The organism is Caballeronia sp. A2-2, from assembly GCF_057612605.2.
In genome coordinates this window covers 113,778-1,026,849 of record NZ_CM172587.1, presented here as the reverse complement: position 1 = coordinate 1,026,849, position 913,072 = coordinate 113,778, and the positions used below count along the sequence as shown (strand labels likewise).

Sequence of the window (913,072 nt, the reverse complement as noted above, 5' to 3'; positions counted from 1 at the left end):
GCGGCGCTTGCGTTTGTGATGCGGCGCGACGCATCGTCCTACACCGGCAAGCTGGCCGATCCTGTCGTGCGGACCGTGCTCGGCTGTGCCAGCGGGCGTTATGGCACCACGTTCGAATACGTCAGCCGAACGGTCGAGGCGTTGCGCGAAAGCGGAATGCCGGATCGGGCGTTGGAGGCTTTGTTGAGACGGTGTAGGCAAGCATGAGCCATGTTTTCATCGCCGAAACTTATGATGTTTTACAGGCCTCATCCGTTTGGCCAGCGCCCCCATGCCGACATATTGATCGGCTAGCATGACCTGACGCCAGCGGCCTGCTGCCTCACCCCGGCCGCGTTTTCCCTTGGTGTATGCTTAACTTTCCATCCACACGCGCCCGGAAGTTCCGGGCGCAACGCTATGAACGAACCCTATCCCAGTCGACGCCCCGAGAAACCCCAGGAAAAACGTTCGCTTCTCGAACGCCTGACCGATTTCATCTCACACGAGCCGGAGTCGCGCGACGAACTGCTCGAAGTGCTTCAGGATGCGCACGGGCGCAACCTGCTCGACGCCGACTCGCTTTCGATGATCGAAGGCGTCTTTCAAGTGTCCGATCTCTGCGCACGCGACATCATGGTGCCGCGCGCGCAAATGGACGCGATCAGCATCTCCGACACGCCCGCCGAATTCATTCCTTTCGTGCTCGAAAAAGCGCACTCGCGCTATCCGGTGTGCGAGGGTAATCGCGACAACATCATCGGCGTGCTGCTTGCAAAAGACCTGCTGCGCTATTACGCCGAGGAAGAATTCGACGTGCGCGGCATGCTGCGCCCCGCCGTGTTCATTCCGGAGTCCAAGCGGCTGAACGTGTTGCTGCACGACTTCCGCGTGAACCGCAATCACATCGCCATCGTGGTCGACGAATACGGCGGCGTCGCGGGCCTCATCACCATCGAGGATGTGCTGGAGCAAATCGTCGGCGATATCGAGGACGAATACGACTTCGACGAGGAAGCCGGCAATATAATCGCGACGCCGGACGGGAAGCATCGCGTGCGCGCGCTGACGGGCATCGAACAGTTCAACGAAGAATTCGGCTCCGATTTCTCGGATGACGAAGTGGACACCATCGGCGGTCTTGTGACGCATCGCTTCGGGCGCGTGCCGCATCGGGGCGAGAAGGTGCGCATCGACGATTTCGTGTTCGAGATTTTGCGTGGCGATGCGCGGCAGATTCACGTGCTGCTCGTGCGGCGCGCGCCGAATCTCGCGCAGCAGCAACACCATCGCATGGACGACGATGAAGACGAACTGCGCGACTGACGCACGCTGACATTCTCCGAGCCGGTGGCGACGCCGGCTCCGGCGCTTGAGCGCCACACACACTCTCCCTTCCGCGCCCTCCGCCACCGCTCGATCAATGGCCGACTCATCGTTTCGCTCTCTTTCCCGTCAACGCGATGCCGGCGGCACGACCGCCCCGCGCGCCTTGCCGTTCTGGCATTACCTCGTCGCCGCCGTGCTCGGCGCGGCCAACACGCTTTCGTTCGCGCCGACGCCGCATGGCGGGTGGATCGAACTCGTCATCTTCACGCTGTTCTTCGCGTGGCTCTCGCGCACCGGCGGCTGGAAAAGCGCCGCCGCGACGGGCTGGGCATTCGGCTTCGGCAACTTCGTGACGGGCGTGTGGTGGCTTTATGTGAGCATGCACGTTTATGGCGGGATGGCCGCGCCGCTTGCGGCTGCGGCGGTCGCGTTGTTCTGTCTGTATCTCGCGGTTTATCCGGCGTTGTCGGGCGCGATGTGGTCGCTGGTCGCGGGCCGCGCGCGCTTCGGCGATGAAGACGCGAACACCGCGCGCGAGATCGATGCCGCCCCGCGTTTCGCGCCGACGTGGCACGGCGCGTTCGCCTTCGCAAGCGCCTGGGCATTGGGCGAATGGCTGCGTGGTCTCGTGTTCACCGGCTTTCCGTGGCTCGCGAGCGGTTATGCGCAAGTCGATGGCCCGCTCGCCGGTTTCGGCGCGGTGGCAGGCGTGTATGGCGTCGGCTGGGTGCTGGCGTTGGTGGCGGCGCTCGTCGTGCAGGCGGTCTATCACTTCAGGCTGAACCGGCGTCATGCGATCACGCCTGCCGTTATCGCGCTTGCGATGATCGTCGCGGGCATGTTGCTGTCGTTCGCGCACTGGACGACGCCCGCCAACGCGCCGCTCGATGTGCGGCTGCTGCAAGGCAACGTGAAGCAGGAGATGAAGTTCGAGCAGGCGGGCGTGGATGAATCCATCGCGCTGTATCGACGGCTCATCACGGAGAAACCGGCCGATCTGGTGGTGACGCCGGAAACCGCGTTGCCCGTGCTGTCCGTGCAGATTCCGCAGGACTTCGCGATCGCCATTCGCCGGTTCTCGGACAGCACGGGCACGTCGGTGCTGTTCGGTGCGATCGGCGTGACCATGCTGCCGGACGGCACCGCGACGGATTACACCAACAGCCTGTTCGGCGTCACGCCGCACGTGGATGGCGTGTATCGCTACGACAAGCATCATCTGGTGCCGTTCGGCGAATTCGTGCCGACGGGCTTTCACTGGTTCGTGCGGCTGATGGGCATTCCGCTCGGCGATCTCGCGCGCGGGCCGGTCGCGCAGAAGGCGTTCATCGTGAAGAACCAGCCGGTGGCCGTGGATATTTGCTACGAGGACATCTTCGGTGAGGAAATCGCGCGCACGTTGCGCGAGCAGGAAACGCCCGCAGGCATTCTGGTGAACTCGACAAATCTCGCCTGGTTCGGCGACACCATCGCGCTCGATCAGCATTTGCAGATTGCGCGCATGCGTTCGCTCGAAACCGGCCGGCCGATGCTGCGCGCCACGAATACCGGCATGACGGCGGTGATCGATGCGGATGGCAAGGTGGTGTCGAAGCTGCCGACGTTTACGACAGGCGTTCTCGAAGCGCGCGTGCAAGGGATGGCGGGGAACACGCCTTATGTGACGAGCGGGAATATGACGGTGATCGTGGTGTCGGTGTTGTTGCTGGCGTTTGGGCTTGCGTTCGCGCCATCGCGCAAGCGAACGTGACGGCCATTTCGAGATAGTGCGGCTCGGGCGGCGACGCCACCCGCTAACATGCTCCTTCGTCCATCGAAACGAGGCACGTGCGCGCAAAGCGCCCGTGCCTCGTTCGCTTGGCATGTCCCTTAATCCGTTTTGGTTTTCCCGGTCATGCGTGCGCTCGTCGGCCCGCGTTTGGCCGCTCCGCGCGGGTGCATTGCCGGGCCGGAGTTTCTTTAAATGTTGTCGCGTCACCGTCAGTATCAATTCCCTAATCTCCTCGAAGCCTTCTTTCTCGTCGTTCTGCTTTTCCTGATCGAGATGCTCACCAACGCGCTCGTGTCGGGTCCGTGCCGAAGTGCCGGATTGCAGGCATTTCACATTGCGAGTATTGCGCGCGTGCTGGCTTGCGGAGTTCTCTTCACCGTCTTGCTGCATCATTCCGGGCGCAGCTATGGCGCGTTGCTGCATGAAGGCCAAGCGTCGGTCGGTGCAACGCTTGGCCTTTTCGTGGTGCCGATCCTGCTTGCCGCGCCGGGACTGCTGCTCGCCGATACCGCGCTGATGTGGCTGGTCGGCCTCGTGTTTCCTTTTCCGCAAGCCGAATGGACCATGTACAACGCGCCGTTCGGCGGAAAGCTCGGCGCGATCGTGCTCGTTTGCGTCATCGCGCCCTGCGTCGAGGAGATGCTGTTTCGCGGCGTCATGTTGCGCAGTTTCCTGCAGCAGTATCCACGCGGTATCGCCATCGTCCATTCGGCGGGCGTGTTCGGAATGGCGCACATGAACGTGCATCAATTCATGCTGGCGTTTCTGCTCGGACTGCTGCTGGGGAAGTTGTACGAACGCACGCGCTCGCTGTTGCCGTCCATTCTCGTTCATTGCTGCGTGAACACCGGCGTGACGATCATGGGCTTCGTTCACGCGGACGACCCCGGCACCTCGACGGATATGTTTCGCTACTGGTCGATGGAAGGCATCGCGCTGTCGATCGCAAGCGGCGCCGTGGGAGGCTGGATGCTTTATCGTCTGTTGAGGACCACGCCCGCCAGATCCGCGCCTGCTGCGTGACACAAAGCCGTGACCGCGAACCAGAACGCGCGCCGCGCGCTTTCCCAAAAAGCCGCGAGTATCGCCCGATACGCTAAAATTCAACGTTTCCGCACCTCAAGCCGAGCCCCGACGCCGCGCCATCGCAAGCTATAACGTGCGCGCCGCCTCCGGTCCGCATTCAAGGCAATCATGCTCACTTTCCAGCAAATCATTCTGACGCTGCAGTCCTACTGGAACGACAAGGGCTGCGCGCTGCTTCAGCCGATCGACATGGAAGTCGGCGCGGGCACCTCGCACGTCCACACGTTCCTGCGCGCCATCGGCCCGGAGCCGTGGCGCGCGGCTTATGTCCAGCCGTCGCGCCGCCCGAAAGACGGCCGCTACGGCGAGAACCCGAATCGCCTCCAGCACTACTATCAATATCAGGTGGTGCTCAAGCCCGCGCCGGACAATATCCTCGATCTGTACCTCGGCTCGCTCGAAGCGCTCGGCTTCGACCTGAAGCAGAACGACGTGCGCTTCGTGGAAGACGACTGGGAAAACCCGACGCTCGGTGCGTGGGGTCTGGGCTGGGAAGTGTGGCTGAACGGCATGGAAGTGACGCAGTTCACGTACTTCCAGCAAGCGGGCGGTCTGGACTGCAAGCCGGTGCTCGGCGAGATCACCTACGGTCTCGAACGGCTCGCCATGTATCTGCAAAAGGTCGAGAACGTCTATGACCTCGTGTGGACGGAATGGGAAGAAGACGGCCCGAACGGGCGCGTGCTGCGTCGCCTGACTTATGGCGACGTGTATCACCAGAACGAAGTCGAGCAATCGACCTACAACTTCGAACACGCCAACGTCGATCTGCTGTTCACCTTCTTCAAGAGCTACGAGGAAGAAGCGAAGAAGATGATCGATGCGAGGCTCGCCCTGCCCGCCTACGAACTCGTGCTGAAGGCCGGCCACACGTTCAATCTGCTCGATGCGCGCGGCGCCATTTCCGTGACGGAGCGCGCGGCGTATATCGGCCGCATTCGCGCGCTGTCGCGTCTGGTCGCGCAGGCCTACTACGATTCGCGCGAGGCGCTCGGCTTCCCGATGCTCGGCAACCCCGTGAAGGGCGACCGCGATCTCGTGACCGCCAGCGAAGAAGCCGCGCGTCCCGCGTGGGCGCCGGCGATGCGCGTGGAAAGCACGCCGCCGGGCGAAAGCCGCAACAACGAACAGGTTTGACGAGGCTCGACAGAACAATGACGCAATCCAATCAAGCGACGCTCCTCGTCGAACTGCTTACCGAAGAATTGCCGCCCAAGGCGCTCGCGCGTCTGGGCACTGCGTTTGCCGATGGCATCGTCGAGCGTCTGGTCGCGCGCGATTTGATCGAAGGCACGCCGGAATTCGAGAAGTACGCCACGCCGCGCCGCCTCGCGGTGCTCATCAAGAACGTGCGCGATGTCGCGCCGGAAAAGCAGGTGCGCGAGAAGGTGCTGCCGGTGTCGGTGGCGCTGGACAAAGAGGGCAATCCCACGCCGCCGCTCGCCAAGAAGCTCGCCGCGCTCGGCTTCCCCGACTTTCCGCTCGCCGAACTCGAACGCGCGCAGGACGGCAAGGCCGAAGCGTTCTTCCTGCGCTATGCCGCGCCGGGCGCGACGCTCGCCGCCGGCCTGCAATCCGCGCTCGATGAAACGCTCGCCAAGCTGCCGATTCCGAAGGTCATGACGTATCAGCGCCCGGACGGCACCAGCGTGCAGTTCGTGCGTCCGGTGCAACGGCTCGTCGCGCTGCATGGCCGCGACGTGGTGCCCGTCAGCGCGCTCGGCATCGATGCGGGCGATACCACCATCGGCCATCGCTTCATGTCGGAAGGCTTCGTCGCGATTGCGCATGCGGATGACTACGCCGCGACGTTGCGCGACAAGGGCCGCGTCGTCGCGAACTTCGAGGATCGCCGCGAATCGATCCGCGTGCAGTTGCAGGCGCTGGCAGGCGGCGACCGCGTGGTGATGCCGGAGTCGCTGCTCGACGAAGTGAACGCGCTGGTCGAATGGCCGGTCGTCTACGAATGCCGCTTCGACGAGGAATTCCTGCAAGTGCCGCAGGAATGCCTGATCCTCACGATGCAGACCAACCAGAAGTATTTCGCCCTCACGGACCAGAACGGCAAGCTGCGCTCGCGCTTCCTGATCGTGTCGAACATCGATACGAAGACGCCCGGCGAGATCGTGGAAGGCAACGAGCGCGTGGTGCGCCCGCGCCTGGCCGATGCCAAGTTCTTCTTCACGCAAGACAAGAAGAAGCGGCTCGAAGACCTCGTGCCGCGTCTGGCGAATGTGGTCTATCACAACAAGCTCGGTTCGGCGTTGCAACGCGTCGAGCGTCTCGAAGCGCTGGCCGGTGAGATCGCGCCGATGATCGGCGTCGATGTCGCGTTGACGCGTCGCGCCGCACGTCTGGCGAAAGCGGATTTGCTCACCGAGATGGTCGGCGAATTCCCCGAACTGCAAGGCACGATGGGCACGTACTACGCGCGTCACGACGGCGAGCCCGAAGATGTCGCCATCGCGTGTTCGGAGCATTATCAGCCGCGTTTCTCGGGCGACGACACGCCGTCCACCGGCGTGGGCGCGGCGGTCGCGCTCGCGGACAAGCTGGAAACCATCGTCGGAATCTGGGGCATCGGGCTTGCGCCGACGGGCGAGAAAGATCCGTTCGCGCTGCGCCGTCATGCGCTCGGCGTGCTGCGTATCCTGCTCGAAAAGAAACTGGCGATCGATCTTCGCGCGCTCGTCGCGGCGGCGCAGCGGCAGTTCGCGAACGTGCCGCAAGTCGCTGATTCGCAGGAAGCGGTGTATGCGTTCTTCATGGACCGTTTGCGCGGTTTGCTGCGCGAGCGCGGTTTCGAGGCGAACGATATCGAAGCCGTGCTGAGCCTGAACCCCACGCGTCTGGATGACATCGTCGCGCGTCTGGATGCGGTGCGCGAGTTTGCGGCGCTCCCGGAAGCGGCATCGCTCGCGGCGGCCAACAAGCGTATCTCGAACATCCTCAAGAAGTCGGAACAAGGCGCGCCGGCATCGGTGAAGAGCGAATTGCTCGTCGAACCGGCGGAGAAGAATCTTCACGCGCAGATCGAAGCCGTGACGCCGCGCGTGCAAAGCCAGCTCGCCGCGCGCAACTACACGGAAGCGCTCACCGCGCTCGCGGCGTTGCGCGAAAGCGTGGACACCTTCTTCAACGATGTCATGGTGAACGCCGAAGACCCCGCGTTGCGCAACAACCGTCTCGCGCTGCTCCATGCCTTGCATCAGCAGATGAACTGCGTCGCGGATATTTCGAAGCTCGCTGCCTAAAAACGCTGCCTGAGAGCGCTGCCCACATGGTCACGAACAGAAAGCTGGTCATCCTCGATCGCGACGGCGTGATCAACGTCGATTCGGACGCGTTCATCAAGTCGCCGGACGAATGGGTCGCCATTCCCGGCAGTCTCGAAGCCATCGCGCGGCTGAATCAGGCGGGTTATCGCGTGGCGATTGCATCGAATCAGTCGGGCATCGGACGCGGGCTGTTCGACATGGCCGCGCTCAACGCAATGCATCAGAAGATGAATCGCGCGGTGGCGGCGGTCGGCGGGCGTATCGATGCCGTGTTCTTCTGTCCGCATACCGCCGAGGATCAATGCGAGTGCCGCAAGCCGCGGCCCGGCATGTTGCAGCAGATCATCGACCGCTTCGAGATCGATCCCGAAGACACGCCGGTCGTCGGCGATTCGCTGCGCGATCTGGAAGCGGGCGCGTTGCTTGGGCATCCTGTGCATCTCGTGCTGACGGGCAAGGGCGAGAAGACGCTCGCCGAAGGCAATCTGCCGGAAGGCACTCTCGTCCACAAAGACTTGCGCGCGTTCGCGCTTGCGTTCCTCGCCAAACATCACGACTGATCCGATTGCGGGCATCACACAAAAACTCAATGCGCTTCATCCGTTCTCTGTTGTTGCTGCTCTACTTCGTCGTGTACACGGTGCCGTATGCGACTGCCTGCTTCATCGCGTTTCCGTTCATGCGCGCGCACAAGCGCTATTGGATGGCGGCGGGCTGGTGCAAATCGACCATCGTCGTGATGCGGCATCTGATCGGCATTCGCTACACGATCACCGGCATGGAGAATCTGCCCGATGGTCCGGCGGTGCTCTTGTCGAAGCATCAGTCGGCGTGGGAGACCATCGCGTTTCCCGCGCTCATGCCGCGACCGCTCTGCTATGTCTTCAAGCGCGAGTTGCTGTTCGTGCCGTTCTTCGGCTGGGCGCTCGGATTGCTGCACATGGTTCACATCGACCGCAAGCAAGGGCGCGATGCGTTCACGTCCGTCACGCGTCAAGGCCGTACACGCATGGACGATGGCGCGTGGGTCATCATGTTCCCCGAAGGCACGCGCACGCGCACCGGCACGCAGGGCAAGTACAAGACGGGCGGTGCGCGTTTCGCGGTGGCGACCGGTGCGCCGGTCGTGCCGATCGCGCACAACGCGGGACGCGTCTGGCCGCGCCATTCGTTCACCAAATATCCGGGTATAGTCACAGTGTCGGTCGGCAAGCCGATCGATACGGCCGGACTCACGCCCGAGGAAGTGAACACGCGTGTCGAAAGCTGGATCGAAACGGAGATGCGCCGCATCGATCCCGCCGCTTATGCTGCAACGCCTGCGCAACCGGCCGATGCCGGTCGAGCAGGCGCGAGCCGCTGACACACGAGCGCAGTTCGACGGCGTGCCTTACTCGTTCTTCTCGTCATTCTTGCGCCGCGAGCGCAAAGCCGAACCGATGCAGAAGCCTCCTTCGCGGCAGCGTCCCGCCGTCGCGCTCGATAACCGGCAACTCGATCTCCCGTTCGAGCACGCGCCGGTGTTGTCCGCGCCGGGTTCGTCGCTGCGCGGTGAAGTCCCGCCCGCGCAAAGTCCTTCGTCGTCCACATCGCCTGACATCACGCTCGCGCCGCCTGTGGCGAAGTTGCCGGATGGCGCGCGGCTGCGGCGCATCATGCTGGGTGCGCGCACGCTGGAGTATCGGCTCAAGCGTTCGTCGCGGCGGACCATCGGCTTTTGCATCGATGGAACCGGGTTGTCGATTACCGCGCCGCGTTGGGTGACGATCGCGGATATCGAAAGCGCGATCGGTGACAAGCAGAACTGGATTTTTCGGAAGCTGACCGAATGGCAGACGCGTGTGGAGCAGCGCGCGCTGCCGCGCATCGAGTGGAAAGATGGCGCGCAGGTGCCGTATCTCGGGCGAACGGTGCGCGTGTCGATTTCAGGCGGCAGCACGCTTTCGTTCGATGGCGACACCAACGTGCTCTCCCTCGCCCTGCCCGCCCTCGCGGATGCGCAGCAGATCAAGGACCGCGTGCAAGGCTGGCTGCAATCGGAAGCGCGGCGCATTTTCGGCGAGCAACTCGATGTCTACGCGGCCAAGCTCGGCGTGAAGTTTCACACGTACGCGCTGTCGTCGGCGGCCACGCGCTGGGGCAGTTGTTCGAGCGACGGCAAGATTCGCCTGAACTGGCGGCTCATTCATTTTCCGCTGTCAATCATCGATTACGTGGTCGCGCATGAGTTGGCGCACTTGCGCGAGATGAACCATAGCCCGCGTTTCTGGCAGACGGTCGAATCCATCTTTCCCGAGTTCCGCGAGGCGCGGCATACGCTCAAGCATCATCCGCCGGATTTGTTGCCGGCGCTCTGATGAACGAAGTCACCCACAACACGACACTACAGAACAGGAACCCCATCATGCGACTCCTCCACACGATGCTGCGCGTCGGCGACCTGCAACGGTCCATCGATTTCTACACGCGCATTCTCGGCATGAAAGTGCTGCGTCAAAGCGAGAACACCGAGTACAAGTACACGCTCGCGTTCGTCGGCTACGGGCCGGAAAGCGAACATAGCGTGCTCGAACTGACCTACAACTGGGGCGTCGAGAAGTACGATCTGGGAACGGCGTATGGTCATATCGCGCTGGAAGTGGACAGCGCCGCCGATGCGTGCGAGCGCATTCGTCAGGCGGGCGGCAAGGTCACGCGCGATGCCGGTCCGGTGAAAGGCGGCACGACGGTGATTGCTTTCGTGGAAGATCCGGACGGCTACAAGGTCGAACTGATCGAAAAGCATTCCTGATCGGTTTATTTAACCTTCGATCCTTCCGCGCGTCACGCCTAAAAGACCCGCCATCGCGCGACGCGCGGCATCCGCGTCGCGCGCGACGATGGCATCGAACACCGCCGTGTGTTCCGCAAGCGATGCGTTGAACACCTCCGCGCGTTTCGCATTCAATCGCAACTGCGCTTCCAGCGTGCGCTCGATCAGCGTGCCGAGCGGAATCAGCAATTCGTTGCTGCATGCCGCCAGCACGCTCAGATGAAAGTCGAGATCGGCGCGCACCCATTCATCCACGTTTTGCGCGGCGACCATCGCCGTGTGAGCCTTCGCCAGACGCTCGCCCGTATGCGGTTCGTGATTGCCCGCGGCGAGCGCGGCCGCGTAAGGCTCGATCATCTCGCGCATTTCCTGCAACTTGAGCGCGAACAACATGGGCGGCGCGACGCGCGAATACCATTCGAGCACGTCCGCATCGAGCAGATTCCACGAATCTTTTGCGCGCACGCGCGTGCCTACCTTGGGCCGCGATTCGATCAGCCCTTTCGATGTCAACGTGCGCAACGCCTCGCGCAAAACCGTGCGGCTCACGCCGAAGCGTTCCATGAGTTCGGCCTCGCGCGGCAACGACATTTGCGGCAGATAATCGCCGCGCAGAATGGCGGTGCCGAGTTCGAAGGCCACGCGGCCATGCAGATCACGAAGAATGTCGGTCTCCCTTTTGGGCTTTTGATTCGGCACGATTATGGGGCATTCGATACCGAACCGTAAGCCTAATAATACTATTAATAGCACTACATCACCGACTTTTGCTAACATGGCGATTCCCAACGGAGACGCCTCATGAAAATCACCAAACTCGAAACCTTCATCGTTCCACCGCGCTGGTGCTTCCTCAAGATCGAAACCGACGAGGGCATCACGGGCTGGGGCGAACCGGTCGTCGAAGGCCGCGCGCACACGGTCGCCGCCGCCGTCGATGAACTCGCGGACTATCTCGTCGGCAAGGATCCGCGCCATATCGAAGACTTGTGGCAGGTCATGTACCGCTCCGGTTTCTATCGCGGCGGACCGATCGGCATGAGCGCCATTGCGGGCGTCGATCAGGCCTTGTGGGACATTCTCGGCAAGCATCACGGCGTGCCGGTTCACGCGCTGCTGGGCGGCCAGGTGCGCGACAAGATCAAGGTGTATTCGTGGATCGGCGGCGATCGTCCGAGCGACGTCGCGAACAACGCGCGCGCCGTGGTCGAACGCGGCTTCAAGGCCGTGAAGATGAACGGCTCGGAAGAGTTGCAGATCATCGATACGTTCGACAAGGTGCAGGGCGTGATCGACAACGTGCGCGCGGTGCGCGAGGCGGTCGGGCCGAACGTGGGCATCGGCGTGGATTTTCATGGACGCGTGCACAAGCCGATGGCGAAGGTGCTCGCGAAAGAACTCGATCCGTTCAAGCTCATGTTCATCGAGGAGCCGGTGCTGTCGGAGAACGTCGAGGCGCTGCGCGATATCGTCAATCAGACGAGCACGCCGATTGCGCTCGGCGAGCGGCTGTATTCACGCTGGGACTTCAAGCACATTCTGGCGGGCGGCTATGTGGACATCATTCAGCCGGACGCATCGCACGCGGGCGGGCTGACGGAATGCCGCAAGATCGCGACGATGGCCGAAGCCTACGATGTCGCGCTCGCGCTGCATTGCCCGCTCGGACCGATTGCGCTCGCTACGTGCCTGCAAATCGATGCCGTGAGCTACAACGCGTTCATTCAGGAGCAGAGCCTGGGCATTCACTACAACAAGGGCAATGACTTGCTGGACTACATCAAGAATCCGGAAGTCTTCAAGTACGACGACGGGATGGTGTCGATTCCGCAAGGGCCGGGTCTTGGGATCGAGGTGAATGAGGAGAAGGTGCGCGAGATGGCGAAGGTCGGGCATCGCTGGCGCAATCCGGTGTGGCGTCACGCGGATGGCAGCGTCGCCGAATGGTGATTTATATGTAGACAGGAGCGCTTGATCTGACAGACGGTGTTTGTTTTTGCTGTAGTTGGTCTTGGGTTTGATTTTTTTGTTCTGTCTTGCAAAGGGCTGCTCTTGTTTGTTTTGTTTATGCAGTAGCCGCCTCCCCGGCGGGGGGGTAACTTTCTTTGCTGCTGCAAAGAAAGTCACCAAAGAAAGCAGCTTTTACCCCTCCGCACGCTGGCTGGAGAGTGTGGTCTGAATTAACGATACAGTGGCCGCGTTAGGATGTCCCACGTTCGATTAAGCGCGTGGGCAACCTCGCGATTTCGCGCTCGAATCCTTTGGTCTTAGTGGACCGCATTCATTCTTTCGGCCATGCGCTTCGCGCGCCGAGAACTCTAGAACGGAATCCCGCAGCGTATAAGTGCCCAGCCTCATCAAACCACATCGCACCTGCCCCATTGGGCCCTACGTTGGTAAGCGCTTCTGGGCAAAGCGCGCACACCAACGCAAGTCACCTTTAGTCGAAGCACTGACCAAGGTTGGGCCGAATAGCAATCTTGCGGAGACGCATGATGTGGCTGGGCGCTGATAGGCTGCGGGATTCCGTTCTTACGTTCTCGGCGCGCGCAGCGCATGGCCGAAAGAATGAATGCGGTCCACTAAGACTTGAATAATCGAGCGCGTAATCGCTAGGTTGCCTAAGCGGCAAGTTATGCGTGGCAAGTCCTAATGCGGCCACTGCATCGGTTAATCCAGACCAACCCTCTCCAGCCATCGTGCATGGGGTAAAAAGCTGCTTTCTTTGGTGACTTTCTTTGCAGCAGCAAAGAAAGTCACCCCCCCCGCCGGGGAGGCGGCTACTGCAATAAAAGCACAGACAAAAGAAGCCCATTGCACGACAAAAAGACACCAACACCCACAAGCCAAAATTCCAACAGCCCAAACCTAAACTTTGAATCGTTCCGTAAAACGATAACTCATGCGAAAAAAGCAACACGTCACCTGCCGCTGTCTGACAGGTACAGTTCATATGCGCCGAAGCCTTGCCATCACGCCGCCGCGTAAAGCGTTGCTGATGAGCATGGATTCGGCGCGGTTCAGATCATCGAGAGTAAGCGTCTGCTCGGAAGCACCGAGTTCTTCGATCAACACCGCGCGCATCACGCCCGGCAGCACGCCTGCTTCGACCGGCGGCGTGCGCCACTGACCGTCGAGTTTGAGGAAGACGCTCGAACGGCCGCCTTCGGTCAACACGCCGCGTTCGTTGGTGAAGATCATGTCGAATGCGCCTTGCGCTTCGGCTGTCTTCCATGCGCGGTCGTATTCGGTGCGGCGCGTGGTCTTGTGGCGCAGCAAAGGATCGCGCGACGATTGCGCCGCGAAACCATGCTCGGATGCGAGCAGCACGTCGACTGTGTTCGCCTTCAACGGCACAAGCGGCGCGCTCGTGATCGCGATGCGTCCGCTCTTGTCCAGCGCGATTCTTAGCCTGTACGGCTGTTCCGCTTCGAAGCCTGCGCACGCTTGCGCGATTGCTTCGTCGAGCTTGCTTTCATCGAACGCGAAGTTGAGATATGCGGCGCTTTTTTTCAAACGCATGACGTGACGCGCGTGATGGCGAACGCCGGTCTCGCGCGTCGCAAAAGCCGTTTCGAATAGCTCGATGCCCGGTTCCGCGCCCGTCAGAAAGCGCGCCTTCAGCAAGCACTCGTCGTACTCATCCGCCGCGACGCTATCGAGCACGATGCCCGCGCCGATGCCCAACTCCCCACGCGTGCCGGATGCCTCGATCATCAACGTGCGGATCGCGACCGAGAGGCAAAAGTCGCCACTCGCGTCGAGCCAGCCGATTGCGCCGGTGTAAAGCCCGCGCGGCGTAGTCTCGATCTCGTCGATGAGTTGCATCGTGCGATATTTGGGCGCGCCGGTGATCGACCCGCACGGAAACAACGCGCGCACGATATCGGCGAACGACGTTCCCGGCTTCACGCGCGCCTCAATGGTGGACGTCATCTGCCAAACGGACGCGTAAGGCTCGACGGAAAACAGCGCAGGCACATTCACCGATCCCGTAACCGCGACGCGCGACATATCGTTGCGCAGCAGGTCCACGATCATCACGTTCTCGGCGCGATTCTTCGGATCGTCGCGCAGCAGTTGCGGCGCGGACTCGCGCGGCGCAGTGCCCTTCATGGGCCGCGCGCGCAGCCTGTCGCCCTCTTTCTCGACGAACAATTCCGGCGAACACGACACCACGCTGCGCCCATCCGGCAACGCGATCAGCGCGCCATAACGCACCGCTTGCCGCTCACGCAACCGCCGATACAGCGCGACCGGCGTGCCGAATACATCGAAATCGAGCCGATACGTGTAGTTGATCTGATAGGACTCGCCTTCGCGCAAGGCATCCTGAATGGTGGCGATGGCGGCATCGAACTCATCGCGCGTCACGCTCGGCTTGATTCCGCCGATGCCCGCCGCTTCGTTGTCTTTGTCCTTCGAGGCGAGCCACGTGCTGGCTTCGTCACGCGAAAGCATCGCGCAGTGACGAAACATAAGCATACGCAGAGCGTGGTCGCCGCCACGTCCAAATTGCAAGTTACGTCCGAACTCGTAATCCGCGACGACGACCGCGTGCAGGCCATCGTTCAAGTCACGTTCGACGTCCGCGCAAACCGCATCGAGCGCAAGCGCATCCGCGCACACGCGTTCGTGCGCGAAGCCGGTGTACAAACGACTCGACCGCCTTTCGGCGGTCGCATCGCAATCGTCGAGCAGCGCGAAAACCGCGCCGCGCTCATCAGATTTCATCGTCGTGCCCGCACGGGGTGCGGCTCAACTAAACGGCCCATCCGCATCAATCGAAAAAGCTCTTCACGCGGTCGAACCAGCTCTTGCTCTGCGGGCTGTGCCGCGCGCCGCCTTCCGACAGCGACTTCTCGAACTGCTTGAGCAGATCGCGCTGCGTGTCGGTGAGCTTGACCGGCGTTTCTACCTGCACGTGCACGTAGAGATCGCCCGGAATGCTCGAACGCAAACCCTTGATCCCCTTGCCACGCAGACGGAACGTCTTGCCCGACTGCGTGCCTTCCGGCACTGTGAAGCTCGCGCGGCCCGCGAGCGTCGGCACTTCGATTTCGCCGCCCAGCGCCGCCGTGGTGAACGGAATGGGCATCTGGCAATGCAGATCGTCGCCATCGCGCTCGAACACGGTGTGCTGCTTGATGTGGATTTCCACGTACAAGTCGCCGCTCGGACCGCCGTTGATGCCCGGCTCGCCATTGCCCGCCGAACGGATGCGCATGCCGTCGTCGATGCCCGCCGGAATCTTCACTTCCAGCGTCTTCGTTTCCTTCACCTTGCCCTGACCGTGGCAGTTCGTGCAGGGCTCCGGAACATATGTGCCCGTGCCGTGGCACTTCGGGCACGTCTGCTGGATGCTGAAAAAACCTTGCGACATGCGCACCTGGCCCTGACCGTGACACGTCGGGCAGGTTTCGGGCTTGGTGCCGGGCTTCGCGCCCGAGCCATGACAAATATTGCAGTTCACCCAACTCGGCACGCGAATCTGCGTGTCGTAGCCGTGCGCCGCCTGCTCCAGCGAGATTTCCATGCTGTAGCGCAAATCCGCCCCGCGATACACCTGCGGACCGCCGCGCCCGCGCGCGCCCTGCGCGCCGCCGCCTGCCGTCTGGCCGAAGATATCGCCGAAAATATCGCCGAAGGCATCCGCGAAACCGCCGAAACCTTGCGCACCCGCGCCTGCCATGTTCGGATCGACGCCCGCGTGACCGTATTGGTCGTAGGCCGCGCGCTTTTGCTGGTCGGAGAGCATTTCGTAGGCTTCCTTCGCCTCCTTGAAATTCTCCTCGGCCTTCTTGTTGTCCGGATTGCGATCAGGGTGATACTTCATCGCGAGCTTGCGATACGCCTTCTTGATCTCTTCGTCGCTCGCGTTCTTCGCGACGCCCAGAATGTCGTAGTAATCCCGTTTCGCCATGTCGGTTCGATGCCGCCGCGCGTCACGCGACAGTCCTGTCTGATGCGCCGGACCGCGAAGTCCGGGCTGTGTACCTCTCACGCCCCGTCCGAACACTGCCTTCGGACAAGACGCCTCTGAAAAAACAACGTGCCCGGGGAGCCGTGAGGCTCGCCAGGCGCGTTACACGTAAGACGCGTCACGCGTCCCGGTCATGCCGCCGGCCTTTGCGCGAATGTCGCCACTCGCGCAAAAAGCCCGCTTCCAACTTAGTCCTTCTTCACTTCCTTGAAGTCGGCGTCAACGACGTCGTCGGCATGGTTCGCGCCCGCTTCCGCCGATGCACCCGCACCCGCGCCGCCCGCCGCACCGGCTGCTGCCGCCGCCGCGCCTTGCTGCGCCTGCATGTCGGCGTACATCTTTTCGCCGAGCTTCTGCGATGCCTGCGACAGCGCTTCGATCTTCGCTTCGATGGTGGCCTTGTCGCCCGCGTTGTCCTTCAGCGCGTCTTCGAGTTCCTTCAAAGCGGTTTCGATGGCTTCCTTCTCGCTCGCGTCGACCTTGTCGCCGTATTCCGCGACGGCCTTCTTCGTGCTGTGGACCAAAGCATCGCCTTGGTTACGCGCATCCGCCAGTTCACGCAGCTTGTGATCTTCCTCGGCGTTGGCTTCGGCGTCCTTCACCATCTTGTCGATTTCCGCGTCCGTCAGACCCGAGTTCGCCTTGATGGTGATCTTGTTTTCCTTGCCCGTTGCCTTGTCCTTCGCGCCGACGTGCAAAATGCCGTTCGCGTCGATGTCGAAAGTCACTTCGATCTGCGGCGTGCCGCGCGGTGCGGGCGGAATGCCTTCGAGGTTGAACTCGCCGAGCAGCTTGTTGCCCGCGGCCATTTCGCGCTCGCCCTGGAACACCTTGATGGTCACGGCGCCCTGGTTGTCGTCCGCCGTCGAATACACTTGCGCGTGCTTCGTCGGGATAGTCGTGTTCTTGTTGATCATCTTCGTCATCACGCCGCCGAGCGTCTCGATGCCGAGCGACAAAGGCGTCACGTCGAGCAGCAGCACGTCCTTGCGGTCGCCCGACAGAACCTGACCTTGAATCGCGGCGCCCACGGCCACGGCTTCGTCCGGGTTCACGTCACGGCGCGGGTCCTTGCCGAAGAACTCCTTGACCTTCTCCTGCACCTTCGGCATGCGCGTCATGCCGCCGACGAGGATCACGTCGTCGATATCGCCCACCTTCACGCCCGCATCCTTGATGGCGATGCGCGCCGGCTCGATGGTGCGCTCGATCAGATCCTCGACCAGCGCTTCCAGCTTGGCGCGCGTGAACTTGAGGTTCAAGTGCTTCGGACCGGTGGCATCCGCCGTGATGTACGGCAGGTTGATGTCGGTCTGCGCCGTGGACGACAGTTCGATCTTGGCCTTTTCCGCCGCTTCCTTCAGGCGTTGCAGCGCGAGCACGTCCTTCGACAGATCGACGCCCTGCTCTTTCTTGAACTCGCCGATGATGTAATCGATGATGCGCTGGTCGAAGTCCTCACCGCCGAGGAACGTATCGCCGTTCGTCGAGAGCACTTCGAACTGCTTTTCGCCGTCCACATCCGCGATTTCGATGATCGAGATATCGAACGTGCCGCCGCCCAGATCGAACACGGCGATCTTGCGGTCGCCCTTTTCAGCCTTGTCCAGACCGAACGCGAGCGCGGCTGCCGTCGGTTCGTTGATGATGCGCTTGACTTCCAGACCGGCGATGCGGCCCGCGTCCTTGGTTGCCTGACGCTGGCTGTCGTTGAAGTACGCCGGAACCGTGATGACGGCTTCCGTCACCGGCTCGCCGAGGTAGTCTTCAGCGGTCTTCTTCATCTTGCGCAGCACTTCTGCCGACACTTGCGACGGCGCGAGCTTGTTGCCGTGCGCTTCGACCCATGCATCGCCGTTATCGTGCTTGACGATGGCGTAAGGCATCAGCTTGATGTCCTTCTGCACTTCCTTTTCGTCGAAACGGCGGCCGATCAGGCGCTTGACCGCGTACAGCGTGTTACGCGGATTGGTGACCGACTGGCGCTTCGCCGGCGCGCCGACGAGCACTTCGTTGTCGTCCATGTAAGCGATGATCGACGGCGTGGTGCGCGCACCTTCCGCATTCTCGATTACCTTGACCTGATTGCCTTCCATCAGCGCCACGCAAGAATTCGTGGTGCCGAGGTCGATGCCGATGATTCTGCCCATTTTTTATGCTCTCCTAGCTTTGATCGCAGTGGCGTTGCGGCGGCGGTGTCTGTGGTCAGAACGCCGGCTTGATCGCCGAGTACCGGGCCGAACGCCCAAAATTCATATCTAAACGCAAGATAAGAGCGCGATTATCGATTTCAAGACCCTGAAGTCGATGCGGTCTATAACTTTTTGCTTTTTTCAACTGATTGCCGCTATCTTCCTGCGCGCGGCGTCGACTGCTGCCTCGAACTGCGCGATGCCGTGCCAGCCGGTCGCCCGCCCGAGCCGCTTGCCGCGATGGAAGAAAAACCACGTCGGCACGCCATGCAGCACGAAGCGCCGCGCGAGTTCGCGATGTTCGTACACATTGCTGTGAAACCACTTCAACCCGAGCGCGCGGATGTCGTCGGGCTTCGCGAGCATGGCCTTCTTGGCGATCTCGCAATTGAAGCAATCGACGCCCCAGAAGAACACGACGGCCAGTTCGTCGCCCGCAGAAGCCAGACCAGCGTCGAAACCGGCCGCGTCGAGTTCCTGCATGCCGAACTCGGCGAAGGCGGTCGAATCGACGGAAACCTGGCTCATCGCGCGTTCGCGACGCTTACTTGGGCGCCGCGACCGTCACCAGCGCCGGACGCAACACGCGATCCGCGATGATGTAACCCTTCTGCAGCACCGCCACGACCGTGTTCGGCTCCTGCTCGGCGGGGACCATCGAAATAGCCTGATGGCGATGCGGGTCGAACTTCTCGCCCACCGGATTGAGCGCGACGACGCGGCCCTTCTCAAGCGCGCCGGTCAACTGCCGCAGCGTCAGTTCGACGCCCTCGCGCACCTTGCCGATATCCGTCGATTGATCGGCGAGCGCGGCTTCCAGACTGTCGAGCACCGGCAGCAAGTTCTCGGCGAAGTTTTCGATGGCGAACTTGTGCGCCTTGGCGACGTCGTCCTGACCGCGACGGCGGACGTTCTCCGTCTCGGCCTTCGCGCGCAGGAAGTCTTCCTGAAGCGCGGCGATTTTCGCCTGCGCGTCGGCCAGCGCCTGATCGTTCGCGTTCGCGGCGGTGGTCGAATCGGCCTGCGCGGCCTGATTCGGGTCGGCGGCCTGGCGCGCGGTTTCGTCGGCGGGCGTCGGGTTCTGGCTCGCTGGATTCTCTTGCGTGTTTTCCATGTCGCTGAATAAGTATTGCTGAGAGTGAAATCGAAGCGAAGTGCGGATGGCTTCCGGTTCCCGAACCAGCGGAACTGTTTGGGAAGCCTGCGCTAACCTCGCACTAGCGGCGGAATTTGGGGCATCGCAGGCATTTTCAAGGCGTTCTGCGAATTTTTTCGGACAAAAACCAGCATGCTCGTTCTGCTTCGGCGTGCCGGAAGTGACGACCTCATAACGCGCAAACAACGGCGCAATGAACCGTAACCGACATTTCGCCGCACCGCGCAAATTCAGATTGAGGGAATTGACACGCTCACCTACACTTCGAACAAGCGTCGCAGGAAGCACGTTAACCCTAATCCTACGAATGCTGAAAACCGCTCAGCCTTTGCCCGTTTCCTGATCCGCGCCTAATTCCAGAGCGGATTCACCCGTTGCCGGGGGAACCATGAAACTGACCTTTGCCATTGCGGTGGTCGCCCTGGTCCTCGTCGCGGGTACGACCACCATCTGCATGTCCGGTGCCGTGACCGACCGTACTTCCGAGTACGGCGGCGTCCACGCCACCATGGAACATTTCTTCAATCCGGACCAGAAAGTTTGTCGATGATCCGCCGGTCCCGTTTCGTCGGCCTACCTTGCATACCGGCGGCGGGTTCGCGGAACGTCTTGCGGCGTTCGGCTTCGGCCACGCGCTTCGTGCGCCCGTCTTCGGTTTCGGCGTAAAGCGTTTGCGCGACGCTCGCCGGACCGCGCACGTCGCACACGCCCAGCACTTCCACCTGCCAGACAATCCGCTCGATATCGATTTCGACGATATCGCCCACGCGCACGTCCTTCGACGGCTTGACGCTCGCGCCGCCGATCGTCACGCGGCCTTTCTCGACCGCGTCGCTGGCGAGCGAACGCGTCTTGAAGAAGCGCGCCGCCCACAGCCATTTATCGATGCGCAAACGCGCGCCGGGTTCCGTCGAAATCTTGTAATTCATCCGTCGATGCCATCAAAAATGCGCGTCACGCCACCGCCGACAGCGGTTGCGGAATCTGCACGGGCCAGCCCTGCAAATGCTGCGCTGCAATCTCGCCGAGCGCCTTGACCCAAACGGGCGATGCATTGACGCACGGAATGCGATGAAAATGCTTGCCGCCTGCCTTCAAGAAGTCGTCCCGCACCTCGATGCCGATTTCCTCGATCGTCTCCAGACAATCCGCCGTGAAGCCGGGGCAAAACACGTCCACGCGCGACACGCCGCCCGCGCCGAGTTCCGCGAGCGTCGGCGCGGTGTACGGCTGAAGCCATTCCGCGCGGCCGAAGCGCGACTGGAACGTGACGCGGCATTCCACGGGCGTGAGGCCGAGCGCGTTCATCAATAACGCGGCGGTGAGCTGACATTGATCGTGGTACGGGTCGCCCAAGTCCATCGTTCGTTTCGGCACGCCGTGAAAGCTCAGAACGAGTTTGTCGCCGGCGGCAAAATCCGGCGCGCCGTGATGCCGCCAATAATCCCGAACCTGTTCCGCCAGCGCGCCAATATACGCCGGGTGATCCGCGTAATGCCGCACCGTGCGAATCTCCGGTTGATTGCGCACGCGCTTGAGCGCGGTGAAGGCATCGTCGAATGCGGTTGCGGTGGTGGAGGACGAATACTGCGGATACATCGGCAGCAGGAGAATGCGCTCGGCGCCTTCGAGCTTCAGTTGATTGAGCATCGCGCCGATACCCGGCGTGCCGTAACGCATGGCGTATTCGACGATCACCTGATAGTCGTTCGCCGCGAACAGGCGACGCAGCGCTTCGACCTGCTTCTCGGTATGCACGCGCAAGGGCGAGCCTTCCGGCATCCACACCTGCGCGTACTTCTTCGCCGATGCCCGGCTGCGAAACGGCAGGATCACGCCACGCAGAATGACTTGCCAGATGAGCGAAGGAATTTCGACCACGCGCGGGTCGGACAGAAACTGCGCGAGATACTTGCGCACCGCGCGCGGCGTGGGGGCATCCGGCGTGCCGAGATTGATCAGCAGCACGGCAACCCGATGCGAAGCGCTAGGCTGCGAAGGCAACTCGAGGTCGTAACGCATAAGGCAAGGCCGCCGGGGAAAAGGTCGAAAGGTGCAACGGAGTGCGGACCATTATAGCGGCGCGTTCGGGCGCGCATCATTGGCCGAATGGCCTAGTAGCGGCGGCCCGGCACGTTGGGCAAGATAAGCGCCGATGAACGTCGCTACTGCCCGCTGAGCGACATCGACAGAAGACGCGCCGTGATATCGACGATCGGAATCACGCGGTTGTACGCCATGCGCGTGGGTCCGATCACGCCCAAGGTGCCCACGATCTTCCCGTTCACCTCGTAAGGCGCGGTGACGACGCTCATCTCCTCGATCGGCACGAGATTCGATTCTCCGCCGATGAAAATCTGCACGCCCTGCGCGTGACTCGACACATCCAGCAATTGCAGGAGGCTAGTCTTTTGATCGAACAAGTCGAACAGCTTGCGCAACCGCGCCATGTCGGACGAAAGGTCCGCCACTTCGAGCAGGTTGCGCTCGCCGGAAATGAGCACGGTGTCGCCGGGATCGACCTCGGCGGTGCTGGCGACCACGGCCGCTTGCATGAGCGCGGTCATGTCGCCGCGCAACTGGTCGATTTCCTCGCGCAGTCGGCGGCGTACCTCGTCGAAGGACAGGCCTGCGAAATGCGCGTTGATATAGTTGGATGCTTCGGTGAGCTGAGAGGGCGAATAGTCGCGCTGGGTGGCCATCATCCGGTTCTGCACGTCGCCTTCGGGCGTGACGATGATGAGCAAAATGCGCTTGTCCGACAGCCGCATGAACTCGATCTGCTTGAACATGTGGCTGCGGCGCGGCGTGAGGATGACACCGGCGAACGACGACAGACTGGACAGCACGCTGGCGGCGGCCGCGACGATCTTCTGCGGCTCCTCGCCCTGAAGGCGTGTCTTGACAGCGGTTGTCATCGCTTCGTCCCGGGCGGCTTCCACAGTCAGCATGGTATCGACGAACAGACGATACCCGCGCGGCGTGGGAATGCGCCCGGCGGACGTATGCGGGCTGGCGACGAGACCGAGATCCTCGAGATCCGACATGACATTGCGGATGGTCGCGGGACTCAGCTCCAGCCCGGAATGGCGGGACAGCGTGCGCGAACCGACCGGCTGACCTTCGGCGATGTAGCGCTCGATCAACGTCTTGAGGAGGGTTTGGGCACGTGGGTCTAGCATGGGCAAATTCTAGCGCAAGGGACTGGAAAGCGGCGTGCCATCCCGCGATGCGCCGGGCGGCTTCACACGTTGCCGCAGCCGGGGCGCGCACAGTTCAATGTCCGCTCCATTCTAGCGAGAAACAACGGCCGTGCCCGTGCGCCGGATGACAGTGCGAAGATCGGTCCTCGCACGCGGTTCTTTTCGCCCTTTACCTATGGTGTAATGCGCGCATGGAAATTGGCCAATTCAAAACCGTCGCCCTCGTGGGGCGCACCAACACGCCCGGGATCGAGGCGCCCTTGCGTTCGCTCGCGGAAGTCATGGCGAAGCAGGGTTTCGATGTCGTGGTCGAGGCGGGCACCGCGAAGGACGTCGGCATTCAGGAGTTCCCGGCGCTGTCGGTCGCCGAAATCGGCGCGCGCGCGGATGTCGCCGTGGTGCTCGGCGGCGACGGCACCATGCTCGGCGTCGGGCGTCAGCTTGCGCCGTACAAGACGCCGCTTATCGGCGTGAATCACGGCAGGCTCGGGTTCATCACGGATATTCCGCTTTCGGAGATGCGCGAGATCGTGCTGGCCATGCTCGCGGGCGAGTTCGAGCGCGAGGAGCGCACGCTGCTCGAAGCGCGCATCGTGCGTAATGAAAAGCCGATCTACCACGCGCTCGCCTTCAACGATGTCGTGGTGAACCGCAGCGGTTTCTCCGGCATGGCCGAGTTGCGCGTGTCGGTGGACGGCCACTTCATGTACAACCAGCGCTCGGACGGACTGATCGTTGCCACGCCGACAGGTTCGACGGCCTACGCGCTTTCTTCCGCCGGGCCGATTCTGCATCCGCAATTGCAGGGCTTCGTGCTGGTGCCGATCGCGCCGCATTCGCTGTCCAACCGGCCGATCGTGCTGCCCGACGATTCCAAGGTCACCATACAAATCATCGGCGGGCGCGATGTGAACGTGAACTTCGACATGCAGTCGTTTACCGCCGTCGAACTGAACGATGCCATCGAGGTGCGGCGCTCGAAGCACACGGTGCCGGTGCTGCATCCGGTCGGCTACAGCACGTACGCCACGCTGCGCAAGAAGCTGCACTGGAACGAGCATCCCTCGCAGGATTCGTCGTCGGTCTGATTAGTCAGAAAACCCCTTCCTGAAGCGTCCATGCTCCGTCATCTGTCCATTCGAGACTTCGTTATTGTCGCCACGCTGGATATCGAGTTCGACTCCGGCTTCACGGTCTTCTCAGGTGAAACCGGCGCAGGCAAATCCATTCTGATCGATGCCCTCGCCCTCACGCTCGGCGCACGGGGCGATGCCAGCGTCGTGCGCACCGGCGAATCGCGCGCGGACATCACGGCGGAATTCGCCGCGCATGAGCAAGTCACGCACTGGCTCGAAGAACACGCGCTCACGCAGGACGGCGATACCGTCATGCTCCGGCGCGTGATCGATTCCGGCGGGCGCTCGCGGGCCTTCATCAACGGCACACCGGCGACGCTCGGGCAACTGCGCGAAGTGGGCGAAATGCTCGTCGATATTCACGGTCAGCACGCGCATCAATTGCTGATGCGTCCCGACGCGCAACGCGAATTATTCGATACGCACGCGGGCCTCACCGAGACCGCGAGCATCGTCAACCGTGCGTGGCGCGCGTATCGGGATGCGCGGCAAGCCGTGGAGGAAGCGCAAAGCCGCGACCGCGAACTGCAACTCGAACGCGAGCGTCTCGCGTGGCAGTTGAGCGAATTCGACAAGCTCGCGCCGCAGCCGGGCGAATGGGAGGAAGTGAGCGCGGAGCATCATCGCCTATCGCATTCGGCGAGTCTGATCGATGGCGTTCAGAGTGCGCTCGGCGCACTGTCCGAATCCGACGAAGCGATGATCTCGCAACTCGCCTCGGTCATCTCGAAGCTGCGCGGGCTGGCGGATATCGATCCCGCACTCAACGATGTGCTCGCCGCGCTCGAACCTGCGGAGATTCAGTTGCAGGAGGCGTCGTATTCGCTCTCGCATTATGCGCAGCGGCTCGAACTCGATCCCGACCGGCTCGCGCAGGTCGAGCGGCGCATGGATCAACTGCATTCGACCGCGCGCAAGTTCCGGCTACAGCCGGAGACGCTGCCGGAAGAACACGAAGCGCGCCGCACTCAGCTTGCCGAACTCGATGCCGCCGCCGACCTCGATGCGCTGAACGCCGCCGCCGAGGAGGCGAAAAGCGTGTACATGGAGCAGGCGAAAGTGCTGTCGAAGGCGCGCGCGAAGGCCGCGAAGGCGCTGTCGAAAGCCGTCACCGAAGGCATGCAGGAATTGTCGATGGCGGGCGGAAGTTTCGACGTGGCGCTGGTGCCGCTTGCCGAGGGTGGCGCGAACGGATTGGAGCAGATCGAATTCCGCGTCGCGGGTCATGCGGGTGTGGCGCTTCGGCCGCTGGCGAAGGTTGCGTCGGGCGGCGAGTTGGCGCGCATCTCACTGGCGCTGGCCGTGATCGCGAGCGCGGCGAGTCCGACGCCCACGCTGATCTTCGACGAAGTGGACACGGGAATCGGCGGTGGCGTGGCGGAAGTGGTCGGGCGGCTGCTGCATCAACTTGGACGCGAGCGTCAGGTGTTGTGTGTGACGCACTTGCCGCAAGTGGCGGCGCGCGGTGATCAGCATTTTCAGGTTTCTAAATCGCCTGACGACGCGGGCGGCACGGTCAGCACCGTCACCGCGTTGAGCAAGGCGAAGCGTATCGAGGAGGTGGCGCGCATGCTCGGCGGCATCGAGATTACGGCGACTACGCGTAAGCATGCGAAGGAGATGTTGGCGGCGTGAGCGAGGGATGGCGCGTTGCTTTCGGTTTAGTTTGTAGACAGCAGCACTGTTGTTTGCCGAGTTGAGTTTGTTGTTCTGTCGTGCAAAGGGCTTCTGTTTTTGGGCTTTTATTGCAGTAGCCGCCTCCCCGGCGGGGGGGTAACTTTCTTTGCTGCTGCAAAGAAAGTCACCAAAGAAAGCAGCTTTTTACACCATGCACGATGGCTGGAAAGGGTTGGTCTGGATTAACCGATGCAGTGGCCGCAATAGGACTTTCCACGCTTAACGAGTCGCTTAGGCAACCTAGCGATTAAGCGCTCGAATCCTTTTAACTTAGTGGACCGCATTCATTCTTTCGGCCATGCGCTTCGCGCGCCGAGAGCTTTAGTACGGAATCCCGCAGCGTATCAGCGCCCAGCCACCTCACACCTTGCCGCTATATTGTTATTCGGCCCTACCTAGGTAAGCGCTTCTGGGCAAAGCGCGTACACCAACGCAAGTCACCTTTTAGTCGGAGCACTAACCAAGGTAGGACCGATTAGCGATCTTGCGGAGAAGCCTGATGTGGCTGGGCGCTTATAGGCTGCGGGGTTCCGTTCTTACGTTCTCGGCGCGCGTAGCGCATAGCCGAATGAATGAATGCGGGCCACTGAGCATTGATTATTCGAGCGCATGATCGCTAGGTTGCCTAAGCGGCTCGTGATGCGTGGCAAGTCCTATTGCGGCCACTGCATCGTTAATCCAGACCACCCTCTCCAGCCATCGTGCATGGTGTAAAAAGCTGCTTTCTTTGGTGACTTTCTTTGCAGCAGCAAAGAAAGTTACCCCCCCGCCGGGGAGGCGGCTACTGCAATAAAAGCACGAACAAAAGAAGCCCTTTGCACGACATATACACACCAGCACTCATAAGCCAATATTCCAACACCAAAACCCAAGCTTAAAATCGCCCCGAAAAAAAATGCTTCATTCAAAAAAGGCGACCCGTCACTTGACGCTATCTGATAGCTCGAGTATCAGCTGATACACTTCATTCCCCCGGAAACACACCCTCCCACAATGCCGTCACCGTTTCCCGCTCGCCCGCCACGGCTTCCGGCGGAACCCGCGCCTTCTCCATCCCATCCAGCCTTAGCGTGTGTTGCAACTTGCGGTAATGCCGATACACCGCGCCAATCGCATCCGCTTCGTCGGCGGAAATCAGCCCGCTTTGCGCGGCGATCTTGAGCAGCGTGATATTCCCCGCATTGCGCACGAATTCGCGATGCTCGCGCGCATGCAGCAGCACCCAGTACTGCACGACGAATTCGATATCCACCATCCCGCCGCGATCGTGCTTGAGATCGAACAATGCACCACGATTCGGATGCCCCGTATAAACGCGCTCACGCATCGAGACGATCTCGCGTGCGAGCGCTGACGGATCGCGCTCCATCACCATGACATCGGCGCGGATGGCTTCGAATTCCGCGCCGATCCGCGCATCGCCCGCGCAGAAACGCGCCCGCGACAACGCCTGATGCTCCCACACCCACGCGGTATTCGCGGAATCGCCCGCGCGAATCTGATATTGGCGGAACGATTCGAGACTCGTCACGAGCAAACCCGATTCGCCGTTCGGACGCAGCCGCAAATCCACATCGAACAACGTGCCCGCGCCGGTCGCCGCCGTCAGCCACGTGATGAGCCGGCGCGTGAAGGACGTGTAGATGGCGGGCGCGTCGTCGTGCGGATCGTCGTAGAGGAAGATCAGGTCGAGGTCGGACGCATAACCCAGTTCCTTGCCGCCGAGCTTGCCGTACGCGATCACGGAGAAATGCGGCACATCGCCGTGACGCTTCGGGAACTGCTTCCACACGGTCTGCACGGTGACATCGAGCACGGCATCCGCCAGTTCGGACAGCCGATCGCTCACATGCTCCACGGTCAGATGCCCCGCCAGATCGATCAGCAGAATGCGAAACACTTCGGCCTGATGCGCATGCCGCAACAAATCGATCTGATGCTCCGCATCCTCGGCCGCATCCAGATGCGCGATCAGCGAGCGCTTGAACTCCGGCCAGTCGAACGGGCTGGCGATGGCTTCATCGTCGAGCAATTCGTCGAGCAATTGCGGATGCCGAATCAAATAGCCCGACGCCCAGCGCGACCCCGACAGCACCGACAACACGCGCTCCAACGCCGCCGGATATTCGGTCAGCAACGCGAGATACGCACCGCGCTTGGCCGTGGCTTCGAGCAAGTCGAACAACCGCGCGATGGTCTCGCCGCGCCGCGCGGCGTCGATGGACTGCACGGCTTCGAGCGCGCGCTGCGCCACCACGTCGAAACGCGCGCGGCTTTGCGGCGGCAAGCCTTCGTAACGTGATGAATTCCACACGGCCTTGAGGCGTGAAAGCACGGGCGCAGGATCGGTGAAACCCATTTCGATGAGGCTCGCGGTCAGTTCGTCGCCAGCGGAATCGTCGGCGAGCGCGCTGCTCCAGATTTGCGAGGCGGTCGAATCATCCGCGACGCCGCAGCCGTTCTCGCCGCCGATCTTGTCCGCGAAGATCGCATCGAACTGCTGTTCGACGAATTCGCGATGCGCATCGAGCCGCTCCATCAGCGCGGCGTAATCCGCGAAGCCGAGCGACTTCGCGAGCAACAGGCGCTCGTCGTCGGCGACGGGCATCGCGTGCGTCTGGGCATCGTTGCGATATTGCAGGCGATGCTCGACCGTGCGCAGAAAGCGGTATGCATCCGTCAACCCTTCGCACACGGACGATGCCAGCAAGCCATGCCATTCGGCGCGTTCGAGCACGGCGAGCGTCGGACGCACGCGAAAATCCACGGCCTGCCCGCCGCGAATCAACTGAAATACCTGCGCACTGAATTCGATCTCGCGAATACCGCCGCGCCCGAGCTTGATGTCGTCGGCCTTGTCGGGACGCATGGACGCGCGGCGTCGCGCTTCCTGCCGAATCTGCTGATGCAGCGCGCGAATGGCCGCGATCACACCATAGTCCAGATAGCGGCGGTAGATGAACGGCGTCGCGATGGAATCGAGTTGGCGGAGCAAGCGCCTGGCGGCATCGCTATCGCGTTCGGACACGAGCCGCGCCTTGATCCACGCATAGCGTTCCCATTCGCGGCCCTGCACGTAGAAATACTCCTCCAGCATGCCGAGACCGCACACGAGCGGACCGGAATCGCCATTGGGCCGCAGCCGCATATCGACGCGAAATACATAGCCGTCCTGCGTGACTTCGGAAATCGCGCCAATCAGCTTGCGGCCAAGACGTGTGAAGAATTCCTGCGTGGTGAGCGGCGAACGCGTGCCGCCCGCGGTTTCGCCATCGTCCTCATACACGAAGATCAGATCGATATCCGACGATGCATTCAACTCGCGCCCGCCCAACTTTCCCATGCCGACGACGCCCAGCGTCAGCCGTTCGCCATTCGGTCCGCGCGGCTCGCCGAACACGGTTTCGAGGTCCGCCGAGAGCACCGCGAGCGAACGTTGAATGGTGACTTCGGCGAGGTCCGTCATTGCGCCGGTGACTTCGGCTACACTCGCCGTCCCTGCGAGATCGCGCTCCATCACTGTGCAGAACACTTCGGTGCGAAGGCGGCGCAACGCGGTCTTGAGCGCGGCTTCGTTGAGCGTGCCGTGTTCGGTGCAGGGCGCGCAATGGGCATCGAGCCGCGCTTCGATCCACGCGCGCGTGACGGGCGTCTGCGACCACTGCGCGACCTGCGCCGCCAGTTCGGGACGCGCCGAATAAGCGCGCGCTGCATAGTTGGAATAGTCGGAACTGAGGAGTGTCGCGTCGGTCATGAAAGGTTAGGCTCGCTCGTTGCTCGTTTGCTTTATCGGTTGCTTGAAACTGTCGTGCGGAGTCCGCAACGCACGCGCACGCAGCGCCGTCACGCTTTTGACACCGTGTTACATTGCAACGTCAATCACACAAAACTACCATATCGCCCGACAGCCGCAGCATGTCCGACAGCAGACAATCCGTCGACCCGACCGAAGTTGGACAAGCCCAGCCCAGCGGCAACGCCGAGCGCGTCCTGTCGCGCGTCCTCAAAATCCTGCTGATCGTCGCGGCCGTCTTTTACTTCGCGGTGGCGGGCATCTATCTCGCGCTGCGCTATATCGTGCTGCCTCAGGCGGATGCGTTCCGTCCGCGCATCGAGCAACTCGTATCGCAGCGGATGCACGCGCAACTGCGCATCGGCCGCTTGTCCACGCGATGGTCGGGCTTCCAGCCGATCATCGAGATCGATAATCTGCGTATCGATGCCGCCGACGGTTCGCCCGGACTTGCCGTGCCGCATGCGAGCGCGCGCGTGGCATGGGCCTCGCTGCTGCATCTTCAGCCGCGTCTGGCTGAACTCATCGTGGATGGCCCGGATGTGATCGTCGCGCGCGATACGCAGGATCACGTGACGATTGCGGGCGTGCCGTTGCCCGCGCATCGCACGAACTCCGGCGCGTTCACCAACTGGCTGCTCGGCCAGCAGCACATCGTCCTGCGCGATGGCTCGCTGCGCTGGCGCGATGCCCAGCGCGCCGCGCCGGAAATCGCGCTCAAGCGTCTGCAACTCGTCATCGATAACGATGGCTTGCGGCACAAGCTCGCCCTTCAGGCACCCGCCGATGGCGACGTGCTGCACGGCCCGCTCGATTTTCGCGCGGACTTCCGTCATGAGCCGTTCGCCGCGATGGGCGCGCCCGCGAACTGGACCGGACGACTCTACATGACCACCGGCCCGGTCGATCTGCCGACGCTCGCGCGCTACGTCAAGCTGCCGTTCACCATGTACGGCGGCCGCGTGGACAACCACATCTGGCTGGATTTCGCGCGCGGCCAGTTGACCACGGCCACAGGCCAACTCGATGGTCAGGACATCGGCCTGCGCGTGCGCGCCACGCAGCCGCGCCTCGATCTGCCGGTGGGCCGCTTCGGCTGGACGCTCTCGAAGGACGACGGCACCTACACACTCGCGCTCGACGACGTTCACGCCGAACTCGGCCAGCCCGCGCTCGCCGATGGCACGCCGGTGTCGCGCCTGCTCGCGGCGAAATCGCTGACCGGCACGTATCGCCCGGCATCGGTTGGCAAAGGACAGATGTTCAAGCTTCACGGCGACCGCATCGATCTTGGCATCCTCGCGGATTTCATGCGCGCGCTGCCCTTGCCCGCGCGCACGCTCAACGAACTGGTGCGCTTCAACCCGCGCGGCATGATCGAGGACTACACGATCTACACCGAACGCGCGCCGCCCAAGACCGAGGACGAAGCGAAGCATCAGCGCGAGAAAGGCGACTTCCCGCTTTTGCATTACGCGTTCAAGGGAAGGCTCGAAGGCATCAGCGTGAATGCGCAGGAACCGCCGCCGGGGCTGACCGTGAACAACCATCCGCGCGCGGGCATTCCGGGCGTCGAAAATCTCTGGGGTTCGGTCGATGCCAACGAGGCGCAAGGCGCAATTGACATCGACACGCAGAAGGTCGCCATCACCATCCCGGGTGCTTTCGACGATCCGCGCCTCACCTTCGACACGCTCAAGGGCCACGCGCGCTGGACGGTGGCGGATGCCATCGCGCCCGGTCAGACGCGCCGCGCGTTCACCATTCAGCTCGACACGCTGCATGTCAAAAACCCGGACGCTGAAGGCGAAATCAGCGCGACGTACTGGAATCAAGGTTCGGGGCGCGGCAATCTCGATCTCAAGGCGAAGGTCGATCATCTGAAGATCACGAGTCTCGTACGCTATCTGCCGACGAGTTTGAACGAGCGCGTGCGGGTGTATCTCGGCCACGCGTTGCAGGCGGGCGTGGCGCGCAACGGCACGCTCGAAGTGCACGGCGATCTCACGCGCTTTCCCTACACGAAGTTTCCAGACGCCGGTCAGTTCAGGATCGATGCGCCCTTCACCGGCGGGAAGTTCGATCCCACGCCGTTCCCGCCGCGCAAGATGGCCAACGGCATGCCGAATTTCTGGCCGGGTTTCGAGGGCATCGACGGGTCGTTCCACATGGCGCAGAACAAGCTCGGCTTCGAAGCCGTGCGCGGCCATTATCGCGGCGTGCGCGTGTCGAAGGTGACGGGGCGGATCGACGATCTGGGCGACCGCGAGACCAAGCTGTGGATCGACGGCCACGCGAGCGGCCCGCTCAAGGACATGCTTCAGTACGTCGACGACAGTTCGCTCGGGCTGATGGCGAAGCACGCGACGCGCAAGATCGACGCGACGGGCAATGCATCGCTGGCGCTCACGCTCGGGATTCCGCGCTATCGGCCGCCCGCGCCGCAGCCACCCATCAAGACGGAATACAAGGGCTCGCTCACGTTCGCGGACAACACCGTGACGTACGGCGCGTTACCGCCGGTTTCGCATCTGCACGGACGCGCGGATTTCGCGGCGAAGACGGTGACCATCGGCGGATTGAGCGGCCAGTTTCTCGGCGGCGATGTGCGCGCGAAAGGCGGCGTGCAGCCGGACGGAAGTTATGCGCTGGACCTGAACGGGCGCATCGGCGCGGACGCCGCGCAGCATGTGAACGCGAAGCTCAGCCCGCAGGCGGCGCAGTTCTTGAAGCGCATCACCGGCAGCGCGCCTTATCAGATGCATGTGAACGGCAAGAAGAACACGTTGCCCGTCGTGCAGGCGAGTTCGGATCTGACGGGCGTCGGTTTCGATTTGCCCGCGCCGCTCGGCAAGGCGCAGGGCACGCCCATGCCCTTCTCGTTCACGTTCCGCCCGTTGCCCGAAGGCACCGACGATCCCAACGCGCCGAACGATCAGGCGAATCTTCACGATGCGCGCCTCGTGCTCGGGCCATTGCAGGCGCGCTATCTTCTTCAGCAGATTGGTCCGGCGCAGGTCAAGGTCGATCCACAAGACCCCGCCGAGCCGATGAACATGCGTGCGCGCCTGCATGTGGTGCGCGGTGCCATCGGACTGAACAAGCCGGCGGATTTGCCCGCGCAAGGCGTGAGCGCCGCCGTCGATCTCACCGAACTCGATGCCGATGCGTGGCGCAAGTTCATCGCGGACATCAGCGTTGCTGCGCAGAACGAAGCGCCTGCCACCGCTGAAACCCCGCGTCCGCCGATGAACGAAACCGTCGCGCAGTTCGTGCCGAAGCGCGCCGACATCCACTTCACCACGCTCAAGCTGCTCGACCGGCGCTGGGAGAATGTCGTGATCGGCGCGAACGAAACGGACCGGAAATGGCAGGCGAACGTGGCATCGGATCAGGTCACGGGCAATCTTTCGTGGACGCCCGGCGCGACGCGCGGCAGTCCTGGCGCGTTGGAGGCGCGCTTCGATAAGGTTGTGATTCCGGACAAGACGGACAACAGCACGGCCAGTCAACCCGCGATGCGCAAGCCGCCGCGCAACATGCCGTCGATCGATCTGATCGTGAACGAACTCGTGTACCGCGAACATAGTCTCGGGCGGCTGGAAGTGGACGCGCACAACGACTTCGTGACCGAAGAACCGATCTGGATGCTCGACAAGTTCGAACTGGCGAACCCCGATGCCACGCTGACCGCCAACGCGATGTGGCGCGATCTGCCCGGCGCGGTGCGTCAAACCGCGCTTTCCGACGACGCCATCCCGCGCCGCACGACGCTCGATTTCAAGCTCGACGTGAAGAACGGCGGCAATCTGATCGATCGTTTCGGACTGCCGCACACGGTCAACAAGGGCGACGGCAGCGTGTCGGGACACGCGGCCTGGAACGGCGGCCCGACGAGCATCGACATGAATACGCTGGATGGGCACGTCGCGGTCGATCTGCGTCACGGTTCCATTTTGCGTGCGCCGGGCGCGGCGAAGTGGCTCGGCATCTTCAGCCTGCGCAGTCTCGCCAATCTGCTGACGCTGCATTTCGAAGATGTAGTGGGCAAAGGTCTGCCGTTCGAAAAGATCACGGGCAATGCGAACGTGGAGAACGGCATCGGACGGACGGACGATTTTCTGATGGTCACCTCGCCCGCGCGCGTGCAGATGCAAGGCATGGTCGATCTGCCGAAGCAGACGCAGGATCTGAACGTGCAAGTGGTGCCGACGGTCGGCGCGGGCACGCTCGCGATTGGCGCGGCGGTCATCAATCCGCTGCTCGGTTTGGGCGCGCTCGCCGCCGACCTCGCGCTGTCCAAGTCGATCCAGAAGGCCTTCGTGATTCGCTATTCGATCACCGGTTCGTGGCACAAACCGGTCGTTCAGCGCCTCCACGGCGATCAGGGTAAGATCGAAACACCCGCTGGCACCGTGCCGTCCGCTGTTCGATGAGCGCGTGAATGTCACAGCCAACGGCCGGTTTCATGGGTCTCACCGGCACTTTCAGAGCAAACATGAACGAAAACGTGGCATTGATGCCGTTTCGAGTCGCCGCGCTGCAAATGGTCAGCACGCCCGAGCGCGAGCGCAATCTCGCGGAAGCCGGGCGCCTGATCGCCGAAGCGGCGCGTGACGGCGCGCAACTGGTGCTGCTGCCGGAATACTTCTGCTTCATGGGTTTCAAGGACACCGACAAGCTCGCCATCCGCGAAACACCCGGCTCCGGACCCATCCAGCAATTCCTCTCGGAGATGGCGCGCGAGCATCGCGTGTGGATCATCGGCGGGACGTTGCCGTTGCAATCGCCCGAGCCGAACCGCGTGCTGAATACCACGCTGGTCTTCGATCCGTCCGGCGCGCAGGTCGCGCGCTACGACAAGATTCATCTGTTCAACTTCGAAAAAGGCGAGGAATCGTTCGACGAGGCGCGCACCATTTGCCCCGGCAGCGAAGTCCGCACCTTCGATGCGCCGTTCGGGCGCGTCGGATTGTCGGTGTGCTACGACCTGCGCTTCCCGGAGCTGTACCGCAAGCTCGGCGATTGCGCGCTGATGGTCGTGCCGTCCGCGTTCACGTACACGACCGGCAAGGCGCACTGGGAGATGCTGCTCAAGGCGCGCGCGGTCGAAAACCAGTGCTACGTGCTGGCGGCGGCGCAAGGCGGCAAGCACGAAAACGGACGCCGCACGTGGGGCCACAGCATGCTGATCGATCCGTGGGGCGAGATCGTCGCCGTGCTGGACGAAGGCGCGGGCGTGGCCGCGGGCGACATCGATCCGGCGCGCATCGCAGCCGTGCGGCAGAGCTTGCCGGCGTACCGGCATCGGGTTCTCGGCTGATGCCGATGGTCGTCGTCATGAACGCGCGCCTTCATCCCGAAAATCAGCTTTTTCGACGGGCCTTGAATCCGCGGCTTTTTCTCCGCACATGGCTTTATCGCCGAAAAGCTTAGAATGGTCTGAGATTCATCCAATAATTCGCTCCGAACCCGTACCCGTAATAGGCACCGCATGAACATCATCGAACCTGGCATCCGCAATCTGGTCACGGCGAAGGACGTGCTGCTCACGCCCTACGGCCTCGACGAAGGCCTTATCGTCAGCACGCTGGCGGACATCTTCACGCATCGCGTGGATTACGCCGATCTCTACTTTCAGGTGACGCGCAGCGAAGCGTGGAGTCTGGAGGAAGGCATCGTCAAATCGGGCAGTTTCAGTATCGATCAGGGCGTGGGCGTGCGCGCCGTGTCGGGCGAGCGCACCGCGTTCGCCTATTCGGACGACCTCTCGCCCGAGTCCATCAAACAGGCCGCGCTGGCCACGCGCGCAATCGCCAAGGCGGGCGGCGGCAAGCACAAGATCAAACCGGCGAGCGTGCTCACCGGCGTGTCGGGCCGCGATCTCTACCTGCCCGCCGATCCGCTGCATTCGCTCGATGCCACCGCCAAGGTCAAGCTCTTGGAACGCGTCGAGCAGATGGCGCGCAGCCGCGATCCGCGCATCACGCAAGTCATGGCGGGTCTCGCCGGCGAATACGATGTCGTGCTGGTCGCGCGCAGCGACGGCGCGCTGGCGGCGGATGTGCGTCCGCTCGTGCGCGTCTCGGTGACGGTGATCGCCGAGCAGAACGGGCGTCGTGAAATCGGCTCGGGCGGCGGCGGTGGCCGCTTCGACTACGGTTATTTCACCGACGATATCCTCAACAAATACGTGGACGATGCCGTGCATGCCGCGCTCGTCAATCTCGAAGCGCGCCCCGCACCGGCAGGTGCGATGACCGTCGTGCTCGGGCCGGGCTGGCCGGGCGTGCTGCTGCACGAGGCGGTTGGGCACGGTCTGGAAGGCGACTTCAACCGCAAGGGGTCGTCGGCGTTCGCGGGACGCATCGGCGAGCAGGTCGCGGCGAAAGGCGTCACCGTGGTGGATGACGGCACGCTGCCGAATCGTCGCGGGTCGCTGAACATCGACGACGAAGGTAACCCGACGCAGTGCACGACGCTGATCGAGGACGGCATCCTCAAGGGTTACATTCAGGATTCGCTCAACGCGCGTCTGATGAAGATGCCCGTGACCGGCAACGCGCGCCGCGAATCCTACGCCGCCCTGCCGATGCCGCGCATGACCAACACGTACATGCTCAACGGCGACAAGGACCCGAAGGAGATTCTGGAGTCGGTCAAGAACGGCCTGTACGCGGTGAATTTCGGCGGCGGTCAGGTCGATATCACCAACGGCAAGTTCGTGTTCTCGGCGTCCGAGGCGTACATGATCGAGGACGGCAAGATCACGTATGCCGTGAAGGGCGCAACGCTGATCGGCAGCGGCCCGGAATCGCTCAAGTACGTGACGATGATCGGCAACGACATGCGTCTCGACAGCGGCGTGGGCGTATGCGGCAAGGAAGGCCAGAGCGTGCCGGTGGGCGTGGGTCAGCCGACGTTGCGCATCGAGAAGATGACGGTGGGCGGGACGGGTTGAGTTTGATGTGCGGGGATTCCGCATGGTCTGTCGATGCGTTTGTTCGTTGAGACTGGCCCGGTGCGGATTTCCCGCGTTTTCATGCATGACGACTTGCCAGCGCCGCGTGTTTGCGGTTATAAAGGCAGTCAACCTTTTTTGACCTTTTGCTTTTTTCGAACCGCCATGTCCGCCAAGTTTTATTCTTATTTCTTTTGGCATCTCAAGCCGCTGGCGGATAGAGAGGGTGAGTCGTAGGTCTTAAAAAACCGAATTCCCGAAAAACCGCCAGCGAGTCTGGCGGTTTTTTTTCGCCTTTGGCTTGTTGGCTTTGATCAGAACGAAGACTGTTGGAGAACCGAAATGCCCCCGCACAATACCGATGATGTCCGTATCCGCGAGTTGAAAGAACTAACGCCGCCGGCGCACTTGATCCGCGAATTTCCCTGCGCTGAAGGCGTTTCCGAGCTGATCTATAACGCGCGGCAGTCGATGCATCGCATTCTGCATGGGATGGATGACCGGTTGATCGTGATCATCGGCCCGTGCTCGATTCATGATCCGAAGGCGGCGATGGAGTACGCGGGACGGTTGCTGGAGCAGCGCAAGCGGTTTGCCGGCGAGCTTGAGATCGTGATGCGCGTGTATTTCGAAAAGCCGCGTACTACCGTTGGGTGGAAGGGGCTGATTAACGATCCGTATATGGATAACAGCTTCAAGATCAACGACGGTTTGCGCGCGGCGCGTGAACTGCTGATGAATATCAATGAGATGGGATTGCCTGCGGGCACTGAGTATCTCGACATGATTTCGCCGCAGTATATTGCCGATCTTATTTCGTGGGGAGCGATTGGAGCGCGGACTACGGAGTCACAGGTGCATCGGGAATTGGCTTCGGGGTTGTCGTGTCCGGTCGGGTTCAAGAATGGCACGGATGGGAATGTGAAAATCGCTGTCGATGCGATCAAGGCGGCGTCGCAGCCGCATCATTTTTTGTCTGTTACTAAAGGCGGCCATTCGGCGATTGTGTCCACGGCGGGGAATGAGGATTGTCATATCATTTTGCGCGGTGGTAAAACGCCCAATTTCGATGCGGCTTCGGTCGATGCGGCTTGTAGTGATATTGGGAAGGCTGGTTTGGCTGCGCGGTTAATGATCGATGCTAGCCATGCTAATAGCTCGAAAAAGCATGAAAATCAGATTCCGGTTTGTGAGGATATTGGGAGACAGTTGGCTGCGGGGGATGAGAGGATTGTGGGGGTGATGGTTGAATCGCACCTCGTCGGTGGGCGGCAGGATTTGCGCGAGGGATGTGAGTTGACCTACGGTCAGAGTATAACTGACGCTTGTATTGGATGGGAGGAGAGTTTGAGGGTACTCGAAGCATTGTCAAATGCGATTAAGCAGAGACGACTCATTCGACGCGGCGGAAACTAGAAATCGGATAACTCCGAGCATGAAAATAAGATTCATGCTCGGTCGATCAAGTGCGCCACTCCAATCTGGAATTTGGAAAGTTAAACGCAGATAGACATCGCCATTATGCGAAGGGCTGGGCCTGGAAGAGCGAGTTGGCATACTTTCTCAGCTACGTCGCGCGCAGCGGTCATCCCTTCGCGATAGCTGTCAAAACCGTTCGTTACCCGCGCCACTCTTTCAAAGATATTCAGAACAGACGAAAGCACAGTCTTCTGAACAAGGCTGATCTCTTCTCCGCTATCGATCGAACGAGAAACTCGACCAATCACTTTAAAGCGTCCTCCCGTCAGTTTCGCTCTAACTGCTGAAGGCTCCAGCTCGCTAACATCGACATCTACAAGTCCAATTTGACGCCCACTGTCCGGGTCTATCATTATCAATTCGAGCAAGCCAGATTTCAGATAATCACACTCCAATTCTTCCAAAATTCTTGCAATTAATGCATCGTACTTAGCAAGCTCCGATTTCATATTCTTTGTGAAAATTTTGGGATTGAATTTATCACCAAAATTCTGCAAGACTTGCGAGACTAGCGGAACTGACACTTTCAGAGCCTCAAGGATAGAAAAGAAATCTATCGGCTGCAGGATGACGTCCAATTCGATATAGTGATTAAAGTGACTCGCTTGTTTCAAATCATTCGTCTTAAGGAGTCGCTTGCGCTCAGCTAGTTCGTCTAAGAGAACCATATGAAGTCCACCCATAGTGTAGCGTCTGGATGACTTTAAAGTCTCAGTGCTTCCTCTTGCGAGATCCGCCGAAATACTTACCGGAGATAAAAAGGTTTGCAGGAACTTAAATCCTAAAGTGAGATTCCCCTTTTTATTGGATGTAATCTCGCTCGAAGTCTCGGACTCCATGGAGACACCCTTAAAAACATACGCCGCACAATTCAAAACCATCTTTTCGTTTAAATAGACCGGCTCCAGATAAGCTCTAGATTCATTACTCACAATTTTTCAGCCTTTACTGAGCTTAGATATGGAATACATCTGATACTTAAACAGTCTATGTCAGAAAATCGAAATTAGATTTTAATGAACAAAAATCTACATTTCAAACAATTCTGAGTGCATAAAGTCAAATATCTCCTCAGAATAACGGTCATTGAACAATATTCTTGAAACTTAAGTCGTCTGTGTGCGGCTCGGTTTCCAATTGACCTCGCTATGGCCGTCGGCTTCATTTAGAATACGCGCTAGAACGAACAATAAATCTGACAAGCGGTTTATAAACCGCTGTGACGTGTAAACGGAATCATTTGAGCCATCGTCAGCCATTGTCACAATCCCCCGCTCCGCCCGCCTACAAACCGTCCTAGCGACATGCGCCAGCGCCGCCGCTCTAGACCCCCCCGGCAAAATAAACTCCTTTAACGGCGGCAACGTCCCGTTGTACTCCTCCAACCACCCATCCAACCGCGCCAGATGATCGTCCGTAATCATCGAATGCCCCGGAATCGACAATTCCCCGCCTAAATCGAACAAATCATTCTGAATCTGCGTCAACGCATCCCTCACATCAGAAGGCATCGGCTCACACAACAAAACCCCGATACAAGAATTCAGCTCATCCACATCCCCGATAGCCGCGATGCGCGCATCGTCCTTCGATACGCGGCTGCCGTCGCCCAGTCCGGTGGTGCCGTCATCGCCCGTGCGGGTGGCGATCTTGCTCAGGCGGTGTCCCATCATCGCTCCTTGAAATCACATAAAACCCCGACCCATTATAGGCACGCCTTCTCACCGAAAAATCGAGCCAAGCCCGCGAAAGCCCCAAGCGGCGGCCCACGCCCCAGCGGCGTAAAATAAGTTAGCCGCCCTACGAACTTCCAAAGTCAAAGCGCAAACCACCCGCGCCCGGAGTCACCGTGAATCACCCGACCGAACATCAGGCGCTTCAAAAGCGCCCCTTCCCCGCCGCGCTGCTCGACGCGCTCAAAGAACATTTCGGCGACCGCGTCTCGACTTCACATGCGACGAGAGAGCACCACGGCCGCGACGAATCCCCGTTCGATCCGCAACTCCCGGACGCCGTCGTCTACGCCCGCAGCACGCAGGACGTGCAGACCATCATCAACCTGTGCGCGGAACACGACACGCCGATCATCCCCTACGGCAACGGTTCGTCGCTCGAAGGGCATCTGCTCGCGGTGCAGGGCGGAGTGTCCGTCGATGTATCGGAGATGAAGGATGTCATCGCGATCAACGCGGAAGATCTCACCGTCACCGTTCAACCCGGCATCTCGCGCAAGCAACTGAACGAAGCGCTGAAGGACACCGGCCTGTTCTTCCCCATCGATCCCGGCGCGGATGCAAGCATCGGCGGCATGGCGGCGACGCGCGCCTCGGGCACCAACGCCGTGCGCTACGGCACGATGCGCGAAAACGTGCTCGGCCTGACCGTCGTCACCGCGGACGGCCGCGTCATCAAAACCGGCACACGCGCGCGCAAATCGTCGGCGGGCTACGACCTGACGCGTCTGTTCGTCGGCTCCGAAGGCACGCTCGGCGTCATCACGGAAGTCACGGTGCGGCTCTATCCGCAACCGGAAGCGATTTCCGCCGCCGTCTGCGCATTCCCGTCGATGGGCGATGCCGTGCGCGCGGTCATCGAAACCATTCAGATGGGCGTGCCGATCGCACGCGTGGAATTCGTCGATACGCTCGCCGTGCGGGCAATCAACCGCCACTCGAACCTCACGCTGCGCGAGTCTCCGATGCTGTTCTTCGAATTCCACGGCACGGAAAATGGCGTGCTAGAACAGGCGCAGACGGTGCAGGAAATCGCTTCGGAAAATCACGGCACGGACTTCGAATGGGCCACGCGTCCCGAAGATCGCAGCCGTCTGTGGAACGCGCGTCACAACGCGTTCTTCGCGATGTTGCAACTGAAGCCCGGTTGCCGCGCCGTCACCACGGATGTCTGCGTACCCATCTCGCGGCTCGCGGAATGCGTCGAGGAAACGGAGCAGGATTTGCGCGCATCGTATTTGCCGAGCCCGATCGTCGGGCACGTGGGCGACGGCAATTTCCACGTCGCGATGCTGCTCGATCCCGCGAAACCCGAAGAACTCGAAGAAGCGGAGCGGCTGAACCGGCGCATCGTCGAACGGGCGTTGAAGATGGGCGGCACCTGCACGGGCGAGCACGGCGTCGGGCTGCACAAGATGCAGTTTCTCGTCGAAGAACACGGCGAGGACACCGTCGATGTGATGCGCGCCATCAAGCACGCGCTTGATCCGCGCAACATGATGAACCCCGGCAAGATCTTCACGTTCACGCATTGAATACAGCGGCGTCCGAAGGAAATGCCGCAGCGGGCGTAAGATGAACGCAGGAATCCCATCGGAGAACGAGCGCCCCGCGCGCCGGGAGGAGACATGAACGCACCCGACGAACTGAAGCCCGAGCAGCTTGCGCCCGATCTGTCGCATGAAAACACGCACGCAGACGCGCCCGAACTGACGGAAGACCAACTCGCCGTCCGCCAGCGCGAAGTCGTGCAGGCGTTGATGGCCGTGCTGCCATCCCATTGCCTGCTGTTTCGCGACGAAGACACCGCCGCGTATGAATGCGATGGCCTCGCCGCGTATCGCCGCTTGCCGCTCGCGGTCGCGTTGCCGGAAACGGAAGCGCAGGTTCAGCGCATCGTGCAAATCTGCGCGCGTCTGAATGTGCCGATCGTGCCGCGTGGCGCGGGCACGGGCCTGTCGGGCGGCGCCATGCCGATTCGCCACGGCATCGTGGTGTCGCTGGCGCGGTTTCGGAAGATCATCGAAGTCGATCCCTATGCGCGCACCGCCACCGTGCAACCGGGCGTGCGCAATCTCGCCATTTCGGAAGCGGCTGCGCCTTATGGGTTGTACTACGCGCCGGACCCGTCATCGCAGATTGCGTGCACGATCGGCGGCAACGTGTCCGAGAATTCGGGTGGCGTGCATTGCCTCAAATACGGTCTCACGGTTCACAACGTATTGCGCATCCGCGCCGTGACGATGGATGGCGATGTCGTCGAATTCGGCTCGCTCGCGCCGGATGCGCCCGGCCTCGACTTGCTCGCGGTGCTGATCGGCAGCGAAGGCATGTTCGCGGTCGTGACCGAAATCACCGTCAAGCTCATTCCGAAGCCGCAAACCGCGCAGGTCATCATGGCGAGTTTCGATGACGTGGTGAAAGGCGGCAACGCGGTCGCGGCGATCATCGCGGCGGGCATCATCCCCGCTGGCCTCGAAATGATGGACAAACCCGCGACGCGCGCCGTCGAAGAGTTCGTCAAGGCAGGCTACGATCTGGACGCCGCCGCCATCCTGCTGTGCGAATCGGACGGCACGCACGACGAAGTGGCCGAGGAAATCGTCCGCATGACGGCGGTGTTGCGGGAGTTCGGTGCATCGCGCATTCAGATATCGCGCTCGGAAAGCGAACGGCTCAAGTTCTGGTCTGGCCGCAAGAACGCATTTCCCGCCGCCGGACGCATTTCGCCCGACTATTACTGCATGGACGGCACGGTGCCGCGCCGCTCCATCGGGCCGCTGTTGAAGCGCATCGAGCAGATGGAGGAAAAGTACGCACTGCGCTGCATCAACGTGTTCCATGCGGGCGATGGCAACATGCATCCGCTCATTCTGTTCAATGGCAACGATCTGGACGAATGGCATCGCGCGGAGGCGTTCGGCTGCGACATTCTCGAAGCGTGCGTGGAACTGGGCGGCACGGTGACGGGCGAGCATGGCGTGGGCATCGAAAAAATCAATTCGATGTGCGTGCAATTCTCGCCGGAAGAGCGCGATACGTTCTTCGCGGTGAAACGCGCGTTCGATCCGCCCGGCCTGCTCAATCCGGACAAGGGTATTCCGACGCGCGCGCGTTGCGCCGAATACGGCAAGATGCATATTCGCGGCGGGCTGCTTCCGCATCCGGAGTTGCCGCGCTTTTGATTTTGTTGGCGCACGCGTTCCGCTATCCACGTTTCACCGGGTATTGCGCCGTTAAGCGGCCAGTACAATCGTCCGGACAGCCGTAGAAAATCACAAGACGAATATGTGAGCGGGACATCATGGAACAGGACGACATCGTCGCCGGCTGGTCGGAGAGAATCGCGCGGGCCACGGAAAGCGGCACGATGCTGCGCATCCGGGGCGGCGGCACGAAAGACTGGTACGGTCAGACGCTGCAGGGCGAGATTCTCGACACGCGCGGGCATCGGGGCATCATCGAATACGATCCGGCGGAACTGGTGATTACCGCGCGAAGCGGCACGCCGCTCGCCGAGATCGAAGCGAAACTGCGCGAGCACGATCAAATGCTGCCGTTCGAGCCGCCGCATTTCGGGCGCGGCGCGACGCTGGGCGGCTGCATCGCGGCGGGTTTATCCGGGCCGCGTCGCGCGTGGACCGGCGCGCCGCGCGATTTCGTGCTCGGCGCGGTCGTGATGAACGGGCACGGCAAGGTGCTGCATTTCGGCGGTCAGGTGGTGAAGAACGTCGCGGGCTACGATGTCTCGCGGCTGCTCGCGGGGTCGCTCGGCACGCTCGGACTGATTCTCGAACTGTCGATCAAGGTGCTGCCGCGTCCGGTCGCCGAAGCCACGCTCAAGTTCGACATGCACGCGACCGATGGCGTGCGCAAGCTCAACGAATGGGGCGGGCATCCGCTGCCGATCACCGGAAGCGCGTGGCGAGATGGCACGCTGGCGCTGCGTCTGGCGGGCGCGGAAGCCGCCGTGAAATCGGCGCGCGCATCGCTGGGCGGCGAAGTAGTCGATGCCGTGGAAGCCGACCGTTTCTGGATCGGCCTGCGCGAACAAACCGATCCGTTCTTCGCGGTCATCGAGCCGCGTTCGGCGTTGTGGCGGCTGGCGTTGCCGTCGATTGCGGAGCCGCTGCATCTGCCGGGCGCGCAGTTGATGGAATGGGGCGGCGCGCAACGCTGGTGGATCACCGATACCGATCCGCAGACCGTGCGCATCAGCGCGAAGCAAGCGGGCGGGCACGCGACGATCTTTCGCGCGGGTTCCGCCTACGACCGCCATGCCGGTGTGTTCACGCCGCTGCCCGCGCCGCTCATGAAGATTCATCGCGGGCTGAAGACGGCCTTCGATCCGGCGCGCGTCTTCAACCGCGCGCGGCTTTATCCCGACTTCTGATCGTCCACCGACAACGCGATGCAAACCAATCTCGCCGATTTCATTCGCGGCACCGCAGACGGCGACGAAGCCGATTCCATCCTGCGCAAATGCGTGCATTGCGGTTTCTGCACCGCGACCTGTCCAACGTATCAACTGCTCGGCGACGAACTGGACGGGCCGCGCGGCCGCATCTATCTGATGAAGCAGATGCTGGAAGGCGCACCCGTCACGCGCAGCACGCAACTGCATCTGGATCGCTGCCTCACTTGCCGCAATTGCGAAAGCACCTGCCCTTCCGGCGTGCAATACGGGCGGCTGGTCGAGATCGGGCGCAAGGTCGTCGAGGAAAAGGTCGAGCGTCCGCTGATGCAGCGCATTCAGCGCCGATTGCTCGCGAGCATTCTGCCGAACAGCACGATCTTCACGCCCGCCATGAAGCTCGGCCAGCAGTTCCGCAGCTTCCTGCCGCGCAAGCTGCGCGCGAAGATTCCGATGCCGGAAAAGCCGCTCGCGCCCGCCACCGGCAAGCACACGCGCAAGATGCTGATGCTCTCCGGCTGCGTGCAACCGGCGATGATGCCCAACGTCAACACCGCCACCGCCCGCGTGTTCGATGCGCTCGGCGTGGAGATCGTCACCGCGCCGGATGCGGGCTGCTGCGGCGCGATCCGTCTGCATCTCGGCTACAACGACGACGCGCTCGACGATGTGCGCAACAACATCGACGCGTGGTGGCCGTACGTCGAAAAGGGTGTGGAGGCGATCGTCATGAACGCGTCGGGCTGCGGCGCGACGGTGAAGGAATACGCGCACTTGCTGCGGCATGATCCGAAGTACGCGGAGAAGGCGCAGCGGATTGTCGATCTGACGCGCGATCTGGCGGAAATCCTGCCCGCGTTCGAGGAAGAACTCACGGCGCTGGCTCGGCGGCGCGCGGTGCATACCGTCGCGTATCACCCGCCCTGCACTTTGCAGCACGGCCAGCAGATTCGCGGACGCATCGAGCAATTGCTGACCACGCTCGGGCTGGAAGTGCGTCTGCCTGCGGACAGTCATCTGTGTTGCGGTTCGGCGGGCACGTATTCGGTGTTGCAGCCGAAGCTCTCGTACACGCTGCGCAATCAGAAGCTCGACCGGCTGGAGAAAACGGAGCCGCAGTTGATCGTGTCGGCGAATGTCGGCTGCATCGCGCATTTGCAGAGCGGCACGTCCACGCCGGTCACGCACTGGATTCAGCTCGTCGAACATCTGATCTACGGTTGATGCGCTTCGTATAATGGCCGGATCGTTCTCACGGTCGTTCGACGCATGTCCATCGCTCAACATCTGGAAGAAGTCCGGCAACGTATCGCGCAGGCAGCGGGAAGTGCCTCGCGCGATCCGTCGTCCGTGACGCTGCTCGCTGTCTCCAAGACCTTTCCCGCCGGCGATGTACGCGCCGCCTTCGATGCCGGTCAGCGCGCGTTCGGCGAGAACTACGTGCAGGAAGGCATCGCGAAGATCGCGGAACTGGGCGATTTGCGCGGCGAGATCGAATGGCATTTCATCGGGCCGCTGCAATCGAACAAGACGAAGGTGGTCGCGGAGCAGTTCGACTGGGTGCATTCAATCGATCGGTTGAAGATCGCTGAACGGCTGTCGGCGCAACGCCCGGACGGTGCGCCCGCGCTGAACGTCTGCATTCAGGTGAACGTAAGCGGCGAAGATTCAAAAAGCGGTGTTGTTCCGGACGAAGCCGCTTCGCTCGCGCACGCGGTCGCCGCCCTCCCCGGTTTGCGTCTGCGCGGGCTCATGGCGATTCCCGAACCCGCCGCCACGCTCGACGAACAACGCGTGCCGCACGCACGTCTGCGCGAACTCATGAACACGTTACGCAGCGACGGCCTCGACCTCGACACACTCTCGATGGGCATGTCCGCCGATCTCGAAGCCGCCGTGCTCGAAGGCGCGACGATGGTTCGCATCGGCACCGCGATCTTCGGCGCGCGGGATTATTCGCACTGAACATACTCCAAACATCATCATGAAAATTGCATTCATCGGCGGCGGCAACATGGCCGCGGCGCTTATCGGCGGACTCATCAAGCGCGGCACGTCGCCTGCGGATATTTATGCCATCGATATCGACGATGCAGCGCGCGCTCGCACGGCGAAGCAGTTCGGCATCCGCACCGGCGCGGCAATCGATGCAACGCTCAAGGAATTCGATGCCATCGTGCTTGCCGTGAAACCGCAAGTGCTCCGAAGCGTGGCCGAAGCGCTTGAGCCGCATCTGTCGAAGCAAACGGTCATCAGCATCGCGGCGGGTATTCGCGCGAGCGATCTGTCGCGCTGGCTGAATGGCTACACGCAAGTCGTGCGCACCATGCCGAACACGCCCGCGTTGATCGGCATGGGCGTGACGGGTTTGGCCGCACTTGCCGGTGTCACCGATGAAGCCAAGGCACTGGCCAGCCGCGTGCTCGAAGCCGTCGGCACCGCCGTCTGGTTCGACGACGAAGCAAAGCTCGATGCCGTCACCGCCATTTCCGGCAGCGGCCCGGCCTACGTGTTCTATTTCATCGAAGCGATGCAGGAAGCGGCGCGTCAACTCGGCATGGACGAGCAGCAAGGCCGCGCGCTCGCGGTCGCGACCTTCACCGGCGCGGCGCAACTCGCGGCGCAGTCCGACGAACCGGCGAGCGTGTTGCGAGAACGCGTGACATCGAAGGGCGGCACGACGGCGGCGGCGCTGGCATCGTTCGATGCGCAGGGCGTGAAGGACGCCATCGTGCGCGGCGCGCTGGCGGCGCAGGCACGCGCGAAAGAGATGGGCGACGAGTTCGGCGCAGCCTGAAGACTCAGACGATCAACACCATGCCGTCGCGCTCGACGATATGCTGCTTCAGCGGATCGTCGGCGTGAATGGCGAGCACGTTGGGATCGACCGAATAGAAGGTGTCGTAGCCGAGTTCGGCGAGCGCTTCCCTGATAGGCGTCTCGCCCGTCTTCAGGAATTCGACGAGCAGCACGGGTTTGCATCGGCGAAGGGTTTCGCGCGCGCCTTCAAGTGCTTCGAGTTCCATGCCTTCGATATCGAGCTTGAAGAAATCGAGGCGTTCTAGCTTCAATGAATCGACGGTGACCATCGGCACGGTGACCATCGTTTCGACGTCGTAGGAAATCGGCTGGCCGATGGCCTGATTGCTCTCGCTCTGCCGCAATTCCAGACTGCCGAAACTTCCGGCCGAATGGTAATCCGGCTGTGGAATCGAAAGCTCGCCAATCGAGCTACCCAACGCCGCGAGTTTCACGCGCGCGTTGAGGCAATTGTTGATCGCGAGATTGCCGGCCAGCGCGTAATACACGATCTCCTGCGCCTCGAAGCCGAGCACGCGGCCCCAGCCATGCATGTGCCGCGCCCATTCGATCGAATGCGCACCGATATTCGCGCCGCCATCCAGCGCGAAGACGCCATCCCCGAAATGCTGGCGGCGCAGGGAAAGTATCGCAAGGGCAAAGCGAATTTCGCTTTCGTCGAAGCCCGATTTAGTCAGAAGCTGATGCCCGACGCCAAATGCATAAACACCCGAACCGGCGTGATCGTTGCGATTGACGATCATCGTGCCATGATTGGATGCGACGAGTACGAAAGCGACCGGACGTGCGGGCAATACCATTTGTTCAGGATAACGGTGGAAAGTGGAGTCGAAGTTTGACGCACGCCTCCCATTAAGGCAACGCTTAAAAAGGTCATAAATTCGCCTGCGAAATTCACGCGGCGAAACAACCGCCGCCGCACGCGTTCAGGACAACCACGCGTAATGCAGCGCAATGCCCACGAACAACGCCCCGCCCAGCCAGTTGTTATGTTTGAACGCGGCAAAGCACGCCATGCGCTCGCGGTGGCGAATCAACCCGTAGTGGTACACCGCGCACCCCGCCGCGCCGAGCCAGCCCAGCCAGTACACCCACCCAAAATTCAGCACGATGCCAATGCCCACGTAAATCGCGAGCGTCGCGGCATAACACAGCATGACGGCGGCCACATCGAAACGCCCAAACGTCAGCGCCGATGTACGAATGCCGATCCTGATGTCGTCATCGCGATCGACCATGGCGTATTCGGTATCGTAGGCGACGGACCAGAACACGTTCGCGATCAGCATGATCCACGCGAGCATCGGCACATGGTTCTGCACGGCGGCGAAGGCCATCGGAATGCCGAAACCGAACGCGATGCCGAGATACGCCTGCGGAATCGCAAAGAAGCGCTTGGTGAACGGATACGAACCCGCGACGAACAGCGCGAAGACCGACAACTCCTTGGTCAGCGTGTTGAGCGGCAAGATCAGCAGAAACGCCACGAGCGACAACGCCGCCGCGAGCGCCACCGCTTCCCACGCGCGGATCTTGCCGGACGTGATCGGCCGTTCGGCGGTGCGCTTCACATGGCGGTCGAAGTCGCGGTCGGCGTAGTCGTTGATCGCGCAACCGGCGGAACGCATCAGCAAGGTGCCGAGAATGAAGATGACGAGCAGCATCGGCGAAGGACGGCCGTTCGATGCAATCCACAGCGCGTTGAGCGTCGGCCACAGCAACAGCAAGCTGCCGATGGGTTTATCGAGGCGCACCAGGCGCATGTAGAGCGGGAGTCGGGCGAGCATGGCGGCCATCGGGGCGGAGAATCTTAGTGTGCCTATTTTAGAGCAGCAGGCAAGAATGGCCCCAGAAGCAAAAACCCCGCGTGGAAGCGGGGTTCTTTGGAAGCAAGAGTTGAATCAGGCAAGCATCGCGCGCAACATCCACGCGGTTTTTTCGTGCGTCTGCATGCGCTGCGTGAGCAGGTCGGCGGTCGGTTCGTCGTTGGCGGCTTCCGTCGACGGGAAGATTGCGCGCGCCGTGCGCACCACGGCTTCCTGGCCTTCCACCAACTGGCGGATCATTTCTTCGGCGGCCGGAACACCTTCCGCTTCCGGAATCGACGAGAGCTTCGCGAAGTCCTTGTAGCTGCCCGGTGCGTGCACGCCGAGCGCGCGGATGCGTTCCGCGATCGAATCCACCGCAAGCGCGAGTTCGTTGTACTGCGTCTCGAACATCAGATGCAGCGTGTTGAACATCGGACCCGTGACGTTCCAGTGGAAGTTGTGCGTCTTGAGGTACAGCGTGTAGGTGTCCGCCAGAAGCCGTGACAGACCGTCCGCGATCTTTTTTCGGTCCTTGTCGCTGATGCCGATATTGACGGCAGGTGCGTTGCCTTTCTTCGCCATGATGACTCCGTGAGAGTGTTTCGAACGATGCGCGCGCCGCGCGAAGCCACGTCACGACGCTGCGCGTCCTGCTTTTAAGCGTTCGCCAGTTTAACGTAGATAGTGGGCGGATTCATCGCGGCTGCACGGTATCAAACGATGACACCGCCCGCGACGATCAGCCCGTAACACGCCGCCACGATGCCGAACGCGATGACCACTCGCACGCCGTGCGAGGCCGCGCGGCTCGATGCATCGATGCGCTGCACGGCTGCTTCGATGGTGCTCATGATGTCATCTCCATCGTTTGGCCGAGCTTCGCGAGCGCATCGATAACGCCTTGCGCGTAGGCCGGATCGATACGCCGGAAATGCTCGATCTGCCGCGCGACGATGTCATCCGGCACGCCGTGAATATGCCGCGCGATATTGCCGAACAACCGCGCGCGCTGCGCTTCATCGAACAGACGGAACAGCGCGGCGGGCTGGCTGTAGTAGTCGTCGTCCTCACGATGATCGTAGCGATGCACCGCACCCGCCGCGAGCGGCGGCTCGTTCACGCGGGCGTCCTGCGCGAATTCGCCGAAGCGGTTCGGCTCGTAGTTCACGCGGCTGCCGAGATTGCCGTCGGTGCGCATCGCGCCATCGCGATGAAACGGATTCGCGACCGGCACACGCGGCGCGTTCACCGGAATCTGGTGATGGTTGATACCCAGCCGATAGCGCTGCGTATCGCCATAAGAGAACAAGCGCCCCTGCAACAGCCGGTCCGGCGAAAAGCCGATGCCCGGCACCACGTTCGCGGGCGTGAACGCGGCCTGCTCCACCTCCGCGAAGTAATTGCGCGCGTTGCGGTTCAGCTCGATCGTGCCGACATCGATCAGCGGATAGTCCTTGTGCGGCCAGACCTTCGTGACATCGAACGGGTTCATGGCCGAACGCGCGGCTTGCTCCTCGGTCATCACCTGAATGCGGAAATTCCAGCGCGGGAAGTTGCCTGCATCGATGTTATCGACCAGATCGCGTTGCGCGCTTTCGCGGTCGTTCGCGATCACGGCGGCGGCTTCGGCGTCGGTGTAGTTCTCGACCGGCTGCTGCGACTTGAAGTGGAACTTCACGTAGAAGCGCTCGTCTTCCGCGTTGATGAACGAGAACGTGTGCGAACCGAAGCCGTGCATCTGCCGATAATTCTTCGGGATGCCGCGGTCGCTCATCAAAATCGTCACCTGATGCAGCGATTCGGGATGACGCTCCCAGAAATCCCACGCCGCGATATTGCTGCGCATGTTGGTGTACGGATCGCGTTTCTGCGTGTGGATGAAGTCGGGAAACTTGAGCGGATCGCGAATGAAGAACACCGGCGTGTTGTTGCCGACGATGTCCCAGTTGCCTTCTTCCGTGTAGAACTTGATGGAGAAGCCGCGCACGTCGCGTTCGGCATCGGCCGCGCCGCGTTCGCCTGCTACGGTTGAGAAGCGCATGAACATCGGCGTTTCTCGGCCGACTTCCGCGAACAGCTTCGCCTTCGTGTAGCGCGAAATGTCGTGCGTCACGCGCAAGGTGCCGAATGCGCCCGAACCCTTCGCATGCACGCGGCGCTCGGGAATCACTTCGCGGTCGAAATGCGCGAGCTTTTCCAGCAGCCAGAAGTCCTGCAAGGTGACCGGGCCGCGCGGGCCGGCGGTTTGCGAGTTCTGATTGTCGCCGACCGGTGCGCCGGCTGCGGTCGTGAGTCGTTCGTTCGTCATGGTGATGGTCCTGTTCTCGTTGTGGATGTATGGGCGGCTAGACGGCGATGCGGGCGAAGCTGGCGAGAACGTCGAGCGCGAGGTGGCGCAGTTCGGTCCAGTTCATGGTGGAGATTGGGGGCATGGCGTCCTCGTCGATGCAGCACTTGCTGCGCGGTCAATGAGGCAAATCCTACCTAACGCTATCGAAAATTATAATTCGATTAATTTTATCTAATCGATAGCGGAGGGCATAAAAAGGCCGCCCGGAGGCGGCTTGTTGAACGTGTTACGCAACCGGGTCTTCGCCGAAGCGGTTGGTTCCGAGGGTGCCTCGATGGAACATCCAAACGATCAGCAACATTCCCAAGACCGGTACGAACGAAATAAGCAGCCACCAGCCCGAGCGGTCGGTGTCGTGCAAGCGACGTACCGTGCAAGCCAAACTCGGGAGGATCGTCAGAAGTAAAAATGCAAAGAGAAGCGTCAGAGTGCCCAACGATATGCCCTCGACACCGACGTAAATGTCCAGAGCAATGTTCACCACGAAAATGAACAGGTAGAACTTCCAGAATTCGGAGCGACTAGCGCGCCCTTGAAAGGTCGCGTACTTCTGGAAAAGCGCGACGCGTGCCGCCTCGAAAAAGCCCATCTTCTATTCCTAACTTACGTTGTAATAGCCCGGACGAACCAGGCGGGGGCGCGATTTTAGGGCGCATACGTAGGTTGGATGATTGCTTTAACGCAGGCTTTACAAAAAGCTACGAAGACTCGGGGGATCTAAGGACGAGTCAAGCCGACAAATGCCCGGCTCGGCATGCAAAAAAGCCGCGTTCCAATCGGAAACGCGGCTTTCTTCAAATCAGCTCAGGCAGCGCAGTATCAGTTCACCGCGACCGGCATATCCAGCTTCGCAACCCCCGGCAAATCGCACGCAGCAATCGCATCGCTGATGGCGTCGATGGCGGGCATGCGCGTGAAGCTCTTGCGCCACGCCAGCACCACGCGCCGGTCGGGCACGGGTTCATCGAAAGGAACGTAGCTGAGCAGACCAGCATCGATGCCCGCCGCATGCGGCTTCACTTCATGCACCGACATGCGCGGCAGCACCGTAATGCCCACGCCGCTCGCGACCATATGCCGAATGGTCTCCAGCGACGACCCTTCGAAGGTTTTTTGAATGCCATCAGCATTCTGCGAAAACCGCATCAATTCCGGACACACGCCGAGCACGTGATCGCGGAAGCAATGACCGCTGCCGAGCAGCAGCATGGTTTCCTGCTTCAAATCGTCCGCGTCGATCTTCTCGCGGTTCTCCCATTGATGCCCCGACGGCATCGCAACCACAAACGGCTCGTCATACAGCGCACGCACCATCAACCCCGTTTCGGGGAACGGCAGCGCCATGATCGCGACATCGATTTCGCCCTGCTTGAGCAATTCGATCAGCTTGAGCGTGTAATTTTCCTGAAGCATCAAGGGCATCTGCGGGACGGCCTTGATCATTTGCTTGACGAGCGTGGGCAGCAGATACGGCCCGATCGTGTAGATGACGCCCAGCCGCAGCGGCCCGACCAGCGGGTCCTTGCCCTGTTTGGCGATTTCCTTGATGGCGAGCGTCTGTTCGAGCACGCGCTGCGCCTGCGTCACGATCTGCTCGCCGATGGGCGTCACGCTGACTTCGCTCGTGCCGCGCTCGAAAATCTGCACGTTGAGTTCGTCTTCGAGCTTCTTGATGGCCACCGACAGCGTCGGCTGGCTGACGAAGCACGCCTCGGCGGCGCGGCCGAAATGCCGTTCGCGCGCAACCGCGACGATGTACTTCAGTTCAGTGAGAGTCATTGGGGGCCAATGAAATGCATTGATTCGATAGGTTTGAGTTATACACCTGTACCGCGCGGTTCGACAACTCGTCAAAGTAACGAGAGTTTGCGCGCTCGTTTAGGGACAGACGATGCCCGCGCGAGTTCACGCCTTCAGATATTGCTCGCGCACGCCCAGCCAGCGCGCGAGATGAAGCGTGACGGCATCCGGAAACGATTTGAGCATGGCTTCCGCCGCAGCGCGCGCAGGGTCGATCAGCCAGCCGTCGTTTTCAAGACTTGCGAAACGCAGCATCGCTTCGCCGGACTGACGTGCGCCAAGAAACTCGCCGGGACCGCGAATTTCCAGATCGCGGCGGGCGATTTCGAACCCATCGGTGGTTTCGCGCATGGTTTTGAGACGCGCGCGCGCGGTTTGCGACAGCGGATTCGCGTACATCAACACGCATACGGACGCTGCGCTTCCGCGCCCCACGCGCCCGCGCAATTGATGCAACTGCGCCAGCCCGAAGCGCTCGGCATGCTCGATCACCATGAGCGAGGCGTTCGGCACGTCCACGCCGACTTCGATCACGGTCGTCGCCACCAGCAATTGCACTTCGTTGCGCGTGAAGGCTTCCATCACACCGGCTTTCTCGGCGGGCGCGAGGCGTCCGTGAACCAGCCCGACGCGCAGTTCCGGCAGCGCCTCTGCAAGCGTCTGATACGTCTCGACGGCGGTCTGCAACTGCAAGGTCTCACTTTCCTCGATCAGCGGACAGACCCAATACACTTGCCGCCCCGTCAGCGCCGCCTCGCGCACGCGGCTGATGATCTCGTCGCGGCGGCCATCGGACACGACCTTGGTGAGAATCGGCGTGCGGCCGGGCGGGAGTTCGTCGATGGTGGACACGTCGAGATCGGCGTAATAGGTCATGGCGAGCGTGCGGGGAATCGGCGTCGCGGACATCATCAATTGATGCGGCTGGAAGTCTTTCGCGCCATCCGCCGCGTTGAGCGCCTTGGCGCGCAAGGCCAGCCGTTGCGCCACGCCGAAGCGATGTTGTTCATCCACGATCACCAGCCCCAGGCGCGCGAACTCCACTGCGTCCTGAATGATCGCGTGCGTCCCGATGATGAGCTTCGCCGTGCCGAGCGCCGCCGCCTCCAGCGCCGCGCGCTTTTCCTTCGGCTTCACGCTGCCCGCGAGCCACGCGACCGTCACGCCGAGCGGTTCCAGCCAGCCGCGCAGCTTGCGTGCGTGCTGTTCCGCGAGAATTTCGGTCGGCGCCATGAGCGCGGCCTGATAACCCGCGTCGATGGCCTGCGCCGCCGCCAGCGCCGCGACCACGGTCTTGCCGCTGCCGACATCGCCCTGAAGCAGGCGTTGCATGGGATGCGCGAGCGCCAGTTCGCCCGAAATCTCCGCGACCACGCGTTGCTGCGCGCCAGTCAGCGCGAACGGCAACGCGCGCAAAAGTCGCACGACGAGCGAATCGTCATCGGTCGGCAGGCGTCGCGGCATGGCGGGCGCGGCGCGCGTGCGGCGTTCCTCGTGCGCGCGCTTGAGCGACAACTGCTGCGCCAGCAATTCCTCGAACTTGATGCGCGTCCACGCCGGATGCGTGCCGTCGATGAGCGCGGTCTCGTCCGAATCCGCGCGCGGATGATGCAGCGTTTTGACGGCATCGAGCAGGCCGGGCACGTTGAGCGGCGCGAGATGCGCACGCGCGATCGGCTCCGGGAGCAACTCCGGCAGCGCGACGCGGCCCAGCGCATTGTCGATCGCCTTGCGCAAATAAGCCTGCGAAATGCCCGCCGTCGAGGGATAAACCGGCGTCAACGCCTGCGGCAGCGGCGTGTCTTCATCGACCGGGCGCACGGCAGGATGCACCATTTCCAGCCCGAAGAAGCCGCCACGCACATCGCCGCGCACGCGCAGGCGCATGCCGATGGCCATCTGCTTGACTTGCGAGCCGTAGAAATTGAGGAAGCGCAGCGTGAGTTCGCCGCCGGAATCGTCGTGAATCCTGACGAGCAGTTGGCGGCGCGGCCGGTACGCGATCTCGTTGTCGAACACGACGCCTTCGGTCTGCGCGTTGTCGCCCGGAATGAGTTCGGCGACGGGCGTGAGCGAGGTTTCGTCCTCGTAGCGCATCGGCAGATGAAGCACGAGATCGATGTCGGATTTCAGGCCCAGCCGGGCGAGCTTGTCGGCGGTCTTGAGCACCGGCTTCGCGCCGCCTGCGTCTTTCTTCGCGGGCTTGCGCGGCGTCGCGTCTTCTGTTTCGACCGGCGTTGTCGCGCCTTCATCCGCGTGAGGCGGCGCGTCGGTCGGGGAAGCCAGGCGGCGGTCGGACAAGGGCATCGAGTCTGTTCGCAAAGTACAATGTGAGGTTTCGTCGGCGCGCTTTCCACTTCATACGACGCCAACGCACGCGCAAACTCAGCGACCTATCACGCCATGTTCACGCTTTCCGATTTCGATTTTAATCTGCCACCCGAGCTGATCGCGCAGAGCGCGCTTGCCGAGCGCAGCGCGAGCCGTCTGCTCGACGTGGACAACGCCGCCGCGCCCGCGAGCTTCATCGACCGGCGCTTTTCCGAACTGCCGAATCTGCTCGATGCAGGCGATCTGCTCGTGTTCAACGATACCAAAGTCCTCAAGGCGCGGTTCCTCGGCCAGAAGGCCAGTGGCGGACGCGTGGAAGTGCTGGTCGAACGGCTGACCGGCGCGACTTCCGCGCTCGCGCAGATTCGCGCCAGCAAGAGCCCGGTGGAAGGCAGCACCATTCGTCTCGCGGACGCCTTCGATGTCACCGTGGGCGAGCGCGTCGAGCCGTTTTACACGCTGCATTTTCCCGAGGCGTGCCTGACGCTGATCGAGCAATTCGGCCGTCTGCCGCTGCCGCCGTACATCGAGCACGATGCCGATGCCTACGACGAAACGCGCTACCAAACGGTCTATGCCGCGAATCCCGGCGCGGTGGCCGCACCGACCGCCGGCCTGCATTTCGATGAGGCGCTGTTCGCCGAACTCGATGCACGCGGCATCGAACGCGCGACGCTCACGCTGCACGTCGGCGCGGGCACGTTTCAGCCGGTGCGCGTGGAGAACATCGCCGAGCACAAGATGCATAGCGAGTGGTACGACTTGCCGCAGACGCTGGCCGATCGCATCGCGACGGTGAAGGCGCGCGGGAATCGCGTGATCGCGGTCGGCACCACGTCGATGCGCGCGCTCGAAGCCGCCGCCCGCGATGCCGCGCAAGCCGGCCGTCCGCTCGCCGCGACGCAGGCGGAAACCGATATCTTCATCACGCCGGGCTATGAATTCCGCGTCGTCGATCGGCTCGTGACGAACTTCCATCTGCCGAAATCGACGCTGCTGATGCTCGTCTCCGCGTTCGCGGGCATGGACACGATCCGCGACGCTTACCGGCACGCAATCGAGCAGAAGTACCGTTTCTTCAGTTACGGCGACGCCATGCTTTTGACGCGCCAAGGCTGATTTTTAACCTTCACTGCCGCGCCGGACTGTTCTCCGGTAGCACAGGATATTCAATGACGACTCAACACACTCCGCCCGACAACGGCCTCAAGTTCGAACTGCTCACCACCGATGGCCAAGCACGTCGCGGCCGCCTCACGCTCAATCACGGCGTGGTCGAAACGCCGATCTTCATGCCGGTCGGCACCTACGGCACGGTGAAAGCCATCCAGCCGCGCGAACTCGAAGAAATTCGCGCACAGATCATCCTCGGCAACACGTTCCACCTCTGGCTGCGGCCGGGGCTGGAAACCATCGGTGCGCACGGCGGGCTGCATCAGTTCATGGGCTGGAACCGGCCCATTCTCACGGATTCGGGCGGTTTTCAGGTGTTTTCGCTGGGCGATCTGCGCAAGATCACCGAGGAAGGCGTGACCTTCGCCTCGCCGATCAACGGCGACAAGCTGTTCCTCTCGCCCGAAGTGTCGATGCAGATTCAAAAGGTGCTGAACTCGGACATCGTCATGCAGTTCGACGAATGCACGCCCTACGCCACGAACGGCATACCGACCTCGCACAAGGACGCCGCCGAATCCATGCGCATGTCGATGCGCTGGGCCAGGCGCTCCATCGACGAATTCAACCGGCTCGGCAATCCGAACGCGCTGTTCGGCATCGTGCAGGGCGGCATGTTCGAGGATTTGCGCGATGAATCGCTGGCGGGCTTGTCGGATATCGGCTTCCATGGACTGGCGATTGGCGGGCTGTCGGTCGGCGAGCCGAAGGAAGACATGATGCGCGTGCTGAACCACATCGGCCCGAAGCTGCCTGCCGACAAGCCGCATTACCTGATGGGCGTGGGCACGCCGGAAGACCTCGTGGCGGGCGTGGCGGCGGGCGTCGATATGTTCGATTGCGTGATGCCCACGCGCAACGCGCGCAACGGCTGGCTGTTCACGCGCTTCGGCGACCTGAAGATCAAGAACGCGTTCCACAAGAATTCCACCAAGCCGCTCGACGAAACCTGCGCCTGCTATACGTGCCAGAACTTCACGCGCGGCTATCTGCATCATCTGCATCGCGTGGGGGAGATTCTGGGCGCGCAATTGAACACGATCCACAACCTGCACTACTACCTTCAACTCATTGGCGAAGTGCGGGATTCGATCGACAATCATGCGTTCGAGGCGTTTCGCAAGACCTTCGCGGAAAATCGCGCGCGCGGCGTGGACTGAGCGCGCGCGGCATCGCCGGATCAAGCATTACAATCGCCTTTCTATCGCTTGCGAAATTTGTCGGCGAATGCGCGTAACGGCTTGACGGCAAAGCGCATTCGCCCATTTGAGACAAGGTGCGAGTGATAGAATGCCGGGCTAACTCTGAGAAGCGAATGAGTTTAGCTTTCGAACGTATCAAACGCATCAATACGGAGAGACCAACGTGTCGTTTATTTCCAATGCCTTTGCACAAGGCTCCGCGGGTGGAGCGGAATCCAGCCTCATGAGTTTCCTGCCGCTCATTCTGATGTTCGCGGTCCTGTACTTCATCATGATCCGTCCGCAGATGAAGCGTCAGAAGGAACATCGCAACATGCTCGCGGCCATGGCCAAGGGCGATGAAGTCGTCACCAATGGCGGCATCGTCGGCAAGGTCACGAAGGTCAGCGAAGCTTATGTCGGCGTGGAAATTTCCGAAGGCACGGAAATCACGGTGCAGAAGGCTGCCGTGACGACCATTCTCCCCAAGGGCACCATCAAGTCGCTGTAAGGCCACACGTTCTCCCGCGTCCGGCGCGGCCTCGCTCACCGAGTCCGCTTCAAAGCACCGAAACCGGCTCCTCGCGCATTACGCCGGACGCGCTCCCCCGAAGCCAACTATCCGTTCGGCCATCCCCATGAATCGTTATCCCCTCTGGAAGTATGTCGTGATGCTGGTGGCGCTCGTCATCGGCCTCGTGTACACGCTGCCCAACTTCTTCGGCGAAGCGCCCGCGGTGCAGGTTTCCAGCGGCAAGGCCACGGTCAAGCTCGATCAGTCGACGCTCGCCAGTGTCGAGACTGCGCTTCAGGCCAGCAACATCAAGCCGGACGAAATCACCTTCGACAATTCGGCGACCAGCGCGAATATCCGCGTGCGTCTGAAGGACACCGACACGCAATTGCGCGTGAAGGACCTGCTGACGAAATCGTTGAACAGCGACCCGAGCGATCCGCAGTACATCGTCGCGCTGAATCTGCAGAGTGCATCGCCCGGCTGGCTCACGGCCATGCACGCGTTGCCCATGTATCTCGGTCTGGACTTGCGCGGCGGCGTGCACTTCCTGCTGCAGGTGGACATGGCCGGCGCGCTCAACAAGAAGCTCGATTCCGATGCCGCCGACGCGCGCACCTATCTGCGCGACCGCAATATCCGCGATGGCGGCGTGAACCGCGTCGGGCAATCCGTGGTGGTGAATTTCTCGGATCAGGCGGCGGCGGACAGCGCGCGCACGCTGCTGACCACGGGCGTATCCGAACTGCAATGGGCCACGCGCCAGGGCGGCGACGGCTATCAGGTGGTCGGCAGCTTCACGTCGGCGGCGCAGAAAGTGGTCGAGGACGGCGCGCTCAAGCAGAACATCACCACGCTGCATAACCGCGTCAATGAACTCGGCGTGGCGGAACCGGTGATCCAGCAGCAAGGCTCCGACCGGATCGTGGTCGAACTGCCGGGCGTGCAGGACACGGCGAAGGCGAAGGACATCATCGGCCGCACGGCGACGCTCGAAGCGCGTCTGGCCGATCCGATCAACACCTACATCGGCGCGAACGATCCCGTGCCGCCCGGCGACGAAGCGTTCAAGCAGGGCGACCGCACCGTGTTGCTGCGCAAGCAGATCATCTTCACGGGCGATCGCATCGTGGATGCATCGACTGGCTTCGACGACCATCAGCGTCCGTCGGTGAATATCCGTCTGGATTCGGCGGGCGGACGCGCGATTGCCAGCGTCTCGCGCGACAACATCGGCAAGCCGATGGCGATGGTGCTGTTCGAAAAGGGCAAGGGCGAAGTGCTGACGGTGGCGAACATCCAGTCGGAACTGGGCGATCGCTTCCAGATCACCGGCCAGCCGAGCGCGCAGGCCGCGACCGATCTCGCGCTGCTGCTGCGCGCCGGTTCGCTTGCCGCGCCGATGGACATCATCGAGGAACGCACGGTCGGGCCGAGCCTGGGCGCGGACAACATCAAGAAGGGCTTCGATTCCGTGCAGTACGGTTTCGCGGCCATCGCCGTGTTCATGGTCGCGTATTACCTGCTGTTCGGTTTGTTCTCCATGTTGTCGCTGTCGGTGAACCTGCTGTTGCTCGTCGCGGTGCTGTCGATGTTGCAGGCCACGTTGACGCTGCCGGGCATCGCGGCTATCGCGCTTGCGCTCGGTATGGCGATCGATGCGAACGTGCTGATCAACGAGCGTATCCGCGAGGAACTGCGCAACGGCGCGCCGCCGCAGACCGCGATTCAGGAAGGTTTCGCGCACGCGTGGGCAACCATTCTCGATTCGAACGTGACCACGCTGATTGCCGGGCTGGCGCTGCTGGCGTTCGGCTCGGGCCCGGTGCGCGGCTTCGCGGTTGTGCACTGTATCGGCATTCTCACGTCGATGTTCTCGGCGGTGTTCTTCTCGCGCGGTCTGGTCAATCTCTGGTACGGCGGCCGCAAGGTGAAGTCGCTGCTGATCGGTCAGGTGTGGCGTCCGCAAGGCGGTGAAACGGATGCCGCCGTGGCCGCGTATCTCGCCGCCCAGCGTGGCGACGATTCGCCGGTCGATGAAATCGTCAAGACTGCCAAGGGCAAGAAGAAGGCTGTCGCCGCGCCGCGCGCGCAAGCACAAGCGCCTGCCGCCACCGGCAAGCCGACCGTGCGACGCCGCTCGGGTCCTGGCATCGATCAACAGAAACCGGGCCAGTCGCACTGAGTCCACCGAGTCCGGAGAGCAAAGAAAATGGAATTCTTCCGTATCCGCCGCGATATACCGTTCATGGAACGCGCGTTGATCTTCAACGTGATTTCGTTCCTGACGTTTCTCGCGGCCGTGTTTTTCCTCGTGCACAAGGGCCTGCATCTGTCGGTGGAGTTCACCGGCGGCACGGTCGTCGAGGTGCAGTATCCGCAGGCCATTTCGCCGGAGCCGATTCGCGCGACCATGACGAAGCTCGGCTACGGCGACGCGCAAGTGCAGAACTTCGGCACCTCGCGCGATGTGCTCATTCGCCTGCCGCTCAAGCAGGGTTTGACGTCCGCGCAGCAGAGCGATCAGGTGATGGGCGCGCTCAAGGCCGATAACCCGCAAGTGAGCCTGCAACGCGTGGAGTTCGTGGGGCCGCAAGTCGGCAAAGAACTGGTGACGAACGGCTTGGCCGCACTGGCGTGCGTGGTCATTGGCATCGTGATTTATCTGTCGTTCCGCTTCGAGTGGAAGTACGCGGTGGCGGGCATCATCGCCAACTTGCACGACGTGGTCATCATTCTCGGCTTCTTCGCGTTCTTCCAGTGGGAGTTCTCGCTGTCCGTGCTGGCGGCGATTCTCGCGGTGCTCGGCTATTCGGTGAACGAGTCCGTGGTTATCTTCGACCGGATTCGCGAGACCTTCCGCAAGCAACGCAAGATGACGGTGATGGAAGTGATCGACCACGCGATCACGAGCACGATGTCGCGGACCATCATCACCCACGGCTGTACGGAAATGATGGTGCTGTCGATGTTCTTCTTCGGCGGTCCCACGCTGCATTACTTCGCGCTGGCGCTGACGGTGGGTATTCTTTTCGGTATCTACTCGTCGGTGTTCGTGGCCGCGGCGCTTGCCATGTGGTTCGGCGTCAAGCGTGAGGATCTGGTGAAGGACAAGAAGGACAAGTTCGATCCGAACGATCCGAACGCGGGCGCGCAGGTTTAAGCGCTTTTACTCGGGCAAAAAATAAACGGCCGGTCTTTCATAGACCGGCCGTTTTTGTTTGACATCCCGAAGAAGACGCCGCCGTCTACGCTTCGACAGTTCGCGTCTCGCTCGTTAACGCATCGCACAGGCGCAGTAAGTAGGTCGCCAGATCGGCGTGCAAGCCCAGACTGACGATCGTCTCGTGCATTTTCGTCTGGTCCATCAACGCACGCATTCGCGGATAGAGAATCTTCACCGGCGAAAAACGAACTTCGAGTAGGTAATTGGCCAGCAGGCAGATCATGGCGCCCGCGGTCAGCGTGCTCGGATGCGCAAGATTCGCCACGATGCGAAGTTCGTCATCGCTCATGAAGCGATTGAAGTTTTGCGGTGAATGAAAGCCGAAGGTCTTGCCGGACGCGACGTGATTCTCAAAGGAGAAACGGTCGGCGACCGCTTCGGGCGCAAAGCGAATGCCGTGGTTGCCTTCGAGGTCGCGCCGATAATGCCGTCCAATCAGCTTGTCTTCGTGGATGCCGTCCACGAGCGGAAACGCATCGCTGGCGAGCAGGCGCATGAGCTTTGCCGAGCGCAGCGAAAACCCGCCATTGCCGACGGACATACCGTCGTTACGCCACGGCCAGCGCGCCCCGATGTAGTCATACTGGAAAAAATCGTCACTCCACATTTCCGGGTGAAGCACATACCCGTCCCACTGAATCAACAGCACCCATGGCGTATGGATATGGTGGATGATTTCCTTGAGGACGTAGTCGTTGTACTCCTCACGCGATGCAAGATGCGGCGTGCGAACGATCCGCGCCGGCGAAGGAATATCTTCATGCGTGAAAAGAATGGCATCACCGAAATCGCAGTGACGGGCCGAGATATCGATTGCGCGTGACGCAAGCTGCGGGTTGATGCAATCCGCCGCGCACACGGTAACGTTTTTCAGATCGATACGAGTTCCAACAGACATGACGCTCCCTGCGTTCTAATGCTTCGTCTGCATTCTCTTTCCCTCGATTGTGAGAATGACGATGCGAAGTTTAAAAAACCGGGAAGCATAGCAATCCAACGAAAAGGAGACACTTTTGGCCGGTCATATTTTGCAAAGCCACCCGGCGATGACCAAGCAGTCGATGCGAAGCAAAAAAAACCGTCTCGCGCATCGAACGCGAGACGGCTTTCCAGACTAAAAGCGCAGACGTTACTGCTTCACGCCTTCCGCCTGAATATGCAGCACCGTCTTCAGGCTAAAGCCATACGACTTGCCGTAATCCATTCCGAAGTCGCCGCGATCGAAAGTAGCCGTGGCTTCGACACCGCACACTTCCTTCTTCATCATCGGGTTCATGAAGCACTTGAAATGCTCGATGGTCAGATTCAGCGGCTTGGTGACGCCGTGCATCGTCAGCGTGCCGGTCACCGAAGTGGGCGTGTCGCCGTCGAACTTGATCGCCGTGCCCTTGTATTCCGCGGTCGGGTACTTCGTGGCATCGAAGAATTCGGCTTTTTGCAGATGCTCGTTCAGCTTGTCGTTACCCGTGTCGATCGACGAAATATCGATGCTCACGTCCACCGTGCCGGTCTTGCCCGCGCGATCCAGCACGACCGTGCCGCTGCTTTTGTTGAACTTGCCGCGCCATGTCGAGACGCCGCCGAAGTGATCGGCCTCGAAGCTCGGATACGTGTGGTTGGGGTCGAGCTTGTACGTGTCGGCGGCAAGCGCGCTGAACGACATGCCCAATGCGAGCGCGCCCGCAGCGATGATCGATAGCTTCTTCAATTTCTTCTCCTGACTAAATAACAACGTAACGTTGAATCTGCATGAAACGCCGCTTACTTTTTAGCGGCGACAATATGAAACTTGATGACCACTTCATCCGCGACGACGGACGTGTCCTTCCATTCGCCCGTGCCGACATCGAACTGTGAACGTTTGATGGGCAATGCACCGTCGAAGGTTTCCGTGCCGCCCTGCTGCGCGATGGTGACCGGCACCGTGACCGTCTGCGACTTGCCCTTGATGGTGATCTTGCCGGTCACGTTGTACTTGTTCCCGCCCGCTGGCGCAATCGCGCTGGAGACGAAGGTCGCGGTCGGGAACTTGGCGGCATCGAACCATTCGGCGCCGCGCACTTGTTTGTTGTAGTCGTCATCGCCGAGATCGTAGCTGCCCGTGTCGATGGTGATGTTCGCGCTGCCCGCCGCCGGCTTGGCCGGATCGAACGCGATCTGCGCGGTGAACTTGTTGAACTTGCCGTCCGTGGGCACGTTCATCTGTTTCGAGGTGGCGACGACCGAGCTCTTGCTCATGTCCACCTGCGCCTGCGCGGCAGCGGCCAGCGACATGGCGGCCACGGCGGTCAGCATCCAGCGATTCAGTTTGGTTTTCATCATTGCCTTTCTTGAGAGTGCCTAAACAGTGTGACGCGATGCCGCGAGGCAAACCGGTATTGGAAATCAAAAGCGCGCAGGAACAATCAGCGGAGGGGAAACGGGCTGCCAACGCGCAGGAAACAATCTAAACGGTTCGCCGGTTCATCGCAGGAACGGCAGCATGCGGCCGAGCAACCCATCCTTGTCGAGAAAATGATGCTTGAGCGCCGCCAGCACATGCATGACAACGAACGCCAACAGCGTGTAATTCAACGCGATATGCACGAGCCGCAGCGTCGCCTTGAGCGCCTTGTCCGGCCCGATGATGGTCGGCAACGGCACCACGCCGAGATACACCACCTGAATGCCCGACGCCGAACTGTAGAAGTAGCCGGAGATGGGGATCACGAGCATCAGCACATAAAGCAGGAAATGCGTGAGATGCGCCGCGCCCTGCTGCCAGCGCGGCATGCCGTCGGGCATGGGCGGCGCGGGATGCGTCACGCGCCACAGCAAGCGCAGCACGGCCAGCGCGAACACGGTCACGCCGATCCACTTGTGCCACGAGAAATACTTGAGCTTGGTCGGCGTGAAGCCGGGGATGTCCGTCATGATCCAGCCGAGCCAGAAGCCGCAGATCATCAGAAGTGCGATCAGCCAGTGCAGGCCGATGGCCGTGGCGCTGTACCGTTCGACCGGCTGCGCGGACTCGATGCGTGCGCTGCTTTCCATAGTGCTCATCCGAATGTTCGTGGGTTCGTGGTTCGTGGGGTTCGACGGACGCCATGCTACAACAACATCCGTCGATTGCCAGTACGGCTCAATATCGGCATCGCTGCCTGCAGAGCCAGTCACGGCGCGGCTTTGCGGCCTTTTGGCAGCCGCTTGCCTCATCGCTGCAACGAACTATTCTGCCGCTGCAACGGTCGATAGCGTCGTGTGCATCGAATAGCGGCATGCGGCCACGACTGACAACGCGCGGCCACGATGCTTTATTCCGCTGCGGTCTCGCGTCATAAAGCGTGCAACGAACGTCGTCATGGATTCGTAAGCGATACTGCATTTGATACCATGCGATGCCAGACTGCTACCATTCGCGCTGGCTCGCTCCTTGCTCCGAGGTGACTCCAATTCGATCCTCGCGACGCCAGATTCCAATGCATCGAAGGCATGAGAAGGACCGGCATCCGACAATGAACGTGAACGACTCGGAAGAACTGATCGCGTGTCATGAGTGCGACGCGCTGTTCGCGAAGCGTGCGCTTCCCCGGCGCAGCAAGGCAAGCTGTCCGCGCTGCGGCGCGCTGCTCTATCGCACGGCCGCATCGAACCTGGACCGCATCAGCGCCATGACGCTCGCGGCGCTCATCACGTTCGTGATCGCGCAGGGCTTTCCCATCGTCGAGCTGGATGCGAACGGCATGACCTCGCAGACCACGCTGATCGGCGCGATCGTCGCGTTGTGGAGCGAGCAGATGGAGATCGTCGCCTCGTTGGTATTTTGCAGCACCATCCTTTTTCCGCTGGCCGAACTGCTCGCGCTGCTCTACGTGCTGCTGCCGTTGCGCGCGGGTCATATTCCGCCCGGCTTCAATATCGTTCTGCGCACCATTCAGTTCGTGCGGCCGTGGGGCATGATCGAAGTCTTCATGCTCGGCATTCTCGTCACGCTCGTGAAGATGATCAGCCTCGCGCGCGTGATTCCTGAAGCCGCGCTGTTCGCGTTCGGCGGTCTCACGTTGATGGTCGCCGTGGTGGTGAGCTTCGATCCGCGCGCGTTGTGGGACGTGGCATCGCGTATTTCCGGGCAGCGCATGCCGCTTCAACCGGCTGTCTCGGGCGGAAAAACGTGAGCGATCAGGCGACTCCCATCACCACCGCCTCGGACGCGCATCTCGTCTCGTGCCACGCGTGCGGGCTCGTGCAGCCGCTTGCGCGCACCATCGAAAAGCAACGCTGCACGCGATGCGACGCCGTGGTCCACCGGCGTCATCCGGACAGCATCGCGCGAACATGGGCGCTGCTCATCAGCGCGGCGATCCTCTATATTCCGGCCAACCTGTTTCCGATGCTGCATACCTCGTCCATCCTGGGTTCGGAGGACGACACGATCATGAGCGGCGTGGCGCTGTTCTGGAGCGACGGCGACTATCCGATCGCCATCGTCATCTTCGTGGCGAGCATTCTCGTGCCGCTGCTCAAGCTGTTTTCGCTGGCGTTTCTCGTGATCAGCGTGCAGCGGCGTTCGACGGCTTCGCTGCGTCAGCGCACGACACTGTTTCGCATCGTCGAAGGCATCGGGCGATGGTCGATGCTGGATATTTTCGTGGTAACGCTCACGGTGGCGCTGGTGCGCTTCAAGTCGCTCGCGGTCATCACGGCGGGACCGGCGGCGCTGGCGTTCGCGTCGGTCGTGGTGCTGACCATGCTCGCCTCCATGCAATTCGACCCGCGTCTCATGTGGGACAACTCAGAACCCGAACCATCAGGATCAGGACAAGAACATGACTAGTGCCCAAGGTCCGAATGGGCCCGACCGAAGCGATCCGCCGACGCCGAACGCAGGCGGCGGCGGTCTGCCGCCGAATCTGCCGGAGCCGGTGATCGAGCCGCGCAGCCGCTGGCTGCCCTCGCTCGTGTGGCTCATTCCGCTGGTCGCGGCGCTGATCGGCGTGTTTCTCGTCGTCAAGACCGTGTCGAGCCGCGGGCCGACGGTCACCATCAGCTTCGTTTCCGCCGAAGGGCTGGAACCGGGCAAGACCAAGGTCAAGTTCAAGGACGTGGACATCGGCACGGTGAAGAACATCACCTTGTCGAAGGATCATTCGCGCGTGCTCGTGGATGTGCAACTCACCAAGGAAGCCACCGATTTCGCTGTGAAGGACACGCGCTTCTGGGTGGTGCGTCCGCGCGTGGCGGCAAGCGGCGTGACGGGTTTGTCCACGTTGCTGTCGGGCGCGTATATCGGCGTGGATGCGGGGCGTTCGACGGAAGATCAGTCGTACTTCGTCGGGCTGGAAACGCCGCCCGCCGTCACCGGCGATCAGAAAGGCCATACCTTCACGCTGCACGGTGAATCGCTCGGGTCGCTGGATATCGGCTCGCCGGTGTATTACCGGCGCGTGCAAGTGGGACAGGTCACGGCGTTTTCGCTCGACAAGGACGGCACCGGCGTGACCATGCAGGTGTTCGTCAACGCGCCTTACGATCAGTATGTCGGCAGCAACTCGCGCTGGTGGCATGCGAGCGGCGTCGATCTGCGGCTGGATTCGAGCGGCTTCACGCTCAACACGCAGTCGCTGGCGACGGTCATGCTCGGTGGCATCGCGTTCCAGACGCCGCCGAATCAGCAGGCCGGACCGCAGGCGAAGGACAACGCCACGTTCAAGCTCGGCTCCGATCAGGCGGACGCCATGCGCGATCCCGACGGCGATCCGGTGCATATCGTGATGAACTTCAACCAGTCGTTGCGCGGGCTGTCGGTCGGCGCGCCGGTGGACTTCCGGGGCATCGTGCTCGGGCAGGTGACGGGCATCGGCGTGCATTACGATCCGGAGTCGCATTCGTTCATGATGCCGGTCACCATCGATCTGTATCCGGACCGTCTCGGCCGTCGCGCCAAGCAGGCGATGCCCGCGGAAGGCTCGCCCGCCAGTCAGGACATGTTGCAGATGCTGGTCAAGCGCGGTCTGCGCGGCCAGTTGCGCACCGGCAACCTGCTGACGAGCCAGTTGTATGTGGCGCTCGACTTCTTCCCGAAGGCGCCTGCCGCGAAGGTGAACGCAGGCCAGGACCCGATCGAACTGCCGACCGTGCCGAACACGCTCGACGAACTGCAATTGCAGATCGCGGACATCGCGCGCAAGCTCGACAAGATTCCGTTCGACGAGATCGGCGCGAATCTGAACGGGTCGCTGAAGAACGCCAACGGGCTGTTCGACAAGCTGGACAAGGAAGTGATACCGGAACTGCACGGCACGCTTTCGGAGGCGCGCAAGACCTTCAGCGAAGCGCAATCCACGTTGCAATCGGATTCGCCGCTGCAATCCGATACGCGGCAGGCCATGCAGGAACTCACGCGCACGCTTCAATCGCTCAATGCGCTGGCGGATTATCTGGAACGCCATCCGGAATCGCTGCTGCGCGGCAAACAAGGAGAAAAACCATGAGGTTCGGCGCGTCGTTGACGATCCTGAGCGCCGCTTGCGCGCTGGCTGCGTGCTCGTCCTCGCCGACCAGCCGGTTCTACACGCTGGCCGGGCCTTCGGGCGCGAACACGCAGACGGCCACGGCGGCGACCGTGCCGTTCTACTTCGAACTTGCGCCCGTGGACATGCCGCAGCAGGTCGCGAAGAACCAACTTGTCGTGCAGACCAGCCCGGCGCAGGTGAAGGTGCTGGAGGAGGATCGCTGGGCCTCGCTGCCTGCGGACGAAGTGCGCCGCGCGCTGTCCGCCGATCTCACGCAGCGACTCGGTTCCATCGATGTGTACGGCACGTCGCGGCCCGAGACGGCATCGACGTATCGCGTGAAGGTGAATGTGCAGCGCTTCGAGTCGTGGCCCGGCGCGCAGGCCGTGATCGATGCCGTGTGGAGCGTGCGCGCGGCAGGTTCCGACACGGTGATGACGTGCCGCACGGTCGCCACGGAGCGCGTCGGCGATGGTTACGATGCGCTGGTCGACGGGCATCGCAAGGCGGTGGATGAAGTCGCCACCGCGATTGCCGCCGGCGTGCGCAGTCTGCGCGCGATGCCGGCGCCGGTCGCGCCATCGTCATCGGCGAAGGGCAAGAGTGCGGCCGCCCCGCGTCCCGCGCCGACCGTCGCGTGCCCCTCGTCCGGCGCGATCACCAACGCCAGCGCGCAATAACTGCGTTCGCCTCTTGCGCGGATCGCGCCCGATAGCGATACTTCCGCCCCCGGCTCGCGCGCCCTTTTTTCCGGACACGGCGAAGCGGCGCGCACGCCGTTCGCCACCGTTGTCATCAGACGACACCGAAACCGCGAGGTCATCTCGAAATTGCCGGCGGCCCGCGCGTGCCGGTTAAGATCGACCTCGCCTGTATTCCGAAATAACAGCGAAGATTTGATGATGAAACTGATCGGTTCGCACACCAGCCCGTTCGTCCGCAAGGTGCGGATCGTGATGGCGGAAAAGAAGATCGATTGCGAACTCGTGCTCGAGAATGTCTGGGCATCCGATTCCAAAATCCACGAGTACAACCCGCTCGGCAAGGTGCCCTGCCTGATTCTCGACGATGGCGAAGCGGTGTTCGACTCACGCGTGATCTGCGAATTCGTGGATGCGTTGACGCCCGTCGGCAAGCTCCTGCCGCAGGAACGCCGCGAGCGGACCGAAGTGCGCTGCTGGGAAGCGCTCGCGGACGGCATTCTCGAAGCTGCGGTGCTGATTCGCCTCGAAGGCACGTTGCGCGATGAAAGCCAGCGCAGCGAATCGTGGCTGGCGCGGCAACGTTTGAAAGTGGATGACGGTCTGCGCGCGATGGCGCGTGGTCTCGGCTCGAAGCAATGGTGCTCAGCGAACCGCTTCACGCTGGCGGATATCGCGTGTGGATGCGCGCTCGGCTATCTGGATTTTCGGATGCCGGATCTGAACTGGCGCGACACACATCAGAATCTCGATAAGTTTTATGCGCGTCTGACGCAGCGGCAATCGTTTATCGATACGCAGCCGGTTTGATCGATCGTTTCGTTTCCGAGCCGTCCAATGCGGCTCGTTGGCGAACCTTCATCGGTCAAATTAAATCTAGTACTAGGTAGATTGACCTGAATCAAAAAATCAGATCAATACCTGAGCGCCGGACTTTCCACCGGGCTGGACAGGCTGAAATGTTCCTTTCATGCATGAACAGCCTATTTCCGCCCTCAAACTCGCCGTTATCCGCCAATATCTATCTTCCTAAAGGTAGATAGTTCAGCGACTATTCAGGGGTTTTGCACAGAGTTATCCACAGGCCCGTGCTAACGGCGCACGCCTTCCGCGATTTCTTCGAGTCGTGCTCGTGTCTTGAACAGACGGCTCGTCAGCAGGCTTCCTTGAAATGCCGCGTAGAGCGAACGCGCCGCGGCTTCGGGTTTGCCGCCAGCGTCGAGCGTGTCTTGTGCTTCGCCTTCCAGAAGCACTTTCGCCAGCCAGTTCTCGTTGGCCTTGAAAAACGCCTGCACGGCGTCACGCACCTTATCCGGCAGCGATTCGATTTCCGCCGCCAGCATGCCGCACAGACAAACGCGCCGGCCATCGCCGACGATCCGCCCGAACAGCCGCGCGTACCGGTCCAGCTTCTTGTCAGCGGGCGCGGAACTGTCGATGGCGTAAATGGTGGACATGACGTCGGCGCTATACGCATTCACCGCTTCCAGCACGAGATCGTCCTTCGATGGGAAGTAGTAGTGGATGCTCGATGTCTTCACGCCCACGAGCACGGACAGATCGCGATAGCTGAAGCCGTTATAGCCGCGCGTCATCATGAGCGACTGGGCGTGGTCGAGCAGCGCTTCGCGAACGGTATTCCGGTCCATTGATTGGGAGAGCCGAGGATTGGATCGGTTAATTTATCTATCGCTAGATAGACGGTCAAGCACTTGTATCAAAAAAGTTTTGTCGTTTTTGGAAGGCTCTCCGGCGTGCAGCCGGAAAGCCTTCTTAACGAGCGATTGCGAGTTGCGCTTCGTTATGCGCCGACTGCGCTGCCGCTTCCTCGATGATGCCGCCGCCCAGACAAACATCGCCCTGATACAGCACCGCAGACTGGCCCGGCGTCACCGCCCATTGCGCGTCATCGAAATGCAGTGCGAAGCGGCCATCGTCGGCGCGCGAGAAATGGCACGCGGCATCCTGCTGGCGGTAGCGTGTCTTTGCGCCGCACGCGGTGCCTTCATCGGGCGCGAAGCCCGCGACCCAGCTCGTATTCCCGGCGACGAGCGTCGGCGACAGCAGCCACGGATGGTCATGTCCCTGCACGACATACAGCGTGTTGCGCGCCATGTCTTTGCCCGCGACGAACCACGGCTCGCCGCTGCCCTCCTTCGCCCCGCCGATACCGATGCCCTTCCTCTGCCCGAACGTATAAAACGCCAGCCCGATATGCTCGCCGACCACCTTGCCATCGGGCGTTTTCATCGGACCGGGCTGCGTCGGCAGATAACGATTGAGGAACTCGCGAAACGGCCGCTCGCCGATAAAGCAGATGCCTGTCGAATCCTTCTTCTTCGCATTCGGAAGCCCGATCTGCGCGGCGATCTCGCGCACCTTCGTCTTCGGCATTTCGCCCAACGGAAACAGCGTCTTCGACAATTGCGCCTGATTCAGCCGATGCAGGAAGTACGACTGATCCTTGGTCGAATCCGTCGCCTTGAGCAACTGGAACAAGCCGTCGCGTTCGCGCACGCGCGCGTAATGGCCGGTCGCGATGGTTTCCGCGCCCAGCGACATCGCGTGATCCAGAAAGGCCTTGAACTTGATCTCGGCATTGCACAGCACGTCCGGATTGGGCGTGCGGCCCGCCGAATATTCGCGCAGGAATTCGGCGAACACGCGGTCCTTGTATTCGGCGGCGAAGTTGACCGCTTCCACGTCGATGCCGATCAGATCCGCGACCGACACGACATCGATCCAGTCCTGCCGCGTCGAGCAGTATTCGCCGTCGTCATCGTCTTCCCAGTTCTTCATGAACAGGCCGACCACGTCGAAGCCCTGTTCCTTCAGAAGCCACGCCGTGACCGACGAATCCACGCCGCCCGACATGCCCACCACTACTTTTTGCTTGCTCATGGCCGTACCGCTCAGGTCCGCACTTTCGGCGCGACCGAATGCGTATGAATGAAATCGAGCGGCACGCGCCGCCCGGACAAGTAATCTTCGACACACTGCATGACAAGCGGCGTGCGATGCCGCGCTGTCGACTCCCGCAGTTCTTCCGGCGTGAGCCATAGCGTACGCACGATGCCATCGTCCAGCGCGCGCCCCGCTTCCTCGCCCAGCGATTTGCCGCAGAACGTGAAGCGCAGATAGGTGACATCGCCGCTCGGCCGCGCGAAGTGCGTCATGTACGCGCCGATGAGCGCCTCCGGCTCGAACCGATGCGCGGTTTCTTCAAGCGTCTCGCGAATCACGGCTTCGACGAGCGTTTCGCCCGCCTCCAAATGGCCCGCTGGCTGATTGAAGCGCAGCCCGGCCGACGTATGTTCTTCAATGACGAGAAAGCGCCCGTCTTTCTCGACGACCGCAGCCACGGTCACGTGTGGTGCCCAAGTATCTGATTTCATGGCGAGATATTTTACCGTCACGACGTGGATCGCGTGCGAATCGGCTTAAGGGTAAGCGTTGATGCGATGGATGCCGAAACCGGGTCCGGATCGGTTCTGGCGCGCGAATTCTTCGGTTACAGTGGCAATAGCCGTCGATTCCAGCATTTGAAATAAAACGCAGCCTGAAACTTCGTCGTGCGAAGGCACGCGAACAGGCCACAAGAGAGGAGGATTCGAGATGCACATCGGAGTGCCTGCCGAAACACGGGCGAACGAGGCGCGCGTCGCCGCCACGCCCGAAACGGTCAAGAAACTCGTCACGCAGGGGCATCGCGTGACGGTGCAGAGCGGTGCGGGCCTGCCCGCCAGTTATATCGACGATGCCTTCGCCCAAGCCGGCGCCGATCTCGTCGATGCCGCGACCGCCTTTGGCGCGGAAATCGTGCTCAAGGTCCAGTCGCCGACCGAAGCCGAACTCGGCTTGTTCAAACCGGGCGCCGTGCTGATCGGCATGCTTGATCCTTTCAATACCGAGAACACCGCGCGGCTCGCCGCCGCCAATCTGACCGCGTTCGCGCTCGAAGCCGCGCCGCGCACCACGCGCGCGCAGAGCCTCGACGTGCTCTCGTCACAGGCGAATATCGCCGGATACAAGGCCGTGCTGGTGGCCTGCCAGTATTACCAGCGCTTCATGCCGATGCTCATGACCGCTGCTGGCACCGTGAAAGCGGCGCGCGTGCTGGTGCTCGGCGCGGGCGTCGCGGGCTTGCAGGCGATTGCGACGGCAAAACGCCTGGGCGCGGTCGTCGAAGCGTCCGACGTGCGGCCTGCCGTGAAAGAGCAGATCGAATCGCTGGGCGCGAAGTTCGTCGATGTGCCGTTCGAGACCGACGAAGAACGCGAGGCCGCCGTGGGCGTCGGCGGTTATGCGCGCCCGATGCCCGCAAGCTGGCTCGCGCGGCAATCGGCACAGGTTCACGAACGCGCGAAGGCGGCGGATATCGTCATCTCCACGGCGCTGATTCCCGGCCGTCCCGCGCCGACGCTCTTGTCCGTGGAAACGGTGAAGCATATGAAACCCGGCTCGGTGATCGTCGATCTCGCGGCCGGTCGCGGCCCGGAGTTCGAAGGCAGGCGCGGCGGCAATTGTCCGCTCACCGAAGTGGATCAGGTCGTGATGAAGCATGACGTGCATATCGTCGGCCACACGAACCTCGCCTCGATGGTCGCAACCGACGCCTCCGCGCTCTACGCGCGCAATCTGCTCGACTTTCTGAAGCTGGTGCTGACCAAGGAAGGCACGTTCAATATCGACCTCGCCGACGATATCGTCGCGGCCACGCTGCAATGCCGCGATGGTCAGATCACCCGGCCCACGGCCTGACACGGAGACTCTCATGGACGTCATCAACCATACGGTGATCAACCTCATCATCTTCGTGCTGGCCATTTATGTCGGCTACCACGTCGTCTGGAACGTCACGCCCGCGCTGCATACGCCGCTCATGGCCGTGACCAACGCGATTTCGGCCATCGTCATTGTCGGCGCGATGCTTGCCGTTGGGCTGACAGTGGGCGGCGCGGGCAAGTTCTTCGGTACGTTAGCTGTGCTGCTCGCAGCGGTGAACGTGTTCGGCGGCTTTCTCGTCACGCGGCGAATGCTGGAGATGTTCAAGCGGAAGGAACCCTCCCGGAAGATCACGCACAAGGAGGGCGCTTAAATGAGCCTGAACGTCGTTACTCTTTTGTATCTGGTCGCGTCGGTGTGCTTCATTCAGGCGCTCAAGGGCTTGTCGAATCCGAAGACGGCGCGCATTGGCAATACGTTCGGGATGGCGGGCATGGCGATCGCCATTCTCACCACGCTCGCGCTGATCGTGAAGCAGGCATCGTATCTCGGGTCGAATCTGTCGCTCGGATTGTCGTTGCTGTTTCTGGCGCTGATCGTCGGCGGCGGCGCGGGTGCGTATATCGCGGCGAAAGTCGAGATGACGAAGATGCCCGAACTCGTCGCGGCGATGCATTCGCTGATCGGTCTCGCGGCGGTGTGCATTGCGTATGGCGTGGTGGCCGAGCCTTCGGCGTTCGGACTTGCCGCGCCGGGTGAGCCGATTCCTTATGGCAATCGCGTGGAGTTGTTCATCGGCACGTTCGTCGGCGCGATCACGTTTTCCGGGTCGGTGATCGCGTTCGGCAAGTTGTCGGGCAAGTACAAGTTCCGGCTGTTTCAGGGCGCGCCGGTGGTGTATTCGGGACAGCATCTGATCAACTTGTTGCTGGCCGTCGCGATGATCGGCTTCGGCGTGATTTTCATGCTCACGGAGTCGTGGCTGCCGTTCATCATCATGACGGTTATCGCGTTCGCGTTGGGCGTGCTCATCATCATTCCGATTGGTGGCGCGGATATGCCGGTGGTCGTGTCGATGCTCAACTCGTATTCGGGCTGGGCGGCGGCGGGCATCGGCTTTTCGCTGAACAATCCGATGCTGATTATCGCGGGATCGTTGGTGGGTTCGTCGGGCGCGATTCTGTCGTACATCATGTGCCGCGCGATGAATCGTTCGTTCTTCAATGTGATTTTGGGCGGGTTTGGCGGCGAGGCGGGGGGTGCTGCGGCGGGTGGCGCGCAGGAACAGCGGCCGGTCAAGTCCGGTTCCGCCGATGACGCTGCGTTCATGCTCGGCAATGCGGAAACCGTGGTGATCGTGCCGGGTTATGGGCTTGCCGTGGCGCGCGCGCAGCATGCGTTGAAGGAGTTGACGGATAAGCTTGTCGAAAAGGGAATCGACGTTCGGTATGCGATTCATCCGGTTGCGGGGCGGATGCCGGGGCATATGAATGTGCTGCTCGCCGAGGCCGAAGTGCCTTATGAGATGGTGCAGGAGATGGAGGACATCAACAGCGAATTCGGCCAGACGGATGTGGTGCTGGTGCTCGGCGCGAACGATGTGGTGAATCCGGCGGCGAAGACGGATCCGAAATCGGCGATCGCGGGGATGCCTATTTTGGAGGCTTACAAGGCCAGGACGATCATCGTGAATAAGCGGTCGATGGCGGCGGGGTATGCCGGACTCGACAACGAACTGTTCTATATGGACAAGACAATGATGGTGTTTGGGGATGCAAAGAAGGTGGTGGAGGATATGATGAAGGCGGTGGAGTGAGGGGGAGTTGAATGAATGCTGCTTTGAGCAACGAACCTTGCTCAAAGCAGCCCCTTATCCAAAGCTATTTTGCTTCCGGTCCACGCAAAGACCTATCCTCAATAGCCAATGTGAGAAGGTCGTGCTGATCTTTGTATCGCAGCAAACGCTGCATTCCAATCATGCTTAGGACAAGCATAAACAAGATTGCTCCAGTAGAGGCAATTACCGCGTATTTGTAGACAGATTTTGCAAACAATTCGTTGGCTTGGGTGAGCAAGAGCGTAATGACTGCGAGCGCAATACCGCCAGCCAGCAAATTAGATCGCGGCTCCTTGTGCTTTACCACGCAACGCAGATGCGCTTCGCTGAGTTTCAGCAACGAAACGTCAAACTCAGAAAACTTCTTGACCTGTTTGCTGTTGTGGTCAACTTCATTGCATAGATCTTCCAGAACGTCCCGATTCGAAAAAAACGCAGCACCAGCGATGGGTGTTTCGGCAAGAACGGCCAGAAAGACAAGCACTTCTAGGACCACCAGTCCCGCAACGCCAACCATAGCCCATTCGGTTGATAGGCTTCCCGCACATGTCCTCCACATCGCCAGCAGCGCAGGAACTACTATTGTTCCTGCAGCGCAGATGATGAGACGCTGGCTGTACTTGGACGCCTTTCGATCAGCTCGATCCAAATTCCCCCGCGTGTGCCACGGGTAGCAATCGTCGAGTACTGCAAGCACCTCTCGCATCCTTTCAGCTTTAATCTCTCTTTCTATCATTTGATCTGTTATCCAAAATAATTACTCAAAGATAACTCGCGAGATCAAACTTCTTGCTATACCGAGACCAAATATTACAGCCATCGGTCTCGACTGGCCGCCTATGCACTTGTCCCTCTACCCCCGCGTACAATACCGCCTTTGAACGCCCCCCAGACCTCCCCATGTCCACCCCCCTATTCGACTGGTTCGCCCCCTGCCCACGCGGGCTTGAAGCGCCACTCGCCGCCGAACTCGCCGAAATCGGAGAGCGCCACGTCGCCAATGCAGCGCTTACGGGCGCAGGCTCGCTCACGGTCGGTCAGGCAACACCCGGCGGCGTGCACTTCCGGGGCGGCTGGGTCGCGGGCATGGCGGCGAACCTGCATTCGCGCATCGCGAGCCGCGTGCTGATGAAGATCGCGCAAGGTCCGTATCGCAGCGAACACGACATCTACGATCTCGCGAATCGCCAGCGCTGGGAACAATGGTTCACGCCGAGCCAGACCATGCGCGTCGATCTCACCGCGATCAAATCGCCGCTCAAGAGCCTCGAATTCACCACGTTGCGCGTGAAGGACGCCGTCTGCGATCGTCTGCGCGATCTGTCCGGCGCGCGCCCGAGCATCGACACGGCGCAACCGGATGTGCGCATCTTCGTATTCCTGACGATGAACGAGTGCACGCTCTACCTCGACACGTCCGGCGAACCGCTTTTCAAACGCGGCTGGCGACTCGACAAGGGCGCGGCGCCGCTGCGCGAAAATCTCGCGGCAGGCATTCTGCGCCTCACCGGCTGGACGCCCGGCACACCGCTGTTCGATCCGATGTGCGGCAGCGGCACCTTCCTCGCCGAAGCCGCGCAGACCGCGCTGAACATCGCGCCGGGAAGCGAACGGCATTTCGGCTTCGAAAAGCTCAAGCCCTTCCATCCGGGCATGTGGCAAAAACTCAAGACGGCCGCGCTCGAAGCAAAACGCGCCGCCGCGCGCACGCCACTGTCCGAACTCAATATCTTCGGCAGCGACATCTCCGGCGACATGCTCGACAAGGCGCGCGCCAATCTGCAACGCGCGGGCTTGCCCGATCTCACGCTCAAACAAATCGACGCCCGCAACATGACGCCGCCGACGCAGGAGCCGGGCATCCTGATCGCGAATCCGCCGTATGGCGAGCGGATCGAAGTGCGTGGACGCGGCCCGCGCGGTGAAATTCGCGAAACGCCCCGCTCGCGTCGTGACGAAGAAGATTCGTTCGCGCGCGCCCAGCCCGATCCGGCCGACACCGAGTTCTTCGTTTCCTTCGGCAACGCGTTGAAGCAGCGCTTCCCCGGCTGGCGCGCCTACGTGCTCACTTCCGACCGCAAGCTTCCCGGCATGCTCCGGCTGCGCGAATCGACCAAGACGCCGCTGTTCAATGGCGCGCTCGAATGCCGCCTGTTCCGCTTCGATCTGGTCGCGGGCAGTGTGCGGAGCCGTCCGTCGGAAGAGTAAGCCGACGCGCTGCTTTCGCGTCATGTAGAAAGTATGCGATGCCCTTCGACGCCGCGCCATTAGACCGAACGGCCTAGGCGCGGTGCGAATCCTGGCCGTACAGGCCGCGATTCATCGAAAACCGTCCTTTTCGCCTATGCCGAACGGACGACTCACGCGGCGCGAAACCCGGCGCTACAATCGCCGCATGAACTCACTCACCGAACTCGTCCGCCCGATCGCCGTCGATGTCTATCGCCAACGCCGCGAACGCGTGCTCGCGTCGCTGCGAGCGCAGGGCGGCGGCATCGCTATTCTTTCGACCGCGCCGGAAGTCATGCGCAATCGCGATGCGGATTATCCGTATCGTCATGACAGCTACTTCTACTATCTGACCGGCTTCACCGAACCCGAAGCGACACTCGTGCTGAACGCCAGCGCGAGGGAAAGCGAACCCGCGTCGATTCTTTTCTGCCGCGAAAAAAACGCCGAACGGGAAACGTGGGAAGGCTTTCGCTACGGCCCGGAAGGCGCGCGCGATGCATTCGGCCTCGACCTCGCCTATCCCGTCGATTCGGTCGACGAAGAACTGCCGCGCCTGATCGCCGATCAACCTGCGCTGTACTACGCGTTAGGCACGTCGGAAGCACTCGATGCGCAAGTTCGCCGCTGGCTCGCGGCCGTGCGCGGACAAAGCCGAACCGGCGTGCGCGCGCCTGCGGATGCGCGACACTTACTGCCCATACTCGATGAAATGCGCCTCGTGAAAGACGAACACGAACGCGCGATCATGCGCCGCGCCGCGTCGATTTCCGCCGAGGCGCATCGCCGCGCCATGCAGACGTGTCGTCCCGGCATGCGCGAATACGAGATCGAAGCCGAGTTGCTCTACACGTTCCGTCGACACGGCGCGCAGGCCCCGGCATATGGTTCGATCGTCGCGGCAGGCGCGAACGCGTGCGTGCTGCACTATCCGGCGGGCAACGCAATCGCGCGCGACGGCGACCTGATCCTGATCGACGCCGCCTGCGAACTGGACGGCTACGCGTCCGACATCACGCGCACGTTTCCCGCGAGCGGCCGCTTCACGCCCGCACAGCGCGAGCTTTACGACATCGTGCTCGCCTCGCAATATGCCGCCGTCGATGCCACGCGCGCAGGCGTGAGCTTCGACGCACCGCATCAGGCAGCAGTCAAAGTGCTGGCGCAAGGTCTGCTCGATACTGGCATCCTCGACAAAACGAAGTTCGGCAGCGTGGATGACGTGATCGCGCAGCGCGCCTTCACGCGCTTCTACATGCATCGCACGGGACACTGGCTCGGGATGGACGTACACGATGCCGGCGAATATCGCGACGCCGAAGGCAAGCCCGACGAACAAGGCGCGCGACCGTGGCGAACGCTCGTCGCGGGCAATGTGCTGACCATCGAGCCGGGTCTTTATGTGCGTGCCGCCGAGGACGTTCCCGAGAAGTATTGGAACATCGGCATCCGCATCGAGGATGACGCCATCGTTACGCCCGAAGGCTGCGAACTCATCACGCGCGAAGTGCCCGTCGATGCCGACGAAATCGAAGCGCTGATGCGCGACTCCCACGCGGCGAATCCATCATGAGCGACGTGCAAATCATCACGCAAGACGGCGACGAAGCGCCTTTCGATTACGACATCGCCATCGTTGGCGCGGGGCCGGTCGGGCTCGCGCTCGCGGGCTGGCTCGCACAGCGCAGTGCGACTTCGCGCCTGTCCATCGTCCTGATCGATGCCCGCACGCCCGAAGCCGCCGCGAACGATCCGCGCGCCATCGCGCTGTCGCACGGCAGCCGCGCGATGCTTCAGGAACTCGGCTTTCCCGGCGATGCCACGGCCATTCGACGCATCCACGTATCGCAGCGCGGGCATTTCGGCCGCACGCTGATCGAGCACGACGAACACGAGTTGCCGGAACTCGGCTATGTCGTGCGTTACGGCTCGCTCGTCGGCGCGCTCGCGAATGCGGTGCGCGCGGCCAAGGTTGATTGGCTCACCGATACATCGGCGCGTTCGCCGCTTCAGGATCATGATGGCGTCACGCTCGCGCTGCAAGACGCGAACGGCGAACGCACCATCCGCGTGCGCGTGCTCGTGAATGCCGAAGGCGGGCTTTATCAGGCAAGCGAAAAAGGCGAACCGGCCGAACGCCGTTCGCGCGATTACGGGCAAACGGCGATCGTCGGCACGGTAAGCGTGTCCGATCCGCAAGCCCATGTCGCGTGGGAGCGTTTCACCAGTGAAGGCCCAATCGCGTTGCTGCCGTGCGGTGGTCAGCGTCACGCGGATTACTCGCTCGTCTGGTGCTCGTCGCCGGAAGAAGCCGCGCGCCGCATGGAACTGGGCGACGACGCGTTTCTCATTGAACTCGGCGCGGCATTCGGCACGCGCATGGGTCGCTTCACGCGCATCGCGGGACGCGCGGCGTTTCCGCTCGGGCTCACGGCCTTGCACACGTTGATCGACCGGCGAACGGTTGCCATCGGCAACGCGGCGCAAACGCTGCATCCGGTGGCGGGTCAAGGCCTGAACCTAGGCCTGCGCGATGCCCGCGCGCTCTGCGACGCGCTCTCCACCGATGGCGCGACGCCCATCGCCCTCGCGCGTTTCGCGCAACGGCGCGCGCTTGACCGGCGTCTGACCATCGGCGCGACGGACACGCTCGCACGCATCTTCACCGTCGATTTCCCACCGCTCGCCGCCATGCGCGGGCTTGCGCTCACGGCGCTCGAATTCCTGCCGCCCGTCAAGACCGCCCTCGCGCGTCAAATGATGTTCGGCCAGCGACGATGACCCTGCTCACCCGGCAATCGTCTGCATAAAGTCGGCAACTTATCCTCGATGAAGCCAGGCGCTTTCTTAGAAGATTTAATGACTTGCACTCGATTGCCCTTAATTTCAGCACCCGCTTCGCGTTAAAATACGCGTTTCCCTTCAGCAACGTTGCATCCGCCTGACAGCGCTTCGGCGTCGGTTCGTCAAACGCGGAAGCCCTTAGCCTTCATGCCCATCATCGGTTCACACGTTCTGCGCAACAACCTGTTCGTCGCCCCGATGGCAGGCGTCACCGACCGGCCGTTCCGTCAGCTCTGCAAGCGCATGGGCGCGGGCTACGCGGTGTCGGAGATGGTCGCGTCGAACGCGCAGTTGTGGAAGAGCGAGAAGACCATGCGCCGAGCGAATCACGCGGGCGAGGTCGAGCCGATTTCCGTGCAGATCGCGGGCGCCGATCCGCAAATGCTGGCCGAGGCTGCGCGTCACAACGTGGCGAACGGTGCGCAGATCATCGATATCAACATGGGCTGTCCGGCCAAGAAGGTGTGCAATGTCGCGGCGGGGTCGGCGCTGTTGCAGAACGAGCCGCTGGTCGCGCGTATCGTCGAGGCGGTGGTGCAGGCGGTGGGCATCGGTCCGGATGCGGTGCCCGTCACGCTCAAGATTCGCACGGGCTGGAATCGCGAGAACAAGAACGCGTTGAACATCGCGCGGATCGCGCAGGAAGCGGGCATCGCCATGCTCACCGTGCACGGCCGCACGCGCGCGGATCTTTATAAAGGCGATGCGGAGTACGAGACCATCGCCGCGGTGAAGGCGTCCGTGTCGATTCCGGTGGTGGCGAACGGCGACATCACGACGCCCGAGAAAGCGCGCCACGTGCTCACGATCACGGGCGCGGATGCCATCATGATCGGCCGCGCGGCGCAGGGTCGTCCGTGGCTGTTTCGCGAGATCGAGCACTTCCTGAACACGGGCGAGCGCATGCAGGCCCCGCGCATCGACGAGATTCAACAGGTGATGAACGAGCATCTCGAAGATCATTACGCCTTTTACGGGGAATTCACGGGCGTGAGGACGGCGCGCAAGCACATCGGCTGGTACACTCGCGGCCTTTCCGGCGCCAACACCTTTCGGCACCGGATGAATACGCTTGACACGACCAAAGAACAATTGCTCGCTGTGAACGAATTCTTCGACGCGCAAAAGGCGTTGTCGGACCGTCTGGTCTATGTGGACGAGTCCGCCGACATCGATGACGCGTCCGAGGAAGAATCGTGCGGCGGGAACAACAACACGACAGACCACATGATTGCCGCATGAGCAGACACAACATCGAACAATGCGTCCGCCAGAGCCTCGACAACTACTTTCAGGACCTGGACGGCTCGAATCCGCACGACGTCTACGACATGGTGATCTCATGCGTGGAAAAACCGCTCCTCGAAGTCGTGCTCGAGCAAGCCGGCGGCAATCAGTCGCTGGCGGCGGAATATCTCGGCATCAACCGCAACACCTTGCGTAAAAAGCTGCAGCAGCACGGATTGATTTGAGTCATCGGACCGGCGCGCGTTGCCCGCGTGGTTGCCTGGTCCGGCCTGTTTTCCTTTAACGGTTTCAGTGTTCACCATGATCAAGCAAGCGCTCCTTTCCGTTTCCGACAAGTCCGGCATCGTCGATTTCGCGAAATCCCTTTCGGATCTCGGCGTGAAGCTCCTCTCGACCGGTGGCACGGCCAAGTTGCTGGCCGACGCCGGGCTGCCCGTCACCGAAGTGGCCGACTACACCGGCTTTCCGGAAATGCTGGACGGGCGCGTGAAGACGCTGCATCCGAAGGTTCACGGCGGCATTCTCGCGCGCCGCGACTTGCCCGAGCACATGGCCGCGCTTGAAAAGCACGGCATTCCGACCATCGATCTGCTGGTCGTGAATCTGTATCCGTTCGTGCAGACGGTGGCGAAGGAAGAATGCTCGCTGGAAGATGCGATCGAGAATATCGATATCGGCGGGCCGACCATGCTGCGTTCGGCGGCGAAGAATCATCGTGACGTGACCGTGGTGGTCGATCCGGCGGATTACAGCACCGTGCTCGACGAAATGCGCGCGAACGACAACACCATCGGCTACAAGACGAATTTTCGTCTCGCGACCAAGGTGTTCGCGCATACCGCTCAATACGACGGCGCGATCACCAACTATCTGACGAGCCTCACCGACGAGTTGCAGCATGCGAGCCGCAACACGTATCCGGCCACGTTCAATGTCGCGTTCGAAAAGGTGCAGGACTTGCGTTACGGCGAGAATCCGCATCAGAGCGCGGCGTTCTATCGCGATCTGTCGGTGCCGGCGGGCGCGCTCGCGAACTATGAGCAGTTGCAGGGCAAGGAACTCTCGTACAACAACATCGCGGATTCGGACGCGGCGTGGGAATGCGTGAAGACGTTCGATGCACCCGCGTGCGTCATCATCAAGCATGCGAATCCGTGCGGCGTGGCGCTCGGCGCGAACGCACTCGAAGCGTATTCGAAGGCGTTCCAGACGGACCCGACTTCGGCGTTCGGCGGCATCATCGCGTTCAATCGTGAAGTGGACGAAGCGGCGGCGCAAGCCGTGGCGAAGCAGTTCGTGGAAGTGCTGATCGCTCCGTCGTTCAGCGAGGCTGCGCGCGCGGTGTTCGCGGCGAAGCAGAACGTGCGTCTGCTGCAAATTTCTCTCGGCGATGGCCACAACGCGTTCGACCTGAAGCGCGTGGGCGGCGGCTTGCTCGTTCAGTCGCTCGATGCCAAGAACGTGCAGCCCAATGAACTGCGCGTGGTGACCAAGCGCCAGCCGACGCCGAAAGAGATGGACGACCTCATGTTCGCGTGGCGCGTGGCGAAGTTCGTGAAGTCAAACGCCATCGTGTTCTGCGGTAACGGCATGACGCTCGGCGTCGGCGCGGGCCAGATGAGCCGGGTGGATTCGGCGCGTATCGCGGGCATCAAGGCGCAGAACGCGGGGCTGACGTTGGACGGTTCGGCGGTGGCATCGGATGCGTTCTTCCCGTTCCGCGACGGTTTGGACGTGGTGGTGAACGCGGGCGCGACCTGCGTGATCCATCCGGGCGGTTCCATGCGCGACGACGAAGTGATCGCCGCCGCCGACGAACACGGCATCGCGATGGTGCTGACCGGCACGCGGCATTTCCGTCACTGACAAGCTGCTGCTTTCCTTTAAGATTGGCCTGTTTGCGCCGCACCGCGCAGACAGGCCTTTCTACTTTGGACGACCCGCATCGCGAACGCATGAGAATACTAGGCATCGACCCCGGACTGCGCGTGACGGGCTTCGGCATCATCGACAAGCACGGGCAGACGCTCAATTACGTCACGAGCGGCGTCATCAAGACGGCCGACGCGGATCTGCCTTCGCGGCTCAACACCATTTTCAGCGGCATTTCCACGCTCATCGCGCAGCACAATCCGGATCAGGCGGCCATCGAGAAGGTGTTCGTCAACGTGAATCCGCAATCGACGCTGCTGCTCGGCCAGGCGCGCGGCGCGGCCATTTGCGGCATGGTGGCGAGCGGCGTGCCGGTCGCGGAATACACGGCACTGCAACTGAAGCAAGCGGTCGTCGGTTACGGGCGCGCAACCAAGGAACAGATGCAGCAGATGGTCGTGCGCCTGCTGAGTCTCTCCGGCGTGCCCAGCACGGACGCCGCCGATGCGCTCGGCATGGCGATCTGTCATGCGCACGGCGGCACCGGGCTCGCGGCGCTGGGCGGCATTGCGCCATCCTTGGCGAAGAAGGGCCTGCGCGTGAGACGCGGCAGACTCATCGGCTAAATCTATTTTCAAAGACATTCACTCATGATCGGTCGCATCGCCGGCGTTCTGCTGGAAAAAAATCCGCCGCATTTGCTCGTCGATTGCAACGGCGTCGGTTACGAAATCGATGTGCCGATGAGCACGTTCTACAACCTCCCGAATGCGGGCGACAAGGTCGTGCTGCTCACGCAGATGATCGTGCGTGAAGATGCGCATCTGCTGTACGGTTTTCTTACCGCGCAGGAACGCGCGACGTTTCGTGAGCTGCTCAAGATCAGCGGCATCGGCGCGCGCATGGCGCTGGCCGTGCTGTCGGGCATGAGCGTGCATGAACTCGCGCAGACCGTGACCACGCAGGATGCCGCGCGGCTCACGCGCGTGCCGGGCATCGGCAAGAAAACGGCGGAGCGGCTGCTGCTCGAACTCAAGGGCAAGATCGGCGCGGATCTCGGCGCGATGGCGAGCGCGGCGTCGCAGTCGGATCACGCGTCGGACATCATGAATGCGCTGCTCGCGCTCGGGTATTCGGAGAAGGAAGCGCTGGCGGCGATCAAGAACGTGCCGGCGGGAACGGGCGTGTCGGAGGGGATCAAGCTGGCGTTGAAGGCGTTGTCGAAGGGCTGATAAGCGCGCCCTCTGCGCTTGAATCATCGCTGTACAATCGAAAACATGATCGAAACCGACAAACTCGCTGCCGAACGCGTCATCTCGGCCAAGCCCGTCTCGCCGAACGAGGAAGCGTTCGAGCGCGCGCTGCGTCCGCGCCAACTCGATGAATACATCGGTCAGGAAAAGGCGCGCGGGCAACTCGAAATTTTCATCGAGGCGGCCAAGCGCCGGTCGGAAGCGCTCGATCATGTCCTGCTGTTCGGGCCGCCGGGGCTCGGCAAGACCACGCTTGCGCACATCATCGCGCGGGAAATGGGCGTGAATTTGCGGCAGACGTCCGGGCCGGTGCTGGAGCGCGCGGGCGATCTCGCCGCGCTGCTCACGAATCTCGAAGCGAACGACGTGCTGTTCATCGACGAAATTCATCGGCTCTCGCCGGTCGTCGAGGAGATTCTTTATCCGGCGCTCGAGGATTATCAGATCGACATCATGATCGGCGAAGGACCGGCCGCGCGCAGCGTGAAGCTGGATCTTCAGCCGTTCACGCTCGTCGGCGCGACCACGCGCGCGGGCATGCTGACGAATCCGTTGCGCGATCGCTTCGGGATCGTGTCGCGGCTGGAGTTTTATAACGCGAGCGAACTGGCGCGTATCGTGACGCGTTCGGCGTCGCTGCTGAAGGCAGAGATCGTGCCGGAAGGCGCGCTCGAGATCGCCAAGCGCGCGCGTGGCACGCCGCGTATCGCCAACCGGCTGCTGCGGCGCGTGCGCGACTACGCCGAGGTGCGCGCGAACGGCATGATTACCGCCGATGTCGCCGATGCCGCGCTCAAGATGCTCGATGTCGATCCTGTGGGCTTCGATCTGATGGACCGCAAGCTGCTCGAAGCCATTCTGCACAAGTTCGACGGCGGGCCGGTCGGTGTGGACAACCTCGCGGCCGCGATCGGCGAGGAGCGCGATACGATCGAAGACGTGCTGGAGCCTTATCTGATTCAGCAGGGCTTTTTGCAGCGCACGCCGCGCGGGCGCGTGGCGACGCTGCTGACGTATCGGCACTTCGGGTTGGCCGCGCCGGATGCGGGGCCGATTCGGGATCTGTGGGACGCGAACGGTTGATCGGCGGCGCGGGTCACGGGTTATGAACCAGCCGCACCGTCTTCGCTCGGCGCATCCCATTGCGTGAGCAGTTCGGATGGAACCGCCTTCACGATTTCCACATAACGTTTCCCCACGCAATATTCCGCGCGCTTGAGCAGAACGGGAATCGGGCTGCTCGGCTCGTGCGTTTCGAACCAGGCGCGAGCGGCGCGAATCGATGCCAGCGCTGCCTGTCGGCCGTTTATAGCGGTGCTGCGTGCGGCGACCGGGGCTACTGACACGGGCGGCGTATCGACTTCTTCTTCAGTCACCTCAACCGGGCTCTCGGTGCTCTCGGCCGCAATGTCAGTCGCAGTCTCCTCGATCGCCTCCGCGACCTCCAAAGTCTCGACCTCCGACAAATCGACCTCGGGCGAGCGCAACGGACTCAATAATTTGGTCAGCAAAGCGATGTCCGGCTCATAGCCCTTCAGATGCGTGTCACACCAACTCTCGATGGCCGCGAGATTCGCCAGCGTTTCATCGAAAGCCTGCATGGTCGCCGGTTGCTGAACGCGCAAGTCCCGCAACTGCTGCATGACCGAATCCGGCGCGAGGGCGTCGGCCGGACGCGGATAACCGAGCGCCCGTTCCACATCACGTATTTGCAAACGCGCCGCCGTCGATTTCGCGAGCACGATTTCGCGTGCATCGGCGAGCAGACCTTCCGGATCGACAAGTCCTTGCAGCGCATTCATGCGCATTTCCAGCGCTTCGTCGTGTTCGTACGTTTCACCTTCGCACGGATGAATCTGGCCGGGAAACGACTGCAGCCACGCAGCCAGAAGCGTCGTCCCTTCCGCCAGGCCTTTGGCTCCGCCCAGACGCGTACGGCAACGGGCGTACAGCAACGCGACGCGCAGATCCTTCGTGCGGTTCATCAGCCGGCGACAGTCGCGTTCGATCTCGCCCCAGTTGAGCGGTTCGGCCGTGCCCACGAACGACCCATACTGCACGTCCTGTTTCGGCACGGTGCTCGCAAACAACACCACGAAGTCGTGATCGTATTCGAGGTCGGGGCCACAGGGCGAGGTATCGCTGACAGGCGTCATCCAGTCGGACGCGCTGCTTGCTTTCTCGGCCTTCTGGCCGGCCTTTGTTGCATTGACGGTGTTTCGGGTCATGCTGTGTCTCGTCGTTCCGAAGGTTGGCGTGTGAATTGATGCGCGTAGCGCTCAGGTTCGAAGATCTTGCCGGTGATCGGCCTGTCCGGATTCGGGCGGCCGAGCCATCCCGACCAGCCGATCTGCTGCTTGCCGCCCATCTGCGCGGGCGGCGCGCTGTCGGGTTTGATGCGCAGTTCCAGTTCCCATTCGAGTTCGCGGCCGACAAACGCGCGCACCCATTCGACCAGATGCGGCAAGTCCGGTCCTTTCGGCGTGAAGCGCAGGTACGACTCCAGATCGATCGGCCCGATCACGATACGAAAGCGATGCTGACGGTCCGGCGCGACTCGACCGAGCATCGCGCCCTGCCCCATCCGCGCGCCCTTGCCCGCGCGTCCGATGCGCCCCTGATCGTTGCGCTCGATATCGATCCAGTGAAAGACGTACTCCTGAATCTCGACCGGCACGCCGAAGTAATGGGCCAGCGTGGCCCGCAGACCGTCCGGATTGCGCGCTTCACGCACCAAATGCGGCGATGCCGCGAGCCGCGCGTGCGAAGGCAACGCGCGATTGCGCATCTCATCGTGATCCTGTCCGCTCAGGCACGCGATGTAGAAGGAAAACTGCTCGTCGTCGCGCCGATCCAGCCCCGCCGCGGATTGCGCCGACGCCCATGCGTGATAGAAAAGCGCGAAGGCCCGATGATGGAAGATGTCGAAGAATTCGGTGGTCGTGGTGTCGCCACGGCTCTGTTCGCGGTCGCGCGCGATCTCGGTGACATGGATCGGCAACGGGCCGTTCGGACCGAGCATGCCGAGACTCAGCAACTTGATCTTCAGATGACCATCGGACGCACTGACGCTGGCGACCTCGCGCGGCGCGAAGGCCAGACTTGGCTGCTGGCCAAGCCGAAACGGCTCGGCACGCGGACGCTGCGCCGTGCCGATGGCATCGACGCCGGGATGCGCGGCGATCCTGCGCATCAACGAAAGAAAGCCGAAGCGCCACGGCTCGGTCTGCAGTTTTGCGAGCATCTCGGGCGACAGGATGTTGTCGCGGATGAGGTCGGACAGGGAGGTGTGCGTCATCAGACTACTCCGCGCGTGCCGGTGCGCACCGGCCACGTCATGACTTTGCCGCGTTGCATGGAATGCAGTTCGGTTTGCGTGAAGCTGTTGATCGACACATGACGCGCCAGCCAGTGTTCCAGTATCAACCCGAAGAGATAGGGGCTGACGCCGGAAAATCCCGTCTCGTCGACGGTGAGCGCGCACTCGATCCCGCGTCCGAATGTCATCGGCCCTTTGCCGGCCAGCTTGCGCGTCACGGGACGCGTCTTCACGCCCACGAGCCCTTCGATCTGGCGCTGATGCTCGGTGTCGTCATCCATCACGTACAGGCGCAGCAAGTCTCGCAAAGCCTGACCGCCCGGCCGATGGTCCTGATCTTCGAGCGCCAGATAATTGAAATTCAGTTGCCGGATCAGACGCCACGCCATCTCGCGATCGGCATAGGGCGGACGCGGCGCGCTGGGCGGACGAATCAGTCCGATGCTCGCGACCGGCCCCGATGCCTTGTCGGCGGTGAGATCCGTCACGCCGTTGCGCGGCACCAGCGTCGCGAGATCGCGGTTGGTGACGAGCGCATCGACCGAGATATAACGGATTCCTTCGGGATACGGCGCTTCCTTCTGATCGACCAGCGACAGAAACAGCTCCGTGCCAATGTACGGCGTGCGCGTGCCGTAGCGGCGCGAGGAGTCCGAATGAAGCCGGCGTTCGCGTCGCGTCGAAAAATAACGGCCGTGATTGCCTTCGTCGTTGTTCAGGGTTTGATAGAGCGGCCTGAACGGCAACTCCGCGGAATCCACTTCGACCTGACCGTAGACGGTCTGCACCGAAAACACTTCGTAGTCGAGCGGCAGCAATCGTGCGGGCACCACGTGACATTCGGTTTCGCCCGGATTCAGCGTCACGCGGTCGGTGCGTTTGCTGAAGAGATTGATGATCGGCGCGCAGAAAAGCGCGAAACGCGCGGCATCGACGAGATTGCTCAGATGACCCGGCGCACGATCGAGCAGAACGACGATCTCCGCTTCCTTTCCCTCGATGCGCGAAAGCCCGGCCGCCAATCCATTGAGCGCGAAGAACAGGAAACGAGCGGGACAGGCGAAGTACTCGTGCAGCAGATTGTGACCATGAAATTTGGTCCAGCTCAGCGGGAGCAGATTCTGGTCGGTGCGCAGGCCGTCGTGCTCGACCGCGTTTTCGGTGACGAAGGACGGGCGAAGCGTCGTCGATCCAAACATGCCCGGCGCGGCGATCACGGAGGCGAGACTTGCCGCGTGCACGAGCTCATACAGATGCGATGCGACTTGTTCATCGCCCGCGAGATAGACCGGCAGCCGGTCGAGACCCTGGATATCCGAAAAGCCGAAGTCGCCCGTGGTCGCAAGCTTCAGGCGCAGCGCGCCGCGCACTTGCCGGTCCGGCGGCACGTAGCGATCGAGCGATGGAATATCCGGCGGCACGCCCGTCAGGCGCGCTTCGGTAATCTGAACGGGCCACATCTTGACGTCGTGGCCCGTCGTGAAGGTGCATTCGGTCTTCTCTCCCTCGGGAACGAACGCCGTGATCCGCGTTCCGCGCGGGACATCGTAGCCTTTGACGAGATTGCCGGCCTGACCGCCCGGAAAGATGCGAGCGACGGCAATCGACGGCGTCGGCGCCACGTAGTTCGGGTAGATGACTTCGAGCAGTCGCCCGGTGAAGCGGGGGAACTCGGCATCGAGTTTCAGCTGCGTGCGCGCAGCCATGAAACAGAACGACTCGATCAGCCGTTCGACATACGGGTCGGCGACTTCGCCTGCCTGCATCCCGAGCCGGCGCGCGATCTTCGGATGCGCCTGCGCGAACTCGGCACCGAGTTCGCGCATGTAGATGAGTTCCTGGTTGTAGTAGTCGAGCAGTCGGGGGTCCATTGGGAGTGCCGTGTTTTCGTTGTCGTTGTCGTTGTTGTCTTCTGTCGTGCTGAAGCAGGACCGTTCAGTCCGCACGCGTCCCGGTCACATTGATCTGACTCGTTTCGAGATCCAGCGAGCTTTGCACCATGAATTCGAGCGGATAGGGATCCATGTGAATCTCTCCACGCACCTCGAATGAAAGGACGTTGTGATGCGCCATCGCGTCGCCGCTTTCGAGCACGCGAATGACGAGCGAGTTCTTCATGAGACGCGGCTCGAAACGCTCGATCACGTCCCGGATGGTTTGCTCGACATCGGTCCACTGACGGGTCGCGAGGAACTCGCCGGCCAGCGGCGGGACACCGTAATTGATGGTCGATTTTGCCGCCGCGCCATAGCGCTCACGATCGATCTGGTCTTCGATGTTCGTGGTGTTGAGCAGGTAAATCAGATCGCGCTGGATGATGTCGCGCATCTGTTTGCGCGATACCGCGTACTCATCCGGCGACTCGGTCTGTCTGCGCGGCGCATCGTCACGCAGACGGTCGAGCAGCGTGGGCATCAACCTCGTGTTGGCGCGCCGCGGTGTGCGCGTCGCAACGGTATCACCGGGCGCGGAGGCGTTACGCCGGGTCATTCGCGTCCTCGTCCTGCGTCACGGCTTTGGCATCGATGCCTGCGCCAAAATCGCCGAGCAGCCATTCGAATACACCGAAATCACCCTGCGCCGTGGCCCACGTTTTCTGTCCGAACGCGATGACGCCCGTGCGTCCGACCTCGGTCCAGATGGTTTCGCGGCAGTGGCGAATGGCTTCGGCCTGCGCCTCGGACCCCGGATAACGCGCGGGCAAAAAACCGCGCACGGTGCTGCCGTCAATCAAGGTCAGCACGCAAGGCGCCCAGATCATGTCGATGACATCGTTCGGCGGCGTGACGTGCCACGCCGTGATGTCGGCGAACGGCACCCAGCGGTAATGACCCGCCGTGATGATTTCGCACACCGGACCGAAGCGGGAATCGCTGTCGGCAACCCATTCGGCGATGCCTTTGGGCGTGCTTGCGGCAGTCAGGGGCGCGGCATCGAGCGCGGCTTCGCGTGCGGCATCGGCCGCGTCTGTCTGGCCATCCGCCGACAGACGCAAGGCATCCACCAGCCCTTCCACCCAGGCCGGCGGCTCCATCACGAACGATGGACGTTCCTGACCCGCCATGACCTTCGCGCGGCGGATTTCAGCGCGGATCAGGTCTCGATACAACTGCGCCATGCGGTCCTGCTTGTTGAACTTGGCCCACACCTGCAACTGCTGAATCGCGCGGTCCCAGTCGCCCGCGACGCACATCAGTTGAAACAGCGCCCAGCGATGCTTCACCTCGGTCGGCTGCGCGCGGATTTGCCCTTCGATTTCCTGAATATCTTGCTCGAGTGACGTCATGTGATTTTCTCTTGATCTTCGTTATCGGTTTGTCTTGGCGCGACGAATGCGCTGTCGACTGACAGCGCGTGATATTCGCGGCGTGTAAGGGATGACGGCAGGTTGTTGGTCCGGCGCGCTTCGGCCGCGTGATACTCCGGCGGCGCGAAAAGGCGCAGCACTTCGGGCACGGGCTCGACGTGTACTTCATCGAGCGTGCCGGGCGTCATCTGGCCGAATGCGTCTTCGAGCGTGCGCTGGCCCGAGAGCAACACTTCGATGGACTCGTATTCCGATGACGCCTTCGGCGCTTGCCAGCCGCTTTCGGCCGCTTCGACCATGGGCGGAGGCGTCGATTCGTTGACGCCCCACGCCCACGAGCCCATCAGAACATCGTGTGGATCGGCCAGTGCGCGCCAGTATTGACGTTGCAGCGAATCGACGAGTTCCTGCGTGGCGGGGGACGCCGCGTCTGCGGATAAGTCCGCATCGTGCCGCGTGAACGCGAGTCCGGCTTCACTCGTGGATGCACCGACGAGGCCGAGAATGGGGTCGTCTTCCTGTGCGTCGGCGATGTCGGAGAGGAAGCTCACACGGTCATCGTTGACGTGCCGGGGGATGTCTGTGTCGATGACTACTTCGGAGTCCGCGACGTTCGAGCGACGCCGCCAAGGCAGGTGAAACTTGCGCATGCTTGAATATGCGTGGACGAAAAGGCGCTCATTAAACATTACGAAGGATAAAGCGTCTATCGAGATTGGTGCAGCGTGTTGATTCGTTACGCTGTCTTGAAAATGCCGGAATCCACGCCAAAGTTCGTTGCAGTGACGAAATGCTCCTCTTCGGCTGACTCACTTCACAAACCAGCACAAGGCTTTTTCAATAGGACTTTATGGTCCTTTTCAGCCTCATCCATATAAGACAATTTAAAGTCGCCGTTTTCAAACTTCATGTCTTGGGCAACGCTGGCAAAGCTGGTAGTTTTCATTGGAGCGGGCTTGAACCGAGTCACCTTCACATCGAAGTGTCTCTTGTTCGAACCCGTGAAACGGATAACGTCCGGTTCCTTCAAGAAGGCCACACACCGTTGTTGCTCGTCATAGGCAAGCACGTCGGAATACGTACCGATCAACCCTGTTCGATCAACAAGGAAAGTCGCGCTGCAATAAGACCCACAGCTCGACGTGACGCCTGCTGTATTGCCGAACCACTGCACGCTCACATTATCTGCAAGGCCCTCAAGCTTCCCGGATTTCAGGTTCGTTTTATAGGACGTCACACAATTCGCACCGTCACGATCGCATTTGACGGATATTTTCACGTCATGATCAGGTGAAGCAAAATCCTCTGCATGGGCTCCAAAAGCCAAACATGAAATCGTCAATCCTGCTAAATAATTTCTTGCTTTATTCATTCTCATTCTCCGCGGCAAATTTGTAATGCGCTGCATGGTCGAAGGCAGCGAAGCTTTCGAGTATCCGGACTTCGCTGCATCGGCGCCCTGTATCAAAGGCTCAACGCCCACCCACCTTCGCAGCAACCGGCAACCCCGGCGGCGGACCGCTATCCGGCAGGCTCATGAACGTGGGCATCGAACTCGGGCATTGAAACGACTTCAGTGCATCGCTCGTGATGGGATTGGCCACGCTGCCCGTGCCATCGAAATCGAGCACTGCATGCCGTCCGTCGAGGCTGAAGGTCACGCGCGTGCGTCCCGGCGTCGCGGTATCGCTCACCTGTCCCTTGCCGATCAGACGCATCAGCGCCCACGGACCGTCGATGGAAATCGTCGACGTCTCCGGCTTGATGCGCGGGCTCGCCGTCAGCTCCACATGCGCGCCGCCTCGCGGACCCGGCCATGTCACGGTGAACGGCGTGACCGGTCCGTGCTCGTAAAGCATCGTCTGTCCGTCGATGTCCAGCGTCAGCCCCATCACGTTGGGATCGAGTTCGGTAATGCGGATGTCGGTCTTCCACGTCATCTGCTTCCTGGTCGGGTCGTTGAAGAACACGTCGCGGATGATCTTCGCCTTCTGGAACGGCGTGAGGTCCGGACCTTGCACCGGCTCGGTCGCGCCGGGCAGCGTGCGATAACGCCACGGATTCGCCGAGGTATCGACGAACGGCGCCAGCGTCTTGACGAAGAAATCGTCGAGCACGCCGCCCTGCGCGAACATGCGCGTGAAGTCGTCGATGCTGACATCGCGCTGGCTCGTCGGTGAGAACGGATAGTTGCCTTCGACGATCAGCCGGCACGTATCGCCGACGACCGCCTGCATCTGCCGCGACAACAGTTGACCGATGCCTTGATTCACCTCGCGCGAGCCATTGGCGGCGAGTTGCAGCAGGACGGCGCGCAACGGCGCCGGCATGGTGTTGGCGGTCATCTTCAGTCTGGCGGCCGCGTCGCTCGCCGGCGGCATGCTGTTGTTGACGATCGCGTTATCGGAGATCGTCAGCGCGGTGTAGTAGTCGTTGAGCAGGGACGCCACGCCGTCGAGGCTCGTCTTGTCGGATGAAGCCGCAGCCGTCCCCGGCGAATTGGCCTGCGTGTCGGCGCTCCCGGTCACGACTTCGCGCAAGGCGGCGAAATGGCTATCGACGATATCCCGCTCCACCCGCTCCGACGCGCGAATCCCCAGCGTCTTGTCGGCCTTCTGAGTGAGCTGGCTCGCGGCCTTTTGCAGGAGCGAGCCATCGGCATCGGCCTGGCTTTGGGTCAGCGTCGTTTCGCGCACCGCCGCGCGCGCGAGGCGCGCCAGCGGCGAATCGGGTGCCGCGAAGCTGCGCAGCACCTGAAGATCGAAGGCGAGGCTCGTGCCGCTTACCGTGCGAATGTCGCCCAGAAAAGCATCCCATTGCTGGGCATATTCCATCAGGTATTGACGACGCACGGCATCGGTCAGAGCATCGTCGGCGCCGACCACGGACTGCACGAGGTCAGCAGTTTTTTTTTGAGCGTCGCCGAGGTAGGAACGGCCCATCACCCATGCATCGTTATCGCGGGCGATCTGAATGAACTCCGACAGCCGCTTGTCGAACAGGTTGCGATAGCCATCGTAGGTATAGAGCCCCGGCACGCCGCGCGACAGCGGTGCCCCGCTCGCCCGCGTGAACACGGTGCCCGCCTGCGGACCGACCGCGCGCAGCAAGGTGAACTCGTCGGGCGCCTCTTTCATCATCGCTTCCTTGGCGCGCTGATAGAGCCGTTCGGTGGCATTGCTGCCATCGAGAAACGCACGCGCCTGCTGGACGAGCGCATCGTTGCGAATCAACGGCGACTGCACCACGCGCTCGCCCGAGAACAGTTGCTCGACGTGCTCGATCATCGACGCACGCCCGCCGAACGCGGCGGCGCTGTCGTTTTTCGCCCAGTCGTCGAGCACCCACGCCTTCACGATATCCGCGTTGTACTTCGCCTTGTCGTACAGCATCAGATAAACGCGCAGCGCGTCGTACGTCTCGCTCGAATCATGGTTGGTCATGCCCTCCGTGATCACCGCTTCCATGCGTCGCACGATCTGCGGCATGAGCAGGTTGTTCTCCAGCGCGCTATAGGTCATGCGGCTTTCGCCCACGATGTCCTGCGGCGCGTAGAGTCCGTAGCGCCATGCGCTGTCGGGATCGGAAAGATCGAGTCCGGAGTAGGTCGGCAGATAACGCGCTTCGGTCAGCACGTCGGGGACGGCTTCCGGCTTCGGGTCCTTGTAGAGCGCGGTGACGCGCGCAGCGAGCGCATGAACCTTGCCTTCGATCGAAGTCAGATACTGGCTGTTGTGCCCGAAGCTGACATACAGGCCCAGCGCCAGCCAGACAAACAGCAGCAGCGCGAGCGCGTGGCCGATCAGGCGCAGCAAGCGGTAGCGATACTCCCAGCGCAGATTCGGCGTGACAAGATGCGCTTCCGGAAACACGACGCGGCTGAAGAGACTATGCAAGAAGAAACTCTGATGCGTCTCCGGCAGCACCGCAGCCGCCGGTCTTTGCGTCAGCGTCGAAATGAGCCGTTGCGTGATCGTGCGATGCTCCGCGACGAGTTCGCTCCCGCGTTGCAGCGCGCTCGTGAAGTACACGCCACGCAGGGTCGAATGCAGTTGCGTATCGTCGTAGCGGGAGTCGAGGAAAATGCGTTCGAGCAATTCGAGCAACGGCCGCATGAGCGCCTGAAATTCCTCGGGCAGCGTGCTCAGACGGCGGCGCCGGGCGACATCGTGTTCGTCCTGAAGGCGTGTGTCGATCGAGTCGGCCAGCCGGTCGGCGAGCGCATTCAGTTCGTCATGACAGCGCGCGCGCAAGCCCTCTTTCGCGATGGTCTCCTTGGCATACGGCAAGGTGAAGCCCCAGGTCTGCGCGCGGCCTTCCGAGGTCATCGAGCCGAAGTATTCGGAGAAGCCGCTCAGACGGTCCATCTTGGTGATCATCAGATAGACCGGGAAGCGAATGCCCAGCTCCTGACGCAGTTCGCTCAGACGCGCACGCAACGCCGCCGCTTCCGCGATACGCGTCTTTTCGTCGCCGTTCGTCAGTACTTCGAGATCGACGCTCAGCAGCGCGCCATTGATCGGCGCCCTCGGACGATGGCGACGCAGCATGCCGAGAAAGCCGAGCCATTCGGCACGGTCCATCTCCTGCCAGTCGATGACCTTCGCGGGCGCGGCCGGTTCGGCGTTCGTCTGCGCGTCATCGGCTGCCTTGTCCTGCTTCGGCGCGGCGACAGGAACGAGCGACGTCAGTTCGGCCGCCATGCGGCTCTGCGCCGATGACCCGTGACGCGTGTAGTAGCCGACCGTGTCGATCAGCACGGCGTCATTGGTGAGCCACCAGTCCACCGCGGCTGCATCGCCGGTCATTTCACCGGCGGCGCGTTGCATCTGTTCGGCCACCGGAAAGGTGAGCCCGCCGTTCAGGAGCGCGCTCGACTTGCCCGAGCCGTTCGAACCGAGCGTGATGTACCACGGCAACTCGTACAAATAACGCTGGCCTTGAAACAGCTTGCCGGGTCCGCGTGCGCCCGTGCGCATGGACTTCAAGCGCGCGATTGCATTGGCGACCAGCGGCTCCAGGCGCTTGAGGCGCGGCGCGGCCACCGATTCCTCTTTGTTGCGGCCGAACTGCAGGACCTTCTTGAGAAACGCCGTGTCCTCGCGCATCTTGCGGGCAATGCCGATCGCCCAGTAGATCGCGAACAGCAACAGCACAAAAGCGATCGCCATCAGGCGCGCGGAGGCGGGCTCGAACGGCCGCTCGTGCCCGAATGCAATCAACGACGTGGCCTGCCAGATCAGCAAGCACACGATCGCCGCGACGACGATGCTGATCCACCACCCGGCCAGCCAGAACAACACGCCGACGAACATCAGCGCGATCACCAGCACGCGCATGCCGACACTCGTCAGCGGCCTGATGTCACCGAACGAAAACGACGGCCCCACGAACCAGACCACCAGTCCGGCGACGACGAGCGCCACGAACGCGAGGAACTGGCGTGAGGCCAGAAACGATACGAACTTCTTCATGTGAATTTCCGGAAATCGAACTCGGCCGCGTTATTGCGCGACGATGATCGCGACGCGGCGGTTCTGTGCCCGGCCTTGCGCGGTTCGGTTATCGCCGATCGGATCGGCTTCGCCCTTGCCTTCGGCCGTGAGGCGGCTCGCCGAGATGCCGGCCGCCTGCAACATCTGCATGACCTGCGCGGCACGTTCTTCCGACAAGGCCTGATTGGATGCGAAGCTGCGGCTCTTGATCGGCACGTTGTCCGTGTAGCCGAGAACCGTGACCTTGCCCGGCACCTTTGCAATTTCACCCGCGATCTTGGCGATCAGCGGTCCCATCGTCTTTTGCACGGACGCGCCGCCCGGCTGGAACATGGCGTCGCCACGGAACGTCACCGCGCTGTGGCTGGCGTCTTCATCGACACTGACCGTTCCCGCCGCGATCTCGCCCGTGAGCAGCGTCTTCAGATGCAGCACGGCGGTCACCGGCGGCGGCGTCATATGACCGATGTCGGCGATCTGCTTCTGTATCTCCGCGCCACGCGTCATCAATTGATACTTGTAGACGCCGAACAGCCCGAGCAGACCCACGGCCAGAACCGTGACCGTGATCCACACCGGGAAGTCGTAGACGGAGATGCGCTTGCGTCCGGCGTCCGATTGCCAGTGCGGCGAGAGCGCCATCGGAACGGGATCGCGCCCGGAGGTGATCTCGGTGTAGAGCCGCTGACGCACGGCGTCGTGCTTGCGCGCGCCATCGCCGTCGTAGCGATATCGGCCGATAAAGCCGAGGCTCAGAATCCGATAGATCACTTCGAGCAACGGACGATGCTCGTCCGGCTCGTTCAGCAAGCGGCCGATCAGCAGATAGGTCTTGTCGCCGCCCTTGGTGTCTTCATGGAAGGTCGAGGCAAGCCCCTTGCGAATCCAGTCGGCGGCGGAATCGGTGTCGTGACCCCAGCTCGTTTGTCCGACGCTTTCGTCGAGCGCTGTGCAAAGGCAGTAGCTCGCACCGAGCATGTGATCGCGGCGAATGTTGGACTGTTCGCACAGACGCCGGAAACTGCGCACTTCCTGTTCGAGCAGATCGCGCAGCGTCGGGCTCGCGCCGGCTTCGAGGCGTTGCGGCATGTCGGCCAGCGTGCGCAGCAGCGGGCGGGCGGCTTCGAGCAGCGGATTGGGCGCGTCTTTGACGGCGTAGAGCCGGTCGCGATACGGGACCGCCGCGGCGGCCACGAGCGGCGTCGCGGACGTCGCCCCCGACAGATACGGTTCGTGCGTCGGCGAACCGGCGTCCTCCGATGAGAAGGCTCGGTTAGATTGATTGCTCATGGAGATACGTCTTCATGGATAACGCTAGGTTCGAGGCGGCGCACGCCGCCCCAGGGCTGCCGGATAGCTTCGGAATAGCTTTGGATTACGAAACGGCCAGAGTCGGTTGCAGGCTCACCAGCGTGCAACCGCAGATCGTGTGATGACCTTCCAGCGCGACCGGCTGTTCCGCGCACAGAAACGAGACCGCGCCTTCCGCGATCGCATTCGGACCGTGCTCGGTGCAGGTGACCGGATCGCCCAGACGCGCGATTGCGCGGCCGCTGATCGTATCCACCGGCGATCCTGCGATCACCGTTCCACCGAACGGCGCGAGCGTGTCGCCCACGATGATGACGTTTCGTGTCATGCAAGTTCTCCTTAAGCGCGCACGCCCCACAACTGCAGGTCGAGTTGCGGGAATTCACCGGCCACATGCAGCGCGAGACCACCGTGACGCGCCACTTCTTCCCATAGCGGACCGTGCTGCGTGAGTTCGAAGTAGAGATAACCCGCGTTGTACGGAATCTGGCGCGGCGCGACGGCCAGCGCCTGTAGCCCGATACCCGGCAAGTGGCTGCGCACGAGATCCTGCAACTTCTCGGAAGGACCGACCTTGGCTTGCGTCTGGAACTTCTGCTGCAAGACATCCGGCGGCATCGCTGCATTGACGGCCAGCACGACGGCCGCGAAATCGCGCATCTCCGACGGATCGATGACCGCGCTGGACAAGCCATGTCCCTGATCGGCCAAGCGCAACTTTTGCGCGCTTCGCACGAGCACTTGATTGAGCATCGCGTGGATGTCGTCGATCAGCGGCTTGAGGCAAAGATGCGGTTCGTGATGCGAATACGACGGCACGTATTGCCCCATCGCCGACATGGACCCGTGACCCGTCTCGGACATCCCGGATGGCAGCGGCCGGCGCGTGCCCGGCCGCAGATGCGTCGACAACTCGCCCGCCATGCCGAGCAACATCAGATAGAGATCGGCGGGCGACGTCGCCGGCACGAGCAAGAGGTGATTGAGTTGCGGCTCGTAGCGGTTCAGGATTTGCAGCAGCAGATAATCGCTGACGGTCGCGGCGCTTGCCGTGCTGTTGTCGCTGCCGGCCAGACGCGCGGCAAGCGCATCCGCGCGCATGCGCGCCAGGTCCTGAATCTTCGAGACCCAGCCGGTCAACAGTTCGTTCGCGCCGAAGCCCGCCACCGTCGGCACGAGCGTGGTGTCCACTTCGAGACTGCCGTCCGCGCGAATCGCGGTGACGCGCGTGAGCGGCAAGCCGATCCACGCATCGCCCATTTCTTTTTCCGGCACGAGACGCAAGCGCAGGCTCGACAACTGAACCGGCTCCGGCGCAAGGCCGATGGAATTCGTATCGCGCAATTCGGCGTCGAACACCTGATAGCGCGCGAGCGAATCGGGCGTGGCGTCGAACGTGGTTTCCTCGCAGTTCGGCAAGCGCACCGGCACGGCCAGGAAGATCACTTGCCCGAGGTGTTCCTGACGAATGGTGAGCGGCGCCGGAAGCGGCGTGTTGCCCGGCGCGTCGAACGGCGTGCCGTCGGCGAACAGTCCGGCGGCGGTTTGCAGAATGACCTTGCCGAGCGCGAGCGCTTCGACATCGAGCCGATAGTTCGTGAATCCGAAGAAGAACGGCGACAAGGGCGTCGCGCGCATGTGCGCGTATTTCTCGAAGTAGCGTTCCTGCTGCTGAAACAACTGCGGGCGGAAGAACAGACCTTCCTGCCAGGTAACCTTTGAATACCAACTCATGATGTCGTTCGCCTGATGACTCGTTGCGCCGGGTGCGTTACTTCTTTTCCGGCTTGATGGTTTCCGCGATCTTCACTGCCTTGGCTTCGAGCGTGATCGTCAGTTTCGCTTTGGGCGTGAAGTGGTACCACGCGGCGTCGGGTGCCGTCGGCAGCGTGTAGGTGTCGCGCCATACGACGTTGGGCAGATCCCGATACGCCGCGATCACGCCGATCGTGGTCGTCTCCGGGTCGCCCAGCCTGAAGATCGCCTTCGTGTCGCCGGGTCGCAACTGAAGCTGGTCGCGTCTGACGAGGTCATTGGCGAGCAACGTCTTGTCCTGCGCCTGCAACGAGAAGAAGTCGGCGCTCTTGAACGCGACATCGTTCTTCAACTCGTAGATGCGCACGACGATGGGCGCGGCACGACCTTTGTCGTCCGGGTTGACGTCGTTCTGCACCACGACGTTCATTTCGAGCCGGACCGGCTCCTTCGGCTTCGGGTCGCTGCTGCTCGCGCAGGCCGAGAGCCACAGCGCGCTCGCCAATGCCGCGATGATCAGGATCGAACGCATGCGAAAACTTCCTGTGTCCAGTGAATCCGGGGATGCAAATGGGCGTTCTCAAACGCTGAAGGCCCGGCGGGGGAAAATCCCCCGCCGGGCGCCAGACTACCGAGCCAAGGCGTTACGCTTCCTTGTTGCCCTTGATGTCGAAGCCAGCCGTCACTGCGCCGCCCGAACCGCCTTGCGCGTTCTGAACGACGTATTCCTGCTTGACCTTCGAGAACGACAGCGAGACGCTTTCGCGGCTCTTGTCGCTATCGTTGCGGCTGCCCGAAGGAGCCACGCGAGTCACGAGCACGTCGCTCATCGTGATCTTCAGGTATTCCAGCGGGCTGCCGCCGGCCTTGCGCATCACCAGCGTTGCCGCGTCGATGTGCTTGCCGGTCAGGGCGTACTTCATCAGGTTCGGGCTCGAACGATCGATGTTGTGTTCGAACACGAGGTCCGACACCGATGCCTTGCCGGCACCGCCGCCGCTGCCCGAGTGCATCGTCGATTCCTGACGAATTTCCCAGTTCCAGTTCAGGACTTCGATTTCATCCTTATGCTTGTCGTCCAGCGACTCGCCGGTAATACCGTCGATCTTCAGGAAGATGTCCTGTGCCATATAACTCCTTACGGGTTGTTGTTGTGATGACGCGTGCGTGCCGGGTCGACACGCGCTCGTCATCGAGACACGCGTCGAAGACGCGATTTCTTGTATTCAGTAACGGGCGGCATGACCGCCCTTCGCCTGATGCGGCTTTCGCTTACGCAGCGTCCTTGATCGACGGCAGCTTCGTGACCAGACGCAGCGACACCGTCAGGCCTTCGAGCTGGAAGTGCGGACGCAGGAAGAATCTCGCCTGGTAATAGCCGGGATTGCCTTCCACTTCATCGACCGCCACTTCGGCTGCCGCCAGCGGACGGCGTGCCTTCGTGTCCTGCGACGAGTTCACCGGGTCCGCATCGACGTAATGCATGACCCATTCGTTCAGCCAGCGCTGCATGTCTTCGCGCTCGCGGAACGCACCGATCTTGTCGCGCACGATGCACTTCAGGTAGTGCGCGAAACGCGAGCAGGCGAACAGGTACGGCAGACGCGCGGACAGGCTCGCGTTCGCGCTCGCGTCCGGATCGTGGTATTCCGCCGGCTTTTGCAGCGACTGCGCGCCGATGAAGGTCGCGTGATCGGTGTTCTTGCGGTGAATCAGCGGAATGAAGCCGTTTTTCGACAACTCGGCTTCGCGACGGTCCGAAATGGCGATTTCCGTCGGGCACTTCATGTCGATGCCGCCGTCGTCGGTCGGGAACGTGTGCGTCGGCAGGTTCTCGACCGTGCCGCCCGATTCCACGCCGCGAATCAGCGAGCACCAGCCGTACTGCTTGAACGAACGGTTGATGTTCACGGCCATCGCGTAGGCCGCGTTGGACCATGCATAGCGGTTGTGATCCGAACCGTTGGTTTCTTCTTCGAAATCGAACTCGTCGACCGGGTTGGTCTTCGCGCCATACGGCAGACGCGCGAGGAAGCGCGGCATGGCAAGACCGATGTAGCGTGCATCTTCGGTATTGCGCAGCGAGTTCCACGCCGTGTATTCGAGGTTCTGCGTGAAGATCTTGGTCAGGTCGCGCGGATTCGCGAGTTCCTGCCACGATTCCATTTGCAGAACCGAAGGCGCGGCGCCCGCAATGAACGGCGTATGCGACGCGGCAGCAACCTTCGCGATCGAGCCGAGCAGATCGACGTCGGGCGGCGTGTGGTCGAAGAAATAGTCGGCCACGAGGCAGCCGTACGGCTCGCCGCCCAACTGACCGTATTCTTCTTCGTAGATTTGTTTGAAGAGCGGGCTTTGATCCCACGCGACGCCCTTGAAGCGGCGCATCGTGCGATGCAGTTCGGTCTTCGACAGATCCATGAAGCGAATCTTCAGGTGCTCATCGGTTTCCGTGTTCGACACGAGGTGATGCAAACCGCGCCACGCCGATTCGAGTTGCTGGAAGTCCTCGTGATGCAGGATCAGATTGATCTGTTCGGATAGCTTATGGTCGATCTGGGCGATGATCGCCGCAATGCTCTTGTACGCGTCGTCGCTGATCGTGAGCGACTGCGACAGCGCCTGCTCGGCCAGCGTCTTGACCGCGAGTTCGACGGCTTCGCGCGCGTGCTCGGTCTTCGAGCGGAATTCCTTTTCGAGGAGTTGCGTGAAGTCGGATTGCGCGTACGCTGCCTGAGCCTCAGCGGCCAGTGCTTCTTTTTTCGTCATGGTTTGAGTCCTTGGGTCCGGTCGTCTTTCGGGCGAACTTATTGTTCGACGCCAGCGTCATCGCTGACCGCGCGCTCGGGCTTCGGCGCGGCGGCGAGCGACTTGAGCAGCGCCGGGTCCTTCAGCATCTGCGTGACGAGCGCTTCGGCGCCCGCCTTGCCGTCGATGTAGGTCTGCAGGTTGGCGAGTTGCGTGCGCGCGTCGAGCAACTGGCGCAACGGTTCGACCTTGGCGGCAATCGCGGCGGGAGAGAAGCTTTCCATGCTGTCGAAGGTCATGTCGACCATCAACTGGCCTTCGCCCGTGAGCGTGTTCGGCACGGCAAACGCGATACGCGGGCGGATCGCCTTCATGCGTTCGTCGAAGTTGTCGATATCGATGTCGAGAAAGCGGCGCTCGGAAACGGCCGGCAGCGCTTCGACCGGATGCTTGCCCGACAAGTCGGCGAGCACGCCCATGACGAACGGCAACTCCACCTTCTTTTCCGAGCCATAGACTTCGACGTCGTACTCGATCTGCACACGCGGCGCACGATTGCGCGCGATGAATTTTTGCGAACTGCTGGATGACATCAGGAGGCTCCGGGAATTGGGAGGAAAAAATGCGAAACGGCTTCGAATCCCGTCAAGCCGGCTCGCATGAAACCGCAAGCGACGCGTCGAACGTGAGCGCGTCGACCGGCGCGGCGTTCTTGTCGGCGATATCGATCGTCATGCGGCTGACCTTCGTCTTCGCGGCGAACGCATCGAGCCAGAGCGTGGACAGACGCGGCAGGATGTGTTGCTCGATGAAGCCGATCAGCACGCGCGCGCCGGTTTCCTGCACGAGACAGCGCGCCACGACGTAATCGACCACCGCCTCGCTGTAGTTCAACTCGATCTCATGGCTGTCGGCCATGCGTTTGACCACCCGGTTCAGGTGCAGACGCACGATGCTGGCAAGCGCGTCGTCGGCGAGCGGCCGATACGGCACGACCGTCACGCGACCGAGGAACGCGGCCGGGAACGCCTTGAGCAACTCGGGCGTGAGCGCGTCACGCAGGCCGGTGGCATCGGGCGCCAGCGATGCATCGGCGCACAGGCTCGATGTCAGATCGCTGCCGACATTGCTGGTCAGCAGGATCGTGGTATTGCGGAAGTCGATATGGCGGCCGTCGCCGTCTTCCATGTAGCCCTTGTCGAACACCTGGAAGAACATCTCGTGTACATCGGCGTGCGCTTTTTCGACTTCGTCGAGCAGCACCACCGAGTACGGACGCCGGCGTACCGCTTCGGTCAGCACACCGCCCTCGCCGTAACCGACGTATCCCGGAGGCGCGCCTTTGAGGCCCGACACGGTATGCGCTTCCTGATACTCGCTCATGTTGATCGTGATCAGGTTGTGCTCGCCGCCGTACAGCGCATCGGCGAGCGCCAGCGCGGTTTCGGTCTTGCCGACGCCGGACGGCCCCGCGAGCATGAACACGCCGAGCGGCTTTTTCGGATCGGCGAGACCGGCGCGCGCGGTTTGCACGCGCTCGCTGATCTGTCGCAGCGCGTCCCGCTGACCGATCACGCGTGCAGCGAGCGTGTCGGGCAACATGCGCACGGCGGTGATCTGGTCGGTCATCATCCGGCCAGCGGGAATGCCGGTCCAGTCGGAGACGATCTGCGCGACGATCGCGTCCTCGACTTCAGGGAACACGAGCGGCTGCTCGCCCTGCAACTCGGCGAGCGCGTGTTCGAGTGAGCGCAAGGTCGCGGGTGTCGGAGGTTCTTTCGCGTCGACGGCGGCGGACGACAGCACCGCTTCACGGGCAGCCAGAAGCGCCTGAGCGGCTTCGGCCTGTTTGCGCCAGTTGGCTTCGACGGTGGTTTCCTGCGCCGCCAGATCGTCGATGCGCGCGCGCACCGCGTTCAACGCACGTTCGGAGTCGATACCCACTTGCGCCTCTTGCGCGAGCAGTGCTTCCTCGGCGCGCGCAGCGGCGAGACGCTGACGCACGTCGTCGAGTTCGCGCGGCGTTGCATGCTGCGAGAGCGCGACGCGGGCGCAGGCCGTGTCCAGCAGGCTGATCGCCTTGTCGGGCAACTGACGCGACGGAATGTACCGATGCGACAACGCCACCGCAGCGCGAATCGCGCTGTCGCGCACGACCACGCCATGATGACGCGAGAAAGTCGGCACGAGGCCGCGCACCATGTCGACCGCCACGGCCTCTTTCGGCTCGCCGACCTGAAGCACCTGGAAACGCCGCGTGAGCGCGGGATCTTTCTCGATATGCCGCTTGTATTCGGACCACGTCGTGGCGCCGATCGTCCGGACGGTGCCGCGTGCCAACGCAGGCTTGAGCAGATTCGCGGCATCGCCGGTTCCGGCCTGTCCGCCCGCGCCGATCAGCGTGTGCATTTCATCCACGAAAAGGATGATGGGCACAGGAGACTTCGCGGCCGCTTCGAGCACGCCTTTCAGACGCGCTTCGAACTCGCCCTTCATGCTCGCGCCGGCCAGCAGCGCGCCGACATCGAGACTCAGCAGACGCACATCGGCGAGCTTGGGCGGGACGTTGCCCGACGCAATCGCGAGCGCCAGCCCTTCGACCACGGCGGTCTTGCCGACGCCCGCCTCGCCGGTCACGAGCGGGTTGTTCTGGCGACGGCGCAGAAGCACATCGATCAGCGTGCGGACTTCGAGTTCGCGGCCGATCACCGGATCGATCTCGCCAGCGCGAGCGCGCGCCGTCATGTCGGTGCAGAACTGGTCGAGGCCACCGTTCTTCGTGGCGGCGGGCAACGCACCGGATGCCTGACCGGGCGTCGAACCGGAATCGAATTCGCTATGGTCGTAGGAGCCGTCATCGGCTTCCGGCGAACCGTCGATCCACGCGGGCAACAGGTCATCGAGTTTATCGACCGGAATCTTCGCGAACGTGGATGAGATCGACAGCAGCATGCGGCGCAACTCCGGCTTGCCGACCAGCGCAGCCATCAGCCATGCACCGCGCACACGGCCGTCGCCGTAGCTCAGCGTGGCGAGCACCCATGCCTGCTCGATTGCCGATTCGATATGCCAGGAAAAATCGCTGATGGAACTGGCGCCTGCCGGCAGTGCGGACAAGGCGCGCGTGAAGTCGCGATCCAGCGCGTCGCGGTCGATACCGGCATGGCGCACGATGCGATGCAAATCGCCATCGGGCTGTTGAAGGATCTGATGCAGCCAGTGCACCAGCTCGACATAAGGATTGCCGCGTAACTTGCAAAAGGAAGTGGCGGACTCGATTCCCCGGTAAAGCGTGATTCCGAGTTTGCCGAAAAGTGCCTGGCGTGAAATCGTCATTTTTGGTCTTATTGCCTGTAGCTTTTAAAGCTTTGATATTTGCAGCTTCAACACGGCTGCTTTATTTGCCTGAACACGACTGAGTTTTTGAATTAGTTGCTTCAGACGAGGCGACATTATTCTGACGAGGAATAAGAACGTCAATGGAGAGAGATGAACTATCGATCACACATTACTTTATGCATCACTTTTGATTAAAAAATAATCGTTAGGCATGCCATTTCGATAGGCGTGACTTGTCGCCTGGACGGCGCGCCGGTTCGAAAAGATTTGAGATGGATAAATCGAATGCGCTTTTCTAGGCGCTGGTGTGGCGTGGCAAGCCTGAGATTGCGCGAACAGGGGAGCGGCAGGCTCGATCAATTATGGGAGCGGCTTTACCTGTTCGGGCTTGACTCTTTTATATTTTGCAGGCTGATCGTTCGCGTTAATCTGCCGAATGGCTAAAGCTTTGCGAACTGGTCGATTTAGCAAAGCCGTATCGCAAAAGAATTACACAAATTCATGTCTTCTTTCGCAAATCATCATCATCCGTATCTGTCGCGAGATGTGACACATCACCCCACGAAACCACCTTCGCCACCCCCGCTTCATAATCAACCACATTCACGCTGCAATTGAGCAAAGGCCAATCGCGCGGAGTCTGCAACGGCAACTTCATCGCAAACCGATAGATACAGTCGAGCACGCCGCCATGCGCCACAACCGCAACACGTCCGCCCGGATGCGCCGCGATGATCGGCTCCATCGCATGCACGACGCGGTGATAAAACACCCGCTGCGATTCCCCATCCCCCGGCGGCGCGAAACCCGGATCGCGCGTCTGCCATTCGACATACTCGGCGGGATATTTCTCGTTGATCTCGTCGCTGTCGTGGCCTTGAAACGCGCCATAAAAACGCTCACGCAAGCCCTCGGTCAAACGCACATCCAACCCAAGCGCATCAGCAAAAGGCTTTGCCGTTTGCCGCGCGCGTTGCAGATCGCTCGAATAAACCGCATCGATGCGCCCTTCGCGCGCGAGCCGCTCACCAAGCTGTTCGGCCTGCAAAACGCCATGCGTGGACAGCGGAATGTCGATATGCCCTTGAATCCGCTTGATGCGGTTCCAGTCGGTTTCGCCGTGGCGGATGAACAGAACCTGAGTCGTCATGGACGCACCTGAAGCCAGAAAGTAACGGGCCCGTCATTGACGAGCGACACCTGCATGTCCGCGCCGAACTCGCCCGTCTCGACGATGGAATGCGCCGCGTGCGCCCGCTCGACGAAGTAATCGAACAAACGCCGGCCTTCCTCGGGCGGCGCGGCGGGCGTGAAACTCGGACGCAGCCCGCTCGATGTATCGGCCGCCAGCGTGAACTGCGACACCAGCAGCACGCCGCCCGCGCGGCCCACGCCATCCATGTTCTGCACGGAGAGATTCATCTTGCCGGCAGCATCGCTGAACACGCGATAGGCCAGCATCTTCGCGAGCAACTTGTCGGCGGCGGCTTCGTTGTCGCCGCGTTCGGCGCAGACCAGCCCGAGCAGACCGGCATCGATCGCACCGGTGATACGGTCGCCGACGCGCACCTCCGCGCGCCGGACGCGCTGAATCAGCGCGATCATGCCGTCAGCGTGACGCGTGCGAAGCGGCGCTTGCCGACCTGCACGACGAACTCGCCCGCTTCGATCTTCAGGCCCTTGTCGGAGACGGTCGCGCCATCGATTTTCACGCCGCCCTGCTCGATATTGCGCAGCGCTTCGCTTGTCGAAGGAACAAGTCCCGCCTGCTTGAGCAACTGTCCGATGGCAAGCGGCGCACCCGCCAGCGTGACCGAAGGAATTTCGTCCGGCACGCCGCCTTTCGCGCGATGGTTGAAGTCTTCGAGCGCGCGTTCCGCTTCGGCCTGCGAATGAAAACGCGTGACGATTTCCTGCGCCAGCATCACCTTGAAATCGCGCGGATTGCGTCCGCCTTCGATCTCGCGCTTGTAGCCTTCAATTTCGCTCATCGGCCGGAAAGACAGCAGTTCGAAATAACGCCACATGAGCGTGTCCGAAATACTCATGAGCTTGCCGAACATGTCCGTCGGCTTCTCGCTGATGCCGATGTAGTTGTGCTTCGATTTCGACATCTTCTCGACGCCGTCCAGCCCTTCGAGCAGCGGCATCGTCAAGATGCATTGCTGTTCCTGGCCGTATTGCTTCTGCAATTCGCGGCCGACGAGCAGGTTGAACTTCTGATCCGTGCCGCCGAGTTCGAGGTCCGCGTTCAGCGCGACGGAGTCGTAACCCTGCATCAACGGATAAAGGAATTCGTGGATCGAAATGGGCACGCCGCCCTGAAAACGCTTGGTGAAATCTTCACGCTCCAGAATGCGCGCGACCGTGTAGCGCGAGGCGAGCTTGATCATGCCGTCGGCGCCGAGCGGCATCGACCATTCGCTGTTGTAGCGAATCTCGGTCTTGTCACGATCCAGCACCAGCGCGGCCTGTTCGAAATACGTCTTCGCGTTCATTTCGATCTGCTCGCGCGTGAGCGGCGGGCGCGTGGCGTTGCGGCCGGACGGATCGCCGATCAGCGAGGTGAAATCGCCAATCAGGAAAATGACCTGATGCCCGAGGTCCTGCAACTGGCGCATCTTGTTCAGCACGACCGTATGGCCGATATGGATGTCCGGCGCGGTCGGATCGAGACCGAGCTTGATGCGCAACGGCTTGCCGGTCGCGGCGCTGCGCGCGAGCTTCTGCGCGAATTCTTCTTCGATCAGCAGTTCGTCGCAGCCGCGTTTGGTGATGGCGAGGGCGTTTTTCACCTCGTCGGTGATCGGGAAAGTCTGCGCGGACGATGTCCTGGAATCTGTGGTCATGCTTGCGGCTTGTGAAGTCAAAGGGTTCGATGACGGCGGCGTGCGCGCCGCTCGCGATAGCGCTCGACGGCGCTCGATGGACTGCGTGAACGCTGGCGAAAACGCGCGGAAAACGCGCGCAATGGCTTGTTCAGGCTCAGGATTTTACGCGATGACACGCGTTCGCGTGCCGTTTCGCGTCGTGGCGCGGGCCGAAGGCATCGGCCCATCTTAACGATTCGGCCCGATGCGCGGATAATCGAGGCTGATGAAACCCGCAATAACCCGCAATATTCAGGAGCGCGCCGTGGCGAAGAAAATCGAGGTCATCGAAACCGGCAAGGCGGACGGCGTGTACTTCGGTTTGATGTCCGGCACCAGCATGGACGGCGTGGATGGCGTCGCCGTGCAGTTCGCGACGGGCAAGCCGCCCGTGGTGCTCGGCGAGGCGCACGTGTCGTTTTCGAAAGGCTTGCGCGATGCCTTGTTCGCGCTTCAGGCGCCTGGCGAGAACGAACTGGAACGCGAGGCGCTCGCCGCCAATGCGCTCGCCACGCGTTATGCGGTGTGCTGCCACGAATTGCAAAGCGTCAGCGGCTGCTCGGCAGCGAAGATTCGCGCGATCGGCGTGCATGGGCAGACGGTGCGGCATCGGCCCGAAAAGGGTTACACGCGGCAGATCAACAATCCCGCGATGCTCGCGGAAATGACCAATGTCGATGTCATCGCCGACTTCCGCAGCCGCGATGTCGCCGCGGGCGGTCAGGGCGCGCCGCTCGTGCCGGCATTCCATTCGGTCATGTTCGGCAAGCGCAACGAAACGCGCGTGGTCTGCAATCTCGGCGGCATCAGCAATATCACGATTCTCTCGGCAAGCGGCGCGGTGCGCGGCTTCGATTGCGGCCCGGCCAACGCGCTGATCGACGAATGGGCGTTTCGCCACCTTCAGCGCGCTTACGATGACGGCGGCCAGTTCGCCGCGCGTGGCCGCGTGAACCAGCCGCTTCTGAACGCGCTGCTCGACGAGCCGTTCTTCGAACTCGCGCCGCCCAAAAGCACGGGCCGCGACCTGTTCAACCCCGAATGGATGGACGCAAAACTCGCGGCCTTCCCGAACCTCGCGTCCGAAGACGTGCAAGCGACGCTCACAGCCCTCACCGCGACCACCGTCGCCCGTGAAATCGAACGTCACGCGTCCGATTCGCGCGCGGTCTATGTGTGCGGCGGCGGCGCGCGCAATCCTGTTCTGCTCAACATGCTTCAGCAGGCGCTCGAACAAAGCGGCGTCTCAGGCGTTCCGGTGATGACCACCGAAGCGCTCGGCGTGCCGCCGCAGCAGGTGGAAGCGTTTGCCTTTGCTTGGCTCGCCATGCGCTGCGTGGCGCGCGAGCCGGGCAATCTCGCAGCCGTGACGGGCGCGGCAGGCGATCGCGTCTTGGGCGCGATCTATCCTCACTGAGTTGAGCACGCCGTAAACGCAAAACGGAGCCGCGAGGCTCCGTTTCGACATACTGCTGAAAACCGCGTTCAGACCGAGAACGACGAACCGCAACCGCACGTGGTCGTGGCATTCGGGTTCTTGATGACGAACTGCGCGCCGTTGAGATCGTCCTTATAGTCGATCTCCGCGCCGACCAGATACTGATAGCTCATCGAGTCGATCAGCAGATGAACGCCGCTCTTTTCCATCACGGTGTCGTCTTCGTTCGTTTCTTCATCGAAGGTGAAGCCGTACTGAAAGCCGGAACATCCGCCGCCCTGCACGAACACACGCAGCTTCAGATCCGGATTGCCTTCTTCGTCGATCAACTGCTTGACCTTGTCTGCGGCTGCATCCGTGAAGACGAACGGCAAGGGCATTTCGGTCGTGGGGGTGTCGCTGACAGCGCTCATTCGAACTCTCCAATTAAGCTTCTAACCGCTATTGTAGGGCTGATCTCAATATCGTGCCGAATGTCCATGAAATCAATGGGCTGTATGCAAGTTCGACTGATTCCGGCGCGGCACGCAAATGAAAAAGCCGCCGGCACACGCGTGCGGGCGGCTTCTGCAGCAGCTTCGCGATTCGACCGATGAAACCAGCCGTCCGCGAAACCCGAAGCGCTTAACGCTTCGAGAATTGCTTCCTGCGGCGTGCCTTGTGGAAACCGACCTTCTTACGTTCCACTTCACGCGCGTCGCGGGTAACGAAGCCTGCGTTCGACAGTTGCGACTTGAGCGTTGCGTCGTAGTCCATCAGCGCACGCGTGATGCCGTGGCGAACCGCGCCTGCCTGACCCGTTTCACCGCCGCCCGACACGTTGACCTTGATGTCGAACGTGGTGCCGTGGTTCGTGAGTTCCAGGGGTTGACGCACGATCATCAGCGACGTTTCGCGCGAGAAATAGTCGGCGATGGGCTTGCCGTTGACGACGATATCGCCCTTGCCCGACTTGATGAAGACACGTGCGACGGCGCTCTTGCGGCGGCCCGTGCCGTAATTCCAATTACCGATCATGTGGGCTCCTTAGATCTCGAGCGCCTTCGGCTGTTGCGCCGAATGCGGATGCGTGGCTTCTGCGTAGACCTTGAGCTTCTTGATCATCGCGTAACCGAGCGGGCCCTTCGGAAGCATGCCCTTGACAGCCTTCTCGAGCGCACGGCCCGGGAAGCGCTCTTGCATCTTGCCGAACGTGGTTTCGTAGATGCCGCCCGGGTAGCCCGAGTGACGGTAGTACTTCTTGTCCGTGACCTTGTTGCCCGTGACCTTCAGCTTGCCGGCGTTGATGATGATGATGAAATCACCAGTATCGACGTGCGGAGTAAATTCAGGCTTGTGTTTGCCGCGAAGACGGCGTGCCACTTCGCTGGCGACACGGCCGAGAACCTTATCCGTCGCGTCAATCACGTACCATTCGCGCGTCACCTCTTCGGCTTTTGCGGAAAATGTCTTCATGATCGATCCAAAAATTTGACTTGCCCTGAACTGTGCTTCGTTCGGCCTTGCTCGGTCGTGCTTATGAAGCGCTGATTGGCGCCGTGCACGCTCTCGCGGACCCCTCTTCGCGGGCGTAGGACGAAGAGAACTTTGGATTATAGCGGGAAATGATACGCAGGGTCAAAGACTTAGGAGAAATCCGCTGGCGTGCGGCGGAAAGCATCGTCGGCGAGGCACAGACGAAAAAAAGCCCGGCGCTTGCGCGGCTCGGGCTTAATCCACCAAAGGAGGAGGTGGAGGAGACAGAACCGAGTATAGGCACGTTCATGCTGCGGAGCAAGAGAAAACTACATGACGAAAAGTGAATTCATAATGTGGAATGATGATAAGGAATGCCTTAGCTTGATCATCCCCTTGTGAAACAACGGCTTATCCTTATCTTGAAATTTGAAAACGCGTTCTCCGCGCGATGAACGCATCGCTTTTCGTCATTCGGGTGAGGATATTCGTTGGCACGTCAACCAGTGAATGCCCAAACGCGGCGCGACCTCATAACGTCGAGCCGCTACAATGAAGTCCTCGAAATAACGCGCAAATTGGCTGGAGTCCGAGCATGGAATGCAAAGTGAGCTGGATGGGAGAAGGCATGGCCTTCGCCGCCGAAACCGGAAGCGGTCACCTCGTCAATATGGATGGCGCGCCTGAAGGCGGCGGCCGCAATCTCGCGCCGCGCCCGATGGAAATGGTGTTGCTCGGCACCGGCGGCTGCACCGCCTACGACGTCGTGATGATCCTGAAGAAAAGCCGTCAGGAAATTAAGGATTGCTCGGTCACGCTCAAGGCGGATCGCGCGAGCGAAGATCCGAAAGTCTTTACCAAGATCCACTTCCATTTCACTGTCACCGGCAAGAATCTGAACCCGGCGACGGTCGAGCGCGCGATCAACCTGTCGCACGACAAGTACTGCTCGGCGTCGATCATGCTGGCGAAGACGGCGGAACTCACGCATTCGTTCGACATCGTAGAAGTCTGAACGCTGCGGCAAAAAAAAGAGCCGGTGTCGTCATGCGACACCGGCTCTTTGCGCTCATACGATGACAAAGCGGGCCGATAAGCCGGATTCTGTGCACGCGCCCGCCGAAGCCGGCGCGCGTGGCAATCATTCCTCTAGGCGCGCCATTGCTGACGCGCTCGAGCTTCCTACCCGCAGACGAACGGGGGCACCGTCCTGCATCGCGAAGATGCTTGCCTGCCTATTTGGAATTGCTCCGGGTGGAGGTTACCGTGCCGGTGCGTCTCGCGACGTCCGCGGTGCGCTCTTACCGCACCGTTTCACCCTTACCTGATCTTCCGGCTTGCGCCCGAAGCCATCGGCGGTTTGCTTTCTGTTGCCCTGTTCCGCGTGTCGCCACGGATGGCCGTTAGCCATCACCCTGCCCTGTGGAGTCCGGACTTTCCTCGCCCTCGCCGCACATGTCGACGAAGCCGCGATTGCCTGGCCTGCTTTGCGGCATCGATTCTAGCATCGCGGGGCGCGGCGGCCGGCGCGGAACACGGCGGCATCGTCGTAAAAATCGGGCGATGCGTTGGCGTCCCACCAGCCCGGCACGCCGAGCACCGGCAGCGGCGCGAAGATCCGGCCATCGAGCGGCTCGGACAGAATGCGCGCCGATACGCGTTCGTCGAGCAGGGCGCGGCGGGCGGCATCGTCGAGGGAAAAATAGGTGATGGGAACGTCCACGATCCACGCGTGGCCCGTGCACGCCTTGTACGGCGCGACGAGTTTTTCCAGCAGCGCGTGGCCGAAGATGCGTGCCTCGCAGCGCGTGCCCCACGCTGAGCGGGCGTCGATGAACAGGGCGCGCCAGTCGAAGCGGCGCAGCGCGTCGGCGAGAGACGGGTCGGCGCAGGCGAACAGCACGGCGTTTTCGTCGAAGAGCGTGAGGTTATCGCGGATGCGCCCGCGCGTCGGACCAATGCCGAGCGCATCGATCTGCGCTGCCTGCCGTGCGTTGAGCGCAGCCTTGATGCGCGGATGCGCAAACCACATCAGGCCGTTAAAGAAATCGTGGAGATTGTGGCGCGTCGGAACGTGGCCGGTTTGCGCGATGTGGGCTTCGTAGGACGCGCCGTCGGGCAACTCGTCCTGCGCGATGAAGCCGAGCGGCTTGCCGCGTCCTGTCGTCAGCGAAGCGGCGCGTGCATCGGCGTTCAGTGCCGCGAGGTAACCGTCACGCGCCGCCGCTTGCCAGCGCTTGCCGCGCGCGGCGACCGGCGCGAGCCACGCCCGCGACCAGTCGATGTCATCAAAACTCACTGCCCGTCGACAAACTTCCAGCCGATCGCTTCACCGCCGCGCAACGGAACGATCTGCGCATCGCCCGCGCTGAGTTCATCGGGCAACGTCCACGATGCGCGTTCGAGCGTGACCGTCTCAGCACTACGCGGCAAGCCGTAGAAATCCGCGCCATGAAAGCTTGCGAACCCTTCCAGCTTGTCCAGCGCGCCGGCCTTGTCGAACGCTTCCGCATACAGTTCGAGCGCGTGCAGCGCCGTGTAGCAACCCGCGCAACCGCACGCGTGCTCCTTCAAACCCTTCGGATGCGGCGCGCTGTCCGTGCCCAGAAAGAATCGCGGATTACCCGACGTAGCCGCCGCGACCAGCGCCTGACGATGCGTCTCCCGCTTGATGATCGGCAAGCAGTAGTAATGCGGACGAATGCCGCCGACAAGCATCGCATTGCGGTTGAACAGCAGATGATGCGCCGTGATCGTTGCCCCAATCGCGCCGGACGCTTCGTTCACGTAATCCGCCGCATCCTTCGTCGTGATGTGCTCGAAGACCACTTTAAGCGCCGGAAAATCGCGGCGCAACGGCGTCATCACGCGGTCGATGAACACCTTCTCGCGGTCGAACACATCGATGTCGCCGTCCGTCACTTCGCCGTGAATCAGGAGCGGCATGCCGGTTTCCTGCATCGCCTCGATGGTCTTCGCGCACTTGGCGAGATCGGTCACGCCCGCGTCGGAATTGGTCGTCGCGCCCGCCGGATACAGCTTCACGCCATGCACGAAGCCGCTTTCCCGCGCCCGGCGAATCTCATCCGGCGGCGTGTTGTCGGTGAGATAGAGCGTCATCAACGGCTCGAAACGCGAACCGGTCGGCAGCGCCGCGAGAATGCGTTCGCGATACGCGCGCGCCAGTTCGGTCGTCGTGACCGGCGGCTTGAGGTTCGGCATGATGATCGCGCGGCCGAACTGGCGCGCGGTATGCGGCAGAACGGCGGCGAGCGTGGCGCCGTCGCGCACGTGCAGATGCCAGTCGTCGGGACGCGCGAGGGTGATCGAGTTGGACGATGCGGACGATGCGGAAGCGGACATGGCGGTCATGTGGGCAAGGACGTGGTATCGAAGGCGTTCTGCAAGCTCGCCACGCCATGACAGCGCGACACGCTGAAAACGCTAAAGAAAGGGCAAGAATCGCCGTTGAAAATTGACAACGCCCGCTCGCGCGCGACGCCGATCGATTTTGTCGGTTTTGCCACGGTGATATTCTTCTGGTACGTATTGTAACAACCCGGCTGCCCGCTCAAAGGCGGCCTTTACTGGCAGCCAAGGCCGCCCTGAATCGCATAATGTGCCAGCTTCTCGGAATGAATTGCGCTGAACCGACCGACGTGACGTTCTCGTTCACCGGGTTCGCGGCGCGCGGCGGCGTGACGGATCACCACGCGGACGGCTGGGGTATCGCGTTCTTCGAGGACAAGGCGTGCCGATTGTTCATCGATCATCAGTCGTCGGCCAGTTCGCCGCTCGCGGAGATGGTCAAGCGCTATCCGATCAAATCGAAGAACACCATCGCGCATATTCGCAAGGCGACGCAGGGGCACATCCTGCTCGAAAACTGCCATCCGTTCATGCGCGAACTGTGGGGGCGGCACTGGATTTTCGCGCACAACGGCGATCTGAAGGGTTACGGGCCGAATCTCAACGGCGTCTATCAGCCGGTCGGCAACACGGATAGCGAACTTGCGTTCTGCGCGCTGCTGCAAGGCTTGCGCCGCAAGTTTCCGTGCTCGCAGCCGCCGCTCGACGAACTGTTCGAGACGCTCGCCGAACTGACCGGCGACATCACGCAACACGGCGTCTTTAATTTTCTGATGTCGAACGGGCAAGCGCTGTTCTCGCATTGCTCGACGCATTTGTACTACCTCGTGCGTAGCTGGCCGTTCTCGACCGCGCATCTGATCGATGCCGATATGTCGATCGATTTCGCCAAGTACACGACGCCGGAAGATCGCGTCGCGGTGATCGCCACCTCGCCGCTCACCGACGATGAAATCTGGACGCGCTTCGCGCCCGGCGATCTCGCGATGTTCCAGAAGGGCGCGCTCACGCGCACGCTGAATGTGCCGGTGCCTGAGGAAGTGGCGAAGAAAGCGGCGGAACCGCTGGCGAAGGCTTGCGTGGGTTCGGCGCTGAGCATCGAGCCGATTCGGACGACGGCGGCGATGGAAAGTGAATTGGGCATCGAGTAGAATGCGCGCGCAATATTCGACGCGAAGCCGTCTCTGATTTCACTCACTATCCCTTTGCTCTGGAATTCGCCGCGTGATGGATGTTGGCGACATCGAGCGCGCTGAGCGCCGCTCGCATCATCCACAAGAATCCCAAAGCAAGGACGCATGAACCCCGCGATTGTCATCATCCCCACAACCGGGGCGCCGGAACTCGAATTCGCCATCCAATCAGTTCTCGATCAGACGCAGCCCACAGACGTTCTCGTTATTTTCGACGGTGCGCATTTCGCCCGGCCCTTGAACCTACCTCCCGACTCTCGCGTTCACACGCTGACGCTCCCGTTCAACACGGGCGCGAGCCGCACGAAGCGTCTTCCGCCTTCACAAGGCACCCACTGGTTCGGCCATCGCGTGTTGTGCGCGGCCGGCTTCCTCGTCAACAACGATTACGCGATGTTCCTCGATCAGGACAACTGGCTGCGAGCCGATCACGTCGCGTCGTGCATCGAGAAGCTCGAATCGCGCGCGAACGATCCTTATCAGATGGTTTTCGCGTTACGCAACATCCATCGCAAGAACGGAACGTTCATTTGCCGGGACGATTGCCACAGTCTTGGACTGTATCGCGGATCGTTGGGCGTGCCGTTGATCGATACGAGTTGCTACTTCTTTCGCACGGATTTTCTGCTCGACACGGCGCATTTCTGGCTGTCTGGCTGGGGCGGCGACCGGCGCTTTTTGCAGCGGATCATAGAGCGGCACGGCATCGGCTGCTTCGCCGGCACCGGCCGCTACACGGTCCGTTACCGGTTGGGTGGCAACGCTTCATCGCCGACCGAGCGCCTTTTCACGGAAGGCAACGCATTGACCGAAAAAGCCTATCGCGCGCCCTTGAGACCCTGGGCCATCGAATGACAAAAAAACGCGCGCCTGGCAGAACTCCAGGCGCGCGCGGATCGGCTGAACGACGCCGGTCTGATCAATGCAGAATCTTCGCCAGAAAATCCTTCGCCCGATCCGACTTCGGATTCGCGAAGAACGCTTCCTTCTGGTCGTCTTCCACGATCAAACCCTTGTCCATGAAGATCACGCGGTTCGCCACTTTCTTCGCGAACCCCATTTCGTGCGTCACGCACATCATGGTCATGCCTTCCTGCGCGAGTTCCACCATCACGTCGAGCACTTCGTTGATCATCTCGGGATCGAGCGCGGAGGTGGGTTCATCGAACAACATGGCGATGGGGTCCATCGACAACGCACGCGCAATCGCCACGCGCTGCTGCTGACCGCCCGACAACTGGCCCGGAAACTTGTCGGCGTGCGCGCGCAAGCCCACGCGATCCAGCAGCTTCATGCCCTTCTGCGTCGCTTCATCGCTGGAACGGCCGAGCACCTTGATCTGCGCGAGCGTCAGATTCTGCGTGATCGTCAAATGCGGAAACAGCTCGAAATGCTGGAACACCATGCCGACCTTCGAACGCAGCTTCGAGAGGTTGGTTTTCTTGTCCATCAGCGATTCGCCGTTGATGGAGATTTCGCCCTTCTGGAACGGCTCCAGACCGTTCACGGTCTTGATGAGCGTCGACTTGCCCGAACCCGACGGACCGCACACCACGACGACTTCGCCCTTCTTCACTTCGGTCGTGCAATCGGTCAACACCTGAAACTGCCCGTACCACTTGGAAACATTCTTGATAGAGATCATCTTGCGACCTTTTTCTGAAGACTTTTGACGAGGGCCGACGCCACCACGCAGATCACGAAATAGCACGCGCCCGCGAACAGGACCATCTCGACGGTCGTGCCGTCGCGATCGCCGATGTTGGTCGCCGTGCGGAAGAAGTCCGCGAGACTGATCACGTAGACCAGCGACGTATCCTGAAACAACACGATCGCCTGCGTGAGCAGCAGCGGCACCATCGCGCGGAACGCCTGCGGCAGCACGACGAGCTTCATCGCCTGGCCGTAGGTCATGCCGAGCGCGAACGCCGCGTTCACCTGACCGCGCGCCACCGCCTGAATGCCCGCGCGGATGATTTCCGAATAGTATGCGGCTTCAAAAAGCGAGAAGGCGACCATGGCCGACGCCAGACGAATATCGATATCCGCCGACAGTCCCAGCACGTTCTGCAACAACTGCGGCACGATCAGGAAGAACCACAGCAGCACCATCACGAGCGGAATCGAGCGGAACACGGTCACGTAGATGTTCGCGAACCATTGCAGCGGCTTGACGCCCGACAGACGCAACAGCGCGATCACCGTGCCGAGCGCGATCCCGACCACAATGGCCAGCACCGTGATCTGCAAGGTGATGATGGCGCCGGTCCACAGCGTCGGTAGCGCGCCGATAATGCCGCTCCAGTTGAACTCATGCATCATTTGCCTCCGATATAGCCGGGCAGCCGCGTGCGCGCTTCGACCCAGCGCATCAACAGCATGACCACGAGGTTGATGAGCATGTAAGCCACCGTCACCGCGATGAACGACTCATACGTCTGCGCGGTGTAATCGACCAATTGACGCGCCTGCGCCGACAAATCGAGCAAGCCGATGGTCGATGCCACCGCCGAGTTCTTGAACACGTTGAGGAATTCCGACGTGAGCGGCGGCACGATGATGCGGTACGCCACCGGCATCAGCACATAGCGATACGTCTGCCATTGCGTGAAGCCCATTGCGAGGCCCGCGTTGCGCTGTCCGCGCGGCAACGCGTTGATGCCCGAGCGCACCTGTTCGCACACACGCGCGCCGGTGAACAGCCCGAGACAGATGATCGACGACGAGAAGAACTGCGCGCTCGGCGGCAGTTGCTTGAACCAGTTGCCCATCGAGACGGGCAGCAACTCCGGTATCACCAGATACCAGACGAAGAACTGCACGATCAGCGGAATATTGCGGAAGATCGCGACATACACGGTGCCGATGGCCGCCAGCGTGCGATTCGGGACCGTGCGCAGAATGCCGAACAGCGAGCCGACCACGAGCGCGATCACCCACGCCGCGAGCGACACGGTAATGGTCACCCAGAAACCCGAGATCAGCCAGCCGAGATAGGTCGTCGGCTCGCCGGTCGAAACCGGACTCAGCAATACGCCCCAGTTCCAGTGGTAAGACATGGACTCACTCCAAAAAGAAACGGAAGAAGCAAGCTCCTTCCGTTTCGTTCGTTCGATGCTCGAACCGGTTAGTCGATAGCCTTGTCGTTCGGGCTCTTGAAGAGCGCCTTCATGTCATCGCTTTCCGGGAAGTTGAGGTTGAGGCCCTTCGGCGGAATCGGGCTTTCGAACCACTTCTTGTAGATCTTGTCGGCATCGCCCGAGGTTTCGACCTTGGCGATGGCGTCATCCACCACCTTCTTGAACTCGGGATCGTTCTTGCGGATCATGCAGCCGTACGCTTCATGCGATTGCGGCTCGCCGACGATCACGAAATCGTTCGGCGTGTTGGACTTGGCGCGCTCGCCTGCGAGCAAAGCGTCATCCATCATGAACGCGACCGCGCGGCCGGTCGAGAGCGTCAGGAACGACTCGCCGTGATCCTTCGCGCTGATGATGTTCATGCCCATGTTCTTGTCCTGATTCATCTTGCGAAGCAGGCGCTCGGACGTGGTGCCCGCGGTCGTCACCACCGTCTTGCCCTTCAGGTCGGCCCAGTCCTTCACGCCCGAATCCTTCTTGGTCATGAGGCGCGTGCCGATCACGAAGATCGTGTTGGAGAAGGACACTTGCTGCTGGCGTTCCGCGTTGTTCGTGGTCGAGCCGCACTCGATATCCACCGTGCCGTTCTGCACGAGCGGAATGCGGTTCTGCGAGGTGATCGGCGTGAGCTTCACCTTCAGGTCCGGCATGTTCAGCTTCTGCTTGACGGCATCCACGACCTTGAGCGCGAATTCGTGCGAGTAGCCGACGACATTCTGCTTGTCGTCATAGTAGGAAAACGGAATGGACGATTCGCGATGCCCCAGCGAGATCACACCCGTGTCCTTGATTTTTTTAAGCGTGCCGGCGTCCTGAGCGTAGGCGCCCGTCGTGGCGAAAACTCCAAGCGCGGCGAGCAGCAGCGCAGCCTTCTTAACCTTCATTTTGTCGATCTCCTATGGCGAAAAGCCGGGCAAGTTTAGCAGGGTAATCTTTCTGAAAGAATGATTGTTAACCCACGTCGTCTTATTTTCGAGACGGGTCGGGTGCAACCCGCCGTCATCCGTCGATATCCTTGCTTCGAAGCCTGCCCCGTGTGTTGCAGGGGCGCATGTTACTTGAGTTTTGAGGCTTTCATAAAAAAGCGCGGACAACATTCCGAAGAATGTCGCCCGCGCTTTTTTTGACTGTGGCATGCGCGATGTCGTTGCCGGTTGCAACGGTGACACCACGCGCCACGTTCATGCGATCACGGATAGAGACCGCGCATCTCGCGCGCCTGCAGAATCCGCGTGCACGCGACGATAAACGCCGCCGTGCGCACCGACACCTGCTGCTCGCTCGCGACTTGCCAGACGCCCGCGAAGGCTTCGCGCATCACGCGTTCGAGACGCTGGTTGATCTCGTCTTCGGTCCAGAAGAAGCTGGAGAAATCCTGCACCCATTCGAAGTACGACACCGTCACGCCGCCCGCATTCGCGATCACATCGGGAATCACGAGGATGCCCTTGTCGTGCAGGATGTCATCCGCCGCGGTCGTGGTCGGACCGTTCGCGCCTTCCACGACGATCTTCGTGCGGATCTTCGACGCGTTCTTTTCGGTGATCTGATTTTCCAGCGCCGCCGGGATCAGGATGTCGCTTTCGATCATCCAGAACTCGTCCTGCGAAACCGGGTCCGCGCCCGCGAAGCCGCCGACGCCGCCGGTCTGCGCCACGTGTTCGAGCAGCGCGACGGTATCGACGCCCTTCGAGTGATGAATGCTGCCGGTGTGATCCTGCACGGCGATCACGCGCGCGCCCGCTTCCTGAAACAGCTTCGCCGCGATGCCGCCCACATTGCCGAAGCCCTGCACCGCGATACGCGCACCTTCGATCTCCATGCCGATGCGCCGCGCCGCTTCCGAGCCCGCGACGAACACGCCGCGTCCCGTCGCTTCCTTGCGACCGAGCGAGCCGCCCAGCGAGATCGGCTTGCCGGTCACCACGCCGGTCGCGGTCTGGCCTTGGTTCATGGAGTAGGTGTCCATCATCCACGCCATGATCTGTTCGTTGGTGTTCACGTCGGGCGCGGGAATGTCCGTGTTCGGCCCGATGATGATGCCGATCTCGCTCGTATAACGCCGCGTCAGACGTTCGAGTTCGCCGCGCGAGAGCGTGCGCGGATCGACACGAATACCGCCCTTCGCGCCGCCGTAAGGCACGTTCACTGCCGCGTTCTTGACAGACATCCACGCGGACAGCGCCATGACTTCCGAAAGCGTCACGTCCTGGTGATAACGCACGCCGCCCTTGCCGGGACCGCGCGAGGTGTTGTGCTGCACGCGATAGCCTTCGAAATGCGCGACCGTGCCGTTATCCAGTTCGATCGGACAATCGACGATGAGAATGCGCTTCGGACGCTTGAGAGTTTCGAGCCAGCGGGAGAGAGAACCGAGATACGGGGCGACGCGATCGACCTGCTTGAGGTAGTTGCCCCAGGGACCGAGATCGTCGGCATTGAGATACGACGGGATGGACTGCGCATTGATCGAATGCGCATCCGACTTCGAAGAGGACATCGATGCTCCGGCGTTGAAGGAATGCGCCCATTGTCGAAAAACGCCGTGCGCAAATCCAATGCCGCTTTTTTATCCCGTCATGCGTTTTGTGCATAACGTTTGAAAGGCTTATGTGGCGGGCGTTTCGGAGGCGGTCTTTTGCAATTCTTCGCCGACTGCATCCCATAGCGCGCGCATCAAGGCTTGGCGGGGTTCGTCGCCAACTGCTGCCAACTTGTCGCGATAGAGGCGGATTTCCATCGTCAAGGTGAACTGACCGGCGGGCGTGCCGCGCGTTCCGCGATCGAGGCGAATGAGCCGCCCTTCGTCCACGGCATCTTCCACCGCGCTGTGCGGCAGGAAGGCGACGCCGTGGCCTGCGAGCGCCATCGCCTTGAGTCCTTCGGCCATGTCGGTCTCATATACCTTGTCGAGATACAACCTTACCGGCGATGTCGCGATGATGACCTCCGTCATGCGCCCGAGATACGCATTCGGCGTGTACGAGAGATACGGCACCGGCGATTCGCTGCTTGCAGGCAACGTATAACGCGCACGGCCGCCTTTGGTCACCGCCGAGAACGGACTGATCGGTTCGCTGCCGAGTGTCAGCATGTCGTAGCGTGCGGGATCGAGCGCGACCGGATGACTCGGATGGTGATAACCCATCACGAGATCGCAGCCGCCTTCGACGAGCGAGAGCACGGCATCGTGAACGTTGAGTGCGCGCAATCTTGTGCGGATGCGTCCGAGCCGCGCCTCGATATGTTCGAGCCAACGCGGAAAGTACGTGAGCGACAACGTGTGCGGCACCGCGAATTCGATCGTCGCAGCCTCGACGCCCGCCTGACTGCGCAACAGCGTTCGCGCCTCGTGGAACTGCGAGAGCATGGCGAGCGCTTGTTCGTAGAAGACTTCGCCTGCTTGCGTGAGCTTCGTCGGATAAACGGAGCGGTCGATCAGTTCCGTGCCGAGCCACGCTTCGAGCGCCTGAATGCGTCGCGAGAACGCGGGCTGCGTGATATGACGCAGCCCGGCGGAACGGCTGAAGCTGCGCGTCTCCGCGAGCGAAACGAAGTCTTCGAGCCACTTTGATTCCATGAGGACATACGCGCTACGGCGTCCGTACGATCGGCGAAGCTCGCATTTTATCGGGACATGCACCATCGGCGGACGATGAACCGCCATCAGGCGCGACGCACCATTCGCAAGCGACCGCGCACGGACGCGGTGCTGTTATCCGTTTTGTTCACGCGCGTTTTGGCGCGTTGCCTCGTTTCCCGAATCCCGCGCCAGTGTTGAGTCTGCGGTCATTCAAAGCGCAAACATGCATCGCTTTGGCATGATGCTTGCAATTTTCCGGGCCGACGCGAGCGCGCAAGCCATCAAGCTCACGCACTCCACGCATCTATCCGGAAAACCCGATGTCCAATCTGATTGCATCGCTCAAGAGCGGTAACTGGCGTTCGCTGCTCGCCTGTTTCCTGTACTTCGATACGGGCTTCACCGTCTGGGTGCTGTACGGACCGCTGGCGCCGTTCATCGGACGCGACGTGCATATGTCCGCCGCGCAGCAAGGCTTCCTCGTGGCGGTGCCCGTGCTCGCCGCCGCGATCCTGCGCGTGACGCTCGGCAATCTCTATCAATCCACCGATGGCCGCCGCGTGGCGCTCATGGGCGTCGTGCTTTCGTCGATTCCGTCGATCGTGCTGCCGTTGATTCCCGGCGTGCCTTCGTATGCGACGCTGCTCGTGCTCGGCGTGTTCCTCGGCATGGGCGGCGCGAGTTTCGCCGTCGCGCTGCCGATGGCGGGCAGCAACTATCCGCCGAAGGTTCAGGGCCTCGTGCTCGGACTGGCGGCGGCGGGCAACATCGGCGCGGTGCTCGATGGTTTCCTCTTTCCGCATCTCGCCGATGCCTTCGGCTGGAAGCTGGCCACGGCCGCCGCCCTGCCGCTGCTCGCGATCACGGCTGCCGCGCTCTACGCGTGGGCATCGGATGCGGGCGAAAAAACCGGCAGCACGCCACGCGCGCTCGCTAGCTTCGCGACGACACTCGTGAGCCTCGTCGCGCTCGTGTTGATGGTGAGCGGCGGCGTGTTCGGCTCGGGCAAGACCGGCGTGCTGTTGTTGCCGGTGATCGGCGCGCTGATCGCGATAGCAGTGCTGCCGCGACGCTATCGCCCGGTGCTCGGCGAGCGCGATACGTGGGTCATCATGTTGATCTACAGCATCACGTTCGGCGGGTTCGTCGGCATGTCTTCTTACGTGACGTTGCTGCTCACTTCGCTCTATCAGATGCCCAAGCTCGAAGCGGGCCTGTTCATGTCGCTGCTGGCGTTTCTCGGCGCGATCGTGCGGCCCTTCGGCGGTTACGTGGCGGACCGCGTGACAGGCGTGCGTTCGCTGCTCGTGCTGCTGGCCGTGATCGCCGCAGGCGACTTCACCTTCGCGATCTGGATGCCGCCGCTCTCGGGCGGCGTGACGATTTTGATCTGCCTGTATATCGCGTTCGGGCTGGGCAACGGTTCGACGTTCCAGCTCGTGCCGCATCGCTGGAAGGGCAAGACCGGTTTGCTGTCGGGGATCGTCGGTGCGGCAGGCGGCATCGGCGGGTTTTATCTGCCGGTGATCATGGGCATCGCCAAGGAAAGCACCGGCAGTTATCAGATGGGCTTCGCCACGTTCGGCGTGCTCGCGACGTGCGCGTTCGGCGCGTTGTTCGTGCTGCGCGGACAGTGGATGCGCTGGGCGGCGACGTCCACGCACGCGCATGAAGGTGTCGCGCTCGGCGGCGCGCACGCGATGGAGTGATGCTATTCGCCCAGCGTCAAAGGATCGCGCTCGGGTTGCGCAGGTGCATCGCTCGCCTTCTGCTGTTGAAGCGCCCACATCTGCGCGAAGAGACCATCGGCACGCAGCAATTCCGCGTGCGTGCCGCGCTCCACGATGCGTCCGTGATCCATCACGATGATCTGCTGCGCATGCACGACGGTGGACAAGCGGTGCGCAATGATCAGCGTGGTGCGCTCGCGGGCGATCGAATCCAGTTCGCGCTGGATGGCGCGTTCGGACTTCGAATCGAGCGCGGACGTGGCTTCGTCGAGGATAAGGATCGGCGGATCCTTGAGCAAGGTTCGCGCGATGGCGACACGTTGCTTCTCGCCGCCCGACAGCTTGAGGCCGCGTTCGCCGACCGGCGTCTCATAACCAGCGGGCAGCGTCTCGATGAAGTCGTGAATGTGCGCCGCGCGCGCCGCCGCGATGACTTCCTCGCGACTCGCCGAAGGACGCCCGTAAGCGATGTTGTAGTAGATCGAATCGTTGAACAGCACTGTGTCCTGGGGAACGATGCCGATGGCCGCGCGCAACGTATCCTGCGTCACGTCGCGGATATCCTGCCCGTCGATCAGGATGCGCCCCGTGGCTGCGCGGTCGAGATCGTAGAAGCGAAACAACAGTCGTCCCAGCGTGGATTTACCGGAGCCGCTATGTCCCACCACAGCCGTCGTCGTGCCAGCAGGAATCGTGAAGTCGATGTCGTGCAGGATCGGCCGCGCCGCCTCGTACGCAAAGCTCACATGCTCGAAACGCACCGCGCCGCCTGCGACCGCGAGCGGCGGCGCATCCGGCGCGTCCGGTACTTCACGTCCCGCCGCAAGCAGCGTGAACATGCGGTCCATGTCGGTCAGCGCCTGCTTGAGCTCGCGATACACCACGCCGAGAAAATTCAGCGGAATGTACAGTTGCAGCATGAACGTGTTGATGAGCACGAGGTCGCCCAGCGTCAGGCGTCCGGCCATCACGCCCTGCGTCGCGCGCCACAGAATGAAGACGAGGCCCGTGCCGATGATCGTCTGCTGTCCGAAGTTCAGCACCGACAGCGAACGCTGCGACTTGATCGCCGCGGTTCGGTAGCGTCGCAAGTTCTCGTCGTAGCGGCGCGCTTCCCACTCCTCGTTGCCGAAGTACTTGACCGTCTCGTAGTTAAGGAGCGAATCGATCGCGCGCGAGTTCGCCTTCGAATCGAGATCGTTCATCGTGCGGCGAAAATGTGTTCGCCATTCCGTCAGCTTCACGGTGAACACGATATAAGAAACTAGCGCGATGCCCGTGACGATGGCGTAATACGCTTCGTACTTCGTGACGAAGAACGCCATCACGAGGCCGACTTCCACCAGCGTCGGCAAGATGCTGTAGAGCGAATACGACACGAGTTGCTGAATGCCGCGCGTGCCGCGTTCGATATCGCGCGACATGCCGCCCGTCTGCCGCTCCAGATGAAAGCGCAGCGACAGCGAATGCAGATGGCGAAACACCCTGAGCGCGAGTTGCCGGACCGCGCTTTCCGTCACCTTGGCGAACAGCAGTTCGCGCAGTTCCGTGAACAGCGACGTGGACAACCGCGCGCCCGCATAAGCAATCACCAGCAAGCCGATACCGCCGATCAGCACGATGCCCGGCGAATCCTGCGCGCGTCCGAGCGCGGTGAGATGCTTCACGGACGACAAACCATCGACGATATGCTTCATCACGATCGGCACGCCGAGGTTCGCGACCTTCGCGCCGATCAGGCACGTGAGCGCCAGCGCGACGCGCCATTTATAGGTCGTGAGGTAAGGCAGCAGCGAGCGGATCGTCTGCCAGTCGTTGCGCGGGCCCTGCGACGGCAGGCCGGGTTCGCGGTTGGGGGTGCGGCGCATTGTGTTCGTTCGTTATGGTGCGTCGCGCGAGCGGGTTCGGGCGCGGCGTGGGGTGCCTTTATCGGCGATCAGGGATGCACGTCGGGCGCGTGCTTTCCCGTACAATTTACTGCACGCCCGCGCGCCTTCACGCGCCGGGCCTGACCGATAAATAAGCATTGTCGCAGAAGGTTCAAGGGGCCGCTTTCAGGTTCATACCTTTGCGGCATCGACGTGAGCCCGCTGCCATGCCTCAAGAATCCAGTCTTCCCCAAAAGCCGGTCGCCCTTCGCGTCGTTCCTCAACCCGCCGATGCCAACGTTCACGGTGACGTGTTCGGCGGGTGGATCATGGCGCAGGTGGATATTGCCGGTTCCATTCCGGCGGCGCGGCGTGCGAACGGACGTGTCGCGACCGTCGCGGTCAACTCGTTTTTGTTCAAGCATCCGGTGTTCGTCGGCGACTTGCTGAGCTTCTATGCCGATGTCGTGAAGACCGGCAATACATCGGTGACGGTGTATGTCGAAGTCTGGGCGCAGCGCATGCGGCTTGCCGATGAGGTCGTCAAGGTGACAGAGGCGACGCTGACTTATGTCGCCACGGATCACGATCGTCGGCCGCGCGTGTTGCCGGCCATCGATTAAGCTGAAGAAAGCGAATTACTGCGTGAGGCCGAATTCGCGCATGGCGGGCAGGAAGTCGTGGTTCTGCTTGTCCGTGTTGCGCGACAGTTTGGCAAGCGCATAGCGTTGAAAGCGTTCGAGCCGCGCCCATTGCGACAGGCTCGGCGCGCTCACGCCACATAAGCTCGCCTGACGGATGACCGTTTCCGGCACGGCATCCGCGTGCGCCCAGACCGGATCGTTGTCGCGTTCGATTTTTTCCGGCTCGCTGTTGGCGTGCGTTTTCATCATCTCTTCGATTGCGAGGTCGAAGTTCTTTTCGAGTTCGGCTTCGTCCTCGATGGGAAAGCGCGCGAGCAGCGAGCGATCCTCGAACGGCAGCATGCGCCATTCGTCGAGCGATATGCGCATGCCGAAGCGGTCCAGATTGAAACGCACGGCAAGCGGAATGAAGCGAAGATTGTCCGAGGATTCGACCTCGAAGCCGAACAGACGGGCGGCGTCGTAAAGTCCCATGGCGATAGCCTCGTTGGATGGGTAAGAGCGTGGCGGCGCGAGGCGCCCGCTTAAGTTATTGTAGAAGTCTCGTTGTTGTCGTCGATCCAAGTAGCCACTTGCATATTCTCTGTTTATCACATGCAGCACGGTAAAGCAGCAAGTGACATACCCGACTTTACCCGAAGTCTTGCCGGGCAAAGCGGTCAGGAGCACACATAAATTGAACCCAATCGAAACGGACGATCAACCCGGCTTTGTAAAGCGGCAGGTGCGTCGTCATCGCAAAGGCGAGACGACGCTCGCGGATGATGACATCGGTCAGGAGTGGCCGGTCGCGCTGGTTTATAACGGCATCTCGCATGCGGTGATGATGTGTACGCCGCGCGATCTCGAAGCGTTCGCGGTGGGGTTTTCGCTGAGCGAGGGCATCGTGGAGCGCGGCAGCGATATTCAGGATATCGAGGTCAAATATCGCGACGATGGCGCTGCGCTGCCGCATGCGGAAGTGCATCTGCAAGTCGTGCAGCAAGCGTTCGTTGCGTTGAAGGATAAGCGACGGGCGTTGGCAGGTAGGACGGGTTGTGGCGTGTGTGGGATCGAGAGTATCGAACTGCTGGATTTGCAGGCTGAGGTCGTGCCGCAGACGGGGTTTCTTGAGAAGCTATCGCCGGATGCCATCGAGCGGGCGGCGCGTGAGTTGCCCGCGCATCAGCGATTGACGAAGCTGACTGGCGGCTTGCACGCGGCTGCATGGTGCGATGAAACCGGCGCGGTTCGTCATGCGTTCGAGGATGTGGGGCGGCATAACGCGCTGGATAAACTCATCGGTCATCTCGTGTTGCAACGCGAGGACACGACACAAGGGTTTGTGTTTTTGTCGAGTCGCGCGAGTTATGAGTTGGTGCGCAAGTCGGCGCGTATGGGTGTGCCGATGGTCGCGACCATCTCTGCGCCGACTTCGCTGGCGATTGCGATTGCGAAGCAGGCGGAGGTGCGATTGGTGAGTTTTGTTAGGGAGAGTGGGTTTGTGGAGTATGGGGGGGAGTAGCTTTCGCTTATTGCCCGCCGCACGCCATATCGCCTTCTTTGCAGTGCAATTGGTCGTCGAGATGCTTTGTCTGCGCGCGCGTGAGGTTCTCGACGCACATCGAAAACATCGACGAATTGATGCTGCCGCCACGCGTGCCCATGTTGTCGAACTCGCATTGGGCATCGCGCCAGCCGACCCAGGCGCGTTGAGCCTTGCGAAGTTGTTCCGCGCCGTCCTTGCTGACCTTGGCGAGTAATGCGCGATAGGTTTCGTTGAGCTTTTGATCGGCGGCTTTCAGGTTCTTGCCGATGCATTCGTCCATCGCGAGTTGGGTGGGGGCGGCGCTGCATTCCGCTTGCTGCGCCCATGTAGGCGATGCCGCGCATGTGAGGAGTATCGCGGCGCATAGAGTGGTGGATCGCATTGAGGGTCCGTTATCGGTATTCGTCTATCTCGACGGTGCCGCCGAGGGATTGAATGATGGCGTGAATGTCGTTGGGGATGGCTGGCACTCGGTCGCCGGATGCATTGCGCCAATAGCAGAAGAAGCGAACCATCGCTTTCTGTTGTTCGATCTGTTCACGGAGATCAACGCGTGGCAGTTTAAGTGCAGCGATCAAGAAACGCAGATGCGGTTCCAAGAGGTCGCTCTCCACCTTTCCCTTACTTTTGATGCCCCATACGCCGGTCCGGCGTGTCAGGATTCGCCCCTGCCCGGTCGTGTCGTTGATCGGGTCGCCCTTCGCCACGGCAATGTCGGGTACGTGGTGAAAATACTGAGTCCAGAAGTCAGACTCGACGGCATCGCCGGAAATGGTGAAGGAGGCGTACGCGAGTGGAACAGTTGGCGCGCGCTTTGCACGTTGCCGAGTTGTACAGGTCGTCATGATGTTTGCCTCCGAGGCCATAACTTCATAGCGCAGCGGGTGGGCCATCTTCCCGTACTTCAAGCGTACCGAACTCGACAACCACTTCTACGCCACACGTGGAAAATAGCTGTGCGATCACGTCGGCCTTACTGTCGTTCCATGGCTCCGCCTTAGCCAAAATGCGCTCCGCTTTTGCGTGACGCGGCGTGCCGGGTTCAAGCACTTCAATGCCATACACAATATTTTGAAGACTCAGATTTTCGAGCACACATCGATTCATGCCGACAAACGATACAGATGCACGTCGGTCCTGAAGGAACAGGCCGAGCGTCAACGTCTCACGCTCTTTCGAGACGTGTAGTGTGTCTACGTACCAATCGTGGAATTGATTGCTTTTAGCCGTCCTGCGCTAGCGGTTCGTCCGTTGTACTCACAGGTTGCTTGAGCTCCTGTTGTCAGGGCACAAACTTAGGCCCCATCATCCTTGCCAAAATCCTTGGTCACCGTGATGTAGGAGTTCAGCGCTGGCTGCTGTATTGCCAGCAAAAGCAGTGACGCGCCGCCCAACTTACGCGCAAATTCGTCATCCAATTTTCCGCCATGATCGGCAACTGACCACGGCATAATCATCGACGCGGTCCGTAGTTGTTCAATCGCCTCACGATCGACCGTGCATGTTTCGATCTGGTTGCTGTCTTCGTCGTAAGCTATAACGACGCAACGCGACTTAGGTCTCATTCGACGAACCTCCCTCTAAGGCAATTTGAATATCGTCCCATGGCTCGCTCCGTGCACACACCCCAATACCGCTTGTCCATTGCTGCATAGGCGCTGCATTCGGCCATATCCAGATTGTATTGAAGCTCGCATTGGGATTCTTCTGCGGGTGTAAGAAGTACCCCGGCGATGTCTTGTGTTTTACTCGACACGCCATCTTGCCCGTACTCGAACGGCTGCGCATCGCCAAGCAACGATTCATCGTTATCAGAATCCTGAAGGCTCCGGCAGATCGAATCCTCGCCACGATTGTCTTCCGCGAGGCCCGATCCAGCTTTAGCGGCAGCATCGACCACGCCCGACCAGTCGAAGCCGCGTCCGTTGCCAATGGCATCAATGGCGACGGAGGAATTCCACGCGGGCCATTCGCCATTTGCCCGCTTAAGCGCGTCGAATTCCTTCCAAGTCAAAGCCTCCGCATTACCGTGACCTCCAGCCCTTCTTTCCGCCCAACGTTGCGGCGCGTAATGCCTGAACACGCGTTGTTCGCCGCGCCAATTCCGGGCGATCTCAGGAATGATTGTCTTGTCGCGCACGGCATCGCGCAGTACGCGGCTGACGCCTGCACCATCGAGCAAGTCCCAACTCGATGCCCGCAGATTGCGATTGATGAACTCAACGCACTCTTTAAATTCGATGCAACCCGCCGCCTGACGCCGATTCATATCCAGCGCAAATAGCCGTTCGAAGTCTTGTCGATCCTTTTCGATCTGCTCTTGCCGTTCTTTCTTTTTTTTCTTGCGTTCTTCGAAGGATAGACGCCATCCGCGATCGACTTGCGGCAGTTCGCGAGAAGGTACGAGCGCGCATTGCAAATCCCTGCTCAATGGCAGATAAAGCGCGTTATATGAATGCCCCCATTCGGGAAACGACATCTCACCTCCAGATACGAAAGTAGGATTGCTGATCCTAAAGGACAGCAATCCTACGTTCTTAGAGGTGATTCAATTTTTGACAACGGGAAGCGCTGCTAAGACAGATCGTTTCGCTACTATTCGAACCGCCCAAAATCCGGCTTCCTCTTCTCCACAAAAGCCCGAAACGCCTCCTTCGCCGCCGGCTCCCCCAACATCCGCGCGAACACCTCAGCCTCGGCTTCCATCCGCGCCGATACCTCCCCCGCCTGCGCATCCTTCATCAACGCCTTCGTCACCCGCAACGAAGACGCAGGCAACGCCGCCAGTTTCTTCGCCTTCGAAAACGCATAAGCCTCAAGCTCACCCGGCTCGATCAACCCATTCACGAACCCCATGCTCACCGCTTCGTTCGCATCGAACGCCTCGCCGAGCAGCAGCTTTTCCGCCGCGCGCTGATACCCCGCGCCACGCGGCAGCAACAAGCTCGACGCCGCTTCCGGACACAACCCAAGCTGCGCAAACGGCAACGAAAACTTCGTCGCCGAAGTGGCATAGACCAGATCGCAATGCAACAGCATCGTCGTGCCGATGCCCACCGCCACGCCCGGCACCGCCGCGACGATAGGCTTCGGGCACCGGCTGATGCGCTTCAGGAACTGGAACACGGGCGCATCGAGGCCGGAGGGCGGTGCAGAAATGAAGTCTTCGATGTCATTGCCCGCGCTGAACACGCCGCCGTTCGCGCGCAACAGCACCGCGCGCACGGTGGCGTCTTTCTCCGCTTCGTAGAAGGCATCGGCCATTTCCTGATACATCGCCGATGTAATCGCGTTCTTCTTGTCAGGCCGGTTGAGCACGACGCTCAACACCCCGTCCGCACGCTCGATGAAAATATCCATGTCCGCTGTCTCCCCTTCGTCGTGTCGGCATCAAAGCCGTTCGATGATGCCCGCCGCGCCCATGCCGGTGCCGACGCACATCGTCACCATGCCGTACTTCAGGTTGCGTCGGCGCAGACCATGCACGACGGTCGCCGCGCGGATCGCGCCCGTCGCGCCGAGCGGATGCCCGAGCGCAATCGCGCCGCCCAGCGGATTGACCTTCGACGTATCCAGCCCGAGATCCTGAATCACCGCCAGCGATTGCGCCGCGAACGCTTCGTTCAGTTCGATCCAGTCGATGTCGTCCTGCTTCAGACCCGCCGCCTTCAACGCCGCCGGAATCGCTTCCTTCGGCCCGATGCCCATGATCTCCGGCGGCACGCCGCGCACCGCGAAACTCACGAAACGCGCAAGCGGCGTGAGGTTGAACTGCTTCAGCATCTTCTCGGAGACGACGATCAACGCGCCCGCGCCATCCGATGTCTGCGAGCTGTTCCCCGCCGTTACCGAGCCTTTGTTGGCAAACACGGGTTTGAGCTTCGCGAGCGCTTCCATCGAGGTGCCTTCGCGCGGACCTTCGTCCAGCGCGATCTCGCGGGCATTCACGCGCACTTCGCCCGAGGCGAGATCCGGGAAGCGTTCGTTCAGCGCGTAAGCGGCGATTTCATCCGCGAATTCGCCGGACTGTTGCGCCGCGAGCGCCCGCCGATGCGACTCCACCGCGAACGCGTCCTGCGCCTCGCGGCTCACCTTCCAGCGTTCGGCCACGCGCTCGGCCGTCAAACCCATGCCATACGCGATGCCCACGTCCTCGTTGCGATCGAAGATATGCGGCGACAGCGACGGCTTGTTGCCCATCATCGGCACCATGCTCATGGATTCGCAGCCGCCCGCGATCATCGCCTCCGCTTCGCCCACGCGGATGCGGTCCGCCGCCATCGCCAGCGCCGTCAGGCCGGACGCGCAGAAGCGGTTCACCGTCACGCCGCCGACCGTGTTCGGCAGCCCCGCCAGCAACGCGCCCATGCGCGCCACGTTCAGCCCTTGCTCGGCTTCGGGAATCGCGCAGCCGATGATGGCATCCTCGATCACGCTCGTATCCAGCCCCGGCACCTGCGCGACGGCGTGTCTGATCGCGTGGACCAGCAGTTCGTCCGGCCGCGTGTTCTTGAAGATGCCGCGGGGCGCCTTGCCGATCGGCGTGCGGCTGGCCGCGACGATATATGCGTCTTGAAGTTGTCGTGTCATTTTGTTCAAAGCTCCGTATGTCGCGCGCTCAGTTGCGAACCGGCTTGCCGGTCTGCAACATGCCCATGATCCGCTCCTGCGTCTTCTGCGTGCCGAGCAGTTCGACGAACGCGCGGCGTTCCAGCGCCAGCAGCCATTCTTCATCGACGAGACTGCCGCCTTCGACATCGCCACCGCACATGGCCTCCGCGATGCGGCCCGCGATCAGATAATCGTGATCGCTGATGAACCGGCCATCGCGCATGTTCACCAGCGACGCCTTGATGGTCGAGATCGCCGAACGTCCGGCGACCGGCACTTGCTTCACGCGCAACGGCGGGCGATAACCGGCATCGGCGAGTGCGCGTGCTTCCGTCTTCGCGATATCGAGCAGTTCGTGCACGTTGAAGACGATGGTGTCGGATGGCTTGAGATAACCCATTGCGCGGGCTTCGAAGGCCGAGGCAGAGACCTTCGCCATCGCCGCGTTTTCGAAGGACTTCTGCAGGAACTTGAGCAGGTCGTTCGTCGCGTTGACGGCGCTGGCGGCTTCGGCTGCGCGCAACGCGGCTTCTTTCAAACCACCGCCCGCAGGCACGAGGCCTACGCCGATTTCAACCAGACCCATGTAGCTTTCGATATGCACGACGCGTTTGGCAGAATGCAGCACCAGTTCGCAGCCGCCGCCGAGCGCAAGGCCCGACACCGCCGACACCACCGGCACGTTCGCGTACTTCACGCGCAGCATGCCTTGCTGGAATCCCTTCACGAACGGCTCGATGCCTTTCGCGCCGCCCATCATGAACGCGGGCATGGCTTCTTCGAGATTCGCGCCCGCCGAGAACGGACCGCCCGGCGCGCCGAGTTGCAGCGACGCGGGTTGCCAGATCACGACCGCGCGATAGTCCTTCTCGGCGAGATCGATCGCCTTCGACAAACCTTCGATCACGCCCGGACCGATGGTGTTCATCTTCGTCTTGAACGAGACGATGACGACATCACTTTGTTCGTCGTCGAGCCATGCGCGCACGCTGTCGGTTTCGAACAGCGTCTTGCCGAAGGTCTTCGGATCGGCGTTCGTTTCGCCGACGAGCGGGGCGCGAAACACTTGCCTCTTGTAGACCGGCAGCGTGGAGCGCGGCACGTAGCGGCGTTCGGCGGGCGACCACGAACCTTCCTCCGTATGCACGCCTTTCTCCGCGACGGGACCGTCGAGCACCCACGCGGGCAGCGGTGCGTTCGACAGCGCCTTGCCCGCATCGATGTCTTCCTGCACCCACTTCGCGATCTGTTGCCAGCCTGCCGCCTGCCAGCTTTCGAACGGCCCTTGATTCCAGCCGAAGCCCCAGCGGATGGCGAGATCGACATCGCGCGCGTTGTCGGCGATCGAATCCAGTTGCACCGCGATGTAGTGAAACACGTCGCGGAAGATCGCCCAGAGGAACTGCGCCTGCTTGTTGTCGGTTTCGCGCAGGAGCTTGAAGCGTTCGGCGGGCGGGCGCTTCAGAATGCGGCCGATGATTTCCTCCGCCTTCGCGCCGCCGTCGATGTATTGCGCGGTTTTCGGGTCGAGCACCTTGATCGCCTTGCCTTCCTTGCGATAGAAGCCCGCGCCGGTTTTCTGGCCGAGTGCGCCGTTTTTCACGAGTGCTTCGAGCACCGGGGGCGTTTTGTAGACGGGGAAGAACGGGTCGTCGGGCAGGTTGTCCTGCATCGTTTTGATGACGTGGGCCATTGTGTCGAGGCCGACGACATCTGCCGTGCGGAACGTTGCCGATTTTGCGCGGCCCAGGCGTGCGCCGGTCAGGTCATCCACTTCGTCGAAACGCAGGCCGTATTTTTCGGCTTCGGCGATGACGGCGAGGATCGAGAAAACACCGACGCGGTTGGCGATGAAGTTCGGTGTGTCTTTTGCGCGGACTACGCCCTTGCCGATTACGCTCGTCAGGAAGGTTTCGAGTTGGTCGAGGATTTCCGGGTTTGTGTCTTTTGTGGGGATCAGTTCCACCAAGTGCATGTAGCGCGGCGGGTTGAAGAAATGCACGCCGCAGAAGCGTTTTTTCAAGTCTTCACTGAAGCCGTTCGATAGTTCGGTGATCGAAAGACCTGAAGTGTTGCTGGCGAAGATGGCGTTTTCCGCAATGTGCGGGGAGACTTTTTTGTAGAGGTCGTGCTTCCAGTCCATGCGCTCGGCGATGGCCTCGATGACGAGGTCGCAGTCTTTTAGCTTCGCGATGTCGTCTTCGTAGTTTGCTGGTTCTATGTAGTTGGCGTCGTCTTTTGTGCCTAGCGGCGCGGGGGAGAGCTTTTTTAGGTTCTCGATTGCCTTCTGCGCTATGGCGTTCTTTGGGCCTTGTTTTGCGGGCAGGTCGAAAAGGAGGACCGGGACGCGCGCGTTGATCAAATGGGCGGCGATTTGGGCGCCCATTACGCCGGCGCCGAGGACGGCGACTTTTTTGATGTTCAATGTGCTCACGGGTTTTTGGTGCTCCATGGTGCTGTTTGCTGGTGTTGTTTTGGCGTGCAAAGGGCTGCTTCTGTTTGTGTCTTTATTGCAGTAGCCGCCTCCCCGGCGGGGGGGTAACTTTCTTTGCTGCTGCAAAGAAAGTCACCAAAGAAAGCAGCTTTTTACCCCAGGCACGATGGCTGGAAAGTGTTGGTCTGGATTAACAATACAGTGGCCGCATTGGGATGTCCTTCGTTCGGTTAAGCACATGGGCAACCTCGCGATCACGTGCTCGAATCCTTTGGTGTTCGTGGTCCGCATTCATTCTTTCGGCCATGCGCTGCGCGCGCCGAGAACGTAAGAACGGAATCCCGCAGCATGCAAGCGTCCAGCCACATCACGCCTCCCCGCAAGATTGCTATTCGGCCCTACCTTGGTTAGCGCTAACGCGGAATGCGCCACCCGTTGCGGTTGCCGTATTACTTTCATTGAAGCGTTGATCGAGGTAGGGCCGAATAGCATGATTGCGATGTTGTTCGAGGTGGCTGGGCACATGCACGCTGCGGGATTCCGTTCTAAAGCTCTCGGCGCGCGCAGCGCATGGCCGAACGAATGAATGCGGTCCACTTCTCTTTGAGTGTTCGAGCAAGTGATCGTTAGGTTGCCTATACGAGTGGCCACACGAGGGAAGTCCTATTGCGGCCACTGTATCGTTAATCCAGACCAACACTTTCCAGCCATCGTGCATGGGGTAAAAAGCTGCTTTCTTTGGTGACTTTCTTTGCAGCAGCAAAGAAAGTTACCCCCCCGCCGGGGAGGCGGCTACTGCAATAAAGACCCAAAAACCAGCAGCCCCTTCCACAAAACAAAAAAGCCCTTAAAACAAAGCCTCATCAAACTCCATCATAGGCTTAGCGCCAGCGCGCGCCGCACGAATAGCAGAAGCCGTCTCCGGCAACAGCTTGGCAAAATAAAACCGCGCAGTGGCGAGCTTGCCCTTATAAAACGCATCGCCAGAAGAAGAAGCCTTATCGAGCGCCACACGTGCCATGCGCGCCCAGAAGTAAGCAAACACCAGATGCCCAACCACACGAAGATAAGGCACCGCAGCCGCCCCAACTTCATCAGGATTCTGCATAGCCCTCATCCCGATCTCCATCGTGAGCTTCTGCACCTTATCCCCGATATCGGCAAGCGGATTTACAAACTCCTGCATCTCCGGCCTGACGCCTTCTTCCTCAACAAAAGCCGCCACCAACTTACCAAAGCGCTTAAGCCGAGCGCCCATATCCCCAAGCACCTTCCGCCCGAGCAGATCCAGCGCCTGAATAGAATTCGTCCCTTCATAAATCATGTTGATGCGCGCATCGCGCACGTACTGCTCCATGCCCCATTCGGAGATGAACCCGTGCCCGCCGTAAATCTGCATCGCCATGTTCGTGCCTTCGAAGGCGTTATCCGTGAGGAATGCCTTGATGACCGGCGTCAGCAACGCCACAAAATCCGCCGCCTCGCGACGCACGCCTTCATCCTCGTGCGACAGTTCCTTGTCGATATTGAGCGCGGCCCAATAAGCAAACGCCCGCCCCGCCTCGGCATAAGCCTTCTGCGTGAGCAACATCCGCCGCACATCCGGATGCACGATGATCGGATCAGCCGCTTTCTCCGGCGCCTTCGGGCCGGTCAAGGAACGCATCTGCAAACGCTCTTTCGCATACACGAGCGAATTCTGATACGCCACTTCCGTGAGACCTAACCCCTGCATGCCGACACCGAGCCGCGCCGCGTTCATCATCACGAACATGGCATTGAGGCCCTTGTTGTCCTCACCGACGAGCCAGCCTTTCGCGCCATCCAGGTTCATCACGCAGGTCGCATTGCCGTGAATGCCCATCTTGTGCTCGATGGACCCGCACTTGATGCCATTACGCTCGCCCGGCGCACCGCTCGCATCCGGCACGAACTTCGGCACGATGAACAGCGAAATGCCCTTGGTGCCCTTGGGCGCACCCGGCAACCGCGCCAGCACCAAATGGACGATGTTCTCAGCCATGTCGTGCTCGCCGCTCGAAATAAAAATCTTCGTGCCGGTGAGCGCATACGAACCATCGCCGTTCGGCTCGGCCTTGGTGCGCAAAATGCCCAAGTCCGTTCCGCAATGCGGTTCGGTCAGGCACATCGTGCCGGTCCATTCGCCGGAAACCAGTTTGGGAAGATAGACAGACTGTTGATCCGGCGTGCCATGCGCATGAAGGCACTCATACGCGCCGTGCGAGAGGCCGGGGTACATCGTCCATGCCTGATTGGCCGAGTTGAGCATCTCGTACAGCGCGTTGTTGACGAACGCCGGCAAGCCCTGCCCGCCGAACTCGGGATCGCACCCGAGCGCAGGCCAGCCCGCTTCGACGTATTGCCGATAGGCTTCCTTGAAACCGGCCGGCGTCTTGACCACGCCGTCGCCCGCATACGTGCAGCCTTCGCGGTCGCCGCTCTGGTTGAGCGGGAACACGACTTCGGAGCAGAACTTGCCCGCCTCCTCCAACACCTGATTGATGGTGTCGGCGTCCAAATCGGCGTGTTTCGGCATGTGCTTCAGTTCGGCTTCGACGTCCAGCAACTCGTGCAGCACGAATTGCATGTCGCGAATCGGGGCGGCGTACTGTCCCATTGAGTCTCTCCGGTTTCCTAAGGCTCAACCGTCGCACGCCGCCTCGGGCAGCGTCGCTAACGGCTGTCGGTTTGATGCGATGACAATGTCGCCGCCGGGCTTGGGGTCGCAAGTATCTGCGAAGTGTTGCCGTTCGAGCCCGGCATCTGATACGACACGATCGTCTTTTCGAGCGCGTCCCGCGTCAATTGCACGGCTTCGGGCAAATGCAGGAAGCGCGCGTCATGATGCAGGCCGAGCGTGAAGCTGTACAACTCGAAAAGCATCAGTTGCGGATCGGTATCCGCCATCAGATGCCCCTCTTCCTTCGACTGGCGGATCGCGCGCAACAGCGCATCCCGCCACATGGTCACGCTGTGCACCAACTGCTCGCGCACCGCGCTTGCGGCCCGGTCATCGTATTCCACCGCGCCGCTGATGTAGATGCAGCCGGTCGTCACTTCCTGGATGCGCTTCTCCATCCAGCGGTTCATCATCGCGCGCAAGCGTGAAAGACCGCGCGGCTCTCGCAGGCTCGGGAAAAAGACTTCGTCCTCGAACCGGCGGTGATACTCGCGCACTACTTCCACCTGCAAATCTTCGCGCGATCCGAAATGCGCGAATACGCCGCTCTTGCTCATCTGCATGCGCTCGGCCAAAAGGCCGATGGTGAGACCCTCCAGCCCATCGCGGCTCGCCAAGTCAAGCGCTGCGTCGAGAATCGCGGCCCGCGTCTGTTCGCCTTTTCGCATGATGTCCCTACCGTTCTCTTGTGTTGCCCGTGGAATCGAACGGCCGTTCTATTATTGTGGCCGGCCTCTTGTGTTACAAGCACTTTTTTAGACACTCGTTTCTAATGTGATCGTTGTTGTCTATAGGATAAATCGCAACATTGATCCAGCTTATTGTCGCTGGTTGTCCGCAAAAAGATGTTAGTGACTGCCCGGGTTCCCATTTCATGGGAATCGTTTGCAGAAGCGCGAGACCGCCTTAGATCTTTGCGAATTCAGGCTCTTGATTGAGTTCAGCAGCGTTGCGCAGCTCGATTTTTGCCTGAAAGCGATATAAATAGCTACTTAGTCGTACTGTCCGATGGTAATAATCTTCATCATCAGTCGATAAGTGTTATAGGCGAGCCAATTGAGGGCTCGCTCGCCGATTGGGCGCGCGCCGTAATGTTTTTCATCGATCGGCCGTCCATCGTCAAACGCCTGAAGAATGGCGTCGTGCAAGCCGCCAATCTCCGGATGATTGACGAGCACCATGTTGGCCTCGTTGTTCAGCACGAGCGAGAGTGCATCGAGGTTCGATGAACCGATCGTCGCCCAGTCCGCATCGACCACTGCCACCTTGCCGTGAAGGATCGTCTTCTCATATTCGGCGATGCGCACGCCATGCTTGAGCAAGTTGCCGTAGAGAAACGGCGTGGCGTAATCGAGCGCGACGAATTCCTTGCGTCCGATCACGAGCGACACGCGCACGCCACGCTGCGCGGCACTCGACAACGCGCGGCGCAGTCTGCGGCCCGGCATGAAATAAGGATTCGCAAGCAATACTTCGCTCTCCGCATGAGCGATCGCGCGCAGATACGCTTTCTCGATCGCACGGCGGTTTTGCAGATTGTCACGCGCGACGAACGCGACGCACGGCTGATCCACCGCGTGAATCTCGCCGAGCCGCGCACGGCGACGCGCTCGCGCAGCGCGGCGTGCGCCCCAGCGCGTCTGATGCTGTTCGCTCTCGCTCGCTGGTGTTCCATCTTCGCAATTCGGCTGACGCGGCTGGCGCGGCTTCACGCCAAGACGAATGCGTTGCCATTGCAGATCGAATGCCTCGCGCACGTCTTCCACGACCGGGCCGCGCGCTTCCATCGCGAAGTCCCAGCGCGGTGTGTCGAGTTGCACGCCGTTCTGATCGTAGTCATCGACGATATTGATGCCGCCACAAAACGCGTACGTGCCATCCACGATCGCCAGCTTGCGATGCGTGCGCGACCAGCCCTGCGGCCCGAACAGCAAATGCGGGTTATAGACGCGATGATCCATGCCGCTCTCGTTCCAGAGCGTGAAGAACGGCAGGTTCTTGTCCGTGCCGATGCCATCGGTGATGACACGCACCACCACGCCACGCTGCGCCGCGCGCACGAGCGCGTCCGACACTGCGCGGCCCGAATCGTCGTTGGCGAAGATATACGTTTCGAGCCACACCGATTTCATCGCCTGATCGATACGTTCGATCAGCGCGGGAAAGAACTGCACGCCGCCCTTGAAGATGCGAACGTCGTTGCCCGATGTGAAGCAAAACCGCAGCGGACGCTTGCCCGAAAACAGCGCCTGACGCAGTCGTTTGAAGCTGCGCCGCGGACGCACGGACATCATCGGTTATACGCCGCGCGGCGCTCGGGCAACTGCAGAATGGCTTCGCGGTTCGACCATGAAAAGCAGCGGTCGGCGGCCTCGCGAAACGGCAGCCACAAGTGCGAAGTATGTTCGCGCGGCGCGAGCGTCACTTCGAGACAATGCGGCACGAGCAGACTGAACTGATGCTCCGTGTTGCGCTCGACACCCGGCGCATAACGGTGCCGCCACTGCGGATAAATTTCGTACTGAATACTGTGATGCCAGTCCAGCAGCGCGTTCTCCGGCACGAGCGTCCCGCCGATAACGATGCCCGTCTCCTCCTGCACTTCGCGCGCGGCGGTCTCGGTCAACGGCTCGTCGATGCGGTCCTTCGAGCCCGTGACGGACTGCCAGAAGCCTTGATGATCCACGCGTTCGATGATGAGCACGTCGAGTTCCGGCGTGTGAATCACGACCAGCACGGATTCAGGAATTTTGGGCGGCTTCTGCATGTCGTTGTTGTGTCGTGTTCTCTGCGAAGGACTGTAACGCAAAAAACGAAAAAGGCGCACGTGGCGCCTTTTTCATCACATCGACAAACGAAGATGCTTAGTGCTGTTTCTGCTCCGGCTGACGCAAGCGGATATGCAACTCACGCAACTGGCGCTCGTCCACTTCGCTCGGCGCTTGCGTGAGCAGATCCTGCGCGCGCTGCGTCTTCGGGAACGCGATGGTGTCGCGGATCGAATCAGCACCGGACATCAGCGTGACGACGCGGTCCAGACCGAACGCGATACCACCGTGCGGCGGCGCGCCGTACTGCAACGCGTCGAGCAGGAAGCCGAACTTGAGTTGCGCTTCTTCCGCGCCGATCTTGAGCGCGCGGAACACCTTGCTCTGCACGTCTTCCTGGAAAATACGCACGGAACCGCCGCCGATTTCCCAGCCGTTCAGCACCATGTCGTATGCCTTCGCGAGGCAACGGCCCGGGTCCGTTTCGAGGTATTCGAGGTGCTCGTCCTTCGGGCTCGTGAACGGGTGATGCGCCGCCACGTAGCGGTTTTCTTCCTCGTCGTACTCGAACATCGGGAAGTCGATCACCCACAGCGGCTTCCAGCCGGTTTCGAGCAGGCCCGTGTTACGGCCGAACTCCGAATGACCGATCTTCAGACGCAACGCGCCGAGGCTGTCGTTCACCACCTTCGCGCGATCCGCCGCGAAGAACACGATGTCGCCGTCCTGCGCGCCGGTGCGCTCCATGATGGCCGCGAGCGCCGCATCGTGCAGGTTCTTGACGATCGGGCTTTGCAGACCGTCACGGCCGCGCGTCTTGTCGTTGACCTTGATCCACGCCAGACCCTTCGCGCCGTAGATGCGCACGAATTCCGTGTAACCGTCGATATCGCCACGCGAAAGCTCGCCGCCCTTCGGCACGCGCAAGGCAGCCACGCGGCCATCCTTCGAGTTCGCGGGCATGCTGAACACCTTGAAGTCCACGTCCTTCACCGCGTCCGTCAGATCGGCGAATTCGAGCTTCACGCGCAGGTCGGGCTTGTCCGAACCGAAGCGACGCATGGCTTCCGAATACAGCATGACCGGGAATTTTTCCGGCAGCGCGACATCCATCGTCTCCTTGAAGACGTGGCGGATCATGTTCTCGAACAGATCGCGGATTTCCTGCTCCGTGAGGAACGAGGTTTCGCAATCGATCTGCGTGAATTCCGGCTGACGGTCCGCGCGCAGGTCTTCGTCGCGGAAGCACTTGGTGATCTGGTAGTAACGGTCGAAGTTCGCGACCATCAGCAATTGCTTGAACAACTGCGGCGATTGCGGCAGCGCGAAGAACTGGCCCGCGTTCACGCGCGACGGCACGAGATAATCGCGCGCGCCTTCGGGCGTGCTCTTGGTCAGCATCGGCGTTTCGATGTCGATGAAACCTTGCGCATCCAGATACTTGCGCACTTCCATCGCCACGCGATAGCGCAGGCGAAGGTTCTTCTGCATCTGCGGACGGCGCAGGTCGAGCACGCGATGCGTGAGGCGCGTGGTTTCCGACAGGTTGTCGTCATCCAACTGGAACGGCGGCGTGACCGACGCGTTCAGCACCACGAGTTCCTGACACAGCACTTCGATCTTGCCGCTCGTCAGATTGGCGTTGACGGTGCCTTCCGGACGATTGCGCACGACGCCCTTCACCTGCACGCAGAACTCGTTGCGCACGCCTTCGGCCACCTTGAACATTTCGGCGCGGTCCGGATCGCACACGACCTGCACGAGGCCTTCGCGATCGCGCAGGTCGATGAAGATAACGCCACCGTGATCGCGGCGGCGATGCACCCAGCCGCACAGCGAGACGGTTTGCCCGAGCAGGGCTTCGGTCACCAGACCGCAGTATTCAGATCGCATCGACATGATGTTGTGTCTTTCGTTGTTCGTTGATCAACGGCTCGCGCGTACGTGTCAGCTTCTTTCGGCCGGCGCCGGTGCGCGCGCGCCGGCATTACATCGGCGGCTCGGTGGGCCGGGGCGCTGGCGCGACCGATGCCGGCGCGCTCATCGCAGGGGCCACGACGCCCATCGAGACGATGTACTTCAGTGCGGCGTCGACGGTCATATCCAGTTCGACGACTTCGCTTTTCGGCATCATCAGGAAGAAGCCCGAGGTGGGATTCGGCGTGGTCGGCACGTAGACGCTCACGTGATCGCCTTCCAGATGATTGAGCACGTCGCCGCCCGGAATGCCCGTGAGGAATCCGATGGTGTACGAGCCCTTGCGGGGATATTCGATCAATAGCGCTTTTCGGAACGCATTGCCGCTCGAAGACAGCAACGTGTCCGACACCTGTTTCACGCTGGTGTACAGCGGGCCGACCACCGGAATGTGCCGAAGAATGGCGTCCCACCATCCCACCAGTTTCTGGCCGACGAAATTCTGCGTCAGCAAACCGACGACGAAAATGAACGCCACCGTGAGCAGCGCGCCCAGCCCCGGCAAGTGGAACCCGAACACGCGCTCCGGTTGCCACGATTCGGGCAGCAGGAGCAGCGTCTGGTCCATGGTGCCGATCACGAGACCCAACACCCACAGCGTGATGGCGAGCGGCACCAGCACCAGAAGGCCGGTCAGGAATACGGATTTCAGCGTAGTCTTTTTCGTCGTCACGTTGTTGTCGCTACGGTCCTGGCTGGAAGGCCGCGCCGTGTCTCACGTGTCTCGGGAGAACGGTTCGGCGGGTTGAACGCGGCCGCGTTCAGGCGGCCGTGGCGCGCGGTCGGGCAAAGCCACCGCGGGCAGAATGGTGTCAGGCTGCGCCTGCGCCGCTGGCCGGTTTCGAATCGGAGGACGACGAAGCGCCATCGCTCGATTTCGCGCTGGTCGAGCTATCCGAGCCATTCGAACTGTCGGAGGATGCGCCATCGGCCTTGGCCGGCGCGGACTCCGATTTCTCTGCCTTGTCGCCGGACGCAGCGCCGTTGCTCTTTCCGCCGTTGTTTCCGCTGCGGAAATCGGTGACATACCAGCCGGAGCCTTTCAACTGGAAGCCCGCAGCCGTCACCTGCTTGGAAAAGGTGTCCTTCCCGCACTCGGGACATTGCGTGAGCGGTGCATCGCTCAATTTGCGGAGCACGTCTTTTTCGTGGCCGCAGGATTCGCAGCGGTACGCGTAAATCGGCATGGCACAGTTCCTACAATTATCTGTCGACGCTTGCAAAGCCTTGAATTATAGCCGCAAACCATTTTTGACCCGCGATTTTCGGGGCGTTTCCGATTGTCAGCGGTGTCATTAAATGAGACCGCAGGCCGCTATTTTCAAGCGTGTTTTTTAACGCCGACGCCACGTGAGCCAGCGCTCGCGTCCGGCGAAAACGGGAATCGAGCCGGTGACTTCGTGTTCGTCGGCCAGATCGAAGTACGGATTCAGCAGCGCATCCAGTTCCGCGCGGTCGATGCCGAATGGCGGCCCTTTCAGCGTCGCGCCGAGAAAGTAGAAGCCCGCGAGCAGCGCGCCCGGTGCAAGCAACGCGGCCATGCGCGCGGCGTAATCGCGCCAGCGGTCTTTCGGAAGTGCGCACAGGAAGGCGCGTTCGTAGATCCAGTCGGGCGCGAACGGCGGCTCGTAGGCAAAGAAATCCGCTTCTTCGACGAAATCCGCCCGCGCGCCCAATTGCGCGCGTGCCGCCGCGACGGCGCTCGGCGAAAAATCGATCGCGCGAACGGGCCACGCGCGGTCGGCGAGATACGCGACTTCGTAAGCGTTACCGCAGCCGGGAATCAGCACGTTTTGGCGTGGCCAGCCATCGACGAAGGCGCGGAAGGCATCGGGAACGCCCGCCTGATCCCACGGCGTGAAGTTCTGGTCGAAGCGTTCGTCCCAGAAACCGGGCGAATTGGGATCACGGCTTTCGAAGGACGGCGTGTTCATGAAATGCGCTCCTTACGGATGACCGAACCACACCTGCGCGATGAAAACGACCGCGCCCGCCAGCGCGACCACGCCGAACCCAAGCAGCGTGATAAGCAGACGATTCGTGCGCTTTTGCTCGGAAATAAGCTGACGCATGAGTTCGTCGTTGCCGCCGGAAGGCTGGTCGTGCTTCTGCGCGAGAATCGAATGAATCAGACGCGGCAACTGCGGAATGGTCTTGCTCCATTGCGGCGCTTCCAGTTGCAGGCGTTCGTACCAACCGCGCCAGCCGATCTGCTCGTTCATCCAACGTTCGAGATACGGCTTGGCCGTTTTCCACAAATCGAGGTCCGGGTCCAGCGAACGGCCGAGTCCCTCGACATTGAGCATCGTCTTTTGCAGAAGTACGAGTTGCGGCTGGATTTCCACGTTGAAGCGGCGCGACGTGGAGAAAAGCCGCATCAACACCTGACCGAGCGAAATGTCCTTCAGCGCGCGATCGAAGTACGGTTCGCACACCGCGCGGATGGCGCTTTCCAGTTCCTCGACGCGCGTGGTCGGCGGCACCCATCCCGACTCCAGATGCAGCGTGGCGACGCGGTGATAATCGCGCTTGAAGAACGCGAGAAAGTTCTGCGCGAGATAGTTCTTGTCGAAGTCCGACAGCGCCCCGACGATCCCGAAATCCAGCGCGATATACCGCCCGAACGTGGCTTCGGCGAGACTCACCTGAATGTTGCCGGGGTGCATGTCCGCGTGGAAAAAGCCATCGCGAAACACCTGCGTGAAGAAGATTTCGACGCCTTCGCGCGCCAGCTTCGGAATATCGACGCCCGCCGCGCGCAGCGTTTCGACCTGACTGATCGGCACGCCGACCATGCGCTCCATCGTCAGCACGGTGGGCGCGGAAAGATCCCAGTACATTTCCGGCACGAGCAGCAGATCGAGGCCCTGAAAGTTGCGCCGAAGCTGACTGCCATTGGCGGCCTCGCGCATCAAATCCAGTTCGTCGTGCAGATATTTGTCGAACTCCGCGACGACTTCGCGCGGTTTCAGACGACGGCCATCCGGCCACAGACGTTCGGCCCATGTCGCGACATCGCGCAAGAGCGCGAGATCGGAATCGATCACCGGCAGCATGTTCGGGCGCAGCACCTTCACGGCAACCGCGTGGCCCGCGTGCTCGCCATGTCGAATCTTCCCGAAATGCACCTGCGCGATGGACGCGCTCGCCACCGGCACACGCTCGAACTCATCGAATAGCTCGTCAATCGGTGCGCCGAGCGCCTTTTCGATGATCCCGACCGCCACTTCCGAATCGAACGGCGGCACGCGATCCTGCAGCTTGGCGAGTTCATCGGCGATATCGACCGGCAGCAAATCGCGACGCGTCGAGAGCACTTGCCCGAACTTCACGAAAATCGGCCCGAGGCTTTCCAGCGCGAGCCGCAGCCGAATGCCGCGCTCGATGTCGAACTTGCGGCCGAACGTCGTGATGCGCATGAGATAGCGCACCCGGCGATCGTTGATGCCGCTCATCACCAGTTCGTCGAGGCCGAAGCGGACGATGGTGAAGAAAATCTTGAGGAAACGCAGAAAACGCATGTCGGAGATCGCTTCAGTTCGTTATTCGCGCGAGTCGCGCCTGGACTCGCCGCCGGGCCGCGCTGAAGCATCGCGGTCCGGGTGTCGTTGTTCGATCCGTTCGATGCGCTTCTCCACGCGCGCCAGCGCATCGCGCGCTTTCGACAGCTCCGCGTTGAAACCGTCGAGCGCGCTTCGGCGCACGAGTTGCGGGTTTTCATCGAGCAGATATTCGGCGACCGAATCCAGCAGATTGCGACCGGTGCGCTGCGCCTGTTCCTGAAGCGCGCGCGCGATGCGTCCCACGCGATGCGCGGGCGCGTCGCCGATCACGCGCGCGAGGTCTTCTTCCGGGTCCCAGCGCAGATGTTCGGCCAGCTTGGCGAGCGTCGTGGCGAACTCCGCATCGCCTTCGATGCGCACGTGCTTCATCACGCCCGCCTGCCCGCCTTGCAGGAACGCGGGCACGGCCTCCAGCGGCACGGCGATGGTGACATCGAAGCGCGCCGCCTCGGCCTCGCTCGTCGCGATGAGCAAGCCGTCCGCCTGCACCATCAATGCGAGTTGAACCGGCCCGCATGAGAGCTTCACGCACTTGCCAGCGTACGGCTTGAGGCGCTCGCGGGCCCACGGTTCGCGCGCAAGCAGATGATTCACTGCTGCCGCGAACGCACCGGAGGCGGTCTTCATGGCGGGATTTGCAACGGGACGGGCGGATTCGTCTGCTGTGGTCATCGGCTGTGAGATGAAAAAACCCGCGCGAGCGGTAACTCGCGCGGGTTCTATTCTACGAGGTAAATCCGCGCGAGTCGGGTCCCTCGCGGATTTCCCGGGACATCGGGTTCAACTGACTTGCTGGATGCCGGCGAGCAGCCAGCCTTCGTTGCCCGTCTTCTGCTTCGACAGATTCCAGACCTCGACGAACGGTTCCGCCGCCGACCCTTCCGATTCGCGGATCAGGCCGTGAAAGCGCACGCTTGCCAGGTATTCCGTCGAACGATCTTCCACGCCGAGGACATCGGCGTTGAGTTGCACGACATCCGTGCGATTCGGCACGCTGCCGCGTGCATCGACATCGAGCTTCACTTCCGCGAACATCTCGGGCGTGGTGAATTCGCGGATGTCGTTGACGTTGCCGCGATCCCACGCATCCTGCAGACGAATGAAGTACACCTTCGCGTTGCGCACGAAGGCTTCGGTATCGAAACCGGACGGCACGTTCGCCGCGACTTGCTGCGCCGGGGAATCGATCACGTTCGCGCCGAAACCGCTCGGCTGCGCCACGCGCGGCGCTTGCGGCTGATCGAAGCCAGTGCGCCCATACGGCGATGCACCGCCCGCACCCGCGTAAGCCGGACCGTTACCGTTCTGCGCCTGACGACGGCGCATGATGAAGCGGAACAGCATGACGGCGGCCATCACGATCAACGCGATCATGATCATGTTCGCCATGGCACCGGCGAAAGCCTCACCCATGCCGAAGTGCGACAGCAGCGCCGCGATACCCAGGCCCGCCGCGAGACCAGCGATCGGCCCGAGCCAGCGATTACGCGCCGGCTGCGCCGCGGGCGTGGCCGGTGTCGCAGGCGCGCGTTGAGCCTGCGCTGCACCGTTCTGCTGGAACGATTGCGAAGGCGGCGTCGCCTGATGCTGCTGCGTGGCCGTGGCCGACTGTCGGCCCATGCTGCGGCCACCGCCCATGCGACGGGCTTCCGCCGTTTCGGAGAAGATCGCGCCGGCAGCGATGACGCCCACCAGCGCCAGAATTCCGGCCTTCCTGACTATCGAACTCAGGAAACCCCGGGGTTGGGGAGTGCGCGAATCAGACATTTCGAATCCTTAATAGAGTGGAACATCAGAATTTCGTCCCGACGTGTAACGCTACCACGCCACCTGACAAATTGTAATATTCGACTCGATCCAAGCCCGCTTGTTCCATCATTGTTTTCAAAGTTTCCTGGTCGGGATGCATGCGGATGGATTCCGCCAGATAGCGATAGCTCTCGGCATCCTTGGCGACCTTTTCGCCAAGCCACGGCAAAATCTTGAAACTGTAGATATCGTACGGCTTTTTAAGCGGTTCCCACACTTTCGAGAATTCCAGCACGAGCAAGCGGCCGCCCGGCTTGAGCACGCGGCACATTTCCGCCAGCGCGCGGTCCTTATGAGTCATGTTACGTAGACCGAAGGCAACCGTAACCACATTGAAATAATTGTTCGGGAAGGGAATCTTCTCGGCATCGCAGAGGAGCGCGGGGGTCATCACGCCTTTGTCGATCAGCCGGTCGCGGCCCACGCGCAACATCGATTCGTTGATGTCCGTATGCCAGACTTCGCCGCCCTCGCCCGCTTGCTTGGCGAACGCCATCGCCAGATCGCCGGTGCCGCCCGCGAGATCGAGCACCTTGTCGCCCGGCCGCACGCGCGCCTGTCCGATCGTGAAATGCTTCCAGATCCGATGCAGTCCGCCGGACATGAGGTCGTTCATCAAGTCGTAATTGCTTGCGACGGAGTGGAACACGCCCGCCACTTTCTTCGCCTTGTCCTGCTCGTCGACCGTTTCGTATCCGAAGTGGGTCTTGCTCATCGCGATCGTTCCTCGCCTGTTGTTCGTTCTTGGGTTTGTTCTTTGTCTGCGCAATCGCCGCGCCGGGATGCGGCCTTATGCCGCAGCGATATGCTTCAGTGCCGATGACCGCCGGAAGCCTTCGCCGCCATCGGCGTGTCGCGATCGATGCCCGCCGCTTCCAGCTTCGCGAAATACTCGCGCCAGAGATCGTCCTGACGCGTCGCCAGCCGATGCAGGATGTCCCACGAATAGATGCCCGTATTGTGACCGTCCGAAAAGTTCAGTTGCAGCGCGTAATGCCCGACCGGCTCGATGCCCGTGATCGTCACCTCGCGTTTCCCCGTCTGAAGCGTTTCCTGTCCCGGCCCATGACCCTGCACTTCGGCGGAGGGCGAATAGACGCGCAGCAGTTCGAACGCCACGCGATACGACTCGCCGTCCGCGTATTGCAGTTCCAGCACGCGCGACCGGGAATGCAGAACGACGCCGGTGGGAATCGGCGTCGTCGATGTAAGTCCGCTCATGATGATCCGTGGTTATTGATGGCCGAACGTCTGGTTCAGCTCGTGGCGCAACTGCTCGCGCAGCAGCGTGGCCTGCGCGCGGCGTCGGGAGAGTTGCACTTCGGAGACCGTGCGCTGTCGCGGCGCCCAGATCGGCAGAGGAAAGCGCGAGTCGTTCGAAAAGCGCGGAATGACGTGCCAATGCACGTGCGGCACCTGATTGCCGAGGCTCGCCAGATTGATCTTCTCCGGCACGAGCACGCGGCGCATGACGCGTTCGACGCCGTTGACCGCGGTCATCACGCGGGCGCGGTCCGCATCGGGCAAATCGGACATTTCGGCGACGTGCCGGTTCCAGATCACCCGGCACAGGCCCGGCCAATCCGATTCATCGGCGAGGACGACGCGCAGGGCGTCGTCCGACCACAGCACATCACCGCCGTCTTCACGGCAAAACACACAGTCCATCTCGACCTCGGGCGAATCCAAACGCGATATCGCTATTACACCAGCACGCGCTCGATACCGCCATTGTTCGCGCGTTCGACGTATTGCTCCATCCAGTTCTCGCCGAGCACCTTGCGCGCGATTTCCACGACGATATAGTCCGCCTCGATGTTGGCGTCCTCGTTGTAGCGCGACAGACCTTGCAGGCACGACGGGCAGCTTGTGAGGATTTTGACGTCCGTGCCCGCTTCCCCGTTCGGCTGCGGCCCGTCACCCGCCTTCAACACCGAACCCGGCTGCGCGCCCGCCGCACCCGCCGACGCGTTCGCGATGTTGATCGCGTTCGCACCCGCTTCCGCGACCAGCGGAATGCCGCGCAACTTCGCCGCGCCCTTGCGAATCTCCTCTTCCTTGCGGAAGCGCACCTGCGTGGAGACGTCCGGACGCGTCACCGCGAGCGTGCCCGATTCGCCGCAGCAGCGATCGTTCTTCTCGATCTTGTAGCCGTCGTTCTTCGAGCCCATCAATTCGTTGACGAGCTTGACCGGGTCCATCGTCTTGATCGGCGAATGGCAAGGGTCGTGATACATGTAGCGCGTGCCGGTCACGCCATCGAGCCGAATATTCTTTTCCAGCAAGAACTCGTGAATGTCGATGATTCGGCAGCCGGGGAAGATCTTCTCGAATTCATACCCTGCAAGCTGGTCGTAACACGTCCCGCACGACACGACCACGGTCTTGATGTCGAGATAGTTCAGCGTATTCGCCACGCGATGGAACAGCACGCGGTTGTCGGTGACAATCTTCTCGGCTTTGTCGAACTGACCCGAGCCGCGTTGCGGATAGCCGCAGCACAGGTAACCCGGCGGCAGCACGGTCTGCACGCCCGCTTCCCACAACATGGCCTGCGTCGCCAGCCCGACCTGCGAGAACAGACGCTCCGACCCGCAGCCGGGGAAATAAAACACCGCTTCCGAATCCACCGAAGTCGTCTTCGGATTGCGAATGATCGGGACAATCTTGTTGTCCTCGATATCCAGCAGCGCGCGCGCCGTTTTCTTCGGCAGATTGCCCGGCATCTTCTTGTTCATGAAGTGGATCACCTGCGTGACCACCGGCGGCTTGCCGACGGTCGCGGGCGGTTTCGCCGTCTGCTTCTTCGCGAATTTCTTCAGGACATCATTGCCGAAGCGCTGCGCCTTGTAGCCGACGCCCATCATCGCGGTGCGCGCGAGGTTGATGGTCTGCGGATTCGTCGCGTTCAGGAAGAACATGCCCGCCGCGTTGCCCGCGTTGAACTTCTTCTTGCCCATCTTGCGCAGCAGGTTGCGCATGTTCATCGTGACATCGCCGAAATCGATCTTCACCGGGCACGGCGTCACGCACTTGTGACAGACGGTGCAGTGATCGGCGACATCGTTAAATTCGTCCCAATGCTTGATGGACACGCCACGGCGCGTTTGTTCTTCGTACAGGAACGCTTCGACCAGCAGCGAAGTCGCGAGAATCTTGTTACGCGGGCTGTAAAGCAGGTTCGCGCGCGGCACGTGCGTGGCGCACACCGGCTTGCACTTGCCGCAGCGCAGACAGTCCTTGATGGACTCGGAAATCGCGCCGATATCCGACTGCTGCATGATGAGCGACTCATAACCCATCAGCCCGAACGACGGCGTGTACGCGTTGCGCAAATCCGCGCCTTCGAACAGCTTGCCCGCGTTGAAACGGCCTTTCGGATCGACGCGCTGCTTGTACGCACGGAAGTCGCCGATTTCTTCATCGGTGAGAAATTCGAGCTTGGTGATGCCGATGCCATGTTCACCCGAGATCACGCCATCCAGCGAACGCGCGAGCTTCATGATGCGCGCCACCGCGTGATGCGCGTCCTGCAACATCTCGTAGTTGTCGGAATTGACCGGGATGTTGGTATGCACGTTGCCATCGCCCGCGTGCATGTGCAGCGCGACGAACACGCGCCCGCGCAACACCTTCTTGTGGATGGCCTGCGCCTCGTCGAGGATCGGCTTGAATTCGCCGCCGTTGAAAATCTGCCGCAATTCCGCGCGAATCTCCTGCTTCCACGAAATGCGCACCGTGCGATCCTGCGCGACGTGAAACACGGTCGCATCCGGCTGCACATCGACACGATCCGCGAACTTTTCCGCCAGCGCTTCGTAGCCGAGCGTGACCAGATAGTGCTGCGCCTCGCGCAAGGACATATCGAGCTTGTCGCCGACAAACGTCCAGCGTTCGCGCACGCGCTTGAGCAGATCGAGCGCCTGCGTCACGCGGTCTTCGAGCAGTTCCGCGCTGGGAATTTCGTTCGCGTCGTCGGTCTTGCCGAGCGGCAGCTTGCCGTTGCGGAAGAACGTTTCGAGCGCATCGACCAGTTGCAGCTTGTTCTTGATCGACAGTTCGATGTTGATCCGCTCGATGCCGTCCGTGTACTCGCCCATGCGATTGAGCGGGATCACCACGTCTTCGTTGATCTTGAACGCGTTCGTGTGCTTCGCGATGGCCGCCGTGCGCGAGCGATCGAGCCAGAAACGCTTGCGCGCCTCCGCGTTCACCGCGACGAAGCCTTCGCCGCTCTTGCCGTTCGCCATGCGCACGACTTCGGAGGTGGCTTGCGCGACGGCATCCGCATCGTCGCCGACGATATCGCCGATCAGCACCATCTTCGGAAACGCGTTGCGCTTGCTCTTGGTCGCGTAGCCGACCGCGCGCAGATAGCGTTCGTCGAGATGTTCGAGACCGGCGAGAATCGCGCCGCCCTGCTTCGATGTCTCGAACAAATAATCCTTGATCTCCACGATGCTCGGAATCGCATCGCGCGCCTGACCGAAGAATTCGAGGCAGACGGTGCGCGTATGCGCAGGCATCTTGTGCAGAATCCAGCGCGCGGACGTGATGAGCCCATCGCAGCCTTCCTTCTGCACGCCCGGCAGACCGGCCAGGAATTTATCGGTGACGTCCTTGCCCAGCCCTTCCTTGCGGAACGTGCGGCCCGCGATATCGAGGTTCTCGCTGCGCAGGAGCTTTTCGCCCGGCGCGCGATTGCCGTCGAACCAGTCGAGGCGGAAGCGCGCGACTTCGACATCGTGAATCTTTCCGCAGTTGTGATCCAGACGCGTGACTTCGAGCCAGTTGCCTTCCGGATCGACCATGCGCCACCACGCGAGGTTGTCCAGCGCCGTGCCCCACAGCACCGCTTTCTTGCCGCCCGCGTTCATGGCGACATTGCCGCCGACGCAGGATGCATCGAGCGAAGTGGGATCGACGGCGAACACGAAGCCCGCCTGCTCCGCCGCTTCCGTCACGCGCCGCGTGACCACGCCCGCGCCGGAGAAAATCGTCGCGACCTTGCGATCGACGCCCGGCAGGTCCGTCATCTCGACCGGCCCGAGTTGTTCGAGCTTTTCCGTGTTGATGACCGCGGAAAACGGCGTGAGCGGAATGGCGCCGCCGGTGTAGCCGGTGCCGCCGCCGCGCGGAATCACGGTCAGACCGAGTTCGAAACACGCCTTGATGAGCCCGGCGATCTCGGCTTCCGTATCCGGCGTCAGCACGACGAACGGATATTCCACGCGCCAGTCGGTTGCATCCGTCACGTGCGCGACGCGCGAAAGCCCGTCGAACTTGATGTTGTCCTTCTGCGTTTCCTTGCCCAGCACGCGCGAGGCGCGGCGGCGCAACTCGGCCATGCGCGCGAATTCGGCCGAGAAATCGTCCACCGCGATACGCGCCCGCGCCACCAGCAGTTGCACGCGCGCCGCGCGCTCAGCGCTGCCGGCTTCGTCGCTGTGTTCGGAGAGATCGGCGTGACGGCGCTTCTCGATTTCCGCGAGCCGGTGATTCAGCGCTTCGACCAGCATTGCGCGGCGCTTCGGGTTGTCGAGCAGATCGTCCTGCAAGTACGGATTGCGGCGCACGACCCAGATATCGCCGAGCACTTCGTACAGCATGCGCGCCGAACGGCCAGTGCGACGCTCGGTGCGAAGTTCGTCGAGCGCGGCCCAGGCTTCGTCGCCGAGCAGGCGCATGACGATTTCGCGGTCGGAAAACGACGTGTAGTTATAGGGAATCTCGCGGAGCCGCGGCTCCGTATCGAGCGCCAAGGCGGCGTGAGCGCCGTTCGGATCGAAGGCTTGAGGTGCGTTCATGTTCGACGGTTCGGTAGGCCGGAGCGAACGCTGATATCAGCGGAAACGCCGGCTGAGCGCGTGGGGGCGCAAATTTTCGAGTGAGACTTGTCTTGGCGAAGGCCGCCGGATCGCCCGTTCATGTTCGTGACGATGAGGCGAATCTCGTTCACGGCGCCTTCGATGTGCCCTGGATCAGCGCCACGATCGCGCATGGCGAGCATGCCGCTCGGCTGCGGGGTGCGCCGCGCGGGAGCCATGCGTCAGTAAACCGATCCGAAGCTGCCGATGCATCTGCCGATCCTGATTGCTGATTTGTAAAAGGAAATTCTAACTCATCGCAACAAGACTCGTTCGCGGCTGCTAGCAGCGAGAAGGGGCATTTGCGCGACAATTTTCGACGCCGATCAGCGATTTTGCGCACAGTTTGGCGTCCGTCCGGTCGGTTGAAAGCGGCGAGCTCCCGGAAGCACGCGACATTGGCGCTATCATTGATGCTTTCGCTCTCAAAAAAGTGGCGCGCAGCCGGCCTGCGTGACGATTCCTCGCATGACACATCCCGATTACCTGAAGAAAGTGCTCACCGCGCGCGTCTATGACGTGGCCCGCGAAAGCGAACTGGAGCACGCGCGCAATCTGTCCGCGCGCCTGCACAACGCGTTCTATCTGAAGCGCGAGGACAACCAGCCGGTGTTCTCGTTCAAGATTCGCGGCGCGTATAACAAGATGGCGCAGCTTCCGGCGGATGTGCTGGCGCGCGGCGTCATCACGGCGTCGGCGGGGAATCATGCGCAGGGCGTGGCGCTGTCGGCGGCGCGGCTTGGTTGCCGCGCGGTCATCGCGGTGCCGACGACCACGCCGCAAGTGAAGATCGATGCCATCCGCACGCACGGCGGTCCGACCGTCGAAGTGGTGCTCGCGGGCGAATCGTACAGCGATGCCTATGCGCGCGCCGTCCAGCTTCAGGAAGAACGCGGCCTGACCTTCGTGCATCCGTTCGACGATCCCGACGTGATCGCCGGTCAGGGCACCGTCGCGATGGAAATTTTGCGTCAGCATCAAGGCCCGATTCACGCGATCTTCGTGCCGATCGGCGGCGGCGGACTCGCGGCGGGCGTCGCGGCTTACGTGAAAGCGGTGCGTCCCGAGATCAAGGTGATCGGCGTGCAGACCGAGGATTCCTGCGCGATGGCGCAATCCATCAAGGCAGGCGAACGCATCACTTTGAACGAAGTCGGTTTGTTCTCGGATGGCACGGCGGTCAAGCTCGTCGGCGAGGAAACCTTCCGCCTGTGCCGCGAATTGCTCGATGACGTGCTCACCGTGGACACCGACGCGCTCTGCGCCGCCATCAAGGACGTGTTCCAAGACACGCGCTCGCTGCTCGAACCGGCGGGTTCGCTCGCGGTGGCGGGTGCGAAGCTGTATGCGGAACGCGAGGGCATCGAGGGTAAAACGCTGATCGCGGTGACTTCGGGCGCGAACATGAACTTCGACCGCATGCGCTTCGTCGCGGAGCGCGCGGAAGTGGGCGAGGCGCGCGAGGCCGTGTTCGCCGTGACCATTCCCGAGGAGCGCGGCAGCTTCCGGCGCTTCTGCGAACTCGTCGGCACTCGCAGCGTGACCGAGTTCAATTACCGGATCGCCGACGAACGCGCCGCGCATATCTTCGTCGGCGTGCAGATCAAGTCGCGCAAGGAAACCGCGCAGATGATGTCGTCGTTCATCGAGCATGGTTTCGCGACGGTCGATCTCTCGCACGATGAACTGTCGAAGCAACATATCCGCTACATGGTCGGCGGTCATTCGCCGCTCGCCCGCGATGAGCGCCTGCTGCGTTTCGAATTCCCCGAACGTCCCGGCGCGCTCATGAAGTTCCTCTCCTCGATGGCGCCGGACTGGAACATCAGCCTGTTCCATTACCGGAATCAGGGCGCGGATACCAGTTCGATTCTCGTCGGCATTCAGGTGCCGCAGTCGGACAACGCGGAGTTCGAGCGCTTCTTGGCGACGCTCGGTTATCCGTGGTGGGACGAGCAGACCAATCCGGTCTACAAGCTCTTTCTCGCGTAGGTTCGGGCCATGCCGAAGTTCACGCTCGAAGACAAACTCGTCGTGGCGATTTCATCGCGCGCGCTGTTCGATTTCGAGGAAGAGAACCACGTTTTCGAGGCGGGCGATCTCGCGCGCTACGAGGCCTTGCAGCGCTCGCGGCTGGAGACGCCCGCGAAACCCGGCGTCGCGTTCGGGCTGATTCGCAAGCTGCTCGCGCTGAATGCGGGCGAGCAGCGCGTGGAGGTCGTGATCCTTTCGCGCAGTGATCCCATAAGCGGTTTGCGCGCGTTTCATTCGTGCCGCGAACATGGTTTGGCGATCGAGCGTGGCGTGTTCACGCGTGGCCGTTCGCCGTTCGCGTATCTGAAGCCGTTGAACGCGTCGCTGTTTCTCTCGGCCAATCCGGACGATGTACGCAACGCACTCGACGCAGGCTTTCCCGCCGCACGCGTGCTGACCGACACGACGCCCCGCGCCGCGACCCGTTACGCCGATGAAATCCGCATCGCCTTCGATGGCGACGCCGTGCTGTTCTCCGACGAAGCCGAACGCGTGTTCCAAAGCGATGGTCTGAGCGCGTTCGTCGATCACGAAACCGGCAAGCGCGCCTCGCCGTTACCGGGCGGCCCGCTCAAACCGTTGCTGGCCGCGCTCAACAAGCTGCAACGCATTGCGGGCGATCACGACGATCAGCCGATGCATATCCGCACCGCGCTCGTGACCGCGCGTTCCGCGCCCGCGCACGAACGCGCGATCCGCACGCTGATGGCGTGGGACATCGAAATCGACGAAGCGATGTTCCTAGGCGGCCTGGACAAGGGCGAATTCCTGCGCGAATTCGAGCCCGACTTTTTCTTCGACGATCAAATTCGCCACTGTGAATCCGCGCGCGGCATCAGCCCGATCGGACACGTTCTCAGCGGCATAGCGAACGCATCATGACACCCGAACAATCTCCGCTCGGCAAGGCCGTCAACTACACCGAACAGTACGATGCCTCGTTGCTGTTTCCCATCGACCGAAAGCGCGGACGCGACGAGATCGGCGTTCCCGCGCGGCTGCCGTTCTTCGGCACGGATATCTGGAATGCTTACGAATTGTCGTGGCTGAACATGCGCGGCAAGCCGCAGATCGCGGTGGCGACGTTCTTCGTGCCGGCGGAATCGGCGAATATCGTCGAATCGAAGTCGTTCAAGCTGTATCTCGGCTCGTTCGCGCAGACGCGTTTCGATTCCATCGACGATGTGCGTGCTGCGATCAAGCGCGATGTGTCGGCTATTTGTGGCGCGACGGTTTCGGTGCAGCTTGCGGCGCCTGCTGATTTTGCGAAGTTGCAGATGGAAGAGTTCGATGGCTTGTCGCTCGATCGGCTCGATCTGGAGTGCGAGGTATTTTCGCCGGATGCGTCGTTGCTCACGGCCGCGCATGATGAAGTGCCGGTCGATGAGACCTTGTATTCGAACTTGCTGAAATCGAATTGCCCGGTGACGGGACAGCCGGATTGGGGCAGCGTGCAGATTCGTTATTACGGCGGCCAGATCGATCACGCAGGGCTGCTGCGGTATATCGTTTCGTTCCGCGAACATACGGGGTTTCATGAGCAATGCGTGGAGCGCATTTTCATGGACATCATGCGGGAATGTAAGCCCGAGCGGCTGGCGGTTTATGCGCGGTATACGCGGCGTGGCGGGCTGGATATCAATCCGTTTCGGACGAATTTCAATTTGCCGATGCCGGATAATGCAAGGTTGGCGCGGCAGTAAAGCGCGAAGCAACGTTGCATCGTCTATTGGCGCTACATAGACCCTTTTTGCCGGACAAGCAAACCAACATAAGGCCCGAGGTAAATCGGAATGATCCGATTTACCTCGGGCTTTTTTATGACGGTCTGTTTCTCAAAATCATTTAGTAAACCGTATAATCTCGCCCGAGCCCGCTATCTCAATAGCGATAACAAAACGACATGAAAAAAAACGTCGCAATTGGACACTCAATCGATAGAAGCTCTGTGGGAGAGCCTCACTTCAAACGTTCTGTCGGAGTACCTGTCTCCGGCACAAGCGTACCCTTGGATCATTGGCTTTTCGGGCGGAAAGGATTCCACATTAGTGGCTCATCTCGTCTTCGAAGCGCTGCTGCGGATACCGCCATCGCAAAGGACGCGCAAGGTACACATCGTGTCCAACGATACGATGGTGGAGAGCCCTTTTGTGATGACCCATCTCGATTGCGTGACGTCACGCATCGAACATGCTGCAACGAACTTGGGCTTACCAATTACCGTTGCTAGAACGCAGCCAGTACTCGAAAAGCGATTCTGGAGTCTGCTTATCGGGAAAGGCTACCCGAGCCCCAACCAAACGATGCGATGGTGCACCGATCGGCTGAAGATACTGCCAACGAGCACCTACATTAAAAACAACGTCTCCGAGTTCGGCGCGGCCATCGTTGTGTTGGGAGTGCGGCGCCAAGAAAGCAGCAGCCGGCGCAGAGTCGTGGATGCCTACAAGAACGATGCGAACTCACGCCTGCATGAACACAGCGAGTTGACAGGCGCTTTCATCTATCGCCCCATCGTCGATCTTTCCACGGACGAAGTTTGGGAAGCACTGGGGTCATTCGACGCACCGTGGGGCGGTTCGCACGCCGACCTGTTCAAGCTCTACAGAGACGCAGAAGGTGGCGAATGTCCTGTCGTACTGAGCAGCGACGAGGCACCCGGATGCGGCACGTCCAACAGTAGATTCGGCTGCTGGACGTGCACGGTCGTCGAGAAGGATCGTAGCCTTCAAGGCTACATCGACTCTGGCAACACCCAATATGTGCCGCTTGTTCAGTTTCGCGATTGGCTTAGATCAATAAGAAACGATCCGGCACGAAGACAAGTTCTTCGCCGAAACGGAAAGCTGACGTTCAGTGTCGATGGCAAGCACATTCCCGGGCCTTTCACCATCAAGGCTCGGATGGAAATTCTGGAGCGTCTTCTCGCTACGCAAGAGGAGTTCGGTGCCACGCTGATCTCGGCCGACGAGATCGATCTCATTCATCGAACGTGGGCTGAGGAACTGCAACAACAACGAGGAGTAACAGATGGAAATTAGTTCGGTTGAGCGGTACTTGACTGACCTTCCCCTATGGGCTGACGAAGACGCCAGACAGATTCTTCTCGATGTCGGTCGCGAGTATGGCATCGACATTGATGTCATTACTGAACTGGTCGTACTGCAACGGGAACGGCAGACTCAAGAGCGCGCACATGGCATCAACGCGCGGATCAAGGAAATTCTTGAGCGTGTTGACGACATCTGAGTGAAAGAAAATGTGGATATCAAGCATCGAGCTTACCAATTTCAAGTCGTATAGACGCCAACTTTTCGATCTTCCTTGTCCGGCCAACGGAAGGAATCTCGTGCTTATCGGTGGCCTCAACGGTTATGGAAAGACGTCTATTCTTGAAGCGCTCTATCTCTGTCTGTACGGGAAGGACGCTTTATTGCATCTCGCACGAGCCGGGCTCAAGACGGACGACAACTCCGGCTATCCGACGTTTCTCGAACGAGCACTGAATGGCGAAGCCCGTAGAGACACAACGAACTTCATGTCCGTGCGCGTTCGCATCAGCCGCAACAAGATCTCAGCGCTGGATGTCACCCGCAAGTGGTACTTCAAGCCGAACGGCGCATGGAATACCGAAGAAGAAGCGCTCGTGCGCGTGATCAAGAACGACATTCCTGACGCACCGCGCATCGATGGCAAGAATGGTTTTAATCTGGTTGAGATGCTGGACGAATTCTTCGTTCCAGCGCATATCGCACCTTTCTTCTTCTTCGACGGCGAAGAAGTAAAGAAATTGGCTGATCAGTCGCGCGTGGAACAGGTCAAGCAAGGCCTGGAGAATTTGCTTGGCGTAGTTCTATTGCGAACGCTTACCGATCGCTTAAAGGGCTTCGAAGCATTGCAACGTAGTAACGTCATCAACGTCAATCAAGAGAAACTCGAGGCAAATCGTCTGGAATTGGATAGCGCCGAGACTGAACTGGAAGAAGTCAGGAACGGGCTGAAGGCTCTGCAAGCCGAAGCCGACCGTATCCGGTATGAACGCGAAGCGCTGATCAGTCGCATGACTGGCGCGGGTTTCGGAAGCGCAGACGTTTCAACGTTGGGTAGTCTTATCGAAGAACGAGAACAGTTTCGGAGCGAACTCAGAAAGTGCCATCAAAAGCTAGAGTCGGCTTTGACGAGCAAGCTGCCTTTCCATCTGGCCGGAGATGGAATTCTGTCCCGGTATCGCCAGCAAATTCACGCGGAAGCTCGCTGGTTTGAATGGGAGGCAGACAGGCGCGCCTTGGAACCAAGAATCAGCGCATTCGAAAAAGCATTCTTCGATTCCACCGCAACGGCGCTGCGACCGCCTTTGACCGAGCATCAGACCACTGCCATTCAGGACGGGATTACGCGTGCTTGGACCAGTCTGTTCCATCCGCCTCCCAAAGACGCCGCGTCAGAGATCGTGCACGGTTATCTTCGTAACGACGCTCGAAGCGACGCGCTTCGGTTTCTTGATTCGATCGCCCTGAGTCAAAGAGATATCGACGACCTGTTGGAAAAACAGACGTCGCTTAACCGACGCAGGGAGGCACTGGAGCGGCAAATCAATCAGTTGGAAGGAATAGATCGAGATGGCACTGCGGCCGCGATGAAACGGAGCTTCGACGAGTTGTCAGCAATGTCGAATAGGTTGCAGGAAGAGATCAATAGCAACCAGCGAAAGCAAGGCAACCTTGAGAACCGAATCAGCACGATCCGGCCGATCTATGAACGCGAGCGGCAGAACGCGAACAACTCAAATCCTGCCCGCGGGTTGATCAACAAATCGGAGCGTGTCCGCAAAGTCATCGGCGACGTCATACCGAAGCTGTTTCCATTGAAGGTGCAGGAACTCGCCAAAGAAATGACCAAGGTCTATAAGGCGCTGGCGCATAAGGACATCGTTGATCGTATCGATATCAACGATGAGGGTGTGACACGTCTTCTGGACAAAACGGGCAAGGAACTCGTGGCCGACCGCTCGGCAGGCGAAAACCAGATTTTCGCGACATCGCTTATCGCCGGGTTGGCACGTGTATCGGGTATCGCTGCGCCTCTCGTGGTCGACACGCCGCTGGGGCGCCTCGACAGCAAGCATCGCGAGAATATTTTGAACTTTTGGACAAGCGATCCAAAGCGACAGGTCATTCTCCTTTCTCAGGACAAAGAAATCGATTCTAGTTTCTTCGAGCGTCTGGAAGGACGTATCTGCAAGTCTTATTTGCTGGAACATACGAACATGGGAGATGGAATCGGCAGAACGACTGCTAAAGAGCATGCCTACTTTCAGGGAGCGCGTGCATGAGTCAAATCGTAATCGAGCAAGCGCTGAGTTCTAGGTATAGACCAAGTGGCGAAGCCGATCGTCAAAATACAATTTTGATGGAAGCGCTGGTGCTTTCGACACGCGCCGCCGCCGCGCGCTTGGCAATCGGACGTTCGCTTTCGATCCCGCATATGGCGATTGAGGGCAATCCAAATCCCACCATCGATGCACGGGGCGTTGAGGTTCAGGGACAAACGCTCTTTAGCGTCAACGACATTTCCGCATGGATCGGTCTGATCGTCACCCACGGCAAGCTCTACGGGAACGCGATCGAAACACTGGACGAGTTCAAGACTGCGGTCCGCTTTCACTGGCATAGAGGCGCGCAACTTCTGTACAGCGACTGGAACGAGTCTGATCGAAACTATGACCAGTTCGTCAAAATTCTGATTACTCGGCGAGCGTCACTCCGAAGCGAGACGCGTACGCATGACGAGGAAGACGACGATCGAGTAGATCCCTTGTCAAACGATAAGGTGCGAAAGCTCGAAGTCGTAAAAGCCTTGGCTGAGCTTGGAATCGCAGCCGAGGAACGCGCCGTGCACGTCGGCCCTCGGATCACGCGATACGAGATCGGCTTGGTCGACGTTGGACACTTCGATCGCCTGCGGAAAAATCTTCGACAGCTTGCATTGAGTCTCGGCGTTAAAACCGGTGTTCCTTCGCTGTCGCAGGGCAACGAAGCAAAGAGCGTATTGCTTGACTTTGCTCGGACGCCTGATGAATGGAATGCAATAGGATTCTCCGATCTCGAACGCTGGAACGAGAACCGCAAGGATTCGGCGGCGCTGCCAGTTTTCGTCGGGTTGGATTTGAGCGGCAAGAATGTCTCTTTCGATCTCGCAAGCGCTCCCCACCTGCTGATCGGTGGCGCAACTGGCATGGGCAAAAGTGTCTGCGTTCACACGCTGATTCTGTCGCTTCTGCTCAACCGCTCTAAGGGTGATCTTGAACTCGCCCTCATCGATCCGAAGCAGGTCGAGTTCTCGCCGTATTCGAGTCTCGATTGTCTTTTCGACGGGAAGATAGTGTCGGAAGTCGCGGGCGCATTGAAGCTGCTGCAACGTCTGGTTGCCGAGATGGACGAACGCTACACCGGTTTCAAGGCGCTAGGCGTTGCCAACATAGCGGATGCCCGCGCGGCCGGTTTAGCGCTTCCATACTTGGTGGTGTTCGTTGAAGAGTTCGCTGATCTGGTGCTTCAGAACAAGCAAATCGAACCACTGGTGGTCCGGCTTGCGCAAAAAGCTCGAGCAGCCGGGATTCATCTGGTCCTGGCAACTCAACGACCGGATGCAAAAACGTTCTCAGGTCTGATTCGAAGCAACGTACCGGCGCGTATCGCGTTGACCGTTCAGAAAGCCGTCGAGTCGAACATCATTCTCGATGAAGGCGGGGCCGAATCTTTGAGCGGGCCGGGAGATATGCTGGTAAAGCTCTCGGGTCAAGCGTCCATCCGGGCACATGGTCCCCTGATTACCTTGGACGACATCAGATCGGTCATCCAACGACTTTGATCTTCACAGAATTGCTTAAGCCCGAGTGACGCATGAAAGCACGCGCCACTCGGCTAAGTAATCAAACAGGACCAGTGGTTGCACTAGAGATCGAGGCAGAGACCTGAAGCTCTACTTCTTATAAGCCACGCAATCCACCTCCACCTTGCAATCAATCACCATCGACGAAACCACACAAGCCCGCGCCGGCGGGTTCGCGCCAAAATACTCCTTGAACACCTTGTTAAACGAAGCAAAGTCCCGCGGATCGTCCAGCCACACGCCGCATCGCACGACATGCTCCGTGCCGTAGCCTGCTTCTTTGAGAATTGCGATCACGTTCTGAATCGCCTTGTGCGATTGCTCGACGATTCCGCCGTTGATCACCTCACCGTTTTCCATCGGCGTCTGGCCCGACACGAAAAGCCAGCCATCGGCTTCGACCGCGCGTGCGAACGGCATGTGCGCGCCGCCCTGTCCCTTGCCACCTTCAACGCCATAACGCTTCATCATCCAGCTCCTTTGTTTGCTCAAACGAAATTCAGAACGCGCCGCGCGCATCGAGTTTCGATGCATCGCCGCGCTTAACGAAACGTCCCGCGCGCGCGCCGGTCACGGCCTGCTCGCGATACGTCAGAACACCATTCACCCACACCGCATCGATGCCGTCGGCCGCCTGTTGCGGCTGCGCGAAAGTCGCGGCATCGCGCACACGCTCGGGATCGAACACGACGAGATCCGCGTGATACCCCACCTTCACTTCGCCACGCTCGGTCAAACCAAAACGTCGCGCCGACAGACTCGTCATCTTGCGCACGGCTTCTTCGAGCGAAATGAGCGCCGTGTCGCGCGCATAGTGTCCGAGCACGCGCGGAAACGCACCCCACAATCGCGGATGCGGCAGCGGATCGTTCGGCAAACCATCCGAGCCGACCATCGTCGCGGGATGCGAGAGAATGCGCCGCACGTCATCCTCGCTCATGTTGTGATACACCGCGCCCGCCGGTTGCAGGCGCTTGCCCGCTTCCTGCTGCGTCACGTTCCATTCTTGCGCGACTTCGCGGATCAGTTTGCCCGCCATCTCGGGATGCGGCGTCGACCAGGTAATCGTGATGTCGATATCGCCCGTCACTTGCTTGAGATCGAGCGTCGATGAACTGCGGTTGTACGGATAGCAATCGCAACCCACAGGCTGACCATCGCGCGTGGTGTCGAGCGACTTGAGCACGTCCACGCTGCGTCCCCAGTTCGACGGCCCCGCGCACTTCAGATGCGAAATCACCACCGGCACGCGCGCATGACGGCCCACGCGGTACGCCTCGTCCATCGCATCGAGAATGGCGTCGAACTCGGTGCGCATGTGCGTGGTGTACACCGCGCCCGCACGGCCGAGCGGTTCGGCCAGCGCCTGCACTTCCTCGGGCGGCGCATTGAACGCCGAACCATACGCCAGCCCGCTCGACAAACCGAGCGCGCCGTTGTCGAGCGCTTCTTCGAGTTGCGCGCGCATCGCGGCGATCTCGTCGGCGTTCGCCGCGCGGTCGAGGCGATCCATGTGATTGTTGCGCAGCGCCGTGTGGCCGATCAGCGCGCCGACATTTACTGAGGGATGCGCCTCGTTCACCGCTTCGACATACGCGGCGAAGGTCGGGTACTGGAACGCGGCGGCGTCGCCGAGCAGGTTCATTGGGTCGGGCGGCGCGCCCTTCAGCGTCACCGGCGACGCGCTGATGCCGCAATTCCCCACGATCACCGTCGTCACGCCCTGCGTGATCTTCGGCATCATCTGCGGCGAGCGGATGACGTGCGTGTCGTCGTGCGTGTGGACATCGACGAAACCGGGCGCGAGCACCTTGCCTTGCGCGTCGAACGTGTCCTTCGCGGTCCACGCGGCGAGCCCGCCCGGCGCTTCGATGGCAACAATACGACCGTCGCGCACGGCAATATCGCGCTCGATGGCGGGCGCGCCCGTGCCGTCTATCAATCGCGCGCCGACGATCAGCGTGTCGGCCTGAAGCGATGTCATGATCAATCTCCCAAAGGTTGACGCTCGCCGCCGCCGCGATGCGCATCGAGCGCGTGCTTCATGCGGCGCAGAAGTTCGCGGCTGCGGTCGGCCTGCTTCACGGCCAGTTCGGTCACGAGCAGGTCGAGCGCCATCATCATCGCGTAGCGCGACGACGACGGTTTGTAGATGAAATCCGTCTCGATGGCGATGACCGGCACGAGCCAGTCCGCCAGCGCGCCCAACGGCGATGCAGGCGCGGTCAGCGCGATCACGCGCGCGCCGTATTCCCGCGCGAGCCGGCAGCTTTCGACCATCTCCGGCGTCTGCCCCGTCACCGACAGCGCGACGATCACATGCTCCTTCGACAAGGTCGCGGCCACCATGCGCTGCAACAGCCCGTCCTGATACGACGCCACCGGCCGCCCGAGCCGCACGAGGCGAAAGCGCATTTCATCGGCGAGCGCGGTCGAGCCGCCGCCCATGCCGAACACATAGATCATCGATGCAGCGGCAAGCGCATCCGCTGCTTCGGCAATAGGCGCGTTGCGCAGCGCGCCCTGATTCTGCGCAAGCGTCGCCTGCACTTCCTCGAAGATGCGCGTGGCGAGCGAATCCGGCACGGCATCCGGCGCGCGTTCCAGAAAACGCTGGCCGACCGCCGCCGCCTGCGCCAGCCGCAGCTTCAGTTCGCGCACATCCTGACAGCCGACCGCCTTCGCAAAACGCGTGACCGTCGCGATGCTCACCGCCGCTTTATCCGCCAGCGCGCCGATGCTCGCCCGCGACGCGCCGGTGAGGTCGTCGAGGATCAACGCCGCGACCTTGCGCTCGGCGCCGCGCAACTCCGGCGCGCGCTCGGCAATACGTGCGACGATATCGAAGCGGAGCGATTCGGCGTGGCCGTTCATGGTGCGGTGCGTGATAAAAAGCAGCGTGATGTTACTAAATAACAATTTCTTCACGCATGCTACTTTGGTTACCATTACACCGTCAATCATGACGTTGAATCGGTTTTCGTCGGACACAATACAAACGGACGATGGAGTAGCATCACATGAAAGTTACAAACTATCACGGCGCGACGATCGACCCGTTCGGCAAGGGCATCGGCATGGTGCCGGGCACGGGCATCCAGTTGAACGACGCGAGCCGTCTGCAATGGAACCTGCTCGATGAAGACGTGAGCCTGCCGGCCGCCGTGCTGTATGCCGACCGCATCGAACACAATCTGAAGTGGATGCAGGCGTTTGTTGGCGAATACGGCGTGAAGCTCGCGCCGCACGGCAAGACGACAATGGCGCCGCAACTGTTCCGCCGCCAGCTCGATGCGGGCGCGTGGGGCATCACGCTGGCGACAGCGCATCAGGTGCGCGCGGCGTATCGCGGAGGCGTGCATCGCGTGCTGATGGCGAATCAGCTTGTCGGCAAGCGCAACATGGGCATGATCGCGGAACTGCTGACCGATCCGCACTTCGAGTTCTTCTGTCTGGTGGATTCGGCGGATGGCGTCGATCAACTCGGCGCGTTTTTCAGCGATGTTCACAAGAAGCTGAACGTGCTGATCGAACTGGGCGTGCCGGGCGGACGCACCGGCGTGCGCGACGATGCCCAGCGCGATGCCGTGCTCGCCGCCATCGCGCGTTGGCCGGGCACGATCGAACTGGCGGGCATCGAGTTATACGAAGGCGTGTTGCAGGACGAAACGAAGGTGCGCGAGTTTCTCAAGAGCGCGGTGGACACCACGCGCGAACTGATCGCGCAGGGCAAGATCGCGCGCCAGCCGGCCATTTTGTCGGGCGCGGGATCGGCGTGGTATGACGTCGTCGCCGATGAATTCGCCAAGGCCAACAGCGATGCGATCGAAGTCGTGCTGCGTCCCGGCTGCTATCTGACGCATGATGTCGGCATCTACAAGAAAGCGCAGAACGAGATTTTCGCGCGCAATCCGATCGCGAAGAAGATGGGGCAAGGACTCAAGCCCGCGCTGCAATTGTGGGCCTACGTGCAGTCGATTCCGGAGCCGGACCGCGTGATCATCGGGCTAGGCAAACGCGATTCCGCCTTCGATGCGGGCATGCCGGAACCGGCGAAGCATTTCCGCCCCGGCACCAACATGCCGCGCGATGTGTCGTCGGACGAAGGCTGGGAAATCTTCGGGCTGATGGATCAGCACGCGTACTTGCGCATCAAGCCTGGCGACGACATCAAGGTGGGCGACATGATCGCCTTCGATATTTCGCATCCCTGCCTGACCTTCGACAAGTGGCGTCAGATTCTCGTCCTCGATCCGAAGTACCGCGTCACCGAAGTCATCGAAACGTTCTTTTAAGCCTTGTCTTCGAGCTCGGCGGCCAGTTGCGCGTGCGTGGCCGCCACGGTCTGAATGCGCGCTTCGAACAGATGAAGCGCGCTCGATAACGCTTCGATGGCGTCATCGGGCAGCGACGCCATGGTGTCGTGCAGGAAGGCATTGCGGCGCGGCAGGCCTTCTTCGGCGGCCGCGCGCCCTTGCAGCGTGAGCGCGACATTCGACACGCGGTTGTCGCGCGCATCCACGCTGCGCACGATCCAGCCGAGCGATTCCAGCGTCTTCAACTGACGCGTGAGCGCGCCCGGGTCCACCTTCAGCCGTTCGACCAGCGCCTTTTGCGAGAGCACGCCCGCCTGCTCGTGCAACGCGAGCAGGATGCGCCAACGCGGCATCGGCTGGCCGACCGCTGCTTCGAACGCCGACATGAACGCGCGATACGTGCGTCCGAACTGTTGCATGACGGCGATACGGTCCTGTTCATTCATCGCGATATCCATTGATTCTTTGCTCATTCGGCCATGATGACCGGCTCCTGCGGTCCCTTCAGACGCACCGGCGGCACGCGTCGCGACTGCCAGAATGACACGACCGCGATCACCGCCGCCACCGCCAGTCCGATATGGATGGCCGCGACCAGCGCCTCGCGCGCCGCTTCCATCAGCGCGGCGCCATTGTGGCCTGCCGCCGCGAGTTGCGCGAGCAGCGTTTGCTGCGCGTCACGGTTGATGAGGATTTGCGGGTCGGAGAGGTCGCCGAGCCAGTGCATCGCGTTATCTTTTTCGAGCGCGAGGCTCACGCCGCTTGCGTAGAGATGGCTGATCAGCGTGCCGGTCAGCGCGGTGCCGATCATCCCGCCGATCATGCGCAAGGATTGCAGCAAGGCCGTCGCGATGCCGAGATGCGCGCGCCCCGCCGTCTGCTGCGCGAACACGGTGAGATTGGGCATCACGAAACCGAGGCCGAGTCCGCCGAGCAACATGACGACGAGCAGCATCGAACGCGGCATGTTGTGCGTGGCGATAACCACGCCCAGACACGACGCCGCGAGCAACGCGAAGCCGACGAACAGCATGAGATTGGCGTTCTTCAACCGCGTGACGATCCGCCCGTTCACGATGCTGCCAATCGTGATGAACACGACGAGCGGCGTGATCATGAGGCCCGCGTCCTTCGGGCTCATGCCGAAGCCGCCTTGAAACAAAAGCGGCGCGTAGAACAGCAGCGAGAACATGGTGAAGCCGCCGAGAATCGCGAGCGTGAAGAGCGCGGCGAGGGCCTTGTTGCGGAACATGTCGATCGGCAGGATGGCGTAATCGCAGCGCATTTCCCACTTCCACAGCGCGAAGGCGGCCGCGACGCTCGCCAGCAGCAGCGCGGCGGTTTCCATCGTGAGACCGTGCTTCGGCAACATTTCGACGAACAATTGCAGCGCGCCCAGCGACACCGCGATCAACGCCGCGCCCGGCCAGTCGAGGCGCATCTTGCCCTCATGCGCCACATGCCGCAAATGCGGCAGGAAGCGCCACACGAAGTACAGCGACAACGCGCCGACCGGCAGGTTGACATAGAACACGGAGCGCCAGCCGTAGTATTGCGTGAGGATGCCGCCGAGCGACGGACCGACCGCATTGGCGATCCCGAACGCAGAACTCATCAGCACTTGCCAGCGCAGCCGCACGACCGAATCCGGAAACAGATCGGCGATACACGCGAACGCGGTGCCGACCAGCATGCCGCCGCCGATGCCCTGCAAACCGCGCGCGAGAACGAGGAACATCATGCTGTTCGCAAGTCCGCACAACACGGACGCCACCGTAAACACGACAATGGATGCGATCACGAACGGCTTGCGCCCGTAGTAATCGCCGAGCCGTCCGAAAATCGGCACGGTGATGACGGACGTGAGAAGGTACGACGTGGCGACCCACGCGTAGAGATCGAAGCCCTTGAGTTCGGCGACGATGGTCGGCAGCGCCGTGCCGACGACCGTCTGATCGAGCGCGACGAGCATGGTGACGAAGGAAACGCCCAGCATCGCCATGAGCGATTCGCGGAACGGCAAAACCTGACCGCTGGAGTGATGCGCGGCTGTGTGAACGGCCATTTTTTGTAAGCGCAATGATTGACTGGTCAATGGAAAGTGAATCATAGCATGGCCGCGTGCTCTAATTCGCGTGGTCAACCCCTCTTTCGTTTTGGAAATCAGGCATCAAGCAATGGAACCGACGCCGATCATCACCTCGCCGCTCAACACCGAAGACTTCGCCGCGCTCACGCGTGCCAAGGAAGAACTCGAAAGCCCGTCGCTCACGATGAAGCTGGCGAGTGTCGTGGGCGCGCCCATCGAAAAACTCATGAACCGGCTGCCGAACGTGGCGCAGGAGAAAGTGGACGAGGCCACGCAACTTGCGCTGAAGAAGTGCCTGCAACTTGCGTTGCGCACGATTGGCAAGGGAAGCGCGTCCGATTCGCTGCTCGCGCCACCGCCCGACAAACCGAGCAATTTGATGCACAAGCTCGCGGTTGCGACTACAGGCGCGGCGGGCGGCGCGTTCGGTTTGTTCGCGCTGCCGGTCGAACTGCCCGTCACCACGACGCTCATGTTTCGCTCGATCTGCGATATCGCGCGCAGTGAGGGGGAAGACGTGCATCGCGTGGATACGCAGTTGCAATGCATGATGGTGCTCGGCATGGGCGGCGCGAACAAGGACGACGATAACGCGGACCTCGGCTATTTCATCGTGCGTGGCGCGTTGGCGCAGTCGGTTTCGCGCGCGACGAGCGAAATTGCGACGAAGGGTTTGAGCAGTCACGGGTCCACGGCGTTGCTCAAGTTTTTGCAGACCATCGCATCGCGGTTTTCGGTGCAGGTCAGCGAGCAGGTGGCGGCGAAGTCGATTCCGGCGATCGGCGCGGTGCTCGGCGCGATGGTGAATACCGTGTTCATCGACCATTTTCAGCAGATGGCGCATGGGCATTTCACGGTGCGTCGGCTGGAACGGAAATACGGGACGCCAGCGGTCGAGCGGGCTTATCAGACCATCGAAGTCATGCGGTGACTGATTCGATGAAGCGCGCGGCACGGTCGAGCGCGGCGCGCGCTTCGGGCATGAAGGGTGTCCAGATTTGGAAGATGTGCGGTGCTTTTGGCGTGATTTGAAGCTCTACGCGCACGCCTGCCATGCGGGCTTTTTCGGCGATGCGGGTTGAGTCGTCGAGCAGCAGTTCGGTGTCGCCTGCTTGGATCAGCATCGGCGGCATGCCGGTGAAGTCGCCGGATAATGGCGATGCGTATGGGTGAGTCGCGGATGCATCGCCGAGATACTGCGCGGCGACAAGCGGGAAGGCGGTTGCGTGGAACATCGGGTCGCGGCCTTCGTTCGTTTTCATCGATGCGCCGCTGCAAGTGAGGTCCGTCCACGGTGAAAAGAGCACCGCGCCTGCGGGGAGCGGGACGCCGGAATCGCGTAGTGCGAGCAATGTTCCGAGCGCGAGTCCGCCACCGGCCGAATCCCCCGCGATGACAATTTTCCCGCCCCTTGTAAGCAACGCGCGATATGCCGCGACGGCGTCATCAACCGCCGCCGGAAACCGATGCTCAGGCGCGAGCCGATAGTCCAGCGAAAACACATCCGCCTGCGCTCGCGTGGCAAGCCCGAACGTAATCGCGCGATGCGTGCGCGGTGAGCAGAAGTAGTAGCCGCCACCGTGCAAGTACAGGATCGTGGCGCGCGCAGGTTGTGTGGGCGTCAGCCATTCGCCACGCAGCGGCGCATGCTTCGCCTCTTCGCGGATATCGAGACGCCAGCCCTTCGGCACGTCCGGCAGCCACAGCCGTCGAGACGTCTGAGCGCGCGCGTGCGCGACATCGAGTTCCGGCGCGGCGGTCCTTGGGCGCATGGTTCGCCGCAAGATCCAGCTGGCGAGCGTGCGTTGCCAGCTCATCGCGTTTTCGTGTTCGCGCTTCTTAGTTCGATGGCATCACCTGACCGCGAATTTCGCCGGTCGGGTTCTCCTGCGTGTGAATGTTGAAGTACCACTGGCCAGCCATGAGGTCGGTGACCTGTTGTTCGCTGAGCGTGGCTTGACCTTTCATCGGGCTGGTCAAAGCGTTCTTGTCGACGGGAACCTGCACCTTCGCGTTCTGGCCTACCGGCGCAGGTCCGTGAAAGTGCGCCATGGTCGCGGGACCGGAAAGCTCGGCGTAGGTCACGGTCCATTGAAGGACTTTGGTGTCGGTGTCGAAAGTGGCGTCGAGCAGACCGTGGCCCTTGCTGACACGTGGCGGCACTTCGCTTGATGGCTGAAGGTTCGCCTTGAGCGCGACGGTGTCTGCATATGCATTGATCGAGGCGAAAAGCGTGAGCATCACGGCCGAAACCTGACACGCATAACGGTGGCGAATCGAAGTCAATGTCGCTCTCCTTAGATGGCGGGTACGCGAGCAGATAGTAGTGCATTTGCACGATCCACCGCACTTCGCACGCGTGACACTAACGAAAAAAGGGCGCCCGAAGGCGCCCTCTTCTTTACCACTCAGCATCTGCGTATGACGCAGCAGCCCGCTTTAGAAGCGGTGACGGATACCCGTCGTCACGAGGACCTGACGGCTGCTCGACGAGTTGCCACTCGCACCGGAGATGCCTGCATAAACCGCTTCGCCTTCCGGCAGACCGCTGGCGATCTGAACCACGCCTTCAGCATAGATGTCCGTACGCTTCGACAGCGCGTAGTCGGTCTGCAAGCCGAACTGGTGATAGCGAACACGGGTCGTTTCGCCGTCGAATTGCGCGAACTTCGAATTCGTGAACGTGTATGCAGCGCCCATCGACAGTGCCGGCGACAGCGCGTAACGGCCGTTCACTTCGTAGTTGTTGATGGTGTTCGCGCCAACGCCGGTCAAGTTGTTGTCTTGACGAACTTGCGTCCACAGGCCGCCAAACGTCACTGCGCCGATCGAGTAGCTAGCACCAGCACCGAACGTACGTTGACGATCGACGTTGAATTCCGAACCTTGATTCGGCAGGTCCGACTGACCTTCAACGATCGCGCCGCCGTTTGCGGAGTGGATCTGGTTGCCTTGCATGTAAGCCGCTGCGACCTTCAGGCCGGCGTTTTCGTAGCCAGCGCCGACGCTGTATGCGCGGTTGGCGGCGAAGCTGCCTGCACCGTTCGAGAATGCGTACATGCCGTTGAACGACAGACCCGAATAGTTCGCGCTTTGGAACTTGACCGAGTTGTTCTCATGGAACGCGTCGCCGTTCAGGTTGTCGATGTTGCCCGGGTGCGCGAAATACGTACCGCCCCACGAACCGCTGGCGCTCAACGGGCCAAGGTAGTCCGTCACGGAGTCGTTTTGACGACCGAGCGTGACCGTGCCAGCTTGCGACGACAGGCCGACATAAGCCTGACGGCCAAAGCCGCTACCGAGCGAACCGCCGTTCGCCACGTCGAAGCCGCTTTCCAAACGGAAGACCGCTTTCATGCCGCCGCCCAGATCTTCAATGCCACGCAGGCCCCAACGGCTCATGTCCACATTGCCACCCGACATGCTCCACGAGTTCGTCTTCTGCGAACCGAATTCCGAACCGGTCGCGACGTTGTTCACGTACGTCAGACCTGCGTCGACCAGACCGTACAGCGTGACGCTGCTTTGCGCGCTTGCCGCGCCAGCGAACGATGCAGCCAGTGCAGCCACAGCCGCTACGATAAGATTCTTTTTCATGCGTATTCCTTTGAGTGAGTCCTGAGACTCGATGGGTTGCTTCAGCCGGCGCCGTGGCACGTCTGGTACCCAGTGCCCCGGGTTATGCCTCACACCGTTATTCGGCAGCCCAAAGTGTAGGACCGGGCTTTTTGCCCCGGCCACCCAACGGAACGCAAAAATCATTTCGAACAATTCAAAAAATAGAATTTCAATATGAGTTAACGCTTAGGTGACTTGCACTTACCTGACGCACGCTCCTATCTCGAAATCTCTCGATTTATCTTAAGTTGCGGACATGCGACAGTTGTCTTAGAACGACAGGCTGTTCGCATCGGAGTCGTCCGATTACATAGGTTGAGAACGCTGAATAAGATCGCGCACGCGAGATGGAAGTGTCTGTCTCACCTCGAGACAACGCTTCTCCGGCCTTCTTCACCATGAACCAGTTACAAGCGATGCGCGTCTTCCTGAAAGTCGCGGAAACCGAATCTTTCGGGCGCGCCGCGGCGGCACTCGATATCTCCAACGCCGTCGTCACACGCTATGTCTCGCTGCTGGAAACGCATCTGAACACGCGCTTGCTCAATCGCACGACACGCAGTGTGTCGTTGACCGAAGCGGGACGGAACTATGCCGAGGGTTGCCGCGCGGTGATCGATCAGGTCGAAGCCGTCGAGGCATCGGTGGCGAGTACTTCAGTCGATCCATCGGGAACGTTGAAACTGGTGGCATCGGCATCGTTTTCGCAGCTCGAACTCACGCCGATGCTGCGTGACTATCAGGCGCGCTATCCGGACGTCAAACTGCGTCTGACCTTGTTGCATCGGCCGGTCGATATCGTGGATGAAGGTTTCGATGTCGGCATCGTCGTGCCGCATCTCGTGAATAGTGGCACGCTCATCAATCGGCCATTGTTCAGGGTCGCCGCGGCACTCGTCGCTTCGCCGGATTATCTTGCGCAGGCCGGCGAGCCGGCGCGGCCCGCCGCGCTTGCGAAACATCGCTTCGTCGCGCCGTCTTCGGATATCCACGGCTCCACGTGGTCGTTCATTTCGGCAAACGGCGTGCATGAAGACGTCAGTCTCGACCCGACCTACTCCGTCAACAGTTCGCCCATGTTGCGACAAGCCGCGCTGCTGGGAATGGGCATCGCCGTGCTGCCCGAAAGCTACGTGGCACAAGACATCGAAGCGGGCTCGCTGGTGCGCCTTCTGCCTTCCTACACGCTCAGCAATGCCGATAAGGAAGTGTCGATCGTGTATCCCGGCCGCCGGCATGTCTCCGCCAAGACGCGTTCATTCGTCGATTTCGCGCTTGGCTATTTTCGCGATCGTGCGCCGAGCGAAGCGGGTTCAAACGTGTAACGACTCAGGCAAAAAAAACGCGACCTCACGATCGCGCTTTCGTTCCCCATTGAATCGACCAAGAGCTAGACCATCGCGGCGCCCTGCGATTCGATCCGCTCCAGCATGCGTTCGCAGCGCGACACGAGCGCCAAGCCGTCTTGTTTCCGTTGCGCCAGCGCCTTCGTGTGCAAACCCTGACGGAAGCAATCGAGCGCATCCAGCAAAGGGCGATATTGGAGAACGCTTGCGGCACCAATCACGCGATGATGCCACTCGCGCAAATGCTCGACCGTGCCCTGATCGAGCAGCGTCCGAAGCGCGGCAAGGTCATCGCGAAACGACGACACGAAGGCATCCAGCAGCGCCTTGACCGTGGCCTCGCTTCCCCATAACTGTGCCATTGCTTCGATATCCAGATCATCTTCGGCACCGCCCTCCGAAGACGGCCGCCGTTCATTCGACTGCGAAGTGACTAACGCATCGCCCGCTATCCAGTAGCGATTCAGATGATCGCGCAAGGTTGCAAGCCGTGTCGGCTTGATGAGGCAATCGTCCATGCCGGCATCGCGACACTTTCGTAACTCGTCCGGCACCGTGCTTGCCGTGATGCCGAGGATCGGCAAGCGCCGCGTTCCGTGCGGCTCCTTCGCGCGCACGTGGCGCGCGAGTTCGTAGCCGGTCATGTTGGGCATGTGGCAATCAGTGATCAGGAAACCGTATCGCGTGGCTTCCAGGGCGGCGAGCGCTTCGACTCCGTCATGCACGACGTCGCAGGCGAATCCGAGCAACGAAAGCTGATGACGAATCAACTCCTGATTGACTGGATGATCTTCCGCCACCAGCACGAGCTTCCCGGCCTGCAACGCGGCCGCGCGCGCTGGCGCTTCGGCGCGTGACGCGCGTCCGAGCGCGGCGACCTGCGGCATGCCCGTGAGCGCCGCCACGCAGGCCGCGCCGAGCCCGTGCCATGAGATGGGATTGACGCTCACGCGAATGTCGTCTTCGAGAATGCGATAACCCGTGGGCTTGGGTTTCTCCGTCACGTGAATCACGCTCGAACCGGCCGGAAGAATGTCCTTGCGCGTATCGCTCAGAAAGACAAGGTCGATGCCCGCGAACGCGTGACTCTCATTCGACATGCACTCGGAAGGAGACATGCGCTGCAACTGCAGTCCGAGCGCCTGACCATAGTTGACCAGCGCATCCGCCACATGCCCGTCCTCGATCGCGACGATGCCACGCCGGCCATTCAGTCCGTCGATCTGGTATTGACGCGCCTCCACGGGCATTGCGAGTTGCACCATCATCGCGGTGCCTACGCCGACTTCGCTTCGGAGCGTGAGTTTTCCGCCCATCAACTCGACCAGTCGATTGCAGATGGTCAATCCAAGGCCGGTTCCACCAAACCGCCGTGTCGTGGACGTTTCAGCTTGCACGAACGGTTCGAACAGCCTTTCCTGCGCCTCGGGCGCGATGCCAATGCCCGTATCCATCACGCGCCACTCGATGACCTGCTCGCGCTCGAGTCCTTCCAAGACACGCACCTGCAACGTGACCTCGCCATTGATGGTGAACTTGATGGCGTTGCTCAGCAGATTGAACAGCACCTGCCGCAAACGGACACTGTCTCCGCGCACGATTGCCGCCACGTCCGGCGCGACATCCACGCGCACGCGCAGACCCTTTTCGTGCGCGCGGCCAGCCAGAAGACCCAGCGTGTTGTCGATCAGTTCCCGAAGATCGATCGACGTCGATTCGATGGTCAGGCGTCCGGCTTCGATCTTGGAATAGTCCAGAAGATCGTCAAGAATTTGCAGCAGCGCGCTGGCCGAATCCTGGATCATGCCCAGCATTTGCGACTGATCCGGGTTCAACGGCGTGTTCTCGAAGACTTCGACCAGACCGAGCACGCCATTCATCGGCGTGCGGATTTCATGGCTCATCATCGCGAGAAAGTCGTCCTTGGCGCGCGATGCGGCCTGCGCGGTGTCTCTCGCGCGCGCGAATGCCTCGGCGCGAGCATGCTCGACGCTGGCATCGGCCCAATAACCGCTCCAGACGACCGCGCCCTCGTCGTCACGATGCGCGACGAGATCGGCGCGAATCCAGCGCATCACGCCGTTCACGGTGGATCGGAATTCCGTGTGCACGGGTTCGAGGGTTCGTGAGGACGCTTCGATCTCGTGCATGAGGCGCCCGCTGTCCTCTCTTTCCACATGACGCAGCAAGTTGGCGGGATCGCCCGCCAGGGCCGCCAGATCGAGGCCGAGGAGTTGGCGCGTATCGCCATCGACGTACGGAAGGCTGTACTTGCCATCCTGCGAGCGACGCAGTTGAAATACCACCGCCGGCAGCGATCGCACGACATTGCGTAGGCGTTGCTCGGTCTGACGCGCGCGCAGTTCGGCGTCACGAATGTCGGTGATGTCGATCATCGTGCCGACGACACCCGCCAGTTCGCCATTCGAAGCGGAGAACGCGCCCGTCCAGAAAAGTCCGTAGCCCGGGCGACCCTTTCGATCGCGCAGTTCAACTTCGATTTCCTGGCGTTTTCCCGTGCGCAAGGTCGTCGAGCAAAGCTCGTGCAGCACATGGCTCTGCTCGGCGCCCCACGCGGCAGCCTCCAGACACGTTCGTCCGATGATGTCCTCGCGCCGCACGCCGAGTGCTTCCTCGAAAGCGCGATTCACCGCGATATAGCGATTGCCCAAATCCTTCGCCACCAGCGGATACGGAACGACTTCCATCATGGTCTGCTGGAAGCTGAGTTGCGTTGCCAAACGCTGTTCCGTTTCGATGCGACGCGCGTTTTCACGTTGAAGCAGGATCAGTGCACGCAGGGTGACCAAAAGCACGGCCGCAACGCCGATCAGCGCGGGCAGCAGTCGAAGCCCGGAGACCGTTCCGGCGGACGCAGCCATGGCGGCATCGGCATGCAATGGCGCGATGGCAAACGAAAGCGGCGACACGGTCTGAAAAAGCATGGCCAAACACCACTTCCATGACGATCTCAATTCGAACTCCTTGAATGAGCGCAGCGCGCGCGAGAACGGCATCGCGATAAAAAGAGCGAGCGACTTTCTAGTTTGATCAGGACGAGTTCGAGCGAATATAAGAGCTATCTCAATTCAGTCTCGAAACGCTCTTAGTTTCTGCGTTGAGGCACTCAAACCAGCCCGACTTGCCGGAAGAATTCGACAAGTTGCGTTTCGGTGTCGAGGCCGAGCTTGCGCATGCCATTGCGCTTTTGAGTTGCGATGGTTTTACTGCTGCGCCCAAAGCGCGCTGCAATTTCCGGGATCAGGAGACCGCTCGCGTAGAGCTGAAAAACTTCCCACTCGCGCCTGCTCAGCACGCCAGCCCGAGCGGGCGTGTGCGACGGAAGCGAATCGATCAAGATTTGAACGCCGGGAGAGACGTATCGTCGTCCCTGCCGAACGGCGGCCATTGCGCTAAAGAGGCAGGCGAGTCCGTCGCGCTTGTCGATGACGCCATCGATACCGATCTGGATGAGTCCGGCCAGCATCTGGCTTTGCCCGATCATCGTCAACACGATGAGCCTCGGGCGGATAGACAGCCACGACAATCGTCTCAGAAATGCAATGGAACTATTTTCGCCGTCCATACCTTCCATGCCGATGTCGCTGATAACGAAATCGCACGGTGTGCAGTCCATTGCTTCGGCCAGTTCGAGGGTGTTGCGCGCGGTGGCCACGACGCTGACAGATCGATCTTGCTCAAGATAGGCGGTGACGCCCTTGATGACCATAGGATGATCGTCCGCGACAATGGCGCGTATTGGGGAATCTTGTCTCATGTTCTTGTTTATTTTGATTCAAGCGGGCAATCCTTTTAAGGAATCCGCTTATGCCTAGGGTGATGCGCCGTCATGATGCGCAGGTTTCTGAAAAACAAAAAAAATTCAAAGAAGATCGCTATCGGCTATGAATCGGTAGAGATCGGCATCGCTGGATAAATCGAGTTTGCGCATGGCGGCGCACTTTTGAGCGCTAATGGTTTTAACGCTACGGCCAAGATCTTTCGCAATTTCTGTTACGTTCGTGCCCCGCGCGTATCGCTCGATGACTTCCATCTCGCGTGCAGTCAGACGTTGGCGAATGAACCGTGCATGACCTTCCGCGTTCGCCACCGCGAGAGATCGGCGGATGGCAGGCCCGAGGTAGGTCTCGTTCGCGACCGCCGATACGATGGCGAGGTAAATCAGGTCCAGCCGGTCTTCCTTGCTCAAAAACGCGTGCGCGCCGGCGTCGAGCGCCTGCCGGACAAGCGTTGCGTTGTCGTTGTGCGAAAGTACGATGACGCGCAACTCAGGGTAGCGCGACGACAGATGCTGGATCAGCTCTATGCCGTCACCGGCACGACCGCCAGGCATGTGAAAGTCGATGATCGCGACGTCGCACTGATCGCGCTCGAGGGATTCGTCGAGCTCTGTCGAGTTCGCGTTGCGACTTACCACTTCGACATTCGGAAAATTTCCAGCCAACTGCTCGATGGCGAGAATCACAAGCGGATGGTCGTCCGCGATCGTCAATCTCAACCTTTTCGAATGCGAGAATATTTGACTGTCATTTTCGATTTGCAACACTTCCGACTCCACACAAAATTAACTTTGGCAACCACTCAAATTCGCCTTTTACTAGCATCGGCGAACGACACCTGAAACAACATAAGATGCATCCGAAACGAATTCAGAGCGATTAACCCAAACCACGCGCGCGCACAAAAGCGAACAAACCGGGATCATTTCGGATTCCAAGCTTATTCATGGCGTCGCGTTTTTGACGGCTGATGGTGCGAACGTCACGATGCAACTCTCGCGCGATCTCCGTGATCGACCGACCTCTGGCGAACAGACGCACGACTTCTTCTTCCCTCGGCGAGAGCTTCGGTTCCTCGGGCGAGAACTCGGTCTCGGCGCCCGCTTCCGCCAGCGCGGTGACGAACGACGCGCTCACGTAACGTCGCCCGACACAAGCGTGGCGCACCGCGATCGAGACAAGTTCGATGGGCTCCGCCTTATTCACGAGGCTCATTGCGCCCGCGTTGAGGATGGAGCGCAGAATGGCCACATTGCTGACGCTCGTCAGCACGACGATGTTTATTTTCGGCCAGTCCTGCCGCACGCGGCGGATGAGGCGCAGACCGTCGTGTGCATCCTGACCGGGATCGGGCATGGCGAAGTCGGTCACCAATACATCGCATGGCTTGAGCGCCAATTCCAGCAACAGACGGCTCACATTCGTGGCCTCGCCCACTACCTCGATACCGTCGTCCACACGGAACAACGCCTTCATTCCCAGTACTACGAAGGGATGGTCGTCGGCTAGTACAACACGCAGTTTCAAAGGCCCCCCGGATCAGTTTGTTTTCTCTCTTTGATTCACAGCTTATGGTGTCCGAGGCGGGCTTACTTCGTTTTGCCGATAAAACCAAGTTCGCTTTTGCTTAGGACACTGATCTGATAAAAGATAGATGCCGAGGACAACAAAAGGATCGGATTACTTGGCAACAGACAATCAAACATTCTTCTCTCAGACTTTTAATAGATTATTCTCGAAACTAAGTCGCATATATTTCGCACGCCATAGGATAACTCCCATTACCCTGCGCGTTTTTTAGCCAGCCTGCGATGTTTTCGTCACGACATTCGACAGCGTATCGAAACCGAACGTAATTGGGGGCGATTTGCGCAATAAATCGGAAAGTGCTTGGCAAAAAAAATCCCCGGGGCTCACGCCGGGGATTTTTTCGTGACTACTCAGGTTCGATCGGTCAGAACGGTTATCCACACTAACAAATGTTGGTAGTCGACGCGATGTGAGTGAGTGAAAGCTTCTCCGCCAACCCCGCCCGACAGGACTGTTGGTAGCGGCAGTCTCGAGGCGCGTTTTCAACGCATATCGAGCCCTCGAGCCCGGTTTTGTGGGTAGCGCTTCAGGCTGAGGTGTATGGCAAGAACGCATAAGAATGGCATGGTCGGAAGCCCGATAATGCTGAGCTTCCAACCAGGCCATAGCGTCTGAACCCCTGCGCGCGTCAAGGGTTCGCTACGCCGGGCTGACGCCCGCCCTTGACCCGTTCCGCGCTGTCAGCGAATCACGCTACTTCGGATGCACTGACTTTGGCCTGCTCGAGATATCTCGCGAGCGCGAGGTCCAACGCTACCTTGCGAGTATGTGCCTTTGGTGGCGCAAGCACTGCGCGGCGAGCCGCCTCCATATTGCCCACCAGCAGAACCTGTATCTGCGCGCGCGTGATGGCGGTGTACAGCAGCGTACGGTCTAGCAGCTTTGAGTCAGTTACCGGCACGATGACACGGGGCCATTGCGAGCCCTGAGCCTTATGCACCGTGACCGCGCGACCCAGCTCGACATCCTCGAGCATGTCCTCCGTCAACGCGCGGAGAATGCCATCGTCCCATTCGACCCAAGCGAGGACTGCTGGTGACTCTGCGGTTGCTGCAACAGGCGGCGCTTCCACCCGGACGACTTTGCCGAGTGACCCGTTTTGCAGCGCTTTGTCCCACATGTTGCGCGTACACAAGAGCACGTCGCCCAGATTGAACCCGCAATGCTCTGGCCTCTCGAACTCGTCATTCCACCGGGTTACTGCAGCACACCCCTTCGTGAAACGCTCCTGACATAGCTGATTCAGAACTTTCGTTCCCGCCAACCCATTACGCAAGGGAGACAACACCTGAGTGCGTTCGGGGTCCATGGCATACAGCTCGACGACTCGCTCGGCAATCTGCCGCTCTTCGCACTGAATGAAGGCGACCGCAGCTGCGTGGTCCGCTCCAACGATGGGCCAGACTCCGGCGCGAACCGCCGACGCCACCTCAGCTATCTCACCGCCGTATCGCTTCACTGTCATCAACTCTACGGAGGGTATGGCTTGCGTCCGCATGATGCAATGGAGGACCAATCCAGGGCCTACAGGCATCAACTGATGAGGGTCCCCAGCTAGCAGCAGACGCACCCGGGAGGGTAGCGCTTCACAGATACGGCTCATCGAAACGATATCGACCATGCTCGCTTCATCGATAACGAGCACGGTGGGGCCGTCGAAGTCAGCATCTCGCATCGCCTTCAGGAAGCTGGCAATCGTCGCGGCCGCGCGGCCGGTTGCCTCCTGCATTCGTTTGGCGGCACGGCCCGCGAGAGCGACCTGGAGAACCCTTACACCCGCACCGTCGTAGATACGGTAGAGCGACTTGAGGACGGTTGTCTTGCCAACACCAGCCCCACCCGTGATGCAAGCGAACGCCTGCTCCGCAGCAAGATGTATGGCGGATTGCTGCTCCTGGTTCAGGCTGATTCCGTCTTCCGCCTGGACCGCTGCGATGACTCGGTCCACCTCAGCGCGGGCGAGCAGTTTATGCACAGTGCCTGTCAGCCGTTCGCAAATCGCTTTGGCCACCTGCCGCTCCATGACCAGCGCGCCTAGCGGCTGCAACCCGAAGGCGCTCTCCACGACGCTGCCATTGGCCAAACCCTCGCTCATAGCTTCGGCAAGCAGGCTTCGCCAGGACACGCCTCGTGATTCGCCGAGAAGCGGAACCACCAGCTTTTCGAGGTCAGACTTGAGCATGGCCGTATGGCCATTGGCAAACATCCGGTAGCATGCTTCCTCGACCGCGCCGCGCAGGCGTCGCGGGTCATCCGCCGAAACGCCAAATCGCGTCATCGCCAGCCGGTCGACATCTGTCCATTTGCCGAGGAAAGAAAGGAGGCGGTAAGGGTCTTCTTCGATGCGGGCCTGCGCCTCGCGGCCAAAGTACCTCAATACCTTGCGACCGACGCTCAAGTCAAAGCCATGCACCTGCAACCACTGAAGTGTCTGCGACTGGCCGTGCTCTGCCCAGGCGTTGACCAGAGTCTGCGCGGCGTCGTCAGTCAACACGTCAGCTAACGTCGACGCATCTCCCGCGTCCAAGATGGAATACAGGCGCTCGCCGAATCGCTCCCACAGCCGACGCGCTTTGACTGAACCGAGGCCCTCAAACGCGGGGTTATCGGCTATATATTTGATGATGTGCTCGCCGGCGGGCATCGCGAGATGAAGGACGGCAGCTTCCACCTGCCGCTCAAGCAGCTCGAAGCCGTCGACGACGACACGCCGCTCGGTAACCGGACCGCTGACATGCCACCACTGGCCGCGCTCCACACGCGTGGTGCCTAGCGCCGTCCGGCTAGCCTTAACTACGACATACGCACGCGTGTCAGGAACTGAACCGGTCGCGTCGATTGGAACGCCGGTGAAGATTGCACCGCCGAAGCCGCGAGGATTCTGCGAGCGCACGCCTGTTACCCGGAGCGTCACCGTGACGGCTTCCGTCATCGAGGCAGCCTCCCGGTCTCAGCCAAGGCGTCCTGCAGCACCGAGAAGCGAGCTAACAGCCGCTTGAGTTCGGCGTTTTCCGCGCGCAGGCTAGCGTTTTCTTGCTCCAACCGCGACAGGCGCTCCGCATCCCGCGCTGCACGCATGGGTTCAACTCGTCGCACCGGAATGGCGGCGTCAGCCTCCGATTCCCCAACCGACGCGACAGGCGGGAGCACGCCACGCTCTCGCAGCGATGTCTCGAGAGCCTTCAGCGCATCGCGTATGCGAGGATTCTGTGCCAGCGCCGACTTGGCAAAACCACATTCGGCAGCAATTTCCGTCCGTGACAGGACTCCACGTGCCACCATGTTACGGAAGTCCTCATCCGTTTTCGAAGCAGCCCAGGTCGCAAACTTCCGGACGTTTTCTTCCGCCAGTTGCTGTCCGCTCGCCATCACTTCACCCTTATGGTTCGGTCCCGTTCGGGCTTGGGCAGCGGGGTATTGAGCATAGCCATCGTCACGCCTTTGCGCTCAGCATTGGTTGCCCACGTGACGAACTGCTCGAGGAGTAGCTGATTCTCCTTCTCGAGGCGCTCTACCTTGGCCTTGTAGCGGGCCGTTTGCTCCAGCGCTGCCCGGACCCGCTCATCCCGAGGCTGACTGGGTTCGCCCTTCCACGTACCGCGTAGCGCATCCTTCTTGAGCGAGAAGGCGTTGGCTATTTCCGCGTACTCTGCAAACGTGAAGCGTGAATACCTGACGCCGGAGGCCTTCTCCACTGCGTCCAACAGCAAGTCCCACGTGAGCTTGCCCGTCCAATCGTCAAGGATATCGATTACGACCTTGATTCGCTCTTCGGTCAGGTCGGGCGCGCGAGTCTTCTTCATGGCAGCACCTCTCGCTCAGTGTTCTTCAGGACGTTGACGGGTCGCGCATTGGCATCGGAGATGAGCGGAGCGTTGGCCAGGTCGAGCCGGATTCGAGCGCCAAGCGGCACCGATGGGTCCTCCAGAATGGACAGCATGGCATTGACTCGCTCAAGCGTCTGGGACTGATGCTTTACCCAATTGTCGGCGCCGAACTCCTCGTCGCTCAGGGCTTCTCGAGCCTGGCCGAGCAGGTATTCCGTCTCGCCCTTCAGCAAACGAAGATTGGCTTCTTTGTGTTTTTCGCCCTTGACGCACTCCTGCTCCTCACAGTTCATGCAGTCGCGGTACATCTGGCAAGGTTCGCTGGCAAAGTTGTGGGTGCACCAGCCGTACTCGGTTGTGTGGGCGGCGACGATACCAATTCTTTGGAACTCACTGCGTAGGATGAGCTCCCGTCCGCCCGTGGCCACCAAATTCGAAGTGAACCCGGCCTTCAGAGCCGCGCTGATGGGCGCCTGCACCTCGTCCGAACTCATATGGTCGTAGGCTCGGTTCTGCCCGACATCCTTGCGACCAGAGAAGATGGCAATCTCAGTACTGCTGAGGCCGCCCATCTGAGCCAGCATATTCAGATAATGCCTCAGGCTGTGGCTCTTGAGCTCGATAGGTGAGCCGTCGTCCTCGGTGTATGCGAAGCGCTCAAAGATGGAACTTCGGCTGGCGATACCGAGTCCATTTGTGACGCTGCTGTAATCGATGCAGTGGAACATGCAGAGGTAGGTCGCCTTCGAAAGATGCATTCCATTGGTTCCAATAATAGCCATGGCGTCTTTGCATAGGAGCTCAGGGGCGCCAGGAACGAAGGGGAACGTTGCTGGCAGCATGGCGACCACCGCACGCTCCACGTCGACGAACCGGTAACCAATCCGGCGGCCGCTTAGCGGCACTCCGGCGAGATGTTTAGCGCGGGCCCAAGTGTTCGCGGCGTTCCTCGATTTCTTCGTAACCCCGTCGCCCCATAAGACCAAGGCCAGCTCCGCTGCCGTCAACAGCTCTTGGTCACGGAGGTGCTCTGCGGCCTCATGCAGAAACAGGGACGCTGGATTTGCGGTGTACCAGGCCGCAATCTCCTGTGCGTGTACCGTCATCTTTAAAAGCTTCGCGACCGCTTCTCTTGCAATCGGTGCCATTTCGGAAGGAAGCCATTTCGTCGTGTCTTCGAACCCCTTCGACCCCGCCCAACGCAGTCCGAACTTTCCGTGGAATTCGCCGTCCCCTTCGACCAAACAGTTCCTGCGTAACCGGAGAACTTCATTGATGCGCTCTGGCGCACAGACCAACAACGCTGTGTAGCTGGAGACCAGCACGTCTGCCGGTTCGGTAGCCTGATGGAAGATGCCGGCTAGTGCTCGCAACGTCGCCGCTGAAGGCAGTTTTTCTTGTCGTGCTGCCAACGCCGCTTTCGAAATTCTGGACCCTAGCTCTTGGGGCTTTTTCATACCGTGAGCCCACGGCTGCCGGAGCGAGATGAAGCCATTGGAGCTCATCAGCTCCGCAATCATCTCGAGCTGTCCAGCAATCCGGTACGCAACGCCAAGCGAGACCTGCTTCTTGGCTAGCTCCACGGCGGTGTCCAGCACATCAGGGTTCACCGCCGTCGGCCGGGAGCCCTTGCTCCACTCACGCAACGCCGCTTCAAGACATCGCAACGCCGCAACGCGGACGCTTTGCGAAACGACCGGCCGCTTGTCGTGCAGATAGACGAGCGCCGCCTTGGCGAAGTCAAGAAATGGCGGTGGCATGCACGGCTCAGGCGCGTCGTTGCTTGCAGCCTCCAGCGTGCTGAACACCGCTCGGTGAACCTTGTTGTGGCCCTTCAGGCGCCCAATTTTCCAGACGTTCAGCCCGAACTGCGCACGAGCGTCCAACACCTCGGACTGTTTGCAGAGCGCAATGAAAGCATCGAGATTGGCCTGCGGCTCCAGTTCAGCACGGGGCGTAAAATGAAGAACCGTCGCGCTCACGATGTTGGCTCCTCCTCGCGCTGCGCCCACACCACTGCGCACTCGGCCATGACTTCCTGGACCGCGCGGATGGCGTCGTCGTTGATTGCGGCGAGCCTCTGGTCGCTTGCCCACTTTTCGCGTTCAGTCCGCAGACGCTGAAGCACCTTTTGATGGGGTGCATCGAGCCATGGCTCGAACTTGAAACAGGTGTAGCACGCAACCGGCTTGTTGAAGGCACATCCGCCACCCTTGCCGGCGCAGCTGCCAACCGGGTCCTTCGAGACCCGAAAGTCAATGATGCGACTACCGGGCGCGCCCTTGTGCGTCGAGTGCTGCTCGTCCTCGACCAGATGGCCTCTGAACGCGCGAGCCAGAGGAGCCAGTTGAGTGCCTATCGCCTTGTCGATGTTTTCGGCAATCTTAGGCGAGGCCTGCACGTAGACGCCGACGTGCTGTAGGTCCGCATGTCCCAGCCGGTCGGCGATGACAGTCTTACTAGCACCCTCTTCAGCAAGGCGTACGCCAAACGTGTACCGGAATCGCTTGGGAATGACCGGGATGGGTGCGAACTCAAGTCGTTCAGTGGGGGGAGCAATGTCTTTCAACGCACCGCTGTACCCCTTAGAGAGCGCTTGGCTAGTACAGTGTCCAAAGAACATGTCATCGTTGGCACGCCGGTCTACCCTCGGCCCAAGCGCCATCACGACGCCTTCGGGAAATAACGGTGCGTCGTCACCGTACCCTGTGGCTCTCAGGCCATCAATGTACTGCTCGGCAAACCGCCCCGTCTGTGGGCTTATATCGAATTCATTGAAAGACACGCGGGAGTGCGCCTCTCGTGTCTTGACTTGGGGAAGCCGAAGAACGAACGTGCCATCGCGTACGGTCAGGTCCATTACCTTGAGGGACGCATACTGGGAAATGCGGCCTCCGCAGGCAAAAAGCAATCGCGTAAGAACGGCGACCCACTGAGATACTTCCCCAGTGCCGTACGCTGTATCAACGGCCTTGTAGAGTGCCGTGTATTCGGCTTCGGTAAAGGGCCCTTCCTCAGGGTCCCGGGTGAGGACGGCCTTTCCCTTGGTGTTTCCCGGCTTACGCCGTTCGCGCAAGTACTTGGTGCAAGCTGGCTCGATACCGTAAAGACCAATCGCCCCCCACTTCTGCAGCAAAACATTCAACGTGCCCAGACGCCACTTCTCATGGTCCTTGAGACGTGCAGCGTAGTTCGACACTTCCGCAGCCGTGATGAACGGCAGGGGGATAGACGGGTCCCGGAGCGCAAGAAAGTGTGTAAATGCCTGAAACAGGTTCGTCAAATGGCTCGCAGAGCTTCCTTTTGCGAAAACCAGAAGGGCATGCTTCAATGGCTTGCGAAGTAACGCGTACGGTCCATCGAACTTGCGGAAATCCAAATGGAGCCGGAACGGCCCGTCAATCCAATCCCATACATCGTCGTTCGGATTGAATGCGATGCCCCGCCGGGTGAATGCGACGTCCGGCAGCCGAAGCGCGAGGCCAGTTGAGCGCTCTTTATTTATCTTGTTTGAGTTTTTCATCAAGTCGCTCCTGCAGCTTCAATGCAACCTGTCGCCCTTTACGAGCGGTATGCCGACGCGTGTAAGTGGCGGCCATCGCGGAGTTATCGCTCCAGCCCTGCTGAGCGTTTCGCGCCCTCTCCTCGACCGCATCGCTAAGCCCAAGGACCTCGGCCTGCTCGGAAAATCGGTCGTTCCACGTGTGACGCATAACGTGGCTCGTCAACCTCACTGGCAACCCAGGACACGCCGCGCGCAATTGCGCGAACAACTTGTCGACACTGGATTGCGATAGCGCCTTTCCCTCATCTGAGACGAATATTTGCGGGACTTTCCTGGCGGCCTTGATTGCACGGCGGTCCTTGTTGATGAAGTTCCATAGCGCTTTCATGATGGCCGGCCTGAGTTCAATCTCGCGGTCGTTCGTCTTCGTGTTGGCTTGGATGCGACGAAGGTCTTCTTCAGCGTCTGCACGACGAATGACGCGCAGCTTCGGCTCACTGGGGTGCAGGTCTCCAATCTGGAGCCCCAAGAGTTCCCCGCGCCGCATCCCGGTTGCCAACAGAAGTACAACAATCAGCCAATTTCGCAGGCGGACGAAACCCCGCTCCCACGGGTTATCTGGTGATTCAGGGTGAACGACGGCGAGAATTCGCGCCATTTCCTCTTCACTCAGACCCACGCGAGCGTTCAACTTGGCTCGCTTTGAAACCTTCGGGATGTTTGCACGGAATGCCGTAAGAGCGTCTTCTTTCTCAGCCTTGAGTGACCTGCGCTCAGGCTGAGGCAGCGTGCTTCCGACATAGTCCGCCAGGAACGCCAGATAGTCGGCCATATACCGGAGGCGAGAGGCTTGCGTCGCAACGTCAACCGCCTCACGCTCCGTCTCTCCGCCCTTCCGGCGGGGTCGAACTCGCAACAGATTTATGACATTGGGCTTGCCCTTGCCTACCTCATCCGCATCGAGGTCATCCATCCGATACTGCACCGATGACGCAAGCCGGTTCAGTTCGGGAGCAGTGAGAAATTGCCCCGTGGACAAACGCCCGAGCAGGTCTACCTTGGCCTTAGCGAGTTCCCGGTACAGCAACGCCAAGGTCAGGCAAACGAAGTGAATGGTGTTTGCAGCACGCCCCTTCCGTCTGTACCTGTCTAGGTAGAGCGTGACTTCGTGGACCGGAAGTCCAAAGGAAACCTGGAGAACTGAAAGGCGCTCTCCATTCCGAAACCGAATCCGCTTGGCAAAATAATCGGCCATCTACCCACCATTTTCAGCAAGTAATAGTTTATCCCCGTCATCAGTAAAGCACAAAAAAATATGTTGGTAAAGAAAAAGCCTGCTTCCAAAAAGGGAAGCAGGCTTCTACCAACAAAAAAAACGCTTAGTCGGATTTAGAACGGAATGTCGTCGTCCATGTCATCGAAACCACCGCCTGCCGGGGAGGCCGGACGGCTCGCACCACCACCGGCAGGGCGACCGCCCGAAGCCGGTGCGCGGCCGCCGCTGCTGCCTCCACCACCGCTGCCGGAACGCTCAGCCGGCGCGCTGCGGCTGTAGCCTGCGTCGTCGCCACCGGCGCTCGGGCCGCTGCGTCCGCCGAGCATCTGCATCTGATCGGCGACGATTTCGGTCGAATAGCGCTCCTGTCCCGATTGATCGGTCCACTTGCGCGTGCGGATCCGCCCTTCGATATACACCGACGAGCCCTTCTTCAGATACTCGTTGACGATTTCCGCCAGGCGCCCGAAGAACGCCACGCGATGCCACTCGGTGAGCTCTTTGGACTCGCCGGACCCCTTGTCCTTGTAGCGGTCGGTCGTCGCGAGACGAATGTTTGCCACGGCGTCGCCGCTCGGGAGGTAGCGGGTCTCCGGGTCCGCGCCCAGATTGCCGACGAGAATGACCTTATTGACAGATGCCATGATTTCTCCGGTAGATTCCTTGCTTCAGTCAGGCGAAAGGGCAACATCAGGTCGATCGTCGAAACGAAGACCGACCGGCCCCGCGCCGACTCGATTCCAAAAGTCTGTAAAAAATTTCGCTCAGGCCGCGCGTTCGACCTTGCGCGGGGGCGCTTTCATCCACGCAGCGACGACCAGCCACGCCAGCACCAGCGCGGAGCACGCGAAGAACACCGCGCTCGCGCCGTCGGCCTTCAGCAGCCAGCCGCCGACCACGCCGCCCAGCGCGAGACCGATCGATTGCGTCGTGTTGTAGACCCCCGCCGCCGCGCCCTTTCTCGTGCCCGGCGCCAGCTTCGACACCATTGACGGCTGCGATGCCTCCAGCACGTTGAAGCCGAGAAAGTACACGAACAGAATGGCGGCCACGGACCATAGCGTATGGGGAGCCGCGCCCAATAACAACTGTCCGAACAGGATAAGAGAAATCGCACTCAGCATGACGATTTTCATCTTGCCGCGCTTCTCGGCAGCGATGATGGCGGGCACCATCATGACGAACGCCAGCCCCATCACGGGCAGGTAAATCTTCCAGTGCGATGCCACCGGCAGCCCGCCCGCCTCCAGAATGCGCGGCACGACCAGAAAGAGCGCCGTCTGCGTGGCATGCAGCACGAGCACGCCGAAATTCAGCCGCAGCAGTTCGACGTTGTGCAGGACTTCGGCGAATGGCGCCTTGACGTGCACGGGCGGCATCGGCGGATCGGGGACGATCCACAGCACGACGCCCACCGCGACGATCGACAGCACGCCGATCACCGTGAACAGGCCGCTCATGCCGACCCAGTGGAAGACGATTGGCGCGCCGACGATCGCCACCGCGAACGACACGCCGATGCTTGCGCCGACCATCGCCATGGCCTTGGTGCGGTTTTCCTCGTGCGTCAGGTCGGCGATGAACGCGATCACCGCCGACGACACCGCGCCCATGCCCTGAATCACCCGTCCGGCGATGATCCACGCCATGGAATGTCCCGCCGCCGCGACAAAGCTGCCGAGCGCGAACACCAGCAGCCCGAACACGATCACCGGCTTGCGCCCGAGCTTGTCCGAAATCCAGCCGTAGAAGATATAGAGCATCGACTGCGTGACGCCGTAAGCGCCGAGCGCGATGCCCACGAGCAGCACGTTGTCGCCGCCGGGGATGGTTTTCGCGTAGATCGAAAACACCGGCATGATCATGAAGAGGCCCAGCATGCGCAGCGCGAAGATGGCGGCGAGCGACACGGTGGCGCGCAATTCCGGCGCGCTCAGACGTGTGGACGTGGCAGACGGATTGGACATCAGAAGCGGAGTTGAATGAGGTTGGCGCGAGGCGCGGCTGCGGGCAGGACCCGGCGCGGCCGATTTTGTTCTTGCAGGGAAGTCGTCGATGCTTTGTCGCCGGACCTTGTCGAACGACCGCCCGGCACTATATGAAACCAACGGCCGCCGCATGCTCGGCAGATGACCGCCAACGACTCGGTTGCCGCTCTCGCGCCTTTTGGCGCGGGCGCTGCGCCCTTTAAAAGTCGTTATAGTAGCAGGTTTGGTTCCTCTCACTTTCCGCATGGGAGCGGAACAATCACGCGGAACAAACTCGTGGAAGAAATTCGTATTCGTGGGGCTCGCACCCACAATTTGAAGAACGTCAGTCTCGACTTGCCGCGTCACAAGCTGATCGTGATCACGGGATTGTCCGGTTCGGGCAAGTCCTCGCTCGCGTTCGACACGCTCTATGCCGAAGGTCAGCGCCGCTACGTGGAAAGCCTGTCCGCCTACGCGCGGCAGTTCTTGCAGCTCATGGAAAAGCCGGATGTCGATCTGATCGAGGGTTTGTCGCCCGCGATTTCCATCGAACAGAAGGCGACGTCGCACAATCCGCGTTCGACGGTCGGCACCGTCACGGAGATTCACGATTACCTGCGTCTGCTGTACGCGCGGGTCGGCACGCCGTATTGCCCGGACCATCTCATTCCGCTTGAGGCGCAAAGCGTCTCGCAAATGGTCGATGCCGCGCTCGCGCTGCCCGACGAAACCAAGCTGATGATCCTCGCGCCCGTCGTCGCGGACCGGAAGGGCGAGCACACGGAACTGTTCGAGGCGATGCAGGCGCAGGGCTTCATCCGCTTTCGCATTCGCTCGGGCGGCGGCACGGCGAACGAAGGCGTCGCGAAAATCTACGAAGTGGATTCGCTGCCGAAGCTCAAGAAAAACGACAAGCACACGATCGATGTCGTGATCGACCGCTTGAAAGTGCGGCCGGACATGAAGCAGCGCCTCGCGGAATCGTTCGAAACGGCGTTGCGGCTCGCCGATGGCCGCGCCATCGCGCTGGAAATGGACACGGAGCAGGAAAAGCTGTTCAGTTCGAAGTTCGCGTGTCCGATTTGCTCGTACTCGCTGCCCGAACTCGAACCGCGCCTGTTCTCGTTCAACAATCCGATGGGCGCGTGCCCGGAATGCGACGGGCTGGGGCAAATCACCTTCTTCGATCCAAAGCGCGTGGTCGCGCATCCGTCGCTTTCGCTGGCGGCGGGCGCGGTGAAGGGTTGGGATCGTCGCAATCAGTTTTATTTTCAGATGCTGCAAAGTCTCGCGGCGTTCTACGAGTTCGACATCGACGCAGCGTTCGAGGATTTGCCGGAGAAAGTGCGGCAAACGCTGCTGTACGGCTCGGGCAAGCAGGTTATTCCGTTCTCGTACATCAACGAGCGCGGGCGCGCTTCGGTTCGCGAGCACGCGTTCGAGGGAATCATCCCGAATCTGGAACGCCGATACCGCGAAACCGACTCCTCCGCCGTGCGCGAGGAACTTGCGAAATACCAGAACAATCAAGCGTGTCCGGCGTGCGAAGGCACGCGTCTGCGCCGCGAAGCGCGCTTCGTGAAAGTAGGCGGCGGCGATCAGGCGCGCGGCATCTTCGAGATCAGCGGATGGCCGCTGCGCGATGCGCTCGGCTATTTTCAGACGCTCAGGCTCGATGGCGCGAAGGGCGAAATCGCGGACAAAGTCATCAAGGAAATCGTCGCGCGGCTGTCGTTTCTGAATAACGTCGGGCTGGATTATCTGTCGCTGGAACGCAGCGCGGAAACGCTCTCGGGCGGCGAGGCGCAGCGCATTCGTCTGGCATCGCAGATCGGTTCGGGGCTGACCGGCGTGATGTACGTGCTCGATGAACCGTCCATCGGTCTGCATCAGCGCGACAACGACCGGCTCATCGACACGCTCAAGCATTTGCGCGATATCGGCAATTCCGTGATCGTCGTCGAACATGACGAGGACATGATCCGCATGGCGGATTACGTCGTGGACATGGGGCCGGGCGCGGGCGTGCATGGCGGCGTGGTCGTCGCGCAAGGCACGCCGGCGCAAGTCATCAAGGATGCGAACTCCGTCACCGGGCAGTATTTGTCGGGCAAACGCAGCATCGGTTATCCGGAAAAGCGCAACGCGCCGGACGAGCGGCGGCTGCGCATCATGGAGGCGTACGGCAATAATCTGAAGCGCGTGACGCTCGATCTGCCGGTCGGGCTGCTGACTTGCGTGACGGGCGTGTCGGGTTCGGGCAAGTCCACGCTCATCAACGACACGCTTCAGCATGCGGTCGCGCAGCATCTGTATGGTTCGGCAACGGAGCCCGCGCCGTACGAATCGATCGAAGGCCTCGAACACTTCGACAAAGTGATCGCCGTCGATCAATCGCCGATCGGACGCACGCCGCGTTCGAATCCGGCCACTTATACCGGGCTGTTCACGCCCATCCGCGAACTGTTCGCGAGTGTTCCGGCGGCGAAGGAACGCGGCTACGATCCGGGCCGCTTCTCCTTCAACGTCAAGGGCGGGCGCTGCGAGGCGTGTCAGGGCGATGGCGTCATCAAGGTCGAAATGCACTTTCTGCCGGATGTCTACGTGCCCTGCGATGTCTGTCACGGCAAGCGCTACAACCGCGAAACGCTCGAAGTTCAGTACAAGGGCAAGAACATCAGCGAAGTGCTGGACCTGACCGTGGAAGCCGCGCACGAGTTTTTCAAGCCGGTGCCGGTGGTCGCGCGCAAGCTCAAGACGCTGCTGGAAGTGGGTCTGGGCTACATTCGGCTGGGCCAGTCGGCCACCACGCTGTCGGGCGGCGAGGCGCAGCGCGTCAAGCTTTCGCTGGAACTGAGCAAGCGCGACACCGGTCGGACGCTGTATATCCTCGACGAACCGACGACCGGTTTGCACTTCCACGATATCGCGCTGCTGCTCGAAGTGATTCATCGGCTGCGAGATCAGGGCAACACGGTCGTCATCATCGAGCATAATCTCGACGTGATCAAAACCGCCGACTGGGTGATCGACCTCGGTCCCGAAGGCGGCGCGGGCGGCGGGCAGATCATCGCTCAGGGGACGCCGGAGCAGGTCGCGAAATCGAAGGCGAGCTTTACCGGCAGATATCTGGCACCTTTGCTGCAACGGCCCAAGTCGGCGGCGTGACGTTTGCGCGCTCGCCGCGGTCCGCGTGGCGAGCGCCGGAAGTGGAATCAGACCGTCCGGATGCGCCACGCGCGCGCCGACGCGAATAACCGTCGTATGCAGCAGGGGAAGGAACGCAGTCATGGGGAAGCGCAACGAAGCAGCCAGCGAGGAGCGACGCGTGCGGGACCTGCCCGCCCGTCCCGTCAGGCTGACGAGCGACATGAGCATGCCGAAGCTGTCGGCGGTGGAGATCGGCAGCTATGTGCTCGCCATTTTCGCCATGTGGATCACGCTCGAACTGAAGCTGCTGGGCGGCCTGCTCGCGGGCTTGCTGGTGTACCAGCTCGTTCACATGATCGCGCCAATGATCGAGCGTCATGTCATGAGCCGTGGCGCGCGGCTGATCGCGGTCGGTCTGATTTCGGCGATCATCGTCGGCGGCTTGACGGCGCTGACGGTGGGCACCATCGAACACTTCGAGCAGGATTTTCCGAGTTTGCAAAAGCTGCTCGATCAGTTGATGAGCATCACGTCGAGCGCGCGGCTTTCCGTGCCGGACTGGATCGCGAATTACTTGCCGGTGGATTCCATCCAGATGCGCGACAAGGCCACCGAACTCATGCACAAGCACGCCGAGATGATCCAGCAAGGCGGCAAGGAAATGGCGCGCGGGCTCGGGCATATCGTGATCGGGATGATTATCGGCGCGATCATCGCGGTGAGCGCGCCGCGTCAGACGCATCACCGGTTGCCGTTGTCGATGGCGCTCGTCACGCGCGTATCGCGTTTCTCGGATGCGTTTCGTCGTATTGTTTTCGCGCAGATCAAGATTTCGGCGATCAATGCCGTTTTTACCGCGCTTTATCTGCTGGTCGCGCTGCCGATTTTCCATGAGCGCTTGCCGCTGTCGAAAACGCTGGTGCTGATTACGTTTATCGTCGGGTTGCTGCCGGTCATTGGCAATCTGATTTCGAATACGATTATCGTCGGGATTTCCTTGTCCGTTTCGTTTGGAACGGCGGTGGCATCGCTTGGATTCCTGATCCTTATTCACAAGCTGGAGTATTTTCTCAACGCGCGGATTATCGGCGGACAGATCGAAGCGCGCGCGTGGGAATTGCTGCTGGCCATGCTTGCGATGGAAGCCGCATTCGGATTACCCGGCGTCATTGCCGCACCGATTTTTTACGCGTATATCAAACGCGAGTTGATCTATATGCGCCTGGTTTAAATCCCCAAAAGCCCGCTGAAGAATCTCAGCGGGCTTTTTAACTATCAACGAAACACAACCGTCTTGTGCCCGTTCAACAAAATCCGATGCTCCGCATGCCATTTCACCGCGCGCGCGAGCGTCACGCATTCGACATCGCGACCAATTGAGGTCAGTTGCTCAGGCGTCATATTGTGATCCACCCGCTCCACTTCTTGCTCGATGATCGGACCTTCGTCCAGATCCGACGTCACGTAATGCGCGGTCGCGCCTATTAGCTTCACGCCGCGATCGAACGCCTGATAATAAGGCTTCGCGCCTTTGAAACTCGGCAAGAACGAGTGATGAATGTTGATTGCGCGGCCCGCGAGTTTCTCGCACATATTCGGCGAAAGAATCTGCATGTAACGCGCGAGCACGACGAGATCGGTATTGTGCTGATCGATGATTTCAAGCACGCGCGCTTCCTGCGCGGCTTTCGCGTCCGGCGTCGCCTGATTCAACGGCAAATGGTGGAACGGAATATCGTAGCTCGCGGCAAGCTGATAAAAATCCTTGTGATTCGAGACAATCGCCGGAATCTCGATCTGCAATTGCCCCGTGCGATAGCGGAACAAAAGATCATTCAAACAATGCCCGATCTTCGACACCATGATGACCACGCGCGGTTTGATCGACGCATCGTGCATTTCCCAGCGCATGCCGAATTCATCGGCCAGTTCGCCGAAAGATTGGCGCAGCGCGTCCAGCCCCGGATCGCCGCCGACTTGCTGAAAATGCACGCGCATGAAAAATTCGCCTGTGCGGCTGTCGCCGAATTGCGCCGAATCGAGGATATTCGCGCCGAGATTGAACAGAAAACCCGACACGGAATGCACGATTCCCGGCCGGTCCGGGCACGACAGCTTCAGATAAAAACTATGTTCGGTCGACATTGACCTGTCCTCGTTCGTTCGATGCTTTTTGGATATTCAAACTTGCGGCGCGATATAAAGCGCGGCGATGCCCTCACACGCGTCTTCGTCGATCCACTGACGGCGCAGCAGGCAATCGAGCGTGGCAATGCTGGCATCGACGGTGAGCGCGCCTTCTTCGATCCAGCGCGCGACGTCATCGATACGCGCCAGCCGATGCTCGCCCACTTCGCCATCCTGATTGCGCGGCGTGAAGCCTTCGGGCAATTCGATGTCGTAGACGAAAATCAGCTCGGCTTGCGTGCCTTCCGGCAGCGATTGCAGCACGTAGAACGCGCCGCCGGGCGTGGCGGTCGAGGCGAGTTCGGCGCTCATGCCCGCTTCTTCCCAACATTCCTTGACGAGCGTCGGCTCGATGCCGATTCCCCAGCCGATTCCGCCCGCCACCACGTTATCGAGCATGCCGGGATCGGTCGCCTTCGTGTCGCTGCGGCGCGCGATCCACAACTCCGGCGCACGGTCGCGATGTTTCACGATGCCGTTCAGATGCACCGCGTACGTCATCGTGCCGAAGAAGCGCGACGCCGCGCGCTCGATGAACGCGAGCGGCGGTGCATCGAAGTGATTGCGGATCGCGTAGGTTTCGTTGCGCCAGCCGGGGATGTGGCCGTCCGCGTGGAGCGCGGCGATGACCGTGCCGAGTGCTTCGGTGCGTGCATCGACATCGGAAAGGGTGAGATGCACGGCGCGCGGATCGATTTCGAAGACGTCAGGCCAGCGCGCGAGCAACGCGACATCGGATTGACGAATCCAGCCGACGCGCGTTTCACCGGTGAAAAACGGCACATGCGCAGCGGCATCGAAACGGCGGGCGGCGACGATCGCGGGCAAGGTCATGGATGCCTCAGTCGCGCAATGCGACGCGAATGCCCAGCGCGATGAACGTCACGCCCGCGAGCCGGTCGAGCCACACGCCCAGACGCGGACGGCGCTTCAGCCACGCGCCGATCATGCCCGCGCCGAAGCCGAACATCGAAAACACGACGACTGTCTGCAACATGAACAGGCCGCCGAGTTCGAACATCTGCGCCATCACGCTCTGCGCGCCGTGCGGATCGACGAACTGCGGCAGGAACACGATGAAGAACAGCGTGACCTTCGGGTTCAGCATGTTGCCGATCACGCTCTGACGGAACACGGTGGACAACGGCTGGCTCGGTCGTTCATGCGCCGTGGCAAGCCCCTGACTGCGCAGCGCCTTGATGCCGATCCACACGAGATACGCCGCGCCCGCGAGCTTGACCGCCTGAAACGCCAGCGGCGACGAGCGCAGCAACGCCGCGACGCCGAGCGCTGCGAGCGTCGTGTGAAAGATCACGCCGCACGCGAAACCGAGCGCCGCGACCACGCCCGCGAGCCGCCCTTGCGAAATGCCGCGCGCGAGCACTTGCAGATTGTCCGGACCCGGCGCGACCGTGATCGCAACCGATGCAGCAAGGAAAAGAAGGAAATTGGGCATATCAATGTCCGCCAAATTCACACACGGTATAAAGCGGCACGCCGTTTTCGCGCAGGAGCTTCGAGCCGCCCAAATCCGGCAAGTCGATGATCGCCGCCGCTTCCACCACTTCCGCGCCGAGCCGCTGCAGCAGGATATTGCCCGCCATCATCGTGCCCCCGGTCGCGACGAGATCGTCCACGAGCACCACGCGGTCGCCGGGCTTGCAGGCATCCTCGTGAATCTCGACCGTCGCGCTGCCGTATTCCAGCTCGTACGATTGCGAGATCGTCTTGTACGGCAGCTTGCCTTTCTTGCGGATCGGCACGAAACCGAGGCTGAGTTCATAAGCCAGAATCGGCCCGATGATGAACCCGCGCGCATCCAGCCCGGCAATGGCGTCGAGCTTGGCATCGATATAACGCTGCACGAACAGGTCGATGAGCGTGCGCAACGCGCGCCGGTCCTGCAAGACGGGCGTGATGTCGCGAAACTGCACGCCGGGCTGCGGCCAGTCGTCGACGGTGCGCACGCGGTCCTTGATGAAACGCGCGGCGTCGAGCTGGGCGTTCGAAGGGATATGGGACATGACTTCTCCGGAGTCCGCGCTGTGAGGCCGCGCGTCCGCCTAATGGGCTAAGAAAATTACGCCGCCCGGCGATTGCGCGAGAGCCGTTCCTCGGCTTGCGCGAGCACTTCGGGCAGGCCGCGCAGCACGACGATGTCGTTCGCGCGCAGCTTGGTTTCGGGGTCGGGCTCGACGCCGCGAATGCCGTGACGCCGGATCGCGGTGACTTCGACCCCGCTGCCGACAAGGCCGAGATCGTCGAGCGAATGCCCGACCGCCTCGGAATTCTCGTCGATCGGTACGGATTGTAGCCGGACCTGCTCGTGGCCATCGTCGTCGTCCAGATCGTCCGCGCCGCGGAAATAGCCGCGCAGCAGACTGTAACGCTCGTCGCGCATTTCCTCCACGCGGCGCACGACGCGGCGCATCGGCACGCCCATCAGCACCAGCGTGTGCGAGGCGAGCATCAGACTGCCTTCCACGATTTCGGGAATCACTTCCGTCGCGCCGGCTGCGGTGAGCTTTTCGAGGTCGGCGTCATCGACCGTGCGCACGATCACGGGCAGCGTCGGCTCAAGCTCGTGGATGTTGTGCAGCACGCGCATCGCGGAAGGCGTGTTGGCGTAGGTGATCGCGACCGTCGCCGCGCGATGCAAGCCCGCCGCGAGCAGCGATTCGCGCCGCCCGGCGTCACCGAACACGACAGTTTCGCCCGCCGCCGCCGCTGCCGCGACGCGATCCGGGTCGAGATCGAGCGCTACATACGCGATGCCTTCGTGCTCCAGCATGCGCGCGAGATTCTGCCCGGCGCGGCCGTATCCGCAAATGATGACGTGGCCGCTTTGCTTGAGGCTTTGTGTCGCGATCTTCGTCATTTGCAGCGATTGCAGCATCCATTCCGACGACGACAGCCGCAACACGATACGGTCCGCGTTCTGAATGATGAACGGCGCGGCGAGCATGGACAGCAGCATCGCGGCGAGGATGGCCTGGAGGATGGTGGCATCGACCAGATGCGAATCCAGGATCAGGTTCAGCAGCACGAAGCCGAATTCGCCCGCCTGCGCAAGCCCGAGACCAGTGCGCATGGCCACGCCCTGCGGCGCGCCGAACGCACGCGCGAGCGCGGTAATCATCACAGCCTTCAACAAAATGGGCACGATAAAAAAGCCCAGCACCAGCAGCGGATGCTCCCAGATCACGCGCGGATTCAGCAACATGCCCGTGGTCACGAAGAACAGCCCGAGCAGCACGTCGCGAAACGGCTTGATGTCTTCTTCCACCTGATGCCGGTACGGCGTCTCCGCGATCAACATGCCCGCGATGAACGCGCCTAGCGCAAGCGACAGCCCGAACTTGTCCGTGATCCACGCCGCGCCGAGCGTCACCAGTAAGAGGTTCAGCATGAACAGCTCTTGCGAACGCCGCCGCGCGACCAGATCGAACCAGCGCGTCATGAACTTCTGGCCGATGAACAACAGCACTGTGAGCGCGACAACGATCTTCACCGCCGCGATGCCGAGCCACATGGCCAACTGCGACGAATTGCCGTTGCCGAACGCCGCGATGATGATGAGCAGCGGCACCACCGCGAGATCCTGAAACAGCAGCACACCGAAGATATTGCGGCCGTGCTCCGCTTCGAGTTCGAGCCGTTCCGCGAGCAGCTTGCTCACGATCGCCGTGGACGACATCGACAGCGCGCCGCCGAGCGCGAAACTGCCCTGCCACGACATCTCGATCCAGAAGTGCGCGATCCACCCAAAGATGAGCGCCAGCGCGATGGTCGCCGCGACCTGACACGCGCCCAGCCCGAACACGATGCGCCGCATCGAGCGCAGCTTGGACAGCGAAAATTCCAGTCCGATGGAGAACATCAGGAACACGACGCCGAATTCGGCGAGATGCTGCGCGCGGTCAGAGTCCGGCGCGATCCCCGCTGCGTGCGGACCCACGATGATGCCCACCGTCAGATAACCGAGCATCGGCGGCAGGTTGAAATAGCGAAATACCACGACGCCGGCCACCGAGCACAGCAGCAACAACAGCGTCATTTCGAGCGGAGAGATCATCCGTCCAGCGTCCTCGTTCGTCGGCTTTCCTAAGCGCATGTTTCAGTGCGCCGCGGTGTCTTGAGAAAAGCCCTTGACGCAAGGGCCGGCGGGGGCGGATAGGCGGCGGCGCCCGGCCCGCCAAGCGGCGCGGCGAAGGGTCGCCTTTGCTATACTCCGCGCATGATAGCGAAAATCAATGGCGACCGGGCGCTGGCGCTGGCTCGTAACGTAATCCAGATCGAAGCCGACGCCGTTCGCGGTCTCACCGAACTCCTCGACGACAACTTCGCCAACGCGGTCGAAGCGCTGCTCGACTGCCGTGGGCGCGTGGTCGTGTCGGGCATCGGCAAGTCGGGACACGTCGCGCGCAAGTTCGCCGCGACGCTCGCTTCGACCGGCACGCCCGCGTTCTTCGTGCACCCCGCCGAAGCGAGTCACGGTGACCTCGGCATGGTCACCGCCGACGACATTTTCATCGCGCTGTCGAACTCCGGCGAAACGGAAGAACTCGTCGCCATTTTGCCGCTCATCAAGCGTCTTGGCGCGCGATTGATCGCGCTCACCGGAAGGCCGGATTCGAGTCTCGCGCAGCTTGCGGACATGCATCTGAATGTACGCGTCGAAAAAGAAGCCTGTCCGATGAACCTCGCGCCCACCGCGAGCACGACCGCCGCGCTTGCCATGGGCGATGCCCTCGCCGTCGCCGTGCTCGATGCGCGCGGTTTCGGCCCGGACGATTTCGCGCGTTCGCATCCTGGTGGCGCGTTGGGCCGGCGGCTGCTCACGTATGTGCGCGATGTCATGCGCATCGGTGACCAAGTGCCGGTGGTGCCGCTGGATGCCACCATTTCCGATGCGCTGTTTCAGATCACCGACAAGCGCATGGGCATGACGGCGGTCATCAACGGCAATCGGCATGTCGAAGGCATCTTCACGGATGGCGACCTGCGCCGCGTGCTTCAGCGCGATGTCGATTTTCGCTCGCTCAAACTCGCGGATGTCATGACGCGTAATCCGCGCACGATCGGTCCGGACCATCTCGCCGTCGAAGCCGTGGAACTGATGGAGCGCTTCCGCATCAATCAGATGCTGGTCGTCGATGAGCACGCCACGCTGATCGGCGCGCTGAACATGCACGACCTCTTTTCCAAGAAGGTGATCTGATGGCGCAGAAGCCCAACGCAACGGCGGCCGAGCGCGCGGCCCGCGTCAAACTCATGATCTTCGATGTCGATGGCGTCTTCACCGACGGCAGCCTGTACTTCACCGCCGAAGGCGACACCATGAAGTCCTTCAATTCACTCGACGGCCACGGCGTGAAGATGCTGCAATCCGTCGGCGTGCAGACGGCGATCATCACCGGGCGTAAGTCGGGCATCGTGGCGGCGCGCATGAAGGAACTGGGCATCACGCATGTGTGGCAAGGCGTGGAGAACAAGACTGAAGCGCTTGCCGAATTGCTCGCGAAAACCGGCGTCGCGGCCGATGACTGCGGCTACATGGGCGACGACTGGCCCGACCTCGCGGTGATGCGCCGCTGCGGTTTCGCGACCGCGCCGGCCAACGCGCATCCCGAAGTGATTCAGCGCGCGCATTGGGTGGCCGAAGCGCGTGGCGGTCATGGCGCGGTGCGCGAAGTCTGCGACGCGATCCTGCGCGCGCAACACAAGTACGACGCGTTGCTCAACGCGGCGCTCGGAGCGTAGGCATCATGGCGCGTCCGGGAAAACTCGCTTCGCTGATTCCGCTCGTCGCCATGGCAGCGCTCGCGGGCGGCACGTACTGGCTGCTTCAGGCCACGCTGCCGCCCGCGCAACCCGCGCCCGAGCAAACCAAGCGTCACACGCCGGATTATTTCGCCGACAACTTTTCCGTCTCCGAACTCGACGCGACCGGCTCCACGCAATATCGGCTGACCGCCAAGACCATGCTGCATTACGAGGACGACGACAACAGCGACCTCACGCTGCCCGCCATGCGCCTGTTTCAGCCGATGAAGCCCACCGTGACGGCCACCGCGCAGCGCGGCACGGTGAACGGCGACGTGTCCATCGTGAATCTTTACGACGACGCGCGCATTCTCCGCGCAGCCGGTTACGGCGATCCGCAGATGCAAGCGGATTCGCAGCATTTTCGCGTGCTGGTGAACGACGATGTCATCGAAACGGAAAAACCGGTTAGACTTCAGCGCGGTCCGTCGGTGATGACCGCAAACGGCATGAACTACAACAACGTCACCCGGGAAATGAAGCTGTTCGGCAACGTGCGCGGCGCCATCGCTGCGTCGGACATCGGCGGCTCTTCCAAGTAAATCCCGGGCATTCCATTCCGAAGTGTGACTGCATGAACGAAAGCTTCCCTCGTCCCGATGGCAGCCCCACGCGCGCAACGCTCGCGCGCCTCGGTGCGCGCGCCGGCCGGGCCGGGCTCGCGGCCGCCGTCGCCGCGCTCGCTGCGTTGCCCTTCGCGGGCTTCGCGCCCGCCGCGCACGCCGAGAAGGCCGACCAGCAAAAGCCGCTCAACATCGAAGCGGACAACATGTCCTATGACGACCTGAACCAGAAGAACATCTTTACTGGCCATGTCGTCGCGACCAAAGGCACGATCGTCATCAAGGCGGATCGCGTCGAAGTCACGCAGGACCCGCAGGGCTATCAGTACGCCACGGGCACGTCGAACGGCGGCAATCTCTCGTATTTCCGCCAGAAGCGTGACGGCGTGGACGAGTACATCGACGGCAACGCGGTGCGCATCGACTACGACGGCAAGAACGACTTCACCAAGCTCACGACGCGCGCGGTCGTGCGCCGTCTGCAAGGTCTGACCAACGTTCAGGACGAAGTGCATGGCAGCGTCATCACGTATGACGGCCAGAAGGACTTCTACACGGCGAGCGCCGGGAAGGATCAGTCCGGTCCGGGCAATCCGTCCGGCCGCGTGCGCGCCATTCTCGCGCCGCGTTCGGGCGGCTCCGCGCCGCTGAACGGCCCGCCCGCGAACACGCTCTCACCGTCCAATTCGATTCAAGGAACGCCGCAGCAGTGAACGCACCCGCCATGCCCCATCGCAAGCCGGACGGCCAGTCGAGTTCGCTCGTCGTCCGCAATCTGAAGAAGCGCTACGGCTCGCGTACCGTGGTCAAGGACGTCTCGCTGGATGTGAAAAGCGGCGAAGTGGTCGGGCTGCTTGGCCCGAACGGCGCGGGCAAGACCACTTCGTTCTACATGATCGTCGGCCTCGTGCCGCTCGATGCCGGTGAGATCGACCTCGACGGCAATTCGATCAGCCTCATGCCGATTCACCAGCGCGCGCATCTCGGCCTGTCGTATCTGCCGCAGGAAGCCTCGGTGTTCCGCAAGCTGACGGTGGAGCAGAACATCCGCGCGGTGCTCGAACTGCAAACGGACGAATCCGGCAAGCGTTTGTCGAAGGACGCCATCACGCAGCGCGCGGAAGCCTTGCTCGAAGAACTTCAGATCGCGCATCTGCGTGATAACCCGGCGCTTTCGTTGTCGGGCGGCGAGCGGCGGCGCGTGGAAATCGCGCGGGCGCTGGCGACCAATCCGAGCTTCATCCTGCTCGACGAACCCTTCGCGGGCGTGGACCCGATCGCCGTGCTGGAAATCCAGAAGATCGTGAAGTTCCTGAAGCAGCGCAATATCGGCGTGCTCATCACGGACCACAACGTGCGCGAGACGCTCGGCATCTGCGATCACGCGTACATCATCAGCGATGGCAGCGTGCTTGCGGCAGGTGCGCCGAGCGAGATCATCGAGAACGAGAGCGTGCGGCGGGTTTACCTCGGCGAACATTTCCGCATGTGAACGTCGCGGTGGCGTGGCGCGGAAATCGTGCGTCGCACCAAGCCGGTCAGCAAAACTTACGTGCCGCCCTTCGAGGCGGCACAGTTTTTTTCGGATTCGCCGCAAGGGGCCTCGCGCGTGGCAAACTCTCTACAATGATTAAAACTTTGCCATGAAAGCCAGCCTCCAACTCCGCCTCTCACAGCATCTCGCGCTCACCCCGCAGCTTCAGCAGTCCATCCGGCTGCTGCAGTTGTCGACGCTCGAACTGCAACAGGAAGTGGCGATGGCGGTCGCGCAAAATCCTCTGCTCGAAAACGACGACGACTGGATCAACAGTCCCCTGCGCGTGGCCTCCGATGGCTCGCTCATCACCTCGCCTGCCCCTCAAAGCTCGCCGCCCGATTCGATGATGAGCAACGGCTCGTCAACAAGCACGTCGAGTTCCGAGCGGTCGGAAAACAGCGAGCCACAGGGCGTCGATGAATACAACGGTATGGGTTCGGACAACGGCACGGACAGCAGTTCGTGGAACCTCGAAGACTACGGCCGCTCGAACAACGCCTCCGACGACGACGATCTCCCGCCGCTGCAAATCCACGAATCGACCACCACGCTGCGCGATCATCTGACGGCGCAACTGCGCATGACGTCGGCGAATCAGCGCGACCGTGCGCTGGTGATTTTTCTCATCGAGTCGCTGGATGAGGACGGGTATCTGTCGGCATCGCTGGACGAAATCCGCATGGATTTGCCTGACGAACTCGAAGTCGATGTCGATGAACTGAGCGCGGCGCTCGCGCTCTTGCAGAGCTTCGATCCGCCCGGCGTGGGTGGGCGTTCGGCATCGGAATGTCTGAAGCTCCAGTTGCTTCGGCTGGATGGCTCGCCCACGCGCACGCTCGCGCTCGATATCGTGACGAACCATCTCGAATTGCTCGCCGCGCGCGACTTCACGCGTCTGCGCAAGCAGCTCAAGGCCGGCGACGATGCGCTGCGTGACGCGCATGTGCTCATCAAGTCGCTCGAACCGTTTCCGGGCGCGGCTTACGGCAAGAGCGAAGCGGATTACGTGGTGCCGGACATTCTCGTGCGCAAGATGGCGAGCGGCTGGACCGCCGAACTGAATCCGGAGATCGTGCCGAAGCTGCGTATTAATCATCTCTACGCAAACATTTTGCGCAATAACCGGGGCGATCCGGGCAGCGGTTCGCTGCGTCAGCAGCTTCAGGAAGCGCGCTGGCTCATCAAGAATATTCAGCAGAGATTCGAGACAATTCTTCGTGTCGCGCAGGCCATTGTCGAGCGTCAGAAGAACTTCTTCGCACATGGCGAAATTGCCATGCGCCCCTTGGTTTTGAGGGAAATTGCTGATACGCTGGGTTTACACGAATCCACAGTTTCGCGTGTGACAACCGGGAAATACATGCTCACGCCCTTCGGGACGCTCGAGTTCAAGTACTTCTTCGGATCGCACGTTTCGACTGACACAGGAGGCGCGGCATCGTCCACGGCGATCCGGGCCCTCATCAAGCAACTGATAGGAGCGGAAGACCCTAAAACTCCTCTTTCAGACAGCCGCATTGCCGAACTGCTGGCAGAACAGGGTTTCGTCGTTGCGCGTCGCACGGTAGCCAAATACCGCGAGGCGCTCAAGATCCCGGCAGTGAATCTGCGCAAGTCTCTTTGACCCGTCTCTGTAGTCCATCGCATGTTGCGATGGGCATTTACCGGCCGCAACGCTATGCGCGGACGAGCCGGCCCATGCGGCCCGCTTCATGCGCCAGCATCATGTGGTGACATGCGGGCAGTATGGCCGACCGGTATCGGACGAGCATGGCGGTTCCAACGGCCACTAGCTTGGAGAGCAACTATGAATCTGAAGATCAGCGGACACCACCTCGAATTGACGCCTGCCTTGCGTGAGTACGTCATCACGAAGCTCGACAGGGTGCTCCGTCATTTCGATCAAGTCATCGACGGAAGCGTGGTCCTCTCGGTCGACAATCATAGGGAAAAGGAAAAGCGGCAAAAGGCGGAAATCAACTTGCATCTGAAGGGCAAGGACATTTTTATCGAGAGTTGTGACGCTGATATGTACGCGGCCATCGACCTCATGGTGGACAAGCTGGACCGGCAGGTCATTCGTCACAAGGGCAAGATCCAGGGTCACGCGCATGAATCGGTGAAATATCAGGGCGAGCCGCAGGAAGTTCAGCTCCCGGCGTCGTAATCCTGAGAACGCGGGCGCTTGCTCACCGTTCGCCGGAACGCCACAGCCGCCGCTGAGGCCGGCGGCAGGATTGGAGGAAAACCTCGAATCATCCGGTGTTTGTGTGTAGAAAGCGCCTCATGAACCAAGCCGCCCGAATGGCGGCTTTTTTGTTGCAATATTTGTTGTTGCGTGGCACAAGCCATTGATTTTCCGCATGTTGTGCTGCACATTCAATTTGCAGACGGCGCAATGGCGCGCCGCACCATCACGGTTTAGGCTGTTTTATAATGGTCCGGTCAGCATCGGGGTCATACAACAGTAACGCTGTCAGCGCGCCACAAGCGCATTTCGTCGTTTCATCATCGCCGTGAGCGCTTTCGCAGCAGCCACGATGAGGAGCAATCAGGCCACGCATCTGCCTGCCAACATGAATCGTTTAGCCAAATTTCTTCCCCTCGAGAACGTGGTTCTCGGACTGTCCGTTACCAGCAAGAAGCGTGTATTCGAGCAAGCGGGTCTGATCTTCGAGAATCAGAACGGCATCGCCCGCAGCACCGTTACCGACAATCTCTTCGCTCGTGAGCGTCTCGGCTCGACCGGCCTCGGCGAAGGCGTCGCCATTCCGCATGGCCGCATCAAAGGGCTGAAGCAACCGCTCGCCGCTTTTGTGCGTCTTGCCGAACCGGTTCCGTTCGAATCGCCCGATGGTCAGCCGGTCTCGCTGCTGATCTTCCTGCTCGTGCCCGAGCAGGCCACCCAACAGCATCTTGAAATTCTCTCGGAGATCGCACAACTGCTCTCCGACAGCGAGGCGCGCGAGCGTCTGCACAAGGAAGAAAATCGTGAAGCGCTCTATCAAGTGCTCACGCAATGGCAACCGTAACGGCTTTACCGACTTAGCGAACCGCGTCCACACCTCGCCCCGTGTTGCAGCCGCCACGGGGCGTATCGCGTGCGCGGTGCAACTGGGGCACAATCGATCAAAACGCAGCGCCAGGCGCAACGCGAAGCAATCCGCTTCGACGCGCCCAGGCTGCTACCGGCTTCCAATGGAGTTCCGGCCTCATGGATACGTCCAGCATCAACGCCCAAAGCATTTTCGACGACAACGCCGCCGCACTGAAACTGAGCTGGCTCACGGGGCACGAAGGCTGGGAGCGCGGTTTTTCGAGTGAAACGGTCGCCAACGCGACATCGAGCGCGGACCTCGTCGGCCATTTGAACCTCATCCACCCGAACCGGATTCAGGTGTTGGGCGATGCCGAAATCGCCTATTACCAGCGCCAGTCGGACGAAGACCGTTCGCGTCACATGGCCGAACTCATCGCGCTGGAGCCGCCGTTCCTCGTCGTCGCGGGCGAAGTCGGCGCACCGCCGGAACTGGTTCTGCGCTGCACGCGCTCGTCCACGCCGCTGTTCACCACGCGCATGTCGGCGGCGGCGGTCATCGATAGTCTGCGCGCGTATATGTCGCGCATTCTCGCGCCGCGCGCGACGCTGCATGGCGTGTTCATCGACATTCTCGGGATGGGCGTGCTGCTGACCGGCGACTCGGGTCTCGGCAAGAGCGAACTCGGTCTCGAACTCATCAGCCGTGGTCACGGTCTCGTCGCGGACGATGCCGTAGACTTCGTGCGCCTCGGTCCAGATTTCGTCGAAGGACGCTGCCCGCCGCTGCTGCAAAATTTGCTCGAAGTGCGCGGCCTCGGCCTGCTCGACATCAAAACGATTTTTGGCGAGACCGCCGTTCGCCGGAAAATGAAGCTCAAACTGATCGTGCAACTCGTGCGTCGTCCGGATGGCGAATTCCAGCGCCTGCCGCTCGAAAGCCAGACCGTCGATGTACTCGGCCTGCCGATCAGCAAGGTGACCATTCAGGTGGCGGCCGGCCGCAATCTGGCCGTGCTGGTGGAAGCCGCCGTGCGCAACACGATCCTGCAACTGCGCGGCATCGACACGCTGCGCGACTTCATGGACCGTCAACGTCTGGCCATGCAGGACCCGGACAGCCAGTTTCCCGGCAAGCTGATTTGAGCGCTCGCGCGCGTAAAAACCCCGTCGTTTTCAGGTGCTAAGATTCAAGCGAACGAGTCGAAACCCATGCGTATCATCCTGATCACTGGCATCTCCGGTTCCGGCAAATCGGTCGCGCTGAACGCCCTCGAAGACGGCGGTTACTACTGCGTGGACAATTTGCCGCCGCGCTTTCTGCCCGAGCTTGCCGGCTATCTGGCGGGCGAAGGACACGAACGTCTCGCGGTCGCCATCGATGCCCGTTCGAGCCTCTCGCTCGACGAAGTGCCCGCCATCATCAATCAGCTCTCCCAAGACTTCGACCTGCGCGTGCTGTTCCTCAACGCCAGCACGCAGTCGCTCATTCAGCGCTTCTCGGAAACGCGCCGCCGTCACCCGCTGTCCGGTTCGCCCCGGCACGAAGCCGATGTCGGCGTGCTCAACTCGCTCGCGGAAGCCATCGAACGCGAGCGCGAACTCGTCGCGGGTCTCGCGGAATACGGCCATCAGATCGACACCAGCAATCTGCGCGCGAACGTTTTGCGCGCGTGGGTCAAGCGCTTCGTCGAAACCGACGCCGCCGATCTCACGCTGATGTTCGAATCGTTCGGGTTCAAGCGTGGCGTGCCGCTCGACGCCGATCTCGTCTTCGATGTCCGCACGCTGCCGAACCCGTACTACGACCATCAACTGCGGCCGTTCACCGGGCTCGATAAACCGATCATCGATTTTCTGTCCGCGCAACCGCTTGTCGGTGAGATGATCGACGATATCGGGACGTTCGTCGGCAAGTGGCTGCCGCGCTTTCGCGACGACAACCGCAGCTATCTCACCGTCGCGATCGGCTGTACGGGCGGGCAGCATCGCTCGGTGTACATTGCTCAGGCGCTGGCCGCGCGCTTCGGCAATCAGGCGAACGTGATCGTGCGGCATCGGGATGCGCCCATCCCTGTGGATGAGAGCGCCATTCTCACGCGAACCTGATCGCCGCCGGCGGTCCACCCTGGAGGCGCGCGATGTCATCGAACATATCCGCTCTCAACGAATTGCCGCTGTTCCCGCTGCGCACGGTGCTGTTTCCCGGCGGTCTGCTGCCGCTCAAGATTTTCGAGGCGCGTTATCTGGACATGGCGCGTTCGTGCCTGCGCGAGCAAACGCCGTTCGGCGTGTGCCTGCTCAAAAGCGGTCATGAGGTGGCCTCGCCCGGCGATCCTTCGATTCCCGAGAACATCGGCTGTCTCGCCGAAATCTCCGAATGCGATGTCGATACCTTCGGTCTCCTGCTCGTGCAGGCGCGCGGCACGGAGCGCTTCAAGCTGACCGATCACTGGGTGGAAGCAAGCAATCTGCTGGTCGGCACGGTGCGGCTGATCGGCGAGGACCGGCCGCTTCAGGGCCCGGAAACGCTCGCCAAGTTCGGCGCGTGCGCGGAAGTGCTGGAGCGCATCATCGATACGATCAAGACGCGCGAGCCGCAGAACCTGCCGTTCATCGAACCGTATTTGCTGGACGACCCGACGTGGGTGTCGAACCGGCTCGCCGAAATCCTGCCGATTCCCATGCGCGCGCGCCAAAAGCTCATGGAACTGACCGATGCCGGTGCGCGCATCGACGTCGTGCATCACTACATGCAGCAGCACCAGTTGCTTTAGAGCAGCGAGCCGGACAGCGCATCGATGAGCCTGCGCACCGGCGCGGGCACGCCGAACGAATCGATGCGCGCGAGCGGCGCCCACACGGTTTCCACCTCGTTGAATTCGCCCGATGCGGCGCGCGCTTCGCCCAGACGCGGCTCGATTTCCAGCTTGAAATGCGTGAAGGTATGCGACATCGGCGCGAGCCGCTGAAGATGCGCGTCGCAGCCATTGCTTTGCGCGAGCGTCTTCAACGCGGATTCATCCGGCGCTTCGGGCAGGCTCCACAAGCCGCCCCAGATTCCCGTGGGCGGACGCTTTTGGAGAAGGATGGAGTCGCCGTCGCGCAGCACGAGCATCCAAGTCTTGCGCGTGGGCACCGCTTTTTTCGGGCGCGCGGTGGGCAACTCTTTTTGACGCCCTTCGACCTTCGCCACGCAATCCGATGCAAACGGACAGCGCGCGCAATCCGGCTTGCCGCGCACGCAGAGCGTCGCGCCGAGGTCCATCAAGCCTTGCGTGTAGGCCGTGACTTCCTCTTTGTTCGCGGCGTCCGGCAATAAGGATTCCGCGAGCGTCCACATGGCGTTCTCCACGCGCTTCTCGCCCGGAAAACCTTCGACGCCGAACACGCGCGCCAGCACGCGCTTCACGTTGCCATCGAGAATCGTCGCGCGCGCGGCGAACGCGAACGATGCGATCGCCGCCGCCGTCGAACGTCCGATGCCGGGAAGCTCCGCGAGTTCATCCACGGTTTGCGGGAACGCGCCGCCATGCTCGTGCGCCACGACCTGCGCACAGCGATGCAGATTGCGCGCGCGTGAGTAATAACCGAGACCGGCCCACAACGCCATCACGTCGTCGATGGGCGCATCGGCGAGCGCGGTCACGGTCGGGAAGCGCTCCAGAAACCGCGCGTAGTACGGAATCACGGTCGAAACCTGCGTCTGCTGAAGCATGATCTCCGACAGCCAGATGCGGTACGCATCGCGCGTGTTCTGCCACGGCAAATCGTGCCGCCCGTGAATGCGTTGCCACGCGATGAGGCGCGAGGAAAAGTCGGTGAGTGCGAGCATCGGGGACTGGAAGTTAGCGCTGACAGCGCGGACAGTAATACGTCGAACGCTGTCCCTGAACGATATGTTTGATGGCCGTGCCGCAGACATGACACGGCAGGCCGGCGCGATCATAGACGAAATAGTCGAGCTGGAAATATCCCGACTCGCCATTGCTGCCGACGAAATCGCGCAGCGTGCTTCCGCCCTTCTCGATGGCCGCAGCCAGCGTCACGCGCACGGCATCGGCCAGCAGATCGTAACGCACGAGCGAGATGCGCCCCGCTGCCGTCGTCGGACGGATGCCCGCGCGAAACAGGCTCTCCGACGCATAGATATTGCCCACGCCCACCACGATCCCGCCCGCCAGCAACGCCTGCTTGACCGAAACCTTGCGGCCGCGCGTCGCACGAAACAATGTCGCGCCCGAAAACTCCGGCGAGAACGGCTCGACGCCCAAGCCTGCAAGAAGCGGATGATCGAGCACGTCGCCGTCCGCGCGCGGATGCCAGAGAATCGCGCCGAAGCGACGCGGATCGCGGAAGCGCAGGATGAATTCATCGAAGACGATATCGACGTGATCGTGCTTCGCGGCTTCCGGCGGGCGCGGCACATGTCTGAGCACGCGCAGCGTTCCGGTCATGCCGAGATGAACGATCAGCCACCCTGCCTCAGTTTCGAACAGCAGATACTTGCCGCGCCGCTCGACCTTTTCGATTTTGAGCGTGGCGAGCGTCTTCGCGAGATGCGGCGGAATGGGCCAGCGCAGCGCGGGCGTGCGCACATCGACGCGCTCGACACGCCGCCCGGCCACGAACGGCTCGATTCCTCGGCGCGTAACTTCGACTTCCGGAAGTTCTGGCATTTTTCCTGGAGAGAGACTTGCTGGTGCGAACGTGCCGGTATTTTAGCGACCGCGTTACAATCGATCGAAACATCGTCTGGAATTCCATGAATCCGTTCGTCAAGAAGCTGTTTACGAAGCGTCAGGCCGGCTCGACTCATTCGTTCGCCATCCCGCTCTCGCGTATCGCGGGTGCGGTGGCATTCGCGCTCGCGGCACTCGCATTTGCGCCTGCTTATGCGCAAGATCCCGATTCCTCACCCGTTCCGACTCCTGACGATCAGGCTGCCGCGCAAAACGCCGCGGACATTCTGACGGCGCCCGTGAACGGCGACGAGAAACAAGACTTGCCGGCGGTCGCGATGTCCAGCCAGATCGTGTTTCAGGTCTTGGCCGCCGAAGTCGCGTTGCAGCGCGGACAACCCGCGCCTGCGTTCCAGACGTATCTCGCACTGGCGCGCGACACGAAAGATCCGCGATTCGCGCAGCGTGCAACCGAGATCGCCATCGCGGCGCAAAGTCCTAACGATGCGTTGACCTCCGCGCAGCTTTGGGCGCAGTTCGCGCCGCATTCCGAGCGCGCGGCGCAGTTGAGCGCGTCGTTGCTGATCGTCTCGGGCAAGCCGGATGACGCCAAGCCCACGCTCGCACGCGAACTCGCGAAGGTGACCGGCGATCAACGTGGCGATGCCATTCTCTCGTTGCAGGCGCTGCTCGCGCGCGGACCGAATCGCGTGGGCGGTCTCAACGTGCTCAAGGACCTGACGGCGAACGATCAGAACCTGCCGGAGACGCAGCTTGCGCTCGCCCGTCAGCAATTGCTCGCGGACGATCAGCCGGGCGCGAAGGCATCACTCGAAAAGGCGCTTCAGTTGAAGCCGGACTTCTTGCCGGCAGCGCTGACGCTCGCGCGCATGGGTCCGCAGGAACGGAACGAAGGCATCGCGTCGTTCGAAAAGTATCTGGAAAAGAATCCGAAGTCGCACGATGCACGGCTCGCGCTGGCGCAACTGTATCTGTCCGCCGACCGGCTCGACGATGCGCAGAAGCAGTTCGAAATCATGCGCAAGAACGACCCGAAGGATTTGACGCCGGTGATGGCGCTCGCGCTCATCAACATCCAGAAGAAGCAGTATGACAAGGCGCAGGACTATCTGAACCAGTACGCGAAGCAGGCGGAAAGCACGCCCGGCGCGGACCCCGGACAGGCGTATATCTACCTCGCGCAACTCGCGCTGGAACAGAAGCAGGATGATATTGCGAGCCAATGGCTCGATCGCATTCCGCGCACGAGCCAGCAGTATTTGCCCGCGCAGATCACGCGCGCGCAGATCATGGCGCGGCAGGGCAAGGTCGATCAGGCGCGCGCGCTCATCAACAGTCTGCAAAGCTCCGATCCGCGCGATCTCGCGCTGCTTGCGCGCACCGATTCCGCCATTCTGTTCGAGGCGCATCGCTATCAGGAAGCGGAAGACAATCTCGCGAAGGCCGTCAACGCTTTCCCCGACGATCCCGACCTGACCTACGACTACGCGATGGCCGCCGAGAAGAACGGTCACTTCGAAGTCATGGAAACGCAGTTGCGTTCGCTCATGCGCCTTCAGCCGAACAATCCGCAGGCGTACAACGCGCTAGGGTATTCGCTCGTCGATCGCAATCAGCGGCTCGATGAAGCGGTGAAGCTGATTGAAAAAGCCGTGTCGCTCGCCCCGAACGATGCGTTCATCATGGACAGTCTCGGTTGGGCGCGCTATCGGCAAGGCAACGCGGCGGAAGCGGAGAAGATCCTGCAGAGCGCCTATAACCTTCAGCCGAATGCCGAAATCGGCGCGCATCTGGGCGAAGTGCAATGGAAGTCGGGCCAGCAGGCCGAAGCGCGCAACACATGGCGTCAGGCGCAAAAGCTCGAACCCGACAACGACACGCTCGTCAAAACGCTCAAACGATTCCAGGTGAACGATCTCTGATGGCTTTTGATTTTCTTGCGAGCGCATCGCTTCGTCGCGGTGCGCTCGGTTGGCTTGCTGTCGCCGCGCTCGTGTTGTCGGGTTGCGCGGTCCAACGCCCGCCCACGCCGACGACGACCGATCAGTCCAATTCGCTCGCCACGCAAACGAGCCGCGCGTACCACGGCCGTTTCGCCGTGACGTACAACGATCAGAACGGCACGCAGCGCAACGCGTACGGCAACTTCGACTGGCAGGAAACGGGCGATACCGTGACGCTGCAATTGCGCAATCCGCTCGGCTCGACCATGGCGATCGTCACGTCATCGCCTTCGTTGGCCACGCTCGAACTGCCGAACCGGCAACCGATCAACGCCGATACCGTCTCCGAACTGATGCAGAACGCGCTCGGCTTCCCGTTGCCGGTAGAAGGCTTGCGGTACTGGCTGCAGCCATCGGCGGCGCCGGGTTCGCGCGCGCAGACCGAACTCGATCCGGGCGCGAACAACGGGCGTCCGAAGCAAATCCGGCAGGATGGCTGGACGATCGATTACGTGGCCTATGCCGATGCACCCGCGTCCGGCGTCAAGCGCGTGAATCTGTCGCGCGATAACCCGCCGCTCGCCATCAAGCTCGTGCTCGATCAATAACGTCTCGGCTTCACGCATGTCTTCATCGAACGATTCGAACGGTTCGTTTCGCAACTGCCTCGCGCCCGCGAAGCTGAACCTTTTTCTGCACATCACCGGACGCAGGCCGGACGGCTATCACTCGCTGCAATCGGTCTTTCAATTGCTCGACTGGGGCGATCTGCTCCACTTCACGCGCCGCGACGATGGCGTCATCACGCGCAAAACCGATGTCCCCGGCGTGCCCGAAGCCGACGATCTCGTGGTGCGCGCGGCGCGCGCGCTTCAGCAGCACACGGGTTCGCGTTTCGGCGTGGAGATCGAAATCGACAAGCGTTTGCCCATGGGCGCGGGCCTTGGCGGAGGAAGTTCTGACGCGGCAACGACGCTTTTGGTGTTAAATCGTCTCTGGGGTGTTGATCTTTCGCGTGAGATTCTGCAGAATCTCGCCCTGCAACTCGGTGCTGACGTGCCGTTTTTTGTCTTCGGGCAAAATGCTTTCGCGGAAGGCGTGGGTGAATCGCTTGAGGCAGTGAATCTGCCGAAACGTTTCTTCCTGGTGGTGAGTCCTGCGGCACATGTTCCAACCGCCGCGATTTTCTCCGAAAAAAGCTTGACGCGGAATACGAAAGCCGTCACAATTACGGACTTTCTTGCAGAAGAAAGGTCAGACACAAACTGGCCAGACAGCTTCGGTCGAAACGACATGCAAGCTGTAGTTGCAGGAAAGTACGCGGAAGTTGCACAGGTGCTCGAGTGGTTTTCCAATCTCGCACCGGCGCGAATGACTGGGTCTGGAGCAAGCGTGTTCGCTGCTTTTTCTAGCCGGGCCGAAGCGGAGATGGCGCAAGCCAAACTCCCGGCAAGCTGGAAGAGCGTGGTGACAGGCAGTCTGGATTCACATCCTCTCTTCGGTTTCGCGTCTTAAAAGTTTTGTTTTGCCGGATGTCCTACACTTCCGGCAAGACTCAGAGTTAGTGTAGGGGAGTCGCCAAGTTGGTCAAGGCACCGGATTTTGATTCCGGCATGCGAGGGTTCGAGTCCTTCCTCCCCTGCCATTCTTTCTCGTTATATTCCTCTCGCCTCCAGCCGCAGACAGGTGCACGATGAGCAGTGACGGCCTGATGGTTTTTACTGGCAACGCCAATCCCGCGCTTGCACAGGAAGTCGTCAAGATCCTTGGTATCCCTCTCGGTAAGGCAATGGTCAGCCGCTTCTCCGACGGCGAAATCATGGTCGAGATTCAGGAAAACGTCCGTGGCAAGGACGTGTTCGTTCTGCAGTCCACCTGCGCACCGACGAACGACAACCTGATGGAATTGATGATCATGGTCGATGCGCTCAAGCGCGCATCCGCTGGCCGGATCACCGCAGCGATTCCCTACTTCGGTTATGCGCGTCAGGACCGCCGTCCGCGTTCCGCGCGTGTCGCAATCTCGGCGAAGGTCGTCGCGAACATGCTGGAAATTGCCGGCGTCGATCGCGTGATCACCATGGACCTTCACGCCGACCAGATCCAAGGCTTTTTCGACATCCCCGTCGATAACATCTATGCCACGCCGGTTTTGCTCGGCGATCTGCGCAAGCAAAATTACGATCATCTGCTCGTGGTGTCGCCGGACGTCGGCGGCGTGGTGCGCGCGCGTGCGCTTGCCAAGCAGTTGAACACGGATCTGGCGATCATCGACAAGCGTCGTCCGAAGGCGAATGTCGCCGAGGTGATGAACATCATCGGGGAAGTGGAAGGCCGGACCTGCGTCATCATGGATGACATGGTCGATACCGCCGGCACGCTGTGCAAGGCCGCGCAAGTGTTGAAGGATCGTGGTGCGAAGCAAGTATTTGCTTACGCGACGCATCCGGTGCTGTCGGGCGGCGCGGGCGAGCGCATTTCGGCATCGCAATTGGATGAATTGGTCGTGACGGACACCATTCCGTTGTCGGCTGAATCGCTGGCGTGCCCGAAGATTCGCCTGCTGTCATGCGCCGGTCTGCTCGCGGAGACGTTCTCGCGTATCCGTCGCGGCGATTCGGTCATGTCGCTGTTCGCCGAAAGTTAAGAAGTCTCAGCATTGAGCAAGGAACGCGAAGCTCGTGCTTCGCGTTTTTGCATAATCGATGTGAACGAACGAAGGTTCACATCGCTCGTTGTGGGATCACACTTTTTCCGATGATCCCGGTTTCCCTGCCTGGTCGCGGGCAGATAGAGGAGTCAACATGAAAGTCGTCGCTTTCGAGCGTAGCAAGCAAGGTACGGGTGCGAGCCGCCGCCTGCGCAATTCGGGCAAGACCCCGGGTATTGTGTACGGTGGTGAATCGGACGTTGCATTGGTCGAACTGGACCACAACGCCCTGTGGCACGCCCTGAAGAAAGAAGTTTTCCATTCGTCCATCCTGGAACTGGAACTGGCTGGCAAGTCGCAACAGGTTCTGCTGCGCGACGTGCAATACCACCCGTTCAAGCAAATGGTCCTGCACGTGGACTTCCAGCGCGTGGACGCGAAGAAGAAGCTGCACACCAAGGTGCCGCTGCACTTCATGAACCAGGAAACCAACCCGGCCGTGAAGCTGGCGGGCGCGGTGATCTCGCACGTCGTGACGGAACTGGAAGTGGAATGCTTGCCGGCAGACCTGCCTGAGTTCCTGGAAATCGATCTGGCGAAGATCGAAGCCGGCCAGACGATGCACGCGAAGGACATCCCGCTGCCGAAGGGCGTGAGCCTCACGAACGCGGTGGAAGCCGAAAACCCGGTGGTGGCTTCGGCGACCATTCCGGCTGCTGTCGTCTCGGAAGAATCGGGCGAAGGCACGGAAGGCCAGGCGCCGGCTGCCGAGTAAAGGTAAAGCGACTCAAACGCTATCCTCTCGATCCGTTCTCACGAACGGTCGACGTACCCGCCGGAGCGCAAGCCCGGCGGGTTTTTTTTCGCACACTCCCATTCCCAAGCGAGTTCCCGCTCGCACCATTCGACATGATCAAGCTGATCGTAGGTCTGGGCAATCCAGGCGCCGAATACACCGCGACGCGGCACAACGCGGGCTTCTGGTTCGTCGACCAGTTCGCACGCGACGCCGGCGCGATGTTGCGCGAAGAGCGCCGCTTCCACGGCTTCTATGGCAAAGGGCGTCTGAACGGCCACGAAGTGCATCTGCTCGAACCGTTGACGTTCATGAACCGCTCGGGGCAATCCGTGGTGGCCGTCGCGCAGTTCTTCAAGATTCTCCCCGATGAAATCCTCGTCGCGCACGACGAACTCGATCTGCCGCCCGGCACCGTCAAGATGAAGCTCGGCGGCGGAAGCGGCGGCCACAATGGTTTGAAGGACATTTCCGCGCATCTGTCGTCGCAGCAGTATTGGCGGTTGCGGATTGGCATCGGGCATCCGCGGGATTTGATTCCGGAAGGCGCGCGCGCCGGTGCGAAGCCCGATGTCGCGAACTTCGTGCTGAAGCCGCCGCGCCGCGAGGAACAGGACGTGGTCGACCAGTCGATCGAACGCGCGCTCGCCGTGATGCCGCACGTTATCGCTGGCGAAACCGAGCGTGCGATGATGAACCTGCACCGCAATCCCTGAATCCATAAAGAAAGGAGCCGACTCGTGAGCCGTTTCTGGAGCGATATCGTCCATCGACTGACGCCTTATGTGCCGGGCGAACAACCCGCGTTGAGCGCGCCGATCAAGCTGAACACGAACGAAAACCCGTATCCGCCGTCGCCGCGCGTGGTGGAAGCGATTGCTCGTGAAGTGGGCGAAGACGGGGCATCGTTGCGCAAGTATCCTGATCCGACCGCGCGTGCGTTGCGCGAGGCGGTGGCGAAGCATCACGGGCTGCGCGTAGAGCAAGTGTTCGCAGGCAATGGTTCCGATGAAGTGCTTGCCCACGCGTTCCAGGCGCTGCTCAAGCGCGACAAGCCGTTGCGCTTCCCGGACATTACCTACAGCTTTTATCCGGTCTATGCGCAGTTGTACGGCATCGACTACGAAACGACGCCGTTGAACACCGATTTCGCCATCGATGTCGATGACTATCGCGGCCCAAGCGGCGGCGTGCTGCTGCCCAACCCGAACGCACCGACCGGCCGTGCGTTGCCGCTGTCCGAGATCGAAGTGCTGCTGAAGGCGAATCCCGATGTGCCCGTCATCATCGATGAAGCGTATGTGGATTTCGGCGCGGAATCGGCGGTGAATCTGATCGATGCGTATCCGAATCTGCTCGTCGTGCAAACGACCTCGAAGGCGCGCTCGCTCGCGGGCATGCGCGTGGGCTTCGCATTCGGCGACGAAGCGTTGATCGAAGGCCTCACGCGCGTGAAGGACAGCTTCAATTCGTATCCGCTCGACCGGCTGGCGCAAGTGGCCGCGTGCGCGTCATACGAGGATCAGGCGTGGTTCGAGGAAAGTTGCGCGAAGGTCGTCGCCACGCGCGAGACGCTCACGGCGGAACTGACTGCGCTCGGCTTCGAAGTGGTGCCGTCGGCGGCGAATTTCGTGTTCGCGAAACATCCCGCGCACGATGCCGCCACGCTTGCCGCCGCGCTCCGGTCGAAGGAAATTTTCGTGCGCCACTTCAAGTTGCCGCGCATTGACCAGCATTTGCGGATCTCGGTCGGCACGCCGGATGAATGCAACGCGCTGGTTGCCGCGCTCAAGGAACTGATCGAAGGCTGAAGCGCACGAAGGGCGTTATTCGCCCTTCGCGGCCATTAACTTGTGATACTTCACCATCAACTGTTCGGCCGATTCGACGTGCGCCGGATCGCGCGGAATGCACTCTACCGGACACACTTGCTGACACTGCGGCTCATCGAAGTGGCCGACGCATTCCGTGCATTTGTTCGGATCGATGACGTAGATGTCCGTGCCCATGGAAATGGCGTCGTTCGGGCACTCGGGCTCGCAGACATCGCAGTTGATGCATTCGTCGGTAATGATCAGGGACATGCTTTACTCTCTCGCCGGATTCCTCCGGCCTGGCTTACGGCGCGCGGGTATCCGTCGGGGCCAGGACCGCGACCTTGTCGATCAGCCGCTTTTCCACGGACGGGAACACGAACTTGCTGACATCCCCGCCGAGCAGCGCAATCTCGCGCACGATGGAACCGGAAATAAACTGATATTGGTCTGACGGCGTCATGAACATGGTTTCGACGTCCGGCAGCAGATAGCGGTTCATCCCTGCCATCTGAAATTCGTATTCGAAATCCGACACGGCGCGCAGGCCGCGCACGATCACGCGCGCGTTGTTCTTGCGCACGAAATCCTTCAGCAGTCCGGTGAAACTGCTCACCTGAACATTCGGATAGTGTCCGAGCACTTCATGCGCGATATCCAGCCGCTCCTGCAGCGAGAAAAACGGCTTCTTCGCTCGACTGTCGGCGACGCCCACCACGAGCGTATCGAAAATGCTCGATGCGCGCCGCACGATGTCTTCATGACCCCGGGTGAGCGGGTCGAAAGTTCCCGGATACACGGCGACAACCATGAGCTTCTCCTCTTTTATTGACCTCGGCCCGCGTGGCCGCGTGTGCATTGCACGAATGGCCTTTGCGGTGCATTCCCTTGCGCGCGTTTAAGCAGCCGAACGGGCCGAAACAGGGAACGCGCATTATTCATCATTTCGACGGCGCAGCAAATGATAGCGGACCGCGCCCGCCTTCCCTTCACGCACGACCGACCAGCCGGACAAGGCTTCGATCTGCGAAACGTCCAGCGCTTCGCCGCATTCGACGTAGATCGCGCCATCGGCTGACGCGAGCGGCGCGGCGAGTTCGAGCGCGCGCATGAGCAAGGCTTCGTCGCCGAACGGCGGGTCGAGAAAGATCACATCGAACGATGCGCGCGGGAGATTCGCCGCGAGCCTGAGCGCATCCGCCTCGGCGATTTCGATGTTGCGCGCGCCGAGCTTCGTCTGATTCGCGCGAATCTGGGCGGCGGCTTTTCCGCTGCGCTCCACCATCAGCACACGCGCCGCGCCGCGCGATGCCGCCTCGAAGCCGAGCGCGCCGCTGCCCGCGAACATATCGAAGCAGCGTTGTCCGCTCAAATCCTGACCGAGCCAGTTGAACAACGTCTCGCGCACGCGATCCGGCGTGGGCCGCAGCCCGTCGAGATCGAGCACGGGAAGCGGCGTGCGCTTCCATTCCCCGCCGATGATGCGGATGGTGTGCGGCTTCCCGCCACGCGACGGCGTATGGCGGGGCAAAACGGAGGTGACAGGACGAGTGGCAGGAGGACGCGGCATGAGAGCGATATTCGAATGCGCCCGCGAATGGACTGTGGTTATTCAACCGGTTTCGCGGGCAATGTGCGGCCACGTTACCACAGCGGCGCGTTATGACGGGAACCGCACTCAAGCGGCGCGGAAGCATTGCGCGCTGGCTGATAAAATACGCGGCTATACCCTTCACGCGCGGGCTTTGCCGGGGTTCGCCTCATCCGCGCATGCGCATGTCTTCGGACAACCGCGCGCATCCTCTCCACAGACCCATGTTCAGCTTCTTCAAGAAATTCAAAAAGCCGGCTGACGCGCCGCCCGATTCGTCCACGGACCATCCGGAGCAGGACGAAGACGAAGCCGCTTTCCGCGCGGCGGAAGCGCTCGAAGAACAGGCTTCGCACGATGTCGTGCCTGACGAAGAACCGGCTGCGGCAATTGCGCCGCCCGCGCCTGTCCAACCCGAGAATCCCGCCGAGCCTCAACCTCACTGGCAAGGCCGCACGCAATCGCAATGGATGCGCGCGCCGGAAACGGACGAAGCCGCCGAGGAAATCGTGCCGCCGCCCGAGCCGGACCCGACCGCGCGCAAGACCTGGCTGTCACGCCTGAAGCACGGGCTCTCGAAGACGAGCAACAACCTGACGAGCATCTTCGTCAGCGCGAAAATCGACGAGGATCTGTACGAAGAACTCGAAACCGCGCTCTTGATGTCCGATGCCGGTATCGACGCGACCGAGTATCTGCTCGAATCGCTGCGGGAAAAGGTGCGCGCGGAGCGTCTGACCGAGGCGTCGCAGGTGAAGGCGGCGTTGCGTGAGTTGCTCGTCGATCTGCTGCGTCCGCTCGAAAAATCGCTCATGCTCGGGCGCGCGCAACCGCTGGTGATGATGATCGCGGGCGTCAACGGCGTCGGCAAGACGACGAGCATCGGCAAGCTGGCGAAGCATCTGCAGCGCTTCAATCAGTCGGTCATGCTCGCAGCGGGCGACACCTTCCGCGCCGCCGCGCGCGAACAGTTGACCGTCTGGGGCGAGCGCAACAACGTGACAGTCATCGCGCAGGAAAGCGGCGACGCCGCCGCCGTGATTTTCGACGCAGTAGGCGCAGCGCGCGCGCGCAAAATCGACGTGATGATGGCCGATACCGCCGGCCGTTTGCCCACGCAGCTTCATCTGATGGAAGAGCTTCGCAAGGTGCGCCGCGTGATCGCGAAGGCCATGCCGGATGCGCCGCACGAAGTCCTGCTCGTGATCGATGGCAACACCGGCCAGAACGCGCTCGCGCAAGTGAAAGCGTTCGACGATGCGCTTGGGCTCACCGGACTCATCATCACGAAGCTGGATGGCACGGCGAAGGGCGGCATCATCGCGGCGATTGCGCGGCAGCGTCCGATTCCGGTGTACTTCATCGGCGTGGGCGAGAAGGTCGAGGACTTGCAGCCGTTCAGCGCGGAGGAATTCGCGGACGCGTTGCTGGGTTGAGCGTCACAAAGAAAGGGCGTCCACTTCGACGGGGCGCCCTTTTCAGTGCGAAAGCACCAACGCAAGCGCGATCCAAAACATCACGCAGCCGACGATCACATCCAGCACGCGCCACGACACATCTCGCTGGAACCATGGTTCGAGCAGCCGCGCGCCGTAACCCAACGCGGTGAACCACACGACCGATGAACACATCGCGCCGGCCGCGAACCACGCGTTGTCCGGCCACGCCCGACGCGCGCCGATGCCGCCGAGCAGCACTACAGTATCGAGATAAACGTGCGGATTGAGCAGCGAGAGCGCGAGCACGGTGGAGGCCGCGCCGAGCGCCGTCTGCGAATCCCTTTCCGATGCGTTCAGATGGCCCGGCCCGCGCCACGCCGCGAGAAACGCCCGCACGCCGTACAGAAAGACGAACGCCGCGCCCGCCCAGCGAATCACATCGAGCAGAACGGGCGCTTGCCGGATGAGCGCGCCCATGCCGCCCACGCCGAACGCGATCAACAGCACATCGATCAGCGCGCAGATCGACACGACGATGCCCACATGCCGCCGCTTCAACCCCTGCCGCAACACGAACGCATTCTGCGCGCCAATCGCGACGATCAGACTCGCGCCCAGCCCCGCGCCCGACAGCGCCGACGAAACCGCTGCCGTCATTCCGCGTCCGGTTGTTCGCCGGGTGCGGCGCGTTTGAACGCATCGAGTTCGCTGGCGTGATCGGCGATGCGCGCGACGGTCGGAAACGCGCTCAGATCGATGCCGAAGCGCCGCGCATTGAACACCTGCGGCACGATGCACAGATCCGCGATGCTCGGCGTATCGCCGAACGTGAGCGCGCCGACGCGCTTGTCGGAAGCCAGCCGCTTTTCGAGCGCAGTGAAGCCCGTTTCGATCCAATGCCTGTACCACGCGTCCTTCGCCTCGTCGGGCACTTTGACATCGTGCTTGAGGTACTTGAGCACGCGCAGGTTATCGACCGGATGAATCTCGCACGCGACCAGGAGCGCGACCGAGCGCACAAACGCGCGGTCGAGCGGATTGCGCGGCAGCAACGGCGGCTCGGGATGCGTCTCCTCCAGATACTCGATGATCGCGAGCGATTGCGTGAGCACGTCGTCGCCATCGATGAGCGTCGGCACGATGCCGTCCGGATTGAGCGCGCGATATTCGGGCTTCAGTTGCTCGCCGCCATCGCGCAGTAAATGCACCGGCGCGTACTCATAATCGAGCCCCTTCAGATTCAGCGCGATGCGCACGCGATACGACGCCGAGCTGCGGAAATAGCTGTAGAGCTTCATGATTTTTGCTCAGACCACGCGCACCGAAAATTCGCCGATACCGTCCACGCCGCCCTTCAGCAGATCGCCCTTCACGACCGCGCCGACGCCTTCCGGCGTGCCGGTGAAGATGAGATCGCCGGGGAAAAGCTCGAACAGCGTCGAGAGATACGCCACCGTCTCGCCGACCGACCAGATCAACTGGGAGATGTCGGAGCGTTGCTTCTGCTCGCCGTTGACGGTCAGCCAAATCGCGCTCTTTTCCAGATGCCCGACCTTCGACACCGGATGAATCGGCCCGATCGGCGCGGAGTGGTCGAAGCCTTTCGCCGTGTCCCACGGACGCCCGAGCTTCTTCGCTTCGGCTTGCAGATCGCGGCGCGTCATGTCGAGACCGAGCGCGTAGCCGTACACATACTCCAGACCCTTTTCGGCGGGAATGTCCTTGCCCTGCTTGCCGATGGCCGCAACCAGTTCCATCTCGAAGTGCAGGTTCTTCGTCTGCGAGGGATACGGAAACTCGCCCGTTGCGCCCGGCGCGACATACAGCACGGCATCCGCGGGCTTGCTGAAGAAGAACGGCGGCTCGCGGTCGGGATCGTGGCCCATCTCACGCGCGTGCGCTTCGTAGTTTCGTCCGACGCAATAGATGCGGCGCACCGGAAACTGCTCGTTCGAACCATCGACGGGCACCGCTGCTGCCGGTGCCGGAGAAAACACGTAAGCCATTCCGCTCTCCTGATTGCTATTCGCTGATGTCTGGAAACCGCTCAAGACAGCGAGTGTAGCGCGCAAGCGCAAGTCATGCGGCACACGCCCGGCGCACATTCCGCGTGGCTTTCGCGAACTTTCGGCCCGCCTTCTGCTCGTTCACGAGAATGCCGCGCATCCGGTGTAAGCATGCGAAACTGCAAGGATCGCTGCGCTGCCGCACCTTGTCAGCGGCGCGCAAATGCGGTACTGAATGTTCTATCCGCACTTCAACGTTGCCACCGTGCCGATCGATGAAACGTCGAACGCCACGGTCCACGCAAGCTCCAGATGACCGACACTCCAGCCAATCATTTTCCGTGCGCACGCTACATCAAGGAAATCGGCCGTGGGCCGAACGGCGCCCGCGCGCTGTCGCGTGACGACACCTACGCCCTCTACGAAGCCATGCTCGATGGCCGCGTCTCCGAACTGGAACTCGGCGCGGTGCTGCTCGCCTATCGCGTGAAGGGCGAGACCTCCGCCGAACTCGCCGCCATGCTCGATGCCGCGCATCGCTCGTTCGAGCCGCTGCATGTTCAGCAGGGCCGCGAACATGCGCGTCCGGTTTCGGTGCCGAGTTATAACGGCGCGCGCAAGCAGGCGAATCTCACGCCGCTGCTCGCCATGCTGCTCGCGCGCGAAGGCGTGCCGGCGCTGGTGCATGGCGTCGTCGAGGATCCGGGCCGCGTGACGAGCGCGGAAATCTTCGCGGAACTGGGCATTCCACTGGCGACTTCGCATGATGAAATCGAGGACAGTCTCGCGTCGCGGCGGCTGGCGTTCGCGCCGGTCAGCGTGCTCGCGCCGAAGCTGGCGCGGCTGCTTTCCATCCGGCGAATCATGGGCGTGCGCAATTCCACGCACACGCTGGTCAAGATTCTTCAGCCGTTCGCGGAGCCGGGATTGCGGCTGGTCAACTACACGCATCCCGAGTACCGGGACAGTCTGACGGGCTTGTTCACCGAGCATCCCGATGCAGCGCGTGGCGGTGCATTGCTTGCGCGCGGCACGGAAGGCGAAGCGGTGGCGGATACGCGTCGCACCGTTCAGGTCGACTGGTTCCACGACGGCCACGCGGAAACGCTCGTTTCTCCTGAGCATTCGCAGCCGCACGCGCCGCATATCGACTTGCCCGAAGCACTCGATGCCGCGACCACCGCGCGCTGGATAGAAGACGTATTGCGCGGCGACGTGCCCGTGCCGCATGCAGTCGCGCGTCAGGTGGAAGTCATCGCGGATGTCGTGCGTCGTCCGGTTGTCGATCAGACGAACCCGAATTGACAGATTTGTCAACGCTCGCTACAGTGGACGACATCATGCGTTCCACCCAGCTTTCCTCCCTCCGAATTATTTCGGGCCGCCTAGCGCGGCCTCTATCGCTACGTCTAGCGTAAGTCGCCAGATGTAGCGCCGTGCGTCGCAAGGCGCCCGGTCCTCCAGCAGTCTCCCGCAGTTCCTTCTTACCACTTGTAGTCGTCAGCTTTTTGCGTCGCTCATCCCGCGATGCGAAAACGCGAGGGTCACATGCACGCTGCTCCGCGCACGTTCACGTTGGTCGCAGGCGTCACCATCGCCGGTGATTCGTGTGATCGCGCGCGCGGCATGGCCGGATGTGCATCCCGCCGACGCCGGCCAGCCGCCGGATTCGGGCTCTCTCGCAGACGCTACGCACACTGTCCCAAGAGAGATCGACGATCATGATGCCGAACCCCGCCGAGAAATACCGCCCGTTTCCGCAAGTCCGTCTGAACGGCCGACGCTGGCCGAATCGCACGATCGAGCGCGCGCCCATCTGGATGAGCACCGATCTGCGCGACGGCAACCAGTCGCTGATCGAGCCGATGAGCATCGCGGCCAAGCTCGAATTCTTCGAGATGCTGGTGAAGGTGGGTTTCAAGGAGATCGAGGTGGGGTTTCCGTCGGCGTCGCAGACGGATTTCGATTTCGTGCGCAAGCTGATCGTCGAGAAGCGCATTCCGGATGACGTGACCATCGAAGTGCTCGTGCAGTCGCGCCGCGAACTGATCGAGCGCACGTTCGAGGCGGTCGAAGGCGCGAGCAAGGTGATCGTGCATTTGTATAACGCGATTGCGCCGTCGTTTCGGCGCATCGTGTTCAATCAGTCGAAGGACGAGGTGAAGGCGCTCGCGGTGGAAGGCACGCGCATCATCAAGGAATGCGCGGCGGCGCGGCCGGAGACGCACTGGACGTATCAGTATTCGCCGGAAACCTTCAGCATGACGGAGCTTTCCTTCGCGCGCGAAGTCTGCGATGCCGTCGCGCAAATGTGGCGTCCGACGCGCGATCACAAGATGATCGTCAACTTGCCCGCAACGGTCGAAGCCGCCATGCCCAACGTGTTCGCGGACCAGATCGAGTGGATGGACCGCAACATGGGGTATCGCGACAGCATCGTGTTGTCGGTGCATCCGCATAACGATCGCGGGACGGCGGTGGCGGCGGCCGAAATGGCGTTGCTGGCGGGTGCGGATCGTATCGAAGGATGCTTGTTCGGCAATGGCGAGCGCACCGGGAATGTCGATCTCGTCACGCTCGCGATGAATCTCTATACGCAAGGCATCGATCCGGGGCTCGATTTCTCGGATATCGACGGCGTGGGGCGCGTGGTCGAGCGCTGCAATCAGATTCCGGTGCATCCGCGTCATCCGTATGCGGGCGATCTCGTGTTCACCGCGTTTTCCGGCTCACATCAGGACGCGATCCGCAAGGGTTTCGCGCAGCGCGTGCCGGGCACGGTGTGGGACGTGCCGTATCTTCCGATCGATCCCGCCGATCTCGGCCGCAGCTACGACGCCGTGATTCGCGTGAACAGTCAGTCCGGCAAAGGCGGCGCGACGTTTCTGCTCGAACGCGGTCTGGGCTTCACGCCGCCGCGCCGCGTGCAGATCGAGTTCAGCCATGCCGTGCAGAAACTCGCGGATGCGTCCGGTGAGGAAATCAACGGCGAGGCCATTTGCGCGCTGTTCCGGCGTGAATATTTCGATGCGGGCGGCGCGGTTGCGCGCGTTGATGCGAACACGTTGAGCGTGGCGGGAACGCGTGTGAGCATCGGCTCGGCGGCGTCGGGCGAGGATTACGCGCGCGATGTCGCGAACGCAATCGGCGCGGCGTTTAGCGTGGTGTCGTTCGAGACAGTACGGACCACGAACGGCGAGACGGCGGCCTTCGTCGGATGCCGCGTCGGCGATGAACCCGCGCGCTTCGGCGTCGCGGTACACGCGAATCCGGCGCTCGCGGTCGCCGATGCGGTCGTGAGCGCGGTGAACCGGTCGAAGGGCATCGTCGAAAACATTGCCGACGAAGAAGCGGTCGAAGCCTGAGTTATTCGAGCGCCACGCGCGTCGCCTGGAGGGCCAGCAATTGCCACTGGCCCGCCGCCTGAACATGCACAGCCGTGTACGCAATGGGAAACAGCAGCGCGCCGTTCTTCGATTCCATCTCGATGAGCGCGCGCCCCGACACCAGACACGTATCCGCGCCGGCATCGATCACATCCTGCGACTCGATCTCGATCTGCCGGTAACGCCTTCGCCCGGCGATGATCGCATCGATGAACTGGCGCTTGGTTTCGCGCTTGCCGTTAGTGTGGACGTAGCTCACGTTCTCGGCCAGCAGCGAGTCGAGCGCTTCGCCGTCGCCCTCCACCATCGCCCGGAAACGGTCGCGTTCGAGGCCGCGGATGGCCTCAGCGTTTTTTGCCGGCATCGGTCGGCTCCCTTGTGTCGGGAACCGCTGCGCCGGCATCCCGTCAAAAGTTGTACTGCAAATAAACCTGCTCGAAATTTATACCAGGATTCGGCTCTTTGATACTGGCGTTCGAAAGATGCTGGAACCGGAAGCCCATCTGATAGTTCTGCTTCTGGCCGAAGATTGCGCCCACGCCGACCATATCCGCGAACTGGAACGCGGTGGACATCGTGTAATCCTCCGTGATGCGCGGGTGAGTAATCAGCCGCACGCCCACGCCCGCCTCGACGAACGGCCGGAACCAGCCGGCGCTTTTCACGAAGCGCAGGACCGGCGTCACGCCGAATTCGAATATGTTGGGATGCACCGCGTTGCTTTCGGTCGTGTGCCAGTAACTCACATGACCTTCGCCGACCAGCGTGAAGTGGAAGCCGCCAATCTCCCACCAGGTGAGGTTCGGGTCCCACACGACGCCGATATCCGCTTTCTTGAAATCGTGATTCGCGACGCCACCCGCGATCTGCAAGCCCCAGCGGTCGTCTGCCTGTGCCGCTGCCGTCGCCAGACCCAACACGACGGCGATTGCTGCATGGGGAAATGAATGACGCCAGAGACCTTTATTTTTCTGCATGAGCACCCCATGTACGGGTTTGACGGGTTTTTTCTGCCGAGCAATTCCGGCGATTCTAGTGCCGCCGGCACATATTTGCACAATTGGCCCCAGTCGATTCATTTATTTGAATAATCCACCCGTGGATCGAATTCTTACGGTAACTCGTTCATCCTTACGCGCCTTACGGTAACTACGACACGACGCGCAAACCTGCCCTATCGTTCTCACAAAGCTGATAGTTTTGTGGGAACTCACACGTTCGTTTCCCCTCTAACACTTAGCACTCGGAGAACTGGAGTGCTAATATCGTATCTACCTTCGCGTCGCTATTAAGCGGCGTGCGAATTGTTTTCAAGGAGCTTATGAGCGTGACCAATGCGATGACCCTTCCGAATGGACTGAGCTCGGCACCTGCCAAGGCATCTTCGGCAGGCGCGCTGACGTACGCACAGTCGAAGATGCTGACCGGCCAGATCGGCAACATCGACTCATACATCTCGGCAGTGAACCGTATCCCCATGCTGACGCCGGCCGAGGAACGTCAGTACGCCACCGATTTCCGCGAAAGCGGCGATCTGAACGCAGCACGTCAGCTCGTGCTGTCCCATCTGCGGCTGGTCGTGTCGATCGCCCGCAACTATCTGGGTTACGGCCTGCCGCATGCCGACTTGATCCAGGAAGGCAACATCGGTCTGATGAAGGCCGTGAAGCGCTTCGACCCGGAGCAGAACGTGCGCCTCGTGTCGTACGCCATGCACTGGATCAAGGCCGAGATCCACGAGTACATCCTGCGCAACTGGCGCATGGTGAAGGTCGCCACGACCAAGGCGCAGCGCAAGCTGTTCTTCAACCTGCGCAGCCACAAGACCGGCACGCAGGCGTTCACGCCGGACGAAATCGAAGGTCTGGCGAACGAACTGAACGTGAAGCGCGAAGAAGTCGTGGAGATGGAAACGCGTCTGTCGGGCGGCGATATCGCGCTCGAAGGTCAGGTCGAGGACGGCGAAGAAGCGTTCGCGCCCATCGCCTATCTGGCGGATTCGCACAGCGAGCCGACCAACGTCATCGCGTCGCGGCAGTTCGACAAGCTGCAAAGCGACGGCCTGGCCGATGCCTTGGAATCGCTCGATGAACGCAGCCGCCGCATCATCAAGGCGCGCTGGCTCGACGTGCAGGACGATGGATCGGGCGGCAAGACGCTGCACGAACTGGCGGACGAGTTCGGCGTGTCGGCCGAGCGTATTCGTCAGATCGAGGCGAGCGCCATGAAGAAGATGCGCAGCGCGCTGCACGAGTATCAATAAGCGCGTTTAGCTGGCGCCTGAAGTAACAAAAGCCCGCTGCCTTCACAGGCAGCGGGCTTTTTCTTTACCACTACAGCAACCGAATCAAGCAGGCATCGGGGAAGCGCCGCCGCCGTTGCCCGTCAGACGCGTCGCCATTTGCGCGGCATAACGCTGCGCCGCCGCGCCCACGACGATGTGGAACGTGTCCGCCGACACCCACGCCACGTCCAGCGACGACAAACGCTGACGATCCACCGCCGACGGGTTCTTCACCACCACGCGCAGACGCGTCGCGGCGACGGCATCGAGCGAGACGACGTTGGTCGCGCCGCCGAACACCGCGAACCAGCGCATCGGATCGGGATCGAGCGGACCGGCTTCGGTGGTGGCCGTGACCGGTGCGACCGTCGGGCGGGCCGGAGCCGACGAAGCCGGCGTCGCGCCGCGCACCGACGAATGCTCCAGTTCGCCGCGAATTTCATCGGCGATCAAATCCGCTTCCGGTCCGATGATGACCTGCACCGTCGTCGCGCCACGCTTCAACACGCCACGCGCACCAATGCTTTTCAACTGCGCTTCCGACACCTTCTCCGTGTCCGCGACCGACAGACGCAGACGCGTCGTGCAGGCATCGACGAGCGTCAGGTTCGACGCACCGCCCAACGCCGCGATGTACCGCGATGCACGCGAGCTTGCCGCGCCCGGCAGCGGCGGAATCAGGCCGCCATCGACGGTTGCGGTTGCATCGGTTTCAGCATCGGTCGTCGCGGGTTCGCGGCCCGGCGTCGCCATGTTGAACTTGCGGATGAAGTAGCGGAACAGGCCGTAATACACCAGGCCATACATGATGCCGATGGGAATCGCCATCCAGCCGCGATGCGACAGGCCGTAGTTCAGCACGTAGTCGATTGCGCCCGCCGAGAACGTGAAGCCGAGGTGAATATCGAGCGCCGAACAAATGGCAAGCGACAGACCCGTCAGCACCGCGTGAATACCGTACAGCACCGGCGCGAGGAACATGAACGAGTATTCGATCGGCTCGGTCACGCCCGTCAGGAACGCGGTGAGCGCCATCGAGAACAGCAGGCCGCCGACGACCGCGCGGCGCTCCTTCGGCGCTTCGTGGAACATGGCGAGACACGCGGCGGGAAGGCCGAACATCATGATCGGGAAGAAGCCGGTCATGAAGCCGCCCGCGGTGGGATCGCCCGCGAAGAAGCGGTGCAGATCGCCGTGAACCACGGCACCCCCGCCCGGCGGCGTGAACGAACCGAACACGAACCACGCCAGCGAATTGATGATGTGATGCAGACCCGTGACCAGCAGAATCCGGTTCAGCACGCCGAACACGAAAGTGCCGAGCGCGCCCGCGGTCGTCAGCCAGTTGCCCGCGCTGTCGATTGCGCCCTGCACCGGCTGCCACACGTACCCGAACACGATGCCGAGCACCAGACACGCCACGCCGGTGACAATCGGCACGAAGCGTTTCCCTCCGAAGAAGGCGAGGTACTCGGGCAGCTTGATGTCCTTGTAGCGGTTATACAGATACCCCGCCACCATGCCGGCGACGATCCCCGACAGCACGCCCATGTTGAGCTTGTCGTTGATGTCCTTCATCACGGCTATTTCGATGAGATAGCCGATGGCGCCGGCCAGACCCGCCGTGCCGTTGTTGTCCTTCGCGAAGCCCACCGCCACGCCGATGGCGAACAGCAGCGGAAGATTCGTGAAGATGGCGTCGCCTGCATCGGCGATCATCTTGATGTTGAAGACATCGGGCTGGCCGAGACGCAAGAGCAGGCCGGCCACCGGTAACACGGCGATCGGCAGCATCAGCGCGCGGCCTAGTCGCTGCATCTTTGCAAACGGGTTGGCGTCCATCGGGTTCTCCAAAAATATAAGTCTTGTCGGTGCTGCTTCGGGGACAACGAGGTTTCGTTTAAAAGGACCGCGAATCGTGGCCGAAGAAAGGACGTCAGTCCTGCGGCCAGATTTCGCGGCTTGCCGCTCTTACTGCCTGCGCCGATTCGAGCGCGAGGCAATCCTCGGCGCGCTGACGGCACAGTGGGTAATCGAGATTGCGCACACGCGCCTTGATACCGGGCACCGAACCCGGATCGACGGACAGTTCGGTCACGCCGAGGCCCACGAGCAAGGGCACCGCGAGCGGATCGCCACCGAGCGCGCCGCACACGCCGACCCATTTGCCGTGCTTCTCCGCGCCCTGCACCGCCGTCTTGATGAGCCGCAGCACCGCCGGATGCAAACCATCCGACTGCGCGGCGAGATCGGGCTGGCAACGGTCCATGGCGAGCGTGTACTGCGTCAAATCGTTGGTGCCGATGGAAAGAAAGTCCGCATACTTCGCGAGCTGATCGGCCAAGAGCGCCGCCGACGGCACTTCGATCATCACGCCCACTTCCACATGTTCCGTGCGGCCCGCTTCGCGCGCCAGTTCGTCGATGCGCGTGCGCAGGCGTTGCAGTTCGCCGGAATCGGTGACCATCGGCAGGAGAATGCGCACCTTGTCGGCGGGCTTGACCGCGAGCAGACCGCGCAACTGATCGTCGAGCAGATCGGGACGCACTTGCGCCAGACGAATTCCGCGCAGGCCGAGCGCCGGATTTTCCTCGGGCGGCAGCGTCAGATAATCCACTTCCTTGTCCGCGCCGACATCCAGTGTGCGGATGATCGCGGTGCGGCCTTGCAGCGCATCGACAATGCTCTGATAGCTTTCCGCGTGTTCGGTCGCGGTCGGGGCCGACTGACGGTGAATGAACAGCAATTCCGTGCGCAGCAGACCGACTGCATCCGCGCCGTTATCGACGGCGGCTTTGGCATCGTCGAGCGTCGCGATATTCGCGGCGACTTCGATATGCCGGCCATCCTTCGTCGATGCCGCCAGACGCGACATCTTCCGATTCGCCTCGCGCACGCCCGCCAGTCGGTCACGTTCGTTGCGCGCGCGTTCGACATCGAGTTGAGTCGGCGCATGTTCGACGCGTCCCGCCGATGCGTTCACCACGACCTGCGTGCCATCCGGAATCGCGTGCAAGGCATCGCCGATGGCGACGAGCGCCGGAATGCCGATCTGCCGCGCGATGATCGCCGCATGCGACGTGGCCCCGCCGCGCGACATCACGAGCGCCGTCACGCGCGTGCGATCCAGCGATGAAAGATCGGACGGCGTGAACTCCACCGCCGCGAGCACCGCTTCCTGCGGCAACTCGCGCGCCGTCGTATTGGTCAGGCCGAGCGCGCGCAACACGCGCTTTTCGATATCGCGCAAATCCGCCGCGCGTTCCGCGAGCAGTTCATCGTTCACGTTGTTGAGCAGCGCGATCTGCGCGCGGATCGCTTCGCGCCACGCGAAACCCGCGCTCTTGCCCAGGCTGATGAGATCGCGCGCGGCATCGATGAGCGTCGGGTCTTCCAGCAGCACGCGATGCACCGCGAAAATGCCCGCTTCGCCGACTGCGCCGCGTTGCGATGCCGTGCGCACGGTTTCGTCGAGTTCGGCATCGACCTGCGCGATGGCCTTGTCCAACGCACGGCTTTCCGTCGCCGATGAACCGCTCGCCTGTTCCGGCGGCACGATGTCCTGATCGTCCCAGCGCACCAGCGTGCCGACCGCGATGCCGGGTGCGGCGCACACGCCCGCGAGCGTGTTCGGCGGCAACGGTTCGCCCGACGCGCGCGGCGCAGCGACCGGCGCAGGCGACTTGCTGCGCGCGGGGCTTTCTTCCACTTCACCGTGCGCCGCGCGCAGCAGTTCGGCGGCGACAGCTTCCACCGCCTGTTCGGCTTGCGCGCCGATAGCAACCAGTTCGATGGTCGCGCCTTCGCCCGCACCCAATCCGAGCAAACCGACGACGCTTTCCACCGGCGCCTTCTTGCCTTCGTAACGCACTTCGACCTTTGCGTCGAAACCGCGCGCCGCTTCACGCGCTCGCGCAGCCGGCCGCGCATGCAAACCGCCCGCGTGCGCCAATGTCACACGACGCCGCGCTTCTTCCGTCACGTTCGCGCCGGAACGCGCGTTTTCCGCCTTCGCGCCATCTTTCGCGCGCAGCACGAGCAGACGTTCGCCGGTTTTGAGCACGCCACGGCCCGCGCGCTCGATGACATCGAACGCATCGCCGTTGGCGACCGCGATCACCGAAACGAGACTCGGCGCATGCTGCGCGACGAAATCCGCGTTGAACTCGATCAGCGGTTGCCCGGCGCGCACCGTCGCGCCTTGTTCGACCAGCGGCGCAAAACCTTCACCGCCCAACTCCACCGTATCGATGCCGATATGCACCAGCACTTCCGCGCCCTGCGGCGTGCGCAGCGTCACGGCGTGATGCGTGCGCGCCAGGTGCGTGACAACGCCATCGCAGGGCGAGGCCAGCACGTTGTCGAGCGGATCGATGCCGATGCCGTCGCCGAACATGCCCTCCGCGAACACGGGGTCCGGCACGTCCGCGAGCGGCACGACGGGGCCGGTGAAGGGCGCGAGCAGAACGGCATCGTTCGGATTGGCGGTGGAATGATTCAACAGGGACTCCTCGGCACGGCGCATCGGCTATCTCTCAATGGGTTTCGGTGACCTTGTTCAGGTGACGCGGCGCATCGGGATTGCGCCCGCGCGCATCGGCCAGGGCCGCGGCCATCACGTAGAACGAAAGGATCGTGGCGATCGGGTCGAGCGCCGGGTGGTCGGTTGCGACGAGCGGCAGTTCCGCGCCCGGCACGTCGGATGGTGCGGCCAGCAGCACGCGTGCGCCGCGAGCGCGCATGTCGGCGGCGAGTTGGATCAGGCCCGCCTGCTCCGGCCCGCGTGGCGCGAACACGAGCAGCGGATAACCTTGATCGATGATCTCCATCGGGCCATGACGCACTTCCGCGCTCGAAAACGCTTCAGCCTGTATGCCGGACGTTTCCTTCAGTTTCAACGCCGCTTCCTGCGCGATGGCAAGCCCCAGCCCGCGTCCGATCACGATCATGCGATCGACGCCCTTGAGTTCGGCGACGGCACGCGACCAGTCGAGCTTGCCTGCCGCGCGCAGCGAATCCGGCAGCGTCTTGAGCGCGTTGAGCAATTCGGCATCGCGCTGAACATGAGCGATGACGATGGCGGACAGCGAGAGCATCGCGATATAGCTTTTGGTCGCGGCGACCGAAAGTTCGGGACCGGCAAGCAGCGGCAGATAGAACTCGCACGCGGCTTCGAGCGGCGAACCCGCGACATTGACAGCAGCCACGGTAAACGCGCCTGCATCGCGCAAGGCCTGCATGGTGCCGACGAGATCCGGGCTCTTGCCCGATTGCGAGAACGCGACGGCCAGTTGCCCCGACACGCGCAACGGCGCTTGTTGAAGCGTGGCGACGGACATCGGCAGCGAGGCGACCGGCACGCCGATGCGGCTCATCGTGAGCGCTCCGAAATAACTGGCGGCGTGGTCGGACGAACCGCGCGCGACCGTCAGCGCGACGTGACGCGGCTGTTCGCGCAGCTTGACCGCGAGTTCCTCGATACGCGAGGTATCGGCGAGCTGGGCCGCGACGACATTCGCGGACTCCAGCGCCTCATTAAGCATATTCGACAATTGATTCTCCTTCGACATACGTGGCCGTCAGCGCGTGTTCCCGGTCGAGCACGACCATGTCGGCCCACGCGCCGCGCGCGATGCGGCCGCGGTCTTCGAGTCCGAGGTAATCCGCGGGATAGCGCGACAGGCGATTCGATACATCCGCGAGCGGAATGCCCAGCGAGACGAGATTGCGCAGCGCCTGATCCATGGTCAGGGTGCTGCCGGCAAGCGTGCCGTCCGCGAGACGGACGCCGCCCATGCATTTGGTGACGTGCTGGCTGCCGAGACGGTATTCGCCATCGGGCATGCCGGCAGCGGACGTGCTGTCGGTGACGACATATAAACGCGGGATCGCGCGCATGGCGGCGCGAATCGCGCCCGGATGCACATGCAGCAGGTCGGGAATGAGTTCCGCGTATTCGGCATGCGCGAGCGCGGCGCCGACCATCCCCGGATCGCGGTGATGCAGCGGCGACATGGCGTTGAACAGATGCGTGAAGCCGCGCGCGCCGTGTTTGAGCGCGTTGACGGCATCGTCATAGGTGCCGAGCGAATGGCCGAGCTGCACGCGCACGCCGCGCGAAGCCATCTCCGAGATGATGTCCAGATGCCCCGAGATTTCCGGCGCAATAGTGACGACGCGAATGGGCGCGAGTTCGAGGTACTTGAGCACGTCCTCGCGCACGGCGACGGCGGCGGCGTCCGGCTGCGCGCCGAGCTTGCCGGGATTGATATACGGACCTTCCAGATGCACGCCGAGCACGCGCGCGCCGCCGCTCGCGCGATGCCGCGCCTGTTCGCCGAGACCGGCGACCACTTGCATGAGTTCGTCGCGCGGCGCGGTCATGGTGGTGGCGAGCATGCCCGTGGTGCCGTGCCGCGCGTGCTGGCGGGCGACGGTATCCGCTGCATCGCCGCCTTCCATGATGTCGCGCCCGCCGCCGCCATGAACGTGCAGATCGATGAAGCCGGGCAGGATATAGGGATCGTCATTGGCCAGCGGGTCCGCGATATGACCTTCGAGCGCCGTCACGCGGCCGTTCTCGAAACGGACGGAGCCGTTGATCCAGCCATCCGTCGTGAGTATGTTTCCTTTCAGCATGAAGTTCTCTGGAAGTACGCGATGCGTGGATGAGGCCGGACGCCCTTCGCGCCGTGCTGCGAGCAGGCTTGCCGCGTGATTCGCACCTTGAATCGAGGGCGCGCGGCGTGCGAACGGTGTCTTCAGTCCTCCGATTCTTTTTTTGCTTTCGTAATGCTTAATGGTGCCTTGCTCGCCGATGCGCAGATCTACCTTCACTCTTTCAACGCAAAAGGCTCGTCGCAATTGATTGCCTTAAAGCAGCATTAAGGGCAGCAGATTGGCCGACCGTGTGAACGCGGTCTGTCGCGTGTCATGGCCGAGTTCCGCCTACTCCAACGGCCTCAAATCGGAGCCCATTATATAACCAACATAATACCAGTCAAAGGCCATCAAAAATCCCCTGATAACTGGATTAAGACCAATCAAATCAATTGCTTAAAGCATGTTTATCAACTTGTCAGCAAACACTTTTACGATCAGTACTTTCCCCAATCAACGAACCAGCGGGTGAAATTGGGATCAGGCAAACATTCTTCTGTATTTTTAAGTATTTTAGTATTCGCACGACCGTTCATCTTTGGCACAATAAGGCCGTTAGTTCGGATTCGCAACTAATCTACGAAAACGTACACACGAGAGAGTAAGGCAGATGGGCTGTTCAGATCCGAGCCAGGCCGCCGAAGCCGTGCGGCGCTTCAACCGCTTTTATGCGCGCCATGCGGGCGCGCTCCATGAACGTTTGCACAAGAGCGAATTCTCGCTGACCGAGGTGCGCATCCTGCATGAACTGGCGCATGCGCGCGCTCATACGGCAGCAGACCTGTCGCGCATTCTGGGGCTGGACACCGGCTATCTCAGCCGTCTGATCACCAACTTCCAGAAGCTCGGCTTGATCGCACGCGTCAAGAACGAATCGGATGGCCGTGCGCATCTGCTCGTCATGACGCCTGAGGCCCGCGCGCGTGTCGACGAAATCGACCTGCATATCTCTGCCGAGACCGCGATCATGCTGGAACGGCTCAGCGCAGGCGAAATCGAACAGCTGACTCAGGGCATGGCCGATGTCGAGCGCTTGCTGTCGTCCACGTCGAATCGTTCGATCAGTGCGCGATTGCGAAGTCCGCGCTGCGGCGACTTCGGCTGGATGATCGAGCGTCACGCGCATCTGGACTCGCCCGAACGCGGCAGTCTCGACAACGAAGCACATGCGGCAGACGTCGTCTCGCGCTTTCTCGGCGCGCTGAAATCGAACACGCCGCGTGCTGCCTGCTGGCTGGCCGAACAAGACGGCGCGGCACGCATCGGCGCGGCCGTGCTGATGGGCGAATCCAGCACGCGGGCGCGCATCGAACTGCTGTTCGTCGAGCCGAGTGCGCGTCGTAACGGACTTGGATCGCAACTGGTCGCCGCGTGTACCAACTTCGCGCACGGTGCGGGTTATGCGGACATCGTCTTCAACGTTCCGGAAGCCCGTGAAGACGAGTACGGCCTGTTCCTGCGGACCGGATTCAAGCCGTCGCAAGGAGAAGGTTCGAACGTCGTCTGGCGGCGCGAATTGCGCAAGGCGTATGCCGATTGAGCACGCAGCATGAAAAACGGCGTTCTTTCGAACGCCGTTTTTTGCCTTGCTCGTTGCTTGTTGCTCGTTGCTTGATGCTTAACGCGCGATCAGAACGACGGCACCATGGAGCCCTTGAATTCCGTCTTCATGAACTGCCGCACGTCGTCGGACTGATACGCCGCCACCAGCTTCTTCACCCACGGCTGGTCGCGGTCCTTCGTCCGCACCGCGATCAAATTCGCATACGGGCCGTGCACGTCTTCGAGCGCGATCGCGTCCTTCGTCGGTTGCAGGCCGGCCGCGAGCGCGAAGTTCGTGTTGATGGCGGCGGCATCGACATCGGCGAGCGTGCGTGGTAATTGCGCTGCATCGAGTTCGAGAATCTTGATCTTCTTCGGGTTGTCCGCCACGTCGAGCGCCGTTGCGCTATTGCCGTTCACGCCCGCGCCCGCCTTCAGCTTGATGACGCCCTGCGCCTGCAGGAGCAACAATGCGCGATTCTCGTTCGACGGATCGTTCGGCACCGCGACCTTCGCGCCTTGCGGCAAATCCTTCAACGACTTGAGCTTCTTCGAATACACACCGAGCGGCGAGATATACGTCAGGCCCGCGTTGGTCAGCTTGTAGCCGCGTTGCTTGATCTGGCTGTCGAGATACGGTTGATGCTGAAAGCTGTTGGCGTCGAGATCGCCGGCATCGAGCGCGGCATTCGGCTGGATGTAATCGTTGAACTCGATCACTTTCACGTTGAGACCTTCACGCTTCGCGACCTTCTGCACGACTTGCCAGATTTGCGCGTCCGGGCCGGCGATGGTGCCAACCTTGATGACCTTATCGTCGGCCTGCGCCGTGAGACTCGTGAAGAAAGCGGCCGATGCCGCCACTGCGATCAAACTTTTAAGCAAATTTCTGCGCTGCATGTGTTCCTGTTTCCCTGACTTTCGATACGACTGACTGCGAAATTGCCCGGCGATATTCGCATGCCGGGGCGCTCACGCAAAATACAGAATGCTCATGCCGATATCCCGTTTTCATGAGGCGGATAGAATCATTGCCATGAGCCAACGGGAGTCCAAACCATCATGTATGTGATCAACCTGCGTTACACCGGCGCGCTTGCCGAGATCGACGACGCGCTCGAAGCGCATCGCGAATTCCTCGTGCGTTACTTCGAAGCAGGCGTGTTCGTGATCGCCGGGCCGAAGGTGCCGCGTGAAGGCGGGATCATTCTCGCGTCGGGCATCGACCGGGCGCGGCTCGATGAAATCATCGCGGAAGATCCGTTCGCGCAGCAGCAACTCGCGCATTACGACGTGACCGAGTTCAAGGCGACGCGGCTTGCGCCGGGTTTGAATTTGCCGGAAGCGGCTTCGGATCGCTGAAAAAAACGGCCCTCGATGTGAGGGCCGTTTCGTTTAGTCGATCAATATCTTGAGGTCATGCACCCATGGCTCGACGCCCTGCCCGTCGCGCGCGAACAGACGCAGCTTGCCGTCTTTGTCGAACACATAGCTGGCGGCGGTGTGGTCCATCGTGTAATCGTCGGGGGTCTTGCCTGCGGACTTTGCGTAGTAGACGCGGAAGTCTTTTGCCACCTGCACGAGTTGCGCGTCGTTGGCCGGACGCAAACCGATATATGCGGGATTGAACGCCGCGACATACTGGCCGAGCAAGGGCGCGGTGTCGCGGGACGGGTCGACCGTCACCATCAACACTTGCACGTCTTTCGACTTGTCGCCGAGTTGCTGCATGGCTTGCGAAAGCTCGGCGAGCGTCGTCGGGCAGACATCCGGGCAATGCGTGTAGCCGAAGAACAGCACGACCGCCTTGCCTTTGAAATCCGCGAGCGTGCGCGTCTTGCCCGTGGTATCCGGCAAGGCGAAATCGCTGCCAAACTGCTTGTTGCCGGTGATGTCGAGATTCTTGAAATCCTGCGTTCGCTGGCAGGCCGCAAGCAGCAACGCGCACGCGATGAGCGCGCCGAAACGTCGAAGAAAGCTCGTCATGCGCCGATCACCGTGCGCACGTAATGATCGACCAGCAGCGCCATGAACAGCAGCGATAGATAGATGATCGAATAACGGAAAGTCCTGCGCGCCAAGGCATCCGAATACGTGCGATACATCTTCCACGCGTAGCCCAGAAAGCCCGCGCCGAGCGCAACGGCACTCGCCAGATACACCACGCCGCTCATGCCCGAGATGAACGGCATCAAGGTGACGGCGAACAGAACGATGGTGTACAGAAAGATATTGAGCAGCGTGTACTTCTCGCCATGCGTGACGGGCAGCATGGGCAAGCCCGCATTCTCGTAATCCTTGCGGCGATACAGCGCCAGCGCCCAGAAATGCGGCGGCGTCCACACGAAGATGATGAGCACGAGAATCCAGGCATCGCCGGGAACGTGGCCCGTGACCGCCGCCCAGCCGAGCGCCGGCGGCATGGCGCCGGACGCACCGCCAATGACGATATTCTGCGGCGTATAAGGCTTGAGCAGCAGCGTATAGATGACCGCGTAACCGACGAACGTGGCGATGGTCAGCCACATCGTGAGCGCGTTGGTGAACGTATAAAGCGTCCACATGCCGATGCCGCCGAGCACCGCCGAGAACACGAGAATCTGCATCGTCGTGATCTGGCCGCGCGCGGACGGACGCCACGCGGTGCGGCGCATCTTCGCATCGACCTTTTGCTCGACGAGACAATTGATGGCGAACGCCGCGCCCGCCAGCAACCAGATGCCGACCACGCCGCCAATGAGTTTGTCCCACGGCACCATGCCGGGCGTGGCGAGGAACATGCCGATGACGGCGCAGAACACGGCAAGCTGCGTGACGCGCGGCTTGGTCAGCGCGAGGTATTGCGATACGCGGCTGCCGAGGGGGGAATTGAGTGTCGTGCTATCCATAAGGCGGCGGAATCACGCTGAAACGACATCGCGCGTGGGAACTGCAGCGCGGCCGGGACGGCTGGAGGAGATTCGAAAGTTTAGCATGACGAGCAGCAGCAACAGGATCGCCGCACCGCCGTTATGCGCCACGGCGACAGGCAGCGGCCATTGCAGAACGATGTTCGACATGCCGGTGAGAAACTGAGTGACGATGACCAACAATACGCCATTCGCGGGCCTTCTGAGCGATTCGAAACGCCTGAGTCTTGACGCAAGCCAAAGGAGATACACGACGACCACCACCGCGAACGTGCGATGCGTCCAGTGAATCGCGACGAGCGCATCCTGCGAGATCATGTCGCCGTCGCCGGTCATGCCGAGCGCGCGCCACAGGTGGAAGCCGTGTTCGAAGTTCATCGGCGGAATCCATTGGCCGTTGCAGAGCGGGAAGTCCGTGCAGGCGAGCACCGCGTAGTTGGTGCTGACCCAGCCGCCCAGCGCGATCTGCACGACGAGCAGCAGCAGACCGAAAACGGCGGCGGGCATCCAGCGGGCGGCGGCGGAATCGAGCGAAGGCACGGGCGTCATGCGCGCGGCCAGCCAACCGAGCGTGCCGAGCAGCGCAAGGCCGAGCAACAGATGCGTCGTCACGATCACGGGTTGCAGCTTGAACGTGACGGTCCACGCGCCGAACGCGCCTTGCAGCACGATCAACGCGAGAATGCCGGTCGGCCACCACGGCGAGACATGCAAGGGCCGCTTCTTCACGCGCGCCGTCCACGCGATCACGACCTGCGCGATGATGAGCACGCCGATCGCCATGGCGAAATAACGGTGGAGCATTTCGATCCACGCCTTCGCGAGACTCACCGGGCCGCTGGGCATCGCCTGATAGGCGGCGGCGATCTGTGCATGCGCGATGAACGGCGACGACGTGCCGTAACAGCCCGGCCAGTCGGGACAGCCGAGACCGGAATCGGTCAGGCGCGTGAAGCCGCCGAACATGATGAGATCGAGCGTCAGGAACGTGGTGAGCCACACGAGCTTCCTGAACTTGCCGTCATCCGCCTTGGCCCAGACATACGAAAGCGGCAAGAGCGCGATGCACAGACCGATCAAAGCGAGTTGCAGTACGAACATTTCTTTGGACTCTCACACAGCGCGTCAGCCGATACGCGACCACTTCAACAACTTCGCCAGATCGGCGTTGATCTTTTTCGGATCGGGGTCCTTGGGGAAACGCATCATCAGGTTGCCATTGGGATCGACGAGGAAGATGTGGTCGGTCAGCTTGCTGTTGTCATCGACGGGAAGCCATGCCGCAATTTGCTGCTGATTGGCAATGAACATGCGCGTGTCGGGTTGCGGATACGCGCTTTTGATGACGTCCGACACCGGCTTGTCATCGGTGCGCAGCCAGACATCGACCACGCGGTCGCGCTCGCCGTTTTGCAGCACGCGCACCTGGCGCATGTAGAACAGGCGCTTCACGCACTGCTCGTCGCAATCGCTGCCGTTGACGGTGATCATCAGCCACTTGCCTTCGAACGACTTGAGCGGTGCACTATGGCCGTTTTCATCGACGACCATTAGTTGCGCCGGAACGGGCCGCTGCGGGTCGATCAAGGTGCCGTAGCTCGTCGTGCCGCCCGCAGGCTTGAACACGTAGTACATGAGATACGACGCGATGACCGGCGCCGCGCACACGAGCGCGAGCAACACCAGCATCCAGCGGCCGTTGTACCAGGAGCCGGGTTTCGTCGGCGGGCGTACGCCGCGCGGTTGAGTCGGGGAAGTGCGTTGTGTTTGCATCGTCGAAAGTGATCTATGCGTGATTCGCGGCTTCGTCGTCTTCCGCGAGCGGGTTGTCCTTCTTCGCGGCGCGCCGCGCGGCATACAGTCCGAAGCCGATGGCCGCGACCGCCATGCCCCACCACTGGAGCATGTAGCCGTAATTGCGTTCGACGCCCAGCGTCGGCGCGGGCCAGTCGCGCACGAGTTTGTCGCCGGTGTCGTTGGTCTGCTGGATCACGAACGGCTGCAAGGCGAGTCCGGTTTCCTTCGCATACGCCGCGACATCCAGGTTCTGGCGGATTTCCTGATGCGCCGCCGACCCGCCGCTTCCAAGCTCGAACGCCTGCGATGCATTCGCCCGCGCGATGCCCTGGACATCGACCGTGCCCTTCGGCGTCTCGAACGGCTCGATGCCCGTTCGGTCCGCGAGATTGCGCGGCAACCATCCGCGATTCACGAGCACCGTGCCGCCGCCCACGAGTTTAAGCGGCATCACGACATAAAAGCCGGGCTGGTCGTTATACGGACGATTATCGAGAAACACGGCGCGCTCCGGCATGAACTCACCGCGCGCCTCCACGCGATGAAATTCGATCGACTTGAGCGGAATGACATTCGCCCCGACCGTCTGCGCAGGCGCGTTCTCGAACGCGACGATCTGCGCATTGAGCGCCTCTTTCTGATGCGCGCGGTCCCGCTGCCAGAAGCCGAGCCGCATCGTCACCGCGACCACGATGAGGATCAGCAACGTGGGCAGAAAGCGCACCTTCATAACGCGATCCCGCACCGCGGCATGCGTCGGGCACGCGCACGTGCCGTTGCATCGAGTGAGATAATGAGATGGTTCAATTCAATACTGCTCACTGCTTTTTCCTGAGCACCATTCGCTGGCTGAGTTCATGCATATCTTCGTCGCCATCGCATTCATTCTCATCCTCGGCAGCCTCGGGTCGGCGCTGTATTTCATGATGACCGACAAAGGCCGGACAAAGCGGATGGTATGGTCGCTCGCCGCGCGCGTCGGGCTGTCCATCTCGCTGTTCCTGTTCATCCTGTTCGCGCACTGGATGGGCTGGATTCAATCTTCCGGCATTCCGCTTGGACGATAACCCGCGTCGCGGGTTCTTCCCTACGAGTCCAATTGTCGCGGTAATTTCGTACCGCTGAAAAACACGACGCCGCCCGAGACAGGTCCGGGGCGGCGTCCTTCATACCCATTCCAAGCACATTCGCACGCGGACAAAAACATCCGCGAGACGCGCTTACAGCCAGTACACGACGACGTACAGCCCGAGCCACACGACGTCCACGAAGTGCCAATACCACGCAGCGCCTTCGAACGCGAAGTGATGTTCCGCCGTGAAGTGCCCGCGAATCAGGCGAATCATCACGACGGTCAGCATCGTGCCGCCGAGGAACACGTGGAAGCCGTGGAAGCCGGTCAGCAGGAAGAACGTCGAACCGTACACGCCGGACGAAAGCGTCAGGTTCAGTTCGTTGTACGCGTGGAAATATTCGTAGCCCTGGCAGAACAGGAAGATCACGCCGAGCAGCACCGTCGCCGCCATCCAGATGATCGCCTTTCTGCGGTGATTCTCACGAACCGCATGGTGAGCCACCGTGAGCGTCGCGCCGGAGGACAGCAACAGCGCCGTGTTGATGGTCGGCAGCGGCCATGGCACCATCGCGCGGAAATGCGGCACGAGCGCGGCGGGACCGTTGTTCGGCCACACGGCGGAGAAGTCCGGCCAAATGAGCTTGTAATCGAGGCTGCCGAGTTCGTGCAGCGCGATCTGCCGCGCATAGAACAGCGCGCCGAAGAATGCCGCGAAGAACATGACTTCGGAGAAGATGAACCAGCTCATGCTCCAGCGATACGACACATCCACGCGCTTGCCGTACATGCCGCCTTCGGATTCGGAAATAGCGTCGCCGAACCAGTGCCACAGCACGAACAACACGAACAGCAAGCCGATGAACGTGCCCGCCGGCCCGAAGCTATGCCCGTTCACCCACGACGCCAGCGACGCCAGCATCACCAGCAGACCGCACGCGGCCATGACCGGATGCCGCGACGGATGCGGCACGAAGTAATACGGGCTCTCGTTTTGACCGCTCATTGTTGATTCTCCACTTCGTTCCTGATTGCTTGAGTTGCTTGCCGCCGGGTCATGCGCGCCCGCCGGTCCGTCGATTCTTTAATGCACCACCGCGCGCACGATCAAGAGCAGCACAACGATGAACATCGCCGCGCCGATCACGCCCGCCGCGATCAGATGCAGCGGCTTCAGTTGCGCGGCATCGCTTTCGAGATCCGCGCGGCGGCGCACGCCGAAGAACGACCAGAACACGGCCTTAATTAGCCGGAGGAAGCCGCCTTTCGAAGTTTCCGCGTTCATGGCGTTCATGATCCTTTCGCCACCGACTTCGGCGCATCCAGCTCGAAGAACGTGTAGGAAAGCGTGATGGTCTTCACGTCCTTCGGCAGCTTCGGGTCCACCACGAACACCACCGGCAGGCGTTTCGTTTCATTCGGCAACAGCGTTTGCTGCGTGAAGCAGAAGCATTCGATCTTCTTGAAAAACTCGGTGGCCTGCTTCGGCGCATAACTCGGGATGGCCTGCGCCTTCACCGTGCGATTCTGCTGATTGGTCACCTGGTACATCACCGTCATGACTTCGCCCGGATGAAGATCGAGCGCGTTCTGCTCCGGCTTGAATTGCAGCGGGCCGCGCGCGTTCGCATCGAATTCGACGGAAATCGTGCGGCTCATGTCCACTTGCGTGTTCTTCGCCTCGCGCGCGCCGACATCCTTCTGCACGAGGTTATTGATGCCGGTGATCTGGCAGATCGCGCGGTACATCGGCACCAGCGCGAAGCCGAAGCCGAACATCAGCGCCGCGACGACGCAGAGTTTGACCAGCATCGACCGATTGAACGCGCGATCGACATGCGTTTCTTGCGGTGTTGACACGTTACCCTCGCGACAACAGGTATTGATGAACCACGATACCCACGAAGAAAACGGCGGCGATCAGCATCATGATGATTCCGAGCCGCTTGTTGCCCGCGCGGATTTCCTCGGGCGTGCGTCTTTTTGGTGGATTCGGTGCCATGCGTCCCTGACTTTTCATTCGCGGGACGTTCTTCCCGAACGTCCCGCGATACGTGCTACGTAATTACTCGACCGTCGGCGGATTTTCGAACGTATGGAACGGCGCCGGGCTCGGCACGGTCCATTCGAGTCCTTCCGCGCCATCCCACGGCTTGTCGCTCGCCTTTTCGTGCTCGCCGCCGCCACGATACGTCGGCAGCGCGACCGCGAACAGGAAGTACACCTGCGCAAGACCAAACCCGAACGCGCCGATGGTCGCGATCTGGTTGAAGTCCGTGAACTGCGCCGGGTAGTCCGCATAACGGCGCGGCATGCCGGCGAGACCCAGGAAGTGCATCGGGAAGAAGGTGACGTTGAAGAAGATCATCGACGCCCAGAAGTGGATCTTGCCGCGCATCTCGTTGTACATCCAGCCGGTCCACTTCGGCGACCAGTAGTACCAACCGGAGAACAGCGCGAACAACGATCCCGCCACCAGCACGTAGTGGAAGTGCGCCACCACGTAGTAAGTGCCGTGCATCTGAATGTCGAGCGGGGCCATCGAGAGAATCAGGCCGGTGAAGCCACCCATCGTGAACACGAACAGGAAGCCGATGGCGAACAGCATCGGCGTTTCGAAGCTGATCGCGCCGCGCCACATCGTGGCCACCCAGTTGAACACCTTCACGCCCGTCGGCACGGCAATCAGCATGGTCGCGTACATGAAGAACAACTGACCCGTCACCGGCATGCCGGTCGCGAACATGTGGTGCGCCCACACCATGAACGAGAGAATCGCGATCGATGCGGTGGCATAGACCATCGAGCTATAGCCGAACAGCGGCTTGCGCGAGAACGCCGGAATCACCTGCGACACGATCCCGAACGCCGGCAAGATCATGATGTACACCTCGGGGTGACCGAAGAACCAGAAGATGTGCTGGTACATGACCGGATCGCCGCCGCCCGCCGCGTTGAAGAACGACGTGCCGAAGTGACGATCGAACAGCACCATGGTGATTGCGCCCGCCAGAACCGGCATCACGGCGATCAGCAGGTACGCGGTGATGAGCCACGTCCACGCGAACATCGGCATCTTCATGAGCGTCATGCCGGGCGCGCGCATGTTCAGAATCGTCACGACGATGTTGATGCCGCCCATGATCGACGACGCACCCATGATGTGGACCGCGAAAATCGCGAAGTCCATGCCCGGGCCCATCTGCGTGGAGAGCGGTGCGTAGAGCGTCCAGCCCGCGGCCGTCGCGCCGCCCGGCACGAAGAACGAGCCGACCAGCAACACGGCGGCTGCCGGCAGCAGCCAGAAGCTGAAGTTGTTCATGCGCGCGAACGCCATGTCCGATGCGCCGATCTGCAGCGGCACCATCCAGTTCGCGAAGCCGACGAACGCCGGCATGATCGCGCCGAACACCATGATGAGGCCGTGCATGGTGGTGAGCTGGTTGAAGAACTCGGGCCGCATGATCTGCAGGCCCGGCTCGAACAGCTCGGCGCGAATGCCCAGCGCCATCACGCCGCCGGACAAAAACATGATGAACGAGAACAACAGGTACAGCGTCCCGATGTCCTTGTGGTTGGTGGCGAACAGCCACCGGCGCCAGCCATGCGGCACATCGTGCGCGTGGTCGTCGTGCGCGTGGTCGTGACCCGCGTGTACATCGTGTCCGATGCTAGACATGACAATGATCTCCTAAAGCAAATACTCGGGGCACCTGGCTTAATCCGCCGGCGCTTCGGTTGCCTGGTGGCAGCGAACGAAGCGCGCGACGAGTCATGTCAAGCAGCCGGACTGATTTCCACGCGGCGCGCTTCCTTCGCATCCGTGCCGCCCGTGATGGTTTCGGGCTTCTTCAACACGATGCGGTCTTCCGGCACGCCTGCTGCCTTGAGCGCATCGCGAACGGCTTGTGCGCGCTTCTTGGCGAGATCGGCGTTGAGGTCGGCGTTGCCGGTCGCATCCGTGAAGCCCGACAGCGCGAGCTTCGCGTCCGGGTGAGCTTTCACGTAGGCGGCGGCGGCCTGAACCGCGCTGTTTGCGTCGGCGGGCAAGGCGTCCTTGCCCGTTTCGAAGTAGATGCTGGCGGGAAGCGCGGCCGACTGTTCGGCCGATGCCGCAGCGGGCGCGCTGGTTTCCGCCGCAGGCGCCGCTTCCGATGCAGGCGCAGCCGCCGCCGTGTTGTGATCGCCGCCCTTCGGCATGATGCCGTTGCGTGCATCGAGCACTTGCTTCGGCTGAAGCACGTCGCCGGTGTGATTGCCCCAGTTGTTACGCTCGAACGTGATGACCGATGCGATCTCGACATCGTTCAGCACGCCTTGCCATGAAGGCATCGCGCCCTTGCCGTGCAACACGATATTCACGTGCTCGGCAATCGAACCGTTGGCGACCTTGGAACCGTCGAGCGCCGGGAACTGGCCCGCGCCCTTGCCGGACGGCTGGTGACAGACCGCGCAGTTCGACGTGTAGACCTGCTGGCCGCGCGTCTTCAGTTCTTCCATCGTGTAGGTCTTGAGCGGATCGTCGGCGGAAGCGGCCATTTTCTTCTTCTGCGTATCGACCCACTTGGCGTAGTCATCCGCTGCCAAAACTTCGACAACGACCGGCATGTACGCGTGCTCCTTGCCGCACAGTTCCGTGCAGAAGCCGCGATACGTACCGACCTTCTCCGCCTTGAACCACGTGTCGCGCACGAAGCCGGGAATGGCATCCTGCTTCACGCCGAACGCGGGCACGTACCACGAGTGAACGACATCGTTCGCGGTGGTGATGATGCGCACCTTCTTGTCCACCGGCACCACGAGCGGGTTATCGACCTCTTGCAGATAGAGTTCGGAGATGGGCTTCTGTCCGTTGGTCTCGCTGCGCGGCGTGGACAGCGTGGACAGGAAACTGATGCCCTCGCCCGGTCCCTTCACGTAGTCGTAGCCCCACTTCCACTGATAGCCCGTGACCTTCACGGTGAGGTCGGCGTTGCTGGTGTCCTTCATCGCCACGACGGCCTTGGTCGCGGGCAGCGCCATGCCGATGACGATCAGGAACGGCACGATCGTCCAGATGATTTCGACCGTGGTGCTTTCATGGAAATGCGCAGGCTTGAAGCCCTTGGACTTGCGATGCCTGATCATCGAATAGAACATCACCCCGAACACGCCCAGGAAAATGACGGTACAGATGATGAGCATGAAGATATGGAGGCCGTAGAGCTCCTCGGCGACCTTCGTCACGGGCGGCTGAAAGTTCAGTTCATTGACTGCGGGACCGCCAGGACTGTTGCCGACCGCCAGGGCGACGCCGGCGTTCAGCAGTGAGCCTGCCGCCAGCACGCCCGTGAGGGCTCGCTTGATTGTTTTCATAGCATCCTTACCCAAATTTTCCATTCAAACCCTCGACCCCCCGTGGGCATCCCGCGCCAAGCTGCCCCTCTCAAAGACGTCTGAGCGACGCCTGCAACTCGGCAGCAAACTGTTTGCGGCGATGCTGTGCAAGGTGTTGTCCGATGTTCAACCGTTGACCGCGCGAGACGATCGTGAGCGGCTCTCTCGGTGTCGCGCCCGTTTCGATCCGCACCCAGCGCGGATTGAACTCGAACTGCGTCAGTTCAGCGGCGTTCATTTGCTCGATCAACAACCGGTTTTGGTACAGCCGGATTCGTTCGAAATCGACGGCGTGCCGCGCATAGATCAGAAACGCGACACCGACCACCGTCAGTTCGATTCCGGTGAACGGCAGCACCAGCCAGGCGCCGTTCAAAAGCAGCGAAGTCGCGATGGCGATCGACACCAACGCAAGCGACAGATAGAACCCCACGAACTGGCGGGGCGAAACCGAGCAGTTGCGCTTCATCATCCAGTCCTTGATGAGCGGCTCGGAATCTTCAATTGCGTGGCTCGCCTGCATCGCAACCTCCACCAATCCTCACGAATTCGCTCGGATTTTGCTCAAATTTGTGTCTGTTCAGGCGACAAACTGACGCATTATAGGCGGGATGGGTGGCATCCACAAGCAAGGGTCATAACGGCTGAAACCCAGACGCCACAAGCCTCTGCGCCGTTTTGACGCACCTTTTGGCGGCTCTTTCGAGCGGTAATCTCTGACATAACAACAGCCCTCTTTCCCGCTGTGACATTTCCTTTCAGCGGTTCTTGCGCGGGCCCCGGCCGATATCTTCCAGCCGTACTACACCGTGCCCTTCGGCTGTCACGCGCGGCACGGCCTTCCACGCGTGGCCGTAGATCACTTCGAACGTGAGCGGGATGGTGCCGTCCTCGCGCCGCAAGGCTTCGAGCTTCTCGAAGACCGCGTCGCGTAGCGCTTTCGCATCGGCCGGATGGCCGGCGATCGCGCGCTCGAACGGATATGCGCCCCAGCCCGTCACGTCCTTGAACAACGATTCGGGCGAACGATACGTGATGGTCAACACTTCCTGATCCATCACGGGAATCTCGAAGCCGCTTTCCACGAGCATGTCGCCGAGGTCGTGCATGTCGACGAAATCGATCGTGTGCGGCACGGGCATGAGGCCCAATTGACGCTCGGCTTCGCGATACGCCGCCGCGAGTTCGCGCAGCGTGTCGGGACCGAAGGTGCTGAACATGAGCAGGCCGTTGACCTTGAGCACGCGTTGCCACTCAGGGAAAACCAGATCGGGACGCGCATGCCAATGCAGCGCGAGATTCGACCACAGCATTTCGAACGCGCCCGATGCGAACGGCAGCGATTCGAAATCGGCCTGAGCGAGTTGCGGACCGCGCGCACCGAATGCCTTTGCGAGCGTGCCGGGCAGAAAGCGCCGCCAGCCCGCGCTGTTGTCGGCGTCCGCTTCTTCGGATGTGCGTGCGCGCGCGAGCATCGCGGACGAAATATCGACACCCGTCACCGATGCTTCGGCAAAACGTTCACGCAAGCCGGGCAAGTCCGCGCCGACGCCGCATGCAGCATCGAGCACGCGCATGGGCGCAACTTTGATGTAGTCGAGACGTTCGCGCATGCGCGATGCGATCTCGCGCGGCAGAAAGGACACCTCGCCGAAGCCGTCGGCACGCTGGTCGAAAATCGCGCGCAGGCGGCGCGGATCGTAGGCCGGACGGCTAGTTGTCGGGGAGGTTGAGGACATGACGGTTTTTCGAGGAGAGTGCGAAGTATACTCGGTCGTCTCGAAATAAGCCCTCTCAGACGGCCAATGCGCGGGATAACACTTCGCGCGTCAAGTCGTCGCGCTCTGAAGATCGCCTGTATGTTCATCGTCCATCGTCGTTTGCCGTCTCTTGCGCCTTTGCGTGCATTGACGATGTTCGCGGCGCGCGCCTTGGATCGCGCGCTGCCCGGTCAGTGCGCGCTGTGCGGCAATATGTCGCAAAGTCTTTTATGCGGCGGTTGCGATGAGCAGTACTGGAACGAGCCGCGCTCGCGCTGTGCGACGTGCGCGTTGCCGCTGGCTTCGTCGTCGCGACATGAACAGGACGATGTGCGTTCGCATTGCGCCAAGTGCCTCGACAATCCGCCCTCGTTCAACGACACGCTCGCGCTCGCAGACTATCGCGCGCCGCTCGATACGCTCGCCGTCGAACTCAAGTTCCGCGCGCGGCTCGCGGTCGGCGAGGAATTCGCGCGGCATCTGCGTGACTTGTTCGACAATAGTGGTTTGCCGCTGCCGGACGTGATCGTGCCCGTGCCGCTCTCGTCCAAGCGGCTGATTGCGCGCGGCTACAACCAGGCCTGGGCGATGGCGCGTCCGCTCGCACGCATGCTGAACGTGCCCGCCGATGCATCGCTCGTCGTGCGGCGGGTTCATACCGCGCGCCAATCGCGGCTCGATCTCGATGCGCGCCGCCGCAATGTCGCGGATGCGTTCACCCTCGCGCGCGATGTGCGCGGCAAGCATATCGGCGTCGTCGATGACGTCATGACCTCCGGCGCGACGCTCGATGCGCTGGCACGCACGCTCAAGCTCGCAGGCGCGCGCCGCGTCAGCAATTTCGTGGCGCTGCGCACGCCACAGGACTAACCGCTCAACCACTGCATCTTTATGTTCAATGTCGTTCTCGTCGAACCCGAAATCCCGCCGAACACCGGCAACGTGATCCGCCTGTGCGCGAATACCGGCGCGCGGCTGCATCTGATCGAACCGCTCGGCTTTCCGCTCGACGACGCGAAGTTGCGCCGCGCCGGACTCGACTACCACGAGTACGCCGAAATGAACGTGCATGCGAACTGGGATGCCTTCATCGCGAAGGAAGCGCCCGAGTTGTCGCGCATGTTCGCGTTCACCACGCGCGGCTCGTCGCCGTTCTTCGATCACGCGTTCCGGCCCGGCGACTGGTTCGTGTTCGGCGCGGAAACGCGTGGGCTTTCGGCGGAATTGCTGGACCGTTTTCCCAACGAACAGCGCGTGCGTTTGCCAATGCGTCCCGGCAACCGCAGTCTGAATTTGTCGAATACGGTGGCGATCGTGACGTTCGAGGCGTGGCGTCAGTCAGGATTCGACGGCGGGGCGTGAAGCATCGAGTTCGGCTTGGTAGAGCGCGGCCATCTCGTCCTGAAAGCAGGCAAAAATCACGCGTTCGATGGATGGCGCATGCGGCAACATCTCGATCACGGTCCGCACCGCGATCGGCACGGCCTGTTCAACAGGAAAGTGGTAGATGCCGCAACTGATGGCAGGAAACGCGATGGATTTGCAGTGCGCATCCGCTGCGAGTTGCATGGAACGGCGGTAGCAGCTTGCGAGCAGTTCGGGCTCGCGCTTCGTGCCGCCGCTCCAGCGTGGTCCGACGGCGTGAATCACATATTGCGATGGCAACGCATAACCGCGCGTGATCTTCGCATCGCCGGTTTCGCAGCCGCCGAGCGTCTCGCATTCGCGCAGCAACGCTTTCCCCGCGCGACGATGAATCGCGCCATCGACACCGCCGCCGCCCAGCAACGATTTGTTCGCCGCGTTGACGATGGCATCGACTTCCAGCGTGGTGATATCGACGACCTGAACTTCGAGCATGACCATCGCGCGCCTCCGTGAAACGTCGCGCTATTCGGCCTTCGAATCGCGGCTGAGCAGCGCCTGCACCGCATCGCGCGGCGTCACGTTTTCGAAGAGCACGCGGCATACCGCGTGAGTGATCGGCATCTCGATGCCGCGCGATTGCGAGAGCCGCAGCACGGCGCGCGCGCAACGCACGCCTTCGGCCACATGGCCCAAAGCCGCGAGAATTTCGTCGAGCGTGCGGCCACTGGCAAGCTGAACGCCGACCGTGCGATTGCGTGATAAATCACCCGTCGCGGTGAGAATCAGATCGCCTAAGCCAGTCAAACCGTTGAACGTTTCCGCGCGTCCGCCGAGCGCGACGCCCAGCCGCGACATTTCCGCGAGACCGCGCGTGATGATCGCGGCGCGCGCGTTCAGACCGAGGCCGAGGCCATCGGAGATGCCGGTCGCAATCGCCAGCACGTTCTTCACCGCGCCGCCGACTTCGACGCCGATGACGTCATCGCCCGTATAGATACGCATGGCGCCGTGATGAAACGCGGCGACCGTGCGCGCCCCCAACTCCGCCGATGCGCTCGCCACCGTCAACGCCACCGGCAAGCCCTGCCCGACTTCGCGCGCGAAACTTGGGCCCGACAACGTGCCATTGCTGCGGTGCCCGACGAGTTCCGCCGCTACGACCTGATTCGGGAGGCATTGCGTATCGGCTTCGAAGCCCTTGCAGAGCCAGAGAATATGTTCGGGGACGACGTTCGCTTGCTGCATCGCACGACACAGCGCGCGTAGACCGGCCACGGGCGTGGCCACGACGCACAGCGCATCCGCCGCGCGGGCGTGCGTGAGCGCCGCGCCAAGATCCGCGGTGTACGCGAGCGCATGCGGCAGCGAAACGCCCGCAAGATAGCGCGTGTTTTCGTGCGTGCGAGAGAGGGATTCGATGAGCGCGCCATCGCGCGCCCAGAGCAACGTATCGTGCCGTGCCGCGAGGTGGCCCGCCAGAGCGGTGCCCCACGCGCCGGCGCCGAGAACGGCTACTTTCATGCTCGGCTCCGGATTGGCTGAAAGCGCAGACGCTTAGTGCGTCGCGCCGTTGGCCGCGCCTTCCTGCGCGCTGCCGAGTTGCGACAGGCGCTGTTCGTACAACGCCTGGAAGTTGATTTCCGCGAGATGGATGGGCGGAAAGCCCGCGCGGGTGATGGCATCCGCGATATTCGAACGCAGGTACGGAAACAGAATGGTCGGGCACGCAATGCCGACGAGCGGATCGATCTGCTCGGCCGGGATATTGCGGATGTCGAAAATGCCCGCTTGCTTGGCTTCGATCAGGAACGCGACCTTGTCCGTGACCTTGGCGGTGACGGTGCCCGTGACTTGCACTTCGAAGACGCTTTCCGCGAGACGGTCAGCCTTCACATCGACTTCGACTTCGACCGACGGCATTTCCTGTTCGAGGAAGATGCCGGGCGAATTCGGCTGTTCGAGCGACATGTCCTTCAGGTAGATGCGCTGGATATTGAAAAAAGGCTGGTTGTTCTCGTCGGACATGGTGTTTTCCTAAGTAATTCAGTGTCGGCGCGCGATTCTACCCGAGCGCGCGCGCCGTGCCGCCAGCTTGGCCGGACGGCGTGGTGTTTCAGGCCGACTCGAGCAGCGGCACGAGTCCGCCCTGGCGATCGAGCGCCGAAAGATCGTCGTAGCCGCCCACGTGCGTTTCGCCGATATAAACCTGCGGCACGGTGCGGCGGCCGGTGCGCGTCATCATTTCCTCGCGACGCCCCGGTTCACGGTCGATCAAAACTTTCTCGATGTTTTCGACGCCGCGCGACTTTAAAAGACGTTCGGCCATCTGGCAATACGGACACACGACGGTGCTGTACATCAACACTTTGTTCACTTGACGACTCCTTGTTTCACGACCGGCATGCCTGCCTTTTGCCAGGCATCCAGACCGCCTTGCAAGACGTGGACCTCCGCGTAGCCGGCTTCCGTGACGGTGCGGCTGGCTCGCTGGGATTGCTGTCCGGTCTGACAAACGAGCACGACCGGATTGCTCTTATTCTTGGCGATCTGGCCGATTTTTGCTTGAAGCTCCGCCATGTCGATGTTGCGCGCCGCAGGCAAATGCCCCTTGGCGAACTCGGCTGCGGGCCGCAGGTCGATGACCACGGCGTTGCGACGGTTGATGAGCGTGGTGGCCTCGGCCGCGGACACGCCGCCGCGCCCGCGCCGCGTGATGGCCGGCCACACAAGCAGCGCGCCGGAAACGAGCGCGATGGCGATGAGTACGAGATTCGTGTATTCAGTGAAAAACTTCACGTCGAGAGCCGCCGAAATAGAGAGGGAAAGGGAGAAAGAGAAATGAGGGCAATCGGAGCATTATAAAATAACCGTTTCCCGCGATGGCGGCGCCCCGCACGGAGTGGCAGCATTGACGGGCGCAGCCGCGCGCACCCCTTCCTCAACTGACCGACCTGAAAATCATGTACAAGCTAGTGCTCATTCGCCACGGCGAGTCGACGTGGAACAAGGAAAACCGGTTCACCGGCTGGGTGGATGTGGACCTCACCGAGCAGGGCAACCGCGAGGCGCGCCAGGCTGGCGTGCTGCTGAAGGAAGCGGGCTACGCCTTCGATATCGCTTATACCTCGGTGCTCAAGCGCGCGATCCGCACGCTGTGGCACGTGCAGGACGAGATGGACCAGATGTATATCCCGGTGGTCCATTCGTGGCGTCTGAACGAACGGCACTACGGCGCGCTTGCCGGTCTGAACAAGGCCGAAACCGCGAAGAAGTACGGCGACGATCAGGTGCTCGTATGGCGCCGCAGTTATGACACGCCGCCGCCCGCCCTCACGCCGGACGACGAACGCGCTTCCTTCAACGATCCGCGCTACGCGAAGGTTCCGCGCGAGCAGTTGCCGCTCACCGAATGCCTGAAAGATACGGTGGCGCGCGTGCTGCCGGTGTGGAACGAATCCATCGCGCCGGCCATCAAGGCGGGCAAGCAGGTCGTGATCTCGGCGCATGGCAACTCCATCCGCGCGCTGGTCAAGTATCTCGACAACATCTCGGATCAGGACATCGTCGGGTTGAACATTCCGAACGGCGTGCCGCTCGTCTATGAACTGGACGAGAACCTCAAGCCCATCAAGCACTACTATCTGGGCGATCCCGATGCCATCGCGGCGGCGCAAGCGGCTGTCGCCAAGCAAGGCAAAGCGGGCTAAAGACGAACGCGCCGGCCGGAGAACCATCCGCTCGGCGCGTCTCCACGCATGACGCACACATGGCGCGCGCTCGGCGCCATGGTCAGATTTGCGCGCATTCCCTGCAATATCTGCGCAAAACCGCTCTATCGCATGCCGAAACGTCAGGCATTTAAGTTGCGTTTAAGTCGTCAATTAAGGTGACCGGTTATACTGGCCCGTCACTTACGATGCAGCCCATCCGCTTCCGACCCGCACTTCCCTATGCGAAAGAACCTGAAAAACTTCGGCTTGGTAGTCGCAGGCGTCGCCGCCGGCGCACTTGCAACCTTGCAGATTTCCGCATCTGCTCAGCAGGCCGCATCCGCGCCGCTGCCGCTGGACCAACTGCGCTTGTTCGCCGAAGTCTTCGGGCAAATCAAGCATGAATACGTCGAACCGGTCGATGACAAGAAGCTCCTCACCGCTGCCATCAAGGGCATGGTGTCGAGCCTCGATCCGCACTCGTCGTATCTCGACAAGACCGATTACGAAGAGCTTCAGGAACAGACCAAGGGCCGCTTCGCGGGGCTTGGCATCGAGATCTCATCGGAAGACGGACTCATCAAGGTCATCTCGCCGATCGAAGACACGCCCGCGTTTCGCGCCGGCATTCGTCCGGGCGACCTGATCACGCGCATCAACGATAAGCCGGTGCGCGGCATGACGCTCGACAAGGCCGTCAAGCAGATGCGCGGCGACCCCGGCACGAAGGTCACGCTCACCATCTTCCGCAAGAGCGACGACCGCACGTTCCCGCTCACCGTCACACGCGCGCTCATCAAGGTGCAGTCGGTGAAGATGAAGGTGCCGGAGCCGGGCTACGGTTATATCCGCATCACGAGCTTCCAGGAACGCACGGTGCCTGATCTCGCGGCCAAGCTGCAGGATCTCGCGCGTCAGCAGCCGAACCTGAAGGGTCTCGTGGTCGATCTGCGCAACAACGGCGGCGGTCTGCTGCAAAGCGCGGTCGGCGTGGCCGGCGCGTTCTTGCCGGACAACTCCGTGGTGGTGTCGACCAACGGCCAGATCGCGGACGCGAAGCAGACGTTCCGCGATACCTACGACAACTACCGCCTGCCGTCCTTCGATACCGATCCTTTGAAGAACGTGCCGGAAATCTTCAAGAAGGTGCCGATGGTCGTGCTGACCAACGCGTACTCGGCCTCCGCATCGGAGATTGTCGCGGGTGCTTTGCAGGATCATCATCGCGCGCTGATCGTCGGCAAGACGACCTTCGGCAAGGGCTCGGTTCAAACGGTGCGTCCGATGACCGCCGACACCGCGCTGCGTCTGACCACGGCGTACTACTACACGCCGAGCGGCAAGTCGATTCAGAACCAGGGCGTGCGTCCTGACGTTCCGGTCGATCAGTACGCGGACGGCGATCCCGACGACGCGCTCGTCACGCGCGAAGTGGATTATTCGAACCACCTCGCCAACACGCAAGATCCGAACGAGAAGAAGGAATCGGAGCAGCGCGAGCAGGATCGTCTCGAACAACTGCGCCTGCTCGAAGAGCAGAACGACAAGAAGACGCCCGAGCAGCGCCGCAAGGACCGCGACCGTCCGCCGATCGAATTCGGCAGCAAGGACGACTTCATGCTCCAGCAAGCATTGAACAAGCTGGAAGGCAAGCAGGTCGTGGAGTCGAAGTCGTACGCGGAACGCAAGCTCGCGCAGAACAAGCCGGCGGTGTCGGCATCCGCGCCGGTGGTGTCGCCGCCTGCGTTGCCGGCCACGCCGGGTTCGGCGCCGGCATCGGGTGCGGAACCGGCGTCGTCGCCGACTGCTCAGCACACCGAGTAATCTTCGTTCGCATCGGCAGCAAAAAGGCTTCGCGGTTCATCGCCGCGAAGCCTTTATTCTTTGGCGCGCTTAAAATGTTTGGTTCAAGCGCGCCGTGTCTTCGGCGTTCCCTTCGCAGCCAATCGGCAGTATCAGCTCGATGAACGACGACCAACTCCTTCGCTATTCCCGTCACATTCTCGTCGATGAAATTGGCATCGAGGCGCAGCAGCGCTTTCTGGATGCGCACGCGCTAATCGTGGGCGCAGGCGGATTGGGCGCGCCTGCCGCGATGTATCTCGCGGCAGCGGGCATCGGAAAAATCACGCTGGTGGATGCCGATACCGTCGATCTCACGAACCTGCAAAGGCAGGTCGTACACGCGACGCAATCGGTGGGACGCACGAAAGTGGACTCCGCGCGGCAGACCTTGAACGCGCTTAATCCGGATGTCGAAGTGATCGCGGTGAACGCGCGCGCGGATGCGCCGTGGCTCGATTCGAACGTGCCCGGCAAGAGCGTCGTGCTCGATTGCAGCGATAACTTCGCGACGCGTCACGCGATCAACGCAGCGTGCGTCGCGCACGGCGTGCCGCTGGTTTCAGGCGCGGCGCTGCGCTTCGATGGCCAAATCAGCACGTTCGATTTCCGCTCGCCGGATTCGCCGTGTTATGCCTGCGTGTTCCCGCCGGATCAACCATTCGAGGAAGTCGCGTGCTCGACGATGGGCGTCTTCTCGCCGACGGTTGGCATCATCGGCGCGATGCAGGCGGCGGAAGCGATGCGCGTGATCGGCGGCTTCGGCAAAACGCTCGAAGGCCGCCTGATGATGCTCGATTCCCTGCGCATGGAGTGGAACACGATGACAATCGCGCGCCAGCACGATTGCCCGGTTTGCGGAAAGCGTTAAACCTTTTGTAGCTGGGCAAGCGCGGCGAGCAACTCGGCAGGTTCATACGCGGCCAGAACGTCGGCGACGGGCTTTTCGAACGCCTTGAGATTCGAGCGCAAAATCTCCTGCTTAACGACAAGCAACTGACTCGGATGCATCGAGAACTCAGTTAATCCGAGTCCAAGCAGCAAACGCGTGACCGTTGGATCGCCCGCCATTTCCCCGCACACCGACACCGGCACGCCCGCGCGCTTCGCCTCGCGCAACGTGTATGCGATCAGATTTAGCACCGCCGGATGCAGCGGATCATAAAGATGCGCGACCGCGTTATCCGCGCGATCGATCGCGAGCGTGTACTGAATCAGATCGTTCGTGCCGATGGACAGAAAATCCAGCCGCGATAAAAACAGCCGCACGGCAATCGCCGCTGCCGGAATCTCGATCATCGCGCCGACCTGAATCTGCCGGTCGTAGGCGATGCCCGCCTCGTCCAATTGACGCTTCGCCTCGCGAATCAGATCGAGCGTCTGATCGATTTCCTGCGCGTGCGCGAGCATCGGAATGAGAATCTTGGTCGAGCCGAACGCCGATGCACGCAAGATCGCGCGCAGTTGCGTCATGAACATTTGCGGCTCGGACAGGCTCCAGCGGATCGCGCGCAGGCCGAGCGCGGGATTCGGCGCGGTTTCGAAGCCATCGCCCGCGCTCATCGAATCGAGCGGCTTGTCCGCGCCCACATCGATCGTGCGAATGGTCACCGGCTTGCCGTTCATCAGTTCGACGGCGCGCTTGTACGCCTCGAACTGCTCCTCCTCTTCGGGCAACTGATCCTTGTGGTTCATGAAGAGGAATTCCGTGCGGAACAGGCCCACGCCCATCGCGCCCGCTTCGACGGCTACTTGCGCATCGTCAGGTAATTCGATATTCGCGCACAGTTCGATCTTCGTGCCGCACAAGGTCTGCGTCGGCGAGAACTTGAGACGTTGCAGCTTGCGCTGTTCCAGCAGTTTTTCGCTTTGCCGATACGAATATTCTTCGAGCACGATCGGCGCGGGATCGACGATCACGATGCCATGATCGCCATCGACGATGATGAGATCGTTCTGACGAATCAGCACGCTCGCCTGCTGCACGCCAACCGACGCAGGAATACCGAGACTGCGCGCGACGATCGCCGTATGCGACGTGCGGCCGCCCAAGTCCGTCACAAAGCCCTTGAACGCCTGCGTCTTGAACTGAAGCATGTCGGCCGGCGCAATGTCATGCGCGACCACGATCATCTCGTTGTGACCGTTGCCGTTCACCGTTTTAGCGACGAGCGTCGCGGCGGTCGGCGCACCCGCGAGCGCTTTCAGCAGACGTTCGACGACCTGCTCGACATCGGCCTTGCGTTCGCGGAGATATTCGTCCTCGATTTCATCGAAATAACCGCCGAGGATTTCGAGCTGCTCCGTCAGCGCCCACTCCACGTTGTAGCGGCGCGTGCGAATGAGATCGATGGTTTCCTGCACAAGCATGGCGTCGTTCAGGATCATCGTATGAACATTGATGAACGCGCCCATTTCGCTTGGGGCGTCGGCGGACAAGTCGGAGCGAAGCGTTTCCAGTTCGGTGAGCACGGCGGCCTGCGCCGTCAGGAAACGCTCGATCTCCGCATCGATGCGGTCAGGCTCGACCAGATAATGCGCGACATCGAGCGCGGCCGGCGCGATCAGATACGCCCGCCCGATGGCAATACCGCGAGAAACGGGAATTCCGTGCAGCGTGAAGGACACGCGCTTCTCCTTCTGATTTTATGGAAGGGAGCCGGCGCGACAACGCAGACTCTCTCGCGGCCTCGGCTCCGCGGCGGGCGCATGCCGCACGCGTATTATAAGTTCGAACCCCGGCTCCGTCCCTGACCGGGTGGTCAGGCAAACCCTCGTTTCGACGTGCTATGTAGAGACGCAAAAAAGCCGCGTCGGTGCGCGGCTTTTCGAGACCTGCCTGAAAGCGTAAAACGCTTACTGCCCTTCCCCGAACTTGTCGGCGATCAACCCGAGAATCGCCGTCATGGCATCCGCTTCGTCCGGGCCTTCGGTCTCGATGGTCACCGTGCTGCCGATGCCCGCCGCCAGCATCATCACGCCCATGATGCTTTTCGCGTTGATCCGGCGGCCATTGCGGCTCATCCAGATTTCGCTTTGATAATTGCCCGCGAGTTGCGTCAGCTTCGCCGATGCGCGTGCATGGAGCCCCAGCTTGTTCACGATGGTTGTTTCTTGTTGCAGCATGATGCTCCGAAGCGCAGGTGGATAAATAAGCGGCGTCAGTGGCTCGCGGCTTTGGCGGACACCAGATCCGCGCTTGCCGAGCAGGCCGGATCGGGCGAACCGGCGGCTTTGGTCGCGAGCGCGCACGGATTGAGCGGGGTGTTGGCATCCAGTTCCTGAATGCCTTTCGAGCCGCCCTGAAGAATCTTTTCGGTGAGCGTTTCGAGCGGCGTCGCGCGGTAGCAGACGGCGCGCACGAGCATCGGCAGATTGCAGCCTGCGAGCACCCGCACGCCCGGTTCGTGCAGACTCGCCGCGATATTGCCGGGCGTCGCGCCGAATACATCGGTCAGCACGATGGCGCCGTTCTCTTCCTTCAGACGATCGATCTCGGAGCGCGCGAACGCGCGGACCTCGACGGGATCACAGTCCGGCGTCACATCGATGACGCCAATACGCGCGGGCAAGCCGCCGTAAATATGCGCGATGCACTCACGTAGCGCGGTAGCGAACGGTGCATGCGCGATGATCAGAATGCCAGCCATGTCAGGATTGCAGCCTCTCGACGACGAAAACGTCAGTGACGGGAACGTCGTAAATCGCTCGAAAACGCGCGAGCGTCGCGGGATTCAGGTCTTATTTGGGCATGTCTTAGCAAAAGACAACGCCTGCGGAAAACCTTCCTCCGACCTTGACTTCAGCTTGCACCCACATTCTTAAACCGGGCTTTAAGCCCGGCGAGCACAAGATCGATTCATTCGCGCCCTCAATTGTTGCAGCGCGAGGAAATCGATTGTAACAGTGCTCGCCGCGACAGGCAGGCGCGGCGTTCAGGCACTTTCCGCCATCGTTCAACCGACTGCGCGCTCCAACGCATCGATGAACATGCCCGCGACATCGAAGCCGGTCTGATCCATGATTTCGCGGAAGCACGTCGGGCTCGTCACGTTCACTTCGGTGAGATAGTCGCCGATGGCATCCAGCCCCGCCAGCAACAATCCGCGCTCTTGCAGAATCGGCGCGAGCGTTTCGGCAATTTCACGATCGCGCGCGGACAGCGGTTGTGCGCGGCCCAAACCGCCCGCCGCGAGGTTGCCGCGCACTTCGTTGCCTTGCGGAATGCGCGCCAGCGAGTACGGCACGGCCTGACCGCCGATCACCAGAATGCGCTTGTCGCCATCCACGATTTCAGGGATGAACTTCTGCGCCATCACCGTGCGCACGCCGTCCTCGCTCAACATCTCGACGATGGAACCGAGGTTCATGCCATCCGCCTTCACGCGGAACACGCCCATGCCGCCCATGCCATCGAGCGGCTTGAGGATGACGTCGCCATGCTCGGCGTGGAAGGCGCGCAGACGCGCGGCATCACGCGTGACGAGCGTGGGCACCACGTATTGCGGCCATTCGGCGATGGCCAGTTTCTCGGAGTGATCGCGAATCGCCTGCGGCTTGTTGAAGACGCGCGCGCCGTTGCGCTCGGCGATTTCGAGCAGCCACGTCGCGTTGACGTACTCCATGTCGAACGGCGGGTCCTTGCGCATCAGCACCGCGGAAAACTTGTTCAGTGCGCGATGCTCCGGCATTTCCGCCGCGTACCACGGCGAGCGATCGCTGTTGGCCGTATCGCCGACGATCGTGATACGCCTCACGGCCGCTTCCACCGACGGCCCGCTCCACGCGAGATGCTGCGGCTCGCACGCATAGAGCGTGTGACCGCGCCGCGCGGCTTCGGCCATCATCGCGTAGGTGGTGTCCTTGTAGATCTTGAAACGATCGAGCGGGTCGGCGATGAAGAGGATGTCCATGATGATTCGCTAGAGCCAGGATTCAGCGCGTTGTCTGCCGAAAAGCAGTACGCAGGGCTTGCGAGCTTACCGCAAGCCGCGCCTTCACACCTGAATGGCTTCGGGATCAGTGCGTTCCAGTTCGACCGATGCCGCGAGCAACCCGAGCCGCGCCACCACGCCGTACATGTAGAAACGGTTCGGCGTGGCCGCGCCCGGCTTGGCGTGCGCGTCCGGCAACGCGGTGTGCTCGAAGCCGAGCGGCACGAAACGCATACCCGGCGCGCTCAGATTCTGGTCGCGCTCGCGCGAATCGTGCACGCGATAGAAACCGCCGACCACGTAACGATCGATCATGTACACGACCGGTTCCGCCACCGCGCTTTCCACGCGCTCGAAGGTATGCACGCCTTCCTGCACGATCACATCATGCACCTGAAGGCCTTCCTTCGCGTCGTTCATTTTCGTGCGTTCGCGCTTGGTGAGCGCGGCGACTTCGCTCGCGTCGTGCACGGTCATCACGCCCTTGCCGTACGTGCCGGCATCCGCCTTGATGACCACATACGGCTTCTCGCTGATGCCGTACTCGCGATACTTCTTCGCGATCTTCTTGAGCACGCCGTCGATGGCTTCGGCCAGCGCTTCCTCGCCGGTACGCGCTTCGTAGTCCACGCCTTCCACATGCGCGAAGTACGGATTCACCATCCACGGATCGATCTCGACCAGCTTGGCGAATTTCTTGGCGATATCGTCATAGCAGGAAAAGTGTGTGGACTTGCGGCGCACGGCCCAGCCCGCATGCAGCGGCGGCAGCACGTATTGCTCGTGCAGATTTTCGAGGATGGGCGGAATGCCCGCCGACAAATCGTTATTGAGCAGAATCGAGCAGGGATCGAAATTCTTCAGCCCGAGCCGCCGATGCGACCGCTCCAGCGGTTCCAGCACGATCTTCTGTCCATCCGCCAGCGCGATGGTCACGGGCCCGTGAATGTTCTCATCCAGCGTGCCGAAGCGGACGTTCAGCCCCGCCTGCCGCATGATGAGCGCGAGCCGCGCGACGTTCTCCAGATAGAACGCATTGCGTGTGTGCCGCTCGGGAATTACGAGCAGGTTCTTCGCATCCGGGCAGATTTTTTCGATCGATGCCATGGCCGCCTGCACGGCCAACGGCAGCACTTCCGGCGGCAGATTATTGAAGCCGCCCGGAAAGAGATTGGTGTCGACGGGCGCGAGCTTGAACCCCGCGTTGCGCAGATCGACCGAGCAATAAAAAGGCGGCGTGTGCTCTTGCCATTCGAGCCGGAACCACCGCTCGATGGCGGGCGTGGCCTCCAGGATTTTGCGCTCGAGATCGAGCAGCGGGCCACTTAACGCCGTGACTAAGTGCGGAACCATTGATTTCTCGCGGACAGCGTTGCTTGGGACCAGAGACGCGTAACCCTTGGACTCCGGCCGACAGGGGACGAAAGATTGTAGAGCAATTGCTTTGCCTAATTGGAGATGAACCGCCAATTAGCAAGGTTTCCCGAGCCTTGAAGCACAAGCGTTTCGTCTCGTGTGCGTTGGCTCATCGACAAAACCCGGACGTGCCGCGCGCAGCCGAAAAAAAACCCGCCAAGGTGGCGGGTTAAGTCGCTGCGCTCGTTCTTTGAGCGGCGAAAAACCAGTCGATGAACACCCCGGTTTTCCGCTTCGCTGCAACTTTCACATGCACCGGACCACGAACGATCCGGCGCGCATCCGTCATTCGACGTGTTCGCCGTGCAGCGAAACGTCCAGACCTTCGCGTTCCTGTTCTTCCGTCACGCGCAGGCCCATCACCATGTCGATGACCTTCAACAGCACGAAGCTCACGACGCCGCTGTAGACCAGCGTGACGAGCACGCCCTTGGCCTGCACCAGCACGCTGCCGTCGAAACCGCCGATGTCCTTCACCGCGAACACGCCCGTCAGCAGCGCGCCGATGATCCCGCCCACGCCGTGAACGCCGAACGCATCGAGGGAGTCGTCGTAGTTGAACTTGTGCTTGAGCCACGTGGCCGACCAGAAGCAGACCACGCCCGCGACGATGCCGATCACGATCGCGCCCGTCACGCCGACGAAGCCCGAAGCCGGCGTCACCGCCACCAGACCCGCAACCGCACCCGAGATGATGCCGAGCACCGAAGGCTTGCCCTTGGTGATCCACTCCGCGAACATCCAGCCGAAGGCGGCGAAGGCGGTGGCGATCTGCGTCGTCAGCATGGCGAAGCCGGCACGGCCGTCAGCCGCGACTGCCGAACCCGCGTTGAAGCCGAACCAGCCCACCCACAGCATCGATGCGCCGATCAGCGAGAGCACGAGGTTGTGCGGCGCCATCACTTCGCGGCCGTAGCCCACGCGCTTGCCGAGGACGATACAGCACATCAGGCCCGCGATACCGGCGTTGATGTGAACCACCGTGCCGCCCGCGAAGTCGAGCACGCCTGCCGTCGCCAGCCAGCCGGTCGGTTCCCAGACCATGTGCGCGATCGGCGAGTAGACCAGCAGCGACCACAGCGTCATGAACACGAGCATCGCCGAGAACTTCATGCGATCGGCGAACGCGCCGGTGATGAGCGCCGGGGTGATGATCGCGAAGGTCAACTGGAACGCGAAGTACACCGACTCCGGAATGGTCGTGGCGAGGTGGCTGACAGTCAGCGTCGTCGCCTTGTCGCCTTTGATGTAGGCCATGCCGTGCAGGAACACGCGCGAGAACCCGCCGATGAACGAACCGCCCGGCGTGAACGCGATGCTGTAGCCGACCACGGTCCAGAGGATCGTCACCAGACAGCAGATCGCGAAGCTCTGCATCGCCGTGGCGAGCACGTTCTTCTTGCGCACCATGCCCGCGTAGAACAGCGCGAGACCCGGAACCGTCATGAACAGCACGAGCGCGACCGAGGTGAGCATCCACGCCGTGTCGCCCGAGCTGATCTTCGACGAGTCGATCATGACCGGTTCGGTCGGCGCGGCAGGCGCGGCGTCGGACGCACCGGAAGCGGCGGCCGCCGCCGATGCGGCTTCGGCCGAAGAAGCCATCGCCGTATTGGCGCTTGCAGGCGCGCTGGCGGCGTCGGACGCGGGTGCCGAGGCAGCGGCCGGAGCGGACGCATCCTGGGCGAGAGCGGTGCCGACATTCGCGCCTACCAGCGCGCCCGCCACCAACAATGACATCAAAAAGTTGCGCATTCTTCTGGTTCCTCTTGTCGCTTGTCTTCCCAACTGCGTGTAGTTAGAGCGCATCGGCGCCGGTTTCACCGGTGCGAATGCGGATGACCTGTTCGATGGCGGTGACGAAAATCTTCCCGTCGCCGATCTTGCCCGTGCGTGCAGCGCGCTCGACGGCCTCGATCGCCTGATCGACGATGTCGTCCGACACGGCTGCCTCGATCTTCACCTTGGGCAGAAAATCGACGACATATTCCGCGCCCCGGTAAAGCTCCGTGTGACCCTTCTGACGGCCAAAGCCTTTCACCTCGGTCACCGTGATGCCCGAGACGCCGATCGCCGAAAGCGCTTCGCGCGCTTCGTCGAGCTTGAACGGCTTGATGATTGCGGTAATGAGCTTCATGTATCCCTCGCTGTGGTGTGCCTGATCCTTCGATGCCTTCGGAAGCAGGGTGCGTCCTTCGTGCAACCCGCCTCGTCCGCTCTGCGGGGCTGCTCAATCAGCGTGCAGAAAAGGTCCGCGCCAACTATGCAACTCGTATGCCATGCGAATGTTCATGCGGGTCCGGGCGATTTCGGCTCGCGGCGGCGTGGAAGGGTCGGCCGAATGGCTATTGCCCGTCGCGCATGCTGGCGTCGCGTGGGGTTCGTTGCTAGAGTGGTCGCGAGGTCCCGTAAAAAGGGGCAGGGGCGCGGATTGCGGGCGCGGCACAGCGCTAAAATCCCGGCGCCTGAAAGGTGCCTCGAAGTCGTCCGATAGCGGTTCGTCATGCACCAAGATCGATCATTCGAACCTTCGTAGCACTGACCTAACAATGAATGCACTTTTTTTGTGCAAGAGGGAGAAACATGAAACAGCCCAACGACGTTTTCAATGACCTGCAGCAGAAAATGAGCGAGTTTCTGAAGAATTCGCCGGCCAAGGATGTCGAAAAGAACATGAAGGCCATGCTTTCGCAGGGCTTCTCGAAGCTCGATCTCGTCACGCGCGAGGAATTCGACACGCAGACTCAGGTTCTGGTGCGCACGCGTGCGCGGCTGGAAGAACTGGAAAAGCGCGTGGCGCAACTGGAGCGGCGGCTCGCCGGCAGTTCGGCGCCGCAGGACTGACGCTTTAGTTTTAGTTTCCGAAGACCATGGCGAGCGAGCCGTGAAGTCGTAGTTCTTTGCCGGCGCAGTTTCAGTACGCGCGCCGATTCAGGTGAAATCATGTCGCTTGCCGTGGTCCGCAGCCGCGCGCCCGCCCCTGGGCGCGCGCCGGAAGTCGTCGTCGAAGTCCATCTTTCAAACGGGTTGCCGTCGTTTTCGATCGTCGGCTTGCCCGATCTCGAAGTCCGCGAAAGCCGCGAGCGCGTGCGCGCCGCCTTGCAGAATTGCGGCTTCGAATTTCCTGTCAGCCGCATCACCGTCAATCTCGCGCCTGCCGATTTGCCGAAGGAAACGGGGCGCTTCGATCTGCCTATCGCGCTCGGCATTCTGGCGGCGAGCGGGCAAATTCCGCGCGAGTCGCTGGAACATCGCGAATTCGCGGGAGAGTTGTCGCTGACGGGTGCGTTGCGTCCGATGCGCGGCGCGTTCGCGATGGTCTGTGGCGCGGCGCGTCAGTACGCCGGAGCGCACGCAGAAGATGCGCCGGTGCCGGAAATCTATGTGCCGCTTGCGAGCGCGGCGGAAGCGGCGTTGGTGCCGGGCATCGAGGTATTCGGTGCGAAGGATTTGCCGTCGCTCTGCGCGCATTTGAACCGTGTGCCGGACGCGCGCCTCTTTCCTGTGCAAGCCGCCGAGCCGTTGAACATTTCAAGCGGTGCGCCCTCGCCCGATCTCGCGGATGTCATCGGCCAACCGGCCGCGCGGCGTGCGCTGGAAATCGCGGCGGCGGGCGGCCATCACTTGCTGATGATCGGACCGCCCGGCGCGGGCAAGTCGATGCTCGCCGCGCGCCTCCCCGGCCTCCTCCCGCCGATGACCGATGACGAAGCGCTCTCCTCCGCCGCGATCCTGTCTGCGAGCACCATCGGCTTCGCGCCCGCGCAATGGCGGCAGCGGCCCTTTCGCGCGCCGCATCATTCGTCGAGTTCGGCGGCGCTCGTGGGCGGCCGCAATCCGCCGCAGCCGGGCGAAATCACGCTGGCGCATCTGGGCGTGCTGTTCCTCGACGAGTTGCCCGAGTTCGATCGTAAGGTGCTCGAAACATTGCGCGAGCCGCTCGAAGCCGGACGCATCACGATTTCGCGCGCCGCCCAGCAAGCGGACTTTCCCGCCGCCTGCCAACTCGTCGCCGCGATGAACCCGTGTCCGTGCGGATGGCGCGGCGATCCGAGCGGACGCTGCCGTTGTTCGCCGGACATCGCCACGCGCTATCTGCGCAAGTTGTCGGGGCCGCTGATGGACCGCATCGACATTCAGATCGAACTGCCTGCGCTATCGCCCGCCGAGCTTTCCGCGCGGAATGCGCCGCAAGGGGAATCGAGCGAAATCGTTGCGGCGCGGGTGTCGAATGCGCGCGATGTCCAGCTTCGTCGGCAAGGCAAGATCAATCGCGAACTCGATGGCCGTGAAGCCGACGACGTTTGCCGCCTCGGCCCGGACGCGCAATCGCTGTTGCGCACGGCGGGCGAGCGCTTCGGCTGGTCGGCGCGCGCGCACTACCGCGTGCTGAAAGTGGCGCGCACCATCGCGGATCTCGCCAACGCGGAGACGCCGAGCACCGCGCATGCGGCAGAAGCGGTGCAATACCGGCGGGCGCTATCCATCGCGTGAAGTTCGAAGATCATAAAAATTGTCTGTCAAGACTTGACTTATACACACCGACGCGATCCTCGCCGAATTTTCATCCTATTGAATGACACGTTTCAGGTCATTTCGCAGACCATTGATTTTATTGAACTATTTAACTTGCCGCGAAGGAAGGCAAAGTAAGGTAAACGGCGTGCGGCGGGCATTCGCGCGTAAACGTTCGATCTTTTCCACATAGTTATCCACAGACACTGTGGATAGTGGAAAAAGTCCAGACAAATCCGTGCATTAGCCATCAAACCTACGACGAAACATTCACTCTTCAGAGCATTATGAGATAGCTCTTAAGCAAACGTTTCCGTGATTTGAAGGTTTACTCTAAAACAGCTTGAAGGACGTAAAGAACTGGTCCGCCTGGTCGTCAGGAGGCGGTTTGACGGAAACGATTGCGAGTTGATAGACGTGCGCACCCTTCGCAACGAAGCGCGCGCGGATGGTCCGCGCCTCGCGCTTTTCCCCGGTTTTCCCTTCGACCACCATTTCGCTGCCGAGCACGCGTCCGCCTGCCGCCAGCTCGATTTGCGTCGCGCGCGCGGCGGGCATTGCGTTCACGTTGTGCGCGAGACCTTGCTGAAGGTAGTCGAGCGTCGCGCGCTGCATGGCCGGATCGGCGCTCGGAAGTTCGACGGTGCCGACGGCGAACACGGTGTCGTCCACCTCGGCGGTTTGCATGCGCATGGCCATCGGTTTGCCGGCGATCTCGATCTTGCGCTCGGACGTGCGCGGCTTGGCGGGCAGCGTCACCTCGTAGCCATCGTCGTTGTTCATGATCGTGCGCCAGTCGTAAGCCGGCGAGCACGCCATCAGCAGGCCGGATGCGACAGTGGCGCACAGCAAACGCGTGGCGGGCGAAATGTTCGGGAGAATCCGGCGCACGCCGGGCAGTTTGGAAGAGAAAATTCGCTTCATGACGGACCGCTGCGTGGAAACCATCATTATCGCGCCGCGATGCCGGGCTTATCTCTCCGTCACGACTTCATCTCGAAATCAGAGCTAGAATATGCAGCACCTTCTCCATTGCGGTCGCGCCTGCTCACGGCGTTTCCGAGGCTCATCACATGTCTGAATCCACGAAAATTTCAACCACGCGCGCTAAAAGTCCGCTGCGATATGTCGCGATGGTGCTCGTCGCGGGCGTCATCGCCGGGACGGGTTATTTCGCGTTCGGCGGCCAGCAAAAGGTGCCGGATGCCACCTTCACGCTGCTGTCCGGCCAGAAGGTGTCCACGGCGGCCGATCTGAAGGGCAAGGTTTATCTCGTCAACTTCTGGGCGACGAGCTGCGAGACCTGCATGAAGGAAATGCCCGACATGGTGAAAACGTACAACAAGTTCAAAGGGCGCGGCCTTGAATTCGTCGCGGTGGCGATGAACTACGATGCCCCGATGTACGTGACCAACTACGCCCAGTCGCGCAATCTGCCGTTCAAGGTCGCGATGGACGATGGCAGCGTGGCGAAGCAGTTCGGCAACGTGCAACTCACGCCGACCACCTTCGTCGTCGATAAGGACGGCAAGATTTTGAAGCGCTATGTCGGCGAGCCGACGTTCGCGGAACTGGATCAACTGCTGGACAAGGCGCTGGGTTCTGCGGCTTAAAGTTGCAAACGCCCGCGTCGATGCGGGCGTTTTGGTTTACCGGCTCACCGCTCCGAAGGCTCACCCTTCACCGCGATCCCATACCGCTTGATCTTCTCGTAAAGCGTCGCCTTCCCGACCTGTAACCGATCCGCCGCCACCGCAACCGCGCCGCCACACTGCTCCAGCGTCTCGCCGATCACCACGCGCTCGAACTGCTCCGTGCGTTCCTTGAGCGATTGCGTCGAGACATCGAGCGCCGACGCGCCGCCGTCATCCACGATGCCGAGCACCATGCGATCCGCCGCGTTGCGCAGTTCGCGGACGTTGCCGGGCCATTCGCGCTGCATCAGTTCCGCGCGCTGACGGTCGGTGATGAGCGGCGCGGGCCGTTGATAGCGCACGGCGGCATCGAGCAGAAAATGTTCGAACAGCGGCACGATGTCCTCGCGCCGTTCGTTGAGCGGCGGCAGCGTGATCGTCACTACATTCAGCCGATACAGCAAGTCGCGCCGGAACGTGCCGTCCGCGACGTGCTCGTTCATGTCGCCCTTCGCCGCCGCCACCACGCGCAGATTCGCGCGCACCGGCTGATTCGAGCCGAGCCGTTCCAGCACGCCGTCCTGAAGCACGCGCAGCAGTTTCACTTGCAGCGAGAGCGGCATGCTCTCGATTTCGTCGAGAAACAGCGTGCCGCCCGACGCCCCTTCCAGCCTGCCGATGCGCCGTTTCTGCGCGCCGGTGAACGCGCCCGCCTCATAACCGAACATCTCGGATTCGAACATTTGCTCGGGCAGCGCGCCGCAATTCACCGCGACAAACGGCTTGTCCCGGCGCGGCGAGAGATCGTGCAGACTGCGCGCGATCAGTTCCTTGCCCGCGCCCGTATCGCCGTTGATGAGCACAGAGGCATCGGTCGGCGCGATATTGGCGATCAGCCGCCGCACCTGTTCGATGGCCGGACTGCGCCCGATGATGCGCGGCCCCACGCCGCCCTGCTCCGCTAGTTCGCGCCGAAGCGCCCGGTTCTCCAGAATCAGCGTGCGGCGTTCGAGCGCCCGCCGCACCGCTTCGATCAAACGCTCGGAAGCAAACGGCTTTTCGATGAAGTCGTACGCGCCGTCGCGCATCGCCTGAACGGCCATCGAGATATCGCCGTGACCGGTGACGAGGATGACCGGCACTTCGGGCGCGCGTTCGCGGCACTGCGCGAGCAGATCGAGACCGCTCGCGCCCGGCAGACGGATATCGCTCACGACCACGCCGGGAAAATTCGCATCGATCATGCGCGCGGCCGCTTCGACGCTGCCGTGCCCAATCACCTCGAAACCCGCGAGTTGCAGACTCTGCACGCTCGCGCGGCGCACGAGTTCGTCGTCCTCGATAAAGATCACCTGCAAACCGGTGCTCATGTGTTGCCCCTGCTGATGATTCATGTGTTTAAGCGCGATGCAGCGTCAGCACGAACTCCGCGCCGTGCGACCGGTCGGCGTCGTTCTGCGTGCCACCTTCCGGCCCGTCCGCGACGATGGGCGCTTCGCGATTGCGCGCGATGAGCGTGCCACTGTAATCGCGCGCAATCGCCGACGAAATCGCCAGGCCCAGCCCCAGCCCGTGGCCCATTTCCTTCGTCGTGAAGAACGGTTCGAAAAGGCGCAGCAAGGTATCGGCGGGAATGCCGGGACCATTGTCGCGCACGACGATGGCGATCGCATCGCCGCGCGCCGCCGCTTCCATCTCGATGACGATGCGCGGCTTGTCGCACGACGCCACCGCATCCAACGCATTGCCGATCAGATTGATGAAGACTTGCTCCAGCCGCAAGTCCTCGCATCGCACGAAGACCGGCGCGCCCTCGCCGCTCAGTTCCGGCGCGATTTCCAGCGTGACGTTTTTCAAACGTGGCCGCAGCATCGACGAGACATTGCGCAGTGCGCGCGCCACATCCGCGCGCGCGTTCTTGGGCCGCGCCTTGGTGACGAACAGCTTGAGCTGATTCGTGATGTTCCCCATGCGCTCCGTCAGCGATGCAATCGCTTCGAGATTCTCACGCGCCGCTGCCTGATCGCCGCGCTCGATCAGCACGCGCGTGTTGTCGGAAAAACTGCGCAACGCCGCGAGCGGCTGATTCAGTTCATGCGTGATGCCCGCCGCCATTTGCCCGAGCGCCGCGAGCTTGCTCGCCTGCACGAGTTCGTCATGCGCGGCGCGCAAATCCTGTTCGGCGCGCGTGCGTTCGTTCACTTCGCGCGTGAGTTGCGCGTTGGCTTCGGACAGGTCCGCCGTGCGTTCGGCCACGCGCTGATTCAGTTCGGCATAGGCCTTTTGCAATAGCTCGCGGCTGCGGATCATCTCGCGCACGCGCGTGCGCCGCATGCGCCAGTAGAACGTCAGCAGGCACAGCGAGACGAACAGCAGCCCCGTGACGATCACCGCATTCTGCGCCGCGCTTTCCACGGGATCGAGTTGCGCCATGGTGATGAGTTGCCAGTCCGGCTCGCCGATGGAACGCCGCGTCGCCAGAAACACCGGCGCATCGCGTCCACCGCCGACGCGCACGATCTGCGCGCCTCCTTCCAGCGTCTTCACTATGCTCATGGGCAGCGGCGTGATCGGCTGCTGCGCGTACTGACGCGTCTCGAACACCGACGCCTCGACCTTCTGCGGCAGCGGCCGCACCGTGTGATATTTCCACGCGGGCACCGACGACAGAAAGATCACGCCATGATCGTCCGTGACGATAAGCGGCTCGGAAGCATCCGCGCCTTGCAACCATTCGAGATTGAGCTTCACCACCGCCACGCCGATGATCTGCCGCGTGCCTTCCTTGAACACCGGCTGCGAGATGTAATAGCCCGGTTCGATCGAAATCGTGCCGATGCCAAAGAAACGGCCCACGCCGCCTTTCATGGCATCGATGAAATATGGCCGGAAGTTATAGTCCACGCCGACGAAACTGTCCGCGTTGTTCCAGTTGCTCGCCGCCACGCTGATGCCGTTCGCGCGGATCAGATACGTGACGGTGGCATGCGCGCGCGCGTTGAGGTCTTCGAGATAGCGGTTCGCGCGATCGACATTTTCGGCGTCCGGATGATCGAGCGCGTTCTGCACGACCGGATGCCGAGACAGCAGATACGGCAGATATTCGTAGCGGTCGAGCGTGCTCTTGAGCGTGGTCGTCGTGCGGTCCACGCGCGCGGCCGCATTGAGCCGCAATTCGTCGATGCCCCGCCGCCACGCGACATGCCACGTCAGCGCGCAACACGCCATCATGGCGGCGAGCAACGCGAAAAACACGACGATACGGCGCGTCACGTGAGCAGAATCCCGCGAATGAGGATCTGTCATTGTGGCATAGGCATGCACCGGATCGGCGTCCGCAAACGGCTGCGGCGAAGCACCCGTGGAGCGAGGCTTCGCCGCATGCATGGCTGCGTCGTTCAAAAAAGGAACGTGCTCAGACCGTCTTCGCTTCTTCGGTGTCCGTGACATCGACACCGCGCGCCAGCACCGCCTTGAGCTTCGCGCGGTCCAGTTCGTTTTCCCACGCCGACACCACGACCGTCGCCACGCCGTTGCCGACAATGTTCGTCAACGCGCGGCATTCGCTCATGAAGCGGTCGATCCCGAGAATCAGCACCATGCCCGCGAGCGGAATGGTCGGCACCACGGCAAGCGTCGCCGCCAGCGTGATGAAACCCGCGCCGGTCACGCCGCTCGCGCCCTTGGACGTAAGCATGGTCACCGCGAGCAGCGTGATCTGCTGGCCCCACGTGAGGTCGGTATTGGTCGCCTGCGCGATGAACAGCACCGCCATCGTCATGTAGATGTTGGTGCCGTCGAGGTTGAAGGAGTAACCCGTCGGCACGACCAGACCCACGACCGAGCGCGAGCAGCCGAGCTTTTCGAGCTTGAGCATGAGCTGCGGCAACGCGGCTTCCGACGACGACGTGCCGAGCACGATCAGCATCTCTTCCTTGATATACGCCACGAACTTCAGGATCGAGAAGCCGACCATGCGGGCAATCGTGCCGAGCACTACGATCACGAACACGATGGACGTGAGATAGAACGTGCCGATTAGCTTGAGCATGGGCAAGAGCGAACCGATGCCGTACTTGCCGATGGTGAAGGCCATCGCGCCGAACGCACCGATGGGCGCGAGCTTCGTGATGATTCCGACCATGCCGAACAGGATGCTCGACAGCCCTTCGATGAAGCTCGTCACCACGCGGCCGCGCTCGCCGATATGCGCGAGCACCGAACCGAACAGCAGCGCGATCAGCAGGATCTGCAGGATTTCGCCCTGCGCGAACGCCGACACGAGCGTGTCAGGAATGATGTGCATGAAGAAGTCGACCGTGCTCTGGCCGTGCGCCTTCGTCGCGAAGGATTCGACGGATTTGACATCGAGCGTGGACGGATCGACGTTGAAGCCAACGCCCGGCTTCAGAATGTGCGTGGCCGCGAGGCCGAGAATCAGCGCGAACGTCGAGACGATTTCGAAGTACAGCAGCGCCTTGCCGCCGACGCGCCCGACCTTCTTCATGTCCTCCATCCCGGCGATGCCGGTCACGACGGTACAGAAGATGATCGGCCCGATCACCATCTTGATGAGCTTGATGAAGCCGTCGCCGAGCGGCTTCATGTCGGCCGCGAGCGCAGGATAGAAGTGCCCGAGCGCGATGCCGATGATGATGGCCACGATCACCTGCACGTACAGGACTTTATGGATAGGTTTTTTCACGATGTTTCCAGGCATTAACAGGCGGTTGGCGAAAGTACAGCCAGCGGCGGGCTTGATGCGCGGAGCGCTTCCATGCGCTGAACGCGTCGGTCGAGCGGGAGCCGCTTGTCGTCGACGGATTCAGGGATGCTGGGATGCGAGAGGGGTCATCGGCTTGTCTCCTTGACTTTTATAGGCGGCTTCGCGGGCCGTGCCGCCTATATTGCAAGGTCGATGCCAGTTTTTGGATGCGCTAATACCCTGATTTACTTGGGAAAATTCTGAGGGTGTGAGAGGGGGAATCTGGGTTTCTGGAAACGATGGATTGGGTTATCCGGGGAACGGGAAAATATCGAGCTTTCGGCAACTATTAAGGTTCGCTTAAAAGTTGGCACATGGCATCCATAAAAAAACCCACGGCAAACCGTGGGTTTTCTCCTTCAGCGCACGGCACAAACCGCTTAGACGACACCCGCCCCATGCGCCTGCTCATCCGCGTGATAGCTTGACCGCACCATCGCGCCGACCGCTGCATGCGTGAAGCCCATCTTGTACGCTTCTTCCTCGTACATCTTGAACGTATCCGGATGCACGTAAGCCCGCACCGGCAGATGATGCTCCGAAGGCTGCAAATACTGCCCCACCGTCAACATATCGACATCGTGCGCACGCAAATCGCGCATCACCTGAAGGATTTCTTCCTCGGTTTCGCCGAGCCCGACCATCAAGCCCGATTTCGTCGCGACTTCCGGATGCAGCGCCTTGAAGTCCTTCAGCAACTTCAGCGAATGGTGATAATCCGATCCCGGACGCGCTTCCTTATACAAACGCGGCACCGTTTCCAGATTGTGGTTCATCACATCCGGCGGGGCGGCGGTCAGGATGTTGATCGCGCGGTCCAGCCGGCCACGGAAGTCCGGCGTCAAAATTTCGATGCGCGTTTCCGGCGAATGCTCACGGACCTGCCGGATGCACTCGACGAAGTGCGCCGCGCCGCCATCGCGCAGATCGTCGCGATCCACGGAGGTAATCACCACATACTTGAGCTTCAGCGCGCCAATGGTGCGCGCGAGATTGAGCGGTTCGTCCGGGTCCAGCGGATCAGGACGGCCGTGGCCCACGTCGCAGAACGGGCAGCGGCGCGTGCACTTGTCGCCCATGATCATGAACGTCGCGGTGCCCTTGCCGAAGCATTCGCCGATGTTCGGGCAACTCGCTTCCTCGCACACGGTATGCAGGTTGTGTTCGCGCAGAATCTTCTTGATCTCGTTGAAGCGCGAATTGCCGGTGGCCGTGCGTACGCGAATCCACTCCGGCTTTTTCAGCTTCTCGATCGGAATCACCTTGATCGGAATGCGCGAGGTCTTGGCCTGCGCCTTCTGCTTGGCAGTGGCGTCATACGCCTGCGGCATGGTTGAAGAAGATTCGCCTGCCAGATTTGCGGTTGCGTCAGTCATTCGTCGATCCGGTTGATGCAGCGGGACGGCTCGTGTCGGTTGGCACCGGGCCATCGTGCGGTTGAGCGGCTACCTGAGCGGCCGTGGCGGAAACGCCGCCGATTTGATGCGCCAGCCGTTCGGCCAGCGTGAAGGCCACGTCGCGCCAGTCGGCGGTGACGCCGAGCGTCGCCATGTCGACCGTTTCGAGTCCCGCGTAGCCGCACGGGTTGATCGCGAGAAACGGTGCGAGGTCCATCGACACGTTCAGGCTGACGCCGTGATAGCTGCAGCCATTGCGAATCTTGAGCCCGAGCGCCGCGATCTTTGCGCCCTTGTGTAGTTCGTGCAGCGAAGCGTCGCCACCCTGCGCGGCCGTCTGCGAGACGTAGATGCCCGGCGCGCCAGCCTTGCGATCCGTCGCCAGATTATACGCGGCGAGTGTTTCGATCACGGCCTCCTCGATGCGCCGCACCAGCTCGCGCACCATCAGCTTGCGGCGGCGCAGGTCGATCAAAAGATAGGCAACGATCTGCCCCGGCCCGTGATACGTGATCTGTCCGCCGCGATCCACCTTGACGAGCGGAATGCCGCTGTCGGCGAGCAACAGATGCGCCGGATTGCCCGCGAGACCGAGCGTAAACACCGGCGGATGCTCGACGAGCCAGATTTCGTCCTGCGTGTGAATATGGGAAGTGCGCGCGTCGGTGAAGGCGCGCATCGCGTCGAAGCTTTGTTCGTAGGCTTCGAGCCCGCGCCAGCGCAGCGCGATGGGGAAATCGCCCGCGCGCAGTTCGCCGTCCGCGTGGGAGGCGAGCGGAAAGTCGAGAGGAATTTCTAGCGATGTGGCGGACATGGTGACGATAGTTTACCGAAATCGTCCCCAGCCCGCCGATGGTGAATTCGCATGCACGCGATGACAAAACGGCATAGTTGTGTCAAACGGTGCGCCAGCCCGCGCGCAGACGCTGCGAAATCCGTTCGATGACACCGCTCGCCCAGTGCGCCGCCCGCTGGTCCGGCCTCGGCACGATGGTGAACACGACCCGCGCCGCGCGCTCGCCTTCGACGGATAGCCAGAGCCGTTCGCGCTCGCGCAGCTTGAGCCGGTCGCCGGGCGCGAGCCAGTAGTCCTCGATGTCGTTGCTGCGCGTGGCCCACACCGGCGCGCCATGTACCACAAGCCGCGTGCTGCGCGAAATGCGCATCGGGATGGTCTCGCCGGGCTTGATCTCGAAGGTGACGCTTGTTGAAATTTCTCGCATGATCCACTCCGCCAAAGGAACGTTTCGATGACTACAATCCTATGCGTGGCAAGGCATCCGGCAAAACGATGAATTTTCACCCCTATGTGAGCCAGTTTGACAACGACGACCTCAGCGAGCATCCACATGGACCTTCGCCAGCTTCCCGCACTGAACGCGTTGCGCGCCTTCGAAGCCGCCGCGCGACACGAAAGCTTCTCGCGCGCCGCCGATGAACTGTTCGTCACGCACGGCGCGGTCAGTCATCAGATTCGCGGGTTGGAAGCCGAACTCGGCGTGACGCTGTTTGCGCGCGATGGCAAGCGCGTGCGGCTCACCGATCGTGGTCGTCAGTACGCGACCGAAGTGCGCGCGGCGCTGGTGGCGTTGGCGGAATCGACGCGGCGCATCCGCTCGGGCGATCGCGACCGGCGGCTGATCGTGTCGATGCTGTCGTCGTTTTCAGCGCGCTGGCTGACATCGCGCGTGGGGCGGTTCATCGAGAAATATCCGCAGTTCGACCTCGAACTGCTGTCCACGAATGCGCTGACGGACTTCAATCGCGATGACGTGGATGTGGCGATCCGCTTCGGCTACGGCAAATACGCCGGTCTGCATACGGAAGCGTTGCTGGACGAGATTTTCTTTCCGGCGTGCGCGCCGGGGTTCAACGGCGGCAATCTGCCGCGCGAACCGCGCGATCTGGCGCATATGCCGCTGCTGAGATCGGATGAAGAATTATGGCGTCCGTGGTTCGACGCGGCGGGACTCGCCGACATGCCCGAACCCAAACGCGGCGTGCTGTATGAGGATTCGTCGAATCTGCTGCAAGCGGCGATGGACGGACAAGGCATCGCGCTGGTGCGCCGCTCGCTGTCGATGCCGGAGATCATCGCGGGGCGGCTCGTGCGTTTGTTCAACATCGACGGCCCGAGCCCTTGGACTTACTACTTCGTGTGTCCTCCCGCGCTGCTGGAAACCGAGCGCGTGAAGGCGTTCCACGAGTGGATTTTCAGCGAAGCCGAGCAATTCAGGCTGCTCTACGAACGCACGCCCGCCGTCTGCGATACGCCCGCGCCAGCGGGAAAGCTCAAAGCACTACCTTGACCATCGGATGGCCGGTGAGTGCGCGGTAAATATCGTCGAGATGCGCGCGATTCTGCGCCTTCACCGTGCACGTCAGCCCGGTGTAATTGCCGCCCGACGAAGGCCGCGTTTCCACGCGCGAGGCATCGAATTCGGGATCGAACTCGCTCAGCACCTTGACGATGGCGTCCTGAAACTCGGGATTCGACTTCCCCATGACCTTGATGGGAAAGTCGCACGGAAAATTGAACAGCTCGTCGGCGCTGTGCGCGGCGGCGTCGGTGGGATCGGTGCTTTGGGGTTTGGATTCGTCGGACATGGTGTTCTCCTTTACTTCACGCGGTTCGACCATTCGTCGCGGGCTGATGCTTCTCGTGGATGGCGAATTCCTGCGCCTTCGCCCGCTGATAGGCGCCATACAGCGCAGCATAGACCGGTCCGGGCCGGCCGTCGCCAACCGGCTTGCCATCGAGCGAGGTCAGCGGCATGACTTCCTTGGTGGCGGAACTCATCATGAGTTCGTCGGCGTCGCGCAGTTCGGCTTCGGTGATGTCGCGTTCCTCGAACCGAATGCCCGCCTCGCGCGCGAGTTCCTCGATCAGACCGTAGCGAATGCCTTCGAGAATGCGCGGCCCGCGCGGTGCGCCCAGCAGCGTGCCGTTCTTCACCATCCAAATATTCGACGACGATCCTTCGGTCAGCAAACCGTCGCGCACCTGAATGGTTTCGAGCGCGTCGTGTTCGGCGGCGTGCTGCGCCATCAGCACATTGCCGAGCAGCGAGATGGACTTGATATCGCAATGCAGCCAGCGCTTGTCTTCCGCCGTCACGGCGATGCCGCCACGTGCGCGCGCCTCATCGCTCGGCATCGTGAGTTGGCTGAGCATGACGAACACCGTCGGCGTGATGCCCGCCGGAAACGCGTGCCCGCGACGCTTCGCCACGCCGCGCGTGACCTGAATATAGACGAGCGCATCGCCTGCGCCCGCGTTGGCTTCGATCGCGCGCGCGATCAGGGCGCGCCAGCCGGCGTCATCGAACGGATTGGCGATCTGAATCTTGCCGAGGCTGCGGTTCAGCCGCGCGAGATGCTGCGTGAGCCTGAACGGCAGACGCGCGCCGTTGTCCTGCGCGTAGAGCGGCACGACTTCATACACGCCATCGCCGAAGATGAACCCGCGATCGAGCACGGGAATGCGCGCTTCGGAAAGCGGCCCCCACTCGCCGTTCAGATAGACCGTGGGATCGAATTCTTGATTCAAACTCTGGCTCATCGAAACCGCTCTCCGAAAACTCAACGCAAAAACTTACTTCTTCTTCTGCCACATCAGCAGCGCGGAATCCCACAGACGGCCGAACAGGCCCGCTTCCGGCACGTCCTGCAACGCGACGAGCGGGAACTGCGCGACATCCTTGCCATCCGCCACCATCTTGACGGTGCCGATCTGCTGGCCCTTCTTGAGCGGCGCGATCAACAAATCGTTATGCGTGACGACCGGCTTGATCTTGTCGCCCACGCCCTTCGGCACGGTGATGTACTGATCGCTCAGCACGCCCGCCTGCACGTTGTCCGTCGCGCCCTTGTACACGCGCGGCGATTCGATCACCTGATTCGCCTTGAACAGGCGGCGCGCGTCATACGCGCTGTAGCCGTAGTTCAGCATCTTCAGGCTGTCCTGCACGCGGTTGTGCTCTTTCGGCTCGCCCATCATCACGGCGACGAGACGGCGCTTGGCGTCCGGCGTGCCTTCGAGCGGGCGTTGGGCGGTAGCGATCAGGCAATAACCCGCTGCTTTCGTGTGGCCGGTCTTGAGGCCATCGACGGTCGGATCGAGCCACAACAAGCGGTTGCGGTTCGGCTGCTTGATCTTGTTGTACGTGAATTCCTTCTCCGAGAAGATGCTGTAGTACTCGGGGAAATCGCGGATCAAACGCGTGGACAGCACGGCGAGATCGCCCGCCGTGGTGTAGTGATTCGGGTCGGGCATGCCGTTGACGTCGGCGTACATCGTGTTCTTCATGCCGATGCGCTTGGCCGTGGCGTTCATCATCGTGACGAAGCCGGATTCGCTGCCGCCGACGAGTTCCGCCAGCGCAATCGCCGCATCGTTGCCCGACTGCACGATCATGCCGTACACGAGGTCGTGCACCGTCACCGGCTTGTTCGCCTCGATGAACATGCGCGACTCGTCCGTCTTCACGCGGCGCACGTCCTCGCTCGGCATCACCGTTTGATCCATGTTGATCTTCTTCGACTTGAGCGCATCGAAGACGATATAGGCCGTCATCAGCTTGGTGAGCGACGCGGGCTCGACGCGTTCGTCCTGATTGCCCGATGCCAGCACCTGATTGCTGGTGGCATCCACGAGCACCCACGAATGCGCGGTGACATCGGGTGGCGCGACCTGCGCGAACGCGCTCGCGGCGACGAGCACGGCCGGCAGCACGAGCGAAGCCTTGAGGACACGGCGAAGATGGGCGGAAGTTGAGACGGAGGACACTGACAAGCCGGAAGGGACAAAGCGCATAGGATCGATCGGCGGATAAAAGCAGGCTACGTCGAAGGCGATGAAGAATCGGTGGATCGGCGAAGCACGTTGCACGGGTTGAGGCACGATGTTGCGGCGACGAAGCGCTGTTTCGACCAACGCGGAGGTCATCGGTTCGATGAAGCTCGATAACGACAGACGTTCAGCCGAAGCAAAAAAATTCTGCGCCATTATACGCGCGGGCCGCACGCGAAATCCGTTGAATCTGGCTGAATGGAACGCGCTTTTACGTTTTCGGCTGCGTGCCCGGCGTGTATTTCCCGCTCGCGATTCGACGCGAGAAACGATCGATCAGCGCGCGAAACCCGCTGGAAGCGATGCGTAAGTCAACGCCACGCATCGACGATCACGCGCTTCAGAATATGCAGTTTGCGATGGAAGAAATGCTCGCCGCCCGGAATCACGACGATGGGCAATTCCTGCGGACGCGCCCAGTCGTACACGGAGGAAATGGGCACGGTGTCGTCCACTTCGCCGTGGATCACGAGCGTGTTCTCCGGCACCGGCGCGACCTCCCAGCGGCTCGCCGCCGTGCCGACGAACACCATGCGCTCGATCTCCTTGCCCGCTTCGACCATGCGCCTGGCGACATGCGAGAGCACGAAGGTGCCGAACGAAAAGCCCGCGAGCACGAGCGGCACATCGGCTTGTCCCGGCTGCGCGCGCATGTGATCGATCAGCGCGAGCAGATCGTCCTGTTCCGCGATGCCATTGTCATGCTCGCCCGCCGTTTCGCCCACGCCGCGAAAGTTCGAGCGATACGTCGTGTAGCCGAGTTGCACGAACGTGCGCGCGAGCGTCTGCGCGACCTTGTTGTCCATCGTCCCGCCGAACAGCGGATGCGGATGCGCGACAAGCGCGATGCCGCGCGGGCCACTCGCGGCTTCGGCCTGATCCAGCGCGCATTCGATCTTGCCCGCCGGTCCGTCGATGAGAAACTTTTCGGTCTGTGCGTTCATGCGGGTTTCATGCCGATTGATCGATCAAAAGACGCTCAACGATCTTGCCGCCCGCCAGATGCGACTCCACGATCTCGTCGATATCGGTTTCATCGACATACGTGTACCAGACGCCTTCGGGATACACGACCAGCGCCGGTCCCAGTTCGCAGCGATCCAGACAACCCGCCTTGTTGATGCGAACCTTGCCCTCGCCCGCGAGCCCGAGTTGCTTCACGCGCTTCTTCGCGTGCTCCTGCATGGCCTGCGCGTTGCAGTTGGCGCAGCTCGGACGCGGGGCGTCGGCATCGCGCTGATTCAGGCAGAAGAACACGTGATACTTGTAGAAAGAATCCATGGCATCGTGGGATGAGAGTGTCGGTCGATTATAGCGAGCGATGTTTGTGCCTGCCGTCGCGGCCATCCTCATGGGCCTTGCGCGCGCGCCGCCACGCGAGCAGCGCGTGTTCCGCCGCCGACGCGAGCCAGCCGAGCGCCGCATACGGCCACACCCACGCAAGCCAGTGCAGCAGCCCGTTGAAATGCACGAAGCGTCCTTGCCGCCAGTCCGCCAGCACGATATCGAAGTACGGATTCACCGGCAGCAAATTCGTCAGCACGAGCGCGACGATGAGCGCCGCGCCCGCCAGCGTCGCCCGCCACGCGCGCGGCAGCGACACCGACAGCACGCCCGCCAGCGCCCCGATGCCGATGCCTTCGAGCGCGCCATCCGTCGCCCAGTCGAAGGTCAGTCCGGCGCGCGATTGCAGGAACGACGCGGCGGCCTTCGCGAACAGCGTGAGCAGGATCAGCGCCGCCATGATGCGGATGCGCGGCGCGCGATGCCGCGTGAGCAGCGTCGCCAACACGAGCGCGGCGAACAGGTTGGTCGAGGTGATGATGGCTTCCCACGCGTCGTCGGGCAGCCAAGCGCCGAGCCGGTCGGACCAGCTTTCGAAATCCCACGCGGCGGGCAGCCAGGCGAGCACGGCGTCCTGCATCGCCGGGTCGAGGCCGTCCCACAGCACGCGCGGGAGATTGCCGAAGCCGAACAGATACGGCGCGGGGAACAGCGTCGCGAACGGCCACAGCGCCGACAGGCCAATCACGTAGGCCGCGTCGCGCTCGTACCAGACGAAGCGCATGCGCCTGACCACGCCCCGGTCGAGCAGCGCGCTCGTCGCGGGCGCGGTGAGCATGCCGCCCGCGAGCGCGCCGAACGCGTTCGCAGCGAGATCGAGATTGGACGCGACGCGCGTGGGCAGATACGTTTGGATCGATTCCATCGAGCCGGACAGCAGCGCGCCGCCGACGAGCGCCGCGCATACCGCGACCGACCCGCGCCAGCGCGGATACAACGCCAGCACGATCAACGCGCCCAGCGGCATATAGCCGATCACGTTGGTCACGACATCGAAAACGGTCAGGTATTGCGGCAGCGGATCGGTAATCCACGCGAACGGGCCGATGCCGAGCGAGCGCCAGCCCGAAAACGGATAGAGCGAGCCATACAGCACGAGCACCGCGTACGCGGCCAGCGCCTGCCGGGAAAACGCCGACGGACGGCGCTGCCATTGCTTGATCGTCATGCGCCGCCCGGATGCTTCATCGTGCGGCGGTCAGCGGTTGCGCGGCAAGCCAGCCGGTGAGTTGCGAGATCACATCGTCGGCGGCGATGGCGAGCGCCCGCGCGCCGCCCGATGCATCCGCCGATGGCGCGGGCGCGCGCGCCGTGAAACTGCGCTGGCCGATCACGCGCCCGTGCTGCGTGAGCGTCGCGCGCACGGCGACGAGGCCGTGGCTTTGCTCGGGTGCATCGAAGTCCTGTTCGAAGTTCATCAGTTCCACTTCGAGCAAGGGCACGGTGTTGACCGGATCGCCGCCGGAGAGCACGGGGCCGCGCGCCGACAGCGCTTCGCGCAGCCGTTGCGTAAGGAGTTGCGCGGGCGGCATCGTCCAATGGCTTGTCGAATAGACGGCGATGCGCTGCGTATCCACGTAACTCAGGCGATAGCCGAAGTCGTCCGTTTCGAGATTGCGCGGCGCGCTCATGGCGAGCACCTTCACGGGCGGCGTCGGCGCGCCGCCCGCAGGCGATGCGTTCGCGGCGGGCGGCGCGCCGAGGTCATAGCGCGTGTTCTGCACGGCGGGCGAGGACGCGCATCCCGCGAACGTCATCATGCACACGAGTGTGAGGGCGACGATTTTCATTTCGTTGCGTGGCATCTTCGTATTCTCGTCAATGCTGCGGGCTGGACGGCCACGCGAAACCCGGCTCGCCCGGACCCGGCGTTTGCTTCGGCGCGCCGAACAACACGCTGCGCGGATTCGTGCTGAACGCATCGGCGGCGCGGTCGATGGAGCGCGCGGCGCTGCCGACGTCATCGCCCAGCGAATAGAAGCGCGGCAAGGCCTCGAAGCCGACGCGCGCCGTCACCATCCGCAGCGATTCGTTCATGTCCGCAAGCGACGCGCTGGCATCTTCCGCCGCTTTTCCCGCCTTGTTCAGATTGCCGACGAACGGGCCGTCAGGACGATTGAGGTTCTGCACGAGTTGGTTGGTGGAAGCCAGCGTCGTGTTGAGTTGCCTGAGCGTTTGCGGCAATTGCGCGGTCGCGGGCTGCACCTGATTCGTCAGTGCCGTGATGCCGTCCGCCGCGTTTTTCAGGCTCTTGGTCGTGTCGAGAAGCTGGTTGCGCACGTCATCGGAAAGGAACTTGTCGGCGCTGTCGGAAAGGCGCTCGAACTTGCGCAGGATCACTTCGCCACGTTCCTGAAGCTGCTCGAAAAGACCCGCGCGCATCGGCACTTCGGCGACATGCTGCGGCGACGATGCCAGCGCCGCCGTATCCTTGCCGGTATCGTCCAGTTGCACGAACGCGATACCCGTCACGCCCTGAAAGCCGAGCGTCGCGTAGGTGGAGTGCGTCATCGGCGCGTTCTGATCGACGAGAATGCGAATGCGGATTTGCCCCGGATGCGCCTTGTCGAAGCGGATCGACTCCACCTTGCCGACGCCCAGTCCGCGATAGCGCACCGAAGCATCCGTGAACAAACCGGTCACGTTGGTGCGCGCGATCAGGTCATAGGGCACGCGCACCGTGCGATCCACGTTGAAGAAGAACACGGCGAACGCGACGGCCAGCACCAGAACGATCGTGAACAGCCCGGTCCAGAACGCGTGTGATTTGTTTTCCATCGGCAGCTTCCTTTTCTCCTCGTTGTCCGCGCGCGACCGGCGACGCTGCTACTTGTTGACGGCGATCGGCGCGTCCTCCAGCGCGGCGGCGGGCAGCTTCGCGCGGCGCTCGGGCGGAAGGGCCTGCAAGGCGCGGCGTCCGCGCCGTCCGAGAAAATATTCGCGGATGAACGGATGATCCACCGCGCACGCCTCTTCCACCGGAGCCGCGACCAGCACGCGATGATCCGCCAGCACCGCGACACGCGTGGACAAAGCGACCATGGTGTCGAGATCGTGCGTCACCATCACGACCGTGAGACCCAGCGCGCGATGCAACGTTGCGATGAGATCGACGAACTCGTCCGATGCCTTCGGGTCGAGACCGGCGGTGGGTTCATCGAGAAACAGCAGTTCCGGTTCGAGCGCGATGGCCCGCGCAATGCCCACGCGCTTGACCATGCCGCCCGACAGCGCGGACGGCATCTTGCTCGCGTGCTTGCACGACAGGCCGACCATCTCCAGCTTGAGCATGACGAACTCGCGGATCAAGTCCTCGGGAATCTTGCCGAGTTCGCGAAATGGCTGCGCGATGTTGTCATACACCGACAGCGACGAAAACAGCGCGCCTTGCTGAAACATCATGCCGGAGCGCGTGCGCATCATGCGGGCGGTTTCGTCGTCCATGCGCGCCCATTCCTCGCCGAGCACGCGAATGCTGCCCGAAGTGGGCGATTCCAGCCCGAGCATCTGCCGCACGAGCGTGGTCTTGCCCGAACCCGAGCCGCCGAGCAGCGCGACGATCTCGCCGCGCCGCACATCCATGTTCAGATGCTCGTGGATGACCGTGCGGCCATAGCGCTTGGTGAGATCGCGCACTTCGATCACCGGCTCCGCGATGACCGGCGGCGGCTGATGACGAACGGCAGTGGCGAGCGTCGTCGACATGATCTATCTGAGGCCCACGTTCTGGAACAGGATGGCGAACACCGCGTCCGCCAGTATGACGATGGTGATCGACGACACCACGGAAGTCGTCGTGCCTTCGCCCAGACTCTGCGAATTCGCCTTGATGCGAAAGCCGAAGTGACAGGCGGCCAGCGCAATCAGCATGCCGAACACCACGCCTTTGCCCAGCCCGATCCACAGATTGGCGATCGGCACCACGCCCGGCAGCGAGCGAATGAAGAACGACATATCGATGGAAAGCACCAGCTTGGCCGCGAGCGCCCCGCCCAATAGCGCGATGATGTTGGTCCACATGACGAGCAGCGGCATGGCGACGCCCAGCGCGATCACGCGCGGCAACACGAGCCGCAAGCCATGCGGGATGCCCATGACCTGCATGGCGTCGAGTTCTTCGGTCACGCGCATCACGCCGATCTGGGCGGTGATGGCGGAACCGGAACGGCCAGCGACGAGAATCGCGGACAGCACCGGCCCGAGTTCGCGGATGACCGACAGCCCCAGAATATTCACGATGTACTGATTCGCGCCGAACGTGCGCAACTGCTGCGCCGACAAATAACTCAGCACGATGCCGATCAGAAACGCGACCAGCGCGGTGATCGCCAACGCCTGCGCGCCGGCGCTGTAGATATTCGCGGAGATTTCCGTCCACGGGATGCGCTGCGGACGGCGGATCAGCCCGAACAGATCGAGCATGAAGGCGCCGAACATCGACAGGCCGCCATAGAGATGGTCGAAGAACGTGAAGATGAGCTGACCGAGGCGCGTGACGGGATCGACGCGATCGATGGCTTCGGGTTCTTCGCGCTCGGCATCGAGCAGCGCGACGCGTTCGAAGATTTCGCGCTGGGTGTCGTTCAGCTCGACGGTGGCGGGCATGCGCCGGCCCCAGACGCGCCAGAGCGCCTGACCGCCGACATGATCGAGGCGCTCGACCGCGAGCAAGTCCCACTGGCTGATCGCCTCCCGGCCAATGGCGCGCAGCCGCCGCGTGACGCCGGTCTTGTTGCGGTCACGCGCAAGCGCGAACGCGGTCCACTGGCCTGAAAGCCGGACCACCTTGCCTTGCTGACCTGCTTCCACTCTCAGGCGGGGCGGCGTGTCGAAGTCCAAGGACGGAGGCGCGTTGGGCGCGGTTGAAGGGGAAGGGACATTTTAGCGGGGAATGGGGGGCGGGCGGGCAGCGTGCGATTTATCGCGATCAAGATAGGAATTTTCGCCTTGATCTGCACTTGATGCGTCGCGCTATGATGAATCGATCGACTCAACTCCCTTTTGGAACATGGACCTGCGCCTCGACCCCATCATCTCCGAATTCGACACGCTCGAAGAAGCAGAGCACTACGACGCGTGGTTTCGCGCCGAAGTAGAAGCCTCTCTCGCCGACAAAACGCCCGCTGTTCCGCACGATCAATTCATGGCGGAAATGGCCACACTGGCCGAGGAAAAACGGAAGGCGCGCAATGCTCGTTGAATGGAGCAGGCGTGCACGAAAGCAGGTGCGGGAAATCTATGAATACATCGAAGAACGCGATCCTCAGGCGGCTGACAAACTGCTTGGACTGATTAGCGAAGCTACCCTTGCGTTGAGCGACAGCCCTTATCTTTTTCGGCGCGGCCGCGTGGCGGACACGCGCGAGATGATCGTCCATCCGAATTACATCGTCGTGTACCGGGTGACGGACCGAGTTACCGTGCTCGGCGTGATGCATGCGCGCCGGCGGTATCCGATTATTGGAGATGACCTATGAATAACGTAAGACTTGAACGGTTGGCGCGCATGCTTGCGAACCCCGAATTCGAAGATCGTCACGACGCGCTGCGCTTCGAACATTCGACGCTGCAATCCATGCTTGACGCGCGTCGCGATGCCGGTCTGACCAGAGGGGAAGTTGCCGAGCGCATGGGAATCCGCGAAGCCACGCTCGCGCGCATGGAACGCTCAATCCTGAGTGAGAAGGGATCGCCGTCGTTCGCAGCGTTTTGTAGATACGCGGAGGCCTGCGGCAAAACCGTGCGAGTCGAAGTGCGCTAAAGCCGGGGTGCGGGGCGCGGGGCGGGCCAGTGATAACGCAGAAAACAGCCTTTCGCCGCCCCGCTACAATACCCGCCATGACCCCTCTGCCCACCTTCGCCCCCGACGCACCCTGGCGCATCGACCGCGCGCGTCTTGCCGCATGCGCCGAGCGTCCCGCGCAGCACTGGACCATCGATATCGTCGATGAAACCGGCTCCACCAACGCCGATCTCATGGCGCAATTGCGCGCGCTCCCTCGCGAACGCGCGCAGGACGAAGCCCCGGCGCCGACGGTCCGCGTCGCCTATCTGCAAACCGCGGGTCGCGGGCGGCGTGGCCGCGCATGGCTTGCGGAGCCGGGTAACGCGTTGTTGATGTCGGTCGGCTGCGTGTTGAAACGGCCCATCGAAGGACTGGCGGGGTTGAGTCTTGCGATCGGCGTGACGGTGCTCGATGCGCTCTCGCGTCTGCCACTGTCGGCATCGGCGCGGCCCGCGCTGAAGTGGCCCAACGATGTCCTGCTCGACGATGGCAAGCTCGCCGGCATTCTCATCGAAACCGCGTGGAACACGCCCGGCGCGACGGCGGTAGTGATCGGCATCGGGTTGAATTTGCATGGCGCGGATCAACTCGCCGCTCAGGTCGATGACGCCAATCGTCAGGGTCAGGCCGCATCAATCGCACCGGGCGCCGCGCCCGCCGTGCTCGCGCGTGCGTGGCCCGAGGCCAATCTCACCGATGCGCTCGCCGCCATGCTAAACGCGCTCGATGCCGCGCTGCCGCGCTTCGAAGCGGACGGCTTCCGAGCGTTCCGCCAGCGCTGGACGGATGCGCACGCCTACGCCGGCCGCGAAGTCACGCTGATCGATCAGGGCATGGAAGTGGCGCGCGGCGTGGCGACGGGCGTCGATGATCGCGGCCAGTTGCTGATCGATGCGCCCGAAGGTCCGCGCACCGTCGCGACCGGCGAGCTTTCGTTGCGGCTTGCGAAGGAGCGTCCTTGAGCGCCTCGCCGTTCCTGCTGATCGATGCGGGCAACAGCCGCATCAAATGGTTGCTGCTCGATGAACGCGGCGTGTCGCTTGCGAATGGCGCGTTCGAACATGAGCAGGACATAGGTATTGAATCGGCGTGGGCTGCGTTGCCCACACCATCGCACGCATGGATTTCGAACGTCGCGGGCGCGGCGGTGCTGCAACGCCTCGAACGGCTGATCGATGCACGCTGGCCCGCGCTGCCCCGCTCCGTCGTGCGCGCGCAGGCGAAACAATGCGGCGTGACCAACAGCTACACGGAACCGGACAAGCTCGGCAGCGACCGATGGTGCGGCCTGATCGGCGCGCGCGCCGCGTTTCCCGGCGAAAACCTGCTGATCGCCACCTTCGGCACCGCGACGACGCTCGAAGCCTTGCGCGCAGACGGCGTCTTCACGGGCGGATTGATCGCGCCGGGTTGGTCATTGATGATGCAATCGCTCGGCAATCACACAGCGCAACTCCCGACGCTCGATACCGCATCGGCGCGCGAGGCGATCGGCGCATCGCAAGGCTGGTTCGCCACGGACACGGCGACGTCGATATCCGCTGGCTGCGCGCTCGCACAAGCCAGCCTGATCGAGCAAGCGTGGCGCGAGCTGCAATTGGACTGGCAAGCGGACGTGCGGCTCGTGGTCGGCGGCGGTGCGGCGAACGAAATCGCGGGCGCGCTCGACGTGCCGCATACGCTTCATTATTCTCTTGTGCTGTTCGGCCTTGCGCTCATCGCGCGCGACGCGGCGATGCATCCTTCCACCTCTTCCTGATCGTTTGTGACCGACGGAGTTCACGCATGTTGCGCTGGCTGATCGCCCTACTCATTGTGGCCAATTTGTTGATGCTCGCCGTGGTGCAGGGCATGTTCGGCTCGCTGCCGGCGGCGGGTGCGCGTGAGCCGCATCATCTGCTGCAACAGGTGCATCCGGAGTCGTTGTTCGCGCGGCCGTTGCATCCTGAAGATGCGGCAGATCAACCGACGGTCGGCGGTCCCGCGCCTGCCGCGAATGTGCAGGAAGCGCCGCTTACGCCGTCGAATCAATAAGCGTCACGACTGCGCGCGAACTTTCTTGAGCAAGGCCGTGGTCGAGCGGTCGTGCTCGAACGGAATGGCGAGCGCGCGTCCGCCCCAACCGCGCACCAACGCTGATTCCGCGAGCTTGTCCATGTCGTAGTCGCCGCCCTTCACCAGTACATCGGGATGCAGCGCGTCGATGAGTTGCAAGGGCGTGGTTTCTTCAAACATCACCACCCAGTCCACGCTTTCGAGCGCGGCTAGCAGCGCCATGCGGTCTTCCTCGCGATTGACCGGGCGATCGTCGCCTTTTCCGAGCGTGCGCACGGAAGCATCGCTGTTCACGCCGACGACGAGCGTCGCGCCGAGCGCTTTGGCATCGGCGAGATAGGACACGTGGCCGCGATGCAGGATATCGAAGACGCCGTTGGTGAAAACGACCGGACCGGTGAGCGTTGAGCGAAGCGCGGCGAGCGCGTCGCGCGTGGTGATCTTGCGTTCGAAAATGGCGGGCATGGCGGGGTCGCGGACGGCGGTGCTGAAAGCGCGCATTGTGCCACGGCAAACCCACCGCGCTGCGCGAGCAAAAAGAAACGGCCCGCTGGTTTTACCGAGCGGGCCGTTGCTTACCAAAGAGGATGAAACCCTACGCTGGCTGTTCCGCCGACGCCGCGCCACCCGACGCCGCCTGCAAACGCACCGTCACTTCCTTGCGGTAGCGATTCAACTCCTGCGCGGTCGCGAACGAACGCTCGAAAAGAATGGACAGGTTGTGCAGAATGCGCTCGACGACCTTCTTCTCCCAGCTATCGTCGAAGCGGATTTGATCGTCGAGCCAGCGTTCGAGCCATTCCGGGTCCGGCAGACGCGACTGCACGGTATCGCGCGGAAACAGCGCCTGATTGACGTGCAGATTGGTCGGATGCAGCGGCTTTTCCGTGCGTCGCGCCGATGCCATCAACACGCCGATCTTCGCGAACGCCGCGCGCGCCGTGTCGCCGGCCTGCGACATCGCTTTCTTCATGTATCGCAGATACGCGCCGCCGTGACGAGCTTCATCGCGCGAAATGGTTTCGTAGATGTGCTTGATGACCGGCTCGGTGTGCCATTCGGCCGCACGCCGATACCAGTGGTTCAGACGGATCTCGCCGCAAAAATGCAGCATGAGCGTTTCGAGCGGCGGCGCCGGATCGAATTCGAAGCGAACCGCGTGCAGTTCGTCCTCGGTCGGCACGAATTCCGGCTTGAAGCGCCGGAGGTATTCCATCAGCACCAGGGCGTGCTTTTGCTCCTCGAAGAACCACACGCTCATGAACGCGGAGAAGTCGCTGTCATTGTGGTTGTCCCGCAGGAACATTTCGGTTGCGGGGAGCGCCGCCCATTCGGTGATGGAGTTCATCTTGATGGTCTTGGCCTGCTCGTCGGTGAGCAGCGACGCATCGAACTTGTCCCATGGAATGTCCTTCTCCATGTCCCATCGAACGGATTCCAGCGATTTGTACAGTTCCGGATAAAGCATGGTGTTCATAGTCCACCCCTGATGCCACGTACGCGACGTTATATCTATATTGACTCGGCCCAAACGCGCAAAAACCCTGCGCGCGAGCAACCAAGCTTTCAATTTTACGCGGGATCGCGGCGGCCAAAGACGAAAACCGACAACGAAGCGCCAGAATCAAGCGCTGCGGTAACGCTGGGCGTTCCGCGCAAACACTGCACTTTCCCCGTGCGAATGTCGTGTTGTTTGCGTCTTGCTCTACCGTGGGTGAGGAGCTAAACCTGTGCCTGAGGTATGTTCAACGGCTGGTTGGCCGCCGGTCCACGCGGACCGCGCAGTATGCCGCATCCGCATGACAGCGGTGCGAAGCGATCGGCGTGTCCGGAACCCGAGCTATCCGGGTCTTCCGGTGCGACCGCCGATGCGCATGTAACCGCTACGATTGGCACCGATCATAGCACGGCGGATCGACGCCAATCGGCGATGGTTTCCTCGATCGGCGCGAGTCCGGAGACCACATCCACGCCCTGATGCGGCTTGCGTCGCAAGGCCGGACTGGTGCCGCCAACCCAGATGCGCACATGCGCGGGCAACAGCGTGCGCAAGTCACCCAGACCGCTCGTGATCGATTGCGAAGGCAGCACTGCCGAGAACGACAAGGCGACGATATCGACGTTATGTGCCGACACGGCATCGGCGATATCGTGCAGCGGCGTTTGCAGGCCGAGTTGGAAACATTCGCAATCGCAAAGCGTGAACATGGCTTCGGCCATCAACAGGCCCAGACCGTGACCTTCGCCGGATAGCGTGGTGAGCAGCACGCGCGGACGGGTGGCGCGGCCACGCAGTGCATCGGAGAGCGGGCGCATGAGCGAACGCAGCGTGGTCTGCATCGCTTCGCTGAACAGATGTTCGTGATAGACCTGCAGCGTCCCGGCGGCCCACGCATTGCCCACGCGTGCGGCGAGCGGCGCGGCTACATCGATGACGAAACGCTCCAGCCCTTCACGCGTGGCGCGCTTGAGCAGTTCGAAGCGGAAGTCGTCGTAAGCGCTCTCGCGCAACATGGCCACGAGCTTGTCGAGTTCGACATCCGGCGCGTCCTGCCCAATGCCCGACGATTCCGCAAGCTGCTGCAACGACTCGATCGGCTGCACCAGCACCTTGCTCGGCCGATGCCCCGCATCAAGTAGCCGCTTGACCAATCTGAGCTTGGACACCTGTTCCTGCGGATAGAGCCGCTCGCCGCCGGGCGAACGCATCGGCTGCGGGAAGCCGTAACGTCGCTCCCACACCCGCAAGGTGTCTTTGGTGAGCCCGATTTCCTGAGCAATGGCGCCGATTCCGATGCCCATCAGCGCGGATGTGCCAAGCCCGTCGTCAACCTGTTGCGCGATTACGCCGATCGATCCGGCGCCATCCACATCCGACGTAGACTCGACGTGGTGTTCGGAAGAGTTTGTCATGGACAATTGTTCGAAGGTCGTCAAATGGTGAGCATGCACATTGCATGCCCAACGTGCGCAAACGCTTCGTTGATTCGAAGTCTGGTCACATCATAGACAAAGTGCTCACGTACGCCGAACCGTTTTGTCTATTTGTCAGACCACAGACGGCGAGCAAAGAACGCCTCGCCCGCACGCGCTGCGCATACTTTCTTCGATACGGAGCGGCTACGTGGACGGACGCATGTTCGACAGAAAAATTCGAAAATTGTCGCGGACAAATAGAAGGACGGCGAGTGCATGAATTCTTCGGCCCAATGAACAACGGCGCGGAGCCGCAGTCTCGCGGCCCCGCGCCGTGTTTCCGAATACACGCGGTCAGGCAGGTTTTTTCTTCGGCGTGGACTTTCTTGCCGGGGTCTTGCGCGCCGTTGCGCTTGCCGCTTGTTCGGCGTCGCCTGCGCTTTCTGGTGGCGCGGATGTCGTGGCATCGGCGTTCTCACCACCGGCCATGCCGGGCTGAAGCATCGCCATTTGCGCAAGCTGATTGAACTGAGACTGGAGCACGTTCCACCATCCGCCGGGATCGAAGCCGGGCACGGATGCGTCCGCCTGAGCGGCGGCAGGCGTTTCCTGTTCCGCTTCGGGCGCTGGCGCTTCCGGTTTCGCCGCGCCGGTCATCGGCCAACCGGTGGCTTTCGGCTTCTCGGCAGACGACGCCGCCGACGCGTTCTCGACCGAACTCTGCGCATACGCGCCGAACGCGCGCAACGTGGCGAGCGTCGCGCGCTGCACTTCGAGCGCCTGAATGGCTGACTGAAGCATGTTGAGGTTCAGCTTCAGCCAGTGCTCGACCGCGCGCATGTCGGTCACGCGCTTGTCGAGTTCTTCGATGTTGGTGAGTGGCGCGAGCATGTCGGACATCATCGAGAGTGAAGGGCCCATGGCCTGCGAGCCGCCGGGCATGGCGGCGGCGAAAGGGTTCAGGCGCATCAGTTCCCACATCTTGCCCATCATGTCCGCCTGGCCGAATCCGGGAAAACCGGGAATCGTGAATGGCGGCGTGCCGCCGGCGTGATCGGTCATTCCTCTCTCCTTGATTTCATAGATGCCGGACGCGCAAATACGCGCGAACGTGGTCAGAATGGCGCGTCGCCGGGGAACTCGGGCGCGCGCCGCTCACGCAACGAACGCATGCCCTCGTGCACGTCCGGTCCCGCGAAGCCCATGAATTCCAGCGCCAGCGATGCATCGAACGTCGGTCCCGCCGAGCGCAGCCAGTTGTTGAGCGCATACTTGGTCCAACGGATGGCGGTTTGCGAGCCCAGCGCCAGCTTGTTCGCCACCTCCATTGCCTTCGGCAAGAGTTCGCTTTCCTCGACCGCCAGCGACACCAGCCCGATACGCTCCGCTTCCTCGCCGCTCACCGGCTCGCACAGCAGCAGATAGTACTTGGCCTTCGCCATGCCGCACAGCAGCGGCCAGACGATGGCCGCGTGATCGCCCGCCGCGACGCCCAGCCGCGTATGACCATCGATGATGCGCGCCGTCTTCGACGCGATCGAGATATCCGCGAGCAATCCCGCGACCAGCCCCGCGCCGACCGCCGGGCCGTGCATCGCGGAGACGATCGGCTTGCTGCAATTGATGACGTTATAGACGAGATCGCGCGCCTCGCGCCAGACACGCGCGCGCACGTCGAAATCGGTCGCCATCTGTTCGACGAGCGCGAGATCGCCACCGCCCGAAAAGCCTTTGCCCTCGCCGCGAATGATCGCGACGCGCGTCTCGGGATCGCGGTCGATGTCGCGCCAGATATCTGCGAGTTCGCGATGCATGTGGGCGTCCGCGGTGGACAGGCCGCTCTTGTTCGCGGCAGCACCCGGCATCACCACTTCGAGAATGCCATTCGGATGACGCCGCAATTCGAGCGACGCGTAACCCGAATACATGGAGAGATCGCTCATTTCTTCGAACCTGAAAGTAGGCGCAGCGTGCCGCAAGTGTATGTCGATGCCCGCGCGCAACGCATCGGGCTTAACCCGGCGCGCTCAGTGCTCGGGCTGCGTCACGCTCTGATCGATCGCGCCGAAAATGGACTTGCCCGCTTCGTCGAACATTTCGATCTTCACGCTGTCGCCGAATTGCATGAACGCGGTCTGCGGCGCGCCATGTTCGATGGTTTCCAGACAGCGTTTCTCGGCGATGCAGCAGTACCCGCGCGTGGCGTCTTTGTTGGAGATCGTGCCCGAGCCGACGATGGTCCCCGCGCGCAGATTGCGCGTTTTCGATGCATGCGCGATCAACTGGCCGAAGTGGAACACCATGTCCGTGCCGCAATCCGGCTGTCCGACTTTCTTGCCGTTCCAGTGAACCGTCATCGGCCGATGCACACGGCCTTCGCGCCACGCGTCGCCGAGTTCGTCGGGCGTGACGGCGACCGGCGAAAACGCGGTGGCCGGTTTGCTCTGAAAGAAGCCGAAGCCTTTGGCCAGTTCGGCGGGAATGAGATTGCGCAGCGAGACATCGTTGACGAGCATGAGCAAGCGCACGCTGCGCAACGCTTCGTCCGGTGTCGAGGCCATGCGCACGTCGGACGTGACCACAGCGACTTCGGCCTCGAAATCGATTCCATACGACTCGGAAGCGCACACGATATCGTCCGTCGCGCCGATGAAATCGTCACTGCCGCCCTGATACATGAGCGGGTCGGTCCAGATCTCGGGCGGCATCTCCGCGCCGCGCGCACGCCGCACGAGTTCGACGTGATTGACGTAGGACGAACCATCCGCCCATTGAAACGCGCGTGGCAAAGGCGCCATGCAGGACTTCGCATCGAAGGGAAATGCATTGCGCGCGCGGTTCTGATTGAGCGCGTCGTAGAGTTCCGCGAGTTGCGGCGCGTAGAACGTCCAGTCGTCGAGCGCGCGTTGCAGTGTCGACGCAATGCCATCGGCAATGGCCGCCGTGCGCAAATCGCGCGACACGACGATCAACTGGCCGTCGCGCGTGCCGTCCTTCCTCGATGCAAGTTTCATAGAGCGATGCGAGCCTGCGTGATGACGTTAAGGGAAATGTATTTTACGATGGTGAATCCCCGCCGACGACTCAGCCGTTCGGCATAGGCATTTTGACCGTTTCCCGCATGCAGACGATTCAGCCCGACGACGAAGACACGCTCGACGCTTCCGAAGAAAAGACACGCTCCGGCATCCAGTCGATCGAAGTGGGTTTTCGTCTGCTCGACGTGCTCACCAACGAACCGCGCGCCATGATGCTGCGCGATCTCGCCCAGCGCGCGGGCATGAGCCCGGCGAAGGCGCATCGTTATCTCGTGAGTTTCGTGCGGCTCGGGCTGGCGTCGCAGGACGCGGTTTCCGGGCGTTATGAACTCGGCGGCTTTGCCTTGCAGATGGGTTTGGCGCGGCTTGCGCGAGTGGATGGAGTGAAACTCGCGCGCATCGCGCTGGCGGAATTGCGTGACCGGATGGATATCACGGTCGGCATCGCCGTTTGGGGGAATCAAGGGCCGACGGTCGTGCACTGGATGGAGTCGAGCCATCCGGCGAAGGCGTCGCTGAAACTCGGCGATGTCATGCCGCTGTTGTCATCGGCGACGGGCTTGCTGTTCGCAGCCTACCTCCCGCGCAGCAAGACGCAGGCGATGATCGAACGCGAACTCACGCAAACGCGCCGGCCCGCCGCGCAGGTCGAACCCATGCTCGCCGACGTGCGCGATCACGGCGCGGCGCGCGTCGAAGGCATGTTGCTGCCAACCATTCACGCGTTCTGCATGCCCGTGTTCGATTCGACCGGCGAACTCGCGCTCGGACTCATCGCGCTCGGGCACGAAGGTTCGTTCGATACGCAATGGGGCGGTGAAATCGATTTCATGATGCGCGAATGTGCGTTGAATCTGTCGTACGAACTAGGGTATAAACCGGACCCGCGCTGACAATGGAACGACGCGCGGGCCGCATCTGTCTCATGCGTTCATGCTGTTCCCGATCTGCGTTACGTAACACGCACCCTGCTTTCCGGTTCTCCCGTTTCGATGCCACTTTTCTCGTCTCACCGCCCTCGCCCCGCGCCGGGCGAACCCGCCAATTCCGATATTGGCCACGATGCTTCGACCTCGCCGCGCCACTGGGTCCGGTGGCTGCTGGCCGCGTTGATCGTGCTCGCGCTGCATTTCATCGCCGCGCGATGGATCGGGCACGCGCAGCAGCCGTCGAACGTCAAGACGCCGGAGCCGCCGCCGGTGCAGATCGAATTGCTGACGCCGAAGCCTGTCGCTCCGCCTGCGCCGACGCCGCCTGCTCCCAAGCCCGCACCTGCACCGAAGCCGGTCGCGCCCAAAAAACCTGTCGCGCCGCCGCCGCCCGCCGCCGCTCCGAGCGCCGTCGCGCCGCCATCCGACGACGCGGACGCCGCACGGCGCGCCGCCATGGCAGCAGCCGCATCGGCGAGTCAGGCCGCAGCTTCCGCGCCGCCAGCACCCGCGCAAGCCGCCGCCGCGCCCCCATCGGGAGACAAATTCAGCGTCCCGCCCACCGGCGAACTGCGCTACGACACGCTGGTCAACGGCGTCATGAATCAGACCGGCACCATCCACTGGCTCAACGATGGCCAGCACTACGAGATGATCGTCTCCATTCCGCTGCCCTTCGTCGGGCCGTATGTGTATTCGAGCAAAGGTCACCTCGATGCATTCGGCATCGCGCCCGATCAGTATTCCGAACAGCGTGGCCGGCGCGCCGCCGATGTCGCCATCTTCAATCGCGAGACGAAGCAGATCGTCTATACGAAAACGCCGCAGCCGCAGCCCTTGACCGATGGCGCGCAGGACCGCTTCAGCGTTGTCATGCAATTGTCCAGCCTCGTGCGCGGCGACCCTGACAAGTACAAACCGGGCGTCACGCGCGAGTTCAGTGTCGCGGACAACGACAGCAACGAGACGTGGTCCATCGAGGTCGTCGGCGACGAGACCGTGCAGACGCGCGCCGGTTTCGCCCCGGCGCGACACTTCACGCGACTGCCGCGCCGCGACGGCGATCGCCGCAAACTCGACATCTGGCTCGCGCCGTCCATCGGTTGGTTGCCTGTGCGAATTCTTCAAACCGAGCCGAACGGAATGCAAATCGAATTGCTGTGGTCCGGCAAACTTCAAGTGCCTGCCGCGTCGCAGCAAGATGACGATTCAGGCACGCTGGATGCATATGACGAATAGGCGCCGCTTCGTCCCTGAGCAATTCAAGCGAACGTGCCGGGACTCAAGACGCTGCGCACTTTGAGCAAGTCCATCGAAAACCGCAGTCCTCACGGAGCCGATATGCAGTTGACGATCAATCGCATCGACACGCGGTATGTCCTCGACAACGAAGGTAACGGACCCTGGCTGACCTTCATTCATCAACTGGGCGGCGATCACACCGTCTGGGATCAGATGGCGGGTTACTTCCGCCACGGCTTCACCGTGCTTCGATACGAGCTGCGCGGACACGGCGACACCGCCGTCTCGCCCGATGCCTTTACCATCGGCGATCTCGCGGACGATCTCTCCGAGTTGCTCGACAAGCTCGGCGCGCCGTCCACGCATGTCGTCGGCTTATCGATTGGCGGCATGATCGCGCAGACCTTTGCCGCGCGTCACACAGACAAGACCGATTCGCTGACCGTGGTCGGCTCGCCGGCCTTCATCCCCGATGAAGCGCGTTCGACATTTGCTCAACGGGCGGCATCTGTGCGTGAAAACGGCACGGCGAGTATCGTGGACGCGACGCTCGAACGCTGGCTCACCGCCGACTTTCGCCGCGCGCATCCGGAAGTCGTCGAACAGATCGGTGAAACGATTGCGCACACGCCCGCCGAAGGTTTCGCGCGCGCGGCGGAAGCGGTCAGTCGTTTTGATATGCGCGACCGCTTGCCCTCTGTACGCGCACGAACGCTCGTTGTCGCGGGTCAGCACGACAGTGGCACGTTGCCTGCTGCATCAAAGGTAATTGCAGACACGGTGCCGAACGCACGCTTTCAACAACTCGATGCCGCGCATCTCTCTCCAGTCGAGCAATCGCAACGCTTCAGCGCATTGCTCGACGATTTCATACGCACCACCGGGTAACAGCAAGGCTTTATGCATCAAGGCAGCAAAGCTTCGCGCAGCAAGGCTTCACAATGTTTCACAACAAAGCCTCGATAAACCCGGCATCACGTCGAGGCCACCCCTTGAATTCCACCCTAATCGCTCCATCTGCACCGCAGAGCCTGGAGCAATCAGGAATAAGGAGTGTCGCCATGCAAATGATCTACAACAGCCCTAACTATTGCGTCGTCGAGTTCCCGCCGCAGGACAACCATCTCGCGATGATGTCCGGCGGCTATGAAATCGTGGACAAGAACACGCAGAGGGAAATCTTCATCGACGGGGCGCTGGCCGCGAAGTTTCGCGAGAATGTGCAAAAGCTGATCGAGGAAGAACCATCGCTCGAAGATGTCGATGAATTCCTCGGCCAATTCGATATCTTGATGACCCAACCGGTCGTGCTGCACTAACGTAATACCCGCAACACGCTGCAACACGTTTTATGCGACACCCGAAAGCGCCCCGCCGGGCAAACGGCGGGGCGCTTTTTTTGGGCCTTTAAGCCCGCCAATAAGCGCCGCCGGGCGAAGCTGCAAGACCGCGCTGCGGCTACAATGTCAGACTATTTCACATTTGGATGCAGGGTCCGCTCGCCATGAACCAGACCGCCACATCGAACGCAAAACCACGCGCGTACACGCGCGGCGCGGCGCTTCCCGCGCTTCTGCAAAAGCGCATCCTGATTCTCGATGGCGCGATGGGCACCATGATCCAGCGCTACAAGCTCGACGAAGCGGCGTATCGCGGCGAGCGCTTCAAGGATTACGGACGCGACATCAAGGGCAACAACGAGTTGCTTTCGATCACGCAGCCGCAGGTCATTCGCGAGATTCACGAGCAATACCTTGCAGCGGGCGCGGATATCGTTGAAACGAACACGTTCGGCGCGACGAGCGTGGCGCAGTCCGATTACGGCATGGAGAATCTCGCCGCCGAAATGAACATCGAATCGGCGAAGCTCGCGCGTGAAGCATGCGTCAAGTACAGCACGCCGGACAAGCCGCGCTTCGTCGCGGGTGCGATCGGACCAACGCCGAAGACCGCAAGCATTTCGCCCGACGTGAACGACCCCGGCGCGCGCAACGTCACCTTCGACGAACTGCGCACCGCGTACTACGAACAAGCGAAAGCACTGCTCGATGCGGGCTGCGATCTGTTCCTCGTCGAAACCATCTTCGATACGTTGAACGCCAAGGCCGCATTGTTCGCGCTCGATCAACTGTTCGAGGACACCGGCGAACTGTTGCCGATCATGATCTCCGGCACGGTGACGGATGCATCGGGCCGCATTCTGTCCGGGCAAACGGTCGAGGCGTTCTGGAACTCGCTGCGTCACGCGAAGCCGCTCACGTTCGGACTCAACTGCGCGCTCGGTGCGGCGTTGATGCGCCCGTACATCGCCGAGCTTTCGAAGCTGTGCGATACGTATGTGTCGTGCTATCCGAACGCGGGCCTGCCCAATCCGATGAGCGACACCGGTTTCGACGAGACACCGGACGTCACTTCAGGCTTGCTCAAGGAATTCGCCTCCGCAGGTTTGGTGAACATCGCGGGCGGATGCTGCGGAACGACGCCGGAGCACATCGCCGCCATCGCGAAGGCGCTGGAAGAAGTGAAGCCGCGCAAGTTCCCGTCGCAGTATCGCGACGCAGCCTGACATCGCACAAAGAATTGAGACAACAACCATGACCGACCACACGATGCGTCTTTCCGGCCTCGAACCGTTCAACGTCAACGACGGTTCGCTGTTCATCAACGTTGGCGAGCGGACCAACGTGACCGGCTCGAAGGCGTTCGCGCGCATGATCCTGAACGGCCAGTTCGACGAAGCGCTGGCCGTCGCGCGTCAGCAGGTGGAAAACGGCGCGCAGGTCATCGATATCAACATGGACGAAGCCATGCTCGATTCGAAAGCCGCGATGGTGCGCTTCCTGAATCTGATCGCGTCCGAGCCGGATATCGCGCGCGTGCCGATCATGATCGACTCGTCGAAGTGGGAAGTGATCGAAGCGGGCCTCAAGTGCGTGCAGGGCAAGGCCATCGTCAATTCGATCTCGCTCAAGGAAGGCGAGGACGCGTTCCGGCATCATGCGAAGCTCATTCGGCGATACGGCGCGGCATCCGTCGTGATGGCGTTCGATGAAAAAGGCCAGGCCGACACGTTCCAGCGCAAGACGGAAATCTGCAAGCGCTCGTACGATATTCTGGTGAACGAAGTAGGCTTCGAGCCGGAAGACATCATCTTCGATCCGAACATCTTCGCCATCGCGACGGGTATCGAAGAACACAACAATTACGCGGTCGATTTCATCAACGCCACGCGCTGGATCAAGGAAAAGCTGCCGCATGCGAAGGTGAGCGGCGGCGTGTCGAACGTGTCGTTCTCGTTTCGCGGCAACGATCCGGTGCGTGAAGCAATCCATACCGTGTTCCTGTATCACGCCATTCAGGCGGGCATGGACATGGGCATCGTCAACGCGGGTCAGTTGGGCGTGTATGCGGATCTGGATGCCGACCTGCGCGAACGCGTGGAAGATGTCGTGCTGAATCGCCGTGACGATGGCACGGACCGTCTGCTCGAAATTGCCGACAAGTTCAAGACCGGCGCGGCGAAGAAGGAAGAAAACCTCGAATGGCGCAATCAGCCTGTCGAGGCGCGGCTCTCGCACGCGCTGGTGCACGGCATCACGAACTTCATCGTCGAGGATACGGAGGAAGTGCGCCAGAAGATCGACGCGGCGGGCGGGCGTCCGATCAACGTGATCGAAGGTCCGTTGATGGACGGCATGAACGTGGTCGGCGATCTGTTCGGCGCGGGCAAGATGTTCCTGCCGCAAGTGGTCAAGTCGGCGCGCGTGATGAAGCAGGCCGTGGCGCATCTGATTCCGTTCATCGAGGAAGAAAAGCTGCGGCTGGCGGCGGCCGGCGCGGACGTGCGTCCGAAAGGCAAGATCGTGATCGCGACCGTTAAGGGCGATGTGCACGATATCGGCAAGAACATCGTGTCGGTCGTGCTTCAGTGCAATAACTTCGAAGTGGTCAACATGGGCGTGATGGTGCCGTGCGCGACCATCCTGCAGAAGGCGAAGGAAGAAGGCGCGGACATCATCGGGCTGTCGGGACTCATCACGCCGAGTCTTGAAGAAATGGCGTATGTCGCTTCCGAAATGCAGCGCGACGATTATTTCCGTGGCAAGCAAACGCCCTTGCTGATCGGTGGCGCGACGACCTCGCGCGTGCATACCGCTGTCAAGATCGCGCCGCACTACGAAGGACCGGTCGTGTACGTGCCGGATGCATCGCGTTCGGTGTCGGTGGCATCGAGCTTGTTGTCGGACGAAGGCGCGGCGAAGTATCTCGACGACCTCAAGACCGATTACGATCGCATCCGCCATCAGCACGCCAACAAGAAAGCGCAGCCGATGGTCACTTACGCCGAAGCACGCGCCAACAAGACGAAGATCGACTGGACCGCGTACACGCCGAAGAAGCCGAGCTTCATCGGGCGGCGCGTCATCAAGAACTACGACCTCGCGGATCTGGCGAATTACATCGACTGGGCGCCGTTCTTCCAGACGTGGGATCTCGCGGGACCGTATCCGGCCATTCTCAATGACGAGATCGTGGGCGAATCGGCGCGGCGCGTGTTCTCGGATGGCAAGTCGATGCTCTCGCGCATCATTCAGGGCCGCTGGCTGACGGCGAACGGCGTGATTTCGCTGTTGCCCGCCAACACTGTGAACGATGACGACATCGAAATCTACACGGACGACACGCGCTCGCAAGTCGCCATGACGTGGCGCAATCTGCGTCAGCAGAGCGTGCGTCCGGTCGTCGATGGCGTGATGCGCCCGAACCGGTCGCTTGCGGATTTCATCGCGCCGAAGGAATCGGGTGTGGCGGATTACATCGGCCTGTTCGCGGTCACGGCGGGCTTGGGCGTCGATAAAAAAGAACACCAGTTCGAAGCCGATCACGACGACTACAGCGCGATCATGCTCAAGGCGCTGGCGGATCGTTTCGCGGAAGCATTCGCCGAAGCGCTGCATGCGCGCGTGCGCCGCGAGCTGTGGGGTTATGCGGCGAACGAAACGCTCGATAACGAGGCGCTCATTCAGGAAAAGTACGCGGGTATTCGTCCTGCGCCGGGTTATCCGGCGTGCCCGGATCACCTCGTCAAGCAGGATATGTTCGACGTGCTTCAGGCCGGCGAAATCGGCATGACGCTGACCGAATCCCTGGCGATGCTGCCGGCGGCGAGCGTCTCCGGCTTCTATCTCGCGCACCCCGACAGCACGTATTTCTCGGTCGGCAAGATCGGCGACGATCAGGTGGCGAGCTTCGCCGAACGCATGGCGATTTCATCGAAGGATGCCGAACGCGCGCTTGCGCCGCTGCGCTAAGGGCATCGAAAACGGGCGGTCACGAAAAACCAACATATCGGCGCTGTGATAATGAAAAAAAGGCTGGCTATCGGCGGGAACTTTTTGATTTCCGTATCCTTGTAGCCGCGACAAGCCGTCACGAGGACGGCAGCGCAATTTTCGTCAACGGAGAAAGTCGCATGAAGAAGATGACGTCCGCCGTAACCGTAGCGTTCGCCGCGGCAGTGCTCGCAGCATCGAGTTCCGCCGCGTTCGCGCAGGCCAGCAGCACTCAGGCGTCCTCATACTCGCCGCCGCAGACGGAGCACAAAAAGAAGCCGAAGAAGCCGCGCAAGCCGAAGGCGCCCTCGAAAGGATCGACGATCGAGAACGGCCAGTCGCAATAAGTACGGACGTTTTCATCGGAAGAAAAAAACCCGCATCGCTGCCGATGCGGGTTTTCTTTTTGGACTCGCGCTTTGCGTGCTCAAACGCCCCAGAGAATGTCCTTCTGCTCTTTGTGCGCGAGTCTCAACATGTCGAGGAACGGATACGCGCGTTGCGCCAGCCCGATGGGAATCTCGTGCGGATCGTGTCCGGCTTCGCCTTCGTGGAAGTGCCCGTCATGCTCGGCGCGCTCCTTCTTGTCCGTGGACACCGCCGCTTCCAGTTTCTGGATGGCGGACGGACATTCGTCGTGCGTGATGACGCCGCGTTCCGTCAATTTTTTGCCGATGATGCCCAGCAGATACTCGGCCAGATTGTCGAGCATCATGACGTCGGGCGCCGCGGGACTTTTGAATGTGATCAGCATGATGGTAGGTCCTTTTCCTTATGTTGGATGACTATCTTTCCCGACGCAGTTCTTGATGACATCGCGAACCGCTCTGCGCTGACAGCCACCCCTGATTGGACATATTAGCACCTGCTAAAATCCTGACTTTGGTTGCTTCATCTCAGCGCTTCCGGCGCGCGCAACGTCTTCGGCATCCTGCCACCCGCATCGCTTCGCGAAACGCGTCACGCTCGCCGCATCTCGCTCCACTGGATCACATTCAGCATGCTGCCCGCACATAAAGTCATCCTCGAAACGCTTCTCTCCGATGCGGTCAACACCGTCGCGCAAGCCACGCTCGCGCCGGGCGAAGCCGCCTTCGTCACGCCGAGCATCGTGCTCGAACGCCCGAAGGTCGCGGCGCACGGCGACGTCGCATCGAATGTAGCGATGCAGCTCGCCAAGCCGCTGCGCGCCAATCCGCGCCAGCTCGCGCAACAGATCGTCGATGCCGTGCTCGCGAATCCGTCCGCGAAAGGCTTGGTCGAGGCGGCGGAAGTGGCCGGTCCCGGCTTCATCAATCTGCGTCTTGCGGCGAGTGCGAAGCAAGACGTGATCCCGGCCGTGTTGGGCGAAGGCAGCGCGTATGGCCGCTCGGAACGCGAAGCGGGCAAGCGCGTGCTGATCGAGTTTGTATCGGCGAATCCGACCGGGCCGCTGCATGTGGGTCACGGGCGTCAGGCCGCGCTCGGCGATGCCATCTCCAACCTGCTTGCCACGCAGGGCTACGCGGTGCATCGCGAGTTCTTTTACAACGACGCCGGCGTGCAGATCAACAATCTCGCGATCTCCACGCGAGCGCGCGCACGCGGCCTCAAACCGGGTGACGCCGAATGGCCTGAGGCCGCGTACAACGGCGAGTACATCGCCGATATCGCGCGCGATTACATGGCGGGCGCGACCGTCGCGGCGAAGGACGGCGAGCCGGTGAAAGGCGCGGGCGATATCGAGAATCTCGAAGCCATCCGCCATTTCGCGGTGGCGTATCTGCGGCACGAGCAGGATCTGGATCTGACGGCGTTTGGCGTGAAGTTCGACCAGTTCTATCTGGAGTCGTCGCTGTACAAGGAAGGCCGCGTCGAAAAGACCGTGAATGCGCTCGTCGATACCGGCATGACCTTCGAGCAGGACGGCGCGCTGTGGCTGCGCACCACCGACGACGGCGACGACAAGGACCGCGTGATGCGCAAGTCCGACGGCACCTTCACCTACTTCGTGCCGGACGTGGCCTATCACGTCACGAAGTGGGAGCGCGGTTTCAGCAAGGTCATCAACGTGCAGGGCTCGGACCACCACGGCACCATCGCGCGCGTGCGGGCGGGCTTGCAGGGGTTGGGCATCGGCATTCCGAAGGGTTATCCCGACTACGTGCTGCACAAGATGGTCACCGTCATGCGCAACGGTCAGGAGGTGAAAATCTCCAAGCGCGCGGGCAGCTATGTGACCGTGCGCGATCTGGTCGAATGGTCGGGCGGTCTCGCGCCGGGCCACGAGATGGCGCCCGATCAGATCGACGAAGACACGCTGCGTCGCGGCCGCGATGCCGTGCGCTTCTTCCTCATCTCGCGCAAGGGCGATACCGAGTTCGTGTTCGATATCGATCTCGCGCTCAAGCAGAACGACGAGAATCCGGTGTACTACGTGCAATATGCGCACGCGCGCATCTGCACGATTCTGAATGACTGGAAGGAGCGTTACGCGGGCGATATCACGGAAGCGGCGAAGGCCGATCTTTCGCCGCTGTCGAGCGAACGCGCCATGTCGCTGCTCAACAAGCTCGCGGAGTATCCGGAAATGCTGTCGCACGCGTCGGATGAACTCGCGCCGCACGCCATCGCGTTCTATCTGCGCGACCTCGCCGGGGAATTCCACTCGTTCTACAATGCCGAGCGCGTGCTCGTGGACGACCAGAAGGAACGCGATGCGCGCATCGCGCTGCTCGCGGCCACGCGGCAAGTGCTCGAAAACGGACTCGCGACCATCGGCGTGTCGGCTCCCCAAAAGATGTGATCTTTCGTGCCTGTTTCCGTCCTGCGCGGCGCGTGTCACAAAGGCGCGCGCGGACGGCAAAGGCGCGGTTTCGTCTTGAGCGAAAGCTATAATCGTCGGCCAACTCGAAGACTTTTTGCAGGTAATCCAAACGATGGCAAAACCACGCCGCACGCCCAAGCAGTCCAGTCAGTCGAAGCAAACCGGGGGAACCTTTCTCGGCATCGTGCTGGGCCTGATCGTCGGCCTGGCGATCGCCGTGATCGTCGCGCTGTACATCACGCGCGCGCCGACTCCGTTCGTCGCCAAGGTCGCGCCGCCGGTGGACAACGCCGCGTCGTCGCAATCCGCGCAGCAGCCGTACGATCCCAACCGTCCGCTGCAAGGCAAGACGCCGGGGCAAGCGGTGCCGCAAGCCGCGCAGCCCACGCCGCCGAATACCGCGCCGGGACAGACCAATAATCAAACGCAGTCGTCGGGCATGCTCGACGAACCGCAGATCGTGGAAGTGCCGCCGTCGGGCAACAACGCGGCCTCGCAACCGAACAACGCCGCGAAGAACAATCAGGCGAACGCGTCCGGCAGCGCAAGCTCTACAGCGGCGGCAGCGGCCAAGGGCGGCTCGCAGCCTGCCGCCTCGACAGCCAAGACCACGCCGCCCGCCCCCGGCGATGTGAACACCGGCTATTACCTTCAGGTCGGCGCATACAAGACGCAACAGGACGCCGAGCAGCAACGCGCGCGTCTGGGCTTCCAGGGCTTCGAATCGAAGGTGACGCAGCGTGATGCCGGTGGCGTGACGTACTATCGCGTGCGCATCGGTCCGTTCTCGAAGTTCGAGGAAATGAACACGGCCCGTCAGCGTTTGTCGGACGCGGGCGTGGATACCGCGGTCATCCGCTTCTCGAAGCAGTAAGACGACCTCCGCGCCGCCGGGCTTGACACTTTAAGCCCGGCTTAAGCGTCGTATGTCCCACTTATGGCCTTTTCCGCATCCTTTTCAATCATGAAAAAACTGTTCAGCGCCCTCGTTCTTTCTCTCGGCTTCGCGGCCGCATCGTTGAGCGCCACGTCGGCGCTTGCGGCCGATCCGGTCGCGGGCAAGGACTACACGGTGCTTCAGGCGCCGCAGCCGGTCGGCGCGCCTGCGGGCAAGGTCGAAGTCATCGAGTTCTTCTGGTATGGCTGCCCGCACTGCAACGATTTCGAGCCGTACATCGAGGCGTGGGAAAAGAAGCAGGGTCCGGATGTCGTGTTCAAGCGCGTGCCAGTGGCGTTCCGCGACGACTTCATCCCGCATACGAAGATGTACCACGCGCTGGATGCGCTCGGCGTCGCCGAAAAAATCACGCCGGCCGTGTTCAAGGAAATTCACGTGAAGAAGGACTATCTGCTCACGCCGCAGGCGCAGGCGGATTTCCTCGCGACGCTGGGCGTCGACAAGAAGAAGTACATGGACGCGTACAACTCGTTCTCGACGCAAAGCGCCGTGCAACGTGACGCCAAGCTCTTGCAGGATTACAAGATCGACGGCGTGCCGACGGTCATCGTGCAAGGCAAGTATGTGACCGGCCCGGCGCAGACCAACAGCGAGCAGGGCACCACCGCCGTGATGGACTACCTCGTCCAGCAAGTGCGCGACAAGAAGATGTAATTTTGCAAGACTCCGAAATGAATGCAGTATCGAAAGCAGTACCGCAGAAGGTTTTTATCACCGGCGCGTCGAGCGGGATCGGCCTCGCGCTGGCTGAAGAGTATGTGAAGCGCGGGGCCGTGCTCGGCCTCGTCGCTCGTCGAACCGAATCGCTTGCGGCCTTTGCCGCGCGTCATCCGCAAGCCACTATCTCCCTCTATTCCGCCGATGTCCGCGACGCCGACGCGCTCGCCGATTGCGCGCGCCGGTTCGTCGCGGAACACGGCGCGGCGGATGTCGTGATCGCGAATGCGGGCATCAGCCGTGGCGCGCTCACCGGCCACGGCGAACTGGACACGTTCCGCTCGGTCATGGACACCAATTACTTCGGCATGGTGGCCACGTTCGAGCCGTTCGTCGCATCGATGATCGCGGCGCGGCGCGGCACGCTGGTCGGTATCGCAAGCGTGGCGGGTGTGCGCGGGCTGCCGGGCTCGGGCGCGTACAGCGCGTCGAAATCGGCGGCGGCGAAGTATCTGGAATCGTTGCGCATCGAAATGAAACCGCAGGGCGTGAGCGTGGTCACCATTGCGCCGGGCTATGTGCGCTCGGAAATGACCGCGCACAATCCGTATCGCATGCCGTTTCTGATGGATGCCGACCGCTTCGCCGCCAAGGCAGCGGACGCCATCGCGCGCCGCACGCGCTACGCGACGTTCCCATGGCAGATGCGCGCCGTGGGCATGCTGCTGCATGTCCTGCCGCGCTGGCTGTACGACCCCGTCTTCGAGCGTGCGCCGCGCAAGCCGCGCGCAAGCGAAACGGTATAAAAAAACCGGCTGCGCTCATCACGCAGCCGGTTTTTTTCAGCGCTACCCCGCTTGTCAGAACGCCACGTAAGGCGAACTTCCCGTCAGGTCATAGCCGACATACACATGCCGTCCGTAGAAGAACGGCAAGCCGAAGTCGAACAACCCGCTCATGCCAAGCTGACCGCCGAGGCTGTTGAACGCGAAGTTGTTGCCGCTCGATGTCAACGTGCGCGCGCTCACGAGATTGAACGGCACGGTCGTCGTGTTGCCTTCGCTGCCCGTAATCACCGTCGATAGCGACTGCTCGGAACTCGGGCAATAGAACGCACTCGTGCTCGAACACAACGCAAACGTGTCTTGGAAGAAGTTGCCATTCGATCCGGTATCGAAGAAGGTCTGATACGTCGTGCCCTTGTACGTGCCGGTCAGGTCGCCGAAACCATCGGTGCCGAACTTCGTCACCCCGGCGATGGCGTTATTGCTCTGCGTGCCGATGCCGAATATCAGCGTGCCGCTGGCACTGGCCGCGCCCGCATCCGCGATCGGCGGCAGTTGCACGATCACGCCGTTGTTGTCGGTCGTGAAGCGCGTCACCGGATTGACGACCTGCTGCGCGAGCGGCGCGGCGATGTTCGAACACGTCGTGCCGCTGCACGAGAAGTACTGCGCGTTCAGCGCCGAACTCACGCATGCCGTGCCGCAGTCATAAGTCGCCGCGCCAATGCCGAGAATGCCGTTCGCGCCGATTTCCGCGACCGTGTTCTCGTCGTTGCCGGACGGGCAACCGTTCATGCCGGTCGGCGCCGTCGATGAATCCAGGTCGCCGATGATCTGCACCGGAATGTTCGATGCCACTTCCGTGCCCATCTTCACATCCGCCGAGCGCACGGTGCCCCACGTGTAGCCATCCGCGAAGCTCGCGCATTCGGCAAGCTGACCGCCATTGGAGGCTTTGCTCACCGGCAGACTGCCGAGCACCGAAGCCGCCGCCGAATTCACCAGACGCAGGCCGAACGAGGCCGTATCCAACTGAATGTTGTTGATGGTCTGGCAGTTGTTCGTGCCCGGTGCGCACACCGTCACCGAAACGTTCGGAATGTTGACGAAATTCGCCGCGCCCGCATTCACGGTAATCGGCACCGAGTTCGTGTTGGTCGGCGTGATGGGCTGCGCAGTGGCGGCGCTGGTGGAGCCGCTGCCGCCCGAGGAACCGCCGCCAGACGAGCCGCCTCCCGACCCGGACGAACCGCTACCACTGCTGCTGTTGTTGTTGTGATCGCTGCCGCCGCACGCGGCGAGCGTGAGCGCCAGAAAAACTGCGCCGAGCCAGCGCGCGATGCCGCCGGTTCGTGAGGAAGAGGGCCCGAGGCCGAATGTCGTTCTAAGCATGCTGGGTTCTCCGTCCCTCACTGGATATCGCTGGCGGTGACGCCGGCAGGCAAGGCTTGCGGCAGATACGCACTGCCTCTGAACGCGCCCATGTGGCCGCCCGAGCGAACGACAAGACCCGAGTCCTGCACGCTGACCTGTCCACGACCGCCGCGCGCGGCGCGTTGCGCCTGCAAAGCCTGCTGATATTGCGGGAAGTAGCCGCCGAGCAAAGTCTGGAGGTCGGGCACGCGCGGACCGTGCCACGCGATGCCGAACACCGTGCCCGACGAAGACACGTATTCGTTGATGACCGTGCCGCTGGCGAGCGTCGTCGCCTGCATGGTGTAGCCGGTCGTCGTCGATGACGATGCGCCGGACGCCGCCGTGGCCGCCTTGACGACCGACTGAGCATCGGCCTGCGAGCCGGGCGGCGGCGCAAGCGGCGCGCCGCCGAGTGCCGCGAACGCAGGCGCTGCCGCGCCGATCGCGCAGAGCGCGCCGGTAGCAATCGCCAGAACTTGCAAAATTTGCCCGCGACGGGGTTTCTTCTGTGCCTTCACTGGAACTCCAATCCGTTTTCGCCGGCAGCGCCTGATACGCGCCCGCGTGGCTTTCTACGATTTAAGTGACAGATGAGCCACTACACGATTCGCAACGATTCTCCATGCGAATAGCCATCAGTATGCCAGCCGTGCAGAATAGTCCTAACGTTCGCAGCCGGACAGGAAAAAAATGCGATGCGCACCAAGATGCACATCGCATGATTGTCGCCCTGTTTTTCAGGCGCATGTCACAGCTTTTTTCAGAACCCGAGGCTGGCCAGCAAATCGTCGACCTGTCCTTGATCCTGAACCACGTCGCTGCGGCCTTCGGGGTTGACTTGCGGCCCGTTGAGCAAGCCTTCGGGACTGCCGCTCGCCGACATCAGCGCCGCCGCCGATGCCGCGAACTGCTCGCGCCGCTCCGGTGCGATATTTTCGAGCAGCACGCCGAGCAACTGCTGCTCGATGATATGCACGACTTCCGTGATCTTCTTGATCACCTGTCCCGTCAAATCCTGAAAATCCTGCGCGAGCATGATTTCCAGCAATTGCGCGTTGGTGGCCTGCGTGCGCTCCGGGACGCTCTGCAGAAAACTGCGCGTCTGCGCGAGCAGTTCGCCCGCTTCACCTTGCGCGAGCGGCGAGCCGTACCACTGCGACCAGCGCGCTTCCAATGCCTGCGCCTCGCGCTGCATCGCTTCCTGCATCGGCTGGGCCAGTTCGATGGCGTTCAGCGCCCGCTCGGCGGCCTGCTCGGTCATCACGGCGACGTACTTCAGGCGGTCGCGTGCATCCGGCACGGCTTGGGCGGCGGCTTCGACCTGCTTGTCGAGTCCTAGCTCGCGCATCGAGTCGCGCAGCGTGCGCGTGAGCTGGCCGATCCGCGCGAGAATGCGATCGCTCGATGCATCGCCGTCGCCTTCGGCTTGCGCTGCCGCGACCTCGGCCGCCACGCGTGCGGCGAATTCAGAAGTCAGATCCGTCACGTATCACCCCGCTTTGGCCATCTTCAGCTTGTCGAGAATCTTGGTGACTTTCTCGTCGAGCGTGGCGGCCGTGAAAGGCTTCACGACATAACCGTTCGCACCGGCCTGCGCCGCCGCGATGATGTTCTCCTTCTTCGACTCCGCCGTCACCATCAGCACCGGCAAGTGCGCCGTGGTGGCATCCGCGCGAATTTGCTGAAGCATGGCGAGACCGTCGAGGTTCGGCATGTTCCAGTCGGAAATCACGAAATCGAAATTGCCGCCGCGCAGACGCGCCAGACCCGCCGCGCCGTCTTCCGCTTCTTCCACGTTCGTATAGCCGAGTTCCTTCAGCAGGTTACGCACGATACGGCGCATCGTCGGAAAATCGTCGACGACGAGGATCTTCATGTTCTTGTCCATCATTACTCCCGTGTGTTCTTCAATGCGGCGATGCCGCGTGATCCATCAAAAATATTCAGACGCGTTGCACGCGCTCGCCCATCGATGCCAGCCGCGCCATCACGCGCCGGCTCATTTCCGACAGCGACGCGATTTCACTCGCGCCGCCCATTGCAATCGCTTCGCGCGGCATGCCGAACACCACGCAACTCGCTTCGTCCTGCGCGAGCGTGTACGCGCCCGCCTGCTGCATTTCCAGTAGACCCGCCGCGCCGTCACGGCCCATGCCGGTGAGAATCACGCCGATTGCGTTCTTGCCCGCGTGTTGCGCGGCGGAACGGAACAGCACATCCACCGAAGGACGATGCCGGTTCACCGGCGCCGCATCCGACAGATGCGCCACGTAGTTCGCCCCGCTGCGCGCCAGCATCAGATGCGCGTGGCCCGGCGCGATATACGCATGACCCGGCAGCACGCGTTCGCCGTGTTCCGCTTCCTTCACGGTGATGCGGCACAACCCGTTCAACCGTTGTGCGAACGATTTCGTGAAGCCCGGCGGCATGTGCTGCGCGATCATCACGGCGGGCGCATCCGGCGGCAGCGGCACGAGCACTTCGCGGATCGCTTCCGTTCCGCCCGTCGATGCACCGACGATCACCAGCTTTTCCGTCGACAGCAACGGATTGTTGAAATGCGGCGCGGGCTTGTGCGTTTCCTGCGCGGTGTGCGCGGCGGCGCTGGCTGCGTGCGTCGTCTGCTTCACGCGAGCGCGCGCGGCGGCGCGTACTTTCTCCGCGAGCTTTTCCGCGTAATCCAACATGCCGTCGCGGATGCCGACCTTCGGCTTGGTCACGAAATCCACCGCGCCGAGTTCGAGCGCGCGCAGCGTGATCTCGTTGCCGCGTTCCGTCAGCGACGACACCATGACGACCGGCATCGGCCGAAGGCGCATCAGCTTTTCCAGAAAGTCGAGGCCGTCCATGCGCGGCATTTCGACATCGAGCGTCAGCACGTCCGGGTTGTGCAGCTTGATGAGATCGCGCGCGACGAGCGGATCGGGCGCGGTCGCGCACACGTGCATGTCGGGCTGCGAGTTGACGATCTCCGTCATCAGGCTGCGCACGAGCGCCGAATCGTCGACGCACAGCACCTTGATCTTTTGCGCGGCGGGTTTCTTATCCATATTGATCGTATTGGCGATGCTCATACTTCCTCCGCCGCTTTGGCGCCGCGCGCGGCAAACAACTCGACGCGCGGTTTAACGACGGCCCGCGCGCTCGCGTTTGCGTTGCCGAACAACTCCGCGCGCGGCTTCGTCTGACCGACGTTGAAAAGCTCCACACGCGAACGTGCCTGCGCGAGCCGTTCGGCGCGTTCTTCAGGCGTGCGGCGCATCAACGCCTGTTCGCGCTCCACGACCTGCGGGTCTTGCTGCGTGATGAGTTTCTTCACCATCACCTGACCGCTCTTGGGCATGAACGCGACCTTGCGCGGATGCGCGCCCTGCAAATCCTCCGCGACGATGCGGATCTTCTCCAGCGCCAGATAGCGCCGCACGAATTCCGAATTCCGGTCGCCGATGTTGATCGTCGTCATTCCCGCCAGCACCGCGCCGCCGCCGAACACTTTTGCTTCGAAACGTTCGCGCCTGCCGCCGCGCTTGATCATTTCGTTGATGAGCACTTCCATCGCGTACGCGCCGTAGCGCATCGAGTCGGATGCCGCCGAGGACGCGCTCTCGCCATCGTCCGGCAGCATGAAGTGGTTCATTCCGCCGATGCCAGCCGTGCGATCGTTGATGCACGCCGCCACGCACGAGCCGAGCACGGTCACGAGCACCATGTCCTCGCTCGTCATGTAGAACTCGTTGGGCAACAGCTTCACGCCCGGCTTCTTGAAGTGATTGTCGAAATACAGGTTCGACGCCATCGGCAACGCGCTCATGCGGCTTCTCCCGCGAGCGCACGCGCCGGTTTCTTCCCTTGCGCGTGAGCGGCATGGCCATCGCGCGTCAGTTCGTACACGGTCTGGCCGCGCAGCCTGAACGCCTGCGACACATACGTGAAGTTTTCCGAATGTCCCGCGAACAACAGCGCGCCCGGTTTCATCAACGGCTCGAAGCGGGACAGCACTTGCCCTTGCGTCGGCTTGTCGAAATAGATCATCACGTTGCGGCAGAAGATCACGTCGAACGGGCCTTTGATGTCGTAGCGCGCATCGGTCAGGTTCACGCGGCCGAAGTTGACCATCGCGCGCAGTTCGGGCCGCACCTTGACGAGGCCCGCGTGCGCGCCCGTGCCCTTCAGGAAGAAACGCTTGAGGCGTTCCACCGGCAGCGCCTTCACCTGATCGAGCGAGTACACGCCCGCATCGGCCTTCGCCAATACCTGGCTGTCGATGTCGCTCGCGAATACCGTGCATTGCCGCGCGGCGTGTTCGCCCAGCGCTTCGACGAGCGTCATCGCAATCGAATACGGTTCTTCACCCGTCGATGCCGCCGAGCACCACACCGAGAACGGTTGCGCGCGGCGCTTGGCGAAGTCCGCGAGAATCGGAAAGTGATGCGACTCGCGGAAGAACGCGGTGAGGTTGGTCGTCAGCGCGTTGACGAAGGCTTCCCATTCGGCGTTGTCCTCGTTGGTTTCGAGCCGGTCGAGGTACTGGCGGAACGTATCGAAGCCGCATGCGCGCAGGCGGCGCGCGAGACGGCTATACGCCATGTCGCGCTTGTGATCGGACAGCGAAATGCCCGCGCGACGATGAATCAGATCGCGGATGCGGGCGAAATCCGCCGGCGTGAATTCGAAATCGCGTTCGACTTCCGACGTGCGCGAAGCGACGTTCGTATCGATGCGTGCGTTGCGCGTGGCCGTCATGATGCGTCGTGCTTCCCGTGGTGCGCGCGTCGCCCTGCGTGCGACGGCTGCGCTTTGGCCGCTTGATGCAGCGCGCGCGTTCCGTGTGGCAAGTGGCTGTGTGCTCGCATGGTCGTCTCGAATCGAATCGCTTGTTGGTGTTAGAACGTTTCCCAATCGCCGTCATCGACGGTGGTGGTTTTGGCTGCGCGCGGGGCGCTTGCCGTGGCCGTGGCCTGCATCGGTGCTGCGGGCTTCTTCAGCGCCGGGCGGGCCGTATTCTTGATAACGGCTGCATCGCGCGCGACGTTAGGCTCGTGTGAAACTTTCGTGATGCCAACGGATTTCGCACGCGCGGACACGGGTTCGCGGCGCGCGACCGGCGCTGCATCGACACGCGTTTGCTCCACGCGCCATTGTCCGACCACGCCCTTCAACTGCCGCGTTTGTTCTTCGAGCGATGCCGCTGCAGCCGCCGCTTCCTCGACCAGCGCCGCGTTCTGTTGCGTGACGCTGTCCATCTGCGTGACGGCGAGATTGACCTGCCCGATGCCATCCGACTGTTCCTCGGAGGCCGCGCTGATCTCGCCCATGATGTCTGTCACGCGGCGCACGGCCTGCACGATCTCGCCCATGGTCTCGCCCGCTTGCGCCACGAGTTCCGAGCCGTTCTGCACCTTGTCGGCCGAGTCGCCGATCAGCGACTTGATTTCCTTCGCCGCTGCCGCGCTGCGTTGGGCGAGCGAACGCACTTCGCCTGCGACGACCGCGAATCCGCGCCCTTCCTCACCGGCGCGCGCCGCTTCAACCGCCGCGTTCAACGCAAGAATGTTGGTCTGAAACGCGATGCCTTCGATCACGCCGATGATGTCCACCACCTTGCTCGAACTCGATGCAATCGCGTTCATCGTATCGACGACCTGTTCGACCACTGCACCGCCGCGCGACGCGATATCCGATGCATTCACCGCAAGCTGGCTCGCCTGACGCGCGTTCTCCGCGTTCTGCTTCACCGTGCTGGTGAGCTGTTCCATGCTCGATGCGGTTTCCTGCAACGAAGCGGCCTGTTCTTCCGTGCGCTGTGAGAGATCCGTGTTGCCGCTGGCAATTTCACGCGCGCCGACATCGATGGATTCCGCGCCGCGATGCACCGCGCCGACCATCGTCGTGAGACTCGTGCGCATGCGTTCGATGCCTGCAAACAAGCGGCCGATTTCATTTTCGCTGTCGGTGCGCGCGGCCTGCGTGAGATCGCCACGCGAGATGCGCTCGAAGTGTTCGACTGCTTCGTTGATCGGCCTGACGATCAACCCGCCGAGCGCGAAGCGTGTAGCGACCAACATCAGCGCCGCAATCACCAGCAACACAACGATCGTCACGTTCAACGTCGCGATGCCGGACGCCGTGTTCGCGTTGACGTCTTCCGCGTGCTTCTGCTGAAACTGCACGGCAGCGGTCGCAGCCTGATCGAACGAGACGAACATCGGGCTGATCTTCGTATCGGCAATGGCGTGATACGCGGCCATGTCGTTGGCGCGGATGGCGGCGAATTCCGGCTCCACGCCGCTTTTCACGAGCGAATCGTGTTGCGCGACGAGCGGGTCGAGCACGTCCTTCGGCAGCATCGCCTGAACGGTTTCGGTGTACAGCTTCCAGTTCTCGTTGCTCTTGTCGAGCAGAAACTGGCCGCGTTCCAGCGCCTTCTGCGCTTCGCCGCTGTTGCCCGCTTCGACGAGCGAACGCACGCGGTCCAGCGTCACGCGCGAACGCAACAAATACGACGATGCTTCGGATAACGAACGCATCGCCACCATGTCCTGGCGGGCGAGCGTATTGAGTGAGGAACTGGCCGAGTTCAGGCCGGCGAGCGAGAGCACGCCGATCACCGCGGCACAGGCGACGAACAACAGGCCGACGAGCGTGAGCGTCGTGCGGATCGACAACTTCTTTAGCATGGCTGTTTCCTGCGTGGTATTCGATTAAGCGACGTGATCGACGAGTTCCATTTCTCGGCTCGTCATGAGCTTTTCGATGTCCATCAGAATCAGCATGCGGCCCTCGACAGTGCCGAGCCCCGTGAGATATTCCGTGGCGAGCGTCGCGCCGAATTCGGGCGCGGGCATGACCTGTTCCGGTGACAGCGTGAGCACATCCGACACGCCATCCACCACCATCCCGACTACGCGATGCGCCACGTTCAGAATGATGACGACCGTCTGGTTGTCATACTCCACGCGGCCCAGCTTGAACTTGATGCGCATATCCACGATCGGCACGATGATGCCGCGCAGGTTTATCACGCCCTTGATGAAACCCGGCGCGTTGGCAATGCGCGTCACGTTGTCGTAACCGCGAATTTCCTGCACCTTCAGGATGTCGATGCCGTATTCCTCGGCGCCGAGCGTGAACACCAGAAACTCCTGTCCCGACGTTTCACCTGGCTGTGCGTCCCGGCGCAGCGCCTGATGCGATGTTGCGGAATGAATCGATTGAATTTCAGCCACGAAAGGCTCCCCGTAGATCGGTCTTGAGAATTTTTAGTGGGTGGGCGCCGCGTGCGCCACACGCGAATCGCGATTGAGCGCGGCCACGTCGACGATCAAAGCGACGCTGCCGTCGCCCAGGATGGTCGCGGCGGAAATGCCGTGCACTTTGCGGTAATTGGTTTCGAGGTTCTTCACCACGACCTGCTGCTGGCCGACCAGTTCGTCGATCAACATGGCCATGCGGCGGCCTTCGGTTTGCAAAATCGTGACGATGCCTTGCGTCGGTTCCTCGCGCGCGCCTTCGACATCGAAGACACTGTGCAGCGCGACCAGCGGCAGATATTCGCCGCGCACGCGCACCACGCGCTCGCCGTTGGCGACCGTGTAGATGTCCTCGGCGGCCGGTTGCAGCGACTCCATCACGAAGTTCAGCGGCAGGATGAAGATTTCGTTGCCGACCTTCACCGACATGCCATCGAGAATCGCGAGCGTGAGCGGCAGCACGATCTTCGTCGTCGTGCCCGCGCCCTGACGCGACATGATTTCGACATGCCCGCCCATCGACTGGATGTTGCGCTTCACCACGTCCATGCCGACGCCGCGTCCGGAAATATCCGTGACCTGTTCGGCGGTCGAGAAACCCGGCATGAAGATGAGTTGCCACACGTCTTCATCGCTCATGGAATCGGACACGGCGAGACCTTGCTTCTGCGCCTTGGCGAGAATCTTGTCGCGGCGCAGGCCCGCGCCGTCGTCGCTGACTTCGATCACGATATTGCCGCCGTGATGCGCCGCCGACAGCACGAGCTGGCCGGTGGTCGGCTTGCCCGCCGCGCGGCGCGCTTCCACGGTTTCGATGCCGTGATCGAGCGAATTGCGCACGAGGTGCGTGAGCGGATCGATGATGCGTTCGATCAAACTCTTGTCCAGTTCTGTCGCCTGACCGAACGTGACGAGTTCCACTTCCTTGCCGAGCTTGCCGGCGATATCGCGCACGAGGCGCGGGAAGCGGCTGAATACGTAATCCATCGGCATCATGCGGATGGACATGACGGCCTCTTGCAGATCGCGCGCGTTGCGTTCGAGCTGCGCCATGCCGTTGAACAGACGATCGTGCAGCGCGGGATCGAATGCGCTCGATGTTTCCGCGAGCATCGCCTGCGTGATGACCAGTTCGCCCACCAGATTGATGAGCTGATCGACCTTCTCCACGCCCACGCGGATCGAACTGCCTTCCGCCGATGCGGCGGCCTGCGGGCGGGCTTTCTTTTCGGCTTCCACGGCTGCCGGGCGTGTCGGCAGGGCGGCGGGCTCAGCACCCGCCGCCTTTACCGCTTCTTGTTGTGTGGCGGGCGCGGATGCAGGCGCGACAGGCGCCTGCACCGCGTTTGCCGGTTGCAGCGTGTGGATCTGTTGCGGTGCTGCTGTTGCCTTTGAAGCTGCTGCTGTTGCCGTTGCTTTTCCAACTGCCGCCGTGGCCGGCGATTCTTCTTCACCGGATTGCTCCGGTGCATTGCCGCGGCCGATCGTGATTTGAGATTCATCGATCACGAAACAACACACGGCCACGATGTCGTCGGCGCTGACGTCCGAATCGAGCCAAAGCACGAGTTCGGCGTCAGTCTTTTGCTCCCCGACGATACGTCCCAGGTTCCCCAACTCCTCAGTCAGCGTTCCCAGGTCCTTCTCGCCCACCCCCCGTAGCGTAATTTTCAGGTGGGTACCAACGTCCGCTGCCCGCGCGCCGATATCCTTCGGCATCTCGGGAGCAGCGGTTCCTGCATTCATCATTCCTTCGACGAGTTCGAACGCGCCGTCCCAGCCGCCCGCTTCGCCGATGGCGTCGAACGCCTGCGAGAGCACGTGCGTCGGCGGCGCGTTGATGCCTTCGAATATCGGCGGTTCGGCCATTACAGCGGGCGCTTGCGGTGCTTGTTTAGAGCCCGCGTCTTCGGTCTTCAGCTTCTCCAGCCGCGCGCAGATCGCGGCAGCGGCGGCGGCATCCGGTTCGGCGCTTGCACGATACGCGGCAAGCTGGTCCTGCAACACATCCTTCGTCGCGAGGAACGTGTCGATCATGTCGCGGCGCAGAACCAGTTCGTTGTTGCGCGCGCGGTCCAGCAGCGATTCGAGGATGTGCGTGGTTTCCGTCAGCGCCGTGAAGCCGAACGTCGCCGCGCCGCCCTTGATCGAGTGCGCCGCGCGGAAGATGGCCGCGAGGTCTTCGGGATCGGGATTCGCGATATCCAGGACGAGCAGCAATTGCTCCATCTGCGCGAGGAGTTCATCGGCCTCGTCGAAGAAAGTCTGATAGAACTGGGTAATGTCGAGAGTCATGCTTGAGTCACCGCTGAAATGCTTTTCTGTGCCGTGCGTGTTCGGGTATTCGGTGTTCGGGTCCGTCAGTGCTGCTGCATGCTTTCGGACAGTGTCGACACCAACTCGGTCAGCAAGTCCGGATCGAGCGGCTTTTCTATCCAGCCGGTCGCGCCCGCCATCCGCGCTGCATCCTTGAACGGCTCGCCGCTTTCGGTCGTCAGCACGAGAATCGGCGTGGTCTTGTACGCATGATTCGCGCGCAACTCGCCGATCAGATCGAGGCCGCATTTGCCCGGCATGTGCTGGTCGGTCAACACCAGATCGAAGCGCTCGGCGAGCGCCCATTCCAGCCCTTCGTTGCCGTCCCGCGCCACCGTCACTTCGTAACCCGCCGTCGCCAGCGTGGCGCAAAGGATTTGTCGCATGGCGGCGGAATCGTCGATTGCCAGAATGTTCTTGATCATGTGTATGTGCCTCGGCTCTGGTTCTGTTGTCGGCGCAAAAGCGGGGAGTCTTGAGCGAGTTTTACGGCGAATTTGTAAGCGGGCTTATTTGGCTTACTGGATGGTGGATGCGTGTTCGAGCGACGGCGCAATGCTCGCGATCGGCTTGACGATGGCGTTGGCATTCGGCGCGGAACTGGCGGGCGCAAGCGTGCTCACGCCGCCTCCGCCGTTGTCGATGGTGGTCCCCGGCGAGCCGTCGTCGCGCAACATCTGCGCTTCGGCCCGCCGGTTCAGCACGATCACGCTGATGCGCCGGTTCTCCGGGTCCATCGGGTCTTTGCGGTTGAGGTTCTGACTCGATGCAAGCCCAAGCACGCGCAGCACCTTGGCTTCATCCATGCCGCCCGCAACCAGTTCGCGCCGCGACGCGTTGGCGCGATCCGCCGACAGTTCCCAGTTGCTATAGCCCTTCTCGCCGCCCGCGTACTGCACGGCATCCGTATGTCCCTGCACGACGATGTGATTCGGCACGCCATTGAGCGTCTTGCCGATCTCGCGCAGGATGTCGCGCATGTACGGTTGAACGTTGTTACTGGAGAGCGCGAACATCGGGCGCTTCTGCGTATCGACGATCTCGATTCGCAAGCCCTGCTGCGTCGTCTCGATGCGAATCTGCTGCTTGAACTGGCGCAACGTGGGGTTCGCATCGATGGCGGACATCAGCTTGATCTGGAGATCGTGCAGGCGTTCCTGCTCGCGGCGTTCGAGTTCGTTGGCGGCGGCATCGAGCAATTCGTCGCTAGACTTCGATGCGGACGAACGTTGCGCCAGTTGCGTCTTGCCATCGGTGCGGCGCGCATCGCCCGGCTCTTTGCTGGCGATATCGCGCCCGCCGCCTTCGAGAATGCTGTTGTCCATGCCGACGGTCTTGCCGCCGACCATCGCGGCCTTGAGCGGCATCTGAAAATATTCGGCGATGCCGCGACGCTGCACGGTGGAGGTCGAAGAAAGCAGCCACATCAGCAGGAAGAACGCCATCATCGCGGTCATGAAGTCCGCGTACGCGAGCTTCCACGCGCCGCCGTGATGACCCTTGCCGCCCTTGCCGACCACGCGCTTGATGAAAATCGGACGCTGCTTTTCGCCGCTCATGGCTCGTGCCCTGGTCGCTGACATGGTTGTGACGCCGCCTGTCGCATCGCGCTCATTTAGCCTTCACGCGGCGCACGTGTTCTTCCAGTTCGGAGAACGACGGACGCTCGGTGGAGAACAGGACCTTGCGGCCGAACTCGACCGCGATCGACGGCGCGTAACCGTTCAGGCTCGCGAGAATCGTCACCTTGATGCACTGGAACATCTTGGTCTGCTCGGCCACGCGTTGTTCCGCGACACCCGCGAGCGGCCCGATGAAACCGTAGGAAAGCAGAATGCCGAGGAAGGTGCCGACCAGCGCCTGCGCGATCATCTCGCCGAGAATCGCGGGCGGCTGATCGGCGGAGGCCATGGTGTGGACCACGCCCATCACCGCCGCGACGATGCCGAACGCGGGCATGGCGTCGCCCACTTTATGCAAGGCCTGCGCGGGCGCTTCGCCTTCGGTGTGATGCGTTTCGATTTCCTCGTCCATGAGGCTTTCGATCTCGAACGCATTCATGTTGCCGCCGACCATCAGCCGCAAATAATCCGTCATGAATTCGACGATGTGATGGTCCGCGAGAATCTTGGGGTATTCGTTGAAAATCGGGCTTTTCGAGGGATCGTCGATATCGGATTCCAGCGCGAGCGTGCCTTCCTTGCGCGCCTTCGCCAGCAGGACGTAGAGCAGCGCCATCAGCTCCATGTAGACGTCCTTGTTGTACTTGGCGCCCTTGAACAGCGTCGGGATGACGCGCATGACCGCCACGATGGTCTTCTTGCCGTTGCCGAGGATGAACGCGCCGACGCCCGCGCCGGCGATCATGAGAATCTCGACCGGCTGCATGAGCGCGCCAAGGTGGCCGCCTTCGAGCGCGTAACCGCCGAACACGGACAGCAATGTCACGAGCGTTCCTACGAAAATCAGCACAGTCGATACCTCAGAGATTGATGCGGGATGACCGCTATAAGTGGGTTTACGGCATGCAGACAAAAAACTTTGGAGGCGGCCCTCGGTGGGCCAATGGGCGCAATCCCGCGCGGGGACTGGCTTCGGTGCGTCAGTGTTTGCTGACTTTAGGCAGTGATTTCCGGGCGCGTTAGGGTGTCAACGGCCGCTTTCTGCGATTACTTGAATGGCGGCGGGCGCGGCGCGCTTGTCCTTGTCGGCAAGCGCCGCGAGGAGGGTTTGATCGTCGAAACGGAAGCGGCACAGCAGATGGCTCGATGCCGCGACTTTCATCGCCTGCGCGGGTGAGAGCGCGGCGAGCAGGTTCGCGACCTGTTCGGACAGGCCGAGACGGAGCATCGCCGTCGCGCGGTCTTCATCGAGCAGACGCTGCGCGAGAAGCAAGTACGACAGATTCACCTCGCGAATCTCCGCGAGCGCGTTGGTAGGGCTGGCCGTCATTTTCTTCCCCGAATCGATACGTGGCTGGTCAGGCCGGCAGGAAACGTTTGCTCGGAGCGGCCTGATGGCCGCGCCGGTCCCACTTTTTAGTGACGGCCCGATTGTCCGTGACCGATCAAGGCGTCGCCATCGGACAAAGCTGCCGACTCGCTGCCGGAAAAATGCGCGATTTCGTGTAGGAATTTTTCTTACATCGCATCGGAAAGGAAACTTGTCGGCGCAATGAAAGATGCCTTCAATGCCCGCTGCGCGCCGCCCGACGGCCGGGCCCGCTTTATGCTCACCTCTTTCCTCGCGGCCCGTCTGACCATTCAAAAGCACGTTCCTCAGTTGAATCAGTGGAATATTTGACTTCGTAACAGCAGTTGTTTCGCGCTGTAACAACGATAAGCGATTGAAAAATGACGTGAAATGCCGCTCTCGATCCCGATAATGGGCAGTAAGGGATAACCCGGTCGCGATGCTTCTTCATCGCCGGGCCTATCTCGGGCGGCGTCACTTACGCGGCCCGCCCGAATGGCAATGTTGAACGCTCGACCGGAGCGTGACTGCAATGCCTCAATGAACAGGAGAGTCACGTTATGCGAATCGCACAAATTGCACCGTTGTACGAAGCTGTCCCCCCGAAGTTTTACGGTGGAACCGAACGCGTGGTGTCGTATCTCACCGACGCGCTGGTAGACCTCGGCCACGATGTAACCTTGTTTGCCTCAGGCGATTCGCAAACGAAGGCGACGCTCGAAGCCGCCTGGCCGCGCGCACTGCGCCTCGACCCGACGATCCGCGATGCGCTCGCGCCGCACATGCTGCTGCTCGAATCCGTCCGCCGCCGCGCGCATGAATTCGATGTGCTGCACTTCCACCTCGACTACATGCCGTTCCCGCTGTTCACGCAAATGGACACGCCTTTCGTGACGACGCTGCACGGCCGTCTCGACCTGCCGGAACTACAGCCGATCTTCAACACGTTCACGAAGGCGAACGTCATCTCGATTTCGGACAATCAGCGCGGTCCGCTGCCGCAGGCGAACTGGCTGAACACGGTTTATCACGGTCTGCCGAACGATCTGCTGACGCCGCAGCCGCAGAAGAAGCCGGAATATCTGGCGTTCCTCGGCCGTATCTGCCCGGAAAAGCGCGCGGATCTGGCCATCAAGATCGCGGCGCAAAGCGGTTTGCCGCTGAAGATCGCGGCGAAGGTCGATAAGGCCGACGCCGAATACTTCAAGTCGACGATCGAGCCGCTGCTGTCGCAGGCGCATGTGGAATTCGTCGGCGAGATCAACGAAGCGCAGAAGCCGGAGTTTCTGTCGGGCGCGAAGGCGCTGCTGTTCCCGATCGACTGGAACGAACCGTTCGGTCTGGTGATGATCGAAGCGATGGCTTGCGGCACGCCGGTAATCGCGTTCAATCGTGGTTCGGTGCCAGAAGTGATCGACCACGGCGTGACGGGCTTCATCTGCGAAGACGTGCCGGGCGCGGTTGGCGCGTTGCATCGGATCGACGAACTGAACCGCGTTGAAATTCGCTCGCAATTCGAGCGCCGCTTCAGCTCGACGACGATGGCGCAAAACTACGTGGACACCTATACGTCGATGCTTCAGGCCGCCAAGCGTCCGGTGCTGCGTCAAGTGGTCGGTTAAACCAAAGCCGCCAATTGTCACGCTGCATGAAAATGCCGCCCATCCGGGCGGCATTTTTCGTTTCCAAAACCGATTCGGCCGCGAATGTTGCATCACATTACAAGCCGGAATAATCCGAACTTATAGCCAAACACCTGCGCGTTCAGTGCTGAACAACCATTTTTGACAGTTTGCCTAGAAAAGCGCCACTAAACTGCGCCCGGCGAGAACGTTTCCGTTCTTGTGTCAAATCAACAGTTGTTCATTTCTTTACGTAGGCAGGATCATGCATTTGTCCAAGCGTCTTGGCGCTGAAATTTTCGGTACTTTCTGGCTCGTGCTGGGCGGTTGCGGAAGCGCCGTGCTCGCCGCGGCCTTCCCTCAACTCGGTATCGGCCTGGCTGGCGTTTCGCTGGCATTCGGCCTGACCGTGCTGACGATGGCCTTCGCCATTGGCCACGTTTCCGGTTGCCATCTGAACCCGGCGGTGAGCATCGGCCTGGCGGCAGCGGGACGCTTCCCGGTGCGCGATCTGGCTCCGTACATCGTCGCGCAAGTGATCGGCGCCACGCTCGGCGCGTGGGTGCTGTCGATCATCGCGACCGGTCAGCCGAACTTCGATCTGGTGGCGAGCGGGTTTGCTGCAAACGGCTTCGGCGAGCATTCGCCTGGCCATTTCACGATGATCGCATCGCTCGTCTGCGAAGTCGTGATGACGTTCTTCTTCCTGTTCGTGATTCTCGGCGCCACTGACGAACGCGCCCCGCGCGGCTTCGCGCCGATCGCCATCGGCCTGTGCCTGACGCTGATCCACCTGATCTCGATTCCGGTCACGAATACGTCGGTGAATCCGGCGCGTTCGACCGGTCCGGCGCTGTTCGTCGGCGGCTGGGCGCTGGATCAGCTCTGGCTGTTCTGGATCGCGCCGATCGTCGGTGCGATCATCGCCGGTCTGCTGTATCCGGCACTGACGCGTGAAAAGCTGCGCGTCTCCGCTGCGTAATTGCTTTCTCGCCGTCGATAAAAAACGGGCGCTTCGTGCGCCCGTTTTGCTTTTTACGGACCGATTGGATTAAAACCGCGCGACAGATGTAATGGGCAATTACGAAGCATGCTTATTATTTGCGCTTCTGGACTTCCATGCCGACGCGAAACGCCCGCTCCATAAGGCTCTCCGGCCGAAAACCATCCTTTCGCCCCGCTTGCACACCGTAACAAGTCCTCAAAGCATGTAAGACGCGCGCCCCGTACATTGAACTCATGCGACACGCGTCGCCCACAAGGAGAAAGACAATGAAGCGCATCGTCACCCACATGCTCGTTGCCACCGGCCTCGTTCTTGGCGCGGTCGGCGTGGCTCAGGCTCATACGGATCTGAACATCGGTCTGTCGCTCGGCGCACCGGCTTATGCGGCACCGGCTCCGGTGTATGTGCGACCCGCGCCGCCGGTGTATCGCGCGCCGTACTGGCATCACGATGAACCGCGCTATCGCGGCGACTACCGTCACGATTACGGTCAATGGAACCGTGCAAGCTGGAACCACGGCCCGGATCGCTATGACCGGGGTCATCGCGGATAAGGAAGTTTGATGCAGCTTGCGGCGATATCGTACCGCCGCAAGCTACGTCACATGCCGAACAACTTGCGCAACTGATGCGCGACGCCCGCCTCGAAGTTATTCCCGATGCGCGGCACATTCGGCAAGCGCTTGATGAGATCGGGATTGGCGTTGTTCATCATGAACGGATGCCCCGCCGTTTCCAGCAGATCGATGTCGTTCATGTTGTCGCCGAACGCGATGCATTGCGCCGGGTCCTCATCCAGCCGGTCGAGCACGAAACGCAGCGCGCGCCCCTTCGAGACATCCGATGTCATCACTTCCAGACAATCGGGCAGCGAATACGTGACGTAGATCGAGTCGCCGAATTCGCGTTCGAGATTCGCGGCGGTGTCCTTCAGATCGTCCGGCTCGCCGATATAAAGCACCTTCGCGATGTTCTCGCCGTCGTGCTCGCGCAAATCCATGACCTCGTACTTGAAGCCGGAATCCTGGTGGAACACCAGCAATTCCGGCTTGTGTCGGTCGATGAGCCACGCATCGTCGGCGAACAGGTTGACGACCACGCGGCCATGCTCGCCCACCAAATCCGGCTGCACGAGGCGGCGCACGGCGGCGGGATCGAGATTGCGCGCGTACACGCATTCGTCGCCGGGTGCGTGAACGCGCGCGCCGTTCGACGTGATGAGATAGGCATCGACGCCCAGCAGATCGCGGATGCCAGCGACATCGCGATAATGCCGTCCCGTCGCGATGATGACGGGCACGCCGCGCGCCGCGATGGCGCGGACGGTTTCGGCGGTGAACGGGTCGAGCGTGTGGTCGCTGTGAAGCAGCGTACCGTCGAGATCAGTTGCGATAGCCGAATACATGACTGCCTTGTTGAATGCCCTGCCGTGTCCGGCATGAGCGGATGAACGCGGTCGCGAGGCTGACTATTTTATCGCCCTATGCGTGCCGCCGCGCGGCGTGCGAGTTCGAGCGCGCCTGCTGCTGAATCGGCGAGCGGGACGCGCAGGCGTTCGCGGAGCGGCATCGGCACGAAGGGTTCGTAGGGCGCAGCGAGGCCGCCGCATAGCGCGACTGGCAGCGTGCCGGAAGGATCGAGCGCGGCGACGAGCAGATCGATTTCCTCGGCGGCTTGCGCGAGCAGACGCGCGGCCACCGGATGATCGCGGAATTCGAAGACCGTCGGCGCGAGCGTCGCGTAGGCCGTTTGATTCGCGGCGCACAGCCAGACAACGAGGCTGTCGCGATCCGTCGCGCCGGTGCGGGCGAGCAACTCGCGCGACCACGCATCCGCAGGCGCGCGGCCATCGAGCACGCGTTGAAGATGCACCGCCGCGCGCAGGCCGAGCCACGCGCCGCTGGCTTCATCGCCGCTCGGAAAGCCGTAGCCGCCGGAAATGTGGCACGCGCCCTCCGCATTCAGCGATGCCGCGATACTTCCTGTCCCCAGCGCCACGATCACGCCCGCCGCGCCGCCGTGCGCGCCGAGGACGGTCGTGTAGGCGTCGCTTTCAACGGCGAGCGCGCGCACGCCGGGCGCCATGTGCAGAAAAGCCGCGAGCCAGTCCGCGTTGTTCACGCCCGCGAGTCCGCAACCGAGCGCGCAGGCGTGCCAGTCGAACGGCAGCGAGGCGGCATCGAAGGCGCGGCGGCAGGCATCGTCGATGGATTGCCACGCGCGTTCGACGCCAAGCGCCAGACCCGATGGACCGCCGCTCGCGCGGGAAAGTTCGTGGCCGTTGGCATCGGCGAGAATCACGCGCGTGCCGCTTCCGCCGCCGTCGATGCCGAGCAGGAAGCCTTCGAAGAAGGCGCTGGAATGTGTGGATGGTTTCATGCGCCAAAGCTTACCGGTGCGAGCGGCGCGCGCCAATTGGCCGAATGGCCGAGGTGGCATTAGGCGCGCGTTCCGCTATCCTGACGCGGTTCGAAACCCCAAACAAACTTAACGATGACCAAAGCCGAAGCAACCCGCTGCGCCTGGGCGAACGGCGACGCCTCCGAACCGATGGTCCATTACCACGACACCGAATGGGGCGTGCCCTCGCACGACGATCAACACCTATTCGAATTGCTGGTGCTCGAAGGCGCGCAGGCGGGGTTGTCGTGGTCCACGATTCTGAACAAGCGCGAGGGCTATCGTGCGTTGTTCGCGGGCTTCGATATCGACCGCGTGGCGCGGTTCACGGAGAAGGATGTGGCGCGCATCGTCGGGGACGCGCGGGTCGTGCGCAACCGCATGAAGATCGAATCGGCGGTGACGAATGCGCGGGCGGTCAAGCGCATTCAGGACGAGCACGGATCGTTCGCGGCGTTCGTCTGGACGTTCGTGGGCGGTAAGCCCATCGACACGCCGCGCGACGAGAACAATCCGACGCCCGCGTCCACGCCCGAATCCGACGCGCTCTCACGCGCGCTCAAGCAGTACGGCTGCAAGTTCGTCGGCACGACCATCTGCTACGCGTTCATGCAGGCGACCGGCATGGTCAACGATCACACCGCTGATTGCGTGGCGCGCAAGAAAACTAAGACAAAGCGCAAAGCGGTCTCAAAATCATCTGATTAAGAGCCGGCCGATCCCACAAATTTTTGCTTTTTGACAACATTTCCGGACGCAAAAACGGCGAGCAAGGGAAAGTCCTGATAGCTGCCGTTTTTTTGCAGTGAAGCACACGTAAATCCCGGAATAGAAAGGATTTTCGATGCTTCTGCGGCACTGCACGAACGATCGGTTCGTGTAAAAATGCCGTCCTCGCGTGCGGTGCCACACTTTTTTACCGGGCCAAACCGTTATAACTAACGTGCGCGGGTCGTAAACAAGGTGTCACCCGCCGCGAGTCGAGGGCGCCGTGAGACCGGGCGTCCGGGCCGAAAAAACCATAGTGCTTGAAAGCAGTAATCCGAAAGGATGCCGAAGGTGCTGGTTGCTCGAATTCTTAACGCATGGCCGCTGCGCAGGGGCGCAGGGGGGAACATCATGAGAAGCCTTAACTTCCTGACGCATCAGGAGATTTTCGACAATGCCGTGCAGCACCTGTTCGGACAGGGGCAAGCCGCCCTGCTTCCGCGCGGCGGCGGCGCTTATCGCGGTTACTGCGGCGGTTGTCCCATTGGCAGCCTGATCAAGCCGCGCGATTACGTCACGGCCATGGAAGGCGTGCCGATTCGCTACATCGACAAGGCGCCGGAGCATGTGCCCGCGTATATGGATGTCGGCGTCGCGGCGCTCAAGCGGGCGCTGCTGCGTTCGCGCATCAACGTGTTCGATTCGACGACCGTCGAATTGCTGTCCTGCCTGCAAAACGTGCATGACGTGTTCGGCAAGTGGGAATGGCGTGAACGTCTGACTTCGATCGCGCGCCAGTTCGGCTTGTCGGCCGAGCGGTTGAAGACTGCGGCCTGAGCGGACGGGTGCCGTCATGCTGAGCCCAATCACGATGTTGACCCCGAAGGACATCTTCGAGCGCGTGAGCACGCATTTGCTCGCGCAGCGCGCGGTGTCCGAGGATGACAACGGTTCCTGCCGTCTGCGCAGTCCGACTGGCCGAAAGTGCGCGATCGGTTCGCTGGTGCGCGACGACATGTACGAGGAGCGCCTCGAAGGCGTGGGCATCTCGTACTACCGGCACGCGCAGGACGGCGAACTATTGCGCGCGCTCTATGCGTCCAATGTGAACGCGTACGATCCGAACGTGATCGACCTGCTCATGGAACTGGAGCAGATTCACGACGATGCAGGCGTGGACGAATGGCCACGTTTATTGGCCGCGTTGGGCAAGCGTCGCGCGTTCGCCTGATCCGCGATTCTTCGCAAGCATAAAAAAAGGCGGTGCGCCCATTCGGACGCACCGCCTTTTTGCCATCCGAAAACGCCGCTTAGTGCATCTTCTTCGGCAGCATCTGGCTGCGCAGGCGCTTGCGAAGACGCGAGACGGCCGCTGCCTTCTTGCGCTTGCGCTCGGTCGTCGGCTTTTCGTACGACTGACGCTCGCGGAGTTCCGCGATCAGGCCGTTCTTTTCGATGGTGCGGCGGAAGCGCCGAATCGCGACATCGAACGGCTCGTTTTCTTTGAGAACAATGGTGGTCATGAGAATCCTGTTTCGCTAAACGTATTTTCAAGTGCGCAGCGTTTTGACGCGCCACGCGCCGGCACTCCGATCGTCCGCCAAACACGAAAAGGCTCGGCGGACACGAGCAAAGCGGCCACGGAGGCCGGAAAAGAGAGAGAGTTGTTTCAGCCGCCGGGAGCGGCATGCGCCGTCAGAAAACCTATGAGGCGCATTCCAGAGCCGTTCGCTACCGTTATTTGACGTTGTCATTTTCGGCGGCAAAGGCAAGAAATCGGACACATTTCTCGATTCGGGCGCGATGTTACCAGAACACCGCGCCCCTGCCAACCCTTGCAAGCATCATCCAACTCATTGATGCGATGGCCTTATTTGCTCCAGGCCGAAGCGTCATCGAGCGTTTTGATGTCGTCGGCGGAGAGCGAAAGGCGCGTGGCCTGCGCGAGACTCTCCAGTTGCTCCACCGACGTTGCGCTCGCGATCGGTGCCGTCACGCTCGGCCGCGCGATGACCCACGCAAGCGCCACCGTCGCGGGCGTGGTGTCGTTGCGCTTCGAGACTTCATCGAGCGCATCGAGAATCTTCAGGCCGCGCTCGTTCAGATACTTTTCGACCCGCGAGCCGCGCGCCTTGCCCGCCATGTCCTCTTTCGAGCGGTACTTGCCCGACAGAAAGCCGCTCGCCAGGCTGAAATAAGTCACCACGGCGATTTTGTGCGCTTCGGCCACCGGCTCGATATCCGTTTCGTAACCCTCGCGGTCGTAAAGGTTGTATTCCGGCTGAACGATCCGATAAGCCGGCAATCCGCTTTCTTTCGCGACTTTCAGCGCTTCGTTCAACCGCGCGCCGCTGTAATTCGACGCGCCGATCACGCGCACCTTTCCCGCTTCTATCAGCTTTTGATAAGCGCCGAGGGTTTCATCGAGCGGCGTTTTATCGTCATCGAGATGGGAGAAATACACGTCGATGTAATCGGTCTGCAAACGCCGCAGCGAATCTTCCACCGCCGCCGCGATATTCGCCGCCGACAAGCCCGCGCGCGTGCTCAGCATGCCGACCTTGGTCGCCAGCACGATCTTGTCGCGCTTGCCGCTTTCCTTGAACCACTTGCCGATGATCGTCTCGGACTCGCCGCCTTTATGCCCGTCGATCCACGCGGAATAAACATCCGCCGTGTCGATGAAATCCAGACCTTGATCGACAAAGGCATCGAGGATGGAAAAGGACGTGCGTTCATCGGCCGTCCAGCCAAATACATTGCCGCCGAAAACTAAAGGCATAACGTTTAGCGCAGAACTGCCGATATTGCGTTTATGCATGGGGGCTCCGGAAGGTTTAAAGGTTCAGCCAAAAAGCATACGCGGTAAATCAAAGCCTTGCTGGACGGGCACTTCCGCGAAGCAGTTTCGATTCGTTACACAAATCGGCCGCCTCAGTCTTAAGTTTTTTTCGAGGGGGCCGTCAACCACAAGTAGGCGGCCGGCTATCACCGCGTTGGACCGCCAAGCAACTCAGCCGGTGAATTAGCCACAGCCCAAACGAATCTCTCAGGAGAATTTGAAAATGATCGGTATCAACAGCAACATCAACTCGCTCGTCGCTCAGAACAACCTGAACAACACGCAGAGCGCCCTGTCGTCGGCCATTTCGCGCCTCTCGTCCGGCAAGCGCATCAACAGCGCAGCAGACGACGCCGCCGGCCTCGCGATCTCGACCCGTATGCAAACGCAGATCAACGGCCTGAACCAGGGCGTGTCGAATGCGAACGACGGCGTGTCGATGGTCCAGACCGCATCGAGCGCACTGTCCTCGCTGACGTCGAGCCTGCAACGTATCCGCACGCTGGCCGTGCAAGCATCGACCGGCACGATGTCGTCGAGCGACCAGGCAGCACTGCAACAGGAAGTTGCGCAGCAAATCCAGGAAGTGAACCGTATCGCGTCGCAAACGACGTACAACGGCACGAACATTCTTGACGGTTCGGCTGGCGTGGTGAACTTCCAGGTTGGCGCGAACGTCGGCCAGACCATCAACCTCGACCTGTCGCAAAGCATGTCGGCGAACAAGATCGGTGGCGGCGTCGTGGCGAAGGGCCAGACGGTCGGCACGATCAGCGGCCTGTCGCTGTCGAGCGCCGGCGCGTACACGAGCACGGCATCGAGCGTGTCGATCACGGCAGTCAACGTGATCTCCGACGGCAGCGGCGGCTTCACGTTCTCCGACCAGAACGGCACGGCTCTGTCGAGCACGGTTGCCGGCGCGATCTTCAGCGCAGGCACGACCGGCGGCACGACGTCCGCTCCGATCACCACGCTGGCGCTGTCGTCCGGCGCGACCAGCAGCGGCATGTCGTCGGCGACGCTCACGGCCATCAGCACCGCCGTGGCGCAGATCAACGCAGTCAACAAGCCGGCTGCCGTGTCGAACCTCGACATCAGCACGGTGAGCGGCGCGAACGTCGCGATGGTGTCCATCGACAACGCGCTGACCACGGTCAACAACCTGCAAGCTCAACTCGGTGCCGCGCAAAACCGCTTCTCGGCAATCGCGACTTCGCAGCAAGCTGTGTCGACCAACCTGTCGTCCGCTCAATCGCAGATCACCGACGCGAACTTCGCGCAGGAAACCGCGAACCTGAGCAAGGCGCAAGTGCTGCAACAGGCTGGTATCTCGGTGCTCGCGCAAGCGAACTCGGCTCCGCAGCAGGTTCTGAAGCTGCTCGGCTAATCGCACTGAAGCAGGATGGCGCCGCGCCCGCAAGGGCGGCGCCATTCGGCGCATCGAACGCTTTAAAACGTAGAAAAAGCATCAGGCGGAAGGAGGCAAGCCTCCTTTTCCGCATTTGTGTCGTCTGGCCGGAACACGCGCCGGACATCCGTTTTCCCGAATCACCGAACCACGGAGCATTGCGATGTCAACCGTCACGTCGACCAGCGCCGCCGATACGACCGCTCTGCAGCAAGCCGCGCAGTCCATCATCAGCGGTTCGACCGGCAACAGCAGCATGGATGTCAGTTCGCTGGTGTCCACGCTCGTCAATGCGAAAGTGGCCGGACAAACCGCGGCGCTCGCGAATCAGCAAAGCTCCGACAACACGCAGATTTCCGCGTACGGCACCTTGTCGTCCGCGTTGAGCGCGCTGCAGTCGGGCATTTCGTCGCTGAGCGACGGCACCTTTGCCTCCAAGTACACCGCCACGATGAGCGGCACCGGCATCACCGCGACCGCGGGCGCCGGGGCCGTCGCGGGCTCTTATTCGATTGCGGTCACCAACGTGGCGTCGTCGCAGGCGTTGTCGTCGCCCGCGTTCAACTCCACCACGGCGCTCGGCAGCGGCTCGCTCCAGCTTTCCGTGGGCAGCGCGTCGACGACCATCAGCATCGACAGCACGAACAACACGCTGTCCGGCATCGCGGCCGCGATCAACGGCGCGACCAACAACCCCGGCGTGACGGCGACCATCGTCAACGGCACGGACGGCGCGCACCTCGTGCTGCGTTCGACCGCGACGGGCGCCGCGAACGCGATCAGCGTGGCGGTGAGCGGCGTCACCAACGATGCCGGCCTGTCCAGCCTCGGCGTGACCTCGACCGCGAGCACGACCGGCGGCGCATCGACGATCGCCTCGGCATCGAGCACGTCGCCGTGGGCGCAGAGCGCGGTCGCGCAGGACGCGGCCTACAGCATCAACGGCATCGCGGGCACCAGTTCGACCAACGCGGTGTCGTCGGCGATCACGGGCGTCACGCTCAATCTGACGGCGGCGGCCACCAGCGCCGCGAATTCGTCGCAGACATTGACGATCGCCTCCGACACCAGCAGCCAGTCGAGCGCGATCAACAACTTCGTCAGCCTCTACAACACGCTCGTCACGACGATGAGCGCGCTGACCAAGTACGATTCCACCTCGTCCTCGCAAGGACCGCTGCTCGGCGATTCGACGCTGAACTCGGTCAAGAGCGCGGTGTCGTCGATCATCGCGCATGGCGTGGGCTCGGGCGGCAAGACGACCAGCCTCGCGTCGATCGGCGTGTCGCTGAACGCGGACGGCACGCTCGCGGTCGATAGCACGGCGCTCAACACCGCGCTGACCACCAACGCGTCCGCCGTGAATTCGCTGTTCAATTCGACCAACGGCATCGGCAAGCAACTGAACGATTCGATCACCAGTTTCACGTCGACGACGGGCATCATCTCGGCGCGCACGACGGTGCTGAATCAGGATCTGACGAATCTCACGACGCAGCAGACGAATCTGGCGACTTACACCGCGCAACTGACGTCGCAATATCAGGCGCAGTTCACCGCGCTCAACACGCTGATGGCGACGATGAACAACAACTCGCAATACCTGACGCAGTTGTTCGGTGGCACGAATAGCGCCGGTGCGCTGGCGACGGCGAAGGGTTAAAGGGAGTCATCATGGATCAGTCGAAACTCGTTGAACGGCTCGTGGCGATGACGCAGGACATGCAATTCGCCGCGACCATGCTGGACTGGCCGAAAGCCGCGAAACTCGCCGACGAACGTACCGCGCTGATGCTGCAATTGAGCCCGCAGCAAACGCCGCAAGCCATGGAATCGATTCGCGCGATGCAAGCCGGCGCGGCCGCGTTGTTCACGCAGGCGCGCGATGCACAGGCCGCGCTGCGCGCCGAATTCGATGCTGCGATGGGCCGTGTCAAGCACGTCGGCCTGTACCAGCGCACGGCGTCGCTCTAAAAATAACGCTCGTTTCGTTTTCAAGGCCCTCCGTGTGAGGGCTTTTTTCATCTCTTGATCTGACGGGCTTTTTGCCGCTTTCTCGCCCCATGGACCTTGACGCGCCGCCGGGATAATCCGTCAACTCCCTCAAAGCGGCTCGTCATGACTGAAATCACCCTTCCGCAAGCCGCTCCGGCGCTGTCGCCCGAAGCGCAGTTCATGCAGGACATCGCGCTGGTGATGCAGAACGCCATCGCGAGCCACCGGGAAGAACGGTTCGACGATGCCCAGGCGCTCTATGAAGCGATCATCGGCGCCATTCCGGATCACGCGGACGCGAACTACAACCTCGCCGTGCTGAAGGTGCAGACGCAGCGCGCGGCGGACGCCATCGCGCTGTTCGAAGTCGCCATCGGCGCTGCGCCGCAGAACGGCCAGTACTGGGTCGGCTACATCAACGCGCTGTACGCGAGCGGCCAGACGGAAGCGGCGTGGATCGCGGTGGAAATCGCGCAGAAACAGGGCGTGCGCGGTCCCGCGCTCGACGGACTGATCGCGCAGATGGCCACGCCCATGGTCGTGCTCGAAACGCGCGCGGCGCAGTCCGGCGCGAGCCCGGTGCAGATCGCGCCGGAAATCGTGCTTCAGCCGGACTCGCCCGCGAACGCCGCCACGAAGCGCAAATCCGGCGACACCGGCCGCCGCGCAAGCCAGCACGAACTGAATCAGCACGCGAAGCATTTCGCGAAAAGCCGCTTCGCCGAAGCCGTGACGTTCGCGCACAAGCTCGTGCGGCGTTATCCGTCGGACGGCGCATCGTGGCGCGCGTACACCATTGCCCTGCACAAGCACGGCCAGTTCGTCGAAGCGCTCGACGCCGCCCGCAAGACCATCGGCCTCTGGCCGCAGGACAGCATCGCGCATCTGCTGCTGGCCGACACGCTGCGTCTGCTCGGCCGTTTCGCCGAATGCGAAAGCGCGAGCCTCGCCTTGCTCGCGGTCGCGCCGGACCACGCGGAAGGGCATCGTATTCTGGCGCTCGCGCAGGCGGGCGTCGGCAAGTCCGAAGAAGCAGTCGCTTCCGCGCTGCACGCCATCGACCTGACGCCGAACGTGGCGGCGGGTTACAGCGCGCTCGGTTTCATCCTGCTGGAGCAAGGGCAGATGCGCGAGGCCGAGCAGCGCTTTCGCCGCGCCATCGAACTCGATCCGACCGACGATGTCTCGCACAGCAACATGCTGTTCTGCCTGACCCACAACGAAACGATGCCGCCGCTGCGTTTGCGCGACGAGCATCTCGTGTTCGGCCAGCGCTTCGAGGATCGCGTGCGCGCGGTGTGGCCTGACCACACGAACAATCGGGATGCGAACCGTCAGCTTCGCATCGGCTTCGTGTCGGGCGACTTGTGCCATCACGCGGTGGCGTCGTACCTCGTGCCGGTGATCCGGCATCTGACCGAAGACCCGTCGCTGTCGCTGCACTTTTACTACAACAACCTCCGCGTGGATGCCACCACGGAAACGCTGCGCGGCTGGGCCGATTCCTGGCAGGACATCTGCGGACTGCCGCACGACGCCTTCGCGGCACAGGTGCGGCGCGACCGCATCGATATTCTGATCGATCTGTCGGGCCACACCGGCATGAACCGGCTGGTGGCGATGGCGCGCAAGCCCGCGCCGTTGCAGGTGGCGTGGATCGGCTATCCGGTGACGACCGGGCTGCACGCGATCGATTACCACCTGGTCGACCGCTTCGGCGCGCCAGCCGGCCTGCTCGACGATCAGTACACGGAAAAGCTCGTGCGCCTGCCCGCCTCGGCGGTGTTCATGCCGCCGCCGAACTGTCCGCCGGTCAACGGTTTGCCCGCGCTCCACAACGGCCACATCACGTTCGGTTCGTTCAACCGGCTCAACAAGCTGCGGCCGGACGTGATCGCGCTGTGGGCGCGCGTGCTGCGTGCCGATCCGGCCTCGCGCATGGTGCTCGGCGCGAATGGCCGCGAGAAAGACAAGACGACGTATATCGACTGGTTCGCGGCGGAAGGCATCGATGCATCGCGGCTGGAGTTTCGCCCGCGCACGGCGATTCCCGTGTATCTGCAGCAGCATCACGGCGTGGATATCTGTCTCGACACCTTCCCCTACGCCGGTTCGACAACCACGCTCAACGCGCTGTGGATGGGCGTGCCGACCATCACCATGGCCGGCGAGACGCTGCCGGGCCGCGCTGGCGCGTGCTGGCTGCAGCACGTCGGGCTGGAAGATTTCGTCGCGCAGGATCAGGACGATTTCGTCGCCAAAGCCATTGCACTGACGCGCGATGTCGAAGCGCTCGCCGCCCTGCGCGCCGGCATGCGCGATCGCTGCGCGGCGGCCGCGCCGTTCCAGCCGGCGATGGTCGCAGCCGGACTGTCGCAGGGGCTGCGCGACATGTGGCAGCGCTGGTGCGCCAGGCAGCCGGTCGAGTCGTTCGAAGTCGCGCTGTCCGATGACTGGAAGCAGCGCTTTCCGTGGGCGGCGGACGCGGTTTAAGCCCTATCGGCCACGCACGGGACAGCGCGCCTTCACCGGCGCGCTGTTTTCTTTTGAGCGCAAAGGCCGAACATCAAACACCAAACAAGCGCCCTTTTCGCCGTCATTTCCGTGCATCGGAAAGCCACGCGCCGACGGACAATTTCTACATGGACGATTACGCGTCGCGCTTCGAACGACGCCGTGAACACGCTGTCGCAGTCCGCGCCTTTCACGAGAAAAGCGCTCATCAATCGAACCCGGTGAAAGCCAGTGAACGCACCCTTACCGCTTCATCTCGTCGCGCCGCAACCTGCCCGGGAGCGGATCTACGTCACGCAGCCGCATCTTGCGCCGCTGGACGAGTTCATTCCGTATCTCCAGCAAATCTGGGACAACAAGATCCTGACGAACGGCGGCCCGTTTCACCAGCAGTTCGAAGAAGCGCTGTGCCAGTATCTCGGCGTCAAATATCTTTCGCTGTTCACCAACGGCACGCTCGCGCTGCTGACGGCATTGCAGGCGTTGCGCATCAACGGTGAAGTCATCACCACGCCGTACTCGTTCGTCGCGACGGCGCATTCGCTGGTCTGGAACGGCATCAAGCCCGTTTTCGTCGATGTCGATCCGCACACGCTCAATCTCGATCCCGCGAAGATCGAAGCCGCAATCACGCCGCAGACCACCGCGATCATGCCGGTGCATTGCTACGGCAAGCCGTGCGATGTCGCCGCCATCCAGAAGATCGCCGACAACTACAATCTGCGCGTGATCTACGACGCCGCGCATGCGTTCGGCGTGCAAACGGATGCAGGCAGCCTGCTCGATCACGGCGATCTCTCCGTGCTGAGCTTCCACGCGACGAAGGTGTTCAACACGTTCGAAGGCGGCGCGATCATTTGTCAGGACGCGCGGACCAAGCAGCGCATCGACCATTTGAAGAACTTCGGTTTCGTCGATGAAACCACGGTGGTGGCATGCGGCATCAACGGCAAGATGAGCGAACTGAACGCCGCGTTCGGCCTCTTGCAGCTCAAGCATATCGATGCCGCGCTCGCCCGCCGCGAACAGATCGATACGATGTATCGCGAACGCCTCGAAGGCATTGCGGGCATTCGCTGCATGCCGAAGGCCGGCGAAAAAATCGCGAATCACGCTTATTTTCCGGTGCTCGTCGGTCCCGACTTTCCCATCAGCCGCGATGCGCTCTACGAAAAACTGCGCGAAAACGATATCTACGCGCGCCGTTATTTCTATCCGCTGATCTCGGAGTTCCCGACGTATCGCGGCTTGCCTTCGGCGCGACGCGAAAATCTGCCGGTGGCAAGCGCTGCCGCGCAACAAGTCATCTGTTTGCCGATTTTCCCGGCGCTCACCGACGACATGCTCGAACGCATCGTCGGCATCATCGCGGCGTGCTGAACATGCAGACGCGCATTCTCGACGTCGCCGGGTATCTGCCGGAGCAGGTGCTCGGCAACGCGCAACTCGCGGACGTGTATCCCGAGTGGCCCGCCGACAAGATCCTGGCGAAGACGGGCATTCGCGAGCGGCGCATCGCGGCGGCGGATCAGACGGCGGCGGATCTCGCGTATGAAGCCGCGCGCGCGTTGTTCGCGCAAGGCGCGGTGTCGCCGGACGATATCGATTTCGTCATTCTCTGCACGCAGTCGCCGGACTATCTGTTGCCGACCTCGGCGTGCGTGCTGCAACACCGCCTCGGCATTCCGACGCACGCAGGCGCGTTCGACATGAACCTCGGTTGCTCGGGCTACGTGTATGGCCTGTCGATGGCCAAAGGGTTGATCGAAACCGGCGCGGCGACGTGCGTGCTGCTGCTGACCGCCGATACGTATTCGAAGCACATTCATCCGCTGGACAAGAGCGTGCGCACGCTGTTCGGCGATGGCGCGAGCGCTTCCGCGATCACGGCATCGACAGACCACGACGGCGGTTCGATCGGCCCGTTCGTGTTCGGCACCGATGGACGCGGCGCGGACCATCTCATCATCAAGGCGGGACTGGCGCGGCATCCGAAAAGCGCTGACACCCGGCGCGAACAGCAAGACGCATCCGGCAATATCCGCACCGACGAGCATCTCTACATGAACGGCGCCGAAGTCATGGCGTTCTCGCTCGCTGAAGTGCCGAAGGCGGCCACGGCGCTGCTCGAAAGAGCCAACATGGATCGCGAAGAAATCGACTTCTTCGTGCTGCATCAGGCGAACCGCTTCATGCTGGACGCGTTGCGCAAGAAGATGAAAGTGCCGGAAGCGAAGTTTCCCGTCACCATGGAAACGTGCGGCAACACGGTTTCATCCACCGTGCCGCTCGCGTTGAAACAGATGAAGGACGAAGGCCGTCTCGAGCGCGGCCATCGTTTGATGTTGTTGGGTTTCGGCGTCGGCTACTCGTGGGCCGGCTGCCTCGTGAATTACTAAAGCTAAGCAACTCGGGATTTACAGCGGAGCAATCATGGATAAGTTTTACGAAGGAATGGCGGAAGTTTTCGAGATCGACACGAGCGACGTGACGCCCGCACTCGATCTGCACGAACACACGTGGGACTCGCTGGCGATCGTCTCGACCATCGCGCTGGCGGACGAATGCTTCGACGTGATGCTCAACGGCCAGGCGCTGGCCGCGTGCAACACCATCGCCGATATCGAAGCGCTGATTCGCGCGGCGAAGGGTTAAGGAGCATTCGACATGAGTTCGCCGAACTTCGTCGCAGGACGTGAAATGCGCACGCAGGGCGCCCGCATCGCCGGCGTGGTGTCGTGCCTGCCGTCGAAGCAGGTGGACAACGACTACTTCGCGCAACGGTTCGATCAGTCGGCCGTGCGCGATGTCGTCAAGCTGATCGGCGTGAACACGCGCCGCTGGGCCGATGCCGGCACGAGCACGAGCGATCTGTGCCGCAGCGCCGCGCAGTCGTTGCTCAGGGGCCTGTCCTGGCAGCCCGATTCCATCGATGCGCTGATCTTCGTCTCGCAAACGCCGGACTATCGCTTGCCGGGCACGGCGTTCGTGTTGCAGTCGCAACTGGGCTTGCCCACGGCGTGCATCGCGCTGGATATCAATCTCGGATGCTCCGCGTATCCGCAGGCGCTGTGGCTCGGCATGAACCTGATCCAAAGCGGCGCGGCCAGACGCGTGCTGCTCGCGGTCGGCGACACCATCAGCAAGATGATCGACCCCGATGACCGATCCACCGCGCTTCTGTTCGGCGATGCGGGCACGGTTACGGCGCTGGAAGCATCGAACGATGACGAAGGCGCGCATTTCATCGTCGGCGCCGACGGGCGCGGCGTGCGCAATCTGATCATTCCGTCGGGCGGTTTCAAGCAATACGACGTCACCGCCGATGCTCGCATGGCCGGCAAATCGCCGGACCGCCTGTTCATGGACGGCGGCGAGATCTTCAACTTCACGCTCGAAGCGGTGCCGAAGCTGGTCGCGCGCACGCTCGAACTGGCGGGCGACGACAAGAGCACGTATGACGCCTTCCTGTTCCATCAGGCGAACCTGTTCATGCTGAAGCATCTGGCGAAGAAGGCGGGATTGCCAGCGGACCGCGTGCCGCTCAACATCGGCGAATACGGCAATACGAGTTGCGCGTCGATCCCGCTGTTGATGACGACCCTGCTCAAGAACGCGCTGCGCGAGCGGCCCATGAAGCTCGGCATGTTCGGCTTCGGCGTCGGCTATTCGTGGGCGTCGGCCTCGCTCAAGGCCGGGCCGCTGCAATTCGTGGATACCATCGAACAATGACTCTCTTCGCTGACAAGTGTCTCGCGGGCGGCACGTATCTGGTCACGGGCGCATCGTCGGGCATCGGGCAGGCGACGGCCACGCTGATCGCGAGCGTGGGCGGTCGTGTGATCGCCGCCGGACGCGATGAGTCGCGCCTCGCCGCGACGCTCGCCGCTTTGCCGGGCGATGGCCACGCCGCCGCCGCCGCCGATTTCTCCGATGCCAACCAGACCTCGCAATGGATGAGCGCACTCGCCGAAATGCACGGCGCGTTCGCGGGCGTCTTTCACGCGGCGGGCATCGAACTGATTCGTCCGGCGAAAATGACGAAGCAGGAACAGGTGAATCAAGTGTTCGCGAGCAGCGTGTTCGCGGCGTTCGGCATCGCGAATGCGGGCAGCAAAAAGAATGTGATCGTGGATGGCGGATCGCTCGTGTTCATGTCGTCGGTCGCCGGATCGACGGGACAGGCGGGCATGACGGCGTATTCATCGGCGAAGGCGGCGGTCGACGGGCTCGTGCGTTCGCTCGCTGTCGAAATGGCCGCGCGCCGGATTCGCGTCAACTCGATTGCGGCGGGCGCGGTTCGCACCGCCATGCACGACCGCCTGACCGGCTCAAGCACCGACGACGCACTCGCCGCGTATGAAAAAACGCATCTGCTCGGCTTCGGCGAAGCAAGCGACGTGGCGAACTCGGCGCTCTTTCTGCTGAGCGAGGCGAGCCGCTGGATCACCGGCACGACGCTCGTCGTCGATGGCGGCTACAAGGTGCGCTGATGAGCAAGCGTCTGATTCTGGCGGGCTGCGGCGCGTTCGCGCGCGAACTGATCAACTGGGCCGCGGATGCCGCCGACGCCGGCCGTGGCGTTCCTGTCACCGGTTTTCTCGATGCCAGCGCCGCCGCGCTCGATGGCTTTTCCTACGACCTCGAATGGCGCGGCGACATCGGCGACTATCGCCCGAATGACCATGAAGCCGTGATCGTCGCCATCGGCGATCCGAACAAGAAGCGCGCGGTGGTCGAACGGCTGCGCGCGCGTGGCGCGGTCTTCGCGACGCTCGTGCATCCGAGCGCGGTGGTCGCGCGCACGGCGAAGCTGGGCGAAGGCGTCGTCATCTGTCCGCAAGCCGTTATTTCCGCCGATGCGCACGTCGGCGATTTTGCCGCCGTCAACGTGCTGTCGAGCATCGGCCATGACGTGAAGCTCGGCGCGTATTCCACGCTCAGCGCGCATGTCGATCTCACGGGCTACGTGCAAACCGGCGACGAGGTTTTCTTCGGCACCGGCGCGAAAGTGCTGCCAAAGATCAAGATCGGCGCGCGCGCGAAAATCGGCGCGGGCTCGACCGTGATGCGCGCGGTCGCCGAAGACGCCGTGCTCTACGGCGCGCCTGCCAGGAAGCTCTGACATGGACCTCGGACAAACGTTGATGCGCCATTACTGGCATCTCGCGTGCCATCGGCGCGAACTCGCGAACGATGGCGATTTCGTGCGCTTCGACTCGTCGCTTGGCGAAGTCGTCGTGTTCAACGATGCCGGCGAAATCCGCGCGTTCGACAATCGCTGTCCGCATCGCGGCGCGCGCATGTACGTGGATAGCCACGGCAATCGCGCCGCGACGTGCGGCTATCACGGCTGGACGTTTCGCGGCGGCACGCTGATCGTGCCGGAGAAACAGCGCTTCGGCGCGTGCGATATCGAGCGTGCGCGGCTCAATACGTACGCGGTCGAATGGTGCGGCGACTTCGTATTCTTCGCGATCGAGCCGCGCATCGGCCTGTTCGATCAGTTGGGCGGCGTGGCGGAAGTGCTGGAGAACATCTCGTTCAACGTGGATCGCAGGCTCGATCTGAACCGATACGACTACGAATGCCATTGGCCGCTGGCGCTGGAGAATGCGCTGGAGCCGTATCACATCGGCGCGGTGCACGGTGAAACGCTCGCGACACTCGAACTGGAAGACGGCGAGAACGTATTCGAAGGCGCGAATTCCGTGTGGTACGCGCCGGTCGGCAATGCGCGCGTGCGCAAACAGTTGTCGAGATTGCGCGCGCTGTTCAACGTCGATTACCAGTACGAGGGATACATGAGCATTCATGTCTTCCCGTTCAGCATGGTGTCATCGACCTTCGGCTATTCGTATTCGGTGCAAAACTTTTTCCCTTCCGCCGATGCGAACCGCACGTGCTTCACCAGCCGCCTGTACTCGGCCAACACGGCAAGCGCGAATGCGGCGCAAATGCTCGAATCGTTCTTCGAATCGAGCATGCGGATGAACCGGCAAGTCTTCGAGGAAGATCACGAAGTCTGCAAGCTGATGCCCGCCGAAAGCTGGTCGACGGATGCGCTGCGGTTTGCATCGGACTCGGAAGTGAAGATCGATCACTTTCGCGCGGCTTGCCGGGCGGTGCTTTCGCTGTCAAGCGCGGATGAAGACGCAACGCCGGACGAAAGCCGCGACATTTCGCCCTCAAGTTTCTCCAGCGCCCGTCGATAACCTTAATAAGAACAACAAGAACAACGCGCCGCCTGGCGACGCGCTGCTTCGCTCTTGATGCCCGCTTCGGCGGGCATTTTCTATTTCAGCGCTTGTTCAGCGTGAAAGCGTCAGCACCAGATACGCCACGTAAAGCGCGCCATTCCCCAGCAACGCCCACAGCACGATGCCATTGCCCCGCGCATTGATCCGCAGCCACGCCGCCGCCGCGAGCGTGATGAGCACGCCCGTCAGCACTTCCACGCGCGGCTCCCACGGCGTCAGCATGATGCCGATGGCGGGCAGCAGCGTCCCTTGAAACACCATCGCCCCGGTGATATTGCCGAACGCGAGCGTGTCCTTGCCGCGCCGCGCCCACATGATGCTGTTCACCTTTTCCGGCAACTCGGTCGCAATCGGAATCACGATGAGCGACAGCAGCAGCGGCGACACGCCCAGCACATGCGACACGCCTTCCACGCCGTGAATAAAGCCCTTCGCGCCGCCCACCAGCAGCACGATGCCGATCAGAAACTGCAACATGATCGAGCCGAGCGAAGTCTTCAGGCCGATGCGCGAAACGAACAGCGCTTCCGGCGCTTCCGTGCCGTGTCCGCTTTCGACCAACTGCGCGGATGCCCGGAACGTGGAGATCACATAGAACACGTACAGAGCGACCAGACCGGCTGCGAACATCGCGCGCACGGTCCAGGCGTGATGCGGCACGAACATCGCGCCGCACGCGATCAGGAACGCGCCCAGGAAGAAGTTGAGATCGCGCGTGAAGCCGGTGCGCTCGGGCATCACGCGACCCTTCAGACCGCGCGACTTGATGATGGCGCACGTCATCAGAAACGTGGACAGCGTGGCGAGCATGAGCGGCGCGCCGAGAATGGCGCCGACGCCGATTTCTTCGTTCACCGCACGGCTTGGCGTGCCGCCGAGCAGCGCGATGATCGGCACGGTGGTTTCAGGCAACGCGGTGCCGACCGCCGCGAACAGCGAACCCGTGACGCCTTCTGAAATGCCGAGCCGCTCGCCGAGATGTTCGAGTGCATTCGTGAACAGCTCGGATGCGATCAGAATGACCGCGAGCATGAGCGCGAGTTCGAGGAATAGCATCGTCATGCGGCACCTCGCAGAACACGATGCACGGAATGCGCAACAAAGCGCGCAGAGACAGGAGTTTGTTTTTGTGGGGACACGATGATTCCACGGCCGGACGACAAGCGAACCATGATGTGCCGCGCGCCGTCCGACCAGGAACGACATGGCACATCATTGGTCTCGCCAAACCGGACCGGTCGAACGCGCCACGGCAGCAGAGCCGAGGATGTTGACGCGTTCTCCTTCGCATGCGGAAGGAAGGCTACTCCCCAAAGACGGCGCAAGTGTAGCGTGGCGGGTGCGGTTCGGCAAGCCGCAAAGGCGCGCCGGATATAAGCGTATGCGGATCGAATCGTTGTCTGTCGGCAATCCGTTGGATAATCTGGCGACGCGGGCGGACGGGTCGTGTCGCGCTCGCTTATCGAACCTACAGAACGTCGTGTGGCCTTTGATCCGGTCACGGGAGAACTCATGCGCCTGAAACTTTTCGCCGCCGCCGCGCTCGTTGCCGCGCCTGTCCTCGCGCTGTCCAAGCCGCTTACCGTCTGCACGGAATCCAGCCCGGACGGCTTCGATGTCGTGCAGTTCAATTCGCTCGTGACGACCAATGCATCGGCGGATGTCGTCTTCAATACGCTCGTCTCTTATGACGAAGCGCAGAAGAAGCTCGTGCCCGCGCTCGCGGACAAATGGGATATCAGCAGCGATGGCCTCACGGTCACGTTCCATCTGCGTCCGAACGTGCAGTTTCAGACGGCCGACTGGTTCAAGCCGACGCGCGCGTTCAATGCGGACGATGTGGTTTTCACTTTCGATCGCATGTTGTCGGAGAGCAATCCGTGGCACAAGGTGGCGGGCGCGAGCGGCTTTCCGCATGCGCAGTCGATGGGTCTCGTCAAGCTCATCAAGGCCGTGACGAAAGTCGATGACAAGACCGTGAAATTCGAACTGAACGAGCCGAACGCGACCTTCGTGCCCATTCTCACGATGGGTTTCGCCTCCATCTATTCGGCGGAATATGCGGACAAGCTGCTCAAGGCGAATCAGACGGTCGATCTGAATGCGAAGCCCATCGGCACCGGTCCGTTCGTGCTCAAGAGCTACACGAAGGATGCGGTGATCCGCTACGACGTGAACCCGACGTACTGGGGACCGAAACCGAAGATCGATCGCCTGATCTACGCCATCACGCCGGATGCCACCGTGCGCGCGCAGAAGATCAAGGCGGGCGAATGTCAGATCGCGCTGTCGCCGAAACCGCAGGACGTGCTCGACGCGAAGAAGGACAAGTCGCTCAAGGTCAGCGAAGCGCCCGCGTTCATGACGGCGTTCGTCGCGCTGAACACGCAGAAGAAGCCGCTCGACAATCCGAAGGTGCGTCAGGCGCTGAACATGGCGTTCGATCGCACGACCTATAACAAGACTGTGTTCGACAATACCGGCACGCCCGCCGTGAATCCGTATCCGCCGAATACGTGGAGCTACGACAAGAACATCGCGGCATACAAGTATTCACCCGACGAGGCGAAGAAGCTGCTCGCGAGCGCGGGCTTGCCGAATGGCTTCGAAACGACCATTTGGGTGCGTCCGAACGGCAGCGTGCTCAATCCGAATCCGAAGGCTGGCGCGGAACTCTTGCAGGCGGATCTGGCGAAGATCGGCGTGAAGGCACAGGTGAAGGTGATCGAATGGGGCGAACTCATCAAGGAAGCCAAGCAGGGGCAGCATGACATGCTGTTCATGGGCTGGGCGGGCGATAACGGCGATCCGGATAACTTTCTGTCACCGCTCTTCAGTTGCAGTGCGGTGAAGTCGGGCATCAACTTCGCGCGGTATTGCGATCCGCAGTTGGACAAGCTCATCGCGGATGGCAAGGTCACGCCCGATCTCCAGAAGCGCACGAAAGCGTATGACGACGCGCAGAAGATCATCCACGATCAGGCGTTGTGGATTCCGCTGGTTTATCCGACGGCGGCGGCGCTTACTCGGGCGAATGTGAGCGGGTATAGCGTGAGTCCGTTCGGGCGGCAGAATTTTGGGGGGGTGGCGGTGCAGTAAATATGCTTAGGCCGGCGCGAAGCGAATCACCCCATCCGCGCCGGTCTCCCGCTTGAGCGTCCCATCCAGCCAAAGCAAATTCAGATGCGCCAGCGCTTCCCCGAGCGCGAACGTCATCTGATGGATATCGAGCTTGCGTTTGAACATGACGGGCACGATATCCGCCGCGCTGCACGGCTTTTCGGCGCACGCCTCGCGCACTTCCGCAAGCCGCGCACGGTGATGATCTCTTAGTTGCCCGATACGCGTCTTCACGCCACGAAACGGCTTGCCATGCGAAGGCAGCGCAAGCGTATCTTCAGGCATGTCTTCATACCGCCCGAGCGATCCGAGATACAACGCCAGCGGATCGCCTTCCGGCTCGATAGCAAACACCGACACGTTCGTCGAGATACGCGGCAGCACCATATCGCCGGAAATCAGCAGCTTGTCCCGCGCGCAATACAACGCGCTGTGTTCCGGCGAATGGCCGAAGCCCGCGATCACGTCCCACTCCCGCCCGCCAATCTCGATGCAATCGCCATCGCGAATACGCCGGTATTCGTGCGGCATCGATGGCACGAGCGTCGGGTAATAGCTGTCGCGCTGACGTAATGCATCGAGCGAGGCTTCGTCGGTGAGTCCGTGCGCGGCGAAGTGCGCCGCCGCGCGGTCGCCGCCTGCGTTCGAACCGTCGCCTGCGGCCATCACGCGGCCCATCGCGTATTCGCCCAGCGACATCCACAGGCGCACGTTCCAGCGTGACTTGTCTCCGCCTTTGCATATCCAGTCGGCAAGGCCGAGATGATCGGGATGGCAATGCGTGACGAGCACGCGCAACACCGGCAAACCACCGAGCGCGCTGTCGAACACGCTTTCCCAATGCGCGCGAATGGTGTCGTTCGAGATGCCGCAATCGATCACGGTCCAGCCTTGTTCGCCGTCGATTTCATCGCGCAACAGCCAGAGATTGATGTGATCGAGCGCGAACGGCAGCGGCATGCGCAGCCAGAACACACCCGGCGCGACTTCCTTCACCGTGCCCGGCTCGGGCAAGGCATCCGCGAAAACATAATCGAGCTGATGTTCGAGCGCGTTCATCCGATGCTTTCTCCGTTTTCATCGCCGGGTTTCGACGATTTGCAAATTGGCGAAGTTGACGCTAACGTAAACTCCATTCTATCGTTGCAAGCGCAATCGCGCTAAACGTCCGGCGATGACTTCATCCACGTACTACACGATCACCGATCTTTCGCGCGAGTTCGACGTGACGCCGCGCGCCATCCGTTTCTACGAAGATCACGGGCTGCTCGCGCCCGCGCGCGAAGGCACCAATGGTTCGCGGCGCGTGTATTCGACGCGCGACCGCACGCGGCTCAAGCTCACGCTGCGCGGCAAGCGGCTCGGCTTCACGCTATCGGAAATCAGCACGCTGCTCGATCTTTACGATTCGCCGCGCGGCACGCAGGCGCAATTGCAAGCGTTCGCGGAAACCATCGCGGCGCATCGCGAAGTGCTGGAACGTCAGCGCGAAGACCTCGACACGACGCTCGCCGAACTCGCCGCGTATGAAGAACAAGCGCGCGCGTTACTGTCTTCTTCCAGCGTGCAGAAAAACACGCGCAAAGCCAAGGCTGCCTGATCTGCGTGCCGACCGGAGACGCGCGATGAAACACTTCCCCAAATTGCTCTCATCGCAAATCGCGTTCGATGTCGCGCGGACGCTGCTCGATGGTTTCGACCGTCATTACCGCGTGTTCCGCGATGCCGCCATCAACGCGAAAACGCTGTTCGAACACGGCGACTGGCACGCGCTGCAACGGCTCGCGCGCGAACGCATCTCGTCCTACGATGACCGCGTGGAAGAATGCGTCGTCCTGCTCGAAGACGAGTACGACGCCGAGAATATCGACGATGAAATCTGGCAGCAGATCAAGCTGCATTACATCGGCTTGCTGACGGCGCATCATCAGCCGGAATGTGCGGAGACGTTTTTTAATTCGGTATGCTGCAAGATTCTGCATCGCTCGTATTTCAATAACGACTTTCTGTTCGTGCGTCCGGCTATTTCGACCGAATATATCGAGAACGATGAACCCGCCGCGCGCCCGACCTATCGCGCGTATTACGCCGAAGAAGACGGGCTCGCCGCGACGTTCGAAAAGATCGTGACGAACTTTCAGTTGGATACGCCCTTCGAGAATCTAGCGCGCGACGTGCAATGCACAATCGATTCGCTCGACGATGCATTCGGCACGCTCACGCCCGCGCCGAACTTTCAGATTCACGTTCTATCGTCGCTGTTCTTTCGCAATAAGGCGGCGTATATCGTCGGGCGCATCATCAATGGCGATGTGCTGTTGCCGTTCGCCATCGCTGTGCGGCATACGCAGCCCGGCGTGCTCGCGCTCGATACCGTGCTCACGAGCCGCGAGCAGTTGCTCATCATCTTCAGTTTCTCGCATTCGTATTTTCTGGTGGACATGGAAGTGCCGTCCGCGTTCGTGCGCTTTCTCGGCACGTTGATGCCGGGCAAACCCAAGGCCGAAATCTATACGTCGGTCGGCTTGCAGAAGCAGGGCAAGAATCTTTTTTATCGCGATCTGCTGCATCACCTGAAGCATTCGAGCGATCGTTTCGTGATCGCGCCCGGAATCAAAGGGCTGGTGATGATCGTGTTCACGCTGCCGTCGTTTCCGTATGTGTTCAAGCTCATCAAGGACGCGTTTCCGCCGCCGAAGGACACCACGCGCGAGAAGATCAAGGGGAAGTATTGGCTGGTGAAGCACCACGATCGTCTGGGCCGCATGGCCGACACGCTCGAATATTCGAGCGTCGCGCTGCCACGCGCGCGTCTGGACGATGCGCTCATCCGCGAACTGGAAAACGAAGCGCCATCGATGATCGAAACCGAAGGCGATCGGCTCGTCATCAGGCATGTCTATATCGAACGGCGGATGGTGCCGCTCAATCTTTATCTGCACAATGGCAGCGCGAGTGAGATCGATCACGGCATCAAGGAATACGGCGACGCCATCAAGCAGTTGATGCAGGCGAACGTGTTTCCCGGCGACATGCTGTACAAGAATTTCGGCGTGACGCGGCACGGGCGCGTGGTGTTCTACGATTACGACGAGATCGAATATCTCACCGATTGCAACGTGCGCCGCGTGCCCGCGCCGCGCACGGAAGAAGACGAGTTGTCGGGCGAACCGTGGTACAGCGTCGGGCCGCACGATATCTTTCCCGAAACCTACGGCACGTTTTTGTTGGGCGATCCGCGCGTGCGCGAGGCGTTCATGCGCCATCACGCCGATTTCTTCGATCCCGCGCTCTGGCAGCGGCACAAGGAGCAATTGCTGCGCGGCGAGATCGCCGATTTCTTTCCGTATGACCCGGCTGTGCGGTTCAGCGTGCGCTATCCCATGCGTTTCGCGCAACCGAACACACAAGCCGCTTGAGCTGACTTGAAAACATGAACGACACCAATCCTCTTTCCCATCTGTTCGACAACAATCAGCAATGGGTCGAACACAAACTCGCGGACGACGCGCAGTTCTTCGAGCGGCTCGCGCATCAGCAGACGCCGGAGTATTTGTGGATCGGCTGCGCGGATTCGCGCGTGCCGGCCAACGAGATCATCGGCTTGCCGCCGGGCGAAGTGTTCGTGCATCGGAATATCGCGAACGTGGTGGTGCATTCGGATCTCAACTGTCTGTCCGTCATTCAGTTCGCCGTCGATTTATTGAAGGTGAAGCACATCATGGTGGTCGGTCATTATGGTTGTTCGGGCGTGGGCGCGGCGCTTGTCGGGCGGCGCGTGGGTCTCGCGGATAACTGGCTGCGTCACGTCGAGGATGTACGCGAGAAACACGGCGCGCTGCTCGACGAATGGCCGATGGGCGAGGCGCGGCATCGTCGCTTGGTGGAACTGAACACGATCGAGCAGACCATCAACGTGTGCCGGACGACCGTCGTCGGCGATGCTTGGGCGCGCGGGCAGCAACTTACCGTGCATGGCTGGACTTACGGCGTGCACGACGGCCGTCTGCGCGACATGGGCATGATGATCGGCGGCGCGGAGGAGATCGACCCGGTGTACCGGTCGTGCATCGACACGTTGCGAAGTGGTGCGGTGTCCTCTATCGATAACGACAACGGCGCGGCGCATGCCACGAAACTCGGCGACGTTCCCGCCGTCATTCAAGGCGTCATCAAGGAGCTGAAACATGAGTGAGACACAGAGCGATCCGGTGGTCATCGTGGCTGCGGCGCGCACGCCAATGGCCGCCTTTCAGGGCGATTTCGCGACGCTCACCGCGCCGCAACTGGGCGCGGTGGCGATCCGCGCGGCGCTCGAACGCGCGAAGCTGGACCCGGCGTCGGTCGATGAAGCGATCATGGGTTGCGTGCTGCCTGCGGGTCAGGGTCAGGCGCCAGCGCGTCAGGCGGCGCTGGGCGCGGGGTTGCCGCTCGGCACGGGTTGCACGACCGTCAACAAGATGTGCGGCTCGGGCATGCGCGCCGCCATGTTCGCGCATGACATGTTGCTGGCGGGTTCGGTGGATACGGTCGTCGCGGGCGGAATGGAGAGCATGACGAACGCGCCGTATCTGCTGCCGAAGGCGCGTGGTGGCATGCGCATGGGGCATGGTCAGGTGCTCGATCACATGTTTCTCGACGGGCTGGAAGATGCTTACGAGAAAGGTCGTTTGATGGGCACGTTCGCCGAGCAATGTGCATCGTCGTATGCGTTTTCGCGTGAGGCGCAGGATGCGTTCGCGGTGGAATCGCTCAGGCGCGCGAAGCAGGCGAACGAGGACGGTTCGTTCGCGTGGGAGATTGCGCCGGTCACGGTGGCGGGCAGGAAGGGCGAGGTGGTCATCGATCGCGACGAGCAGCCGTTCAAGGCGAACATAGAGAAGATCGCGTCGCTCAAGCCTGCGTTCGCGAAAGATGGCACGGTGACGGCGGCGAATTCGTCATCGATTTCGGATGGCGCTGCGGCCTTGGTGATGATGCGGGAATCGACGGCGAAGCGGCTGGGCGTGACGCCGCTGGCGCGTATCGTCGGACACAGTACGTTTGCGCAGGAGCCTGCGTTGTTCACGACGGCGCCCGTCGGTGCGATTCGAAAGCTCTTGGACAAGAACGGCTGGCGCGCACGCGATGTCGATCTGTACGAAATCAACGAAGCCTTCGCCGTCGTGACGATGGCCGCGATGCGCGAGCACGATCTGCCGCATGACAGGGTGAATGTGAACGGTGGCGCGTGTGCGTTGGGGCATCCGATCGGGGCATCGGGCGCGCGGATTCTGGTGACGTTGCTCGGGGCGTTGCGCTCGCGTGGATTGAAGCGTGGCGTGGCGAGTTTGTGTATCGGCGGTGGGGAAGCTACGGCGATGGGGGTGGAATTGGTTTGAGCGTATCGCGTGGGCCCGCTTCGCCGGGTGAAGCGGGCCTTCGTGGCGGTCATTTGAACGGGTTGAGAATCGAGACACCGACGATCTCGAAGTCGCGGACGTTGCGCGTTACCACGGTCAGCCCGCGGACAATCGCGGTTGCAGCGATGAGTTTGTCGAACGCCGGTTCGCGGTTCGGCACACGCAGGCGTGCCCAGAGTTCACTGATTTCCTTATCGACGATGAGGATGTTCTTGGCATAGCGACACAGCGTATCTTCAACCCAAGTCTCGACTTGTTCCGCCTGCCTCTCGTCGCGCTTGTGACGAAGTGCGAGGACACCCAATCGAAGCTCGGCGACCGTCACGACGGAAAGATGAATGTCGCGTGCGTCGGTGTTCGTGAAAAATGCATGCACGCCTTCGTCAGCTCGTTCCCCTTTCCTTAATTCGCTCAGCACATTCGTATCAGTCAGGAACATTCGGGTCTCTACGTTCGGGATGCCTTTCAAAAATGGCGTCGTCGCAATCGATCACTGGAAGCGTGCGCAAGTACTCGGCGAGACTTAATTTCGGCTCTTCATAAGTTTCCCCCAGAATCTCCCGAGCCAGTTCCTCGGCTTTGCGCCGTCTTTCTGAACGTTGACGAAGCTCCTGAATATATTCTTCCGTGATGCCCGGCGGTAAGGGTTGGTGGATGATCTCTGCCATTGAACGACTCCTTATGTTTGTTGAGAGAGTTTCTATTTGCAATCATTTGAATGGATTAAGCGTTGGAACGCCGACAATTTCGAAATCGCGGACGTTACGTGTAACCACGGTCAGACCACGCACCAGCGCAGTAGCCGCAATGAGTTTGTCCAAGGCCGGTTCACGGTTCGGCACACGCAACCGTCCCCAAAGCTCGCCAATTTCCTTGTCGACGATCAGGATGTTCTTAGCGTAGCGGCGCAAGGTGGAGTCAACCCAAGCCTCGATGTGCTTTGCTTGCCTTTCGTCACCTTTATGACGAAGCGCATGAACACCCTGGCGCAGCTCCGCGACCGTTACGATAGACAGATGTATGTCGCAGCGGTCGGTACTTGCAAAGAACTCGCGAACACCCTTGTCTGCCAAGTGTTCTCTTCTATGCTCGCTGAACACATTGGTATCAGTCAGATACATTCGTCCCTCGCAGATGCGCATTCCGATCGAATATGGAGTAGTCGATATCGACATCCGGAAACGGATGAGTGAACAAATACTCCATGAGATTCATCTCCGGTTCTTCAGTTTTCTCTCCTAGGATTTCCCAAGCCAACTCTTCAGCCTTGCGCCGCCTCTCCGAACGTTGACGAAGCTCCTGAATGTATTCTTCCGTGATGCCCGGAGGCAACGGGTTATGGATGATCTTGAACATCGAGCCCTCCCTTACTGATGAAACACGTGTTGCCACTTTATGCCATACGATAAGGATGCCTAGTCATCCAAACGACCTAGGCCCTTTCCGAAATGCGCTCACCACCCATCCCGCGCTATAGTCAAACCTCCCGCCCACCGGAGCCCTTTCCATGAAAACCGTCCTGATCGTCGGCGCGTCGCGCGGCATCGGTCATGAGTTCGTGCGCGCCTACCGACGCGACGGCTGGCGCGTGCTCGCCACCGCCCGCGATACGTCTTCGCTCACCGCGCTCGATGCCCTCGGCGCGCAAACCTTCCCGCTCGATGTCACGCAGCCCGAACAGATCGCCTCGCTCGCGTGGCAACTGGACGAGGAGCGGCTCGATGTGGCCATCGTCGTATCGGGAACGTATGGACCGCGTACCGAAAGCGTCGAAACCGTCAGCGCGGAGGACTTCGATCAGGTGATGCACACCAACGTGCTCGGCCCCATGCAACTGCTGCCCGTGCTGCTGCCGCTGACCGATGCCGCGCGCGGCGTGCTTGCCGTGTTGTCGAGCAAGATGGGCAGTATCGGCGAGACGAGCGGCACGACCGGTTGGCTGTATCGCGTGAGCAAGGCGGCGCTCAATTCGGCGCTGAAAGTGGCGTCGGTCGAGTCGCGGCATTCGGCGTGCATCGCGCTGCATCCGGGCTGGGTGCGCACCGACATGGGCGGCCCGTCGGCGGCTATCGACGTGGCGCACAGCGTGTCGGGCATGCGCGCGGTCATCGCCGAGGCCGGCGCACAGCGCGACACATTCAACGGAACCTTCGTGCAGTACGACGGCACGAAGCTCGCGTGGTAACCCTTCCTTTCATCGGAGCGAATGTGACTTACGAAGTACATGGCGTGTCGTCGTCGGGAAACTGCTACAAGGTGCGGCTCGCGCTCGAACAACTCGCCCTGCCCTATGTCTGGCACGAAGTGGACATGATGAACGGCGCAACGCGCACCGACACGTTCCTCAAGCTCAATCCGAACGGCAAGGTGCCGGTGCTCGTCATCGATGACGACACCCTGCTTTCAGAGTCCGGCGCCATCCTCTGCTATCTCGCGCACGGCACGCCGCTGTTGCCGGACGACCGGCTGGAACGCGCGCAAGTCATGCAATGGATGTTCTTCGAGCAATACAGCCACGAGCCGTACGTGGCGGTGGCGCGTTTCATCCGTCAGTTCTTGAAGAAGACCGACGATCCGCGTCTGCCCGAAAAGGAAAAAGGCTCGTACCGCGCGCTTGATGTAATGGAGCAGCATCTTGCGACGCACACGTATCTTGTCGGCGAGCGCTACACGATCGCGGATATCGCGCTTTACGCTTACACGCATGTCGCGGATGAAGCCGGTCTCGATCTCACACGTTATCCGGCCATTCGCGCATGGCTCGCGCGTGTGCAGGCGCAACCACGTCACGTCGAAATGCCGGGTGTCGATCAATGACGACGCCGCTCGAATGCCCATGCGGCGGTGCATCACCCGGACGTCGCGAAAGTAACAAGCCGCCGCGTTTCGATGCATGCTGTGGCCCCTTCATCGACGGAAGCGCGTTTCCTTCCAACGCCATGCAACTGATGCGCTCGCGCTACACCGCTTACGTGCTGCAAGACACGCCGTATCTTCGCGCAACATGGTCGCCCGAAACCTGCCCGCCCGATCTCGATGCCTCGGACGCCGAAACACGCTGGCTCGGCCTCGATATCAAGCGCCATTTACAGATCGACGCAAATCACGAAGAGGTCGAATTCGTCGCACGATTCAAGGTCGGAGGACGCGCGCATCGCTTACATGAGTCGAGCCGTTTCACACGCGATTCCAACGGCCATTGGATTTATATCGACGGAAAAATGATTAACAAGTAAGCGCATCTTTAATAAATTCAGTAAGACATGCGTGTATTAATTTCCTGAATTTTTCCTTTCAGATTAAGCAGTTACGGGGTTACTCTTATTGTGCACTGCAATTTTGAACAGTTAATCTGTGCGTCATGCCAGAGCGCTGTCACATTCGCGCCCGGTACGCAGCGAAGCCCCGTATTGAAGCCATTTGTCTTGCCTTTTCAGGGCATGACTCCCGGAACCCGCATTCGATACTGCTCACACCGAGCAGCGCGATAGGTTTGTGACTTCAATCCTGAAGTTTTAGGGTTTCGCGCCGAAATCAACAGATGAATCGAAGCGAGTCGGAGCTCACGGATGGCGTTCAAAACCTGGTTGGTCGGATGCAGCATGGCGTTCACGCTCGCGACGTCGCTGGTCACGTCACATGCGTACGCTGAACCGATCGGCGGGGTGCGTCCTTCCACGGGACTTCAGGCGCCTGCATTCGGACAAGCCGGACGAGTCCCCGAATCGCTCGATCAAAGTCTTCCTCTCGTCGCCAACGGTCTGAACGAATCCATCGTTCAAGTGCCCGAAGGCGATATCTCGCTCGAAACCACGGTCTTCAAACCGGACGGCGCAGGCCCGTTCCCGATGGTCGTCTTCAATCACGGCAAGCTCCCCGGCGACGCACACAATCAACCGCGCAATCGCCCTGTCGCGCTCGCACGCGAATTCGTGCGTCATGGCTATGTCGTGGTCGTGCCGAATCGTCGCGGCTTCGCGGGATCGGGCGGTCAGTACGCGGGCCACGGCTGCAATGTCGAAGCGAATGGATTCGCGCAAGCTGAGGACGTAGCCGCGACCGTCGAATACATGAGCGCGCAGTCGTTCGTGGACAAAACGCATGTCGTCGTCGCGGGCACCTCGCACGGCGGCCTCACGACCATCGCCTACGGCGCGCGCGATGCCGTCTCCGCGCCGGGCGTGCGTGGTCTCATCAATTTTTCGGGTGGTTTGCGTCAGGACGAATGCGACGGCTGGCAAAAGAATCTCGTCGATGCCTTCGGCGACTACGGCCAAAACGTGCGTCTGCCGTCGCTGTGGCTCTACGGCGATAACGATTCGGTCTGGCAAGGCGATCTCTCCTCGCGCATGTACACCGCGTTCGTCTCGCACGGCGCGCACGCGAACATGATCGACTTCGGCACTTACAAGAACGACGCGCATCGGCTGGTCGGCGATCGCGACGGCGTGCAGGTCTGGTGGCCGCGCGTGAAAGCGTTCCTCACGCAGATCGGCATGCCGACCGCCGTGCAGTATCAAGTGGCCGAGCCGAGCACGCCGAAAGCCACGGAATTCGCGAGTCTGGATTCGGTGACCGCCGTGCCGTTTGTCGATGAAAGCGGCCGCGAAGGCTATCGCAACTTCCTTTCGCAGTATTCGAGCCGCGCCTTCGCCGTGTCGGATTCCGGCGCGTGGTCGTGGGCCGAAGGCGGCGACGATCCGATGTCGGTGGCCATCGCCAGTTGTCAGAAACAGAGCGACGATCCGTGCCATCTCTACGCGGTCAACGATCGCGTGGTCTGGCAAAACGCACCCGACACGCAAACCGCCTCGCGCTAAAAATCTCAACGCGGATTTTTCGAAACGCCGGCCTCGCGCCGGCGTTTTCGCATCTTCGGCGCCAATCGGCCCGACTTCGGCGACGATGCGCGCCATAGCGTTTTTCCTTCTGCCCGGCCATCGCACGGCTCGCGGCCAAATGCCTGCCGAAAAGCGACCGCTTCGCCCGTATTAGCGATAATGGGCCGCACACCATCCAGCAATCACGCCGTATCCGGTCCGTGAAGATAGCGGACCTGGGAGCCGTTTTTTGAATACACAAACGAATCAGGACTGGGTCGAACGTTCGCTCGCCGCCGTGTGGCATCCGTGTACCCAGATGAAGCATCACGAACGCGTGCCGCTCGTGCCCATCGCGCGCGGTCAGGGCGCGTGGCTTTACGATCCCGCAGGCAACCGTTATCTCGATGCCATCAGCTCGTGGTGGGTCAATCTGTTCGGCCACGCGAACCCGAGCATCAACCGCGCGCTCAAGGATCAGCTCGACACGCTCGAACACGCGATGCTCGCAGGCTGCACGCACGCAAGCGCCGTCGAACTTGCCGAGCGCCTTTCCGCGCTCACGCAACGCACGCTCGGCCATGCGTTCTTCGCGTCCGATGGCGCGTCGGCGGTGGAAATCGCACTGAAGATGAGCTTCCACTTTTGGCGCAATCGCGGTCACAGCGAGAAGCGCGAATTCGTGTGCCTCGCCAACAGTTACCACGGCGAGACCATCGGCGCGCTGGGCGTGACGGACGTCGCCATTTTCAAGGACGCCTACGATCCGCTGATCCGTCACGCGCATGTGGTGGCGTCGCCCGCATCGAGCGGAACGGATGCCGCCATCGCCGCGATGCGCACGCTGTTCGAACAACGCGCAGCGCAGCTTTCGGCGGTGATCGTCGAACCGCTCGTGCAATGTGCCGCCGGCATGGCGATGTACGACCCCGCGTACCTCACGCAACTGCGCGCGCTGTGCGACGAGTTCGGCGTTCACCTGATCGCCGATGAAATCGCTGTCGGCTGCGGCCGCACCGGCACGTTCTTCGCCTGCGAGCAAGCGGCGATCTGGCCGGATTTCATTTGCTTGTCGAAGGGCATCAGCGGCGGCTATCTGCCTTTGTCGATCGTGCTCACGCGCGACGAAATCTACGCCGCCTTCTACGACGACGACATCACGCGCGGCTTCCTGCATTCGCATTCGTACACGGGTAATCCGCTGGCGTGCCGCGCCGCGCTCGCCACGCTCGACCTGTTCGACAGCGCGAACGTGCTTGCCGAAAACCGCCGCAAATCCGCCGTCCTGCGCGAAGTTCTAAAGCCGCTTTCGAAGCACGAAAGCGTGCGCAATCTGCGCGAACGCGGCACGATCTTCGCGTTCGATGTCGCGATCGAAGACCGCACGTTCTCACGCCGTTTCTTCGCCAACGCGCTGCAACGCGAACTGTTGATGCGCCCCATCGGCACGACGGTGTACATGATGCCGCCGTACATCCTGAGCGATGACGAACTCGCGCTGCTCGCACAACGCACGCGCGAGACGCTCGATGCCACGCTGGCCGGAGGCGCGGCATGAGCGACACCTCGCAGGCGCTTTACGATGCCCTGAAACAAGGCCTCGCCGATCTCGACGCACGCGGTCTGCACCGTCGCCGCAAGACCATCGACGGCGCGTGTTCCGCGCACATGACCGTGGATGGCCGCAAGGTCATCGGCTTCGCGAGCAACGATTATCTCGGCCTCGCCGCGCACGATGCGCTGCGCGCGGCGCTGGCCGAAGGCGCGTCGCTGTACGGCGCGGGAAGCGGCGGATCGCACTTGCTCGGCGGACATTCGCGCGCCCACGCGAAACTCGAAGACGAACTCGCGGCGTTCAGCGGCGGTTTCGTCGACGATCCGCGCGCGTTGTACTTCAGCACCGGCTACATGGCAAATCTCGCGATCGTCACCGCGCTGGCGGGACGCGGCACGATCGTCTTTTCGGATGCGCTGAACCACGCCTCGCTGATCGACGGCGTGCGTTTGTCGCGCGCGCAGACGCAGATTTATCCGCACGCCGACATGGCCGCGCTCGACGCCATGCTCGACGCCTCGCGCGACGATGCCGCGACGAAGCTCATCGTCACCGACACGGTGTTCAGCATGGACGGCGATATCGCGCCGCTCGCGCGGCTCGTCGAACTCGCGGAGCAATACGGCGCGTGGCTCGTCGTGGACGATGCACACGGTTTCGGCGTGCTCGGCCCGCAAGGTCGCGGCGCGCTGGCCCACTACGCGTTGCGCTCGAAGCATCTGGTCTATGTCGGCACGCTCGGCAAGGCGGCGGGCGTGTCGGGCGCGTTCGTCGCAGGAGATGCGAACGTAATCGAATGGCTCGTGCAGCGCGCGCGTCCGTACATCTTCACGACGGCATCGCCGCCGGCGGTGGCGCATGCGGTGTCGGCGAGCATCGGCATCATTGCGGGCGATGAAGGCGACGCGCGCCGTGCGCATCTCGCATCGCTCATCGAAACCACGCGTGGCATGCTCAAGCGCACGCGCTATATGCCGGTCGACTCGCATACCGCCGTGCAGCCGCTCGTCATCGGCGGCAACGATGAGACGCTCGCCATTGCCGCCGCGCTCGACCGGCAAGGACTGTGGGTTCCGGCGATTCGTCCGCCGACCGTGCCTGCGGGCACATCGCGCTTACGCATTTCGCTTTCGGCCGCGCACAGCGAGGACGATCTCGCGCGGCTCAACGAGGCTTTGATATCGCTATGACGGCTGCATCTTTTTTCGTCGCCGGGACCGATACGGAAATCGGCAAGACGCTCGTTTCTTCCGCGCTGTTACACGGCTTCGCGCGCGCGGGCCTGCGCGCCGCCGCGATGAAGCCGATTGCTTCCGGCGCGACCGAACGCAATGGCATCCTCCACAACGACGACGCCGATCAACTCGATGCCGCCGCGAACGTCGCGTTGCCGAACGACATTCGCACGCCGTTCATGATGCGCGAGCCGATTGCGCCGCACATCGCGGCGGCGCGCGAGGGCATTCGGCTGGATATCGGGCGTATCGTGGAGGCGCATCGGGTGGCGTGTGAGCGCGCGGATGTCGTCGTGGTCGAAGGCGTCGGCGGTTTTCGCGTGCCGCTCGACGAGATGCACGACACCGCCGATCTCGCCGTCGCGCTGAATCTGCCCGTGGTGCTCGTCGTCGGCATGCGGCTCGGGTGCATCAGCCATGCGTTGCTGACGGCCGAATCCATCGCCGCGCGCGGGCTTACGCTCGCGGGCTGGGTCGCGAACCGCGTCGATCCGAACATGCTGTATCCCGAAGAAAATATCGCGACGCTGAAGGCACGTCTGGCCGCGCCGCTTCTCGGTATCGTTCCTCATCTTGTGCCGCCTGCCGATACGCTGGCCGCGCGCGCCGCCGATTGTCTCGACATCGGCGCTTTGTCGAATCCGCATCACTGAAAGGACTAACTCATGACGCTGCAAATGACCGCTCACGCTGAAAACGCCCCTGTCGATGCACCCGTGAAGAACCGCTGGCGCGTGGCGGATGTCGTCGCGCTCTACGATCTGCCGTTCAACGATCTGCTGTATCGCGCGCAGACGGTGCATCGCGAACATTTCGATCCGAACGCCGTGCAGCTTTCCACGCTGCTGTCGATCAAGACGGGCGGCTGCGAGGAAGACTGCGCGTACTGTCCGCAGTCGGTGCATCACGACACGGGTTTGAAGGCCGAAAAACTCATGGAAGTGGATGCGGTTCTAAAGGCGGCCGAAGTCGCCAAGTCGAATGGCGCGACGCGTTTTTGCATGGGCGCGGCGTGGCGCAATCCGAAGGACCGTCATCTCGAGCCGATCAAGGACATGATTCGCGGCGTGAAGGCGATGGGCCTCGAAACGTGCGTCACGCTCGGGATGCTGGAAGCGCATCAGGCGCACAGTCTGCGCGATGCCGGGCTGGATTACTACAACCACAATCTCGATACATCGCCGGAGTTTTACGGCCAGATCATCTCGACGCGCACGTATCAGGATCGTCTGGACACGCTGGAACATGTGCGCGATGCGGGAATCAACGTGTGTTGTGGCGGGATTGTCGGCATGGGCGAATCGCGGCGCGAGCGCGCGGGGCTGATTTCGCAACTGGCGAACATGGAGCCGTATCCCGAATCGGTGCCGATCAACAATCTCGTGCAGGTCGCGGGCACGCCGCTGACGGGCACCGAAGCGCTGGACCCGTTCGAGTTCGTGCGCACGATCGCGGTGGCGCGCATCACCATGCCCAAAGCGATGGTGCGCTTGTCGGCAGGCCGCGAGCAGATGGATGAAGCGTTGCAGGCGTTGTGCTTTGCGGCAGGCGCGAATTCGATTTTCTACGGCGATCAGTTGTTGACGACGAGCAATCCGCAGGCGGAAGCGGATCGGAAGTTGATTGGGCGGTTGGGGATGCGGGCGGAGGCGGGGTTCGGGGCGAATTGAGCCATGCGCATCCTCTTCTACGAACAAAACGCCGACCTCGACGCCTGGCTCGGCGGCCTACAACGCGAACTCCCTGACGCCGACATCCGCGAATGGCAGCCCGGCGACACCGCTCCAGCCGACTACGCCGTCGTCTGGCGCGCCCCGCGCGAACTCTTCGCCAACCGTCCCGACCTGAAGGCCGTCTTCAATCTCGGCGCGGGCGTGGACGCCATCCTCGAAGTCGAACGCGCGCAGCCCGGCACGCTGCCGCCGAACGCGTTGCTCGTGCGGCTCGAAGACACCGGTATGGCGCAGCAGATGGTCGAATACGCGACGTACTGCGTGCTCCACTACCTGCGCCGCTTCGATGAATACGACACGCTGCAACGCGAATCGCGCTGGCAAAAGCTGCCGCAGCACGCACGCAACACGTTCACCGTCGGCGTGCTAGGTTTAGGCGTGCTGGGCAGTGAAGTCGCGAAGGCGCTTCGCACGCTTGACGTACCGGTGCGCGGATACAGCCGTACATCGAAGGAAATTGCAGGCGTCGATGTCTACGCCGGCCCCGACCGTTTCGACGATTTCCTCGACGGCGTGAAGCTGCTCATCAACCTGCTTCCACATACGCCAGACACCGAAGGCGTCCTGAACAAGCGAACCTTCGCCAAGCTCGCGCACGGTGCATATCTCGTGAATCTCGCACGCGGCCCGCATCTCGTCGATGAAGACCTGCTCGCCGCACTCGACAGCGGCCAACTCGCAGGCGCAACGCTCGACGTATTCCACACCGAACCGCTGCCGCAGGATCACGCGTTCTGGCGGCATCCGCGCGTGAAGGTCACGCCGCACGTTTCCGCTGAAACCTTGCGCGAGGAAAGCATCGTGCAGATCGCGGCGAAGATCAAAGCGTTCGAGCGCGGCGAGCCGATCAGCGGCATAGTCGATCTTGCGCGCGGGTATTGAAAAACCCGCATCAAAGGAGACAAGACATGTTCCCCAATAAAGTGAAAATCGTCGAAGTCGCTCCGCGCGACGGCTTGCAGAACGAAAAGGAATTCGTCGCGACCGGAACCAAGATCGAACTGATCGACCGGCTCGCGAACGCGGGCATCGTCAATGTGGAATCGACGTCGTTCGTCTCGCCAAAGTGGGTGCCGCAAATGGCGGATGCCGCCGCCGTGATGGCAGGCATCGCGCGTCGTTCCGGCACGATCTACTCGGTGCTGACGCCGAACATGCGCGGCTTCGAAGGCGCGGTCGAAGCGAAGGCCGACGAAATCGTGATCTTCGGCGCGGCCAGCGAAGCGTTTTCGCAGAAGAACATCAATTGCAGCATTGCGGAGAGCGTCGCGCGCTTCGAGCCGGTTGCGAAGGCGGCAAAGGATGCAGGCATGCGGCTGCGCGGCAGCATTTCGTGCGCGCTCGGCTGTCCGTATCAGGGCGAGGTGAGCATCGCATCGGTCGTGGATGTGGTCGAACGCATGAAGGCGCTCGGCTGCGATGAAATCGACATCGCGGATACCATCGGCGTCGGCACGCCGCGACGCACGCGCGAAGTGCTGGCGGCGGCATCGAAGGTATTTCCGCGCGAACAGCTCTCGGGGCATTTTCACGATACGTATGGCCAGGCCATCGGCAATATTCATGCGGCGCTGCTCGAAGGCATCGAGATTTTTCATGCGTCGGTGGCGGGGCTCGGCGGGTGTCCGTATGCGAAAGGCGCGACGGGGAATGTCGCGACGGAAGACGTGGTCTATCTGCTGAACGGACTAGGCATCGAAACGGGTGTGGACCTCGACAAGCTCGTCGATATTGGGGATTTCATTTCGCGCGCCATCGGCAAGCCGAGCGCATCGCGTGCGGGACGTGCGTTGCTCGCGAAACGGCAAAGCGGCGCGGAAGTCTGCGCCTGAAGGCATCGATATAAAGGAGATCGGAACCGCAATGACAGAAGCCACTCATCTCGACGCCTTGCCCGAATCGGCGCGGCGCGTCGCCCTTTTGCTCAAGGAACGCGGCCATCCGCATGCCGTGGTGATGCTGCCGGAAACCGGCAAGACTTCGGCCGAAGCCGCTGCGGGACTCGGCTGCTCCATCGCGCAAATCGCGAAGTCGATCCTCTTTCGCCGCAAGAACGACGACGCGCCCGTGCTCGTGATCGCATCCGGCGCGAATCGCGTGGACGAAGCGAAAGTCGCCGCGCGCGTGGGCGAACTCGCACGCGCCGACGCCAAGTTCGTGCGCGAGAAAACCGGTTATGCGATTGGCGGCGTGTGCCCGATCGGTCACGCGGTGAAGCCCGTCGTGCTGATCGATGAAGACCTGCTCGCGCTCGACAGCCTGTGGGCGGCGGCCGGGCATCCGCATGCGGTGTTCAATCTGTCGCCGCAGGAATTGGTCGAACTCACCGGCGCGCCGGTCGCGGATGTCGCGCAGCGCGAAACGGCGGCGTCATGAGCGACGTGGCGTCGCCGTGCGTCGATGTGTGCCGCATGAATCCAGGCACCGGTTTCTGCGACGGCTGTTTTCGCACCATCGATGAAATCGCGGCGTGGTCGGGTTATGACGACGACACCAAACGCGCCGTGCTCGCGCGCCTCGAAAGCCGCAAACAGGGCGCGCGCGTGGTCATGCTCGGTGAATCGTTCGAGGCGAAGCTGGTCTTGCCAGCGGATTCCATCAGGCAGTTTGCCACGCTCGTCAACGACACGAACCCGCTGCATCACGACGACGCCATCGCCCGCGCAAGCCGTTTCGGCACCTTGATCGCGTCCGGCACGCAGCCGACTGCGCATCTCATGGCGCTGCTGGCGTCGCACTTCTCGCGGTACGCGCAGCCGCTCGGGCTGGAATTCGGCATCCGGCTGACGCGCGCGGTCAAAGTGGACGACGAAATCACCATGCACTGGACCGTGGTCGACGCGCAATGGCATCCGAGCCTCAAGGGCGATCTCGTCAAGCTCAAGGGCGGCGCGCGCAATCAATCCGGCGAAGTGGTGATGAAAGCGACCGCGACCATCGCCGTCATGCCGATGGAGCCACGCGCATGATCGCGCTGCCCGCATCGATGACGGTCTTCGAGCGCGGCTGGCTCTCGTCGAACAATGTGTTGTTCCTGAGCGATGACAACGCGACGCTCATCGACACCGGTTACGCGTCGCACGCGCCGCAGACGTTGGCGCTCGTGCGCCAGAAGCTCGGCACGCGCAGGCTGGATGCAGTCGTCAACACGCATCTGCATTCGGATCATTGCGGCGGCAACGCGTTGCTTCAACAGACTTACGCGTGCGACACGCTGATTCCCGAAAGCGAAGCACGCGCCGTCCGCGATTGGGACGAAGACGCGCTCACCTTCCGCGCGACCGGCCAGCATTGCGAGCGCTTCGGCTTCACGGGCACGCTCAGGCAAGGCATGACGCTTTCGCTCGGCGGCTTCGACTGGTCCGTGCTCGGCGCGCCGGGCCACGATCCGCATTCGCTCATGCTGCATTCTCCCGAAGCACGCGTGCTCATCAGCGCGGATGCCTTGTGGGAAAACGGCTTCGGCGTGATCTTTCCGGAACTGGAAGGCGAAAGCGGTTTCGCGGAAGAACGCGCGGTGCTCGAACTGATCGCGCGGCTGGAAGTGGATGTCGTCATTCCGGGACACGGCGCGCCGTTCACGGATGTCGCGCGTGCGCTGGATGTCGCGTCATCGCGGCTGGCGTATTTGTCGGCCGATCCTTCGCGCAACGCGAAGAACGCGCTCAAGGTGCTGATCGTCTTCAGGCTGATGGAAACGCGCGCGATGCCTTTCGACGCCCTGCTCTCGATGATGCAAACCGCCCGCGCCATGCGCGCCGCCGCCGATGCACTCGCGCCGCCGAACGAACGTCGCGTGCTGTTGGAACGCATCGTCGGCGAACTGGCGAATAGCGGCGTGGTGAAGGTGAACGGAGAAACGGTCTCGGTGGACTGAAAACGTCCGCCGAAAAAAGAAAGCCGCTTGTCAGCAACGGCAAGCGGCAGAATTGGTTGGACGTGATCAACGTCCAACGAATCGTAACGCGAGCTTATCTCGCGTGCATCGGTGCTTTCCCTACAGAATTTGTACAGGCGGCTGAAAGGTGGCTGAACGTGCTTCCTAACGTTCATCCGCCGGGAGCTTCATCGTCGACGGTGCCGAAAAATGCAAGCATCTCGGCGAGCAACGCGTCGGGCTGTTCTTCGGGAAGGTAGTGGCCGCAGGGCAGCGCGCGTCCGCTGGCATCGCGCGCGACGCGACGCCATTCGGCGAGCGCGTCGAAACGTTGCCCGATGACGCTGTGCTCGCCCCACAGCACGCGCAACGGGCACGCGATCTTGTTGCCGCGCTCGCGGTCTTCGCGCTCATGCTCCAGATCGATGCCCGCGGCCGCGCGATAGTCCTCGCAGGCCGCGTGGATCGCGCCGGGCGACTTGAACGCATCGCGATACGCCTGCAACGCATGCGGCGCGAAGGGCGCGAGTCCATCGGGACCGCTGCCCATCAGGCGGTCGATATACGCATCCGGCGCGGCGCTCAGCATCGATTCCGGCAATGGCGACGGCTGAATCAGCATGAACCAATGAAAGTTCGACGTGGCGAATTTGCGGTCGGTGGCATCGAACATGGCGAGCGTCGGCGCGATGTCGAGCAGCATCAGGCGATCGACGGCATCCGCGTGATCCATCGCCATGCGATGCGCCACGCGCGCGCCCCGATCGTGCGCGCAGACGAAAAAGCGCTCGAAGCCGAAGTGCCGCATGACGGCGACCTGATCGGCGGCCATCGCGCGTTTGGAATACGTCGTGTGAGATGCATCGCCCGGCGGTTTGCCCGACGCACCGCAGCCGCGCAAATCCGTGGCGATCACGGAGAAATGGCGCGCGAGTTCATCGGCGCAGGCGTGCCAGATTTCGTGCGTTTGCGGATGCCCGTGCAACAACAGCAGCGGCGCGCCGTCGCCTCCCTTCATGCCCGCGATTTCGACGTCCGCCGTGGCGACGCGAAACGGCTCGTAGTCTCCGAAAGACATGATGAGTTTTTGTTGGTGGCAGTGCGCTTCATTTTAGGCAGCGAGGAGTCGTGTAGGCGTGCGCAACACCGCTTGCAGGCCAAAACCGAAGAAGTCTTCGGAAATTGCGGTTCTCCGCTCAGTTAGCGGTCCCTATAATCGAACGATCGTTCTGCGCCTCGCTCAAACCCGCCGATACAAAACTTCGTGCAGCCGCGCGCCACGCCCTTACAATCGTCGATGGCTGCACCGTCCCTATTCAGGAGACTCGCGTCATGGCCCTTCCCGCCATCCTGCAGCACCTCGCGTTGCCCGTCGTCGGGTCGCCGATGTTTATCGTCAGTTATCCCGAACTCGTGCTCGCGCAGTGCAAGGCGGGCATTGTCGGATCGTTTCCTGCGTTGAATGCACGCCCCGCCGAAATGCTCGACGAATGGCTCACGCAGATTCAACACGCACTTGCCGAACACAAGGCGGCGAATCCTAATGCAGTGATTGGGCCGATTGCGGTCAATCAGATCGTGCATCAGTCGAATGCGCGGCTCGAACAGGATGTGCGCGTGTGCGTGGAGCATCAGGTGCCGATCTTCATCACGAGTCTGCGCGCGCCCGTGAAAGAGATGATCGATGCGGTGCATTCGTATGGCGGAATCGTGCTGCACGATGTGATCAATCTGAGGCATGCGCAGAAGGCGCTGGAAGCGGGCGTCGATGGGTTGATTCTGGTGGCGGCGGGCGCGGGCGGTCACGCTGGAACGACTTCACCGTTCGCGCTGGTGGGCGAAGTGCGGCGCATGTTCGACGGGCCGATCGTGCTGTCGGGCGCTATCGCCAATGGCGGCTCCATTCTCGCCGCGCAGGCCATGGGCGCGGACCTGGCGTACATGGGCACGCGCTTCATCGCGACGAAAGAGGCGCACGCGCAGGAGCGCTACAAGCAAGCCATCGTCGATGCGAGCGCGGCGGACATCGTTTATACGAACCTGTTCACGGGCGTGCATGGGAACTACATCCGCGAGAGCATCGTGAATGCGGGACTCGATCCGAACGCACTGCCCGAATCCGACAAGACCGCGATGAACTTCGCCGAAGGCACCGGCAAGGCGAAAGCGTGGAAGGATATCTGGGGCGCGGGGCAAGGCGTCGGTTTGATGGAAGACGTGCCTGCGGTGGGGGAATTGGTCGCGCGGTTGAGGCGCGAGTATGACGATGCGAAGGTGCGGTTGGGGATTGGGTGATTTGTGTTTAGGCGACGCCTTGTGTTTTTCGGGGCGGGTTGGAGCTTGTGCTTTTGGAATTATTGGATTGTGGTGGTGTTTTTATGTCGTGCAAGGGGCTTCTGTCGTTTGGGCTTTTATTGCAGTAGCCGCCTCCCCGGCGGGGGGGTAACTTTCTTTGCTGCTGCAAAGAAAGTCACCAAAGAAAGCAGCTTTTTACCCCATGCACGATGGCTGGAGAGGGTTGGTCTGGATTAACGATGCAGTGGCCGCAATAGGACGTCCCTCGGTTGGTTAAGCGTATGGGCAACCTCGCGATTACGCACTCGAATCCTCTTAGTTCTGTGGTCCGCGCTCATTCTTTCGGCCATGCGCTACGCGCGCCGAGAACTTAAGAACGGAATCCCGCAGCCTATAAGCGCCCAGCCATATCACGCTTCCCCGCAAGATTGCTATTCGGCCCTACCTTGGTTAGTGCTTCGCTAAAAGATGACGTGCGTTGGTGTGCGTGCTTTGCCCAGAAGCACTTACCAAGGTAGGGCCGAATGGGAGAGGTGCGATGCGGCGTGATGTAGCTGGGCGCTGATACGCTGCGGGATTCCGTTCTTACGTTCTCGGCGCGCGAAGCGCATGGCCGAAAGAATGAATGCGATCCACTAAGGCAAAAGGATTCGAGCGTGCAATCGCCAGGTTGCCTAAGCGGCTCGTTATGCGTGGAAAGTCCTATTGCGGCCACTGTATCGGTTAATCCAGACCAACCCTTTCCAGCCATCGTGCATGGGGTAAAAAGCTGCTTTCTTTGGTGACTTTCTTTGCAGCAGCAAAGAAAGTTACCCCCCCGCCGGGGAGGCGGCTACTGCAATAAAAGCCCAAAAACAGAAGCCCTTTGCACGACACAACAACAAACTCAAATACGACAGCAAAAACAACCACTGTCCGTCACGTCGAGCGCTGCTGTCTACAGTTGTTCTTCACGCTCACAGCATAAAAAAACGCCACGCCCGAATAAACCGAAGCGCAGCGTTTCCAAATCCAAACTACGAAGCTCAGAACTTCGCGCGAATACCCACCCCAAACGTATCGCCCGTCGACACACTAGTGTATTTATCGTTCAGGTAAGCAGCATAAACATCCGTGCGCTTGGAAAGCGGATAGTCATACCCCACCGCCCAGCTCTTGTGCGTCTGATCCAGCCCGCCATTGCTGCGCGAATACGCGTAAGAGGCCATCACCATCCCCGGACCGACCGGCACGGTCACGCCACCCTGCCCCGTGTTGACGTGGAACGGCGTCGGCGCGATATCGTTCTTCGTGTACATGTACTGCGCGAAGAACTTCACATACTTCATGTCGAACGATGCACCGAGCTGCCCGACGCTCTGGCTCTTGTAGCCGGGAATGGTGAACGCATTCGACGTCGGCAGATCGCCCGGCGTGTTGTTGAAGTTGACGTACTGATACACGCCGGTCGCGGCGAACGGGCCGTGGAAGTACAGGAACTGCGCGCTGTACTTCTTCGAGCGGTTGTCGCCTGCGGCATTTCCGAATGCGTACATCGCGCTGCCGGACAGGCCGTTGAAGTCGGGCGTGGTGTACTGCACCGCGTTGTTCCAGCCGGAGTCTCCCGTCACGCCCTGATCGGTCGTGTAGGTCGGGAACGTGCCGTTGCCGAGGAACACGTGGTAGACCATCGGCGAGAAGGTGTACGAATCGACGAACGGGTTGAACAGAATCGTCGAGACGAACAGTTGCGTGGTCAGACGGCCCGCCGTGAACGTACCGATCGGACCTTGAATGCCGACATACGAGTTACGCGCGAAGAACGTGTCGCCCTGGAAGCGGCCAACCTGACCGTTCTGAGCGCGGAAGAAGGCTTCCAACGTGAAGATGGCCTTATAGCCATTGCCGAGGTCTTCGGAGCCCTTCATGCCCCAGTACGACGTGGACATGCCGCCGCCGCCGACGTTCCAAGCACGGTCGCTGCCCGGGAATCGCGTTGCGCCGACCCATTCATCGACCTGTCCGTACAACGAAACGCTCGATTGCGCGTGTGCCGCTCCTGCGGCGAGGAAGCCGAACATGGCGGCGACTACGGTGGCCTTCACCGTAGCCTTGTACGCACGGTTGACGGTTGGCTTCATGAACTCTCCTGTCGTTTGTCAAAAGTTGAATGCTTGGCGGGCGAGAAACGTTGCACTCGCTTCGCCAGACCGGCTTGATGGCTTCTCGGATTTCTTGGCGAGCGGCTTCGCAACTGGAGCGGCACCATCTTTACGGACCATTTTTCCGGTCAAAAAAAAAATTGGTTATTGCGGGTATAGCGGTTCGGATACGCAGCGTTTTCGATGAACACCAGCGCACGCGTGCAGCAACCGATTGCTTTTGCCGGATGTGCGGAATGGCATCCCGCAGAGCCAGCATCGGCGCGGCTGACGACGCATCGAAAGGAATTCGAAATGATCGGATGCGCGCGTCTTGCTGCAAGCGCGCATTGTCCGTGTGAGATAAACGAAGCGGAACGATCGTCGCGAAACTTGACGATGAAGTGTGGTGAGATTACGTCAGCGTGACAGCGGCGATGGACGCGCCAATAATTTTTCGTTAACTACGAAGTTAAGGCGTGACGACTATCGGTGCGCTTCGGTCAGTTGCGATAGTTCGCGTTGACGGGCGAACGCGCGTCATCCGAAGGACGACCCACCGGATGCGGTGCGCTGCGTTCCTCGTTGTATCGCGCGATGTCAGCGCGAATGGAACCGGCGCCGCGAAACGGCGCGGCCTGTTCAGCGTGCGGGACGGGGCGCACTTCGGCGCTCACGGGCGTGAGGCCGTCTTTCGCTGCGACCGTGGTGAACGGCATCGACGGACGCGCGGCCGGCGAATCATCGTTGCCCGACGACAGCCATTCGGCACGCGGACCCGCCAACGCAAGCGACCCCACACCCGCCAGCGCCACGAGCGCGGTGGATGCGATGAGTCGAGTAATCTTGCGAATGCCTGTGCGCGTCATGTCGAGAACGGAAGCTCAAATCGGAGCGATGAGGCTGCGTATCGACATGACACGCCGGCCCCTCAACCGGTCTACCCAACAATTTATTTCGCGGCGTGCAAGCCGTCGAGCCAAAAAGTGTTAGGCCTGCGCGAGGGTTGTAACACCATGTTACGTCAGAGTTTTTCATTGTTTCGCGCCCCGATTCGGCAGTACTTGGCATATCGAAACATATGATGAAAAATGTACTGGTCGGATCATTTTGCCCGCATCGATAATGACTTGAGGCGGTGCGAAAGTTGCGCCACGCTTCGGTTCGATTCATGCGCACATGGAATCAATCGTTTTAGTAAATGAATTTGCCAATTCAATCGACGCCGGGCGAGAATTCATGGTTTCTACCTAAGTGATGCACCGGATGCCGCGCGTCACTGCGGCGACTTCAGCACGAGAATCCCCATGGCACGGCCCAAACTTCTTCCCGATAACTTCACGCTGGCGCTGATCAGCACCGTCATCCTCGCGAGCTTTTTGCCGTGTCGCGGCAGCGTGGCGGTGGCGTTCAACTGGATCACGAACATCGCCATCGGGCTGCTGTTCTTTTTGCACGGCGCGAAGCTTTCGCGTGAGGCGATCGTCGCGGGCGCGACGCACTGGCGGCTCCATTTGCTCGTGCTCCTGAGTACTTTCGTGCTGTTTCCGGTGCTCGGCGTGGCGCTCAAGCCGTTGCTGAGCCCGCTCGTCACGCCCGCGCTCTATACCGGCATTCTGTTTCTCTGCACGTTGCCATCCACGGTTCAATCGTCCATTGCGTTCACGTCGATGGCGAAGGGCAACGTGCCAGCGGCGGTGTGCAGCGCGTCGGCGTCGAGTCTGCTTGGCATCTTCATCACGCCTGCGCTGGTCGGGCTGGTGGTCACCAATCACGGCGCGACGACGGGCGATCCGTGGCACACGGTCGGTAGCATCGTCATGCAATTGCTGGTGCCGTTCATTGCCGGGCAGTTGCTGCGGCCGGCCATCGGCAAATGGATCGATTCGCGCAAGGCCGTGCTCAAGTACGTCGATCAGGGCTCGATTCTGCTGGTGGTGTATGTGGCGTTCAGCGAGGCCGTGAACGAAGGCATCTGGCATTCCATTTCGCTGTCCACCCTCGGCGGGCTGCTGGCGGTGAATATCCTGCTGCTCGCGGTCGCGTTGTGCATTACTGCGTTCACAGCCAAACGGCTAGGGTTCTCGCGGGCCGATCAGATCACGATCATCTTCTGCGGCTCGAAGAAAAGCCTCGCTTCCGGCATTCCTATGGCGAAGGTCATCTTCGCCTCGCACGCGGTCGGTGCGGTCGTGCTCCCGCTCATGCTGTTCCACCAGATTCAGTTGATGGTGTGCGCGGTGCTCGCGCAACGCTGGGGCGCGCGCAAGACCGCGTCCGACAAAACACGCGATACGAAGAGCGTCACGGCGCCCGCGCGTCATTAGAAAGTTCAGCTCTGCTCGTCACATCGAAGGCCGCCTCGTGCGGCCTTTGTCCTTTTTGCTTATATCGTCTGGGCGAATAGCGGCCGGGCATGGGCATTGCCACACTCTTGTTCATGACGCACCGCCCACGAACAGGAGAGACCATGCCGATGTCCGCGACATCCCCGGCGCTGCGCGCGTTTCTGTCCGACATGCCCTTCGAGCGTGGCGATGCCGCAAGCACCGGCCGCGCACTGCGTGCGCTGATCGATGCGGGTCTTGATCGACTACCGCTTCCGGGTCAGGGAGAAACGCTTGCCCGCTGGCAGGCATTGGGCGCGGTCGCCGCGTTTGATCTCGCGCTGGTCAAGCTCTACGAAGGTCACACCGATGCCCTCGCGATCCTTGCCGAACTCGGCGCTTCCGAAACGCCCAATGCGGCATGGGGCGTGTGGGCCGCCGAGCCGCCCAACGCGCGCCTTCAGGCCATCGGCGATGACGGCGAGAACCTGCGCTTGCGCGGAACCAAAGCGTGGTGCTCGGGCGCGGCATCGATCACGCACGCGCTTGTCACCGCGTGGAACGAGCGCGACGAAAGCGTGCTTGCGGCCGTCGATCTGCGACAACCCGGCGTGCAAGTCACGCAATCCGGCTGGACGGCGGTCGGCATGCACGCAAGCGCCAGCGTCGATGTCCATTTCGACGACGTTCCCGCGAAACGCATCGGCGCGCCGCGCGCATATCTCGAACGTCCGGGATTCTGGCACGGCGGCGCGGGTATCGCGGCGTGCTGGTTCGGCGCGGCAGCGGGCATCGCCGAATTCGTGGTGCGTGATGTGCGACGCCGCGCGGAGCCCCACAAGCTCGCGCATCTCGGCGCGATCGACACCGCATTGAGCGCCACGGCGGCGCTGCTGCGCGAAAGCGCGGCGTTCATCGACCGGACGCCGAACGCCAATTCCATGACCACCGTCATGCGCGCGCGTCTGGGCGCGGAACGTGCGGCTGTACTTGTCATGGAGCGCGCCGGCCGCGCGCTCGGCGCCGGTCCGCTGTGCCGCGACGATCATTTCGCGCACCTGATGGCGGACCTGCCGGTGTTCATACGACAAAGCCACGCCGAGCGCGACGAAGCATCGCTGGCTCAGCAGGCACTAACAGAGGAAGTCTTTTCATGGCAACTGTGACGACCTACACGCGAGAACCCGAACTGCGCCACCAGCCCTCGAGCGCCCCGCGCGTGATCGAGGGCAACGGAACGCCCGAATCGGCGTGGCGCAACTGGGAACGTCTCGATGCACTGCCCGAGGTCGATCCCGCCGAACTGGTGCCGTTCGGCGGACGCGCGGTCGTCATCGCGCCGCATCCCGACGACGAAGTGCTCGGCACGGGCGGCTTGCTTGCGCGGCTTTCGGAATTGAGCCGCAACGTGCTGATCGTTGCGATCACGGACGGCACCGCGAGCCATCCCGGATCGCCGGTGTGGCCACCGGAGCGGCTTGCCAGCGTGCGTCCGCAGGAAACGCGGGAAGCGTTGCAGCGGCTGCATCTGCGGCAAGTTCAGGTGGCGCGGTTGCATTTGCAAGACGGTGGATCGAAGGAGTTCGAACCGAAACTGGCGGGGCTGCTTGGCAAGCTGTTGCAACCCGAAGACATCGTGTTCAGCACATGGCGTTTCGACGGCCATCCCGATCACGAAGCCGTCGGCCGCGCGGCTTCCGCAGCGGCAACTGAAGCGCGGCTGCCGTTCGTCGAAGTGCCGGTCTGGACGTGGCACTGGGCATCGCCGGACGACTCCCGCGTGCCGTGGAGCCGTGCGCGCCGCGTCATGCTGGACGCCGAAACGCACGCCCGCAAGCTGCGCGCAGTGCAAGCCTTCCGCAGTCAGATCGAGCCGGATTCGGCTACTGGCAAACCGCCGGTGCTTCCCAACCATGTGCTCGAAAGACTCATTCGGCCATTCGAAGTCATTCTGATATGAGCAGCGGCATCGAGACCAAGCCTTACTTCGACGAGCTTTATCGCGAGAACGCCGATCCGTGGAGCATTCGTAATCGCTGGTATGAGCGGCGCAAGCGCGCTTTGGTGCTCGCCGCGTTGCCGCACGAGCATTATGGTTGCGCGTTCGAACCGGCTTGCGGCAATGGAGAACTCACGGCGCTACTTGCGCCGCGCTGCGACCAACTCATCGCGGGCGACATCAACGAAGAAGCTGTCACGCTCACGCGAGAACGCGTCGCGAATTTCGTGCACGTCACGGTCGATCAAATGATGCTGCCGGATTCGTGGCCGGACCGGCCGCTCGATCTCGTCGTCATCAGCGAAGTCGGCTATTACCTTGAGGAAGCGCAACTGCGCGCGGTGATCGAGCGTATCCGCGAGACGCTTTCGCCGAACGGCGCGGTGCTCGCCTGTCACTGGCGCAAACAGATCGATAACTGGAAGCTCAACGGCGAACACGTCCACGCCGCCATGCGCGGACAAATGGGCATGCCGCTGCTCTGCCACTTCTGGGACGACGACATGATGCTCGATGTCTGGACGCCCGACCGCCGCTCCGTCCACGCACGCGAATCTGCCGAATAATGCGTTTTCCGCACTTTTACTAAACAAACAAATCCCTTAAAGTCTCAATCCTCAAGCGGCTCTACTGGTTTTCTCTAACTCTCCGAAGCATAAAACGGCGATGGTTTTACTATACAATCGCCGCAAACAAGCGAACGGGCATCGCCGAATAAACACGCGGCCCGATTCGCCTCACGGAGACAAGAGAGTTCACCACGATGGCCACCACCATTCGCGATGTCGCACGCGCGGCAAGCGTCTCGATCGGGACAGTTTCGCGCGCGCTCAAGAATCAGCCCGGCCTTTCGGAAGCCACGCGCGAACGCGTCGTCGAGGTCGCGCAACGGCTCGGCTACGACTCCACGCAACTTCGCACGCGCATTCGCCGTGTCACGTTCCTGCTGCATCGCCAGCACAATAATTTCTCCGTCAGCCCGTTTTTCTCGCACGTCCTCAACGGTTTCGAAGAAGCCTGCCGGGAGCGCAAGCTCGTGCCATCGGTGCTCACCGCCGGACCCACGCAAGACCTCGCCCAGCAAATGCGCCTGCACGCGCCGGATGCCATCGCGGTCGCGGGATTCGTCGAACCGGAACTGCTGGCGCATCTGCATGCCATGGCGCGGCCCACGGTGCTCATCGATCTGCGCGCGCCGGGCTTTCGCTCGGTCAACATCGACAACGTGAAAGGGGCGTCGCTGGCCATGCAGCATTTATTCGCGCTCGGGCGCAGGCGCGTGGCGTTCATCGGCGGGTCGCTGGCGCATCACAGCATCGCGCAGCGGGCGCTCGGCTATCGGAAGGCGTATTTCGATGCCGGTCTGCTGTTCGATCCGACGCTCGAAACCATGTCGCAGCCCGGCCTGACCGCCGATCTCGCGTCCGCCGACGCCATGGAACGGCTGATCGCCGATGCCCGCGCGCAATCGAATCCGCTACCCGACGCCGTTTTCGCCTATAACGATGCTGCGGCCCTCGCTGCCATGCGCGTTTGCCTGGCGCACGGTCTGCGCGTGCCGGAAGACATCGCGTTCGTCGGTTTCGACGACATTCCGGCGGCCGCGCAAAGCACGCCGCCGCTATCGACCGTGACCGTGGACAAGGAAGCGCTCGGGCGGCGCGGCGTCGAGTTGTTGCTGGAAGATCATCCGAATGCGTCGGGTCAGGCCGACACGCTGGTGGACGTCAACTTCATTCCTCGCGCAAGCTCCGGCCATCCCGGAACTTTAAAGACATGAACACGACCGCAACCCTGGCAGAAGTCACCGTCATGGAAAACAAGGCAATCGACTTCCGCAGCCGCGACTTCCTGCTCGCCCACGTGCGCGACACGCTCGCGTTCTACGCCCCCACGGCGCGCGACCCGTCCGGCGGCTTCTTCCATTTCTTCAAGGACGACGGCACGGTCTACGACCGGACCACGCGCCATCTCGTCAGCAGCACGCGCTTCGTCTTCAATCACGCGATGGCGTATCGCCACTTCGGCGAACAGCGGCATCAGGACGACGCGCGTCACGCCTTCAAATTTCTGCGCGATGCCCACTGGGACGCCGAACTCGAAGGCTACGACTGGGAAATCGAGTGGCGCGACGGCGCGAAGCGCACGCTGGACGGCACGCGTCACTGCTACGGCACGGCCTTCGTGCTGCTCGCCTGCGCGCACGCCGCGATGGCGGGCATCGACGAAGCGCGGCCCTTGATCGACGACACCTTCGCGCTGATGGAACGCCGCTTCTGGGACGCCGACGCCGGCCTTTACGCCGACGAAGCCACGCCCGACTGGCAGCTTTCCGACTATCGCGGCCAGAACGCGAACATGCATGCGACCGAAGCGCTGCTCGCGGCGTATGAGGCGACGGGGCACGTGATCTATCTCGACCGCGCGGAAAAGATCGCGGGCAACATCACGCTGCGTCAGGCGAAGCTGTCGAACGGGCTGGTGTGGGAGCACTACCACCGCGACTGGTCAGTCGACTGGCATTACAACGAGTCGGACAGTTCGAACATCTTCCGGCCGTGGGGTTTTCAGCCGGGGCATCAGACCGAATGGGCGAAGCTGCTGCTGATCCTCGAACGGCATCGCAAGTTGCCGTGGCTTGCGCCGCGCGCCATCGAATTGTTCGATGCAGGTTTTGGCCGCGCATGGGACAGCCGGCATGGCGGGCTGTACTACGGCTTCGGCCCGGATGATTCCATCTGCGACCACGACAAGTATTTCTGGGTGCAGGCGGAAAGTTTCGCGGCGGCGGCGCTGCTCGGCGCACGCACGGGCCGGGAGCGTTTCTGGGATTGCTACGACGAACTCTGGCGCTATAGCTGGGAACATTTCGTCGATCACAAATACGGCGCGTGGTATCGCATCCTCACGTGCGACAACCGCAAGTACGGCGACGAGAAAAGCCCCGCAGGCAAGACCGACTATCACACCATGGGCGCGTGCTACGAAGTGCTGAACGCGCTGCCTTCGACTGAAAATACACGGTGATCATCATGGCAAGCGAGCAGACCTCTTTCCCGCAATTCGTTTCCGCTGGCGACATCCTGACGGACATGATCCGCACGGATGTATCGAGCTGGCTGTCGCGTCCGGGCGGCGCGGGCTGGAACGTCGCGCGCGCGGTGGCGCGGCTCGGGCTGCCGACCGCGAGCGCCGGTTCGCTCGGCACGGACAATTTCTCCGACGATCTGTGGGAAGCGAGCATCGCCGCGGGGCTGGACATGCGTTTCATGCAGCGCGTGGAGCGTCCGCCGCTGCTCGCCATCGTTCACAAGACGCAGCCGCCGACTTACTACTTCATGGGCGAGAACGGCGCGGACCTCGCGTTCGATCCGTCGAAGCTGCCGCAAGGCTGGATGGAGCGCGTGAAGTGGGCGCACTTCGGCTGCATCAGCCTCGTGCGGCAACCGCTCGGCAGCACGCTGGCCGCGCTGGCCGCGAAGCTGCGCGATCACGGCGTGAAGATCAGTTTCGATCCGAACTACCGCAATCTGATGGAGCACGGCTACGAGCCGATCCTGCGCAACATGGCGAGTCTGGCCGATCTCATCAAGGTATCCGATGAAGATTTGCACTTGCTGTTCAAAGGCCTGTCCGAAGCCGATGCCCTCGCCCGAATCCGCGCGATGAACCCGAACGCCACCGTGCTCGTCACGCGCGGGTCGGACAAGGCATCGCTGTATGCGGGCGATGAAGTGGTCGAAGCGCGGCCGCCGAGCGTCGAAGTGGCGGATACGGTCGGTGCGGGCGATGCGTCCATCGGCGGATTGCTTTATAGCCTGATGGCGCGTCATGGCGGCTGGCCGGAGCATCTGAAGTTCGCGCTGGCGGCGGGCGCGGCGGCGTGCCGTCATTCGGGCGCGCATTCGCCGTCGCTGCAAGAGGTGGAAGCGCTGCTCGCGTAGTCTTCCGGGAATGGTCGTTGCAAGGATGCAGGTCATACGCACGGCATATCTGCGTGCTAGCATGAATTTTCGTTCCTGCGTTGTTCCATCGTCCTTGCCACGAGGTGGCCATCATGGAAGACACGACCTACACGAAAGGCATCTACGTCGCCACCATCGGCGTGCGCAGCATCGATTCGGGCCAGTTTCAGGGGCTTGTCTCGCTGGCCCGCGACGATGGCGAAGGCGCCGAGCCGACGCTCTATGAAGTCGAAGCCACGTCGGACAACGAATCGGAAGCGCTGGAAGAAGCGCGTGCGCTCGCGCATCGCATTCTCGGGGCGATCGAGCTGTAAAACGTAGCGGAGGGCATCATGCCGGAGCAGGTCTTCCTTTATGGCGTTTATGCAATCCACGTGCGGCCGGTCGAGTTGCAAGGCGCACGCTGGGACGCGGAATACGAAATCCGTCATCACGATAAAGCCGTGCAGCCGTGGGCCACGGTCGGCGGCGACGAAGGCCTGAACGAAAAGGCGCAGGCCATCGAAATGGCGCATCAGCGGGGTGTTGCGGATATCGAAGCGGGCGCGGGCATTCCGAAGCCGCGCACGTTTCCTTAATACACGTCACGGCGTTCTGATCGCGCCCATCTGCGGACGCGGCGAAAGCCGCTGCGCCTCGCGATGATCGATCGCCGCCGCGCGCTCGTAACCCTCGCGCGCCACGGCTCGCTCCACGTAGTCGAACAACACGCCTTGCGGCTCGATCAGTTTCGCCATGAAGGCGATCTGCAACGTGTTCGCCGCGAGAATATCGGCTGCCGTGAAGCGCTCGCCGAGCAGCCACGGCCCTTCTTCCAGCGCGCCTTCTATCGCGCGTTCCACTCGCCCGAGATCGCCCCAGCCGAAGCTCACGGTGTTGCTTTGCGCGCCCGTCATGCGCTCGGCCATCGCCGGTTCGAGACACGAGCCGGTGAAGAACATCCATTGCAGGAAGCGTCCGCGCGCGGGGTCGTCGAACGGCACGCCGAGATTTGAATTCGAATAGCGGTCCGCGAGGTAAAGCAGCACCGCGCCCGATTCCGCGACGCACCCGCCGCCGTCCTCCAGCGCGGGCAACTTCGACATCGGATTCACGCGGTAAAACGCGCCGTCGTTCTGCGCGCCCGCGCGGATATTCACGAACTCCAGTTCATACGGCACGCGCATTTCTTCGAGCATCCACAGCGCGCGGAAGGCGCGTGTCTTCGGCCAGTAATAGAGCTTCATCGGCTTCGTTTTCCGTTCGGTGTGCAGGCGTTCAGGTTAGTCCTTTAAGCATATCCGTCCGTATCGGGTTAACGCGAACACACGCCGGATCGAGAAGATTTTGCTCGCGCATCTCGAAATCTCACTCGATGTTTTTGCATTCAGACGAATTCGGAGCGACTCAGCAAAAACATTCCCGTTTCGTCGGCAAAGAATGACGTATTGCCTCACGCAATCTTAAACAACAAAACGGAGATTCCATGAATGCGCGCGTCCCTGCCCTGTCCGCCTATCAACTCAGCGACAACCTCAGCGCGACGCGCGGACGCATCTTCCTGACGGGAACGCAGGCGCTCGTGCGTCTCGTGCTGATGCAGCGTCAACTCGATCGCGCCACCGGATTGAACACGGCGGGCTTCGTCAGCGGATATCGCGGCTCGCCGCTCGGCATGGTCGATCAGCAAATGTGGAAGGCGAAGCAATTGCTCGCCTCGCACGATGTACGCTTTCTGCCCGCGATCAACGAAGAACTCGGCGGCACCGCCGTGCTCGGCACGCAGCGCGTGGAGTCGGATGCGGAACGCACCGTCGATGGCGTGTTCGCGATGTGGTACGGCAAAGGCCCCGGCGTGGACCGCGCCGGCGATGCGCTCAAGCACGGCAACGCCTATGGTTCGTCGCCGCATGGCGGCGTGCTGGTGGTGGCGGGCGACGATCACGGATGCGTATCTTCCTCGATGCCGCATCAGAGCGATCAAACGATGATCGCGTGGCACATGCCGGTGATCAATCCATCGAACGTCGCGGACATGCTGGAGTTTGGTCTCTACGGCTGGGCGTTGTCGCGTTTCTCCGGCGCATGGACCGGCTTCAAGGCGATCTCGGAGACGGTCGAATCCGGTTCCACCGTCGATCTCGATTCACTAAAAACCGACTGGCGCGTGCCCGATGACTTCGCGCCGCCCGCAGGCGGTTTGCACAACCGCTGGCCGGATCTGCCGAGCCTGACCATCGAAGCGCGGCTTGCAGCGAAGATGGACGCCGTGAGGCAGTTTGCGCGCGTCAACAGCATCGACAAATGGATTGCGGCGAGTCCGCGCGCGAACGTGGGCATCGTGACGTGCGGGAAGGCGCATCTCGATCTGATGGAAGCGCTGCGCCGTCTCGAACTCACCGTCGCCGATCTGGATGCCGCGGGCGTTCGCATCTATAAAGTCGGGCTGTCGTATCCGCTCGAAACCACGCGGCTCGAAACGTTCGTCGAAGGACTAACCGAGGTGCTGGTGATCGAGGAGAAAGGGCCGGTCATCGAGCAGCAGATCAAGGAGCATCTTTATAACCGGGCGCAGGGTGCGCGGCCGGTGGTCATCGGCAAGCACGCGCTGGATGGCGCGCCCTTGCTGTCCGCGCTTGGCGAACTCAGGCCGTCGCGCGTGTTGCCGGTGTTCGCGCAATGGCTGGCGCGTCATAAGCCCGCGCTCGATCGCCGCGAGAAAGTGGTCGATCTCGTTGCGCCCACCATCCTCTCGAATATCGCGGATGCCGTGAAGCGCACGCCCTATTTCTGCTCGGGCTGTCCGCACAATACGTCCACCAAGGTGCCGGAAGGCTCGGTGGCGCAGGCGGGCATCGGCTGTCATTTCATGGCTTCGTGGATGGAGCGCGACACGACCGGCCTCATTCAAATGGGCGGCGAAGGCGTGGACTGGGCATCGCATTCCATGTTCACGAAGACGCCGCACGTCTTCCAGAATCTCGGCGATGGCACCTACTTCCACTCGGGCATTCTCGCGATTCGTCAGGCCGTCGCCGCGAACGCGAACATCACGTACAAGATTCTCTACAACGATGCGGTGGCGATGACCGGCGGCCAGCCCGTCGACGGCAGCATTTCCGTGCCGCAGATCGCGCGTCAGGTGGAGGCGGAAGGCATCGCGCTGCTGGTGGTGGTGAGCGACGAGCCGGAAAAATACGATGGTCACGCCGATCATTTTCCGCGCGGCACGACGTTTCATCATCGCGGCGAACTGGATGCGGTGCAGCGCCGTTTGCGTGAAATCAAAGGCGTTACCGTGCTGATTTACGACCAGACGTGCGCTGCCGAAAAGCGCCGTCGCCGCAAGAAAGGCGAGTTTCCCGATCCCGACAAGCGCCTGTTCATCAACGAAGCGGTGTGCGAAGGATGCGGCGATTGCGGTGTGCAGTCGAACTGCTTGTCCGTCGAGGCGGTGGAGACGGAACTCGGGCGCAAGCGACGCATCGACCAATCGTCGTGCAACAAGGACTTTTCGTGCGTGAACGGCTTCTGTCCGAGCTTCCTCACGCTCGAAGGCGCGAAGCTGAAGAAGGCCGAAGGTCACGCGTTCGATCCCGCCGAACTCGCGCGACGCGTCGATGCCTTGCCGATCCCGCACACGCATCTCGATGACGCGCCCTACGACATTCTGGTCACCGGCGTCGGCGGAACAGGCGTGGTGACAGTGGGCGCGCTTATCAGCATGGCGGCGCATCTGGAAGGCAAGAGCGCGTCGGTGCTCGATTTCATGGGCTTCGCGCAGAAAGGCGGCTCGGTGCTGTCGTTCGTGCGCTTCGCCGCGACGGATGCGTTGCTCAACCAAGTGCGCATCGATACGCAGCAGGCGGATTTGCTGCTCGCGTGCGACATGGTCGTCGGCGCGAGTCCGGAAGCGTTGCAGACCGTGCGGCACGATCGCACGAAGATCGTCGTCAACACGCACGCCATTCCGAACGCGAGCTTCGTGCAGAATCCCGACGCGAATCTTCACGCGGATGCGCTCATCGACAAATTGCGTCACGCCGCCGGTCCCGATGCACAAGACGCCCTGCGCACCTGCGATGCTCAGGCGCTCGCCACGCGCTTTCTCGGCGACACCATCGGCGCGAACATTCTGATGCTCGGCTTCGCGTGGCAACTCGGGCTGGTGCCGGTGTCGCACGCGGCGTTGATGCGCGCGCTGCAGTTGAACAACGTCGCGGTGCATGCGAACACGCTGGCGTTTGCCATCGGGCGGCTCGCGGCGGCGGATGCGAAGGCGCTCGAATCGCTGACGGCGCAGGTCGTCGCGCATCGTCCGGCCATGGCGGACATGTCGCTCGATGAATTGATCCGCGACCGTGAGGCGCGTTTGCTCGTGTATGGCGGTGCGAAGTATGTGGCGCGTTATCGTGCGCTGATCGACAAGGCATTCGCGGATGAAGACGTAAAGCGCGCGCTCGCCATCACGTTCTACAAGCTGCTGGCCGTGAAGGACGAATACGAAGTGGCGCGACTCCACGCGGACCCGGCGTTGCGCGCGGCGCTGGCTGCGCAGTTCGAAGGCGCGGCGGGCGTGGATTACACGGTGAAATTCAATCTCGCGCCGCCCGTGCTTTCGTCACGAAACGGCACGCCGACGAAGAAGGTTTTCGGCCAGTGGCTATGGCCGTTGCTCGGCGGACTGGCAAAGTTTCGCGCACTGCGCGGTGGTCCGCTCGATGTGTTCGGCAAGACGCTCGAACGCCGCATGGAGCGTCAACTTGCTGACGACTTCGAAGTGACGATGACGCGCGCGCTCGCCGCCATGAACAACGACACCGCGCAGGACGTCAAAGCGCTCGCAGCATTGTTCGAACGCGTGCGCGGCTACGGTCACGTCAAGCTCGCGCAAGTCGCGATGGTCAAGCGCACAGAGCGCGAGATCGCGGCGCGGTTGGGCATCGAAGCGGCGACGGGCGATGCGGTGCGCGCATCCATCGAAACGATGAAAGGCGCATCGAGCCTCAAGGGCATTCCGGTCGTCGTGGCGAAGTGAAGCGCGAACGCTTCACACGATGTCGTCGTCCGGCACCCAGTCGATGTCGCCGCACAGCACGCAGCGCTTGCCGCCCGAGCGCGTTTCCACCGACAAGGTGACGCACGGCATCGCCTCGTTGATCGACAGATACGGCTTGGTCACCTGCACGCGTTCCGGGTCGGCCAACGCCGCGCGGAAATACGGACGGCGCAGCCAGTTCGCGCCTTGTGCATCGACGAGTGGCAGGAATTGCGCTTCGTGCGAGGCGCGATCCGCGCGCAGCACGACGTTGCGGCCTGCCTGCCTGCCGCTGGCATCGAGCAGGAAACAGCGTGCGGCGTTATCGAGCGCCAGGAAGTTCCAGCACACTTCTTCGAGCGGTTCGCCTGCCGCGAGCCGTTCCGCCGCGCGTTCGAATGCGCGGATGTACGGCTGAAGGCGCGTCGTCACGCGGCGCTCGCGCGCTTCGGTTTGCGAACGATAACGCTCCGTCAGTTCGCCGATGATCGTCTGCGCCAACGCGCCATCCGCCGGTCCCGGATGCGGCCGCGCGAAGAAAAATCCCTGCACGAAGTCCGCGCCGCTCGCCAGCGCCAGTTGCGCTTCGTGTTCGGTTTCAACGCCTTCGATCAGCACCAGCTTGCCCGCCTCGTGCAGCAGCGCCACGATGCCTTGCAACACCGCTTCCATGTTGCGCCGCTGCTTGAGCGAGCGCGGCGACAGCGGCGCGTGAACGTTCTGTCCGGCGTGCGCGAGCATCACCCGGTCGAGCTTGACGATATCCGGATCGAGCTGCCAGATCCGTTCGATGTTCGTATGCCCCGCGCCGAAATCGTCCAGCGCGATGAGAAAGCCCTGATCGCGGAACTGCTGCACCGCGAGCGCGAGCCGTTCGACATCCTCGGCGCTTTGCTCCATCACTTCGAGCACCACGCGGCGCGGCTCGATATGCAGGCGCTTGAGATTCGCCATCAACGCGGCGGCGTGATACGGCTCGGTCAGCGCGCCCGGATGCACATTCAGGAACAGCCATTCGGTCTGCGCGCCGAGCATCTTGAAGTTTTCCAGATGCAGCGCCTGCGCCAGCCGGTCGATCAGCAAGGCTTCGCCGACGCGCGTGGCCTGCCCGAACACGTCGAGCGGCGACACCGGGCGGTCGAGCGCATCGTGCGCGCGCAGCAGCCCTTCGTAGCCCACCGCGCGCATGTGCGACAGGCTGAACACCGGCTGAAACACGCTCGAAAGCGTCCATTCGCCGTGTTCGACGGAATAACGGTCGAGGCCGGACATCACGCCCAGTTCGAAACTGCGTGTGGTGACCGTCGCCTTCTCAGGGTTTGCGATCACCATGTCGACACCTCACCGCTTTGCTGCCCGAGCCTCGCGCCAGACTCGCTCGATACCGTTTTCATAGAACTGCCCTCGTTGATCTCTCGCCGGAAGTCTCGCGTCCCGGACGTTCTTCCCGTGCGGATCTCCTTTAAGCAAGCTCCATGCGCGGGCTGCAAGGTGTTTTGTCGTCGATTTGCGGATGCGATGCACCGAGCGCAAGCGGTATACCGTGCACACGCACTATTTCAGTGCAAAAGCCCCGTGATGCCCATTTCATGCGTACGGGATAAACTGCCGTCCAATCGAACAACAACGAAACAATGCTAGACGCCTGGTGCGCCTGCCGCCATCGCGCGTCGTGCAGTAGCGCACACATGGAAATCGTCTTCACCGTTCTCATTCTTCTGACGACCGTCGCGGCATCGGGACTCGCGTTGAGCCTGTTGCCGGTCAAGCTGCCGTTGCCGCTCGTGCAGATCGCCATTGGCGCGTGTCTGGCGTGGCCGGGTTTTCGGCTGCATGTCACCTTCGATCCCGAGTTGTTCATGCTGCTGTTCATTCCGCCGTTGCTGTTCGCGGATGGCTGGCGTATTCCGAAGCGCGAGTTGTACATGCAGCGGCGCGCGATTCTCATGCTGGCGCTGGGACTCGTGTTTCTGACCGTCGGCGCGCTCGGCTACTTTCTTCACGCGATGATTCCGTCGATGCCGCTGCCCGTCGCGTTCGCGCTCGCGGCGGTGCTCTCGCCGACGGATGCCGTCGCGCTGACGGGCATCGCCGGGCGCAATCGCATTCCGCCGAACCTCATGCACGTGCTCGAAGGCGAAGCGTTGATGAACGATGCGTCGGGTCTCGTTGCGTTGAAATTTGCCATCGCGGCGGCGCTGACCGGCGTGTTTTCTTTGCGCGATGCGACCATCAGCTTCTTCATCATCGCGGCGGGCGGGCTGGCGATCGGCGCGGCGATCAGTTGGGCCGTGACCGAGATTCCCACGCGCTTCCTCAAGTTTTCCGAGGACGATGATCCGGCGGCCGGCGTCATCCTCACGATTCTGATTCCGTTCGCGGCGTATGTCGTCGCGGAGCGCGCGGGGTGCTCGGGCATTCTCGCGGCGGTGTCGGCGGGCATGATGATGAACATTCAAAGCCTGCGGGATTCCATTCCCAGCGCCGTGCGCGTTCGCATGACCAGCACGTGGACGATGATCGAATTCGTCTTCAACGGGATGGTGTTTCTGCTGCTCGGGCTGCAGTTTCCGCACATCATCGGGCAGGCTTTGTTCGAGGCGCATCGGGATGGGAATGCGCGGGTGGGGTTGCTGATTGGATACGTGGCGGCGACGGTGGTCGCGTTGTATGCGCTGCGGTTCGTGTGGGTTTATTGCCTGCGATGGTTCGCGAGCCGTAGCGCGGCCAAGCATGGTTTGGAGAGCGCCGCGCCCGGCTTTCATACGCTTGCGATGACGACGATTGCCGGCGTTCGCGGTGCGGTGACGTTGGCCGGTGTGCTTTCATTGCCCGTGGCGCTGGACGATGGCACCGCGCTTCAGGGGCGTGATCTCGCTATTTTCATTGCTTCTGCGGTGATTCTGGCTTCGTTGCTGATTGCCGTGATCGGGTTGCCGATTTTGTTGCGCGGCACGGAACGGGTGAAGAATCCGCATGCGGCGGAGGAACGCATGGCGCGGCGGCGGGCGGCGCAAGCCGCGATTCGCGCGATCGACGATACGCAGGAGTTGCTCGTCGAGCAAATGGATGAGGCCTCCGCTGCGCGATGCGCGGATTCCACCGCAAGGGTGATGGGGATTTATCGGCGGCGGTTGGAGTCGCTTGGGGAGGAGGAAGCGCCTCGGGTCGCTGCTCGTAAAGGGGAACTGATCGAGACGCGGTTGAAGATGGCGGCGCTTCGGGCTGAGCGGGCGGAGTTGCTTCGGTTGCGCTCGGCGCAGGCGATTAATGACGAGACTTTGAATAAGTTGATGCGGGAGTTGGATCTTTCGGAGACGGCGATTGTTAATCGGAAGAGGGGGATTTCGGGGTGAGGTTTTTTTGGGGCGTTGTTTGTCGTGCAAGGGGCTTCTTGTTGTGTTGTTTATTCAGTAGCCGCCTCCCCGGCGGGGGGGTAACTTTCTTTGCTGCTGCAAAGAAAGTCACCAAAGAAAGCAGCTTTTTACACCAGGCACGATGGCTGGAGAGGGTGGTCTGGATTAACGATGCGGTGGCCGCGATAGGACTTTTCTCGGTTGGTTTAGCGTAAGGGCAACCTGGCGATTTCAGATTCGAATTGTTTGGACTTAGTGGTCCGCAGTCATTCTTTCGGCCATGCGCTGCGCGCGCCGAGAACGTAAGAACGGAATCCCGCAGCGTGCACGCGCCCAGCCTTTGCATACGGCATCGCACCCGCGCCATTGGGCCCTACGTTGGTTAGGGCTCCGACTAAACATCCAGGGCGTAGGTGGTGGTGCTTCGTCCGCTTCAGTCGAAAGAGTTGGGGCTACGCGGCCGCCCTTAAACCAAGTCGCGGGTAGTCGCATTCTCGGTCTTATTCCTTCACGTCAATTCTCATAGAGTCAAACTCAACCGCTATCTCGGCACCCACCGTCGAATAGAGATAGACCGTGTGCATTCCTCTTCGCCTGCCATGCGCCGACTTGGCGAGAAGGCTTTGAGCCTGCTGAAACGCAGGGGCGTCTGGCTCGATCATCTCTATCGAATTAACGATATTCAGCACGCCGCCGTTTTCTATCCCAAGTCGGCTAACACCGCTAAATTTCAGCGTCGCCGCGCGTTCGTCATTGAAGAATCCAAGAATGAGTGTGTCAGGGACTCTTGGATTAGTGCTGCCTCGAATAATGATCGTTTCCAGATACCAGTCGTGGAAATGACCCAATCCGGAAAGCATGTCAGAGATGTTTTTCATAGGTTGCCTCATCGCGGAAAGATGGATACCGGCCAGCCGTGGTCACGCTCTAGTTGCCGATGTAAGCCAATAGAACTTCGGCTTGTGTTGCCGTGTGCTTTCGCCAGAAGCGCTAACCAAGGTAGGGCCGAATAGCAGTCTTGCGGGGAAGTGTGAGGTGGCTGGGCGCTTATAGGCTGCGGGATTCCGTTCTTAAGCTCTCGGCGCGCGCAGCGCATGGCCGAAAGAATGAATGCGGACCACTTAGGCAAAAGAATTCGAGCGCGCAATCGCGAGGTTGCCTAAGGCTAAGCTGAACAAGTCGCCGAATTTTCGCCGTGTCGGCGATGTGTCGGTGTTCAGGTCATGAAGCCGACGGTCGCCCCTTGATTTTTGGCCCTTGCAGGCATTGCACACGGGCGCTTTGCCCGCCATTCGCCCATTACGGGCGCACCTATGCCATCAATCGCCTGCGCGACAGGTACACGTTGGCAAGCGCCAATGCGACGAAGGCCCGGTTCGCATTCTTCGCCAACCCGCGATAGCGCACCTTCGTGAACCCCCACAGTCGTTTGACCACCGCGAAGACATGCTCCACGCGTGCGCGTATCCTCGACTTGTTGCGGTTCTTGCTGCGTTGAACCTCATCGACTTCACCCGCGCGGCGGGTGCGCTGATTTGTGAAGTCGCGTGCCTTCGGCGCTTTGCTGTGGATCAGCGCCTTCTGGCTGGCGTATGCGCTGTCGCCGTAGACCCGCCGCTCCTGGCCGTGCAGCAATTGCGGCAGCGGATGCTTGTCGTGCACGTTGGCCGGCGTGAGCACTGCGCTGTGCGCCAGGCCGCTCCGGCTGTCCACGCCGATGTGCAGCTTCGCGCCGAAGTACCATTGCTTGCCTTTGCGCGTCTGGTGCATTTCAGGGTCGCGCGACTTCTGCCCGTTCTTCGTCGAACTCGGTGCACCGATGATCGTGGCATCCACAATCGTGCCGCTCTTGAGTTTCATGCCGCTTGCCTGAAGCACCCGGCCGACTTCGGCAAACAGCTTCTCGCCCAGTTTGTGGGTCTCAAGAAGACGGCGAAATTTGAGCAGCGTGGTGGCGTCCGGTACCGCCTCGCAGCCCAGATCAATTCCTGCAAACCGACGCAGGCTGGCGCTATCGTAAAGCGCCTCTTCACACGCGAAATCGGCCAGGTTGAACCAGTGCTGGAGGAAATGGATGCGCAGCATGCGCTCCAGGCCAATCGGCGGGCGGCCATTGCCGCGCTTCGGGTAATACGGCTCGACCACCGCACACAACTCTGCCCACGGCGTAATTGCATTCATCGTATCGAGAAATTCATCGCGCCGCGTCCGTTTGCGGTGCGTCTCGAAGCCCGCACCTTCATCACTTGCCATCGCCAGCGTCTGCTGCTTCATCCTGTTCCGCCTTCCTTATTCACTCCAATCTATAACGCCCGGAGTAGCCATGTGGTGGACTTGATCAGCTTTGCCCTAAGCGTCCTGTTGTGCGTGGCAAGTCCTATTGCGGCCACTGCATCGCTTAATCCAGACCAACCCTCTCCAGCCATCGTGCATGGGGTAAAAAGCTGCTTTCTTTGGTGACTTTCTTTGCAGCAGCAAAGAAAGTTACCCCCCCGCCGGGGAGGCGGCTACTGCAATAAAGACACAACCACCAGCAGCCCCTTGCCCGAAAGAAAAGCCAAAACCCTCAAACCACCCCACTCCCCCTCCTCCTAAGCACCGCATAAAGAATAATCGCCCCAAACGTAGCCGTCCCGATTCCACCAAGCGCGAACCCACCGAGCTTCAAAGTAAAATCCCCGGTCCCCAGCACCAGCGTAACCGCCGCCACAATAAGATTCCGGTTATCCGAAAAATCCACCTTATTGACGACCCAAATCCGCGCGCCGGTAACCGCGATCAACCCAAACACAACAATCGAAACCCCGCCCAAAACCGGCCCCGGAATAGTTTGAATAACCGCTCCGAACTTAGGCGAAAAGCCCAAAACCAAAGCAAACAACGCAGCCACAACAAACACCAGCGTCGAATAAATCTTTGTCACCGCCATCACGCCAATATTTTCGGCGTACGTAGTAACGCCCGTGCCACCGGCGAAACCGGACAAAACCGTAGCCAACCCATCCCCGATGAATGCCCGCCCGATATAAGGATCAAGACTGCGCCCGGTCATCGCGCCAACGGCTTTGATATGGCCAAGATTCTCCGCGACAAGAATGATCGCCACCGGCGCAAGCAAGGTCATCGCGGAAGCCTGAAACACCGGCGCAGTGAAATGCGGCAACCCGAACCAAGCCGCATTCGCGACGATCGCGAAATCGATCGGCTTACCCATCCCCATGCCATTGGTCAACACCGCATAGATGAGATAAGCAATCGCCAGCCCGATAAGAATCAAAAGCCGCTGCGCCATGCCACGCGCGAACACCGCCACCGCGCCCACCGACAAAACGGTAACGAGCGCCATCCACGAATCGAAGTTGCTGCCCATCACGCCCTTGACGGCAATCGGCGCGAGATTGAGCCCGATCACGCAGACAATCGCGCCCGTCACCACCGGCGGCATCAACGCTTCGATCCACCGCGTCCCCACCGCCGCGACGATCAGCCCGATCACGACATAAGCCACCCCGCACGCGATGATTCCCCCCAGCGCCACCGGAATGTTCATGTTCGGCCCGTGCCCGCCATACCCCGTCACGGCGATCACCAAGCCGATGAACGCAAAACTCGACCCGAGATAACTCGGCACGCGCCCGCCGACGAGCACGAAAAACAGCAGCGTCCCGACGCCCGACATGAAGATGCAGAGATTGGGATCGAAGCCCATGAGCAGCGGCGCAAGCACCGTGGAGCCGAACATCGCGACGACGTGCTGCACGCCCATCGCGATCATCTGCGGCCAGGGCAAACGCTCGTCGGGCGCGACGACGCGACCTTCGGCAGCATCGGGCTGAACGGGCCAGCGCGGGAAATAGGAATCGGACATGAGCGGCTCTCCTTCTCGGCGGCGGCGCGCCGTCGACTGTCCGTGCGGCGCGCTCGAATTGAAATCAGGCGCGAGTGTACGAAGCAGGATGCAGGGTGGCAAGAAGCGTTTTTTGCGCCGCTCTTGCCGGTTTTCCCTTGATTTTTCGCTCGAATGTGCGTGGTTCGCCGCGCTCGCTTTTATCGCGCCAGCTCGAACACCGCGACCGCGCCTTTCAACTGCTCGGCCTGATCCGCCATCGCGCCCGCCGCCGCTGCCGCCTGTTCGACCAGCGCCGCGTTCTGCTGCGTGACCTGATCCATCTGCGCGACCGCGCGATTCACCTGTTCGATGCCCGTGCTCTGCTCATGCGACGCCGACGAAATCTGCGCCATGATGTCCGTCACGCGCTGCACGGCTTGCGTGACTTCGAGCATGGTCGTGCCCGCGCGTTCGGCCAGCGCCGCGCCACTGCCCACGCGCGCCGTCGATGCCTCGATCAGTTCCTTGATCTCTTTCGCCGATGCCGCGCTGCGTTGCGCCAGCGCCCGCACTTCGCCCGCCACGACCGCGAAGCCGCGTCCGTCCTCGCCCGCGCGCGCAGCCTCGACGGCCGCGTTCAACGCGAGAATGTTGGTCTGGAACGCAATGCCCTCGATCACCGCGATGATGTCCGTCATGCGCCGCGAATCGGCGCTCAACTGGCGCATGTTGTCGACCACTTCGCCCACGAGGTTGCTGCCGCGCGCGGACACGTCGGACGCGCCTTGCGCGAGGCCGCTCGCTTCATCGGCGTGACTGGCGTTCTGTCGCACGGTCGCGGTCAGTTGCTCCATGCTCGATGCCGTTTCCTCAAGCGACGCCGCCTGCTCCTCCGTGCGCTGCGACAGATCCGTATTTCCCTGCGCGATTTCGCGCGATGCCGTGAGAATCGAATCGCTCGACTGACGAATCCCGCCGACGATGCCCGCCAGCTTCTCGCTCATGTTGCCGAGACTCGCCAGCATGCTGGTGTCGTCGCCGGGACGCGTCTGCACGAGCGTCGTCAGATCGCCATGCGCGATTCGGTCGGCAATGCGCGCCGCGTAATCCGGCTCGCCGCCGAGTTGCGCCGACAGCCGCCGCGCGATCACCCACGCGAGCAGCGCGCCCGCCGCCATCGCGCCAAGCACGAGGATCAGCATGACCATGCGCATCGTTTTGTATTCGTCTTCCGCGTGATTGCGCGCCGCCGTGGCCCGCTCGCGTTTGAATTCTGCGAGGCGCTCGAGCACGCCGCGCGCGTCTTCGCTCGCCGCGATCGCGCGCGCGACCAGCCCCATCTGATCGATGTCGATCGGCATGGGCTTCGTGCCCATCTGCATCTGCACGATGTCTTCCCACGCGCCGACCGCCTTCACCGAGCGGTCGTAAAGCGTCAGCCCTTCCGGCGTGATGATGGTCGGGCGCAACTGATCCAGCGCGCGATGCATGCTCGCCAGCGAGGCGCGCATGTCGTCCTTGAGCTTCGCCTTGCCCGCGCCATCGGCGAAGGTGAGGTTGGCGGCGGCCAAGTCCGTGTTGAGCTTGTTCTTGTTGACTTCCTCGACCCAATACACGCCATCCAGATGACGATCGCCGATTTCTTCGATCAGGCCATCCATTCTGGCAAGCGACATCACGCCCGTGGCGCCCACGGCCGCGGTAATCACGATCACTACCGCGAAGGACAGCAAGAGCTTGCCGAGGACGGACAGGCGGTCAAACCATTTCATTCAAGTCTCCTTGATCGACCGGGGCGCGCGTCGCGGCAAGCGCGCCTCATTCGGTCTCACGCCCTGCGAACGGCGTCCGCAGCCAGCGTCCGGCGCGAACGGGAGATCCGCGCCAGGATGCCTTTACGGCGCGTGGCGCGTCTTTCTTGAACGAGCATGGAGAACATAACGAAACGGGGATGCCGGATTGGGTTGCCGGATTTAGTTGCCAAAAGGCAGGCACCTAAGAGAGTTCCTAATATTAGGATTTCTCGTATGTAAGGGCGCGATCCGGCGAATTATTCTGTCTACGTGCGTATCCCCATGTATATGCACGAAGTCGTTGCAACTCTCCGATTACCGCCCTCGTTCCCCCGGCTTGGGCGGTTCTTTTTTTGTGCGGCGAGTTTTACTGTCTCACCGGCTTCTTCGCCAGCTTCCGCTGCAAGGTGCGGCGGTGCATGTTGAGCGCGCGCGCCGTCGCCGAGATATTGCCGTTGTTCTCCGCCAACGCACGCTGAATGTGCTCCCATTCGAGCCGCGCCACGGACAAAAGCGCGGGGTGCTCGATCGCCTCTTCCGCAGTCTGTTCGCTCGCTTCGGCCTGAAGCGCGGCGAGAATCGACTCCACGTTCGCGGGCTTGGCCAGATAGTTGTCCGCGCCGTCCTTCACCGCTTGCACGGCCGTGGCAATGCTCGCGTAGCCCGTCAGCACGAGAATGCGCGCATCCGGCTGAAGATCGCGCAGCGGTGCGACGAGCCGCAGTCCCGAATCATGTCCCAGGTGTAAATCCACCGTGATCTGGCCGAACTTGTGCTGATTGGCGAGCTTGAGGGCTTCGTCCGCGTCGTGCGCTTGCTGCGGTGTAAAGCCGCGTCGCGCGAGTCCGCGCGAGAGGACGCCCGCGAACACCTCGTCGTCATCGATGATCAAAAAGTTCATGTCGCTCATACGCTCGTTCTCCTTTCCTTTTTTTCCGATTCCCTGAATATTCACGCCGCGTCGCTGCGTTCCGTGTTCCGCGATTCGTCTACGACCGGCGCGCGATTCGGCAGACGCAAAATCGCGCGCGTGCCGTGCGGCTCGCAATCCGCCAGTTCGATGTTGCCGCCCAGCCGCGCCGCCGCCACGAACGCGAGATACAGCCCGACGCCATGCCCGCCCTGCGTGCTGTCCACCGGCCCCGCGCCCAGCGATGCGCGCAACGCCACCGGAATGCCCGGCCCGCGATCCCGCACGTCGAAACGCAGACGGTTAGTCGCTTCCGTGGTTTCCGTGGAGACATCGAGCGTGACCGAATCGCTGCTGGCGCGCGCGGCGTTGTCGAGCAGGATCGTCAGGATCTGGCCGACGGCGACCGGATCGTCGATCGACACGCCTTCGGGCGTCGCGCTTGCCTGTTCGAAGCGCACCTGCGGATGCCGCAAGCGCCATTGTTCGATGAAACTTTCCAGCCATTCGTCGAGCGGCTGGCTCGTGGACGGCCCGCTCGCGCGGCTGCGCAGACGCGCCAGCGCGGTCGTGCACAGCGCCATTTGCTGTTCGAGCAGATCGAAATCCGCCGCGTAGGGCGCGAGGTTGCGGTCGTGCGCGGCGGCATCGCGCAATTCCTCGCTCAACATGGCGATGGTCGAAAGCGGCGTGCCCATTTCATGCGCGACGGTCGCCGCCTGCACGCCGAGCGCCACCGCGCGTTCGTCGCGCATGTGGCGTTGCTGGGCGTCGGCGAGCGCGGCATCGCGCACGCGCAGGGCACGCGACATCCGCGCGACGAACCAGCCGATCAAGCCCACGCTGACCATGAAGTTGACCCACAGGCCGGTGCGGAAATAGTCGAACAGATTCGCCGGATTCTCGATGTTCAGCGGCACGTAGTTATAACTAAGCAGCGCGTAACAGCCGACGGCGAAGGCAGCCAGGCACGCCATCATGGTCCACGGCAGGACAGCGGCGGCGATCGCCAGCGACGGCAAATAAAGCGTGACGAACGGATTGGTCGCGCCGCCCGACAGAAACAGCAGCGCGGACAGCGCGCCCAGATCGACCCACATCTGTCCGAACAGTTCGACGTTGGTCTCCGGCCGCGCCCGCGCCACGCGCACGAACGTCAGCCCGTTGAAGACCATTTCCAGCGCGATGACGAGCAGCATGGCCGGCAGCGGCAGCCGCGCGCCGTAGAAAATCTGCACGACGGCAATGGTCGATAGCTGGCCGATGATCGCCAGCGACCGAAGCCAGAAGAGATGACCGAGATTGACCCGGCCGTTGTTGGTTATGCGATGCATCGTGGCGAGCGCGCCTGGTCGGTTGATGCGACATTATCCCGCGCGACCCGCCCCGGGAACCGCCGATGGCGCGATTTGTCGCACCTCACGAAACCCTGCTATTTTTGCTGCTTTGCACTGCCGATTTCTGATTCAAGGCACGCGGGACATAAGCAATGCACGCCGGGACGCAGCCGCTCGACCGGCAACGCAGGCAACGATGCGCACCAGCAAGCGGCATCCCCCGCGAGCGCGCCGCAGCGGAAAGCCGTGCCGCAGCGTTCGCACGTTTGCGGGACCACGGGTTGCGGTGCGCGATGTGTCGAATGCGCGTTCATCATTTTGTCATCGGTTCGCGCGTCATGATCGCATGCAAAATTCGCGATGCAGCCCGACAGGATCACGCGTCAAAACGCCCTGTTGCGCCGCGTCAGTTGTGTACAATTCGGCGTGTTCCAACGCCCCTCGCCTCAATGCCGCCATGTCCGAGCTTCCCGACCTTACCCAGATCGCGCCAACCCTGAAAGCTGAAATACTGGCCGAGGCGTTGCCCTATATTCGTCAGTATCACGGCAAGACGGTCGTGATCAAGTACGGCGGCAACGCCATGACGGAGGAACGTCTGAAGCAAGGCTTCGCGCGCGATGTCATTCTGCTCAAACTGGTCGGCATCAATCCGGTGATCGTGCACGGCGGCGGCCCGCAGATCGATCAGGCGCTCAAGAAGATCGGCAAACAAGGCACGTTCATTCAGGGCATGCGCGTCACCGACGAAGAAACCATGGAAGTCGTCGAGTGGGTGCTGGGCGGCGAAGTGCAGCAGGATATCGTCACGCTCATCAATCATTTCGGCGGTCAGGCCGTGGGTCTCACCGGCAAGGACGGCGGTCTCATCCACGCCCGCAAGCTGATGATGCCGGACCGCGACAATCCCGGCGGTTTCATCGATATCGGTCAGGTGGGCGAGGTCGAGTCGATCAACCCGGCGGTCGTGAAGGCCTTGCAGGATGACGCGTTCATTCCGGTTATTTCGCCGATTGGTTTCGGCGAGGACGGCCTCTCCTACAACATCAACGCAGACTTGGTCGCGGGCAAGCTGGCCGTCGTGCTGAACGCGGAAAAGCTCGTCATGATGACGAACATTCCCGGCGTGATGGACAAGGAAGGCAATCTGCTGACCGACCTCTCCGCGCGCGAAATCGACGCGCTGTTCGCGGATGGCACCATCTCCGGCGGCATGCTTCCGAAGATTTCCTCCGCGCTCGATGCCGCCAAGAGCGGCGTGCGCTCGGTGCATATCATCGACGGACGAATCGAGCATTCGGTGCTGCTGGAAATTCTCACCGAACAGCCGTTCGGCACGATGATCCGCTCGCATTGAGCTTCGGTTCCCGCATTTCCTTCGCTGCAACGCCCGCCTCGCGCGGGCGTTTCTTTTGACGCCACGCGCACGCCATGAATTCGTCCCGTCCGTCCCGCCGCCGTCCCGTGAAAGCACGCGTGCCCGTCTGGCTCTTCGATCTCGACAACACGCTGCACCACGCATCGCACGCGGTGTTTCCGGCGATCAACAAGGCGATGACGCAATACATCATGGATCGGCTGGACGTCGATATGGACGAAGCGAACCGCCTGCGCACCGGCTACACCGTGCGTTACGGCGCGACGCTGACCGGGCTGGTGAAGCATCACGGCATCGATGCCGCCGACTTCCTGCATGTCGTGCACACGTTCGCCGATCTGCCCTCGATGCTGCGCGCCGAACGCGGCCTGTCGCGCATGCTGCGCGCGTTGCCGGGACGCAAGATCGTGATCACCAACGGGCCGACGCTGTACGCGCGCGCCGTGCTGGCGGAACTGGGCATCGGCAAGTTATTCGAGCGCGTGATCGCCATCGAGGATATGCGCGCGGGCAAACACTGGCGCGCCAAGCCCGATGCCGCGATGCTGCGCCACGCCATGCGCCGCGCGCACGTTCGCCTAAGAGACTCAATCCTCGTCGAAGACACGCGCGGGCATCTGAAAAGTTATCGGCGGCTGGGTATTCGCACGGTGTGGATCGTCGGGCATTTGCCGGCGGCGCGCACGTCGAGCGGCGGCGTGTCGGCACGCAAGCCGGGCGCGGGACGGCCGCATTACGTCGATCGCACCGTGCGCTCGCTACGCGCGCTGACGCTCGGCGGTGCCTTGAAAAAGCGCTAGATGCGATAAAGACGCCGCGCGAGCACATCCGCCAGATCGCTGCGCGTATCGACGACGAGATGCACGTAGATGGTTTCATCGTCCAGCTTGTAGATGATGCGGTTCGTCCCGCTCACCACTTCGTAGTAACCCGTCATGCGGAAATCGGCCAGTTCGGGCGGCGTCGAGCCGCGGCGCGGCGCGCTCTCGATTTCAGCGATCGCTTCCGCGATCTTGTCGCGCGTGGCGACCCACGCCGTGCGGCCGAAATGATTGAGCACATAGCGCCGATACTCCTGCAAGTCGTCGCGCACGGGGTCCAGAAAGACGGTCTTCACCGCTTGCCCTCCTCCTTGTCCATGCGATCGATCTCCGAGAACATCTCGCTCGCCTCGATGCAATGCCCCGCCTCGATGTACTTTTGCCCCATCGCCAGAATCTTGAGCAGTGCGAGCGTCTGTTGCAGGTTTTCGAAGGACTGCACGTCCTGCACGACGACCTTCGCCTCGCCGTTCTGCGTGATGAGCATGGGCTCGCGACTCTCCACGATATTGCGGATTATCTCGGCGGCGCGGCTTTTCAGATGGCTCAACGGCCTGACACGGCTCGGTTTCATTGTCTTTTCACGGCACGATGTGAAAGAAATATAGACAACGATGCGCACCGCATCCAGCACAGGGTTTCGCGGCGTTATTACGTTTTCCGCTATACTTCGCAGCTAACGAGAAACGGTTGTGGCAATCGCCATCTGCTGAATCTCGTTGATGAAGCGCGCCGATTTGCTGACTCGATTGCGGGCGCGCGAGCCTTCAGGTTTCGCGGAAGGTTCACTACAAATGCGGCTAAAGAGGTCGTCAGCCGCGCATCTTCCTCTTTTCCGCGCTTGGCCGGCACCGTTTAGCCGCTCGTTTCAGGGCGGAATGAATGGAATCGATCGGCATCGTCACTCCTCAAACGCTGCGCTTCACCGAGCCGCTTGCCATGCAGAATGGCTCGACGCTCGGCGGCTATGAACTCGTCGTCGAAACATACGGTGAGCTGAATGCCGCGCGCTCGAACGCCGTGCTCGTGTGTCACGCGCTCAACGCGTCGCATCATGTCGCGGGCGTGTATGCGGACAATCCCAAGGACGTCGGCTGGTGGGACAACCTCGTCGGTCCCGGCAAGCCGCTCGACACCAATCGCTTCTTCGTGATCGGCGTGAACAATCTCGGCTCGTGTTTCGGCTCGACCGGCCCGATGAGCCTCGATCCCGCGAGCGGCCAACCCTTCGGCGCGCGCTTTCCGGTGGTCACGGTGGAAGACTGGGTGCATGCGCAGGCGCGCGTGGCGGACCGCTTCGGCATCGAACGGTTCGCGGCGGTCATGGGCGGCAGTCTCGGCGGCATGCAGGCGCTGGCGTGGAGCATCATGTATCCCGAGCGGTTGGGGCATTGCATCGTGATTGCGTCGACGCCTAAGCTCTCGGCGCAGAACATCGCGTTCAATGAAACCGCGCGTTCGGCCATCCTCTCCGATCCCGATTTTCACGGCGGCGATTACTACGCGCACAACGTGAAGCCGCGTCGCGGTTTGCGCGTGGCACGCATGATCGGCCACATCACGTATCTGTCGGATGACGACATGGCCGTGAAATTCGGCCGCGCGCTGCGTCGTGCCGAAGGCGCGCTGGATGCCTACAACTTCAACTTCGATGTCGAATTCGAAGTGGAGTCCTACTTGCGCTATCAGGCCGACAAGTTCGCCGAATACTTCGACGCCAACACGTACCTGCTTATCACGCGCGCGCTCGATTACTTCGATCCCGCGAAAGCGTTCGAAGGCGATCTGCGCCGCGCGCTCGCCAACACCACGGCGAAGTATCTGATCGCGAGCTTCACGACCGACTGGCGTTTCGCGCCCGCGCGCTCGCGCGAGATCGTGAAGGCGCTGCTCGACAACAAGCGCACTGTGAGTTACGCGGAGATCGACGCGCCGCACGGCCACGACGCCTTCCTGCTCGACGATGCGCGCTATCACAACCTGCTGCGCGCGTATTACGAACGTATTGCCACGGAGGTGGGCGCATGAACCAGCACACGCTCGATTCGCTTTCGCTGCGCGAGGACTTTCGCGCCATCGCGCGCTGGGTGGAACCGCGCTCCAACGTGCTCGATCTCGGCTGCGGCGATGGATCGCTGCTGTCGCTGCTCGTCGAGGAGTTGGAGGTGAACGGCTACGGCATCGAAATCAACGATGCGGGCGTGCTCGCGTGCGCGCAGAAAGGCGTGAACGTGATCCAGCTCAATCTCGAAGACGGCCTGCGTCAGTTCGAGGACGACAGCTTCGATATCGCCATTCTTTCGCAGACGCTGCAAACCATTCACCAGACCGCCGCGATCCTGCGCGAGACGGTGCGAGTGGGGCGCGAGAGCATCGTGTCGTTTCCGAATTTCGGGTATTGGCCGCATCGGCTGTCGGTGCTTCAGGGGCATATGCCGGTATCGAAATCGCTGCCGTTTCAATGGCATAACACGCCGAACGTGCGCGTGCTGACCATCAAGGATTTCGAGGCGCTCGCGCCGGAAGTGGGCATCGAAATTCTCGACCGCGTGGTGCTGCACGGCGGGCAGACGGTGCGTTGGGGCGCGAACTGGCGTGGTAGTCTTGCGGTCTATCGCGTCAAGCGCCGGTAAGCGATGCCGGTGCGCTCACGCATCGACCTGACCTGCCACAACGCCACGACATGCCCGATACGCCACACGAGGCGCCTGCACTTTCCGCTCACGAAGAACATCCCGGCTGGCGCGCGTTTCTGAACAAGCGCATTCTCATCTGCATCTTTCTCGGCTTCACGTCGGGACTGCCGCTGTTCACGCTGTACAGTCTTTTGCAGGCGTGGCTCACGACCGCGCACGTCAATGTGAAGGAGATCGGCCTGTTCGCGCTGATCGGCCTTCCCTATACGTGGAAGTTTCTCTGGTCGCCGCTGATGGACCGCTATATCCCGCGTCTGCCGGGTTGGCGGCCGGGGCGCAGGCGTGGCTGGATGTTCGTCACGCAGATATTGGTCGCGCTCGGCATTGCATCGTTCGGATGGTTTTCGCCTGCGCAGGAACTCTGGAAGGTGGCCGCGCTTGCCACGCTCGTGGCGTTTCTCGGCGCGAGTCAGGATATCGTCATCGATGCGTACCGCCGCGAATTGCTGCACGACACGGAGCAAGGGTTGGGCAACGCGGTGCACGTCAACGCGTACAAGGTCGCGGGTCTCGTGCCCGGTTCGCTCTCGCTGATCCTCGCAACATTCTTGCCGTGGAAGACGGTGTTCATCATCACGGCGGCGTTCATGCTGCCGGGCATTATCCTGACGCTCGTCATCAAAGAGCCGGCGATTCACGGCGCGCCGCCGCGCAATCTGCGCGATGCGGTCATCGAACCGTTCCATGAATTCATCACGCGCGATGGCTGGCACACGGCGCTGCTCGTGCTCGGCTTCATCTTCTTCTACAAGCTCGGCGACACGATGGCGACGGCGCTCGCCACCACGTTCTTTATCAAAATCGGCTTCACGCTCGCGCAGATCGGCGTGATCGCGAAGGCGGTCGCGTTCTGGGCGAGCCTCGCGGGCGGCTTGCTGGGTGGCATTGCGCTGGTGAAGATCGGCATCGCGCGCGGGTTGTGGATTTTCGGCTTCTTGCAGATCATCGCGACGCTTGGGTTTGCGTGGCTCGCGAAGATCGGGCCATCGCCGGTTGCGCTTGCCGTGCTCTACGGCTTCGAAACGTTTGCGACCGGTTTGACGCTCGCCACCTTCACCGCGTATATCGCCAGCACGACCGACCCGCGCTACACCGCGACCCAGTTCGCGCTTTTCACAAGCCTCGCTGCCGTGCCGCGCACGTTGGCTGCTGCGGGCAGCGGGTTCATCGTCGCCAAGACCGGCTGGTTTCCGTACTTCCTCGTGTGCGTCGCGCTGTCGATTCCGGGCATGTTACTGTTGCCGAAAATCGCGCCTTGGAGAACTCAACGATGACGGGGACTTTTCTGTCTCGCGCCTGCTGGCTGGCGTTGGCATGGGCCGCGCTCGCGCCCGTGTCCGCGCATGCGCAGGACGAGCAGAAAGCGCCACCGCCTTACACCGCGCCGAACAATCAGATTCGCTTCGGCAACTCCGCGTTATTCCGCAATCTGATTCCGCCCGAGACGCTCGAAGCGCAGGCGGCCGGCGAATATGCGCAGATCATTCACGAAGCGCAACGTAACAAGCGGCTTTTGCCCGACGACAATCCGCTCGTCAAGCGTGTGCGGGATATCGTCAATCACGAGATTCCGTTTGCGCTCAAGTGGAACGACCGCGCGAAGAACTGGAAGTGGGAGATCAACGTCGTCCGGTCGCCGGAAGTGCGGATGTATTGTTTGCCGGGCGGGAAGATCGTCGTGTATAGCGGGCTGATCGACAAGCTGCATCTGAACGACAACGAGATCGGCATGATGGTCGGGCATGAGATCGCGCATGCGCTGCGTGAGCATGCGCGCGAGCGGCTTGGGCGGCAGCAGGCGGCGCAGTTGACCACGGGCAGCATGCCGCAGTTGTTCGGCTTCGCGGATTTGCAATCGGAGCCGCTGGGCATCGGCGATCAATTGCTTGCCATGCGCTATTCGCCCGACGATGAAACCGAAGCCGATGTGATCGGCAGCGAGATCGCCTCGCGCGCGGGTTACGATCCGCGCGCGGCCATCACGTTGTGGAACAAGATCGATGCGAATACGCGGCGTTCTGACAACGGCTTTATCTGGATGCATCCGTATGGATCGGCGCGCCGGCAAGATCTGCTCAAGCGCATGCCGGACATGATGCCGCTGTATGCGAAGGCGGTGGGGAAGACGATTGAGCAGTTGCCGAATTATGGGGGGTTGGGGAGGTTTAAGAAGAGTGGGCGCTGAGTCACTTCTTTTTCTTCGCCAACTTCCAGTCGTAGTCGATCGTCAACGGCGCATGATCGCTGAACTTGATATCCCTGAAGATCGATGTCTTCTTCGCAGTCGCCGCAACCTCCTGCGTCGCAATCTGATAATCGATCCGCCACCCCACATTCTTCGCATACGCCTGACCGCGATTACTCCACCACGTGTACTGCTCCGCGCGTGAATCGAGCGTGCGGAATACATCCACGTAACCCACGTCATCGAACAGCTTGGTGAGCCACGCGCGTTCTTCCGGCAAGCAACCCGAGTTCTTCTGATTGCTCTTCCAGTTCTTGATGTCGATTTCCTTGTGCACGATGTTCACATCGCCACACACGATCACCTCACGCTCAGCGCTGAGTTCGGTGAGATGCGGCATGAACTCGTCCATGAACCGATACTTCGCCTGCTGACGTTCATCGCCGCTGGAACCCGAAGGCACATACACCGACACCACGGACAGCTTGCCAAACCGCGCTTCCACATAACGCCCTTCCGGATCGAACTCCGCACTGCCGAAGCCGATGATCACCTCATCCGGCTCATGACGCGTATAAAGTCCCGCGCCGCTATAGCCCTTTTTCACCGCATGCTGAAAGTAGCCCTGAAACCCATGCGGCGCGAGAAACTCAGGCGTCAAATCGTCCTGCGAGCATTTGATTTCCTGCACGCACACCACATCCGATTTCTGCTCGCCGAACCAGTCGAAAAAGCCTTTCTTCGCAGCCGAACGAATGCCGTTGAGATTGGCGGTAATCACGCGAAACATATCTTCTTCCCGTCTTGTGTTTGATCGAATTTATTCAACCTTCACGCCCTTGAGCGATTCCTTCGCGGGCGGAAATTCCAGCTTCATGCCCAGCATCGTGCGCAACACGAGTTCGGCGACCATCACATTGCGATGCGTCTTCGAATCGCCAGGCACGATGAACCACGGCGCATATTCCGTCGATGTCGCGCCGAGCAAATTGGCATACGCCTTCTGGTAATCGTCCCAATACTTGCGCGCTTCGAGATCGGAGACATCGAACTTCCAATGCTTGGTCGGATCGTCAATGCGCGCCTGCAAGCGCTTGCGCTGCTCGTCCTTCGAAATATGCAGGAAGCATTTGACGATGGTCGTGCCACTGTCCGCCAGCAACGACTCGAACTCGCGAATATGTTGATAACGCCGCTCGCACGCGTCGCTGTCGAGTTGCTTCAGCACGCACGGCACGAGCACGTCTTCGTAATGGCTACGGTTGAAGATCGCGAATTCGCCGGCCATCGGCGCTTGCGCGTGAACGCGCCAGAGAAAGTCGTGCGAAAGCTCGCGTTCGGTCGGCGCCTTGAACGGCACGATACGCAAACCCAGCGGATCGACATCATGAAACACGGCGCGCACGGTGCCATCCTTGCCGCTCGTATCCATGCCTTGCAGCACGAGCAGCACGCGCCGATGCCGCTGCGCGTGGAGCTTTTCCTGAAGGTCGTCCAGTTGCGCCCCGACGGCCAAAAGCCGCTCGCGGTCTTCATCCTTCGAGCCGCAGGAAAACGGCTTCGCGGCGGGATCGATCGCGCTGAGATCGAACGGCTTGAGCTTCTTGCCGCCATCGAAATAAGGCACGAGGAAGTCGTCCAGTTCCGGATTCTTTGCCATGTCTTCTCGTTTTCGTCTGAGCCAAAGAAAACGGGCCGCTGCCAGACCAGACCGGCAACAGCCCGCTCACGCATTCCGCGCTTTGGAAACGCGGAAGTGCGATCAGGATAACTTTTTCTTCAGCAATTCGTTCACTTGCTGCGGATTGGCCTTGCCCTTGGTCGCCTTCATCGCCTGACCGATCAGCGCGTTGAACGCCTTCTCCTTGCCCGCGCGGAATTCATCGACCGACTTCTGGTTCGCCGCGAGCACCTCGTCGATGATCGCTTCCAGCGCGCCGGTATCCGAAATCTGCTTCAGCCCCTTCGCCTCGATGATGCGATCCGCCGCACCCTCGTCCGTCGCTTTCTCCTCCCACATGGTCTGGAAGATTTCGCGGCCGATCTTGTTGGAGATGGTGCCATCGGCGATACGCTGCACGATCAGCGCGAGTTGCGCCGCCGACACCGGCGACTCGCCGATATCGAGCGATTCGCGGTTCAGTTGCGCGGAGACATCGCCCATGATCCAGTTGGCCGCGAGCTTGGCCTGCGCCGCGCCCGCTTTCTGCAAGAGCGCTTCGAAGTACGAAGCCATCGCCTTCGACGAAGTGAGCACGCCCGCGTCGTACGGCGTCAAACCGTACGTCTCCACGAAACGCTTCTTCATGCCTTCGGGCAGTTCGGGCATCTCGCCCTTCACGCGCTCGACCCAAGCGGAATCGATCGTGAGCGGCATCAAGTCGGGATCGGGGAAATAGCGGTAATCGTGCGCGTCTTCCTTGCTGCGCATGGAACGTGTCTCGCGCTTGTCCGGATCGTACAGACGCGTTTCCTGAACCACGGTGCCGCCATCTTCGATCAGTTCGATCTGACGACGCACTTCATATTGAATCGCTTCTTCGAGAAAGCGGAACGAGTTCAGGTTCTTGATTTCCGCGCGCGTGCCGAATTCCTGCTGGCCGACCGGACGCACCGAGACGTTCGCATCGCAACGGAACGAGCCTTCCTGCATGTTGCCATCACAGATGCCGAGCCACACAACCAGACCATGCAGCGCCTTTGCATACGCAACCGCTTCCGCCGCGCTGCGCATTTCCGGCTCGGTGACGATTTCGAGCAGCGGCGTGCCCGCACGATTCAGGTCGATGCCCGTCATCCCCGCGAAGTCTTCATGCAGCGACTTGCCTGCATCTTCTTCCAGATGCGCGCGCGTCAGGTTGATGGTCTTTTCATACGCATCCTTGCCGGCTTTTTCATTGGCCGGAACCTGAATGGTGAGCGTGCCGCCCTGCACGACCGGAATCTCGTACTGGCTGATCTGATAGCCCTTCGGCAGATCCGGATAGAAGTAGTTCTTGCGCGCGAACACGCTGCGCGGCGCGACATGCGCACCGATGGCCAAGCCGAAACGAATCGCGCGCTCGACCGCGCCTCGGTTCGCCACCGGCAGGACGCCGGGCAACGCGAGATCGACGGGGCTCGCCTGCGTGTTCGGCGCGGCGCCGAACTGCGTGGCCGCGCCCGAGAAAATCTTGGAGGCGGTGGAGAGCTGCGTGTGCGTCTCCAGACCGATAACGACTTCCCACTGCATAGTCAGACTCCCGAGGCCGATGGTGCCTTGCGGTGCCAGTCAGTCGCGCGCTGAAACGCGTCGGCGACCTGGAGCATCCGGGCTTCGTTGAAATAGTTGCCGATGACCTGCAAGCCCACCGGACGATTCGCGTTCGCGCCCGCGCCGAAGCCGCACGGCACGCTCATGCCGGGCAGACCCGCGAGGCTCACGGAGAGCGTGTAAATGTCGGCGAGATACATCTGCACGGGATCGTCGGCCTTCTCGCCGAGATTCCACGCCACCGATGGCGCGACCGGTCCCATGATGACATCGCACTGTTTGAACGCTTCCTGAAAATCCCGCGCGATGATCCGGCGAATCTTCTGCGCCTGAAGGTAATACGCGTCGTAATAGCCATGCGACAGCACGTAAGTGCCGACGAGAATCCGCCGCTTCACTTCCGGCCCGAAGCCTTCGGCGCGCGACTTCTTGTACATGTCGAGCAGGTCTTTGTACTGCGCCGCGCGATGCCCGTAGCGCACGCCATCGAAACGAGACAGATTCGACGAAGCCTCCGCCGGCGCGATGACGTAATACACCGGAATGGACAGCTCGGTCTTCGGCAGCGAGACTTCGACGAGCGTCGCGCCGAGCGCTTCGTATTGCTTCAATGCTTCGTCGATGGCAGCGCGCACGTCATCGGCCAAACCTGCGCCGAAGTATTCCTTCGGCAAGCCGATCCGCAAACCTGCCAGCGGCTTGCCCGCGTCGCCGTTCCACGTCTGGCCGAGATAGCGCGTGTAGTCTTCGTTTTCGCGTTGCAGGCTGGTCGAATCGCGCTCGTCGAAACCGGACATGGCGTTGAGCAGCAGCGCGCAGTCTTGCGCGGATTGCGCCATCGGCCCGCCCTGATCCAGCGACGACGCGAACGCGATCATTCCATAACGCGACACGCGCCCGTAAGTCGGCTTGATGCCGGTGATGCCGGTGAACGACGCAGGCTGGCGAATGGAGCCGCCCGTGTCCGTGCCGGTCGCGGCGGGCGCGAGACGCGCGGCCACCGCCGCCGCCGAACCGCCCGACGAGCCGCCGGGAACGGCCTTGAGATCCCACGGATTCTTCACCGCGCCGAAGTACGAATTCTCATTGGACGACCCCATTGCGAACTCGTCCATGTTGGTCTTGCCGAGCGTCACCATGCCCGCGTGCTTCAATCGATCGACGACCGTGGCATCGAACGGGCTGGCGTAATTTTCGAGCATGTGCGAACCGGCGGTCGAGGCCCAGCCGCGCGTCACGAACACGTCCTTGTGCGCGATCGGCAGGCCGGTGAGCGCGCCCGCGTTGCCTTGCGCGATGAGCGCATCGGCGGCTTTCGCCTGTTCCAGCGTGAGTTCGCGATCCACGCCGATGAACGCGTTCAAGTCCTTCGCGGCCTCGATACGTTGCAGATACGACTGCGCGAGTTCGACGGCGGAAATGTCCTTCGAGTCGAGCGCGGCGCGCAGTTCGGTCAAGCTTTTCTGATGCATTGCAGTTCCCTGATGAGCGCGCGATTTATTCGATGACCTTGGGTACGAGATAGAGACCGTCCTGCACGGCGGGCGCCGAACGCTGGAACTCCTGGCGATCGACGCGCTCTGAGACAGCGTCCTCGCGCAGCCGCAGCGCGACTTCCTCGATCTGTTCGATGGGATGCGCGAGCGGCTCGATGCCGGTCGTATCGACGGCCTGCATCTGCTCGACGAGGCCAAAGAAGTCATTCAGGCGCGCGAGCGTGGGTTCGGCTTCGTTATCGGGCAGTTCGAGCCGCGCGAGATGCGCGATGCGCTTAACGTCGGTCAGGGTCAAAGACATGAAATCACCGGAGAAGAACATGAAAGGCGCACCATTGCGCACTGTCGTTGTGACACTGCGTGACAATCGCGCGGAGCCTTCTGAAATCGGGGTTTGCGATGGCAAAAAGTGCCATCCTTTTCCTATAGAAACCCACAAATTATAAGGTATCATTACACGTTCGACTTACCTCTGGAACGTCCTGTGGGCGTGTTTCTCCCTGATTGCATGCAATGTGAGAAACGTTTGCGTCGGACGCTCCGCTCTGCGGTAGATTTCTTCCCGGATTTGCACTTCACGGCGGGCATTCGCCGTCCCGGCAAACCGTTATTTTTTCCGCTGCCGTCACCGGCGCCACGCGCGACGAACGGCTACCCAGCGAGACAGGATTTTTGAATGTTCGGCTTTTTGCGCAGCTACTTTTCCAACGACCTGGCGATTGACCTCGGCACCGCCAACACGCTGATCTACATGCGCGGCAAGGGCATCGTCCTAGATGAGCCGTCAGTCGTTTCCATCCGCCAGGAAGGCGGCCCGAACGGAAAGAAGACCATTCAGGCAGTCGGCAAGGAAGCCAAGCAGATGCTTGGCAAGGTGCCGGGCAACATCGAGGCCATCCGGCCCATGAAGGACGGCGTGATCGCCGACTTCACCGTCACCGAGCAGATGATCAAGCAGTTCATCAAGACCGCTCACGAATCCCGCATGTTCTCGCCGTCGCCGCGCATCATCATTTGCGTGCCGTGCGGGTCCACGCAGGTCGAGCGCCGCGCCATCAAGGAAGCGGCACACGGCGCGGGTGCATCGCAGGTCTATCTCATCGAAGAACCCATGGCCGCCGCGATCGGCGCGGGCCTGCCGGTGTCGGAAGCCACGGGCTCCATGGTCGTCGATATCGGCGGCGGCACGACGGAAGTCGGCGTCATTTCGCTGGGCGGCATCGTGTACAAAGGCTCGGTGCGCGTCGGCGGCGACAAGTTCGATGAAGCCATCGTCAATTACATTCGCCGCAATTACGGCATGCTGATCGGCGAGCAAACCGCCGAAGCCATCAAGAAGGAAATCGGTTCGGCTTTCCCCGGCTCCGAAGTCAAGGAAATGGAAGTGAAGGGCCGCAACCTGTCGGAAGGCATTCCGCGCAGCTTCACCATTTCGAGCAACGAGATTCTCGAAGCATTGACGGACCCGCTCAACCAGATCGTCTCGTCGGTGAAGATCGCGCTGGAACAAACGCCGCCGGAACTCGGCGCGGACATCGCCGAGCGCGGCATGATGCTGACGGGCGGCGGCGCGCTGTTGCGCGACCTCGATCGTCTGCTCGCCGAAGAAACCGGCTTGCCGGTGCTCGTCGCGGAAGACCCGCTCACGTGCGTCGTGCGTGGCTCGGGCATGGCGCTCGAACGCATGGACAAGCTCGGCAGCATCTTCTCTTACGAGTGATCTTCTGCCGACACCTCTCGCTTTATGTCATTCTTCGTGGCGCGAGGGTCACCGGAGCTTCAATCCAAAGTAGTATCCGCGTTACGCTACGCGCGCACGGCCCGGCATCAGTCCGGGCCGTTGTCGAAACAGCGTAGGGCAGGCCGCCTTTAACACAGCGCCTGCAGCAATCGATCCATCCGTTCACGCCCTCGGCGCCGACCATGGAATACAGTCCGCCGCCACTTTTCAAGCAAGGCCCTTCAGCGCTCGCCCGCCTCATCTTTTTTGTGGTGTTGGCCGTCGCGCTGCTCATTTCCGATGCGCGCTTCAGCACGCTGGAAATCGTGCGCGGCATTCTCGGTGCAGGGCTATATCCGTTACAGCGGGCCGCATTGGTGCCGCGCGATATTTTCATGGGCGCGGCCGATCTCGCCGTGACCAGCGCCACGTTGCGCAGCGAAAACCGCAAACTCTCCGACAAAAATCTGCAACTCTCCGCGAAAGCGGGCGATGCCTCGCAACTCGCCATCGAGAACGAGCATCTGCGGGCGTTGCTGAATCTGCAATCGCGCGCGACCACACAAGAGACGCCTGCCGAAATTCAGTACGACACGCGCGATCCTTTCACGCAGAAGGTCGTCATCAGCAAGGGAAGCCAGCAAGGCATCCAGGACGGCGCGCCGGTGACAAACGAAGACGGTGTAATCGGTCAGGTTACGCGTGTGTTTCCGCTGCAATCCGAAGTCACGCTGTTGACGGACAAAGATCTCGCGGTGCCGGTGCAGATTTCGCGCACGGGCCTGCGCAGCGTCATCTACGGCACACCGAAGGGCGACACGCTCGATCTGCGTTTCGTGCCGATCAGCGCGGACGTTGTGGCCGGCGACGAACTTGTGACCAGCGGACTCGATGGCGTGTATCCGCCGGGCCTCGCGGTGGCGAAGGTGTTGCGCGTCGACAAGCAGGCCGATACCGCATTCGCGCGCGTGGTGTGTTTGCCTGTCGCGGCGGTGCGCGGTGCGCGTCAGTTGCTCGTGCTGCATTACAACGTGAACGTGCCGCCCAATCCGATCGAGGTCGAAGCGGCGGCAGCGGCCAAGGAAGCGAAGGAAAACAAAGGCAAGAAAAAGCCTGCAGCGAAGGCGGCAGCGGCTTCCGGTGCGAGCGGTGCATCGGCGGCGGTGGCGGCATCGGCCCCGGCCAGTGCGCCCGCTGCGGCAAGCGCGCCAGCGGCTGAGAAGCCTGCTGCGCCGAAGCCGACTTCCGGTACGACAGCAAGACGCCAGAAAAAAGCTCACATGCTGAAACCCGCGTCCTCGGGAGCCGCGCGATGAACCGCCCGCAATACATCCTTCAGCCGGTCAATCCGTACTTCATCACCTTCAGTCTTGCGGCCGCGTTTCTGCTGAATCTGATGCCGTGGGGCCGTATCCTGTTCATTCCGGATTTCGTGGCGCTCGTCGTGCTGTTCTGGAACGTGCATCAGCCGCGCAAGGTCGGCATGGGCATCGCGTTTCTGCTCGGTCTTTTGATGGACGTCCACAACGCGAACTTGCTTGGCGAACACGCGCTGGCCTACACGCTGCTGTCCTATGGCGCGATCACCATCCATCGCCGCGTATTGTGGATGTCGCTGCCCGTGCAGATTCTCGCCGTCGCGCCCTTGCTGGTCGGCGCGCAGCTCGTGCCGTTTCTCATCCGCCTGGCGACGGCTGCCGCGTTTCCGGGATGGAGCTATCTCACCAACGGTTTCGTCGAAGCCGCGCTGTGGCCGATCGCGAGCTTCCTGCTGCTGATGCCGCAACGCCGCGCCGCCGATCCTGACGACACGCGCCCGATCTGAGCGCCATCGCCGCGCGCAAGTGCGCTTTGTATCGCGCGCGGACTACACTTGAATCACGAAAGATCGCGCATCGAATCGCGAAAGCTGCATGACCGAGATTAAGAACACCGAGCAACAGTTATCGAAGTTCCGCCTGCGCGTCGCGGCGGCGGGACTGTTCGTGTTCGTCTGCTTCGGCCTGATCGGGCTGCGCTTTCTTTACCTGCAAGTCTGGCACTTCAGCAAATATTCCTTGCAGGCGAACGAGAACCGCATTTCCGTCGCGCCGATCGTGCCGAATCGCGGCATCATCACTGACCGGAACGGCATTGTTCTGGCGAAGAATTATTCGGCGTATACGCTCGAAATCACGCCGTCCAAGATCAACGGCACGCTGGATGAAGTCATCGATCAGATCGGTGAAGTCATTCCCGTCGATGCGCGCGATCGCCGCCGCTTCAAGAAGCTGCTCGAAGACTCCAAGAATTTCGAAAGCCTGCCCATTCGCACGCGTCTCACCGACGACGAAGTCGCGAAGTTCACCGTGCAGCGTTATCGGTTTCCCGGCGTCGAAGTGCGCGCGCGGCTGTTCCGTCAATATCCGCTCGGCACGACGGCAGCGCACGTGATCGGTTATATCGGGCGTATTTCGCAGCGCGATCAGGAACGCATCGACGATGCAAGCGATGCCAACGACGAGACTTCGGATCACTACGATCCGCGCGTCGATGCGAACAATTACAAGGGCACGGATTACGTCGGCAAGATCGGCGTCGAGCAGAGTTATGAAACGGAGCTGCACGGACTGACCGGCTTCGAGGAAGTGGAAGTGACGGCGGGCGGACGCCCGGTGCGCACGATGTCGCGCACGCAGGCCACGCCCGGCAACAATCTCGTGCTGTCGCTCGATATCGGTTTGCAGCAGGTGGCGGAGCAGGCGTTTTCCGGCAAGCGCGGCGCGCTTGTTGCCATCGAACCTTCGACGGGCGATGTGCTCGCGTTCGTCTCCGCGCCGAGCTTCGACCCGAACTCCTTCGTGGATGGCATCGACCAGCAAACGTGGGATGCGCTCAACAATTCGCCGGATCATCCGCTGTTGAATCGTCCGTTGCACGGCACGTATCCGCCCGGCTCGACCTACAAGCCGTTCATGGCGCTCGCCGCGCTCACGCTGCACAAGCGCACGCCGGGTTGGGGCTTTCAGGACCCGGGTTCGTACACCTTCGGCGGTCACACCTTCCGTAACGACGTGCGTTCCGGCCAGGGTTGGGTGGACATGAATCGCGCGATTGTCGTTTCGAACGACACGTACTTCTACATGCTCGCGCACGATCTCGGCGTGAACGCGATGGCCGGTTTCATGAAGCCGTGGGGTTTCGGGCAGATCACGGGCATCGATATCGCGGGTGAGGCGCGCGGCATCCTGCCGTCGACGGAATGGAAACGCAAGGCGTATCGCAAACCCGAGCAACAGCGCTGGTACGAGGGCGAGACGATCAGCCTCGGCATCGGTCAAGGCTATAACTCGTTCACGATTCTCCAACTCGCGCACGCCACCGCGACACTCGCGAACAACGGCATCGTGATGAAGCCGCATTTGGTGCGCGATATCGAGAATCCGATTTCGAAGGACACGCGCGCGGTCGTGCGCGATCCGAGCGACAAGATTCCGGTGCGCCAGCAGGATATCGACTTCATCAAACGCGCGATGGAAGGCGTGGTGAACAACGGCACGGCGTCGAAAGTGTTTTTGGGCGCGCCGTATCAGGCGGCGGGCAAGACCGGCACGGCGCAGGTTTATTCGCTGCAAGGGTCGAACTACAAGGGCCACGCGCTCGCCGAGCATTTGCGCGACCATGCGCTGTTTATTGCGTTCGCGCCGGCGGAGCATCCGCAGATCGCGCTTGCGTTGATCGTGGAAAACGGCGGCTGGGGCGCGGAATCGGCCGGGCCGATCGCGCGCAAGGTGCTGGACTATTATCTCGTCGATCGACTCAAACCCGGCGCGGAAGCCGCTGCGGTGGCGGCCGCCGCATCCGCGACAGAAGATTCCGGTCTGCCGATGATCGGCGGCACGCAACCGCCCGCCGCTGCTGCGTTGCCTGCATCGGTGGCGAACAAATCGCCGGCGTTTTCACCGCAAGCCGCATCGGACCCATCGGTTGCGGCGGCGGCATCCGCGACGGCGGTTCCGGCGTCCGCGCCGAGAGCGGCATCGAAGGCGCGTGCGGCATCGGCGCCGACAGCGGCGCTTCCCGCATCGACGCCGGAACGCACGCCCGCGCCGAAAAAGCGCCCCGCCGAGCCGACGCCGACGATGGTGCGCGGCAATGAAAACGATGTGCGCACGGTGGCGCCGTCTGGCGGCATCGACGAATAAAGGACACGGCCATGCAACTGCACATGCAATTCGACAAGCGCGAGTGGATGGACCGCGCGAAGCGGATGTTCGCCGGCTTCGACCGCCCGCTCGCGTTGATCGTGTTTCTGCTGCTGTGCGTCGGCATCGTCACGCTGTATAGCGCGAGTCTCGACATGCCGGGCCGCGTGGAAGACCAGCTTCGCAACATCATCCTGACGTTCGGGCTGATGTGGGTGCTTGCCAATATCCCGCCGCAAACGCTCATGCGCTTCGCCGTGCCGCTTTACACGGTGGGCGTGGCGTTGCTCGTGGCGGTCGCCGCGTTCGGGCTGACGCGCAAGGGCGCGAAACGTTGGCTGAATGTGGGCGTGGTCATCCAGCCGTCGGAGATCATGAAGATCGCCATGCCGCTGATGCTCGCGTGGTACTACCAGAAGCGCGAGAGCAACATTCGCTGGTGGGATTACATCGTCGGCTTCGTGATTTTGATGCTGCCGGTCGGCCTGATCGCCAAGCAGCCGGACTTGGGCACGGCGGTGCTGGTGTTCGGCGCGGGCGTGTTCGTCATTTACTTCGCGGGACTGAGTTTCAAGCTGATCGTGCCGGTGCTGGTTGCGATGGTGATCGCGGTGACGGGCATCGCGGCATTTCAGGACAAAATCTGCCAGCCCGAAGTGAACTGGCCGATGATGCACGATTACCAGAAGCATCGTATCTGCACGCTGCTCGATCCGACGTCCGATCCGCTCGGCAAGGGCTTCCACACGATTCAGGCTGTGATAGCCATCGGTTCGGGCGGCACGCTCGGCAAAGGCTGGCTGAAGGGCACGCAGGCGCATCTGGAATTCATTCCGGAGAAGCACACGGACTTTATCTTCGCCGTGTTCGCGGAAGAATTCGGACTGGCAGGCGGGCTCGTCCTGCTGTTTCTCTACATGGCGCTCATCACGCGCGGGCTTTATATCGCGGCGAACGGCGCGACGTTCTTCGGGCGATTATTGGCCGGTTCGCTGACGCTCGCGTTCTTCACGTATGCGTTCGTCAACATCGGCATGGTGAGCGGCATCTTGCCGGTCGTGGGCGTGCCGTTGCCGTTCATGAGCTATGGCGGGACGGCGCTGACCACGCTGGGCGTCGCGGTGGGGCTGATCATGAGCGTCGCGCGGCAGAAGCGGCTCATGCAGAGTTGAACAAAGAACGATCGATACAAAAAACCGCGGATCTCAAGCCGCGGTTTTTTTTCGCCCTCTCACTGCGGCTGAGTTTGCGGACGTTCTTTCTCAAGCTCCTGACTGAGTTGCAGATACTTGAGCTTGGCCGCCGGATCGCCTTGCGCAGCCGCCGCCGCATAGTACGCACGCGCGACATTCAGATTGCGCTCGACGCCATCGCCACCGCGCTCGTAGAACGATCCCGCGACGTATTGCGCCGTCATGTCGCCGCCCTGCGCCGCCTTCTTGTACCAGTTGAACGCCTGCGAATTGTCGCGCGCGGTGCCGCGTCCATCGAGAAACTGATTGGCGAGCGCCAGTTCCGCCTGCACGTGTCCTTGATTCGCCGCGAGCAAAAACCAGCGATGCGCCTCGGCCGGGTCCTTGTCCACGAACTCGCCATCGTCGTACATCTTGCCGTAGACGTATTGCGCGTGCGCCATGTTGGCATCGGCGGCGCGACGCAGCCATTTCTTGCCCTCGGGGACATCGGCGGAGCCGCCTTCGCCGTTGAGCAGCATCATCGCGTAATTGAATTCGGCGAGGCGGCTGCCCTTCTGCGCCGCGCGGCTGAACTCGGAGCGCGCTGACACGAGATTGCCCGCGTTGTAATCGGCGACGGCGTTTTGCGTCGCCAGATCGAGCGGCTTCTGCTTGCCTTGCGCGTGCGCCACGCCACCCGACACGAACGCCAGCGCCACGAACGACGCCGCCGCGATCGCGCTTCTCATGACCTCGCCTCCTGCAATGCCTGACGCGTCGACTTCAACAGCCACATGATGTCCGCGCCGACCGCGACGACCTTGATGCCCGATTGCGCGTAATGCCGCGCGCTCGCCGAATCCAGCGCGAAAATGCCGCTCGCGATGCCCGCGCGTTCCGCCGCCGCGACGATTTTATCGATGGCCGCCTGCACGTCCGCATGCTTGCTGTCGCCGAGATGCCCGAGGCTCGCGGCAAGATCCGCCGGTCCGATGAACAGACAATCGATGCCCGGCGTCGCCGCGATTTCATCGATGGCTTCCAGCGCCGCAACCGACTCGATCTGCACGATGGTCGCGATCTGCGCGTTCGCGGTCGTCATGTAGTCGCGCCGCGCGCCGTAGGACGCCGCGCGCACCATGCCCGCCGCACCGCGCAAGCCATCGCTCTGCTCGGCGTTCGGATACTGCGTGAGCCGCACGATACGCGCGGCGTCATCGGCGGATTGCACGTTGGGGAACATGAGCGTGCGCGCGCCGGCATCGAGCACGCGCTTGACGAGCCACGCTTCGGAGCCCGGCACGCGCACGATGGGTTCGCTCGGCAGATGCGTCGCCGCAATCGCGCGCAACTGATCGACGACATCGCGGCTATCGTTCGGCGAGTGCTCCATGTCGATGCACAGCCAGTCGAAACCGGCATGCGCGAGCGCTTCGGCGGCATCGCTGCTGCACATGGAAAGCCACAGGCCGAACAGCGGACCGGGTTCCTTGAGACGTTGCTTGAGGGAGTTGGTGAAGGCGCTCATCGAGCGGCTCCCATGTGTAAATGGTCAGCCGTGCGATGGATTCGGGACAGGGAAGACGGCATGCTCACGCTCCGTTTCTTGTCGTCGCCCGTGGTGGGCGACGCATCGAGCGATGATACCGTGACATCGGCGCGGACGTTTGCCGCGCCATGCGTTCAGACGCCGCGTTCGACGTCCGCCCAGCAGTTCGGCGTTTCGTACAAACGCACGCGCTTGAGCTTCAGATTGATGCCGTAATGCGCGTCGTACACCTCGGCGAGAATGCCGAACGCGACCGCCGCGAGATTCTCCACGGTCGGAATGCGATCGAGCACAACCGTCTTGTGATCCGAGAGCGTCTGGAGGAATTCGCGCACTTTGGTATCGCCTTCATAGACGATGAACGCGTGATCCCACTTGTTGACGAGATGCTCCATGGCCAGCGCTTTCACGTCGGCGAAGTCCATCACCATGCCGCGATCCGGCGCGCCTTCGATATCGACGAGATCGCCTTGTAGCGAGATTTCGAGCACGTAGCGATGTCCGTGCAAATTGCGGCACTGACTGCGGTGATCGGGGATGCGGTGGCCCGCATCGAATTCGAGTTTTCGGGTAATCGTCTGCACGTCGGCTCGACTTTTTCAGGGGATGTTCAGGTATTTATGCGTCTGCATCGACAGACGCCATTTCGGATGCCGCTTGCACCAGTCGATCGCGAGCTTCGTGTTGAGATCGCGCGACGGGCCGTCCATCGGCTGGACGAGGTAATACTCGAAGTCGAGTTGCTCCAGTTCGGAGAGCCGCTGGTTGTCCTGCGGCACGACCACTTTCAGTTCGTTGCCCTTCTTTTGCACCAGCGGCGCATCCGCTTTCGGACTGACGCAAATCCAGTCGATGCTGTCCAGCACGGGCAGCGATCCGTTCGTTTCGATCGCGATTTCGAAGCCTTCGGCGTGCAAGGCATCGACGAGCGGCTGATCCATCTGCAACATCGGCTCGCCGCCGGTACACACGACGAAGCGGCTCGGCCCGCCTTCCGGCCACAGCGACGCGATCATCGCGACGAGTTCGGCAGGCGTGCGGTACTTGCCGCCGTTCTCGCCATCGGTGCCGACGAAATCCGTGTCGCAAAACTGGCAAACGGCATCCGCACGATCTTCCTCGCGCCCGGACCACAGATTGCAGCCGGCGAAGCGGCAGAACACGGCCGGGCGTCCGGCGTTCGCGCCCTCGCCTTGCAGTGTGTAGAAGATTTCTTTTACCGCATACGTCATGACTGCTCTGTGACTCTCGTTGATTTCAAACCGGCGCGGTGTCGACCTGCTCGCCCGCGCGATACGCTTCGTAGCCGCGCTTGCGCAGCTTGCACGCCGGACACTGGCCGCAACCGAAGCCCCAGTCGTGCAGTTCGGCGCGCTCGCCGACATAGCACGTATGCGTTTCGACGCGGATGAGTTCGACCAGCGCATCGCCGCCGAGCGTTTCCGCGAGGCGCCACGTGTCGGCCTTGTCGAGCCACATCAGCGGTGTCTCCAGCGCATAGCGCGTTTCCATGCCGAGGTTCAGCGCGACTTGCAGCGCCTTCATGGTGTCGTCGCGGCAATCCGGGTAGCCGGAAAAATCCGTCTCGCACATGCCGCCGACCAGCACCTTCAATCCACGCCGATACGCCAGCGCCGCCGCGATCGTCATGAACAACAGATTGCGGCCCGGCACGAACGTGTTCGGCAAGCCGCTTGCCGTCGCCTGAATTTCGATGTCGCGCGTCATCGCCGTGTCGCTGATCGCGCCGAGCACGGCGAGGTCGATCATGTGATCTTCGCCGAGCCGGTCCGCCCAGTGCGGAAACTCGCGCGTGACCGCCGCGCGAAATCCTTCGCGACATTCCAGTTCCACGCGATGCCGCTGCCCGTAATCGAACCCGAGCGTCTCGACGATTCGATAGCGTTCGAGCGCCCAGGCGAGACACGTCGCCGAATCCTGACCGCCGGAAAACAACACGAGAGCGCTGTCTTTTGCGTCTGTGCGAGTCACCCTGAAAACTCCGTGATGAAAGTGACGTCATCGCCGCGCGATCGGTCAGAAAGAGCGATCCGCGCGATGAACGGCGGACGTAGCCGCGAATTCGAGTATAGGCCGGCGGGCGCGCTTCGATTGCGCGTGGCGGTTATGCCTTCGATCAGCGAGACCTGAGCCGGAAGTAACCGAAAACCGGGAATGCAAATGGAAAAGGACTTGCAGTCCGAGGACGAGGCAAGTCCTTATAACGGCACGAATTTTAGCATGCGACAGAGTGAGACATCCGACTACGTTGAATCGGTAATTTATGGACCGATTTTTTACGGCAAATATTTCCACCCGCTTTTGAAACGTTCGAAAAACTCAGAAATCGGCCTAAAGGGAATTTCTGGCGCGCCGTAAAGCAACCATCGGACCTCTTCGTCATGCGTAAATTTTCCTCATCGCAGCCGAAAATCCCGACCGGTAATAAATACGCAAACGTTTCGTCAATCGGCAAAACGATTAGGTCGGTAAAAACGACCAATCGTCGGGAATGTCGAGAAACGCAACGTAAAGGCCAAAGAGCCTCATAAAAACCTGGCGTTGGACGATCCCGCCCAACCAGCCTCAGCATCGATTCGGATACCGAAATTCATGCCTTGACCCTCCCGCAGGGTTACGCGGGATCGATGGTGCGTGGCCGACCCGTCCAACTCTGGACGCTCCGGCCGCGCACCGGACCAAAAATAAACCACACGACCAATTAGCTTCACTAAAAAAATGAACAATTCGACCAACGTTTCAAAGCGCTTTCTCGGGGTTTCGAAAGCCAGTCTGATCGCCGCCGCGATCGCCTCCAGCCTGATGCTGACCGCATGCGGCGGCGGTGGCGCAAGCGACGCACTCGATGTCGCTTCCACCGCCAAGGCGATGGCCGCCACGACCGGCCCCGCCTTTCAGATCAACGCGCCGCTTGCCAACACCATGCTGACCGGCACGGTCATCGTCAAGGGACCGCTCGCGACGAACTGGACGAACGTGACCGTCGTCGATATGACGTCGGGCAAGACCATCGTCAACGTGACGCCGTCCGGCGGTTCGTTCCTGACCAATGTCGATACGACCACGCAAACCAACGGCACGCACACGTGGAAATTCACCGCGACCAACAGCAAGAACGGCGCGACTTCGGTGCTCAATCTGAGCGTGAACGTGTACAACATCGCGGGCGCGACGACGACGACCGGCAGCATCTTCTATGGCGCGAACGGCCATAACAACAGCGGCGGCGCTTACGATATTTCGTCGATCGCGCTTCAGCTTCAGCAGTTGCAGGATCTGCACGTGAAGATCTATCGCAACGAGGTGTACAACCAGGCATCGGCGAACAAACTCGCGACCATTGCGCCGACCATGGCCGCAGGCGGCGTGACCGTGTTCCCGGTGATTTTGAGCGGCATCAGCGCGCGCACCAGCGAGCAGGACGCGTATAACGTGGGCTATGCGCTCGGCCAGCAGACGGCGACCGCGTACAAGTACCCGTACTACGAAGTCAGCAACGAACTCGGCGCGCAGGCGATTGGCGGCAATTACGACGGCGTGTATCCGCAGCAGTTCGACAACACGAAGTTCATGAAGGCGCGCGGCGTGATCCGCGGCATGATCGACGGTATCCGCTCGGTGGATACGAACGGCAAGATCGTGATCGGCGGCGATACATGGCTGCACTACGCGTTCTATCAGATGCTCGCGACCGGCACGCAGCCGGACGGCACGACGGGTCATCCGATCGTCAACTGGGACATTACCGCGTGGCATTGGTATTCGGATCAGGGCGACATCACCAACGCATGCGGCGGCACCGGTTGTCACGATGTGCTCGGCACGCTCCAGCAACTCGGCAAGCCGATCTGGCTGACGGAGTATGGCGTTCGTCCGTGGCTCGGCAGCGATCAGCAAATCGCGACGTACATGACCGGCAACACGATGATGTCGCAGTTCGTCTCGGTGGCGGCGAAGTACAACATCCAGTCGATCCAGGTGTATCAACTGTATGACGATCCGGCGGGCGGCGAAGGCAACTACGGCCTGCTGCAGAACGACGGCATCACGCCGAAGGCGCAGTACGCGGCGTTCAAGAACTTCGTGCTGGCCAATCCGAAGTAAGCAGTCGTGTGGGTGAAGCGGGGCGCGGTCGTCGTGGCTGCGCCCCGCTTCTTTTCATGCGCGGATCATCGCGGTCAGATGAAGGGTTCGCGCCACGCTAAAGCCTAGTTCGCGGTACAAGCGGATAGCGGACGCGTTGGTGTCGAAGACGTGAAGGAACGGGATGCTGCCTCGCTCTTGCATCTTCGCGCCGAGATGTTGCATCAGCACCTTCGCGAGACCTTTGCCGCGCCATTCGGGATGCACGCACACCGCGCTCGTTTCGATATATCGGCCAGCAGTCATGCGCTCGCCCGCCATCGCGACGAGACGGCCCGCATCGCGCACGCAGTAGAAGTGGCCAAGCTCGTGCGTGCGCGTGCTGAACGGTCCCGGCTCGGTCAATGCGACGAGCTTCAGCATGTCGGGAACATCATCCGCGCTGAGTTCGACGATGCGCGCATCGGCCGGCGCATTGAACGCGTTCGTCGCGATCATCTGATGCACGGTGGCCTTTCGCACGACGTCCACGTGCGCGGGCACTTCGGGCGGGTTCATCGTGAACAGCGCGAGCCGCTCGCCTTCCTTCAACATCGCCACGATCTGCGCGACGCTATCTGCGTCGTAATCCCGCGCCGCGCCGAACGGAGCGAACGCGGGCCGATAGCGCGCGCCGCCCGCGTTCCGCTCGACGGTTTCCGCGCGAGCTTCCATGAGGGAAGCCCATACCACGTTGTCGAGAGCCGCTTCCGATGTCATGACTTCACGCATAGGCTTTACGGTTCGCATCGACGAAGGCTTCGACTGTCATCGGCGATTGGCCCGTGACCGCTTCGATCACATGATCCGCGCCTTCGAACACGCCATTCTGATAATCCACCGCGACCTCGACGAAGTGTTGAATCATGAATTCCGGCAGATTGTATTTTCCCAGATGCGCGCGATACGCATCGAGCGTCGCCGGGCGATAGACGATCTTCCGGTCCAGCACTTCGCTCATCTTCGCGGCGATTTCATCGTGATTCAATTCGACGGGACCGCACAGCTCGTAGGTCTTGCCGGTGTGCCCTTCAGGATTCGCCAGCACCGTCGCGATGAAGCGCGCCTGATCTTCCGCCGTGATGGGCGCGTGACGACCGTTGCCGAACGGAAGCTGAATCTCTCCTTGCTGCACGACCGTGTCGCGCACCCACGGGAACACCAGCCATTCCGAAAAGAACGTCGGACGAATATGGACGGTCGGCACGCCCGACCAGTCGAGCACGCGCTCGGCAATCCAATGATCGCGCGCGGCGTTGCTTTTCGCGTTTTCGCGCGCGGAGATTTGCGACATGTTGACGACGGCATCGAGTCCGGCGCGGCGGGCGGCATCCGCGAAATAGGCGGTCGCCTGAATGAAGCCGGGACGCACCGGATAGCAGAGATACGCGGCTGATACGCCGGACGTGGCGCGGATGGCGTCATCGTGCGACAAGAGATCGCCGATGAAAATTTCAGCGCCCGCGCGGCGGAGCGCTTCGCTGCGTTCGTCTTCCTTGCGCACGAGCGCGCGAACCGCGTGGCCGTTGTCCAGAAGATGCTGCACGGTGTGGACGCCGGTTTTTCCAGCGGCGGCGGTGACCAATACTTGACGTTGCGCCATGATGACTCTCCTTCGTTTTGAGATTGAAGTGCATATGCACAATTTAGATCGACCGTTACCGCCGTGGCCGGATGCGATGCAACTGCTTGTTGATCTGGATGTTATGCAGCATCCAGAATGGAGTCAAGGCAAGAGAGTCTTGTGGTTTTTGCATTTATCCTGAGGCACGCTTTGCCGTATTAAGATTCCACTCAACATCCTGATTGGAAAGGCGAACATCATAGGTCATTCACAGGCGAACAAGATCGCGACTCATCAACGCATTGTCGAGATCGCTGCGCGGCGCTTTCGTGAGCACGGAATCGATGGCGTGAGCATCGCGGATTTAATGACAGAGGCGGGACTGACGGTCGGCGGCTTCTACAAGCATTTCGCCTCGCGCGATCAGTTGGTGAAGGAAGCGTTCGAATACGCGTTGCGCGATATCGAGCATTGGGAAAACGCCATTCCCACCGCGCCGCGCCGGGCGATGCGCACGTATATCTCGGAGTCGCATCGCGACAATGTGACTACGGGTTGCCCGCTCTCGGCGCTCGTGAACGACATGAGCCGAGGCACGGACGAAACGCGCGAGGTTTATACGGAGCGCGTGAGGAAGATAGCCGAGTCGATCGCGAAGGTATCGCTGGCCGAGGACAACTCGAAAAAACGCGCCGAGGCCATGCTTACCCTCAGCGCGTGCGTGGGCGCGGTGACCTTATCGCGCGCCGTTTCCGACCCGAAGCTATCGAAGCACATTCTGGATGGCGCACTGAGCGAAGTGCTGGCGTTGCTGTCGCCGAAGCGGCGTTCGTCGGCCTGACGCGCAAAAACAAAAAGCCCGACATGAAGTCGGGCTTTTTGCTTGAAACTGTGGTGGCCTGGGACGGAATCGAACCATCGACACGCGGATTTTCAATCCGCTGCTCTACCAACTGAGCTACCGGGCCAACGAAGAGGTGAAACTATAGCAGAGCCGGTGACGCGTCTCAAGCCTTCGCGCGAAATTTTCTCGCATCTTCCTCAGACTTCGCTCTTGTTCTTCCCCAGATCGACGCCGAGTTGCTTGAGTTTGCGATACAAATGCGTACGCTCCAACCCCGTTTTTTCCGCGACGCGCGTCATGCTGCCGTTCTCCCGCGCGAGGTGATATTCGAAGTACGCACGTTCGAACGCATCGCGGGCATCGCGCAACGGGATATCGAAGGAGATGGACGCCGTTTGCCCCGGCTGAGATTGCGCCGCGCCGCTCGCGTGCGATTCGCTCGGTGCGTTGAGCGCGGACGCCGTGGGCAACGCCGCCGCCACCGGCACACCGGATGCCCCCGCGCTCGTCAGAGGCTTCGCCACCGCCGCCACGACTGCGGGCGCCGCCGTGCCATGCGCCAGCCCTTGCTCGACCGCCTTGAGCAGCTTTTGCAGCGCAATAGGCTTTTCAAGGAAGTTGAGCGCGCCGATCTTCGTGGCCTCCACAGCCGTGTCGATGGTCGCGTGCCCCGACATCATGATGACCGGCATCGTGAGCTTGCCTTGCGCGGCCCACTCCTTGAGCAAGGTCACGCCGTCGGTGTCCGGCATCCAGATGTCGAGCAGCACGAGATCGGGCGTCTGCTGCAAGCGGTAATCGCGCGCGGTCTGCGCGTTCTCCGCCACGTCCACCACGTGCCCTTCGTCGCTCAGGATCTCTGAGAGCAGTTCCCGGATCCCCATTTCATCGTCTACCACCAGGATGGTTGCCATTTAAGCTGCCCTTGTCTGCACTGTTGCTTTTGTCGTTCCGTGACTCGTGGACTTGCCGTCGCCGGGAGATGTCGCGCCCGGCGCGGCGGCATCGTCCGCGAGTTGAAGAAACAGAATCGAGATTTGCGCGCCTTGCACGACGTCCGCGGACTTCGAACGGTTGCGGATGTCGATGCGCGCACCGTGCTCATCGACGATCTTCTTTACCGTTGCAAGTCCCAGGCCCGTACCCTTCGCTTTCGTCGTCACGTAAGGCTCGAACGCCCGCGACAGGATACGCGCGGAAAAACCCGCACCGTTATCGGAGACGGTCAGACGCACCGCGACGCGCGCATGTCCCGACGCGTCGACGTCGCCATATTCTACTGTCCTCGTTTCGAGAAGCACGCGCGGCTCCGCGACATCGGCCACCGCATCTTGCGCGTTCTGCAGCAAGTTGTGGATGACCTGGCGAATCTGCGTCGCATCGCCGCGAATCACCGGCAGCTTCGCGAGTTCGACCTTGATCGGGCTCTTGCCTTCCTCGATGCCGTAGAGCGTCAACACTTCCGCAACGAGATCGTTCAGTTGCAGATTGCCGAGCACGGCCGGCGGCGTGCGCGCGTACTCGCGGAAGTCATCGACCATTTGCTTCATCGCCGCGACCTGATTGACGATGGTGGTCGCGCCGCGTTTGAGCACGTCGGCGTCGGATGGCGCGAGCTTGTCCGCGAGCTTCATTTGCAGGCGCTCGGCGGACAACTGAATGGGCGTGAGCGGATTCTTGATCTCGTGCGCGAGACGCCGCGCGACCTCGCCCCACGCGACGGAACGCTGCGCGGAAATCACGTCCGAGATGTCGTCGAACACGACGACATAGCCGGTGGTTTCCGCGTCGTCGGTCTCGCTGTCGGTCACGCTCAACAACTGCGTGCCGCGCACGAGCAGCGTGAGCGGTTCGCTCTCGCCCGGCACGGTCACCGCGAGTTGTTGCTGCCAGTGCCCGCGATCGCCAACCGGACGACCGCTGCCGCCGCTCGCTGCGGCATCGCGTTCGGCGAAGGCTTTCTTCACGGTCGCGCCGAATTCGCCGAGCGCGTCGATCTGCTCGAGCGGGCGATTGAGCGACGCACCGAACGGCTGACGGAAGATGCGGTCCGCGCCGCGATTCGCCGTGGTCAGCCGGAACTGCCGGTCGAACACGAACACGCCCGCCGTGAGATTGGCGAGGATACTTTCGAGGTATGCCTTCGAATGCTCCAGCGCCACGCGATTGTTTTCCACCGCCGCGCGCGCCTCGGACAACTGGCGCGTCATCGCGTTGAAAGACTGCGTGAGAAAGCCGAGTTCGTCGCGCGAGTTGATCTCTCGTTTGGGCGTGTAGTCGCCTTCGGCCACTTCCTTCGTGCCTTGTGCGAGCAGGAACAGCGGCCGCGCAAGCTGATTACCCAAGGCGAGCGCGAGCATCATCGCGATGAAGGTGGCGAGGAAAAGCGCGAGCGTCAGCGTACCGATATACATCTTGCGCAAGCCCGTGCGCCCGAGCCGCTTCTCCTGATATTCGCGATACGCGCGCTGCACGGCATCCGCGTTGCGCGCGAGTTCCTGACTCACCGGCTGCTCGATCTGCAGAAAACGATCGACGTGCTGAAACTCCGTGGTCGTGGTTGGATCGGGAATCTTCGTCACCACGCGCAAACTCAGCGCGCCCTTCGGCCCGGACGATTTGGGATCGCCATCGATCTCGCCTTCGATCACGCCATACGGATGATCCTGCGCCTGCTTGAGCATCGCGCCGGTCGGCTCGTTCTCCGGCAGCAGCGTGTAGTAGTTGCCCGATGCCTGCGCGATGGTCCGCAACCCCGACACGCGCTGCGATCCGCTGTTCGTGTTCAGATCCTCGCGGTTGTATTGATCGCGCGGACGCTCGAACACGACCGCATCCTGCACGTTGTATTGATCGCGCAGACGCAGCAAGGTCAAGGTAAGGCTGGACGGATCGGCGCTGGCGAGCTGATCGCTCATCTGACGGCCACGATTCTTGAAGTCCGACAGCGAGCTTTCGAGCATGCCGCGCCCGAGCGTGAGACCCGAGGTGAGCGCGGTTTCCACGTTCACATCGAACCACGATTCGATACTGCGCGACACGAACTGATAGGACACGATATAGATGATGACGCCCGGCACCACGCCCACCAGCGCGAAGATCAGCGCGAGCTTCGCCAATAGCCGCGTGCCGAAACGCCCCTGCCTCACGCGCGAGACGATCACGAATATCAGGCTGATGACGATCAGCATGAAGATGAGCGCGACCGCGATATTGGCCGCGTAGAGCCAGCCGTAATAGCGGTCGAAGAACTCGGTGTTCGCACTGGCGAGCGCGAGCATCACGAGCAGCAGAACTGCCGTGACCGCCACCGTGGAGACCAGCAGCCGCACGATGAAACTCTTCATGTCCGTGCGGCCGCGCCGAAATCTATTTCGCACGATCAGTTGCCGTGAAAAGTGAAGCGCTTCCAATCCGAAGACAGGTTCCAGTCGCGGTTGTTCACCGCGTCGATCTGGAACGGCTTGGGCATCAATGCGATATCGAGCTGCATGCGCACCGACGCGTCGTATGTTTCTCCCGCATGCACCTGATTCCGGTCGATGACATGCCACGAAGTCACATGCTTGATGACCGCGAGCGCTTCCGCCAGCGAGGCGAAGCGCAGTTGCAGACCGCCCGTCGACACACGATATTCGTTGGTGAGCGGCTGATACGAAAGCCGGAGACTCTGCGACACGTTGACCGGTTCTTCATCGAACCAGTACCAGCGTGGCCGGGACAGGGTGAAATCGATCGTGAAGTAAAGCGGCACGCTGCGGTTCACGGCATCTTCGAGGCTGCTGTTGAGATCGAAATCGAAATGCGCATCGAGGCTCCAGCCGTTATTGTCCGCCTGAAGCGAGGCGCGCTGCACGGCGATGGTCTCGGCGTGAGCGGGCGTGGCCGCCGCGAAGCTCAGCCAGAGCGCCAGTGCCGTCCAGACGACGACCGCGAGCCGAAGCGGAAAAAAGCGTTTGATCGTCACCGTTTCTGAAAGCGCGCGTAGAAGAATCCGTCGTGGTCCGCGAGATGTTCCGCGTTCCCATTCGATGATGAGAGGCTGCCTTGCGCCTCGCTTCGCCCGGAGTCAGCGGCATGCGCACCGTCCGGTGAAAGTTGCACCGTACTCGCGCTCGTGCGCGCCGCTGTCGGCAACAATTGCCCCGGCGCGTCCAATCGTACCGCATCTTCATGCAGCGTTCCAAACCAGCGGGCCTGTTCTTCGCCCTCCTCTGGAAAGATCGAGCACGTCACATAGAGCAGTTCGCCGCCCTTCGCGACCAATGGCCAGAGCGCTGAGAGAATGCGACGCTGTTCCTCGACGAGCGCGGCGATATCCGATTCGCGCCGCAGCCATCGAATGTCCGGATGGCGCCGCACGATGCCCGACGCCGAACACGGCACGTCCGCGAGGATGCGATCGAACGGCGTGCCATCGAACCACGAAGACGGATCGCCCGCGTCGCCCACTTCGATGCGCGCATCGAGCTTCAGGCGCGTGAGGTTCTCGGCGATGCGCGGCGCGCGGGTCGCATCGCTTTCCAGCGCGATGAGCGTGACATCGGCGAGTTCGAGAATATGGCCGGTCTTGCCGCCCGGCGCGGCGCACGCATCGAGCACACGCATGCCGTCGCGTACATCGAGCAACTGAGCCGCGCGTTGTGCGCCTGCGTCCTGCACGGACACCAGGCCATCCGCGAAGCCGGGAATGCGCTCGACGGGCATCGGCGTGCGCAGGCGCACGGCGTGGGGACCGGCGGCATCGGCTTCGATCTGCGCGGCTTCGAGTTGCTTCAAGTAATCATCGACGCTGGTTTGACGCGCGTTCACCCGCAACGTGAGCGGGCCGTGTTCGTTGCCCGCTTCGAGAATGCGCTGCCATGCGTCGGGTTGCGCGCGCCGGACTGCATCGATCCACCATTGCGGGTAGTTGTAGCGGGCGACGTCGCTGGTGCGCGCGGCGTCGATCAATGCATCGCGTTCGCGCAGATAGGTGCGCAGCACGGCGTTGACCATGCCCTTCGCAAAGGAAAACTCTCGACGCGATGAAACCGCGCTCACCGCCTGATCGACCACGGTGAACGGCGTGTAGGCCGCATTTGCTTCGTCGTCCGTCAGAAGTGCGAGCGCGCAGACCAGCACGCTCGTGACATGCGGCGGCGGCGCTTTGCGCACGAGCGTCTGCAGCAACGCATCCGCGATACCGATACGACGCATGGCGCGATACGCGATGTCCTGAATCGCGCCACGCGCCGCCGGCTGCTTGTTCAACGCCATGACGGACGCCAGCGCCGCCGGCAACGCCGACCCGCCCCGCACCGCGCCCACGGCTTGCGCCGCGCCATCGAGTGCGAAGGCGAGCGAATCCGGCGCGAGACGCAGCGCGCTCAGGCGGTTCGACGCGCGCGCCGTCGAATGATGCGCGGCGGCGGGCCGTTGGGAAGGCGTGTCTGTCATTGGCGAAACGGGAACGGTCGGACGGCAGGCGGCATGCTTGCGTGAACGCCGATTGTAACTGCTGGAGATAAGCGGCCCGGACGCGTCAATGGAAGAAGGCCGCTCCGGCGAACCGGAACGGCCTTCGGGTCATGCAGAAAGAACGATCAGAAGCGGCCGGTGCGCGCCATTTCCATGAGACGCGCGACGCGTTCTTCCGTTGCCGGGTGCGTCGAGAACAGATTGGCGATGCCGCCGCCCGACAGCGGATTCATGATCATCATCTGCGCCGTGGCCGGATGCGCTTCCGCCGTCGGGAACGGCGTGCCGCTGGCGTATGCGTGGATCTTTTCGAGCGCGCTCGCCAGCGACTGCGGATCGCCCGAAATCTCCGCGCCACCACGATCCGCTTCGAATTCGCGCGCACGCGATATCGCCATCTGGATCATCGCGCCCGCGATCGGCGCGAGCAGCGCCACCAGAATGCCCGCGAGCGGGTTGGACGGGCGGCCTTCGCTGTCGCGTCCGCCGAAGAACATCGCGAAGTTGGCGAGCGCGGAGATGGCGCCGGCCATGGTCGCGGAAATCGTCGAAATAAGAATGTCGCGATGCTTGACGTGCGCGAGTTCGTGCGCCATCACGCCGCGCATTTCGCGCTCGGACAGCACGCGCAGAATGCCCGTGGTCGCCGCGACCGCCGCGTGTTCAGGATTGCGACCGGTGGCGAACGCGTTCGGCGCGTCTTCGTTGATGAGATAAACGCGCGGCATGGGCAGCCCGGCGCGCGTGGCCAGATCGCGCACCATGCGATAGAACTGCGGCGCGGTGATTTCGTCCACTTCCTGCGCGTTGTACATGCGCAGGACCATCTTGTCCGAGAACCAGTACGAAAAGAAATTCATGCCGAGCGCGATGAGCAGCGCGAGCATCATGCCCTTCTGCCCGCCGATCATCCCGCCGATCACGACGAAGAGGGCCGTGATCGCAGCCATCAGCGTCGCGGTTTTGACCCAGTTGAACATGTCCGGAACTCCTTCTCCCTAAAGCGATGCGCGGATTGCGCGGTTGTCCCGGTCACCTGACCCGGACGACGTTTGTAAGCAAAACGTTAGATAGGGGCTTCCGTCAATAATTCAATCCACCGAAGCATTTATCGATGCGATGTCGCGAGCTTCAGCCCCAGTCCCACAAACGCGCCGCCGACGCCGCGATCCAGCCACTTCTTCACGCCCGGTTTGCCCGAGAACCGTTCGGTGACGCTCCCCGCGATCCACGCCACGAAGCTGTTCCAGACCGTAGTCATCGCGATGAACGAAGCGCCAAGCACGAGGAACGCGAGCGTCTTGTGCTGGCTGTCGGCGGACACGAATTGCGGGAAAAAGGAGACGAAGAACAGGACGACCTTCGGATTGAGCACGTTGGTCACGAAGCCCTGCATGAAAAGCTGGCGAAGCGGTCGGGATTCGATCTTCTGCTGAACGGGTTCGGCATTGTGCTTCGCGAAGATCAGCCGCACGCCGAGATACATCAGATAAATCGCGCCGATGATTTTGACGATGGAAAACGCCGTCGCCGATGCCGCGAGAATCGCCGTCAGCCCGAACGCAGTCGCAAGCGTATGAACGATGCATCCCGCCGAGATGCCGAGCGCCGAAACGACGCCCGCGCCGCGTCCTTGCGCGACACTGCGCCCGACGATGTACGCGGTATCGGGACCAGGCGTGACATTCAGGAGAAAGACAGCGAGCAGAAAGAAGGCAAAACCGGTAATGCCGAGCATGTGAAACTCCAGCGAGAACGCTCAATCGATATGTTTCGATTCTAGCGCCGCGCCCTTACGAATGATCGGCTTCCGGCAAGGCAAAACGTTGACCTTTCGCGATGCCCGCGCCCGCCAGAAATTCGCGCACGGGAAGGCGCTTGCCGCCAGGCTTCTGCAACTGCGTGAGCCTGAGCGCGCCACTGCCGCAATTCACCACGATGCCTTCCGCCGACACATCCGCGACGCTGCCCGCTTGGCCCGAGCCGTTCACCGGCTGCGCGGACCAGATCTTGATGATCGCGCCATCGAGCGTGCCGGATGCACCGGGAAACGGATCGAACGCGCGTACCTGACGCGAAAGTTCTTCCGCCGGACGCCGCCAGTCGAGCGCGGCTTCGTGCTTGGCGATTTTCTCGGCGTAGTTCGTGCCGTCTTCGGGTTGCGGCGTGGAAGGCAGCGCGCCGTTGCGTTCGAGATCGCGCAAAGCATCGACGATCAATTCCGCGCCGATCAGCGCGAGGCGATCGTGCAGCGTGGCCGTGGTGTCATCGGGCGCGATGGGCGTGCGCGCCTCGCGGATCATCGCGCCGGTGTCGAGGCCGGCGTCCATCTGCATGAGCGTGATGCCGGTCTGCGCGTCGCCCGCTTCGATCGCGCGATGAATCGGCGCCGCGCCACGCCAGCGCGGCAGCAGCGACGCATGAATATTGATGGCACCGCGCGCCGGAATATCGAGCACTTCCTGCGGAAGAATCAGGCCGTAAGCAGCGACGACCATGACATCGTGCGGCGTCGCGCGCAATTGATCGATGGCGGCGATGGCTTCCTGCGGATACTTCCCCGCGCGACGCAGCGACGTAGGCTGCGCGACCATCAAACCCTGCTCGACAGCGAAGCGCTTGACCGGGCTCGCGGTAAGTTTCATGCCGCGCCCCGCCGGACGGTCAGGCTGTGTCAAAACGAGCGGAACGGCAAATCCCGCAGCATGAATGGCCGCGAGCGCGGCGGCGGCAAATTCAGGCGTACCGGCGAAAACCACGCGCAGCGATTGAGTCATCTTGAGAAGCTACCCGCAGGCGTGGCCTGCAAAAACGTTGGAGCGAAGCGCGCGGATCAGAGCGCTTTTTCGAGCTTTTTCATCTTGCCGCGAATGCGGGTCTGCTTGAGCGTCGACAGGTATTCGACGAACACGTGCCCTTGCAAATGATCCATCTCATGCTGGATGCACACCGCGAGCAGGCCTTCGCAATCGAGTTCGAAGGTGTCGCCCTTCTCGTTGAGCGCCTTCACGCGCACCTTGTCCGGCCGTTCGACGAAATCGTAGATGCCGGGCACCGACAGGCAGCCTTCTTCCCATTCCTTCTTGACCTCGCTCGACCACACGATTTCCGGGTTGATGAAGACCAGCAGTTCGTCGTGCGCGTCCGACACATCGATGACGATCACGCGCTCGTGCACATCGACCTGCGTGGCCGCGAGACCGACGCCCGGTGCGGCATACATGGTTTCCGCCATGTCGGCGACGAGTTTGCGAATGCGGCCGTCCACCTCGGCGACGGGCTTCGCCACCTTGTTCAGCCGCTTGTCCGGGTAGTTGAGTATCTTGAGGAGAGCCATGATTCGGGATTGTCCACGCGTGCCGCGACGCGTGTAAATCGGCCATTCGGCCAGGTTGCGGGTAGAGGGCGGCATGCCGAAGATATGCGGATGAATCCAGTCGATTCAACGCCGCGGGCATGGCGTCCAAAGCGCGTCGGCCGCCCGAGGCGAGCGACGGCACTCGTTTCTTACTTTTTGTACAGGATCAAAAATCTTAACATGACGACCGCCCTCCTGCCGGCCGACGAGCCGGTCACGCCTGCCTCGCACGCGCCTGACGAGCTTCACGCGTGGCTTCGGCTGGCACATGCCAGCGGTCTGCGTCCGCACGCGTTGCGCGCGCTTCTCACAGAATTCGGCGGCCCCGCCGATGTGCTGGCCGAGAGCTTCGCCGCGCTGGCAGAAGTAGCAGGCGCGGATGCCGCACGCGCCGCGCTCGCGCCGCCCGCCGACATCGAGCGCGTGCCGTTCGACGACTATATGAATGACGTGCGCGAATGGGCGAGCGCGCCGGAAAACCACGTCATCACGCTCGCGGACGACACCTACCCGCAAGCGCTGCTCACCATGCCGGACCCGCCGCCGCTGCTGTACGTGAAAGGCCGTCTCGACATGCTTCAGATGCGCGCGGTCGCCATCGTCGGGAGCCGGCATGCGACGCCGCAGGGCGAGGAGGACGCGCGCCGTTTCGCCCGCGCGATCTCGGATGCAGGCGTGACGGTCGTGTCGGGGCTGGCGCTGGGCATCGATGCGGCTGCGCATCGCGGAGCGTTGGCGGGAAGCGCGGGCACGCTGGCGGTGATCGGCACGGGGCTGGACATCGTGTATCCGTCTGGCAATCGCGATCTGGCGCATGAGATCGCGCGGGAGGGCGTGATCGTGTCCGAATGGCCGCTGCGCACGCCGCCGCGCTCCGCGAACTTTCCGCAGCGCAACCGGCTGATCGCGGGCCTGAGCAGCGGCGTGCTGATCGTGGAAGCCGCTATGCGCTCCGGCTCGCTCATCACCGCGCGGCTCGCCAACGACATGGGCCGCGATGTCTTCGCGATTCCCGGTTCCGTGCACGCGCCGTTGTCGCGCGGGTGTCATCGGATCATCAAGCAAGGGGCGAAGCTGGTGGAAACGCCCGAGGACGTGCTGGAAGAACTCGGCATCGTGCGCGCGCGCAGGCCGCAGTCGAAGCGCCGAGCGCCGGATGCGCTCTGGGCGTCCGCGCGCGTGGAGGATTCATCGGAAGAACGCGTGCTCGCCGCGCTCGGCCACGCGCCGACGACGCTTGAAATTCTCGCGACTCGCACCGAACTGGACGGAGCCGCGTTGCAAGGCGCGCTGCTGCATCTCGAACTGGCCGGAAAGGTGGCAGCGTTGCCGGGCGGCCGTTTCACGGCGCACAAACGCTCGTAGCGCTTCGCCGTGCTACATTCGCGGAAAAGCGGGTGTTTGCTCCCAAACGCCTGCTCCAGAAGAATATATTTCCGAGAACGTCATGTCCGCGTTGTTGAATCTCGACACCGATGCCGAACGAATCGCCGAGCGCCTGGCCGTGCCGGGCACGCTGTTCGTCGCCTGCCTGTGCGCCGAATGGTGCGGAACCTGCCGCGATTACCGCGAAGGTTTCGACCAGTTGGCGCAAAAGCACCCCGAGATGTGCTTCGCGTGGATCGATATCGAAAATCATGCCGATCGTTTCGACGATCTCGATGTCGAAAATTTTCCGACCCTCCTGATCGAAGATTCGATCACCACCCGTTTTTTTGGCACCGTGCTGCCGCAGACGTCGATCGTCGAGCGCATGCTCACCGATCTGACCGCGCTGCCCGACGTTGCCGGTGCGCCGAAACTGCGCCCGGCGCTGGTCACGGCATGAAAGGAAAAGCGCGTTTTTTGGCCTGACAAAATGCGTCAAACGGACGGTTGCGCGCGACGTCCCGATCGACACCCCGGCGCGCATCGTCCAAACCGTGTGCTATAAAGCGGTCGTTAAAGCTGTCCAAACCGGGCCGCTGCCAGTCTCCGAACTTATTGAGTCATGTCCAAAGCCCTGATCATCGCTGAGAAGCCTTCCGTCGCGAATGACATCGCGCGCGCGCTGGGCGGCTTTACCAAGCATGACGACTACTTCGAGAGCGACGATTACGTGCTCTCGTCCGCCGTCGGCCATTTGCTCGAAATCGCCGCGCCCGAGGAGTACGACGTCAAGCGCGGCAAGTGGAGTTTCGCGAACCTGCCCGTGATTCCGCCGCATTTCGATCTGAATCCGATCGCCAAGAGCGAGTCGCGCCTGAAAGTGCTGACCAAGCTGCTCAAGCGCAAGGATATCGACCGCCTTATCAATGCCTGCGATGCCGGGCGCGAAGGCGAGCTGATCTTCCGCCTGATCGCGCAGCACGCGAAGGCGAAGCAGCCGGTCCAGCGCCTGTGGCTGCAATCGATGACGCCCGCCGCTATCCGCGATGGCTTCGCGCATCTGCGCAGCGACGCCGACATGCAGCCGCTCGCGGATGCCGCGCGCTGCCGCTCGGAAGCGGACTGGCTGGTCGGCATCAACGGAACGCGCGCGATGACCGCGTTCAACAGCAAGGGCGGTGGTTTCTTCCTGACGACCGTCGGGCGCGTTCAGACACCAACGTTGTCTATCGTGGTGGAACGCGAGGAGAAGATCCGCCGTTTCGTGCCGCGTGACTATTGGGAAGTGCGTGCCGAATTCGTCGCGGCGAAGGGCATCTACGAAGGGCGATGGTTCGATCCGAAGTTCAAGCGCGTCGAGAACGATCCCGAGCAGCGCGATTCGCGGCTGTGGAGTCTCGCGGCGGCGGAATCGGTGGTGGCGGCGTGCCGCGACAAGACAGGTATCGTCACCGAGGAATCGAAGCCGTCCACGCAGATGTCGCCGCTGCTGTTCGACCTGACGAGCCTTCAGCGCGAGGCCAACGGCCGCTTCGGCTTTTCGGCGAAGAACACGCTCGGACTCGCGCAGGCGCTGTACGAAAAGCACAAGGTCCTGACCTACCCGCGTACCGATTCGCGCGCGCTGCCCGAGGATTACCTGAACACGGTCAAAGACACGATGACCATGCTCAAGGAAAGCAACAACTATCTGCCGTTCGCCAAGCAAGTGCTCGACAAGGGTTGGGTCAAGCCGAACAAGCGCGTCTTCGACAACTCGAAGATCAGCGATCACTTCGCCATCATCCCGACGCTGCAAGCGCCCAAGGCGCTTTCCGAGCCGGAGCAGAAGCTGTACGACCTCGTGGTGAAGCGTTTCCTGTCGGTGTTCTTTCCGGCGGCGGAATTTTTGGTCACCACGCGCATCACCGAGGTTTCGGGGCATCACTTCAAGACGGAAGGCAAGGTGCTGGTCGAGCCGGGCTGGTTGCAGATCTACGGCCGCGAATCGGCGGGCGAGGAAGGCAATCTCGTTCCCGTGCAGAAGGACGAAAAGGTCGATGTCGATAAAGTCGCCGCTCACGGTCTCGTGACCAAGCCGCCTGCGCGCTACAACGAAGCGTCGCTGCTGTCGGCGATGGAAGGCGCGGGCAAGCTCGTCGAGGACGAAGAATTGCGCGACGCGATGGCCGCGAAGGGTCTCGGCACGCCGGCCACGCGCGCGGCGATCATCGAAGGGCTGCTCGGCGAGAAGTACATGGTGCGCGAAGGGCGCGAACTGATCCCGACCGCCAAGGCGTTCCAGTTGATGACTCTGCTGCGCGGTCTGGGCGTGGAAGAACTCACCGCGCCGGAACTCACCGGCCAGTGGGAACACAAGCTCTCGCAGATGGAACGCGGCAGTTTGCATCGCGATGCCTTCATGCAGGAAATCGCGCGGATGACGCAAACCATCGTCAAGCGCGCGAAGGAATACGACTCCGACACGATTCCCGGCGATTACGCGACGCTGGAAACGCCCTGTCCGCATTGCGGCTCGCAGGTGAAGGAGAATTACCGTCGCTTTGCCTGCACCAAGTGCGAGTTTTCGATCTCGAAGATTCCGGGCGGGCGGCAGTTCGAGATTCCGGAAGTCGAGGAATTGCTGCGCGAGAAGACCATCGGGCCGTTGTCGGGATTCCGCAGCAAGATGGGCAGGCCGTTCTCCGCCATCCTCAAGCTCGCGTTCGATGACGAGATCAAGAACTTCAAGCTGGAGTTCGATTTCGGTCAGGACAGCGGCGGTGAAGACGGCGAACCGCCCGATTTCTCCGAGCAAACGCCGGTCGGTGCGTGCCCGAAGTGCGGATCGCGCGTGTACGAGCATGGCATGAGCTTCGTCTGCGAGAACTTTGTCGCTAATCCGAAGACGTGCGACTTCCGTTCGGGCAAGGTGATCTTGCAGCAGGAAATCGCGCGCGAGCAGATGCAGAAGCTGCTCGGCGAAGGCCGCACGGACTTGCTGACGAACTTCAAATCGTCGCGCACCGGGCGCAACTTCAAGGCGTTCCTCGTCAAGCAGCCTGACGGCAAGATCGGCTTCGAGTTCGAAAAGAAGGAGCCCAAGCCGGGCGCGAAGACGGCTGCGGTCAAGCGCGGCGCGGCGGCATCGGAAGCGCAGGCGGATAACGGCGATGACGGTGACAGCGATGTCGCGGTCGCCGCCAAGACCACGCGCGCGAAGCCAGCGGCGAAGACCGTCGCCGCCAAGAAAGCGCCTGCCGCGAAAAAGGTAGCGGCGAAAAAGACGGCGGCGCGCAAGACGAGTTGAGTTCGAACTACGCTTTAGAATAAAAAAGGCCCGCGAAGCGATTCGCGGGCCTTTCTCTTTGCGGCTTGTTTTGATCAGAACGGCGAGGGCACCGCCAAACGTCCACTCGAACGCGACGACGACGGCTTCGCCACACTCGAATCACGCACTTCCTCGAAAGAAGCATGCTCCTGCACCGGCCGCCCACGCCCATCGCGCAGCCATTGCTCGCCGACCTGATGATTCGGCGTCCGGCTGAAATGCTCCACCAGATGATCGATGAACGTGCGCACCTTGGCCGGCAAGTGACGGCGGCTCGGATACGCGACGTTGATCTCGACCTGCGGCAACTGGAAATCGCCGAGCAGACGCACGAGCGTGCCGCGCGTCATGTCGCTGCCGATCAGGTAACTCGGCAGAATCGCCACGCCCATCCCGAGCAGCGCAAACTGCCGCAGCATTTCCGTGTTGTTCGCAATGATCACGTTCTGCGGCCGCACGCGCACTTCGCCGTCAGCGCCGGTGAACACGCGCTCATCGCCCCAATATTCGGATGGCAGGCTCAGACACGGATGTTCGAGCAGTTGCTCAGGCCGCGTCGGCGTGCCGTGCTGCGCGAGATACTCGGGCGTCGCGCACACGGTCATGCAACCGGTGGTCAGGCGACGCGTGACCACGCTCGCGCTTTTCACCTGCCGCGCGATCACGATACCGACATCGAAACCTTCTTCGACCAGATCGACCTGACGATCCACCAGCGTCAGATCCGGCACGACCTTCGGATACCGTTGTGCATATGTCTGTAACACGGGCGCGAGATTATGAAGCCCGAAGACGACCGGCGCCACGATGCGCAGCGAACCCATCGGTTCGTGATTGCGCGCGACGACCATCTGTTCGACGTCTTCGAGTTCATCGAGAATTTGCCGCGCGCGTTCGAGATAGACCTGCCCGGATTCCGTGAGCGAGAGACTGCGCGTCGTGCGATTGAGCAGGCGCGTGCCGAGGCGGCCTTCGAGGTCCGCGACATGGCGCGTCGCTACCGCATTGGAAATGTCCATCGCGTTGGCTGCGCGGGCGAAACTGCCCAGATCGGCGACGCGTACGAACACTTTCATCGACTGCAAATGATCCATGGGACAACTCCTGCCGCCGTGGCGGCTTCCAATTTCTGCTGCAAAGCAATTCAGGATTATCCTAGGACTCGCGGAATCGTGCAGAAGTTGCGGGATGTCAGCGAAACGTCGAAAAGATTCGGCGAAATACGCTTTTTGAACGCCGGAAAACGCGCTGATTGTTGTCGATGACACAACGAGGTCGCGACATTCGTTTGAGTCGCGAATAATATGAAAGGCTGGCCGCGCCAATTTTGGCGGGTTAATGCGCGGATTCGAGCCCACGCGAACGTAAGCCCGAATTTAGGGATTGATTCATTCAGTGCAACCAATCCCTTATTGGTTACCGCTTATTTCTTCAGGCGGAAACGCGCTTCGCCATGTCGGACTTGGCCTGTGGCAAAGCGTCCGGCAGACCGTGTTTTAGCTTGGCGAATAGTTCGTCGTGGAGGGCGAGTTCATCGCGCCAGAGAGAATCGTTGACGGAGATGACCTGCTCGAACTGCTCGCGCGTGAAGCCGAGCGCGCCCCAGTCGATGTCCTCGTAACGCGGCGAGATGCCGAACGCGTGCTCCTCGCCCGCCGCCGTGCCTTCGATGCGCCCGATCATCCAGTTCAGCACGCGCATGTTCTCGCCGAAGCCCGGCCACACGAACTTGCCGTCATCGCCCTTGCGGAACCAGTTGACGCAGAAGAATTTCGGCAGCTTTGCATCGAGCGCTTCGAGGCGTTCGCCCATCTTCAGCCAGTGGTTGAAGTAGTCGCTCATGTTGTAGCCGCAGAACGGCAGCATGGCGAACGGATCGCGCCGCACGACGCCTTGCTGGCCCGCGGCGGCGGCGGTGGTTTCCGAGCCCATCGTCGCGGCCATGTAGACGCCTTCGTTCCAGTCACGCGCTTCGGTGACGAGCGGCACGGTGGTCGAGCGGCGTCCGCCGAAGATGAACGCGTCGATGGCGACGCCCGCCGGATTTTCCCAGTCGGGGTCGATCGACGGACATTGCGATGCCGGCGCGGTGAAGCGCGCATTCGGATGCGCCGCCTTCGCGCCCGTTTCCTTCGCGATCTCCGGCGTCCAGTCGCGGCCCTGCCAGTCGATGAGATGCGCGGGCGGCGTGTCCGTCATGCCTTCCCACCAGACATCGCCATCGTCGGTCAGCGCGACGTTGGTGAAGATCACGTTCTCTTTTAGCGTGGCCATCGCGTTGAAGTTGGTCTTTTCGCTCGTGCCCGGCGCGACGCCGAAATAGCCCGCTTCCGGGTTGATCGCATACAAGCGGCCATCGCGGCCCGGCTTGATCCACGCGATGTCATCGCCGATGGTCGATACCTTCCAGCCGTTCAGATCCTGCGGCGGAATCAGCATGGCGAAGTTGGTCTTGCCGCACGCCGACGGAAACGCCGCCGCGACGTGATACTTCGCGCCCTGCGGCGAAGTCACGCCGAGAATGAGCATGTGCTCCGCGAGCCAGCCTTCGTCGCGACCCATGGTCGAAGCGATACGCAGCGCGAAACATTTCTTGCCCAGCAACGCATTGCCGCCGTAGCCCGAACCAAAGCTCCAGATTTCGCGTGATTCCGGAAAATGCACGATGTACTTCGTATCGTTGCACGGCCATGCGACATCCTTGCGGCCATCGCTCAGGGGCGCACCGACCGAATGCACGCACGGCACGAACGCGCCGTCCTCGCCAAGCACGTCGTACACCGCGCGGCCCATGCGCGTCATGATGCGCATGTTCACCACGACATACGGGCTATCCGACAACTCCACGCCGATATGCGCGATGGGCGAGCCGAGCGGACCCATCGAGAACGGCACGACGTACATCGTGCGGCCACGCATGCAGCCTTCGAACAGGCCGTCGAGCGTCACGCGCATGTCCTGCGGATCGATCCAGTTATTGGTCGGGCCAGCGTCTTCGCGGCGTTGCGAACAGATGAAGGTGCGGTCTTCGACGCGCGCCACATCCGACGGGTCCGAACACGCCAGAAACGAGTTCGGGCGTTTGACGGAATCGAGCCGCTTCATGGTGCCAGCGGCGACCATCTGCTCGCACAGACGGTCGTACTCCTTTTGACTGCCATCGCACCACTCGATTCGATCGGGCTGGGTCAGTGCAGCGACCTGCTGAACCCATTCGATCAATCGTCGGTGCCGGACGTGGGCGGGGGCATCGACTTCGACTACGTTGTTTTCTTTGTTTTCGACTACTGCGGGCTGGTTCATCGAGCTGTCTCCATCTCATTGCAATGAAAACCGTTCGCCAGTGACGCTGCGTGCGAGAGGCGTAGGCGACTGTGATCGCGGGGCGGTTTCATGTTCTTTCGACATGAAGCGATCACCAGGCCGGATGCTGCGTCACGGGCATGACACTTTGCGGCGCGGATGGCGCGTCCTGCGCGCGGCCTTATGGCTTGCGCCGCAAAGGAACAAACTGTTAAAAAGAGATACTAAGTGGCCTGTCTCCTTGCGGATTGCCGATTGACGGGTGTCGGCGCCGAGGTTTATTTCTCGCTTGACTGCTGTTGGCGAAGTCGTCCGCGGCTCCAAAAAGTGGGAGTCAAGCTTAACATCGCGTGGCGCGATGACGAAGACGATGTGCGATGAAGCTGATATAGAGCATGTTGATCGGTAATTACCCGAAGTTAATGTCTCTATTCTCGCGCTCGAATAAAACGCAGCACGTTTGATGCCCAACAGAAGCCAACCAATGCCCATGAAAATCGCCATTCTCGACGACTACCAGGACGCTGTGCGCAAGCTCGATTGCTTCCATCTGCTCGACGATCACGAAGTGAAAATCTTCAATAACACGGTGCGAGGGCTCGGACAGTTGGCCAGCAGACTGGCGGAAGTGGACGCACTCGTGCTGATCCGCGAACGCACGCGAATCAGTTCACAGTTGCTCGACAAGTTGCCGAAGTTGCGCATGATCAGTCAGACGGGGCGCGCGGGCGGCGGCCATATCGATATCGAGGCGTGCACGGAACGGGGCATCGCGGTGCTCGAAGGCACGGGTTCGCCGGTCGCGCCTGCTGAACTGACGTGGGCGCTCATCATGGCGGCGCAGCGGCGCATTCCGCAGTACGTGGCGAATCTGAAGCAGGGTGCGTGGCAGCAGTCGGGGTTGAAGACATCGGCGCTGCCGCCGAACTTCGGTCTCGGGCAAGTGCTGCGCGGGCAGACGCTCGGCATCTGGGGTTACGGCAAGATCGGTCAGATGGTCGCAGGATATGGCCGCGCCTTCGGCATGAACGTGCTCGTCTACGGACGCGAGCATTCGATACAGGCCGCGAAGGAAGATGGCGTCGCGGTGGCCGAAAGCCGCGAAGCCTTGTTCGAGCAAAGCGATGTGCTGACGGTGCATCTGCGTTTGAGCGATGAGACGCGCGCCATCGTCCGGCTCGAAGATCTCATGCGCATGAAGCCGACCGCGCTGTTCGTCAACACGAGCCGCGCTGAGTTGCTCGAAGAAAACGCGTTGCTGAACGCGCTGCATCACAATCGGCCGGGGATGGTCGCCATCGACGTGTACGAGAGCGAGCCGATCCTGCAAGGCTATAGCTTGTTGCGCATGGAGAACGTGATCTGCACGCCGCATATCGGCTATGTCGAGCGCGAGAGTTACGAGCTGTATTTCAGCGCGGCGTTCAAGAACATTCTCGCGTTCGATGCGGGCGATACGTCGAGCGTATCCAATAAGGATGCGCCGCATCACGCGCGGCGGCGCTGAAGTTTTTTTTAAAGCGTTGAGATGTCGATCGACGGCTCGCAGCGCACCGGAAAATTCACCGAGTTCGCGATAAAGCAATAGCGATGCGCGTCTTCATGCAGACGCGCCGCCAGCGCCGGATCGTTGCCCGCGCCGATGCTCACGCGCGGTCGCAGCGTCACATCGATGAAGCGGCCGCTGCCGTTCTTTTCTTCCTGCATGGTGCCGATGGCTTCATCCACATAGCCCGTCACGACGATTCCATTCGTCGAGCACAGATGCAGATACCAAAGCATGTGACACGACGACAGCGACGCCACGAACAATTCCTCGGGATTGTGACGCGCGGGATTGCCGCGAAACGCCGGATCGCTCGATGCCTCGATCGCGGGCTTGGTGCCGACGCGCACGAGATGATCGCGCGAGAAGGCGTCGTAGGCGGAAGTGCCTGAGCCGAGATCGCCCGTCCATGCGACGGTCAGTTCGTAGGTGTGCTTTCTGGACACGGATGGCTCCTTCGATCGGTTGATGTTTCGATGAGATGCGCAAGGCGGTGGAGGAAATCGTCGGCATCGGCGCGGCCCAGGTCGTAGGCGTGCTGCATTTGCGACGGGCTCGTATAGTCCCAGCTCGAAATCGGCACCTTGCGCGATGGCTGCACGTAGAGCCGACGCTGCTCGCCGTGCGGCACGATGAACATGCGCTCGCGCGGATAAAGGCGCGTGACCATCACCAGCACGAGACCGGGCGCGGCGTCGAGTCCCGACACGGGCACGTTATCGACCATGCCGCCATCGAGCACGGGACGGCCGTTGCGCCGGAGGATCGGCGTGAAGGGTGGCGTCGCCGACGATTGCAGGATCAGATCGGCGAGATCCTCGATCTTCGCGCAGTCTTGCGCCCGCACGAACTCCGGATGGAAGCCGAGCGTTTGCCCGAGCGTCGGATGAAGCGTCTTGCGCACATACTTCTCGATGTTATACGCGATGATCCCCGCCGCCACCGCACTGCGCGCCCCAAGCCAGCGCGGCAAATGCGATACGCCGATGCGAATCTCCGGCGCTTGTTGCAGTTCGCTGAAGCGGTCGGCGAAGATGTCGAGCAGCGCCTGACGATAGATGCGGTAATGCGGAAACACGGACTGCCTGCGCAGCAGGTTGCCCCAGTACGCGTTCTTCGTATTAGTGCGCAGCGCGTCGGCGTAGTAGTTCATCACCCAGCGCGACTCGTTCGTGTAGAGCATGCAGGCCGTCGCCGCGCCCGCCGAAATACCCGCGATGACGCGCGGCTTCAGATTCAGTTCGGGCCGGACGATGTCCCAGAACCCTGCTTGCCACCAACAGCGATTGCCGCCGCCAGCGAATACGACTTGGTCGAACATGTTTGGTTTGATAGTGCGTGAGTGGCTGTCGCGCAATGGTAGCGGAGACCGTGCGATGCCCTTAGGTGCGACGAAAATTTTTCGCCGCAAGGGCTTGCGCATTTCGAAATAGTACCGCTATAATTTCGCTTCTGTTGGGGGCGTTAGCTCAGTTGGTAGAGCAGCGGACTCTTAATCCGTAGGTCGAGTGTTCGAGTCACTCACGCCCCACCAATAAATTCAAGCACTTAGCCCAGTCATCACGACTGGGCTTTTTGTTTTCAGCGGTCTGTGTAACCGCTATGTAACCCGGCTTTGGCAATACATTCACGATGCGATGAACTGGCTTCGATGTCCATTCGTAGGCGGTCGGCGAAAGCAATTTATTCAATCATGCGTCGGATTGAAATGCCGTGCGATCGAGCGCGCTTCGCGGAGGTAGGGGTTGCTGGTCGATCCCAGACGGGCGCGTCAAGCACTGCAAGGGCTTCCGGCCGATCGCCCTGTGTAAAGCTTTGGCAGAATTTCCCGTTGGGCCGGCGGTCGCATACAGATGCCGCGGTGCCGTTGGAACAGTAGGACCATAAAGAGCAAGCACCGTACTTAGCGTTCAGCCGGTTTGGATCTTCCCTTCCTCAGGCGCAGGTCTCGACAGGTAGTCCATCACCATATCGCTTAACTGAATGACCGCTTCGCACTATTTCGAATGGTGGGCGACGGGGTTGGCATGCGTCGGTCCGCTCTTCAAATTTTTTCGCTGAAAAGCGGCAATGGAATTAAATTACCCAGAGGCGGCTCTCCGGGCAATGCGTACTCCCGACCCACTTCCGCCGTTCGACCGGAGCCATTTCGATGGCCGCTTCGCAGGGTCGAACCGTCGCCCGCGACGATGCAGCCGGCAGGAACCCGGGGAACCGTCGCTCGACGGATCGCTAGGGTTTCTCCAAAGCCGCGCCGCTCTGCGGCCTCACTCATCTGGCCGCCAGGGCGGCCAGATGAGTGAGGCATTCAGACCGCTTCATCAGAACGCCGGCGCGGGCAGCTGCGTCCCGTGCCATGTCGTAAATGACATGTCGCGCGCAGGCTCGGAGCCCCCGTGTTGGGGATAAAATTGATCTTGGTGCAGCTACGAATGAGAGGCTTGCCATCGCCGCCCCCCGAAGCTCAGCGAGCATCCGAGAGGCGCTTTCGAAGAGGCTAATCTTAGCTGTGAACGGTCGGCGAGAGCTGCGCGATATCGACGGCCTTGCTCGACGAGCGGATCACTCGCATTACGATCCACGCCAAAAGATAGGCCGAACCGCAGACGACGAACAGCACGTTGTAGCCCGCATTTATGTGCCCTAGCATCTTGAAATGATCGAGCACTGCGCCAACGACCAGCGGGAACAGCGTCGCGCCCAACGCACCGGCCAACCCGCCGATCCCGACGACGGAGCCGACCGCTGCCTTCGGGAACATGTCAGAGGCGGTCGTGAAGAGGTTGGCCGACCATGCCTGGTGCGACGCAGCCGCCAAACTCAAAAGACCAACCATCGCCCACATATTGTCGATGAACGGCGAGAATGCGATCGGCATCACCAGGAACGCAAAGACCAGCATCGTGGTTTGTCGCGCCTTCGTCACAGACCAGCCGCGCTGAATCAGTTTGGACGAGATAAAACCGCCGCCAATGCTACCGATCGAAGTCGCGACATACACCATCACCAGCGGAAGGCCGAGGTTCTTCAGGTCGAGATGAAAGCGTGAGTTGAAATACGACGGCAGCCAGAAGAGCATGAACCACCAGATCGGATCGGTCAGCAGCTTACCGGCGAAGAAGGCCCATGTCGGACGCAGCTTGAGCAACGTGAACCAGCTTACCTTTTGGGTCGCGGAAGCAGGAGCCGAATCCTCGCTGATGTAGGTAAGTTCCGCTTCGTTGATCTTCGCGTGCTTTGCCGGCACCTGATACATGAAGTACCAGAAGGCCAGCCAGATGAATCCCGTCATGCCGGTGATGAAGAACGCGGCCTCCCAACCATACGTTGCAGCCAGCCACGGCACGGTGGCTGGTGCCGCCACCGCGCCAATACTGGTGCCGGAAGTTAGGATACCGACTGCAAGTGCCTGCTCTTTGCGCGGGAACCACTCTGACACGCTCTTCACCGCGCAGGGGAAGCTGCCGGACTCTGAGATGCCAAGGAGGGCACGCATGACGCCAAAGCCCATCGTGCTGCGCACGAGCGCATGACCGCACGCGGCGATGCTCCATACCAACACGCACACGCCGTAACCGATCTTAACGCCAAACTTGTCGACCATCTTGCCCGACAGCACCATGCCGATTGCATAGCAAGCCGTGAACACCATGACGATGTAGCTGTATTGCGTTTCGGTCCAGTTGAACGTCACGGCAAGCTCGGGCTTGAGCAGGCCCAGCACCTGACGGTCCAGGTAATTAATCGTGGTTGCGAAGAAAAGCAGCGCGCAGATGCGCCACCGAATAGCTGTACGGTCCATGAGCGACTCCTGTCTCCTGAGGTGCTTGATCCGCCGATGCGGCTCACATCACTGCTTAATGGATTTGAGATTTAACGGAAAGATGCATGGCGCTTTTCGCGGAATGCCGCGACGCCTTCAATTGCATCGGGCGACGCCTTGCATACCGATGCGGCGAGTTCGTGAGCGTATTCGTGCTGGCCCGTCTCCATCATGCGAATAAGCCGTTTGCCGACCGACAGAGACGTCCTTGATCGTTTGACGAGCGTCTCGCAGACGACATCGACGCGGCTGCGCAGCTGATCCGCTTCGACAGCTTCGTTGACCACGCCCCACGCGACAGCAGTTTCGGCGGAGATCGGTTCACCGAGCAGGATCAACTCGCGCGTGCGGGTTGCGCCGACGAGTTCGGAAAGCCGCGAGCAGCCCATCCATCCGGGGATGGCGCCCACCGACGCTTCGGGAAAGCCAACCTTGGCCTGGGTGCTTGCGTAGCGCAGGTCGCACGTCAGCGCGAGTTCGAATCCGCCACCGAGCGCGCTCGAAGAAAGGACAGCGATCGTCGGTTTGTCGAGTTCCGCGATTCGACGGAACACACGATTGCCTTCCCGAATGAAACGGGTTCCCATCTTTTGCGGATCGATGTCGCCCCACTCGTTGATATCTGCGCCGCTGCAGAAGAAGCGCGGACTGGTGGTTTCAATCTTCAGCACGCGGATTTCATCGTTGCGCTCGACGTCCGCCACGGCACGATCGATGTCATCCAGCATTCGTACGGTCAGCGCGTTATGTCGCGAAACGCGGTTCAGCGTGATGGTGGCGATGCTACCTTTAGCTTCGTAGAGAATGTCAGTGTCAGACATGAAGAACCTCTTCTTCCTGAGAATCGAATGTGAGCGGTAGTTGAGCGGCCTTAGTGAGCCGGAGCGTTTTCGAGCAGACGCTCATCGATAAGCGGCGTGAACTCCATGCGCGAGAGCACGTCGCGGTGCATGTCGAGGCCCTTGGCGACTTCGACGAGGCACACGCCGAGCGCATCAAGCCGGAACACCGCTCGCTCCGTGATATAGAAGACTTCCTTGCCGTCCAGACGCGCCTGCACGCCACTGAACGTCACGTGTCGCACCTTCTTTACGGCCTTCGGCACCGATCCCGGCGAGAGGATTTCGAGCGCGTCGCCTTTGCGCTCCACGCGCAGCCCTTTGGCCTCGAACGCGCCACAGAAAACGAGCTTTTTCGCGCCCTGTGCGATGTCCATGAATCCGCCTGGGCCGACGACCGTGGAACCGAGCTTCGAAACGTTTACATTGCCTTCTTCGTCAAATTCGCCCATGCCGAGGAAGGTCACGTCGATACCGCCGCCGCTGTACCAGTCGAATTGATCGACGCTCGGCATGATGGCGTCGGCGTTACGCGCCGTACCGAACATCGAGCCATCAAGCATCGCGCCACGGTGGATACCCTGTTCAACGGAACCCCAGTATTCGTCGCCGCGACCTTGGGACGCCAGAACTGCCGGGATGGCACCCGGGAAGCCAAAACCGAAATTCACGGATTGATTGGAGCCAAGCTCCTGCGCAGCGCGCTCGGCCACGATAAGGCGCATGCCATCGGGCATCTCAATCTCAGGCGTCTCGCCGAGCTTTTCGCCGCTCAACGTTGCGTCGTATTCGCTGACTTGGCACTGACGCTGCGTCGGCATCTCGACGGTGAGATCGACCATGACGCCGGGCACACGGACGAGACGCGCGGGCACATGGGAGCGCGGCCGCGATTTGACCTGAGCGATGACTTTGCCGCCGCTGTTGTGGGCGGCCAGCGCGACGGCGTAAATATCGAGGTCTGCGGGTTCGTGGCGGGTCGAAAGATTGCCTCTGTCGTCAGCGCTCGACGCCATGACGATCGAGAAGTCGATCTTCAGGGGCTTGTAGCGGAGATACTCCTTACCGTCGATTTCGATCAGTTCCACCAGGTCTTCGGTCGTCGCTGCATTCAGTTTGCCGCCATCCAGACGCGGATCGACGAAGGTTCTTAGACCAACACGCGTGATCACGCCCGGCCGACCGGCGCCAACCTCCCGAAACAGGGTCGCAATCACGCCACCGGGAAAACTGTAGCCTTCGATCTCGCCGTTGTGAGCCAGCTTCTGCATCGCAGAGGACCACACCCAGTGCCCGCCGATCACGCGCTTAACCAGGCCAGCGTGGGCCAGCCGTCCGAGGCCACTGCCTTGGCCGTCACCGACGCCGAGGGCGTGAACGACCGTCAGGTTACGCGGATGACCCGTTTCAAGAAATCGCGCTTCAATCGCCGCGAGGATGGCGTCCGGCTCAAGCAGGCCGCCGCCTGAGCCGGTGATCGCGATCGTCGCACCGTCAAAGATCGAAGCCGCAACCGCCTCTGCATTGGTCCACTTGTTCACATCGCCTCCTGTGCTAATCTGCAAATTACTTAGTACCGAACCATATCGTTACTTGTGACGCATGGTAGAACAGGGAAAAGCGACGTTCAAGAGTGAAAGACCCGAAATCGGGTTTACGATAACGAGGGCGTGGAAAGCCGCCCGTCCGCCGTGATTGCAAGCTGCAGGTGTTGTCGGTTACCGTTTAACTTTAGATTTGACCCATAGATATGCAGACCACAGTCGAACCGAGCGAAGAGGCGCGCGTTGCTGAAAAGCCCGCGCGTGCCAAGCGGCTGCGTGATCCTATCCAGACGCAGGCCAAGATTCTCGCAGCAGCCAAGGCGGAGTTCGCTAAGGTAGGCTTGGGCGGCGCCCGCATCGAGACGATCGCCGAAAAAGCCGGCGTCAATAAGCGGATGATCTACGAATACTTCAAGGGGAAGGAGGAACTCTTCCAGACGGTCCTTGAAGAGATGTGGACGGATATTCGAACCGAGGAGAGAACGCTCGGTCTGGATCAGCTCTCGCCCGTCGAGGCCATCCGCGCGTACGTTACCTTTACGTGGAACTATTACCTGAAGAACCCGGAGTTCATGTCCCTGGTGAACAGCGAAAATCTGCACCGGGCTCGACATATCAAGAAATCCAGACGCTTCGGCGAATTGCATCGTGGCTTCGTCAACATGCTGCAGCAAATCCTTGATCGCGGCGTGGCGTCCGGCGACTTCAAAGCCGGCATCGATGCAAGCCAGTTGCACCTGACTATCGCCGCGCTGGGGTATTACTACCTGACCAATCGCTTCACCGGAGAGGTCATCTTCGGCTTCGATTTCGTTTCGAAAGACGCCCTCCAGAAACGCCTCGACTTCAATCTCGAAACGATTTTTAGCCTCTTACGCCCGCGTTAATTAGGCGACCGCGCCTCCGCACTTCCCTTTTTGGTCCAGCACGCACAGGGTTTTCCTGATTGTTAGGGAAAACCCTTTTTTGACAGCGCCGTTATACCAGTATTAAATAACGAACTGGATCGTTACTTACGGCTTGAATCGCAATTCGTAAGACGACAAGTCAGAAAAAGCCATGCAGGAGATAACACCATGGAGCAACGCCAAGTCGCACTGGTTACGGGCGCTCGTCGCGGCATTGGTCGAGCCATCGCGCTCGAGCTTGCCAATGCCGGATTCGACGTCGCCATCACCGACGTCGAGACATCAGAGAAGCTGGTCGCCACGCGCGCCGACATCGAACGCATCGGTGTGAAGTGCGTGGCGCTGACATCGAATCTTGCCGACATTGCGCACCACGACGCGCTGTTTCAGGCGGTCGAAGAGGCGCTCGGTCCTGTCACCTGTCTGGTCAATAACGCTGGGGTGTCTGTCATGTCCCGAGGTGATCTTTTGGACGTCACACCCGAAAGCTATGACCGCTGCCTGAACGTCAACACGCGAGGCACGTTCTTCCTGATGCAAGCGTTTGGTCGGCGTGTCGCGCAGGCACCTCAGTCAGCCGTCAATCGCTCGATCATCACAATCTCCTCATCCAACGCCGTCGCGGCGTCGCCTCAGCGCAGTGAGTACTGCGTCTCGAAGGCAGGTCTGTCGATGGCCACCACTCTGTTCAGTTTGCGGCTAGCTGAACTAGGGGTCAGCGTATTCGAAGTGCAGCCGGGCCTGATCGAAACTGAAATGACTACGCCGTCGAAGGCACGTTACGACGCGCTGATGGAGAACGGGTTGACCGCCATCAAACGATGGGGAAGACCCAACGAAGTCGCACTTACCGTGCGTACGCTGGCAACGGGGGGCCTACCGTTCAGCGTTGGTCAAGCGATCCGCGTCGATGGCGGCCTTCTTGTTTCTAAATACTGATTTCGAGATTCAAGCCATGCAAATCAAGCTTCCCACCCTGGACGGCGCACTCGTTGACTATCGTCTGACTGGCACTCCGCTGCAAGTTGGCAAGCCTGCGGTACCGTTTAACCGCATCGCCTATTCTGCGGCACACGTAGTGGCCGATCCGCTGCGTAGCGGCGAACTCGGCCAGCCATGCGCGATTGACTGGGACCGGACCATCGAATATCGCCGTTATCTTCTTGAGCAAGGTCTGGGGATCGCGGAGGCGATGGATACTGCACAACGCGGCATGGGCCTGTCATGGGACTCAGCGAAAGAGCTTATTGTCCGCACGCTGAATGAAACGCGCGACATTCCCGGCGCGCTGATCGCCTCAGGTTGCGGCACCGATCACCTGCCGGTTAGCGACGCGCCCTCGTGCGAGGATGTGATCAAGGCCTACCTGACCCAAATCGACAGCGTCCAACGCGCGGGCGGTCAGATCATTTTGATGGCGAGCCGCGCCCTCACGCGCGTGGCAAAGGATGCAAAAGACTACATTCGTGTCTATCGGGAAGTCCTGTCGGCGTGCGACAAGCCGGTCATTCTTCACTGGCTGGGCGAGGCGTTCGACCCCGAGCTGGCCGGGTACTGGGGCCACGCCGACTTCGAAAACGCGGCGAAGGTCTGCTTCGAAGTCATCGCCGCGAACGAAGCCAAGGTCGATGGCATTAAGATTTCCTTGCTGGATGACGCGAAGGAAATTACCTTCCGCCGTCGCCTTCCTCAGTCCGTGAAGATGTACACGGGCGACGACTTCAACTATCCGGTTCTCATTGCGGGCGACGAATTCGGCTACTCCCACGCGCTGCTTGGCATTTTCGATGCGATCGCGCCTGCAGCGTCGCAGGCGCTGGCCGCGCTCGCCGCAAACGATCTTGCTCGCTACGACGAACTGCTCGCTCCAACGGCGCCGTTGTCGCGTCACATTTTTCGCGCCCCGACGCAGTACTACAAAACCGGGGTTGTATTCCTCGCCTACCTGAATGGGTTCCAGCCGCACTTCTTCATGTTGGGCGGACATCACGGCATGCGGCCGCCCGCCTATTTGGCCGAGGTCTTTCGACTCGCCGATCAGGCAAACCTGCTCAGAGATCCTGAGGTGGCCGTCAACCGTATGCGGGCGATCTTGACCACGCTCGGATGCGCGGAATAAACGCAGAAGCCGCCTTTTCGGCGGCTTTCTCTTAGATCAGCGACCCTCAACGAAGGCTGGATTGGCGACATGGAATCTCTGCACCTTACCCGCTGCTCCATCAACACCGCCACACTGGGACATTGCGAACCGATCGACGTGACGATTGATCGAATCGCCAAGGCAGGGTTTGGTGGATTGGCCCCTTGGCGTCATGAAGTCGAAGCCGCCGACGTCAGCAAAATCGCCAAGCAGATCCGTGCACTCGACCTCAAGGTCACCGGGTACTGTCGGTCAACCTACTTTCCTGCTTCGACGCAAGAGCAGCGTCAGGCCAACATCCAGTCGAACGTTCGGGCGCTCAACGACGCGGCGGAACTGGGTGCTCAATGTTTCGTGATGGTCGTGGGAGGTCTGCCCGAAGGTAGCCGCGACCTATCCGCTGCGCGCATGCAGGTCCAGGACGGCATCGGCGCTTTGTTGGAAGCAGCCCGCAAGCTCGCCGTTCCATTAGCCATTGAGCCACTCCATCCGATGTATGCGGGCGAAAGATCGGTGGTCAACACGATCGATCAGGCGCACGCCATCGCGCGCGAGCTCGATCCGCATAACAATGGCTTCCTCGGTGTCGCGGTCGACGTCTACCACTGCTGGTGGGACCCGCAGTTGGAAGGTGCGCTTACTTCGATCGGCAATGACAATCGCATTCTTGCCTACCACGTTTCCGATTGGCTGGTTCCGACGACAGACTTGTTGCTTGATCGCGGCATGATGGGAGACGGCGTGATCGACCTGAAGCGCTTCCGGCAGAGTGTCGAGAATGCGGGCTATGCCGGTATGGTGGAAGTGGAGATTTTTTCGCGCGACAACTGGTGGAAACTGCCGTCCGACCTCGTCTTGCAAACGTGCGCGGAGCGCTTGCAATCGGTCTGCTGAGAGTCCAGCCAGCAACATGTCAAGTCGCCACGAATGCGCACCACACGCTCTTGAAGGAACGTCGCGGCGATCCCGAGGACGACCAGAATGGCTCTTGCCGCAATGACACCGGTCATCTGAACGTCCTCTGCTATCTCTGGCGAGCGTCGCCTAGTGGCCGAATTGAGACCAACGACGACCGGCTCAGTGCGACCCTCAACGGCCGGTCGCCGTGTGTAGAACGCAACGGCGGCTAACTGAGTGGTCCGGTCAACCACGCCAGATACTGGCGGCGGCCGATCGGCCATAGCCGACGCTCGCCATTCATCCGCCGTGCGGCTGCAGCTCGCCGCTTCGCTGTCGTTCGAAACACGGCACGGGTCGTCAAGACTCGCGGCGATCCCTATTTTCCACTCTGCGGTGCGTCACGTTCTTTCCTCCACTCGTCAAAAGCATACCGCGGAATCCTCCAATCGTAGATGTTGATCCCATATCGCTTTGGATTCTCGAATATCTTCTGCCATGAGACAGCCGGTTGTCGCCAGTCTTTTTCATGTGACCTTTGGACCGCCTCGACGTGGGGCTCCGCAGCTCCCGCCCATCGGTGGGCGGGAGCAATCCAACTCTGAAGCTTGGTTCCATATGGACTTTTCATCTTCTCAGCAGCCGAAACGGTTCGTTCAACATCGCTTAAAAGAGTGGGCATCATAAGTATTGGAAACTCCTTCCCTTTTGGTTTGAAGACCAGGAAACCGAAGTCCTCGGGTGCGCTTCGAGAACCTAGAGCAATATGCTCGATCTCTTTTTCCCCAGTTAGACCTTTGTCTGAGCCGATAGCGAGTCGAAACCATAGCGTACGAAAACAGTGGGTACACACAACGCAGTGCGGTAGATCCTTTAGTATTTGGTCCCCAAAGAAATCACCGCCACCAAAATCATAGCCAAAAGAGTTCGCAAGTATGATTCCGCCTTTCCGGATATAACCCACGAGAAATTGGCGCGCTTTCTGTCTATCCGTTTGCAGCACATACAGATTAGTGTCCGGACTGGATTCGGTGTGAATGAATACTGTGTGCATATTCATCTCTTTCGAGCGCTTCAGCCCTTGTTGCATGTCGAGTTCGACAATAAGGACGGGATGGTATCGGAGCAATTCTTCCCCATTTTGTCCCGTTAGATCGTAGCGTGTCGTTTGATGGGGACGAGCAACGATCTCGACCTGCGAATAACGATCGAGACTAAAGTCAAAAAGATTCAGATGTCTGTAAAGTATCCAGTGATTCTTGATAGAGTTGTCGTCAAGAGCAGTGGTCGAGAGTCGCCGCAGGATAGACAAAATGTCGTTTCGGTCCAATTTTGAATCAAGGTGCAAAGAATGCTTAGTTGGATCGCTAGAGAACATCAGCCGTCGTTTATTAAGAGGCGGCATTAACACCTGTTTTGGCCTCAAGGTTGAGACCCAATTCGCCCACGCCACCACGTCTAAAGGGTCGGACGCCGCGACTATTCGGCATAGTCGGCAAAACCGCCTCCAGGGCGTCTCTCTTTTCGCGAAGAGCGCCTCACATCCGTTTTGAATGAAACGGCCATCGAGCGTTTTGAAAACATCCAGCATCCAGCTCGGACTCAGCGCGACCATTCCAATAGCTTCGGCAATGTCGATGATCTCAACGACGCGCTTTTTGTACGGCTCCTCTCTGAATGCAGCAAGCGTTCCGTGCAGACGTTCTACACCATCTCGAAATTGTTTTGGCGCAAGAAGCGGGTCTCTAGACTCGGTCAGCAATTCGGTGCAAAACCACGCCACAGCCTCATGAACATCGACGGTATATCTCAGCATCTTTGCCTGAAATAGGCTACTTTCCTCAAGCTTTCGATCTTTCTCGTGCGGCTCAACTATGCCATCCGCAGCATTCACCAGCGTTTGCAAAAGACCTAGTGAACTACGTCGAACCAGATTGACATGGGATAACTCGTGCTCGACGACGATCCACGGCCGCGGAAGGATGTTAGGCAAAATTGCTACCGATTGCCCTCCTTCGTAAAAGCCCAGCGGTAATTCATCCCGATGCCAGAAAGCGTGGTCAACAAAATAGGTTTCATCTGACTGAGGCATGATCCTTCCCTAGCGCCATGCGAGAAATTTAATAAGCGATGGCCGACGCTTTTTATTGTTGATATGGTCCGGTTGCATCCCATAGCCAGGAACATGCTTCTCAGGCGGAGGCGAGCCATTAGGTGGGTCCGGCTCAGACGACAGGGGCTCGGCAAGTGCCTTGACTATCAGCGGGGCCGATATGCCGATATTGAGAACAAGAATTGCGTTTTTACTTTCTATGCCATACAGAGTAGCGAGACCGCCTCCACAAACAATCATCAGAAGACTTAAGATCCAGTACTGGGGGCTACGGCAGTATGCAGGAAAGTTTGCGGACTCTCGGATGCGGTGCCACTTAGCCACCTCAACCAGGAGTCCCCCGAATGACGCGCAGAGGAAGATCTGCGCGAATCCCTCGATGTTCATCCTGCATGTCTCCCGTACGTACTATCACCTAGTGGTGCGCCGATAGATGAGTGCATTTCCAATGATGCACAAGCATAGATGACATGATCCATCTTGCAAGGGCGACCAGCGATGTTGGCGTGCTCGACATAACGTTCACCCTCGCTGGCTTACGCACCGAGCAAACCTCGCCACATCGCCGCAGCGCTCAAAGAAGGCGAAGGCGCTGTCCAGGTTGCTGAACTTTGCCGCAAGTACGGCATAAGTAAAGCCAGCTATTACTTGTGGAAGTTCTCCGATTCACGGAAGCCCAAGTCTTGTACAACTAAACGTCAAACTATCAGGGAGGCATATGTCCAAATCGTCCGCGGCGGCTGCATCGACGACACACGGACCCGATAGGAGGCTGCCGCTGGGATCAATTCATCCGCTGTTTTTCACGCAAAGATATTATTCTCCGCCACTTCTGACCGGCCCCGAAGTCATGTTCATCCGAAGCGTCCGGAACTGACGGCGATCGAGATACCGAACATATAGTTGCGAGTAGTCTGCGACGCCTGAGACTTTACGGACGAGCGAAGGGCGCAGTTTGGCTTCGTGTGAACCTTCTCTCATACGGCCGATAAGGCGACGCGTTTTCTCGACTATCGAATGTCCGCAAACTAAGTGAAGGCGCCTCCGGAATGTCGGAGAGACGCATTGCGCGAGAGTCGCTTGTTGGCCGACTGCGGAAATCGGCTTGACGCATGCCCAGTCACGGGTCAAGCCTTGGTGCTAATTCCAAGAATGTGCGCGAAGGTCTCCAATGAGGCGCGCGCTGCGTTCAAGCTGCGGATGGGCTTACCAAATGAAGCCGTGGGGAACGGGTGAAAAAGTCTGGGGCAAACTGGCATGGGACCGACCGTTCCGTCAAATCTTTAGCCCGGTGAAATCAAGTAATCAGGTCGCCGGTCACTTCCTCTGACCGTCCGCCCAGCTTTAACATCTTTAACATGTTTTAACATCGCTTTAACATGTGCCGAAGTGCCTCAAAGCCCCGTCAGTAAAGGTGTTTAGTTAATTAGGGCCATGTTAAAGGCTTTAACATTTTTTTGTTAAAGGGGGATTTTTTCTGCGCGTGAGAGAACGCTCTGTGTCCGGGTCGAAAAGTTGCCAGGTCTCAGATACCCCCTCCCCCTAGGGTCCCAACGTCTCGTCGTACAACTCGACAGTCCTTGCACGGTGCATTGGAAAACTGCCGCTGTTGGCGATGGGCCAACGTCTCCATGACGGTGTACGCGCTCATTTTGGCGACGACGCGGCATGTCCTAAGTCTTTTCGGCGAGATTCTGCACGGATGACCCACAGGAATTTGCAAACCCAGTAACGACGCGGGTTTGCGGGGTGCACTTCGCCACTTTCTCGCCACTAACTTTCAGGCTTTGGTACTTCGACCAACCACACCTTCTTGCTCAATTGTGCGTGGGCATCGACAACCGAGCCGAGGCCTGCCTCCAGGTGCACTAACGTTGCGCGCACAAACTCTTGGAGCATGACGCACCTGATGGTTTGGAAAGGAATTTCTTGCGCCTTGCGTCAACTACAAACGACGACGGCTATGGTACTCGTCGACCCTGACAGAGTTCGGCATGTCGCCTACCGATCGATATAACTTTTTCGGTGGAGGAAAGAATATGGTTGGAAACATGATTGAGCACGAGCCGTCGATTGAGCTCGTCGTGTTATCTAGATAGCGGAGCTTCCGCGCGCGCTTACTTCATCGCCGGCTTGCGGCGAGCTAATTTTGCGGAGGTCCTGTCTCAGACCGGCCAGGAAGCGACGTTCACTGGGAGACGCAGTTGGACGTTCGAGCGTCGCTAGAACTTCACAAGCGGGCACTGAATGTCGCAGAGCCGATGGCAAGTCATCGGCCTTTGCGGACCTTCGGCGTCCCGCAGCCGTCCGGCCGCTGCATGTCGCTCTGCCGTCGTTGGCGGCCGACGCAACTGGAAGTCGGCTCCCGCGACTTCCGAACGAGTCGTCACGACCCGAAGTTGACGGTCGGTACTCAGTCGGCTTTAGGTCCCCTTTCACGTGCACAACGGCCGTTCCGCTTCTGGTCTTGGTCGATACCACATGGAAACCGAAATCCGCACGCACGTAGCCTTCTATAAGCTAAGGTTGGGCTTCACGCAACATGTCAACCGCAAAGACACATATTGCATTTTTAGCCAAGGCACTTAAGAAAGAGTTTTGCATATCCTGCAGTGATGTCGGCATTGTCGCGCGAACCTGGATTAACGATATCCCGAGCCTGTATCCAGTTCTCGGTCTTGTTATTGAAGTAATCGGCAAGCCGATTCGGTTTTCCATTAACGCGGTTTCTCGTGAACCAACCGTCACGCATTCCCTCGATTAAAATTCTTGTTGCGCCGTCTGGATCGACAGCAAGATCTGGATAATCGTACAGATTGCTTTGCATCAAGGTACCTATCCTTTTATAATTCTTTGGCCCCGTTAGCTGAATGAATCCTCTTCCATAATAGGATTGGCCGTTAGCCTGACGCTTAGCATAGTTGCATGGATATTTTTTAGGGTTTTCGTCAACGAGTCGTTGAACCGCTTTAATCCGGCAATCATCGCTTTTGCAGCTTGGTGCTTCTTTTGCCGGCAGGAAACTCCCCGCCGATTCTCTATACGCTGTTCCAAGGATGTACGCAATCATCCGGTCATCCTCAAGGCCTGCATTAGTTCTTGCGTAAGTGAGAATCTTCGTGATCATCGCTCTTGACGAACCATCGAAAGAACGTTTGCTCAGGTGATATGTCTCTATTTTTCCGGTCCTTATATTGGTGTGCGTGAAGCTCACTCGCTCGCTTGCAACGGCGTCACACTTTTTAAAAAATGCATCGTTCTTTGTTGTATCCGACTGAGTGGCTGGGCTCGCGCTGCTCAGCACGACTATAGGCCCGGCAACAATGAATGTAGCAATGAGAATACGCGGTGTAAGGTTGATTCGCACGTGCATATACATGGGATTTGCCTCCGGTGAGATAAAGGAGAAACTCAACGATGTAAGCGGGGAATCGATTATTTGCAGCGACCATATTCTATGAACGTTCCCAATGCTGCCAATGGCCTTAATACAGAAAAGTCGTTGGTCTTAGAGATTGTTAATACTATTGGCATTGTGAACCTTCTTCCAGGCAAACTTTGGTCCGTCTCTCTAACAATGCCAAAAACTACCCGCTCGTCTTGGTCTGACCTTTTTTCAATCATTTTTCCTTCCATGCAGGATTCGCCGAGGCACGTAGCTAAAATTTTTGTTTTACTGTCATACCCGAAGGTCTCAGGGTTTCTGCTTTTCAAATCTTCTGGTTCACACTTTTCCGCATCGCACCCGAAGGCGGATGCAGCTGTACATTCGTAGGTTTTTCCGAAGCTTTGTATCGGTGTGCAAAACAAACACGCCAGGACGAAAGACATAACCCGATCAATCATCGACGTCTCCTGACTAATTATTGGAGCTCAACAGTGGACCGCGTTGGCTGATCGAAAGGTTCTGCCTAAGATACTGTCCGGTATGTGTGGCATCGCACGGTCACGTAAAGATTAACCCGTTGGGCGAAGACCAAATGGTAAAAATCGCAAACGGGCCGTCGTCTAATAGGAGGAACCGGACACTCGAATTTCCGAGCAACGCGGCCGGGAATGACTATTCGTGGCCGATAGCACCAGTTGAATCAGCGTGTCGCCATGCCGATGCTGGAAGTCTCATTGCTGACGTCCTGGCGTTCGTGCAAGCGAGTACTACCGGCCAGAAGCGGGCATTCACGCAGGGCCTCTTGCAGACGGCCGAGCGGCACTTCCCCATCCGAAAAAAGTCATTCACGATAGATGTCGTTCGATGTCTTGCCATCTGAATCCGCGGTAAATGTCGCGCGAGTCCATGCAGATATAGAAGCACCTCTGCCACTGCCAAAAAGTAAGTTTTGCTGGCTGCGCAGGTTGAGTCGCACGCGTGAAACCGATGTTCCCAGTCCTTGTTACCCCACCACGCTAGGGTGTGACCTAGTTCTGTCTTCGAAAGCCGACAAGCTGCCAGCAACGTGTGACATGAGGTCGGTTGCCGCCCTGTCCCGCGGCCCTCGAAGCGCTCAGTGGCCGAACGCATCACCAACCGAGCGTCGCTTCGTGGCGCCTGCTATCCGGAAGTCATCGACCAAAAGGACTTTTAAGCGAATCCAAGACAGCGAACTTTGCCGCGGTGATGACGCAAGCAGCGCGCAACGGAGCCTAATTACGCCTTGTCAAAGAGGTCGAGCAACGCATCGGGGCCGGACAGTTCCCAGTCCGGCCTTTGCCCCATTTCCTCGAACGTATTGCCGCCGCGATTGATCTACGCAGTCGGAAAGCCGAAATAGCGCGCGCCGGTTGCGTCCCACGCATTCGACGAGACGAAGAGAATCGACGCGCGCGAAACACCGAATGCTTCCTCCGCGAGTTCGTAGGCGCGATCGTGCGGCTTGTAAATGCGCACCGGATCGACGCTCAGCAGATGATCGAAGTGATCGCGCAATCCCGCATGGCCGACTACGGAGCCGATGGAATGCAGCGAGCCGTTCGAGAGAATCGCGAGCCCGAGGCCGCGCTCCCTGAGCCGCGGAAGTGTCGCCGGCACTTCGGGAAAGGGCTGCAGCTTCAGATACGCATCGCAAAGTGCCGCCTTCGTCTTATCATCCAGATCGAGCTTCAGATGCCGCGCCGTATAGCGCAATGCATCTTCCGTCGCCTGCTCGAAGGTGACGTAGCGATTCATCAGGCTGCGCAGCCACGTGTATTCGAGCTGCTTCTGCCGCCAGATCGTGCTGATCTCGCGCCCGTGTCCCGGATATCGCTGCTCGCACTGATCAATGACCGAATGTACGTCGAACACCGTGCCGTAAAGATCGAACGCAATCGCCCTGATGTGTTTCATGCTCTCTCCTTCCATTGAACATCCGGATCGAACGGTAAGGCTCAACCGCCCTTTCCTTCCCTGAGTCGCGCGCGATGCGCGGCCACCTTCGCGCGATTGCCGCAGATGGCCATGCTGCACCAGCGGCGCGCATGTCCACGCGTGTGATCGGCGAACAGCAGCGTGCACTTCGGGCCCTCGCACGCCTTGACGTACGTGAAGTCCTGTTCGCACACGAGCTTCGCCAGCGTCTCGACGATCGGCATCAGCAGCGACTCGGGCGTCGAGTAGCGGCGTTGCATCGTGAATGCAAGGCCGCTCGGCGCGCTCTCGTCCGCGACGATCGCGCCGTGCTGTTCGTCGCGCTGCAGCACGCCATTCAACGCTTCGAGTTCGCTCAGGTCCTTTGCCGCGAGCGGCCGTCCCTTTCTCTTCTGCACGAACGATCTGAACCATTCGCGCAGGCCGCGCGCCTTGGCCGCGATCTCGTCCAACTCGGCAGACGCGGTTTGCGAACGCATGTGCGCAAGCACCTCGGCAGGCACCAGTTGCGCCTGTTCGAGCCATGACAGAAGGCCTTCGCCGTCCGCGATCCAGTCGACGGGTTCGTCGACCGGCGTCGCGATCGAGTTGAGGAAATCGAGGCCGGGCGCATCGGCCACGAAGATCGCGGGGAGTGAGCTGTATTCCATTTTTTAGCCAGCCGTGTTTCTACGATGACTTTATCGTAACCGCTAAAACACCACTTGACAAGTTACTTCCGCGCTTTGTAACCTCTTTCAAATGTTTTTAACAGTTACGAGACGAAACCACCTCACCCCCAAAGAAACGACCATGTCCGCTATTGCTCATCGCCATATCGACGTCGACGGCTTCAATGTGTTCTATCGCGAAGCCGGTCCTGCAGACGCGCCGAAGCTGCTTTTGCTGCACGGCTTTCCGAGTTCGAGCCACATGTTTCGCGACCTGATTCCGCTACTGGCTGACCGCTTTCATATCGTCGCGCCGGACCTTCCGGGCTTCGGTCTCTCCGACATGCCGAGCCGCGACAGCTTCGCGTACACCTTCGAGAACATCGCCGGCGTCATCGACCGCTTTACAGAAGTGATCGGCTTCGACCGTTACGCTGTCTATGTCTTCGATTACGGCGCACCGACGGGCTTCCGCCTCGCGCTGAAGCATCCGGAGCGCATCACGGCCATCATTTCGCAGAACGGCAACGCTTATAAGGAAGGACTGAGCGACGGCTGGAATCCGATCCGCGCGTACTGGCAGGAGCAGACTCAGGCCAATCGCAATGCACTGCGCCCGTTCCTCACGAAGGAAACGACGAAGTGGCAATACAGGCACGGCGTGCCTGACGAGTCGGCCGTCTCGCCCGACGGCTACTCGCTCGACGACTACTACATGAGCCGTCCCGGCGCGCACGAAGTGCAGCTCGATCTGTTCGGCGATTACCGCAGCAATGTCGCGCTCTATCCGGCGTTCCAGGCGTACTTCCGCGAGCATCAACCGAAATTCCTCGCCGTGTGGGGCAAGAACGATCCGTTCTTCCTGCCGCCGGGCGCGGAAGCATTCAAGCGCGACATTCCGCATGCGGATGTGCGCTTCTTCGACACGGGCCACTTCGCGCTCGAAACGCACGCGGCGCAGATCGCGGCAGCCATCAACGAATTCCTCGCTGACTAAAGCGCGGTCACACCGCGTTCATCTACCAAAGGAGAAACATCATGCGTGCAATCGTCCTCGAAAAGTTCGGCGGTCTCGACAGCCTCGTCTATGCGGAGATTCCGGAACCGGAACCGCTGGAAGGGCATGTCGTCATCGAGATCAAGGCATTCGGCATCAATCACGCCGAGATGCACATGCGGCGCGGCGAATGGGCCGAAGCGGCAAAGGTGAGCGGCATCGAATGCGTGGGCATCGTGAAGTCGTGTCCGGGCGGCGTGTTTCCCGTCGGCGCGAAAGTGGCCGCGCTGATGGGCGGGCTCGGGCGCACCATCAACGGCAGCTATGCGCAGTTCACGCGTGCGCCGGTGTCGAATGTCGCGCTGATCGAATCCGATCTGCCATGGGCCGAAGTCGCGACGATTCCCGAAAGCTATGCGACGGCGTGGACGACCCTGTTCCGCAACCTTGAAATCAAGGAAGGACAAACCGTGGTGATTCGCGGCGCAACGTCGTCATTCGGGCAAGCGGCAGTGAATCTCGCCGTCCACGCGGGTGCGAAAGTGATCGCCACGACGCGCAGCCGCGAGCGCTTCGCGAAGCTCGAAGCAATGGGCGTGTCGCGCGTCGAACTCGAAGGGCCGGACCTCAGCAAGCGGATCGCGGAAGCGAAGCATGTCGATGCCGTGCTCGACCTCGTCGGCAACAGCACGATTCTCGATTCGCTCGCGATGCTCCGGCGCGGCGGGCGCGCGTGCCTTGCGGGCTGGCTCGGCGGACTGGCGCCGATCCCGGATTTCAACCCGCTCCTGCAGATGTCGAGCGGCGTGTATCTGACCTTCTTCGGCAGTTTCGTGTTCGGCACGCCGGGCTTTCCGCTTTCCGATGTGCCGCTGCAGTCCATTGCAGCGGATATCGCGGCGGGCCGTTTCAATGCGAAGCCCTCGCGCGTGTTCTCGTTCGATGAGATTCACGAAGCCCATCGCGTGATGGAAGCCAACGAAGCGAACGGCAAGATGGTCGTCGTTCATTGAGCCGGGAGAAACCACATGTCCATCAAAGCAGCCATAGTCACGGGCGCGAGTCAGGGGATCGGGCGCTCGACGGCGATCCGCCTCGCACGCGATTTCGATTCGATCGTGCTCGTCGCACGTAATCGCGCCAATCTCGAAGAGACCGCCGACGCGGTTCAGAAGGCCGGCGTAAAGACGATCGCAATCGACATCGACCTCGCACGGCCCGAGGCCGCGCAGCACGTCGTCGATGAAGCGCTCGCCGCGTTCGGCCGCATCGACGCGCTGCTCAATATCGCGGGCGCGGTGCCGCAGATCGATCTCTTCGACATGACCGACGAGCAATGGGACGCCGGCCTCGCGCTGAAGCTTCACGGCGCGCGCAGGCTGACGGTCGCGGCCTGGCCGTCGCTGAAGCAGTCGTCCGGATCGGTCGTGCTGATGTCGGGGAATTCCGCGATGTTTCCGAAGGCGCCGTATGCGGCCGTCGGCACGATCAACGCGGCGATCGTCGCACTGGCGAAGGCGTTTTCCGATCGCGGCATCGCGGATGGCGTGCAGGTAAATAGCGTCCTTCCTGGCCCGGTGATGACCGGCCGCCGGCGCTCATATCTCGAGCACTGGGCGCCTCTGCACGACATGACCGTGGAAGAAGCAACGGCGCGTTTCCCCAAGGAAGCCGGCATCGCGCGTTACGGCACGCCGGAAGAAATCGCCGAGTTGATGGCATTCCTCGTCTCGCCCGCGGCCAAATGGATGACCGGCAGTACGCTGCGCATGGACGGCGGCGAGGTCAAATCGGTCTGAAGGGAAGAAGCCAAAGGCCGGACGGATGTCCGACCTTTGGCGCTTACCGCGACATCGCGCCCGAAGCCGGATTGGAACTCTCAATGCAGCGAGCGAAGTGACCGATGCACCGCGCGGCAGCCCGCCTAGGCCTGCCGCGTCTGCGCATGCGTGCGCCGCCAGCGCGCAGGCGTCACGCCGAACTGCTGGCTGAACGCGCGCCGAAACGCCGCCACAGACTGATACCCGATCGTCTCGGCCACGGCTTCGGTCGACACGCCAGGGTTTTTCAACTCGTTCGCTGCCAGCGCCATGCGTACATGGATTAGCAGATCGCTGGGCGAACGTCCGACCTTCGTTTGAAACTGACGGATCAACGTGGCTCGCGACATATTGCATAGGGCCGCCAGGTCGGGCAGCGTCCAGTCATGCGCCGGTTCCGTGAAGATCGCCTTGAGCGCCGGGGACAGTCGCGAATCGCCTGCGAGCGCCAGCAGCCCGGCGGGCGCTTCGTCGGACTCCGTGCTGGCGCGTAAAGTTAGTGCAAACAGCGCCGCCGACAGCGCGTTCATCATCGCGTGGCCACCGAGATTGTCCGCGATCGATTCCGCCCGCATCAGCGCGACGAGACCGTTCAACTGATTTAACGCGTCGTCCGGCCTGGCGCCCCTCGACGTCGACGTGCGCACGACGAGCCGTCCGGGCAGATACGCCCGCACAAAGCGGTCATGCGGCGGCGCGAGCACGATGCGTCCGCACAGCATGTCCAGACGCTCCCCCGTGCCCGTGTTCTCGCTGACGATCAGGTTCATGACCGCGCGCTGGCGGGCTGGCTTCGGCCGCGCGCCGCTGCCGTCGCGAAGCGTGTGGGCCGATCCGTGCGCGAGCAGCACGATATCCCCAGCGCCGAGCGGCTGCGGCTTGCCCGCGCCGGGCGTCTCCAGAATGGCCGATCCGCCCAGCACGATGTGATAGGGCATTTCGCCCTCGTCCGAATCGGCGTAGATGACTTCCCAGGGCGCGCCATACGAGCACCGGAGTTCGAGCTGACCGCGCACGGTCATCATGCCGAGCAGACGGCTCAGCCAGTCGATCGAAAGCGCCATGCTGATCTCCAAATGAAACTTTCGAGCATGATATTGAGCATTTGGCGACTCAACAAGCTCATTCGACAAACCTAAAGTGGAGGCTCCTGACCACCACCCAACGAGGTTCACCATGAGTCGCATCGCCATCCCCGCACTCTCCGCTGCCACTGGCGCCACCGCCGACGTCTATGCCCGCGTTCGCAAGATCGCGGGCGGCGGCGTGCCGAATCTGTTCGCCGCGCTCGGTCATCTCTCGCCCGCGACGTTGAACGCCGCGCTGGACGCCGAAGGCGCGCTGGCGTCGAGCAGTCTGAGCAAGCAGGATCTGGAGACCATCAAGCTGCTGATCAGCGAACTGACCGGCTGTGACTACTGCGTGGCCGCGCACGTGATGCTCGGCAAGATGGCCGGTCTGTCGCCGGTGGCGCTCAAGCAGATTCGCACCGGCCAGCCGACGGGCGACATCAAGCGCGATGCGCTGATCCGCTTCGTGCGGACCCTGCAAACGACGCGCGGCACGATCGACGAAGACGAACTCGCTGCCATTCGCGCGGCAGGCTACAGCGACACGCAACTGGCGGACATCTCGCTCGCGATTGCGATGACGATCTTCACCAACACGTTCAATCGAATCAACGATACCGACGTCGATTTTCCGGCCGTCGAGTGATCCATTCATTCATCCGTCAGCACATTGGAGAAAGTCATGTCTCAGATCGAACAGTTCGATACGCTGATTCTCGGCAGTGGCCAGGGCGGCAAGCTCCTGGCGTGGCATCTGGCGCGCGCGGGACAGCGCGTCGCCGTGGTCGAGCGCCAATGGGTCGGCGGCTCGTGTCCCGCCGTCGCCTGTCTGCCCAGCAAGAACGAGGTATGGAGCGCGCGCGTCGCGCATCTGACGCGCCATGCCGCCGATTTCGGCGCGATGACGGGGCCCGTGGCCATCGACATGGCGAAGGTTCGCGATCGCAAGCGCGGCATGGTCGAGCGGGAGGCTGCGTTTCACGTGCAGGCGTATGCGTCGAGCGGCGCGGAACTGGTCATGGGCGTGGGTCGGTTCGTCGGGCCGAAGACCATCGAGGTGCGGCTCAACGATGGCGGCACGCGCACGCTCGTCGGTGATCAGGTCGTGGTGAACGTCGGCACCCACGCCGCGATTCCGGACGTGCCGGGTCTGCAGGCGTCCGATCCGCTGACGCACATCGGCGCGCTGGAACTCGATCGCGCGCCGCCGCATCTGATCGTGTTAGGCGGCGGTTACATCGGCGTGGAGATGGCGCAGGCATACCGGCGGTTCGGCAGCCGCGTGACCGTTGTAGAGCGCGGCGCGCGGCTGATGGCTCGCGAGGACGCGGATATCGGCGAAGAAATGCTGCGCATCCTCCACGCGGAAGACATCGACGTGATACTCGATGCGCAGACGATCCGCGTCGACGGTCATTCCGGAACGCAGGTGCGCGTCGTCGTGCGGACGCCTTCGGGCGAGCAGACGCTGGAGGCCAGCGACATTCTCGTCGCGGCGGGACGCGTGCCGAATACGGCCGATATCGGCCTCGACCTGGCGGGCGTGCAAATTGATGAGCGCGGTTATATTCGCGTGAACGACCGCCTGCAGACATCGGCTGACGATGTCTGGGCAATCGGCGAAGCGGCGGGAAGTCCGCAGTTCACGCATGTCTCCGTTGACGATTTCCGGATCGTGCGCGACAACATGGCGGGCGGACATCGCAGCACGAGTGACCGGCTGATACCGTACACGCTGTTCATTGATCCGCCTCTGGCGCGCGTCGGCCTCAACGAAACCGACGCACGGCGCGCAGGAATCGGTGTGCGCATTGCGACGCTACCGATGAGCAACGTGCTGCGCACTGAGGCGACGGACGAAACGCAGGGCTTCATGAAAGTGCTCGTTGGCGCGGACGACGACCGCATCCTCGGCTTCACGATGATCGGCTCGGAAGCAGGCGAAGTGCTCGCGGCGATTCAGACTGCGATGATCGCCGGGCTTCCGTACCAGAAGCTACGTGACGCCGTGATATCTCATCTGACCGTGGCGGAGGGTCTGGGGCCGTTGTTGGCGAGGGTGCCCGAACGCGCGGCTACGTGAGACTTGTAGCCGGACGGTTGGGCTTGTTCATCGAGCGATGTCTGGCTAACTTTACTATGCCGTGTATCGCTGCGCGCCTGCTAGGGCGCGCGGGCGCTTTCTGCGGCCGACTGTGGCCGGCGTCCTTGACGGAAGGGTATTCGTAAGCCTGTAGATGCAATGCGTGATGCGCGGTTGCATTGAGTGCGAGAGCCCTGCGTATCGGGCGATCTGAGCCGATATTTGCGACTGGCCGATGTCTTGAAGAGGCGACGTCTGACTTATCGCCTTGCGAGCGGCCGGTGAGGGTCGTTCATCGGCAGTTGACTACGCGTTAGCCAACGCCATATTCCTCCGCAGTATCGCCTCTTCCTCGTCGGTGTGCGGCGAGCTGCGGGTTGGACGCGCCTAGAACTTAAGCGTCGAAAAGTGTTTCGCTCTTCTTGAATGAATCGATAAGGTGCTGCATGACCGCGCGTATTGTCGGGACGTTTCGGTCCTGTCTGCGTATCAATAGCCACATATCTCGCGGCGGGGGCAACGGCCCCAGCGAGCACAGGCTCAGCCCAGGCAAGCTTCGGCCTAGATAATGAGGCAACAAGGCAAGGCCCGCACCGTCTCGCGCGGCGATTGCCTGCAAAATGTGATTCTCAGCGCGAAGTGAAACGCGCGAGTGCTGGAAATGCTGTGTCAGCCAGTTCGTGCCCGGCATGTCGGCGCTTTCCTCGTTGAAACTCACGAAAACCGGCACCTCCCCGCGTTCGGCTCGCTCGCACTGCGCTAGTGCGCCATAGAAGCCGAACGCCATGCGACCGAGTGGCTTTGCGATAAGGTCCGCGTCGACGAGGCGCCCCACACGCACCGCAATATCGGCTTTGTGACGATCGAGACTGACGGAACGAAGGTTTGTCGCAAGATCAATGTCGAGACCGGGATAGGACTCGGTAATCTGTGTGAGGCGTGCAAGGATGAAGCCCTGACATAGCGCGGGCGGTGCATTTATGCGCACCAGGCCTCGAAGGATAGCTTCGCCATCGCTCGCTTGCGCATGCCCTATCGTCAGCGCCGCGGTTTCCATTTCCGCTGCAACCTGCAACGCGTGTGTTCCAGCCGGCGTCAGTGCGTAGCCCTCCGGCCGGCGCTCCACAAGCTTCTGACCGACGCTTTTCTCGAGAGACTGGACACGGCGGGCAATCGTCGCGTGATTGACCCGCAGGGCGCGGGCAGCGGCGGACAGGCTTCGATAGCGCCCTAGCGCCAGAAATATCCGCATGTCCTGCCAGTCGAGTTCTGTGCGTTTTTTATCAGTCATTGCGCGAGGATAGCGGCTCCTCTTTCCGAAAGTCCAGCGATAACCTGCTGTCCATACCACGGGATGCCAATGGCATCCAGGTTCACTCAACAGCCAGGAGAAACAGCATGAGCCATAAAAAGGTAGCCATTGTCACCGGCGCTTCACAGGGCATTGGCGAAGGCATCGTCAACGGTTTCCGCGCCCGGGGCTACGGCGTCGTCGCTACATCGCGCTCGATCCAGCCTTCAGCCGATCCTGACCTCGTGACTATCGCCGGCGACATCGGCGACCCCGACACGGGTAAGCGTCTGGTCGCGGCAGCTCTCGACAGCTTCGGTCGCATTGATACATTGGTGAACAACGCCGGCATCTTCATCGGCAAGCCGTTCACCGAATATACCGAAGAGGATTACCGGCTCAAGGTGAAGACCAACCTCGACGGCTTTTTCTTTACCACGCAGCAAGTCATTCCAGTGATGCTCAAGCAGGGCAGTGGCCATACCGTCCAGATTACGGCTTCGACGGCGGAATTCGCGAGCTCGCGCTCGCCCGCCTTCATCGCCATGCTCACGAAGGGCGGGATGAACGCCGCGACCAAGAGCATGGCGATCGAGTACGCCACGCGCGGGATCCGCGTGAACGCCGTGGCTCCGGGCGTTATCCGTACGCCGATGCACGATCCGAGCATGGTTGACAAGCTGGCCGCCTTCCATCCCATGAACAAGCTCGGCGAAGTCGAGGATATCGTTCGAGCGGTGCTATATCTCGAGGACGCCGCCTTTACAACCGGCGAGATCCTTCACGTCGACGGCGGTCTAATCGCTGGACGTTGACCATCCAAGGGGCGCCCAAGGAGCGCCCCTCTGCGCCGGGAGGACGGTGTGCCGGTATGGAAGGATGCGGTGAGCAGCGAGTGGAACAACCCCCTGAAAGACCGGACACAGTCTCCCTCTTACAATAGCGGGTAGGCATAAGACTGTATATATGACTAACAACAAGAACGAAGTAATGGAAGTGTTGACGGGACCTGAGCGCCGACGGCGCTGGTCGGCTGATGAGAGGCTGGCGATGGTTCGGGAGACGTTCGAGCCCGGCAAGACAGTTTCGATGGTGGATCGGCTGCACGGCATCAATCCGAATCAGCTGTTTCAGTGGCGCAAGCTGCATCAGGACGGCAGCCTGTCGGCAGTGAGCGCTGGAGAAGAAGTTGTGCCGGCGTCCGAGTTGAGCGACGCGCTGAAGCAGATCAAGGAGCTCCAGCGCCTGCTGGGCAAAAAATGGTATGGACGCCTCCTCATCGCATAATTGAGGCCTCGTCCTACCGGAGAGCGCAAATGGAACCGACAGTCGTGGGCGTAGATATCGCCAAGCGGGTTTTCCAGCTTCACAGATAGTCGCAGACCCTGGCGAGGGGCTCGACAAACAGCTTCGTCGTGACAATTTCCTGGAGCACTTTGCTAATCGCGAAAGATGCCTTATCGGGATGGAGGCTTGCGGAGGCTCACAGCACCGGGCACGTCGTCTCGTGGAGCTTGGACACGAGGTCAAGCTGATGCCCGGCAAGCTGGTGAAGGCCTTCGTGACAGGAAACAAGAACGACGTAGCCGACGCGCGTGCTATCTGGGCAGCAGCAAAACACCCAGGTGTGGGGGCCGTGCCGGTTAAAACTGAAGCCCAGCAGGCCGTTCTGGCGTTGCATCGGATACGGCAGGAGCTCGTCATCTTCAGGCGCTCCCAGTCTAACTGCCTTAGGGGTTTGCTGAGCGAGTACGGCGAAGTAATGGGCGTTGGGCGCGCAGCAACGAACCGGGCCATGCCGGAGGTCCTGCTGCGCCTCGATTCACGCCTGCCTCGCGTATTAGTGGATTCTCTCCGGGAGCAATGGCAACGGCTGGTCGATATCGACGGGCAGATTGCCGTCATCGAGCAGCGGCTACGTGGATGGTTACGTGAGAATCCCGCCTGTAGGGCAATTGCAGAAATCCCGGGCGTAGGGTTTCTCACCGCAACTGCTGCGGTCGCGTCAATGGGCGACCCGAAAGCCTTTCGTTCAGGGCGGGAATTTGCTGCGCGGCTTGGACTCGTCCCTGCGCAATTTGGGACCGGGGGAAAGGTTCGCCTGCTTGGCATCAGCAAGAGAGGTGACCGATACCTGCGTACCCTCATGATTCATGGTGCGCGCTCCGGCATGAAGCATGCAAAAGACCCGGGGTCGTGGGCTGTGCAGTTAAGCATGCGGCGTCCGCTCAATGTTGTAGTTGTCGCTATGGCGAACAAAATAGCCCGAACCATATGGGCCCTACTGGCTCATGGCCGTGCTTACAGCGCAAGCTACCCACCGCAGGCCGAGGCGGCCTGACTAGCACCCTGTCTCGTGAGGTCATGATTCTCGACTCAATAGTTCAAGGTTGCGCAAGGTAACGTTGAAATGGCAAGCAGGTAAGACCGGGACTCATCAAACCTGCATCGTCCTCCGGACGTCATGGTCCGTGGCAAAAATGAGGATTGAGTCAGCGGATTCCATTGGGGCCAGCGGGTATCGACCTGCATGGGCCGGATATAAAACCGCAGCCTATACCTGTTCAACAACGCAACACATCCTTGGCAAGCCGGAGGCGTCCATCTAAAGACCATGGAGAACGAGATTCTCCGGGAAGCCGTCGAGGTGATGAAGTCGCGAAAATGGATTGCGCGCTCACCCTCATTACCGGGGGACGGCCAATAAAGCAGGTCTGTGACGTTCTCGATGTAGCGCGCTCAAATGTGTCGGTAAAGCTCGCCCGGATTGCTGACTGGCAGGATGGCCGGCGCGCACGCAAAATGGATGATGCTGGCATTGTCGACGAAATCCGTTTGCTCGTTGCTGACTTGCCCAGCTACGGCTATCGACGCGTCTGGGGCCTGCTGCGAAGCGAGCGAGAATTGCGGTGTGAGGTTCCAGTGAATGCGAAACGTGTTTATCGCGTGATGCGCCAGCACGATTTGTTGCTTCACAGGAGGCCTGCGAGGCCGAGCATCGAGCGTCGGCATGAAGGGACGGTGGCGGTGCCCAGAAGCAATCAGCGATGGCGCTCTGACGGCTTCGAGTTTCGTTGCCACAACGGCGCGCCGCTGCGCGTGACGTTCGCACTCGATTGCTGTGACCGCGAAGCGATCAGCTGGGGCAGCGACGACAGGCGGTCATAGCGGCGACGTTGTGCGCGGTATCATCCTGGCGGCTGTCGAACACCGTTTCGGGAACGTTCGCAAAGCGCCCGCGCAAATCGAATGGCTCAGCGACAACGGTTCGGGTTACATTGCCGAAAAGACCCGCGCGTTCGCTTCAGATATTGGTCTGAAGCCGTTGACCACGCTCGTATGCAGCCCGCAGAGCAATGGCATGGCAAAAAGCTTCGTCAAGACGATGAAGCGCGATTACGTTGCGTTCATGCCGAAGCCGGACGCGGCGACCGCCGTGCGCAATCTGGCCGTCGCATTCGAACACTACAACGACAAACACCCGCATAGCGCGCTCAAATACCGCTCGCCGCGCGAGTTCCGACGTAAAGCCGATTCATCAACCTTGGTGTGAGATGGTGTCCGGAACTACGGGGGCAAATCCACACAGGCCGCTCGCAATTCACTAAACGCTAACAGCCGTGACGACTGGCGTTCACATAACGAGCCACAGTTACTGCAACGCTAACATCGAAAGGCTTATGCAGTTAGGGCTCAAGGCTTTTAGCAATTAATGGTTGAGAAATCTCGCAAAACCATACCGGTAAGCGGTTACAAGCGGATTTACGCTGCTTTAGGTCTCTCGACTAATGCGGATTGCATCATTTTCACCACTTCCAGTTCACGCCCGCCAATCCACTGTAGTCCTGCTCGTGCTTGGCGAAGTCCACACCGAGACGTGCGAACACTGACGCGTTCTTGCCAATCTCCCATGCGCCGCCAGTAGCTACATGACCGACGGTGCGCGCGAGCGGCGTGCCGGATACCTGATAGACCGCGCCCGGCGCTTGAGCAAACGACACATTCAACGTCTGCCCAAGGCTCCCGATGCGCTGCTGCACGTTCGCATCGATTTCCCAGGTGTTGGTCGCGCCGTCGCGACGCTTTTGCGTGAACAGATAACGCCCGCCCGCCATCGCGGTCGTCGCGGCCTGCGTGCTGCCTTGATAGACGAGATCGAACACGCCGCCCTTGCCTTCGCCGAAGCCGTCCTGCGCATAGCGGCCTACGCGCATGCCGACGTACGGCTGAAGCGCCATGTCATCGCGCAGATGCAGATTCAGACCGCCTTCCGCATACGCCGTCGCCGCGCGCGTCTCGACGCTGCCCTGCGGCGTCCCTGTCAAACCGCCAAATCCGACCACGCGATTTTCCGCGTTGCTCCAGCGCCCGATGCCCGCCATACCGCGCGCGAAGAACGGCTGCGTCGCGGGTTGCCATGCACCGTAGATCAGCGCTTGCCAACCGTTGGTGTGGCCGCTCGCGCCCGGCTGATTGAATCCGAGATCGCTATAGTCCGCATCGACGGCGACGCCTGCACGCACGTCGCGCGCGACTTCGCGGTCGTAGCCGACAGCGATCGAACTCGAACGCGTATCGAGCGCGTTGCTGCCAAGCGATGCATCGCCGGAAACATGCGACTGCCCGTAACGCACCGACGCCCACAAATCATTCGACGGACGCACTTGCGATACCGAAGTCATCCGCTCGCTGACCGTATTGCCGAGCGCCTCTGTGTTCTGACGCGCGACGCGCAACAGGCCGGTCGCCTCGACACCGGACATCTGCTCAAGCGCCGATTGCGCGCCTGCCCTCGTTGTGAACAACAAGGCATCGGTGATGGCGTTGCCGCCCGCAAGCAGCACGCGGTTCAGCGCGCTAGCCACCTGCAACTGATTGCGGTTCTGCCCTACCATCCCGAAGCCCGCGAAATCGCCCGTCTGATAAAAAATCGATGCGATCTTCAGCGTCAGATCGATCTCGCCCGGCGCATACGAAAGCGTCGGCGAAAGATACGCGTAGTCCATGCCGACGCCCGCGAAGGTGCCGTTGAGCGCGCCCGTGTACGTCAGGATCGTGTACTTCGTGTTGGCCTTCCACGCATCAGGCGATGCATTCACGACGACCTTCGCGCCGCCATTCGCCCCGCTCTGCGCGATGTCGACATCGCCCGTCACCGCGACGCTGCCGGTCTGACCCGCCGCGTTCGCACTCACGACGAAGTTGGAACCGTCGTTGAATGCAAGCTTGCCGTTCACGCGCAAGGTTTGGCCCGGCGTACTCGCGACGAGCGCGCCGCCCAAGTTGAACGTCGCGTTACCGATGAGCGATCCGCTGCCGAACAAGACGCCGCCCGCGTTCACCGCGACATTCGCCGCAGTGACGGTATCGACTTGCACGGCGCCGCCATCGTTGACGATGCCAAGGCTCGCGCTCGCCAGGTTCTGCACCAGACCGCCGCTCGTCACCGTCACGCCGGCCACGTTGCCGTCGCCGGTCAGCGTGCCGCTGTTGTTGACGAGCGTGCGCGTTACGATTGCGCCGTTGCGCACGCGCTGCACGCCGCCCGAGTTGACCGTGGTCGCATCGGCGGCGCCGCCAGAACTGACGATCTGCGTGCCGCCGTTGAGCGTGGTTCCGCTTGCGATGCCATCGGCCTGCACTTCCTGCACTGCGCCCGTGTTGATGAGCGCGTTGCCCGCGAAGCCGCCGAACGCCACTTGCTGAACGCCGCCGCTGTTGACGACCGTGTTGTAGGCGTAGCCTTCGATATTGCCGTCGACATATTGCAGGCCGCCTGAATTGACGGTCGTGTCGTTGGCGACGCCACCGGCCAGAATGTTCTGCGTGCCGCCGTTGATCGTCGTCGCGCTCGCCACGCCGCCCGAATTCAGCGTCTGCGTGCCGTTTGCGGAAAGCGTTGTCGCCGACGCGAAACCGCCCGCGTTGATCACTTGCTGACCGCCGCTCACGACCGTAGTGTCCTGCACGACGCCGCCAGAAGAAACCGTCTGCGTGCCACCCGACACCATCGTGCCCGAAGCCGTTCCCGCGACGGCCTGCATGCCGCCCGCTGCGACCGTCGTGCTTGTGGCGTTGCCGCCGAAGGCCACTTGCTGCACACCGGCCGCGCTGACGATCGCGCCTACCGCCGTGCCGCCCGCCTCGATCAACTGCGTGCCGCCAGAGATGACCGAACGCAGCGACGAACCGCCCGCGTTGATCGTTTCCATGCCGCCCGAACCCACGCGCGTATCGTTGGCGATACCGCCCGACAGCACCTTGAACGCGCCACCGTTTTCGAGCAGCACGTTCGAGCCGATGTTGTTCCCGACTTCGAACGTGCCGCCGTGGTTCGTGCCGCTTACGGTCGCGGATGTATCGGTGACGAGCGCTGCGCCCGTTTGCTGATTGATCGTCGCGCTGCCCGCGCCGGTGACGGTCGTCAATCCGCCGTTCTGCACCGTGACCTGCCCTGCCGATCCACCGCTCGACACGGTCAACGAACCGCCGCTTTGCACGATCGTGCCGCTCGTAATGCCGCCCGTCGTGACCGTCTGCTGGCCGCCATGCGATACGACCGCGCCGCTCGCTTGTCCGCCCGACGATACCGCCTGCACGCCGCCGCTCGATACCATCGTGCCGCTGGCATTGCCGCCCGCGAGCACGGTCTGCGCGCCGCCGTTCGTCACGGCGACGCCGTTGGCCACACCGCCCGATGACACGTACTGATTGCCGCCACTGCCCAGCGTGACCGAGCCCGCATTTCCGCCTGATGACACGCGCTGCACGCCGCCCGCGCTGACCAGCGTGCCGGTCGCGGTGCCGCCGGAAGCGACATCCTGCACGCCGCCGCTGGCCACAGTTGTATCGATGGCGGTCGCGCCGGTCTGCACGGTCTGCGCGCCGCCATTAGCCACCAAGGTCGCCACCGCGATGCCGCCCGCCGTGACGTTTTGCTGCCCGCCCGACAGCACGCGCGACGCCGACGCAACGCCGCCCGACAACACGGCCTGCAAGCCGCCCGCCGACACCGCCGTGCCACTTGCCGATCCGCCCGACGCGACGCTTTGCGTGCCGCCGCGCGTGACGATCGCGTTTGTCGATACTCCGCCCGCCGCGACCGTTTCCACGCCGCCGGAGCCGATGGCCGTCGCGCTCGCCATGCCGCCCGAACGCACGGTTTGCAACGCGCCATCGTTCAAGACGGTGCCGCGCGCCAGACCCGCCGATGCGACCGTCACCGCGCCGCCGCCGCTGACGTGCGTATCGATCGCCCTGCCCGCCGAGCCGACCGACATCACGCCCGCACTGCGCACTTGCGTGCCGCTCGCGACGCCATTGACCGCGATACGCCCGCCATCGCCGACGACGCTGCCAAGCGCGCTGCCCATCGACGCAACCGTCTGCTGACCGCCCGCGAGCACCGATGCGCCGGCCGCCGTGCCGCTCACGTTCTGCGCGCCGCCCGACACGATGGAGCCGGACGCGACGCCGCCCGCAGCGACCGTCTCGACACCGCCGCTGCCAACTTGCGTGCCGAACGCCTGTCCGCCCGACAGCACCGCGAAACGGCCGCCCTGTTCGACGAGCACGCCCGATGCGACGTGGCTCATCACCGAGAACGCGCCCGATGCGTTATGGCCGTTCGTGATCGTGCTCGAGGTATCCGCGACCAGGGCCGCGCCCGCTTGTTGATCGACGTGATCGAGCGCTGCGCCAGCGGACACCGTCAGCGTGCCGCCCGACGAAACCGTCGTCGACGTTGCACTGCCGTTTGCCTCGATGGTTTGCGCGCCGCCCGCGCCGATCACGCTCGACTCCGCGTATCCGCCGTTCAGTACGGTCTGCGTTCCATCCATGCCAATGATTGCCGATGTCGCCGTGCCGCCCAGGCCAACGTTCTGCCGCCCGCCCGAAACGAGCAGCGTGTCGAGTCCGAGCGCGCCCGCGCCCGAAATGTTCTGCACGCCGCCATCGACGATCACACCTTCGACACGGCCCGCCACGTTCTGTATGCCGCTCGCACCGATGGCCGTACCGCTCGCATAGCCGCCGGATGCAACGGTCTGAACCGCGCCGTCATCGACGATACCTCCCGTCGCCTGACCGCCCGATGCGACCGTTTGCGTCGCGCCCACGCCGACGAGCGTGGTGTTATCGACGCTGCCGTATACGGTCTGCGTGCCCGATACCAGCGTATCGACCGCTGTGCCGGATACGACTTGCGTGCCGTCGGTATCGACCGTGGTGCCGGATGCCGCGCCGCCCATCTCCACGACTTGCAACGCGCCCGCTTCGATCTCGCTGCCCGATGCGACGCCGCCGAAGGTAAGCGTCTGCGTGCCGCCCGATTGCACGACCGTTCCGAGCGCGACACCGCCGATATTTACCGTCTGCGATCCGCCCTGAACCAGCGTGCCACTTGCTACGCCGTTGAAAACTTGCTGCGATCCGCCCGCGATCAGCGCGTCGATGGATGCGCCGCCGTTGATGATCTGCACGCCGCCCGACGCCACCGTCGTGCTGCTCGCGATGCCGCCGAGCACTTGCTGCGACGCGCCCGAGCCGACGTTCGTGTCAGTCGACGTGCCGCCGCTGCCGACGCTTTGCGTGCCGCCCGTAAGCACGGTGTCCGTCGCGTTGCCCATGACGGACTGAATACCGCCCGTTAATTGCGTGCCGCTGGCGAAGCCGCCCGCCATCACCGTTTGACCGCCCGACTGCAACAACGCGCCGCTCGCGCTCGCGCCCGACGATACGAACTGCTGGCCGCCCGCGATAACGGCGTTCTGCGAGACACCGCCCGACTGCACGCTCTCCATGCCTAGATCGCCGATGTGCGTGCCGCTTGCCGTGCCATTCGATCTCACGGTGAGCCGTCCGCCGTTCTCGACGATGACGTTGGTCGCGACGTTATTCGCCACCGAGAACGCGCCGTTTGCGTTGCCGCCCGCGACGCTCGCGCCCGTATCCGTGATGAGCGCCGCGCCCGAACGCTGATCGACATCGCTGGCGGTTGCGCCTGCCGAGACGACCATCAGCGCGCCGTTCATCAAGGTCGATGACGATGCGCTGGCACCCGCGAGCAACTGGATCTGCCCGCCGCTACCGACGCTCGTCCCGCTTGCCACACCGTTGGAGGTAAGCAGCACCGCGCCGCCGTTGACCGCTGATGTGCCTGCCGCCAGCCCGCCGCCGCCCACGACGATCACACCGCCCGACGCGTACGCCGAGTTCAGCACGCCGCCCGACGAGATGGCGACCGTGCCGCCCGATCCCGCCACGGTCGCGTTCGCGACGCCGTTGTTCGCGATGACTTGCCGGCCGCCCGAGCGCACGGTGGTGCCATCAGCGGTACCGCCCGTCACGTTCTGCAAACCTGCGCCAGTCACGAGCGTGCCGCTGGCGTAACCGCCCGCGACGACGGTCTGCGCTCCGCCGGACACGACCGAATCCGTCGCCGTGCCCTGCACGTTCTGCTGCCCGGAAAGCACCGTAGTGCCCGACGCCGTGCCGCCCGTTAGCACCGCCTGCGTGCCGCCGCGAACGCTTGCATTCGTGGCGAGCGCACCGCTCGATACGGTCATCGCGCCCAAGGTCTGCACGACGGTGCCCGACGCCTCGGCGCCGCTATTCACGTTCTGCGCGCCGCTCGCGATGACGATCGTACCCGACGCGATGCCATCGACGTTTTGCACGCCGCCGATCGTCGCCGATACGGCGTTTGCGCCCGAATTCACCGATTGCACGCCGCCAAAATCGACGCGCGTACCGGTCGCGACGCCGCCCGCCACGACGATTTCACCGCCTGCGCTGGCCACGCGCGTGGCGATCGACGAGCCGCCTGATTGCACGGTCAGCTGCCCGCCGTTGGCCAAATAAACATTCGACGCAACGTGATTGGCGATGCTGAACGTGCCGTTTGGTCCGCTCCCGCCGATGACCGTGTCGGTATCGACGACGAGCGCGCCGCCCAGGTTCTGCACGATGCCGAGCGCCGAGCCGCCTGCTTGCACCGTCAGCTTTCCGTTCGCGTTGAGCGTCGTGCCCGACGCGACGCCGCCTGCATCGACTTCCTGCGCGCCGCCCGCAACGATGGTGCTTCCAGATGCTTGACCGCCAGCAAGTACCTGCTGCACGCCGCCGCGCAGCGTCGCGCCGTTCGCATTGCCGCCCGCGCTCACGATCTGCGAGCCGGACCACACCACGGTACTGCTTGCCACGCCGCCGCTTTCGATAGACTGAACGCCGCCGCGCACCGCGCCGCCGTAGGCCAGGCCGCCGTTGCGAACCGCTTGCGCCCCGCCCGACGACACGATCGTCGCGCTCGCGACGCCGTTCGCCTGCACGCTCTGGACGCCCCCCGAGATGACCGTCGCGCCTTGCGCCACGCCGCCGCCCGCGATGGTCTGCGTGCCGCCGGACACGACATCGTTGTACGCGGTGCCGCCGGAGGCGATGCTCTGCGCGCCGCCGCTGCCGATGCGGTTGCTGTACCCCGCGCCGCCGGACGAAATGCTCAGGTTGCCGCCGCTCAGCACGTCGGTACTGGTTGCCGTCGATCCGGACGAAACAGTAAGCGAGCCGCCCTGAAGACTCGCGCCAGCGGTCGTTGCGCCGTTGCGCACCGCAATCGCGCCGCCCGCGAGCACCGTCGCACTGGTCGTGCGCGCGTTCACTCCGGTGACGGTCTGATTGCCGCCCGCCGAAACCGTCGCGCCGATGCTCGAACCGCTCACCACTTCCGTGCCGCCCGCCTGAATCTGCGTCGCCGATCCATAGCCGTACACGCCGATCGTCTGCGACGCGCCGCTGCCGACAAAGGTCAAATTGGCGCGTCCGCTCGTCACGACTTCCGACGCGCCGCCCGAAAGCACGGTGCCGAAGGTCGTGCCGCCTTGCACATCGACGAGCGTTCCCGCCGCCGCGGCAGTGCCCGATGCCACCCCGCCGCTCACGATCAACGTGCCGTTGTTGAACTGCGTGCCGTAGGTCGTGCCGGCGGAGACGAGTTGCGCGCCGCCCGCGATGATGGCGCCACTCGTCCTGCCGCCCAGAACCGTTTCGGTCGCGCCCGCCGAGATGACCGTGCCGCTCGCGGTGCCGCCGTAGACCTGCTCCAGCGCGCCGCTCTTCAACTGTGTGTTCGACGTCACTCCCGTGCCCGTCACCGTGACAACACCACCCGCGTTGACGGTCGTATTGCTCGTCAGTCCGCCCGAGGCGACCAGCGAGCCACTGTTGTTGACCACGGCATTGTTCATCACGCCGCTGCCGGTCGTGATGCCGGTGCCCGCCGAGTTGATCGTCACGCCCTGAGCCACGCCGCCCGACACGGTGACGAGTCCGCCGCTGCCCGCCGTGGTCGCGTACGCGGTGCCGCCATCGAGCACGGTCATCGCGCCGCCGTTCTCCGCGACCACGTTCGAAGCGACATTGCCGTTGATCGAGAACGCGCCCACTCGGTTGGTGCCGTTGGTGATCGTCGCCGATGTGTTGGTGACGAGCGCACCGCCCGATGAGACCGTGACGGAATCGGCCGCGGCGCTGGCATCGACTTCGAGGCGGCCGGAATTGGCGACCGTCGTCGAGACCGCGTAGCCGCCGCCCTGCACGGTCGTGTTGCCGCCTGTACCGATGGCCGTCGACGTCGCCGAGCCGCCGTTGAACACCGTCAGACTGCCGCGATTCTCCAGCACGAGATTCGATGCGACATTGCCGATCACCGAGAACGCACCCATGCGGTCCGTGCCGTTCGTGATCACCGCCGACGTGTTGGTGATGAGCGCGGCGCCCGCGCTCTGCGCGACCTGGTTGGCCGACCCGCCCGCATCGACCTGAAAGATGCCTGCCGAATGGAGCGTGTTGCTCGCCACGCCGCCACTCATCACTTCGAGATTCGCGGCGCTGCCATCGAGCATGACGCCGGAGGCGTAGTTGTTCGACACGAAGAAGGTGCGGCCCGAATCCGTGACGCCGTTCGTGATCGTCGCCGATGTGTTCGTGACGATCTGACCGCCCGCGCCCTGACGCACGGTATCGGCGGTGCCTGCCGTATCGACCTGAAAGATGCCGCCCGCGGAGTAGACCGTATCTTGCGCCGCGCCGTCCGACAGTACCGTCAGATGACCCGTTCCGACGATTTGCGTATGCGAGGCGACGCCGCCTGAGATGAAAAATCCCGTGCCGTCGGCGCGCGTGTTGACGCCCGCGAGCACCGTGGAGGACGTGGTCGCAACCAGTCCGCCGCTCGCCGCCTGCGTGACACCGATCGCCGTGGCGCCGGAATCGATCGTCAGCGTGCTGCCCGAGCTGACCACTGCTGCCGTTGCGCTCGCGCCGGACTGCACGTGCACCTGAGCGCCGTTGAACGCTACGACGCCGTTGGTCTGGCCACCCGAACTCACCAATTGTGATGCATTCGTGCCGTTGACCGTCGTGTTGTTGGCGACGCCTCCCGCCTGCACGGTGTCGGTCGAATAGGCGCCGACATTGGTCCCGTTCTCGACGCCCGCGACGGCCTGCTGCGCGTAATACGTGCCGTTGCCCGACAAGATCGAGCCGCTCGCGCTGCCGCCGGCCGCGACGTTCACCGTTGCGCCGCCCAGCACGCTTGCCGCCGCAACCGACCCGCCGCTCGCCACCGATACGCTGCCCGCCGAATTCACCGTGACGCCCGATACCACGCCCGCCGTCCACAGCGAAGTGCCGCTGTTGACAGTCGTTGCAGCCGCCGATCCGCCCGCCGCCACGGATTGCCGCCCGCCCGACGTGAGGATCGTGTTGCTCGCGACACCTCCCGCCAGGACGTTCTGAAGCGCGTTGTTCGTGACGGTCGCGTAATAGGCCGAGCCCGCCACGTTCTGCGTGCCGGCGCTCGTCACCAGCGTATTCACGGCGCGCCCGCCCGCATCGACATTCAATGTGCCGCCCAGCACTTGCGTAGTGCTCGCCACACTGCCCGCCAGCACCTCCAGCTGGCTTTGACTGCCGAGCTTGATGCCACTGGCGACATTGCCGCCGACATTGAACGTCGAGCCATCCACGTTCGTGCCATTGATCGTGCCCGAGGTCGTCGCTACCAGCACGGAGCCGGATGTCATCGCAAGACCCGTCACCGTCGCACCGGCGGCAATCGTCTCGCGGCCGCCTGCAGAAACGGTCACGCCCGTCGAGCGTCCGCCCGAGGCGACGCTCTGCGCGCCGTACACCGTCGTGGTCGATGCCGAGCCGCCATCGAGCACATTCTGCGTGCCATAAACCGTCGATGAGTTCGCGTATCCGCCGCCCGAGACGTTCTGCGTGCCGGTGACGGATTCCCCGGTCACGGTCGTGCCGCTTGCGACATCGACGGTGTAGGCGTGCGCGGCGGGCATCAGCGCGGCTTGCAATCCCAACAACGCGAACATGCCCGACAGAAGGCGCGACAGGCCGCGTCGACGGCTACCGAACACATGCAGACAAAATTTACGGCGAAAGGTAAGCGGCTTCATCTTCTTATGTCGGTATGAGTGCGCGCCTCACGCACTTCATTGAAGGCGCGATGGCAAAAAATTGGTCGGGAAACGCGGGCTGTCAGGAACAGTCGGCGGCTGGCTTCAGGCCTTCGCCGAAACCGGGAATGCGCTGCAACGTGCGCTTCACCTGTTCGGGCGTGATGAGCCGGGTGCATTCGAACTGACGCGGTGTGTCCTTGTGCCGTGGACACCAGAAGAAGTCCTGGTGATCGAAGCGATGACGCACGTCGTTCCAGCAGCCATTGCAGGCGTGGTAATTGATGACGCGATGCGGCGTCGCGAACTCGTTGTTCTCGGCGGTGAAGCCGCTGATCATCGCGACCGGCGTGTTGCATGCCCACGCGAGCCACGCCAGTCCGCTCGACAGGCCGACGAAGAAGTCCGCATGCTTGAGCCAGCGCGCGCGCTCCTCCAGCGAGCGATCGCCGGTCTGGTCTTCCGCGCCATGCGGGATATGGTTCCAGACGAGTCCCGAGCCATGCGTCGCTTTCTGATCGATACAGATCACGCGATAACCCGCATCCTTCAGAAACGCGACGATCTCGCGCCAGCCGGTCGGATGATTCCAGTACTTGCACTGAGTCGAGCTTTGCACCGCGATCACGACGTAGCGCTCCGCGATGGGCCGGGTATCGACCGCCAGCGTGATTTCCGGGCGCATCTCTTCCGGGTCGACGCCAAGAATAAGACCCGCTGTGCGATGCAGCCCGACATGACGAAAATCGGCGGGCTGACGCGTGTTCGCTTCGTCATCGAAAAACAGGCCGATGTTGTACGTTGCGTAGTAACGCTCCGCCTTCACCTCTTCGTGCGTGACGAACTCGATATGCGGATAAGCGCGGCGAAACAGCGGCGCGATCAGCGCGGACATCGCGCACGTGAGCCGGCAATTGTGCTTGCGCTGAAACTTGACCGCGTAAGGGAACCAGCCCATCAGATCGCCCAGTGTGCCGACAGGGAACTGAATCAGCACCTCGCGATCGTTTGCGTCGAAGCGGTGGATGAAGGCCGCGTCCGCATGCTTGCCGCGACGCTGGATTTGCAGCTCGAACGGGACGAAATACTTCTTGCCGCTCGCCACCGCGCCCACGTTGATATCCGTCTGGAACAGCAGGTTATCGGTTTCGTAGTCGCGCAGCACGACATGCCATTCGCCATCGGGCAGCACTACGCGACAGCCATCGTTGAAATCGAAGCGCACGCCGTGCAACGCCTCTTGCGTCGGCACGGGTGCAGGCAACGGAAACGGTGTTGTGACAGCATTGTTCGTTGAGGCGAGGCGCGGCGTCAGCGTGACCGGCACGACGGGTACAGTCGGTTCGGCGGCAGGTGCAGCAAGAATGTCGTGGGGAATCGAAGCAGTCATCGTGAGAACGGTGTCAAGCTCTGAACCGGCGACCTCGAGGTCATGCCGGGTGGCAAGTGCTCAGGCTTCACCGAGGGGATCCGAGGAAACCTTTACTTACCGCTTAACGACTAGGCGTTCGCAAGCTGAAGTGTAAGCCGAGAAAAATTTTGTAATCGTCTGTGAGACTAGGTAATAATGTCTTGGAGATTTCCAGGCAATAACATTTTCGATCGCTAATGTTGTCCAGAGCGTGCTATTCAAAAGGTCAGCTGCGGCATTTGCCAGGCCTCTTGCGATAACAGCCTGCGCGATCAAGGAGTCGTGGACAATTAGCCCAAACGCTGTACACGTTCCGGACCTGCCATTTCGCAAGTCTTTGCGTTTCCGCCTCGAAAAACAACTTCTCGGTGTCGCTCGCAATGAGTAGTGACTACCACAGCGCTGTTTTTCAACACCACGAATATTAAGGCGCTCTGCAAGCTAATAGGCGAGGTTACGTCCATCGGGTTGCCGCTCGGACATCTCCGACTTTCGTCATAAGACGGGTGCGCAAAACTCTGAATTTACGACTTCTGCTTGCCGGTTCCGAACAACGCCGACTACAATCCGAACCGTCTTAAAAGAGGAGTGCCTCGTGGACAAAAGTACCGTCATTGGAAGTCCGATGCCGGCCTGCGCCGGCGTTAAAACTGCGAGCTAGCCGCCTCCCCCGCCGCTAACTCGCTGAAGTCGGGTTAGCGCGCTTCATCATCGATCGCTTCTTCATCGACTCGTCTATTGCACGCTCCCTTTCATCGATGTCTTTCGCAGTGGTCTGCGAAAGATCGTCACGTATTACGTTTGCCCGGTTCTGTGCCGGGCGCAACGAGGTGAGCCTATGTTCTTTCACTCTTTTTCAATTCGCGCCGGTCACGGCAGCATCTGCGTCACCTCAACGCTTGCAGCGGTCAAGCTTTAAGGGGCGCACAGCTGCAGTCTGCACTGTCGTTGCACTGACGATAGCTGCCATCGCACTTGCTGTGCTGTTGACCGCAATGTCCGCATTTACGGGACTCGACAAAGCTGCGCATCTCGGCCTGTGGTTTTGAAACGTCATGAAAAAAGCATTTCAAATCCGCTCGTTGCGATGGCTCCTGATGCTCCTGCTGGCTGTCGATGTAATACTCGCCATCGCCGACACGAGCATCGCCCCGACTGAATTGAACATTGAAGCAGCGAGCCCTCCGATCGGCCTAAGGGACCGCCCCAACCTGCTCGGAAATATCGTTGGCCTACGCTCGTTGCTTGACGCCCACGGCGTGGTCTTAACCCTGCAGAAAACCAGCGAGTTCTACGGCAATTTCACCGGCGATCGGCGCCATGGCGTGTCCTATGAAGGAGCAACGCAAGTCGGGCTGAACATGGACACAGGCAAAGCGCTGGGCCTAAACGGCGGCCTGTTTTCTATCGACGCACTTCAAATCCATGGCCACGGGATCAGTGCTTCGCGCCTCGGCACACTGCAGGGCTTAAGCGGCGTCGAGGCTGACGCGTCCACGCGGCTGTGGGAGCTGTGGTATCAGCAATCGCTGGCGACAAGATGGATCTTAAGGTAGGACAGCAAAGCTTCGACCAAGAGTTCATCGTCATTCGCCGGTACGAAATAGGTTGCGTGTGGTCTGTAATTTGGACACGATACCAAGCACGCCTCGCCAGCCCGACCAAAATACAGAAGATATGGGCGCGAGATTGTTCGTACCGTTTTCATTGACGGTGCTAATTAGGACAACTTGCGTGCCTAGGTAGAGGATATGGGGTTCAGCGATAGCGTGTGGCGCATTCATGACTTTGTGCTCCGTGAGTGACGGACTGGCGAGATACGACCGATGCATCACCGTAAAGCGCGCGTCTCCCATGGCTGGCGTAATCGCGAAGATCCGTTCGAACATATATGGCCCAAGATACTGGAATGGCTCGAAACCGAGTCCAGCACTACAGCGAAGCAGCTATATGAGCTCCTCACAGCAATGGCACCGGCTCGCGAGGGATTGAGCGCTCAACATCCCACTAGGCCGTGGATTGCAATGCTCGGTCATGGAGGATGCAGACATCCTCTTCAGAGAACAATCGGAACAGTTCAGCGGTCGTCGCCACGCCAAGCTTGAGCATCGCGTTCGTCTTGTGGGTGCAGATGGTTTGCTTCGAGCGGTGGCGCGCTAACGCGATCTCCTTCAGCGACCGACCGGCTAGCGTCGCCTTCAGAACGTCAATCTCGCACGCGCTAAGAGGCTGATAATTTTGGCCGCGTCTAGGCAGCGTCGCCGCGTACTTGCTAAGCGTGGACGATACAAATTTTCGGCGAGCGTGAGCGGCATCGATCGCTGACTTCAGATGCTCGCCGACTTCATCCCGGTCCAGCACTGCATGAACGGCGCTCAGGGCCGACAGCGTGGCGAGGTAAGCGGGATTCTTGATACCCGAATGCAGCACCAGACCCACGTCGATTTGTCCCGCCCGTATGCGGGTCAACAATGGTTCGCGAGCGGAGTTTTGTCTCGACGAGACGCTCTGAAGGTCCGCAACAATCACATCACAATCACTCGCGAGCTTGGCCAGCGTATCACCGCAGCAGGTCGTGGCCACGGTTGTGACCCCTGCGCATTGCCTAACGGCCGCCTCGGTACCCAGTGCGCTTATGAGATGGCTACCAGCACAAACAACCCTTAACGACATCGTGACCTCGCAGATAGATACGAAGCAACGAGCCTACCGAGGGCGTCGGCCTCGGACAATCGGATGGATACGAACAGGCGATCTTCAGACAGCCGTCGCAATTGCTTTCAATAAGCTGTCGTCGACACCGAGTCGAGTTTCCCCACTCTATAGGTACACAATTCCCGGTGCCAACACTGCCAAACTGCCAACAGCGGCCTCAAACCCCTACTGGATAAGGGTTTCGCTGTTGGCAGTGGCCAGCGCTTTGATGCCAATTGTTGGCAGTCGACTGCACACACCAAGCTATCAGGGATTCCGTCATGCGAAACACTGCCAACACTGCCAACACACTGCCAACAGCAAAAGCTATATAGCATAAGGGTTTGAATAGGGTAGTTGGCAGTTGGCAGTGTTGGCAGTGAGATTTCCCTACACGGGAATTTTGTGAAGGCAGAGAAATCAGTCGAAAGTCATTAGAAAGCGTTTAACGTGATCCTGACAAAGCTTTCATGTTCATGTGTTCCGTTTGCCCATAAAAAAACCTCGCGCAGTGGCGAGGTCAAAAGATAGAAGCGCGGCGTGCTGCTACTGATCGTCGTCAGCTTTCCAATCAGCGTGATTTTTACGTGGGTAGAGCACGTAGACCTGCCCCAAGCCACGCCCACCGTTTCTCGTCCAGCCCTTGCGTCCTGTGGGACGCAATAGGATGCGAGCTTTGTGAAGGGCCTTGCAGGCGTGCTTCAGGTCATAACCGACGACGAACACCCCTTTGAAGGTTGCGGGCGGCACGTACACGGTGATCTTGCCGTCGGCGTCGGCCCGAATAAACCCCAGCGAGTTATGCACCACGGGCATGTTTTCAGTGAGCGGCAGGCGAACGAATCTCGAGTGCTCATGCTGCTCGATGAGACCTTCGACCTGCTCGATCAAACGCTCATCATCGCGGTCGCCCGTCCCGAACACATCAAGCCACCGCCGCCAGACGGTATCGACCGCCTGCTGCGATTCTTCGGCGGTCCACCCCGTCAAGCCCGCCTGCGATGCCATCACCAAGGCAGCGGCTAGCAGGGCGAACTTGCGTGTCGCGCGCCGCACGGGTGGCGCGGCATCCGGCGGCACCATCGCCGCCATACGGATACGCTCGCGCCCGATCTGCTCGCGCGCGTCACTCCACCTTGGCAGGAGCCATTCCACAAACGCGGGCCCAAGCGTGCCATGCTGTGCGCGACCCGCAGCCGTCAGTGCGTCAGAGAAAGCTTCGGCGCTCGCGTAGCCGTGCAGTTCGTCAAATGCGCGATGCAGGCCCGCGTCGGCGGGCACATCAAGCAAGCGCACCTCCTGCCCGCCACGCGGCTTTAGACCGCCTTCGGCGAGATACTGACTCATCGCGACTTCGCCCGTCGAAATGAGCGTCAACCTCCACGACCGAGAAGCGACGGTGCCGCCGTCACGCGCTCCTTGTACCTTCGAAATGCCATTGAGCATCTGGTAGATCGCCGGGCCGATCTTGCGCGCATCGCCCGAGCCGATCTCGTCGAGATATAACAAGCGATCGTTGGCTGACTCCGACATCAGCGCCAGACCTAGGGACGTACCATTCCAGCTCGCCTTGCAGCGGTCTGGGTCTCCCCAGACGCTAGCAGCCACATCGCCGCAGGTGCTCTTACCCGCTGTCGAGTTGGTATAGAGATGCAAACCAATGCCGTCCTTCTCTCCGGCGATGGAAAGCAGCGGCCCGGCCAGCGCGCATGCCACGCTCGTCATAGCGAGGGCATTGCCTTGCGTTAGTCGACCTACCTGCTCTCGCCAATCGCCAAGCGTGCCACGCGCCTTATAGGCGCTCGGATTGTCCGGTTTGCCGTTAAAGTGCATGCGAGCATTGGGTTGCCCAACGACTTCCCCGGTCGGCAATACGAAAGCGCCGTGCTGCCAACCGGTCATGCTGACGATTTCGTACCACGCGTCGCGGTTCTCGGTCTGAAGCCAGTACGCGAGTCGCTCGCGGGCCGCGCGATCGGTTGCGACCGCCAGCCCGCCGCTACGCAATCGCGCCCAACCGTCGCGCTCCCCAATCTCTGCATTGGGCATGGCTTCGATTACCTCTTCGCCGCAACCCGCGCGCCGCCAGCGCAACACGCGCATCTGACGGCCTGGGCTGTCGCGGCCGCTTCCCAACGCCTCCAGCGAGTCACAAAGCCATCGAGGCGCGAGATAGACGGTCTTGCCGCTGTCGCGATCGACTTTCACGCCCACAAAGTACAAGCCGTCTTGACGGCGCTCGTAATACGCTTCTAGTTCGCCTGCGCCGGCAGTTGTCGCCTCTGCAAAGCTACGGTTCGGCTGATCGTCACCATCGGGCTTCACAGCCTTCCTGATCTGCGCGGCGACTGCGGCTGCTCCAAAACGTGTGTGCATGTCGTTGAAGTCGGTTTCGTTGTCGTCGCGCCTGTCGCCGAACTCCGGCAAGGCAACGGCGCCGCCGACGGATCGCGCCGCCTCCACCGCCTTCTGCTGTCCGTTACCGAGGTCCGCCAGTACCGTAATCTCGGCATCGGGATAGGCCGCGCGCATCGTCTGTGCAACCTTCGTGAGGTTGCCCGCCGAGAGCGCCGCCACTGCGACATCGCCCGTACAGAGGTGAGCCGACAGCGCTGTGGCGACACCTTCGGCGATGAGCATGCGCTTGCACTCTTCTGGCGCGGCGGCGAACCAGCAGCCGCCCGCCTTCTCCCCATTGGCCAAGGCCGACTTGCGCCCCTGTTCATCGATCATCTCGATGGTGGTGATGACGCTCCCGACCCGTACGGGCGCAATCAGAATCCGCCCCTCGAGCTGCGCGCCGCCCGATTGCGGCCGGTAGCCGATCAGCTTCTGAAGCTTCGCGGCGTCCATTTCGCGCAGGGTGTCAACCGCACTGACACCCTTGCGCATCAGGTACGGATGATCGTCGCGAGCGGGGTGAGCTTTCTCGATGACGGCGATGGCAAGCGAGGCCGCGTGCTTACGGGCCTTCGTTCGTTTCTGCGCCTCTTGTTCCGTGCGTGCGTCGCGCTCGACACGACGGCGCTCGACCTCTGCCGGGTCGATAACCGTTGCGGCGGTCGAACGCGGCTTGTAGCCGTACTTCTTCGCGATCGCGAACAGCGTGCCGATGGTGATACCGGCGTCGGGACGAATTGAGCGCCACGTATCCCGAACGTCGGCCGCCACGTAGTTCGGGCTTTGCCGACTCCAGTTGTCGAACATCTCAAAGCCAGCTTCACCCTCGCTATGCTTTAGCGACGCACCGATGCGAAACCACTCCTCGCGCTCAACGTCCGCCGGGATGAACGATAGCGCTTCGAGGATTCGCTGGCGATTGTCAAACATCGTGATCATTGTTCGCCTCCCGGCCGCACATGAGCCCGTGCGATCACACGAGCGAAGGCAAGGTTGTCGCCGATCGCCGCCGTCGCTTGCCCCGCGAGAACGCCCACGCGCGGCGATCGGACACCCTTCGCCATCATGGTTTCAAGCAGATCGGTACGGCGAAACCCCTTCTCGGCGGCAGCGGCAAACACCACGTCGAGCACGCGGCGTGCGAACTGGCGCACGTCGTCATCGGCTTTCTTTGCATGAAACACAAGGAAGCCGCACATGAGAACGCACTCAGTCGGGCTCGCGTACTCGCCTTCAGCGATTGGAATGCCGAGTTTGTAGTTCTCGTTCATACGACCTCCCGCGCGGCCAGCGTCAGCCCTTGAATGACCTGTGGCAGTAGTTCCGGGCGCAGCATGATGCCCTTCTGCGTCGGCACGAACTCACCCGCTGCATTGGCGACCACAAGCCGGATATCGACGTACTCGCGGCCTTTATACCGACGATGAATGATCCGGATGCGCTGCGTCGCGCTCTTCTGGATATCCATCACCACCTTGTCCTGATCGACCCAACTCATACATCCTCCTTCGAACCGATCGCGCACTGACCGTGACGCACGCCGTCTGCATGAACGTATTCATGCAACTGTTCTGCGACGCCAGCAGACTGATCTATCAACATGCGAACAACACCGCAGACAGGGTGGTCGTCGCTTACAGGAAGGTCCGCAATGCCGATCAGCAACATCTGCAAGACATCGTGGAACTGCTGAGCCTTCGCCGCCATCTCGAGGTGCCTAGCCATGGTTTCCTCCCTTTAAGGAGTACTTATCGCTGTGAGCACGGCTAGAGCGCTCTATTTTGAGACGGTCGATCAATCGCTGTCGAAGGACGCACTCGGCTTCAGACGCGGTCTCAACGATCTGACCGATGAGCTCGACTTCACTCGCGATGCGATAGAGCAAAAGCGGTTGTTCGGCCTCCTGTAACGCGCTCGAGCGAACTTGCTTGGGTTCGGCGCTTCGATCGCTCGCAATCAAACAACCAACGGCGGCCGTAACGGTGCTCAACGACAACGCTGCGTCGACTGCAACACATGAGCAGTCAGCGAGGAATTGCAGCTCGCTATCCGAGGCGTGCGCCATGTCAAAGCGCTCTGCGAAAAACGCGAGCAAGCCAGCCGCCGACGGTGTTTGATGGATAACGTCGCGTATTGTGTTAGTCATGGCGCACCTCCGCACGGGCGATGTCCACCAGCTGACGTAGCGCATTGCCGGTAATGTCGAGCGCATCCAGATCGGACGCGGCCAGCGTGGCTTCACGCAAGGCGTGTTGCGCGCACTGAATGATGTCGATGTAGACCAGGGGAACGAAAGGGCGGGTATGCTCAGGACGAGCGGGGATAGCGAGTCGCATGGTGCGGCCTCCATATGCAGGTTCAGCGAACCTGGCTCCCGCTGTCAAACGGGGTGGCCAGGCACTAGGCAGGGTTGACAGACCGGCGCATATGGAAACCGGCGAGCGCGAACGCTCCCCCACCAAGGCCCGGCCATTGAAGGCGAACACAAGGCAGCGGACGAAAAAATACCGCCGGTCGGCGGTTGTCCGCCATATGCAAGTCGAGCTGTCAAACCCGAATGAGAGGTGTCTCCTCCCACGATTCAGAGGATAGACGACCGATTTCAATTTAGTCAAGCAAGTGTGTTCCGTACCCGACTGATAGCGCGAGGATCTTTTCCTAGCTAGTATGGAATGGCAGTACCCTCCAGAAAGTTTTTTCGCTGGCCCCCGGGCCAGCTTTTTTTTCGTCCGCGAGAAACCATTATCGGACTGGACCGATGGCGCCGCCACGCGGGCACGACTAACGTAAGTACTCTTTTCGACTTTGGGATTTTTCTCATGGCTGGCCTCCGGGTCAGCCATTTTTTTCGTCAGCAAAGAGTCGTTTTCGTACGCGGCAGATAGTGCGAACGTGCTAGTTCCGCTACGCTTGGCTACGCATGACTCGTAGTTCCGGTCTTGGCTGGCGCTTGCGTCAGCCCTTTTTTTGCCCATCATGACCGATCTCCTTCCGTGAGCAGCGCTTGGAGATCCTTCACGCGCCATGCGAGGCGGCCATTAATGCGAATCGGGCGGATGGGGCCGTTTTCGAGGCACGCCCACTTGCGCAACGTTTGTGGCTTGCGATTGATTGCGGCCGCCGCCTCTGCGGTGGCCATGATTGCCGGAAGATCGGCGCGGTCTAAAAGATTTTGCTGGTTCATCTCAACGCTATTAGAGTTCGCCTTGTGGGCGAAACATCGAGCGTTGATCACGTGCCGATATGCGCTTTCAACGCCTCGACGTTCCACCTTGCTCAGCGATGTGTCTCGGCGTTGATACTTTGCCTGCAACAACCGCGCGCAACCAAACAACAACCATTGAGTGCCGTTGAGTAAGGCTTTGCGAGCGGTTGCGCAACCGGGTAGACAACCGCTTCCGCGCTTTTCAGTCGCTATGCGTCATTCACGCCCTGTCAGAAAACACCCTTATCGGCATTCTGTAAGTTGCCGCACCGCCTCGAGTTCGCTCCTTGGCGCGCGCCACGGTCTTGCTGACGCTCTGGGGCGTAACTCCGAACTCAGAAGCCAGTGCCTTGTGCGTCTCGCCATCGGTCGCACGCCGCACGATCTCAGCTCGCTGCTCCGCGCTTAATTTGGGCGAGAACTTGTTCTCAGTTCGCGATGATTTAGGTTCGGCATCGTAGCCGCCTTGTTCGTTGCCACTAGGGGAGATCTGGTCGAACTGTATCCCGCTAGGATTCGAGCCCTCGGCAAAGAGATGAGCAGCAACCTCATTGAAGGTCCACCTCATGCCCAACGATGCGATGAACGCATTCGCGTCCGTCACGCTCAACAGCCACCCGTTCCAGTTATCGATTGAGTCGAGCGGCAGCAACGAATGACGGTTGCGTGGAACAATAATGCGTTTCTGCGCTGCATCCATCAGCGCATGAAACCAGCCGTCAACCAGCAGGCTTTCGTCCAGTCCATCGTCGTACCAGTCGTTCAACACAAAGTTCACGATTGCAAGAAAATGCAAAGGGCTCAGGATGCCGCGCTCGTGAACCCTGTGTATCCATTTCTCGGGCCCAAACCAGCGCCGCTCGAACGTTTGTTCAACGTCATCGAAGATGTCCGTTTGCCTGTCGATTTCCTCGCCCTCGATGGCGTCTATAACGAGTTCAAGGAGATCTTGGGGAGGCTGAATCATCTTGCATCCTTCAATGCAAACCTTCAATTGAGATGCTCCCGCCAGACCGAGTGAAGGGGTCTCGGCTCTTCGCCCGCTAAAGCTAGACGGGAGCAAAGCTGGTTGCTAGTTGACTACTTGCAAGCTCTTTGTTTGCGAGGCGTCGAAATCGACACCGCCCTCCACCAGAATCCAAGCCTCGATTTTGTCGTACCACGCCCGCAGCAAATCGAGCGGGCGCCGGCGGTAGTGCTTCTCGGCAAGCGCACTGGGCTTATGACCCATGATCTGCGCGCTCACACCGGCCGGCATCTCAACCCACTCGCACAACGTTCCGAACGAGCGACGCAGGCCGTGGAGACTGACGTGCGGCAGTCCCGCCGCGACGAGCGCCTTAACGTGCCCCTTGGACGGCTCATTGAGGCGTCCATCCGCAGAGGTTGTACTACTGAAAACCCATTCGCTGCGCCGAGGCAACCCGCTGAGGAGCATGGAGAGATAAGCGCCTAACGGAATCACACGCCCCGATTCTTCAATCTTGTCGGACAGTGAAAGACTGCGCCAACGAAAATCGATATCGCTCCAGCGGAGTGCGGCCATTTCCTCACGTCGCGCGCCAGTCAGCAGAAGCGCTTGCAGATAGGCCGAAATGACGGGATTGTCGATTCGCCTTACGGCACCGAACCAGAGCTTGAGCTGCTCGCGCTGAAGCACATCGCCTTCTTTGGCCTGCACACGCGGCACCGCGTCCCTTACGCGACGAGCCTTGTAGCATCCTGCTGGCACGACGCCGGCGTATTCGTCGACATCCTCTGTCCATCGAATGAAGGCCCTGAGCAGGCGATACGAAAGCGCAGCCATCGTAGGTCGTTCGGAGGTTTGAGACTTCAACCACTCTGCGATGCGCTCGCCCGTCAGTTCTGAGAGCTTCAGTGCCATGAGGTGCGCGAGCGGACCCGGCATTGTTGTGCCCTTGCCTCGTCGGTACGGGATGCCGCCTGCTGTTGATAGGCGAAGATGATCTTGATAGTGCCGCTGGCTCCATCGACCCCGGCGGTCATCAATGTACGCCTCCCACGCTTCGCCGACAGTGACATCTCGACGGCGCTCCTCTACCTGCTTCGCCAAGCTTGCCGCCCGGCGCTCGGCGGCCTCTTCCCGAGGATCTTTACCGGCATCGACCAACCGCTGTAAGCGACGTGCTTCGTCTTGTGCCTGCGCGATTGTCCAAGCATCTGGTGAGCCGATCGTGATGCGCAATGTCGAGCCGTGAAGCTTGGCTTGGAAGATGTAGGTCATTGCGCCTGACCGAGTCGCGCGTAGCCCGAGCCCGGTTGCCCCACAATCCCACAAAAACGCTTGCGACTTTCCTTCTGGACATACGTGAGCGCGAACACGCGCCGCCGTAAATTTGACTTTTGACATGCCGACCCTATAGACACACGCCTCATCCGTGTAACCGCTGTGTAACCCGATTTTGTCGTAAACGATCAATTTCGGTCAACGCGAAGATCCGTTGGTCGGAAGCCCAAAGGCCTACCCAGTAAGGCTTTCGACGGGTTACACGACGCAAATCAACACCAATAAATAGTGCCAGACTGGGACTCTTAATCCGTAGGTCGAGTGTTCGAGTCACTCACGCCCCACCAAGTCTTCCGAAGGGCTGCACATCGTGCAGCCCTTTTGCATTTCTGCGATCTCCCTTCTCGTCACCTCGCCTCCCTTTTTCAGACTTATCGCACTAGTCTGCGCTTTCGAATCCCTTAACAATCGCTGGTTTTTCGAAACTGATGCCGCTAGGCAAGCATTAGCGATCGGGCGCGGCACCGCACACCTCCTCGACACGCACGGGCGGCATCAAATCTTTTAGCCACGCTGTTTGTAGAGGCAATTCAATGAAGTTCATCAAAACGCGCGCCGCCCTGTGCGCCGCGTCCGCCGCGCTCGTCCTGAGCGGTTGCGCAACCGAAGCATCCAAAACCCTGCCGGTCCCGGATGTCAGCATCGCTCACACGCCGTACGCCGGTAAGCCAGTGCCCGTCTCCGTCGGCAAGTTCGACAATCGGTCGAGCTACATGCGCGGCATCTTCTCCGATGGCGTCGATCGCGTCGGCAGCCAAGCCAAGACCATCCTCCTCACCACGCTTCAGCAGAGCCGCCGCTTCGCCGTGCTCGATCGCGACAACATGAGCGAGATCAAGCAGGAAGCCGCGCTCTCGAACAAGGCTCAATCGCTCAAGGGCGCCAATTACGTCATCACCGGCGACGTCACCGAATTCGGCCGGAAGGAAGTCGGCGATCATCAATTGTTCGGCATTCTCGGCAGCGGCAAAACGCAAGTGGCGTACGCCAAAGTCAGCCTGAATATCGTCGATGCCACGACTTCGGAAGTAGTCGCATCGAGTCAGGGCGCGGGTGAATACAGCCTGTCGAACCGGGAGATCATCGGCTTCGGCGGCACGGCAAGCTATGACTCGACGCTCAACGGCGAGGTGCTCGACCTGGCCGTCCAGGAAGCCGTGAATCATCTCGCGGAGCAAGTCGACGCGGGCGCGCTGCAAAGCAAGTAAGCATCACTCATCACCAAGGCAACAGGCATGATCCACAAGAAACATATTTCGACCGGCGTTGCGCTGTCGGTCGCGGCAGCGTGTGTGCTGCTCTCGGGCTGCGCCACGCAAAGCACCCCGTCGCTTTATCAATGGGACGCGTATCAACCTCAGGTCCACGCGTACTTCACCGGCAAGAAAGCCGTTCCCGAACAAGTCGATGCACTCGAAAAGGCGCGTCAGCAAATCCAGTCCAAAGGCACTGCGTTCCCGCCGGGATTCCATGCACATCTGGGCGCGCTGTACGCAAGCATCGATCGAACGGAAGAAGCACGGCAAGAGTTGAACGCTGAAAAGCAGGCCTTTCCTGAATCGTCCGCGTACATGGACCTTCTGTTGACCCGACTTAAATAAACGAAGTCCATGATCAAGTTCTTTTCAAACAAACTATTCGTCGCGGTGTCGGCTTTGCTGTTGTTGAGCGCGTGCGTGCATCAACCGAAGCAAATGGACTACACCGCGTTCCGCGCCAATAAGCCTCGCTCGATTCTGGTGCTGCCGCCGGTGAATCAGACATCGGATGTCGGCGCGACCTACGGCATGCTCTCGCAAATGACGATGCCGCTCGCCGAAGCCGGCTATTACGTCGTGCCGGTCGCCGAGATGAACGAAACGTTCAAGCACAACGGCCTGACCACGCCCGTGGATATTCAAAACATCGCGCCGGAAAAGCTGCGTCAGATTTTCGGCGCGGATGCCGCGCTCTACACGACGATCACCGGCTACGGCACGAAGTACATGATCGTCGATAGCCAGACGGTCGTGGCGGCGAATGCCAAGCTCGTCGATCTGCGTTCGGGCGCCCAGCTCTGGACGGGAATCGCTTCGGCGAATGGCAAAGAGTTGAGCGGCAACTTCAACGTGGGCGGCGTGGCCGGCATGCTCGCGACCGCGCTCGTCACGCAAATCGCGCACACGGCAGGCGACAAGTCGTATGACGTCGCCGCGCTGACCAGCCAACGTCTGCTTTCGGCAGGCGGCGTCAACACGCTGTTGTACGGACCGCACTCGCCGAAATACGGCACGGACTGATCGACGCGATTGCGTCATCACGTCGCCGGGTTGCGCGCTGCTTGCGTGATCCGGCGATGCATCGATTCACACCACCTCCGCTCCCCGCTTCACCAACAACTCCCGCAGTACCGCTCGATGACACCGGGCCTCATCCTCGCAATAACATCCCACCGAAATATTCGTCGAGTGCGATAACGCCGCCAGCAAATCCAGCGTGCGCCCGGCATCCGGCGTCGCCATTTCCGCCTTGAACTTGCGCACGAACGCGCTCCATTCTTTTTCGCTTCGCGCCGCCAGCGCCTGTGCAACAAGCTCAGCCGATGGCGCCAGATTCGGATACCACACGTCATAGAAATCGCGGCTCGCGAATTCCGCCTTGGGCACGCCACGCGGCGGCCGACGCACCGTGCCGATGCGCAAGCCTTCATCCACCGCGCGCGGCGTGCCCAGCCGCACGATCCGTATCGCCATCATCGATCTCCCTGCAAAACAGCACGATAAACCGACATCTCTTTGAAAGCTCCGGCAGCGCAGCCAAGCGAAACCCGCCGCCTTCCCGTATCGTTGCGGATTATTCTCCCTCCGCTTACATCGCCGTGCCCACCGAAGAACGCTCCCGCGACCCCGACTCTCCCATGACCCCGCTCGAGCGCCGGGGCATGGCCGCGATCCTGCTCTCGGTCGCGCTCGCGACGCTCGACACGGCGATCGCCAACACGGCGCTGCCGGCCATCGCGGCGGATCTGCACACGACGCCCGCGGCATCGGTGTGGATCATCAACTCGTATCAACTCGCGATGGTCGCCACGCTCCTGCCGCTGGCCGCGCTCGGCGGCATTCTCGGACATCGGCGCGTATATCTCGGCGGACTCGTGTTGTTTCTGATCGCGTCCGCGCTGTGCACGTTCGCGTGGTCCTTGCCGACGCTCGTTGCCGCGCGGCTGCTGCAAGGGCTGGGCGCGAGCGCGCTCATGAGCGTCAACGCCGCGCTCATCAGCGCGATCTTTCCGCCGCATCGGCTTGGGCGGGGCGTCGGACTGAACGCGCTCGTCGTGGGAATCGCGTTCGCGATCGGGCCGACGGTCGCATCGATCGTGCTCTCGCTCGGCAACTGGCCGTGGCTGTTCGCGGTGAATCTGCCGGTCGGCGTGTTCGCGCTATTTATCGCGTGGCCGTCGCTGCCGCAGACCAAGCGCGCGGAACACGGCTTCGATCGCATCGCGGCCTTGCTCAACGTCATCACGTTCGCCTCGCTGATCTTCGGACTCGGCGAAGCCGCGCAGCGCGCGCCCGTCTATACCGTGCTGACGGCGTTCGGCATCACGCTCGTCGCCGGTTTCCTGATGCTGCGCCGCGAACACGGCCATCCCGCGCCGATGCTGCCCGTCGATCTCTTCCGCCGCCCGATGTTCGCGCTTTCGACGGCCACCGCCATTTGTTCGTTCGCCGCGCAAGGGCTGGCGTTCGTCTCGCTGCCGTTCTTCTTCGAAAGCGTGCTGGGCCGCAGTCAGGTGGAAACCGGTTTTTTGATGACGCCCTGGTCCGCGCTCGTCGCGGTGATGGCGCCGATTGCCGGACGCCTGTCCGACCGCCACGCGCCCGGTTTACTGGGCGGCGTCGGACTGGCAATTTTGTGCGTGGGAATGGTGTCGCTGGCGATGCTGCCCGCGCAACCGCACGTGCTGGAAATCTGCATCCGCATGGCGATTTGCGGCGCGGGCTTCGGCTTCTTTCAGTCGCCGAATCTGAAGGCGTTCATGTCGAGCGCGCCGCGCGAGCGTGCGGGCGGCGCGAGCGGCACCATCGCGACATCGCGGCTGATCGGACAGGCCACGGGCGCGGCGCTCGTCGCGCTGTGCTTCAGCATCGCGGGGAAGCATGGGCCGACGCTCGCGTTGTCGCTCGGCGCGGCGTTCGCGGGCGCGGGGAGCATCGCGAGCGGACTGCGGCTCGTCACCGCGAAAACATCCGCCGCGAAGACGGAAGGCATCGCGCGCGATCCGTCGCAAAAAGCCTGAGGCGGCTCACATCCGCCGGACTTTTACCTTGCGGCCCTTGAGTTTGCCCGCGCTCAACTTCCGCACGGCTTCATCGGCCACGTTGCGGTCGACGGCCACGTAAGTCACTAAATCGAGCACGTTGATCTTGCCGATCTGCGTGCCTTCGAAGCCCGCGTCGCCGGTGAGCGCGCCGAGCACATCGCCGGGACGAATCTTCTCCTTGCGGCCACCGAGGATTTGCAGCGTCGCCATCGGCGGCTTGAGATGGCCGGGTTCCGCCGAAGTCAGTTCCTTCAGCGGATGCCATTCCACTTCCTTGCGCATCTGCTGCTCGATGGCACCGACGCGCCCCATCTCGTCCATGCTCGCAAGCGACAGCGCCCAGCCTTCCTCGCCCGCGCGTCCTGTCCGCCCGATGCGATGCACATGCACCTCCGGATCAGGCGTCACATCGACATTGATGACCGCTTCGAGTTGCGCGATATCGAGCCCGCGCGCCGCCACATCGGTCGCGACGAGCACCGAGCAACTGCGATTGGCGAACTGCACGAGCACCTGATCGCGCTCGCGCTGGTCGAGTTCGCCGTGCAGCGTCATCGCTTCGAAACCTTGCGCGCGCAAGACATCGAGCAAATCGCGGCATTGATTCTTCGTATTGCAGAACGCGATGGTGCTCACCGGCCGGTAGTGATCCAGCAACAAACCGACCGCGTGCAAACGTTCGTGATCTTCGACCTCGTAAAAGCGCTGACGAATCTGCTTATTCGTGGGCTGTTCGGTCAGCTTGATCTCGCGCGGCGAGCGCAAGAACTGCTGACTCAGCTTGACGATGCCTTCCGGATACGTCGCCGAAAACAGCAAGGTCTGCCGGTCTTTCGGGCACCGCCGCGCAATCGACGCGATGTCATCGAAAAAACCCATGTCGAGCATGCGATCCGCTTCGTCGAGCACGAGCGTGCGCACGGCGTCGAGCGAAAGCGTGCCGCGCTCCAGATGATCCATGATGCGTCCCGGCGTGCCCACCGCGATATGCGCGCCGTGTTCGAGACTCGCGATCTGCGGACGCATGGGCGTGCCGCCGCACAGCGTCAGCACCTTGACGTTGTCCTCCGCGCGCGCGAGACGGCGAAGTTCCTGCGTCACCTGATCGGCGAGTTCGCGCGTCGGACAGAGCACGAGGGCTTGCAAGTCGAAGCTGCGCGCGTCGAGCTTCGCGAGCAGCGGCAGTGCGAACGCGGCGGTCTTGCCGCTGCCGGTCTTCGCCTGCGCGATCAGGTCTTGTCCGGCGAGCGCGTGTGGCAGGCTCGCGGCCTGAATCGGCGTCATCGTGAGATAGCCGAGTTGTTCGAGATTCGCCTGCATCGCGGGCGAGAGCGGCAGGCTGCTGAAGGAAGTGTCGGTCGTCATGATTTCAGCGCTTGCCGCTCAACGGGCTGTCGGCGAGTTGCTCGTATGTGGTTTCGCCTTCCGGCGAGTCGTGACGCTCCACGTAATTGCGCGCGCCGCACATCGGGCAGCGGAACAGCAGGCCCTGTCCTTCGTTCTTGATGAGAACGTCCGCGAGCGACCATTGGGCCTCGCACGACTGGTTTCGGCAGGTAAACATGTTGAATTCGCGTGATGCGATTGTCTGGTTCAAAGGCGGAAGTGTACGCGTCTCCGATGCCGCCGGGCTTCGCGCAAGTCAGCAAGAAATGCTAAAGCGGGTCGTGCTAACTTGGTTGCATCGTTCAAGAGGAGCAGGCGATGGGCGAGAACCCTTACGAGGCGCGGCTCGCGCGCGTGGTGGCGTACATCCACGATCATCTCGATGACGAACTGGATCTGAACCGGCTCGCTGAAATCGCGTGTTTGTCGCCGTATCACTGGCACCGGATTTATCACGGGTTTTGCGGCGAGACGGCGGCGGCGACGGTGCGGCGGCTGCGGCTGCATCGCGCGGCGAACGAATTGGTGCGCGGCGAAATGCCGATCGATGGCATCGCGCAGCGCGCCGGATACGGCAGCGTGCAGGCGTTTTCTCGCGCGTTTCAGGCGAGTTATCGCGTGCCGCCCGCGCAGTTCAGAAACGAAGGCGGCGCGGCTTTGTTCGGCGCGGCGTCATCGTCCGATGGCGTTCATTCGGGAGCGAAAATCATGCATCAGGTCGATATCAGGACGCAGGACGGGTTCACGGTCGCGGCGGTGGAGCATCGCGGTTCGTACATGAATATCTCGCGCGCGTTCGAGACGCTTTATCACTGGCTTGCGATGCGCGATCTCATCGATCCGCACGCGCGCATGCTCGGCGTTTATTTCGACGATCCTTCGGCGGTGGAGGAAGACGCGTTGCGGTCGATGGCTTGCGCGGAGTTGTTCAAGCCGGATGCGGTGAAGTTCGAAGCGCCGGTTTCGCGGTTCGAGGTCGCGGGTGGCGAGTTCGCGGTGCTAACGCATGTCGGGCCGTATGCGCAGCTTTGCTTTGCGTATCAGTGGTTGTATGGGGAATGGCTGCCGCAGTCGGGACGGGAGACGGGGGAAGCGCCGGTGTTCGAGGTTTATTTGAATAATCCGAGGGATACGGCGCCGGCGGAGTTGGTGACGGAGATATGGTTGGCTTTGAAGGCATAAGTGGCCGCTGCACGAAAATTCAAATCGGCCGCGCGCCGCCTTTGAACACGTCCGCGCGATGCCAATCGACGAAATCCTTCCCCGGATGATGCTCGGTCCGCACCGGCGGATTCAGCTTGCCACCGTGATGCCGAAGCAGAATTTCATCGAACTGCTGGGTGCCATGCGCTTGCTCGGACACCAGCACGCGACGGTCATCGCCAAGCGTGAACGCGCCGATGTCAAAGAGCTTGTGATGCAGGCAGCACAACGCGATGCCATTCGCGACCACATCGGGGCCTTCGAACTGATGCCACTTGATATGCGCGGCCTCAAGCCCAATCGTCATGTTGGCGATGCGCAGGTCGAGATTGCACAGTGCGCAGCGGTACTGATAGGCGGTGAGCACGTCGCTGCGGAATTTGGGATCGCGGCGTCGGCCGTTGCGTGCTGCGCTCTCATCGAGCGAGAGTCCGACGGCATCGAGAATGTCGTCGTGGATGCTTTCGGGGAAGTGCGTCGACAGCACTAGCCTTGCGACTTCACCGAGCGCTTTCGGGTCGTGCTCGAACAGTCTTTGAACGTCGCTCGAAAATTGTCCCGCCGCTTGCAGGCTGCGGAGTTCCGTTTTTGTCGATTCGTTCCTGAGTTGCAGCGTGACATCCGGCGCGCTCGCGCGAACTTGCCAGACATCGTCGTTGCGCAAGCGCATGAAGGGCAATTCCGGGTACAGCATGCGCCGCTGCGGACCGAATTCGCGCAATAACTCGCAGAGCTTGCCCTCGTAGTCGCCGAACGGAACGACGCGAATGCCACGGCTAAACAGGCCTAGCGCGAGCAGAATGAGCAGTGGTTTGTGAGGCGCGCGCTCATCGCCGCGTTGCCAGACTTTGAGGTTGGCGAAGCGCTGAAGAATATCGGATGACGTCATGCAAAAAACGAAGCGAATATCTAAGAAAAAGCCCGCGATGATGCGTACACCATCGCGGGCCTTCGAGGCGTTACAGCCGACCTCACTCAAACATCAATATTCCCCGCCCGCAACGCATTGCTCTCAATAAACGCCCGACGCGGCTCCACATCGTCACCCATCAGCGTCGTGAAAATCCCATCCGCCGCGATCGCATCTTCGATCTGCACGCGCAGCAGACGCCGCACGTTCGGGTCCATCGTCGTTTCCCAAAGCTGCTCGGGATTCATCTCGCCCAATCCCTTGTAACGCTGCTTCGAGACATTGCGCTCGGCATCGGCAATCAGCCACTTCATCGCGCTCTTGAAGTCGTTCACAGCCATCGAACGTTCGCCGCGCTTGATGAGCGCGCCCACGCCGATCAAACCCTTGAACGTATCCGCCGTCGACACGAGTTGCTTGTAGTCAGCCGTCAACTGAAGGTCCTCATCCAGCACCGAAACCTTCACGTTGCCATGATGACGCCGCTTGATATGCAACGAGCGCAGTTCGCGCACCTGATCGTAGGCGGGCTCCACGGATACTTCCGGCTTCAGCGGATCGGCACGCAGACGCTCTTCCAGCCGCTTCGCCGATGCCTCCGTCGATTCCTGCGACGACAGATCGATCACCACGCCATCCATCACCGCTTCGAGCGAGGCGGCGTCGTAGATACGGCTCAGACGATCGACCACGGCCTGCGCCAAAAGATAAGCACGCGCAAGTTCGCCCAGGGCATCGCCGGAAATGGGATCGACGCCTTCGCTCGGAATCAATTCGGAGCCCTGCAGCGCGAGCTTCAGCATGTGCTGGTTCAGCTCGTGCGCGTCTTTCATGTAGCGCTCGTCCTTGCCCGCCTTGATCTTGTACAGCGGCGGCTGCGCGATATAGATGAACCCGCGCTCCACGATCTCCGGCATCTGCCGGTAAAAGAACGTCAGCAGCAACGTGCGGATGTGCGCGCCGTCCACGTCCGCATCCGTCATGATGATGATGCGGTGATAGCGCAGCTTGTCGAGGTTGTAGTCTTCCTTGCCGATGCCGCAGCCCAACGCGGTCACCAGCGTCACGATCTGCTCGGACGAAATCAGCTTGTCGAAGCGCGCCTTCTCCACGTTCAGCACCTTGCCGCGCAACGGCAAAATCGCCTGAAATTTGCGGTCACGGCCTTGCTTCGCGGACCCGCCCGCCGAATCGCCCTCGACGATATAAATCTCCGACTTCGCCGGATCTTTCTCCTGGCAATCCGCGAGCTTCCCCGGCAACCCGATGCCATCCAGCACGCCCTTTCGACGCGTCATTTCACGCGCTTTTCGCGCTGCATCACGCGCACGCGCGGCATCGATGATCTTGCCGGTGATGATCTTCGCGTCGATCGGCGTTTCCTGCAGATATTGTTCGAGCGCCTTCGCGACGATTTCTTCCACCGGCGCGCGCACTTCCGACGACACCAGCTTGTCCTTCGTCTGCGAGCTGAACTTCGGCTCCGGCACCTTCACCGACAGCACGCACGACAGACCTTCGCGCATGTCGTCGCCAGTGGTCTCGATCTTCGCCTTCTTCGCGATATCGTTATCGGTGATGTACTTGTTGATAACGCGCGTCATCGCGGCGCGCAAACCCGTCAAGTGCGTGCCGCCGTCGCGCTGCGGAATATTGTTGGTGAAGCAGAGCACGCTTTCGTTGAAGCTGTCGTTCCACTGCATCGCCACTTCGACGGTCACGTTTTCACGCTCGCCGGTCGAATAGAACACGTTCGGATGCAGAACCTGCTTGGCCTTGTTGATGTACTCGACAAAGCCCTTCACGCCGCCCGCGAAGGCGAAGTCGTCTTCCTTGCCCGTGCGCAGGTCGGTCAGGCGAATGCGCACGCCGTTGTTCAGGAAGGACAGTTCGCGCATGCGCTTGGCGAGAATGTCGTAGTGGAATTCGACATTGCCGAAGATGGTCGCGTCCGCCAGAAAATGCACTTCCGTGCCGCGATTTTCCGTGTCGCCGACAACAGGCATCGGCGAATATTGCACGCCGTTTTCCTCGACGATTTCACGGTTCTGCACGACGCCGCGCGAGAACTCCATGAAGTGCTTCTTGCCGTCGCGGCGCACGGTCAGGCGCAGCCATTCGGACAGCGCATTCACGCACGACACGCCCACGCCGTGCAGGCCGCCGGACACCTTGTAGCTGTTCTGGTCGAACTTGCCGCCCGCGTGCAGTTCCGTCATGACGATTTCGGCGGCACTGCGCTTCGGGTCGTGCTTGTCGTCGCGCTTGAGGCCGGTGGGCACGCCACGGCCGTTGTCGGTCACGGAGATGGAGTTGTCGGCGTGGATCGTGACGTGAATATCGTCGCAATATCCGGCGAGCGCTTCGTCGATGGAGTTGTCCAGCACTTCGAACACGAGGTGATGCAAACCGGTGCCATCCGATGTATCGCCGATATACATGCCCGGCCGCTTTCGCACCGCTTCCAGACCTTCGAGGATCTGAATGGACGAGGCGCCGTAGCTGTTGTCGGGTTGCGAATTTGTGTTTTCAGTCATGGAAATTTTCCGGTTCTGCGTCACTGCTTCGACACTTCTAGGGTTACTGCCCGAACTTTTCGAATCACCTTAAAAACGCCAAAGGGGCTGCCGCCCCTTGGAGTAATCACGGTTTTCAGCGCGTCAGATACGCATCGGCATCACGACGTACCGGAATTCCTCGTTCTCGGGAATGGTGATGAGCGCGCTGGAATTGGCATCGCCCAGGCTCACTTTGAGCGTGTCGATCTTCAGATTCGCGAGCACGTCGAGCAGATACGTGACGTTGAATCCGATATCGACGGAATCGCCCTGGTAAGCGATTTCGAGTTCTTCCTGCGCCTCTTCCTGATCGGCGTTGGTGGACATGATCTTCAACTGGCCCGGCTCGACGAGGCAGCGCACGCCCTTGAACTTGTCGGAAGTCAGAATGGCCGCGCGCTGGAGCGAGCGCTGCAATTCCTCGCGGCCGATCTCGAACGTGTTCTTGTGCGACTTCGGAATGACGCGCTGGAAGTCGGGGAACTTGCCTTCGACGAGCTTCGACACGAGTTCGACCTGACCGAAGGTGAACTTCACCTGCGTCGCGGCGATATCGATGGTCAGCGTGTCGTCGATGTCTTCGAGCAAACGCTGCAATTCGAGGATGGTCTTGCGCGGGATGATGACTTCCTGCCGCGCGAACGAACCTTCGATTTTCATCGACGAGAACGCGAGACGGTGACCGTCGGTTGCGACCGCCATCAACTGGTCGCCGTCCACCACGAGCAGCATGCCGTTCAGGTAGTAGCGAATGTCCTGCTGCGCCATGGCGAAGTACACCATGCCGAGCAACTGGCGGAACGTCTTCTGCGGAACCGACAGGCTGGCGCCGAAATCGGTCGCCTGATTGACGGTGGGGAATTCGTCCGCGGCGAGCGTCTGGAGCGCGAAGCGGCTCTTGCCGGAACGCACCGTGAGGCGCTTGTCCGAGAGATCGAGCACGACTTCGCCTGGCGGCATGGCGCGCAGAATGTCCAGCAGCTTGCGAGCGGCGACCGTGGTGGCGACCTGGTCGCTGCCGACGCCGAAATCGGCGCGCGTGGTGATCTGGAGTTCGAGGTCCGTCGAGAGGAAGGACACATCCGCGCCGTTCTTGGTGATGAGCAAATTGGCGAGGATCGGCAACGTATGGCGGCGTTCTACGATACCGCTCACGGTTTGCAGCGGCCTTAGAAGATTATCTCGTTCGGTCTTGACCAGTTGCATAGAGTTCCTTCGTTGATGTGACGGCCTGTCCGCCGGTTTCGCCACCGTACCTGTTGCCCGACGGACATCCTCGTAACACGCGTTGCCGGCCCCCCGCCGGTCACTCGCGAAAGCTAGGCGCCAACCGCCCAGGCCTTGGGCGGTTAAAACCTATATTGTGCCTGAAAACTGAACCGCTCCCGAAAAAATGGGGGCGATTTCGCCAATAAACAGGCCACCGCGCGCAATAATCGACGCGTGCGCGCGATCGCTGTCCTCAGCCCTTGAGCGTCTGTTCGAGCACGTGCAGTTCGTGGTTAAGCTGGGCATCCGTGCCGCGCTCGGCGGCGATCTTGCGCACGGCGTGCAGCACGGTCGTGTGATCGCGTCCGCCGAACAGTTCGCCGATCTCGGGCAGGCTCTTTTGCGTGAGTTCCTTGGCCAGATACATCGCGATCTGGCGCGGGCGCGCGATATTGGCCGGCCGTTTCTTCGAGTACATATCGGCGACCTTGATGTTGTAGAAGTCCGCCACCGTCTTCTGGATGTTCTCGACCGAAATCTGGCGGTTCTGCACCGTCAGCAAATCCTTCAGCGCTTCCTTGGTCAGTTCGATGGTGATATCGCGGCCATGGAACTTCGAATATGCGAGGATCTTGCGCAGCGCGCCTTCGAGCTCACGCACGTTCGAACGCAGATGCTTGGCGACGAAGAACGCCACGTCTTCCGACAGACTCACGCCTTCGGACTGCGCCTTGCGCATGAGAATGGCGACGCGCATTTCCAATTCGGGCGGCTCGATGGCCACCGTCAGGCCGGAATCGAAGCGCGAGATCAGACGATCGTCGATACCCGAGATTTCCTTCGGATACGTATCGCTCGTGATGATGACCTGCGCCTTGTTCGCGACGAGCGCCTCGAACGCGTAGAAGAACTCTTCCTGCGTGCGCGATTTGCCGGAGAAGAACTGAATATCGTCGATCAGCAAAAGGTCGAGCGAGTGGTAGTAGCGCTTGAAGTCGTCGAACGCCTTGCGCTGGTAAGCCTTCACCACGTCCGACACGTACTGTTCCGCATGGATATAGCGGATGCGCGCGCCGGCCTTGTCCATCAGCAATTGATTGCCGATGGCGTGAATCAGGTGAGTCTTGCCGAGGCCCACGCCGCCGTACAGGAACAGCGGGTTGTACGAGATGCCCGGATTGTCGGCGACCTGAATGGCCGCCGCGCGCGCAAGCTGGTTCGCCTTACCGGTCACGAAGTTGTCGAACGTGAGCACGGGGTTCAGCTTCGAACGCTCGTAGGCGGAATCGGTTTCACCGCCGGCCGACGGCGCGTTGCCGGGACGCCAGGTGCGACGGCCCGCGGCGGCTTCGTTCGCGTCGAGGCTCGGCAGATCGAGGTCGGCCTGATCTTCCTGCGTGGCCTGCTGCGCGGCTTCGGCGGCGAGCGCGTTGATGTGCGCAGCGGCGTTCGCATGCGCCACGACCGTGGGCGCTTGCGGGACGGCGGCAGCGGGCATCGGCGCGCGCGGCGCGGATGCGGACACGCTCGGGCGCGGCGCGGCATTCGGGCCGCCGCCGAGCGCGTTGCGCGCGGTGGCTTTCGGATCGAGGACGATCTGCACATCGATGGCCGCGCTGAAGAACTCGCGCGCGGCATCCGCGATGCGGCCCGAGAACTGGCTCTTGACCCAGTCGAGCTTGAAGCGATTGGGAGCGGCGATGCGCAGGATGTTCGCGTCGGCATCGAAATCGACCGGGGTCAGCGGCTTGATCCACGTGACGTACTGCTGCGGCGTGAGTTCGCGCTCGAGCAATGCGGAACAGTGTTCCCAGAAATCGTTCATCGAATGCGGTCGTTAGGGTTGCTCCGCTCGAACGCCGGCCGTGCCTGCCGCGAACATCGGCAAGACCCGGCACAGCCAAGCACGCGTGCTTCGGAGGCTTACGCCGCAAGGGTTTGCGGGCGAACGGCGGGCCGAAGCAGAGAGCGGAAATTTGGGAGTAAGGCGAGATTCTAACGCCAAATGCAGCGCGCGCGCGAGTTATCCACAGGGACATATCAGCGCGAAATCCGCACGCTGAAGGGCAATCGAAAGCGATCCATTCCTGGGCACGAACCGCTAAACTATTGACGACCATAAGAAAACCGGCTTAAATAGCGGGTTCCGCGAAAACAGAATTCCTGAGCCTGCGGCCATCGTGCTTGCAGTGACCACACTGGAGCCTAGCCCGCGCGGTCAATCAACACTCAAGTGAGAGCACCATGAAACGTACTTACCAACCTTCCGTCACACGTCGCAAGCGCACCCATGGTTTCCGCGTTCGCATGAAGACCGCTGGCGGCCGCAAGGTCATCAACGCTCGTCGCGCGAAGGGCCGCAAGCGTCTGGCAATCTGAGTTTGCCGGACGAGTCCGTCAGGTGGCCGCACGCGGCTGTCCTGCGGGCGAACCGCTCATGCGCCGCACAGAAGTCTTGAATCAGGACATCGTTCAGTCGCCGGCGCAGGCCGCGTTCCCCAAGACCGCAAGGCTGCTGAAAACGGATGAGTTCTCATCCGTTTTTCGTTTGCGCCCCTGGCGACGTTCGCCGCACTTCGTTCTGTACGGCAAGCCGACAACGGGCGAAGCGCGGTTGGGCCTCGTGATCGGCAAGAAGCAGGCGCCGCGCGCCGTCACGCGCAATCTGATCAAGCGGATCGCGCGCGATGCCTTCAGGTTGAGGCGCGCACAGCTCGGCGGCTTCGACATTCTCGTGCGGCTGCACGCGAAGATCGACCGCAAGGCCATGCCGAGCGCGAGTTCGCCGCCGTTGCGGACGCTCGTGACCGGCGAACTGGAAGCATTGTTCGACCGCGCCGTGCGCGAAGCCGCGCGCCGCAAGGCCGAAACCGTGGCGGAGCCGAAAGCCTCCGCCGTCGATGAATCATCCGGCCCGTCCGGGTCGTCAAGCGCGAATAGCGTCTGATTTGCTTCACGGCAAAAAGGGGCGCGGCGCGAAGCTTATGCAAACGGCACTCATCGCGTTGTTGCGCTTCTACAAGGTTGCTCTGAGCCCTCTGCTCGGCAACCGGTGCCGCTTTTATCCCTCCTGTTCCGACTACGCGCGCGAGGCAATCCAGTATCATGGCGCCGCGCATGGCTCGTATCTCGCCGTGAAGCGGCTGTGCCGCTGCCATCCTTTCTCGGCCGGCGGCGTCGATCTCGTGCCGCCGCGCGCCACGGAAGCCGGTAGTCGTAGTCATCCGGCGTCCGATGCGCACGCGGAATCCCCGCAAGACACGCTTTCAACTCCAAACGGCGCGCAAGCGCCTTCCGATCGACACTGAGACAACGCATGGATATCAAACGCACCGTCCTATGGGTCATCTTCTTCGTGTCAGTGGTCATGCTGTTCGACAACTGGCAACGCGACCATGGGCGCCCGTCGATGTTCTTCCCGAGCGCGACGCAATCGGCGAAGACCGCCAGCAATCCTGCGCCGGGTTCGGCGACACCGGGCACGCAGCCATCCGAACTGCCGAACGCACCGGCCGGCACCGCGCCTGGCTCGACGACCCCGCCCGCCACGCAGCAGGCCCAGCTCGTCAAGTTCACGACGGACGTGTATTCGGGTGAAATCGACACGCGCGGCGGCACGCTCTCGAAGCTCGAACTGATGAAGGAAGGCGACGGCAAGCAGCCGGACCTCTACATCACGCTGTTCGATCACACCGCGAACCACACGTACCTCGCGCGCACGGGTCTGACGGGCGGCGACTTCCCGAATCACAACGATATCTTCACGCCGGTGCCGGGTCAGACCTCGCTCACGGGCGATGAAAAGACGCTGAAGCTCGCGTTCGAATCGCCGGTGAAGGGTGGCGTGAAGGTCATCAAGACGTACACGTTCACGCGCGGCAGCTACGTCATCAACGTCGATACGAAGATCGAGAATGTGGGCACGACGCCGGTCACGCCGTCGATGTACATGGAACTCGTGCGCGACAACACGCCGGTGGAAACGCCGCGCTTCTCGCACACCTTCATCGGGCCGGCGGTCTTCACGGAACAGAAGCATTTCCAGAAGATCGACTTTTCCGACATCGACAAGAACAAGGCGAGCTTCGAGCCGTCCGCGAACAATGGCTGGATCGCGATGGTGCAGCATTACTTCGCGTCGGCGTGGATTCCGCAAGAGGGCGTGAAACGCGATATCTACGTCGAGAAGATCGATCCGAATCTGTATCGCGTCGGGGCGAAGCTGGCGGTGCAGACCATCGCGCCGGGACAAACCGCGAATGTCGATGCACGCCTCTTCGCCGGTCCTGAAGAAGAGCGCATGCTCGAAGGCATCGCGCCGGGTCTGGAACTGGTGAAGGACTACGGCATGGTGACGATCATCGCCAAGCCGCTGTTCTGGCTGCTGGAGAAGATTCACAGCTATGTCGGCAACTGGGGCTGGGCGATCGTGCTGCTCACGCTGCTCATCAAGGCGGTGTTCTTCCCGCTGTCGGCGGCGAGCTACAAGTCGATGGCGCGCATGAAGGAAATCACGCCGCGCATGCAGCAGATTCGCGAGCGCTTCAAGAGCGATCCGCAGAAGATGAACGCGTCGCTGATGGAGCTGTACAAGACCGAGAAGGTGAATCCGTTTGGCGGCTGTCTGCCGGTGGTGATTCAGATTCCGGTGTTCATCTCGCTGTACTGGGTGCTGCTGTCGTCGGTGGAAATGCGCGGTGCGCCGTGGATCGGCTGGATTCACGATCTGTCGCAACAAGACCCGTATTACATCCTGCCCGTGCTGATGGCCGTCTCGATGTTCCTGCAAACGAGGCTGAACCCGACACCGCCGGACCCCGTTCAGGCCAAGATGATGATGTTCATGCCGATCGCTTTCTCGGTGATGTTCTTCTTCTTCCCGGCGGGTCTCGTGCTGTACTACGTGGTGAATAACGTGCTATCGATCGCGCAGCAGTATTACATTACGCGGATGATGGGAAAGAGCAGGAAGAAGGTGGCTTGAGCGCCTCTCTGCTTGCTCGATAGATGTGAAAACGCCCGGCTAGGCCGGGCGTTTTTTTGTTTGTGGTTTGTGGTTTTAGGATCGAGCCTTCGCTTTCATCCCAAGGATTTCAGTTGCTTGAGTTTGCGATTCGCGCTCAAGTTGAGATCGGCGATCTCGTCGATGAGCGCGAGTTTCATGCGGGATGCATCGTCGTCTGAATAGACCGCGAACGGCTGCGCTGTAATTGAAAAGGAAGTCGTGCTGGAGTCATCCAGACCGACCAGCCACCTTCGCGTCTTCCCCACCGTTTTCTCCAGCAGCGGCCAATTTTTTTCCTTCGGAAAGTGCGTTCCCCTCAGCCAGTTGCGAGCCGTGTTCGGTGTGATCGGCTCGTCAGGATTGCTATGGTTCCAAAAAAGTGTGAAATCCGCGCCACTGTCCTTTTTGAAGCCTTTTGTTCTGAAAAAGCTCAGCCTCTCAATGACGTCTCGGCGCTCCTCAAGCGCTTCCCGTAGTCGTCGCCCAAACACGGCCGGGTCTAATAAGGTCTTCATGCGTGAAGTTTCGAAGAGATCGTAAGCGGCGTGGCACAGTTGGCTTTGCATCTACCGCAAGACCTGCTGCGCCACGCTCGTGCGACGGTTCAATAAGTCTTGTGGATCAGGGATTTACGACGTGCTTCATGGATCATCGACTGCAACCGGACAAATGAAAAAAATCGTCAGCACGCGAAAGCGCTCAGCTCACCGCTTCATCACGCCATAAAACTGTTCGATCAACTCTTCGACCAGATACCGGTGATGCGGCGCCAGGGCTTCAAGCTTCGACGCCAGCTCGATCATCTCCTCTGACGCCGGATACCGCTCATCAGGAGCAAGTGGCTTGGGCGTTGTTTGTGGATTGCCGCTCGGTGGCGGACCGTAGTGAAGCCAATGTAAATCCACCTTCAGCCACTCGGAAAGCAATAACAGCTTGTCTTCGGTGGGAATCGAGCGGCCCGTGAGCCACTTGTGCGCGGTCTGTGGCGAAACAGGTTCGCCGTGCCAGCGCAGGTTGAATTTATTGGCAAGATCGGTGGCGCCGCGCATCTTCTCTTGAGAGCGGGCCATGCAGAACTTGAGCCGCTCGGAGAAGTCGGCCTTTTCTTTCGGTGTTGGCATGGTTTGAATTGTGCGAGGCAAATGGCACCAACACGTCAACCGGCTGCGATAATCATTGTTGAAATTCGATTAAATTTATCTTTTTCAAGCAATCTCGATAGATGCCTTTTGGCAACCAATAACGCGCTCTGAGCCGCGCAGGTTCTAAGTTTCATCGCTTCACTCCTTAAATTAATCTTTGATTTCGTTTCGCCCAGAATATCCCAAGTAAGATAATTTGAGAATTGTCTTATCCGACCTTTCGCCGGAGGAACGTTGGCAGCGTCGCGATACAATTTCGAACTTTCCGAACCCGCCGAGAGCGTGCCGCCATGCTGAGTAACGACGCCGATCCCATTGCCGCCATCGCTACCGCGCCGGGACGCGGCGGCATCGGCGTGGTGCGGTTGTCGTTCGGGCGCGCGGGCGAGACAGCCGCACTGGACGCGATGCGTGCGCTTTGCGGCCAAACACTTGCCCCGAGGCACGCGAGTTATGTGCCGTTCGTCGATGCAAACGGCGAAGCGCTCGACCGTGGCATCGCGCTGTACTTTCCCGCGCCGCATTCCTACACCGGCGAACACGTGCTGGAACTGCAAGGCCACGGCGGCCCGATCGTGTTGCAACTCGTGCTGCAACGCTCGCTCGAAGCGGGTCGCGCGTTCGGTCTCAGGCTCGCCGAGCCGGGCGAATTCACGCGCCGCGCGTTTCTCAACGACAAGCTCGATCTCGCGCAGGCCGAAGCGGTCGCCGATCTGATCGAAGCCAGCACCGAAGCCGCCGCCCGTTCGGCCGGCCGCTCGCTCGACGGCGCGTTCTCGCGCGAAATTCACGCGCTGGTCGAAGACGTCATCAATTTGCGGATGCTCGTCGAGGCAACGCTCGACTTTCCCGAGGAAGAAATCGACTTCCTGGAAGCCGCCGATGCCCGCGGCAAGCTTGCGCGAATCCGCCAGCGTCTTGACGGCGTGCTCGCCGATGCGCGTCAGGGCGCGCTTTTACGCGAAGGTCTGTCGGTGGTGCTGGCGGGGCAGCCGAACGTCGGCAAATCGTCGCTGCTGAACGCGCTTGCCGGTGCCGAACTGGCCATCGTCACGCCGATCGCGGGCACCACGCGCGACAAGGTCGCGCAGACCATTCAGGTCGAGGGTATTCCGCTGCATATCATCGACACGGCCGGTTTGCGCGAGACCGAGGATGAAGTCGAACGGATCGGCATCGAACGAACATGGGGTGAAATCGAGCGCGCGGATGTGGTCCTGCATCTGCTCGATGCGCGCGAAACCATCACGCCGGAAGACGAGATCATTGCCGGACGATTTCCGCGCGGCGTGCCGGTCGTGCGGGTGCTCAACAAAACGGATCTGGCAGGCGCACCGGCCGACTTGCGCGAGAAAGCGGATGGCTCGCGCGAAGTGCATCTGTCGGCCAAGACGGGCGATGGCATCGCGCTTCTGCGTGACGCGCTGCTGACGATCGCGGGCTGGCAAGCGGGCGCGGAAAGCATTTATCTGGCGCGCGAGCGTCATCTGATCGCGCTGCGTGCTGCGCGCGATCATCTCGGGTTTGCGGCGGCACACGCCGATCAGCACTCGCAAGTGCTGGACTTGTTCGCGGAAGAGTTGAGGCTGGCTCAGTACAGTCTCAACTCGATCACGGGCGAATTCACGTCCGACGATCTGCTCGGCGTAATTTTCAGCAGGTTTTGCATTGGAAAGTAACTTCAAATGCCCGCCGGTTTGCCGAGCGCGCGCAATTCGACCGTGAGCTTTTCGCCCTCTTCCGGCCGCCCGTGAAAAGCCGCTGGCGTGTTCTGGAACATCTCGATCCGAAACACGCCGTCGATCCGAGTCAGCACCATCGTCTGCACCGCGTTCAATTGCGGATTCATGTCCGACGCGCCACGCGGCCACATTCCCGCGACCGCGCGCACCAGAAGCGCCTCCCCGCCCGCCATGCGCCGAACTTCACGCGCTTTCGCGATAAAAAGCGGCGTCGGATGCTCCGCGAAAATCGGCTTGAGATGAGCTTCGATGCACGCGCGTCCGTCGATTGCGCTGCCATCGAAGCCAACCAGACTGCCCCGCTCCGCGAAGCGCGCTGCCATCGCCGCGGCATCTTGCCGGTTCCAATCGTCCAGCAGCCCGAAATACACGCTTCGGGCGCGGGCGCTCCAATCGTCATGTTGAGTCATACGGTTCTCACGCAGCCTTCTTCCACGCCGCCGCGAACGCGCCCGCGCCCATCAGCAACGCGCCGCCCGTGCGATTCACTGCACGCTGCACGGAAGGCTTGCGAATGGCGCGCCGTGCCCCCGATGCCAGCAATGCGTACGCGAACGCATTCGCCGCCGCGATCCCGACGAACGTCACTTCGAGAATCGCGATCTGCGACACGCTGAGCACGTGCGGATTGACGAACTGCGGCACGAACGCGACGAAAAAAATGATGCTTTTCGGGTTGAGCGTGGTGACGGCATAAGCGTGCGCGATGATGCGGCTCGTGCGCAGATCGCCGCTCGGCTGCACGGCGTCCGTATCGACCACTGGCGCGCGCCACAAACGAATGCCGAGGTAAAACAGATAAGCGGCGCCGATCCACTTGACCACCATGAACAATTCCGCCGATGCCGCGAGCAACACGCCCAGTCCCAACATCGATGCGGTCATGGCGGTGAGATCGCCCAGCGCGACGCCAAACGTGGTTGCGAGCGCGTACTTGCGGCCATGTCCGAGCGCGTAGGACACGACGAGCAGAACCGTCGGTCCGGGAATGGCCACGAGGATCGCCGAGGCGATGGCGAAGGGTAGCCACTGAGCGAGTGTCATTTGCGAGGTCTCCTGTTCCTGATTGCGATGCGTCGATTAATCCACAGAACAACGATGTGTGGCAACTAGCCGGATGGCATAGGCAAAAAGGACGGCTGATCATCCCCGCGAAGCGCTGTGAGTGCAACGCCGCAATGCAATGCACAACAGTGAGCGGCAACTAATAATGATGCGAAAGCGCAGTTAGCCGTATCGTTCTATCTCGTAAAGGCGGATCAGGTCGTGCATTTATTTTTACGCCCGCTTTAATCGGATTCGGCGACTCATTTTTATGCTGCAAACGCACACATTATCTGCTTGCAACTTATTCACGCTCCACTAGCATGAGTTTCGCAGTACGGGAATATTAAACATTCTGCTAAATGCAAGCCGAATTGGAGTCTGAATTGATGAGCAAACGCACCACGGTTCTCCTCACTGCGCTGAGCCTTCTTGTCGCTGCATCCGCTGCACAGGCGCAGGACACTGCAGTTCAGCCTCAACAGACCTTCAAATTCAGGCCCAATTCCTTCGGATGCATGTCCAAGGACAAATTCGATTCAGCCGACCAGCACGCTAAGGCCGGCGAACAGCAGAAATTGCAGGAATATTTTCAGGGCTACGAATGCATTTCGACGCCCGTCGATTTTCACTTTCGGGTCTTGCGCGTCGTTGGCCATGACGTTGAATTCGTCAACGCGTCGATGAGTGATAAACAAGGTATGTGGACGGCGGATCGCTTCATCGAACAATAACGCAGTGCTTTGGCTTTACCTTGCTAGCGCGTGATTTAAAGGCGCGCTGGATGTAGGTGTTTGAGCGCGTACATCGCGTCGCGGCACGCCGTCAAAATATCTTTCGCCGTCTTCCCTTCCTGCAACGAATCCCCGCACAATAGCGGTCTTGCTCACGCCGCGCGTCATGACGAGCATCGCGGCGGTATCGCATTTTTCAAACTTTATCGCCGGTCTTCCAGCCGGCTTTTGGTGCTGAATGGCTCTCAAATCGACCATTTACAAGGCAGACGTCCAGATTGCCGACATGGATCGCCATCACTACGGCGATCATTCATTGACCATAGCTCGACATCCGTCCGAAACCGATGAGCGGATGATGGTGCGCGTCGCCGCATTCGGTCTTTTTGCGGACGAACGCCTGGAGTTCTGCAAAGGCCTTTCCGATGTAGACGAGCCGGACCTCTGGCAAAAAGACCTGACCGGGCAGATCGAAATGTGGATCGAGATCGGGCAACCGGACGAGCGGCGTATCGCAAAGGCGAGCGGGCGCGCGGATCGTGTGATTGTGATCGCGTATGGCGGACGGACTTCGGATATTTGGTGGCAAGGGATCAAGGGCAAGGTGGAGCGCCTGCGCAATGTCACCGTCTGGTCGCTGAACGAAGGTATCGCGGAAGCGCTCGGCAAGCTGGCCGAACGGACGATGCGTTTGCAGTTGACTGTTCAGGATGGCGAGGCATCGCTGGGTAGTGAAAAGGCGGATCCTGTTGATATACGGTGGTCGGTGCTCAAGGCGCCTCGGGCGGACCTTTGAGCTCGATCATGTTGCCTTCGGGATCGAACAGGTACAGCGACGGACCGAAGCCTTCTGCGCCGTGGTAACCGTAGACATTCAAGGCATATGGAATTGAACAAGATCCAACCCGGCTAACCAGCGGCCGACGTGCGATGAAGACGAATCCGCAGCAACAATCGCGACACTGCTGGCGCAGGTTCAATCGATAGTCGAACAATCAGGCGATCCGGACGGATTCGACACCCCGTTCATGGTTGAATCGCTGGTTGCACACTCCAATCCCTGCGCTTGGGTTGCGACCACCAATCGAACTGCTTTGCACACCGGAGGGCGTCGCGCTGGTTTCCTCGACAACTACGCGAATGCAAAGCGGCGCATATATGTGAGTACGGCGCTCACTGGATCAGTGGGCTGAAGTTTTCGCCTGAACGAAAGCGGAAACGGGACACCAGAGCAGCCTGGTTTGGCGCAAATGGATGTCGACACACGATTCATGTGCGCCGCGCACTATAAGCCGATCTGCAGAGTTAGCAACGCACCCATTGCGAAGTACGTTCTCGATGACATCCGACTCCGACGAGGTGGAAAAGCTACGCGCCGAGAATGCGCGACTTCTGGCGTTGCTCGACGCGCACGGGATCGATGCGCGACCGCCTCTGCCCAAGCCAACCGCCTCGCCGCAACCCGAACCTTCGCGCCTGAACACGGATGAGAAGGTCGTCCTGTTCCGTCGCCTGTTTCAGGGCCGCATCGATACCTATCCGATCCGATGGGAAAGCAAGGCAGGCGAGTCGGGCTACTCTCCGGCATGCGCCAACGAATGGCGACCCGGCGTCTGCGAAAAGCCCCGCATCAAATGCTCTGATTGCGGTAACCGGCTCCTCATACCTCTGTCCGACCAGATCATCTATGACCATCTTGCCGGCAGACATACGATTGGCGTCTATCCCTTGCTGGCAGACGATACCTGTCGCTTTCTCGCAGTCGATTTCGATGACGCCGACTGGCGGGAAGACGCACAAGCCTTCATGTCCTCATGCGTTGAATTGGGCGTGCCAGCGGCGCTGGAGATCTCGCGCTCGGGCAACGGGGCACACGTATAGATTTTCTTCCAGTCCGCTGTACCCGCGCGCGATGCGAGACGCTTAGGCACGGCGATCATCAGTCACACATGCGCAAGAACGCGGCAACTGAAACTGGCGTCCTACGACCGGCTGTTCCCAAATCAGGACACGACACCCAAGGGCGGCTTCGGCAACCTGATTGCACTACCGTTACAGAAGACACCGCGCGAAAGCGGTTGCAGCGTCTTCGTGGACGAACAGCTGCGACCTTATGCAGACCAATGGGCCTATCTGGCCTCACTCCAGCTTCTTACCCCTGACGCAATCGAATCGGCCATTTCAGGTGCTACAGGTGGAACGCACCCACTCGACGTCACGTTCATTACGAATGAGGACGAACAGGAACCGTGGAAGTCGAGCCCGATGGTGGGGCGCAAACTACCCGGCCCAATGCCTGAATCGCTCGCTATCACCGTGGCAAACCTGGCCTACTTCGAGAAAACGGCGCTTCCCCAGCCTCTCCTTAACCGGCTGATTCGTCTCGCGGCGTTTCCGAATCCCGAGTTCTTCAAAGCTCAGGCAATGCGCTTTCCAGTATGGGACAAACCGCGGGTAATCGGCTGCGCTGAAAACTATCCGAAGCACATTGCATTGCCGCGCGGGTGTCTTGAGGCAGCGCAGGATCTTCTTCGTGACAACAAGATCCGCTGCGACATCCATGATGAACGGTTCGCAGGGGAACCTCTCGATGTCACATTCGCGGGCACACTGCGCCCGGACCAGGAAACCGCAGTAACCGCAATGTTGCGACATGACACCGGCGTGCTATGCGCGCCCACGGCGTTTGGGAAGACCGTAAGCGCCGCTGCCCTGATCGCCCGGCGAAGTGTGAACACGCTGGTGCTTGTACATCGGACCGAACTACTCAAGCAATGGCAAGAGCGGCTGCAGTCGTTTCTCGGTGTCGGCAAGGGCATCGTCGGCACAATCGGTGGCGGCAAGGCGAAGCGTAGTGGGAAAATTGATATTGCTGTCATGCAGTCACTGTCGCGACGGGGCGAAACGAGTGAGCTGGTCGAACACTACGGGCAAGTGATTGTGGACGAGTGTCACCACATATCGGCGGTTTCGTTCGAAGCACTGTTAAAGCGGGTCAAGGCGAAGTACGTTTTGGGATTAACCGCGACGCCGATCCGCCGGGACGGCCAGCATCCAATCATATTCATGCAGTGCGGCCCAATCCGGCATACGGCCTCCCGCGCTCAGACGGTTCCTCACGACCTCGAGGTAATGCCAAGGATCTGGCCGAAAAAAAACGATCTGCCAGCGGAGGCCGGCATTCAGGACGTGTTCCGACAGGTCGCTGCCGATACGCAGCGGACGGTAGCGATCGCGGATGAGGTCGAGGATGCGTTCTCTCGCGGGCGGAAGATTCTCGTACTAACTGAGCGCACCGATCATATTGCAGCCATCGAGGAGGCCTTGGCAGGGCGAGTCGATAAGGTTTTCACATTGCATGGCCGGATGTCGAGGAAGCAGCGCAATCTGGTAACTGAAGAGCTCGATGCTTTTGCCGCTGATGCGCCTCGCGTGCTCCTCGCGACCGGCAAGCTGGTCGGCGAGGGATTTGATCATCCGCCGCTCGACACACTCGTTCTTGCGATGCCAATCTCGTGGAAAGGGACCCTGCAGCAGTATGCCGGTCGCCTTCACAGAGAACATGCGACCAAGGTCGATGTGCGTGTCATCGACTTCGTAGACGCTGGGCACCCGGGACTGCTGCGGATGTGGGACAAGCGCCAGACGGGTTATCGGGCCATGGGATACAGGGTAGAAAGCTTGCGCCAGGCTGGGCAACTATTATGATCCGGGGTTTGGTTGTGCTAACGACAAAGGGCATTTCTTGAGTTGTCGCCGGCGGCTTGACTTGGCACGGAGCTTTTCGCCTGCTGGTCCACGGTAGTGGCGGCGATAACATCAGTATGCACCGCTTGCTGACGGAAGCATCGACTGAGTTTGGGGCCAACCCCTACCTCCAGCGCTTCTTCGGCATCACCTAAACGGCGGTAAGGATAGCCAAACCAGCTTGGCTAGGAGTTGATAGCCGCGCCCTCGAACTGTCCTCGTTAGCCCCTCACACGAGATTGCAGCGCTGAAAACTCTGCACCTTGTGCAGAGAGGCATATCCTTGCGTTTGGCGCAAAGATATGCCTCCCAATCTTAAGTGCGTTGTTTCTAAAGCAAATTCGTGGTGGAGAGGAGGGCTACAGAACTGACTGGTTTTAATCGCACCGCTTAGCCAGCCAGGCCGCCGCGTCGGGCGATGTGCCCCCAGAAATGCCCCCTAACGCTCCTGCGGCGTTGATTTTAGATTTCCTCATCCCTAGGCGCTGCGCCTGTTTCGGATCCAGCGCCACCAAACATAGCCATAATCGACCAATTTGGGTTTCCGCGGTAAGCCTGTTCGGGATGGTTTGGTACGGTCGGGTGAAGGAGTTGCAGGGCGCCCTGTTTGAGCATCGGGTTAAGAATTCGGGAGCGCATGTATTCTTCGTTGCGGCGCAGCAGCGCTGCGAGGACCTTGATGCCCAGGTTCTGGTCAACGCAAAGCCCATGTACGACCGGCCACATATCAAGTTGCGAGACTCGCTGTTGCGTCGTGACGCGTACCGCAATCTTCTCCAAACGGTCTCTCAAATCATATGGAAGGGCCGCGATATCGCGGAAGGTAGGAACCTCAGAAGCAAGCTCCCTACTATCGGAAGGTAGGTCCACACCATCTAAGGATGCCGCCTCCGAGGCCACCGTAGACAACACGGGGGATGCAGGGAAGACGTCGTCCGAGCTGCGCAGCGTCGAACCCGGTAAAAAATACACTGTTCCGCGCCCCATTCCGACCGAATTCAGAAGTCCTTCCCGCACCAAACCGCTTAGTGCTCTGGAAATATCGGACGGATGCTCCGTCGACACTTCGCGCAGTCTTGAGTGATTGACAGTTCCCTCAATCGACGCGGTAACAAGCGCGATCCGATCGAGCTCAGGAAGACCGGAAAATCGACTGCCGAAGCGCTTTCGGAGACTTTGGAGCGTTTCCTCTGGCACCAGGCTCGTCATCCGAAGTTCCATCAGCGTCTGCTCAGGCTCTGACATCTCGAATAAAGACGGTGCTCGCCAATGCTGCCCCTTCCAATTAACGTAGATCTTCGGAAGTCCCGATCCAGCGTGGTCGCCGTAGCCCACCAACTGGAACATCGTCTGCAGACGCCTGTTTCGGCAATCGCTGTTACCGCCGGCCAGCGCGACCTCCAGCGGGATCCGCATCAACCCGGGATTGCGAAAACCGAACATGTCTGGCCGTTTGACGATGAGGACCGAGACACGTCCCGTGAAGTCAGCGTGTATCAACGTGTTGGCAAGCGCTTCCCGAAGAGCCTCGTGGACCGGTGTGTCCTCGACTCTTTGTCCAACAGTAAGCTGAAAAGGTACCTTTAGATCGGCGGTCAGTTTCTGATAAACGCGCCGAAAGAAGTCGTAAATATTGCCTGACCACGTACCGTCGGGAACGATTCTGTCGACCCATCGACGCTCCGCCTTTGCTTCTGGTCGCTCCTGGTAGTCGACCATGTAGTTCGGCAGGGCATCTCTGATACTCTCGGCTTTTCCAAACATTAAGAGACCAGCGAGTCGCAGTCCAACCGAGCCGTCCTCTCGGTTCCTCCCGAACGCGCCGATCTTCTGCAAAAACTCCGAGACGGGTAGATCCAGCCACACGTGGCCAGGCTTCACGGCCGAGAACCGGTTCCGGTACGCAGTGACAGAATCGGAGTCCAAGTCAGAAAAATCGAAACCGCTCAAAATCCGTTCGTCGCGCGCGTCCTCCACCCGCTCTGCGATCATTCGCCGGACAGCTTCGTCGTCAGCGACATAGTCGCCCTCATGACGCCGGAGATACGTGCCTCCAAAGGGATTGGAGCCGACATGCACCGGTTTTTGTTGTCGACTAGCTTTCGGGACATCGACCCGAAGTACGGCCTTTCCCTCAACTGCGACAATTCGAACACTGGCATCGACGAGCAGGTTTATGTTGATCTGCTTAGGGTTATGCAGGTTGTCCCAGATCGCTTTCCGAACGCGCTCAGTGTCCTCAAGACCGAGCGCTCGAAATGTGCCGTCCGATTTCTCCTCGATTCCGAGGTAAATGACACCCCCGTTCGTGTTTGCAAGTGAGCTGTAGCTTTCCCAGAAGGCGCCCGGAAGCTCTCCTCGACCGTTTCTGCCTTGAGCGGCCTTGCATTCCAGATCGACCGCCTCCGCTAAAACCTTCAGATCGAGTATCGATTGAGCATTTCCGGACACAGCATTCCCATAAGCAAGAGTGACGAAGATAGCGATCTTCGCACAAACGTGGTTTAGTCAAAGCAGGAGAACTCGGCTAGCGCCCAATTGTCCTGCGAAGGTCCGTCCATAGTTGCTGTGTAGTTGATTGGGAACCGTAGACATCCATGGACGTCCGCATTCTGCCAGACCATAACCCGACTCGACGATGGCAGCGTGCACGAGGCCAGGCTCGCACGTCTATCCGGCGTTAAGTCTCCAGCAAGCTTCGACCAACTTTCCCTCGCAACATCAGCGCTTTCGAACAAGCATCGCTCGTACGTTTCTCCTAGGTCCTAGGTCGTCTCGTAGAAGCAGCGGCCGGCTGCTCGAGTGGCACATTGCAAAGAGCCTCGCTCGTAGCATGGGTCGCGCGCGAAGAGCTAAAAATCTTCTCGTTCGACCCTCTTTCGCTGTTCAAGCCCGTCGCCTGGAACCACGACGTGAACAGATTTACGCCCATCGCTCCGACAAGTCACGGGTAGATGAGTACCCATAGGTTGTTTACACGGACGCTCTCATCCCAAGCTCGATCGTTAATCGCTAGCTCAGATGGAGCGCGTTCGCCAATGCTGCAAAGTTTGAGAAGGTGTGCGTACGATCGCAGCAAACGTGACGAGGATAAAGCCAACGACGAGGCTTGAGAGGTGATGCGGTTTTGAACCCTAGAAACGCACATGAAAACGATAGCACCAATCAGTGAGGCAATGCCAAAAGAATTCTGAAGCTCAATCATATCCATGGGTAATCCCTTCGCATGAGCATTCGGAATGCCTATTCTTGACTGGTAATCGTCCACTCCAATTGGATCGAAGTTCGGAGAGACACAGCGTTAATACTAACCTTATGGAAACTTGAGAAACCTGCTCGATGCAAACCTCTCCATTTTTTTCCTTCAACGCAAAAGCGATATCGACACGATCCAGCGCTAACAATCCCGTGCTAAGCGCTGACTTTGCGCGCTCGCTTCGGCTTCTCAGACGGCAAGAGACTAGTCGCCTTGCCGTACAGATCAAACAGGAAGGCGACACGATCCGCGTCTGATTTATCACCCTTGAATCCGTAGGCCGCATCAACGGCTCGATCGTTCGCCATATGCGCTTTTCGAAGTGCGGCCGGCATCGCAACCGGATCGTAAAGGTCAGCCATCGTCGAACCAGGCGACTCCGCGCGAGCGTCCAAGATGGCTTGGCCGGTTCTATCCATTTCAGCGCGCTGCGCGGCAGACGGCGTTGGCCAAGGTAAGTTGTTGTAGACGATGCTCGCAGAATAACGGTAATCACTTTTGAGGCGCCCGCAGACAGCACGCATCCACGCATTCTGCATGGTGCTGTTCATCATCGAAAAGTCATAAAGCGTCGCGTCGGGGATCGTCAACACGAGATTGCTAGCGATCACATCTTCTGAAAAGAAGCCAACGGGAACGAACTCTCGTAACTCTGACGAAACGCTGGGAACGAGAAGATACTGCGACGAAGGCTGCCGCATCTCCTGAAACAGGAAGGGAGTCGCCGCGCTTTCTTGCGTTTGGATCTTGGGTGACGCGAGACGCATTGTTTTAACCGCTTGGACCCGTTTATAAACTTCGGGCAGCGCGCGAAGTTCAGTTGCCGATATGCCTGACAGCCATAGACACCAACGAGAAATCCCATTAATGAACTCCTCGGCGCCAATGTACCGTCGAATCCACTTCTCGGCCTTGGGTTCGACTGACAGCAGTTCCGCTTTTTCTTCGTCGCTTAACAGCAAATGGCCGCCGTCAGTCGGCTTGCTGCCGTAAACCATTTCGCTCACCGGACCGATGGGGATGCGACGCTTGAACAGCACCGTGTCCGATGCGTCCACCAAGTAGGGGTTAATGTGCTTGACAGGGAGAACACGAGCCTCGTCCGCCTTCGCATCATGGCTGTAATCGAAGATCTTTCGATCCTCGGTCTCTCGAAGACTGAATCCGATAATCACGCAGTGGACGGCGGCATTGCCTTTCCCTTCGTTGCTCCACTTGAAAGTACGATGCGCGAACCGGATCTTCACCCCGCCTTGCAATAGTGCCGGCCATAGCGCCGCCACCTGTTCGCCTTGGACGATAGAATTCGTAGACACAAACGCCACATCAACCATCGGATTGATTTTGATGTAAGCCAACGCCTTGATGTACCAAGCTGCTACATAATCAAGCAGGCCTGCTGATGTCGCGCCAGAAAAAACGACAGCCATGTCGGATCTTTGAGCGGCGCTTTGGTACGTCTTTCCGACGAACGGCGGGTTGCCCATGATGTACGCGCATCGATCGGGCGGCAAAATGGAGCACCAATCGACGCGCAGAGCGTTTTCTTTGTGGACATGGGGTGTGTCCACGAGCGGGACCGTTGGTCTCGTATTGCCAAATCGATCCGCTGACTCTAGATTCATCTGGTGGTCAGTGATCCACAGAGCCACGCGTGCGATATGGGCGGCCGCATCGTCGACCTCTAGGCCGTAAAACTGGCTCACACGAACACGGCAAAGCGTTGACACATCGAGTAGCCCCGGACCTTGCCCAAAATCAGAAAACAACGCCGCAATTACGTCATTCTCCAAACGGCGCAGTTCACGATAGGCAATCACCAAAAAGTTGCCGCAGCCGCAGGCTGGATCAAAGAAATTAAGCGTCGGGAGTTTGTCGTAAAGCGCTTGGAGGCGCGGCTTGCTCCTTCGCGCCTTCTCAAATTCCTCGCGCAGATCGTTCATGACCAGCGGATTGATCACGCGCAGAATGTTGCGTTCTGAGGTGTAGTGCGCGCCGAGTTCCCGTCGACTGGCTTGACGCTTTTCATCGGGCGTGTGGGCTTCGAGCACGCCTTGAAACATCGCGCCGAAAATCGCCGGACTGATTCCGCTCCAATCAAGTTCGGCGCATTTGACCAGCAGGGTTCGCATCGCCTCGTCGAAAGACGGAATCCGGATACGCTCGGAAAACAGAGAACCATTGATATACGCGAAAGCCGCTAGACGTTCGTCTAGGTGTGACGAGCGCTCGTTGTCCGGCGTATCCAAAACGTCGAACAGGATTGCAAGACTTTGTCCGGTGTCTCGCCCGTTCGGGTGCGTCGATTCAACGTAGCGACGGAAATCGCCATCTTGTCCAAAGATGCCGGTATCGTCAGCGAATAGGCAAAACAGCAGGCGCGTCAGAAAAACTTCGAGATCGCGTCCCCGAAATTTGGCTCGGAGCAGCGCGTCGTGCAACTTTGACACAGCGTAGGCGGCCTGCCGGTTAATCGGCGACTCTTCGACGATTTCTGGCGCCGCCTCACCCTCAACTAAGAACCTGAACCAGCCTGCGTGCTTGTGCAGGTCTCCGATCTTGCATTCAACCTGCATGTCCGTTTTCAGGTCGTACAGACGGAAGCGCGCGAAGTCTGAGACGATGATGTAGCGCGGTCGTTCGCCCTCGGCCAGCGCGGTAAAGTAATCCGATGCCTGTGCAAACGCAGAGTTGAGATCTTTGCCTTTGCTTTTGTGCTCGACGATCAACACGCCCGGGATGAAACTGTCGATGAAGCCGCGCGTGCCGTCGATTTTGTCGACAGCCTTCTCGTAAATTGTCGCTGACTCCGGACGAATGCCGAAGCACTCGTAAAAACGCGCCCAAAAAAGCTTGGCATCCGCATTCTCGCGTTCCGCTCCTTTCCATTGTTTCGCAAATGCTTGAAGACGAGAGCGGATTTCTGGGAATGACACAGAGCACATGAAGAAAGTCGGAAGAAAAGACAAGCGATTGTAGCCGGGAATACGCCCTCACCCCCCGAGTTCGACTTAATGTCCACCCCGCTCGGCCAGCACAACTCGCTCACGCCGTACGTAGACATCGGATCTTCCTAAATGGCCGTCGTGGCAGCGAAGCGGTCTTTGACTCTGTACGGCCGATATAGGCCGTTGTGAGATCGTCTGCCGCCAAACGCAGAGGTTGCGGTGTCTCACGCCGTCAGACTTACCGCCCGGCAGCCGCCATTCGGTACCACAGGGAGCATGGCGCTCAAATCCTTTCTCAAACAGGTCACGTAATCGTCTGGCTATGACCATCAAGGTAGCGCCTCCTGCGTGAAGACTGCGCTCTGCGGCAGGATCCCACTCGCCACGACATTTTCTAGGGTGGTCGCTGGGTCGGCAACAAAGAACGCCAGCACTAGTCCTCGCTTGGCCCGGGTGCAACAGACGTACAGCAGTCGAAGCGTCCGGCTCCAGGTGTTTTCATCACCCTCCTGGGCCCGTGCCCGATCTGCCGCGCGGGCTTCAGCACTGGCAAACACCCGCTCATAGTTGTACGTTCGGTAGTCACTTTCCTCTTCATCCATCACTACGACGACGCGGTCGAATTGGGCGCCTTTCACCCCGTGTTGCGTGGCATAGGGAGATCCTTCTGAGACGTAGCTTTCGTAGAGCGGAAGCTCGTGCGCAGAGCACTTGAAGAACTTGGCCATCGCAGCGTCCGAGGATCGCCCATCGGCCGGAGCGGCATCAGCCGCCTCGGCCTCTTGCGCTGAGTCGGCAGTGTCTCCGAGAAAGCCTAGCGCACGCTTATAACGCTCGTCGAACTCGAATAGGCCCGTATCGCGGAGATGGATGGCTATGTCACCAACAGTGGTGCCGACCTCATCCAGCATGGAGACGAGTCTCAAAACGGCTGCGTGCAGCTCACGCAGTACTCCCGCAGCACTGCGGCCAGTGAGCGCGTCGGGCGCTAGGCGCGGACTGAACTCCCGGAGCAGGTTGATCGCTGCGAACTCGTTGCCGGCTTTCTTCGCTGCAATGATCGGCAGCGCGAAACTGAGGAAAGGTCGAACTGGCCACCCGGTGCCGTCCTGCATCCCCTGCTTCATGGCGTCCGACGTCTTATCGTTCAGCGCCGAGTAGATGCCACCGAAGCCGAGCCGATTTGCGGCCATGCGGTGCACGATGACGAGAATCTTGACCGCTAAGTCTGGGGTCGTCCAACCTTCGTCGCTGTTCGCTACCGCGCTCCATGCTCGGACCCTTGACAGAGTCTCAGTCCGATTCAGCGTGTTCGGCAGAATGAACATCCGGGCCGAGCCTTCCACGGGTTTAAGCTCACCATCGACCCTCTCGTGCAGGCCACGGACTTGCTCCATGCCGTCTCCCTGCGCGCGCACGGCGTTGGCGACGTTAAGGATCTGTCTGGCGCAGCGAAAGTTCTCCTGTTTGGTGATAGCCCGCCAATGATCTGCTCGCGGGATGTCCCCCCCGCCTCTCATGAATATCGACTGCATCGGGTCACCGAAAAACCCGAGGCAGAACTTGCCCAGCATCTGGGCTTCCACTTCCTTAAAAGACTGGATTACGCCCGGGAACGTGTCTTGACTTTCGTCAATGAACACGAACGGGTATTTCAGCGCCACGACCCTTCGGAATAGCGGGCGGTTTTGCAGCAGGTAGTCCCCGAGCTGAAGGATGTCTTCGTGGCCGAGAATGCCCTTGGCGTAGTCACTGCCAACGCCGTAGTTGAAAGTCTTGACACCGTCCAGAGCTTCAAAGTTTCGGGCATAGCGCTCCCGGTCGGACTTGTTCCTGTCACGGGTGGGCGGCCGAACACGCGGGCCGTAGTTCTTGAATTCTTCCTCCAGCTCGGAGATCCGCCTAAGGATGTCGTTCTTCAGCCAAACCTTGATGTCCGTCTGAAACGTCTTGGTAATTGCCCAGTAAAAGCTGTGGATAGTCGAGACATGAACCAGCGGGTCATCGTTGACGTCAGCCAGGATTTCATTTGCGGCGAGGTCTGTATAGGTGATGCAGGCAACCTTCTGCTTCTTCGCCCTCATTCTGGCGCCGTGCTCCGTCATCACCCAATCCAACGCCTTAATGAGGGAGGTGGTCTTACCGGATCCTGCGCCGGCGCGAATTACGAAGGACTGTGGAGGAGTTGCGGCAATGCACGCGTGGATCTCGCGGTCGGCGTCGGTGTCCGGGCTATCGACTCGCCTGCTCATACCATCTGCTCCGGTCCGGCGAGGACGTTGACGGCGCCGACCGCAGTCGGCTCAATCGATATGACCTCGGTGGCGATGGCCGCGTCCACCTCAAGTTCATGGGCCACCTTTGCTTCGAGCCAGGCAAGTCCCTCGGCGATGTATGCGGGGACCTTCCAACCATTTAGCGGCCCACTTGCGAGGACCTCTAACGCAAAGCGGGTCTTGTCGAAGTTCTTGCCGACCACCCTGTCATGTAACTTCTCGGCCAGTTCCTCGGGACTACTCGGTGCGCGTTTTAGCTTGAGGCCGACCGCTCTGTTGTTCTCCGCCTGGCACCAGTCGGCGTTCTCAAGGCCAAAGGCCTCCTCGAGCGTGCGGCCGCAGAGCTGCAAGGTCGCTGTACCCACCGTCACCGAAACCTTTGTCTGATAGGCCACTCGGACCGCTGCGCTGGAACCCTCGGCTAGCGACAACGTCTTTTGCTCCGCCGTGACTTCCCAGAGTTCGGCGACCGACCGCTTCTTCGGGATCCAACTGATGAGGGTCTGGTTGGACGTGACCGCGCCTTCCACGTGCGCGTGGCAGGTTCTGCCGCGCTTCTTGGACTTCTTCTTGCCGCTCGGTTCCGCCGCGTCGTTGTCTTCGAGTTCGAACGGCTTCAGATCGTCGTCATCATCGTCATCACCGTCAATGGCGCCACCGGCGCCGGCGCCGTTCGCAACGGCATTCTCAGCATCCGACTTGACCATCACACTGTCAATGTCCGTGATGACCAGTGTCGTGAGCCCGAGAAAGGCGACGAGTTCCTGGAAGCGATGCGCGAACGCGCCACCGACTTCAAGGATGGTCAAGGCGGAAGAACGCAGCCGCTTGGCAGCCGACTCGATCATGGCTGGCAAGAGCAGGCGCTCGACGTTGCCTTCCACCAAAATCACTGCATCGGAAAAAAAGAGGTCGCAGTGCGTCAGCTTCAGATACCGCTGCAGGAATTCGCGCGCTGGAGCGTCGGCAGCGTCCGTTTTGAAGAGGGACAGATTCCGTACGTCCGTGTGATGGTCCAGTTGGTCGCTAACGCGGCGGAAGTACCGTATGGGAGAAAACCCGCGCTCATACAGGATGTGCGGGGAATGCGTAGTGATGACGAATTGCGTATGGAAGAACGTCGCGTGTTCTTTCGCATCCTCAAGCAGGCGCAGAACGTTCCTGATGAACACCTGCTGAATCTGCGCGTGCAGGTGCGCCTCAGGCTCTTCAATGAATACCAGATGCAGCGGCGCCCGGTTGTCCTCCTCGGCCTTCCACTGCTCGTGCAGGTCGAGCAGTTCAACTACCATGTAAACCAGGTTCTTGAACCCCAGGCCGTTGTAGCTGTCGGGCAGTTGTGCGGTGGCCGCGCCCGGAATCATGTAGTGAACCTTGGCGTTTTGCCCCAAGACGGCGGTAGGATCTAAGTCCGCTCGAATCACGATCTCGGGGTTATTCACGCCTGGATAGCCGAGCTTGGCCAGGCGCTTGAGAGTGTCGCTGAAGACCTCCTCCAAGTGGAAATTCAGTTCCCTCTCCGAGGTATCGAGCGCCTTGAGGGCCGCGTGGTCGTCCCCACGCTTCTCTAGGTTGCGGTGATAGAAACGGCTCAGGCGCCGCGAAAGGCTCTCGGCGCGGTCAGAGCTGCCAGCGTCCGGGTCATCGAGGTGCCGCTGCGCGCGCAGAAAGTCCACCCTCACTAGTGATTTGAGGATGCCCGCGCCGCCCGGCTCCTTGCCTAAGGGTAGCGGCTCGTAGTCGGCCTCTGCCTGATAGCCGACGAAGGCCCGCTCATCGAGCACGTAGTAGCGGAAGATGTATTCCTTGCTCAGCTCCTTAGTGAGGTATTTTGTCAGGCTTTCCGGCCATGGTTTGTACTCACCGGCCTCGGCCACCAGCTCAACCGCACCTCTCGCGTCCGCCTCGGCGGGGGGCTCACCAGCTGCCTTGCGCCTGGCCGCCAGCGCAATCGCCGCGTTGCTGGCTTTCTCTTGCAGTTCATGGAACTTCCGTACAAGCTCGCAGGCATCGCGAGGCTCAAACGCCACACGGATCCCAACGCATTTGCCGTCCCACTCAGTGCTCGGCAGCAGCGACATCGCGGTAGCGAGATCGTCTTCACCGACAAGGAACCAGAGATCTAAGAGGATGGACGGCAACCTCTTATGCGCTTCCTCATCCCCTGGAGCCGATCTGCCGATCGCGTCGATCTCTGCCCACAGCGCTGCGCTGAAGTCGAAGAGCTCGAACCTTTTTGCATCGCCTCGAAGCATCGAGTACAGCCCTTGGACAGCGGACGTCTTCCCGCTGTTGTTAGCGCCGACGAAGATGGAAATCTCGTCATCGAGCTCGATGACAACGTCCCGCAGTCGGCGGTAGTTCTGCAACCGATATGCCTGTAGTTTCATGACCACCTCATCCTAAGTATTGCCGGGGTGGCTTGGCGTTGAGGACCCGGCCGGCAGCTTTCATTTGAGCGCTTGCACTAATTTCTACTTGCTCGATACAACAGCATCTTGCTAACCGATGCCGACATCTGACTTATGCAGCGCACGCTCATAGCAGGTGCGCGATTGGAATCGATCGAAGGTCTCGGCACACGAATCCATGTTAACGGCAGCAAACGCTGGTTCTTTACCAAAGCTTTTTCGAAGATGACGAGAGGCCTACGGCTCGATTTTCGATGCACAAGCACGACTGAGCGAGAAGACGGGATTTGGCCAAACATCAAAACAAGAAGTGAGTGGCGAAAAAGTGGCGAAGTGCACCCCGCAAACCCGCGTCGTGACGGAGTTCGCAGATTCCTGTGGGTCATCCGTGCAGAATCTCGCCGAAAAGACTTAGGACATGCCGCGTCGTCGCCAAAATGAGCGCGTACACCGTCATGGAGACGTTGGCCCATCGCCAACAGCGGCAGTTTTCCAATGCACCGTGCAAGGACTGTCGAGTTGTACGACGAGACGTTGGGACCCTAGGGGGAGGGGGTATCTGAGACCTGGCAACTTTTCGACCCGGACACAGAGCGTTCTCTCACGCGCAGAAAAAATCCCCCTTTAACAAAAAAATGTTAAAGCCTTTAACATGGCCCTAATTAACTAAACACCTTTGCTGGCGGGGCTTTGAGGCACTTCGGCACATGTTAAAGCGATGTTAAAGCACGTTAAAGATGTTAAAGCCCATGGACCAATCCTAGAAGGTCACCTCCAACTCAGATCTTTCATTTTGAAAGGAAATCGATTTATTCGAACGGGTCGATGCCCAGCCATCTCTCTCCATCGTTCACAGCTACGCCCCCTTTTGACGCAACCCCTACCCTACTTTTCTTGGTTGACAAAAATCCGTTAGATAACTAGTTTGTCAACCAAGGAGAGAACTATGATAAGCGACCGCATTCGCCGCGCGCGACTGCTGCGAGGCCTGAGCTTGGACGCACTGGCGCAACGGATGGGTGACATTTCCAAGCAGGCATTGAGCAAGTTTGAGAAAGATGATGCTCTGCCCACCTCTACGCGTTTGCTGCAGCTTGCGCGGGTTCTCGACGTGAAACCTGAATACTTTTTTCGTTCAGATGCTGTCGAACTCGGCCCTGTGGAATTTCGGAAGCTTTCTGGCATGCCAGTGCGTGACCAAGAATCTGTCATCGAACAAGCACGGGATCATCTGGAGCGTTACCTTGCACTAGAGCAGTGCTTTGAAGCTGCGGAAGTTTCCGTCAAGCCGTTTCCCTCCGAGTCGCTGCATGTCAAGAATGCAGACGATGCTGAGCGGGCAGCCGAAGAGTTGCGGAAAGAATGGCGTCTCGGTAGCGACGCAATCTCGAATCTGACTGAATTATTGGAGGAGCACGGCATCAAGGTCGCGATGCTGGATGGCATCGAGAAATTCGATGGCGCGTGCGTCGCCACACAAGACAAGAGGCACGTTTTAGTAGCGCTTAATCGCCAGCGTCCGGGCGAGCGACAGCGATTTACCGCCGCGCATGAATTGGGGCACTGGCTTATGGCCCTTCCGGATGAAATGCCCGAGAGGCAGAAAGAAGCATGCTGCCATCGCTTCGCAGCAGCGCTCCTCTATCCGCGAGAGCGCGTCAGGGCTGACTTCGGAAGTAGCGTGCGGCATCGCGTACTCATGCAAGAACTGATGCTTGCCAAGCGCGGCTATGGCGTTTCAATGCAAGTAGCAATGCGCCGTCTCAAAGATCTAGGCCTGATTACTGACGGTCTTTTCCGGTCTTTGAATATTCAGATGGCAAGGAGAGGCTGGAAGACGGCCGAGCCCGAAGCAATGAGTGCAGAGGAACCTTTGCGGTTCGCGTCGCTCGTGTATTGGGGGCTGGCGGAGGGCTTGTTCACGCAATCTCGGGCAGCTGAGTTTCTGCAGCAGCCGCTATCTGCGCTGGAGGCTGACGGGGCCGCCGTTGTGCTGGAGGCCTAATGCCGAAGGTGTACGTGTCAGATACAAACATCTGGATTGATTTCCACCATGCCGCGCTGCTTGACGAACTGTTCCAGTTGCCATTCTTGCTTTGCTGCACGGACTTCGTTGCGTTCGAGATGGACACTCCTGCGCTAGCTCCGCTCGTCGGGCGCGGACTTATCGTCGAAGAGATGAGCGCAGACGATGTTCGGCAGCTTTCCACGCTCACGAGGTTACACAAGAACCCATCGTTGGCTGATATGTCGTGTTACTTCCTCGCGAAAAAGAGTGGCATACCGTTGCTTACGGGCGATGGTCAACTGCGACGACTCGCCATAAATGAGCACGTCGAAGTCCGTGGCGCGCTCTGGCTTCTCGACCAACTGGTGGAGTCCGCTGTGATAGAGACGGCGCGGGCCGCCGGGGCTCTCCGAACCATGCTTGAGAGAAATGCGCGCCTGCCTGAAGCTGAGTGCAGGCTACGGTTCGAACGTTGGGAGCGCTAATGCGGCACTACGCCTCGCTTTGCGCCGCCTCGTCGAAAACAAGACGAGACTGACAGTCGCTTCAAAAGATCACGTATCGACTTCGGTCAGTCGCCTACCGACAGCCGGAAGGGAGCAACACGGCTTGGCGCGTGGCCCTTGACCCGGAATAAGCAGCGAATCGGTGCAAGTCAAGCACCGAGTGTCGCCCCACCGTCAACAGACAGCGTATGTAGCGTGATGTGGCGCGACGCGTTCGATAAGAGGAAAAGTACAGCTTCAGCGACATCATCTGGTGCCGCGATGCGGCCAAGAGGGATGCCGAGACGATATTTCTCGAGCGTTCCTACAATTACGTCCGTTCCGTTTTCCGAGTCATGCCACAGCTGACGCTGCATTGGGGTATCTGTCGAGCCAGGCGCGACGATATTACAGCGAATGCCGTGCGCGGCCAGTTCTAGCCCGAGGCAACGGGTGTATTGGTGAGCCGCCGCTTTCGATGCCGCATATGCTGCCATTTGCGTGCGCGGCATCAACGCCGCGTTCGAACCGACAGTAACGATGGCCCCCGACCGACGTACGGCCATGCGTGACGCGACCGCACGCGACAGGTTAAACACACCATGAGTATTCACTGAAAAGCATTTCATCCACTCGTCGTCCGTTATCGATGTCGCGCTGGCCAGCGTAAAGACCCCGGCAACATTCGCAAGCATCCCGATCGGACCGAAAACCGCTTCCACTCGCTCAACAACGGATTCGACTGCACTTGCATCTGCGATGTTGACCACGAAACCTCGTATGCGCCCGGGCAACGCCACGCTTTGCCTTATTGTGCGGTTGAGCATGTCACCGTTTATATCCAGCGCTGCCACATCGACGCCACGCATTGCGAGCGCGTACATGACCGCAGCCCCGATTCCGCTAGCGGCGCCAGTCACAACTGCGACTCCAGTCGGAAATTTTTGGCTCATATTACAGACGTTCGCTTCGCATTCCATGATTGAAAGTCGTATGCGGCTCAGGTGCTGAACCTGTTACTCAAAACGGCTCCGATTGCGGCCATCGGTTCCATGTCCGACATCCCGTCATGCGAACAGTCGACATCGCAGCAGACGATAGATTCGGTCGACCTGTGTGCATACCAGCTCTTAGGCGATGGCATCCCAGATTTTTTTTGCGTCGCGTTAAAGAGCAGCAGTTGGCCGTCATATTGGGGCGTTGGCGCCTCGCGAAATAGGCGCATCTGCCGCAATGTTGCATCGACGAATTCATCCAAGCCTGCGTCGCCAAGCACCGCGAAGGGGCTGGTCGCGCACAGCAGGCGCTGTCGCTTCACTGTGTCGGAAACGTCGGTCGTATCGAAGTCGCCATTGACCTGTAGCAGTGTTTGCAGCGCGTCGCTGCGCACGGGTAGCCGCTGGCCAGCCCATGCCGATGACGGATAGCTGTCCACCAGCGCTAGGGTAGCTACCTTTTCGCCTTCGCGAGCCAGCGCAGCTGCGATACCGTAGGCGAGCGCTCCTCCAAGCGACCATCCGAGTAGGTGATACGGTCCAACAGGTTGCAGCGCCCGCACGCGGTGCACATAGGTCGCAATAAGCGCTTCGAAGTCGGCCGCATTTCGCGTGTCTTCCATCGAAATTTGCAGCCCGTCAACCGTTACATTGGGCAGACAGGCGGCGAGACGCAAATAGCTCCAAGCAAGGCCCTCGGCCGCATGAACACAGATGAGCCGTAGCGCGTCATCTTTACCCTTTTGGAGGGTCAGATGTTGTGCGAATGCATCCAGCTGGGCGGGTGGAAGGCATGGTGACGGGGTGCACACCGCGGCAGCTAAAGCGGCGACCGTAGGATGGCTGAATAGCATCGATACCGGGACGTCCCGGCCGAGTGTCTTTGCTAGTCGCACGCTTACCTGCATTGCCGACAGCGACTTGCCGCCGACGTCAAAGAAGTTGGAATGCGGCGTTAATGCGACATTGCCAAGCACGCTCCGCCAAGCGGCCATAACCTCGAGTTCGAACCTACCGCTGACCTCACTGCTAGTGATGCCGGCGCGTCGTACGTGAATTTTTCGCAAAGCGTTGCGATCGATCTTCCCGTTCGCATTGCGTGGTAGCCGCTTGAGCGCGTGCCAGTGAGTAGGAACTGCAGCAGAATGCAGCTGTTGAGCGAGTTGGCCGCGTAACGGCCCTGTATCTTTCAATCCCGTGACAAACGCAACAAGTACAACCGCCCCTGCGCTACTCTGCGTCGCAATCACTGCCGCCTCGCACACGTCCGGCACGTGTAAAAGCGCATTTTCTATCTCGCACAGATCAATCCGAACACCGCTTATCTTGATCTGATCATCAATTCTGCCTTCGAAATAAAGCTGGCCCTCTCGCAGTGTCGCAAGATCACCAGTACGGTACGCGCGCTGGCCACAATGCGGCAAACTCACGAAGCGCTCTGGCGCTCGGGTCGAATCACCGACATACGCGAGCGCTAGTCCGTCGCCGCTCAACACTAATTCACCTGCTCGCCCAGCGGCGACCGGATACATACGCTCGTCGACAACACACGCGTCTATTCCCGCGCGCGGCGTGCCAATAGGCACCGGCTCGCCGTTATACCAGACGCTACGCGGACCACCGATGCATGCAGAGGTCGCGATGATAGTGGCCTCGGTTGGCCCGTAAGTATTCAACAAAGTAAGACGTGGCAGGTATAACGCCCAACGTCGCACCCGTTCTGGTGAAGCGGACTCGCCGCCGATGATAGTCAGGCGCACGCATTCGAGTCGACGCGCGAGTTGTTCATCAAGCGCATACGCGAGCTGGTGCCAGTATGCCGTCGGCAGGTCAAGCACACTTATGCCGCGCCTTTCGACTTCCGCAGTGAACGCATCGACCGAGTCCAGCATTGCATCATCCCGCAATACGAGGGTGGCTCCCCGGCAGAGCGTGATAAAAATCTCTTCGAAGCTGGCATCGAAATGCAGCGGAGCAAATTGCAGCACGCGATCATCCACATCGACGCCATAAAGCTCGCAAGTGCTCGCCACAAACTGGTTAAGCGCGCCGCGGCTAATCAGCACCCCGTTCGGCCGGCCGGTAGACCCCGACGTGTGCATCAAATATGCGGGCAAAGAGTTTCCGATAGGTTCAAGCTGCTTCATAGAGTGATGCACACCCGGCAAGTGCGCCTCACTTAGATCTAGCACTGGATACGTTCCCGCGTATGGCCAGTGCTTGCTACTTACAATGACGAGCGTTGGAGCCACGTCCGCGAGCATCGTCGCAATGCGTTGTGAAGGCCCTTCAGGATCAAGTGGCACTATGACAGCGCCAACCTTTAAAACAGCAAGCATCGCAGCAATTACTTCCGGCGACCTTGGCGCCAAGATCGCGACGCGAGTCTCTCGAGTCACGCCACGTCGAGCTAGTTCGTCCGCCACGGTAAATGTCCCCGCGAGCAACGTGCCGTAATCGACCCGACGCTCACCATATTCGATTGCAGTGCTCGCCGGCTGATCGTGACCAACGCGTTCGATCAGCTCGATTACGTCGATGTATGGCCTCGTCAGGGATGAACCTCGCAAAACCGACGTCGGAGGTAGGCGTTCCAGCAGATGGGCGATTGGTTCGCTCGCCGCGCAGGCGCCGAACTTGTCGAGGAGATCCACAAGGTTCCGCATGTATGCTCTGAGCGTTGGTGCGTCGTAAGATTTTGGATTGGCTTCAAGAGTTAGATGCCAGGCGCATCCGCTTACGGCTAAGGCCACGTTCAGGTCCTTCACGGGGCCGCTGCGGACCGGGCGCACGCCGCTCGTGAGCCCGTCGAACGCAACTTGGCGGTCGAACGGCATTATGTTGACGGACTGATTAAAAATCGGCCCTTTACGCTCCGATGACTCGAGATCGTCACGGATCCAACCGTACCGATAGTACAGATGCGGTCGAATCGCGTTTATCTGTTCCGAGCATGCTCGCGCGAGATCGCGCGGCGAATAATTTGATTCAATATGCAATTGAAACGGAACGATATTCATCGCCATGCAGGGCACGCCGAGTGCGGGCGTTCCGAGCCGATTCATCACAAGCAGCCCGATCGTGAAGTCTCGTTGTTTTCCCTGCCGTGCCAACCAAACCCCGATAGCACATAACAACCATGCGTTCCAATCGACCCCCGCGCGGCCAGCGGCCTCGCGAAAAGTGGCGAGCCGGATGTCGTCGACAACAATAGTCTCCTGCAACGCTTCGTCGGCAACGTCATGTTCTGGCGTGAGCAGAAGCGGCGCCGGGATGTGACGCGTATATGTGCGCCAGAACGCCCGGTCGACGTCAAAGTTGCCGCTGTGACGATAATGCGTCTCGGCTTCGACGACGCGATCCATTTGCCAGTCCGGCAAATCGGGCAATCGTGCATTTCTGACGAGGGCGTTGTAGCGTGCCGCCACGGTTTGCTGAAGCAAACCGTAGCCGAAGCCGTCAAGAGCGATGTGATGAACTTGGAGATACCACCAGTGCTTCGTGGGCGAGAGTCTCAGCAACGCGGTGCGATAAAGTGAGTCAGACGTGAGTCCGGAGGACTTCGACATCGACGACTTCATCCAGCAACGAGCTACATACTCGGGTTCATCTTCCGCCGATACATCTATTAGCGCCAGCTGTGTACTCGGCTCCTTGCGGCATTGCCAAAGTGCACCGTCCGCCCAAGCGAAATGCATATGCAACGAGTCAGCATGATCGAGCACCGCTTCGACGCAAACCGTCAGCGCTGCCATGTCAAGCGCGCCTTCAAGCTCAATAACTTCGGCTGTCAGATAGCCGAGGTCACTTCGATCAGACTGCTGCGCTAGCCAGATCCCATATTGAGCGGAAGTCGCACGTATCGGTCGGTTTTTAAGTTGCATAGTTGAGGACTTCGCAAACACAGTTCCTGCGGGATCGCTGCCGCCATCCGCCTCCTCTTGCCCAACCACAACTCGCAATTGCGCGAAATCAGTTGCAAATGCCCCCATTCCTTCTGGCGAACGACGTCCGACTAACCTGTCACCTGAGCCGCAGGAATTTAATTTCGTTAGGCTTGCGGATCAAATAAGGTCGGCCAGCCAGAGCAACGGTTACCGCGCGAGCGAGGTTTATGAGAAGGAGCTAACGCGTCGTCAAGTGGACGCCTTTTTGGCACGTTGCAACAGGCCAGTCCAAGCTTCGAGCGTTGGTGTTTCAGCGAGCTGCACAAACGTAATCGGATAGCCTTCGGACCGCCAGTGTTCGACATAAGCCATGATGCGGATCGAATCGACGCCGCAAGCGATCAGGTTGGCGTCCGCAGGCAACTCAACGGCCGGAACACTCAAGCTCTCGGCAACTAACTTTGTGACTTCCCCAAGTGCCGGGGCCTTTAACTCGACGCGGGCCGCGCCGACCAGTGAATCAATCGACACAACGCGGCCGCAGCGCCCCGAGACATATTCCAGCGCCATCCGATGCTCACGTTCAGAGAAATCTGCGGTTGCGTCGCCGACTAAGAACGGCTTGATGTCACGCATGAATGCGTCGCAAGCAGTCATCAAACATCCGACATGCGCATAGACTCCACAGATCACGAGCTGGTCGCGATGTTGTTCGCGCAATCGTGCTTCCAGGTCTGATCGTTGGAAGGCGCTATAGCGCCACTTGTCGAGCACCGTGTCTCCAGGGACTGGCGCAATTGTCGCAGCGATAGCTGCGCGCGCGGGTTGCGCAGTCAACCCCGGTCCCCATATGTCGGTCAACAACGCGCGATCCGCGGGCGCGGCGTTTGCCGGCTGTGCCGTGTAATAGATAGGCATACCGGTTCCACGTGCAAGCGCGATCAAGCGTCCAACACCAGCTAACAATTGCGGCACCGGTGAAGCGTGCCGATCATAGAAATCGAGGAAATAGTCCTGAAGGTCGTGAACAAGCAGCGCCGCACGTTTCGGATCAAACGGCCACCTAAGGCCGTTCGTCGGCATGTCGGTAGGCATAGGATAAGAAGCGATCTTGGGAATAGCCATATGGGACTCGATCAATCGTGAAAAGCTTGCAATGCCACCTAGCCGAACGTCAGACGCCAAACTTTGTCAGGCGATCGGCGATTCGCTGTCGAAGCGCCTGCTTGTCTAGTTTTCCAACTGGCGTCTTCGGGAAAGCATCGACAAACTCGATACGGTCTGGAATCTTGTAGGTAGCTACTCCCTGCTCGAGTACGAACCGCTTAAGTTCGGCCGCACTTAACGATGCAGTGCCGCGGATCACATATGCACAACTACGCTCTCCTAGATAGGGATCCGGCATTGACACGAGCGCCGCATCGGCAACGCCAGGATGCATCACTAGCACGTGCTCAATCTCCACCGCAGATATCTTCTCGCCGCCGCGATTGATTTGGTCCTTTGCGCGCCCTTCCACAACGAGATGACCGCCCTCGGCCACACGCACACGGTCGCCGGTACGATAGTACCCATCAAGCGTAAAGGCGCGAGCATTGTGGCCTTCCGCATCGTAGTAACCGCGGATCGTATACGGTCCGCGTGTCAATAGGTTACCCACCTCGCCCCGAGCAACGGCACGGTCATTGTCGTCCACAACAACGATCTCATCGTCCGGCGAGATCGGTCGCCCTTGCGTGGAAACCACGATGCCTTGCGGATCATCAATCCGGGTGTAGCAGACCAACCCCTCTGCCATCCCGAACACCTGCTGAAGTTGCGCGCCGAAGCCCTCTACGGCGCGCGCCGCCAACGACGAATCGAGTCGCGCCCCTCCAACCTGAATAAGCTCAAGAGACGCTGGCGCACCGCCACGCCGATCGACGGCAGTCAACCAGGGAATTAGTAACGACGGTACGAGCGCGACCACGGTCACGCGTTCACGCTCGATCAACCTCAAAGCTGTACCAGGGTCAGCACTGTCACTCAGAACAACCGTGCCTCCCGCATGAAATACCCCCAGCGACCCGGGCGAACTGAGGGCATAGTTGTGACCAGCCGGCAACGCTGCGAGGTAGACGCTGTGCTCACTAAGACCGCAGATGCGAGAACTTTCTCGCACGCTATACAAGTAATCGTCGTGCGTGCGCGGAATCAACTTCGGCATCCCAGTGCTGCCGCCTGACAACAGTATCAACGCCAATTCGTGTGACTTCGGCCTCGTCGGCGATGCACTTTCCGCAGTATCGAAGCCTTGGAGCCTAGCGTTGTCCTGTGATGTAAACAACGCGTGCCTCAGGGTAGGCACATCCCTCCGCACGTCGCCAGCAAGTGCGCGGTAGTCGAAGTTGGCATGGCGTTGTGCTGCGATGTACGCCACCGCGCCGCTGTGACGACAAAACGAAGTGATCTCGCGGCGGCGGTGCGCCGGCAGCGCGTATATCGGCACTGCTCCAATGCTGAATAATGCGAACGTGGTCGCGAAAAACGCAAGGCAGTTTGGCAACTGCAGCACCACGCGGTCGCCTGGAGCGATGCCCAAAGCACTCAGCGCCCCGGCGGTCCGTTGCGCCTCAACCGCAAGATCTTGGTAGGACCACCGAAGACCGCCATGCACGAGTGCTGTTCGCTCGCCGAATTGTGCGACCAGAGCATCAAACCACTCGGCGATGGATTCGCCCCGCCAATAGCCTTTTGCCCGATAGAGAGCAGCCAAATCAGCCGGCCATGGAGTAAAGAGCCCGCTCATCACGTCCATCTCCGCTCGTCGCCCGCGGACCACATGCTTCTGATTCCAAGCGCATCCAGCATCGTCATGAACTTTGCTGCGGTTTCAGCACACTCGCCGCCTGGCGTCGATTTTGCGACTATTCCGGCTCCAGCGAAAAGGCGTAGGGTTCGATCGACGACTTCTGCGCAACGGATCGTGACAATCCATTCACCGTCGCCGCGCCCGTCCAGCCAGCCAAGCATCCCCGAGTAGAATCCGCGGTCGAACGGTTCCGCGGCGTGAATGCAATCGCGCGCCGCCTCACGCGGCGTACCGCATACCGCTGGCGTCGGATGCAACGCAAGCGCAAGCGTAAGCGCGTCCGCATCCGTTACGCCAGAGACAACGGTCGATAGGTGCCACATCGTATCGGTACCAATCAGCGAGGGCCTTGCCGGAACGTCCAAATCCCTGCAAAGAGGCGCAAGGCTATCTCGCACTGCGTCGACGACGACGCGGTGCTCCTCGAGATCCTTTACCGAGTTCAACAATATCTCTGCGCTCCGCCGATCCTCAATCGGATTGCTGCTGCGTGGCGCAGACCCTGCCAGCGGATTCGCTCGTACAACACTGCCGAATCGGCTCACGAGCAATTCCGGGCTTGCTCCAAGCAATGTTCGCCCGTCGCCGATACCGGCTGAAAATGTATAGCCACGAGGGTTGCAAGCTGCAAGACTCGCGACTAGCGGAGCAACCTCCACCAGGTCCTCGCAGTCCACTTCAAGTGTGCGAGCGAGCACAACCTTCTCCAGCTCGCCCGTATGGATACGAGCAATCGCGTGCGCCACAGCAGTAGCGAATGCATGCGCCGACGGGACCTCGCGAATTGCCGCGCGTTTTCCGGACGGCGCGCGCGCCGGCGCGTGCGGGAGGCCGAGCGGCGCGGCACGTATCATCCGTTTCGTAACGCGCAGCGCGGCCGGTGCATTGGTGTCAAACGGCACCGCACCCACAACTGTTGCGCCGGCGCCTCCTTCGGCGTGCGCCTGATGCAGCACGGTTGCTAAACGTTCGACTAACGAAGTTTTCCCATCGGGGATGGCGTCTGATCGACCAATGGCGAGGAGCGTGTGCGCTGGCGTCGCAAGGAACAGTGGGGAATCCGCCCGGTACAGATCCCATCTAAATGGGGTATGAGGGCACGCTATCTGGTTCATTGCATCAACTCCTGACTAAATAGTGCGTCTTATTACTTCTGAGCTCGTTATGGTGTTCGCCCGTCGCTCTAAGGCATCCCGGTCCACGCACCGTTGCTTCTTGCGGATCTCTGATTTCGACATGTCGCCTAAGGCACCGTCTAACTCTTTCAGCAACAGCTTCCGTGATAAATTTCTTCGTCGCGTCACCACTTTGCCGCGATCCCACAAGTTGCGTCGAGCAAAGTATCTCAAGCCACGTGCCTTCAACTACACGAGGGTTAGAATGGAACGGTAGCAGCGGCGGTCCTCCGCGCTCGGTCTTTACAGGAATAGAAGTTCATTCGAAGATCCCAAATTCCTGCACCTCATCCTCGTCATCGCGACGCCGCGCTCGTTGTTGGGAAGAAGTGAAGTAGCAGGTGTGAAAGCAACCGCTATCTCCTAACGCACAGTAGCATTCGTCGCGCTGTTGGCGTTCTATTCGAGGTAGTTAACTAGACTAAGCGGTGCGACACCGCCGCACACTCGAACCGATTGGGTATCCCGTCTCGCCGGAACATAGACAGTGCGGTGCCCCCATATGCGCCGAGGTCTATGGCCGCATTCGTATACGCGCAAAGATGAACATCTAACCGAATGAGTCGCAAGCATGAAAGGAATGGCAACAAGGCTTAGGATCGAAAGGAAGAGGCTCGGAGACTCTCAACGCTCATTAGCAAACAAGGCTGGCGTAACCGAAAAGACGCAGGCTATGTATGAGAATGGGCATCGCTTCCCCGACTCACGGTATCTGCAACTCGTTGCGCAGTCAGGTGTTGACGTGCTCTACGTGTTGACTGGAACGAGGTCCGAGCAAACCTTGACGAGCGAAGAGTTGATCCTTGTCCATAGCTACCGACGCTTAGCCCCCCATATCCGACGAGCTGTCGTCTTGTTCGTGCGTTCGCTGTAACCGGACGTCTCAGGCGCAGGCAAACTTCCTATGCCAGCGAGTAGATCGAAGGGTGAGTAGTCGCGGCTTCCGCACCCTCGTTGACGATAGGAAGGCGACAACAATGGTTTGGGCAACGGGGCGTTGTTTCAGCTCAAAGATCCCCTGCCCGCCGACACAGACCGCCCCCTCACGCGCAGAAACAGTCGCATGCAACAACAAGCGTTGAAGCGCCCCGGAAGTGACGAGAAGCAAGTCAACGAACATTTAGGTACTTGATGGCCTCTAGTCGGATGCGCAGCACGTCAATGAACATGTCATCGCGGGACTGCTCTCTCACCCACCGACGCCAAGTATCGTTATAGGTGGCTGTGCAATGCTCCGAGTAAAAGAAACCTGCCTCGAGCATTAAAGATTCGGCGGCATCCCAAGCGCGGCTGGGTATTGTCTGCAGCTGTTCTACAGCTGTGGCCAGTTCGCGCAGCGCGTCCGGATTGGGGCCAGATTCCGGATACTTTTCAAGAACGTGCTGCGCGTTTCTCGATGCCTGTTTTATCAAAGAATAAATTGGCATGTTCAATAAACGAGTGAAGAGTGTTTAATGGCATTACCTTCCGACAACCGGCGGCAACTACGTTTGGGCTCATTGCAAAGGGTCGCCTCCTTTGGAGCCGATACCAAAGATCTATGAAAGCGCGGACGCTCGATTGGTTGGGGGCACCCGCGATTGCCGTCGCTCGCATTGAGGTAACGCAAAGGTCGCAAGGATGCAGCTCGAGACAACAGCGGTCAAAGGTGTGTGCTATCGAACGTCCTTACAGATCCAACCACTTTCTTACAAGGTAGTCGGTACCGTATGACTGCACTGAGGTCTAGCGCGAGTGCTATCCTCACGCCTTCCGCAGCGTTCCGTCCAGCATGATGGCATGCTAATTCGCGCGCGTAGCCGTTCTTCATTCACGTGAAAACAGAAAACAACTTGGCTTGAACGAGGCTTCGCGTCTGCGCTCGGCGTTGGAATATTGGTTTATGCGGCATACCGCATGTCATTCTATCCACAACGGACTATAGCCGGCTTCGTACGCCGTGATATTGCTTTCATCAGTTCGGCGGATTATATCGCCGCTTCGAGCAAACGCAAGTTGCTACCAGATCAAAGTATAGGATTGCGGCAAATGGTCTCAGCTATCGGAACAGACGACATCTGCTTAGGGCAGGTGACCGTGAGCGTCTTTTCTTTCGGATACCTGAACAATAAACCGCTTTGAATCACAGACCGCGGTCAGGTGCGAACAGCGGGTCGCTTATCAGACAATGACATAGATGACAGCGAAGATTGAAGGTAGCAAAATTCGTCGTCTCTTTGACCTTTCCCGCAAAAATAAATGAATCTCCTCAACAGACCGAGCGATGTCCCGAGTCTCGATCTCGAAGGTGGCGATCCCTTCATCGCCCTCGAGTCGTCTAACGACACGCAGACCAACGCTTGGATCACCGCGCAGACCCAGCACACCAACGCTACTTTCGGCAACACGCCTGAAGCAACAGCACTCACTGAGCGGCTCGAAAAGGTCTACACATCGAAAGATCGCCTCCTAGCTTGTTCGCGCTACGGTGATTGGGCCTATAACATTTGGCAAGACGAAGATTATCCGCTAGGGATCGTGAGACGCACTGAATGGTTTTCGTGGCTCGACGGCAGGCCAAAGTGGGAACTTATCCTCGATGTGGCCAAGCTCGACTTGAATGAGCAAGTCGGCGATGGCCCGCATTGGACACTTTTGGACTTCAGATTGCTTTATCCAACGTACGACCGCGCGCTAGTCAGTCTCTCACCAGGCGGATCAGATGCGTTCGTTGTTCGTGAACTTGATGTGGAGGCGAGACTGTTCGTCAAAGACGGTTTTGTTTTGCCAGACGTCGGCAAGCACCGGATATCTTGGATAAGTCGCGACGCAGTCTATGTTAGTTGGGATGACAGCCTTGTCAATCCAAGTCCCGATCTCACGAACTCTGGCTTCCCGCGGACCGTCCGCCGCTGGTCCCGTGGAACACCGCTGAGGAACGCGCCTGTCGCATTTGAAGGCGCACGTTCCGACGTGTGGGCAAACGCGAGCTTCGATCCCATCGAAAAGTTGCATGTTGCCTCACGCGCCGCAAGCTTCTACGACGCGCATCAATACTGGCTCGATGAATTTGCGACTCAATGGCGTCAATATGAACTACCTACTCACGTTGAGATAGAACACTGGAACGGCTGGCTGTTCGTCACCCCTCGCAAGCCGTGGAGTGTCGGTGAAAGCCTGTATGCGGCGGGCACGCTTGCGGTAATTCGTCGAGATGCATTTCTCGCCGGCTCACGCCAATTTACGACATTGTTCGTGCCGTCCGAGCGGCGTGCGCTTGCAGGCATCGACTTCACAAGGCACTGGCTTATAGTCTCACAGGTGGACGACGGCAAGCCACGTGTGGTCCTCATGCGGCCGCCTGCTCCATTTGACATCGAATGGGAGGTACGCAATTTCTCACTGCCTGAGGCAAGTCATGCAAGGATCATTTCCGTCGACAGCGAGCGTGATGACACTGTACTCATACAAGACGAACATTTTCTAAAGCCGCCATCGCTCCACTACGCGGACCTAGCAGATGACGGACCGTGGCAATTGTTATCACGCCTGCCCGCTCAGTTCGACGCCAGCGAACTCTCCGCTGTGCGTCGTCACGCGATCGCGCAGGACGGCGAGCGCATTCCCTATTGGCTGATCGGTCGCGATGTCGAAACGCGCACTGACGCACGCCCTTGCCTCCTTTATGGCTACGGCGGCTTCGAAGTCGCGCTCGAGCCGTGTTACAGCGCGACGATTGGTATCGCCTGGATCGAGCGGGGCGGACTATATGCAGTCGCCAACATCCGCGGAGGCGGAGAGTTCGGTCCAGACTGGCATCAAGCCGCGCTTCGACACAAGCGTCATGTTTCATTCGGCGATTTCATCTCCGTCGCACAGGCGCTGATTGATTCCGGAACTACGACATCGAAGCAGCTTGCGATTCGCGGTGCCAGCAACGGCGGGCTGCTAGTCGCGGCGTGTATGGTGCAACGGCCAGAGCTCTTCGGTGCCGTGTTGTCGGAGGTACCACTCACTGATATGGCACGCTTTCACCAGTTGTTGCAGGGCGCATCCTGGATCGACGAATTCGGTGATCCGAACAAACCTGCTGATCTGAAGTACCTGATGACCTATTCGCCGTATCACAATGTGCGAGCGGAAGTTGCTTACCCTGCCGTACTGTTCACTTCGTCAACGCGCGATGATCGTGTGCATCCCGCACATGCGCGCAAGATGGTCGCGAGAATGCAGGCACAAGGACACCCGAATGTATGGTATCTAGAACTGCAGGAAGGCGGTCATGGCCTAGGGATTACGCCCAAGGCCATAGCCCACGCGGAATCAGTGGCTTTTACTTTCTTAGCGACCACGGTAGGGCTTACCGGCTTACCTGAAATTGGCAGCAATTAAAAAAACTACGTGTCTAGAGTCGAGGCGTGACTGTGGGGAGTGGGGGGCGCTCAACGGCAGAACCCCCGCTCGTACAACGAGCTTCGATAATATAAGGACGTTTCGTAAGCCATATCGCTGACGGTGAATCCGCGTTCGGTAATTCGGCGACCCTCCTCGCCGAGACGCGCGCGCAGCCCCGCATCATTGGCCATGCGCCCGATAGCTTCGCGAAGAGCGCTTGGGTCGCGCGGAGGAACAAGCAAACCATTTACTTCATCCTGGATGAGTTCAGGTACGCCGCCCACATGTGTGCCGATCACCGGTAAGCCTGCGGCCATCGCCTCGATGAACGCTTGGCCAAGCGCTTCTTGACGCGTTGGCAAAACGAACATGTCGCTGCCGTTTAATATGTTCGGCACGTCTTTGCGAAAGCCGAGCATGTGTATGCGGCTCTCCAGCCCCAGCCTACGCACCAGACCTTTAATACGGTCAAATCCAGGGCCGTCGCCCGCCAGGACCACGTGTAGGAGCTGATGCGTTTTGGCTAGCGGACGCACCGCTTCAATGAGGTCCTCGTGACCCTTTTCGTCACGCATGATTGCGACCATGCATGCAACAGTCGCCTTAGCCTCAATCCCTAATTCCGTGCGTAAGGTGGAATGCGAGTCCAAATTCGGCTTATCAATGCCGTCATAAATGGTGTGTACTCGCGTTTTCGGAACCCCCGCCGAGACTAGATGCTGACGTACGAAATGACTGACGGCAATTACACGATGTGGTATCCACGTATAAGAAGCCAGGGAGTTGATCGGCAACGCAAGGTGTCGCGTACGCACGATCAGCGGCGTTCCCGCCAGTCGCGCTGCAATGCCGGCAACGAGACTATCGTGCCCGCTATGCGTATTTAGAACGTCGAAAGCGCGCCGGCGTAGTAGAGATTGAATGGCGAGTACTGACCGCAGATCACCCCCCGAGCGCATGCGTGCATGATGCACCGTAAAGCCAAATTCGCGGCACCTCGCCGCCAAACGAGCATCTCTCGGACATAACAACTCGACAGTGTGGCCGCATTCTCGCAACGCAACCATCTCTCTCAGGGTACGTGTCTCTTGCCCTCCCCAACCCCTCGATGATTCGCTATGTAGGATCTTCACTTTTGATTGACCTTATAGTCTAATTGGTCGAGCAGTATTTTCTGGCTTGCCACCCACCTTAAGACAGCTCAATTCCCTTTTTCAACAATCCCTAACTTAATGGCGCTTTGAAGCCGGCGCAATATGACGAGTACGATTGTTGAGCCACGCACTATTTAAAGTACGATTCGCAGACTTCGTCGCGTATTGCTTACTTGTCCGATTGCCCGCCATCCACCGTTGTCGTATCGTTTTAATCTTCCAAATTCCCCAGTGAAAGTAGTATGAAAATGGACTACCTAATCATGACCCTCTTAACCTGGCTAATCCTGGGTCAACAGCCTATTCATAACGGAAGACCTTTTGAGCACTCATCGGTTCGATACATTCACAGGAGCTTGAATCGGAGACATACCAAGTTAGTTTCTTCGGAAGTCTCTCGGCTGGTCCTAGCATCGCGATAAAGATATCCATTGGTGTTGGGCTCCGGGTGCCTCTACCGGCGAGCAATCACCACAGACGATTTGTGAGGCCTGGCGGATTCTTTGAAGCGAGGTTGAATGTTGGTTCCTGAAAAAACGAAGAATTTGCTTTAATTCATACGGTGCCTCTGCCGCATACGACCAGACTGGACTGAGCAACGTCCCTGTAGGCGTCACAATCAAGCACTGGTCAGGACCGCGCGTGCTTCGCGACGAAACGTATCGTCGGTGAAAGTCATTGGAACTCAATGGTGAAGAGCGCGACGCTATTGGCCGCGCCCGGCTTGACATCATTTCCCGTCTGAACGTATTCAGCGCTCATCGGGAGCGAGATCTCACCGACTCCGTGCGACCGATCTTGGAGGAAGTCGGAGATGTCCAACTGCTGATTCAAGGAGACCACCTGGTTATCCCTTCCGTAGCGCATTCGAATCCCAACATCTCTAGCGGTTCGTGAGCCTTGGTCGATCAGGCTTATCGTACCTGGCATATCAGTGTTTTCGTACGGGCTTTCAAACTTTATCTTCAGGTTCGACACTATCTGGTTGCAGTCCATTTTTATTTCGAAGAGCGACTTCTTAGCAGACGTAGACCCAACTCCAGAGAAATCGGAAGCATCAGTTTTGGGCATCTCGACATTCGTGTATTTACTTCGAATGTCGCACGTAGGTTGCTGGACTATAACGCCAAACGAAAGCGAGAGAGTTTCTAAAACTGTCGGATATATCAACTCGCCGGTAGCGTATTTTCGCACCGATGCATATCCGCCTTTGATAACACCCGTTTTTACAAATCTTAATGTCAAAGGGCGCCCTTGCGACGCAGGCGGGTAGACCATATAGCCAGGGCGGTGAGGATTCGGGATAACGATTGGCGCAAGGCCCTGACGCGGAACTTGGTTTCCGCTGTTCGGGTTCGCGGGATAATAGACTTGGTATCCCACCCCCTCAACATTGGGCAGCAAATAGGTATCGGTGGCAAAATCGAACGGCGTCGTGCCAACGAAACGCTCTATGGTCCCGATGTCACAGAGTGCCACCGCATATTGCTCCATCCCTTGTTTTCCCGCCCAATCAGGCATATCGAAAGTCCAGGCATTTCCTATCTGGTCTCCGACCTTAAGTCCCGGATCGACCTTAAGGTTTATCAATCCCGCCGAGAACGTGTATTGCCCAAAAGGAAAGTTTGCGTTCAATTTGCAAGCAGCCTCCACCGGCGTGTACCCCAAAAAGCATGCCGCTGCAATAGCGAGCAGCGCAATCCTGAAACTCGCTTCTTTCAATCTCTTTTCCTCGTGTGGACCGAATCGCGGAGCTTCCCTACGAACGGTTTAGCGATCGTCGGCGAAGTTGCATACTGCGTCGACTAGACGGTCGACCGAAATTCCGCTCGTTTGCGAGATGGGAACAGAGAACGTGCAGTTCTTGTCACGAGCGCTGCCCCAATCCACGGCGTAACTGGATGGGCCCGCTTCGAGGCCAGTCAGGTAGGCACGTCCCATTGGACCGACAGCTCCTTTTTCTTTGCCTTTGCGATCTGTGATGCGCGCCCCAAAGGGGACCTTTTCTCCATCAGGCAGCGTCAATCGGACAAACAACCGCTTTCCGATGTCGGCCTTCAGCTTCGAGTAGGTGACTGCGCCTCGAGTCGGAGCGACCGATACTGCAGGCTCAAGCAAATCAACATCGCTTGTCGCGGTCTGCGCCGCATTTACAGCAACACGGTTCTTCCGATATGGCACAAGACTTGGCACCACCGCGCGCCCACCTGAGTCGGTCGCAACTCCTGGGTAACCTTCAATAGCAAGCCCGCCTGCATTTGGTACTTCAATGATGCCCGTCGTCTCGCCGAGTGATTGAGACAAAAGCGGACCATGGCTGTCAATGATCATTCCGCCGCTTAAGGAAGCCTGCGACTGACTCGACCGAGCCCCTTGGCCATGACCAATATATACATTGCCTTTCGACCCTTGATAGTTGAGCGAGCCATAGAAACTTCGCGAATCGCCGGTGCCTTTGCTCACGTTCGCACTGTAAGAAAGGTTGCGATTGGAAAGGATTGAGCCAGCGACACCCGCTTGATGGTCGAGCTTGCCCTTCCCATCACTCGCGATTTGATACGTCGCGGTTGATACGCTCTTGTCGATTGGTATGGAGACACCCACCTGTAGCTGGCGTTCGGTTTGATGCATACGCCGTGCTGCAAACTGGCTGTAATTGAAACTGACTGTGGCGGTTCGGAATGATGTCGCATAGCCGAGCTGCAGCACCGTCTCTGCCGAGTGCGATCGCCGGTACCCTTGTCGGATGGCCGTTAAGTACACTGAGCCATACGTGCCAAGCGGCTGTGCGACGTTTGCGCTCACTTCACTTTTAAGATCGCCCGCCCTCCTCCATCCTCCCCGGTCTTCCCGAACCGCTTGTGCAAACGAACGGTAGCCTTCGGTCAAGTACCTCGTGCTAACGAGTCGGAACTGCGTGCCGTATGCCGGCAGCGACTTTGCGTACGTTAGCTGAATTCCGTTTCCCGACTGATGAGAGGTGCTGCCCGAGCTTAGTTTTGTATGTGTGAAATCAAATGCTAACGCTCCTAAACCTTTCATATTAAGACCAACGCCTGCTGTGAGAGCACTGTACACACTTGATAACACCGCACGACCGTAGACAGTCGCGTTGGAGGTCAAACCATAGCCAATCGCTGCTTTCGCTGCGAACGGTCCGTCAGGTTCTGAAGCGTCTCGGTACTTTCCGATCGCCAGGTCGTAATTGAGCATTCCCTCTCGTACTAACGTCGGCAGCGCGGCATAAGGTTGCTTGTATCGAGTGATCGAACCATCCGCCTCCGCGATCGTAACCTCGAGGTCGCCAGCGCCCGGCGTTGCGTAGAGATCGTCGATGACGAAGGGGCCAGGTGCCACGTTGATTTTGTAGAGCACGTAGCCATTCTGTCGAATCGTAACTTCGGCGGCTGTGCGGGCGATTCCGCGAATGGAAGGGGCAAATCCTCGCAAGCTGTCAGGCCGCATAGAGTCGTCCGTTTGCAGTTGAATACCGCGCAAGCCAAAGCCATCGTCTCCGAACCCTGCCACAAACGTGTCTCCCACCGTCAAGCGCGATTGGATAGTTGGCAAAGCTCGTTCGACGTAAGTCGCTCGCGATTCAACCTTTGTCCCATAAGGGCTACGATTGATGGCGAGCCAATTTCGAAATCTCCAAGGTCCAAGATTCAGCCCGGAGTGCAAGCTTGCGTACAAGCTATCTCTATTTCGCAGATAGTCGTGGTTCCCATTGAGCTGATACCCGAAGAGCAAAGCCGTGACGCCGTCGTCGAGTTGGTCCATCGGCACAACGCCACGAGCTCGGCGCGACATTGCTGCTTGAGGTATTGAGATCCGAAGAGTTTGAGACGCTGCGTCAAATTGCGTTGTGGTGTCAGGGATAATTTTATCGAGATCGATACAGACGCCGTCTGCGTACTCCGAGATTTTGGGAAATGCGGCGATATTGACCTTCCATCTCATCAGTTGCTCTCGACTCAGGCAGGGTGAAGCATCGACATCGTGACGATCCGTGACCAGTTTGATTTCCTCATCACCTAATCGATCTCCGTTGAGAAAGACTGTGCTCGGGTAAGAGCCAGGCAATATGCGGTTGCCAAATGAGAAAACGGACAAATCGACGTCTTGCGGACCGCCCCCTAAGCTCAGAAAAGCATTGTTGAACACCGCGCGGTCGCTATCCGCCCGTACGATTGTCGGCGAGGCATTGCTTAACGCAATAATGGCGAGATACTCCACACAACGCCGACAGATTCTAAGTGCTGTCGTCGATTCATGCACCCAAGTGACCCTTTTCAATCAACCTGCAATCCACCAAACTGGCTTAGTTCCGTGTCTCGATCGCCGCTGGTACCGCTGGGCGCTCCTCAGTTGCCCCGAAGTCGTTAATGATTGAGTAGCTCACTTGAAGAGCGCCGTCGCAGTGTGGCAAAGCGAATTCACGTGATGACCACGGAGCTACATATCCACTTTCAAGTTCCTTGCGTCGCCCATCGCCATACTTGATTGATAAATCTGTGAAACTTGCAAAGAATGGCGCGTCATTACGTAGAACAAGCGAACAGGTACGTAAATGGAGGTCTCTTACTTGAGTCCAGCGAAGCGAGCTAGTGCCAAGCCTATCTTGTTCAATGCCAGGCGGACGGTAGAAGAGCTTGATTCGCGTACGGACCGAGATCTGAAGTACGTTGTCACGCTTATCAATCCTCGGGATCTCTTTCACGTTAAGCCAATACATGGATTCGCGGTCGCTCGGCAATCCACCGCCCACCTTCACAACACGAAGCAATCCCTCACGCCGTCCGTCGATTCGAGAGACGGCGGGAACAACGAAGAAGGGTGTGTCGGTGCTGCCACTGTCGTCCTCGATCCATGCTTGGACGACGTATGGCTCGTCGGATCTGTTTTCTGCGGTAATAGACGTTTCTCGTTTTGCACCTTCGAATACGAGCCTAGTCCCGGACAATACAATCGCTGCGTCCACGCCATCGGCCGCCAGCAAGTAAGCGAACATGACGGGGATGATTAAGTACCGCGGTCGAAGAGACATCGAGTAAGATCGCTTTACGTAGATTACTCAATCTACAAAATGGAATACAGAAGTTGAGCCTAGAGATATCCATCCCTAGGCTTGTCACAGTCATCGTCAGTTATAAGAAACTGTGAATTGGGCGGTAGCGTTCGCAACGCCAGCTACGGCAGCACTTTTCGTGGCTTTATAAAAGGCTCGGAATGGGAGAGAGAAGGAACCGTTCCTGATTGGAATTGCGTCAGATTTTGTTCCGAGCGCCAGATCCTTTTGGCTATTTACGTCGTAAAGACCCACAGCTACGTTCTGCGCGCTCGATGGACCGGCCGTCAGTGCGATAAGGCTCGGATCGTCAGCATCAGGCGTTGCATTGAATGTGACCTGAGCATTTTTGACCGTGCCGAGGGTACAGCCCGTGAGTTTAATCTCGAAGTCTCGCCCCGTTGACTTTGCGCCGGCTGCCGACAATACGTTTGTCGATATCGAACCTAATGGGACTGTTTGATTGACACTGCTTCCATCGACCGAGCAGGGCGCAGTTGTGATCTCGCCGGTGAAATTTATCTGCCCTTTGTTGACTCCTGGGCTGGGACTATCTGCCATCGCGATACCGACTGCGAGGATACTAAGTGAACCGGCTGCTAACACTTTCTTTCGGCATCTCATTTCTACTCTCCTATTCAGTGCTTCGAGATAAAAGTTGAGGATATTGAGCAACACTTTGATGCTCTGACCGGCACACGGCCGGATGCGCGTCAGCTTTTGCTGATGCGAACTTAGTCATCCCAGTTCTAGGGAGTTGTCGTGAACGAGAGGGCAACGTATGTCTACGCGTCGCGATCTCGTAAGCGTTGGAAACTATCGCTTGCTTCGTGCACGGCAATGCAGCCGGACGAAAGACTTTTCTAAGCCTAATGCGATCAGACACGCCGGGATGAAGACGACGTAGCGCACGAAGATTCCGCGCCAATGAGGCGTCTTCCTTTGCGACATGCGAAAAGCACTGTCTTCGACGAACCAGAGGGTCGGCTTCGACATCGCCCACATGATCCACTTGTAGCGACGCATCATGGACGCGCAGGTAGGTCCCCATAAGCTATATCCATGATTGACGCTTGGCGTAAATGTCATACGACAATATGCTACGTCCGCCATGTAGCGAGCGCTGTCCATGTACCCCGCCTTAAACAGCTCTGTGCAAACGCGCTTGGAACCTCCTGAGTCGACCCATATGTGAAGCTCCCGATCGCTTGGACGAGTTTTTGCCAACGTATCCCTCGAAGATCGGGGGTAACGCATATTCGTCGTCCTGAAGCTGATTCTCTTCTCGCTCAACGATTCGCTCCTTACCTTAAGGTTCCACGATGGGACACCGTCAGCATCGCTTGATGATCAGCACAGTGTTGTTCCCTCCCATCCCAAATGAGTTGCTCATAGCAATTCGTAGATCGCTAACCGAGCGCCCGACCTCAGGAACATAATCGAGCCCCGCGAAGAACGGGTCTTTCCCATCGTGATGAAGAGTCGGCGGAATTTTCTGTTCACGAATTGCTAGCGCGCAAATCGCCAATTCCAGCGCACCAGCCGCGCCGATCAAATGCCCATGAGACGACTTTGTGCTGCTTATCGGAATGCGTGGGAGTGACGAACCGAACACATGGCGAAGCGCTTCCACTTCGATCACATCTCCATTTTGAGTTGCAGTACCATGCGCATTCACATATCCGATCTGGCTCGCTCTTATGCCTGCATCGGTGATCGCCCGCTCAATCGCGAGAGCTTGGCCGTGCGACGTAGGCATCGTTAAACGACTGTGGTCATTACTCGAACCGTATCCGACTATCTCAGCGATTGGATAACTTCCCCGACGAGCCGCATGGGCGGCGGATTCGAGCACAAGCACGCATGCGCCTTCTGCGAGTGCGAAGCCAGTCCGGCTTTCACTGAACGGGCGACACCCTGTCTCAGGTGCAATCGCCGGCTCGTCGCACAGGACTCGCAGCTGAGACCAAGCTCGAAGCAGCGGTGGGCTCAACATAGCCTCGGTGCCTCCACACAACGCGATATTTAAGTGTCCGTCGCGAATACGGCGGAAAGCTTCTCCGACTGCGACGGCGCCTGCCGAGCACGCGGTCGTGTAGGTCAGCACCTCCGCCGACGTGCCGACCTCGATTGCTATGTGTGCAGCAGGGGCATGGGGCATGGCCGCAGGTATGGTGAGTAAGATTTCACGCCTGTTTCGGCCATAAAAGTCGTTGATCCCGCCAACAAGCGAGGTCACGCCGCCGATGCCTGTTCCAATGAACACGCCACAGTCGCGCCCCACCTCATCGCCACCCCATCCACTGGAAATCATGGCTTGTCGCGCTGCGTATAAAGCCAGCAAGGACACACGATCGAGACATCTTGAGTCAGCCGGGGCGAAATGCGCCTCGATGTTCAAATCCGCATGTCCGACGTATCGGTCTATCAGCGGACTAGGATGACGCTGGATTCCATTTTTCCCCGCAACAAGTGCGTCAAAGAAGACATTCGGATCGTTGCCTAGCGGTCCAGTCAATCCAATGCCGGTGATAAGCACATCATGCTTCATGTAGAACCATCCCTAATGCTGCTTCGAGCGTTGTTCTCGCTTTCAGGTAGGCCGGCAGTCAGGTTCGTCGCGGTCGTGCGCATCTCGCTTTCCAAAAGACACGATTCCGCCTTCTTTGCCTGAAGCACTGCGCGCACAAGCGCGCTGATGTTCGGCGGAAACACCGGCAAGGATCCCTCTGCGTTGGCGGTGGCCAGGACGTTGCGCGTTTGTAGATAGCGGTCGAATTGAAGACCCTCGCGCTCCTCGATTAGAAGAATGATTTCGAGAATAACTAAAGAGTCGAAGTTCGGAATCACGTCTACGAAGAGTTCGTCGCGTCGGAGGCGAGCGATGTCGACTCTCAGCGCGCCTCCAATCAGCACTGACAGCTTGACATGCAAATCAGAGCCGTCCTTGTCGGTTCTAGGCATGGCGAGTGGAACCCCTTTATGACCTACGCAGGCCATCGCGCTGCGCTGGAATGCAGTCCGAAATGCGCCGACCTTCGATCGTTAGTCGGCGTGGCGGCTCACAGGGATCATGATGCAAACCGGCCTTCGACGGCTCGGCCGAGCGGGCTGACACAGGGCAGAGTGTCCTTGCTCACGTGCAAGACTGCGCCGCTCACTCATGCCACGCCTATGCATCCTTGCGACGCACTGCGGAGGCAGAACTTTATAAGCTTCGCATCCGACGGCTACATAAGTTCCGCTCAGCGGCGGTTTATCGGCGGTCAAATTTATTCCCGATCTCGCAGGGGCAAGCATTTGAGCTCGCGCGTCCGGGCTGAGATAACTGCTGCCACAAGTTTCGCCGTGAGATCTTGAGCTGATGTCAGCGTTTTGCTCAATCTCCCTGCTGACGCTGTCCGCAGTTCTCTCGCCGCATTTGTTTTGACCCATATCCGCCGACGCTGGCAGGAAGAGAGGAGACCCGGGATTGCTAGCCCACGCGGCAGAGGCGAAGAATGTCCATAGGACATTCCAGTTTACCGATGGCAGTAGCCTCAAAGCCCCCCCCACAAAAAATTCGTGAAGTCCTTCTCATAAGTTTCATCCCCAAGCGATTAATGCCGAGACGTGCTCACCCAATATGCTCGCCATTGCAAACGTGTGTCATGCTCGATTTTTGATCAGGTAAACAACGTGCCCCGCCTGGGCGGTTATCTTTGCAGAGTGCAAGGCCCTCACACATCGATTGCTTTTATCGTCGTCCGATTAGTCATTATTAAAGCGGATAACGACCATCCTTGAACATCAGTCGAGTACGAAACCAGCATTAACAACACTGGAAATTTGATATTTATCAAATGCAGCAACCCGTTTCATCGATGGATAAACTAATAATCTCTTGTTGCTTCTGCAGATTCAAAGATAAGAAGCTGAGTCCTTCGACTCCGTCGCTTTGCCAACGGCAATTCAAATTTGCATTGCAACACTTCACGCTCGCTCGCAACGAGAGCGCTCTCACGGAATGAGGTCCAAGCGTAAGTCTGTAATCGTGAACACAACATCGTTCACTACGGCCCCTTCGAGCGGCCGGTTTCGTGGGCGGGTCATTCGGCGATGACGCCGATGCGGATGAAGCTATCTACTCATTTTCGGTGTAACAGGTGTAGCAGGTGTAACGGTGTCTGCAATCGCAAGCAGATCGGGGCTCTCAGCGTTACACCGTTCCTGTTACACCGGTGATTGCCATGTCGGCTGGTGTAACAGGTGTCGTCGATAGTGGTATCGAGGGTGTAACGGTGTAACGGCTGAACCTTCAGAGGTGTAACGCAAAACGCCTTATGCCTCAGGGCTTTTGGGCGTGCGTTACACCTGCTACACCTGTTACACCTGTTTTTGAATGTTCATGACGCTGCGCTAGAAGCCCAGATGCGAGAGGTGAATACATAAACGCGAGTGCTTCCTTTACCTGGAATCCGCTCGACGCGCTGGAACTTCCCATCCGGTGACCCACGAACCCAGCCCGCGTCGATGAGCACCTTCGCTGCGCACTTTGAATCGAACCCCACAGATATTTCGCGCTTAAAAACCTCCGGAAACACAAGGTATTCAAAACCACCTTCGCCAGATCGCCGGAAACCCGCCCGGTTTATAGTAGGCCGCAATCCCGTATCATTTAGATCGGTAAAGCGTGATTCTTCATGAGCCTCGAAAAATGCTTTCACATGCGCGAGAATCGCGGCATGCTCGTAACTGCCCGCGCCGCCGCGGTTAATGAGCCACGCTTTAAAACATTTGGCCGCAGCAGATCTTGCTTCGCCCTCTTGCCACCCTGTAATAGCGCAGCTCGTCGCGTATTCGCCTGCTAAACCGATAAGCGCGAGCCGATCGCAAACACGATGAGCCTGGCCGCAGGCATCCGGCGGAAGGTGCTCGGCGAGAAATCTTGCTGTCTCCTGTTTAAGGTATTTCTCGACTACCTCCGGCTCCTTTGATACGAATTTCAGCAGCTCGATCGCAGCCATTCCGTAGCTACGCTTACATCCTTCGCCGATCAGCGCCGACAGCGGTGCACCGCCTGCCTGTCCATGCACGTTCTCGAAAAGGCCAAAACCTCGACCCGTATCAGCCGGAATTTCGACAAGTCTGACCTCCTGACCCGCCTTTGCTCTTTTGCCTCCAGCTTGCATGTGCTGCGCGAGGCCAATCTCGCCGGCCGACAGGAAGAGCAACCTCCACGATTGCCGCGCACGCGCCGAGCCGGTGCGCCCGGCGCGCGCCTTGCCGCTCCCGTTAGCTAGCATGTACGCAATCTCCCCGGCCTCGCGCGGATCAACCTGCGCTAGCTCATCGAGCACGAGTAGCGTGTCATTGTGAAGCGCAGCTAACCCCTCAAGGCCGTTTGAGGTTGCACGCCACCGCTGCATGTACTCGGGACCACCATAGACGCTGCACGCCGCACGGAGCGCGGTCGTTTTGCCTGTCGATGAGTCGCCCACAAAGTTAAGACCGCCCGACTCCTGCCCAGAGTACGCCAGCATCATTCCCGCAAACGCCGTCGAAACAGCGACGAGCATCCGAGAATTGCCGGAGCAATAAGATGCGACGTCGCGCTTCCAATCGTCCAATGTTCCAGCCTGTGAATACGTCCGCATCACGGCCTCCGATTGGAAAATCACTCGCTCGGCTGACACGCCAATCGTACGGTCGGGAAACACGAAGGCGCCGTTATGCCAGCCAGTACGCGTCACGCACCTGCCCCGCGCCTTGGGTTTGGCGGTCGTCACGTATTCCGTTAGCTTATTGCGAGCGCGGTTACTCGGTGCGATGTCTAACCCCAACCGTGCGAGCTCGCCTCGCATGTCCGCACCGTCCGATCGCAGCATCTCCATTGGCATGGCCCAGACATGCGGATGATCGTCGGCGTCCTTCCACTCAAGCAGACGCCCCCAGTTTTCCGAGGCGCGATCGCGCACCAGCGCCCGAACGTGAAGTGGCGAGCAGATCCAGTGCGGCATGCCGTCGTCATCGGTATAGAACACCCCGTCCTTACTCACGGAGAAGCCACGCGGCACGCAGCCCTTATCCGGTTGCTCCCCGCCGTCCGGCCTTGCAGCCCGTTCGATCTGGGCGGCGACTGCCGCCGCCCCGAACCGTGTGTGCATGTCGTTAAAGTCGCTCTCGTCCTCGTCGCGTGTGTCGCCAAACTCGGGCAAGGCAAGCTTGCCATCAACGGCTCTCGCCGCTTCGGCCGCCTTCTGCTGCCCGTTTCCGAGGTCTGCGAGTACGATGATCTCAGCATCCGGATGACCCGCCCGCATTGCCTGAGCGGCCTTCATGAGGTTGCCCGCAGACAGCGCAGCCACCGTAGCGTGGTTCGTGCACAAATGAGCTGAAAGCGCGGTAGCCACCCCTTCCGCGAACAGGATACGGGCACAGTCTTTTGTGAATTCGCCGACAAACCAGCCGCCGCCCGCTTTGGCGCCGCCCGCCAGCGCCGACTTGCGCCCGTCTTCGTCGATCATCTCCACGGTTGTAACCGCACCGTCGATCATGACCGGCGCGATGAGGATTCGTCCCTCAAGCGGGACGCCGCCGGAGTGCGGGCGATAACCTGTCAGCGTCCGAAGCTTTTGCACTTCGAGCTCACGCAGAGCATCGACGGCTGTGATGCCTTTGCGTAACAAGTATGGATGGTCGTCACGCGCAGCTTCGGACTTCTCGATGATGGCGAGCGCGATCGTTGACGCGTGATTGCGGTCCTTCGCGCGTTGCTGCTCATCCTTTTTTGCCCGAGCGTCGCGTTCCGCCCGGAGGTGGGCGACTTCCACTGGGTCCACGACGATTGCCGCCTTTGCGCGCGGGTTGTAACCGTACTTCTTGGCGATCGCAAACAAGGTGGCAATGGTGATGCCGCCATCGGGACGGATCGAGCGCCAAGTGTCGCGAACGTCGGCGGCGACGTAGTTCGGACTGCCCTGGCTCCATTGATCGAACGTGTCGAAGCCAGCCTCGCCCTCGCCATGCTTGAGCGCCGCAGCGACGCGGAACCATACGTCGCGCTCAACGTTCGGCGGGATGTACGAGAGTGCCTCGAGGATCCGTTGGTGTTCGTCAAAGACGGTGCTCATTGCTTACCTCCCGCAATCACATGTGCCTTTGCAATTACGCGAGCGAAGGCAAGGTTGTCGCCGATCGCCGCCGTCGCTTGCCCCGCGAGAACGCCCACGCGCGGCGATCGGACACCCTTCGCCATCATGGTTTCAAGCAGATCGGTACGGCGAAACCCCTTCTCGGCGGCAGCGGCAAACACTACGTCGAGCACGCGGCGTGCGAACTGGCGCACGTCGTCATCGGCTTTCTTTGCATGAAACACAAGGAAGCCGCACATGAGAACGCACTCAGTCGGGCTCGCGTATTCGCCTTCTGCGATTGGAATGCCTAGTTTGTAGTTCTCGTTCATACGACCTCCCGCGCGGCCAGCGTCAGCCCCTGAATGATCTGCGGCAGTAGTTCCGGGCGCAGCATGATGCCCTTCTGCGTCGGCACGAACTCACCCGCTGCATTGGCGACCACAAGCCGGATATCGACGTACTCGCGGCCTTTATACCGACGATGAATGATCCGGATGCGCTGCGTCGCGCTCTTCTGGATATCCATCACCACCTTGTCCTGATCGACCCAACTCATACATCCTCCTTCGAACCGATCGCGCACTGACCGTGACGCACGCCGTCTGCATGAACGTATTCATGCAACTGTTCTGCGACGCCAGCAGACTGATCTATCAACATGCGAACAACACCGCAGACAGGGTGGTCGTCGCTTACAGGAAGGTCCGCAATGCCGATCAGCAACATCTGCAAGACATCGTGGAACTGCTGAGCCTTCGCCGCCATCTCGAGGTGCCTAGCCATGGTTTCCTCCCTTTAAGGAGTACTTATCGCTGTGAGCACGGCTAGAGCGCTCTATTTTGAGACGGTCGATCAATCGCTGTCGAAGGACGCACTCGGCTTCGGACGCGGTCTCGACGATCTGACCGATGAGCTCGATTTCACTGGCGATGCGGTAGAGCAAAAGAGGTTGTTCGGCTTCCTGTAACGCGCCGGAGCGCACTGGTTTGAGTTCAGGGCTTCGGTCATTGGTGATCAAGCATCCGATGGCTGATACGACGGTGGCCAACGACGATGCGGAATCGCCCGCCACGGTTAGGCAGTCCGCGAGGAATTGCAGCTCGCTGTCTGAGGCGTGCGCTGTGTCGAAGCGCTCGCGAAAGAAGGCGAGCAGGCTTGCTGCCGAAGGTATTTGCTGGATGGCGCTGCGTGTTGTCTTAGTCATGGCGCACCTCCGCACGGGCGAGCTTGGCAACCTCTAGGAGTGCATCTGCGCAGCAATCGAGCGCGTCGTTCGCGCTTGGCGCGAGCGCGGCTTCACGCAATGCGCGGTTGACGATTTGGATTTGAAGCGGCGGACTAGTTTGCTCGGGACGAGCGGGGATAGCGAGTCGCATGGCGCAGCCTCCTATGTCAGGTTCAACGAACCCGGCCCCCAACTGCAATTGGGGTGGCCGAGCGCAAGGCGGGATTGCAGTACCGGCGACATAGGAAACCGGCGAGCGCGAACGCTCCCCCACCAAGGCCCGACCATTGAAGGCGTGCGCAAGGCTGCGGACGAAAAAATACCGCCGGTCGGCGGTTGTCCGCCTATGTCCCATCGAGACTGCAATCCCGAGCGAGAGGTGTCTCCTCCCACGAGACAGAGGATAGACGACCGCTTCCGAATTCGTCAAGCGAGCCTCTTTCGTACCCAACCGATGGTGCACACCCTCGAGCTTGGCTACTATCGAAGTGCAGCATCCATGAAACCCTTCTTTGCTGGCCTCAACGGCCAGCTTTTTTTTGCCCGTCGGCTCACCAGCACAATCGTTTGTCATCGACGGCGCAGCAAGATACGAAGCGCACGCGATTTCGTACCCGACCAATATCAGGCGCGCTGCTCCTCGACTAACATTGCGATCGGGGTCTTCTTTTTGGCCGGACATCGCGCCGGCCCTTTTTTTTGCCCGTGGGTATTCTCTGACGCCTGTGCGAATCGGCCCATAGCCGTCGCCGCAAGTGGACGCTTCATCACCACACGTATGGCCCGTAGTAGTGGTCTCATGCTTCGCATCGCCGCGACTACCAAGCCACGGGATTGTCAGAGAGAAAAATATCGAAAGCATCTCAGTCTCCCATACGATAGCTAGCGGGAGCGAGGAGGAACGCTTCGATGTCGGACACACGCCATCCGACAGAGCGCGGTCCGAGTGCAACCGGTGAAGGAAAGGTTCTGTTCTTGATTCGCGCGTAGATGGTGGATCGGGAAAGTCCCGTCACTTCTTCCACTTGCTTCCTGCGCAGAATTGCTTGTGAAGTTTGATATCTCATTGCCCTACCCTAAGACGCGTGTGCTCCGGCCCATCCGGCACGCAAAGCAGAGCTTCGCGCTACCAACTTTGGGCTTGTCCGAATTCGCCATGAGGCGCGTCCGAATTCGGCTGATGGACTATATGCAATAAGGCCTCCAGCCGCGGTGTACCTGCACAGAATTGGCGACGATCAGCGCCCGCTTGTTTAAGAGCCACGCAGGCTTAAGCAAGAGCTATCAGTTATATGTGGAGTTCAACACGCAATCATCAGGTCGCTAAGCGTAGGATTCGCTTAATACTCGGAGGCCAAGATGGATCAGTACTTCATCGCCCAGCAAGGCGCGATGCGGCGGTTGATGCAGATTCGAAAAGATGCTTCGAGCAATGCCGGCCGCTTATCGACTGTAATTGCGACGCGCAAAGACGGCACCGAGATCCGAGGTATCGAGGAAGTGTTATTAGACCTGCGCGCGGGAAGAGTCGAATTGTCACAAAGTCCTGGCCATTGGCCTAATCAGAGAATGTTCGTTAGTTAACTCCGGCGTTTCTTCACCGCAGCAAGGGACGTTGGAGAAGGGCAAAGGAATCGCTTTGCGAAGATTGCACATCCCGCTTGCACAGCCTGCTATAGGGGCTCGTGGCTGCCAACGAGGCGCGTTAGTCGGTCCAGTCCTGCCGGGAACGGGATTTGCACTTCGGCAGCATCCTCAACTCGGAAGTCCAACATGAAGACGTCCCATCAGATCGCCCTTTCATTGGCTATTGGTACGGCGAGCATTACTGCACAAGCGCAAGTGGCCGGAACGCAACCGCTCAGCGTTACCGTGCAACAATCTCAGGCCCTCTTGCAGGGTTGGAGCGCGAAGAAGGGCATTCTTGGGAAAACCGTGTACAACGACAAGAATGAAAAGATCGGTTCAATTAAAGATCTAGTGATCACGACTGACGCAACAGTTTCCGCAGCGGTAATCGCCGCTGGTGGCTTCTTGGGCGTAGCTACTCATGACGTCGCTGTCCCAATCGCATCACTTGAGAATCGTAATGGCAATTTTTATCTTGCCGGAGCGACCAAGCAAGCGCTGAAAGACACTCCGGAATTCGAGTACAGCAAGGTCCAGACGCCTCCAAAGCCGAAGAAGCTAAAGGCCGAGTAAGTAATTGCCTGCCTCGGCATCGTCAGTTAATCGAAGTGACAAGGTGGTAGCCCTACCGCCTCACCTACCTAGGAATAGCTATTGCGTTGATGAAACGCGCGCACCATGCGCGTTTCCTTGGAGATTTGCAATGTCATCAGATCCGATCGACCCGACTGCTGTACCCTCAACACCACCGGATGCGCCAGCACCCGGGCCAACCCCTGGCGATGTCCCAGACGTTGACGAACCCGAGCGGGAGCCGGACCAGCAAGGTTGACTGCGATACCCGCCGGTCGTCACAGCAGATGCGGGCGGCCGACGCGATATGCGAGCGCGCCGATGTCGTGGCACCACATCGAGTTTTTGATAGCACTCATCATGGCGGCGCGGAATCAGAAAGACGAAACATCGGAAAGGCGCAGTACGCCTTCATTGGCACCGGGACGCTCGTCGGGTTGGCGACCTCCCAATCCTTTCGCGGCTTGACAGACGGCGGGATATTGGCAAACGCGGCGTTCATAGGGATCTGCCAACTTACGACGATGTCCGCGTCAGTTTTTTGCGCTAATTCTTTTACTTGATCCACCCGTCTTCCAGTATCTACATCAATGAAACAAGAAGCGCCGGAGAGCACATATCCTTCACGCTTCAGCTCACTAATCTGTTTTTGAAGGTCGCTGGTTTCTATTATTTCAGCAGTTCCGATGCGAGAACTCGCTCGACTTTCCTGGCTAAAATCTCCAAAGGGTTCGTAGTGCTCGACAAAGGGACGACTGCAGCCCGATAGAAGAGCAACGGCAAGAAATTTCATAGCGGTCGGCAACACTGCGGCCGCGCGATACGGATGTTGTCCCGATCTGCTCTGACTATTATTAATCGCCAGGCTTAGGTTTTCCTGAGCCATTCGTGCACGTGAGTTCAACAAGAATGAAATCCTCCTCGGAAAAAACCCTGAATAACTCTGCATCCGATGTGACCCGCAACTTTCGCATTGCGTTGTTTTTGTGAGTACTGATCGTTTGTTTTGATCGATACCTCGCTAAGGAGATCTCCTTCACGGAACATCCCGATAGAATTGATCGAATGATATGGATTTCGCATCGAGATAATGGCTTTACCTGCTCTAACGCGCTCGTATTACTTGAGCTCGTTCCCGAAAGCGTCGGCGAAACAAAATGCGCCCCTGCATTGGCTGCCTCAATAGCCACATTCAGATGTACGATTACGTCTTCAGCGTCGAGCATCGCACTCACTCCCAATTGACCAAGCGTGGCAATATAAGCAGCGTTACGAACACATGAATGCAGTACGACGCCGACATCCGGATAATCGTCCAGAATAAGCTTTATCAGCGGAATCGTTGTCCCGACCATACATGTCGATGCCGCCTTTTTATCCATCACGATTACATCGAATTCATTTACCAACTCCAGATCTGAGATGTAGATAGCCCTTCCCATCGCGCCGATCAATGTCAGATCATGATATTTCCGTAAGATCGTCTCGATGCCTAGAGCGGTTACCGGATGGCTGTCAGCCGCAAGGACCCTTATCGACAATGTACCCGCCTTTTCTTCATGATGATCTTTTTAGCTTGCGGCCGATTGGCTGCACGCGAGGATGTCAAGATTAGATCAATGAAAGCAGGCCGCTCAATCGGACATGTACGAGATTTCGATTCATTCAGTACATTTTCGATAATGCTTTATCGAAGCATTGTCATATCGATGGGCCAGCGACGATGTAAGCTAGCTGAATCGTACTCGTCCGAGTTGTACTCGTACATACGCAAGAGACAAGATAAGGGACGAACAACACAAGCGAGTTCAGTTTAATTTTCTGCGCATGACGGTCTAACGAGATTTTCGCCACGAAGATCGAAATCAGAACGTCCGGGATTACTTCCGCTCTAAGAACAAGCTGGTGTCGCTAAAGCGCTTCCAGTAATTGTCATTACGCTAGAGTCAGCACGGTTGATGTTCGAGGACCGGCAACAAGTGCTAAGCGCATTACCTGACGCGACTTGGTTTTCGCCGAGATCCGGCGCGGAAATCTGCAAGTAGCGAGTACGCGCGCTGGCTACCAGGAACTTCGAATGCCACTGAACTTGCACAGAAAGACTATTGCCTTTTCAAGAAGCGTACAACCTCATGGCAAACGACATCGCGTTCGTTGTCTTGTGTAATCATGTGGTACGAATCACCAAGCCATATCGTGCGTATATTTTGCGATCGCATCCCCCTAAGCACGACATTCACATTTCCTGGACTTGAAGTCTCATCATCGATAGCGTGGATGATCAAGGTGTCTGCTTGGATCTTCGGAAGTGAGGCGATGACAAGCTTGCCGAGTCGGCGAGCCTGATACAGAGCGCTCAGCGTAAGTGTAGCCGGACCAACCGAGCTTGTTCGCTTTCGCCGAAGGGAACGAGCAACACGATCGCGGCGCCCTTTATGTTTGAGCCCGAACGGGTGGCTCTCGCGATAGCGATAGCGATGCCTTAATGGACTATGGTATGCGATCTGGAGCACCCCTGCGTACCACGGCACTGCCCAACCGTCATAGTGGAGAGTTAGCGACAAAAGAATCAAGGCGTCGAGGCTCGGTCGCCTCGACGCGATTACGAGAGCGAGCAGCGCGCCGATCGACAGGCCGCAGACCGCCACATAATCAGAGCGCGCCGCGAGTGCATCAAACTTCTCGAGTGCGGCCTGAATCCAAACTTCCATGGCCTCCTCCCCCTGAGCTGCACTGTAACCGGGTATGACCGCTCTGCTAACCTCATAGCCTTCTTTCTCAAGAGCTCGGGCAAGGTAGCTCATTTCTAAAGGCGAACTGGAAAGACCGTGAACAAGTAAGACCGCTCGTACGGTTCGCTTTTCAATCGGAACAAAGACTTCTGAACCTGCTAGCGGCCGGATGCTATTTATTTTTTTTCCATGCGTGTCCGCGACAGTTCCGATATGGCCATTTGCAAGGCCGACCCCGTCGCTGTTCGTCTGTGTTTTCAAAGTTTCTGAACTTTTCATTTCATCCAGTCGATGTAAAAAAGAATTTTTCATCACGCGGTTACCTACCGCGTCACTTGCTAGTTGCGTTAGCAAGACTTCGCGCCGTGACTCGGCAACTCGCGCGATTAGTACCGCCCGATATTCTTGACGCTTTAGTAGCTCAATCACAGAGATTAAGGTTATCAACACAGAAAAGAAGATTGTTGAGTCGTCACCCGACTTAACATCTATCAGCGAGCTTGGAGGTAAGACCGCTACCAAGAGCGTCGTGACTGAGAAAGCGTAACCGGCAATTATCGCGATGAGAACGGCGGATACTGCAATTAAGGCATAGCGACAATCCGTGCGCGCCGCAAAATACTGAGGCAAATGTATAGAACTAACCGCTAAGCATGTCGCTGTTACAGTTCTGAATTTCCAATCTCTTCCGCGCGCCCAATGCCGCGCATTTCGAACTTCCATACGTATATTTAGATAACAGGGTTGCGCTTGAGAAGAAGCTAAGGTTGAGATGTCTCGTCACTGAGTCGAGTGACGCTGTGTTTGAGTGCTCCATTTTGGGTGTTCTGCAACGCACGACTTAGGACGACTCTTGAATTCAATCTGCGTCCGGCATCGAAAACAATTCTTACTGGCGAACGGCCGATGGAGCGATGACAACGCCGGCGCGCTGCCGATGTAAGCTTAACGCAGGATCATTGCCCGAAGATATCGGACGTGTATCGAATTGGGGCAACTATACTGACAATCATATTTCCACTGCTTAGACTCATCTCGATGAGTGGAATGAATTGACTCGAGCGATGTTCGATTTTGGCGTGCTGACCGCTAACGAAAGCCTGCTCAATATGTTAGCGACTGACGTTAGCTTGCTGATTTCTTGATGATCAAAATTGATAGGCCCGTAGTGCTCGTCAACTAGCGAGGCCGATCAAGAAACGATGAACCACGGGTGGGTAGCTTGAACTCGTTGAAGGCAGACGGAGCAAGAAACCCCAATCAGGGGAACAACGTTACGCTATTGCCCTTGATCAAGTATCGACCTCCTTAATCGGCGCGCTTCGTCTAGATACTTTTTGATTGTTGCGTCGTCAAGCGGTACACCCGCACGCTCAAGATCAATCCGCATCTCGTTCGCGTGAAGGTTCCGAGGTGCGTCCGGATCCATACGGTAGCCGCCCATTGCAAGTCCGATGATGAGCTTGAGCATGGTTTTACGCTCTCTCGTTACTGCACTTTTGCCCTCTTTCTCTTCGCGAAAGCTTGGCATCGTCGGCGATGCATCTCGCCGTTGTCGGCGAGCCAGCTCATGGATCAATGTTTTCGGCAACGCGAAACCGGCACGCTGAACAGCATCGCATATGAAGATCGGATCGTCCTTTATCTCCCATTTGCACATACCGTAACGTTGGCCCCAATTCATGCGCTTGATAACGGTGGCGATCTGCCTTGCCTTCTCGTACTCTGGTTGCACTCTCTCAGACCGAACCGCGAAATCTGAGTGCAGAATTGGGTCCTTTAAGTCGAGCAAAAGCGCGGCTTCCTTCACGGTCCACCGGTCGAGTGCTACCCAGTAGCGATAATCGACGAAATCCATCGGCACGCGAACGCATCTCTTCGACTGCCTAGCGCACTGCGTCAGCAGAGATGGGCGCGCCTGCCTTGAGCTTGTCGAGATAGTCTGCCCAGACCTGCATCATCCGCACGCGATCGTCGATGAATTTCGTTCGGTTGTAAGCTGTTCCAAGGTTGTCGGCAACCCGATGGGCGAGCTGATGCTCGATCACCTCACACGGAAAGCGGAGCTGCTCGTGAAGAATGGTACGTGCCATTGCTCGAAATCCATGTCCGGTGATTTCCGTCCGTGTGTCATAACCCAATCGACGTAGCGCTGCATTGACCGCCGCGCCGCTCATTGGCTTACGCGGGTCACGTCCAGGGAAAGCGAACTGGCGATGTCCGGTAAGAGCATGTAGATCACTCAGGATGCTCAACGCCTGTGTGGAGAGCGGAACGAGGTGGTCAGTTCTTGTCTTCGATACGTTATATCGCCACTCTGCGCGTTCGAGGTCGATGTCATTCCATTCGGCATTTCGCAATTCGCCCGGCCGGACGAACAGGAGCGGTCCGAGCCGTAACGCGCATTGCACAACGAATGTACCCTGGAAGCCGTCAAGGGCGCGTAGTAGTTCAGCCACCTCCTGCGGTTGCGTTAGGGCAGCAAAGTGCGTATGTTGCGCGGGTGCGAGCGCTCCACGCAGGTCGGCCGACACATCCCTTGACGCGCGGCCTGTTGCTATAGCGTAGCGAAATACCTGTCCACAATTCTGGTGAACGCGATGAGCCGTGTCGAGCGCGCCCCGCTTCTCCACGCGCCGTAAGACGGCGAGCACGTCAGGTGCAGAGATATCCGCGACTGGGCGACCGCCTAGCCACGGGAAGACATCATTCTCTAGACGCGCGATTACCTTATCGGCGTGTGACTTTGCCCACGTCGGCGCCTGTCGAGCGAACCACTCACGGGCAACAACCTCGAAGCTATTAGCCGAACGCGCGACAGCGGCTGCTTTTTGAATCCGGCGCTCAGCACTTGGATCAATGCCGTTTGCTAAAAGACGGCGCGCGTCGTCACGACGCCGGCGGGCATCTTTCAGCGAGACCAGCGGATACGACCCCAACGCCAATCGCTTTTCTTTGCCGGAAAATCGATATTTCAGCCGCCAATGTTTGCCACCGGATGGGGTAACTTCCAGATACATCCCCGCACCATCGGTGATTCGGTAGGTCTTATCTCTAGAATGCGCGTTTTTTACGGCAACGTCTGTCAACGACACGGGATTTCTCATATAAAACAACGGCTAGCTAGCTTCGGGGCAAAGCCAATAGTCGTCAAGGCTTTATAAGGCAAACGTTAGATCTTTTTCGTATCCGTAACTAACGCGCAGTAATGGATAACTTTTTCTTACGCAGGGACACTGGAGCGCTGAGGAACTCGATTCCAAGCGTAAGTCATAGCCTCGATGAGCGAGTGGGGCGCTCATAACTGTGAGTGGGGGCATCGCCTGTGTCGCGGCTCGACATGCCCCCCGAACATGCCCCCAAATGGCGTCGCGTGACATAGGATGATCTCGGATGACACTGGAAACAAAAAACCCCGCGAGCCTTGCTGGCTGCGGGGTTTCGGGACTTCTTCGGACTTGCTAGGAATGTTGGTTGGTGGAGAGGAGGAGGATCGAACTCCCGACCTTCGCATTGCGAACGCGACGCTCTCCCAGCTGAGCTACCCCCCCAACGTTGCAAAATTCTATCACACGACTACATACCAAACGCAACCCTCACTTAACCGGCGCCCCCGCCAAGACCCACGCCACCACCGTCTTCACATCCGCGTCGCTCATGGCGGGGTGTGAGGGCATCGGAATGGCGCCCCACACGCCCGAACCGCCGTTCTTCACCTTGAGCGCCAACTTCGCAGGCGCATTCGCATCGCCCTTGTACTTATCGGCGACTTGCTGAAACGACGGCCCCACGAGCTTGCGATCCACCGCATGACATCCCATGCACGCATTGCTGCGTGCAATCGTCATCGCGGTGGCAGAAGAAACAGGCGGTTCAGCAGCCACCGTCGACCCAGCAACCAACATCGAACCTAAAAAAACAAAAGTCTTCATCTACTTCGCTGCGCCCCCCGAAGTCGATCCACCCGGATGCACATCCGAGTTCTTCACCGGCGCGGGCGCTTGCGTATCCAGCGGACGCGAAGTCACCGATGAATCCGGCACCGTGCCCACCGTCGCCTCGGGCGCAACCGGCGCGCTCGCCGCACCGGCATCGGATGCAGCCGCCGCCGCCGCTTCCACCGCTTTCACGTCCTCGGGCTTGATGTACTGATAGACCTTCACGACCTGCTCGACGCCCGGCACACGCGCCGCGACATCCGCGCCATGCGCGCCCTCGTCCGGCGTGACGAGACCCATCAGATAGATCACTCCACGCTCGCACACGACCTTGTAGTAGTTCGCGCGCAAGTCCTTCTCGCCGACCATCGCGGTCTTCACGCGTCCTTCGAGGTACGAATCGTTGGCGCGCGAGGAGAACGAACTCGCACCCTGCGCCGACAGTTCGTTGACGATGCTCCCAACATTGTTGATGTCCCGCACCACAGCCTCGGCCTTCTGCTTCGAGGCATCGTCGGGCACTTCGCCGGTCAGCAGCACGCGACGGTTGAACACGGTCACGTTGACATGCGCGGCATCGGGCAAGTTGTCGTGAATGGCCTTGAGCGCCTTCACCTGAATCTCGCGGTCCTCGGTCTGCGCGCCGAGCGTGCGTCGGTCGGTCGCGATCAACGTGCCGCCGGCCACGCCGCCGACCACGAACAACGCGCAACCCTGCATCGTCAACGCCACTCCCGAGAGCATGCTCACCACGAGCGTGGCATTGGCCAGCGTCGCCCTGACGCGTGTCTTGTTCATCAACTCGCTACCTCCTTTGGATTCATTCTTCGCCGAGCAACATCGCATCGATGCCGTCGCACAGACAGTGAATGGTCAGCAGATGGACTTCTTGGATACGCGCGGTCCGTCCGGACGGCACGCAAATTTGAATGTCGGTGTCGGCGAGCACTTCGGACATCGCGCCGCCGCCATCACCGGTCAGCGCGATGACGATCATCTCGCGCTCGTGGGCTTCCTGAATGGCCGCGAGCACGTTGACCGCATTGCCCGATGCCGAGATCGCCAGCAACACATCGCCCGCATGACCGAGCGCGCGGACCTGATTCGAGAAGATCTGCTCGAACGCGTAGTCGTTGCCGATGGCCGTGAGAATCGAGGTATCGGTCGTCAGCGCGATGGCCGGCAAACCCGGACGCTCGCGCTCGAAGCAACCGATCAGATGCGCGGCGAAACGCTGGGCATCCGCCGCGGAACCGCCGTTGCCGCACACGAGAATCTTCGAGCCGTTGGCCAACGCGCCGAAAAGCGTATCGACGGCCGCCGCGATGGGGACCGCCAGTATGTCGAGTGCTTCATGCGTGAGCGCCGCGCTGTCGCGGAATTGCTGTTGGATGCGTTCGACTGACATCGACTCTCGATCATCGGCCGCTGTGTGCGGCGGTTCGTGATTAGTGATGCAGGACCGCGAATGTCCATGCATCGGAATTGGCGCAGTTTACCGCATGCATCGCGCGATCCCGACGCGCATTCATGACCCATCGGGGCGAAACGCGTCGGGAAGCCAGCGCACGCGGCCTGCATCGAAGGTGACGACATCGAAGCGGCAAACCGGCAGCGTGCCACGCCAGCTCATCAAGTAATGCTGTGCAGCGCGCACGATCCGCGTGCGCTTGGTCGCGGTGATGCTGCTCGCGGCATCGGCGAAACGGCGGCTCGCGCGCGCGCGGACTTCGACGAAGACCAACGCATCGTGTTCATCGCGCATGACGAGATCGATCTCGCCACCGCGACAACGGATGTTGCGCGCGACGAATCGCATGCGCTGGTCCTGCAAATATTCGAGCGCGCGCGCCTCGAACGTATCGCCGAGCGTTTTGGACATTGGGATCTCGCAAAAGTTTGTGATGTCGTCGCGTGGCAGAATGACGTTCCCTCTCAACACGTCGCGCTCATGCTTCAAGTCACCGAATTGGCCGTTGGACAGCACTATCCGACGGGCGCGCTGTATGTTGTCGCGACGCCTATCGGCAATGCCGCCGACATCACCGTGCGCGCGCTGCATGTGCTCGCGCTCGTCGATCGCATCGCCGCCGAGGACACGCGCAACACGTCGCAACTGCTGGCGCGTTACGGCATCTCGAAGCCGTCGATCGCCGTGCACGAGCACAACGAACGCAGCGCGGCCGAGCGTGTGATCGAGCATCTGAAGAACGGCGAACGCATCGCGTGTGTGTCGGATGCAGGCACGCCCGGCATCTCGGACCCGGGCGCGCGTCTCGTCGATGCCGTACGCGAAGCGGGTCTTCCCATCATCCCGCTGCCCGGACCGAGCGCGCTCGTCACCGCGTTGAGCGCGGCGGGCGCGTGGGTCGGCGGGTTCTCGTTCATCGGCTTTCTGCCGTCGAAGGCCAGGCAACGCGCGACGCAACTGCGCGCGCTTGCTGCGCAACCTTTGGCGTCGGTGTTCTATGAGGCGCCGCATCGGATCGTGGAGACAGTGCGCGCGCTCGCCGAGGCATTCGGTGATGCGCGGCGCATTCTCATCGCACGCGAGTTGACGAAGTTACACGAGAGTCTGCATTGCTGCACCCTGGCCGAAGGGCCTAAGTGGCTCGAAGAAGATGCAAACCGGCAGCGCGGAGAATTCGTGCTCGTGGTGGAAGGCGCGCCCAAGAAAGAAGATGCCGACGATGCTCACGATACATTGCTGACAACGCTGCTCGACGAGTTGTCGGTCAAGAGCGCCGCGCGCATCGCTGCGACATTGACGGGCGCGTCACGTAACGCGTTGTATGAGCGCGCGTTGCTGCTCAGCAAGCGCGACGACGACGAAGCGGAATAAAAAAACGGGCCGTCGAAACGGCCCGTCTTTGATTAAGTTGCCGGACGATCAATTGTCCGCTGCAAGCGACTGCGTATCCTGACGCGCCTCACGCGCTTCCGCCTGCGTCAAACCTTCGATCTTCACCTTTTGCGTGCCGATGCTGCTCATGCCGAGCTTCGAAGCCGCCGCGTACGACAGGTCGATCACGCGGCCCTTCACATACGGCCCACGATCGTTGATCTTCACGATGACGCTCTTCTGATTCACCTCGTTGGTCACGCGAACCCACGATGCCAGCGGCAACGTGCGATGCGCGGCCGTCATCGCGTTCATGTCGAACTTCTCGCCACTCGCGGTCTTGCGGCCATGGAACATGCGGCCGTACCACGAGGCCCGGCCCTTCTGTTCGAAGCTGCTGGCGTCCGGACCGCTGGTGATCGGTTCGGCGTTGGCGAGCGACTGGCCTTGTTGAGCCTTGTCGTCCGGCACGTTCTTCAGATTGGTGTCGAACGCGAGCGGCGCGGGCGAGCGGGCATCGCTCGTGCTCACGACGTTAGTCGTCTGAGGATTGGATGCGACATCGCCCGAACCCGGCGCGGCGCAACCTGCAAGCACGATGGCAAGCAGGCCGCCGATGTGTCGAATGAATCGAGCATTCATGGTTGTTCTTTGTCAGTTGATGAGCCACCGCGCAGCCGTGCGGGCGCGCAAGATCGCTCTGGGTATGCCTCGCAAATGCAAAACGCCGCTCGACAAAACGAACGGCAAGCACGTGCTCGGATGCGGCAAAAACGCGCGCAAAACCCGGTTATTGTTCACGTCTGGCGCAGCCTGTCCCCGGCAGCCTGACCAGACCCCACATGCCGCCAGTCGAACGTGGCTTCACATTCGTGCGCAATGAACAGCGCAGGAACGGCGGCGTAGGCCCCATCCAGCGTGACGGCGGCTAAGGCCATCGACAGACGCGCGGCGTCTGGCCGGACAAGACGTGTGCACCAAACTGAAGGTGCTTGAGTTGCAGTTACGAGGCTTTTGGCCTCCAACAGCGTACTGATGATGATTGTAAAAACGCGCTGGCGTTCAGACATTCACCCATTGACGGCATGGACTTCCCCATGCACAAGTAAGGGCATTATACAAAAAAAGTGGGGTTAGTCTTGCCGAACTGCGATTTTCATCATTGATTTTGCCTATGACCGCAAGAATTCGCTGGTTTGCGGGCCTTTCTGCGTCGAAAGCTGTCGTGCCGTGCGTACGTTCCGGCACCCGGTAGAATGAACGTTTTACATACTCTCTCGCGCCGACGCCGATCCATGAAAGTCATCCTCGTTCCCGTGACGCCGTTCCAGCAGAACTGCTCCATCGTTATCTGCGAGGCCAGCGGGCGCGCCGCCATCGTCGATCCGGGGGGCGATATCGAGCGCATCATCGCGGAAGTGGATAAGCACGGCGTGAGCGTCGAGAAGATTTTGTTGACGCACGGGCATCTCGATCACTGCGGCGGCGCAGGCGCACTCGCGGCGCACTATTCGATTCAGATCGAAGGCCCGCAAAAGGAAGACGCGTTCTGGATCGATCAGCTTCCCGCGCAATCGAAGCGCTTCGGCTTTCCCGCTGCGCAAGTCTTCGCGCCCGACCGCTGGCTCGAAGACGGCGATACCGTGCGCTTCGGCGACGAAACCCTCGAAGTCTATTTCTGCCCCGGCCATACGCCCGGCCATGTCGTGTTTTTCAGCCGTGCGCATCGGCTGGCTTTCGTGGGCGATGTGCTGTTCGCCGGGTCGATCGGACGCACGGACTTTCCGCGCGGCAATCACGCAGACCTCGTTCGTTCGATCCGCGAAAAGCTTTGGCCGCTCGGCGAGGACATCACCTTCGTGCCGGGCCACGGACCTGCATCGACCTTCGGCGACGAGCGTCGCAGCAATCCCTTCGTGGGCGATGGAGTCGCCGCATGAACGCGATCCCCGAAATCTTCGTCAGCACCGATGTGGAAGCCGACGGCCCGATCCCCGGCCCGCACTCCATGCTGAGTTTTGCGTCGGCGGCGTTCACCGCGGACAAGCAGATCATCGGCACGTTCTCGGCGAATCTGGAAACGCTGGAAGGTGCGAGCGCGCATCCGATTCAGGCCGCATGGTGGAAAACCCAGCCCGATGCATGGGCCGCCTGCCGAACCGATCTGCAAAAGCCGGAAATTGCGCTTCGGGCCTATGTCGAATGGGTGGAAGCGCTGCCGGGCAAGCCGGTGTTCGTCGCCTATCCGGCAGGCTTCGACTTTACCTATATGTTCTGGTACATGATGCGCTTCGCCGAGCGCTGTCCGTTCTCGTGGTCGGCGCTCGACATCAAGACGCTGGCCTTCGCGATGACCGGCCTGCCGTACCGCAAGGCCATCAAGCCGCGCTTGCCCAAGCACTGGTTCGATGAGCTGCCGCACACGCACGTGGCGCTGGATGACGCCATCGAACAAGGCGCGCTCTTCTGCAACATGCTCGCGGAACTGCGCGCCACGCAGGCTACGGCCGCCGCCAATAACGCGGGTGACGCGGCATCCGCGAACGACGGTTTGACTGAAGGGTAAAAACGCGCGGCGGGGCGCGTGTGTTAGGGAAACTACCTCATCGCTGCCGCTTTGGATTGCGTTTCTTTTTCTGCGCCTCTAACATTAGAGTCAGATCGCGACCGAATGGAGGCGCAGTTGACTCTCGATACATTCTCACAAAAAATCCTGCGTCTTCTGCAATTGGACGCCCGCCGCTCCGTTCAGGAAATTTCGGATCAGGTCGGGCTGTCCAGCACGCCCTGCTGGCGGCGTATCAAGGACATGGAGCAGTCGGGCGTCATTCAGCGCTATACCGCGCTGCTCGATCGCGAAAAGCTGGGCCTGCACGTGTGCGCACTCGCGCATATTCACCTCACGCGGCATACGGAAGGCGGCGTCGAGCAATTCGAACGCGAAATCGCAACGTGTCCAGAAGTGACTGAGTGCTATAGCACGACGGGCGAATCGGATTACATCCTCAAGATTGTCGCGCCGGACATCAAGGCGTATGACGCGTTTCTTCACGACCGGATCTTCAAAATCCCTGCCGTTGCGCAAGTCCGAACGAGCGTGGTGCTTCGGGAAATCAAATTCGATACGCAGTTGCCGCTTTGACGCTCTTCGTAGACTGGTTCCCGAACTCATTTAAACACGGTGGATTTTCACGTTTGACGGACTGGGTTTCGCCGGGTGAATTAGAACCCGGGCCGTCAGACAAAGAGTTGATCGTGTTTCGGCGAAGGGCTGACGTGATGCGAAGCCATCTTGCGCACCTCATTTCGGCTTGACGTATTACGGACGGTCGAAACTTGCGCACGGTAGAAATCTACCGAACATTACGGAACGAACGGGTTTGCTTCCCGAGTGGGATCGAAAGCAACGCGTAATTGACCACGAAGATCGCTCCCACACTTCTAGACCGTTCAGCCAATCCTTCGTTTTATTCCGACGATGAGAAATTCCGGCGCAAAGCCCTGCATACCGATTCGCGTAGCAAACGGCGTGCTCCGTATTCCGACGTCACTGTAACGGCGGGCGAAAAAAAGCCGCGCAATAGTAGCGCGGCGATTGCGAGCAATTTAATGCGTCGACTTACTTGCTGATCAGAAAGCCGTCACGGTCCTGACCTGCGATCCATTTAGGCGGCTTGCCCCGGCCCGACCACGTGCTGCCGCTTTCCGGGTCGCGATACTTCGGCGCGACGCCCGAACGGCCGCGCGATGCCTTGGCGGTCTTTGCGCTCCGGCCACCGGCCAATTCCTGAAGCGTAATGCCGTAATCCGCCATTTTTTGCTTGATCTCATTAAGCACTTCGGCGTACTCACGCGACTTTGCTTCTTCAATCTGACGTTCGAGAGACTCGCGCTGTGCGAGCAGTTCCTTGTATGAAGGCATGGCAATTCCCTAGGTGGTTTGCTGTTCCGCGAGTCGGCGCCCGCTTCTTTTTAGATTAGTATAACCTCGGATTGGCACGCAGATTAACACAGATTGGATTATCGCGAGTGTGCGAATTGCCACTCGATTAGCCGCACGCGTTCCCTCGTAACATTTTCCGAACCTTTCTTACTCTTTGCGGGACATAAAGGACATTTTTAATTGCGCTGATTCTCCACACACACGAAGTTGCCATCCGATGAAACCAGCGCAAAACATGCACGCTGAACATAGCATTGGGCGATAACTTGACCCGTGCTGGAAAACCATGCCGGACAGCTTCAATTCGGGCCAAAACAGGCTTATGCGCTGGATACGGGAATCGGGAGCAAGGCGCTATACTAATTCGCCGCCGGCATTAGTTTGAGTTAAACGATTGCGCAAACTTTCAAAGCGCTCGCGCCGCCGCATTGCGAGAAAGGCTGAACTTCCGTATCAGCGCCATCCGCGATCTCGCCATTTCGATGGATTTGTTCTGCACGCCGAAGCTGCACCAGCGACGAGCAAGCCTTCCTTACGTTCGATAGAATCGAAAACCTCCGCGTTCTCTGGAATAGCTGCCCATCCGGTTGAATTGCGTAAACCTCTCGAACGGTTCTCCCGTGTCTGATTCGACCTCCCCGCCCGCCTCGACCCACGATTCCAACGCCGCGCTCGACCTGCATCGCAGCCTGCCGCCCGCCACGCGTGAGCGCGCCCGTTACGCCACCATGGCCGTCTTCTTCATCGCCGGGATGATGTACGCCTCCTGGGGCGTGCACGTCCCAACCGTGCGCGACAAGTTCGGCCTGAGTCCCGGCATGCTGTCGTTCGCGCTGTTCGCGGTGGCGGGCGGCTCGATCGGCGCGATGCTGACCAATGCCGCGTGGATCGCGCGCGTCGGCACGCGCAACGCGTGCTTCGCGGGCGGCGGCGCGATGATCATCGCGGGCGCGCTGATTCTGGTCACGCCGTATTTCTGGCTGCTGCTCATCGTGCTCGCGCTGTTCGGCTACGGCATGGCCACGCTCGATGTCGCCATGAACGCGGAGGCCAGCGCCGTCGAACAGGCGCTTGCGCGGCCGATCATGTCGTCGCTGCACGGCATGTTCAGCGTAGGCGGCATGGCAGGTGCGGCGGCGGGTGGCGCGCTGCTCGCGCGCGGGTTGGCACCGGAAGCGCATCTCGCGCTGGCATCGGGCGTGAGCCTGATTGTGTTGCTGGTGTCGCTGCCCTCGGTGCTGCCGCACGTCCCGCATCAGGACGAGCACGCGAAGGCGTCGTCGTCGAATCGCTGGCGCTCCGGCGCGTTGTGGATGCTCGGTGGTCTCGCGTTGATCGCGCTGATCGCGGAAGGCGCCATGTACGACTGGGCGACCGTCTATATGCGCGATATCGTGCGCGCCACGCCTTCGGTGTCCAGCGCCGCCTACGCCGCATTCTCGGGCGGGATGGCCGCAGGACGCTTCGGCGGCGATGCCGTGCGCGCCCGTTTCGGCGCGCCGCAGCTCGTCTTCACGAGCGCCGGGCTGGCGTTCATCGGCATGGTGATGGCCCTGGTCGTGCCGAACACGTTCGTCACCATGACCGGCTTCACGCTGATGGGCCTCGGCCTCGCCAACATGATGCCGGTGCTGTTCGCGGCAGGCGCGCGCGTGGAAGGCGTGACGGCCGCAGAAGGCCTGGCGCATGTCGCGGGGCTGGCGTACTTCGGCCTGTTGCTCGGGCCGGTGCTGATCGGCGGCGTCGCGCAGATCAGCACGCTGCCGATTGGCCTGTGCGTGGTCGCGGCGTGCTGCCTGATCATCACCGTGATCGGACCGCGCATCCTCAAACGCTGGAAGGTATAAAAAAAACGCGCGGCGCTCATGGAAGAGCAGCCGCGCGTTTCTCAGGACCGAAGTCCCGAATCGCTTACATCTTGACCACGTCCAGCAGGGTCTTCTTGCCACCCTTGTAGTCGTACAGCGAGATCACGCCGTGCTTGAGGTCGCCCTTCGAATCGAAGGTCGTCTCGCCGATCACGCCCTTGTAGTCCGTGTTCGGCATCGCAGCGACGATCTTCGAAGGATCGGTCGAGTTGGCGCGCTTCATCGCATCGACGATGATGTACACCGCGTCATACGTGAACGGCGCGTAGATCTGGATCGGCTGGCCGAAACGCTTCTGATACTTCGCCGCGAACGCCGCGCCGCCTTCCATCTTTTCCAGCGCCATGCCGGCTTCCGAGCACACGATGTTGTCGGTCGCGTCGCCCGCGAGGTCCGACAGCTTTTCCGTGCAGACGCCGTCGCCCGCCAGCACCTTCGCGCGCAGGCCGAGCTGCTTGGCTTGCTTGGCGAACGGGCCGCCGGTCGCGTCCATGCCGCCGTACATCACGGCGTCGGGGTTCTCACCCTTGATCTTCGTGAGAATCGCGCGGAAGTCCACGGCCTTGTCGTTGGTCGCATCGTGCGAAACGACCTTCAGGCCGAGCGACTTGGCGGTCTTTTCGAATTCGTTCGCGAGACCCTGACCGTAGGCGGTCGAGTCGTCCACCACGGCGACGCTCTTGACCTTCAGTTGCTTGGCTGCGTAGTTGGCGAGTGCCGGACCTTGCTGCGCATCGGTCGCGACGACGCGGTACGTCGTCTTGAAACCTTGCTGCGTGTAGGTCGGGTTAGTGGCCGACGGGGAAATCTGCACGATGTCCGCATCGCTGTAAATCTTCGATGCCGGGATCGACGTGCCCGAGTTCAAGTGGCCGACGACGCCGACGACCTTGTCATCCACCAGCTTCTGCGCGACCTGCGTGGCGGTACGCGGGTCGGCTGCATCGTCCTGTGCGTCCAGTTCGAGCGTGACCTTCTGGCCGCCGATCGTGAGACCCTTCGCGTTGATTTCTTCGACTGCCATCCGCGCGCCGTTTTCGTTGTCCTTGCCCAGGTGAGCAATCCCGCCGGTCAGCGGAGCGACGTGACCGATCTTCACGACCTGGTCGGCTGCTGCGGACGTTGCCAACGTAGCGAACAGCACGGCTGCGGCGCTGATCGGCAACACTTTGTGAAGCTTGGTCTTCATGTAAGTCTCCAGTTTCGGTCCCAAAAACAACGACAACGTAATCGCCCTGTGCCCCGTCTTTCATCACGATCGCTCAGTCCCGTGGACGACCACGCCGGATGCATCGTCATGCACTTGGCAAGTCCTTCCAGCGGTCATTCGTGGCGACCGCCATCCGCACTGCGCGCAAGTGTAGGGTTGTCAAATTAATTTAGGGAAGTTTTTTAAGATACTGGTGTCACTACCGATTAAAGTCCGGTTGTGATATGAGGCGGTTTGTGGTGACACCGCCTGAAGACGACCGTTGCATGCGGGTTTGCGGGGGATGAGGCCGCGCGGAGTTTGCATCCCATTCAAGTTTGGGCGGATGCTGCCGTTAATCGCCGGCTTGCATTTCATTACTCTGTTATTAAGAGCTTATTCTCCGTTCGGGTTAGACCAGCGCTTCTAAAAATGCCGGGTGCGTCAAGCGTCGTGCCAGTGCGTTCGAAGCCGAGGCGCGGGCTCGCTCAGGCGACTGAAAGGGAAAGCTGGCACACTCACTTGCCTCAAGTATTTTCGACCAAGGCAAAGGAGCCTCGACGTGACCGTTTCCGTGAATTCCAGATGGATCGACATTCCCGCGGATGGCGACAGCTTTCAGGGCTATCTCGCGTTACCTAAAACCGGCAGCGGGCCGGCGGTGATCATCCTGCAGGAGATCTTCGGCGTGAACGCGCATATCCGCAGCGTCGCCGATCAATACGCGGCCGATGGCTACATCGCGCTCGCGCCGGACGTTTTCTGGCGCACGCAGCCGCGCGTCGAATTGACGTACGACGGCGCCGATCGTGAAAAGGCGATGGAGTTGCTGCAAAAGACCAAGATCGACGAAGCCGTCGCCGATGTCGGCGCAGCGGCCAAGGCATTGCGCGCGCTGCCCGAAGTGACGGGCAAAGTCGCGGCAATCGGTTATTGCTTCGGCGGGCGTTTGGCTTATCTGGCGGCGGCGGAAGGGTTCGTGGATCTGGGCGTCGCGTACTACGGCGGCGGCATCCAGAACTCACTCGATCAGGCCGACAACATCAAGGTGCCGATGCAGTTCCACTACGGCGAACTGGATGCCCACATCCCCGCCGATGCCGTGGATTCCGTGCGTCAGAAATTCGCGAGCCGCAAGGACGCCGAACTGTATGTGTATCCCCAAGCCGATCACGGCTTCAATTGCGGCGATCGCGCGTCGTTCAATGCGAAGGCATCGGCGCTCGCGCATGGGCGCACGCTGACATTCCTCGGCGAACAGCTTTGAAGGTAGTTTGAGATCGGGGAGGCCAAAAGCATCCCGGAGGCGCGCGGTGAGCGCGCCTTTTTTGTTTGCATCGGTTCGCCTCGCCGCTAGACCAGCGCGGGCAAACCTTCGACCAGCAGAAACGCCACCAGCACGCCGAGCAACGCGCCGAAAATCCGGAGCACGTTGTTCTTGAAATGCGTCGCACATGGAATGGCCCCGAGGAACAGCGCGCCGGCCAGCGCCATCGGGATGATCAGAATGAAATCGCCGATCGTGAAGTACGTCATGTTGCATCTCCCTTCGTCCTGCTTTTCGCTGTCGTGTTTGCCTGGAAAGCTGCATCGACGATTCGAGTATAGGCCGCGCAATCTCGCTTGCGGGGAGACTTTATAAGGACGACGATACGTTGCAGCGCACCAAGTCAACTACAACAAGACGTTGCGTGCGCATTTTTAAACGAGCGCGGAAAAACCCTTAGTCTGAGGAATTTTCAACTGGCTTTCAGCACGTTCGTTCTATGCGGTCGTCGCGCGTTCGCGGCGGTTCAGATAGAGCGCGGCGGCGAGTCCGATCAGCAGCAATAAACCGATCAGCCCCGCGACACCCGGCCAGCCGAACGCGGTCCAGAAGTGCCCGCCATATGAGCCGATCAGGCTCGATCCAAGGTAGTAAGCCAAAAGATAAAGCGCTGCCGCTTGCCCTTTTGCCTGCGCGGCAAGCCGCCCGACCCAACCGCTCGCCACCGCGTGCCCCGCGAAAAACCCGAACGTCAGACACGCGATCCCCGCGATGATCACCGGCAGCGAGAACGACATCGTGAGCGCGATGCCGAGCATCATCAGCAAAAGACTGGCGATAAGCACGCGGCCACGCCCGAAGACGTCGGCCATCTTGCCGGACCATGGCGACGCCACCACGCCGGTGAGATAGACGGTAAAGATCGCGCCGATCTGCGTCTGATTCAGCGAGAACGGCGCGGCGATCAACCGATAGCCGACGTAGTTATAGACCGTGACGAAGCTGCCCATCAGGACGAAGCCCATCGCGAAAAGAAACGGCAATCCGCCGTGCCGCAAATGCCCCGCAAGCGAGCGCCGATGATGATGAAAGCCCACACCGCGCCGTGGCATGAAGCGTCGCGACGGCGGTAGCAAAGCGCGGAACGCGAACGTCGCGAGCAGCCCAAGCAACCCGATTCCGCCTATGGCCGCGCGCCAGCCAAACCAGTCCGCAAGCATGCCGCTGATCACGCGCCCGGCCATGCCACCGATTGCCGTGCCGCCGACGTATAAACCCATCGCGAGACCCAAACCTTCGGGCGCGACTTCTTCCGCGAGATAGGCCATGGCGACTGCCGGCACGCCGCCGAGCGCGAAGCCTTCGAGCGCGCGAACCAAAAGCAACGCGTGCCAGTTCGGCAGCAGCGCGACGATCACCGTCAACACGGACGAGGCGAGCAGCGAGAGCGTCATCAACCGATGGCGGCTCCAGCTTTCGGAGACGAATCCCGCGATGAAGATGGCAATGGCCAGCGCCGCCGTGCTCACGGACACCGACAGCGCGCTCACCGCCGGACTCACGCCGAACGCTTTCGTGAACTCCGGCAGCAACGGCTGAACGCAATAGAGCAGCGAAAACGTCGCATAACCCGCGAACAGCAGCGCCAGCGATGCACGCCAGTAAGCCCTCGATCCACGCTCCAGAAAGGGCGCTTCCGCCGATGCAGGTTGATCGCCCGACCGCTGCGGCTCCGGTGATACGCTCACGAATGAAGTCTCCGCTGAAAACAGCAAAATCGAAACGATACGCCGATCCTAGGGTTTTGCCTAATACGACGCTTGGCTGATGCGGTCGATCAACGAGTAAATGATGCCAATCGTCCGCGATTCCTCACATTTCCGGGCATTTGCCGTCGCGCATGCGCGCATCGATGCGCTACAGTGGAAGCACAATCGTTCATGAAGTCGATTCGTGCTGCGCGTCGCGCAACAGTGACGCGATTGGTTGTCTGGGTGCACGAGCCATGAAAAGGCTGTGCAGGTGAAATACATGACCGGCGTTTTTAGCCGGCGCTTTAACGGGGTTCATCATGCAAATCGGTTCGATTGTCCGCTCCGTGCATATCGCCGTCCCTCAAGGGGCGCGTGGGATCGTCATGCGCATTCTCGGCGACATGGCCATGGTCGCGTGGTATGCGGGCGAACCCGGCGTGACCCAATTGCTCAATACGGAGCCGTTCTTCCTCGAAGATCTGATCGACACGGGCGATGTCGTGCGTCCCGCGAACACGGTCATGCATTGAGGAAGCGTCCGCCGCGCGCGTGCGTGCGTACCGGACGAACCTGCCGCGTCCAAGGCGCGGCACAATGCCGGAATGAACTCACCTCATTCCGATTCTCCGGGCGCGCCCTTGCAAGGCGACGCCCCGCCCTTCGCCGGTCTCTCGCCCGAGTGCGTGCTCGATGCGCTCGACAGCGTGCTCATGCCCGCAGGCGCCCGCACCGATGGACGATTGTTGCCGCTCAACAGCTACGAGAATCGCGTCTATCAGGTCGGCATGGAAGACGGGCCACCGGTCGTCGCGAAGTTTTATCGGCCCGCGCGATGGTCCAACGCGGCGATTCTCGAAGAACATGCGTTCGTCGCGAGTCTCGCGGCGCGTGAGATTCCGGTGGTTGGTGCCCGCGTGCTCGAAGGCGAAACGCTTCACGAATTCGACGGTTTTCGCTTCTCCGTGTTCGAACGCCGCGGCGGCCGCGCACCCGATCTCGATCACAGCGATATTCTCGAATGGCTCGGGCGCTTCATCGGGCGCATTCACGCGGTCGGCGCGCTCGATCCGTATCGCGAACGGCCCACGCTCGATATCCAGACGTTCGGTTTCGAGCCGCGCGAGTTTTTGCTGACGCACGGTTTCATCCCCGACGATGTTCGCGAAGCCTATGAACGCGCGGTATCGATGGCGCTGGAAGGCGTCGCGCATTGCTTCGACCGTGCGGGCGATGTGCGCCACCTGCGCCTGCACGGCGACTGTCATCCGAGCAACGTGCTCTGGACCGACGCCGGTCCGCATTTCGTCGATTTCGATGACAGCCGCATGGGCCCGGCCATTCAGGATCTCTGGCTGCTCCTGCCCGGCGGACGCGCGGACGCCTCGCGCGCCCTCACCGATCTGCTCGCGGGCTACGAAGACTTCGCGGAGTTCGATCCGCGCGAACTCCATCTGATCGAAGCGCTGCGCACGCTGCGGCTGATTCACTACGCGGCATGGCTCGCGCGACGCTGGAACGATCCGGCGTTCCCGGCGGCGTTTCCATGGTTCAACACGCAGCGTTATTGGGAAGAACGCATCCTCGAATTGCGCGAGCAAATCGGCGCGATGCAGGAAGGCCCGCTCTGGCCCGTCTGAAATTTTTTGTCATAGAAGCGGGTTGTCAGGCAATCGCAAAGGATTGAAAAGACTTTTTTCGCGTGTAATGATAACAATTCTCATTTGCCCGCCCTTTCTGGGCGGCCACGCCTGAAAAGCGCATCCGATGCTCGGGGCTTACGGCGCGGGCCGCCCGGTTCCCGATTTCGGAGAGACGCTTGAACGCGCCTGACACACTCAACCCGCCGCCGCCCGTCGCGAGCGGCACGACGCAGTATCGCCCGCATGGACGTCTGATCGACGATGCGGAACAGATCGTCCGCAAGAACCGCTCGCGCCGTTCGACCTTTCTCAAATGGCTGCGCAAGGTGCATGGTTGGGTCGGGTTGTGGGGCGCTTTATTGGGCCTGCTTTTCGGCGTGACAGGTTTTTTGTTGAATCACCGCGCGCCGCCGCTTCGCATTTCCACCGGCGAGCCGCAGGTTTCGCAAATGCAGATGCCGTTGCCCGCCGAAGGCTTCAAGTCGCCGCGCGATCTCGGGGTGTGGCTCAAGAAAGAGTTGAAGCTCGATGGCAATCTTGGGCGCACGCGACGTGAACCTGCGCATCCGGTTGGATGGGGCGATAAGAGCACGCTTCAGCCGGAACAGTGGTCGGTGATGGTGGCATCGCCCGGTGGCAATGTGTCGGCGGAGTATTGGGTGGGCAATAACTTCGTGTCGGTCAAGCGCACGGAAAACACCTTCCTCGCGGCGATGACGAATTTGCACAAAGGCGTGGGATTGAGCGTCGGCTGGGTGCTGCTGATCGATACGTTTGCGGGGAGCATTATTTTGCTGTCGCTGACGGGGGTGTTGTTGTGGACCGAGCTTAATAAGCGGCGTACGGCGGGCGTGGTGATCGTGAGTGTTTCGTTGATTGCGGCGATTGTTTGTGGATTGATTTGAACGAGTGGGGCGGCGGAATCGGATGCGGACAGCGGTGCTCTAACTGATAGTTCTGTGGTGCAAGGGGCTTCTGTTGTTTGTGCTTTTTATTCAGTAGCCGCCTCCCCGGCGGGGGGGTAACTTTCTTTGCTGCTGCAAAGAAAGTCACCAAAGAAAGCAGCTTTTTACCCCAGGCACGATGGCTGGAAAGGGTGGTCTGGTTTAACCATACAGTGGCCGCAATAGGACTTTCCACGCATAACGAGTCGCTTAGGCAACCTTGCGATTTCACGCTCGAAGAATCAACGCTAAGTGGACCGCAGTCATTCATTCGGCCATGCGCTGCGCGCGCCGAGAGCTTTAGAACGGAACCCCGCAGCCTATAAGCGCCCAGCCACCTCACGCTTCCCCGCAAGATTGCTATTCGGCCCTACCTTGGTTAGTGCTCCGACTAAAAGGTGACTTGCGTTGGTGTGCGTGCTTTGCCAAGAAGCGCTTACCAAGGTAGGGCCGAATAACGACATAGCGGCGCGGTGTGAGGTGGCTGGGCGCTCATACGCTGCGGGATTCCATTCTTACGTTCTCGGCGCGCGTAGCGCATGGCCGAATGAATGAATGCGGTCCACTTAGTGTTGATTCTTCGAGCGTGAAATCGCAAGGTTGCCTAAGCGGCTCGTTAAGCGTGGCAAGTCCTATTGCGGCCACTGCATCGGTTAATCCAGACCACCCTCTCCAGCCATCGTGCATGGGGTAAAAAGCTGCTTTCTTTGGTGACTTTCTTTGCAGCAGCAAAGAAAGTTACCCCCCCGCCGGGGAGGCGGCTACTGCAATAAAAGCCCAAACAACAGAAGCCCTTGCACGACATTCAGACAGCACCACCACGAGCCCGTATTCCAACACCACAACCTGAGCTTTGAACCGTCTCGGAACCTGATGCTTCCTGCGCCGCCACTTTAAACCCCACAAACCTCCCCGTTCCCCGCCACTTCCCTAACCGCCTTCGCCCCTTCCACCTTCAGCAATTCCGGCAACGAAACCCCATTCTTCGCCGCAATCACTTCCGCGAGAATCGACACCGCGATTTCAGGCGGCGTCCGGCTGCCGATATAAATCCCCACCGGCCCATGCAGCCGCGCCAATTCCGCCTCGCTCAAATCGAACTCCTTGAGCCGCTCACGACGCGCCGCGTTATTCCGCCGTGACCCAAGCGCCCCGACATAAAACGCCGGCGTCTTTAACGCTTCCATCAGCGCGAGATCGTCGAGCTTCGGATCGTGCGTGAGCGCGATCACCGCGCATCGCTCATCCAGCTTCATCTCCATGACGGTGTCGTCGGGCATGGTGCGCACGATGGTCGTGCCCGGCACATCCCACTCCTCCGTGTATTCTTCGCGCGGATCGCAGACGGTCACCTGATAATCCAGCCCGACCGCGATGCTGCACAGATACCGCGACAACTGCCCCGCGCCGATCACCAGCATCCGATAACGCGGACCGTGAATGGTCAACAACGCGCTGTCATCGAACAAAACGCCGTCCGTTGCGCGCGCTGGTTCCAGACGCACCGCGCCATTCGCCATCTCGAGCGTGCGCGCGACGAGCTTTCCGCTCTCCACCGCCGCGCACAGTTCCGCGATCCCGCTTTGCTTCGTCAACGGCTCCAGCACGAGTTGAATAGTGCCGCCACAAGGCAAGCCGAACCGATGCGCCTCCTCCGCGCTGATCCCATATTTCACCGCTTCCGGCCTGTCCTGCTCGATGCCCCGCTGCCGCACGCGCTCGATCAGATCGTCCTCGATGCAACCGCCCGACACGGACCCGACCACGTGCCCGTCGTCGCGCACGGCGAGCATCGCGCCTTCCGGGCGCGGCGACGATCCCCACGTCTTCACCACCGTGACCAGCAGCACGCGATGCCCTTCTTCGAGCCATCGCGCGCTGTTCTTCAGGACTTCGAGATCCACGCTGTCCATGATTTCTTTCCCTTTTCCTGCAATTCCTGCGATCCGCCGCCATCTTGCGCGGCGCTGTTTTCCGAAGTGCCGGAGGCTACATCCTGCACCGCCGCTGCCGCTTCGGAGTTTCCTGAACCCTGAAGCTGCGCGCTGAATCGTTTGAAGAACTCGGCGGCGATCTTGCGCGCCGCGCCATCCACGAGACGCGAGCCGATTTGCGCGAGCTTGCCGCCAACCTGCGCATTCGCCGTGTAGCTGAGCGTGGTCGAATCCGCGTCCTCGCCCGGCGAGAGATGCACTTTCGCCTGGCCCTTGCTAAAACCCGCCGCGCCGCCCTGCCCCTCGAAAACGATCGTGTAGCTGTTCGGCGCGTCGATTTCCGTGAGTTCCATGCGGCCCTTGAAACGCGCTTTCACCGGGCCGACCGCCGCCGTCATCACGACATCGTAGGTATTTTCGCCGTTCGCCTCGATGCTGTCGCAGCCGGGAATGCACACCTTGAGCACGGACGTGTCGTTGAGCGCGTCCCATGCGCGCGCTTGCGCCACCGGCAAGGTGTGCGTTTCGGTCAGTTCCATGACATGTCTCCGTGTTGTCGCCGGCCGCGCGGTGCGAGCGCGGCCAGTTCCGGTCCGACAGCAGCGAGGCTGTCGAGGTTGTGCGCCGCGAGCATCGCATCGACGTGCGGCAGGATGGCGCGCACCCCTCGCGCGCGCGGCGTGAAGTCGGGAAAGCGCAAAAGCGGATTGAGCCACACCAGCCGATGCGCGAAACGCGACAGCCGATGCATTTCGGCATCGAGCACGTCGATGGCTTCGTGATCCAGTCCGTCGGTGACGAGCAGCACGGTCGCACGACCCGCCAGCACGCGGCGCGCCCAGCGGCGATTGAACTCGGCGAGCGTCGCGCCGATGCGCGTTCCACCCGACCAATCCGCCACGTTCTGCCCGAGCGCGGCAATGGCGATATCGGGATCGCGTTCGCGCAGGGCGCGCGTGGCGTGCGTCAGGCGCGTGCCGAACAGAAACACCTGCAAGCGCTCGCGCGACTGCAACAACGCGTGGCAGAAATACAGCACGGCACGCGAATACGCGCTCATCGAGCCGGAAATATCCAGCAGCAGCACGAGCGGCGGCCGCCTTTCCACGACCGCGCGATATTTCCACACCGTCCATTCGCCGCCCGAGCGCACCGCATGACGCGCGCTCGCGCGCAAATCCGCATGCGTTCCGCGCGATGCCGCCTTCAACCTGCGCGTCGCCTCGGTCGCAAGCGGCAGCCGATGCGCGCGAATCTGATGCCGCAGCGCACGCCATTCGTCCGCGCTCAACGTGTCGAAATCGCGCTGACTCAGCCGTTCCTGCGCGCTGAAACTCAGACGCGCGTGAACCTGCTCCAGCTTCTTTTCGCGCGATGCGGATTCGCGCGTCGCGGCACGCGCGGCGAGCGCATCGGCGAGACGGTTGTTGCGTTTGGGCGGCGGCATGCCGTCCGTGACCTTCGGCAGAAGCAACGCGCGCAGCTTGCCTTCCCAGTCCGGATCGCGCCAGAAAAGATCGAACGCGGCATCGAAAATATCGCGCTCGTCGCTTGCGTGGATGAGCACGCACGCGAGCGCCGCGCGTACATCGTCACGCTGGCGCAGATCGATGAAGCGCAGCGCGTCGAGCGCATCGACGGCTTGCGCGGGCGACATGCCGAGGCCCGCGCCGCGCAGGAGTCTGACGAAGTGCACGACGTTGCGCGCGAACGGTTGCATCGTCATGACTGTGTTGCTGCGGCCGACAGACATTGCGCGAGCGTGTCGGCGTCCAGGCGCGCGAGATCGTCCTGATACTTCAGCAGCACTCCGAGCGTGTTTTGCACGGATTGCGGATCGAGTTCGGAGACCGACAACGCCGCCAACGCGCGGCACCAGTCCACCGTTTCCGCGACGCCCGGCGCCTTGAACAAATCCAGCGTGCGCAATTCATGCACGAACGCAACCGCGCGTTTTTGCAGCGCCGAACTTGCTTCCGGCGCACGCGCGGCGACGATCTCAAGCTCGACGTCGCGCGCGGGATAACCGATCCACTGATACAAACAGCGCCGCTTCAGCGCGTCGTGAACCTCGCGCGTGCGGTTCGATGTCATCACGATGAGCGGCGGACGCACCGCGCGCACGGTGCCGAATTCGGGAATCGACACCTGAAAGTCGGACAGCAGTTCCAGCAGAAACGCTTCGAACGGTTCATCGGCGCGATCGATTTCGTCGATCAACAACACACGACGCGCTTCGGGATTCTCCGGGTCGGGCATGAGCGCCTGAAGCAGCGGACGCTTCAGCAAAAATTCACTGCGATACAACGAATCGCCCGACGGCGTTTCGCCCGACGCCTCCGCGATCCGCAAGGCCATGATCTGACGCGGATAGTCCCACTCGTAGAGCGCGCTCGCCGTGTCCAGCCCTTCGTAACATTGCAGACGCAGCAGCGACGTGCCGCACAAACCCGCCGCCGCCTTCGCCAGTTCGGTCTTGCCGACACCCGGCTCGCCTTCGAGAAACAGCGGACGCTGCATCCTGAAGGCGAGAAAGAGCGCCGTCGCCAGTTCGCGGCTGGCGAAGTAGTGCTGCTCGCGCAGGCGCGCGAGCGTGTCGTCGATGGAATCGGGTTCGCCCGGCATCGCGCTAGAACGACATCGACCGTTCGATGGCACGCCCTGCCAGCACCGGAATCAGATGCGCACGGTACGCGGCGCTGGCGTGCATGTCGTCGTTCAGTTCGTCCGGCGCGATGTTCACGCTGCGCGCGGACGCCACCGAAAAGTCCTTCGACAACGCCGCTTCCAGTTCCGCAGGCCGAAACACCGACGACGCCGCGCCCGTCACGCCGACGCGCACGCCATCCTTGTGCTTCGCGACGAACACGCCGACCAGCGCGAAATGCGAAGCGGGATTGCGAAACTTCTCGTAGGCCGCGCGCTCGACCAACGGAAACTCCACCGCGACGATCAGTTCATCGGGTTCCAACGCGGTCTGATACATGTCGATGAAAAAATCGTCCGCTGATATGCGTCTTCGGTCCGTGACGACCGTCGCGTTCAGCGCGAGCACGGCGGACGGGTAACACGCCGCCGGATCGTCATTGGCGAGCGATCCGCCGATGGTCCCGCGCTCGCGCACCTGACGGTCCCCGATGCGCCCCGCGAGATCCGCGAGTCCCGGCAGCGCCTTCTTCACGTCCGCGTTCGATGCGACCTGCGCGTGCGACATCGCGCCGCCGATGGTGAGCGTGTCGCCATCGAGCGCGATGTTCTTCATCGACGCGATGCGTGTGACATCGATCAGCGCGGAAGGCTGCGCAAGACGCAGGCGCATGGTCGGCAACAGGCTTTGTCCGCCCGCGAGGAACTTGGCGTCGGCGTTTCCACCGAGCGCTGCGACGGCCGCTTTCGCTTCATCGGCGCGTTGATAGTCGAATGAATACATGGCTGGTCTCCTTCACGCCTTCGCGGTTTGTGCGTTCTGCGCTTCGTGCATCGCCGTCCAGACGCGGTGCGGCGTCGCGGGCATTTGCAGATCCTTCACGCCAAGCGGCGCGAGCGCATCGATGATCGCGTTGATGACGGCGGGCGGGGAACCGATCGCGCCCGCTTCGCCGCATCCCTTCACGCCGAGCGGATTGTGCGTGCACGGCGTGCCTTTCGCCGTCTCCACCGTGAAGTTCGGCAGATCGATGGCATGCGGCATCGCGTAATCCATGAACGAGCCGGACAACAACTGGCCGGTCTCGTTGTCGTAGACGCAGCGCTCCAGCATCGCCTGGCCGATGCCTTGGCCGAGTCCGCCATGAACCTGACCTTCGACGATCATCGGATTGATGACGTTGCCGAAGTCATCGACGGCGGTGAACTGCTGGATGCGCGTTTCGCCGGTGTCCTGATCGACTTCGACTTCGCATACATATGCGCCGGACGGATAGGTGAAGTTGGTTGGATCGTAGAAGCAGTTTTCGTTGAGGCCCGGCTCCATTTGATCGAGCGGGAAGTTGTGCGGCACGTAAGCCGCGAGCGAAATATCCACGAACGTTTTCGTGCGGTCGGTGCCCGCCACGCGGAACACGCCGTTCTCGAACTCGATATCTTCCGCCGACGCCTCCAGCAAGTGCGCGGCGATCTTCTTCGCCTTTGCTTCCACCTTGTCGAGCGCCTTCATGATGGCGGAGCCGCCGACCGAGATCGAGCGCGATCCATACGTGCCCATGCCGAACGGAATACGCCCCGTGTCGCCATGAACGATCTCGATGTTCTCGATGTCCACGCCGAGCCTATCCGCGACGACTTGCGCGAAGGTCGTCTCGTGCCCTTGCCCGTGACTGTGCGAACCGGTGAACACCGTCACCGAGCCGGTCGGATTCACGCGCACTTCGCCCACTTCGTACAGCCCGGCGCGCGCGCCCAACGCACCTGCCACGTTCGATGGCGCCAGCCCGCACGCCTCGATGTAGCACGAATAGCCGATGCCGCGCAGCTTGCCGTTCTGCTTCGATTCGTCGCGACGCTTTTCGAAACCCGCAACATCGGCGAGTTCCAGCGCGCGATTCAGGCAGGCGTCGTAATCGCCGGTGTCGTAGGTGAGACCGACCGGCGTCGCATACGGAAACTCGCGAATGAAGTTCTTCCGCCGCAATTCCACCGGATCGATGTTCATCTCGCGCGCCGCCGTCTCCACCAGCCGTTCGACGACGTAAGTCGCTTCGGGCCGGCCCGCGCCGCGATAGGCATCGACGGGAACGGTGTTGGTGAAGACCGCTTTCACTTCGGCGTAGATCGCGGGCGTGGTGTACTGGCCGGCGAGCAGCGTTGCGTACAGCACGGTCGGAATCGACGAGGCAAAGGTCGAGAGATACGCGCCCATGTTCGCCGTCGTGTGCACGCGCATGGCGAGGAACTTGCCGTCTTTGTCGAGCGCGAGTTCGGCCTTGGTGACGTGATCGCGGCCGTGGGCATCGCTCAGGAAGGCTTCGGAACGCTCGGCGGTCCACTTGATCGGCCGCCCGACTTTTTTCGATGCCCACGTCAGCGCGACATCTTCGGGATACAGAAAGATCTTCGAGCCAAACCCGCCGCCCACGTCCGGCGCGATGATGCGCAGCTTCGACTCCGGCAGCGACAACACGAACGCCGCCATCAACAACCGCTCTACGTGCGGATTCTGATTCGCGACATAGACCGTGTAGCTATCGTCGTGCTTCGCATAGCTCGCGTTGACGGCGCGCGGTTCGATGGCATTCGGCACGAGGCGCTGATTCACGATATCGAGCGTCGTCACATGCGCGGCCTGCGCGAAGGCGGCGTCGGTTTTGGCTTTGTCCCCGTGGCCCCAGTTGTAGCAGACGTTGTTCGGCACGCTGTCGTGCACCTGCGGCTGTCCGGCATCGGCGGCAGTTCCGGTGTCGACGACGGCATCGAGCACGTCGTAATCCACCTCGATCAGTTCCAGCGCGTCCTTCGCTTCCTTGATCGATTCCGCGACGACCAGCGCCACCTGATCGCCCACGCACAACACCTTGTCATGCGCGATGACCGGATGCGGCGGCTCGTGCATCGGCGAGCCGTCCGTGCTGTGGATCAGCCAGCCGCACGGCAGCCCGCCGACGTTTTCGCCCGCCATGTCCTTGCCCGTGAAAATGGCGACGACGCCGGGCGACTGCTTCGCGGCATCGAGCGAAATGGAACGGATTTTCGCGTGCGCGTGCGGCGAGCGCAGGAACGCGCCGTAACTTTGCAGCGGCAGGACGACATCGTCCGTGTACTGGCCCGCACCGGTCAGGAAGCGAAAGTCTTCCTTGCGCTTCACACCGGCACCAATCAATTTATGTTGCTCAGGGGCATTCATCGCGGTCTCCTTTTTAAAGGCGCGATACGTTCGTGGATTTGATTTAGGCGAGAACGCGCCGTGTGTCAGGCGTTCGCTTTCATGTTCCGCGCGCCTTCGAGAACCGCTTTGACGATGTTGTGATAGCCCGTACAGCGGCACAGATTGCCGTCGAGCTGCTCGCGCACTTCTTCTTCGGAGAGACCGGGCGATTGCGCCGCCAGCGCGCTGGCGCTCATCACCATGCCGGGTGTGCAGAAGCCGCACTGTAGACCGTGGCATTCCTTGAAGGCCGCTTGCATGGGATGAAGCTGGCCGTCCTTCGACAAACCTTCGATGGTCGTCACCGTCATGCCGTCGGCCTGCGCCGCGAGGATGTTGCACGACTTCACGGCGTTTCCGTCGAGATGGACCGTGCACGCGCCGCACTGCGCGGTGTCGCAGCCGATATGCGTGCCGGTGAGCCTGAGTTGTTCGCGGAGAAACTGGACCAGCAAGAGATGCGGTTCGACGGTGGCGGTCACGGGTTGGCCGTTGACCGTCAGGCTGATGCTGAGCGCCATTGCACTGTCTCCTTTGCGGGGATGAGCCAACTTCACGCCACGCACCTGCCATCTGTCGCCGCGAGCGTTCAGCCGGTTTGGGTGTTATGTGATTGTGACGACGAGTAAATCACAAATCGGCGGGCGTCGCTATCGGGCGCGCGCCGGTGGTCTTGCGTGCATCGGAAAGCAAAACGCCGCCTTGGAGGGCGGCGCTTTTTTCAGCGGAGGATTCTTAGCGCGCTGCGGCTTTCGTTACGGCAGGCGCACCGGCGACGGACGGCGTGCGCGCCAGCACCGCGTGACGGCGCGAATACACCATGTAGATCGCCAGCCCGATCAGCAGCCACACGACGAACGCGATCCACGTGACCGCCTTCAAGTTAAGCATCAAAAACACGCACCCGAGCACGGCCAACACCGGCACGACCGGCACGCCGGGACAGCGGAACGCGCGCGGCAAGTCGGGATGCGTGCGGCGCAGAATGAGCACGGCGATGGACACCATCGAAAACGCCGCCAGCGTGCCGATGTTGATGAGTTCCGCGAGCACGTCGAGCGGCACGAGCGCGCCGATCAGCCCGAAGAAGATGCCGACCAGCCATGTGGTGAAAAACGGCGTCGCGTAGCGCGGATGCACCTTCGACAGCTTTGCGGGCAACAGGCCGTCACGCGACATCGCGAAGATAATGCGCGTCTGCCCGTAAAGCATGACGAGAATGCCGGTCAGCATGCCGAGCACCGCGCCGAGATCGATCAGCCCCGCCACCCAGTTTTGCCCGACGCTCTTCAGCGCGTAGGACACCGGATTTGGAATGCCCGCGAAGTTCTGCCACGGCACGATACCCGTCACCACCGCCGACACCGCCACGTACAGCACCGCGCACACCGCCAGCGACCCGATGATGCCGATCGGCAGATCGCGCTTGGGATTCTTCACTTCCTCCGCCGCCGACGACACCGAATCGAAGCCGATGAACGCGAAGAACATGATCGCGGCCGCGCCGAACACGCCGCCGTAGCCCTTCGGCAAGAACGGATGCCAGTTCGCCGGCGTGACGTGGAACGCGCCCACGGCAATCACCATCAGCACGACGACGACCTTGATGCCGACCATCACGTTGTTCACGCGCGTCGATTCCTTCACGCCGACGGACAGCAGCCAGGTGATCGCCATCATCACGAGGAAAACGGGGAGGTTGAAATACGTGGTGTGAAGCGGGTCCGCGCCGGGCGCGGCGGTCAGCACCGTTGGCAGATGAATGCCGAAGCCCGCCAACAGCGATTGCAGATAGCCCGACCAGCCGACCGAAATGGCGGACGTGGCAAGCCCGTATTCGAGCATCAAATCCCAGCCGATGATCCACGCGGCCAACTCACCCAGCGTCGCGTACGAATACGTGTAGATGGAACCGGCTACCGGAATGGACGACGCGAACTCGGCATAGGCGAGACCGGCGAGCGCACACGCAATGGCCGCGATGATGAACGACAGCGTGAGCGCCGGACCGGCCAGCAACGCGCCCTTTCCCGTCAGCACGAAAATGCCCGTGCCGATGATGGCGCCAATGCCGAGGAAAGTCAGATCGAACGCGCCGAGCGTTTTCTTGAGCGACGTGCCGTGACCACCGGCCAGCATGTCCTCGATGTTTTTCTTGCGGAACAACGACATTACAAAAAGTCTCCTTACGACGCTCGCGCGCCTTGCTGCGGAAAAACCCGCAAGTTTATCGGAGACACAGAGATAGCCCGGAACCGGACCGAAGAACGCATTAGTGCGGCGAATTGTTACGTTTCCCCGAAATTTATCCTGAACAAGATAAATTTGTGACGATGCGTCATCCGGCGATCGCCGGGTTCATGTCGACGAGGCGGTTGCTCATGACATAGAAGGTGAGTTCGGCGTTGTTCGCAAGCTTCATCTTGTCGAGTAACCGTGCGCGATAAACGCTTACCGTTTTCACAGAAAGCGACAATGCGAGCGCAATGTCCGTCAGCCGTTTCCCGGATGCGAGCATGCACAAGGTTTGAAACTCGCGATCCGACAGCAATTCGTGCGGCATGCGTTCTGAATCGAGCGATACGTAATTCGCGAGCGCTTCGGCCATTTCGGGGCTGACGTATTTCCGGCCTGACGCAACCTGGCGAAGCGCGGCAATCATGAGCGCGGGATCGGCGGTTTTGGAGAGATAACCGGCCGCGCCCGCTTTCAATGCACGCACGGCGTATTGGTCTTCGCGATACATCGAAAACATGAGGACGGGAAGGCGCGGCGTGTCGCGTTTCAGGCGCTTGAGCACATCGAGACCGTTGATGTCCGGCAGCGAAATGTCGAGCAGCGCGACGTCGAAGGGATGACGCGCCGCCAGCGCGAGCGCCGCGCGGCCCGATTCCGCTTCCACCACTTCCGATGCCGCGCCGAACTCCACCAGCACTTGCGCGACGCCGCGCCGCAAAATGGCGTGATCGTCGGCGAGGAGCACGCGCAGCGCCGAGGGCGGATTCATGCGTTGACCGCGCGCAGCACGCGGCGCGGTTGATCGTCGAGTGGCAGACGCGCGCGCACGCGGGTTCCGCCGTGGCGCGATGCCGCCACGCGCAGACTGCCGCCGAGCGCCTCGCAGCGCGAACGCATGCCGCTCAGGCCGAAGCGCCCGCTTTTGCGTCGCGCGAGCGGATGGATGCCGATGCCGTCGTCTTCGATCACGAGCGTTACCGTCTGCGCGTCCAGCGTAATGCTCACGCTCACGCGCGCGGCATGTGCGTGACGCGCGACGTTGCCGAGCGCTTCCTGCATCACGCGGAACAAGGCGAGTGCGAGCGCGTGCGGCAGATGGTCGAGTCGCGCATCGGGCTGACAGGTGAAATCGATGTGGATCGACGTGCGCGCGCTGAATTCTTCGATCCATTTCGCGAGCGCCGCCGCAACGCCCGCGTGAAACGACGGCTCGTTCGCCCCTTCGACAATGCGATGGCACGTCTCGACGACATCCGCGAGAGAAATACGGGCTTGATTCAACGCATCGATGCAGGCGGCGGGCGCATCGGCGGGAAGCCAGTGCGCAGCGCGCGCCAAAGCGAGATGAACAGCAGCGAGCGATGCGCCGGTTTCATCGTGAAGATCTTGCGCGAGCGCGCGACGGCTTTGTTCTTCGGCGGCGGCAAGTTGCGCGGCGAGATCGCGAACGCGTGCGGTCAGGCGTTGAACGCGTCGGTCGCCTTCGAGTTTGGCGTCGATCAAGGCGGTGAAGGACGAAGACGCGTGCTCCGTTGTCGTCCAACGCGTGCTGTTGTCGGGCGTGCCCCGGGCGGACGGTTTCATTCGTTCCTCGCTTTGAACGTAACTAGCGTTACGCCCTCAAACTTCAGCGAGCGGCGTAACCGAATTTACACTCTGTAACATCGCAGACGGATTGGCCGGTTGTTGCGATCCATTCAACTTGATCGCATCTTATCTTAAAAATATTATAAGTCCATGTCGGACAAGGGTTCAACAGACGAACTTCATGCAACTTGCTAAGTTTGTTGCCATGAGCAAACAACGAAATGTGTAACAACGCTCGCGCATAAAAAAACCGGAGCACATGGCTCCGGTTCTTCGCAACGAACAGCCAGCAAACTTATCCGACGAACGCTTTTTCCACCACGTAATGACCCGGATGGTTGTTGCTGCCTTCCTGAAAGCCCAGCGAATCCAGCAATTCGCGCGTGTCGCGCAGCATGTGCGGGCTGCCGCAGAGCATCACACGGTCGTTTTCGATGGAGAACGGCTCCATCGCCAGATCCGCAAACAGCTTCTTCGTTTCGATCAGATCGGTGATGCGCCCACGGTTCGCGAACTCTTCGCGCGTGACGGTCGGGTAGTACACCAGCTTCTCGGCCACGATCTCGCCGATATGCTCGTGCGCCGGCAAATGTTCGGTGATGAAATCCTTGTACGCGAGTTCATCAACGAAACGGCAGGTATGCGTCAGCACGATCTTTTCGTAGCGGTCGTACACCTCGGGGTCTTTGATGATCGACATGAACGGGGCGAGGCCGGTGCCGGTGGACAGCAGCCAGAGCGTCTTGCCCGGCAGCAGATTGTCCGCGACGAGCGTGCCCGTGGGCTTCTTGCCGATCAGCACGGGATCGCCCACCTTCAAATGCTGGAGCCGTGACGTCAGCGGACCGTCCGGCACCTTGATGCTCAGAAATTCGAGATGCTCTTCGTAGTTGGCGCTCGCCAGACTGTAGGCGCGCAGCAGCGGTTTGCCTTCGACTTCGAGACCCACCATCGTGAACTGGCCGTTCTCGAAGCGGAACGAGGCATCACGGGTGCAGGTGAAACTGAAGAGCGTGTCGGTCCAGTGGTGGACGCTCAGAACGGTTTGAGGATTCAGGTTGCTCATGGCTTCTTGGACGATTCGAAAACGTGACGCTGGCGACGGATTGAGCCGGAACGGGCGTCGAAAGGGCACGGGCGCGGCCGCGCGATGGAACGTTCGATTGGGCTGTTACCTGGCTTGACGGCGCGCAAGGTGCGCGCCGAAACGCTCGATGCAATCGGCTATTTTAACCCGATAGCCGTCCGGCGTCGTGCAGCGCAAAAACGCGACAAGCCGATTTCGGCGTGTTTCTGCGTGCTTTTGGCTGGCTAGGCGGCAAAACGGCGTCGAAATCGACGAAAACGAATGGCCGTTCGTGCGTGGCGGGCTGCGGCCGGAATCTGCCGAGCCCGCATCATAGCAACGGATGCCGCGTTTATCTCAAATTACCCTTCTGGCGAAAGGTCGCGGCGCTGGCGTCAGATACGCTGATCTGTCGAAGGTTTTTCCCACAAGTTGATGCCGCCCTCCTTCGCGTATTGATCGATCTCAGCCAGTTCTTCCTTGGAAAACTCCAGATTCTTGAACGCGCCGACGTTCTCCGCGACCTGCTCCGCGCGGCTCGCGCCGATCAGCACGGAAGTCACGCGCCCGCCGCGCAGCGTCCACGCCAACGCCATCTGCGCGAGCGACTGACCGCGCGATTGCGCCAGATCGTTGAGCTTGCGCACATGCGCCAGATTTTCCTGACTCAAATGTTCCTGCTTGAGCGATCCACCGCCCGGCTTGTTCACACGCGCATCCTGCGGCACGCCGTTCAGATACTTGTTCGTCAGCAACCCTTGCGCGAGCGGCGTGAACGCAATGCTGCCCACGCCAAGGTCATCCAACGTATCGAGCAAGTCTTCCTCGATCCAGCGGTTGAGCATGTTGTACGACGGCTGATGGATCAGCAGCGGCACCTTGTGCTCGGCCAGCAACTTCGCCATTTCCCGCGTCTTGGCCGACGAATACGACGAGATGCCGACATAAAGCGCCTTGCCCGAATGAACCGCAGTCGCCAGCGCGCCCGCGGTTTCTTCCAGCGGCGTATCCGCATCAAAGCGATGCGAATAGAAAATATCGACGTAATCCAAACCCATGCGCTTCAGGCTCTGGTCGAGACTCGCGAGAATGTACTTGCGCGAGCCGCCGCCCGAACCATACGGACCGGGCCACATATCCCAACCGGCCTTGCTCGAAATCAGGAGTTCGTCGCGATACGGCTTGAAGTCGTCCTTGAAAAGACGGCCGAAGTTCGTCTCGGCGCTGCCATACGGCGGCCCATAGTTGTTCGCCAAGTCGAAGTGCGTCACGCCCAAATCGAACGCCGCGCGCAGAATTTCGCGTTGCGTGGAGATAGGCGTGGTATCGCCGAAGTTGTGCCACAAACCAAGCGACAGCGCCGGCAATTTCAGCCCGCTTTTGCCGCATGTCCGGAATTGCATTTGCGTATAGCGCTCGGAAGCTGCTTCATAGGCCATGACGGATCTCCTCTGCAAATTTCGAATGGGGCCGACTGGCGGCAAGGTTTGCCAGCCGGCCAAGGCTGCCAATGTTAAGGCAATCAGCGCGATGACGAGTGCGAGCCGCAAGCCGTCCCGCTATTCGGAACGAGGTCGTCATTCAGCTTAGGGAACGATCCCGCGCAAACTCAGACCAAAGCACATTCTTTTGAAGGAGCTTTACCGATGGACCCGATCGACCGCCTGCGCCCAGCCTACGATTCATTCGCTGCCATTGCCGTGACGTACGGCATAGATATTTTTTTGGCGATCGTCATTCTCGCGGTCGGCTGGTGGATTTCGAACGTCGTCGCGAACGCGTTGCGACGCGCGCTGGCCCGCACGAATATCGATGCGACGCTCACGCCCGTGCTCGCCAGCATCACGATGTGGGCGATCCGCGTGGTCGCCATCGTGGCGGCGCTGGGGAAATTCGGCATCGCGGCGGCGAGCATTCTGACGGTGCTGGGCGCGGCGGGGCTGGCCATCGGTCTGGCGTTGCAGGGCACGCTTCAGAATATCGCGGCGGGCTTGATGCTCCTGCTGCTGCGGCCGTTTCGCGTGGGCGATTACATCGAAGGAACGGGAACGACGGCGGGCACGGTCAACGAGATCGGCCTGTTCACCACGCGGCTCACGAAGGCCGATGGCATCGTCATGTATGTTCCGAACAGCCTGATCTGGGCCAATCCGGTCACCAATTACAGCACCAACGATCGTCGCCGCGTCGTGATCAATTTTCAGGCGCAGCATGGCTTGCCGGTCGAGCATGTGCTCGGCGAATTGCGCAGGCTCGTGACGTCCGATGAACGCATCGAGCAGGACAAGCCCGCGCCGTGGATCGCGGTGACGGACTACACGGACACGGGCGTGAAATACAACGTCGGTGCATGGACGCGCGCGAGCGATCATCCGAACGTGCAGGCGGATTTGCTGCGCCAGATTCAGCCGTTGACGCGCGAGCAGCCTTCGGCGGCGTGATCGACCAAGATAACAACGAGAGGAAAACTCAATGACCCGAGCGCTTTCCGTCGCGCTGATCGTCGGCGGCGTCATCCTGCTTTACTTCGGCGGCCAGTCGTTTCATTCGCTATCGAACGATGTCTCGCGCTTCTTCACCGGCTCGCCCACGAACAAGACCATCTGGCTGATCGCGGGTGGCGTGATTGCGCTGCTGGCCGGGTTGATCGGCCTGGCGATTCCTTCGAAGCGCTGAGGCTTAAACCAGCGCGACTTCCGGCTTCGACGCCGAACGCGTATCCGGCAAAGGCGCATTGCTCGCGCCGTGATACGTGTAGACGAGCGAAAACTTCACCTGATCGGTGAGGTTCTTGCCCGCCGAATGCAGCGTGTTGCAGTGGAAAAACACGACATCGCCGGGTTCGAGTTTCGGCGACACCGCCGTGCGGATCAGCGCGGTGTTCTCGGGCGTGTCGGCGCGGAAAAACTTCGCGTCGTCGAAACGCTCGGAGGTGAACGCCAGCTTGTGCGATCCCGGTACGAGCCACAACGCGCCGTTATCGACCGTTTCCTCGCCGAGCGCGAGCCACGCGGAAACAAGGTCGTCGCGCTCGAACGCCCAGTAACGCACATCGCGATGCCATCCCGTCAAACTGCCGTAAGCGGGATGCTTCGTCATCATGCAATTGTGATGCGCGCGCGAAAGATACGGCGTTTCGCCGAAATACAGTTCCATCCAGCCGCGCACATCGGGCGACGTCGCCCATTCGGCGAACAGCGGACTGCGCGCGTAGGCGTCCAGCAGACGGCGCACGGTATGACCGCCGGGTGCGTCTTTCGAGTCCGGCGCGCCGGGATATTGAAGGTCGGCTTCGAATTCCAGCGGCGCGGCGGCCTCGGCCAATTGCTGGCGCGCGAGATTGCGCATGGCTTCGCAGCGTTCGCGCGGCACCAACCCTTTCACGATCACAAAGCCCGTTTCGCGAAGCTCGGCCACTTGTTCTTTCTTCGATTTCAACACGTTTTGATCTGACATTTTCGTTCTTGCCTGACTGACTCGCGCTCTCGCCGGACCGAAATACCGGGCATTCGGAGCGAATAAGACAATTGTAGTGCCGATAGCGCGCGAAGGCCCGTCCGGCAAGGCGTCGCGGCATCGCGGCGCACCTTCGGAATTAAGAATCGCTAGGGAAAACGCGGACTTAACGCAGTCACGAAGGCCCGATACATTGGCTGCGTCAATTCGGTGCAACTATGTCGGACTCGCCGGATCGAATGCGTTGCCCGCTAATTTTGAGACGACTATGGTGGAGCGTGCGCTCACGCCATCGACCCAGGCAGACATGAACCATCGAATCGCCCGTGATATTTCCCGCGCCGCCCGGCGCGCCGCCCGTCCCGCCAGTCGCGGCGTGGTTCGCGCGCTGCGGCATCACTCTGCCCGCACGAAGCTGCTGGCGGATCAGTTCAGGAACGTGCATCCCGTCGATGGCATCCGCTCGTGGTTTCGCGGGCTGTTCTTCAATCTTCGCGTGCGCGCGGTTTCGCGCAATGTATCGCTGCGTGCGCTGCTGCGCCGTCCGGTGCAGTTGCGCATTTCGCTGACGAAGCGCGACAAGCCGAAAGCCGCCGCGCAGACGAGCCGCCGTCCGCGCCGTCTTTCCACGAGCAATAGCTCGGGCTGGTACGCGTTCGCGGCGCGTTGAGCTTTTATTCTTTCGATGCGTCGTCCAGCGTCGGGTAATCCGTGTAGCCTTTTTCGCCGCCGCCGTAGAACGTCGACGGGTCCGGCTCGTTGAGCGGCGCGCCCGCTTCGAGCCGTTCCACCAGATCAGGATTCGCGATATACGCGCGGCCGAACGCGATGGCATCGGCGTCGCCCCGCTCGATGCGCCGATTCGCCTCCTTCGCCGTATATTCGCCACACGCGATGATCGAGCCGCCATACGCCTCGCGCAGCGCGCGCCGGTAATCCTCGGAAAGCGGCGCGCCGCCCGCCCAGTCGCCCTCGGCCAAATGCAGATACGCGATGCCGATCCGGCTCAGTTCCGACGCCAGATGCAGCGACGTTTCCTCGCCTTCTTCGTCCTGCAAATCGAATCCGGTGAAATTCGGCGAGAGCCGAATGCCCACGCGATGCGCGCCCAACACGCCCGCCACCGCCTCCAGAATATCGACGACCAGCCGCACGCGATTGGCGGTGCTGCCGCCGTAATCGTCGGTACGTCGATTGGTGCCGGTCGCCATGAACTGATGCAGCAAATAACCGTTCGCCGCGTGAATTTCGACCATATCGAAACCGGCCCGCTCGGCGCGATGCGCGGCATCGACGAATTGCAGCACGATGCCGGACATCTCATTGGTTTCGAGCGCGCGCGGCGTATCCGGCTCGACTTCCGCGAGTTCGCCGTCCTCTAGTTTCACGAAAACGCGCGCTCCACGCGCCTGAATGGCCGATGGCGCAACCGGCAACGCCTCATCTTCCTGCAATAACCGATGCGACAAACGCCCGACGTGCCACAGTTGCAGCGCAATCCGCCCATGCCGCGCGTGTACCGCGCCCGCGACGCCTTTCCAGCCGGTTTCCTGCGCATCCGAATAAATACCGGGCGTCGCAAAATAGCCCTGACCTTGCCGCGATACCTGCGTCGCCTCGGTGACGATCAGCCCGGCGCTCGCGCGCTGCGCGTAGTAGAGCGTGTTCATTTCGTTGGGGACATCACCCGGCTGCGACGCGCGATTGCGCGTGAGCGGCGCCATCACGACGCGATTCGGCAGTTCGAGATTGCCGATGGTGACGGGAGAAAGCAGAGCGTGATAAGGCATGAGCGACTCCACGCGGTGGCGGTTGCGGCGCTGCCATCATCGCAAGAAACACGCCGCGTGGGCGCAAAAAAAACCGGCAGGCGCGATGCCTGCCGGTTTTTATAAAGCTCAAACGCCGAATTAAGCGACGCTCGCGACCGGTTCCGTGCCTGCGGCTTCGGCCAGGGCCAGCGCCTTGTCCGTGGCTTCCCACGAGAATTCCGGTTCTTCGCGGCCGAAGTGGCCGTAAGCCGCCGTCTTTTCGTAGATCGGGCGCAGCAGATCAAGCATTTGCACGATGCCCTTCGGACGCAGATCGAAGTGCTCCTGAACGAGCTTCGTGATTTCCGCATCCGGCACGCGGCCCGTGCCGAACGTGTTGACCATGACCGAAGTCGGACGCGCCACGCCGATTGCGTAGGAAACCTGAATCAGCGCGCGCGAAGCCAGACCCGCCGCGACGATGTTCTTCGCCACATAACGTCCCGCATACGCTGCCGAGCGATCGACCTTCGACGGGTCCTTGCCCGAGAACGCGCCGCCGCCGTGCGGTGCTGCGCCGCCGTACGTATCGACGATGATCTTGCGGCCCGTCAGCCCGCAATCGCCCTGCGGCCCGCCAATGACGAAACGGCCCGTGGGATTCACCAGGAACTTGATATCGCCCTTGACGAGATCCTTCGGCATGGTCGGCTTGATGATCTCCTCGATCACGGCTTCACGCAGTTGCGCCAGTTCCATGTCCGGCGCGTGCTGCGTGGAGAGCACGACGGTATCAATCGAATACGGCTTGCCATCGACATAGCGCACGGTGACTTGCGACTTCGCATCCGGACGCAGCCACGGCAGACGGCCATCGCGGCGAAGGTTCGCCTGACGCTCGACCAGACGATGCGACAGGTAGATCGGCAGCGGCATGAGTTCGGGCGTTTCATCGCACGCGTAACCGAACATGAGGCCTTGATCGCCTGCGCCTTGATCGAGGTTGTCGTCATGCGCCTTGTTCACGCCTTGCGCGATATCCGGCGATTGCTTGTCATACGCGACGAGCACCGCGCAGCCGCGATAATCGATGCCGTAATCCGTGTTGTCGTAACCGATGCGCTTGATGGTGTCGCGCGCGACCTGGATGTAATCGACGTTGGCGGTGGTCGTGATTTCGCCCGCGAGGACGACGAGACCGGTATTGCAAAGCGTTTCCGCTGCGACGCGCGAATACTTATCCTGCGTGAGGATGGCATCGAGGATGGCGTCGGAGATTTGATCGGCGACCTTGTCCGGGTGGCCTTCGGAAACGGATTCGGAAGTAAAGAGATAGTCGTTCGACACGCTTCAGACTCCAGTTAGTACGGTTGAGGTTCACGTAGCCGGCCTAGATTGGAGTCTGAAGCGGCGACGCTTTAGCGGATATCCATTTCCGGCAGCGCTTTTTTTAAGCACTGCCGGCTTCGCCCCGCAAGTTGTCCATTAACTCGGCGAAGGTCTTATTATACCGGTTTCCCTTATTCTCTACAGAGCCGAAACGTTTGTTGCCATTCGACCCGATTCAATCTTCTGTCCTTTGCGCGCGGCCGTATGTTCGCTGGAGCACGCCATGTTAGGGCGCATCGGCATATCGCTCGCGATTGCGTTTCTCAAGTTCCTGGCGCTTATCCCGTACGGCATCACCGCGCGTTTCGGCGACGGTCTCGGCTGGCTGCTCTATCGGATTCCGAGCAGGCGAAGGCGCATCGTCCATACGAACCTGAAGCTGTGTTTTCCCGAGTGGTCCGAAGAAAAACGCGAGGACATCGCGCAGAAACATTTTCGCCATGCCATTCGCAGCTACGTGGAGCGCAGCGTGCAATGGTTCGGGTCTGCCAAGAAGCTGGAGAAGCTCATCGAACTGGATAGCGCGGTCGATTTGCTGGACCCCGATCTGCCGCCCACGCTGTTTCTCGGGTTCCACTTTGTCGGCATCGAGGCGGGATCGATCTTTCTGAACTACTCGCTGCATCGGCAATGCGGGTCGCTGTATCAGCCGTTTTCGAATCCGCAGGTCGAGGAACTCGCCAAGGCGCAGCGCGCACGTTTCGGCGCGGACATGGCGAGCCGTGCGGACAGCGCGCGCATCGTGTTGCGCTGGCTGCGTGACCGCAAGCCGGTCATGCTCGGCGCGGATATGGACTACGGCATGCGCAATTCGACCTTCGTGCCGTTCTTCGGCATTCCGACCTGCACGTTGACGGCGGTCGGCCGGCTGGCCAAGACAGGCAAGGCGCAGGTCGTGCCGTTCATCGGCGAAGTGCTGCCGAACTACAAGGGCTATCGGCTCAAGATTTTCGCGCCGTGGGAGAACTACCCGACCGGCGACGACGAAGCCGACGCGCGCCGCATGAACGAATTCCTCGAAGAACACATTCCCGAAATGCCCGAGCAGTATTACTGGGTGCACAAACGCTTCAAGACGCGGCCCGAGGGCGAGCCGGGTTTCTATTGACGCGCGCCGTCATGGCCGTTCGCGCGCGGGTGAAGCCGCCGCGCGTCACATACAATACGGCCATGAAACTCAAATTCACCAAAATGCAGGGCGCGGGCAACGATTTCGTCGTGCTCGACGGCTACACGCAAGCGCTCGATCTCAGCGCGGCGCAAGTGCGGGCGCTGGCCGACCGTCACTTCGGCGTGGGCGCGGATCAATTGCTGCTGGTGGAAAAACCGAGCATCGACGGGGCGGATTTCAAATACCGCATCTTCAATTGCGATGGCGGCGAGGTCGAGCATTGCGGCAATGGCGCGCGCTGCTTCGTCAAGTTCGTGCGCGATCGCGGGCTGACGAATGCATCGACCGTGCGCGTGCAGGTGCAAAACGGCATCATCACGTTGACGATGCAGGATAACGGCGAGGTCGTCGTCGATATGAGCACGCCGGTGTTCGATCCGCCACGCGTTCCCTTCGATTTGCACGGTCTCGATGGCCGCCAGGAAAGCGCGGACACACTCTGGCCGCTCGATGTGAACGGTCAAACGCGCTGGATTTCGGTGGTGTCGATGGGCAATCCGCACGCGGTGCAAATCGTCGAGGACGTCGAAGCGTATCCGGTGCTGATCGTAGGCCCGCTGATCGAGCATCACGCGCGTTTTCCGCATCGCGTGAACGCCGGCTTCATGCAGATCGTCGATCGCCATTCGGTGAAGCTGCGCGTGTTCGAGCGCGGCGCAGGCGAAACGCTCGCGTGCGGCACGGGCGCATGCGCGGCGGTCGCGGCCGGCATCCGGCGCGGCGTGCTGGAATCGCCCGTGCGGGTCGAAACGCATGGCGGCACGCTCACCATTAGCTGGAACGGCGCGCGCGATGCATCCGCAGCGCTTTTCATGGCCGGTCCCGCCGCCACGGTGTTCGAAGGCGAGATCGAACTCGACCGCCTCGTTTGAGCGCGCCGGCCTTTGCATCCAATCATCCACATCGATCATGAATCCACGCGAAGTCGCCGACTACCTGCTCGACAATCCCGATTTCTTCGCCGAGCACGCCGAATTGCTCGGCACCATCCGGCTGTCGAATCCGCATGGCAAGGCCGCCGTGTCCTTGCAGGAACGCCAGATGGAAATGCTGCGCGACAAGAACAAGCAGCTCGAACGGCGGCTCGCGGAACTGCTGCGCTACGGTCACGAAAACGACAGCATCTCCACCAAATTCAGCCGATGGACGGTGCGCATCGCGGCGCAGCGCGACCCGTACACGTTGCCCGCGACCATCAGCCGTGGCTTGTGCGAAGTCTTCGATGTGCCGCACGCCGCGCTGCGCGTGTGGGACATCGACGAAGCGTTCAGGCAAGCGGATTTCGCGCGTCAGGTCGGCGAGGAAGTGCGCATTTTCGCGAGTGGTCTGGATGCGCCGTACTGCGGCACGAACAGCGGCTTCGCGGCGGCGCAGTGGCTTGGCGCGCCGAATTCGGCATCGGCGACGGCGGGCAATGGCGGTGACGAAGCACGCGGCATCGAATCGGTCGCGCTGATCGCGCTGCGCGATCCGCAAGGCGGCCCGGATGCGCCCGTGTTCGGCTTGCTCGTGATGGGTTCGCCCGACGCACGCCGCTTCCACGACGGCATGGCCACCGACTTTCTCACGCAGATCGGCGCGCTCGCGAGCGCCGCGCTTTCGCGTTTGCTGCCGCACTGAGCCGCCGCGATCATGACCGCCGCCGAGTACATCGCCCACTATCTGTCGATGCTCGATCACGAGCGCAAGCTCTCCGAGCACACGCTGCGCGGCTACACGCACGAACTCGGCGAACTGCTCGCGCTGGCCAAGGATCGTCCGCTCGAAACGCTGACAGCGGCGGACATTCGCGGCGCGGTCATACGCGCGCACGCGGGCGGCTTGTCGTCGCGGTCGATTGCCCACAGGCTGTCGGCGTGGCGCGCGTTTTATCGCTGGCTCGCGCAGAAGATCGAGATGCAGTCGAACCCGGTCGCGACCGTGCGCGCGCCCAAGCGCGAGAAAACGCTGCCGAAAGCGCTCTCCGTCGATGACGCCATGCGTCTCATGGATGCGCCCCAGGCCGACAACACCGCGGCGCTGCGCGATCACGCCATGCTCGAACTGTTCTACTCGTCGGGCTTGCGGCTCGCGGAACTCGTCGGTCTCGATGTGGTTTTCATCGATACGCCGGAGCATCGGTCGGAAGGCTGGCTCGATCTCGTGCACGAGGAAGTGACGGTGCTCGGCAAGGGCAAGCGTCAACGGAAAGTGCCGGTGGGCCGCAAGGCCATCGACGCATTGCGCGCGTGGATCGAAGCGCGCAGCGAATTCGTCAAGCTCGACCCGTTTCCGCTGTTTCTCTCCAGTCGCGGCAACCGCATGTCGCCGCGCGTGGTGCGCGAACAAGTGAAGCGGCTCGCGTTGCAGGCGGGCATTCCGACGAACGTGCATCCGCACGTGTTGCGGCATTCGTTCGCCACGCATGTCCTGCAATCGAGCGGCGATCTGCGCGCGGTGCAGGAACTGCTCGGCCACGCGACGATTGCGGCCACGCAGGTTTATACGTCGCTTGACTTTCAGCATCTCGCCAAGGTGTACGACCAGACGCATCCGCGCGCGAAGAAGCGCGATTGACTCACGCCGCGCGCGCACGGTGCGCGGCATCAACCATCAAGCAATGAACATCATCACGCTCAAACCGGCGAAGGAAAGATCGCTGGTCCGCCGCCATCCGTGGATCTATGCGAACGCGATTGCGCGTATCGACGGCGATCCCGCGCCGGGCGCAACGGTCATCGTGCGCGCGGCGGACGGACGCTTTCTGGCGCGCGCATCGTACAGCCCGCATTCGCAGATTCGCGCGCGCGTCTGGAGCTTCAGCGAAGCCGAACCCGTCGATCACGCGTTCTTCAAGCGTCGCGTGCAGCGCGCAGTGGCGCTGCGTCACGCAATGGTCAAGGACACGGGCGCGACACGGCTCATCTTCGGCGAGGCGGACGGCCTGCCCGGTCTGATCGTCGATTACTACATCGGCGATGAAACGAAGCGCGGCCAACTCGTTTGCCAGTTCATGGCGACGGGCGTGGAAGCGTGGAAGGAAGCGATCGTGCAGGCGCTCATCGGCGCGACGGATTGCCCGAACGTCTACGAGCGCTCGGATGTGTCGATCCGCCAGAAGGAAGGGCTGGAGCAGATCACCGGCGTGCTGGCGGGCGATGCACCGCCCGAAACGCTGATCGTCGATGAATGCGGCGTGCGTTATCACGTCGATGTGCGCAACGGCCACAAGACCGGCTTCTACGTGGATCAACGCGACAACCGCGTGCTCGTGCGGCAGAACGCGCGAGGCCGCGATGTGTTGAACTGCTTCTGCTACACCGGCGGCTTTTCGCTCGCGGCGCTCAAGGGCGGCGCAACGCGCGTGGTCTCCGTGGATTCATCCGGCGAAGCGCTCGCGCTGGCGCAAAAGAACGTCACGGCCAACGCCCTCGATCCGCAAAAAGCCGAATGGCTCGACGCCGATGCCTTCAAGACGCTGCGTCGTCTGCACGACGAAGGACAGCGCTTCGACCTGATCGTGCTCGATCCGCCGAAGTTCGCGCCATCGAAGGAAAGCGTGGAGCGCGCCGCGCGCGCGTACAAGGACATCAACCTGAGCGGCTTCAAGTTGCTGCGTCCGGGCGGCCTGCTGTTCACGTATTCGTGCTCCGGCGCGATCGACTCCGACCTGTTCCAGAAGATCGTCGCGGGCGCGGTGGCGGATGCTCAGGTCGATGCGCGCATCCTGAAACGGCTGGGCGCGGGCGTCGATCATCCGCTGCCGACGGCGTTTCCCGAGGGCGAGTATCTGAAGGGCCTGCTGTTGCAAATCGACTGAACGCCCCAAGTTATGCACACCTGCCCGCCGAAGCGGCGACTTGACAGATGTGCTTCAATATCCGATTGACTGCGGAACGCGCCGCCCGCGCGCGCCCGAACATAGACGACCGAGACACAAGGACTTAGGCGACCATGATTCCCGTAACCATCCTGACCGGCTTTCTGGGCAGCGGCAAAACCACGCTGCTCAAGCGCATCCTGAACGAGAAGCACGGCATGAAGATCGCCGTGATCGAAAACGAGTTCGGCGAAGAGAACATCGACAACGAAATTCTCGTGCAGGAAACGAACGAGCAGATCATCCAGATGAGCAACGGCTGCATCTGCTGCACGATTCGCGGCGATCTGGCGCGTGCGCTGGAAGACCTCGCCAATCGCAACAAGGCCGGCACGCTGGATTTCGACCGCGTGGTGATCGAAACCACAGGTCTCGCGAATCCCGGCCCGGTGGCGCAAACGTTCTTCATGGACAACACCGTCGCCGACGAGTTTTTGCTCGACGCGATCATCACCCTCGTCGATGCGAAGCACGCGAACGCGCAGCTCGATCAGCACGAAGTGGTGCAGCGGCAAGTGGGCTTTGCGGACCGTCTGTTCATCACCAAGTCCGATCTCGTGGATGCCGCCGCGCTCGATGCGCTCAAGCATCGGCTGCTGCACATGAACCCGCGCGCGGCTGTTCGCGTGGTCAATTTCGGGGATGCCGACATCAAGGAAATCTTCGATCTGCGCGGCTTCAACCTGAATTCGAAGCTGGAGATCGACCCGGATTTCCTCGCGGAAGACGACCACGATCATGAGCACGATCACGCGCATGACCATGCACATGACGACGATCACGATCACGCCACCTGCGGCCACGATCATAGTCACGATCATGACCACGAACACGGGCATCATCACCATCATCACGCGCATCACGACGACAAGATCAAATCGTTCGTGTACCGAAGCGACAAGCCGTTCGACCCGAACCGCCTCGAAGATTTTCTCGGCGGCATCCTGCAGATTTACGGCGAACGCCTGCTGCGCTACAAGGGCGTGCTCTATATGAAGGGCGTGGATCGCAAGGTCGTGTTCCAGGGCGTGCATCAGATGATGGGTAGCGACCTCGCGGGCAAGTGGCTGCCGATCGAGAAGAAGAACAGCAAGATGGTGTTCATCGGCATCGAGTTGCCGAAGGATCTCATCACCGACGGGCTGGACGCGTGCCTCGTGAAGTAAGGCGCGTCGGCACGACTCTCGCTTGATGCTGGCGGTCGCGGTGCGGCGTCAAGAGGCAGAAGGACAGGGAAAACGCCGCCGCACGGGCAGAAACGGCCCGGCGCGCGGCGTTTTGCGTGTTTGACTTTCGTTGCGGATGTGTAGTCGTGACCACGAACCGTCATCGCTTTTTGTACGTTCAGGCGTTATATTTTTGAAATTCCGTCACGATTCGCAGGGTTTTCCTAGTTGTCGTCGGAAATTGTCGTTCAGTTACAATACAGCCCCACTGGAGAAGGGCAGTCCCGCGAACAGGCGTCCTTGAGCGCATGCACCGGGGGATACAGGAGAAAGGATGTCCCGTCGGAACGATGTCAGGATTCACCGGGGGAAGGAGAATCCGAAGCAAAGCGCCGGGGCCGGGAACGAGAGTCGAAGTCATGACTCGGCGGTCCGGAGCATCATCCAAGATCGGTTTCCAGAGGAGTTCGGCCCCCGCGTCGGCGTTTGCGTGATGCCAAGCGCGAATTGAGAGCGCCGCATGCGGGTAACGCAGTTGCGGGCGTTGCGAAGACATCGCCTTACATTGAAGAAGCAAGCAGATGACAACGAAACTCTTGACCGAAGCCGAAATCCTGAAGATGAGCGAGAAGGACTACATGAACGAGGAACAGCTCGCCTTCTTCAAGAACCGGCTCGAACAGTTGCAGGCGGACATTCTGAAGAATGCCGGCCAGACGACCGAAAACCTGCGGGAAACGGTGATCGTGCCGGACCCGGCGGACCGCGCGACCATCGAGGAAGAACATGCACTGGAACTGCGCACGCGTGACCGCGAACGCAAGCTCCTGAAGAAGGTGCAGCAATCGCTCGCGCGCATCGAGTCCGGCGATTACGGCTGGTGCGAGGAAACGGGCGAGCCGATCGGCATTCCGCGTCTGCTCGCGCGCCCGACCGCCACGCTGTCGCTCGAAGCGCAGGAACGCCGGGAGCTGCGTCAGAAGCTGTTCGGCGACTGACGCACGGCGCCCGAGGCGAACGTCGCGGGATCATCGCCCGCCGCGGGGAAAGCGCCGCCGTGAAATATGCAGCATGAAAAAGGCACACGTTCCGCGTGTGCCTTTTGCTTTGGCGCCGCACATTCGGAAGCAAAGCGCGCCTTGATAAATTCTCAGCCGCCCTAAAATGAATCCGACGCGCCCGGCAAATGCATCAATTGCTCCGGGCGCGAGCGCGGCGCTTCTGCCTTTCGGTGACTTCCAATAGAAGTCCACGGAACCCCGCGCCGTGCAAATCCATCGAATTCGTGATCGCGTGGCGGTTGGCTCGACATCATTGAAAGCCGCCGCGCGCGCACCCGGTTTTCTCAAGGAACGCACATGGAACAATTTCACGGCACCACCATCGTCTCCGTGCGCCGCGGCAACAAGGTCGCGCTGGGCGGCGATGGTCAGGTGACGCTCGGCAACATCGTCATGAAAGGCGGCGCGAAGAAAGTGCGCCGCATCTATGGCGGCAAGGTGCTGGTCGGTTTCGCCGGCGGCACCGCCGATGCGTTCTCGCTGCTCGACCGCTTCGAGGCGAAGCTCGAAAAGCATCAGGGCAACCTGACGCGCGCCGCCGTCGAACTGGCGAAAGACTGGCGCACCGACCGCATGTTGCGACGGCTCGAAGCCATGCTCATCACCGCCGACAAGGACGCCACGCTTGTCATCACCGGCAACGGCGATGTGCTCGACCCCGAACACGGCATCGCGGCGATCGGTTCCGGTGGCGCGTACGCGCAAGCGGCCGCGCAGGCGCTGATGGAAAACACCGAACTCGATCCTCGCGAAGTCGTGGAAAAGGCGCTGACCATCGCGGGCGATATGTGCATCTACACGAATCACAACCGCGTCATCGAGACGATCGAGTAAAGGAACTTAGCGATGACCACCATGACTCCCTCCGAGATCGTCTCCGAACTCGACAAACACATCATCGGCCAGGGGCGCGCGAAGAAAGCCGTCGCCGTGGCGCTGCGCAATCGCTGGCGGCGTCAGCAAGTAGCCGAGCCGCTGCGTCAGGAAATCACGCCGAAAAACATTCTGATGATCGGGCCGACGGGCGTCGGCAAGACCGAGATCGCGCGGCGTCTGGCCAAGCTCGCGGATGCGCCGTTCATCAAGATCGAAGCGACCAAGTTCACCGAAGTGGGCTATGTCGGGCGCGATGTGGACAGCATCGTGCGCGATCTGATCGAGATTTCCGTTAAGCAGACGCGTGAAGCGGAAATGAAGAAAGTGCGCACGAAGGCGGAAGATCGCGCCGAAGACCGCATTCTCGACATTCTGTTGCCGCCCGCGCGGCAAGTTGGCTTCGGGTCGGGTTCGGCTTCAAGTTCGAGTGAGAGCACGGGCGAAGGCGACAACACCACGCGCCAGACTTTCCGCAAACGCCTGCGCGAAGGCGCGCTCGACGACAAGGAAATCGAACTGGACGTGGAGGCGCCGCAAGCCGGCATGGACATCATGGGGCCGCCGGGCATGGAAGACATGACCGAGCAGATTCGTTCGATGTTCGCCAATATCGGCGGCGGCAAGAAGACGCGCCGCAAGGTGAAGGTTCGTGAAGCGCTCAAGCTGCTGACGGATGAGGAAGCCGGCAAGATGCTCAACGACGAGGAGGTCAAGAGCAAGGCGGTGCAAAACGTCGAGCAGAACGGCATCGTGTTTCTGGACGAGATCGACAAGATCGCATCGCGCAGCGAAGTGGGCGGCGGCGAAGTGTCGCGCGCGGGCGTGCAGCGCGATCTGCTGCCGCTGGTGGAAGGCACCACGATCAACACCAAGTACGGGATGATCAAGACGGACCACATTCTGTTCATCGCGAGCGGCGCGTTTCATCTCGCCAAGCCAAGCGATCTGATTCCCGAACTGCAAGGCCGCTTTCCGATTCGCGTCGAACTGGATTCGCTGTCCGTGCAGGACTTCGAATCGATTCTGAATTCGACCGATGCCAGCCTCGTGAAGCAATACAAGGCGTTGCTCGCCACCGAAGAAGTCGAACTCGACTTCACCGACGAGGGCATTCGTCGCCTTGCCGAAATCGCGTATTCGGTGAATGAGAAGACGGAGAACATCGGCGCGCGGCGGCTTTATACGGTGATCGAAAAGCTGCTGGAGGAAGTGTCGTTCGCGGCGGGAAATCATACGGGCGAGCCGGTGAAAATCGACGCGGCGTATGTGGATCGCGCTTTAGGCGAAGTGGCGCAGGACGAGGACTTGTCGCGCTACGTGCTTTGATCGGCGGTTGAGCTAAAGAAGGGCGTCTTCGCGACGCCCTTTTTCACGCCCGCGCAAAGCTACAGACGAAAAAAAGCCCGCCTAGTTGGCGGGCTGAATCCATATCAGGAGGAGACATGGAGGAGACAGTTCCAATACTACACAGCGTGTTGATGCAACGCAATAGAAATTTGAGTGAAAACCCCAATAGCGCCAAAGTGTCGCATCTGTGCCTCACATGGTGAGATTTGAACTTTTTTGGTGCGTGAAGGCCGGGCGAAGCCCCAAATGACAGCGCAAGAAACGGCGCGTAACCTCGTTGGCATGGCTCTAGAGTGGACGCATACACCAAGCCATCGAGGTCCGACATGAACACCGCAAACCAACTCTTTCAATCCGACGAACACCGCTGGCAAGCCGTCTCCGAGCGCGACCGCCGCGCGGATGGCGCGTTTTTCTTCGCCGTGCGAACGACCGGCGTGTTCTGCCGCCCTTCGTGCGCATCGCGGGCACCGCGCCGGGAGAACGTCGAGTTCTTCGCGACGACCGAGGCCGCCGAAGCCGCCGGTTATCGTCCGTGCAAGCGCTGCCAGCCGACGGGTTTGCCGCGCGAACTGGCGATCGTCGAGCGCGCGTGCAAGGTGCTGGACGCCGACCCGCAACAACGCATGACGCTCGCCCAACTCAGCGATGCCGTGCACGTCAGCCCATTCCACTTGCAGCGCTTGTTTTCGCGGATCGTCGGGGTGTCGCCGCGTCAGTATCAGGCGGCACAGCGTGCAGGCGTGCTCCGCGATGCGCTCGAACACGGCCGCAATGTCACGCGCGCCACGCACGACGCGGGCTTCTCGTCCTCACGTCTCTACGATGCCGCGCCCGCCGAACTCGGCATGACGCCATCGGCGTATCGGCGCAAGGGCGCGGGGTTGACTGTGCATTACGCCACCGCGGATACGCCGTTGGGCATCGTGCTGGTCGCGGCGACGGACAAGGGCGTGTGCAAGATCACCTTCGGCGACGACGATAAATCGCTCATCGATCAACTCGATGTGGATTTCGCGCAGGCCGAACGCATCGAGGACGCGAAGCGCATGCAGCCGTTCGTCGCGCAGATTCGCGCTTACTTGCAGGGCACGCGCGAGCGCTTCGATTTGCCGCTGGACATCGGCGCGACGGATTTTCAGCGGCGCGTGTGGGATGCGCTGCGGCGTATTCCGTATGGCCAGACGCGCAGTTATAGCGACATCGCCGAAACGATCGGATCACCAGCGGCGGTGCGCGCGGTGGCGAACGCGTGCGGATCGAATCCGGTGGCGCTGGCGATTCCGTGTCATCGCGTGATCGGCAAGGATGGCGCGATTGCGGGTTATCGCTGGGGATTGGAGCGCAAGGAAGCACTGCTGGCAACAGAGCGCACTGCAAACGTTGGCGGCAAGGTCGCGTAATTCAAAAATGAAGCAGGCAACGCCCGCCGTCGTGAGACGCGCGGGCGTTTTTCATTGCGCGAAGGCAGCCAAAACACCTCAAACCCTTGTCAACATTGGGCTCAAGCACGCCCAACACTGAGATGTTAAAGTGCCCGCTACCCTAAAAATAGATCACGCGCGCTTTGCAAAACGCTTCAATGCCAAACAAGAATTCCGCTCACTCCAACGCCGGTGCATTCGCACGCAGGCTGGCCGCGCTCGCCTCCGGCCCGCATGCCGACGCGCTGCGTCAAGGCTTGCGCGGCATCGAAAAAGAAAGCCTGCGCGTTACGCCGCGAGGCCAGCTTGCCATGACGCCGCATCCGCGCGCGTTCGGGTCGGCGCTGACGCATCCGTTCATCACGACGGATTATTCGGAGGCGCTGGTCGAGTTGATCACGCCCGCCGAAAGCGATATCGTGCTCACGCTCGAACGGCTCGACGCGCTGCATCGCTTCGCCTACGCCAACATGGGCGACGAACTGCTCTGGAACGATTCGATGCCCAACTCGCTGCCGCCCGAGGACGAAATTCCGCTCGGCGAATACGGCACGTCGAACATCGGGCGGTTGAAGCATGTGTACCGGCGTGGACTCGCGTTGCGCTATGGCCGCACGATGCAATGCATCGCCGGGATTCACTACAACTACTCGCTTCACGAAGACGTTTGGCGCGCATGGCGGGCGCTCGATCCCACGAGCACGCTGTCCGCGCAGGATTTTCAGTCGGAGCGTTACTTCGCGCTGATCCGCAATTTCCGTCGCACGAGTTGGCTGCTGATGTATCTGTTCGGCGCATCGCCCGCGTTGAACCGGCGTTTCGTGGAAGGCAAGACGCACGCGCTCGAAACCTTCGACGCCGACACGTTCTATCTCCCGCACGCCACCAGCCTGCGCATGAGCGATCTCGGTTACACGAACAATCCCGCGCAGGCCGCGCTGCTGCCAAGTTACGACGATGTGAACGCCTACACGGACGTTCTCGCGCGCGCGGTGAGCCAGCCTTACGCGCCGTATGAAGCCATCGGCACGAAGCGCGGCGGCGAGTGGGTACAAATCAACACCAATGTCCTGCAGATCGAAAACGAGTTCTACTCGACCATTCGTCCGAAGCGCGTGACGCGTCCGGGCGAGCGCCCGTTGCACGCGTTGTCGGAGCGCGGCGTGCAGTACATCGAAGTGCGGTGTCTGGATATCGATCCGTTCGAACCGGTCGGCATCTCGCTGGAAACGTCGCGCTTTCTGGATGCATTTCTGCTCTATTGCGCGCTGGAGGACAGCCCCTTCCTGCCGCACGATGCCAACGTGGAAGCGAACGCCAACTTCAGCGCCGTCGCACGCGAAGGACGCAAACCGGGCCTCCTGCTGCAACGTGACGGCGCGCCGGTGTCGCTCACGCAATGGGCCGATTCCTTGTTCGACGCCATCGCGCCCGTCGCCAAAACGCTCGATTCGCTCAACGGTCGCGACGACTACACGCGCGCGCTCGAAGCGGTGCGTCCGCGCATTCACGATGCATCGCTGACGCCTTCTGCGCGCGTGCTTCAGACCATGCGCGACAAGCATCAATCGTTCGATGACTTCGCGCTCGACGTGAGCCGTCAGCACGCCGAATCGTTCCGCAAGCGTCCGCTTTCCGCCGAAGAAACGCGCGAGATGAACGCACTTGCAGCGAAGTCGATCGAGCAACAAGCGGAAATCGAGCGCAGCGATGCCGAATCCTTCGATGCCTTCGTCGCCACGTATCGCGACTATCGGCTCGACCGCGCAGGCGCTTGAAAGCAAGCAACATCTTCCATGTTGCACCGCCGCGATTCAGTAAATTAGACTGACTTTGCAACAGTACGAAACGCGCGAAACACGGATGCCGTTCGTTTGTCCAAAATTGGTTCTGTTGTCCAACTTATTCCGGAAAAACGATGAGCATCAAATCCGTAAGCGCGTCGGCGCTGATTGCAGCGGCGTTCGCGCTATTGGGCGGCTGTGCGTCGCAGGATCAGGTCAGCAGCGTGACGATGGAGCAGGCCACGCAGCCGCTCACCTGCATGAGCCGCGCCGAATGCGACGCCTGGTGGGCGCGCGCGCAAGTCTGGGTCACAACTCACTCCGAGTACAAGATCCAGACGGTGACGAATTCGATCATCCAGACGGCGGGGCCATCCAGCGGCAAGCGCGCGCTCGCCTATCAGATCACGATGACGCCGACCAACGACGCGACCGCGACCGTCGGTTTCGAAGCGCATTGCGATAGCCCGCTTGGCTGCAACCCGAACCCGTGGCAAGCGGGCGCGGACTTCAAGCAGTTCGTGCGCAATGGCCCGCCGACTTCGCGCTATGTCACGCCGCAGGCCGCCGTGCCCGCGCCCGCCGCGACATCCGGCGGTGTGCAGATCACGCCGATTCCGCTCGATCTCGACAGCCAGCCCGGCCAGTCGCTTCAGCCGCAGACGCCGCAGTAACGCGGATCAATGTCCCATCGTGGCTGATGCGCCCTTCTTCGGACGCGTCAGCCAGACCATCGCGGCCAGCGCCAGAAACGCGAAACACGAGATTCGGAAGAAGTCGTTGGTGGACATCATGTACGCCTGCGCCGACACCACGCGGTCCAGTTGCGCGCTCAACGCCTGACCCGACAAACCCAATCCCGACAACGAATCCGAGTACGACGAAGTGGCCGGCGCATACGCCGTCACGGATTCCGACAGCACCGCGTGATGCCGGATCATGTCGTTTTCCCAGAACGTCGTGCTCACCGCCGTGCCGATCGCGCCCGACAAGGTGCGAAGGAAATTGGACAGACCGGCCGCGCCCGCGAGGCGTTCATCGCTGACGCTCGATAGCGTGATGGTCGTCATCGGCACGAAGAAGCACGCCACGCCGATCCCCTGAATCAGTCGCGGAATGATGATGCTGTGAAACGGCGTATCGAGCGTGAAGGTCGAGTTCCAGTACGACACGAACGCGAACGTGATGAACGCGAAGCTCGCGACCACGCGCAGATTCAGCCGATGCATGTTCTGCCCGATCATCGGCGAGAGCACAAGCGCGAGAATGCCGACCGGCGCGGTGGCAAGTCCCGCGAGCCACGGCGTGTAGCCGAGCACGGTTTGCAGCCACAGCGGCAACACCACGACCGAGCCGAAGAACGCCAGAAAGCCGAGCGAGGTGATGAGCACGCCCATCGCGAAATTGCGGTCGCGAAACAGTGAGAGGTCGATCACCGGTTCCTTTTCCGTCACTTCCCACGCGAACATGAAGGCGAGCGACACGACCGAGACAATCGCCAGCGTCACGATGAAGTTCGAATTGAACCAGTCGCGGTCTTTGCCGAGGTCGAGCATCATCTGAAGCGTCGCGACGCCGATCACGAGCAAGGTGAGGCCGACCGCATCGATGCGCTGCTGCGTGATCTTCGTCTCGTGATTGCGCAGCAGAAAATACGCGATCGCCGCCGAAAACAGGCCGATCGGCACGTTGATGTAGAAGATCCACGGCCACGTGTAGTTATCCGTGATGTAACCGCCCATCACCGGCCCGAAGATCGGCGCGACGATGACGGTCATCGCCCAGAGACCGAGCGCGAGGCCGCGTTTGTGCGGCGGATAGCTGCGCATGAGGATGGTTTGCGAGAGCGGGACCATCGGGCCGGACACGAGTCCTTGCAGCAGCCGGAACGCAATCAGCGATTCGAAGTTGTGCGCGAACCCGCATAAAGCGGAGGCCACCGAGAACAGCAACACGGAAATGGTGAACAGCTTCACCTCGCCGACGCGCCGCGCGAGCCAGCCCGTCAGCGGCACCGCAATCGCCGACGCCACCGAATACGATGAAATCACCCATGTGCCTTCGCTCGTCGCGACGCCGAGGCTGCCGGAAATCGTCGGCACCGCGACGTTGGCGATGGAAGTATCCAGCACTTCCATGAACGTGCCGAGCGCGAGGCCCACGGTGAGCAAAGCGAGCGTGCCGCCGGTGAGCGGCGCGGGCGTTGTCTTGACGGAAGCGGTGCTGGTAGTCGACATGTTTTTCTTCGTCTTGAAGCGGCATCTGAATTTTTTATGCCGCTGCATTTTCTGCTTAGGCAATTAAACGGACAAGCGCAAAAAATCGAACTTGTCACCGCGCTACAGTTCTTCACCGCACGGACCGCAGCCTTTACCCGGCCCGTTTCCAATGATCCGCGCGAGCATCCCGATCAGCAGATCGAGTTCGTCGCGGCTGAATCCATCGAGTTGTGCGTTGAGCACGCCCGCGCCGAGTTCCGGTAGACGCGCTGCAGCATCGCGCCCTTGCTGCGTCAAATTCAGTTCGACGATGCGCCGGTCCGCGTCGCTTCGCGTTCGGCTCAGGAAGCCTTTCTTCTCCAGCCGGTCGAGCATGCGCGTCATCGAACCGCTGTCGTAGGACAGTTCGCGCGATAGTTCCAGCGGCGTGCGCGCGCGCCCCGACGCCAGCATCAAAACAATGCCAATTTGCTGCGACGTGAGATCGAGCGGCCCGAGCGCCTCGTCCGTCCGCGCGACGAGAACGTTGCGCGCCTTGGTCAAGTAATAGCCCAGACTCGTTTCGAGCTGAATCGTGGCGGGGTCGTACAGCGGTTCTCGTTCCATGCAACGTCCGGGCGTTACGCAAAAGCAACGCTCAAAAAAAAGCAATCGCCAGTATCTTGAAAACTACTTGCACAGTCAATATTATATTAAGCAACGACTTACGCGCTTGTTGCGCCTTTTGAGACTATGTTCTGAACACCCCGCTGCGTCGCCCTGCCGACGCCCCGAGAGACCCAACCATGAATCGCCTTGCCCAGACCGCCCGCCGACGCATCGGCGACATCAGCAGCACGATCGCCAACGCCGCCCGCCACTTCGTTCCGCCGAAGCTGAGTTCGTGGAAACTCGCGTTGTATCTGATCGTGTTTCTGCTGCCGGGCGGCTCGTTCGCGGTGCTCGGCATGGGTTGGTTCGAGAATCGGAACCGGCGGCGCACGGCGGCGGCATCCAAGCCGAAGCAGACTTCATCGCATGCTCTATTGCCCGCGCCTTGCACGGGCGGCGGCGGTGCGCCGGGCCTTTGAGCCTTCATCGAAATAATCGTCAGCGGTGCGTAACGTGCCGTAACCGATAATTGTCGATGCGTAACACCCACCTTACGACGAAGCCGTTACGCTAACGTCTGCCTGACGCGCGCGCGCGATGCTTATGCACGGCGCGCGTTCCTTTACCATTTCGGCTTGCCACGTTCGCCCATTCGGGAAACCGCGCCGACAGGACTTCGACTCGCAGATGCCGCACCGTACCGCCGCTTTCGTTTCACCCGCCACGCTTATCCTGCGCAGCGCCGCGCTGCGTGTGTCCGCTATCGCGCTTGCCGTGCTCGTCGCGGGCTGCGCGGTCGGGCCGGATTATCAGCGTCCCACGACGGTCGTCCCGGCCAGCTACAAGGAAGCGCCCGAAGGCTGGAAAGTCGCGCAACCCGCCGATCAGGGCGATCGCGGCGCGTGGTGGAGCATCTATGACGACCCGCGCCTGAACGATCTCGAAACGCAACTGAACGCGTCGAATCAGACCATCGCGCAATATGCGGCGGCTTATCGGCAGGCGCGTGCGCTTGTTGGCGAAGCGCGGGCATCGTATTTCCCGACGGTGGGAACGTCGTTGTCGGGCTCGCGTTCGGGGCAAGGCGCGGGCAACCGGTCAACCAGCAGTTCGAGTTTCGGCCAGCAAGGCTCGGTCAACAATCAGTTCAACCTCACGCTCGATGCATCGTGGGAGCCGGATTTGTGGGGCAATGTGCGTCGTCAGGTAGCCGAACAAAAAGCCGGCCAGCAAGGCGCGGCCGCCGATCTCGCCAACGCGCGCCTTTCCGCGCAGGCCACGCTCGCGCAAACCTACTTCCAACTGCGCTCACTCGATGCCCAGCAAAAGCTGCTCGACGACACCGTGCTCGCCTATCAGCAGTCGCTCAAGCTCACGCAGAACCAGTACGCGCAGGGCATCGTCGCGCGTTCGGACGTGATTCAGGCGCAGACGCAATTGCAATCCGCGCAGGCATCGGCCATCGATAACGGCGTGGCGCGCGCGCAGTACGAGCACGCCATCGCGGTGCTCGTCGGCGAAGCGGCCTCCACGTTCTCCATTCCGCAAATTCCGCTCGATGCCACGCCGCCCACCGTGCCCGCGCAAATGCCGTCCGCCATTCTGGAGCGGCGGCCGGATATCGCGTCGGCGGAGCGCAAGGCGGCGGCCGCGAACGAGCAGATCGGCGTCGAGATCGCCGCTTATTTCCCGACCATCACGCTGTCCGCGCAGGGCGGTTTCGAGAGTTCGGTGTTCTCGCAATTGCTGCGCGCGCCGTCGCGTTTCTGGACGCTCGGGCCGAGTCTCGCGGCCACGCTGTTCGATGGCGGTCTGCGCGCCGCGCGCACGGATGCCGCACGCGCCGCCTACGATCAGAACGTCGCGACGTACCGGCAAACCGTGCTGACCGCGTTCCAGGACGTGGAAGACAACCTCGCGTCGCTGCGCATTCTGGAGAAGGAAGTCGTCGTGCAGGAGCAGGCGGTCGCCTCGGCGCAGCAGGCGCTGGCGATCATCAGCAATCAGTACAAAGCGGGAACGGTCGCGTACATCAACGTGCTGACCGCGCAGACGACTGCGTTCACGGCGGAACAGAAACTCGCGAATATCGCGGGTCAGCGGATGGTGTCGTCGGTCGGTCTGGTGAAGGCGCTCGGCGGCGGATGGGATGACGCGCAGATGGATCAGGAAACCGGCGCGGTGGCCGCGCCGGCATCGAAAAGCTGAGCGTTTTTAGCGCACGAAGGTCAGCGCGACTGTGTCCGGGTCCGTGTGGCGACCCAGCAGATTCAATAGTCCGGCGAGGTTCTCGCGTTGTTCAGGCGCGCTCGTGGCGGTGCCCTGAAACGTCGCCGATCCTTGCGCGAGTTCGCCGCTGCCCGTGAGCATGAGCGGCCCGCGACTGGTCGAAAGATCGATGCTCGTCGCCGCGCCCTGCGCCTGCAACGCGACGCGATACGACCCGAGCGGCTTCACGCGCGACACGCTGGATGCCATGTCATCCATCGTGACGATCAGTTGACCGTACGTGTTCTGCCCGAGCACGCGAAAGTCGGTCCACGTCAGCTTCACCAAGCCTTCGAAATTCAACGTGTTGAACGGCGCGCCCAATCCGGCGAGCAGCGTCGCGGGCACGGCGATCGCGCCGGACGAAAGCGTCGCGCTGCGCATGTTCGCATCGACGATGACAGCATCCGGCATGGCCTCGGTCTGGCGCATGGTCATGTGCACGCGGCCCAGGAACAGCGGCCAGAACCCCGTCGTCCATTCGATGCGCCCCGGCAGCAGCGTTGCGCCCTCGCCTCCGCTGCCCGCCGCGAGCATCAGCGTGGCCGAACCGTGCCACAGCGAACCGGCGGGATCGACCAGATTGACGTGCCCGCGCGTCGCCCGGGTGAATTGCGGGACGATCCACGCGGCGGGCATCATCGCGAGCAATGTGCCGCCGACCGACAGCACGATCACGAACAACGCCGGAAGCGCGAGCCGGAAGCGGCGCGTCCAGTAACTCATTTCGATACGGCCGGTTGCAGCGATGCCGTCAAATCCACCTGTCCATCCGGCGTTCCTGCCGTGACGTGCGCTTCCGACACCTGCACCTTGAACTGCTTGCGCGCGTTGTCGAGCCACACGGTCCAGTTCGGAAACGACACGTTCTTGAGCGTGAACTGCACCGCCGCGCCGATCACCTGCACCTGCGTCGGCTGCATGCCGCTGTCGGCGAGCGATTTCGCGATGGCATCGCGCAGCGCGCCGCCGGTCGGCGTGACGCTTTCGGCGCTGCCCGCGAGCGCGCGCGCGTCGTTGGCCTGCGCGGTCATCGTCGCGAGTTGGCGCTGCATGTTCGGCAGCGAATCGCGCAGCCGCGCGCGGCCTTCGAACGCGGGCGCCCACAGCACCAGATAAATCACCAGCAGCACGAGCGCGAAGCCGCCCCACATCAGCAGCGTCTTTTCGCGCTGCGTGCGCCCTTCCCAGAAATCCGAGAACGTTTGTGCGAGTTCAGCCTTCATTGGCCGCTCCTGATCGTCCATTTGCCCGTGTTCGTATCGATCGCGCCGGTTAGGCCGTTCGCGGCGAGGCGTCGTGTCAGGTCGGGATCGACCTTGGTTTCGGGCTTGAAGGTCACGTCCAGATGACGTTCGCGATAATCCAACCCGGCGATGCCGTTCACCGGCACCGGACCGAGCGAGCGCGCGAGGCCATCGGCGAGAGAGAGAAAGTCGGACGGCGACAATTCGCCCGCCGCCGTGCGCAGTCGGTCGAGATTGGTCGTCATCTGACCGGGTGCGTCGAGCACGACGGTGGTTTTCGGGAAGGCGTTGAGCAAAAGTTCGGTTTCCTGCGCATTGATGGCGTCGCGCTGACGCGAAAGCTGCAACCACTGCACGTTGACGCCGATCACCGACACGATGATCGACGCCACCACCAGCGCGATCGGCACGCGCAGACGGCGCATGGTCGCGCGGTCGAGCCGCCACGGTTGCGAGGCGAATTCGAACTGGCACAGGTCGAAGCGGCTTTCCATCGCGTGGCGCGCGAGGACTTCGAACGCGAGCGGACGGGCTTCCGGCACGCCGTGCGCGATGCCGCGCGCGCCTGCGAGACGCGGTTCGTCGCCGGGCAGATCGACGAGCGAATAGATCACAACCGGCTGCGGGCCGGCGAGCGCATCGAGCGTCGCGGCAACCGTTTCCTCTTGCAGCGCGAGACCTTCGCCGAGCGCGGCGCGTTCACCGCGCGCAATCGCCACTTCCAGACGCGGCGCGGGCGCGTACAGGCTCGGTTCGACGCTGATCTCGCCGATCAACGCGGGCGCGGTCGACACCACATGCCCAAGCAATCCGGCGATGAACGGCGCGCCCGGCGCATCCACGCCTTCTTCGAGCGGCGCGATTGCAGGCACCGGCAGGCATCGCATGGCAGGCACCGCCTTCACATTGCGATGCCCCGCCGCCGCGAATCCCTCGCGCACGAAACGGAACCAGCCGCGATCGATCACCGCGAGCACGCGACGGCCATCCGCGAGCGGCACGGGATCGACGGCGACGTGGCACGTCTGCGGGTCCTGAATCAGTTGATCCTCGACCACATTCGGCAACGCCTGACGCAAGCGCGGCCCCTTGAGCGGCGGCATGTTGGCGGCGATCAACAGCGTGTCGCGCGCAGCGACGATCAGCACGGTCGCCGCAGCGCGCGGCAACAGCGACAGCGCGGCCCGGCCGACGCGCTGCGGCGTACCGCGCTTGTCGAGCAGCAGAAACGGCAGATCCGGCAATTGCCATTCTTCCGAGCGCACCGCCGGATCGCGCGGCGGTAGGAGGACGATCAGTGTGCTCAAAGGCGGCTTCCTCTAGTCAAATTCATAGCGCGTCGCGCGAGTAGACGACGCGCGTGGCGTGCGTCGTCGGATCGCGATAGACGAGCGTCGTGCGTTCGAGCTGCGCGCGTTCGTGCTCGACGCGTCCGTGAATCACGAAGTATTTCGTCGTCACGTCGAGTTCCTGCGGATCGACCGAGGTGACGGTCTTCACGCCCGCGCCGGTGAGCGCAAGCTGCACATTGCCGACATCGTGAAAGAACACGGTCGAGCGGCGCGCGACGAGCGCTTGCGCCTGCGCGAGGTTCATCCCCGGAATCACGGCGGCGATCACTTCGGCGGATGCCGTGTTCATGTTGACGGCCGTGGTCGTCGGCAGGATGGTGACGAACGGGCGCAACTTGGCGACGGCATCCGCCGAAAATCCCGGCACGTCCTGAAGCGAATCCACGGTGATCATTTGCAGCGGCGCGACGGGCGCGTCGCTGTCGAAGTCCTTGAGGCCCGGATCGTCGGTGAAGTTGCCGCCGCTTACGCCGCCGCCCGCCGCGATGGCCGCCACCATCGACGCCGCGCCCGCCGCCGCCGACGCTCCGCTGGGTGACTCCGCCTGAAAACGCGTGGCCGATCGCGCGAGTCCCGCGCGCATCTGCAAGGCCACGGTCTTCGCCAGCGATCCGTCCAGTCCCACTTCCACAAGCAACCGCTGGAACGCCTGAATCTGTTCGACGTTCACCGTCAGCACGCCGGGTGTTGGCGTCGCCACCAGATTGCGCAGGTTGAACTTCGCCTGCGCATCTTCGATGGAGCCGGACAGATACGTGGCCGCGCCTTCCTGCGCGCGCACATCGCCGATCTGGCCGAGGAAGTCCGAGAGCCGCGTCTTGGCAATCGGCACGCCCCACACGCCGCCGAGATACGTGACGGTCGGCGACGTATCCGCTTCCGAGCGCAGAATCAGCCGCGTCCAGTCCAGCGCGCTGCGCGAAATCCACTGCGCCTGCGCCAGCAAGCGCTGATTCTCGATGCGCCGAACCTGAACCTGCTGCCGCCACAACATGCCCGACACCAGAATGGCCGACAGCGCGACCACCAGCAGCGCGCTGATGATCGCGACGCCGCGTTGCTTCCCCGATGCAAAAGCAGACTTGCGCATGCTCATTCTCCGACGAGGAAAACACGCGTGATCGGCGCGGCGAGATTGGCCGCGCCGATCGCCACCTGAACGCCCGACACCGCGCGCGGCAGCGGCGCGTTGCCGAGTTGCGGCACCTTCAGGTTGTTGTCGTTTTCGTTGATCTGCGCGGTCACGTCGTTCATGTTCGTGGTCCATCCTTTTTGCGGGATGTACACACGCGCCCGCATCGACCTGACGCCGCCCAGCAACGACACCGAATTCCATCCTTCCGTGCCGCCGGCCAGCGTGCGCCGCACTTCGCCCACGTTGGCCAGCGGCGGCGATGCGAAGCGCACCACGCGCCCATCCGCCAATCTATACCGCACGACCTGAAGACGCGGCGCGGCGCCCGGCGCGAACAGACCGCGCACGATTTGCAGCGAGCCGCCCGCGATCGACACCGCGGCCTGCCCGGCTTCGTCGTCGGTGGCGGCCTGACGCGCGTCGATACGCATCTGGTCGAATAACTGCGCGACCACGCGCTCGTCCTCCATCTGCGCGGTGATGACGGCGCGGCCGCGAATCACCGAGTCGAGTCCGCGCCACGACAACACCGCGATGACCGCCAGAATGGCGATGGCGATCAGCATTTCCAGAAGCGTGAAACCGCGCTGCTTACAGGGAACGATTCGTTTCATTCCCCACCACCGTGACCATTTGCGCGAGATTGCCGGCCCGGCCCGGCATCGAAACAAGAATTTCGACGCGACGGAAAATCGGGTTCGGCGTCGTGCTCACGCGCTGCGTGCACATGAGCTTGAGATTGCCTTGCGAGCAATCAAAGGTTTTCGAGCCGACTTCCGGAAACTCGTGCGAAAGCCGCAATTGCGCGAGTTCGTTGTCGGCGCTCCATCCCGCCAATAGCCGTCGATGCAGGTCCGCCTCGCTCGTCGCGAGCGACGCCACCGCGCGCAGCGATGCCGCCAGCGCCACCGCGATGATCGCCAGCGCCACGAGCACTTCGATCATGGTGAAACCGCGTTGGGAACGATGACGCTTCATCACCGCACCTCGAAGCGGCCATTGCCGCTGCCGATGATCGTCGCGCGCCCGACCGCCGAGACGAGCGTGATTTCCATCGGTGTATCGATGGCTTCGACGCCGAACACGAGACGATCCACCGAGCGGTCCGAATCGAGAAACTGGATAGTCACGCCGGTCACGCCGCCTTCCCACGGACGCGCGCGCAACAGATCGTCGCGCAGCGGACGCCAGCCGTCTTCGGTACGGACATCGAAACGAAAACCGCCTTCGACCGGCTGAAACGCGATGGGCCGCGCGCGCACCTGCGCTTCGTCGCCCGCGGATTCGAACAGCAGCGCGAGCCGCTGCGCTTCCTCGTTGAGATCGGTGCGCGGATTGCGCGTCAGTTGCAGCGACGCGAGCGATACCAGCAATCCCGCGATGACCAGCACCACGAGCATTTCCAGCAGCGTGAACCCTCGATCACGTCGCGCGGCTGACTGTCTGACGTGCCGGTTCACGCGAGCCACCTTACCTTTACCGTTAGCCTGAGCCTACGATCGCCTATTGCCACGAGCCGACATCGGCATCGTTACCTTCGCCGCCGGGCTTGTTGTCCGCGCCGTAGCTGAAGACATCGATTTCGCCGTGCACGCCCGGATTCAGATATTGATACTGACCGCCCCACGGATCGGCCGGCAGACGTTCGAGGTAGCCGCCGTCCTTCCAGTTGTTGGGCACAGGCTCGGTGGTCGGCTTTTGCGTGAGCGCCGCCAGACCTTGTTCCTGCGTCGGATAACGGCCGTTGTCGAGGCGATAGAGCTTGAGCGCCTGCATCACCGTGCCGATGTCCTGCTTCGCGGCGACGCGGCGCGCTTCGTCCGGACGGCTCATGATCTTCGGCACGATCAGCGCGGCGAGAATGCCGAGAATGGCGATCACCACCATGATTTCGATCAGCGTAAAGCCGCGCTGGCGGCGTCCTTGCGTCCGGGCTGCGCGTTCGAGTTGCGCGCGTTGTGTCCACACTTGCATGAGTCCTACCTCTTTATCTGTTTGAAAGTATCGATTTCCAGGCCGCGAGCCCGGCGATGCAACCGCTCATTCTATCGATGCGCTTACATCGCCGTTGCGCCGCATCGACGCACGGCCAACGACGTTCAGCGCACGTAGATCGTCGGGCCGACCGGCATCGCCGGAAGGAAAATCTCCGACTTCACGCCGCCCTTGCGCTCGATGATGATCGACTTCGCCCGCACTTCCGACAGCTTCACGCCCTGCGTGAGCGGTCCGCCCAGCGATACAGCCTTGGCCGGTTCGCCGCCATAACTGACGATTGCCGCCGCGCCGTTCTGCAACGCAAGGATGCCGAACAGATGCACATCCGAATTGGCCTGCCGTTCGAGCTGGCCGCCGAAAATGGTCGCGGCCTGCTCGACCGACGGCGTGCGCGTCGCGGCGGCGGCGGGCAAGGGCGCGGTCTGACGCGAGGTGAGCGTGACCACCCAGTACGTCACGGTCACGCAAAAAAGCGCGAGCGCGGCGAGCGTGAGAAGACGGGTTTGCAGGGCGTTCATTACTGCACCAGGTTATTCAGTTCGATGATCGGCAGCATCACCGCGAGCACGATCACCAGCACGACGCCGCCCATCGCGAGAATCAGCAGCGGTTCGAGCAGGCTGGTGAGGAACATCGTGCGGCGTTCGAGTTCGCGCGCTTCGCCTTCGGAGGCGCGGTCGAGCATGGTGGTGACGTCGCCCGTTGCCTCGCCGGAGCGGATCAGGTGGACCAGCACCGGCGGGAACGTCTTCGTGTTGCCGAGCGCGCGCGACAGCGACGAACCTTCGCGCACGCGCACGATGGCGTCGTCCACGTTGTTGCGCATTGCCGTGTTGCTGAGCGTTTCGCCTGCTGCCTGCAATGCGCGCAGAATCGGCACGCCGGCGGCGGTCAGAATGGCGAGCGTGCTGGCAAAGCGCACGGTGTTATAGCCGCGCACGAGTTTGCCGATGAGCGGCGCCGTCAGCAGCCAGCGGTCGAACGCCATGCGCGGTCCGGGCCGCCGGAGAATGCCGCGCACCATCCACGCGAACAACAGCACGCCGATGAGCGCGACCCACCAGTAACTTCGCACGAAGCCGGAAAGCGCCATCATCATGACGGTGAGGACGGGCAGCGACTGCTTCGTGCTGGCGAACACGTTCACCACTTGCGGCACCACGTAACTCAACAGAAACGTGACGATGCCGAACGCGATGATCGTCACGATGCCCGGATACGTGAACGCCAGAATGATCTTCTGCTTCAACGCGTTGCGCTGCTCGATGTAGTCCGCGAGCCGCGACAGCACGAGGCCGAGCTTGCCGGTGTGCTCGCCCGCCGCCACCAGCGCGCGATAAATCTCCGGGAAGTCCTTCGGATGCTGCGCGAGCGCATTGGCGAACGAATGACCGCCGAGCACTTCGGCGCGGATCGCGGCCATGAGTTCGCGAATGTAATCGCGCTCGGACTGCTCGGTGAGCACCGACAGCGTTTCGCCGAGCGGCAATCCGGCGATCAGCAAACTGGCAAGCTGACGCGTGAGAATGGCCTGTTCGCGCGTGGAAAGACGACGGCCCAGCGAGAGCCGCGTCTGACGCTCGCCGCGCGTGCGCGATCCCGCCGCCTCGACGATCAGCGGCGTCAGCCCTTGCGTGCGCAACTGGCTGCGCGCGGCGCGGGCGCTGTCGGCATCGAGCACGCCTTTTTGCGTCTTGCCGGTGGTGTCGATGGCTTCGAAACGGAACGCGGGCATCGCTTCAGTCTCCGCCCGTCACGCGCAGCACTTCTTCGAGCGACGTTATGCCGGCATCCAGCCAGCGGTCGCCGTCTTCGCGCAGCGTGCGCATGCCCTGCTTGCGGCCGGATTCGAGAATCTCGGCATCGGCGGCATTGCGGTGGATCAGCGGGCGGATGATTTCATCGATCAGCAGCAGTTCGTAGACGCCGCGCCGCCCGACATAGCCCGACTGGCCGCAACGGTCGCAGCCGACCGGATGCCAGTGCTTCTTGCCATCGCCATCCGTTTCTTCTTTCTTGCAGACCGGACACAGTTGGCGGATGAGCCGCTGCGCCAGCACGCCCAGCAGCGACGACGCCAGCAGATACGGCTCCACGCCCATGTCGGTGAGACGCGTGACGGCGGACGCGGCATCGTTCGTATGCAGCGTGGCCAGCACCAAGTGACCCGTGAGCGATGCCTGCACCGCAATCTGCGCGGTCTCCAGATCGCGAATTTCCCCGATCATGATGATGTCCGGGTCCTGCCGCAAAATGGACCGCAACGCACGCGCGAACGTCATGCCGATGCGCTCGTTCACCTGCGTCTGCCCGATGCCCGACAAGTCGTATTCGATCGGATCTTCCACCGTCATGATGTTCGTGGTGGTGGTTTCCAGCCGCGACATGGCCGCGTAAAGCGTGGTGGTCTTGCCCGAACCGGTCGGCCCGGTCACGAGCACGATGCCGTGCGGCTTGCCGATCAGCTTGTCGAACTGACGCAGCGTGTCGCGCGCCATGCCGAGCTTTTCGAGGTTCAGGCGCTGCGCGTCCTTTTCGAGCAGACGCAGCACCGCGCGTTCGCCGTGGCCGGTCGGCAGCGTGGAGACGCGCACATCGACCGGACGGCCGCCCACGCGCAAGGTAATGCGGCCATCCTGCGGCAGACGTTTTTCGGCGATATCCAACTGCGCCATGATCTTGATCCGCGAGATCAGCGCGCCGTGCAGCGCCTTCTTCGGACGCACGACATCGCGCAGTGTGCCGTCCACGCGAAAACGCACGACGGACGCATTTTCGAACGGCTCGATATGAATATCCGATGCCTGTTCGCGCGCGGCCTGCGTCAACAACGCGTTGATCATGCGGATGATCGGCGCGTCGTCTTCGGATTCCAGCAGGTCTTCGACTTCGGGAATGTCCTGCATCAGCCGCGAAAGATCGACTTCGCCTTCCACTTCGCCGACCACCTGCGCGGCGCTGCCATCGTTGCGCGCATAGGCCGAGTTGATCGCGGCGGCGAGTTCGTCGGCGGACTTGCGCACGATCGACAGCGCGCCGAAATTGCGCGCGACTTCGGCCAAAGCGGCATCCGACGTGCGCTCGCTGATCCATACCTCGATGGTGTCCGCGTGCTGATGCGCGAGCAAAATCTGCCCGCTGCGCGCGAAGCCATACGGCACGAGACGCGCGGAGAGCGGCGACGCCGCGGCGCTCACTTGCTCGGTTGCGGTGTCGATCGTGCCGTTGAGGGTGCTCACTGGGAAACTCCCGTCGAACTGTTCGCGCCGTTATTGATCGGCGCGGTACTCGGTTGGTTGTTCGGCACGGCGTAATTGTTCACGCCTGCGCCGTTTCCATTACCGTTGCCATTGCCGCCAATCGGCGCCGGTGCTTGCTGATAAGGCTGCGGCGCCTGACCGGCATTCGGATTCTGCGGCAGCGTCGTGCTCGCGCCCGCGCCGCGCGTCATGTTGTCCCAGTTCAGCATGTTCTGGGCCGGTGCGCCGCCGCCTTCGGACGGGCCGAGCGGCTTGGGCGGCAATTGCGGCACGTCCTGATCCTTGATGATCCGGTTGTCCGGCTGATAGCCATATTGCTGCTGACGCAGATAGTCATACCGCGAATTGGCGATCTGCGTGGCCGTCGACTGATCGCGCACGATCACCGGACGCAGGAACACCATCAAATTGGTCTTGGTGCGCGTCTTGTTCTCGCTGCGGAACAGGCTGCCGATGAACGGGATATCGCCGAGCAACGGAATCTTGCTGTTGCCGCCGGTGTACTGATCCTGCATCAAGCCGCCGAGCACGACGATTTCGCCGTCATCCGCGAGTACGGTCGATTGAATCGAACGCGTGTTGATGGTCACGCCGCCCGGATTGTTGATCGAGGTCTGATCGACCGTCGAATCTTCCTGATAGAGCTGCAGCTTGAGCACGCCGTTTTCGGTGATCTGCGGCTTGACGTGCAAGGTGACGCCGACATCGCGCCGGTCGTAGGTATTGAACGCAGTGATCGCGGACGACGTGCCGGTCGTGCCGTTCGAATACGAACCGGTCTGCACCGGCACGTTCTGACCGACGATGATCTTCGCTTCCTCGTTGTCGAGCGTGATGAGATTCGGCGTCGAGAGAATGTTGGCGTCGGCCGTGGTGGAGAGCGCCTGAAGCAGACCGCCCAGCCCGAAGTAATTGCCGAACTTGTGCAACAGGCCGATGTTCAGGCCGTTTTGCAGAATTGGACTGGACAGCCCGGCCGTGCCGTTCGTCCCGATCGTGTTGGCGGTGAGCGTCAAATCGACGATGTTGCTGTTGCCCGCCCCGAAGCTCGAACCGCCGTACACAGCGTTATTGCCGCCGTTCGACATCAAGAGCCCTTGCCACTGAATGCCGAGGTTGGCCGCCGTGGTCGCCGACAGTTCGACGATCAGCGCTTCGATATAGACCTGCGGACGGCGTGCATCGAGTTGATCGACCACGTAGCGCAGGTTGCGGTAGACCGGCTCCGGCGCGGTGATGATGAGCGAATTCGTCGCGGAATCCGCCTGGATCATGCCGCCGCCCTGATCGCTGCCGCCGTTGCTGTCGCTGTCCTTGTTCGACGAAAACGCCTGATCGCGCGAGCCGCCCGCGCCGAACGGGCTGTTGCCGCTGCCGGAACTACCGCCGCCCAATCCGCCGGGCAACGGCGGTGTGCCGGACATGCCGGTGGACATCGACGACGAATTGCCGAGGCCGCCGCCGCTGTTGCCGAACGAATTCGACGAATTCGAGCCGCTGCTGCTGCTGTTGTCCGAACTGCCGCTGCCGCCCTTGCCCATCATGCCGCGCAGGGTTTTGGCGAGACGCGTGGCGTCCGCGTTGCGCAGCGGGACGACGTGCATGTTGCCGGGCTGGCTCGTGGGCGCATCGAGTTTTTGCGCCAGTTGGCGAGCCGCCGCAAGACGCGCGCTGCTCGATGCGCGGAACATCAGCGAATTGGTGCGTGCGTCCGGCGTGACGACGACTTTAAGCGTGGTGTCCGTGCTGCCGACCGCGCCGGGATCGAGCAGCTTGTTCATCTGTTCAGCGACGTCGAGCGCGTTGGCGTTCTTGAGCTGGAGCACGTCCACCTCGCGGCCCGCCGCCGTATCGATGCCCGCGATGATGCCCGCCACGCGCCGCACGTTGTCCGCGTAATCCGTCACGACCAGCGTGTTGTTCGCCGGATAAGCCGCGATGGTGTTGTTCGGCGAGATGAGCGGCCGCAGCACCGGCAGGATATTGTTGGCCGACTCGTTGTGCAGTTGAAAGACTTGCGTGATGACCTGATCGCCGCGCGCCTGCGGCGAATTGCCGATGTAGGTCGGCACGCCCTGCAACTTGGCGTCCGCTTCCGGCACGACCTTGAGGACGCCGTGATCCTGCACGAGCGCGAAGCCCTGCATGCGCAGCGACGATTGCAGCGTCTTGAGCGCTTGCTCCTCGGGCACCGGATTTTCCGATACGAGGTTCAGCTGCCCCTTCACCCGGGGATCGACGATGATGGTCTTGCCGGTGGCGGCGCCGATTGCCTTCGCGACCTGATCGATGTCCGCGTTGACGAAATTCAGCGTCACCTGCGCGTGCGCGGCGTGCGCCACGATGAGGCCCGTCGCCAGAAGCGCGGTTGCAAGGCGGCGCAGTGCCATAGGTTGTCTATTCATGGATGTGTTGTCTGAGCCGGCCCCCTGCGGGAGCCCGCCAAGCAGCACGTCTCGTCGGGCCGAGCGCGCCACCAGCCGCGAGTCGGGCAACCCGCCCGTCGCGAACGTTCAAAAAAACGTGACGATAGCAGGTCTGTGTAACGAAATTATTCCAATCCGTCCGACAAAACTATGCACCACATGAAACTTGGATTCCAGCGCCTCAAGTCTTCCAAATCCTTTGCCGATAAGCCGGAATAAGGCTTTTCCAGAATTTGTAAGACAATCGCGGGTTCGCATTGTACCTTGCGGCTTTACCTTATTATTCATACGTTTAATTGATTTTTGCAACGATTCGCGCAAACGTTACCTCAATTTGGTCTCGCGGCGTGCATCGAACGTATGTCTGATAGCCAACTTATGGTCTGAGACGCCAGCGGGTATGATACGGGCGGTTCCGCAATCCGGGCGGCATCAAAAAGGGTGGGTTTTCCCGATGACGCCCCGGCCGCGGACGTGTGTTGGTTGGCGTAGGCGCCACGGCGCCGCAACAGCGGCATGACGTTCCGCACGAGCGGATGGAGTAGAAGGAAGATGAAGAGAATCCTGCGTTTACTAGCAATAGGTTGCGGGGCCATGCTGGCCGCCGCGTCAGCACACGCCGACTGTTTTGACGAAGCGGCGAAGTATCAGAAGGTCAATCCGCTTATCCTGCGCGCTATCGCCTGGCAGGAATCGCACAACAAGCCTGACGCCATCAACAAGAACGCCAATGGTTCGACCGATTACGGGCTGATGCAAATCAACTCCATCCATCTGAATACGCTGGCTCAATATGGCATTTCGAGCGGCACGCTGATGGAGCCATGCAAGAGCGTGTATGTCGCGGCATGGCATCTGCGCCAGAAAATGAACAAGTATGGCAATTCGTGGCAGGCGGTCGGTGCTTACCATTCCGAAACACCCGCTTTGCGTGACAAATACTCGTCGCAGATCATCGAGATTCTGCGACGCTGGAAGCTGCTTCAGGCGCAGCGCTGATTCCACGGCGCGCCTTCCCGCCGTTCGTATTTGATGCACAATCCCTGATTCGACGTTCCGGCGCGCTGTTCACCTGAGCAGCGCGCCGGTTCTGCTTGCCGGCATTCGACGGCTTTCCCTTGCCTCGCGCACTTCACTGCAATGAACTCATATCCACTGCCTGTTACCGTGCTGTCGGGGTTGGACGGCGCGGGCATGACTGCGCTTCTCAATGGTGTTCCGGACTCGCTGCGCGTTGCGTCCATTGTGTTCGGCAATGCAGACGAACGGCGCGATCTGCCGAATGGCTGCGTGCGCGTGATGCTCGCATCGAAATCGATGGAAGCGTTGGAGGCCGCGATCGTCGCGCTGGCGCAAGAGGCACGCTTCGATGCGCTCGTCGTCGAATCCGATCCGGCGATCGATCCGATGGACATCGCCGAACAACTTGCCTTCGGTGACGACGACGATGCGACGCTCGAAGGCCGCGCCCAACTCGACACGTTCGTCACGGTGATCGATGCATCCACGTTCCTGCGCGATTACGCCCGCGCGGACGCGCTCGATGACGCCAGCGGCGACGATCGGACCATCGTCGAAACGCTGGTCGCGCAGATCGAGTTCTGCGATGTGGTCGTCATCAACACGACTGAATCGGCTGACGTTGACGAAGTGGAACGCGTGGTCCGTGCGCTGAACCCGCGCGCTCATCTGGTTCGCAGCGAGTCCGGCCGCGCGCCGCACGCCGAATGGCTGAACACCGGCCGCTTCGATTTCGATGCCACCGCCAGCGCGCCCGGCTGGCTCGCGATCCTGAACGGCGAAGAACCCGACGATGACGATCACGTCGCGCATTTCGTCTACCGTGCGCGGCGGCCGTTTCATCCGGAGCGGTTCTGGACGCTGCTGCATCAGGAATGGCCGGATGTGATCCGCGCGAAAGGATTCTTCTGGCTCGCCACGCGCGATGAAGTGGGCGGTTCGCTCTCGCAAGCGGGCGGCACATGCCGGCACGGACCGGCGGGCGTGTGGTGGGCGGCGCAGGATCGCAGCGAATGGCCGACCGACGATCCCGAACTGGAAGCCGAAATCGTCGCGGAATGGTTCGGCGAGCCGGACGACAACAGCGTGGGCGATCGCCGTCAGGAACTGGTGCTGATCGGCCCGAATCTCGATGCATCCGTGTGGCAGCAAAAATTCGATGCCTGTCTGCTCGATGACAACGAATGGGCGCTCGGCAAGGCGCAATGGCAGCAGTTCTCCGATCCGTTTCCCGCATGGGAAATCGACGATCACGACCATGATGACCACGATCACGGCCCCGACTGCGACTGCGACGACCATCGACATTGAAGACACGGCGGCTCGATTCCCAAACACGCGCCGCCACGATGTCCACGGACGAAAAAAAACCCGCCTGTGGCGGGTCTTACTTGAAGGTCTGCTCCGCGCTCGCGGATGAACCTCGAAGGCCGGCGCCGCGCAGCATGGCAGCTGGCGCCACGGCCTTCGCTGGTTTACCGCTTGTTCACTGCGTCCTTGAAGGCTTTGCCTGCCGTGAACTTGACCGTCTTGGCAGCCGGAATCTTGATGGATTCGCCGGTCTTCGGGTTGCGACCCGTGCGTGCCGCCCGCTTGCCCGAACCGAAGCTGCCGAAGCCGATCAGCTGAACGGAGTCACCTTTCGACACAGACTTTTTGATCACTTCGAGCAATGTGTCCAGCGTTTCGCCAGTTTGGGCCTTGCTGGCGCCGGTTTGCGAGGCAACGGCGTCGATCAATTCCTGTTTGTTCATTAAGGTTCCTTTATCAGTTTGGGTTGACACGAACAGCGCGAACGCGCCGATTATACGTGCGCGAGCCGTGCCGTCGAGTGGGAAGGCCCGTCCGGCGTGCCTCTGCGGCAGTTCCACGGCTTCGGCAGCGCTTTTTCGGCGTGGCCTTTCTTCATTACTCCCGCGCCGCCTCCACACGCGGCGCTTGGTATGATAGCGCAGCGCAAACCCATGCACGACAAGGGTTTCAAAGATTTACCCTGATTTTTTCGGGGCATCGGGCAGGTTTCTCGGCGAATAACTCCAGGGTTGCGTCCATGCTGCGAGAGCTGATCATCGAATATGGGCTGCCGTTGGTTTTTGCCAACGTTCTTCTCGAATGCCTCGGACTTCCCCTCCCGGCCTTGCCCACATTGGCTTTGACGGGTGCGATCACGGTCTCGGCGAGTGTCGGCGCGGGCGGTTTTAATGCGCTCGCGGCGGGTTTTTCGGGCGTGTTTCCGGCGTCGGCATTCGCGCCGCTCGTGGCTATCGTGATCGTGGCGAGCGTGGCGGCGCTCATCGGCGACACGCTTTGGTTCTGGCTCGGACGACGCTACGGCAGCCGCGTGCTCGGCGTGCTGTGCAAGCTGTCCATCTCGCGCGATACGTGTGTCACGCGCAGTCTCGACTTCTTCACGCGCTTCGGCGTGCGCATTCTCGCGCTGTCGAAGTTCATTCCCGGTCTTTCGACGTTGGCCATTCCTGTTGCGGGCGCGACCGGCGTGAGCTTCGCGACCTTCCTTCTCTACGACACGATCGGCGCCCTGCTCTGGTCCGGAATCGGCGTGGCGTTCGGCGCGATGTTCGCGGATCTCGTCGATACCGCGCTCGCCTGGCTCGACCTGTTCGGACGCGGCGCGCTCGTGCTCGCGGCCGTAGCGCTCACGCTCTATCTGGCGATGCGCTGGTGGCAGCGCCTGTCCCTCCTGCGCCGTCTGCGCATGGCGCGCATCGACATCCATATGCTGCGCGCCTTGCTGGCGAACGAACCGCCGCCGCTCGTGATCGATGTCCGGCGCGGCGAGCGTCGCGCGATGGACCCGTGGGCGATTCCCGGCGCGCTGCTGCTGCGTCATGACGACATCGCCGCGCAACTGGCGGGCATCGCGCGCGAACGCAAGCTCGTGACGTATTGCGACTGCCCGAACGAGGTCTCGGCGGCGCTGGCTGCGAAGGCGCTTTTGTCGCACGGTTTCATCGATGTCGCGCCTTTGCTCGGCGGTCTGGAAGCGTGGCGCGCGGCGGGTTTCGCGGTCGAGCCGATCGAGCAGGACGCCGCGCCCGATCATTCCACGACTGCCATCGCCTGACCTTTCCTGCATGATCGATTCGACGTCCAACACGCGCAGCGCGGATGCCGCTGCTCTTTTCACCTCGCACGATCTTCCGGCGCGCTGGCGTTCGCGGCGCGTCTTCACCTTCGTCGATACGCATTTCGACGGCGGCGAACGCTTTCTCGCGCTCTGGCGTCGCTGGCGCGATGACGACGAAGCCACGCGTTGCGAGCGTCTGCATGTCGTGGCGCTCGGCAGCGTCGATTCGCTGGACACGCCGCCCGCCGCCCTCGCCGATGTTTGGCCCATGCGCGTGCCCGGCCTGCATCGCCTCGAATTTGATGAAGGCCGCGTCGTGCTCACGCTCGCGATTGGCGAACCGCGCGACATGCTGCTCAAAGTGTGGGCGCGCGTGGATGCGTTTCATCTCGATGCATCGCTCGCCGATGATTCGACGCGCATCGCGAAAGCGCTCGCCCGTCTTGCAGGCGATGGCGCGACCGTCGTTACCGATGCCGATCCCGTCTGGCGCAAGGCACTGACGAACGCGGGCTTCGAATGCAACGACACGAACACCGCCCGCTTCACTCCAAAATGGCGCGTGCGCCGTCACGAACCACCGCTCCCGCTCGACACACCGACGCGCGAAGCAATCGTCATAGGCGCGGGTCTCGCGGGTTGCGCGGTGACTTCACGCCTCGCCGCGCGCGGATGGCGCATCACGTTGATCGACCGCCATGCATCCGCAGCCCGCGATGCATCGGGCAACCCGGCGGGCGTGTTTCATCCGATCGTGTGGCGCGACGACAGCGTTGCTGCACGACTCACGCGCGCGGGATTCTTATTGGCATTGCGCGAATGGCAGATGTTGGAACACGCAGGCCACGATTTACAGCGAACACGCGAAGGCCTGCTGCAAATTGCCGATACCGTGGAGGATGCCGAAGCAATGGCATCCGCGATTCGACGCTTCGGTTATCCGCGCGAATACGTGAACACCATGTCCGACGATGAAGCCGCGCGTCTCGCAGGCGTGCGCGTCACGCGCGGCGGATGGTTCTTTCCGCGCGGTGGCGCAATCTCGCCCGCCGCCGTGTGCGCGGCGCAGCTTGCCTTCGCAGGCAAGCATCTGACGGCGTGCATGAACACGCGCGCGGCACGCATCGAACATGATGGACGGAACTGGCGCGTCTTCGATGAACGCGAAAACGTGATCGCCAGCGCGCCGGTCATCGTGCTGGCAAATGCGCATGATGCCGCGCCACTCGCCAAGCTCCACGGCGACCCGACGCGCAGTGTGCGCGGCCAACTCACGCTGCTCGATTCCACGCCGCTCGATGCCTTGCGCATGCCCGTCATCGGCGAAGGCTACGCGGTGCCGCTTGGCGCGCATCGCACGTTGATTGGCGCGACGTATGACATCGACGATCCGGATCACGAAATACGCGCGGCGGGCCACCTCGAAAACATCGAACGCCTCACGCCGATGCTGCCCGATGCCGCGCATCTCACCGCTGAACCGCACGGCGGCCGCGTCGCCTTCCGTTGCGTGACGAGCGACCGCATGCCGATGATCGGCCAACTCGCCGACGAAGCCCTCGCGCGCCGCGATGCCGTGCGTCTCTCCGGCGCGTGGCCGCTCGATCTGCCGCGCGCGCCGGGACTGTACGGCGCATTCGCGTTCGGATCGCGCGGGCTGATCTGGGCGACGCTCGCGGCGGAACTCATTGCATCGCAGATAGAAGGCGCGCCGTGGCCTGTCGAGCGCGAACTTGCCGAAGCGGTCGATCCCGCACGCTTCCTGTTGCGCGCCCTGCGTCACGGCGATTTCACACGAAGCTAGTTATCCTCGTCAGGCTGTGGATAAGCGCTGCGTTTACGCAAGGAAGACTTGTGTACGCGTTGTGCACGTAAACGGGACAACTCACGTCCACGGTGAAAGCAGCTCAAAGTTGTTCCGAGTTAACCGACATGCGCCAACACCTTCACGACCCGCTTCTGCTTTCGCCAGATGCCTGATTGCAAAACGGAAAAGGACGTTATCCACAGAACCGGCCCACCCTTGTTAACTTCTACTATTTATATATACGGTAAACCTGTAAACACCTGAAGACGTCGCTATCGGCAGCGCGGCTTCAAAACGACGAGAGACTGGCGCGGTCAACCTTGCCGCTTGGAGACACACGCCGGACGTCGGTTTTACTTCAATGGAATCATGCATCTGGACTTGCTCTGTCACGGGATGCGACATATGGCACAATCGCGTCTCTTCCTGCACCCGTGACTAAAACGCCGGGCGCATCAATGGAACGATGATTGCGGCCGATAATCTGAACACCAGCGCCTCGACATCGTTTGCTGTATCCAGCCTGCGCGCAGCGTGTCCGTGAAGGTTGGATACGTCGTCTAATCCGTGCACGGCCTGTACCGTGACGCCGTGTTCGTTCGAATTTCGTTTCGACTGAATGAACCCACGCTCGCATCGTTCCACGAGCGCGCGAATGCGCCTCGGCGACGCGCGGCGCGCAAGGGCACGATAAGCACTCGTAGGAGAAGCCCATAAGATGAATTCGGCATTTTCGTTTTTGCCCGCGTGGCCGCTCGAACCCGACGCCATTCTCTGGGCCGGTCTCGCGCTCGTCACGGCGGGACTCGCCGGAGAGTTGTTGTGGCGCGCGTGGCGTCTGCCGCGCATCACGGGCTTTGCGATCATCGGTTTGATCGCGGGCAACGCCGGGCTCGGCGTGATCGATTCGAGCGCAGGCGGGCTGTCCCGTCCGCTGCTCGATGTCGCGCTCGGGCTGCTGCTGTTCGAACTCGGCGGCCGGCTCGATCTTCGATGGATCCGCCGCAATCCGTATCTGATTCTTTCCAGCATCGCGGAATCGACGTTTACGTTCGGGCTCGTGCTGATCGCGCTGACGCTGCTCAACGTGCCGACGATGCAATCCATCGTGATCGCCGCCATCGCCATGGCGACATCGCCTGCAATGGTCATTCAACTGAAGACCGAACTACGCGCCGAAGGTCAGGTCACGCAGCGATTGCTCACGCTCACCGCGCTAAACAGCGTGTACGCCGTGGTGGTCGAAAAGCTCGCGGCAGGCGTGCTGCATCAGGAGATTTATGGCAACGCGCTGGCGACCGTGCTTCAGCCGTTGTACTTGCTGATCGGGTCGCTGGTGCTGGCGTTTCTGCTGGCGCGCGCGTGCGGCATGCTCGTGCGCCGCCTGCCGACCACCGACGAGCATTCGTTCGTCGCGCTGTTCGGTCTGGTGCTGCTGGCCATCGCGGTCGCGCACATCTTCAAGCTCTCGACGATTCTCGCGCTGCTGGCGGCGGGCATCATCGTGAAGAACGCGGATGAACGGCCGCAGTTGTGGCCATCGCACTTCGGTTCGGCGGGCTGGCTGCTCACGGTGATTCTCTTTGCGCTCACGCTCACGTCGTTTCAATGGCGCGATATCGTGCTTGGCGGGCTGGCGGCGGTCGGGCTGATCGTCGCGCGTTTCGCAGGCAAGCTGATCGGCGTGCTGATCTTCGCGAAACCAAGCGGGCTGAACTGGAAGCAGGGCGTGGCGCTGGGCGTGTCGCTCACGCCGATGTCGGCGCTCGCGTATCTGCTGGTCGACGACATGTACGTGCTCTATCCCGACTACGATCCGACGCTGCGCGCGATCGTCATGTGCTCGATCGTCGTGCTGCAGATCGTGACGCCGTTCGTGGTGTACCGTAGTTTGTCGGCGGTGGGAGAGCGGCGCGAGTGACGTCACGGCGCCGCTTCAGATTGTGAATTTTCAAGAGGCGTCATGGCACTCGAACCTTTCATCAACTCCGAACCTTTCACGTTCGGCGTGGAGCTTGAGATACAGGTCGTCAACACGCACGATTACGATCTGACGCGCGCAGCGTCCGATCTCATGCGGCTCATCAAGGACGAAAAAATCCCCGGCAACATCACGCCGGAAATCACCGAAAGCATGATCGAGCTTTCGACCGGCATCTGCACGACGCACGAGCAGGCGGTGACCGACCTGCGCACGATCCGCGATGTGCTGGTGGCGGCGGCGGATCAGTTGAACGTAGGGCTGGCAGGCGGCGGCACGCATGCCTTCCAGCAATGGAGCGACCGGCAGATTTACGACGCGCCGCGCTTTCAGTACATCTCCGAACTTTACGGATATCTCGCCAAGCAATTCACGGTCTTTGGTCAGCACGTTCATATCGGCTGTCCGGACCCGAACAGCGCACTGTTTCTATTGCATTCGATGTCGCGTTATATCCCGCACTTCATCGCGCTGTCGGCGTCGTCGCCGTACATTCAGGGCGTGGACACGGGCTTTCATTCGTCGCGGCTGAACTCGGTGTTCGCGTTTCCGTTGTCGGGCCGCGCGCCGTTCGTGCTGACCTGGGACGGTTTCGAGGAGTACTTCTCGAAGATGGTGAATACCGGCGTCGTGAACAGCATGAAGGACTTCTACTGGGATATCCGTCCGAAGCCGGGCTTCGGCACCATCGAGGTCCGTGTGATGGATACGCCGCTCTCGGTGGATCGCGCGGCGGCGATCGCGTGCTACATCCAGACGCTCTCGCGTTATCTTTTGCTCGATAAACCGCTCACGCCGAAGGAAGACGATTATCTCGTCTATACCTTCAATCGTTTCGAGGCTTGCCGCTTCGGGATGGAAGGCACGTGCATCCATCCGCAGACGGGCGAGCGGCGCACCATCGCCGAAGACATTCTCGCGACGCTCGACGTGCTCGCGCCGCATGCCGAAGCGCTCGGCTCGCAGGCGGCGCTCGCGCAGGTGGGCGACATCGCGCGTGGCGGCATCAACGATGCAAGCTGGCTGCGTGGCGTGGTCGATCGTGAAAAATCGCTGCATGAAGCCGTCAGGCAGCAATGTCTCGAATGGCGCAGCTAACGTCTCGTCCGAACGTGAGGCGGCTGGAAAGATGGCGAAAGGTTTTTCACAAGTCCTCCGAAGTGCTCATGTAACGGACACTCGTCAACGAACATGGACGTCATTGAAACGCGTGCATGTTCGTCGATGGGAATAAAGCGCTCGCGCCAACGTTTGAAGCAGCGCAATGCAGTCTGTTTCAGCTTCGCTTCGAGCAGACGCAAAGCATGCAATGGCGGCGCAGTTGAAGTAAATCGTTGTGGACAACGCAAAAAAACGTCACAGTCTCAAGGTCTTACAAAAACGACAACCTTGTTGAGAAGACGTGCAAAACCAGTCGTTTAAGCCGTCGCCGCGAAGGCTTTCCGCTTATCGTTTGCCGCATGAGATCCACCGTACAACGAAACACACCACTTTTCCCCGGGTTATCCACAGTTCAGAGTGGATAATTAAGGTGTACGTTTGTTCTGTGTCCTTTAGAATGGCGACTTTGCCGACATCGCGTTATAGTCGGCAAAACAATTGCACCTCAACGCAGGTCATAAGAAGGTGCATAACGAAGAGTGGTGCGATGTCCCCATTCAGGCGTAACGAAATTATCCGGTACGCCTGAATTTTGAGACGGCGGGGACCACGGTCGAGGGCACGCTTCAGAGGGGTGCGACAACGTGCCTCATGAGCGGTTTGTCGAGTGGGGCGTTAGCAGAGGTTCGCGCGAAACGCGCCGTCAATACACAAAAGCGGAACAACAAGCGAAAGACTATGAGTGAAGGCGTATACGGAGAGCAACCGACTGGGCGGGTGACCCACGGTTTGCTGAGGCTGAGCACGGCGATGCGCAGCCAGGCTTGGGAATGGGCGGAAGGCGCGGGGCTCACGCCAACCCAGGGTGAAATTCTCGTTCTGCTGATGCAGCGCAAAGGGCCCATGCGGCTCGGCGAGATCGCGCGCGAAACCGCGCTGACCGCCGCGACCACGAGCGATGCCGTGAGCACGCTCGAAGGCAAGGGTCTGGTGGAAAAGCGCCGCGCGCTGGACGATGGCCGCGCGCTCGCGGTGCGTCTGAGTGCACGCGGACGCACGGCGGCGAAGAAGGCGCTGCAATGGCCGGACTTCCTGGCCAAGGCAGTCGGCACGCTGCGCGAGGACGAGCAGGCCGCGTTCTATCGCACGCTGCTGAAGACCATCCATCAGCTCGAATCGGCGCAGCAGATTCCGGCCCATCGCATGTGTCTGACTTGCTCGCATTTCGAGGCAAGCAAGAATGCGAAGAAGGCGCCGCATTATTGCAAGCTGCTGAAGATCGACATGGCGGACACCGATCTGCGTCTGGATTGTTCGGTATACGAAGAAGCCGACGCGACCACGCAGAAGAAGAGCTGGAAGATTTTCGCCCAGGCTGCCTGAGCACCGGATTCGTCCGGGGCTTCGATGTCTGGCGTTCCCACGCTGTGAGGTGGCGGCGAGTCGGTTAGACTGTGCCCGTCGCGCCTCGCCGCGCGGGGCGGCTCGTCACTGCTGCATCGTTCGAGCCGCGCGCGGCTGCTTGCACTCACGCCACGTACACGCCGATGAAACAAGAAGTCCTGGCGATCCGCCACGTCTATTTCGAAGATCTGGGCAGTCTCGAACTCGTGCTCGGCGATCGCGGCCATCTGGTCCGCTATCTCGATGTCGGGCGCGCACGTATCGATGCGCCCAATCCGCTCGATCCTTCCTTGCTCGTCGTTCTCGGCGGGCCAATCGGCGCGCATGAAGACGCCGCTTATCCCCATCTCGCGCCGCTGCTGTCCATGCTCGAAAAGCGCATCGCGGCGGGCTTGCCGACCATCGGCATCTGTCTCGGTTCGCAGTTGATCGCGCGGGCGCTTGGAGCGCGTGTGTATTCATCCGGCACGCTCGAACTCGGCTGGTCGCCGCTCACGCTGACCGAAGCGGGACGCGCATCGTCGTTGCGTCATCTCGAAAGCGATGGCGCTTCGGTTCCCGTCTTCCACTGGCATGGCGATACCTTCGATCTGCCCGATGGCGCCACGCTGCTCGCATCGACCGATGCATGCAAACATCAGGCGTTCTCGTGGGGCGAGCATGTGCTGGCGCTGCAATGTCATCCCGAAGTGCTGGTCGATCGCTTCGAAAGCTGGCTAGTGACGTATCCGGGCGATCTCGCGAACGCCGGCATCACGGCCGCCGCGTTGCGCGAACAAACCGCGCGCCACGGTCCCGCGCTCGAACGCGCCGCCCGCGCGATGTTCGGCGAATGGCTCGACCGCTTCGCCTGCGCGCAAGCCTGATCGTTAATCGTTACGCGTATCGCACGCGCTGCATCAAAAGAATCGCAATGCTATTCTCGGTCGCTTATTCACTTGCGACGAGCATTCGCCATGAGCGCGCTGTTCACTCCCACGACCTTACGCAGTCTTCACATTCCTAACCGAATCTTCGTCTCGCCGATGTGCCAGTACTCGGCCGTTCGCGGCGAAGCCACCGCATGGCACATGATGCACCTCGGCAGCCTCGCGCTCTCCGGCGCGGGCATGCTCATCATCGAGGCGACGGCGGTGGAACCGGATGGCCGCATCACGCCCGGCGATCTCGGTCTGTGGGACGACGCGACGGAAGCCGCGCTGCGTCCCGTGCTCGCGGCCATTCGTCAGTACTCGAAAATCCCGGTGACGATGCAGCTCGCCCACGCGGGCCGCAAGGCATCGAGCCATGTTCCATGGGAAGGCGGTCAACTCATCCCGGTCGCCGATGGCGGATGGATGACCCACGCGCCCTCGGCCATTCCGCACAAGCCCGAAGAAACGCCGCCGCTCGCGCTCGATACCGCAGGCCTCCTGCGCGTGAAGGAAGCGTTCGCGGCGACGGCGCGGCGCGCGGCGCGATTGGGCATCGACGGATTGGAAGTGCATGCGGCGCATGGCTATCTGCTGCATCAGTTTTTGTCGCCGCTCGCCAATCAGCGTACCGATGAATACGGCGGCTCGCGCGAAAATCGCATGCGCTTTCCGCTCGAAGTATTCGATGCCGTGCGCGCCGCGTTCCCGGATGACAAACCGGTTGGCGTGCGCGTATCGGCGTCGGATTGGGTCGAAGGCGGATGGGGTATCGAGGACACCATCGCGTTTGCGGCGGAGTTGAAAAAGCGCGGCGTCGATTGGGTGGATGCATCCTCGGGCGGCGTTTCGCCCTTGCAGAAGATTCCGCTCGAACCCGGCTATCAAGTGCCGTTCGCCGAAGCGATCAAGGAAGCCACCGGCGTGACGACCGTCGCGGTCGGTTTGATTACCGATCCGAAGCAGGCGGAAGAAATCATCGCGAGCGGCAAGGCCGATTTCGTGGCGATGGCGCGCGCCATGCTCTACGATCCGCGCTGGCCGTGGCACGCGGCGGCGGAACTCGGCGCGACGGTCGCAGCGCCGCCGCAATACTGGCGTTCGCAGCCGCGCGACCAGAAGGCACTCTTTGGCGACACCACGATGGGTCAACGCTGAAAACGCGAAGTGTTGAGATAGAACGCGGCGGGAGTGTACGATACGACGATACGCGATGTTGAATCGAATCATCCACGATCCATCACGCAAAACGCGGGGCCCTCAAGGACTCCGCGTTTTTTTATACCGGTCCACACATTCGTCATTCAAGGATTCGTTCGATGAGTTCACGCAGGGTCGCCGTTCGCCGTTCGGGCGTGCATGGCAAGGGCGTTTTTGCTGTCAGGCCAATCGCTCAGGGCGAGCAAGTGATGGAGTACAAGGGCGAGCGCATCTCGTGGAAGGAAGCCCTGCGCCGCCATCCGCACAATCCGGACGAGCCGAATCACACGTTCTATTTCGCGCTGGACGATGGCAGCGTGATCGACGGCAAGATCGACGGCAACAGCGCGAAGTACATCAACCATTCGTGCGCGCCGAATTGCGAGGCGGAGGAAGTCGAAGGGCGCGTGTTCATCCACGCGCTGCGCGATATCGAGCCGGACGAGGAACTGAACTACGACTACGGCCTTGTCATCGAAGGGCGCATTACCAAGAAGCTCAGGCAGGAATACGAGTGCCGCTGCGGCGCGAAGAAGTGTCGCGGCACCATGCTGGCGCTGAAGGACAAACCGAAGGCCAAGAAGAAGAAATAAACGACGCTTTTATGCAGCGGTCGTCGTGCCTTGCTTGATAGGAATGCGCACGATGAAGCGCGCGCCGCCTTCCGCGCCATCTTCGTAATGCACGGTGCCGCCGTGCAGCGTGATGATGTCATGCACGATGGCCAGACCCAGACCCGCGCCGCCTTCCACGCTTTGACCATCGCCACGGAAAAAGCGTTTGAACAGATCGGGCTGCTGATCCGGCGGCACACCCGGACCGTTGTCTTCCACCACGATCTGGCCGAAGGGGCGGTCTTTGTCGTCGCGCCATGCATCCACGGTCAGCGTGATGTTCGCGCCTTCGACCCGCGACGGCGGCACGTACTTGAGCGCATTGTCGATGAGGTTCGCCAGCACTTCACGCGTGAGCACGATATTGCCGCGCACGATCATCGGATGTTCGTTCTCCGGATCGTCCAACCGCTGAAAGCCGAGATCGACACGCGATGCCAACGCGCGCGGCACCCATTCCGCGCCGGTTTCGAACGCGAGCGCGGCCAGATCGAAGTCTGCAAAACGCGCGGCCTGTTCGCCCGGCTCGGCTCGCGCCAGCGACAGCAACTGATTCGACAAACGCACCGCGCGATCCGCCGACGCGCGCAGTTCCTTGACCGCTTCGATGGACTTCGCGGGATCGCGCGAACTGAGCGCTTGCTCGGCGTGCAGCTTCACGGCGGTCAGCGGCGTGCGCAACTGATGCGCGGCATCCGCGATGAACTTGCGCTGCGCATCCAACGCGGCTTGCAGGCGCACGAGCAGGCCGTTCATCGCGCTCGTGAGCGGGCGAATCTCGCTTGGGACGAGGGTTTCATCGACCGGTTCGAGTGAGATGTGCGTTTGCTTGTTAAGCGAATCCGCGAGATCGGTGATCGGATTCAACTGCTGATTCACCACGCGCCACACGATCACCCAGCCCGCCAAAAGCAAGAGCAGCAGCGGCATCATGATGGCGAAAAGAAACTCCACCGCTATTCGATAACGCGAGCCAACGCGCTGCGCCACTTCCACGACGATCGGATTCCCATGCGGCTGCGGCACGCGAATCTGCGCCGCGCGCATGGCGACGCCCTGAAAGTGCGTCTCGAAGACATAGGCGTAATGAATGCGCCGCACGCTCGCGCCGGTCAGCGGCAGGCCCGGCTCACCCGCGATTTCCTCCTCGCCATTACTGATGCGATAGACGAGCTGTTCCACCGGATCGGAGAACATGGCCTGCGCGAGTGGCGGCACGGTGACGGGCGCATCGACACCGGCAAGCTGGATTTGCTTGCCGATGGCGGTCGCCAAATCCGCAAGCGAGCGATCCACGACGTGCTGCGTGTATTGCCACGCGAGCCAGTACGCCATCAGACCGCTCATGAGCGCGAGCAGGGACAGCGGCGCGGCGAGACGGCGCAGGAGCGTGCGCCGCAGGCTCCCCGGAGTCGCGGATGCAGTGGCTTTCGATCGCGCCAGATCGAGCCAGTCTTCGCGGGCGAACCGTTCGTCGCCCGCGCGGCGGGTGGGAAGTCGCAAAGCGGTTTATCGCATTGGCAGCCTGACGATGTCAGGTCGCCTGGCGAATCTCCTGAAGCAGATAGCCGAAGCCGCGTACCGTGACGATTTCCACCCGTGTGTTTTCGAGCTTTTTGCGCACGCGATGCACATACACTTCGATGGCGGTATCGCCCAGATCGCCGCCGAAATGCGTCAGATGATCCTGCAATTGCGCCTTGCTGACCACGCGGCCATGACGCAGCAACAGCATTTCGAGCACCGCGAATTCGCGCGGCGACAGTTCGAGCGGGCGTTCGTCGTTGAAGATGCGGCGATCGACGCCCGACAGGCGCAAGCCGCCCAACGTGACTTCGGGGCGCGGCACATCGCCGTGCGGGCCGCTGCGGCGCATGACGGCGCGAATGCGCGCTTCCAGTTCCTGCGGCTCGAACGGCTTGAGCATGTAGTCATCCGCGCCGCTGTTGAGGCCTTGCACGCGGTCGTGCAGTTCGTCGCGCGCGGTGAGGATGATGACCGGCGTATGGCGGTTGCTCTGGCGGAAACGCGAGAGCAGCGTCATGCCGTCGATGCCCGGCAAGCCCAGGTCGAGGATCACGAGTTCGTGGCGGTTCTGCGCGAGCGCCTGCTCCGCGAAGATGCCGTCATGCACCATGTCGACCGTGAAGCCGGATTGTTCGAGGCTGCTTTGAATGCCGCGCGCGATGGGGCGGTCGTCTTCGATCAGAAGGATTCGCATGAAGTCGCTCAAGGTGAAATGGGCCGGATTCGATCCGAGCCGTTACTTCCTGCGCGCGCGAGCGTGGTCATTTTTGGATGTGAAGGGCCACGCACGCACGCACACCGTTTCTTTCTGTCCGGACTCGGGCGCTGAACAGGCTCGATAAAGAGCGGAGCACGCTATCCAGACGTTATGCGGTGCTGATTGTACAACCGGAATATGCACGTAAATCCGACCGGCTGGACATTGGAACACACAGCGGTGCGTCTGCTTACACGCGCTTAAAAACGAGCTTCCATGAATGAAAGATACTTCAAGCAATATCTTTCCAAGTCTCGTCATTTAGCTTTCAAAAAGCGCACTTACCTTGCAATTTGGCCTAATTTCGCGCTTCTGCAATGTTATGCATGGTAACAAGCTCGTTACCTTAATTTCATCCGAAAGCTGATGTTAATGTTCAGCAGACAACGCCCTTGCGACGCGTCGGTTATGTGATAAATCGTCGTCCGATGCGATAAAGTCGCAGCTACCACGGCTCTCGCGCGCATCCGCCTCATGCTGGAACTCGATCATTTCGACCTCGCCCTGCTGGATGTGCTGCAACGCTTCGGCCGTGCGACGCATCAGCAACTCGGCGAGAAAGTGCCGCTGTCGCCGTCGCAGATTGGACGGCGTTTGCAGCGGCTGGAAGCGGTCGGGGTCATCGAAGGATATCGGGTCGTGTTGCGACCGGAAAAGCTCGGCCTGGGCGTAACGGCGTTCACCAGCCTCAAGCTCAAGCATCATGGGGATTCGATCATCGAGCAATTTCAGCAGCAGATCGAAATGTTGCCCGAAGTGCTCGAATGCCACGCGACCGTCGGCGATGCCGATTACCTGCTGCGAATCGTCGCGCCGGATTTGAACGCGCTGTCCGGCTTCGTCATGAAAAAGCTGATGCGCGTGCCGGGCGTGGACAGCGTGCGCTCGAATATCGTGCTCACGACATTCAAGCGCAATGGCCCTTTACCGCTCACTCATTTGGCGGGCGACAGCGCCGAGGCATCGGGATTGAGCAAGTCCACATAAGCGAGCGGCACCAGATCCGCCTCGCCCACGCCGAGCCGCGCGAACATCTCATGCGCTTCGCGTTCGCCGCCGGCTTCGTCATCGTCCTGAGCGAGCAGCACTTCCAGTTCGATGAAATCGCCCAGCCCATCCACGCGATCCAGATGAATGCGCGTGCGCCCCACCAGATACACATGCCGCTCCTTCGACACGATGCCGCGCGTCGTCAGCGCCTGCGCCAACAGCGCATGCATGGCTTCGGGATTCGTCACGGGGCTGCGCGAGTAGTACGAGACCTTCGGGCCGTCGCGGTCGTCGCGCTGATAGAAGATCAGTTCGGATGGCGTGCCGTCGTCGAACTGGCGCAGTTTGAGGCGGCCAGTGGGTACATCGTAGAAAAAGTCTTGCTGGCGGAAAACCAGCGGCGCGTCGGGTGCGAGCGCCGCGGCGCGTTCGAGCAGTTGATCGAACTGATGAGCGCGGGCCTTGATTTCGATGTTGCGTGCCATGAACGACGGCTCCTGTGACACGGGTTGGACGGGATGAATCTGATGCAGTGCACCAGCCTAGCAAAGTTTCAGTCAAAGCCGCTCGAAACCGGGTTTACACGGCCCATTGCGCCTCGATCAGCCGCAGCGCCGCCGCGATCACGGGTTCGTCCCTGCGCTCCGAAAGCACGATAAACGAGAGCTGCGTCGGCACCGTGACGCCTTCCACGATGGTCAGCGCGTGCGCGTGCGCCTCACCCAGCGCGATCGAATCCCGCACCAGCGACAGGCCGATGCCCGACTTCACGAGATCGAGCATCGACGGTTCCTGATCGACTTCCGCGACGATCATCGGCTGCGCGCCCGCCTCGCCGAAGATGCGCGACAGCAGGCGGTTATGCGCCGACTCGTGCGGCGTCCAGATCCACGGCAGCTTGGCGAGCGCGGACCAGCTTCGCTTGCCACGATTCACGCGGCTATGCCATCCCGCCGGCGCGAGCACGCGATACACGAACGGCGTGAGCCGCACGACATGGAAGCGCTCGCCATCGCGCGTGCCGTCTATTGCCGGATCGCCAATATAGAAGCCGACATCGAAATCGCGCGTGCGCACGCGTTCGAGCACCCAGCCCGACATGCCATGCCGAAGCGCCGTCTCGATACGCGGATACGCTTCCACGAGCTGCCGTAGAAAGCCGCCGAGCCGCAGGAATTCCGGGTCGAGAATCGTGCCGATGCGCAGCGTGCCGCTCACTTCGTGCCTGAGCGCAGCGGCCGCGCGCTGCACATCGGATGCGGCGGCAAGCGCGCGTTCGGCGTGCGGAAGCAATGCTTCGCCATCACGCGTCAAAAGCAATCCATGCGACGTGCGCGAGAACAGCACGACGCCCAGCATCTCCTGAAGATTCTTGATTTGCAGGCTGACCGCAGGCTGCGTCACGTGCAATTGCGCCGCCGCGCGCGTGAGGTTGCCTTCACGCGCAACGGTGAGGAATGCTCGAAGAAGCGTGTAGTCCATCGGCTGATATCAGGAATTTTTATATCGCAGATGAGCATATCTCATTGGATCGGCTCATGCGTGCAGCGGTACGCTCGCAGTCAATGTGCATCTTAAAAAAATTCCGGAGACAGCCATGAAACAGGACGCGCGCAAGCTCGAAGGCGAATTCGACTACATCGTTATCGGCGCGGGCACGGCGGGCTGCGTGCTTGCCAATCGTCTCAGCGAAGATCCGAACGTGAAGGTGCTGCTGCTCGAAGCGGGCGGGCGCGATGACTACCACTGGATTCATATTCCGGTCGGTTATCTGTATTGCATCGGCAATCCGCGCACGGACTGGCTCTACAAAACGCAGGCCGAAGCGGGACTCAACGGGCGTTCGCTGTCGTATCCGCGCGGGCGCGTGCTCGGCGGATGTTCGTCCATCAACGGCATGATCTACATGCGCGGCCAGCGCGAGGACTACGACGACTGGGCGCATATCAGCGGCGACCCGAACTGGTCGTGGGATTCGGTGTTGCCCGTTTTCCGGCGCAGTGAGGATCACCACGGCGGCGCCAATGAATGGCACGGCGCGGGCGGCGAATGGCGCGTCGAGAAGCAGCGCCTGAAGTGGAAAATTCTGGAGACCTTCGCGCAGGCCGCGCAGCAAAGCGGGATTCCCGCGACGGAGGATTTCAATCGCGGCGACAACGGCGGCGTCGGCTATTTCGATGTGAACCAACGCGGCGGCATCCGCTGGAATGCGGCGAAGGCGTTTCTGCGGGAAGCGATGAGGCGTCCCAACCTCATGACCATCACCGGCGCGCATACGCAGCGTCTCGTCTTCGAAGGCACGCGATGCGTTGGCGTCGAATATCGCGGCGGCGATGTCGATTACCTCGCGAAAGCGCGCTGCGAAGTCGTGCTCAGCGCGGGCGCGGTGAACTCGCCGCAGATTCTGGAACTGTCCGGCATCGGCAATGCGGCGCGGCTTCAGCGTCTCGGCATCGACGTGGTGAAGAACTTGCGCGGCGTCGGCGAAAATCTGCAGGATCACTTGCAATTGCGCATGGCCTACAAAGTCAACGGCGTGCGCACGCTCAACACCTTGTCCGCGCGATGGTGGGGCAAACTCTTTATCGGCATGCAGTACGCGTTCACGCGCAGCGGACCCATGTCGATGGCGCCCTCGCAACTCGGCGCGTTCGCCAAGTCCAATCCCGACGATGCTTCCATCAAGCGTCCCGATGTGCAATATCACGTCCAGCCCTTGTCGCTGGACAAGTTCGGCGAGCCGTTGCACGCGTTCAATGCGTTCACCGCATCCGTGTGCAATCTTCGGCCGACATCGCGCGGCAGCGTACATATCGAATCGCCGGATGCGCACGCCGCGCCCTTGATCGCGCCCAATTACCTTTCCACCGATCACGACCGCAATGTCGCGGCCAACGCGCTTCGGCTCACGCGACGCATCGTGAGCGCGCCTGCGCTCGCTCGTTATGCGCCCGAGGAGATCCTTCCCGGCATCCAGTATCAAACGCAAGAAGAACTCGTCGATGCAGCAGGCAAGGTCGGCACAACGATCTTCCATCCCGTCGGCACGTGCCGCATGGGCACCGACAACGATCCGGGCGCGGTCGTCGATAGCCGCTTGCGGGTGATCGGCGTGCGCGGTCTGCGCGTGGTCGATGCATCGGTGATGCCGGTCATCACATCGGGCAACACGAATTCCCCGACGCTGATGATCGCCGAACGCGCCAGCCAGATGATCCGCGAAGACCGCGACGCCATCGAAACGCAGGAAGTGATCGCGACCGCGCTTGCGTGACGTTTCCGTGATGCCGCGCGTCATCCAATTAGCGGGATGAGGTTGCGTCATGCCCTCATCCCGTGCATCGGCGCGCCTGTGCGTCCCAATCCGCCCTAGTGCAAATCCCAATGATTGCGCTGCATCAATGGGGCGAAAATGGCCTCGGGCGGAATCTCGCCCGGCATCACTCGTGTGCGCCTTGTGCGGCACGCAACGTCATGAGCGGTGCGGCCCACGCAACGGGCAAGCCGGAACGCGGAGCGCGTCCGGTGCGCGCGGACAAAACAATAAAGTGCAGGCGCACCGAGCCTCGCGCTTCACTTCGCATGGAAGGGGACATGATTCTCGGCGACACCATTCTGGAAACGCGAGGGCTCACGAAGGAATTCAAAGGCTTCACAGCCGTGAATGGCGTGAACCTGCGCGTGCGCCGCGGATCGATACACGCGCTCATCGGGCCGAACGGCGCGGGCAAGACGACCTGCTTCAATCTGCTCACCAAATTTCTTATCCCCACTGCGGGCCAGATCGTTTTCAACGGCACGGACATCACGCGTGAACGGCCCGCGCATATCGCGCGGCGCGGCATCATTCGCTCGTTTCAGATTTCGGCGGTGTTTCCGCATCTGACGGTGCTGCAGAACGTGCGCATCGGCTTGCAACGGCAGCTCGGCACGTCGTTCCAATTCTGGCGCAGCGAACGCACGCTCGATCAACTCAACGACCGCGCAATGGACCTGCTCACGCAAGTCGGCCTCACGGATTTCGCGGATACGAAGACCGTCGAACTCTCCTACGGACGCAAACGCGCGCTGGAAATCGCCACCACGTTGTCGATGGAACCCGAACTCATGCTGCTCGATGAACCCACGCAGGGCATGGGCCATGAAGACGTGGACCGCGTGACGGCGCTCATCAAGAAGGTATCGGCGGGCCGCACCATCCTCATGGTCGAGCACAACATGAACGTGATCGCCGGCATCTCCGACACCATCACCGTGCTTCAGCGCGGCGAAGTGCTCGCGGAAGGCAGCTACGCGGAAGTGTCGAAGAATCCGCTCGTGATGGAAGCCTACATGGGCAGCGCCGATGCGGCGCTCACCGGAGCGCACGCATGAGCACGATCGCGGAGGAACGCCGCTCGCGCGAGGCGAACGGCGCGGCCGGTAATGTGCCCGCGTTGGAGATAGCGGGATTGCAGGCGTGGTACGGGGAATCGCACATCCTGCATGGCGTCGATCTCAAGGTGAATCGCGGCGAAGTGGTGACGCTGCTCGGGCGCAATGGCGCCGGGCGCACGACCACGTTGCGCGCCATCATGGGCCTGACCGGACGGCGCACCGGCTCGATTCGCGTGAACGGACGCGAGACCGTTGGCATGGCGACGCATAGGATCGCGCATCATGGCGTGGGCTATTGCCCGGAAGAACGCGGCATCTTTTCGAGCCTGTCGTGCGAGGAGAACTTGCTGCTGCCGCCGGTCATCGGCAATCCGAAAGAAGCCATGCCGCTCGACGAGTTGTACACGCTGTTCCCAAATCTGAAGGAACGCCGCGCGAGTCAGGGCACGCGGCTGTCGGGCGGCGAGCAGCAAATGCTGGCCGTCGCGCGCATTCTGCGCACCGGCGCAAACCTGCTGCTGCTCGATGAAATCTCGGAAGGGCTCGCGCCCGTCATCGTGCAGACGCTCGCGCGCATGATCCTCATGCTCAAACAGCGCGGCTACACGGTCGTGATGGTCGAACAGAACTTTCGTTTCGCGGCGCCGCTCGCGGACCGTTTCTACGTGATGGAGCACGGGAATATCGTCGAGCACTTCGGCGCGGGGGAACTCGAAGCGAAGATGCCGGTGCTGCACGAATTGCTCGGGGTTTGAGCGTCGCGCGTGCAGCGCGGAAGGAAGGGCAACACCAGTAATACCGCATCGAATCAAAAACTCATGGAGACTGGAATGAAAAAGAAGACCCTCGCGCGCCTCTCGACCTTGTGCTTTGCGGCTGCGGCGGCGAGTGTGGCGATGACGGCCAGCACCGGCGCATTCGCCGCCGATGGCAACACGGTGAAGATCGGTTACATCACGGATTTCTCGGGCCTTTACGCGGACATCGACGGGCAAGGCGGGCTCGAAGCCATCAAGATGGCAATCGCCGATTTCGGCGGCAAGGTGAACGGCAAGAACATCGAACTGGTGTATGCCGATCATCAGAACAAGGCGGATATCGCGGCATCGCGCGCGCGTGAATGGATCGACCGTGACGGCGTGAATGCGATCATCGGCGGGACGAATTCGGCGACGGCCTTGTCGACCAATCAGGTCGCGGGCGAGAAGAAGATTCCGTATATCAACATCGGCGCGGGCGCGGACAACCTGACCAACGAGCAATGCACGCCGTACACCGTGCACTACGCCTACGACACCATGGCGCTCGCGAAAGGCACCGGTTCCGCGGTGACCAAGCAAGGCGGCAAGACGTGGTACTTCCTCACCGCCGACTACGCGTTCGGCAAGGCGCTGGAAAAGAACACGTCGGATGTGGTGAAGGCCAACGGCGGGCAAGTGTTGGGCACGGTGCGGCATCCGCTGTCGGCGTCGGATTTCTCGTCGTTCTTGTTGCAGGCGCAGGCATCGAAGGCGCAGGTTTTGGGGTTGGCGAACGCGGGCGGCGATACCGTCAACTCCATCAAGGCCGCGAAGGAATTCGGCATCATGAAGTCGATGAAGATCGCCGCGCTGCTGATCTTCCTCTCCGACATCCACAGCCTCGGGCTCGAAACCACGCAAGGTTTGGTGGCAACCGATAGCTGGTACTGGAACAAGGACGACAAGACGCGCGCGTGGGCCAAGCGCTACTTCGACAAGATGAAGAAGATGCCGGGCAGCCTGCAAGCGGCGGATTATTCGGCCGTCACCACGTACCTGAAGGCCGTGCAGGCCGCGGGCACGACCGACAGCGACAAGGTCATGGCGCAGCTCAAGCAGGCGAAGATCGACGACTTCTACGCGAAAGGCTATATCCGTCAGGATGGCGCGATGATCCACGACATGTATCTGATGGAAGTGAAGAAGCCGTCGGAATCGAAGGAACCGTGGGATTACTACAAGATCACGGCGACGATTCCGGGCGATCAGGCGTTCGGCACGAAGGCGGAATCGCGCTGCGCGGCCTGGAAGTAAGCGTTCCTGCAGTCTGATGCAAGGCCGATGCGGTGAACGAACCGCATCGGCATCCCTACGTTTCGAACGGCAGGTTCAATGGAAATATTCGGCATCCCGCTCGCCGCGATGATGAGCCAGCTCTTGCTCGGACTCGTCAACGGGTCTTTCTACGCGATCCTGAGTCTCGGGCTCGCGGTGATCTTCGGCTTGCTCAACGTCATCAACTTCGCGCACGGCGCGCTGTTCATGCTCGGCGCGATGCTCGCATGGATGGGCGCGTCGTATTTCGATATTCCCTATTGGGCGATGCTCGTGCTCGCGCCGGTCATCGTCGGATTGTTCGGCATGCTGATCGAACGTTCGATGCTGCGCTGGCTTTACAAGCTCGATCATCTTTATGGGCTGTTGCTCACGTTCGGACTCACGCTGGTGATCGAAGGCGTGTTCCATTCGATCTACGGTTCATCGGGCCAGCCGTATGACGTTCCTTCGCTGCTGTCCGGCGCAACCAATCTCGGCTTCATGTTCCTGCCGAACTATCGCGCTTGGGTGGTGGTGGCTTCGCTGATCGTGTGTTTCGCGACGTGGTTCGTCATCGAGAAAACGCGGCTGGGTGCGTATCTGCGCGCGGGCACGGAGAACCCGAAGCTGGTCGAGGCATTCGGCATCAACGTGCCTTTGATGATCACGCTGACCTACGGCTTCGGCGTGGCGCTCGCGGCGTTCGCGGGTGTGCTGGCCGCGCCGGTCATTCAAGTGTCGCCGCTGATGGGCCAGTCGATGATCATCACCGTGTTCGCGGTGGTCGTGATCGGCGGCATGGGTTCGATCATGGGCTCGATTCTCACCGGCCTTTTGCTCGGCGTGGTCGAAGGCTTCACGCGCGTGTTCTATCCCGAAGCGTCCGCGACGGTCGTGTTCGTCATCATGGCGCTCGTGCTGATGGTGCGTCCCGCCGGGCTCTTCGGCAAGGAAAAATGATGCAGAGAAAAGTGCTTTACGTTCTGCTGCTGATCGGCCTGATTGCCGCGCCGTTCATGGGCGTGTATCCCGTCTTCATGATGAAGGTGCTGTGCTTTGCACTGTTCGCGGCGGCGTTCAATCTGCTGATCGGCTATACGGGTTTGCTGTCGTTCGGTCACGCGATGTTTCTCGCGACGGCGGGCTACGTCACCGGCTATACCATTCAGACGCTTGCCGTCACGCCCGAACTCGGCGTGATCGCGGGCACGCTCGCGGCTACCGTGCTTGGCATCGCGGTCGGACTGCTGGCGATTCGCCGCCAGGGCATCTACTTCGCGATGGTCACGCTCGCGCTCGCGCAGATGGTCTACTTCGTCTATCTGCAAGCGCCCTTCACGCATGGCGAAGACGGTCTGCAAGGCGTGCCGCGCGGCAAACTGTTCGGCGTGATCGATCTCGGCAGCGACCTCACGCTCTACTACGTCGTGCTCGTGGTGATGCTGCTGGCGTTCGCGCTGATCGTGCGCGTCGTGCATTCGCCGTTCGGGCAAGTGCTCGTCGCGATCAAGGAGAACGAGCCGCGCGCGGTATCGCTCGGCTATGACACGTCGCGCTACAAACTGCTGGCGTTCGTGTTGTCGGCGGGGCTCGCGGGGCTGGCTGGCGCGCTCAAGACGCTCGTGCTCGGCTTCGAAACGCTCGGTGATGCCTACTGGACCATGTCCGGCCTCGTCGTGCTGATGACGCTCGTCGGCGGCATGAGCACGATGTTCGGGCCGCTGCTCGGCGCGTTCATCATCGTGTTGCTGGAGGATCGGCTCGGCGATATCGGCGGTGGTTTGGCGAAAGTCACGGGTATCGGCTGGTTCAATTCGCTTGGGGAATCCGTGACGATCGTGACGGGGATTATCTTTATCGCGTGCGTGCTGGCGTTCAGGCGCGGGATTGTCGGGGAAATCGTCGCGCGTGTGCGGCCATTGCAAGGCTAAATCATTGGGATTACCGATTAAGCGCACAGGGTTTACGGCATTTTATGCGCCCATTTGAGGTGCTTTCATGCACCACTAGGGTAAATGCTAGGTTGTTGCGAAACGATACACCCTTTAACATCCGGTCTAGTTCTGTTGCACCCAGATTTTTGAGGTGGAGAACGAGGAGACATGAGGCACGAAGTGCCCGACCGAAAGCGCTGTTGGATGATTCCAACAGCGCTTTTTTAATTTCCGCGCGTAAATCGCTTTAAATAAGATCAAAGCGTTTTTCAAGCTTGCTCGCGTGGCTTGCCTGTGCCGCAGACGCCTGCAAAGTCCTTGCTGGGCGTGGCTTTCGTCCGCTAAACTGCATTTCCTTTTGCCTGGCTTACCGGTTAATTGGCGATTAACGCCGAAAGTTTAAAGCCAGCCAACAAAGCAAATTCAATATGCAGCACGGACGATTCACGGGGCAGAAATCAATGAAGCGGGCTTTACGCGCAAAGACGGCCGCAAAGGTCGTCGCGGGATTATCGGCGGTATTCAGCACTCAGGTTTTGGCGGACGTGAAAATCGGCGTGACGGTATCCGCGACGGGACCGGCTGCATCGCTCGGCATTCCGGAAAAGAACACCATCACGCTTCTGCCGAAGGAAGTAGCGGGGCAGAAGATCGAGTACATCGTGCTCGATGACGCCACGGATTCCACGCAAGCCGTCAAGAACACGCGCAAGCTCACGAGCGAAGATCACGTCGATGCGATCATCGGCTCCACGGTGGTGCCCAACTCGCTCGCGATGATCGACATCGCCGCCGAAACGCATACGCCCATGATCTCGATGGCGGCTGCCGCGAGCATCGTCGAGCCGATGGACAGCAAGCGCGCGTGGGTCTACAAGACGCCGCAGAACGACATTCTCATGGCCACAGCCATCGCGCAGCATATGTCGAATCACGGCATCAAGACGGTCGCGTTTATCGGCTTTTCGGATGCCTATGGCGAGAGCTGGTTCAAGGAATTCGGCAAGGCGGCCGATCTCGCGAAGCTGAAGGTCGTCGCGAACGAACGCTTCGCGCGCAACGATGCATCCGTCACCGGTCAGACGCTCAAGATGATGTCGCAGAACCCGGACGCGGTGCTGATCGCGGGCGCGGGCACGCCGGCGGCGCTGCCGCAAAAGACGCTCAAGGAACGCGGCTACAAGGGCAAGATCTATCAGACGCACGGCGTGGCGAACAACGACTTCCTGCGCGTGTGCGGCAAGGATTGCGAAGGCACGTTCCTGCCCGCCGGGCCGCTGCTCGTCGCGGATCAACTACCGGACAGCAATCCGGTGAAGCAGGCCGCGCTCACGTATAAGAAGGCGTATGAAGGCGCGAACGGCGCGGGGTCCATCTCCACGTTCGGCGGCCATGCGTGGGATGCCGGTTTGATCCTGCAACGCGCGATTCCCATCGCGCTCAAGAAAGGCCAGCCGGGCACGCCCGCTTTCCGCGATGCGTTGCGCGCGGCCATCGAGGAGACGAAGGATCTGCCTGCATCGCATGGCATCTTCAACATGAGCGCGAACGATCACTCCGGCCTCGATCAGCGGGCGCGCGTGATGGTGGAGATCGTCGGCGGCAAGTGGAAGCTCGCGGGCAACTGACGCTTGTGAATGAGTCGGAGCACGAACCAAGGCGCGTTGCGGGTAACGCGCCTTTTTTATGCGCTGTGGCAGTCAGAAATTCGTAGGGAAAGCCAGCCTTGGCATGGCGATAAGCGGTCGATAAATTGAGCGGCTGTCGCGGCCAATGACGGCGCGCGTTCGGAGACAAAACAATGAAGATGGTTTGGGTAAAGACCGGCGTCATGCTGGCGTTGATGACGTCAAGCGCGGCCTTCGCGCAGGTGAAAATCGGCGTGACGCTCTCGGCGACGGGACCGGCGGCATCGCTCGGGATTCCCGAGAAAAACACCGTCGCGCTGTTGCCGAAGGAGATCGGCGGCAAGTCGGTGGAGTACATCGTGCTCGATGACGGCACGGATACGAGCCGCGCCGTACAGAACACACGCAAGCTGATCGACGAAGATCATGTCGATGCGATCGTCGGCTCCACAGTCACGCCGAATTCGCTGGCGATGATCGACCCGGCTTCGTCGTCCAAGACGCCGATGATCTCGATGGCGGCGTCGGCGTCGATCATCGCGCCGATGGACGCCAAGCGCGCGTGGGTCTTCAAGACGCCGCAAAACGACGCGCTGATGGCCGATGCCATTGCCGGTTACATGGAGAAGCACGGCGTGAAGACCGTGGGCTTCATCGGCTTCGCGGATGCATACGGCGACGGCTGGTACAACGTGTTCAACACGGCGGCAGCGGCGCACAAGCTGAAGATCGTCGCTAACGAACGCTATAACCGCGCGGACACGTCCGTCACGGGTCAGGTGTTGAAGACGATGAGCGCGAACCCGGATGCAGTGTTGATCGCGGGCGCGGGCACGCCAGCGGCGCTGCCGGCCAAGACGCTGAAGGAGCGCGGTTACAAGGGCAAGGTTTATCAGACGCACGGCGTGGCGAATAACGACTTCCTGCGCGTGTGCGGCAAGGATTGCGAAGGGGAGATTCTTCCCGCCGGTCCGGTGCTGGTGACCGAGCAATTGCCGTCCGGCAATCCGGTGAAAAAGTCCTCGGCCGCGTATAAAGAGGCCTACGAGAAAGCGTACGGCGCGGGTTCGCTCTCGACTTTCGGCGGCCACGCGTGGGACGCAGGCCAGATGCTTCAGCGCGCGATTCCCGAAGCGCTCAAGAAGGGTCAGCCGGGCACCGAGGCGTTCCGCGAAGCATTGCGCGGGGCGTTGGAAAATCTGAAGGACTTGCCCGTGGCGCACGGCATCATGAACATGACGCCGACCGATCACAACGGCTTCGACGATCGCGCGCGCGTGATGGTGCAGATCGTTGATGGCAAGTGGAAGCTGCTGAACGATTGACGACGAAGCGCGCTTCGTCGCGCGTGTTCAGGCGTTTTTCAGATGAGCGAGCGGCGCACCGGCAACGGCGCGCCGTTTGCCCATCTGTTTTCCGTTTTTATCCGTTTTACAAGAAGCTCTGACGAGGATGTATGGACTTATCGATAGCGGCGATCCTGGCGCAAGACGGGATCACCACAGGGGCGATCTACGCCTTGCTGGCGCTCGCGCTGGTGCTCGTGTTTTCCGTGACGCGGGTGATCTTCATTCCGCAGGGCGAGTTCGTCGCGTATGGCGCGTTAACGCTGGCGGCGTTGCAATCGCAGAAGCTGCCCGCGACGTGTTATCTGCTGATGGTGATGGGCGTCGGTTGCTTCCTCGCGGAAGTGGCGGGAATGGTTCGGCATCCTTCGCGGTATCGCGGGATCGGGAAGCGGCTTGGCGTGCTCATCGGGAAGTATCTTGTGTTTCCGGCGGTGACGTGGGGCATCACTCAGGCGCTTGCCGCGCATAGCTTGCCGATGATCGCGCAGATCGCGCTGACGCTGGCCATCGTCGTGCCGATGGGGCCGTTCGTCTATCGCCTCGCGTATGAGCCGATTGCGGAGGCGAGCACGCTGTTGCTGCTGATCGTCGCGGTCGCCGTGCACTTCGCGATGGTCGGGCTCGGCCTCGTCATGTTCGGCGCCGAAGGTTCACGCACAACCGCCTTCTCCGATGCCACGTTCAACTTGGGCAGCGTGTCGATCTCGGGGCAGAGCGTGTGGGTGGTCGGAACGGCGGCGGTACTGATCGTCGCGCTGTATTACTACTTCGATCGCACGCTGTCGGGCAAGGCGTTGCGGGCGACATCGGTAAACCGGTTGGGCGCGCGGCTTGTTGGCATCGGCGCGACGCAGGCGGGGCGGCTCGCGTTCACGCTGGCAGCAGGGCTGGGCGCGTTGTGTGGCGTGCTCGTCGCGCCGATTACCACGATCTATTACGACTCGGGGTTTCTCATCGGGCTCAAGGGCTTCGTCGGCGCGATTGTCGGCGGACTGGTGAGCTATCCGCTGGCGGCGGCGGGATCGCTGCTGGTCGGGCTGCTCGAATCGTATTCGTCGTTCTGGGCGAGCGCGTACAAGGAGGTGATCGTCTTCACGCTCATCATTCCGGTGCTGTTGTGGCGGAGTCTCGCCAGCCCGCATTCCGATGAAGACGAGGAGTGAACCGATGAACTTTCTGCATCGCTATCGATTCTTCTGGGTCTTCCTGCTCGTGGTGTTCGCGCTGCCGGTGCTGCCGCGTCCGGTCGCCGTGCCGGAGTATTGGATCACGCTGCTCAACTACATCGGGCTTTATTCGATCGTTGCTATCGGGCTGGTTTTGCTCACGGGCATCGGTGGGATGACGAGCTTTGGGCAGGCTGCGTTCGTGGGCATCGGCGCATATGCGACCGCGTTTTTGACGACGCAGTACGCTGTGTCGCCTTGGCTCGCGCTGATTGCGGGCGTCTTGCTGACGGCGTTGATTGCGCTGTTCCTTGGGCTCATCACCATGCGGCTTTCCGGCCACTTCTTGCCGCTCGGCACGATCGCTTGGGGTCTTTCGTTGTTCTATCTGTTTGGCAACATGGAACTGCTCGGAAAGTACGATGGCATTAACGGCATTCCAGTGCTCAATCTGTTCGGATGGAAACTGGAATCGGGCCGCAGCATTTACTACTTGATTTGGGTGGTGGTGCTGCTGGCCGTGGTGTCGGTGCAAAACCTGTTGAACAGCCGGCCCGGTCGCGCGATTCGCGCGTTGCGCGGCGGCGGCACGATGGCTGAAGCGATGGGCGTCAACACAGCGTGGATGCGCGTTGTTATCTTCATCTATGCAGCGGTTCTCGCGGCCATTTCCGGCTTTCTCTACGCACATTTGCAGCGGGCTGTGAATCCTACGCCGTTCGGGCTGAATCACGGCATCGAGTTTCTATTCATGGCGGTAGTGGGCGGCGTTTCGCACGTTTGGGGCGCGATTCTCGGTGCCACGATCCTGACAGTGCTTCAGGACTATCTGCAAACGCTGCTGCCTAAGCTGATTGGCGCGAATGGCAATTTTGAGATCATTGTTTTCGGCGTGGCGATGGTCCTTTTGCTGCAATACGCGCGAGAGGGCGTCTGGCCGTTTTTCGCGCGGCTGTTTCCGCGTGGGCCGGCTGCAGCGGTGCCGAAGCAGGCGGAATCGTTGCCGCAACGCAGCAAGCCGGCAATGGGCGATTCGCTATTAATCGTTGACAAGGCAAGAAAAGAGTTCGGCGGGTTGGTCGCGGTGAACGATGTGAGCTTTGAGGTGAAGGCAGGGGAAATCGTCGGGCTGATCGGACCGAATGGGGCAGGAAAGTCCACCACTTTCAACTTGGTCACGGGCGTCCTGCAAGCGACTTCAGGTGCTGTGAGTTTTCACGGCGAACGTATTGATCGGTTTGCGTCGCGGGAAATCGTCAAACGCGGCATCGGGCGCACGTTCCAACACGTCAAACTGCTGCCCGGCATGACTGTGCTCGAAAATGTCGCGATTGGCGCACATTTGCGCGGAAAAACCGGTGTATGGCGAAGTGTTGTTCGGCTTAACGCGGCGGAAGAGGCGAGCTTGATGAGCGAGGCAGCGAAACAAATTCGACGCGTCGGCTTGGAGAAGCATCTTCATGCGGATGCAGGCAGTCTCGCGCTCGGTCAGCAGCGCATCTTGGAAATCGCGCGAGCACTGTGCTGCGACCCAACTTTGCTACTGCTGGATGAGCCAGCAGCAGGCCTCCGCTATCAAGAGAAACAGCAGCTAGCCGATTTGATCCGAAAACTTCGCGCGGAAGGAATGAGCGTCTTGCTCGTCGAGCATGACATGGACTTTGTGATGAATTTGACGGATCGGCTCGTGGTGATGGAGTTCGGCACCAAGATCGCGGAAGGTCTGCCGATGGATGTGCAGCGAAATCCCGCCGTCCTTGGAGCATATTTGGGCGGGGTGGAATGATGACGACGGTTCTGGAGGTTGGGGGCTTGTCCGTACGTTACGGAAAGGTCGAAGCCCTGCACGACGGTCATTTGACGGTCAAGGCGGGTCAGATCGTCTCGGTGATTGGCCCGAACGGCGCAGGGAAATCCACGCTTCTTAACGCAATCATGGGGGCACTTCCTTCGAACGGAAGTGCGAAGGGCGTTGTTCGGTTTTTAGGCGAAGACGTCTCCGGCATCGCCATTGAAACGCGGGTTTCACGTGGAATGTGTCTCGTGCCTGAGAAGCGAGAATTGTTCTCAACAATGACGGTTGGGGACAATCTGGTGCTCGGCGCGTACCGACGGAAAAGAGCGGGCGAGCGCGATTATCTGGATCAACTTGATCCTGTCTTTGCTCTTTTTCCGCGACTCAAAGAAAGGCGGAAGCAGGCAGCCGGTACATTGTCCGGCGGTGAGCGGCAAATGCTGGCTGTAGGCCGGGCGCTGATGGGAAAGCCCCAATTGCTCATGCTCGATGAGCCGAGCCTCGGCCTTGCTCCACTCATCGTCAAAGAGATTTTTCATATAATCAGCGCGCTCCGCGAAACCGGGGTGGCGACGCTGTTGATCGAGCAGAATGCGCGGGCTGCGCTTCAAATTTCCGACTACGGCTATGTACTTGAGACGGGTGTCTTTGCTTTAGAAGGGGAGGCGCAACATCTGCAACATAATCCGCAGGTCATCGAAACTTATCTCGGCCTGACTAAGCGCACTGATTAAAGGATGGATTCGAGATCATCGATGGCGTGTTTCACGTGAAACACGCCATTTTTTTCGCTTTTCTTTGGCCGCTTGAATTCGAGGGACGTGGAACCCGATATAATTTTAACTATTCCTTTTCCCAGGTTCGTGTCGCTCGCACACGAAATCCCAATGCTTTATCCCTCAGAATTCGATGTGATCGTCGTCGGCGGCGGTCACGCAGGCACCGAAGCCGCTTTGGCGTCGGCGCGCATGGGCTGCAAAACCCTTCTTTTGACGCATAACATCGAGACTTTGGGTCAGATGAGCTGCAATCCGTCCATCGGTGGGATCGGAAAAGGCCATCTGGTCAAGGAAGTTGATGCTTTGGGCGGCGCAATGGCTGCCGCTACGGATGAGTCGGGTATTCAATTTCGAATTCTCAACTCGTCAAAAGGGCCTGCAGTCCGCGCGACACGGGCGCAGGCGGACCGTCTGCTTTATAAGCAAGCGATACGGCATCGGCTCGAAAATCAGCCAAATCTATGGCTTTTTCAGCAGGCCGTGGATGATTTGATGGTCGAAGGGGATCGCGTAGTCGGGGCGGTGACCCAGGTGGGACTTCAATTCAAGGCCCGCACGGTGGTGCTCACGGCAGGAACGTTCCTCGATGGAAAGATTCACGTGGGGCTGAATAACTATGTGGGTGGCCGGGCGGGCGATCCTGCTGCAGTTTCGCTTTCGGCGCGCCTTAAAGAGTTGAAACTGCCGCAGGGACGCTTGAAAACGGGTACGCCACCGCGAATCGACGGTCGTACCATCGATTTCTCCAAGCTCGAAGAACAGCCGGGCGACCTCGATCCTATCCCCGTATTCTCGTTTCTTGGCCGCGTCGAGCAGCATCCGCGCCAATTGCCGTGCTGGGTGACGCATACGAACGAGCGGACGCACGACATCATTCGCTCGGGTTTGGACCGTTCGCCGATGTACACCGGGGTCATCGAAGGCGTTGGACCGCGTTATTGCCCTTCGATCGAGGACAAAATCCATCGTTTTGCCGCTAAGGATGCGCACCAGATTTTTCTAGAGCCTGAAGGACTAACCACGAATGAGTTCTATCCGAACGGAATTTCGACGAGTTTGCCCTTCGATGTTCAATTGGAGCTTGTCAGGTCGATGCGAGGGCTTGAACACGCCCACATCCTCCGTCCCGGATACGCGATCGAATACGACTACTTTGATCCACGCGCGCTGAAGGCGTCGTTGGAGACAAAAGTTATCAACGGATTGTTCTTTGCCGGTCAGATCAACGGTACGACCGGGTACGAAGAAGCTGCGGCGCAAGGGCTGCTGGCAGGCATCAACGCGGGGCTACAGGTACAAGGAAAGGATGCGTGGTCGCCACGTCGCGACGAAGCGTATCTCGGGGTCCTGGTCGATGATCTCGTCACGCGCGGCGTGTCCGAGCCGTATCGTATGTTTACGAGTCGCGCGGAGTACCGTTTGTCACTCCGCGAAGACAATGCGGATATGCGTCTAACGGAAATTGGGCGTCAATTAGGTGTCGTGGATGATATCCGGTGGGATGTCTTTAGCCGAAAACGTGAGGCTGTTTCACGTGAAACACAGCGCCTCGCGGCAACTTGGGTCAATCCGAAGACGCTTCCCGCAGTAGAGGCGACCGCTTTGCTTGGAAAGCCCATCGATCACGAATACAGCCTCGCGGACCTGTTGCGTCGCCCCGGCATTTCCTATGACGGCATTTGCGCATTGAAAGGTGGCACATGCGGACCGGAGCTGCCGCTTTCCGACGATCCTGTCTTGCTGTCGCAGATCAAGGAGCAAATCGAAATTCGCACGAAGTATCAGGGTTATATCGATCGGCAGGCGGATGAGATCGTACGAAACGGTGCGCAGGAAAACACGCGCTTACCCGAGGCCATCGATTACACCGAAGTTCGCGGATTGTCGTTCGAAGCGCGGCAGAAACTCATCCAGCATCGTCCCGAGACGATTGGCCAGGCTTCGCGTATATCAGGCATCACGCCCGCGACTATTTCGCTGCTCATGGTGCATTTGAAACGCGGCCTCGGACGACGAGGCAAAGGCGATCAAGACGCGAACGCCACGGCGGTGCAATGACGGTAAAAAATCAATCGCTGGCTGAAATGCTGGACAACGGGAGCGCGGAACTGGGCGTCGCGCTGTCATCAACGCAGAAAAGCCAATTGCTCGATTACGTCGCGTTGCTTGGAAAGTGGAACTCCGTCTACAACTTGACGGCGATCCGCGACCCACGGCAAATGATGATTCAACACATTCTGGACTCCCTCGCGCTGGTGCCTGCGCTCATCGCGAGGAGGGCCGGCAACGTCCTCGACGTGGGTTCGGGCGGCGGCCTGCCGGGCATCGTGCTCGCGATTGCCTTGCCCGAATTGGAAATTACGCTGAACGACATCGTTCACAAAAAGACGGCCTTTCAATCTCAGGTCAAGGCTCAGCTTCGCCTCGGAAATCTATCAGTCGTAACCGGCCGCGTCGAAGCGCTCCGCGAAGGCCACGAAGTCACCAAAAAATTCGACGTTATCGTGTCCCGCGCGTTCGCAGAGCTAGCAGATTTCGTTACACTTTCGCGTCACCTCGTGGCGGATGGCGGGCGCATCCTCGCCATGAAGGGCATCCGTCCGGAAGGGGAAATCGCAAGGTTGCCAGCAGGCGCGCAGGCAGTAAGCATTGAGCGATTAAATGTCCCGATGCTCGATGCCGAGCGTCATCTCATCGAAATTGCGGTTGAACCCGCACACCAGTCGTAGGTTCTTACGCGGCATTCCAGGCACGCTGATCTTCTGACAGCGAAGAAACGAGGACACAAAACGATGACAAAAATCTTCTGCGTCGCAAATCAGAAGGGCGGCGTTGGAAAGACGACCACGGCGGTCAATCTCGCGGCGAGTCTCGCAGGGTTGGAACAGCGCGTGTTGTTGATCGATCTGGATCCGCAGGGCAACGCGACGATGGGCAGCGGCATCGACAAGTCGGCGTGCGAACACACGGTCTATGAAGTGCTCGTCGATGGCGTCAAGATTCGCGATGCGCGTGTCCGTCCCGAAGCCGTGGCTTACGACGTCCTTCCGGCTAATCGCGAATTGGCCGGTGCAGAGGTCGAACTCGTCGAAATGGAAAATCGCGAGCGTATCCTTCGTGACGCCATCGCCGATATAGTTGATGACTATGATTTCGTGTTAATCGATTGCCCGCCTGCATTGTCGCTGCTGACACTGAATGCGCTCTGCGCGGCACATGGCGTCGTCATCCCGATGCAGTGCGAATATTTCGCGCTGGAAGGGCTGTCGGACCTCGTGAACACCATCAAGCAGGTCCACGCGAATCTCAACCGCGACCTGAAGGTGATCGGCCTGTTGCGCGTGATGTTCGATCCGCGCATCACCTTGCAGCAACAAGTCTCGGATCAACTCAAGGAACACTTCGGCACCAAGCTGTTCGATGTCGTGATTCCGCGCAATGTGCGGCTTGCGGAAGCGCCGAGTTATGGCTTGCCAGGCGTCGTGTTCGACAAGTCCTCGCGCGGGGCGCAGGCGTATATCCAGTTCGGTACGGAAATGATCGAGCGCGTTCGCGCGCTTCAGTGAACGTGAAGGCAAACCCATTCGATGCGGCACTGAACGCCGACGGAGGAAAGAAATGAGCGCTGTGATGAAGAAGAAGGGGTTGGGACGGGGCCTCGAAGCGTTGCTCGGCGGCAGCGTCGATATCACTGAAGCAGTGAAGAGCGAGGGCATGCCGACGGTGCTGCCGCTCGACAAGATGCAGGCTGGCAAGTATCAGCCGCGCACGCGCATGGACGAAGGCGCGTTGCAGGAGCTGGCTGCGAGCATCCGCGCACAAGGGTTGATGCAACCCATTCTCGTGCGCTCGATCGGCGAAGACCGCTACGAGATCATTGCGGGCGAGCGGCGCTTCCGCGCGGCGCGTCTGGCGGGTCTGGACGAAGTGCCGGTTCTGGTCAAGAACGTGCCGGATCAGGCCGCCGCCGCGATGGCGCTGATCGAGAACATCCAGCGCGAGGATTTGAATCCGCTGGAAGAAGCGCAGGGCATCCAGCGTCTGCTCGATGAGTTCACCTTCACGCACGAACAGGCGGCGGAAGCCGTGGGCCGATCGCGCAGCGCGGTGTCGAACCTGCTGCGTCTTTTGAACCTCGCCACACCCGTTCAAACGATGCTGCTCGCAGGCGACCTCGACATGGGCCACGCCCGCGCGCTGCTCGCCGTCGATGCCGCCACGCAGATTCAACTGGCGAACGTTGTCGTGAATCGCCGGTTGTCGGTGCGTGAAACCGAACGTCTCGTCGCGATGACGACGAAGGAAGCGCCCGCCAAGAAAGCGAGCGTCGCGAACGATGGCGGACGCGATACGCGTCGTCTCGAAGAAGAGTTGTCCGATCTACTTTCGGCGAACGTGAAGATCAAGGTCGGCGGACGCGGACGCGGCAAGGTGACGATCGATTTTGGCACGCTGGATTCGCTCGAAGGCATTCTCACGAAGCTGCGCGGCAGCATCGAAGCGCCGAGTCCGGCCGCCTGACGCACGCGGCCTGACTTGCTCGCGCGCGTGTGGAGAGCCGTCTGCAAGGAGCCGGTTCTCAGCATTCTCGTCCTCGCGCTGATCGCGTTGCAGATTGCGCATCCGCGTGCGTGGCGTTCGTTGCCCGGTCTCGTCGATTGGCAAACGGTGCTCACGCTCGCGGGATTGCTGATTCTGACGAAGGCGATCGAATTGTCAGGATTCCTGATGTGGGCGGCGCATCGGCTTGTGCATCACATTCATGGTGAGCGTGCGCTTGCATTGTTGCTGGTCGCGTTGGCGGCGGTTTTATCGACCGTGCTGACCAACGATGTCGCGTTGTTCGCCATCGTGCCGCTCGCGCTTTCGCTGAACAAGCTCGCGCCGTTGCCGATCAGGCGGCTCGTGATCGTCATTGCCATCGCGGTGAACGCGGGATCGATTCTCACGCCGCTCGGGAATCCTCAGAATCTCTTTCTTTGGCAGACCAGCGGCGTTTCATTCGGCGCGTTCGTCTGGGCGTTGCTGCCGCTTTGCGTCGCGTTGATGTTGCTGCTCGCGGTCGTCACCGTCTTCATGTTTCGCTCGACGCCGCTCGATCTTTCCGGCGATGTCGAAGCGCATCCCGTCGATCGCGTGCTGTGCGGCGTGAGCGCGATTGCGTTCGCCATCTTCGTGACGCTTGCGGACCTGCATCACGCGGTGCCGGGACTCGCGTTGCTCGCCATAGGCTTCCTGTTGTGGCGACGCGAGGCCGTGCTGAAGATCGACTGGTTGCTGCTGCTCATCTTCGTGATGATGTTCATTGTGCTGCGCAGCGCGGCCGCATTGCCGGCCGTTCATGCGGGCATTGCTCGACTTGGAATCGGCACGCCGGTGCGCGCGTATGCGGCGGGCGCGGTGCTATCGCAAGGCATCAGCAACGTACCGGCGGCCATCATGCTCGCCGAGTTTTCGAAGGACTGGCGCGCGCTGGCTTACGGCGTGAGCGTGGGCGGCTTCGGCATCGCGATTGGTTCGCTGGCGAGTCTGATCGCGGTTCGTTTGTCTGGTGAAAGAGGAATGTGGCTTCCGTTTCATCTCGTATCGATCCCGTTCTGGTTCGCCGCAGCCATCATCGGATGGGCACTCGTCTAAGCTAGCCAACGCATTTGTGCGCTGCATGAAAATCTCCTTGCAGCCGCAAGAAAAGTCTCCCTTTTGAGATCAAATTTTAAGGTTCGTCCGCTTGGCTTTTGACACACCTAAACTATTGAATCCCCGACAACAATCGCTTACAATCGCCCGGATTTATCAGCTAGGCCACCTCGAAAGCGCGACGAAAGCGCAGGGTGATTTTCCGGACTTTTGCTTGAAGGTTTGAAGACGGTGCGAGAGCTGAATCGAGCGCCGCGGAGCGAATGGAACATGCAACCCCACGCTCATGAGACCGGCAACAAGAACGCTTCCGGAGATCATCCCCGCCATTCATCGAACGACTCGTGGGATGCCGAAGCGCAAGACAACAATATCGTTCCGCTCACGCGGGATCAGGCAGAGAAGCTGTTCGGTCCTGAAGTGAGTCGTCCATCGCGGGTCACGCCTTACAAGGTGGTGGCCGCGCAAATGGTTTTGTCCCTGGGTGCGACGCTGCTATGGTGGCTGTTTTACAAGCCGCCGGGAGATGCTGCGCTGTCGGCCTTTCTGGGAGGAGCAATCTGCTGGGTGCCGAGCGCATTGTTCGCCGCGCGCCTCAAAGCAAAAAGCGGCGCGGAGACGATCATGAGCTGGATGATCGGCGAGGCGCTCAAAATGGGAGCGACGATTGCTATGTTCGTGGCGATCGCTTACGGGTATAAAGGCGCACTCTGGCTGCCGCTGCTCGTCACGTATATCGTCGCCCTCAAGACTTACTGGGTTGCCATGGCCTTGCGCTGATCGTGTCGATCGCGCGCCGATAACCTCCCGGGTAAGTGCGGACTGACAACGCCGCCGGTAGCATCAACCATGAGCAGTTTGAGCAGGCAGGATAAGCAGGCGCGGTTCTCACACCGCGCACGGGCCTCCCGCCCGGAGCCGCGACGCGAAGCGCCGGCTCGGAAGCGGCAGGCGTCGAAAGATTTTTGACAATTTGGGTGGCTTTAACGATATGGCAGCTAGCGAAGGAACGCACGCTCTGGACCCGTCCGAGTACATTGCGCACCACTTGCAGAATCTTTCCACGCATCCGCAGACGTCGATCTTCGACATCCACGTCTGGAATCTGGACACGTTGTTCTGGTCCATTGTGTGTGGTGTCCTTACCATCGTCATTCTCGGGTTGGCCGCGCGCCGGGCAACTTCGGGCGTTCCGGGGCGCTTCCAGTGCGCCATCGAAATGCTGGTCGAGATGGTCGAAGATCAGTCGAAGTCGATGATCCACGGCAGCCGCCGTTTCATCGCGCCGCTCGCGCTGACCGTGTTCGTCTGGGTCGCCCTGATGAACTCGCTCGACTTCATCCCCGTCGATCTGCCGAGCACGCTCATTCGCGTGTTCGGGCTCGAAGGCGTGCTGCCGCATCATCGCATCGTGCCGACGGCCGATCTGAACGGCACGCTCGGCATCGCGCTCGGCGTGTTCGTGCTGATGATCTACTACAACTTCAAGATCAAGGGCGCAGGCGGCTTCGTGCACGAACTGCTGTCCGCTCCGTTCGGCGCGCATCCGCTGTTGTGGATTCCGAATCTCGCGCTGAACATCATCGAGTTCGTCGCCAAGACGGTTTCGCTCGGCATGCGGTTGTTCGGCAACATGTATGCGGGTGAACTGCTGTTCCTGCTGATCGCGCTGCTCGGCAGCATGTGGCACTTCGGCGCGGACGCCTCTGTACTTGGTTTTATCGGCCACGTGGTCGCGGGTACGGTCTGGGCGATCTTCCACATTCTGATCGTTCTGCTGCAAGCGTTCATCTTCATGATGCTGACGCTCGTGTACATCGGTCAGGCGCACGACTCTCACTAACTCAGCAAGAGAGTCAGCGGCAGGTCCAGAATCGCTTAAGTTTCAATTTTTATAAATCCAGTTCCAAAGTCTTTAATCAAAGGAGTGAACATGAACGCTTTCATCGCCAACATCCAGGGTCTGACCGCCATCGGTATCGGCATCATCATCGGCCTGGGTGCAATCGGCGCCTGTATCGGTATCGGCCTGATGGGCGGCAAGTACATCGAAGCGTGCGCCCGCCAGCCGGAACTGATGAACCCGCTGCAGACCAAGATGTTCCTGTTGGCTGGTCTGATCGACGCGGCGTTCCTGATCGGCGTTGGTGTGGCAATGCTGTTTGCGTTCGCGAACCCGCTGCTCTCGAAGCTCGCAGGCTGAGGTTCCTCGGAAGTGTGCGTCCGGTCTTTTAACAGGACGCTAGACGGAACGGATAAGGCGCTGATCGAGCACAACTGCCGATGAGCGCCTTTTAACCGTTTCCCTCCGAACAAAGCAACGTTTAAGGAAACACCGTGAATCTCAACGCAACCCTGTTTGCGCAAATGGTCGTGTTTCTGATCCTCGCGTGGTTCACGATGAAGTTCGTGTGGCCGCCGTTGATCAACGCCCTCGACGAGCGCTCAAAGAAGATTGCCGACGGCCTCGCCGCCGCCGACAAGGGCAAGGCGGAACTCGAAGCAGCGCACAAGCGCGTCGACCAGGAACTCGCGCAAGCGCGCACGGATGGCCAGCAGCGCATCGCTGACGCTGAAAAGCGTGCCGCCGCCGTCGCCGAAGAAATCAAGGCCAATGCTCAGGCCGAAGCCGCGCGCATCGTCGCGCAAGCGAAGCAAGACGCCGATCAGCAGGTCGTGAAGGCACGCGAAACGCTGCGCGCCGAAGTCGCCGCGCTGGCGGTGAAGGGCGCCGAGCAAATCCTGAAGCGCGAAGTCGATCAGCAGGCGCACGCCGACTTGCTGAATCAACTCAAAACCGAGCTCTGATCATGGCCGAACTTGCAACCATCGCTCGTCCTTACGCGGAAGCGCTGTTCCGCGTGGCCGAAACCGGCGATCTCGCGGGCTGGTCCACGTTCGTCGAGGAATTGGCACAGGTTGCGCGTCTGCCCGAAGTGGAATCGGTCGCGTCCAGCCCGAAGGTGAGCCGCGAGCAGATCGCCGACCTCATGCTTTCCGCCGTGAAGTCGCCGCTCGCCACGGGCAACGCTCAGGCGAAGAATTTCGTCGGCATGCTGGTGGACAACCATCGGCTGCCGCTGCTGCCGGAAATCGCTGTTCAGTTCGATGAACTGAAGAACGCCCGTGAAGGGGCTGCCGATGCTCACATCGTGAGCGCGTTCCCCCTCGAAGGCGAGCAGTTGAACGGCCTCATCGCCAGCCTCGAACGCAAGTTCAAGCGCAAACTGAAACCGTTCGTCGAAGTCGATCAGTCGCTGATCGGCGGCGTTCGCGTGACGGTCGGCGACGAAGTGCTCGATTCCTCGGTCCGCGCGCGCCTCGCCAGCATGCAGACGGCTCTGACCGCTTAAGTACCCAACGAGGCGGTCGTCCGTGCTTAGCTGGCACGCAACAGAATTGACTATCAGGAGCGAATAATGCAACTCAATCCCTCTGAGATCAGCGAGCTGATCAAGAGCCGGATCCAGGGCCTTGAAGCGAGCGCGGACGTTCGCAACCAAGGCACCGTGATCTCCGTGACCGACGGTATCGTGCGCATCCACGGCCTGTCGGACGTGATGCAAGGCGAAATGCTCGAATTCCCGGGCAACACCTTCGGCCTCGCGCTGAACCTCGAACGTGACTCGGTTGGTGCCGTTATTTTGGGCGAGTACGAGCACATCTCGGAAGGCGACATCGTCAAGACGACGGGCCGCATTCTCGAAGTGCCGGTCGGTCCGGAACTCATCGGCCGCGTGGTCGATGCGCTCGGCAACCCGATCGACGGCAAGGGCCCGGTCAACGCCAAGGCCACCGACGCAATCGAAAAGATCGCGCCGGGCGTGATCTGGCGTAAGTCGGTGTCGCAGCCGGTGCAAACGGGTCTCAAGTCGATCGACGCGATGGTGCCGATCGGTCGTGGCCAGCGCGAGCTGATCATCGGCGACCGTCAGTGCGGCAAGACCGCGGTGGCTGTCGATGCGATCATCAACCAGAAGGGCAAGGACCTGTTCTGTATCTACGTCGCGATCGGTCAGAAGGCTTCGTCGATCATGAACGTGGTGCGCAAGCTCGAAGAAACCGGCGCGATGGCGTACACCATCGTCGTGGCGGCTTCGGCTTCGGAATCGGCCGCGATGCAATACCTCGCGCCGTACGCCGGTTGCACGATGGGCGAATACTTCCGCGACCGCGGTCAAGATGCGCTGATCGTCTATGACGATTTGACCAAGCAAGCGTGGGCGTATCGCCAGATTTCGCTGCTGCTGCGCCGTCCGCCGGGCCGCGAAGCGTATCCGGGTGACGTGTTCTATCTGCACTCGCGTCTGCTCGAACGTGCGGCTCGCGTGTCGGAAGACTACGTCGAGAAGTTCACCAATGGCGAAGTGAAGGGCAAGAGCGGTTCGCTGACGGCGCTGCCGGTCATCGAAACGCAAGCCGGCGACGTGACCGCGTTCGTTCCGACGAACGTGATCTCGATTACCGACGGCCAGATCTTTCTGGAAACCGACTTGTTCAACGCGGGTATCCGTCCGGCAATCAACGCCGGCGTGTCCGTGTCGCGGGTCGGTGGTGCGGCTCAGACCAAGGTCATCAAGAAGCTGTCGGGCGGTATTCGTACCGACCTCGCGCAGTATCGTGAACTGGCTGCGTTCGCGCAGTTCGCGTCCGACCTCGACGAAGCCACCCGCAAGCAGCTCGAACGCGGTCGCCGCGTGACCGAACTGCTCAAGCAGCCGCAGTATCAGCCGCTGCAGGTGTGGGAACTGGCGGTGTCGCTGTTCGCGGCCAATAACGGCTATCTGGACGATCTCGAAGTCTCGCAAGTGCTGCCGTTCGAAAAGGGCCTGCGCGAATTCCTGAAGACCAGCCACGGCGATCTGATTAAGCGCATCGAAGACAACAAAGACTTGTCGAAGGACGACGACGGCGCGCTGCATGCCGCGCTGAAGGACTTCAAGAAGTCGGGCGCTTATTGATCGGCATAAAGAGGCAACGCGCGATGCGAACGTGGAACACGCCGTGTCGCGCGGCTTCGATCAAGGAGTAAGCAATGGCTGGAATGAAGGAAATTCGCGGCAAGATCAAGAGCGTGCAGAACACGCGCAAGATCACCAAAGCGATGGAAATGGTCGCCGCATCGAAGATGCGCCGCGCCCAGGAGCGCATGCGTTCCGCTCGTCCCTATGCCGACAAGGTCCGCGCGATCGCCTCGCACATGAGCCGAGCCAACCCGGAATATCGCCACCCGTTCATGTTGAAGAACGAAGGCGCGAAGACGGCTGGCCTCATCCTCGTCACGACCGACAAGGGTCTGTGCGGCGGCATGAACACGAACATCCTGCGTGCGTCGTTGGCGAAGATCAAGGAACTCGATCAGAGCGGCGTGAAGATCGAGGCATCGGCGATCGGCAACAAGGGTCTGGGCTTCCTGAACCGGCTGAAGGCGCAGGTCGTGTCGCAAGTCACGCAACTGGGCGACACGCCGCATCTGGAAAAGCTGATCGGCGCGATCAAGGTGCAGCTCGACCTGTATTCGGAAGGCAAGATCAACGCGGTGTATCTGGCATACACGCGCTTCATCAACACGATGAAGCAGGAAGCGGTGATCGAGCAATTGCTGCCGTTGTCGGTGGACGATCTCCACGCGAAGGACGAAGACGGCGTGACGCCGAAGACTTCGTGGGACTACATCTACGAGCCGGATGCGCAAACCGTGGTGGACGAGTTGCTCGTGCGCTACGTCGAAGCGCTCGTCTATCAGGCGGTCGCGGAAAACATGGCGTCGGAGCAGTCCGCGCGCATGGTCGCGATGAAGGCCGCGTCCGACAATGCGAAGACCGTGATCAACGAACTGCAGCTCGTCTACAACAAGAGCCGCCAGGCCGCGATTACGAAAGAGTTGTCGGAAATCGTCGGTGGCGCCGCTGCGGTCTGATTTTGCTGACCGCGTGAAAGAACACAGTATCTAAAGGAAATGCGATGAGTACTACTGCTTTGGTAGAAGGCAAGATCGTACAGTGCATCGGCGCCGTGATCGACGTGGAGTTCCCGCGCTCGCAGATGCCGAAGATCTACGACGCGCTCATTCTCGATGGCTCCGAACTGACGCTCGAAGTCCAGCAACAGCTGGGCGACGGCGTGGTGCGTACCATTTGTCTGGGTGCATCGGACGGCTTGCGCCGTGGCACGATCGTCAAGAACACCGGCAAGCCCATCAGCGTGCCGGTCGGCAAGCCGACGCTCGGCCGCATCATGGACGTGCTCGGCCGTCCGATCGACGAAGCGGGTCCGATCTCGTCGGACACGCTGCGCTCGATCCACCAGCAAGCGCCGAAGTTCGACGAGCTGTCGCCGTCGACGGAACTGCTGGAAACGGGCATCAAGGTTATCGATCTGATCTGCCCGTTCGCGAAGGGCGGCAAGGTCGGTCTGTTCGGCGGTGCTGGCGTGGGCAAGACCGTGAACATGATGGAACTCATCAACAACATCGCGAAGGAACACGGCGGTTATTCCGTGTTCGCCGGTGTGGGTGAGCGTACCCGTGAAGGGAACGACTTCTATCACGAAATGAAGGATTCGAACGTTCTCGACAAGGTCGCGCTGGTGTACGGCCAGATGAACGAGCCGCCGGGCAACCGTCTGCGCGTGGCGCTGACCGGTCTCACGATGGCCGAGCACTTCCGTGACGAAGGTCTGGACGTTCTCTTCTTCGTGGACAACATCTACCGTTTCACGCTGGCAGGCACGGAAGTGTCCGCACTGCTCGGCCGTATGCCTTCGGCCGTGGGTTATCAGCCGACGCTGGCTGAAGAAATGGGCAAGCTGCAAGAGCGTATTACGTCGACCAAGACCGGTTCGATCACGTCGGTTCAGGCCGTGTACGTCCCTGCGGATGACTTGACCGACCCGTCGCCGGCCACGACCTTCGGCCACCTGGACGCAACGGTCGTGTTGTCGCGTGACATCGCCTCGCTGGGTATTTATCCGGCAGTGGACCCGCTCGATTCGACCTCGCGTCAGATCGACCCGAACGTGATCGGCGAAGAACATTACTCGATCACGCGCGGCGTTCAGCAGACCCTTCAGCGTTACAAGGAACTGCGCGACATCATCGCGATTCTGGGCATGGACGAACTCGCGCCGGAAGACAAGCTCGCCGTGGCGCGCGCGCGTAAGATCCAGCGTTTCCTGTCGCAGCCGTTCCACGTCGCGGAAGTGTTCACGGGTTCGCCGGGCAAGTATGTGCCGCTGAAGGAAACCATTCGCGGCTTCAAGATGATCGTCGATGGCGAATGCGATCATCTGCCGGAACAGGCGTTCTACATGGTCGGCACGATCGACGAAGCCTTCGAAAAGGCCAAGAAGATCCAGTAAAGGCCAGGTGTATCGATGCGGACGCCAGCCAAAAGCCGGCGTCCACCCATACACTGCCCTCAGGAGTCGAACATAAATGGCAACCATCAAGGTAGACGTCGTTAGCGCGGAAGAGCAAATCTTCTCCGGCCAGGCGAAGTTCGTCGCGCTGCCGGGCGAAGCAGGTGAACTCGGCATTCTGCCGGGTCACACGCCGCTCATCACGCGCATTCGTCCGGGCGCGGTGCGCATCGAGACGGAAGACGGTTCAGAGGAGTTCGTGTTCGTCGCGGGCGGGATTCTCGAAATTCAGCCGGGCGTCGTGACCGTGCTCGCCGACACCGCCATTCGCGGCGCCGATCTCGACGAAGCGAAAGCCGAGCAGGCGAAGAAGCGCGCCGAGGAAGCGATGCAGGACAACAAGTCCGAGCTCGAATACGCCACCGCGCAAGCGGAACTGGCTTATGCGACGGCGCAAATCGCGGCCATTCAGCGTCTTCGCAAGGTGAACGCGAAGCACTGAACGCGCGTAGCGTCATGAAAAAGCAGCCTTCGGGCTGCTTTTTTTTCGCCCGATCGAACCGACGCGTGTTTGCGGGTAACACTCAATGCCCGCGCGTGACGCCGCCATGCACAATGAATGGCCTTCCAAATAGCCTTCATCCTGGCGGAGACATTCGATGGCAACTGAACAGACACCGCTCGACGGCCTTTCCTACGTTCGCGGCGCGACCGATATTCCGTTAAGCGATGCGACCGTCGCGCGGCATCTGCGCGAAACGGTCGAGCGTTTTGCAGAGCGGCCGGCCGTGGTGTTCCGCGAGCAAGGCATTCGCTGGACATGGCGCGAGTTTGCAAACGAAGTCGATGTGCTTGCCACGGCGTTGCTCGCGCTCGGCATCGAGCCGGGCGATCGCGTGGGCATCTGGTCGCCGAATCGCGCGGAATGGCTGCTGACGCAATTCGCGACGGCGCGCATCGGTGCGGTGCTGGTGAACATCAATCCGGCTTATCGGCTGGCGGAACTCGAATACGCGCTGAACAAGGTCGGTTGCAAGGCGATCGTGGCGGCCGAGCAATTCAAGTCGTCGAAGTATCTGGAGATGCTTCAGACGCTCGCCCCCGAACTCGCCGATGCCGCGCCCAACGCGCTTCACTCCAAAACGCTTCCCGCATTGCGCGCCGTCATCCGCATGGGCGACGGACGAACGCCCGGCATGCTCAACTTCGATGCGCTGATGAACGAGCATCGCGCGCACATGGACCGCGCACAACTCGATGCGCTCGAATCGCGATTCGCGCCGGACGAGCCGATCAACATCCAGTTCACCAGCGGCACGACGGGAAACCCCAAGGGCGCGACGCTCACGCACCGGAACATCGTGAACAACGCGCGCTTTATCGCCATGGCGATGCGCCTGACCGAGCAGGATTCGCTGTGCGTCCCCGTGCCGCTGTATCACTGCTTCGGCATGGTGCTGGCCGTGCTCGCGTGTGTATCGACCGGCTGCGCGATGGTTTTTCCCGGCGAAGCGTTCGATCCCGCCGCCACGCTCGCCGCCGTCCACGAGGAACGCTGCACCGCGCTGCACGGCGTGCCGACCATGTTCATCGCCGAACTCGATCATCCCGACTTCGCGAAGGTCGACCTCACGCGCTTGCGCACGGGCATCATGGCGGGCTCGCCGTGCCCCATCGAGACGATGAAGCGTGTCGTCTCCACGATGCATCTGAGCGAGATCACGATCGCTTACGGCATGACGGAAACCAGTCCGGTGTCGTTTCAAAGCTCGACCACCGATCCGCTCGACAAGCGCACGACCACCGTGGGTCGCGTCCAGCCGCATTTGGAAGTGAAGATCGTGGATGCGCTCGGCGAGATCGTGCCCATCGGCGTGACGGGTGAACTCTGCACGCGCGGGTATTCGGTGATGAAGGGTTACTGGGACGACGACGCCAAAACGCGCGAGACCATCATCGACGGATGGATGCACACCGGCGATCTGGCGACGCTCGACGAGCAAGGATATTGCAACATCGTCGGACGGCTGAAGGACATGCTGATTCGCGGCGGCGAGAACGTCTATCCGCGTGAGATCGAGGAATTTTTGTTCCGGCATCCGAAGATTCAGTCGGTGCAGGTGTTCGGCGTGCCCGATCCGAAATACGGCGAGGAAGTGTGCGCGTGGATCGTGCCGCGATCCGGCGAACGGCTCACGGAGGACGAAGTGCGCGAATTTTGCCAAGGACAAATCGCCCACTACAAGATTCCGCGCTATGTTCGTTTCGTCGACGATCTGCCGATGACGGTAACCGGCAAGGTTCAAAAGTTCGTGATGCGCGCGCGGATGATCGAGGAACTGAAAATCGCGGAAGCAAAAACTGCCTGAAAGCGAGCAGCAAAAACGACAAAGGGAGCGCAATACGCTCCCTTCTGTCATGGGACGAAACGTTTTGCCCTGAAACTCGCAAACTACGCAAACGTTTGTCCAGACGAAAAAAAAGCGGGCCTGGAGCCCGCTAAAAACCACACGCTACGGGGTTAGCGCGAGGAGACCAAACGTGGGATATTTCGATTCGACTTCGAATCTGAACGACCCCAACACGGATGCCCCAGGAAAGAGATCTGACACAAGCCAGACGCGTAAGCCGAGAGCAAATCCACAGTGCGTCACAACGCATCCGTGTTGAAACCGTTTGAACAGATTGTGGGCGAATTGATTCCGGGTCGCCGTAACAAAGTGTTTCAGGTTGTAACCCGCATTCCATAAGGCTGACGGTCAATTATCTCGCGTAAAGCGCGAGATTCCCGGGCATATATTGCCCATTATCCGAAGCACTTATTCGATGCAAAGTCCCGATTGAGAAAACGCCGCTTTTCGAGCGTCAGCATATATTCCGTTTTCAGGTGAAAATCGAACGGGCGAACGTATGAAAACGTCCGACATCACCTGCTGTATGCCATTCTCTCCCGACAAAAAGCACCGGAGACCTGCATGACCATCGATGAATCATTGCTGCGTTACTACCGAAATGTCGAGGAAGCGTTTCCCATTCTTCCCGATGATGCCGACGCGCAAGCCATCCGCCAGCGATTTTCCGACGTTGCCCGGGCTTATGCGCCTGCGCGCGATGAAAATATCACCATCGGAGAAATCGAGATTCCGCTGAACGGCCGAACACTTGCCGGGCGTATTTACCGGCCGAAAGCAGCAAGCGGTCAATTACCGCTCGTCGTTTATTTCCACGGCGGCGGATGGGTGGTCGGTGACCTCGACACGCACGACGCGCTTGTCGCCCGGCTCGCGCTCGATTCCCAGTGCGCATTCGCCAGTGTCGATTATCGCCTCGCGCCGGAGCATCCGTTTCCTGCGCCTTGCGATGACGCACTCGATGCGCTGATCTGGCTGGCGGAGCATCGCTCGCGGCTGGGTTTCGCGACGGACCGGCTCGGCGTGGGCGGCGACAGTGCTGGCGCGCATCTGTCGGTCGTCGCGGCGCGCGGCGCGAACGAGCGCGTGGCCGGGCTCGTCGGGCTGCAACTGCTGCTTTATCCGGTGATGCGGCGGCAGTTCGAAAGCGCGAGTTGCATTGCGAACGCGAACGGTCCGGGTCTCACCAACGACGAGATGAAGTGGTACTGGGCGCAATTCCTCTCGGGCGCGACACCGGACCCGCATGACGTGCGCGCCTTCCCGCTCGCCGAGCCCTTCGAGCGCACGCCAGCACGCGCGCTGATCGTCGCGGCCGCGTACGACACGCTCTACGACGATGCGCACGAACTCAAGCGCTTCCTCGAATCGAACGGCGGCGCCGTCGAACTGATCGATGCGCACGACATGACGCATGGCTTCGGCCGCATGCATCCGCAGTCCGAGGCGGCGAGCGCGTGGCTCCAAAAAATCGGCGTGCAAGTGGGCGAACTCATGCGCGCCTCCCGCTGATCTACTTCAGCCACTTGTCCACGACAGCCTGAAACTCGCCCGTCGCGCGCGCGAGATGCAGCCATTGATCGACGTACTGCTGCCACGCGACATCCCCGCGCGGCAGCAGATACGCCTTCTCCCCGAACTGAAACGGCTTGTCCGGATGCACCGAGCACAAACCGGGATTGAGCTTCTGCTGAAGCAGCGTTTCGGACGCATCCGTCACCATGACGTCTGCCTGACCATCCAAAATTTGCTTGAAGATGGTCACGTTGTCCGGGTATTCGATCAACTGCGCGTGCGGGAAGAACTGCTTGGCGAAGCGCTCGTTCGTGCCACCCGGATTGACGATGGCGCGCACGTTCGGCTGGTCGATCTGCTCGACCGTCTGATACTTGTCCTTGTCGTCGCAACGGACGATCGGCGTCTTGCCGTCTTCCATGTAGGGCGCGGTGAAGAACGCGCGCTTTTGCCGGTCGAGCGTGGTGGACACGCCGCCCACGGCGATATCGCATTTCGCGATGAAGTCGTTCATCAGATTCGACCACGACGTTTTCACATACGCGGGCGTCGCGCCGAGCGACTTCGCGAGACTTTCCGCCATGTCGATGTCGATACCCTCGAACTGTCCGTCCGGCCGCAGGAATGAGTACGGCTTGTAGTCGCCGGTCGTGCAGACGCGCAGCACGTGATTCGCAAGAATTTGATCGAGGCGCGAAGGAACCACGGCAGGCGCGCTCGCCGCCGCTGGTTTTTCAGCAAAGACGGCACCGGTTTCGACGGTCTGCGCGTGCGCCGAAGCTGTCAACATCGCGGCCAGCGCGAGAAAAAACGTTCGTTTCATTGATTTCCCCGAGAGCGATAGCGATAGCGATGACGATGACGATCGATCACCTGGCCGTCGATCATATCGACCGCACGAAGTCCTGAATACCTGGCCGAACGTCATAAGCCGCATGCATGCTCCGGTAGAATGAGCGATTCCCCGGCATCGGCATCGAGCGACGTGGCACACACTCTTCTGAACGACACCTTCCTTCGAGCGCTGTTGCGCCAGCCTACCGACTACACACCCATCTGGTTGATGCGTCAGGCGGGCCGTTATCTGCCCGAATACAACGCAACGCGCGCACGCGCAGGCAGTTTTCTCGGCTTGGCGAAGAACCCGGATTACGCGACCGAAGTCACGCTTCAACCGCTCGAACGCTATCCGCTCGACGCCGCCATTCTGTTCTCCGACATTCTCACCGTGCCCGATGCCATGGGTCTCGGTCTGAACTTCGTTCAGGGCGAAGGCCCGCGCTTCGAGCGAACCGTGCGCACCGAAGACGATGTGAAACGGCTCGCCGTGCCCGACATCGGCGCGACGCTCTCATACGTGACGGATGCCGTCAGCCAGATTCGCCGCGCGCTCACGGATGCGCAGGGCCGTCAGCGCGTGCCGCTCATCGGTTTTTCGGGCAGTCCGTGGACGCTCGCGTGCTACATGGTCGAAGGCGGCGGCTCGGACGATCATCGCACGGTGAAGTCGATGGCTTATTCGCGCCCCGACCTCATGCACCGCATTCTGGAGATCAACGCGCAAGCCGTCACCGCGTACCTGAACGCGCAGATCGAAGCCGGCGCGCAAGCCGTCATGATCTTCGATACCTGGGGTGGCGCGCTTGCCGATGGCGCGTATCAGCGCTTCTCGCTGGACTACATCGCCAAGGTGGTGGCGGGCCTCAAGCGCGAGCACGATGGCGCGCGCGTGCCGGTCATCACGTTCACGAAGGGCGGCGGATTGTGGCTGGAGGAAATCGCGTCCATTGGCGTCGATGCCGTGGGTCTCGACTGGACGGTGAATCTGGGGCGGGCGCGCGAAAAGGTGGGATCACGCGTCGCGCTGCAAGGGAATATCGATCCGAGCGTGCTGTTCGCGCCGCCGGACGCGATCCGCGCTCAAGCGCGCGGCGTGCTCGACAGTTTCGGGAATCATCCGGGACACGTGTTCAACCTCGGTCACGGCATTTCGCAATTCACGCCGCCCGAGCACGTCTCCGAACTCGTCGATGAAGTCCACAGCCACAGCCGGAAGTTGCGCACAACTCGCTAAACAAGCCTGTTTCATGTTGCAATGCAACGCGGGTTGATCGTTGCAAAACATGAACAGCGACTCTCGGTCGGTCGAAATTGCCCGCCACAAGCGGTAAAGCGCGCTGTCAAGATAGCAGTTATACACATTTTGTTCGCTGCGCCGCGCCATCAGACATATGGGGCGCAGCAACCAATAAAGCGTCGCTATATGTGTTCTAAGTACCTGATTTTAAGCATATTTAATGATGCTTACCCGAAATGTGGGCCAACCCACACCAGGGTTTCCAGACGGCCTTTGCGGCGTCATCCAATGCAGTTCTTAACAAAGTTATCCACAGGGCTGTGGAAAGCATCGGAAAATTAAAAATAATCTTCGGCTTACCGGCGTTTTTGATGTTTTACTTTAACTTCGTGACGCTCAAACCGATTGCTCTGTCGGATGGCCTGCCAGCTTGCGCGTGGGGTCATTCTTGGCAATGAGCGAGCTATTCGTACGCGTCGCCATCGACCAGCCTGTGCCAGCGTTGTTTGATTACCGGTACGCGCTGGAGCGTGCGCCCTGTGTCGGCCAACTCGTGCAGGTGCCGTTCGGCCGTCGCGATGTGGTCGGGATGATCTGCGAGATCACCACATCGACCGATGTTCCCGCCGACAAACTGCGCTCCGTCGCCGTGCTGTGCCACGATTTGCCGCCGCTTTCCGCCGAGTGGGTCGCGCTTGCCGCGTTCGCCGCCGAGTACTACCAGCGTGGTTTGGGCGAAGTCGCGCTTCCGGCGCTTCCGCAGGCTTTGCGCGATGCATCGCGCTGGAATCGCCTGCTCGCCGTCGAACCGCATTACCATCTGCTGGCCGCCGGGCGCGAGAGTCTACCCGAAACGCTGCCCACGCGGGCAATCGCGTTGCGGCGTCTGGCGGACGCGCTCGCGGCACAACCGTCGCTGAGTCTGTCCGATGCCCGCGCGCTTCATCCCAAAGCCAGCGCCACGTTCGATGAATGGCTCGCGCGCGGATGGATCGAGCACGCGCCGCCGGAGCAACCGACCGCACCGGCAGCCGAAGCAACCGTCACGCTTCCCATCCTGACCGACGAACAACGCGCCGCCGTCGATGCCATTTCGAACGCGCAAGGCTTCGCGCCTTTCCTGCTGCACGGCGTGACCGGCAGCGGCAAGACCGAGGTCTATCTGCACGCACTGGCCGCGCTGCTCGCCGCGAAACCGAACGCGCAGGCGCTCGTTCTCGTGCCCGAAATCAACCTGACGCCGCAGTTCGAAGCCGCGTTCCGTGCGCGCTTCTCGGCGCTCGCGGCGGGTTCCATCGTCGCCATGCACAGCGGGCTGGCGGAGGGCGAACGCGCGCGCAACTGGCTGGCGGCGCATACGGGGAACGCGCGCATCGTGCTCGGCACGCGGTTGGCCATTCTCTCGTCGATGCCCGCGCTCGCGGCCATCGTCGTGGATGAGGAACACGATCCGGCGTACAAGCAGCAGGAAGGTCTGCGCTATTCCGCGCGCGATCTGGCGATCTACCGCGCGAAGCAACTGGACATACCGGTCGTGCTCGGATCGGCGACGCCGTCGCTCGAAAGCTGGTGGCAGGCGGAACAGGGACGCTACACGCGGCTGACGCTCACACGCCGCGCCGTCGCGGAGGCGGCGTTGCCCGCCGTGCGGCTGATCGATCTGGAAGACGAGCGGCGACGCGGACGCGCATCGGTCGAAGGTTTATCCGGCCCGTTGATCGCGGCGCTCAAATCGCGGCTGGAACGCGGCGAGCAAAGCCTCGTCTTCCTGAACCGGCGCGGCTACGCCCCGATTCTTTCGTGCGATGCCTGCGGTTGGGTCGCCGGCTGTCCGCGATGCAGCGCCTACGCCGTGCTCCACAAGCCCGAACGCACGCTGCGGTGTCATCACTGCGGCTGGGAAGCGCGCATTCCGAAGGCGTGTCCGGATTGCGGCAACATCGATATCGCGCCGATGGGACGCGGCACGCAACGCGTCGAGGAAACGCTCGCGAGCGTGGTGCCCGGCGCGCGCGTGCTGCGCATCGATGCCGACAGCACTCGCCGCAAAGGCAGCGCACAAGCCTTGTTTTCCGATGTCCACGCGGGCGAAGTCGATATCCTCGTCGGCACGCAGATGATCGCGAAGGGCCACGACTTCCGGCGCGTGACGCTCGTCGGCGTGCTGAACGCGGACACAGCACTGTTCTCGCACGATTTCCGCGCGGGCGAACGGCTGTTTTCGCAATTGATTCAGGTCAGCGGCCGCGCAGGCCGCGCCGGTTTGCCCGGCGAAGTGATGATCCAGACGCGCTATCCGCGTCACGCGCTATATCAGGCGTTGTCGCGTCAGGACTACGTGGGTTTCGCTGCTTCGACGCTCACCGAACGCCGGGACGCGCGCCTGCCGCCCTTCGTCTATCAGGCGATGCTGCGCGCAGAAGGCCGCACGCTGGATGTGGCGCTGGCGTTTCTGGAACAGGCGGCGGCGGCTTTTGCGCCGTTACCCGGCGCGGATCGCGTGACGGTGTACGACGCGGTGCCGCTCACCATCGTGAAAGTGTTCAACGTGCATCGCGCGCAGTTGTTGCTCGAAAGCGGATCGCGGGCCGCGCTGCAGTCTGCGCTGCGTGCGTGGCAACCGGCGCTGCGCTCGTTACGCGGCGTGCTGCGCTGGAATGTCGAAGTGGATCCGCTGGACGTCTGAGCGACGTATGTTTCAGTGACGCGACGGGTTGGCGCGCGCCGGCGCGAGTTCTTCTTCGCTCTCCGGACGATCGACGTGAGGCGATGCGCCGCGCACGAACAGCACCACGCAAAACGCGAACATCATCCAGACGCTGACAATCACCATCCAAGTGCTCATGTTTTTTTTCTCCCGATAACCGCGGTGGTCCTCCGCGTGAACTCGTCAACTGACGCGTCTTGCGTTTATATCGGCCGGGAGAAAGCATTAACGTAGGGTTTATCCCAAAAATATTTGCCTTAGGGAAACTACTAGGCGACAACCGCCATTTTCAAGCAGGTAGTGCACCGCGCAAAGCCTTATGGCATAAGGGTTCAAGATGGTGCAACCCTAGAGAAATTCTCGGTTGCACCTTTTATTACAGCGGGGTAGGATTCGCCAACTTTTCAGGTCCACGGCCGGGTAGGGACGACCGGCATACGAAGGAAACATGGCGAGCACAACCCTTGGCGTCAAAGTCGACGATCTGCTGCGCAACCGGCTGAAAGAAGCCGCGACGCGCCTCGAACGCACTCCGCACTGGCTCATCAAGCAGGCGATCTTCGCGTATCTCGAGCGCATCGAGCACGGGCAACTGCCGCCCGAGTTGACGGGCGCGAACGGATCGACGGAACTCGGTGAAACCTTGCCGACGGACAACGAAGGCGAAGGCGCGCCCACGCCGTTCCTCGACTTCGCGCAGAACGTGCAACCGCAATCGGTGCTGCGCGCGGCGATCACGGCGGCGTATCGACGGCCGGAGCCGGAGTGCGTGCCGTTTCTCATCGGGCAGGCGCGCTTGTCCGGCAACGTCGCCGCTGAAGCCGAAAAGCTCGCGACGCGGCTCGTCGAAGCGTTGCGCGCCAAGAGTTCGGGCGGCGGCGTCGAAGGGTTGATCCATGAGTTTTCGCTGTCGAGCCAGGAAGGCGTCGCGCTGATGTGCCTCGCCGAAGCGCTGCTGCGCATTCCCGACCGCGCCACGCGCGATGCGCTCATCCGCGACAAGATCAGCAAGGGCGACTGGCGTTCGCACATGGGACAAGCGCCGTCGCTGTTCGTGAATGCCGCGACCTGGGGTTTGATGATTACCGGCAAGCTCGTCACGACGAACAGCGAGGCCGGTTTGTCGTCCGCGCTGACGCGTTTGATCGGCCGCGGCGGCGAACCGCTGATCCGCAAAGGCGTGGACATGGCCATGCGTCTGATGGGCGAGCAGTTCGTCACCGGCGAAACCATTTCCGAAGCGCTCGCCAACAGCCGTAAATTCGAAGCGCGCGGCTTCCGCTACTCCTACGACATGCTCGGCGAAGCGGCCACCACGGAAGAAGACGCGCTGCGTTACTACGCGTCTTACGAGCAGGCGATTCACGCCATCGGCAAGGCGGCGGGCGGGCGCGGCATTTACGAAGGGCCGGGTATTTCGATCAAGCTGTCAGCGCTGCATCCGCGTTATTCGCGTTCGCAGCAGGAGCGCGCGATGAGCGAACTGCTGCCGCGCGTGAAGGCGCTGGCGCAACTCGCGCGGCGTTATGACATCGGTCTGAATATCGATGCGGAAGAAGCCGACCGCCTCGAAATCTCGCTCGATCTGCTCGAAGCGCTGTGCTTCGATCCCGAACTCGCGGGGTGGAACGGCATCGGCTTCGTCGTGCAGGCGTATCAGAAACGCTGTCCGTTCGTGATCGACTACCTCATCGATCTCGCGCGCCGCAGCCGTCATCGTTTGATGATCCGCCTCGTGAAAGGCGCGTACTGGGATTCGGAAATCAAGCGCGCGCAGGTCGATGGGCTGGAAGGCTATCCCGTCTACACGCGCAAGATCTACACCGACATTTCTTATCTTGCTTGCGCTAAAAAACTGCTCGGCGCGCCGGATGCCGTCTATCCGCAATTCGCGACGCACAACGCCTACACGCTGTCCGCCATCTATCACCTCGCGGGCCAGAACTACTATCCCGGCCAGTACGAGTTCCAGTGTTTGCATGGCATGGGCGAGCCGCTTTACGAGGAAGTGACGGGCCGCGACAAGCTCAATCGTCCGTGCCGCGTGTATGCGCCGGTCGGCACGCACGAAACGCTGCTCGCGTATCTCGTGCGCCGCCTGCTCGAAAACGGCGCGAATACGTCGTTCGTGAACCGTATCGCCGATGAAACCGTGCCCGTGAAGGAACTCGTGCGCGATCCGATCGACGAAGCGCAGGCCATCGCACCGCTCGGTGCGCCGCACGCAAAGATTCCGTTGCCGCGTCAGTTGTACGGCGACGAGCGTCTCAATTCGATGGGCCTCGATCTGTCGAACGAGCATCGGCTGGCGTCGCTGTCGTCCGCGTTGCTGGCGAGTGCGAATCATCCGTGGCGCGCGGAACCGATGCTCGAAGGCGAGACAAACGGCAACGGCGCACCGCGCGATATCCGCAATCCCGCCGATCTGCGCGATCTGGTGGGCACGGTGGTGGAGGCATCGCCCGAACAAGTGAGCGCGGCGCTGTCGAACGCGGTCGCCGCCGCGCCGATCTGGCAGGCCACGCCCGTCGATGACCGCGCGGATTGCCTCGCGCGCGCCGCCGATCTGCTCGAAGCGCAAATGCACACGCTCATGGGGCTTGTCGTGCGCGAAGCGGGCAAGTCGCTGCCGAACGCGGTCGCCGAGATTCGCGAGGCCATCGATTTCCTGCGCTACTACTCCGCGCAGATTCGCGGCGAGTTTTCGAACGATACGCATCGGCCGCTGGGTCCGGTGGTGTGCATCAGCCCGTGGAATTTCCCGCTCGCGATCTTCATGGGGCAAGTCGCCGCCGCGCTGGCCGCGGGCAATCCGGTGCTCGCGAAACCCGCCGAACAAACGCCGCTGATCGCCGCGCAAGCCGTGCGCATTCTGCGCGAAGCGGGCGTGCCCTCGGGCGCGGTGCAACTCCTGCCGGGCGATGGCGAAACGGTCGGATCAGCGCTCGTCGCGGACCCGCGCACGCGCGCCGTCATGTTTACCGGCTCGACCGAAGTCGCGCGGCTCATCAACAAGACGCTGTCCGAACGGCTCGATTCCGATGGCCGCCCGATTCCGCTGATCGCCGAAACCGGCGGCCAGAACGCGATGATCGTCGATTCGTCCGCGCTCGCGGAACAAGTCGTCGCGGACGTGCTCCAGTCATCGTTCGATTCGGCCGGTCAGCGTTGCTCGGCGCTGCGCGTGCTTTGCCTTCAGGACGATATCGCCGACCGCACGCTCGAAATGCTCACCGGCGCGATGAACCAACTCGCCGTGGGCAACCCCGATCGTCTGTCGATCGATGTCGGTCCGGTGATCGACGGCGACGCGCGCAGCGGCATCGATGCGCACATCGCCGGGATGCGCGACAAGGGCCGCAAGGTCACGCAACTCGACATGCCCGAAGCCTGCGCGCAAGGCACCTTCGTGCCGCCGACGCTGATCGAGCTCGATGGTATCGACGAACTGAAGCGCGAGGTCTTCGGGCCGGTGCTCCATGTGATCCGTTATCGCCGCGCCAACCTTGATAAACTCCTCGACCAAATTCGGGCGACGGGTTATGGGCTGACGCTCGGTATTCATACGCGCATCGACGAGACCATCGCGCATGTGATCGCGCGGGCGCATGTGGGCAACATCTACGTGAACCGGAACGTGATCGGCGCGGTCGTCGGCGTGCAGCCGTTCGGCGGCGAAGGGCTGTCTGGCACGGGGCCGAAAGCGGGCGGCGCGCTGTATCTGCAACGTCTGCTCGCCAAGCGTCCGACCGGTTTGCCGAAGTCGCTCGCCAGCACGTTGATGGTGGATAAAGCGGCATCGAAGGATGCACCCGCGACCGCGCTCACCGCGCTGCGCGACTGGGCCATCGGCGAGCGCGATCCGCACACCGCCGCGCGCTGCGATGGTTACCTGCAACACGTGCTCGCTGGCGCGACCGCCGTGCTGTCCGGCCCGACCGGCGAGCGCAACACCTACACGCTCGGCGCGCGCGGCACGGTGCTGTGCGTCGCGGCAACGCCGAGCGGCGCGCGCGCTCAGTTCGCTGCCGTCCTGGCGACAGGCAACCGCGCGCTGTTCTTCGGCTCGGCCGGAGAGCAACTGGCGGCGGCGTTACCGGCATCGCTCAAGCCTTATGCCGGTGTCCGCAAAGCCGGTGAAGACTTCGATGCCGTGCTGTTCGAAGGCGACAGCGACGAATTGCTGTCGCTGGTGAAGGAAGTCGCCAAGCGTCCGGGGCCGATCGTATCGGTGCAGGGCGTGGCGGCGGGCACGTTCGCCGACGCTGGCCACGACGGCGAGGACTACGCGCTCGAACGTCTGCTGACGGAACGCTCGGTGAGCGTGAACACGGCGGCGGCGGGCGGCAATGCGAATTTGATGACGATCGGTTGATCCGGCAGATTCATTACAAGCGGCGGCAGGCACGGCGACCCCGGCACACGCTGCCATTCACACTGGTGTATTAGGAGAAGCTATGAAGCACACGATGACCAAGCTGGCAGCAGCCCTGACGCTCGCCGGCCTGTCCTTCGCGGGGACCGCGTTCGCCCAACAGGCAGAAGATGTGAAGGTCGGTTTTGCCGCACCGTTGACGGGCGCGCAGGCGCACTACGGCAAGGACATGGAAAACGGCATCACGCTGGCGATCGAGGACTTCAACGCGACCAAGCCGGTGATCGGCGGCAAGCCGGTTCGCATCGTGCTGGATTCGGCGGACGATCAGGCCGACCCGCGCACCGGCACGACCGTGGCGCAGCGCCTCGTCGATGACGGCATCAAGGGCATGCTTGGCCACTTCAACTCGGGCACGACCATTCCGGCCTCGCGCATCTACGCGAACGCGGGCATTCCCGAAATCGCTATGGCGACCGCGCCGGAATACACCACGCAGGGCTTCAAGACCGCGTTCCGCATGATGACCTCCGACACGCAGCAAGGCTCGGTCGCGGGCGAGTTCGCGGTGAAGAACCTGAAGGTCAAGAAGATCGCCATCGTCGATGACCGCACGGCTTACGGCCAAGGTCTCGCGGACCAGTTCGAGAAGGCGGCGAAGGCGGCGGGCGGGAACATCGTCGATCGCGAATTCACGAACGACAAGGCCGTGGACTTCAAGGCGATTCTCACCAAGATCAAGTCGATGAACCCGGACCTCGTGTACTACGGCGGCGCGGATTCGCAAGCCGGCCCGATGGCCAAGCAAATGAAGTCGCTCGGCTTCCGCGCGCCGCTGATGGCGGGCGAAATGGTCAAGACGGACACGTTCATCAAGATCGCGGGTGACGCGTCGGAAGGCACGGTGGCGTCGCTCGCCGGCCTGCCGATGAACGAAATGCCGGGCGGCGCGGACTATCAGGCGAAGTACAAGAAGCGCTTCAACGAGGACGTCGAAACGTACTCGCCGTACGCCTACGACGGCGCCATGGCCATGTTCAACGCCATGAAGGCCGCCAACTCGACCGACCCGGCGAAGTATCTTCCGGCGCTGGCGAAGACCGACATGCAGGGCGTGACGGCCAAGCACCTGGCCTATGACTCGAAGGGCGATCTGAAGAACGGCGGCATCACGCTGTACAAGGTCGTCGGCGGCAAGTGGACGACGCTGCAGAGCGTGGGCGGGAAGTAAGCTTCGGTTTCCCGAGTAGTTCAAAAATGGCCCGGTTCGCGAACGCGACCGGGCCGTTTTTGCATCAGGACTGAGACGTTCTCCTGACTTTCGAGGCAGTGGCGCTTTTCTCGTTATCGGGACCGGCGAGAAAGCTGACTTCCATGCCGCGTTCCAGTTCGTCGGGCGAGGCGTCGTCCAGCGTCACATAACGAAAGTACACGTTCTTTTCGAAGCCTTCCGCTCTGATAAAGCCGAAGTGCTCGCCAAGATTCTCGATGTACCCGATGTGCCACGCCGTCTCGGCCGCTTCGCTGGACAGCTTTTGCTCCCGTTGGCGCTGGAACAGGCCGCTCAAGACTTCGCGCTCTTTTCCCTGCGCGTTGTCCATGTCGTCGATGACCTCGGACATGATGACGGGATAGCTCACCTCTCTGAGCAACATCTGGCTGGGGCGCGTTTCGCGGGCGGGCTGGTCATCGTTCTGGTAGGAAATGAGCCAGTTCAGCGCCATGACGCGCGTGCCGAGTGTCTTGAGCTTGCGCACGAGCGGGATATAGTCGCTGTCGCTCGCGATCAGCACGATGACGTCGAATTTCTTGTAGATGGCGAGTTCGAAGGCTTCCAAAGCCAGCCACACGTCAATGCCTTTTTCCTTGCCGACGAAGTTCATCGGCAGATGATGCGCCATGACGTTTTCGCGCATGAGAATATCGTCGAGCACGCGGTCTTTGTAGAAGGCTTCGACGCCTTTCTCCTTCGTCTTTTGCGCGGAGAACCGGCCGCGAAAGTAATGCGCGTCGATCACGTGACAGTTGTTCATGTCGACGCGCTCGCCCTCTGCCACTCTGTACCGAATGTATTCGTGAAGGCCGGGAATGGAAATCCGGCTTTTCTTCTCGTGCTTGTGTACGTAGAACCTGCTGATCAGATCAAAGTAATTGCCGTCATAAAAGACGCCGATCTTCGTCAATTGACGGGCGGTGTGAGGCATCGCGCGAACGCTCCTGTTTTCGATGAGATGCGCGTTCGTGAATGACGCGCTGACTCGATTATCGAAAGCGGTTGCGTGCGTCGGATAGTGGCAAATGCTGAATTAAAACTGTCATCAGGCAGATTTATTCGGGCGCTTTCTTGCCTCGCTTGAAGCCCGTCAGCATTGCGCCGATAAGATTTTCGCGCGTCCACACACTCATCAGAAGCGCCGCCGCCACGTGCACGCACACGCACACTTCGATGCCGACCGCGAGCCACGCGTGAACCGCTTGCGGCCAGTCTTCGCCCCAGAAGGCATCGAGCCGCATGATCCAGCCGGACACAGCGAGCGCGAGAATCAGCAGCCACAGCACAATGGCCATCGCGCCGCCGAGCGGATTGTGCGAAAGGTGATGAAGCGGCCTGCCCGCAGCAAGCGAACGAACATAGCCGATTAAGTGCGATGGCCCAGGCCACCACGCAGCGAACCGTGCGTGCTCCGTGCCGACGAAACCCCAAAGCACACGCAGCAGCACGAGCGCCGCCGCGACATACCCAAGCAGTCGATGCGTGGAATCCGTCGGCCCGAACAGATTCCACAGCACGATCCCCGCGACGGCCCAGTGCGTGAGCCGCACGACGCCATCCCACACCTTCACGCGCGCTGCGTGCAGGCTCATTCCACTTCCGATTTCACGACCGCCAGCGTCTTGGCGTCGTAATAGATCTCGACCTTCTTGCCGTTCTTGTCGTGCCCGTAGATTTCGTAGCAGTTGCCATCGACCTTGAACTTGCGGATCTTGTAGCCCTGCGATTCGAGTTGCGCGCGGGCATCGGATTCCTTCATCCATTCGGCTTTCGGATGCGCGGTGCAATCCGCTTTCGCGTGAACCGCGCCCGAAAAAGCCGATAAGGTCAACAACGACGACAACGCCACAATCTTAAGCATCGCTAACTCCCGGTGGTAGTGAGCGGATCACTCTACTTCCATCGAAAGTCGATTGCAAGCAAGTGGAAAGGATTGCGCTTATCGCTTCCCTTGCTGGCGAATCTGTTCGAGCGTCGCGGCTGGCGTGCTCTGCTCTTGCGGCACACGAATCTCGATGACCGCAGGCAACCCCGACGCCACCGCGCGCTCGAACGCGGGCATGAAGTCAGCCGTCGTCTCGACGAGTTCGCCATGCGCGCCGAACGAACGCGCATACGCCGCGAAATCCGGGTTCGTCAGCCCGGTTCCATGCACGCGATTCGGATAATGCCGCTCCTGATGCATGCGAATGGTGCCGAACTGCGCGTTGTTCACCACGATGAAGATCACCGCCAGCCCATACTGCATGGCCGTGGCGAGTTCGTGGCTCGACATCATGAAGCAGCCGTCGCCCGCAAAGGCAATCACCGTGCGCTCGGGATACAGCGACTTCGCCGCGATGGCCGCAGGCACGCCGTAGCCCATCGCGCCGCTCGTCGGCGCGACTTGCGAGCGATAGTGCCGATACGAATAGTGCCGATGCAGCCACGTCGCGTAATTGCCCGCGCCGTTGGTGAGGATCGAATCGGCCGGAATGAGCTCCGCGAGTTGTCGCATGATTTCGCCGAGTTGCACATCGCCGAGCATCGGGCGCGGCTTGCGCCATTCGAGATACGACGCATGCGCGGCTTCCGCCTCGCCCGCCCACGCAACGTTTGCAGGCGGTTGGAGCGCCGCCAGCAGCGACGCGATTTCCGGCATGCCGGAGACGATCGGCAGATCCGCGCTATACACGCGCCCGAGTTCCTCCGCGCCCTGATGAACGTGGATGAGCGTCTGCTTCGGCTTCGGGATGTCGATGAGCGTGTAGCCGCCCGTCGTCGATTCGCCCATGCGCGGGCCGAGCACGAACAGCACATCGGCATCACGCACGCGCGCGGCGAGCGCCGGATTGATGCCGAGCCCGACATCGCCCGCGTAATTCGGATGCTCGTTGTCCAGTGTGTCCTGATAGCGGAACGCACAGCCCGCAGGCAACTGCCAGCGTTCGACGAAGCGCGCGAAATCCTGCGTCGCCTGCGCGCTCCAGCCGCTTCCGCCCGCGATCACGAAGGGCTTTTTCGCCTGCGCGAGCAGTTCACGCACACGCTCCATTTGCGCCGATGACGGTGACGCCGCCACACGCTGATAACGCGGCGCGGGCGGCGCGGCCGGGACCGCTTCGGTGAGCATATCCTCCGGCAGCGCCAACACGACCGGCCCCGGTCGGCCCGACGTCGCCACATGAAACGCGTGACTCATGTATTCGGGCACGCGTCGCGGATCGTCGATCTGCGCGACCCACTTCGCCATCTGCCCGAACATGCGGCGATAGTCGATCTCCTGAAACGCTTCCCGATCCATATGGTCGCGGGCGCATTGACCGATCAGCAGGATCATCGGCGTGGAGTCCTGAAAAGCCGTGTGCACGCCGATGGAGGCATGCGTCGCGCCCGGCCCGCGCGTAACGATGGCGACGCCCGGCCGCCCCGTCAGCTTGCCGACGGCTTCGGCCATGTTCGCCGCGCCCGCTTCGTGGCGGCAGACGATCGTCTGAATCTGGCAGGTTTCGTCGTGCAGGGAATCGAGCACCGCGAGAAAGCTCTCGCCGGGCACGCAGAACACGCGTTCGACACCGTGATGAACGAGCGCATCGACGACGAGACGCGCGCCGGTGGTCTGGCATTCGGAACTGGACGGGGCAGCGGAAGGAACAGCGGACGCCATGCAGGAAGTCTCCATTAAGTACGCCGGAAGTCCTCAACTTTACGCTTTAGGTCCCGTCCCGCGCACGCGCGAAGTTCGGAATCTTTTGCCGCTTGCTCTCAAGTTTTGGGGGTTCACGCCGCCCGCCGCCGTTTCTTCGGTTTCCATCGAGCGAAATACCCCGTTTTCCCACCCCTTATCCGCCGATAGTCGCCTTCCGTTGTTCGCAATAATGCTTTCACTGACAAGCGGCTGACGAAATGAAGCAAGCGTTACCCGCCATGCAACGAACGCAGTATTTCCTCATCGGGGGCTAGTTTGAACATTCGTAAATTCATCGGCGCGAACAGCCGTGACGCACTGCGCCAGGTTCGTGAAGCGCTCGGCCCCGATGCCGCGGTGCTGTCGAATCGCACGATGGATGATGGCTCGGTCGAAATCGTCGCGGTCGCGGAAAGCGATCTGGCCACGATCTCGCCCGCGCCGATGACGACGATCGAGCCGCCCGCCGTGTTCGCCAGCGCCACGCCGCGCGCCGCGCTCGCTCAGGCCGCCGCCGCAGCCGCCGCGAAGCACGCGGTCAACGCCAACGCGAACCCCTACGCCAGCGGCGATGTGTTCTCCTCCGTGTTCGGCGCGAACAACGACGCCAAGGAAGCACCGAGCGACGAATCGCGCACGATGGCCGATACCAACCCGTGGCTGATCGAGCACGCGAAGCGCATCGCGCAGCAGGCTGCAGCTTCGACGCCGACGACGCGCCCGCTTTCGCCGTCCGCCGCCATCGCGCGCGGCATGGGCGCGCCGGTGCCGGCCAAGCCCGCCGAACTACCGCTGCCGCCCGTTCCCGCCGCCGAGAAGGAAGCCGCGCCGGAAGCGCCGCGCGCTCAGACGCCGGTGCAGAACAAGCCCGCTGCATCGCAGAAAGTCGATACGCCGGAATGGGCGCGCGAGGCCGCGCAAGTCGCCGCCCGCCGCGCCGCGCAAAAGATCAACGCCGAAAGCCAAGCGCCGAAGGAAGCGCAAGGCCAGTTCGACGGCCTGCCCGCGAACGCCGCCGCCGCCGTCACGGATGCCATCCGCACACGCATGGAACAGCTCGTCAACGAAACGGTGATGAACGAGTTGTCCTCGATGCGCGGCATGATGGAAGAGCACTTCGCCGGTCTGATGTGGGGCGACCGCCAGCGCCGCAGCCCGCTGAACGGCGCGGTCACCAAGCGCCTGTTCGCCTCCGGTTTTTCTGCGCAGATGGTGCGCATGATCGTCGACAACATGCCGGAGATGGCGAACTTCGAAGCGGCGTTCGAGTGGGTGCAGCAAGTCATCGAATCGAATCTGCCGGTGATGGACAGCGAAGACGCGCTGATGGAACGCGGCGGCGTGTTCGCGCTGATGGGCCCGACGGGCGTCGGCAAGACCACGACCACGGCCAAGCTCGCCGCGCGCTGCGTGATGCGCTTCGGCGCCAGCAAGGTCGCGCTGCTCACGACGGACAGCTACCGGATCGGCGCGCACGAACAACTGCGCATCTTCGGCAAGATTCTCGGCGTGTCGTGCCATGCGGTGAAGGACGGCGCGGACCTGCAACTCGCGCTCTCCGAGCTTCGCAACAAACATATCGTGCTGATCGACACCATCGGCATGAGCCAGCGCGACCGCATGGTCGCCGACCAGATCGCCATGCTGTGCGGCGCGGGTCAGCCGGTGCAACGCATCCTGCTGCTCAACGCGACGAGCCACGGCGACACGCTCAACGAAGTGGTGCAGGCGTATCAAAGCACCGCCGACCAGCCGCCGCTCGCGGGCTGCATCCTCACCAAGCTGGATGAAGCGACCAACCTGGGCGGCGTGCTCGATACGGTCATCCGCTACAAGATGCCGGTGCATTACGTTTCGACCGGACAGAAAGTGCCCGAGAACCTCTACGTCGCCACGCGTCGCTTCCTCATCAAGAGCGCGTTCTGCATTCCGCGCGACGGTTCGCCCTTCGTGCCGCACGACGAAGAAGTCCCGGCGCTCCTCTCCGCGCTTTCCGCGCGCGCCACGACCGAACTGTATGGAGTGCACTTTGGATAAGTTCGTTCTCGACCAGGCGGAAGGGCTGAGAAGGTTGTTGACGCGTTCGGGTTCGCGCGTCGTGGCGGTGGTCGGTGGCCCGTCGGGCATCGGCTGCACATCGACGGTGGTGAATCTCGGCGCCGCGCTCGCCGCGCATGGCAAGGATGTGCTCGTGATCGACGAGCGGCAGGTTCCCGGCTCGGTGAGCGAATTGTCGGGCGTGCCCACCACGGGTGCGTTCGCGGCGGTGATGTCGGGCCGTCGCACGGTGACGGAAGCGCTCACGCGCACGCCGCTGGGTTTCTCGCTGATTTCGGCGCCGCGCGATGAGCGCATCAGCCACGACGCCGCGCAATGCCGCGCGCTGCTCGACGGCCCCGCCGACATCGTGCTGATCGATGCGCAACTCGATCGCAGCGGCGCGCTCTCGTCGCTGGCGGCGCAGGCGCATGACTATCTGATGGTGACGCGGGTGGCCGCGTCGGCGATCACCGAGGCGTATGCGTGCATGAAGCGCATGCACTACGCCCACGCGATCGGCCAGTTCCGCGTGCTCATCAATCACGTGCAGAACGAAGCCGACGCAGCGGTCGCGTTCGAGAATTTGTCGGGCGTCGCAAGCCGGTATCTGGCTGTGTCGCTCGTGCAGGCAGGGTATGTGTCCGAGGATGCGCGCGTCACTCGGGCAAAGGAACTCTCGCGCTGCGCGGTGGAAGCGTTCCCGGCCACGGCCGCGGCGCGTGACTATCGCCGGATCGCGGCAGAGCTTCTGTTCTGGCCGATGCATCCCGCGCAATATGTGCGCGCCGCATCGCTCGGCCAGCAAGACGCGCGTACTTCGTTTGGCGACACTGACCAAGGCGGAACGGGGGCGGCGCATCGCGTGGATGCGCTTTCCGATCATGCAATGAGCAGCACGGCGTCGATGTGACTAAGTTAAGGTGATCAGGATGTATAACGCCAAAGGTAAGCTCTCACAGAACGATGTGCTCACGAAGTACGCACCGCTCGTTCGACGTCTGGGACTTCAGCTCGTTGCCAAGATGCCGGCGAGCGTCGATCTGGACGATTTGATTCAGGCAGGCATGATCGGCCTCATGGATGCGGCAAGCCGCTACAAGGAAGATCAGGGCGCGCAATTCGAAACGTACGCGAGCCAGCGCATTCGCGGCGCGATGCTCGACGAACTCCGCGCCAACGACTGGCTCCCGCGCAGCATGCGCAAGACCTCGCGCGAAGTGGAATCCGCTGTGCACAAGGTCGAGCAGAACCTCGGCCGCTCCGCCAGCGAAACCGAAATCGCCGAACACATGAACCTGCCGCTCGACGAATATCAGTCGATGCTTCAGGACTTGCACGGCAGCCAGTTGATCTACTACGAAGACTTCGATCGTTCCGCGGACGACGAGCCGTTCCTCGACCGTTATTGCGTCGATCGTTCGGACCCGCTCTCGGCGCTGCTTGACGATAGTCTGCGCGGTGCGCTGATCGAGGCCATCGACAAGCTGCCCGAGCGCGAAAAGCTGCTGATGAGCCTGTATTACGAGAAGGGTTTGAATCTGCGCGAAATCGGCGCGGTGATGGAAGTGAGCGAATCGCGCGTGTGCCAGTTGCATAGCCAGGCGGTGGCGCGGTTGCGCTCGAAGCTGCGCGAACAGTCGTGGACCAGCGCGGAAGTTTGAGCTTGCTGGTGACGCGGATGTCCTGAACGGGCATCCGCGTTTTTTCATGCCGTTTCGAAGTCGCGCGTTTCGGCGAAGACCGTCTTGCCTTCGCCGAGGCTCTTGGCGCGATACATCGCGCGGTCGGCGGCGCGCAGCACCGCGCTCATGTCGGCTTCGCGCACGTTCGCGGCGCTCGCCAGCAGACACGCGCCGATGCTCGCCGATACCGACACCGGCCGCTCCTGCACGGTCGTGATCGTGGCGAGCGACGAATGCACGGCATCGGCGACGGCGAGCACGGCGCTTCGATCACGCACATTGCGCGCGAGCACGACGAATTCATCGCCGCCGAGGCGCGCGATGGTGTCCGTGTGGCGCATGCCGCGCCCGAGCGAATGCGCGAACGACTGCAACAGCATGTCGCCGACGGCGTGACCGTAGGTGTCGTTCACTTCCTTGAAACCGTCGAGGTCGATCAGCAGCAGCGCGGAGGCATCGCTTGAAGTGGAATCGTCGGCTTTCATCGACGTATTGACGATGCGTTCCAGCGCGTAGCGGTTGCAGAGTCCTGTGAGCGGGTCCGTCGATGCCTGCCGCGCGAGATCGCGATTGGCGTTGCCCAGCCGATCGACCAGCACGCTCAGATACACCGACGCACCGAGCACACTGAGCGCAAGCCCGATGGCCGCAGGCCGGTTCGCGCTCCACCACGGCTGCCACATCGCGAGTAGGGCGACGACGATCAGCGCCGTCGCGCAGGACACGAACAGCGTGCGCTTGCCGTAACGGCATCCCGCGCCGATGAGAAACCAGAACACGACCCAGAGCAAGGGCAACGCGACCGCGCCGCCGACGCCGAGCAACATGCCGAGCAAGGCCTGATCCGCGACGGTCGTGATGAGAAGCCGCACGCGCGACGGCGTATTCATGCGGCTCACGATAAGCAAGGTCAGCGCGCCATAACACACATAAAGCGCGATCAGCCGCGTCACCAGCGATGCATCGTGCGACGGCACGCGCCACGCGAAAATCCAGTACGCCACCAGCACCGCCGCGCCCATGCCGACCCGCAACGTGGCCTGCTCGCGTTCCGGGTTGCGGGGTTCGCTCCATGTGAACCCATGCGGCCGGCGAGCCGCGTGATGCGCCTGCTCCATTCTCGATCCCCTGCGTACTGATTTTTTTCGTTGGCCCCGTCGCGCGGCTTGTCTCGTATTTTGCTACTTTTTGCGATAAACCTGTGTTTCGGGTTAGAACGTAAGTCTTGGTTAACGGCGGTCTTTCTCGCAAACTCAAGGGTCGGTGAAATGGTTGATGGACGGCATCTTCTTGCCGGTGAATGGCTGGCGGTGTGCAATGGCGACGACGTGCCGCCGGGCGATGCGCGCGCGTTCATCGTCGGCGATGAGCGGATCGTCGTGTGGCGCGACAGTCTCGGCGCGGCGCATGTCTGGCGCGATTACTGTCCGCATCGCGGAGCGCAGTTGTCGCTTGGCGCGGTGCGCGGCGATCGGATCGTGTGTCCGTATCACGGCTGGCGGTATGACATCGAAGGGCAATGCCTGCATATTCCTTCCAATCCGTCGCTGCGTCCGCCGAAGCGCGCGTGCGCGACGACCTTCGTCAGCGAGGAAAAATACGGTGTTGTGTGGATGTGTTTCGGCGAACCGGCGTATCCGCTCGATTTCTTTCCGGAGGCTTCCATCGCGGGCGGACGGCGTATCAATCTTGCGCCGCAGACGGTGAAGTCATCGGCGCCGCGCGTCGTCGAAAACTTTCTGGACATGGCGCATTTTTCGTTCGTGCATGCGGGGATTTTGGGTGTCGGCGAGCATGCCGAGGTGCCGGATTACGAGGTTGTGCGTATCGAGGGCGGCGGTTTGGAAGCGAGGCAATGCCGCTTCTGGCAACCGGCCGGGATTCCCGGGCAAGAGGGCGCGATGTTCGACTATGTGTATCGCGTGAAGCGGCCGCTGATCGCGAGTCTGACGAAGATGGCGTCGGGTGGACAGGGCGCGCTGCATATCATGCTTGCCGTCTCGCCCGTGACGCAGACGGAGACGCGCGCGTGGCTGGTGTCCATCCACGAAGACGATTCGACGCATTCGGATCAGGCGCTTTACGACTTCAACATGGAGATTCTGTTGCAGGACACGCCGGTGGTGGAATCGCAATGGCCGAAGTGCTTGCCGCTTGAGCTGGATGCGGAGTTGCATCAGAAGTGCGATCGGATGGCGGTGGGGTATAGAAGGTGGTTGGGGGAGATGGGGTTTGGGTGGGGCGTGGTGGTCGGTCGGCAGGGAGGCTGACCTCGCTTGGGCCGCCCGTTATTGAAGCAGTGCGCTGCTCGTGCTCGCCGTCGACAGAGAGGAATCGACGCTGGCCAACATTACGTTAGCCAAATCGAGTCTCGCGCGCCTTTCAGGTTGCGGACAGGTCGAACGCAGTCCGTCGATGTGTTCGTTCAATCCGTCGGGTATCGGCTGCCACATCGGGTCGAGGATGAAGTCGATGCCCTCGCGACGCGCGAGCTTGGCGGCGGGAACGAAGTCAGCGTCTCCCGCCATCAATACGATTTGCCTGACTTGCTTTTTATAAGCAAGCGACGCGATATCGAGCCCGGCCCGCATATCCACGCCCTTTTGGCGAACGTCCAGCATGACGTCTTGCTCGGTCAGTTCTTCGAACTTTTTACGGCCTTTGAGCATTTCGGCTATCACTGCGGGTTTGATGGTCCAGCCGGAGTCTCCCGCCAAATGCCCAAGGCGAAGCGCGAGCTTGCGCTTCTTTTTGAGTAGCTCGTGAAGTTCGAGACCAAATACGGCTTCCGCTGATTTAGAAAAATCGACCGCCTTTTTGCTGATCGGATTGTGGTGCTTCTTTTCCGCAGGCGGGCAGTCATAAAAGAAGATCCGATAAAGCTCTCGCTTTGACTGAGACCGAGTTTCGTGTAAATGCGCCATTGCCCATCTGAAGGCCTGTTCAGCGGCGCGCCCTGCTTCGTGAGCGTTGTGAGGCTCGATATGACGAAATCGCTTGATGAAGTACGCACCATCGATCAACACGGCAGTCGGCAAAGCGAATCTCCGGAAACAAAATGCCCCTGGGTTCGGCCTGTCCTGGATGAGTGGACGGCTTACTGCCAAGGGCGGGATGCGAAGAATTCTAGCCGAATCGACGTCTGCGTCAATACACGGAATTTCTGAACTTTTTATGGCGCGCCCGGCTGGGATCGAACCAGCAACCCCTGCCTTCGGAGGGCAGTACTCTATCCATTGAGCTACGGGCGCATCGGAGAAGGACTTTGGCGAAGGGAGCGCTGAAAGGCGCCTGCCAGTCCCATGCGAATCCGGGAGGATACCTGCTTTCCGTGAATTCGTCCATCGCACGGGCTTGGGCGACGGTCATCGGCAGCACTACGTAAGCTCACACGATTCGGGTAAACGCCCGTCACGTCGCATCGGGCGCGCCATGCCGTGGGTTAAACGTTCCGTCTATAATCGACCGTGCCTCAAAGGCGCGCAACACGCGCCATGCATAAGCTGTCACGCTGTCACTGAACCGACTCACATTAAAAACGGGAGACGAGACAAGCATGAGCGAAGCACCCCACGGAGCCCCGATCAAGACACCAGGCCAACTCATCGCCGCGGTCATCGCGGGGTTCGGCGTTCCGGTCGCGATCATCATCCTGCTTGCGGTCTATGTGAACAACTCGACGCGTACGGGCGCGGGCACGGACATCGAACAGTCGGTCAACGAGCGAATCGCGCCATCCGCACAAGTGGATGTGCGGGATGCCAACGCGCCGCGCGTCTATAAAACCGGCGAGGAAGTGTTCAAGGCGGTGTGCTCCGCGTGTCACGCGACCGGCACCGCAGGCGCACCGAAGTTCGGCGATTCCGGTGCATGGGCGCCGCGCATCAGCGAAGGTTACGACACGCTTCTGCACAACGCGCTCAACGGCAAGGGCGGCATGCCCGCACGCGGCGGCACGAGTCCGGACGATTACAGCGACTTCGAAATCGCGCGCGCGGTGGTCTACATGGCTAATCACGGCGGTGCGCAGTTTGCGGAACCGGCGCAGCCCGCATCGGGTGCGGCGGCAGCGGCGGCTTCAGCACCGGCTGCTGCTGCTGGTTCCAACGAAAACGCACAGGCCGCCGCAGCCGTCGCGGCGCTTGCATCGGTGCCGCAAGCGTCGTCGGCACCCGCAGCGGGCGCGCAGAGCGCCGACAACGCGCAGGCCGGCAAGGCGCTCTACGAGCAAGTCTGTCAGGCGTGTCACGCGGCGGGCGTGCTCGGCGCGCCGAAGTTCGGCGACAAGGAAGCCTGGGCGCCGCGCCTGAAAGATCCGATCGACACGGTCTACAACTACGCGCTGCACGGCAAGGGCGCGATGCCCGCCAAGGGCGGATCGAACGCGCCGGATGCGGACGTGAAAGCGGCGGTCGACTACATGGTGAACGCGGCCAAGTAATGACATAGCCGCGTCGCGCGTCAGCCCTTCTGCAGCATCTGCTTGAGCATCGCCATGCGATCCTTGGGCGACAAGGGCGCTTCCTCGGCGGTGGGCGGCGGGGCATCGTCGAGGAGCATTTCGGGGATGAACCGCGACGGCTCGCACACCACCACTTCGCGCGCGCGCTTGCGCTTCTTGCACCAGTTCAGATGCAGACTGCGCTGCGCCCGCGTGATCGCGACATACATCAGCCGCCGTTCTTCTTCGATGCGCGCGACATCCACGGGCGCATCGTCATCCGTCGCGCCGCGATGCGGCATGATCCCTTCCTCGACGCCCACCAAAAACACGTGCGGATACTCCAGCCCTTTCGATGCATGCACGGTCGATAAGCGCACCGCATCCGGGTCTTCGTCCTTGCCTTCGAGCATGGACATGAGCGCGACGGTCTGGATCAGGCCGAGCAGGTTCTTGCCGTCATCGCCGAAGCCGTCGGCGGTGTCGTAGCCGGTTTGCTCGACATCGGCATCGACGGCGGGTTCGGGTTTGGTGCCCTTGCGCTTGAGCCATTCGAGAAACTCCAGCACGTTCTGCCATTTCGACTGCGCCTGACGCTCGTCGAAGGCATCGTAGAGATACGCTTCGTAGTGGATCGCTTCCATCATGTCTTCGAGCACGGTGGATGCGGGATCTTTCGCGGCGCGATCGGAGAGACGGCGCATCCACTCGCAGAACGCGCGCAACGGCTCGACCTGACGCGCCGACAAGCGCGCCTCGATGCCGCCCATGAACACTGCCTCGAACAGCGACACCTTCGCCGCGCCCGCGAACGCGCCGAGCGCTTCGAGCGTGGTATTGCCGACGCCCCGACGCGGCGTGGTGATCGCGCGGATGAACGCGGGATCGTCGTCCGGGTTCGCGATCAACCGCAGATACGCGATCAAATCCTTGATCTCCGCGCGATCGAAAAACGACTGCCCGCCCGACAGTACATACGGAATGCGCTCGCGCCGCAACACCTGCTCGAAGATGCGCGCCTGAAAATTCCCGCGATACAGAATGGCGTAATCGCGAAACTGCGCGCGCCGCTCGAACTTGTGCGCCGAGAGCCGGAACACGACGGACTCCGCCTCGTGCTCCTCGTCATTGCAGCCGGTCACGGTGACGGTATCGCCCATGCCGTGCTCGGACCACAGCTTCTTCTCGAACAGCTTCGGATTGTTGGCGATGACATTGTTCGCCGCCGTCAGAATGCGCACCGTCGAGCGATAGTTCTGCTCCAGCTTCACGACATGCAGCTTCGGGAAATCCTTGCCGAGTTGCGCGAGATTTTCGATGGTCGCGCCGCGCCAGCCGTAGATGGCCTGATCGTCGTCGCCGACCGCCGTGAACGCGGCGCGCGGACCGGCCAGCAGCTTGAGCAACTCGTACTGACAGGTGTTGGTGTCCTGATACTCGTCGATCAGGAGATAGCGCAAGCGGTTCTGCCACTTGTCGCGCACCTGTTCGTTCTGCGCGAAAAGCTGCGCGGGCCGTAGGATCAGATCGTCGAAATCGAGCGCCTGATAGGCGTGCAGCGTCGCCGCGTAGCTTCGATAGACGATGGCCGCCTGGTATTCATCCTCGTTGCTGGCAATCGCCGCCGCCTGATCCGGCGACACCATGCCGTTCTTCCACAGCGAGATGATCGACTGAATCTTGCGGATCAAGCCCTTGTCCGTGGTGCCGAGCTGCTCCTGAACCATGCCGAAGCAATCGTCGGCATCCATGATGGAAAACTGCGGCTTGAGGCCCACATGTTCCGCTTCCTGCCGCATGATCTGCACGCCCAGCGAGTGAAACGTGCAGATGGTCAACTGATTGACCGGAATCTTGCGGCCTTCCTTGCCGGGCGTCGTGAGCGTTTTGCCTTCGAGGAGCTTGCCCGTGCGTTCGCGCATTTCGAGCGCGGCCTTGTTCGTGAAGGTGAGCGCGGCGATATGCTTGGGCTCGAAGCCGCGTCCTTCGATCAGATGCGCGATCTTCTGCGTGATGACGCGTGTCTTGCCGCTGCCCGCGCCCGCGAGCACGAGACAGGGACCATCGAGATAGCGCACGGCTTCGCTTTGCGCGGCGTTCAGACCTGCGGACATCGTTCGGGCTTTTTGGGTGTGTGCGAGCGGCAAGGCCGTCGCGGGGTGGACTGCGGAAACGCGAGACGCGATGTTAACACGATGAAATCGCGCACGGTTTTGGCCCTTCTTCGATGCTCGTGCGCGCCATGCCACAATAACGAACCCTTTTCACGACCGGAAGATGCCCGCATGAATTCCCCTCTCAAAGTCGGCGTCATGGGCTATGGCCTCGCCGGCGCGACCTTTCACGCGCCCGTCATCGAACATTGCGGACGCGCCGAAGTGACGGCCATCGCGACCAGCCAGACCGAGCGCGCGCAGGCCGATTATCCGAACGCACAGATCGTCGCGGACTTCGACGCGCTGCTCGCCCTCGATGCGCTCGAATGCATCGTCATCGCCACGCCGAACGACACGCACTTCGACCTCGCGCGACGGGCGCTGGAGGCGGGCAAGCATGTCGTCGTCGATAAACCCGTGACGCTTTCTTCCGCCGATGCACGCGCGCTCGCCGATCTGGCGGCATCGCGTTCGCTGGTGTTCGCGCCGTTCCACAATCGCCGATGGGATGGCGATTTCATGACGGTGCGCGCGTTGATCGAGAGCGGGCGGCTTGGGCGCATCACGCATTACGAATCGCATTTCGATCGCTTCCGGCCGAAGGTTCCGGCGCGTTGGCGCGAGGAACCGGCGCGCGGTGGCGGCTTGCTGTTCGACCTCGGGCCGCATCTGATCGATCAGGCGCTGACGCTGTTCGGCGCGCCGCAAACGGTGACGGCGTTCGTCAAGGCGCATCGCGATCACGCGCATGCGCCGGATTACGTGCATCTCGTACTCGGTTATGAGGACAAGGAAGTCGTGCTGCATGCGACCGCGCTCGCCGCGCTCGATCCGCCGCGTTTTTCGATTCACGGCACGCGCGGGAGCTACGTGAAGAACGGGCTGGATACGCAGGAAGATCAGTTGCGTTCGGGCATGCGGCCGGGCAATCCGGAATTCGCGAAGAATCCGCCGGGCATGCTGCGCGAAGCCGATGGCGAACATGATCTGCGGCAGGAATTCGCCACGAAGGATGGTGCTTATGGCGAGTTCTATCGCGCGCTGGCGGCATCGATTCAGGATTGCAAGCCGTTCCCGGTGACGCCGCAAGACGCGGTGGATGTGATGAGGATTATCGAACTGGCGTTGGAGAGTGAGCGGGACGGGAAACGAGTGGTGTTCGAACGCCGGTGAAAGGATTTTCTGCCTGCCGGCAACGACACACAAATTGTCTAAAAAGCGCTTGACGGTGACTTTGTGACGAACGTTAGGATTACAAGCTAACGTTTGGAGCATGCGGCTTTGAATCTACCGAAAGTGATGTCACAGGAATGGCTGCGCGAACTGATCGATATGACGATCACGGCGCGCGGGAATGAGTTCGTCATCAGGCGAATCGAGCAGGAGGCGCGTGCGCTTCTTGGCAAGAACGCCGAGCAGCCGGAGTGGTGTTGGCTGGTTCTGGCGTTCGGCGCGTTTCTTCGCGGCGATAAGGATGGATGCGTCCGCGCAGTGGACGCGGCTTACGCGCTCGCGAAACACGATGTCATGATCGTGAGCAATGCGGCTTCGCTGTTGGTCAACTTGGGGTTGCCGCGTCATGCGGTCACTTACGCGCGCCGTCTCGTTGCGTTGAGCGATGGTGATTTGCGGCAGGCGGTCAATGCGGTGAATGTGTTCTACGCGGCGTTGCATCTGGAAGAAGCGGCGGGGCTTTTGCGGAAGATCGAGATGCATCGGTCGCCTGAGAAAGACGAGCTTCGCGCGGCGGATTTCGATGCGTTGTCGGATGCATTTCGTGCGAGCCACGTGGATGTCGAATTGCGTACCGCGTTGCTGGAAACGTCGGTCTTGGCGATTGAGGCAGAAGGGTTTTCGGTTCGTTACGCCGCGCCCGATCTTTACCCTGACTACACGCTCCAATACGAGCTTTACGTCGATCAACCGGTCATTCAGTGCGCCAATCTCGCCTTCTCCATTGCGGACGCGCTGACCGAGAAATTCGACGACGCGTTTCCGGAGTTGATTACCTTTACTTGCAGCCCTCTTGCGTCATATCGACCGACTGGCGTTCTCATCGAGTTGGCAGCATGAGCATCGACGTTTTCGATTTGATCGGGCTTGCGCAGCAATTGGCCGCAGGCAGCAGCGAATGCGAATGGCGCTCGGGTGCATCGCGTGCTTATTACGCGGCTTACCACAAGGCGCTCGACGTGGCTGATCGCTGTCTGCCGCCGACTCCGTATGTGACCGGAATTCACCGGCAACTCACCGATCGATTCCTTGCCGAAGGAAAAGACGGCAAAGGTCTCGCATACAAGCTCGTCGGCCTGAAGCGCGTCAGGACACACGCCGATTACCATTTGACAAAGCCATTCGGACAGCGACATGCGGCCAAACTCGTTGCGGAAGCAACTGCCTTCATCCCACTCGCCGACGCATTCCTCGCGCGTATGAATCCGCCGCCGACGTCGGACACGCAAACTCGACGTCCCGCAATCACCCCCCTCCCAAATCCGTTTGACAACCCAAATTCGGTCGCGTAAATTCTGCCGCACGCGTCGGGAGAGCGCGCGGTTTCCGCTTATGGCGAGAAACCACGCCGCCGAAGGGGCACACCCGCAAACTCTCAGGCAAAAGGACCGGCCGCGTCGAGGAAAGTCATTTCCTCGCACTCTGGAGAGCGGCAGCGGTTTTCGTCGGAAACGCGAAGGCCAGTTGCCCACCGAAGGGGCGCGCGATGAATCCGCACGAACGTGCGAGATTCGCGCAATCTCTCAGGTACCGAGGACAGAGGGGTCACGCATCGCACCGCTGGGCGGAACGCGCATTGCGTGTGGAGTCGAATCGATCGAACCCGCACGCGCGCCGCGTTTCCATCAGCAGATGTGCGCAGCGTGGCCTTTTTTGTTTCGCGAACCGAGGCCCCGATGACCGACCTTCAACACACGCCCCTGCACGCCGCCCACCTTGCGCTCAATGCGCGCATGGTCGATTTCGGCGGCTGGGACATGCCCGTCAACTACGGTTCGCAGATCGACGAGCATCGCGCGGTGCGCACCGACGCAGGCATGTTCGACGTGTCGCACATGCGCGTGGTCGATTTCGAAGGCGAGGGCGTGCGCCCGTTCTTCCGTCACGCCATCGCCAATAACGTCGACAAGCTCACCACGCCGGGCAAGGCGCTCTATTCGTGCCTGCTCAAGAGCGATGGCGGCGTCATCGACGATCTGATCGTCTATTACTTCTCGGAGACGTATTTTCGCGTGGTCGTGAATGCGAGCACGGCGGAAAAAGACATCGCGTGGTTCCAGCAATTAAACGCACAGGGCGATTTCGATCTGTCGATCAAGCCGCGCGTCGATCTCGGCATCATCGCGGTGCAGGGGCCGAATGCGCGCGAAAAGGTCTGGCAAGTGCTGCCGGACACGCGCGCGCAAACGCAGGACATCAAGCCCTTCAACGCCGTGCAATTCCACGCCACGCCCTTCGGCGACGTGATGCTCGCGCGCACCGGCTACACGGGCGAGGACGGTTTCGAAATCGTGGTTCCGGCGACGCACGTCGAAGCGCTCTGGAACGCCTTGCGTGATGCAGGTGTAAAACCGGCGGGCCTCGGCGCGCGCGACACCTTGCGCCTCGAAGCCGGCATGAATCTCTACGGTCAGGACATGGACGAAACCGTGTCGCCGCTCGATGCCGGTCTCGCCTGGACCGTCGATCTGAAAACGCCGCGCGATTTCGTCGGCCGTCCGGCGCTGGAAGCGAACGGCTCGAAGGCGAATTTCGTCGGACTCGTGCTTATCAAGGAAAACGGCCGTGCGGGCGGCGTGCTGCGCGCGCATCAGAAAGTCGTGACGGCACACGGCGAGGGCGAAATCACCAGCGGCACGTTTTCTCCGTCGATGCAGGAATCGATTGCCTTCGCGCGCGTGCCGACAGGTGTGGCGGCGGGCGACAGCGTTCAAGTCGTCATCCGCGACAAACAGGTTCCGGCGCGCGTGGTAAAACTTCCGTTCGTGCGCAACGGCAAGGTGCTCGTGGACCTTTCCTGAGAGCGCGCGTCCACCCAAGAATCCGACGAACGAAACACGCAAGGAGTATCCAATGAGCATCCCGGCCGATCTGAAATACACCGAATCGCACGAGTGGGTCCGCACGGAAGCGGACGGCACGCTGACCGTCGGCATCACCGATCACGCGCAGGAAGCGCTCGGCGACATCGTGTTCGTCGAACTGCCGGAAGCGGGCAAGGCCGTCACGGCGGGCGATGCCATCGCGGTGATCGAATCCGTGAAAGCCGCCTCCGATATCTACGCGCCGGTGTCGGGCGAGATCGTCGAGTCCAACGACGCGCTGAGTTCCGCGCCGGACCAGATCAACGGCGCGCCGTATGAAAGCTGGCTGTTCAAGGTCAAGCCGTCCAGCAACGACGGCATGGACAAGCTGCTCGACGCCGAAGGTTACGGCAAGTCGATCGGCGAATAACTCATCTCAATGACGATGGCGGCTCGATCACGAAACGTCGGGCCGCGTCGCAGGAATTCACATGAAGCTCGAACACCCGGATCGTCTGATGAACCGCACCTCCCTGTCCCTCGCCGCGCTCGAATGCCATGACGCATTCGCCGGACGGCACATCGGCCCCGACGATGCAGACCAGCGCGCCATGCTCGACGCGCTCGGCTTCGCATCGCGGGCGGCTTTCATCGACGCGGTGATTCCCGAATCCATTCGCCGCAAGGAAACGCTGCCGCTCGGCGCGTTCACGCAGCCGAAAAGCGAGGCGGAAGCGCTCGCGTCGCTGCGCCGGCTGGCGGACGAGAATCTGGTGTTCAGGACTTACATCGGGCAGGGTTACTACGGCACGCACACGCCGGGCGTGATCCTGCGCAACGTGCTGGAAAATCCGGCGTGGTACACGGCTTACACGCCGTATCAGCCGGAGATTTCGCAAGGGCGTCTGGAAGCGCTGCTGAACTTCCAGCAAATGGTAATGGACCTCACGGGTCTGGCGATGGCGAATGCCTCGCTGCTCGACGAAGCCACTGCCGCTGCGGAAGCCATGACGCTGCTGCAACGCGTCGGCAAGCCGAAGTCGAACGTGTTCTATGTCGCGGATGACGTGCTGCCGCAAACCATCGAAGTGGTGAAGACGCGCGCGACACCGGCGGGCATCGAAGTGAAAGTCGGACCGGCTGCGGATGCCGCGAGCGCCAACGCATTCGGCGTGCTGCTGCAATATCCCGGCGGGAACGGCGATGTGCACGACTATCGCGCGCTGGCCGACGCCATCCACGCGGCGGGCGGTCACGTGATCGCGGCGGCGGATTTGCTAGCGCTCACGCTCATCACGCCGCCCGGCGAATGGGGTGCGGATGTCGCCATCGGCAATACGCAGCGCTTCGGCGTGCCGGTCGCGTTCGGCGGTCCGCACGCGGCGTACATGGCCGTGCGCGATTCGTTCAAGCGTCAGATGCCGGGCCGCCTCGTCGGCGTGACCGTCGATGCGCAAGGCAACTCCGCGCTGCGTCTCGCGCTGCAAACGCGCGAACAACATATTCGCCGCGAGAAAGCCACGTCGAATGTCTGCACGGCGCAAGCGTTGCTCGCGATCATGGCGAGCATGTACGCGGTTTATCACGGCCCGCTCGGTTTGAAGACAATCGCGTTGCGCGTGAATCGCGTGGCGTCGGTGTTCGCGGCGGGCATGCGCAAGCTCGGTTACGCCATCGCCAACGACACTTTCTTCGACACGGTCACCATCGACAGCGGCGCGAACACGAACGCGCTGCATCAGGCCGCGTATGCCGCGCACATCAATCTGCGCCATGTGAGCGCGACGCAAGTGGGCGTCTCCGTCGATGAAACCACCACGCGCGACGACCTGCTCAAGCTCTTTGCGTTGTTCGCGGAAGTCGCGGGCAAGACCGAAACGTTCGACATCGACGCACTCGATGCTTCCATCGACGATTCCATCCCCGCCGCGTTGAAACGCGAAAGCGCGTATCTGACGCATCCGGTGTTCAATCGTCATCATTCCGAGCACGAAATGCTGCGTTATCTGCGCAGTCTGTCGGACAAGGATCTCGCGCTCGACCGCACGATGATCCCGCTCGGCTCCTGCACGATGAAGCTCAACGCGACATCGGAAATGCTGCCGGTGACGTGGCCCGAGTTCGCGGCCATTCACCCGTTCGCGCCCGCCGAGCAGACGGTCGGTTATCGCACGATGATCGATCAGCTCGAACAAATGCTGGTGGCGTGCACGGGTTACGCGGCGGTGTCGCTGCAACCGAATGCGGGTTCGCAGGGTGAATATGCGGGCTTGCTCATCATTCACGCGTATCACGCGTCGCGTGGCGAAGGGCATCGGAACGTGTGTCTGATTCCGGCGTCCGCGCACGGCACGAATCCGGCGTCGGCGCAGATGGCGGGCATGCAGGTGGTCGTCGTCGCGTGCGATGCGAACGGCAACGTCGATATCGAAGACCTCGAAGCGAAAGCCGAAAAGCATTCCGCGAATCTCGCGGCGATCATGATTACCTATCCGTCCACGCATGGCGTGTTCGAGCGCAACGTGCGCGAAATCTGCGAGATCGTGCATCGGCACGGCGGTCAGGTGTATGTCGATGGCGCGAACATGAACGCGATGGTCGGTCTCTGCGCGCCGGGTCAGTTCGGCGGCGACGTATCGCATCTGAACTTGCACAAGACGTTCTGCATTCCGCACGGCGGCGGCGGGCCGGGCGTCGGTCCGGTGGCGGTCGGCGCGCATCTCGCGAAGTTCCTGCCGAACCAGACATCGACCGGCTATAAGCGCGATGACGCGGGCATTGGCGCGGTGTCGTCGGCGCCGTATGGCTCGGCCGCGATTCTGCCGATTTCGTGGATGTACATCGCGATGATGGGCGCGAAGGGTCTCACCGCCGCGACCGAAAGCGCAATCCTCGCCGCGAACTACGTGGCGAAGCGTCTGGCGCAGCACTATCCGGTGTTGTACAGCGGCGCGGGCGGGCTGGTCGCGCACGAATGCATTCTCGATTTGCGTCCGCTGAAGGAAACCAGCGGCATTTCGGTGGAAGACGTGGCCAAGCGCCTGATCGACTACGGTTTCCACGCGCCGACCATGAGCTTCCCCGTGCCCGGCACGCTGATGGTCGAGCCGACCGAATCCGAGTCGAAGGAAGAACTGGACCGCTTCATCGACGCGATGATCGCCATCCGCGAAGAAATTCGCGCGGTGGAAGATGGCCGTGCCGATCGCGAAGATAACGTGCTGAAGAACGCACCGCACACGGCAGCAGTCGTCACGTCCGATGCATGGGAGCACAAGTATTCGCGCGAAGCGGCGGCTTATCCGGTGAAGTCGTTGATTGCGCGCAAGTACTGGTCGCCGGTCGGACGCGCGGACAACGCGTATGGCGACCGCAACCTGATGTGCGCGTGCGTGCCGATCTCGGAATACGCAGAGTAGTCAAATAATTACGCAATCCCAAAAAAATCCTGGGGAGCGCGCGCCGTAGCATCTGCTTTTTCCGTTTGATGGGAGGAGCAGATGAAATACAGTTCGCGCGATGAAATCGAGCGGCTTCGTGAGGAATGCAAGTCGATGGTGACGACACGGGCCAGCTTGTCTGCAGGCGCAGCGGTCGTGCCGGTGCCGGGCCTGGATGTCGGTGCCGATGTCGCCTTGCTGTTGGAGATGTTGCCGGCGATCAACAGGAAGTTCGGCCTGAGCGAGGATCAACTCGAAGGCGATCCCAGACTTCGACAGTTCGTGCTGGTTGCGGCGACGAGCATCGGAAGCGAGATCATCGGGCGGATGGTGACGAAGCAGATCGTCATGCAGGTGCTCAAGCGTGTCGGCATCAGCGTGGCGTCGAAGTCGGTGGCGAAGTACATTCCGTTGCTCGGGTCGGTCGTGTCCGCAGGATTGAGCTTCGGGGTGATGAAATACGTCGGGAACGATCATGTCGACGATTGCTACAAGGTCGCGCTGAAAGTGCTGGAAAGACAGGCCGCGACCGACGAGACGGACGACTTTGCCCGGCGGTAACGCGATGCGCCTCGGACCGGCTAACATCTCACTCCGGACCCAAGCCAATCAAGGAGTGCGCATGGCGCCGATGGTGCGAGAGATGTTTCGGGCGAACCGCGTCGCGTGGAAGCGAGAGCGAACGTGGATGTTCATGGCCATGTCGATGCTGCTGACACCAACAGCGCACGCGGCCATGAACTTCTGCGCCGCGCCCGCCATGCAGACGAGCGAGCGCACCAACGCCGATCCCGGCGTGAAGGCGCTCGTGAAGATGGTGCAGTCGCACGTCAACGAGCAGCCGAAACCGCTTGCGCATCTGCACACGGAGGGCACGCTGCCGCACGAGCGCATCCACGATCAGAGCGTCGAGGCGGAGAAGGACCTGAGCCTCATGCGCGATGCCGCGCTTGCCTGGCGCGCTACCGGCGACGAACGTTACCTGCGTCTGGTGGACCGCTTTCTGTTCGCGTGGACGACCACGTATCAGCCGAGCTACAACCCGATCGACGAGACGAATTTCGAATCGCTGATCCTCGCCTACGATCTGACCGCGAGCGCGCTGCCGGTGAAAACGCGCAACGCGGCCAACGCGTTCATCACGAAGATGGTGAGCGGTTACATCGCGGACATGGACAAGCAGCCACGCCCGCTCACCGGCACGTATCGCAACAACTGGCAGAGTCATCGCGTGAAGCTGGTGTCGATGGGCGCGTTTACCATCGATGACCGCAAGATGATCGATGCGGCGCAGCGGCTGTTCGTCGAGCATATCGGCGACAACATCGCGCCGGACGGCACGACCATCGATTTCGCGGAACGCGATGCGCTGCGCTACGTCACCTACGATCTGCAACCGCTGGTGACGGCGGCGCTCGCCGCGCGCAGGCACAACCGCAACTGGCTGCCCGAGCGCGCGCAATCGGGCGCGACACTCGCCGAAGCGCTCAACTGGCTCACGCCCTATGCGCTCGGCACCCGGACGCACGATGAATTCGTGCATTCCTCCGTCCCCTTCGATGCTAAACGGCGCGAAGCCGGTCTGCCGGGTTTTTCGGGCGCGTGGGACCCGAAGAACGCGGCGGAACTCTTTCATCTGGCAGCGCGTCTGGACGGCCGTTATGCGCCGGTCGCGTTGCGGCTGGCACCCGCTCCGCGTGCGTGGCTTGCGGTATGTCTGCCGCTGCCAGCGCGCTAAAAACTTAAAGGTAATTTCAGTCATGGCAGTCAGCGTTTTCGACCTCTTCAAGATCGGCATCGGACCGTCCAGCTCGCACACCGTCGGACCGATGCGCGCCGCGCTGATGTTCGCGCAAGGGCTCGAACGCGACGGCCTGCTGGATACCACGGCATCGGTGAAATGCGAGTTGTACGGCTCGCTCGGCGCGACCGGAAAGGGCCACGGCACGGATCGCGGCGTCATGCTCGGCCTAATGGGCGACGCACCCGATACCGTCGATGCCACCACGATCTCGCCGCGCCTGGACGCCGTGCGCGCCTCCAAGACGCTCGCGCTGCTGGACAAGCGCAAGATTCCGTTCACGGTGAAGGAGAACATCGGGTTTTATCGGCAGGCGTTGCCGGAGCATCCGAACGGCATGAAGCTGCATGCCTTCGATGCAAACGGCGCGTTGCTGCGCGAAGCCACGTATCTCTCGGTCGGCGGTGGTTTCGTCGTGACGGCGGGTGCGCCGAACACGGCGGTGCTGACCGCGCACGAGCAGTTGCCGTATCCCTACGAAACCGGCGACGAGTTGCTTCGCATGTGCGCGGAATCGGGCAAGTCCATCGCGCAACTCATGTGGGAAAACGAGCGCGTGTGGCGCAGCGAGGACGAGATTCGCGCGGGCCTTTTGCGCATCTGGGATGTGATGCAGGACTGCGTGGCGCGCGGCTGCGGCATCGGCAATCCCGAAGCGGATGGCAATTTGCCGGGGCCGTTTCAGGTGAAGCGGCGCGCGCCGCAACTCTATCGTGCGCTTGCCAGCAAGCCCGAACAGGCATTGCGCGATCCCTTGTCGATGATCGACTGGATCAACCTGTACGCAATTGCCGTGAACGAGGAGAACGCCATCGGCGGACGCGTGGTGACGGCGCCGACCAACGGCGCGGCGGGCATCATTCCGGCGGTGCTGCATTACTACGACCGCTTCGTGCCGGGATCGAACGCGCAGGGCGTGATCGACTTCCTGCTGACGGCGGCGGCCATCGGCATTCTGTACAAGATGAACGCATCGATTTCCGGTGCCGAAGTGGGCTGTCAGGGCGAAGTCGGCGTTGCGTGTTCGATGGCGGCGGCGGGACTGGCCGCGGTGCTCGGCGGCACGGCGGCGCAAGTGGAGAACGCGGCGGAAATCGGCATGGAGCACAACCTCGGGCTGACGTGCGACCCGGTGGGCGGCATGGTGCAGATTCCGTGCATCGAGCGCAACGCGATGGGCTCGGTGAAAGCCGTCAACGCCGCGCGCATGGCGATGCGCGGCGACGGCTCGCATTATGTGTCGCTGGATTCGGTCATCAAGACCATGCGGGAAACGGGCGCGGATATGAAGACGAAGTACAAGGAGACGTCGCGCGGTGGGTTGGCGGTGAATATTGTGGAGTGTTGAGGATGTTCGATGCTAAAAGGCAGCGATCTTCGCCAGCGACTGAAACATTCGGTAGCGAAAGGAATCTGCGGCGATGGATACGGTTAGCATCACTCGATAAAACCAATCCGTTGGCCGCAACATGCTGGAGGCGGCCACTCGATCCGCGAGACTCCCGCTTTGAAACCGAGTGATCTGGGCGCGCACAAGCGCGCATGCAAGCGTCTGGACGAGCCGCCGACGTTCAAAAGGCTCGTCCGGAACAAGTTGCCAAAACCCTTCAATCGAATGGGTCGAGAGGGCAGCCAGGCGACCGACCTGACGGCCGTCTCGGACGATCACCGCGTCATCTTTTTCTGGCACGACGGCCCTGAGCGCACGGATCGCTCTTTCTATGCGCATCTCCTTTGCGTGATGCACAACGGCGACCTGTATCCCCTCTTCGAGATGCACTATCACCCGAGTCATAAGGGTCTGCATTGCAAGATTCCGTGCAAGACGACGCTCGACTACCGGAATCGCTTGCTGCCCGGCGCGCCGGAGCTTAACCTGAAGTCCCCTCGTGATTTCGATCCGCGATCGGAGTCTGACCGCGCTGCGTTGATCCGCATTTTCTGCAAGACCGTGGGTGTGGACATGCAAGCCGGAGTCACGTTTCAAGGCGAACTGGATCTATGGAGCTAACCGAACATCTCAAGCGGGCCATCTGCGCCTTGTTCGAAGTGCACGCCGATACGAATGGCGTGCAGCGCATTGTCACTCCGCTCGAATATCCGGGAACCGGCGATCGCGTGGTCGTGCGCGTTCGGCCCAACGATAGCGGCTTTGTCATCGATGAAAACGGGGAAACTTGCCTTTATGCAAGCATGGCCGGCGCGGATGTCAAATCGGCCGCTTTAAGTCGATGGTCGCAAGAGTGCGCCGAATTCGGTCCGGCTCGGCTGTGCAAGGACGAAGTCATTCGAGCCACGGCAATCGACGAGCAACATATCGCGCCATACGTATTTCGCGTCGCGGAAGCTGCACAACAAGTCTTTGCTATTGCGACATCGCAGGCGGACCGTCAGTCGAGCAGCGATTTCAAGGAACGGCTGGCGGCCGTGCTGGCCGAGCTTGCAAGCGAACTGCACGTTACGTTGCGCTCGGATGTCGAACTGCCGATCTCAGGCGGATTGATGGCAGATCACGTGATCGATGGCGCCCGGCCGCTGATCATTATCGGTGCCACCAGTGACACACGTCTGCTGGAAGCCGAAGTGATCTACATGCAATACAAGGTGCAGAAGATCGCGGGCTATGTGCTCGCTGTCGCGGAGAGTCAGAAGGCGGTGACGAAGAAGCAGTTCGAACGCGCCAACTACTTCACGGACAAAACCGTTGCCTTCGACGCGGGCAACCTCAAGGGCATGATTACCGCATCGCTGCACTAGCGCGTGCAAGCCCTCAAGCCCCAATCAAATTAACCACCTTCACATTCCTCGTATCCGGCACTTCCGCATAAGAAAGCACCTTCAACTGCGGCAAACTCCGGCGCAGAAACCGCGCCAGCATCGCGCGGAGCGAATGCTGAACCAGCAGCACCGGCGGCAGGCCCATCGTCTGTTGACGCATGATCGCGTTCTGCGTCGAAGTCATCAGCGTGTGCGCGAGGCCCGGCTCCAGACCCGGATTCGCGCCCGTCGAAAGCGCCTGTGACAGCACGCGTTCCAGCGCCGGATCGAGGCCCATCACCTGCAAATCGTCGCTGCCCGGATACCACTGCTGCGAAATCGCCCGTCCGAGCGCAAGGCGCACGGCGGCGGTGAGTTCGTAGGAATCGCCGATGCGCTGCGCGTGCTCCTGCATCGCTTCGAGGATGGTGCGCATGTCGCGAATCGGCACGCTCTCGTCGAGCAGGTTTTGCAGCACCTTCTGCAAGGTCGTGAGCGAAACCGTCTTCGGCACGAGGTCTTCCGTGAGCGAAGGCGTGTCCTTGCCGATCCGCTCCAGCAACGCCTGCACTTCCGCGCGTCCCAGCAACTCGGCCGCATGCGTCACGACGAGGTGATTCAAATGCGTCGCCACGACCGTGCTGGCATCGACCACGGTGTAGCCGTAGACCTGCGCCTGTTCGCGCAGATTGGTATCGATCCACACCGCCGGCAAACCGAACGCCGGATCGTGCGTCTGCGCGCCCGGAAGCGCGACCGAAACCTGCCCCGGATTGATCGCGAGCCATTGGCCGGGGAACGCTTCGCCCACGCCCACTTCCACGCCCTTCAGCGCAATGCGATACCCGTTCGGACGCAGTTCGAGGTTGTCGCGAATATGAATGACCGGCGGCAAGAAGCCGATTTCCGCCGCGAACTTCTTGCGAATGCCCTTGATACGCTTGAGCAACTCGCCATCCGCGTTCTTGTCGACGAGCGGAATCAGGCGATAGCCCACTTCCAGCCCGAGCGGATCGATCAGCGCGACATCTTCCCAGCTCGCTTCCGTGTTCTCGGCGGGCGCGACGGCGACCGGCGTGACATCGGTGACGGTGGGCGCTTTCTTCTTCGCTTCGGCGCGCTTGTTCATCGAGCGCGCGGCGTAGATCAGACCGCCGCCGAGCAGCATGAACGCGAAGTGCGGCATGCCCGGAATCAACCCCATCACGCCGATGATGACGCCCGTGATCATCAACACGCGCGGGTTCTGGAACAACTGGCCGGTCAACTGCGTGCCGATGTCTTCCTCGGTCGCCACGCGCGACACGATCACGCCCGCCGCCGTCGAGATGATGAGCGACGGAATCTGCGCGACCAGGCCATCGCCGATGGTCAGCAGCGTGTAGTTGGTCGCCGCGTGGGCGAAGTCCATGTCGTGCTGGAGCATCCCGACGATCAGCCCGCCGACGATATTGATCACCATGATGAGCAAGCCCGCGATGGCGTCGCCGCGCACGAACTTGGAGGCACCGTCCATCGACCCGTAAAACTCGGATTCCTGCGCCACGGCCTGACGGCGCTTCTTCGCGGTTTCCTCGTTGATGAGACCGGCGTTCAAATCGGCGTCGATGGCCATTTGCTTGCCGGGCATCGCGTCGAGGGTGAAGCGCGCGCCCACTTCCGCGATCCGCCCCGCGCCCTTCGTGATGACCATGAAGTTGATGATCATCAAAATCACGAACACGACGATACCGACCGCGAAGTTGCCGCCAACGAGAAAGTGCCCGAACGATTCGATCACCTGACCGGCTGCATCCGGGCCGGTGTGGCCTTGCAGCAGCACGATCCGCGTGGAGGCCACGTTCAGCGACAGCCGCAGCAGCGTGGAGAACAGCAGCACGCTCGGGAACGCCGCGAAATCGAGCGGCTTTTGCGTGTACATGCTGACGAGCAGCACCATCACCGCGAGCGCGATATTGAAGGTGAACAGCAAGTCCAGCAGGAAAGCAGGCAAGGGCAAAATCATCATGCCCAGGATCATGCAGATCAGCACCGGACCGGCAAGGGCCCGCAAGTTCTGCGCGCCCAATGCGTCCGGGCGTTTCGAGAAAATTCCAGCGCGCGCGTTCATGCGGCGGCTCCATTCGAGGTGTTGTCTTCATCCGCCAGGACATCGGCTGCTTCCTGATCGGCGTCGTCGGCGGATACGGCGCCTTTGTCGAGGTCTTTCGGCACGTCGAGATCGGTCGGTTCGTCCGGCTTCTCACCGCCATCCTCGCGGTAACGCTTGATCTGATAGACCCACGCCAGCACTTGCGCGACCGCGCCGTACAGCGCGCCGGGAATCTCGCGGTTCAGTTCGACGTTGTGATACAGCGCACGCGCCAGCGGCGGTGCTTCGAGCATCGGCACGTTGTTCTCGCGGCCGAGTTCGCGGATGCGCGCCGCGACCAGATCCACGCCCTTGGCGACGACCTTCGGCGCGCGCATCTCGCCATCGGCGTATTTCAGCGCCACGGCGAAGTGCGTCGGGTTGGTGACGATCACGTCAGCCGTCGGAATTTGCTGCATCATGCGGCGGCGGGCAGCGGCGCGTTGCTGCGCGCGAATCTTGCCCTTGATGTGCGGATCGCCTTCGCTTTCCTTGTGTTCCTTCTTCACTTCTTCCTTCGTCATGCGCAGCTTCTTGGCGTGCGACCACATCTGATACGGCACATCGACGGCGGCGACCAGAAACAGCCCGCCGATCGCCATGCCGCAGGTCAGCGCGATCAGGTGCATCGCGTCGGCGAGTGCGAGCGACAGCGGCTTGGAGAGCAGGTCGAGCGTTTCGGCCTTGTGACGCCACATCGTCACGCCCGCCATGCCGCCGACCACGACGGTCTTGAGCAGCGACATGAAAAGCTGAATCGGGCCTTGGGACGAGAAGATGCGGCCGAGGCCCGTCATCGGATTGAGGCGGCTGAATTTCGGCGCGAGCGGCGCGGTGGTCAAGAGCCAGCCGCCGAGCGCCATGGGTGCGGCGAGGGCGGCGAAGGCGGTCATCGCGAGAACCGGGAGGATGGCGAAGAAACCTTCCTTGCTGGCGTTGGCCGCGCCGATCATCATCTGATGCGAGTCGAGCACGGTGGCGTGATCGAAGGTGAACGCGCCGCGCAGAATGCTCTGCATATGCTCGCTGATAGAACCGGACAGGCCCCACACGCCGAAGAATCCCGCCGACAGCAGCGCGAACGACGCGAGTTCCCGCGAGCGCGCAATCTGGCCTTCCTCCCGCGCTTTCTCAATGCGCTTGGGGGTGGCTGATTCGGTTTTTTCGAGATCGCTTTCCTCGGACACCTGACCTTGCTCCGTTGCGTTCCGCTACGTGTTCCGTTGCAAGCGGCCCGCAAAAAAAGGCCGCTTTCTGATGGAGACGATTATTGCGGAAGGGGGCAAGCCGCCATTGGCGGATAAGGCTGGAGAAAGTGGGGTAATTCGGGAGATGAACTAAAGGACGCAGCCGTCTGGCCAAGGCTCAGACGCCCGGAACGCGCCCGTCAGGACCATAAAAACCGGCCTTCGCGGGCGAAACCTGCAACGCGGCGAGCGCCTTGCGGTTGTATTCCATGCGCGTGCGGATCAGCACGCCGTTGTTGTTGTTGTTCTGCTTCGCGCGGCGCGCGGCCGTGCGCAGAAGCGACCATTGTTCGGCAATACGCGTGTCGTTCGCGGAGATGGCGTCCATGCCGGCCGCACCGGCCGGAAAACCGAGCGCCTGAAGCTGGGCATCGCGTTGTTTTTCCAGCCCGGCGATGCGTTCGGTCAACGCCGTCTTGTTCTCGACGATTCCGGGCAGCACGGCCAGCGGCTGCGCGGCGATCAGGGCTTTTTCCTCATGAGCGAGGAGGGCTTCGAAGTCCTGCACGGCAACGACTTCTTCGGTGATGGTGGCAAGCAGTGCGTCTTTCATGGCAGCTCACAATTGAAGCGGTTCAAATAAACCGCCGGTGCCGTGACGCTGCTCGCCCATGCGCTCCTTATTCCAAGCGCTCGCGGGGTCACTGCGTTCAGCCGCCGGTCGGCTGGGTTCTCGTTTGCATCATCTCGCGCGCCGTGCCGAGCATGCCGTCAGCGATCTTGCTGCTGTCCGGCGTGTACGTGCCGTTCGCCAGCGCGGCCTTGATCGATACGACTTTCGCCATATCGATATCGCCGCTGTTCGTCGAACGCATGGTCGAGGACAGCGACGACAGGCTCACCGTCGAATTCTTCGTGTCGCCGACTTGCTGCACGCCTTCGACCGCGCCCTTCGCGCCGTTGCCCGACGAGCGTTGCAAGCCGGTTTGCAGGCTTGCCAACGCGCTGGTGTTGCTCGATTCGATCTTCATGATGTCCGTTCCTCAGGTGTTGAGTCCTTTAACGTCCAGGGGTTTGAAAACTTTACCCTGTCCTCGGAGCGCAACCGTTTCCGGATTCGGACATTCTTCGCCGAGCCTTGTCGGGCGGGCGTTTGAGCCATTTGCAACAAATTGAAACAAAGTGTGAGTTATCCCACACAGGGGCCTCAAGCCCCGTTTTTCACATGCGGATTTCGACCGTTTGGTTGTCTTTCACGATGCCGGTAATGATTTGTCCCCCGGCCGTTTTCACACGCACTTGCTGACCGGGCGAGGCGTTGTTCATCACGCTGCCTTCGGCGGAAATCGCGAAGCCCGCGCCATCGGCGACGACGTGCACCGACTGTCCGACCGATACCGATGTCGCCGCGCGCAGCAAATCCGTGCGCAGCGGCAGATTCGCGCCGACGCGGCCGAGCGCGGTCGCGCCGACTGCCTGCGCGGGATCGGTGATGACGGCTTGCGGCATCGCGGTGAGATCGCCTTCGCGGGCGACGAGATCGGCTTCGGTGAGCACTTCGCCCGGCGCGATTGCGCGTGCTGCTAAATAGTAAGTGGCGTTCACCGCGACGCGCGCCTGCACATACAGCGTCCACGGCCTTTCGCCGACGCAGCGCACGCCGACCGTCATGCGGCCCCACACGCGCGAACCGGTCGGCATGAACGGATCGAGCGACGAACACGGCGCGAGACCGCGCGGGAATACGGGAAGAACGGTGATTTCCACTTTGCCGGGCAATCCGGCGGCTTGCTGCTGAAGGAATGCGAGCGCGGCGGCGCGGATCGATTCGCCATCCTGAGTGGGTGCGCCGGGTTGTAGCGGTGCGGGCGCGGTTACGCGGCGCGCTGTTGCGACAGGCATCGCGGCTTGAGCGGCGACCGGTTTTGCGGCGGTCAATGGCGAATCGTCGTGCTGGACGATCACGGGGATGACATTGCGCGCATCGGTGGATTTGACCGATGGGAGTGCGGACTGCGCGGGTGAGTAAGACGCCTTCATCATGCCCGCCGATGCAGCAGGCTTCGGGTTTTGCCCCGGCCCTGGAACCACGATCATGCCGTTCGATGCATCGTCCATCGAATCGTCGGCGGCTTCGGCGCGTGCTTCGAGCGCGAGCGCGGCGTTGCGCATGGCGGCGTCGGCGGCTTGCGTCGCGGCGCGATAGCCGGATGCCCGCGCGATATCGGCGCTCGACATCGCGGGCGCGGCTTGAGCGGCGGCCGCCGTCACAGGTTTGAGCTTCGCCGCCATTTCAGCCGCGGCGGCGGGGTTCGTTTCGGCGTTGCCGGGAATGACGATCGGACCGCCGTCCTGCTGCGCGAGTGCGCTCACCGCGCCACCGAACAACAACGACACGCCGAGCGACAAGCCCGCCACGCGCTTCATCGTGCGCACCGAGCTTCTGGACGGATGCCTGACGGACCTGCTCATCACTACTCTCCCTCGCGCGCCGATGGACGCATCAATAACTCAAGCCAACGACCTTCAACCACGAATCGAATTCTAAATATCGGCCTTCGCGCCCAAGCCTCGAATAGAGGCCGCGTTCCCCGGTTATTCATCGGATTAGTTCTTGCCCGTCGCTCCTACTATCTGTGTCATGCAAAAAGGCCTCGGCGATGCCGGGCTCGTGAATGGGAGAAACGCTGATGCTGGACAAACTCGACAAGGAATTCGCTTTCGGCCGCGAGGCGCTCGACGTACGCGCGTACCGGCAGGAGCTGCTGTCGTCGAATATCGCCAACGCGGATACGCCCGGCTACAAGGCGCGCGATGTCGATTTCTCGACCGCGCTCGCTGGCGCGCTCAGGCAGAGCGGCGGCGGCGGAACGGCGTCGGCATCGAACACGGCGACGCTGAAGATGGCGCAGCCCGTGAGCCTCAGCACGAGCGGCGGCATGGCGGTGACGTCGGCGGGACACCTGTCCGGCACGTCGGGCGCGGGCGCATCGGGCGGCACGACGCAGGACTACGGCAAGTTGCAGTACCGCGTGCCGAACCAGCCCTCGCTCGATGGCAACACGGTCGACCTCGACGCCGAGCGCGTGCAGTTCGCGGACAACTCGGTGCACTTCGAAGCCGGCATGACCGTGCTGTCTTCACAGATCAAATCGATGCTGTCGGCGATCACGTCGAACGGCTAAGGACATAAGGAGAGCCCAATGTCCAACCTGATGAACATCTTCAACGTCGCCGGTTCGGCGATGTCGGCCCAGGCGCAGCGCCTGAACGTGACCGCGTCCAACCTCGCGAACGTGGACAGCACCACCGGCCCGGACGGTCAACCGTACAAGGCCAAGCAGGTCGTGTTCGCGGTCGATCCGCTGGGCGGCGCGAAAAGCGGTTCCGGCCAGCAGGTCGGCGGCGTGCAGGTGACCGGCGTCGTCGATGATCCGAGCCCGATGAAGACCAGCTACGACCCGAGCAACCCGGCGGCGAACGCGGACGGTTACGTCACGCTTCCGAACGTCGATCCCGTGCAGGAAATGGTCAACATGATTTCGGCGTCACGGTCCTACCAGGCGAACGTCGAGACGCTCAATACCGCTAAAACATTGATGCTCAAGACATTGACCATCGGAACCTGACCCACACCATTCGACCAGGAAACGCAACGTGACCTCTTCCAGCACCACTATCGGCAGCAACGGCGCCACCGTTTCGCAGTCGCTGCTCAACACGATGAACGGCACGTCGTCGACATCTTCGACGTCGTCCAGCTCTTCGGCCTCCGGCACGTCCGGCGCGGACTTGCAGAACACGTTCCTCACGCTGCTCACCACGCAGTTGAAGAACCAGGACCCGACCAACCCGACCGACAGCTCGCAGATGGTCTCGCAGCTCGCGCAGATCAACACGGTGACGGGCATCAGCAATCTGAATACTTCGTTGTCCTCGCTCGCGACGCAGATTTCCGCCGGCCAGTCGACGCAGGCAGCAATCCTGATCGGCTCGAACGTGCTGGCAGCAGGCAGCAACGTGACGGTGGCAAGCGGCGCGGCCTCCACCTTCGGCGTGAAGCTCGACAACGCAGTGACCGACCTGCAAGTGGTCGTGAAGAATTCCGCCGGGCAGATCGTCAACACGCTCGATCTCGGCGCACAAAGCGCGGGAACGATTCCGGTGTCCGGCTGGACGCCGACCGATTCGAACGGCAAGACGCTCGCCGACGGCACGTACACCATCACCGCGCAGGGCACGATCAACGGCCAGCAGGCGACGGCCACCACGCTTGCCGCTTCGCAAGTCCAGAGCGTCGTGCAGATGTCGGACGGCAGCACGGGCCTGAAGCTCGCCAACGGTTCGACGGTCGCACTCACCGGCGTCGCCTCGATTCTTTGATTACCCATCTCTAATTCAACGATTCACACAGCGGGCCGGCGCCCGCGTCGGAGCAACACATGAGCTATCAACAAGCACTGAGCGGTCTGGACGCTGCATCGAGCAATCTGGATGTCATCGGCAACAACATCTCGAACTCGAACACGGTCGGCTTCAAGGACGGCACGGCGGAATTCGCCGACATGTACGCCAACTCGATGTCCACGGCGGTGAACAACCAGATCGGTATCGGCACGCGTCTGGCGGCGGTGCAGCAGCAGTTCTCGCAAGGCACGATCACCACGACCAATCAGGCGCTCGACGTCGCCATCAACGGTAACGGCTTCTATCAGATGTCGAACAACGGCGCGACGGTGTACTCGCGCAATGGCCAGTTCCAGCTCGACAACAAAGGCAACATCGTCAATTCGGCGGGCATGCAGTTGATGGGCTACGCGGCGGATTCGAAGGGCGTGGTCAACAGCGCGAGCACGGTTCCGCTGTCGGTGCCGACTTCCAACGTTCAGCCGACCGCGACGAAGAACATCACCGCCGCGTTCAACCTGAACTCGCAGGACACGAACAAGACCGTCGCCAATTTCGATCCGACCGATGGCACGACGTACAACGCGTCCACCTCCGTCAATGTCTACGATTCGCTCGGCGGCACGCAGAAGGTTTCGCTGTACTTCACGAAGACCAACACGGGTTCGTGGGAAGCGTATGCAGGTTATGGCGATCCGGTTTCGAAGGCGAGCACGACCGACCTCGGGCAAGTCACGTTCAATTCGTCGGGCAATCTGACGTCGATCGCAGGTTCTTCGACCAGCGCGGCCGGTGTCACGTACGGCGGCACGGGCAAGGTCAGCTTCGCGATTCCCAACGGCGCGGACCCGACCGGCGCGACCACGCAGCCGATCACGCTCAGCCTCGGCACGACCACGCAGTACGGCGCGACCAGCGGCGTGAACAACATCGTGCAGGACGGCAACGCCACGGGCGAACTGACCGGCTTCACGGTCGGCAGCGACGGCACGCTCACCGGCAACTATTCGAACGGCGAAACGCGTTCGCTCGGTCAAATCGCGCTTGCCAACTTCAACAACCAGAACGGTTTGCAGAACCTCGGCGGCAACATGTACGCGCAGACGGCGGCATCCGGCGCACCGCAGGTCGCGGCACCGGGTTCGACCAACCACGGCACGCTGCAAGGCGGCGCGGTGGAGGATTCGAACGTCGATCTGACCAGCGAACTGGTCAACCTGATCACCGCGCAGCGCGACTATCAGGCGAACGCGCAGACGGTCAAGACACAGCAGGCGGTCGATCAGACCATCATCAACCTGTAAGACGGTTGAATAACAGGCAAGAGGGAAGGGATTCATGGACCGTCTGATCTACACCGCGATGACTGGCGCAAGCCAGGCGCTCGAACAACAGGCGACCGTCGCGAACAACCTCGCGAACGCGTCGACCACGGGCTTCAAGGCGCAGCTTTCGGCGTTCCGGCAAGTCCCGATGTCGTTCGAGGATCAATCCGCCGACGGCACGACGCGCACCTTCGTGCTCTCGTCCACGCCGAACGCGGATTACTCGTCGGGCCCGATCCAGCAGACCGGCAATCCGCTCGATGTCGCGGTGCAGGGTCCGGGCTGGCTCTCGGTGCAGACGCCGGACGGCGGCGAGGCGTACACGCGCGCGGGCAATCTGCATGTGGATGCCAACGGCCAGCTCGTCACGGCGAACAACCTGCCGGTGCTCGGCACCAGCGGTCCGCTGTCGATTCCGCCGGGCGCGGAAGTGACGGTGGGCAAGGACGGCACGGTCTCCGCGCTGATTCCGGGCGACCCGCCCACGGCCATCGCCGTGGTGGATCAACTGAAGCTGGTGAACCCGGACGCCTCGACCCTGCAACGTGGCGACGACGGCTTGTTCCGCACCGCCGACGGCGATCCCGCCGATGTCGACCCGACGGTGACGGTCGCCGGCGGCGCACTCGAAGGCAGTAACGTGAACCCGGTCTCCGCGATGGTCTCGATGATCGCCAACGCGCGCCAGTTCCAGATGCAGACCAAGCTGATGGAATCCGCGGACCAGAACGATCAGTCGGCCAACAAGCTGCTCAGCTTCAGTTAAGCGAAGCCGCGAAAAAAAGACACTCAGGAAAGAACCATGAATCGCTCTCTGTATATCGCCGCGACCGGCATGAATGCGCAACAGGCGCAGATGGACGTGATCTCGAACAACCTCGCCAACGTGAGCACCAACGGCTTCAAGGGCTCGCGCGCGGTGTTTCAGGATTTGCTGTATCAAACCACGCGGCAGCCGGGCGCGAATTCCACGCAGCAGACGGAACTCGCCTCGGGCAACCAGCTCGGCACCGGCGTGCAGCAGGTCGCGACCGAGCGCCTGTACACGCAGGGCAACATGCAGCAGACCAGCAATTCGCGCGATGTCGCGATCAACGGTCAAGGCTTCTTTCAGGTGACAATGCCCGACGGCACGACCGCCTATACGCGCGACGGCTCGTTCCAGACCAACGCGCAGGGCCAGCTTGTCACGTCGAGCGGTTATCTGTTGAACCCGTCGATCACCATTCCGCAGAACACGACGGCTATCACCATCGGTTCGGACGGCACGGTGTCGGTCACGCAGGCGAACAGTTCGGCCAGCACCACGGTCGGTCAGATCACGCTGGCGACCTTCATCAACCCGCCGGGCCTCGAAGCGCGCGGCGAGAACCTGTTCTCGGAAACGAGCAGTTCGGGCGCGCCGAATACCGCGCAGCCGGGTCTGAACGGCGCGGGCACGCTGCAACAGGGTTATGTGGAAGCGTCGAACGTGAACGTGGTGCAGGAACTGGTCAACATGATTCAAACCCAGCGCGCCTACGAGATCAACAGCAAGGCCGTGAGCACGTCCGACCAGATGCTGCAAACGCTTTCGCAACTGCAGGTTTAACCCTCTATTCGACGGATCGGAATCGTGCGGATGGCGGCACACTACGCTTCATTCGCACTATTCGAGTCACCAGGATGTCTTCTCTTTCCCTCATCGCGCGCGTCACGCGTCTTGGTTCGGTTGCAGCGCTCGGCGCGGCACTCGCGGCATGCGGTCTCGTGCCGAAGGAACCGATCATCCAGCAGCCGATGACCGCGCGTCCGCCGCAGCCGCCCGTCGGCGGCCGTTCACCAGGCGCGATCTACAACGCGGGCTATGCAGGCCGTCCGTTGTTCGAAGATCAGCGGCCGCGCAATACCGGCGACATCCTGACCATCGTGATCTCGGAAAACGTGAACGCCACCAAATCGTCGGCGGCGAACACCAATCGCGGGGGCACCGGTTCGTTCTCCGTGCCGACCGTGCCGGGCATCTTCGGCGGGCTGTTCAACAACACGAACCTGTCGGCCACGGGCGCCAACAAGTTCACGGCGGCAGGCGGCGCGAGCGCGGCCAACACGTTCAGCGGCACGCTGACCGTGACCGTCACCGAAGTCCTGCCGAACGGAAACCTGATGGTGAGCGGCGAAAAGCAGATGCTCATCAACCAGGGCAACGAGTACGTGCGCTTCTCCGGTGTCGTGAATCCGACGACCATCTCCGGCAGCAACACCGTCTACTCGACGCAAGTCGCCGATGCGAAGATCGAATATTCGGCGAAGGGTTATATCGACGAAGCGCAGAACATGGGCTGGCTGCAACGCTTCTTCCTCAACGTGGCGCCGTTCTGACATCATGAATTCGCTTCTTCGCTTCGTTTCGTTTTCGCTCGCCGCCGCTGTCGTGGCGATGACCTCGGTGCCGCACGCGCACGCCGAACGCCTGAAAGACCTCGTGTCGTTTCAGGGCGTGCGGGACAATCCGCTGATCGGTTACGGCCTGATCGTGGGTCTGGACGGCACCGGCGACCAGACCATGCAGACGCCGTTCACCACGCAGTCGCTCACCAACATGCTCGGCAATCTGGGCATCACGGTGAATCCCGCAACCACGCAGAACATGCAGTTGAAGAACGTCGCCGCTGTCATGGTGACCGCAGTGTTGCCGCCGTTCGCGCGGCCGGGTGAGACCATCGACGTCACCGTGTCGTCGCTCGGCAATGCGAAGAGTCTGCGCGGCGGCACGCTGCTGATGTCGCCACTCAAGGGCGCGGACGGTCAGGTGTACGCGATGGCGCAGGGCAACCTCGTCGTCGGCGGCGCGGGCGCGAGTGCGAACGGTAGCAAGGTGCAGGTGAACTCGCTGGCGGTGGGCCGCATCTCGGGCGGCGCGATCGTCGAACGCGCGGTGCCGACCACGCTTCAGCAGCAAGGCGGCGTCATGCAGATGGAACTCCGCGAAATGGATTTCGACACGACGCAGCGCATCGTCGCGGCCGTGAACAATCAGTTCGGCATGGGCACGGCGCTGGCGCTCGATGGCCGCACGATCCAACTGCGCGCGCCGCAGGAAGCGGGCGAGCAAGTGTCCTTCATGGCGCAGTTGCAGAATATCGATGTGAAACCGGCGCAGGCCGCCGCGAAGGTGATCCTCAACGCGCGCACCGGTTCCATCGTGATGAATCAGATGGTCACGTTGCAGAACTGCGCGGTTGCGCACGGCAATCTCTCGGTCGTCATCAACACGAAGACGGCGGTCAGTCAGCCGAACGCGTTCTCGAACGGCCAGACGGTGGCGGCGAATCAATCGTCCATTCAGTTGAAGCAGGACAGCGGCGCGCTCAAGATGTTGTCGGCGGGCGCGAATCTCGCGGATGTCGTGAAGGCGCTCAATGCGCTCGGCGCGACACCGGCGGACCTGATCTCGATCCTTCAGTCGATGAAGGCGGCGGGCGCACTGCGCGCCGATCTCGAGGTCATCTAAGGAAGAACGGCCCATGACCTCGAACACGACGAGCGGTATCGCCGGCAGCGCGCTGGCATCGACCGACGCGAGCAGCGGTTTCTCAAGCCTCTCGAACCGTTTCGCGCTCGACACGCAAGGTTTCGATGCACTGCGCGCGCAGGCGGGCGCCAATCCGCAGCAAGGTCTCAAGGAAGCCGCCAAGCAGTTCGACGCCGTTTTCACGCAGATGATGCTGAAAAGCATGCGCGACGCCACGCCCTCCGACAGCCCGTTCGAGTCGAACGATTCGAAGTCCTTCACGGCCATGCTCGATCAGCAGATGTCGCAGCAGATGTCGTCGAAGGGCATCGGCGTGGCGGACATGATGCTGAAGCAGTTGATGCGCAACTCGGGCGGCAAGACCGACGCGAGCGGCGCAACGGGCGCGTCCGGCGCAATGAACATGCTCAACGGCATGCAAAGCGGCGGCGGCGATTCCAGCGCGAACGCGGGCAACATCGCCGCGATGAACGCGATGGCGAAAGCCTACGCGGCGGCGCAGGCGAACAAGAACGGTGCGTCGCTCAATTCGCGCGGCTATACCGCCGCCGATGCGCTCGATCCCACCTCGCAGAACAGCGGCTCCGACAAGGTCGATGCATTCGTGCAGCGCTTGGCCACGCCAGCGCAGGCGGCTGCGGCCGCGACGGGCATTCCGGCGCGGTTCATCATCGGTCAGGCGGCGTTGGAATCGGGCTGGGGCAAGCGCGAGATCAAGTATTCGAACGGCGAGACGAGCCACAACATCTTCGGCATCAAGGCGACCAAGGACTGGACCGGCAAGACGGTGAATTCGGTCACCACGGAATATGTGAACGGCCAGCCGCAGAAAGTGGTCGAGAAATTCCGCGCCTACGATTCCTACGAAGCCGCGCTCACCGATTACGCGAGCGTCATCAAGAACAATCCGCGCTATGCGCCGGTGGTCGAGGCATCGCGCGATGTCGCGGGCTTCGCGCACGGCATGCAGAAAGCCGGTTACGCGACCGATCCGCAGTACGCGAAGAAGCTCATCTCGATCATGCGTCAGATTGCGTGAGCGTCCGACCGATCGGATAGCGAGAAGACAGCGGCCATCGAGCCGCTGTTTTGTTTTCAGGGCAACGCCAACGCGGTTGTCTCGAACATCGAAATAACGATAAAAAATGCGTCGAAACAATCAAGAAAGTCTCAAACATTACCGACATAACAATTAAGCACGCGACTTGCTGAAGGTAACACGCACGAAGCGCATGAGCGGTCGCTAAACAGACGAAAGCACGCTTGCAGGCCGCTCTATATTTGTATTGCGAAATTTTTTGCGGTCTGCAAACGTTTGACCTGAAACGTACGGCGCAGCACGCGGTTTTTCCGGGCCGCCCCTAAACTTTGGATGCGCTTTGCCGCTAATCCGGACAGCGAAGGCAGACCCGGCGAGGGCGCGCCAGAAATAATGAACTTGGCCAGCACCATGAACAGCAACCAAAAGCATGACCTTGGCGATGACGACATTGCACCGATCGTCGATTTCGGGCGGCGCAATCCGCTGGAAATCGGCGTGTCGTTGCGCAATCTGGCGAATCGGGGCGACTTCCTGACGGCCCAATACGGCGACTCGCAGATCGTCACCCGCGTGCTGGATGTCGATGCCACCGCCAACACGTTCACGTTCGATTGGGGCGGCGTGCCCGAGCAGAACAGTCTCGTGCTCGCGGCGCAAAAGCTGATTTTTCATTCGTCGCCGGATGGCGTGCGCGTGGAGTTCACCACGGGCGCGGCGCGTCAGACATCGTTCGAAGGCCGTCCGGCGTTCGAGGCGGATTTTCCGCCGGTGCTCTATTACATGCAGCGGCGCGAGTATTTCCGCGTGGAGGCGCCGGTGCTCGATCCGTACATCTGCAGCGGCATGCTGCCGGATGGCGAGCGCTTCCGCTTCGAAGTGCATGACCTTTCGCTGGGCGGCGTCGCGCTGCGCACCACGGATGAGCGCGTGGCGGACCTGGAAATGGGTATCGTCATTCAGGATGCCGAGTTGCATTTCACGGCCACGGGCCGCGTGACGGTGGACATGAAGCTCGTGTCGCACCGCGAATCGACGACCGCGAAGGGCGAGCGCCGCTTCACGCTCGGCTTCAAGTTCGTGTCGATGCCCGGCTCCGCTGAAAACACGCTGCAACGCCTCATCACGCAGCTTGAGATGAAACGTCGTTCGTTGTCCAAGTAAATGCAGGACCGGAGCGCCGCGTGAATGCGGCGCTTCGCGCGCTTCCAATCCCCGGAAAAGCCGCAAGAATTCCCTCCTGCTCAACCAATCGCGATAGCCAGGCCGCTTCGATAATGGCCCAATCGCGACGAGCGCCCAGACGACCGGCGAACCCAGCGAACCCCGACGCGGCACACGTGAAAACGTTTGCTCAACTTCTTCGGCAAACGGCCGATATCAAGTGCAGTCACGCGGCATCGCTCATTCTTTCGCCGCTTCAGAGGATCACGCATGTCGAACAACATCTTCAACATTGGCTTGTCCGGTCTGAACGCCGCCCAGTATGGACTGGCGACGACGGGCCAGAACATCAGCAATGCATCGACCGCGGGTTACACGCTCGAAAAGGTGAACTACCAGGAAGCGTCGGGTCAGTACACCGGTTCCGGTTACCTCGGCAACGGTGTGCAGACGGCCACTGTCACGCGCCAGTACAGCCAGTACCTCACGACGCAGGTGAACAACACCACGTCTACGAGCAACGCGGCGAGCACGTATTACACGATGATCTCGCAGTTGAACAACCTCGTCGGCGATCCGACGAAGGGCATCTCGACGGGAATCAGCAACTATTTTTCGAGCCTTCAGACGGTGGCGAATTCGGCCACCAGCACGGCCGGGCGTCAGTCGGCGATCAGCAGCGCGCAGACGCTCGCGGATCAGATCACGTCAGCGGGCCAGCAATACGACCAGTTGCGCCAGAACGTGAACACGCAACTGACGAGCGCGGTCTCGCAGATCAACACGTACACGCAGCAGATCGCCAACCTCAACAAGCAGATTTCGGTGGCGAGCGCGGGCGGTCAGTCGCCCAATCAATTGCTCGATCAGCGCGATCAGGCCATCACCAGTCTGAGCACGCTCGTCGGCGTGCAAGTGGTTCCGCAATCGAATGGCGATGCCAACGTGTTCATCGGCAACGGGCAGCCGCTCGTGGTGGGCGGCAATGCATCGGCGCTGACGACGCAGACATCGCCCAGCGATCCGAGCGAACTGGCGATCGCCTATCAGAACAGCGACACGACCTCGCAGACGCCCGCGAATTCGCAATATCTCGACAGCAGCATGCTCACCGGCGGTACGGTCGGCGGCTTGCTCGAATTCCGCAGCCAGACGCTCGATCCCGCGCAGGCGCAACTCGGCGCGGTCGCGACGAGCTTTGCCGCGCAGTTGAACAATCAGAACGCGCTGGGTGTCGATCAGAACGGCCAGCAAGGCGGCAACCTCTTCACCGTCGGCACGCCGCAGGTTTATTCGAACGCACGCAACACCGGCAATGGTTCGATCTCCGTATCTTTCGCGGATTCGACCAAACCCTCGACCGGCGACTACACGCTCAGCTACGACGGCAGCAACTACACGCTGAAGGACAGCACCAGCGGCACGGCGCTCGGCACCATTGCGCCGCCCGCCACCAGCGGCACGATCAACGGGCTGTCGATCAGCATCGGCAGCGGCACCATGCAGAAGGGCGATTCGTTCACCATTCAGCCCACGCGCGGCGCGCTCGACAACTTCGCGCTCGCGACGACCAACCCGGCATCCATCGCGGCGGGCTCGCCTGCGATCAGCTCGGCGGCGACATCGAACCTTGGCAGCGCGGCGATTTCTTCGGCGACGGCATCGACCGGATATAGCGGCAACTTCAGCGGCAACATCAAGCTGACGTACAGCGCGTCGGCCGGCGGCTTCACCTCGAACGCGGCGGTGAGCGTGGGCGGCACGAACTACGCGGCCGGACAAACCATTCCCTACGATTCGACCAAGGGCCTCACGGTCACGTCCAACGGCGTGAGCGCGACGATCACCGGCAAGCCATCGGACACGGACGCGTTCAACCTCAACGCGAACACGGGCGGCACGAGCGATGGCAGCAATGCGCTCATCATGTCGAACCTCGTTTCCTCCAAGTCGATGAACGGCGGCACCGATACCCTGACGACCGCGTATGCGAACTACGTCAACCAGATCGGCAACCAGACGAATCAGGTCAAGAGTTCGAGCACGTCGCAAACGGCGCTGCTCAATCAGGCGACCTCGGCGCAACAGTCCGTGCAGGGCGTGAACCTGAACGAAGAGGCGGCCAACCTCATGCAATACCAGCAGATGTACCAGGCGAACAGCAAGGTGATCCAGATTGCCTCATCGCTGTTTCAGACCATCCTCGGCGCCCTGAACTGAGGCACACGCGATGCGAATTTCCAGCTCTCAATATTTCAATCTGAATGTCTCGTCGATGGACGAGCAACAGAGCACGCTTGCGCAGATGTACGCACAGATTTCGTCGGGCAAGCGGATTCAAACCGCCTCCGACGATCCTGTCGGCGCGGCGCAGGCCGTCACGCTCACCATGCAGAGCGGCCAGCTTTCGCAGTATTCGGCGAACCAGTCGACCGCGCTGTCTTCGCTGCAACAGGAAGACTCCGTTCTCGGCAACGTCAATACCGTGCTGCAAGGCATTCAGACGCAGGTCGTGCATGCGGGCGATGGCTCGCTCAACGACGCGGACCGCACCGCGATTGCCAACACGCTGCAAGGCTACCGCGATCAGTTGCTCGGTCTCGCCAACACGACGGACACCAACGGCAACTATATTTTTTCCGGTCTCAAGGGCACCACGGCGCCGTTTGCAAACAATGCTTCGGGCGTGGGCGTGCAGTATTCCGGCGACCTCGGCACGCGTTCCGTGCAGATCAGCACGAGCCGCACGGTTCCGGTGAGCGACACGGGCGCAGCCGTTTTCCAGAGCGTGTCGCCTTCGGAGAGCACGGCGGTGTCCAGCGGTTCGTCGGGCAACACGGGCACCGGCACGATCAGCGCCGTGAGCGTGAACGACATCAGCAACCCCAACAACCGCTCGGCGTACACGATCAACTTCGCCAAGGCATCCGACGGTTCGATGACCTACACGGTCTCGCCCGATCCGAGCAATCCTGCGCAGGCCACCAGCGCGGCGACGGCTTACACGGCCGGTTCGGCGATTTCGCTGGGCGGCGAATCCGTCAAGATTTCGGGCTCGCCCGCGGACAAGGACAGCTTCTCCGTACAGCCGGGCACGTCGGGTAACAACGATGTGTTCTCGACCATCGACAATTTGATTGCCGCGCTCAAGCAACCGGTCTCCGGTTCCGCGACCGCGCAGGCCACGCTGACGAATGCGTTGAACACGGCATCGGCCAAGCTCACCAACTCGTCGAACAACGTGCTGGCGACGCAAACTTCGGTGGGCGGACGCGAGCAGGAAGTGCAGTCGATGCAGACGCTGACTTCGAATAGCTCCACACAGAATGCATCCGACCTGGCGAATCTGACGAGCATCGATATCGTGTCGTCGATCAGCTCTTACGAGGCGACGCAGAATTCGCTGCAGGCCGCGCAGATGGCGTTTTCGCAGATTCAGAAGATGTCGTTGTTCGATTATCTCGGGAGCGGTTGAGGGTTTTTGAGTGCAGCGTTTCTGTTGATCTCTCTACGCATCGGTCGGGCTTTCTTTTGGCCGATGCGTGTCTCAAGCGTCCGCCGATGATCGCGGGCCGTTGAATTGGGAAGATTCGCCTTCCTTATCGTCTTGCTTTTGCACATCATTGCGCCTTTTTATCAGGGTAATGACATGAGCAACGAAGAAAGCGGCAACGGCGAAATCGTCTCGCACTCCGTCTTGAAGAAAGTCCTGATCCTCAAATCCCCGGCGTTGAAGGACAGCAAGCGATGCCGCGTCCACGACGGCGAGTATCCGTTCTTTGCGGCGGTGGAAGACGAAGCGTTTCTCGCCAAGATGAACGCCGGAGAAGGCTTCGGCAAAGGCGATGTCCTGGTGGTCGATCTTCGCCAGACGCAAACCGTGGAAGCTGGCACGCTCAAAACCGAATACGCAATCGTGAAGGTTCACGAGCATCGTGCGCCGCTTCAGCGGACGTTCTTATAAGCGCCTCAATGCATCGCGCCTGCGACCCTGCCCACTTGTGCAAGTCCCGAATCGAAGATGCGCAGAAAGAACGGCATCAGGTTCGGCACCATCAACTGAAGCAAGAGCAGGCCAACCAGCATCGTCACCGGAAAGCCGACCTGAAAGATACCGATCTGCGGCGCAGCGCGATTGAGAATGCCGAGCGCGAGATTGGTGATGAGCAGCGCCGCCACAATCGGCAACGACAGCAGCAAGCCCGTGGAAAACACACTCGCGCCGTAACCGGCCAGCACGCGCCAACCCTGCGCATGCGACGCCGCCGCGACCACGTTGACTTCGATCGGCACATTCTGGAACGTCACGATCAGCGCGCTGATCAGTTGCAGATGTCCGTCGAACACGAGAAACGCCAGCGTCGCCAGCGCGTTGAGATAGCGCGAGATCACCACCGCGTTGCCGCCCGCGCGCGGATCGTAGAGCATCGCGAAGCCGAGGCCCATTTGCTGACCGATGAACTCGCCCGCTGCATCGACGGCGGCGAACGCGATCTGCATCGTCAAACCGATGGCCGCGCCGATCAAGAACTGATTGACGATGATCCAGATGCCGCCCGCCGAGAACACCGTGGCGTCCGGCATCGCGGGCAAGGTCGGCGCGACGATCAGCGTGACAAACGCGCCCAGCGCCACCTTCACGCGTACCGGAATCGCCATGTGACTCAGCACCGGCGCCGTGGCGATCAGCGCGAGAATGCGCACGAAGGGCCACAGAAACGCGGTGAGCCAGCCGTTCAGTTGCGCATAAGTGACGGAGAACATCGAACCTTAACCGGTAATGCCGGGCGTGATGGTGAACACCTGCCGCATGTAGTCGAGCAGCGTGTTGAGCATCCACGGACCCGCGATCACCAGCGTGACCGCGACCGCGATCAGCTTCGGAATGAAGGAGAGCGTGGATTCGTTGATCTGCGTCGCGGCCTGAAACAAGCTCACGACCAGACCGACCACCAGCGCGACGAGGAGAAGCGGCGCGGCGAGCAGCAAAGCGACGTACATCGCCTGATGCGCCATCGACATGACGGTTTCGGGAGTCATCTCGGATACCTCAGGAAACGAAGCTCTGCGCGAGCGAGCCGATCAGCAATTGCCAGCCATCGACGAGCACGAACAGCATCAACTTGAAGGGCAGCGCGATGGTGGAGGGCGAGACCATCATCATCCCCATCGACATGAGCACGCTCGCCACCACCATGTCGATGATGAGAAACGGAATGAAGATGGTGAAGCCGATCTGAAACCCCGTCTTCAGCTCGCTGGTGACGAACGACGGCACGAGCAGCGAGAGCGGCACATCGTCGGGACCGTTCATCGGCGCGGCATGGGAAATGCGGGCGAACAGCGCGAGATCGGATTCGCGCGTCTGCTTGAGCATGAACTGCTTGAAGGGCGCGACGCCGCGCGTCATGGCCTGATCCATGGCGATCTGACCATCGGAGAAGGGCTTGTAGGCGTCGGTGTAGGCTTTGTCGAGCACCGGCGACATCACGAAGAACGAGAGAAACAGCGCGAGCCCGACAAGCACCTGATTGGGCGGCGTGCTCGACGTGCCGAGCGCCTGCCGCAACAGCGACAACACGATGATGATGCGCGTGAAGCTCGTCATCATCAGGACCATGGCCGGGAGGAACGAGAGCATCGTCAGCAGCAGCATGGTCTGCACGCTGAGCGAATACGTCGTGCCGCCGTTCGGGCCGGGACTGGTGTTGAAGGCGGGCAGACCGGCGGTGCTCTGCGCGAGCGCCGCAACCGGCATCAACGCGATCACCACCGGCAGCGCGAGCTTCAAACCCCGCGCGATGTTGCGACTGACCTGCATTACTTGCTCCCGCCGGCAAACGTGCTGAAACGCTGCATATGAAGATGGACGAACGTGATAGCCATGAAATCCCGCCTCTTTCGATAGCCTGAATTGTTGTCCATCGCGATGGGGAACGATGTGTCGAAAAGAGGGCGGTTTCCCGGCTAACTCCTTCTATTGCGCACGCGCCTGTAGAACAACTTTTCGCGCGATGGCGGCATCAAGAATGAAAAAGGCCGGGCGCTGTGAAGCCGCCCGGCCTGTAATGCCTGCGTGTACCGCTTGTTCTTATTGATCCTTGCCGACGAACTTCTGCAGGCGCTTGTTCGCTTCGCCTGCAAGGGCATCGCGGAAGCGCTGGCCGAAGCTGCCTTGCATCGGCTGAGTGGATGATGTGGCTTGCACGCCGATGGTATCGGCCTGAGCGGAACCGGCGGGCATCGTGTGCAAAAGACGCACATTGCCGGGACCGGTGCCGAGCACGAGCCACGTATCGCCGATCTCGACCACCGAGACGCGTTCCTTCGCCCCGAGCGATGCGCCGCCCACCACCTTCACGAGTCCGCCCTTGTTGCCGCTCTGCAAGCCCAGTTTGCGCGCGAGCCACGCGCATCCGAACACGAAGCCGACCACGATCACCAGCCCGAACAGCGTTTGCAGCACCGCGCCGAAGCCGAGCGACGGCACCGCCGTTCCCGCACCGACGCCCGACGCGATCTGCGCGGCATGATTCACCGCATTCATGTCGGCGGCATGCGAAAGGAGAGGAGCAGCCGCGAGCAGCGCGGCGGTGAAGCGTTTCATCGATTCAGTTTCCGGATACGTTCGGACGGCGTGATGATGTCGGTCAGACGGATGCCGAACTTGTCGTTCACCACCACCACTTCGCCCTGCGCGATCAGACAGCCGTTCACGAGCACGTCCATCGGTTCGCCTGCCATGCCGTCGAGTTCCACGACCGAGCCTTGCGCCAGTTGCAGCAAGTTGCGGATCGCGATCTTCGTGCGGCCCAGTTCCACCGTCAGATGCACGGGGATATCCAGAATCATGTCGATGTCGTTGCGCGTGGAGGGCGCTGCGGCCTTCGACAACGGCTGGAACACGCCGGGCGTGGCCGAGGGCACGTCGTTGCCGTTCTGCTCGGCGAGCGCGCTGGCCCAGTCGTCCATTTCCAGGTCGCCCTTTTCCGCGCCGGGCACGTCTTCCTGCATCAAATCACTCATATCCGCCTTCCTTCGACTCGCCTGCGCCAATCACTTTCTGGACGCGCAGCGCGTATTGACCATTGAAAATTCCGTAGCCGCATTCCATCACCGGCACGCCATCGACTTTTGCGGTGACTTGCTCGGGTATCTCGATCGGCAAGACATCACCGGCGCGCAGGTTGAGCAGCTTGTCGAAGTTCGAGCGGATCTCCGCCAGTTCGACCGTCAGCTCCACTTCCGCCGCCTGAACCTGTTGCGACAGCACGCGCACCCAACGGCGGTCCACTTCGAGCGCTTCGCCCTGAATCGGCGAGGCGAGCACGTCGCGGATCGGTTCGATCATCGAGTACGGCATGCAGATGTGCAGCGTGCCGCCCGCCGAGCCGAACTCGATCGTGAATTGCGTCACGATGACGATTTCATTCGGCGTCGCCACGTTGGCGAACTGCGTGTGCATTTCCGAGCGCATGTATTCGAACGTCAGCGGACGCACGCTTTTCCACGACGTCGTGTAATGCTCGAACACCAGATTCAGCAATTTGCCGATGATGCGCTGCTCGGTCTGCGTGAACTCGCGCCCTTCGACGCGCGTATGAAAGCGTCCGTCGCCGCCGAACAGGTTATCGACCACGAAGAACACGAGATTCGGGTCGAGCACGAACAGCGACGTGCCGCGCAACGGCTTGACGTGGACCAGATTCAGGTTCGTCGGAATGGGCAGATTGCGCGTGAATTCGCTGTATTTTTGCACCTTCACCGGACCGACAGAGATTTCCGCCGAGCGCCGCATGAAGTTGAACAGGCCGATGCGCAACAGCCGCGCGAACCGGTCGTTGATGATTTCGAGGCCGGGCATCCGGCCACGGACGATGCGTTCCTGCGTCGCGATGTTGTACGGACGAACACCGGCGGCCGCAGTTTCATCCACGACCTGATCCACTTCACCGGTGACGCCCTTGAGGAGGGCATCGACCTCCTCCTGCGACATGAACTCTTCGTGGGCCATGACTCTGTGTGCCTGGCTGTGCGCTTACTGAACGACGAATTCGGTGAACAGCACTTCGTCGACATGCACGGGCTTGTCGGCGGTGCTCGAGGCGGAATCCACCGTCGAACGCAGTTCTTCGGCGAGTTTCTTCTTGCCTTCGACCGTGGTGATGTCGTCGGGCTTCTGGCCGGACAGGAGCAGCAACACGTGGCTACGGACTTCCGGCATGTGTTCCGTGACGATTGCCTGGACCTTTTCGTCCTTCAGCTTGAGCGTGAGGCCCGCGCGCAGATAGTGCATGGAGCCGTCTTCGGACTGGAGGTTGACCGTCAGCGAGTCGAGCGGGAAGAACACGGGCGGCGGTTCCGGCGCGGGCTTCGCGGGGCCGTGGGCCGCCTTGTTGCCGAGCAGGAAGTACGCGCCGCCTGCACCCGCGCCAAGCAGCACCGTCGCGCCGATGACGATGATCAGGATCTTTTTCATCTTCCCGCTTTTCGCGGGAGCGAGTTCTTTGGGGTTTGCTGTCGTGGTAGCCATTTGCTTGCCTCTTTCGATAGGGTGAATTGTTGGCTATCGCGGGGTTAAGCGATGGGGCGAACAGAGGGGGGTTTGTGGTTTAACTCGCTCTTTTGCTGCGGGTGCTCTTTTTGTTAACGGTGGGGTTTGGCGGGGGGTTTAGGGTTTTTGTGCAAGGGGTTGCTGCTGTTTGAGTCCTTATTGCAGTAGCCGCCTCCCCGGCGGGGGGGTAACTTTCTTTGCTGCTGCAAAGAAAGTCACCAAAGAAAGCAGCTTTTTAAACCAGGCACGATGGCTGGAGAGGGTTGGTCTGGATTAACTGATGCAGTGGCCGCGATAGGACTTTCCACGCATCATGAGCCGCTTAGGCAACCCGGCGATTGCGCGCTAGAATCCTTCGGCTTCAGTGGGCCGCAGTCATTGTTTCGGCCATGCGCTTCGCGCGCCGAGAGCTTTAGAACGGAATCCCGCAGCCTATAAGTGCCCAGCCACCTCAAACCTCCCCGCAAGGTTGCTATTCGGCCCTACCTTGGTTGGCGTCTTGGCGAAACCGCGTCTGCCGCGCAAGCTCAATGGCTTAACCCGCATTGGCAAATGGTGTCGCATTGGCGATTTGCCCTTTAGTTGGAGCACTAACCAGCGTACGGCCGAATGGCGCGGGTGCGATGTTGTGTGAGGTGGCTGGGCGCGCGCACGCTGCGGGGTTCCGTTCTCAAGCTCTCGGCGCGCGCAGCGCATGGCCGAAAGAATGAATGCGGACCACTGACCTTTAAATATACGAGCGCGAAATCGCCAGGTTGCCTAAGCGTTTGTTATTCGTGGCAAGTCCTATTGCGGCCACTGTATTGTTAATCCAGACCAACCCTCTCCAGCCATCGTGCATGGGGTAAAAAGCTGCTTTCTTTGGTGACTTTCTTTGCAGCAGCAAAGAAAGTTACCCCCCCGCCGGGGAGGCGGCTACTGCAATAAAGACCCAAACAGCAGCAGCCCCTTCCGCAAAAAAATCAGGCAAACGTATCCACCAACCCCACCTGCCGCCGCACGGCAACACCCGCAGCGGACGAAGCCTCAACCCCACCCACGGCGGAAGCCGAAGCAGAACCCCGTCCCGAACCCTGACCACCCTGCTTCTGCTGAGAAGAAAACGACCCCGAAGACTGCCGGGCAAACCCATCCGAAACCGAAGCACTCCCGAGACTAATGCCATTAGCCTCCATCGCCTCCCGCAACTTCGGCATGGCGGCCTCGATGGCCTCCCGCGTCTGCGCATGCTGCGCGACAAACAACGCGTGCGCGTGGTCACCGGTCACTTGCAAGGTCACCTGCAACGGCCCGAGATCCTTGGGATTGAGCGTCAATTCGGCGCTCGTCTGCTTGGAGTTCGAGAGAAACACCACTTTCTGGCTAAACGCGTCGTCCCAGCCGGAGCTGCCGACGTGAGGCGCAATCGCCGCGCTCGTAGCCGCCTGCATCGAACCCTGCGTGCCGGAGACAGAAGAACTGGCGGATGCCGCCTGCGCCGCTACCGCATGCGCTGCGGCATCGGCGGCTTGCTTGTAGGCGGCGGTGGCATCGTCGGCGGAAGGGGTGAGCGCGGCTTGGGCGCTGGCAAGCACCGATGCATCCGTCTGCACGGGAGTCGTGGCAGTCGCGCCCTTGTCGTCAGTACCCGCGCCAGGAGTCAGATAACCGATCAAACCACCCTTGCCATCGCGATTGAACAGCACGCCGGTCTGCCCGTCACCGTTCGCGCCGTTTTGCGCGGTCACAGGCGTACCGGTCTGCGTCCGTGCAGCAGCAGCAGCGGCTGCCGCCGCAGCAGCAGCCGAGTTGTCCACCGGCGCGGCATTCATGGCCGCGAGCGCAGACTGCAAGGCGTCCTGAGCGGAATTCGCGTCGCCGCTCTTGTGCGTCGCGCTGGCGGCAGGCTTGCCGGTATCCGTCGCGGCAGTCGCGTCGGTTACGGTCCCGGCCGCATCGGCGAGTTGTTCGAGGGTAGCGTCATCGGCGGTGGTCGGAGCGGTGGCGGCATCCGCGCGCGGCTTGGCCTGAGCGACCGCGCCTTGCTGCGCCTGAGCAGGCTTCGCATCCGCCGATGCCGCCGGCTTCGACGCATTCGCATCGTCCGTTTTCGATGCATCCTTCGAGGCATTTGCCTTGTCGCTCTTGTCCGATGACGCCGCCGCTTTCGTATCCTTGGCGTCGTCGGTCTTGGCGCTGTCATCGGCCTTCGGCGCATCATGCACGCTCGATTTCGACGAAGAAGAAGACGAAGCAGCGGCAGACTGAGCAGCTTCGGCATTGGCTTTGTCGGTCAAACCCTGCAAAGTAAGCCCGAACGACACATCCGAAGCCGCGCGCTTGTTCGCGCCGGTAGCCGACTGAGCGCTCGATACCGCGCCGATGGAATTGACGGAAGACATGCGTATTCCCCGAGTCCGATAGAGATAAAAAGAAATCAGGCGCGTTCGGCGCGCATGCGCAGCACCTTCGCGGCGTGTTCGTCGGCCTCTCGCTGTTCGACGCGCGCGGCTTTCTTCGCGAGCATCGCTTCGCCGCGCGCGGCCAGCACTTCGTAACTTCCGACCTTCTGCTTCTTCATGCGCCACTCCGGCTTGGCCGCCTCGATGCGCTGATCGGCCAGCGAGAGCAACGCGCGCTGCTGGTTGATCGCGGCATCGAGCGTATCGACGAACGCCTGAAAGTTGCGCAAGGTCTGCGCAGTCGTCCCCTCCTGCGCCGATGCGTTGAAGCGCGCGTGATACTCGTCGCGGTAAGTCACGAGCGAGTTCAGTTGCACTTCGACATCGTTGCGTTCCTGCTGAAGCTTGCCAAGCTTCTTGGTCGCGGCATCGAGCTCTTCTTGAGCCAGCTCGATCAGCGTGTTGATGGGCAAGTTCTTGGACATGAGGATGGTCTCTACGCAGATTTTCTTATGACGAATACGTCACAAATACTAGTCGAAAAGTTGATGCAACATTTCAAGGCTCGGCTCGAAATTCGCCTGCTCACGAAAGCCTTGCTGTAAAAACGCCTCCATGCGCGGCCACAACGCAATCGCGCGGTCGAGCAAGGCATCGCGGCCGCTCGAATACGCGCCCACGTTGATGAGGTCGCGGTTGCGCTGGTAGCGCGAGAGCATCTGCTTGAACATCCGCACACGCTCCAGATGCTTCTCGTCGATCAGCGAAGTCATCGCGCGGCTGATCGATTGTTCGATGTCGATGGCCGGGTAATGCCCCGCTTCCGCCAGCGACCGGTTCAGCACGATATGGCCGTCCAGGATGGCGCGCGCGGAATCGGCGATCGGGTCTTGCTGGTCATCGCCTTCGGTCAGCACGGTGTAGAACGCGGTGATCGAACCGCCGCCTTCGGGACCGTTGCCGGTACGTTCGACGAGCGCGGGCAGCTTCGCAAACACCGAAGGCGGATAACCCTTCGTCGCGGGCGGCTCGCCGATTGCCAGCGCGATTTCCCGCTGAGCCATGGCGTAGCGCGTGAGCGAATCCATCAGCAGCAGCACATGCTTGCCCTGATCGCGGAAATATTCGGCGAGCGACGTGGTGTACGCCGCCGCCTGCATGCGCAGCACCGGCGAGACATCGGCGGGTGCGGCCACGACCACCGAGCGCGCGAGACCATCCTCGCCCAGGATCTGCTCGATGAATTCCTTCACTTCGCGCCCACGTTCGCCGATCAGCCCGATCACGATGACTTCGGCGCTGGTGTAACGCGCCATCGTGCCGAGCAACACCGATTTACCGACGCCCGAGCCCGCGAACAAACCCATGCGCTGGCCGCGTCCGACGGTGAGCAGCGAGTTGATCGCGCGCACGCCGACGTCGAGCACCTTGTGAATCGGCTCGCGGTTCAGCGGGTTGATGACGCGCCCGGACAACGGCGCATCGACCTTCGCGCCGAGCGAGCCGAAGCCGTCGAGCGGACGGCCCGAGGCATCGACCACGCGGCCGAGCATTTCCCAGCCCACCGGCAGACGCTTCGCGCCCGCCATCGGATCGTCGATGGGCGCGCTTTCCAGCGGAAACACGCGCGCGCCCGGCAACAAGCCGCCGGTTTCGGTCGTCGGCATCAAAAAGAGTTTGTCGCCCGCGAAGCCGACGACTTCGGCTTCGGCGGTCGGAATCGAGCTGCCTGGCGGCAGTTCGATCATGCATTCGGAGCCCACGCCCATCTTCAAACCGACCGCTTCCAGCACGAGACCAGCGGCGCGCGTCAACCGTCCGCAAGTCCGCACCGGCTTGGCGATGGCCGCGACCGACTTCATTTCGTCGAGCTTGGCGCGCCATGCGTCGATATGCGGATTGCCCGCGAGATGCGACAGGTCCGCGATCACGCGCGCGGCGTGCTCGTCGTGTTCCGGTTCGGCGGCGATTTCTTCAGCCGCCAGCGGGCCGAACGACGCACGCGCGAGTTCGCGTTCGAGGTCGCTCAGACCGTCCTGCGTGATCTGCGGCGTTTGCGGATGCACCGTCGCGTGGGCGGGTTGATTTACCACAGTTGACTCCTGCCGAGCGCCGCCGCCACGCGCTCCCAGCGCGATGCGTTGGTCGAATCCACTTCACCGGTCGATGCATGCGCACGGCAGCCGCCGCGCTCGACCAGCGGATCGGGACGCACGAGCCAGCCCGCCGCGCCGAGTTCTTCCTGAAGGTAGGCATCGACGATCGGCAAATCGGCCGGATTGACGATGAGCGTCGGCGAGCCGAGCAATTCCGGCTCGGAGGCGATCACCTCACGCGCCACCGCGACCAGCGCGGTCGGATCGTGCGCGAGATGCTGACGCACCACCTGCTGCGCGATATCGATCGCCAGCGACGCCAACGTTTCCGCGATGGCGGCATCGGCGGCCTGCAACGCGGTCTTGAATGCATCCGCGATTGCGGCGAGCCGCGCGGCTTCTTCGAGCGCGATCTTGCGGCCTTCCTCGATACCCTTCGCGTGACCTTGCTCGAAACCCGCCTGATAACCGAGCGCCTGACCCGCGACGTGTCCCTTCTGAAGCCCTTGCGCGTGCGCGTCTTCCTCGACGCGGCGCAGATGCGCTTCGAGCGCGGCCTGATCGGCGGCGGCAGGATCGACCGTCACCGGATCGAACGACGCCATTTCCCAACGCTGATAACCCGTCATGGCATTCATTGCCTGTCGTGCGTCAGACATATGCGTCCTCCGCCTTTCCGCCTAATTGAATCTGACCGTTTTCCGCGAGATTGCGGACCACTTGCAGCACCTTGCGCTGTTGCTGTTCGACTTCGGAGACACGCACCGGACCGCGCGAATCGAGGTCTTCCGCGAGCAGTTCCGCCGCGCGCTGCGACATGTTCGACAGGAACTTCTGACGCAGTTGCGGCTGCGCGCCCTTGAGCGAGACGATCAGCGTTTCGGACTCCACTTCCTTCAGGAGCAACTGCACCGCGCGGTCTTCCAGATCGATCAGGTTGTCGAACACGAACATCTGGTCGAGGATCTTCTGCGCCAGGTCCGCGTCGTACGCCTTGACGTTTTCGATCGCCGATTCTTCCTGGTTGGTCGCCATGAAGTTGAGGATTTCCGCCGCTGTACGAATACCGCCCATCGGCGCGCGCTTGAGGTTGTCGCTGCCGGAGAGCAGCGTTTGCAGCACGTCGTCGAGTTCGCGCAGCGCGGCGGGCTGAATGCCGTCGAGCGTCGCGATGCGCAGCACCACGTCGTTGCGCAGCCGTTCCGGCATCAGCGAGACGATTTCCGATGCCTGATCGCGGTCCAGATGGACGATGATCGTCGCGATGATCTGCGGATGCTCGTTCTTGATGAGTTCCGCGACCGCGCTCGAATCCATCCACTTCAAACCTTCGATGCCGCTCGTGTCGCTGCCCTGCAAGATGCGGTCGATCAGCGCGCCGGCCTTGGTTTCGCCGAGCGCCTTGTTGAGCACCGACTTGATGTACTCGCTCGAATCCATCGACAACGCCGTCTGCTGCTCGGCCTCGCCGACAAATTCGGTCAGCACCGCGTCGAGCTGCTCGCGCGTCACGTTCTTGAGCGCCGCCATCGTCACGCCGATCTTCTGCACCTCGCGCGGTCCGAGATACTTGAAGACTTCGGCGGCTTCTTCCTCACCGATCGACATGAGGAGAAGTGCGGCTTTATTGAGACCTTCAGCGTTCATCGGACACCCAGTTCTTCACGACCGTCGCAACGATTCTCGCGTCCTGCCGCGCCACGGTGCGCGCGTAGTCGAGGTTGCGGTCGAATTTGGCCTTGTTGCTTTCGGAACTGCCGAGCAGGCTGACTTCGGCGTCCTTGTCATCGTCATGCTTGTCCGAGTGACGCAGCGACGGACCGTCGAGCATGGCCAGTTCGTCGGGTGCGCCGAGCGACGGACCGGCCGGTTCCGGCGGCAGCGGGAAGGCCCGCTTCATGGCCGGCTTCACCATGCTGAAGTACAGGAACAGCGCCACGATGCCGATGCCCAGATACTTCGCGCCCTGAACGCCCATGCCGATCGATTCCTGCGTGCGCCACCACGGCACTACCGGCGTCACGACCACGTCCGAGTTGAACGCGCTGTTGACCACGTTCACCGAGTCGCCGCGCTTTTCGTCGAAGCCCATCGCGTCCTTCACGAGCTGCTGGACTTGCGCGAGCTTGTCGGCGGGGACGGCTTCCATCGTCACGTTGCCCTTGGCATCGACCTTCTTCTGGTAGTTCACGACCACCGCCACCGACAGCCGCTTGATGCCGCCGGCCGCCTGTTCGAAGTGGCGCACGGTGCGGTCCACTTCGTAGTTGGTCGTGGTGTCCTTGTGCAAGTTGGTTGGTGCGGCTTTCGGGCCGGTGCCGATCGCGCCGGACGCGGCCGAATCGACCGGTGCGGAGGCCGGTTGCGGCGGCTGGTTCGACAGCGCGCCCGGCACGCCGCCCACGCTGGCGCCGCCGTTCTCGCTCGATTCGCTCGATTGCTGGCTGCGGATCGCCGTGTTCTGCGGGTTCGTGTTCGGGCCGTAGCTTTCGGCGGTCTGTTCCAGCTTCGAAAAATCGATGTCCGCGCTGACCTGCGAATGCGCGTTGCCCGAGCCGAACAGCGGCGAAAGGATCGCGTCGATGCGCTTCTGCGTGTTGTGCTCGATCTGCTGCACGTACTTGAGTTGCGATGCATCGAGCCCGCTGGTCGCGCTCTGGTTGGTCAGGAGGTTGCCGTCCTGATCCACCACCGTCACGTTCTTGACCGGCATGTCCGCCACGCCCGACGCCACCATGTGCGTGATCGCGCTCACCTGACCTTCGTCCAGCACGCGGCCCGGATACAGTTCGACCATGACCGACGCCGTCGGCAGTTCCTTGTCGCGCACGAACACGCTCGGCTTCGGAATCGCCAGATGCACGCGCGCCGACTTCACCGACGAAATCGCGCCGATGGTGCGTTCGAGTTCGCCTTCCAGCGCGCGCTGATAGTTGACCTGTTCCGCGAACTGGCTGATGCCGAACTTCTGGTTGTCCATGAGTTCGAAGCCGACCGAACCGCTTTTCGGCAAACCTTGCGCCGCCAGACGCAGACGCGTTTCGTGAACCTGTTCCGCCGGCACGAGAATGGCGCCGCCGCCGTCCGAGAACTTGTAGGGAATGTTGCCCTGCTGAAGCGCCGTCACGATTGCGCCGCCGTCACGATCGGAGAGATTCGAGAACAGCACGCGGTAGTCCGGCTGACGCGACCACATCACGAGCCCGGCGACAACCGCCGCCAGAATCGCCACGGCGATGATGAGCGGCACGCGCGGGTTCGAACGGAAGTTCGAAAGCCCCGGCACGCGCTGGGAGAAGCCGCCGAAATCGGCCCCGCCCGTACCGCCCGTCAGGCTGGTCGCGGCGGAATTGATCGCCGTGCCGGACTGGGCGGCGAGGCCCATTCTGGGCTCAGGCGTGATCAGCGAGTTGTTGGGTGTTTCCATTTAGCGTCGATGCTCCGAATCTCTTTGGCGTCTTTCTCACCGCCACTTCGCTCTCGGCTCTCAGACTGATGAGCGGCGGTGGAGGACTTTTCACGATGGGGATTATCCGCAGAACATTGCAAGTCGATTCGACGAACAGAAGCGGGTTTTCCCCGTTCTTCCGGGGCTTTGGGACAGGTCGCGCTGCTAACCTTTGTCGTACTCGGCGATGGTGTAGACACGCCGCCCGGTCCGGTGAAGGCACGCCCGAAACGAAGGCGTCCGCAGCCGGTTCCTCACAGAAACCCGGAGTCATCATGAACTTTCCGATCAACCCGCTTAACTCCGCCCTGAGCGCGATCCAGTCGATGGCCTCGCAAGCCGCCGGCGGCACGGGCGAAGCCGGCAACGCATCGACGGTGGCGTCGGGCGCGGTCACCGGCCAGTCGGGCGCGGCGAGCGTCGACAGCTTCGCCAGCGTGCTGAAGTCGTCGATCGACAGCATCAGCGGCAGCCAGAACAAGGCCATGGGCGAAGCACGCGCGTTCGAAACCGGTTCGCCGAACGTCTCGCTCAACGACGTGATGGTGGACATGCAAAAAGCGAACGTCGGCCTGCAATTCGGCCTGCAAGTGCGCAACAAGCTGGTCGCCGCCTACAACGACGTCATGCAGATCTCGGTCTGACGGACCGTTTGCCGTCGTCGTCGATTCCGCCCTTTTGAACTCGTTCCGGCCCTACAGTCTTGCAAGCTAAAGCTTTCCGGCGTTGCTCCGATAACCCCGATAACGGCACGACAGACTCACGTCCGATTGCCACGATTGCCAGCACTGACATCGATCGGACGGAGGCGCCCACGCCCGAGCCATCCGGCAAACGCCCATCGTCTGCACGAGCAGACGGCCCGCCCCGGCACAGCACAAGGAGAACCACGGATGTATTCCCCAGGACAATCGGGAGCCAACGCGTATGCACGCGTGGGCGTCCAGACAGGGGTGACGGGAGCAAGCCCGCACCGGCTGATCGCGATGCTCTTTCAGGGCGCGCGGCAAGCGATCGCGCAGGCGCGGATGCACCTCCAGCAGAACAACGTGGGCGCGCGCGGCACGGCCATCAGCAAGGCGATACGGATTGTCGAGAGCGGGCTTCAGGAAGCGCTGAACAAGGAAGCGGGCGGCGAGATCGCGCAGCGGCTGGACGCCTTGTACTCGTACATGTCGCGCCGTCTCATGCAGGCGAATCTCAGCCAGGACGAAGCCATGCTCCTGGAAGTGGACAACCTGCTGGCGACATTGGAAGAAGCGTGGGTCGGAATCGGGCCGGAAGCATCGAAGATGGCCGTGGCGACCGTTTGAACGAGTTCGCGCCGGCGAGCCTGATAAGAATGAACACGACAGAAGAATATTTTGCCCACTACGAGGCCATCGCCCGGCTGTCGAACCGCATGCTGGTGGCGGCGCGCGAAGGCGAGTGGGGCGAACTGAAGACGATGCAGGGCACGTACCGCGAGCTGGTCGAGCAATTGAAGGATGTGAATTGCCAGTCCGAACTCGATGAAACCGCCCGTGCGCGCAAGCTGGAACTGGTGAAGAAGATTCTCGCCGACGATGCCGCGATTCGCGATCTCTCGTCACCGAGTCTCGCGCGTTTATCGGCGCTCTTCACGGTGAACAGCCCGGCGCGCGTATTGAAAAAGATGATCGGATTGCGCTAGCGACACAGCCCGCGTGGAATCGCGGATGGCGCGCAGCGCAGTCCACGAGCAGAAGTTGAGAGGATGTCCCCATGAGTGGGCTGGATTCCGCGATTCCTTCCTTGTTGGCCAGCCGGACCGATTTGTTCGTGTCCGTGCTGCGCGCGGCTGCCGGCCAGACCGCCACGCAGACGAGCGTGGCGAACACCGCCAGCACGGCGGGCACGGATGCACCGAGCCTTTACGGGCCGACGGGCGCGCCGGTCGCCTCCACGCAGACCGCGTTATCCAGCGTCGCGCGCACGCTCGATGTGATTTCGCGTCTTGGCGGCAGCGCGCCTCCGGTCGTCGGCGATGCGCCGCTTTGGGCGATGCCGCCGCGCCCCGCCAGCGCCTTCGCCGCGCTCACCACCGGACTTTTCGACACGGCGTTTTCATCGAACGCATCCGCCGTGGCCGCCGCGCGTGCCGCCAGCCAGAACATGCCGCCGTTGCCGGTCGCGCAAGTCGCGGCGCAACTATCGAAAACCGTCGGCGAAAGTGGTCTGTTCTACGAATCTCATCTCGCGCAGTGGGTGTCGGGCCAGCGCAGCGTCGCATCGCTGGGCGGCGAGCCTCAGGCACGCGTCGATGCCAGCACGCAATCCCTGCCGCTCGATTTCACCGATCCACAAAGCACCGGCATTCCCTGGATCGACGATGTACGCCCGGCGCTCGCCGCATCCGTGCCGCACGACGCGCCCGACACGCCGCATGCGCCGGACGCTGGTTCTGCGCCTCCGACGCCGCACGCCATCGTGATGCCGCAGACGCCGAACGAAGCGGCGGCGCTCGCGGCATCGCTGCTCGATGCGCCGGCTTCCGCGCTGTCCAACTCGCAACATGCGCCCACGTCCGAAGCGGGCGCGGCGGCGTCGCCCGCGGCAACGCATGAAGCGGTGATGCAGGCGTCGCTCGCGGCGGGCATCAATCCGGCGGCGCTCAACACCGTGCGTCAGCAACTCGACATGCTTGCCAACGGCCTGTTCCGCTGGCAAGGCGAGGCGTGGCCCGGCACACGCTTCGACTGGGAAATCGAACGCGACCGCACGCCGCGCGCACCCGACGATCTCGCCGCCGAAACCGCATGGCGCACGCGCGTCACGCTGGATCTTCCCGCGCTCGGTCTGGTCGATGCCGATCTCGTGCTGACCGGCGACAAGCTCGTCGTGCGCATCCGCGCGAGCGACACAGGCGCATCGCGACTGGCGAGCGACGGCGCTTCGTTCGCGCAGCGCGTGAAGGCGGCGGGACTCGCGCTGGCATCGCTGAGCGTGCGTTCGATGGAGGGCGCGGAGTTCGACGGCAACGGCGACGCCTGCCGCGCCGGTCCAAAAGCGGTGCCTTCGCCGCTCGCGCATTTGTTCACCGCGCCCGGCGACGAAGGGAACGCGCCATGAACGGCGACATCCGCAAACAAGCCACCGCGCTCGTCTACGATCCGACGAGCCGCGAAGGCACGCCGCGCGTGGTCGCGAAGGGTTATGGCATCGTCGCCGAGATGATCGTGAAGCGCGCGAAGGAAGCGGGCGTGTACGTGCACGATTCGCCGGACATGGTGTCGCTGCTGATGCAGGTCGATCTCGACGCGCACATTCCGCCCGCGCTGTATCACGCGGTGGCGGAACTGCTGGCGTGGGTGTATCGGCTGGAAAACGAGGAGCCGATTCGCGAGGCGGGGCGGCTCGCGAAGTAAGCGCGGTTCGTCAACCTGGGAAGGCGCGCTCGACGATAGCGGCGTGATCGAACCTGGCTGGCAAAGTGCCATACACGCGGCGCGCATCGCCCAGACGCGTTTCGATGAAGGCATCCGCGACCACGGACGGCGCATGGCGCGCGAGCAACACCGCCTGCGCGCACAGCACTAACTGCTGCGCGATGCGCCGCGCCGATGCCTCGCGCGTGGCGGCATCGCCCGTCAACATGCCGATCAGCGTTTGCAATGCCGCGCCGAGCGCCGGATGCGCGGCCGCCGTCGTCTGCCAGTCTTCCAATAGCGCGTGCGCGGCGTCCTGTTCGCGCTCGAAGGCGCGCAGCACGTCGAGGCACATCACGTTGCCGGACCCTTCCCAAATCGAATTGACCGGCGCTTCGCGATAGAAACGCGCCATCGGACCGGTTTCGACGTAGCCGTTGCCGCCCCACACTTCCATCGCCTCGCCGGTGAATTCGAGCGCGCGCTTGCAGACCCAGAACTTCGCGGCGGGCGTGACGATACGCCGCCACGCGCGCTCGTGCAACGCGCCATCCGATGCCGCGCTCTGCTCGAACGCGCCCGCCAGCCGCATGAACAGCGCGGTCGCCGCTTCGGATTCGAGCGCGAGGTCGGCGAGCACATTGCGCATCAAAGGCTGTCCGATGAGCGGCCGCCCGAACGCCTCGCGATACCGCGCGTGATGAATCGCCTCGACCAGCGACGCGCGCATGAGCGCCGCGCTGCCGATCACGCAATCGAGCCGCGTGAAGTTCGCCATTTCGATGATGGTCGGCACGCCGCGTCCCTCGTCGCCGATCATCACGCCGTATGCGTTCAGGAACTCGACTTCGCTGCTCGCGTTCGAGCGGTTGCCGAGCTTGTCTTTCAGGCGCTGGATATGGACCGCGTTCTTGCTGCCGTCCGGCATGAATCGCGGCACATAGAAACAGGAAAGGCCGCCTTCGTCGGCGGTGCGCGCGAGCACGAGATGCGCATCGCATTGCGGCGCAGAGAAGAACCACTTATGGCCGATCAGCCGATATTCGCCGCCGCGCCCGCCTGCGCCGATCGCGTGGGCGCGCGTGCGGTTGCTGCGTACATCGGAGCCGCCCTGTTTCTCGGTCATGCCCATGCCGATCATCATCGAACGCTTGCCTGCTTCGAGCGGCATGTCGCGCGGATCGTGGTCGCGTGAGAGGAGTTGCGCGGCGAGACGTTCGAACAGCGCCGGTTCGCGACGCAGCACGGGAATGCTCGCGAACGTCATGGTGATCGGGCACAGCGAGCCGGATTCGAGCTGTCCATGCAGGAAGTAGCCTGCGCAGCGCGCGGCCATCGATCCGGCGCGCGCGTTTGGCTCGAACGGCAGCGCCTGCAAGCCTTCCTGCCGCAAACGACGCAGCAGCGCATGCCACGCCGGATGAAACTCAATCTCGTCGATGCGCTCGCCGCGCGCATCGAACGTGTTCAGTTCCGGCGTATGCCGGTTGGCCAGGTCCGCGAGCGCGAGCGTTTCGGGCTGCGTGAGCGCGCGGGCATCGCGGGACAGCGCTTCGGCGTGCCAGTTCGCGCCCTCGCGTTCGATGGCGGCGGTGAGCGCGGCATCGGCGGCGAAGGCATCGTAATCGGCGAGCGGCGGCGGTTGATTCGTGACTTCGTGTGTTTGCCCGAACGCGGCAGCGTGCGTGCTGAACGATGGCGATGTCATCTTCGGTCTCCTGAAGCGGGCGAAAAAACCACGCGCGCGCCTGTCATCTCGATGTAAACATCATAGGCCGCAAGGGTCGGCGGCATTGTTTCGAGTTCTTCTTACGTCGATTCTCAAAGTTCGGTTACTGAGACAAATCCGATTGTTTAGCCTGCCTGATTTAACGGAGAAACGCGAACCTATAATCGGCGCAGCCCGGCGTGGGCCGATGCAATGACGCTTTTCAGGGACGTATCTCAATGAGCATTAACCTCAACCAGCTAGTGCAGGGCGCTTTGACCGAAGGCGTCTTGCAGCAACTCGCGGGCCGCATCGGCTGCGCGCCGGAAGCCGCCAAGCGGGTCGCATCGCTGTGCGCGCCGGCGCTCATCGGATCGATGATGAACAAGGCGTCGTCGCTCGAAGGCGCGCGCAGCCTGTTTTCGGCCATCATGGCGCCGACTACCAATGCGCAGATCGCGGACGAACTGCCGCACTTCGTGGTTCATGACGAAGGTTTCCGTTCGCTGGTCGATGCAGGCGAGAAGGCGGACGGCGCGCTCGCCTCGCACGATAGCCTCAACCTGCTCGCCGAACGCATGTCCGAGTACACGGGCGTCGCGGCCAGCGCCACGCGCATGATTTCCGGCGTCGTCGGCGCAACCGTGCTCGGCGTGCTCAAGCGCTACTTCACGCAGCAGAACGGCCAGATCGGCCATTTGCCCACTTTGCTCGGCCATCAGTTGCCGGTGGTGCGCGCCAACATGACGGACGCTTTCGCCAGCGCGCTCGGGCTCGGCTCGGTCGGCGCGTTTCTGGCGGGCGTGGCATCGCGTTTGAAGGCGGTGTCGGCGCATCTCGAACATCCGGTGGCGCATCAGGCCACCGCGTTCCCGATTCACGTCGATGGCCCGCCGCCCGTGACCGTGGCCGTGGAAGAGCAGAAGGAAAAGAGCAGCAACAAGAAGGCGTGGATGTGGGTGGCGAGCGCGGCCGCGCTGGCGCTGTTCGCGGCGCTCGCCTCGCGCGGCTGCTCGACGGACAAGCCCGCGCAGGACGCCGCCGCCGACACGTCGAGCGATGCGGGCACCACCGCTGCGGCATCGGACAGCGCGGCGCCTGTCGCGCTTGCATCCGCCGCCAGCGATGCCTCGTTGCCCATGCTCATGCCGGGCAAGTCATCGATCATGACGACCACGGTGGATGCATCGGGCATTCCCACGCTGAAGGCGACCGTCAACAGCGAAGAGGAACGCCAGCGCCTGATCGACCTGCTCACGGCGAAGCTCGGCGCGGACAAGTTCCACGCGAACATCACCGTCGATCCGGACACGAAATCGGCGTCGTGGCTCGACAAGCTGGACGGCCTGTTGCCGGTGCTGACGCAGCCGGGCGCGAAGGTGAGCATCGTCGGCGACAAGATTTCGCTCTCCGGCAGCGCCGCGGATTCGAAATTCGGCTGGCTCGACAAACTCAAGGCGCTGTTCGGCTCGGGCTGGACCGTTGCGACGGCGAATGCACTGCCGCAAGCCGCTCCGGCTGTCGTGGCCGACACCGGTGCAAAGCAACAGTGCGATGCCTCGAACGTCATCCACACGCTGAACCTGAAGCCGATCAACTTCCGCACCGGCGCGGTTCAGCCGCCTGCCGCCGCCATGACGCAGCTTTCGAAGTCCGCGCAGGCCATCAAGGAATGCGACACCGCCACGCCGATCAAACTTCAGATCGCCGGCTATTCGGACAACACGGGCAGCAAGGCGCTGAATCTTCAATTGTCGAAGAAGCGCGCGGAAGCGGTGAAATCGTTCCTCGTGAAGCGCGGCGTGCCGGCGACGGCGCTGACCGTGCAGGCTTTCGGCGATGCTTACCCGATCGCGGACAACAAGACCGCGACCGGCCGCATGGCGAATCGCCGGATCGAGTTCAAGGAAGCGAATTAAGCTGCAACGGCTCGCAGCAGGAACACGAACGCGCCGGATCGCATGTGCGGTCCGGCGCGTTTTTTCTTGCGCGTCACGTTGAGTCTTTGACCCGCCGCGTGCGTGGAAAGCCATCGGCCATGAAATCCTGATCGAGACTGGCTGGCAACAACTCCCGCGCCACTTCGATCCACGCGCGCGCCGCGTGCGACAGATAACCGTTGCGCCGCCATCCAAGCGCCATGTCCCAGTGAATCTCGGGCGCGACCACGGGCTTGCAGGTGAAAGCGTCGGCATCGAGCCGGCGACAGTAAGGCGCAGGCAGCAGCGCGATGCCGATGCCCGCCTGCACCAACGCAGCCATGAAATCCCAATGCCCGCTGCGCCCGACGATGGTCGGCGAGAACCCCGCCGTGCGGCACGCGTTGAGCACGACATCGTTCAGGGCGAGGCTTTCGCCGTAGAACACGAAGGGCTCGGCGGCGAGGTCGGTGAGCGCCACTTCGCGGGCATCGTCCCAGCGCGAGCCTTTTTGCGCGACGAGCCATAGCAACTGGCGACTGACCGGCAGCACATCGAACTTTTCCGTATCGACCGGTTGCAGCACGCCACCGAGTTCCAATTCGCCTTCGATCAACGCGGCTTCGATCGCCTTCGAGCCGCGTTCGAACAGCTTCAATTCGACTTTCGGGTATCGCTGCCTAAAAGCAGCGATCGCGGGCGTGAAGAGCGATCCGCCCATCGGCGGAATACCGATGGTCAGCGTGCCTCGCCCGAAGGTGCCAAGGTCGTTCAGTTCGGCTTCGAGCCGCGCGTGCGCTGCGAGCACGTCCACGCCGCGCTGATAGACGATCTGCCCGGCATCCGTCAGCACCATCTGGCGGCCATCGCGCAGGAGCAGCGGCGAGCCGACTTCGTCCTCCAGCGCTTTCACCATCTTGCTGATGGTCGGCTGCGTGACGAACATGTGTTCGGCGGCAGCGGTGAAGCTTTTCTGCCGCACGACCTCCACGAAATATCTCAACGCGCGTAGTTCCACAGGCGGCCTCCGAATTCCAATTTGGAATGCATCGAATAAGGTTAAGTCATTTTTATTATGACTGGACCACCCATATACTCGGCTTACAGGTTAACCCTTATCGACAACATAACGAGTCCGCCATGTCAGCCGTCCTTCCGATCCAGAAGCAACCCGAAAGCGTGCGCGCGGCGTTTGGCCGGTTTGGCCGCATCGCGGTGCAGTCGGCTGCGCTCGCCGGGATTTGGGTCGTCGCGGACTTTGTGGCGCGGAAGTTGTCGCTGCCGGTGCCGGGTGGCGTCGTCGGGCTGGTCGCGTTGCTGGCGTTGTTGTTCTGCGGTGGCATCGCGCCGCGCTGGGTGAAGGCGGGCGCGGATTGGCTGCTGGCGGACATGCTGCTGTTCTTCATTCCGGCAGCGGTGGCGGCGGTTCAGTACGGCGGCTTGTTCAGGGAAGACGGCTGGCGGCTCGCGTTGGTCGTCGTCGGCGGAACGTTGATGGTGATGGTCGCCGTCGCGTTCGCGGTGGATCGCGCGGCGCGTCTCGAACGCCATCTCGCGCTGCGTCGGGCGCTGGCGCTGCGTCACGCCGCGCGCGTCTGAACGCACACGCCATGAGCCACTTCTATGCCTCCTTGCTCGAAGACGACGCCGCGCGACTGATCGCCGCCGGATGCTTCGTGCTGACCGTCGCGCTGTACTTCGCGGCGAAGCGTTTATACGCGCGCTTCAGGACGCCGTGGCTCACGCCTTTGCTCGCCGTGCCCGCTGTGCTCGGGCTGATCGTGGTGACGGCGCGCATCCCTTACTCCGTGTATTTCGCCGACACGCGCTGGCTCATGTGGCTGCTCGGGCCGGCGACGGTCGCGTTCGCGGTGCCGATCTACGAATACCGCGCGCTGCTCAAGCGGCACTGGATTTCGCTCACCGTGGGTGTGACGGTCGGCATTCTGGTGGCGGTCGGCGGATCGCTCGTGCTGGCGAAGCTGCTGCATCTTTCGCCGGAATTGCAGCGCAGCCTCGCGACGCGCTCCGTTTCCACGCCGTTCGCCCTCGCCGTCTCCGACAAGATTCACGCGCCCAAAGACCTCACCGCGCTGTTCGTGATCGCGACGGGCGTCTGCGGCATGTTGTTCGGCGAGATCGTGCTGGCCTTGGTGCCGCTGCGCACGCGGCTTGCGCGCGGCGCGCTGTTCGGTGCGGCGGCGCATGGCGTCGGCACGGCGAAGGCGCGTGAACTCGGCAGCGAGGAAGGTGTCGTCGCCAGTCTCACCATGATGATCGCCGGCGTGGCAATGGTGCTGCTGGCGCCCTTACTGGGCATGCTGCCGATTTGACTACGAGAGAGGCCGCAGAATTTTAGGGATTGTTCTTACGAGTATATGCTTAGCGTTATGCGATAAACCGGCATCGCATGATTAGAGGCTTCCAGTGCAACGCATATCGGTAATCGTCCCTTGCTACAACGCCGTCAGAACGCTCGCGCGGGCACTAAACAGTTGCCTTGCGCAGACACAGGCGGCTCAGATAATCGTCGTGGATGACGCCTCGGAAGATGCCTCGGCGCAAGTCGCAGCGTTTTATGCATTGAAGGACCCCAGAGTTCAACTCGTGCGAGTGCCGAAAAACGCGGGACCGGCCAAGGCTCGTAATCTGGGCGCAAGCCACGCGGTTCATCCACTGCTGGCCTTCCTCGATGCCGACGACGAGTATCTCCCTCGAGCACTGGCAAACGCCGCCGCATGCCTGCATGAAAATCCTTTGCGACCGGCCCTTCATCTCGACGTCGAGTATTTCGGTTTTCCCGCCGATATCCTCGCCTTCCCGGCTTTCGAACAGCTTGCGCAGCTCATGTCAAACGCCGTTACCAGCTCACTGGTCGTGCGTCGCGAATTCTTCGTTGCACTGAAAGGATTTCCCGAGGATGAGGTGTTTCGTCGCTTCGGCGGTGAAGATTTGGTCTTTTCTCAGGCCGTGAATGAAATCTACGGGTGTCCCCTGCTGTGCCTGAAAAGCAGAGGAAATTTCGTTCGCTTGCACTATCACCCGAACAGTCATGTAGCGAAATTTTTCTATCGAGAGATGGGCGTGATGGAAAAACCAATCGATGAAGGTGGAATGTACGCCGCTGCCACGGCGCGCTTCATGGAACGAGTGCGCAACATGGTCTGGTCCGCGATCTGACAGCGTTTCGATCCTGCGCGATACCGCGCAGAACGAACTAACCGGTGTCTTAGAAACCGCCGCTTTTGTCATAAGACTTTGCTACAATCCCCTCTCGTTTCCGAGGAGCGTTGCGACAGCCCATTCAATCGAGGCTGCCAGGCTCGGAAGCTTTCAATCCGGACGGTTCGAAGGCAAAAATAGCCCGCAGAGCCCACCGCATTCGAACGGCGCTCACGTCAACATTTCTAGTCTTTTTAGAAAAGGAGGGCGTGATGAACGCCGCAGTTCTCGATTCCAAAACTTCCAAAGATTTCATCGTTGCCGACATGACGCTGGCCGCATGGGGCCGCAAGGAACTCGACATCGCCGAAACGGAAATGCCGGGCCTCGTCCAGATTCGCGACGAATACAAGGCGCAACAGCCGCTGAAGGGCGCGCGCGTTGCCGGTTCGCTGCACATGACGATTCAAACGGGCGTGCTGATCGAAACGCTCAAGGCGCTGGGCGCGGACGTGCGCTGGGCGTCGTGCAACATCTTCTCGACGCAGGATCACGCAGCCGCCGCCATCGCCGATGGCGGCACGCCGGTGTTCGCGTTCAAGGGCGAATCGCTCGACGAATACTGGGAGTTTTCGCACCGCATCTTCGAATGGCCGAACGGCGAATTCGCCAACATGATTCTCGACGACGGCGGCGACGCCACGTTGCTGCTGATCCTCGGTTCGAAGGCAGAGAAGGACCGCTCGGTCATCGCCAAGCCGACGAACGAAGAAGAAGTCGCGCTGTACAAGTCGATCGCATCGCACCTCGATAATGACCCGACGTGGTACTCCACGCGTCTGGCGCACATTCAGGGCGTGACGGAAGAAACGACCACGGGCGTGCATCGTCTGTATCAGATGGAAAAGGAAGGGCGTCTGCCGTTCCCGGCCATCAACGTGAACGATTCGGTCACGAAATCGAAGTTCGACAATCTGTATGGCTGCCGTGAATCGCTGGTCGATGGCATCAAGCGCGCGACCGATGTGATGATCGCGGGCAAGGTCGCAGTCGTCGCAGGTTACGGCGACGTGGGCAAGGGCTGCGCGCAATCGCTGCGCGGTCTGGGCGCGACGGTGTGGATCACGGAAATCGATCCGATCTGCGCGCTGCAAGCCGCGATGGAAGGCTATCGCGTGGTCACGATGGAATACGCCGCCAGCCGCGCCGACATCTTCGTGACGGCGACGGGCAACTACCACGTCATCAACCACGACCACATGAAGGCGATGCGCAACAACGCGATCGTCTGCAACATCGGCCACTTCGACTCGGAAATCGACATTGCTTCCACGCGTCAGTACACGTGGGACAACATCAAGCCGCAGGTCGATCACATCGTGTTCCCGGACGGCAAGAAGATCATTCTGCTGGCCGAAGGGCGTCTCGTGAACCTCGGTTGCGCGACTGGCCATCCGTCGTTCGTGATGTCGAACTCGTTCACGAACCAGACGCTCGCGCAGATCGAACTGTTCTGCGAAGGCGACAAGTACGAGAACAAGGTCTACGTGTTGCCGAAGCAACTGGACGAGAAGGTCGCGCGTCTGCATCTGGGCCGCATCGGTGCCGAACTGACCGTGCTGTCGGATGAACAGGCCGGCTATATCGGCGTCGACAAGACCGGCCCGTTCAAGCCGAACCACTACCGCTACTGATCGCACGCGGCGGCGGTGCCGGGTGCGGGCGCGTGGCATGCGCGCCCGCACGAGCCCTCGCCCAAACCGGAGATTCCATCGATGACGTTGTTGCTGACATGGCTGATCAACGCGCTCGCGCTTCTGATCATCACGTATCTGGTGCCGTCCATTCATATCCGCAGTTTCGGGACGGCGCTGATCGTGGCAATCGTGCTCGGACTCATCAACACCATTCTGCGGCCTGTGCTGATTATCCTCACCTTGCCGGTGACGATCCTCACGCTCGGGCTGTTCATCCTGGTGGTGAACGCGCTGTGTTTCTGGCTGTGCTCGTCGCTGTTGAAGGGGTTCGAAGTATCGGGATTCTGGTCCGCGTTCTTCGGCTCGATTCTCTACAGCATCGTGTCATGGCTCCTGTCGGCGCTCGTGTTCGGGAATCGGAATTTCGGTTAGCGCAGGTGTCCGCGAAGGCGCTGCCGCACGTCCAAAACATCATGAAACCGATCGAACTTTCATTCGAGTTTTTTCCGCCGAAGACGGACGAAGGCGTTCAGAAGCTGCGTGCTTCCCGCGCCGAGCTGAAGAAGTTGTCGCCCAAGTTCGTGTCCGTGACCTTCGGCGCGGGCGGTTCCACGCAGCAAGGCACGCTCGACACGGTGCTGGAAATGGCCACGGAAGGGTTCGAGGCCGCGCCGCATCTGTCGTGCATCGGGTCGTCCAAGGAGAGCCTGCGGGCGATTCTTTCGCAGTACCGCGAACACGGCATTCGTCATATCGTCGCGCTGCGTGGCGACTTGCCTTCGGGCATGGGCGAAGTCGGCGAGTTGCGCTATGCGTCGGAACTCGTGGCGTTCATTCGTCAGGAGCACGGCGACTGGTTCAAGATCGAAGTGGCCGCGTATCCCGAGTTTCATCCGCAATCGCGTTCGCCGCGCGCTGATCTCGAGAACTTCGCGCGCAAGGTGAAGGCGGGCGCGAATTCCGCGATCACGCAGTACTTCTTCAACGCGGACGCGTATTTCACCTTCATCGACGAAGCGAAGAAGCTCGGCGTGGATGTGCCCATCGTGCCGGGCATCATGCCGATCACGAACTTCTCGCAACTCATGCGCTTCTCCGAGATGTGCGGCGCGGAAGTGCCAAAGTGGGTCGCGCGCCGGTTGGAGAGTTTCGGCGACGATCGCGATTCGATCCGCGAGTTCGGGCTGGATGTGGTCACCGGCCTGTGCCAGCGATTGATCGATGGCGGCGCGCCGGGCGTGCATTTTTATACGCTCAACGGGGCGCAGGCATCGAAGGCGATTTGCGAGCGTCTTGGCTTTAAAAGCGCCTGAAAAACAGAACGACGCTTACGTTTGAACTACGGCCGCGCGATGCGAATCGCGCGGCTTTTTATTTTTACGTGCTAAACAAGCAGACAAGGGGCAGCTATAAAGCTATCACCTCTGCGCATAGCCCATAAATCAACCGAATTGAACGCACGGCCGCTTCCCGGACCAGTGGGGAAAACGACCACACACGTAATATTTGTTCATGCTAGGGTAGCGCCCGAATTTGCATCGATCCGCCAATACGGCAGAGTCCTGTGCGCCGGATGCCTGCGCGGTGCGATCAAGTAAGATCGCGCTACGCTGGTCAGAGCCGGCATCGACCTGGAGGAAACATGAAGAATTTTGGCCTGTTGCGAGGCGCCCGCATGTCGGCGCTGTTGAGCGCCGTCGCCACGGCAACGTTGTTTGCGGCCAGCACGGCGCACGCGGCACTACCGAATAAAACGCTGGTGTACTGCTCCGAAGGCAGCCCCGCCGGTTTCGATCCCGCGCAGTTCACCACGGGCACCGACTTCACGGCGAACACGTTCACGACGTATAACCGCCTCGTGGAATTCGAACGTGGCGGCACGAAAGTGGAACCCGCGCTCGCGGAAAAGTGGGACGTTTCATCCGATGGCCTCACGTACACGTTCCATCTGCGTCATGGCGTGAAGTTCCAGACCACGTCCTACTTCAAGCCGACGCGCGAGTTCAACGCGGATGACGTGGTCTTCACGTTCAACCGCATGCTGGACCCGAACAATCCGTTCCGCAAGGCGTACAACGTGCAGTTCCCGTACTTCACGGACATGGGTCTGGACAAGCTCATCACGAAGATCGAGAAGGTCGATCCGTACACCGTGAAGTTCACGCTCAAGGAAGTGAGCGCGCCGTTCATCCAGAACATCGCGATGGAATACGCCTCGATTCTGTCCGCCGAATACGCGGACAAGCTGCTCAAGGACGGCAAGGCGTCGGACATCAATCAATATCCGCTCGGCACGGGACCGTTCATTTTCCGCAGTTATACGAAGGATGCGACCATCCGCTTCGACGGCAATCCCGATTACTGGAAGCCGAACGCGGTGCAGATTTCCAAGCTGATCTTCTCGATCACGCCGGATGCCGCCGTGCGCGTGCAAAAGCTCAAGAGCAACGAATGTCAGGTGATGAGCTATCCGCGTCCGGGCGATATCTCCGCGCTCAAGGCGGTGTCGAACATCGATCTGCCGTCGCAGGCCGGTTTCAATGAAGGCTATGTCGCGTACAACGTGACGAAGAAGGGCCTGGATAACACCGACGTGCGCCGCGCGCTCGACATGGCGATCAACAAGAAGGCGATCATCGATTCCGTGTATCAGGGCGCGGGCCAGCCGGCCACCGCACCGATGCCGCCGACGCAATGGTCCTACGACAAGAACCTCAAGGGTCAGACGTACGACACTGCGAAAGCCAAGGCGCTGCTCGCGAAGGCGGGCTTCCCGAACGGCATGGAAATCACCCTCTGGGCGATGCCGGTTCAACGCGCCTACAACCCGAACGCGCGTCTGATGGCGGAAATGATTCAGGCCGACTGGGCGAAGATCGGCGTGAAGGCGAACATCGTGTCGTACGAGTGGGGCGAGTATCTCAAGCGCGCGCACGCGGGCGAACATGACGCACTGCTGATCGGCTGGACGGGCGACAATGGCGATCCGGACAACTGGCTCGGCACGCTGCTCGGCTGCGACGCCGTGAAGGGCAGCAACTTCTCGAAGTGGTGCTACAAGCCGTTCGACGATCTCGTCGTGAAGGGCCGTTCGACCACCGATGTCGCCGCGCGCACCAAGGCCTACACGGACGCGCAGGAGATCTTCGGCCAGCAGTTGCCGTTCTCGCCGATCGCGCATTCAACGGTGTATCAGCCGGTCAGCAAGAAGGTGACGGGCATGAAGATCGAGCCGCTCGGCTACGTGCGTTTCGATGGCGTGGGCATGCAATAAAGTTTGCTGCGGAACGCTTTTTGCACTAGACCATAACTAATCGAAAAGGTCCGGCGGCGCGGGTCGACATGGCCCGGCCGCCGGATACGTTTCAAGTCCCCAAGACCGACAAGGGCGATCATGTTCCGATTCGTTCTGCGACGCATAGGAATGGTGATACCGACGTTCATCGGCATTACGATTCTCGCGTTCGCATTGATACACCTCATTCCCGGCGACCCCATCGAAGTGATGATGGGCGAGCGCGGCGTCGATCCCGCCGCGCACGCCGAAGCCATGAAGCGCCTGGGCCTCGATCAGCCGTTGCCGCTTCAATATCTGCATTACGTGACGCATGCGCTGAAGGGCGATCTGGGCACGTCGATCATCACCAACACGAGCGTGATGGGCGAGTTCATGGCGCGCTTTCCGGCCACCGTCGAGCTGTCCATCTGCGCGATGATCTTCGCGCTCATCGTCGGCCTTCCGGCGGGCGTGGCAGCGGCGTTGAAGCGCGGCACGGTCGTCGATCACAGCGTGATGGGCACCGCGCTCACCGGTTACTCCATGCCGATTTTCTGGTGGGGCTTGATCCTCATCATGTTCTTCTCGGCGAAGCTCGGCTGGACGCCGGTGTCCGGGCGGATTGCTGTGGAGTACGACATTCCGCACGTCACCGGCTTCATGCTGATCGACTCGCTGTTCTCGACCGATGAAGGCGCGTTCACCTCCGCGCTGAGTCATCTGATTCTGCCGACCATCGTGCTCGGCACGATTCCGCTCGCGGTGATCGCGCGCATGACACGTTCGTCGATGCTCGAAGTGCTGCGTGAAGACTACATCCGCACGGCGCGCGCGAAGGGGCTTTCGCCGCTGCGCGTGGTGGTCGTGCATGCGCTGCGCAATGCGCTGATTCCCGTGGTCACCGTGATCGGCTTGCAGGTCGGCACGCTGCTCGCGGGCGCGGTGCTGACCGAGACGTTGTTCTCGTGGCCGGGCGTCGGCAAGTGGCTCATCGATGCCATCTCCCGGCGCGATTATCCGGTCGTGCAAGGCGGCATTCTGATGATCGCGACGTTGGTGATCGTCGTGAATCTGGTCGTCGATCTGTTGTACGGCGTGTTGAATCCGCGCATTCGCCATACTCGCTGAGGCTCACGAAACTATGGCCGATATTCAAAACAACTTACCGCCGCAAGCGATCACGCCGCCGCCTTCGGGCCGCATGGTCGCCGCGCGCGAATTCTGGGCGAACTTCTCGCGTAATCGCGGCGCGGTCGTGGCGGGCACCATCGTGCTGCTGCTGATTCTCGTGGCGATCTTCGCGCCGTTGATCGCGCCGCACAGTCCGATCGAGCAATATCGCGACTACGTGAAGATTCCGCCCGCGTGGCTCGAAGGCGGCAATCATCAATTCTTGCTCGGCACCGATGAAGCGGGCCGCGACATCCTCTCGCGTCTGATGTACGGCGCGCGGCTGTCGTTCTGGATCGGCTTCGTGTCGGTCGTGCTCGCGTTGATTCCCGGCGTGGTGCTCGGCTTGATGGCCGCGTTCGTGCATTGGCTCGATACGCCGATCATGCGCGTGATGGATGTGCTGCTCGCGTTGCCTTCGCTGCTGCTGGCCGTCGCCGTGGTGGCGATCATCGGGCCGGGGCTTGTCAATACGATGCTCGCTATCGCCATCGTCGCGCTGCCGGGTTATGTGCGGCTCACGCGTGCATCCGCGCTCGGCGAATTGCAGAAGGAGTATGTGACGGCATCGCGCGTGGCGGGTGCGGGCACGGTGCGGCTGATGTTCTCGCAAGTGCTGCCGAACTGCGCCGCGCCGCTGATCGTGCAGGCGACGCTCGGCTTTTCTTCCGCCATTCTCGATGCCGCCGCGCTCGGCTTTCTCGGTCTCGGCGTGCAACCGCCCGCTGCGGAGTGGGGCGCCATGCTCGCTTCGGCGCGCGATTACATCGAAAGCGCGTGGTGGATCGTGACGATGCCGGGCTTGTCCATCCTCGTCTCCGTGCTGGTCATCAACCTCCTCGGCGACGGCCTGCGCGATGCGCTCGACCCGAAACTCAAGCGGATGGGATGACGCCATGACCGATCTACTCACTATCCGCAATTTGCAGGTCAACTTCGGCGGCACGCAGGCGGTCGATCGCATCGATCTGTCTGTTGCACCGGGCGAAGTCGTCGGCGTCGTGGGCGAATCCGGCTCGGGAAAAAGCGTGACGATGATGGCGCTCATGGGCCTCATCGACGCACCGGGCAAAGTCACCGCCGATCAGATCACGTTCGATGGACGCGACTTGCTGAAGGCATCGGCGCGGGAGCGCCGGCGCATCATCGGCAAGGATATCGCCATGGTGTTTCAGGACGCGCTCACGAGCCTGAACCCGAGCTACACCGTCGGCTATCAGATCAAGGAAGTGCTGAAGCTGCACGAAGGTTTGCGCGGCAGCGCGCTCGAACAGCGCGCGCTCGAACTGCTCGATCAGGTCGGCATTCCGGATGCGAAGAACCGCATCGGCGCGTTTCCGCATCAGATGTCGGGCGGCATGAACCAGCGCGTGATGATCGCGATGGCGGTCGCGTGCAATCCCAAGCTCCTGATCGCCGACGAGCCGACCACCGCGCTCGACGTGACCATTCAGGCGCAGATCATGGAATTGCTCGTGAAGCTGCAGAAGGAGCGCGGCATGGCGCTCGTGCTGATTTCGCACGATCTCGCCGTGGTGTCCGAAGTCGCGCAGCGCGTCGCGGTGATGTATGCCGGTGAAATCATCGAGACGAATCATGTGCCGACTATCTTCAGCGAGCCGCATCATCCGTACACCGAAGCATTGCTCGCGGCGATTCCCGAACATAACCGCGATGCCGCGCGTCTTTCCGCGTTGCCGGGCATGGTGCCGGGCCGCGATGATCGTCCGACCGGTTGCCTGTTTGCGCCGCGCTGCAAGTATGTCGTGGACGATTGCCGCAAGGCGCGTCCCGATCTGTTCCAGCTCGCACCGAACGACGAGGCCGTGCGCGCGCGCTGCATCAAGCCGCTGAATATGGAAGTGGTCGTCGAAGGAGGCGCGCGATGAATGCGGTGCCGAAGGAAGTTCAAAAGGACATCGTGCTGGCCGCCGATAATCTCGCGCGGCATTACAGCGTCAAGAAAAGCATGTTCGAGCAGGGCACGGTGAAGGCGCTCAACGGCGTGTCGTTCGAATTGCAGCGCGGGCGCACGCTCGCGGTCGTCGGCGAATCGGGATGCGGCAAGTCCACGCTCGCGCGTCAGTTGACGATGATCGAAGCGCCCACGTCGGGCCGTTTGCTGATCGAAGGCGAGGACGTGGCGGGCGCGAGCAAGGCGAAGATCGCCGAGTTGCGTCAGCGCGTGCAGATGGTGTTCCAGAACCCGTTCGCCTCGCTCAATCCGCGCAAGACCGTGGAGCAGACGCTGGGCGAACCGCTCGCCATCAATACGTCGATGAACTCGACGCAGCGCGCCGAACGCATCGCGCAGATGATGCGCACGGTCGGCTTGCGGCCCGAGCATGCATCGCGCTATCCGCACATGTTTTCCGGTGGTCAGCGACAGCGCGTGGCGATCGCGCGCGCGATGATTCTCGATCCGCAGATCGTCGTCGCCGATGAGCCCGTGTCCGCGCTCGATGTCTCGATTCAGGCGCAGATTCTGAATCTGTTCATGGATCTGCAACAGCAATTCGGCACGAGCTACGTGTTCATCTCGCACAACTTGTCCGTGGTCGAACATATCGCCGATGATGTGATGGTGATGTACTTTGGCGGCGTCGCGGAACTCGGCGACAAGAAGCGCGTGTTCGCGAAGCCGCTGCATCCGTACACGCGTGCGTTGATGTCGGCGACACCCGCGATCTTCGCGCAGGACCGGCGCATCCAGATCAAGCTGCAGGGCGAGATGCCTTCGCCGCTCAATCCGCCGTCGGGCTGCACGTTTCATCAGCGCTGCCCGTGGGCCATCGAGCGATGTCGCGCGGAAGAACCGAAACTGCGTGAGGTCGATGGACGTCAGGTATCGTGTCATCGTGCCGAGGAAGTCGGCGAAAGCGAAACCTGAGTCGCGCTGCTTCAAGTTGTGGCGCGTGACGCATCCGGTACGCGTCACGCGATGATTTAAGATGTCGCTCGTGCTGCAATCATTAGACAAGCCGCGCGTTCGCCGCCCGGCATTCGCCAAAGCGACAGCCTTCGTGCTGTCGCTCGTGCTGTTTACGGCGGGTATCGCGGAAGCGCCGCCGAGCTTCGCCGTGGTCGGTGCGCGCACGCCCGCGGGCGGCACGCCTCAACCTGCGGGCGATGCGGAACCGGCCGCGTTACCGGGCGCGTCTTCTCCTGCGCCAGCACCCGCCTTGCCGCCGGACCGTTCCAATGGCACGACGGCGACGGGTCCGGTGCGTATCGCACCGCCGCATATGCCGTTCTATGTGGCGACCAAAGGTTCGACCACCATCTATCTCCTCGGCACGCTGCACGTCGGTTTCGCGAACGACTATCCGGCGGAGCAACCGTTTCGACAGCCGATCCTCGCGGCGCTGGAGGCATCGCCTACTCTCGCACTCGAAATCTCGCCGGACGAACTGCTCGTGTCACAGGACGATGTGAACCGCTACGGCATGTGTCGCAGCGAATGTCTCATCGACTATCTGCCGGACGCGATGTGGAAAGACGTCCAGGCACGCATGCGCAACAACCCGGATGCGTTGCGGGAGTTGCGGCACACGCGGCCGTGGCTTGCCTCGATGTTGATCGAAACGTACGACACGCTCAAGGCGGGTTTTCAGAGCGAGTACGGGACGGAGGCGCAGTTGCAGAACGTGTATCTGCGCGTGCGGGGGAAAATCGTCGGGTTGGAGACGTTGAACGAGCAGATCGGCACGTTCACGCGGCTGACGTCGGCGCAGCAGCGGGAGATGCTGGCGCAGGATCTCGCGCAGACGCCCGCGCAGAATATCGCGGACGTGAAGGAGCTGCATCGGCTATGGCGTATCGGCGATGCGGATGCGCTGAAGGCGTGGGACGATGCCAAGGGCGCGAAGCTCGCGAAATCGAAGGCGCTGGCGGCGCAGGTGGATAACCGCGTGGTGTATGACAGGAACAGGCGCTTCGTGCAGCGGATGGTGGGGATTGCGGCGCCTGATAAGCCGGTTTTTGTGGCGATCGGGGCACTGCATTTGGGCGGGGAAAGAGGGGTGTTGGAGTTGTTGAGGAAGCGGGGGTTTGTGGTGGTGGCGGGGTGATGCTTCCGTGTTCTGGCGGACAGACCCCGACGCTACGGGGCACTCTTTTGTGACGCGATTTTGGTGATGAGCGTGAGTCGATCTAAGTATCGAATGTTCAGCGGGAATTGCGCTACCTATTCACGCTATCGACCAGTCTGATCGTATCATCGCGTTCAACACCGACTTTCCAAATCGGCTTTTCGGTGGGAATCTCTAACACCGTCACGACTTGATTGACGTCGCAGTTTGGATTGCCCTTTGTGACGATATAAAGATCGTGCGTCCGCGTTGGCGACAGATAGACACGAACGCGTTCACCCTGCTGCATCGAAGCCACTTCTTGTCCATCTATGCAAATGGTCAACCACCTCGGAGTTGGGTCGCCAAGTGTCCGCTCGATATCGATCTGCTGTGTGTTAGCTATGGGTTCGTTAAAGTGCTTGGGCCTTAAGATCTGAGTTGGGCCGCTATGACAAATGATCGGGAAAAGAAGGCTGGCAGTCGCAACAAGCGCCTTAACTGAAGGGGAAAACTTCCTCATAAGGGATCCTGTGCTTATGTGAATTCGTTACGAGATAGTGCGCCTTCGCGCCGACCCAATCCAAATTAACTCTTGGCGGGCGCATCGAAGTTTCGAAACAAATACATCGTTAAAAGTGCCGCAAAGACATACGACGGGGATACGAAGGCCATAGAAAAAACGTTATCGAAACAGAACGCCGCCGCAATAAAAAGCCACGTTTTGCTGGGCTTGCGACTCACGCCATAGAAAAGAACGGTCCATAGCCAAATCACTCCGCCGATAACACCCGTTTCGACAAAAAGGTGCGGGTAGAAGGTGTCCGTGGTCGTTAGCGTATTGCCAAGTCCAAACCAATTAAAATGGTAAAAGCTGTAGAGTGGCGAGTTATATTTAATCGATGCGGGCCCTCCGAAAGAGCCTAGTCCCTCACCCAAGAAATTCCAGTTCGCTAACGATTCCAGCATTACCCGATAGGATTCCGCACGTGCTGAATTACCCTCGAGAATGTAGAAGGCAATCTTTTGAAGCGCCAGTCCTGTGAGACTATCAAGGTATCCACTCATAAACGCTAAGCCGAGAACCACGATCGATACCATCATGCCTAGCCAGGCCTTCAGTCTTAACTTCTGTGCGGTCAATGGATAGAGCGCGAGCGCTGGCAAAATCTTGAAAGACAAGCCGAGTATGGCGAAGACGAGAAAAACCCATGATGCAAGGAGCGAGCGACGCGTGGGCCGCCTGCGCCGGCAAATAACGAAGGCGCAGAGATTGATGAAGCTGAATTCAGAAAAAAAGCCAATCCAGCCCTGCGCGCGAATGAAAAGGCCAGAATCAAGGCGTATCGGCACGAATTGACTCATGCCTAGCGAAGCACAAATGTAGGCCCACACTTGATAGGCATCGTTCGTCGCGACAATGGCAATGAACATTGTCAGGACGGCAGGAAGGTGTTCCCGATAGGCGAACAGTCCAATCGTGATCATGATCGGGCAAAGAAATCGCAGCGCTTCTTCGAGTCCGGCCGACTGGTTGAAGGTGCGTGCGAAGCTTACGCACAATACCGCCGTCAGCGGTATTAGAAGCACGATTCTGGAATGAAAACGCGGTCGCAATGCGACTGCTGCCGCGACGAATCCGAACCCCGCAAGTTTCATGAATTGCGATGAATCGTCGTTTAGCGCTAGCAACATGTCGCTCAGGCTGAACACGAGCATGGAAATGGCCAAAAGCCACGGACCAACGAGGTTTCGATCGAGTCGAACGTGCTTTTGCAAATGGCTTGCCGCGCCGGAAGCGGCGACGCCGTCGTGAGCTGAATGTTGCATGTTATTTATCGAAGAGTGCCGTCGCGCGGATGGCCCTGACCGCGAGCGAGTGTCAGGTGGAACGTTCGTCAAATCCCAGGTTCATCTGTGCGGCCTACATTTCGCGAGCCGCGCGAAATGGCTGCTCTCGCGACCATCGCGCCAAACTGAATATTTGTCACGAGGTAACGCTTCCACATCCGACGCGGCTCCTGTATGACGCGAAACAACCATTCAAGCCCCGATTGTTGCATCCAACGCGGCGCACGTCGCACCTTGCCCGAAACCACGTCGAACGTTCCTCCGACTCCCATTACGAAGTCCACGCCGAGTTGCGCACGCCATCGATTAATGAAGTTTTCTTTTTTGGGCGAGGTGATCGCAACGAAGAGCAAACGGGCGCCAGACTGTTTGATCAGATTGACGACCTGCTCCTCGTCATCCCAAAAGTAGCCATGATGAAATCCCGCGATCTTCAACGACGGGCGCTGCTTCGATGAGATTTCTGCCGTGCGAGCGACGATGCTCTCGGTTGCGCCAAGTAAGAAGATAGGTAACTCCTTGGCAGCAGCCATATCCAACAGGCGACCGAACAGGTCAACACCGGCGACACGCTCACTGACGGGGAGCCCAAGAAACCGTGCTCCCCAAACGACACCCATGCCATCGACATTCACGATGTCACACGCTCGAATGGACTCTGCCAGCATGGAGTCTTTTTGCATACTCACAAGTTTCGCAACATTTACGACGACGTGCTGAGTGAATTGTTTTTTTTCGACGCGCTCGCCAATCCAGTCCACGGTTTCGTCCATCGTGGCAATGTCGATGGGACAAGAAAACAGTTCACAGCGACGCATGTAGTTTCTCCCCATGACCTGTTTCATTCGAGGCATGTAGGCTCAACGCATAAAATGCCCAGGCTTGCGTCCAACGAAGATAGTTGATTCGGTTCGTCATCCAGCGCGACTTCTGATAGACGAAACGGCTTGCGTTTGGCATGTACAGCGAAGATTTGGCGCTGTCGAGTACTCGATCCGCTAGAGCCAGATCATCAGTTGTACCACCCACTTTCACCAGGGTGATGACGGCTTGCGCAACTGAATGAGTATCGAGCGGCCAGACTCGATCGTGGTAGTACTTCACGGTGCCATCAGGGAGAAAAAATCTACTCTTGTAGTAGTTCATGCCCTTCTCAATCGCATGATCGAATCCCCGGAACCCAGTCGATTCTCGTAACGATGTTAGTGCTTCCAGGTTATAGCCCGTGTGAAATCCGTCAATAAAACCATGGTGATTGCGTGTGCCATAAACCCAGGCGCCGTCGGGCTGTTGCATCGACACCGACTCTTGCGCGACCCGCAACGCGCGTTCGCGCATTGCTTCATTGCCCATGCGGCTCGCAGTCTCGGCGACCAACGCGGCCGACCAAAGGCTCGCGTTGTGCACGAATGCGAGTTCCCCCGGAATGTAAGCGTAAAACTCGCGTCCAGCATCATTCACGTACAGGGAGTCAAGGAAGTATCCGGCATCGATGGCGGCCTGCGTGAAGGCCTCGATGCTCGTCACAGCGCCTAGCGCATAGAGCGCTCGCGCGACGTAACATGTCGTGATGGCGTTAGGCTTGCCACGCGGCACGTGGAACGCGCGTGCCGCCCAATCGAAGTGATAGCCCCATGCTCGATGGCGCCATGTCGCCCGGTCAACGCTTTGCGTCAGAAGCCAGTTACCAAGATCGATCGCCTCCGAAAGCTCGGATGCATCGCCGAGACGGCGATAGCGCTCGACCAAACCCAGAACGATGAGTGCAATGCCTTTGGGATTTCTTCTTTTGGGCACTCCTACTAGAGGACGCAGATTGATTGGACAGCGTTTATGAAATTGCAGCCAGGCGACACGGAAAAACCTCCCCTTGTTAAGCCCCAGGCGATTGAAGATCGTACTGTTCAAACCATCGAAAGGATCGAATCCAGCAAAATCGTCGCCCCGGCACTGCTGCAGCAGAGCGTTCGCTATCTTAATTGATGAGGCGGTTACATTTCTAGTCATTGCAATTCGCGATAAAGAACGGACAGCGTTTCAGCGGTTCGCTGTAATGTGAAATGTTCGTCGAAACGCTGCCGTGCGGCTGTTGCGAGTCGAGTTCGATGCTCCGGACTATTGATCAAAGCGCCAAGTGCTTCAAAGAGTGCGTTGGCGTCATCGGGCGGTACGAGCAGTCCTTCCTGCTCGTGCGTCACGGCGTCCATGACGCCCGCAATTGACGTAGCAACGACTGTGGCGCCGAACGCCATTGCTTCGACGATGGAAACCGGGAACCCCTCGCTACGTGACGGAAGAACAAAGATATCGGCGCTAGCGAGCAATTGCTCTTTTTGCGTGCCTTCTACCCATCCGACATAGCTCACTTCGTTTAAGAGATCACGCTGCAGGATCGCTGCCTTGAACCCTTCCACGTCACCATTTCCTGCCACGTATAGGCGAAATGGCATGCCCGACTTTTTGAGCATTCCCGCAGCATCCAGAAGTGTCGTCACTCCTTTCGCTTCGCTCAGCTTGCCCAGAAACAATATGATCGGATTCTCGGTCGTTCTTCTATGGTCATGACGGAGAGCGGGAGGCTGAACACCGTTGTATAGAAGCTGGCATTTTTGTTGATCGCCGTCGCTGTACTGCACCAACCAGCATCGCATAGGGTTCGATAAGCAAATCAGTCGAGTGGCACGCTTGAAAATGACTTGAACGGCTACGCGAAAAAGTAGTGGCAGGCTGTCCAAATACGAACTCATTGCTCCACTATGGATGTGGAGAACGTATTTTTTGCGAAGGACATTACATGTGGCGGCGATCAGCCATTTTCGGACCAGAGAGCCTCGGATCGACATATGAATGTGAACGATCTCGATATTCCCGCTGAAGGCGTCACGCACAACTCGCCACCAAGCCAATAGAAATTGCCAGACATCTCGGGTGTGTGCGACGGCGCATGTACTCTGAAAAGAAAGCCGGCATCCGAATTTCTCGAATATATCCGCGCTCGACGCATACCCGCTCTGCACGGAAGCGATCCCCCCGTGTGCAGAAAGGTCTGGACCGACATGCAATATTTTGATAACGGCGGGGCCGTTCAGATTTCTGGGTTGATGCATTGAATCTACCTACTAAAAACAGGCCATGCTGCTAACAGCGGCCTGCAAAAACTTGAACACATTGCCAGATTGGAAGATGATCGCGACGAGCGCCGAAACGATAATGCGCTCGCTCTCACCTTGGCTTATTGAGCGATGCAGCGTGATCGCACTTCGACATCGCCGTAATACATTGTCCGAGTCGAAACTTCCGAAGGGCGTCCCATCCAATTCCACTTATAGAGTCCGATCTTCAAATATGCCTCTCGCTCATTTGGGTAGGCGTTCTCGGTTGCACCGGCCCGTACCACGAGCTTTCCATCTTTATAGAGATCTGTCCGAGAACCGGTACCCGAGTCGTCAGGTTGGTATCGCAGCACCCAATGAACAACCCGTCCCTCATCAAACTGCGTGTCGCCGAAGTTAAAAATTCTGGCGGAATAGCGGCCGCGCACGTCGACCCTGTAGCGACTTCCTGCAAGCATGAGCGAGAAGGGAGGTGATCCGCTCTGGCCGGATTGATGAATCTGAGTGATGATCTCGGGCTGAAGTCGATCTGGCATATAGGCAGCCGGAATCATCGTGGACCAGCGCACCTCGTAGTCGCCCCCGTTCGAGAACTCCGTCAGCGGGGCGAATGCAAGTTCCGCCCGGGGTGCCCCGTTCGCAATACCCTTGAAGTCATCGCTCCGGCTCATTGTCGTTCTCACCGCTGCACCGCCAAATTCCTGCTTGAAGACGACAGAAATTGCGTCGGCATTCGCAGCTTGCCGTCTTATGCGTGCATCGATCCCTGCATTCCAATCGCTTTTGTACATGACCAAGTAATCCGCGCAGCCGTCTGCCACGGCACTGACACTAGCGATTGCTTTTGTGCAATTTGCCAAGAGCCCCATGCTCAAGAGCAACAATCCAACTGCATTAAGACAATGGCGCACGTTCAACTTGCCTAAATCCATCCGTGTATTCGAAGGGCAATGGGTTGGCACGCTGTTCGGCTGAAAATCGGCCTTTGCTTGATATAGAACGAATTGACATGTCGGTACGAGCACTTCGTAGTCGCCCTGTGTTACACGCGGAATATTTCAACGTCGTCCTTCCGTATAGGCAGCCAATGCCAGCCCGGCGTGCTTTGCGATGAGTCGATTTCTCACTGCGCCAATTGCAATGGAGGCTCCGAGAACCAGCAAGAATCCTATCGGTCCAGGAAACGCGAGGATCACGACGCACGAAACCGCAAAGAGTGCAGTAGTCTTGAAGTTCACAATGGCAGTCTCGCGTGCTTTTTCGAAAACCATCAAGAGACTGCTCGCCACGGCGGACCCCATCGCGGTGGCGTTCTGTACCGCCAATAGGAGGCCTGCGAGGACGACCATATAACGATGTTCGACGTTAACGCTCCGAACGCCGTAGCGAACCGCCGACACGATGAGCACCGCGTTGACGCCCAAGACGACGACATTCGATATCAACACAGTACGGCGCATTGCCTGCACAGGTCTTTCGATTGGCAGACCCGCCGCGACCAACTTTGCCAATTGGGGCAATTGCGTCGTTGAGATCGCTCTCGGAAGTAGAACCGCCACAGCGGTTATCGACGACATGAGCGAGAAAGCACCGCCAAACTCGACGCCGCACGTCATCGTTGCAAACGGAATGAACAGAAGCGCAATGCCGCCTGACAGAAAGTTCGTCATGCCGAATTGCAACCCTTTGATGTCGAAATCACGTCGTAGCGGCAGGTGACTCGGAAGACCAATGGCCGCGAACATACACAGCGAGCCGGTCAGCAGCGCAAGCGCAAGCGCGAACGACGACGACAACCCACGAGCCCTGCAGACCAGCAGCGCCGCGTGCGAGCAGGCGATCAGCAGCAGATCGAAAGTAATCGCGACCCGATACGATCTAGAAGCGACGAAAAAATGGCGAGCAAGTTGATACGATGACCATCCGCAAAGAAGCAAGACGAACGAGGACGCATCAAATGCCGGAGGCATAACAGCGGCAACGCCGAACGCAGCGATGCTCACAGCAATGGTTGTCAACGCTGCCATGAACGAGATGCCATAGAACACATCGACCGCAAGGTGTTTTTTGGTCGCCATGGGTACGCGTACCAAGATCAGGCTGGCCCAACCGATGGCCGTGAAGCAACTCGCAAGCTGCGCCAGTGACATCTCCGAAGCGGTGCGACCCAATGCGTCTAACGTGTAGACATGCTGCAGGGACGCAAAAACGACGACTCGGAAGACACCGGGCATACCCGTGCAGATCAGCGCCTCGACGCGCTCGAACCACCTGCGCCATTCGAGTCTCACGCGAAGATGCCTCGCGTGTCGATCAGTACTTTAGACTGGAGTCGGTTCACGTCCAATTCCTTGAACTCGCCGTGGTCCACCAGCAGCACCACGATGTCCGCGACATTGATGGCTTGTGCTAGATCCATGAGTTCAACGTTGCCCTGAAGTTTTTGAGGCAACGCCGAGATATTTGGCTCGACTGCCACGATTCCACCGTGCTGGCCTTTGGCAAGCGCAGACACGATCTCAATCGCCGGACTCTCCCTCAGATCATCAATATCCGCCTTGAACGCAAGTCCAAGACAAGCGATAACCGGTTCCTTAAAGCGCATCGCGGCGCGCTGAACGCGTTCGATCACCCAACGCGGCTTTCCATCGTTGACGGTACGCGCCGTGCGAATGAGCCGTGCCTCATCGGGAGCCGAATCCACGATGAACCACGGATCCACCGCGATGCAGTGACCACCAACGCCCGGCCCCGGTTGCAGGATGTTCACGCGCGGATGACGGTTGGCGAGCTTGATCAATTCCCACACGTTGATATCGAGTCGGTCGCAGATCAGCGACAACTCATTGGCGAACGCGATGCTCACATCGCGCGAGGCGTTTTCTGTGAGCTTGCACATCTCGGCGGTGCGCGCATTGGTCAGGATGCATTCGCCGCGTACGAAGATTTGATACATCGCGCGCGCTGCTTCGCCGCAACGGCGCGTCATGCCGCCGATCACGCGATCGTTCTCGACCAGTTCGCGAATGACGTGACCTGGCAGCACACGCTCGGGACAATGTGCGACGCGGATATCCGACGCCTCGCCGCGTTGTTGCGGAAAGCTCAGATCAGGCCGCATTTCAGCCATCCACGCGGCCATCTGCTCCGTCGCACCAACCGGCGATGTCGATTCCAGCACGACGAGGTCGCCCTTCTTGAGCACCGGCGCGATGGCACGACTCGCCGCTTCGATATACGAGAGGTCGGGCTTGTAGCCCTCGGAGAACGGCGTCGGAACCGCGATTAGAAAAGCATCGGCGGGTTGCGGCGTGGTCGTGGCCTTGAGATGCCCCTGCGTCACCGCCGCCTGCACGAGCATGTCCAGCTCGGGCTCGACGATATGAATCTCGCCGCGATTGATCGTATCGACGGCATGCTGACTCACGTCGACACCGATGACCTTCTTGCGCCGCGCTGCAAACGCGGCCGCGGTCGGCAAGCCGATATAGCCGAGGCCGATGACGGAGATTGTTTCGAATTCCATAAGCTTTACTGTGTGATTCAAGAGGTGTTCAAGCCGCCAGGCCGAACGAAGATGTCGGCCGATGCAAGGCGTCGGCGATGCGGTCGCATGCGCGGCCATCGCCATAAGGATTCGCGCCACGGCTCATCGCCGCATATGCTTGTGCGTCGCGCAGAAGGTGCATGACGCTGTCGAAGATGACCTGTGTGTCTGTGCCGACGAGTTTCACCACGCCCGCATCGACGGCTTCCTGGCGCTCTGTGGTGTCCCGCATCACCAGCACCGGTTTCCCAAGAGAAGGCGCTTCTTCCTGAATGCCACCGGAATCGGTCAGAATGAGGTCGGCACGATCCATCAACCGAACGAACGGCAAATAGTCCAATGGCTCGATGAGATGGACATTTCCAATGCCGGTCAGGAAACGGTTCACCGGCTCGCGCACGTTGGGATTCAGGTGAACCGGATAAACGATGTCGGTGTCCGGCGAGGCATGCGCGATCTGCGCGAGCGCGGCGCAGATCCGCTCGAAGCCGCCTCCAAAGCTTTCCCGCCGATGTCCCGTCACGAGCACGAGCCGGCGTCCGGCTTCGAGCAAAGGCAACGCGCGATCGGTACGCGCGCGAAGCACGTCGTCGTTGATGAGACGTTCGCGCACCTGCAGCAATGCATCGATGACCGTGTTGCCGGTCACGATGATGGATTCGTCGCGCACGCCTTCCGCAAGCAGGTTGTCGCGCGCGCGGCCAGTGGGTGCGAAATGGATCGACGCGAGCGCGCCGGTCAGCTTGCGGTTCGCTTCCTCGGGCCAGGGCGACGCCAGATTGCCGGTACGCAACCCCGCTTCCACGTGGCCGACCGCAATGCGCTCATAGAACGCGGCAAGCGTCGTCGCCATCGTCGTGGTCGTGTCGCCATGTACGAGAACCATGTCCGGGCGATAGGTCGATAGCACGTCGCGCATGCCGACCAGGATCGCGGTGGTGACGTCGTACAGATCCTGTCCACGCTTCATGATGTTGAGGTCGAAGTCCGGGCGGATATCGAAGAGTGCGAGCACCTGGTCGAGCATCTCGCGATGCTGTCCCGTGACACACACGCGGCACTCGACGCCGTCCTCGCGAGCCATGCGCTTGACGAGGGGCGCCATCTTGATCGCTTCCGGACGCGTGCCGAATGTAAACAGCAGTTTCTTCACTGAGGTCAAAGCCAAAGAGGGGTTGTTGAGTCGCCGCGCATCAATCGGCGCGATTCGCATACTGAGAAAACGCGCCATACGACATCCCGCGCGCGGGCGTGTCGTTGAGCAGCACGCCATCCACCTGCACGCCCGCGCCCGCAAGCTGACGCGTGGCCTGACGCAGTTCCGGCGCCGTGTGCATGCCATGACGCGCGACGAGCAGCGACGCTCCCGCATGCCGCCCGATCAACCCCGAATCGGTCACCGCCAACACCGGCGGCGAATCGATGATCACGAAGTCGTAGCGCGAACGCAGCGTGTCGAGCACGCGCGCGAATCGCTCGTGCATCAGCAGTTCGGCGGGTTGCTTTGGGGTGGCGCCGCTACCGATCACATCGAGATTCGGCAAGACATCGCGCTGGATCGCGGCATCCACATCGGTGCCGGCCAGCATTTCCGCGAAGCCCGTCTGGCTCTTCAACGCGAACATGCGATGAAGGTCGCCGCGCCGCATATCGCCGTCGATCAGCAAAACGCGCTGACCGCCCGCTGCGAGCACGGCCGCGAAATTGGCCGACACGAACGACTTGCCGATGCCCGGTCGCGGCCCCGTCACCATGATCACGTTGTTGCGCGGCTTGATCACGCCGAACTGCAACGCAGTGCGCAGGCTGCGCAAGCCTTCGATGGCCACATCGCTCGGCGCGACCACCGCGAGAACCTGCGGCGTCTTCGGCGTGATCCGGCGCGATGTCTGAAGCGACATCTGCCGATCGGAATGCGAAATGATCGCGTAGACCGGCAAGTCGATTGCCTGCTCGATTTCCGCCGGCGTTTCGAGACCGCGATTGAACATGCGTCGCCCCAGCGCAAGCGCGCTCCCGGCCATGACGCCGAGCACGGCGGAAAGCGCGAGCACGAGCGCCTTCTTCGGCGCGGCGGGTTTCTCCGGCACGACCGCGTAATCCACGGTCCGCACGTTGCCGAGTTGTCCGGCCTTCAGTACGCGCAATTGCTGCGTGCTGTTCAAGAGGCTCGTATAAAGATCGTTGCTGACCTTGACGTCGCGCATGAGACGCACGGCATCCTGCTGCACGGAAGGCAGCGCGCCGATCCGCTTGTCGGTGTCCTCGGACTGTTGCTGCAATTCGCCGATGCGCGCATCGATCGCCGTGACGGACGGATGCTTCGCGGTATAGCGCTGCACGAGATCCGCGCGCTGCTGCTGCAGTTCGATGATCTTCGAGCGATTCTCCACAACCGTTTGCAGCAGCAGCTTGCTCTGTTCTTCCAGATCGACGGCGCCGTTCTTCGCACGAAAATCGTTGTAGCGCGCTTCGGCGCGATCCAGATCGGCGCGCAGTTGCGGCAGTTGATCGCCGAGGAACGCGAGCATCTGCTCCGCTTGCGCCGACTTGCGATCCACGTTGCGCTGCACGTAGAGCGTCGCGATGGTATTCACGGTCGTCGCGACACGTTGCGGATCGGCGCCCTTCAACGACATGCCGATGATGCCGGTCTGCTTGGTTTTCTCTGCAATCGTGAGCGCGTCCTGCAAATCAGCGACGGTCTGCTGCGTCGATGCGCGCTTCAGATCGAAGCGCGTGCCGGGTCGCGCGAGCAACGATGTCACTGTCAGCTTAACGGGTCCGACACTGCTTTGCGCCGTCGCGGTTTCACCGACGCGTCCGCGCAGAATGGTGGTGCCATCGGGTGCCTGCAGTTCGTAACTTTCGCCGTTGCCTGCGATCAGCGTGAACTTCGCGTCGTACTGGCTCGGCAGTACATCGAAGGCCGATACGTTGATGCGCTCGCCGCCCCACGCATAACTTTTGAGCCCGAACGGCGCATTCGCCAAACCGTCGCCGGCGGTATACCGGACGTAGGGCGCGCCGACGATCGGCACATAATGCGGGCGCGCATCGATATCGAGATGCAGGCGCGAAACGGCATCACCGACCACGGCGCGCGAGCGCATCAACTCGATTTCCGCGTCGGCGCTCGCCTTGTTCTGGAACAGCGACGCGAGATCGCCGAGCTTGTCGTTGATCGTGCCGGCACCGGTGTCGTCATCGACCTGAATGAGCGCGTCGGCGCGATAGGTCGGCGCCCAGAGGAAAGCGTAGATCGATCCGGCAGCCAGCGTGCATGCCGTGGTGACCGCTATCAGCTTGCGATGCTCACGCAACACGGAGGCGACTTCCGAGAGACGGATTTCATCGTCGTCGGCGGCGGCTTCTTGCCGGAAAGGCTTCGGGGAAAGGTCGTTCATTGTTGTTCCGCGAGCTTGCGGGTCCATTGCGTGACGCCGTAGCCGATCTGGGCGAGCGCCAGATCGAATACCGTGCGATGGCGTCGATAGGGATCGGTGACGTCGGCGCCGTGTTCGTCGCACAGACGAAACACCTTGCCGCGAGTCGAAGGGAATGCCGCTTCGACCCATGCGCGCTGCGCGGTCGTCATCGTCAGGATCAGGTCTGTGTCGCGCGCGATTGAGGTGTCCATTTGCCGGGCAACGTGCGAATCGAGTGCGATGCCTTCTGCATGCGCCAGCTCGACGATGAGTTCGTCGGCGGGTGCGCCGACCAGCGCGCGCGTGCCCGCCGAAGTCACATCGAGCGACGGCACCGCGCGCGCGAGCAACGCCGCCGCCATCGGACTGCGGCACACGTTGCCTTCGCAAACCATCAGGACGGTGCGGATCATTTCGCGATCACGGCTGCCGTGAGGCCCGTGTTGACCAACGGCATCAACAGGCTGATCACGCGGTTGAAGCGCACCAGACCGCTGCCGTCGACATAAACGATGTCCTTCGGCTGCAACTCGAACTCGTTCGCCACGAGCATGGAGACCGGCGAGCGGCTGTCGAGGTGGAACACTTGCGGCGTGTCCTTGCCCGGACGGATCACGAACATTTGCGCGGTGTCCGCCGTGTTCGAATTGATGCTGCCCGCCTGTGCGAGTGCATCCGCGAGGGTGATGTGCCCGTCGCGACGCGGTTCGGCCGAGCCGGGCTTGTTGACTTCGCCCATCACGTAGACGAGGTTGTCGTCGCGCGAAGCGACGCGCAGAACATCGCCCGCCTTCAGGAACAGCTTCGACGGGTTCATCCCTTGCGCGAGCAGGCGCGGCACGTCGATCCGATACGAATTGCGGCCACGCACCAGCACGACGTCGCTCTGATCGGCGTTGTCGCTGAAACCGCCTGCGCGCGCGATGGCATCGTAGAAACTGAGCGGCACGTCGGTCATCGAGATCGCGCCGGGGCTGCGGATCTGACCGTCGAGATAAACCTGACGCGAGCGATACGACGCCATGCGCACCGTGACCTGCGGCTTGACGAGATACGTCATCAGCGCGGTGGTCAGCTTTTGCTGGATCTCATCGGTGCGCAGTCCGGCGACGTGGATCGTGCCCGCATACGGAAAGCGCAAATTGCCCTTCTGATCGACGACGAAACCGGCCGCCGGATCGCTCGTCTTCGTGCTCGCCTGATTGCCTCCGCTGCCGAGCGCCGCCGCGAATTCCGGATGATCCCAGACGACGATTTGCAGCACGTCGCCCGCGCCGATCGTGTAGGTTTCGGGCGCGCCGAAAAGCTGCGCCGCCTGTTGGTCCTGACGCGCCCGGCCCTGATCGGCGAGTCGCTTGACGAGGCCGAGATCGAGTTCGGTGAGCGGAATCGCGGGCGTCGCGGCGGTCGCGTCGATGTGCGCGCCGGCATCGGTTTGCGTCGTCGCCGTGTCGGTGCTCGTCGGCATGCTGAAGCCGGGTGCGAACGCGCATCCGCTCAGCGCGCTGGCGAGCGCGACCGTCATCGCGGTCAGGGAGAACGAGGCGCGCCACATCGTCGGGCGAACGCGCTCAAGAGATTGCTTCATGGTGATTCCTGCGCTCAGTATGCGTTTCCGTGAACGAATCCCCGCACGATCGTCAGCAGCACGATGCGCACATCGAGCCTGAACGACCAGTTGTCGAGGTAATAGAGATCGTGTTCGACTCGCTGCTTCATCTTCTCGATGGAGTCGGTTTCGCCGCGCAGGCCATTGACCTGCGCCCAGCCGGTGATCCCCGGCTTGAGTCGATAGCGTTGGAGATATCCGCCGACGAGGTTCTGATACACCGCGTCGTGCTCGATGGCGTGCGGCCGAGGTCCGACCACCGACATCTCGCCGCGCAGCACGTTGATGAATTGCGGCAACTCGTCGAGGCTCGTGCGGCGCAGGAACGCGCCCACGCGCGTCACGCGCGGATCGTCGCGCATGGCCTGATGCACCACGCCTTCGTCGGACTCGTGCAGACGCATGGTGCGGAACTTGTAGATGTCGAACGGCACGCCATTCGCGCCCCGGCGACGCTGCGTGAACAGCACCGGTCCCGGCGATGAAATCCGCACGGCGAAGGCGATGGCGAGCAGCACGGGTGCAATCGCCAGCAAAGCGCAGGCGGCGAAGATGAAATCGAAGAGGGTCTTGATCGCGCGTGAATCGGCGCTCAGGGGACACGCGACGAGATCGATCGCGAGCGCGTTGTCCTGCTGCGCCGCGCCTTTGGAAAATCGCGCGAGGCGGCTCAGATCGGGCACGAAGCGGATGTCCAGCAGATCGTCGCGAAAGACATCGAGAAAGCGTGTCAGCGTGGCTTCCTGCGTGAGCCACAATTCGCGAACGCCATACGAGCGCACGTAGGCGACGAAGGCATCGAGTTCGAGAAAGGAAGGCACGCCGGCGATGTTCGCGGCATCGCTCGCGGCGCTATCGAAATGCGCGACGATGCGATAGCTCGAATCATCGCGGACGGACACACCGCGCATGAGCGCCGCACACGTTGCGCCGCGTCCGACGACGGCGACCGCAGCATGCCGCTTGCGCAACATCGTCACCACGCGGCAGACGATCACGCCGAACACGCTCAACGCGCTCCAGCATGTGAAGCCCGCGAGGGTAGGCTGGAATGCCGGGTGCATTGCGTGGACAAGCGTGGTCGCGGCGGCTTCGGCGAACACACACGCCAACAGCGTCGACAGAACGCGTTCATTGCAATGCATGACGCGCGACATGAGCATCGCGGTCCAGGCGATCAGCACGGCGAACGCGCACGTGGCGCTGTCATGCACGGCCATCGCCGGCTCGCCGAATGCGCGATGCGTTACCCACGCGCTCGTCGCGACGACGATCGTCTCAACGAAGCAAAGCAGCAGGGTCCGCCGGGCAGGCGAAGCAAACAGGAAGGAAACTCTCGGCAACCGCATGAGGAGATCGTTGGCAGAAGATCAGCCCATCGCTCATTGCAGCATGCAATACGAACGATGGACCCGGTTCCAAGGCGATCTCGTCAGAGACGATTTACGGAAGCGATTCGCGGCTTGGATGCATCGGATGGATGCATGTCAGCCAGCAGAGAAATACCGAACCACCGAGGACCGGGCGAAGTTTCGCCAGAGCCACTTTCGGTCGATATAGGGAATCTCTTAAACGGTTGCTTGGCAACAAATTATCAAGATTTAATGTTGAATTTTGTTTTTAATTGCCAAAAAGCAAGCAAAGTTCGTTAGGAATATTGGGTTTATCTCCCGATGCCGCGCGCGACGTTCAGACGAGTCCCATCCGAACGTCGCGCAATCTCAGATGAACATCAGCCAGTTCAACAGAAACACGTTCACGATCAGCAAAGTCAGCGCGGTCGGCACCTGCGTTTTGATCACCGCGTTCTTGTCGGGTAACTCGAGCAACGCCGCCGGCACGATGTTGAAGTTCGCCGCCATCGGCGTCATGAGCGTGCCGCAGTAGCCGGAGAACATGCCGATGGCCGCCATGGTCGCCGGATTGCCGTGGAACACGCCGACCAGAATCGGCACGCCGACGCCGCCCGTCATCACCGGGAACGCGGCGAAACCGTTGCCCATCACCATCGTGAAAAGCGCCATGCCGATCACGTACACCGCCACGGCCACGAGCCGGTAATCCATGTTGACGTAAGCCGTCGTGACGTGCGCGACGGCCTTGCCTACGCCTGCATCCGAGAAGACGAGGCCGAGCATGCCGAGCATCTGCGGAAGCACGGCGGCCCACGAGAGCGCGTCGATCAGGCGGCGCGTTTCGCGCATGGACTGGCCGACGGTATCGCGCGTCATCACGCAGGCGACGGCGAGCGCGATCACGCAGCCCACGCCGAAGCCGATCAGCGTGACGTTCTTCAGTTCGATCAAGGGCACGCCGCCGAACACGAGATACTTCGCGCCGAGCGTGAGAATGACCGTGACGATGGGAATGGTCAGCGCGGGCACGAACAGCTTGTTGCCGAGCCGCCGCGCGCTTTGTCGACGATGTTCGTCGGACAGCATGCGCGGCTTCGCGCCCGTGACGCCGCCGAGTCCCGCGATCAGCGCCATCGCCACGACGAGGACGCCGACGACCGGCATCGGAATCCAGTCGCCGATCAGGAAGATCAGCGCGTAGATGAGCCAGAACACGCCCGCGCTCAACCGCTTGGGATGCGATTTGTCGGTGACGATCATCCCGCCGACCACCAGCAGGATGATGCCGACGAGATAGAACAGATAGTTGATCGTGAGCGTCATGCTTTCTCTCCGGCGACGTTGCGTGTGAGCGCCGAGAGTTCGCGCGCGAGTTGGCGATCGAGCAGCCAGAGGCGGAATCCGTGGATGAGGAACGCGCAGATGGCGGTCGGGATGCCCCACACGGCCACGTGCATCGGTTCGACGACGATGCCCGCTTCCTTCAGGAACGTGGTCATCAATACGATCGCGCCGAACGCGACGAAAATGTCCTCGCCGAAGAACAAGCCGACGTTGTCCGTCGCCGCCGAATACGCGCGCAGCTTGAAACGCACGGCGTCCGAGAGCTTGCCGTAACGCGCTTCGGTCGCGCCCTCGGCCATCGGCGCGAGCAGCGGGCGCACCATCTGCGGATGACCGCCCAAACCTGTCAGACCGACCGCCGCCGTGATCTCGCGCACGAACAGATAGACGATCAGCAAACGTCCCGCCGTCGCCGCCTTGATGCTCGAAATCCACATCTGCGCGCGCTCGCGCAGGCCGTGCCGTTCGAGCAGGCCGATCACCGCGAGCGGCAACAGGATGATGAGCGGAATATTGCGCGTCTTCAAAAATCCGCCGCCGATGGCGCTCAGAATGTGCTCCACCGAAAAATGCGCCGCGAAACCGGTGATGATCGCGGCTGCCGCGACGATCAGCATCGGATTGAAGCGCAGCACGAAACCCACGATGATGACGGCCACCCCGATGAGCGGCCACAAGTTGACAGGCGTTCCCATAAGTTCTCCAAACAAATTGAACGTCACGCCTCGAAAGCGGGCGCGTGGTTTCTTGCTTTCTTTTGTTCAAACGCCCCGGCGGGCGGGGCGTTTGTTTCTTGCGTGAATCGGATCAGGCGGCGGCGCGCGCGGCGCAAATGTCGATGCCCGCCTCGCTCAGCGCGCCACGAATGCGCCGCGCGAAGGCCAGCGCGTGCGCGCCGTCGCCGTGCAGGCAGATGGTCTGCGCGTTGAGCGGCACCCATTCGCCCGACACGGCCTGCACGCGCTGCTCGCGCACCATCGCGAGCGTGCGGTCGAGCACTTGGTTCTCGTCGTCGAGCAGCGCGCCGGGCTCTTTGCGCGGCACGAGCGAACCATCGGCGCGATAGCCGCGATCCGCGAACACTTCTTCGATGGCCGTGAGGCCTGCGCGATGCGCGGCATCGATCAGACCGCTGTTGGCGAGCCCGAACAGCAGCAGCGAGGGATCGAAGTCATGCACGGCGGAGGCGATGGCATCGGCGATTTCAGCGTTCTTCGCCGCCTGGTTGTACAGCGCGCCGTGCGGCTTGACGTGCGCGATACGCCCGCCTGCCGCCTGCGCGATAGCCGATAACGCGCCGAGTTGATACAGCACGCCCGCGTAGATTTCCTCGGGCGGCAGATCCATTTCCTTGCGGCCGAAGTTCTCGGGATCGTTGAAACTCGGATGCGCGCCGATGGCCACGCCCTTGTCCACCGCCCAGCGCACGCATTCGCGCATGGCGGTGGCGCCGCCCGCGTGCCAGCCGCACGCGATGTTGGCGGAACTGACGAGATCGAGCAGCGCTTCGTCGGTGCCGCAGCCTTCGCCGAGATCGGCGTTCAGATCGATTTGCATGATGATGTCGCTTTCAAAAGTGGTGTCGGTTATTGCGCGATGCGTTCTTCGTGCATCGCGATGGCCGTTTCGACCTGGCGCACGTATTGCCGTTCTTCCGCCAGCGCGTGGCGCGCTTCCTCCACCGATGTCTCGATGAACCGCACGCCTCCGTTCAGCCGGATTTGCGCGAGCTTCCACAAATCCGCCTTGATGACGACGCCGATCTTCGGATAGCCGCCGGTGCTCTGTGCATCGCCCATCAGGACGATGGGCTGGCCGTTCGGCGGCACCTGAATCGTGCCGGGCAAGACCGCGTGGGAAAGCAGTTCGGTCTTGTCGCCGCGTTCGAGTTGCGTGCCCGCCAGACGAAAACCCATGCGATTGCTGTTCGGCGTGATGGTCCATTCCTCGTCCCAGAAATCGCGCCGGGCCTGTTCGGTGAAGCTTGCATATTCCGGGCCGCGCAGCACGCGAATCGGCACGGCCCACGCCAGCCCCGGCGCGTGGCGGCCGCGGCGCAACGGTTCATCGACGAGGACGAATTTGCACCACGCGGGCGCTTTCACGCCGAACGCCGGTTCTTCCGGCGAAAACGCGATGCCCTTGTGCGGCTGCGGCACGCCGATCGGCAGACGGTCGCCATCGCGCAGGGCGCGTCCGCCGAGGCCGCCGAAACCCGCGCCAAGGTCAGTGCTGCGCGAGCCGAGCATCGGCAAGACATCGATGCCACCCGCGATGGCCACGTACGCGCGCATGCCGCGTTTGGCGGCGCGCAGCGTCAATTCCTGTCCCGCGCGCACCGGCAGACTCCACCACGAATAGACCGCTTTATCGTCGAGCGTCGCGCTGAAATCCGTCCCGGTGATGGCGACGCGCGTCGCATGCTTGAAGCGCAGCACGGTCGGCCCGAACGTCACCTCGATGCCCGCCGCATCCGGCTTGTTCCCGACGATGCGATTGCCGATTTCGAGCGAGAGCGCATCCAGCGCTCCGCCCGAACTGACGCCCAGATGCCGATAACCGTGACGCCCGAGATCCTGCACGGAAGTGAGCACGCCCGCGCGCAACACGTCGATCATGCCCGCACCTCCAGCGCGGTGAAGCGCACGCGGTCGCCGGGTTGCATGAGCGTGGGCGGATTGCGCGACGGATCGAATAGTTTGAGGTCGGTGCGCCCGAGCAGTTGCCATCCGCCCGGTGAGACGGCCGGATAAATCCCCGTCTGTGCCCCGCCGATGCCGACCGAACCGGCCGGCACTTCGAGTCGCGGTTCGGCGCGGCGCGGCATGTGCAGCGCGGCATCCAGTCCGCCGAGATAGGCGAAACCCGGCTGAAAACCGAGAAAGAACACGATGTATTCGCCTTCGGTGTGACGCTTCACGACTTCATCGACGGACAAGCCCGCGTGTTTGGCGAGCGCAGCGAGATCGGGGCCGTCTTCGCCGCCGTAATGCACGGGAATTTCGACTTCGGCACCGTTCGTTTCGGCGGCGCTGACGTTGTGCCAGCCGCTTTCGAGTTGCGCGGCGAGCGCTTCGTAGTCGGCTTGCAGCGGATCGAACACGATCGTCAGATTGTTCATTCCCGGCACCACTTCGATGACGTTCGGCATCAGGTGCGCGACATCCGCCAGCGCCCAGATTCGCCGCTGGCAGTCGAGCGGTGCGGGCGGCGCGATTTCACATACGAGCGCTGTGTCGCCGAGCGGATGGATACGAGGTGTCGTCATGCCTGTTTGGTCCCGAAAACTGAGCGCGAAAATTTCCATCAACGCTATCTCACAATGTTACATTGTCAATAAATTATCAACAATTTATCAATTCGCGTTTGCCTCAGGTGTTTCCCGAATGCGTCGGGTTACTGGCGAACGCACTTTTCACCGGTCACTGCCATGTCCCGTCACCCTACCAAGATCGTCTCGTCGGAGCATCTCGTCTCCGAAGTCAGCGCGGAACTGTCGGAGTTCGAGTACGGGCTCATCATGGTGAGCAACGCCTTCAATCGCTGGATGGTGCGCTGCATGTCGGCGGCGGGCGCGAAGGATATGACGGCGGTGGAAGTGTCGTTGCTGCATCACGTGAGTCATCGCGACCGGAAGAAGAAGCTCGCGGATATCTGCTTCGTGCTGAATATCGAGGACACGCATGTTGCGACTTACGCGCTCAAGAAGCTGGTCGCGCGTGGGTTTGTGAAGAGCGAGAAGACGGGGAAGGAAGTGTTTTTCTCCGCGACGGAAGCAGGGCGGGAACTGTGCGGGAAATATCGTGAAGTGCGGGAAAGCTGCCTCATGTCGACGCTGCGCGAAAGCGGGCTGACGAACGAGCAAATTGGCGAGGCCGCGCAGTTGATGCGGAACGCGTCGGGCTTGTATGACTCGGCGGCGCGGGCGGCGGCTTCGCTTTAATACGTGCGCGTTTCGGTGATGACCACATCCAGCGGCATGTCGTGCGTTTCGCGCGGCAACGCTTCGCACTTGCCCGCCTCGAACGCAACGCCGATGGTGACCGGCTTTTTGCCATCGGGCCATGCGGCAAGCGTACGGTCGTAATATCCGCCGCCATATCCAAGCCGAAAGCGCTGTTCATCGAAACCCACGCACGGCACCAGCAGAAGTTCCGGCACGATCACGCGCTCTTCCGCCGGCACGGGAATGCGATAGCGGCCCTCCTTCATCGGCATCTGCGCGTGCCATGCGTGAAAGACCATCGCGGCATGCGGCTGGACGACGATCGGCAGCGCGGCTTCACGCGTGGGATCGGCGGCGAGCCATTGAGTGACGACGGCGCGTGCATCGAACTCACCGGCTACCGGCCAATAGAGCCCGACCGATGACACCGCGCGTTCATCCAACAAATGCGAAAGCCGCGCAGCGAGCGCTTGCTCCATGCCGCCTCGGAGCGGGTTTTCCTTGAGCGCTTCACGATTCGCGAGCAATCTCGCGCGCAATGCGCTTTTCGGTTCTTTTTTCGCCTCCGGGTTTAGTTCCGAGGAATGCTCGCGTGCTATGCTCTGAACCGATCTTAGGACCAATTAGCGCTCCAGAATTAACGATGTCAAAACGCCTCAAGCGAGTATATCTCGCGGTCGGTTCAGCCCTTGCCGTGGTGACGCTCGTCGCTTGCGGGACGGCCTCCGCCGTTCGTCCCGATGCCGATTATTCGCCCTCGTCGGACGATAAAACCTTTCTGCAATTACGCGATGCCGCGCGCGCCAACGACCCGGCGAAAGCCGCCGTGCTCGCCGCGCAATTGCCGCTGAATTACTTCGCGCCGAGTTACGTCGAGTACTTCACCATCAAGCCGCAGTTGTTCGATTCGCAAGGCCACGCGCGCATCGACGCACCGGACGCGCCGGTGCTTTCGTTCCTTCAACGTTATGACGGGCAAGCCATCGCGGACCGCATGCGCAACGACTATCTGGTCGTGCTCGGCAGCCGTCACGACTGGAAGAACTTCCAGCAGCAATACGCGCGCTTCGTGCTCAACGACGACACGCAGGTCAAGTGCTACGCGCTCGAAGCACGTATGTCGCGCGGCGAGAACGTGGCGGATGCCGCGCGCGCGTTGCTCGTCGAACCGAAATGGTATGGCGATGGCTGCGTCGATCTGATCGGCGCGCTCGCGGAGTCTGGCCAGTTCACCACCGACGACATCTGGCAGCAAATTCGCCTCGCCTACGAGCAGAACTACACGTCCACCGGCCTCAATATCGTCGATGCGCTCGGTCAGGAAAAACCCAAGCCCGAGTTGCTGGACGATGCCGTCAACAAGCCGCCCGTCTATCTCGCGCGCGGCGTCGCGCTCAACACACCCGCGCATCAACTGACCTTGCTGGCGATCACGCGCATGGCGCGCAACGATCCCGCCATGGCGGCGGCCACGTTCTCCTCCGTCGCGCCGAGTCTGACCGCGCAGGAGCGTTCGATCGGCTGGGGCACCATCGGTTATCAGGCGGCTTTGAAGCGCATGCCGTCGGCGGCGGATTGGTATCGGCTGTCGGCCAACGCGCAGTTGTCCAATCCCGCGTACGAATGGCGCACGCGCAGCGCGCTGCTCGCGGGCGACTGGAACATGGTGCGCTGGTCCATCGAACAGATGCCGCCTGCGCTGCGCAGCCAGCCATCGTGGGTGTACTGGCACGCGCGCGCGGTCAAGCAGGCGGGCGATACGGCCACGGCGAATCAGGAATTCCAGAGCATCGCGGATCAATTCAACTTCTACGGCCAGCTCTCGCTTGAAGAACTCGGTCAGAAGATCGGCATGCCGCCGCGCACCACGGTTTCAGATGCCGAAGTCACGCAAATGCAGTCCGTGCCCGGCTTCGCACTATCGCAGCGTTTCTACGCGCTGAACATGCGGCTCGAAGGCAACCGCGAATGGAACTGGCCGTTGCGCAGCATGACCGATCGCCAGTTGATCGCGGCGGCGGAGTATGCGCGGCGCATCGAAATGTTCGACCGCACGGTGAACACGGCCGACAAGACCAAGACCGAGCACGACTTCACGCTGCGTTACCTCTCGCCGTTCCGCGATATCGTCGAGCGCGATGCAAAAGACACCGGGCTCGATGTCGAATGGGCGTATGGGCTGATTCGTCAGGAGTCGCGTTTTATCATCAACGCGAAGTCGGAAGTCGGCGCGGGTGGCTTGATGCAGTTGATGCCCGGCACGGCGCAACTCGTCGCCAAGAAAATCGGTTTGGGCACCGTGTCGCGCGCGCAGATGAACGACATCAACACCAACATTCTGCTCGGTACGAATTACCTGTCGATGGTCTACAATCAATTCGACAACTCGCCCGTGCTCGCCACCGCCGGCTACAACGCGGGACCGGGCCGGCCGCGTCAGTGGCGTCAAGACTTGCGCGCGCCGGTCGAGGGCGCGGTTTTTGCTGAAACCATTCCGTTCGCCGAGACTCGCGATTACGTGCAGAACGTGCTGTCGAACACCGTGTACTACGCCGTGTTGTTCGAGGGCCGTCCGCAGTCGTTGAAGGCACGTTTGGGTTATATCGCGCCTTGACTGTGCGTTGAGCTTTGCTCACGTCCGCGCGTCCTCCGGCGCTCGTCGAACATCGGCGAAACGAACGGAAGGGCGCGCGGGCGTTTGTTTTTGTGCGCTCGCTTCTGTTTTGCCGCATCCAGATTCCACACGGGCCGCAACTCAAAGAGGCGAATATGCGACACCAACAAGTAGCGCTCATCGGCGGTTCGGGGTTCATCGGCAGTCATCTGGTCAACGCGCTCGTCGAGCTTGGCAAGAACGTGCGGCTGGCGACGCGGCGGCGCGCGAGCGCATCGCATCTGACGTTGCTGCCGATCGATGTGATCGAAACCGATATCCACGATCCGGTGCAACTGGCCGCGTTCATCGATCAGGCGGATGCGGTCATCAATCTCGTGGGCGTATTGCAGGGTAGTCGTGGCGAACCGTATGGACCGGAGTTCGCGAAAGCGCACGTCGAACTGCCGCGCAAGATCGCGGCGGCGTGCCAGGCGAAGGGCGTGCGGCGGCTTATTCACATGAGCGCGATTGGCGCGGATTCGCAAGGGCCGAGCATGTATCTGCGCTCGAAGGGCGATGGCGAGCGCGCGATCCGCGACTCGGGCCTCGACTGGACGATCTTCCGCAGTTCGGTGGTGTTCGGCCCCGAAGACAATCTGCTCAATCAATTTGCCTTTCTCGAACGCGTGTTCCCGATCATTCCGCTTGCGTGTGCGGATGCGCAATTCCAACCGATATTCGTCGGCGATGTCGCGAAAGCCATGGTCAACGTGCTCGATCTGGATGCCGCCAACGGCATGACCTACGAACTCGCGGGTCCGCACGTCTACACGCTTGCGGAACTCGTGCGCTTCGCGGGCGCGACCATCGGCAAGCATGCGCGCATCGTCAAGTTGCCGGAAAGCCTCGGCCGCCTTCAGGCGATGACCATGGAACTCGCGCCCGGCGAGCCGATCATTTCGCGCGACAATCTGGATTCGATGAAAACGCCGAACATCGCGAGCGCGCCGCTTGCGCCGGAACTCGGCATCGACGATGCCGCGAGCATCGAGACCATCGCGCCGCTTTATCTCACCGGCCAATCGCCGCGTTCGCGCTTCGATGCCTTCCGCGCCACGGCGCACAGATAGCCTTCTTTTTTTCGCATGAAACTCGTAATCGGTGACAAGAACGTTTCTTCGTGGTCGATGCGGCCGTGGCTCGTGCTGCGGCACTTCGGCATTCCGTTCGACGAGGTGTTGATCCGCTTGAATCAACCCGATTCGAAGGCGCGCATTCTTGAAGTGACGGCTTCGGGCAAGGTGCCTTGTCTCATCACCGATTCCGGCGATGCGGTGTGGGAATCGCTTGCCATCGTGGAGACGATTGCCGAGCAGCATCCGCAGTACGCCATGTGGCCGCGCGATGCGGTCGCGCGCGCGCATGCACGAAGCATCAGCGCCGAGATGCACGCGGGGTTCGCGGACTTGCGCCAGAACATGCCGATGGAGATTTGCACGCACGCGGCGGGTGTCGGCGAGACGCCAGAGGTGTTGGCGAATATCGCGCGCATCGAGGCGATCTGGGATGAATGCCTCACGAAGTCGGGCGGCCCGTTTTTGTTCGGCGAGTTCGGTATCGCGGACGCCATGTTCGCGCCGGTCGTCATGCGCTTCAATTCGTACGCGCCGGTGTTGAACGCGCAGTCGCGCGCTTATACCGATGCGGTCACGGCGCTGCCAGCCGTCGCCGAATGGATCGATGCGGCGAGACAGGAAGTGGCGCGATGAATATCTACGCAGTAGGCGGCGCTATCCGCGATGCGTTGCTGGGTCAGCCGGTGGTGGATCGCGATTATGTCGTCGTCGGCGCGACGCCCGAGCAGATGGTGGCGCAGGGTTATCGGCCGGTGGGCAAGGATTTTCCGGTGTTTCTTCATCCGCGCACGCAGGAGGAATACGCGTTGGCGCGGACCGAGCGCAAGACGGCGGCGGGGTATCACGGGTTCCAGTTTTACTATTCGCCGGACGTGACGCTCGAAGAGGATTTGGCGCGGCGCGATCTGACCATCAATGCGATGGCGCGTGAGGTGAAGCCGGATGGCGGGCTGACTGGGCCGATCATCGATCCGTTCGATGGGCAGGCGGATCTTTCGAATCGGTTGTTTCGTCACGTGGGCGAGGCGTTTGTCGAAGATCCTGTGCGCATTTTGCGGCTGGCGCGTTTTGCTGCGCGGTTCGCGGACTTCACCATTGCGCCGGAAACCGACGCGCTCATGAAGAAGATGGTCGATGCCGGCGAAGTCGATGCGCTTGTGCCCGAGCGCGTGTGGCAGGAAGTCTCGCGTGGATTGATGGAGCGCAAGCCTTCGCGCATGTTCGATGTCTTGCGCGGTTGCGGCGCGCTTGCGCGGATTTTGCCCGAGGTGGATGCGTTGTGGGGCGTGCCGCAGCGCTCCGACTATCACCCTGAAGTCGATACCGGTATTCACGTGATGATGGTGGTCGATTACGCGGCGTCGCAGGGTTTCGCATTGCCGGTGCGGTTTGCTGCGTTGACGCATGATCTGGGCAAGGCCACCACGCCGGATGATGTATTGCCGAGGCATATCGGGCATGAGGGGCGGAGTGTGGATTTGCTTCGGCCTCTGTGTGAGCGCTTGCGCGTGCCGAACGAATGTCGTGATCTTGCGGTTCTGGTGGCGCGCGAGCATGGGAATATTCATCGGGTGATGGAGTTCGGCGCGGCGGCGCTCGTGAGGCTTTTTGAACGGTGCGATGCGTTGAGGAAACCTGCGCGGTTTGCTGAAGCGTTGCAGGCTTGTTTGGCGGATGCTCGGGGGAGGGTGGGGTTTGAGGCTGCGCCTTATCCGCAGGCTGAGCGGTTACGGGATGGGCTTTTGGCTGCGCGGGGGGTTGATGCGGGGTCTATTGCGCAAGGGTTTGCGGGGGAACCTTCTCGGATTAAGGATGCGGTTCATATGGCGCGGGTTTCTGCAGTTCAGCAGGTTCTCTGATTTTGTTGTTCTGTTGTGGTGCAATGGGCTGCTGCTGTTTGTGTTGTTTATGCAGTAGCCGCCTCCCCGGCGGGGGGGTAACTTTCTTTGCTGCTGCAAAGAAAGTCACCAAAGAAAGCAGCTTTTACCCCATGCACGATGGCTGGAAAGGGTTGGTCTGGATTAACCGATACAGTGACCGCAATAGGAATTTCCACGCATAACAAGCCGCTTAGGCAACCTCGCGATTGCGCGCTCGAAAAATCTTCTCTTAGTGGACCGCAGTCATTCTTTCGGCCATGCGCTGCGCGCGCCGAGAACGTAAGAACGGAATCCCGCAGCGTATAAGCGCCCAGCCACCTCACGCTTTCCCGCAAGATTGTTATTCGGCCCTACCTTGGTTAGCGCTTCTGGCAAAAGCCATGGCGACACAGGCCTAAACTCATTTCGGCAAGTGGTGCTTTGTTGAAGTTCGCTTTTAGTCGGAGCCCTAACCAACGTAGGGCCCAATGGCGCGGGTGCGATGTTGTTTGAGGTGGCTGGACACATGCACGCTGCGGGATTCCGTTCTTACGCTCTCGGCGCGCGCAGCGCATGGCCGAAGGAATGAATGCGGTCCACTAAGGCAAGAGGATTCGAGCGCGAAATCGCTAGGTTGCCCACACGCTTAACCAACCGACGGACGTCCTAACGCGGCCACTGTATGGTTAATCCAGACCAACACTTCCCAGCCATCGAGCATGGGGTAAAAAGCTGCTTTCTTTGGTGACTTTCTTTGCAGCAGTGTATAGACCGGAGACATGGTTGACAGATGTACGAGGACATCGTTGACAGTTTTATGGTCAGGCTTTTTCGCTCCTCAGGTCAAGTGTCATGATCCGATGATGGGCAAACCAGACGTCAAATACCCCGTCTTCACCCGGCTTTGCACGAGCCGCAACCGGCAGCCCATAAAGCGCGTTGGATAGCTTGATGCGTCGTCCTTCGAAGTCCACGCGCCCACCCGATCTGACCTTCATCACCACGTCGTCCGGGCTGTACTCGATCTCCGGCAGGACGGAGGGATACGCGCGCGAGCTTGCCCGATAACGGCTCTCGGGGGTGGCCATGCCGATTGCCTCGTGCGGCCGCTCGCAGTTATAGACGATGCGCCAGCGCTCAAACACCGTCTGCACGCGCTCCAGGTTCTCATAGCATCGCCCGTTCAGGACTTCGGCCTTCAGGGTGCGGTGAAACCGTTCCTCCTTGCCATTGGTCTGCGGGTGATAGGGCCGGCTGTAGCTGATGCCGATGTCCAGCCGGATCAGCCACACCGCCAGTTCGGTGAGTTGCCCCGGACTGCTGGGCGAGCCCCACGGCGCACCATTGTCGGTGTTGATGCGCGCAGGCAAGCCATACCGTGCGAACGCCTCGCACAGCCCCGCCTGCACGGCTGCGGTGTCGGTCGGGCCACAGGCACGCAGCAGGATATTGAAGCGCGAATGGTCATCGAGCACGGTCAGCGGACTGCAGCGCTGCTTGTCCAGCGTCTCGAAGTGTCCCTTGAAATCCATCTGCCAGAGCGCGTTGGGCTGCGCGTGCTCAAAGCGCTTCCAGGGCTCGCTCCGCGCCGACTCGGCCGGCAGGATGAGTTGGTGCCGATGCAGGATCGAAGTCACGGTGCTGGGGTGCGGCACCCCTTCAAAGCCCAGATCCTGAAGGCGTCGGCTGATTTTGCGTCCGCCCCAGCACGGATGGGCCAGACGCAGTCGAACCACTTCCTGCTCGATAGCCTCAGAACTCTTCGAAGGACTGCTGGCGGGACGGCGCGAGCGATCGGCCAGCGCCTGTTCGCCCCGCTTGAGCCATTTGTAGCCGGTCTGCCGGCTGATGTTGAAGCGCTCGCACAACTCCGTCATCGTGAGGGTGTGTTGAGTGGCCAAATGAACGAATTCTTGTCGCAGGCTCATCGTGTCTTTTATGTTCCAAGTCATGGTCGGCACCGGGGTTTCAGTACCCGAAAGTGTCAACCATGTCCTCGTACGTTTGTCAGCGATGTCTCCCGTCTATACACAGCAGCAAAGAAAGTTACCCCCCCGCCGGGGAGGCGGCTACAGCAATAAAACCCCAACCAACAGCAGCCCTTTACCCAACGACATAAACCCTCAAAACACCCGAGCAATCAACGACAGTAAAACCGACAAAACCACTGTCGACATAAACGGAAACGAATACTCCCGCCCAAAAATCCGCAACGTAAAATCCCCCGGCAATCTCCCGATCCCGATCTTCCTAAGCCACGGCAAAGACCCAGAAAGAATAGCAAGCGCAAGAAACGTAGTGAGCACCCATCGAATCATAGTGAATGCGACCGATCGCCCGTAGAAAACGCATCCAGCGTCTCCTCAACCCCGCGAGAAAACGCGATCACCTTAAACAACTCCCCCATCTCTGCTTCAGAAAGCAGTTTCTGCACAGCATTAGCCGCAGGCAAAAACCGCTTGACGTCGGAAGGGTCGAGCTCATCGAGCACATCGGTGATACCGGCATTCAAAAGAAACCGCGCTTGCGAAGTGAACCCGAGCAAATCCGCCCCAACTTCAGTCCCCGCCTCGGCGATACCGGTGAACTCCACATGCGCCGTCACATCCTGCAATCCCGGATAAAGAAACACATCCGAATGCGCCCGATGCCGGTAATGACACATCACCGTCCCCGTCGAACGCTGCGCATGATAAAACTCCCGCCGCGAAAATCCATAGTCGATGAAGAACGCCGCACCGCGCGTCAACATCGTGCAAACGGTGCGGGTGAAGGCGAGCGCCGCCTCTTGCGTCTCCGTCAGATACTCGGAAAACGGCTCATCGTTGGCCTCGTCGATGGCGGCATCGATCAGGGAGATGTGCTCATCAGGCGAAACGGGCCGGTCATCGAAGGCAAAGCGATCATCGAGCAAGACGACGCCACGCTCATGCCACGCGCCAAGCTTGCGAACGACAAGCCGCACCGGCATGGCATCCAGCACTTCATTGCCGATCACCACGCCTTCGAATGCGTCAGGCAACGAATCGAGCCAACGCACCTTGTCCAGCAACGAAGGCGCGAGCTTCTCGATAGTCTCCCGCTGCCGCGAGCGCAACTCACCCGACAGATCGACAATCGAATACGTATCGAAATCCACGCTCCGCGCGACAAGCGCGTTGAGCAAGCCAGCCGCGAGCTTGCCCGTCCCCGCGCCGAACTCCATCAACTGCCGCGTGCCGCTGCGCTTTAACGCCTGCGCGACAGGCCGCGCGAGCGTCGTCGCGAATAACGGCGACAATTCCGGCGCGGTGACGAAATCGCTTCCATCGTCGCCACGACGCCCGAATTTCATGGCGCCGCCGCTGTAATACCCCAACCCCGGCGCGTACAACGCAAGATCCATATAGCGGTCAAAAGGCAACCATCCACCCGCAGCCGCGATCCGCTCGCGGATCAGGTCGGTCAAAGCCTCGGATTGCGCCCGTGCTTCGGGGCCCGGAACAGGTAAACTGTCAGTTTGTCGAGCGTTCGGATTCATCCCAGTATTGTAAATGAGTGCCTCCATGTCGTTTTCTTCCGTCAACGCGCCGTCATCCGGCGCTGTCCAGCAAGCCCGCGTCGTGCTCGTGACGGGCGCGGCCAAACGCGTCGGACGCGGGATCGCGCTGGAATTCGCGCGCCAGGGCTGGGACGTCGCCGTACATTACGGCGGCTCTGACGCCGATGCTGAAGAAGCCGTCGCGGAAATCGAATCGCTCGGACGGCGCGCAATCGCGCTGAAAGCGGATTTGGCGGTGGAGGCGGAAGTCGAGCGTCTGGTGCCCGCCTGCATCGAGGCTTTCGGCGCGCTGAACGTGGTGGTGAACTGCGCATCCCGTTTCGATGAAGACACCGCCGCCGATTTCACCTACGCGAAATTGCTGGAGATGACCGCCATCAACGTGGCCGCGCCGCTGACGCTCGCGCGCATGCTGCACGAAATCACGCCCGACTCAGCGGCGAACGAGGACGCGAAGCGCGGCGTTGTCATCAACGTGCTCGACCAGAAGCTGTACAACATGAACCCGGATTACCTGTCCTACACGCTGACCAAGGCGGCGCTTGAAAACGCCACCGTCGCGCTGGCGCAGGCGCTCGGGCCGAAGCTGCGCGTCGTGGGACTCGCGCCGGGGCTGACGCTGATTTCCGCGGGGCAGACGCCCGAATCCTTCGAAGCCGCGCATCGCGTGACACCGCTCAACCGTGCATCGACGGTCGATGACATCGCGCTGGCCGCGTGCTTTCTGGCGAACGCGCACGGCGTGACGGGCACGACGCTCGTCGTCGATGGCGGCCAGCATCTGGTGCCGAGCCCGCGCGATGTGATGTACCTGTTCGGCGCGCAAAAGCCATCACGCGCGTCCTGACTCATTATTGGAAGAACACATGCTTGCCGCACTTTCGCATCCCCGGCTGACCGATTGCCGGCGGCTTTTTCTGCGCAACTACGAAGTGCGCATCAATATCGGTGTGCATGAATTCGAGAAACGCGGCGAGCAACGCGTGGTCATCAACGTCGAACTGTATGTGCCGCTCGCGCTGTCCACGCCGGTCGCGGACAAGCTCGCGGAAGTGGTCGATTACGACTTCATGCGCTCGACCATCGCGCAGCGCGTGCAGCGTGGCCACATCCATTTGCAGGAAACCCTGTGCGATGACGTCGCCGCCGCGCTGCTGGCGCATCCGAACGTGCGTGCGGTGTCGGTATCGACCGAAAAGCCGGACGTCTATCCCGATTGCGACGCGGTGGGCGTCGAAGTCTTTCGCATCAAAGAGGAGCGGGCATGAACGCGCGTGAAGAAATCGTCGAAGATCAGAAGCCCGCGCGCGAGGCGCTGAACCGCCGTCAGCAGAAGGAAGCGTACGAGAACAACAAGCTGTTCAAGCGGCTGGCGCGTCAGGTCGGCCAGGCGGTGGGCGACTTCAACATGATCGAGCAGGGCGATAAAGTCATGGTGTGTCTGTCCGGCGGAAAGGACAGTTACGCGATGCTCGAGATCCTCATGCGCCTGCGTGAGCGCGCGCCGATCGACTTCGATATCGTCGCGGTGAACCTCGATCAGAAGCAGCCGGGCTTTCCGGAACATGTATTGCCGGAATATCTGAGCAAGCTCGATATCCCGTTCCATATCGAGAATCAGGACACGTACAGCATCGTCAAGCGGCTCGTGCCGGAAGGCAAGACGACGTGCTCGCTTTGCTCGCGGCTGCGGCGCGGCATTCTGTATCGCGTGGCGGGCGAACTGGGCGCGACCAAGATCGCGCTCGGGCATCATCGCGATGACATTCTGCAGACGCTTCTGCTCAATATGTTTTACGGCGGGAAGCTCAAGGGCATGCCGCCCAAGCTGCAATCGGACGATGGCAAGAATATCGTCATCCGGCCGCTCGCCTACGTGAAGGAAACGGACCTCGAAAAGTACGCCGAATTGCGCGAATTTCCGATCATCCCGTGCAATCTGTGCGGCAGTCAGCCGAACTTGAAGCGCGCGGAAATGAAGGCGCTCGTGCGCGACTGGGACAAGCGTTTTCCGGGCCGCGTGGACAACATGTTCAACGCGCTGACGAACGTGGTGCCGTCGCATCTGATGGATCGCGAGTTGTTTCCGTTCGCCGGGTTGCGCGCGAGCGGTCAGGCGGACCCGCAAGGCGATATCGCCTTCGACGACGAACCGTGCGCGAGCGATTCCGCAGCCCCGTCCAACGCCATTTCGATTGTGCAGTTCGACGACCTGTAAGCCTTGTCACGCAAGGCGCGGCGCACGATCGTGCTGCGTCGCGACAGGGCCTCGGACACGCTATATTCGCGTGCTACCATGCCCAGTATTCCTAAAACGAGCTTCTTCCGAGAATGAACATCGTCATCCTGGCTGCGGGCATGGGCAAGCGCATGCGCTCCGCTCTGCCCAAAGTGCTTCATCCGCTGGCGGGCCGTCCGCTGCTTTCCCATGTCATCGATACCGCGCGCACGCTCAAGCCGACGCGTCTGGTCGTGGTCGTCGGCCACGGCGCAGACACGGTTCGCGAAACCGTCGGCGCGCCGGACGTGCAGTTCGCGCTGCAGGACAAGCAACTCGGGACCGGCCACGCCGTTCAACAGGCGATTCCGCTGCTCGATCCGTCCGTGCCCACGCTCGTGCTTTACGGCGATGTACCGCTCACGCGCGCCAGCACGCTCACCCGTTTGATGGATGCGGCGGGCGCCGATCGCTACGGCGTGCTGACCGTCACCGTCGATAACCCGACCGGCTACGGTCGCATCGTGCGCGATGCGAACGGCCGCGTGCGCAAGATCGTCGAGCAAAAAGATGCATCGCCGGACGAACTGGAGATCGCGGAGATCAACACCGGCATCGTCGTGACGCCGACGCGTCAGCTTGAAGCGTGGCTCGCGTCGCTGAAGAACGACAACGCGCAGGGCGAGTTCTATCTCACCGATGTCGTCGAACGCGCGATCGAAGCCGGCGTCGATGTGGTGACCGCGCAGCCGGACGCCGAATGGGAAACGCTCGGCGTGAACAGCAAGGTGCAGCTTGCGGAACTGGAGCGCGTACATCAACGCAATGTGGCGTACGAACTGCTCGATGCGGGCGTGACGCTGGCCGATCCCGCGCGCATCGACGTGCGCGGCACGCTCGCGTGTGGCGCGGATGTGTTCATCGACGTGAATTGCGTGTTCGAAGGCAACGTGACGATTGCGGATAACGTGCGCATCGGCCCGAACTGCGTGATCCGCGATGCGACCATCGGCGCGGGAACGAAGGTCGATGCCTACACGCATATCGAAGGCGCGACGACCGGCGCGAACGTGGTGCTCGGGCCGTACGCGCGGCTGCGTCCGGGCGCGGCGCTCGGCGACGAATCGCATGTCGGCAACTTCGTCGAAGTGAAGAACGCGGTGATCGGCCACGGTTCGAAGGCGAACCATTTGACCTATATCGGCGACTCGGATATCGGCGCGCGCACGAATGTCGGCGCGGGCACCATCACGTGTAATTACGATGGCGCGAACAAGCATCGCACCGTCATTGGCGATGACGTGTTCATCGGCTCGGATACGCAACTTGTGGCGCCGGTGCGCATTGGCAACGGTGTGTCGATCGCGGCGGGCACGACCGTGTGGAAGGACGTGGCGGACGGCGAACTCGTGCTCAACGAGAAGCGTCAGATCAGCCGCACGGATTACGTGCGTCCGACGAAGAAAAAACGCTGAAAGCAGCGGAATCAAACATCAAAGGGTGAAGGCTCATGTGCGGAATTGTTGGCGCGGTCGCGCAACGTAACATCGTCCCGGTGCTGGTCGAAGGACTGCGCCGCCTCGAATATCGCGGATACGACTCGTGCGGCGTGGCCGTGTTGAGCAATGGCGAGCCGCGTCGCGCGCGCAGCGTGGCGCGCGTGGCCGATCTCGACGAGCAAGTGCGCGAAACCGGTCTCACCGGCATGACGGGCATTGCGCACACGCGCTGGGCGACGCACGGCGCGCCGGTGACGAACAACGCGCACCCGATTTTCTCGCGCGATACCGTGGCGCTCGTGCATAACGGGATCATCGAGAATTACGAGTCGCTGCGCGAGATGTTGCGCGGCAAGGGTTATGAGTTCGTGTCGCAGACGGATACGGAAGTCATCGCGCATTTGATCCACAGCATGTATCGCGGCGACCTGTTCCAGACCGTGCGCGATGCCGTGAAGCAACTGCATGGCGCATATGCCATCGCCGTGATTCACAAGGATCAGCCGCATACGGTGGTCGGCGCGCGGCAGGGTTCGCCGCTGGTCGTCGGTGTGGGCGAAGGCGAGAACTTTTTGGCTTCGGATGCGCTCGCGCTCGCGGGCAGCACGGATCGCTTCGCGTTTCTGGAAGAGGGCGATGTCGTCGAGATCGGTCTGGATGGCGTGAAGATTGTCGATCGTGAAGGTTTGGTCGCGCAGCGTGAAGTGCGTGTGGTGGCGTCTTACGGCGGCGCGGTCGAGCTTGGGCCGTATCGCCACTTCATGCAGAAGGAAATCTTCGAGCAGCCGCGCGCGATTACCGACACGATTCCGCAAGCCGATGGCTTCGACGCGAGCCTTTTTGGCGCAGATGCGGAAGGCGTGTTCAAAGGCATCGACAGTATTTTGATTTTGGCTTGCGGCACGAGTTATTACTCGGGGCTGACGGCGAAGTACTGGCTCGAATCCATCGCGAAGATTCCGACGCAGGTGGAAATCGCGAGTGAATACCGGTATCGCGAGTCGGTGCCGAATCCGAAGGCGCTGGTCGTGGTGATCTCGCAGTCGGGCGAAACCGCGGATACGCTCGCGGCGTTGAAGCATGCGCAATCGCTTGGGCATCAGCACACGCTTGCGGTGTGCAACGTCGGCACGAGCGCGATGGTGCGCCTGACCGAGTTCGCGTTTTTGACGCACGCGGGGCGGGAGATCGGCGTGGCATCGACCAAGGCGTTCACGACGCAGCTCGTCGCGCTGTTCGTGCTGGCGGCAACGCTCGGCAAGATGCGCGGGTTCGTGGATGCATCGCAGGAAGCGGCTTATCTCGTGCAATTGCGGCATTTGCCGGCGGCGCTCAATAGCGTGCTGGCGCTGGAGCCGCAGATCATCGCGTGGTCGGAGGAGTTTGCGCGCAAGGAAAATGCGTTGTTCCTCGGGCGCGGGCTGCATTATCCGATTGCATTGGAAGGCGCCCTGAAGCTGAAGGAGATTTCGTATATTCACGCGGAGGCGTATCCGGCGGGTGAGCTGAAGCACGGTCCGCTCGCGCTGGTTACGGAGGCGATGCCGGTTGTTACTGTCGCGCCGAATGACACGCTGCTGGAGAAGCTGAAGTCGAATATGCAGGAAGTGCGCGCGCGGGGCGGCGAGCTTTATGTGTTCGCGGATGCGGATACGCGCATTGTCAGTGAGGATGGTATCCACGTGATTCGGATGCCGGAGCATTACGGGGCGTTGTCGCCGATTTTGCATGTGGTGCCGTTGCAGATGTTGGCGTATCACACGGCTTGCGCGAGAGGGACGGATGTGGATAAGCCGCGGAATTTGGCTAAGTCGGTTACGGTGGAGTGAGAAACAAGGTTCCGCTTAGGGCATATATGAAAACAAGCCTTAGGCGGAACTGTCGGAGCCGCGCCGTCCTCCTGTTTTCTTTTCGCGATAACGGAAACATACCCGCGAACATCCCCCAAGACGTCAAACAAAGTCTCCATGTCTTTTGCGACATGCCTACTGACACGTGTCGTCCACACAAGACAGCTTTCCTTCGAAACTATATTTACCGCTATGGCCAGGTCCTCGTTTCAAACTAATCCAATCCCTTTGCGCGATCTGCTTGACGAATGCGAAAAGGGCGTTCTTCAGTTGCCCGACTTTCAGCGCAGTTGGGTATGGGACGAAGACCGCATCAAAAGCCTGATTGCGTCCATTTCGCGCGCATTTCCTGTTGGCGCACTGATGACGCTGGAAACCGGAGGCAATGTGGAATTCAAACCTCGGCCAGTTGAGGGTGCACCTGACTCTGCCCGTTCGGCTGTACCACGTTCGCTTCTACTTGATGGTCAACAGCGAATGACGTCGCTCTACCAAGTAACGCTGCGTGGAAAAGTCGTGGAGACCGTTACTCCGAAAAACAAGAAGGTTAAACGCTGGTTTTATATCGACATAAACAAAGCGATGGACCCGTCGTGTGACCGGGAGGATGCCATTGTTGGCGTGCCGGAAGACCGCGTTGTGCGTACCGATTTTGGGCGCTCCGAAGTTCTCGACCTGACGACCCCGGAACGTGAGTATGAAACGCTGATGTTTCCTGTCTCACAAGTATTCGATTGGGATACATGGCAGGACGGATTTCAGGAGTATTGGCGTGGAGATGAACACGCAGATACGAGGAAGTTATTCAAAGCATTCAAGCAAGCAATTCTCGAGAACTTTAAAGACTATCGCGTCCCCGTTATCGCGCTGGACAGGTCCACGCCCAAAGAAGCGGTCTGCGTCGTGTTCGAAAAGGTCAATACCGGTGGCAAGCCGCTTGACGCGTTCGAACTTGTTACGGCGATGTACGCTGCCGAGGGACATGAACTTCGAAAAGATTGGTTCGGTAGCGAAAAAGTAAAGGGTCGGCAGAGTCGCTTCGTAGAAACGCTGCGTCCTGCAGATGCTGCTTCGGGCATCATCGCAAACGTGACCAATACGGACTTCTTGCAAGCAATCTCACTCTTCTACACTCGGGAAAAGCGCCAGGAGGCGGAGCAAGCCAATAAAACCGGAAAGGAGTTGCCGTCCGTTAGCGGGAATCGTCAGGCGCTCTTGAACCTTCCTTTGGCTGCCTATAAGAAGTATGAGGCGCAAGTCGAAACTGGGTTTATCCATGCAGCCAAGTTTCTTCATATGCTGCACATATACCGCGTGTTCGATTTACCCTACCAGTCACAAATCGTTCCGCTTGCGGCGATTTTGGCTGACATTGGAACAGCGTGGGAGCACGACACTGTTCGAGCAAAATTGGTCCAGTGGTATTGGAACGGTGTCTTCGGCGAGCTGTACGGCTCTGCGGTCGACTCGCGTTTTGCGCGGGACTTCATGGAAGTGCCTGCCTGGTTGAACGGTGGACCGGAACCGACGACGATCAGCGAAACCATCTTCCGTGCGGACCGGCTAAAGACCATGCGAATGCGCCTGTCGGCTGCATACAAGGGCGTGAACGCGCTGCTCATGAGAGACGGCGCACGTGATTTCCGTTCCGGGCAGACATTCGACCATATCGTGTTCTTTGGTGAGAACGTCGACATCCACCATATCTTTCCTCAGGACTGGTGCAAGACAAACGGCATCAAGCCTGCCATTTACGATTCGATCATCAACAAGACGCCGTTGTCGTATCGAACGAACAGGATCATCGGTGGCGTGGCGCCGTCCGAATATCTCGCAAAGCTCGAAGGCGGTAATACGACAAGCCCGCCGATCGACCGCGTACGACTGGACAAGCATCTCGAGTCGCACTTCATCAATCCGCAGTTGCTTCGAAGCGATTCGTTCGAAGCGTTCATGTCAGACAGGCAAAAGCAGTTGTTGGCTTTGATCGAAGATGCCATGGGCAAGCGCGCGTACACCGGGGACAATCGTGAGGAGGGTGAAGATTACGAACCGGACGAAGCAACGTTGGAAGCCGATTTGACGATGAATATCGCTTAGTGCTGACACGATTGGCCTTCATAAAAATCCGCGCTGAGCGCGGATTTTTTTCGTCTACGCAGTAAGCCGCCGCCAAGCATTCTCCTCCAACCGATCCCACAACCCTTTAACCGTCCACTCCTCCTCCAACGCCTTCCACATCACCGCTTGCTGACTCGCCGGCGCAAGCCCGCCAATCGGCGGATCGCGATCCAGATTCGTCGGGAACGCATACCCTTCGGCGCACGACGCGATCACCGCATCGATTTCATCGGCGCTCAATCGGCCCGAGGTTCGATAGTCCATCAGCGCCGGAAACACCGCCTTGCACATGGCCGTGCGATCCACCGTCTCCATCGCTCGCCCATACGCCGACGACACTTGCAGCAGATTCGCCATGCGCTGCACATCGCGCGTGCGATTCGCGCCCGCCGCATGAAAAAGCGCAGGGTTGAAAAACAACGCATCACCTTTGGACAACGGCAACTGCACGCAATGCGCTTCGAAATACGCGCGAAAGTCAGCGCGTCGCCAGGCGAGATAGCCCGGCGCATAACGTTGTGAGAACGGCAGCAACTTCGTCGGACCGCTTTCGACCGGCATTTCACCGTGAGCCACCGCGCCCTGAAGCGTCAAAAGCGGCGACATCGTATGCACATGCGCCGGATAGCGCTGCGCCTCATCGACCGTCTGAAAACCCAGGTGATAGTCACGATGCGCCTGCTGCGCCTCGCCACCGGGCCGCACGACATTGACCTGCGATGTCATCTGATACCCCGGCCCCAGCCACGCCTGCGCCGCACACGCGATGAACGTATTCGCGAAGTAACGCGCAAACACGGACGGCGCTTGCAAACACAGCTTTTCCTGCGCGTTCCAGATGCGATCGTTCGCGCCCGCCTTGGCAAAGTGGTCGTCACCTTGCCCGCCCGCCTCACGCTCACGCCGCACGATGTCTTCGAAAATCGCGGTCGCTTCGTCGATGCACGCCGTATCCGCGTACGCGCGTTTGAGCACGAGCACGCCCGCGCCATCGCTCAGCACATCGGCCCATTCGGCTTGCAGCGCTTGTCGGCGCGATGAATCGGCGAGCGTCGCGCGCAGTTCGGCGCAGTCGTAGATCGGAATGTCGAGCTGGACATCCGTGGCGAAGGTCAACGCCGGGCCGCCTTTGGATTCCACGAGCGCGATGAAGTCATCGACCGAACACTCGTTTTCGCGGAACCAGTTTCGCCTGTCGCTCATGTCTCGCTCCCGTCGTTGTTTGCATGAAGGATAGACGCATCGAGCGCGAGCGGCCTATCATCGATCCATCAAAAAACCATCAAGACGACGAGGGAAAACACGGTGGCGCATCGCTTTCTCATCAAGGAAATCGCGCTTCAGGCGGGGCTTGGCGTGGCGACCGTGGACCGCGTTTTGAACGACCGCGCGCACGTGCGCGAAGGCACACGCCGACGCGTCGAACAAGCCATCGAGGAACTTGAGAAACAGGAACTTCAACTGGCGCGCGCGGGCCGCAAGCTGATCGTCGATGTGCTTGTGGAAGCGCCCGCACGCTTCGCCCGCGAGATTCAGGACGCGCTCGAAGCCGAACTGCCCGGCCTTCATCCCGCCGTGTTCCGGCCGCGTTTCCTGATGCGCGAAACCATGACGACGAACGATGTGCTGGACACGCTGCACGCCATCGCCAAACGCGGCAGTCACGGCGTGTTGCTCAAGGCGCGCGACGTACCCGAAATCGCGCGCGCGGTGGACGAACTCCAGCGCCAGCACATTCCCGTCGTCACGATCTTCACGGATCTGCCGCTATCCGCGCGCATCGCGTACACGGGGCCGGACAATCGCGCGGCGGGCGCGACGGCGGCGTATCTCATCGGGCAATGGCTGGGCGAACGCACGGGCACGGTGCTTATCACATTGAGCGACGAACGCTTCCGTGGCGAGGAAGAACGCGAGGCCGGTTTTCGGCGCGCGTTGCGGGCACGTCATCCGAACCTCGTATTGGTCGATGCAAGCGGCGGCCACGGACTGGACGCCGACACCGCGGAAAAAGTGCGCGCGGCGTTGTCGAAAGCCGATCGCATCGACGCCGTGTATTCAATGGGCGGCGGCAATCCCGCCATCCTCCGCGCACTCGATGCCGCCGGTCACGCGCCCGTTTGCTTCATCGGTCACGATCTGGATCGCGACAATGTTGGATTGCTGCGGCAAGGCAGGATTCAGGCGGTGTTGCATCACGATCTGCGGCAGGATTTGCGCGCCGCGTGCCGGCACGTCATGCACTTCCACAAGCTCTTGCCGGCATCGGCGATATCGGATTCGTCGTCGATCGTCGTGGTCACGCCGGAGAACATTCCGCGCGATGTGCGCATCGACCACGCATAGGCCATGCGGTCAGCGCAGATCGGCGCGCAGGTCGCGCACGCCGCGTCCCAGCCGCTCGCGTAGAAGCGTGCGCAGCGTCGCGCCATCGAGATAGCCGACTTCGGCCGCGATGGCGTCGATATCCAGACCGCTGCCATGCAGCAGCGATTGCGCGCGCTCGACGCGCAAATCCTGAAAGTACGACAGCGGCGATTTGCCGAGCACGGCTTCGCAGCGTCGTTGCAGCGTGCGCGTGCTGGTGGCGAGCGCACTGGCGGCATCTTTCAGCGAAAAGCCTTCCTTCAGATTCTCCCGCGCCCATCGCTCGAAGCGCGAAACGAGCGGATCGGCCTGCGCCAGATGATTCGGGATGATGTACGGCGCCTGCGACGTCCGAATATCGGCGAGCAAATAGCGCGAAACGAGCGCGGAGAGTTCCGGGCTGGACTGGCGAATCAGCCAGAGCGCGAGATCGAGATGGCCCATGGCCGCGCCGGTCGTGACCATCTGCCCGGACGAAACCAGCATGCGCGATTCATCCAGCGAGACCAATGGATAACGCTGCCGAAAAAACGGCGCGAGCGACCAGGTTGTCGTGGCTTCCAACCCATCGAGCAGGCCAGCTTCCGCCAGCAAAAACGTGCCGATGCACGACGCCGCGATCCGCACGCCCTCGTCATGCCACTTTCGCAGATGCGCCTGCGCCTCGACGACATCGCGCCGCTGGAGCGCGGGCAACAAAGCATCCGGCGTGGTCGCCCGCAGCGCCGGGACGATCACCCAATCCGGCGCGAGCGTGGATGAAATCGCGCTCACCGGCACGGAAAGCCCGTGCGCCGTTTTGACCTTGCGCCGCACGCCGACCACGGTCACATCGAAACGGCAGGCGCCGCCGAGCAACTTGGCGGACAGCCCGTTGGCCGTGGCAAGTGCATCCAGCGTGACGGTAAGTCCCGTATCGAACAGACCTTCCAGAGCAAGAACGGCAATTCGCATGATGGCGTGAATGACCATAAAGTTGTCATTTGCGACTATACAGAATTCACCGCGCCATCGCTACGATCTGTACTCGCAGCACATCGAACGAACCCCTGACTCTGGAGATTCACATCATGAAAGTAATGGCGATCGGCACCATCCTCAAACCGCTCAGCGATGAACAACGCGCGCAAGTCATGCCGAAGGAAGTGCCTCACACCCTCAAGCTCTATCTCGATGGCCTGATCGAGCAATTCTGGTATCGGCAGGACAAGCCGGGCGTGGTGTTTCTGATGAACGTGGATTCCGTCGAGAAAGCGCGCGAGACGATCGGCGCGTTGCCGCTCGTCGAAGGCGGTTTCGCGAGCTATGAATTCCTGCAACTCGGCCCGCTCGCGCCGCTCGGCCGGCTGCTTTCGGCAGCGTGATTTCCCAAGCCTTGAATTGACGGGAACATCGCCCGTTGTCCGGCGCTTTGCGTTTGATTTGAAGCGCTAAGATCGTTTCTGTCTCCTCTTGCTCTTCCTTCCAAGGGGTCGAGCGACCTTCGCGTCGCGCGGGTTTAATCCGCGCGACGCTTTTCTTTAAGAGGCGCGAAGTTAAATAACCGGCGACAAAATGTAAATTTTTCGCGCGATATTTTGAAACGGCTAAGCTGGGTCGTCCCACTTCACGTGAGGCTCTGCCAATGATTTTCTATCACCACGGAGCCGCGATTCAGCCCTCCGTCACGCGCAACGGCAATACGTTCATCGCGCGCGCGTCGATTCTCGAAGAGGACGGCGAGGCAACCTCCCTCGGCAATCTGGGCATCTTCGCGAACAAGGACGGCGCTTATCGTTTCGCCGTGCGTTGCGCGACGGCGTTTGTCGATGGCGAAAAGATGCCGCTTCCGCCATTCGCGGTCATCACGCGATAACGCTACGACGCTTCATCGCGGACAAAGAGCATCGAGATATAGACGATGGTCGATACGGCGATCATGCCGACGCCGACGAACAGCTTTGTCCGATCGAATTCCAGCCCGCCATCGATGGCAATGCCGATTCCCAGCACCGACCCGAACGTGCCGATCACAGCCAACACGACATGCGCGCGGCTGAAGAACAGACGCCGCCGCTTGCGGCCCGCTTCGCTGAATGGTCCTCGTTGCATCGCGCCTCCGTTCGGGGGTGTCTGTAAGCAGCAATATCACAAATGCTGTGGACAACTCTGTTGGAAGCGCGACTGGTTTGTTGTTGGCGGTTTCTGGACAACTTGCGGCTTCTTCATTCTTTAAGAAAGTTGTTCCAGGCTCAGGCGGTAAACCGTCTGACCATACCGAAGTTATTGAATCGGTAAACCTTTGAGCGAGAACGCAAGCTCGGTGTTATCCACTGAAAAGTGGCGTGCTTGTTAACTACTACCACGTATACATACGATCTCTTTTGTTTACTCAGAGACGCATGCAGCGCTGCTCAAAACCGAAGCGCTTGCAGCTCAAGCCATAGCCGTCGAATGAACCTGCTTCAACCGCTCGCGGCTATTGCTCAAATGCATGCGCATGGCGGCGCGCGCATCGTCGGGATCTTGGCGAACGATCGCCTGATAGATCGCCTTGTGTTCGGCCAGCACGTGACGCAACCGCTCGATCTGATCCAGTTCCGCGATTTCCGCACGACCCAGCCGCGTGCGCGGACTCACCGCGCGTCCCATCTGACTCAGCACGTCGTGGAAGTAGCGGTTGCCGCTCGCGCGCGCGATCTGCAAATGAAATTCGACATCGTGTTCGAGCACGTCCATGCTGCCGTTGGCAACCTGCGCTTCGAAACGGCCGAGCGCCGCCGCGATGTGTTTGAGATGCTGATCCGTGCGGCGCATCGCGGCGAGCGCGGCGGCCGCGCCTTCCAGATCGATCCGAAACTCGATGATCGCCATGATGTCCAGCAGGTTCGACAGATCGGCGTCGGGCAGACGCACTGCGTCACGATCGCCCGGCGCGAGAATGAACGTGCCGATGCCATGCCGCGTCTCCACGACATTCGCTGCCTGCAAGCGTGAAACCGCCTCGCGCACGACGGAGCGGCTGACGGAAAGCTGCTTCATCAGCGCGGCTTCGGTGGGAATCTTGTCGCCAGGGCGAAGCGTTCCGCGCTCGATTTCTTCGAATAGGGTGGCGACTACTTTGTCGGTCAGGCTGGGCATACGCGTTTGTCGGCTGGTTTTTGTGTTGTCGGACATCGAGAGAAGGGTTTTTGGCCTATCAAAAGGGCGCGACACGTTGATGTCCGACGATGCATCATGGAATTTGGAGTTGTTTTCGTCAATTCGGCCTCAACCTCATGTTGACGCACGAATGTGATAAGTCATCGTATTTGTTTAAACCAATCGAGATAAAAGAAGGATCTTATATGACGGGGAGTTAAGGGTTTACTAGGTTGTATGCTGGCATCTTGCCACGGTACGATGTGTTAAGACGTCAGATAACTAAAGTTATCGACCATTCGTTTTCTCATAGATCGCCGTCGAGACAGGAGACACCGCCATGCCGTCATCCGTTCCGTATCAGCCGTTGCCCAATGGGTTCAGGGCCGCGTTGCGCGCGCGTGAGCCGCAGATCGGCTGCTGGTCGTCGCTGGCCAGTCCGATCGTCACGGAGTTGCTGGGCATCGTTGGCTTCGACTGGATGCTGCTCGACGCCGAGCACGCGCCCAACGACTCCATCACGCTGATGCCGCAACTTTTGTCGCTCAAGGACAGCATCAGCGCGCCCGTGGTGCGGCCGCCGGCGAACGACAGCGTGGTCATCAAGCGCCTGCTCGATGGCGGTTTCGTGAACTTCCTGATCCCTTTTGTCGATAACGCCGAACAGGCCGCGCGCGCGGTCGCGTCCACGCGCTATCCGCCGCAGGGCATTCGCGGCGTGTCGGTCGGGCATCGGGGGAATCGCTTCGGCACGGTGGCGAATTACTTCGAGATCGCGAACGACAATATCTGCGTCGCGGTGCAGATCGAAAGTCGCGCGGCGGTCGAGAACATCGACGAGATCGCGGCGGTCGAAGGCGTGGATGCGCTGTTCGTCGGACCGTCCGATCTCGCGGCGAACTACGGGCATCTCGGCGACGCGAATCATCCCGATGTGCAGGCAGCGATTGCCCGCGTGTTCGAGCGCGCGCACGCGGCGGGCAAGTCGAGCGGCATTCTCGCGCCGGTTCAGGCGGAAGCCGAGCGCTATATCGGCATGGGCGCGACCATGGTTGCCGTGTGCGCCGACATCGGCATGTTGCGCAACACCGCGCAGGCCGTGAAGAAACATTTCATCCAGCGTTAAGGCCGCGACGTCGGGCTTTCATCGCAGCCCGCGCGGCTTTTCGCTGAACCCGAACATAAACTCAAGGAGCGATTCATGGCGACAAAGGCAGGTTTCATCGGGCTGGGCATCATGGGGCTTCCCATGGCGGCCAATCTCGTCAAGAACGGCGTCGAACTGGCCGCGTTCACGCGCAGCGGCGTGGCCGCGGAACTGACGCAGGCGGGCGCGACGGCGTGTGATAGCCCGGCGGACGTGGCTTCGAAGGCGGACATCATCTTTTTGATGGTGCCGGACACGCCCGACGTCGAACGCGTGCTGTTCGGCGAAAAGGGCGTGGCGCAATCGCTGCGCGCGGGGCAGATCGTGGTCGACATGAGCTCGATCTCGCCGATCGCCACGCGCGAATTCGCCGCGAAGGTGCGCGAAAAAGGCGCGGATTATCTGGATGCGCCCGTGTCCGGCGGCGAAGTCGGCGCGAAGGCCGCATCGCTCACGATCATGGTCGGCGGCGCGCAGGCCACCTTCGACAAGGTGAAGCCGCTGTTCGACATGATGGGCAAGAACATCTCGCTGATCGGCGAAGTCGGCGCGGGACAGGTCTGCAAGGTAGCAAATCAGGTGATCGTCGCGGCGACCATCGAGGCGGTCGGCGAGGCGTTGCTGCTCGCGTCGAAGGCGGGCGTCGATGCCGAGAAAGTACGCACCGCGCTGATGGGCGGCTTCGCGTCGTCGCGCATTCTGGAAGTGCACGGCGAGCGCATGACGAAGCGCACGTTCAATCCGGGCTTTCGGATCGAACTGCATCAGAAGGATTTGAATCTGGCGCTGGCGACGGCGCAATCGCTTGGCGTCGCGTTGCCGAATACGGCGACCTGCATGCAGTTGTTCAATTCGTGTGCGGCGCATGGCGGGAAGGCGTGGGATCACTCGGGGATGGTGCGCGCGCTGGAAATCATGGCGAATCATGAGATCGGGCAAGGGACGAAGTAATTTGTAGACGCCGTTTCGAGGGCAAGAAAGCCGGCGTGAGCCGGCTTTCTTTTTGAGGGTTGTCTGACCTCTTTGATTTTTCAGCCTGAACAGGTTGTCGGTTTGCTGAGAATGCTCAGAAGCCCGGTCCGACAAGCGTTTGAGCAGTCAAGGGTAAACGCGCGTTGGTTCGTTCGAGTAGCCAATTTAGAATGTCATCGGACAACTAGCGGTGACTTGTTCGCCCTCTGCGCCGCGTTTTAGAACCGTCATCCGACAACCAAGGTCGATCCATGCACGACATCGCCAAGAACCCGGTTTATTCGATCTTCGTCTCCAACGCGGCGGACGGAGAAATCGGCATCCTTCGGTTCGATGCCGCCACCGGCACGCTCGAACCCGAAGCTTCAATCGAAGCCGATCACAACGTCATGCCGCTCGCGTTCTCACCCGACCGCACGACGCTGTACGCCGCGACGCGTGGCGATCAACCGACTATCGTCACGTATTCGGTCGATGCGTCGAGCGGCCGCCTCACGCGCCTGAACGTCGCGCCGATCGAATCGAACCTCGCGTATTTGTCGGTGGATGGCAGCGGGCGCTATTTGCTTGGCGCGTCGTACAGCGAGCATCGCGCGAGTCTTTACGATGCCGCGCGTATCGCCGAGGGTCACGGCGACGCGTTGCAGTTCGTCAATGGCATCGAGCACGCGCACGCCGCGATCGGCTCGCGCGACGGACGCTTCGTGTATGTCTCGTCGCTTGGCGGCGGCACCGTTCACTGCTTCGAACTTCGCGACGGCGTGCTGCATGCGCTCGATGTCGTGGTGGTCGAGCCGACCTTCGGCGCACGGCATCTGCGCTTGTCGCCGGATGAACGCACGCTCTACGTGGTGAGCGAATTCCGCGCGAGCATCGCCGCCTTCACGCGCGATCCACACACCGGCAAGCTCGGCGCATTTCAAGTCTCCGAACCCGCCGATGCACTCGCGCACCTCAAACCGGGCCGCGCCCGCCCGAGCTTCACGAGCAGCGAGCAGATCGACCCGCAGGAAATCGCCACGCTCGTCTGGGCCGCCGATATTCAGGTCACGCCGGATGGCCGCTTCGTCTATGTCTCGGATCGCACGTCGAGCCGATTGATCGTCTATCGCGTGCAGGACGATGGCGCGTTGCGCTACGCGAGCTTCATCGACACCGAAACCCAGCCGCGCGGAATCAGGATCGATCCGCAGGGGCGCTTTCTCATCGCGTGCGGCGAGAAGTCCACGCACGTTTCCGCTTATGCCATCGACGCCGACAGCGGCGCGCTCACCCTCGTCTCGCGTTGCGAAGGCGGGCGAGGCGCGAACTGGGTCGAGATCGTCGCGCGCGCGGCCTGATTCTTTAATTCTCCGGATAACCTCATGTCAAAGAACGACACCCCCAAAGTCACTGAATTGCGCGTCGTGCCCGTGGCTGGCCGCGACAGCATGTTGCTCAACCTGTCCGGCGCGCACGGTCCGTTTTTCACGCGCAATATCGTGATCCTCAAGGACAGCGCGGGCAACACGGGCGTGGGCGAAGTGCCGGGCGGCGAGGCCATCCGCAAGACCATCGACGATGCGCGCGCGTTCGTCGTCGGGCAATCCATCGGCAATTTTCAGGCGATTTTGAACACGGTGCGCAAGGCGTTTGCCGATCGCGATGCAGGCGGGCGCGGCCTTCAGACCTTCGATCTGCGCACGACCATTCACGCGGTGACCGCGCTCGAAGCGGCGTTGCTCGATCTGCTCGGCAAGCATCTCGATGTGCCGGTCGCGGCGTTGCTCGGCGAAGGTCAGCAACGTGATGAAGTCGAGATGCTTGGCTATCTGTTCTATGTCGGCGACCGGAAGAAAACCGATCTCGCGTATGCGTCCGGTGCGGATGGCAAGGACGATTGGGAGCGTTTGCGAACCGAGGAAGCGTTGACGCCGGAAGCGGTCGTTCGTCTCGCTGAAGCGGCGCAGGCGCGTTATGGCTTCAACGATTTCAAGCTCAAGGGCGGCGTGCTTTCCGGCGATGCCGAGATGGAAGCGGCCACCGCGCTGGCCGAACGCTTTCCAGAGGCACGCGTGACGCTCGATCCGAATGGTGCGTGGTCGCTTGCCGAGGCTATTCGGCTTTGCCGCGACAAGCATGATGTGTTGGCTTATGCCGAGGATCCTTGCGGCGCGGAAGGCGGCTATTCGGGCCGTGAAGTGATGGCCGAGTTTCGCCGTGCGACTGGGTTGCCTACTGCGACCAACATGATCGCGACTGACTGGCGGCAGATGGGCCATGCGATCCAACTTCAGTCAGTGGATATTCCGCTTGCCGATCCGCATTTCTGGACGATGCAGGGGTCGGTGCGCGTAGCGCAAATGTGCCATGAGTGGGGGCTTACCTGGGGCTCGCATTCCAATAACCACTTCGATATTTCGTTGGCGATGTTCACGCATGTGGCTGCGGCCGCGCCGGGGAAGATTACGGCGATTGATACTCACTGGATTTGGCAGGATGGGCAGAGGCTGACTGTCGAACCTTTGCAGATTGTGGGGGGGAAGGTTCGCGTGCCGCAGGCTCCGGGGCTGGGGGTTCAGCTTGATATGGATGCGGTTGAGAAGGCGCATGCGGTTTATCTCGAGCATGGGCTTGGGGCGCGGGATGATGGCGTTGCTATGCAGTTTCTTGTGTCTGGGTGGGAGTTTGATAATAAGAGGCCTTGTATGGTTCGCTAAGGTTGTTGTTGTCGGGCAAGGGGCTGCTGCTGTTTGTGTCTTTATTGCAGTAGCCGCCTCCCCGGCGGGGGGGTAACTTTCTTTGCAGCAGTGTATAGACGGGAGACATCGCTGACAAACGTACGAGGACATGGTTGACACTTTCGGGTACTGAAACCCCGGTGCCGACCATGACTTGGAACATAAAAGACACGATGAGCCTGCGACAAGAATTCGTTCATTTGGCCACTCAACACACCCTCACGATGACGGAGTTGTGCGAGCGCTTCAACATCAGCCGGCAGACCGGCTACAAATGGCTCAAGCGGGGCGAACAGGCGCTGGCCGATCGCTCGCGCCGTCCCGCCAGCAGTCCTTCGAAGAGTTCTGAGGCTATCGAGCAGGAAGTGGTTCGACTGCGTCTGGCCCATCCGTGCTGGGGCGGACGCAAAATCAGCCGACGCCTTCAGGATCTGGGCTTTGAAGGGGTGCCGCACCCCAGCACCGTGACTTCGATCCTGCATCGGCACCAACTCATCCTGCCGGCCGAGTCGGCGCGGAGCGAGCCCTGGAAGCGCTTTGAGCACGCGCAGCCCAACGCGCTCTGGCAGATGGATTTCAAGGGACACTTCGAGACGCTGGACAAGCAGCGCTGCAGTCCGCTGACCGTGCTCGATGACCATTCGCGCTTCAATATCCTGCTGCGTGCCTGTGGCCCGACCGACACCGCAGCCGTGCAGGCGGGGCTGTGCGAGGCGTTCGCACGGTATGGCTTGCCTGCGCGCATCAACACCGACAATGGTGCGCCGTGGGGCTCGCCCAGCAGTCCGGGGCAACTCACCGAACTGGCGGTGTGGCTGATCCGGCTGGACATCGGCATCAGCTACAGCCGGCCCTATCACCCGCAGACCAATGGCAAGGAGGAACGGTTTCACCGCACCCTGAAGGCCGAAGTCCTGAACGGGCGATGCTATGAGAACCTGGAGCGCGTGCAGACGGTGTTTGAGCGCTGGCGCATCGTCTATAACTGCGAGCGGCCGCACGAGGCAATCGGCATGGCCACCCCCGAGAGCCGTTATCGGGCAAGCTCGCGCGCGTATCCCTCCGTCCTGCCGGAGATCGAGTACAGCCCGGACGACGTGGTGATGAAGGTCAGATCGGGTGGGCGCGTGGACTTCGAAGGACGACGCATCAAGCTATCCAACGCGCTTTATGGGCTGCCGGTTGCGGCTCGTGCAAAGCCGGGTGAAGACGGGGTATTTGACGTCTGGTTTGCCCATCATCGGATCATGACACTTGACCTGAGGAGCGAAAAAGCCTGACCATAAAACTGTCAACGATGTCCTCGTACATCTGTCAACCATGTCTCCGGTCTATACACTGCTGCAAAGAAAGTCACCAAAGAAAGCAGCTTTTTAACCCATGCTCGATGGCTGGAGAGGGTTGGTCTGGATTAACGATACAGTGGCCGCAATAGGATGTCCCTCGGTTGGTTACGCGTATGGGCAACCTCGCGATTTCGCGCTCTAATATGCATGGCTTAGTGGACCGCATTCATTCTTTCGGCCATGCGCTGCGCGCGCCGAGAGCTTTAGAACGGAATCCCGCAGCGTATCAGCGCCCAGTCACATCACACCGCATCGCACCTCTCCCATTGGGCCCTACCTTGGTAAGTGCTTCCGGGCAAAGCGCGCACACTAACGCAAGTCGCCTTTTAGTCGGAGCACTAACCAAGGTAGGGCCGAATAGCAATCTTGCGGAGAAGCTTGATGTGGCAGGACGCTTATACGCTGCGGGATTCCGTTCTTACGTTCTCGGCGCGCGCAGCGCATGGCCGAAGGAGGGAATGCGGGCCACTAAGAATCAAGGATTCGAGTGCGTAATCGCGAGGTTGCCCATACGCTTAACCAACCGAGGGACATCCTATTGCGGCCACTGTATCGCTTAATCCAGACCAACACTTTCCAGCCAGCGAGCATGGGTTAAAAAGCTGCTTTCTTTGGTGACTTTCTTTGCAGCAGCAAAGAAAGTTACCCCCCCGCCGGGGAGGCGGCTACTGCAATAAAGACACAAACAACAGCAGCCCCTTGCACGAAAAAACCCTAACCATCAGAAACCCGAGAAAGAATCCCCAAAGCAGCCGCAGGATTCCTAACCTTAGCCCCACTGATAACATACAAAAACACATCCCTTGAAGCGGCCTTAGGCGCGCCCGCCGAACTCACAACCGGCAAACCAGAAGCCACCCCACCAGAAGCCCATTCCCGCGCCCGCGAAGCCCACAAATCCAACGCAGCCTTCCCATAGCCATTCTTCTGCTTATCACTCGTCCCCATGATCCGCGCATAAACAAACGGCGCAGTCAGATCCGCGATCTGCGGATACTTAGAATCCCCCGCCACAACAACCGCCACGCGATACTTCCTGACCAACTTAATAAACGCAGGATCACAAAAACTCTCATGCCGAACTTCGACCACATGCCGAATGGCATGCCCCTCGACCTTCGCCGGCAAGAGCTTGAGAAACTCACCGAAATCCGCTTCATCGAACTTTTTGGTCGCCGCAAACTGCCAGTTGATCGGCCCAAGCTTAGAACCTAACTCAAGCACGCCACTGGCAAAAAAACGCTCGATAGTTTCCCCCGCCTCGGCAAGCACGCGCCGATTCGTCGCATACCGCGGTGCCTTGAGCGAGAACACGAAATCATCCGGCGTCTCATCGCGCCACTTGGCGAACGTCGCAGGCTTCTGCGATCCATAAAACGTGCCATTGACCTCGATGCTCGTCAGCGCGCGACTCGCGAATTCCAACTCACGCTTCTGCGGCAAATCGGCGGGATAAAACACCCCACGCCAAGGCTCGAAAGTCCACCCTCCGATACCCACACGTATCCGTGCCGCTTTCTTCGTGCCCATCAGGCAATCTCCATCGATACGTTAAGCAAGCTCACTTGCGCCCGACCAGATAAGTCACGCCCGATGGTCCATAAACCTCTCTATGCTCAACTTCCCGGGCAAGATGGAAGATATCGCCCACGCGATACATGCGCGCATCCGCACCGCAGTGAATGGTGAGATCGCCATCGAGAATGAGGGCTTTCGCTTCGAAGGGATGCGTATGGACATCGAGCGAACCGTTTGGCTCGCGCGTGACAATGACTGCTTCGTTGAAGCCTTCCTGAGCAAGAAGGGCAGTGAATTCTTCGCGTTGCATGGCGGTCGTGGAAAAGGGAAAAGAATCGCGTCCGGCTCGATACCGGACGCGCCCGAATCGCGCACCTATGCTAACGCAGCGGCCGAAGCCGCGTATGGTCGTACTAAGTATTACGGCCTTGGCGTAACTTATTGCCCAAAGAAAATACTGCAGTTCGGACCACGCTCACACGGCTTGGACGCCGCGCTATCGCTCATGCCCGAAGCACTGCGCGACATCATCGACGTGCCGCCGTACGACGGATCGCCGGATTGCGTCGAAGGATTGGCGTTTTGATCCATCTGCGCTTGCGTGTAGGTATCGGCACTCGCCTGACCCGGCACTTGCGCGGTGCGGTAATACATCTGCTGCGCGGAAGCCATTCCGGCAGCGGCAAACAAAGTAGCGCCAAGCGCCATCGAAACCAGACGTGTCTTCATGTTCGACTCCTTATAGATCGGGGAAATCTTCAAGCCCGCACGGTTGTTTTCGTGCTTCGCAGTTCGATGATTCGCGCTCTGCCGCGCACAAAACATGCCACTCGGCACAAGCAGAATGCCGCACTGCACACTGCAGTTATAGGCGGCGATTCGACGAAAGAACAGCCTGTTTGCATGGTCGCAAATCTTCCGGTCGAGAGCGTGACGTCCACATGACAGGCGCGTCAGACTGGCCGCTTTGCATACGGACGAGCGCGCGCCCTAAAATGCGCAATGAGGCTCTCATGAAAAGGAACATGTCCATGACCGTCACCATCTATCACAACCCGAAATGCGGCACGTCGCGCAATACGCTCGGGCTGATTCGCAATGCGGGCATCGAACCGGTGGTCGTCGAATATCTGACGCATCCGCCTGCGCGTGATGCTCTGAAGTCGTTGATCGCGCGCGCGGGACTTTCCGTGCGCGATGCCATCCGCGAAAAAGGCACGCCGTTCGCGGAACTCGGCCTCGACGATCCCATGCTCTCCGACGAGCAACTCATCGACGCCATGCTGGAGCATCCGATTCTCATCAACCGACCCTTCGTCGATACACCGAACGGCGCGCGCCTGTGCCGGCCATCGGAACTCGTGATCGATCTTCTGCCGCCGCAACAAGGCCCGTTTTCGAAGGAAGACGGTGAAGTCGTGATCGATGCGCAAGGCAAGCGCGTGCGTTGATTCGCCATACCCGACCGTTACCTGACGTTACCTTTCTGGCAGGCTCGTAGCACATGTGTCTTCAGTCGCTTTTTATCCTGCTTCTCACACGCAACGCGTCGAGTGCAAGGAGAAAGCAAAATGAAGAAGATTGTCCATGCGATCATCGGGGTGGCGGGACTGGCGGCGCTGGCTGTGTCGCAAACGGCGTCGGCGCATGTCGATGTGGCAGTCGGCGTCGGCGTGCCGGCCTACTATGCGCCGGTGCAGCCCGTCTACACGCAATACGGTTACGACCGCTACCGCGACGAACGCTGGCGCGAGCACGAATGGCGTCGGCATGAATGGCGCGAGCGCCGCTGGCATCATGAGATGCGTCGTGAGGAGCGCTGGCGCGAGTATCACGGTTATTAAAGGCGACGGCACGGCGTCAAGTTTCAACGCGAGACGCCGTTAAAACAGTGGCGATATCCGCACGAGCCCGTCCGATTCCATTTTCTTTGCGATGTTCAGTCCAGTCAGCATCATCGTTGTCACCGCGCTGTCGAGCATCCTCTCGATCTTCGTGCTGATCTCGCTGCGCCCGCACGGCATCGACGGCGTGCAGCGCTGGATCTGGGCGAACTTGCTGGCGATCGTCTCGCTCGTGTTGTTCTCGATGCAGAACGTCGCGCCCTTGTGGCTGGGCGTCGTCGTCGCGAATCAAACGCTGGCGGCTACCGCATTGCTCGTCTTCGAAGGATGCAACGAGTTCTTCGGCGTGCGCGAGCGGCCGGCGCAACGGGCGATCGGCTGGATCATGTGGCTCGGTGTGATGCTGGGCATCGTGTATTACGCGTATTTAGTGCCGAACGTGCATCAGCGTGTGGTGATCGTGTCGGTGTTTCATGCGGCCTGCGATCTGGCGATTGCGGGGCGCGTGTTCATCTCGCGTCCGCCGGAACGCCCGCGCTACAACTATATTTTCGTGGCGGGCGCGGCGACGATCGGCGCGCTCGGCAATCTCGTGCGCGGTTCGATTTACGCGGTTGCGCCGCCGCCGCAAACCGCGCTTTTGCAGCCCGGCGTGATGCAGATCACGTTTCTCGCGCTTGGCATTCTTGTGCTGCCGACGCTTTCAATCGGTCTGGTGATGATGGCGCACGACCGGCTCGCGCAACGTCTGGAGCATCTCGCGCGCTTCGACGATCTGACGGGCGCGTTGTCGCGCAAGGCGTTGTTGCAGGCAGCAGCGGCGCGGCTGGATGCTCGAAAAACGCGCGGCGAATTCGTCGCGGTGGTGGACATCGACCACTTCAAGAGCGTGAACGACCGCTACGGACACGCCGCGGGCGATGATGTGCTGCGTCACTTCGTGTCCATCGTGACGGCGCGCATCCGCCATGGCGATGTGTTCGGGCGTATCGGTGGCGAGGAGTTCTGTCTGTTTTGCAGCGGCGAGCGCGTGAGCGAAGTCATCGCGCTGGTCGAGCATTTGCGCAGGACGGTCGAATCGACGGCCTGCAGCGTGCCGGGCGGCGCGTTGCATTACACCTTCAGCGCGGGCATCGCTCAATGGGACGGCCGCGAAACGCTGGCCTCGCTGATGGCGCGCGCCGATGCCGGTCTCTATCAGGCAAAAATGGCCGGACGCAACCGCGTGATGGTGACCGAGGAAAACGCGTTCGCGTGAGTTTCGAAGCGTGAATTTTGGCGCGCTAAGGTGCCGGTTCTGACAAGGAGACGCTGTGACGCATCAACCCAAATTTTCGATGATCGATGCCGCGCCCACGCCGGTCGGCCCGTTTTCCCACGCAGCGGAAGCCGACGGCTGGGTGTTCCTTACCGGCCAGATGCCGACCGATCCCAAGGACGATGCCGCGCCGTTGCCAGAAGGCGTCGCCGCGCAAACGCGCCGCGTGATGGGCAACCTGGTTCTCGTGCTCAACGGGCTTGGGCTGACGCTCGACAACGTGGTGAGCGTGCGCATCTTCCTGACCGAATTCAAGCGCGATTACGAAGCGATGAACGCGGTCTACAGCTCGTACTTTCTGCCGAAGCCTTTGCCCGCGCGGACGTGCATCGGCGTGACGGGACTGGCGCGCGATGCGCTCGTGGAGATCGATTTCGTGGCGAAACGGCCTTGAAGCTGCGCGTTATTTGCGCTTCGATGCATCGACATGACGGAACGTGAGGTTGATGCGCTCGCCGCGCGCGCCCGGCTCCTTCGGCACGCGATGAATCCATTCGAGTTGCGTGCGTCCGCGCATCACGAGCAGGCTGCCGTGCGTGAGCGACAGGCGATGCGTCGCGTGCGTGCGCGCGTGGCGGAACTCGAAGGCGCGCGTCGCGCCCAGACTCACGGATGCGATCACAGGCTCGGAACCCAGTTCGCGCTCTTTGTCGGCGTGCCAACCCATGCTGTCGTGACCGTCGCGGTAGCGGTTGAGCAGCACACTGTTGAAACGCGCGCCCGCTGCAAGTTGAGCGGCATCGCGTAGTTGCGCGACGGCGGGCGTCCACGGCTGCGGAATGTTGCGGATGCCCGAATAGACGTACACCGCATCCGGCTCGCCCTGCCAGGCGGTCAGGCGCGGCAGCGGCTTGCGGCCGCCGGGCGTCGTCATGGTGTCCTGCTGCCAGCCGACTTCGGCGATCAGCGCGGCCATCAGGTCGGAACCGGCGTCGGCGTCGATCCAGTCCGGCAGCCACACGATGTCGGGTTTGGGAATGTCGTCGAATAAATCGAACATGGCGGAATACGCGATGCGGAAGTTTTCACCTTAGCAGACGTGGCGCGCGACGCGTTGCGGCCTCATTTTCCGGTGCGCGGAGGCCGTGTGCTACAGTCGCCGCGTCTATCTCAAAACTGCGCGCAGCAAGGCTTCAGGGCTTCGTGGCGCGCCTGCCGATCACAGGGACACGCATGAACACCACCGCCGAAGCGAACGGCGGCGCGGCCGCCCAACGCCGCATCTTGCTCGTCGACGACAGCGAGGACGCGGCGTTCGCCATGTCGATGCTGCTCGAAGCGCTGGGCCACGAAGTGCGCACGGAGCACGACGGGCCGCGCGCGCTTGCATCGATCGATGAATTCCGGCCGGATGTCGTGGTGCTGGATATCGGTCTGCCTGGCATGGACGGCTTCGAGGTCGCGCGCGAAATGCGCAGGCACGAGGCGACGCGTCACGCGTTGCTGCTCGCCATGACCGGCTATGGCAGCGATGCCGACCGTCGTCAGGCACTCGATGCCGGATTCGACCGGCATCTGACCAAGCCGGTTTCCATCGACGAACTGGAAGCGGCGATCAATATGCGTTAAGTAAGGCGGCGTTCAGGCTTCGACGCGCAACCGCGCCATGTACGGCAGATGATCCGAAAGCCACGCCGTATCCTGCGTCGGCACGAGCCATTCGACCGGCCGCAGTCCGCGCACGAACATCTTGTCGAGCGCCAGCGCAGGAGAAAACGCCGGAAACGTGCGTCCCGATGCGCCGAGCATGGTCGCCACTTCCTTCATCCCGAGTTCGCCGAAAAGCGGCACGGAATCATTGCGCCAGTCGTTGAAATCGCCCGCGAGAACGAGCGGGCCGTCGGGTGCTTCCTTGTCGATCCAGTGCGCGATCCAGTTCATCTGCCGCAGCCGCGCCGAACGTGTGAGCGCGAGATGCGCGCATAAAAGCGTGATGGCCTGACCGGCAAAAGTCGCGCGCGCCACCAACAACCCGCGTTTCTCGAAACGATGCGCGGAAATATCCCAGCGTCCGGAAAGATCGAGCGGATGCGGCGACAGAATGGCATTGCCGTGCCGCCACGACGGCTTGAACACGTTCGGCCCGAGGGCAATCTGCAATTCGAGCGAGGTGGCGATTTCCGTGGCCTGGCAATGCCAGACATCGTCGAGCGGCGTGTTGAGCGGCTTGCCGAAACCGCTGGCCAGAATGGGCTGCGGCATGCGGCGCGCCATGGCTTCCTGGAGGAAGTAGACGTCCGCGTTGGTGGTCTGGACCCAGCGCTGCATCGCGTTCCATGCGCGCAGTCCGAGCGGCGAGCGGCCCTTGTGAAGATTCCAGCTCACCGCCGTGAAATCAGGCGTGTGCGTGTGAGCGGAGTGGGCCGGCGGAAGATGTTCTGGGTTTCGCATGCGTTCGTTGTCGTTGGACTTCGCTTGCCTCAAACGAGTGTAGATCACCGCGCCTCTCATCGCCCGTTATTGAGCGGGCGGCGCGAGGCTCGCTCGTACCTTGTACGCCAGCGATGGATTCTTGTCGACGATCTGCCATTGCGACCATTCGCCCGGCTTGAGCACCAATCCCGGATGCGACGCGTTCACCTGACGCGGCGCGGGCGGCACCTTGCAGCCCGAAGGCAGCGTGCGCGTGGAGTCGTCCTGAAGCGTTTCCTGTGCGTCGATGGCGAGCGTGATGTCATCCGCGCTCGCGTGAATGGGCGATACCGTCAGTGTGCGTTGCAGGTCGATGTCGCCCGCGGGCTGATCCGCGCATCCCACTCGATTTTGCGTGACGTTGTGATGCGTGTCCGTCTTGGCTTGCCCGACGCTCGTCGTGGCGGAAAACGAATCGATCTGCTGGCCGTCGCGCATGACCTGCAACTCCCAACTGACGGCCTGCGGCGGACTGCTTTGCGCGAGCGCGTGTTGCGCTTGCAGGGACATCGCGGCGGCGATAAAGGCGCACGCGTGAAGCGGATAACGTGAAAAGGCGGTGCGGATTCTCTTTTGCATTGAAAGCTTTCTCCGGCGCACGGTGGTTCAGTGCGCCACCTTACCAAATTGGGCTGCGTGATTGCATAGCTCGTGCGCAGCACGTTTTGCACCCGTGATCGCGAGATGATACGCGCATGCTTTCGACGCCGCGCGATCCCGCAAATTGGCAGCACACGCACGAGACTGCTCGCTTCGCCTGGAGTTTTGGCGTCGATACACTGGCTTCGTCGACCATATAAAAGACGGGGTGTGAGATGACGACAGCCGTGGTCAAACAGGAACTGGCGGTGGCATCGTTCAGCAAGGTCTACAGTCTCGACGATGTGGAAACCGCGCTCAATGATCTCTCCGATGGCGCAAGCGATGCCCTGCGCGCCACCTACGAAAAAATGCTCAAGGTCGGCAATCTGCGCTTCTGCGTAAAGCCGAACCGCATGCCGTCGATCGACGATCTCGCGGCCGCGCTGCCGAACTTCGAAGAACCGCTCGACGATATCCGCAAGCAGATCGCGCTGTGTCTCGAAACCGACGACCGTCTCGAACTCATGCCGATGCTTTTGCTCGGCGATCCGGGCATCGGCAAGACGCATTTTGCGAAGCAGCTTGCGCGCTTGCTCGGCACGTCCTGCCAGTATGTCGCGATGAGTTCGCTCACGGCCGGATGGATTCTTTCGGGCGCGTCGTCCCAATGGCGCAACGCGAAACCGGGCAAGGTCTTCGACGCGCTCGTCAACGGCAGCTACGCGAATCCGGTGATTACGGTCGATGAAATCGACAGGGCCACGGGCGATGCGCAATACGACCCGCTCGGCGCACTCTACGCGCTGCTGGAGCACGACACCGCGCAAAGTTTCGTCGATGAATTCGCGGAAGTGCCGATCAACGCGGGCAATGTCGTGTGGATCGCCACGGCCAACGATGCGCGCGGCATTCCCGAACCGCTTCTGAACCGCATGAACGTGTACGAGATTCCAGCGCCGGACCGCGACGGCGCGCGCCGTATTGCGCAGGCAATTTACGCCGAAATCCGCAATGCGCACACGTGGGGCGCGCGCTTCCCCGAAACGCTCGGCGACGCTCCGCTCGATGCGCTGACGGAAGCATCGCCGCGCGGCATGCGGCGTGCGGTACTCAATGCATTCGGCAATGCGCGCATCGACGGGCGGCATTGCGTCGAGGCGAAAGATATCGTGCTGGATCGCCAATCGCGGCGAAAATCGATCGGTTTCTGAGCGGCGCGCGTTTTTGTTTTTGCCAAAAACCCCGTCGAAACCTGGCTTTTTTGACATCGAACGGCCATTTTCGTGCCTTTTTCTGCATTGCTGCGGAAAATGGTTTAATCGGCATGCGTTTATTGTGTATCCCGCAATAGTGTCGAACGTAGAATGAATGCAGTGTAGAAACGACATCGGCGGCGGGCGAACAACATGGATCGGATCGAATGCGTGGTGATCGGAGCAGGCGCGGTCGGGCTGGCGATTGCCCGGGCGCTCGCGATGCGCGGGCGCGAAGTCATCGTGATGGAATCGGGCGAGGCGATTGGCGTCGGCACGAGTTCGCGCAATAGCGAAGTGATTCACGCGGGCATTTATTATCCGCGTGGCTCGTTGAAGGCGGAATTATGCGTGCGCGGGCGTGACATGCTTTACGAGTTTTGCCGGGCGCACGGCGTGCCGCATCAGCAATGCGGGAAGTTGCTCGTGGCGACCGCGCGCAATCAGATACCGCAATTGGCGGCGCTGGAGCAGAAGGGCATCGAGAATCGCGTGAAGGGCTTGGTGCGGATCAGCGGCGCGCAGGCGAAGGAGATGGAGCCGCACCTCGAATGCGTCGAGGCGGTGTGGTCGCCGATCACGGGCATCATCGATAGTCATCAGTACATGCTCGCGTTGCAGGGCGAGGCGGAGAATCACGGCGCGGCCATTGTGTTTCATACGCCGGTCACGTCCATCGATGCGCGCGAGGGTTGCATCATCGTCGAAACGGGCGGCGATTCGCCGACCAAGTTGCGTGCCTCGTATCTGATCAATAGCGCGGGTCTGCATGCCAATGAAATCGCGCGGCGTATTCGCGGTCTGGACGATCGTCACGTGCCGCCGCTTTACTTCGCCAAGGGCAATTACTTCGGCGTGAGCGGACGCGCGCCGTTCGAACGCCTGATTTATCCGATGCCGAATGAGGCGGGACTCGGCGTGCATCTGACCGTCGATCTCGGCGGACAGGCGAAGTTTGGACCGGACGTCGAATGGGTGCAGTCGCTCAATTACGATGTCGATCCGCGTCGCGCCGAATCTTTCTACGCCGCAATTCGCGCGTATTGGCCGGCGCTTCCGGATGGCGCGTTACAACCGGCCTATGCGGGCATTCGTCCGAAGCTTTCCGGACCGGGACAAGCGGCAGCGGATTTCATCATTCAGGGAAAGTCGGCGCATGGCGTGCCGGGGTTGGTGAATCTGTACGGCATTGAATCGCCTGGGCTGACCGCATCGCTTGCCATCGCGGAACGCGTGGCGGACATGACGCGGACATGAGCGTTCAGCTTACGAACGACTTTCTGCTGGAAGTTATCTCCAACATTTGGCTGTAACGATTCCCTTCGACGTTGCTATGCTGAGGAACCGCCGTCGCCAAGAACGGCGTTTCCCCCAATACAACATGGAGTGAGTCACCATGAAGACATCTCGTCGCACGTTTATCCTGACTGGCGTGGGCGTTGCCTCGACGCTGGCGCTGGGCTCTCGCGTCGCGCTGGCCGATGCACCGAAAGTCGATGAAAACGATCCCACCGCGCAAGCTCTCGGCTATAAGGCCGATGCGACCAAGGTCGACAAGGCCAAGTACGCCAAGTACGCGGCGGGTGAGGACTGCGGCAACTGTCAGTTCTACCAAGGCAAGGCGGCCGATGCGTTTGCGCCGTGCCCGATGTTCAGCAGCAAGCAGGTTGCGTCGAAGGGCTGGTGCAGTGCGTATGTGAAGAAGGCTTAAAGAGGTTTCGAAGACGTGATGGGCGCGTCGGGTCTTATGGCTCGGCGCGCTTTTGTTTGTGCGCGGTTTCTTCGAACACGAATCCTCCTATGCCATTCAGCCAGGTTTCTTTCCTTCGTTAGTCATGTTTAACTTGTCATCCACGACGCAGTGTTGCTCGATGTGTGTCGTGAACTGAGCAGTTCGACGATCAGGCGAGGAGAAGGAAATTGGCTTTAGACAAACAAATTCGGAATGCGACAGAACTGGAAGATCATCTGAACAGAATGGACTGGGACGCGGTCATTCCGCTCATGACCGACGCGACTCCCGAGACATTGAGCATCATCGACAAGTTCATGATCGAGAACGACGCGCGAATCACCGAAGCATCGATGGCCTCTTTCGCGGCTCTGGGATATACGCCAGACAAACTGCGCGGACCTGAAGAGCTGTAATCAACGAGTTCAGAAGGCGTCGGCAGACGTCTTCATGTCAATCAGCACTTGGAAGCAGAGAACGTCATGTTACGCGGAGTCGATTTTTCAACAGAGAGCTGGCTGGATTAATTTTTCTGGCGATGGGCGGATCGAGCGGCGTTCATCAAGCTGGCGCAGATGCTCGATGAATGCCGCCGAAACCCGTTTAGCGGAATTGGGAAACCCGAAGCGCTCCGGCACAATCCGAATGTCTGGTCGCGCCGAATCGATCAAAAGAATCGGATTCTCTACGCCGTCACGGATGCTCGGATACTCGTGTATCGCTGTCGCGGCCACTACACCGACAAATAACGCTTACCGCTCCAGCCCAGCCTTCACCAACAACTCCGCCAGCACCTCCGTCATCCCGCCTTCATTCGTCGCCGCGCGTTCCTTCAATTGCGTCACCAGCTTCTCATCCAGCTTGCACGCAAAAGGCACCAGCCCTTTGGCCTGATCCAACTTGCGCTGCTCGCGACGATCCGGCTTCGCAGCGCCCTGATCCGCGCGGCCTTTGCCGCCTTGCTTCAGTTCGTTGGCCAGCTTGAACGCCTTGGTTTGTTCGAGTTGAAATTTGTTCACTTGATGCTCCATTGCAGCAATTAATCGACAGGGCCCGTATTGTACGTGCGCTCACGGGCCGTCGCGTCGGCCAGCGAATCGATGCGCGCACGCATGCGCCGCCAGTGCGTGCCTTCCCAGAACACGCGCCGGCAGACATCGCAGGTGACGAACCGCGAATGCCGCTCGCGCACGCCATCCGGCACGCGGTCCGCGACTTCATCGAGCGATGCACGCCGCAGCGGCGCGTTGCACATCAGGCAGAGGCGGAAAGGGCGGACATGCGCCGCAAGGTCCAGCCGATCCGCGATTTCGCGCCATTGCTCGTCGGCTTGCAGCGCGCGCACATAGCAGCCGCGCAGCAAGGTTCTGCGCTTGAGCAACTCGCGGTCACGCGTGAGCACGATGCGCGATTCGGCTTCCGCCAGCCGTTCGATCGTTTCGTCGAGGAAGTGGTTGTCGTAGCAGGTATCGAAACCCGCAAGCCGCAGCAGTTGCGCGAGTCCGCCTAAATGAGCATCGGCGATGAAGCGCAGATCGGCGGCGCGCAACGGTGGCCTCAGAAGAAGCGCGCCCGGCTCGGGATCGAAAGGCGCGTGCCGCGTCGGATAAATTTCGATGACATCGTGCGGTTGGACCGGCGCATCGAAACGTGCGGGTTCACCATTGCGCGTAATCAACTCGACTTCCGTATGCGGCACGCCTAGCGCCTCGATCATATGCTTGATCGACGAGCCATCCGGACACGCGCACGCGAACGTGCATCCGCGCTGCGGCCGCGCGAGGAAATCGTTCAGTTCGCGATGGAAACGAAAGCGCGCATCGATCATGCAGGAAGTATGGCATCCGCGGCTTGTGCGCGCTGCCGGTCGATGTGCTCTACTGGCGCTCCGCGTCGGCGTCGGCGGACATCGAAAGGAGAACGACATGGATATCGGATTCATCGGTTTGGGCGAGATGGGCAGCGCAATGGCGATCAACGCGCTGAAGGCCGGTCACACGGTGCGCGTGTGGAACCGTTCGCGCGACAAAACGCGCGCGCTGGCGGATCAGGGCGCGTCGGTGGTCGATACGCCCGAACAGGCGTTTTCCGGCGATGCCGCGTTCTCCATGCTCGCGGACGACAACGCGCTGCGCTCGCTGCTGCTGGACGGCGCGCTGCTCAAGCACGCGCCCAAGGGCCTCGTGCACGTCAACATGGCGACGATCTCGGCAGCGCTGGCCGTCGAATTGACGGAGATGCACCGGCAGCACGGCATCGGTTACGTGGCGGCGCCGGTGCTCGGGCGGCCGGATGTCGCGGCGGCGGGCAAGCTCAACATTCTCGCGGCGGGCGCGGAGGCGGACATCGCGCACGTGCAGCCCGTGTTCGATGTGCTCGGACAAAAGACGTGGCGCGTCGGCGAGGAGCCGCACCACGCGAACGTTTTGAAGCTCGCCGCGAATTTCATGCTGGCGTCGGCCATCGAGGCATTCGGCGAAGCGGCCGCGCTCGTGAGCGGCCACGGCATGCAAGCGCAAACGCTACTCGACGTCATCACGAATTCGCTGTTTCCCGGCCCGGTCTATCAGGGTTACGGGAAGATGATCGCAGAGCGCCGTTTCGAACCGGCGATGTTCAAGGCGCGGCTCGGTCTCAAGGACGTACGGCTTGCGATTGCGGCAGGCGATGCGGTGAACGTGCCGCTGCCGGTAGCGAGCGTCATCCGCAATAACCTCGTCGATGCCCTCGCGCACGGCGACGGCGACAAGGATTTCGCGGTGCTTGGAGAAGTGGCGGCGCGGCGGGCAGCGCGCTAAAGGTCGTTCAATCTCCTGCACGAACGGGCGCACGTTTTGCTCATCAATTAGGCATAGATAAACGATAAGAACGCAAGGAAGGAGACAGCCATGCCTTTCGATCGACGGCTCGTCATGTTTGCAGCGGTGTGCGCGGCGGCGATGAGCACGTCCGCGCACGCCGACGACACCCCCAGCCCCTGCGATGCGCTCAAGCGCGTGATCGCGGCATCGCCGAATTTCTCGTCATTAAGCGCATTCGATGGACGCCCTATCGCGCTGTCCTACGGCGACGATCCGAAATGCGCGGCATCGCAGACGAACTATCGCTGCACGTGGACGCCGCACGGCGGATCGAGCGCGGATGCATTACAAGGCGTGGCGGCGGATATCGCGTCCTGCCTTCCAGACGCGACGCACGATCAGAATTCGCCCGCCCGTCAGCATTTCTACCTCGGCGCACGCGGCGCGCGGACCGAGATCACGGCAGCGCAGGCGGGCAGCAACAAGCTCGCGCTTGAGATATACGGGGCGCGGTGAGGCTATCGTGACCAAACGCATCCTGATTGCCGATGACGACGACGATGCCCTCGCAGGCCTCGCGCATCTGTTCGGCGAAATGGGATACGAGGTCGCGCTCGCCGGCGACGGCGCGCAGGCGGTTGCGGTAGCCGAACAATTCCTGCCCGATGTCGTGATTCTGGACCTCGGCATGCCATTCGTCGATGGACTCGCCGCCGCCCGCGCGCTGCGCGAATTGCCCGCCGGTCACGCAATGCTGCTCGTCGCGCTGACCGGTTGGGGCCAGCCGCAGCATCGCGAAATGACGCAAAGTGCGGGATTTGACGTGCATCTCGTCAAGCCGGTGTCGGCGGATCAACTGACTTTCATCTTGTCGATGACGCAGCCTTGAGCGGATCAGTTGCATCCGTGCAACTCGGTATACCGCAAATGTTGCGTCGCATCAAAAACGTTGTTAGGATTATTCCTGTCTCCTCCATGTCTCCACTGATATGGATTCAGCCCGCCAAACCAGGCGGGCTTTTTTTTGCCCGCGCGCAAATGAAAAAGCCGACCTGCCTATGAGCAGATCGGCCTTCCGAAGCCTGTTTTGATGCTTAGCGGGTCAATCCCGCCGTCTCTTCCGCGCCGATGGCCAGATTCATGCACTGAATCGCCGCGCCCGACGCACCTTTACCCAGATTGTCCAGACGCGCCACCGTCACGAAGCGCTCATCGTTGCCGAACACGAAGATATCGACGCGGTTCGTCTCGTTGCAGGCCTGGACGTCGAAGAAACCGCCGTCGAGGTTGGTCTCGGCGTCGAACGGCATCACGTGGATGAACGGTTCGCCGGTGTAGTACTCGGCGAGCATGTCGCGCACCTGGCGCGGGCTGGCCGGACGCGTCAATGGGTCGGGCGAGAAATACGTCGTCACCGCGAGACCCTTCAGGAACGGGCCGACGATCGGCGTGAAAATCGGCGCGCGCTTCAAACCGGAACGCACCGACATTTCCGGCAGATGCTTGTGCGTCAGGCCCAGCGCATACGGACGCGGGCTCATCAGACGCGCATCGCTGCCCGCTTCGTATTCCGCGATCATCTTCTTGCCGCCGCCGCTGTAGCCGGTGATCGAATACGCGTGCGCGTCGAAATCGGCCGGCACGAGGCCGCCCGCGATGAGCGGTTGCATCGACAAAACGAACGCCGATGCATGGCATCCCGGCACCGCGATACGCTTCGCCGTGCGCATGCGCTCGCGTTGCGCGCGCGTAAGTTCGGGCAGCCCGTACGCCCAGTCGTCCTGCGTGCGGAACGCGGTGCTCGCGTCGATCATCACGGTGCGCTGATTGTCCGGCGCCACCAGCGACACGGATTCGCGCGAGGCGGCATCCGGCAGACACAGAAACGTCACGTCCGATTCGTTGATCAGCCGGCGGCGCTCCTCGACGTCCTTGCGCTTCGCGTCGTCGATGCGCAGCACCTCGATGTCACGCCGCCCCGACAGGAATTCGAAAATCTTCAGGCCCGTGGTGCCTTCCTGTCCGTCGACAAATACTTTCGTGGTCATCTCGATCTCGCTCGTTCAAGGCCGGCGCGCACGCTCGCACGTTCGCCCGCCGCAAAAACTCACATTCTAAGGCGATTTCGAGACGCGCTGATGTCTACGCTTTCGATGCCGTCTCGGCACCGATCCAGCGCGCCGTGACCTGCGCGATGCGCGCGCCGAACGCCTTCGCCGTTTCCAGATCGCCGGGCGGCGGCGCTTCCTCGGGCGTGGCATCGGCGGGAGATTGCGTGAGCAGTCCGGTGAAACCGCCCACGAAGTTCAGGTCGTTGCGCGTGGCGGCTTTCGTGTTCGACGGCATCATGCCGGTGCCGACCCAGATCATGCCGTGTTGCATCGCCAGCGTGACGAAGTAGGAAATGGTCAGGAATTTGTCGCCGTTCATGTGCGCGGAATTCGTGAAGCCCGCCGCGATCTTGTCCTTCCATTTTTGCGCGAGCCACGGTTTGGAGCTGGCGTCGGCGAATTTTTTGAAGTCGGCGGACGGGCCGCCCATGTACGTCGGCGCGCCGAAAACGATCGCGTCCGCGGCATCGAGCGCGATCCATGCGTCGTCGTCGATATCGCTGACGGCTAGCAATGTTGCGTGGGCGCCGGCATCGGTTGCACCGGCGAGCACGGCGTCCGCGACTTTCTTCGTGTGACCGTATCCGCTGTGATAAACGATGATGATGTTCGGCATGGCTTCCTTTTGCCGCGATCTCAGCTATCGAAGTGCGATGCGCGGTTGATTGGGGACGATGCGCGGAACGATGTCGCGCGCGGCCGGCAGACAGGCGAACTCAGTCTAGCAAAGCCAATTTGCACGCAACCGGCGCGAGCGCACGCTCGGACGCAACGAGAAGCGCTAGCGGCCGTAAGTGAAAGTCAGTTGCGCAGAAGCAAGTGCCGCGGTGCGGATTTCATGTTCGAACATGAGCGCGGGCGTGCCCTGGCGCAGGCGCAGATCGTCCGTGCCGAGCGCATACACCGTCACGACATAACGATGCGGCTTGCCCGGCGGCGGGCATGGGCCGCCGTAACCGTCGGTATCCCAGTCGTTGCGGGCTTCGACCGCGCCGGTCTTGCGCAGCGTGCCGGACGCGCTGGCATTGGCCGCCACATGCGTGACGCCGAGCGGAACGCCCGCCACGGCCCAGTGATACCAGCCGCGTCCCGGCGCGTCCGGGTCGTACATGGTGATGGCGAAGCTGCGCGTGCCGTCGGGCGCGCCGCGCCACGACAATTGCGGCGAGCGGTTGCCGCCCTTGCATTCGGAGTCGTCGAAAAGCAGGTCGCGTCCGACCGTCTTGCCCGGAACGATGTCGGTGCTTGAAACCGTGAAGGCGGGATCGGCGGCGACATCGTCCGTTATAGAAAAAACGGTCGCCGTCACGCCGATGCCGAGCGCAAATACGACGCGAGAACGCAAACTCATCATTCGACATGCGAGGCGCATGAGCTGAACTCCTGTCAGTAGCGTCCGCACTAATCGCGTTTCGCCGACCGCAACGATGTATTTTGTCTCAGAGATGAGCTTGGAAGGAGGTTGCAGTTTAACATTGCAACAAAGCATTAAAAGCTTGAACCTTGAGACTTAGCCTATGGCGCTGATTCGACGCGTTAGCTGCGAACCCCGCAGCGGTGATGAACTAGCACTCTTTTGATCAGAAAATGAGCATTCGAGGTTGATTCGCACGGCATCCAATCGGTTCGCGAAGAGGGAGAAATAATGAGCCAGCGAATAAAGGTCATCATTGCAGACGACCATCCCGTCATTTTGTTTGGAGCGACCCAGGCATTAAACAAGTTTCCCGAAGTCGATGTAGTTGGACAAGCGCGCCAATCGACCGAACTCATTCAGGAGTTGCAAAAGACGCCTTGCGACGTCCTCGTGACCGATCTCGCCATGCCCGGCGGTTCGTACGGGGACGGCATGCCGCTGCTCGGCTATATCGGGCGGCAGTTTCCGCGCGTGAAGCTCGTCGTGCTGACCATGCTCGAGAATCCGGCCTTGCTGAAGCGTTTGCGCGAGGTCGGCGTGATGTCGATCATCAATAAGGCCGACGACATGAACCATATCGGCTGGGCCATTCAGCACGTCATGCGCGGGCAGGAGTATCTCGGGCCGTCGGTCAAGACGGCGCTGGACAGCATGGGCATGGGTGCGAGCGGCCAGCAACGCAGCGTCGTTCTTTCCAAACGCGAACTCGAAGTCGTGCGTTTGTTCGTGTCCGGCATGACGATCACTGAAATTGCGGGGCAATTGCGCCGCAGTATCAAAACCATCAGCACGCAAAAGAATACGGCGATGCGCAAACTCGGCATCGAACGGGATTCGGAATTGTTCCAGTATGCGCAAAGCAACGGATTAATGAATCTATCTGCGTATTCGGGAGATGGATCGCTGGAAGATATACCCGCGCCCGCGCCGGACTCGATTTAGCTTTAATTGCCGAAGCCCAGCCAATAAAAAACCGCTGACATTTAATCAGCGGTTTTTTCATTTTAAAGCTGTTACTCAGCAATCGTTCACTGCGGCGCGGCAGTTGCACCGCCATGCGCGGCTGACCATTCAGCCGGCGCGTGCAGGAATTTCTCGACTTCATCGAGCGTTTTCGTTTCGAAATAACCCTGTTCCTTGGCAACGCGCAACACGTCCCACCACGTGGCGAGCGCGTGCAAATCCACATCGATATCCTTCAACACCGACACGCTTTCCTTGAAGATGTTGTAGTGGAACAGCACGAAGCAGTCGCTCACCTTCGCGCCCGCCGTGCGCAGCGCATTGATGAAGTTGATCTTGCTGCGGCTGTCCGTGGTCAGGTCTTCCACCAGCAGCACGCGCTGGCCTTCGGTCAGCAGGCCTTCGATCTGCGCATTGCGGCCGAAACCCTTCGGCTTCTTGCGGACGTATTGCATCGGCACCATCAGACGATCGGCGATCCACGCGGCGAACGGAATGCCCGCGGTCTCGCCGCCGGCCACGGCATCGATCTGTTCGTAACCGACATCGCGCAGGATGGTGGCTTCGGCCATTTCCATCAGGCCGCGACGCACGCGCGGATACGAGATCAGCTTGCGGCAGTCGATATACACCGGACTCGCCCAGCCGGACGTGAAGATGTACGGCTTCTCGGCGTTGAAATGCACCGCTTGCACTTCGAGCAGCATCTTGGCGGTGGTGTCGGAGATCGTCTGGCGATCGAAGCCTGTCATGGGCGAATCCTTGGACTTGAATGTGACGCTTGCAAAAGCGAGAAGGCGGCCGCGTGGGCCCTGGCGCATGGTCTGACGCAAAACGAGCGATCCGGCGGACCGGTTTCGCGTTCCCTGCGCGCGTAGCCCGCCATTTTACCCGAACTCGGTTTCCTCTGAAAACGAGCCGTCCGACACGAACGTTCGAAGTCATGTTCGAAGACCCTCGGCCCCGGTAAAACCCTGCTCCGGCCGCGTCGATGCTGCTTCGCGTCATTGCGAATGCGCGGTGTACACTGAACATCCCAAAAAAACCAAAGCTCCGTCCGCCGGCCTCATCCTTGCCCGCGGAACGCTGCGTCTATCCGACGCGCCGGGCGACTGAAAACATTGGTCCATTCATTCACACCCCCTCGCAATGTTGGGCGGTCGCCGGCGTGTGAACCCTGTTCAAACAATTCCCAAAGGTCTCAGGACATCAGGTCATCATGGACGAACAACTCAAGCAAAGCGCTCTCGCGTATCACCAGAATCCGCGTCCCGGCAAAATTTCGGTGACGCCGACTAAACCGCTGTCCAATCAGCTCGATCTGTCGCTCGCCTATTCGCCCGGCGTGGCAGCCGCCTGCATGGCGATCTACGACGAGCCGCTCGACGCGCAGAAGTACACCTCACGCGCGAATCTGGTCGGCGTCGTGACGAACGGCACGGCGGTGCTCGGGCTCGGCAACATCGGCCCGCTGGCGGCCAAGCCGGTGATGGAAGGCAAGGGTTGCCTGTTCAAGAAGTTCGCGGGCATCGACGTGTTCGATATCGAACTGGCCGAAACCGATCCGGACAAACTGGTCGAAGCCATCGCAATGCTCGAACCGACGCTCGGCGGCATCAATCTCGAAGACATCAAGGCGCCGGAATGCTTCTACATCGAGAAGAAGCTGCGTGAGCGCATGAAGATTCCGGTTTTCCATGACGATCAGCACGGCACGGCGATCATTGCGTCGGCGGCGATTCTCAATGGACTGAAGGTAGTGGGCAAGAAGCTGGAAGAAGTGAAGCTGGTTTGTTCGGGTGCGGGTGCGGCGGCCATCGCGTGTCTGGATTTGCTGGTGGATTTGGGTCTGAAGAAGTCGAACACGCTCGTGACGGACTCGAAAGGCGTGATCTACGAAGGACGCGGCAGCCTCGATGCCTCGAAAGAACGCTATCAAGCCACGACCGATGCGCGCACGCTCGCCGACGCCATGCACCACTGCGACGTGTTTCTCGGCTGTTCGAGCGCGGGCGTGCTCAAGCCGGAAATGGTCGCGACCATGGCCGACAAGCCGCTGATTCTCGCGCTCGCCAATCCGGAGCCGGAAATCCGCCCGGAGGAAGCGAAGAAGGTGCGGCCGGACTGCATCGTCGCCACAGGCCGTTCGGACTATCCGAACCAGGTCAACAACGTGCTGTGCTTCCCGTTCATCTTCCGTGGCGCGCTGGACGTGGGCGCGACGACCATCACCGAGGAAATGAAGCTCGCGTGCGTGCGCGCGATTGCCGAACTCGCGGAAGAAACCGATCAGGGCGATGAAGTGGCGAAGGCCTACGAAGGTCATTCGCTCGAATTCGGTCCGGAATATCTGATCCCGAAGCCGTTCGATCCGCGCCTCATCATCAAGATCGCGCCGGCCGTGGCGCAAGCCGCGATGGATTCGGGCGTGGCGACGCGTCCGATCAAGGATATGGACGCCTATCGCGAAACGCTCGGCGCGACGGTGTATCGCACCGGCATGGTGATGCGTCCGGTGTTCGCGGCGGCGAAGGCAGCGCCTGCGCGCATCGCGTTCGCGGAAGGCGAGGACGAGCGCGTGCTGCGCGCCGCACAGTTCGTGCTGCTGGAGAAGATCGCGAAGCCGATCATCATCGGACGTCCGGCGGTGGTCGAGATGCGTCTGCAGAAGATGGGCTCGAAGCTCAAGCCGGGCGTCGATTTCGAGATCGTGAATCCGGAAGACGATCCGCGCTATCAGAAGAGTTGGCAGGCGTATCACGAGATCGCGGCGCGTCAGGGCGTGACGCCGGAAGGCGCGAAGGCCGCGTTGCGCAAGTTCAACACGCTGATCGGCGCGATCCTCGTTCATATGGGCGATGCGGACGGCATGATCTGCGGGTTGATCGATACGTATCAGGATCACCTCAAGTTCATCGATCAGGTATTCGGCAAGGCGGAAGGCGCGAACAACTTTGCGGCGATGAACCTGTTGATGCTTCAGGGCCGCAATCTGTTCATCAGCGATACGTACGTCAACGAAACGCCGACGCCCGAGCAGCTCGCCGACATGACCATTCTCGCGGCGCGCGAGATGGAGCGCTTCGGCGTGGTGCCGAAGGTGGCGCTGGTGTCGAACTCGAACTTCGGCAGCGTGCCGAGTGCGTCGAGCAAGCGCATGGCGGAAGCGCGCAAGTTGATCGCGGCGCGTGCGCCCGAGCTGGAAATCGACGGTGAGATGCATGGGGATGCGGCGTTGTCGGAAACCGTGCGCAAGGCGGCGTTTCCTGGCACCACGCTTTCGGGCGAGGCGAATCTGCTGATCATGCCGAACGTGGAAGCGGCGAATATCACGTACAACCTGCTCAAGATGGTGAGCGGCGAGGGCGTGACGGTTGGGCCGTTCTTGCTGGGCGCGTCGAAGCCGGTGCATATTCTTACGCCGGCAGCGACGGTGCGGCGGATTATCAATATGACGGCGGTGGCGAGCGCTAATGCGAGTGTGGCGAAGGTGCAGGCTAAGTAGAGTTCAGCGTTGTTAGGAGAACGGCGATCCGGGTGACGGGGTCGCCGTTTTTTTGTGTTTGATTTAGCCAGGCAATTTCATCCATTTGAAAGCGCATATCCCGCGCAGTAGATAAACGGCGATGGCCCGTATGATTTAATACGGCTTCCGAAACAAGCCGCACAGTTTGAGCATGGAAATCATCGTAGAAACTTTTCGAAACCGGGGGGAGCTTTCATCGGCGGACGTCCGCGTCAGACCGTTGCCGGATCAAGGCCTCGACGTGGATCTGCGGGTGGAGTGCAGCAAAAGCATGCGTAGCCAATACCCTGTGGGTTCGTTGTTTCGACTGGCCGTAAAGCAGATTTATCGAAAAGGCACGCCTTTACTGTATGCGCATTATGCTGCGCCATTTGAACGAGTCAGCATCGACGAAGCGGAACGTTTTATTGACGCCATGTACGGCGGGAAATAAAACGGCGTGAAATAGACGATCTAAAAAAACGGCCCGCTTTCGCGAGCCGTTTCTACTTATGCCACGTGCCGCTTCTCCCCACCCTCATCCGTCCGCCACCGCGCCAGCAGCTTTTCCCACTTGATCTTCGCCGCCTTCACGTTGTTTTCCTTGATGTGCCCGTAACCGCGCATCGAGTCCGGCAGATTCGCGAGTTCGACCGCAAGCGCCAGCTTTTGCGCGGTAAGCCCCGCCATCAACTCACGCACCAGCGCTTCATAATCCGCGATCAACGCCCGCTCCATCTTGCGTTCTTCCGTGCGCCCGAACGGATCGAGCGACGTCCCGCGCAAGAACTTCAACCGTGCAAGCACGCGCATGGCCGACATCATCCACGGGCCGTATTGCTTTTTGACCAGATGACCGTGCGCATCCTTCTTCGAAAGCGACGGCGGCGCGAGATGGATCTTGATCTTCCAATCGCCTTCGAAACTTCCGCGAACCTTGTCCAGAAACACCGGGTCCGCATAAAGCCGCGCGACTTCGTACTCGTCCTTGTAGGCCATCAGCTTGTGCAGGTTCCGCGCGACGGCTTCGGTCAGCGCGTATTGCCCGTCGCTCATGCCAAGACCCGCTTCCGCAGCGCGCACCTCCGCGACGAGCCGCCCATAACGCGCGGCATACGCGGCGTTCTGATACTTCGCGAGATAGTCGAGACGCTTGTCGATCAGTGCATCCAGCGCCTTCGGCGTATGCAGCGCGACCACCTTGCCCGCAGCAGCTTGCGTGTTCGTCAGGCGCTTCACGCTCTCCACGTCGTGCGCGGCACGGCGGCCCCATTCGAACGCGGCCAGATTCTTTTCGACCTGTACGTTGTTCAGTTCAATCGCCCGAACCAGCGATTCATGCCGCAACGGCACCCATCCTTTCTGCCACGCATAACCCAGCACGAAAGGATTCGTGTAGATCGCATCGCCCATCAGCGCGAGGGCGAAGCGGTTTGCATCGACGAGGGCCACGTGCTCACCCGCCGCCGCGCGGATGTCCGCCTCCGCGCTCGCGCCCGGAAAGCTCCAGTTCGGATTCTTGATGAACTCCGCCGTCGGCGTCGCCGCGCTGTTCACGACCACGCGCGTGTGATCCGGCTGCATCCGCGAGCCGCATTCGTTGCTCGCCGTCACGATGGCGTCGCACCCGATGACGAGATCCGCCTCACCCATCGCGATGCGCGTCGCATGAATATCGGCCGGACGATTCGCGATCTGCACGTGGCTCATCACGGCGCCGCCTTTCTGCGCGAGACCGGTGACATCGAGCACGGTCACGCCTTTCTGTTCCAGATGCGCCGCCATGCCGAGCAGCGCGCCGATCGTTACGACGCCCGTTCCACCGACGCCGGTAACAAGCACGCCATACGGCCGCGCGATCTCCGGAAGTTCGGGCGTGGGCACGGGCGGCATGGCGTCATCGCCGACGCTCGTTGCTTTCGGCTTTTTCAACTGACCGCCTTCCACCGTGACGAAGCTCGGGCAGAAGCCATTGACGCACGAATAATCCTTGTTGCACGTCGATTGATTGATCTGCCGCTTCGTGCCGTATTCGGTTTCCAGCGGCTCGACGGACAGGCAATTCGACTTCACCGAACAATCGCCGCAACCTTCGCACACCGCCTCGTTGATGACCACGCGCTTCGCCGGATCGGGATACGCGCCGCGCTTCCTGCGGCGACGCTTTTCCGTCGCGCACGTCTGGTCATAGATCAGGATCGACGTGCCGCTAACTTCTCTCAATTGACGCTGAATGTCGTCCAGTTCATCGCGATGATGCACGTCGATGCCCGGCGCAAGCCCAACGCTCGCCGTGTATTTTTCCGGCTCATCCGTGACGATGACGATCTTCGCCGCACCTTCCGCCGCAAGCTGATGCGTGATCTGCGGCACGGTCAGCACGCCATCGACGGGCTGGCCGCCGGTCATCGCGACGGCATCGTTATAAAGAATCTTGTAGGTGATGTTCACCTTCGCCGCGATCGCCGCGCGGATCGCGAGCAGGCCGGAGTGGAAGTACGTGCCATCGCCGAGATTGGCGAACACGTGCTTGTCGTTTGAGAACGGTGCCTGACCGACCCATGCGACGCCTTCGCCGCCCATCTGGCTGAACGTGCTGGTGCTGCGGTCCATCCACACCGTCATGTAGTGGCAGCCGATTCCGGCCATCGCGCGCGAGCCTTCCGGCACGTTCGTCGATGTGTTGTGCGGACAGCCCGAGCAGAACCACGGCTTGCGCTCCGCTTCCACGCGCGGGCGCGCGAGCGCGCGTTCCTTCGCTTCGATCACCGCAAGACGCGCCGCGATGCGTGCGCGCACATCGGCGGGCAAGTCGAACTTTTCGAGACGCGTGGAGATAGCCTTCGCGATGATGGCCGGCGACAACTCGTAGTGCGCGGGCAGCAGCCAGTTGCCCATCGGCACGGACCATTCGCCGCCTGCGCCGTCTTTTTCGTCGAACTTGCCGTAGACGCGCGGACGCTGCGCATCCGGCCAGTTGTAGAGTTCTTCCTTGATCGCGTATTCGAGAATCTGCCGTTTTTCTTCGACGACGAGAATCTCTTCCAGCCCGCGCGCGAACTCATGCGCGCCCTGCGCTTCGAGCGGCCACACGCAGCCGACCTTATAGAGACGGATGCCGATCTGCGCGCAGGTGGCATCGTCCAGACCGAGATCGGTCAAGGCCTGACGCACGTCGAGATACGCCTTGCCGCCGGTCATGATGCCGAAGCGCGCCTGCGGCGAATCGATCTCGATGCGGTCCAGCTTGTTCGCGCGCACGTAGGCGAGCGCGGCGTACCACTTGTAATCGAGCAGACGCGCTTCCTGCACGAGCGGCGGGTCCGGCCAGCGGATATTCAGGCCGCCATCGGGCATCGCGAAATCGGTCGGAAGCACGATCTTCGTGCGATGCGGATCGATATCCACCGACGCCGACGATTCGACCACGTCGGTCACGCATTTCATCGCGACCCACAGGCCGGAATAGCGGCTCATCGCCCAGCCGTGCAGGCCGAAATCGAGATATTCCTGCACGTTCGACGGAAACAGCACCGGCAGACCGCACGCCTTGAAAATGTGCTCCGACTGATGCGCGAGCGTCGAGGACTTCGCGGCGTGATCGTCGCCGGCGAGCACGAGCACGCCACCGTGCGCGGCCGATCCTGCGGAATTGCCGTGCTTGAAGACATCGCCCGAACGATCGACGCCCGGACCTTTGCCGTACCACATGGAAAACACGCCGTCGTGCTTCGCGCTCGGGTACAGGTTGACTTGCTGCGAACCCCAGACGGCAGTCGCCGCGAGGTCTTCGTTCACGCCCGGCTGGAACACGATCTGATGCGCGGCGAGGTGCTTCTTCGCCTTCCACAACGATTGATCGAGGCCGCCGAGGGGAGATCCGCGATAGCCGGAAATGAATCCGGCGGTATTCAGGCCAGCGGCTTTGTCGCGCTCTTGCTGGAGCATCGGCAGGCGAACCAGCGCCTGGATGCCGCTCATATAGGCGCGGCCGCGTTCGAGCGTGTATTTGTCGTCGAGAGTGACGGATTTCAGAGCGGCTTCTAGCGAAGCTCTTTGTTCTGCGTCTAGCGGGGCGTTCATTACGTGTCTTCCTCCACCCGAGGTTTGGGATCACCAAAGCATGTTTCGGACCGTGGCATCTTGTGGACGCACTGGTCGCCATTCCAGTTTGCCGGGGCACACCCTTTCGAGACAGTGGGATTTACCCGTTAAAAAGTGCTCACTTACCGATGCTTTGCGTCAAAACGATGAAGGTTTCGTCCTGAACGCGTTAGTTTTGTTACCGCGTGTAAAAACGACACACTCGCGGAACCTTAAGGCTGAAGTGTGTCTAAAATGTCGCTTTCGGGAGTTTCCGCGCTGTTCAGATCGCGCGTGTTCGTCCCCGAAAGCAAGATGTAGCTATGCAGTTAGAAGGAGATAACGATATGAAACAAAGACACATCCAGAGCTTCCTCATGGTTTCGGCAGCTTTTCTGGCCATTAACGTGCCTACGGGCGCACGCGCGAATTCCGAGTCAACCAAGACGGCTGCGGTTCATCACGTCCTGCAATCACGCGTCCAGTCTGCACAGGCGGGCGCGGTCAAGCGTGGTGAATCCGAACACGGCGGCGACGAAACTGTCTGACCCGCGCCATTCGATTCATGTTTGAGCATGAATCGCCAAAAAAGAAGGGACATGCGCTTGCGGCTCATGTCCCTTTTTGCTGCGTGAAGCTTGGCGTCAAGTAGCGCTCGTGTCTTTCAGCACGCCGCGCCGCATCTGATCCAGTTCGATCGATTCGAACAACGCCTTGAAGTTGCCCTCGCCGAAACCCTGATTTCCCTTGCGCTGGATGATCTCGAAGAAGATCGGCCCGATCTGGTTCTCCGTGAAAATCTGCAGAAGGATTTCGTCCTTTTCGCCGTCGATCAAAATCTTCCGCTTTTTGAGTTCCTCGATGGATTCGTCATGATTCGGCACGCGCCGGTTCACGAGTTCGTAGTACGTGTCGATGGTGTCGAGCAGCGCGATCTTCGAAGCGCGCAGTCCATCGACGGTCTCGTAAATATCACCGGTGCCGAGCGCGATGTGCTGAATCCCTTCGCCGTGATACGCGTCGAGATATTCCTGAATCTGGCCGGCGTTTTCCGAACCTTCTTCGTTGATCGGAATGCGGATCTTGCCGCAGGGCGAAGTCATCGCTTTCGACTTGACGGCAGTCACCTTGCCTTCGATGTCGAAATACCGAATCTCGCGGAAATTGAACAGGCGCTCGTAAAACTCGGCCCATTCGACCATGCGCCCGCGATGCACGTTGTGCGTGAGGTGATCGATGTATGTCAGCCCGTGGCCGACGGGGTTCTGCTGCGCGCCCGGAATCGGTTCGAAATCGACATCGTAGATGCTGATATCGCCGATGCTGCCCGGCTGCGCGCCGTTCTTGCCGCGCCACCGGTCGACGAAGTAGATCAGCGAATCGCCGACGCCCTTGATCGCGGGAATGTTCAGTTCCATCGGGCCGGTGCGATTATCGAAGCCCCACGCACCGAGTTCGAGTGCGCGTTGGTAGGCCTGGGCTGCATCCGCGACGCGGAACGCGATGGCGCAGATCGACGGCCCGTGCAGGCGCGCGAAGCGCTGCGCGAACGAATCCTTTTCCGCGTTGATGATGAAGTTGATCTCGCCTTGCCGATACAGCGTCACGTCCTTGTGACGATGCCGGGCGATGGCAATGAATCCCAGTTGCTCGAACAGCTTGCCGAGCGCGACCGGATCGGGCGCGGTGTATTCGATGAATTCAAAGCCGTCGGTGCCGACGGGATTGTCCCAGTTCGTCGTGGTCATGCTGTCTCCTGATTGGCTGGCGGCGCGCGGGGCGCATCGTGGAAACAGTGTAGTCAGGCAGGCTTGGAAAATACTTGCGAAACAAAACGCTTGAGTTGCAGAATGCGCAAGTTACTGCCAACGTTCGCGCGCGGAGCGACAGAAAACGTTCGCGCGCGGAGCGACAGAAAATGGCCGAGCTTGAACTCGACACGATAGATCGACGCATTCTCGCCATCCTGCAGGAGAACGGACGGCTGTCGAATCAAGAGATCGCGGAGCGGGTGAATTTGTCGCCGAGTCCGTGCTTGCGGCGCATTCGTCGGCTCGAAGAAAGCGGCGTGATTCGCGGCTACGTCGCCTTGCTCGATGCCAAGAAACTCGGCCTCGGATTGCTGGCTTACGTCAACGTTCGGTTGGAGAAGCGCGGCGGTTCTGTCGCGACAGCGGGCGCGCCGAAGCAACCGACGCACGGCGATTTGTTCCGCGAAGCCGTGCGTTCATGGCCCGAAGTTGTGGCCTGCGACGCGATGACCGGCGAAATGGACTTCCTGCTACGCGTGCAGGTGCGCGACATGGACGACTTTTCGCGCTTCGTGGAGGATCAACTGCTGCACCATCCTTCGGTGATTGACGTGCGTTCCAGTTTCTCGCTCGAACGCATCAAGGAAACAACAGCGCTTCCATTGCGCTGATTCGCGGGCACAAAAAAGGGCGGTCCAAGCCGCCCTTCTTCTAAAAACCGCACGCGCGAAAAATCAAGCCGCTGGCATAAACGCCTGAAAAACCTGCGACGCGCGCTGCGCCTGCCGCTTCACCGCGTAATCGAACACGGCCGCTTGCTCTTGAAACATCTCCGCCATGTAGCTCGACTGATCCGCCGGAGTGAGCGAGAGATAAGCATCCGCTTCGCCATACGCGTATTCGATCTTCATGCCCGACTTCCTGGCGATATGCATCATCTTCGCGTTGCGCGACAGGCAATGCATGTACAACTCGGACACGCGCGTATTGCGGCTGCGCATGGCGGCGCGCTCGAACAGCTTCGTGCCGATGCCCCGGCCACGCGCGCTCTCCAGAACGGAGACACCGAGTTCGGCGGTGCGCTTGGTGCCGTCGGCAGGCAAATACGCCAGATGACCGACGCCGATCAATTCGAGCGAACTTCCGAACACGCCAAACACCGTGTCGTTCGCGAAATTCAAATTGCGCACGTAGTTTTCGATGACGTAATCCGGCACGATCTGGCCGAAGCGTAGCAAGCGGTCGTCTTCGTCGAGCGCGAGGAAATGCGTCAGCAGCCGATCACGATCAGCGGACGACAGCTCGCGAACGAGAACCGGCAAGCGCGCGGCGTCCGGCAGCGGACGGTCGCTCGCGACGATCTGCTCGGCGGTGCGGTTTATGGCTAGTTCCACGGGTTCCTCCTCAATTCATCGTGCAGCATGCTGCAAAGCAAGATGAATTTTACTGGCTTTCCAATATTGAAGTACGGGAAAACCCTTAATTGTGTCTGAGGAAGCGTTCTAACTAGCTAGTGAAAACGATAAAAATCAAATGAATTCAACGAAGTAGTTCTATTGGTCTGAAAACAATTTACATGTTGCAATGCGGCAATTTTACGTTTGCCCGCTCAAACCATGCTCGATCATGCCGATCACCTGCTCGGCAAACTCGCCATATCCCAGCTTTCCGCCCGGTTTGAGCCAGGTGAAGGTCCAGTTGATCATGCCGAAGACCATCATCGTGAGCGCGGTTTGATTATCTTTGTCCACGCGCGATGGATACGCCCGCGCAAGCTGCCGCGCGAACGCCGCGACGATATCGCGCTGACGGTCGAGCACGATCTGCCGCTGCGCTTCCTCCAGATACTTCACGTCGTTGAGCAGCGCGACGTGCCGGCTGTGCGAGGTCTCGTACTCCGCCAGAAACGCGCGCACCAGTTCCGCGAACGCCTCGCGCTCACCCAACCCACGCCGATGACTCGCGCCTTCCACCTCCGCGATGATCAGCATCAGCCGCTTCGTGTACCTGTCGAGCAAGTCGAAGAGAATCGCTTCCTTGCTCTCGTAATAGTGATAGAGACGCGCTTTGGACGTGCCGCTCGCGGCGGCGAGATCGGACATCGACGTGCTCGGATAGCTGGTCTGGGCAAATTTCGCGGCGGCGAGTTCGAGAATCTGGTCGCGTTGCGTCTCGTGGTCGGGCGCTCGGGTACGGGCCATGTGTCGGGGCGAATGCCTTGCTTGATTGAATTAACGGCGAACTTCGGCCTGCGCGATGTCCGACGGCGTGCCGCGAATTTTAAGCCGCCCCGCTGTGATCAGTTCGCGGCATCGCCAGAAACCGGTCGAGTCGCTGAGAACAAAGTCGAAGTTGCGCGTCATCGCCTCGCCGACGATGCGGCGCGCGGGACGCCATTCGTTATCGGCAAGCGAGAGCAGCGCTTCATCGACGTCGAGCCACGTTCCGGAAACCAGCATGTTGTCGCGCAGGCGGCGCGTTTCGGCGCTGGCGTACTTCGCCTCCTGCCATTCGAGCGCGAGTCGGCTGATGCGCAGCACCGAAATCGGCGCAGCGCTCGGCAGTTTCGCGAGCAGTTGCTTCGGTGAGAACATGCCGACCGCGGTCGCGCCGTCCGGACGCGTCGCACGGCCCGGCTCGGTATCGTTCGTCACGATAAGGAGATCTTGCTCATTGAGCCGCGCTTCGTTCAACCGCTGCGGCGCGTTGCGAAGGTGATAGGCCACGCGACGCAGCGTGAGTTGATCGCCCGCGCTCTGACCGTGCCAGACCACGATCTGCGTATCGCCGCGCGTGAGGCGGCCGATCAGCGCGTTCTGCTCGTCGAGATCGTCTTCGAAATCGGCGGAACTGTTCATCACCTGCCGCCAAAAAGCGGCGCGGGCGAAGGAAGAATCGTCGATTTCGCGCAGCGGGCCGACCGCGAGATCGTCGCGCAGGGCGAACACGCGCTCGTCGCGTTCGGCGAGCTTCAGGGCTTCGGTGAGGTTTTGAGCCGCGTAATCGCCATTCGTGACGTGGATCGTGGTCATCGTGATCGGCTGGAAGGACTAATGGAGCGCTCGGATGAGCGGCCCCAAGTCTACGCGAATCGGTGCGAGCGCGACTGTGACAAGGCGCGCGCTTCGATCTAGGCCGCGCCGAAATCCTCCGCATCGACGTCATAACCCGACGGTTCCCAACGCACCGAAAACAGCGCGATCAGCCCGATAAGCGGCGCCGCCGCGATGATCCAGAACACCTTCGTGCCAAGCGCGGCGGCTAGCACCGGGAAGAGGAACAGGGAAACGGTGGAGCTTGCGCGCATCAACGTCTGATTGAAGCCGACGCCGACGCCGCGCAACGATGTCGGATAACTGAGCGAGGCGAACGTCATGCTGTGCGATCCCGGCCCGATGCCTTGTCCGAGCAGAAACAGCGCAAGCAACGCGATAGCCGCGACGACCTGCGCGCCCGTCGCCGGTTTCCCGACGATGGCAAGCCCAACGAGCGCCGCCAACTGAAACGCGTAACCGATCACCGTCAAATTCCACGCGCCGAACTTCGGCACGATGCGCACCGAAATCAGCCCGCCGACGAACGCGAAGCACAGGTTTAGCGCGAGGGACGCGAGGATCGTCGTGAGCACGGACTGCGCGAGAAAGCTCGAAATGATGACCGGCAGCCCGAACGCGACGGCGTTGTACGCGAAGGATGAGGCAATCGCGATCACCGTCGCGAGCACGGTTCGACGCAGATAGACGCCGCGCAGCAGCGCGCCGTAGTTGCTCCACGAAGCGCGGCGGGCTTTCGGCGCGGTCGCGGTTGCGCTGGAATCGACGCGGGCATCGATGCCATAAGAACGCTGCAAAATGTCCGCAGCCGATTTCAAGTCACCCTGATTCGCCGCCCACACCGGCGATTCGCTCATATAACGGCTGCGAATCACGATGATCGCAATCGCCGGAATCGCGCCGAAACCGAGAATCAGCCGCCAGAGCCAGCCCGCGTTGTGCGCGGGTAGCACGGCGTACAAACCGAGCACGAGAAGATAGGACACGCTGATCGCCGCGTACCAGGTTGGACACCACATCGCGACGCGGGCGGCTTTGTTGCCCCGGCCTTGCAGACGTGAAAACTCGGCGAGAAACGCCATCGCAACCGGCAAATCGATGCCCACGCCCAGCCCCATCACGAAGCGCGCACCGCCGAGCACGTAGGCGTTCGGCGCGAGCGCGCAGGCGATCGCCGCGATGACGAAGAAGAACATGTCGGCCATGAACACACGATAGCGGCCCACTTTGTCGGTGAGATATCCGCCGAGAAACGCGCCGATGATCGCGCCGAACGTGATCGCGGAGGCGACGAAACCGGTTCCGGTCGGCGTCAAAGAAAATTCGCGGGCGATGTCCTTCACGCCGAACGCGAGCGCGCCGAGATCGTAGGCATCCAGAAAAACGCCGCCGAGCGCGATGGCGACGACCACGCGTGCATCGCTGCCGATGGCGGCGCCGCGATTCACGAGGTTGGAGACATCCGCCGCATTGCGGATGACGGGGCGCGGATCGGCGCCATTGGCGTTCGCCGGGGCGCGCTCGGGCGCGAAAGAAACGGACATGGTCGGCGAGTGTAAAAAGTTGTTTATGCAAGGAATCGCCGGATCGTACGCGGCGGTGCGTCGTCCACCAAATGATTTTTTGTTATTTATTAATGATTTACGGATCGGGGTTTCGACGCTTTGGGGGCGCGGCGGCCGGTCGGGTGCGACAATGTTGCCTCTCTTTCTCTAATTGATTGCTATGTGGTCTTTGGAAAGCGCGGAGGTGGTAAATGTCGCCGTCGTCGGCGGCGGCCCGGCTGGACTGATGGCGGCGGAAGCGCTCGCGGCAGGCGGCGCGCGCGTTGATGTGTTCGACGCGATGCCTTCCGTCGGCCGCAAGTTCCTCATGGCGGGCAAGGGCGGCATGAACCTCACGCATTCCGAGCCCGCCGACGCTTTTCGCGCGCGTTATGGCGCGCGTCGGGAAAACATTGCGCCGCTGCTCGACCGTTTCGATGCCGACGCGCTCCGCGAATGGGTTCACGGTCTCGGCGTGGAAACGTTCGTCGGCAGTTCGGGCCGCGTGTTTCCCACCGACATGAAGGCCGCGCCGATGCTGCGGGCGTGGTTGCATCGGCTACGTGCGTCGGGCGTGCGGCTGCATATGCGTCATCGATGGCTCGGCTGGGCGGGCGACGATGCGTCGGTCTCGCGCTTCGCCACGCCTGACGGCGAGAAATTGGTGAAGCATGACGCGCTGATTCTCGCGTCCGGCGGCGCAAGCTGGCCGCAACTCGGCTCGGATGGCGGCGCGCTGACGCATCTTGCCGCGCGCGGCGTGGATGTCGCGCCATTCGTGCCATCGAATTGCGGTTTCGATGTCGACTGGACGCCGCTTTTCCGTGACCGATTCGCCGGTGAGCCGCTGAAGTCCGTGGCAATCGGCATCGCGCCCGGCGAATGGCGCGTCGGCGAGTGTCTCGTGACGGAGAACGGGCTCGAGGGCAGTCTGATTTACGCGCTGTCTGCGCAGATCCGCGATTTGATCGCCGCGGGCGCAGGCATTTTGCTCGATTTGACGCCGCAACTATCCGCAGAACGCGTGCGTGACGAAGTGATGCATCCGCGCGGCGCACGTTCGTTGTCGAGTCATTTGCAGAGCCGCTTGCATTTGAGCGGAGTCAAAGCCGGACTTTTGCGCGAATGCCTGCCAAAAGACACGTTCAATGATCTAGAAACGCTTGCTTCGCGCATCAAATCGTTGCCGTTGCGTTTGCTTCGACCTCGCCCGATTGCCGAAGTAATCAGCAGCGCGGGCGGCGTGAAATTCGAGTCGCTCGACGCGCGCTCCATGCTCACCGCGATGCCCGGCGTGTTTTGCGCCGGTGAAATGCTCGACTGGGAAGCGCCGACCGGCGGATATTTGCTGACGGCCTGTTTCGCGAGTGGCTTGGTGGCAGGAGAAGGTGCGCTCGCGTGGCTCCACGAGCGCGCCTTATTGGCATCAGGCAGCGACCAGCCGCCAGAGTGACGTCACTTCCTTCGAGCGCGCCGCGTAAAGTGGATCGCTCTTGTCCGCCGCGCGCGGATGATGCGGCTTGATATCGATTCGTCCATCCGTTTTCAGCCCCGCGCCATCGATCCATTCCTGCAACTGCGCGCGCGTGCGTAAACCAAGATGCTCCGCGAAGTCGGACAGGATCAGCCAGCCTTCGCCGCCGGGCGTCAGATGCGCGCGCAGTCCTTCGAGAAATCCGCGCAGCATGCGGCTTTCGGGGTCGTAAATCGCGTGCTCAATAGCCGAACTCGGACGCGCTGGCAGCCACGGCGGATTACAAACGATCAGCGGCGCGCGGCCTTCCGGAAACAGATTGGCTTCGACGACATTGATTTGTTTCGTCAGGCCGAGTCGCGATACGTTTTCCCGCGCGCAGGCGAGAGCGCGGGCGTCCATGTCCGTCGCGATCACGCGCTCGACGCCGCGCCGCGCCAATACCGCCGCAAGCACGCCGGTTCCCGTGCCGATGTCGAAGGCGAGCGTCGTCGATGGCAAATGTTGGCTCGCCACCAGTTCGATATATTCCCCGCGCACCGGAGAGAACACGCCGTAATACGGATGGATGCGCCCGCCCGCAGCGCCGATCTCGACGCCTTTCTTGCGCCACTCGTGCGCGCCGACCAGACCGAGCACTTCGCGCAGCGAGACGATGGAAGGTTCGTCGGCGGGACCGTAAGCTTCCTCGCACGCTTCCCGCACGTCCGGCGCGCGGCGCAAGGGAATGACGTACTGCGCGTCGAGCGGAAGCACGAGCATCGCGAGCGTCCGCGCGCGCTGCGATTGCGCCAGACGATGCAGGTTGAACATATCGATCGGCGAGACCGGCGCGGCTTCCTTCTTCTTGCGCGGCTTGTTGTCGATCCGCCGGGCAATCGCTTGAAGCAGTTGCCGCGCGTTCTGGAAATCGCCGCGCCAGAGAATGGCGACGCCTTCGGAGGCCAGACGGTAGGCGTGGTCCGCAGTCATCTGATCGTCGCCGATCACGCATCGCTTGGGCGGCTGATTGCCGCTTTCGGAGCGCCAGCGCGCCGAGCGGTTTTCGCCGTCCTCCTCCCATTCAAGGCGTGGTGTCGGAGAAAGTGTGTTTTTAGATTGCATGATGATGTGTCGGTGCGCCGTCCGGTTGGAATCGGCGAGTGTGAATTGCGTGCATTGTGAGGCTTTTGGAATTCGACGGGCCTTTCCATGGATATAGGCCAAAGTGAAGCGCGCCGATTTGTGACGTTCAGGCACAATTCAGCCTTTGCCCGAACGCCGTCGCCCATGAAATTCCGAGTTTTCGCCGCGATCTGTGCGGCTGCACTGACCTTTCAGACGTCGTTTGTCGCGCCAGCGAGGTCCGCTGAGACCGCTGGCACGCCGGATACTTCGCGCTGGGTGAGCGCGTGGGGCACCGCGCTGCAGGCGATTCCCCAACATGCGAACCTTCCGCCGCTTTATCGCGCGCCGGACGTCGCGGGGCGAACGGTCCGGCAAGTGATCTATCCGCAGCTTTCCGGCAAGCAGATGCGGCTTCGACTCAGCAATCTCTACGGGACCGAGCCGCTCGTGATCGAATCGATGAGCGTTGCGCGCGCGGTTTCGGGGAGTACGGCGGGCATCGACGCAAAGAGCGCGCGTCCTGTTTCGTTCGACGGCCATAAAAGCGTGACGATCGCACCGGGAATGCAGGCGGTCAGCGATCCGGTGAACTTCGACATCGGCGCGTTTCAGCCGATGACGGTCAGCACGTTCATGGGCAAGGACCAGAAACTAGTGGCGTGGCATCGCGTGTCGAGCCAAACGAGCTTCATATCTATGCCGGGCAATCACGTCGAGGATGCCTCCGCCGCGTCGTTCCGCACGAAGTTCACGCAGTACGCGTGGTTGACCAACGTCTCGATCGAGAGCCCGACGGCTCAAACAGTCGTGGCGATCGGCGATTCGATCACCGACGGCATGCGCTCGACGCCAAACACCAACCGCCGCTGGCCGGATGCGCTGGGTCAGCGTCTCGCGCGCGCCAGCAACGGACAGATGGCCGTCGTGAATGCGGGGATCAGCGGAAACCGGCTGCTGAGCAACTCGGCTTGTTACGGCGAGGCGCTTGCCAGTCGCTTCGAACGCGACGCGCTGCGACAGCCGGGCGTGCGGGCGATTATTGTGCTGATCGGCATCAACGACATCAATTTCGCTGCCATGCCCGCGCATACCGGGCTGGATTGCGATGCGCCGCACACGGAGTTGAATGCAGACGCGCTGCTTCGCGGGTATCAGCGGCTGATTGCGCAGGCACATCAGCGTGGAATCAAGATTTATGGCGCGACGCTCACGCCGGCGTTGCTTCCGCCCGAGCGCGAAGCGATTCGCACGGCGGTCAACGCTTCGATCCGGTCAAGCCGCGCCTTCGACGGCGTGATCGATTTCGACGAAGCGCTCCGCGACCCGGCTCGCCCTGATGAGCTTCGGCGTCAGTTCGATAGCGGCGATCACATCCATCCGAGCGATTTGGGGTACGCGGCGATGGCTGCTGCCGTGCCGCTTGAGGCGCTGCTCGGCAGCGCAAAACCGGCGCATTGAAGCGTTTGCAAAAAAGTTGCTTCACCGCCTTGTCATTCGCATCTGCGCGGCCTAATATTCAGCCCCTCGTCGCATGACGAGCGCCGCCAGCGAAACGGGCGGCCTCCAAGTCGGTACTTTTCGAAGCGAAAGCAGAAAAATAGTGTTGACAAGGAGAAAAAGATTCTTCATAATCTCGTTTCTCTGCTGCTGATGCAGCGACGCAAAACGGTCCGGGTGGTTGTAGTGAAGTGGTTCCGGGCGGTGTGCGATGTGCTCTTTAAAAACTAACAGCCGATAAGTGTGGGCGCTTGATGCGAGTGCGGTTTCAGTCTTTCGGGGCTGGAGCAAAAGCAAAAGTATCAAGAGTCTCACACGAAGTATAGAGGAAGGTTATTTCATCTTCGGATGGAAGCAATCATCGTCAGTACGTTGAGTGAGCGACCGGTTCTTAACGGAACCGAAAAACAGTAACAGGGTTTGAACTGAAGAGTTTGATCCTGGCTCAGATTGAACGCTGGCGGCATGCCTTACACATGCAAGTCGAACGGCAGCACGGGGGCAACCCTGGTGGCGAGTGGCGAACGGGTGAGTAATACATCGGAACGTGTCCTGTAGTGGGGGATAGCCCGGCGAAAGCCGGATTAATACCGCATACGATCTACGGAAGAAAGCGGGGGATCGCAAGACCTCGTGCTAGAGGGGCGGCCGATGGCAGATTAGCTAGTTGGTGGGGTAAAGGCCTACCAAGGCGACGATCTGTAGCTGGTCTGAGAGGACGACCAGCCACACTGGGACTGAGACACGGCCCAGACTCCTACGGGAGGCAGCAGTGGGGAATTTTGGACAATGGGGGCAACCCTGATCCAGCAATGCCGCGTGTGTGAAGAAGGCCTTCGGGTTGTAAAGCACTTTTGTCCGGAAAGAAAACCTACCTGTTAATACCGGGTGGGGATGACGGTACCGGAAGAATAAGCACCGGCTAACTACGTGCCAGCAGCCGCGGTAATACGTAGGGTGCGAGCGTTAATCGGAATTACTGGGCGTAAAGCGTGCGCAGGCGGTCTGTTAAGACCGATGTGAAATCCCCGGGCTTAACCTGGGAACTGCATTGGTGACTGGCAGGCTTTGAGTGTGGCAGAGGGGGGTAGAATTCCACGTGTAGCAGTGAAATGCGTAGAGATGTGGAGGAATACCGATGGCGAAGGCAGCCCCCTGGGCCAACACTGACGCTCATGCACGAAAGCGTGGGGAGCAAACAGGATTAGATACCCTGGTAGTCCACGCCCTAAACGATGTCAACTAGTTGTTGGGGATTCATTTCCTTAGTAACGTAGCTAACGCGTGAAGTTGACCGCCTGGGGAGTACGGTCGCAAGATTAAAACTCAAAGGAATTGACGGGGACCCGCACAAGCGGTGGATGATGTGGATTAATTCGATGCAACGCGAAAAACCTTACCTACCCTTGACATGGTCGGAAGTCCGCTGAGAGGTGGATGTGCTCGAAAGAGAACCGGCGCACAGGTGCTGCATGGCTGTCGTCAGCTCGTGTCGTGAGATGTTGGGTTAAGTCCCGCAACGAGCGCAACCCTTGTCCTTAGTTGCTACGCAAGAGCACTCTAGGGAGACTGCCGGTGACAAACCGGAGGAAGGTGGGGATGACGTCAAGTCCTCATGGCCCTTATGGGTAGGGCTTCACACGTCATACAATGGTCGGAACAGAGGGTTGCCAAGCCGCGAGGCGGAGCCAATCCCAGAAAACCGATCGTAGTCCGGATCGCAGTCTGCAACTCGACTGCGTGAAGCTGGAATCGCTAGTAATCGCGGATCAGCATGCCGCGGTGAATACGTTCCCGGGTCTTGTACACACCGCCCGTCACACCATGGGAGTGGGTTTTACCAGAAGTGGCTAGTCTAACCGCAAGGAGGACGGTCACCACGGTAGGATTCATGACTGGGGTGAAGTCGTAACAAGGTAGCCGTATCGGAAGGTGCGGCTGGATCACCTCCTTTCTCGAGCTTCGCACGAAGGTACTGGGTGTTCGCACACAGTACCGTGCATTCAAGCGCTCACGCTTATCGGCTGTTGTAGAAGACAGGCTAAGGGTCTGTAGCTCAGTCGGTTAGAGCACCGTCTTGATAAGGCGGGGGTCGTTGGTTCGAATCCAACCAGACCCACCACGAGTCGGGATGTATGACAGGGGGGATTAGCTCAGCTGGGAGAGCACCTGCTTTGCAAGCAGGGGGTCGTCGGTTCGATCCCGTCATCCTCCACCACGCATGACCTTTGAGTCTTCAATGCACAGCGTTCGACCCCGAGCGCTGTGCATTGGCGACTGTAGCCAGTTGATGTCGCGGGCAGTGAAGTAGCTTGTCGGCTAAACGTTCTTTAACAATCTGGAAGAAGTAGTAGAGAGATGCACTGAAAGCACTTAGAGATGGGTGTGAGTAGGGGCATCAGGGTAGTGATTGTATCGAGTATGAAAAGTGATCTTAAATGATGACTTGGAATACGGCACAACGCGAATACTCAGCCTATAGCGGGACGTGACAAGCGCAAGCAGACACACTCGTTATAGGGTCAAGCGAACAAGTGCATGTGGTGGATGCCTTGGCGATCACAGGCGATGAAGGACGCGGTAGCCTGCGAAAAGCGGAGGGGAGCTGGCAAACGAGCTTTGATCCTCCGATATCCGAATGGGGAAACCCGGCCCGTATGGGTCATCCTAAGCTGAATACATAGGCTTAGCGAAGCGAACGCGGTGAACTGAAACATCTAAGTAACCGCAGGAAAAGAAATCAACCGAGATTCCCAGAGTAGTGGCGAGCGAAATGGGATCAGCCTGTACCTTTTATCTGTATTGTTAGTCGAAGGCGCTGGAAAGCGCGGCCATAGCAGGTGATAGCCCTGTAGACGAAAACAGTATGGAAGAACTAGGGGTACGACAAGTAGGGCGGGACACGTGAAATCCTGTCTGAAGATGGGGGGACCATCCTCCAAGGCTAAATACTCGTGATCGACCGATAGTGAACCAGTACCGTGAGGGAAAGGCGAAAAGAACCCCGGGAGGGGAGTGAAATAGATCCTGAAACCGCATGCATACAAACAGTCGGAGCCTGGAAACGGGTGACGGCGTACCTTTTGTATAATGGGTCAGCGACTTACGTTCAGTAGCGAGCTTAACTGATTAAGGCAGGCGTAGCGAAAGCGAGTCCGAACAGGGCGATCAGTTGCTGGGCGTAGACCCGAAACCAAGTGATCTATCCATGGCCAGGTTGAAGGTGCGGTAACACGTACTGGAGGACCGAACCCACTAACGTTGAAAAGTTAGGGGATGAGCTGTGGATAGGGGTGAAAGGCTAAACAAACTTGGAAATAGCTGGTTCTCTCCGAAAACTATTTAGGTAGTGCCTCGTGTATCACCTTCGGGGGTAGAGCACTGTCATGGTTGTGGGGTCCATTGCGGATTACTACGCCATAGCAAACTCCGAATACCGAAGAGTGCAATCACGGGAGACAGACATCGGGTGCTAACGTCCGGTGTCAAGAGGGAAACAACCCAGACCGCCAGCTAAGGTCCCCAAGATTGGCTAAGTGGGAAACGAAGTGGGAAGGCTAAAACAGTCAGGAGGTTGGCTTAGAAGCAGCCACCCTTTAAAGAAAGCGTAATAGCTCACTGATCGAGTCGTCCTGCGCGGAAGATGTAACGGGGCTCAAGCCAGTCACCGAAGCTGCGGATACACGTTGAAAGACACGTGTGTGGTAGGAGAGCGTTCCGTAAGCCTGCGAAGGTGCGTTGAAAAGCGTGCTGGAGGTATCGGAAGTGCGAATGCTGACATGAGTAGCGATAAAGGGGGTGAAAAGCCCCCTCGCCGTAAGCCCAAGGTTTCCTACGCAACGTTCATCGGCGTAGGGTGAGTCGGCCCCTAAGGCGAGGCAGAAATGCGTAGCTGATGGGAAGCAGGTCAATATTCCTGCACCATTGTTAGATGCGATGGGGGGACGGATCGCGGAAGGTTGTCCGGGTGTTGGACGTCCCGGTCGCTGCGTTGGAGAAGGCACTCAGGCAAATCCGGGTGCGTAATTCAAGGGCGTGGCGCGAGCTCCTTCGGGAGCGAAGCAATTGGAAGTGGTTCCAAGAAAAGCCTCTAAGCTTCAGTCTAACGATGACCGTACCGCAAACCGACACAGGTGGGCGAGATGAGTATTCTAAGGCGCTTGAGAGAACTCGGGAGAAGGAACTCGGCAAATTGGTACCGTAACTTCGGGATAAGGTACGCCTCTGTAGCTTGACTGGCCTGCGCCAGGAGGGTGAAGAGGTTGCAATAAACTGGTGGCTGCGACTGTTTAATAAAAACACAGCACTCTGCAAACACGAAAGTGGACGTATAGGGTGTGACGCCTGCCCGGTGCCGGAAGATTAAATGATGGGGTGCAAGCTCTTGATTGAAGTCCCGGTAAACGGCGGCCGTAACTATAACGGTCCTAAGGTAGCGAAATTCCTTGTCGGGTAAGTTCCGACCTGCACGAATGGCGTAACGATGGCCACACTGTCTCCTCCCGAGACTCAGCGAAGTTGAAGTGTTTGTGATGATGCAATCTCCCCGCGGCTAGACGGAAAGACCCCATGAACCTTTACTGTAGCTTTGCATTGGACTTTGAACCGATCTGTGTAGGATAGGTGGGAGGCTATGAAACGTGAACGCTAGTTTGCGTGGAGCCGTCCTTGAAATACCACCCTGGTTTGTTTGAGGTTCTAACCTTGGTCCGTGATCCGGATCGGGGACCGTGCATGGTAGGCAGTTTGACTGGGGCGGTCTCCTCCCAAAGTGTAACGGAGGAGTACGAAGGTACGCTAGGTACGGTCGGAAATCGTGCTGATAGTGCAATGGCATAAGCGTGCTTAACTGCGAGACCGACAAGTCGAGCAGGTGCGAAAGCAGGTCATAGTGATCCGGTGGTTCTGTATGGAAGGGCCATCGCTCAACGGATAAAAGGTACTCTGGGGATAACAGGCTGATACCGCCCAAGAGTTCATATCGACGGCGGTGTTTGGCACCTCGATGTCGGCTCATCTCATCCTGGGGCTGTAGCCGGTCCCAAGGGTATGGCTGTTCGCCATTTAAAGAGGTACGTGAGCTGGGTTTAAAACGTCGTGAGACAGTTTGGTCCCTATCTGCCGTGGGCGTTGGATATTTGAAGGGGGCTGCTCCTAGTACGAGAGGACCGGAGTGGACGAACCTCTGGTGTACCGGTTGTCACGCCAGTGGCATCGCCGGGTAGCTATGTTCGGAAGAGATAACCGCTGAAAGCATCTAAGCGGGAAACTCGCCTTAAGATGAGATATCCCCGGGGCTTCGAGCCCCTTGAAGGGTCGTTCCAGACCAGGACGTTGATAGGTCAGGTGTGTAAGTGCAGTAATGCATTGAGCTAACTGATACTAATTGCCCGTAAGGCTTGATCCTATAACCAGTGTGTTTGCGTCTCCTCAGGAGCCAACACTGGCGAGTACAGCGTGTGTGATCAATCACCACCCGAATTCAATACTGCTTCTTCCCAGATTGGTTGTGTGCCCCCAAGGCCCGCAACAACAAGTCATGCCTGATGACCACAGCGAGTTGGTACCACCCCTTCCCATCCCGAACAGGACCGTGAAACGACTCCACGCCGATGATAGTGCGGATCTCCCGTGTGAAAGTAGGTAATCGTCAGGCTCCTTATGCTGCAAACAAAAACCCCACCTGAACAGGTGGGGTTTTTGCGTTTGAGGCAGCGAAAACAAAGCCGCCAGCCTCTTACAATCCAAGCGCTAAAATCTCCATAGCCCATACAAGCCGTCGCCATCGAAACCCCATGCTACGTTTAAGCGAAATCAAACTCCCGCTCGATCATCCTGATTCGGCGATCGAGCCCGCAGTCATCGCGCGACTGGCGGAGATCGGCGTCGCAGCTGGCGACCTCGTGCGCTTTCACGTATTTCGTCGTGCCCACGATGCGCGCAAACGCGGCGACATCAAGCTCACTTACATCATCGATGTCGAAGTGAAGGACGAAGCGTCCGTCATGAAGCGTCTCGAAGCGAGTCCGCAACCGCATTGCGGCGCGACGCCAGACATGGGGTACCACTTCGTCGCGCGAGCGCCGGAGCATGCGACGCTGCCAAGACCCGTCGTCATCGGCATGGGGCCGTGTGGGCTTTTCGCGGGATTGATTCTGGCGCAGATGGGCTTCCGTCCCATCATCCTCGAACGGGGGAAGGCTGTACGTGAGCGGACCAAGGACACGTGGGGTCTGTGGCGACGTAACGAACTCAATCCCGAATCCAACGTGCAGTTTGGCGAAGGCGGCGCTGGCACGTTCTCCGATGGCAAGCTCTACAGCCAGATCAAAGACCCGAAGCACTACGGCCGAAAAGTGCTCGATGAATTCGTCAAAGCAGGTGCGCCGGAAGACATTCTGTTCCTGAGCCGGCCGCACATCGGCACGTTCAGGCTCGTGAGCATGGTCGAAAAGATGCGCGCGCAGATTCATCAGCTCGGCGGCGAAGTACGGTTCCAGCAGCGTGTGGACGACATCGACATTGAAGACGGCAAGGTGCGCGGCCTGCGTCTCTCGAATGGCGAGACACTTCGATGCGATCACGTCGTGCTCGCGGTAGGGCACAGCGCACGCGACACATTCCAGATGCTCCACGATCGCGGCGTCTACATGGAAGCGAAGCCGTTTTCGCTCGGATTCCGAATCGAGCATCCGCAGGGAATCATCGATCGCAGTCGCTTTGGGAAGTTCGCGGGCCACGAGCGCTTGGGCGCGGCAGACTACAAGGTCGTACATCACAGCAGCAATGGACGCGCGGTCTATAGCTTCTGCATGTGCCCGGGTGGAACGGTCGTCGCGGCAGCATCGGAGCCGGGGCGGTTGGTCACCAACGGAATGAGTCAATACTCGCGCGCAGAACGCAACGCGAATGCGGGAATCGTGGTCGGCATCACGCCGGATGATTTCCCAGGCGGCCCGCTCGCCGGCATAGATTTTCAGCGCAAGTGGGAAGCACGTGCATTCGAACTCGGCGGAAGCGACTACAGCGCGCCGGCGCAACTCGTCGGCGACTTTATTGCGGGGCGCGCTTCGACGTCGCTCGGCTCGGTCGTCCCTTCGTACAAGCCCGGCGTGAAGCCAACCGACCTGAGCACGGCGCTGCCCGATTACGTGATCGAAGCCATCCGCGAGGCGCTGCCGGAACTCGACAAGAAGATCAACGGCTTCGCCATGCACGATGCCGTTCTGACTGGCGTAGAAACGCGCACATCGTCGCCATTGCGCGTGCGTCGCAAGGACGATTATCAGAGCGTGAACGTCGAAGGTTTGTATCCGGCGGGCGAGGGCGCCGGTTATGCAGGCGGAATTTATTCAGCCGCGATCGATGGAATCGAAGTCGCGGAAGCCGTCGCGCGGAACATGATGGCCGAGTACAGCGCGACGGCGTAACAACTCAGGTCACCACGCCGACCTGCCACGGCACGAACTCACTCTGCCCGTACCCGTGGATTTCGCTCTTCGACGCCACGCCCGACGCGCAATCAAGAATCATCTGGAAGATCTGATCGCCGAGTTGATCGATCGTCGCGGTGCCGTCGATGACGCCGCCGCAGTTGATGTCCATGTCCTCTTCCTGCCGCTCCCACAGCGCGGTGTTCGTCGCGAGCTTGAGCGACGGTGACGGCGCGCAGCCATACGCCGAGCCGCGTCCCGTCGTGAAGCAGATCACGTTCGCGCCAGACGCAACCTGACCTGTCGCGGACATCGGATCGTAGCCGGGCGAATCCATGAACACGAAGCCCTTCGCATCGACACGCTGCGCGTACTCATAAACCTCGACGAGATTTGTCGTGCCACCTTTGGCGACCGCGCCTAGCGACTTTTCCAGAATCGTCGTCAACCCGCCGACCTTGTTGCCTGCGGACGGATTGTTGTCCATCGCCGCACCGTTGCGCGCGCAGTAATCCTCCCACCACTTGATGCGCGTCAGCAGCTTTTCGCCGACTTCGCGACTCACCGCGCGTCGCGTCAGCAAGTGCTCCGCGCCATAGACTTCCGGCGTTTCCGAGAGAATCGCCGTGCCGCCGTGCGCGACGAGCTTATCCACCGCCGCGCCCAGCGCCGGATTCGCCGAAATGCCCGAATAGCCATCCGACCCGCCGCACTGCAAGCCAACGATGATATGCGACGCCGGCACCGGCTCACGCTGCGCGCGATTCGCATCCGCGAGCATCTCCTTCACCATCTCGATGCCGCGTTCGACCGTCTTGCGCGTGCCGCCGCTGTCCTGAATCGTGAAGCTGCGCAGCTTTTCGCCGTCCTTCAGTCCAGCCGATTCGAGCACGCCCGAAATCTGATTCGTCTCGCATCCCAGCCCAACGAACAGCACGGCATGAAAGTTCGGATGCACCGCATAACCCGCCAGCGTCCGGCGCAGAATCTTGATGCCTTCGCCCAGCGTGTCGATCCCGCAGCCGATGCCATGCGTCAGCGCGATCACGCCATCGACGTTCGGATAATCCGCCAGCGCTTCCGGATGCACATCGCGCCGGAAATGTTCGGCAATCGCGCGCGCGACGGTCGCCGAGCAATTCACGCTCGTTAGCACGCCGATGAAATTGCGCGTCGCCACGCGGCCATCGCTGCGTCGAATGCCCATGAAAGTGGCGGGCGATTCGACGAACGGCGTCGGATGCTTATCCACGCCGAACTCGTGCTCGCGTTCGAAGTCGGCCATCCGCAAATTCTGCGTGTGGACATGCTGCCCGCGCGCAATGTCCTCTTTCGCCACGCCGATGATCTGGTTGTAGCGCTTCACGGGCTCGCCCGCGGCAATCGCGCGCGTCGCGATCTTGTGCCCCGGCGGAATCAGCCCGGCGACGACGAGATCCTCCGACGCGATACGCGCGCCGGAGAGCAGTTGACGCGTCGCGATCACGACATCGTCTTTCGGATGCAGCCGGATGACCGCATGGTCGGTACTTGTGGTGGACATGATGTTTTCTTAGATCGTGGACGGGGCCCGCTTGTCGTCGTCGGCCAGCTCGCGCTCGTCGGCGCGATTGAGCGGCTCGATCTTGCCGACAATGACAAGATAGCTGAATGCGCCGAGGAAGCAGAAACCGCCCGCGACGCACAGCGGAATCACGAACGAGCCCTTCGTGATGGCGAGCATCACGCCGGTAAAGGTCGTGATGACGATGCCCGCCAGATTCGACGCGAAGTTCTGGATACCGCCGATGGAGGCGACGTGATCCGGCGTCGGCGCGACATCGCTCGGCAGCGACCAGATGCTGGCGGCCGCGAACGCGAGGCTGCCATACGCGATGCCGAAGAATGCGAGCATCAGATACGTGTTTTCGGTGAACGCGCACAGCGTGATGATCGACGATAACAGCATGCCGCCGACCATGCAGGTCTTGCGCGCTGCCGTGAGGCTCAAGCCGCGCTTGTAGAGCGAATCCGACACGAAGCCGCCGAGCCAGCCGCCCGGAATCGACATCAGCGCGGGAATCATGCCGAGCGTGCCGAGCGACTTGAGCGAAAAGCCGTGCGCTTGCACCAGATAGCTCGGGAACCACGTGATGAAGAAGTAGATCACGAAGTTCAGGCAGAAGAAGCCGAGCATCATGCCCCACAGCGTGCGGTACTTGAACAGCGAGCCCCACGACACCTTTTGCTTCGGCGCGACCGTCTGCGGCGCGACTTCCGCTTCGCCCGTCATATCGCCCTTGGATTTCGTGCGATAGATCAGGAACCAGCCGAGAATCCACACGAAGCCGAGCACGCCGGTGATGACGAACGACGCTTCCCAGCCGAACGTGCCGATGATGAGCGCGACGACCGGAATCGACAGCGCGGAGCCAACGCGCGAACCGCTATCGAAGATGCTGGTGGCAAATGCGCGCTCTCGCTTCGTAAACCATTGCGACACCAGCTTCGCGCACGACGGATAAGCGCCCGCTTCGCCGATGCCGAGCATCAGGCGGCAGCCGAACATGCCGGTGACGCTCGTGGCCACGGCGGTCAGCGCCGTGAACACCGACCACCAGCCCACCGCGAGCGGCAGCGCGATGCGCGCGCCCGCACGATCGACGAACCAGCCGAACGGCATCTGCATGAGCGCGTAAGTCCAGAAGAAGCCGCTCAGAATGAAGCCCATTTCCGCCGGGCCGATGTTGAGCGCCTTCTCGATCTGCGGCGCGGCGACGGCAAGATTCGCGCGGTCGATGTAATTGATCGCGATGGCCAGAAAGGCCAGAAATATCACTACCCAACGCATTTTGCGCATCGTGTGTCTCCTCCGGGATTGAATACGAATGTCGTGGTGTGCCGCTTCTTCAGGCGGCCTTGAGCGCGTCCTTCAGACGCTTCTGTTCGATGTCGAGATGCAGTTCGCGCGCCAGGTCGATCACCGGCTGAAAGCGCCGCTGTTTCTTCTCATCGTGATTGCGCGCGATGTCCGCGAGCTTGTGGACGAGAAACGGGTTCTCGAAGCGATCGCGCACGCTGGCGAGATAGTCGCTTGCCGAATCGCGCTGGCCGAGTGCGTCGAACACGGGCAGCACTTCGTCGCGCCAGACGGCTTCGAGCGGTTCGCGAAAAGCCGGATCGCGCATGGCGTCGAGCACGGTCGTGTCGGGCGCGTTATCGCGCGTGCGCCAGAGTTCGGCGAGATACGTGTGGCCGAGGTTCAGCATCAGCAGCTTCTGGCGTTCGTAGTGCGCGAGATCGTCGGTGATGACGATATCTTCGTGCTCGCAAGGCAACGTCATGCCAGCGTGGCGCTCGATGGCCCACAGCGCGTAAGGCTCCGCAATCGCGCCAACCGGCTGAATCGGCTCCGACACGATTCGATCCACGAGCGAATTCACCCACACACAACCGTTCGTCAGATAGTCGATGAAGCCAGCGTCCACGTTCCAGCCGCGCGCGACGCCGATCACCAAATCGCGCAGCGTGTCGCCGTTGCGCGAGATGAGTTCGCACGGAAGCAGCGTGATCGGCGCGCCGCCCGCGCGATAACGCGCATTCAGCAGCACCGCGAGCTTCGCCGCGAAACCGCGCGGCGTGCGCTGACCGTCGATCAGATCGGCGGTGTCTTCGTCGAACAAGGCGTAGCCTGCGTCGGCGGTGTTGGACACGATCACCTTCACGTCGCGCTTCATGCGCTCGATCAGCAAGGGCCAGTCGTCGTTCGCGTGCAATGCTTCGGTGATCGAATCGCAGTCGATCGTCGTGTCGATGGTTTCATCGCGGCGGCGTCCGCGGATGCGCACCGGATAGCGGCCCGCCTCACGCAGCGCCGCGATGCGCGCGCGGCTGTCCGCGCTCGTCGTGGTCTGCACGACGGTGATCTTGCCAAGCGCTTTGGAAGGATCGCGCCGCGCGGCATCCGCGACGAAGAAATCCACATGCGCCTGAAGAAAACGGCTCGTGCCGAACTGAAGAATCGGATTACTCATCGTCGCGCTTTATGTCGTTACGAGCGTGTGGGGAATGCGCTGCTGGGAACGGTTCCAGTCAGAAGCAAAAAAAGTGGCCCATGCGGCCTGACCAGATTGCATACTAGTGTCTTGAAAACCAATTGGTCAAGCCACTTGTAAGCGGTGGAAAACGCGCTGACGTCCGTGCCACGGTGCGTCAAGCCTCCCGATGATTACAATCCACGTTTTCCCCGAGACCACGACAACAAACAGGAGACAAGCCTTGAGCGTCAAACCGCCCGAAACGCGCCGTCTTTATCTTCAGATCGCCGACAAACTGCGTGGCCTCATCGAGCAGCAGGATTTCGCGCCGAACGGGCGTCTGCCTTCGGAACGCGAGCTTGCGGTGACGCTCGGCGTGTCGCGGCCATCAGTGCGCGAGGCGCTCGTTGCGTTGGAACTGGAAGGGCGCGTCGAGATTCGGATGGGCTCGGGCGTGTATATCGTGGCGGTTCCGGCGGTCAAAGCGGCGGGCACGGAAGCGGAATTGGGCGAGAGTCCCATCGAGATCATGAATGCGCGCAGCGTGATCGAAGGCGCAATTGCGGCGAGCGTCGCGCCGTTCGCGCGACCCAAAGCGCTCAAGACGCTGCGCGCGCTTTACGAGACCATGGCCCGCGAAATGGAAAACGGCCAAGTGCCGATGAGCGCGGACCGCGCATTCCATGTCGCGATCGCGCAGATGTCGGGCAACGATGTCCTGGCGCGCACCGTCGGCAGTCTCTACGACGAACGCCACAGTCCGCTGTCCTCAACATTACGAGGACATTTCGAAGGCGAGGAAACGTGGGCGGCGGCGCTGGCCGAGCATCGCGAGATTCTGGAAGCGCTGGAGGCACGCGATCCGGTGCAGGCTCAGGCCGCCATGCAACGTCACATGCGCAAGTCTGCAGAACGGCTGATGTCGCGCAGAAAAAGCTGAACCCGGCGCGTCTCCGTAAGACGAGCCGGTTCGGTCCTGCATCCTGCGTTCAGCCGGGGTAGGCCTCGTCCACCTTCAAACCCGCGAGCTTGAAGATGACGCGCAGCGTCTGCGGCGCGATGTCACGACGCGAGGCGAGCGTCGTCAGCACGAAGTCCATCACCTTGGCGTACTTGAGCATGGTCAGGCACGTTTCGATATCGGTCGAGCCGTCGCGCATCGATTCGGCGATACGCAGCATCTCCACCGAGATCTCTCGGGCCATTTCCAGTTCGAGTTGCTGCTTTTCGCTCCACGCGGGCATCGCGGTCAGCGCCGCGAGCATCTCCTGAAATTTTTGTTCTGCCTTCTTGTCCGGGATCGCATCCATCGCCGTCCTCTCTTGATCATGGCGCGGGCGGGTCGCATCCGCCGCGCTGTGCGTTAGGTGTTACGTAACAGAGCCTGGCGCGGGTGACGACGCATGTTGCGTGTCGATGGCGCGGCTCGCTACCAGCTTGTTGCTTCTGCTTGGTGCATCGGTGCGTGCCGCAGAAGGCCACGCGATCGTGCTGTCGTTTCGATGGCCTCATCGTCGGACATTGCACAATTTGTTCCATGCGCGAGGATCGATAACTTTCCTGATCTACATCGTTTGGAACGAGAGCGTCTTTGCGCTTTTAGGTAAACTTCTCCTTTCGCCACGGCAATAACAGCGGTTAGCGCACATACAGCGCGAACAAGCTCCGCTTTTCTCTATTACGGTATTCGCCACGATGACCAGGAAGTCCCCCGCACCGGCGCCGAGCGCATCCGACGCCACCAGCAAACACGAGATTCGTCCGGGTCAGTCGATCGAGCTCCTGAAGGAGCTACATATCCTCACGCGCGACGGCAAGATGAATCAGGACAGCCGCCGCAAACTGAAACAGGTCTATCACCTTTATCAGTTCATCGAACCGCTTCTTGCCGAAACGCATGCGCGCCAAGGGTCCGTATCGCTGGTGGACCACGGCGCGGGAAAGTCTTACCTTGGGTTTATTCTCTACGATCTGTTCTTCAAGTCTCTGCGCGATCGGTCACACATCTATGGAATCGAGACGCGCGAGGAGCTGGTAAAAAAGTCCGAGGAATTGGCGGCGCATCTTGGCTTCACCGGAATGTCGTTTTTGAATCTGTCGGTGGCCGAATCGATTGGTTCGGACAAGCTGCCTGCGGAGGTGGATGTCGTGACCGCGCTGCACGCGTGCAACACCGCCACGGACGACGCCATCCACTTCGCTCTCCAGAAGAAAGCGAAGTACATCGTCGTGGTGCCGTGTTGTCAGGCGGAGGTGGCGTCGGTGCTGCGCAAGAACAAGGGCCACGCGCTATCGACGAACGTGCTGACGGAAATGTGGCGGCATCCGCTGCACACGCGCGAATTCGGCAGTCAGATCACGAACGTGCTGCGCTGTCTGCAACTCGAATCGCACGGCTATCAGGTGAGCGTGACGGAACTCGTCGGCTGGGAACATTCGATGAAGAACGAACTCATCATCGCGCAATTCAAGGACTTGCCGCGCGGACGGCCGGCGCAGCGTCTTTCGGATGTATTGGAAACGCTCGGTCTGGATGAACTGCGCGAGCGGTTTTTCGCGCACTGATCAGGGTTTGTCCATCCACGCCTTGAGGCCATCGTGGCCAAGGCGTTCGAGCGTTTCGATATTGCGTTCGAAGATGTCGGCGGCATCTGGAAACGCCGCCACCGCGCGATCGATGCTCGCCTCGCGCAGCAAGTGAAAGATGGGATACGGCGCGCGATTCGTGTAGTTGCCGATTTCGTCCGCGTCGGTCCCTTCGAACTGAAAGCGCGGATGAAAACTCGCGATCTGAATCTCGCCGCTCAGGCCGAGATCGTTGAGCAGGCGGTCGGCGAAGAACAACGCATCGTTGAAATCGGCGAAGTCAGCGAACGCATTCGGCGTGATAAACAGCGTCGTGTCGATGACTTCGGGGTCGCTGTCGCGCAGCAGGCGAAGTTCATCGGTTAGCTCCACGACGAGATCGTCCACATCGCGCGCCTTGCTCACCACGTAGCGAATCTGCCGCTTCACATGCACGGCCTTCGCAAACGGGCAGAGATTGAGGCCGATCACCGCGCGGGTGAGCCAATGTTCGGTGGCGGTCGTCACCTCGTCGCGGGTACTGCGGTCGTTCATGCGTCTTCCTGAATTCGATTCGATTCGCACGCCGCGCCAATCAACATGCGTGCGATGCGCGGCGCGGCCATCATCGGCCCGGAGCCGGGGCCATAAGTCTGACTGGTCGCGTAGATGCCGTCCACCAGCAGCGCCAGCGATTCAGCCAGTTCCAGCGGATTCGGCGCGCCCATTTCGGTGCATAGTTCCGTGAGACGCCTGAGCAGATAGTGCTTGTTGCGATCGACCGGTTCCCGCGCCGGATGCGTCCGGTCGCGGAATTCACACGCGACGTTCAGGAACGGGCAGCCACGATAATCCGGCAACGATGCGCGCCCGACGAGATCGTCCATCGCCTGAAGCAGTTGTTTCGCGGGCTCGCCGGGATGCTTGGCGACACTCGCCTCGAAGCGCCGTTGATACCCCTCCTGCATGCGGTTCAGATACGCGCCGACGAGTTCGTCCTTCGACGCAAACCGCCGGTAAAGGCTCATCTTGTTGACGCCCGCACGCTCTACCACGGCATCGACGCCGATCGCGCGGATGCCCTCGCGATAGAACAACTCCTGCGCGGCGTCGAGCAATTGCGCTTCCGCCGTCGCGCCATCCGTGCGGACACTGCGCCGGGCAGGGGTTTTCGGCGCGTTTTCGGTTGATCGTGTCAAAGTTCAGTCCTCGGAATATCGTTCGGCCTTGACATGTTACCGACTGGTCACTAAGCTCGCAACTTCAATGTGACTGAGCGGTAACGTCGCGTCACCGGAAAGCCAAATAACCGATTCAAAGAACGGAGCAGCGATGAACTGGGTAGCGAAGCGCGTAAGCAGCCGCATGCATTACGGCTGGGTCGTAGTGGGCGTCGTGTTCTTCGTGCTGCTCGCGGCGGCAGGAACGCGCGCGACGCCGAGCGTGATGATGCTGCCGCTCGAAAAGCAGTTCGGCTGGAGCCGCGCCACCATTTCGCTCGCCATTTCGATCAACTTAGCGCTCTACGGTCTCGCCGGCCCGTTCGCCGCTGCCGCGATGCAGCGCTTCGGTGTACGTCCCACTTTGCTCGCCGCCTTGGCAACGCTCGCCGCTGGCGTCGGCCTGTCATCGATGATGACGCACCCCTGGCAAATGGTGCTCGTCTGGGGCGTGATGGTCGGCAGCGCGACGGGCGTTGCTGCGCTCACGCTTTCCGCTACCGTCGTGAACCGCTGGTTCACCACGCATCGCGGTCTCGCGATGGGCATTCTCACCGCCAGTTCCGCAACCGGTCAGCTCGTGTTCCTGCCGTTCCTCGCATCGCTTTCGGAGCATCACGGATGGCGGCCGGTCGTGTTCGTGGTCGCGGCGGCGACTGCCCTCGTCATCCCGTTCGTTGCGTGGCTGCTGCCGGAGCGTCCGGTGAACGTGGGCTTGCGGCCCATCGGTGAAACCGCCGAGATGCCGTCGGGGGCGTTTCCCACGCCGAAAAATCCGATCAAGGTGGCGTTCGGCACGTTGGCGTCCGCAAGCAAGACGCGCGATTTCTGGCTGCTGTTCGCGAGCTTTTTCGTGTGCGGCGCGAGCACGAATGGCTATGTCGGCACGCATCTGATCGCCATGTGCTCGGACTACGGCATGACGCAAGTGCAGGGCGCGACGCTGCTCGCGACCATGGGCATCTTCGATTTGTTCGGCACGACGCTGTCCGGCTGGCTGTCCGACCGCTTCAACGCGCGATTCCTGCTGTTCTGGTACTACGGCCTGCGCGGCCTGTCGCTGATTTATCTGCCGTACGCGTTCGGCATCGACTTCTTCGGTTTGCCGCTGTTCGCCGTGTTCTACGGACTCGACTGGATCGCCACCGTGCCGCCGACGGTGCGCCTCGCCACCGATGTCTACGGCAAGGAAACCGCGCCCATCGTGTTCGGCTGGGTGGTCGCGGGGCATCAACTCGGCGCGGCGTTTGCGGCGCTCGGCGGCGGCATGTTGCGCTCGAGTCTCGGCAGCTACACGGTCGCCACGATGATCTCGGGCAGCCTGTGCCTCGTCGCGGCGGTGATGGTCTTGCGCATCAATCGCGCGGGCCGTTCGATGGGCGTCGCGGCGGGAACGTGACGCAACGGCAGGCGCGTTATCCTTGACGGTGCGCTATCCGATGAACCGAACAAGGATTCACGCCATGACGACCAAGCCCGCACCGACCGACATCGACATCCACGAACTCTTTTCGGGACGCTGGAGCCCGCGCGCGTTCTCGACGCAGCCGCTCGAGCGCGCGCAGATTCATCGCGTGCTGGAAGCGGCGCGCTGGGCGCCGTCGTCGAACAATCTTCAGCCTTGGCGGTTTCTCGTGTTCGATCGCCAGCGCGACGAGGCCGCGTTCAAGCGCGCGTTCGACACGCTCGCGCCGGTCAATCAGAAATGGAACGCCAGCGTGCCGGTGCTGATCTGCGTCGCGGCGGCCACGCTCACGCCGAAGGGCGAGCCGAGCAAAACCGCCGCGTACGATACCGGCGCGGCAGCGATGGCGCTCGTGCTCCAGGCTCACGCGCTGGGACTTGCGACGCATCAAATGGGCGGCTTCGATCGCGATGCCTTCCGTCAGGCGTTCTCGGTGCCCGACGACATGCAGCTCATCGCGATGATCGCGCTCGGCCACCACGGCGACGCGAATCAGTTGGATGAAACCCTGCGCGAACGCGAATCCGCGCCACGCACGCGCAAATCGCTCGGCGAAACGGCGTTCGACGGCGCGTGGGGAACCGCGTTCGGTTGATCGTCAATGATCGTCGGCGGCGGAAAGCGGGCGCGCCACGTCTTCGAGCGACTTGCCCTCGGCGGCAATACCCCAGATGCCCGCGACCACCGCCGCCGCGACCATCAGAAACGAGCCGATCAGATAGCCGACGAACACCGCGCCGCGCTCGTGCGTGTCGATCAGGTGCCCGAACAACGTCGGCCCGATGATGCCGCCCAGCGCCGTGCCGAACGCATAGAACACGGCGATGGCGAGCGCGCGGATTTCAAGCGGAAAGGTCTCGCTCACCGTCAGATACGCGGAACTCGCCGCCGCCGACGCGAAGAAGAAAATCACCATCCACGCGATGGTTTGCGTCGTCACGGTGAGCATGCCTTGCATGAACATCCAGCCGCTGATCGTCAGCAAAATGCCGGAGATGGCATACGTGAACGCGATCATGCGTCGCCTGCCGATCACATCGAAAAGTCTGCCGAGCAGCACCGGACCAAGGAAATTGCCTGCCGCGAACGGCAGCACGTACCAGCCGATGTGATCGCCCGGCACCTTGTAGAAGTCGGTCAGCACGAGCGCGTAGGTGAAAAAGATCGCGTTGTAGAAGAACGCCTGCGCGGTCATCAGCATCATGCCGACGAGCGAGCGCCGCCGATGCTCGTTGAACAGCGAATGCGCGACTTCGCGCAGAAGGGTGTGATCGCGGACTTTCAGCCTTAAAGGCTTGACCGGCGTATCGGGAATCGGCGTCCCGTGCTCGCGAAAATGCGCCTCGATTTCCTCGACGACCTGCCGCGCTTCATCCACACGATTGTGCGTGATGAGCCAGCGCGGGCTTTCCGGCACCCACATGCGCATGAAAAGAATCGACAGCCCGAGCGCCGCGCCGATCAGAAAGCACGCGCGCCAGCCCCAGTCGGGCGGCATGAGACCCGGATTGAGCAGCACGAGCGACCCCGCCGCGCCGATGCCCGCGCCCACCCAAAACGTCCCGTTGATGGCGAGATCGGTCCGGCCACGCAAGCGCGCGGGCGTGAATTCCTGAATCGTCGAATTGATTGCGGTGTATTCCCCGCCGATGCCCGCGCCGGTCAGGAAGCGAAACAGCACGAACGACCACAGATCCCACGAAAACGCCGTCGCGGCGGTCGCCGCCACGTACAGAAACAACGTGATGAAAAACAGCTTGCGACGCCCGAGCCGGTCCGTGAGCCAGCCGAAACCAAGCGCGCCGAGCACCGCGCCCGCGATATACGCGCTGCCGCCGTAGCCGACATCCGCGTTCGAGAAATGCAGCGCCGGACTCGTTTTCAACGCGCTTGCGACCGCGCCCGCCAGCGTGACCTCCAGCCCGTCGAGCAGCCACGTGATGCCGAGCGCGAACACGATCAGTGTGTGAAAGCGCCCCCACGGCAGCCGGTCGAGGCGGCCGGGAAGATCGGTCTCGATCACGTCCGAGGCAGTTCCGGGCTTTTTGTTCTCGCCATCGCGAAGCGTGGCGGTCTCCATGTTCTTGTCGTTCATTCGATATCGCCGGGATCGGGCGCACAATCTGCTGACAGTTGGCGCGTGCGGATGAAGGAAATGCCGCCAGAGCCGCAAGTTGCATTCCGCTTTCGTCGAACGGACCGCTCAGAACAGGATTCCTCCGATCGCGGTTGATGCCTGCATCCGTACGTGATAAAAACGCGATCCACTTCCGAATGCGGCGCGGCCATTTCGGGCGCCGCCTCAAGCCATGAATTTCTGCGCGATCGATTTCGGCACGTCGAACTCCGCCGTCGCCTTGCCCGATGGCCAGTCCATCCGGCTGGCGCCCGTCGAAGGCGATGCCGTCACGCTGCCCACCGCGGTTTTCTTTAACACGGACGAGCACGAACAAGCCTACGGACGCGCGGCGCTGGAGTCGTACATCGACGGATTCGATGGCCGGCTCATGCGTTCGATGAAAAGTATTCTCGGCTCGCCGCTGGCCGACAACACGACCGACCTCGGCGACGGCTCCGCGATCAAATACACCGATGTCATCACGCTGTTCCTGCAACATCTGAAGCAGAAGGCGCAGGCGCTCTCCGCGCAGCCACTCACGCGCGCCGTGCTGGGCCGTCCGGTCTATTTCGTGGACGACGACCCGCGCGCCGACAATCAGGCGCAAAAGCAGCTCGAAGCGTGCGCGCACGCGGTCGGCCTGAGCGAAATCCATTTTCAGTTCGAGCCGATCGCCGCCGCGTTCGATTACGAGGCGACGTTGACGAAAGAAGGGCTCGTGCTGGTCGCGGATATCGGCGGTGGCACGTCGGACTTCTCGCTGGTGCGCGTGGGGCCGGAGCGCGCGCGCCATCTGGAGCGCAAAAGCGATGTGCTGGCGCATCACGGCGTGCATGTGGCGGGCACGGACTTCGACCGCCGCGTCGAACTGGCGACGATCCTGCGCGAACTCGGCTATCAGACGCTTGACGCGCAGGGCCGGGAAATCCCCAACCGCGTGTATTTCGACCTCGCGACGTGGCATCTCATCAACACGGTCTACACGCCTCGGCGCGTCGGCGAATTGCAGTTGATGCGCCATCTCTATCCCGACACGCGCTATCACGACCGGCTCATGCGCGTGGTCGATCGCCGGCTCGGCCACGCGCTGACCGCGCACGCCGAGGAAGCGAAGATCGATGTCTCCGCGGGCGGCGCGACGGAAATCGACATGGAAGAGATCGAGGAAGCGCTGCGTGTGGCGTTCGACGAGGCTCAGTTGATCGATGCGGGCCGGGACGAAGTGCGGCGGATCGTGGAATCGGCGCGGGAAACGGTGAAGCAGGCGGGCGTGGCGCACGCGGACGTCGGCGCGATCTACTTCACGGGCGGCACCACCGGCTTGCGCTTTCTGTCGGAAGCACTGACCAGCGCGTTCCCCGATGCCCAACCGGTTTTCGGCGACCGCCTCGCCAGCGTGGCGAAGGGTTTGGGCATCTACGCGCAGCGCGTGTTCGCCTGAATTCGAAAGTGCGCAGGCAACAAAAAACCCCGCCAGGGCGGGGTTTTTCGCGTGAACCGAAAGCGGTGTCTAAGCTAAGCTTAGGCCGGCTTGATGTTCGCGGCTTGCTTGCCCTTCGGGCCCGTCTTCACTTCGTAGGTAACCTTTTGGTTTTCCTGAAGCGTCTTGAAGCCTTCGATGCGGATTTCCGAGAAATGCGCGAACAGGTCTTCGCCGCCGCCATCCGGAGTGATGAAGCCAAAGCCCTTTGCGTCATTGAACCACTTGACGGTACCGGTTTCCATGTTACTTGTTCCAAAAAATTGATGATTGAGGCCGAGGCCAGGGGTGCATGAAGATCAAGGAAGGGGCAATGGGACCAACCGGTATACCGTGATGGCGAACCTTCGAAAGACCACTTCACTCGCCACTTGAAATCCTGCAAGAAGGTTTATACGGCGAATCGATTTCGCGGTCAAATAATTTCCGACTCGCGCGGGGGGTTTTTGAGACAGTCGGGGTGAATGCTTACAAGAAGTGCAAAGTCCGCCAACCACCACGGTGTCCATAGGGGCAAAAGTGTAAGTTCTTCGCCCATCGTCGATGCAATCGAAAGGTGCAACCGGTAAACTACGCGCCGAAAACGGTGGTTGCACCGGCGTCGCCCAGAGCTGAGCGAAACGCTCCCGCGTTCAGGCGATACGGAGACTTGGAGAGGAATGTGAATAGTTCGATACAACGAAACATCGGCCCGTTGGCGCTCATGCTGACCGGGCTCGGATCCATCATCGGTTCGGGATGGCTGTTCGGCGCGTGGAAGGCGGCCAAGATCGCCGGACCGGCTGCCATCGCGGCGTGGGTGATTGGCGCGGTGGTCATCATGGCGATTGCGCTGACCTACGCGGAACTCGGCGCGACTTTTCCCGAATCGGGCGGCATGGTGCGTTACGCGCGCTATTCGCATGGCGCGTTGGTCGGTTTCATCAGCGCGTGGGCGAACTGGATCGCGATCGTGTCGGTCATTCCGATCGAGGCGGAGGCATCCATCCAGTACATGAGCACCTGGCCTTATGAGTGGGCGCACGCGCTTTACGTGCATGAAACGCTCACCACGTCCGGAATCGGGTTGTCGGCCTTGCTCGTGATCGTGTATTTCCTCTTGAACTACTGGGGCGTGAAGATTTTCGCGCGCGCGAACACGGCCATCACCATCTTCAAGTTCGTGATTCCGGGCGCGACCATCGCCGGGCTCATTTTTACCGGCTTCCACGCGCAGAATTTCGGCACGGCTTCGACCTTCGCGCCTTACGGCTGGCCGGCGGTGCTGACGGCGGTGGCGACGAGCGGCATCGTGTTCAGCTTCAACGGTTTTCAAAGCCCGGTGAATCTGGCGGGCGAGGCGCGCAATCCATCGACGAGCATCCCGTTTGCCGTGATCGGCTCGATCCTGCTCGCGCTCGTCATTTACGTGTTGCTGCAGGTCGCGTATATCGGCGCGGTGAATCCCGCTGACGTGCTCAAGGGCTGGTCGCACTTCGATTTCGCGTCGCCGTTTGCGGAACTGGCGCTGGCGCTCAATCTGAACTGGCTGGCCGTGCTGTTGTACGTCGATGCCTTCGTCAGCCCGAGCGGCACCGGCACCACGTACATGGCGACGACCACGCGCATGATCTACGCGATGGAACGCAACAACACGATGCCCAAGATGTTCGGCAACGTTCACCCGTTCTACGGTGTGCCGCGTCAGGCTATGTGGTTCAACCTGTTCGTGTCCTTCGTCTTCATGTTCTTTTTCCGTGGATGGGGCACGCTGGCGGCGGTCATTTCGGTCGCCACCGTCATTTCCTATCTGACGGGCCCGGTCAGCCTGATGTCATTGCGTCGCGCCGCGCCGGATTTGCATCGCCCGGTGAATATTCCGCTGATGGGGCTGATCGCGCCGTTCGCGTTCGTGTGCGCATCGCTCGTGCTGTACTGGGCGAAGTGGCCGCTCACAGGCGAAATCATCTTGCTGATGGTCGTCGCGCTGCCGGTCTATTTCTACTTTCAGGGCAAGACGGGCTTTGCAGGCTGGGGCAAGGATCTGAAGGCCGCGTGGTGGCTCATGGCCTATCTTCCGTCGATGGCGGTCATGTCGCTCATCGGCAGCAAGCAGTTCGGCGGCAACGGGACGCTGCCGTATGGCTGGGATATGGCGCTTGTCGCTGCGCTCGCGCTGGTGTTTTATTTCTGGGGCGTGCACACCGGCTATCGCACTTCCTATCTCGATGAGCGCGAAAGCCACGAGGACATTTCCAAGGAAGTCGGCGCGTAAGCAGTGTCGACGCGATGAAAAAGCCCGCCCGAGCAATCAGGCGGGCTTTTTTTCAGGCATCTGCGAACACGTAGTTGGTCATGGCGAGCGCGCGTTGGAACGTGCCAAGCGACTGAATGCCAAGCCGATAATCGTCAGCCGCCGCGCCAAGCGCACTGAACACCGGCAGCAAATGCTCGTCGGTCGGGTGCATCAACGCAGCATGCGGCGCGCGAACGCGATAGTCGAGCAGGGCATCGATGTCGCGCGCGGCCATGCGTGACTCGAACCAGTCGGTGAACTCGATCACGCGCGGGTCGCCATCTTCCGGACGCGCGCCGAAATCCGCCATGCGCAGGTTATGTGTGATCTGGCCGGAGCCGACGATCATCACGCCTTCCGCGCGCAAGTCTCGCAGCGCGCGGCCGATCTTGAAGTGATGCGCGGCGTCCAGACGCGGCTGAATCGAAAGCTGGGCGACGGGCACGTCGGCGTCCGGGAACATCAGCAGCAGCGGAACCCATGCGCCGTGATCGAGACCGTGTTCGATCGTCGCGGCGGGTATGTCGTGTTCGCCGAGCATCGTGGCGGCGCGCTTCGCGAGTTCGGGCGCACCGGGCGCGGGATAACGCAATTCGTAAAGCGCGCGCGGGAATCCGTAAAAATCGTGAATCGTCTCCGGACGCTCGGCGATGCTCGCGATCGGCTGCGCGGTGCCCCAATGCGCGGACAGCATCAGGATGGCTTTCGGGCGCGGCAAGGTCTGAGCGAGCGCGGCGAACTCGTGCGAAGGCATCGACGGATCAATGGGAAGCGTCGGTGCGCCGTGGGAGATAAAAACGCTAGGAAGTGTGGTCATGGCGGCAAGGGAATGAGTCGATATGCCATCCAATGTAAGGCTAACCGCCGCGTTGATAAAGGCGCGTCGGGGCAACGAATTGTGTCGTGCGCGTTGTGAATCAGTCCGCTTCGCCGCGCATGCCCGGCCACGCGCGCGAAACCGGTTGCGCGAGGCCAAATTGATCGATCACGCGCGCGACGGTGTGATCGACCATTTCGTCGATGCTGGAAGGCTTCTGGTAGAACGCCGGAAGCGGCGGAAAGATCACGCCGCCCATTTCCGTGACGGCGGTCATGTTGCGCAGATGCGCGAGATTCAGCGGCGTTTCCCGCACCATCAGCACGAGGCGGCGACGCTCTTTTAAAACGACATCGGCGGCGCGCGTGATGAGGTTATCGGAGAGACCGTGTGCGACGCTTGCCAGCGTGCGCATGGAGCACGGCGCGATCACCATGCCATCGGTTGCGAACGAACCGGATGCGATGCTCGCGCCCACATCGCGCACGTTATGCACGACATCGGCGAGCGCATGAACGGCGGCGCGCTCCATCGCCAGTTCGTGCTGAACATTGAGCCAGCCCGCGCTCGACACGAGCAGATGCGTCTCCACGCCGCCCAGACGGCGCAGCGTTTCAAGCAGACGCACGCCGTAAATCGCGCCCGTCGCTCCGGTGATCGCAACGATCAGCCGTCGCGGTGCTGCGGGCGCGCTCACTGAGAAAAGCTCAGGCAGCCGCAAAAAGCTGTTGCAGTTCGCCCGACTGGTACATCTCCATCATGATGTCCGACCCGCCGATGAACTCGCCCTTCACGTAAAGCTGCGGAATGGTCGGCCAGTTCGAAAATTCCTTGATGCCCTGACGAATGCCGTCGTCTTCCAGCACGTTCACGGTCATGATCTGATCCGCGCCGCTGGCCTTGAGCACCTGAATGGCGCGGCCGGAGAAGCCGCACATCGGAAATTGCGCGGTGCCTTTCATGAAAAGGACGATCGGGTTTTGATCGACGATTTGCTTGATGCGTTCTTGCGTGTCCATGGCGTACCTGCGCGTGAGAATTCGTTGAATGAATGCTTGAAATGATAGCGGATTTCGGTATTCCGGGCTGATGCCACCGCAGCGTTCAAGCGGTGAGGATTCCGCCCGAACAGCGTTCGATGCCTGCAAGATCGCGCATCGAACGTACCTCGGTGAAACCGCGCGCCGTGAGCAGGTGGCGCACGGCATCGGCCTGATCGTAGCCGTGCTCCAGCCACAGCGCGCCGTTCTTCGCGAGCATGAACGGCGCACTTTCGATGATCGCGCGAATCGCGGAGAGCCCGTCGGCGTCGTCGGTGAGCGCGCCGCGCGGCTCGAAGCGCAGATCGCCTTGTTCGAGATGCGGATCGGAGCTCGCGATATACGGCGGATTACTGACGATCGCTTCGAACAGCAGCGACGGATCGAGCTTCGCGGTCCAGTCGCTTTCGACGAAGTGCACGCGGTCGTCGCCGAGCAGGCGTTTTGCGTTGCCGTGCGCGACTTCGAGCGCCGCTGTCGAGCGATCCACCGCCCACACGCGCGCATCGGGCCGCGCATGCGCGATCGAAATGGCGATTGCGCCAGTCCCGGTGCCGAGATCGAGCACGCGCGCGTTCGGCATCTCGGCGACGACATCGAGCGCGATTTCCACCAGCAATTCCGTTTCCGGACGCGGAATCAGCACGTCCGGCGTCACGTCGAAATCGAGTCCGAAGAACTCGCGCGTGCCGGTCAGTTGCGCGATGGGTTCGCCATCGATACGCCGCGCCGCGAGTGCTTCGAAGCGCTGCACGACATTCGCGTCCAGCGCTTCGTTTTCACGCGTGATGAGTTCCGTGCGACGCCAGCCGAGCACATGCATCAACAGAACGCGCGCTTCGAGCGCAGGCAACGACGACGCCCGCAACAACGCCGACGCCGTGCTCACTCCGGCTCTCCGAGCGAGGCCAGCAGTTCGGCCTGATGCTCCGACACGAGCGCGGCGATCATGTCTTCGAGATCGCCATCCATGATGTATTCGAGCTTGTAGAGCGTCAGATTGATGCGGTGATCCGTCATGCGCCCTTGCGGAAAGTTGTACGTGCGAATGCGTTCCGACCGGTCGCCCGAGCCGATCAGACTCTTGCGCGTGGCCGCTTCCTTCGCGTGCTGCTCGTGATACTGCTTATCCTTGATGCGCGCGGCGAGCACCTTGAGCGCGCGATCCTTGTTCTTGTGCTGCGAACGGTCGTCCTGACATTCCACGACGATTCCCGTCGGCAAGTGCGTCACGCGCACCGCCGAATCCGTCTTGTTGATGTGCTGCCCGCCCGCGCCCGAAGCCCGGAACGTATCGATGCGCAGGTCCGCCGGATTGATGACCACTTCGCTGATTTCATCCGCTTCCGGCATGACCGCGACCGTACACGCCGACGTATGGATGCGCCCCTGCGTCTCCGTCGCCGGAACACGCTGCACGCGATGCCCGCCCGACTCGAACTTGAGCCGCGAATACGCGCTTTGCCCCGCGATCCGCACGATCACTTCCTTGTAACCGCCGAGATCCGACACGCTTTCCGACATGGTTTCCGCCGTCCAGCGATTGCGTTCCGCGTAACGCAGGTACATGCGCAGCAGATCGCCCGCGAACAGCGCGGATTCGTCGCCGCCCGTGCCCGCGCGAATTTCGATGAAGATGTTGCGGTCGTCGTTCGGGTCTTTCGGCAGCAGCATCATCTGAAGATCGTGTTCGATCTTCGCCATGCGTTCGCGCGCCTCACCGATTTCCTCTTCCGCGAAATCGCGCATGGACGGGTCGGAGAGCAGATCCTGCGCGGTGGTTTCATCGGTCAAAGCCTGACGCCAGAGCGCGTATTGCTCGACGATCGGGCTGATTTCCGCGTGCTCGCGCGTGAGCTTGCGATATTGATCCATGTCGGACGTCACGTCCTCGCGGCTCAACAATTCGTTGAGATCGACCTGCCGTTTTGCAAGCTGGTCGAGCTTGCTTTGCATGCTCGTTTTCATCGGGGAGACGGAGCGGGCGCTCCGGAAATACTGCGATAGAGAAGCCGCCGTGCGTTCAGCGCGGCGCTTTGAAGAATAGCAAGGAGGACGCCGCTAACGATCCGACGAATCGGCGGGCTTTTCGCCGTGGCGGTAGAAGCCGCTCATCAGGTCGATGAGTTGCGTGCGTTCCGTGCTGCTCGCGCGATTGAGCGCGTGCGTCGGGCCGTGGATCAGCTTGTTGGTGAGCGATTGCGACAGCGCTTCGAGGACCGCTGCGGGATCGTCGCCGCGCGCGAGCATCTTGCGGGCGCGTTCGACTTCGGCGCGGCGCAGGGCATCCGCCTGCGTGTGCATGTGACGGATGACCGGCACGATGCTGCGCGCATCCAGCCATTGCATGAAGTTCTGCACGCGCGTTTCGATGATCGATTCCGCTTCCGCGACCGCCGCCTGACGCGACGCATTGCCTTCGCGCACGATCGCGCCGAGATCATCGACGGTATAGAGAAACACGTCCTGCAGATTGCCGACTTCCGGTTCGATGTCGCGCGGCACGGCCAGATCGACCATGAAAATAGGCCGATGGCGACGCGCACGCACCGCGCGTTCGACCGCGCCCAGCCCGATGATCGGCAATGTGGACGCCGTGCACGACACGATGATGTCGAACTCGTGCATGCGCGCGGGCAGTTCCGACAGCGGAATGGCGCGGCCGTTGAAGCGTTCCGCGAGTTTCTCGCCGCGTTCGGCGGTGCGGTTGGCGACCACCAGTTCACGCGGACTTTGCGCGGCGAAGTGCGTGGCGCACAGTTCGATCATTTCGCCCGCGCCGATGAACAGCACGCGCTGGCTAGAAATGTTCTCGAAGATGCGCTGCGCGAGACGCACGGCGGCGGCGGCCATCGACACCGACTGCGCGCCGATTTCGGTCGTCGTGCGCACTTCTTTCGCGACGGCGAAAGTGCGCTGGAACAACTGATTGAGGTACGTGCCGAGCGCGCCGGCTTCGGATGCGGTGCGTACCGCGTCCTTCATCTGTCCGACGATTTGCGTTTCGCCGAGCACCATGGAGTCCAGCCCGGATGCGACGCGAAACGCGTGGCGCACGGCTTCGGACTGCGGCAGCGCATACACATGCGGCGCGAGTTCCGATACCGCGATGCCGTGATACTTCGACAGCCATTTAACGGCGGCATCGCGCGCGGCGGAATCGTCGGTGGCGCAGTAGAGTTCGGTGCGGTTGCAGGTGGACAGAATGGCCGCTTCCGGCGATGCCTTCGCCAGCGGCCCGAGCCACAGGTCCTTCAGCGCGCCGAGCGCGGGTTTGATCTGTTCGAGCGGAAACGCCACGCGTTCGCGCAGGGCGACAGGCGCAGTGTGGTGGTTGATTCCGATCGTGAGAAGCTGCATTTTTGGGTTGATGCTTTGGGCCTAAGCCGATGGCCTTACAGATAGCCCGATATTATAGCGTTTTGACGTTTTGTTCATTTATACACGGCATTCGGGGACCGACCGGGCGGCGCGTGGCGGCCCTTGCGGCGGTTGGCCGTGTGAAAGCCGCGACAATCGACCGCGTTTTTAGCTGAAGTATTTGGCGAGTTCGGCGGCGCGCGCTTCGAGGGCTTCTTGCGAAAGCGTGTGCGTTTCCTCGGCCGCGAGCTGGTTGTGCCTAGACGCCGCGATGATTGCCATCCGCGAGTTCGAATCGTGGTTTAGGTGAAACAGCGCCGCTTTGTCATCCGGCACGGAATGCCAGCGCACGCCAAGACGTTGCGCGCGCGTCAGCAGATCGTCGTCCTCGCCGCCCCATCCGATGAATCGCGGATCGTAACCGCCGATGCGTATATATTCGCTGCGCTTGAAAATGACGATCGCGCCCGCTGTATTTTCGTAAAGCAGCCTCATGCCGTCGGGCAAATCGGTTTCGAGATAAGGTTCGAGCGGAGCGTAATCCCCGCTTTCGATGAATTCGGTACGGAAATGATCGTCGATATTGATGACGCGCAGAAACGGGCAGAAAGCATCCGTGAAAGAACCATGTCTGACCGAATTAACGCAAAGCGGCAGATAAGCCGGATTGGCAATCATGTCCGCGTCGTGAAAGCAGATCACCGAACCGTGGCACATGCGCGCGCCAAGATTGCACAGCTTCGCTTTGGGAAACGGGCCGTCGTCGAAAACAAAGACGTGCCTGATGTTCGCGTCCGCGAGCTCTGCCCAATCGAAGCGCGGCGTGACATCGCCTTCAATCAAATAAAGCGTGTATTCGCAATAAGTGCGCGTGATATGCCGCAATACGCCCCGCAAATTATCGCGCCGCTCCTGAGTCGAACCGCGATAAGTCATGACAATTTCGAGTCCGCCTAAAGATATTAAATTGCTGGTGCTCATGATTGCTTCGAATCTCGGGTTGATGTCGGCAGCGTGAACGAATCCGATAATATTTGCGTCTCGGAATTCGATTATGTTGCTGCGAATTCATGGATGCTAGCACTCGAATAATTTTTCATCTTTAGGCCTATTCGCATAAGTCGTTTCAGAATTTCCGCTGCTTGCCATTGCCAACCTGGCCCCCTAAACTCAGGCGCTGCATCGGCGCACCCGCGCCGTTTTTTTCGGTGAGATGATTCACGCATGCTTTTCGAACCACGCATCAACCGCGCGGCGTATCGCTGATGGGCTGGATCGGTTTGATTTTTCTCGGCGCGGTGATCGGCGTGGCCGGTTGGGCGCTGCATCCCATGCGGCGTTCGGCGCGCGGACCGGCGGGGCGCATCTGGACGGCCATCGGTGCGGGCGTGCTGGCAACCGTCGTCGCGCGCATGGCCGGCAATGTCATCGATGCGTACCATGATGGCGACACGCTCGAATGGTTCGCGTGCACGTTGTTCGCGATCGTCGTCGTCACGCTGACGGTCGCGCTGGCGGCGCGCCGCTGAGTTCTTCATCGACGGGCGGGGCATTGAGCCGCGCGTCGCGTAATCAGGCACTTTTGCAGGTGAATTCATGAACGATCGCATCGCTCTACCCGATTCCGCTACTTTTTCCCGGCGCATCGACGCACTGCGCGGCCAGATGGCACGCGACCAGCTTGCCGCCGTGCTGATTCCTTCCGCCGATCCGCACCTGTCCGAATATTTGCCGGGGCGCTGGCAGGGCCGTCAATGGCTGTCAGGCTTCACAGGCTCCGTGGGCACGCTCGTCGTCACGGCGGATTTCGCGGGCGTCTGGGTGGACAGCCGTTACTGGACGCAGGCCGAAGCGCAACTCGCGGGCACCGGCGTGCAACTCATGAAGATGATGGGCGGCCAGCAAACCGCGCCGCATGTGGACTGGCTGGCGGAGCACGTGCCGCAGGGCGCGGTGGTCGCAGTGGATGGCGCGGTGCTTGGCGTCGCGGCGGCGCGCGGCTTGTCGGATGCATTGAGCGCGCGCGGCATCGTGCTGCGAACGGACATCGATTTGCTGGATGCGATCTGGCCCGAGCGTCCCGCCTTGCCGGATGCGCCCGTCTACGAACACGCCGCGCCGCACGCGAGCGTGGCGCGCACCGACAAACTCGCGCAAGTCCGCGAAGCCATGCGCGAGAAAAACGCGCAATGGCACTTCGTCTCGACACTCGACGATCTCGCGTGGATCTTCAATCTGCGCGGCGGCGATGTCAGCTACAACCCGGTGTTTGTCGCGCACGCGCTGATCGGTCTGGACGATGCCACGATCTTCGTCGGCGACGGCAAAGTGCCGGACGCGCTCAAGGCATCGCTGGCGAAAGATGGCGTGCGTGTCGCGCCTTACGCCGATGCACCGCGCGCGCTCGCCGCGCTTCCCGCCGACGCGACGCTTTTGATCGACCCGCGCCGCATCACGCACGGTCTGCTCGAACAAGTCCCGGCGACGGTCAAGAAAACCGAAGCGGTGAATCCATCGACGTTTGCCAAGTCGCGCAAGACGCCGGCGGAAGCGGAACACATCCGCGCGACGATGGAGCAAGACGGCGCCGCGCTCGCCGAATTCTTCGCGTGGTTCGAAGGCGCGCTGGGCCGCGAGCGCATCACCGAACTCACCATCGACGAGAAACTGACGGCGGCGCGCGCGCGTCGGCCGGGCTTCGTCACGCTGAGTTTCGGCACCATCGCCGGATTCAACGCGAACGGCGCGATGCCGCATTACCGTGCAACCGATGCGTCGCATTCGGTGATCGAAGGCAACGGTTTGTTGCTGATCGATTCGGGCGGTCAGTATCTGAGCGGCACGACGGACATCACGCGCGTGGTGCCGGTCGGCGAGATCACGGCCGAACACAAGCGCGATTTCACCGTCGTCCTGAAAGGCACGATGGCGCTCTCCCGCGCACGCTTTCCGCGCGGCATCCGCTCGCCGATGCTCGATTCCATCGCGCGCGCCCCGATCTGGGAAGCGGGCGCGGACTACGGTCATGGCACGGGCCACGGCGTCGGCTATTTCCTGAACGTGCACGAAGGTCCGCAGGTCATCTCGCACTACGCGCCCGCCGAGCCGTGGACGGCGATGGAAGAAGGCATGATTACCTCCATCGAACCGGGCATTTACCGGCCGGGCAAGTGGGGCATCCGCATCGAAAATCTGATGATGAATCAGGCGGCGGGCACGACCGAATTCGGCGATTTCCTCTCGTTCGAAACGCTCACGCTATGTCCGATCGATACGCGCTGCATCGACCTGACGCTGTTGCGGCAAGACGAACGCGCATGGCTCAACGCGTATCACGAGACGGTGCGCGCGCGCGTGTCGCCGCATGTCGATGGCGCGGCGCGCGCGTGGCTGGACGCGCGGACCCAGGCAATCTGATTCGATTTCAAACGGGGAGCAGCACACGATGACCATCAAAGCAGTCGTTTTCGACTTCGGCGGCGTTCTGATCGACTGGGACCGCGAATATCTCTACCGGCAACTCATTCCGGACGAAGCGGAGCGCCGCTGGTTTCTCGACAATGTTTGCAAGATGGATTGGGTCGTGCAGCAGGACGGCGGGCAGACGATCGAGGACGGCACCGCCGAACTGCTCGCGCTGTATCCCGAGCACGAGGCGCTGATTCAGGCGTTTTATGCGCGCTGGCCGGAGATGGTGTCGGGCGTGCTGGAAGAGGGCGTCGCGCTGGTCGATCGGCTGAAAGACGTGGGCATGCCGCTGTTCGGCCTGACGAACTGGTCGGCTGAAACGTTCCCGTACGCATGGGAGCGCTTCGACGTGCTGCGGCAGTTTCGCGAAGTAATCGTGTCGGGCCGCGTGGGCGTGGTGAAGCCCGATCCGCATATCTTCGAACTGATGCTCGTCGAGATCAAAAAGCATCTGCCGGAGATTCAGCCTTCGGAACTCGTGTTCATCGACGACAACGTGAAGAACGCGCAGGCCGCGACGAAACTCGGCTGGCACGGCGTGCATTATGTCGGCGCGATGGAAACCGAAACCAAGCTGCGCGAACTCGGCGTGAAGCTCTAAAAGAACGACGGCGACGCGCTACTGCGACAGCAGATTCTTCAGCGCGTTGCCGATTCCCCGCACCGTATCGCCCGCGCCCTTCGCGACGCCTTCCGCGCTCACGCCGAGCGCCTTCGCGAATCCTGCCGCGAGCTTCTTCGACATCGATTCCGAGAGCGAGAACTTCGGATCGCGCAAGTCGCCATCCAGCACGAAATCCAGCTTGATCTGATCCTTGCGATCCTTGAGCGCGGCAATCGCCACCTTGGTCGGAATCGACAGAAACGTATCGACGCCATTGCCGCTGTCGCTGATCTGCAAGTGATTCAACGTGACCGAACCGGGCGCGTGAATGTGTTGATCTTTCACGGCGGCATCCACGTTCATGTCGATGGTGCCGCCCGTTACCGCCGCCTTCGCGCCGGCTTTCTTGAGCAGGTAAGGATCGAGCGTTTGCACATCGACGCTGCGCAGGACCGCGCGCGTCTGCGAATCTTTCGTGGCGATGACCATCCAGCCGCCCCAACTCACCGCGCCCGTATGCGACGGGCCTTTGATCGAGCCGGTCATCGACAGATCGGTGCGGCCGTCGAGCGCGGGAAGATGCAAATGATCGATGGTCGCGCGCGCATCGCCGATCAGCACGCGATAGGGCGGCTTCTGCACGGATTCATCGAAAAACTCCATCGAGCCGCGTTCGAAGGTAACGCGGTCGATCAGCTTTTCTTCCACAGCATGATTCGGCTCTTTGTCGTTCGGCACGGCGTCCGCGGTGCTGGCCGTTTCCTTGAGACCGGGAAGAATGCGCAGATGACCATCGGCGGCGCGCACGATCGCGAGATAGTAGTTATCCACGCTTACGCTGCGCAGATGCAGCGGCTTCGAAAGCAGCGAATGCATGTCGATGTCGATCACCACGCGCTCGGCGCGCAACGCATCGCTGGCGGGCCAGCCTTGCGGACCGCGCAGCCGCACGCGCGAGAGCGTCACGTGGCCGATGCTGACATCGATGTCCTCGACCGAACCGTTCGGCCCGAGCGCCTCGACAATACGCTCCTTCATCTGATGCACGACGAACAGCCATCCGCCCGCCGCCACGACGACCAGCGCCACCGCGATGCCCGCAGCCCACAGCGCTGCCCGCTGCGCGCCCGATTCCGCCATTTGACCAGTCCCCCGTAATTGTCGGCTTGCCGTTTTATATGACGCGCCGCGAGCGACGCGTCGGCCGATTGCACACGGTCGGCGCTTTCACGCCGCGTGTCGGTGCGCGCGCCCGCACATTTCCTTCGATCGTCGAGGCGTTGTGCGTTTTAACGCGTGATCGGCTTGTAACGCAGACGCTTCGGCTTCGCGGCTTCATCGCCGAGACGGCGGCGCTTGTCGGCTTCATATTCCTGATAATTGCCATCGAAGAATTCGACATGCGAATCGCCTTCGAACGCGAGGATATGCGTGGCGATACGATCCAGGAACCAGCGATCGTGCGAGATCACCATGACCGAGCCGGCGAATTCCAGCAGCGCGTCTTCCAGCGCGCGCAGCGTTTCCACGTCGAGATCGTTCGACGGTTCGTCCAGCAGCAACACATTGCCGCCCGCGATGAGCGTCTTCGCCAGATGCAGACGTCCGCGCTCGCCGCCCGACAGATTGCCGACATTCTTTTGCTGATCGCTGCCCTTGAAGTTGAAGCGGCCGATATACGCACGCGACGGCGTTTCATACTTGCCGACGGTCAGCACATCCGCGCCACCGGAGATTTCTTCGAAGACGGTTTTGTCGGCAGCGAGCGCATCACGGCTCTGATCGACATACGCGAGCTTGACCGTCGGACCTTGCACGATCTCGCCCGAATCCGGCTGTTCCTTGCCCGTGAGCATGCGGAACAGCGTCGATTTGCCCGCCCCGTTCGGCCCGATGATGCCGACAATCGCGCCCGCCGGAATCTTCATGCTGAGATTGTCGATCAGCAGCCGGTCGCCATATGCCTTGCTGACGTTCTTGAACTCGATGACTTCATTGCCCAGCCGGTCGCCCACGGGAATGAAGATTTCCTGCGTTTCGTTGCGCTTCTGATATTCCTGACTGTTGAGTTCCTCGAAGCGTGCGATACGCGCCTTCGATTTCGCCTGACGTCCCTTCGGGTTCTGGCGCACCCATTCCAGTTCTTTCTTGATGGCCTTCTGACGCGCGGATTCGCTCGCTTCTTCTTGCTTGAGCCGGTCTTCCTTCTGATCGAGCCAACTCGAATAATTGCCCTTCCACGGAATGCCGTGACCGCGGTCCAGTTCGAGAATCCACTCGGCGGCGTTATCGAGGAAGTAGCGATCGTGCGTCACCGCGACGACCGTGCCCGGATAACGCGTGAGGAACTGTTCGAGCCAATCGACGGATTCGGCGTCGAGGTGGTTGGTCGGTTCGTCGAGCAGCAGCATGTCGGGCTTTTGCAGCAAGAGCTTGCACAGCGCGACGCGGCGTTTTTCACCGCCGGAAAGGTGTTCGATTTTCGCGTCCCACGCGGGCAGGCGCAGCGCATCGGCGGCGACTTCGAGTTGTTGCTCGGGGCTGCCGCCATCGCTTGTTGCGAGGATGGCTTCGTACTTCGCCTGTTCGGCGGCGAGCTTGTCGAAGTCGGCGTCGGGTTCGGCGTAGGCGGCGTAGATTTCGTCGAGTTTCTTCTGTGCCTGAAAGACATCGCCGAGACCATCTTCGACGGCCTGACGCACCGTTTGCTGCGGATCGAGTTGCGGCTCCTGCGGCAAATAGCCGATGTTGAGATTCGGCATGGGCGTGGCATCGCCTTCGATATCCTTATCGACGCCGGCCATGATTCTGATGAGCGTGGACTTGCCCGACCCGTTCAGCCCGAGCAGACCGATCTTCGCGCCGGGAAAGAACGAAAGGGAGATGTCTTTCAGGATCTGACGCTTCGGCGGAACGATCTTGCCGACGCGGTTCATGGTGAAGACGTATTGGGCCATGTCGAGTGTGCTGTGATGAGAGGTGAAGATGGAATACCGCGGCGCGCGTTTCTTGCGCAGTATTCGGAGATGTTCGCTGACGCGCGGCGGGGCGCGTTCCCGAGGTCGCGCATGGGCGCGGCGTGGGGCAGAGGGTATTGTACTTCGGGCGGTTTCGGCGGGTTATCGGGCCGCTCATCGCTCATTACTTATTCCCAGTGCGAGACGCCGCCGTGGCGGGAGCACGTGCCGCTGTGGTGCTGGCTGAAGCTGTAGGAGCCGTCGCGGCATTGTGCGGTCGCGCCTTGCGGGACGTGGCCGGAGCGCGAGTGCGCGGGGGAGTGGATGATGTTGCCGTCGTGGTTGAGGTAGTGGCCGTGACGGTCGAGATCGGATTCGTCGGGTTGTTGGGGTTGGTAGTGGTAGCGGTGGTAGTGATAGGCGTGGGCGCTTGGCATCACGGCGATGGCTGCCATGAAAAATCCCGCGATGGAAAGCGTTCGCCATTTGGACGTACAAAACGGAGTGAGCATGCGGTCGCTGTTTGCAATGGCCGCGCGATGAGCGCAGATTCTTCGAGTGAGATGGCGACGATCGCGTGTCCCACCTCACTCGGTCAAAAAGTAAGCGAAGGGTCTCGCTACGCTGCTTCCAACAAATTCGTTGCGGAATTCGACTTGGGCAGCGCAGCCGCGACATCTCTGAAGGCTGACAGTGCCGCTTCGAGATGCTCGATGATCTCCTGTTGCAATACGTCGGGCGGCGGAAGCTCGTCGAGATTGTCGAGGCTTTCGTCCTTGAGCCAGAACACATCGAGACTCGCCTTATCGCGCGCGATCAAGTCTTCGTAACTGAAGTATTTGAACCGCTCGGATTCCTGGCGCTTGTGGCGGTTTTCAGGGTTGTAGCAATTGATGAAGTCCTGAAGATCGTCGAGTTTGATCTGACGCGTCTTCAATGTGAAGTGCATGTTGGTACGCAGGTCGTAGAACCAGATGCCCTTGGTATGTTTGCGTCCGTCCTTTGGCGCGTTATCGAAAAAGACAACGTTTGCCTTTACGCCCTGTGCGTAGAAGATGCCGGTGGGCAAGCGGAGGATGGTGTGTACATCGCACGTCTCGAGCAGCTTGCGCCGGATCTTCTCGCCGGCGCCGCCTTCGAACAATACGTTGTCGGGAAGCACGACTGCCGCTTTGCCCGTGACCTTGAGCATGCTGACGATGTGTTGCAGAAAGTTCAGCTGCTTGTTGGATGTCGTTTCCCAGAAGTCTTGCCGCTCGTAGGTGAGTGCGTCGCGGTCTTCTTCGCCTTCCTCGTTCGTGATGGTCATGCTGCTCTTCTTGCCGAAGGGCGGGTTGGCCAGCACGTAGTCGACCTTCTGCGTGGGTTCGGCGATAAGCGCATCGGACCGATCGACGGACGGGTTGCCATCGAGTTCGCCGATGTTGTGCAGGAACAGGTTCATGAGGCAAAGGCGTCGCGTGTTCGGGACGATTTCGTTGCCGAAGAACGTGCTGTCGCGCAGGAATTCCTTCTGTTTCTTGTTGAGCTTGCCGTCTTTGCGTGTGAGCCAGTCGTACGCGCCTAAAAAAAATCCGCCCGTGCCGCAACTCGGATCCGCTATGGTTTTCATGGGTTCTGGGCGCACACATGCCACCATAGCCTTAATGATGGCGCGCGGAGTGAAGTACTGCCCTGCGCCGCTTTTGGTGTCTTCGGCGTTCTTCTGCAAGAGACCTTCGTAGAGGTCGCCTTTTGTGTCGATGTCCAGACCGATCCAATTTTCCGCGTCGATCATCTGGACGAGGCGGGCGAGTTTCGCCGGATCCTGAATTCTGTTTTGAGCCTTGAAGAATATCGCGCCCAGCATGCCGGGCTTTTTGCCGAGTGCCTGCAATGCTTCAAGGTAATGCAGTTCCAGCGGCGCGCCGGTTTTCTTGCGAAGTGATGTCCAGTCGTAGGCCTTGGGAATGTGAGTGTCTCGGCTGTACGGGGGCTGTGCGTATTCGTGTGCCAGCTTCAGGAAAAGCAGGTAAGTGAGTTGTTCGAGGTAGTCGCCGTAGCCGACGCCATCATCGCGAAGGGTGTTGCAGAAGTTCCAGACTTTTTGAATCAGGGTAGAGCTGTTCATTGTTTCTAATGTTCACGTCGATGACTGTCGAGCACATGCGTTTGAACGCGCCTGGCTCGGTCTTGCTTGTTGTTTGAGAGCGGTTATGCAGTCGCCGGTGCTTTGCGCGCGCGGGCTGGCTTCGCCGGTTTCTTCACGGGTGACGCGGCGGCGCGTTCACTTCGAATGCGTTCGAGCAGGACGCTCGCGGGCTCGTCGTTCGGGTCTTGCGGAACGAGTTGTCCTGAGAACGCCGCCCGGAGGATGTTTTGGCGTTGCGACCGCAGACGCGCTAGCGCCAGTTCAATAGCAGACTCTTGCCTGTTGGTCTCGTCAGTCTTTATTTCAAGGGCCTTTAACGCTCGCTCGAATTCTAAAATTGGCGGCAACGGTACCGGGATTTGTCGAAGACACCTTTGACTGATATTTCGCATGGACTCTTGGTTACCCGATGAAAGCGTCTCGATGTAGCGACGCCCAAAGCTGCTGCGAAGAAGGGCGAGAACCCAGTCTTTCAATTGATCCGAGGCAAAAGCGAGCCGCAAAATTTTGTCGCTTAGCATGATCTGCTTAGTCACTTTTTTGGCAATCACACAAGCTCCGACGAGTTCAACGGTGTTTGCTCGTGAAAACAGAAAGTCTCCAGGCTGGATGAAAAGTTCCGGGCGCACCATCGATAAGTCTTGGCAGGTTTTACTTTCAATTTCGTCGTAGTCACCCCAAGTCACAGCACTGACTTTGACGACGCCGACTTCTTCAGATGTATGAGGCGGGCGTTCCTCACACTTGAAGCTTTTCCCTGTTTGAATTTCGGACAGTAAATGGTCCATCGACGCCCATATCCAACCACGCGGTAGAGCGGGTAGGTCGTGTGTATCGAGTGGAACTGGCTCGATATAGGAGGACTTCCATCCCGGAGGTGCCTCTTTGCCCAGCTCACTGAACTTTACGAGCTCTTTCGCTTCCCAAAGGGCGCGGCGTTCCGCCAAAATGCGCTCCAGCAATTGAGCACCGGTTTCAGTCGGCGCATTCTGTTTGCGCCATTCGGCCGTGAGCGAGCCATCCACGGCGGCTTTCAGAAGAGATCGTCGATAAAGCGCGAGCTTCTTTTGCGCAGCCTTGAGCTCGGCTACGCCCGCGTCGAGATCGGACAGCAGCTCTTCAAGTTTCTCGACGATGCGGGCTTGCTCGGCACGAGGCGGTATCCGAGTAACATGCGCCAAAAACGGCCCTCTGTTTATGTGTTTCATTGTGCTTCCATGCACATGCTCGGATTTTTGTAGCTCCTGTAAACCCAGCTTAAGCCAATGAAACAGTAGCCTCTTGTCTATGAGATTTTCGTCTTCGACCACCTTGAAGATGTGCTGATTAACAAATGCGCTTTCGCCTCGCCATATGAACACGTCAAGCGTTGCAGACCAGCTCACCAATAGGGTTCCTTTACTCACGCAATAGGTTTCGGGAACCGAGAGAGTTGTTTTGTTCAGCGGTCTTGTCGGATCAGTAAGGTTTTGAATGCGGATGATCGGAGTTCCGCAAGTATCGCGATGCTGTGGCTTGAACGGGAAGCCGTTTAAGTAAGCTCCGGTTTCCGATATTGTCACCGCGCTCCAGCCTACGGGAAGTAAATTCACGCCACCAACTCCTCATTCATTTCATTCATCAACATATCCAACTTCCCATCAAAAACACCCCAGGCCCTTTGCAACCCACCCCGACCAGCCAACTCCGCATAGTCAAAATCCTCGCGCGCGATGCTGCACGAGCTCGCGATGTGATCCTTCATCATCCGTAGCCACTCGGTTTGCTCTTGCGAAAACGAAGTCGCACGCTGCGCGTTATGCCTAAAAATCCAGTCTTTAAATCTCCGATCCACCTCATCAGAAAACGGCCGTAACTCGTCATCCAAACCAAGCGCGAACCGCACTAGCGATATCAAATCTGTCAACTGCCGCTTGCGATCGGCGCCCTTGACGTGATCGCCCTGTACCCGCGCATAGGCGTGCCACAGCTTCTCGGTGGTCAGCATCAGCGGCGGCTTGCTAAGGTGTTCATGCAGCTCCTCGACCATGTCGAAAGTGAGCTGACGCCGGCGATACGGCTGTTCATAGAAAAAGCCGAGTGCAGCGATCTCGTCCTTATGTGAGGCCAGATAATCCGCAAAGGACTGAATCAAAGCGTTGGCCTGCGCGTCGGTCTCCTCGGTGAATGCCGAGACGAGAACCTGATCGAGATTGATGTGATCGATGATCTGCTCGCGATCACGCCGGGCGTTCTCGATCTCGTCACGCAGTGCGGGCTTATCGAATGGCGCGCACGCTGCCGCGACGCGCTTTGCGCGCGCCGCTTCGATCTCTTCCGGAAGCAGCGATTCTTCGCATCGCGTAATGCCGCGCGAACGCGCATCGGCAATCGCATCCGAGACAATCGCGTCTGGGTCGAGCGCGAGAATGAGTGTCTTTCCCAACTCGCCGACAGTCGCGCCTCCCGCCAGACGCTCGATGCGAGCTTGCGCCTTCGGATCGAGTTGCTTCTGCATACGCACGAGCCGATTGCCCAGGGAGAGCACCGTGTCGTTATCACGGCTGCCGATTGCGACGGCTTTCAGTAGATCTTCCAGAGGAACGGTCGGCAGCTTCTCAAGTGGCCTGCTTTCTGTCTTGAGCGATTTCTCTACGCCAACAGCATCGATCAACACAAAGCGCGCCTTTGCCCCATCGGCACTTTGACTCACGCGCTGCAAACCTTCAGCATCAAGACTACGAACGCCGCGCCCCTTCATCTGCTCGTAATAGCCTTTCGAACGCACATCGCGCATGAAGAGCAAAACTTCCAGCGGTTTGACGTCGGTGCCGGTCGCGATCATGTCGACCGTCACCGCAATGCGCGGGAAATAGTCATTGCGGAAGCTGGCAAGCACGCTCTCGGGGTCTTCTTCCGCGCGGTAAGTCACCTTCTTGCAGAACGCATTTCCCTGCCCATAGACGTCACGGACCACCTTGATGATGTCGTCGGCATGACTATCGGTTTTGGCAAAGATCAACGTTTTTGGAGTTTCCTTTCGCGCGGGAAAAATCCTTTTCTCGACGGCGTTCTTCATCTCCTGAATGACCTTGCGTATCTGACTTTTATTCACCACTGCGCGGTCGAGTTGCTTACCGGAATACGCGGTGTCTTCCTCGGTTTCTGCCCAACGCTTTTTTCTTGTGGCGCGGTCGCGGTGATCGACCCATTCCTTGGCTTTTACGATCGCACCTTGTCGGGTGATCTCCGTTTCGATCTCGTAGACGTCGTAGGTGACGTTCACGCCGTCTGTCACTGACTGCTCATACGAGTATTCAGCGACGACGTTCTCGTTGAAGAAGCCGAAAGTGCGGTTGTCGGGCGTCGCCGTGAGCCCGATCAGATACGCATCGAAGTAGTCGAGTACCTGCTTCCACAAGTTGTAGATGGAGCGGTGACACTCATCGATCACGATGAAGTCGAACGTTTCGATGGGCACGGCCGGGTTATAGCGGATCTCTTTCCGCTGCTTTGATGTTTGTCGCAGTTCGTTCAGCGATATTTCTTCCGCTGAGTCGTCGATCGGCTCGCCCGAGAGGATCGAGTACATGCGCTGAATGGTGCTGATGCAAACCTGCGCATGCGGATCGATGCTTGACGACGCGAGCCGCTGGACGTTGTAAAGCTCGGTGAACTTGCGCGCATCGTCAGGCGGCGTAAAGGCCATGAACTCCTGATGCGCTTGCTTGCCGAGATTACGCGTATCGACCAGAAACAGAATTCGTTTGGCGTTGCCGAACTTGAGCAATCGATAGGCAGCAGTGATTGCCGTATAGGTCTTGCCCGATCCGGTTGCAAGCTGAATGAGCGCGCGGGGCTTATTCGCCGCGAGCGATCGTTCCAGACCGTTGACGGCATCGATCTGACAGGCACGCAGATTCCGAGGATCAAGCGCCGGCATGCGCGCGGCAAGATGACGACGCAGGGTTTCCGCTTGCGCGATCCAATCGGCGAGTTGCGAAGGCTGAAAGAAGTTGAATAACTCTCTGGAGCGGGGCGCAGGATCTTTGGTATCGCGAAAGCGGATGATCTCGCTTGTTGCCTCGAAAAGAAAACGCAATGGCGTGTGGACGTTCCGCCATCGGAGTCCCGCCACTGCATATCGTTCGGTTTGCTCTTCGGCTTCGCTAAGGTCCTCTCCGTGTGCATCTCTCTTCGCTTCAATCACGCCGGCTGGCTGACGATCGATGAAGAGCACGTAGTCCGCTCGTCCGGAGTAGGTCACTACCTCGCGAACGGCAATGCCGAGGCCCGCTGAAAGATCTAACGCAATCATGTCCTGAATAATCCAACGAGCCTCTTCAAGCTTTTTGTCGATGTGCTGGCGTGCCTTAGCTTCCGTAGTCATTCCTGCCTCTGGTTCTTTTTGTTTGGTATCAGATGCCTTCAAGTCCTCCGAATCAGAATCGTCCGATTGCTGTCTTTTGGCAGCAATCCTAAGCAACGAACGATAAAAAAGCGGAGCCCCTTTATCAGGGGCTCCGCCTTTAATCGCAAGAGCTATCTACGAAAAATTACGCTTACACGTTGAATAGGAAATTCATCACATCCCCATCATGCACCACATATTCCTTCCCTTCCGCCCGCATCTTCCCGGCTTCCTTCGCGCCTTGCTCACCTTTAAACGCCACATAGTCATCGAACGAAATCGTCTGCGCACGAATGAATCCGCGCTCGAAGTCCGTGTGAATCGCGCCCGCGGCCTGAGGCGCCGTATCGCCGATATGAATCGTCCACGCGCGCACTTCTTTCACGCCCGCCGTGAAGTACGTCTGTAACCCAAGCAACTTGAACCCCGCGCGAATCACGCGATTCAGCCCCGGCTCATCCATGCCCATATCGGCGAGAAAATCGAGTTTGTCCGCATCGTCGAGATCGGCGATTTCGGCTTCGATCGCCGCGCACACCGCGACCACCGGCGCGTTCTCCGCATCCGCATGCTTGCGCACGATGTCCAGATACGGGTTGTTCTCGAACCCGTCATCCTTGACGTTTGCCACATACATGGTCGGCTTGGCGGTAATCAGGCAGAAGGGCTTGATCAACGCCTGCTCATCCTCATTGAACGACAGCGCGCGAACAGGCTTCGCCTGATCCAATTGCGCCCGCGCCTTTTCCAGCACGGCGACGAGCTTCGCCGCTTCCTTGTCATTACCCGACTTCGCGGCTTTCGAATACCGCGTGAGCGCTTTTTCAACCGTCGCCAGATCGGCCAGCGCCAGTTCGGTGTTGATGACTTCGATATCCGCCAGCGGATCGATCTTGCCCGCGACGTGGATCACGTTCTCGTCCTCGAAGCAGCGCACGACGTGCGTGATCGCATCGGTTTCGCGGATGTTCGCGAGGAACTGATTGCCCAGCCCTTCGCCCTTCGACGCGCCCGCGACCAAGCCCGCGATATCGACGAACTCGACGACGGCCGGAAGAATGCGCTCCGGCTTCACGATAGCGGCGAGCGCCTGCAAACGCGCGTCCGGCACTTCGACCACGCCGACATTCGGCTCGATGGTGCAGAACGGATAGTTTTCGGCGGCGATGCCCGCCTTCGTCAGTGCATTGAAAAGAGTGGACTTGCCGACGTTAGGCAAGCCGACGATGCCGCATTGGAGGCTCATGGAATCCTTCGAACTGGTGAAACGGCGCTGCGCCGCGCCGGTGTCGTCAAACGATGCGCGCCAAAAAGGCGGAAAAACACGCCCATTGGCGCCAAAACCGCCGAAAGCGGCCAGACAAACCACTATTGTACCGCCGCCCCGCGCGCTCGCCGCCGCTGCACGGCCGTTCGAACCCGTTCGTACCCCACGGCTATAATCCGTGCATGACTTCGCATTCCTTGACCTTTCAGGCAGTTGTCGTCGGCGGCGGGCTGGTCGGCAAGACAGCGGCGCTTGCGCTCGCGCAGTCCGGTTTGCGCACGGCGCTGCTCGCGCCAAAGGCGGCTGCTTTGCCCGCAGACGCATCGTTCGATTCCCGCATCTACGCGCTGTCATCGTCTTCGCAGACGCTTCTGGAGCGCTTGCGCGTCTGGCAGGCGCTCGATCGCGCGCGTCTCGGTCCGGTCTTCGACATGCGCGTGTTCGGCGATTCCTTCGCCGAACTGCATTTTTCGGCGTTTCAGGCATCGGTGCCGCAGCTTGCGTGGATCGTTGAATCGACGTTGATCGAGCAATCGCTCGATGCCGCGTTGCGCTTCGCCCCAAGCCTTTCGTGGTTCGAAACGCGCGCGCAGGGCATGACCGTCGAGGATGACGCCGCGCACATCACGCTGGCGAGCGGCGAAACGCTCGAAGCCGATCTGATCGTCGGCGCGGATGGCGCGCATTCGTGGGTCCGCGCGCAGATCGGCGCGAAGGTCGATCGTCGCGATTATCGTCAGACGGGCGTCGTCGCGAACTTCAAAACGGAGAAAGCGCACGGCGAAACCGCGTATCAATGGTTCCGCGATTCGGAAATCATCGCGCTGTTGCCATTGCCGGGCGATCACGTGTCGCTCGTGTGGTCGGCGCGCACGGAGCACGCCGACGAACTGCTCGCGCTCGATCCCGCGCAACTCGCCGCGCAAGTCGAACTCGCCACGCAGAACACGCTCGGCGCGCTCGAATGCGTGACGCCCGCGCAAGGCTTTCCGCTCGCGCTGCAAACGGTGGATCGGCTGATCGCGCCGCGTGTGGCGTTGGTTGGAGACGCCGCGCATCTGATTCATCCGCTGGCCGGGCAGGGCATGAATCTCGGTCTGCGCGATGTCGCCGCGCTCGCCGATGTCATCGCGAAGAAAGAGTCGTTCCGCGATCTCGGCGATCCCATTTTGCTGCGCCGCTACGAACGCGCGCGTCGCGAAGACATTCAAAAACTAATGTTCGCAACCGATGGTCTGCAACGGCTGTTCGCCGTGCCGGGGACGCTTGCGAGCGGCATCCGCAATGCGGGCATGGCGCTGGTCGGCGCGCAACCGCTCGTCAAGCGCTGGCTGGTGTCGGCGGCGCTCGGCTGACATAAGAACATCGCATCAACACCGCGCGGCGCGACGTAAGTGCGTCGCCAAGAGGCTCACAGGATTACAGGATCACGTATGAAAACCATTCCCCGCATTGCTCTTGCCACGGCTGCCGCCATCGCGGTGTCGCTCGGCATCGGCTGCTCGGCGCAGGCCGATCAAACCACCGACAAGCTCAAATCGACGCTCGAATCGCGCATGGGCGAAGCGACCATCAAGAGCATCGAGAAGACGCCCATTCCGGGTCTCTACGAAGTGAATGTCGGTTCGCAAATCCTCTACAGCGACGCCACCGGCAATTACGTGCTGATGGGCGACCTCGTGGACACGCGCAGCAGCAAGAATCTCACGGAAGCGCGTCTGTCCGAACTCAACAAGATCGACTTCGCGAAGCTGCCGTTCGAAGACGCGGTGAAAGTGGTGAAGGGCAACGGCGCGCGCAAGATCGCGGTGTTCTCGGACCCGAACTGCCCGTATTGCAAGCAGCTCGAAACCACGCTCAAGTCGATCGATAACGTGACCGTCTACACGTTCCTGTACCCGGTGTTGTCGCCGGATTCGACGGCCAAGTCGAAGTCCATCTGGTGTTCCAAAGACCGCGCGCTGACCTGGGAAAGCTGGATGCTCGACCGCAAGGCGCCGACCACCGCCGGCAGTTGCGACACGACCGCGCTCGACAAGAATCTGAAGCTCGGCCACTCGATGAACGTCACCGGCACGCCGACGGTTTTCCTCGTCGATGGCCGTCGTCTGCCGGGCGCGGTCCCGGCCGATCGTCTGGAAAAGGAACTGTCCACCGCGCACTGAGCGCGGTTCCGGCAAGACCCAAGGAGGCGCGATGAGCGCCTTCTCTGTTTTACGCGGCCCGTCTTTCGTGACGCGGCCTGAGGGCCGCCCGAGCGCGCCCGCAACAAGAAAAAGGACAACGCGAATGACTCCATCCGAGCAACCGGTGCGTTACAGCATCGTTCCGAAAAATCCCGCCGCGCATCTGTTCGAAGTCACGCTCACGGTCGCGGAACCGGATGCGGCCGGTCAGCGCTTCATGCTGCCGGTGTGGATTCCGGGCAGCTACATGATCCGTGAGTTCGCGCGCAACATCGTGACGTTGCAGGCGTTCAACGCGGCGGGACGGAAGATCGGCATCGAGAAGATCGACAAGCACGCGTGGCAGGCCGCGCCGGTCGATGGCCCGATCACGCTGCGCTACGAAGTCTATGCGTGGGATATGTCCGTGCGCGCGGCGCATCTGGACGACACGGTCGGTTTCTTCAACGCGACGAGCGTGTTTCTCGCGGTGGAAGGGCAGGCGGCGTCGCCGTGCATCGTCGATATTCAGGCGCCTGCGGGCGGCGCGTATCGCAACTGGCGCGTGGCCACGGCGCTCGGCGAAGCGCGCGGAACGAAGCGCTACGGCTTCGGCGCGTATGAAGCCGTCAATTACGATGAACTCGCGGATCATCCCGTCACGCTCGGCGAATTCGCGCTCGGCAGTTTCAGCGCGCATGGCGTGAAGCACGATATCGTGATTTCGGGGCGTGTCGTCGGTCTCGACATGCATCGGCTGGAAGCGGATTTGAAACGCATTTGCGAAGCGCAGATTGCGCTGTTCGAGCCGCGCACGAGGAAAGCGCCGATGGACCGCTATGTCTTCATGACGGTTGCCGTGAGCGATGGTTACGGCGGGCTGGAGCATCGCGCATCGACGGCGCTGATCTGCAATCGCTCGGATTTGCCGGTGCTCGGCCGGCCGGAAACCACGGACGGTTATCGCACGTATCTCGGGCTGTGCAGCCACGAATATTTCCATACGTGGAACGTCAAGCGCATCAAGCCCGCGACGTTCGCGCCGTACGACTTGTCGCAGGAAAATTACACGACGCTGCTCTGGCTGTTCGAAGGCTTCACGTCCTATTACGACGATCTGATGCTCGTGCGCAGCGGTCTGATCGGCGCGGGCGATTACTTCAATTTGCTCGGCAAGACCATCGGCGGCGTGCTTCGAAATAGCGGCCGGCTCAAGCAATCCGTCGCGCAAAGTTCGTTCGATGCCTGGGTCAAGTACTACCGCGCCGATGAAAACGCGCCGAACGCCATCGTCAGCTATTACCAGAAAGGTTCGCTGGTCGCGCTGGCGTTCGATCTGTCGATCCGCGCGCAAACCAACAACCGCAAGTCGCTCGACGATGTGATGCGCCTGCTCTGGCAACGCTACGGACGCGACTTCTACCACGGCAAGCCGCGCGGCATTCGCGAGGAAGATGTCGAACCGCTGTTCGCCGAAGCGACGGGCGCGGACCTGCGTTCGCTGTTCCGCGACGGCGTGCGCGGCACGCGCGATCTGCCGCTCGACGCGTTGCTGGAACCTTTCGGCATCGCGCTTGCGCCGGACCGGCCGACTAATGGCGCGGCGGGCAAGCCATCGCTCGGAGCGCGCGTGCGCGGCGGCGCGGATTGCACGCTCGCCGTTGTGCACGAAGGCAGCGCGGCGCAGAAGGCGGGGCTGTCGGCGGGCGATGTGCTCGTCGCCATCGATGGGCTGCGCGTCACCGGATCGAACCTCGATAATCTGCTGTCGCGGTATGTGCCGGGGGCGCGCGTCGAAGTGTTTTCGTTCCGTCGCGATGAATTGCGTCGCACGGAGGTGAAACTCGATGCGCCTGAAGTATCGCGCTATAACCTGAGCGTCATGGATGGACGCGGTCCTTCGAAGCAATGGCGCGAACGCTGGCTGAAAGGTTGAACTTCGCCGCCGCTCATGGAGGATTGTTCTACCCATGCAACGATCCTTCATGACCGCACGGCTTTTTCTCGTCGGTGGAAAAACGAAGAATGCTTCCTAAGCCGGGTGCAATACCGCCCGAAACCGAACAGGACAGGAAGCCATCATGACGACGATTCTTCAAATCAACTCCGCCGCGCGTTCGCAAGGCGCTCAATCCACGCTGCTGGCCGATGAAGTCACGGCCAAGCTCCTACAGAGCAATCCCGGCGCGAAGCTGGTCAAGCGCGATTTGCTCGCCGACAAGCTCACGCATCTCGACGATGCCACGCTCGGCGCGTTCTTCACGCCTGCGGAACAACGCAACGCGGAACAATCGGCCATTCACGCTCAGAGCGAAACGCTCATCAACGAACTGCAAGCGGCGGATATCGTGGTGATCGCGGCGCCGATGTACAACTTCGGCATTTCGTCGCAACTGAAGACGTATTTCGACTGGATCTCGCGTGCGGGAATCACGTTCCGTTACGGCGCGAACGGTCCGGAAGGTCTGGTCAAGGGCAAGAAGGTGTACGTGGTTTCGGCGCGCGGCGGCAAGTATGTGGGCACGCCGGCCGATTCGCAGACGCCGTTCCTCAAGACCTTCCTCGGTTTCCTCGGCATGACCGATGTGAACTTCATCTACGCGGAAGGCCTGAACATGGGCCCGGATGCAGCGGGTGCGGCGTTGGCATCGGCGCGTGAGACGATCGCGGCGCTGTAAGTTTTTTGCAGCGTTCTCGGACAAGAAAAAGCCCGCAGATGCGGGCTTTTTTGCGTGCACGTCAGGCTTCAGGCAATCGCCAGTCGATGGGCGTTCGCCCGTGCTTCTCCAGATACGCATTCGCCAGCGCGAAATGTCCGGAGCCGAAGAATCCGCGATACGCCGACAACGGCGACGGATGCGCCGATTCCAGCACGCAATGCGCTTTCTTCGTATCGTCGATCAGGCTGCGTTTGGCCTGCGCGTGCGATCCCCACAGCATGAACACGAGCCCGTCGTGGCGCTGCGCCATCTCGTGGATGAGCGTGTCCGTGCATTGCTCCCAGCCGCGTTTGGCGTGACTTCCCGCGCGATCACGCTCGACCGTCAGCGATGTGTTCAGCAGCAACACGCCTTGCTCGGCCCACGAATCCAGACAGCCGTGCGACGGCGGCGCGAAACCGAGATTCGCCTGAATTTCCTTGAAGATATTCCGCAGCGACGGCGGCGGCCTGACTGGCGCGGGCACCGAAAACGCGAGTCCATGCGCTTGCGGCGCGCCCTTGTCTTCACCGTGATACGGGTCCTGACCGAGAATCACGACCTTCACATCCGCGGGCCGCGTGAGACGCAGCGCGCGAAAGACATCGGCGGGATAAACGGTCTTGCCAGCGGCGCGTTCGCCATCCACGAATGCACAAAGCGCGGCATAACGCGAACTGTCCGTGAACGGCTTCAGATGCTTGCGCCAGTCGGCGGGAAGGGCGTCGAACTGGCTTTCGAGCGTGGTGAAATCTGACGATTGCTTCTCGTCAAAGAGGGAAGGCTGATGACTCATTCGGGCTTGTTCTTGCGCAACGCATAACCGCGTTCGGCTTTGCTCAGATCACCCGGATCGCAGCCCGGAAACGCGCCGCGCAGTTCTGCCGCGAGCGTGGACAGCGCGCGCACATCGCCGGATTTCAGTTCGAGTTCGAGTTCGCTGATGTCTTCGCTGCGCGTCGCGCCATCGACATCGGCCGTGATCGCGCCGTAATCCAGCGCGACTTCGATCTTCGAACCTTCACGCTCGATATCCCACACGATGCGCCGGAAATCCGTCTTGAACATGGCGATGAGATCGGGCGCCGCGTCTTGCAACGCTTCGCGCGCGGTTTGATCGTCGCAGGCGGCGAGCAAGGCGTCGATTTCGAGCGCCTCGCCCGCGACCGGCATTTCCCATTCGTGACGCTCGCTCAAACCGGCCTTCGACGCACCGAGCGTCTTGAACGTCTGCAGCCATTGCTCCGGCGTGCGACGCAGCCGCAGCGCGGACTTGGCCTTCGCCAGCGCGCAATCCGGCGTGTCGAAATAAACGTTGGCGAGTTCGATCGGCCGGCCGGGGCCGGTGCGTTCGTCGAAGAAACGCGCGACGTCGTCATGTTGCGACGGCGACAGCGCGAGCTTGAGTTCCCGTTCGATGCCCAAGTGACGGCCTCGTCGAAAAAGTGGAAAAGTTAAAAGTCAGAAGAACATGCGCGCGAGTTCCGCGCCGGGATCGTCGGCGCGCATGAACGCTTCGCCCACCAAGAACGTGTGTACGCGCATGGCGCGCAGACGGTCCACATCGTGCCGCGACAGAATGCCCGATTCCGTCACCACGATCCGGTCGTCCGGCACGGATTCCAGCATGCCGATGGTCGTATCGATGGTCGTCTGGAACGTGCGCAAATTGCGGTTGTTGATGCCGATGAGCGGCGTCTTCAGCGTGAGCGCGTCGCGCAATTCGTCGGCGTCGTGCACTTCCACGAGCACCGCGAGGCCGAGCGAATGCGCATAGGCTTCGAGGTCCTGCATCTGCGAAAGTTCGAGCGCCGCGGCGATCAGCAGAATGCAATCCGCGCCCATCGCGCGCGCTTCCATGATCTGATAAGGATCGACGATAAAATCCTTGCGCAGCACCGGCAGGCTGCACGCCGCACGCGCTTCCTGAAGATACGCGACGCTGCCCTTGAAGAATTGCACGTCGGTCAGCACGGACAGACACGCCGCACCGCCTTGTTCATACGAAACCGCGATTTCAGCAGGCACGAAATGCTCCCGCAACACGCCTTTCGACGGACTCGCCTTCTTCACTTCCGCGATCACGCCAGCCTTGCCTTCCGCGTGTTTCGCGCGCAATGCGCCGACGAAATCACGCAGATCGCGCGTACTCGCTTCCAGCTTCAGTTCTTCGAGCGGCGCGCTTTGCTCCGCTGCGCGAATTTCCTCGCGCTTGACCGCGATGATGCGATCCAGAATGTCACTCATGTCCGGTCCCGTTATTTCTTTGCGAACTGCTGCGTGAATTGCGCGAGCGCTTCGACTTTCTCGCGCGCCGCGCCACTTTCGATTGCCTCGCGCGCGGCGGCCATGCCTTCCGCGATCGAGCCGACCACATTCGCCGCGTAGAGCGCCGCGCCCGCGTTCATCGTGACGATTTCGCGCGCGACGCCCGCCTTGTTGTTCAACGCGCCGAGCAGCATGGCTTTCGATTCCTGCGCGTCCTGCACCTTGAGCGTCCGGTTCGACACCATCTGCAAACCGAAGTCTTCGGGATGAATCTCGTACTCGGTGACTTCGCCGTTCTTCAACTCGCCGACCTTGGTTGCCGCGCCGAGCGAGATTTCGTCCATGCCGTCGCGGCCGTACACGACCAGAACGTGCTTCGCGCCGAGACGCTGCATCACGCGGACCTGAATGCCGACGAGGTCTTCGTGAAACACGCCCTGCAACTGATTCGGTGCACCGGCGGGATTCGTCAACGGCCCGAGAATATTGAAGATGGTCCGCACGCCGAGTTCGCGTCGCACGGGCGCGACGTTCTTCATCGCCGGATGATGGTTCGGCGCGAACATGAAGCCCATGCCGGTTTCGGCAATCGACGCGGCCACTTGTTCCGGGCTCAGGTCGATATTCACGCCGAGCGCTTCGAGCACGTCCGCGCTGCCCGACTTGCTCGACACGCCGCGATTGCCGTGCTTGGCGACCTTCGCGCCTGCCGCTGCCGATACGAACATCGACGCCGTGGAGATGTTGAAGGTATGCGAGCCGTCGCCGCCCGTGCCGACGATATCGACGAAATTGGAGTTGTCCGCCACTTCGACATGATTGGCGAATTCGCGCATGACGGTTGCCGCAGCGGCGATCTCGCCGATGGTTTCCTTCTTCACGCGCAACCCGGTGATGATCGCGGCGGCCATCACGGGCGACATCTCGCCGCGCATGATGGTGCGCATGAGGTCCAGCATTTCGTCGTGGAAAATCTCGCGATGCTCGATCAGACGTTGCAGCGCTTCCTGCGCGGTGATGGTCATGTTCACGCTCGTTTGCCCGTCGAAGTGCTTTTCACGAAGTTTTCCAGCAGCGCATGGCCATGCTCGGAAAGAATCGATTCGGGATGGAACTGCACGCCTTCCACTTCCAGTTCACGGTGACGCACACCCATGATTTCACCGTCCGGCGTCCACGCAGACACTTCCAGACAGTCCGGCAACGTGTCGCGTTCGATTGCCAGCGAGTGATAGCGAGTGACGTTGAAGTGTTTCGGCAGATCGGAGAACACACCGCGACAGTCGGTTTCGATCTCGCTGACTTTGCCGTGCATGATGGTCTGCGCGCGGACCACGCGCCCGCCGAACGCTTCGCCGATGGCCTGATGGCCGAGGCACACACCGAGAATCGGCAGCTTGCCGGAGAATTCGCGCAGCACGTCCAGCGTGATGCCCGCGTGCTGCGGATTGCTCGGTCCCGGCGACAGACAAATGCGCGCGGGTTCGAGCTTCGCGATTTCATCGAGCGTGATTTCGTCGTTGCGGAAGGTGCGCACGTCCTCGCCGAGTTCGCCGAAGTACTGGACCAGGTTGTAGGTGAAGGAATCGTAGTTGTCGATCATCAGCAGCATGGTCGTTCTCCTCAGAAGTCGCTGTCGAGGCCGTCTTGGACCTGCTCGGCGGCGCGCAACACGGCGCGCGCCTTGTTCTCCGTCTCTTGCCATTCGGATTCCGGCACCGAATCCGCGACGACGCCCGCCGCCGCCTGAACATAGAGATTGCCCTTGTGAATCAGGCCGGTGCGGATCGCAATGGCCAGATCCATCTCGCCGCTGAACGACAGATAGCCGACTGCGCCACCGTACAAACCGCGCTTGACCGGCTCCAGTTCGTCGATCAGTTCCATCGCGCGGACTTTCGGGGCGCCGGAAAGCGTGCCCGCCGGGAACGTCGCGCGCAGCACGTCGAAATTGCTCACGTCGGGCTTGAGCTTGCCTTCCACCGAACTCACGATGTGCTGAACATGCGAGTATTTTTCGATGATCATCTGATCCGTCACCGCGACCGAACCTGTCTTCACGATGCGGCCCACGTCGTTGCGCGCGAGGTCGATCAGCATGACGTGTTCGGCGATTTCCTTCGGATCGTTAAGCAATTCGGTGGCGAGTTCGGCATCGCGCTCGGGCGTATTACCGCGCGGACGCGTGCCGGCCAGCGGACGAATCGTCACGATGCGATCTTCCGCGCGCTTTTCCTGACGCACGAGAATTTCCGGCGACGCGCCGACCACGTGTACATCGCCGCCGAAGTTGTAGTAGTACATGTACGGCGACGGATTCAGCGAACGCAGCGCGCGATACAGCGACAGCGGATTGTCGCGGAACGGCTTGATGAGCCGCTGGCCGACCTGCACCTGCATCAGTTCGCCCGCCGCGATGTATTCCTTCGCGCGGCGCACGGCGTTGAGGTAGTCCTCTTTCTTGAACTCGCGGTACGTTTCAGTGCGCACGCTTGCGGAAGTCACCGGTGGCTGAACCGTCACGCGCAGACGCGTGCGCAGTTCGCGCAGACGGTGTTTTGCCTTCGCGTAGGCTTCCGCCTTGGTCGGGTCTGCGTAAACGATCAGATAGAGCTTGCCCGCGAGATTGTCGATGACCGCGACTTCTTCGGTCAGCAGCAATTGAATGTCGGGCAGGTTGAGATCGTCGGTCGGCGCGCTGTTCGCGAGCTTCTTTTCGATGTAGCGCACCGCGTCGTACCCGAAGTAACCGGCAAGACCGCCGCAGAAACGCGGCAGGCCCGGACGCATCGCCACCTTGAAGCGTTTCTGGAATTGCTCGATGAACGCGAGCGGATCGCCTTCGTCCGTCTCGATCACCTTGTCATCCGTGATGACCTGCGACACGCCGTTCTGCACACGAACGCTCGTGCGCGCCGGCAGACCGATGAACGAGTAGCGCCCGAAACGCTCGCCGCCCACGACGGATTCCAGCAGGAACGAGTTCGCGCCATTGCGCTCGGGCTGCGCGAGCTTGAGGTAAAGAGAGAGCGGCGTTTCGAGGTCGGCGAGCGCTTCGGCAATCAGCGGAATGCGGTTATAGCCTTCGTTCGCCAGCGATTGGAATTCGAGTTCGGTCATGTTGCGTTCCTTGGGCAATGCGCGCGATGGGTTGAGGCGCGGCATCGGGAAGAGCGGGGCGCTGCGGTCGGTCGAATTTCGTGATGATCGCATACGGCGCTTCCGCCGCTTCGATTCTGCAAAGCGGGGAAGTGTGACTCGACGTGGCTTGCGTGCATCGGCGAACGATGCGCGCGGGAGCGAACCTCGAAGTACAGCGAATCAACGAAAACGGCGCGGATGTGCGCAGCGAAACAAAAAACGGATGCTGAAGCGGGATCACGCATGATGGCTTCAGCGAACCTCGGGCGAGGTTAGCGCGACCAGCGACGCCAGGGCCAGGCTCCCCGGTCGATGCTGCTCAGACTCCGTTTTCTGTTGAGAAACATGGATGGACTTATTCAGTCAGTGTGGTGTCGGGCGATGCCAAGGTGGCGGCAATCGCGATTGCTGCGGTGCGCAGCGTGGAAACTATACCATCGGATTTCACCGATTGCACAGGTTTGCCGTGATTGTAGCCATAGGGCACGGTAAGCGTGGCAAGCCCGGCGGCGCGGCCTGCAAGTGCATCGTTCTCCGAATCGCCGATGGCTACCGCCTCGCGCGGCAAGACGTCCAGACGCTCGCACGCGGTGAGCATCGGCAGTGGATCGGGCTTCTTCGCGGGCAACGAATCGCCGCCGAGAATCACCTTGAAATGATCCGCGATGCCGAAGTGCGCGAGCAATTCCACGGCGAAGCGATGCGGCTTGTTCGTCACGCATGCGAGCGGAATGCCGAGTTCGCGCAGCGCGGCGAGCCCTTCCTTCACTTCGGGATAGAGCGTCGAGAATTTGCCGTTGATCTTCGCGTATTCGCTTTGATAGATGGCGAGGGCATCGTCGAACTGAGCGACGGCTTGTGCTGGCGACAAACGCACCGCGAGCACGCTGCGAATCAGGTTCTCCGAACCCTTGCCGATATAGTCCGTGACTTCCTCTCGCGTCACCGGCCGCTCGATGCCCACGCGCGCAAGCATGCCATTGAGCGCGGCGGTGAAGTCTTCGACGGTATCGACCATCGTGCCGTCGAGATCGATGATCGCCGCGCGGATGGGCCGGTTCACGAACGGTTGTGCTGTCGTGGCGTCGCTCATCGGTTCGCCTCGGCTTGCGCCAGTTCCGCGCGCATCTCGGCGATCACCGCCTTGTAATCGTGCTTGCCGAAAATCGCCGAACCCGCGACGAACGTGTCCGCGCCCGCTTCCGCGATCTCGCGAATGTTCTCCACCTTCACGCCGCCATCCACTTCGAGATGGATCGAACGACCGGTCCGTTCACGGTACGCGTCGATGCGCGTGCGCGCCTCGCGCACCTTGTTGAGCGCCTCGGGAATGAACGATTGGCCGCCGAAACCCGGATTCACCGACATGATGAGCACCAGATCGACCTTGTCCATGACGTGATCGAGCCAGTTGAGCGACGTCGCTGGATTGAACACGAGCCCCGCCTTGCAACCGTGATCGCGAATCAGCGAGAGCGTGCGGTCCACGTGAACCGACGCTTCCGGATGAAAACTGATGATATTCGCGCCGGCTTTCGCGAAGTCAGGCGCGATGCGGTCCACCGGCGTCACCATCAAGTGCACGTCGATGGGCACAGTCACGTGCGGGCGAACCGCCTCGCAAATCATCGGACCCATCGAAAGATTCGGCACGAAATGGTTGTCCATGACGTCGAAATGTATCCAGTCGGCGCCCGCTGCGACGACGTTTCGGACTTCTTCGCCTAGGCGCGCGAAATCCGCGGACAGGATGCTGGGTGCGATATGAAATTGCGTCATGGACGTAGTACCGGCTGGGGTTTTCGGCCAGAAAGCAGCCTTTGATATGGAAAGCCGATTTTACCCCGCCATTTTCGATGGCGTGACTCAGCCGAACGGCCTAGGACCGTCAGAAAAATTTGGGTTCGGCCAAAGCGATGGTTTGTCCCGACGCGATACGGGCCAATGCATTGTTGCGATGGTTGGCGTCATCAAGGAGAATGCGTCACGAGCAGCGACAAGTGGAAGAACGATGAGCCAGTACGAACTAACCGTTTCCGTCGAGACGCGCTATCTGTTGGACCAGTCGGACCCCGACAGCCGGCAGTACGCGTTCGCTTATACGCTGACGATCCGCAATACCGGCCAGGTGGCGACGCAATTGATCTCGCGGCACTGGATCATCACGGACAGCGACGGCAAGGTGCAGGAAGTGAAAGGGCTGGGCGTGGTCGGCCATCAGCCGCTCATTCCGCCCGGCGAGCAATTCGAATACACCAGTTGGGCGGTGATCGCGACGCCCGTGGGCACCATGCGCGGCGAGTATTTCTGCGTGGCGGAAGATGGTGAGCGCTTCGAGGCGCCGGTTGCGGAGTTCGCGCTGCACATGCCGCGCACGCTGCATTAGCGCTATTTAACGGCGCTTTGCCGCATCGTCCGTTTGGGTTGCGCGGCTTTGATTCTGCCTTTGGTGCTTCTTCTTGCCCGACGTCGTCCACACGACGATAAAGATGAGCAACCCGAGCGCAACCAGCGCTTCGAGCGCGAAAATCAGCATTGGATATTCGTCGAACAGATCTGACATGGCGGTTCCCATCAAGAACGAGCATTGTATGCGTTTCGCGCGCCGCGCCGCGCGCACGGCAGTCTGGGCTGTATCGATCGCGACGGCGGTTTTTTTGGCTTCGTGCGGCGGTGGCGGGTATGTCAAACCATCGAACACGACGGCGGGCGCATCGGGCGGCGCGCCGATCATTGCTGGACAACGTGCTTCGTCGCGGCTGACTGCTGTTAGCTGGCAGCAAGTTCCCGGCTGGCAGGACGATTCGTTGATCGGCGCGGCGGCAGCGCTGCGTCAGAACTGCAACCGGCTGGCGCGTCAAAGCAACTGGCAGAGGGCATGCGCGGCAGCCCAGCGGCTGGACGACCTCGATATGTCGGCGGCGCGCAGTTTCTTCGAGACTTACTTCACGCCGTTTCAGCTTGCCAATACGGACGGCACGCTCGATGGGCTCGTGACCGGCTACTACGAACCGCTTCTGCATGGCTCGCGCACGCGGCACGGGCCGTATCAATATGCGCTGTATCGTTGGCCGTATCGCTATAAGCAGGGTTCGCCGTTGCCCGTGCGTGCGCAACTCGAACGTTCAGGCGTTTTGGCCGGAAACGAACTCGTTTGGGTCGATGACCCCATCGAAGTGTTCTTTCTTCAAGTGCAGGGTTCCGGCCGCGTTTTGATGGAAGACGGCAGCGTGATGCGCGTGGGTTTCGGCGGGACCAACAACCAGCCTTACCGTTCGATCGGCCGCGAATTGCTCGATCGCGGCGAACTCACGCCCGCGCAGGCGACCATGCAGGGCATCAAGGCATGGGCGAAGGCCAATCCCGCGCGCGTCGATGCCTTGCTCGACGTGAATGCGCGTTTCGTGTTCTTCCGCGAGATGCCCGCGAACGATCCGCTGGACACGAGCATTGGCGATGGTCCGATTGGCGCGCTCGGCGTGCCGCTCACGCCCGAACGTTCGATCGCGGTCGATCCTTCCGCGATTCCGCTCGGCACGCCGGTGTTCTTGCAAACCACGCGACCCTTGAGTAATCAGCCGATGAACCGCCTCGTCTTCGCGCAGGATACCGGCACGGCAATCAAGGGCGGCGTGCGCGCCGATTACTTCTGGGGTCTTGGCGATGACGCTGGCGACCTCGCCGGCCGCATGAAGCAGGGCGGCCGCATGTGGCTGCTGATGCCGAATTCATGACCCGCGCGGATTGCGTTTGTCGATCACGCGCCGCGCCTTGCCGACCGAACGCTCGATTCCATTCACCGCCAGCACGTCGATGATCGCGCTCACGCCGATCATCGCCTTGATGTCGTAAGCTAGCGCATCGCGCGCGTTGTCGAGCGCAGCCCGGTCGAGCGCGAATTCCGGGCACGGCTCCACGTTCAGCGTGAGCACATCGAGCGGACCGTCTTTCGTCAACACGATCTGATAGTGAGGCGCGAGCACCGGCCGCTTGAGCAGCAGTTCCTCGATCTGGGTCGGAAACACGTTCACGCCGCGCACGATCATCATGTCGTCCGAGCGGCCCGTGATTTTTTCCATGCGGCGCATGGTGCGGGCGGTGCCGGGCAAGAGGCGCGTCAGATCGCGCGTTCGATAGCGGATGATCGGCAACGCTTCCTTCGTGAGCGACGTGAACACCAGTTCGCCGAATTCGCCATCGGGCAGCACTTCGCCGGTATCGGGATCGACGATCTCCGGATAGAAGTGGTCTTCCCAGATCGTCGGGCCGTCCTTCGTTTCGGCGCACTCGGACGCGACGCCCGGACCCATCACCTCCGACAGACCATAGATATCGACCGCGTCGATGCCCATGCGCTGTTCGATTGCATGCCGCATGTCGTTCGTCCACGGCTCCGCGCCGAAGATGCCGACGCGCAGCGAACAGTTAGCCGGATCGACGCCCTGACGCTCAAGCTCGTCCGCGATCGACAGCATGTAGCTGGGCGTGACCATGATGATGTCGGGACGGAAATCGCAGATCAACTGCACTTGCTTTTCGGTCTGACCGCCGCCGAATGGAATGACCGTGAGCCCCGCGCGCTCCGCACCGTAGTGCGCGCCGAGCCCGCCGGTGAAGAGGCCGTAACCGTAACTCACATGTACCTTGTCACCGCGACGCGCCCCCGCCGCTCGAATGGAACGCGCCACGAGATTCGCCCAAGTGTCGACGTCCTGCGCCGTGTAGCCGACAACGGTTGGCTTGCCCGTCGTGCCCGACGACGCATGAATGCGCGACACGCGATCCTGCGGCACCGCGAACATGCCGAACGGATAGCTGTCGCGTAGATCCTGTTTGGTCGTGAACGGAAAACGCGCGAGGTCCGGGAGCGAACGAACATCTTCCGGATGCACGTTCGCTTCGTCGAACTTGCGTCGATAGACCGGCGAGTTTTCGTACGCGTGTTTGAGCGTCCATTTCAACCGCTCTAGTTGAAGCGCGACGAGTTCATCGCGGCTTGCTTTTTCGATCGCTTCGAGCGGCAGCGGTGTGGTCATCGTTTGTCTCCTGACTGCGACGCTAAACAGGGATCACCGTGCCTCGTATCTGCGCAGACTTGCCGCGAAACATGGCGACCGTTTCGCCTTCGCGATTGGTCAGGCGGATGTCGTAAATGCCCGTGCGTCCGCTCACTGTCTGCTCGATCGCTTCGGCCGTCAGCCGGTCGCCGCCCTGCACCGGACGCAGGAATTCGATCGAGCAACCCGCCGCGACCGTGCTGATGTTGTACGAGTTGCACGCAAAGGCGAACGCGGAATCCGCGAGCGTGAACATCAGGCCACCGTGACAAATCTTGTGGCCGTTCAGGAAGTCGTCGCGCACGTTCATTTGCAGGCGCGCATAGCCGGGCCGCACTTCCACGACTTCGATGCCGAGCGCGCGCGAGCATGCATCGGCTTCGTACATGGCTTGCGCGGTGGCTTCCGCGAGTTCTTGAGGGGTCACGAATGCTTCTCCAATGAGCGCGAAATCACAGACCTTCGAAACGTGGCGCGCGCTTTTCCTTAAACGCGGCCACACCTTCGATGTAATCCGGCGATGCGCCGAGTTCGCGCTGAAGATCGCGTTCGAGGTTGAGTTGATCGCTGAACGTGTTGTTCGCGCTCGCCCGAGTCGCGCGTTTGATGGCCGCGACCGCGCGCGCAGGCTGTTGCGCGAGTTGTGCGGCGAGTTGCGCGGCGGCTTGCTGCAACTCGCCGTCTTCCACCACGCGCCACACAACGCCCCAGTTCTCTGCCTTCTTCGCGCTCAGCTTGTCGCCCGTGAGTGCAAGCCCGAGCGCCCGCGCTTCGCCGACACGGCGCGGCAAAAGCCACGTCCCGCCTGAATCTGGCACCAGACCGATTTTCACGAACGCCTGAATGAAGCTCGCCGAGCGCGCAGCGATGACGAGATCGCAGGCCATCGCCAAGTTCGCGCCTGCACCGGCCGCAGTGCCATTCACCGCGGCGATTACCGGCAGCGGGAGCGCTTCGAGCCGTCTCACGAGCGGATTGAAGTGATCGTCGATCAACTGTCCGAGGTCGGACATCGAACCGGGCGTGAAGTCGAGATCGGCCAGATCCTGACCCGCGCAAAAGCCGCGTCCCGCGCCCGTGACGACGAGCGCGCGCGCCGTGCTCGCCTCGACTTCCGTGAGCGCATCACTCAATTCGCGATGCATCGCGCGCGTGAAGCTGTTGAGCTTGTCGGGGCGGTTGAGCGTGATCGTCGCGACGTGTGTTTCGCGATCGATTTGAAGCAGGACGGACTGCTCGGACATGAGATCTCCTTCGCGACCGATGCGCGTTGAACTTGTCACCTGCCGATACTAGCTGCGCGACGAACTGTTTTCCATTCGGCCGAATGGCATAGGCCGAAAGCACTTTTCTTACGCGATGTCGTTTTGGCCTATGCCGTTTGGCCGACTTCCGGCGACGCGGCTTTCGGTGCAACATGAACGCGACTTTGAACGACACGAAAGCGATTGGCGACGAACGCTGCATCGGACAACGCCGCGTTGGCCGCCGGATTCGCGCCCGTGCCGTGGTAGTCCGAGAACGCTGCCGTCTGGTTCACGAACACGCCACCGGTGAGGTTGATCGAAAGCGCGACGCCGCCGCGAATCGCGGCTTCGTGCGCGGCGTCGATCACGGCGTCGTCGGTGCTGTACACGGAGAAGGAGAGCGCGCCGTGCGTCTGCGCGATCGATCCCGCGAGTTCCAGCGATTGCGCGGTGGAATCTGTGGCGACGACGAACGCGATCGGGCCGAACCATTCCTTCGTGTATTTGGCTTCGTCGCGACGTGCGTCGAGTTTGAGCATGAGCGGGGTAAGCACGCGCGCGTCGGGGAATGCAGGGTGCGTCAGCGACTTGCTTTCCAGGAGCACGTCGCCGAGTTCGCGCGCGTCGGCGATATGCTGCTTCACGCCGTCGTTCTGGATCGCGCCAGTGAGTTCGACGGCCTTGGCCGGGTCCGATGTGAGTTTTTCGACGGCGTTTGCCAGTGCTTTTGCCACGTCATCGAAACCGAGATGGCCTTCGGCGGTGCGGATGCCATCGCGCGGTACGTAGATGTTTTGCGGCGCCGTGCACATCTGCCCGGAATAAAGGGCGAGCGAGAAAGCGATATTGCGCGCGACGGCTTTGAGATCGTCCACGGAATCGATGACGATCTGATTGACGCCGGCTTTTTCGGTGTAGACCTGCGCCTGATGCGCGTTGCGTTCGAGCCAGGTGCCGTTTTGCGTGCTTCCGGTGAAATCGATCAGCTTGATCTCGGGGCGTGTCGCGAGCGACTGTACGAGTTCGCCGTCGTTCGGCTCGGTTGCGAGCAACGTGACGACATTCGGATCGAAACCGGCTTCGCGCAAAACCTCACGCGCGATGCGAACGGTGATGGCCATCGGCAAGATCGCGCCGGGATGCGGTTTGACAATGACGGCGTTGCCCGTCGCGAGATCGGCGAACAGACCGGGGTAACCGTTCCACGTCGGGAACGTGCAGCAACCGAGCACGAGCGCCGTGCCGCGCGGAACGATGGTGAAGCGCTTGTGCATGGCGAGTGGCGGATTCTTGCCCTGCGGCTTTTCCCAATGCGCCTCGGACGGAACACGACGCAGTTGGTCCCATGCATACACGACGGCCTCCAGCGCACGGTCTTGCGCGTGCGGACCGCCCGCCTGGAATGCCATCATGAAGGCCTGACCGGTCGTGTGCATCACGCTATAGCCAATCTCGAAGCTCGCGCGATTGATGCGGGACAGGATTTCAAGGCTCACGCCGACCCATGCTTGCGGGCCGGCAGCGCGCCAGTTTTTCTGCGCTTCGGCAGCGGCTTTGATGAGTGCGTCCGGATCGGCTTTCGGATAGCGAACACCGAGTTCGATTCCGAACGGCGAGCGTTCGCTGCCTACGGTTTCGCCGGTCGTCGGTTGATCGAGTTCGAAGGTCTTTCCCAGATGCGCCTTGAACGCTGCTTCACCATCCGCGTTGGCGGTTTCCCCGTACACTTTGGGACTCGGCATTTCGGCAAACGGGCTCCAGTAGCCGCGCGTTTCGATGGCGGCGAGGCCTTGTTCGAGCGTCGCCTGATGCTTCGTGAAGAGCGGATATGTCATGGTCGCAAGCGGATGAACGTTAAGAAAACGGCGGGTCGATAAATTAACCGACCGGTTGGTTTGGTAATGTTAGCATTATCGAGATGGGACGACGAAGTCTTTTCATTAGGGCTTACCTTGAGGATCGAAAGGAGGAGTTAATGGCATACGAGAATCTGCTGGTCGAGACGCGCGGGCGGGTGGGACTGATCACGCTGCATCGTCCAAAAGCATTGAACGCGCTGAACGATGCTTTGATGGACGAACTCGGGGCAGCGTTGAAGGCGTTCGATTCAGACGAAGACATCGGCGCAGTCGTGCTCACCGGCAGCGAAAAGGCGTTCGCGGCAGGGGCGGACATCGGCATGATGGCCAAGTACAGCTATATGGATGTCTACAAGGGCGATTACATCACCCGCAATTGGGAGACGATTCGCTCGATTCGCAAGCCGATCATTGCCGCGGTGGCGGGATTTGCGCTCGGAGGTGGATGTGAATTGGCAATGATGTGCGACATCATCATTGCCGCTGAGACAGCGAAATTCGGGCAACCGGAAATCAAGCTCGGCGTCATTCCTGGTGCGGGAGGAACACAGCGCTTGCCGCGCGCGGTGTCCAAAGCCAAGGCGATGGACCTTTGTCTGACCGCTCGCATGATGGATGCGCAGGAAGCGGAACGGGCGGGATTGGTGTCGCGGGTTGTGGCGGCGGACCGTTTGCTCGATGAAGCCATCGAAGCGGCCACGATCATCTCGGCCTTTTCGCTACCCGCCGTAATGATGGCGAAGGAGGCGGTCAATCGCGCCTACGAGACAACGCTCGCTGAAGGGGTGAACTTCGAGCGCCGCCTGTTCCATTCGCTTTTCGCGACCGAGGATCAAAAGGAGGGCATGGCCGCGTTTGTGGAGAAGCGGAAGCCCGACTTCAAACATCGCTGAATTTTCCCGTCGACACCCCTTGCGCGGCGCGCGCCGAGCCACTAGAATTCCGTTCCTTCGCGATTCAACGAACGCGAAGGGAAGCGGGAAAGGGCGGTTTGGTTGGAGGTGTCGGGCAAAAGGTGGTTTGAAGCGCTCGACAGGTTCTCAGGTGAATAAAGTTTCAAAAACCTGTTGACACTCCCCGAAACGTTGTTCATAATCTCGTTTCTCTGCTGCTGATGCAGCGACGCAGAACGGTCCGGGTGGTGGTGAAGTGGTTCCGGGCGGTGTGCGATGTGCTCTTTAAAAACTAACAGCCGATAAGTGTGGGCGCTTGATGCGAGTGCGGTTTCAGTCTTTCGGGGCTGGAGCAAAAGCAAAAGTATCAAGAGTCTCACACGAAGTATAGAGGAAGGTTATTTCATCTTAGGATGGAAGCAATCATCGTCAGTACGTTGAGTGAGCGACCGG

General features: G+C 61.1%; 832 protein-coding genes, 7 tRNA genes, 3 rRNA genes, 1 other RNA gene, 9 pseudogenes and 4 riboswitches (1 of these 856 running past the window's edge). Of the genes and pseudogenes, 400 read left to right on the top strand and 452 right to left on the bottom strand.

The features are described from left to right. The 10 genes from ACZCWR_RS04885 to gloA form a co-directional block, all read left to right on the top strand. On the top strand, positions 1-207 hold the 3' end of the coding sequence (locus tag ACZCWR_RS04885) for a gamma-glutamylcyclotransferase (protein WP_487302596.1). 477 nt of this gene lie to the left of the window's left edge; the window shows 207 of its 684 coding nt (coding positions 478-684); its start codon lies beyond the left edge, outside the window; the stop codon is at positions 205-207. A gap of 192 nt (positions 208-399) precedes the next feature. Beyond that, a complete protein-coding gene (locus ACZCWR_RS04880) occupies positions 400-1,305 on the top strand; it encodes a CorC family transporter (protein WP_487302595.1) in 906 nt (301 codons plus the stop codon). A 97-nt stretch (positions 1,306-1,402) separates the two neighbouring features. Further along, on the top strand, positions 1,403-3,058 hold the full coding sequence (lnt, locus tag ACZCWR_RS04875) for an apolipoprotein N-acyltransferase (protein WP_487302594.1): 1,656 nt from the start codon (positions 1,403-1,405) through the stop codon (positions 3,056-3,058). Positions 3,059-3,271: 213 nt separating this feature from the next. Next, positions 3,272-4,102: a CPBP family intramembrane glutamic endopeptidase gene (locus ACZCWR_RS04870; protein ID WP_487302593.1), complete on the top strand. Its 831-nt coding sequence runs from the start codon at positions 3,272-3,274 to the stop codon at positions 4,100-4,102. A 171-nt stretch (positions 4,103-4,273) separates the two neighbouring features. Next, positions 4,274-5,302: a glycine--tRNA ligase subunit alpha gene (gene glyQ / locus ACZCWR_RS04865; RefSeq protein WP_487302592.1), complete on the top strand. Its 1,029-nt coding sequence runs from the start codon at positions 4,274-4,276 to the stop codon at positions 5,300-5,302. Positions 5,303-5,319: 17 nt separating this feature from the next. Further along, positions 5,320-7,419 (top strand): glycine--tRNA ligase subunit beta, encoded by a 2,100-nt coding sequence (gene glyS / locus ACZCWR_RS04860; protein ID WP_487302591.1) that lies wholly within the window; start codon positions 5,320-5,322, stop codon positions 7,417-7,419. A gap of 26 nt (positions 7,420-7,445) precedes the next feature. Further along, on the top strand, positions 7,446-8,003 hold the full coding sequence (gene gmhB / locus ACZCWR_RS04855) for a D-glycero-beta-D-manno-heptose 1,7-bisphosphate 7-phosphatase (protein ID WP_487302590.1): 558 nt from the start codon (positions 7,446-7,448) through the stop codon (positions 8,001-8,003). Positions 8,004-8,032: 29 nt separating this feature from the next. Further along, the gene (locus ACZCWR_RS04850; RefSeq protein WP_487302589.1) at positions 8,033-8,806 is read left to right on the top strand and encodes a lysophospholipid acyltransferase family protein; all 774 of its coding nucleotides are present in this window, start codon (positions 8,033-8,035) and stop codon (positions 8,804-8,806) included. A 76-nt stretch (positions 8,807-8,882) separates the two neighbouring features. Continuing rightward, positions 8,883-9,800: a M48 family metallopeptidase gene (locus ACZCWR_RS04845; protein ID WP_487303247.1), complete on the top strand. Its 918-nt coding sequence runs from the start codon at positions 8,883-8,885 to the stop codon at positions 9,798-9,800. 47 nt (positions 9,801-9,847) lie between these two features. Beyond that, a complete protein-coding gene (gene gloA / locus ACZCWR_RS04840) occupies positions 9,848-10,234 on the top strand; it encodes a lactoylglutathione lyase (protein WP_487302588.1) in 387 nt (128 codons plus the stop codon). 9 nt (positions 10,235-10,243) lie between these two features. On the opposite strand, the gene ACZCWR_RS04835 is transcribed toward gloA, so the two are convergent. Continuing rightward, positions 10,244-10,954 carry a FadR/GntR family transcriptional regulator gene (locus tag ACZCWR_RS04835; RefSeq protein WP_487302587.1) on the bottom strand — a complete coding sequence of 237 codons (711 nt, stop codon included), beginning with the start codon at positions 10,952-10,954 and terminating at the stop codon, positions 10,244-10,246. A 102-nt stretch (positions 10,955-11,056) separates the two neighbouring features. Here ACZCWR_RS04835 and dgoD point away from each other — a divergent pair, with 102 nt between their 5' ends. Then, positions 11,057-12,205 (top strand): galactonate dehydratase, encoded by a 1,149-nt coding sequence (dgoD, locus tag ACZCWR_RS04830; protein ID WP_487302586.1) that lies wholly within the window; start codon positions 11,057-11,059, stop codon positions 12,203-12,205. A 999-nt stretch (positions 12,206-13,204) separates the two neighbouring features. On the opposite strand, the gene pabB is transcribed toward dgoD, so the two are convergent. From pabB to grpE, 5 genes are all read right to left on the bottom strand, one after another. Beyond that, a complete protein-coding gene (gene pabB / locus ACZCWR_RS04825; RefSeq protein WP_487302585.1) occupies positions 13,205-14,989 on the bottom strand; it encodes an aminodeoxychorismate synthase component I in 1,785 nt (594 codons plus the stop codon). Between the two features lie 46 nt (positions 14,990-15,035). After that, complete coding sequence (gene dnaJ / locus ACZCWR_RS04820) at positions 15,036-16,178, bottom strand: molecular chaperone DnaJ (protein WP_487302584.1); 1,143 nt, start codon at positions 16,176-16,178, stop codon at positions 15,036-15,038. A gap of 248 nt (positions 16,179-16,426) precedes the next feature. Continuing rightward, the gene (dnaK, locus tag ACZCWR_RS04815; protein WP_487302583.1) at positions 16,427-18,388 is read right to left on the bottom strand and encodes a molecular chaperone DnaK; all 1,962 of its coding nucleotides are present in this window, start codon (positions 18,386-18,388) and stop codon (positions 16,427-16,429) included. A gap of 183 nt (positions 18,389-18,571) precedes the next feature. Next, on the bottom strand, positions 18,572-18,958 hold the full coding sequence (locus ACZCWR_RS04810) for a thioredoxin family protein (RefSeq protein WP_487302582.1): 387 nt from the start codon (positions 18,956-18,958) through the stop codon (positions 18,572-18,574). A gap of 16 nt (positions 18,959-18,974) precedes the next feature. Then, positions 18,975-19,544 carry a nucleotide exchange factor GrpE gene (gene grpE, locus ACZCWR_RS04805; protein WP_487302581.1) on the bottom strand — a complete coding sequence of 190 codons (570 nt, stop codon included), beginning with the start codon at positions 19,542-19,544 and terminating at the stop codon, positions 18,975-18,977. 430 nt (positions 19,545-19,974) lie between these two features. Between grpE and ACZCWR_RS04800 the strand changes: the two genes are divergently transcribed. Continuing rightward, positions 19,975-20,136: a hypothetical protein gene (locus ACZCWR_RS04800; protein ID WP_487302580.1), complete on the top strand. Its 162-nt coding sequence runs from the start codon at positions 19,975-19,977 to the stop codon at positions 20,134-20,136. On the opposite strand, the gene ACZCWR_RS04795 is transcribed toward ACZCWR_RS04800, so the two are convergent. From ACZCWR_RS04795 to hrcA, 3 genes are all read right to left on the bottom strand, one after another. Further along, positions 20,108-20,515, bottom strand: coding sequence for an RNA-binding S4 domain-containing protein (locus ACZCWR_RS04795; protein WP_487302579.1), 408 nt, complete (start codon positions 20,513-20,515; stop codon positions 20,108-20,110). The two genes, ACZCWR_RS04800 and ACZCWR_RS04795, sit on opposite strands and share 29 nt — an antisense overlap. A 25-nt stretch (positions 20,516-20,540) precedes the next feature. Beyond that, positions 20,541-21,608 (bottom strand): ferrochelatase, encoded by a 1,068-nt coding sequence (gene hemH, locus ACZCWR_RS04790; RefSeq protein ID WP_487302578.1) that lies wholly within the window; start codon positions 21,606-21,608, stop codon positions 20,541-20,543. Positions 21,609-21,751: 143 nt separating this feature from the next. Continuing rightward, a complete protein-coding gene (hrcA, locus tag ACZCWR_RS04785; protein ID WP_487302577.1) occupies positions 21,752-22,768 on the bottom strand; it encodes a heat-inducible transcriptional repressor HrcA in 1,017 nt (338 codons plus the stop codon). A gap of 212 nt (positions 22,769-22,980) precedes the next feature. Between hrcA and ACZCWR_RS04780 the strand changes: the two genes are divergently transcribed. Continuing rightward, positions 22,981-23,877, top strand: coding sequence for an NAD kinase (locus tag ACZCWR_RS04780; protein ID WP_487302576.1), 897 nt, complete (start codon positions 22,981-22,983; stop codon positions 23,875-23,877). A 30-nt stretch (positions 23,878-23,907) separates the two neighbouring features. Further along, positions 23,908-25,560: a DNA repair protein RecN gene (recN, locus tag ACZCWR_RS04775; protein WP_487302575.1), complete on the top strand. Its 1,653-nt coding sequence runs from the start codon at positions 23,908-23,910 to the stop codon at positions 25,558-25,560. 1,006 nt (positions 25,561-26,566) lie between these two features. Here the strand turns inward: recN and glnE are convergent. Further along, positions 26,567-29,356 (bottom strand): bifunctional [glutamate--ammonia ligase]-adenylyl-L-tyrosine phosphorylase/[glutamate--ammonia-ligase] adenylyltransferase, encoded by a 2,790-nt coding sequence (glnE, locus tag ACZCWR_RS04770; protein ID WP_487302574.1) that lies wholly within the window; start codon positions 29,354-29,356, stop codon positions 26,567-26,569. A gap of 161 nt (positions 29,357-29,517) precedes the next feature. Between glnE and ACZCWR_RS04765 the strand changes: the two genes are divergently transcribed. The 4 genes from ACZCWR_RS04765 to aroG all read left to right on the top strand — a co-directional run bounded on the left by ACZCWR_RS04765 (position 29,518) and on the right by aroG (position 37,772). Further along, positions 29,518-33,831, top strand: a complete 4,314-nt coding sequence (locus tag ACZCWR_RS04765; RefSeq protein WP_487302573.1) for a YhdP family phospholipid transporter — start codon at positions 29,518-29,520, stop codon at positions 33,829-33,831. 62 nt (positions 33,832-33,893) lie between these two features. Further along, positions 33,894-34,718, top strand: a complete 825-nt coding sequence (locus ACZCWR_RS04760) for a carbon-nitrogen hydrolase family protein (protein ID WP_487302572.1) — start codon at positions 33,894-33,896, stop codon at positions 34,716-34,718. 171 nt (positions 34,719-34,889) lie between these two features. Next, the gene (gene tldD / locus ACZCWR_RS04755) at positions 34,890-36,356 is read left to right on the top strand and encodes a metalloprotease TldD (RefSeq protein WP_487302571.1); all 1,467 of its coding nucleotides are present in this window, start codon (positions 34,890-34,892) and stop codon (positions 36,354-36,356) included. A 342-nt stretch (positions 36,357-36,698) separates the two neighbouring features. Beyond that, complete coding sequence (gene aroG / locus ACZCWR_RS04750) at positions 36,699-37,772, top strand: 3-deoxy-7-phosphoheptulonate synthase AroG (protein ID WP_487302570.1); 1,074 nt, start codon at positions 36,699-36,701, stop codon at positions 37,770-37,772. A gap of 80 nt (positions 37,773-37,852) precedes the next feature. Here the strand turns inward: aroG and ACZCWR_RS04745 are convergent, their stop codons facing one another. Together ACZCWR_RS04745 and ACZCWR_RS04740 are read right to left on the bottom strand one after the other, a co-directional pair. After that, the gene (locus ACZCWR_RS04745) at positions 37,853-38,767 is read right to left on the bottom strand and encodes a DUF6414 family protein (protein ID WP_487302569.1); all 915 of its coding nucleotides are present in this window, start codon (positions 38,765-38,767) and stop codon (positions 37,853-37,855) included. Positions 38,768-38,941: 174 nt separating this feature from the next. Then, entirely contained in the window at positions 38,942-39,505 is a 564-nt protein-coding gene (locus ACZCWR_RS04740; RefSeq protein ID WP_487302568.1) for a cob(I)yrinic acid a,c-diamide adenosyltransferase, read from the bottom strand. A gap of 179 nt (positions 39,506-39,684) precedes the next feature. On the opposite strand from ACZCWR_RS04740, the gene ACZCWR_RS04735 reads away from it, so the two are divergent. From ACZCWR_RS04735 to proC, 6 genes are all read left to right on the top strand, one after another. Continuing rightward, a complete protein-coding gene (locus ACZCWR_RS04735) occupies positions 39,685-41,103 on the top strand; it encodes an FAD-binding oxidoreductase (RefSeq protein ID WP_487302567.1) in 1,419 nt (472 codons plus the stop codon). Between the two features lie 93 nt (positions 41,104-41,196). After that, positions 41,197-42,753 carry an FAD-linked oxidase C-terminal domain-containing protein gene (locus tag ACZCWR_RS04730; protein WP_487302566.1) on the top strand — a complete coding sequence of 519 codons (1,557 nt, stop codon included), beginning with the start codon at positions 41,197-41,199 and terminating at the stop codon, positions 42,751-42,753. Between the two features lie 119 nt (positions 42,754-42,872). Beyond that, positions 42,873-43,961 (top strand): glycolate oxidase subunit GlcE, encoded by a 1,089-nt coding sequence (gene glcE, locus ACZCWR_RS04725; protein WP_487302565.1) that lies wholly within the window; start codon positions 42,873-42,875, stop codon positions 43,959-43,961. Positions 43,962-43,979: 18 nt separating this feature from the next. Beyond that, on the top strand, positions 43,980-45,206 hold the full coding sequence (gene glcF / locus ACZCWR_RS04720; protein ID WP_487302564.1) for a glycolate oxidase subunit GlcF: 1,227 nt from the start codon (positions 43,980-43,982) through the stop codon (positions 45,204-45,206). Positions 45,207-45,251: 45 nt separating this feature from the next. Continuing rightward, on the top strand, positions 45,252-45,947 hold the full coding sequence (locus ACZCWR_RS04715; RefSeq protein ID WP_487302563.1) for a YggS family pyridoxal phosphate-dependent enzyme: 696 nt from the start codon (positions 45,252-45,254) through the stop codon (positions 45,945-45,947). 19 nt (positions 45,948-45,966) lie between these two features. Beyond that, on the top strand, positions 45,967-46,779 hold the full coding sequence (proC, locus tag ACZCWR_RS04710) for a pyrroline-5-carboxylate reductase (RefSeq protein ID WP_487302562.1): 813 nt from the start codon (positions 45,967-45,969) through the stop codon (positions 46,777-46,779). A gap of 4 nt (positions 46,780-46,783) precedes the next feature. Here proC and ACZCWR_RS04705 read toward each other — a convergent pair whose 3' ends face one another. The 5 genes from ACZCWR_RS04705 to ACZCWR_RS04685 all read right to left on the bottom strand — a co-directional run bounded on the left by ACZCWR_RS04705 (position 46,784) and on the right by ACZCWR_RS04685 (position 50,918). Then, complete coding sequence (locus ACZCWR_RS04705) at positions 46,784-47,602, bottom strand: FkbM family methyltransferase (RefSeq protein WP_487302561.1); 819 nt, start codon at positions 47,600-47,602, stop codon at positions 46,784-46,786. Positions 47,603-47,728: 126 nt separating this feature from the next. Then, positions 47,729-48,589, bottom strand: coding sequence for a 4-hydroxybenzoate octaprenyltransferase (gene ubiA / locus ACZCWR_RS04700; RefSeq protein WP_487302560.1), 861 nt, complete (start codon positions 48,587-48,589; stop codon positions 47,729-47,731). A gap of 114 nt (positions 48,590-48,703) precedes the next feature. Continuing rightward, positions 48,704-49,192 (bottom strand): Dps family protein, encoded by a 489-nt coding sequence (locus ACZCWR_RS04695; RefSeq protein ID WP_487302559.1) that lies wholly within the window; start codon positions 49,190-49,192, stop codon positions 48,704-48,706. 131 nt (positions 49,193-49,323) lie between these two features. Next, positions 49,324-49,461, bottom strand: coding sequence for a hypothetical protein (locus tag ACZCWR_RS04690; RefSeq protein WP_487302558.1), 138 nt, complete (start codon positions 49,459-49,461; stop codon positions 49,324-49,326). Further along, positions 49,458-50,918 carry a catalase gene (locus ACZCWR_RS04685; RefSeq protein WP_487302557.1) on the bottom strand — a complete coding sequence of 487 codons (1,461 nt, stop codon included), beginning with the start codon at positions 50,916-50,918 and terminating at the stop codon, positions 49,458-49,460. Before ACZCWR_RS04685 ends, ACZCWR_RS04690 begins: the two co-directional genes overlap by 4 nt. On the opposite strand from ACZCWR_RS04685, the gene ACZCWR_RS04680 reads away from it, so the two are divergent. Continuing rightward, positions 50,899-51,135: a hypothetical protein gene (locus ACZCWR_RS04680; protein WP_487302556.1), complete on the top strand. Its 237-nt coding sequence runs from the start codon at positions 50,899-50,901 to the stop codon at positions 51,133-51,135. The two genes, ACZCWR_RS04685 and ACZCWR_RS04680, sit on opposite strands and share 20 nt — an antisense overlap. A gap of 51 nt (positions 51,136-51,186) precedes the next feature. Here ACZCWR_RS04680 and ACZCWR_RS04675 read toward each other — a convergent pair whose 3' ends face one another. The 3 genes from ACZCWR_RS04675 to recG all read right to left on the bottom strand — a co-directional run bounded on the left by ACZCWR_RS04675 (position 51,187) and on the right by recG (position 55,067). Further along, positions 51,187-51,549 (bottom strand): DUF805 domain-containing protein, encoded by a 363-nt coding sequence (locus ACZCWR_RS04675; protein ID WP_487302555.1) that lies wholly within the window; start codon positions 51,547-51,549, stop codon positions 51,187-51,189. Positions 51,550-51,779: 230 nt separating this feature from the next. Next, complete coding sequence (locus ACZCWR_RS04670) at positions 51,780-52,739, bottom strand: LysR substrate-binding domain-containing protein (protein WP_487302554.1); 960 nt, start codon at positions 52,737-52,739, stop codon at positions 51,780-51,782. A gap of 126 nt (positions 52,740-52,865) precedes the next feature. Beyond that, on the bottom strand, positions 52,866-55,067 hold the full coding sequence (gene recG, locus ACZCWR_RS04665; protein WP_487302553.1) for an ATP-dependent DNA helicase RecG: 2,202 nt from the start codon (positions 55,065-55,067) through the stop codon (positions 52,866-52,868). 96 nt (positions 55,068-55,163) lie between these two features. On the opposite strand from recG, the gene queA reads away from it, so the two are divergent. From queA to secF, 5 genes are all read left to right on the top strand, one after another. After that, positions 55,164-56,210 (top strand): tRNA preQ1(34) S-adenosylmethionine ribosyltransferase-isomerase QueA, encoded by a 1,047-nt coding sequence (gene queA / locus ACZCWR_RS04660; RefSeq protein WP_487302552.1) that lies wholly within the window; start codon positions 55,164-55,166, stop codon positions 56,208-56,210. Between the two features lie 53 nt (positions 56,211-56,263). Then, on the top strand, positions 56,264-57,424 hold the full coding sequence (gene tgt, locus ACZCWR_RS04655; RefSeq protein ID WP_487302551.1) for a tRNA guanosine(34) transglycosylase Tgt: 1,161 nt from the start codon (positions 56,264-56,266) through the stop codon (positions 57,422-57,424). Positions 57,425-57,629: 205 nt separating this feature from the next. Then, positions 57,630-57,956 (top strand): preprotein translocase subunit YajC, encoded by a 327-nt coding sequence (gene yajC, locus ACZCWR_RS04650; RefSeq protein ID WP_487302550.1) that lies wholly within the window; start codon positions 57,630-57,632, stop codon positions 57,954-57,956. A gap of 127 nt (positions 57,957-58,083) precedes the next feature. Continuing rightward, a complete protein-coding gene (gene secD, locus ACZCWR_RS04645) occupies positions 58,084-60,144 on the top strand; it encodes a protein translocase subunit SecD (protein ID WP_487302549.1) in 2,061 nt (686 codons plus the stop codon). Between the two features lie 27 nt (positions 60,145-60,171). Then, a complete protein-coding gene (gene secF, locus ACZCWR_RS04640; protein WP_487302548.1) occupies positions 60,172-61,122 on the top strand; it encodes a protein translocase subunit SecF in 951 nt (316 codons plus the stop codon). 85 nt (positions 61,123-61,207) lie between these two features. On the opposite strand, the gene ACZCWR_RS04635 is transcribed toward secF, so the two are convergent. From ACZCWR_RS04635 to ACZCWR_RS04620, 4 genes are all read right to left on the bottom strand, one after another. After that, entirely contained in the window at positions 61,208-62,083 is an 876-nt protein-coding gene (locus ACZCWR_RS04635; RefSeq protein WP_487302547.1) for a DUF5672 family protein, read from the bottom strand. A gap of 231 nt (positions 62,084-62,314) precedes the next feature. After that, positions 62,315-62,893: a YceI family protein gene (locus tag ACZCWR_RS04630; protein ID WP_487302546.1), complete on the bottom strand. Its 579-nt coding sequence runs from the start codon at positions 62,891-62,893 to the stop codon at positions 62,315-62,317. A gap of 53 nt (positions 62,894-62,946) precedes the next feature. Beyond that, entirely contained in the window at positions 62,947-63,504 is a 558-nt protein-coding gene (locus tag ACZCWR_RS04625) for a YceI family protein (protein WP_487303246.1), read from the bottom strand. Between the two features lie 144 nt (positions 63,505-63,648). After that, positions 63,649-64,218 (bottom strand): cytochrome b, encoded by a 570-nt coding sequence (locus ACZCWR_RS04620; protein ID WP_487303245.1) that lies wholly within the window; start codon positions 64,216-64,218, stop codon positions 63,649-63,651. Between the two features lie 461 nt (positions 64,219-64,679). On the opposite strand from ACZCWR_RS04620, the gene ACZCWR_RS04615 reads away from it, so the two are divergent. From ACZCWR_RS04615 to ACZCWR_RS04595, 5 genes are all read left to right on the top strand, one after another. After that, entirely contained in the window at positions 64,680-65,339 is a 660-nt protein-coding gene (locus ACZCWR_RS04615; protein ID WP_487302545.1) for a paraquat-inducible protein A, read from the top strand. Then, the gene (locus ACZCWR_RS04610; protein ID WP_487302544.1) at positions 65,336-65,998 is read left to right on the top strand and encodes a paraquat-inducible protein A; all 663 of its coding nucleotides are present in this window, start codon (positions 65,336-65,338) and stop codon (positions 65,996-65,998) included. Before ACZCWR_RS04615 ends, ACZCWR_RS04610 begins: the two co-directional genes overlap by 4 nt. After that, positions 65,991-67,655: a PqiB family protein gene (locus tag ACZCWR_RS04605; RefSeq protein WP_487302543.1), complete on the top strand. Its 1,665-nt coding sequence runs from the start codon at positions 65,991-65,993 to the stop codon at positions 67,653-67,655. Before ACZCWR_RS04610 ends, ACZCWR_RS04605 begins: the two co-directional genes overlap by 8 nt. Next, positions 67,652-68,356: a PqiC family protein gene (locus ACZCWR_RS04600; RefSeq protein WP_487302542.1), complete on the top strand. Its 705-nt coding sequence runs from the start codon at positions 67,652-67,654 to the stop codon at positions 68,354-68,356. Before ACZCWR_RS04605 ends, ACZCWR_RS04600 begins: the two co-directional genes overlap by 4 nt. A 222-nt stretch (positions 68,357-68,578) precedes the next feature. Then, positions 68,579-69,187: a glutathione S-transferase gene (locus ACZCWR_RS04595; RefSeq protein WP_487303244.1), complete on the top strand. Its 609-nt coding sequence runs from the start codon at positions 68,579-68,581 to the stop codon at positions 69,185-69,187. 281 nt (positions 69,188-69,468) lie between these two features. Here ACZCWR_RS04595 and ACZCWR_RS04590 read toward each other — a convergent pair whose 3' ends face one another. The 3 genes from ACZCWR_RS04590 to ACZCWR_RS04580 form a co-directional block, all read right to left on the bottom strand. Beyond that, positions 69,469-70,026: a TetR/AcrR family transcriptional regulator gene (locus ACZCWR_RS04590; protein WP_487302541.1), complete on the bottom strand. Its 558-nt coding sequence runs from the start codon at positions 70,024-70,026 to the stop codon at positions 69,469-69,471. A 124-nt stretch (positions 70,027-70,150) separates the two neighbouring features. Beyond that, positions 70,151-71,278 carry a tRNA 2-thiouridine(34) synthase MnmA gene (gene mnmA, locus ACZCWR_RS04585; RefSeq protein ID WP_487302540.1) on the bottom strand — a complete coding sequence of 376 codons (1,128 nt, stop codon included), beginning with the start codon at positions 71,276-71,278 and terminating at the stop codon, positions 70,151-70,153. 11 nt (positions 71,279-71,289) lie between these two features. Continuing rightward, positions 71,290-71,772, bottom strand: a complete 483-nt coding sequence (locus tag ACZCWR_RS04580) for an NUDIX hydrolase (protein WP_487302539.1) — start codon at positions 71,770-71,772, stop codon at positions 71,290-71,292. 220 nt (positions 71,773-71,992) lie between these two features. Here ACZCWR_RS04580 and ACZCWR_RS04575 point away from each other — a divergent pair, with 220 nt between their 5' ends. From ACZCWR_RS04575 to ACZCWR_RS04565, 3 genes are read left to right on the top strand one after another with little or no spacing between them, the layout of a single operon-like run. After that, complete coding sequence (locus ACZCWR_RS04575; RefSeq protein ID WP_487302538.1) at positions 71,993-73,138, top strand: Re/Si-specific NAD(P)(+) transhydrogenase subunit alpha; 1,146 nt, start codon at positions 71,993-71,995, stop codon at positions 73,136-73,138. 13 nt (positions 73,139-73,151) lie between these two features. After that, on the top strand, positions 73,152-73,475 hold the full coding sequence (locus tag ACZCWR_RS04570) for an NAD(P) transhydrogenase subunit alpha part 2 (protein ID WP_487302537.1): 324 nt from the start codon (positions 73,152-73,154) through the stop codon (positions 73,473-73,475). Continuing rightward, positions 73,476-74,918, top strand: coding sequence for an NAD(P)(+) transhydrogenase (Re/Si-specific) subunit beta (locus tag ACZCWR_RS04565; RefSeq protein ID WP_487302536.1), 1,443 nt, complete (start codon positions 73,476-73,478; stop codon positions 74,916-74,918). It begins immediately after the preceding gene. 64 nt (positions 74,919-74,982) lie between these two features. On the opposite strand, the gene ACZCWR_RS04560 is transcribed toward ACZCWR_RS04565, so the two are convergent. Continuing rightward, complete coding sequence (locus tag ACZCWR_RS04560; protein ID WP_487302535.1) at positions 74,983-75,675, bottom strand: hypothetical protein; 693 nt, start codon at positions 75,673-75,675, stop codon at positions 74,983-74,985. A 164-nt stretch (positions 75,676-75,839) separates the two neighbouring features. Here ACZCWR_RS04560 and ACZCWR_RS04555 point away from each other — a divergent pair, with 164 nt between their 5' ends. From ACZCWR_RS04555 to ruvB, 9 genes are all read left to right on the top strand, one after another. Continuing rightward, on the top strand, positions 75,840-77,147 hold the full coding sequence (locus ACZCWR_RS04555) for a THUMP domain-containing class I SAM-dependent RNA methyltransferase (protein ID WP_487302534.1): 1,308 nt from the start codon (positions 75,840-75,842) through the stop codon (positions 77,145-77,147). Positions 77,148-77,334: 187 nt separating this feature from the next. After that, on the top strand, positions 77,335-78,741 hold the full coding sequence (locus tag ACZCWR_RS04550; protein WP_487302533.1) for an aminopeptidase P N-terminal domain-containing protein: 1,407 nt from the start codon (positions 77,335-77,337) through the stop codon (positions 78,739-78,741). Positions 78,742-78,755: 14 nt separating this feature from the next. After that, a complete protein-coding gene (locus ACZCWR_RS04545; RefSeq protein ID WP_487303243.1) occupies positions 78,756-79,949 on the top strand; it encodes a UbiH/UbiF/VisC/COQ6 family ubiquinone biosynthesis hydroxylase in 1,194 nt (397 codons plus the stop codon). 210 nt (positions 79,950-80,159) lie between these two features. Next, on the top strand, positions 80,160-81,254 hold the full coding sequence (gene dusB, locus ACZCWR_RS04540; RefSeq protein WP_487302532.1) for a tRNA dihydrouridine synthase DusB: 1,095 nt from the start codon (positions 80,160-80,162) through the stop codon (positions 81,252-81,254). Further along, positions 81,251-81,484, top strand: coding sequence for a Fis family transcriptional regulator (locus ACZCWR_RS04535; protein ID WP_040052966.1), 234 nt, complete (start codon positions 81,251-81,253; stop codon positions 81,482-81,484). Before dusB ends, ACZCWR_RS04535 begins: the two co-directional genes overlap by 4 nt. 76 nt (positions 81,485-81,560) lie before the next feature. Further along, positions 81,561-83,126: a bifunctional phosphoribosylaminoimidazolecarboxamide formyltransferase/IMP cyclohydrolase gene (purH, locus tag ACZCWR_RS04530; protein WP_487302531.1), complete on the top strand. Its 1,566-nt coding sequence runs from the start codon at positions 81,561-81,563 to the stop codon at positions 83,124-83,126. Between the two features lie 89 nt (positions 83,127-83,215). Continuing rightward, positions 83,216-83,758, top strand: a complete 543-nt coding sequence (gene ruvC, locus ACZCWR_RS04525) for a crossover junction endodeoxyribonuclease RuvC (RefSeq protein ID WP_487302530.1) — start codon at positions 83,216-83,218, stop codon at positions 83,756-83,758. A gap of 24 nt (positions 83,759-83,782) precedes the next feature. Continuing rightward, positions 83,783-84,364: a Holliday junction branch migration protein RuvA gene (gene ruvA / locus ACZCWR_RS04520; protein WP_487302529.1), complete on the top strand. Its 582-nt coding sequence runs from the start codon at positions 83,783-83,785 to the stop codon at positions 84,362-84,364. Positions 84,365-84,409: 45 nt separating this feature from the next. Next, positions 84,410-85,468 (top strand): Holliday junction branch migration DNA helicase RuvB, encoded by a 1,059-nt coding sequence (gene ruvB / locus ACZCWR_RS04515; RefSeq protein WP_487302528.1) that lies wholly within the window; start codon positions 84,410-84,412, stop codon positions 85,466-85,468. 20 nt (positions 85,469-85,488) lie between these two features. Here the strand turns inward: ruvB and ACZCWR_RS04510 are convergent, their stop codons facing one another. The 19 genes from ACZCWR_RS04510 to tyrS all read right to left on the bottom strand — a co-directional run bounded on the left by ACZCWR_RS04510 (position 85,489) and on the right by tyrS (position 108,508). Beyond that, positions 85,489-86,613, bottom strand: a complete 1,125-nt coding sequence (locus ACZCWR_RS04510) for a type VI secretion system protein TssA (RefSeq protein ID WP_487302527.1) — start codon at positions 86,611-86,613, stop codon at positions 85,489-85,491. Continuing rightward, on the bottom strand, positions 86,610-87,683 hold the full coding sequence (tssG, locus tag ACZCWR_RS04505) for a type VI secretion system baseplate subunit TssG (RefSeq protein WP_487302526.1): 1,074 nt from the start codon (positions 87,681-87,683) through the stop codon (positions 86,610-86,612). Before tssG ends, ACZCWR_RS04510 begins: the two co-directional genes overlap by 4 nt. Then, positions 87,683-89,575, bottom strand: coding sequence for a type VI secretion system baseplate subunit TssF (tssF, locus tag ACZCWR_RS04500; RefSeq protein WP_487302525.1), 1,893 nt, complete (start codon positions 89,573-89,575; stop codon positions 87,683-87,685). The genes tssG and tssF overlap by 1 nt, the downstream gene beginning before the upstream one ends. Positions 89,576-89,639: 64 nt before the next feature. After that, on the bottom strand, positions 89,640-90,194 hold the full coding sequence (gene tssE / locus ACZCWR_RS04495; RefSeq protein ID WP_487302524.1) for a type VI secretion system baseplate subunit TssE: 555 nt from the start codon (positions 90,192-90,194) through the stop codon (positions 89,640-89,642). Beyond that, positions 90,181-90,990, bottom strand: a complete 810-nt coding sequence (locus tag ACZCWR_RS04490) for a type VI secretion system accessory protein TagJ (RefSeq protein WP_487302523.1) — start codon at positions 90,988-90,990, stop codon at positions 90,181-90,183. The genes tssE and ACZCWR_RS04490 overlap by 14 nt, the downstream gene beginning before the upstream one ends. Next, positions 90,987-91,661 carry a TagK domain-containing protein gene (locus tag ACZCWR_RS04485; RefSeq protein WP_487302522.1) on the bottom strand — a complete coding sequence of 225 codons (675 nt, stop codon included), beginning with the start codon at positions 91,659-91,661 and terminating at the stop codon, positions 90,987-90,989. Before ACZCWR_RS04485 ends, ACZCWR_RS04490 begins: the two co-directional genes overlap by 4 nt. Before the next feature lie 164 nt (positions 91,662-91,825). After that, positions 91,826-92,383: a hypothetical protein gene (locus ACZCWR_RS04480; protein ID WP_487302521.1), complete on the bottom strand. Its 558-nt coding sequence runs from the start codon at positions 92,381-92,383 to the stop codon at positions 91,826-91,828. A gap of 100 nt (positions 92,384-92,483) precedes the next feature. Further along, positions 92,484-96,485 (bottom strand): type VI secretion system membrane subunit TssM, encoded by a 4,002-nt coding sequence (gene tssM, locus ACZCWR_RS04475; protein ID WP_487302520.1) that lies wholly within the window; start codon positions 96,483-96,485, stop codon positions 92,484-92,486. Between the two features lie 30 nt (positions 96,486-96,515). After that, positions 96,516-97,796, bottom strand: a complete 1,281-nt coding sequence (gene tssL, locus ACZCWR_RS04470) for a type VI secretion system protein TssL, long form (protein ID WP_487302519.1) — start codon at positions 97,794-97,796, stop codon at positions 96,516-96,518. A gap of 85 nt (positions 97,797-97,881) precedes the next feature. Further along, a complete protein-coding gene (locus ACZCWR_RS04465) occupies positions 97,882-98,145 on the bottom strand; it encodes a PAAR domain-containing protein (RefSeq protein ID WP_487302518.1) in 264 nt (87 codons plus the stop codon). Between the two features lie 11 nt (positions 98,146-98,156). Then, positions 98,157-99,551, bottom strand: a complete 1,395-nt coding sequence (tssK, locus tag ACZCWR_RS04460; RefSeq protein ID WP_487302517.1) for a type VI secretion system baseplate subunit TssK — start codon at positions 99,549-99,551, stop codon at positions 98,157-98,159. 37 nt (positions 99,552-99,588) lie between these two features. Beyond that, positions 99,589-100,104: a type VI secretion system lipoprotein TssJ gene (gene tssJ / locus ACZCWR_RS04455; protein WP_487302516.1), complete on the bottom strand. Its 516-nt coding sequence runs from the start codon at positions 100,102-100,104 to the stop codon at positions 99,589-99,591. Positions 100,105-100,216: 112 nt separating this feature from the next. Further along, on the bottom strand, positions 100,217-100,702 hold the full coding sequence (locus ACZCWR_RS04450; protein ID WP_487302515.1) for an Hcp family type VI secretion system effector: 486 nt from the start codon (positions 100,700-100,702) through the stop codon (positions 100,217-100,219). A 142-nt stretch (positions 100,703-100,844) separates the two neighbouring features. After that, the gene (tssC, locus tag ACZCWR_RS04445; protein WP_487302514.1) at positions 100,845-102,341 is read right to left on the bottom strand and encodes a type VI secretion system contractile sheath large subunit; all 1,497 of its coding nucleotides are present in this window, start codon (positions 102,339-102,341) and stop codon (positions 100,845-100,847) included. Positions 102,342-102,379: 38 nt separating this feature from the next. Beyond that, the gene (gene tssB / locus ACZCWR_RS04440; protein WP_487302513.1) at positions 102,380-102,913 is read right to left on the bottom strand and encodes a type VI secretion system contractile sheath small subunit; all 534 of its coding nucleotides are present in this window, start codon (positions 102,911-102,913) and stop codon (positions 102,380-102,382) included. 52 nt (positions 102,914-102,965) lie between these two features. Continuing rightward, positions 102,966-105,656 (bottom strand): type VI secretion system ATPase TssH, encoded by a 2,691-nt coding sequence (tssH, locus tag ACZCWR_RS04435; RefSeq protein ID WP_487302512.1) that lies wholly within the window; start codon positions 105,654-105,656, stop codon positions 102,966-102,968. Positions 105,657-106,158: 502 nt separating this feature from the next. Beyond that, the gene (locus ACZCWR_RS04430; RefSeq protein ID WP_487302511.1) at positions 106,159-106,809 is read right to left on the bottom strand and encodes a histidine phosphatase family protein; all 651 of its coding nucleotides are present in this window, start codon (positions 106,807-106,809) and stop codon (positions 106,159-106,161) included. Continuing rightward, complete coding sequence (dtd, locus tag ACZCWR_RS04425) at positions 106,806-107,264, bottom strand: D-aminoacyl-tRNA deacylase (protein ID WP_487302510.1); 459 nt, start codon at positions 107,262-107,264, stop codon at positions 106,806-106,808. Before dtd ends, ACZCWR_RS04430 begins: the two co-directional genes overlap by 4 nt. Next, positions 107,261-108,508: a tyrosine--tRNA ligase gene (gene tyrS / locus ACZCWR_RS04420; RefSeq protein ID WP_487302509.1), complete on the bottom strand. Its 1,248-nt coding sequence runs from the start codon at positions 108,506-108,508 to the stop codon at positions 107,261-107,263. Before tyrS ends, dtd begins: the two co-directional genes overlap by 4 nt. Before the next feature lie 247 nt (positions 108,509-108,755). On the opposite strand from tyrS, the gene ACZCWR_RS04415 reads away from it, so the two are divergent. Further along, entirely contained in the window at positions 108,756-109,946 is a 1,191-nt protein-coding gene (locus ACZCWR_RS04415; protein ID WP_487302508.1) for an anhydro-N-acetylmuramic acid kinase, read from the top strand. 68 nt (positions 109,947-110,014) lie between these two features. Here ACZCWR_RS04415 and erpA read toward each other — a convergent pair whose 3' ends face one another. The 3 genes from erpA to rplM all read right to left on the bottom strand — a co-directional run bounded on the left by erpA (position 110,015) and on the right by rplM (position 111,422). Then, entirely contained in the window at positions 110,015-110,380 is a 366-nt protein-coding gene (erpA, locus tag ACZCWR_RS04410; protein ID WP_487302507.1) for an iron-sulfur cluster insertion protein ErpA, read from the bottom strand. A gap of 211 nt (positions 110,381-110,591) precedes the next feature. Beyond that, a complete protein-coding gene (rpsI, locus tag ACZCWR_RS04405) occupies positions 110,592-110,984 on the bottom strand; it encodes a 30S ribosomal protein S9 (protein WP_061117817.1) in 393 nt (130 codons plus the stop codon). Between the two features lie 9 nt (positions 110,985-110,993). Next, positions 110,994-111,422 (bottom strand): 50S ribosomal protein L13, encoded by a 429-nt coding sequence (rplM, locus tag ACZCWR_RS04400; RefSeq protein ID WP_487302506.1) that lies wholly within the window; start codon positions 111,420-111,422, stop codon positions 110,994-110,996. A 595-nt stretch (positions 111,423-112,017) separates the two neighbouring features. Here rplM and ACZCWR_RS04395 point away from each other — a divergent pair. Then, a complete protein-coding gene (locus tag ACZCWR_RS04395) occupies positions 112,018-112,437 on the top strand; it encodes an OsmC family protein (RefSeq protein WP_487302505.1) in 420 nt (139 codons plus the stop codon). Positions 112,438-112,499: 62 nt separating this feature from the next. Here ACZCWR_RS04395 and rnpB read toward each other — a convergent pair. From rnpB to pyrC, 3 genes are all read right to left on the bottom strand, one after another. Next, positions 112,500-112,911: RNase P RNA component class A (rnpB, locus tag ACZCWR_RS04390), an RNA gene on the bottom strand. 12 nt (positions 112,912-112,923) lie between these two features. Then, positions 112,924-113,721 (bottom strand): DUF3025 domain-containing protein, encoded by a 798-nt coding sequence (locus ACZCWR_RS04385; RefSeq protein WP_487302504.1) that lies wholly within the window; start codon positions 113,719-113,721, stop codon positions 112,924-112,926. After that, positions 113,718-114,785, bottom strand: a complete 1,068-nt coding sequence (pyrC, locus tag ACZCWR_RS04380; protein ID WP_487303242.1) for a dihydroorotase — start codon at positions 114,783-114,785, stop codon at positions 113,718-113,720. The genes ACZCWR_RS04385 and pyrC overlap by 4 nt, the downstream gene beginning before the upstream one ends. A 254-nt stretch (positions 114,786-115,039) precedes the next feature. Here pyrC and ACZCWR_RS04375 point away from each other — a divergent pair, with 254 nt between their 5' ends. Next, the gene (locus ACZCWR_RS04375) at positions 115,040-115,942 is read left to right on the top strand and encodes a class II glutamine amidotransferase (RefSeq protein ID WP_487302503.1); all 903 of its coding nucleotides are present in this window, start codon (positions 115,040-115,042) and stop codon (positions 115,940-115,942) included. Between the two features lie 147 nt (positions 115,943-116,089). Beyond that, positions 116,090-116,839, top strand: coding sequence for a hypothetical protein (locus tag ACZCWR_RS04370; RefSeq protein ID WP_487302502.1), 750 nt, complete (start codon positions 116,090-116,092; stop codon positions 116,837-116,839). Between the two features lie 64 nt (positions 116,840-116,903). Here ACZCWR_RS04370 and ACZCWR_RS04365 read toward each other — a convergent pair whose 3' ends face one another. The 6 genes from ACZCWR_RS04365 to ACZCWR_RS04340 form a co-directional block, all read right to left on the bottom strand. Then, positions 116,904-117,629 (bottom strand): amino acid ABC transporter ATP-binding protein, encoded by a 726-nt coding sequence (locus tag ACZCWR_RS04365; protein ID WP_487302501.1) that lies wholly within the window; start codon positions 117,627-117,629, stop codon positions 116,904-116,906. Then, on the bottom strand, positions 117,626-118,303 hold the full coding sequence (gltK, locus tag ACZCWR_RS04360) for a glutamate/aspartate ABC transporter permease GltK (protein WP_487303241.1): 678 nt from the start codon (positions 118,301-118,303) through the stop codon (positions 117,626-117,628). Before gltK ends, ACZCWR_RS04365 begins: the two co-directional genes overlap by 4 nt. After that, the gene (locus tag ACZCWR_RS04355) at positions 118,303-119,043 is read right to left on the bottom strand and encodes an amino acid ABC transporter permease (RefSeq protein WP_487302500.1); all 741 of its coding nucleotides are present in this window, start codon (positions 119,041-119,043) and stop codon (positions 118,303-118,305) included. Before ACZCWR_RS04355 ends, gltK begins: the two co-directional genes overlap by 1 nt. A gap of 68 nt (positions 119,044-119,111) precedes the next feature. Further along, on the bottom strand, positions 119,112-120,008 hold the full coding sequence (locus ACZCWR_RS04350) for a glutamate/aspartate ABC transporter substrate-binding protein (protein ID WP_487302499.1): 897 nt from the start codon (positions 120,006-120,008) through the stop codon (positions 119,112-119,114). Positions 120,009-120,313: 305 nt separating this feature from the next. Continuing rightward, the gene (locus tag ACZCWR_RS04345; RefSeq protein ID WP_487302498.1) at positions 120,314-121,624 is read right to left on the bottom strand and encodes a Glu/Leu/Phe/Val family dehydrogenase; all 1,311 of its coding nucleotides are present in this window, start codon (positions 121,622-121,624) and stop codon (positions 120,314-120,316) included. Positions 121,625-121,732: 108 nt separating this feature from the next. Next, a complete protein-coding gene (locus tag ACZCWR_RS04340; RefSeq protein ID WP_487302497.1) occupies positions 121,733-122,704 on the bottom strand; it encodes a LysR family transcriptional regulator in 972 nt (323 codons plus the stop codon). Positions 122,705-123,027: 323 nt separating this feature from the next. On the opposite strand from ACZCWR_RS04340, the gene ACZCWR_RS04335 reads away from it, so the two are divergent. Next, a complete protein-coding gene (locus ACZCWR_RS04335) occupies positions 123,028-124,416 on the top strand; it encodes an MFS transporter (RefSeq protein ID WP_487302496.1) in 1,389 nt (462 codons plus the stop codon). Positions 124,417-124,418: 2 nt separating this feature from the next. Here ACZCWR_RS04335 and ACZCWR_RS04330 read toward each other — a convergent pair whose 3' ends face one another. Next, complete coding sequence (locus ACZCWR_RS04330) at positions 124,419-126,305, bottom strand: ABCB family ABC transporter ATP-binding protein/permease (RefSeq protein WP_487302495.1); 1,887 nt, start codon at positions 126,303-126,305, stop codon at positions 124,419-124,421. Positions 126,306-126,532: 227 nt separating this feature from the next. Between ACZCWR_RS04330 and ACZCWR_RS04325 the strand changes: the two genes are divergently transcribed. Next, a complete protein-coding gene (locus ACZCWR_RS04325) occupies positions 126,533-126,928 on the top strand; it encodes an acyl-CoA thioesterase (protein ID WP_487302494.1) in 396 nt (131 codons plus the stop codon). A 15-nt stretch (positions 126,929-126,943) separates the two neighbouring features. On the opposite strand, the gene ACZCWR_RS04320 is transcribed toward ACZCWR_RS04325, so the two are convergent. Beyond that, positions 126,944-127,423, bottom strand: a complete 480-nt coding sequence (locus tag ACZCWR_RS04320) for a nitrate reductase associated protein (protein ID WP_487302493.1) — start codon at positions 127,421-127,423, stop codon at positions 126,944-126,946. Between the two features lie 202 nt (positions 127,424-127,625). Here ACZCWR_RS04320 and fdhD point away from each other — a divergent pair, with 202 nt between their 5' ends. Beyond that, complete coding sequence (gene fdhD / locus ACZCWR_RS04315) at positions 127,626-128,453, top strand: formate dehydrogenase accessory sulfurtransferase FdhD (RefSeq protein ID WP_487302492.1); 828 nt, start codon at positions 127,626-127,628, stop codon at positions 128,451-128,453. 7 nt (positions 128,454-128,460) lie between these two features. Here the strand turns inward: fdhD and ACZCWR_RS04310 are convergent, their stop codons facing one another. From ACZCWR_RS04310 to ACZCWR_RS04200, 23 genes are all read right to left on the bottom strand, one after another. Continuing rightward, on the bottom strand, positions 128,461-128,859 hold the full coding sequence (locus tag ACZCWR_RS04310) for a lysozyme inhibitor LprI family protein (RefSeq protein ID WP_487302491.1): 399 nt from the start codon (positions 128,857-128,859) through the stop codon (positions 128,461-128,463). Positions 128,860-128,869: 10 nt separating this feature from the next. Further along, a complete protein-coding gene (locus ACZCWR_RS04305) occupies positions 128,870-129,370 on the bottom strand; it encodes a DUF4279 domain-containing protein (RefSeq protein WP_487302490.1) in 501 nt (166 codons plus the stop codon). Continuing rightward, positions 129,348-129,638 (bottom strand): hypothetical protein, encoded by a 291-nt coding sequence (locus ACZCWR_RS04300; protein WP_487302489.1) that lies wholly within the window; start codon positions 129,636-129,638, stop codon positions 129,348-129,350. Before ACZCWR_RS04300 ends, ACZCWR_RS04305 begins: the two co-directional genes overlap by 23 nt. A 134-nt stretch (positions 129,639-129,772) precedes the next feature. Beyond that, positions 129,773-130,042, bottom strand: coding sequence for a hypothetical protein (locus tag ACZCWR_RS04295; protein WP_487302488.1), 270 nt, complete (start codon positions 130,040-130,042; stop codon positions 129,773-129,775). Continuing rightward, positions 130,039-130,956, bottom strand: a complete 918-nt coding sequence (locus ACZCWR_RS04290) for a hypothetical protein (protein WP_487302487.1) — start codon at positions 130,954-130,956, stop codon at positions 130,039-130,041. Before ACZCWR_RS04290 ends, ACZCWR_RS04295 begins: the two co-directional genes overlap by 4 nt. Positions 130,957-131,072: 116 nt before the next feature. Further along, positions 131,073-131,837 carry an enoyl-CoA hydratase gene (locus ACZCWR_RS04285; protein WP_487302486.1) on the bottom strand — a complete coding sequence of 255 codons (765 nt, stop codon included), beginning with the start codon at positions 131,835-131,837 and terminating at the stop codon, positions 131,073-131,075. 30 nt (positions 131,838-131,867) lie between these two features. Further along, complete coding sequence (locus tag ACZCWR_RS04280) at positions 131,868-133,067, bottom strand: acetyl-CoA C-acyltransferase (RefSeq protein ID WP_487302485.1); 1,200 nt, start codon at positions 133,065-133,067, stop codon at positions 131,868-131,870. 28 nt (positions 133,068-133,095) lie between these two features. Next, positions 133,096-135,522, bottom strand: a complete 2,427-nt coding sequence (locus ACZCWR_RS04275; RefSeq protein WP_487302484.1) for a 3-hydroxyacyl-CoA dehydrogenase/enoyl-CoA hydratase family protein — start codon at positions 135,520-135,522, stop codon at positions 133,096-133,098. 847 nt (positions 135,523-136,369) lie between these two features. Further along, a complete protein-coding gene (locus ACZCWR_RS04270; RefSeq protein ID WP_487302483.1) occupies positions 136,370-138,160 on the bottom strand; it encodes an acyl-CoA dehydrogenase C-terminal domain-containing protein in 1,791 nt (596 codons plus the stop codon). 56 nt (positions 138,161-138,216) lie between these two features. Further along, a complete protein-coding gene (locus tag ACZCWR_RS04265) occupies positions 138,217-138,891 on the bottom strand; it encodes a TetR/AcrR family transcriptional regulator (RefSeq protein WP_487302482.1) in 675 nt (224 codons plus the stop codon). A 324-nt stretch (positions 138,892-139,215) separates the two neighbouring features. Beyond that, complete coding sequence (locus tag ACZCWR_RS04260; protein ID WP_487303240.1) at positions 139,216-140,514, bottom strand: phospholipase D-like domain-containing protein; 1,299 nt, start codon at positions 140,512-140,514, stop codon at positions 139,216-139,218. Continuing rightward, entirely contained in the window at positions 140,514-140,990 is a 477-nt protein-coding gene (gene nudB, locus ACZCWR_RS04255; RefSeq protein WP_487302481.1) for a dihydroneopterin triphosphate diphosphatase, read from the bottom strand. The genes ACZCWR_RS04260 and nudB overlap by 1 nt, the downstream gene beginning before the upstream one ends. A gap of 97 nt (positions 140,991-141,087) precedes the next feature. Then, positions 141,088-142,890, bottom strand: a complete 1,803-nt coding sequence (gene aspS, locus ACZCWR_RS04250) for an aspartate--tRNA ligase (RefSeq protein ID WP_487302480.1) — start codon at positions 142,888-142,890, stop codon at positions 141,088-141,090. A gap of 88 nt (positions 142,891-142,978) precedes the next feature. After that, positions 142,979-143,641 carry a DUF502 domain-containing protein gene (locus ACZCWR_RS04245; protein WP_487302479.1) on the bottom strand — a complete coding sequence of 221 codons (663 nt, stop codon included), beginning with the start codon at positions 143,639-143,641 and terminating at the stop codon, positions 142,979-142,981. Between the two features lie 139 nt (positions 143,642-143,780). Then, positions 143,781-144,155 (bottom strand): FmdB family zinc ribbon protein, encoded by a 375-nt coding sequence (locus ACZCWR_RS04240; RefSeq protein ID WP_487302478.1) that lies wholly within the window; start codon positions 144,153-144,155, stop codon positions 143,781-143,783. 147 nt (positions 144,156-144,302) lie between these two features. After that, positions 144,303-144,902: a methyltransferase gene (locus tag ACZCWR_RS04235; protein WP_487302477.1), complete on the bottom strand. Its 600-nt coding sequence runs from the start codon at positions 144,900-144,902 to the stop codon at positions 144,303-144,305. Between the two features lie 12 nt (positions 144,903-144,914). Next, positions 144,915-146,489, bottom strand: coding sequence for a ubiquinone biosynthesis regulatory protein kinase UbiB (ubiB, locus tag ACZCWR_RS04230; RefSeq protein WP_487302476.1), 1,575 nt, complete (start codon positions 146,487-146,489; stop codon positions 144,915-144,917). 21 nt (positions 146,490-146,510) lie between these two features. Further along, a complete protein-coding gene (locus ACZCWR_RS04225; protein WP_487302475.1) occupies positions 146,511-147,158 on the bottom strand; it encodes a ubiquinone biosynthesis accessory factor UbiJ in 648 nt (215 codons plus the stop codon). A gap of 153 nt (positions 147,159-147,311) precedes the next feature. Further along, the gene (locus ACZCWR_RS04220) at positions 147,312-148,298 is read right to left on the bottom strand and encodes a Tim44 domain-containing protein (protein ID WP_487302474.1); all 987 of its coding nucleotides are present in this window, start codon (positions 148,296-148,298) and stop codon (positions 147,312-147,314) included. Between the two features lie 25 nt (positions 148,299-148,323). Continuing rightward, complete coding sequence (ubiE, locus tag ACZCWR_RS04215) at positions 148,324-149,055, bottom strand: bifunctional demethylmenaquinone methyltransferase/2-methoxy-6-polyprenyl-1,4-benzoquinol methylase UbiE (protein WP_487302473.1); 732 nt, start codon at positions 149,053-149,055, stop codon at positions 148,324-148,326. 95 nt (positions 149,056-149,150) lie between these two features. Beyond that, positions 149,151-149,561 (bottom strand): gamma-butyrobetaine hydroxylase family protein, encoded by a 411-nt coding sequence (locus ACZCWR_RS04210; RefSeq protein ID WP_487302472.1) that lies wholly within the window; start codon positions 149,559-149,561, stop codon positions 149,151-149,153. Positions 149,562-149,573: 12 nt separating this feature from the next. Then, positions 149,574-150,008 (bottom strand): HIT family protein, encoded by a 435-nt coding sequence (locus ACZCWR_RS04205; protein WP_487302471.1) that lies wholly within the window; start codon positions 150,006-150,008, stop codon positions 149,574-149,576. Between the two features lie 35 nt (positions 150,009-150,043). Beyond that, a complete protein-coding gene (locus ACZCWR_RS04200) occupies positions 150,044-154,147 on the bottom strand; it encodes a DUF3683 domain-containing protein (protein WP_487302470.1) in 4,104 nt (1,367 codons plus the stop codon). 528 nt (positions 154,148-154,675) lie between these two features. Here ACZCWR_RS04200 and ilvA point away from each other — a divergent pair. The 7 genes from ilvA (at position 154,676) to ACZCWR_RS04165 (ending at position 163,111) form a co-directional block, all read left to right on the top strand. Then, entirely contained in the window at positions 154,676-156,199 is a 1,524-nt protein-coding gene (ilvA, locus tag ACZCWR_RS04195) for a threonine ammonia-lyase, biosynthetic (RefSeq protein ID WP_487302469.1), read from the top strand. A 9-nt stretch (positions 156,200-156,208) separates the two neighbouring features. Continuing rightward, on the top strand, positions 156,209-157,123 hold the full coding sequence (locus ACZCWR_RS04190; protein WP_487302468.1) for a 5'-nucleotidase: 915 nt from the start codon (positions 156,209-156,211) through the stop codon (positions 157,121-157,123). After that, positions 157,120-157,944, top strand: coding sequence for an NADPH-dependent 7-cyano-7-deazaguanine reductase QueF (gene queF / locus ACZCWR_RS04185; protein ID WP_487302467.1), 825 nt, complete (start codon positions 157,120-157,122; stop codon positions 157,942-157,944). Before ACZCWR_RS04190 ends, queF begins: the two co-directional genes overlap by 4 nt. A gap of 219 nt (positions 157,945-158,163) precedes the next feature. Further along, complete coding sequence (gene dndC / locus ACZCWR_RS04180) at positions 158,164-159,282, top strand: DNA phosphorothioation system sulfurtransferase DndC (protein WP_487302466.1); 1,119 nt, start codon at positions 158,164-158,166, stop codon at positions 159,280-159,282. Further along, positions 159,272-159,490, top strand: coding sequence for a DNA modification system-associated small protein (locus ACZCWR_RS04175; protein WP_487302465.1), 219 nt, complete (start codon positions 159,272-159,274; stop codon positions 159,488-159,490). Before dndC ends, ACZCWR_RS04175 begins: the two co-directional genes overlap by 11 nt. Before the next feature lie 10 nt (positions 159,491-159,500). Next, positions 159,501-161,573: a DNA sulfur modification protein DndD gene (dndD, locus tag ACZCWR_RS04170; RefSeq protein ID WP_487302464.1), complete on the top strand. Its 2,073-nt coding sequence runs from the start codon at positions 159,501-159,503 to the stop codon at positions 161,571-161,573. Then, positions 161,570-163,111, top strand: a complete 1,542-nt coding sequence (locus tag ACZCWR_RS04165; protein WP_487302463.1) for an FtsK/SpoIIIE domain-containing protein — start codon at positions 161,570-161,572, stop codon at positions 163,109-163,111. Before dndD ends, ACZCWR_RS04165 begins: the two co-directional genes overlap by 4 nt. 111 nt (positions 163,112-163,222) lie before the next feature. On the opposite strand, the gene ACZCWR_RS04160 is transcribed toward ACZCWR_RS04165, so the two are convergent. The 3 genes from ACZCWR_RS04160 to ACZCWR_RS04150 are packed head-to-tail and all read right to left on the bottom strand — an operon-like array spanning position 163,223 to position 166,006. Then, positions 163,223-163,600, bottom strand: a complete 378-nt coding sequence (locus ACZCWR_RS04160) for a RidA family protein (protein WP_487303239.1) — start codon at positions 163,598-163,600, stop codon at positions 163,223-163,225. A gap of 31 nt (positions 163,601-163,631) precedes the next feature. Then, on the bottom strand, positions 163,632-165,116 hold the full coding sequence (locus tag ACZCWR_RS04155; protein ID WP_487302462.1) for an N-acyl-D-amino-acid deacylase family protein: 1,485 nt from the start codon (positions 165,114-165,116) through the stop codon (positions 163,632-163,634). A 2-nt stretch (positions 165,117-165,118) separates the two neighbouring features. After that, the gene (locus ACZCWR_RS04150) at positions 165,119-166,006 is read right to left on the bottom strand and encodes a MurR/RpiR family transcriptional regulator (RefSeq protein ID WP_487303238.1); all 888 of its coding nucleotides are present in this window, start codon (positions 166,004-166,006) and stop codon (positions 165,119-165,121) included. Positions 166,007-166,152: 146 nt separating this feature from the next. Here ACZCWR_RS04150 and ACZCWR_RS04145 point away from each other — a divergent pair, with 146 nt between their 5' ends. Then, positions 166,153-167,427, top strand: coding sequence for an amino acid deaminase (locus tag ACZCWR_RS04145; RefSeq protein WP_487302461.1), 1,275 nt, complete (start codon positions 166,153-166,155; stop codon positions 167,425-167,427). On the opposite strand, the gene ACZCWR_RS04140 is transcribed toward ACZCWR_RS04145, so the two are convergent. Together ACZCWR_RS04140 and ACZCWR_RS04135 are read right to left on the bottom strand one after the other, a co-directional pair. After that, the gene (locus tag ACZCWR_RS04140) at positions 167,424-167,894 is read right to left on the bottom strand and encodes a MarR family winged helix-turn-helix transcriptional regulator (protein ID WP_487302460.1); all 471 of its coding nucleotides are present in this window, start codon (positions 167,892-167,894) and stop codon (positions 167,424-167,426) included. The two genes, ACZCWR_RS04145 and ACZCWR_RS04140, sit on opposite strands and share 4 nt — an antisense overlap. Before the next feature lie 23 nt (positions 167,895-167,917). Then, positions 167,918-169,513 (bottom strand): MFS transporter, encoded by a 1,596-nt coding sequence (locus tag ACZCWR_RS04135; protein ID WP_487302459.1) that lies wholly within the window; start codon positions 169,511-169,513, stop codon positions 167,918-167,920. 112 nt (positions 169,514-169,625) lie between these two features. On the opposite strand from ACZCWR_RS04135, the gene ACZCWR_RS04130 reads away from it, so the two are divergent. Further along, complete coding sequence (locus ACZCWR_RS04130; RefSeq protein WP_487302458.1) at positions 169,626-170,468, top strand: EcsC family protein; 843 nt, start codon at positions 169,626-169,628, stop codon at positions 170,466-170,468. On the opposite strand, the gene ACZCWR_RS04125 is transcribed toward ACZCWR_RS04130, so the two are convergent. The 3 genes from ACZCWR_RS04125 to ACZCWR_RS04115 all read right to left on the bottom strand — a co-directional run bounded on the left by ACZCWR_RS04125 (position 170,458) and on the right by ACZCWR_RS04115 (position 173,134). Continuing rightward, positions 170,458-171,354, bottom strand: coding sequence for an alpha/beta hydrolase (locus ACZCWR_RS04125; RefSeq protein WP_487302457.1), 897 nt, complete (start codon positions 171,352-171,354; stop codon positions 170,458-170,460). The genes ACZCWR_RS04130 and ACZCWR_RS04125 overlap by 11 nt on opposite strands. A 22-nt stretch (positions 171,355-171,376) precedes the next feature. After that, positions 171,377-171,778 (bottom strand): CHRD domain-containing protein, encoded by a 402-nt coding sequence (locus ACZCWR_RS04120; RefSeq protein WP_487303237.1) that lies wholly within the window; start codon positions 171,776-171,778, stop codon positions 171,377-171,379. A gap of 198 nt (positions 171,779-171,976) precedes the next feature. Then, entirely contained in the window at positions 171,977-173,134 is a 1,158-nt protein-coding gene (locus ACZCWR_RS04115; RefSeq protein ID WP_487302456.1) for a porin, read from the bottom strand. Between the two features lie 419 nt (positions 173,135-173,553). On the opposite strand from ACZCWR_RS04115, the gene ACZCWR_RS04110 reads away from it, so the two are divergent. Continuing rightward, the gene (locus ACZCWR_RS04110) at positions 173,554-174,480 is read left to right on the top strand and encodes a LysR family transcriptional regulator (protein ID WP_487302455.1); all 927 of its coding nucleotides are present in this window, start codon (positions 173,554-173,556) and stop codon (positions 174,478-174,480) included. 65 nt (positions 174,481-174,545) lie between these two features. Here the strand turns inward: ACZCWR_RS04110 and ACZCWR_RS04105 are convergent, their stop codons facing one another. From ACZCWR_RS04105 to ACZCWR_RS04050, 12 genes are all read right to left on the bottom strand, one after another. Then, positions 174,546-177,446: an ATP-binding protein gene (locus tag ACZCWR_RS04105; RefSeq protein WP_487302454.1), complete on the bottom strand. Its 2,901-nt coding sequence runs from the start codon at positions 177,444-177,446 to the stop codon at positions 174,546-174,548. Between the two features lie 182 nt (positions 177,447-177,628). Further along, positions 177,629-178,231: a response regulator gene (locus ACZCWR_RS04100; RefSeq protein WP_487302453.1), complete on the bottom strand. Its 603-nt coding sequence runs from the start codon at positions 178,229-178,231 to the stop codon at positions 177,629-177,631. Positions 178,232-178,384: 153 nt separating this feature from the next. Beyond that, complete coding sequence (locus ACZCWR_RS04095; RefSeq protein WP_487302452.1) at positions 178,385-179,068, bottom strand: response regulator; 684 nt, start codon at positions 179,066-179,068, stop codon at positions 178,385-178,387. 112 nt (positions 179,069-179,180) lie between these two features. After that, a complete protein-coding gene (locus tag ACZCWR_RS04090; protein WP_487302451.1) occupies positions 179,181-179,828 on the bottom strand; it encodes a response regulator in 648 nt (215 codons plus the stop codon). Positions 179,829-180,579: 751 nt separating this feature from the next. Beyond that, positions 180,580-182,823, bottom strand: a complete 2,244-nt coding sequence (locus ACZCWR_RS04085; protein WP_487302450.1) for an ATP-dependent DNA helicase — start codon at positions 182,821-182,823, stop codon at positions 180,580-180,582. After that, complete coding sequence (locus ACZCWR_RS04080; protein WP_158948125.1) at positions 182,820-183,260, bottom strand: VPA1267 family protein; 441 nt, start codon at positions 183,258-183,260, stop codon at positions 182,820-182,822. The genes ACZCWR_RS04085 and ACZCWR_RS04080 overlap by 4 nt, the downstream gene beginning before the upstream one ends. Continuing rightward, on the bottom strand, positions 183,260-183,694 hold the full coding sequence (locus ACZCWR_RS04075; RefSeq protein WP_487302449.1) for a hypothetical protein: 435 nt from the start codon (positions 183,692-183,694) through the stop codon (positions 183,260-183,262). The genes ACZCWR_RS04080 and ACZCWR_RS04075 overlap by 1 nt, the downstream gene beginning before the upstream one ends. Further along, a complete protein-coding gene (locus ACZCWR_RS04070; RefSeq protein WP_487302448.1) occupies positions 183,691-185,700 on the bottom strand; it encodes an integrase in 2,010 nt (669 codons plus the stop codon). The genes ACZCWR_RS04075 and ACZCWR_RS04070 overlap by 4 nt, the downstream gene beginning before the upstream one ends. Continuing rightward, positions 185,697-187,241 (bottom strand): site-specific integrase, encoded by a 1,545-nt coding sequence (locus tag ACZCWR_RS04065; RefSeq protein WP_487302447.1) that lies wholly within the window; start codon positions 187,239-187,241, stop codon positions 185,697-185,699. The genes ACZCWR_RS04070 and ACZCWR_RS04065 overlap by 4 nt, the downstream gene beginning before the upstream one ends. After that, positions 187,216-188,478, bottom strand: coding sequence for a tyrosine-type recombinase/integrase (locus tag ACZCWR_RS04060; RefSeq protein WP_487302446.1), 1,263 nt, complete (start codon positions 188,476-188,478; stop codon positions 187,216-187,218). Before ACZCWR_RS04060 ends, ACZCWR_RS04065 begins: the two co-directional genes overlap by 26 nt. A gap of 134 nt (positions 188,479-188,612) precedes the next feature. After that, a complete protein-coding gene (locus ACZCWR_RS04055; protein ID WP_487302445.1) occupies positions 188,613-189,143 on the bottom strand; it encodes a single-stranded DNA-binding protein in 531 nt (176 codons plus the stop codon). 120 nt (positions 189,144-189,263) lie between these two features. Beyond that, positions 189,264-190,466 carry an MFS transporter gene (locus tag ACZCWR_RS04050; protein ID WP_487302444.1) on the bottom strand — a complete coding sequence of 401 codons (1,203 nt, stop codon included), beginning with the start codon at positions 190,464-190,466 and terminating at the stop codon, positions 189,264-189,266. A 297-nt stretch (positions 190,467-190,763) separates the two neighbouring features. On the opposite strand from ACZCWR_RS04050, the gene uvrA reads away from it, so the two are divergent. Together uvrA and ACZCWR_RS04040 are read left to right on the top strand one after the other, a co-directional pair. Next, complete coding sequence (gene uvrA / locus ACZCWR_RS04045; RefSeq protein ID WP_487302443.1) at positions 190,764-193,637, top strand: excinuclease ABC subunit UvrA; 2,874 nt, start codon at positions 190,764-190,766, stop codon at positions 193,635-193,637. Between the two features lie 121 nt (positions 193,638-193,758). Then, positions 193,759-194,850 (top strand): AI-2E family transporter, encoded by a 1,092-nt coding sequence (locus ACZCWR_RS04040; RefSeq protein ID WP_487302442.1) that lies wholly within the window; start codon positions 193,759-193,761, stop codon positions 194,848-194,850. Positions 194,851-194,894: 44 nt separating this feature from the next. Here ACZCWR_RS04040 and purU read toward each other — a convergent pair whose 3' ends face one another. From purU to ACZCWR_RS04015, 5 genes are read right to left on the bottom strand one after another with little or no spacing between them, the layout of a single operon-like run. Then, on the bottom strand, positions 194,895-195,764 hold the full coding sequence (purU, locus tag ACZCWR_RS04035; RefSeq protein ID WP_487302441.1) for a formyltetrahydrofolate deformylase: 870 nt from the start codon (positions 195,762-195,764) through the stop codon (positions 194,895-194,897). Between the two features lie 36 nt (positions 195,765-195,800). Next, a complete protein-coding gene (locus tag ACZCWR_RS04030) occupies positions 195,801-196,640 on the bottom strand; it encodes an NUDIX hydrolase (protein ID WP_487302440.1) in 840 nt (279 codons plus the stop codon). A gap of 7 nt (positions 196,641-196,647) precedes the next feature. Then, the gene (locus ACZCWR_RS04025) at positions 196,648-197,262 is read right to left on the bottom strand and encodes a LysE family translocator (RefSeq protein WP_487302439.1); all 615 of its coding nucleotides are present in this window, start codon (positions 197,260-197,262) and stop codon (positions 196,648-196,650) included. A 1-nt stretch (position 197,263) separates the two neighbouring features. Then, a complete protein-coding gene (locus tag ACZCWR_RS04020; protein ID WP_487302438.1) occupies positions 197,264-197,830 on the bottom strand; it encodes an adenine phosphoribosyltransferase in 567 nt (188 codons plus the stop codon). Between the two features lie 56 nt (positions 197,831-197,886). Beyond that, positions 197,887-199,881, bottom strand: coding sequence for a monovalent cation:proton antiporter family protein (locus ACZCWR_RS04015; RefSeq protein ID WP_487302437.1), 1,995 nt, complete (start codon positions 199,879-199,881; stop codon positions 197,887-197,889). Positions 199,882-200,043: 162 nt separating this feature from the next. Here ACZCWR_RS04015 and kdsD point away from each other — a divergent pair, with 162 nt between their 5' ends. The 11 genes from kdsD (at position 200,044) to ACZCWR_RS03960 (ending at position 209,546) form a co-directional block, all read left to right on the top strand. Continuing rightward, on the top strand, positions 200,044-201,027 hold the full coding sequence (gene kdsD / locus ACZCWR_RS04010) for an arabinose 5-phosphate isomerase KdsD (protein ID WP_487302436.1): 984 nt from the start codon (positions 200,044-200,046) through the stop codon (positions 201,025-201,027). Further along, positions 201,027-201,569 (top strand): KdsC family phosphatase, encoded by a 543-nt coding sequence (locus tag ACZCWR_RS04005; RefSeq protein ID WP_487302435.1) that lies wholly within the window; start codon positions 201,027-201,029, stop codon positions 201,567-201,569. The genes kdsD and ACZCWR_RS04005 overlap by 1 nt, the downstream gene beginning before the upstream one ends. A gap of 5 nt (positions 201,570-201,574) precedes the next feature. After that, a complete protein-coding gene (lptC, locus tag ACZCWR_RS04000; protein ID WP_487302434.1) occupies positions 201,575-202,174 on the top strand; it encodes an LPS export ABC transporter periplasmic protein LptC in 600 nt (199 codons plus the stop codon). 32 nt (positions 202,175-202,206) lie between these two features. Beyond that, positions 202,207-202,908, top strand: coding sequence for a lipopolysaccharide transport periplasmic protein LptA (gene lptA, locus ACZCWR_RS03995; RefSeq protein WP_487302433.1), 702 nt, complete (start codon positions 202,207-202,209; stop codon positions 202,906-202,908). A gap of 11 nt (positions 202,909-202,919) precedes the next feature. Continuing rightward, positions 202,920-203,687, top strand: coding sequence for an LPS export ABC transporter ATP-binding protein (gene lptB / locus ACZCWR_RS03990; RefSeq protein WP_487303236.1), 768 nt, complete (start codon positions 202,920-202,922; stop codon positions 203,685-203,687). Positions 203,688-203,838: 151 nt separating this feature from the next. Continuing rightward, on the top strand, positions 203,839-205,356 hold the full coding sequence (locus ACZCWR_RS03985; RefSeq protein ID WP_487302432.1) for an RNA polymerase factor sigma-54: 1,518 nt from the start codon (positions 203,839-203,841) through the stop codon (positions 205,354-205,356). A gap of 183 nt (positions 205,357-205,539) precedes the next feature. Next, positions 205,540-205,899, top strand: coding sequence for a ribosome hibernation-promoting factor, HPF/YfiA family (gene hpf, locus ACZCWR_RS03980; protein WP_487302431.1), 360 nt, complete (start codon positions 205,540-205,542; stop codon positions 205,897-205,899). Positions 205,900-206,308: 409 nt separating this feature from the next. Next, a complete protein-coding gene (ptsN, locus tag ACZCWR_RS03975) occupies positions 206,309-206,764 on the top strand; it encodes a PTS IIA-like nitrogen regulatory protein PtsN (RefSeq protein WP_487303235.1) in 456 nt (151 codons plus the stop codon). Positions 206,765-206,946: 182 nt separating this feature from the next. Then, entirely contained in the window at positions 206,947-207,915 is a 969-nt protein-coding gene (hprK, locus tag ACZCWR_RS03970; protein WP_487302430.1) for an HPr(Ser) kinase/phosphatase, read from the top strand. A 66-nt stretch (positions 207,916-207,981) separates the two neighbouring features. Then, complete coding sequence (rapZ, locus tag ACZCWR_RS03965) at positions 207,982-208,878, top strand: RNase adapter RapZ (RefSeq protein ID WP_487302429.1); 897 nt, start codon at positions 207,982-207,984, stop codon at positions 208,876-208,878. A gap of 32 nt (positions 208,879-208,910) precedes the next feature. Further along, entirely contained in the window at positions 208,911-209,546 is a 636-nt protein-coding gene (locus tag ACZCWR_RS03960) for an LON peptidase substrate-binding domain-containing protein (RefSeq protein WP_487302428.1), read from the top strand. On the opposite strand, the gene mutY is transcribed toward ACZCWR_RS03960, so the two are convergent. Both mutY and mutM read right to left on the bottom strand, forming a co-directional pair. Continuing rightward, positions 209,543-210,604, bottom strand: coding sequence for an A/G-specific adenine glycosylase (gene mutY / locus ACZCWR_RS03955; protein ID WP_487302427.1), 1,062 nt, complete (start codon positions 210,602-210,604; stop codon positions 209,543-209,545). The two genes, ACZCWR_RS03960 and mutY, sit on opposite strands and share 4 nt — an antisense overlap. A 13-nt stretch (positions 210,605-210,617) precedes the next feature. Next, the gene (gene mutM, locus ACZCWR_RS03950; RefSeq protein WP_487302426.1) at positions 210,618-211,448 is read right to left on the bottom strand and encodes a bifunctional DNA-formamidopyrimidine glycosylase/DNA-(apurinic or apyrimidinic site) lyase; all 831 of its coding nucleotides are present in this window, start codon (positions 211,446-211,448) and stop codon (positions 210,618-210,620) included. 86 nt (positions 211,449-211,534) lie between these two features. Between mutM and ACZCWR_RS03945 the strand changes: the two genes are divergently transcribed. From ACZCWR_RS03945 to hisC, 8 genes are all read left to right on the top strand, one after another. After that, entirely contained in the window at positions 211,535-213,394 is a 1,860-nt protein-coding gene (locus ACZCWR_RS03945; protein WP_487302425.1) for a tetratricopeptide repeat protein, read from the top strand. Continuing rightward, on the top strand, positions 213,394-214,023 hold the full coding sequence (gene lolB / locus ACZCWR_RS03940) for a lipoprotein insertase outer membrane protein LolB (RefSeq protein WP_487302424.1): 630 nt from the start codon (positions 213,394-213,396) through the stop codon (positions 214,021-214,023). The genes ACZCWR_RS03945 and lolB overlap by 1 nt, the downstream gene beginning before the upstream one ends. A 16-nt stretch (positions 214,024-214,039) precedes the next feature. After that, a complete protein-coding gene (gene ispE / locus ACZCWR_RS03935) occupies positions 214,040-214,930 on the top strand; it encodes a 4-(cytidine 5'-diphospho)-2-C-methyl-D-erythritol kinase (protein ID WP_487302423.1) in 891 nt (296 codons plus the stop codon). 53 nt (positions 214,931-214,983) lie between these two features. After that, a tRNA-Gln gene (locus ACZCWR_RS03930) sits at positions 214,984-215,060 on the top strand. A 48-nt stretch (positions 215,061-215,108) separates the two neighbouring features. Continuing rightward, a complete protein-coding gene (locus tag ACZCWR_RS03925; protein WP_487302422.1) occupies positions 215,109-216,062 on the top strand; it encodes a ribose-phosphate pyrophosphokinase in 954 nt (317 codons plus the stop codon). Positions 216,063-216,219: 157 nt separating this feature from the next. Further along, complete coding sequence (locus ACZCWR_RS03920; protein ID WP_487302421.1) at positions 216,220-216,840, top strand: 50S ribosomal protein L25/general stress protein Ctc; 621 nt, start codon at positions 216,220-216,222, stop codon at positions 216,838-216,840. A 134-nt stretch (positions 216,841-216,974) separates the two neighbouring features. Next, positions 216,975-217,577 (top strand): aminoacyl-tRNA hydrolase, encoded by a 603-nt coding sequence (gene pth, locus ACZCWR_RS03915; protein WP_487302420.1) that lies wholly within the window; start codon positions 216,975-216,977, stop codon positions 217,575-217,577. A gap of 24 nt (positions 217,578-217,601) precedes the next feature. Continuing rightward, complete coding sequence (gene hisC / locus ACZCWR_RS03910; RefSeq protein ID WP_487302419.1) at positions 217,602-218,672, top strand: histidinol-phosphate transaminase; 1,071 nt, start codon at positions 217,602-217,604, stop codon at positions 218,670-218,672. Between the two features lie 15 nt (positions 218,673-218,687). On the opposite strand, the gene ACZCWR_RS03905 is transcribed toward hisC, so the two are convergent. From ACZCWR_RS03905 to rsmD, 3 genes are all read right to left on the bottom strand, one after another. Next, positions 218,688-218,945, bottom strand: a complete 258-nt coding sequence (locus tag ACZCWR_RS03905; protein WP_487302418.1) for a YfhL family 4Fe-4S dicluster ferredoxin — start codon at positions 218,943-218,945, stop codon at positions 218,688-218,690. A gap of 34 nt (positions 218,946-218,979) precedes the next feature. Further along, positions 218,980-219,486: a pantetheine-phosphate adenylyltransferase gene (gene coaD / locus ACZCWR_RS03900; protein WP_487302417.1), complete on the bottom strand. Its 507-nt coding sequence runs from the start codon at positions 219,484-219,486 to the stop codon at positions 218,980-218,982. 123 nt (positions 219,487-219,609) lie between these two features. Continuing rightward, entirely contained in the window at positions 219,610-220,206 is a 597-nt protein-coding gene (gene rsmD, locus ACZCWR_RS03895) for a 16S rRNA (guanine(966)-N(2))-methyltransferase RsmD (protein WP_487303234.1), read from the bottom strand. Between the two features lie 284 nt (positions 220,207-220,490). On the opposite strand from rsmD, the gene ftsY reads away from it, so the two are divergent. Beyond that, complete coding sequence (gene ftsY, locus ACZCWR_RS03890) at positions 220,491-221,702, top strand: signal recognition particle-docking protein FtsY (protein WP_487303233.1); 1,212 nt, start codon at positions 220,491-220,493, stop codon at positions 221,700-221,702. A gap of 42 nt (positions 221,703-221,744) precedes the next feature. On the opposite strand, the gene ACZCWR_RS03885 is transcribed toward ftsY, so the two are convergent. The 3 genes from ACZCWR_RS03885 to ACZCWR_RS03875 are packed head-to-tail and all read right to left on the bottom strand — an operon-like array spanning position 221,745 to position 223,711. Beyond that, positions 221,745-222,362: a LysE/ArgO family amino acid transporter gene (locus ACZCWR_RS03885; RefSeq protein ID WP_487302416.1), complete on the bottom strand. Its 618-nt coding sequence runs from the start codon at positions 222,360-222,362 to the stop codon at positions 221,745-221,747. Beyond that, a complete protein-coding gene (maiA, locus tag ACZCWR_RS03880; protein WP_487302415.1) occupies positions 222,359-223,003 on the bottom strand; it encodes a maleylacetoacetate isomerase in 645 nt (214 codons plus the stop codon). The genes ACZCWR_RS03885 and maiA overlap by 4 nt, the downstream gene beginning before the upstream one ends. A gap of 9 nt (positions 223,004-223,012) precedes the next feature. Next, positions 223,013-223,711: a fumarylacetoacetate hydrolase family protein gene (locus ACZCWR_RS03875; RefSeq protein ID WP_487302414.1), complete on the bottom strand. Its 699-nt coding sequence runs from the start codon at positions 223,709-223,711 to the stop codon at positions 223,013-223,015. Between the two features lie 312 nt (positions 223,712-224,023). On the opposite strand from ACZCWR_RS03875, the gene ybiB reads away from it, so the two are divergent. After that, entirely contained in the window at positions 224,024-225,016 is a 993-nt protein-coding gene (gene ybiB, locus ACZCWR_RS03870) for a DNA-binding protein YbiB (RefSeq protein WP_487302413.1), read from the top strand. Positions 225,017-225,432: 416 nt separating this feature from the next. Continuing rightward, positions 225,433-227,076, top strand: a complete 1,644-nt coding sequence (gene leuA / locus ACZCWR_RS03865) for a 2-isopropylmalate synthase (RefSeq protein WP_487302412.1) — start codon at positions 225,433-225,435, stop codon at positions 227,074-227,076. 1 nt (position 227,077) lies between these two features. Here the strand turns inward: leuA and ACZCWR_RS03860 are convergent, their stop codons facing one another. Together ACZCWR_RS03860 and ACZCWR_RS03855 are read right to left on the bottom strand one after the other, a co-directional pair. Beyond that, on the bottom strand, positions 227,078-227,461 hold the full coding sequence (locus tag ACZCWR_RS03860) for a nuclear transport factor 2 family protein (RefSeq protein WP_487302411.1): 384 nt from the start codon (positions 227,459-227,461) through the stop codon (positions 227,078-227,080). A 43-nt stretch (positions 227,462-227,504) separates the two neighbouring features. Continuing rightward, positions 227,505-228,074, bottom strand: coding sequence for an acyloxyacyl hydrolase (locus ACZCWR_RS03855; RefSeq protein ID WP_487302410.1), 570 nt, complete (start codon positions 228,072-228,074; stop codon positions 227,505-227,507). A gap of 350 nt (positions 228,075-228,424) precedes the next feature. On the opposite strand from ACZCWR_RS03855, the gene rpoH reads away from it, so the two are divergent. Continuing rightward, the gene (gene rpoH / locus ACZCWR_RS03850) at positions 228,425-229,360 is read left to right on the top strand and encodes an RNA polymerase sigma factor RpoH (RefSeq protein ID WP_487303232.1); all 936 of its coding nucleotides are present in this window, start codon (positions 228,425-228,427) and stop codon (positions 229,358-229,360) included. An 84-nt stretch (positions 229,361-229,444) separates the two neighbouring features. On the opposite strand, the gene nagE is transcribed toward rpoH, so the two are convergent. The 4 genes from nagE to nagA all read right to left on the bottom strand — a co-directional run bounded on the left by nagE (position 229,445) and on the right by nagA (position 236,020). Continuing rightward, complete coding sequence (nagE, locus tag ACZCWR_RS03845) at positions 229,445-231,223, bottom strand: N-acetylglucosamine-specific PTS transporter subunit IIBC (protein WP_487302409.1); 1,779 nt, start codon at positions 231,221-231,223, stop codon at positions 229,445-229,447. Between the two features lie 94 nt (positions 231,224-231,317). After that, positions 231,318-233,906 (bottom strand): phosphoenolpyruvate--protein phosphotransferase, encoded by a 2,589-nt coding sequence (gene ptsP / locus ACZCWR_RS03840; protein WP_487302408.1) that lies wholly within the window; start codon positions 233,904-233,906, stop codon positions 231,318-231,320. A 10-nt stretch (positions 233,907-233,916) separates the two neighbouring features. Continuing rightward, complete coding sequence (locus tag ACZCWR_RS03835) at positions 233,917-234,924, bottom strand: SIS domain-containing protein (protein WP_487303231.1); 1,008 nt, start codon at positions 234,922-234,924, stop codon at positions 233,917-233,919. Then, positions 234,917-236,020 (bottom strand): N-acetylglucosamine-6-phosphate deacetylase, encoded by a 1,104-nt coding sequence (gene nagA / locus ACZCWR_RS03830; protein ID WP_487302407.1) that lies wholly within the window; start codon positions 236,018-236,020, stop codon positions 234,917-234,919. Before nagA ends, ACZCWR_RS03835 begins: the two co-directional genes overlap by 8 nt. Before the next feature lie 631 nt (positions 236,021-236,651). Here nagA and ACZCWR_RS03825 point away from each other — a divergent pair. After that, the gene (locus ACZCWR_RS03825) at positions 236,652-237,581 is read left to right on the top strand and encodes a bifunctional helix-turn-helix transcriptional regulator/GNAT family N-acetyltransferase (protein WP_487302406.1); all 930 of its coding nucleotides are present in this window, start codon (positions 236,652-236,654) and stop codon (positions 237,579-237,581) included. An 89-nt stretch (positions 237,582-237,670) separates the two neighbouring features. Here ACZCWR_RS03825 and ACZCWR_RS03820 read toward each other — a convergent pair whose 3' ends face one another. Beyond that, complete coding sequence (locus ACZCWR_RS03820; protein WP_487302405.1) at positions 237,671-238,483, bottom strand: MetQ/NlpA family ABC transporter substrate-binding protein; 813 nt, start codon at positions 238,481-238,483, stop codon at positions 237,671-237,673. A 162-nt stretch (positions 238,484-238,645) separates the two neighbouring features. Between ACZCWR_RS03820 and ACZCWR_RS03815 the strand changes: the two genes are divergently transcribed. Beyond that, a complete protein-coding gene (locus ACZCWR_RS03815) occupies positions 238,646-238,945 on the top strand; it encodes a YciI family protein (RefSeq protein ID WP_487302404.1) in 300 nt (99 codons plus the stop codon). A gap of 33 nt (positions 238,946-238,978) precedes the next feature. Here the strand turns inward: ACZCWR_RS03815 and ACZCWR_RS03810 are convergent, their stop codons facing one another. Genes ACZCWR_RS03810 through ACZCWR_RS03790 form a run of 5 tightly spaced genes read right to left on the bottom strand, consistent with a single transcriptional unit; the run spans position 238,979 to position 243,019 of the window. Beyond that, the gene (locus ACZCWR_RS03810) at positions 238,979-239,569 is read right to left on the bottom strand and encodes an SCO family protein (protein ID WP_487302403.1); all 591 of its coding nucleotides are present in this window, start codon (positions 239,567-239,569) and stop codon (positions 238,979-238,981) included. Continuing rightward, positions 239,566-240,471 carry a heme o synthase gene (cyoE, locus tag ACZCWR_RS03805; RefSeq protein WP_487302402.1) on the bottom strand — a complete coding sequence of 302 codons (906 nt, stop codon included), beginning with the start codon at positions 240,469-240,471 and terminating at the stop codon, positions 239,566-239,568. Before cyoE ends, ACZCWR_RS03810 begins: the two co-directional genes overlap by 4 nt. A 12-nt stretch (positions 240,472-240,483) precedes the next feature. Continuing rightward, on the bottom strand, positions 240,484-241,593 hold the full coding sequence (locus ACZCWR_RS03800) for a COX15/CtaA family protein (protein WP_487302401.1): 1,110 nt from the start codon (positions 241,591-241,593) through the stop codon (positions 240,484-240,486). Positions 241,594-241,617: 24 nt separating this feature from the next. Then, entirely contained in the window at positions 241,618-242,265 is a 648-nt protein-coding gene (locus ACZCWR_RS03795; protein ID WP_487302400.1) for an SCO family protein, read from the bottom strand. Between the two features lie 13 nt (positions 242,266-242,278). Then, complete coding sequence (locus ACZCWR_RS03790; protein ID WP_487302399.1) at positions 242,279-243,019, bottom strand: SURF1 family protein; 741 nt, start codon at positions 243,017-243,019, stop codon at positions 242,279-242,281. Positions 243,020-243,146: 127 nt separating this feature from the next. Between ACZCWR_RS03790 and ACZCWR_RS03785 the strand changes: the two genes are divergently transcribed. Further along, positions 243,147-243,356 (top strand): twin transmembrane helix small protein, encoded by a 210-nt coding sequence (locus tag ACZCWR_RS03785; RefSeq protein WP_487302398.1) that lies wholly within the window; start codon positions 243,147-243,149, stop codon positions 243,354-243,356. A gap of 153 nt (positions 243,357-243,509) precedes the next feature. On the opposite strand, the gene ACZCWR_RS03780 is transcribed toward ACZCWR_RS03785, so the two are convergent. From ACZCWR_RS03780 to ACZCWR_RS03745, 8 genes are all read right to left on the bottom strand, one after another. After that, entirely contained in the window at positions 243,510-244,367 is an 858-nt protein-coding gene (locus ACZCWR_RS03780) for a cytochrome c oxidase subunit 3 (RefSeq protein ID WP_487302397.1), read from the bottom strand. A gap of 78 nt (positions 244,368-244,445) precedes the next feature. Then, positions 244,446-244,646: a DUF2970 domain-containing protein gene (locus ACZCWR_RS03775; protein ID WP_487302396.1), complete on the bottom strand. Its 201-nt coding sequence runs from the start codon at positions 244,644-244,646 to the stop codon at positions 244,446-244,448. A 5-nt stretch (positions 244,647-244,651) separates the two neighbouring features. Next, positions 244,652-245,221, bottom strand: coding sequence for a cytochrome c oxidase assembly protein (locus ACZCWR_RS03770; RefSeq protein WP_487302395.1), 570 nt, complete (start codon positions 245,219-245,221; stop codon positions 244,652-244,654). Position 245,222: 1 nt separating this feature from the next. Then, on the bottom strand, positions 245,223-245,363 hold the full coding sequence (locus tag ACZCWR_RS03765) for a cytochrome oxidase small assembly protein (RefSeq protein ID WP_487303230.1): 141 nt from the start codon (positions 245,361-245,363) through the stop codon (positions 245,223-245,225). A 63-nt stretch (positions 245,364-245,426) separates the two neighbouring features. Continuing rightward, a complete protein-coding gene (gene ctaD / locus ACZCWR_RS03760) occupies positions 245,427-247,040 on the bottom strand; it encodes a cytochrome c oxidase subunit I (protein ID WP_487302394.1) in 1,614 nt (537 codons plus the stop codon). A 98-nt stretch (positions 247,041-247,138) separates the two neighbouring features. Then, positions 247,139-248,740: a cytochrome c oxidase subunit II gene (gene coxB, locus ACZCWR_RS03755; protein WP_487302393.1), complete on the bottom strand. Its 1,602-nt coding sequence runs from the start codon at positions 248,738-248,740 to the stop codon at positions 247,139-247,141. Positions 248,741-248,786: 46 nt separating this feature from the next. Continuing rightward, positions 248,787-249,260: a DUF2244 domain-containing protein gene (locus tag ACZCWR_RS03750; RefSeq protein WP_487302392.1), complete on the bottom strand. Its 474-nt coding sequence runs from the start codon at positions 249,258-249,260 to the stop codon at positions 248,787-248,789. Between the two features lie 235 nt (positions 249,261-249,495). Beyond that, a complete protein-coding gene (locus tag ACZCWR_RS03745; protein ID WP_487302391.1) occupies positions 249,496-250,476 on the bottom strand; it encodes a methyltransferase domain-containing protein in 981 nt (326 codons plus the stop codon). A 120-nt stretch (positions 250,477-250,596) separates the two neighbouring features. Between ACZCWR_RS03745 and ACZCWR_RS03740 the strand changes: the two genes are divergently transcribed. Together ACZCWR_RS03740 and trmL are read left to right on the top strand one after the other, a co-directional pair. Then, a complete protein-coding gene (locus ACZCWR_RS03740; RefSeq protein WP_487302390.1) occupies positions 250,597-251,367 on the top strand; it encodes a ComF family protein in 771 nt (256 codons plus the stop codon). A gap of 21 nt (positions 251,368-251,388) precedes the next feature. After that, positions 251,389-251,859, top strand: coding sequence for a tRNA (uridine(34)/cytosine(34)/5-carboxymethylaminomethyluridine(34)-2'-O)-methyltransferase TrmL (gene trmL / locus ACZCWR_RS03735; protein ID WP_487302389.1), 471 nt, complete (start codon positions 251,389-251,391; stop codon positions 251,857-251,859). Here the strand turns inward: trmL and ACZCWR_RS03730 are convergent. The 5 genes from ACZCWR_RS03730 to ACZCWR_RS03710 all read right to left on the bottom strand — a co-directional run bounded on the left by ACZCWR_RS03730 (position 251,836) and on the right by ACZCWR_RS03710 (position 254,661). Continuing rightward, positions 251,836-252,363 carry an O-acetyl-ADP-ribose deacetylase gene (locus tag ACZCWR_RS03730; protein ID WP_487302388.1) on the bottom strand — a complete coding sequence of 176 codons (528 nt, stop codon included), beginning with the start codon at positions 252,361-252,363 and terminating at the stop codon, positions 251,836-251,838. The genes trmL and ACZCWR_RS03730 overlap by 24 nt on opposite strands. Positions 252,364-252,387: 24 nt before the next feature. Then, positions 252,388-253,386 (bottom strand): NAD(P)H-dependent glycerol-3-phosphate dehydrogenase, encoded by a 999-nt coding sequence (locus ACZCWR_RS03725; RefSeq protein WP_487302387.1) that lies wholly within the window; start codon positions 253,384-253,386, stop codon positions 252,388-252,390. A gap of 33 nt (positions 253,387-253,419) precedes the next feature. After that, a complete protein-coding gene (gene secB, locus ACZCWR_RS03720; protein WP_487302386.1) occupies positions 253,420-253,890 on the bottom strand; it encodes a protein-export chaperone SecB in 471 nt (156 codons plus the stop codon). Between the two features lie 88 nt (positions 253,891-253,978). Continuing rightward, positions 253,979-254,239 carry a glutaredoxin 3 gene (gene grxC, locus ACZCWR_RS03715; RefSeq protein WP_487302385.1) on the bottom strand — a complete coding sequence of 87 codons (261 nt, stop codon included), beginning with the start codon at positions 254,237-254,239 and terminating at the stop codon, positions 253,979-253,981. Further along, complete coding sequence (locus ACZCWR_RS03710) at positions 254,236-254,661, bottom strand: rhodanese-like domain-containing protein (RefSeq protein WP_487302384.1); 426 nt, start codon at positions 254,659-254,661, stop codon at positions 254,236-254,238. The genes grxC and ACZCWR_RS03710 overlap by 4 nt, the downstream gene beginning before the upstream one ends. A gap of 164 nt (positions 254,662-254,825) precedes the next feature. Here ACZCWR_RS03710 and gpmA point away from each other — a divergent pair, with 164 nt between their 5' ends. From gpmA to ACZCWR_RS03695, 3 genes are all read left to right on the top strand, one after another. Then, positions 254,826-255,572: a 2,3-diphosphoglycerate-dependent phosphoglycerate mutase gene (gene gpmA, locus ACZCWR_RS03705; RefSeq protein WP_487302383.1), complete on the top strand. Its 747-nt coding sequence runs from the start codon at positions 254,826-254,828 to the stop codon at positions 255,570-255,572. Positions 255,573-255,815: 243 nt separating this feature from the next. Next, positions 255,816-257,399, top strand: a complete 1,584-nt coding sequence (locus ACZCWR_RS03700) for a S41 family peptidase (RefSeq protein WP_487302382.1) — start codon at positions 255,816-255,818, stop codon at positions 257,397-257,399. A gap of 139 nt (positions 257,400-257,538) precedes the next feature. After that, complete coding sequence (locus ACZCWR_RS03695) at positions 257,539-258,288, top strand: HesA/MoeB/ThiF family protein (protein WP_487302381.1); 750 nt, start codon at positions 257,539-257,541, stop codon at positions 258,286-258,288. Here ACZCWR_RS03695 and ptsP (ACZCWR_RS03690) read toward each other — a convergent pair. From ptsP (ACZCWR_RS03690) to ACZCWR_RS03660, 7 genes are all read right to left on the bottom strand, one after another. Next, complete coding sequence (ptsP, locus tag ACZCWR_RS03690) at positions 258,285-260,045, bottom strand: phosphoenolpyruvate--protein phosphotransferase (RefSeq protein WP_487302380.1); 1,761 nt, start codon at positions 260,043-260,045, stop codon at positions 258,285-258,287. The genes ACZCWR_RS03695 and ptsP (ACZCWR_RS03690) overlap by 4 nt on opposite strands. A gap of 228 nt (positions 260,046-260,273) precedes the next feature. Beyond that, positions 260,274-260,543, bottom strand: a complete 270-nt coding sequence (locus ACZCWR_RS03685; protein ID WP_487302379.1) for an HPr family phosphocarrier protein — start codon at positions 260,541-260,543, stop codon at positions 260,274-260,276. A gap of 35 nt (positions 260,544-260,578) precedes the next feature. After that, positions 260,579-261,067 carry a PTS sugar transporter subunit IIA gene (locus ACZCWR_RS03680; RefSeq protein ID WP_487302378.1) on the bottom strand — a complete coding sequence of 163 codons (489 nt, stop codon included), beginning with the start codon at positions 261,065-261,067 and terminating at the stop codon, positions 260,579-260,581. Between the two features lie 306 nt (positions 261,068-261,373). Then, on the bottom strand, positions 261,374-262,330 hold the full coding sequence (gene gshB, locus ACZCWR_RS03675; RefSeq protein WP_487302377.1) for a glutathione synthase: 957 nt from the start codon (positions 262,328-262,330) through the stop codon (positions 261,374-261,376). Between the two features lie 84 nt (positions 262,331-262,414). After that, a complete protein-coding gene (gene gshA / locus ACZCWR_RS03670; protein ID WP_487302376.1) occupies positions 262,415-263,704 on the bottom strand; it encodes a glutamate--cysteine ligase in 1,290 nt (429 codons plus the stop codon). A 348-nt stretch (positions 263,705-264,052) separates the two neighbouring features. After that, entirely contained in the window at positions 264,053-265,522 is a 1,470-nt protein-coding gene (locus ACZCWR_RS03665) for an ammonium transporter (protein ID WP_487302375.1), read from the bottom strand. 43 nt (positions 265,523-265,565) lie between these two features. After that, complete coding sequence (locus tag ACZCWR_RS03660; protein ID WP_014190273.1) at positions 265,566-265,904, bottom strand: P-II family nitrogen regulator; 339 nt, start codon at positions 265,902-265,904, stop codon at positions 265,566-265,568. Positions 265,905-266,350: 446 nt separating this feature from the next. Here ACZCWR_RS03660 and ACZCWR_RS03655 point away from each other — a divergent pair, with 446 nt between their 5' ends. Beyond that, the gene (locus ACZCWR_RS03655) at positions 266,351-266,611 is read left to right on the top strand and encodes an accessory factor UbiK family protein (protein ID WP_487302374.1); all 261 of its coding nucleotides are present in this window, start codon (positions 266,351-266,353) and stop codon (positions 266,609-266,611) included. Positions 266,612-266,710: 99 nt separating this feature from the next. After that, complete coding sequence (locus ACZCWR_RS03650; RefSeq protein ID WP_487302373.1) at positions 266,711-268,261, top strand: YifB family Mg chelatase-like AAA ATPase; 1,551 nt, start codon at positions 266,711-266,713, stop codon at positions 268,259-268,261. 354 nt (positions 268,262-268,615) lie between these two features. Here ACZCWR_RS03650 and ACZCWR_RS03645 read toward each other — a convergent pair whose 3' ends face one another. Next, positions 268,616-269,206, bottom strand: a complete 591-nt coding sequence (locus ACZCWR_RS03645) for a hypothetical protein (RefSeq protein ID WP_487302372.1) — start codon at positions 269,204-269,206, stop codon at positions 268,616-268,618. Positions 269,207-269,355: 149 nt separating this feature from the next. Here ACZCWR_RS03645 and ACZCWR_RS03640 point away from each other — a divergent pair, with 149 nt between their 5' ends. Continuing rightward, positions 269,356-269,895 carry a peroxiredoxin family protein gene (locus tag ACZCWR_RS03640; protein ID WP_487302371.1) on the top strand — a complete coding sequence of 180 codons (540 nt, stop codon included), beginning with the start codon at positions 269,356-269,358 and terminating at the stop codon, positions 269,893-269,895. 44 nt (positions 269,896-269,939) lie between these two features. Here the strand turns inward: ACZCWR_RS03640 and ACZCWR_RS03635 are convergent, their stop codons facing one another. The 6 genes from ACZCWR_RS03635 to ACZCWR_RS03610 form a co-directional block, all read right to left on the bottom strand. Next, the gene (locus ACZCWR_RS03635; RefSeq protein ID WP_487303229.1) at positions 269,940-271,286 is read right to left on the bottom strand and encodes a sigma-54-dependent transcriptional regulator; all 1,347 of its coding nucleotides are present in this window, start codon (positions 271,284-271,286) and stop codon (positions 269,940-269,942) included. 28 nt (positions 271,287-271,314) lie between these two features. Then, positions 271,315-273,303 carry a sensor histidine kinase gene (locus ACZCWR_RS03630; protein ID WP_487302370.1) on the bottom strand — a complete coding sequence of 663 codons (1,989 nt, stop codon included), beginning with the start codon at positions 273,301-273,303 and terminating at the stop codon, positions 271,315-271,317. 28 nt (positions 273,304-273,331) lie between these two features. Beyond that, the gene (locus tag ACZCWR_RS03625; protein ID WP_487302369.1) at positions 273,332-274,621 is read right to left on the bottom strand and encodes a dicarboxylate/amino acid:cation symporter; all 1,290 of its coding nucleotides are present in this window, start codon (positions 274,619-274,621) and stop codon (positions 273,332-273,334) included. Positions 274,622-275,061: 440 nt separating this feature from the next. Continuing rightward, positions 275,062-276,057, bottom strand: a complete 996-nt coding sequence (lipA, locus tag ACZCWR_RS03620) for a lipoyl synthase (protein ID WP_487302368.1) — start codon at positions 276,055-276,057, stop codon at positions 275,062-275,064. Further along, positions 276,050-276,892 (bottom strand): lipoyl(octanoyl) transferase LipB, encoded by an 843-nt coding sequence (gene lipB, locus ACZCWR_RS03615; protein WP_487302367.1) that lies wholly within the window; start codon positions 276,890-276,892, stop codon positions 276,050-276,052. The genes lipA and lipB overlap by 8 nt, the downstream gene beginning before the upstream one ends. An 82-nt stretch (positions 276,893-276,974) precedes the next feature. Then, complete coding sequence (locus tag ACZCWR_RS03610; protein WP_487302366.1) at positions 276,975-277,301, bottom strand: DUF2917 domain-containing protein; 327 nt, start codon at positions 277,299-277,301, stop codon at positions 276,975-276,977. Between the two features lie 126 nt (positions 277,302-277,427). Between ACZCWR_RS03610 and ACZCWR_RS03605 the strand changes: the two genes are divergently transcribed. Beyond that, positions 277,428-278,387 (top strand): transcriptional regulator GcvA, encoded by a 960-nt coding sequence (locus ACZCWR_RS03605; RefSeq protein WP_487302365.1) that lies wholly within the window; start codon positions 277,428-277,430, stop codon positions 278,385-278,387. On the opposite strand, the gene ACZCWR_RS03600 is transcribed toward ACZCWR_RS03605, so the two are convergent. The 3 genes from ACZCWR_RS03600 to ACZCWR_RS03590 are packed head-to-tail and all read right to left on the bottom strand — an operon-like array spanning position 278,371 to position 280,894. Then, positions 278,371-278,718: a DUF493 family protein gene (locus ACZCWR_RS03600; RefSeq protein WP_487302364.1), complete on the bottom strand. Its 348-nt coding sequence runs from the start codon at positions 278,716-278,718 to the stop codon at positions 278,371-278,373. The two genes, ACZCWR_RS03605 and ACZCWR_RS03600, sit on opposite strands and share 17 nt — an antisense overlap. Beyond that, the gene (locus tag ACZCWR_RS03595; RefSeq protein ID WP_487303228.1) at positions 278,702-279,628 is read right to left on the bottom strand and encodes a D-amino acid aminotransferase; all 927 of its coding nucleotides are present in this window, start codon (positions 279,626-279,628) and stop codon (positions 278,702-278,704) included. The genes ACZCWR_RS03600 and ACZCWR_RS03595 overlap by 17 nt, the downstream gene beginning before the upstream one ends. A gap of 45 nt (positions 279,629-279,673) precedes the next feature. Then, positions 279,674-280,894 (bottom strand): D-alanyl-D-alanine carboxypeptidase family protein, encoded by a 1,221-nt coding sequence (locus ACZCWR_RS03590; protein ID WP_487303227.1) that lies wholly within the window; start codon positions 280,892-280,894, stop codon positions 279,674-279,676. Positions 280,895-281,033: 139 nt separating this feature from the next. Here ACZCWR_RS03590 and ACZCWR_RS03585 point away from each other — a divergent pair, with 139 nt between their 5' ends. Further along, positions 281,034-281,240, top strand: a complete 207-nt coding sequence (locus tag ACZCWR_RS03585; protein ID WP_487302363.1) for a hypothetical protein — start codon at positions 281,034-281,036, stop codon at positions 281,238-281,240. Between the two features lies 1 nt (position 281,241). On the opposite strand, the gene ACZCWR_RS03580 is transcribed toward ACZCWR_RS03585, so the two are convergent. The 7 genes from ACZCWR_RS03580 to ACZCWR_RS03550 are packed head-to-tail and all read right to left on the bottom strand — an operon-like array spanning position 281,242 to position 287,113. Beyond that, on the bottom strand, positions 281,242-281,874 hold the full coding sequence (locus ACZCWR_RS03580; protein ID WP_487302362.1) for an alpha/beta hydrolase: 633 nt from the start codon (positions 281,872-281,874) through the stop codon (positions 281,242-281,244). Positions 281,875-281,881: 7 nt separating this feature from the next. Beyond that, the gene (locus ACZCWR_RS03575; protein WP_487302361.1) at positions 281,882-282,211 is read right to left on the bottom strand and encodes a (2Fe-2S) ferredoxin domain-containing protein; all 330 of its coding nucleotides are present in this window, start codon (positions 282,209-282,211) and stop codon (positions 281,882-281,884) included. Positions 282,212-282,239: 28 nt separating this feature from the next. Beyond that, a complete protein-coding gene (locus ACZCWR_RS03570) occupies positions 282,240-283,442 on the bottom strand; it encodes a VanZ family protein (protein ID WP_487302360.1) in 1,203 nt (400 codons plus the stop codon). A gap of 16 nt (positions 283,443-283,458) precedes the next feature. Beyond that, positions 283,459-284,079 (bottom strand): ABC-type transport auxiliary lipoprotein family protein, encoded by a 621-nt coding sequence (locus ACZCWR_RS03565; protein ID WP_487302359.1) that lies wholly within the window; start codon positions 284,077-284,079, stop codon positions 283,459-283,461. Positions 284,080-284,092: 13 nt separating this feature from the next. Further along, positions 284,093-285,052 (bottom strand): MlaD family protein, encoded by a 960-nt coding sequence (locus ACZCWR_RS03560; RefSeq protein WP_487302358.1) that lies wholly within the window; start codon positions 285,050-285,052, stop codon positions 284,093-284,095. A gap of 48 nt (positions 285,053-285,100) precedes the next feature. Beyond that, positions 285,101-285,979 (bottom strand): ABC transporter ATP-binding protein, encoded by an 879-nt coding sequence (locus tag ACZCWR_RS03555; protein WP_487302357.1) that lies wholly within the window; start codon positions 285,977-285,979, stop codon positions 285,101-285,103. 3 nt (positions 285,980-285,982) lie between these two features. Next, positions 285,983-287,113, bottom strand: coding sequence for an MlaE family ABC transporter permease (locus ACZCWR_RS03550; protein WP_487302356.1), 1,131 nt, complete (start codon positions 287,111-287,113; stop codon positions 285,983-285,985). A gap of 169 nt (positions 287,114-287,282) precedes the next feature. Here ACZCWR_RS03550 and relB point away from each other — a divergent pair, with 169 nt between their 5' ends. The 6 genes from relB (at position 287,283) to ACZCWR_RS03520 (ending at position 290,093) form a co-directional block, all read left to right on the top strand. After that, positions 287,283-287,474 (top strand): type II toxin-antitoxin system RelB family antitoxin, encoded by a 192-nt coding sequence (relB, locus tag ACZCWR_RS03545; protein WP_487302355.1) that lies wholly within the window; start codon positions 287,283-287,285, stop codon positions 287,472-287,474. Further along, positions 287,464-287,751, top strand: a complete 288-nt coding sequence (locus tag ACZCWR_RS03540; RefSeq protein ID WP_487302354.1) for a type II toxin-antitoxin system RelE/ParE family toxin — start codon at positions 287,464-287,466, stop codon at positions 287,749-287,751. The genes relB and ACZCWR_RS03540 overlap by 11 nt, the downstream gene beginning before the upstream one ends. Then, positions 287,748-288,035: a helix-turn-helix domain-containing protein gene (locus tag ACZCWR_RS03535; RefSeq protein WP_487302353.1), complete on the top strand. Its 288-nt coding sequence runs from the start codon at positions 287,748-287,750 to the stop codon at positions 288,033-288,035. The genes ACZCWR_RS03540 and ACZCWR_RS03535 overlap by 4 nt, the downstream gene beginning before the upstream one ends. 77 nt (positions 288,036-288,112) lie before the next feature. After that, positions 288,113-289,021 (top strand): biotin--[acetyl-CoA-carboxylase] ligase, encoded by a 909-nt coding sequence (locus ACZCWR_RS03530; protein ID WP_487302352.1) that lies wholly within the window; start codon positions 288,113-288,115, stop codon positions 289,019-289,021. Further along, positions 289,018-289,818, top strand: a complete 801-nt coding sequence (locus ACZCWR_RS03525; protein WP_487302351.1) for a type III pantothenate kinase — start codon at positions 289,018-289,020, stop codon at positions 289,816-289,818. Before ACZCWR_RS03530 ends, ACZCWR_RS03525 begins: the two co-directional genes overlap by 4 nt. A 26-nt stretch (positions 289,819-289,844) precedes the next feature. Further along, positions 289,845-290,093, top strand: coding sequence for a hypothetical protein (locus ACZCWR_RS03520; protein WP_487302350.1), 249 nt, complete (start codon positions 289,845-289,847; stop codon positions 290,091-290,093). A 3-nt stretch (positions 290,094-290,096) separates the two neighbouring features. Here ACZCWR_RS03520 and rfaE2 read toward each other — a convergent pair whose 3' ends face one another. The 6 genes from rfaE2 to ACZCWR_RS03490 all read right to left on the bottom strand — a co-directional run bounded on the left by rfaE2 (position 290,097) and on the right by ACZCWR_RS03490 (position 296,044). Next, positions 290,097-290,579, bottom strand: a complete 483-nt coding sequence (rfaE2, locus tag ACZCWR_RS03515; RefSeq protein ID WP_487302349.1) for a D-glycero-beta-D-manno-heptose 1-phosphate adenylyltransferase — start codon at positions 290,577-290,579, stop codon at positions 290,097-290,099. Between the two features lie 130 nt (positions 290,580-290,709). Further along, a complete protein-coding gene (locus ACZCWR_RS03510; protein WP_487302348.1) occupies positions 290,710-291,591 on the bottom strand; it encodes a ferritin family protein in 882 nt (293 codons plus the stop codon). Between the two features lie 422 nt (positions 291,592-292,013). Beyond that, positions 292,014-293,027 (bottom strand): MerR family transcriptional regulator, encoded by a 1,014-nt coding sequence (locus ACZCWR_RS03505; RefSeq protein ID WP_487302347.1) that lies wholly within the window; start codon positions 293,025-293,027, stop codon positions 292,014-292,016. A gap of 357 nt (positions 293,028-293,384) precedes the next feature. Beyond that, positions 293,385-294,092 carry a PhaM family polyhydroxyalkanoate granule multifunctional regulatory protein gene (locus tag ACZCWR_RS03500; protein WP_487302346.1) on the bottom strand — a complete coding sequence of 236 codons (708 nt, stop codon included), beginning with the start codon at positions 294,090-294,092 and terminating at the stop codon, positions 293,385-293,387. A gap of 53 nt (positions 294,093-294,145) precedes the next feature. After that, positions 294,146-294,973 carry an enoyl-CoA hydratase/isomerase family protein gene (locus ACZCWR_RS03495; protein ID WP_487302345.1) on the bottom strand — a complete coding sequence of 276 codons (828 nt, stop codon included), beginning with the start codon at positions 294,971-294,973 and terminating at the stop codon, positions 294,146-294,148. An 84-nt stretch (positions 294,974-295,057) separates the two neighbouring features. Beyond that, a complete protein-coding gene (locus tag ACZCWR_RS03490; RefSeq protein WP_487302344.1) occupies positions 295,058-296,044 on the bottom strand; it encodes a fumarylacetoacetate hydrolase family protein in 987 nt (328 codons plus the stop codon). A gap of 107 nt (positions 296,045-296,151) precedes the next feature. Between ACZCWR_RS03490 and ACZCWR_RS03485 the strand changes: the two genes are divergently transcribed. From ACZCWR_RS03485 to ACZCWR_RS03455, 7 genes are all read left to right on the top strand, one after another. Continuing rightward, positions 296,152-296,961 carry an IclR family transcriptional regulator gene (locus ACZCWR_RS03485; RefSeq protein ID WP_487302343.1) on the top strand — a complete coding sequence of 270 codons (810 nt, stop codon included), beginning with the start codon at positions 296,152-296,154 and terminating at the stop codon, positions 296,959-296,961. Between the two features lie 99 nt (positions 296,962-297,060). Beyond that, positions 297,061-298,236 (top strand): DUF3108 domain-containing protein, encoded by a 1,176-nt coding sequence (locus tag ACZCWR_RS03480; protein ID WP_487302342.1) that lies wholly within the window; start codon positions 297,061-297,063, stop codon positions 298,234-298,236. 102 nt (positions 298,237-298,338) lie between these two features. After that, positions 298,339-299,127, top strand: coding sequence for an alpha/beta fold hydrolase (locus ACZCWR_RS03475; RefSeq protein WP_487302341.1), 789 nt, complete (start codon positions 298,339-298,341; stop codon positions 299,125-299,127). Positions 299,128-299,300: 173 nt separating this feature from the next. Beyond that, entirely contained in the window at positions 299,301-299,558 is a 258-nt protein-coding gene (locus ACZCWR_RS03470; RefSeq protein WP_487302340.1) for a BTH_I0359 family protein, read from the top strand. A 185-nt stretch (positions 299,559-299,743) separates the two neighbouring features. After that, on the top strand, positions 299,744-300,805 hold the full coding sequence (locus tag ACZCWR_RS03465; protein ID WP_487302339.1) for a homocysteine S-methyltransferase family protein: 1,062 nt from the start codon (positions 299,744-299,746) through the stop codon (positions 300,803-300,805). A 28-nt stretch (positions 300,806-300,833) separates the two neighbouring features. Beyond that, entirely contained in the window at positions 300,834-303,551 is a 2,718-nt protein-coding gene (metH, locus tag ACZCWR_RS03460) for a methionine synthase (RefSeq protein WP_487302338.1), read from the top strand. Between the two features lie 161 nt (positions 303,552-303,712). Continuing rightward, a complete protein-coding gene (locus ACZCWR_RS03455) occupies positions 303,713-303,919 on the top strand; it encodes a hypothetical protein (protein WP_487302337.1) in 207 nt (68 codons plus the stop codon). A gap of 80 nt (positions 303,920-303,999) precedes the next feature. On the opposite strand, the gene ACZCWR_RS03450 is transcribed toward ACZCWR_RS03455, so the two are convergent. Continuing rightward, a complete protein-coding gene (locus ACZCWR_RS03450) occupies positions 304,000-304,326 on the bottom strand; it encodes a DUF1840 domain-containing protein (RefSeq protein ID WP_487302336.1) in 327 nt (108 codons plus the stop codon). A 246-nt stretch (positions 304,327-304,572) separates the two neighbouring features. Between ACZCWR_RS03450 and argS the strand changes: the two genes are divergently transcribed. From argS to ACZCWR_RS03430, 4 genes are all read left to right on the top strand, one after another. Next, positions 304,573-306,357, top strand: coding sequence for an arginine--tRNA ligase (gene argS, locus ACZCWR_RS03445; protein WP_487302335.1), 1,785 nt, complete (start codon positions 304,573-304,575; stop codon positions 306,355-306,357). A 133-nt stretch (positions 306,358-306,490) separates the two neighbouring features. Then, entirely contained in the window at positions 306,491-307,252 is a 762-nt protein-coding gene (locus tag ACZCWR_RS03440; protein WP_487302334.1) for an SPOR domain-containing protein, read from the top strand. 90 nt (positions 307,253-307,342) lie between these two features. Further along, positions 307,343-307,990, top strand: a complete 648-nt coding sequence (locus ACZCWR_RS03435) for a thiol:disulfide interchange protein DsbA/DsbL (protein WP_487302333.1) — start codon at positions 307,343-307,345, stop codon at positions 307,988-307,990. A 17-nt stretch (positions 307,991-308,007) separates the two neighbouring features. Beyond that, complete coding sequence (locus ACZCWR_RS03430) at positions 308,008-308,799, top strand: SDR family oxidoreductase (RefSeq protein ID WP_487302332.1); 792 nt, start codon at positions 308,008-308,010, stop codon at positions 308,797-308,799. Between the two features lie 54 nt (positions 308,800-308,853). Here ACZCWR_RS03430 and ACZCWR_RS03425 read toward each other — a convergent pair whose 3' ends face one another. From ACZCWR_RS03425 to flhD, 14 genes are all read right to left on the bottom strand, one after another. Further along, positions 308,854-310,170 carry a DUF3443 domain-containing protein gene (locus ACZCWR_RS03425; RefSeq protein ID WP_487302331.1) on the bottom strand — a complete coding sequence of 439 codons (1,317 nt, stop codon included), beginning with the start codon at positions 310,168-310,170 and terminating at the stop codon, positions 308,854-308,856. Between the two features lie 17 nt (positions 310,171-310,187). After that, entirely contained in the window at positions 310,188-310,712 is a 525-nt protein-coding gene (locus tag ACZCWR_RS03420; RefSeq protein ID WP_487302330.1) for a DUF2844 domain-containing protein, read from the bottom strand. 242 nt (positions 310,713-310,954) lie between these two features. Next, positions 310,955-311,680, bottom strand: a complete 726-nt coding sequence (cheZ, locus tag ACZCWR_RS03415) for a protein phosphatase CheZ (protein ID WP_487302329.1) — start codon at positions 311,678-311,680, stop codon at positions 310,955-310,957. A 3-nt stretch (positions 311,681-311,683) separates the two neighbouring features. After that, positions 311,684-312,082 (bottom strand): chemotaxis response regulator CheY, encoded by a 399-nt coding sequence (gene cheY / locus ACZCWR_RS03410; RefSeq protein WP_487302328.1) that lies wholly within the window; start codon positions 312,080-312,082, stop codon positions 311,684-311,686. Between the two features lie 55 nt (positions 312,083-312,137). Further along, the gene (locus tag ACZCWR_RS03405; protein ID WP_487303226.1) at positions 312,138-313,244 is read right to left on the bottom strand and encodes a protein-glutamate methylesterase/protein-glutamine glutaminase; all 1,107 of its coding nucleotides are present in this window, start codon (positions 313,242-313,244) and stop codon (positions 312,138-312,140) included. A 20-nt stretch (positions 313,245-313,264) separates the two neighbouring features. Beyond that, positions 313,265-314,005, bottom strand: a complete 741-nt coding sequence (gene cheD, locus ACZCWR_RS03400; protein WP_487302327.1) for a chemoreceptor glutamine deamidase CheD — start codon at positions 314,003-314,005, stop codon at positions 313,265-313,267. After that, entirely contained in the window at positions 314,002-314,937 is a 936-nt protein-coding gene (locus tag ACZCWR_RS03395) for a CheR family methyltransferase (protein ID WP_487302326.1), read from the bottom strand. Before ACZCWR_RS03395 ends, cheD begins: the two co-directional genes overlap by 4 nt. Positions 314,938-315,077: 140 nt before the next feature. Continuing rightward, positions 315,078-316,871: a methyl-accepting chemotaxis protein gene (locus tag ACZCWR_RS03390; protein WP_487302325.1), complete on the bottom strand. Its 1,794-nt coding sequence runs from the start codon at positions 316,869-316,871 to the stop codon at positions 315,078-315,080. Between the two features lie 24 nt (positions 316,872-316,895). After that, complete coding sequence (cheW, locus tag ACZCWR_RS03385) at positions 316,896-317,420, bottom strand: chemotaxis protein CheW (RefSeq protein WP_487302324.1); 525 nt, start codon at positions 317,418-317,420, stop codon at positions 316,896-316,898. 33 nt (positions 317,421-317,453) lie between these two features. Continuing rightward, complete coding sequence (gene cheA / locus ACZCWR_RS03380; protein ID WP_487302323.1) at positions 317,454-319,739, bottom strand: chemotaxis protein CheA; 2,286 nt, start codon at positions 319,737-319,739, stop codon at positions 317,454-317,456. Between the two features lie 65 nt (positions 319,740-319,804). Then, positions 319,805-320,185, bottom strand: a complete 381-nt coding sequence (locus ACZCWR_RS03375; RefSeq protein WP_487302322.1) for a response regulator — start codon at positions 320,183-320,185, stop codon at positions 319,805-319,807. Positions 320,186-320,278: 93 nt separating this feature from the next. Next, on the bottom strand, positions 320,279-321,319 hold the full coding sequence (gene motB / locus ACZCWR_RS03370) for a flagellar motor protein MotB (protein WP_487302321.1): 1,041 nt from the start codon (positions 321,317-321,319) through the stop codon (positions 320,279-320,281). A 52-nt stretch (positions 321,320-321,371) separates the two neighbouring features. After that, on the bottom strand, positions 321,372-322,232 hold the full coding sequence (gene motA / locus ACZCWR_RS03365; RefSeq protein ID WP_487302320.1) for a flagellar motor stator protein MotA: 861 nt from the start codon (positions 322,230-322,232) through the stop codon (positions 321,372-321,374). Positions 322,233-322,409: 177 nt separating this feature from the next. Further along, the gene (gene flhD, locus ACZCWR_RS03360; RefSeq protein ID WP_487302319.1) at positions 322,410-322,712 is read right to left on the bottom strand and encodes a flagellar transcriptional regulator FlhD; all 303 of its coding nucleotides are present in this window, start codon (positions 322,710-322,712) and stop codon (positions 322,410-322,412) included. Between the two features lie 222 nt (positions 322,713-322,934). On the opposite strand from flhD, the gene ACZCWR_RS03355 reads away from it, so the two are divergent. The 4 genes from ACZCWR_RS03355 to ACZCWR_RS03340 all read left to right on the top strand — a co-directional run bounded on the left by ACZCWR_RS03355 (position 322,935) and on the right by ACZCWR_RS03340 (position 325,915). Next, positions 322,935-323,063 (top strand): hypothetical protein, encoded by a 129-nt coding sequence (locus tag ACZCWR_RS03355; protein WP_487302318.1) that lies wholly within the window; start codon positions 322,935-322,937, stop codon positions 323,061-323,063. A 230-nt stretch (positions 323,064-323,293) separates the two neighbouring features. Continuing rightward, complete coding sequence (locus tag ACZCWR_RS03350; RefSeq protein ID WP_487302317.1) at positions 323,294-324,355, top strand: glycosyltransferase family 4 protein; 1,062 nt, start codon at positions 323,294-323,296, stop codon at positions 324,353-324,355. Between the two features lie 265 nt (positions 324,356-324,620). Continuing rightward, positions 324,621-325,337, top strand: a complete 717-nt coding sequence (gene aqpZ, locus ACZCWR_RS03345; protein ID WP_487302316.1) for an aquaporin Z — start codon at positions 324,621-324,623, stop codon at positions 325,335-325,337. Between the two features lie 290 nt (positions 325,338-325,627). Then, entirely contained in the window at positions 325,628-325,915 is a 288-nt protein-coding gene (locus ACZCWR_RS03340) for a hypothetical protein (RefSeq protein WP_487302315.1), read from the top strand. Between the two features lie 47 nt (positions 325,916-325,962). Here the strand turns inward: ACZCWR_RS03340 and ACZCWR_RS03335 are convergent, their stop codons facing one another. Beyond that, positions 325,963-326,766 (bottom strand): Cof-type HAD-IIB family hydrolase, encoded by an 804-nt coding sequence (locus tag ACZCWR_RS03335; RefSeq protein ID WP_487302314.1) that lies wholly within the window; start codon positions 326,764-326,766, stop codon positions 325,963-325,965. A 68-nt stretch (positions 326,767-326,834) separates the two neighbouring features. Next, positions 326,835-327,740: a glucosamine kinase nucleotide-binding domain-containing protein gene (locus tag ACZCWR_RS03330; RefSeq protein ID WP_487302313.1), complete on the bottom strand. Its 906-nt coding sequence runs from the start codon at positions 327,738-327,740 to the stop codon at positions 326,835-326,837. A gap of 114 nt (positions 327,741-327,854) precedes the next feature. Between ACZCWR_RS03330 and ACZCWR_RS03325 the strand changes: the two genes are divergently transcribed. The 3 genes from ACZCWR_RS03325 (at position 327,855) to ACZCWR_RS03315 (ending at position 329,700) form a co-directional block, all read left to right on the top strand. Beyond that, positions 327,855-328,469 carry a DNA-3-methyladenine glycosylase I gene (locus ACZCWR_RS03325; RefSeq protein ID WP_487302312.1) on the top strand — a complete coding sequence of 205 codons (615 nt, stop codon included), beginning with the start codon at positions 327,855-327,857 and terminating at the stop codon, positions 328,467-328,469. Positions 328,470-328,880: 411 nt separating this feature from the next. Continuing rightward, the gene (locus ACZCWR_RS03320; protein ID WP_487302311.1) at positions 328,881-329,306 is read left to right on the top strand and encodes a hypothetical protein; all 426 of its coding nucleotides are present in this window, start codon (positions 328,881-328,883) and stop codon (positions 329,304-329,306) included. A 16-nt stretch (positions 329,307-329,322) separates the two neighbouring features. Next, the gene (locus ACZCWR_RS03315; protein ID WP_487302310.1) at positions 329,323-329,700 is read left to right on the top strand and encodes a hypothetical protein; all 378 of its coding nucleotides are present in this window, start codon (positions 329,323-329,325) and stop codon (positions 329,698-329,700) included. 79 nt (positions 329,701-329,779) lie between these two features. Here the strand turns inward: ACZCWR_RS03315 and rpsU are convergent, their stop codons facing one another. Both rpsU and ACZCWR_RS03305 read right to left on the bottom strand, forming a co-directional pair. Beyond that, positions 329,780-329,992, bottom strand: coding sequence for a 30S ribosomal protein S21 (gene rpsU / locus ACZCWR_RS03310; RefSeq protein ID WP_244814625.1), 213 nt, complete (start codon positions 329,990-329,992; stop codon positions 329,780-329,782). Between the two features lie 347 nt (positions 329,993-330,339). Then, positions 330,340-331,290 (bottom strand): aldo/keto reductase, encoded by a 951-nt coding sequence (locus ACZCWR_RS03305; protein WP_487302309.1) that lies wholly within the window; start codon positions 331,288-331,290, stop codon positions 330,340-330,342. Between the two features lie 244 nt (positions 331,291-331,534). On the opposite strand from ACZCWR_RS03305, the gene ACZCWR_RS03300 reads away from it, so the two are divergent. The 11 genes from ACZCWR_RS03300 (at position 331,535) to ACZCWR_RS03250 (ending at position 343,443) form a co-directional block, all read left to right on the top strand. Beyond that, positions 331,535-332,698 (top strand): flagellin, encoded by a 1,164-nt coding sequence (locus ACZCWR_RS03300; RefSeq protein WP_487302308.1) that lies wholly within the window; start codon positions 331,535-331,537, stop codon positions 332,696-332,698. 184 nt (positions 332,699-332,882) lie between these two features. Then, positions 332,883-334,382 (top strand): flagellar filament capping protein FliD, encoded by a 1,500-nt coding sequence (gene fliD, locus ACZCWR_RS03295; RefSeq protein WP_487302307.1) that lies wholly within the window; start codon positions 332,883-332,885, stop codon positions 334,380-334,382. Between the two features lie 11 nt (positions 334,383-334,393). After that, a complete protein-coding gene (gene fliT / locus ACZCWR_RS03290) occupies positions 334,394-334,693 on the top strand; it encodes a flagellar protein FliT (RefSeq protein ID WP_487302306.1) in 300 nt (99 codons plus the stop codon). A gap of 144 nt (positions 334,694-334,837) precedes the next feature. Next, positions 334,838-337,207, top strand: coding sequence for a tetratricopeptide repeat protein (locus ACZCWR_RS03285; protein WP_487302305.1), 2,370 nt, complete (start codon positions 334,838-334,840; stop codon positions 337,205-337,207). A gap of 252 nt (positions 337,208-337,459) precedes the next feature. Then, entirely contained in the window at positions 337,460-338,608 is a 1,149-nt protein-coding gene (locus ACZCWR_RS03280) for a DegT/DnrJ/EryC1/StrS family aminotransferase (RefSeq protein WP_487302304.1), read from the top strand. 2 nt (positions 338,609-338,610) lie between these two features. Further along, positions 338,611-339,627, top strand: a complete 1,017-nt coding sequence (locus ACZCWR_RS03275) for a ketoacyl-ACP synthase III (protein WP_487302303.1) — start codon at positions 338,611-338,613, stop codon at positions 339,625-339,627. 34 nt (positions 339,628-339,661) lie between these two features. Next, complete coding sequence (locus ACZCWR_RS03270) at positions 339,662-339,883, top strand: phosphopantetheine-binding protein (RefSeq protein WP_487302302.1); 222 nt, start codon at positions 339,662-339,664, stop codon at positions 339,881-339,883. Positions 339,884-339,895: 12 nt separating this feature from the next. Beyond that, positions 339,896-340,960: a ketoacyl-ACP synthase III gene (locus tag ACZCWR_RS03265; protein ID WP_487302301.1), complete on the top strand. Its 1,065-nt coding sequence runs from the start codon at positions 339,896-339,898 to the stop codon at positions 340,958-340,960. Next, a complete protein-coding gene (locus ACZCWR_RS03260) occupies positions 340,957-341,721 on the top strand; it encodes an SDR family NAD(P)-dependent oxidoreductase (RefSeq protein ID WP_487302300.1) in 765 nt (254 codons plus the stop codon). The genes ACZCWR_RS03265 and ACZCWR_RS03260 overlap by 4 nt, the downstream gene beginning before the upstream one ends. Then, entirely contained in the window at positions 341,721-342,353 is a 633-nt protein-coding gene (locus ACZCWR_RS03255; RefSeq protein WP_487302299.1) for an acetyltransferase, read from the top strand. Before ACZCWR_RS03260 ends, ACZCWR_RS03255 begins: the two co-directional genes overlap by 1 nt. A 1-nt stretch (position 342,354) precedes the next feature. Next, the gene (locus tag ACZCWR_RS03250; protein ID WP_487302298.1) at positions 342,355-343,443 is read left to right on the top strand and encodes a Rieske 2Fe-2S domain-containing protein; all 1,089 of its coding nucleotides are present in this window, start codon (positions 342,355-342,357) and stop codon (positions 343,441-343,443) included. A 96-nt stretch (positions 343,444-343,539) separates the two neighbouring features. On the opposite strand, the gene ACZCWR_RS03245 is transcribed toward ACZCWR_RS03250, so the two are convergent. Then, positions 343,540-344,550 carry a sodium:calcium antiporter gene (locus tag ACZCWR_RS03245; RefSeq protein ID WP_487302297.1) on the bottom strand — a complete coding sequence of 337 codons (1,011 nt, stop codon included), beginning with the start codon at positions 344,548-344,550 and terminating at the stop codon, positions 343,540-343,542. An 88-nt stretch (positions 344,551-344,638) separates the two neighbouring features. After that, a riboswitch (yybP-ykoY riboswitch) is annotated at positions 344,639-344,817 on the bottom strand. 183 nt (positions 344,818-345,000) lie between these two features. On the opposite strand from ACZCWR_RS03245, the gene ACZCWR_RS03240 reads away from it, so the two are divergent. Further along, positions 345,001-346,587: an ABC transporter substrate-binding protein gene (locus tag ACZCWR_RS03240; RefSeq protein ID WP_487302296.1), complete on the top strand. Its 1,587-nt coding sequence runs from the start codon at positions 345,001-345,003 to the stop codon at positions 346,585-346,587. Between the two features lie 6 nt (positions 346,588-346,593). On the opposite strand, the gene ACZCWR_RS03235 is transcribed toward ACZCWR_RS03240, so the two are convergent. After that, positions 346,594-347,667 carry an MBL fold metallo-hydrolase gene (locus ACZCWR_RS03235; protein ID WP_487302295.1) on the bottom strand — a complete coding sequence of 358 codons (1,074 nt, stop codon included), beginning with the start codon at positions 347,665-347,667 and terminating at the stop codon, positions 346,594-346,596. 115 nt (positions 347,668-347,782) lie between these two features. Here ACZCWR_RS03235 and ACZCWR_RS03230 point away from each other — a divergent pair, with 115 nt between their 5' ends. The 4 genes from ACZCWR_RS03230 to ACZCWR_RS03215 are packed head-to-tail and all read left to right on the top strand — an operon-like array spanning position 347,783 to position 351,989. Further along, positions 347,783-348,208 carry a MerR family transcriptional regulator gene (locus ACZCWR_RS03230; RefSeq protein ID WP_487302294.1) on the top strand — a complete coding sequence of 142 codons (426 nt, stop codon included), beginning with the start codon at positions 347,783-347,785 and terminating at the stop codon, positions 348,206-348,208. Positions 348,209-348,233: 25 nt separating this feature from the next. Next, positions 348,234-350,027: a bifunctional isocitrate dehydrogenase kinase/phosphatase gene (gene aceK / locus ACZCWR_RS03225; protein ID WP_487302293.1), complete on the top strand. Its 1,794-nt coding sequence runs from the start codon at positions 348,234-348,236 to the stop codon at positions 350,025-350,027. A gap of 14 nt (positions 350,028-350,041) precedes the next feature. Next, positions 350,042-350,803, top strand: coding sequence for a carbonate dehydratase (gene can / locus ACZCWR_RS03220; RefSeq protein WP_487302292.1), 762 nt, complete (start codon positions 350,042-350,044; stop codon positions 350,801-350,803). Next, complete coding sequence (locus ACZCWR_RS03215) at positions 350,796-351,989, top strand: acetyl-CoA C-acetyltransferase (RefSeq protein WP_487302291.1); 1,194 nt, start codon at positions 350,796-350,798, stop codon at positions 351,987-351,989. The genes can and ACZCWR_RS03215 overlap by 8 nt, the downstream gene beginning before the upstream one ends. Positions 351,990-352,038: 49 nt before the next feature. Here ACZCWR_RS03215 and ACZCWR_RS03210 read toward each other — a convergent pair whose 3' ends face one another. The 4 genes from ACZCWR_RS03210 to ACZCWR_RS03195 are packed head-to-tail and all read right to left on the bottom strand — an operon-like array spanning position 352,039 to position 353,366. After that, positions 352,039-352,449: a PIN domain-containing protein gene (locus ACZCWR_RS03210; protein WP_487302290.1), complete on the bottom strand. Its 411-nt coding sequence runs from the start codon at positions 352,447-352,449 to the stop codon at positions 352,039-352,041. Next, positions 352,436-352,678 (bottom strand): hypothetical protein, encoded by a 243-nt coding sequence (locus tag ACZCWR_RS03205; protein ID WP_487302289.1) that lies wholly within the window; start codon positions 352,676-352,678, stop codon positions 352,436-352,438. The genes ACZCWR_RS03210 and ACZCWR_RS03205 overlap by 14 nt, the downstream gene beginning before the upstream one ends. A gap of 42 nt (positions 352,679-352,720) precedes the next feature. Further along, positions 352,721-353,131, bottom strand: a complete 411-nt coding sequence (locus tag ACZCWR_RS03200) for a PIN domain-containing protein (protein WP_487302288.1) — start codon at positions 353,129-353,131, stop codon at positions 352,721-352,723. After that, on the bottom strand, positions 353,118-353,366 hold the full coding sequence (locus tag ACZCWR_RS03195; protein WP_487302287.1) for a hypothetical protein: 249 nt from the start codon (positions 353,364-353,366) through the stop codon (positions 353,118-353,120). Before ACZCWR_RS03195 ends, ACZCWR_RS03200 begins: the two co-directional genes overlap by 14 nt. A 151-nt stretch (positions 353,367-353,517) precedes the next feature. Here ACZCWR_RS03195 and ACZCWR_RS03190 point away from each other — a divergent pair, with 151 nt between their 5' ends. The 13 genes from ACZCWR_RS03190 to ACZCWR_RS03130 all read left to right on the top strand — a co-directional run bounded on the left by ACZCWR_RS03190 (position 353,518) and on the right by ACZCWR_RS03130 (position 365,230). Next, a complete protein-coding gene (locus ACZCWR_RS03190; protein WP_487302286.1) occupies positions 353,518-354,195 on the top strand; it encodes an SDR family oxidoreductase in 678 nt (225 codons plus the stop codon). Between the two features lie 23 nt (positions 354,196-354,218). Next, positions 354,219-354,827 (top strand): glutathione S-transferase family protein, encoded by a 609-nt coding sequence (locus ACZCWR_RS03185; protein ID WP_487302285.1) that lies wholly within the window; start codon positions 354,219-354,221, stop codon positions 354,825-354,827. Then, on the top strand, positions 354,824-355,246 hold the full coding sequence (locus ACZCWR_RS03180; protein ID WP_487302284.1) for a YchJ family protein: 423 nt from the start codon (positions 354,824-354,826) through the stop codon (positions 355,244-355,246). Before ACZCWR_RS03185 ends, ACZCWR_RS03180 begins: the two co-directional genes overlap by 4 nt. Positions 355,247-355,579: 333 nt before the next feature. Beyond that, the gene (locus ACZCWR_RS03175) at positions 355,580-356,830 is read left to right on the top strand and encodes a dienelactone hydrolase family protein (RefSeq protein ID WP_487302283.1); all 1,251 of its coding nucleotides are present in this window, start codon (positions 355,580-355,582) and stop codon (positions 356,828-356,830) included. A gap of 250 nt (positions 356,831-357,080) precedes the next feature. Further along, on the top strand, positions 357,081-358,388 hold the full coding sequence (locus ACZCWR_RS03170; RefSeq protein WP_487302282.1) for an adenosylmethionine--8-amino-7-oxononanoate transaminase: 1,308 nt from the start codon (positions 357,081-357,083) through the stop codon (positions 358,386-358,388). After that, a complete protein-coding gene (gene bioF, locus ACZCWR_RS03165) occupies positions 358,385-359,575 on the top strand; it encodes an 8-amino-7-oxononanoate synthase (RefSeq protein ID WP_487302281.1) in 1,191 nt (396 codons plus the stop codon). The genes ACZCWR_RS03170 and bioF overlap by 4 nt, the downstream gene beginning before the upstream one ends. Then, entirely contained in the window at positions 359,572-360,273 is a 702-nt protein-coding gene (gene bioD, locus ACZCWR_RS03160) for a dethiobiotin synthase (protein ID WP_487302280.1), read from the top strand. Before bioF ends, bioD begins: the two co-directional genes overlap by 4 nt. 12 nt (positions 360,274-360,285) lie before the next feature. Continuing rightward, a complete protein-coding gene (gene bioB / locus ACZCWR_RS03155; RefSeq protein WP_487302279.1) occupies positions 360,286-361,290 on the top strand; it encodes a biotin synthase BioB in 1,005 nt (334 codons plus the stop codon). A 3-nt stretch (positions 361,291-361,293) separates the two neighbouring features. Continuing rightward, complete coding sequence (locus ACZCWR_RS03150) at positions 361,294-362,235, top strand: 2-hydroxyacid dehydrogenase (RefSeq protein ID WP_487302278.1); 942 nt, start codon at positions 361,294-361,296, stop codon at positions 362,233-362,235. 26 nt (positions 362,236-362,261) lie between these two features. Continuing rightward, positions 362,262-363,185 carry a hydroxymethylglutaryl-CoA lyase gene (locus tag ACZCWR_RS03145; protein WP_487302277.1) on the top strand — a complete coding sequence of 308 codons (924 nt, stop codon included), beginning with the start codon at positions 362,262-362,264 and terminating at the stop codon, positions 363,183-363,185. 31 nt (positions 363,186-363,216) lie between these two features. After that, complete coding sequence (locus ACZCWR_RS03140) at positions 363,217-363,729, top strand: YbaK/EbsC family protein (RefSeq protein WP_487302276.1); 513 nt, start codon at positions 363,217-363,219, stop codon at positions 363,727-363,729. A gap of 35 nt (positions 363,730-363,764) precedes the next feature. Further along, complete coding sequence (locus ACZCWR_RS03135; protein ID WP_487303225.1) at positions 363,765-364,322, top strand: DUF1289 domain-containing protein; 558 nt, start codon at positions 363,765-363,767, stop codon at positions 364,320-364,322. Then, entirely contained in the window at positions 364,319-365,230 is a 912-nt protein-coding gene (locus ACZCWR_RS03130; protein ID WP_487302275.1) for an MBL fold metallo-hydrolase, read from the top strand. The genes ACZCWR_RS03135 and ACZCWR_RS03130 overlap by 4 nt, the downstream gene beginning before the upstream one ends. Positions 365,231-365,402: 172 nt before the next feature. Here the strand turns inward: ACZCWR_RS03130 and ACZCWR_RS03125 are convergent, their stop codons facing one another. Then, complete coding sequence (locus ACZCWR_RS03125; RefSeq protein ID WP_487302274.1) at positions 365,403-366,308, bottom strand: alpha/beta fold hydrolase; 906 nt, start codon at positions 366,306-366,308, stop codon at positions 365,403-365,405. A gap of 254 nt (positions 366,309-366,562) precedes the next feature. Between ACZCWR_RS03125 and ACZCWR_RS03120 the strand changes: the two genes are divergently transcribed. Further along, positions 366,563-367,525, top strand: coding sequence for an NAD(P)H-dependent flavin oxidoreductase (locus ACZCWR_RS03120; protein ID WP_487302273.1), 963 nt, complete (start codon positions 366,563-366,565; stop codon positions 367,523-367,525). A gap of 1,025 nt (positions 367,526-368,550) precedes the next feature. Here ACZCWR_RS03120 and ACZCWR_RS03115 read toward each other — a convergent pair. Next, positions 368,551-369,645, bottom strand: a complete 1,095-nt coding sequence (locus ACZCWR_RS03115) for a porin (RefSeq protein ID WP_487302272.1) — start codon at positions 369,643-369,645, stop codon at positions 368,551-368,553. Positions 369,646-370,148: 503 nt separating this feature from the next. After that, positions 370,149-370,514, bottom strand: a complete 366-nt coding sequence (locus ACZCWR_RS03110; protein WP_487302271.1) for a hypothetical protein — start codon at positions 370,512-370,514, stop codon at positions 370,149-370,151. A 438-nt stretch (positions 370,515-370,952) separates the two neighbouring features. Between ACZCWR_RS03110 and ACZCWR_RS03105 the strand changes: the two genes are divergently transcribed. The 9 genes from ACZCWR_RS03105 to ACZCWR_RS03065 all read left to right on the top strand — a co-directional run bounded on the left by ACZCWR_RS03105 (position 370,953) and on the right by ACZCWR_RS03065 (position 378,514). Then, positions 370,953-371,972 (top strand): bile acid:sodium symporter family protein, encoded by a 1,020-nt coding sequence (locus tag ACZCWR_RS03105; protein ID WP_487302270.1) that lies wholly within the window; start codon positions 370,953-370,955, stop codon positions 371,970-371,972. A 149-nt stretch (positions 371,973-372,121) separates the two neighbouring features. Then, positions 372,122-373,138 carry an acyl-CoA dehydrogenase family protein gene (locus ACZCWR_RS03100; protein WP_487302269.1) on the top strand — a complete coding sequence of 339 codons (1,017 nt, stop codon included), beginning with the start codon at positions 372,122-372,124 and terminating at the stop codon, positions 373,136-373,138. Beyond that, positions 373,126-373,932 carry a PIG-L deacetylase family protein gene (locus ACZCWR_RS03095; RefSeq protein ID WP_487302268.1) on the top strand — a complete coding sequence of 269 codons (807 nt, stop codon included), beginning with the start codon at positions 373,126-373,128 and terminating at the stop codon, positions 373,930-373,932. Before ACZCWR_RS03100 ends, ACZCWR_RS03095 begins: the two co-directional genes overlap by 13 nt. After that, the gene (locus ACZCWR_RS03090; RefSeq protein WP_487302267.1) at positions 373,929-374,537 is read left to right on the top strand and encodes an SAM-dependent methyltransferase; all 609 of its coding nucleotides are present in this window, start codon (positions 373,929-373,931) and stop codon (positions 374,535-374,537) included. The genes ACZCWR_RS03095 and ACZCWR_RS03090 overlap by 4 nt, the downstream gene beginning before the upstream one ends. A 197-nt stretch (positions 374,538-374,734) precedes the next feature. Further along, positions 374,735-375,751: a LacI family DNA-binding transcriptional regulator gene (locus tag ACZCWR_RS03085; protein ID WP_487302266.1), complete on the top strand. Its 1,017-nt coding sequence runs from the start codon at positions 374,735-374,737 to the stop codon at positions 375,749-375,751. Further along, positions 375,748-376,998, top strand: a complete 1,251-nt coding sequence (locus tag ACZCWR_RS03080; RefSeq protein ID WP_487302265.1) for an AGE family epimerase/isomerase — start codon at positions 375,748-375,750, stop codon at positions 376,996-376,998. Before ACZCWR_RS03085 ends, ACZCWR_RS03080 begins: the two co-directional genes overlap by 4 nt. Before the next feature lie 5 nt (positions 376,999-377,003). Then, entirely contained in the window at positions 377,004-377,915 is a 912-nt protein-coding gene (locus tag ACZCWR_RS03075) for a carbohydrate kinase family protein (RefSeq protein ID WP_487302264.1), read from the top strand. 113 nt (positions 377,916-378,028) lie between these two features. Beyond that, the gene (locus ACZCWR_RS03070; protein ID WP_487302263.1) at positions 378,029-378,250 is read left to right on the top strand and encodes a hypothetical protein; all 222 of its coding nucleotides are present in this window, start codon (positions 378,029-378,031) and stop codon (positions 378,248-378,250) included. 18 nt (positions 378,251-378,268) lie between these two features. Further along, positions 378,269-378,514 carry a hypothetical protein gene (locus ACZCWR_RS03065; RefSeq protein WP_487302262.1) on the top strand — a complete coding sequence of 82 codons (246 nt, stop codon included), beginning with the start codon at positions 378,269-378,271 and terminating at the stop codon, positions 378,512-378,514. Between the two features lie 6 nt (positions 378,515-378,520). On the opposite strand, the gene ACZCWR_RS03060 is transcribed toward ACZCWR_RS03065, so the two are convergent. Continuing rightward, positions 378,521-379,162 carry a glutathione S-transferase family protein gene (locus ACZCWR_RS03060; RefSeq protein WP_487302261.1) on the bottom strand — a complete coding sequence of 214 codons (642 nt, stop codon included), beginning with the start codon at positions 379,160-379,162 and terminating at the stop codon, positions 378,521-378,523. Positions 379,163-379,401: 239 nt separating this feature from the next. On the opposite strand from ACZCWR_RS03060, the gene ACZCWR_RS03055 reads away from it, so the two are divergent. Then, positions 379,402-382,953 carry an indolepyruvate ferredoxin oxidoreductase family protein gene (locus ACZCWR_RS03055; RefSeq protein ID WP_487302260.1) on the top strand — a complete coding sequence of 1,184 codons (3,552 nt, stop codon included), beginning with the start codon at positions 379,402-379,404 and terminating at the stop codon, positions 382,951-382,953. A 12-nt stretch (positions 382,954-382,965) separates the two neighbouring features. On the opposite strand, the gene ACZCWR_RS03050 is transcribed toward ACZCWR_RS03055, so the two are convergent. Next, the gene (locus ACZCWR_RS03050; RefSeq protein ID WP_487302259.1) at positions 382,966-384,285 is read right to left on the bottom strand and encodes a sensor domain-containing phosphodiesterase; all 1,320 of its coding nucleotides are present in this window, start codon (positions 384,283-384,285) and stop codon (positions 382,966-382,968) included. Between the two features lie 356 nt (positions 384,286-384,641). On the opposite strand from ACZCWR_RS03050, the gene ACZCWR_RS03045 reads away from it, so the two are divergent. Then, positions 384,642-386,309 (top strand): Na+/H+ antiporter, encoded by a 1,668-nt coding sequence (locus ACZCWR_RS03045; protein ID WP_487302258.1) that lies wholly within the window; start codon positions 384,642-384,644, stop codon positions 386,307-386,309. A 500-nt stretch (positions 386,310-386,809) separates the two neighbouring features. On the opposite strand, the gene ACZCWR_RS03040 is transcribed toward ACZCWR_RS03045, so the two are convergent. The 7 genes from ACZCWR_RS03040 to ACZCWR_RS03010 all read right to left on the bottom strand — a co-directional run bounded on the left by ACZCWR_RS03040 (position 386,810) and on the right by ACZCWR_RS03010 (position 394,492). Continuing rightward, a complete protein-coding gene (locus tag ACZCWR_RS03040) occupies positions 386,810-387,187 on the bottom strand; it encodes a hypothetical protein (protein WP_487302257.1) in 378 nt (125 codons plus the stop codon). Positions 387,188-387,620: 433 nt separating this feature from the next. Further along, the gene (locus tag ACZCWR_RS03035; RefSeq protein WP_487300625.1) at positions 387,621-388,583 is read right to left on the bottom strand and encodes an IS5 family transposase; all 963 of its coding nucleotides are present in this window, start codon (positions 388,581-388,583) and stop codon (positions 387,621-387,623) included. A 292-nt stretch (positions 388,584-388,875) separates the two neighbouring features. Then, positions 388,876-390,177, bottom strand: coding sequence for a solute carrier family 23 protein (locus ACZCWR_RS03030; RefSeq protein ID WP_487302256.1), 1,302 nt, complete (start codon positions 390,175-390,177; stop codon positions 388,876-388,878). Between the two features lie 179 nt (positions 390,178-390,356). Further along, positions 390,357-391,910: a methyl-accepting chemotaxis protein gene (locus ACZCWR_RS03025; RefSeq protein ID WP_487302255.1), complete on the bottom strand. Its 1,554-nt coding sequence runs from the start codon at positions 391,908-391,910 to the stop codon at positions 390,357-390,359. A 388-nt stretch (positions 391,911-392,298) separates the two neighbouring features. Next, positions 392,299-392,841, bottom strand: coding sequence for a response regulator transcription factor (locus ACZCWR_RS03020; protein WP_487302254.1), 543 nt, complete (start codon positions 392,839-392,841; stop codon positions 392,299-392,301). Positions 392,842-392,882: 41 nt separating this feature from the next. After that, positions 392,883-394,175: an ATP-binding protein gene (locus ACZCWR_RS03015; RefSeq protein ID WP_487302253.1), complete on the bottom strand. Its 1,293-nt coding sequence runs from the start codon at positions 394,173-394,175 to the stop codon at positions 392,883-392,885. A gap of 98 nt (positions 394,176-394,273) precedes the next feature. Then, the gene (locus tag ACZCWR_RS03010) at positions 394,274-394,492 is read right to left on the bottom strand and encodes a cysteine-rich CWC family protein (RefSeq protein WP_487303224.1); all 219 of its coding nucleotides are present in this window, start codon (positions 394,490-394,492) and stop codon (positions 394,274-394,276) included. 143 nt (positions 394,493-394,635) lie between these two features. Between ACZCWR_RS03010 and argB the strand changes: the two genes are divergently transcribed. Both argB and ACZCWR_RS03000 read left to right on the top strand, forming a co-directional pair. Further along, positions 394,636-395,535, top strand: coding sequence for an acetylglutamate kinase (gene argB / locus ACZCWR_RS03005; protein WP_487302252.1), 900 nt, complete (start codon positions 394,636-394,638; stop codon positions 395,533-395,535). 74 nt (positions 395,536-395,609) lie between these two features. After that, positions 395,610-396,356 carry a pyrimidine 5'-nucleotidase gene (locus ACZCWR_RS03000; protein ID WP_487302251.1) on the top strand — a complete coding sequence of 249 codons (747 nt, stop codon included), beginning with the start codon at positions 395,610-395,612 and terminating at the stop codon, positions 396,354-396,356. On the opposite strand, the gene ACZCWR_RS02995 is transcribed toward ACZCWR_RS03000, so the two are convergent. Both ACZCWR_RS02995 and ACZCWR_RS02990 read right to left on the bottom strand, forming a co-directional pair. Further along, complete coding sequence (locus ACZCWR_RS02995) at positions 396,353-396,673, bottom strand: type II toxin-antitoxin system RelE/ParE family toxin (RefSeq protein WP_487302250.1); 321 nt, start codon at positions 396,671-396,673, stop codon at positions 396,353-396,355. The genes ACZCWR_RS03000 and ACZCWR_RS02995 overlap by 4 nt on opposite strands. Continuing rightward, positions 396,670-396,951 carry a type II toxin-antitoxin system Phd/YefM family antitoxin gene (locus tag ACZCWR_RS02990; RefSeq protein WP_487302249.1) on the bottom strand — a complete coding sequence of 94 codons (282 nt, stop codon included), beginning with the start codon at positions 396,949-396,951 and terminating at the stop codon, positions 396,670-396,672. The genes ACZCWR_RS02995 and ACZCWR_RS02990 overlap by 4 nt, the downstream gene beginning before the upstream one ends. 308 nt (positions 396,952-397,259) lie before the next feature. On the opposite strand from ACZCWR_RS02990, the gene metX reads away from it, so the two are divergent. The 4 genes from metX to ACZCWR_RS02970 are packed head-to-tail and all read left to right on the top strand — an operon-like array spanning position 397,260 to position 401,258. Then, the gene (gene metX / locus ACZCWR_RS02985; RefSeq protein WP_487302248.1) at positions 397,260-398,405 is read left to right on the top strand and encodes a homoserine O-succinyltransferase MetX; all 1,146 of its coding nucleotides are present in this window, start codon (positions 397,260-397,262) and stop codon (positions 398,403-398,405) included. After that, a complete protein-coding gene (gene metW, locus ACZCWR_RS02980; RefSeq protein ID WP_487302247.1) occupies positions 398,402-399,010 on the top strand; it encodes a methionine biosynthesis protein MetW in 609 nt (202 codons plus the stop codon). The genes metX and metW overlap by 4 nt, the downstream gene beginning before the upstream one ends. A 50-nt stretch (positions 399,011-399,060) precedes the next feature. Continuing rightward, positions 399,061-400,347, top strand: coding sequence for an AmpG family muropeptide MFS transporter (locus ACZCWR_RS02975; RefSeq protein ID WP_487302246.1), 1,287 nt, complete (start codon positions 399,061-399,063; stop codon positions 400,345-400,347). Beyond that, positions 400,344-401,258 carry a M48 family metallopeptidase gene (locus tag ACZCWR_RS02970; RefSeq protein ID WP_487302245.1) on the top strand — a complete coding sequence of 305 codons (915 nt, stop codon included), beginning with the start codon at positions 400,344-400,346 and terminating at the stop codon, positions 401,256-401,258. Before ACZCWR_RS02975 ends, ACZCWR_RS02970 begins: the two co-directional genes overlap by 4 nt. Before the next feature lies 1 nt (position 401,259). Here ACZCWR_RS02970 and ACZCWR_RS02965 read toward each other — a convergent pair whose 3' ends face one another. The 5 genes from ACZCWR_RS02965 to gatC all read right to left on the bottom strand — a co-directional run bounded on the left by ACZCWR_RS02965 (position 401,260) and on the right by gatC (position 406,308). Then, positions 401,260-402,048, bottom strand: coding sequence for an exodeoxyribonuclease III (locus ACZCWR_RS02965; RefSeq protein ID WP_487302244.1), 789 nt, complete (start codon positions 402,046-402,048; stop codon positions 401,260-401,262). A gap of 30 nt (positions 402,049-402,078) precedes the next feature. Next, the gene (locus tag ACZCWR_RS02960; RefSeq protein ID WP_487302243.1) at positions 402,079-402,918 is read right to left on the bottom strand and encodes a PPK2 family polyphosphate kinase; all 840 of its coding nucleotides are present in this window, start codon (positions 402,916-402,918) and stop codon (positions 402,079-402,081) included. Positions 402,919-403,020: 102 nt separating this feature from the next. Then, positions 403,021-404,490, bottom strand: a complete 1,470-nt coding sequence (gene gatB / locus ACZCWR_RS02955) for an Asp-tRNA(Asn)/Glu-tRNA(Gln) amidotransferase subunit GatB (RefSeq protein ID WP_487302242.1) — start codon at positions 404,488-404,490, stop codon at positions 403,021-403,023. 2 nt (positions 404,491-404,492) lie between these two features. After that, positions 404,493-405,983, bottom strand: a complete 1,491-nt coding sequence (gene gatA, locus ACZCWR_RS02950) for an Asp-tRNA(Asn)/Glu-tRNA(Gln) amidotransferase subunit GatA (RefSeq protein ID WP_487302241.1) — start codon at positions 405,981-405,983, stop codon at positions 404,493-404,495. Positions 405,984-406,008: 25 nt separating this feature from the next. Next, complete coding sequence (gene gatC / locus ACZCWR_RS02945; RefSeq protein WP_487302240.1) at positions 406,009-406,308, bottom strand: Asp-tRNA(Asn)/Glu-tRNA(Gln) amidotransferase subunit GatC; 300 nt, start codon at positions 406,306-406,308, stop codon at positions 406,009-406,011. 375 nt (positions 406,309-406,683) lie between these two features. Between gatC and ACZCWR_RS02940 the strand changes: the two genes are divergently transcribed. From ACZCWR_RS02940 to rodA, 5 genes are all read left to right on the top strand, one after another. After that, positions 406,684-407,727 (top strand): rod shape-determining protein, encoded by a 1,044-nt coding sequence (locus ACZCWR_RS02940; protein ID WP_004189550.1) that lies wholly within the window; start codon positions 406,684-406,686, stop codon positions 407,725-407,727. 203 nt (positions 407,728-407,930) lie between these two features. Next, the gene (gene mreC, locus ACZCWR_RS02935) at positions 407,931-409,043 is read left to right on the top strand and encodes a rod shape-determining protein MreC (protein WP_487302239.1); all 1,113 of its coding nucleotides are present in this window, start codon (positions 407,931-407,933) and stop codon (positions 409,041-409,043) included. After that, complete coding sequence (gene mreD, locus ACZCWR_RS02930; protein ID WP_487302238.1) at positions 409,040-409,552, top strand: rod shape-determining protein MreD; 513 nt, start codon at positions 409,040-409,042, stop codon at positions 409,550-409,552. The genes mreC and mreD overlap by 4 nt, the downstream gene beginning before the upstream one ends. Positions 409,553-409,640: 88 nt before the next feature. Continuing rightward, on the top strand, positions 409,641-411,911 hold the full coding sequence (gene mrdA, locus ACZCWR_RS02925) for a penicillin-binding protein 2 (RefSeq protein ID WP_487302237.1): 2,271 nt from the start codon (positions 409,641-409,643) through the stop codon (positions 411,909-411,911). 23 nt (positions 411,912-411,934) lie between these two features. Beyond that, the gene (rodA, locus tag ACZCWR_RS02920; RefSeq protein WP_487303223.1) at positions 411,935-413,083 is read left to right on the top strand and encodes a rod shape-determining protein RodA; all 1,149 of its coding nucleotides are present in this window, start codon (positions 411,935-411,937) and stop codon (positions 413,081-413,083) included. Positions 413,084-413,142: 59 nt separating this feature from the next. On the opposite strand, the gene ACZCWR_RS02915 is transcribed toward rodA, so the two are convergent. From ACZCWR_RS02915 to queC, 5 genes are all read right to left on the bottom strand, one after another. Continuing rightward, entirely contained in the window at positions 413,143-413,835 is a 693-nt protein-coding gene (locus tag ACZCWR_RS02915; RefSeq protein WP_487302236.1) for a tetratricopeptide repeat protein, read from the bottom strand. Continuing rightward, positions 413,832-414,614, bottom strand: coding sequence for an HpcH/HpaI aldolase family protein (locus tag ACZCWR_RS02910; protein ID WP_487302235.1), 783 nt, complete (start codon positions 414,612-414,614; stop codon positions 413,832-413,834). Before ACZCWR_RS02910 ends, ACZCWR_RS02915 begins: the two co-directional genes overlap by 4 nt. 155 nt (positions 414,615-414,769) lie before the next feature. Beyond that, the gene (queD, locus tag ACZCWR_RS02905; protein WP_487302234.1) at positions 414,770-415,219 is read right to left on the bottom strand and encodes a 6-carboxytetrahydropterin synthase QueD; all 450 of its coding nucleotides are present in this window, start codon (positions 415,217-415,219) and stop codon (positions 414,770-414,772) included. Positions 415,220-415,234: 15 nt separating this feature from the next. Further along, positions 415,235-415,867, bottom strand: a complete 633-nt coding sequence (queE, locus tag ACZCWR_RS02900) for a 7-carboxy-7-deazaguanine synthase (protein WP_487302233.1) — start codon at positions 415,865-415,867, stop codon at positions 415,235-415,237. Between the two features lie 25 nt (positions 415,868-415,892). Then, a complete protein-coding gene (queC, locus tag ACZCWR_RS02895) occupies positions 415,893-416,627 on the bottom strand; it encodes a 7-cyano-7-deazaguanine synthase QueC (protein WP_487302232.1) in 735 nt (244 codons plus the stop codon). Positions 416,628-416,816: 189 nt separating this feature from the next. On the opposite strand from queC, the gene ACZCWR_RS02890 reads away from it, so the two are divergent. Further along, positions 416,817-417,014: a hypothetical protein gene (locus ACZCWR_RS02890; protein ID WP_487302231.1), complete on the top strand. Its 198-nt coding sequence runs from the start codon at positions 416,817-416,819 to the stop codon at positions 417,012-417,014. A 360-nt stretch (positions 417,015-417,374) separates the two neighbouring features. Continuing rightward, the gene (locus tag ACZCWR_RS02885) at positions 417,375-418,760 is read left to right on the top strand and encodes a glycosyl hydrolase (RefSeq protein WP_487302230.1); all 1,386 of its coding nucleotides are present in this window, start codon (positions 417,375-417,377) and stop codon (positions 418,758-418,760) included. 54 nt (positions 418,761-418,814) lie between these two features. On the opposite strand, the gene ACZCWR_RS02880 is transcribed toward ACZCWR_RS02885, so the two are convergent. Beyond that, positions 418,815-419,510 (bottom strand): GNAT family N-acetyltransferase, encoded by a 696-nt coding sequence (locus ACZCWR_RS02880; RefSeq protein WP_487302229.1) that lies wholly within the window; start codon positions 419,508-419,510, stop codon positions 418,815-418,817. Next, a complete protein-coding gene (locus ACZCWR_RS02875; RefSeq protein WP_487302228.1) occupies positions 419,503-420,381 on the bottom strand; it encodes an NmrA family NAD(P)-binding protein in 879 nt (292 codons plus the stop codon). The genes ACZCWR_RS02880 and ACZCWR_RS02875 overlap by 8 nt, the downstream gene beginning before the upstream one ends. A gap of 178 nt (positions 420,382-420,559) precedes the next feature. Between ACZCWR_RS02875 and ACZCWR_RS02870 the strand changes: the two genes are divergently transcribed. Next, positions 420,560-421,183 (top strand): TetR/AcrR family transcriptional regulator, encoded by a 624-nt coding sequence (locus ACZCWR_RS02870; protein WP_487303222.1) that lies wholly within the window; start codon positions 420,560-420,562, stop codon positions 421,181-421,183. A gap of 51 nt (positions 421,184-421,234) precedes the next feature. Here ACZCWR_RS02870 and ACZCWR_RS02865 read toward each other — a convergent pair. The 9 genes and pseudogenes from ACZCWR_RS02865 to def all read right to left on the bottom strand — a co-directional run bounded on the left by ACZCWR_RS02865 (position 421,235) and on the right by def (position 429,983). Beyond that, positions 421,235-421,310, bottom strand: a tRNA-Phe gene (locus tag ACZCWR_RS02865). A gap of 73 nt (positions 421,311-421,383) precedes the next feature. After that, positions 421,384-422,100, bottom strand: coding sequence for a response regulator transcription factor EsaR (gene esaR, locus ACZCWR_RS02860; RefSeq protein WP_487302227.1), 717 nt, complete (start codon positions 422,098-422,100; stop codon positions 421,384-421,386). Continuing rightward, a complete protein-coding gene (locus ACZCWR_RS02855) occupies positions 422,101-424,533 on the bottom strand; it encodes a sensor histidine kinase (protein ID WP_487302226.1) in 2,433 nt (810 codons plus the stop codon). Between the two features lie 22 nt (positions 424,534-424,555). Further along, positions 424,556-425,153: pseudogene (locus ACZCWR_RS02850) on the bottom strand (DUF4390 domain-containing protein). Then, positions 425,150-426,625, bottom strand: a complete 1,476-nt coding sequence (gene rsmB / locus ACZCWR_RS02845) for a 16S rRNA (cytosine(967)-C(5))-methyltransferase RsmB (protein ID WP_487302225.1) — start codon at positions 426,623-426,625, stop codon at positions 425,150-425,152. The pseudogene ACZCWR_RS02850 and the gene rsmB overlap by 4 nt, the downstream one beginning before the upstream one ends. Before the next feature lie 146 nt (positions 426,626-426,771). Beyond that, positions 426,772-427,626 (bottom strand): zinc metalloprotease HtpX, encoded by an 855-nt coding sequence (gene htpX / locus ACZCWR_RS02840; protein ID WP_487302224.1) that lies wholly within the window; start codon positions 427,624-427,626, stop codon positions 426,772-426,774. Positions 427,627-427,754: 128 nt separating this feature from the next. Continuing rightward, complete coding sequence (locus ACZCWR_RS02835; protein ID WP_487302223.1) at positions 427,755-428,384, bottom strand: LysE family translocator; 630 nt, start codon at positions 428,382-428,384, stop codon at positions 427,755-427,757. Between the two features lie 55 nt (positions 428,385-428,439). Continuing rightward, positions 428,440-429,423: a methionyl-tRNA formyltransferase gene (gene fmt, locus ACZCWR_RS02830; protein WP_487302222.1), complete on the bottom strand. Its 984-nt coding sequence runs from the start codon at positions 429,421-429,423 to the stop codon at positions 428,440-428,442. 56 nt (positions 429,424-429,479) lie between these two features. After that, entirely contained in the window at positions 429,480-429,983 is a 504-nt protein-coding gene (gene def / locus ACZCWR_RS02825) for a peptide deformylase (protein WP_487302221.1), read from the bottom strand. A 201-nt stretch (positions 429,984-430,184) separates the two neighbouring features. Here def and dprA point away from each other — a divergent pair, with 201 nt between their 5' ends. The 3 genes from dprA to ACZCWR_RS02810 all read left to right on the top strand — a co-directional run bounded on the left by dprA (position 430,185) and on the right by ACZCWR_RS02810 (position 434,661). Further along, entirely contained in the window at positions 430,185-431,369 is a 1,185-nt protein-coding gene (gene dprA / locus ACZCWR_RS02820) for a DNA-processing protein DprA (protein WP_487302220.1), read from the top strand. A gap of 82 nt (positions 431,370-431,451) precedes the next feature. Then, positions 431,452-431,832 carry a thioredoxin family protein gene (locus ACZCWR_RS02815; protein ID WP_487302219.1) on the top strand — a complete coding sequence of 127 codons (381 nt, stop codon included), beginning with the start codon at positions 431,452-431,454 and terminating at the stop codon, positions 431,830-431,832. A gap of 162 nt (positions 431,833-431,994) precedes the next feature. Further along, complete coding sequence (locus ACZCWR_RS02810) at positions 431,995-434,661, top strand: DNA topoisomerase III (RefSeq protein WP_487302218.1); 2,667 nt, start codon at positions 431,995-431,997, stop codon at positions 434,659-434,661. A gap of 74 nt (positions 434,662-434,735) precedes the next feature. On the opposite strand, the gene ACZCWR_RS02805 is transcribed toward ACZCWR_RS02810, so the two are convergent. Both ACZCWR_RS02805 and ACZCWR_RS02800 read right to left on the bottom strand, forming a co-directional pair. Next, complete coding sequence (locus ACZCWR_RS02805; protein WP_487302217.1) at positions 434,736-435,776, bottom strand: LysR family transcriptional regulator; 1,041 nt, start codon at positions 435,774-435,776, stop codon at positions 434,736-434,738. Positions 435,777-436,113: 337 nt separating this feature from the next. After that, complete coding sequence (locus ACZCWR_RS02800; protein ID WP_487302216.1) at positions 436,114-437,985, bottom strand: phosphoenolpyruvate carboxykinase (GTP); 1,872 nt, start codon at positions 437,983-437,985, stop codon at positions 436,114-436,116. Positions 437,986-438,475: 490 nt separating this feature from the next. Between ACZCWR_RS02800 and ACZCWR_RS02795 the strand changes: the two genes are divergently transcribed. Then, the gene (locus ACZCWR_RS02795; protein WP_487303221.1) at positions 438,476-439,492 is read left to right on the top strand and encodes a D-2-hydroxyacid dehydrogenase family protein; all 1,017 of its coding nucleotides are present in this window, start codon (positions 438,476-438,478) and stop codon (positions 439,490-439,492) included. 8 nt (positions 439,493-439,500) lie between these two features. On the opposite strand, the gene ACZCWR_RS02790 is transcribed toward ACZCWR_RS02795, so the two are convergent. Both ACZCWR_RS02790 and ACZCWR_RS02785 read right to left on the bottom strand, forming a co-directional pair. Further along, positions 439,501-439,977 (bottom strand): OsmC family protein, encoded by a 477-nt coding sequence (locus tag ACZCWR_RS02790; protein WP_487302215.1) that lies wholly within the window; start codon positions 439,975-439,977, stop codon positions 439,501-439,503. Then, complete coding sequence (locus ACZCWR_RS02785; protein ID WP_487302214.1) at positions 439,950-440,852, bottom strand: patatin-like phospholipase family protein; 903 nt, start codon at positions 440,850-440,852, stop codon at positions 439,950-439,952. Before ACZCWR_RS02785 ends, ACZCWR_RS02790 begins: the two co-directional genes overlap by 28 nt. A gap of 137 nt (positions 440,853-440,989) precedes the next feature. Between ACZCWR_RS02785 and ACZCWR_RS02780 the strand changes: the two genes are divergently transcribed. Then, positions 440,990-441,065, top strand: a tRNA-Lys gene (locus ACZCWR_RS02780). Positions 441,066-442,034: 969 nt separating this feature from the next. On the opposite strand, the gene ACZCWR_RS02775 is transcribed toward ACZCWR_RS02780, so the two are convergent. The 3 genes from ACZCWR_RS02775 to ACZCWR_RS02765 form a co-directional block, all read right to left on the bottom strand. Then, positions 442,035-443,333 (bottom strand): MFS transporter, encoded by a 1,299-nt coding sequence (locus ACZCWR_RS02775; protein WP_250866628.1) that lies wholly within the window; start codon positions 443,331-443,333, stop codon positions 442,035-442,037. 71 nt (positions 443,334-443,404) lie between these two features. Beyond that, positions 443,405-444,175, bottom strand: a complete 771-nt coding sequence (locus tag ACZCWR_RS02770) for an enoyl-CoA hydratase/isomerase family protein (protein WP_487302213.1) — start codon at positions 444,173-444,175, stop codon at positions 443,405-443,407. Positions 444,176-444,225: 50 nt separating this feature from the next. Next, positions 444,226-445,734, bottom strand: a complete 1,509-nt coding sequence (locus ACZCWR_RS02765) for an acyl CoA:acetate/3-ketoacid CoA transferase (RefSeq protein WP_487302212.1) — start codon at positions 445,732-445,734, stop codon at positions 444,226-444,228. Positions 445,735-445,943: 209 nt separating this feature from the next. Here ACZCWR_RS02765 and ACZCWR_RS02760 point away from each other — a divergent pair, with 209 nt between their 5' ends. The 4 genes from ACZCWR_RS02760 (at position 445,944) to ACZCWR_RS02745 (ending at position 449,679) form a co-directional block, all read left to right on the top strand. Beyond that, the gene (locus ACZCWR_RS02760; RefSeq protein ID WP_487302211.1) at positions 445,944-446,624 is read left to right on the top strand and encodes a TetR/AcrR family transcriptional regulator; all 681 of its coding nucleotides are present in this window, start codon (positions 445,944-445,946) and stop codon (positions 446,622-446,624) included. A gap of 189 nt (positions 446,625-446,813) precedes the next feature. Beyond that, positions 446,814-447,584, top strand: a complete 771-nt coding sequence (locus ACZCWR_RS02755; protein ID WP_487302210.1) for a 3-ketoacyl-ACP reductase — start codon at positions 446,814-446,816, stop codon at positions 447,582-447,584. Between the two features lie 16 nt (positions 447,585-447,600). After that, on the top strand, positions 447,601-448,764 hold the full coding sequence (locus tag ACZCWR_RS02750) for a dihydrodipicolinate synthase family protein (RefSeq protein WP_487303220.1): 1,164 nt from the start codon (positions 447,601-447,603) through the stop codon (positions 448,762-448,764). Positions 448,765-448,833: 69 nt separating this feature from the next. Next, positions 448,834-449,679: a sugar phosphate isomerase/epimerase family protein gene (locus ACZCWR_RS02745; protein WP_487302209.1), complete on the top strand. Its 846-nt coding sequence runs from the start codon at positions 448,834-448,836 to the stop codon at positions 449,677-449,679. 382 nt (positions 449,680-450,061) lie between these two features. Here ACZCWR_RS02745 and ACZCWR_RS02740 read toward each other — a convergent pair whose 3' ends face one another. Beyond that, positions 450,062-451,774, bottom strand: a complete 1,713-nt coding sequence (locus ACZCWR_RS02740; RefSeq protein WP_487302208.1) for an SDR family oxidoreductase — start codon at positions 451,772-451,774, stop codon at positions 450,062-450,064. A 552-nt stretch (positions 451,775-452,326) separates the two neighbouring features. Between ACZCWR_RS02740 and ACZCWR_RS02735 the strand changes: the two genes are divergently transcribed. Continuing rightward, positions 452,327-452,563 (top strand): transposase, encoded by a 237-nt coding sequence (locus tag ACZCWR_RS02735; RefSeq protein WP_487303219.1) that lies wholly within the window; start codon positions 452,327-452,329, stop codon positions 452,561-452,563. Between the two features lie 1,804 nt (positions 452,564-454,367). On the opposite strand, the gene ACZCWR_RS02730 is transcribed toward ACZCWR_RS02735, so the two are convergent. From ACZCWR_RS02730 to ACZCWR_RS02715, 4 genes and pseudogenes are all read right to left on the bottom strand, one after another. Further along, positions 454,368-455,174, bottom strand: coding sequence for a glycoside hydrolase family 19 protein (locus ACZCWR_RS02730; RefSeq protein WP_487302207.1), 807 nt, complete (start codon positions 455,172-455,174; stop codon positions 454,368-454,370). Between the two features lie 56 nt (positions 455,175-455,230). Further along, entirely contained in the window at positions 455,231-455,641 is a 411-nt protein-coding gene (locus tag ACZCWR_RS02725) for a hypothetical protein (protein ID WP_487302206.1), read from the bottom strand. Between the two features lie 799 nt (positions 455,642-456,440). Continuing rightward, positions 456,441-457,118: pseudogene (locus ACZCWR_RS02720) on the bottom strand (haloacid dehalogenase type II). Between the two features lie 41 nt (positions 457,119-457,159). Beyond that, on the bottom strand, positions 457,160-457,789 hold the full coding sequence (locus ACZCWR_RS02715) for a CGNR zinc finger domain-containing protein (RefSeq protein ID WP_487302205.1): 630 nt from the start codon (positions 457,787-457,789) through the stop codon (positions 457,160-457,162). Between the two features lie 142 nt (positions 457,790-457,931). Here ACZCWR_RS02715 and ACZCWR_RS02710 point away from each other — a divergent pair, with 142 nt between their 5' ends. From ACZCWR_RS02710 to ACZCWR_RS02700, 3 genes are read left to right on the top strand one after another with little or no spacing between them, the layout of a single operon-like run. Beyond that, positions 457,932-458,786, top strand: coding sequence for an alpha/beta fold hydrolase (locus ACZCWR_RS02710; protein WP_487302204.1), 855 nt, complete (start codon positions 457,932-457,934; stop codon positions 458,784-458,786). A 41-nt stretch (positions 458,787-458,827) separates the two neighbouring features. Next, entirely contained in the window at positions 458,828-459,799 is a 972-nt protein-coding gene (locus tag ACZCWR_RS02705) for a zinc-binding alcohol dehydrogenase family protein (protein ID WP_487302203.1), read from the top strand. 15 nt (positions 459,800-459,814) lie between these two features. Beyond that, complete coding sequence (locus ACZCWR_RS02700) at positions 459,815-460,585, top strand: SDR family oxidoreductase (RefSeq protein ID WP_487302202.1); 771 nt, start codon at positions 459,815-459,817, stop codon at positions 460,583-460,585. Between the two features lie 125 nt (positions 460,586-460,710). Here ACZCWR_RS02700 and ACZCWR_RS02695 read toward each other — a convergent pair whose 3' ends face one another. Then, positions 460,711-461,670 (bottom strand): cupin domain-containing protein, encoded by a 960-nt coding sequence (locus tag ACZCWR_RS02695; RefSeq protein WP_487302201.1) that lies wholly within the window; start codon positions 461,668-461,670, stop codon positions 460,711-460,713. Between the two features lie 112 nt (positions 461,671-461,782). On the opposite strand from ACZCWR_RS02695, the gene ACZCWR_RS02690 reads away from it, so the two are divergent. Together ACZCWR_RS02690 and ACZCWR_RS02685 are read left to right on the top strand one after the other, a co-directional pair. Beyond that, a complete protein-coding gene (locus tag ACZCWR_RS02690) occupies positions 461,783-462,322 on the top strand; it encodes a carboxymuconolactone decarboxylase family protein (protein ID WP_487302200.1) in 540 nt (179 codons plus the stop codon). Between the two features lie 36 nt (positions 462,323-462,358). Beyond that, positions 462,359-463,759 (top strand): FAD-dependent oxidoreductase, encoded by a 1,401-nt coding sequence (locus ACZCWR_RS02685; RefSeq protein WP_487302199.1) that lies wholly within the window; start codon positions 462,359-462,361, stop codon positions 463,757-463,759. A gap of 394 nt (positions 463,760-464,153) precedes the next feature. On the opposite strand, the gene ACZCWR_RS02680 is transcribed toward ACZCWR_RS02685, so the two are convergent. After that, positions 464,154-465,050 carry a LysR family transcriptional regulator gene (locus ACZCWR_RS02680; protein WP_487302198.1) on the bottom strand — a complete coding sequence of 299 codons (897 nt, stop codon included), beginning with the start codon at positions 465,048-465,050 and terminating at the stop codon, positions 464,154-464,156. 107 nt (positions 465,051-465,157) lie between these two features. Between ACZCWR_RS02680 and ACZCWR_RS02675 the strand changes: the two genes are divergently transcribed. From ACZCWR_RS02675 to ACZCWR_RS02660, 4 genes and pseudogenes are all read left to right on the top strand, one after another. After that, positions 465,158-465,865 carry an SDR family NAD(P)-dependent oxidoreductase gene (locus ACZCWR_RS02675; protein ID WP_487302197.1) on the top strand — a complete coding sequence of 236 codons (708 nt, stop codon included), beginning with the start codon at positions 465,158-465,160 and terminating at the stop codon, positions 465,863-465,865. Positions 465,866-466,040: 175 nt separating this feature from the next. After that, positions 466,041-466,310 (top strand): annotated as a pseudogene (locus ACZCWR_RS02670) (transposase); the annotation flags it as partial. Positions 466,311-466,366: 56 nt separating this feature from the next. Beyond that, positions 466,367-467,391 (top strand): annotated as a pseudogene (locus ACZCWR_RS02665) (IS110 family RNA-guided transposase). A 267-nt stretch (positions 467,392-467,658) separates the two neighbouring features. Beyond that, positions 467,659-468,603, top strand: a pseudogene (locus ACZCWR_RS02660) (IS3 family transposase); the annotation flags it as partial. Between the two features lie 253 nt (positions 468,604-468,856). Here ACZCWR_RS02660 and ACZCWR_RS02655 read toward each other — a convergent pair. Together ACZCWR_RS02655 and ACZCWR_RS02650 are read right to left on the bottom strand one after the other, a co-directional pair. Beyond that, positions 468,857-478,525, bottom strand: coding sequence for an AIDA repeat-containing protein (locus tag ACZCWR_RS02655; RefSeq protein ID WP_487302196.1), 9,669 nt, complete (start codon positions 478,523-478,525; stop codon positions 468,857-468,859). A gap of 82 nt (positions 478,526-478,607) precedes the next feature. Beyond that, the gene (locus ACZCWR_RS02650) at positions 478,608-479,915 is read right to left on the bottom strand and encodes an autotransporter strand-loop-strand O-heptosyltransferase (protein WP_487302195.1); all 1,308 of its coding nucleotides are present in this window, start codon (positions 479,913-479,915) and stop codon (positions 478,608-478,610) included. Between the two features lie 1,076 nt (positions 479,916-480,991). Here ACZCWR_RS02650 and ACZCWR_RS02645 point away from each other — a divergent pair. Beyond that, entirely contained in the window at positions 480,992-481,492 is a 501-nt protein-coding gene (locus ACZCWR_RS02645; RefSeq protein ID WP_487302194.1) for a carbohydrate porin, read from the top strand. A gap of 451 nt (positions 481,493-481,943) precedes the next feature. On the opposite strand, the gene ACZCWR_RS02640 is transcribed toward ACZCWR_RS02645, so the two are convergent. From ACZCWR_RS02640 to ACZCWR_RS02620, 5 genes are all read right to left on the bottom strand, one after another. Further along, positions 481,944-482,519, bottom strand: coding sequence for a LuxR C-terminal-related transcriptional regulator (locus tag ACZCWR_RS02640; protein ID WP_487302193.1), 576 nt, complete (start codon positions 482,517-482,519; stop codon positions 481,944-481,946). Positions 482,520-483,176: 657 nt separating this feature from the next. Continuing rightward, a complete protein-coding gene (locus ACZCWR_RS02635; protein ID WP_487302192.1) occupies positions 483,177-485,969 on the bottom strand; it encodes a DUF927 domain-containing protein in 2,793 nt (930 codons plus the stop codon). Next, a complete protein-coding gene (locus ACZCWR_RS02630; protein ID WP_487300402.1) occupies positions 485,966-486,301 on the bottom strand; it encodes a hypothetical protein in 336 nt (111 codons plus the stop codon). Before ACZCWR_RS02630 ends, ACZCWR_RS02635 begins: the two co-directional genes overlap by 4 nt. Then, positions 486,298-486,528 (bottom strand): transcriptional coactivator p15/PC4 family protein, encoded by a 231-nt coding sequence (locus ACZCWR_RS02625; protein WP_487302191.1) that lies wholly within the window; start codon positions 486,526-486,528, stop codon positions 486,298-486,300. The genes ACZCWR_RS02630 and ACZCWR_RS02625 overlap by 4 nt, the downstream gene beginning before the upstream one ends. Next, positions 486,525-486,755 carry a hypothetical protein gene (locus ACZCWR_RS02620; RefSeq protein ID WP_487302143.1) on the bottom strand — a complete coding sequence of 77 codons (231 nt, stop codon included), beginning with the start codon at positions 486,753-486,755 and terminating at the stop codon, positions 486,525-486,527. The genes ACZCWR_RS02625 and ACZCWR_RS02620 overlap by 4 nt, the downstream gene beginning before the upstream one ends. A 31-nt stretch (positions 486,756-486,786) precedes the next feature. Here ACZCWR_RS02620 and ACZCWR_RS02615 point away from each other — a divergent pair, with 31 nt between their 5' ends. Further along, positions 486,787-486,939 (top strand): hypothetical protein, encoded by a 153-nt coding sequence (locus ACZCWR_RS02615; RefSeq protein ID WP_487300399.1) that lies wholly within the window; start codon positions 486,787-486,789, stop codon positions 486,937-486,939. Between the two features lie 229 nt (positions 486,940-487,168). On the opposite strand, the gene ACZCWR_RS02610 is transcribed toward ACZCWR_RS02615, so the two are convergent. The 4 genes from ACZCWR_RS02610 to ACZCWR_RS02595 all read right to left on the bottom strand — a co-directional run bounded on the left by ACZCWR_RS02610 (position 487,169) and on the right by ACZCWR_RS02595 (position 490,606). Continuing rightward, entirely contained in the window at positions 487,169-487,366 is a 198-nt protein-coding gene (locus ACZCWR_RS02610; RefSeq protein ID WP_487302190.1) for a hypothetical protein, read from the bottom strand. Between the two features lie 638 nt (positions 487,367-488,004). Beyond that, positions 488,005-488,214, bottom strand: coding sequence for a DNA-binding protein (locus tag ACZCWR_RS02605; RefSeq protein ID WP_487302189.1), 210 nt, complete (start codon positions 488,212-488,214; stop codon positions 488,005-488,007). 241 nt (positions 488,215-488,455) lie between these two features. After that, positions 488,456-489,202 (bottom strand): helix-turn-helix domain-containing protein, encoded by a 747-nt coding sequence (locus ACZCWR_RS02600; protein ID WP_487302188.1) that lies wholly within the window; start codon positions 489,200-489,202, stop codon positions 488,456-488,458. Positions 489,203-489,307: 105 nt separating this feature from the next. Next, positions 489,308-490,606 carry a tyrosine-type recombinase/integrase gene (locus ACZCWR_RS02595; protein WP_487302187.1) on the bottom strand — a complete coding sequence of 433 codons (1,299 nt, stop codon included), beginning with the start codon at positions 490,604-490,606 and terminating at the stop codon, positions 489,308-489,310. A 470-nt stretch (positions 490,607-491,076) separates the two neighbouring features. Here ACZCWR_RS02595 and ACZCWR_RS02590 point away from each other — a divergent pair, with 470 nt between their 5' ends. The 3 genes from ACZCWR_RS02590 to ACZCWR_RS02580 are packed head-to-tail and all read left to right on the top strand — an operon-like array spanning position 491,077 to position 492,822. Continuing rightward, positions 491,077-491,751: a CsgG/HfaB family protein gene (locus ACZCWR_RS02590; RefSeq protein WP_487302186.1), complete on the top strand. Its 675-nt coding sequence runs from the start codon at positions 491,077-491,079 to the stop codon at positions 491,749-491,751. A 27-nt stretch (positions 491,752-491,778) separates the two neighbouring features. Then, positions 491,779-492,144: a DUF4810 domain-containing protein gene (locus tag ACZCWR_RS02585; RefSeq protein WP_487302185.1), complete on the top strand. Its 366-nt coding sequence runs from the start codon at positions 491,779-491,781 to the stop codon at positions 492,142-492,144. Positions 492,145-492,153: 9 nt separating this feature from the next. Then, positions 492,154-492,822 (top strand): DUF799 domain-containing protein, encoded by a 669-nt coding sequence (locus ACZCWR_RS02580; RefSeq protein ID WP_487302184.1) that lies wholly within the window; start codon positions 492,154-492,156, stop codon positions 492,820-492,822. A 66-nt stretch (positions 492,823-492,888) separates the two neighbouring features. On the opposite strand, the gene ACZCWR_RS02575 is transcribed toward ACZCWR_RS02580, so the two are convergent. Then, entirely contained in the window at positions 492,889-493,275 is a 387-nt protein-coding gene (locus ACZCWR_RS02575; protein WP_487303218.1) for a DUF488 domain-containing protein, read from the bottom strand. 164 nt (positions 493,276-493,439) lie between these two features. Here ACZCWR_RS02575 and ACZCWR_RS02570 point away from each other — a divergent pair, with 164 nt between their 5' ends. After that, positions 493,440-494,822 carry an MFS transporter gene (locus ACZCWR_RS02570; protein WP_487302183.1) on the top strand — a complete coding sequence of 461 codons (1,383 nt, stop codon included), beginning with the start codon at positions 493,440-493,442 and terminating at the stop codon, positions 494,820-494,822. 6 nt (positions 494,823-494,828) lie between these two features. On the opposite strand, the gene dbpA is transcribed toward ACZCWR_RS02570, so the two are convergent. Next, on the bottom strand, positions 494,829-496,211 hold the full coding sequence (gene dbpA / locus ACZCWR_RS02565) for an ATP-dependent RNA helicase DbpA (protein ID WP_487302182.1): 1,383 nt from the start codon (positions 496,209-496,211) through the stop codon (positions 494,829-494,831). A 4-nt stretch (positions 496,212-496,215) separates the two neighbouring features. Continuing rightward, a complete protein-coding gene (locus ACZCWR_RS02560) occupies positions 496,216-496,410 on the bottom strand; it encodes a hypothetical protein (RefSeq protein ID WP_487302181.1) in 195 nt (64 codons plus the stop codon). A gap of 140 nt (positions 496,411-496,550) precedes the next feature. Between ACZCWR_RS02560 and ACZCWR_RS02555 the strand changes: the two genes are divergently transcribed. Then, positions 496,551-497,414, top strand: coding sequence for an AraC family transcriptional regulator (locus ACZCWR_RS02555; protein WP_487302180.1), 864 nt, complete (start codon positions 496,551-496,553; stop codon positions 497,412-497,414). A gap of 19 nt (positions 497,415-497,433) precedes the next feature. Here the strand turns inward: ACZCWR_RS02555 and ACZCWR_RS02550 are convergent, their stop codons facing one another. The 4 genes from ACZCWR_RS02550 to dnaA all read right to left on the bottom strand — a co-directional run bounded on the left by ACZCWR_RS02550 (position 497,434) and on the right by dnaA (position 503,937). After that, entirely contained in the window at positions 497,434-498,324 is an 891-nt protein-coding gene (locus tag ACZCWR_RS02550) for a phosphorothioated DNA-binding restriction endonuclease (protein ID WP_487302179.1), read from the bottom strand. A gap of 86 nt (positions 498,325-498,410) precedes the next feature. Then, positions 498,411-500,882: a DNA topoisomerase (ATP-hydrolyzing) subunit B gene (gyrB, locus tag ACZCWR_RS02545; protein ID WP_487302178.1), complete on the bottom strand. Its 2,472-nt coding sequence runs from the start codon at positions 500,880-500,882 to the stop codon at positions 498,411-498,413. A gap of 123 nt (positions 500,883-501,005) precedes the next feature. Beyond that, a complete protein-coding gene (dnaN, locus tag ACZCWR_RS02540; RefSeq protein WP_487302177.1) occupies positions 501,006-502,109 on the bottom strand; it encodes a DNA polymerase III subunit beta in 1,104 nt (367 codons plus the stop codon). Positions 502,110-502,365: 256 nt separating this feature from the next. Further along, on the bottom strand, positions 502,366-503,937 hold the full coding sequence (gene dnaA, locus ACZCWR_RS02535) for a chromosomal replication initiator protein DnaA (protein ID WP_487302176.1): 1,572 nt from the start codon (positions 503,935-503,937) through the stop codon (positions 502,366-502,368). A 419-nt stretch (positions 503,938-504,356) separates the two neighbouring features. Here dnaA and rpmH point away from each other — a divergent pair, with 419 nt between their 5' ends. The 4 genes from rpmH to yidC are packed head-to-tail and all read left to right on the top strand — an operon-like array spanning position 504,357 to position 507,096. Next, positions 504,357-504,491: a 50S ribosomal protein L34 gene (rpmH, locus tag ACZCWR_RS02530; RefSeq protein ID WP_004198824.1), complete on the top strand. Its 135-nt coding sequence runs from the start codon at positions 504,357-504,359 to the stop codon at positions 504,489-504,491. A 58-nt stretch (positions 504,492-504,549) separates the two neighbouring features. Then, positions 504,550-505,059 carry a ribonuclease P protein component gene (rnpA, locus tag ACZCWR_RS02525; RefSeq protein WP_487302175.1) on the top strand — a complete coding sequence of 170 codons (510 nt, stop codon included), beginning with the start codon at positions 504,550-504,552 and terminating at the stop codon, positions 505,057-505,059. A gap of 37 nt (positions 505,060-505,096) precedes the next feature. After that, a complete protein-coding gene (gene yidD / locus ACZCWR_RS02520; protein ID WP_487302174.1) occupies positions 505,097-505,420 on the top strand; it encodes a membrane protein insertion efficiency factor YidD in 324 nt (107 codons plus the stop codon). Positions 505,421-505,428: 8 nt separating this feature from the next. Beyond that, entirely contained in the window at positions 505,429-507,096 is a 1,668-nt protein-coding gene (gene yidC, locus ACZCWR_RS02515; protein ID WP_487302173.1) for a membrane protein insertase YidC, read from the top strand. 95 nt (positions 507,097-507,191) lie between these two features. On the opposite strand, the gene ACZCWR_RS02510 is transcribed toward yidC, so the two are convergent. Then, on the bottom strand, positions 507,192-507,683 hold the full coding sequence (locus tag ACZCWR_RS02510) for a hypothetical protein (protein ID WP_487302172.1): 492 nt from the start codon (positions 507,681-507,683) through the stop codon (positions 507,192-507,194). Between the two features lie 138 nt (positions 507,684-507,821). Next, positions 507,822-508,238: a helix-turn-helix domain-containing protein gene (locus ACZCWR_RS02505; protein ID WP_487302171.1), complete on the bottom strand. Its 417-nt coding sequence runs from the start codon at positions 508,236-508,238 to the stop codon at positions 507,822-507,824. Positions 508,239-508,549: 311 nt separating this feature from the next. On the opposite strand from ACZCWR_RS02505, the gene mnmE reads away from it, so the two are divergent. Beyond that, positions 508,550-509,938 (top strand): tRNA uridine-5-carboxymethylaminomethyl(34) synthesis GTPase MnmE, encoded by a 1,389-nt coding sequence (gene mnmE, locus ACZCWR_RS02500; RefSeq protein ID WP_487302170.1) that lies wholly within the window; start codon positions 508,550-508,552, stop codon positions 509,936-509,938. A gap of 2 nt (positions 509,939-509,940) precedes the next feature. Here mnmE and ACZCWR_RS02495 read toward each other — a convergent pair whose 3' ends face one another. Both ACZCWR_RS02495 and ACZCWR_RS02490 read right to left on the bottom strand, forming a co-directional pair. Beyond that, positions 509,941-510,411: an SgcJ/EcaC family oxidoreductase gene (locus tag ACZCWR_RS02495; RefSeq protein WP_487302169.1), complete on the bottom strand. Its 471-nt coding sequence runs from the start codon at positions 510,409-510,411 to the stop codon at positions 509,941-509,943. Between the two features lie 7 nt (positions 510,412-510,418). Continuing rightward, positions 510,419-511,045, bottom strand: a complete 627-nt coding sequence (locus ACZCWR_RS02490) for a LysE family translocator (RefSeq protein ID WP_487302168.1) — start codon at positions 511,043-511,045, stop codon at positions 510,419-510,421. Positions 511,046-511,434: 389 nt separating this feature from the next. Here ACZCWR_RS02490 and sap1 point away from each other — a divergent pair, with 389 nt between their 5' ends. After that, a complete protein-coding gene (gene sap1 / locus ACZCWR_RS02485) occupies positions 511,435-511,779 on the top strand; it encodes a surface attachment protein Sap1 (protein WP_487302167.1) in 345 nt (114 codons plus the stop codon). A 238-nt stretch (positions 511,780-512,017) separates the two neighbouring features. Next, on the top strand, positions 512,018-512,575 hold the full coding sequence (locus ACZCWR_RS02480) for a YaeQ family protein (RefSeq protein ID WP_487302166.1): 558 nt from the start codon (positions 512,018-512,020) through the stop codon (positions 512,573-512,575). On the opposite strand, the pseudogene ACZCWR_RS02475 reads toward ACZCWR_RS02480, so the two are convergent. Continuing rightward, positions 512,550-512,639 (bottom strand): annotated as a pseudogene (locus ACZCWR_RS02475) (VOC family protein); the annotation flags it as partial. The gene ACZCWR_RS02480 and the pseudogene ACZCWR_RS02475 sit on opposite strands and share 26 nt — an antisense overlap. A gap of 172 nt (positions 512,640-512,811) precedes the next feature. Here ACZCWR_RS02475 and ACZCWR_RS02470 point away from each other — a divergent pair. From ACZCWR_RS02470 to ACZCWR_RS02460, 3 genes and pseudogenes are all read left to right on the top strand, one after another. Beyond that, positions 512,812-512,943 carry an antitoxin Xre/MbcA/ParS toxin-binding domain-containing protein gene (locus ACZCWR_RS02470; protein WP_487302165.1) on the top strand — a complete coding sequence of 44 codons (132 nt, stop codon included), beginning with the start codon at positions 512,812-512,814 and terminating at the stop codon, positions 512,941-512,943. 90 nt (positions 512,944-513,033) lie between these two features. Next, a pseudogene (locus tag ACZCWR_RS02465) lies at positions 513,034-513,942 on the top strand (TOTE conflict system archaeo-eukaryotic primase domain-containing protein); the annotation flags it as partial. A gap of 102 nt (positions 513,943-514,044) precedes the next feature. Next, positions 514,045-515,487 (top strand): DEAD/DEAH box helicase family protein, encoded by a 1,443-nt coding sequence (locus tag ACZCWR_RS02460; RefSeq protein WP_487303217.1) that lies wholly within the window; start codon positions 514,045-514,047, stop codon positions 515,485-515,487. A 501-nt stretch (positions 515,488-515,988) separates the two neighbouring features. Here ACZCWR_RS02460 and ACZCWR_RS02455 read toward each other — a convergent pair. From ACZCWR_RS02455 to ACZCWR_RS02440, 4 genes are all read right to left on the bottom strand, one after another. Continuing rightward, positions 515,989-517,977, bottom strand: a complete 1,989-nt coding sequence (locus tag ACZCWR_RS02455) for an RNA/DNA-binding domain-containing protein (protein ID WP_487302164.1) — start codon at positions 517,975-517,977, stop codon at positions 515,989-515,991. 960 nt (positions 517,978-518,937) lie between these two features. Next, a complete protein-coding gene (locus ACZCWR_RS02450) occupies positions 518,938-521,751 on the bottom strand; it encodes a DNA methyltransferase (protein ID WP_487302163.1) in 2,814 nt (937 codons plus the stop codon). A gap of 308 nt (positions 521,752-522,059) precedes the next feature. Then, positions 522,060-523,982, bottom strand: a complete 1,923-nt coding sequence (locus ACZCWR_RS02445) for a UvrD-helicase domain-containing protein (protein ID WP_487302162.1) — start codon at positions 523,980-523,982, stop codon at positions 522,060-522,062. Next, complete coding sequence (locus ACZCWR_RS02440; RefSeq protein ID WP_487302161.1) at positions 523,979-526,396, bottom strand: AAA family ATPase; 2,418 nt, start codon at positions 526,394-526,396, stop codon at positions 523,979-523,981. The genes ACZCWR_RS02445 and ACZCWR_RS02440 overlap by 4 nt, the downstream gene beginning before the upstream one ends. A gap of 967 nt (positions 526,397-527,363) precedes the next feature. On the opposite strand from ACZCWR_RS02440, the gene ACZCWR_RS02435 reads away from it, so the two are divergent. Both ACZCWR_RS02435 and ACZCWR_RS02430 read left to right on the top strand, forming a co-directional pair. Beyond that, the gene (locus ACZCWR_RS02435) at positions 527,364-528,422 is read left to right on the top strand and encodes a helix-turn-helix domain-containing protein (RefSeq protein ID WP_487302160.1); all 1,059 of its coding nucleotides are present in this window, start codon (positions 527,364-527,366) and stop codon (positions 528,420-528,422) included. After that, on the top strand, positions 528,422-528,910 hold the full coding sequence (locus ACZCWR_RS02430) for a PIN domain-containing protein (protein WP_487302159.1): 489 nt from the start codon (positions 528,422-528,424) through the stop codon (positions 528,908-528,910). The genes ACZCWR_RS02435 and ACZCWR_RS02430 overlap by 1 nt, the downstream gene beginning before the upstream one ends. 170 nt (positions 528,911-529,080) lie before the next feature. On the opposite strand, the gene ACZCWR_RS02425 is transcribed toward ACZCWR_RS02430, so the two are convergent. The 5 genes from ACZCWR_RS02425 to ACZCWR_RS02405 form a co-directional block, all read right to left on the bottom strand. Next, positions 529,081-529,863, bottom strand: a complete 783-nt coding sequence (locus tag ACZCWR_RS02425) for a 2,3-dihydro-2,3-dihydroxybenzoate dehydrogenase (protein WP_487303216.1) — start codon at positions 529,861-529,863, stop codon at positions 529,081-529,083. A 47-nt stretch (positions 529,864-529,910) separates the two neighbouring features. Next, positions 529,911-533,897, bottom strand: a complete 3,987-nt coding sequence (locus tag ACZCWR_RS02420; RefSeq protein ID WP_488876490.1) for an amino acid adenylation domain-containing protein — start codon at positions 533,895-533,897, stop codon at positions 529,911-529,913. A gap of 144 nt (positions 533,898-534,041) precedes the next feature. Beyond that, positions 534,042-534,917, bottom strand: coding sequence for an isochorismatase (locus tag ACZCWR_RS02415; RefSeq protein WP_487302158.1), 876 nt, complete (start codon positions 534,915-534,917; stop codon positions 534,042-534,044). Between the two features lie 49 nt (positions 534,918-534,966). Next, positions 534,967-536,589: a (2,3-dihydroxybenzoyl)adenylate synthase gene (locus ACZCWR_RS02410; RefSeq protein ID WP_487302157.1), complete on the bottom strand. Its 1,623-nt coding sequence runs from the start codon at positions 536,587-536,589 to the stop codon at positions 534,967-534,969. Continuing rightward, positions 536,580-537,758, bottom strand: coding sequence for an isochorismate synthase (locus ACZCWR_RS02405; protein ID WP_487302156.1), 1,179 nt, complete (start codon positions 537,756-537,758; stop codon positions 536,580-536,582). Before ACZCWR_RS02405 ends, ACZCWR_RS02410 begins: the two co-directional genes overlap by 10 nt. Positions 537,759-538,389: 631 nt before the next feature. On the opposite strand from ACZCWR_RS02405, the gene ACZCWR_RS02400 reads away from it, so the two are divergent. Continuing rightward, entirely contained in the window at positions 538,390-538,692 is a 303-nt protein-coding gene (locus tag ACZCWR_RS02400) for a helix-turn-helix domain-containing protein (RefSeq protein WP_487302155.1), read from the top strand. A 235-nt stretch (positions 538,693-538,927) separates the two neighbouring features. On the opposite strand, the gene ACZCWR_RS02395 is transcribed toward ACZCWR_RS02400, so the two are convergent. Continuing rightward, entirely contained in the window at positions 538,928-539,245 is a 318-nt protein-coding gene (locus ACZCWR_RS02395) for a hypothetical protein (protein WP_487302154.1), read from the bottom strand. Positions 539,246-540,056: 811 nt separating this feature from the next. On the opposite strand from ACZCWR_RS02395, the gene ACZCWR_RS02390 reads away from it, so the two are divergent. Next, on the top strand, positions 540,057-542,189 hold the full coding sequence (locus tag ACZCWR_RS02390; RefSeq protein WP_487302153.1) for a prolyl oligopeptidase family serine peptidase: 2,133 nt from the start codon (positions 540,057-540,059) through the stop codon (positions 542,187-542,189). Positions 542,190-542,239: 50 nt separating this feature from the next. Here ACZCWR_RS02390 and ACZCWR_RS02385 read toward each other — a convergent pair whose 3' ends face one another. The 13 genes from ACZCWR_RS02385 to ACZCWR_RS02325 all read right to left on the bottom strand — a co-directional run bounded on the left by ACZCWR_RS02385 (position 542,240) and on the right by ACZCWR_RS02325 (position 557,821). After that, a complete protein-coding gene (locus ACZCWR_RS02385) occupies positions 542,240-543,325 on the bottom strand; it encodes a glycosyltransferase (protein ID WP_487302152.1) in 1,086 nt (361 codons plus the stop codon). 696 nt (positions 543,326-544,021) lie between these two features. Further along, positions 544,022-545,068, bottom strand: coding sequence for a fimbrial protein (locus tag ACZCWR_RS02380; RefSeq protein ID WP_487302151.1), 1,047 nt, complete (start codon positions 545,066-545,068; stop codon positions 544,022-544,024). A gap of 48 nt (positions 545,069-545,116) precedes the next feature. Further along, the gene (locus ACZCWR_RS02375) at positions 545,117-547,582 is read right to left on the bottom strand and encodes a fimbria/pilus outer membrane usher protein (RefSeq protein WP_487302150.1); all 2,466 of its coding nucleotides are present in this window, start codon (positions 547,580-547,582) and stop codon (positions 545,117-545,119) included. 85 nt (positions 547,583-547,667) lie between these two features. After that, a complete protein-coding gene (locus ACZCWR_RS02370) occupies positions 547,668-548,357 on the bottom strand; it encodes a fimbrial biogenesis chaperone (protein ID WP_487302149.1) in 690 nt (229 codons plus the stop codon). A 132-nt stretch (positions 548,358-548,489) separates the two neighbouring features. Then, positions 548,490-549,092, bottom strand: coding sequence for a fimbrial protein (locus tag ACZCWR_RS02365; RefSeq protein WP_487302148.1), 603 nt, complete (start codon positions 549,090-549,092; stop codon positions 548,490-548,492). 655 nt (positions 549,093-549,747) lie between these two features. Continuing rightward, a complete protein-coding gene (locus ACZCWR_RS02360) occupies positions 549,748-550,965 on the bottom strand; it encodes a beta-ketoacyl-[acyl-carrier-protein] synthase family protein (protein WP_487302147.1) in 1,218 nt (405 codons plus the stop codon). Further along, positions 550,962-551,378 (bottom strand): hypothetical protein, encoded by a 417-nt coding sequence (locus ACZCWR_RS02355; RefSeq protein ID WP_487302146.1) that lies wholly within the window; start codon positions 551,376-551,378, stop codon positions 550,962-550,964. Before ACZCWR_RS02355 ends, ACZCWR_RS02360 begins: the two co-directional genes overlap by 4 nt. 1,421 nt (positions 551,379-552,799) lie before the next feature. Continuing rightward, entirely contained in the window at positions 552,800-555,526 is a 2,727-nt protein-coding gene (locus ACZCWR_RS02350) for a DUF927 domain-containing protein (RefSeq protein WP_487302145.1), read from the bottom strand. Further along, positions 555,523-555,858, bottom strand: coding sequence for a hypothetical protein (locus tag ACZCWR_RS02345; RefSeq protein ID WP_459906738.1), 336 nt, complete (start codon positions 555,856-555,858; stop codon positions 555,523-555,525). Before ACZCWR_RS02345 ends, ACZCWR_RS02350 begins: the two co-directional genes overlap by 4 nt. After that, positions 555,855-556,085, bottom strand: coding sequence for a transcriptional coactivator p15/PC4 family protein (locus tag ACZCWR_RS02340; RefSeq protein WP_487302144.1), 231 nt, complete (start codon positions 556,083-556,085; stop codon positions 555,855-555,857). The genes ACZCWR_RS02345 and ACZCWR_RS02340 overlap by 4 nt, the downstream gene beginning before the upstream one ends. After that, positions 556,082-556,312: a hypothetical protein gene (locus tag ACZCWR_RS02335; protein ID WP_487302143.1), complete on the bottom strand. Its 231-nt coding sequence runs from the start codon at positions 556,310-556,312 to the stop codon at positions 556,082-556,084. Before ACZCWR_RS02335 ends, ACZCWR_RS02340 begins: the two co-directional genes overlap by 4 nt. Next, entirely contained in the window at positions 556,305-556,733 is a 429-nt protein-coding gene (locus ACZCWR_RS02330) for a hypothetical protein (RefSeq protein WP_487302142.1), read from the bottom strand. The genes ACZCWR_RS02335 and ACZCWR_RS02330 overlap by 8 nt, the downstream gene beginning before the upstream one ends. Positions 556,734-557,617: 884 nt before the next feature. Next, positions 557,618-557,821 (bottom strand): helix-turn-helix transcriptional regulator, encoded by a 204-nt coding sequence (locus ACZCWR_RS02325; protein ID WP_487302141.1) that lies wholly within the window; start codon positions 557,819-557,821, stop codon positions 557,618-557,620. Positions 557,822-558,113: 292 nt separating this feature from the next. Between ACZCWR_RS02325 and ACZCWR_RS02320 the strand changes: the two genes are divergently transcribed. Further along, positions 558,114-558,338, top strand: a complete 225-nt coding sequence (locus ACZCWR_RS02320) for a hypothetical protein (RefSeq protein ID WP_487302140.1) — start codon at positions 558,114-558,116, stop codon at positions 558,336-558,338. Positions 558,339-558,527: 189 nt separating this feature from the next. Then, entirely contained in the window at positions 558,528-558,956 is a 429-nt protein-coding gene (locus ACZCWR_RS02315) for a PRC-barrel domain-containing protein (protein WP_487302139.1), read from the top strand. A gap of 358 nt (positions 558,957-559,314) precedes the next feature. On the opposite strand, the gene ACZCWR_RS02310 is transcribed toward ACZCWR_RS02315, so the two are convergent. From ACZCWR_RS02310 to ACZCWR_RS02265, 10 genes are all read right to left on the bottom strand, one after another. After that, positions 559,315-559,842 (bottom strand): hypothetical protein, encoded by a 528-nt coding sequence (locus ACZCWR_RS02310; RefSeq protein WP_487302138.1) that lies wholly within the window; start codon positions 559,840-559,842, stop codon positions 559,315-559,317. Then, positions 559,811-560,497 carry a LuxR C-terminal-related transcriptional regulator gene (locus ACZCWR_RS02305; RefSeq protein WP_487302137.1) on the bottom strand — a complete coding sequence of 229 codons (687 nt, stop codon included), beginning with the start codon at positions 560,495-560,497 and terminating at the stop codon, positions 559,811-559,813. The genes ACZCWR_RS02310 and ACZCWR_RS02305 overlap by 32 nt, the downstream gene beginning before the upstream one ends. 561 nt (positions 560,498-561,058) lie before the next feature. After that, positions 561,059-562,042 carry an alpha/beta hydrolase gene (locus tag ACZCWR_RS02300; RefSeq protein WP_488876489.1) on the bottom strand — a complete coding sequence of 328 codons (984 nt, stop codon included), beginning with the start codon at positions 562,040-562,042 and terminating at the stop codon, positions 561,059-561,061. 925 nt (positions 562,043-562,967) lie between these two features. Further along, on the bottom strand, positions 562,968-563,546 hold the full coding sequence (locus tag ACZCWR_RS02295; RefSeq protein WP_487302135.1) for a hypothetical protein: 579 nt from the start codon (positions 563,544-563,546) through the stop codon (positions 562,968-562,970). Between the two features lie 28 nt (positions 563,547-563,574). Further along, complete coding sequence (locus ACZCWR_RS02290) at positions 563,575-564,783, bottom strand: tyrosine-type recombinase/integrase (protein WP_487302134.1); 1,209 nt, start codon at positions 564,781-564,783, stop codon at positions 563,575-563,577. Between the two features lie 380 nt (positions 564,784-565,163). Beyond that, positions 565,164-565,239, bottom strand: a tRNA-Ala gene (locus tag ACZCWR_RS02285). 45 nt (positions 565,240-565,284) lie between these two features. Then, complete coding sequence (locus ACZCWR_RS02280; protein WP_487303214.1) at positions 565,285-565,593, bottom strand: c-type cytochrome; 309 nt, start codon at positions 565,591-565,593, stop codon at positions 565,285-565,287. A gap of 27 nt (positions 565,594-565,620) precedes the next feature. Next, the gene (locus ACZCWR_RS02275) at positions 565,621-566,424 is read right to left on the bottom strand and encodes a BON domain-containing protein (RefSeq protein ID WP_487302133.1); all 804 of its coding nucleotides are present in this window, start codon (positions 566,422-566,424) and stop codon (positions 565,621-565,623) included. 22 nt (positions 566,425-566,446) lie between these two features. Then, on the bottom strand, positions 566,447-567,034 hold the full coding sequence (locus ACZCWR_RS02270) for a phosphoheptose isomerase (protein ID WP_487302132.1): 588 nt from the start codon (positions 567,032-567,034) through the stop codon (positions 566,447-566,449). 120 nt (positions 567,035-567,154) lie between these two features. Beyond that, a complete protein-coding gene (locus ACZCWR_RS02265; RefSeq protein WP_487302131.1) occupies positions 567,155-567,508 on the bottom strand; it encodes a YraN family protein in 354 nt (117 codons plus the stop codon). Positions 567,509-567,577: 69 nt separating this feature from the next. Here ACZCWR_RS02265 and rsmI point away from each other — a divergent pair, with 69 nt between their 5' ends. After that, complete coding sequence (rsmI, locus tag ACZCWR_RS02260) at positions 567,578-568,468, top strand: 16S rRNA (cytidine(1402)-2'-O)-methyltransferase (protein ID WP_487302130.1); 891 nt, start codon at positions 567,578-567,580, stop codon at positions 568,466-568,468. Between the two features lie 48 nt (positions 568,469-568,516). On the opposite strand, the gene ACZCWR_RS02255 is transcribed toward rsmI, so the two are convergent. After that, a complete protein-coding gene (locus tag ACZCWR_RS02255; RefSeq protein WP_487302129.1) occupies positions 568,517-569,110 on the bottom strand; it encodes a septal ring lytic transglycosylase RlpA family protein in 594 nt (197 codons plus the stop codon). A gap of 653 nt (positions 569,111-569,763) precedes the next feature. On the opposite strand from ACZCWR_RS02255, the gene ACZCWR_RS02250 reads away from it, so the two are divergent. The 3 genes from ACZCWR_RS02250 (at position 569,764) to ACZCWR_RS02240 (ending at position 571,610) form a co-directional block, all read left to right on the top strand. Then, positions 569,764-570,408 (top strand): MBL fold metallo-hydrolase, encoded by a 645-nt coding sequence (locus ACZCWR_RS02250; RefSeq protein WP_487302128.1) that lies wholly within the window; start codon positions 569,764-569,766, stop codon positions 570,406-570,408. Then, positions 570,405-571,034: a 3'-5' exonuclease family protein gene (locus tag ACZCWR_RS02245; RefSeq protein WP_487302127.1), complete on the top strand. Its 630-nt coding sequence runs from the start codon at positions 570,405-570,407 to the stop codon at positions 571,032-571,034. The genes ACZCWR_RS02250 and ACZCWR_RS02245 overlap by 4 nt, the downstream gene beginning before the upstream one ends. 105 nt (positions 571,035-571,139) lie before the next feature. Continuing rightward, entirely contained in the window at positions 571,140-571,610 is a 471-nt protein-coding gene (locus ACZCWR_RS02240) for an Lrp/AsnC family transcriptional regulator (RefSeq protein WP_016346759.1), read from the top strand. A 477-nt stretch (positions 571,611-572,087) separates the two neighbouring features. Here ACZCWR_RS02240 and ACZCWR_RS02235 read toward each other — a convergent pair whose 3' ends face one another. Further along, positions 572,088-572,390 (bottom strand): H-NS histone family protein, encoded by a 303-nt coding sequence (locus tag ACZCWR_RS02235; protein ID WP_487302126.1) that lies wholly within the window; start codon positions 572,388-572,390, stop codon positions 572,088-572,090. Between the two features lie 641 nt (positions 572,391-573,031). Between ACZCWR_RS02235 and ACZCWR_RS02230 the strand changes: the two genes are divergently transcribed. Further along, positions 573,032-574,258 (top strand): MFS transporter, encoded by a 1,227-nt coding sequence (locus tag ACZCWR_RS02230; protein WP_487302125.1) that lies wholly within the window; start codon positions 573,032-573,034, stop codon positions 574,256-574,258. A gap of 64 nt (positions 574,259-574,322) precedes the next feature. Here ACZCWR_RS02230 and ACZCWR_RS02225 read toward each other — a convergent pair whose 3' ends face one another. Continuing rightward, positions 574,323-575,468 (bottom strand): branched-chain amino acid ABC transporter substrate-binding protein, encoded by a 1,146-nt coding sequence (locus tag ACZCWR_RS02225; protein ID WP_487302124.1) that lies wholly within the window; start codon positions 575,466-575,468, stop codon positions 574,323-574,325. Positions 575,469-576,030: 562 nt separating this feature from the next. Between ACZCWR_RS02225 and ACZCWR_RS02220 the strand changes: the two genes are divergently transcribed. Then, positions 576,031-576,735, top strand: a complete 705-nt coding sequence (locus tag ACZCWR_RS02220) for a dienelactone hydrolase family protein (RefSeq protein WP_487302123.1) — start codon at positions 576,031-576,033, stop codon at positions 576,733-576,735. Between the two features lie 86 nt (positions 576,736-576,821). Here the strand turns inward: ACZCWR_RS02220 and ACZCWR_RS02215 are convergent, their stop codons facing one another. Then, entirely contained in the window at positions 576,822-577,004 is a 183-nt protein-coding gene (locus ACZCWR_RS02215) for a hypothetical protein (RefSeq protein ID WP_487302122.1), read from the bottom strand. Positions 577,005-577,232: 228 nt separating this feature from the next. Continuing rightward, entirely contained in the window at positions 577,233-578,483 is a 1,251-nt protein-coding gene (locus ACZCWR_RS02210) for an MFS transporter (RefSeq protein ID WP_487302121.1), read from the bottom strand. Between the two features lie 323 nt (positions 578,484-578,806). Between ACZCWR_RS02210 and ACZCWR_RS02205 the strand changes: the two genes are divergently transcribed. The 3 genes from ACZCWR_RS02205 (at position 578,807) to ACZCWR_RS02195 (ending at position 581,034) form a co-directional block, all read left to right on the top strand. Further along, the gene (locus ACZCWR_RS02205; RefSeq protein ID WP_487302120.1) at positions 578,807-579,019 is read left to right on the top strand and encodes a hypothetical protein; all 213 of its coding nucleotides are present in this window, start codon (positions 578,807-578,809) and stop codon (positions 579,017-579,019) included. A 72-nt stretch (positions 579,020-579,091) separates the two neighbouring features. After that, on the top strand, positions 579,092-580,126 hold the full coding sequence (locus ACZCWR_RS02200; protein ID WP_487302119.1) for a serine/threonine protein kinase: 1,035 nt from the start codon (positions 579,092-579,094) through the stop codon (positions 580,124-580,126). 179 nt (positions 580,127-580,305) lie between these two features. Beyond that, complete coding sequence (locus tag ACZCWR_RS02195; protein ID WP_487302118.1) at positions 580,306-581,034, top strand: PepSY-associated TM helix domain-containing protein; 729 nt, start codon at positions 580,306-580,308, stop codon at positions 581,032-581,034. 932 nt (positions 581,035-581,966) lie between these two features. On the opposite strand, the gene ACZCWR_RS02190 is transcribed toward ACZCWR_RS02195, so the two are convergent. The 12 genes from ACZCWR_RS02190 to mgrA all read right to left on the bottom strand — a co-directional run bounded on the left by ACZCWR_RS02190 (position 581,967) and on the right by mgrA (position 595,197). After that, on the bottom strand, positions 581,967-582,986 hold the full coding sequence (locus ACZCWR_RS02190) for an XdhC family protein (RefSeq protein ID WP_487302117.1): 1,020 nt from the start codon (positions 582,984-582,986) through the stop codon (positions 581,967-581,969). Then, on the bottom strand, positions 582,959-583,546 hold the full coding sequence (locus ACZCWR_RS02185) for an SRPBCC family protein (protein WP_487302116.1): 588 nt from the start codon (positions 583,544-583,546) through the stop codon (positions 582,959-582,961). Before ACZCWR_RS02185 ends, ACZCWR_RS02190 begins: the two co-directional genes overlap by 28 nt. Further along, positions 583,537-584,760: a vWA domain-containing protein gene (locus ACZCWR_RS02180; RefSeq protein ID WP_487302115.1), complete on the bottom strand. Its 1,224-nt coding sequence runs from the start codon at positions 584,758-584,760 to the stop codon at positions 583,537-583,539. Before ACZCWR_RS02180 ends, ACZCWR_RS02185 begins: the two co-directional genes overlap by 10 nt. Beyond that, positions 584,730-585,632, bottom strand: coding sequence for an AAA family ATPase (locus tag ACZCWR_RS02175; protein ID WP_487302114.1), 903 nt, complete (start codon positions 585,630-585,632; stop codon positions 584,730-584,732). Before ACZCWR_RS02175 ends, ACZCWR_RS02180 begins: the two co-directional genes overlap by 31 nt. Before the next feature lie 4 nt (positions 585,633-585,636). Next, on the bottom strand, positions 585,637-586,437 hold the full coding sequence (locus ACZCWR_RS02170) for an FAD binding domain-containing protein (RefSeq protein ID WP_487302113.1): 801 nt from the start codon (positions 586,435-586,437) through the stop codon (positions 585,637-585,639). A gap of 12 nt (positions 586,438-586,449) precedes the next feature. Continuing rightward, positions 586,450-588,846 (bottom strand): xanthine dehydrogenase family protein molybdopterin-binding subunit, encoded by a 2,397-nt coding sequence (locus ACZCWR_RS02165; protein WP_487302112.1) that lies wholly within the window; start codon positions 588,844-588,846, stop codon positions 586,450-586,452. 65 nt (positions 588,847-588,911) lie between these two features. Next, positions 588,912-589,388, bottom strand: coding sequence for a (2Fe-2S)-binding protein (locus ACZCWR_RS02160; protein WP_487302111.1), 477 nt, complete (start codon positions 589,386-589,388; stop codon positions 588,912-588,914). A gap of 214 nt (positions 589,389-589,602) precedes the next feature. Then, a complete protein-coding gene (bcaP, locus tag ACZCWR_RS02155; RefSeq protein WP_487302110.1) occupies positions 589,603-591,039 on the bottom strand; it encodes a branched-chain amino acid transporter BcaP in 1,437 nt (478 codons plus the stop codon). A 166-nt stretch (positions 591,040-591,205) separates the two neighbouring features. Further along, positions 591,206-591,874, bottom strand: a complete 669-nt coding sequence (locus tag ACZCWR_RS02150) for a response regulator (protein ID WP_487302109.1) — start codon at positions 591,872-591,874, stop codon at positions 591,206-591,208. Beyond that, complete coding sequence (locus tag ACZCWR_RS02145) at positions 591,871-592,689, bottom strand: sensor histidine kinase (RefSeq protein ID WP_487302108.1); 819 nt, start codon at positions 592,687-592,689, stop codon at positions 591,871-591,873. The genes ACZCWR_RS02150 and ACZCWR_RS02145 overlap by 4 nt, the downstream gene beginning before the upstream one ends. A 298-nt stretch (positions 592,690-592,987) precedes the next feature. Further along, positions 592,988-593,758, bottom strand: coding sequence for a ferredoxin--NADP reductase (locus ACZCWR_RS02140; protein WP_487302107.1), 771 nt, complete (start codon positions 593,756-593,758; stop codon positions 592,988-592,990). Between the two features lie 395 nt (positions 593,759-594,153). After that, entirely contained in the window at positions 594,154-595,197 is a 1,044-nt protein-coding gene (mgrA, locus tag ACZCWR_RS02135) for an L-glyceraldehyde 3-phosphate reductase (protein ID WP_487302106.1), read from the bottom strand. 207 nt (positions 595,198-595,404) lie between these two features. Here mgrA and ACZCWR_RS02130 point away from each other — a divergent pair, with 207 nt between their 5' ends. Both ACZCWR_RS02130 and ACZCWR_RS02125 read left to right on the top strand, forming a co-directional pair. Then, positions 595,405-596,199 (top strand): mechanosensitive ion channel family protein, encoded by a 795-nt coding sequence (locus ACZCWR_RS02130; protein ID WP_487302105.1) that lies wholly within the window; start codon positions 595,405-595,407, stop codon positions 596,197-596,199. 31 nt (positions 596,200-596,230) lie between these two features. Next, positions 596,231-596,434: a DUF3185 family protein gene (locus ACZCWR_RS02125; RefSeq protein WP_487302104.1), complete on the top strand. Its 204-nt coding sequence runs from the start codon at positions 596,231-596,233 to the stop codon at positions 596,432-596,434. Positions 596,435-596,437: 3 nt separating this feature from the next. Here the strand turns inward: ACZCWR_RS02125 and ACZCWR_RS02120 are convergent, their stop codons facing one another. Beyond that, positions 596,438-597,214, bottom strand: a complete 777-nt coding sequence (locus tag ACZCWR_RS02120; RefSeq protein ID WP_487302103.1) for a phytanoyl-CoA dioxygenase family protein — start codon at positions 597,212-597,214, stop codon at positions 596,438-596,440. A 307-nt stretch (positions 597,215-597,521) separates the two neighbouring features. Here ACZCWR_RS02120 and ACZCWR_RS02115 point away from each other — a divergent pair, with 307 nt between their 5' ends. After that, positions 597,522-597,884 carry a hypothetical protein gene (locus ACZCWR_RS02115; protein ID WP_487302102.1) on the top strand — a complete coding sequence of 121 codons (363 nt, stop codon included), beginning with the start codon at positions 597,522-597,524 and terminating at the stop codon, positions 597,882-597,884. Between the two features lie 4 nt (positions 597,885-597,888). Here ACZCWR_RS02115 and ACZCWR_RS02110 read toward each other — a convergent pair whose 3' ends face one another. Together ACZCWR_RS02110 and metK are read right to left on the bottom strand one after the other, a co-directional pair. Continuing rightward, positions 597,889-599,004, bottom strand: a complete 1,116-nt coding sequence (locus ACZCWR_RS02110; RefSeq protein ID WP_487302101.1) for an alkene reductase — start codon at positions 599,002-599,004, stop codon at positions 597,889-597,891. A gap of 120 nt (positions 599,005-599,124) precedes the next feature. Further along, positions 599,125-600,312 carry a methionine adenosyltransferase gene (gene metK / locus ACZCWR_RS02105; RefSeq protein ID WP_487302100.1) on the bottom strand — a complete coding sequence of 396 codons (1,188 nt, stop codon included), beginning with the start codon at positions 600,310-600,312 and terminating at the stop codon, positions 599,125-599,127. Positions 600,313-600,577: 265 nt separating this feature from the next. On the opposite strand from metK, the gene ACZCWR_RS02100 reads away from it, so the two are divergent. The 12 genes from ACZCWR_RS02100 (at position 600,578) to ACZCWR_RS02045 (ending at position 613,716) form a co-directional block, all read left to right on the top strand. Beyond that, the gene (locus ACZCWR_RS02100) at positions 600,578-601,462 is read left to right on the top strand and encodes a lipid A biosynthesis lauroyl acyltransferase (RefSeq protein WP_487302099.1); all 885 of its coding nucleotides are present in this window, start codon (positions 600,578-600,580) and stop codon (positions 601,460-601,462) included. A 62-nt stretch (positions 601,463-601,524) separates the two neighbouring features. Further along, positions 601,525-602,397: a diaminopimelate epimerase gene (dapF, locus tag ACZCWR_RS02095; protein WP_487302098.1), complete on the top strand. Its 873-nt coding sequence runs from the start codon at positions 601,525-601,527 to the stop codon at positions 602,395-602,397. Between the two features lie 37 nt (positions 602,398-602,434). After that, entirely contained in the window at positions 602,435-603,145 is a 711-nt protein-coding gene (locus ACZCWR_RS02090; RefSeq protein ID WP_487302097.1) for a DUF484 family protein, read from the top strand. A gap of 12 nt (positions 603,146-603,157) precedes the next feature. Further along, complete coding sequence (xerC, locus tag ACZCWR_RS02085) at positions 603,158-604,081, top strand: tyrosine recombinase XerC (RefSeq protein WP_487302096.1); 924 nt, start codon at positions 603,158-603,160, stop codon at positions 604,079-604,081. 43 nt (positions 604,082-604,124) lie between these two features. Continuing rightward, positions 604,125-605,324, top strand: a complete 1,200-nt coding sequence (locus ACZCWR_RS02080; RefSeq protein WP_487302095.1) for a class I SAM-dependent rRNA methyltransferase — start codon at positions 604,125-604,127, stop codon at positions 605,322-605,324. 134 nt (positions 605,325-605,458) lie between these two features. Continuing rightward, a complete protein-coding gene (locus ACZCWR_RS02075) occupies positions 605,459-606,550 on the top strand; it encodes a CobW family GTP-binding protein (protein WP_487302094.1) in 1,092 nt (363 codons plus the stop codon). Between the two features lie 581 nt (positions 606,551-607,131). After that, positions 607,132-607,548: an RNA polymerase-binding protein DksA gene (gene dksA / locus ACZCWR_RS02070; protein WP_061122132.1), complete on the top strand. Its 417-nt coding sequence runs from the start codon at positions 607,132-607,134 to the stop codon at positions 607,546-607,548. 360 nt (positions 607,549-607,908) lie between these two features. Continuing rightward, positions 607,909-608,445 carry an ATP-dependent protease subunit HslV gene (gene hslV / locus ACZCWR_RS02065; protein ID WP_487302093.1) on the top strand — a complete coding sequence of 179 codons (537 nt, stop codon included), beginning with the start codon at positions 607,909-607,911 and terminating at the stop codon, positions 608,443-608,445. 12 nt (positions 608,446-608,457) lie between these two features. Beyond that, positions 608,458-609,813, top strand: coding sequence for an ATP-dependent protease ATPase subunit HslU (gene hslU, locus ACZCWR_RS02060; protein WP_487302092.1), 1,356 nt, complete (start codon positions 608,458-608,460; stop codon positions 609,811-609,813). Between the two features lie 347 nt (positions 609,814-610,160). Beyond that, complete coding sequence (gene ada, locus ACZCWR_RS02055; RefSeq protein ID WP_487302091.1) at positions 610,161-611,237, top strand: bifunctional DNA-binding transcriptional regulator/O6-methylguanine-DNA methyltransferase Ada; 1,077 nt, start codon at positions 610,161-610,163, stop codon at positions 611,235-611,237. Between the two features lie 179 nt (positions 611,238-611,416). Continuing rightward, the gene (gene gshA / locus ACZCWR_RS02050) at positions 611,417-613,036 is read left to right on the top strand and encodes a glutamate--cysteine ligase (RefSeq protein WP_487302090.1); all 1,620 of its coding nucleotides are present in this window, start codon (positions 611,417-611,419) and stop codon (positions 613,034-613,036) included. A gap of 140 nt (positions 613,037-613,176) precedes the next feature. Next, on the top strand, positions 613,177-613,716 hold the full coding sequence (locus tag ACZCWR_RS02045; protein WP_487302089.1) for a hypothetical protein: 540 nt from the start codon (positions 613,177-613,179) through the stop codon (positions 613,714-613,716). A 6-nt stretch (positions 613,717-613,722) separates the two neighbouring features. On the opposite strand, the gene ACZCWR_RS02040 is transcribed toward ACZCWR_RS02045, so the two are convergent. Both ACZCWR_RS02040 and ACZCWR_RS02035 read right to left on the bottom strand, forming a co-directional pair. Beyond that, on the bottom strand, positions 613,723-615,279 hold the full coding sequence (locus ACZCWR_RS02040; RefSeq protein ID WP_487302088.1) for a DHA2 family efflux MFS transporter permease subunit: 1,557 nt from the start codon (positions 615,277-615,279) through the stop codon (positions 613,723-613,725). Between the two features lie 102 nt (positions 615,280-615,381). Further along, positions 615,382-615,867, bottom strand: a complete 486-nt coding sequence (locus ACZCWR_RS02035; RefSeq protein ID WP_487302087.1) for a MarR family winged helix-turn-helix transcriptional regulator — start codon at positions 615,865-615,867, stop codon at positions 615,382-615,384. Between the two features lie 179 nt (positions 615,868-616,046). On the opposite strand from ACZCWR_RS02035, the gene ACZCWR_RS02030 reads away from it, so the two are divergent. Next, complete coding sequence (locus tag ACZCWR_RS02030) at positions 616,047-616,331, top strand: hypothetical protein (protein WP_487302086.1); 285 nt, start codon at positions 616,047-616,049, stop codon at positions 616,329-616,331. Positions 616,332-616,539: 208 nt separating this feature from the next. After that, entirely contained in the window at positions 616,540-618,060 is a 1,521-nt protein-coding gene (locus ACZCWR_RS02025) for an efflux transporter outer membrane subunit (protein ID WP_487302085.1), read from the top strand. A gap of 6 nt (positions 618,061-618,066) precedes the next feature. On the opposite strand, the gene gspN is transcribed toward ACZCWR_RS02025, so the two are convergent. From gspN to gspD, 12 genes are all read right to left on the bottom strand, one after another. Next, positions 618,067-618,846 (bottom strand): type II secretion system protein N, encoded by a 780-nt coding sequence (gene gspN / locus ACZCWR_RS02020; RefSeq protein WP_487302084.1) that lies wholly within the window; start codon positions 618,844-618,846, stop codon positions 618,067-618,069. Then, the gene (locus tag ACZCWR_RS02015; RefSeq protein WP_487302083.1) at positions 618,843-619,346 is read right to left on the bottom strand and encodes a type II secretion system protein M; all 504 of its coding nucleotides are present in this window, start codon (positions 619,344-619,346) and stop codon (positions 618,843-618,845) included. Before ACZCWR_RS02015 ends, gspN begins: the two co-directional genes overlap by 4 nt. After that, a complete protein-coding gene (gspL, locus tag ACZCWR_RS02010) occupies positions 619,343-620,674 on the bottom strand; it encodes a type II secretion system protein GspL (protein ID WP_487302082.1) in 1,332 nt (443 codons plus the stop codon). The genes ACZCWR_RS02015 and gspL overlap by 4 nt, the downstream gene beginning before the upstream one ends. Before the next feature lie 22 nt (positions 620,675-620,696). Then, positions 620,697-621,809, bottom strand: a complete 1,113-nt coding sequence (gene gspK / locus ACZCWR_RS02005; protein ID WP_487302081.1) for a type II secretion system minor pseudopilin GspK — start codon at positions 621,807-621,809, stop codon at positions 620,697-620,699. Positions 621,810-621,811: 2 nt separating this feature from the next. Then, on the bottom strand, positions 621,812-622,468 hold the full coding sequence (locus ACZCWR_RS02000; RefSeq protein ID WP_487302080.1) for a type II secretion system protein GspJ: 657 nt from the start codon (positions 622,466-622,468) through the stop codon (positions 621,812-621,814). Continuing rightward, complete coding sequence (gspI, locus tag ACZCWR_RS01995; RefSeq protein WP_487302079.1) at positions 622,446-622,832, bottom strand: type II secretion system minor pseudopilin GspI; 387 nt, start codon at positions 622,830-622,832, stop codon at positions 622,446-622,448. The genes ACZCWR_RS02000 and gspI overlap by 23 nt, the downstream gene beginning before the upstream one ends. Next, positions 622,832-623,314, bottom strand: coding sequence for a GspH/FimT family pseudopilin (locus ACZCWR_RS01990; protein WP_487302078.1), 483 nt, complete (start codon positions 623,312-623,314; stop codon positions 622,832-622,834). Before ACZCWR_RS01990 ends, gspI begins: the two co-directional genes overlap by 1 nt. A gap of 43 nt (positions 623,315-623,357) precedes the next feature. Further along, a complete protein-coding gene (gene gspG, locus ACZCWR_RS01985) occupies positions 623,358-623,828 on the bottom strand; it encodes a type II secretion system major pseudopilin GspG (protein WP_487302077.1) in 471 nt (156 codons plus the stop codon). Between the two features lie 125 nt (positions 623,829-623,953). Further along, positions 623,954-624,370, bottom strand: coding sequence for a hypothetical protein (locus tag ACZCWR_RS01980; RefSeq protein ID WP_487302076.1), 417 nt, complete (start codon positions 624,368-624,370; stop codon positions 623,954-623,956). Next, on the bottom strand, positions 624,370-625,587 hold the full coding sequence (gene gspF, locus ACZCWR_RS01975; RefSeq protein WP_487302075.1) for a type II secretion system inner membrane protein GspF: 1,218 nt from the start codon (positions 625,585-625,587) through the stop codon (positions 624,370-624,372). Before gspF ends, ACZCWR_RS01980 begins: the two co-directional genes overlap by 1 nt. A 4-nt stretch (positions 625,588-625,591) precedes the next feature. Beyond that, the gene (gspE, locus tag ACZCWR_RS01970; protein WP_487302074.1) at positions 625,592-627,091 is read right to left on the bottom strand and encodes a type II secretion system ATPase GspE; all 1,500 of its coding nucleotides are present in this window, start codon (positions 627,089-627,091) and stop codon (positions 625,592-625,594) included. Beyond that, positions 627,088-629,502, bottom strand: a complete 2,415-nt coding sequence (gene gspD, locus ACZCWR_RS01965; protein ID WP_487302073.1) for a type II secretion system secretin GspD — start codon at positions 629,500-629,502, stop codon at positions 627,088-627,090. The genes gspE and gspD overlap by 4 nt, the downstream gene beginning before the upstream one ends. 588 nt (positions 629,503-630,090) lie before the next feature. Here gspD and ACZCWR_RS01960 point away from each other — a divergent pair. Together ACZCWR_RS01960 and ACZCWR_RS01955 are read left to right on the top strand one after the other, a co-directional pair. Next, positions 630,091-630,537, top strand: a complete 447-nt coding sequence (locus ACZCWR_RS01960; RefSeq protein ID WP_277186752.1) for a lytic transglycosylase domain-containing protein — start codon at positions 630,091-630,093, stop codon at positions 630,535-630,537. A gap of 141 nt (positions 630,538-630,678) precedes the next feature. Then, the gene (locus ACZCWR_RS01955; RefSeq protein WP_487302072.1) at positions 630,679-631,869 is read left to right on the top strand and encodes a GTP-binding protein; all 1,191 of its coding nucleotides are present in this window, start codon (positions 630,679-630,681) and stop codon (positions 631,867-631,869) included. Positions 631,870-632,033: 164 nt separating this feature from the next. On the opposite strand, the gene ACZCWR_RS01950 is transcribed toward ACZCWR_RS01955, so the two are convergent. Then, a complete protein-coding gene (locus tag ACZCWR_RS01950; protein WP_487302071.1) occupies positions 632,034-632,312 on the bottom strand; it encodes an HU family DNA-binding protein in 279 nt (92 codons plus the stop codon). Positions 632,313-632,608: 296 nt separating this feature from the next. Here ACZCWR_RS01950 and ACZCWR_RS01945 point away from each other — a divergent pair, with 296 nt between their 5' ends. The 8 genes from ACZCWR_RS01945 to ACZCWR_RS01910 all read left to right on the top strand — a co-directional run bounded on the left by ACZCWR_RS01945 (position 632,609) and on the right by ACZCWR_RS01910 (position 642,643). Further along, complete coding sequence (locus tag ACZCWR_RS01945) at positions 632,609-633,643, top strand: VTT domain-containing protein (protein WP_487302070.1); 1,035 nt, start codon at positions 632,609-632,611, stop codon at positions 633,641-633,643. Between the two features lie 10 nt (positions 633,644-633,653). Beyond that, positions 633,654-635,450, top strand: coding sequence for an FAD-dependent 5-carboxymethylaminomethyl-2-thiouridine(34) oxidoreductase MnmC1 (mnmC1, locus tag ACZCWR_RS01940; RefSeq protein ID WP_487302069.1), 1,797 nt, complete (start codon positions 633,654-633,656; stop codon positions 635,448-635,450). A gap of 721 nt (positions 635,451-636,171) precedes the next feature. Next, positions 636,172-637,374, top strand: coding sequence for a cation:proton antiporter (locus ACZCWR_RS01935; RefSeq protein ID WP_487302068.1), 1,203 nt, complete (start codon positions 636,172-636,174; stop codon positions 637,372-637,374). Between the two features lie 42 nt (positions 637,375-637,416). Then, positions 637,417-638,532 carry a YbdK family carboxylate-amine ligase gene (locus ACZCWR_RS01930; protein ID WP_487302067.1) on the top strand — a complete coding sequence of 372 codons (1,116 nt, stop codon included), beginning with the start codon at positions 637,417-637,419 and terminating at the stop codon, positions 638,530-638,532. Between the two features lie 741 nt (positions 638,533-639,273). Further along, positions 639,274-639,918: a MarR family winged helix-turn-helix transcriptional regulator gene (locus ACZCWR_RS01925; protein WP_487302066.1), complete on the top strand. Its 645-nt coding sequence runs from the start codon at positions 639,274-639,276 to the stop codon at positions 639,916-639,918. Positions 639,919-640,082: 164 nt separating this feature from the next. Continuing rightward, a complete protein-coding gene (locus tag ACZCWR_RS01920; protein ID WP_487302065.1) occupies positions 640,083-640,805 on the top strand; it encodes a glutamine amidotransferase in 723 nt (240 codons plus the stop codon). A 90-nt stretch (positions 640,806-640,895) separates the two neighbouring features. Next, positions 640,896-642,008, top strand: a complete 1,113-nt coding sequence (locus tag ACZCWR_RS01915) for an NADH:flavin oxidoreductase/NADH oxidase (RefSeq protein WP_487302064.1) — start codon at positions 640,896-640,898, stop codon at positions 642,006-642,008. Positions 642,009-642,169: 161 nt separating this feature from the next. Next, entirely contained in the window at positions 642,170-642,643 is a 474-nt protein-coding gene (locus ACZCWR_RS01910; protein WP_487302063.1) for an SET domain-containing protein, read from the top strand. A gap of 9 nt (positions 642,644-642,652) precedes the next feature. Here ACZCWR_RS01910 and ACZCWR_RS01905 read toward each other — a convergent pair whose 3' ends face one another. After that, entirely contained in the window at positions 642,653-644,107 is a 1,455-nt protein-coding gene (locus tag ACZCWR_RS01905; RefSeq protein WP_487303213.1) for a sensor histidine kinase, read from the bottom strand. 91 nt (positions 644,108-644,198) lie between these two features. Continuing rightward, positions 644,199-644,885: a response regulator transcription factor gene (locus tag ACZCWR_RS01900; RefSeq protein ID WP_487302062.1), complete on the bottom strand. Its 687-nt coding sequence runs from the start codon at positions 644,883-644,885 to the stop codon at positions 644,199-644,201. Here ACZCWR_RS01900 and ACZCWR_RS01895 point away from each other — a divergent pair. Both ACZCWR_RS01895 and ACZCWR_RS01890 read left to right on the top strand, forming a co-directional pair. Continuing rightward, entirely contained in the window at positions 644,884-645,033 is a 150-nt protein-coding gene (locus ACZCWR_RS01895; protein WP_487302061.1) for a hypothetical protein, read from the top strand. The genes ACZCWR_RS01900 and ACZCWR_RS01895 overlap by 2 nt on opposite strands. Before the next feature lie 389 nt (positions 645,034-645,422). Beyond that, a complete protein-coding gene (locus ACZCWR_RS01890) occupies positions 645,423-645,935 on the top strand; it encodes an Lrp/AsnC family transcriptional regulator (RefSeq protein WP_487302060.1) in 513 nt (170 codons plus the stop codon). Here ACZCWR_RS01890 and ACZCWR_RS01885 read toward each other — a convergent pair. Together ACZCWR_RS01885 and ACZCWR_RS01880 are read right to left on the bottom strand one after the other, a co-directional pair. After that, complete coding sequence (locus ACZCWR_RS01885) at positions 645,884-646,423, bottom strand: class IV adenylate cyclase (protein ID WP_487302059.1); 540 nt, start codon at positions 646,421-646,423, stop codon at positions 645,884-645,886. The genes ACZCWR_RS01890 and ACZCWR_RS01885 overlap by 52 nt on opposite strands. Positions 646,424-646,517: 94 nt before the next feature. Continuing rightward, the gene (locus ACZCWR_RS01880) at positions 646,518-647,420 is read right to left on the bottom strand and encodes a LysR family transcriptional regulator (protein ID WP_487302058.1); all 903 of its coding nucleotides are present in this window, start codon (positions 647,418-647,420) and stop codon (positions 646,518-646,520) included. A 115-nt stretch (positions 647,421-647,535) separates the two neighbouring features. Between ACZCWR_RS01880 and ACZCWR_RS01875 the strand changes: the two genes are divergently transcribed. From ACZCWR_RS01875 to ACZCWR_RS01745, 27 genes are all read left to right on the top strand, one after another. After that, positions 647,536-649,212, top strand: a complete 1,677-nt coding sequence (locus ACZCWR_RS01875) for a GMC family oxidoreductase (protein ID WP_487302057.1) — start codon at positions 647,536-647,538, stop codon at positions 649,210-649,212. A gap of 320 nt (positions 649,213-649,532) precedes the next feature. Next, positions 649,533-650,312, top strand: a complete 780-nt coding sequence (locus ACZCWR_RS01870; protein WP_487302056.1) for an ABC transporter ATP-binding protein — start codon at positions 649,533-649,535, stop codon at positions 650,310-650,312. Continuing rightward, a complete protein-coding gene (locus ACZCWR_RS01865; protein ID WP_487302055.1) occupies positions 650,309-651,070 on the top strand; it encodes an ABC transporter ATP-binding protein in 762 nt (253 codons plus the stop codon). The genes ACZCWR_RS01870 and ACZCWR_RS01865 overlap by 4 nt, the downstream gene beginning before the upstream one ends. Positions 651,071-651,145: 75 nt before the next feature. Beyond that, positions 651,146-652,369, top strand: a complete 1,224-nt coding sequence (locus ACZCWR_RS01860; RefSeq protein WP_487302054.1) for an ABC transporter substrate-binding protein — start codon at positions 651,146-651,148, stop codon at positions 652,367-652,369. Positions 652,370-652,447: 78 nt separating this feature from the next. After that, positions 652,448-653,332, top strand: a complete 885-nt coding sequence (locus tag ACZCWR_RS01855; RefSeq protein ID WP_487302053.1) for a branched-chain amino acid ABC transporter permease — start codon at positions 652,448-652,450, stop codon at positions 653,330-653,332. Then, on the top strand, positions 653,332-654,303 hold the full coding sequence (locus ACZCWR_RS01850; protein ID WP_487303212.1) for a branched-chain amino acid ABC transporter permease: 972 nt from the start codon (positions 653,332-653,334) through the stop codon (positions 654,301-654,303). Before ACZCWR_RS01855 ends, ACZCWR_RS01850 begins: the two co-directional genes overlap by 1 nt. A gap of 464 nt (positions 654,304-654,767) precedes the next feature. Then, entirely contained in the window at positions 654,768-655,934 is a 1,167-nt protein-coding gene (locus tag ACZCWR_RS01845; RefSeq protein ID WP_487302052.1) for an ABC transporter substrate-binding protein, read from the top strand. Between the two features lie 173 nt (positions 655,935-656,107). Continuing rightward, positions 656,108-657,259, top strand: coding sequence for an ABC transporter substrate-binding protein (locus ACZCWR_RS01840; protein ID WP_487302051.1), 1,152 nt, complete (start codon positions 656,108-656,110; stop codon positions 657,257-657,259). A gap of 131 nt (positions 657,260-657,390) precedes the next feature. Next, positions 657,391-658,446: a branched-chain amino acid ABC transporter permease gene (locus ACZCWR_RS01835; RefSeq protein WP_487302050.1), complete on the top strand. Its 1,056-nt coding sequence runs from the start codon at positions 657,391-657,393 to the stop codon at positions 658,444-658,446. 4 nt (positions 658,447-658,450) lie between these two features. Then, a complete protein-coding gene (locus tag ACZCWR_RS01830) occupies positions 658,451-660,235 on the top strand; it encodes a branched-chain amino acid ABC transporter ATP-binding protein/permease (RefSeq protein ID WP_487302049.1) in 1,785 nt (594 codons plus the stop codon). Then, a complete protein-coding gene (locus ACZCWR_RS01825; RefSeq protein WP_487302048.1) occupies positions 660,232-660,978 on the top strand; it encodes an ABC transporter ATP-binding protein in 747 nt (248 codons plus the stop codon). The genes ACZCWR_RS01830 and ACZCWR_RS01825 overlap by 4 nt, the downstream gene beginning before the upstream one ends. A 153-nt stretch (positions 660,979-661,131) precedes the next feature. Next, positions 661,132-663,081, top strand: a complete 1,950-nt coding sequence (mnmG, locus tag ACZCWR_RS01820; protein WP_487302047.1) for a tRNA uridine-5-carboxymethylaminomethyl(34) synthesis enzyme MnmG — start codon at positions 661,132-661,134, stop codon at positions 663,079-663,081. Beyond that, complete coding sequence (rsmG, locus tag ACZCWR_RS01815; RefSeq protein WP_487302046.1) at positions 663,078-663,752, top strand: 16S rRNA (guanine(527)-N(7))-methyltransferase RsmG; 675 nt, start codon at positions 663,078-663,080, stop codon at positions 663,750-663,752. The genes mnmG and rsmG overlap by 4 nt, the downstream gene beginning before the upstream one ends. Positions 663,753-663,815: 63 nt before the next feature. After that, positions 663,816-664,589, top strand: coding sequence for a ParA family protein (locus ACZCWR_RS01810; RefSeq protein WP_487302045.1), 774 nt, complete (start codon positions 663,816-663,818; stop codon positions 664,587-664,589). A gap of 52 nt (positions 664,590-664,641) precedes the next feature. After that, the gene (locus ACZCWR_RS01805; protein ID WP_487302044.1) at positions 664,642-665,544 is read left to right on the top strand and encodes a ParB/RepB/Spo0J family partition protein; all 903 of its coding nucleotides are present in this window, start codon (positions 664,642-664,644) and stop codon (positions 665,542-665,544) included. Between the two features lie 15 nt (positions 665,545-665,559). Then, entirely contained in the window at positions 665,560-666,660 is a 1,101-nt protein-coding gene (locus ACZCWR_RS01800) for an SLC13 family permease (RefSeq protein WP_487302043.1), read from the top strand. Positions 666,661-666,930: 270 nt separating this feature from the next. Then, the gene (locus ACZCWR_RS01795; RefSeq protein WP_487302042.1) at positions 666,931-667,440 is read left to right on the top strand and encodes an ATP synthase subunit I; all 510 of its coding nucleotides are present in this window, start codon (positions 666,931-666,933) and stop codon (positions 667,438-667,440) included. Between the two features lie 211 nt (positions 667,441-667,651). Next, positions 667,652-668,503, top strand: a complete 852-nt coding sequence (atpB, locus tag ACZCWR_RS01790) for a F0F1 ATP synthase subunit A (protein ID WP_487302041.1) — start codon at positions 667,652-667,654, stop codon at positions 668,501-668,503. Positions 668,504-668,593: 90 nt separating this feature from the next. Beyond that, the gene (gene atpE, locus ACZCWR_RS01785; RefSeq protein ID WP_244826609.1) at positions 668,594-668,863 is read left to right on the top strand and encodes a F0F1 ATP synthase subunit C; all 270 of its coding nucleotides are present in this window, start codon (positions 668,594-668,596) and stop codon (positions 668,861-668,863) included. A gap of 134 nt (positions 668,864-668,997) precedes the next feature. After that, positions 668,998-669,468 (top strand): F0F1 ATP synthase subunit B, encoded by a 471-nt coding sequence (locus ACZCWR_RS01780; protein WP_487302040.1) that lies wholly within the window; start codon positions 668,998-669,000, stop codon positions 669,466-669,468. Between the two features lie 2 nt (positions 669,469-669,470). Next, positions 669,471-670,013 carry a F0F1 ATP synthase subunit delta gene (locus ACZCWR_RS01775; protein WP_487302039.1) on the top strand — a complete coding sequence of 181 codons (543 nt, stop codon included), beginning with the start codon at positions 669,471-669,473 and terminating at the stop codon, positions 670,011-670,013. 66 nt (positions 670,014-670,079) lie between these two features. Further along, entirely contained in the window at positions 670,080-671,621 is a 1,542-nt protein-coding gene (gene atpA / locus ACZCWR_RS01770) for a F0F1 ATP synthase subunit alpha (RefSeq protein ID WP_487302038.1), read from the top strand. 74 nt (positions 671,622-671,695) lie between these two features. After that, positions 671,696-672,580: a F0F1 ATP synthase subunit gamma gene (atpG, locus tag ACZCWR_RS01765; RefSeq protein WP_487302037.1), complete on the top strand. Its 885-nt coding sequence runs from the start codon at positions 671,696-671,698 to the stop codon at positions 672,578-672,580. Positions 672,581-672,624: 44 nt separating this feature from the next. Then, positions 672,625-674,019: a F0F1 ATP synthase subunit beta gene (atpD, locus tag ACZCWR_RS01760; protein ID WP_487302036.1), complete on the top strand. Its 1,395-nt coding sequence runs from the start codon at positions 672,625-672,627 to the stop codon at positions 674,017-674,019. A 76-nt stretch (positions 674,020-674,095) separates the two neighbouring features. Further along, positions 674,096-674,521, top strand: a complete 426-nt coding sequence (locus ACZCWR_RS01755) for a F0F1 ATP synthase subunit epsilon (RefSeq protein ID WP_487302035.1) — start codon at positions 674,096-674,098, stop codon at positions 674,519-674,521. Between the two features lie 157 nt (positions 674,522-674,678). Continuing rightward, positions 674,679-676,388, top strand: a complete 1,710-nt coding sequence (locus ACZCWR_RS01750) for an AMP-binding protein (RefSeq protein ID WP_487302034.1) — start codon at positions 674,679-674,681, stop codon at positions 676,386-676,388. A gap of 606 nt (positions 676,389-676,994) precedes the next feature. Then, positions 676,995-677,942, top strand: coding sequence for an alpha/beta hydrolase (locus ACZCWR_RS01745; RefSeq protein WP_487302033.1), 948 nt, complete (start codon positions 676,995-676,997; stop codon positions 677,940-677,942). A 1-nt stretch (position 677,943) separates the two neighbouring features. On the opposite strand, the gene ACZCWR_RS01740 is transcribed toward ACZCWR_RS01745, so the two are convergent. Next, positions 677,944-678,768: a transporter substrate-binding domain-containing protein gene (locus ACZCWR_RS01740; protein WP_487302032.1), complete on the bottom strand. Its 825-nt coding sequence runs from the start codon at positions 678,766-678,768 to the stop codon at positions 677,944-677,946. Positions 678,769-678,930: 162 nt separating this feature from the next. Between ACZCWR_RS01740 and hemE the strand changes: the two genes are divergently transcribed. Then, positions 678,931-680,019, top strand: a complete 1,089-nt coding sequence (hemE, locus tag ACZCWR_RS01735; RefSeq protein ID WP_487302031.1) for a uroporphyrinogen decarboxylase — start codon at positions 678,931-678,933, stop codon at positions 680,017-680,019. A gap of 457 nt (positions 680,020-680,476) precedes the next feature. Then, a complete protein-coding gene (locus ACZCWR_RS01730; RefSeq protein WP_487302030.1) occupies positions 680,477-682,708 on the top strand; it encodes a primosomal protein N' in 2,232 nt (743 codons plus the stop codon). A 12-nt stretch (positions 682,709-682,720) separates the two neighbouring features. Here ACZCWR_RS01730 and ACZCWR_RS01725 read toward each other — a convergent pair whose 3' ends face one another. Next, positions 682,721-682,867, bottom strand: a complete 147-nt coding sequence (locus ACZCWR_RS01725) for a hypothetical protein (protein ID WP_487302029.1) — start codon at positions 682,865-682,867, stop codon at positions 682,721-682,723. Between the two features lie 310 nt (positions 682,868-683,177). Between ACZCWR_RS01725 and putA the strand changes: the two genes are divergently transcribed. Both putA and ACZCWR_RS01715 read left to right on the top strand, forming a co-directional pair. Further along, positions 683,178-687,104, top strand: coding sequence for a trifunctional transcriptional regulator/proline dehydrogenase/L-glutamate gamma-semialdehyde dehydrogenase (gene putA, locus ACZCWR_RS01720; protein WP_487302028.1), 3,927 nt, complete (start codon positions 683,178-683,180; stop codon positions 687,102-687,104). Positions 687,105-687,186: 82 nt separating this feature from the next. After that, positions 687,187-688,335, top strand: coding sequence for a branched-chain amino acid ABC transporter substrate-binding protein (locus ACZCWR_RS01715; RefSeq protein WP_487302027.1), 1,149 nt, complete (start codon positions 687,187-687,189; stop codon positions 688,333-688,335). 64 nt (positions 688,336-688,399) lie between these two features. On the opposite strand, the gene ACZCWR_RS01710 is transcribed toward ACZCWR_RS01715, so the two are convergent. From ACZCWR_RS01710 to ACZCWR_RS01695, 4 genes are all read right to left on the bottom strand, one after another. Further along, positions 688,400-689,308 (bottom strand): NYN domain-containing protein, encoded by a 909-nt coding sequence (locus ACZCWR_RS01710; RefSeq protein ID WP_487302026.1) that lies wholly within the window; start codon positions 689,306-689,308, stop codon positions 688,400-688,402. 124 nt (positions 689,309-689,432) lie between these two features. Further along, on the bottom strand, positions 689,433-689,969 hold the full coding sequence (locus tag ACZCWR_RS01705; RefSeq protein WP_487302025.1) for a cytochrome b/b6 domain-containing protein: 537 nt from the start codon (positions 689,967-689,969) through the stop codon (positions 689,433-689,435). Next, complete coding sequence (locus tag ACZCWR_RS01700; protein WP_487302024.1) at positions 689,966-690,238, bottom strand: PepSY domain-containing protein; 273 nt, start codon at positions 690,236-690,238, stop codon at positions 689,966-689,968. The genes ACZCWR_RS01705 and ACZCWR_RS01700 overlap by 4 nt, the downstream gene beginning before the upstream one ends. A 78-nt stretch (positions 690,239-690,316) precedes the next feature. Beyond that, the gene (locus tag ACZCWR_RS01695; RefSeq protein ID WP_487302023.1) at positions 690,317-692,023 is read right to left on the bottom strand and encodes a thiamine pyrophosphate-binding protein; all 1,707 of its coding nucleotides are present in this window, start codon (positions 692,021-692,023) and stop codon (positions 690,317-690,319) included. A gap of 297 nt (positions 692,024-692,320) precedes the next feature. On the opposite strand from ACZCWR_RS01695, the gene flhF reads away from it, so the two are divergent. The 3 genes from flhF to ACZCWR_RS01680 are packed head-to-tail and all read left to right on the top strand — an operon-like array spanning position 692,321 to position 695,745. Then, positions 692,321-694,081: a flagellar biosynthesis GTPase FlhF gene (gene flhF / locus ACZCWR_RS01690; RefSeq protein ID WP_487302022.1), complete on the top strand. Its 1,761-nt coding sequence runs from the start codon at positions 692,321-692,323 to the stop codon at positions 694,079-694,081. Continuing rightward, complete coding sequence (locus ACZCWR_RS01685) at positions 694,074-694,994, top strand: MinD/ParA family ATP-binding protein (RefSeq protein WP_487302021.1); 921 nt, start codon at positions 694,074-694,076, stop codon at positions 694,992-694,994. Before flhF ends, ACZCWR_RS01685 begins: the two co-directional genes overlap by 8 nt. 19 nt (positions 694,995-695,013) lie before the next feature. Further along, the gene (locus ACZCWR_RS01680; protein WP_487302020.1) at positions 695,014-695,745 is read left to right on the top strand and encodes an RNA polymerase sigma factor FliA; all 732 of its coding nucleotides are present in this window, start codon (positions 695,014-695,016) and stop codon (positions 695,743-695,745) included. A gap of 44 nt (positions 695,746-695,789) precedes the next feature. On the opposite strand, the gene ACZCWR_RS01675 is transcribed toward ACZCWR_RS01680, so the two are convergent. Beyond that, positions 695,790-696,884 (bottom strand): diguanylate cyclase domain-containing protein, encoded by a 1,095-nt coding sequence (locus tag ACZCWR_RS01675; RefSeq protein ID WP_487302019.1) that lies wholly within the window; start codon positions 696,882-696,884, stop codon positions 695,790-695,792. 150 nt (positions 696,885-697,034) lie between these two features. Between ACZCWR_RS01675 and ACZCWR_RS01670 the strand changes: the two genes are divergently transcribed. Then, a complete protein-coding gene (locus tag ACZCWR_RS01670; RefSeq protein WP_487302018.1) occupies positions 697,035-698,036 on the top strand; it encodes a Rieske 2Fe-2S domain-containing protein in 1,002 nt (333 codons plus the stop codon). Between the two features lie 18 nt (positions 698,037-698,054). Here the strand turns inward: ACZCWR_RS01670 and ACZCWR_RS01665 are convergent, their stop codons facing one another. Continuing rightward, on the bottom strand, positions 698,055-698,804 hold the full coding sequence (locus ACZCWR_RS01665; protein ID WP_487302017.1) for an NYN domain-containing protein: 750 nt from the start codon (positions 698,802-698,804) through the stop codon (positions 698,055-698,057). A gap of 137 nt (positions 698,805-698,941) precedes the next feature. Beyond that, a tRNA-Arg gene (locus tag ACZCWR_RS01660) sits at positions 698,942-699,017 on the bottom strand. A gap of 305 nt (positions 699,018-699,322) precedes the next feature. Here ACZCWR_RS01660 and ACZCWR_RS01655 point away from each other — a divergent pair. Then, positions 699,323-700,207 carry a c-type cytochrome gene (locus ACZCWR_RS01655; RefSeq protein WP_487302016.1) on the top strand — a complete coding sequence of 295 codons (885 nt, stop codon included), beginning with the start codon at positions 699,323-699,325 and terminating at the stop codon, positions 700,205-700,207. A gap of 20 nt (positions 700,208-700,227) precedes the next feature. Here the strand turns inward: ACZCWR_RS01655 and ACZCWR_RS01650 are convergent, their stop codons facing one another. Then, positions 700,228-702,321: a UvrD-helicase domain-containing protein gene (locus ACZCWR_RS01650; RefSeq protein WP_487302015.1), complete on the bottom strand. Its 2,094-nt coding sequence runs from the start codon at positions 702,319-702,321 to the stop codon at positions 700,228-700,230. Positions 702,322-702,492: 171 nt separating this feature from the next. On the opposite strand from ACZCWR_RS01650, the gene ACZCWR_RS01645 reads away from it, so the two are divergent. From ACZCWR_RS01645 to ACZCWR_RS01595, 11 genes are all read left to right on the top strand, one after another. Then, positions 702,493-703,536, top strand: coding sequence for an oxidoreductase (locus tag ACZCWR_RS01645; RefSeq protein WP_487302014.1), 1,044 nt, complete (start codon positions 702,493-702,495; stop codon positions 703,534-703,536). Between the two features lie 108 nt (positions 703,537-703,644). Continuing rightward, positions 703,645-704,436 carry a hypothetical protein gene (locus tag ACZCWR_RS01640; RefSeq protein ID WP_487302013.1) on the top strand — a complete coding sequence of 264 codons (792 nt, stop codon included), beginning with the start codon at positions 703,645-703,647 and terminating at the stop codon, positions 704,434-704,436. Beyond that, positions 704,433-704,888, top strand: coding sequence for a hypothetical protein (locus ACZCWR_RS01635; protein WP_487302012.1), 456 nt, complete (start codon positions 704,433-704,435; stop codon positions 704,886-704,888). Before ACZCWR_RS01640 ends, ACZCWR_RS01635 begins: the two co-directional genes overlap by 4 nt. Positions 704,889-704,894: 6 nt before the next feature. Next, positions 704,895-704,998, top strand: a riboswitch (glycine riboswitch). A 10-nt stretch (positions 704,999-705,008) separates the two neighbouring features. Next, positions 705,009-705,146, top strand: a riboswitch (glycine riboswitch). Between the two features lie 126 nt (positions 705,147-705,272). After that, positions 705,273-706,397 carry a glycine cleavage system aminomethyltransferase GcvT gene (gcvT, locus tag ACZCWR_RS01630; RefSeq protein WP_487302011.1) on the top strand — a complete coding sequence of 375 codons (1,125 nt, stop codon included), beginning with the start codon at positions 705,273-705,275 and terminating at the stop codon, positions 706,395-706,397. A gap of 52 nt (positions 706,398-706,449) precedes the next feature. Continuing rightward, positions 706,450-706,830, top strand: a complete 381-nt coding sequence (gene gcvH / locus ACZCWR_RS01625) for a glycine cleavage system protein GcvH (RefSeq protein WP_487302010.1) — start codon at positions 706,450-706,452, stop codon at positions 706,828-706,830. A gap of 61 nt (positions 706,831-706,891) precedes the next feature. Continuing rightward, positions 706,892-709,819 carry an aminomethyl-transferring glycine dehydrogenase gene (gene gcvP, locus ACZCWR_RS01620; RefSeq protein WP_487302009.1) on the top strand — a complete coding sequence of 976 codons (2,928 nt, stop codon included), beginning with the start codon at positions 706,892-706,894 and terminating at the stop codon, positions 709,817-709,819. A gap of 81 nt (positions 709,820-709,900) precedes the next feature. After that, positions 709,901-710,401, top strand: a complete 501-nt coding sequence (locus ACZCWR_RS01615) for a hypothetical protein (RefSeq protein ID WP_487302008.1) — start codon at positions 709,901-709,903, stop codon at positions 710,399-710,401. Between the two features lie 127 nt (positions 710,402-710,528). Continuing rightward, entirely contained in the window at positions 710,529-711,578 is a 1,050-nt protein-coding gene (locus ACZCWR_RS01610) for an alginate lyase family protein (RefSeq protein ID WP_487303211.1), read from the top strand. A 22-nt stretch (positions 711,579-711,600) separates the two neighbouring features. Further along, positions 711,601-712,989: an L-serine ammonia-lyase gene (locus ACZCWR_RS01605; protein WP_487302007.1), complete on the top strand. Its 1,389-nt coding sequence runs from the start codon at positions 711,601-711,603 to the stop codon at positions 712,987-712,989. A 159-nt stretch (positions 712,990-713,148) separates the two neighbouring features. Further along, positions 713,149-713,652 (top strand): hypothetical protein, encoded by a 504-nt coding sequence (locus ACZCWR_RS01600; RefSeq protein WP_487302006.1) that lies wholly within the window; start codon positions 713,149-713,151, stop codon positions 713,650-713,652. Then, complete coding sequence (locus tag ACZCWR_RS01595) at positions 713,643-714,398, top strand: hypothetical protein (RefSeq protein ID WP_487302005.1); 756 nt, start codon at positions 713,643-713,645, stop codon at positions 714,396-714,398. Before ACZCWR_RS01600 ends, ACZCWR_RS01595 begins: the two co-directional genes overlap by 10 nt. A gap of 13 nt (positions 714,399-714,411) precedes the next feature. Here the strand turns inward: ACZCWR_RS01595 and flhA are convergent, their stop codons facing one another. The 5 genes from flhA to flgA all read right to left on the bottom strand — a co-directional run bounded on the left by flhA (position 714,412) and on the right by flgA (position 720,188). Further along, a complete protein-coding gene (gene flhA / locus ACZCWR_RS01590; RefSeq protein WP_487302004.1) occupies positions 714,412-716,508 on the bottom strand; it encodes a flagellar biosynthesis protein FlhA in 2,097 nt (698 codons plus the stop codon). Next, positions 716,505-717,716: a flagellar biosynthesis protein FlhB gene (gene flhB, locus ACZCWR_RS01585; protein WP_487302003.1), complete on the bottom strand. Its 1,212-nt coding sequence runs from the start codon at positions 717,714-717,716 to the stop codon at positions 716,505-716,507. The genes flhA and flhB overlap by 4 nt, the downstream gene beginning before the upstream one ends. 178 nt (positions 717,717-717,894) lie before the next feature. Further along, positions 717,895-718,329, bottom strand: a complete 435-nt coding sequence (locus ACZCWR_RS01580) for a flagella synthesis protein FlgN (protein ID WP_487302002.1) — start codon at positions 718,327-718,329, stop codon at positions 717,895-717,897. Positions 718,330-718,426: 97 nt separating this feature from the next. Further along, positions 718,427-718,747 (bottom strand): flagellar biosynthesis anti-sigma factor FlgM, encoded by a 321-nt coding sequence (gene flgM, locus ACZCWR_RS01575; RefSeq protein WP_487302001.1) that lies wholly within the window; start codon positions 718,745-718,747, stop codon positions 718,427-718,429. Between the two features lie 190 nt (positions 718,748-718,937). Next, positions 718,938-720,188 carry a flagellar basal body P-ring formation chaperone FlgA gene (flgA, locus tag ACZCWR_RS01570; RefSeq protein ID WP_487302000.1) on the bottom strand — a complete coding sequence of 417 codons (1,251 nt, stop codon included), beginning with the start codon at positions 720,186-720,188 and terminating at the stop codon, positions 718,938-718,940. Between the two features lie 218 nt (positions 720,189-720,406). Between flgA and flgB the strand changes: the two genes are divergently transcribed. The 9 genes from flgB (at position 720,407) to flgJ (ending at position 728,001) form a co-directional block, all read left to right on the top strand. Next, positions 720,407-720,901 carry a flagellar basal body rod protein FlgB gene (gene flgB / locus ACZCWR_RS01565; protein WP_487301999.1) on the top strand — a complete coding sequence of 165 codons (495 nt, stop codon included), beginning with the start codon at positions 720,407-720,409 and terminating at the stop codon, positions 720,899-720,901. Between the two features lie 18 nt (positions 720,902-720,919). Beyond that, positions 720,920-721,345 carry a flagellar basal body rod protein FlgC gene (flgC, locus tag ACZCWR_RS01560; protein WP_487301998.1) on the top strand — a complete coding sequence of 142 codons (426 nt, stop codon included), beginning with the start codon at positions 720,920-720,922 and terminating at the stop codon, positions 721,343-721,345. Between the two features lie 94 nt (positions 721,346-721,439). Then, positions 721,440-722,099, top strand: coding sequence for a flagellar hook capping FlgD N-terminal domain-containing protein (locus ACZCWR_RS01555; RefSeq protein WP_487303210.1), 660 nt, complete (start codon positions 721,440-721,442; stop codon positions 722,097-722,099). A 59-nt stretch (positions 722,100-722,158) separates the two neighbouring features. Continuing rightward, a complete protein-coding gene (gene flgE / locus ACZCWR_RS01550) occupies positions 722,159-723,427 on the top strand; it encodes a flagellar hook protein FlgE (protein WP_487301997.1) in 1,269 nt (422 codons plus the stop codon). A 34-nt stretch (positions 723,428-723,461) separates the two neighbouring features. Then, positions 723,462-724,214, top strand: a complete 753-nt coding sequence (gene flgF, locus ACZCWR_RS01545) for a flagellar basal-body rod protein FlgF (RefSeq protein WP_487301996.1) — start codon at positions 723,462-723,464, stop codon at positions 724,212-724,214. Positions 724,215-724,250: 36 nt separating this feature from the next. After that, positions 724,251-725,039, top strand: coding sequence for a flagellar basal-body rod protein FlgG (flgG, locus tag ACZCWR_RS01540; RefSeq protein ID WP_487301995.1), 789 nt, complete (start codon positions 724,251-724,253; stop codon positions 725,037-725,039). 74 nt (positions 725,040-725,113) lie between these two features. After that, complete coding sequence (locus ACZCWR_RS01535) at positions 725,114-725,809, top strand: flagellar basal body L-ring protein FlgH (protein ID WP_487301994.1); 696 nt, start codon at positions 725,114-725,116, stop codon at positions 725,807-725,809. A gap of 4 nt (positions 725,810-725,813) precedes the next feature. Next, a complete protein-coding gene (locus ACZCWR_RS01530) occupies positions 725,814-726,941 on the top strand; it encodes a flagellar basal body P-ring protein FlgI (RefSeq protein WP_487301993.1) in 1,128 nt (375 codons plus the stop codon). Between the two features lie 13 nt (positions 726,942-726,954). Beyond that, a complete protein-coding gene (flgJ, locus tag ACZCWR_RS01525) occupies positions 726,955-728,001 on the top strand; it encodes a flagellar assembly peptidoglycan hydrolase FlgJ (protein WP_487301992.1) in 1,047 nt (348 codons plus the stop codon). A gap of 236 nt (positions 728,002-728,237) precedes the next feature. On the opposite strand, the gene ACZCWR_RS01520 is transcribed toward flgJ, so the two are convergent. Continuing rightward, the gene (locus ACZCWR_RS01520; RefSeq protein ID WP_487301991.1) at positions 728,238-728,414 is read right to left on the bottom strand and encodes a hypothetical protein; all 177 of its coding nucleotides are present in this window, start codon (positions 728,412-728,414) and stop codon (positions 728,238-728,240) included. Between ACZCWR_RS01520 and ACZCWR_RS01515 the strand changes: the two genes are divergently transcribed. The 4 genes from ACZCWR_RS01515 to ACZCWR_RS01500 all read left to right on the top strand — a co-directional run bounded on the left by ACZCWR_RS01515 (position 728,413) and on the right by ACZCWR_RS01500 (position 733,129). Further along, positions 728,413-729,165 carry a flagellar brake protein gene (locus tag ACZCWR_RS01515; RefSeq protein ID WP_487301990.1) on the top strand — a complete coding sequence of 251 codons (753 nt, stop codon included), beginning with the start codon at positions 728,413-728,415 and terminating at the stop codon, positions 729,163-729,165. The two genes, ACZCWR_RS01520 and ACZCWR_RS01515, sit on opposite strands and share 2 nt — an antisense overlap. 270 nt (positions 729,166-729,435) lie before the next feature. Beyond that, positions 729,436-731,385, top strand: coding sequence for a flagellar hook-associated protein FlgK (gene flgK / locus ACZCWR_RS01510; protein WP_487301989.1), 1,950 nt, complete (start codon positions 729,436-729,438; stop codon positions 731,383-731,385). Between the two features lie 10 nt (positions 731,386-731,395). Further along, a complete protein-coding gene (gene flgL / locus ACZCWR_RS01505; RefSeq protein ID WP_487301988.1) occupies positions 731,396-732,640 on the top strand; it encodes a flagellar hook-associated protein FlgL in 1,245 nt (414 codons plus the stop codon). 174 nt (positions 732,641-732,814) lie between these two features. Continuing rightward, a complete protein-coding gene (locus ACZCWR_RS01500; RefSeq protein WP_487301987.1) occupies positions 732,815-733,129 on the top strand; it encodes an LAPAL motif-containing putative phage structural protein in 315 nt (104 codons plus the stop codon). A gap of 5 nt (positions 733,130-733,134) precedes the next feature. Here the strand turns inward: ACZCWR_RS01500 and fliR are convergent, their stop codons facing one another. From fliR to fliF, 13 genes are all read right to left on the bottom strand, one after another. Then, positions 733,135-733,929, bottom strand: coding sequence for a flagellar biosynthetic protein FliR (gene fliR, locus ACZCWR_RS01495; RefSeq protein ID WP_487301986.1), 795 nt, complete (start codon positions 733,927-733,929; stop codon positions 733,135-733,137). 6 nt (positions 733,930-733,935) lie between these two features. Continuing rightward, the gene (gene fliQ / locus ACZCWR_RS01490) at positions 733,936-734,205 is read right to left on the bottom strand and encodes a flagellar biosynthesis protein FliQ (protein WP_487301985.1); all 270 of its coding nucleotides are present in this window, start codon (positions 734,203-734,205) and stop codon (positions 733,936-733,938) included. A 10-nt stretch (positions 734,206-734,215) separates the two neighbouring features. Continuing rightward, entirely contained in the window at positions 734,216-734,923 is a 708-nt protein-coding gene (gene fliP, locus ACZCWR_RS01485; RefSeq protein ID WP_487303209.1) for a flagellar type III secretion system pore protein FliP, read from the bottom strand. 333 nt (positions 734,924-735,256) lie between these two features. Then, a complete protein-coding gene (gene fliO, locus ACZCWR_RS01480; RefSeq protein ID WP_487301984.1) occupies positions 735,257-735,772 on the bottom strand; it encodes a flagellar biosynthetic protein FliO in 516 nt (171 codons plus the stop codon). Then, entirely contained in the window at positions 735,769-736,191 is a 423-nt protein-coding gene (fliN, locus tag ACZCWR_RS01475; RefSeq protein WP_487301983.1) for a flagellar motor switch protein FliN, read from the bottom strand. The genes fliO and fliN overlap by 4 nt, the downstream gene beginning before the upstream one ends. Next, positions 736,184-737,179, bottom strand: coding sequence for a flagellar motor switch protein FliM (gene fliM / locus ACZCWR_RS01470; RefSeq protein ID WP_487301982.1), 996 nt, complete (start codon positions 737,177-737,179; stop codon positions 736,184-736,186). Before fliM ends, fliN begins: the two co-directional genes overlap by 8 nt. 24 nt (positions 737,180-737,203) lie before the next feature. Then, positions 737,204-737,698, bottom strand: coding sequence for a flagellar basal body-associated protein FliL (gene fliL, locus ACZCWR_RS01465; RefSeq protein WP_487301981.1), 495 nt, complete (start codon positions 737,696-737,698; stop codon positions 737,204-737,206). 983 nt (positions 737,699-738,681) lie between these two features. Next, on the bottom strand, positions 738,682-740,100 hold the full coding sequence (locus tag ACZCWR_RS01460) for a flagellar hook-length control protein FliK (protein WP_487301980.1): 1,419 nt from the start codon (positions 740,098-740,100) through the stop codon (positions 738,682-738,684). A 35-nt stretch (positions 740,101-740,135) separates the two neighbouring features. Then, positions 740,136-740,585, bottom strand: a complete 450-nt coding sequence (fliJ, locus tag ACZCWR_RS01455; protein ID WP_487301979.1) for a flagellar export protein FliJ — start codon at positions 740,583-740,585, stop codon at positions 740,136-740,138. 48 nt (positions 740,586-740,633) lie between these two features. Continuing rightward, a complete protein-coding gene (gene fliI, locus ACZCWR_RS01450) occupies positions 740,634-742,166 on the bottom strand; it encodes a flagellar protein export ATPase FliI (RefSeq protein ID WP_487303208.1) in 1,533 nt (510 codons plus the stop codon). Positions 742,167-742,186: 20 nt separating this feature from the next. Then, on the bottom strand, positions 742,187-742,855 hold the full coding sequence (gene fliH / locus ACZCWR_RS01445) for a flagellar assembly protein FliH (RefSeq protein WP_487301978.1): 669 nt from the start codon (positions 742,853-742,855) through the stop codon (positions 742,187-742,189). Beyond that, on the bottom strand, positions 742,848-743,843 hold the full coding sequence (gene fliG / locus ACZCWR_RS01440) for a flagellar motor switch protein FliG (RefSeq protein ID WP_487301977.1): 996 nt from the start codon (positions 743,841-743,843) through the stop codon (positions 742,848-742,850). Before fliG ends, fliH begins: the two co-directional genes overlap by 8 nt. Beyond that, positions 743,833-745,623: a flagellar basal-body MS-ring/collar protein FliF gene (gene fliF, locus ACZCWR_RS01435; RefSeq protein ID WP_487301976.1), complete on the bottom strand. Its 1,791-nt coding sequence runs from the start codon at positions 745,621-745,623 to the stop codon at positions 743,833-743,835. The genes fliG and fliF overlap by 11 nt, the downstream gene beginning before the upstream one ends. Positions 745,624-745,919: 296 nt before the next feature. Here fliF and fliE point away from each other — a divergent pair, with 296 nt between their 5' ends. The 5 genes from fliE to ACZCWR_RS01410 all read left to right on the top strand — a co-directional run bounded on the left by fliE (position 745,920) and on the right by ACZCWR_RS01410 (position 749,030). Next, complete coding sequence (gene fliE / locus ACZCWR_RS01430) at positions 745,920-746,288, top strand: flagellar hook-basal body complex protein FliE (RefSeq protein WP_487301975.1); 369 nt, start codon at positions 745,920-745,922, stop codon at positions 746,286-746,288. Positions 746,289-746,537: 249 nt separating this feature from the next. Continuing rightward, positions 746,538-746,957 carry a flagellar export chaperone FliS gene (gene fliS, locus ACZCWR_RS01425; RefSeq protein WP_487301974.1) on the top strand — a complete coding sequence of 140 codons (420 nt, stop codon included), beginning with the start codon at positions 746,538-746,540 and terminating at the stop codon, positions 746,955-746,957. A gap of 29 nt (positions 746,958-746,986) precedes the next feature. After that, positions 746,987-747,316, top strand: coding sequence for a flagellar protein FliT (locus ACZCWR_RS01420; RefSeq protein WP_487301973.1), 330 nt, complete (start codon positions 746,987-746,989; stop codon positions 747,314-747,316). 71 nt (positions 747,317-747,387) lie between these two features. Continuing rightward, positions 747,388-748,734 carry a flagellar hook-length control protein FliK gene (fliK, locus tag ACZCWR_RS01415; protein ID WP_487301972.1) on the top strand — a complete coding sequence of 449 codons (1,347 nt, stop codon included), beginning with the start codon at positions 747,388-747,390 and terminating at the stop codon, positions 748,732-748,734. After that, positions 748,731-749,030, top strand: coding sequence for an EscU/YscU/HrcU family type III secretion system export apparatus switch protein (locus ACZCWR_RS01410; RefSeq protein WP_487301971.1), 300 nt, complete (start codon positions 748,731-748,733; stop codon positions 749,028-749,030). The genes fliK and ACZCWR_RS01410 overlap by 4 nt, the downstream gene beginning before the upstream one ends. A 10-nt stretch (positions 749,031-749,040) precedes the next feature. On the opposite strand, the gene ACZCWR_RS01405 is transcribed toward ACZCWR_RS01410, so the two are convergent. Continuing rightward, positions 749,041-750,738, bottom strand: a complete 1,698-nt coding sequence (locus ACZCWR_RS01405; protein WP_487301970.1) for an isovaleryl-CoA dehydrogenase — start codon at positions 750,736-750,738, stop codon at positions 749,041-749,043. A 239-nt stretch (positions 750,739-750,977) separates the two neighbouring features. Between ACZCWR_RS01405 and ACZCWR_RS01400 the strand changes: the two genes are divergently transcribed. Then, positions 750,978-752,657, top strand: a complete 1,680-nt coding sequence (locus tag ACZCWR_RS01400; RefSeq protein WP_487301969.1) for an OmpA family protein — start codon at positions 750,978-750,980, stop codon at positions 752,655-752,657. Positions 752,658-752,730: 73 nt separating this feature from the next. Here ACZCWR_RS01400 and ACZCWR_RS01395 read toward each other — a convergent pair whose 3' ends face one another. Beyond that, positions 752,731-753,675 (bottom strand): LysR substrate-binding domain-containing protein, encoded by a 945-nt coding sequence (locus tag ACZCWR_RS01395; RefSeq protein ID WP_487301968.1) that lies wholly within the window; start codon positions 753,673-753,675, stop codon positions 752,731-752,733. 122 nt (positions 753,676-753,797) lie between these two features. Here ACZCWR_RS01395 and ACZCWR_RS01390 point away from each other — a divergent pair, with 122 nt between their 5' ends. The 12 genes from ACZCWR_RS01390 to ACZCWR_RS01335 all read left to right on the top strand — a co-directional run bounded on the left by ACZCWR_RS01390 (position 753,798) and on the right by ACZCWR_RS01335 (position 766,033). After that, the gene (locus tag ACZCWR_RS01390; RefSeq protein WP_487301967.1) at positions 753,798-754,256 is read left to right on the top strand and encodes a CidA/LrgA family protein; all 459 of its coding nucleotides are present in this window, start codon (positions 753,798-753,800) and stop codon (positions 754,254-754,256) included. A gap of 11 nt (positions 754,257-754,267) precedes the next feature. After that, positions 754,268-754,990 carry an LrgB family protein gene (locus ACZCWR_RS01385; protein ID WP_487301966.1) on the top strand — a complete coding sequence of 241 codons (723 nt, stop codon included), beginning with the start codon at positions 754,268-754,270 and terminating at the stop codon, positions 754,988-754,990. Between the two features lie 94 nt (positions 754,991-755,084). Next, on the top strand, positions 755,085-755,837 hold the full coding sequence (locus ACZCWR_RS01380) for a glycosyltransferase family 2 protein (protein WP_487301965.1): 753 nt from the start codon (positions 755,085-755,087) through the stop codon (positions 755,835-755,837). A gap of 96 nt (positions 755,838-755,933) precedes the next feature. Then, a riboswitch (S-adenosyl-L-homocysteine riboswitch) is annotated at positions 755,934-756,059 on the top strand. A gap of 32 nt (positions 756,060-756,091) precedes the next feature. Then, positions 756,092-757,513: an adenosylhomocysteinase gene (gene ahcY / locus ACZCWR_RS01375; RefSeq protein WP_487301964.1), complete on the top strand. Its 1,422-nt coding sequence runs from the start codon at positions 756,092-756,094 to the stop codon at positions 757,511-757,513. Positions 757,514-757,594: 81 nt separating this feature from the next. Then, on the top strand, positions 757,595-757,948 hold the full coding sequence (locus ACZCWR_RS01370) for a phage holin family protein (RefSeq protein WP_487301963.1): 354 nt from the start codon (positions 757,595-757,597) through the stop codon (positions 757,946-757,948). A gap of 41 nt (positions 757,949-757,989) precedes the next feature. Further along, a complete protein-coding gene (metF, locus tag ACZCWR_RS01365; protein ID WP_487301962.1) occupies positions 757,990-758,829 on the top strand; it encodes a methylenetetrahydrofolate reductase [NAD(P)H] in 840 nt (279 codons plus the stop codon). Between the two features lie 329 nt (positions 758,830-759,158). Further along, on the top strand, positions 759,159-760,790 hold the full coding sequence (locus ACZCWR_RS01360) for an ABC transporter substrate-binding protein (protein WP_487301961.1): 1,632 nt from the start codon (positions 759,159-759,161) through the stop codon (positions 760,788-760,790). Between the two features lie 120 nt (positions 760,791-760,910). Then, positions 760,911-761,921 (top strand): ABC transporter permease subunit, encoded by a 1,011-nt coding sequence (locus ACZCWR_RS01355; protein WP_487301960.1) that lies wholly within the window; start codon positions 760,911-760,913, stop codon positions 761,919-761,921. Between the two features lie 13 nt (positions 761,922-761,934). Continuing rightward, complete coding sequence (locus ACZCWR_RS01350; RefSeq protein WP_487301959.1) at positions 761,935-762,855, top strand: ABC transporter permease subunit; 921 nt, start codon at positions 761,935-761,937, stop codon at positions 762,853-762,855. A gap of 4 nt (positions 762,856-762,859) precedes the next feature. After that, entirely contained in the window at positions 762,860-763,852 is a 993-nt protein-coding gene (locus ACZCWR_RS01345) for an ABC transporter ATP-binding protein (RefSeq protein WP_487301958.1), read from the top strand. Further along, positions 763,849-764,853 carry a peptide ABC transporter ATP-binding protein gene (locus ACZCWR_RS01340; RefSeq protein ID WP_487301957.1) on the top strand — a complete coding sequence of 335 codons (1,005 nt, stop codon included), beginning with the start codon at positions 763,849-763,851 and terminating at the stop codon, positions 764,851-764,853. Before ACZCWR_RS01345 ends, ACZCWR_RS01340 begins: the two co-directional genes overlap by 4 nt. Positions 764,854-764,914: 61 nt before the next feature. After that, on the top strand, positions 764,915-766,033 hold the full coding sequence (locus ACZCWR_RS01335; protein ID WP_487301956.1) for a TraB/GumN family protein: 1,119 nt from the start codon (positions 764,915-764,917) through the stop codon (positions 766,031-766,033). 112 nt (positions 766,034-766,145) lie between these two features. Here the strand turns inward: ACZCWR_RS01335 and ACZCWR_RS01330 are convergent, their stop codons facing one another. From ACZCWR_RS01330 to pxpB, 18 genes are all read right to left on the bottom strand, one after another. Next, a complete protein-coding gene (locus tag ACZCWR_RS01330) occupies positions 766,146-766,556 on the bottom strand; it encodes a hypothetical protein (RefSeq protein WP_487301955.1) in 411 nt (136 codons plus the stop codon). A 65-nt stretch (positions 766,557-766,621) separates the two neighbouring features. Then, on the bottom strand, positions 766,622-767,863 hold the full coding sequence (locus ACZCWR_RS01325) for a hypothetical protein (RefSeq protein ID WP_487301954.1): 1,242 nt from the start codon (positions 767,861-767,863) through the stop codon (positions 766,622-766,624). A gap of 68 nt (positions 767,864-767,931) precedes the next feature. Further along, positions 767,932-768,702 carry a WecB/TagA/CpsF family glycosyltransferase gene (locus tag ACZCWR_RS01320; protein ID WP_487303207.1) on the bottom strand — a complete coding sequence of 257 codons (771 nt, stop codon included), beginning with the start codon at positions 768,700-768,702 and terminating at the stop codon, positions 767,932-767,934. Continuing rightward, positions 768,689-769,891 carry an aspartate-semialdehyde dehydrogenase gene (locus ACZCWR_RS01315; RefSeq protein WP_487301953.1) on the bottom strand — a complete coding sequence of 401 codons (1,203 nt, stop codon included), beginning with the start codon at positions 769,889-769,891 and terminating at the stop codon, positions 768,689-768,691. The genes ACZCWR_RS01320 and ACZCWR_RS01315 overlap by 14 nt, the downstream gene beginning before the upstream one ends. Then, positions 769,888-770,991, bottom strand: coding sequence for a glycosyltransferase family 4 protein (locus ACZCWR_RS01310; protein ID WP_487301952.1), 1,104 nt, complete (start codon positions 770,989-770,991; stop codon positions 769,888-769,890). The genes ACZCWR_RS01315 and ACZCWR_RS01310 overlap by 4 nt, the downstream gene beginning before the upstream one ends. Before the next feature lie 125 nt (positions 770,992-771,116). Then, positions 771,117-771,929, bottom strand: coding sequence for a heparin lyase I family protein (locus tag ACZCWR_RS01305; RefSeq protein ID WP_487301951.1), 813 nt, complete (start codon positions 771,927-771,929; stop codon positions 771,117-771,119). Between the two features lie 126 nt (positions 771,930-772,055). Continuing rightward, complete coding sequence (locus ACZCWR_RS01300) at positions 772,056-773,288, bottom strand: hypothetical protein (RefSeq protein WP_487301950.1); 1,233 nt, start codon at positions 773,286-773,288, stop codon at positions 772,056-772,058. After that, entirely contained in the window at positions 773,285-774,523 is a 1,239-nt protein-coding gene (gene wecC / locus ACZCWR_RS01295) for a UDP-N-acetyl-D-mannosamine dehydrogenase (protein WP_487301949.1), read from the bottom strand. The genes ACZCWR_RS01300 and wecC overlap by 4 nt, the downstream gene beginning before the upstream one ends. 28 nt (positions 774,524-774,551) lie before the next feature. Continuing rightward, positions 774,552-775,697: a non-hydrolyzing UDP-N-acetylglucosamine 2-epimerase gene (gene wecB, locus ACZCWR_RS01290; protein ID WP_487301948.1), complete on the bottom strand. Its 1,146-nt coding sequence runs from the start codon at positions 775,695-775,697 to the stop codon at positions 774,552-774,554. Between the two features lie 40 nt (positions 775,698-775,737). Next, a complete protein-coding gene (locus ACZCWR_RS01285) occupies positions 775,738-777,951 on the bottom strand; it encodes a polysaccharide biosynthesis tyrosine autokinase (RefSeq protein ID WP_487301947.1) in 2,214 nt (737 codons plus the stop codon). Then, positions 777,948-778,385, bottom strand: a complete 438-nt coding sequence (locus ACZCWR_RS01280; RefSeq protein ID WP_487301946.1) for a low molecular weight protein-tyrosine-phosphatase — start codon at positions 778,383-778,385, stop codon at positions 777,948-777,950. Before ACZCWR_RS01280 ends, ACZCWR_RS01285 begins: the two co-directional genes overlap by 4 nt. Beyond that, the gene (locus ACZCWR_RS01275) at positions 778,382-779,560 is read right to left on the bottom strand and encodes a polysaccharide biosynthesis/export family protein (RefSeq protein ID WP_487301945.1); all 1,179 of its coding nucleotides are present in this window, start codon (positions 779,558-779,560) and stop codon (positions 778,382-778,384) included. The genes ACZCWR_RS01280 and ACZCWR_RS01275 overlap by 4 nt, the downstream gene beginning before the upstream one ends. Before the next feature lie 14 nt (positions 779,561-779,574). Continuing rightward, a complete protein-coding gene (locus ACZCWR_RS01270) occupies positions 779,575-780,930 on the bottom strand; it encodes an undecaprenyl-phosphate glucose phosphotransferase (protein ID WP_487301944.1) in 1,356 nt (451 codons plus the stop codon). A gap of 372 nt (positions 780,931-781,302) precedes the next feature. Then, positions 781,303-782,259, bottom strand: coding sequence for a DUF979 domain-containing protein (locus ACZCWR_RS01265; RefSeq protein ID WP_487301943.1), 957 nt, complete (start codon positions 782,257-782,259; stop codon positions 781,303-781,305). Further along, positions 782,256-782,975: a DUF969 domain-containing protein gene (locus ACZCWR_RS01260; protein ID WP_487301942.1), complete on the bottom strand. Its 720-nt coding sequence runs from the start codon at positions 782,973-782,975 to the stop codon at positions 782,256-782,258. The genes ACZCWR_RS01265 and ACZCWR_RS01260 overlap by 4 nt, the downstream gene beginning before the upstream one ends. 112 nt (positions 782,976-783,087) lie before the next feature. Next, positions 783,088-783,837: a 5-oxoprolinase subunit PxpA gene (gene pxpA / locus ACZCWR_RS01255; protein WP_487301941.1), complete on the bottom strand. Its 750-nt coding sequence runs from the start codon at positions 783,835-783,837 to the stop codon at positions 783,088-783,090. Between the two features lie 29 nt (positions 783,838-783,866). Beyond that, on the bottom strand, positions 783,867-784,898 hold the full coding sequence (locus tag ACZCWR_RS01250; RefSeq protein ID WP_487301940.1) for a 5-oxoprolinase subunit C family protein: 1,032 nt from the start codon (positions 784,896-784,898) through the stop codon (positions 783,867-783,869). Then, on the bottom strand, positions 784,895-785,548 hold the full coding sequence (gene pxpB / locus ACZCWR_RS01245; RefSeq protein WP_487301939.1) for a 5-oxoprolinase subunit PxpB: 654 nt from the start codon (positions 785,546-785,548) through the stop codon (positions 784,895-784,897). Before pxpB ends, ACZCWR_RS01250 begins: the two co-directional genes overlap by 4 nt. Before the next feature lie 162 nt (positions 785,549-785,710). On the opposite strand from pxpB, the gene ACZCWR_RS01240 reads away from it, so the two are divergent. Then, positions 785,711-786,223, top strand: a complete 513-nt coding sequence (locus ACZCWR_RS01240) for a winged helix DNA-binding protein (protein ID WP_487301938.1) — start codon at positions 785,711-785,713, stop codon at positions 786,221-786,223. On the opposite strand, the gene ACZCWR_RS01235 is transcribed toward ACZCWR_RS01240, so the two are convergent. Then, a complete protein-coding gene (locus tag ACZCWR_RS01235; RefSeq protein ID WP_487303206.1) occupies positions 786,220-786,753 on the bottom strand; it encodes a 5-formyltetrahydrofolate cyclo-ligase in 534 nt (177 codons plus the stop codon). The two genes, ACZCWR_RS01240 and ACZCWR_RS01235, sit on opposite strands and share 4 nt — an antisense overlap. Before the next feature lie 116 nt (positions 786,754-786,869). Between ACZCWR_RS01235 and ACZCWR_RS01230 the strand changes: the two genes are divergently transcribed. From ACZCWR_RS01230 to ACZCWR_RS01215, 4 genes are all read left to right on the top strand, one after another. Continuing rightward, positions 786,870-788,840 (top strand): lytic transglycosylase domain-containing protein, encoded by a 1,971-nt coding sequence (locus tag ACZCWR_RS01230; protein WP_487301937.1) that lies wholly within the window; start codon positions 786,870-786,872, stop codon positions 788,838-788,840. 155 nt (positions 788,841-788,995) lie between these two features. Further along, positions 788,996-789,952, top strand: a complete 957-nt coding sequence (locus ACZCWR_RS01225) for a complex I NDUFA9 subunit family protein (protein ID WP_487301936.1) — start codon at positions 788,996-788,998, stop codon at positions 789,950-789,952. A 15-nt stretch (positions 789,953-789,967) separates the two neighbouring features. Further along, positions 789,968-790,591 carry a glutathione S-transferase family protein gene (locus ACZCWR_RS01220; RefSeq protein WP_487301935.1) on the top strand — a complete coding sequence of 208 codons (624 nt, stop codon included), beginning with the start codon at positions 789,968-789,970 and terminating at the stop codon, positions 790,589-790,591. Beyond that, positions 790,588-791,817: a multifunctional CCA addition/repair protein gene (locus ACZCWR_RS01215; RefSeq protein WP_487301934.1), complete on the top strand. Its 1,230-nt coding sequence runs from the start codon at positions 790,588-790,590 to the stop codon at positions 791,815-791,817. Before ACZCWR_RS01220 ends, ACZCWR_RS01215 begins: the two co-directional genes overlap by 4 nt. An 821-nt stretch (positions 791,818-792,638) precedes the next feature. On the opposite strand, the gene ACZCWR_RS01210 is transcribed toward ACZCWR_RS01215, so the two are convergent. The 3 genes from ACZCWR_RS01210 to ACZCWR_RS01200 all read right to left on the bottom strand — a co-directional run bounded on the left by ACZCWR_RS01210 (position 792,639) and on the right by ACZCWR_RS01200 (position 795,337). Then, positions 792,639-793,769, bottom strand: coding sequence for an IS481 family transposase (locus tag ACZCWR_RS01210; RefSeq protein ID WP_487300626.1), 1,131 nt, complete (start codon positions 793,767-793,769; stop codon positions 792,639-792,641). A gap of 171 nt (positions 793,770-793,940) precedes the next feature. Further along, positions 793,941-794,135, bottom strand: a complete 195-nt coding sequence (locus ACZCWR_RS01205; protein ID WP_487301933.1) for a DUF2905 domain-containing protein — start codon at positions 794,133-794,135, stop codon at positions 793,941-793,943. Next, positions 794,132-795,337 carry a class I SAM-dependent methyltransferase gene (locus ACZCWR_RS01200; RefSeq protein WP_487303205.1) on the bottom strand — a complete coding sequence of 402 codons (1,206 nt, stop codon included), beginning with the start codon at positions 795,335-795,337 and terminating at the stop codon, positions 794,132-794,134. Before ACZCWR_RS01200 ends, ACZCWR_RS01205 begins: the two co-directional genes overlap by 4 nt. Before the next feature lie 13 nt (positions 795,338-795,350). On the opposite strand from ACZCWR_RS01200, the gene ACZCWR_RS01195 reads away from it, so the two are divergent. The 6 genes from ACZCWR_RS01195 to ACZCWR_RS01170 all read left to right on the top strand — a co-directional run bounded on the left by ACZCWR_RS01195 (position 795,351) and on the right by ACZCWR_RS01170 (position 803,025). Continuing rightward, positions 795,351-796,205, top strand: coding sequence for an SDR family oxidoreductase (locus ACZCWR_RS01195; protein ID WP_487301932.1), 855 nt, complete (start codon positions 795,351-795,353; stop codon positions 796,203-796,205). Between the two features lie 19 nt (positions 796,206-796,224). After that, positions 796,225-796,626, top strand: coding sequence for a dihydroneopterin aldolase (locus tag ACZCWR_RS01190; protein ID WP_487301931.1), 402 nt, complete (start codon positions 796,225-796,227; stop codon positions 796,624-796,626). Then, a complete protein-coding gene (gene ttcA, locus ACZCWR_RS01185) occupies positions 796,623-797,576 on the top strand; it encodes a tRNA 2-thiocytidine(32) synthetase TtcA (RefSeq protein WP_487301930.1) in 954 nt (317 codons plus the stop codon). The genes ACZCWR_RS01190 and ttcA overlap by 4 nt, the downstream gene beginning before the upstream one ends. Positions 797,577-797,689: 113 nt before the next feature. Further along, the gene (gene glmU, locus ACZCWR_RS01180; RefSeq protein ID WP_487301929.1) at positions 797,690-799,051 is read left to right on the top strand and encodes a bifunctional UDP-N-acetylglucosamine diphosphorylase/glucosamine-1-phosphate N-acetyltransferase GlmU; all 1,362 of its coding nucleotides are present in this window, start codon (positions 797,690-797,692) and stop codon (positions 799,049-799,051) included. A 35-nt stretch (positions 799,052-799,086) separates the two neighbouring features. After that, positions 799,087-800,904 (top strand): glutamine--fructose-6-phosphate transaminase (isomerizing), encoded by a 1,818-nt coding sequence (glmS, locus tag ACZCWR_RS01175; protein WP_487301928.1) that lies wholly within the window; start codon positions 799,087-799,089, stop codon positions 800,902-800,904. 249 nt (positions 800,905-801,153) lie between these two features. Further along, positions 801,154-803,025 (top strand): GmrSD restriction endonuclease domain-containing protein, encoded by a 1,872-nt coding sequence (locus tag ACZCWR_RS01170; protein ID WP_487301927.1) that lies wholly within the window; start codon positions 801,154-801,156, stop codon positions 803,023-803,025. A gap of 54 nt (positions 803,026-803,079) precedes the next feature. Here the strand turns inward: ACZCWR_RS01170 and ACZCWR_RS01165 are convergent, their stop codons facing one another. Further along, positions 803,080-804,249, bottom strand: a complete 1,170-nt coding sequence (locus tag ACZCWR_RS01165; RefSeq protein ID WP_487301926.1) for a phytanoyl-CoA dioxygenase family protein — start codon at positions 804,247-804,249, stop codon at positions 803,080-803,082. Between the two features lie 102 nt (positions 804,250-804,351). Here ACZCWR_RS01165 and ACZCWR_RS01160 point away from each other — a divergent pair, with 102 nt between their 5' ends. Continuing rightward, positions 804,352-805,392, top strand: a complete 1,041-nt coding sequence (locus ACZCWR_RS01160) for a LacI family DNA-binding transcriptional regulator (RefSeq protein WP_487301925.1) — start codon at positions 804,352-804,354, stop codon at positions 805,390-805,392. Between the two features lie 9 nt (positions 805,393-805,401). Here the strand turns inward: ACZCWR_RS01160 and ACZCWR_RS01155 are convergent, their stop codons facing one another. Beyond that, positions 805,402-806,367: a GlxA family transcriptional regulator gene (locus ACZCWR_RS01155; RefSeq protein WP_487303204.1), complete on the bottom strand. Its 966-nt coding sequence runs from the start codon at positions 806,365-806,367 to the stop codon at positions 805,402-805,404. A 116-nt stretch (positions 806,368-806,483) separates the two neighbouring features. Here ACZCWR_RS01155 and ACZCWR_RS01150 point away from each other — a divergent pair, with 116 nt between their 5' ends. Then, positions 806,484-806,777 (top strand): hypothetical protein, encoded by a 294-nt coding sequence (locus ACZCWR_RS01150; protein ID WP_487301924.1) that lies wholly within the window; start codon positions 806,484-806,486, stop codon positions 806,775-806,777. Positions 806,778-807,037: 260 nt separating this feature from the next. Continuing rightward, complete coding sequence (locus ACZCWR_RS01145) at positions 807,038-807,268, top strand: hypothetical protein (RefSeq protein ID WP_487301923.1); 231 nt, start codon at positions 807,038-807,040, stop codon at positions 807,266-807,268. Between the two features lie 2 nt (positions 807,269-807,270). Here the strand turns inward: ACZCWR_RS01145 and ACZCWR_RS01140 are convergent, their stop codons facing one another. Together ACZCWR_RS01140 and ACZCWR_RS01135 are read right to left on the bottom strand one after the other, a co-directional pair. After that, positions 807,271-807,504 (bottom strand): hypothetical protein, encoded by a 234-nt coding sequence (locus ACZCWR_RS01140; protein WP_487301922.1) that lies wholly within the window; start codon positions 807,502-807,504, stop codon positions 807,271-807,273. Between the two features lie 324 nt (positions 807,505-807,828). Further along, positions 807,829-808,533 (bottom strand): FadR/GntR family transcriptional regulator, encoded by a 705-nt coding sequence (locus tag ACZCWR_RS01135; protein WP_487301921.1) that lies wholly within the window; start codon positions 808,531-808,533, stop codon positions 807,829-807,831. Positions 808,534-808,873: 340 nt separating this feature from the next. Between ACZCWR_RS01135 and garL the strand changes: the two genes are divergently transcribed. From garL to ACZCWR_RS01110, 5 genes and pseudogenes are all read left to right on the top strand, one after another. Next, on the top strand, positions 808,874-809,659 hold the full coding sequence (gene garL, locus ACZCWR_RS01130) for a 2-dehydro-3-deoxyglucarate aldolase (protein WP_487301920.1): 786 nt from the start codon (positions 808,874-808,876) through the stop codon (positions 809,657-809,659). A 60-nt stretch (positions 809,660-809,719) separates the two neighbouring features. Further along, a pseudogene (locus ACZCWR_RS01125) lies at positions 809,720-810,631 on the top strand (2-hydroxy-3-oxopropionate reductase); the annotation flags it as partial. Positions 810,632-810,903: 272 nt separating this feature from the next. Further along, positions 810,904-811,992, top strand: a complete 1,089-nt coding sequence (locus ACZCWR_RS01120; protein WP_487301919.1) for a lactonase family protein — start codon at positions 810,904-810,906, stop codon at positions 811,990-811,992. 24 nt (positions 811,993-812,016) lie between these two features. Then, a complete protein-coding gene (gene gudD / locus ACZCWR_RS01115) occupies positions 812,017-813,351 on the top strand; it encodes a glucarate dehydratase (protein ID WP_487301918.1) in 1,335 nt (444 codons plus the stop codon). 170 nt (positions 813,352-813,521) lie between these two features. After that, the gene (locus ACZCWR_RS01110) at positions 813,522-814,652 is read left to right on the top strand and encodes an IS481 family transposase (RefSeq protein ID WP_487300626.1); all 1,131 of its coding nucleotides are present in this window, start codon (positions 813,522-813,524) and stop codon (positions 814,650-814,652) included. 780 nt (positions 814,653-815,432) lie between these two features. Here ACZCWR_RS01110 and ACZCWR_RS01105 read toward each other — a convergent pair. The 3 genes from ACZCWR_RS01105 to ACZCWR_RS01095 form a co-directional block, all read right to left on the bottom strand. After that, entirely contained in the window at positions 815,433-816,248 is an 816-nt protein-coding gene (locus tag ACZCWR_RS01105; protein WP_487301917.1) for a DUF72 domain-containing protein, read from the bottom strand. Between the two features lie 31 nt (positions 816,249-816,279). Continuing rightward, positions 816,280-816,546 carry a cupin domain-containing protein gene (locus tag ACZCWR_RS01100; protein ID WP_487301916.1) on the bottom strand — a complete coding sequence of 89 codons (267 nt, stop codon included), beginning with the start codon at positions 816,544-816,546 and terminating at the stop codon, positions 816,280-816,282. A gap of 128 nt (positions 816,547-816,674) precedes the next feature. Next, the gene (locus ACZCWR_RS01095) at positions 816,675-816,965 is read right to left on the bottom strand and encodes a hypothetical protein (RefSeq protein ID WP_487301915.1); all 291 of its coding nucleotides are present in this window, start codon (positions 816,963-816,965) and stop codon (positions 816,675-816,677) included. 302 nt (positions 816,966-817,267) lie between these two features. Here ACZCWR_RS01095 and arsC point away from each other — a divergent pair, with 302 nt between their 5' ends. The 4 genes from arsC (at position 817,268) to ACZCWR_RS01075 (ending at position 819,792) form a co-directional block, all read left to right on the top strand. Further along, a complete protein-coding gene (gene arsC, locus ACZCWR_RS01090; protein ID WP_487301914.1) occupies positions 817,268-817,687 on the top strand; it encodes an arsenate reductase (glutaredoxin) in 420 nt (139 codons plus the stop codon). Positions 817,688-817,807: 120 nt separating this feature from the next. After that, positions 817,808-818,080, top strand: a complete 273-nt coding sequence (locus ACZCWR_RS01085) for a hypothetical protein (protein WP_487301913.1) — start codon at positions 817,808-817,810, stop codon at positions 818,078-818,080. 91 nt (positions 818,081-818,171) lie between these two features. After that, positions 818,172-819,338 carry a GGDEF domain-containing protein gene (locus ACZCWR_RS01080; RefSeq protein ID WP_487301912.1) on the top strand — a complete coding sequence of 389 codons (1,167 nt, stop codon included), beginning with the start codon at positions 818,172-818,174 and terminating at the stop codon, positions 819,336-819,338. Positions 819,339-819,417: 79 nt separating this feature from the next. Next, positions 819,418-819,792 (top strand): RidA family protein, encoded by a 375-nt coding sequence (locus ACZCWR_RS01075; RefSeq protein ID WP_487303203.1) that lies wholly within the window; start codon positions 819,418-819,420, stop codon positions 819,790-819,792. A 9-nt stretch (positions 819,793-819,801) separates the two neighbouring features. Here the strand turns inward: ACZCWR_RS01075 and ACZCWR_RS01070 are convergent, their stop codons facing one another. Then, positions 819,802-820,398 carry an alpha-ketoglutarate-dependent dioxygenase AlkB family protein gene (locus ACZCWR_RS01070; RefSeq protein ID WP_487301911.1) on the bottom strand — a complete coding sequence of 199 codons (597 nt, stop codon included), beginning with the start codon at positions 820,396-820,398 and terminating at the stop codon, positions 819,802-819,804. 173 nt (positions 820,399-820,571) lie between these two features. Between ACZCWR_RS01070 and ACZCWR_RS01065 the strand changes: the two genes are divergently transcribed. Further along, positions 820,572-820,967, top strand: a complete 396-nt coding sequence (locus ACZCWR_RS01065; protein WP_487301910.1) for a response regulator — start codon at positions 820,572-820,574, stop codon at positions 820,965-820,967. A 12-nt stretch (positions 820,968-820,979) separates the two neighbouring features. Here ACZCWR_RS01065 and ACZCWR_RS01060 read toward each other — a convergent pair whose 3' ends face one another. Then, positions 820,980-821,789 (bottom strand): endonuclease/exonuclease/phosphatase family protein, encoded by an 810-nt coding sequence (locus ACZCWR_RS01060; protein WP_487301909.1) that lies wholly within the window; start codon positions 821,787-821,789, stop codon positions 820,980-820,982. Positions 821,790-821,855: 66 nt separating this feature from the next. Beyond that, on the bottom strand, positions 821,856-822,389 hold the full coding sequence (locus tag ACZCWR_RS01055; RefSeq protein WP_487301908.1) for a hypothetical protein: 534 nt from the start codon (positions 822,387-822,389) through the stop codon (positions 821,856-821,858). A 236-nt stretch (positions 822,390-822,625) separates the two neighbouring features. Between ACZCWR_RS01055 and ACZCWR_RS01050 the strand changes: the two genes are divergently transcribed. From ACZCWR_RS01050 to ACZCWR_RS01030, 5 genes and pseudogenes are all read left to right on the top strand, one after another. Then, entirely contained in the window at positions 822,626-823,603 is a 978-nt protein-coding gene (locus ACZCWR_RS01050) for an AAA family ATPase (RefSeq protein ID WP_487301907.1), read from the top strand. Positions 823,604-823,798: 195 nt separating this feature from the next. After that, positions 823,799-824,902, top strand: a complete 1,104-nt coding sequence (locus ACZCWR_RS01045) for an NAD(P)/FAD-dependent oxidoreductase (RefSeq protein WP_487301906.1) — start codon at positions 823,799-823,801, stop codon at positions 824,900-824,902. A gap of 139 nt (positions 824,903-825,041) precedes the next feature. After that, positions 825,042-825,356, top strand: coding sequence for a high-potential iron-sulfur protein (locus ACZCWR_RS01040; protein ID WP_487301905.1), 315 nt, complete (start codon positions 825,042-825,044; stop codon positions 825,354-825,356). 209 nt (positions 825,357-825,565) lie between these two features. Further along, entirely contained in the window at positions 825,566-825,793 is a 228-nt protein-coding gene (locus ACZCWR_RS01035; RefSeq protein WP_487301904.1) for a hypothetical protein, read from the top strand. Between the two features lie 126 nt (positions 825,794-825,919). Next, positions 825,920-826,126 (top strand): annotated as a pseudogene (locus ACZCWR_RS01030) (Txe/YoeB family addiction module toxin); the annotation flags it as partial. Between the two features lie 3 nt (positions 826,127-826,129). Here the strand turns inward: ACZCWR_RS01030 and ACZCWR_RS01025 are convergent. Together ACZCWR_RS01025 and ACZCWR_RS01020 are read right to left on the bottom strand one after the other, a co-directional pair. Then, positions 826,130-826,408, bottom strand: a complete 279-nt coding sequence (locus tag ACZCWR_RS01025) for a hypothetical protein (protein ID WP_487301903.1) — start codon at positions 826,406-826,408, stop codon at positions 826,130-826,132. Between the two features lie 8 nt (positions 826,409-826,416). Further along, positions 826,417-827,205, bottom strand: coding sequence for a Mut7-C RNAse domain-containing protein (locus ACZCWR_RS01020; protein WP_487301902.1), 789 nt, complete (start codon positions 827,203-827,205; stop codon positions 826,417-826,419). Positions 827,206-827,302: 97 nt separating this feature from the next. On the opposite strand from ACZCWR_RS01020, the gene ACZCWR_RS01015 reads away from it, so the two are divergent. The 3 genes from ACZCWR_RS01015 (at position 827,303) to ACZCWR_RS01005 (ending at position 829,067) form a co-directional block, all read left to right on the top strand. Then, positions 827,303-828,175, top strand: a complete 873-nt coding sequence (locus tag ACZCWR_RS01015; RefSeq protein ID WP_487301901.1) for an NAD(P)-dependent oxidoreductase — start codon at positions 827,303-827,305, stop codon at positions 828,173-828,175. Between the two features lie 90 nt (positions 828,176-828,265). Beyond that, positions 828,266-828,694: a hypothetical protein gene (locus ACZCWR_RS01010; RefSeq protein ID WP_487301900.1), complete on the top strand. Its 429-nt coding sequence runs from the start codon at positions 828,266-828,268 to the stop codon at positions 828,692-828,694. A gap of 7 nt (positions 828,695-828,701) precedes the next feature. After that, positions 828,702-829,067, top strand: coding sequence for a response regulator (locus ACZCWR_RS01005; protein ID WP_487301899.1), 366 nt, complete (start codon positions 828,702-828,704; stop codon positions 829,065-829,067). A 205-nt stretch (positions 829,068-829,272) separates the two neighbouring features. Here ACZCWR_RS01005 and argC read toward each other — a convergent pair whose 3' ends face one another. The 3 genes from argC to ACZCWR_RS00990 form a co-directional block, all read right to left on the bottom strand. Further along, complete coding sequence (argC, locus tag ACZCWR_RS01000; protein WP_487301898.1) at positions 829,273-830,226, bottom strand: N-acetyl-gamma-glutamyl-phosphate reductase; 954 nt, start codon at positions 830,224-830,226, stop codon at positions 829,273-829,275. Between the two features lie 94 nt (positions 830,227-830,320). Then, positions 830,321-830,905: a flavodoxin family protein gene (locus ACZCWR_RS00995; RefSeq protein ID WP_487301897.1), complete on the bottom strand. Its 585-nt coding sequence runs from the start codon at positions 830,903-830,905 to the stop codon at positions 830,321-830,323. A 165-nt stretch (positions 830,906-831,070) separates the two neighbouring features. Beyond that, positions 831,071-831,661, bottom strand: coding sequence for a YbhB/YbcL family Raf kinase inhibitor-like protein (locus tag ACZCWR_RS00990; RefSeq protein WP_487301896.1), 591 nt, complete (start codon positions 831,659-831,661; stop codon positions 831,071-831,073). A 273-nt stretch (positions 831,662-831,934) separates the two neighbouring features. Between ACZCWR_RS00990 and ACZCWR_RS00985 the strand changes: the two genes are divergently transcribed. Next, positions 831,935-832,648: a response regulator gene (locus tag ACZCWR_RS00985; protein ID WP_487301895.1), complete on the top strand. Its 714-nt coding sequence runs from the start codon at positions 831,935-831,937 to the stop codon at positions 832,646-832,648. A gap of 86 nt (positions 832,649-832,734) precedes the next feature. Here the strand turns inward: ACZCWR_RS00985 and ACZCWR_RS00980 are convergent, their stop codons facing one another. Further along, positions 832,735-833,421: an orotate phosphoribosyltransferase gene (locus tag ACZCWR_RS00980; protein ID WP_487301894.1), complete on the bottom strand. Its 687-nt coding sequence runs from the start codon at positions 833,419-833,421 to the stop codon at positions 832,735-832,737. A 467-nt stretch (positions 833,422-833,888) separates the two neighbouring features. On the opposite strand from ACZCWR_RS00980, the gene ACZCWR_RS00975 reads away from it, so the two are divergent. Together ACZCWR_RS00975 and ACZCWR_RS00970 are read left to right on the top strand one after the other, a co-directional pair. Beyond that, positions 833,889-836,174, top strand: a complete 2,286-nt coding sequence (locus ACZCWR_RS00975) for an NADP-dependent malic enzyme (protein WP_487301893.1) — start codon at positions 833,889-833,891, stop codon at positions 836,172-836,174. A 172-nt stretch (positions 836,175-836,346) separates the two neighbouring features. Beyond that, positions 836,347-836,628: a hypothetical protein gene (locus tag ACZCWR_RS00970; protein ID WP_487301892.1), complete on the top strand. Its 282-nt coding sequence runs from the start codon at positions 836,347-836,349 to the stop codon at positions 836,626-836,628. 56 nt (positions 836,629-836,684) lie between these two features. Here the strand turns inward: ACZCWR_RS00970 and ACZCWR_RS00965 are convergent, their stop codons facing one another. Further along, positions 836,685-840,257 carry an indolepyruvate ferredoxin oxidoreductase family protein gene (locus tag ACZCWR_RS00965; protein ID WP_487301891.1) on the bottom strand — a complete coding sequence of 1,191 codons (3,573 nt, stop codon included), beginning with the start codon at positions 840,255-840,257 and terminating at the stop codon, positions 836,685-836,687. Between the two features lie 347 nt (positions 840,258-840,604). Here ACZCWR_RS00965 and ACZCWR_RS00960 point away from each other — a divergent pair, with 347 nt between their 5' ends. After that, positions 840,605-840,805: a hypothetical protein gene (locus ACZCWR_RS00960; RefSeq protein WP_487301890.1), complete on the top strand. Its 201-nt coding sequence runs from the start codon at positions 840,605-840,607 to the stop codon at positions 840,803-840,805. Between the two features lie 96 nt (positions 840,806-840,901). Here the strand turns inward: ACZCWR_RS00960 and hppD are convergent, their stop codons facing one another. After that, positions 840,902-842,005, bottom strand: coding sequence for a 4-hydroxyphenylpyruvate dioxygenase (gene hppD, locus ACZCWR_RS00955; RefSeq protein WP_487301889.1), 1,104 nt, complete (start codon positions 842,003-842,005; stop codon positions 840,902-840,904). 170 nt (positions 842,006-842,175) lie between these two features. On the opposite strand from hppD, the gene ACZCWR_RS00950 reads away from it, so the two are divergent. Next, positions 842,176-842,679, top strand: a complete 504-nt coding sequence (locus ACZCWR_RS00950; RefSeq protein ID WP_487301888.1) for an Lrp/AsnC family transcriptional regulator — start codon at positions 842,176-842,178, stop codon at positions 842,677-842,679. A 63-nt stretch (positions 842,680-842,742) separates the two neighbouring features. On the opposite strand, the gene ACZCWR_RS00945 is transcribed toward ACZCWR_RS00950, so the two are convergent. From ACZCWR_RS00945 to ACZCWR_RS00930, 4 genes are all read right to left on the bottom strand, one after another. Then, complete coding sequence (locus ACZCWR_RS00945; protein WP_487301887.1) at positions 842,743-843,402, bottom strand: GNAT family N-acetyltransferase; 660 nt, start codon at positions 843,400-843,402, stop codon at positions 842,743-842,745. Between the two features lie 201 nt (positions 843,403-843,603). Next, positions 843,604-844,209, bottom strand: a complete 606-nt coding sequence (locus tag ACZCWR_RS00940) for a TetR/AcrR family transcriptional regulator (RefSeq protein ID WP_487301886.1) — start codon at positions 844,207-844,209, stop codon at positions 843,604-843,606. Positions 844,210-844,239: 30 nt separating this feature from the next. After that, positions 844,240-845,040 (bottom strand): DUF1835 domain-containing protein, encoded by an 801-nt coding sequence (locus ACZCWR_RS00935; RefSeq protein ID WP_487301885.1) that lies wholly within the window; start codon positions 845,038-845,040, stop codon positions 844,240-844,242. Positions 845,041-845,138: 98 nt separating this feature from the next. Continuing rightward, positions 845,139-846,605 carry an MFS transporter gene (locus ACZCWR_RS00930; RefSeq protein ID WP_487301884.1) on the bottom strand — a complete coding sequence of 489 codons (1,467 nt, stop codon included), beginning with the start codon at positions 846,603-846,605 and terminating at the stop codon, positions 845,139-845,141. A 181-nt stretch (positions 846,606-846,786) separates the two neighbouring features. Between ACZCWR_RS00930 and ACZCWR_RS00925 the strand changes: the two genes are divergently transcribed. Continuing rightward, positions 846,787-848,058: a TIGR03862 family flavoprotein gene (locus ACZCWR_RS00925; RefSeq protein WP_487301883.1), complete on the top strand. Its 1,272-nt coding sequence runs from the start codon at positions 846,787-846,789 to the stop codon at positions 848,056-848,058. Here ACZCWR_RS00925 and ACZCWR_RS00920 read toward each other — a convergent pair. After that, positions 848,032-849,183 (bottom strand): methyltransferase, encoded by a 1,152-nt coding sequence (locus ACZCWR_RS00920; protein ID WP_487301882.1) that lies wholly within the window; start codon positions 849,181-849,183, stop codon positions 848,032-848,034. The genes ACZCWR_RS00925 and ACZCWR_RS00920 overlap by 27 nt on opposite strands. A 165-nt stretch (positions 849,184-849,348) precedes the next feature. Between ACZCWR_RS00920 and ACZCWR_RS00915 the strand changes: the two genes are divergently transcribed. The 7 genes from ACZCWR_RS00915 to ACZCWR_RS00885 all read left to right on the top strand — a co-directional run bounded on the left by ACZCWR_RS00915 (position 849,349) and on the right by ACZCWR_RS00885 (position 858,113). Continuing rightward, positions 849,349-850,644: an SGNH/GDSL hydrolase family protein gene (locus ACZCWR_RS00915; RefSeq protein WP_487301881.1), complete on the top strand. Its 1,296-nt coding sequence runs from the start codon at positions 849,349-849,351 to the stop codon at positions 850,642-850,644. 461 nt (positions 850,645-851,105) lie between these two features. Next, positions 851,106-852,637 (top strand): 16S ribosomal RNA (locus tag ACZCWR_RS00910). Positions 852,638-852,728: 91 nt separating this feature from the next. Continuing rightward, a tRNA-Ile gene (locus ACZCWR_RS00905) sits at positions 852,729-852,805 on the top strand. A 20-nt stretch (positions 852,806-852,825) separates the two neighbouring features. Next, positions 852,826-852,901: transfer RNA gene (locus tag ACZCWR_RS00900), tRNA-Ala, on the top strand. 302 nt (positions 852,902-853,203) lie between these two features. Beyond that, positions 853,204-856,090 (top strand): 23S ribosomal RNA (locus ACZCWR_RS00895). 135 nt (positions 856,091-856,225) lie between these two features. Continuing rightward, positions 856,226-856,339: ribosomal RNA gene (rrf, locus tag ACZCWR_RS00890) — 5S ribosomal RNA — on the top strand. Together the 16S, 23S and 5S rRNA genes with 2 tRNA genes alongside form the textbook arrangement of a ribosomal RNA operon. 139 nt (positions 856,340-856,478) lie before the next feature. Next, positions 856,479-858,113: an NAD(P)/FAD-dependent oxidoreductase gene (locus ACZCWR_RS00885; RefSeq protein ID WP_487301880.1), complete on the top strand. Its 1,635-nt coding sequence runs from the start codon at positions 856,479-856,481 to the stop codon at positions 858,111-858,113. 4 nt (positions 858,114-858,117) lie between these two features. Here the strand turns inward: ACZCWR_RS00885 and ACZCWR_RS00880 are convergent, their stop codons facing one another. Genes ACZCWR_RS00880 through ACZCWR_RS00870 form a run of 3 tightly spaced genes read right to left on the bottom strand, consistent with a single transcriptional unit; the run spans position 858,118 to position 862,129 of the window. Then, positions 858,118-859,659, bottom strand: coding sequence for a UxaA family hydrolase (locus ACZCWR_RS00880; protein ID WP_487301879.1), 1,542 nt, complete (start codon positions 859,657-859,659; stop codon positions 858,118-858,120). A gap of 9 nt (positions 859,660-859,668) precedes the next feature. After that, entirely contained in the window at positions 859,669-860,955 is a 1,287-nt protein-coding gene (locus tag ACZCWR_RS00875; RefSeq protein WP_487301878.1) for an MFS transporter, read from the bottom strand. A gap of 49 nt (positions 860,956-861,004) precedes the next feature. Beyond that, positions 861,005-862,129: a mannitol dehydrogenase family protein gene (locus tag ACZCWR_RS00870; protein WP_487301877.1), complete on the bottom strand. Its 1,125-nt coding sequence runs from the start codon at positions 862,127-862,129 to the stop codon at positions 861,005-861,007. Between the two features lie 244 nt (positions 862,130-862,373). On the opposite strand from ACZCWR_RS00870, the gene ACZCWR_RS00865 reads away from it, so the two are divergent. After that, the gene (locus ACZCWR_RS00865; protein ID WP_487301876.1) at positions 862,374-863,072 is read left to right on the top strand and encodes a FadR/GntR family transcriptional regulator; all 699 of its coding nucleotides are present in this window, start codon (positions 862,374-862,376) and stop codon (positions 863,070-863,072) included. Positions 863,073-863,121: 49 nt separating this feature from the next. On the opposite strand, the gene ACZCWR_RS00860 is transcribed toward ACZCWR_RS00865, so the two are convergent. Further along, positions 863,122-863,442 carry a DNA-binding protein gene (locus ACZCWR_RS00860; protein ID WP_487301875.1) on the bottom strand — a complete coding sequence of 107 codons (321 nt, stop codon included), beginning with the start codon at positions 863,440-863,442 and terminating at the stop codon, positions 863,122-863,124. A 385-nt stretch (positions 863,443-863,827) separates the two neighbouring features. Here ACZCWR_RS00860 and ACZCWR_RS00855 point away from each other — a divergent pair, with 385 nt between their 5' ends. Further along, entirely contained in the window at positions 863,828-864,697 is an 870-nt protein-coding gene (locus tag ACZCWR_RS00855) for a class I SAM-dependent methyltransferase (RefSeq protein WP_487301874.1), read from the top strand. Here ACZCWR_RS00855 and ACZCWR_RS00850 read toward each other — a convergent pair whose 3' ends face one another. Next, entirely contained in the window at positions 864,698-865,252 is a 555-nt protein-coding gene (locus ACZCWR_RS00850; protein WP_487301873.1) for a DUF1415 domain-containing protein, read from the bottom strand. Then, the gene (locus tag ACZCWR_RS00845) at positions 865,249-865,896 is read right to left on the bottom strand and encodes a TetR/AcrR family transcriptional regulator (RefSeq protein ID WP_487301872.1); all 648 of its coding nucleotides are present in this window, start codon (positions 865,894-865,896) and stop codon (positions 865,249-865,251) included. Before ACZCWR_RS00845 ends, ACZCWR_RS00850 begins: the two co-directional genes overlap by 4 nt. 133 nt (positions 865,897-866,029) lie before the next feature. On the opposite strand from ACZCWR_RS00845, the gene ACZCWR_RS00840 reads away from it, so the two are divergent. After that, positions 866,030-867,316, top strand: a complete 1,287-nt coding sequence (locus ACZCWR_RS00840; protein WP_487301871.1) for an MFS transporter — start codon at positions 866,030-866,032, stop codon at positions 867,314-867,316. A gap of 64 nt (positions 867,317-867,380) precedes the next feature. After that, complete coding sequence (locus tag ACZCWR_RS00835) at positions 867,381-867,977, top strand: nitroreductase family protein (protein ID WP_487301870.1); 597 nt, start codon at positions 867,381-867,383, stop codon at positions 867,975-867,977. A 3-nt stretch (positions 867,978-867,980) separates the two neighbouring features. Here ACZCWR_RS00835 and ACZCWR_RS00830 read toward each other — a convergent pair whose 3' ends face one another. Beyond that, entirely contained in the window at positions 867,981-869,462 is a 1,482-nt protein-coding gene (locus ACZCWR_RS00830; RefSeq protein WP_487303202.1) for an MFS transporter, read from the bottom strand. 229 nt (positions 869,463-869,691) lie between these two features. Here ACZCWR_RS00830 and ACZCWR_RS00825 point away from each other — a divergent pair, with 229 nt between their 5' ends. Next, positions 869,692-870,942, top strand: coding sequence for an Hsp70 family protein (locus ACZCWR_RS00825; RefSeq protein ID WP_487301869.1), 1,251 nt, complete (start codon positions 869,692-869,694; stop codon positions 870,940-870,942). Positions 870,943-871,022: 80 nt separating this feature from the next. On the opposite strand, the gene ACZCWR_RS00820 is transcribed toward ACZCWR_RS00825, so the two are convergent. Continuing rightward, entirely contained in the window at positions 871,023-871,226 is a 204-nt protein-coding gene (locus ACZCWR_RS00820; protein ID WP_016346375.1) for a cold-shock protein, read from the bottom strand. A 416-nt stretch (positions 871,227-871,642) separates the two neighbouring features. On the opposite strand from ACZCWR_RS00820, the gene ACZCWR_RS00815 reads away from it, so the two are divergent. Beyond that, positions 871,643-873,235 (top strand): APC family permease, encoded by a 1,593-nt coding sequence (locus ACZCWR_RS00815; RefSeq protein ID WP_487301868.1) that lies wholly within the window; start codon positions 871,643-871,645, stop codon positions 873,233-873,235. A gap of 52 nt (positions 873,236-873,287) precedes the next feature. Here ACZCWR_RS00815 and ACZCWR_RS00810 read toward each other — a convergent pair whose 3' ends face one another. From ACZCWR_RS00810 to ACZCWR_RS00780, 7 genes are all read right to left on the bottom strand, one after another. Continuing rightward, positions 873,288-874,073 carry a DODA-type extradiol aromatic ring-opening family dioxygenase gene (locus ACZCWR_RS00810; protein WP_487301867.1) on the bottom strand — a complete coding sequence of 262 codons (786 nt, stop codon included), beginning with the start codon at positions 874,071-874,073 and terminating at the stop codon, positions 873,288-873,290. A 100-nt stretch (positions 874,074-874,173) separates the two neighbouring features. Next, the gene (locus ACZCWR_RS00805) at positions 874,174-874,770 is read right to left on the bottom strand and encodes a UbiX family flavin prenyltransferase (RefSeq protein ID WP_487301866.1); all 597 of its coding nucleotides are present in this window, start codon (positions 874,768-874,770) and stop codon (positions 874,174-874,176) included. A 10-nt stretch (positions 874,771-874,780) separates the two neighbouring features. Beyond that, entirely contained in the window at positions 874,781-875,092 is a 312-nt protein-coding gene (gene grxD / locus ACZCWR_RS00800) for a Grx4 family monothiol glutaredoxin (protein WP_487301865.1), read from the bottom strand. Between the two features lie 85 nt (positions 875,093-875,177). Continuing rightward, the gene (prmC, locus tag ACZCWR_RS00795; RefSeq protein ID WP_487301864.1) at positions 875,178-876,002 is read right to left on the bottom strand and encodes a peptide chain release factor N(5)-glutamine methyltransferase; all 825 of its coding nucleotides are present in this window, start codon (positions 876,000-876,002) and stop codon (positions 875,178-875,180) included. After that, a complete protein-coding gene (prfA, locus tag ACZCWR_RS00790) occupies positions 875,999-877,081 on the bottom strand; it encodes a peptide chain release factor 1 (RefSeq protein WP_487301863.1) in 1,083 nt (360 codons plus the stop codon). Before prfA ends, prmC begins: the two co-directional genes overlap by 4 nt. Positions 877,082-877,174: 93 nt before the next feature. Beyond that, positions 877,175-878,473 (bottom strand): glutamyl-tRNA reductase, encoded by a 1,299-nt coding sequence (hemA, locus tag ACZCWR_RS00785; protein WP_487301862.1) that lies wholly within the window; start codon positions 878,471-878,473, stop codon positions 877,175-877,177. 168 nt (positions 878,474-878,641) lie between these two features. Then, positions 878,642-879,454 carry a galactosyltransferase-related protein gene (locus tag ACZCWR_RS00780; RefSeq protein ID WP_487301861.1) on the bottom strand — a complete coding sequence of 271 codons (813 nt, stop codon included), beginning with the start codon at positions 879,452-879,454 and terminating at the stop codon, positions 878,642-878,644. A 284-nt stretch (positions 879,455-879,738) separates the two neighbouring features. Between ACZCWR_RS00780 and ACZCWR_RS00775 the strand changes: the two genes are divergently transcribed. The 3 genes from ACZCWR_RS00775 (at position 879,739) to ACZCWR_RS00765 (ending at position 882,542) form a co-directional block, all read left to right on the top strand. Then, entirely contained in the window at positions 879,739-880,002 is a 264-nt protein-coding gene (locus ACZCWR_RS00775; protein ID WP_487301860.1) for a hypothetical protein, read from the top strand. A gap of 67 nt (positions 880,003-880,069) precedes the next feature. Further along, positions 880,070-881,890 (top strand): aminopeptidase P family protein, encoded by a 1,821-nt coding sequence (locus ACZCWR_RS00770; RefSeq protein WP_487301859.1) that lies wholly within the window; start codon positions 880,070-880,072, stop codon positions 881,888-881,890. A gap of 28 nt (positions 881,891-881,918) precedes the next feature. Further along, positions 881,919-882,542, top strand: coding sequence for an HAD family hydrolase (locus tag ACZCWR_RS00765; RefSeq protein ID WP_487301858.1), 624 nt, complete (start codon positions 881,919-881,921; stop codon positions 882,540-882,542). Positions 882,543-882,560: 18 nt separating this feature from the next. On the opposite strand, the gene ACZCWR_RS00760 is transcribed toward ACZCWR_RS00765, so the two are convergent. The 7 genes from ACZCWR_RS00760 to ychF all read right to left on the bottom strand — a co-directional run bounded on the left by ACZCWR_RS00760 (position 882,561) and on the right by ychF (position 893,269). After that, positions 882,561-883,685 carry a DUF748 domain-containing protein gene (locus ACZCWR_RS00760; protein ID WP_487301857.1) on the bottom strand — a complete coding sequence of 375 codons (1,125 nt, stop codon included), beginning with the start codon at positions 883,683-883,685 and terminating at the stop codon, positions 882,561-882,563. A gap of 149 nt (positions 883,686-883,834) precedes the next feature. After that, a complete protein-coding gene (gene ettA / locus ACZCWR_RS00755; protein WP_487301856.1) occupies positions 883,835-885,502 on the bottom strand; it encodes an energy-dependent translational throttle protein EttA in 1,668 nt (555 codons plus the stop codon). Positions 885,503-885,690: 188 nt separating this feature from the next. Beyond that, on the bottom strand, positions 885,691-885,957 hold the full coding sequence (locus tag ACZCWR_RS00750) for a DUF3761 domain-containing protein (RefSeq protein WP_487301855.1): 267 nt from the start codon (positions 885,955-885,957) through the stop codon (positions 885,691-885,693). 164 nt (positions 885,958-886,121) lie between these two features. Then, the gene (locus tag ACZCWR_RS00745) at positions 886,122-887,612 is read right to left on the bottom strand and encodes a class I SAM-dependent DNA methyltransferase (protein WP_487301854.1); all 1,491 of its coding nucleotides are present in this window, start codon (positions 887,610-887,612) and stop codon (positions 886,122-886,124) included. Positions 887,613-887,695: 83 nt separating this feature from the next. After that, positions 887,696-889,225, bottom strand: a complete 1,530-nt coding sequence (locus ACZCWR_RS00740) for a restriction endonuclease subunit S (protein WP_487301853.1) — start codon at positions 889,223-889,225, stop codon at positions 887,696-887,698. Next, the gene (locus tag ACZCWR_RS00735) at positions 889,222-892,044 is read right to left on the bottom strand and encodes a type I restriction endonuclease subunit R (protein ID WP_487301852.1); all 2,823 of its coding nucleotides are present in this window, start codon (positions 892,042-892,044) and stop codon (positions 889,222-889,224) included. Before ACZCWR_RS00735 ends, ACZCWR_RS00740 begins: the two co-directional genes overlap by 4 nt. 130 nt (positions 892,045-892,174) lie before the next feature. Beyond that, on the bottom strand, positions 892,175-893,269 hold the full coding sequence (gene ychF, locus ACZCWR_RS00730; RefSeq protein WP_487301851.1) for a redox-regulated ATPase YchF: 1,095 nt from the start codon (positions 893,267-893,269) through the stop codon (positions 892,175-892,177). 203 nt (positions 893,270-893,472) lie between these two features. Between ychF and ACZCWR_RS00725 the strand changes: the two genes are divergently transcribed. From ACZCWR_RS00725 to ACZCWR_RS00710, 4 genes are all read left to right on the top strand, one after another. After that, positions 893,473-894,645, top strand: a complete 1,173-nt coding sequence (locus tag ACZCWR_RS00725) for a UbiH/UbiF family hydroxylase (protein WP_487301850.1) — start codon at positions 893,473-893,475, stop codon at positions 894,643-894,645. 78 nt (positions 894,646-894,723) lie between these two features. After that, on the top strand, positions 894,724-895,455 hold the full coding sequence (locus ACZCWR_RS00720; protein WP_487301849.1) for a DsbC family protein: 732 nt from the start codon (positions 894,724-894,726) through the stop codon (positions 895,453-895,455). A 124-nt stretch (positions 895,456-895,579) separates the two neighbouring features. Continuing rightward, positions 895,580-897,391, top strand: coding sequence for a M61 family metallopeptidase (locus ACZCWR_RS00715; RefSeq protein ID WP_487301848.1), 1,812 nt, complete (start codon positions 895,580-895,582; stop codon positions 897,389-897,391). A 145-nt stretch (positions 897,392-897,536) separates the two neighbouring features. Beyond that, positions 897,537-898,133: an FMN-dependent NADH-azoreductase gene (locus tag ACZCWR_RS00710; RefSeq protein ID WP_487301847.1), complete on the top strand. Its 597-nt coding sequence runs from the start codon at positions 897,537-897,539 to the stop codon at positions 898,131-898,133. A 61-nt stretch (positions 898,134-898,194) separates the two neighbouring features. Here the strand turns inward: ACZCWR_RS00710 and ACZCWR_RS00705 are convergent, their stop codons facing one another. The 8 genes from ACZCWR_RS00705 to rpe form a co-directional block, all read right to left on the bottom strand. Then, positions 898,195-898,950 (bottom strand): uracil-DNA glycosylase, encoded by a 756-nt coding sequence (locus ACZCWR_RS00705; protein WP_487301846.1) that lies wholly within the window; start codon positions 898,948-898,950, stop codon positions 898,195-898,197. Continuing rightward, positions 898,947-899,579 carry a CYTH domain-containing protein gene (locus ACZCWR_RS00700; RefSeq protein ID WP_487301845.1) on the bottom strand — a complete coding sequence of 211 codons (633 nt, stop codon included), beginning with the start codon at positions 899,577-899,579 and terminating at the stop codon, positions 898,947-898,949. The genes ACZCWR_RS00705 and ACZCWR_RS00700 overlap by 4 nt, the downstream gene beginning before the upstream one ends. A 36-nt stretch (positions 899,580-899,615) precedes the next feature. Continuing rightward, on the bottom strand, positions 899,616-900,401 hold the full coding sequence (gene trpC, locus ACZCWR_RS00695) for an indole-3-glycerol phosphate synthase TrpC (protein ID WP_487301844.1): 786 nt from the start codon (positions 900,399-900,401) through the stop codon (positions 899,616-899,618). Between the two features lie 11 nt (positions 900,402-900,412). Then, positions 900,413-901,447 (bottom strand): anthranilate phosphoribosyltransferase, encoded by a 1,035-nt coding sequence (gene trpD, locus ACZCWR_RS00690; RefSeq protein WP_487301843.1) that lies wholly within the window; start codon positions 901,445-901,447, stop codon positions 900,413-900,415. Positions 901,448-901,449: 2 nt separating this feature from the next. Further along, complete coding sequence (locus tag ACZCWR_RS00685; protein WP_487301842.1) at positions 901,450-902,034, bottom strand: aminodeoxychorismate/anthranilate synthase component II; 585 nt, start codon at positions 902,032-902,034, stop codon at positions 901,450-901,452. 11 nt (positions 902,035-902,045) lie between these two features. Next, entirely contained in the window at positions 902,046-903,542 is a 1,497-nt protein-coding gene (gene trpE / locus ACZCWR_RS00680) for an anthranilate synthase component I (protein ID WP_487301841.1), read from the bottom strand. A gap of 376 nt (positions 903,543-903,918) precedes the next feature. After that, positions 903,919-904,656 (bottom strand): phosphoglycolate phosphatase, encoded by a 738-nt coding sequence (locus tag ACZCWR_RS00675; protein WP_487301840.1) that lies wholly within the window; start codon positions 904,654-904,656, stop codon positions 903,919-903,921. After that, positions 904,653-905,342, bottom strand: coding sequence for a ribulose-phosphate 3-epimerase (gene rpe / locus ACZCWR_RS00670; protein ID WP_487301839.1), 690 nt, complete (start codon positions 905,340-905,342; stop codon positions 904,653-904,655). The genes ACZCWR_RS00675 and rpe overlap by 4 nt, the downstream gene beginning before the upstream one ends. A gap of 232 nt (positions 905,343-905,574) precedes the next feature. Between rpe and apaG the strand changes: the two genes are divergently transcribed. Then, positions 905,575-905,949 (top strand): Co2+/Mg2+ efflux protein ApaG, encoded by a 375-nt coding sequence (gene apaG / locus ACZCWR_RS00665; protein ID WP_487301838.1) that lies wholly within the window; start codon positions 905,575-905,577, stop codon positions 905,947-905,949. A 6-nt stretch (positions 905,950-905,955) separates the two neighbouring features. Here apaG and ACZCWR_RS00660 read toward each other — a convergent pair whose 3' ends face one another. Then, entirely contained in the window at positions 905,956-906,126 is a 171-nt protein-coding gene (locus tag ACZCWR_RS00660; RefSeq protein WP_487301837.1) for a hypothetical protein, read from the bottom strand. Between ACZCWR_RS00660 and mltA the strand changes: the two genes are divergently transcribed. Continuing rightward, entirely contained in the window at positions 906,053-907,297 is a 1,245-nt protein-coding gene (gene mltA / locus ACZCWR_RS00655) for a murein transglycosylase A (protein ID WP_487301836.1), read from the top strand. The genes ACZCWR_RS00660 and mltA overlap by 74 nt on opposite strands. Here the strand turns inward: mltA and paaK are convergent. From paaK to paaN, 4 genes are all read right to left on the bottom strand, one after another. Further along, complete coding sequence (gene paaK / locus ACZCWR_RS00650) at positions 907,292-908,599, bottom strand: phenylacetate--CoA ligase PaaK (protein ID WP_487301835.1); 1,308 nt, start codon at positions 908,597-908,599, stop codon at positions 907,292-907,294. The genes mltA and paaK overlap by 6 nt on opposite strands. A gap of 22 nt (positions 908,600-908,621) precedes the next feature. Then, positions 908,622-909,008: a hydroxyphenylacetyl-CoA thioesterase PaaI gene (gene paaI, locus ACZCWR_RS00645; protein WP_487303201.1), complete on the bottom strand. Its 387-nt coding sequence runs from the start codon at positions 909,006-909,008 to the stop codon at positions 908,622-908,624. A 64-nt stretch (positions 909,009-909,072) separates the two neighbouring features. Continuing rightward, the gene (paaG, locus tag ACZCWR_RS00640) at positions 909,073-909,864 is read right to left on the bottom strand and encodes a 2-(1,2-epoxy-1,2-dihydrophenyl)acetyl-CoA isomerase PaaG (protein WP_487301834.1); all 792 of its coding nucleotides are present in this window, start codon (positions 909,862-909,864) and stop codon (positions 909,073-909,075) included. A gap of 128 nt (positions 909,865-909,992) precedes the next feature. Then, the gene (paaN, locus tag ACZCWR_RS00635; protein ID WP_487301833.1) at positions 909,993-911,702 is read right to left on the bottom strand and encodes a phenylacetic acid degradation protein PaaN; all 1,710 of its coding nucleotides are present in this window, start codon (positions 911,700-911,702) and stop codon (positions 909,993-909,995) included. Between the two features lie 140 nt (positions 911,703-911,842). Between paaN and ACZCWR_RS00630 the strand changes: the two genes are divergently transcribed. After that, positions 911,843-912,619, top strand: coding sequence for an enoyl-CoA hydratase (locus tag ACZCWR_RS00630; RefSeq protein WP_487301832.1), 777 nt, complete (start codon positions 911,843-911,845; stop codon positions 912,617-912,619). Positions 912,620-913,072: the final 453 nt, after the last annotated feature.

What these genes read in the sequence shown, in the direction of transcription:
- ACZCWR_RS00980 (WP_487301894.1), bottom strand. Translation starts at nt 833,421, where the DNA reads ATGACAGGCTTCGATCGCCAGACGATCTCCGACACCACCGCCAAGATG.
- cheY (WP_487302328.1), bottom strand. Translation starts at nt 312,082, where the DNA reads ATGGACAAGAACATGAAGATCCTCGTCGTCGACGATTTTCCGACGATG.
- ACZCWR_RS02185 (WP_487302116.1), bottom strand. Translation starts at nt 583,546, where the DNA reads ATGGAACTGACCGAAACGCACACCTTGCCGGTGGCGCAAGCGCGCGCA.
- metH (WP_487302338.1), top strand. Translation starts at nt 300,834, where the DNA reads ATGACCGACCACACGATGCGTCTTTCCGGCCTCGAACCGTTCAACGTC.
- ACZCWR_RS01210 (WP_487300626.1), bottom strand. Translation starts at nt 793,769, where the DNA reads ATGACTTGGAACATAAAAGACACGATGAGCCTGCGACAAGAATTCGTT.
- ACZCWR_RS03305 (WP_487302309.1), bottom strand. Translation starts at nt 331,290, where the DNA reads ATGCATAAACGCAATATCGGCAGTTCTGCGCTAAACGTTATGCCTTTA.
- ispE (WP_487302423.1), top strand. Translation starts at nt 214,040, where the DNA reads ATGTCTTCATCGAACGATTCGAACGGTTCGTTTCGCAACTGCCTCGCG.
- ACZCWR_RS02445 (WP_487302162.1), bottom strand. Translation starts at nt 523,982, where the DNA reads ATGAGCAGGCGAGTCGATAGCCCGGACACCGACGCCGACCGCGAGATC.
- lptC (WP_487302434.1), top strand. Translation starts at nt 201,575, where the DNA reads ATGGCGCGTCCGGGAAAACTCGCTTCGCTGATTCCGCTCGTCGCCATG.
- ACZCWR_RS03725 (WP_487302387.1), bottom strand. Translation starts at nt 253,386, where the DNA reads ATGAAAGTAGCCGTTCTCGGCGCCGGCGCGTGGGGCACCGCTCTGGCG.
- ACZCWR_RS01830 (WP_487302049.1), top strand. Translation starts at nt 658,451, where the DNA reads ATGAACTTTCTGCATCGCTATCGATTCTTCTGGGTCTTCCTGCTCGTG.
- ACZCWR_RS04605 (WP_487302543.1), top strand. Translation starts at nt 65,991, where the DNA reads ATGACTAGTGCCCAAGGTCCGAATGGGCCCGACCGAAGCGATCCGCCG.
- ACZCWR_RS04370 (WP_487302502.1), top strand. Translation starts at nt 116,090, where the DNA reads ATGAACCCCGCGATTGTCATCATCCCCACAACCGGGGCGCCGGAACTC.
- dndD (WP_487302464.1), top strand. Translation starts at nt 159,501, where the DNA reads ATGTGGATATCAAGCATCGAGCTTACCAATTTCAAGTCGTATAGACGC.
- ACZCWR_RS01835 (WP_487302050.1), top strand. Translation starts at nt 657,391, where the DNA reads ATGGACTTATCGATAGCGGCGATCCTGGCGCAAGACGGGATCACCACA.
- ACZCWR_RS01240 (WP_487301938.1), top strand. Translation starts at nt 785,711, where the DNA reads ATGTCCCGTCACCCTACCAAGATCGTCTCGTCGGAGCATCTCGTCTCC.
- ACZCWR_RS03475 (WP_487302341.1), top strand. Translation starts at nt 298,339, where the DNA reads ATGCAGTTGACGATCAATCGCATCGACACGCGGTATGTCCTCGACAAC.
- ACZCWR_RS03860 (WP_487302411.1), bottom strand. Translation starts at nt 227,461, where the DNA reads ATGCCGGCAAAAAACGCTGAGGCCATCCGCGGCCTCGAACGCGACCGT.
- ACZCWR_RS03565 (WP_487302359.1), bottom strand. Translation starts at nt 284,079, where the DNA reads ATGCCACGCAACGAAATGAAAATCGTCGCCCTCACACTCGTGTGCATG.
- ACZCWR_RS01150 (WP_487301924.1), top strand. Translation starts at nt 806,484, where the DNA reads ATGAAAGTAATGGCGATCGGCACCATCCTCAAACCGCTCAGCGATGAA.
- ACZCWR_RS01400 (WP_487301969.1), top strand. Translation starts at nt 750,978, where the DNA reads ATGAGCATTAACCTCAACCAGCTAGTGCAGGGCGCTTTGACCGAAGGC.
- ACZCWR_RS04265 (WP_487302482.1), bottom strand. Translation starts at nt 138,891, where the DNA reads ATGCGAAAAGGCGAACAGACGCGGGCCGCGATTCTCGACGCAGCGCTT.
- ACZCWR_RS01710 (WP_487302026.1), bottom strand. Translation starts at nt 689,308, where the DNA reads ATGCCTCACACCGCCCGTCAATTGACGAAGATCGGCGTCTTTTATGAC.
- ACZCWR_RS02805 (WP_487302217.1), bottom strand. Translation starts at nt 435,776, where the DNA reads ATGGATCATTTGCAGTCGATGAAAGTGTTCGTACGCGTCGCCGATCTG.
- ACZCWR_RS02630 (WP_487300402.1), bottom strand. Translation starts at nt 486,301, where the DNA reads ATGAACGAGAACTACAAACTCGGCATTCCAATCGCTGAAGGCGAGTAC.
- ACZCWR_RS04810 (WP_487302582.1), bottom strand. Translation starts at nt 18,958, where the DNA reads ATGAGCCAGGTTTCCGTCGATTCGACCGCCTTCGCCGAGTTCGGCATG.
- ACZCWR_RS03075 (WP_487302264.1), top strand. Translation starts at nt 377,004, where the DNA reads ATGGCAAGCGAGCAGACCTCTTTCCCGCAATTCGTTTCCGCTGGCGAC.
- ACZCWR_RS00710 (WP_487301847.1), top strand. Translation starts at nt 897,537, where the DNA reads ATGACGACGATTCTTCAAATCAACTCCGCCGCGCGTTCGCAAGGCGCT.
- ACZCWR_RS02875 (WP_487302228.1), bottom strand. Translation starts at nt 420,381, where the DNA reads ATGGCGCAACGTCAAGTATTGGTCACCGCCGCCGCTGGAAAAACCGGC.
- ACZCWR_RS02270 (WP_487302132.1), bottom strand. Translation starts at nt 567,034, where the DNA reads ATGTCAGTCGAACGCATCCAACAGCAATTCCGCGACAGCGCGGCGCTC.
- ACZCWR_RS03190 (WP_487302286.1), top strand. Translation starts at nt 353,518, where the DNA reads ATGAAAACCGTCCTGATCGTCGGCGCGTCGCGCGGCATCGGTCATGAG.
- ACZCWR_RS00930 (WP_487301884.1), bottom strand. Translation starts at nt 846,605, where the DNA reads ATGTCCGTTTCTTTCGCGCCCGAGCGCGCCCCGGCGAACGCCAATGGC.
- ACZCWR_RS04580 (WP_487302539.1), bottom strand. Translation starts at nt 71,772, where the DNA reads ATGAAATCAGATACTTGGGCACCACACGTGACCGTGGCTGCGGTCGTC.
- pxpA (WP_487301941.1), bottom strand. Translation starts at nt 783,837, where the DNA reads ATGCAAATCGATCTGAACGCCGATCTCGGCGAAGGCTGCGGCACCGAC.
- ACZCWR_RS02100 (WP_487302099.1), top strand. Translation starts at nt 600,578, where the DNA reads ATGTTAGGGCGCATCGGCATATCGCTCGCGATTGCGTTTCTCAAGTTC.
- ACZCWR_RS04220 (WP_487302474.1), bottom strand. Translation starts at nt 148,298, where the DNA reads ATGTCTGATTCGCGCACTCCCCAACCCCGGGGTTTCCTGAGTTCGATA.
- ACZCWR_RS00725 (WP_487301850.1), top strand. Translation starts at nt 893,473, where the DNA reads ATGACTTCGCATTCCTTGACCTTTCAGGCAGTTGTCGTCGGCGGCGGG.
- ACZCWR_RS02990 (WP_487302249.1), bottom strand. Translation starts at nt 396,951, where the DNA reads ATGAAACCGAGCCGTGTCAGGCCGTTGAGCCATCTGAAAAGCCGCGCC.
- ACZCWR_RS03080 (WP_487302265.1), top strand. Translation starts at nt 375,748, where the DNA reads ATGAACACGACCGCAACCCTGGCAGAAGTCACCGTCATGGAAAACAAG.
- ACZCWR_RS01305 (WP_487301951.1), bottom strand. Translation starts at nt 771,929, where the DNA reads ATGGATTTAGGCAAGTTGAACGTGCGCCATTGTCTTAATGCAGTTGGA.
- ACZCWR_RS01880 (WP_487302058.1), bottom strand. Translation starts at nt 647,420, where the DNA reads ATGGACTACACGCTTCTTCGAGCATTCCTCACCGTTGCGCGTGAAGGC.
- can (WP_487302292.1), top strand. Translation starts at nt 350,042, where the DNA reads ATGAACGACACCAATCCTCTTTCCCATCTGTTCGACAACAATCAGCAA.
- ACZCWR_RS01850 (WP_487303212.1), top strand. Translation starts at nt 653,332, where the DNA reads ATGCAGAGAAAAGTGCTTTACGTTCTGCTGCTGATCGGCCTGATTGCC.
- mreD (WP_487302238.1), top strand. Translation starts at nt 409,040, where the DNA reads ATGAACCGCCCGCAATACATCCTTCAGCCGGTCAATCCGTACTTCATC.
- ACZCWR_RS01825 (WP_487302048.1), top strand. Translation starts at nt 660,232, where the DNA reads ATGATGACGACGGTTCTGGAGGTTGGGGGCTTGTCCGTACGTTACGGA.
- paaG (WP_487301834.1), bottom strand. Translation starts at nt 909,864, where the DNA reads ATGTCCGAGCAGTCCGTCCTGCTTCAAATCGATCGCGAAACACACGTC.
- ACZCWR_RS01900 (WP_487302062.1), bottom strand. Translation starts at nt 644,885, where the DNA reads ATGCGAATCCTTCTGATCGAAGACGACCGCCCCATCGCGCGCGGCATT.
- flgE (WP_487301997.1), top strand. Translation starts at nt 722,159, where the DNA reads ATGAGCTATCAACAAGCACTGAGCGGTCTGGACGCTGCATCGAGCAAT.
- ACZCWR_RS03255 (WP_487302299.1), top strand. Translation starts at nt 341,721, where the DNA reads ATGAGCAAGCGTCTGATTCTGGCGGGCTGCGGCGCGTTCGCGCGCGAA.
- tssM (WP_487302520.1), bottom strand. Translation starts at nt 96,485, where the DNA reads ATGAAGAAGTTCGTATCGTTTCTGGCCTCACGCCAGTTCCTCGCGTTC.
- argC (WP_487301898.1), bottom strand. Translation starts at nt 830,226, where the DNA reads ATGACCACGAAAGTATTTGTCGACGGACAGGAAGGCACCACGGGCCTG.
- ACZCWR_RS03530 (WP_487302352.1), top strand. Translation starts at nt 288,113, where the DNA reads ATGACCCCTCTGCCCACCTTCGCCCCCGACGCACCCTGGCGCATCGAC.
- ACZCWR_RS03730 (WP_487302388.1), bottom strand. Translation starts at nt 252,363, where the DNA reads ATGGTCATGCTCGAAGTTCAGGTCGTCGATATCACCACGCTGGAAGTC.
- ptsP (WP_487302408.1), bottom strand. Translation starts at nt 233,906, where the DNA reads ATGCGCCGTGCCGAGGAGTCCCTGTTGAATCATTCCACCGCCAATCCG.
- ACZCWR_RS04480 (WP_487302521.1), bottom strand. Translation starts at nt 92,383, where the DNA reads ATGAATAAAGCAAGAAATTATTTAGCAGGATTGACGATTTCATGTTTG.
- pth (WP_487302420.1), top strand. Translation starts at nt 216,975, where the DNA reads ATGATCAAGCTGATCGTAGGTCTGGGCAATCCAGGCGCCGAATACACC.
- ACZCWR_RS00705 (WP_487301846.1), bottom strand. Translation starts at nt 898,950, where the DNA reads ATGAGTCATCAGCCTTCCCTCTTTGACGAGAAGCAATCGTCAGATTTC.
- flgJ (WP_487301992.1), top strand. Translation starts at nt 726,955, where the DNA reads ATGACCTCGAACACGACGAGCGGTATCGCCGGCAGCGCGCTGGCATCG.
- ACZCWR_RS04200 (WP_487302470.1), bottom strand. Translation starts at nt 154,147, where the DNA reads ATGAACGCACCTCAAGCCTTCGATCCGAACGGCGCTCACGCCGCCTTG.
- ACZCWR_RS01080 (WP_487301912.1), top strand. Translation starts at nt 818,172, where the DNA reads ATGTTCAGTCCAGTCAGCATCATCGTTGTCACCGCGCTGTCGAGCATC.
- ACZCWR_RS03040 (WP_487302257.1), bottom strand. Translation starts at nt 387,187, where the DNA reads ATGAAAAACATCTCTGACATGCTTTCCGGATTGGGTCATTTCCACGAC.
- aroG (WP_487302570.1), top strand. Translation starts at nt 36,699, where the DNA reads ATGCCCCCGCACAATACCGATGATGTCCGTATCCGCGAGTTGAAAGAA.
- ACZCWR_RS03015 (WP_487302253.1), bottom strand. Translation starts at nt 394,175, where the DNA reads ATGCATCGCATAACCAACAACGGCCGGGTCAATCTCGGTCATCTCTTC.
- flgL (WP_487301988.1), top strand. Translation starts at nt 731,396, where the DNA reads ATGCGAATTTCCAGCTCTCAATATTTCAATCTGAATGTCTCGTCGATG.
- ACZCWR_RS02370 (WP_487302149.1), bottom strand. Translation starts at nt 548,357, where the DNA reads ATGTTCGCTTACTTGCTGGCGGCCGATGGCGTGGACGCAGCGATTGTA.
- ACZCWR_RS02725 (WP_487302206.1), bottom strand. Translation starts at nt 455,641, where the DNA reads ATGATTGATCGGGTTATGTCTTTCGTCCTGGCGTGTTTGTTTTGCACA.
- ACZCWR_RS03925 (WP_487302422.1), top strand. Translation starts at nt 215,109, where the DNA reads ATGAGCAGTGACGGCCTGATGGTTTTTACTGGCAACGCCAATCCCGCG.
- ACZCWR_RS02745 (WP_487302209.1), top strand. Translation starts at nt 448,834, where the DNA reads ATGGAATCTCTGCACCTTACCCGCTGCTCCATCAACACCGCCACACTG.
- ACZCWR_RS01025 (WP_487301903.1), bottom strand. Translation starts at nt 826,408, where the DNA reads ATGGAGCATCAAGTGAACAAATTTCAACTCGAACAAACCAAGGCGTTC.
- ACZCWR_RS01120 (WP_487301919.1), top strand. Translation starts at nt 810,904, where the DNA reads ATGCACGACATCGCCAAGAACCCGGTTTATTCGATCTTCGTCTCCAAC.
- ACZCWR_RS01420 (WP_487301973.1), top strand. Translation starts at nt 746,987, where the DNA reads ATGAACACGACAGAAGAATATTTTGCCCACTACGAGGCCATCGCCCGG.
- ACZCWR_RS03775 (WP_487302396.1), bottom strand. Translation starts at nt 244,646, where the DNA reads ATGAACGCGGAAACTTCGAAAGGCGGCTTCCTCCGGCTAATTAAGGCC.
- ACZCWR_RS03175 (WP_487302283.1), top strand. Translation starts at nt 355,580, where the DNA reads ATGGCGTTCAAAACCTGGTTGGTCGGATGCAGCATGGCGTTCACGCTC.
- ACZCWR_RS01980 (WP_487302076.1), bottom strand. Translation starts at nt 624,370, where the DNA reads ATGAACGCCCTGCAAACCCGTCTTCTCACGCTCGCCGCGCTCGCGCTT.
- ACZCWR_RS04465 (WP_487302518.1), bottom strand. Translation starts at nt 98,145, where the DNA reads ATGACACGAAACGTCATCATCGTGGGCGACACGCTCGCGCCGTTCGGT.
- ACZCWR_RS01405 (WP_487301970.1), bottom strand. Translation starts at nt 750,738, where the DNA reads ATGACATCGCCATCGTTCAGCACGCACGCTGCCGCGTTCGGGCAAACA.
- ACZCWR_RS04225 (WP_487302475.1), bottom strand. Translation starts at nt 147,158, where the DNA reads ATGAAGACCGCCTCCGGTGCGTTCGCGGCAGCAGTGAATCATCTGCTT.
- ACZCWR_RS03700 (WP_487302382.1), top strand. Translation starts at nt 255,816, where the DNA reads ATGCGAAAGAACCTGAAAAACTTCGGCTTGGTAGTCGCAGGCGTCGCC.
- ACZCWR_RS01275 (WP_487301945.1), bottom strand. Translation starts at nt 779,560, where the DNA reads ATGAAGCAATCTCTTGAGCGCGTTCGCCCGACGATGTGGCGCGCCTCG.
- ACZCWR_RS01065 (WP_487301910.1), top strand. Translation starts at nt 820,572, where the DNA reads ATGAACACCACCGCCGAAGCGAACGGCGGCGCGGCCGCCCAACGCCGC.
- ACZCWR_RS04205 (WP_487302471.1), bottom strand. Translation starts at nt 150,008, where the DNA reads ATGGACTGTGTGTTTTGCCGTGAAGACGGCGGTGATGTGCTGTGGTCG.
- hemA (WP_487301862.1), bottom strand. Translation starts at nt 878,473, where the DNA reads ATGCAGCTTCTCACGATCGGAATCAACCACCACACTGCGCCTGTCGCC.
- recN (WP_487302575.1), top strand. Translation starts at nt 23,908, where the DNA reads ATGCTCCGTCATCTGTCCATTCGAGACTTCGTTATTGTCGCCACGCTG.
- ACZCWR_RS04335 (WP_487302496.1), top strand. Translation starts at nt 123,028, where the DNA reads ATGTCCAATCTGATTGCATCGCTCAAGAGCGGTAACTGGCGTTCGCTG.
- ACZCWR_RS04080 (WP_158948125.1), bottom strand. Translation starts at nt 183,260, where the DNA reads ATGGCGAGCGGACAGCAACTGGCGGAAGAAAACGTCCGGAAGTTTGCG.
- lipB (WP_487302367.1), bottom strand. Translation starts at nt 276,892, where the DNA reads ATGTCCGCCACATCGCTAGAAATTCCTCTCGACTTTCCGCTCGCCTCC.
- ACZCWR_RS04550 (WP_487302533.1), top strand. Translation starts at nt 77,335, where the DNA reads ATGAACTCACTCACCGAACTCGTCCGCCCGATCGCCGTCGATGTCTAT.
- erpA (WP_487302507.1), bottom strand. Translation starts at nt 110,380, where the DNA reads ATGAGCGCTGTCAGCGACACCCCCACGACCGAAATGCCCTTGCCGTTC.
- ACZCWR_RS01265 (WP_487301943.1), bottom strand. Translation starts at nt 782,259, where the DNA reads ATGACGCTCACGATCAACTATCTGTTCTATCTCGTCGGCATCATCCTG.
- gloA (WP_487302588.1), top strand. Translation starts at nt 9,848, where the DNA reads ATGCGACTCCTCCACACGATGCTGCGCGTCGGCGACCTGCAACGGTCC.
- ACZCWR_RS03655 (WP_487302374.1), top strand. Translation starts at nt 266,351, where the DNA reads ATGAAACAGCCCAACGACGTTTTCAATGACCTGCAGCAGAAAATGAGC.
- ACZCWR_RS03630 (WP_487302370.1), bottom strand. Translation starts at nt 273,303, where the DNA reads ATGCATGCGGCGAAGCCTCGCTCCACGGGTGCTTCGCCGCAGCCGTTT.
- ada (WP_487302091.1), top strand. Translation starts at nt 610,161, where the DNA reads ATGAACACCGCAAACCAACTCTTTCAATCCGACGAACACCGCTGGCAA.
- ACZCWR_RS01335 (WP_487301956.1), top strand. Translation starts at nt 764,915, where the DNA reads ATGTCGCTCGTGCTGCAATCATTAGACAAGCCGCGCGTTCGCCGCCCG.
- fliN (WP_487301983.1), bottom strand. Translation starts at nt 736,191, where the DNA reads ATGAGTGATTTGATGCAGGAAGACGTGCCCGGCGCGGAAAAGGGCGAC.
- ACZCWR_RS04760 (WP_487302572.1), top strand. Translation starts at nt 33,894, where the DNA reads ATGAACGAAAACGTGGCATTGATGCCGTTTCGAGTCGCCGCGCTGCAA.
- ettA (WP_487301856.1), bottom strand. Translation starts at nt 885,502, where the DNA reads ATGGCCCAATACGTCTTCACCATGAACCGCGTCGGCAAGATCGTTCCG.
- ACZCWR_RS00830 (WP_487303202.1), bottom strand. Translation starts at nt 869,462, where the DNA reads ATGGAGACCGCCACGCTTCGCGATGGCGAGAACAAAAAGCCCGGAACT.
- ACZCWR_RS03000 (WP_487302251.1), top strand. Translation starts at nt 395,610, where the DNA reads ATGAATTCGTCCCGTCCGTCCCGCCGCCGTCCCGTGAAAGCACGCGTG.
- htpX (WP_487302224.1), bottom strand. Translation starts at nt 427,626, where the DNA reads ATGTTCAACTGGGTCAAAACCGCGACGCTGATGGCTGCGATCACGGCC.
- ACZCWR_RS04075 (WP_487302449.1), bottom strand. Translation starts at nt 183,694, where the DNA reads ATGAAGAAGACTCGCGCGCCCGACCTGACCGAAGAGCGAATCAAGGTC.
- ACZCWR_RS01960 (WP_277186752.1), top strand. Translation starts at nt 630,091, where the DNA reads ATGAAGAGAATCCTGCGTTTACTAGCAATAGGTTGCGGGGCCATGCTG.
- gatA (WP_487302241.1), bottom strand. Translation starts at nt 405,983, where the DNA reads ATGCATCAGAAAAGCTTGACCGAACTGCGCGCCGCGCTCGACTCGAAG.
- ACZCWR_RS02080 (WP_487302095.1), top strand. Translation starts at nt 604,125, where the DNA reads ATGAACATCATCACGCTCAAACCGGCGAAGGAAAGATCGCTGGTCCGC.
- ACZCWR_RS01530 (WP_487301993.1), top strand. Translation starts at nt 725,814, where the DNA reads ATGAATTCGCTTCTTCGCTTCGTTTCGTTTTCGCTCGCCGCCGCTGTC.
- ACZCWR_RS01050 (WP_487301907.1), top strand. Translation starts at nt 822,626, where the DNA reads ATGACGACAGCCGTGGTCAAACAGGAACTGGCGGTGGCATCGTTCAGC.
- ACZCWR_RS04575 (WP_487302538.1), top strand. Translation starts at nt 71,993, where the DNA reads ATGCACATCGGAGTGCCTGCCGAAACACGGGCGAACGAGGCGCGCGTC.
- mgrA (WP_487302106.1), bottom strand. Translation starts at nt 595,197, where the DNA reads ATGGCCTATGAAGCAGCTTCCGAGCGCTATACGCAAATGCAATTCCGG.
- flhA (WP_487302004.1), bottom strand. Translation starts at nt 716,508, where the DNA reads ATGAACGCGCGCGCTGGAATTTTCTCGAAACGCCCGGACGCATTGGGC.
- ACZCWR_RS02590 (WP_487302186.1), top strand. Translation starts at nt 491,077, where the DNA reads ATGAAGTTCATCAAAACGCGCGCCGCCCTGTGCGCCGCGTCCGCCGCG.
- ACZCWR_RS03330 (WP_487302313.1), bottom strand. Translation starts at nt 327,740, where the DNA reads ATGAAACCATCCACACATTCCAGCGCCTTCTTCGAAGGCTTCCTGCTC.
- ACZCWR_RS03230 (WP_487302294.1), top strand. Translation starts at nt 347,783, where the DNA reads ATGACTTCATCCACGTACTACACGATCACCGATCTTTCGCGCGAGTTC.
- nagE (WP_487302409.1), bottom strand. Translation starts at nt 231,223, where the DNA reads ATGGACGCCAACCCGTTTGCAAAGATGCAGCGACTAGGCCGCGCGCTG.
- gspK (WP_487302081.1), bottom strand. Translation starts at nt 621,809, where the DNA reads ATGCGCAAGTCTGCTTTTGCATCGGGGAAGCAACGCGGCGTCGCGATC.
- rfaE2 (WP_487302349.1), bottom strand. Translation starts at nt 290,579, where the DNA reads ATGCCCGCCATTTTCGAACGCAAGATCACCACGCGCGACGCGCTCGCC.
- ACZCWR_RS02675 (WP_487302197.1), top strand. Translation starts at nt 465,158, where the DNA reads ATGAGCCATAAAAAGGTAGCCATTGTCACCGGCGCTTCACAGGGCATT.
- ACZCWR_RS02120 (WP_487302103.1), bottom strand. Translation starts at nt 597,214, where the DNA reads ATGTCAGATCAAAACGTGTTGAAATCGAAGAAAGAACAAGTGGCCGAG.
- ACZCWR_RS04565 (WP_487302536.1), top strand. Translation starts at nt 73,476, where the DNA reads ATGAGCCTGAACGTCGTTACTCTTTTGTATCTGGTCGCGTCGGTGTGC.
- ACZCWR_RS03905 (WP_487302418.1), bottom strand. Translation starts at nt 218,945, where the DNA reads ATGTCCCTGATCATTACCGACGAATGCATCAACTGCGATGTCTGCGAG.
- ACZCWR_RS02570 (WP_487302183.1), top strand. Translation starts at nt 493,440, where the DNA reads ATGACCCCGCTCGAGCGCCGGGGCATGGCCGCGATCCTGCTCTCGGTC.
- dnaK (WP_487302583.1), bottom strand. Translation starts at nt 18,388, where the DNA reads ATGGGCAGAATCATCGGCATCGACCTCGGCACCACGAATTCTTGCGTG.
- flhD (WP_487302319.1), bottom strand. Translation starts at nt 322,712, where the DNA reads ATGACGGCCAGCCCTACCAACGCGCTCGCGGAGATTCGCGAGGTGAAT.
- ACZCWR_RS01840 (WP_487302051.1), top strand. Translation starts at nt 656,108, where the DNA reads ATGAAGATGGTTTGGGTAAAGACCGGCGTCATGCTGGCGTTGATGACG.
- ACZCWR_RS03665 (WP_487302375.1), bottom strand. Translation starts at nt 265,522, where the DNA reads ATGCGCAACTTTTTGATGTCATTGTTGGTGGCGGGCGCGCTGGTAGGC.
- ACZCWR_RS02635 (WP_487302192.1), bottom strand. Translation starts at nt 485,969, where the DNA reads ATGATCACGATGTTTGACAATCGCCAGCGAATCCTCGAAGCGCTATCG.
- ACZCWR_RS01070 (WP_487301911.1), bottom strand. Translation starts at nt 820,398, where the DNA reads ATGTTCGATTTATTCGACGACATTCCCAAACCCGACATCGTGTGGCTG.
- fliH (WP_487301978.1), bottom strand. Translation starts at nt 742,855, where the DNA reads ATGTCTGACGCACGACAGGCAATGAATGCCATGACGGGTTATCAGCGT.
- ACZCWR_RS03480 (WP_487302342.1), top strand. Translation starts at nt 297,061, where the DNA reads ATGCCACTTTTCTCGTCTCACCGCCCTCGCCCCGCGCCGGGCGAACCC.
- ACZCWR_RS04135 (WP_487302459.1), bottom strand. Translation starts at nt 169,513, where the DNA reads ATGGCCGTTCACACAGCCGCGCATCACTCCAGCGGTCAGGTTTTGCCG.
- ACZCWR_RS02275 (WP_487302133.1), bottom strand. Translation starts at nt 566,424, where the DNA reads ATGAACAAGACACGCGTCAGGGCGACGCTGGCCAATGCCACGCTCGTG.
- ACZCWR_RS00940 (WP_487301886.1), bottom strand. Translation starts at nt 844,209, where the DNA reads ATGGCCCGTACCCGAGCGCCCGACCACGAGACGCAACGCGACCAGATT.
- ACZCWR_RS01695 (WP_487302023.1), bottom strand. Translation starts at nt 692,023, where the DNA reads ATGGCGTCCGCTGTTCCTTCCGCTGCCCCGTCCAGTTCCGAATGCCAG.
- ACZCWR_RS01745 (WP_487302033.1), top strand. Translation starts at nt 676,995, where the DNA reads ATGACCATCGATGAATCATTGCTGCGTTACTACCGAAATGTCGAGGAA.
- ACZCWR_RS03320 (WP_487302311.1), top strand. Translation starts at nt 328,881, where the DNA reads ATGAGAAGCCTTAACTTCCTGACGCATCAGGAGATTTTCGACAATGCC.
- ACZCWR_RS03500 (WP_487302346.1), bottom strand. Translation starts at nt 294,092, where the DNA reads ATGACCGATCACGCCGGCGGCACGCCGCCATTCACGATTCCCGGTTTT.
- rnpA (WP_487302175.1), top strand. Translation starts at nt 504,550, where the DNA reads ATGCGCCGCACAGAAGTCTTGAATCAGGACATCGTTCAGTCGCCGGCG.
- ACZCWR_RS02440 (WP_487302161.1), bottom strand. Translation starts at nt 526,396, where the DNA reads ATGAAACTACAGGCATATCGGTTGCAGAACTACCGCCGACTGCGGGAC.
- ACZCWR_RS00875 (WP_487301878.1), bottom strand. Translation starts at nt 860,955, where the DNA reads ATGCGCAAAATGCGTTGGGTAGTGATATTTCTGGCCTTTCTGGCCATC.
- ACZCWR_RS02025 (WP_487302085.1), top strand. Translation starts at nt 616,540, where the DNA reads ATGCCGCACCGTACCGCCGCTTTCGTTTCACCCGCCACGCTTATCCTG.
- ACZCWR_RS02150 (WP_487302109.1), bottom strand. Translation starts at nt 591,874, where the DNA reads ATGAATCCGCCCTCGGCGCTGCGCGTGCTCCTCGCCGACGATCACGCC.
- ACZCWR_RS03010 (WP_487303224.1), bottom strand. Translation starts at nt 394,492, where the DNA reads ATGAACGCGCATTCGACACATCGCGCACCGCAACCCGTGGTCCCGCAA.
- ACZCWR_RS04850 (WP_487302589.1), top strand. Translation starts at nt 8,033, where the DNA reads ATGCGCTTCATCCGTTCTCTGTTGTTGCTGCTCTACTTCGTCGTGTAC.
- ACZCWR_RS01105 (WP_487301917.1), bottom strand. Translation starts at nt 816,248, where the DNA reads ATGGGCACGAAGAAAGCGGCACGGATACGTGTGGGTATCGGAGGGTGG.
- ACZCWR_RS04670 (WP_487302554.1), bottom strand. Translation starts at nt 52,739, where the DNA reads ATGACTCTCACTGAACTGAAGTACATCGTCGCGGTTGCGCGCGAACGG.
- queE (WP_487302233.1), bottom strand. Translation starts at nt 415,867, where the DNA reads ATGACGTATGCGGTAAAAGAAATCTTCTACACACTGCAAGGCGAGGGC.
- mrdA (WP_487302237.1), top strand. Translation starts at nt 409,641, where the DNA reads ATGACCGAGATTAAGAACACCGAGCAACAGTTATCGAAGTTCCGCCTG.
- ACZCWR_RS00935 (WP_487301885.1), bottom strand. Translation starts at nt 845,040, where the DNA reads ATGACCACGATCCACGTCACGAATGGCGATTACGCGGCTCAAAACCTC.
- recG (WP_487302553.1), bottom strand. Translation starts at nt 55,067, where the DNA reads ATGCCCTTGTCCGACCGCCGCCTGGCTTCCCCGACCGACGCGCCGCCT.
- ACZCWR_RS03275 (WP_487302303.1), top strand. Translation starts at nt 338,611, where the DNA reads ATGCAGACGCGCATTCTCGACGTCGCCGGGTATCTGCCGGAGCAGGTG.
- ACZCWR_RS04325 (WP_487302494.1), top strand. Translation starts at nt 126,533, where the DNA reads ATGCCTCAAGAATCCAGTCTTCCCCAAAAGCCGGTCGCCCTTCGCGTC.
- ACZCWR_RS02165 (WP_487302112.1), bottom strand. Translation starts at nt 588,846, where the DNA reads ATGAATGCCCCTGAGCAACATAAATTGATTGGTGCCGGTGTGAAGCGC.
- ACZCWR_RS00750 (WP_487301855.1), bottom strand. Translation starts at nt 885,957, where the DNA reads ATGGCAGCCATCGCCGTGATGCCAAGCGCCCACGCCTATCACTACCAC.
- ACZCWR_RS04105 (WP_487302454.1), bottom strand. Translation starts at nt 177,446, where the DNA reads ATGCTTTTTCAGACCGTGTCGCCGCTTTCGTTTGCCATCGCGCCATTG.
- ACZCWR_RS01205 (WP_487301933.1), bottom strand. Translation starts at nt 794,135, where the DNA reads ATGATTCGATGGGTGCTCACTACGTTTCTTGCGCTTGCTATTCTTTCT.
- ACZCWR_RS03510 (WP_487302348.1), bottom strand. Translation starts at nt 291,591, where the DNA reads ATGAACACCATGCTTTATCCGGAACTGTACAAATCGCTGGAATCCGTT.
- ACZCWR_RS02035 (WP_487302087.1), bottom strand. Translation starts at nt 615,867, where the DNA reads ATGGAACGAGAACCGCTGTACGACCCCGCCACGATTCAGCTCGAAACG.
- ACZCWR_RS04160 (WP_487303239.1), bottom strand. Translation starts at nt 163,600, where the DNA reads ATGAAGCGTTATGGCGTTGAAGGTGGCAAGGGACAGGGCGGCGCGCAC.
- ACZCWR_RS04115 (WP_487302456.1), bottom strand. Translation starts at nt 173,134, where the DNA reads ATGAAAAAGAATCTTATCGTAGCGGCTGTGGCTGCACTGGCTGCATCG.
- ACZCWR_RS04025 (WP_487302439.1), bottom strand. Translation starts at nt 197,262, where the DNA reads ATGCCCAATTTCCTTCTTTTCCTTGCTGCATCGGTTGCGATCACGGTC.
- tssH (WP_487302512.1), bottom strand. Translation starts at nt 105,656, where the DNA reads ATGACGATTTCACGCCAGGCACTTTTCGGCAAACTCGGAATCACGCTT.
- ACZCWR_RS02425 (WP_487303216.1), bottom strand. Translation starts at nt 529,863, where the DNA reads ATGAGCCAAAAATTTCCGACTGGAGTCGCAGTTGTGACTGGCGCCGCT.
- ACZCWR_RS04295 (WP_487302488.1), bottom strand. Translation starts at nt 130,042, where the DNA reads ATGAGACCTAAGTCGCGTTGCGTCGTTATAGCTTACGACGAAGACAGC.
- ACZCWR_RS02890 (WP_487302231.1), top strand. Translation starts at nt 416,817, where the DNA reads ATGGAAAAGGACTTGCAGTCCGAGGACGAGGCAAGTCCTTATAACGGC.
- ACZCWR_RS03145 (WP_487302277.1), top strand. Translation starts at nt 362,262, where the DNA reads ATGTTCCCCAATAAAGTGAAAATCGTCGAAGTCGCTCCGCGCGACGGC.
- arsC (WP_487301914.1), top strand. Translation starts at nt 817,268, where the DNA reads ATGACCGTCACCATCTATCACAACCCGAAATGCGGCACGTCGCGCAAT.
- ACZCWR_RS03390 (WP_487302325.1), bottom strand. Translation starts at nt 316,871, where the DNA reads ATGCTAAAGAAGTTGTCGATCCGCACGACGCTCACGCTCGTCGGCCTG.
- ACZCWR_RS02490 (WP_487302168.1), bottom strand. Translation starts at nt 511,045, where the DNA reads ATGACACTCGCTCAGTGGCTACCCTTCGCCATCGCCTCGGCGATCCTC.
- ACZCWR_RS03050 (WP_487302259.1), bottom strand. Translation starts at nt 384,285, where the DNA reads ATGGTGATCGCAAACCCTGAGAAGGCGACGGTCACCACACGCAGTTTC.
- ACZCWR_RS01955 (WP_487302072.1), top strand. Translation starts at nt 630,679, where the DNA reads ATGAACTCATATCCACTGCCTGTTACCGTGCTGTCGGGGTTGGACGGC.
- dprA (WP_487302220.1), top strand. Translation starts at nt 430,185, where the DNA reads ATGACGACCGCCCTCCTGCCGGCCGACGAGCCGGTCACGCCTGCCTCG.
- ACZCWR_RS04130 (WP_487302458.1), top strand. Translation starts at nt 169,626, where the DNA reads ATGGAACCGACGCCGATCATCACCTCGCCGCTCAACACCGAAGACTTC.
- ACZCWR_RS00990 (WP_487301896.1), bottom strand. Translation starts at nt 831,661, where the DNA reads ATGCGCCTCGCATGTCGAATGATGAGTTTGCGTTCTCGCGTCGTATTT.
- ACZCWR_RS03520 (WP_487302350.1), top strand. Translation starts at nt 289,845, where the DNA reads ATGTTGCGCTGGCTGATCGCCCTACTCATTGTGGCCAATTTGTTGATG.
- atpG (WP_487302037.1), top strand. Translation starts at nt 671,696, where the DNA reads ATGGCTGGAATGAAGGAAATTCGCGGCAAGATCAAGAGCGTGCAGAAC.
- ACZCWR_RS02400 (WP_487302155.1), top strand. Translation starts at nt 538,390, where the DNA reads ATGAAAGGAATGGCAACAAGGCTTAGGATCGAAAGGAAGAGGCTCGGA.
- garL (WP_487301920.1), top strand. Translation starts at nt 808,874, where the DNA reads ATGCCGTCATCCGTTCCGTATCAGCCGTTGCCCAATGGGTTCAGGGCC.
- dbpA (WP_487302182.1), bottom strand. Translation starts at nt 496,211, where the DNA reads ATGACGACCGACACTTCCTTCAGCAGCCTGCCGCTCTCGCCCGCGATG.
- ACZCWR_RS02130 (WP_487302105.1), top strand. Translation starts at nt 595,405, where the DNA reads ATGGACCCGATCGACCGCCTGCGCCCAGCCTACGATTCATTCGCTGCC.
- ACZCWR_RS01895 (WP_487302061.1), top strand. Translation starts at nt 644,884, where the DNA reads ATGAAGTCGCTCAAGGTGAAATGGGCCGGATTCGATCCGAGCCGTTAC.
- ACZCWR_RS01605 (WP_487302007.1), top strand. Translation starts at nt 711,601, where the DNA reads ATGGCAGTCAGCGTTTTCGACCTCTTCAAGATCGGCATCGGACCGTCC.
- ACZCWR_RS01220 (WP_487301935.1), top strand. Translation starts at nt 789,968, where the DNA reads ATGAAACTCGTAATCGGTGACAAGAACGTTTCTTCGTGGTCGATGCGG.
- ACZCWR_RS04600 (WP_487302542.1), top strand. Translation starts at nt 67,652, where the DNA reads ATGAGGTTCGGCGCGTCGTTGACGATCCTGAGCGCCGCTTGCGCGCTG.
- ACZCWR_RS00835 (WP_487301870.1), top strand. Translation starts at nt 867,381, where the DNA reads ATGACGACCAAGCCCGCACCGACCGACATCGACATCCACGAACTCTTT.
- ACZCWR_RS03235 (WP_487302295.1), bottom strand. Translation starts at nt 347,667, where the DNA reads ATGAACGCGCTCGAACATCAGCTCGATTATGTTTTCGCGGATGCCTTG.
- ACZCWR_RS04175 (WP_487302465.1), top strand. Translation starts at nt 159,272, where the DNA reads ATGGAAATTAGTTCGGTTGAGCGGTACTTGACTGACCTTCCCCTATGG.
- ubiE (WP_487302473.1), bottom strand. Translation starts at nt 149,055, where the DNA reads ATGAGCAAGACCCACTTCGGATACGAAACGGTCGACGAGCAGGACAAG.
- ACZCWR_RS04165 (WP_487302463.1), top strand. Translation starts at nt 161,570, where the DNA reads ATGAGTCAAATCGTAATCGAGCAAGCGCTGAGTTCTAGGTATAGACCA.
- grxD (WP_487301865.1), bottom strand. Translation starts at nt 875,092, where the DNA reads ATGGACACGCAAGAACGCATCAAGCAAATCGTCGATCAAAACCCGATC.
- atpB (WP_487302041.1), top strand. Translation starts at nt 667,652, where the DNA reads ATGGCAGCTAGCGAAGGAACGCACGCTCTGGACCCGTCCGAGTACATT.
- ACZCWR_RS02595 (WP_487302187.1), bottom strand. Translation starts at nt 490,606, where the DNA reads ATGTCAAAAGTCAAATTTACGGCGGCGCGTGTTCGCGCTCACGTATGT.
- def (WP_487302221.1), bottom strand. Translation starts at nt 429,983, where the DNA reads ATGGCTCTCCTCAAGATACTCAACTACCCGGACAAGCGGCTGAACAAG.
- gspD (WP_487302073.1), bottom strand. Translation starts at nt 629,502, where the DNA reads ATGGCACTGCGCCGCCTTGCAACCGCGCTTCTGGCGACGGGCCTCATC.
- ACZCWR_RS02970 (WP_487302245.1), top strand. Translation starts at nt 400,344, where the DNA reads ATGACGGGGACTTTTCTGTCTCGCGCCTGCTGGCTGGCGTTGGCATGG.
- ahcY (WP_487301964.1), top strand. Translation starts at nt 756,092, where the DNA reads ATGAACGCCGCAGTTCTCGATTCCAAAACTTCCAAAGATTTCATCGTT.
- secD (WP_487302549.1), top strand. Translation starts at nt 58,084, where the DNA reads ATGAATCGTTATCCCCTCTGGAAGTATGTCGTGATGCTGGTGGCGCTC.
- ACZCWR_RS01930 (WP_487302067.1), top strand. Translation starts at nt 637,417, where the DNA reads ATGGCACTCGAACCTTTCATCAACTCCGAACCTTTCACGTTCGGCGTG.
- ACZCWR_RS04120 (WP_487303237.1), bottom strand. Translation starts at nt 171,778, where the DNA reads ATGCTCACGCTTTTCGCCTCGATCAATGCATATGCAGACACCGTCGCG.
- ACZCWR_RS03960 (WP_487302428.1), top strand. Translation starts at nt 208,911, where the DNA reads ATGTCATCGAACATATCCGCTCTCAACGAATTGCCGCTGTTCCCGCTG.
- ACZCWR_RS04260 (WP_487303240.1), bottom strand. Translation starts at nt 140,514, where the DNA reads ATGTCCGTGCGTCCGCGGCGCAGCTTCAAACGACTGCGTCAGGCGCTG.
- ACZCWR_RS01325 (WP_487301954.1), bottom strand. Translation starts at nt 767,863, where the DNA reads ATGCAACATTCAGCTCACGACGGCGTCGCCGCTTCCGGCGCGGCAAGC.
- ACZCWR_RS03465 (WP_487302339.1), top strand. Translation starts at nt 299,744, where the DNA reads ATGAACCAGACCGCCACATCGAACGCAAAACCACGCGCGTACACGCGC.
- ACZCWR_RS03245 (WP_487302297.1), bottom strand. Translation starts at nt 344,550, where the DNA reads ATGACGATGCTATTCCTCGAACTCGCGCTCATGCTCGCGGTCATTCTG.
- ACZCWR_RS01010 (WP_487301900.1), top strand. Translation starts at nt 828,266, where the DNA reads ATGCCTTTCGATCGACGGCTCGTCATGTTTGCAGCGGTGTGCGCGGCG.
- gmhB (WP_487302590.1), top strand. Translation starts at nt 7,446, where the DNA reads ATGGTCACGAACAGAAAGCTGGTCATCCTCGATCGCGACGGCGTGATC.
- mnmC1 (WP_487302069.1), top strand. Translation starts at nt 633,654, where the DNA reads ATGATCGATTCGACGTCCAACACGCGCAGCGCGGATGCCGCTGCTCTT.
- rpe (WP_487301839.1), bottom strand. Translation starts at nt 905,342, where the DNA reads ATGACGCAATTTCATATCGCACCCAGCATCCTGTCCGCGGATTTCGCG.
- ACZCWR_RS03035 (WP_487300625.1), bottom strand. Translation starts at nt 388,583, where the DNA reads ATGAAGCAGCAGACGCTGGCGATGGCAAGTGATGAAGGTGCGGGCTTC.
- ACZCWR_RS03800 (WP_487302401.1), bottom strand. Translation starts at nt 241,593, where the DNA reads ATGTTCGTACTGCAACTCGCTTTGATCGGTCTGTGCATCGCGCTCTTG.
- rpmH (WP_004198824.1), top strand. Translation starts at nt 504,357, where the DNA reads ATGAAACGTACTTACCAACCTTCCGTCACACGTCGCAAGCGCACCCAT.
- ACZCWR_RS00975 (WP_487301893.1), top strand. Translation starts at nt 833,889, where the DNA reads ATGGACGAACAACTCAAGCAAAGCGCTCTCGCGTATCACCAGAATCCG.
- aqpZ (WP_487302316.1), top strand. Translation starts at nt 324,621, where the DNA reads ATGCATTTGTCCAAGCGTCTTGGCGCTGAAATTTTCGGTACTTTCTGG.
- gltK (WP_487303241.1), bottom strand. Translation starts at nt 118,303, where the DNA reads ATGCATGAGTTCAACTGGAGCGGCATTATCGGCGCGCTACCGACGCTG.
- ACZCWR_RS00860 (WP_487301875.1), bottom strand. Translation starts at nt 863,442, where the DNA reads ATGGATGCGATCCCGGACAAGAAGGCAGAACAAAAATTTCAGGAGATG.
- ACZCWR_RS03020 (WP_487302254.1), bottom strand. Translation starts at nt 392,841, where the DNA reads ATGAGCGACATGAACTTTTTGATCATCGATGACGACGAGGTGTTCGCG.
- ACZCWR_RS02800 (WP_487302216.1), bottom strand. Translation starts at nt 437,985, where the DNA reads ATGAACCAGCCCGCAGTAGTCGAAAACAAAGAAAACAACGTAGTCGAA.
- ACZCWR_RS04320 (WP_487302493.1), bottom strand. Translation starts at nt 127,423, where the DNA reads ATGGGACTTTACGACGCCGCCCGTCTGTTCGGCTTCGAGGTCGAATCC.
- ACZCWR_RS01040 (WP_487301905.1), top strand. Translation starts at nt 825,042, where the DNA reads ATGAAGACATCTCGTCGCACGTTTATCCTGACTGGCGTGGGCGTTGCC.
- ACZCWR_RS04880 (WP_487302595.1), top strand. Translation starts at nt 400, where the DNA reads ATGAACGAACCCTATCCCAGTCGACGCCCCGAGAAACCCCAGGAAAAA.
- ACZCWR_RS03650 (WP_487302373.1), top strand. Translation starts at nt 266,711, where the DNA reads ATGTCGCTTGCCGTGGTCCGCAGCCGCGCGCCCGCCCCTGGGCGCGCG.
- ACZCWR_RS02480 (WP_487302166.1), top strand. Translation starts at nt 512,018, where the DNA reads ATGGCTCTCAAATCGACCATTTACAAGGCAGACGTCCAGATTGCCGAC.
- fliG (WP_487301977.1), bottom strand. Translation starts at nt 743,843, where the DNA reads ATGAACGCTGAAGGTCTCAATAAAGCCGCACTTCTCCTCATGTCGATC.
- flgF (WP_487301996.1), top strand. Translation starts at nt 723,462, where the DNA reads ATGGACCGTCTGATCTACACCGCGATGACTGGCGCAAGCCAGGCGCTC.
- ACZCWR_RS00925 (WP_487301883.1), top strand. Translation starts at nt 846,787, where the DNA reads ATGTGGTCTTTGGAAAGCGCGGAGGTGGTAAATGTCGCCGTCGTCGGC.
- ACZCWR_RS04415 (WP_487302508.1), top strand. Translation starts at nt 108,756, where the DNA reads ATGAAACCCGCAATAACCCGCAATATTCAGGAGCGCGCCGTGGCGAAG.
- wecC (WP_487301949.1), bottom strand. Translation starts at nt 774,523, where the DNA reads ATGGAATTCGAAACAATCTCCGTCATCGGCCTCGGCTATATCGGCTTG.
- secF (WP_487302548.1), top strand. Translation starts at nt 60,172, where the DNA reads ATGGAATTCTTCCGTATCCGCCGCGATATACCGTTCATGGAACGCGCG.
- ACZCWR_RS04310 (WP_487302491.1), bottom strand. Translation starts at nt 128,859, where the DNA reads ATGCGATCCACCACTCTATGCGCCGCGATACTCCTCACATGCGCGGCA.
- ACZCWR_RS01155 (WP_487303204.1), bottom strand. Translation starts at nt 806,367, where the DNA reads ATGCGAATTGCCGTTCTTGCTCTGGAAGGTCTGTTCGATACGGGACTT.
- ACZCWR_RS01315 (WP_487301953.1), bottom strand. Translation starts at nt 769,891, where the DNA reads ATGACTAGAAATGTAACCGCCTCATCAATTAAGATAGCGAACGCTCTG.
- ACZCWR_RS04615 (WP_487302545.1), top strand. Translation starts at nt 64,680, where the DNA reads ATGAACGTGAACGACTCGGAAGAACTGATCGCGTGTCATGAGTGCGAC.
- ACZCWR_RS04375 (WP_487302503.1), top strand. Translation starts at nt 115,040, where the DNA reads ATGTGCCAGCTTCTCGGAATGAATTGCGCTGAACCGACCGACGTGACG.
- ACZCWR_RS02040 (WP_487302088.1), bottom strand. Translation starts at nt 615,279, where the DNA reads ATGTCGACTACCAGCACCGCTTCCGTCAAGACAACGCCCGCGCCGCTC.
- putA (WP_487302028.1), top strand. Translation starts at nt 683,178, where the DNA reads ATGGCGAGCACAACCCTTGGCGTCAAAGTCGACGATCTGCTGCGCAAC.
- ACZCWR_RS01060 (WP_487301909.1), bottom strand. Translation starts at nt 821,789, where the DNA reads ATGCGAAACCCAGAACATCTTCCGCCGGCCCACTCCGCTCACACGCAC.
- ACZCWR_RS04155 (WP_487302462.1), bottom strand. Translation starts at nt 165,116, where the DNA reads ATGACATCGCTTCAGGCCGACACGCTGATCGTCGGCGCGCGATTGATA.
- ACZCWR_RS01250 (WP_487301940.1), bottom strand. Translation starts at nt 784,898, where the DNA reads ATGATCGACGTGTTGCGCGCGGGCGTGCTCACTTCCGTGCAGGATCTC.
- ACZCWR_RS01460 (WP_487301980.1), bottom strand. Translation starts at nt 740,100, where the DNA reads ATGTCTTCCGTCAATTCCATCGGCGCGGTATCGAGCGCTCAGTCGGCT.
- ACZCWR_RS01705 (WP_487302025.1), bottom strand. Translation starts at nt 689,969, where the DNA reads ATGAGCCTGCACGCAGCGCGCGTGAAGGTGTGGGATGGCGTCGTGCGG.
- gshA (WP_487302090.1), top strand. Translation starts at nt 611,417, where the DNA reads ATGCCAAACAAGAATTCCGCTCACTCCAACGCCGGTGCATTCGCACGC.
- ACZCWR_RS03325 (WP_487302312.1), top strand. Translation starts at nt 327,855, where the DNA reads ATGACCAAAGCCGAAGCAACCCGCTGCGCCTGGGCGAACGGCGACGCC.
- sap1 (WP_487302167.1), top strand. Translation starts at nt 511,435, where the DNA reads ATGAGCAAACGCACCACGGTTCTCCTCACTGCGCTGAGCCTTCTTGTC.
- ACZCWR_RS01225 (WP_487301936.1), top strand. Translation starts at nt 788,996, where the DNA reads ATGCGACACCAACAAGTAGCGCTCATCGGCGGTTCGGGGTTCATCGGC.
- fliJ (WP_487301979.1), bottom strand. Translation starts at nt 740,585, where the DNA reads ATGTCCAAGAACTTGCCCATCAACACGCTGATCGAGCTGGCTCAAGAA.
- ACZCWR_RS01945 (WP_487302070.1), top strand. Translation starts at nt 632,609, where the DNA reads ATGCTGCGAGAGCTGATCATCGAATATGGGCTGCCGTTGGTTTTTGCC.
- ACZCWR_RS04290 (WP_487302487.1), bottom strand. Translation starts at nt 130,956, where the DNA reads ATGTCGTTTCCCGAATGGGGGCATTCATATAACGCGCTTTATCTGCCA.
- mutY (WP_487302427.1), bottom strand. Translation starts at nt 210,604, where the DNA reads ATGCTCGCACTCACCGACTTTTCCTCGCGCCTCATCGCGTGGCAACGC.
- ilvA (WP_487302469.1), top strand. Translation starts at nt 154,676, where the DNA reads ATGACACATCCCGATTACCTGAAGAAAGTGCTCACCGCGCGCGTCTAT.
- hslV (WP_487302093.1), top strand. Translation starts at nt 607,909, where the DNA reads ATGGAACAATTTCACGGCACCACCATCGTCTCCGTGCGCCGCGGCAAC.
- ACZCWR_RS03555 (WP_487302357.1), bottom strand. Translation starts at nt 285,979, where the DNA reads ATGTCGACGACGCTCGCCACTGCCGTTCGTCATCAGCCGCCGCCGGTC.
- mnmE (WP_487302170.1), top strand. Translation starts at nt 508,550, where the DNA reads ATGCTGAGTAACGACGCCGATCCCATTGCCGCCATCGCTACCGCGCCG.
- ACZCWR_RS04060 (WP_487302446.1), bottom strand. Translation starts at nt 188,478, where the DNA reads ATGGCCGATTATTTTGCCAAGCGGATTCGGTTTCGGAATGGAGAGCGC.
- ACZCWR_RS02395 (WP_487302154.1), bottom strand. Translation starts at nt 539,245, where the DNA reads ATGCCAATTTATTCTTTGATAAAACAGGCATCGAGAAACGCGCAGCAC.
- tssK (WP_487302517.1), bottom strand. Translation starts at nt 99,551, where the DNA reads ATGAGTTGGTATTCAAAGGTTACCTGGCAGGAAGGTCTGTTCTTCCGC.
- ACZCWR_RS02215 (WP_487302122.1), bottom strand. Translation starts at nt 577,004, where the DNA reads ATGACGTACTTCACGATCGGCGATTTCATTCTGATCATCCCGATGGCG.
- prfA (WP_487301863.1), bottom strand. Translation starts at nt 877,081, where the DNA reads ATGAAAACGAGCATGCAAAGCAAGCTCGACCAGCTTGCAAAACGGCAG.
- ACZCWR_RS01950 (WP_487302071.1), bottom strand. Translation starts at nt 632,312, where the DNA reads ATGAACAAACAGGAATTGATCGACGCCGTTGCCTCGCAAACCGGCGCC.
- ACZCWR_RS04685 (WP_487302557.1), bottom strand. Translation starts at nt 50,918, where the DNA reads ATGACGAACGAACGACTCACGACCGCAGCCGGCGCACCGGTCGGCGAC.
- ACZCWR_RS01795 (WP_487302042.1), top strand. Translation starts at nt 666,931, where the DNA reads ATGCAACCCCACGCTCATGAGACCGGCAACAAGAACGCTTCCGGAGAT.
- ruvA (WP_487302529.1), top strand. Translation starts at nt 83,783, where the DNA reads ATGATCGGTCGCATCGCCGGCGTTCTGCTGGAAAAAAATCCGCCGCAT.
- ACZCWR_RS01875 (WP_487302057.1), top strand. Translation starts at nt 647,536, where the DNA reads ATGAAACAGGACGCGCGCAAGCTCGAAGGCGAATTCGACTACATCGTT.
- ACZCWR_RS01085 (WP_487301913.1), top strand. Translation starts at nt 817,808, where the DNA reads ATGAAGAAGATTGTCCATGCGATCATCGGGGTGGCGGGACTGGCGGCG.
- yidC (WP_487302173.1), top strand. Translation starts at nt 505,429, where the DNA reads ATGGATATCAAACGCACCGTCCTATGGGTCATCTTCTTCGTGTCAGTG.
- ACZCWR_RS04365 (WP_487302501.1), bottom strand. Translation starts at nt 117,629, where the DNA reads ATGATCTCTATCAAGAATGTTTCCAAGTGGTACGGGCAGTTTCAGGTG.
- ACZCWR_RS03250 (WP_487302298.1), top strand. Translation starts at nt 342,355, where the DNA reads ATGGACCTCGGACAAACGTTGATGCGCCATTACTGGCATCTCGCGTGC.
- dnaN (WP_487302177.1), bottom strand. Translation starts at nt 502,109, where the DNA reads ATGCAACTGGTCAAGACCGAACGAGATAATCTTCTAAGGCCGCTGCAA.
- ACZCWR_RS03375 (WP_487302322.1), bottom strand. Translation starts at nt 320,185, where the DNA reads ATGATCAAGAACATTCTGGCAATCGACGATTCCGCCGCCATGCGACAA.
- bioB (WP_487302279.1), top strand. Translation starts at nt 360,286, where the DNA reads ATGACGCTGCAAATGACCGCTCACGCTGAAAACGCCCCTGTCGATGCA.
- ACZCWR_RS00765 (WP_487301858.1), top strand. Translation starts at nt 881,919, where the DNA reads ATGACCATCAAAGCAGTCGTTTTCGACTTCGGCGGCGTTCTGATCGAC.
- ACZCWR_RS03060 (WP_487302261.1), bottom strand. Translation starts at nt 379,162, where the DNA reads ATGAAGCTCTATTACTGGCCGAAGACACGCGCCTTCCGCGCGCTGTGG.
- ACZCWR_RS04535 (WP_040052966.1), top strand. Translation starts at nt 81,251, where the DNA reads ATGAGCAGACACAACATCGAACAATGCGTCCGCCAGAGCCTCGACAAC.
- ACZCWR_RS00985 (WP_487301895.1), top strand. Translation starts at nt 831,935, where the DNA reads ATGAGCCAGCGAATAAAGGTCATCATTGCAGACGACCATCCCGTCATT.
- ACZCWR_RS03130 (WP_487302275.1), top strand. Translation starts at nt 364,319, where the DNA reads ATGATCGCGCTGCCCGCATCGATGACGGTCTTCGAGCGCGGCTGGCTC.
- ACZCWR_RS02785 (WP_487302214.1), bottom strand. Translation starts at nt 440,852, where the DNA reads ATGTTCGACCAAGTCGTATTCGCTGGCGGCGGCAATCGCTGTTGGTGG.
- ACZCWR_RS03785 (WP_487302398.1), top strand. Translation starts at nt 243,147, where the DNA reads ATGCATATCTTCGTCGCCATCGCATTCATTCTCATCCTCGGCAGCCTC.
- ACZCWR_RS04005 (WP_487302435.1), top strand. Translation starts at nt 201,027, where the DNA reads ATGGCGCAGAAGCCCAACGCAACGGCGGCCGAGCGCGCGGCCCGCGTC.
- ACZCWR_RS03685 (WP_487302379.1), bottom strand. Translation starts at nt 260,543, where the DNA reads ATGCTGCAACAAGAAACAACCATCGTGAACAAGCTGGGGCTCCATGCA.
- ACZCWR_RS04085 (WP_487302450.1), bottom strand. Translation starts at nt 182,823, where the DNA reads ATGACGGAAGCCGTCACGGTGACGCTCCGGGTAACAGGCGTGCGCTCG.
- ACZCWR_RS01270 (WP_487301944.1), bottom strand. Translation starts at nt 780,930, where the DNA reads ATGCGGTTGCCGAGAGTTTCCTTCCTGTTTGCTTCGCCTGCCCGGCGG.
- ACZCWR_RS02200 (WP_487302119.1), top strand. Translation starts at nt 579,092, where the DNA reads ATGAACTCACCTCATTCCGATTCTCCGGGCGCGCCCTTGCAAGGCGAC.
- ACZCWR_RS01280 (WP_487301946.1), bottom strand. Translation starts at nt 778,385, where the DNA reads ATGATCCGCACCGTCCTGATGGTTTGCGAAGGCAACGTGTGCCGCAGT.
- ACZCWR_RS02340 (WP_487302144.1), bottom strand. Translation starts at nt 556,085, where the DNA reads ATGAGTTGGGTCGATCAGGACAAGGTGGTGATGGATATCCAGAAGAGC.
- flgB (WP_487301999.1), top strand. Translation starts at nt 720,407, where the DNA reads ATGCTGGACAAACTCGACAAGGAATTCGCTTTCGGCCGCGAGGCGCTC.
- gpmA (WP_487302383.1), top strand. Translation starts at nt 254,826, where the DNA reads ATGTACAAGCTAGTGCTCATTCGCCACGGCGAGTCGACGTGGAACAAG.
- ACZCWR_RS02315 (WP_487302139.1), top strand. Translation starts at nt 558,528, where the DNA reads ATGAAGACGTCCCATCAGATCGCCCTTTCATTGGCTATTGGTACGGCG.
- ACZCWR_RS02645 (WP_487302194.1), top strand. Translation starts at nt 480,992, where the DNA reads ATGAAAAAAGCATTTCAAATCCGCTCGTTGCGATGGCTCCTGATGCTC.
- flgA (WP_487302000.1), bottom strand. Translation starts at nt 720,188, where the DNA reads ATGAGCAGGTCCGTCAGGCATCCGTCCAGAAGCTCGGTGCGCACGATG.
- ACZCWR_RS00885 (WP_487301880.1), top strand. Translation starts at nt 856,479, where the DNA reads ATGCTACGTTTAAGCGAAATCAAACTCCCGCTCGATCATCCTGATTCG.
- ACZCWR_RS01055 (WP_487301908.1), bottom strand. Translation starts at nt 822,389, where the DNA reads ATGCAAAAGAGAATCCGCACCGCCTTTTCACGTTATCCGCTTCACGCG.
- ACZCWR_RS01100 (WP_487301916.1), bottom strand. Translation starts at nt 816,546, where the DNA reads ATGCAACGCGAAGAATTCACTGCCCTTCTTGCTCAGGAAGGCTTCAAC.
- ACZCWR_RS03215 (WP_487302291.1), top strand. Translation starts at nt 350,796, where the DNA reads ATGAGTGAGACACAGAGCGATCCGGTGGTCATCGTGGCTGCGGCGCGC.
- ACZCWR_RS03575 (WP_487302361.1), bottom strand. Translation starts at nt 282,211, where the DNA reads ATGGATTCTTTCTACAAGTATCACGTGTTCTTCTGCCTGAATCAGCGC.
- ACZCWR_RS03450 (WP_487302336.1), bottom strand. Translation starts at nt 304,326, where the DNA reads ATGCTGATCACATTCAAAAGTCCCGCGGCGCCCGACGTCATGATGCTC.
- ACZCWR_RS01920 (WP_487302065.1), top strand. Translation starts at nt 640,083, where the DNA reads ATGAAACAAGAAGTCCTGGCGATCCGCCACGTCTATTTCGAAGATCTG.
- ACZCWR_RS03300 (WP_487302308.1), top strand. Translation starts at nt 331,535, where the DNA reads ATGATCGGTATCAACAGCAACATCAACTCGCTCGTCGCTCAGAACAAC.
- ACZCWR_RS03660 (WP_014190273.1), bottom strand. Translation starts at nt 265,904, where the DNA reads ATGAAGCTCATTACCGCAATCATCAAGCCGTTCAAGCTCGACGAAGCG.
- ACZCWR_RS02015 (WP_487302083.1), bottom strand. Translation starts at nt 619,346, where the DNA reads ATGAAGGCTGAACTCGCACAAACGTTCTCGGATTTCTGGGAAGGGCGC.
- trpE (WP_487301841.1), bottom strand. Translation starts at nt 903,542, where the DNA reads ATGACCGAACTCGAATTCCAATCGCTGGCGAACGAAGGCTATAACCGC.
- ACZCWR_RS04715 (WP_487302563.1), top strand. Translation starts at nt 45,252, where the DNA reads ATGTCCATCGCTCAACATCTGGAAGAAGTCCGGCAACGTATCGCGCAG.
- ACZCWR_RS01865 (WP_487302055.1), top strand. Translation starts at nt 650,309, where the DNA reads ATGAGCACGATCGCGGAGGAACGCCGCTCGCGCGAGGCGAACGGCGCG.
- dapF (WP_487302098.1), top strand. Translation starts at nt 601,525, where the DNA reads ATGAAACTCAAATTCACCAAAATGCAGGGCGCGGGCAACGATTTCGTC.
- ACZCWR_RS02775 (WP_250866628.1), bottom strand. Translation starts at nt 443,333, where the DNA reads ATGGACCGTACAGCTATTCGGTGGCGCATCTGCGCGCTGCTTTTCTTC.
- ACZCWR_RS01915 (WP_487302064.1), top strand. Translation starts at nt 640,896, where the DNA reads ATGAGCGCGCTGTTCACTCCCACGACCTTACGCAGTCTTCACATTCCT.
- ACZCWR_RS02750 (WP_487303220.1), top strand. Translation starts at nt 447,601, where the DNA reads ATGCAAATCAAGCTTCCCACCCTGGACGGCGCACTCGTTGACTATCGT.
- argS (WP_487302335.1), top strand. Translation starts at nt 304,573, where the DNA reads ATGCTGCCCGCACATAAAGTCATCCTCGAAACGCTTCTCTCCGATGCG.
- ACZCWR_RS04590 (WP_487302541.1), bottom strand. Translation starts at nt 70,026, where the DNA reads ATGGACCGGAATACCGTTCGCGAAGCGCTGCTCGACCACGCCCAGTCG.
- ACZCWR_RS01885 (WP_487302059.1), bottom strand. Translation starts at nt 646,423, where the DNA reads ATGGCACGCAACATCGAAATCAAGGCCCGCGCTCATCAGTTCGATCAA.
- ACZCWR_RS02295 (WP_487302135.1), bottom strand. Translation starts at nt 563,546, where the DNA reads ATGGATTTCGTCGATTATCGCTACTGGGTAGCACTCGACCGGTGGACC.
- ACZCWR_RS03580 (WP_487302362.1), bottom strand. Translation starts at nt 281,874, where the DNA reads ATGAACGCACAGACCGAAAAGTTTCTCATCGACGGACCGGCGGGCAAG.
- ACZCWR_RS03270 (WP_487302302.1), top strand. Translation starts at nt 339,662, where the DNA reads ATGGATAAGTTTTACGAAGGAATGGCGGAAGTTTTCGAGATCGACACG.
- ACZCWR_RS03055 (WP_487302260.1), top strand. Translation starts at nt 379,402, where the DNA reads ATGAATGCGCGCGTCCCTGCCCTGTCCGCCTATCAACTCAGCGACAAC.
- ACZCWR_RS03085 (WP_487302266.1), top strand. Translation starts at nt 374,735, where the DNA reads ATGGCCACCACCATTCGCGATGTCGCACGCGCGGCAAGCGTCTCGATC.
- ACZCWR_RS01805 (WP_487302044.1), top strand. Translation starts at nt 664,642, where the DNA reads ATGAGCGCTGTGATGAAGAAGAAGGGGTTGGGACGGGGCCTCGAAGCG.
- ACZCWR_RS03335 (WP_487302314.1), bottom strand. Translation starts at nt 326,766, where the DNA reads ATGTATTCGGCTATCGCAACTGATCTCGACGGTACGCTGCTTCACAGC.
- trpC (WP_487301844.1), bottom strand. Translation starts at nt 900,401, where the DNA reads ATGAGTGACATTCTGGATCGCATCATCGCGGTCAAGCGCGAGGAAATT.
- gspI (WP_487302079.1), bottom strand. Translation starts at nt 622,832, where the DNA reads ATGAAGCGTCATCGTTCCCAACGCGGTTTCACCATGATCGAAGTGCTC.
- glcE (WP_487302565.1), top strand. Translation starts at nt 42,873, where the DNA reads ATGGAACAGGACGACATCGTCGCCGGCTGGTCGGAGAGAATCGCGCGG.
- ACZCWR_RS03810 (WP_487302403.1), bottom strand. Translation starts at nt 239,569, where the DNA reads ATGACGAGCTTTCTTCGACGTTTCGGCGCGCTCATCGCGTGCGCGTTG.
- ACZCWR_RS01020 (WP_487301902.1), bottom strand. Translation starts at nt 827,205, where the DNA reads ATGATCGATGCGCGCTTTCGTTTCCATCGCGAACTGAACGATTTCCTC.
- ubiB (WP_487302476.1), bottom strand. Translation starts at nt 146,489, where the DNA reads ATGCGTTTTCTGCGTTTCCTCAAGATTTTCTTCACCATCGTCCGCTTC.
- tssJ (WP_487302516.1), bottom strand. Translation starts at nt 100,104, where the DNA reads ATGCGTTCGATCCTGATCATCGCGGCATTGGCGAGCGCGCTGTGGCTC.
- dusB (WP_487302532.1), top strand. Translation starts at nt 80,160, where the DNA reads ATGCCCATCATCGGTTCACACGTTCTGCGCAACAACCTGTTCGTCGCC.
- fmt (WP_487302222.1), bottom strand. Translation starts at nt 429,423, where the DNA reads ATGACTCAATCGCTGCGCGTGGTTTTCGCCGGTACGCCTGAATTTGCC.
- cheA (WP_487302323.1), bottom strand. Translation starts at nt 319,739, where the DNA reads ATGACTCTCGACATTACCCAGTTCTATCAGACTTTCTTCGACGAGGCC.
- ACZCWR_RS01330 (WP_487301955.1), bottom strand. Translation starts at nt 766,556, where the DNA reads ATGAGGAAGTTTTCCCCTTCAGTTAAGGCGCTTGTTGCGACTGCCAGC.
- ACZCWR_RS00760 (WP_487301857.1), bottom strand. Translation starts at nt 883,685, where the DNA reads ATGGCGGAATCGGGCGCGCAGCGGGCAGCGCTGTGGGCTGCGGGCATC.
- ACZCWR_RS02510 (WP_487302172.1), bottom strand. Translation starts at nt 507,683, where the DNA reads ATGCAAAGCCAACTGTGCCACGCCGCTTACGATCTCTTCGAAACTTCA.
- hprK (WP_487302430.1), top strand. Translation starts at nt 206,947, where the DNA reads ATGGATACGTCCAGCATCAACGCCCAAAGCATTTTCGACGACAACGCC.
- ACZCWR_RS04345 (WP_487302498.1), bottom strand. Translation starts at nt 121,624, where the DNA reads ATGTCCTCTTCGAAGTCGGATGCGCATTCGATCAATGCGCAGTCCATC.
- ACZCWR_RS03285 (WP_487302305.1), top strand. Translation starts at nt 334,838, where the DNA reads ATGACTGAAATCACCCTTCCGCAAGCCGCTCCGGCGCTGTCGCCCGAA.
- coxB (WP_487302393.1), bottom strand. Translation starts at nt 248,740, where the DNA reads ATGGAAAATTTGGGTAAGGATGCTATGAAAACAATCAAGCGAGCCCTC.
- ACZCWR_RS02760 (WP_487302211.1), top strand. Translation starts at nt 445,944, where the DNA reads ATGCAGACCACAGTCGAACCGAGCGAAGAGGCGCGCGTTGCTGAAAAG.
- rsmI (WP_487302130.1), top strand. Translation starts at nt 567,578, where the DNA reads ATGCTTCAAGTCACCGAATTGGCCGTTGGACAGCACTATCCGACGGGC.
- ACZCWR_RS03150 (WP_487302278.1), top strand. Translation starts at nt 361,294, where the DNA reads ATGCGCATCCTCTTCTACGAACAAAACGCCGACCTCGACGCCTGGCTC.
- ACZCWR_RS03535 (WP_487302353.1), top strand. Translation starts at nt 287,748, where the DNA reads ATGAATAACGTAAGACTTGAACGGTTGGCGCGCATGCTTGCGAACCCC.
- hrcA (WP_487302577.1), bottom strand. Translation starts at nt 22,768, where the DNA reads ATGCTAGACCCACGTGCCCAAACCCTCCTCAAGACGTTGATCGAGCGC.
- ACZCWR_RS03875 (WP_487302414.1), bottom strand. Translation starts at nt 223,711, where the DNA reads ATGGCTTACGTGTTTTCTCCGGCACCGGCAGCAGCGGTGCCCGTCGAT.
- ACZCWR_RS03505 (WP_487302347.1), bottom strand. Translation starts at nt 293,027, where the DNA reads ATGACAAACTCTTCCGAACACCACGTCGAGTCTACGTCGGATGTGGAT.
- ACZCWR_RS00780 (WP_487301861.1), bottom strand. Translation starts at nt 879,454, where the DNA reads ATGAGCACCAGCAATTTAATATCTTTAGGCGGACTCGAAATTGTCATG.
- ACZCWR_RS04140 (WP_487302460.1), bottom strand. Translation starts at nt 167,894, where the DNA reads ATGAATGAACAGGACCGTATCGCCGTCATGCAACAGTTCGGACGCACG.
- ACZCWR_RS02280 (WP_487303214.1), bottom strand. Translation starts at nt 565,593, where the DNA reads ATGTTGGTTGCTGGGTCGACGGTGGCTGCTGAACCGCCTGTTTCTTCT.
- ACZCWR_RS02320 (WP_487302140.1), top strand. Translation starts at nt 558,114, where the DNA reads ATGGATCAGTACTTCATCGCCCAGCAAGGCGCGATGCGGCGGTTGATG.
- ACZCWR_RS00870 (WP_487301877.1), bottom strand. Translation starts at nt 862,129, where the DNA reads ATGAGTAATCCGATTCTTCAGTTCGGCACGAGCCGTTTTCTTCAGGCG.
- ACZCWR_RS03490 (WP_487302344.1), bottom strand. Translation starts at nt 296,044, where the DNA reads ATGAAACTTGCATCGAGGAAGGACGGCACGCGCGACGGCCAGTTGATC.
- ACZCWR_RS01535 (WP_487301994.1), top strand. Translation starts at nt 725,114, where the DNA reads ATGTCTTCTCTTTCCCTCATCGCGCGCGTCACGCGTCTTGGTTCGGTT.
- ACZCWR_RS01360 (WP_487301961.1), top strand. Translation starts at nt 759,159, where the DNA reads ATGAAGAATTTTGGCCTGTTGCGAGGCGCCCGCATGTCGGCGCTGTTG.
- nudB (WP_487302481.1), bottom strand. Translation starts at nt 140,990, where the DNA reads ATGCAGAAGCCGCCCAAAATTCCTGAATCCGTGCTGGTCGTGATTCAC.
- ACZCWR_RS02160 (WP_487302111.1), bottom strand. Translation starts at nt 589,388, where the DNA reads ATGGCGCTCAGCATCAGCCTGACGGTCAACGGCCAACCCGTGACCGCC.
- ACZCWR_RS01165 (WP_487301926.1), bottom strand. Translation starts at nt 804,249, where the DNA reads ATGAGCGACAGGCGAAACTGGTTCCGCGAAAACGAGTGTTCGGTCGAT.
- ACZCWR_RS02240 (WP_016346759.1), top strand. Translation starts at nt 571,140, where the DNA reads ATGGAGGCGCAGTTGACTCTCGATACATTCTCACAAAAAATCCTGCGT.
- ACZCWR_RS02235 (WP_487302126.1), bottom strand. Translation starts at nt 572,390, where the DNA reads ATGCCTTCATACAAGGAACTGCTCGCACAGCGCGAGTCTCTCGAACGT.
- atpA (WP_487302038.1), top strand. Translation starts at nt 670,080, where the DNA reads ATGCAACTCAATCCCTCTGAGATCAGCGAGCTGATCAAGAGCCGGATC.
- ACZCWR_RS02310 (WP_487302138.1), bottom strand. Translation starts at nt 559,842, where the DNA reads ATGGCTCAGGAAAACCTAAGCCTGGCGATTAATAATAGTCAGAGCAGA.
- ACZCWR_RS04125 (WP_487302457.1), bottom strand. Translation starts at nt 171,354, where the DNA reads ATGAGCTGGCAACGCACGCTCGCCAGCTGGATCTTGCGGCGAACCATG.
- rplM (WP_487302506.1), bottom strand. Translation starts at nt 111,422, where the DNA reads ATGAAGACATTTTCCGCAAAAGCCGAAGAGGTGACGCGCGAATGGTAC.
- ACZCWR_RS04350 (WP_487302499.1), bottom strand. Translation starts at nt 120,008, where the DNA reads ATGAAGGTTAAGAAGGCTGCGCTGCTGCTCGCCGCGCTTGGAGTTTTC.
- rpsU (WP_244814625.1), bottom strand. Translation starts at nt 329,992, where the DNA reads ATGACCACCATTGTTCTCAAAGAAAACGAGCCGTTCGATGTCGCGATT.
- ACZCWR_RS00820 (WP_016346375.1), bottom strand. Translation starts at nt 871,226, where the DNA reads ATGGAAACCGGTACCGTCAAGTGGTTCAATGACGCAAAGGGCTTTGGC.
- ACZCWR_RS02330 (WP_487302142.1), bottom strand. Translation starts at nt 556,733, where the DNA reads ATGACTAAGACAACACGCAGCGCCATCCAGCAAATACCTTCGGCAGCA.
- leuA (WP_487302412.1), top strand. Translation starts at nt 225,433, where the DNA reads ATGATGCCGAACCCCGCCGAGAAATACCGCCCGTTTCCGCAAGTCCGT.
- ACZCWR_RS04690 (WP_487302558.1), bottom strand. Translation starts at nt 49,461, where the DNA reads ATGAGCACCATCGAAGCAGCCGTGCAGCGCATCGATGCATCGAGCCGC.
- ACZCWR_RS03115 (WP_487302272.1), bottom strand. Translation starts at nt 369,645, where the DNA reads ATGAAGCCAACCGTCAACCGTGCGTACAAGGCTACGGTGAAGGCCACC.
- ACZCWR_RS04040 (WP_487302442.1), top strand. Translation starts at nt 193,759, where the DNA reads ATGGGGAAGCGCAACGAAGCAGCCAGCGAGGAGCGACGCGTGCGGGAC.
- ACZCWR_RS01855 (WP_487302053.1), top strand. Translation starts at nt 652,448, where the DNA reads ATGGAAATATTCGGCATCCCGCTCGCCGCGATGATGAGCCAGCTCTTG.
- ACZCWR_RS03640 (WP_487302371.1), top strand. Translation starts at nt 269,356, where the DNA reads ATGTCTGAATCCACGAAAATTTCAACCACGCGCGCTAAAAGTCCGCTG.
- ACZCWR_RS03065 (WP_487302262.1), top strand. Translation starts at nt 378,269, where the DNA reads ATGCCGGAGCAGGTCTTCCTTTATGGCGTTTATGCAATCCACGTGCGG.
- fliQ (WP_487301985.1), bottom strand. Translation starts at nt 734,205, where the DNA reads ATGACTCCCGAAACCGTCATGTCGATGGCGCATCAGGCGATGTACGTC.
- ACZCWR_RS02355 (WP_487302146.1), bottom strand. Translation starts at nt 551,378, where the DNA reads ATGCCTAGAACCGACAAGGACGGCTCTGATTTGCATGTCAAGCTGTCA.
- ACZCWR_RS03750 (WP_487302392.1), bottom strand. Translation starts at nt 249,260, where the DNA reads ATGCAGGCGAGCCACGCAATTGAAGATTCCGAGCCGCTCATCAAGGAC.
- ACZCWR_RS01390 (WP_487301967.1), top strand. Translation starts at nt 753,798, where the DNA reads ATGTCAGCCGTCCTTCCGATCCAGAAGCAACCCGAAAGCGTGCGCGCG.
- ACZCWR_RS00970 (WP_487301892.1), top strand. Translation starts at nt 836,347, where the DNA reads ATGGAAATCATCGTAGAAACTTTTCGAAACCGGGGGGAGCTTTCATCG.
- mutM (WP_487302426.1), bottom strand. Translation starts at nt 211,448, where the DNA reads ATGCCAGAACTTCCGGAAGTCGAAGTTACGCGCCGAGGAATCGAGCCG.
- metW (WP_487302247.1), top strand. Translation starts at nt 398,402, where the DNA reads ATGAACCAGCACACGCTCGATTCGCTTTCGCTGCGCGAGGACTTTCGC.
- tssF (WP_487302525.1), bottom strand. Translation starts at nt 89,575, where the DNA reads ATGGACCCCCGACTGCTCGACTACTACAACCAGGAACTCATCTACATG.
- fliT (WP_487302306.1), top strand. Translation starts at nt 334,394, where the DNA reads ATGGATCAGTCGAAACTCGTTGAACGGCTCGTGGCGATGACGCAGGAC.
- ACZCWR_RS00995 (WP_487301897.1), bottom strand. Translation starts at nt 830,905, where the DNA reads ATGCCGAACATCATCATCGTTTATCACAGCGGATACGGTCACACGAAG.
- ACZCWR_RS00880 (WP_487301879.1), bottom strand. Translation starts at nt 859,659, where the DNA reads ATGTCCACCACAAGTACCGACCATGCGGTCATCCGGCTGCATCCGAAA.
- ACZCWR_RS02245 (WP_487302127.1), top strand. Translation starts at nt 570,405, where the DNA reads ATGAACGCGATCCCCGAAATCTTCGTCAGCACCGATGTGGAAGCCGAC.
- ACZCWR_RS02415 (WP_487302158.1), bottom strand. Translation starts at nt 534,917, where the DNA reads ATGGCTATTCCCAAGATCGCTTCTTATCCTATGCCTACCGACATGCCG.
- tldD (WP_487302571.1), top strand. Translation starts at nt 34,890, where the DNA reads ATGAACATCATCGAACCTGGCATCCGCAATCTGGTCACGGCGAAGGAC.
- kdsD (WP_487302436.1), top strand. Translation starts at nt 200,044, where the DNA reads ATGATAGCGAAAATCAATGGCGACCGGGCGCTGGCGCTGGCTCGTAAC.
- gcvP (WP_487302009.1), top strand. Translation starts at nt 706,892, where the DNA reads ATGAAGCTCGAACACCCGGATCGTCTGATGAACCGCACCTCCCTGTCC.
- ACZCWR_RS03135 (WP_487303225.1), top strand. Translation starts at nt 363,765, where the DNA reads ATGAATCCAGGCACCGGTTTCTGCGACGGCTGTTTTCGCACCATCGAT.
- ACZCWR_RS03260 (WP_487302300.1), top strand. Translation starts at nt 340,957, where the DNA reads ATGACTCTCTTCGCTGACAAGTGTCTCGCGGGCGGCACGTATCTGGTC.
- ACZCWR_RS01370 (WP_487301963.1), top strand. Translation starts at nt 757,595, where the DNA reads ATGACGTTGTTGCTGACATGGCTGATCAACGCGCTCGCGCTTCTGATC.
- metX (WP_487302248.1), top strand. Translation starts at nt 397,260, where the DNA reads ATGGAATCGATCGGCATCGTCACTCCTCAAACGCTGCGCTTCACCGAG.
- ACZCWR_RS04030 (WP_487302440.1), bottom strand. Translation starts at nt 196,640, where the DNA reads ATGACCTTGCCCGCGATCGTCGCCGCCCGCCGTTTCGATGCCGCTGCG.
- ACZCWR_RS01140 (WP_487301922.1), bottom strand. Translation starts at nt 807,504, where the DNA reads ATGCAACGAGGACCATTCAGCGAAGCGGGCCGCAAGCGGCGGCGTCTG.
- ACZCWR_RS02435 (WP_487302160.1), top strand. Translation starts at nt 527,364, where the DNA reads ATGATAAGCGACCGCATTCGCCGCGCGCGACTGCTGCGAGGCCTGAGC.
- ACZCWR_RS02110 (WP_487302101.1), bottom strand. Translation starts at nt 599,004, where the DNA reads ATGCCTTATCACGCTCTGCTTTCTCCCGTCACCATCGGCAATCTCGAA.
- ACZCWR_RS04795 (WP_487302579.1), bottom strand. Translation starts at nt 20,515, where the DNA reads ATGAATTACAAGATTTCGACGGAACCCGGCGCGCGTTTGCGCATCGAT.
- fliO (WP_487301984.1), bottom strand. Translation starts at nt 735,772, where the DNA reads ATGAAACGCTTCACCGCCGCGCTGCTCGCGGCTGCTCCTCTCCTTTCG.
- fliL (WP_487301981.1), bottom strand. Translation starts at nt 737,698, where the DNA reads ATGGCTACCACGACAGCAAACCCCAAAGAACTCGCTCCCGCGAAAAGC.
- ACZCWR_RS01610 (WP_487303211.1), top strand. Translation starts at nt 710,529, where the DNA reads ATGTTCATGGCCATGTCGATGCTGCTGACACCAACAGCGCACGCGGCC.
- ACZCWR_RS00770 (WP_487301859.1), top strand. Translation starts at nt 880,070, where the DNA reads ATGAACGATCGCATCGCTCTACCCGATTCCGCTACTTTTTCCCGGCGC.
- gshB (WP_487302377.1), bottom strand. Translation starts at nt 262,330, where the DNA reads ATGGACATCCTCTTCATCGCCGACCCGCTCGATCGTTTCAAGATCTAC.
- glnE (WP_487302574.1), bottom strand. Translation starts at nt 29,356, where the DNA reads ATGACCGACGCGACACTCCTCAGTTCCGACTATTCCAACTATGCAGCG.
- ACZCWR_RS02325 (WP_487302141.1), bottom strand. Translation starts at nt 557,821, where the DNA reads ATGAGATATCAAACTTCACAAGCAATTCTGCGCAGGAAGCAAGTGGAA.
- ACZCWR_RS01680 (WP_487302020.1), top strand. Translation starts at nt 695,014, where the DNA reads ATGTATAACGCCAAAGGTAAGCTCTCACAGAACGATGTGCTCACGAAG.
- ACZCWR_RS02255 (WP_487302129.1), bottom strand. Translation starts at nt 569,110, where the DNA reads ATGAATGCTCGATTCATTCGACACATCGGCGGCCTGCTTGCCATCGTG.
- ACZCWR_RS04695 (WP_487302559.1), bottom strand. Translation starts at nt 49,192, where the DNA reads ATGGCGAAGAAAGGCAACGCACCTGCCGTCAATATCGGCATCAGCGAC.
- flgM (WP_487302001.1), bottom strand. Translation starts at nt 718,747, where the DNA reads ATGAAGATCGAATCGAGCAACACCAGCGCGTTGGCAAGCCTGCAAACC.
- ACZCWR_RS02915 (WP_487302236.1), bottom strand. Translation starts at nt 413,835, where the DNA reads ATGAGAAGCGCGATCGCGGCGGCGTCGTTCGTGGCGCTGGCGTTCGTG.
- ACZCWR_RS01715 (WP_487302027.1), top strand. Translation starts at nt 687,187, where the DNA reads ATGAAGCACACGATGACCAAGCTGGCAGCAGCCCTGACGCTCGCCGGC.
- dksA (WP_061122132.1), top strand. Translation starts at nt 607,132, where the DNA reads ATGACAACGAAACTCTTGACCGAAGCCGAAATCCTGAAGATGAGCGAG.
- ACZCWR_RS01195 (WP_487301932.1), top strand. Translation starts at nt 795,351, where the DNA reads ATGAGTGCCTCCATGTCGTTTTCTTCCGTCAACGCGCCGTCATCCGGC.
- ACZCWR_RS02030 (WP_487302086.1), top strand. Translation starts at nt 616,047, where the DNA reads ATGAATCGCCTTGCCCAGACCGCCCGCCGACGCATCGGCGACATCAGC.
- ACZCWR_RS01635 (WP_487302012.1), top strand. Translation starts at nt 704,433, where the DNA reads ATGAGCATCGACGTTTTCGATTTGATCGGGCTTGCGCAGCAATTGGCC.
- cheD (WP_487302327.1), bottom strand. Translation starts at nt 314,005, where the DNA reads ATGAGCGCGTTGCCGATGGCGTCGAACCTGTATTTCGACAATCACTTC.
- pabB (WP_487302585.1), bottom strand. Translation starts at nt 14,989, where the DNA reads ATGAAATCTGATGAGCGCGGCGCGGTTTTCGCGCTGCTCGACGATTGC.
- ACZCWR_RS04020 (WP_487302438.1), bottom strand. Translation starts at nt 197,830, where the DNA reads ATGTCCCATATCCCTTCGAACGCCCAGCTCGACGCCGCGCGTTTCATC.
- ACZCWR_RS02175 (WP_487302114.1), bottom strand. Translation starts at nt 585,632, where the DNA reads ATGCCGGGCGAACCCGATTCCATCGACGACACGCTCGCGCGCCTGCGC.
- ACZCWR_RS01860 (WP_487302054.1), top strand. Translation starts at nt 651,146, where the DNA reads ATGAAAAAGAAGACCCTCGCGCGCCTCTCGACCTTGTGCTTTGCGGCT.
- ACZCWR_RS02625 (WP_487302191.1), bottom strand. Translation starts at nt 486,528, where the DNA reads ATGAGTTGGGTCGATCAGGACAAGGTGGTGATGGATATCCAGAAGAGC.
- ACZCWR_RS04490 (WP_487302523.1), bottom strand. Translation starts at nt 90,990, where the DNA reads ATGACGTCACTCGAGCAAGATATTCAGGAAATCGAAGGGCAAATCCGC.
- ACZCWR_RS04430 (WP_487302511.1), bottom strand. Translation starts at nt 106,809, where the DNA reads ATGACGACTCAGGTTCTGTTCATCCGCCACGGCGAAACCGACTGGAAC.
- paaK (WP_487301835.1), bottom strand. Translation starts at nt 908,599, where the DNA reads ATGACCACACCGCTGCCGCTCGAAGCGATCGAAAAAGCAAGCCGCGAT.
- ACZCWR_RS02975 (WP_487302246.1), top strand. Translation starts at nt 399,061, where the DNA reads ATGCCCGATACGCCACACGAGGCGCCTGCACTTTCCGCTCACGAAGAA.
- ACZCWR_RS02580 (WP_487302184.1), top strand. Translation starts at nt 492,154, where the DNA reads ATGATCAAGTTCTTTTCAAACAAACTATTCGTCGCGGTGTCGGCTTTG.
- ACZCWR_RS02650 (WP_487302195.1), bottom strand. Translation starts at nt 479,915, where the DNA reads ATGACTGCTTCGATTCCCCACGACATTCTTGCTGCACCTGCCGCCGAA.
- ACZCWR_RS01500 (WP_487301987.1), top strand. Translation starts at nt 732,815, where the DNA reads ATGAGCAACGAAGAAAGCGGCAACGGCGAAATCGTCTCGCACTCCGTC.
- ACZCWR_RS01190 (WP_487301931.1), top strand. Translation starts at nt 796,225, where the DNA reads ATGCTTGCCGCACTTTCGCATCCCCGGCTGACCGATTGCCGGCGGCTT.
- ACZCWR_RS03920 (WP_487302421.1), top strand. Translation starts at nt 216,220, where the DNA reads ATGAAAGTCGTCGCTTTCGAGCGTAGCAAGCAAGGTACGGGTGCGAGC.
- glmU (WP_487301929.1), top strand. Translation starts at nt 797,690, where the DNA reads ATGAACATCGTCATCCTGGCTGCGGGCATGGGCAAGCGCATGCGCTCC.
- ACZCWR_RS03825 (WP_487302406.1), top strand. Translation starts at nt 236,652, where the DNA reads ATGGGCTGTTCAGATCCGAGCCAGGCCGCCGAAGCCGTGCGGCGCTTC.
- ACZCWR_RS01230 (WP_487301937.1), top strand. Translation starts at nt 786,870, where the DNA reads ATGTCAAAACGCCTCAAGCGAGTATATCTCGCGGTCGGTTCAGCCCTT.
- gspN (WP_487302084.1), bottom strand. Translation starts at nt 618,846, where the DNA reads ATGAGTTACTGGACGCGCCGCTTCCGGCTCGCGCTTCCGGCGTTGTTC.
- purH (WP_487302531.1), top strand. Translation starts at nt 81,561, where the DNA reads ATGATCAAGCAAGCGCTCCTTTCCGTTTCCGACAAGTCCGGCATCGTC.
- ACZCWR_RS00630 (WP_487301832.1), top strand. Translation starts at nt 911,843, where the DNA reads ATGGCATACGAGAATCTGCTGGTCGAGACGCGCGGGCGGGTGGGACTG.
- ACZCWR_RS01615 (WP_487302008.1), top strand. Translation starts at nt 709,901, where the DNA reads ATGAAATACAGTTCGCGCGATGAAATCGAGCGGCTTCGTGAGGAATGC.
- ACZCWR_RS01075 (WP_487303203.1), top strand. Translation starts at nt 819,418, where the DNA reads ATGATCGATGCCGCGCCCACGCCGGTCGGCCCGTTTTCCCACGCAGCG.
- ACZCWR_RS01345 (WP_487301958.1), top strand. Translation starts at nt 762,860, where the DNA reads ATGACCGATCTACTCACTATCCGCAATTTGCAGGTCAACTTCGGCGGC.
- ctaD (WP_487302394.1), bottom strand. Translation starts at nt 247,040, where the DNA reads ATGTCTAGCATCGGACACGATGTACACGCGGGTCACGACCACGCGCAC.
- ACZCWR_RS02655 (WP_487302196.1), bottom strand. Translation starts at nt 478,525, where the DNA reads ATGAAGCCGCTTACCTTTCGCCGTAAATTTTGTCTGCATGTGTTCGGT.
- ACZCWR_RS02695 (WP_487302201.1), bottom strand. Translation starts at nt 461,670, where the DNA reads ATGGCGCTTTCGATCGACTGGCTGAGCCGTCTGCTCGGCATGATGACC.
- mltA (WP_487301836.1), top strand. Translation starts at nt 906,053, where the DNA reads ATGAGCAACCCGAGCGCAACCAGCGCTTCGAGCGCGAAAATCAGCATT.
- ACZCWR_RS03745 (WP_487302391.1), bottom strand. Translation starts at nt 250,476, where the DNA reads ATGTCCTCAACCTCCCCGACAACTAGCCGTCCGGCCTACGATCCGCGC.
- atpE (WP_244826609.1), top strand. Translation starts at nt 668,594, where the DNA reads ATGAACGCTTTCATCGCCAACATCCAGGGTCTGACCGCCATCGGTATC.
- ACZCWR_RS01700 (WP_487302024.1), bottom strand. Translation starts at nt 690,238, where the DNA reads ATGCTTAAGATTGTGGCGTTGTCGTCGTTGTTGACCTTATCGGCTTTT.
- tssL (WP_487302519.1), bottom strand. Translation starts at nt 97,796, where the DNA reads ATGAGCAATCAATCTAACCGAGCCTTCTCATCGGAGGACGCCGGTTCG.
- ACZCWR_RS04635 (WP_487302547.1), bottom strand. Translation starts at nt 62,083, where the DNA reads ATGTCTGTTGGAACTCGTATCGATCTGAAAAACGTTACCGTGTGCGCG.
- ACZCWR_RS00855 (WP_487301874.1), top strand. Translation starts at nt 863,828, where the DNA reads ATGACCAGGAAGTCCCCCGCACCGGCGCCGAGCGCATCCGACGCCACC.
- ACZCWR_RS02140 (WP_487302107.1), bottom strand. Translation starts at nt 593,758, where the DNA reads ATGAGCAACCTGAATCCTCAAACCGTTCTGAGCGTCCACCACTGGACC.
- ACZCWR_RS01310 (WP_487301952.1), bottom strand. Translation starts at nt 770,991, where the DNA reads ATGCATCAACCCAGAAATCTGAACGGCCCCGCCGTTATCAAAATATTG.
- mreC (WP_487302239.1), top strand. Translation starts at nt 407,931, where the DNA reads ATGGAATACAGTCCGCCGCCACTTTTCAAGCAAGGCCCTTCAGCGCTC.
- rpsI (WP_061117817.1), bottom strand. Translation starts at nt 110,984, where the DNA reads ATGATCGGTAATTGGAATTACGGCACGGGCCGCCGCAAGAGCGCCGTC.
- ACZCWR_RS04740 (WP_487302568.1), bottom strand. Translation starts at nt 39,505, where the DNA reads ATGGGACACCGCCTGAGCAAGATCGCCACCCGCACGGGCGATGACGGC.
- ACZCWR_RS02770 (WP_487302213.1), bottom strand. Translation starts at nt 444,175, where the DNA reads ATGTCTGACACTGACATTCTCTACGAAGCTAAAGGTAGCATCGCCACC.
- ACZCWR_RS04145 (WP_487302461.1), top strand. Translation starts at nt 166,153, where the DNA reads ATGAAAGTTACAAACTATCACGGCGCGACGATCGACCCGTTCGGCAAG.
- ACZCWR_RS02815 (WP_487302219.1), top strand. Translation starts at nt 431,452, where the DNA reads ATGTCCGCGTTGTTGAATCTCGACACCGATGCCGAACGAATCGCCGAG.
- ACZCWR_RS03090 (WP_487302267.1), top strand. Translation starts at nt 373,929, where the DNA reads ATGAGCAGCGGCATCGAGACCAAGCCTTACTTCGACGAGCTTTATCGC.
- hppD (WP_487301889.1), bottom strand. Translation starts at nt 842,005, where the DNA reads ATGACCACGACGAACTGGGACAATCCCGTCGGCACCGACGGCTTTGAA.
- ACZCWR_RS03265 (WP_487302301.1), top strand. Translation starts at nt 339,896, where the DNA reads ATGAGTTCGCCGAACTTCGTCGCAGGACGTGAAATGCGCACGCAGGGC.
- ACZCWR_RS04800 (WP_487302580.1), top strand. Translation starts at nt 19,975, where the DNA reads ATGAAACTGACCTTTGCCATTGCGGTGGTCGCCCTGGTCCTCGTCGCG.
- bioF (WP_487302281.1), top strand. Translation starts at nt 358,385, where the DNA reads ATGAGCGACACCTCGCAGGCGCTTTACGATGCCCTGAAACAAGGCCTC.
- hpf (WP_487302431.1), top strand. Translation starts at nt 205,540, where the DNA reads ATGAATCTGAAGATCAGCGGACACCACCTCGAATTGACGCCTGCCTTG.
- glyQ (WP_487302592.1), top strand. Translation starts at nt 4,274, where the DNA reads ATGCTCACTTTCCAGCAAATCATTCTGACGCTGCAGTCCTACTGGAAC.
- proC (WP_487302562.1), top strand. Translation starts at nt 45,967, where the DNA reads ATGAAAATTGCATTCATCGGCGGCGGCAACATGGCCGCGGCGCTTATC.
- ACZCWR_RS03645 (WP_487302372.1), bottom strand. Translation starts at nt 269,206, where the DNA reads ATGAAGCGAATTTTCTCTTCCAAACTGCCCGGCGTGCGCCGGATTCTC.
- ybiB (WP_487302413.1), top strand. Translation starts at nt 224,024, where the DNA reads ATGACCGACACTCCAGCCAATCATTTTCCGTGCGCACGCTACATCAAG.
- ACZCWR_RS04555 (WP_487302534.1), top strand. Translation starts at nt 75,840, where the DNA reads ATGTCCACCCCCCTATTCGACTGGTTCGCCCCCTGCCCACGCGGGCTT.
- ACZCWR_RS03240 (WP_487302296.1), top strand. Translation starts at nt 345,001, where the DNA reads ATGCGCCTGAAACTTTTCGCCGCCGCCGCGCTCGTTGCCGCGCCTGTC.
- ACZCWR_RS03795 (WP_487302400.1), bottom strand. Translation starts at nt 242,265, where the DNA reads ATGCAAACACAACGCACTTCCCCGACTCAACCGCGCGGCGTACGCCCG.
- ACZCWR_RS02430 (WP_487302159.1), top strand. Translation starts at nt 528,422, where the DNA reads ATGCCGAAGGTGTACGTGTCAGATACAAACATCTGGATTGATTTCCAC.
- lptA (WP_487302433.1), top strand. Translation starts at nt 202,207, where the DNA reads ATGAACGAAAGCTTCCCTCGTCCCGATGGCAGCCCCACGCGCGCAACG.
- pyrC (WP_487303242.1), bottom strand. Translation starts at nt 114,785, where the DNA reads ATGTCCGCTTCCGCATCGTCCGCATCGTCCAACTCGATCACCCTCGCG.
- ACZCWR_RS01385 (WP_487301966.1), top strand. Translation starts at nt 754,268, where the DNA reads ATGAGCCACTTCTATGCCTCCTTGCTCGAAGACGACGCCGCGCGACTG.
- ACZCWR_RS02620 (WP_487302143.1), bottom strand. Translation starts at nt 486,755, where the DNA reads ATGGCTAGGCACCTCGAGATGGCGGCGAAGGCTCAGCAGTTCCACGAT.
- ACZCWR_RS01515 (WP_487301990.1), top strand. Translation starts at nt 728,413, where the DNA reads ATGAACAGCAACCAAAAGCATGACCTTGGCGATGACGACATTGCACCG.
- flgG (WP_487301995.1), top strand. Translation starts at nt 724,251, where the DNA reads ATGAATCGCTCTCTGTATATCGCCGCGACCGGCATGAATGCGCAACAG.
- ACZCWR_RS01645 (WP_487302014.1), top strand. Translation starts at nt 702,493, where the DNA reads ATGAATTCCCCTCTCAAAGTCGGCGTCATGGGCTATGGCCTCGCCGGC.
- ACZCWR_RS03600 (WP_487302364.1), bottom strand. Translation starts at nt 278,718, where the DNA reads ATGGTCGAACCGCGTGAAGTAAAGGAGAACACCATGTCCGACGAATCC.
- ACZCWR_RS04190 (WP_487302468.1), top strand. Translation starts at nt 156,209, where the DNA reads ATGCCGAAGTTCACGCTCGAAGACAAACTCGTCGTGGCGATTTCATCG.
- yidD (WP_487302174.1), top strand. Translation starts at nt 505,097, where the DNA reads ATGCAAACGGCACTCATCGCGTTGTTGCGCTTCTACAAGGTTGCTCTG.
- ACZCWR_RS04570 (WP_487302537.1), top strand. Translation starts at nt 73,152, where the DNA reads ATGGACGTCATCAACCATACGGTGATCAACCTCATCATCTTCGTGCTG.
- ACZCWR_RS01355 (WP_487301960.1), top strand. Translation starts at nt 760,911, where the DNA reads ATGTTCCGATTCGTTCTGCGACGCATAGGAATGGTGATACCGACGTTC.
- rapZ (WP_487302429.1), top strand. Translation starts at nt 207,982, where the DNA reads ATGCGTATCATCCTGATCACTGGCATCTCCGGTTCCGGCAAATCGGTC.
- ACZCWR_RS03885 (WP_487302416.1), bottom strand. Translation starts at nt 222,362, where the DNA reads ATGACGGCAGCGGTTTCGTCGGCGCTGTCGGGCGCGGGGCTGGGCGCG.
- hslU (WP_487302092.1), top strand. Translation starts at nt 608,458, where the DNA reads ATGACCACCATGACTCCCTCCGAGATCGTCTCCGAACTCGACAAACAC.
- ACZCWR_RS02075 (WP_487302094.1), top strand. Translation starts at nt 605,459, where the DNA reads ATGATTCCCGTAACCATCCTGACCGGCTTTCTGGGCAGCGGCAAAACC.
- grpE (WP_487302581.1), bottom strand. Translation starts at nt 19,544, where the DNA reads ATGGAAAACACGCAAGAGAATCCAGCGAGCCAGAACCCGACGCCCGCC.
- ACZCWR_RS02170 (WP_487302113.1), bottom strand. Translation starts at nt 586,437, where the DNA reads ATGTATTCATTCGACTATCAACGCGCCGATGAAGCGAAAGCGGCCGTC.
- ACZCWR_RS03610 (WP_487302366.1), bottom strand. Translation starts at nt 277,301, where the DNA reads ATGCGAGAAATTTCAACAAGCGTCACCTTCGAGATCAAGCCCGGCGAG.
- ACZCWR_RS02710 (WP_487302204.1), top strand. Translation starts at nt 457,932, where the DNA reads ATGTCCGCTATTGCTCATCGCCATATCGACGTCGACGGCTTCAATGTG.
- ACZCWR_RS04595 (WP_487303244.1), top strand. Translation starts at nt 68,579, where the DNA reads ATGAAACTGATCGGTTCGCACACCAGCCCGTTCGTCCGCAAGGTGCGG.
- trmL (WP_487302389.1), top strand. Translation starts at nt 251,389, where the DNA reads ATGTTCAATGTCGTTCTCGTCGAACCCGAAATCCCGCCGAACACCGGC.
- maiA (WP_487302415.1), bottom strand. Translation starts at nt 223,003, where the DNA reads ATGAAGCTCTACAGCTATTTCCGCAGCTCGGCGTCGTATCGCGTGCGC.
- ACZCWR_RS01595 (WP_487302005.1), top strand. Translation starts at nt 713,643, where the DNA reads ATGGAGCTAACCGAACATCTCAAGCGGGCCATCTGCGCCTTGTTCGAA.
- ruvC (WP_487302530.1), top strand. Translation starts at nt 83,216, where the DNA reads ATGAGAATACTAGGCATCGACCCCGGACTGCGCGTGACGGGCTTCGGC.
- ACZCWR_RS00775 (WP_487301860.1), top strand. Translation starts at nt 879,739, where the DNA reads ATGGGCTGGATCGGTTTGATTTTTCTCGGCGCGGTGATCGGCGTGGCC.
- fliF (WP_487301976.1), bottom strand. Translation starts at nt 745,623, where the DNA reads ATGGAAACACCCAACAACTCGCTGATCACGCCTGAGCCCAGAATGGGC.
- ACZCWR_RS03855 (WP_487302410.1), bottom strand. Translation starts at nt 228,074, where the DNA reads ATGCAGAAAAATAAAGGTCTCTGGCGTCATTCATTTCCCCATGCAGCA.
- ACZCWR_RS04150 (WP_487303238.1), bottom strand. Translation starts at nt 166,006, where the DNA reads ATGAACGGCCACGCCGAATCGCTCCGCTTCGATATCGTCGCACGTATT.
- paaN (WP_487301833.1), bottom strand. Translation starts at nt 911,702, where the DNA reads ATGACATATCCGCTCTTCACGAAGCATCAGGCGACGCTCGAACAAGGC.
- ACZCWR_RS00920 (WP_487301882.1), bottom strand. Translation starts at nt 849,183, where the DNA reads ATGCAATCTAAAAACACACTTTCTCCGACACCACGCCTTGAATGGGAG.
- ACZCWR_RS02410 (WP_487302157.1), bottom strand. Translation starts at nt 536,589, where the DNA reads ATGGACGTGATGAGCGGGCTCTTTACTCCATGGCCGGCTGATTTGGCT.
- fliM (WP_487301982.1), bottom strand. Translation starts at nt 737,179, where the DNA reads ATGGCCCACGAAGAGTTCATGTCGCAGGAGGAGGTCGATGCCCTCCTC.
- lipA (WP_487302368.1), bottom strand. Translation starts at nt 276,057, where the DNA reads ATGACTGACGCAACCGCAAATCTGGCAGGCGAATCTTCTTCAACCATG.
- ACZCWR_RS02250 (WP_487302128.1), top strand. Translation starts at nt 569,764, where the DNA reads ATGAAAGTCATCCTCGTTCCCGTGACGCCGTTCCAGCAGAACTGCTCC.
- ACZCWR_RS04730 (WP_487302566.1), top strand. Translation starts at nt 41,197, where the DNA reads ATGAACGCACCCGACGAACTGAAGCCCGAGCAGCTTGCGCCCGATCTG.
- ACZCWR_RS04355 (WP_487302500.1), bottom strand. Translation starts at nt 119,043, where the DNA reads ATGTCTTACCACTGGAACTGGGGCGTATTGCTGAGTCCGGTTTCGACC.
- ACZCWR_RS01675 (WP_487302019.1), bottom strand. Translation starts at nt 696,884, where the DNA reads ATGGAGCAGGCGCATCACGCGGCTCGCCGGCCGCATGGGTTCACATGG.
- ACZCWR_RS01910 (WP_487302063.1), top strand. Translation starts at nt 642,170, where the DNA reads ATGAGTTCACGCAGGGTCGCCGTTCGCCGTTCGGGCGTGCATGGCAAG.
- ACZCWR_RS03195 (WP_487302287.1), bottom strand. Translation starts at nt 353,366, where the DNA reads ATGTTCAAGATCATCCATAACCCGTTGCCTCCGGGCATCACGGAAGAA.
- ACZCWR_RS04235 (WP_487302477.1), bottom strand. Translation starts at nt 144,902, where the DNA reads ATGAACACGCCGTCCTTCGAAAGCCGTGATCCCAATTCGCCCGGTTTC.
- ACZCWR_RS03105 (WP_487302270.1), top strand. Translation starts at nt 370,953, where the DNA reads ATGGCACGGCCCAAACTTCTTCCCGATAACTTCACGCTGGCGCTGATC.
- ACZCWR_RS04510 (WP_487302527.1), bottom strand. Translation starts at nt 86,613, where the DNA reads ATGACCCGAAACACCGTCAATGCAACAAAGGCCGGCCAGAAGGCCGAG.
- ACZCWR_RS00825 (WP_487301869.1), top strand. Translation starts at nt 869,692, where the DNA reads ATGAATTTCTGCGCGATCGATTTCGGCACGTCGAACTCCGCCGTCGCC.
- esaR (WP_487302227.1), bottom strand. Translation starts at nt 422,100, where the DNA reads ATGGCAACCATCCTGGTGGTAGACGATGAAATGGGGATCCGGGAACTG.
- metF (WP_487301962.1), top strand. Translation starts at nt 757,990, where the DNA reads ATGAAACCGATCGAACTTTCATTCGAGTTTTTTCCGCCGAAGACGGAC.
- ACZCWR_RS02605 (WP_487302189.1), bottom strand. Translation starts at nt 488,214, where the DNA reads ATGAACCAGCAAAATCTTTTAGACCGCGCCGATCTTCCGGCAATCATG.
- ACZCWR_RS03635 (WP_487303229.1), bottom strand. Translation starts at nt 271,286, where the DNA reads ATGAGCACCGGTTTGCAGGTGATCTTTATCGAGGACGACGAACTCGTG.
- ACZCWR_RS03100 (WP_487302269.1), top strand. Translation starts at nt 372,122, where the DNA reads ATGTCCGCGACATCCCCGGCGCTGCGCGCGTTTCTGTCCGACATGCCC.
- ACZCWR_RS03585 (WP_487302363.1), top strand. Translation starts at nt 281,034, where the DNA reads ATGAAGCTCGATAACGACAGACGTTCAGCCGAAGCAAAAAAATTCTGC.
- gspG (WP_487302077.1), bottom strand. Translation starts at nt 623,828, where the DNA reads ATGCAAGTGTGGACACAACGCGCGCAACTCGAACGCGCAGCCCGGACG.
- tyrS (WP_487302509.1), bottom strand. Translation starts at nt 108,508, where the DNA reads ATGACCACAGATTCCAGGACATCGTCCGCGCAGACTTTCCCGATCACC.
- ACZCWR_RS02705 (WP_487302203.1), top strand. Translation starts at nt 458,828, where the DNA reads ATGCGTGCAATCGTCCTCGAAAAGTTCGGCGGTCTCGACAGCCTCGTC.
- ACZCWR_RS00720 (WP_487301849.1), top strand. Translation starts at nt 894,724, where the DNA reads ATGAAAACCATTCCCCGCATTGCTCTTGCCACGGCTGCCGCCATCGCG.
- ACZCWR_RS00850 (WP_487301873.1), bottom strand. Translation starts at nt 865,252, where the DNA reads ATGAACGACCGCAGTACCCGCGACGAGGTGACGACCGCCACCGAACAT.
- glcF (WP_487302564.1), top strand. Translation starts at nt 43,980, where the DNA reads ATGCAAACCAATCTCGCCGATTTCATTCGCGGCACCGCAGACGGCGAC.
- glmS (WP_487301928.1), top strand. Translation starts at nt 799,087, where the DNA reads ATGTGCGGAATTGTTGGCGCGGTCGCGCAACGTAACATCGTCCCGGTG.
- ACZCWR_RS02755 (WP_487302210.1), top strand. Translation starts at nt 446,814, where the DNA reads ATGGAGCAACGCCAAGTCGCACTGGTTACGGGCGCTCGTCGCGGCATT.
- ACZCWR_RS02855 (WP_487302226.1), bottom strand. Translation starts at nt 424,533, where the DNA reads ATGAAGAGTTTCATCGTGCGGCTGCTGGTCTCCACGGTGGCGGTCACG.
- ACZCWR_RS02575 (WP_487303218.1), bottom strand. Translation starts at nt 493,275, where the DNA reads ATGGCGATACGGATCGTGCGGCTGGGCACGCCGCGCGCGGTGGATGAA.
- ACZCWR_RS01890 (WP_487302060.1), top strand. Translation starts at nt 645,423, where the DNA reads ATGCTGGAACTCGATCATTTCGACCTCGCCCTGCTGGATGTGCTGCAA.
- ACZCWR_RS04210 (WP_487302472.1), bottom strand. Translation starts at nt 149,561, where the DNA reads ATGAGCGGACTTACATCGACGACGCCGATTCCCACCGGCGTCGTTCTG.
- ACZCWR_RS02265 (WP_487302131.1), bottom strand. Translation starts at nt 567,508, where the DNA reads ATGTCCAAAACGCTCGGCGATACGTTCGAGGCGCGCGCGCTCGAATAT.
- ACZCWR_RS03740 (WP_487302390.1), top strand. Translation starts at nt 250,597, where the DNA reads ATGTTCATCGTCCATCGTCGTTTGCCGTCTCTTGCGCCTTTGCGTGCA.
- ACZCWR_RS03945 (WP_487302425.1), top strand. Translation starts at nt 211,535, where the DNA reads ATGAATCCGTTCGTCAAGAAGCTGTTTACGAAGCGTCAGGCCGGCTCG.
- ACZCWR_RS01650 (WP_487302015.1), bottom strand. Translation starts at nt 702,321, where the DNA reads ATGTCCGCAGGTCTGAACGCCGCGCAAAGCGAAGCCGTGCGCTATCTC.
- ACZCWR_RS01410 (WP_487301971.1), top strand. Translation starts at nt 748,731, where the DNA reads ATGAACGGCGACATCCGCAAACAAGCCACCGCGCTCGTCTACGATCCG.
- nagA (WP_487302407.1), bottom strand. Translation starts at nt 236,020, where the DNA reads ATGCTGAAAGGAAACATACTCACGACGGATGGCTGGATCAACGGCTCC.
- ACZCWR_RS01285 (WP_487301947.1), bottom strand. Translation starts at nt 777,951, where the DNA reads ATGAACGACCTTTCCCCGAAGCCTTTCCGGCAAGAAGCCGCCGCCGAC.
- ACZCWR_RS04110 (WP_487302455.1), top strand. Translation starts at nt 173,554, where the DNA reads ATGAACCAGTTACAAGCGATGCGCGTCTTCCTGAAAGTCGCGGAAACC.
- ACZCWR_RS02405 (WP_487302156.1), bottom strand. Translation starts at nt 537,758, where the DNA reads ATGAACCAGATAGCGTGCCCTCATACCCCATTTAGATGGGATCTGTAC.
- ACZCWR_RS02360 (WP_487302147.1), bottom strand. Translation starts at nt 550,965, where the DNA reads ATGAAGCATGATGTGCTTATCACCGGCATTGGATTGACTGGACCGCTA.
- tssB (WP_487302513.1), bottom strand. Translation starts at nt 102,913, where the DNA reads ATGTCATCCAGCAGTTCGCAAAAATTCATCGCGCGCAATCGTGCGCCG.
- ACZCWR_RS00685 (WP_487301842.1), bottom strand. Translation starts at nt 902,034, where the DNA reads ATGCTGCTGATGATCGACAACTACGATTCCTTCACCTACAACCTGGTC.
- ACZCWR_RS02880 (WP_487302229.1), bottom strand. Translation starts at nt 419,510, where the DNA reads ATGCGTGAAGTCATGACATCGGAAGCGGCTCTCGACAACGTGGTATGG.
- ACZCWR_RS03200 (WP_487302288.1), bottom strand. Translation starts at nt 353,131, where the DNA reads ATGTATCTGACTGATACCAATGTGTTCAGCGAGCATAGAAGAGAACAC.
- argB (WP_487302252.1), top strand. Translation starts at nt 394,636, where the DNA reads ATGTCCGAGCTTCCCGACCTTACCCAGATCGCGCCAACCCTGAAAGCT.
- queF (WP_487302467.1), top strand. Translation starts at nt 157,120, where the DNA reads ATGACACCCGAACAATCTCCGCTCGGCAAGGCCGTCAACTACACCGAA.
- atpD (WP_487302036.1), top strand. Translation starts at nt 672,625, where the DNA reads ATGAGTACTACTGCTTTGGTAGAAGGCAAGATCGTACAGTGCATCGGC.
- ACZCWR_RS04305 (WP_487302490.1), bottom strand. Translation starts at nt 129,370, where the DNA reads ATGGCCCACCCGCTGCGCTATGAAGTTATGGCCTCGGAGGCAAACATC.
- ACZCWR_RS03205 (WP_487302289.1), bottom strand. Translation starts at nt 352,678, where the DNA reads ATGGCAGAGATCATCCACCAACCCTTACCGCCGGGCATCACGGAAGAA.
- flgK (WP_487301989.1), top strand. Translation starts at nt 729,436, where the DNA reads ATGTCGAACAACATCTTCAACATTGGCTTGTCCGGTCTGAACGCCGCC.
- ACZCWR_RS00715 (WP_487301848.1), top strand. Translation starts at nt 895,580, where the DNA reads ATGACTCCATCCGAGCAACCGGTGCGTTACAGCATCGTTCCGAAAAAT.
- lptB (WP_487303236.1), top strand. Translation starts at nt 202,920, where the DNA reads ATGCCCCATCGCAAGCCGGACGGCCAGTCGAGTTCGCTCGTCGTCCGC.
- ACZCWR_RS03835 (WP_487303231.1), bottom strand. Translation starts at nt 234,924, where the DNA reads ATGCTTAATGAGGCGCTGGAGTCCGCGAATGTCGTCGCGGCCCAGCTC.
- ACZCWR_RS03030 (WP_487302256.1), bottom strand. Translation starts at nt 390,177, where the DNA reads ATGTCCGATTCCTATTTCCCGCGCTGGCCCGTTCAGCCCGATGCTGCC.
- ACZCWR_RS03485 (WP_487302343.1), top strand. Translation starts at nt 296,152, where the DNA reads ATGCAGACGATTCAGCCCGACGACGAAGACACGCTCGACGCTTCCGAA.
- ACZCWR_RS02740 (WP_487302208.1), bottom strand. Translation starts at nt 451,774, where the DNA reads ATGCCTCAGTCAGATGAAACCTATTTTGTTGACCACGCTTTCTGGCAT.
- ACZCWR_RS01340 (WP_487301957.1), top strand. Translation starts at nt 763,849, where the DNA reads ATGAATGCGGTGCCGAAGGAAGTTCAAAAGGACATCGTGCTGGCCGCC.
- ACZCWR_RS03405 (WP_487303226.1), bottom strand. Translation starts at nt 313,244, where the DNA reads ATGGATAAGAAACCCGCCGCGCAAAAGATCAAGGTGCTGTGCGTCGAC.
- ACZCWR_RS03355 (WP_487302318.1), top strand. Translation starts at nt 322,935, where the DNA reads ATGAAAGATGCCTTCAATGCCCGCTGCGCGCCGCCCGACGGCCGGGCC.
- ACZCWR_RS03025 (WP_487302255.1), bottom strand. Translation starts at nt 391,910, where the DNA reads ATGAAATGGTTTGACCGCCTGTCCGTCCTCGGCAAGCTCTTGCTGTCC.
- tssC (WP_487302514.1), bottom strand. Translation starts at nt 102,341, where the DNA reads ATGACGAAAAAAGAAGCACTGGCCGCTGAGGCTCAGGCAGCGTACGCG.
- ACZCWR_RS03180 (WP_487302284.1), top strand. Translation starts at nt 354,824, where the DNA reads ATGACGACGCCGCTCGAATGCCCATGCGGCGGTGCATCACCCGGACGT.
- ACZCWR_RS02225 (WP_487302124.1), bottom strand. Translation starts at nt 575,468, where the DNA reads ATGAAGACCAAGCTTCACAAAGTGTTGCCGATCAGCGCCGCAGCCGTG.
- ACZCWR_RS00960 (WP_487301890.1), top strand. Translation starts at nt 840,605, where the DNA reads ATGAAACAAAGACACATCCAGAGCTTCCTCATGGTTTCGGCAGCTTTT.
- ACZCWR_RS03495 (WP_487302345.1), bottom strand. Translation starts at nt 294,973, where the DNA reads ATGAGCGATCTCTCCATGTATTCGGGTTACGCGTCGCTCGAATTGCGG.
- ACZCWR_RS03790 (WP_487302399.1), bottom strand. Translation starts at nt 243,019, where the DNA reads ATGAAGGTGCGCTTTCTGCCCACGTTGCTGATCCTCATCGTGGTCGCG.
- ACZCWR_RS03350 (WP_487302317.1), top strand. Translation starts at nt 323,294, where the DNA reads ATGCGAATCGCACAAATTGCACCGTTGTACGAAGCTGTCCCCCCGAAG.
- ACZCWR_RS02910 (WP_487302235.1), bottom strand. Translation starts at nt 414,614, where the DNA reads ATGAGCGCCTTCACCAACTCCCTCAAGCAACGTCTCAAGGAACCCGGT.
- ACZCWR_RS04240 (WP_487302478.1), bottom strand. Translation starts at nt 144,155, where the DNA reads ATGCCGATTTACGCGTACCGCTGCGAATCCTGCGGCCACGAAAAAGAC.
- ACZCWR_RS02090 (WP_487302097.1), top strand. Translation starts at nt 602,435, where the DNA reads ATGAATCCACGCGAAGTCGCCGACTACCTGCTCGACAATCCCGATTTC.
- ACZCWR_RS01925 (WP_487302066.1), top strand. Translation starts at nt 639,274, where the DNA reads ATGAGTGAAGGCGTATACGGAGAGCAACCGACTGGGCGGGTGACCCAC.
- ACZCWR_RS01755 (WP_487302035.1), top strand. Translation starts at nt 674,096, where the DNA reads ATGGCAACCATCAAGGTAGACGTCGTTAGCGCGGAAGAGCAAATCTTC.
- ACZCWR_RS00810 (WP_487301867.1), bottom strand. Translation starts at nt 874,073, where the DNA reads ATGACCACACTTCCTAGCGTTTTTATCTCCCACGGCGCACCGACGCTT.
- ACZCWR_RS04620 (WP_487303245.1), bottom strand. Translation starts at nt 64,218, where the DNA reads ATGGAAAGCAGCGCACGCATCGAGTCCGCGCAGCCGGTCGAACGGTAC.
- ACZCWR_RS02350 (WP_487302145.1), bottom strand. Translation starts at nt 555,526, where the DNA reads ATGAGCACCGTCTTTGACGAACACCAACGGATCCTCGAGGCACTCTCG.
- ACZCWR_RS02600 (WP_487302188.1), bottom strand. Translation starts at nt 489,202, where the DNA reads ATGATTCAGCCTCCCCAAGATCTCCTTGAACTCGTTATAGACGCCATC.
- ACZCWR_RS00965 (WP_487301891.1), bottom strand. Translation starts at nt 840,257, where the DNA reads ATGAACGCCCCGCTAGACGCAGAACAAAGAGCTTCGCTAGAAGCCGCT.
- ACZCWR_RS02190 (WP_487302117.1), bottom strand. Translation starts at nt 582,986, where the DNA reads ATGGACAGCGTGGATCTCGAAGTCCTGAAGAACAGCGCGCGATGGCTC.
- ACZCWR_RS03815 (WP_487302404.1), top strand. Translation starts at nt 238,646, where the DNA reads ATGTATGTGATCAACCTGCGTTACACCGGCGCGCTTGCCGAGATCGAC.
- ychF (WP_487301851.1), bottom strand. Translation starts at nt 893,269, where the DNA reads ATGAGCCTCCAATGCGGCATCGTCGGCTTGCCTAACGTCGGCAAGTCC.
- rsmG (WP_487302046.1), top strand. Translation starts at nt 663,078, where the DNA reads ATGACGGTAAAAAATCAATCGCTGGCTGAAATGCTGGACAACGGGAGC.
- rodA (WP_487303223.1), top strand. Translation starts at nt 411,935, where the DNA reads ATGCAATTCGACAAGCGCGAGTGGATGGACCGCGCGAAGCGGATGTTC.
- ACZCWR_RS01730 (WP_487302030.1), top strand. Translation starts at nt 680,477, where the DNA reads ATGAGCGAGCTATTCGTACGCGTCGCCATCGACCAGCCTGTGCCAGCG.
- ACZCWR_RS04055 (WP_487302445.1), bottom strand. Translation starts at nt 189,143, where the DNA reads ATGGCATCTGTCAATAAGGTCATTCTCGTCGGCAATCTGGGCGCGGAC.
- ACZCWR_RS01095 (WP_487301915.1), bottom strand. Translation starts at nt 816,965, where the DNA reads ATGAAGACACGTCTGGTTTCGATGGCGCTTGGCGCTACTTTGTTTGCC.
- ACZCWR_RS03985 (WP_487302432.1), top strand. Translation starts at nt 203,839, where the DNA reads ATGAAAGCCAGCCTCCAACTCCGCCTCTCACAGCATCTCGCGCTCACC.
- fliD (WP_487302307.1), top strand. Translation starts at nt 332,883, where the DNA reads ATGTCAACCGTCACGTCGACCAGCGCCGCCGATACGACCGCTCTGCAG.
- gspF (WP_487302075.1), bottom strand. Translation starts at nt 625,587, where the DNA reads ATGCCCGCGTTCCGTTTCGAAGCCATCGACACCACCGGCAAGACGCAA.
- ACZCWR_RS04870 (WP_487302593.1), top strand. Translation starts at nt 3,272, where the DNA reads ATGTTGTCGCGTCACCGTCAGTATCAATTCCCTAATCTCCTCGAAGCC.
- ACZCWR_RS02610 (WP_487302190.1), bottom strand. Translation starts at nt 487,366, where the DNA reads ATGCGACTCGCTATCCCCGCTCGTCCTGAGCATACCCGCCCTTTCGTT.
- ACZCWR_RS01260 (WP_487301942.1), bottom strand. Translation starts at nt 782,975, where the DNA reads ATGGGAACGCCTGTCAACTTGTGGCCGCTCATCGGGGTGGCCGTCATC.
- ACZCWR_RS04340 (WP_487302497.1), bottom strand. Translation starts at nt 122,704, where the DNA reads ATGGAATCAAAGTGGCTCGAAGACTTCGTTTCGCTCGCGGAGACGCGC.
- ACZCWR_RS01725 (WP_487302029.1), bottom strand. Translation starts at nt 682,867, where the DNA reads ATGAGCACTTGGATGGTGATTGTCAGCGTCTGGATGATGTTCGCGTTT.
- ACZCWR_RS01200 (WP_487303205.1), bottom strand. Translation starts at nt 795,337, where the DNA reads ATGAATCCGAACGCTCGACAAACTGACAGTTTACCTGTTCCGGGCCCC.
- ACZCWR_RS03605 (WP_487302365.1), top strand. Translation starts at nt 277,428, where the DNA reads ATGGACCTTCGCCAGCTTCCCGCACTGAACGCGTTGCGCGCCTTCGAA.
- bcaP (WP_487302110.1), bottom strand. Translation starts at nt 591,039, where the DNA reads ATGTCGTTGTTCCGCAAGAAAAACATCGAGGACATGCTGGCCGGTGGT.
- ACZCWR_RS00660 (WP_487301837.1), bottom strand. Translation starts at nt 906,126, where the DNA reads ATGTCAGATCTGTTCGACGAATATCCAATGCTGATTTTCGCGCTCGAA.
- gatC (WP_487302240.1), bottom strand. Translation starts at nt 406,308, where the DNA reads ATGTCTTTGACCCTGACCGACGTTAAGCGCATCGCGCATCTCGCGCGG.
- ptsN (WP_487303235.1), top strand. Translation starts at nt 206,309, where the DNA reads ATGAATCGTTTAGCCAAATTTCTTCCCCTCGAGAACGTGGTTCTCGGA.
- relB (WP_487302355.1), top strand. Translation starts at nt 287,283, where the DNA reads ATGGACCTGCGCCTCGACCCCATCATCTCCGAATTCGACACGCTCGAA.
- secB (WP_487302386.1), bottom strand. Translation starts at nt 253,890, where the DNA reads ATGTCCGACGAGAACAACCAGCCTTTTTTCAATATCCAGCGCATCTAC.
- dnaA (WP_487302176.1), bottom strand. Translation starts at nt 503,937, where the DNA reads ATGAACGATTTCTGGGAACACTGTTCCGCATTGCTCGAGCGCGAACTC.
- hemH (WP_487302578.1), bottom strand. Translation starts at nt 21,608, where the DNA reads ATGCGTTACGACCTCGAGTTGCCTTCGCAGCCTAGCGCTTCGCATCGG.
- ACZCWR_RS03455 (WP_487302337.1), top strand. Translation starts at nt 303,713, where the DNA reads ATGAAGAAGATGACGTCCGCCGTAACCGTAGCGTTCGCCGCGGCAGTG.
- fliE (WP_487301975.1), top strand. Translation starts at nt 745,920, where the DNA reads ATGAACTTTCCGATCAACCCGCTTAACTCCGCCCTGAGCGCGATCCAG.
- ACZCWR_RS03110 (WP_487302271.1), bottom strand. Translation starts at nt 370,514, where the DNA reads ATGACGCGCACAGGCATTCGCAAGATTACTCGACTCATCGCATCCACC.
- ACZCWR_RS01145 (WP_487301923.1), top strand. Translation starts at nt 807,038, where the DNA reads ATGATTTTCTATCACCACGGAGCCGCGATTCAGCCCTCCGTCACGCGC.
- fliR (WP_487301986.1), bottom strand. Translation starts at nt 733,929, where the DNA reads ATGTTCTCCGTCACTTATGCGCAACTGAACGGCTGGCTCACCGCGTTT.
- ACZCWR_RS00915 (WP_487301881.1), top strand. Translation starts at nt 849,349, where the DNA reads ATGAAATTCCGAGTTTTCGCCGCGATCTGTGCGGCTGCACTGACCTTT.
- ACZCWR_RS01520 (WP_487301991.1), bottom strand. Translation starts at nt 728,414, where the DNA reads ATGGTGCTGGCCAAGTTCATTATTTCTGGCGCGCCCTCGCCGGGTCTG.
- ttcA (WP_487301930.1), top strand. Translation starts at nt 796,623, where the DNA reads ATGAACGCGCGTGAAGAAATCGTCGAAGATCAGAAGCCCGCGCGCGAG.
- gcvT (WP_487302011.1), top strand. Translation starts at nt 705,273, where the DNA reads ATGACCGACCTTCAACACACGCCCCTGCACGCCGCCCACCTTGCGCTC.
- ACZCWR_RS03590 (WP_487303227.1), bottom strand. Translation starts at nt 280,894, where the DNA reads ATGCGCTTTGTCCCTTCCGGCTTGTCAGTGTCCTCCGTCTCAACTTCC.
- ACZCWR_RS01810 (WP_487302045.1), top strand. Translation starts at nt 663,816, where the DNA reads ATGACAAAAATCTTCTGCGTCGCAAATCAGAAGGGCGGCGTTGGAAAG.
- ACZCWR_RS01775 (WP_487302039.1), top strand. Translation starts at nt 669,471, where the DNA reads ATGGCCGAACTTGCAACCATCGCTCGTCCTTACGCGGAAGCGCTGTTC.
- ACZCWR_RS02960 (WP_487302243.1), bottom strand. Translation starts at nt 402,918, where the DNA reads ATGGCAAAGAATCCGGAACTGGACGACTTCCTCGTGCCTTATTTCGAT.
- ACZCWR_RS03780 (WP_487302397.1), bottom strand. Translation starts at nt 244,367, where the DNA reads ATGAGCGGTCAAAACGAGAGCCCGTATTACTTCGTGCCGCATCCGTCG.
- ACZCWR_RS04330 (WP_487302495.1), bottom strand. Translation starts at nt 126,305, where the DNA reads ATGCGCCGCACCCCCAACCGCGAACCCGGCCTGCCGTCGCAGGGCCCG.
- ACZCWR_RS02505 (WP_487302171.1), bottom strand. Translation starts at nt 508,238, where the DNA reads ATGCCAACACCGAAAGAAAAGGCCGACTTCTCCGAGCGGCTCAAGTTC.
- ACZCWR_RS04050 (WP_487302444.1), bottom strand. Translation starts at nt 190,466, where the DNA reads ATGTCCAATCCGTCTGCCACGTCCACACGTCTGAGCGCGCCGGAATTG.
- ACZCWR_RS03340 (WP_487302315.1), top strand. Translation starts at nt 325,628, where the DNA reads ATGAAGCGCATCGTCACCCACATGCTCGTTGCCACCGGCCTCGTTCTT.
- ACZCWR_RS01045 (WP_487301906.1), top strand. Translation starts at nt 823,799, where the DNA reads ATGGATCGGATCGAATGCGTGGTGATCGGAGCAGGCGCGGTCGGGCTG.
- ACZCWR_RS02000 (WP_487302080.1), bottom strand. Translation starts at nt 622,468, where the DNA reads ATGAAACGAATCGTTCCCTGTAAGCAGCGCGGTTTCACGCTTCTGGAA.
- purU (WP_487302441.1), bottom strand. Translation starts at nt 195,764, where the DNA reads ATGTCGACCGAACATAGTTTTTATCTGAAGCTGTCGTGCCCGGACCGG.
- ACZCWR_RS04675 (WP_487302555.1), bottom strand. Translation starts at nt 51,549, where the DNA reads ATGGGCTTTTTCGAGGCGGCACGCGTCGCGCTTTTCCAGAAGTACGCG.
- ACZCWR_RS01750 (WP_487302034.1), top strand. Translation starts at nt 674,679, where the DNA reads ATGGCAACTGAACAGACACCGCTCGACGGCCTTTCCTACGTTCGCGGC.
- ACZCWR_RS04065 (WP_487302447.1), bottom strand. Translation starts at nt 187,241, where the DNA reads ATGAAAAACTCAAACAAGATAAATAAAGAGCGCTCAACTGGCCTCGCG.
- mnmA (WP_487302540.1), bottom strand. Translation starts at nt 71,278, where the DNA reads ATGAGCAAGCAAAAAGTAGTGGTGGGCATGTCGGGCGGCGTGGATTCG.
- ACZCWR_RS03570 (WP_487302360.1), bottom strand. Translation starts at nt 283,442, where the DNA reads ATGACGATCAAGCAATGGCAGCGCCGTCCGTCGGCGTTTTCCCGGCAG.
- ubiA (WP_487302560.1), bottom strand. Translation starts at nt 48,589, where the DNA reads ATGCTCGCCCGACTCCCGCTCTACATGCGCCTGGTGCGCCTCGATAAA.
- xerC (WP_487302096.1), top strand. Translation starts at nt 603,158, where the DNA reads ATGACCGCCGCCGAGTACATCGCCCACTATCTGTCGATGCTCGATCAC.
- ACZCWR_RS04485 (WP_487302522.1), bottom strand. Translation starts at nt 91,661, where the DNA reads ATGCGCAAGTTTCACCTGCCTTGGCGGCGTCGCTCGAACGTCGCGGAC.
- coaD (WP_487302417.1), bottom strand. Translation starts at nt 219,486, where the DNA reads ATGGTTGTCGCCGTGTATCCGGGAACTTTCGACCCGCTCACCCGGGGT.
- ACZCWR_RS02555 (WP_487302180.1), top strand. Translation starts at nt 496,551, where the DNA reads ATGGGCGAGAACCCTTACGAGGCGCGGCTCGCGCGCGTGGTGGCGTAC.
- ACZCWR_RS03210 (WP_487302290.1), bottom strand. Translation starts at nt 352,449, where the DNA reads ATGTTCCTGACTGATACGAATGTGCTGAGCGAATTAAGGAAAGGGGAA.
- ACZCWR_RS02335 (WP_487302143.1), bottom strand. Translation starts at nt 556,312, where the DNA reads ATGGCTAGGCACCTCGAGATGGCGGCGAAGGCTCAGCAGTTCCACGAT.
- ACZCWR_RS00840 (WP_487301871.1), top strand. Translation starts at nt 866,030, where the DNA reads ATGAACTGGGTAGCGAAGCGCGTAAGCAGCCGCATGCATTACGGCTGG.
- ACZCWR_RS02795 (WP_487303221.1), top strand. Translation starts at nt 438,476, where the DNA reads ATGAAAATCGCCATTCTCGACGACTACCAGGACGCTGTGCGCAAGCTC.
- gcvH (WP_487302010.1), top strand. Translation starts at nt 706,450, where the DNA reads ATGAGCATCCCGGCCGATCTGAAATACACCGAATCGCACGAGTGGGTC.
- ACZCWR_RS02550 (WP_487302179.1), bottom strand. Translation starts at nt 498,324, where the DNA reads ATGACGTCATCCGATATTCTTCAGCGCTTCGCCAACCTCAAAGTCTGG.
- bioD (WP_487302280.1), top strand. Translation starts at nt 359,572, where the DNA reads ATGACGGCTGCATCTTTTTTCGTCGCCGGGACCGATACGGAAATCGGC.
- ACZCWR_RS02685 (WP_487302199.1), top strand. Translation starts at nt 462,359, where the DNA reads ATGTCTCAGATCGAACAGTTCGATACGCTGATTCTCGGCAGTGGCCAG.
- fliS (WP_487301974.1), top strand. Translation starts at nt 746,538, where the DNA reads ATGTATTCCCCAGGACAATCGGGAGCCAACGCGTATGCACGCGTGGGC.
- ACZCWR_RS02940 (WP_004189550.1), top strand. Translation starts at nt 406,684, where the DNA reads ATGTTCGGCTTTTTGCGCAGCTACTTTTCCAACGACCTGGCGATTGAC.
- ACZCWR_RS03395 (WP_487302326.1), bottom strand. Translation starts at nt 314,937, where the DNA reads ATGACGGCCACGCGCAACGCACGCATCGATACGAACGTCGCTTCGCGC.
- ACZCWR_RS03140 (WP_487302276.1), top strand. Translation starts at nt 363,217, where the DNA reads ATGACAGAAGCCACTCATCTCGACGCCTTGCCCGAATCGGCGCGGCGC.
- ACZCWR_RS02730 (WP_487302207.1), bottom strand. Translation starts at nt 455,174, where the DNA reads ATGTATATGCACGTGCGAATCAACCTTACACCGCGTATTCTCATTGCT.
- ACZCWR_RS03070 (WP_487302263.1), top strand. Translation starts at nt 378,029, where the DNA reads ATGGAAGACACGACCTACACGAAAGGCATCTACGTCGCCACCATCGGC.
- ACZCWR_RS01845 (WP_487302052.1), top strand. Translation starts at nt 654,768, where the DNA reads ATGAAGCGGGCTTTACGCGCAAAGACGGCCGCAAAGGTCGTCGCGGGA.
- ACZCWR_RS01580 (WP_487302002.1), bottom strand. Translation starts at nt 718,329, where the DNA reads ATGAAAGACGCACTGCTTGCCACCATCACCGAAGAAGTCGTTGCCGTG.
- ACZCWR_RS02810 (WP_487302218.1), top strand. Translation starts at nt 431,995, where the DNA reads ATGTCCAAAGCCCTGATCATCGCTGAGAAGCCTTCCGTCGCGAATGAC.
- ACZCWR_RS00950 (WP_487301888.1), top strand. Translation starts at nt 842,176, where the DNA reads ATGGCCGAGCTTGAACTCGACACGATAGATCGACGCATTCTCGCCATC.
- ACZCWR_RS02115 (WP_487302102.1), top strand. Translation starts at nt 597,522, where the DNA reads ATGAACCATCGAATCGCCCGTGATATTTCCCGCGCCGCCCGGCGCGCC.
- ACZCWR_RS02585 (WP_487302185.1), top strand. Translation starts at nt 491,779, where the DNA reads ATGATCCACAAGAAACATATTTCGACCGGCGTTGCGCTGTCGGTCGCG.
- flgC (WP_487301998.1), top strand. Translation starts at nt 720,920, where the DNA reads ATGTCCAACCTGATGAACATCTTCAACGTCGCCGGTTCGGCGATGTCG.
- ACZCWR_RS03695 (WP_487302381.1), top strand. Translation starts at nt 257,539, where the DNA reads ATGAACGACGACCAACTCCTTCGCTATTCCCGTCACATTCTCGTCGAT.
- tgt (WP_487302551.1), top strand. Translation starts at nt 56,264, where the DNA reads ATGACGACTCAACACACTCCGCCCGACAACGGCCTCAAGTTCGAACTG.
- ACZCWR_RS02460 (WP_487303217.1), top strand. Translation starts at nt 514,045, where the DNA reads ATGGTGGGGCGCAAACTACCCGGCCCAATGCCTGAATCGCTCGCTATC.
- ACZCWR_RS02965 (WP_487302244.1), bottom strand. Translation starts at nt 402,048, where the DNA reads ATGTTTCGCGTGATTACCGCCAATCTCAACGGCATTCGTTCGGCTGCG.
- tssE (WP_487302524.1), bottom strand. Translation starts at nt 90,194, where the DNA reads ATGACCCGGCGTAACGCCTCCGCGCCCGGTGATACCGTTGCGACGCGC.
- ACZCWR_RS02495 (WP_487302169.1), bottom strand. Translation starts at nt 510,411, where the DNA reads ATGACTCAACATGACGATTGGAGCGCCCGCGCCCGAAGCGTGTATTTC.
- mnmG (WP_487302047.1), top strand. Translation starts at nt 661,132, where the DNA reads ATGCTTTATCCCTCAGAATTCGATGTGATCGTCGTCGGCGGCGGTCAC.
- ACZCWR_RS03315 (WP_487302310.1), top strand. Translation starts at nt 329,323, where the DNA reads ATGCTGAGCCCAATCACGATGTTGACCCCGAAGGACATCTTCGAGCGC.
- ACZCWR_RS01215 (WP_487301934.1), top strand. Translation starts at nt 790,588, where the DNA reads ATGAATATCTACGCAGTAGGCGGCGCTATCCGCGATGCGTTGCTGGGT.
- ACZCWR_RS00745 (WP_487301854.1), bottom strand. Translation starts at nt 887,612, where the DNA reads ATGAACAGCTCTACCCTGATTCAAAAAGTCTGGAACTTCTGCAACACC.
- fliP (WP_487303209.1), bottom strand. Translation starts at nt 734,923, where the DNA reads ATGCCGGTTGCGGCGCTCGCGCAGAGCACCGCCGGTCTGCCCGCCTTC.
- ACZCWR_RS02715 (WP_487302205.1), bottom strand. Translation starts at nt 457,789, where the DNA reads ATGGAATACAGCTCACTCCCCGCGATCTTCGTGGCCGATGCGCCCGGC.
- ACZCWR_RS02700 (WP_487302202.1), top strand. Translation starts at nt 459,815, where the DNA reads ATGTCCATCAAAGCAGCCATAGTCACGGGCGCGAGTCAGGGGATCGGG.
- aspS (WP_487302480.1), bottom strand. Translation starts at nt 142,890, where the DNA reads ATGTCGATGCGATCTGAATACTGCGGTCTGGTGACCGAAGCCCTGCTC.
- ACZCWR_RS03820 (WP_487302405.1), bottom strand. Translation starts at nt 238,483, where the DNA reads ATGCAGCGCAGAAATTTGCTTAAAAGTTTGATCGCAGTGGCGGCATCG.
- ACZCWR_RS03765 (WP_487303230.1), bottom strand. Translation starts at nt 245,363, where the DNA reads ATGGCACCGAATCCACCAAAAAGACGCACGCCCGAGGAAATCCGCGCG.
- ACZCWR_RS00675 (WP_487301840.1), bottom strand. Translation starts at nt 904,656, where the DNA reads ATGAGCGACGCCACGACAGCACAACCGTTCGTGAACCGGCCCATCCGC.
- ACZCWR_RS02145 (WP_487302108.1), bottom strand. Translation starts at nt 592,689, where the DNA reads ATGAAACCGTCCGCCCGGGGCACGCCCGACAACAGCACGCGTTGGACG.
- ACZCWR_RS02180 (WP_487302115.1), bottom strand. Translation starts at nt 584,760, where the DNA reads ATGTCTGTCGGCCGCAGCAACACAGTCATGACGATGCAACCGTTCGCG.
- ACZCWR_RS04015 (WP_487302437.1), bottom strand. Translation starts at nt 199,881, where the DNA reads ATGATCTCTCCGCTCGAAATGACGCTGTTGTTGCTGCTGTGCTCGGTG.
- rsmB (WP_487302225.1), bottom strand. Translation starts at nt 426,625, where the DNA reads ATGACAGACACGCCTTCCCAACGGCCCGCCGCCGCGCATCATTCGACG.
- ACZCWR_RS03680 (WP_487302378.1), bottom strand. Translation starts at nt 261,067, where the DNA reads ATGGCTGGCATTCTGATCATCGCGCATGCACCGTTCGCTACCGCGCTA.
- cyoE (WP_487302402.1), bottom strand. Translation starts at nt 240,471, where the DNA reads ATGGATAGCACGACACTCAATTCCCCCCTCGGCAGCCGCGTATCGCAA.
- ACZCWR_RS02390 (WP_487302153.1), top strand. Translation starts at nt 540,057, where the DNA reads ATGAATCTCCTCAACAGACCGAGCGATGTCCCGAGTCTCGATCTCGAA.
- ACZCWR_RS04285 (WP_487302486.1), bottom strand. Translation starts at nt 131,837, where the DNA reads ATGGATATTTTCATCGAGCGTGCGGACGGGGTGTTGAGCGTCGTGCTC.
- ruvB (WP_487302528.1), top strand. Translation starts at nt 84,410, where the DNA reads ATGATCGAAACCGACAAACTCGCTGCCGAACGCGTCATCTCGGCCAAG.
- ACZCWR_RS03560 (WP_487302358.1), bottom strand. Translation starts at nt 285,052, where the DNA reads ATGGAAAACAAATCACACGCGTTCTGGACCGGGCTGTTCACGATCGTT.
- paaI (WP_487303201.1), bottom strand. Translation starts at nt 909,008, where the DNA reads ATGTACGAAGCCGATGCATGCTCGCGCGCGCTCGGCATCGAAGTCGTG.
- lnt (WP_487302594.1), top strand. Translation starts at nt 1,403, where the DNA reads ATGGCCGACTCATCGTTTCGCTCTCTTTCCCGTCAACGCGATGCCGGC.
- ACZCWR_RS02345 (WP_459906738.1), bottom strand. Translation starts at nt 555,858, where the DNA reads ATGAACGAGAACTACAAACTAGGCATTCCAATCGCAGAAGGCGAATAC.
- dnaJ (WP_487302584.1), bottom strand. Translation starts at nt 16,178, where the DNA reads ATGGCGAAACGGGATTACTACGACATTCTGGGCGTCGCGAAGAACGCG.
- ACZCWR_RS01655 (WP_487302016.1), top strand. Translation starts at nt 699,323, where the DNA reads ATGAGCGAAGCACCCCACGGAGCCCCGATCAAGACACCAGGCCAACTC.
- ACZCWR_RS03045 (WP_487302258.1), top strand. Translation starts at nt 384,642, where the DNA reads ATGGAAATCGTCTTCACCGTTCTCATTCTTCTGACGACCGTCGCGGCA.
- ACZCWR_RS03095 (WP_487302268.1), top strand. Translation starts at nt 373,126, where the DNA reads ATGGCAACTGTGACGACCTACACGCGAGAACCCGAACTGCGCCACCAG.
- gudD (WP_487301918.1), top strand. Translation starts at nt 812,017, where the DNA reads ATGTCAAAGAACGACACCCCCAAAGTCACTGAATTGCGCGTCGTGCCC.
- ACZCWR_RS01555 (WP_487303210.1), top strand. Translation starts at nt 721,440, where the DNA reads ATGAACGGCACGTCGTCGACATCTTCGACGTCGTCCAGCTCTTCGGCC.
- ACZCWR_RS03430 (WP_487302332.1), top strand. Translation starts at nt 308,008, where the DNA reads ATGAATGCAGTATCGAAAGCAGTACCGCAGAAGGTTTTTATCACCGGC.
- gshA (WP_487302376.1), bottom strand. Translation starts at nt 263,704, where the DNA reads ATGGTTCCGCACTTAGTCACGGCGTTAAGTGGCCCGCTGCTCGATCTC.
- apaG (WP_487301838.1), top strand. Translation starts at nt 905,575, where the DNA reads ATGAGCCAGTACGAACTAACCGTTTCCGTCGAGACGCGCTATCTGTTG.
- ACZCWR_RS04270 (WP_487302483.1), bottom strand. Translation starts at nt 138,160, where the DNA reads ATGGGACAGTACGCCGCCCCGATTCGCGACATGCAATTCGTGCTGCAC.
- ACZCWR_RS03540 (WP_487302354.1), top strand. Translation starts at nt 287,464, where the DNA reads ATGCTCGTTGAATGGAGCAGGCGTGCACGAAAGCAGGTGCGGGAAATC.
- ACZCWR_RS02420 (WP_488876490.1), bottom strand. Translation starts at nt 533,897, where the DNA reads ATGGGGGCATTTGCAACTGATTTCGCGCAATTGCGAGTTGTGGTTGGG.
- fliK (WP_487301972.1), top strand. Translation starts at nt 747,388, where the DNA reads ATGAGTGGGCTGGATTCCGCGATTCCTTCCTTGTTGGCCAGCCGGACC.
- trpD (WP_487301843.1), bottom strand. Translation starts at nt 901,447, where the DNA reads ATGACCATCACCGCGCAGGAAGCGCTGCAACGTCTGATCGAGCATCGC.
- ACZCWR_RS01015 (WP_487301901.1), top strand. Translation starts at nt 827,303, where the DNA reads ATGGATATCGGATTCATCGGTTTGGGCGAGATGGGCAGCGCAATGGCG.
- motB (WP_487302321.1), bottom strand. Translation starts at nt 321,319, where the DNA reads ATGAGCGGCGAAAAGCAGCGTCCGATTTTCATCAAGCGCGTGGTCGGC.
- ACZCWR_RS03425 (WP_487302331.1), bottom strand. Translation starts at nt 310,170, where the DNA reads ATGCTTAGAACGACATTCGGCCTCGGGCCCTCTTCCTCACGAACCGGC.
- ACZCWR_RS04625 (WP_487303246.1), bottom strand. Translation starts at nt 63,504, where the DNA reads ATGAAAACCAAACTGAATCGCTGGATGCTGACCGCCGTGGCCGCCATG.
- glyS (WP_487302591.1), top strand. Translation starts at nt 5,320, where the DNA reads ATGACGCAATCCAATCAAGCGACGCTCCTCGTCGAACTGCTTACCGAA.
- ACZCWR_RS01135 (WP_487301921.1), bottom strand. Translation starts at nt 808,533, where the DNA reads ATGCCCAGCCTGACCGACAAAGTAGTCGCCACCCTATTCGAAGAAATC.
- ACZCWR_RS02125 (WP_487302104.1), top strand. Translation starts at nt 596,231, where the DNA reads ATGACCCGAGCGCTTTCCGTCGCGCTGATCGTCGGCGGCGTCATCCTG.
- ACZCWR_RS04280 (WP_487302485.1), bottom strand. Translation starts at nt 133,067, where the DNA reads ATGACACGACAACTTCAAGACGCATATATCGTCGCGGCCAGCCGCACG.
- ACZCWR_RS03470 (WP_487302340.1), top strand. Translation starts at nt 299,301, where the DNA reads ATGCAAATGATCTACAACAGCCCTAACTATTGCGTCGTCGAGTTCCCG.
- ACZCWR_RS02835 (WP_487302223.1), bottom strand. Translation starts at nt 428,384, where the DNA reads ATGCTCGGCATTACCGGTTTTGCCTTCTTTCTGCTCGCTGTCTTTCTC.
- dgoD (WP_487302586.1), top strand. Translation starts at nt 11,057, where the DNA reads ATGAAAATCACCAAACTCGAAACCTTCATCGTTCCACCGCGCTGGTGC.
- ACZCWR_RS04765 (WP_487302573.1), top strand. Translation starts at nt 29,518, where the DNA reads ATGTCCGACAGCAGACAATCCGTCGACCCGACCGAAGTTGGACAAGCC.
- ACZCWR_RS01740 (WP_487302032.1), bottom strand. Translation starts at nt 678,768, where the DNA reads ATGAAACGAACGTTTTTTCTCGCGCTGGCCGCGATGTTGACAGCTTCG.
- ACZCWR_RS02560 (WP_487302181.1), bottom strand. Translation starts at nt 496,410, where the DNA reads ATGTTTACCTGCCGAAACCAGTCGTGCGAGGCCCAATGGTCGCTCGCG.
- ACZCWR_RS03125 (WP_487302274.1), bottom strand. Translation starts at nt 366,308, where the DNA reads ATGTCTTTCGGAGACTACGAGCCGTTTCGCGTCGCCACGGCGGACGTC.
- ACZCWR_RS04780 (WP_487302576.1), top strand. Translation starts at nt 22,981, where the DNA reads ATGGAAATTGGCCAATTCAAAACCGTCGCCCTCGTGGGGCGCACCAAC.
- ACZCWR_RS01670 (WP_487302018.1), top strand. Translation starts at nt 697,035, where the DNA reads ATGGTTGATGGACGGCATCTTCTTGCCGGTGAATGGCTGGCGGTGTGC.
- dtd (WP_487302510.1), bottom strand. Translation starts at nt 107,264, where the DNA reads ATGATCGCGCTGATTCAGCGCGTCCGGCGCGCGGAGGTGCGCGTCGGC.
- pxpB (WP_487301939.1), bottom strand. Translation starts at nt 785,548, where the DNA reads ATGACGACACCTCGTATCCATCCGCTCGGCGACACAGCGCTCGTATGT.
- ACZCWR_RS01350 (WP_487301959.1), top strand. Translation starts at nt 761,935, where the DNA reads ATGGCCGATATTCAAAACAACTTACCGCCGCAAGCGATCACGCCGCCG.
- gyrB (WP_487302178.1), bottom strand. Translation starts at nt 500,882, where the DNA reads ATGACTGAAAACACAAATTCGCAACCCGACAACAGCTACGGCGCCTCG.
- ACZCWR_RS01935 (WP_487302068.1), top strand. Translation starts at nt 636,172, where the DNA reads ATGAATTCGGCATTTTCGTTTTTGCCCGCGTGGCCGCTCGAACCCGAC.
- ACZCWR_RS03435 (WP_487302333.1), top strand. Translation starts at nt 307,343, where the DNA reads ATGAAAAAACTGTTCAGCGCCCTCGTTCTTTCTCTCGGCTTCGCGGCC.
- ACZCWR_RS02885 (WP_487302230.1), top strand. Translation starts at nt 417,375, where the DNA reads ATGAACAATTCGACCAACGTTTCAAAGCGCTTTCTCGGGGTTTCGAAA.
- ACZCWR_RS02045 (WP_487302089.1), top strand. Translation starts at nt 613,177, where the DNA reads ATGAGCATCAAATCCGTAAGCGCGTCGGCGCTGATTGCAGCGGCGTTC.
- ACZCWR_RS04450 (WP_487302515.1), bottom strand. Translation starts at nt 100,702, where the DNA reads ATGGCACAGGACATCTTCCTGAAGATCGACGGTATTACCGGCGAGTCG.
- ACZCWR_RS01870 (WP_487302056.1), top strand. Translation starts at nt 649,533, where the DNA reads ATGATTCTCGGCGACACCATTCTGGAAACGCGAGGGCTCACGAAGGAA.
- tssG (WP_487302526.1), bottom strand. Translation starts at nt 87,683, where the DNA reads ATGACGCACACCTCCCTGTCCGACCTCATCCGCGACAACATCCTGTCG.
- ACZCWR_RS02680 (WP_487302198.1), bottom strand. Translation starts at nt 465,050, where the DNA reads ATGACTGATAAAAAACGCACAGAACTCGACTGGCAGGACATGCGGATA.
- ACZCWR_RS04845 (WP_487303247.1), top strand. Translation starts at nt 8,883, where the DNA reads ATGCAGAAGCCTCCTTCGCGGCAGCGTCCCGCCGTCGCGCTCGATAAC.
- ACZCWR_RS02690 (WP_487302200.1), top strand. Translation starts at nt 461,783, where the DNA reads ATGAGTCGCATCGCCATCCCCGCACTCTCCGCTGCCACTGGCGCCACC.
- lolB (WP_487302424.1), top strand. Translation starts at nt 213,394, where the DNA reads ATGGCTTTTGATTTTCTTGCGAGCGCATCGCTTCGTCGCGGTGCGCTC.
- aceK (WP_487302293.1), top strand. Translation starts at nt 348,234, where the DNA reads ATGAAACACTTCCCCAAATTGCTCTCATCGCAAATCGCGTTCGATGTC.
- ACZCWR_RS01320 (WP_487303207.1), bottom strand. Translation starts at nt 768,702, where the DNA reads ATGCGTCGCTGTGAACTGTTTTCTTGTCCCATCGACATTGCCACGATG.
- gatB (WP_487302242.1), bottom strand. Translation starts at nt 404,490, where the DNA reads ATGCAGTGGGAAGTCGTTATCGGTCTGGAGACGCACACGCAGCTCTCC.
- ACZCWR_RS04395 (WP_487302505.1), top strand. Translation starts at nt 112,018, where the DNA reads ATGGAATGCAAAGTGAGCTGGATGGGAGAAGGCATGGCCTTCGCCGCC.
- ftsY (WP_487303233.1), top strand. Translation starts at nt 220,491, where the DNA reads ATGTTCAGCTTCTTCAAGAAATTCAAAAAGCCGGCTGACGCGCCGCCC.
- ACZCWR_RS02205 (WP_487302120.1), top strand. Translation starts at nt 578,807, where the DNA reads ATGCAAATCGGTTCGATTGTCCGCTCCGTGCATATCGCCGTCCCTCAA.
- ACZCWR_RS04100 (WP_487302453.1), bottom strand. Translation starts at nt 178,231, where the DNA reads ATGGTCATCAAGGGCGTCACCGCCTATCTTGAGCAAGATCGATCTGTC.
- ACZCWR_RS04560 (WP_487302535.1), bottom strand. Translation starts at nt 75,675, where the DNA reads ATGATAGAAAGAGAGATTAAAGCTGAAAGGATGCGAGAGGTGCTTGCA.
- ACZCWR_RS01110 (WP_487300626.1), top strand. Translation starts at nt 813,522, where the DNA reads ATGACTTGGAACATAAAAGACACGATGAGCCTGCGACAAGAATTCGTT.
- ACZCWR_RS04705 (WP_487302561.1), bottom strand. Translation starts at nt 47,602, where the DNA reads ATGGTATTGCCCGCACGTCCGGTCGCTTTCGTACTCGTCGCATCCAAT.
- ACZCWR_RS03440 (WP_487302334.1), top strand. Translation starts at nt 306,491, where the DNA reads ATGGCAAAACCACGCCGCACGCCCAAGCAGTCCAGTCAGTCGAAGCAA.
- ACZCWR_RS03120 (WP_487302273.1), top strand. Translation starts at nt 366,563, where the DNA reads ATGGCCCTTCCCGCCATCCTGCAGCACCTCGCGTTGCCCGTCGTCGGG.
- queA (WP_487302552.1), top strand. Translation starts at nt 55,164, where the DNA reads ATGTTCACGCTTTCCGATTTCGATTTTAATCTGCCACCCGAGCTGATC.